Annotated in this window: 657 protein-coding genes and 4 tRNA genes (2 of these 661 cut by a window edge); 380 read left to right on the forward strand and 281 right to left on the reverse strand. The window is 46.6% G+C overall.

From position 1 onward, the window contains the following. Window positions 1-215, reverse strand: partial view of an RNA polymerase sigma factor gene (locus tag BUR42_RS01225; protein WP_074237355.1) — the 5' end (the start) only. Its footprint begins 322 nt before the window's first position; only the first 215 of its 537 coding nucleotides appear in the window; the start codon lies at window positions 213-215; the stop codon falls past the left edge of the window. 190 nt (window positions 216-405) lie between these two features. On the opposite strand from BUR42_RS01225, the gene BUR42_RS01230 reads away from it, so the two are divergent. The 9 genes from BUR42_RS01230 to BUR42_RS01270 all read left to right on the forward strand — a co-directional run bounded on the left by BUR42_RS01230 (window position 406) and on the right by BUR42_RS01270 (window position 14792). Beyond that, a complete protein-coding gene (locus BUR42_RS01230; RefSeq protein ID WP_084185269.1) occupies window positions 406-1584 on the forward strand; it encodes a FecR family protein in 1179 nt (392 codons plus the stop codon). A gap of 70 nt (window positions 1585-1654) precedes the next feature. Beyond that, complete coding sequence (locus BUR42_RS01235; protein WP_074237357.1) at window positions 1655-5239, forward strand: SusC/RagA family TonB-linked outer membrane protein; 3585 nt, start codon at window positions 1655-1657, stop codon at window positions 5237-5239. 18 nt (window positions 5240-5257) lie between these two features. After that, the gene (locus tag BUR42_RS01240; protein ID WP_074237358.1) at window positions 5258-6769 is read left to right on the forward strand and encodes a RagB/SusD family nutrient uptake outer membrane protein; all 1512 of its coding nucleotides are present in this window, start codon (window positions 5258-5260) and stop codon (window positions 6767-6769) included. Window positions 6770-6781: 12 nt separating this feature from the next. After that, a complete protein-coding gene (locus tag BUR42_RS01245) occupies window positions 6782-7693 on the forward strand; it encodes a hypothetical protein (protein WP_143197294.1) in 912 nt (303 codons plus the stop codon). 24 nt (window positions 7694-7717) lie between these two features. Then, window positions 7718-8803 (forward strand): TlpA disulfide reductase family protein, encoded by a 1086-nt coding sequence (locus tag BUR42_RS01250; protein ID WP_074237360.1) that lies wholly within the window; start codon window positions 7718-7720, stop codon window positions 8801-8803. 23 nt (window positions 8804-8826) lie between these two features. Next, window positions 8827-9747, forward strand: coding sequence for an ABC transporter ATP-binding protein (locus tag BUR42_RS01255; protein WP_074237361.1), 921 nt, complete (start codon window positions 8827-8829; stop codon window positions 9745-9747). Window positions 9748-9770: 23 nt separating this feature from the next. Then, a complete protein-coding gene (locus BUR42_RS01260; protein ID WP_074237362.1) occupies window positions 9771-12065 on the forward strand; it encodes a Gldg family protein in 2295 nt (764 codons plus the stop codon). A 22-nt stretch (window positions 12066-12087) separates the two neighbouring features. Beyond that, window positions 12088-13431 carry a MutS-related protein gene (locus BUR42_RS01265; RefSeq protein ID WP_074237363.1) on the forward strand — a complete coding sequence of 448 codons (1344 nt, stop codon included), beginning with the start codon at window positions 12088-12090 and terminating at the stop codon, window positions 13429-13431. After that, complete coding sequence (locus BUR42_RS01270; RefSeq protein ID WP_074237364.1) at window positions 13428-14792, forward strand: MutS-related protein; 1365 nt, start codon at window positions 13428-13430, stop codon at window positions 14790-14792. The genes BUR42_RS01265 and BUR42_RS01270 overlap by 4 nt, the downstream gene beginning before the upstream one ends. 19 nt (window positions 14793-14811) lie before the next feature. Here BUR42_RS01270 and BUR42_RS01275 read toward each other — a convergent pair whose 3' ends face one another. Both BUR42_RS01275 and BUR42_RS01280 read right to left on the reverse strand, forming a co-directional pair. Beyond that, the gene (locus tag BUR42_RS01275; protein ID WP_074237365.1) at window positions 14812-17997 is read right to left on the reverse strand and encodes an ATP-binding protein; all 3186 of its coding nucleotides are present in this window, start codon (window positions 17995-17997) and stop codon (window positions 14812-14814) included. Beyond that, entirely contained in the window at window positions 17997-19844 is a 1848-nt protein-coding gene (locus BUR42_RS01280) for a CHAT domain-containing protein (RefSeq protein ID WP_074237366.1), read from the reverse strand. Before BUR42_RS01280 ends, BUR42_RS01275 begins: the two co-directional genes overlap by 1 nt. Before the next feature lie 230 nt (window positions 19845-20074). Between BUR42_RS01280 and BUR42_RS01285 the strand changes: the two genes are divergently transcribed. The 7 genes from BUR42_RS01285 (at window position 20075) to BUR42_RS01315 (ending at window position 33163) form a co-directional block, all read left to right on the forward strand. Next, a complete protein-coding gene (locus BUR42_RS01285; RefSeq protein ID WP_074237367.1) occupies window positions 20075-23455 on the forward strand; it encodes a caspase family protein in 3381 nt (1126 codons plus the stop codon). Between the two features lie 20 nt (window positions 23456-23475). Then, the gene (locus BUR42_RS01290; protein ID WP_074237368.1) at window positions 23476-26079 is read left to right on the forward strand and encodes a S8 family serine peptidase; all 2604 of its coding nucleotides are present in this window, start codon (window positions 23476-23478) and stop codon (window positions 26077-26079) included. A gap of 31 nt (window positions 26080-26110) precedes the next feature. Continuing rightward, window positions 26111-26566 (forward strand): GyrI-like domain-containing protein, encoded by a 456-nt coding sequence (locus tag BUR42_RS01295; protein WP_074237369.1) that lies wholly within the window; start codon window positions 26111-26113, stop codon window positions 26564-26566. Then, the gene (locus BUR42_RS01300; RefSeq protein ID WP_074237370.1) at window positions 26563-26907 is read left to right on the forward strand and encodes a DUF1801 domain-containing protein; all 345 of its coding nucleotides are present in this window, start codon (window positions 26563-26565) and stop codon (window positions 26905-26907) included. Before BUR42_RS01295 ends, BUR42_RS01300 begins: the two co-directional genes overlap by 4 nt. A 144-nt stretch (window positions 26908-27051) precedes the next feature. Further along, window positions 27052-27549 (forward strand): hypothetical protein, encoded by a 498-nt coding sequence (locus BUR42_RS01305; RefSeq protein ID WP_074237371.1) that lies wholly within the window; start codon window positions 27052-27054, stop codon window positions 27547-27549. Between the two features lie 59 nt (window positions 27550-27608). Beyond that, entirely contained in the window at window positions 27609-31190 is a 3582-nt protein-coding gene (locus tag BUR42_RS01310) for a PAS domain S-box protein (protein WP_074237372.1), read from the forward strand. After that, complete coding sequence (locus BUR42_RS01315; RefSeq protein ID WP_074237373.1) at window positions 31187-33163, forward strand: LTA synthase family protein; 1977 nt, start codon at window positions 31187-31189, stop codon at window positions 33161-33163. The genes BUR42_RS01310 and BUR42_RS01315 overlap by 4 nt, the downstream gene beginning before the upstream one ends. On the opposite strand, the gene BUR42_RS01320 is transcribed toward BUR42_RS01315, so the two are convergent. Further along, window positions 33164-34396 (reverse strand): YaiO family outer membrane beta-barrel protein, encoded by a 1233-nt coding sequence (locus tag BUR42_RS01320; protein WP_074237374.1) that lies wholly within the window; start codon window positions 34394-34396, stop codon window positions 33164-33166. It abuts the gene before it with no gap. Between the two features lie 117 nt (window positions 34397-34513). Between BUR42_RS01320 and BUR42_RS01325 the strand changes: the two genes are divergently transcribed. From BUR42_RS01325 to BUR42_RS01335, 3 genes are read left to right on the forward strand one after another with little or no spacing between them, the layout of a single operon-like run. Next, a complete protein-coding gene (locus tag BUR42_RS01325; protein WP_074237375.1) occupies window positions 34514-34876 on the forward strand; it encodes a response regulator transcription factor in 363 nt (120 codons plus the stop codon). Window positions 34877-34893: 17 nt separating this feature from the next. Beyond that, window positions 34894-35958: a HEAT repeat domain-containing protein gene (locus BUR42_RS01330; protein ID WP_074237376.1), complete on the forward strand. Its 1065-nt coding sequence runs from the start codon at window positions 34894-34896 to the stop codon at window positions 35956-35958. Next, entirely contained in the window at window positions 35955-37379 is a 1425-nt protein-coding gene (locus tag BUR42_RS01335; protein WP_074237377.1) for a glycosyltransferase family 2 protein, read from the forward strand. Before BUR42_RS01330 ends, BUR42_RS01335 begins: the two co-directional genes overlap by 4 nt. A 126-nt stretch (window positions 37380-37505) precedes the next feature. On the opposite strand, the gene BUR42_RS01340 is transcribed toward BUR42_RS01335, so the two are convergent. Beyond that, window positions 37506-37973, reverse strand: a complete 468-nt coding sequence (locus BUR42_RS01340; protein ID WP_074240373.1) for a GNAT family N-acetyltransferase — start codon at window positions 37971-37973, stop codon at window positions 37506-37508. Window positions 37974-38014: 41 nt separating this feature from the next. Between BUR42_RS01340 and BUR42_RS01345 the strand changes: the two genes are divergently transcribed. Both BUR42_RS01345 and BUR42_RS01350 read left to right on the forward strand, forming a co-directional pair. Beyond that, complete coding sequence (locus tag BUR42_RS01345; protein ID WP_074237378.1) at window positions 38015-39190, forward strand: PAS domain-containing sensor histidine kinase; 1176 nt, start codon at window positions 38015-38017, stop codon at window positions 39188-39190. Further along, window positions 39187-40209, forward strand: a complete 1023-nt coding sequence (locus BUR42_RS01350) for a response regulator (protein WP_074237379.1) — start codon at window positions 39187-39189, stop codon at window positions 40207-40209. Before BUR42_RS01345 ends, BUR42_RS01350 begins: the two co-directional genes overlap by 4 nt. A gap of 78 nt (window positions 40210-40287) precedes the next feature. On the opposite strand, the gene BUR42_RS01355 is transcribed toward BUR42_RS01350, so the two are convergent. Continuing rightward, a complete protein-coding gene (locus BUR42_RS01355; protein ID WP_074237380.1) occupies window positions 40288-40659 on the reverse strand; it encodes a hypothetical protein in 372 nt (123 codons plus the stop codon). Then, on the reverse strand, window positions 40656-41489 hold the full coding sequence (locus BUR42_RS01360) for a universal stress protein (protein ID WP_074240374.1): 834 nt from the start codon (window positions 41487-41489) through the stop codon (window positions 40656-40658). Before BUR42_RS01360 ends, BUR42_RS01355 begins: the two co-directional genes overlap by 4 nt. Window positions 41490-42290: 801 nt before the next feature. Here BUR42_RS01360 and BUR42_RS01365 point away from each other — a divergent pair. The 3 genes from BUR42_RS01365 to BUR42_RS01375 all read left to right on the forward strand — a co-directional run bounded on the left by BUR42_RS01365 (window position 42291) and on the right by BUR42_RS01375 (window position 43662). Next, on the forward strand, window positions 42291-42725 hold the full coding sequence (locus tag BUR42_RS01365) for a MauE/DoxX family redox-associated membrane protein (protein ID WP_074237381.1): 435 nt from the start codon (window positions 42291-42293) through the stop codon (window positions 42723-42725). Window positions 42726-43031: 306 nt separating this feature from the next. Continuing rightward, complete coding sequence (locus BUR42_RS01370; protein ID WP_074237382.1) at window positions 43032-43277, forward strand: DUF6520 family protein; 246 nt, start codon at window positions 43032-43034, stop codon at window positions 43275-43277. A 145-nt stretch (window positions 43278-43422) separates the two neighbouring features. Continuing rightward, complete coding sequence (locus tag BUR42_RS01375; protein WP_074237383.1) at window positions 43423-43662, forward strand: DUF6520 family protein; 240 nt, start codon at window positions 43423-43425, stop codon at window positions 43660-43662. A gap of 47 nt (window positions 43663-43709) precedes the next feature. On the opposite strand, the gene BUR42_RS01380 is transcribed toward BUR42_RS01375, so the two are convergent. Beyond that, window positions 43710-44993 (reverse strand): TlpA family protein disulfide reductase, encoded by a 1284-nt coding sequence (locus BUR42_RS01380; RefSeq protein ID WP_074237384.1) that lies wholly within the window; start codon window positions 44991-44993, stop codon window positions 43710-43712. A gap of 32 nt (window positions 44994-45025) precedes the next feature. Between BUR42_RS01380 and BUR42_RS01385 the strand changes: the two genes are divergently transcribed. Further along, on the forward strand, window positions 45026-46060 hold the full coding sequence (locus BUR42_RS01385; RefSeq protein WP_074237385.1) for a hypothetical protein: 1035 nt from the start codon (window positions 45026-45028) through the stop codon (window positions 46058-46060). A 6-nt stretch (window positions 46061-46066) separates the two neighbouring features. On the opposite strand, the gene BUR42_RS01390 is transcribed toward BUR42_RS01385, so the two are convergent. From BUR42_RS01390 to BUR42_RS01405, 3 genes are all read right to left on the reverse strand, one after another. After that, window positions 46067-47434 carry a RagB/SusD family nutrient uptake outer membrane protein gene (locus tag BUR42_RS01390; RefSeq protein ID WP_074237386.1) on the reverse strand — a complete coding sequence of 456 codons (1368 nt, stop codon included), beginning with the start codon at window positions 47432-47434 and terminating at the stop codon, window positions 46067-46069. 20 nt (window positions 47435-47454) lie between these two features. Next, window positions 47455-50889 (reverse strand): SusC/RagA family TonB-linked outer membrane protein, encoded by a 3435-nt coding sequence (locus tag BUR42_RS01395; RefSeq protein ID WP_084185271.1) that lies wholly within the window; start codon window positions 50887-50889, stop codon window positions 47455-47457. Window positions 50890-50977: 88 nt separating this feature from the next. Continuing rightward, a complete protein-coding gene (locus BUR42_RS01405) occupies window positions 50978-51532 on the reverse strand; it encodes an RNA polymerase sigma factor (protein ID WP_074237387.1) in 555 nt (184 codons plus the stop codon). A gap of 467 nt (window positions 51533-51999) precedes the next feature. On the opposite strand from BUR42_RS01405, the gene BUR42_RS01410 reads away from it, so the two are divergent. Beyond that, window positions 52000-53118, forward strand: a complete 1119-nt coding sequence (locus tag BUR42_RS01410) for a FecR family protein (RefSeq protein WP_074237388.1) — start codon at window positions 52000-52002, stop codon at window positions 53116-53118. Window positions 53119-53171: 53 nt separating this feature from the next. Here the strand turns inward: BUR42_RS01410 and BUR42_RS01415 are convergent, their stop codons facing one another. After that, the gene (locus BUR42_RS01415) at window positions 53172-54143 is read right to left on the reverse strand and encodes a glycoside hydrolase family 43 protein (RefSeq protein WP_200798197.1); all 972 of its coding nucleotides are present in this window, start codon (window positions 54141-54143) and stop codon (window positions 53172-53174) included. Window positions 54144-54255: 112 nt separating this feature from the next. Then, a complete protein-coding gene (locus tag BUR42_RS01420; protein WP_074237389.1) occupies window positions 54256-54672 on the reverse strand; it encodes a carbohydrate-binding protein in 417 nt (138 codons plus the stop codon). Window positions 54673-54833: 161 nt separating this feature from the next. Here BUR42_RS01420 and BUR42_RS01425 point away from each other — a divergent pair, with 161 nt between their 5' ends. The 4 genes from BUR42_RS01425 to BUR42_RS01440 all read left to right on the forward strand — a co-directional run bounded on the left by BUR42_RS01425 (window position 54834) and on the right by BUR42_RS01440 (window position 63511). Next, the gene (locus BUR42_RS01425) at window positions 54834-57314 is read left to right on the forward strand and encodes a Kelch repeat-containing protein (protein WP_074237390.1); all 2481 of its coding nucleotides are present in this window, start codon (window positions 54834-54836) and stop codon (window positions 57312-57314) included. A 117-nt stretch (window positions 57315-57431) separates the two neighbouring features. After that, complete coding sequence (locus BUR42_RS01430; protein ID WP_074237391.1) at window positions 57432-60677, forward strand: SusC/RagA family TonB-linked outer membrane protein; 3246 nt, start codon at window positions 57432-57434, stop codon at window positions 60675-60677. A gap of 10 nt (window positions 60678-60687) precedes the next feature. Further along, window positions 60688-62415, forward strand: coding sequence for a SusD/RagB family nutrient-binding outer membrane lipoprotein (locus BUR42_RS01435; RefSeq protein ID WP_074237392.1), 1728 nt, complete (start codon window positions 60688-60690; stop codon window positions 62413-62415). A gap of 7 nt (window positions 62416-62422) precedes the next feature. Further along, a complete protein-coding gene (locus BUR42_RS01440; protein WP_143197296.1) occupies window positions 62423-63511 on the forward strand; it encodes a glycoside hydrolase family 99-like domain-containing protein in 1089 nt (362 codons plus the stop codon). Between the two features lie 203 nt (window positions 63512-63714). On the opposite strand, the gene BUR42_RS01445 is transcribed toward BUR42_RS01440, so the two are convergent. From BUR42_RS01445 to BUR42_RS01455, 3 genes are read right to left on the reverse strand one after another with little or no spacing between them, the layout of a single operon-like run. Then, entirely contained in the window at window positions 63715-64602 is an 888-nt protein-coding gene (locus tag BUR42_RS01445) for a helix-turn-helix domain-containing protein (RefSeq protein ID WP_074237394.1), read from the reverse strand. Between the two features lie 12 nt (window positions 64603-64614). Then, complete coding sequence (locus BUR42_RS01450; protein WP_074237395.1) at window positions 64615-65016, reverse strand: nuclear transport factor 2 family protein; 402 nt, start codon at window positions 65014-65016, stop codon at window positions 64615-64617. 12 nt (window positions 65017-65028) lie between these two features. Next, on the reverse strand, window positions 65029-65562 hold the full coding sequence (locus BUR42_RS01455; RefSeq protein WP_074237396.1) for a carboxymuconolactone decarboxylase family protein: 534 nt from the start codon (window positions 65560-65562) through the stop codon (window positions 65029-65031). 214 nt (window positions 65563-65776) lie between these two features. Here BUR42_RS01455 and BUR42_RS01465 point away from each other — a divergent pair, with 214 nt between their 5' ends. After that, the gene (locus tag BUR42_RS01465; protein ID WP_074237398.1) at window positions 65777-66970 is read left to right on the forward strand and encodes a copper amine oxidase; all 1194 of its coding nucleotides are present in this window, start codon (window positions 65777-65779) and stop codon (window positions 66968-66970) included. 202 nt (window positions 66971-67172) lie between these two features. On the opposite strand, the gene BUR42_RS01470 is transcribed toward BUR42_RS01465, so the two are convergent. The 3 genes from BUR42_RS01470 to BUR42_RS01480 form a co-directional block, all read right to left on the reverse strand. Then, on the reverse strand, window positions 67173-67859 hold the full coding sequence (locus BUR42_RS01470) for a hemerythrin domain-containing protein (RefSeq protein ID WP_074237399.1): 687 nt from the start codon (window positions 67857-67859) through the stop codon (window positions 67173-67175). A gap of 14 nt (window positions 67860-67873) precedes the next feature. Continuing rightward, window positions 67874-68653 carry a DUF5602 domain-containing protein gene (locus tag BUR42_RS01475; protein WP_143197297.1) on the reverse strand — a complete coding sequence of 260 codons (780 nt, stop codon included), beginning with the start codon at window positions 68651-68653 and terminating at the stop codon, window positions 67874-67876. Between the two features lie 116 nt (window positions 68654-68769). Then, window positions 68770-70005 (reverse strand): sensor histidine kinase, encoded by a 1236-nt coding sequence (locus BUR42_RS01480; protein WP_234979586.1) that lies wholly within the window; start codon window positions 70003-70005, stop codon window positions 68770-68772. A gap of 183 nt (window positions 70006-70188) precedes the next feature. On the opposite strand from BUR42_RS01480, the gene BUR42_RS01485 reads away from it, so the two are divergent. The 3 genes from BUR42_RS01485 to BUR42_RS01495 all read left to right on the forward strand — a co-directional run bounded on the left by BUR42_RS01485 (window position 70189) and on the right by BUR42_RS01495 (window position 75778). After that, the gene (locus BUR42_RS01485) at window positions 70189-71730 is read left to right on the forward strand and encodes a tetratricopeptide repeat protein (protein ID WP_074237402.1); all 1542 of its coding nucleotides are present in this window, start codon (window positions 70189-70191) and stop codon (window positions 71728-71730) included. A 185-nt stretch (window positions 71731-71915) separates the two neighbouring features. Beyond that, window positions 71916-74708 (forward strand): TonB-dependent receptor, encoded by a 2793-nt coding sequence (locus BUR42_RS01490; RefSeq protein WP_074237403.1) that lies wholly within the window; start codon window positions 71916-71918, stop codon window positions 74706-74708. An 11-nt stretch (window positions 74709-74719) separates the two neighbouring features. Further along, window positions 74720-75778: a phytase gene (locus BUR42_RS01495; RefSeq protein ID WP_074237404.1), complete on the forward strand. Its 1059-nt coding sequence runs from the start codon at window positions 74720-74722 to the stop codon at window positions 75776-75778. On the opposite strand, the gene BUR42_RS01500 is transcribed toward BUR42_RS01495, so the two are convergent. Both BUR42_RS01500 and BUR42_RS01505 read right to left on the reverse strand, forming a co-directional pair. Further along, the gene (locus BUR42_RS01500; protein WP_074237405.1) at window positions 75734-76369 is read right to left on the reverse strand and encodes a LysE family translocator; all 636 of its coding nucleotides are present in this window, start codon (window positions 76367-76369) and stop codon (window positions 75734-75736) included. The genes BUR42_RS01495 and BUR42_RS01500 overlap by 45 nt on opposite strands. Next, complete coding sequence (locus BUR42_RS01505) at window positions 76356-77240, reverse strand: ATP-grasp domain-containing protein (RefSeq protein ID WP_074237406.1); 885 nt, start codon at window positions 77238-77240, stop codon at window positions 76356-76358. The genes BUR42_RS01500 and BUR42_RS01505 overlap by 14 nt, the downstream gene beginning before the upstream one ends. Before the next feature lie 68 nt (window positions 77241-77308). On the opposite strand from BUR42_RS01505, the gene pdxR reads away from it, so the two are divergent. The 3 genes from pdxR to BUR42_RS01520 all read left to right on the forward strand — a co-directional run bounded on the left by pdxR (window position 77309) and on the right by BUR42_RS01520 (window position 81051). Further along, on the forward strand, window positions 77309-78769 hold the full coding sequence (pdxR, locus tag BUR42_RS01510) for a MocR-like pyridoxine biosynthesis transcription factor PdxR (RefSeq protein ID WP_074237407.1): 1461 nt from the start codon (window positions 77309-77311) through the stop codon (window positions 78767-78769). A 27-nt stretch (window positions 78770-78796) separates the two neighbouring features. Next, the gene (locus BUR42_RS01515; RefSeq protein WP_074237408.1) at window positions 78797-79636 is read left to right on the forward strand and encodes a tetratricopeptide repeat protein; all 840 of its coding nucleotides are present in this window, start codon (window positions 78797-78799) and stop codon (window positions 79634-79636) included. 77 nt (window positions 79637-79713) lie between these two features. After that, window positions 79714-81051, forward strand: a complete 1338-nt coding sequence (locus BUR42_RS01520) for a DEAD/DEAH box helicase (RefSeq protein WP_074237409.1) — start codon at window positions 79714-79716, stop codon at window positions 81049-81051. 19 nt (window positions 81052-81070) lie between these two features. Here the strand turns inward: BUR42_RS01520 and BUR42_RS01525 are convergent, their stop codons facing one another. Further along, window positions 81071-81490, reverse strand: coding sequence for a hypothetical protein (locus BUR42_RS01525; protein ID WP_074237410.1), 420 nt, complete (start codon window positions 81488-81490; stop codon window positions 81071-81073). A gap of 86 nt (window positions 81491-81576) precedes the next feature. Here BUR42_RS01525 and BUR42_RS01530 point away from each other — a divergent pair, with 86 nt between their 5' ends. Both BUR42_RS01530 and BUR42_RS01535 read left to right on the forward strand, forming a co-directional pair. Beyond that, a complete protein-coding gene (locus tag BUR42_RS01530; RefSeq protein WP_074237411.1) occupies window positions 81577-81936 on the forward strand; it encodes a nuclear transport factor 2 family protein in 360 nt (119 codons plus the stop codon). 14 nt (window positions 81937-81950) lie between these two features. Continuing rightward, window positions 81951-82484 (forward strand): DUF1415 domain-containing protein, encoded by a 534-nt coding sequence (locus tag BUR42_RS01535; protein WP_074237412.1) that lies wholly within the window; start codon window positions 81951-81953, stop codon window positions 82482-82484. Window positions 82485-82520: 36 nt separating this feature from the next. Here the strand turns inward: BUR42_RS01535 and BUR42_RS01540 are convergent, their stop codons facing one another. Then, window positions 82521-82745 carry a CDGSH iron-sulfur domain-containing protein gene (locus BUR42_RS01540; RefSeq protein WP_074237413.1) on the reverse strand — a complete coding sequence of 75 codons (225 nt, stop codon included), beginning with the start codon at window positions 82743-82745 and terminating at the stop codon, window positions 82521-82523. Between the two features lie 54 nt (window positions 82746-82799). Between BUR42_RS01540 and BUR42_RS01545 the strand changes: the two genes are divergently transcribed. The 6 genes from BUR42_RS01545 to BUR42_RS01570 are packed head-to-tail and all read left to right on the forward strand — an operon-like array spanning window position 82800 to window position 87321. Beyond that, the gene (locus tag BUR42_RS01545; RefSeq protein WP_074237414.1) at window positions 82800-84593 is read left to right on the forward strand and encodes a serine hydrolase; all 1794 of its coding nucleotides are present in this window, start codon (window positions 82800-82802) and stop codon (window positions 84591-84593) included. Between the two features lie 57 nt (window positions 84594-84650). After that, complete coding sequence (locus BUR42_RS01550; protein ID WP_084185273.1) at window positions 84651-85364, forward strand: glycine-rich domain-containing protein; 714 nt, start codon at window positions 84651-84653, stop codon at window positions 85362-85364. A 15-nt stretch (window positions 85365-85379) separates the two neighbouring features. After that, window positions 85380-85700 (forward strand): hypothetical protein, encoded by a 321-nt coding sequence (locus BUR42_RS01555; protein ID WP_074237415.1) that lies wholly within the window; start codon window positions 85380-85382, stop codon window positions 85698-85700. After that, window positions 85670-86362, forward strand: coding sequence for a molybdopterin-dependent oxidoreductase (locus BUR42_RS01560; RefSeq protein ID WP_074237416.1), 693 nt, complete (start codon window positions 85670-85672; stop codon window positions 86360-86362). The genes BUR42_RS01555 and BUR42_RS01560 overlap by 31 nt, the downstream gene beginning before the upstream one ends. A 2-nt stretch (window positions 86363-86364) precedes the next feature. Further along, entirely contained in the window at window positions 86365-87021 is a 657-nt protein-coding gene (rpiA, locus tag BUR42_RS01565) for a ribose-5-phosphate isomerase RpiA (protein WP_074237417.1), read from the forward strand. 12 nt (window positions 87022-87033) lie between these two features. Continuing rightward, window positions 87034-87321 carry an Rdx family protein gene (locus tag BUR42_RS01570; protein WP_074237418.1) on the forward strand — a complete coding sequence of 96 codons (288 nt, stop codon included), beginning with the start codon at window positions 87034-87036 and terminating at the stop codon, window positions 87319-87321. Window positions 87322-87355: 34 nt separating this feature from the next. On the opposite strand, the gene BUR42_RS01575 is transcribed toward BUR42_RS01570, so the two are convergent. Continuing rightward, on the reverse strand, window positions 87356-88171 hold the full coding sequence (locus BUR42_RS01575) for a ThuA domain-containing protein (protein WP_074237419.1): 816 nt from the start codon (window positions 88169-88171) through the stop codon (window positions 87356-87358). Between the two features lie 55 nt (window positions 88172-88226). Here BUR42_RS01575 and BUR42_RS01580 point away from each other — a divergent pair, with 55 nt between their 5' ends. Both BUR42_RS01580 and BUR42_RS01585 read left to right on the forward strand, forming a co-directional pair. Then, on the forward strand, window positions 88227-88667 hold the full coding sequence (locus BUR42_RS01580; RefSeq protein ID WP_074240378.1) for a DUF2147 domain-containing protein: 441 nt from the start codon (window positions 88227-88229) through the stop codon (window positions 88665-88667). Between the two features lie 183 nt (window positions 88668-88850). Continuing rightward, window positions 88851-89756: a hypothetical protein gene (locus tag BUR42_RS01585; protein ID WP_143197298.1), complete on the forward strand. Its 906-nt coding sequence runs from the start codon at window positions 88851-88853 to the stop codon at window positions 89754-89756. Between the two features lie 40 nt (window positions 89757-89796). Here BUR42_RS01585 and BUR42_RS01590 read toward each other — a convergent pair whose 3' ends face one another. From BUR42_RS01590 to BUR42_RS01615, 6 genes are all read right to left on the reverse strand, one after another. Next, window positions 89797-94242 (reverse strand): MG2 domain-containing protein, encoded by a 4446-nt coding sequence (locus BUR42_RS01590; protein ID WP_159442190.1) that lies wholly within the window; start codon window positions 94240-94242, stop codon window positions 89797-89799. 4 nt (window positions 94243-94246) lie between these two features. Then, window positions 94247-96655 (reverse strand): TonB-dependent receptor, encoded by a 2409-nt coding sequence (locus tag BUR42_RS01595; RefSeq protein ID WP_143197299.1) that lies wholly within the window; start codon window positions 96653-96655, stop codon window positions 94247-94249. A 73-nt stretch (window positions 96656-96728) separates the two neighbouring features. Continuing rightward, window positions 96729-97448 (reverse strand): porin family protein, encoded by a 720-nt coding sequence (locus tag BUR42_RS01600; RefSeq protein ID WP_074237423.1) that lies wholly within the window; start codon window positions 97446-97448, stop codon window positions 96729-96731. A 13-nt stretch (window positions 97449-97461) separates the two neighbouring features. Next, complete coding sequence (locus BUR42_RS01605; protein WP_159442191.1) at window positions 97462-98187, reverse strand: porin family protein; 726 nt, start codon at window positions 98185-98187, stop codon at window positions 97462-97464. A 10-nt stretch (window positions 98188-98197) separates the two neighbouring features. Continuing rightward, on the reverse strand, window positions 98198-98926 hold the full coding sequence (locus tag BUR42_RS01610; protein ID WP_074237425.1) for a porin family protein: 729 nt from the start codon (window positions 98924-98926) through the stop codon (window positions 98198-98200). A gap of 46 nt (window positions 98927-98972) precedes the next feature. Then, window positions 98973-100880: an AAA domain-containing protein gene (locus BUR42_RS01615; RefSeq protein WP_074237426.1), complete on the reverse strand. Its 1908-nt coding sequence runs from the start codon at window positions 100878-100880 to the stop codon at window positions 98973-98975. Between the two features lie 105 nt (window positions 100881-100985). Between BUR42_RS01615 and BUR42_RS01620 the strand changes: the two genes are divergently transcribed. The 4 genes from BUR42_RS01620 (at window position 100986) to BUR42_RS01635 (ending at window position 104208) form a co-directional block, all read left to right on the forward strand. After that, window positions 100986-101804, forward strand: a complete 819-nt coding sequence (locus BUR42_RS01620) for a helix-turn-helix transcriptional regulator (protein ID WP_074240379.1) — start codon at window positions 100986-100988, stop codon at window positions 101802-101804. A 67-nt stretch (window positions 101805-101871) separates the two neighbouring features. Continuing rightward, entirely contained in the window at window positions 101872-102696 is an 825-nt protein-coding gene (locus tag BUR42_RS01625) for an SDR family oxidoreductase (RefSeq protein WP_074237427.1), read from the forward strand. Window positions 102697-102706: 10 nt separating this feature from the next. Beyond that, window positions 102707-103201 carry an anthrone oxygenase family protein gene (locus BUR42_RS01630; protein ID WP_074237428.1) on the forward strand — a complete coding sequence of 165 codons (495 nt, stop codon included), beginning with the start codon at window positions 102707-102709 and terminating at the stop codon, window positions 103199-103201. Between the two features lie 71 nt (window positions 103202-103272). Continuing rightward, window positions 103273-104208, forward strand: coding sequence for a helix-turn-helix transcriptional regulator (locus BUR42_RS01635; protein WP_074240380.1), 936 nt, complete (start codon window positions 103273-103275; stop codon window positions 104206-104208). 63 nt (window positions 104209-104271) lie between these two features. Here the strand turns inward: BUR42_RS01635 and BUR42_RS29715 are convergent, their stop codons facing one another. Continuing rightward, window positions 104272-104436: a hypothetical protein gene (locus tag BUR42_RS29715; protein WP_159442192.1), complete on the reverse strand. Its 165-nt coding sequence runs from the start codon at window positions 104434-104436 to the stop codon at window positions 104272-104274. Between the two features lie 97 nt (window positions 104437-104533). Between BUR42_RS29715 and BUR42_RS01640 the strand changes: the two genes are divergently transcribed. Next, window positions 104534-105538: a winged helix DNA-binding domain-containing protein gene (locus BUR42_RS01640; protein ID WP_074237429.1), complete on the forward strand. Its 1005-nt coding sequence runs from the start codon at window positions 104534-104536 to the stop codon at window positions 105536-105538. Window positions 105539-105727: 189 nt separating this feature from the next. Here the strand turns inward: BUR42_RS01640 and BUR42_RS01645 are convergent, their stop codons facing one another. From BUR42_RS01645 to BUR42_RS01675, 7 genes are all read right to left on the reverse strand, one after another. Continuing rightward, window positions 105728-106225, reverse strand: coding sequence for a hypothetical protein (locus tag BUR42_RS01645; protein WP_074237430.1), 498 nt, complete (start codon window positions 106223-106225; stop codon window positions 105728-105730). 61 nt (window positions 106226-106286) lie between these two features. Beyond that, a complete protein-coding gene (locus BUR42_RS01650; RefSeq protein ID WP_074237431.1) occupies window positions 106287-107900 on the reverse strand; it encodes a Na+/H+ antiporter in 1614 nt (537 codons plus the stop codon). Further along, window positions 107890-108240, reverse strand: a complete 351-nt coding sequence (locus BUR42_RS01655) for a DoxX family protein (RefSeq protein WP_074237432.1) — start codon at window positions 108238-108240, stop codon at window positions 107890-107892. The genes BUR42_RS01650 and BUR42_RS01655 overlap by 11 nt, the downstream gene beginning before the upstream one ends. Window positions 108241-108270: 30 nt before the next feature. Further along, complete coding sequence (locus BUR42_RS01660) at window positions 108271-108912, reverse strand: response regulator transcription factor (protein WP_074237433.1); 642 nt, start codon at window positions 108910-108912, stop codon at window positions 108271-108273. Next, the gene (locus BUR42_RS01665) at window positions 108909-109688 is read right to left on the reverse strand and encodes a sensor histidine kinase (RefSeq protein WP_074237434.1); all 780 of its coding nucleotides are present in this window, start codon (window positions 109686-109688) and stop codon (window positions 108909-108911) included. Before BUR42_RS01665 ends, BUR42_RS01660 begins: the two co-directional genes overlap by 4 nt. Next, on the reverse strand, window positions 109667-110311 hold the full coding sequence (locus BUR42_RS01670) for a hypothetical protein (RefSeq protein ID WP_143197300.1): 645 nt from the start codon (window positions 110309-110311) through the stop codon (window positions 109667-109669). The genes BUR42_RS01665 and BUR42_RS01670 overlap by 22 nt, the downstream gene beginning before the upstream one ends. Before the next feature lie 21 nt (window positions 110312-110332). Beyond that, on the reverse strand, window positions 110333-110725 hold the full coding sequence (locus BUR42_RS01675) for a hypothetical protein (protein ID WP_074237436.1): 393 nt from the start codon (window positions 110723-110725) through the stop codon (window positions 110333-110335). 225 nt (window positions 110726-110950) lie between these two features. Between BUR42_RS01675 and BUR42_RS01680 the strand changes: the two genes are divergently transcribed. The 8 genes from BUR42_RS01680 (at window position 110951) to BUR42_RS01715 (ending at window position 121144) form a co-directional block, all read left to right on the forward strand. After that, window positions 110951-112369, forward strand: coding sequence for a hypothetical protein (locus BUR42_RS01680; protein WP_074237437.1), 1419 nt, complete (start codon window positions 110951-110953; stop codon window positions 112367-112369). Between the two features lie 11 nt (window positions 112370-112380). Then, window positions 112381-113163, forward strand: coding sequence for a caspase family protein (locus tag BUR42_RS01685; RefSeq protein ID WP_074237438.1), 783 nt, complete (start codon window positions 112381-112383; stop codon window positions 113161-113163). A gap of 10 nt (window positions 113164-113173) precedes the next feature. Next, window positions 113174-114667 (forward strand): hypothetical protein, encoded by a 1494-nt coding sequence (locus tag BUR42_RS01690; protein ID WP_234979587.1) that lies wholly within the window; start codon window positions 113174-113176, stop codon window positions 114665-114667. A 92-nt stretch (window positions 114668-114759) separates the two neighbouring features. Continuing rightward, window positions 114760-115326, forward strand: coding sequence for a Crp/Fnr family transcriptional regulator (locus BUR42_RS01695; RefSeq protein ID WP_074237440.1), 567 nt, complete (start codon window positions 114760-114762; stop codon window positions 115324-115326). 188 nt (window positions 115327-115514) lie between these two features. Then, complete coding sequence (locus BUR42_RS01700) at window positions 115515-116669, forward strand: ATP-binding protein (protein WP_074237441.1); 1155 nt, start codon at window positions 115515-115517, stop codon at window positions 116667-116669. 44 nt (window positions 116670-116713) lie between these two features. Further along, window positions 116714-119533, forward strand: coding sequence for an SEL1-like repeat protein (locus BUR42_RS01705; RefSeq protein ID WP_074237442.1), 2820 nt, complete (start codon window positions 116714-116716; stop codon window positions 119531-119533). 71 nt (window positions 119534-119604) lie between these two features. Continuing rightward, window positions 119605-120660 carry an oxidoreductase gene (locus BUR42_RS01710; RefSeq protein ID WP_074237443.1) on the forward strand — a complete coding sequence of 352 codons (1056 nt, stop codon included), beginning with the start codon at window positions 119605-119607 and terminating at the stop codon, window positions 120658-120660. Between the two features lie 100 nt (window positions 120661-120760). Then, window positions 120761-121144 carry a DoxX family protein gene (locus BUR42_RS01715; protein WP_074237444.1) on the forward strand — a complete coding sequence of 128 codons (384 nt, stop codon included), beginning with the start codon at window positions 120761-120763 and terminating at the stop codon, window positions 121142-121144. A 57-nt stretch (window positions 121145-121201) separates the two neighbouring features. On the opposite strand, the gene BUR42_RS01720 is transcribed toward BUR42_RS01715, so the two are convergent. Then, window positions 121202-122524: a DUF3472 domain-containing protein gene (locus BUR42_RS01720; RefSeq protein WP_074237445.1), complete on the reverse strand. Its 1323-nt coding sequence runs from the start codon at window positions 122522-122524 to the stop codon at window positions 121202-121204. Between the two features lie 218 nt (window positions 122525-122742). Between BUR42_RS01720 and BUR42_RS01725 the strand changes: the two genes are divergently transcribed. The 5 genes from BUR42_RS01725 (at window position 122743) to BUR42_RS01750 (ending at window position 130743) form a co-directional block, all read left to right on the forward strand. Next, window positions 122743-123297 carry an RNA polymerase sigma-70 factor gene (locus BUR42_RS01725; protein WP_074237446.1) on the forward strand — a complete coding sequence of 185 codons (555 nt, stop codon included), beginning with the start codon at window positions 122743-122745 and terminating at the stop codon, window positions 123295-123297. 56 nt (window positions 123298-123353) lie between these two features. Further along, window positions 123354-124430 (forward strand): FecR family protein, encoded by a 1077-nt coding sequence (locus BUR42_RS01730; RefSeq protein ID WP_074237447.1) that lies wholly within the window; start codon window positions 123354-123356, stop codon window positions 124428-124430. A 181-nt stretch (window positions 124431-124611) separates the two neighbouring features. Further along, complete coding sequence (locus BUR42_RS01740; RefSeq protein WP_084185285.1) at window positions 124612-128049, forward strand: TonB-dependent receptor; 3438 nt, start codon at window positions 124612-124614, stop codon at window positions 128047-128049. Between the two features lie 25 nt (window positions 128050-128074). Continuing rightward, a complete protein-coding gene (locus tag BUR42_RS01745; RefSeq protein WP_074237448.1) occupies window positions 128075-129754 on the forward strand; it encodes a RagB/SusD family nutrient uptake outer membrane protein in 1680 nt (559 codons plus the stop codon). Window positions 129755-129771: 17 nt separating this feature from the next. Beyond that, window positions 129772-130743 (forward strand): discoidin domain-containing protein, encoded by a 972-nt coding sequence (locus BUR42_RS01750; RefSeq protein WP_159442193.1) that lies wholly within the window; start codon window positions 129772-129774, stop codon window positions 130741-130743. Between the two features lie 46 nt (window positions 130744-130789). Here BUR42_RS01750 and BUR42_RS01755 read toward each other — a convergent pair whose 3' ends face one another. Further along, entirely contained in the window at window positions 130790-132025 is a 1236-nt protein-coding gene (locus BUR42_RS01755) for a sensor histidine kinase (RefSeq protein WP_074237450.1), read from the reverse strand. Further along, on the reverse strand, window positions 132022-132699 hold the full coding sequence (locus tag BUR42_RS01760) for a response regulator transcription factor (protein ID WP_074237451.1): 678 nt from the start codon (window positions 132697-132699) through the stop codon (window positions 132022-132024). Before BUR42_RS01760 ends, BUR42_RS01755 begins: the two co-directional genes overlap by 4 nt. Window positions 132700-133103: 404 nt before the next feature. Between BUR42_RS01760 and BUR42_RS01765 the strand changes: the two genes are divergently transcribed. The 11 genes from BUR42_RS01765 (at window position 133104) to BUR42_RS01815 (ending at window position 148405) form a co-directional block, all read left to right on the forward strand. Beyond that, a complete protein-coding gene (locus BUR42_RS01765) occupies window positions 133104-134186 on the forward strand; it encodes a DUF4856 domain-containing protein (RefSeq protein WP_074237452.1) in 1083 nt (360 codons plus the stop codon). A 96-nt stretch (window positions 134187-134282) separates the two neighbouring features. Next, complete coding sequence (locus tag BUR42_RS01770; protein WP_159442194.1) at window positions 134283-135392, forward strand: imelysin family protein; 1110 nt, start codon at window positions 134283-134285, stop codon at window positions 135390-135392. Next, a complete protein-coding gene (locus BUR42_RS01775; RefSeq protein ID WP_200798199.1) occupies window positions 135379-136737 on the forward strand; it encodes an HTTM domain-containing protein in 1359 nt (452 codons plus the stop codon). The genes BUR42_RS01770 and BUR42_RS01775 overlap by 14 nt, the downstream gene beginning before the upstream one ends. Window positions 136738-136741: 4 nt before the next feature. Continuing rightward, complete coding sequence (locus BUR42_RS01780; protein ID WP_074237454.1) at window positions 136742-139120, forward strand: TonB-dependent receptor domain-containing protein; 2379 nt, start codon at window positions 136742-136744, stop codon at window positions 139118-139120. Window positions 139121-139225: 105 nt separating this feature from the next. After that, a complete protein-coding gene (locus tag BUR42_RS01785) occupies window positions 139226-139810 on the forward strand; it encodes a Crp/Fnr family transcriptional regulator (protein WP_074237455.1) in 585 nt (194 codons plus the stop codon). A gap of 182 nt (window positions 139811-139992) precedes the next feature. Then, window positions 139993-141378, forward strand: a complete 1386-nt coding sequence (locus tag BUR42_RS01790) for an alkaline phosphatase family protein (RefSeq protein ID WP_074237456.1) — start codon at window positions 139993-139995, stop codon at window positions 141376-141378. A 45-nt stretch (window positions 141379-141423) separates the two neighbouring features. Continuing rightward, complete coding sequence (locus BUR42_RS01795; RefSeq protein ID WP_159442195.1) at window positions 141424-144750, forward strand: TonB-dependent receptor; 3327 nt, start codon at window positions 141424-141426, stop codon at window positions 144748-144750. A 19-nt stretch (window positions 144751-144769) separates the two neighbouring features. Further along, the gene (locus BUR42_RS01800; RefSeq protein WP_074237457.1) at window positions 144770-145273 is read left to right on the forward strand and encodes a hypothetical protein; all 504 of its coding nucleotides are present in this window, start codon (window positions 144770-144772) and stop codon (window positions 145271-145273) included. Between the two features lie 63 nt (window positions 145274-145336). Next, window positions 145337-146215: a glycerophosphodiester phosphodiesterase family protein gene (locus BUR42_RS01805; RefSeq protein ID WP_074237458.1), complete on the forward strand. Its 879-nt coding sequence runs from the start codon at window positions 145337-145339 to the stop codon at window positions 146213-146215. 5 nt (window positions 146216-146220) lie between these two features. Then, window positions 146221-147456, forward strand: a complete 1236-nt coding sequence (locus BUR42_RS01810) for an alkaline phosphatase family protein (RefSeq protein WP_200798200.1) — start codon at window positions 146221-146223, stop codon at window positions 147454-147456. A 4-nt stretch (window positions 147457-147460) separates the two neighbouring features. Next, window positions 147461-148405, forward strand: a complete 945-nt coding sequence (locus BUR42_RS01815; RefSeq protein WP_074237460.1) for an endonuclease/exonuclease/phosphatase family protein — start codon at window positions 147461-147463, stop codon at window positions 148403-148405. A 19-nt stretch (window positions 148406-148424) separates the two neighbouring features. On the opposite strand, the gene BUR42_RS01820 is transcribed toward BUR42_RS01815, so the two are convergent. After that, window positions 148425-149792, reverse strand: coding sequence for an ArnT family glycosyltransferase (locus tag BUR42_RS01820; protein ID WP_159442196.1), 1368 nt, complete (start codon window positions 149790-149792; stop codon window positions 148425-148427). Between the two features lie 200 nt (window positions 149793-149992). Here BUR42_RS01820 and ligD point away from each other — a divergent pair, with 200 nt between their 5' ends. The 3 genes from ligD to BUR42_RS01835 are packed head-to-tail and all read left to right on the forward strand — an operon-like array spanning window position 149993 to window position 153115. Then, window positions 149993-151963, forward strand: coding sequence for a DNA ligase D (gene ligD / locus BUR42_RS01825; protein ID WP_074237462.1), 1971 nt, complete (start codon window positions 149993-149995; stop codon window positions 151961-151963). A 4-nt stretch (window positions 151964-151967) separates the two neighbouring features. After that, window positions 151968-152165, forward strand: a complete 198-nt coding sequence (locus BUR42_RS01830) for a hypothetical protein (protein WP_074237463.1) — start codon at window positions 151968-151970, stop codon at window positions 152163-152165. A gap of 41 nt (window positions 152166-152206) precedes the next feature. Further along, complete coding sequence (locus tag BUR42_RS01835) at window positions 152207-153115, forward strand: DUF4886 domain-containing protein (RefSeq protein WP_074237464.1); 909 nt, start codon at window positions 152207-152209, stop codon at window positions 153113-153115. 12 nt (window positions 153116-153127) lie between these two features. Here BUR42_RS01835 and BUR42_RS01840 read toward each other — a convergent pair whose 3' ends face one another. Next, window positions 153128-153853 (reverse strand): DUF4197 domain-containing protein, encoded by a 726-nt coding sequence (locus BUR42_RS01840; RefSeq protein WP_074237465.1) that lies wholly within the window; start codon window positions 153851-153853, stop codon window positions 153128-153130. Window positions 153854-153922: 69 nt separating this feature from the next. On the opposite strand from BUR42_RS01840, the gene BUR42_RS01845 reads away from it, so the two are divergent. Both BUR42_RS01845 and BUR42_RS01850 read left to right on the forward strand, forming a co-directional pair. After that, a complete protein-coding gene (locus BUR42_RS01845) occupies window positions 153923-154336 on the forward strand; it encodes a response regulator (RefSeq protein WP_074237466.1) in 414 nt (137 codons plus the stop codon). A 120-nt stretch (window positions 154337-154456) separates the two neighbouring features. After that, window positions 154457-154795, forward strand: a complete 339-nt coding sequence (locus tag BUR42_RS01850) for a hypothetical protein (protein WP_143197302.1) — start codon at window positions 154457-154459, stop codon at window positions 154793-154795. 2 nt (window positions 154796-154797) lie between these two features. On the opposite strand, the gene BUR42_RS01855 is transcribed toward BUR42_RS01850, so the two are convergent. Next, on the reverse strand, window positions 154798-155088 hold the full coding sequence (locus tag BUR42_RS01855) for a c-type cytochrome (RefSeq protein ID WP_074237468.1): 291 nt from the start codon (window positions 155086-155088) through the stop codon (window positions 154798-154800). Between the two features lie 176 nt (window positions 155089-155264). Between BUR42_RS01855 and BUR42_RS01860 the strand changes: the two genes are divergently transcribed. Beyond that, window positions 155265-156791 carry a hypothetical protein gene (locus tag BUR42_RS01860; protein WP_074237469.1) on the forward strand — a complete coding sequence of 509 codons (1527 nt, stop codon included), beginning with the start codon at window positions 155265-155267 and terminating at the stop codon, window positions 156789-156791. A 53-nt stretch (window positions 156792-156844) separates the two neighbouring features. Here the strand turns inward: BUR42_RS01860 and BUR42_RS01865 are convergent, their stop codons facing one another. Continuing rightward, on the reverse strand, window positions 156845-158188 hold the full coding sequence (locus BUR42_RS01865) for a PQQ-dependent sugar dehydrogenase (RefSeq protein ID WP_084185289.1): 1344 nt from the start codon (window positions 158186-158188) through the stop codon (window positions 156845-156847). Window positions 158189-158366: 178 nt separating this feature from the next. Here BUR42_RS01865 and BUR42_RS01870 point away from each other — a divergent pair, with 178 nt between their 5' ends. The 7 genes from BUR42_RS01870 (at window position 158367) to BUR42_RS01900 (ending at window position 171607) form a co-directional block, all read left to right on the forward strand. Continuing rightward, window positions 158367-160397, forward strand: a complete 2031-nt coding sequence (locus BUR42_RS01870) for a CehA/McbA family metallohydrolase domain-containing protein (protein WP_074237470.1) — start codon at window positions 158367-158369, stop codon at window positions 160395-160397. Between the two features lie 340 nt (window positions 160398-160737). Continuing rightward, on the forward strand, window positions 160738-164094 hold the full coding sequence (locus tag BUR42_RS01875; RefSeq protein ID WP_084185291.1) for a SusC/RagA family TonB-linked outer membrane protein: 3357 nt from the start codon (window positions 160738-160740) through the stop codon (window positions 164092-164094). A gap of 65 nt (window positions 164095-164159) precedes the next feature. Next, the gene (locus BUR42_RS01880; protein ID WP_074237472.1) at window positions 164160-165851 is read left to right on the forward strand and encodes a SusD/RagB family nutrient-binding outer membrane lipoprotein; all 1692 of its coding nucleotides are present in this window, start codon (window positions 164160-164162) and stop codon (window positions 165849-165851) included. Between the two features lie 86 nt (window positions 165852-165937). After that, the gene (locus BUR42_RS01885) at window positions 165938-166495 is read left to right on the forward strand and encodes a thioredoxin domain-containing protein (protein WP_143197303.1); all 558 of its coding nucleotides are present in this window, start codon (window positions 165938-165940) and stop codon (window positions 166493-166495) included. A gap of 4 nt (window positions 166496-166499) precedes the next feature. After that, window positions 166500-167783, forward strand: a complete 1284-nt coding sequence (locus BUR42_RS01890; RefSeq protein WP_074237474.1) for a c-type cytochrome — start codon at window positions 166500-166502, stop codon at window positions 167781-167783. A gap of 205 nt (window positions 167784-167988) precedes the next feature. Then, a complete protein-coding gene (locus BUR42_RS01895) occupies window positions 167989-169122 on the forward strand; it encodes an ROK family protein (protein WP_234979588.1) in 1134 nt (377 codons plus the stop codon). Between the two features lie 31 nt (window positions 169123-169153). Further along, the gene (locus BUR42_RS01900) at window positions 169154-171607 is read left to right on the forward strand and encodes a carboxylesterase family protein (protein ID WP_074237476.1); all 2454 of its coding nucleotides are present in this window, start codon (window positions 169154-169156) and stop codon (window positions 171605-171607) included. A 118-nt stretch (window positions 171608-171725) separates the two neighbouring features. Here the strand turns inward: BUR42_RS01900 and BUR42_RS01905 are convergent, their stop codons facing one another. Beyond that, window positions 171726-172169: a VOC family protein gene (locus BUR42_RS01905; protein ID WP_074240385.1), complete on the reverse strand. Its 444-nt coding sequence runs from the start codon at window positions 172167-172169 to the stop codon at window positions 171726-171728. 63 nt (window positions 172170-172232) lie between these two features. Further along, on the reverse strand, window positions 172233-172655 hold the full coding sequence (locus BUR42_RS01910) for a helix-turn-helix transcriptional regulator (RefSeq protein WP_074237477.1): 423 nt from the start codon (window positions 172653-172655) through the stop codon (window positions 172233-172235). Window positions 172656-172725: 70 nt separating this feature from the next. On the opposite strand from BUR42_RS01910, the gene BUR42_RS01915 reads away from it, so the two are divergent. From BUR42_RS01915 to BUR42_RS01970, 12 genes are all read left to right on the forward strand, one after another. Beyond that, window positions 172726-173328 (forward strand): RNA polymerase sigma factor, encoded by a 603-nt coding sequence (locus BUR42_RS01915; RefSeq protein ID WP_074237478.1) that lies wholly within the window; start codon window positions 172726-172728, stop codon window positions 173326-173328. A gap of 59 nt (window positions 173329-173387) precedes the next feature. Then, complete coding sequence (locus tag BUR42_RS01920) at window positions 173388-174596, forward strand: FecR domain-containing protein (RefSeq protein ID WP_074237479.1); 1209 nt, start codon at window positions 173388-173390, stop codon at window positions 174594-174596. A gap of 250 nt (window positions 174597-174846) precedes the next feature. Beyond that, window positions 174847-178443 carry a SusC/RagA family TonB-linked outer membrane protein gene (locus BUR42_RS01925; protein ID WP_200798201.1) on the forward strand — a complete coding sequence of 1199 codons (3597 nt, stop codon included), beginning with the start codon at window positions 174847-174849 and terminating at the stop codon, window positions 178441-178443. Between the two features lie 11 nt (window positions 178444-178454). Beyond that, entirely contained in the window at window positions 178455-179879 is a 1425-nt protein-coding gene (locus BUR42_RS29850; RefSeq protein WP_200798202.1) for a RagB/SusD family nutrient uptake outer membrane protein, read from the forward strand. Window positions 179880-179904: 25 nt separating this feature from the next. Further along, window positions 179905-180831 carry a hypothetical protein gene (locus tag BUR42_RS01935; protein WP_074237482.1) on the forward strand — a complete coding sequence of 309 codons (927 nt, stop codon included), beginning with the start codon at window positions 179905-179907 and terminating at the stop codon, window positions 180829-180831. Between the two features lie 108 nt (window positions 180832-180939). Continuing rightward, complete coding sequence (locus BUR42_RS01940; protein ID WP_074237483.1) at window positions 180940-181869, forward strand: ABC transporter ATP-binding protein; 930 nt, start codon at window positions 180940-180942, stop codon at window positions 181867-181869. A 21-nt stretch (window positions 181870-181890) separates the two neighbouring features. Continuing rightward, window positions 181891-184194, forward strand: a complete 2304-nt coding sequence (locus BUR42_RS01945) for a Gldg family protein (protein WP_074237484.1) — start codon at window positions 181891-181893, stop codon at window positions 184192-184194. 2 nt (window positions 184195-184196) lie between these two features. Further along, window positions 184197-185516, forward strand: a complete 1320-nt coding sequence (locus BUR42_RS01950; RefSeq protein ID WP_074237485.1) for a MutS-related protein — start codon at window positions 184197-184199, stop codon at window positions 185514-185516. Next, complete coding sequence (locus BUR42_RS01955) at window positions 185513-186826, forward strand: MutS-related protein (protein WP_074237486.1); 1314 nt, start codon at window positions 185513-185515, stop codon at window positions 186824-186826. The genes BUR42_RS01950 and BUR42_RS01955 overlap by 4 nt, the downstream gene beginning before the upstream one ends. A gap of 99 nt (window positions 186827-186925) precedes the next feature. Continuing rightward, on the forward strand, window positions 186926-188467 hold the full coding sequence (locus BUR42_RS01960) for a hypothetical protein (RefSeq protein ID WP_143197304.1): 1542 nt from the start codon (window positions 186926-186928) through the stop codon (window positions 188465-188467). Beyond that, a complete protein-coding gene (locus tag BUR42_RS01965; RefSeq protein ID WP_074237488.1) occupies window positions 188464-189459 on the forward strand; it encodes a glycosyltransferase family 2 protein in 996 nt (331 codons plus the stop codon). The genes BUR42_RS01960 and BUR42_RS01965 overlap by 4 nt, the downstream gene beginning before the upstream one ends. A gap of 60 nt (window positions 189460-189519) precedes the next feature. Beyond that, window positions 189520-192144, forward strand: coding sequence for a glycoside hydrolase family 78 protein (locus BUR42_RS01970; protein WP_074237489.1), 2625 nt, complete (start codon window positions 189520-189522; stop codon window positions 192142-192144). Between the two features lie 51 nt (window positions 192145-192195). Here the strand turns inward: BUR42_RS01970 and BUR42_RS01975 are convergent, their stop codons facing one another. From BUR42_RS01975 to BUR42_RS01990, 4 genes are read right to left on the reverse strand one after another with little or no spacing between them, the layout of a single operon-like run. Next, window positions 192196-193152: a DUF4973 domain-containing protein gene (locus tag BUR42_RS01975; protein WP_074237490.1), complete on the reverse strand. Its 957-nt coding sequence runs from the start codon at window positions 193150-193152 to the stop codon at window positions 192196-192198. Window positions 193153-193165: 13 nt separating this feature from the next. Beyond that, a complete protein-coding gene (locus BUR42_RS01980) occupies window positions 193166-195154 on the reverse strand; it encodes a RagB/SusD family nutrient uptake outer membrane protein (protein WP_234979589.1) in 1989 nt (662 codons plus the stop codon). Between the two features lie 12 nt (window positions 195155-195166). After that, a complete protein-coding gene (locus BUR42_RS01985) occupies window positions 195167-198229 on the reverse strand; it encodes a SusC/RagA family TonB-linked outer membrane protein (protein ID WP_074237491.1) in 3063 nt (1020 codons plus the stop codon). A gap of 15 nt (window positions 198230-198244) precedes the next feature. Continuing rightward, complete coding sequence (locus tag BUR42_RS01990; RefSeq protein ID WP_074237492.1) at window positions 198245-199564, reverse strand: IPT/TIG domain-containing protein; 1320 nt, start codon at window positions 199562-199564, stop codon at window positions 198245-198247. 282 nt (window positions 199565-199846) lie between these two features. Here BUR42_RS01990 and BUR42_RS01995 point away from each other — a divergent pair, with 282 nt between their 5' ends. After that, window positions 199847-202936 (forward strand): ligand-binding sensor domain-containing protein, encoded by a 3090-nt coding sequence (locus BUR42_RS01995; RefSeq protein ID WP_074237493.1) that lies wholly within the window; start codon window positions 199847-199849, stop codon window positions 202934-202936. Here the strand turns inward: BUR42_RS01995 and BUR42_RS02000 are convergent. From BUR42_RS02000 to BUR42_RS02010, 3 genes are read right to left on the reverse strand one after another with little or no spacing between them, the layout of a single operon-like run. Then, window positions 202918-203721: a response regulator gene (locus BUR42_RS02000; RefSeq protein WP_074237494.1), complete on the reverse strand. Its 804-nt coding sequence runs from the start codon at window positions 203719-203721 to the stop codon at window positions 202918-202920. The two genes, BUR42_RS01995 and BUR42_RS02000, sit on opposite strands and share 19 nt — an antisense overlap. A gap of 47 nt (window positions 203722-203768) precedes the next feature. Beyond that, a complete protein-coding gene (locus BUR42_RS02005) occupies window positions 203769-206039 on the reverse strand; it encodes a GH92 family glycosyl hydrolase (RefSeq protein WP_074237495.1) in 2271 nt (756 codons plus the stop codon). 19 nt (window positions 206040-206058) lie between these two features. Then, on the reverse strand, window positions 206059-208530 hold the full coding sequence (locus tag BUR42_RS02010) for a glutaminase family protein (RefSeq protein ID WP_234979590.1): 2472 nt from the start codon (window positions 208528-208530) through the stop codon (window positions 206059-206061). A gap of 302 nt (window positions 208531-208832) precedes the next feature. Between BUR42_RS02010 and BUR42_RS02015 the strand changes: the two genes are divergently transcribed. The 3 genes from BUR42_RS02015 (at window position 208833) to BUR42_RS02020 (ending at window position 212377) form a co-directional block, all read left to right on the forward strand. Continuing rightward, window positions 208833-210425: a vitamin K epoxide reductase family protein gene (locus BUR42_RS02015; RefSeq protein WP_074237497.1), complete on the forward strand. Its 1593-nt coding sequence runs from the start codon at window positions 208833-208835 to the stop codon at window positions 210423-210425. An 86-nt stretch (window positions 210426-210511) separates the two neighbouring features. After that, a complete protein-coding gene (locus BUR42_RS29490; RefSeq protein ID WP_143197305.1) occupies window positions 210512-210694 on the forward strand; it encodes a hypothetical protein in 183 nt (60 codons plus the stop codon). Window positions 210695-210934: 240 nt separating this feature from the next. Further along, window positions 210935-212377: a family 43 glycosylhydrolase gene (locus tag BUR42_RS02020; RefSeq protein WP_074240387.1), complete on the forward strand. Its 1443-nt coding sequence runs from the start codon at window positions 210935-210937 to the stop codon at window positions 212375-212377. Window positions 212378-212427: 50 nt separating this feature from the next. Here the strand turns inward: BUR42_RS02020 and BUR42_RS02025 are convergent, their stop codons facing one another. Beyond that, window positions 212428-213747 carry an amidohydrolase gene (locus tag BUR42_RS02025; RefSeq protein ID WP_074237498.1) on the reverse strand — a complete coding sequence of 440 codons (1320 nt, stop codon included), beginning with the start codon at window positions 213745-213747 and terminating at the stop codon, window positions 212428-212430. A gap of 92 nt (window positions 213748-213839) precedes the next feature. Here BUR42_RS02025 and BUR42_RS02030 point away from each other — a divergent pair, with 92 nt between their 5' ends. After that, complete coding sequence (locus tag BUR42_RS02030) at window positions 213840-214697, forward strand: AraC family transcriptional regulator (RefSeq protein WP_084185293.1); 858 nt, start codon at window positions 213840-213842, stop codon at window positions 214695-214697. Window positions 214698-214845: 148 nt separating this feature from the next. Here the strand turns inward: BUR42_RS02030 and BUR42_RS02035 are convergent, their stop codons facing one another. The 6 genes from BUR42_RS02035 to BUR42_RS02060 all read right to left on the reverse strand — a co-directional run bounded on the left by BUR42_RS02035 (window position 214846) and on the right by BUR42_RS02060 (window position 220746). After that, window positions 214846-217254 carry an ABC transporter permease gene (locus tag BUR42_RS02035; RefSeq protein WP_074237499.1) on the reverse strand — a complete coding sequence of 803 codons (2409 nt, stop codon included), beginning with the start codon at window positions 217252-217254 and terminating at the stop codon, window positions 214846-214848. Between the two features lie 314 nt (window positions 217255-217568). Beyond that, window positions 217569-217652 (reverse strand) — tRNA-Leu (locus tag BUR42_RS02040). Window positions 217653-217721: 69 nt separating this feature from the next. After that, window positions 217722-218534 carry a 2,3,4,5-tetrahydropyridine-2,6-dicarboxylate N-succinyltransferase gene (locus BUR42_RS02045; RefSeq protein WP_074237500.1) on the reverse strand — a complete coding sequence of 271 codons (813 nt, stop codon included), beginning with the start codon at window positions 218532-218534 and terminating at the stop codon, window positions 217722-217724. Between the two features lie 32 nt (window positions 218535-218566). Further along, window positions 218567-219550 (reverse strand): MvdC/MvdD family ATP grasp protein, encoded by a 984-nt coding sequence (locus tag BUR42_RS02050; protein ID WP_074237501.1) that lies wholly within the window; start codon window positions 219548-219550, stop codon window positions 218567-218569. Then, window positions 219543-220505: an MvdC/MvdD family ATP grasp protein gene (locus BUR42_RS02055; protein ID WP_074237502.1), complete on the reverse strand. Its 963-nt coding sequence runs from the start codon at window positions 220503-220505 to the stop codon at window positions 219543-219545. Before BUR42_RS02055 ends, BUR42_RS02050 begins: the two co-directional genes overlap by 8 nt. Before the next feature lie 70 nt (window positions 220506-220575). Further along, on the reverse strand, window positions 220576-220746 hold the full coding sequence (locus BUR42_RS02060; RefSeq protein WP_084185295.1) for a microviridin/marinostatin family tricyclic proteinase inhibitor: 171 nt from the start codon (window positions 220744-220746) through the stop codon (window positions 220576-220578). Window positions 220747-221045: 299 nt separating this feature from the next. Between BUR42_RS02060 and BUR42_RS02065 the strand changes: the two genes are divergently transcribed. The 5 genes from BUR42_RS02065 to miaA all read left to right on the forward strand — a co-directional run bounded on the left by BUR42_RS02065 (window position 221046) and on the right by miaA (window position 225761). Then, window positions 221046-222167, forward strand: coding sequence for a glycosyltransferase family 4 protein (locus BUR42_RS02065; protein ID WP_074237503.1), 1122 nt, complete (start codon window positions 221046-221048; stop codon window positions 222165-222167). A gap of 13 nt (window positions 222168-222180) precedes the next feature. Further along, window positions 222181-222756: an L-threonylcarbamoyladenylate synthase gene (locus BUR42_RS02070; protein WP_074237504.1), complete on the forward strand. Its 576-nt coding sequence runs from the start codon at window positions 222181-222183 to the stop codon at window positions 222754-222756. A 63-nt stretch (window positions 222757-222819) separates the two neighbouring features. Then, window positions 222820-224238 (forward strand): CCA tRNA nucleotidyltransferase, encoded by a 1419-nt coding sequence (locus tag BUR42_RS02075; RefSeq protein ID WP_074237505.1) that lies wholly within the window; start codon window positions 222820-222822, stop codon window positions 224236-224238. A gap of 34 nt (window positions 224239-224272) precedes the next feature. Beyond that, window positions 224273-224851, forward strand: a complete 579-nt coding sequence (locus BUR42_RS02080; RefSeq protein ID WP_074237506.1) for an IS1096 element passenger TnpR family protein — start codon at window positions 224273-224275, stop codon at window positions 224849-224851. A gap of 10 nt (window positions 224852-224861) precedes the next feature. Next, window positions 224862-225761, forward strand: a complete 900-nt coding sequence (gene miaA / locus BUR42_RS02085; RefSeq protein WP_074237507.1) for a tRNA (adenosine(37)-N6)-dimethylallyltransferase MiaA — start codon at window positions 224862-224864, stop codon at window positions 225759-225761. A gap of 88 nt (window positions 225762-225849) precedes the next feature. Here the strand turns inward: miaA and BUR42_RS02090 are convergent, their stop codons facing one another. Both BUR42_RS02090 and BUR42_RS02095 read right to left on the reverse strand, forming a co-directional pair. Beyond that, window positions 225850-227391 (reverse strand): OmpP1/FadL family transporter, encoded by a 1542-nt coding sequence (locus BUR42_RS02090; protein ID WP_074237508.1) that lies wholly within the window; start codon window positions 227389-227391, stop codon window positions 225850-225852. A gap of 118 nt (window positions 227392-227509) precedes the next feature. Beyond that, on the reverse strand, window positions 227510-228556 hold the full coding sequence (locus BUR42_RS02095) for a hypothetical protein (RefSeq protein ID WP_074237509.1): 1047 nt from the start codon (window positions 228554-228556) through the stop codon (window positions 227510-227512). A 319-nt stretch (window positions 228557-228875) separates the two neighbouring features. On the opposite strand from BUR42_RS02095, the gene proS reads away from it, so the two are divergent. Genes proS through BUR42_RS02110 form a run of 3 tightly spaced genes read left to right on the forward strand, consistent with a single transcriptional unit; the run spans window position 228876 to window position 234106 of the window. Next, the gene (gene proS / locus BUR42_RS02100) at window positions 228876-230351 is read left to right on the forward strand and encodes a proline--tRNA ligase (RefSeq protein WP_074237510.1); all 1476 of its coding nucleotides are present in this window, start codon (window positions 228876-228878) and stop codon (window positions 230349-230351) included. Between the two features lie 33 nt (window positions 230352-230384). Next, window positions 230385-233348 carry a sensor histidine kinase gene (locus tag BUR42_RS02105; RefSeq protein ID WP_074237511.1) on the forward strand — a complete coding sequence of 988 codons (2964 nt, stop codon included), beginning with the start codon at window positions 230385-230387 and terminating at the stop codon, window positions 233346-233348. Beyond that, the gene (locus tag BUR42_RS02110; protein ID WP_074237512.1) at window positions 233345-234106 is read left to right on the forward strand and encodes a LytR/AlgR family response regulator transcription factor; all 762 of its coding nucleotides are present in this window, start codon (window positions 233345-233347) and stop codon (window positions 234104-234106) included. The genes BUR42_RS02105 and BUR42_RS02110 overlap by 4 nt, the downstream gene beginning before the upstream one ends. A gap of 293 nt (window positions 234107-234399) precedes the next feature. Here BUR42_RS02110 and BUR42_RS02115 read toward each other — a convergent pair whose 3' ends face one another. Together BUR42_RS02115 and BUR42_RS02120 are read right to left on the reverse strand one after the other, a co-directional pair. Further along, complete coding sequence (locus BUR42_RS02115) at window positions 234400-235935, reverse strand: trypsin-like peptidase domain-containing protein (protein ID WP_074237513.1); 1536 nt, start codon at window positions 235933-235935, stop codon at window positions 234400-234402. 232 nt (window positions 235936-236167) lie between these two features. Continuing rightward, window positions 236168-237184 (reverse strand): acyl-CoA reductase, encoded by a 1017-nt coding sequence (locus BUR42_RS02120; protein ID WP_234979591.1) that lies wholly within the window; start codon window positions 237182-237184, stop codon window positions 236168-236170. A 92-nt stretch (window positions 237185-237276) separates the two neighbouring features. Here BUR42_RS02120 and BUR42_RS02125 point away from each other — a divergent pair, with 92 nt between their 5' ends. From BUR42_RS02125 to BUR42_RS02140, 4 genes are all read left to right on the forward strand, one after another. Then, window positions 237277-237624, forward strand: a complete 348-nt coding sequence (locus tag BUR42_RS02125; protein ID WP_074237514.1) for a 4Fe-4S dicluster domain-containing protein — start codon at window positions 237277-237279, stop codon at window positions 237622-237624. Window positions 237625-237733: 109 nt separating this feature from the next. Beyond that, window positions 237734-238723: a D-alanine--D-alanine ligase gene (locus BUR42_RS02130; RefSeq protein WP_234979592.1), complete on the forward strand. Its 990-nt coding sequence runs from the start codon at window positions 237734-237736 to the stop codon at window positions 238721-238723. A 25-nt stretch (window positions 238724-238748) separates the two neighbouring features. After that, window positions 238749-239576: a PASTA domain-containing protein gene (locus BUR42_RS02135; RefSeq protein WP_074237516.1), complete on the forward strand. Its 828-nt coding sequence runs from the start codon at window positions 238749-238751 to the stop codon at window positions 239574-239576. A gap of 30 nt (window positions 239577-239606) precedes the next feature. Next, entirely contained in the window at window positions 239607-239912 is a 306-nt protein-coding gene (locus BUR42_RS02140; protein WP_074237517.1) for a rhodanese-like domain-containing protein, read from the forward strand. A gap of 32 nt (window positions 239913-239944) precedes the next feature. Here the strand turns inward: BUR42_RS02140 and BUR42_RS02145 are convergent, their stop codons facing one another. From BUR42_RS02145 to BUR42_RS02175, 7 genes are read right to left on the reverse strand one after another with little or no spacing between them, the layout of a single operon-like run. Continuing rightward, window positions 239945-240340, reverse strand: a complete 396-nt coding sequence (locus BUR42_RS02145; protein WP_074237518.1) for a RidA family protein — start codon at window positions 240338-240340, stop codon at window positions 239945-239947. Between the two features lie 19 nt (window positions 240341-240359). Next, the gene (locus BUR42_RS02150; RefSeq protein WP_074237519.1) at window positions 240360-241550 is read right to left on the reverse strand and encodes a hypothetical protein; all 1191 of its coding nucleotides are present in this window, start codon (window positions 241548-241550) and stop codon (window positions 240360-240362) included. Next, window positions 241547-242368: a type 1 glutamine amidotransferase gene (locus tag BUR42_RS02155; RefSeq protein ID WP_074237520.1), complete on the reverse strand. Its 822-nt coding sequence runs from the start codon at window positions 242366-242368 to the stop codon at window positions 241547-241549. Before BUR42_RS02155 ends, BUR42_RS02150 begins: the two co-directional genes overlap by 4 nt. 13 nt (window positions 242369-242381) lie before the next feature. Beyond that, entirely contained in the window at window positions 242382-243482 is a 1101-nt protein-coding gene (locus BUR42_RS02160) for a carboxylate-amine ligase (protein WP_074237521.1), read from the reverse strand. 41 nt (window positions 243483-243523) lie between these two features. Continuing rightward, on the reverse strand, window positions 243524-244465 hold the full coding sequence (locus tag BUR42_RS02165; protein ID WP_074240390.1) for an ATP-grasp domain-containing protein: 942 nt from the start codon (window positions 244463-244465) through the stop codon (window positions 243524-243526). A gap of 6 nt (window positions 244466-244471) precedes the next feature. Beyond that, window positions 244472-245251, reverse strand: coding sequence for an esterase family protein (locus BUR42_RS02170; RefSeq protein ID WP_234979593.1), 780 nt, complete (start codon window positions 245249-245251; stop codon window positions 244472-244474). A gap of 34 nt (window positions 245252-245285) precedes the next feature. Next, the gene (locus tag BUR42_RS02175; RefSeq protein WP_159442197.1) at window positions 245286-246104 is read right to left on the reverse strand and encodes a DUF695 domain-containing protein; all 819 of its coding nucleotides are present in this window, start codon (window positions 246102-246104) and stop codon (window positions 245286-245288) included. Window positions 246105-246190: 86 nt separating this feature from the next. Here BUR42_RS02175 and BUR42_RS02180 point away from each other — a divergent pair, with 86 nt between their 5' ends. Beyond that, complete coding sequence (locus BUR42_RS02180) at window positions 246191-246955, forward strand: alpha/beta hydrolase (protein WP_074237523.1); 765 nt, start codon at window positions 246191-246193, stop codon at window positions 246953-246955. 62 nt (window positions 246956-247017) lie between these two features. On the opposite strand, the gene BUR42_RS02185 is transcribed toward BUR42_RS02180, so the two are convergent. Next, entirely contained in the window at window positions 247018-250269 is a 3252-nt protein-coding gene (locus BUR42_RS02185; protein WP_074237524.1) for a TonB-dependent receptor, read from the reverse strand. A 429-nt stretch (window positions 250270-250698) separates the two neighbouring features. Between BUR42_RS02185 and BUR42_RS02190 the strand changes: the two genes are divergently transcribed. Beyond that, window positions 250699-251901, forward strand: coding sequence for a bifunctional 3,4-dihydroxy-2-butanone-4-phosphate synthase/GTP cyclohydrolase II (locus BUR42_RS02190; protein ID WP_074237525.1), 1203 nt, complete (start codon window positions 250699-250701; stop codon window positions 251899-251901). A 141-nt stretch (window positions 251902-252042) separates the two neighbouring features. Here the strand turns inward: BUR42_RS02190 and BUR42_RS02195 are convergent, their stop codons facing one another. Then, on the reverse strand, window positions 252043-256839 hold the full coding sequence (locus BUR42_RS02195; protein WP_074237526.1) for a translocation/assembly module TamB domain-containing protein: 4797 nt from the start codon (window positions 256837-256839) through the stop codon (window positions 252043-252045). Between the two features lie 534 nt (window positions 256840-257373). On the opposite strand from BUR42_RS02195, the gene BUR42_RS02200 reads away from it, so the two are divergent. The 4 genes from BUR42_RS02200 to BUR42_RS02215 are packed head-to-tail and all read left to right on the forward strand — an operon-like array spanning window position 257374 to window position 263877. Beyond that, the gene (locus tag BUR42_RS02200; protein WP_084185297.1) at window positions 257374-260622 is read left to right on the forward strand and encodes a SusC/RagA family TonB-linked outer membrane protein; all 3249 of its coding nucleotides are present in this window, start codon (window positions 257374-257376) and stop codon (window positions 260620-260622) included. Between the two features lie 19 nt (window positions 260623-260641). Then, window positions 260642-262234 (forward strand): RagB/SusD family nutrient uptake outer membrane protein, encoded by a 1593-nt coding sequence (locus BUR42_RS02205; RefSeq protein WP_074237528.1) that lies wholly within the window; start codon window positions 260642-260644, stop codon window positions 262232-262234. A gap of 18 nt (window positions 262235-262252) precedes the next feature. Further along, window positions 262253-262921: a hypothetical protein gene (locus tag BUR42_RS02210; protein WP_074237529.1), complete on the forward strand. Its 669-nt coding sequence runs from the start codon at window positions 262253-262255 to the stop codon at window positions 262919-262921. 17 nt (window positions 262922-262938) lie between these two features. Further along, window positions 262939-263877 (forward strand): DUF5007 domain-containing protein, encoded by a 939-nt coding sequence (locus tag BUR42_RS02215; RefSeq protein ID WP_074237530.1) that lies wholly within the window; start codon window positions 262939-262941, stop codon window positions 263875-263877. A gap of 114 nt (window positions 263878-263991) precedes the next feature. On the opposite strand, the gene BUR42_RS02220 is transcribed toward BUR42_RS02215, so the two are convergent. The 3 genes from BUR42_RS02220 to BUR42_RS02230 all read right to left on the reverse strand — a co-directional run bounded on the left by BUR42_RS02220 (window position 263992) and on the right by BUR42_RS02230 (window position 268032). Beyond that, window positions 263992-264717: a LytR/AlgR family response regulator transcription factor gene (locus tag BUR42_RS02220; protein WP_074237531.1), complete on the reverse strand. Its 726-nt coding sequence runs from the start codon at window positions 264715-264717 to the stop codon at window positions 263992-263994. Between the two features lie 3 nt (window positions 264718-264720). Next, window positions 264721-265809, reverse strand: a complete 1089-nt coding sequence (locus tag BUR42_RS02225; protein ID WP_074237532.1) for a sensor histidine kinase — start codon at window positions 265807-265809, stop codon at window positions 264721-264723. Between the two features lie 69 nt (window positions 265810-265878). Further along, complete coding sequence (locus tag BUR42_RS02230; RefSeq protein WP_159442198.1) at window positions 265879-268032, reverse strand: outer membrane beta-barrel family protein; 2154 nt, start codon at window positions 268030-268032, stop codon at window positions 265879-265881. A gap of 140 nt (window positions 268033-268172) precedes the next feature. Between BUR42_RS02230 and BUR42_RS02235 the strand changes: the two genes are divergently transcribed. Beyond that, on the forward strand, window positions 268173-268499 hold the full coding sequence (locus tag BUR42_RS02235; RefSeq protein ID WP_074237534.1) for a YegP family protein: 327 nt from the start codon (window positions 268173-268175) through the stop codon (window positions 268497-268499). 206 nt (window positions 268500-268705) lie between these two features. Here BUR42_RS02235 and BUR42_RS02240 read toward each other — a convergent pair whose 3' ends face one another. The 5 genes from BUR42_RS02240 to ggt are packed head-to-tail and all read right to left on the reverse strand — an operon-like array spanning window position 268706 to window position 273305. Continuing rightward, a complete protein-coding gene (locus tag BUR42_RS02240) occupies window positions 268706-269563 on the reverse strand; it encodes a TraB/GumN family protein (RefSeq protein ID WP_074237535.1) in 858 nt (285 codons plus the stop codon). Window positions 269564-269572: 9 nt separating this feature from the next. Next, a complete protein-coding gene (locus tag BUR42_RS02245) occupies window positions 269573-270637 on the reverse strand; it encodes an aminotransferase class I/II-fold pyridoxal phosphate-dependent enzyme (RefSeq protein ID WP_074237536.1) in 1065 nt (354 codons plus the stop codon). A 1-nt stretch (window position 270638) separates the two neighbouring features. Then, a complete protein-coding gene (locus BUR42_RS02250) occupies window positions 270639-271049 on the reverse strand; it encodes a hypothetical protein (RefSeq protein WP_143197306.1) in 411 nt (136 codons plus the stop codon). Beyond that, window positions 271046-271582 (reverse strand): DUF1572 family protein, encoded by a 537-nt coding sequence (locus tag BUR42_RS02255; protein WP_074237538.1) that lies wholly within the window; start codon window positions 271580-271582, stop codon window positions 271046-271048. The genes BUR42_RS02250 and BUR42_RS02255 overlap by 4 nt, the downstream gene beginning before the upstream one ends. A 28-nt stretch (window positions 271583-271610) precedes the next feature. Next, on the reverse strand, window positions 271611-273305 hold the full coding sequence (gene ggt / locus BUR42_RS02260) for a gamma-glutamyltransferase (protein ID WP_074237539.1): 1695 nt from the start codon (window positions 273303-273305) through the stop codon (window positions 271611-271613). An 87-nt stretch (window positions 273306-273392) separates the two neighbouring features. On the opposite strand from ggt, the gene BUR42_RS02265 reads away from it, so the two are divergent. The 5 genes from BUR42_RS02265 to BUR42_RS02285 all read left to right on the forward strand — a co-directional run bounded on the left by BUR42_RS02265 (window position 273393) and on the right by BUR42_RS02285 (window position 281339). Then, a complete protein-coding gene (locus BUR42_RS02265; protein ID WP_074237540.1) occupies window positions 273393-275894 on the forward strand; it encodes a M14 metallopeptidase family protein in 2502 nt (833 codons plus the stop codon). 69 nt (window positions 275895-275963) lie between these two features. Then, on the forward strand, window positions 275964-276662 hold the full coding sequence (locus BUR42_RS02270; RefSeq protein ID WP_074237541.1) for a basic secretory protein-like protein: 699 nt from the start codon (window positions 275964-275966) through the stop codon (window positions 276660-276662). A gap of 128 nt (window positions 276663-276790) precedes the next feature. Then, window positions 276791-277999, forward strand: coding sequence for a sugar MFS transporter (locus tag BUR42_RS02275; protein ID WP_074237542.1), 1209 nt, complete (start codon window positions 276791-276793; stop codon window positions 277997-277999). A 47-nt stretch (window positions 278000-278046) separates the two neighbouring features. Next, window positions 278047-279366, forward strand: a complete 1320-nt coding sequence (locus BUR42_RS02280; RefSeq protein WP_074237543.1) for a PQQ-dependent sugar dehydrogenase — start codon at window positions 278047-278049, stop codon at window positions 279364-279366. An 11-nt stretch (window positions 279367-279377) separates the two neighbouring features. Continuing rightward, window positions 279378-281339, forward strand: a complete 1962-nt coding sequence (locus tag BUR42_RS02285) for a TonB-dependent receptor (protein WP_074237544.1) — start codon at window positions 279378-279380, stop codon at window positions 281337-281339. 66 nt (window positions 281340-281405) lie between these two features. Here BUR42_RS02285 and BUR42_RS02290 read toward each other — a convergent pair whose 3' ends face one another. The 8 genes from BUR42_RS02290 to miaB all read right to left on the reverse strand — a co-directional run bounded on the left by BUR42_RS02290 (window position 281406) and on the right by miaB (window position 289829). Beyond that, the gene (locus BUR42_RS02290; RefSeq protein WP_074237545.1) at window positions 281406-282008 is read right to left on the reverse strand and encodes a thioredoxin family protein; all 603 of its coding nucleotides are present in this window, start codon (window positions 282006-282008) and stop codon (window positions 281406-281408) included. A 101-nt stretch (window positions 282009-282109) separates the two neighbouring features. Beyond that, window positions 282110-283075, reverse strand: coding sequence for a YihY/virulence factor BrkB family protein (locus BUR42_RS02295; protein WP_074237546.1), 966 nt, complete (start codon window positions 283073-283075; stop codon window positions 282110-282112). Window positions 283076-283115: 40 nt separating this feature from the next. Continuing rightward, the gene (gene mltG, locus BUR42_RS02300; RefSeq protein WP_074237547.1) at window positions 283116-284165 is read right to left on the reverse strand and encodes an endolytic transglycosylase MltG; all 1050 of its coding nucleotides are present in this window, start codon (window positions 284163-284165) and stop codon (window positions 283116-283118) included. Window positions 284166-284265: 100 nt separating this feature from the next. Beyond that, window positions 284266-284625, reverse strand: coding sequence for a preprotein translocase subunit SecG (gene secG, locus BUR42_RS02305; RefSeq protein WP_074237548.1), 360 nt, complete (start codon window positions 284623-284625; stop codon window positions 284266-284268). An 8-nt stretch (window positions 284626-284633) separates the two neighbouring features. Continuing rightward, on the reverse strand, window positions 284634-286553 hold the full coding sequence (locus BUR42_RS02310) for a hypothetical protein (protein ID WP_074237549.1): 1920 nt from the start codon (window positions 286551-286553) through the stop codon (window positions 284634-284636). Window positions 286554-286611: 58 nt separating this feature from the next. After that, window positions 286612-287127, reverse strand: a complete 516-nt coding sequence (locus BUR42_RS02315; RefSeq protein WP_074240392.1) for an LptE family protein — start codon at window positions 287125-287127, stop codon at window positions 286612-286614. Between the two features lie 19 nt (window positions 287128-287146). Continuing rightward, a complete protein-coding gene (locus BUR42_RS02320; RefSeq protein ID WP_074237550.1) occupies window positions 287147-288394 on the reverse strand; it encodes a sigma-54 interaction domain-containing protein in 1248 nt (415 codons plus the stop codon). Between the two features lie 19 nt (window positions 288395-288413). Next, entirely contained in the window at window positions 288414-289829 is a 1416-nt protein-coding gene (gene miaB, locus BUR42_RS02325; protein WP_074237552.1) for a tRNA (N6-isopentenyl adenosine(37)-C2)-methylthiotransferase MiaB, read from the reverse strand. Window positions 289830-289911: 82 nt separating this feature from the next. Here miaB and BUR42_RS02330 point away from each other — a divergent pair, with 82 nt between their 5' ends. Further along, window positions 289912-290181: a hypothetical protein gene (locus BUR42_RS02330; protein ID WP_074237554.1), complete on the forward strand. Its 270-nt coding sequence runs from the start codon at window positions 289912-289914 to the stop codon at window positions 290179-290181. Here the strand turns inward: BUR42_RS02330 and BUR42_RS02335 are convergent. The 6 genes from BUR42_RS02335 to BUR42_RS02360 all read right to left on the reverse strand — a co-directional run bounded on the left by BUR42_RS02335 (window position 290170) and on the right by BUR42_RS02360 (window position 294269). Further along, window positions 290170-290868 carry a hypothetical protein gene (locus tag BUR42_RS02335; RefSeq protein WP_074237555.1) on the reverse strand — a complete coding sequence of 233 codons (699 nt, stop codon included), beginning with the start codon at window positions 290866-290868 and terminating at the stop codon, window positions 290170-290172. The genes BUR42_RS02330 and BUR42_RS02335 overlap by 12 nt on opposite strands. A gap of 30 nt (window positions 290869-290898) precedes the next feature. Then, complete coding sequence (locus BUR42_RS02340; protein ID WP_074237556.1) at window positions 290899-291090, reverse strand: hypothetical protein; 192 nt, start codon at window positions 291088-291090, stop codon at window positions 290899-290901. Window positions 291091-291366: 276 nt separating this feature from the next. Continuing rightward, entirely contained in the window at window positions 291367-292353 is a 987-nt protein-coding gene (locus tag BUR42_RS02345; RefSeq protein ID WP_074237557.1) for a bestrophin family protein, read from the reverse strand. Window positions 292354-292762: 409 nt separating this feature from the next. Beyond that, window positions 292763-293575: a hypothetical protein gene (locus BUR42_RS02350; protein ID WP_143197307.1), complete on the reverse strand. Its 813-nt coding sequence runs from the start codon at window positions 293573-293575 to the stop codon at window positions 292763-292765. 181 nt (window positions 293576-293756) lie between these two features. After that, a tRNA-Gly gene (locus tag BUR42_RS02355) sits at window positions 293757-293829 on the reverse strand. Window positions 293830-293864: 35 nt separating this feature from the next. Continuing rightward, window positions 293865-294269, reverse strand: coding sequence for a winged helix-turn-helix transcriptional regulator (locus BUR42_RS02360; protein ID WP_074237560.1), 405 nt, complete (start codon window positions 294267-294269; stop codon window positions 293865-293867). A gap of 103 nt (window positions 294270-294372) precedes the next feature. On the opposite strand from BUR42_RS02360, the gene BUR42_RS02365 reads away from it, so the two are divergent. Further along, complete coding sequence (locus tag BUR42_RS02365; protein ID WP_074237562.1) at window positions 294373-294741, forward strand: nuclear transport factor 2 family protein; 369 nt, start codon at window positions 294373-294375, stop codon at window positions 294739-294741. Further along, window positions 294741-295064, forward strand: coding sequence for a TfoX/Sxy family protein (locus tag BUR42_RS02370; RefSeq protein WP_074237563.1), 324 nt, complete (start codon window positions 294741-294743; stop codon window positions 295062-295064). The genes BUR42_RS02365 and BUR42_RS02370 overlap by 1 nt, the downstream gene beginning before the upstream one ends. Before the next feature lies 1 nt (window position 295065). Here BUR42_RS02370 and BUR42_RS02375 read toward each other — a convergent pair whose 3' ends face one another. The 3 genes from BUR42_RS02375 to BUR42_RS02385 are packed head-to-tail and all read right to left on the reverse strand — an operon-like array spanning window position 295066 to window position 297684. Then, window positions 295066-295575 (reverse strand): hypothetical protein, encoded by a 510-nt coding sequence (locus BUR42_RS02375; protein WP_074237565.1) that lies wholly within the window; start codon window positions 295573-295575, stop codon window positions 295066-295068. Between the two features lie 15 nt (window positions 295576-295590). Then, entirely contained in the window at window positions 295591-296370 is a 780-nt protein-coding gene (locus tag BUR42_RS02380) for a (Fe-S)-binding protein (RefSeq protein WP_074237566.1), read from the reverse strand. A gap of 27 nt (window positions 296371-296397) precedes the next feature. Continuing rightward, window positions 296398-297684 (reverse strand): 4Fe-4S dicluster domain-containing protein, encoded by a 1287-nt coding sequence (locus BUR42_RS02385; protein WP_074237567.1) that lies wholly within the window; start codon window positions 297682-297684, stop codon window positions 296398-296400. 63 nt (window positions 297685-297747) lie between these two features. On the opposite strand from BUR42_RS02385, the gene BUR42_RS02390 reads away from it, so the two are divergent. Further along, window positions 297748-298245: a phosphoribosyltransferase family protein gene (locus tag BUR42_RS02390; protein WP_074237569.1), complete on the forward strand. Its 498-nt coding sequence runs from the start codon at window positions 297748-297750 to the stop codon at window positions 298243-298245. Here the strand turns inward: BUR42_RS02390 and BUR42_RS02395 are convergent. From BUR42_RS02395 to BUR42_RS02405, 3 genes are all read right to left on the reverse strand, one after another. Continuing rightward, on the reverse strand, window positions 298242-299201 hold the full coding sequence (locus tag BUR42_RS02395; RefSeq protein ID WP_074240393.1) for a DUF2279 domain-containing protein: 960 nt from the start codon (window positions 299199-299201) through the stop codon (window positions 298242-298244). The two genes, BUR42_RS02390 and BUR42_RS02395, sit on opposite strands and share 4 nt — an antisense overlap. Before the next feature lie 20 nt (window positions 299202-299221). After that, window positions 299222-300946: a phospho-sugar mutase gene (locus BUR42_RS02400; RefSeq protein ID WP_074237571.1), complete on the reverse strand. Its 1725-nt coding sequence runs from the start codon at window positions 300944-300946 to the stop codon at window positions 299222-299224. Between the two features lie 61 nt (window positions 300947-301007). Continuing rightward, window positions 301008-301763, reverse strand: coding sequence for a HEAT repeat domain-containing protein (locus tag BUR42_RS02405; protein WP_074237573.1), 756 nt, complete (start codon window positions 301761-301763; stop codon window positions 301008-301010). 47 nt (window positions 301764-301810) lie between these two features. Between BUR42_RS02405 and BUR42_RS02410 the strand changes: the two genes are divergently transcribed. Then, window positions 301811-302467, forward strand: coding sequence for a protein-L-isoaspartate(D-aspartate) O-methyltransferase (locus BUR42_RS02410; RefSeq protein WP_074237574.1), 657 nt, complete (start codon window positions 301811-301813; stop codon window positions 302465-302467). Between the two features lie 43 nt (window positions 302468-302510). Here the strand turns inward: BUR42_RS02410 and BUR42_RS02415 are convergent, their stop codons facing one another. The 4 genes from BUR42_RS02415 to BUR42_RS02430 all read right to left on the reverse strand — a co-directional run bounded on the left by BUR42_RS02415 (window position 302511) and on the right by BUR42_RS02430 (window position 310748). Further along, window positions 302511-303896, reverse strand: coding sequence for a right-handed parallel beta-helix repeat-containing protein (locus BUR42_RS02415; protein WP_234979594.1), 1386 nt, complete (start codon window positions 303894-303896; stop codon window positions 302511-302513). A 369-nt stretch (window positions 303897-304265) separates the two neighbouring features. Next, the gene (locus BUR42_RS02420) at window positions 304266-306977 is read right to left on the reverse strand and encodes a family 78 glycoside hydrolase catalytic domain (protein WP_074237576.1); all 2712 of its coding nucleotides are present in this window, start codon (window positions 306975-306977) and stop codon (window positions 304266-304268) included. A gap of 2 nt (window positions 306978-306979) precedes the next feature. Then, on the reverse strand, window positions 306980-310036 hold the full coding sequence (locus BUR42_RS02425) for a glycosyl hydrolase (protein ID WP_074237578.1): 3057 nt from the start codon (window positions 310034-310036) through the stop codon (window positions 306980-306982). 22 nt (window positions 310037-310058) lie between these two features. Next, the gene (locus BUR42_RS02430; RefSeq protein ID WP_074240394.1) at window positions 310059-310748 is read right to left on the reverse strand and encodes an SGNH/GDSL hydrolase family protein; all 690 of its coding nucleotides are present in this window, start codon (window positions 310746-310748) and stop codon (window positions 310059-310061) included. 121 nt (window positions 310749-310869) lie between these two features. Here BUR42_RS02430 and BUR42_RS02435 point away from each other — a divergent pair, with 121 nt between their 5' ends. Further along, window positions 310870-311760, forward strand: coding sequence for an AraC family transcriptional regulator (locus BUR42_RS02435; RefSeq protein WP_074237579.1), 891 nt, complete (start codon window positions 310870-310872; stop codon window positions 311758-311760). 83 nt (window positions 311761-311843) lie between these two features. On the opposite strand, the gene BUR42_RS02440 is transcribed toward BUR42_RS02435, so the two are convergent. The 3 genes from BUR42_RS02440 to BUR42_RS02450 all read right to left on the reverse strand — a co-directional run bounded on the left by BUR42_RS02440 (window position 311844) and on the right by BUR42_RS02450 (window position 316297). Continuing rightward, on the reverse strand, window positions 311844-313256 hold the full coding sequence (locus BUR42_RS02440) for an arabinose isomerase (RefSeq protein ID WP_234979595.1): 1413 nt from the start codon (window positions 313254-313256) through the stop codon (window positions 311844-311846). A gap of 105 nt (window positions 313257-313361) precedes the next feature. Continuing rightward, complete coding sequence (locus tag BUR42_RS02445; protein WP_084185305.1) at window positions 313362-315977, reverse strand: TonB-dependent receptor; 2616 nt, start codon at window positions 315975-315977, stop codon at window positions 313362-313364. Between the two features lie 246 nt (window positions 315978-316223). After that, window positions 316224-316297 (reverse strand) — tRNA-His (locus BUR42_RS02450). Window positions 316298-316612: 315 nt separating this feature from the next. Between BUR42_RS02450 and BUR42_RS02455 the strand changes: the two genes are divergently transcribed. Then, window positions 316613-317818, forward strand: a complete 1206-nt coding sequence (locus BUR42_RS02455; RefSeq protein ID WP_143197308.1) for a hypothetical protein — start codon at window positions 316613-316615, stop codon at window positions 317816-317818. 43 nt (window positions 317819-317861) lie between these two features. On the opposite strand, the gene BUR42_RS02460 is transcribed toward BUR42_RS02455, so the two are convergent. After that, window positions 317862-320291, reverse strand: a complete 2430-nt coding sequence (locus BUR42_RS02460) for an MG2 domain-containing protein (protein WP_074237583.1) — start codon at window positions 320289-320291, stop codon at window positions 317862-317864. Window positions 320292-320449: 158 nt separating this feature from the next. Between BUR42_RS02460 and BUR42_RS02465 the strand changes: the two genes are divergently transcribed. After that, window positions 320450-321676, forward strand: a complete 1227-nt coding sequence (locus tag BUR42_RS02465; RefSeq protein WP_074237584.1) for a BaiN/RdsA family NAD(P)/FAD-dependent oxidoreductase — start codon at window positions 320450-320452, stop codon at window positions 321674-321676. Here the strand turns inward: BUR42_RS02465 and BUR42_RS02470 are convergent. Continuing rightward, window positions 321663-323519: a peptidase associated/transthyretin-like domain-containing protein gene (locus BUR42_RS02470; protein WP_074237586.1), complete on the reverse strand. Its 1857-nt coding sequence runs from the start codon at window positions 323517-323519 to the stop codon at window positions 321663-321665. The two genes, BUR42_RS02465 and BUR42_RS02470, sit on opposite strands and share 14 nt — an antisense overlap. 108 nt (window positions 323520-323627) lie before the next feature. Then, window positions 323628-324236, reverse strand: a complete 609-nt coding sequence (locus BUR42_RS02475; protein WP_074237587.1) for a hypothetical protein — start codon at window positions 324234-324236, stop codon at window positions 323628-323630. A gap of 198 nt (window positions 324237-324434) precedes the next feature. Between BUR42_RS02475 and BUR42_RS02480 the strand changes: the two genes are divergently transcribed. Continuing rightward, a complete protein-coding gene (locus BUR42_RS02480) occupies window positions 324435-324641 on the forward strand; it encodes a hypothetical protein (protein ID WP_143197309.1) in 207 nt (68 codons plus the stop codon). Window positions 324642-324697: 56 nt separating this feature from the next. Here BUR42_RS02480 and BUR42_RS02485 read toward each other — a convergent pair whose 3' ends face one another. Then, a complete protein-coding gene (locus tag BUR42_RS02485) occupies window positions 324698-325321 on the reverse strand; it encodes a deoxynucleoside kinase (RefSeq protein WP_074237590.1) in 624 nt (207 codons plus the stop codon). Window positions 325322-325323: 2 nt separating this feature from the next. Then, entirely contained in the window at window positions 325324-325818 is a 495-nt protein-coding gene (folK, locus tag BUR42_RS02490; protein WP_074237591.1) for a 2-amino-4-hydroxy-6-hydroxymethyldihydropteridine diphosphokinase, read from the reverse strand. A 137-nt stretch (window positions 325819-325955) separates the two neighbouring features. Between folK and sppA the strand changes: the two genes are divergently transcribed. Then, window positions 325956-327698: a signal peptide peptidase SppA gene (gene sppA, locus BUR42_RS02495; RefSeq protein ID WP_074237592.1), complete on the forward strand. Its 1743-nt coding sequence runs from the start codon at window positions 325956-325958 to the stop codon at window positions 327696-327698. Window positions 327699-327781: 83 nt separating this feature from the next. Next, the gene (locus tag BUR42_RS02500) at window positions 327782-328522 is read left to right on the forward strand and encodes a hypothetical protein (protein WP_074237594.1); all 741 of its coding nucleotides are present in this window, start codon (window positions 327782-327784) and stop codon (window positions 328520-328522) included. Between the two features lie 4 nt (window positions 328523-328526). On the opposite strand, the gene BUR42_RS02505 is transcribed toward BUR42_RS02500, so the two are convergent. Beyond that, complete coding sequence (locus BUR42_RS02505; RefSeq protein ID WP_143197310.1) at window positions 328527-328868, reverse strand: hypothetical protein; 342 nt, start codon at window positions 328866-328868, stop codon at window positions 328527-328529. A gap of 197 nt (window positions 328869-329065) precedes the next feature. Here BUR42_RS02505 and BUR42_RS02510 point away from each other — a divergent pair, with 197 nt between their 5' ends. From BUR42_RS02510 to BUR42_RS02525, 4 genes are all read left to right on the forward strand, one after another. Beyond that, window positions 329066-330163 carry an ABC transporter permease gene (locus BUR42_RS02510; protein ID WP_074237596.1) on the forward strand — a complete coding sequence of 366 codons (1098 nt, stop codon included), beginning with the start codon at window positions 329066-329068 and terminating at the stop codon, window positions 330161-330163. Window positions 330164-330225: 62 nt separating this feature from the next. Further along, window positions 330226-330765 carry an SRPBCC family protein gene (locus BUR42_RS02515; RefSeq protein WP_074237598.1) on the forward strand — a complete coding sequence of 180 codons (540 nt, stop codon included), beginning with the start codon at window positions 330226-330228 and terminating at the stop codon, window positions 330763-330765. A gap of 14 nt (window positions 330766-330779) precedes the next feature. After that, entirely contained in the window at window positions 330780-331328 is a 549-nt protein-coding gene (locus tag BUR42_RS02520; RefSeq protein WP_084185307.1) for an SRPBCC family protein, read from the forward strand. A gap of 75 nt (window positions 331329-331403) precedes the next feature. Further along, window positions 331404-331898, forward strand: coding sequence for a DUF2911 domain-containing protein (locus BUR42_RS02525; protein ID WP_074237602.1), 495 nt, complete (start codon window positions 331404-331406; stop codon window positions 331896-331898). Window positions 331899-331956: 58 nt separating this feature from the next. Here the strand turns inward: BUR42_RS02525 and bioA are convergent, their stop codons facing one another. Then, complete coding sequence (gene bioA, locus BUR42_RS02530) at window positions 331957-333243, reverse strand: adenosylmethionine--8-amino-7-oxononanoate transaminase (RefSeq protein WP_074237603.1); 1287 nt, start codon at window positions 333241-333243, stop codon at window positions 331957-331959. A gap of 152 nt (window positions 333244-333395) precedes the next feature. Here bioA and BUR42_RS02535 point away from each other — a divergent pair, with 152 nt between their 5' ends. Genes BUR42_RS02535 through BUR42_RS02555 form a run of 5 tightly spaced genes read left to right on the forward strand, consistent with a single transcriptional unit; the run spans window position 333396 to window position 335913 of the window. Beyond that, the gene (locus BUR42_RS02535; protein ID WP_074240396.1) at window positions 333396-333695 is read left to right on the forward strand and encodes a GNAT family N-acetyltransferase; all 300 of its coding nucleotides are present in this window, start codon (window positions 333396-333398) and stop codon (window positions 333693-333695) included. Between the two features lie 17 nt (window positions 333696-333712). Then, complete coding sequence (locus BUR42_RS02540; RefSeq protein WP_074237605.1) at window positions 333713-334084, forward strand: hypothetical protein; 372 nt, start codon at window positions 333713-333715, stop codon at window positions 334082-334084. A gap of 14 nt (window positions 334085-334098) precedes the next feature. Then, entirely contained in the window at window positions 334099-334338 is a 240-nt protein-coding gene (locus BUR42_RS02545) for a (4Fe-4S)-binding protein (RefSeq protein ID WP_074237606.1), read from the forward strand. Next, the gene (locus BUR42_RS02550) at window positions 334322-335194 is read left to right on the forward strand and encodes a pirin family protein (protein ID WP_074237607.1); all 873 of its coding nucleotides are present in this window, start codon (window positions 334322-334324) and stop codon (window positions 335192-335194) included. Before BUR42_RS02545 ends, BUR42_RS02550 begins: the two co-directional genes overlap by 17 nt. An 11-nt stretch (window positions 335195-335205) precedes the next feature. Then, entirely contained in the window at window positions 335206-335913 is a 708-nt protein-coding gene (locus BUR42_RS02555) for a DNA alkylation repair protein (protein ID WP_074237609.1), read from the forward strand. Between the two features lie 191 nt (window positions 335914-336104). Here BUR42_RS02555 and BUR42_RS02560 read toward each other — a convergent pair whose 3' ends face one another. Genes BUR42_RS02560 through BUR42_RS02575 form a run of 4 tightly spaced genes read right to left on the reverse strand, consistent with a single transcriptional unit; the run spans window position 336105 to window position 341927 of the window. Further along, window positions 336105-336974: an aldose 1-epimerase family protein gene (locus tag BUR42_RS02560; protein ID WP_074237610.1), complete on the reverse strand. Its 870-nt coding sequence runs from the start codon at window positions 336972-336974 to the stop codon at window positions 336105-336107. A gap of 11 nt (window positions 336975-336985) precedes the next feature. Beyond that, on the reverse strand, window positions 336986-338155 hold the full coding sequence (locus BUR42_RS02565; RefSeq protein WP_074237612.1) for a DUF5009 domain-containing protein: 1170 nt from the start codon (window positions 338153-338155) through the stop codon (window positions 336986-336988). Window positions 338156-338205: 50 nt separating this feature from the next. Beyond that, entirely contained in the window at window positions 338206-341064 is a 2859-nt protein-coding gene (locus BUR42_RS02570) for a PVC-type heme-binding CxxCH protein (RefSeq protein WP_084185309.1), read from the reverse strand. 23 nt (window positions 341065-341087) lie between these two features. After that, window positions 341088-341927, reverse strand: coding sequence for a phytanoyl-CoA dioxygenase family protein (locus tag BUR42_RS02575; RefSeq protein WP_074237613.1), 840 nt, complete (start codon window positions 341925-341927; stop codon window positions 341088-341090). A 113-nt stretch (window positions 341928-342040) separates the two neighbouring features. Here BUR42_RS02575 and BUR42_RS02580 point away from each other — a divergent pair, with 113 nt between their 5' ends. Beyond that, a complete protein-coding gene (locus tag BUR42_RS02580; protein ID WP_074237615.1) occupies window positions 342041-342886 on the forward strand; it encodes an AraC family transcriptional regulator in 846 nt (281 codons plus the stop codon). A gap of 71 nt (window positions 342887-342957) precedes the next feature. On the opposite strand, the gene BUR42_RS02585 is transcribed toward BUR42_RS02580, so the two are convergent. Together BUR42_RS02585 and map are read right to left on the reverse strand one after the other, a co-directional pair. Continuing rightward, window positions 342958-346944, reverse strand: a complete 3987-nt coding sequence (locus BUR42_RS02585; protein ID WP_074237616.1) for a CBM96 family carbohydrate-binding protein — start codon at window positions 346942-346944, stop codon at window positions 342958-342960. Between the two features lie 258 nt (window positions 346945-347202). Then, a complete protein-coding gene (map, locus tag BUR42_RS02590; protein WP_074237617.1) occupies window positions 347203-347967 on the reverse strand; it encodes a type I methionyl aminopeptidase in 765 nt (254 codons plus the stop codon). 89 nt (window positions 347968-348056) lie between these two features. Between map and pepE the strand changes: the two genes are divergently transcribed. Continuing rightward, the gene (gene pepE / locus BUR42_RS02595) at window positions 348057-348761 is read left to right on the forward strand and encodes a dipeptidase PepE (protein WP_200798203.1); all 705 of its coding nucleotides are present in this window, start codon (window positions 348057-348059) and stop codon (window positions 348759-348761) included. A 3-nt stretch (window positions 348762-348764) separates the two neighbouring features. On the opposite strand, the gene BUR42_RS02600 is transcribed toward pepE, so the two are convergent. From BUR42_RS02600 to BUR42_RS02610, 3 genes are all read right to left on the reverse strand, one after another. After that, window positions 348765-349244 carry a type II toxin-antitoxin system VapC family toxin gene (locus BUR42_RS02600; protein WP_074237618.1) on the reverse strand — a complete coding sequence of 160 codons (480 nt, stop codon included), beginning with the start codon at window positions 349242-349244 and terminating at the stop codon, window positions 348765-348767. Then, complete coding sequence (locus tag BUR42_RS02605; RefSeq protein ID WP_074237620.1) at window positions 349234-350016, reverse strand: hypothetical protein; 783 nt, start codon at window positions 350014-350016, stop codon at window positions 349234-349236. Before BUR42_RS02605 ends, BUR42_RS02600 begins: the two co-directional genes overlap by 11 nt. 359 nt (window positions 350017-350375) lie before the next feature. Beyond that, window positions 350376-351188, reverse strand: a complete 813-nt coding sequence (locus BUR42_RS02610) for a hypothetical protein (protein ID WP_074237622.1) — start codon at window positions 351186-351188, stop codon at window positions 350376-350378. Between the two features lie 355 nt (window positions 351189-351543). Between BUR42_RS02610 and BUR42_RS02615 the strand changes: the two genes are divergently transcribed. Then, window positions 351544-354492: a two-component regulator propeller domain-containing protein gene (locus BUR42_RS02615; RefSeq protein ID WP_159442199.1), complete on the forward strand. Its 2949-nt coding sequence runs from the start codon at window positions 351544-351546 to the stop codon at window positions 354490-354492. A 16-nt stretch (window positions 354493-354508) separates the two neighbouring features. Here BUR42_RS02615 and BUR42_RS02620 read toward each other — a convergent pair whose 3' ends face one another. Beyond that, window positions 354509-355147, reverse strand: a complete 639-nt coding sequence (locus BUR42_RS02620; RefSeq protein ID WP_074237626.1) for a response regulator — start codon at window positions 355145-355147, stop codon at window positions 354509-354511. Between the two features lie 242 nt (window positions 355148-355389). Here BUR42_RS02620 and BUR42_RS29495 point away from each other — a divergent pair, with 242 nt between their 5' ends. From BUR42_RS29495 to BUR42_RS02650, 6 genes are all read left to right on the forward strand, one after another. Further along, on the forward strand, window positions 355390-381387 hold the full coding sequence (locus BUR42_RS29495) for a DUF8202 domain-containing protein (RefSeq protein WP_143197311.1): 25998 nt from the start codon (window positions 355390-355392) through the stop codon (window positions 381385-381387). A gap of 55 nt (window positions 381388-381442) precedes the next feature. Further along, window positions 381443-382447 (forward strand): PorP/SprF family type IX secretion system membrane protein, encoded by a 1005-nt coding sequence (locus BUR42_RS02630; protein WP_074237629.1) that lies wholly within the window; start codon window positions 381443-381445, stop codon window positions 382445-382447. Window positions 382448-382464: 17 nt separating this feature from the next. After that, complete coding sequence (locus BUR42_RS02635) at window positions 382465-384339, forward strand: OmpA family protein (RefSeq protein ID WP_143197312.1); 1875 nt, start codon at window positions 382465-382467, stop codon at window positions 384337-384339. 110 nt (window positions 384340-384449) lie between these two features. Continuing rightward, a complete protein-coding gene (locus BUR42_RS02640; RefSeq protein ID WP_074237632.1) occupies window positions 384450-385730 on the forward strand; it encodes a sensor histidine kinase in 1281 nt (426 codons plus the stop codon). A gap of 140 nt (window positions 385731-385870) precedes the next feature. Continuing rightward, window positions 385871-388231, forward strand: coding sequence for an ABC transporter permease (locus BUR42_RS02645; RefSeq protein ID WP_074237633.1), 2361 nt, complete (start codon window positions 385871-385873; stop codon window positions 388229-388231). A 110-nt stretch (window positions 388232-388341) separates the two neighbouring features. Further along, the gene (locus BUR42_RS02650; protein WP_074237635.1) at window positions 388342-389805 is read left to right on the forward strand and encodes a Gfo/Idh/MocA family protein; all 1464 of its coding nucleotides are present in this window, start codon (window positions 388342-388344) and stop codon (window positions 389803-389805) included. 46 nt (window positions 389806-389851) lie between these two features. On the opposite strand, the gene BUR42_RS02655 is transcribed toward BUR42_RS02650, so the two are convergent. Further along, window positions 389852-390703 carry an AraC family transcriptional regulator gene (locus tag BUR42_RS02655; RefSeq protein ID WP_074237637.1) on the reverse strand — a complete coding sequence of 284 codons (852 nt, stop codon included), beginning with the start codon at window positions 390701-390703 and terminating at the stop codon, window positions 389852-389854. A gap of 134 nt (window positions 390704-390837) precedes the next feature. Here BUR42_RS02655 and BUR42_RS02660 point away from each other — a divergent pair, with 134 nt between their 5' ends. Genes BUR42_RS02660 through BUR42_RS02680 form a run of 5 tightly spaced genes read left to right on the forward strand, consistent with a single transcriptional unit; the run spans window position 390838 to window position 397165 of the window. Then, window positions 390838-391728 (forward strand): dihydrodipicolinate synthase family protein, encoded by an 891-nt coding sequence (locus BUR42_RS02660; protein ID WP_200798204.1) that lies wholly within the window; start codon window positions 390838-390840, stop codon window positions 391726-391728. After that, window positions 391725-393140 carry an aldehyde dehydrogenase (NADP(+)) gene (locus BUR42_RS02665; protein WP_074237639.1) on the forward strand — a complete coding sequence of 472 codons (1416 nt, stop codon included), beginning with the start codon at window positions 391725-391727 and terminating at the stop codon, window positions 393138-393140. The genes BUR42_RS02660 and BUR42_RS02665 overlap by 4 nt, the downstream gene beginning before the upstream one ends. An 18-nt stretch (window positions 393141-393158) precedes the next feature. After that, window positions 393159-394172 (forward strand): 4-hydroxyproline epimerase, encoded by a 1014-nt coding sequence (locus BUR42_RS02670; RefSeq protein ID WP_074237640.1) that lies wholly within the window; start codon window positions 393159-393161, stop codon window positions 394170-394172. Window positions 394173-394188: 16 nt separating this feature from the next. Further along, window positions 394189-395436 carry an NAD(P)/FAD-dependent oxidoreductase gene (locus BUR42_RS02675; protein WP_074237642.1) on the forward strand — a complete coding sequence of 416 codons (1248 nt, stop codon included), beginning with the start codon at window positions 394189-394191 and terminating at the stop codon, window positions 395434-395436. 10 nt (window positions 395437-395446) lie between these two features. Then, entirely contained in the window at window positions 395447-397165 is a 1719-nt protein-coding gene (locus tag BUR42_RS02680) for a DUF885 family protein (RefSeq protein WP_074237644.1), read from the forward strand. A gap of 61 nt (window positions 397166-397226) precedes the next feature. Here BUR42_RS02680 and BUR42_RS02685 read toward each other — a convergent pair whose 3' ends face one another. The 8 genes from BUR42_RS02685 to BUR42_RS02720 all read right to left on the reverse strand — a co-directional run bounded on the left by BUR42_RS02685 (window position 397227) and on the right by BUR42_RS02720 (window position 407609). Further along, the gene (locus tag BUR42_RS02685; RefSeq protein ID WP_074237646.1) at window positions 397227-398126 is read right to left on the reverse strand and encodes a DUF6528 family protein; all 900 of its coding nucleotides are present in this window, start codon (window positions 398124-398126) and stop codon (window positions 397227-397229) included. A gap of 80 nt (window positions 398127-398206) precedes the next feature. Further along, the gene (locus BUR42_RS02690; protein WP_143197313.1) at window positions 398207-398776 is read right to left on the reverse strand and encodes a hypothetical protein; all 570 of its coding nucleotides are present in this window, start codon (window positions 398774-398776) and stop codon (window positions 398207-398209) included. A gap of 168 nt (window positions 398777-398944) precedes the next feature. Beyond that, the gene (locus BUR42_RS02695) at window positions 398945-400633 is read right to left on the reverse strand and encodes a sodium:solute symporter family transporter (protein ID WP_074237648.1); all 1689 of its coding nucleotides are present in this window, start codon (window positions 400631-400633) and stop codon (window positions 398945-398947) included. 17 nt (window positions 400634-400650) lie between these two features. Then, window positions 400651-402153 (reverse strand): L-arabinose isomerase, encoded by a 1503-nt coding sequence (gene araA, locus BUR42_RS02700; protein ID WP_074237650.1) that lies wholly within the window; start codon window positions 402151-402153, stop codon window positions 400651-400653. 9 nt (window positions 402154-402162) lie between these two features. Further along, window positions 402163-402864: an L-ribulose-5-phosphate 4-epimerase AraD gene (gene araD, locus BUR42_RS02705; RefSeq protein ID WP_074237651.1), complete on the reverse strand. Its 702-nt coding sequence runs from the start codon at window positions 402862-402864 to the stop codon at window positions 402163-402165. Continuing rightward, window positions 402861-404486, reverse strand: coding sequence for a ribulokinase (locus tag BUR42_RS02710; RefSeq protein WP_074237653.1), 1626 nt, complete (start codon window positions 404484-404486; stop codon window positions 402861-402863). Before BUR42_RS02710 ends, araD begins: the two co-directional genes overlap by 4 nt. A 79-nt stretch (window positions 404487-404565) precedes the next feature. Continuing rightward, a complete protein-coding gene (locus BUR42_RS02715; protein ID WP_317044459.1) occupies window positions 404566-405276 on the reverse strand; it encodes an NUDIX hydrolase in 711 nt (236 codons plus the stop codon). Then, a complete protein-coding gene (locus BUR42_RS02720; protein ID WP_074237660.1) occupies window positions 405273-407609 on the reverse strand; it encodes a glycoside hydrolase family 127 protein in 2337 nt (778 codons plus the stop codon). The genes BUR42_RS02715 and BUR42_RS02720 overlap by 4 nt, the downstream gene beginning before the upstream one ends. Window positions 407610-407781: 172 nt before the next feature. Between BUR42_RS02720 and BUR42_RS02725 the strand changes: the two genes are divergently transcribed. After that, window positions 407782-408921 carry an aldose epimerase family protein gene (locus tag BUR42_RS02725; RefSeq protein ID WP_074237662.1) on the forward strand — a complete coding sequence of 380 codons (1140 nt, stop codon included), beginning with the start codon at window positions 407782-407784 and terminating at the stop codon, window positions 408919-408921. Here the strand turns inward: BUR42_RS02725 and BUR42_RS02730 are convergent. Then, window positions 408893-410269, reverse strand: coding sequence for an APC family permease (locus BUR42_RS02730; protein WP_074237663.1), 1377 nt, complete (start codon window positions 410267-410269; stop codon window positions 408893-408895). The genes BUR42_RS02725 and BUR42_RS02730 overlap by 29 nt on opposite strands. 156 nt (window positions 410270-410425) lie before the next feature. Between BUR42_RS02730 and BUR42_RS02735 the strand changes: the two genes are divergently transcribed. The 10 genes from BUR42_RS02735 to BUR42_RS02780 all read left to right on the forward strand — a co-directional run bounded on the left by BUR42_RS02735 (window position 410426) and on the right by BUR42_RS02780 (window position 426548). Further along, window positions 410426-412654, forward strand: coding sequence for a S9 family peptidase (locus BUR42_RS02735; protein ID WP_074237664.1), 2229 nt, complete (start codon window positions 410426-410428; stop codon window positions 412652-412654). 67 nt (window positions 412655-412721) lie between these two features. Continuing rightward, the gene (locus BUR42_RS02740; protein WP_074237665.1) at window positions 412722-414077 is read left to right on the forward strand and encodes a sensor histidine kinase; all 1356 of its coding nucleotides are present in this window, start codon (window positions 412722-412724) and stop codon (window positions 414075-414077) included. Beyond that, a complete protein-coding gene (locus BUR42_RS02745; protein ID WP_074237667.1) occupies window positions 414074-414763 on the forward strand; it encodes a response regulator transcription factor in 690 nt (229 codons plus the stop codon). The genes BUR42_RS02740 and BUR42_RS02745 overlap by 4 nt, the downstream gene beginning before the upstream one ends. 77 nt (window positions 414764-414840) lie before the next feature. Next, window positions 414841-417555 (forward strand): outer membrane beta-barrel protein, encoded by a 2715-nt coding sequence (locus BUR42_RS02750; RefSeq protein WP_074237668.1) that lies wholly within the window; start codon window positions 414841-414843, stop codon window positions 417553-417555. 1 nt (window position 417556) lies between these two features. Next, window positions 417557-418246 carry a GLPGLI family protein gene (locus BUR42_RS02755; RefSeq protein ID WP_074237670.1) on the forward strand — a complete coding sequence of 230 codons (690 nt, stop codon included), beginning with the start codon at window positions 417557-417559 and terminating at the stop codon, window positions 418244-418246. Between the two features lie 109 nt (window positions 418247-418355). Then, the gene (locus BUR42_RS02760) at window positions 418356-418937 is read left to right on the forward strand and encodes an RNA polymerase sigma factor (protein WP_074237671.1); all 582 of its coding nucleotides are present in this window, start codon (window positions 418356-418358) and stop codon (window positions 418935-418937) included. A gap of 61 nt (window positions 418938-418998) precedes the next feature. Beyond that, complete coding sequence (locus BUR42_RS02765; protein WP_074237672.1) at window positions 418999-420027, forward strand: FecR family protein; 1029 nt, start codon at window positions 418999-419001, stop codon at window positions 420025-420027. Window positions 420028-420086: 59 nt separating this feature from the next. Continuing rightward, on the forward strand, window positions 420087-423806 hold the full coding sequence (locus BUR42_RS02770; RefSeq protein ID WP_200798205.1) for a SusC/RagA family TonB-linked outer membrane protein: 3720 nt from the start codon (window positions 420087-420089) through the stop codon (window positions 423804-423806). 23 nt (window positions 423807-423829) lie between these two features. Continuing rightward, window positions 423830-425506 (forward strand): SusD/RagB family nutrient-binding outer membrane lipoprotein, encoded by a 1677-nt coding sequence (locus BUR42_RS02775; RefSeq protein WP_074237673.1) that lies wholly within the window; start codon window positions 423830-423832, stop codon window positions 425504-425506. Between the two features lie 94 nt (window positions 425507-425600). Then, window positions 425601-426548, forward strand: a complete 948-nt coding sequence (locus tag BUR42_RS02780; RefSeq protein WP_074237675.1) for a YihY/virulence factor BrkB family protein — start codon at window positions 425601-425603, stop codon at window positions 426546-426548. Here the strand turns inward: BUR42_RS02780 and BUR42_RS02785 are convergent. Then, the gene (locus BUR42_RS02785; protein ID WP_074237676.1) at window positions 426523-427269 is read right to left on the reverse strand and encodes a DeoR/GlpR family DNA-binding transcription regulator; all 747 of its coding nucleotides are present in this window, start codon (window positions 427267-427269) and stop codon (window positions 426523-426525) included. The two genes, BUR42_RS02780 and BUR42_RS02785, sit on opposite strands and share 26 nt — an antisense overlap. A 93-nt stretch (window positions 427270-427362) precedes the next feature. On the opposite strand from BUR42_RS02785, the gene BUR42_RS02790 reads away from it, so the two are divergent. Together BUR42_RS02790 and BUR42_RS02795 are read left to right on the forward strand one after the other, a co-directional pair. After that, window positions 427363-427911: a 5' nucleotidase, NT5C type gene (locus tag BUR42_RS02790; RefSeq protein WP_074237677.1), complete on the forward strand. Its 549-nt coding sequence runs from the start codon at window positions 427363-427365 to the stop codon at window positions 427909-427911. Between the two features lie 55 nt (window positions 427912-427966). Next, on the forward strand, window positions 427967-429013 hold the full coding sequence (locus BUR42_RS02795) for a TraB/GumN family protein (RefSeq protein ID WP_074237679.1): 1047 nt from the start codon (window positions 427967-427969) through the stop codon (window positions 429011-429013). Here the strand turns inward: BUR42_RS02795 and BUR42_RS02800 are convergent. Together BUR42_RS02800 and BUR42_RS02805 are read right to left on the reverse strand one after the other, a co-directional pair. After that, on the reverse strand, window positions 429004-430353 hold the full coding sequence (locus tag BUR42_RS02800; RefSeq protein WP_074237680.1) for a glycosyltransferase: 1350 nt from the start codon (window positions 430351-430353) through the stop codon (window positions 429004-429006). The two genes, BUR42_RS02795 and BUR42_RS02800, sit on opposite strands and share 10 nt — an antisense overlap. Beyond that, window positions 430350-430709, reverse strand: coding sequence for a hypothetical protein (locus BUR42_RS02805; RefSeq protein WP_074240401.1), 360 nt, complete (start codon window positions 430707-430709; stop codon window positions 430350-430352). The genes BUR42_RS02800 and BUR42_RS02805 overlap by 4 nt, the downstream gene beginning before the upstream one ends. A gap of 123 nt (window positions 430710-430832) precedes the next feature. Between BUR42_RS02805 and BUR42_RS02810 the strand changes: the two genes are divergently transcribed. Next, window positions 430833-431270, forward strand: a complete 438-nt coding sequence (locus tag BUR42_RS02810; protein WP_074237681.1) for a carboxymuconolactone decarboxylase family protein — start codon at window positions 430833-430835, stop codon at window positions 431268-431270. Further along, the gene (locus BUR42_RS02815) at window positions 431270-431701 is read left to right on the forward strand and encodes a GNAT family N-acetyltransferase (protein WP_074237683.1); all 432 of its coding nucleotides are present in this window, start codon (window positions 431270-431272) and stop codon (window positions 431699-431701) included. The genes BUR42_RS02810 and BUR42_RS02815 overlap by 1 nt, the downstream gene beginning before the upstream one ends. Here BUR42_RS02815 and BUR42_RS02820 read toward each other — a convergent pair. From BUR42_RS02820 to BUR42_RS02835, 4 genes are all read right to left on the reverse strand, one after another. After that, complete coding sequence (locus tag BUR42_RS02820) at window positions 431689-432273, reverse strand: Crp/Fnr family transcriptional regulator (protein ID WP_074237685.1); 585 nt, start codon at window positions 432271-432273, stop codon at window positions 431689-431691. The genes BUR42_RS02815 and BUR42_RS02820 overlap by 13 nt on opposite strands. Before the next feature lie 53 nt (window positions 432274-432326). Then, the gene (locus BUR42_RS02825) at window positions 432327-433454 is read right to left on the reverse strand and encodes an epoxide hydrolase family protein (RefSeq protein WP_074240402.1); all 1128 of its coding nucleotides are present in this window, start codon (window positions 433452-433454) and stop codon (window positions 432327-432329) included. Window positions 433455-433762: 308 nt separating this feature from the next. After that, window positions 433763-434551 (reverse strand): 3-keto-disaccharide hydrolase, encoded by a 789-nt coding sequence (locus BUR42_RS02830; protein WP_074237686.1) that lies wholly within the window; start codon window positions 434549-434551, stop codon window positions 433763-433765. A gap of 36 nt (window positions 434552-434587) precedes the next feature. Beyond that, window positions 434588-435829 carry a DEAD/DEAH box helicase gene (locus tag BUR42_RS02835; RefSeq protein ID WP_074237687.1) on the reverse strand — a complete coding sequence of 414 codons (1242 nt, stop codon included), beginning with the start codon at window positions 435827-435829 and terminating at the stop codon, window positions 434588-434590. A gap of 114 nt (window positions 435830-435943) precedes the next feature. Here BUR42_RS02835 and BUR42_RS02840 point away from each other — a divergent pair, with 114 nt between their 5' ends. From BUR42_RS02840 to BUR42_RS02870, 7 genes are all read left to right on the forward strand, one after another. Next, a complete protein-coding gene (locus BUR42_RS02840) occupies window positions 435944-436528 on the forward strand; it encodes an RNA polymerase sigma factor (RefSeq protein ID WP_159442200.1) in 585 nt (194 codons plus the stop codon). A 102-nt stretch (window positions 436529-436630) separates the two neighbouring features. Beyond that, window positions 436631-437596 (forward strand): FecR family protein, encoded by a 966-nt coding sequence (locus BUR42_RS02845; protein WP_159442201.1) that lies wholly within the window; start codon window positions 436631-436633, stop codon window positions 437594-437596. 85 nt (window positions 437597-437681) lie between these two features. Continuing rightward, complete coding sequence (locus tag BUR42_RS02850) at window positions 437682-441143, forward strand: SusC/RagA family TonB-linked outer membrane protein (protein ID WP_074237689.1); 3462 nt, start codon at window positions 437682-437684, stop codon at window positions 441141-441143. A gap of 11 nt (window positions 441144-441154) precedes the next feature. Then, a complete protein-coding gene (locus tag BUR42_RS02855; protein WP_074237690.1) occupies window positions 441155-442615 on the forward strand; it encodes a RagB/SusD family nutrient uptake outer membrane protein in 1461 nt (486 codons plus the stop codon). 10 nt (window positions 442616-442625) lie between these two features. Further along, entirely contained in the window at window positions 442626-443459 is an 834-nt protein-coding gene (locus BUR42_RS02860) for a DUF4843 domain-containing protein (RefSeq protein ID WP_159442202.1), read from the forward strand. Between the two features lie 16 nt (window positions 443460-443475). After that, window positions 443476-444891 (forward strand): PKD-like family lipoprotein, encoded by a 1416-nt coding sequence (locus tag BUR42_RS02865; protein WP_074237693.1) that lies wholly within the window; start codon window positions 443476-443478, stop codon window positions 444889-444891. A 182-nt stretch (window positions 444892-445073) separates the two neighbouring features. Continuing rightward, the gene (locus BUR42_RS02870) at window positions 445074-447452 is read left to right on the forward strand and encodes an ABC transporter permease (RefSeq protein WP_074237694.1); all 2379 of its coding nucleotides are present in this window, start codon (window positions 445074-445076) and stop codon (window positions 447450-447452) included. 61 nt (window positions 447453-447513) lie between these two features. Here BUR42_RS02870 and BUR42_RS02875 read toward each other — a convergent pair whose 3' ends face one another. After that, entirely contained in the window at window positions 447514-448266 is a 753-nt protein-coding gene (locus BUR42_RS02875; protein WP_234979596.1) for a DeoR/GlpR family DNA-binding transcription regulator, read from the reverse strand. A gap of 402 nt (window positions 448267-448668) precedes the next feature. Here BUR42_RS02875 and BUR42_RS02880 point away from each other — a divergent pair, with 402 nt between their 5' ends. The 8 genes from BUR42_RS02880 to BUR42_RS02915 are packed head-to-tail and all read left to right on the forward strand — an operon-like array spanning window position 448669 to window position 461348. After that, on the forward strand, window positions 448669-451893 hold the full coding sequence (locus BUR42_RS02880) for a SusC/RagA family TonB-linked outer membrane protein (RefSeq protein ID WP_234979597.1): 3225 nt from the start codon (window positions 448669-448671) through the stop codon (window positions 451891-451893). Between the two features lie 9 nt (window positions 451894-451902). Continuing rightward, a complete protein-coding gene (locus BUR42_RS02885; RefSeq protein ID WP_074237696.1) occupies window positions 451903-453642 on the forward strand; it encodes a RagB/SusD family nutrient uptake outer membrane protein in 1740 nt (579 codons plus the stop codon). 17 nt (window positions 453643-453659) lie between these two features. Then, the gene (locus tag BUR42_RS02890; RefSeq protein ID WP_074237697.1) at window positions 453660-454838 is read left to right on the forward strand and encodes a YdcF family protein; all 1179 of its coding nucleotides are present in this window, start codon (window positions 453660-453662) and stop codon (window positions 454836-454838) included. Between the two features lie 14 nt (window positions 454839-454852). Beyond that, window positions 454853-456439, forward strand: a complete 1587-nt coding sequence (locus tag BUR42_RS02895; protein ID WP_074237699.1) for an endonuclease/exonuclease/phosphatase family protein — start codon at window positions 454853-454855, stop codon at window positions 456437-456439. A gap of 30 nt (window positions 456440-456469) precedes the next feature. Then, window positions 456470-457285 carry an N-acetylmuramic acid 6-phosphate etherase gene (locus tag BUR42_RS02900; RefSeq protein WP_074240406.1) on the forward strand — a complete coding sequence of 272 codons (816 nt, stop codon included), beginning with the start codon at window positions 456470-456472 and terminating at the stop codon, window positions 457283-457285. Between the two features lie 7 nt (window positions 457286-457292). Beyond that, window positions 457293-459221: a hypothetical protein gene (locus BUR42_RS02905; RefSeq protein WP_074237700.1), complete on the forward strand. Its 1929-nt coding sequence runs from the start codon at window positions 457293-457295 to the stop codon at window positions 459219-459221. A 7-nt stretch (window positions 459222-459228) separates the two neighbouring features. Then, entirely contained in the window at window positions 459229-460497 is a 1269-nt protein-coding gene (locus BUR42_RS02910) for a sugar MFS transporter (RefSeq protein WP_074237702.1), read from the forward strand. A 2-nt stretch (window positions 460498-460499) separates the two neighbouring features. Continuing rightward, complete coding sequence (locus tag BUR42_RS02915) at window positions 460500-461348, forward strand: N-acetylglucosamine kinase (protein ID WP_074237703.1); 849 nt, start codon at window positions 460500-460502, stop codon at window positions 461346-461348. A 41-nt stretch (window positions 461349-461389) separates the two neighbouring features. On the opposite strand, the gene BUR42_RS02920 is transcribed toward BUR42_RS02915, so the two are convergent. The 12 genes from BUR42_RS02920 to BUR42_RS02970 all read right to left on the reverse strand — a co-directional run bounded on the left by BUR42_RS02920 (window position 461390) and on the right by BUR42_RS02970 (window position 479608). After that, complete coding sequence (locus BUR42_RS02920) at window positions 461390-461788, reverse strand: heavy-metal-associated domain-containing protein (protein ID WP_074237705.1); 399 nt, start codon at window positions 461786-461788, stop codon at window positions 461390-461392. A gap of 59 nt (window positions 461789-461847) precedes the next feature. Beyond that, on the reverse strand, window positions 461848-462219 hold the full coding sequence (locus BUR42_RS02925) for an HYC_CC_PP family protein (protein ID WP_074237707.1): 372 nt from the start codon (window positions 462217-462219) through the stop codon (window positions 461848-461850). Window positions 462220-462302: 83 nt separating this feature from the next. Continuing rightward, window positions 462303-463148 (reverse strand): sugar phosphate isomerase/epimerase family protein, encoded by an 846-nt coding sequence (locus BUR42_RS02930; RefSeq protein ID WP_074237709.1) that lies wholly within the window; start codon window positions 463146-463148, stop codon window positions 462303-462305. Window positions 463149-463154: 6 nt separating this feature from the next. Then, on the reverse strand, window positions 463155-464276 hold the full coding sequence (locus BUR42_RS02935; protein WP_143197314.1) for an FG-GAP repeat domain-containing protein: 1122 nt from the start codon (window positions 464274-464276) through the stop codon (window positions 463155-463157). Then, window positions 464273-467764, reverse strand: a complete 3492-nt coding sequence (locus BUR42_RS02940; protein ID WP_084185317.1) for a PVC-type heme-binding CxxCH protein — start codon at window positions 467762-467764, stop codon at window positions 464273-464275. Before BUR42_RS02940 ends, BUR42_RS02935 begins: the two co-directional genes overlap by 4 nt. Window positions 467765-467767: 3 nt before the next feature. Next, window positions 467768-468439 (reverse strand): DUF3823 domain-containing protein, encoded by a 672-nt coding sequence (locus BUR42_RS02945; RefSeq protein ID WP_074240408.1) that lies wholly within the window; start codon window positions 468437-468439, stop codon window positions 467768-467770. 11 nt (window positions 468440-468450) lie between these two features. Then, the gene (locus BUR42_RS02950; RefSeq protein ID WP_074237711.1) at window positions 468451-470355 is read right to left on the reverse strand and encodes a RagB/SusD family nutrient uptake outer membrane protein; all 1905 of its coding nucleotides are present in this window, start codon (window positions 470353-470355) and stop codon (window positions 468451-468453) included. Between the two features lie 11 nt (window positions 470356-470366). Continuing rightward, complete coding sequence (locus BUR42_RS02955; RefSeq protein WP_084185321.1) at window positions 470367-473693, reverse strand: TonB-dependent receptor; 3327 nt, start codon at window positions 473691-473693, stop codon at window positions 470367-470369. Window positions 473694-473786: 93 nt separating this feature from the next. Further along, window positions 473787-474932: a FecR family protein gene (locus BUR42_RS02960; protein WP_074237713.1), complete on the reverse strand. Its 1146-nt coding sequence runs from the start codon at window positions 474930-474932 to the stop codon at window positions 473787-473789. A 73-nt stretch (window positions 474933-475005) separates the two neighbouring features. Further along, window positions 475006-475590 (reverse strand): RNA polymerase sigma factor, encoded by a 585-nt coding sequence (locus tag BUR42_RS02965; protein WP_074237715.1) that lies wholly within the window; start codon window positions 475588-475590, stop codon window positions 475006-475008. A 120-nt stretch (window positions 475591-475710) separates the two neighbouring features. Continuing rightward, entirely contained in the window at window positions 475711-476469 is a 759-nt protein-coding gene (locus BUR42_RS29340) for a response regulator transcription factor (RefSeq protein ID WP_084185323.1), read from the reverse strand. Beyond that, a complete protein-coding gene (locus BUR42_RS02970) occupies window positions 476459-479608 on the reverse strand; it encodes a ligand-binding sensor domain-containing protein (RefSeq protein WP_159442203.1) in 3150 nt (1049 codons plus the stop codon). Before BUR42_RS02970 ends, BUR42_RS29340 begins: the two co-directional genes overlap by 11 nt. A 179-nt stretch (window positions 479609-479787) precedes the next feature. On the opposite strand from BUR42_RS02970, the gene BUR42_RS02975 reads away from it, so the two are divergent. From BUR42_RS02975 to BUR42_RS02990, 4 genes are read left to right on the forward strand one after another with little or no spacing between them, the layout of a single operon-like run. Beyond that, window positions 479788-482832 carry a SusC/RagA family TonB-linked outer membrane protein gene (locus BUR42_RS02975; RefSeq protein ID WP_084185327.1) on the forward strand — a complete coding sequence of 1015 codons (3045 nt, stop codon included), beginning with the start codon at window positions 479788-479790 and terminating at the stop codon, window positions 482830-482832. 13 nt (window positions 482833-482845) lie between these two features. Beyond that, window positions 482846-484384 (forward strand): RagB/SusD family nutrient uptake outer membrane protein, encoded by a 1539-nt coding sequence (locus BUR42_RS02980; protein WP_074237716.1) that lies wholly within the window; start codon window positions 482846-482848, stop codon window positions 484382-484384. An 11-nt stretch (window positions 484385-484395) separates the two neighbouring features. Continuing rightward, window positions 484396-486039 (forward strand): exo-alpha-sialidase, encoded by a 1644-nt coding sequence (locus BUR42_RS02985; protein WP_074237717.1) that lies wholly within the window; start codon window positions 484396-484398, stop codon window positions 486037-486039. Between the two features lie 12 nt (window positions 486040-486051). After that, entirely contained in the window at window positions 486052-487155 is a 1104-nt protein-coding gene (locus BUR42_RS02990; RefSeq protein WP_234979598.1) for a cellulase family glycosylhydrolase, read from the forward strand. Between the two features lie 59 nt (window positions 487156-487214). Here the strand turns inward: BUR42_RS02990 and BUR42_RS02995 are convergent, their stop codons facing one another. Then, on the reverse strand, window positions 487215-488378 hold the full coding sequence (locus BUR42_RS02995; RefSeq protein ID WP_074237719.1) for an alpha-hydroxy acid oxidase: 1164 nt from the start codon (window positions 488376-488378) through the stop codon (window positions 487215-487217). A 115-nt stretch (window positions 488379-488493) separates the two neighbouring features. Here BUR42_RS02995 and BUR42_RS03000 point away from each other — a divergent pair, with 115 nt between their 5' ends. Together BUR42_RS03000 and BUR42_RS03005 are read left to right on the forward strand one after the other, a co-directional pair. Then, entirely contained in the window at window positions 488494-489381 is an 888-nt protein-coding gene (locus BUR42_RS03000) for an AraC family transcriptional regulator (RefSeq protein ID WP_074237720.1), read from the forward strand. 305 nt (window positions 489382-489686) lie between these two features. Continuing rightward, a complete protein-coding gene (locus BUR42_RS03005; RefSeq protein WP_074237722.1) occupies window positions 489687-490892 on the forward strand; it encodes a right-handed parallel beta-helix repeat-containing protein in 1206 nt (401 codons plus the stop codon). A gap of 6 nt (window positions 490893-490898) precedes the next feature. Here BUR42_RS03005 and BUR42_RS03010 read toward each other — a convergent pair whose 3' ends face one another. From BUR42_RS03010 to BUR42_RS03055, 10 genes are all read right to left on the reverse strand, one after another. Beyond that, window positions 490899-492023 (reverse strand): TlpA disulfide reductase family protein, encoded by a 1125-nt coding sequence (locus tag BUR42_RS03010; protein ID WP_074237723.1) that lies wholly within the window; start codon window positions 492021-492023, stop codon window positions 490899-490901. A 67-nt stretch (window positions 492024-492090) separates the two neighbouring features. Continuing rightward, entirely contained in the window at window positions 492091-493527 is a 1437-nt protein-coding gene (locus BUR42_RS03015) for a RagB/SusD family nutrient uptake outer membrane protein (protein WP_074237725.1), read from the reverse strand. A gap of 9 nt (window positions 493528-493536) precedes the next feature. Beyond that, the gene (locus BUR42_RS03020; RefSeq protein WP_159442204.1) at window positions 493537-496878 is read right to left on the reverse strand and encodes a SusC/RagA family TonB-linked outer membrane protein; all 3342 of its coding nucleotides are present in this window, start codon (window positions 496876-496878) and stop codon (window positions 493537-493539) included. A 169-nt stretch (window positions 496879-497047) separates the two neighbouring features. After that, complete coding sequence (locus BUR42_RS03025; RefSeq protein WP_074237727.1) at window positions 497048-498211, reverse strand: FecR family protein; 1164 nt, start codon at window positions 498209-498211, stop codon at window positions 497048-497050. Between the two features lie 46 nt (window positions 498212-498257). Continuing rightward, window positions 498258-498842: an RNA polymerase sigma factor gene (locus BUR42_RS03030; RefSeq protein ID WP_084185331.1), complete on the reverse strand. Its 585-nt coding sequence runs from the start codon at window positions 498840-498842 to the stop codon at window positions 498258-498260. A gap of 116 nt (window positions 498843-498958) precedes the next feature. After that, the gene (locus BUR42_RS03035) at window positions 498959-500020 is read right to left on the reverse strand and encodes a hypothetical protein (protein ID WP_074237730.1); all 1062 of its coding nucleotides are present in this window, start codon (window positions 500018-500020) and stop codon (window positions 498959-498961) included. Between the two features lie 45 nt (window positions 500021-500065). Then, complete coding sequence (locus BUR42_RS03040) at window positions 500066-501019, reverse strand: putative zinc-binding metallopeptidase (RefSeq protein WP_074237732.1); 954 nt, start codon at window positions 501017-501019, stop codon at window positions 500066-500068. Between the two features lie 28 nt (window positions 501020-501047). Continuing rightward, complete coding sequence (locus BUR42_RS03045; protein ID WP_074237733.1) at window positions 501048-502523, reverse strand: RagB/SusD family nutrient uptake outer membrane protein; 1476 nt, start codon at window positions 502521-502523, stop codon at window positions 501048-501050. A 41-nt stretch (window positions 502524-502564) separates the two neighbouring features. After that, the gene (locus BUR42_RS03050; RefSeq protein WP_084185334.1) at window positions 502565-505963 is read right to left on the reverse strand and encodes a SusC/RagA family TonB-linked outer membrane protein; all 3399 of its coding nucleotides are present in this window, start codon (window positions 505961-505963) and stop codon (window positions 502565-502567) included. Window positions 505964-506336: 373 nt separating this feature from the next. Next, window positions 506337-506717 (reverse strand): winged helix-turn-helix transcriptional regulator, encoded by a 381-nt coding sequence (locus BUR42_RS03055; RefSeq protein WP_074237737.1) that lies wholly within the window; start codon window positions 506715-506717, stop codon window positions 506337-506339. Between the two features lie 88 nt (window positions 506718-506805). Between BUR42_RS03055 and BUR42_RS03060 the strand changes: the two genes are divergently transcribed. Further along, on the forward strand, window positions 506806-507558 hold the full coding sequence (locus tag BUR42_RS03060; RefSeq protein WP_074237738.1) for an SDR family NAD(P)-dependent oxidoreductase: 753 nt from the start codon (window positions 506806-506808) through the stop codon (window positions 507556-507558). Here BUR42_RS03060 and BUR42_RS03065 read toward each other — a convergent pair. Then, complete coding sequence (locus BUR42_RS03065; protein ID WP_074237740.1) at window positions 507555-508451, reverse strand: AraC family transcriptional regulator; 897 nt, start codon at window positions 508449-508451, stop codon at window positions 507555-507557. The two genes, BUR42_RS03060 and BUR42_RS03065, sit on opposite strands and share 4 nt — an antisense overlap. Before the next feature lie 161 nt (window positions 508452-508612). On the opposite strand from BUR42_RS03065, the gene BUR42_RS03070 reads away from it, so the two are divergent. The 8 genes from BUR42_RS03070 (at window position 508613) to BUR42_RS03105 (ending at window position 521233) form a co-directional block, all read left to right on the forward strand. Next, window positions 508613-509497, forward strand: coding sequence for a sugar phosphate isomerase/epimerase family protein (locus tag BUR42_RS03070; RefSeq protein ID WP_074237742.1), 885 nt, complete (start codon window positions 508613-508615; stop codon window positions 509495-509497). 19 nt (window positions 509498-509516) lie between these two features. After that, on the forward strand, window positions 509517-510683 hold the full coding sequence (locus BUR42_RS03075) for a mandelate racemase/muconate lactonizing enzyme family protein (protein ID WP_074237743.1): 1167 nt from the start codon (window positions 509517-509519) through the stop codon (window positions 510681-510683). 10 nt (window positions 510684-510693) lie between these two features. After that, on the forward strand, window positions 510694-511185 hold the full coding sequence (locus BUR42_RS03080; RefSeq protein WP_074237745.1) for a VOC family protein: 492 nt from the start codon (window positions 510694-510696) through the stop codon (window positions 511183-511185). Further along, window positions 511182-512132 (forward strand): 2-hydroxyacid dehydrogenase, encoded by a 951-nt coding sequence (locus BUR42_RS03085; protein WP_074237747.1) that lies wholly within the window; start codon window positions 511182-511184, stop codon window positions 512130-512132. Before BUR42_RS03080 ends, BUR42_RS03085 begins: the two co-directional genes overlap by 4 nt. Next, window positions 512129-512986, forward strand: coding sequence for a ThuA domain-containing protein (locus tag BUR42_RS03090; RefSeq protein ID WP_074237749.1), 858 nt, complete (start codon window positions 512129-512131; stop codon window positions 512984-512986). The genes BUR42_RS03085 and BUR42_RS03090 overlap by 4 nt, the downstream gene beginning before the upstream one ends. A 15-nt stretch (window positions 512987-513001) precedes the next feature. Further along, window positions 513002-516214 (forward strand): PVC-type heme-binding CxxCH protein, encoded by a 3213-nt coding sequence (locus BUR42_RS03095; protein WP_074237750.1) that lies wholly within the window; start codon window positions 513002-513004, stop codon window positions 516212-516214. Window positions 516215-516612: 398 nt separating this feature from the next. Beyond that, window positions 516613-519699: a SusC/RagA family TonB-linked outer membrane protein gene (locus tag BUR42_RS03100; RefSeq protein ID WP_074237752.1), complete on the forward strand. Its 3087-nt coding sequence runs from the start codon at window positions 516613-516615 to the stop codon at window positions 519697-519699. A gap of 28 nt (window positions 519700-519727) precedes the next feature. Continuing rightward, window positions 519728-521233: a RagB/SusD family nutrient uptake outer membrane protein gene (locus BUR42_RS03105; RefSeq protein WP_074237753.1), complete on the forward strand. Its 1506-nt coding sequence runs from the start codon at window positions 519728-519730 to the stop codon at window positions 521231-521233. Between the two features lie 96 nt (window positions 521234-521329). Here BUR42_RS03105 and BUR42_RS03110 read toward each other — a convergent pair whose 3' ends face one another. Next, entirely contained in the window at window positions 521330-523042 is a 1713-nt protein-coding gene (locus BUR42_RS03110) for an arylsulfatase (RefSeq protein WP_234979600.1), read from the reverse strand. A gap of 341 nt (window positions 523043-523383) precedes the next feature. Here BUR42_RS03110 and BUR42_RS03115 point away from each other — a divergent pair, with 341 nt between their 5' ends. Next, complete coding sequence (locus BUR42_RS03115) at window positions 523384-523617, forward strand: hypothetical protein (protein ID WP_074237755.1); 234 nt, start codon at window positions 523384-523386, stop codon at window positions 523615-523617. A gap of 327 nt (window positions 523618-523944) precedes the next feature. On the opposite strand, the gene BUR42_RS03120 is transcribed toward BUR42_RS03115, so the two are convergent. Both BUR42_RS03120 and BUR42_RS03125 read right to left on the reverse strand, forming a co-directional pair. Continuing rightward, entirely contained in the window at window positions 523945-524445 is a 501-nt protein-coding gene (locus BUR42_RS03120; protein WP_317044475.1) for a DUF6624 domain-containing protein, read from the reverse strand. Window positions 524446-524460: 15 nt separating this feature from the next. Further along, window positions 524461-524892, reverse strand: a complete 432-nt coding sequence (locus tag BUR42_RS03125) for a hypothetical protein (RefSeq protein WP_143197316.1) — start codon at window positions 524890-524892, stop codon at window positions 524461-524463. Between the two features lie 71 nt (window positions 524893-524963). On the opposite strand from BUR42_RS03125, the gene BUR42_RS03130 reads away from it, so the two are divergent. From BUR42_RS03130 to BUR42_RS03160, 7 genes are all read left to right on the forward strand, one after another. Then, window positions 524964-525812: a hypothetical protein gene (locus BUR42_RS03130; protein ID WP_074237760.1), complete on the forward strand. Its 849-nt coding sequence runs from the start codon at window positions 524964-524966 to the stop codon at window positions 525810-525812. Between the two features lie 478 nt (window positions 525813-526290). Beyond that, window positions 526291-529560 (forward strand): SusC/RagA family TonB-linked outer membrane protein, encoded by a 3270-nt coding sequence (locus BUR42_RS03135; protein WP_143197317.1) that lies wholly within the window; start codon window positions 526291-526293, stop codon window positions 529558-529560. A gap of 10 nt (window positions 529561-529570) precedes the next feature. Further along, window positions 529571-531508: a RagB/SusD family nutrient uptake outer membrane protein gene (locus BUR42_RS03140; protein WP_074237764.1), complete on the forward strand. Its 1938-nt coding sequence runs from the start codon at window positions 529571-529573 to the stop codon at window positions 531506-531508. A 27-nt stretch (window positions 531509-531535) separates the two neighbouring features. Then, entirely contained in the window at window positions 531536-532753 is a 1218-nt protein-coding gene (locus BUR42_RS03145; RefSeq protein ID WP_074240413.1) for a DUF5000 domain-containing lipoprotein, read from the forward strand. A gap of 11 nt (window positions 532754-532764) precedes the next feature. After that, a complete protein-coding gene (locus BUR42_RS03150) occupies window positions 532765-533460 on the forward strand; it encodes a DUF4998 domain-containing protein (RefSeq protein ID WP_074237766.1) in 696 nt (231 codons plus the stop codon). A 180-nt stretch (window positions 533461-533640) separates the two neighbouring features. Beyond that, window positions 533641-534399, forward strand: a complete 759-nt coding sequence (locus BUR42_RS03155) for an SDR family oxidoreductase (protein ID WP_074237768.1) — start codon at window positions 533641-533643, stop codon at window positions 534397-534399. A 1-nt stretch (window position 534400) separates the two neighbouring features. After that, a complete protein-coding gene (locus BUR42_RS03160) occupies window positions 534401-535072 on the forward strand; it encodes a succinate dehydrogenase cytochrome b subunit (protein ID WP_074240414.1) in 672 nt (223 codons plus the stop codon). Here the strand turns inward: BUR42_RS03160 and BUR42_RS29855 are convergent. Next, window positions 535051-535965, reverse strand: a complete 915-nt coding sequence (locus BUR42_RS29855; protein ID WP_200798207.1) for a DUF6130 family protein — start codon at window positions 535963-535965, stop codon at window positions 535051-535053. The two genes, BUR42_RS03160 and BUR42_RS29855, sit on opposite strands and share 22 nt — an antisense overlap. Before the next feature lie 375 nt (window positions 535966-536340). Between BUR42_RS29855 and BUR42_RS03175 the strand changes: the two genes are divergently transcribed. After that, window positions 536341-537903 carry a discoidin domain-containing protein gene (locus BUR42_RS03175; protein WP_084185336.1) on the forward strand — a complete coding sequence of 521 codons (1563 nt, stop codon included), beginning with the start codon at window positions 536341-536343 and terminating at the stop codon, window positions 537901-537903. Window positions 537904-537975: 72 nt separating this feature from the next. Here BUR42_RS03175 and BUR42_RS03180 read toward each other — a convergent pair whose 3' ends face one another. Continuing rightward, window positions 537976-538893, reverse strand: coding sequence for a GlxA family transcriptional regulator (locus tag BUR42_RS03180; RefSeq protein WP_317044460.1), 918 nt, complete (start codon window positions 538891-538893; stop codon window positions 537976-537978). Between the two features lie 146 nt (window positions 538894-539039). Between BUR42_RS03180 and BUR42_RS03185 the strand changes: the two genes are divergently transcribed. Then, window positions 539040-539492: a DUF1569 domain-containing protein gene (locus BUR42_RS03185; protein WP_074237773.1), complete on the forward strand. Its 453-nt coding sequence runs from the start codon at window positions 539040-539042 to the stop codon at window positions 539490-539492. A 3-nt stretch (window positions 539493-539495) separates the two neighbouring features. Then, window positions 539496-539879 (forward strand): VOC family protein, encoded by a 384-nt coding sequence (locus BUR42_RS03190; protein ID WP_074237775.1) that lies wholly within the window; start codon window positions 539496-539498, stop codon window positions 539877-539879. A gap of 195 nt (window positions 539880-540074) precedes the next feature. On the opposite strand, the gene BUR42_RS03195 is transcribed toward BUR42_RS03190, so the two are convergent. From BUR42_RS03195 to BUR42_RS03250, 12 genes are all read right to left on the reverse strand, one after another. Then, a complete protein-coding gene (locus tag BUR42_RS03195; protein ID WP_074237776.1) occupies window positions 540075-543509 on the reverse strand; it encodes a carbohydrate-binding protein in 3435 nt (1144 codons plus the stop codon). A 61-nt stretch (window positions 543510-543570) separates the two neighbouring features. Continuing rightward, window positions 543571-545013 carry a RagB/SusD family nutrient uptake outer membrane protein gene (locus tag BUR42_RS03200; protein ID WP_074237778.1) on the reverse strand — a complete coding sequence of 481 codons (1443 nt, stop codon included), beginning with the start codon at window positions 545011-545013 and terminating at the stop codon, window positions 543571-543573. An 11-nt stretch (window positions 545014-545024) separates the two neighbouring features. Next, window positions 545025-548288 (reverse strand): TonB-dependent receptor, encoded by a 3264-nt coding sequence (locus BUR42_RS03205; RefSeq protein WP_159442205.1) that lies wholly within the window; start codon window positions 548286-548288, stop codon window positions 545025-545027. A 253-nt stretch (window positions 548289-548541) separates the two neighbouring features. Continuing rightward, window positions 548542-549681, reverse strand: a complete 1140-nt coding sequence (locus tag BUR42_RS03210) for a FecR family protein (RefSeq protein WP_074237782.1) — start codon at window positions 549679-549681, stop codon at window positions 548542-548544. 55 nt (window positions 549682-549736) lie between these two features. Then, a complete protein-coding gene (locus BUR42_RS03215; RefSeq protein WP_159442206.1) occupies window positions 549737-550315 on the reverse strand; it encodes an RNA polymerase sigma factor in 579 nt (192 codons plus the stop codon). A gap of 104 nt (window positions 550316-550419) precedes the next feature. Then, a complete protein-coding gene (locus BUR42_RS03220; RefSeq protein WP_074237785.1) occupies window positions 550420-551664 on the reverse strand; it encodes a glycoside hydrolase family 172 protein in 1245 nt (414 codons plus the stop codon). Beyond that, window positions 551661-552428, reverse strand: coding sequence for a PKD domain-containing protein (locus BUR42_RS03225; RefSeq protein ID WP_074237786.1), 768 nt, complete (start codon window positions 552426-552428; stop codon window positions 551661-551663). Before BUR42_RS03225 ends, BUR42_RS03220 begins: the two co-directional genes overlap by 4 nt. A gap of 11 nt (window positions 552429-552439) precedes the next feature. Continuing rightward, the gene (locus tag BUR42_RS03230) at window positions 552440-554137 is read right to left on the reverse strand and encodes a RagB/SusD family nutrient uptake outer membrane protein (protein ID WP_074237787.1); all 1698 of its coding nucleotides are present in this window, start codon (window positions 554135-554137) and stop codon (window positions 552440-552442) included. A 12-nt stretch (window positions 554138-554149) separates the two neighbouring features. Then, window positions 554150-556933: a SusC/RagA family TonB-linked outer membrane protein gene (locus tag BUR42_RS03235; RefSeq protein ID WP_074237789.1), complete on the reverse strand. Its 2784-nt coding sequence runs from the start codon at window positions 556931-556933 to the stop codon at window positions 554150-554152. Window positions 556934-556961: 28 nt separating this feature from the next. Further along, window positions 556962-558668: a RagB/SusD family nutrient uptake outer membrane protein gene (locus tag BUR42_RS03240; protein ID WP_084185624.1), complete on the reverse strand. Its 1707-nt coding sequence runs from the start codon at window positions 558666-558668 to the stop codon at window positions 556962-556964. A gap of 5 nt (window positions 558669-558673) precedes the next feature. Then, a complete protein-coding gene (locus BUR42_RS03245; RefSeq protein ID WP_084185340.1) occupies window positions 558674-561808 on the reverse strand; it encodes a SusC/RagA family TonB-linked outer membrane protein in 3135 nt (1044 codons plus the stop codon). An 18-nt stretch (window positions 561809-561826) separates the two neighbouring features. Continuing rightward, complete coding sequence (locus BUR42_RS03250) at window positions 561827-563239, reverse strand: glycoside hydrolase family 5 protein (protein WP_074237794.1); 1413 nt, start codon at window positions 563237-563239, stop codon at window positions 561827-561829. Between the two features lie 583 nt (window positions 563240-563822). Between BUR42_RS03250 and BUR42_RS03255 the strand changes: the two genes are divergently transcribed. The 17 genes from BUR42_RS03255 to BUR42_RS03340 all read left to right on the forward strand — a co-directional run bounded on the left by BUR42_RS03255 (window position 563823) and on the right by BUR42_RS03340 (window position 591557). Beyond that, window positions 563823-564407, forward strand: coding sequence for an RNA polymerase sigma-70 factor (locus BUR42_RS03255; RefSeq protein ID WP_074237795.1), 585 nt, complete (start codon window positions 563823-563825; stop codon window positions 564405-564407). Window positions 564408-564469: 62 nt separating this feature from the next. Next, entirely contained in the window at window positions 564470-565693 is a 1224-nt protein-coding gene (locus BUR42_RS03260) for a FecR family protein (protein WP_074237797.1), read from the forward strand. 219 nt (window positions 565694-565912) lie between these two features. Further along, window positions 565913-569203, forward strand: coding sequence for a TonB-dependent receptor (locus tag BUR42_RS03270; protein WP_159442207.1), 3291 nt, complete (start codon window positions 565913-565915; stop codon window positions 569201-569203). Between the two features lie 12 nt (window positions 569204-569215). Then, on the forward strand, window positions 569216-570679 hold the full coding sequence (locus BUR42_RS03275) for a RagB/SusD family nutrient uptake outer membrane protein (RefSeq protein ID WP_074237799.1): 1464 nt from the start codon (window positions 569216-569218) through the stop codon (window positions 570677-570679). A gap of 80 nt (window positions 570680-570759) precedes the next feature. Continuing rightward, on the forward strand, window positions 570760-572916 hold the full coding sequence (locus tag BUR42_RS03280; protein WP_143197318.1) for an alpha-amylase family protein: 2157 nt from the start codon (window positions 570760-570762) through the stop codon (window positions 572914-572916). Then, window positions 572913-574697, forward strand: coding sequence for an alpha/beta hydrolase (locus BUR42_RS03285; RefSeq protein WP_074237802.1), 1785 nt, complete (start codon window positions 572913-572915; stop codon window positions 574695-574697). The genes BUR42_RS03280 and BUR42_RS03285 overlap by 4 nt, the downstream gene beginning before the upstream one ends. 6 nt (window positions 574698-574703) lie before the next feature. Further along, window positions 574704-576326: a DUF5597 domain-containing protein gene (locus BUR42_RS03290; RefSeq protein ID WP_074237804.1), complete on the forward strand. Its 1623-nt coding sequence runs from the start codon at window positions 574704-574706 to the stop codon at window positions 576324-576326. Further along, entirely contained in the window at window positions 576323-577426 is a 1104-nt protein-coding gene (locus BUR42_RS03295; RefSeq protein WP_074237805.1) for a polysaccharide deacetylase family protein, read from the forward strand. Before BUR42_RS03290 ends, BUR42_RS03295 begins: the two co-directional genes overlap by 4 nt. Before the next feature lie 13 nt (window positions 577427-577439). Next, entirely contained in the window at window positions 577440-578312 is an 873-nt protein-coding gene (locus BUR42_RS03300) for an alpha/beta hydrolase (protein ID WP_074237807.1), read from the forward strand. An 8-nt stretch (window positions 578313-578320) separates the two neighbouring features. Continuing rightward, window positions 578321-580945, forward strand: coding sequence for a family 78 glycoside hydrolase catalytic domain (locus BUR42_RS03305; protein WP_074237808.1), 2625 nt, complete (start codon window positions 578321-578323; stop codon window positions 580943-580945). 489 nt (window positions 580946-581434) lie between these two features. After that, window positions 581435-582037, forward strand: coding sequence for an RNA polymerase sigma factor (locus tag BUR42_RS03310; protein WP_074237810.1), 603 nt, complete (start codon window positions 581435-581437; stop codon window positions 582035-582037). Window positions 582038-582107: 70 nt separating this feature from the next. Then, the gene (locus BUR42_RS03315) at window positions 582108-583259 is read left to right on the forward strand and encodes a FecR family protein (RefSeq protein ID WP_074237812.1); all 1152 of its coding nucleotides are present in this window, start codon (window positions 582108-582110) and stop codon (window positions 583257-583259) included. 86 nt (window positions 583260-583345) lie between these two features. Beyond that, on the forward strand, window positions 583346-586729 hold the full coding sequence (locus BUR42_RS03320; RefSeq protein WP_074237814.1) for a SusC/RagA family TonB-linked outer membrane protein: 3384 nt from the start codon (window positions 583346-583348) through the stop codon (window positions 586727-586729). 15 nt (window positions 586730-586744) lie between these two features. Further along, window positions 586745-588247, forward strand: coding sequence for a RagB/SusD family nutrient uptake outer membrane protein (locus tag BUR42_RS03325; RefSeq protein ID WP_084185346.1), 1503 nt, complete (start codon window positions 586745-586747; stop codon window positions 588245-588247). 8 nt (window positions 588248-588255) lie between these two features. Next, on the forward strand, window positions 588256-589092 hold the full coding sequence (locus BUR42_RS03330) for an endonuclease/exonuclease/phosphatase family protein (protein ID WP_084185348.1): 837 nt from the start codon (window positions 588256-588258) through the stop codon (window positions 589090-589092). 3 nt (window positions 589093-589095) lie between these two features. Then, window positions 589096-591129 carry a BACON domain-containing protein gene (locus BUR42_RS03335; protein ID WP_074237818.1) on the forward strand — a complete coding sequence of 678 codons (2034 nt, stop codon included), beginning with the start codon at window positions 589096-589098 and terminating at the stop codon, window positions 591127-591129. A 104-nt stretch (window positions 591130-591233) separates the two neighbouring features. After that, window positions 591234-591557: a YciI family protein gene (locus tag BUR42_RS03340; protein WP_074237819.1), complete on the forward strand. Its 324-nt coding sequence runs from the start codon at window positions 591234-591236 to the stop codon at window positions 591555-591557. Between the two features lie 48 nt (window positions 591558-591605). Here BUR42_RS03340 and BUR42_RS03345 read toward each other — a convergent pair whose 3' ends face one another. Further along, entirely contained in the window at window positions 591606-592409 is an 804-nt protein-coding gene (locus tag BUR42_RS03345) for a CHRD domain-containing protein (RefSeq protein ID WP_074237820.1), read from the reverse strand. 406 nt (window positions 592410-592815) lie between these two features. Here BUR42_RS03345 and BUR42_RS03350 point away from each other — a divergent pair, with 406 nt between their 5' ends. The 15 genes from BUR42_RS03350 (at window position 592816) to BUR42_RS03420 (ending at window position 630649) form a co-directional block, all read left to right on the forward strand. Continuing rightward, a complete protein-coding gene (locus tag BUR42_RS03350) occupies window positions 592816-595140 on the forward strand; it encodes a hypothetical protein (RefSeq protein ID WP_234979601.1) in 2325 nt (774 codons plus the stop codon). A 13-nt stretch (window positions 595141-595153) separates the two neighbouring features. Continuing rightward, entirely contained in the window at window positions 595154-596242 is a 1089-nt protein-coding gene (locus BUR42_RS03355; protein ID WP_074237823.1) for a hypothetical protein, read from the forward strand. Between the two features lie 24 nt (window positions 596243-596266). Next, window positions 596267-601909, forward strand: a complete 5643-nt coding sequence (locus BUR42_RS03360; RefSeq protein ID WP_074237824.1) for a PA14 domain-containing protein — start codon at window positions 596267-596269, stop codon at window positions 601907-601909. 21 nt (window positions 601910-601930) lie between these two features. After that, complete coding sequence (locus BUR42_RS03365; RefSeq protein WP_074237826.1) at window positions 601931-602389, forward strand: hypothetical protein; 459 nt, start codon at window positions 601931-601933, stop codon at window positions 602387-602389. After that, window positions 602386-605877, forward strand: coding sequence for a hypothetical protein (locus tag BUR42_RS03370; protein ID WP_074237828.1), 3492 nt, complete (start codon window positions 602386-602388; stop codon window positions 605875-605877). The genes BUR42_RS03365 and BUR42_RS03370 overlap by 4 nt, the downstream gene beginning before the upstream one ends. 3 nt (window positions 605878-605880) lie before the next feature. Then, complete coding sequence (locus BUR42_RS03375; RefSeq protein WP_143197320.1) at window positions 605881-606627, forward strand: LolA3 family protein; 747 nt, start codon at window positions 605881-605883, stop codon at window positions 606625-606627. Between the two features lie 7 nt (window positions 606628-606634). Beyond that, complete coding sequence (locus tag BUR42_RS03380) at window positions 606635-615232, forward strand: RHS repeat domain-containing protein (RefSeq protein ID WP_074237831.1); 8598 nt, start codon at window positions 606635-606637, stop codon at window positions 615230-615232. Window positions 615233-615262: 30 nt separating this feature from the next. Further along, the gene (locus BUR42_RS03385) at window positions 615263-615769 is read left to right on the forward strand and encodes an Imm42 family immunity protein (protein WP_074237833.1); all 507 of its coding nucleotides are present in this window, start codon (window positions 615263-615265) and stop codon (window positions 615767-615769) included. Between the two features lie 107 nt (window positions 615770-615876). Beyond that, the gene (locus BUR42_RS03390) at window positions 615877-618543 is read left to right on the forward strand and encodes a tail fiber domain-containing protein (protein ID WP_074237835.1); all 2667 of its coding nucleotides are present in this window, start codon (window positions 615877-615879) and stop codon (window positions 618541-618543) included. Between the two features lie 19 nt (window positions 618544-618562). Next, complete coding sequence (locus BUR42_RS03395) at window positions 618563-621256, forward strand: tail fiber domain-containing protein (RefSeq protein WP_143197321.1); 2694 nt, start codon at window positions 618563-618565, stop codon at window positions 621254-621256. Next, window positions 621256-622530, forward strand: a complete 1275-nt coding sequence (locus tag BUR42_RS03400) for a PA14 domain-containing protein (protein ID WP_074237838.1) — start codon at window positions 621256-621258, stop codon at window positions 622528-622530. Before BUR42_RS03395 ends, BUR42_RS03400 begins: the two co-directional genes overlap by 1 nt. Window positions 622531-622541: 11 nt before the next feature. Further along, entirely contained in the window at window positions 622542-625136 is a 2595-nt protein-coding gene (pilV, locus tag BUR42_RS03405) for a pyocin knob domain-containing S74 family peptidase (protein WP_074237840.1), read from the forward strand. Between the two features lie 124 nt (window positions 625137-625260). Then, on the forward strand, window positions 625261-629307 hold the full coding sequence (locus tag BUR42_RS03410; protein WP_084185350.1) for a PKD domain-containing protein: 4047 nt from the start codon (window positions 625261-625263) through the stop codon (window positions 629305-629307). Further along, a complete protein-coding gene (locus BUR42_RS03415) occupies window positions 629304-630329 on the forward strand; it encodes a PorP/SprF family type IX secretion system membrane protein (RefSeq protein WP_074237844.1) in 1026 nt (341 codons plus the stop codon). The genes BUR42_RS03410 and BUR42_RS03415 overlap by 4 nt, the downstream gene beginning before the upstream one ends. Before the next feature lie 89 nt (window positions 630330-630418). Then, entirely contained in the window at window positions 630419-630649 is a 231-nt protein-coding gene (locus tag BUR42_RS03420; protein WP_074237846.1) for a hypothetical protein, read from the forward strand. Here the strand turns inward: BUR42_RS03420 and BUR42_RS03425 are convergent. Further along, a complete protein-coding gene (locus BUR42_RS03425; RefSeq protein WP_074237848.1) occupies window positions 630619-630984 on the reverse strand; it encodes a VOC family protein in 366 nt (121 codons plus the stop codon). The two genes, BUR42_RS03420 and BUR42_RS03425, sit on opposite strands and share 31 nt — an antisense overlap. 82 nt (window positions 630985-631066) lie before the next feature. Continuing rightward, on the reverse strand, window positions 631067-634453 hold the full coding sequence (locus BUR42_RS03430) for a DUF7133 domain-containing protein (protein ID WP_074237850.1): 3387 nt from the start codon (window positions 634451-634453) through the stop codon (window positions 631067-631069). Window positions 634454-634914: 461 nt separating this feature from the next. On the opposite strand from BUR42_RS03430, the gene BUR42_RS03435 reads away from it, so the two are divergent. Both BUR42_RS03435 and BUR42_RS03440 read left to right on the forward strand, forming a co-directional pair. Then, window positions 634915-638121, forward strand: a complete 3207-nt coding sequence (locus tag BUR42_RS03435; RefSeq protein ID WP_074237852.1) for a SusC/RagA family TonB-linked outer membrane protein — start codon at window positions 634915-634917, stop codon at window positions 638119-638121. Between the two features lie 11 nt (window positions 638122-638132). Further along, a complete protein-coding gene (locus BUR42_RS03440; RefSeq protein WP_074237853.1) occupies window positions 638133-640121 on the forward strand; it encodes a RagB/SusD family nutrient uptake outer membrane protein in 1989 nt (662 codons plus the stop codon). 156 nt (window positions 640122-640277) lie between these two features. Here BUR42_RS03440 and BUR42_RS03445 read toward each other — a convergent pair whose 3' ends face one another. Then, window positions 640278-640706 carry a glycine zipper domain-containing protein gene (locus BUR42_RS03445; protein WP_074237855.1) on the reverse strand — a complete coding sequence of 143 codons (429 nt, stop codon included), beginning with the start codon at window positions 640704-640706 and terminating at the stop codon, window positions 640278-640280. A gap of 70 nt (window positions 640707-640776) precedes the next feature. Here BUR42_RS03445 and BUR42_RS03450 point away from each other — a divergent pair, with 70 nt between their 5' ends. Next, complete coding sequence (locus BUR42_RS03450; RefSeq protein WP_074237856.1) at window positions 640777-643026, forward strand: ATP-binding cassette domain-containing protein; 2250 nt, start codon at window positions 640777-640779, stop codon at window positions 643024-643026. Here BUR42_RS03450 and BUR42_RS03455 read toward each other — a convergent pair. After that, the gene (locus BUR42_RS03455; RefSeq protein ID WP_074237858.1) at window positions 643012-645372 is read right to left on the reverse strand and encodes an ABC transporter permease; all 2361 of its coding nucleotides are present in this window, start codon (window positions 645370-645372) and stop codon (window positions 643012-643014) included. The genes BUR42_RS03450 and BUR42_RS03455 overlap by 15 nt on opposite strands. Window positions 645373-645374: 2 nt before the next feature. After that, window positions 645375-645878: a hypothetical protein gene (locus BUR42_RS03460; RefSeq protein WP_074237859.1), complete on the reverse strand. Its 504-nt coding sequence runs from the start codon at window positions 645876-645878 to the stop codon at window positions 645375-645377. A gap of 241 nt (window positions 645879-646119) precedes the next feature. Here BUR42_RS03460 and BUR42_RS03465 point away from each other — a divergent pair, with 241 nt between their 5' ends. Beyond that, window positions 646120-646890 (forward strand): hypothetical protein, encoded by a 771-nt coding sequence (locus BUR42_RS03465; protein WP_074237862.1) that lies wholly within the window; start codon window positions 646120-646122, stop codon window positions 646888-646890. Window positions 646891-646894: 4 nt separating this feature from the next. Here the strand turns inward: BUR42_RS03465 and BUR42_RS03470 are convergent, their stop codons facing one another. Beyond that, complete coding sequence (locus tag BUR42_RS03470) at window positions 646895-647770, reverse strand: SIR2 family protein (protein ID WP_074240419.1); 876 nt, start codon at window positions 647768-647770, stop codon at window positions 646895-646897. Window positions 647771-648114: 344 nt separating this feature from the next. On the opposite strand from BUR42_RS03470, the gene BUR42_RS03475 reads away from it, so the two are divergent. Further along, the gene (locus tag BUR42_RS03475; protein WP_074237863.1) at window positions 648115-648945 is read left to right on the forward strand and encodes an AraC family transcriptional regulator; all 831 of its coding nucleotides are present in this window, start codon (window positions 648115-648117) and stop codon (window positions 648943-648945) included. 177 nt (window positions 648946-649122) lie between these two features. Further along, a complete protein-coding gene (locus tag BUR42_RS03480) occupies window positions 649123-650748 on the forward strand; it encodes a FecR family protein (protein WP_074237864.1) in 1626 nt (541 codons plus the stop codon). A 4-nt stretch (window positions 650749-650752) separates the two neighbouring features. Here BUR42_RS03480 and BUR42_RS03485 read toward each other — a convergent pair whose 3' ends face one another. After that, a complete protein-coding gene (locus BUR42_RS03485; protein ID WP_074237866.1) occupies window positions 650753-652369 on the reverse strand; it encodes an OmpA family protein in 1617 nt (538 codons plus the stop codon). A 110-nt stretch (window positions 652370-652479) separates the two neighbouring features. On the opposite strand from BUR42_RS03485, the gene BUR42_RS03490 reads away from it, so the two are divergent. Beyond that, complete coding sequence (locus BUR42_RS03490) at window positions 652480-653133, forward strand: class I SAM-dependent methyltransferase (protein WP_074237868.1); 654 nt, start codon at window positions 652480-652482, stop codon at window positions 653131-653133. Then, window positions 653093-654217 (forward strand): hypothetical protein, encoded by a 1125-nt coding sequence (locus tag BUR42_RS03495; RefSeq protein WP_143197323.1) that lies wholly within the window; start codon window positions 653093-653095, stop codon window positions 654215-654217. Before BUR42_RS03490 ends, BUR42_RS03495 begins: the two co-directional genes overlap by 41 nt. Before the next feature lie 55 nt (window positions 654218-654272). Here the strand turns inward: BUR42_RS03495 and BUR42_RS03500 are convergent, their stop codons facing one another. Next, window positions 654273-655337, reverse strand: coding sequence for a hypothetical protein (locus tag BUR42_RS03500; protein ID WP_074237871.1), 1065 nt, complete (start codon window positions 655335-655337; stop codon window positions 654273-654275). A 191-nt stretch (window positions 655338-655528) separates the two neighbouring features. Between BUR42_RS03500 and BUR42_RS03505 the strand changes: the two genes are divergently transcribed. The 5 genes from BUR42_RS03505 to BUR42_RS03525 are packed head-to-tail and all read left to right on the forward strand — an operon-like array spanning window position 655529 to window position 658970. Next, the gene (locus BUR42_RS03505; RefSeq protein WP_143197324.1) at window positions 655529-656785 is read left to right on the forward strand and encodes a DoxX family protein; all 1257 of its coding nucleotides are present in this window, start codon (window positions 655529-655531) and stop codon (window positions 656783-656785) included. 27 nt (window positions 656786-656812) lie between these two features. Beyond that, the gene (locus tag BUR42_RS03510; protein ID WP_074237874.1) at window positions 656813-657715 is read left to right on the forward strand and encodes a helix-turn-helix domain-containing protein; all 903 of its coding nucleotides are present in this window, start codon (window positions 656813-656815) and stop codon (window positions 657713-657715) included. A gap of 54 nt (window positions 657716-657769) precedes the next feature. Then, the gene (locus BUR42_RS03515; protein WP_074237877.1) at window positions 657770-658228 is read left to right on the forward strand and encodes an SRPBCC domain-containing protein; all 459 of its coding nucleotides are present in this window, start codon (window positions 657770-657772) and stop codon (window positions 658226-658228) included. A 9-nt stretch (window positions 658229-658237) separates the two neighbouring features. Next, window positions 658238-658546 carry a GNAT family N-acetyltransferase gene (locus BUR42_RS03520; protein WP_074237879.1) on the forward strand — a complete coding sequence of 103 codons (309 nt, stop codon included), beginning with the start codon at window positions 658238-658240 and terminating at the stop codon, window positions 658544-658546. Between the two features lie 4 nt (window positions 658547-658550). Then, the gene (locus tag BUR42_RS03525; RefSeq protein ID WP_074237881.1) at window positions 658551-658970 is read left to right on the forward strand and encodes an OsmC family protein; all 420 of its coding nucleotides are present in this window, start codon (window positions 658551-658553) and stop codon (window positions 658968-658970) included. 39 nt (window positions 658971-659009) lie between these two features. Here BUR42_RS03525 and BUR42_RS03530 read toward each other — a convergent pair whose 3' ends face one another. Both BUR42_RS03530 and BUR42_RS03535 read right to left on the reverse strand, forming a co-directional pair. Beyond that, the gene (locus tag BUR42_RS03530; protein WP_074237883.1) at window positions 659010-661784 is read right to left on the reverse strand and encodes an outer membrane beta-barrel protein; all 2775 of its coding nucleotides are present in this window, start codon (window positions 661782-661784) and stop codon (window positions 659010-659012) included. A gap of 136 nt (window positions 661785-661920) precedes the next feature. Beyond that, window positions 661921-662931, reverse strand: a complete 1011-nt coding sequence (locus tag BUR42_RS03535) for a LacI family DNA-binding transcriptional regulator (protein ID WP_074237884.1) — start codon at window positions 662929-662931, stop codon at window positions 661921-661923. 229 nt (window positions 662932-663160) lie between these two features. Here BUR42_RS03535 and BUR42_RS03540 point away from each other — a divergent pair, with 229 nt between their 5' ends. After that, complete coding sequence (locus tag BUR42_RS03540; protein WP_200798208.1) at window positions 663161-666271, forward strand: SusC/RagA family TonB-linked outer membrane protein; 3111 nt, start codon at window positions 663161-663163, stop codon at window positions 666269-666271. Between the two features lie 10 nt (window positions 666272-666281). Continuing rightward, window positions 666282-668078, forward strand: a complete 1797-nt coding sequence (locus tag BUR42_RS03545; RefSeq protein ID WP_074237887.1) for a RagB/SusD family nutrient uptake outer membrane protein — start codon at window positions 666282-666284, stop codon at window positions 668076-668078. Window positions 668079-668109: 31 nt separating this feature from the next. Here BUR42_RS03545 and BUR42_RS03550 read toward each other — a convergent pair whose 3' ends face one another. Together BUR42_RS03550 and BUR42_RS03555 are read right to left on the reverse strand one after the other, a co-directional pair. Then, window positions 668110-669078, reverse strand: coding sequence for a fatty acid desaturase family protein (locus BUR42_RS03550; RefSeq protein WP_074237889.1), 969 nt, complete (start codon window positions 669076-669078; stop codon window positions 668110-668112). Window positions 669079-669104: 26 nt separating this feature from the next. Next, window positions 669105-669977, reverse strand: a complete 873-nt coding sequence (locus BUR42_RS03555) for a lysophospholipid acyltransferase family protein (RefSeq protein WP_074237891.1) — start codon at window positions 669975-669977, stop codon at window positions 669105-669107. 83 nt (window positions 669978-670060) lie between these two features. On the opposite strand from BUR42_RS03555, the gene rluF reads away from it, so the two are divergent. Then, window positions 670061-670807, forward strand: a complete 747-nt coding sequence (gene rluF, locus BUR42_RS03560) for a 23S rRNA pseudouridine(2604) synthase RluF (protein WP_074237893.1) — start codon at window positions 670061-670063, stop codon at window positions 670805-670807. Between the two features lie 6 nt (window positions 670808-670813). Here the strand turns inward: rluF and BUR42_RS03565 are convergent, their stop codons facing one another. Beyond that, entirely contained in the window at window positions 670814-671497 is a 684-nt protein-coding gene (locus tag BUR42_RS03565) for a 3-keto-disaccharide hydrolase (protein WP_074240420.1), read from the reverse strand. Window positions 671498-671574: 77 nt separating this feature from the next. Between BUR42_RS03565 and BUR42_RS03570 the strand changes: the two genes are divergently transcribed. Together BUR42_RS03570 and BUR42_RS03575 are read left to right on the forward strand one after the other, a co-directional pair. Then, the gene (locus tag BUR42_RS03570; RefSeq protein ID WP_143197326.1) at window positions 671575-672627 is read left to right on the forward strand and encodes a sialidase family protein; all 1053 of its coding nucleotides are present in this window, start codon (window positions 671575-671577) and stop codon (window positions 672625-672627) included. Beyond that, the gene (locus BUR42_RS03575) at window positions 672624-674459 is read left to right on the forward strand and encodes a glycoside hydrolase family 2 protein (protein WP_074237898.1); all 1836 of its coding nucleotides are present in this window, start codon (window positions 672624-672626) and stop codon (window positions 674457-674459) included. Before BUR42_RS03570 ends, BUR42_RS03575 begins: the two co-directional genes overlap by 4 nt. Window positions 674460-674476: 17 nt before the next feature. Here the strand turns inward: BUR42_RS03575 and BUR42_RS03580 are convergent, their stop codons facing one another. From BUR42_RS03580 to BUR42_RS03590, 3 genes are read right to left on the reverse strand one after another with little or no spacing between them, the layout of a single operon-like run. Beyond that, complete coding sequence (locus BUR42_RS03580) at window positions 674477-675097, reverse strand: class I SAM-dependent methyltransferase (RefSeq protein WP_074237899.1); 621 nt, start codon at window positions 675095-675097, stop codon at window positions 674477-674479. A gap of 51 nt (window positions 675098-675148) precedes the next feature. Beyond that, window positions 675149-675934, reverse strand: a complete 786-nt coding sequence (locus tag BUR42_RS03585; protein ID WP_074237900.1) for an AraC family transcriptional regulator — start codon at window positions 675932-675934, stop codon at window positions 675149-675151. Between the two features lie 3 nt (window positions 675935-675937). Further along, window positions 675938-676813, reverse strand: coding sequence for an AraC family transcriptional regulator (locus BUR42_RS03590; RefSeq protein WP_074237902.1), 876 nt, complete (start codon window positions 676811-676813; stop codon window positions 675938-675940). Between the two features lie 178 nt (window positions 676814-676991). Here BUR42_RS03590 and BUR42_RS03595 point away from each other — a divergent pair, with 178 nt between their 5' ends. The 4 genes from BUR42_RS03595 (at window position 676992) to BUR42_RS03610 (ending at window position 685869) form a co-directional block, all read left to right on the forward strand. Beyond that, on the forward strand, window positions 676992-680138 hold the full coding sequence (locus BUR42_RS03595; protein WP_074237903.1) for a SusC/RagA family TonB-linked outer membrane protein: 3147 nt from the start codon (window positions 676992-676994) through the stop codon (window positions 680136-680138). Window positions 680139-680148: 10 nt separating this feature from the next. Further along, the gene (locus BUR42_RS03600; RefSeq protein ID WP_159442208.1) at window positions 680149-681729 is read left to right on the forward strand and encodes a RagB/SusD family nutrient uptake outer membrane protein; all 1581 of its coding nucleotides are present in this window, start codon (window positions 680149-680151) and stop codon (window positions 681727-681729) included. Window positions 681730-681749: 20 nt separating this feature from the next. Then, entirely contained in the window at window positions 681750-682946 is a 1197-nt protein-coding gene (locus tag BUR42_RS03605; RefSeq protein WP_074237906.1) for a glycoside hydrolase family 130 protein, read from the forward strand. A 79-nt stretch (window positions 682947-683025) separates the two neighbouring features. Continuing rightward, window positions 683026-685869 (forward strand): M16 family metallopeptidase, encoded by a 2844-nt coding sequence (locus BUR42_RS03610; protein WP_074237908.1) that lies wholly within the window; start codon window positions 683026-683028, stop codon window positions 685867-685869. A gap of 87 nt (window positions 685870-685956) precedes the next feature. Here the strand turns inward: BUR42_RS03610 and BUR42_RS03615 are convergent, their stop codons facing one another. The 5 genes from BUR42_RS03615 to BUR42_RS03635 form a co-directional block, all read right to left on the reverse strand. Continuing rightward, window positions 685957-688281, reverse strand: a complete 2325-nt coding sequence (locus BUR42_RS03615; protein ID WP_074237909.1) for a GAF domain-containing protein — start codon at window positions 688279-688281, stop codon at window positions 685957-685959. Between the two features lie 23 nt (window positions 688282-688304). Next, on the reverse strand, window positions 688305-689312 hold the full coding sequence (locus BUR42_RS03620; protein ID WP_074237911.1) for an SO2930 family diheme c-type cytochrome: 1008 nt from the start codon (window positions 689310-689312) through the stop codon (window positions 688305-688307). Window positions 689313-689321: 9 nt separating this feature from the next. Further along, window positions 689322-690584 (reverse strand): parallel beta-helix domain-containing protein, encoded by a 1263-nt coding sequence (locus BUR42_RS03625; protein WP_159442209.1) that lies wholly within the window; start codon window positions 690582-690584, stop codon window positions 689322-689324. Between the two features lie 13 nt (window positions 690585-690597). Next, window positions 690598-693348: a carboxypeptidase-like regulatory domain-containing protein gene (locus tag BUR42_RS03630; RefSeq protein ID WP_074237913.1), complete on the reverse strand. Its 2751-nt coding sequence runs from the start codon at window positions 693346-693348 to the stop codon at window positions 690598-690600. Between the two features lie 100 nt (window positions 693349-693448). Beyond that, window positions 693449-694321 carry a LytR/AlgR family response regulator transcription factor gene (locus tag BUR42_RS03635; RefSeq protein WP_159442210.1) on the reverse strand — a complete coding sequence of 291 codons (873 nt, stop codon included), beginning with the start codon at window positions 694319-694321 and terminating at the stop codon, window positions 693449-693451. Window positions 694322-694402: 81 nt separating this feature from the next. Here BUR42_RS03635 and BUR42_RS03645 point away from each other — a divergent pair, with 81 nt between their 5' ends. Then, a complete protein-coding gene (locus BUR42_RS03645) occupies window positions 694403-695173 on the forward strand; it encodes a DUF4846 domain-containing protein (RefSeq protein ID WP_074237918.1) in 771 nt (256 codons plus the stop codon). A 51-nt stretch (window positions 695174-695224) separates the two neighbouring features. Here the strand turns inward: BUR42_RS03645 and BUR42_RS03650 are convergent, their stop codons facing one another. Further along, the gene (locus BUR42_RS03650; RefSeq protein WP_074237919.1) at window positions 695225-695428 is read right to left on the reverse strand and encodes a cold-shock protein; all 204 of its coding nucleotides are present in this window, start codon (window positions 695426-695428) and stop codon (window positions 695225-695227) included. Between the two features lie 172 nt (window positions 695429-695600). On the opposite strand from BUR42_RS03650, the gene BUR42_RS03655 reads away from it, so the two are divergent. The 10 genes from BUR42_RS03655 to BUR42_RS03705 all read left to right on the forward strand — a co-directional run bounded on the left by BUR42_RS03655 (window position 695601) and on the right by BUR42_RS03705 (window position 705286). Continuing rightward, on the forward strand, window positions 695601-696440 hold the full coding sequence (locus BUR42_RS03655) for a CvfB family protein (RefSeq protein ID WP_074237921.1): 840 nt from the start codon (window positions 695601-695603) through the stop codon (window positions 696438-696440). Window positions 696441-696463: 23 nt separating this feature from the next. Beyond that, window positions 696464-696844: an SRPBCC domain-containing protein gene (locus BUR42_RS03660; RefSeq protein ID WP_074237923.1), complete on the forward strand. Its 381-nt coding sequence runs from the start codon at window positions 696464-696466 to the stop codon at window positions 696842-696844. After that, window positions 696841-697320: a hypothetical protein gene (locus BUR42_RS03665; protein ID WP_074237925.1), complete on the forward strand. Its 480-nt coding sequence runs from the start codon at window positions 696841-696843 to the stop codon at window positions 697318-697320. Before BUR42_RS03660 ends, BUR42_RS03665 begins: the two co-directional genes overlap by 4 nt. 128 nt (window positions 697321-697448) lie before the next feature. After that, complete coding sequence (locus BUR42_RS03670) at window positions 697449-698360, forward strand: helix-turn-helix transcriptional regulator (RefSeq protein ID WP_159442211.1); 912 nt, start codon at window positions 697449-697451, stop codon at window positions 698358-698360. A gap of 15 nt (window positions 698361-698375) precedes the next feature. After that, on the forward strand, window positions 698376-699206 hold the full coding sequence (locus tag BUR42_RS03675; protein WP_074237928.1) for a metallophosphoesterase family protein: 831 nt from the start codon (window positions 698376-698378) through the stop codon (window positions 699204-699206). After that, window positions 699207-700088 carry a class I SAM-dependent methyltransferase gene (locus tag BUR42_RS03680; protein ID WP_074237930.1) on the forward strand — a complete coding sequence of 294 codons (882 nt, stop codon included), beginning with the start codon at window positions 699207-699209 and terminating at the stop codon, window positions 700086-700088. It abuts the gene before it with no gap. Between the two features lie 73 nt (window positions 700089-700161). Next, complete coding sequence (locus tag BUR42_RS03685; protein ID WP_143197327.1) at window positions 700162-702282, forward strand: TIM-barrel domain-containing protein; 2121 nt, start codon at window positions 700162-700164, stop codon at window positions 702280-702282. An 18-nt stretch (window positions 702283-702300) separates the two neighbouring features. Then, the gene (locus tag BUR42_RS03690; protein ID WP_074237934.1) at window positions 702301-702948 is read left to right on the forward strand and encodes a hypothetical protein; all 648 of its coding nucleotides are present in this window, start codon (window positions 702301-702303) and stop codon (window positions 702946-702948) included. A gap of 59 nt (window positions 702949-703007) precedes the next feature. Further along, window positions 703008-704534 carry a S10 family peptidase gene (locus tag BUR42_RS03695; RefSeq protein WP_074237935.1) on the forward strand — a complete coding sequence of 509 codons (1527 nt, stop codon included), beginning with the start codon at window positions 703008-703010 and terminating at the stop codon, window positions 704532-704534. A gap of 242 nt (window positions 704535-704776) precedes the next feature. After that, the gene (locus tag BUR42_RS03705) at window positions 704777-705286 is read left to right on the forward strand and encodes a hypothetical protein (protein ID WP_074237939.1); all 510 of its coding nucleotides are present in this window, start codon (window positions 704777-704779) and stop codon (window positions 705284-705286) included. A gap of 99 nt (window positions 705287-705385) precedes the next feature. On the opposite strand, the gene dinB is transcribed toward BUR42_RS03705, so the two are convergent. Then, the gene (gene dinB / locus BUR42_RS03710) at window positions 705386-706462 is read right to left on the reverse strand and encodes a DNA polymerase IV (protein WP_200798276.1); all 1077 of its coding nucleotides are present in this window, start codon (window positions 706460-706462) and stop codon (window positions 705386-705388) included. A gap of 41 nt (window positions 706463-706503) precedes the next feature. Here dinB and BUR42_RS03715 point away from each other — a divergent pair, with 41 nt between their 5' ends. After that, window positions 706504-706866, forward strand: coding sequence for a winged helix-turn-helix transcriptional regulator (locus BUR42_RS03715; protein ID WP_074237942.1), 363 nt, complete (start codon window positions 706504-706506; stop codon window positions 706864-706866). Window position 706867: 1 nt separating this feature from the next. Here BUR42_RS03715 and BUR42_RS03720 read toward each other — a convergent pair whose 3' ends face one another. Next, window positions 706868-707182 (reverse strand): hypothetical protein, encoded by a 315-nt coding sequence (locus tag BUR42_RS03720; RefSeq protein ID WP_074237943.1) that lies wholly within the window; start codon window positions 707180-707182, stop codon window positions 706868-706870. 54 nt (window positions 707183-707236) lie between these two features. Further along, window positions 707237-707896: a 3-keto-disaccharide hydrolase gene (locus BUR42_RS03725; protein ID WP_074237945.1), complete on the reverse strand. Its 660-nt coding sequence runs from the start codon at window positions 707894-707896 to the stop codon at window positions 707237-707239. A 100-nt stretch (window positions 707897-707996) separates the two neighbouring features. On the opposite strand from BUR42_RS03725, the gene BUR42_RS03730 reads away from it, so the two are divergent. Beyond that, a complete protein-coding gene (locus BUR42_RS03730) occupies window positions 707997-708509 on the forward strand; it encodes a DUF4251 domain-containing protein (RefSeq protein ID WP_074237946.1) in 513 nt (170 codons plus the stop codon). Window positions 708510-708705: 196 nt separating this feature from the next. Here BUR42_RS03730 and BUR42_RS03735 read toward each other — a convergent pair whose 3' ends face one another. After that, complete coding sequence (locus BUR42_RS03735) at window positions 708706-709857, reverse strand: DUF2341 domain-containing protein (protein ID WP_074237948.1); 1152 nt, start codon at window positions 709855-709857, stop codon at window positions 708706-708708. A 90-nt stretch (window positions 709858-709947) separates the two neighbouring features. On the opposite strand from BUR42_RS03735, the gene BUR42_RS03740 reads away from it, so the two are divergent. Then, window positions 709948-710442, forward strand: a complete 495-nt coding sequence (locus BUR42_RS03740; protein ID WP_074237950.1) for an outer membrane beta-barrel protein — start codon at window positions 709948-709950, stop codon at window positions 710440-710442. A gap of 103 nt (window positions 710443-710545) precedes the next feature. On the opposite strand, the gene BUR42_RS03745 is transcribed toward BUR42_RS03740, so the two are convergent. Together BUR42_RS03745 and BUR42_RS03750 are read right to left on the reverse strand one after the other, a co-directional pair. Continuing rightward, entirely contained in the window at window positions 710546-711241 is a 696-nt protein-coding gene (locus BUR42_RS03745; protein ID WP_074240422.1) for a DsbA family oxidoreductase, read from the reverse strand. Between the two features lie 34 nt (window positions 711242-711275). Further along, window positions 711276-712484 carry an NAD(P)/FAD-dependent oxidoreductase gene (locus BUR42_RS03750; protein ID WP_074240423.1) on the reverse strand — a complete coding sequence of 403 codons (1209 nt, stop codon included), beginning with the start codon at window positions 712482-712484 and terminating at the stop codon, window positions 711276-711278. A gap of 136 nt (window positions 712485-712620) precedes the next feature. Here BUR42_RS03750 and BUR42_RS03755 point away from each other — a divergent pair, with 136 nt between their 5' ends. Both BUR42_RS03755 and BUR42_RS03760 read left to right on the forward strand, forming a co-directional pair. After that, a complete protein-coding gene (locus BUR42_RS03755) occupies window positions 712621-715014 on the forward strand; it encodes an ABC transporter permease (protein ID WP_074237951.1) in 2394 nt (797 codons plus the stop codon). Window positions 715015-715150: 136 nt separating this feature from the next. Next, window positions 715151-717052, forward strand: a complete 1902-nt coding sequence (locus BUR42_RS03760; protein ID WP_084185358.1) for a M1 family metallopeptidase — start codon at window positions 715151-715153, stop codon at window positions 717050-717052. A 36-nt stretch (window positions 717053-717088) separates the two neighbouring features. Here the strand turns inward: BUR42_RS03760 and BUR42_RS03765 are convergent, their stop codons facing one another. The 3 genes from BUR42_RS03765 to BUR42_RS03775 are packed head-to-tail and all read right to left on the reverse strand — an operon-like array spanning window position 717089 to window position 719759. Further along, entirely contained in the window at window positions 717089-717784 is a 696-nt protein-coding gene (locus tag BUR42_RS03765; protein WP_074237954.1) for a LytR/AlgR family response regulator transcription factor, read from the reverse strand. Window positions 717785-717795: 11 nt separating this feature from the next. Further along, window positions 717796-718836 carry a sensor histidine kinase gene (locus BUR42_RS03770; protein WP_074237956.1) on the reverse strand — a complete coding sequence of 347 codons (1041 nt, stop codon included), beginning with the start codon at window positions 718834-718836 and terminating at the stop codon, window positions 717796-717798. Beyond that, a complete protein-coding gene (locus tag BUR42_RS03775) occupies window positions 718836-719759 on the reverse strand; it encodes a histidine kinase (RefSeq protein ID WP_074237958.1) in 924 nt (307 codons plus the stop codon). The genes BUR42_RS03770 and BUR42_RS03775 overlap by 1 nt, the downstream gene beginning before the upstream one ends. A 181-nt stretch (window positions 719760-719940) precedes the next feature. Between BUR42_RS03775 and BUR42_RS03780 the strand changes: the two genes are divergently transcribed. Continuing rightward, window positions 719941-721179 carry a TlpA family protein disulfide reductase gene (locus tag BUR42_RS03780; protein ID WP_074237960.1) on the forward strand — a complete coding sequence of 413 codons (1239 nt, stop codon included), beginning with the start codon at window positions 719941-719943 and terminating at the stop codon, window positions 721177-721179. Window positions 721180-721464: 285 nt separating this feature from the next. Here BUR42_RS03780 and BUR42_RS03785 read toward each other — a convergent pair whose 3' ends face one another. Genes BUR42_RS03785 through sufB form a run of 7 tightly spaced genes read right to left on the reverse strand, consistent with a single transcriptional unit; the run spans window position 721465 to window position 727522 of the window. After that, the gene (locus BUR42_RS03785) at window positions 721465-721935 is read right to left on the reverse strand and encodes a GAF domain-containing protein (protein ID WP_074237961.1); all 471 of its coding nucleotides are present in this window, start codon (window positions 721933-721935) and stop codon (window positions 721465-721467) included. 8 nt (window positions 721936-721943) lie between these two features. Further along, window positions 721944-722252: a DUF59 domain-containing protein gene (locus BUR42_RS03790; protein WP_074237963.1), complete on the reverse strand. Its 309-nt coding sequence runs from the start codon at window positions 722250-722252 to the stop codon at window positions 721944-721946. Window positions 722253-722259: 7 nt separating this feature from the next. Then, complete coding sequence (locus BUR42_RS03795; protein ID WP_074237965.1) at window positions 722260-722688, reverse strand: SufE family protein; 429 nt, start codon at window positions 722686-722688, stop codon at window positions 722260-722262. A gap of 15 nt (window positions 722689-722703) precedes the next feature. After that, window positions 722704-723948 (reverse strand): aminotransferase class V-fold PLP-dependent enzyme, encoded by a 1245-nt coding sequence (locus tag BUR42_RS03800; RefSeq protein WP_074237966.1) that lies wholly within the window; start codon window positions 723946-723948, stop codon window positions 722704-722706. Window positions 723949-723961: 13 nt separating this feature from the next. Continuing rightward, complete coding sequence (gene sufD, locus BUR42_RS03805; RefSeq protein WP_074237968.1) at window positions 723962-725281, reverse strand: Fe-S cluster assembly protein SufD; 1320 nt, start codon at window positions 725279-725281, stop codon at window positions 723962-723964. Window positions 725282-725292: 11 nt separating this feature from the next. Then, a complete protein-coding gene (gene sufC, locus BUR42_RS03810) occupies window positions 725293-726060 on the reverse strand; it encodes a Fe-S cluster assembly ATPase SufC (protein ID WP_074240424.1) in 768 nt (255 codons plus the stop codon). Window positions 726061-726076: 16 nt separating this feature from the next. Beyond that, window positions 726077-727522: a Fe-S cluster assembly protein SufB gene (gene sufB / locus BUR42_RS03815; RefSeq protein WP_074237970.1), complete on the reverse strand. Its 1446-nt coding sequence runs from the start codon at window positions 727520-727522 to the stop codon at window positions 726077-726079. A gap of 194 nt (window positions 727523-727716) precedes the next feature. On the opposite strand from sufB, the gene BUR42_RS03820 reads away from it, so the two are divergent. Continuing rightward, window positions 727717-728358, forward strand: coding sequence for a helix-turn-helix transcriptional regulator (locus tag BUR42_RS03820; protein WP_200798209.1), 642 nt, complete (start codon window positions 727717-727719; stop codon window positions 728356-728358). Window positions 728359-728413: 55 nt separating this feature from the next. Next, window positions 728414-728487 (forward strand) — tRNA-Lys (locus BUR42_RS03825). Between the two features lie 118 nt (window positions 728488-728605). Here the strand turns inward: BUR42_RS03825 and BUR42_RS03830 are convergent. Then, window positions 728606-728806 carry a helix-turn-helix domain-containing protein gene (locus tag BUR42_RS03830; protein WP_159442212.1) on the reverse strand — a complete coding sequence of 67 codons (201 nt, stop codon included), beginning with the start codon at window positions 728804-728806 and terminating at the stop codon, window positions 728606-728608. Between the two features lie 307 nt (window positions 728807-729113). Here BUR42_RS03830 and BUR42_RS03835 point away from each other — a divergent pair, with 307 nt between their 5' ends. Continuing rightward, a complete protein-coding gene (locus BUR42_RS03835) occupies window positions 729114-729413 on the forward strand; it encodes a hypothetical protein (protein ID WP_074237973.1) in 300 nt (99 codons plus the stop codon). 399 nt (window positions 729414-729812) lie between these two features. Beyond that, complete coding sequence (gene rsgA / locus BUR42_RS03840) at window positions 729813-730865, forward strand: ribosome small subunit-dependent GTPase A (RefSeq protein ID WP_074237974.1); 1053 nt, start codon at window positions 729813-729815, stop codon at window positions 730863-730865. 64 nt (window positions 730866-730929) lie between these two features. Here the strand turns inward: rsgA and BUR42_RS03845 are convergent, their stop codons facing one another. Continuing rightward, window positions 730930-731751: a DUF4249 domain-containing protein gene (locus BUR42_RS03845; protein ID WP_074237975.1), complete on the reverse strand. Its 822-nt coding sequence runs from the start codon at window positions 731749-731751 to the stop codon at window positions 730930-730932. Window positions 731752-731762: 11 nt separating this feature from the next. Then, entirely contained in the window at window positions 731763-734135 is a 2373-nt protein-coding gene (locus BUR42_RS03850) for a TonB-dependent receptor (protein WP_074237976.1), read from the reverse strand. A gap of 241 nt (window positions 734136-734376) precedes the next feature. On the opposite strand from BUR42_RS03850, the gene BUR42_RS03855 reads away from it, so the two are divergent. Continuing rightward, window positions 734377-735384, forward strand: a complete 1008-nt coding sequence (locus tag BUR42_RS03855) for a sensor histidine kinase (protein WP_074237977.1) — start codon at window positions 734377-734379, stop codon at window positions 735382-735384. A 64-nt stretch (window positions 735385-735448) separates the two neighbouring features. Then, window positions 735449-736171 carry a LytR/AlgR family response regulator transcription factor gene (locus tag BUR42_RS03860; RefSeq protein WP_074237978.1) on the forward strand — a complete coding sequence of 241 codons (723 nt, stop codon included), beginning with the start codon at window positions 735449-735451 and terminating at the stop codon, window positions 736169-736171. A 52-nt stretch (window positions 736172-736223) separates the two neighbouring features. Here BUR42_RS03860 and BUR42_RS03865 read toward each other — a convergent pair whose 3' ends face one another. Then, entirely contained in the window at window positions 736224-736793 is a 570-nt protein-coding gene (locus BUR42_RS03865; protein WP_074237979.1) for a dihydrofolate reductase family protein, read from the reverse strand. A 145-nt stretch (window positions 736794-736938) separates the two neighbouring features. Between BUR42_RS03865 and BUR42_RS03870 the strand changes: the two genes are divergently transcribed. From BUR42_RS03870 to BUR42_RS03890, 5 genes are all read left to right on the forward strand, one after another. After that, window positions 736939-737400, forward strand: coding sequence for a VOC family protein (locus BUR42_RS03870; protein ID WP_074237980.1), 462 nt, complete (start codon window positions 736939-736941; stop codon window positions 737398-737400). Window positions 737401-737523: 123 nt separating this feature from the next. Continuing rightward, entirely contained in the window at window positions 737524-738099 is a 576-nt protein-coding gene (locus BUR42_RS03875; protein ID WP_074240426.1) for a GNAT family N-acetyltransferase, read from the forward strand. Window positions 738100-738102: 3 nt separating this feature from the next. Next, window positions 738103-738459 carry a nuclear transport factor 2 family protein gene (locus tag BUR42_RS03880; RefSeq protein WP_074237981.1) on the forward strand — a complete coding sequence of 119 codons (357 nt, stop codon included), beginning with the start codon at window positions 738103-738105 and terminating at the stop codon, window positions 738457-738459. Window positions 738460-738521: 62 nt separating this feature from the next. Continuing rightward, window positions 738522-739487: an aldo/keto reductase gene (locus BUR42_RS03885; RefSeq protein WP_074237982.1), complete on the forward strand. Its 966-nt coding sequence runs from the start codon at window positions 738522-738524 to the stop codon at window positions 739485-739487. A 17-nt stretch (window positions 739488-739504) separates the two neighbouring features. After that, the gene (locus BUR42_RS03890) at window positions 739505-740323 is read left to right on the forward strand and encodes a helix-turn-helix domain-containing protein (RefSeq protein WP_074237983.1); all 819 of its coding nucleotides are present in this window, start codon (window positions 739505-739507) and stop codon (window positions 740321-740323) included. Between the two features lie 41 nt (window positions 740324-740364). On the opposite strand, the gene BUR42_RS03895 is transcribed toward BUR42_RS03890, so the two are convergent. The 3 genes from BUR42_RS03895 to BUR42_RS03905 all read right to left on the reverse strand — a co-directional run bounded on the left by BUR42_RS03895 (window position 740365) and on the right by BUR42_RS03905 (window position 745877). Further along, the gene (locus BUR42_RS03895; protein WP_074237984.1) at window positions 740365-741177 is read right to left on the reverse strand and encodes a glycoside hydrolase family 16 protein; all 813 of its coding nucleotides are present in this window, start codon (window positions 741175-741177) and stop codon (window positions 740365-740367) included. A gap of 70 nt (window positions 741178-741247) precedes the next feature. Beyond that, window positions 741248-742792 (reverse strand): RagB/SusD family nutrient uptake outer membrane protein, encoded by a 1545-nt coding sequence (locus BUR42_RS03900; protein ID WP_074237985.1) that lies wholly within the window; start codon window positions 742790-742792, stop codon window positions 741248-741250. Between the two features lie 28 nt (window positions 742793-742820). Next, on the reverse strand, window positions 742821-745877 hold the full coding sequence (locus tag BUR42_RS03905) for a SusC/RagA family TonB-linked outer membrane protein (RefSeq protein WP_074237986.1): 3057 nt from the start codon (window positions 745875-745877) through the stop codon (window positions 742821-742823). 207 nt (window positions 745878-746084) lie between these two features. Here BUR42_RS03905 and BUR42_RS03910 point away from each other — a divergent pair, with 207 nt between their 5' ends. Continuing rightward, window positions 746085-748973, forward strand: coding sequence for a helix-turn-helix and ligand-binding sensor domain-containing protein (locus BUR42_RS03910; RefSeq protein WP_234979604.1), 2889 nt, complete (start codon window positions 746085-746087; stop codon window positions 748971-748973). Here BUR42_RS03910 and BUR42_RS03915 read toward each other — a convergent pair. Then, window positions 748970-749719, reverse strand: coding sequence for a hypothetical protein (locus BUR42_RS03915; protein ID WP_074237988.1), 750 nt, complete (start codon window positions 749717-749719; stop codon window positions 748970-748972). The two genes, BUR42_RS03910 and BUR42_RS03915, sit on opposite strands and share 4 nt — an antisense overlap. Window positions 749720-749798: 79 nt before the next feature. On the opposite strand from BUR42_RS03915, the gene BUR42_RS03920 reads away from it, so the two are divergent. The 12 genes from BUR42_RS03920 to BUR42_RS03970 all read left to right on the forward strand — a co-directional run bounded on the left by BUR42_RS03920 (window position 749799) and on the right by BUR42_RS03970 (window position 769771). Next, window positions 749799-750389, forward strand: a complete 591-nt coding sequence (locus BUR42_RS03920; protein WP_074237989.1) for an RNA polymerase sigma factor — start codon at window positions 749799-749801, stop codon at window positions 750387-750389. Between the two features lie 74 nt (window positions 750390-750463). Next, window positions 750464-751627, forward strand: a complete 1164-nt coding sequence (locus BUR42_RS03925; RefSeq protein ID WP_074237990.1) for a FecR family protein — start codon at window positions 750464-750466, stop codon at window positions 751625-751627. Between the two features lie 243 nt (window positions 751628-751870). Continuing rightward, window positions 751871-755113 (forward strand): SusC/RagA family TonB-linked outer membrane protein, encoded by a 3243-nt coding sequence (locus BUR42_RS03930; protein ID WP_074237991.1) that lies wholly within the window; start codon window positions 751871-751873, stop codon window positions 755111-755113. Window positions 755114-755128: 15 nt separating this feature from the next. Then, on the forward strand, window positions 755129-756592 hold the full coding sequence (locus tag BUR42_RS03935; RefSeq protein ID WP_074237992.1) for a RagB/SusD family nutrient uptake outer membrane protein: 1464 nt from the start codon (window positions 755129-755131) through the stop codon (window positions 756590-756592). Between the two features lie 79 nt (window positions 756593-756671). Then, window positions 756672-758315: an FAD-dependent oxidoreductase gene (locus tag BUR42_RS03940; RefSeq protein WP_143197328.1), complete on the forward strand. Its 1644-nt coding sequence runs from the start codon at window positions 756672-756674 to the stop codon at window positions 758313-758315. Between the two features lie 7 nt (window positions 758316-758322). Next, window positions 758323-759549: an MFS transporter gene (locus BUR42_RS03945; RefSeq protein WP_074237993.1), complete on the forward strand. Its 1227-nt coding sequence runs from the start codon at window positions 758323-758325 to the stop codon at window positions 759547-759549. A 31-nt stretch (window positions 759550-759580) separates the two neighbouring features. Next, a complete protein-coding gene (locus tag BUR42_RS03950; RefSeq protein WP_074237994.1) occupies window positions 759581-762487 on the forward strand; it encodes a T9SS type A sorting domain-containing protein in 2907 nt (968 codons plus the stop codon). A 34-nt stretch (window positions 762488-762521) separates the two neighbouring features. Continuing rightward, a complete protein-coding gene (locus tag BUR42_RS30140; RefSeq protein WP_394333656.1) occupies window positions 762522-762602 on the forward strand; it encodes a helix-turn-helix domain-containing protein in 81 nt (26 codons plus the stop codon). A 306-nt stretch (window positions 762603-762908) separates the two neighbouring features. Further along, complete coding sequence (locus BUR42_RS03955) at window positions 762909-766034, forward strand: SusC/RagA family TonB-linked outer membrane protein (protein WP_074237995.1); 3126 nt, start codon at window positions 762909-762911, stop codon at window positions 766032-766034. Between the two features lie 20 nt (window positions 766035-766054). Beyond that, window positions 766055-767617, forward strand: a complete 1563-nt coding sequence (locus BUR42_RS03960) for a RagB/SusD family nutrient uptake outer membrane protein (protein ID WP_074237996.1) — start codon at window positions 766055-766057, stop codon at window positions 767615-767617. Between the two features lie 3 nt (window positions 767618-767620). Further along, window positions 767621-768637 (forward strand): GntR family transcriptional regulator, encoded by a 1017-nt coding sequence (locus BUR42_RS03965; RefSeq protein ID WP_074237997.1) that lies wholly within the window; start codon window positions 767621-767623, stop codon window positions 768635-768637. Between the two features lie 261 nt (window positions 768638-768898). Beyond that, complete coding sequence (locus tag BUR42_RS03970; protein WP_074237998.1) at window positions 768899-769771, forward strand: OmpA family protein; 873 nt, start codon at window positions 768899-768901, stop codon at window positions 769769-769771. A gap of 50 nt (window positions 769772-769821) precedes the next feature. On the opposite strand, the gene BUR42_RS03975 is transcribed toward BUR42_RS03970, so the two are convergent. The 4 genes from BUR42_RS03975 to BUR42_RS03990 all read right to left on the reverse strand — a co-directional run bounded on the left by BUR42_RS03975 (window position 769822) and on the right by BUR42_RS03990 (window position 773650). Beyond that, a complete protein-coding gene (locus tag BUR42_RS03975) occupies window positions 769822-771276 on the reverse strand; it encodes an alpha/beta hydrolase (RefSeq protein ID WP_074237999.1) in 1455 nt (484 codons plus the stop codon). Between the two features lie 38 nt (window positions 771277-771314). Next, window positions 771315-772367 (reverse strand): M48 family metallopeptidase, encoded by a 1053-nt coding sequence (locus tag BUR42_RS03980; RefSeq protein WP_074238000.1) that lies wholly within the window; start codon window positions 772365-772367, stop codon window positions 771315-771317. A gap of 6 nt (window positions 772368-772373) precedes the next feature. Continuing rightward, a complete protein-coding gene (locus BUR42_RS03985) occupies window positions 772374-773342 on the reverse strand; it encodes a YjgN family protein (RefSeq protein WP_074238001.1) in 969 nt (322 codons plus the stop codon). Window positions 773343-773437: 95 nt separating this feature from the next. After that, window positions 773438-773650 carry a hypothetical protein gene (locus BUR42_RS03990; protein ID WP_074238002.1) on the reverse strand — a complete coding sequence of 71 codons (213 nt, stop codon included), beginning with the start codon at window positions 773648-773650 and terminating at the stop codon, window positions 773438-773440. Between the two features lie 172 nt (window positions 773651-773822). Between BUR42_RS03990 and BUR42_RS03995 the strand changes: the two genes are divergently transcribed. Together BUR42_RS03995 and BUR42_RS04000 are read left to right on the forward strand one after the other, a co-directional pair. Further along, entirely contained in the window at window positions 773823-774353 is a 531-nt protein-coding gene (locus BUR42_RS03995; RefSeq protein ID WP_074238003.1) for a YceI family protein, read from the forward strand. Between the two features lies 1 nt (window position 774354). Beyond that, a complete protein-coding gene (locus tag BUR42_RS04000) occupies window positions 774355-775374 on the forward strand; it encodes an LLM class flavin-dependent oxidoreductase (RefSeq protein WP_074238004.1) in 1020 nt (339 codons plus the stop codon). 40 nt (window positions 775375-775414) lie between these two features. Here BUR42_RS04000 and BUR42_RS04005 read toward each other — a convergent pair whose 3' ends face one another. Continuing rightward, window positions 775415-776284, reverse strand: a complete 870-nt coding sequence (locus BUR42_RS04005) for an AraC family transcriptional regulator (protein WP_074238005.1) — start codon at window positions 776282-776284, stop codon at window positions 775415-775417. Window positions 776285-776419: 135 nt separating this feature from the next. On the opposite strand from BUR42_RS04005, the gene BUR42_RS04010 reads away from it, so the two are divergent. Genes BUR42_RS04010 through BUR42_RS04020 form a run of 3 tightly spaced genes read left to right on the forward strand, consistent with a single transcriptional unit; the run spans window position 776420 to window position 781937 of the window. Further along, window positions 776420-779929: a PVC-type heme-binding CxxCH protein gene (locus BUR42_RS04010; RefSeq protein WP_074238006.1), complete on the forward strand. Its 3510-nt coding sequence runs from the start codon at window positions 776420-776422 to the stop codon at window positions 779927-779929. A gap of 7 nt (window positions 779930-779936) precedes the next feature. Next, entirely contained in the window at window positions 779937-780797 is an 861-nt protein-coding gene (locus tag BUR42_RS04015; protein ID WP_074238007.1) for a sugar phosphate isomerase/epimerase family protein, read from the forward strand. An 18-nt stretch (window positions 780798-780815) separates the two neighbouring features. Continuing rightward, the gene (locus BUR42_RS04020; protein WP_074238008.1) at window positions 780816-781937 is read left to right on the forward strand and encodes a Gfo/Idh/MocA family protein; all 1122 of its coding nucleotides are present in this window, start codon (window positions 780816-780818) and stop codon (window positions 781935-781937) included. 54 nt (window positions 781938-781991) lie between these two features. Here BUR42_RS04020 and BUR42_RS04025 read toward each other — a convergent pair whose 3' ends face one another. Both BUR42_RS04025 and BUR42_RS04030 read right to left on the reverse strand, forming a co-directional pair. Then, window positions 781992-783338 (reverse strand): alkaline phosphatase family protein, encoded by a 1347-nt coding sequence (locus BUR42_RS04025; protein WP_074238009.1) that lies wholly within the window; start codon window positions 783336-783338, stop codon window positions 781992-781994. Between the two features lie 90 nt (window positions 783339-783428). After that, window positions 783429-783923, reverse strand: a complete 495-nt coding sequence (locus BUR42_RS04030) for a hypothetical protein (protein WP_074238010.1) — start codon at window positions 783921-783923, stop codon at window positions 783429-783431. A 631-nt stretch (window positions 783924-784554) separates the two neighbouring features. Between BUR42_RS04030 and BUR42_RS04035 the strand changes: the two genes are divergently transcribed. The 9 genes from BUR42_RS04035 to BUR42_RS04075 all read left to right on the forward strand — a co-directional run bounded on the left by BUR42_RS04035 (window position 784555) and on the right by BUR42_RS04075 (window position 798452). Continuing rightward, window positions 784555-785088 (forward strand): RNA polymerase sigma-70 factor, encoded by a 534-nt coding sequence (locus BUR42_RS04035; protein WP_074238011.1) that lies wholly within the window; start codon window positions 784555-784557, stop codon window positions 785086-785088. Window positions 785089-785126: 38 nt separating this feature from the next. Continuing rightward, the gene (locus BUR42_RS04040) at window positions 785127-786248 is read left to right on the forward strand and encodes a RidA family protein (RefSeq protein WP_084185362.1); all 1122 of its coding nucleotides are present in this window, start codon (window positions 785127-785129) and stop codon (window positions 786246-786248) included. A gap of 26 nt (window positions 786249-786274) precedes the next feature. Then, window positions 786275-787747: a sodium:solute symporter family protein gene (locus tag BUR42_RS04045; protein ID WP_074238013.1), complete on the forward strand. Its 1473-nt coding sequence runs from the start codon at window positions 786275-786277 to the stop codon at window positions 787745-787747. A gap of 105 nt (window positions 787748-787852) precedes the next feature. After that, a complete protein-coding gene (locus BUR42_RS04050) occupies window positions 787853-788851 on the forward strand; it encodes a FecR family protein (RefSeq protein ID WP_074238014.1) in 999 nt (332 codons plus the stop codon). A gap of 113 nt (window positions 788852-788964) precedes the next feature. Continuing rightward, a complete protein-coding gene (locus BUR42_RS04055) occupies window positions 788965-792432 on the forward strand; it encodes a SusC/RagA family TonB-linked outer membrane protein (RefSeq protein ID WP_084185364.1) in 3468 nt (1155 codons plus the stop codon). A gap of 24 nt (window positions 792433-792456) precedes the next feature. Then, window positions 792457-794307 (forward strand): RagB/SusD family nutrient uptake outer membrane protein, encoded by a 1851-nt coding sequence (locus BUR42_RS04060; protein ID WP_074238015.1) that lies wholly within the window; start codon window positions 792457-792459, stop codon window positions 794305-794307. Window positions 794308-794326: 19 nt separating this feature from the next. Next, window positions 794327-795283 (forward strand): DUF5017 domain-containing protein, encoded by a 957-nt coding sequence (locus BUR42_RS04065; protein ID WP_084185366.1) that lies wholly within the window; start codon window positions 794327-794329, stop codon window positions 795281-795283. Further along, on the forward strand, window positions 795283-797361 hold the full coding sequence (locus BUR42_RS04070) for a PVC-type heme-binding CxxCH protein (protein WP_074238017.1): 2079 nt from the start codon (window positions 795283-795285) through the stop codon (window positions 797359-797361). The genes BUR42_RS04065 and BUR42_RS04070 overlap by 1 nt, the downstream gene beginning before the upstream one ends. A gap of 35 nt (window positions 797362-797396) precedes the next feature. Next, a complete protein-coding gene (locus BUR42_RS04075) occupies window positions 797397-798452 on the forward strand; it encodes a Gfo/Idh/MocA family protein (RefSeq protein ID WP_074238018.1) in 1056 nt (351 codons plus the stop codon). A gap of 5 nt (window positions 798453-798457) precedes the next feature. On the opposite strand, the gene BUR42_RS04080 is transcribed toward BUR42_RS04075, so the two are convergent. The 3 genes from BUR42_RS04080 to BUR42_RS04090 all read right to left on the reverse strand — a co-directional run bounded on the left by BUR42_RS04080 (window position 798458) and on the right by BUR42_RS04090 (window position 801179). After that, window positions 798458-799144 carry a response regulator transcription factor gene (locus BUR42_RS04080; RefSeq protein ID WP_074240429.1) on the reverse strand — a complete coding sequence of 229 codons (687 nt, stop codon included), beginning with the start codon at window positions 799142-799144 and terminating at the stop codon, window positions 798458-798460. 75 nt (window positions 799145-799219) lie between these two features. Continuing rightward, a complete protein-coding gene (locus BUR42_RS04085; protein ID WP_074238019.1) occupies window positions 799220-800128 on the reverse strand; it encodes a helix-turn-helix domain-containing protein in 909 nt (302 codons plus the stop codon). A gap of 10 nt (window positions 800129-800138) precedes the next feature. Next, window positions 800139-801179 carry an NAD(P)-dependent alcohol dehydrogenase gene (locus BUR42_RS04090; protein ID WP_074238020.1) on the reverse strand — a complete coding sequence of 347 codons (1041 nt, stop codon included), beginning with the start codon at window positions 801177-801179 and terminating at the stop codon, window positions 800139-800141. 185 nt (window positions 801180-801364) lie between these two features. On the opposite strand from BUR42_RS04090, the gene BUR42_RS04095 reads away from it, so the two are divergent. After that, entirely contained in the window at window positions 801365-803776 is a 2412-nt protein-coding gene (locus BUR42_RS04095; protein ID WP_074238021.1) for a TonB-dependent receptor, read from the forward strand. Between the two features lie 45 nt (window positions 803777-803821). Continuing rightward, on the forward strand, window positions 803822-804916 hold the full coding sequence (locus tag BUR42_RS04100; protein WP_234979605.1) for an epoxide hydrolase family protein: 1095 nt from the start codon (window positions 803822-803824) through the stop codon (window positions 804914-804916). Here the strand turns inward: BUR42_RS04100 and BUR42_RS04105 are convergent. The 9 genes from BUR42_RS04105 to BUR42_RS04145 form a co-directional block, all read right to left on the reverse strand. After that, window positions 804900-805310: a transcriptional regulator gene (locus BUR42_RS04105; RefSeq protein WP_074238022.1), complete on the reverse strand. Its 411-nt coding sequence runs from the start codon at window positions 805308-805310 to the stop codon at window positions 804900-804902. The genes BUR42_RS04100 and BUR42_RS04105 overlap by 17 nt on opposite strands. A gap of 101 nt (window positions 805311-805411) precedes the next feature. After that, on the reverse strand, window positions 805412-806617 hold the full coding sequence (locus BUR42_RS04110) for an RNA polymerase sigma factor (RefSeq protein WP_074238023.1): 1206 nt from the start codon (window positions 806615-806617) through the stop codon (window positions 805412-805414). A 1-nt stretch (window position 806618) separates the two neighbouring features. Continuing rightward, window positions 806619-806972: a YciI family protein gene (locus tag BUR42_RS04115; RefSeq protein WP_074238024.1), complete on the reverse strand. Its 354-nt coding sequence runs from the start codon at window positions 806970-806972 to the stop codon at window positions 806619-806621. Between the two features lie 10 nt (window positions 806973-806982). Further along, window positions 806983-807540 (reverse strand): dihydrofolate reductase family protein, encoded by a 558-nt coding sequence (locus BUR42_RS04120; RefSeq protein ID WP_074238025.1) that lies wholly within the window; start codon window positions 807538-807540, stop codon window positions 806983-806985. Window positions 807541-807645: 105 nt separating this feature from the next. Continuing rightward, window positions 807646-809184, reverse strand: coding sequence for a glycoside hydrolase family 28 protein (locus tag BUR42_RS04125; RefSeq protein WP_084185371.1), 1539 nt, complete (start codon window positions 809182-809184; stop codon window positions 807646-807648). A gap of 87 nt (window positions 809185-809271) precedes the next feature. Continuing rightward, the gene (locus BUR42_RS04130) at window positions 809272-811671 is read right to left on the reverse strand and encodes an ABC transporter permease (RefSeq protein ID WP_074238026.1); all 2400 of its coding nucleotides are present in this window, start codon (window positions 811669-811671) and stop codon (window positions 809272-809274) included. 131 nt (window positions 811672-811802) lie between these two features. Further along, window positions 811803-812621 carry an SDR family oxidoreductase gene (locus BUR42_RS04135; RefSeq protein ID WP_074238027.1) on the reverse strand — a complete coding sequence of 273 codons (819 nt, stop codon included), beginning with the start codon at window positions 812619-812621 and terminating at the stop codon, window positions 811803-811805. Between the two features lie 29 nt (window positions 812622-812650). Next, the gene (locus BUR42_RS04140) at window positions 812651-813691 is read right to left on the reverse strand and encodes a hypothetical protein (RefSeq protein WP_143197329.1); all 1041 of its coding nucleotides are present in this window, start codon (window positions 813689-813691) and stop codon (window positions 812651-812653) included. Then, window positions 813688-814644 carry a c-type cytochrome gene (locus tag BUR42_RS04145; protein ID WP_074238029.1) on the reverse strand — a complete coding sequence of 319 codons (957 nt, stop codon included), beginning with the start codon at window positions 814642-814644 and terminating at the stop codon, window positions 813688-813690. The genes BUR42_RS04140 and BUR42_RS04145 overlap by 4 nt, the downstream gene beginning before the upstream one ends. A gap of 235 nt (window positions 814645-814879) precedes the next feature. Between BUR42_RS04145 and BUR42_RS04150 the strand changes: the two genes are divergently transcribed. Both BUR42_RS04150 and BUR42_RS04155 read left to right on the forward strand, forming a co-directional pair. Further along, a complete protein-coding gene (locus tag BUR42_RS04150) occupies window positions 814880-816427 on the forward strand; it encodes a hypothetical protein (RefSeq protein ID WP_074238030.1) in 1548 nt (515 codons plus the stop codon). Between the two features lie 14 nt (window positions 816428-816441). Further along, on the forward strand, window positions 816442-817983 hold the full coding sequence (locus BUR42_RS04155) for a hypothetical protein (protein WP_074238031.1): 1542 nt from the start codon (window positions 816442-816444) through the stop codon (window positions 817981-817983). A 38-nt stretch (window positions 817984-818021) separates the two neighbouring features. Here the strand turns inward: BUR42_RS04155 and BUR42_RS04160 are convergent, their stop codons facing one another. The 3 genes from BUR42_RS04160 to BUR42_RS04170 form a co-directional block, all read right to left on the reverse strand. Beyond that, the gene (locus BUR42_RS04160; RefSeq protein WP_074238032.1) at window positions 818022-818774 is read right to left on the reverse strand and encodes an SDR family oxidoreductase; all 753 of its coding nucleotides are present in this window, start codon (window positions 818772-818774) and stop codon (window positions 818022-818024) included. A gap of 22 nt (window positions 818775-818796) precedes the next feature. After that, window positions 818797-819537 (reverse strand): SDR family oxidoreductase, encoded by a 741-nt coding sequence (locus BUR42_RS04165; RefSeq protein WP_074238033.1) that lies wholly within the window; start codon window positions 819535-819537, stop codon window positions 818797-818799. A gap of 85 nt (window positions 819538-819622) precedes the next feature. Next, entirely contained in the window at window positions 819623-820552 is a 930-nt protein-coding gene (locus BUR42_RS04170) for a helix-turn-helix domain-containing protein (RefSeq protein WP_074238034.1), read from the reverse strand. Window positions 820553-820676: 124 nt separating this feature from the next. On the opposite strand from BUR42_RS04170, the gene BUR42_RS04175 reads away from it, so the two are divergent. The 13 genes from BUR42_RS04175 (at window position 820677) to BUR42_RS04235 (ending at window position 844001) form a co-directional block, all read left to right on the forward strand. Next, window positions 820677-821258, forward strand: a complete 582-nt coding sequence (locus BUR42_RS04175; protein WP_074238035.1) for an RNA polymerase sigma-70 factor — start codon at window positions 820677-820679, stop codon at window positions 821256-821258. 90 nt (window positions 821259-821348) lie between these two features. Then, entirely contained in the window at window positions 821349-822506 is a 1158-nt protein-coding gene (locus BUR42_RS04180) for a FecR family protein (protein ID WP_074238036.1), read from the forward strand. 263 nt (window positions 822507-822769) lie between these two features. Continuing rightward, window positions 822770-826078: a TonB-dependent receptor gene (locus tag BUR42_RS04185; RefSeq protein ID WP_074240432.1), complete on the forward strand. Its 3309-nt coding sequence runs from the start codon at window positions 822770-822772 to the stop codon at window positions 826076-826078. Window positions 826079-826102: 24 nt separating this feature from the next. Then, window positions 826103-827680, forward strand: coding sequence for a RagB/SusD family nutrient uptake outer membrane protein (locus BUR42_RS04190; protein WP_074238037.1), 1578 nt, complete (start codon window positions 826103-826105; stop codon window positions 827678-827680). Between the two features lie 11 nt (window positions 827681-827691). Then, the gene (locus BUR42_RS04195) at window positions 827692-828513 is read left to right on the forward strand and encodes a phytanoyl-CoA dioxygenase family protein (protein ID WP_074238038.1); all 822 of its coding nucleotides are present in this window, start codon (window positions 827692-827694) and stop codon (window positions 828511-828513) included. Further along, window positions 828510-829334, forward strand: a complete 825-nt coding sequence (locus BUR42_RS04200) for a sugar phosphate isomerase/epimerase family protein (RefSeq protein WP_074238039.1) — start codon at window positions 828510-828512, stop codon at window positions 829332-829334. The genes BUR42_RS04195 and BUR42_RS04200 overlap by 4 nt, the downstream gene beginning before the upstream one ends. Beyond that, window positions 829331-832183, forward strand: a complete 2853-nt coding sequence (locus tag BUR42_RS04205; protein ID WP_074238040.1) for a glycosyl hydrolase — start codon at window positions 829331-829333, stop codon at window positions 832181-832183. Before BUR42_RS04200 ends, BUR42_RS04205 begins: the two co-directional genes overlap by 4 nt. A gap of 5 nt (window positions 832184-832188) precedes the next feature. Continuing rightward, window positions 832189-833658, forward strand: a complete 1470-nt coding sequence (locus BUR42_RS04210; protein WP_074238041.1) for a glycoside hydrolase family 28 protein — start codon at window positions 832189-832191, stop codon at window positions 833656-833658. Window positions 833659-833924: 266 nt separating this feature from the next. Beyond that, entirely contained in the window at window positions 833925-836453 is a 2529-nt protein-coding gene (locus tag BUR42_RS04215) for a GH116 family glycosyl hydrolase (RefSeq protein ID WP_074238042.1), read from the forward strand. Between the two features lie 135 nt (window positions 836454-836588). Further along, window positions 836589-839642, forward strand: a complete 3054-nt coding sequence (locus tag BUR42_RS04220; RefSeq protein WP_084185377.1) for a SusC/RagA family TonB-linked outer membrane protein — start codon at window positions 836589-836591, stop codon at window positions 839640-839642. 20 nt (window positions 839643-839662) lie between these two features. Continuing rightward, on the forward strand, window positions 839663-841438 hold the full coding sequence (locus BUR42_RS04225; protein WP_074238043.1) for a RagB/SusD family nutrient uptake outer membrane protein: 1776 nt from the start codon (window positions 839663-839665) through the stop codon (window positions 841436-841438). After that, window positions 841435-843078, forward strand: a complete 1644-nt coding sequence (locus BUR42_RS04230; protein WP_234979606.1) for a DUF4091 domain-containing protein — start codon at window positions 841435-841437, stop codon at window positions 843076-843078. The genes BUR42_RS04225 and BUR42_RS04230 overlap by 4 nt, the downstream gene beginning before the upstream one ends. Next, window positions 843042-844001 (forward strand): hypothetical protein, encoded by a 960-nt coding sequence (locus BUR42_RS04235; RefSeq protein ID WP_074238045.1) that lies wholly within the window; start codon window positions 843042-843044, stop codon window positions 843999-844001. The genes BUR42_RS04230 and BUR42_RS04235 overlap by 37 nt, the downstream gene beginning before the upstream one ends. Here BUR42_RS04235 and fucP read toward each other — a convergent pair. The 8 genes from fucP to BUR42_RS04275 form a co-directional block, all read right to left on the reverse strand. Beyond that, complete coding sequence (gene fucP, locus BUR42_RS04240) at window positions 843990-845252, reverse strand: L-fucose:H+ symporter permease (RefSeq protein ID WP_074238046.1); 1263 nt, start codon at window positions 845250-845252, stop codon at window positions 843990-843992. The two genes, BUR42_RS04235 and fucP, sit on opposite strands and share 12 nt — an antisense overlap. 151 nt (window positions 845253-845403) lie before the next feature. Further along, entirely contained in the window at window positions 845404-846261 is an 858-nt protein-coding gene (locus BUR42_RS04245) for a fumarylacetoacetate hydrolase family protein (protein WP_234979607.1), read from the reverse strand. 7 nt (window positions 846262-846268) lie between these two features. Next, complete coding sequence (locus BUR42_RS04250; protein ID WP_074238047.1) at window positions 846269-847495, reverse strand: DUF6786 family protein; 1227 nt, start codon at window positions 847493-847495, stop codon at window positions 846269-846271. 17 nt (window positions 847496-847512) lie between these two features. After that, window positions 847513-849120 (reverse strand): UxaA family hydrolase, encoded by a 1608-nt coding sequence (locus tag BUR42_RS04255; RefSeq protein ID WP_074238048.1) that lies wholly within the window; start codon window positions 849118-849120, stop codon window positions 847513-847515. A gap of 8 nt (window positions 849121-849128) precedes the next feature. Next, window positions 849129-849899 carry an L-fucose dehydrogenase gene (locus tag BUR42_RS04260; RefSeq protein WP_074238049.1) on the reverse strand — a complete coding sequence of 257 codons (771 nt, stop codon included), beginning with the start codon at window positions 849897-849899 and terminating at the stop codon, window positions 849129-849131. 7 nt (window positions 849900-849906) lie between these two features. Further along, the gene (locus BUR42_RS04265; RefSeq protein ID WP_074238050.1) at window positions 849907-851436 is read right to left on the reverse strand and encodes an aldehyde dehydrogenase (NADP(+)); all 1530 of its coding nucleotides are present in this window, start codon (window positions 851434-851436) and stop codon (window positions 849907-849909) included. 8 nt (window positions 851437-851444) lie between these two features. Beyond that, complete coding sequence (locus tag BUR42_RS04270; protein ID WP_074238051.1) at window positions 851445-852581, reverse strand: glycoside hydrolase family 172 protein; 1137 nt, start codon at window positions 852579-852581, stop codon at window positions 851445-851447. Between the two features lie 63 nt (window positions 852582-852644). After that, window positions 852645-853652 (reverse strand): LacI family DNA-binding transcriptional regulator, encoded by a 1008-nt coding sequence (locus tag BUR42_RS04275; RefSeq protein WP_074238052.1) that lies wholly within the window; start codon window positions 853650-853652, stop codon window positions 852645-852647. Between the two features lie 120 nt (window positions 853653-853772). Between BUR42_RS04275 and BUR42_RS04280 the strand changes: the two genes are divergently transcribed. Beyond that, on the forward strand, window positions 853773-854855 hold the full coding sequence (locus BUR42_RS04280; protein WP_074240435.1) for a DUF2652 domain-containing protein: 1083 nt from the start codon (window positions 853773-853775) through the stop codon (window positions 854853-854855). A gap of 170 nt (window positions 854856-855025) precedes the next feature. After that, window positions 855026-856156, forward strand: coding sequence for an MBL fold metallo-hydrolase (locus BUR42_RS04285; protein WP_074238053.1), 1131 nt, complete (start codon window positions 855026-855028; stop codon window positions 856154-856156). A gap of 129 nt (window positions 856157-856285) precedes the next feature. Here BUR42_RS04285 and BUR42_RS04290 read toward each other — a convergent pair whose 3' ends face one another. The 5 genes from BUR42_RS04290 to BUR42_RS04310 all read right to left on the reverse strand — a co-directional run bounded on the left by BUR42_RS04290 (window position 856286) and on the right by BUR42_RS04310 (window position 863921). Further along, window positions 856286-857866: a RagB/SusD family nutrient uptake outer membrane protein gene (locus BUR42_RS04290; RefSeq protein ID WP_074238054.1), complete on the reverse strand. Its 1581-nt coding sequence runs from the start codon at window positions 857864-857866 to the stop codon at window positions 856286-856288. A gap of 20 nt (window positions 857867-857886) precedes the next feature. Further along, entirely contained in the window at window positions 857887-860883 is a 2997-nt protein-coding gene (locus BUR42_RS04295) for a SusC/RagA family TonB-linked outer membrane protein (protein WP_074240436.1), read from the reverse strand. A gap of 537 nt (window positions 860884-861420) precedes the next feature. Beyond that, window positions 861421-862254 (reverse strand): hypothetical protein, encoded by an 834-nt coding sequence (locus BUR42_RS04300; protein ID WP_074238055.1) that lies wholly within the window; start codon window positions 862252-862254, stop codon window positions 861421-861423. A 144-nt stretch (window positions 862255-862398) separates the two neighbouring features. Beyond that, on the reverse strand, window positions 862399-862824 hold the full coding sequence (locus BUR42_RS04305) for a VOC family protein (protein ID WP_074238056.1): 426 nt from the start codon (window positions 862822-862824) through the stop codon (window positions 862399-862401). Window positions 862825-862925: 101 nt separating this feature from the next. Then, window positions 862926-863921 (reverse strand): family 43 glycosylhydrolase, encoded by a 996-nt coding sequence (locus BUR42_RS04310; protein ID WP_074238057.1) that lies wholly within the window; start codon window positions 863919-863921, stop codon window positions 862926-862928. 73 nt (window positions 863922-863994) lie between these two features. On the opposite strand from BUR42_RS04310, the gene BUR42_RS04315 reads away from it, so the two are divergent. Then, entirely contained in the window at window positions 863995-865527 is a 1533-nt protein-coding gene (locus BUR42_RS04315; protein ID WP_074238058.1) for an ArnT family glycosyltransferase, read from the forward strand. A gap of 38 nt (window positions 865528-865565) precedes the next feature. Here BUR42_RS04315 and BUR42_RS04320 read toward each other — a convergent pair whose 3' ends face one another. Continuing rightward, window positions 865566-867800 carry a GDSL-type esterase/lipase family protein gene (locus tag BUR42_RS04320; protein ID WP_074238059.1) on the reverse strand — a complete coding sequence of 745 codons (2235 nt, stop codon included), beginning with the start codon at window positions 867798-867800 and terminating at the stop codon, window positions 865566-865568. Window positions 867801-868110: 310 nt separating this feature from the next. On the opposite strand from BUR42_RS04320, the gene BUR42_RS04330 reads away from it, so the two are divergent. Further along, on the forward strand, window positions 868111-868965 hold the full coding sequence (locus BUR42_RS04330; protein WP_074238061.1) for an EamA family transporter: 855 nt from the start codon (window positions 868111-868113) through the stop codon (window positions 868963-868965). An 87-nt stretch (window positions 868966-869052) separates the two neighbouring features. On the opposite strand, the gene BUR42_RS04335 is transcribed toward BUR42_RS04330, so the two are convergent. Genes BUR42_RS04335 through BUR42_RS04345 form a run of 3 tightly spaced genes read right to left on the reverse strand, consistent with a single transcriptional unit; the run spans window position 869053 to window position 871657 of the window. Continuing rightward, window positions 869053-870081 (reverse strand): MlaD family protein, encoded by a 1029-nt coding sequence (locus BUR42_RS04335; RefSeq protein WP_074238062.1) that lies wholly within the window; start codon window positions 870079-870081, stop codon window positions 869053-869055. A 3-nt stretch (window positions 870082-870084) separates the two neighbouring features. Then, on the reverse strand, window positions 870085-870858 hold the full coding sequence (locus tag BUR42_RS04340) for an ABC transporter ATP-binding protein (RefSeq protein ID WP_074238063.1): 774 nt from the start codon (window positions 870856-870858) through the stop codon (window positions 870085-870087). A gap of 7 nt (window positions 870859-870865) precedes the next feature. Then, complete coding sequence (locus BUR42_RS04345) at window positions 870866-871657, reverse strand: MlaE family ABC transporter permease (protein ID WP_074238064.1); 792 nt, start codon at window positions 871655-871657, stop codon at window positions 870866-870868. Window positions 871658-871788: 131 nt separating this feature from the next. Here BUR42_RS04345 and BUR42_RS04350 point away from each other — a divergent pair, with 131 nt between their 5' ends. From BUR42_RS04350 to BUR42_RS04395, 10 genes are all read left to right on the forward strand, one after another. Continuing rightward, window positions 871789-872286: an FEKKY domain-containing protein gene (locus BUR42_RS04350; protein ID WP_143197332.1), complete on the forward strand. Its 498-nt coding sequence runs from the start codon at window positions 871789-871791 to the stop codon at window positions 872284-872286. A 110-nt stretch (window positions 872287-872396) separates the two neighbouring features. After that, window positions 872397-873692, forward strand: a complete 1296-nt coding sequence (locus BUR42_RS04355; protein ID WP_084185381.1) for an OmpA family protein — start codon at window positions 872397-872399, stop codon at window positions 873690-873692. 146 nt (window positions 873693-873838) lie between these two features. After that, window positions 873839-874438, forward strand: a complete 600-nt coding sequence (locus BUR42_RS04360) for an RNA polymerase sigma-70 factor (protein WP_074238067.1) — start codon at window positions 873839-873841, stop codon at window positions 874436-874438. Window positions 874439-874504: 66 nt separating this feature from the next. Then, entirely contained in the window at window positions 874505-875662 is a 1158-nt protein-coding gene (locus BUR42_RS04365; RefSeq protein ID WP_074238068.1) for a FecR family protein, read from the forward strand. Window positions 875663-875745: 83 nt separating this feature from the next. After that, on the forward strand, window positions 875746-879096 hold the full coding sequence (locus BUR42_RS04370; RefSeq protein WP_159442213.1) for a SusC/RagA family TonB-linked outer membrane protein: 3351 nt from the start codon (window positions 875746-875748) through the stop codon (window positions 879094-879096). Between the two features lie 19 nt (window positions 879097-879115). Continuing rightward, window positions 879116-880402, forward strand: a complete 1287-nt coding sequence (locus tag BUR42_RS04375; RefSeq protein ID WP_074240438.1) for a RagB/SusD family nutrient uptake outer membrane protein — start codon at window positions 879116-879118, stop codon at window positions 880400-880402. 19 nt (window positions 880403-880421) lie between these two features. Continuing rightward, entirely contained in the window at window positions 880422-881333 is a 912-nt protein-coding gene (locus BUR42_RS04380) for a phosphodiester glycosidase family protein (protein ID WP_074240439.1), read from the forward strand. Window positions 881334-881336: 3 nt separating this feature from the next. Then, complete coding sequence (locus BUR42_RS04385) at window positions 881337-882650, forward strand: IPT/TIG domain-containing protein (RefSeq protein ID WP_084185387.1); 1314 nt, start codon at window positions 881337-881339, stop codon at window positions 882648-882650. Window positions 882651-882754: 104 nt separating this feature from the next. Further along, window positions 882755-883507 carry a penicillin-binding transpeptidase domain-containing protein gene (locus BUR42_RS04390; protein WP_074238069.1) on the forward strand — a complete coding sequence of 251 codons (753 nt, stop codon included), beginning with the start codon at window positions 882755-882757 and terminating at the stop codon, window positions 883505-883507. A gap of 132 nt (window positions 883508-883639) precedes the next feature. Beyond that, on the forward strand, window positions 883640-886342 hold the full coding sequence (locus BUR42_RS04395; RefSeq protein WP_074238070.1) for a CBM96 family carbohydrate-binding protein: 2703 nt from the start codon (window positions 883640-883642) through the stop codon (window positions 886340-886342). A 122-nt stretch (window positions 886343-886464) separates the two neighbouring features. Here the strand turns inward: BUR42_RS04395 and BUR42_RS04400 are convergent, their stop codons facing one another. The 7 genes from BUR42_RS04400 to BUR42_RS04435 all read right to left on the reverse strand — a co-directional run bounded on the left by BUR42_RS04400 (window position 886465) and on the right by BUR42_RS04435 (window position 893854). Next, window positions 886465-887226: a LytR/AlgR family response regulator transcription factor gene (locus BUR42_RS04400; protein ID WP_074240441.1), complete on the reverse strand. Its 762-nt coding sequence runs from the start codon at window positions 887224-887226 to the stop codon at window positions 886465-886467. Beyond that, complete coding sequence (locus BUR42_RS04405) at window positions 887226-888329, reverse strand: sensor histidine kinase (protein WP_074238071.1); 1104 nt, start codon at window positions 888327-888329, stop codon at window positions 887226-887228. Before BUR42_RS04405 ends, BUR42_RS04400 begins: the two co-directional genes overlap by 1 nt. Beyond that, the gene (locus tag BUR42_RS04410; protein WP_074238072.1) at window positions 888329-889315 is read right to left on the reverse strand and encodes an NAD-dependent epimerase/dehydratase family protein; all 987 of its coding nucleotides are present in this window, start codon (window positions 889313-889315) and stop codon (window positions 888329-888331) included. Before BUR42_RS04410 ends, BUR42_RS04405 begins: the two co-directional genes overlap by 1 nt. Continuing rightward, entirely contained in the window at window positions 889312-890100 is a 789-nt protein-coding gene (locus BUR42_RS04415; protein WP_074238073.1) for an SDR family NAD(P)-dependent oxidoreductase, read from the reverse strand. Before BUR42_RS04415 ends, BUR42_RS04410 begins: the two co-directional genes overlap by 4 nt. Beyond that, window positions 890097-890702, reverse strand: coding sequence for an START domain-containing protein (locus BUR42_RS04420; RefSeq protein ID WP_074238074.1), 606 nt, complete (start codon window positions 890700-890702; stop codon window positions 890097-890099). The genes BUR42_RS04415 and BUR42_RS04420 overlap by 4 nt, the downstream gene beginning before the upstream one ends. 168 nt (window positions 890703-890870) lie before the next feature. Beyond that, entirely contained in the window at window positions 890871-891158 is a 288-nt protein-coding gene (locus BUR42_RS04425) for a hypothetical protein (RefSeq protein WP_074238075.1), read from the reverse strand. A gap of 851 nt (window positions 891159-892009) precedes the next feature. Beyond that, complete coding sequence (locus BUR42_RS04435) at window positions 892010-893854, reverse strand: hypothetical protein (RefSeq protein ID WP_074238077.1); 1845 nt, start codon at window positions 893852-893854, stop codon at window positions 892010-892012. Between the two features lie 77 nt (window positions 893855-893931). Here BUR42_RS04435 and BUR42_RS04440 point away from each other — a divergent pair, with 77 nt between their 5' ends. Next, the gene (locus tag BUR42_RS04440) at window positions 893932-894387 is read left to right on the forward strand and encodes a NanQ anomerase/TabA/YiaL family protein (RefSeq protein ID WP_074238078.1); all 456 of its coding nucleotides are present in this window, start codon (window positions 893932-893934) and stop codon (window positions 894385-894387) included. Here the strand turns inward: BUR42_RS04440 and BUR42_RS04445 are convergent. Beyond that, window positions 894384-895013: a helix-turn-helix transcriptional regulator gene (locus BUR42_RS04445; RefSeq protein ID WP_074238079.1), complete on the reverse strand. Its 630-nt coding sequence runs from the start codon at window positions 895011-895013 to the stop codon at window positions 894384-894386. The two genes, BUR42_RS04440 and BUR42_RS04445, sit on opposite strands and share 4 nt — an antisense overlap. Window positions 895014-895085: 72 nt before the next feature. On the opposite strand from BUR42_RS04445, the gene BUR42_RS04450 reads away from it, so the two are divergent. The 16 genes from BUR42_RS04450 (at window position 895086) to BUR42_RS04525 (ending at window position 917074) form a co-directional block, all read left to right on the forward strand. After that, complete coding sequence (locus BUR42_RS04450) at window positions 895086-895697, forward strand: superoxide dismutase (protein ID WP_074238080.1); 612 nt, start codon at window positions 895086-895088, stop codon at window positions 895695-895697. Window positions 895698-895724: 27 nt separating this feature from the next. Further along, window positions 895725-896372: a hypothetical protein gene (locus BUR42_RS04455; protein WP_074238081.1), complete on the forward strand. Its 648-nt coding sequence runs from the start codon at window positions 895725-895727 to the stop codon at window positions 896370-896372. 50 nt (window positions 896373-896422) lie between these two features. After that, window positions 896423-896992 (forward strand): RNA polymerase sigma-70 factor, encoded by a 570-nt coding sequence (locus BUR42_RS04460; protein ID WP_084185389.1) that lies wholly within the window; start codon window positions 896423-896425, stop codon window positions 896990-896992. Window positions 896993-897057: 65 nt separating this feature from the next. After that, entirely contained in the window at window positions 897058-898209 is a 1152-nt protein-coding gene (locus tag BUR42_RS04465) for a FecR family protein (protein WP_084185390.1), read from the forward strand. Window positions 898210-898431: 222 nt separating this feature from the next. Next, window positions 898432-901632, forward strand: a complete 3201-nt coding sequence (locus BUR42_RS04470; protein WP_074238083.1) for a TonB-dependent receptor — start codon at window positions 898432-898434, stop codon at window positions 901630-901632. Window positions 901633-901643: 11 nt separating this feature from the next. Beyond that, window positions 901644-903032, forward strand: coding sequence for a RagB/SusD family nutrient uptake outer membrane protein (locus BUR42_RS04475; protein WP_074238084.1), 1389 nt, complete (start codon window positions 901644-901646; stop codon window positions 903030-903032). Continuing rightward, entirely contained in the window at window positions 903032-904819 is a 1788-nt protein-coding gene (locus tag BUR42_RS04480) for a TlpA disulfide reductase family protein (protein ID WP_084185392.1), read from the forward strand. Before BUR42_RS04475 ends, BUR42_RS04480 begins: the two co-directional genes overlap by 1 nt. A gap of 157 nt (window positions 904820-904976) precedes the next feature. Further along, window positions 904977-905675: a FadR/GntR family transcriptional regulator gene (locus tag BUR42_RS04485; protein ID WP_200798212.1), complete on the forward strand. Its 699-nt coding sequence runs from the start codon at window positions 904977-904979 to the stop codon at window positions 905673-905675. A gap of 317 nt (window positions 905676-905992) precedes the next feature. After that, entirely contained in the window at window positions 905993-907102 is a 1110-nt protein-coding gene (locus BUR42_RS04490) for a sialidase family protein (protein WP_074238086.1), read from the forward strand. Between the two features lie 28 nt (window positions 907103-907130). Next, window positions 907131-910055 (forward strand): SusC/RagA family TonB-linked outer membrane protein, encoded by a 2925-nt coding sequence (locus BUR42_RS04495; RefSeq protein ID WP_084185394.1) that lies wholly within the window; start codon window positions 907131-907133, stop codon window positions 910053-910055. Between the two features lie 4 nt (window positions 910056-910059). After that, window positions 910060-911577, forward strand: coding sequence for a RagB/SusD family nutrient uptake outer membrane protein (locus BUR42_RS04500; RefSeq protein ID WP_074238088.1), 1518 nt, complete (start codon window positions 910060-910062; stop codon window positions 911575-911577). After that, entirely contained in the window at window positions 911577-912665 is a 1089-nt protein-coding gene (locus BUR42_RS04505) for a sialidase family protein (protein ID WP_074238089.1), read from the forward strand. The genes BUR42_RS04500 and BUR42_RS04505 overlap by 1 nt, the downstream gene beginning before the upstream one ends. Window position 912666: 1 nt before the next feature. Then, a complete protein-coding gene (locus tag BUR42_RS04510; protein WP_074238090.1) occupies window positions 912667-915186 on the forward strand; it encodes a sodium:solute symporter family transporter in 2520 nt (839 codons plus the stop codon). Between the two features lie 2 nt (window positions 915187-915188). Next, window positions 915189-916118 (forward strand): DUF6772 family protein, encoded by a 930-nt coding sequence (locus BUR42_RS04515; protein ID WP_234979608.1) that lies wholly within the window; start codon window positions 915189-915191, stop codon window positions 916116-916118. A gap of 12 nt (window positions 916119-916130) precedes the next feature. After that, the gene (locus BUR42_RS04520; RefSeq protein WP_143197333.1) at window positions 916131-916466 is read left to right on the forward strand and encodes a hypothetical protein; all 336 of its coding nucleotides are present in this window, start codon (window positions 916131-916133) and stop codon (window positions 916464-916466) included. After that, window positions 916463-917074 (forward strand): 3-keto-disaccharide hydrolase, encoded by a 612-nt coding sequence (locus BUR42_RS04525; protein ID WP_074238092.1) that lies wholly within the window; start codon window positions 916463-916465, stop codon window positions 917072-917074. Before BUR42_RS04520 ends, BUR42_RS04525 begins: the two co-directional genes overlap by 4 nt. Window positions 917075-917222: 148 nt before the next feature. Here the strand turns inward: BUR42_RS04525 and BUR42_RS04530 are convergent, their stop codons facing one another. Both BUR42_RS04530 and BUR42_RS04535 read right to left on the reverse strand, forming a co-directional pair. Next, window positions 917223-918098, reverse strand: a complete 876-nt coding sequence (locus tag BUR42_RS04530; RefSeq protein WP_074238093.1) for a retropepsin-like aspartic protease — start codon at window positions 918096-918098, stop codon at window positions 917223-917225. Between the two features lie 76 nt (window positions 918099-918174). After that, a complete protein-coding gene (locus BUR42_RS04535; RefSeq protein ID WP_074238094.1) occupies window positions 918175-919563 on the reverse strand; it encodes an MFS transporter in 1389 nt (462 codons plus the stop codon). 135 nt (window positions 919564-919698) lie between these two features. Between BUR42_RS04535 and BUR42_RS04540 the strand changes: the two genes are divergently transcribed. From BUR42_RS04540 to BUR42_RS04550, 3 genes are all read left to right on the forward strand, one after another. Further along, window positions 919699-920826 (forward strand): fatty acid desaturase family protein, encoded by a 1128-nt coding sequence (locus BUR42_RS04540; RefSeq protein ID WP_074238095.1) that lies wholly within the window; start codon window positions 919699-919701, stop codon window positions 920824-920826. Window positions 920827-921074: 248 nt separating this feature from the next. After that, a complete protein-coding gene (kynU, locus tag BUR42_RS04545; protein WP_074238096.1) occupies window positions 921075-922334 on the forward strand; it encodes a kynureninase in 1260 nt (419 codons plus the stop codon). Between the two features lie 43 nt (window positions 922335-922377). After that, window positions 922378-922746: the 5' portion of an SGNH/GDSL hydrolase family protein gene (locus BUR42_RS04550; protein WP_074238097.1), read on the forward strand. It continues 234 nt past the right edge of the window; only the first 369 of its 603 coding nucleotides appear in the window; the start codon lies at window positions 922378-922380; its stop codon lies off the right edge, out of view.

The following is a 922746-nucleotide window of genomic DNA, read 5'->3' on the forward strand; positions in this document are numbered from 1 at the left end:
ACCATGTATACAAAACTTTTTACCTTATAAATAGAATCGAAATCAGCCCGCTTTTCCCAATACGTTAATAAAGCCTCCTGAGCAATGTCTTTACACTGTTCTTCATCCTTAATGTACTTAAAAGAAAATGCACACAGTATCGGGAAATAGTCTTCAAAAAACTCCTTGAAAGAGTGTTTATCGCCATTTCCAATTGCCAATACAATATTTTGCATAATGCATTTTTGAATTCTCTGTACCCCCAAAACAAACTTATAGAAAAAAAAGTAACATTTTTTTATTTTCTGACTACCCCGGTTTGCAAATGAGATTGTTATAGGAGTATAAAAATAACTAAGGACTCAATACAGTCAGATTTACCAAAAGGTGAATCATAATAAATTGAATACCATCAACTAATAAGTTATGGAAGTTAATAGGGAATATTTTAGGATATCAGAGTTGATGGCTGCTTTTTCTACCGGTTCTCAAACAGAGGAAGATGAAAAAGAGCTGCAGTTATGGCTGCAGGAGGATGAAAGGAACCAACGTTTATGGGAACGGCTGATGAACAGGGAGACTTATGAAGAAAACAACCGTTTAAGTGGGAAGTTCCCGGCAAATGAAGCCTGGGCAAAGATTGAAGCATCTTTGGATAACGATAGCAAGGTGCGGAAAATGAAACCCTGGCGGAACATCATGAAGTATGCAGCAATCCTGTTAGGAGTTCTATCAGTTGGAACGCTTTACTGGTGGAACCAATCAACGGTGAAATCTCCCATTGCAGAACAACAGATACCTGCCGGTTCGGTAGGAGCGAAGCTCACTTTGGGTAACGGGCGCGTAGTGGATATTTCAAAGAACAATTCGCTTGAAATCACAGAGACCGATGGGACCAGGATTGCAACAGATTCAGGGAATATAGATTATTCAATGGCTGATATGGCTACCGGCACCCCTGTGCTAAATGAAATACAAACAATGACCGGTATGGAGTATTCGGTAACCTTATCAGATGGTACCCGGATATTTTTAAATGCGGAAACAAAGCTGAAATTCCCTGTGGCTTTTAAAGGAACGGATCGCACGGTGGAGTTAACAGGAGAGGCTTACTTTGATGTGGCTAAAGATGCGAAACACCCTTTTATTATAAAAAATGGAAATGTAGCAGTAAAGGTGCTTGGTACATCGTTTAATTTCAGGGCCTATGCCGATGAGCAGAATGTGGTAACAACACTTGCAGAGGGAAAAGTGGCCGTTAGTTCAGGTGGGGAATGGCGCCACATTGTTCCTGGTGAGCAGGCTGTTGTAACTGTGGGATCTGGTAAAATGGAGGTGCGAAGGGTAGATGTAATGTTTTACACCGCATGGCGAACAGGTAGGTTTGTATTCAGGAATGAGGAATTGGGAGAGGTGCTAAAGCAATTGTCCAGGTGGTACAGGTTTGAATATCGCTTTGAAGATGAGGGTGCAAGATCAATTGAGATAGGAGCCAGTTTTGACCGCTACAATAGCATGGCCCCTATTATTGATATGCTGGGATCTACCGGGCTGGTTAAGGTAAAGTTTGTTGATAAAGTATTATATATATCGTCTGTAAAATAAAAACGCGCCAGGTGGTCGTAACACCTGACGCTGATAAAACCAATCTCTCACATTTTAAGCAACCAAATCTATGGGAAAAGAACGAGAATATCTTCCCTGTCATCAAAGGAGATGGCCCAGACTCCTGTTTATTGTAAAATTGAAAGCATTGCTCATCCTGGCCCTCTGCTTTCAACTCTCTGCAAAAGTACATTCGCAGGATAAGGTGACGCTGAAGATGGAGCATGCGTCTTTAGAGCAGGTAATTTGGGAAATACAGAAGCACACCAGATTTGTGTTTATGTATGGAACAAAGGAAATTGAAAAGGTCAATGATCTCACTTTGAATGTAACCGGCGAATCTGTTGATCAGATCCTGGAAAAGTGCCTCCGCAATACAGACCTGGTCTATAAAATTTCGGGGAATGCAATTGTGATCAAGCGAAAGGATAGTAAGAAAACTGGCCCCATAAAAGGGATCGTAAAGAACAAAAAAGGGCAGCCTTTGCCGGGAGTGACCATTCTGTTAAAGGGTACCGAAATCAAGGCTTTTACCGATAAGGACGGGATGTTTGGCCTATCTGTACCAGATGGTGTTAAAGCCGAACTTGTTTTTTCTTTTATCGGCATGCAACGGCGCAGTATCACTTATGCAAAGTATGATGAGAATGAACCGGTGGAGATTGTACTTGAAGACGAGATCAAAGTGGTGGATGAAGTGGTTGTAACCGGATTTCAAACCATCCGGAAGATGGAAATGGTGGGTTCCGCCAATACCATTAGGCGGGAGGACTTGTTCTTTAATGGAACGAATACAATAGAACAGATGCTGCAGGGAAAGCTGCCCGGGTTGCTTGTGCTGAACAACAGCGGTTTAGTAGGGCCACGGCAAAAAGTGCGTATACGGGGTACATCCACGCTCCTGGGTAACCAGGAACCGGTATGGGTAGTAGATGGTATTATCCAGGAAGATCCGATTCCATTTAAGGCCCAGGAACTGGATAGTTATGGGGCAATTACCCAGGATAATTTTGATATGATCCGCACTTTTATCGGGAATAGCATTTCCTGGTTAAATCCAAACGATATAGAAGATATTACGATACTAAAAGATGCTTCGGCCACCGTTTTATACGGTGTTAAAGCAGCCAACGGTGTTATCCTGATCACCACTAAAAAGGGTCAAAAGGGCAGGGTTTCTATCAATTACTCCGGCAATACAACGGTTACGAGCAGGCTCACCTACGACAAGATGAATTTAATGAATTCAAAAGAGCGTATTGACGTTTCCAGGGAGATTTACGACAAAAGATTGTATGGTGCCAGGTACACTGAGAAAGTTGGATATGAAAATGCCATCAGGCGTTACCTGAATAAAGAGATCTCTTATGCGGAGTTTGATAGTGAGGTAAAACGTTTGGAAACAGTGAATACAGATTGGTTTGACCTGTTATTTCAACAACCGGTAAGTTACAATCATTCCCTTAATGTTTCAGGGGGATCTGATCTTGTTCGTTATTATGCCTCCCTTTCAACCAACAAAACAAAGGGTGCGGCCAAAGGCAATGAATCAGGATCAAATACAGCTTCCATTAACCTGGATGCACAATTGAACAGGAAGCTCCTGCTGTCTATGAGGTTAAACGGAAACGTTACTAAAACAGAAGGTTTTTACCGGGTAGATCCTTATACATATGCTTCCACCTCCAGTCGCGCCATCCCGGCTTTTGACGATGCCGGAGGCCTGTTCTTTTATGAAAAGGGTTCTTCATCGTACAAGTATAATGTATTGAATGAACTGGCAAATACAGGAAATAAAAACGACACAAGGAATTTTAATGCTTATCTGAACTTAAAATATGATGTATTTAAAGGACTTCGTTTTGAAAGCATAATAGGTTTTGCCTCCAGCAACGCGGTAGGGGAATCTTTTGCTTCAGAAAGAAGCAATTACATTGCTGCAACTTTCCGTGGTTATGATTATGGTAAATATGCCCCGGGTGAAACTGAATACAAAGCTTCCCGCTTACCGCATGGGGGTGAATTGAATACCACGGAGGCCCGTACGTCTACTATTAACTGGAGGAACAGTCTTTCTTATAATCAGGTCCTTGGCAAACACCGGCTAAGTTTTTTACTTGGAGAAGAAAGCCGGAGCACTAAAGTAGACGGAACCTCAGGTACAGTATTTGGTTATTTTCCGGACAGGGGAAAGAATGTAACATTCCCCCCGCCTACAGTTACGCAAGGCGGCACCATTTATCCTAATGGTCTTTATAATGGATACATTACCTCACGTATCACAGACCGGAAATCCAACTTCCTGTCTGTATACGGCAGTGGTACTTATTCCTATCTTGAACGGTATGTGGCTACCGGAAGCATCCGCTGGGACGCTTCCAATCGTTTCGGACAAAATACACAGAACCGGTTTTTGCCAGTATGGTCTGCCGGTGTGCGCTGGAATGTACATAATGAGGACTGGATGAAAAACCAACATCTGATCAGCGAACTGAACTTCCGTGCAACTTATGGCTGGCAGGGAAACGTAGCAGAAAATTTTGGCCCTGAGTTAATAGCGCAGATCCCTTATACACCAATAGAGTACTATTCAGGAGAGTTTGCTTTACAGATCAAATCACTCCCTTATGCGGATCTGCGTTGGGAGAAAACCAAGACCGTTAATATGGGATTAGATCTGGGGATCATTAAGAACCGCTTCATGCTTTCTTTTGAATATTACCGGAAGAAATCTGAAGATGTGATCGTCTATAAAGAAGTGCCTTCAGAGTATGGTGTGAAAACCATGCCGGTGAATGGCGGTAATATGCTCAACCAGGGACTTGAGTTGCAACTCTCAGGTACTGCTTTACGCACCAAAAACTGGCTGTGGACACTGACCTTAAATACTTCCAGGAATATAAACAGGGTGGAAACTCCTTTCCCTACCGCCACCTGGTGGAATGGGGCTGTAAGCGGAACATTGAATAAAATTGGGTATCCCGTGTCTGCATTCTGGGCATTCCAGTACAAAGGGCCCAACCCGCAAACCGGTGTGCCTGAATTTGTAATGCCTACTGCAGCTGAGAATCCGAAAGCTATAACGGACGTAACAGAGTACATGAAGTACATGGGTAAATTTGAGCCTGATTTTTATGGCGGCATTTCTACTTTATTGCGGTATAAAACTTTTTCCCTGTCAACGGCATTTAATGTGAATATTGGTGGAAAGAAATTTCTTTATAATATGTTTCAGAGCAACTTTTTACCGAGTGCCTATGAAAATCTTCCGAAGGAATTTGTTAACCGCTGGAAAAAACCCGGAGATGAGAAATTTACATCTATCCCCACTATGCCTTCCATGAAGGCAGATGGGACGCAGAATGTATTATATTTTCCATCCGGATATGTCGGATATCCCTGGACTATGTATAACAACTCAGATGCCCGCGTAGTAAATGCTTCTTTTCTACGCTGCAACAACATTTCCCTATCCTATAATTTGCAGGAAAAGCTTTTGGCCCATTTATTCATGAAAAATCTGGCGCTGTCTGTATCGGTAAGCAATCCATTTATCATTGTAAGCAAAGAGTTTAAAGGAATGGATCCTGAAGTGGCTACCGGAAATCAGCCAATAACAAAAACGTGGTCGTTGGGATTGAATGCAAGTTTCTAACCGGCAAAAATGTGAATTATGAAGAACAGCATACTCAGAAATATACTGGTTTTTCTCCTGATCCTGTCTGCATCAGGATGTAAAAAATTCCTGGAAGAATACAGCCAGGACGAGGTACGGCCAGGCTCTGCAAATGATTTGCAGCAACTGATGATCGGCGAAGTATATCCGATCAAAACACATTTCATTAAATACATCGATCTGATGACGGATGATGTGACCAGCAATTTTGTAAATGATGAGAATACCTTATACCGCCTGTATAATGGAGAACCTGCCTTTACCTGGCGTGCAGACATGTTTGAGACGATGACAGATAAAGGTTTGGCTGCAGTAGATACCTACGAACATTATTATCGTTGTATAAAAGGCTGCAATGTGGTGCTGGACATGATTGAAAAGGTGAGCGGTTCCGAGGGAGATAAATCGAATGTGAAAGGGCAGGCCCTGGCTATGCGCGCTTATTACTATTTTATGCTGGTGAACCTGTTTTCCCAGCCTTATAATACAATAGGCCTGGACCTGGATAAAGCACCCGGAGTACCATTGATGCTCAGTTCGGTTGTGACGGATGAGCTGCCTTCCAGGGCTTCCATGAGGGAGGTCTACCGGCAGATTGAAGCAGATCTTTTGGCTGCTGCACCATTGCTGGAACAGTATGGCCAGAAAAACTCAAAGTTAAAAGCATCCGATCTGTTTGTTTATACGCTTTTATCAAGGATGTACCTCTACATGGAAAAATGGGATAAGTCAGTTGAGTATGCCGGTAAGGTGATTGAGCGTAAACCGCAGCTGCTTAAATTATCCAATTATACCATCCCGGTAAATACAGCTAACTCAACAGTGAATGTTTTTGATCTGAATAGTCCGGAAGCCATATGGATGTTTTCAAGCCATGAGGAATTTAACCAGTTCTTTGCTTTACCGGCAGCTTATGGTAAAGCACCGTTTTATGCGGTATCCCCTGAGCTGGAGGCGGCGTATGACTACAATTGGACAACCGGCGCGGCAAACAAAAAGGACCTGAGACCTGCTTTCTTTTATGTAAGGTATTACATCTCGGCAACCACCTATGATGTGAAACTATTATACGGCTCAAAAACAGGCAGCAGTTATTATACGAAAGGAATGAGAGTGGCTGAACTGTACCTGAACAGAGCAGAGGGCCTGATACAGCAATACCTGAAAAATGGCGATGAAGCCCTTCGCATGGCAGCACTGGCGGACTTAAATCATTTAAGGGAATACCGGTATGATACGAGAACTGTTAGCTATCAACCGGTAAACATTGCAAACGGCCAGGCCCTTCTTGAATTCTGCAGGGAAGAAAGAAGACGCGAGCTGTGCTTTGAAGAACATCGCTGGTTTGATCTGAGGCGTTATGGTATGCCACAGCTTAAACATACATTCAGGGGTTTTGAGAACCAGTCTCCCAGAGAGTATATATTGGAAAAGGGAGATAAACGTTATGTTTTGCCCTTACCTCAAACCGTACTGCAAAGAAACCCAAATCTAACACCAAACCCATAAACAGAGATCTATATGATAAGATTTAATGTGGGAGCAATCCTGCTCCTGCTGTGTGTGATCACAGCAGGCTGCGATAAAAAAGAAGAGGCTTTGATTGCAACTAAAGAGCCTGAAGCTGTATACGGCGACTTTACATTACCTCAGGGGGAGCATGACTATGACAATAACATTGTAGATTTTTATAAAAAATACAATACGCTTATACTCTATAAGTTTGAGGATAAGGATATTTTCTGGGACGTGCAAAGGTCAATAAATCAGTGTAAGTACAACCCCGTAACTAATAAAACAACCAGCGGGTATCTGTATACCCGGGCAGACGAGACTTACATCTCCCAGCAACTGAGTTTATTGCACGAAAAATTCTTCAGGTACTTTTCAGATGATTTCCTTAAGCAACATCTCCCAAGAAAAATATTCCTGATGGATAAATACCTCCTGGTAAGTGCAGGAACAGGCACACCTGATAAGCAAACAAGTGTAAAATACGCGGCAACTGCAGGAATAGATTACCTGGGTGTAACAGGAGGCGGAAAAGAGATCCTCACCATGACGGCGGCTGAAAAATATACTTATAAAGGAGAAATAGTCAACTTTTTCCTGCAGCGGCTGATCAGCAATGGTACAATTGTTCCTCCGGCTGCTTTTACAGACCTGACCAATTATTCATTGTCTATGCCTACCTGGGAGATCACCTATGGGAATGGGATCATTGATTGGAACCGCAGGCAGCCATTAACAGACTGGGCAGCTTATGTTGAGCTGCTGGTGAAGAATACGGACGCAAAACTAAATGCCACGGGAGGTTTTTTAAACCCGGCCATCGATAATAAAGGCACCATAAGGAAAAAGTGTAACGTAGTGATCAATCACTTTAAAACCCGGTTTAATATCGATCTGCAGGCCATTGGAAATGAACTGTAGGATCACAAGAAATAAATACTGCATATGCACACCTTACTGTTACATCTTTTTTTATTATTAAACCAGGGCTTTTCACCCGCCGATCCATACAAATTCTCTATTGACGGGAGGATAGAAGGAATAACCACCGGGAAATTTGCCGTTTTATCCACGGAGGGGAAGGAGCTGCTTTCCATACCCATCAAAGAAGGGAAGTTTTATTTGAAAGCTGAACTTAAAGAAACAGGGCAATATATTATCCAGGTGAATGAAGCCAAAAGATATTGTTTTCTGGACGGCCGTGAGATGACGCTTTTCTGTTCCTACAAAAATATAGATGCAGCCAGTTTGAAAGGTTCCCCGGCAAATGAACTATACCGGCAGTATTATCAAATGATCGCGGAAAAATTAGATAATAAAATTAACGGTATACTCAGGGAATATAGGGCGGCCTTGCATGATGGAGACACAGTTTTAGCTGATCAGAAGATAGACCTGATCTTACAACTCGAAGAACAGCGGTATCCCATAACTAAAGAATTTGTACAGAACAACCGGAACAATGTTTTTTCTGCATACATATCGGATGTGGTGAAAGATGAAAGCTTTGAAAAAGGAAAGGAGCTCTACGGGATCCTGTCGGAACAAATTCAGCATAACTATTTCGGAAAGCTGTTGAAACAGCATGTGGATGAACTGAAGATTTCAGCTATAGGTGCCGTTTCTCCGGATTTTAAGATCCGGTCAGAAACAGGAGAACTTGTTTCCTTGTCTTCTCTGAAAGGCAGGATCCTGGTATTGGACTTTTGGGCTTCCTGGTGCGGGCCATGCATCCAGGAAATGAAGTACCTCAAAAAGATGTATTCCGGGCTTGAAAAAGGAAAAATAGCGTTTGTCAGCATTTCTCTGGACGACTCACCAGGGAAATGGAAAGAAGCATATGAAAAAGAACAGGTCCCCTGGATAAATCTTCATGAAGAAAAGGGATGGAAGGATTCAGAGATCCGTAAACTGTATGGCATACATACCATTCCCTTTGTGGTGTTGCTGGATGAGCAAGGGAGGATAGTCGCCAAAAACCTGCGCAGAGGAGGTTTGCAGGCTAAGCTGCAAGAGCTGTTGAACAAATAAAATGTAAAAGCTTAAAAAGAAATATGGAAGAACTGATTGTAAAGGTCGAAAAATTATCTCATCGCTATAGTGCCCAGTGGGCTGTACGTGATCTCGATTTTGAGATCTACAGGAACGGCATCTACGGACTTTTAGGCTCTAACGGCGCAGGAAAATCGACCACAATGAATATCATGTGTGGCGTATTAAAGCAGACCGAAGGAAATATTTACATTAAAGGGATCAATATCAGGGAAAACCCGGTTGAGGCCAAACGCCACATCGGCTTTTTGCCACAGAAGCCCCCATTGCATATGGAACTCACTGTCAGGGAGTACCTGAGTTTCTGTGCAAAGTTAAGAGATATCCCTGCAAAAGAGGTAACAAGGTCGGTTAATGAAGTGATGGAGCGCTGTTCCTTGGCACATTTTAGTAACCGGTTGACCCGTAACCTTTCCGGCGGCTACCAGCAGCGTGTAGGAATTGCACAGGCTATTATACACAAGCCGGACCTGGTGGTGCTGGATGAACCTACCAATGGTTTGGATCCGAACCAGATCTTTGAGATCCGTCACCTGATCAAAGAGATTGCGCACGAACGTACTGTTGTATTGTCAACACATATCCTTTCTGAAGTGCAGGCCACCTGTAAATACATCAGAATGATTGAGCAGGGACGGGTTGTTTTCTCCGGAACCATAGATGAATTTGATAATTACATTGTTCCGAACAGCCTGATGGTATCGCTGAGAGGAATGCCGCCTGCAGATGAATTGCTGACGATCCCCGGAGTAATAGAAGTAGAAGAGCTGGGCGGCCCGAAATATCGCCTGCGCTTCAATGATGGGCATGATGTGTCTAAACACGTAGTAGAGATCAGTGTTGCCCGTAACTGGGAACTTACCGAAATATACACGGAGAAAGGCTCTATGGATGCTGTTTTTGCAGAATTGTCGAAAAAATAAATTAAAGCAGAGAATACACATAAATGAAAAAGATACTCAATATAGCGATCACTGAATTACAGACCTTATTTTATTCGCCTGTTGCCTGGTTGATCCTGGTGGTTTTTACATTCCAGATGAGCGTGGGGTTTTCCGGCTTATTGGAAGGCTGGGTAAATTATTTTGCCACAGGCCGTCATGCTACGGAAATAACATTTGATATTTTTACCAGCAGATACGGTATGTTTTCGAGGGTTCAGCAATATTTATACCTGTATATTCCTTTGCTGACCATGAGTTTGATGAGCCGGGAGTTTAGCAGTGGTTCCATCAAACTGCTGTACTCATCGCCGGTTACCAACGTACAGATCATCCTGGGTAAATATCTGTCTATGATCATATATAGCCTGATATTGATCGGCATCATCATGATCTTTGGTTTGTATGGTGTATTTACTATTAAGAACTACGAGCTTGCAACTGTGCTTTCCGGTGTTTTGGGCTTGTTTTTACTGATCAGCGCATATGCTGCTATCGGTTTGTTTATGTCCAGCCTCACTCCCTACCAGGTAATAGCAGCAATAGGTACTTTAGTAATATTAGGCTTGTTAAGTTATGTGAGCAGTATGTGGCAGGATATTGCTTTTGTGCGGGACATCACTTACTGGCTCTCCATTTCCGGTCGCTCATCGTCGTTTATTTACGGGCTGATCGGTAGTGAGGATTGCCTGTACTTTATCATCGTGATCTGCCTGTTCCTGACGCTAACCATTGTACGTTTGCAATCCAACAGGCAAAAAAGCCGCTGGACGGTTTCCCTGGGTAAGTACGCCCTGGTCATCAGTGTAGCCATGCTGCTGGGATATACTACATCCAGGCCGGTATTCAAGGTTTTCTATGATGCTACACATAACAAGGTAAATACATTAACAAAGAATAGCCAGGATGTGATCAGCCGCTTAAAAGGAGGCCTTACCATCACTACCTATGTAAATGCATTAGACGAGTCCAATGCGGGACTTGCACTTCCAAGTGCAGTGAATAATGACATATCCCGCTTCGGACAATATACCCGGTTTAAACCGGAAATAAAGATGAAGTATGTTTATTACTACGATACAATTAATAGCGCCAGCCTGGAAAAAAGATTTCCAAATACGACCCTTAAACAAAAGCTGGACACTTTATCGAAGATCAGGGATATTGATCCCGGAATGTTTATAGCACCGGATGAGATAAAGGAACAAATAGACCTTTCTCAGGAGGGAAATCAGTTCGTACGTTTAATTGAACGGGAGAGTGGCGAGAAGACCTTTCTGAGGATCTATAACGATATGATGAAGCTGCCAACTGAAGCGGAAATAACCGCAGCGTTAAAAAGACTGACCATGAAGCTGCCGAAAGCTGGTTTCCTGGTTGGACATGGCGAGCGTAGCAGCCAGGGCGACGGAGGACGTGACTATAGTAATTTTGCGCAGGTGAAGAACTTCCGTTATGCACTGATCAACCAGGGTTTTGATGTGGTGGATGTTAGCCTGGATAAAGAGATCGCCAGGGACGTCACCATCCTGGTGATTGCAGATATCAGGACCCCTTTAACTGCGGATGAACAACAAAACCTGGATAAATATATTGCATCCGGAGGGAATCTTCTGATTGCAGGAGATGTAAAAAAACAGGACATCATGAACCCCCTGGTAAAGTCTTTTGGTGTACAATTTACTCCCGGAGTGCTGGTTAAACCTTCTAACGATCAGTTAGCCAACCTGGTTGTAGCCAGCGGCACAAAAAGATCTGAAGACCTGTTCTATCAGTTCAAACGCATCTATACAGATGAATATACGGTGACCATGCCGGGTGCAGTGGGGTTGGATTATAGCACAGATAAAGGTTTTGAGGTTACACCCGTTGTTGTTTCAGACTCCGCTACCTGGAATGAGCTGGAAACCACTAATTTCCTGGACGACAGCGTGAAATTTAATCCCGCCGCCGGAGAAGTGCAGAAATCCTATGCCACAGGCTTAGCCCTTTCAAAGAAAACAGGCAATAAGGAGCAGCGGATTATAATTTTAGGTGATGCAGATTGTTTGAGCAACAATGAGCTGGTGGCCAGCAGAAGGAAAATATGGGCTTCCAACTTTACATTGGTTACAGGGTTCTTTTACTGGCTGTCCGACTATGAAATGCCTATCGATATGCGCAGACCCAAAGGTACTGATGATGAACTTTTTGTAGGTAAAAAGGGCGCTTACAGGACCAGGATTGCATTTGTGTGGGTATTGCCTGGCCTGATGCTTTTAAGTGCCCTCGGGATCTGGATCCGCAGAAAGGGAAGATAGTTGTTGCTTAAAATAGAAGAGTATGAGCTTTGCTACAGACAAACAGACCTTGGACGACCTGAACATTTTTAATAAGTACAGCGGGAATGCCATCTATAACCTGTTTAATAAAACGCAGACCAGGGGCGGGGCAGAAGTACTGGAAAATATGTTTTTACATCCTCTTTCTGATAGAGATAAGATCATCAGGAGAAGTGAGGTGATTAAATATTTTCAGGAAAAAAATGTACAGTTCCCTTTTAAGACAGATGCATTTGATGCCATTGAATATTACCTGAACAATACGGACGACCGTACAAAGATAGTTGCAGAAGAGAACACACTGCAGCGAAAGTTCCGTAATTATATGGGAACGGATACCCAGTATGAACTGCTGTACAAGGGTATCATAGCTGTTATCGGATTGTTTAAAAGCATGTTTTCTTTTTTACAGGAAATAGATGCGGACAATGCTTGTGCGGCTTATCGCAAAGAGGTAACGGAAATAAGAGCAGTGTTGCAGAACAAGGAACTGAGCTGGATATACGAAGAAAATGGAACCCGGAAGATTGCTTATGCTAAAACAGCCGAATATGATCAGATCTTAAGGTTCACATCGCGGGACTTAATAACAAAACTGCTCTACCATATCTATAACCTGGATGTATACATCGCTGTGGCAAAGGTAGGTGGCAGTAAGGGTTTTACTTTTGCACAGGCACTGGAAACGGCAGACAATACGCTGTATATAGAAGGAATGTACCATGCACAGTTAACCAATCCGGTGCCTAATACTTTTGAAGTGAACCGGAACAGTAATGTTATCTTTCTTACCGGTGCAAATATGGCTGGCAAGTCTACCTTTATGAAGACCCTGGGTGTTACATTGTTTTTGGCGCATATGGGCTTTCCTGTACCTGCAAAGCATATGGAGTTCTCCGTACAAAAGGGCATGTTTACAACTATAAATCTGGCTGATAACCTGAATATGGGGTACAGCCATTTTTATGCTGAAGTGCTGCGCCTGAAAAAAGTGGCAGAATACGTTTCCCGTAATGAGCAGGTGATCATCATCTTTGATGAGCTGTTCAGAGGAACGAATGTAAAAGATGCTTATGATGCTACAGTAGCTGTTACGGAAGCTTTTGCTGCTAAACGGAACTGCACTTTCATCATTTCCACGCACATTATTGAGGCGGGGGAAGCATTAAAGGAAAATTGTGATAACATCAATTTCGTTTATTTCCCTACTGTTATGAATGGGAATGTTCCATCTTATACATATAAGTTAACCGCAGGTATTACAAACGACCGGCACGGAATGATGATCATCAATAATGAGCGTATCATAGAGCGCATCAGAAGCCGTAAAAATTCAATGAAATGAGCTTTATAGTAGATAAACAAACGCTGAACGACCTTAATATACCGGGTAAATATAAAGGCAACTCTATATTTAATTTGTTCGATCATACGCATACCCGGGGAGGGGTACGGCTGTTGGAAGCGCTGTTTCAGAAACCACTTTCTGATGCTGAAGCTATCAATTCCCGTAGCAGTATATTTCAGTATTTTCAGGCAAACGAAGTGGAATTTCCTGTGGGCAAAGACCTGCTTGACCAGGTTGAACATTATTTAAGTGGCAGTTCCGGCAGCAATATCGCCGGAGCTGCATTCATGATCCTGCAGAAAAAAGTACTGGACCGCATTACAGCAAAAGACGAATACAAAACAATACGGGCAGGGATTGTAGCAATGATCGGATTCATAAATCGTATGAACGACTTCTTTTGCAGGCTGGATACAATAAAGGCAGGAGGGCCATACCAGGAAACCGTACAGGCAATGAAACACCTTTTTAATAGTTCAGCGCTTAAGAACATGTTGTCAGAAAGTGGAGCATCTGTATTATCACTGGCAAAGGTGATCAGGTACGACTATATTTTAAGGCATCTCTGCCAGGAAGAGCTTAAAAAGGTAATGCAGGTTTTGTATGAAACTGATGTTTATATCACCGTTGCAAAAATAGCCAGGGCCCGCAAGTTTGTTTACGCCAGGGCTGTTCCTTTTGCAGAAGGGAAGAACCATATTTACATTAATAACGTTTTTCATCCCCAGGTACCTGGGGCTATTGCCAATAGTGCTCATGTAGATCATGGGCATAACTTAATTTTCCTTACCGGTGCAAATATGGCAGGGAAATCAACCTTCATGAAATCTTTTGGTATTGCCGTGTATCTTGCGCATATGGGATTTCCTGTCGCTGCGGAAGAGATGACCTTTTCAGTACAGGATGGCATGTATACTTCTATTAATGTGCCCGATAACCTGGATATGGGATACAGTCATTTCTATGCAGAAGTACTCCGGGTAAAACATGTTGCCGATGAAGTAAGCGCTGCTAAGAACATGGTGATCATTTTTGATGAATTGTTTAAAGGCACCAATGTAAAGGATGCCTATGATGCTACTGTAGCAGTTACTGAAGCCTTTTCCGAAAACAGGAACTGCAGCTTTATTGTTTCTACACATATTGTAGAAGCCGGAGAAACGCTGCAGCAACATTGTTCAAATATGCAGTTTGTTTACTTCCCGACTGTCATGAATAAAGAAGTGCCGGCTTATACCTATAAACTGGAAAAGGGGATCTCAAATGACCGGCACGGTATGATGATCATTAAAAAGGAACGTATTGTAGAGATTATTAAGGGGGCTGCTTTGCAGGACCTGGATACAGCCTGCCAGTGATCATAACCCTTGCTGATACCTACTTAAACCTTAACCCCAAATCCTTCCGCCGCTGCCTGGATATCTCCATATGAAGCGGAGGTTTCTTCAGCAACAACCACGATTTCCTCGCACTGAACACATTCAGGGAATCCAGGTTGTTTTTAAACACACTCAGGTACTGGTCCCGCACATAGTAAAGCACTGTTCCGTTCTCAGACATACCATAGCGGTCATTTGCAGTTAACATCAGCCCGGTTTTAACACGCAGGTCTTTATTCAATACCAGTAATTTATTCTTTTTGGTGAGGATCAGCAGTTCATCAGCTGCTTTATTGTACTGTATGGTCTCAAACCCATCCTTATGAAAGAACGGCCCTGCAACAAGTTTTCCTTCAAGGTCCCTCCGCCATAAGGTATCCGTATTAGTAGAACTGTAACTGATCCACTCCGGTTGCCACCAGGGAATATTTTCGGCAAAATGATGATGCTCCGCCCAGTTATCCCGCTTGAGCGTGATAAAAGCGTTTTTATCAAAGTTGGTAGCCAGCAGGGTTTCATTAAACATCTGCCGCGCGTTATTTTCCATATTGATCAGTTCTGTTCCCTGGCTCGTTTTAGCAATCAGCCTGTTTTTAGCAGAACTCCCGTAAGCATAGGTGTAGTAGTTATTGCTTTCAAACCTGTGTACCTGCTGCCCTTGCAATAAGGATATAACATTATCCGCTCCCCAGACCATATCCCCGTCTTCCGTGAAATCCGCAAAGGTTACCCCTTCTGTTCTTTTCAGCAATTGCCCTTTTTCATCATAGAGGTCCAGGTAATTGATATAAGCCGGCGAACTATACAGCGTAATGAATTTTTTATGATCGGGGGCAGAAGTGATGGTATATTGAGAAGGCAGTACCGCAATCTCTTCATTCTGCTGGGAGCGTACCTGCACCCTGTCTGTAAAATCGCCATCATCATTCATTTCAATGAAGGGAATAACCAGGTTCCCGCCGGCTGTGAACCTCACCCGGTAAGAATCAAAGGCGGTATAAGCTCCTCCTGCCACTACATCTTCCGCGCCATGCAGGAAACGTTTAGGCCCAAGGTTGATGGTACGTTCGCTTTTCAACTGGCAGTCATACAGGGTGAACTCCTGCGGAAATTGTGCTTCAGCAGAATAACGCTGCGGTTTCTTTCTGCTTCCCTTTTCCGTGGGTGCTGCCGTAGGTACAGTATTACATAATAACAGTATGCCCGGTTTATTGGTAAAATAAGCATAAGAGATATTGAAGAATGTATCTATCCGCGTACCCTTGCCATCCATTACCACATAACGATGCATTTTGTTCCCGCTTTCTTCCCCATCATTCACCATCACCAGGTACTTCCCGTCTACAGACATATCAATATGGTTCAGGTTCAGGATCGGGTTCTGCAATGTATCATTGAACTCGCTGAACAAACTCTGTATGCTCTGCGTCTGCATATATTCCAGCAGTTTGTCATTCACCTTTACCGTATCGGCCCCGAACACCTTTTCCTTGATCGGATCAAAGAGGTTGATGGCTTCCAGGGGCTGCAGGTTTTTCATCTCATAGCCCATGTACACCAGGCTTTCATTCCGGTTAAACTCCTTTTTCAGCGTTTCAGAGTAAAAATAAAGAGCTGTGGAAGAGATCAGCAGGAAACCGCCTGCCACCCAGCCCCATCTCATTTTCTTCTGCCGCTGTTTGAGATCGGAGAGTTTCTTTTCCCGTGCTGCTGTTTCCAATGCTTCCTTTCGTTCTTTATCGATCAGGTCCTGCTCTTCTTTTTCACGGGTGGCAAGGCTTACGTTATAAAAATCCAGGATCTCCTTTGAAAGGTTCAGTTGTTCTATATAAGGCCGGTAAGATTCGAGCTCTTTCCGCGTAAGGTATTCACTGGTTGATTCTTTGAAACCATTGAAACGGCTGCGGATCTGCTGGTCTGTGAAACCTGCTTTCCGCTGATCTTCTGTTCTCCTGTTATCAATAAGCCCTGCGAGTACATCATGGGCCAGCTCATACGTCTGGCCATCTGTACGGAGGATCTTGTTCTTTTCTAATTCCGCCAGGCAGCGGATCATCAGTTGCCCGGAGCGGTTTTGCAGATAGGGTGCCACCTGCCCTGTAAACCAGATGCCGTTATTAATACGGAGGTAAGCTAACGGCCGTTTGGTACCTTCCGGGGTTACAAATCCATCCAGTGCATTACTTACAAAATCCGGCGGAATATCCGGGAACTCACTTTGCAGCACATCCTGTATCACTGTGATCCGTTCTTTAATGAAACGGTTCAGCACATCATTCATCCGCCCGAAGTTCTTAATGATATCGCTATTGATATTGATCTCCGGGTATTCATTTCCTACGGATACCACTTTAAAACCCGTATTCAGGTAAACGGTGCGCCATAGCTGGTCCAGGTAGATCTGCAAATAGGGCAGGGATACCGTGTTCTTTTCCGTCAGTACATTGATGATCTGTTTGGCATTTTCATTGCCCTGTTCCAGTGTGATATTGAATTTTCTGCAGGAGCGCATGATCACATCTTCCACGTTCTTGGGGTTCATGGGTTCTATGCGCAAACGCCGGTCACAGAAGTCGGGGATCTCTTTTTCAAATTCACTGAGCCCTGCAAAGAATTCTTCCCGCATAATGAACAACAGGTTGCAGAATTGCAGGTCGGAAGAGGAGAGTATCCTGTCTACAATACTGATGAAAGTAGCTTTCTCTCTTTCGCTGCCCATGATCAGCAGTTCTTCAAACTGGTCGAAGATGAGGTATACCGGTCTTAAGTACCGGAGATTGATCTCTTTGAGGGTAGCATAGATCTTTTCGCGAAAACCGGAAGTGGCTGCCTGTGGACGGATGGTGTTTACATTTGTTCTGCCTTGCAGGGCATTGGCAACATTTACTTCCGGTTCCTGTACGGTAATGGCCTGTTCAATGGTTTTCCAGAGGGAATCGTTGATGTTTTCCCCGCGGCGTACAAAAAAAGGCGTCCAGTCTGTATCTTCCATCCGGTTCATCAGGCCGCATTGCACAATACTGGTTTTACCCGTGCCGCTGGTGCCATAAACGAGTACTAACCTGTTCTTATGAATGTGTTGATATAACTGTTTGATCTCTTCGTCCCTGCCGAAGAAAATTTCCGCATCGTTCCGGCCATAAGGATCGAGGAATTTAAAGGGGCTGTTGATGAACTTTTCCATTATGGATGCACGATTATTTCATGTAATGCAAATTCTTTGAAGGCATTCAGTTGTTTGCAGACGGCTTCATATCGGCCCTGTTCCTGCTGCTCCGTCCGCCCGAATTTCCGGTTGATATTGATCTCTACGCGGTTCAGTTCATCATCCGGTTTACTCACGTTCCTGAAAACATATACATCCCCGCTGAAGTTGCCATAGAACACAAGGTTAGACCTGTCTGAACGGCTTTCGAAAGAGTTGATGTCTACCACTAATGGAGAGAGATTGAGGAAGGCCAGTTCTTCCCCTTTGTATTGCCTTCTTTCTACATTGAAAACATTCAGGCTTTGCTTCGTGAGGATCACGCCGCTATTGTCCAGGTGTTTAGCCAGCAGGTAGTAGTTCACTTCATGGCTTGCATTGGAGTTCATTAGTTTTACTACCTGGTGATCGAATTCCGTGCTGGTATCGTGCCGGAACTTGTTGATGCGGATGTTCTGAATGCTGGTGAGTGTATAGCGGTGCAGGAAGCCCAGTTTCTCAAAGAAAACGGATAACATCTCTTCTGCGGTAAGGCAAAGCTGTGGTACTTCCGGTTCCTGGATCATGGGCGGATCGTTGGGATTGGAAATAGAAAAATAAGTAGCAGTGCGGATGTAGGAAAGGTATTCGCAGGCATCTCCGAATGGTTTGTTCGCAACATCTTCTTCCCTTAATGTTTCCAGTTCTGTTACAAAGTAATTCACATTTGCCTGCGTATCTATGAATTTACGGATGGCTTTGATCAGGGTGCTGTAATTATATACTGCCCGTTCGTGGATCGTGAGGTTGAAGTACTTTTCCATCAGGTCCGAGATCTCATCCGGGAGGGCTGTTACCTGTTTGGTGATCTTCAGTTCCCAAAGCTGGGAGATCATAATGATACCCATGAATTCCGTGGTGATATGGAATACGCGGGCTATCTGCTCCAGCCTTTTAATACCCGGTTTTTTCAGGGCATCTGCACCATATTCTGCTGCAAACAGGGTTTTCAGTTGTATAGCGATAGGATGGGGGAATACATCCATGATCGTTTTCTGAAAAACATTGTCTTCGATGATCTCCTGTTTCTTCCTTTCGTCTAATTGCTGAGCGGGAACATTGCCATCTAATACCAAAGCCGTAAAAATGGTTTGGGTAAGTTGAAGGTTAGGTTCGTACGCTACCTCTGTTTGTGTAGCTTCCACCGGGATGGGGGAAGAGTCCACAGCCTCAGCCTTTTTATAGAATAAGCCCCAGAAAGGTTCACGGGGTTTTTCGCCCGGGATGTTCAAGGCCCGGTTCATGGGTTCGCCCAGGCCAAGGGAAACATTGGTGGCAGCGGTTTGTGCACTGGCCAATGCAGCCGTAAATGCATAACGCGTGGTCATTCTTTTCTGGCAGAGGTTCCGGAAGAGTTCTATGCCAAATATCTTCGCGGTGATATCATTGATGGAGGCGCTGGTAGCTATTACAGCAGGGACGCCCAGTTCCAGGAGTTGGTTTACCTGCGCGCCGGTAGAACATCCGTTCAATATCACCAGTTTTAAAGCACCGCTGCCGATACTGGGTTGCAACTGGAAGGCAATGCCTTTGCCATTTGCCGCCTGGTCATTAAAGAGAAGGGATTGCTGGTCCGCATGCCCGGCATAATGAAAGATGCCGATGTTACTGCCATGTATACTGAAAGCACTGTTAATATTGTCTATCGTAGCGTAAGATTCCCGGTGAATATTATAGTTCCCGCGGTTGTTTTCATTAAGGATGGTGTGAATCCCTGCATCTTCCTCCGTAATGGATTTCAGTGGCTGCTCCGAACTGTTGGCGAAGGAAATAATAATCGTTTTCATGACAAGAAGCTTGGGGTAATAAAATAATCGTCACTCCACTGGAATAGTGCCTGCCTGCTGCAAAAACATATTGGGGTTCTTTGGAGTAAACAATTAATTGCTATATGTAAGTTACGATTTTTAAAAGAAATTGTAACTTTATTTGTAGAAGCTTCAATAAAGCTGTAAGTTTAAATTGTAGTCCCAAAAACTTCAAACCCCGGAAATTTCGCAATACAAAATATAGTAATATGCAACAGTGCACATTGTATGCCACCTTCGTTGGTATAAATGCTTACCCCGAAGGGCAGCTCAGCGGCTGTATTGCCGACGTGCTGGACCTCGATCTCTTATTGCGGGAACAGATCGCACAGCAGAAAGAGGTGGTGTATAAACCTCAGTATTTCCTTGCACCAAATGAGGCGGACAAAACACGGCTGGCAGAATATCCCACACAATTGGATTATAAATCTCCCACCTTCGCCAACATTACCAAAGAGGCTTTCCGGCATTTCAAAGACGCAAAAAAAGGCGATATCTGCCTCTTCTATTATAGCGGCCATGGCTCACAAATAGATGCGCCTTCCGTGTTCCATTTTTCTAAACCGGATCAGCAGAACGAAACCATCGTATGTGTGGATAGTCGCGATCCCGCAGAGCCAGAGGCCCGCGACATTATAGATAAAGAACTCGCCTACCTCATCTGGCAGGCCTTCGATAAAAAGGAATCGCATAACCTGGTGATCATGGATTGCTGTCATTCCGGGAACAATACCCGCTCCCTGATGAAAACAGCGCCTGAGGTGAAGTTCCGCTTCATCCCTTCCAGCCGGAATAAAATACCTTTTGAATCCTACATCGGTTATGGTGATGGTGCTTTTTATACGGTAGAAGATGGCAACGCGAAGATTAAAACGCCCCGTTACGTACATTTAGCCTCCTGCCGCGACGATGAAAAAGCACAGGAAACAATGGGCGGTGGCCTGTTCACCGTAAAACTCCTGGAAGCATTAAGGGCCGGGGGAACGGCTAAAAGTTACCGCAACCTCATGCAAAGCCTTGCTATTACAGTAGGCAACAGGGCAGATAAACAAACCCCCGTGGCATTTTCGCAGGAAGATAAAGATCTGGACCAGCAATTCCTGTCTTCTTCCATCATTCCTTATAAACCTACTTTTGAAGTAAGGGGAGGAAGGAGCTGGAAGATGTTCGGCGGCGCCATACACAGTTTAACTGCTGGCACAAAAGTACGGGTAACGGATGGAGAACTCACAGCGGACGTGGCTTTGCTGGAAGTATTTCCTACCCATTCCATATTAGATCCCACCGGTATGAGGGCCTTTGATACAGACACAGAAACCGCTAAAGCGATTGTGCTGAAGGTTCCGGAGCCTTTTATGAAAGTTTCAGTAAAAGTGAAAGATCCCAAACCCCTGAAAGATGCTTATCGTCATCCATATTTCACTTTGCTGTTTGAAGAGAATGCCCCAGGTGCGCAATATATTATTCAAACCCTTGAGGATGGCCAGTATGCATTGTTTGCTGTCAATGGCACCACACCTTTGTTTAAAAGAGAGCATGATCCCGCTGAATTCCTGGAGAATGTGAACAAAGTAGGTAACTGGCTGAATGCTGTTGAACTGAAGAACATAGATCCTGCATTTACAAAAGATGATTTCATTTTTGAATGGCAGGTCATTGAAGGAGTAGAAGATGTGGATGCTGTGAAGGAGGAATTGAAACCACAGGCAGAAGGTGTAACACTGCATTACAGGAATGGTTTCTCTCCGGCATTCCGGCTGAAGATCTCGATCAGTCCAAAAGCTGCATTCACTTCCTGCTATATCAAAGCATTATACCTGGATAGCACTTATGGTATTAATGGAGACCTCATCCGTGATGATAACAATCAGCTGGAAGGTGGCAATGGCATCTTTTTATCTTATGCAATAGGAACAGAAACATTTGTTACGCTGCCAGTGATCCTGGAAAAAAAGTACAGCTTATACAATATCAACGAGGCCATTGATCTTTTAAAGATCGTAGTGTCTGATACCAGGATGAACCTGGATCAATACAATCAGGAAACACTTGAGCTGGATGATCCCAACGGAGGCACACGTGCTATTGATGTAACCCGGACAAGAGCCGGTAAAACCGTAGAGCAACCCAGGTGGTCCATTTTCACTTTTGATATCAAATGTGTAGGTGAACAGAAGGAACAAATCCTGAAGCCGGGTGCCAAAGTTGACTTTGCCGGCTTCACCGTGGAAACACCGGATGGCATTTCTGCAAAAGCATTTGCCCTCACCGCAGCAGATCAGCAACAGGCATTTGAAGAAGTGAAAACCCGCAGCGCTGATGTGGCACCGGGTTTTAAGCCATCTGCCAATATCTGGGGAGAAGCTTTAACAGATACTCCCTTTGCACATATCCAGGCATTGGAACTATTCCCGGAAGGAGGTAAGTTGGAAATTCAGGAAGGCAAACCATTGATCATCCGGCCTAATGCTCCCCGCACAGCTACCCGTTCCCTGGGAGATGATAAACTTGAGGAAATAATCATCCCCTACGGTTACGATAGTAACCTGCAAATGTATATCCCCCTGGGGTATGCGGATGACAAAGGGAATATCTTCATAGAACAGCTGCCACCGGAAACGCCGGGCCAGTTAAGACCAGATGCCGTAAACACCCGCAGCCTGGGTTCTTCTGTTAAGTTGTTCTTCAAAAAGATCTTCCGCCCTAAGGAGGTGAACAAGCTTGTATTGTACGCCCTGGAAAACAAAGCGTGGGTGGAACAAAAGAACATGGATAAATTATCCAGCGGTGGCAAAGCCGTATTGCTTATACATGGCATTATCGGCGATACGAAGTATATGGTGGAAGTATTCAAGGAACATGCAGCAGGAATTGATTTCATTCTCACCTATGATTATGAAAATCTTTCCACCGCGGTTTCTCAAACAGCTGAAATTTTACACAACAAACTAAAGGCTGCCGGTTTCGGAGGAGCAGGAAAAATGCCGGAACTCAGTATTGTAGCCCATTCCATGGGAGGCCTTGTTTCCCGCTGGCTGATAGAACAGGTACCCGGTGTAAATTATGTAAAACGATTGATACTCGTTGGCTCTCCCTGTGGAGGATCTGAAATGGCGAAGCTGGGCGTGTCTGCATTCGGGCTGCTTACACAGGCGTTGAATGTTACCGGTCCTGTTAAGTATGCTATTACCGGTTTGTCTTATCTTCTGAAACATTTAAAACTGCATCCCGGAACAACGCTGCAGGAGTTAAGTCCCGGTTCTGATCTGTTGCAGAAATTATCCCTCTCTGGTATGGCAGACAAAGTGCAGTATCATATCATCGGTGGCAATACGGACCTGTTAAAGGATTACAACGGGGATGATTTCTTCCTGAAAAGGATAGCTGCTTCCCTGAAAGATAAAATACTGTACCCCGGTCTCTCTTTCGCCCTGTACGAAAAAGAGCCGAACGATATGGCCGTTACCCTGAAAAGTATGCAGGCCATTCATCAGCTGGATGCAACGGCGCAGGTACAGATCGTAGCCAGCAATCACCTCACCTATTTCCGCGAAGGAGAGAGCCTCACTAAATTATTGAAACTGATCTAACATCTTAAAACCTCAAAAACATGTCAAAAGGTTATTCATTGCACATTGGTTTAAATAATATCGACCCCGCCAATTATCCCGGTGTGCCTGATCTGAACGCCGCAGTGAACGATGCCGTTTTCTGGGAGTCTTACGCAAAGAAACTCGGTTACGAAACCAGATCCCTGCACAACAAATCCGCAACGGATACCGCAGTGCTGGATGCGTTACACGAGTATGCCGAAAAACTCAAACCGGGAGACATCCTGCTGTTAACCTACGCAGGCCACGGCAGCCAGATCCCCAATGAAAAAGGCAATGATTTTGCAGATGAAAAGAATGACCAGACCTGGTGTTTATATAACCGTGAATTACTGGATGATGAATTGTTCGAAGCCTTCAGTCAGTTTAAAGAAGGAACACGGATCCTCATTGTGAGTGATAGCTGCCATTCCGGTACCATGGCCAGAGCTTTGCCGGATGGTTCAAACCTGAGTGACCTGCTCGCAGATGGTTTGGACAGAGCAGTCGCCTCCCGGGGATTACGTTCCCGCAAATTACCTTTGGGCGTGGAACAACAGGTGGCACAACGTTTTGGAAAAACCGTCTATCAACCTTTACAGAAGAAGTATAAAAATAAAGCGCAGGTGGAAGGTGTGAAAGCATCCGTGAAATTGCTCGCTGCCTGCCAGGATGATCAAACCACTTTCGATGGAGAAGCAAACGGCGTATTCACAGAATCCTTTATCGATCTGTTCAGGAATCCCAAATTCAAAAAGGCCACGGCAGAAACACTGATCGATGAGATAAGGGAACGATATTATTTCCCCCGCCCTAACTTCTTCCAATACGGCGGTATTATCCCTTCTTTCGATAGATCTTTTCCCTTCCTCATAGAAATACCAGATGCCGCCGTAGTAAAAGGCACACGGGATCCTGATCTCAGCCCTTCAAAAGTATCCCGCTCTTTAACGGCAGAAGAACAATGGGATGATGTAAAAGTGAAGAGGAATGCACAACTCCTTATTGAAACAACCACACCATTGAATGATAAATTAGTAGGAGGGAAGGACATTGAAATATTGGAAAAGAAAGGCAATTTACTGTCAATAGAATTATTAAATACGCCACACGAACATGCCTGGAGTGCAGCACACGCACTGCAACAGGCATTAAAAGCACAGGGAGTCGATGCCACAGTAGAACCCACGCTCAGTGTAAGCCCTGCACAGGATAAACGTGCCACAAGAGAGGGAGACATCAACAATCCAGACTTCATCAAAGAATGGCCACCCACTCATAATGATGCAACCGGCCGTATCGGCTGGCACCTGGATGATGAACATTCCCAGTTAGGCAAAGCACAGAAAGAAGTGCTCACCAAACCCGGTGCCCATGTACGCATTGCCCATTTTGATACAGGCTACATCGCAGGCCACGTTGCCCTGCCGGAAAAACTGGACCTGGTAAATCAACGCAGCTTTATCAATAAAGAAGATGCCTCCCAGGCTATCGATAAAGCAGACTCCGGCCAGGATGGTCATGGCTTAGGTACCATCACCTTACTGGCAGGCAAACAGGTAAAGAAGAGCGATACCTTCGATGAATACGAAGGATACATAGGCGGTATGCCTTTTGCAGATGTGATCCCCATGCGCATATCCGAGTCCGTAGTGATCCTGAACGACAAGAATTTCAGCGAAGCCATTGACTATGCCATTGAGAAAGGTTGTGAAGTGATCACCATGTCCATGGCCGGCAAACCCAGCAACAGGATGGCCCGCGCGGTGAACAAAGCGTACGAAGCAGGCATTGTACTGGTATCTGCTGCGAGCAACTGCTGGTATAAAGGAACAGGGGCTTTACTTCCCAAATGTGTAATGTATCCGGCTGCATTTGAAAGAGTGATTGCAGCCACCGGAGCCATGTACGATCACCATCCATATGATGTGAAATTCCTGAAAGCAGAGCAACGTGCTATCGGCACGCAATACATGCAAGGCTCCTGGGGCCCTGCTTCCAGGATGACCCGCGCATTGGCAGCATATACACCTAACACCCCATGGGCTTCCACGCATCATGCCTTCCTGCGCAGCGGCGGCGGTACTTCTTCCGCCACACCACAGGTAGCCGCAGCCGCAGCCATATATATTGCTTATCACAGGGAGGAGATGGAACAAAAAGGTTACTACAAAGAAGGCCGCAAATGGATGAAAGTAGAAGCCGTACGCAATGCCCTGTATGCATCCGCTAACAGGGATTTCGCCGAATGGGAGAAATATTATGGTAACGGCATCCTCAGAGCATACGATGCATTACAGGTACCTGTACCGGATGAATCCAAACTGGAGAAAGCCCCTTCTGCAGAAAGCAGCCTGTTTGGCGTAGTAGAAACCATCGGCTCCTTCTTCAAACGGCGTAAACTCTTCAGAAGCGCAGCGCCCAAACCACCGGAGGAAGCAGTAGCCATGGAACTGGTACATTTGTTGCAAACCGATCCGCAGTTCTTTGAACTGTATTCCACTATGGATCTCAGCGATCCCGCCGAAGTGGAGAAAGTGATTGAAACGCAGGCATTCCAGGAGAAGGTATTAAAATCCCCATACGCCTCTAATTATTTAAAGGAGGCAGTACTGCTGACATAGGGTTGTCACAAGTGGCAGATACCTTCACAACATGAAAACAGAATCCATCAACGCATTTAACCTCATCGGCCTCTCCCTTCGTACCACCAACGAAAACGGCCAGGCCTTTCAGGACATCCCTGCCCTCTGGCAGCAGTTCATGTCCCAAAACATAGCCGGAGCGATCCCCAACAAGACCGATCCGGCTATTTATTGCCTTTACACCAACTATGAGCTGGACCACACAAAGCCTTACACGGTGATCATTGGCTGTAAAGTATCCACCCTGGACGAGATCCCTGAAGGCTTGACCGGGGGCAGCTTCCAGTCCGGAAATTACGTTCGCCGCACAGCCAAAGGCGATCTGCAGAAAGGCGCCGTTGTAGAGGAATGGCAAAATATCTGGGCTGCCAACCTGCCCCGGAAATTTACAGCAGACTTCGAAGTATACGGGGAAAAAGCGCAGGACCCCGGAAATGCAGAAGTTGATATCTTTATCGCCGTATGAAACCCATAGACGAATATTATCATTATAAGGAAGAACCCGTAAAAAGCTGCCTGATGGCACTCCGGGAATACATCCTGCAACTGGACCCCCATATAACGGAGGCCTGGAAGTACAAAATGCCTTTCTTCTGCTATAAGGGAAAGATGTTCTGTTACCTTTGGATCCACAAGAAAACCCTCCAGCCCTATATAGGCATCGTGGAAGGCCGCCAGATCGAACATCCCCTCCTGATCCAGGAAGCCCGCGCCAGGATGAAGATCATGTTATTCAATGCGGAGGAGGACATCCCCATAAAAATCGTAGGTAAGATATTGAAGCAGGCTTTGGCCCTGTATAAATAGAACATCATTCTTTTTAACTAAAGAGGGTGCCTCAACAGAGGCACCCTCTTTGCTTTAGGGTAGTACAATCCAAGTACTGAGATTCGCTTGACATAGGCTCAACATTCGCTTTGATATGTGATATCTTATGTTTATCTTTGGGTTATGGCAATAATTGAAAACAATATCATTATGCGTGGTGCCAGCGGCAAACACGCAGACCAGATGGTCCTCCGTCAGCGTGGCGGCAAAACCGTGCTATGCAAGATGCCATGCGCATATCCTCCCAAAACCGCCAAACAGATAGCCAACCAGGAGCGCTTCAAAAGAGCGAACGATTTCGCCAAAGCCGCTGTCAAAGACCCGGAGAAGAAAGCCTATTATAAATCCATCGCCAAACCCCATCAGACGGCCTTTAACGCCGCCTTTCAGGACGCGTACAATAAACCCGAAGTAACCGTCACCCTGAAAGATCAAACCCTTACCATCAAAACAAAAGGCAAACACCGTATAGAAAAAGTAAAGATCATCACCCCTTCAAAAACAGGTCTTGCAGTTCTGAAGAATGACAGTTGGGAATACGAACTAAAAGGAAACGGCCCGGTAACAGTGCAGGTATATGATATTGCAGGTAATATATGTACTAAAGAGTTGCGACTTTAAAAAAAATTAGTACTTTAAGTACAGATAGTTATTTACCGTACCGAACACTACTGTTGTTAATGAACAAGCAGCCAGATCCGCAGCATGAAAAAGAACGCCTGAAAGCGTTACACAAGTACAATATCCTTGATACCAGACAGGAAGAAGAATTTGATAAAATAACCGAACTGGCTTCTGCTATCTGCGGCATGCCTGTTTCCCTGATAACCATTATAGATAAAGATCGTGAATGGGTTAAATCCCGTGTTGGGATTGAGGTGAACGAGATAAAAAGGGAGGAATCCATTTGCATGTACACTATTATGGAGCCACAGCTTTTTGAAGTGCCGGATGCTTCCATCGACCCCCGTTTTGCCAATATCCCACAGGTTAAAGGACCGGAACATATTCGTTTTTATGCAGGTTACCCGCTGATAGATAAAGATAATTTTGCTTTGGGGGTCTTATGTGTGATAGACAGGAAGCCTAACAAGCTCACAGACACACAGCGTCATTCCCTGAAATTACTGGCAGATACTGTTGTTTCTTATATTTCAGACAAAAGGAAGAACCAGGAGCTGTATCAGTTTGAACAGCTGTTCAAACTGTCCAACGATATGATCTGTATTGCCGGCGTAGACGGCTTCTTTAAAAAGATCAATCCTGCTTTCACAAGGGTGCTGGGTTTTGATGAGGCCGATATCCTGGAAACCCCCATCCTGGATTTCGTACACCCGGATGATGTGGAAGATGTGGCTAAAGAAGTAGAGCGCCTGAATGCAGGGGTATCCATGATCAATTTCACCCGCCGTTTTAAAACAAGGTCCGGGGACTATAAATTACTGCAATGGGTGGCTAACCCGGAAGTAACAACCGGGGATATCTTTGCCATCGGACGGGATATTACAGAAGAAAGGAATAAAGAGCATTTGCTTGAGATCAGTGAAAATAAACTGAGCGCCTTTTTTGAACATTCACAGGGATTAATGTGCACGCATGACCTGAACGGAAGATTTATATCCGTGAACACAGCAGGGGCAGAGTTGCTTGGGTTTACATTAGAAGAAATGTCAACGAAAGGATTGACCGATATTATCCCGGAAAGCCATATCCCTGCATTCCATGCTTATCTCCACACAATTGAATCAGTAGGTAAGGCCAGCGGGCAAATGACCACCATACATAAAGATGGCTCTCCCCGCATATGGATGTTTAATAACATCCTGGAGAAAGGGGTGAATGGTGAAGCACCTTATATAATAGCCAATGCTATTGATATCACAGAAAGGTATTTCCTGGAAAAAGACCTTGCCCGTACCAAGGAAATGCTGGAACAAACTAACCAGGTAGCCCGTGTAGGAGGCTGGGTAGCAGAAGTTTCCAAGGAAAAGATCTTCTGGACGGATATGACAAAAGAATTGCATGAGGTGCCGATGGATTTTGAACCTGATATGGAAACCGCCATCCGGTTCTTCAAAAAAGGAGAAAGCCAGAACAGGGTCGTACGTGCACTGAATGAGGCCCTCACACAGGGAAAATCCTGGGACCTCGAAGTGGAGCTTATTACTGCAAAAGGAAACATACGCTGGGTAAGGACCCTGGGAAATGCAGAGTTTGAAGGCGGTTCATGTAAACGGCTGTATGGCGCATTCCAGGATATTAATCAGAAAAAGAGATCAGAACTGGAAGTGACCAACTCCAGGAAATTACTACGGGATGTATTGCAGTCTGCTTCAGAAGTGAGCATTGTGGCAACAGACCGGAACGGCCATATCACTTTATTTAACAGCGGTGCGGAAAGGCTGCTGGGATATAAGGAAGAAGAAGTGATCGGAAAGCTGATGCCGGAACTCCTGCACGATGAAGGAGAAGTAATGAGCAGGGCAAGCGAGCTTTCCCTCGAAAAAGGAGTACGGGTTGAAGGCATGCAGGTATTTGCATATATACCCGAAAAGGAAGGCTCTGAGCAACGGGAATGGATATACGTAAAGAAAGACGGCTCCCGCTGTATCGTATCGCTGGTAATGACAGCTATCCTGGATGCACGCAAGATAACTGTAGGGTACCTGGCAATTGCAACAGATATCACCAAACGGAAAAAAATGGAAGAAGCGCTGATCACTGCCAAATTACAGGCTGAACAGATGAGCAGCGCCAAATCAGAATTCCTGGCCAATATGAGCCACGAGATCCGGACACCACTCAACGGCATTATCGGCTTCACGGGCCTTGTGATGAGGACCCCGCTGGATGAAACCCAGTTGCAGTATCTCACCATCGTGAACCAGTCCGCCGGCATATTGCTCAGTATCATCAATGATATCCTGGACCTTTCCAAGATCGAAGCCGGTAAACTGGAATTGCACATGGAACAGCTGGACCTGTTCAAACTGGGAAGCGAGGCAACTGATATCATCTCCTACCAGGCACAGAACAAAGGGCTGGATGTATTGTTCAATATTTCAGACGACCTGCCCAGGTTTGTCATTGGGGATCCATTACGATTGAAACAGGTACTGATGAACCTGCTGGGCAATGCCGTAAAATTCACGGAAACGGGAGAAATTGAATTACGTATTTCCGCGATCACCGATCCTTATGATGACCGGATCACGTTTAAATTTGAAGTAAGGGATACCGGCATTGGTATCAAAGCGCATAAACAGGAAAAGATCTTTGAAGCTTTTGCGCAGGAAGATGCTTCCACCACAAAGAAGTATGGTGGTACTGGCATAGGGCTGGCTATTTCCAATAAGATCCTTGCGCTGATGGGAAGCAGGTTACAACTCATCAGTTACCCCGGTGGCGGCAGCACTTTCTACTTTTATGTTACCCTGGAAGCCGCCAGAGAAGTGACCTTAGAGCCTGAAACGGCAACAGGCAGCATTGAAAGCCTGCAGTTGGAAGATATAGCAGCAAATGTGCTGGTAGTTGAGGATAACACAGTGAATATGCTGCTTACAAAAGTGAGCATTCTTAAACTCATGCCTAAGGCAAATATCATTGAGGCCGGCAATGGCCTGGACGCAGTGCAGATATGCCGTTTAAAGATGCCGGATATTATCCTGATGGATATTCAGATCCCCGAAATAAACGGGTATGAAGCTACCATGCGCATCCGTTCGCTGGAAAGGGAAGGGGAGCATGTACCGATCATTGCTTTAACTGCCGGAAATATCAGCGGTGAAAAGGAAAAGTCCATTTCCGCAGGAATGGATGATTTCCTTTCCAAACCCATTGTACAGCATTCACTGGCAGCTATCCTCAGCAAATGGTTGGGAAGAAAATCGCCGGTTATGGAAGAGGTGGTGCATACAGGAAAGGAACAACATTTTAATGAAGAAGTGTTGAGGGGGTATCTCGGAGAGGATAATATCAGTAATGATATTCTGCTGCTCACGGCGAGCGAAATACGCAGATCATTTGAAACACTTGCGCAGCACGTACAGGATCAGGACCTGAAAGGCATACATGCTATCGGGCATAAATTATATGGTACTGCCGCAACAGTTGGATTGGAGATCCTGGCTGTTTATGCCAAACAATTTGAATACATTCCTTCATTTGAGGAAGCTGCTGTAAAGGAAATGCTGGCTAAAGCCAGCGCTGAACTTACGCTTGTACTGGATATTATTCATCAGAGAATCGCCGGCGGAAAATGAATATACCTAAACTACACTTCTGGATACCCGCATTTAACAGGTTCCTGTTACTTTCATGCCTCTGGCTGATCATCATCCTGCTGTTACGGGCAACGGACCTGGTGAGCATCGGTAATTTCCCTGTTGCGCCCGCCCCCCTCATTGCCAATGCCCTGTGGGCAGATCTTCTCACATTCCTGAGTTTGGTACGCTGGATAGCAGTTCCTTTTGTACTGCTTTATATGTTTGTGAACAGTAAAGCTGCAAATATCTTTTATCTCCTGCTGATCAGTTTATATGTATTGATCAGTTTTGGATTGAACCTCTATTTTCATCAGGCCAATGTGCCGCTGGGGGCAGATGTTTTTGGCTATTCTGTGAAAGATATCAAACAAACTGTAGGGGCAGCAGCCGGCGGATTACCTGTTTCCACCATCATTGCCCTGGCCGTAGTGATTGTTCTTTCAATCGCTGCCATTTTCCTTTTTACAAGGCTTCAGGTCCGGGGAGACAGGAGAGGGTTCTGGTTTGTGTTAGCATGTATCTTACTTTTCTGGGTGCCGCTCTCCGCATCACTTACCCATAACCGGCTTCGGTCTGAATATGCAGGGAATATTGCCCTTAATAAAACAGGTTTCTTCCTCACCAGGGCACAGCAATATTTTTTATCTCCTGATGATGAAGCCGCTCTGCCGGATCCCGGTTATGTGGCTGCTAATCAATATCCCTTTTTGCATAATGCCGGTACAGATAATGTGCTGGCGCCTTACTTTAAACCAGCCGGGGAGCGCCCGCCCAATATAGTGATTGTATTGGTAGAAGGGCTTGGCAGAGCATTTTCCGGCCAGGATGCTTACCTCGGAAGTTTTACACCTTTCCTGGATTCTTTATCGCAGCACAGTCTTTACTGGGAGAACTTCCTGAGCGGCGGCGGCAGAACATTTGCCGTGTTGCCCTCCCTGCTGGGTTCTCTGCCTTTTGCGAAGAATGGTTTTGCAGAACTGGCACCGCAATTGCCGAACTCCCTTACTTTACTGAACATCGCTAAACACAATGGTTACCGCACCCGTTTCCTCTACGCCGGAGATGCGGGTTTTGATAAAATGGACCTTTTTGCAAAAGACCAGTCCGTAGATACAATTATCGGTAAAGAAAACTTCGGGGAGGGATATGAATTACTTCCCGCAAACAGCGGAGGTTTTACATGGGGGTACTCAGATGCCGCCCTGTTCTCAAAATACCTGGATGTTACCCCGTCGGACAGCTTGCAGCCAAGGCTGGATGTAATGCTCACCGTATCCACCCATTCTCCCTTTATTATCCCGGATCAGGCATATTATAATGCATTGGCAGAAGAACGTATACGGGCCCTTTCTTTAACGAAAGAGCAACAGGCAGAGCACCTGCAATACAAAGCCGTATATGCTTCCATCTTATACATGGATAATGCCCTGCGTAATTTCTTCCGCGCACTGGTTGCAAGGCCGGATCATCAGCACACAATTGTACTGATCACAGGAGATCACCGTTTGCCTGAAATACCCATGCGCTCTAAAATAGACAGGTATCATACCATGCTCATGGTACATTCACCCTTATTGGAACGCGCCGCAAAGTTTTCTTCTGTTTCCTCCCACCTGGATGTTGCACCAGCTCTCATAGCTTACCTTGGCGGATTCCAGGGGTTTAAAACACCCTCCCTTGTTACATGGGTGGGTAATGGACTGGATACGGCGCGGGCATTCAGGAATATACATCATTATCCACTGATGCAAACAAAGAACGACCTGGTGGATTTCATATCCGGTACCTGGATGCTGAATAGTGATAATCTTTTCAGGATACTTCCCGATCTTAACCTGGAGCCGGTAACAGACATTGAAAAGATACAGCAGTTGAGAACAGGCTTTAATAATTTCCGTCAGAAGAATAACCAGTTCCTGCAAACACAACAGCTGATCCCTGATTCTTTGTACAAACAGTTTGTTCCCTGATCAGAACCTGCGCATCAGGCTGATACCTATATTGAGCTGGTTGCCATAAGTGTCCGGCCGGTATTCTTCATAATACCAGGTGCCATTGATGCCTATGATGTTCTGTTTTGCAAAGGTGCGTTGCCAGGCCAGGTTTAGTTTGTAGCTCATCAGGCTGTTATTGATCTTATAGTTGATATTATTGCGCTGATCATCGGGAGAAATACCCGTGCCTATTCCCAGCGTGATAAAATCGTCCGCACCGGCTGTATAATAACGAGTGGTAAAGTTAAAGGATTTGGAAAGGTTGTCTTCCCCCGGTGTAAGATAAGTACGCAGATTGAACCAGAAGTTGCTGAGGTACTTTCCTACAGAAGCTGTATATACCCAGGTGGAACTGGAGAAATAGAGGTACCGGAAACCCAGCTCTGCTTCAAAGCTTCGGGGCAGATTGGCATAAAGTGAGAAGCCTGCGCGGTAGCGTGGAAAAATGTCGTTGCCGGAATAACCCAGGCCAACATAAGAATAGAAGGTATTGGAGATCCTGGGATAAGCTTCCAGTTCACCCTGCACGCCGCCTTCTCCGAATTTCCTGGCATAGTTGATCCGTCCGAGTACAGTTCCTATAGCGGTTTGCCTGGCATAGCTGAAGCTTAACATATGCCAGGGCTGATCAAACCTTTTATCAAAATAGGTATAGTCATAACTGAGATCTATCTTGTTCTTCCGCACCTGGTCACGGATACTGCTTAATACAGCACGTGCTGCAGCATTCCCGGGATTGATATCCAAAAGCATATTGGCGGTTTTGGCTGCTTCCGGAAGTTGTTTCACAGAAGCCAGCACTTTGGCTTTCCGCAGGAGCAGGTCTTCTGAACGGGGATGATTTTCCAGCCCTTTATTCAGCAGTTCAAGCGCTTTTTCCGGCTGATCATTCCAGTATTCCAGATCGGCTGCAGCCACATATACATCTTCATAAGAAGGCTGGTTTTGCAGGATGTACTGAAATTCCCTCCGGGCACTGTCCGTTTTGTCACTCCAGGTATATACGCGCCCAAGGAAAACGCGTATATCCGAATAGTCAGGACTTTTTGACAACGCTATCCTGCATAGCCGTATCGCCTCTGTATAGTCCTTTCTGTCGAAAGCCGCTTTGCGGGCTTCCTGAAAAAGTTCATCAGATGAACGGTTGTCCTGCGCAGTAATATGCAGAGTAATAAAACAGGTGAATACGATCAGGTATAAAGCCCTCATAACAGTAGGATACGGTTTGAAAATAAATCTACTTAAAATATAGTAGATTATATCGTTTTAAACCCTTCTGATTCAACGGAATATTTTCTATATTTAGGAGACTATATCCAAACCACGATGAAAATACTTATTGCAGAAGATGATAACCTCATCCGCAGAACGATCGAGATTAAACTGGCAAAAGATGGTTACGAAGTTATTTCCTGCTCAGAAGGTAATACAGCATTGGACTGTATCCGTGAAGAAATGCCGGATATCGTGCTCACGGATATTATGCTCCCTTCAGTATCCGGGCTGGAAATTGTGAGCGCCGTGAAGGATATTACAGATAAATCGATCAAGGTGATCGTATTATCTGCCATGGGGCAGGAGAATATCGTGGAAGAAGCATTCCGGCTGGGTGCAGATGATTACATGACCAAACCTTTCAGTCTTTCAGAACTTTCCATCAGAGTAAAGAAACTGATTCATTCCAAATAGCCCAATAGTATATATCCTTGAAACAACCGGACACTATTCCCGCAGATACCTTATATGCGTATACGCTCTTTTTTGTGGCGCTGATCATCGTTATACTGATAGCTACGCATCTACGGCTTTCCATTAGGAAAAAACAGTTCCTCCTTGAAAAAAAGCTGCAGGAATTCTTTGATCAATGGTTAAGCAGTATGCTGCTGGATGATTTTTCAGAAGGTGTGAAAGTGGAGGTCCCGGAAGGATTAAAAGATACCAGGAAAAATAAGATCGCCCGGCAATATGCCATTGACCAGCTTATCAGTACCAAAAAGAGCCTCGTTGGCGTTGCCTCCCGCAATGTGGTTTACCTCTATGAGCAGCTGGGATTGAAAACAAGTTCCCTCCGGAAGTTTAATAGCAGGATCTGGTATAAAAAAGCAAAAGGCATCTATGAGCTGTATATGATGGAGCAGAAAGATATGAAGGAACCTGTACTGCGTTATACCAACAGCAGCAACGAGTATATCAGGCAGGAGGCGCAGACAGCCGTGCTGGCTTTCTCGGGTTTTGAAGGCCTTTCTTTCCTCAACAAACTTACCCGGTCAATGAACAGCTGGCAACAGGTAAAGCTGCTGGAACAGCTGGAACCGCTTGATCCGGGATACCTGGAACCATTGAAGAACTGGTTGCGTTCTGAAAATAACAGCGTGGTGATCTTTGCATTAAAACTTGCGGAGATCTATCAGCAATACCACCTCAAAGAAGCTGTAGAGGCATGTTTGCTGCATCCCAAAGAAAAAGTAAGAACGCAGGCCATCAAAACCCTCACACAAACAGGAGATGAGCATACTGCGCAGGTACTGGTGGAGAAATATGCAACGGAAACCATTGTTAACAGAACTGCCATCCTCAAGGCACTGGAAAACATAGCCACCGATCAACAGAAAGCATTCCTTGAAAAGGAACTGCAAAGCGGGGATACCTCCATTCAGCTGCAAACGGCACGGGTAATAGCAAAGTGCTGCACGAACGGAATGGCTGAGCTGCAGCATAAACCCGGGTTTCAACAGATATTCCTTCATATTAAAAACGAAATGGCAAGATGAACTTCGTGGATATACTCATATATATTATCATATCAGCTATATTCCTGTATTCAGTTGCGCTGATCGTTTTTTATGTGTTCATTGGCCTTAACTCCATCGGGGAAACAAGAGAATACCTGAATAAGAATGATTTTACCGATTACCGGCTGCTGGCCTCTTCCCCGCATGCACCAACAGTGAGTATACTCGCGCCTGCCTATAATGAAGGCGCTACCATTGTAGAGAATGTAAGATCACTTCTTTCCCTGTATTATAATAAGCTGGAACTGGTAGTGATCAACGACGGGAGTAAAGACGACAGCCTGCAAAAGCTCATTGATGCCTATAAGCTGGAGAAAGTTGATTTTTTTGTGAATTACAGCATTCCAACGCAGCAGGTAAAAGCAGTGTATAAAACCCGCCACCCTGCTTATAATAAACTCGTGGTGGTGGATAAGGTGAACGGAGGAAAGGCAGATGCGCTGAATGTGGGGATCAATATCGCCAGTAATGATTATATCGTTTGTATAGACGCAGATTGCATACTGGAACATGATGCCATCCTGAAAATGGTCAAACCTTTCCTGGAAGAAGGAGAAGCCAGGGTGATCGCATCTGGCGGAGTGATCCGCATCGCCAATTCCTGCGAGGTGAAGAACGGAAGGCTGACACGTGTTTATTTACCGGAGAATTACTGGGCCAGGATGCAGGCCCTGGAATACATACGTGCCTTCCTGTTAGGCCGCATGGCCTGGACGCGGCTGGATGGATTGCTGCTGATCTCCGGCGCCTTTGGTGCTTTTGATAAGGAAATTGCCATTAAATGCGGTGGTTACAATACAGAAACGGTAGGAGAAGATATGGAACTGGTAGTTAGAATGAGGCGTTATATGCACGAACAGGACCTTCCTTACAAAGTAACATACATTCCTGATCCGCTCTGCTGGACCGAAGCACCCGAAACCACCAATATATTAAGCCGCCAGCGCAACCGCTGGACACGTGGAACCATCGAAACACTTCGTTCTCATAAAAAGATCTTTCTTAATCCCCGTTATGATCTGCTGGGTGTACTGAGCTATCCTTACTGGTTATTATTTGAAATGCTGGCACCTCTGATCGAGTTTGCCGGTTTTATCGTATTCATCGTATTAGCCGCAATGGGATTGATCAACTGGCATACATTCTTTGCTTTTTTATTGTTTATTATTTCATTCGGTTATCTCAATTCCATTTTTGCTATTTATATGGAAGTAGCCACCTATAATCAATACAGGCGGAAAAGGGAAGTGAGGAAGCTGATCTTTGCTGCACTTACAGAACCTTTTGTTTTTCATCCATTTGTAGTATGGGCGGGTATCAGGGGATATTTTGATTTCCTGCGTAAACGCAGGGCCTGGGGCGAAATGACGAGGAAGGGGTTTACAAAAGCTGTATCATAAATATAATTTACAGACTAAGATCATGAAAAAAACTGATCCAGGTCAGTTATCACCGCAGCCAAATCCTGCATCTTTGCCCAACCTTTAGTATATGAAATTTTAGTGTTTTTCATAGGATATGGTAAATTATAGCGCTGCAGATTCCTCTGTGGCGTTCTTTGATTTCATCCATTGCTCATAACTCATCTCAAACCTCACTTCGCTATTCGCCTGTAACCCTGTATTCCTCCAACCGGTAGAAGTATAAAACCGCTCCGCACGCGTACCGGCTGCCGTAGTCAGCCATAAGGCCTCTCTAAAAGAAGCAAAATACCAATCCAGCATCAATGCCTGCAATTGTTTGCCGATGCCTTTCCCCTCCGACAGTGGATGTACAAATAATGCCCAGATATTCCGCTGCTTAATGTCAACAATAGCAAAGCCTGCAATCCCTTGCTCCGTTTCACACAGCCATCCTTTACCATCAGTAGTAAGGAAGGCCCTGTAATCCTCCGTGGTAACAAGAGATGGCGTATTGAGCACATTTTCCTTTACCGCCATGCGAACGTAGTGAAGAGCGGGGATGTCTGCCGGAAGGGCTTCTCTGAAGATCATTGCGTATTTTTTCTTAAATTTACCCACCAATTTAAGCATTTATGAGAAACGATAATATAGGCTTTGATGTACTCTTTCAATATGCCACGCTGGGTATTATCGTTACAGATGCTGAAGGAAAGATCATCCTCGCAAACCCCTTCCTGCTCAGGCAATTCGGTTATATAGAAGATGAATTGACCGGAGAACCAGTTGAAAAACTGATCCCCGGCCGCTTTGGCCATCGTCACAAACATCACAGGGATGGTTTCAATCAACATCCCCACAGCCGCCCTATGGGCATAGGGCTGGACCTGTTTGCCTTAAGGAAAGACGGTTCTGAATTCCCGGTAGAGATCAGCCTCGGTGCCTACAAAACGGAATCAGGGCAATTTGTAGTAGCATTTGTAAGTGACATCTCACTAAGGAAAGCCTCGGAAAATGCATTGAAAGAATTAAATGCCGCATTAGAGAAGAAAGTGGAAGAGCGCACTGCCTCCCTTTCAGAAGCAGTAGCGCAGTTGAATATACAAATGCAGAAGGAGAAAGAGCTGAACGAGCTAAAGTCGCGTTTTGTTTCCATGGCCTCCCATGAGTTCCGAACACCCCTCAGCACAGTACTGTCTTCTGCCTTCCTCATTTCAAAATATGAGCAGTCCACAGAACAACCACAACGCGAGAAACACATCCAACGCATTGTTTCCGCCGTAAACATGATGACGGACATCCTCAATGACTTCCTCTCGGTAGGCAAAATAGAAGAAGGTAAAATACCCGTCAGAATGCTGGTCTTCGATGTGGAAAGCCATATCAGCAGCATAGTACAGGAAATGATCATGCTGCGTAAAAAGCAGCAGCAGATAGATTATAAACATACCGGCGATAAAAACATCCTGCTGGACCCTTCTTTGCTCAAACACATCGTACAGAACCTTTTATCCAACGCCATAAAGTTCTCTCCTGAACATGATACCATTACCATAAGAACAGTAGTAACTGACGGCCAGTTCGTTTGCAGCGTAAAAGATAACGGCATCGGTATTTCCAAAGAAGACCAGCAGCATTTATTTGAAAGGTTCTTCCGCGGCAACAACGTAAGTGATATACAGGGTACAGGGCTTGGCCTGCACATCGTATCCAAATATGCAGAATTAATGAACGGCGGTATCCACTGCCATAGTGAAGAAAACAAAGGCACCGAATTCACCGTGACCTTCAAAACCGAAAGCGCAATATGACAACCATCCTACTTATAGAAGATAACGCAGATATCCGCGATAACACCGCAGAGATCCTGACCATGGCAAACTACAAAGTACTCACTGCAGCAGATGGCATGGAAGGTGTACACAAAGCATTCGAACATAAACCAGACCTGATCATCTGTGATATTACCATGCCTGTACTCGACGGATATGGTGTATTACACATGCTGCACAAACGGAATGCCTTGCAGGGAACGCCCTTTATCTTCCTCACCGCAAGAGCAGAAAGGTCAGATATGCGCAAAGGTATGGAAATGGGGGCCGATGATTTCATCACCAAACCCTTTGATGCCATGGAACTGTTACAAGCCATCGAGATCCGTATCAGTAAAGCCGCACAAATAAAAGCATCCAATGGTTTCGACTCATTATTATCCGTAGCCACCGGCCAGCTGGAAGCATTAAAAAGTGAGCGTAATACCAATACATACAAAAAGAAACAGGTGATCTATACAGCAGGTAACCGTGCGTCTTATCTTTTTTATGTATTAAAGGGAAAAGTAAAAACGAGCATGCTCCATGATAACGGAAAGGAACTGATCACAGGTTTATATAACGAAGGCGATTACCTGGGTTACACCACTTTGTTAGAATCCGGCATATACACCGATCAGGCGGAAGCCATCGAAGATGCAGAACTGGCACTTATCCCTAAGGCCGATTTCGATGAACTGATCAATAGCAATCCTGGTGTGCTGAAAAGATTTATTGAGATGCTGGCGAAGAACATGGTAGAGAAAGAGGAACAGCTATTGGGCATCGCGTACAATTCTTTACGAAAGAAAGTAGCAGATGCCCTGTTATCCATCCATAAGAAGTTCAATACGATGAGTATTGATATCAGCAGGGATAACCTTGCTGCTGTGGCAGGTGTAGCTAAAGAGTCCCTTATCCGAACGCTGGGAGATTTCAGGGATGAAAAGCTGATCAATATTAAGGAAGGGGATATCCTGCTGCTGGACCTGAAGAAGCTGGCGTATATGCTGAATTAAAGGAAATGGAAGAACGCAATATACCGGCCATTGCAGCTTCAATGTAATGGCCGGCATATTACTTCCGGGGAACAAGTTTCATGCATTCAGCAACGGCAACCCAATACATTGTTGCTTCAACAACTCAACTTCATTTTTCATCCTGGCCAGATCCTCATTCAAGCTATCCTGTTGCTCCTGGTGAGGCCTGGCATCCCTGTTCCGTTGCTGAAAATGCATCACAAGATCATGATGTAACAGCGCCAGTGCCTGGTCATTCTGCAGCAGCTGCACCTGCAACAATTCCGCCCATTCCACAAAAGACCGCGTAGTGGCAGTTTTCAATGCATTCGCCAAACGCTGCTTCAGGGCAATATTCTCCAGTTTCAATTGCTCCAGCAGTTTCAGCGACTCCCGGTGCTGCCGCGCATTCTGCAGCAGGATGTCCTCCCAACTCAATGACTGCTTCATTTATTATGCGCTATAAAGAGTGGACATTTCAAGGTACGCAACAGCACATCCGCCATACTATTCTTAAACCAGCGGGATACCGCACTGCGCTGATAAGCCCCCAGTACAATAAGTGTATTTTCCTGTGCTGTTTGCAGATGCCGCAGCACTTCGGTTTCCGGTTCTCCTTTTAATACTGTATAAGTGGCCTGCGGGCAGCGGCGTTTCATGAATTCCTTCATGAGCTTATTCTCCGGAAGATGGAGATCATCCTCTTCTCCCTTTACCGTTACTACTTCTGCTGGCAGCGTGCAGGGAAGGATATGACTGAACATCTTAATGGCAAATACTGCAGTGGGGGCGCCATCATACAACATGACCACCTTTTCAACCGGCATATAATGTTTAGGAACCAGGAACACCGGGCATTGTACCTCGGCCAGCAGGTCTTTAACAAACCGGGTAGGAGGGATTTCCTGGTGACGGGCAAAGGTTTCATTGGCATCCAGGATGAGCAGATCGGCATAGATGCTTTCCCTGAGGAGATCTGGCAGGGAGAATCCTTTATCCCTGTGAACGCTGTAGTTGACCCTGGCTTCCTGGCAGGCCTCTTCAAACTGAATAACCGCCTGGTCTCTGATCCGGGCATCCTTTCCAGCCAGTAGCCGCACTGTTTTTTCGAAATCCTGCCCGCTTTCCAGCACTTCATAGATACTAAAACTGTTACGGGTGAAGTCGTCCAGGAATACCCCAACCAGGTGGGCGTTATGGAATTTGGAGAGCCTGATGGCTGTTTGTATACTGGAATTGGAGAGGTTTAAGCCGTCCAGTGCAACGATGAACTTTTTCATAGGGCTAATATCCAGCAGAAAAAATACCTGGCTGATGACGGTGGTCAATGGGGGCGGTGATCTTGATTTTTGGGGGTAATAAGAGGGTAGCTATTTGAGGGGAGGAGGGGAGTTCAGAGGGTAGCTATTTAGGTGAAAATGCTTGTGGAACGTGAGTATACGTAGTTTGTATTGTTTCATTAACAAGGGTAGTAAAATTACTACATGCTTGTCTTTGCAGTGGCTTCTATTCTGCTGTGGTGGCCTGTTTCAACAGTTAGTTAGGGTGCCTTCTTATTAATTTCTTTGCATTTGAAAATTATTTTCACATTTTTTTCTCTCTTATATTAGAAATAAATTGACTCATAAGTTGCTGTAATGCAGATTGAAAAACAGCAGTAACGAGATGGATTAAACGTGATTACTTCAATGAACATATTTTTATTTCTTAGTTTTTTTTACACTGCAAAACTGTTTCAGTGAGTAAATCTAATTTAGTGAAACGAAAGACAAAATAACCATTTAGACAGAGACAGACATAGATTGTATTACCACAAAAAATGTTACCCAATGGAACGCATTAGCTTAGGACGTTTATAGTAACCTGTATCCATATAGAAACTACAGACCCTAAAATCTCCATATTATTGAATTTATTTTTTATCGCTTGAGAATACAGCCCATTAGCTATTATCCAACCTGGATAGGTAGCATGTGAGAATTGCTTGCAATATTTACTGTTTAATCCTAACGTATGATAAACTGGTAACGGTCTACGGATAATTACAGGCGTTTAAGTTTTAAACTTAATTATCAAAACTCATGAAAAAAAGTACAGTGCTGGAGATAATTGTCTCCCTGCTGGTCATGCTTTTCCTTTATGCCAGCGTAAGTAAATTATTAGATCTGGAGGAGTCGAGAGAGCAGATGTCTAAATCTCCTTTTATAACGGGGTATGCTAACTTTTTGGCATTGATGGTGCCGGTTTCAGAGATTGTAATTTCAGTATTGCTGCTTATTAAGAGAACGAGAATAATAGGGCTGTATGCTTCATTCTGCATTATGCTTGCATTCACGATATATATATACATGATGTTACATTATAGCTCATATCTTCCTTGTTCATGTGGTGGTGTATTGGCTTTGATGAGTTGGGAACAGCATTTTTGGTTTAATGTAGTATTTGTGTTGATTGCGCTGGCTGGCATTTTAATACATTCAAGAGGTGAACGGCATGTGGAAGCAGCTAAAGCATAGCCCGGTTTTATGAAGGTGAGACTTGCTTATTATTAAAGTACATTTTATGAGAAGAGTTATTCTATCCGCCATTGTAGTCTTTTTGTCCATAGGGGCAGCTTTTGCAAATGCAGTGCGGTGGCAGGGATACTATTTGTGGGATGCCAATACTCAGCATTATGTCTGGTATCACTACCCACCTCTTCAGGAAAAAATTGATGTAATGTGTTGGGGGAGTAGTTATGATTGTTATTACATCCTTGATGAAACAGGATCCGTTAAAACGTGTGTTAGATTTAGAGATCTTTAGCTTATTAAAATGGTCATATGAAAAAAATAACATTGTCAGTTCTTGCCGCATTTTTTGCAATATGCTCTGCTTTCGCTGGTTCAGTAGCTCAGGCTGGATACTATATATGGAATCATTCAACCCAGAGTTTTACAAAGTTAAGCCAGCCGCCTAGTCAAGATTGGATAGACCAAAATTGCGTTGCTGATGATCTCGATTGTTATTATGGATTGGACGAAACAGGCACAATAAAGGAAGTCATTCGTTTTAGACCCAACATCTGAGTAAGAAATATTGCAAGCTCTTTGACATAGGGTCTACAAAGCCCCAATTTAATATTAGTCAATTTATTATATGCGCGTATAACAGGGGTAGCTGAAAACCTGTAAAATAGAGTAAGCTCTTTATTTATTTTTATAAAACTATTTTATGAAAAAAGTAACATTGTCTGCCGTTGTAGCCATCTTCGCAATAGGTGCAGCTTTCGCTGGTTCTGCCACTCAAGCTGGTCACTTCCTCTGGAATCCTGCAACTCAATCTTTCGATAAAACTACCCTTCCTCCAAGTCAAGTTTTGATCGACCAAAGATGCGTTGGTTCTGAAACTGATTGCTATTACATTCAGAATGAAACTGGAGACAAAGAAGTTATCGCTCTTAGGGCTCTTTAGTTAACATTGGCAGGAAGACCTTTAATAGGTCTTCCTGCTATTTTTATTTAATCCTGATATATTACCAGTACATCAACTAAAGCTTTCTTTTTAACCAGATCTAAGTCATATTTTTTTAGTTGTGTTTGAATGGTGGAAATGTTCATAGTTGTTTGAGTAACAAGTGGTTCATTTCCCAAGTCAATATCAACATTATCAGAATAGTTAGTTTGGTCAACTAAATAAAGAACGCCACGAGGTGAAAATGAATTAAGTGTACTTATTAAAATACTTATTGGGCTGTTAATTAATTGACGTTTTCCTGATGATACGATATTTACAAGTGGTTCCCCCCCTTTCGATTTTATTTTATCTTTAGACGAAGTTCTGTGCAAAACCCAGCAATCAATATTTCTCTTTTCAACTTTCCCGTAAAAAGGGAACGCTCTGCGAAGGTCCTGCTGCATTATTTGGAAAATGCTATCCCTATTTTGGATAAATGATGGGAGGGTTAGATCATAACAGAATAATTTCTTCTCTTGCATTTGGCCAATATCCAAAAGTGAAGAATCTTTTACATTTAAAAAGATGCGATTGAAAATAGTAGGCTTAAATTCAAGCTTTCCATATGCAACAATTAACATTTTAAGAAGATCTACATTCATAGCGGTAAAACCATTGATAGCCCCAGAATTATCTTTTTTGACTGACATAAAACTGGATAAGGATTCATTTCTGCCAGCAAGAACAGAATTGAAGAATATTTTTTGGTCTCCGCCTCCATTGTTATTGATCAAATAAGGTTTTTTACCGTCGTAATCCAGGTTATCCTTTTTGGTCTTAAAACTGAATTTATCCCCTTTAAGGAATTTTTCAATATTGGCGGTAGTAACTGCTGTATTGTCTGTGATCGCAATGATCGAATCTTTATCATTAATCCATATCTCATGCGGTATCATGGCATGTTTGAACATTTTACTAAGACGGTTGTCTTCAACAATGGATGGGAGAGAGATGTTTTTGGTGGTTTTGTTATTCTTGAAGAAAGTTTCGATCTTTTCTCTGGGCTCATTGGTGACCAGAATTATTTGAAGATCGCCTTCGTATTTCTTTTGCAAACTATCAAGTTTGGGGAATTCAGCTATACAAGGACCGCACCAGGTAGCCCAGAAATCAATTAGCAGCATTTTCCCCTTATGTTCGGAAAAACTTAAACTATCCTTATGGTAATTGACTACAGGACCAATTATTTTTTCATTAAAGATATCGCCAGTTTCATACGTGCCTTGCGCTTTTACTCCACTTGCTGTAAACGCAAGAAAAAGGAGCACTTTCCAGAAGATCTTTACCATGAATTAAGTTTTAACTTTATAATATTTGGATAATGAAAAAAATTATTTTAATACTGTCTTCAATTGTTCTTGTTACTATCCTATGTTTTTTATACTTATATCAAACGGCTGATATAGCGAATAAGGGGAGAAATGGATTTGACAGGGTTTTTTCAGATAGATATGTTAAAAATGATCATGCAATAGCCAATGAATTTAAGGTTCAAAAGGTTATTGGTATCCATGGCGCACGGCTGTATTTTGTATCACCCGGTGCAGGCTACCTTGTTTCAACTGATCTGGACCTGAAAGACCCTAAGAAAGTTATTCTTGAAAAGAACGAAGCCCCGCCAGTCTCTTATGCCCTTGATTCAAATTTTATCTATTCATACGCCATCAACGAAAATGCCGTTTCAGTGTTTGATTATGATGGAAAACTGCTAAAGAGAGTATTAATTAAGCAGCAGTTTTCAAGAATAATAGCATTAACAGAAAGCATTTTTGTTATCAGAGATTTTAAGAAACTAATGGAAGGTGTAACATTTGTAAAGATTAAAGTGGATTCCGCTTTAGATGAACAAATAAAGATGAAAGAACTTGATATCGAATCATATAAGAATAATCCATTTGCAAATGATGGATTATTAGTAATGGACAGAGATTCAGGAACTATTGTATATATGAATTACTATCATAACTCCTTTTTTGTAATGGATACTACCTTTTCTAAAGCAATAAGGTACCGGACAATTGATACTACCAGCTTATCAAAGCTGTATACAAAAAGTGTTAAGTCAGAGAAAAAAGTTGGTATTACCAATTATAGCCCGGCTAACATTATTAACAGGGATGCTGTGATTAATGATGGTAAAATGCACCTTCTTTCTAATCTCGCTGCTGATAATCAGCCGAAAGATCAATTCTCATCTTCTACAACTATTGACGTTTACCAGGTACAGTCTGGTAAATATCTTTACAGCTATATGTTGCCTGATTGCCATAACAATAAAGTAAAGAGCTTGTTGTTGAAAGACGCAGAATTGATCTCCGTATATCCTGATTCAATTATCAAATACAAAATGAACTGAGCGTTATTAATTATATCCCGTGTTTTGCGAAAGATTCGGGTTTTTATTCCTTTCGTTCTGCGGGATGGGATATAATGCATCTGTTGAATTCCAAAGATCTTTTTTTAGTTTGGTCAGGACAGAATCCGCAGCGTTGGTCCTTTTTAGATCAAACCATCGATGGCTCCATTCTGCAAATAGTTCAGAACGCCTTTCTTTCGCTATGCTCTGTAAAAGGAGCGGTTCGGTTAAAGGCCCTGGTATGGGTATTAATCCGGCTCTTTGTCTGATGGTGGAAAGGTCAGTATTAGCGTTATCAAAACTATTTTTGTGTACATAACATTCGGAACGGATGAGGAATAGCTCTGCGCTTCTTAACAATACAGCGTTTTCTGCTGCAGCACCTGTTGTGGTTACTCTTTTTTTATACTTAAAAGGATATAAATAGTTTTTACCGCTATATGTTATAGGATTGGTCCAGTTCGTTTTTCTCAGATCACCTGTTTCAAACGAAGTTGCCATATCATCTATGAGTACATAAGAAGGTGTGGTGGCAGCTGGAACGAAATTAGTTCCCAGTGCAGTAAAACCATTTTGCGTTTGTATCTCAAAAATGGTTTCTTTATTGTTTGCCTGAAATGTTGTAGCAGGAGTGGATAAGGGCGTAAACAGGTTTGAGCTTAATACTTTGTCACATTCAGCAATTGCGAGGTCCCAGTTCTTCTGATAGAGGTAAACTCTTGCCAGTAAGGCTGAAACTGCATACTTGGTTACCCTGTTTTTTGTCGCAGTGGGAGAATTACTGAGTTTGTCTGCCGCATCTTTCAGATCTGCAATGATCTGTTCATATACTTTCCCGGTTTCAGATCTGGATAAAACGGCGTTTTTATATACATCTGTAGATGTAACTAAGGGGATGGCGCCATAATAATTGAGCAGATAAAAGTGGAAAAAAGCCCTGAAGAATTTACTCTGCCCGATGATTTCATTCTTTACACGTACTGGCAGATTATCTGAGTTTGTAGTCCCTTCTATTAACAAATTGGACTGGTAGATAATATTATACGAATATTGCCATAATCCAAGAACGAACCTAAGATCAGTTGCAACGATTGCATTATTATAGTATATAGCATCGCTGCTGTTAAAAGAGGTAAGTTCATCGGCTGTCAGACCTCCTGTTAATGTTGTTTGTATCATAAGTGTACTGGCCAGGGTGCCGGACAGGGAAGTATATATGCCATTAAGTGCAGCATATGCCGTAGTAGAATCCTGGAATACAACCAGTGTAACAATCTCTGTAGAGGGATTATCTACATCTATTAGTTTTGAACAGCCTGAAATGCCTAATGTTATTCCCAGTATTACTATTATGTTGGATAAGATCTTTTGCATAAGTCGAGGTTTAATTAGAGTTATAAAGACAGCTGTATTCCTGCAGTTAACATTTTCAATGGAGGTAAACCCATGGACCCCACTGAGCTGTTTGTTTCCGGGTCAAGCCCTGAAAAATCTGTAATGGTTAATAAATTCTGTCCCTGAACATAGATCCTCGACTTAATTGATTTTATATTGAGATCATATGAGAGAGAAAGGTTTTTTAGCCTGATGTAACTGGCATCTTCGAGGTAATAATTACTATACGGTAAATAAGCATTTGTTAAATTAAATACATCTTTCCCTGCGGTTGCACTTGCAGCTGGTATATTGGTAATGTCTCCTGGTTTTGTCCAACGGTTCATTACTTCTATTCTTTGGTTGGCCAGAGTGCCATGCGAGAATCCGATGGTATAACCGTCTTTCTTTACAAATTGAAAGAGAAAGTCCAGCGTGAAATTAGCATAAGTAAAACTGTTGCTAAAGCCGCCATAATATTTTTGGTCCAGGTTTCCCATGTCTATATAATCCCCGGGAAAGTTACCAATTGTTCCATTTTTATCAATGTCCAGAATAATGGGTGCTCCGGTTTGAGGATCAATGCCTCCGTATGCCATTCCTTTTTGTAGTGTTAAGGATTTACCCAGTGTAAACTGAGAAGCGTAGGAGGAGGATTGTAAAGTTGGAAACTTGGCAAGTTCGTTTTTGGGTATTGTTAAGTTGATAGCACTAGACCAAGTGAAATTTTTGGTCTTTATGTTTGTTGTATTTAGCTCAAACTCAAGCCCTTTATTCACAACAAGAGCAGGGAAGTTAGCATTGTAAAATTGTGCTCCTGTCATAACCGGCAAAGCATAATTTATTAGTTGATTTCCGCTCTCATTTTTATACCAGGTGCTGGATAGGAATATTCTGTCTTTCAAAAGACCTAATTCCAATGAAAATTCCAACTTTTTAGTGACTTCCCAGCTGAAGCTTGAATTCGCTATCCTTGAGGGCGTTAGTCCCGGGTTTCCTGCATAGCTGAAGGAAGAAGATGTATACGTAGAGAGGTATTGGTAGTCAGAAATTCTATCACTGCCAACTGATCCATAACTACCTCTCAGCTTTCCGAAACTGAGGAAGCTAATATTATCACGTATGAAGTTTTCGTTAGAGAATAGCCAAGCCCCGCTTATACCATAGAAATCACCAAATCTTTTGTTAGGTCCAAAACGGGAGGAACCATCACGCCTGAAAGAAGCATTCACTATATATTTGTCAGCATAGATATAATTAAGCCTTCCAAATCCAGATGCATACTTATATTTTCTATCGGTGTAGAATTTGGAACCAATTGTTCCTGCTGCAGCTAGGCTTTCTAAAAGGGATTCATTTGCATAGTTTTGACCTTGTATATCGGAATACTTGCTTCTTTGATATTGCCATGTTCCGCCCAATAATGCAGTGAGCTTTCCATTGAACAATTCCCTAGTGTAGTCAAGAGTGGGTTCTATAATATATGAGTTTAAGCGACTGTTCCCAAACCATGCTGAGCTTAATGAAGTGGTAGTAGGAGGGTTGGCTGATTTAGGGAAAAGCTTATTCTGCTCCATTCTTATATCATTAAATCCGAGGTTGACCTTGAATTTAAGTTGCTTCATGATCTCATATTTAATGGTTGAATTAAATATGAGATTGGAAGTTTGACTTTTTGCTTTCAGCCTTAGCGCAGCAATTGGATTATAACCTAAAGTCCAATCCAGGTTCCCGGCCTTGTCATATACAGGCATATTGGGAGCGAGATTGTATAAATTCGTGAAGTCCTGTGTAGTGGTCTTGTTGTTGTCAGTTGTATAGTTACCGGTGAAAGTGATACCTAGTTTTTTGTCAGTAGATGTATGATCAATATTGAAATGTCCTCCTCCGCGATAATACCCGAAGTCGCCTGGGTATACAGTTGTTTCACGATGAAAATTTCCTCCAAGCAAAAAACGTGTTGTCTCTGATCCGGAAGAAATTGACACTTGTGCGTCTGTCATTTTAGCTGTACCACCGATGTAGAACTTTTGCCAGTCGGTATAAGCATTTTGGTCCCACACCATTAAATCAGGATCCGCAGCTATTGTAGGGCTTACGTTATCATTTTTGAATGCTTCTCTCCGTATTTCGAGGTATTGCTGTGTGTTCAGCATTTTAAGCATATTGGTTACCTTACCGGCTCCACTATATACGTTTACATGAAGTTTTGCCTTACCCTGTTTACCTCTTGTAGTAGTGATCAGGATCACGCCATTGGCAGCTCTTGATCCATAGATGGCGGTAGCATCTGCATCTTTAAGTATCTCAACACTTTCTATATCCGATGAGTTAATGGTATTAAAAGGACTCACAAATCCGTTTGCACCACCAGAGCTATTGTTTTCATTTATTGGCCTTCCGGGAAAAGGTACGCCGTCTATTATGTATAAAGGCTCATTACCTGCTGTAATAGAGTTTCTTCCTCTGATTTGAACCAGAACAGGGCTTCCCGGTAAACCGGTTGTTTGTGTAATAAACAATCCCGGTGCTCTCCCCTGCAAAGCAGTCATTGGGTTTGTCACCGGTTGTTTCCTGATATCCTCTCCGGGAATTTTAGAGATCGAGCCTGTATTATACCTCCTCGTAGTCGTCCCATACCCCATAATAACAGTCTCGTCTAAACGATCCACTGCTCTCTTCAACTGCACAACCAATCTCTCAGATCCCCTGATAACATAATCCTGCGGTTGATACCCGGTATAACGAATCGTTACCGTCTGACGATCGGGAACATTCCCCATGCTGAATCTTCCCTGCCCATCCGTCGTAGTCCCAATCTTCCCCCCATTCACAATCACCGTAGCACCCGGCAAAGGAAACCCCTCATCAGAAGTAACCGTCCCCGAAACCGTCACCCTCGGCAAACTATCTGTAGCGCCTACACGCTCAGCAGCTTGTACAGGAGTGGTACCCGCAGGCACAGCCGCATTCTTCTCCATAATAATGATCCCTTTCCCCTTGATCACCCATTTCAAATTCCTCCCTTTCAAAACCTTATCCATCGCTTCCGTTAATCTCTCACGGGATACATTCACCGAAACTTTCTCTTTCGGATCAATTACTTTGGTGTTGTAGAACACACTGTAATTGGTCTGGGATTCAATACTCCTGAACACCTGTTCAATTGGAATATTGTTTGCATTGATCGTAATAAGAGCGCTATCCTGTAAAACAACAGCTTTCACGCTGATACTAAACGTAAGCAAAACCCCGAGTAGCCATTTGCTGCTAAAGCAAACAAAGCGATTCTTTCTGTTCATTCTGGTTGATTTTGATTTACTAGATTCCCAATAACTGATATTAAATTTGCCAAGCACTTTTAGAGTATTTTGTAGAAGAGGAAGAAAGGGGGGTGTTGGGGTGAACTCCAAACAAACTTTTTTCAAAAATATTTTTCCTTTGAAATAGGCCACTCTAGAGGGTTACATTTAAATATACAACAAACAGGTTATTGCGACGTATATACATCACAGTTAGATGGAAGTCTAAAACGGGCAATTGTTATGCTAGATAAAATAATACTATAAACAAGAACGGCCCAAAGCTTCGCAGTACCCTAAGCCCAAGCTTAATATGCGTCTTTATACTATTCTTGCTGATGCCTAATGAATCTGCCGCAGCCTCATATGATAAACCTTCCTGGTATACAAGGTGAAATGCCCTCAACCTTTGAGGACTCAGATGTGATAATAAATGCTGTAATTTTTTGTCTGCCTGTTTTGCATCATGAAGGTCTGGTGCCTCCCAGGTGTCTGATAACATCACCCGGGAAAAATTCATCATCTTTTCGTGCGCTCTTTTTTCGGCACTCAGTTTACTAAGGCAATAATTATGAAGTATCTTATATAAATAAGAACGAAGGTTTTTTACCTGCCCCCAGTTCTTGAAATCTAATAGTTTGCAGAATACATCCTGTACAGCTTCCTCAGCCTCCACGTCATCCTTTAGCAAATAATCCGCATGCGCCAGCAGTACTTTGTAGTACTTCTCATACATCCAGGTAAATGCTTTGATGTTCTTATTATGTAACTCCTGTACAATTAAGATGTCGTCCATGTGCTAAGTCAAGATCATTTAGTCAGTAGTACTTCGGCAGTAAAATATAGGTGCCGGGATCGAAATTTTAATGGTTTGAGTTAAGCACAGCTGGAGAAATTATGGTTAATGCGAAAGAAAGTAAAAACTAAAATGGTTTCTGTCTACTATAAATTGCATGCCAGGTGTAATGTTACATAAATCATCCTTCAAAAGAAACAGCGTAGCTGTTAAAAGGTCGTTAACATTAGCCTTCAAAAATTAGTTGCTGTTCTCATAGCCTGTACAACATTGAAAATATTCGAAAAGTTCAGCCCTGTAGCGAGAAATCTTGAAGATCATTCACCCTCAGATGGTTATTTTTTGTCGCAGATCCCTGAATGGAACAGCCAAAAAAATGTTAATCAAGCCACCGGCCCCAAAATTTAAATAAAAACTTTCACCCTCCATTTGTTAATATTGATCTTATAACGGAATAACCCGGTCATATGGACAAAAGCGAAATACTTGACCTGCTCATCAGAAAGCACTACGGCTTAATCTCTGAAGAGGAGGATGCACAACTGGAACAGATCCTTGCCACCAATCAGGAGGCAAGAGAAATGCAGCTGGATGTGCAGGCACGTCGCACGAAAGACAAAGCTTTGGATCTGATCAACAGAGTAGACCTCGAAAATGCTGAATTACAGATCAACGAAAAATACCAGGCAATCCGCAGAAGAAGACGCGTTGTTAGAATGCGCTGGATCAGCGCAGCTGCCGTTATTGGTATTATTGCCACCGTTGGCATCCTTGGCTTCCCTGGTAAAGAGCAACCAGTTTCCATAGACCCCAATGCCCTTACTCTGCAACTCGCAAACGGACAGGTGATCCGGCTGAACAACTCCGGCCAGCAAAGTATTACCGCCGGTAATACACAACTCAATAATAATAACAGGGTACTGCGCTTTAATCCTGAAGGAACTGAAGCCAATAGCTGGAATACGCTCCGGGTACCCGCTAAGCTGGATTATAAAGTAGAACTATCAGATGGTACAACCGTGTGGCTGAACAGCACCACCCAAATGCGCTTCCCATTCACTTTCGGGGAATCCAGGGAGGTTTATGTGGACGGTGAAGCTTATTTCAAAGTAGCACCGGACGCCGGTAAACCATTCATTGTACACGTTGGCAATGCCGCCGTGAATGTACTCGGAACTGAATTTAACCTGAATAGCTATACAAAAGGAACCGTGATCACTTCCCTCGTACAAGGTAAAGTAGCTGTAACGGTGGAGAATAAACGCATTGAATTAAAACCAGGTAAAGAAGTAATTGCCACTGATGGTAACATGACGGTGGCTGACTTTGATAATAAGATCACACTCGGATGGCGCCAGGGACTCCATTACTTCCAGGACGCCAACATGTTAGAAATTGCAGACATGATCAAACGTTACTTTGATGTAACAATGGTAATGGATGAACCTGCCGCCGGTCAACAACATTTCCGCGGTAAAATGCTTCGTTACCAACCGCTGCAACTATTCATCGACCAGTTGAATACTTTAGGCGATGTAAAAATATACTGGAAAGATGAAGTATTACACTGTGCTATAGCCAGGTAAAGTTTTTGCTCTTCCCTCCGAAAATGGTGGCTGGCTGTAATTGCCGGTCACTTTTATTTCAAACGGTTCCTATCCACCCCCTCCTTAGTGATCACCACAGGTTTAATAAATCCCCGCTCATCAAAATACATCTGCTCTATACACGTCTCCCTTGAATCCCGTACCCCCTTTTCCGTTAAAGGCCTCCTGTGATACACAATATACCAACTGTTGTTTTTAGCAACATGGATCACGGAATGATGCCCTGCCCCGTTTGCAATGGTTGAATCCTGCTGCAGGATCTTATCAACCCTTTTGAAAGGCCCCAGCGGAGAATCAGCAATGGCATAGGCCACACTGTAATCGGGTCCCGTCCATCCCCCTTCTGACCACATGAAATAATACCTGCCGTCTTTGATGAACATAAATGGCCCTTCCACATATTTATCAGGCGTGATCTCTTTAAATACACTGCCATCCTCAAAAGGAATGAATCCGGTGAAATCCTTGTTCAGCTTAGCAATATTACAATGCCGCCAGCCACCATAGATCAGGTAATACTGCCCGTCTTTATCATGGAATACAAACTGATCAATTGGCTGGGCCTTGTTATGGAATTTATCCACTAACGGTTTGCCCAGGTGGTCTTTATAAGGCCCCTCTGGTTTATCTGCTACGGCAACGCCTATACCCCCCAGCTCAGAATCTTTCTGGATATCGTTCGCCCCAAAGAAGAGGTAGTATTTTTTATCTTTTTCTATGATGGAAGGAGCCCACATAGCCCGTTTTGCCCATTTGATGGCACTGGTGTCCAGGATGCGGCTGTGTTTCGTCCATTTCACCAGGTCCGGAGAGGAGAAAGCGTCAAAAAACACCTGTTTGTTATAGGGAGCAGAGAAAGTAGGGTAGATCCAGTATTGTTTATTGAATATAATTCCCTCAGGATCTGCATACCAGCCCGGAAACACCGGATTGCCTGCTTTTTGTGCATGAGCGGAAAATGTCAGAACAACTAAAATAGCCCACAGGAAAATAAGCTTCATCATGATAAAATTTCCGAAATATAAGGCCAATTCAGTAAATCCCTGATGCTAAAATTCCCGGAAACATTAGCCCCGAAGCTCATAAAACCCTGAAATTCCGGAATACCCGCTAACCTCAGTAATTCCGTATGAATGCAAACCCGAAAATATTGAATTCCCCACTGCCCCTGGCCACCAGGAAGAGATCATGCACCCCCATGGCATTCTTTAACTGGCCGGTTAATTTTATATTAAAAGTGGTATCTGCCGTGTCCGGGATCTTAAGGGAGCCTATCTTTTTCCCCTTCGGTTTATCTATCCTGAATTCCAGGGTAGGGGCTGCCTTCCCTTTGATATTACTGGAGATCGTTATCTCAAAGCCTATTTCCCCCATGCTCAGGTTCACCTGCCGGAATCCCAGGTAGGTCCCCTCTTTCATCAGGTATTTCGTTTCCTGATCCTTGGGTTGAGTTGCAGGAACGAGCTGACCTCTTGCCGGGAAAGCAAATAAAATGGATATAGCTACAATCGCAGCTAACACAAGAGGCTTCATAGAATAAGGTACGATTTCTACTGTTTATTACATAAAGATAATTAATAATGTTTAGTTTCAGATGTATCTATGCCATTATTAAAAAAACATTTATCTTTCTGCCATAAAAATCCATTATCAACCACTGAACAAAGTTCTCCACCGCACTTTGTTCCAACGTCATGAAATCTGTAGTAAAAGGACTTCTTCTAGTTGTTTTCAGCCTGCTTTTCGTCAAAGCTTCTTATGCGCAATCCCATGGGTTGATATTTTCTTCATTTGAAGTAGTGCAGGAAAAAAGGACTTCACTGGACCTTGGCGCTGGAACTCCCCAATGCCTGGGGGAAGATTTTGAACTGGCTTTCGATCTCTCTTTCCTCCCTGAACATCCCGCCTACTTTGGCTATGTTTTCCGGCTGATCAATGCCCGTCACCAGAATATTGACCTCCTTTACAGTCCAAGAGAGGGTGGTTTCAATGTGGTTTTCGGAGAATCCATGACGGGTATCGGTTTTAAAATAGACAGTGCCAGCCTGGCGGACCAGTGGCATAGTTTTAAATTACGGGTGAACAAAGGGGAGATCTCTTTTCAGGTGAACGGCAAACTGGTCAGCAAGGCCAAGGTAGAACTGAAGGACGATTGTTTTCGCATTGTTTTCGGCGCCTGTAATGAACCCGAATTCAAATCTACTGACCTGCCCCCCATGCAGGTCCGGAATATCAGTATCGCTATAGACCAGGAAACGAAGTATTTCTGGCCCCTGCGGGAAACCAAAGGTTACGTTTCCATCGATAGCCTGCGGGACAAAAAAGCCAATGTCACCAATCCCATCTGGATCACTCCCCTCTATCAGCAATGGCAATCTGTATATAACAGGACCGTAAAAGGTAATGCCGCCGTGGCTTTTGATGCTGCCCGGGAAGAAGTAGTGATCACCGCAAAGGATTCTATTTACCGCTTCCCGGTAAAGAACGGCACCATGCAAACAACGGCCATCCTTTCACCGGAGCATTTCCTGCTGAGAGGCAGTTTGTCTTTTGTACAACCTGAAACCCATCAGCTCTATAATTTTTATCTTGATAAACAATGGGCCACCCCATTCCGGGAAGACCAGCAAACCTGGGAACAACCTTTCCCTTCAGCAGATGTAACGGAATACTGGCATGCCAATAAGTTCTATTTCCCTGCACAGGGCAGGTTGTATATCTTAGGCGGATACGGCCAGCTTACTTATAAGAACAAGGTCCACACCTATAACTTCATTTCCCATAAATGGGATAGCGTACAGGTAAAAGGTGATCCCTATACGCCAAGGTACCTGGCTGCATTAGGAACAAAGGGAGACGATGTATATATATTAGGTGGTTACGGAAGCACCACAGGCGAACAGATCCTCAATCCAAAATACCTGTACGACCTGCTGCGCTTTGATCCCAAAGCCAATACCATCAAAAAGATCTTCGCACTGGACCCGCCGAAGGACGCATTCGTGTTTGCGAACTCAATGGTCATTATCGATGAAAACTATTATGCACTCACTTTCCCGAAAGACCGTTTCGATTCAAGACTACAATTGATCAGAGGCTCCCTGAAACATAACCAATACCAGGCACTGGGCGATACCATTCCCTATGCTTTTAAAGACAACCGCTCTTACGCAGATCTCTACTATTGTGCAAACAGTAAGAAACTGGTAGCAGTCACTTTACTCACCGACGATAATAAAACGACTGACGTAAAGATCTACACGATCGCTTTCCCTCCCAATGCATTGACAATACCCGCCCATTCCAATGCAGCTGTGAAAGTGAACTGGTGGTATTACCCGGTGGGTTTATTATTACTGGCATTCGCACTCTGGCTCTCCTTTAGAAAAAGAGAAAGGAAGAGAAGGGTAAAAGCAACACTTCCTGAGCCGGAGAAAGTAGTAAAGCACAAAGAACGTCCTTCTGTTTTCCTCTTCGGCAACTTCAGTGTAACGGATGCGGAAGGAGTGGACATCACCCGCCAGTTCACACCATTATTAAAGGAGCTGTTCTTATTAATAATGATCTATTCCGTTAAATACGGACATGGTATTTCCGTGGAAAACCTTAACGAGATACTATGGAATGATAAATCAGACAAGGATGCAAAGAATAACCGGTCTGTGAATATGCTCAAGCTCAAAACCATTTTAGGGAAGCTGGGCAATTGTTCCTTTAAAAAAGAGTCCGGCAAATGGGTGTTCCAGTATCCACCGGAAGAGATCTATATAGACCTTGCCATCTTTTATGAACTGGTGCGTAACAGGGAAGGGATCAATAAAGACCAGATCCGGCAGCTCCTGCAGATTGTGAGCAGGGGAGCTTTCCTGCACCAAACGGAATATACCTGGCTGGATGATATCAAGTCAGACATCTCCGGTAAAGTACTGGATGTATTAATATATGCCGGTTCCACCTTAACCACCCCCGCCGATGCAGAATTACTGATCGAGATCGCCAATGCCATTTTCAATTTCGACCAGGTGAATGAACAGGCCCTGCAAATGAAATGTAAAACCTTAAATGCCCTTGGCCGCCACTCCATTGCCAGGAATACCTATGAGAAATTTGCTAAAGACTACCGGCATATGTACGATGAAGACTTCCCGCAAAGCTTTTCTGAGATCCTCCATTAATGCATTAATTAGTTAGTATTCAGGAAATTAATTTGGGGTTAATCCTTTATTAAACCCCCTATTAAGCCCGTGCCTGTTACTTTGCAGCATACTATTTTTCCACGAAACGCTTCCACGATGAAAAAGAGATCCTTATCCCGGAATCTTACCATTTATTTGTCGTTCCTCCTATTTCCTGCCTTCGCATTTGCCCAGAAAGCAACCGTGAAAGGAAAAGTATTGGACGAGAACAATCAACCACTCCCGGGTGCGGCTGTGTACATTAAAGGTACCGGCACCGGTGTACTTTCTTCAGACGACGGGTCCTATACGATCCAGGTCCCTGACCTTGCAAAAAGTATCCTCGTGGCCAGCTACACCGGGTACTTCTCCAGAGAATCTATCGCCACCGGCGGTACCCTGAACTTTTCCCTTCTACGGAATGCCGTGAAACTGAAAGATGTGGAAGTGGTTTCTGCATTGGGCTTATCCCGCCAAAGCAAAACCATCGGTTATTCACAGCAATCTATCGATCCGGAACGTTTAACGGAAGCCCGCGATGTGAACATTGCCAGCGCACTCGCCGGAAAAGTAGCCGGTATGCAGGTAACCACCACCGGCCAGCCAACCGGTTCTGTAAGGATCGTGATCCGTGGCGACAACTCCATTACCGGTAACAACCAACCCCTCTGGGTAGTAGATGGTGTGCCCATCGACAACTCCATGGGCGATGGCCGTAACAACCTGGATTATGGGAACGGCGCCGCAGACCTCAACCCGGACGACATTGCCAACATTGAAGTACTGAAAGGTCCGAATGCCGCCGCACTCTATGGTTCCAAAGCTGCGAACGGCGCCATCCTCATTACCACCAAAAAAGGAAAAAGTAAGGAAGATGGGTCCCTGGGCGTAAGCGTAAACCAGAACATGATGTGGTACACCATTTCTGAATATCCTGCATATCAGAATGTGTACGGAGAAGGAAATGCATTCCGCACGGTGCAGAACACCAACAGCATTATCCCGGGAACCAATGCCATCAACATGGGAACAAATACCCGTAGCTGGGGAGCCCCCATGTTAGGCCAGCCTTATAACGGATATGACGGTAAACCACATGGATTCTACCCGCAGCCGAATAATATCAAAGACCTGTATCAAAGCAGCTTTACCAATATCACCAATGTATCCGTGGGTAAATCTGACGAGCGCTCCAACTTCCGCGCTTCTTACACTTATACAGATGGGAATGATGTGCTGGCAAAACAGAACATGCGGAAAAAACACAACTTTAATCTCAACAGCAGCCGCCGGCTCGGTAAAAAAGTAAACCTGGATGCCCGTTTGCTGTACACATTGGATAAAGTAAAGAACCGCACATTCCGTAACATGGACCCCCAAAGTCCCATGAATGCCTACATCTACATGTTGCGCAGCATAGATGAAAAAGCACTGACACCATGGAGAGATGCTTCCGGTAATGCTTTTTCTTACGGTGCCCAGGGAGATGGATATGAAAATCCCTATTGGGCCATCTATGAAAATGAGAATGAAGATATCAAACATCGTGTCATAGGAGGTACTACCCTCACTGTAGATATTCTGGAAGGACTGAAGTTCCGCGGACAGATCTCTACAGACCTCACCTTTGGGAGTGGTTTTGTATACAGAGAACCCGGTTCCCGCCAGAGTAAACTGGGTGCTTATTCCCAGTTCACACAACAGAACCAGAACTGGAACATGGAAGGCATGTTTATGTATACAAAGAAGTTTGGAAAGGAGTTCAGCCTGAATGCCAACCTGGGTACCAACTTCATGCAAGGCAACCAGTTATTCCGCCAGCAGGCCGTTTCTTCTCTCCTCAACCACGACATGCCCAGCATCTCTAACAGTAACGCCTACCCCACAGCCAGCGAAAACCTGGTACGTAATAAAACAAACTCGGTTTACGGTTCTGCCACCCTGGGCTTCCGCGATTTCCTGTTTATGGATGTCACCGGCCGTAACGACTGGTCTTCTACCTTACCGGAAAATAACCGCTCTTTCTTTTATCCTTCTGTAAGTGGTAGTTTCGTATTCACACAATTCCTGCCGGAAGACCAGAACATTATCAATTATGGTAAACTGCGTGCCTCCTGGGCAAAAGTTGGTAATGACGCAGGTGCTTACTCCCTGCAATCCATGTTTGCCTACGGCGGTTTATTCCTCGGCAACCCATGGCTGGATTTTGAAAACCTGCGTAAGAACCCGAACCTGAAACCGGAACAGACCACTTCCCGGGAAATAGGGATGGACCTCTCTTTCTTCAAAGACCGCATCAATATCTCTACCTCTGTTTACAGATCAAATACCGTAGATCAGATCATGCGTGCGCAGGTTGCCCGCGAAACAGGTTTCACGGAAGAGATCGTAAATGCAGGAGAGATCCAGAATACCGGCGTGGAATTATCTATCAAAGGCACACCCATCAAATCAAAAAAGTTTACCTGGGACGTATTGCTGAACTGGTCTAAGAATAAGAACCTGGTAGTATCCCTCACACCGGGCGTGAGCCGTTACACCTTAGGCAGCTGGTATGTGATGACCTCCAACGCTGAGGTAGGTAAACCTTATGGTGTATTGAGAGGAAATTCTGCTTACTATTCCGGTGATACGATGATGATCAATGCTTCAACCGGACGCCCTTACTTTGAACCCAATGGTTATCTCGGCAACTTCCGGCCGGACTGGATAGGATCTATCGGCAATACCTTCAGGTATAAAGGATTTGACCTCAGCTTACTGGTAACAGTGAAATGGGGAGGAGATATCTATTCCGTATCTAATCACAAAGCCAATGTTACCGGTAACACCATTCAAAGTTTACTGGGCAGGGAAGATTTTTACTACAGCAGTCTCATCTTAGGAGAATCAGGAGATGAACAGAATGGTATCGGTTTGTTTGGCAACGCCTACCAGGATAAGAACAGGCCCAAAGGGATCAAATACCCGGGTTATAATCCTGTGCTGAATGCACAAGGTGCTCCCGTGATAGGTAAAGACGGAAGGTATATTGCCCTCAAACCCAATGAATCCTGGCAGTCGCCGCAAGCCTATTGGCAGAATATGGATAACGATATGGGGAATAACCTCTTCGACGCCTCCAATATCCGCCTGAGTGAAGTAGTGATGGGGTATAATTTAAATGCCAACTGGTTCCGTAACAAATTCATCAGAGGGGCAAGAGTAGCAGTGGTGGGAAGGAACCTCTGGACCATCATGAAACATACGCCAAGAGGTATTGATCCTGAAGCTGCCAATACTACCGGCAATGCACAGGGTATTGAGCAGGGAGGATCTTTCCCTTACGCTACTTACGGTGTGGACCTGAAGTTTAATTTCTAAAAATCGGAACATGAAAAATCTGTGTTATCTGCTTGTCATCATGTTAACGGGCTTTTCCTGTACAAAGTCCTTTAACAAAACAAATATTAATCCGAACCAGTTTGAAAATGCTACACCGGAAGCGATCATTGCCGGCTCAATCAAAAGGACCAGCGATCTGCTGGCGAATGCCAACATGGATTATCACTGGACCTCTTCACATCTTTTGTGTATAGGAGGAGGTTCTTCCCGTTATGGTGTAGGCAGCGATGGTTTTTGGGAACAATCCTATGTGGAAATACTGGGTAACCTCAATCAGCTGGATAAAAAATACAGTACTACAGAAGGGTTTAGCAATAAAGTACAGATAGGACGTATCTGGCAGGCTTATGTATATTCTATCCTGGTAGGTACCTATGGGCCTATCCCCATGCAGAACGCATTAAAACCGGAAGCCGGTTCATCTATCCTGTTTGATGATGAAGATGTAGTGTATACCGCCATCCTCACCATGCTGAAGGACGCCGGAGATAAGATAGATGTGACGAAAGATAAGCTCAGCTATGATGTATTATATGCCGGCGACCTGGCTAAATGGAAAAAATTTGCGTTCACACTTCGTTTGAAGATCGCACTGCGCTGCCAGAAGAACCTGGGAGCCGTTGCCCGCACGCACATCACAGAAGTAATGCAGGCGGAAGCCAATACCATCAGCACAGAAACTGAAACGGCAAAGATGGGATATGAGAACATAGACGGTAACCAGAGCCCTTACTACATCCGGTATGTGCGCAATTCATTTACGCAGGATATCGCTCCCAAAATGAGTGACTATATCTTCACCTGGTTCAGATCATACAACGATCCGCGTCTAGTTGCCTACTACGATTCCGTACCCGCCATCAACCGTTACCTGTTGCAGGATACGCTTACCAGTACTTTGGACGATTCCCTCCGCATCGTCACTTACAGGATCCCTTATTTCGGTTATCCCAAAGCTCCCCGGCTATTGCCAGGATGGGGTTTAACCAGTGATCCGGTAGGAGGGCTGAATATCCTTACCTATTCTGATCCTAAAAAAACATTCCTGTTCACTGCAGAAAAACCTTTCATCCATCTTTCATATGCAGAGACTATGTTCATGAAAGCAGAAGCAGCAAAATTGGGGCTGGGTGGAGCGCAAACAGCAGAGCAATATTATAATGCCGGTATAGATGCCAACTTTGCAAACTGGGGCATCACAGGTACAGCGGCCACCAATTATAAAAATCAGAATGGTGTGAAGTTCGGTACATCTGCCACAGGATATTATAACTACCTGGGCCTGGTGAATACCAATGTTCCGCAAGATGATCTGTTTAAGATCTGGCTGCAGCAATGGATCAACTATTACCCGGACGGCGGGTTTGATACCTGGTGCCTGGAAAGAAGAACACGGGTGCTGGAACTTCCTCCGCATACCAATCCTGCTAACCAGTATATCAATGCTACTTTCTCTTTGTTGCCGAACAGGTGGGTATATCCCACTACCGTGCAGAACTATAACACGCCTGGTTATAATGATGCCGTAGCTAAGCTGGGTGGGGATGAAAGAAGTCCTTATGTAAACCTGAGCTTCCTGCAACCATTACCCAATAAAGACTGGAATACCCAAACTGCTGTGTTGAATTTTGGATTCGTACAACATTGGTATGGTACCACTATTCAATCCCTGCAGAACAATGGGATTGCTTATACCCTTATCAGAACTTATAAATAACTGAATGATGAAGAAGCTATTGATATATGCCGCAATGATCTCCCTGGCAGCCTGTAGTAAAGATGATGGCCCTAAAGCTGAAGATCATTTCATGAATTACGAGATCCCGGAAGTGCCGGTTACAGAGAACTACGTGGTAGGCGCTTTCTATTATGAACTGGGTAGTTTCAATGCCAATATTAAAGAAGAGCCGGTGGTGGGGAAGTATACCATGCCCAATGGTGTGGTACAACCCGCTATTATGACCAAACACCTGGAATATGCCACCAAAGCAGGGATCGATTATTTCCTGTTCTCTGCCCGTTCTGCACTCAGGGATAATGGTGCCTTCAAAAGGGATTCCACCATCATTAAGTCTTACCTGGATAATTCAGCTGCCTCCAATGTAAAGTTTGCCGTTACCTATAACCTCAATAACGGAACATATGGTATCAGCGCCACGGCGCCACTGGAAAAGGATGCCCTGAAGCTGGAACAGTTCATGCAGGATTTTGAAAGGTTAACTTACCTCTTCAGTAGTCCGAAATACATGGAAGTAGATGGTAAGAAACTGCTCTACATCACCAACGCCCAGAATTTATTTTCTGATAATAATAAATCCGTTTATGCTGCTCTCCGTGCACGCATTAAAGCCAAAGGTTTTGATGTGTACATTGTAGGCATGCAGGACAGGTGGACGCCTCCGGCCCGTTACTTTTTCCGTTACCAGGAATGTGTGGATGCTATCTACCACCAGAACTTCCGTCCTGATGGATTCGACAGGTTCTACCTGTTGCCGCAGATGATCAATGAGAACTGGAAGTATTCCAAAAAGTATTACAAGGATAACTGGAACGTAGATTATGTGGCGAATGTGTTCCCTGCTTATAACTGGCTGATCACTGCTCCCACCAGTCTCAATCCTAATGTAGAAAGAAAGGATAATGGCGCGATGTTCAAAAAGATGTGTAATGTAGCGAAGATGAATGCCAGTACTACCAATAAACTGATCCTGATAGATTCATTCAATAAATGGGATGAAGATCTGCAGATTGAGCCGGCTAAAAGTTATGGTGAGTTATACCTTGATATTGTGAGAACACAGTTTAAGAAATAGAAAACAAAAGGCTGACCATTTGGTCAGCCTTTTGTTTTTATAAAACAATAAAGAAAAAAAAACTCCGCCCTCTGCTGCGCGGCAGGGTTCCAGTCGGATGCAAAATATAGTATTCCTCTAAACAAGGCTTCCCCGCAACAAGAAGAACAATCAAAGGAAAAAAACTCCGCCCTCTGCTGCGCGGCAAGGTTCCTGCCAAAAAACTAGTTCAATCCTCCCTCAGCCCGCGCAAACCCCACCTGGCTCCTATAGATCTGTGGAGACACATTCACATTGTTCTTAAAAAACCTCGAGAAATAATATTCATCATCAAACCCCAATTCAAACGCAATCGCCTTCACCGGTTTGGATGTGAGATACAGCTCCCGCTTAGCCTCACTGATGATCCGTTCAGAGATCATACTCGTCAATGTTTTATTGAAATGTGTTTTAGTGATCTTGGCCAGCGCCTTGGCAGAGATATTCAATAGATCTGCATAATCACTCGCCGAATGTTTCTCCTTAAAATTCGCTTCGATAGCATCCTTTAACTTCTGCAATACAAATGGCCCTTCCGGAAGTTCCGCCTGCTCCCTTGCATCACCTGTATACTGAAGCCTTGAACGGGAAGCCGTGATCAGGAAGATCTTCAGGTAGGAGGAGAGTAATTCATGCTGCGCCAATGCTTCTTCTTTCAACTCCTCCCGCATCTGCTCAATGATCAGCAGCAGTTTGGCCGTGTCAGCCGGCTCCAGGTGATGAAAAGGTGGCTGGTAGATATTATTGAACAATATGCCATTACAAGCTACTTCATTATGATGTTTGTAGATACAGAAGAAATCCGGGTGAAAATGGATAAGGAATCCTTTACAATCCTTCATTTCCAACTGAAAGGGTTGATAAAGCGCCAGGCAGATCAACGCATTTTCCTTCACATCATAGCTGGACAATTCTGCGTGTAACTTCGCTTCCCCTTCCGTGATCAGGATCATGCTGTAATAGCTCATCCTCTGGAGTTCCTGCAAATGAGGACTGTCTTCCAGCCTGACCACTTTAAAAGCCAGGTGCTTCGATAGCTGATTGATTAGCGTATAAGTATGTGCGGGCATCATGGCAATATTACGTTATTTAAACTTTCGTTCCTCCGCTGAGATCGCAAGATCATTGATACTGGCAAAACGTTTGCGCATTAATCCTTCTTCATCAAATTCCCATAGCTCGTTGCCATAACTGCGGAACCATTGCCCGGCGTTATCGTGCCATTCATATTCAAAACGAACGGCCATCCTGTTTTCCCGGAATCCCCAGAGTTCTTTCTTCAGGCGGTAGTCCAGTTCCTTTTCCCATTTCTTTTGCAGGAAAGCCTTTACCGCTGAGCGTCCGTTGATGAATTCCGTTCTGTTGCGCCATTCCGTATCTAAAGAATAAGCAAGACTTACCTTTTCAGGATCTTTGCTGTTCCAGGCATCTTCTGCCAGTTGTACCTTCTGCAGGGCGGTTTCGTAAGTAAAAGGAGGTTTGATCATATGGTGGTATTTTTAGTTTAATTCAGGAGCAGGAGGGAAGTCGATAGGTACTTCCGTAAGATTATGGAGGTAGTTAAGGGCTGTTTTGTCAGCAATCAAAAGGAGCAGGTCTACCAGGTTTCCTTTGTTGTAACCTGCTTCGAAGAATGCTTCCAGGTTAGCGGGTGCTGCATGGCCTTTATTTTCCGTAAGGTCCTTTGCCAGTTGCACCAGGGCATGCATTTTAGGGATAGTACTTTGGCCTTTGCGAAGCAGGAGTATTTCTTCTTCCGAAAAACCATTCAGCTTACCCAGCATGGTATGGGCGCTCAGGCAATATTGGCAACCGTTCACCTGGCTCACCGCAAGGTTTACGGCTTCTTTTTCTTTATTGGAAAGGGAAGTAGGGGCATTCTGAAAAGCCAGGAACCTGCTTAATCCATTTTCGGAATAGGCGAGGGTGGCATACAGGTTAGGCACCATGCCCAATACTTTTTTGAGGGTATCAAAGCTTTGCTGACTGCTTGCGGATACTTCTTCTCTAACAGGAACTTTAAAAGTTGTCATTGTTTTTTGTTTTTGATAACACAAAGTTGCCCCGAAAACAGCTGCAGGAAAATGGAGAAATGACGCAAGGGGATGGACGATTTTTCCTGGATTACGGTACCCGGGGAATTGTCATGTTTAATATTTATTTTAAAAACATAGTGCAGTTAATAAAAACTTTTATTAAGTTTGGTCATTCTTATAAATATTTGAAATAAGCCAAACTTATAGATATATGAAGCAACCAAACTGGAAGCCGTTATTGTTCACCTGTACAATAGCTGCATTAGGCCTACAGGCACAGGCACAGCAGGAATTGAAGCCCGAATTGCAACAGGCTGTTTTGAAGACCCGCCAGGGCAGTATTGTAGAATTACCGGATTTCCTGACGGAGAAGATCCAGAACATCGGCTACCAGAAAGTGGTGCTGCCTGGCCCTCAACATGTGATCTCCGATGACCCCGAATACATCCGGGTACCGGAAGCCATTGCATTACAGGAGCCTGTACAGCCGGGAGCGGTGAGGTTATACGTATATAATGTGAATGGTGTAAAAGAACCAGCCAAAATAGATCGCAGGATCACGGCTGTTATTAAGAACAATGGGACTGCAGACATGCACATCCGCATGTTAAAATACTCTTCCCAGAAACCCAGTACCAATTATTACCAGATCGGCAAACAGGGGCTGGCAGACTATTTTGCTTCCACTCCCCAAAACCTGATCCGCACGGTAAAGCCCGGCCAGTCTATTGCCATCGACGAAAAACTGGAAAAGTATATAGCGAAGTACGATGAGCTGGTGCATGGTTTCTATGAATTCACCATAGATCAACCCGGAGAGATCAGCATTATTCAGACGGACCTTAATACTTCAGGTCCTAAAGCACTGAGCCGCATTAAAACCATCCTTCCGCCAAAGGGGCATAGTGGTGCAGGCCGTGGGGTATTTGGAGTAAGTAATTACCGGATTATCACAGACAGTGTGTACGATACAAAAGAAGGGGTGAAAGAGATCATCGTAGCGGATGGAGATAATGATCCGTGGGTATTAGGGAAAGAAAAGAACACACCTGGTGTTGCTACATTGGCAGGTAACTATGGTGTGATCTATAATATTGAAATGAAGTGGAAGAGTACAGGTGGTAAAGGCCTTGCCCTGGTAACCTGGAATTCCCGCAGCGGCAATAACCAATGGTGCGGCGGAATGGCCAATACCATGGTAGTGAGTGAAGGTAAATTCAAAGAAGGCATCATCCAGCTCCCCAGCGATCGCCTGGTAACCAAAGCAGCTCCTGAAGCCATTCTTATCCAGGTGTTCAAACCAGCAGCCAATGGTGAAGAACAAACGATCCGTTTAACCTATTCACCCCCCGGAGCCTCCTGTTTGCCAACACCATTGATCTTCATTCCCGTTGATCTGAAATAGGTGTATTATTTGATACACCTCCTGATAAAACCAAAGAACCCGCCCCACAGTAGTGGTGCGGGTTTCTTTTTTTTGAAGGTAAGAGTTCTTCTCCTGCAAAAAAGTACATTATAAAAGAACCCCCCTCGCACAAAAAAAACAACCCATCCCCGCATAAGCAGGAATGGGCCTTTTTCTTTGGGGCTAATTAAAGAACGAAGAACTAAGCAAGTAAAATACCTTCCGTTAACGAAGCCTGCACATCTTTCAATCTCTCCGGAGACAACTCCTCCTCCGCAAGCGTCATAAAAACACCAAACGCTTCAGCAGGTGCATTATTCTTCACACCATTCAACCACCCGATAACCTCTTCATTATTGATCCCGCGCATCATCCAACGGCTCATAGCCATTAAGGTATCTGGCGGTACAGAAGCAACCAGCGCATGATCTATCCGGAAGATCTCTTCATCCGTATAATGTTCCCACAACACCTGGTTGAACAACAACTCCTCCTTGTTCATATGATAGAGATTGAACGCAATGAAAGAATTGAAGTCATACAGCATATGCAATCCCGCTTTTCTTTTCGCGTCTGCATCCTGCGCTATCAGCCAATCCCTGATATGTTTCCCCAGGCTCAGAGAAAGGGAACGATCTGTTGCATGCTCACTTTCCAGCTCCTCCACCAGCAACCGCGCATGTTTACGGATAGCCGGCAGGATATACTCATCCTCGTGATCTGCATGTTTATCGAAAAAGGCCAATACCTTCTCCAGTTGCTGAATAGTAGGAACAACCTGCTCTTCCTGTGAAAAATCTGTCTGCTGGATACGGAGCGCAGTATCATACAGCATTGCCCTGAGGCCCTTGTGGATCTGATTGAAAATGTTAAAACGGGATTGTTGCATGGTACGTTCTTATTTTATGATTTCTGACGGAATACAAATCCTTCCAGGATAATATCAATGGTTTTACCGGTTTTGAAGATCCTGTATTTGGTAGGATAATAACCTTCCTTTTGGAATTTAGCCGGTACCTTGATCGCCTTCTCGAAATTGTTCTGTGCTTCCACGAACGTTTTGGTGATCATCGGCTCATAGAACAATACCTTCCCTTTGAAACTACCCACGATAAAGGTTTCCGTAAACGGCGCCGGGTTTTGAGGATTCAGCTCAGGAGAGGTAACATCCACCCAGTGCCTTCCCATTTTGGGCTCACCACCCGGAGGAGCAAAGTAATCCGGGTGAAAATAATCAGCAGCCGGAGCATTGTCGAAATCCGCAGGGGCCTGCGCATAAGTAGGGATCGCATCTACATAAGCTTCAGGTTCCATGTAATAGTGAAAATCAAAATGCGCCGCTCCATATACATTCAACGGCTCGTGACCATTAGGATTCCAGTTCACAACAACATGATCAAAGGGGGTAAGGCCTTTTTGAGAAGGCAGTTTCAAAGTGAATGCACTTTCATGTGCATGGCCTTCTCCACCCTGGGGAAGATTCACCAATGCAGAAGGAGTGATGGAAATACCAAGCGCTTGTGGTTTCTGCTGTGCATCCAGCTTTATCCAGGCCCAGGCCTTACCGTTTCCCATGTTTACTTCCGGTCCGTTAAAGAGGTCTTTGGATTTTTCGGGGTCCTTTTTACAGGCAACAAACATCAGCATGGCAAGAGAAAGCGTGCTAATTACGATTCTTTTCATAATTGAATTTTGGGGTGAATTGTTTGATTTTTTATTACACCGCAAAGCTTCAAATATTATCGCCGGGAGGAAAGCGATGAATGGATTAACTGTTATTTTTTATGCTTGAAACAACATTATGATAAACTAAAGCCCTTAATTCTTCCTTCGGGTAATTGTACAATAAAAGTGGAGCCACTGCCATTCATGCTCTTCACCTGCAAATGTCCACCATTCTGTATCGCAAATTCATGGCAGAGCATCAACCCAAGCCCGCTGCCTCTTTCCCCGCTGGTTCCGTAACCCGGTTTGGCCTGGAAAGAAAACAACTGGTTCAGTTTTTCAGGAGGGATGCCTATTCCTTCATCCGTTACCTGGATATGTATCATGCCGCTGGCGGAATTAACACTGAAATAGATCTTCCCGCCGGGGTGACTGAACTTAATGGCATTGCTCAGCAGGTTCCGGAGGATCACCGCCACCTGGTCTTTATCTGCATACACAGCAATTGAGTCTGCCAGTTTGATATCGATCGTTAATCTTTTCTCTTCAATACCCGATTCAAAGAATTGCAATACTTCTGCTGTGAGGGGAGCGAGGTTGAAGTTTTCCGGTTGGGCACGGATGCCTTTCATTTGCCCTGCACTCCATCGCAAAAGGTTATCAAGTGTGCCTCCGAGTTGCCCTACTTTTTTATGTAGTTCTATGGCCGCCTCGCGCATATCTGTTTCTCCGTATTCTCCTTTCTGGAACATGTCCAGCAAAAGTTCCAGCGTAGCTAACGGACCCCGTATATCATGTGCGATGATGGAAAACAATTTCTCCTTATCACGGTTCATAGCTGCCAGCGCCTGCCGCTGATTTTCCTTTTCCTGCTGATAATCCGCATGCACCTGTTTATAATAGGTAAGGGCCAGGATAATGAAAGTAAGTGCACAAACCACATTACCCCATAACCGTCTGTCCGGTACAGGCAGCTCCGGTTCCCATTTATAAGGAGGAAACAAAATAATTATCATGCAGGCGATGATCAGCGCGGAAAGGCTGATCACGATCCATTTATTGTCATATACCAGGATCGTAATGATCAGGATGTTCATGAGAAAGAACTCCGTACCATTATGATAGAAAAATCCGGAAAGTGTATAAAGGATAATGCTGTATATAATGAGTAAAAGGCGCGCGCTTAAGTATAATTGCCGCTTGTGAAGGAAGAGTACGGTGAGGCTGCCTGCCGCATTCAGCACATTGATGACACTGAGCGGATACCTGCCCTGGAGTATATTGATCAGGGCAAACATAAGCATCATAGGGATCCAGGGTACCGCCAGGAGATTGAGTAACTTCGTTCGCCTGGCCTCAATAAAAGGCATGCCGGGATGGATACCGATGTTTAGGATTTGTGAAAAATTATTGGTGATAGTCTTCTGGACACGGTTAAAGGGATGTTCAGACATAGGCAGCAAAGATAATGATCAAAATAAATGATTTCCCAACGCCCTCCTTAATAATAACATAACATTAGAACCTTTTCTTTGCTTCTTTATTGTTTAATTATGCTCTTATTACGAATTGTTTTAACGGGTCTGTTACTGTTCCCTGCCGCACTCCGGCTGCCGGCACAGGAAGAGAAGACCTTCATCATCCACCAATCCATTCAGGCCAGGCCATCTGCCGACTCTTCTTTCCTGGCACTGAAAGATGCATATGGCAAAGCAATGGAAAAGGGGGACATGACGGCCGCAGCCCTTCATCTCCGCCAGATGGGACAATTCTGTTACCACCTGGGCCATTACCCACAGGCCCTGGACTATCATTTGCAGGCCGGTAAACTTTTCAAGCAGCAGGGGAAGGAAATGTTGCTCGCAGAAAACCTCAACGATATCGGTACCTTATATTATTATAACCGCCAACCCTCCCTGGCCCGGGAACAATACAACGAAGCATTCAATATATATAATAAAGCACAGCAGAAGAACGGGATCGCTTTTACTTACGGCAAGATAGGCCACCTGTATGAAAAGCAGCAGCTGTACGACAGTGCTTTCTACTATCAGCGGCTGGCCCTGGACCAGTACCACCAGATCGATAATCACACCGGCATGGCCAAGATATACGAGAATTTAGGGAGCATCCACGAGGACCAGGAGCAGTACGATTCTGCCACCCTGTATTTCCGCGAGGCCCTTGCCCTCAACCAGCAGAACGGGGATTCCATTGCCTGCCTGGAGATCTACAATAACCTGGGGGATGTGTTCCGCAAAACCGGTCGCTACCAGGAAGGCTTACAGCAAACCCGGAATGCCCTGGCACTTGCCCTGCGTGTAAATGAGCAATACCAGATCTGCAGCGCCTATCGGGATATAGCTAAATCTTATAATCTGATGGGCAATAACGACAGTGCCTATCATTACCTGGAGCTCAGCCGCTATCACCTCCTGCAGATCTATTCCCAGGAAAACGGCCGCCAGGTGGCCCTGCTGCAAACCATGTACGATATAGAAAAGAAAAATAACGAAATTGCCGGCCTCCGTAATACCCGTAACATTATCGGCGCCATCGTAATTGTAGGGGTCCTGCTGGTGATCATGGCTATGCTCATTATCAGCCGTCAGCGGCTCAAGATCCATAATGCTGCCCTGGCAGAATTTAACCTCAAGCAGGAACTGGAGCTCCGCTCAAAAGAACTCAGTACCCATACCCTCCATATTATACAGAAGAACCAATTGCTGGAAGAGCTTCACCAGAAACTGGATGATATGGTGAAGGAAGACCGCCGCGATCAGAAGAAACAATTGAAACAATTGCAATCGCAGATCAACCAGAACTTTAATCATGATCAGCATTGGGATGAATTCCGGGGAATTTTTGAACAGGTACACCAGTCCTTCTTCGACAAACTCCGGGAATACTGCGAAAACCTCACGGCCAATGATCTCCGCCTGGTGGCATTACTAAAAATGAACCTCGCTTCCGGAGACATTGCCACCCTGCTCGGCATTTCTATGGACAGTTTAAGGGTAGTGCGCTACCGTCTCCGTAAAAAACTGAACCTGCCGCAGGGAGAAAGCCTGTCGGTTTTTATACAGTCGCTCTAGTGGTAACGTTAACTTAACAGGCATTTTGTAACGCCTGTTACCGTTGATAACCAATTCTTTAGTGTCCTGCTGTTACCGCTTTGTTCACGCTCCTGAAATGCCTGTTTCCTTTTTGTTCACGGTGAGGATTTGATTTTAGGCTGCCCCGGCGGGCATATTTGTGGAGTCGAAAAAAGACTTACCGAATGAAAAAACTTTTATCCGCAATTATCTTTTCCTGCTTAAGCATAGCATCCTATGCGCAGGGTACCGGTCTTGTTACCGGGCACGTATTAGATAAGAACCAGCAGCTGAACCTGCCCGGGGCTACCTTGAAATTGAAACCCGGTAATCACTACACCGTATCTAATCAACAGGGACGGTTTGAATTCCTGGGTGTACCTGCCGGTACCTACACCCTGGAGATCACTTACATCGGTTACGAAAAAGCTTCGCAGGAAATAACAGTGGCGGCAGGTAAAAATGTGGAAGTGAACTTTAAACTGGATGCAGGAGGTATTGTAGGGAAAGAAGTGATCATCCTGGGCGACCGCTTAAGAGGTCAGGCTAAAGCCCTGAACCAGCAAAAGAACAATCCCAATGTTACCAACATCGTATCTGCAGATCAGATCGGCCGTTTCCCGGATGCGAACGTGGGAGATGCTATCAAACGTATTCCCGGTATTACCATGCAGAACGACCAGGGAGAAGCCCGCGATATCATCATCCGCGGATTGGCTCCGGAACTGAATTCTGTGACCCTCAACGGAGACCGTATCCCTTCCGCTGAAGGAGATAACCGCCGGGTGCAACTGGACCTGATCCCTTCCGATATGGTGCAGACCATTGAAGTGAATAAAACCCTCACCCCGGATATGGATGCGGACGCTATTGGCGGTTCTGTAAACCTGGTGACCCGTGCCGCACCAAACGGCCCGCGCATTTCAGCTACCCTGTCCGGAGGTTTGAACCCTATTCGTAACAAACCACTGTATACCGGCTCGCTGGTATTGGGCAACCGTTTCTTCCAGAACAAACTGGGTGCCGTACTGAGTGCATCCTACAATAATAATGACTACGGTTCTGATAACGTGGAAGCAGTATGGGCTAAAGACGACATGGATAAGATCTATACAGAAGAGGTCCAGATCCGTCAGTACAACGTACAACGCATTCGCAGAAGCCTTTCCGCTGCGCTGGATTATAAGTTCAATCCCAGGAACACTGTCTATGCCAATGCCATGTACAACTGGCACTACGACCGCGAGAACCGTTACGCGCTGAGCATTGAGGATATTGAACCGGAATATGATGCCAACGACCAGCTCACAGGTTATGTAGGTTCTTTATCCCGCGAAACAAAAGGCGGTATCGGTAGCAACCGTGGCAAAAGCAGAAGGCTGGAAGAACGTAAGGTACAGAACTACTCCCTGAGAGGAGAACATTTACTGGGAAGTAAAGTGGACCTCGACTGGGGGGCCAGTTATTCTTCTGCTGTAGAGAATACACCTGACGAGCGCTACATTTCTTACGAAGCAGAAGATGTACCTGTAACGCTCAACCTCTCTGATTTCCGATTCCCCCTGGCCACCAGCAATGTTGGTAACTCGGATTTTGAGTTTAATTCCGTAACAGAGAATTCTGATTATACCCGTGAAAATGAACTGGGCCTGAAACTGAACATCCGTTTCCCTTTAAGCATCCTGCCGCAGCAAAAAGGACGCATGCGTATTGGTGCCCGCTTACGCCTGAAAGATAAAAAACGTGATAACGTATTCTATGAATACGAACCCACTACTGATCTTGGCGATCTTTCTACTATGCCTACCATCTCCTTTGATGGCAAAGGTTTTGCACCGGGTGCTAAATATCAGCCAGGTTCCTTTATCGTGAATACCTACCTGGGGGGCTTGCAGTTAAACAATTCATCTTTGTTCGATAAAGAAGCAGATCCTTCAGAATATCTCGCAGAGAATTTCAGCGCTAAAGAAACCATCACTGCAGGTTATGTTCGCTGGGACCAGGACCTCACTTCCAAACTTTCCCTCATTGCTGGTGTACGTTTGGAAAATACCAGCATCGATTATAAGGGTAATATCGTAGAGGAAGAAGAAGACCTCGAAGGTGTGCGGAGTGTAAAGAACAGCTACCTGAACGTATTGCCGGGCCTTACTTTCAAATACAACGCTACCAATGAACTGGTGCTGCGCCTCGCTGCCACCACTTCCATTGCCCGTCCCAACTACTACGATATTGCTCCCTACATCAGCAGCATTGTGGAAGATGAAGAGCTGAGCGCAGGTAACCCTAACCTGAAAGCTGCCTATGCCTGGAACTTCGACCTCATGTCCGAATATTATTTCAAATCCGTAGGGATCCTTTCTGCCGGTGTGTTTTACAAGAACATCAGCGACTTCATTTACACCTACAGCGATCAGCAATATTCAACAGAGAAGTTCGCCACCGATTTTCCCGGCCAGAAGAATCCTGTACCAACCGGTGAACGCTGGACTTATAAACAAGCGAGGAATGGTGACAACGTGAAAGTGTATGGTTTTGAAGTAGCATTGCAACGCCAGCTGTACAAAGGGCTGGGTATCTATCTGAACTACACCTTCACTAGATCAAAAGCAGATGGTATGTACAACGGGGATGGCGAAAAGCGCGATGGCGCTACTTTCCCCGGTACAGCACCACATATGTTCAATGCTTCCCTTTCTTATGAAAACAAACGTTTCTCTGCCAGGTTATCCGGCAACTATGCAGCGGCTTACCTAAATGAACTGGGTGGAAATGAATTTGATGATGTGTACTACGATAAACAATTTTTCCTGGATGCCAACGCATCGTATAAAATAACCAAACAATTACGCGTATTTGCAGAAGCGAATAACCTCACCAATCAGCCCCTGCGTTATTACCAGGGCGCATCTGACAGGACGATGCAAATGGAATACTATCGTCCGCGTTACAACTTTGGTTTTAAGTTTGATCTGTAAAATTTTCGTAAATGGTAAGAATCATAATAGCAGCGGCAGTATTACTCTGTGCATGTAAAAGCCGGCATGCGCCTATAAAAGAAAATGCGCTTAAACCTGCAGTGATCACACAGCAGGTGGGCGCAGATACAGATGATCCTGCGATCTGGATCAATCACAGGGATACCCTGAAAAGCCTGGTACTGGGTACTGATAAAGCTACAGACGGTGGTTTGTATGCTTTTGACCTGGAAGGCAGGATCGTGAACAAAGTAACAGGCCTTAAACGCCCCAATAATGTAGATATCGCCTATGGGCTGAAGATCAATGGTGTGCCAACAGATATCGCCGTATTAACGGAAAGGGAAACTAACAGCATCCGCATTTTCAAACTGCCGGAACTGACACCTATCGATAATGGCGGTATCGTTGTATTTGCAGGAGAAACTGAGCAGTCGCCTATGGGGGTGGCATTATATACCCGTCCGAAAGACTCGGCCATCTTTGCTATCGTAGGCCGCAAGAGTGGTCCGGTGGACCAGTACCTCTGGCAATACCGTCTCAGTGATGATGGCAAAGGTGCCGTGCAGGCTACTGTGGTAAGGAAGTTTGGAAAGTACAGTGGTAAAAAGGAAATAGAGGCCATTGCGGTGGACGATCAGCCCGGCTACATTTACTATTCAGATGAAACCGTAGGTATAAGGAAGTATGTTGCGGACCCTGATGCGAAGGCGGATGGGGAGCTGGTATTGTTTGGTACAGAGGGTTTCGTGTCCGATCATGAAGGTATTTCTATTTATCCCGTATCAGATAGCACCGGGTACATCCTGGTATCCAATCAGCAGAACAACACCTTTATGGTGTACAGGAGAGAAGGTGAGGCTGGAAATCCCCATCAGCACAAGCTGTTATCCGAGGTGCCGGTATCCACTATTGAAAGTGACGGTTCTGAGATAACTGCTGTGCCGCTGGGAGATAAATTTCCGAAAGGGTTGTTTGTAGCAATGAGCAATGGTAAAGTATTCCATTATTATTCCTGGGAAGCGTTACTTGCCTTTATCAACAGCCATCCTTACAGCCAGGCCCGTTAGTACACTGGCCATAAACCATTTCTGTACGCGGACCCATTTTGGATTGGATGCAAACCACTGCATAACTTTTGCCGATATCATCACAATAATGAAGTTAACGGTAAAGCTCACGGTGAGCTGGGTGAAACCCAGGATCAGGCTTTGTGAAAGCACATTGCCGTTAGCAGGGTGAATGAATTGAGGGAAGAGGGATAAGTAAAATACCGCTACTTTGGGATTGAGCATACTGGTAAAGATGCCCATCGCAAAAAGTTTCGCAGGTTTATCCGCCTTCATTTCATGCTGTGTTTCAAAAACGCTTTTGCTTCCGGGCTTACAGGCTTCCCATGCCAGGTACAGGAGATAGAGCACGCCGAGTGTCTTGAGTACTGCGTAAGCATAGGGAATGGTCATCAGCACCGCTGTGAGCCCAAAAGACACCAATACGATGTGAAACAATAATCCGCATGCAATGCCGAGCAGGGAGGTCAGACCGGCCTTCCTGCCCTGCGTTACAGAACGCGAGATCAGGTAGATCATATTAGGCCCCGGTGTGATCACCATCACAAGGGCGGCCAGTATGAACAGCAATAGTTGGTCAAATGGTATCATGTTGATATGATTTTAATGCCTTGTAGTAATTCTCATACCCCTCAGGGTGAGAACCCAGGAAAAGAAAAGGTTCTATCAGTTCCAGCTCCATCAGGCTCAGCTCTTCTTTAATGATCACGCCATCCACGCGTGCATACAAACAGTCTTTCGCAAATTGCTGCACATACGCTGTAGCGCTTTCAATATGTTTAGCCGCAGGTGCTTCCACATGTACGGTGCCACCATGATATTGCTGTACCCTGAAATCACCCGCCTTGGGTTTCTTCACCACACTATGACTGAACTTTCCATCCAGGAAAATAAAGGACCATTCTCCTTCTGTTGCAATCTCAGGAATGTAAGGTTGCACCAGGAATGCTTCTTCCTGTACCAATGGGGTCAGGATAGCCGTATAATCAGCCACTTCGGATAAAGGAACAGTGAAAGTATTTTTAGCACCGGCACTGATGCAGGGTTTAACGATCAGCTGCGAAGTGGAAAAATGTTCAAAGTAAGTGTGCAGGTTGAACTGCGCTCCCTTTTTAATGATAGCGGAAGGTATAACCGGTAAACCGGCGGCAGTGATATCCTGCAGGTAATGTTTATCCGTATTCCATTTCACAATGGCATAAGGGTTGATCAGCGGAATGCCTGCGGCTTCAATATTATCCAGCCAGTTATAAAATGCACTGATGTTCTCATGGTAATCCCAGGGCGATTTTAATAATACCCGGTCGTATTCCTGCCAGTTCACGGCAGGATCATTCCAGATCACCTTATGCAGGTTGATCCCCCTTTGTAACAGGAACTGAAGCAGGATGCTTTCTTCATCTTCCAGCCCGGGTGTTACATATTTCTCTTGTGTTGTATAGCAAACGTATGCGATCTTCATGTGAACAAAATTAGCAGTATATTGGCATTGTAAAAAGAGCCATTTTACACAATTTTGATAGTGCCATTATGAGTAAGACCACGCCCAGGATACCCCTGCCTTTTATCAAGGTCCGGAAGGGAAATGCAGCACCCATGTACCTTCAGTTGTACGAACAGATCAAACAGGCCATTTTCAATGCCCGGCTGAAAGAAGGGGAGCGTATGCCATCCACCCGGCACCTGGCTGCAGATCTGGATATCTCCCGTAACAGTGTGTTCCAGGCTTATGAACAACTGATCCTGGAAGGATATTTGGCAGGCAAAAAAGGCGATGGTACCTATGTATGTGCCAAACTGAACCCTATACCGGCTTCCGTACGGAAAACAATGCCTGTGAAATACCAGGACGCCGCCCTGCCCGATGAAGTATTACGAAAAGACAGCACGGTAGAACCGGTCATTCCTTTCCAGAATTCTGTTCCCTCTATCCGGCAATTCCCTTTTAAAATATGGGCTGGCCTTGCTGCAGAAGCATACCGCGATGTACATTCCCTGCACCTGGGGTATGGAGAAACGCTGGGCCATTTACCTTTACGGGAAGCGCTGGTAGATTACCTGCGCATTCACCGTTCCATCATTTGTGAAGCAGATCAGGTACTGATCGTAAATGGTTCCCGCCAAGCCCTGAACCTGGCTGCACAGGCCCTGATAAAGAAAGGGGATCAGTGCTGGATGGAAGATCCGGGATATATGGGAGCCAGGGCTGCTATGGCAAGATGGGGTGGAAAAGTATGCCCCGTACCCATTACAGCAAACGGACTGGATATCGCATACGCCATGAAACATTACCCGGATGGCCGTTTTGCTTATCTCACACCTTCTCACCAATATCCTTTAGGGGCCACCATGCCACTGAGCGAACGCCTGAAACTACTGAAATGGGCAGCACGGAATAAAATGTGGATCGTGGAAGATGACTATGACAGCGAGTTCCGCTATAACGGACGCCCGGTTCCTGCGTTAAAAGGACTGGACGATCACGGGAATGTGATCTATACCGGTACTTTCAGTAAAGTACTCTTTCCCGCATTGAGAATGGGTTACATAGTATTACCCTCTGCCGCTATCGCACAGCAGTTCAAGATCGTAAAATCCACCATAGACCGGCAAAGCCCTGTAATAGATCAGGCCATCGTTACCCAGTTCATGCTGAAAGGGCATTTTGCAAGGCATCTGCGGAAGATGCGGATCCTTTACAAAAAGCAGCAGGAAGAGCTGGTAGTGCTGCTGGAAAAACATCTCAGCAAATACATCCTGGTAGCGCCTGCAGAAACGGGTATGCATTTTATAGGATGGATGAAGCGGCCCTGCAATATGAAAAAGCTGGTGGCAGCTGCTTTGGCAGAAGGTGTTATCCTTATCCCCGTGAATGAATTCGCCTTAAAATTCACCCAGAAAGATGGCTTCATTTTTGGATTTACCGGTTATGAGCTGCCGGAAATGGAAAAGGCAGTACTGCTATTGAAGAAGCTATTGGATAGGAATTAGTAATTTTGCACCTCAAATTCAAAATATATGGAGGGAAGATTTTTTACACAGGAGCAATTCATCAAACAATTCAACGAAGAAGTACTTTGGGCAGCAGCAGTGTATGACCGCCTGATCAAAAGCGGCTTCCAGGAATATGCTTTGGGCGAATTCGACTTCCTCTTTGTATCTGATCAAAGGGAAAAACTGGAGAAATTCAGCGCTTTCCTGACCGCCACCTATGGATCAAAAATAGGAGAGATAGGAGAGAAGGATGGCATGCCGGGCTTTACAGGCATCTCCCCCTTGTTCCCGATAGACCAGGATAACCTGCTGGCCTGGGGCATTGATCTGTACTTCAAAGGTTTTGAATTTGATTGCAGGCTGGATGGCTACGGTACCTTTGCAGGCCCTGACAATAAAGAATTTCCCAACCTGGAACCCAGCCAGCTGGCCTATTATTTCGACCTGGGCATCAGTTCTTACAATAACCGCAATTACGGCGCATCCATTATCAATTTTACTTCCGCCATCAAGATCTTCCCGGAGAATGCTAATACCTGGTATTCCAGGGCTATTGCCAAAGAAGCCATATTCCTGACGGCTAAAGCCCGCGAAGATTATGATAAAGCGATAGAACTCGCTCCCACCTTCAAAGAGGCTTATATCAACAGGGCGGTTAACAAAAGTGAAGCAGAAGATTATACCGGAGCCATCGCAGATTTTAATAAAGCCATAGAGCTGGATGCGAATAATGCAGCCGTATATTTTAACCGTGGTAATACGAAATATACCCTGGGCGACAGGGATGGTGCTATTGAAGACTGGAAGAAAGCACAGGCGCTGGGTGCAGATTATGCAGCAGACAGATTGAAAGAGCTGGAATAGATCAATATTAAAAGGTACCTCCCCTGTAAACGCAGCTGTAATGCTCGCCTGCACATAAAAAACGTTACTTTTGCCGCATGACTTTTGAAGATCTGAACCTTAACAAGCCTTTACTGGCAGCGTTGAAGGACCTTAATTTTACGACACCTACCACCATTCAGAGCAGGGTTTTCTCCGTAACCATGAGCGGCCGCGATGTATGTGGCATAGCTCAGACCGGTACCGGTAAAACATTTGCCTACCTGTTGCCCTGCCTCCGTATGTGGAGTTTCTCCAAAGAAAGGTTCCCCCAGATCCTGATCGTTGTACCTACAAGAGAACTGGTAGTACAGGTAGTGGAATCCGTTAAAAAGCTCAGTACTTATCAAAGTGTGGAAGTGGCTGGTTTCTATGGCGGCGCCAATATGAATCCCCAGATGGCCGTTGCAGAAGGTAAACTGGATGTGGTAGTAGCCACTCCCGGCAGGCTGGTGGACATTGTGATGAGTGGCGCCCTGAAACTAAAGGCTATCAAAAGACTGGTGATAGATGAAATGGACGAAATGCTGAACCTTGGGTTCCGCGCTCAATTGAAAAACATCCTGGACCTGTTGCCTGCCAAACGCCAGAACCTCCTTTTTTCCGCTACCATCACACCGGAAGTAGAATCATTGATAGAAACCTTCTTCAATAACCCTGTTACCATCGAAGCTGCGCCCGTAGGAACTCCCCTGGAGAATATTACGCAGAAGGCTTATATGGTCCCCAACTTTTACACGAAAGTGAACCTGTTGGAATTGCTGTTAAGGGAAGAAAAAGAAATGACCAAAGTGCTGGTCTTTGCTTCTACCAAAAAACTGGCCGATGAGCTCTATGAGCCATTGGCCCTGGAATTTCCGGAGAAAGTAGGCGTGATCCATTCCAATAAAGAACAGAACCATCGTTTTAATACCGTTAAGCAATTCCAGTCCGGGAACTACCGGCTGCTGATCGCTACGGATATCATTGCCCGCGGCCTGGATATTTCAGAAGTAACACATGTGATCAACTTCGATATGCCGGAACAACCGGAAAGTTATATTCACCGCATTGGCAGAACGGGGCGTTTTGATAAGAAGGGGATTGCCCTCAGTTTTATTACAGAAAAGGACAAGGAAGTACAGGACAAGATAGAAGCCCTGATGAACTATCAGATCCCCGTTGTTCCTTTGCCTGAAAACCTGGAGATCTCTACTGAACTGACACCGGAGGAAGAACCTGGTTTCATTGTGCCTAATATCGTCTTAAAACAGCGGAAAAAAGAAGATGTGGGCGCCGCCTTCCACGAGAAAGCTGCCCACAACAAAAAGGTGAATGTAAAGGTCCGCCATTCTGAAAAGATGATGAAGAAATACGGCAAGCCTAAAACCCGCGGAGCTAAACCTAAGCGGAAATAGGAGAGCCGGGAAAGCAATGCTACGAAAGCAAGCCTTTCTCCTTCAATACCTTCATCTCATCCTCATGTGATATGTACATTACGATCTTCGGCGTTCCGTCAACCACCCGCATGATGTACGTGATATCGAAAGTGATCATCTCATCCCCGGTCTTCTGAAAGGTCATGCCGAATTTCACTTTCACGAGATAGTATTGTTCATCCAGCCTGGTGGTATCCACATCTACAACATGGGTGGCTGTACGGCCCACCTTTTTGTAATGTTCTTCAATATCTGCATACTTATCAACCAGTGCCTGGTTGTTTTCTATGGGCATAATACCATTAGGATCTGCAAAGATGAAATGTTCCGCATAAGCACCGGCTACTTTTTGTGCATCATGTTCATCACCCCATTTGATATAGTCGTTAAAGAACTGCTTAAAATCGGTGTTTTTCATAAGACAAGCATTTGTTAAATTCTTACATAAATAGTGCCGGGCTGCTTATGTTTCTTTAAATTGAGGAACATAAAAACCTTACTATTATGACTACCCAGGAATTAGCGGTAAAACTTGCAAACTACTGTCGTGAAGGGCAGTTTGAGACAGTAATGAAAGAAATGTTCGCAGACGATGTGGTGAGCATTGAACCATATCCCACACCGGGCTTTGAGAAGGAAACAAAGGGAAAGGAAGCCTGTTTCGCGAAAGCAGAACTGTTTAATTCAATGGTGCAGGAAGTGCATTCCATTGCTGTTTCAGAACCATTGGTGGCAGAGAATACGATTGCCTTTACACTTGATATGGAACTCACAATGAAGGAAAGAGGCCGTACAAAAATGAATGAACTGTGCGTATACACAGTAAAGGATGGTAAAATTACCGCAGAACAGTTCTTCTATTGAACGCAAAACATCAAATGGTAGAAATAATTGCACAGACAAAGGACTGGATTAAAAAAGTAGTGGTAGGATGCAATTTCTGTCCATTTGCAGCGAAAGAACTTAAACAGGATACCATTCATTACGAAGTAGTAACAACTACCGGGATCAGGGCAGCAAGGCTGGCCTTCCTGGCAGAATGTGTACGGCTGGATAATGATGAAAGCATTGCCACCACAATGGTTATTTTCCCGGAGGCATTCCCTGTTTTCCTGGATTACCTGAACTTAGTGGATGCCGTGGAAAAAATGCTACAGCAGGAAGGATACGAGGGTATTTACCAGGTAGCCAGCTTTCATCCCTTATACCAGTTCGCGGGCACTGAGCCGGAGGATGCTGCTAACTACACCAACAGGTCTGTATATCCCATGCTGCATATCCTCAGGGAAGCGCAGATCGAAATGGCTTTGTTGAATTTCCCGGATCCGGAAAGTATTCCTGAAAGGAATGTGAAATTTGCCCATGAAAAGGGCAGGGTGTATATGAAAATGCTAAGAGATAGTTGCTTATAAACAAAAAGGGCTGACCATCACGGTCAGCCCTTTTTGTTATACTTTCTTTGGTGGCAGAGCGAAGGCAATTGCTTCATGTTCGAAATGACCTTTGTGTGAACCATCACAGAAAGGTTTGTTTTGAGAACGGCCGCACCTGCAGATGGACACCACATCCCTTCCTGCCAGGTCGTACGCATTCCCGTTTTTGTCAACAATCTCAAAATCTCCCTCAACCTTCAGGGAGCCGTTGTTGTTCACAGTGATTTTAGTAGTAGCCATTATAAAATATGATTGTTAGCCGGCAAAAGTAGGCTAATTGCTTATATTTACGGCATGAAAAAAGTACTCCTGTGCCTTTGCTCCCTGGCCCTTTGTAAAGTAACATTAGCCCAGCAGGACCCTCGCCTGAAAAGTCTGGATACCCTCGCAGAAACAGTCCTGAAGAACTGGCATGGAGCCGGGTTTGCAGTAGCAGTGATAGAAAAGGATAAGGTGATCTATGCCAAAGGCTTTGGATACCGGGATGTGGAAAAGAAGTTGCCCGTTACGCCCAATACCCAGTTCGCTATAGGCTCCTGCACAAAATCTTTTACCGCCGCCCTGGTGGGTTTATTAAACCAGGAAGGTAAATTGGATATCGACAAGCCGGTAAGGGATTATCTGCCTTCCTTAAAGTTCTATGACGATAAGATGAACGACCAGATCACCTTGCGGGATATGATGTGCCACCGTACCGGCCTCTCCCGTTATGATCTTTCCTGGTTTATGTTCAATACGGCTTCGAAAGACAGTCTGATCCAGCGTATTCAATACCATGAGCCTTCAGCGCCTATCAGGACCAAATGGCAGTACAATAACTGGATGTTCCTGGCACAGGGAGTGGTGGCAGAAAAGCTCACGGGGAAAAGCTGGGAAGAGAATATTGAAGAAAGGTTCTTCCGGAAACTGGATATGAAGAATTCCAATCTCAATATAGACGGATTAAAGCAGCATGCAGAACCTGCCATAGGATATACCGTGGAAAATGATCGTCCGAAGAAGATGGATTATTATAACATCAATGGCATGGCACCTGCGGGCAGCATCAATAGCAGTGTGATGGATATGAGTAACTGGGTGATCACCTGGATCAATGGCGGTAAGTTCAAAGGAAAAGAGATCATACCTCCGGGTTATGTTACGCAGGCCATAAGTTCCCAAATGTCCATGGGAGGCGGTGCGCCACCCAAATCTGTTCCGGATGTTCATTCCGTTGCTTATGGTTTTGGCTGGATGTTAACTTCCTACCGCGGTCATTACGAAGTAGAGCATGGCGGTAATATCAATGGTTTTTCTGCCAGTACCAGTTTTTATCCTACAGACAGTATCGGCATTGTTATCCTTACTAATCAGAATGGTTCCACAATACCCACCATTATCAGGTATGAGATCGCAGATAAGCTGCTTGGGTTGAAAGATATTGCCTGGAATAAATACTATCTGGACAAAGCAAAGCAACCACCGCAACCAAAAGACACTGCTGCAAAAGAAGTTGTGAAGGGCGCAGACGTATCCCGCCCGGCACAGGATTTTACGGGTTACTATGATAACAGGGGATATGGGAAATTTGAAATAACAGAGAAGAATGATTCCCTGTTTGTACAATTGCCGGATGGCAACAGCTGGTACTTATTGCACTATTGCTACGATATCTACGATCCTGTATTAGTAGATAAGGAAAAGGGCGTTAATAAAGACAATAAATATCCATGGCGCTTTACTTTCCGCACCGATGAGCAGGGGAATATCTCAACAGTAAGTATCCCTGTGGAATCTCCTGTTAAACCTACCATCTTTACCAGAACAGAAAAAGCACTGGCGCTGAATGCCGATTCTTTGAAGAAGTACGAAGGCGAATATACGATGGGGCCCATGACGGCCAAAGTATACCGTAAAGGAGGTGCCGAACTATTCCTGTTCGTGCAGGGGCAACCGGAATATACCTTAATACCAACCGGTAAAGATAAATTCAGCCTGAAAGGGCTAACCGGTTTTAGTGTACGCTTTACCGTGAATGACCAGGGAGAAACCACAGAAGCAGTATTCCTCCAGCCGAACGGGACCTTTAAAGTACCCAGGAAGAAATAATTGTTAAATAGACCTCCGGATATACGGAGGTTTATTTTTTTATATACCTTTGGTGTAATGAAAGGAACTGGAAATTTTGCTATGAAATTTGCCAATGATCCGCTCTGGCAAAAGATTGACACCTTCTCCCTCCATGACCCTGCTTTCACTCAGAAATTAGCTAAGGAAAACAATTGGACCCCCGGTTTTACAGAAAGAGCGATCAGCGAGTACAAACGATTCATTTACCTCTGTTGCATTATGCCAAACGGCGCTTCGCCACCACCGGTTGTAGATGAAGTATGGCACCTGCACATCCTGTACACCGTGAATTACTGGGAGGAATTTTGTGACAGAACATTAGGAAGAAAGTTACATCACCACCCTTCGGGAGGAGGCCTTGGAGAAAAAGAAAGACACGTTAACTGGTTAGAGGATACAATTAAGAACTACCGCTTCATATTTGAAGAAGAACCGCCACCAGATATCTGGGGAACAGCCTCTCCGCCCAACCTCAACATTAACCCGCCCTCCGGAAATAAGCGCCCCGTATTTCCACGATCTATACTGGTACTACTGCTCATCATATTGATCGCTGTTTTCAACAACATGAACTACGCTTTTCTTCCATGGATCACTTTTGGTGCAATCATCATCATAGTATTATCCGCTTCTTCCAATAAAAAAGGAAACGGATCAGGCGGATGCAGCGGCAGTAGTTGCAGCAGTAGTTGTAGCAGTAGTTGCGGAAGCAGTTGTGGAGGAGGTTGCGGCGGATGCGGTGGAGATTAATAAAATGAAGAGCACATGAACAGAACACAACAATACCTTGCAGCAACCCTGGCGCTTACCCTCCCTTTCCTCTATCTGCACACCTGGAACCCCTTCTCCGTCAACGGCCCTCATTTCCTCAGCTTTTACATCCTTTTATCGCTGGTTGTTTACGTATTCCCGGTCACCAGGAAACTTTCCTTTGTATTGCTGATCCTGGGCATAGCCAGGATCATACAGGGTTTGTACAACGGAAAACCTGTTTTATATCTCTTACTTCTCGTTGTGTTGAACATTATCTTAACTTTAAGTATAAATGCAAGCATATGGAAGACTCAGAGAAGCTCAAAAGAATAGTGGATGCCCGCATGAAACTGAAAGCCCGTTTCGAGGATAAGATACGGAACACGCCATCTGTATCAGATAACAGGCCCATGGGCAAAGGAAATCCCAACCGCCATGGCATGCCGGTGATCCCTGTTGGCCAAACCCTTACTGTAAAATGGCCGGTACTGGACTTAGGCATTCAACCGGATGTTCCCCTCAACGAATGGCGCCTGGTCATAGACGGAGATGTGGAAAGCCCCGTAGAACTAACCTGGGAAGATTTTCTTGCCCTTCCACAAACAGAAGATACATCGGACTTTCACTGTGTAACCACCTGGTCTAAACTGAACATGAACTGGAAAGGCGTTCGCCTGCTGGACCTTGCAGCGCTCGTGCAGCCACATGAAACGGCCACGCATATACTTTGTTACGGGTACGATGGATACACCACCAATATTTCCCTGGAAGAAGCATTAAAACCGGATGTATTATTGGTGCATACCATAGAAGGAGTACCCTTACCCAAAGAGCACGGAGGCCCTGTGAGAATGATCACCCCACAGTTATATGCCTGGAAAGGTTCTAAGTGGATCAACAGGATAGAATTCCTGCAAAAGAATAAATTAGGCTTCTGGGAAGAAAGAGGTTATTCCAATACTGCCTATCCCTGGAGGAACGATCGTTACAGCTGAATATGAACAAAGAAAAAGAAAAGGAAAATGCAGCACTGGCTGCGGTGGCCTTTATAGAAGATCATATGGTGGTAGGCCTGGGAACGGGCTCTACGGCATATTATGCCATTACCGCCATTGCCGAAAGAGTGAAAAAAGGTTTGCAGATCAAAGCAGTCCCTACCTCTGAACAAACCGCCACACTGGCCCTCTCACTCGGTATCCCATTAACGGATATCAATGCGGTGGATGTGATAGACATCACCATAGACGGCGCAGATGAATTCACGAAGGAGAAGTACATGATCAAAGGCGGCGGCGGAGCTTTGCTAAGAGAAAAGATCGTAGCGGCTAAAACAAAGAGAGAATTTATCATTGCAGATGCTTCCAAACTGGTAGACCACCTGGGTAAATTCAAATTACCCATTGAAGTGATCCCTTTTGCACGCGGTTATGTAATGGAAGAACTACGCAAGCTACAACTCAAAGCAGCGGTACGCCCTTTTATTACAGACGAAGGCAATAACATCATAGATGTGACTTATGGAAAGATAGAAGATCCCATAGCCCTCTCCGCACAATTGAACGAAATAATAGGCGTGGTTACGCATGGTTTGTTTATTAACCTCGCTTTTAATATCTTGATGGGGGAAGGAGACCAGGTAAAGGTCTTTTCTTAAACGAGTATCATCATGAAACCACATATCACCATCTCATATTGCCCAAAGTGCGGCTGGCTGCTGCGCGCTGCTTATATGGCACAGGAACTCCTCACTACTTTTGAAGAAGAGCTGGGAGGCGTTACACTTAAACCTTCTGAAATAGCTGGCAGCTACCAGGTCCTGCTGGGAGAGGAAGTGATCTTTGACCGCAAGCGGGATGGGCATTTCCCGGAGATCAAGGAATTAAAGCAAACAGTAAGGGATAAGGTGAGTCCCGGTAAGAGCCTGGGGCATTCAGACCGTAAGGCAGAAGCCTGAGGCGTACCTGGCCATAAAGGATAAGGCAAGCTGGTTACTCAGACTGCATGGCCTTACCCTTTCCCAGCCATAATAATCCATCCAGGATCAGTTTATCCTGTACCGGGTTATTGAAGGTGAAGGATAATTCCCTGTTGGTTTTGCCTTCATAATCGATATCATTATGCCCCATGTTCACGTACAGCATTTTGTAATGCCTGTTTGTCCATACCACCGGGTAATATCCGCTATGCCAGATCTCATAGGCCTTAGGGCCTGTTCCCAAAGGGAAGCTCGCAGGGTCTATAGCCAGTAATATTTTAATGGAAGGATTCTTGCGCAGGTCGTTGGACCAGCGGTACCATTCATTGGGAGAGGCTTTAAAGGTGGCAGGTAAGTTTTTGGTGGCAGGATGTTTTGCATCTTCTACCCGCAGGATAGCAGAAGTAGGCCGCCAGGTATTACTGCCATAAGAACCGGAGCCAAGGAACTCATTATGATACCAGTCCCAGTTCTGCGGATAGGCAGAAGGTGTGAGGGCAAAGGCTGCAAAATGAAAACCCATCCATCCGCCACCGTTTTCCATATACGCTTTGAATGCTTCCCGCTGTGCAGGATCATCCGGCCGGGTATCGAGGAAAAGTACTACTTGGTATTGGGAGAGGAAAGCTTTGTTCATATTACTCCAGTTATTGGTTGAATCATAACTGAAGCCATGTTTAACAGCCATGTCCGCAAACCAGCGGTTGGCCTCGTGTACATAACTTACATGCGCAGGGTCATTCTTGCCGGTGTAGAAACCGATCACTTTAAACTGGGCAGAAACATCTGTAATAAAAAAGGAACAGAGCAGATATAGGACAATTTTCATACGGGAATTTTAATGCTTTAAAAATAGTAATTTTAGTGACATTAAAACCATGCGTATGAAAAGTGCAACAATGCTCCTGGCCGTGTTCTTTTGCGCAACAATGGCAACATTTGCGCAGGCCGCGGAAGGGGATAAGATCTTAGGTATCTGGTTAAGTGAAAACAAGAATGGAAAGATCCAGATCTACAAAGCAGGAGATAAGTATTTCGGGAAACTGATCTGGGGTAAAACCATGTACGAAGCAGATGGTGTTACTTCCCGGAAAGATACCAAGAACAGTGATGCATCCCAGCGGAACAGGAACCTGAAAGACCTGGTGATCCTCACCAATATGGAATACGATGACGGGGAATGGACGGATGGTAAAGTGTATGATCCGGAAAAAGGAAAAACATATAGCTGTACCATGAAGCTGAATGGCAACCAGCTCAGCCTGCGGGGGTATGTCGGCGTTTCCTTATTGGGCCGCACTTCTGTATGGACAAGGGTACAATAAAGGATAAAAATGAAGGTGCCTCATCAATAAATGAGGCACCTTGTAAAAAATCTAAGGAAAATAAAGTATTTTGTGCCCCTTAACCTGTGAGCTATACCCCTCCTCTGATATGTAATAGCTTTAACCCATCCTGCGGAACACCATAAAGTTTCACGTAATCCTTTACCTTTTAAATTAATCACCATGCGAACATTGTTTTGTACGGCTATCGCTTTTAGCCTGTTCCTTTTTAGTTGCAAGAAAAATGATCAACCTCCTGCCCCGGAGCCCCCAACGGAAAAGATCCCCGTTAAGTTCACTGTTGCTGACTTTAACCGGCAGGTAACGGACCTGGATGCACGGAAAGCGCCAGGGAAGGACCTTAATAACCTCCGGGATTCTTTGAACCCCGGGATCGAATACCTGTATTATAATGCGTATGGCTCTAACGGCCAGCGTGTGAGTACTAAAGTACAGATATTACAACTGAATAATGTTGATTTTGGGACTATCACAGATTCGTTGCCTGCCGATAGCTATATTGTAGTATTGGTAGGATCATCCACTCCCGTATATTGGGAATATCCGGACCCCAACAGCTTCTACCAGTCAAGGTTGAACTTCAAAACTCCCGGTGGAGAACTAAGAACGATCCCGGACCTTTTCTACAAGCGTTTAACGATCAATGTAGCCCCCAATAGCCCGCTGCCGGATACAAGTATTATACTCAAACGTATGGTCGGCAAATTAGAAGTTGTGGTTACGGATGCACTGCCTAATGACAGTATTGATATTTCTATCAGCTATGAATCCTACAGGTTTAACCTGGAAAGAGGCGTGGCTGCAGATGTGTATATGCCCAAACATATCAGCAAAAAAGATGTAAAAACCTTTTCTGATTATGTGCTTAACCTGGAATTTCCGTTTACTGTGACCATTAATGCATTAGATCGTACCACGGGAGCGCTCCGTACTAAAACTGCTAATATGGTTTACTGTTATAAGAATAAAAAGACCATTTTATCAGGAAATATGTTTACCAGTACCTCTGGCTTTAAAGTAAGTGTTGATGATGCATGGGATGCCGATGCTGAACCAATACATTTCTAGAAAAAGGGTGCCTCATGTAATGATGAGGCACCCTTTTTTATTAAGGAAGGATATTTACATCTAAGCCCTCATTCCAATGTTTGTGTTCCGGCGTATAATAGAGATAGGTATTACTCGCCTTGCCTTTATAAGTACCGGGTACTTCTGCCTTAAGGTCCAGGCTTACCTTTTTAACCTCGTTTGGTGCAAAGCCCATCCAGTATAATACGAGATAGTTATCAAAGATCTCATAATAGGCTGCTTCTTTCTTTTCCATGATCTCTTTCAGCTGCCAGGGCTGTGTGGCCAAACCGGCCGGGATACCGATCTTCACTATGGCCATAGGTTGCAGGATGGATTTATCATTGGTCACCTGTATATCCAGCCTTACCGTTTCTCCCACTTTCGTGCGTGTATCCTTTAACCGGGTATCCAGTTTCAGTTCTGCTTTTTCACTATTCGGCGGGGTGAAGGTAAAGTAAGCTACTTCCATGTTATAGGGTACGGTTTCTTTCTCATTGGCAAAATGTGCATGGAAAGCATTCTTCCCTTCCCTGAAAGCATGTTGTGCACCTGGTTGAACAGTTGCTCCATTCAGGCTAAAATCAAGCCTGAAATCATCCGGCCTTTGCCCGGCCAGTTTGGAATAAGCAACGATCGCTTCCAAAGCTAATACCGTAGCCTGTGTGGAACCATAACCATAGTAGGATTTTTGCCCCAGGACCTTTGATATGATCCCCGCCACTTCCCCGATCCTGGGAGAAGGATCCCGCATCAATGCCAGGGCATAAAGTGAAAGCGTTTCTATTTGCAGCGATTCATCGCGGGAATTCACTACGCTGGTTTCCGCTTTGTCCATATTGATAGTGCGTAATGTGTTCATCAATACCCTGTAGTCATTTTCACTTTTCATATTGCTGGCGGCAATAGCCATCATAGCCAGTTGGTAAGGATCGTTGTTTTGAATGGCGCTGTTCAAAGCTGTTTTATATTCCAGTTCAATCTCTTTACCGATACCCGCCTGTGTTAAAGCATATACCACATAGATGTTGGCAATCCTGGCTGGTACTGATGCAAAGCGGTCGTAACCTCCATCGGACATCCGGAAGGTACCTTTACCGTCTCTGCGTTTCAACAGAAAATCTTTCGTGCGTGCCAGCATTTGTTTATCTACATGCAGGAATTCCTGCATGGCCGTAAATTCCAATAAACCATAAGCAGTGAGCGCTACATGCGGAGGTGTATGACCGAACCATTCAAATCCGTTCTCTGCCGTTTCATATCCCACCAGTCTTTTATAACCGTTTTCAATATACCCCATCGCTTTCTTTTCAATCTTCTCATTCGATCTTCCGGATTCCCGCAAATACTTAAGGATGAAAATATTGGGATAGGTGGAAGAAGAGGTCTGCTCAAAACAACCGGAGGGTTCCCGCAGCATGGATTCAATGCCGTCCAGTAACTGGCCTTCGAGGCTGGTGTAAAGGCGGAGATTTGTTCTCAGGCTGCCCGGGATCATTTTATTAATGTTCACGGTATGTTGTGCAGATACATTTCCGGAGAATGTTTCTATCACCGGGAAACCTTTATCGCTTGCCGTAACTGGCAGGGCGAGAACTTCTTCATTCACGGAGAAACGGATGGTTCCTTCCACTGTCGCTGTAGCTTCTATGGGTATTAATACTTCCCTTGCCTGCCCTGCAGGTAATACAAAGCGGCTGTCAAAACTGCCTGTCTTTATTTTTTCAGGTAAGCTCAGTGCAATATGAATGTCCGTGGCAACATTCCTGTTGTTCTTGATCACAAGAGGGATCAGGGCTTTGTCTCCAACAGTCAGGTAAGGCGGTATCTTGGCATCTGCACTGATAGCATGCTGTGCGGCATAGGTATGTTCCGCTCTGCCCACTTTTCCGTTATACCCGATCCCTTCCGCAATAGCCCTGAAAGTAGTGGTAGCATCTGAGTTATAGAATTCTACTGTAGCTTCTCCCTTTGCGTTTGTTTGTACAACCGGGTTCCAGTAAATGGTTTCCCTGAAATCATTCCTTTCCCTGGTAGTGGTGGTCTGATACAGGGGGGCATAGAACTTCCTGGCCACTGCATAGCTGGGGGTGGCGGATGTTACCTGGGTGGTAGCGTAATAATACTGGGAGGTGAGATCAATGCTGATCTTTTTCTGGTTGAGCTTTTTGGATTCTATGATGATCACGCCATTAGCAGCCATGCAGCCATAGATAGCGGAAGCTGCTGAATTTTTCAGTACGGTAACGGATTCGATGTCATTAGGGTTTAAGGTGCTCAGATCTATCCTGTCCATCACCACACCATTCACTACCCACAATGGCTCATTTGATCCGTTGAGGGAATTGGCGCCCCGTATCATTATCCTGCTGCCAAAACCCGGGTTGGCATTCTGAACAACCTGCACACCTGCTATTTTACCAGCCAGCGCTTCCTGCATATTGGCATTCATGGCCAGGTCCTGTTTGGCTATTGTAATTATTGCGCCTGCCATGGTTTTCTTCTGTTGCACGCCAAAGCCTACCACTACCACTTCTTCCAGCTTCTTTTCTTTTTCATCCTTCGGCCATAATTCAGGCTGCTCTATGGGTTTAGCTGCAACAGGTATCACCGCAGGCGCCATATTGTTGAATTGGGCGCCAAATTGCCGCGCAGCTATTGGATTAGACCCGATGCCGTTCTGATCTACCTTAATGCTCAGCTTTTCATTCCGGTTAAATGATTTCGCGATCAGGGTATAGTTAGTGTTTGGCTGCACATCGGCAAAGAAGAATAACCCGTCTCCGGAGGTGATCATTTCCATTGCTTTTTTGTCCCCATGAGAATGTATAAGGTATACAGTCGCCTTCACCGGTTCTTTCTTATCATTCAATACGAGACCGCTGATGGTATGCTGCTGGTCCGGTGCGTATAATAATTTGCCATCCAGTTCTATAGAGGGGAGATAGTCGAAATAACGGTATCCATGGGTAAGCATCACCAGGTCCAGTGTACCCGCTGCTTTGGGTTCTTCTTTTTTGAAACAGAAGGCAGGCTCTTCTATCTTTCCTTTCAGTTCAGTGCTCATCATCAGCCAGGAAATGATATGATCCTGTTTATCATCTGCAAAGGACCAGAGCTTATCATCTATCACAGACAATGAAAAGTTGGAAGGTACCGGTTTCCCATCCTCATCGAGTGTTTTCAGATGCAGGGTTACTTTTTCCCTGGGCAGGTATTTATCCTTGTCTGTAGTGATCTTAACATCCAGCAGTTTTTGTTTGTTGAGGAAAACGATCCTCTCTGCCAGGGGCTGGTCCTGTTCGGTATAAACAGTGAAACGGGCAATACCGGCGGGGAATAAGCCTGTGTTTACGGGGATCTCCTGTTCTCCTTTTTGAAGAGAGATGGTTTCATTAAAGTAATTCACACCTTTTACCTGTCCAATAAGCCTGACAACGATGGGCTGTGTAGCCAGGAGGCGGACCTTATTATCCGTCATATTGATCACCACGCCCTTTTGTATAGCAGCAGGGACCTTGAAGGATCCCGTAATGTTGGCTGGTGAGCTGATCTTAACAGTATATGTACGGTTGGCTTCAGGTGTAAAGCTGAATTTCCCCATCCCAAAATGATAACTCTCAATGGAAGTAACCTTGCGGCCTTTATCGTCTGTTACATCTCCCTTTACATCCACCGGTTTTCCTTGTTCATTGATGGCCTTAAAGGCAACATTGGTGGTGAGGCCATTTACCAGCCTGCCACCTTCCGGCATAAACTGAAGGTCTATTTTATTCAGTACGATAGGGATGCTCCGGGAAATAGCTTCCACATAACCATCATGCTGAAGGGTGATATTCAGCAGGCCATCGCCGGAAGAAAGGTCTTTTGGTAACCGGAACCGCAGTTGTGCTTTTCCTTCCTGATTGGTAGAAAAATTACTGGTCTGGATCACTACGCCGGAAACAGATACGGTGTACTTTGCCTCTTTGTTTCGCACAGGCTGGTCATCCAGGCTGCGCACTGAAAAATCCGCTATCACTTCATCGCCGCCACCATATCCCTTTTTAGGAAATTCCAGTTTCATCAACAGGCGTGGTGCTATCACTTTTTGTAGTGTGATCTCTTTGGTGAACCAGGTAGTTTCTTTTTCATTCCGCATCCAGGAAGTATAGGCTTTGATCTTGTACACACCGCCTGTGGCCTGTTCCGGAAAATCAAAAGAACCTTCGATGTATCCGTTTTCAACACGGTAGTTGTATTTGGCTAATGGTGTGCCGGAAGGTGTGATCACTTCCACATAAGCAATACTGCTGAAGTTGGAAGGCCGCTGGTCCCGGGCATTCACCAGGTATAATTTGAAATAGACCGTTTCACCCGGCTTATAGAACACATGATCTGTTTGAACATAGATCTTTTCTTTGGCCGTGGCATAACTCAGCTGCTGTGCGAAACAGTTACCCACAAAGGCCATCATGAACAGGAATAGGCAGGAGAGGTATTTCATGTTATTAGAATTGAAGTGAAACATTAAATCCATACGTTTTCGTAGCAGGGAGATTAAAGAAGTCCAGGCCGCCTGCATTTGTCTGATCATACAATACCTGGTTCGGGTCCACGCCTTTATAAGCCGTCCATAATAGCAGGTTACTGATGTAAGTGGACAAAGTTATTTTCTGCGGGGATTTAATATGTTTAAAGTGCAGGTGCCAGGAAAGCTGGAGGTTATTGATGCGCAGGTGATCTCCTTTTTGAATGTAAGCTTCTGCCACACCACTTTCCCCATACCGTACCCAGCGGTTTTGCTCCACCGGCAGGGCCGGATTGTAGAAGTCAACAGGCATTGTGTTCACATGCCCGTCTGTTGTAACACCGGGGAATACATATCCTTTTACATGTCTGTTTGCATCAGATCTTCCATAATAATCCAACGCAGCCTGTGTGCCATTCCATACATCTCCTCCTTTTTTCCATTCCCAGTCTATTCCAAAGGTTAGTTGTTTCCAGTGCAGGTCATGGCTCATTTTGATCACAAGATCAGGAATGGGGTTGCCGATCACGGATAACCGGTCATTCACCAGCGGAAAGCCATCCGGCCCTATGATCAGCTGCTGATTGGCATCCCGCTCATAGGTGTTCCCCACAATGGCACCCAATACTTCTCCTTTTACGAGGGCTTTGCGCACATTGCTGAAACCAGCTATAGGGCTGAAATTGTAACCGTCGGCTACCTGTGTTACCTTGTCGTTGTAAGCATAGAAAGAAAGCCGGTTGGTAGTAGAGAAACGGCGGTTGAATATACCGGTTTCGAAAAGTTGCAGGCTCAGGTCAATGCCTGTTTTGCGATGATCTGCTATGTTCTTTAATACGATGGCGTTATTCTCGTACACGGGGAACATTTCATCCTGTACATCCCGGAGAAAGACCTCACCGCTTATAAACAAGTGTTTAAAGGTGAGGGAGAGAACGCCCGTCCATTCCCTGTTTGTAACAGGGCGCATCTTATCATAGCCATTCACTTCCTTTAGGGGAAAGTATTGCATGGCCTGCGCAGAAGAATACTGGAAGAGGTTAGCATAAGAGAGCGATTGGGAAACAGGCAGCTCGCTGTAGTATTGGTTGTAGGATGCATTGGCCCTGAGTTTTAAGTGGCCTTTCAATTGTGCGTATATGTTCGCAGAAGGGGAAAAGTATTGATGATTGATCAGTGTATTGGAAAGATAGATCCTGTTCCCTGCATCTATCCCGGTTTCGATATCATAGGTGTTATACCTGGTGGCGAAACTAAGTGTGGCCTGTTGTGCCGTTCGCTGATAGTGGTAAGTATTGATGGCAGACCGAAGGTCCCGTAATGTATAGTTCCCCTTGATCTCCGAGTTGAGACGGCTGCTGTGGGATATACGATAGAGGCCATTGGCATGCAGGAAATAGTTCGCATCGTGTTTGTTCCGCTGAAATGTAATGCCGGCGGGGAAGTAAGCGGTGCCGGGTTTATATCCTTCCAGGCTGTTCTCCTGTATATTTTCGTAAGACTGGGTTAATTTGTATTCATATTTCTGGTGCCATTTGCTGATGATCAGACCGGTGTTCTGCTGCGTTTGAAAGTAGTTGTTGCCACTGTTCCGCAGCAGGAAGTTAGGATTATCTGCCAGCGAACTATAGCTTGTATAAGGATCGCCGAAACTAACCGGTGTTAAAAGAGCATTCTGATAAACCCTGTTGAGGAAACCGTTCCTGTTGGAATTGGTAAAGCGGGTGTGCAGGTAATTATAACTGCCGGAGATCTTCATCCCTTTGATCATGGCTCCCAGTGTAAAGGCCATGCTTTTGGAACTGTTCTCGTTCTCCCTGATAAAGGTCTGCTCTTTGGATTGCCCCAGTTTCAGATCAAAGTTCCATGCCAACAGGTTATTCTTTAAAAGATCGGCTTGCAGGTTAAAAGCCTGTGAGAAGAGGCGGGCTGTTCTGAAAACAGGATGATGATATGCGGGCGCGCCGGGTTGAAGGGAAGGGCCGTAACTTAGCAGCTCATTGGTTTCCGGGCCGCGGTATACTAATTCTCCATTTACTGACCGGCCTTGCACATATTGTTCCTGTAAGGCTGGCAGCCGGTTAATGGTTTTGTATTCTAGGGCTGCATTTAAACTACCGCCAAGGGCTAAACGGTAAGCATCATTGCGGGTGATCTTCAGTTTCCCATCCACCACCCTGATCTTTTTAACAGGCATCGAAGGGTAGAAATAACTATCTATCACCAAAGGGCTTTTCCGCATGCTGTAACTGGAATCATGCTGTCTGCCCGGGGAAGCGATCAGTTTAAGATAGTCGTTGGATATTACCGGCTCAACAGGGTGGGTCGATTGGGCATATAATAGAAAAGGTGTAAGGATAAAAAGAAGCGTGATAGAGGTCCTGTTCATATGCTATCATTTGGAGGAAGGATGCATATTTTTCCAGGAATCCATAAAAGGGCGTAAAAAAAGCCGGTCTTTTCTACCTTACCTTTAACAGGTAGCCGGCGCTCAGGCCGAAGTAACGATTTTTCCTGATCTCGGGTTCAGGCGTGAAAGCATCTGTTAAACCCAGGCTGTAACTGGCGTTGAATATTAAGCCGTTCTTAAACTCATAACCTGCCATGAAGTTGAGGCCATGGTCGCTTTTTTTGTAATAATAGGTTGGTTCGTGGGCTGCAGGTATTTTGTCTTCAAAATATATTTTACCACGTATCTCATTTTTGTTAGGGGTGCCGCCTGGAAGCGTGGTCTGAGTAACACGATCATCAAATTTGCCGGATAACCCCCTGGCACAATAGCCACCTGCGCCCGCTACCAGTTTACCTGGCCCTAATGGCATCTTATATACGAGGTTCAGGGGTAATTCCAGGTAGGTAAGCTCAGTCTTTAGATCTCCCCGGTAAATAATAAAGGATGTGTTGGCACGTTGCTCCATTTTAGCGCCTTTTTTGCTGATCAGCACCTGGGGTTGCAGGTAAAGACCCTTTACCAGGTGGATATCTGCTACCAGGCCCGCATGCCATTTCGGGGCATATTTACTTACCGGAGCAGGAGGGGGAAATATATCGGTAGTATATGTCTCCTGCCGGTCAGTAGCTTTTAAGGTGGCATGGCTATATCCACCAATCACTCCGATGGAAACCTGCGCATAAACGGGCAGGGTACAAACAGTAAGAAGAAGAGAGAATATTATTTTCATAAAGCATGGATTTTTATCTGCGTAATAACCGGAACTGATAACCTGCACTAATGCCGAAGTAACGATTTTTCCTGGTCTCGGGTTCATAAGTATAAACGTCTGTCAATCCAAGGCTATAGTTGACATTGAACAACAGGCCATTCTTAAACTCATACCCTGCTATAAAGTTAAGGCCCCGGTCATATTTCTTGTAAACCTGGTATCCTGTGGGCTGAGCAGGGGCTTCCTTTTCAAACCGTATATCCCCTGTCATTGCATGTCCGCTCCTGAAACTGCCATCTGTTGCAACTGTAATGCCGCGCTCATCATACTTACCGGATAATCCCCTGGCGCAATAAACACCTGCTCCCACTGCTAATTTACCTTTACCGGCAGGGACCTTGTAGAGCAGGTTCACCGGTACTTCCAGGTACGTAAGGTCGGCTTTGAAAAAGTTCTCATGATAAAGGATGCCCTGGCTGCGGCTTCCTTCCATCTTTACTCCCTTTTTGCTGATCAATACCTGGGGCTGCAGGTAAAAACGTTTTACCAGGTGAATATCAGCCATGAGGCCTGCATGCCATTTAGGTACATACCGGCTTTCCGGAATAGGTGGAGAAAGAATGTCTGTAGGGGGAGATGGAGTCCTGTTGCTGACATTAATGGTAGCATGGCTGTATCCACCGGTCACACCAATGGAAACCTGGGCACAAACAGGCAGGGTACAAACAATAAGAAGGGAAAGTAGTATTATTCGCATAACATTGGGTTTATCTGCGCCATAACCGGAACTGGTAACCTGCGCTGATGCCGAAGTAGACATTCTTCCTCACTTCCGGATCTTTGGGATATACATCTGTTAACCCCAGGCTATAATTGATATTGAATAACAACCCGTTCTTAAATTCATATCCGGCAATGAAATTCACACCGGCATCCGAATTCTTATAGGCTTTACCCATAAAACCATTCCCCGGATAATCATCAAACTGGATGTTCTGTTCTGTTGTAAATTCGCTCACAACGCGGCCACTGGGATCGATCACCTTTCCATTGTCCTTATAAGTACCGGATAAAGGGAATGCAAAGTAAGGGCCTGCTCCGAAGGCTATTTTACCTGGTCCGAGCCTGATCTTATATACGAGGTTCAATGGTATTTCCAGGTAGATCAGTCTTGTTTTGTAGGTTCCTTCCACCCAATGTTCATCCGTTCTTTTTTCCTCCTCTTTCAGGCCTTTGGAACTGATCAATACCTGCGGTTGTATATGCAGGCCTTTTAACAGGCCAAGATCGGCTATTACACCGCCATGCCATTGCGGGGAGTATTTAGCATCTGCAAAGATGGCCGGATTGGGACTGTCAAATTCCGTATTGGAAAAAGTACGGCCGGAAATACGTTGCGTAGCATGGCTGTAGCCACCAATAACACCTATTGAAAGCTGGGCGCAAACAGGCAGCGTGGCTATTGAGATCAGGGTGGACAGTAATATTACTTTCATGGCTTGCGGGATAGGTACTAAAAATAACGAAAAAACGGCTGATTTATTACATGTCGGCAAATTCCCAGGCACTTTGATAAGCATCCCGCTGCTCCGCATACGTAATAAAATCTGCGTAGAAGGGTAATTGTGAAAGCGTTGCACTATCCCCGATCACCACCAGTTTTTTACGTGCTCTTGTCATGGCCACGTTCATGCGCCGGATATCAGACAGGAACCCGATATTATTCTCAGTATTACTTCTTGTCATACTGATATACACAATATCTCTTTCCTGCCCCTGGAAGCTGTCTATCGTATTTACGGAGATCCTGTTCCCATAGCTTTGCAGTTCGGGAGCATGCAGCAGTTGTTCCTTCAATACCTGGATCTGTTGCTTGTAGGGAGAAATGATCGCAATATCAGGCAACTCATTATCGCCATACCGGCTGCGTAATTCAGCCACCAGTAAAGTGAGGTGTTTATATAAAAATGCGGCTTCATCGGGATTAGTAGTGCTGGTACCTTCGGACTTCTCTTCAAACCCGCAGCCCGCCGTATCTACAAATGCCAGCGGTTTATCTGCCGGGAATAATACATGCTGCGCTACGGAACCATGTGCCTTCAATTTATCCTGGTAAAAGATGGAAGAAGAATAACCCATGATCATTTCGTTCATGCGGTACTGTTCTTCCAGTAATACAACGGCTTCAGGATGTAATGCCACGCATTTTTCCAGCAGGGTAGTGCTTAAGCCGTTCCTGGCTGCTTCGTTGGATTTAACGGTAGGGGATAACTGGCAATGATCACCCGCAAGCACTACTTTCTGTGCTTTAAGTACCGGGATCCAGCAGGCAGGTTCCAATGCCTGGCCGGCTTCGTCTATCACTACCGTATGATAAGTGAGATGTTTAACGGTATAGTGATTGGCACCTACCAATGTAGCAGTGATCACCTGTGCTTTGGTAAGCAGATCGTCAATGATATATTGTTCTGTTTTCTCTACCTGCTTCATGATATTACGCGCTTCATCAAAGAGGGCTTTCCGTTGATCGCGTTCCGCTTTGCCGAAGTTGCGTTTGTACTTATGCGCCATGTTCCTGAACTCGTTTGCCTGCTTCTTCAGTTTCCCGATCTCCTTCATACTGCTGTGTTCCGATACGCGGCTATCCAGCGTGAGGGACATTAATCTTTCAGACACACGCGCGGGATTCCCTACCCGCAATACATTCAATCCTTCATCCGATAATTTTTCACTCAGCAGATCTACCGCAGTATTGCTGGGTGCTACTACCAGTATCTGTTTACGGTCCTGTTTGATCATGGCTTTAATAGCCTGTACCAGTGTAGTGGTTTTGCCTGTACCGGGAGGGCCGTGTACAATGGCCAGGTCGTTGGCAGAAAGGATCTTATCTACTGCGGCCTGTTGAGAGGCATTTAATTTTGCTATGGGGAAAGAAGGGATGCCGGTATGAAAATCCGGTTTCTTCTCTCCGGTGAGGATCTGGATGAGCCTTCCTTCTGTTGGTTTTTCTGCTCTTGCATCAGCCTGTTTGAGAGCATGCTGCATTTCATCATAACTGGTGTCATCAAAAAGCAGGTCGATGCCCAGTTTGCCATTGCGGGACCATTCCGGCAATTCATCTGTGCGTAAAGTGATCTTGAGGCGGTTTCCGCTCTGGAAGGAAATAGTGCCTTCCACAAAATCCTGTTTCCTGTCGTGATTGGAAAATAATACGGCAGATACGCCAAAACGCAGCTGGTGTACCACATCCTGGTGGGTGGTGCGTTCCACTTCCACCGTCAGATAGTCCCCGCGGCTCATTTCGGTATCCCTGATGGCAATTGGATACCAGGTTAACCCGTTAGCCCTTCGTTCAGGAACAGAGAGGGTTTCGCTCAGTTTCTGATAAGATTGCTGATCTTCCTCCCGCTCCGTTTTCAACAGGTTCAGCAGCTTTGAAAAATAATTCATGGCGCAAAGGTACTTAGGGTGGAGGGTATTGCAAAACGTATTGAAAACCAGCTACTTCCCCGTCTCTATTCCGCAAAACAGGAAAATCCCGTAATTTTAAAAAGTATGAAGTTCGAACAAATACAACCACCTGCCTACCTCAGGGAACATGTTCGTTACATCTGGACGCTGCAAAGCACTGCCATGGATGCAACGCCAAGGACCTTTGCTCCCGTAGCAGACGGATGCCCCGGCCTTATCTTCCAGCAATCAGATTTTGTAAGGTTCTATGATCAGGACGAAAAGAAACTGCCGGACCTTTTCCTCTATGGACAATCCACCAAACACACTACCCTGCATGCCCCGGGCAAATTCAATACCATTGGGATCTACTTCTATCCGCAGGCACTGAAGTCTATTTTTGGGATCAATGCGGAAGAACTCACCAATACCTGTGTGGATGTTAACCTCCTGTCCATGAAACAGGGCTTCAGGCTGTCTGAACAATTATTGAACACCCTTGATATCAACGAGCAGATAGATATCCTCAATGCCTATCTTTTTTCGCTGGTGCAGAAGAATAAAGTACCGGTAGACAGTAGTACCCAATTTGCCATCAACAGTATCATTACCTCCAAAGGCAATGTGCCCCTGAAAGAGCTGCTGGATAAACTGAACATGTCTGAAAGGAATTTCGAACGTAAGTTCAAAGAAATAGTGGGTATTTCTCCCAAGATGTTTTCCCGTATCTGCAAGTTCCAGGCTTCGCTGAACCAGCTGCGCAATAATGAGTTCGATAAACTGAGCGATATCGCTTTTGAGAATGAGTATTCAGATCAGTCTCACTTTATCCGCACCTTCAAAGAGTTCACAGGCATCTCACCTTATCAGTTCAGCAAACAATCCCAGGAAGTGATCGAGAACTTCCCTGAATGGAAAATTTAGGGCTGTCGGTTTTGTTCTATTTTCCCGAAACACACCGTCATAGCTTTGTTTAAGAAATAACAATACTATGATAGCCATTACAGGTGCTAACGGGAATTTAGGTAAAGCCACTATCCGGTTCCTGCTGAAGAAAACAAAACCAGGCAACATTATAGCCGTAGTAAGGGACCCGGCCACCATGCATGACCTTAACGTGCAGGTGCGCAAGGCTGATTATGAAAACCTGGATAGCTTAAATGCTGCATTTAAAGGGGTGGATAAACTCCTGCAGATCTCCGCAACCAGCATGGGGGAGGGAGGTATCCGGCAGGAAACAAATGTGGTACGCGCTGCTCTGCAACAGGAGGTAAAACATATTGTATACACCGGTTCCATAAAACCTTCTGCACTGGCCAATTTTTATGCTACCCACCAGGCATTGGCCACAGAAAGGGCTATCCTTTCTTCCGGTATCACTTATACTTTCCTGAGGAACAGTTTATACATGGAAATAATACCGCTGTTCATGGGCAATGCAATTGAAAGAGGACATTGGGAATATCCCGCCGGCAATGGTAAAGTGAGTTTTGTATCCCGCCTGGATATTGCGGAAGCGCTGGCGAACGTACTCACTGAGAAAGGGCATGAAAACAAAATATACGAGATCTCCGGTGGCAAGGCTTATACTTTCGCAGACACTGCCAGGCTGTTAAACATCAGCTACTCAGATGTACCGAATGCTTACCTTGAGAAAGGAATGGCTGCAGCACATTTGCCGGAAGAGCTGATCAGCTGTATGGTGAGCATGGTGGATGGTATCAGGGCCAATGAATTTGCTTATGTGGAAAAGGACCTGGAATACCTGCTGCGCCGCCGCCCTTTATCTTTCGAAAACTATCTTAGCAACCTTTAACCTAAATGATATGTACACACTCGACAGAATTATCTTAGTAGCTGCAACTACCACTACTGCCATGCTGGTTGGCCTTTTTTACGGATGGTCCGTTTCCGTGGTGCCCGGGCTTGCCCGGTTAAACAATACAGAATACCTTTCTGCCTTTCAGGCAATGAACCGGGCTATTCTGAACCCGTTGTTCTTTCTCTCTTTCATGGGCAGCGTGATCTTATTACCGCTTGCTGCTTACCTGAACTATTCGCAGCCCACCTCCCTGTGCTTCTGGCTCATCGTAGCCGGGGCTGTATTATACATCTTCGGTACGTTTGGCATTACCATGGCAAAGAATGTACCGCTGAATGAAATGCTGGACAAATTCAACATCGCCACAGCATCTGAAGAAGCAAAGGCTGCAAAGCGTGCCCTCTTTGAACAACCATGGAATAGTCTGCATCATACACGTACCGTGATCGGCTTTATTGCCACGGTATGTATGATCGTTGCCTGCCTGGTGAAGAAATAATGGAGAGGGGCCGGAACATCACCGGCCCCCTACTCATGCTGTATCAGAAAAATGGGTAAATTGCCGGCATGATGAAACGTTTCGATCGCCTGACGGCCATCCTTATCCATCTTCAGTCTAAGAAACTGGTAGTAGCCCAGGAAATAGCTGATCGTTTTGAGATCAGTTTACGTACCGTATACCGGGATATCCGTTCACTGGAACTGGCCGGAGTGCCTATCCTTGGTGAAAAAGGACTGGGTTATTCCATCATGGAAGGATACCGCCTTCCTCCCGTAATGTTTACGGAAGAAGAAGTGATCGCCTTTTTAATGGCAGAGAAGATCTTGGAGAACCATGCAGACCTGCAGAACAGTGAACGCTTCAAATCAGCCATGTTCAAAGTAAGGGCCATATTACGCAATGCGCAGAAGAAAGTATTGGAGGATATGGAAGAAAGCATTGCCATAAAACATAACAAATCCGAACATAATTTCCTGGTCAACGACACCTTGCCCCTGCTCATAAAAGCCGTTTCAGAAAAAATAACCCTGCGTGCAAATTACGCCACGGAAGAGGGCCCTGTGGAACGGGATATTGAACCGATAGGGATCTTTCACGAGAACGGTACCTGGAATGCTATCGCTTATTGTCATTTATTAAAGGATTACAGGCATTTCCGGGTGGAAAGGATACTTTCCCTCAGCCAAACCAATAAGTCCTTTCACAAGCAGCATAAAACGCTTGCTGCTTATCTGGAAAAGGCCAAAGAGAAAGAACAGGTTTTCCCTGCAGTGATAGACGTGGATAATTTCATGGTGCGTTACCTGCAGGAGCAGAAGTTTGATTATGGCTTTAAAAGTGAAAAGCCCGGCAAAACTCATACACGCATGTTCTTTGATGCGCCCTGTATACAGGCTTTCTCACGCTGGTATGTAACCTTTGCAGACCATGCAAAGATCATAGAGCCAGCCTCATTGAAAGACCTGCTGAAAGAACGTTTAACGAATCTGCTGAAAGTTATCTGAATCCTGAAGATTACCGTTGGGCGTATTGCAGGAACTGTTCCTTTTAATACCCCAATTGTGTCATTATTTCTTCGGTTCTTTCGCTTCTCTTAATACCCGTTCTGCTTCTTCCTCTTCTTCAGCAGTAGGCGTTTCCTTTTTCCCGCCATCCCTGATGTATTTTTCCGCTACATCATCTTCCGGCCAGGGTTCCTGTTTAGGTGTTCCTTTATCGTTTTGCTTTTCCATAGAAGATATACATACAAAACCGTGCCCAAACTCCCCGGGAAAAATTGTTAATCACACCTGACATACCGTTGTCACCATCCCCTTTTAGCTTTGTGGTATGGATATAACACATTACCGGCTCCTGAACCAACAGGTGACCCATTCCGCTTTTTCGGAGCCGGGGAAATTGATCGCATGGATGGGATGTATGCAGGCGGAGGATTACAGCAGCGCCAAATGGGCCATTGGCAACAGGCTCAGGCATCTGACCAGTGCAGATATAGAGAAGGCCTTCCAGGGAGCCGCTTTCTTCCGCAGCCAGGTATTAAGGCCAGCCTGGCATTTTGTGGCTCCCGATGATCTTGGCTGGTTGCTTGAACTTTCTGCGCAGCGCATAAAAGCAGGTTATAAACAATTACATAACAGGCTGGATATCACTAATGCAGACCTTAAGCGGAGTAAAACCATCATGGCCAAAGCCCTGGAAGGTAATAAAAGGAAAACACGTGCAGAGTTGCTGGCCCTCTGCCTGAAAACCAATAAACACCTGGATGAGATACGCATGAATTTCCTGATCCTGGATGCGGAACTGGATGGGCTGATCGTGAATGGCGGAAGGCAGGGGAATGAATTTGTATATGCACTGCTCGGTGAATTAGTGCCTTCCCCGGTCATACTGGAAAAAGAGGCTGCTATCGCGGAGCTGGCAAGGCGTTATTTCAGCAGCAGAGGCCCTGCTACCTTACCTGATTTTGTTTGGTGGAGCGGACTCACACCGGAAGAAGCCAAAGTGGGATTTGAAATGAATAAAGATGCTTTGCAACATGTTGTGATCAACGGGCAGGCTTATTGGTTCGCTGAAACACAACCTGCCTTACCCGCGCCGCATACTGTTTCTCTTTTACCTTCTTTTGATGAATACATGGCAGGATATTTGGACAATGGTAGCTTTAAACCTTCCGTGATCCTAAATGGAAAGGTAGCGGGGACCTGGAAATACCGGGAACTGAAGCGTACCATACAGATTGAAACGCAGCTGTATACACCTTTAGGAAAAGAAGCCGCCCATGCTGTGCTGAGTGCTGAAAAAGCTTATGCACGGTTCCTCGGGAAAGCGATATGATACCCGCATCAAGTCCACAGCAAGTCCACGTCAAGTCCACAGCATCTCCACAGCAAGTCCACGTCAAGTCCGCAGCATCTCCACATCAAGTCCACCTACCATCCCACCACTACCCGGTTGCGATCCTTATCCTACCTATTACCGAAGCAATGAACATATAACCCGTATATAGTACCTCGCCTCTGACGCTCAATAAACACTTTCACACCATTCCATCGCCAAACAGGCCAATGCAGCATCCTGCCTGCGGATGCCGGTTAATATTTTCTTTCCCAACGTACTTTCCCGGAGAACTTTAGGGTATTGTGAAAAAAGGTACTCCATCCGCTCCCTTTGCAGGCCGCCTGAAAGGCTTTGCAGATATTCTATTAATCCAAAGTGTTGCTGATCTTTTTTCTCCTGCAGTAAACTTTTATAAAAGCTGATGGCAAGATCATCATGGTTGAAGAATAACAGGCTATCATACAGTGGCTTCCGGTCTTCAGGGTCCTTTTGCATCCAGCTAAGCATTGCTTTGCCCTCAGCCGAGCTCACACGTATCGCTTCTTTAACGGAAGAAAGTGCCCGTGTAGTATCCCACTTTGTCAAAACAGGAGGAAGACTGTCTGCCTGAGAGCTGCCATGGGAAAGAAAAGGAGCGGCCAGCAAAATAGTGGCCCATACCAACGATTTTGGTTTGATCATCATAGGAAATGTGGATTTAGGGTGTGTCAGATCCCTAAAACGCGGTATGGTCCGTTTTATTTTATCAGTGATGATTAGACCCGCTGATCTTTAGTTCATCCAGGTCCAGCTGTATTTCTATTTTCCTGATCTCTTCATCACTGAAGAATTTTTCTTTCCTCAGTTTAAATAATTCCTTTCGCTGAACGTTATAGAGATCCAGCAGTACTTTATTGTACATTTCTTTTTCTTCATGGCCGGTATCCACACATTCCAGTGATTCCAGCCGTTCTGAAGTGATAGCGATATCACTTTCCAGGTCCCTTTTGAGGAAGCCCACCAGTTCATTTTCCCTGGCCGCTGAACTGTATTGTGTATTTAATCTTTCAAGCGCTGCTTTCTTTAAACGTAATTGAATACCTGCATCCTGTTGATCTTCCGGCAGAATAGGATCGATCTCCGTGATCTTTATCCACTTCACAAGAAAAGGCAAGGTCAATCCCTGGAACACGAGCGTCACAAAAATAACCACGAAGGTGATGAACAGGATGAGGTTCCGCAGCGGGAATGCATGTACTTTATCGTCCATCATAACAGGGATGGATAAAGCAGTGGCCAGGGATACCACGCCCCGCATACCTGCCCAACCTGTAACCAGCGGCCCTTTCCAGCCTGGTGATGGTTCTTTGCGCGCGGCGGGGATCAGCAACCTGGGAAGATGTGCACCCGGGAAAACCCACAGGAGCCTTAATGCGATAATGATACCACTGATATACAAGCCATATTTCAATGCCTCCCATACGGAATAATCACCCAGCCCTGCAATAATAGCCGGCAATTCCAATCCTATCAATATAAATACCAGTGCATTCATTACAAATACCAGGGTAACCCATACGCCCAGCATATTCATGCGTGTGGCTCCCGTATTAAATAGTTCATGAGAACGGTAGGAGATGAACAGGCCGCCGCTCACTACTGCCATCACACCGGAAAAATGGAAAGCTTCCGCGGTGAGGTAAAGCAAATAAGGGGTCATCACCGTTAATGCTGCATCGATAGCAGGTGTGGTAGGAAGGAAGCGATGGATGACGTACATGATATGCGCGATTGCCAGTCCTACTACAATGCCCATCCCTGCCACCAGGAAGAAATTCCCTACTGCCGCATGCATGGAGAACGTACCGGTTAATACAGCCGCGAGGGCAAACCGGAATACAATAAGCGAAGAAGCATCATTCACCAGGCTTTCTCCTTCCAGGATGATCAATGCCCTTTTGGGTACCGGCAACCCTTTTAGTACTGTAGCTGCAGCTACTGCGTCCGGCGGGGAAATAATGCCTCCTAAAAGGAAACCCAGCGCCAGTGTAAAACCGGGAATGATGGCTACGGAAGCGTAAGCTACAATGGTGGAAGTAAAGAACACCAGCCCGAAAGCCAGCATGGCAATAGGCCTTTTCCATTTCCAGAAATCATTCCAGGAAGTATACCAGGCCGCTTCATATAACAGCGGAGGAAGGAAGATGAGGAAGATCAGGTCCGGGTCTATATTCACAAGCGGGAGGCCGGGAATAAAACTGATGCCCAGCCCTGCGATCACCAGGAAAATAGGATAGGCGATCTTTATCCGCCGGGCCACCATCACCAATAGAAAAACAACAAAAAGTAAAGCCAGTACAAGTAAAATGCTATCGTGCATATAGTGGATGCTGTAAGTAAATGATCACCCAGGAAAGCAGGAAGAAAGGCAGCTCTATCGCTACGCCTTTCAGGTCTTTCGTGCTGAGGTGCAGAACAATGATGAACAGGATGGTGGCAGCCATAATGAAGTTGCCCCAAAGGAATGTTTTAGGAAATAATACCAGCACGGAGCCGATCAACGTAATGGCACCCAGTACGGCTACACTGGTCTTGCCCAGTTGCCACTTGCCGAACATTTCCAGCATCGCTGCTTTGCCGGCCAGCATAGCCCAGCCTTGTTTGATCCCCATAAAAACAGCAAAGAGGATCAGCACGGTGTTAATGATCTTTATAGCCATGGTCAGGATTTTTACAAATATCAGGAATTTTTATAAGCTCACGAGTTCCCGTCTTATGGCCTCAAGGCAAAGCCCTACCCGGCTTTGTACATGGAGCTTTTCAAACAGCGCCTCCCGGTAACCGTCTATGGTCCGTTCACTGAGGTTCATCTTTACCGCAATTTCTTTGTAAGTAAGATCGCTGCATGCGTAGGAGAGGAATTGCAACTCCCTGGCGTTGATGGGCAGTTCCGTTTTTTCATCTGCCTTGCGGAGCAGCCTGCGGAAATTGATATTGCCCGTGTCCGCATTATAATATCCTTTGGTACGTACCTCTTTGAGTGCCTTTTCCAGTTCGGTGGGGTGGGTATCTTTCAGCAGGTAGGCAGAACAGCCGGCACGGAACATACGGATAATTGTCTGGTCCTTATCATTCATAGACAGGGCAATGAGCAGCATAGAGGGATAATGTTCACTCAGCCATTGCGTGGTTTCCACGCCATCCATTTGTGGCATATTCACATCTATCAGCATCATTTCAGGTGGCTGGGGCAGGATTTTTAATTTCTCCTGGAGGTCTTTCCCGTTCAGGGCTTCCACCACTACTTCATATTCCTGGAAAGTTTCCAGCATCAGGCTCAGTGATTTCAGGAATAGCTGATGATCGTCTACCAGTCCAATCTTCGTTTTCATGTTACAGCATTTTTAATGGGTAAATGGATGAATACAGCAACACCTGCTCCCGGAGCTGCACGCCAGGTAATATGCCCGCCAAGGATAGCTGTGCGCTGCTTCATGTTATTCATGCCCATGCCTTCTTTATGATGGGGCATAGCAAAACCGGAACCGTTATCTTCCACCATGATGCAGCATCCGTTCTCTTCTTCCTCTACTTTAATGCTGATGATGGTGGGGTTCCCATGCCTGAGCGCATTCTGTATGGCTTCCTGTACTATGCGGAACAGGATGATCTGTTCGCCGGAAGCCAGATTGGGCATACCCTGGAGATGGCAGGAGGCCTGTACTTTGTTGCCCGCATTGATACGGAGTATTTCTGTATGAAGGTTTTCCGAAAAGTTAAATTGTTCCAGCCAGTCCTTATCCATAGAACGGGATAAAGACCGCAGTTCGTTGATAGCCTCTCCCAGTGTGGTGTTGGCAGTGATCAATGTATCCGGGGGATGGGGAAGGCTTCTTTCCGTCAGCCCCAGCAGCATGCGGGAAGTACTGAGCAGTTGCCCCACATTGTCGTGCAGCTCTTTCCCGATCTGCCCGAAAGTTTGCTCCTGCACTTCTATGCGCGACTGCTTCAGCTGCTCGGCAAATTCCTTTTCCATAGAATGTTTCTGCCGGATATCCTGGTTGCGTTTGAAGCGCATGTACACGATAGCGGTAACAAAAGCAACGATGAGGGTAAATGCGATCACCGCTACCTGGAAGAATATACTTATGACTTTCTCCTTTTCCATATGATGACGAAGGCTACAGCCAGTAATAAATATAACGAAACGTTTGTAATATCGCTGGTAGTAGTGAACAGGTTCCTGTAATTGGCATTGGGGATCTTCATATAGGCGAAATACCTGTGCAGTGTATACAGGATGGCAGTGAGGGTGCCATAGATAAAATAGCCTGTTACAATGAAGAAATTAGGTTCTTCCCATATAGGCGTAATGGTTTCCTGCTGGATAAACTCCATGTAATATATAGTGGTGGCGATAGACAGCATGGTGTAGCCGGCAATGAAAGAATAGGAATTGAATTCCTCCAGCTGCTGGATAAAGAACAGGTTAATGGTGTATACGGTGATGAACAGACCCAGTAGTATTGTCACCAGTCTCCTTCGTTGTGTTTCTTTCAAAAAGCTGCGCAACGTCAGGAAATAGAAGCAGGTGAAAGCAAAGCAGGCAAATGTAAAAAGCCGGTGGTTATGTTGGGTGGTTTCCATCAGCCACCGGCCGGCGAACTCTGTAAGGATCACGGTAAGGGCGTAGAAAAAGAATACCCGGTATCCCTTTTCCACTCCCTTCGCAAATAATAGAATACTACAAAGGAATGCTATCCATTCAGCGATTGAGTATAATGAGAACATTTCTTTGATTGTAAGGTTAACTCAAGGATAGAGGCTACCGGCGTCGTAAGCCACGTCTTTAAATTCGTCTGTTTTAGGTTCTTCTTCGTCAAGAAGCAGCGGCCTGGGAGTGAGCACATGATTGTCCAGTGCTGCTGCGTGACCTGGGATGGTAGTGTCGTCTGCCCAGATAGAGGCCACCAGCATAATGGTGACTTTTCCATCCGCGTGGGAAGGAGGATCGTTGGCTTCTTCCTTCAAATGAATACCTAAAGTAAGCGCAGCACCTCTGTTTTTTGCTGCCGGGGGGAATTGCATCCTGTCGAACATATCATTGGCAGTATCAATGAATGTCTGCAATTCTGCCAGGGAGTAACATACTCCCTGCGGATAATTCTTAGTGCCGAAATCGTTCATAAACTGCGTATACTGCATGTGAGCATGACCGCGTTTAAGAAATTTGCCTTTTTGCATGTGAGTAGAGTTAGAGGTTAGGAATATTATTACACATCAAATTTGCCTTAATTATCAGACAGGTGGCCCCGTCCATTCCCCCCGGCCGGTATGGGAAATTTCCCGTATGCTTTGGGCCATTTTCCCATTTCCCCGCAGCCCCGTTCTTTTCAACTTTGCTGTATCAACCAGTAAAATCTTACAAACATGGAAGACAATACTCTCCCCTTCATCCCGGATCATAAAATAGCCTGGCTCTCGGCAGCAGGCGCCCTGGGATTTATTTTCGGCTGTATCATCCTCTTCATCGGACCTTCCCCCGATTTCCACGAGATCGTTTATGCTCCCAAGGCCATTGGCCTGAGGGCAGTTAATACCAGCATTGCAGGATACACGCACCAAATGGACAGCACACAAAAGTTGCTGGACAATTTAGTTATTGATAAAGGAGATACGGTTAAAACCAAACAAGCAGCGCTTTGGAAGAAAAAGAAGGAAAGCGACTCAGGGATCATTACAAAACTTACTCAATATAAGGAGTTATTTGAAGATTCTTCTCATATTGATACCACCACCTTTAATTTGTTGAACAAGGCATTACATTTCCACATCACACTGGAAGACCTGGTGTTATGGGATAAGGATTTTGCCAAACGGGGCTTTAAATGGGAAAGCCCGTACGTGAAAGGTTTCCTGAAAGATGCGGCTATCCCCTTCACCATGGAGGAAGATTCCATTTCATTTAAGGCAGTGCGGGCCTCCTCCAATATCGCTTTCATTACCCGGTATCCCATTACCGGTGTATGGATCATACTGGTACTGATCTTCTGTAGCTTCTGCCCTGTAGCCGCCGTCACCACCTTTTTCCTGAAAAAGAAGGCAGATGATCTGCTGGTTGTACCACCCGGTAAAAAGAACTACTTATACACCAGCATCATCGTGCTGTTGTTCATAGGCCTGTTGTTCTTAATTTGCCGCCTTACCTTTTATGATACCGGCATTGTAAAGGACCTCTATTTTATGCAGGGGCATACTTCATTTACTACATGGTTTGCCATCATAGGGGCTGTTTCCGGCGCCCTTTGCCTGGCTGGGTTTATTTATACTTCTTCCATGCTGGAAACACAGGCAAAACCTGTTATAAAGGCAAGGGAAGAGGCTGCAACGTTTAAGTTCGCAGGCAAAAGCGAAACGGAACTGTTAGCCACACAGCAGAAAGACGCAGTGAAGGAGCTTGACTGGAAAAAACTGTTCGGTATCTTTAATACCTATTTCATCCTTGCATCCATCATCCTTTCTTTAATGGTGTTGAATACAGGCACTTTGTACAGCCTGATCAACTCCCTTGATTTTGTTCGCATGCTCACAAATGATTGGGGGTACAGCCCCGTAAGAACGGATTTCCTGTACCTGTTCGGAGGTTTGTGTACCCTGGTGCTGCTGCTGGTCTATATCCCGGCCAGGATGCGCTTTGCAGAAACAGATATACCGGACCTCAAAACGGATGGGAAATTCTTCGAGTTCCTGAAAACCCCGTTCAAAAATTTCACCGGTATGCTTGCAGCTGCCTCTCCGCTGATCGTAAGTATTGTTCAGTCATTAATTGATCTTTTGTTTAAATCCTAAAAATTATCTCTATGCAAAAAGGAATCTCTTTACACATTGGCCTGAACCGTATTGATCCGGGACATTATTCAGATGTTTTCCCGATACTTAAAGGGCCGGAATTTGATGCCGAAGATATGCGTGCGATTGCTGAGAAGATGGGCTTCGATAATGAAAAAATATTAAACGCCGGGGCAACAAGGGAAGCTGTATTGAACAGGATCAGCCAGGCTGCCAATACCCTTGAAGCGGGTGATATTTTCCTGATCACTTTCTCCGGCCATGGAAGCAACCTGCCCGGGAAAGAAAAGGATGGTAAGGATGAAACATGGTGCCTGTACAACGGGCAGGTCCCGGATAATGAATTGTTCGATCGTTATTGTGAATTCAGGGAAGACGTGCGCATCCTGGTTATATCTGATAGCTGCCATAGCGGCACCGTTATTGAACTGCATGGAAACAGGGTGATCAAAAGTCTGCCGGACGAAACGCAAAAGTATACCTTTTTGTCGAACAAAGCTTTCTATGATAATATCAGGAACGCAGTCCGGGAAAGGAGTGAACAGGACCTGAAAGCCAGTATTAAACTCCTGGCCGCATGCCAGGATAACCAGGTAACAGAAGATGATGATTTTAACAGCGTGTATACCAGGGAACTGAAAAAAGTATGGCAGCAGGGAAGCTTCCAGGGAAATTACCAGCAGTTTCATAACGCATTACTTGCCCGCTTTGATAACACCCCGCAAATCCCCAACTATCTGATGTTAGGAAAATCCAACACTAAGTACGACAATCAAAGACCTTTTACAGTTTAATACCCCTTATATGAAAAAGAGCATTATACTCCTGTTTTGCATAATAATGGCAATAACAACATCTGCCCAAAAGAAACTCCGGATCAAAGGGACCCTGGTTACGAAAAGGAATATCCATTTTGTATTTTCCGGTGGTACGCTGGAATATTTTGTTCCGGAAATGGGAATGGATTCCAGGGGGCCCATTAAGGTGAGCAAACCCTTTGCCCTCAAGGACAATTATGCCAACCTGTACTTCGAATGGAAGAACCCCTTAAGATTTAAATACGCCTGGACGGACTCCGTGTATGATGATCCGGATAATGCCAAAGCCCGCGATTTCCTGACTTCTTTTATCGGATCATTCGGAACAGATATAACCAGTATCAATAAAACCAAGGGCGCCAGCGAAGGGGAGATCGAAAAAGCAGGAAAAGCCCCCAAATGCAAGTCCGGCAAATCAATTGACCTGAGTACTTCATTCTATGACGTAAACCTCACCACGGTATTGCTCATGGCAAGGATGGACCAATGCAACCTGACGGGTGAAGAAATTGATGCGATCAATTACCTGATCAAAGATCTGATCATCCTGGACGCTGAGCATAGTAACAATATTGCAGGTAAAGTAGAAGAGCATTTTAGCACACTCTATGCGATAGAAAAAATGCAGGAAGTGGAAACAAAGACCAACGACATAGAAAGCGAAATAGCCAAATACAATAAATCCCAGGAAAAAGAGAAGTCAGCACAGGAGGCCGTACTGCTTGGCCTCAAAAAATTAAAGATCGAAGATCCGGCCCTGAATACCATCTTAAAGAACGGTATGAGCCAGTTCGTAGAACGAACATCCGCAAAAATGAGGTCGGACAAAGTTTTGATAGCAAAACTGAAACCCCTCATAACAGAACTCAGGAACTCCATAAAGAATGCATCCAAAGACTTTCCCGGTTTTGTGAGGATTAGGAGTGTAGATCTGGAAGATGGAAAAGAAGCCGCTGTAACCTTGCTGCTCACTGAATACAAGTATGATGCAGAAAATAAGGAACTGGTAAAAAGTGCAGATCCCGTAAAAACAACCATGATCTTTACTAATTATGACCGTGTGGCGGTTTCTGTTAGTACAGGTTTGTTTTATGGAAGTACAAAACTTACAGGTTATGGTGTAAAACCTGCGGGCGAGGAGTTTGAAGTAGTAAGGGATGATATTGAGAAAAGCATGCCTGTTACCGCTGCTTTCCTCAACTTCAATGTAAGCCTTGGCTCGCAATGGATCTCCCCCTTAATCCAGATCGGAATGGACCCCACTAAAAAAAGACCCATGATGTTATTAGGAGGAGGGTTTTCCATACCAGCCGGGAGGATAGCATTATCAGCCGGAGGCATCTGGACCTGGGAGCAAAAGCTGAACAAACTGGCTGAAGGGCAAAAAATACCAAAGACCACAGACCTCGAAGCAGATGTTAAATACAGCTTTGATATGCAGCCGAAAGGCTGGTATATCGGTATCCAGTATAATTTCTGACAGAACGTTGTTAAGCCCAAAAAAAGGACTGTCCCTAACAGGGCAGTCCTTTGTGTTTGGAAATAATGTTTCTTTGCTGCAAAATCCGTCAGATGTCCGCTTTGTTGATAGATAGCATTCTGAAGCATGTGCCGCTGAGCGAAAAAGAGCAGCAGCGCATCCCTTCCTTTTTTCAATCCCTCCCTATCCGCAAACATCAGTTCCTGTTGCAGGAAGGCCAGGTCTGCAGGTACGAGTATTTTGTACTGAAAGGTTGCTGCCGCCAGTTTGAAATAGATGAGGAAGGAAGGGAGAATGTGTTGCAGTTCAGCGTGGAAGGATGGTGGATCTCAGACCTGGATAGCATGCTTACGCAACAGCCCTCCCTGTTTAATATTGATGTGCTGGAAAGCGGCGAAGTATTACAGATAGATAAAGCGAAACTGGATGAGCTGTTCAATGAGATCCCTGCTTTTGAACGTTATTACCGGATCATTTCCCAGAAAGCATTCATTGCATTGCAACGCAGGATCCTCTTCTTCCAGAAACCTGCATTGGAAAGATATGAGGAGTTTGTTAGCCGTTATCCTTTCCTTGAACAACGGTTGCCGCAGCATCAGGTAGCGGCTTATTTGGGGATTACAAAGGAGTCTTTGAGCCGGTTGAGGAGGGGTAAATAATAGGAGAACCCCAACTTGTTTTTATTCATTCATGCTGGAATATTTCCCCTGTATTTAATTCAACAATTACTTATTTTATTGATAAACAGTTGTTTAGAGCGGTTTATTCATTTTAGCTATAAATTTATAGTTATTTTATTTGGCTATAAATTTATAGCTATTTACATTTACGCCATAATTGGCTATTTATGAAAATGATAATTGGACCTGCGGCGGAAGGCGAGTTTTATTTCGCAAGACCTTATTTGAATGAGCGGTTTTGGAAGAAACTGAAAGAGTCTCATCATCTTTCGATTGCTGCGCCACGGAGGGTTGGTAAATCGTCTTTTATGATAAGTCTGCTTAAAAACGATAAAGAAGGATATCGTTGCATTTATATTATAACTGAATCAATTAATGAACCAAATGAATTCTTCAAAAAGGTATATAAAACATTGCTTGGGACATTAAATCATGGAGGGAAATTCAAACAGTTTTTTGAAGATGTATTCAAAAGGCTACAGATTACAAAGATTTCAATGACAGAAATTGAATTTGGCAGAAATGAAATTGATTATTATGAAGAGATATTGCTTTTATGCAGAGAGGTGAAAGAAAGTGATGAAAGAATTGTTCTGATGATTGATGAATTCTCCCAGACGCTGGAAAACATTATTATGGATCAGGGTAGGGAGGTTGCGAGGAATTTTTTGCATCAATGCAGAGAACTTCGTCAGGATTTAAATGTGAAATCGAAGATCAGTTTTGTCTATACCGGATCCATTGGGTTGGAGAACCTGGTGTTATCTATTGATGAACCAAGATCAATTACTGATATCGGCCATTTTAGTATCCCTCCATTTTCGAGTAAGGAAGCAAACGATTTGATTACGCAGATAGTTGACGGCGATCCAATTCTCTTTGAGAAAGAGGAACGGATGTATTTTCTGGAAAAAATGAACTGGTTGCTGCCATATTTTATCCAGGTGATGATGGGCGAAATAGAAAGTATTTGTAAAGAGGAGGAGAACCAAAAAATTACCAGGGGGATAATTGATCTGGCATTTGAAAGAGCCTTAGGAAATCGCAGTTATTTTGAACATTGGCTAACAAGGTTAAGGAGCATCTTTAAAGGATTTGATTTTAGTTTTGCAAAAGAAGTGCTGAATAAGGCTGCTGTTAACAAAGGCATTGATTATTTTGAATTGGAAGACACTATAGTAAAGTTCAATATTAATGATGCTGCTCCGCTTGTGAATATTCTGCAACATGATGGTTACTTCGTAAAAGATGAGCCAAACAGGATTTATAGATTTAACTCACCTCTCTTGCAAGCCTGGTGGATTAGGAATGTAGTGATATAATTGATGATCCCGGGATATTTCTTTTTACGCTAAAAAAACAAATAATGGAAGCTCTCAAAGGCCTTTATCATGCAGACAAATTGGATGAGAAATCCTTTATTGAAAATTTTACAATCAGAATAAAAGAGTTTCAATTGATAGCTGACAACCTGTTGCAGCAGAAGAAAAAGCCCTTGCAACATTTTTTAATAACAGGAAAAAGGGGGATGGGAAAATCGACCTTGTTGAGACGGGTCTATATTGAGGCGGCAAAGCCACCAATAAGTGAAAAGTTGTTTGCGGTAAGGCTTGGGGCAGAGCAATACCGGCTGAGCCGCCTTTTCAAATTATGGGAAATGGTCATAGAGCAACTTGGTAATGATGAGCCGGAATTGTTGAAACAGAAAGAGAGTTTAGGGAAGAGCAGACAGTATGAGGATAATCTTGTATTTATTATTAATGACTACCTGACGAAAACCGGTAAAACACTATTATTGCTGATAGATAATTTTGATCAGTTTATCGATAAGATCCCTATGAAAGATCAGCATGTACTGCGGGAGATACTGATTGTCTATCCAATACAGGTTATTGGTAATGCTGTTTTTTATAATGAGCATTTTAAGAGTTATACCCATCCATTCTTTGATTTTTTTAAGCCTGTTCATCTCGATAACCTTAACAAGGAAGAGGCCAGGGAGTTTATTAAAAGCAGGGCCATTGGAGAAGGTATTGAAAACTTCGAAGAAATATATAAATATCAAAAAGGTAAGATCAATGCGCTGAGAATCCTAAGTGGTGGCGTGCCAAGAACACTCCTCATTTTATTAAGTATCGTTTCCAGGAGAAACACCGGGAACGCAGTTGATTACCTTCATGAAATGATAGAATTGGTAACGCCGCTCTATCAGGACCGGATGAAAGCGCTTTCCCCTCAGCAACAGGAAATAATGCACAGCCTGGCCATGCGGTGGGATAAAACGCCCGTGAAAGAACTGGCGACTGAAATGAGGGTGCCCAGTAAAAGCATTTCCGCTCAGTTGGTGCAGTTGGAGAAGAGTGGTTATATTAAGAAGATAGATGTACCAGGCCGTAATCATTACTATGAGATTGATGAACGTTTTTTTAACATATGGTTATTAATGAGTGAGGCTGCTCCATATGACACCAGGAGGGTTATATGGTTAACGAAGTGGCTGGATGCTTATTATACTAATAAGGAACTTAAGGGCTTCGCAAAGTTTTGTCAAACTGGATTGAAGGAAACTAAACCGGGAAACAGATTTTTGATTGCTCAGGCGTTAAGCGAAAGTGTGAAATTAGAATGGGGGCATAAAAAAAAATTGATACATGAAATGTTAGAGGATTTAAAAGATGAGATGTCTGACGTTAGAATTTGGGTTGATAATTATAACAAGAAGTTAACGAAGGAGGAACTCTCATTAAAAAAGGAGATTTTAAACCTTATGAAGATACTGGATTTTGAAGGCGCTCTGAACAAATTGGGTATTTTGGAGAAAATAGATGAGGCTTATGCTATAGATCTAAAGGGTTTTCTGTATGCAAAGAAAGGTGATTGGGTTACTGCGGAGAGATATTTATTAATATCAGCCGATAGAAATAATGTGAATGCTATGGCTATGCTAGGGCTACTATATCAAATCAATGGGAAAGATATGGCAAGCGCCGAAAAATATAGCCTGATGGCAGTGGAGAAGGGCAATATGGGGGCCTTGGATAATCTAGCTCATTTTTATTTAAATGTTAAAAAGGATATTGCAGGTGCGGAGAAGTATTACCAAATGGCCGCAGAAAATGGTAGCGTGAATGCTATGCTTAATCTGGGGTTTTTATATGAGCGGGAGAAAATAGATATTCCAGGTGCTGAAAAGTATTACCTGATGGCGGTGGAAAAAGATAGTACGAAAGCTATGGTTGGTCTTGCAAATTTATATTTGCAGGAAAAAGAAGACATAGCAGGTGCAGAGAAATACTATTCAATGGCAATGGAAAAAGGAGATGTGAGCGCTGTAACTTATCTTGGGTATCTATACGCTCGTAATAAAAAGGATATATCTGGTGCAGAAAAATATTTTCTGATAGCTTCTGAAAAGGGTGATTCGGAAGCCATGGTTGCACTTGGGTACCTTTACGTGCATGATAAGAAAGATATAGAGGAAGCCGAAAGATATCTTCTGATGGCGCTAAAAGCGGATAATGTGAATGCCATGTTTGATCTTGGACTTTTATATGATGAGTATAAAGACGATGTAGCAGGTGCAGAAAAATATTACCTTATGGCAGTAGATGAAGGAGATGCAAAAGCTATGATTAATCTCGGGCTCTTGTATGAAGAAAAAAAGAAAGATGTTGCGAATGCCGAAAAATATTATCAGATGGCGATAGATCACAACATGCCCCATGCCATGAGTAATTTGGCCAATTTATATTTTGAGATGAATAGCGATAGCCGGAAAAGTAGGGCGCTTGAATTATCTGGTAAAGCTGTAGCGTTGACGGATCATTCTGATATTATAGCATTATACATTCACGTAGGAATTCTTTTGTGGAATGAAAAAGCAAGGGAGGCCGGAAAATTGATAACAGATATTTTGCAGGGGCCCTTTCACTCAGATGATAACATGAAATACATTTCGGAATCATTGCAGTACTTCTTAGTGTTCAAACAGAAACAGTTCCTGCATAAACTATTTTCATCTAACGCAGAATGGATTGACCGCTATAAGCCGATATATTATGCGCTGCTATCCGAAATGCAAGATGAATATCTCAAAGATTATCTTAAAATGACGTCAGAATTAGAAGAACCTGTAAAAGCGATTCAGGATTTCATATTTAAGGAACGGAAAAGACTCGGCATCTAACTAACCCACATCACACCAATTTATTACCAAATGATAATGGCAAAAGGTACCGAACGTACCAACTTTGCCATATGATACTCGAAACATTTAACATCAGCAAAACCCACCAGGTAAAGAACAGAACAGTAGTAGCTCCCATGAGCCGTGTAAGCACTGCCCTGGACGGAATACCCACGCCCGCTATGTTTGATTATTATGAAAAGTTCGCCCGTGGCGGCTTTGGCATGATCATCACAGAAGGTTTGTATACAGATACAATAGCCAGCCAGTCATATCCCAATCAGCCGGGCATTGTTACACCGGAACAGGTAGCAGCCTGGGCCGCAATGGTACCTGAAATTAAAGCACATGGTGCTTTATTCATCGGACAGTTTATGCATGGCGGTGGCATATCACAACATCATCAACATACACTGGCACCTTCAGCCATACAACCTTTAGGTAAAAAGATGGGCTCGTACGGTGGGGGAGATGGCCCTTTCCCTTTTCCTGCAGAGATGACCATTGACGATATTAAAAACATCATAGCGGAACATGCCGCCTCAGCCAAACGTGCTGTGCAGGCCGGCTTTGATGGTATAGAGATCCATGCGGCCAATGGTTACCTCCTGGACCAGTTCCTGACTGATTATACGAACATAAGGCAGGATGCATATGGTGGCTCCATCCCAAACAGGTTCCGCATCATTGCAGAGATCATCACAGCAATAAAAACAGCCGTGCCCGAAGGATTTATTATCGGGCTAAGGTTATCAGAAGGCAAAGTGAACAACTTCACTCACCGGTTTCCGGGAGGTGCAGCTACGGCAAAGGCTATACTGGAAGAAGTGAAAAAAGCGGATATCTCTTACGTGCATATTTCCGGTGAAGGCGGATCATGGGAAAGCACCGGCTTTTATGAAACAGGGGAATCCTTTACCGGCCTCGCAAAACAGATCACTGGCAAACCAGTAATAGCTAATGGCGGCCTGCAGGAAGTATCTGTTGCAAAACGTGTATTAACAGAAGGGCATGCAGACCTTATTGCTTTGGCCAAAGGTGCACTTGCCAATCCGGATTGGCCTCAGCGTGTGAGTAAAGGAGAAGTGATAAGGCCTTTTGAACGTTGGATGTATACAAGTTTATAATTGTCGCAGGAAGCCCCTTATAATGTCGGATTCTCCCTGCCTGTATCCCAAACAATGCCTGTAAGTTTGTGTTATCATTTAATCAATAAAACCTCTAACAATGACAACGCAGCAAAAACCTGGAGCAGCTATTTGGACAGGCAGGATCATCAGTATCCTCGTCATACTTTTTAACCTTGTAGATGCAGGAATGAAAGTAGTTAAAGCGGATGTTTCCGTAAAAGGATCTGTAGCACTTCAATGGCCGGAAAATATGGTAATGGGCATCGGTATTGCACTTTTGATCGCTACCATTCTTTATGCCATTCCCCGTACAGCCGTTTTAGGCGCTATCCTTACCACTGCTTACCTCGGAGGTGCAGTAGCCGTGATGGCAAGGCTGGAAGCACCTTATTGGTTCCCTGTGCTCTTTGGTATCCTTACCTGGGCAGGACTGTACTTACGTGATCCACAGGTCCGCGCGCTCATTCCCCTGCATAAATAAAAAGAATGGCCGTAAAAGCGGCCATTCTTTTTATATGTTCTAACCGGCATGGATACCCTAGGGCAATGTAGTGAGGTTAACGGTAGGAGCCGTACCCGTAGCAGTTCTGGTGAACGTGGTACCATAAGCCGTATTGGTGGCAAAGAAACCTCCGTTCTGCAGATAGAAACTACCTGCATCCAGCCCGCCGGCATAATCACGCCGCTGATCGTTTGTTCCGGTTGCATCTGTTGTGAACCGTCCCTGGGTAAGCTCTACCCAACTTCCGCTTGTATTATAGATCCACTGATTATTGTAACGGACCTTTCTGCCCAGGTATCCGCGCGTATCAGCAAAATTTTCAAGGAAGGAATGAGCGCCGGTATAATAGGTAACTAAGTTTGGCCGCTTCCAGGTAGCGATAAACCGCCAGGAGCTGGTTTCGGGTGTATAGATCCAGGAAGAGAACAACGAAGCACCTGTGCCATCAGGCCTGATGCGTGTGAGGAACTTATAAGTTGTTCCCGCCTGCCAGTTGAAGATCAGGTAACTCTGGCCACCCGTACCTTCACCCCCGAATGCATTATCTACCACATTGGGACCTTTTGTTACCAGTGTTGTTTGACCCTGGCCTGCCGGAGGGTCCCATACGGAAAACAATACCCTTCTCTCAGTAGCGCTGTTCACCTGGATGCCAAAGTATCCCTGGGAAAAACCGTTGCTCATAAAATAAGAACCGATCTTGTCTTCTCCCGAAGGTATCGTCATTTCATTATAGAACCATTCTGCGGTATTACCTGCAGGGATCGTGTAGCCCATATGTACAGATGGCCCGCGGCGGCTCCAGTAATAATTGGCGGCATCACTCGCATAGGTAACATTGTTGGCAGTAGCGGCGCCGCTGATTATAATATCGGATACATCGCCGAAGTAACTGCCGGTTTTACTGATGCCCTGCAGATCTACCCGTACATATCCTGCTGCGCCGACAGTTACTGAGCCGATAGAATGAGTGGCATAAGCATTGCCGGTAATGGATTTGGTGAATGGTGTACCGTTTACCGTTACACGAATGCTGCTGGTACCCGATGGCACTTTTGCACGAATGGATATATTCAGGGTGCCGGTCAGCGACAGGCGGAACCAGGCGCTTGTAATACTGGCTGCGTTGGTCCAGTTACCGAGACCATTGCCGGTGATCACTTCCGAGCCGCCGGAAGCCAGTGTGGTCACATAACCATTCCCGGCCAGGGGTACGGAATAACTTGATGCTGGTGGCAGAACGGACAGTCCATTGTCCAAACGTTCAACCGGGATTGTGCTTTCTTTTCCTTTGCTGCAGGAGAAAAATAAGGTACATAGAAGAATAGTGCAGCTGCTTAACAGGGTGCTGATTTTCATGATTTTGGTAATTTTTGGGTTGCGAATAAAGAGTAGCCGGGCTGCCGGTAAAACATACAATACACTTACAGGACAATGCAGCCGGTAAAAAGGGGCTATTGAACACCGAAAAAAAAGGATAAGATTAGCTAGCAAATAGGCAAAAAAAGCTTAGTCCGTTTCCGCCTATCTTAGTAACTATGCATTGAGCTAACGTTAACAGGGCGAGGTCCCCTTACATGGATATTACTTTACTTCAGGAACAAATAGCCATTTTCCGCAATGAAGGGGCTTATAAACAGCTATTCCTCCATTTCTACAAAGGTTTGGTGCGGTTTACGGATACCTATGTCCGGCAGAATGAAGTAGCGGAAGAGATCGTATCCGACGCTATGCTGAAAGTATGGACCATGAAGGAAGGCCTGCTTGGTGTACATAACCTGAAAGTCTATCTCTTTACGGCTGTTAAGAATGCCGCCATCAACTACCTCGTTAAGAACCGCAACTACACCACCTGGGATATTGATAATATTGCCCCTGGAACATTTGTGTCCTATCTCACACCGGAGCAGGTAACCATCAGCAGGGAATTAAAGAACGATTTTGCGAAAGCCATCCGGGCTTTACCCCCCAAATGCCAGATGGTCTACAAGCTGGTAAGAGAAGAAAGCTTTACCTATAAAGAAGTGGCCGCCATTATGGAGATCTCCGAAAATACGGTAGATCGCCACCTTAATATTGCCATGCGCCGCCTGGCGGATGTGTTTAAATCCTACCGCAGCAGTACCCTCTAAAAAAACTTTCGGTTCAATTGGGGAGTTCTTCCCCCGATCTTGTCTTATTAGTGATCATGCAGGAGGAACGCTTTTATTATTTAGTAAGCAGGACCTTGTCCGGAAGTGTTAGCGAACCTGAAAAGGCCGAGCTGCAGCAGCTTATTCTTGAAGATGAAAGGCTGTGGATATTGTATTTACAGATCTTTCCCGAACAGAAGGAAACGGAGGAAGAAGACCAGTCTGAGGCCTTGCAGGCTTATACTGCCCATTTTACAAAAATGCAGATAGCCGGCCATTTCGGGGAAAATACCCTGGAAGAACAGCCGCCCCGCCGCCTTAGAAGAAACCTTTTAATGGCTGCTTCCGTATTAATTACATTGATGCTGGGTGGCTGGTGGTTATGGTCTGCAATTCCCGCAAAGAAAAGCGAGGTAGCCAGCCGGGAAGTGAAAACACCCAAAGGGTCTCAATCCTATCTTACCTTACCTGATGGAACGGAAGTATGGCTGAACGCCAATAGTAAGATCGTTTACGACAATGATTTTAATCAATCTGCACGGAATGTACAATTGATAGGGGAAGCCTATTTTAAAGTAGCTAAGGACCAGGACAAGCCATTTACCATCCAGGCCGGAGGTTTGAAAGTAAAAGTGCTGGGCACTGTTTTCAACCTGCGATCTTACCCGGATGAAGAAAACATAGAAACCACTTTAGTCAGCGGGTCCGTAGCGATCACGCTGGACGATCAGCCCGGTAATACCATTCAACTGAAACCCGGCGAAAAACTGAGCGTACACAACAGGGTCAGTACCAGCCCATTGATCACCCGGCGCATAGTGGACAGCCTGGATACGCCCGAAGCCCCCCTTTTATTACTCAGCAAGATCCGCGTGGACCCATTGGACAGTACACTGCTGGATGCTGCATGGAAAGAAGGCAAACTGGTGTTTGACGGGGAGGAGTTTGGCAAGGTGGCATCCAAACTGGAGAAGTGGTATAATATAACCGTTATAGTAGAGAACGAAAATTTATATAACACCAGCTTTACAGGAGTATTCGGAAAGAAGTCGCTGGTAAAGGTGCTGAACGCGCTACAGGCAACGGGAAAACTAACCTACAGGCAGGAGAACGACACGGTGTATGTGCACTAATGAAATGATCGCTGAACCAATTTCACGTTTATATATGATGAGTAAAACTATCAACTAAGATCAAAAAAGGAAGGAGAATGCTCGGAACATCCTCCCCCTTAGGCAATGCTAACGTTAAAGGCTTATCCCCTGATTTTAAGGGCAGGGAAAGCCATTTTTCACACAACCTAACACCAAAAGTATGAAAAAAATCAGACTAGGACCGGCATCCAGGCCCGGAGTACCTGTCATTCCACTTGTCAAGCTCCTGCTCATGATGAAAATGACTGCCATTATTATCTGTATGTGTTCCATGCAATCTTTTGCCCTTATCGGGCGGGCGCAGGAAAAGGTTTCACTTAACCTGAAACAGAGCTCCCTCAAAAAAGCGCTCAAGGCAATTGAGAAGCAAACATCCATTCACTTTGTGTACAACGATGAAATGCTGCAGGATGCAGCATTGGTAGATGTTGCCGTAAAAGAGAAGGCATGGACGGAAACACTGCACCAGATCCTGAAAAATACCAGCCTCAGTTATAAACTGGTGGACGATAACCTGGTAGTGATCACTTATACTGCCAATAAAGCGCAGACGGTGGCAAGGGGAAAAGTAACAGATGCATCCGGCCAGCCGCTTATTGGCGTGAGCCTCTGGGAAAAAGGTTCCAGCAATGGTACGGTTACCAGGGAGGATGGTTCTTTTTCTCTCTCCGTAAAAAGTGATACCTCTACTATCGTATTTAAATATATCGGCTTCGCCGTGAAAGAAATGCAGGCTTCCACCAATATGACCGTTGTGCTGGAAGCAGATAACACATCTTTAAATGAAGTAGTGGTAGTGGGTTATGGTACACAGAAAGCAGCGAACCTTACAGGGGCTGTGGCAACGGTTTCTGCTAAAACACTGGAGAGCCGGCCGTTGACTAACCTCGCGCAGGGGTTGCAGGGAACGTTGCCGGGATTGAATGTCAATTTGAATAATGGTGCACCGGGTCAGGGGGCGAGTTTTAATTTAAGAGGAGCTATAACAGGTTTTGGGTCAGCTTCACCTTTGGTGTTGGTGGATGGTGTGGTAATGGACCCTAACCTGATCAACCCCGATGATGTGGAAAATGTTACGGTATTGAAAGATGCTGCCTCTGCTGCTATCTATGGTGGCCGGGCTGCTTACGGTGTGATCCTCATCACCACTAAAAGTGGTAAACAAGGCAAACTGAATGTGAGCTATTCCGGTAATTATACCATCAGCAGGCCTACACGTATGCCTGATTATCTCAGTGGTTCCGCATATATCAATATGTTCCGCGATGCCGTGCGCAGAGCTGGCGGCAACAGTTATAATTATACAGATCAGGATTCCATCCTTGCTGCAAAATTCCTGGCAGACCCCGCCAATAATTCAGATGTATATGTTGACCCGGACAGGCCAAACCGATACCGGTATGTAGGTAACACAGACTGGATAGATGTACTGTATCCTGGTTATCAGCCACAACAGCAACATAATATTTCCCTTGCCGGCGGTGAAGGAAAAACTACTTATGCTGCCAGCCTGGGATACTTTAACCAGGAAGGCTTGCTGAGAGAAGCAGATCAGCAATACAAACGTTATAATGCCTCTTTAAGGCTAACGAATAAAACCACCAGCTGGCTGGACCTTAATTTTAAAGCCAGCCTGAACCACTCTACCTTAAATACGCCTAACGGTACCCAGTTCAATGATGCTTCATCACAAAACTGGTCTTTCCTGCCAACGGACCTTACACCATTAATGCCCGTAAGGCATCCGGACGGTAATTTCTCCGGCCAGGGTAACTATACCAATATGGTGGCGCTGATGAAACTGAATGGCCGCCAGAAATACGATATCAACGATGTGTGGTTAACAGGCGGTTTCGTGATCAAACCTATTAAGAATGTGCGCATCGTAACAGATTATACCTGGAACGGATACTTCTATAATAAGACACAACACTATAAAGCATTCAGTGAATACGGTGCAAATGGGGCATTACTGGGAACTTATCCCTGGACAACCCCCAGCCGTCTGTTTCAGACCAATAGCAGCGATAGTTATTATGCCCTCAATTCCTATGCGGAGTATGAGAACACTTTCGGCGGCAAACATTACCTGAAAGCAATGGTGGGGTATAACGAAGAATTGAAACAGAACAGGAGTTTCGGCGTAACGGCAAAGAACCTCGTAGATCCAACCCTGCCCAGCCTCGTTCCCAACAACGATAAGAACCCTGCATTGACGGCCGCGCAATCAGAATGGGCAGTAAGTGGTTCATTCTTTCGGTTAAATTATATCTATGCAGATAAATATCTGCTGGAAGTGAATGGCCGTTACGATGGTACATCCCGTTTCCGCAGAGGTAACAGGTATTTATTCACACCATCTGTATCTGCCGGTTGGCGTGTGTCCCAGGAGAAGTTCTTTGCTCCTGTGAGCAATATCGTGAATGATCTCAAGATCAGGGGATCTTATGGCTCATTAGGAAACCAGTTCACCGAATCTAACTATCCATACATTGCCACGATGCCGATAGGTCAAACGGCTTATGTGTTTAACGATAACCTCACCAGTCCTTATGTTGGAGCACCTGCACTGGTAAATCCCGGATTTACCTGGGAGAAAGTGACCACTGTGAACATAGGTGTGGATGCGTCTTTCCTGAAGAACAGGCTGGGACTGGTATTTGACCGTTATGTGAGAACGGTGAAAGATGTGCTTCGCGCTTCTGCTGCTCAGCCGGGTATCCTGGGAGCTACCCCGCCAACCTCAAACTCTGCGGATGTGCAAACAAAAGGATGGGAACTGAACCTCACCTGGCGCGATAACATTTCGAAGGATTTTAATTATAATATCGCCTTTAATTTATCTGACAATATTTCTAAGGTTACGAAATATGCAACTAATCCAAAAGGCCTAATAACAGATCCTTTCTACGTAGGCCATACACTGGGCGAAGTTTGGGGATACACAACAGCGGGATTTTTCCAGTCTGCAGATGAAGTAAGTAAATCCGCTTCTCAAAAAGAGATCTGGGGCGGAGACTGGCTGCCGGGCGATATCCGTTACGTAGATCTGGACGGGAACGGCGTAATTAACGCAGGCGATAACACCACTACAAATCCCGGAGACAAACGTATCATTGGTAATACCACTCCCCGTTACCAGTTTGGGCTGAACATCGGCGCAGATTACAAAGGCTTTGATGCCACGGTATTCTTCCAGGGAACCATGAAGCGCGACTACTGGTTAGGCGGCGCTTACTTCTGGGGCCTGGTGGATGAATGGTCCGTACCATTAAAACACAACCTGGATACATGGACGCCTGAGAACAGGAATGCTTATTACCCTGTGAACAAAATAGGCGCCTGGTACGATCAGGAAACACAAACAAAATATAAACAGAATGCGGCCTACGCACGCTTAAAACAGGTAACCCTCGGGTATTCCCTGCCACAGTCGCTGTTATCAAGAGCAAAGATTGCCCGTGTAAGAGTGTATGTAACAGGGCAGAACCTGTTTGAGATCACTAAACTGCACAAAGCTTTTGATCCCGAATTACTGGGTGGCCAAACGTATCCTTTAAGCCGTGCCTGGTCTTTTGGCCTTCAGGTAGGCTTATAATTCTGTTACATCAAATTTGTTAATTATGAGGACGATACACGCTTTATATATATTCGCACTGATCCTGCTGCTGGGTGCCTGCAAAAAGGAAGATTTCCTGGACAGGTTTCCGCAGGATGCTATCAGTGATCCCACATATTTCAAAAATGAAAACGACCTGAAATTATACCTCAATCGTTTTTATGATGCGCTGCCCGTTCAACGCGGCAACAACGAAGCCAATTCAGACAACTTTGCACAAGGCAACCGCAATACTTTCCTGGCAGGTGAATATGTGGTACCTGCCACAGACGATAACTGGAGTTATGCCGGCTGGGCCAATATCCGTTATGTGAACTATTTCCTGCAACGTTATAACCGCGCAGAAATGGATGCTGCACTGAAGAACAATTACGCGGCAGAAGGCCGCTTTTTCAGAGCTTTGTTCTACTGGGATAAAGTAAAAAGATATGGTGCAGTGCCCTGGATCAACACAGACCTTACAGATACTTCCACTGCTATATTATTCGGACCACGCCAGCCGCACAAACAGGTAATGGATTCCGTACTGGCTGATCTGAACTTTGCAGTAGCCAATGCAGCGGAAGCCACCAATACGCAATTCGCCGGGAGGATAACCAAAGATGTAGCCTTAGCCCTGAAAGCAAGGATCTGCCTCTGGGAAGGTACTTTCCGCAAATACCAGGCACTCGGGGATGAACAAACTTACCTCCGGGAAGCGGTTACGGCATCAGAAACACTGATCAACAGCGGCCGTTACAGTATCTATAAAACCGGTAATCCGCAAAAGGATTACTACAACCTGTTCATCCAGGAAGAACTGAGAGGCAATAAAGAAACAATCCTGGCCATGCGCTACATCAAAGATGTGAGCATGCATAACCTCACCCGCCAGATCTCAGATGTATGGCCTGCGCTGACCAAAAACTTTGTACGTTCTTTCCTGGATAAAAATGGAGTACCTACTGCACTCAGCCCATTGTACCAGGGAGATGAAACACTGGATAAAGAAATGATAGACCGCGATCCGCGTTTTTCACAGATCGTAGCTACCCGCGGGTTCTCTTTTACCAACAATCCTAACGGCACCCGTGATGAAATGACACTGCCCCGTATCCCGGGAGTGGTTACAGGATATGCTGCAGTGAAGAATTACAGCCCTGATCCTGCGCAATGGAATGCCAACCAATCTACTTTAGACTTGTTCATTTTCAGATATGCTGAAACACTGCTCATCTATGCAGAAGCCAAAGCAGAACTCGGAGAAGCTGACCAGGCTGTGATAGATAAAACCATCAACAAGATCAGGGAACGTGTAGGTATGGCCAATATGGTGATTGCTACGCTGGTAAAAGATCCACAATCTATCTTTCCCACATTGCCGGTATTGCTGGATGAGATCAGGAGAGAAAGAAGGATTGAGTTAGTAGGAGAGGGCTTCCGCTTTGATGACCTGCTGCGCTGGAAAGCCGGTAACCTCATCAATAACGCGGAAACCATCCTGGGCATGAAGCTCACACCTGCACTCAGGGCACAATACCCTACCAACCAGGTAAGCAATGTACAGGTAGATGCGAACTTCTACATCCGGGTATATCCTAATATCGCCGCCAGGACCTGGAACGATAAAATGTACCTGTTCCCGCTCCCTACCAATGAATTAACCTTGAATCCTGCTCTGCTGCCACAGAACCAGGGATGGTAAAGTCTAAAACTGAAACAATGAACAGATTATTCCTATACATACTCCTGGGCGGTATCATTGCCTGTAAAAAGGATACCGCTTTCAGCAAGAAAGATGGCGACGTACGTGTTTACATGTCACAAGCCATCAGTAGTGCTTTTACGGATATCACAGTGAACCGCAGGGCACCATTGCAATCGGATAGTGCCTATGCTTTTGATGTGAATGCTTTTTTTGCCGGTACCGGTTACTTAACCGCACCCCGGGATATCAATGTGCGTTTTGCACTGGATTATACCAAATGGGATTCCATCAATACTGCCCGCGTAAATGCAGGGCAACCCGCATTTGAAAAGATACCGGACAATATCTTCTCATTTGCAAAAGCACAGACCGTTATCAAAAAAGGCACCACCATCAGCGATAACATCAGCTTTACCATCAATGCCAAACTGATCCAGGAAGGACATAATTACATGATCCCTGTTAGGCTGGAGGCTGCAGATGGTTTTGCCCTCAACCAGGCAAAGGCCATTACTTATTTTGTAGTAAAGGTTACACCACCTGTATACCCGGAAATAAACCGCAGTGCCTGGACCATTCTACACGTGGATTCGGAGGAAGCAAACGGAGAAGGCCCCAACAACGGCCGCGCGATCTTTGCACTGGATGGTTTGCTGAATACCTTCTGGCATACCCAATGGGATGGGGGAGAACCACCGTTGCCGCATCATATCGCCATAGATATGAAAGCCACGCAAACGTTGTCCGGCCTTTATCTCACTGCCCGTCAGAATGCCCCCAGCGGTGCGCCTAAAACAGTGGTAGTGGAAGCAAGTACAGATGGTACAACCTGGCAGGCAGCCGGTACCTATCAGCTGCTGGCTATCAATGCCAGGCAGCCTGTATTTTTTACGCAAACATTCAATGTGAGATATTTTAGGGTAACGGTAACTGCAACGCATGGCAATACCAATATTACCTTTTTTGCAGAGGTGAGTGCTTTCTGAGGGTCTGATTGTTATACACCGGCGGCAAAAGGCTGCCGGTGTTCTTTTAAAAAAGAACCGTGAACACATGCTGCTGATCAGCATAATGATACTTAACCTTCCAGCCATTCAACTGGCAGATCTGTTGTACAATGGCCAACCCCAAACCTGTAGATTGTACATGCTTCGTGCTTTTCCTGAACCGGTCAAACAAAAACTCTGCAGGGAAATCCAGTTCCGCACCGGTATTGGAGATCTGGAACTGATCTGTGGAAAGAGAGATATTGATCAACCCGCCTTCTTCTGTATACCGCAATGCATTGGATATAAGATTGGATACAAGGATCTCGCATAAGTAAGGATTCGATAATACCGATGTACGACCGATATGCGTGGATGCCGCTACTTCTTTCACCGTAAACAGTTCTTCCATCGTTTCCAGGTGCTGCCTGATCACTTCATCAAACCATATCATCTGTTTATCCGCAAAAGTATTATTGTCCAGTTTAGCTAATAACAACAGGTTCTTGTTCATCCGCTTCAACCTGTCTACCCCTGATTTTGCCTGCGTAATATGCCGCGACATTTCTTCACTCACATTCAACTGGCTGATCCTGTCCAGCTTGGATTGAATAATGCCAAGTGGTGTTTGTATCTCGTGAGAAGCATTCTCTGTAAACTCCCGCAGTGCATTATACTCCCTGTGACTGCGCTGGGTCATATCAAATAGTGTATGCTGCATTTCTTTGAATTCTTTGATAGGGGAGTCGTATAACTTTAATGCTTCATCATTGGTAACGGAAAAGTTCTTGATGCTTTCCAGGTTCAGGAAAAAAGGTTTCCATATTTTCCTGCTGGAAAAATAGGTGATCAATACACTGGAAATGGCCAGCAGGAGCGTAGTGCCCAGCAGCGCGGTAAAGATCATTTTGAAGTATTCATTCCATCCGATATAGGTGGTCATTACTTTAATGTGATAGTTTTCTCCGCGGATGTTCTTAACAATATCCAGGTAATGATAATCTTCCGTTACTTTCTGGATAGGATCAAACAGCAAGGTATCTCCATATACCGGTTGCAGGCGTACAGGATCTGTTGTTTTGGTGATCTCAGTGAAAAGATAATGGGCATCTTTCCCTTCTTCCAGCTGCCTGCTTATTGTTGCAGCCTGTAAGGCCAGCTGTTCATTCATTTCGGCCGTTACCTCTTCCTGCAGGAAAAGATATAAGCCGGCGCCGGTGATCAGCAGGATAACAATGGTGGCCAGCAGGAAGTCCCGCGTTGTTCTGTGTAGTAATTTCATGGTGCCATGAATTTATACCCCATGCCGTATACTGTTTTGATGTAATCAGTGCCGCTATGTGCGGTGATCTTTCTGCGCAGGTTCATCGTGTGTACATATACAGTGTCGTAATTGTCTGCCATGTCATAATGGTCTCCCCATAAATGTTCTGCAATAGATTGTTTGCTTACCACACGGTTTTTATTCACAATAAAATAGAGCAACAGTTCGTATTCTTTTTTAGTGAGGGAAATGATCTGATCTTTCCAGTGTACTTCCTGGGCGGCAGTGTCGATCATCAGCAGATCTATTTTCATCCGGTTATTGCCACTGAAAGATTTTCTTCTCATCAGGGCATTGATGCGTGCATTGAGTTCTTCCAGGTGGAAGGGTTTGGTGATATAGTCATCTGCCCCCAATCCTAAACCGGCCACTTTATCCGAAAGGGAATCCTTGGCGGAAATGATCAGTACGCCGGCATCTTTAAACTGGTCTTTCAGTAATTTTAGCAAAGCAAGCCCGTTCCCTCCCGGCAGGGTAATATCCAATACCACCACATCATATTCATATAAGGTGATCTTTTCTTCCCCTTCCTTATAATTAATGGCCTTTTCACAACGGTATCCCTGTTCTGTCAGGTAATTGTCCATCTCATCCAGCAATAAAGGCTCATCTTCTATAAGTAATAGCTTCATAATTCTTTAGAATTTCTTTAGAATTCATCTTTTTACGGGCAACCCCATGGTCGTAAAATTACGTATACGATCACGAAATACTGCTGTAAAAAAAGCAGGCTTTAGAATTTCTTTAGAATCACGCTTCATCTTTGTGGTGAATGCCATGTGTACAAAACCAGTTTGTATGCAATGGCGTTCTTTTTTTATTTGTGTAATGTTCAAAGATAGGGTCCTCCAAAACCTTTACTGTAGCTGATTCTGTGTTTTTTCTAAAGTTAGGAATGCATACATTTTATATCATAGGATTGTAAATTCAGCAGGCAGGGCATGTCGAAAACGGAAAATTATCGGTGTTTTCAGAATTTCCCGATTACATAAACATGCCGCGTAGGGTACACGATACCTTTGTGAAAAAATAGGGAATGAGAAACAAACTGTACGCAGTCGTATTACTTTTAGGAGCAGCAGCCACCGTATCTTCCTGTAAGGATGATGATGCAGGAACACCTGTAAGACCATATACGGTTCCAACCACTTATTCATTTGCCAACGCGAATTATACAAAATCCACACAGCGCGTAAAGATGCTGCTGGAACTGGATACTTATCTGAAAACAGCCAATACCGGTCTTACCACTGTGCCTTTGGACCAGGCGAAAGTGAACAACATGTGGGCTAATACCAATAACCCATTCGCAGATGCGAGCCTGAATACATCCGGCGTTAATATTAAAGATTTTACCACAGACGCTACTTTATATAAATTATTTGCAGACAGCGTATTGATCTATAATACTGGTACACCCGCGGTAGCAGGTACAGGCGGTTTTCTTCCCCGCAACACCGGTAAGATCATTGTAGGGCCGAGAGGTATGGAATATGGCCAGACCTTCCTGAAAGGTACTTTCAGTGGTTTCCTCTTCAAAAAAGCAGTAGATGCGCTGACTGCCGCAAAAGCAAAGTCTGCTACAGACACTGCTGCAGCACAACTGTTATGGGACGAAGCATTTGGTTACCTGGCTGTACCGGTTAACTACGATTCTTCTCTGGCTTATGCTAACACGGATCCAAACAGGCCTTTACATTGGGGTGGTTACCTCCGTGAAAGGGGCAGAGGCATCCAGGCTGGTGGCATCATCTTCGGCGCTTTCCTGAAAGGCCGTGCTGCCATCGGCGGATATGATGTGAATGTGCGCAATGCACAGGCTGATATCATCCTGGCTAAATGGGAACAACTCGCCGCCGCCGCCGCTTTGGAATATGTTACAGCTCCTACCGCATCAAGTGCTGTAGGTAATCCCGCTACACAGTTCCATGCGCTGTCTGAAGGTTTCGGATTTATTAAAACGTTTAAATACAGACCATCTAACAGCAAATTGTCTGCTGCGAACTTTGCGATCCTGGAAGGTATCATGAACAAAGACTTTTATGCACTTGTAAACCAGGCCGGTTTTACGGATCTGAAACAAGCGCAGAATATAATTAAAACTACTTACGGCCTCTAGGAGTCCGGGTAGCAAAATATGGCATAATGCCAGGAACTCTCAGCAGCTATGCAGGGAGTTCCTTTTCCTTTTTAATGAATGTTTAAATCAGGCCAAGTGAAAAAAATCGTTTTTGTTTTAGCTGTTACGGTATTCTGCGCCTGCAGCAAGTCCTCAGACAAAGGAGGAGAAACACCCAATGCCTTTGATAAAACGGCCATGCTGACCAATTATGCGGACAATCTCATTATCCCGGGTTACACTGCCCTGCAGCAGAAATTACAGGTATTGCAGGCTGCCTCTGATGCATTTCTTGCTGCACCCACCATTGCAACACAGGCAACGCTGAAAACTGCCTATACAGATGCACAGTTACAGTATGAAAGGATCACATCTTTTCATTTTGGCCCTGCGGAAACCGTACTGCTGGATATCTTCGCGAACTTCTCCGGCAGCCTGGACTATAACTTTAATACGGCAGGCCAGCTCACCGGTTTTTCCATAGATAGTGTGAGCATTGAAAACAATATCAGCACGGGTACCTACAATCTTGCCACCATGAGCAGAGCTTCCTTTTATTCACAAGGATTCCCGGCCCTGAACTATCTCTGTTTCGGCCCGAATGCCATTGCTAAATTTGGCACTAACACCGCAGCTCGAGTAAAGTATGTAAAGGATGTGCTGGCCCGCTTAAAAGGTCTTGTAGACGGTGTGGTTACCAGCTGGGGTACTTACCGTGCGGACTTTATCAGCAATACGAAAACCAATGTAGGCAGCCCTATCGGTAATATGGTGAACCAGATTGCCTACCAGATGGACCTGCTTAAAGGCCCCCGCATTGGCTGGCCCTTTGGCAAACAGTCCAACGGAACCGTGTTTGCCACCAAGGTAGAAGCATATTTTACGAATAATTCAGTAGCACTGGCTGTAGAAAATATCAACGCCCTGAAGAAAACATACAACGGCGGTGGCAACGGAAAAGGTCTTTCCGATTACCTGGTTGCACTTGGTAAAACAACGTTGAACAACGATATCCTCGCACAGTTCGATCTCGTGTCCACAAAGCTGAGTGCGATCCCGGACCCTTTGTCAACATCCCTTACCACACAAACAGCTGTTGTGGAAGCTGCTTATAAAGAAATCCAAAAACTGCTTACCCTGATAAAAACGGACCTGGCTTCCGCCACTGCAGTTCAAATCACTTTTGTAGATAATGATGGGGACTAAAGCAGGGGAGTCATTTTCTTTCAAAGGCATGTTAAGCGGAGCAGCCTTGAGGTTGCCCGTTTCCATTGCTCCATTGATCACGTTTAGGATCGTATTCGGTTTATTAATGTTCTTAAGCCTGGTCCGTTTCTGGTACCGGGGATGGATCACCTCCGTTTATGTTACCCCCGGTTTTCATTTTACCTATATGGGTTTTGAGTGGGTGCGTCCTTTGGGGGACTTAGGCATGCACCTGCTTTTTCTGGCCATCATTATATGCACCCTGCTTATTACGCTGGGGCTTTTCTACAGGGTAGCTGCCATCATCTTCTTTATAGGTTTTACTTATGTGGAACTGCTGGATGTAACCACCTATCTCAACCATTACTATTTTATCAGCCTGGTGGCCTTCCTGATGATCTGGCTTCCTGCAAACAGGGATTATTCCCTGGATGTATTACTAAAGCCTGAAAAAAGAAGGAAACTGGTACCTGCATGGACCATCGGTATCATCCGTTTTCAGATGGCGGTGGTATATATCTTCGCCGGTCTGGCGAAACTAAACCCTGACTGGTTGCTGGATGCCCAGCCTATGCGCACATGGCTGCCGGCCAAAACACATTTGCCCATTGTAGGCGCCTATATGTATGAAACATGGGTGGCCTATCTCTTCTCCTGGTTCGGTGCTGTATATGACCTCTTTATTGTGTTCTTTTTATTAAACAGGAAGGCCCGCCCATACGCTTATGCGGTAGTTGTGATCTTTCACGTTGCCACTGCTATCTTTTTCCCCGGTATTGGCATGTTCCCGTATGTGATGATCTCCTGCAGCCTGGTATTTTTCTCCGGCGCATTCCATGAAAAACTGCAACGGTTCTTTCCGTTCTACGATCATAGCTTTAATGATACGCCATATCATTTTAAATATAATTTATCCATCGCGGCAGGGATCTATATATTCCTGCAACTGGTTATTCCCTTAAGGTTTTTATTATATCCCGGTCACCTTTTCTGGCATGAAGAAGGTTACCGTTTCTCCTGGCGTGTGATGTTGATGGAGAAAGCAGGGTCTGCTTACTTCACCGTTAAGGATAAAGATCATTCCATAGAGGTGAACAACGCAGAATTTTTAACACCCCTGCAGGAGAAGATGATGTGTACACAACCGGACCTGATCCTGAAGTATGCACATCACCTGGCAAAAGTATTCGAAGCACGCGGGCTCGTTAACCCGGGAGTATATGGAGAGGTCTATGTATCCCTCAATGGAGAACGCTCCCGTCTTTTTATAGATTCAACAATTAACCTGGCGGAAACGCCGGTATCATGGAAGCATTACAACTGGGTTTTACCCTATAGAAATTAGCGCAATGAGAAAGTTTCAATTAATGATGATGATGTGCCTGATAAGTGTGGTGTCCTACGCACAATACAACATAAACGGCTCCTTACGCCGTGGCGATGAACCAGTGGCGCATGCAACGGTAATACTATTGCCCGGCTCACAACAGAAACTAAGTGATGAGAATGGTTTTTTCCGGTTCACGAAACTCACACCGGGCACATACACTATCAAAATAGGTGATTATGAAGAAACCATTGTGATCACAGATAAACATGTGGTGGCAGATATTAACCTGTTAAAGAACATTACCCTTTCCGATGTGGTTGTCACCGGTAAAAGGAACGAATCTGTATCCGGTATGCTGAAGGATGTTTCCGGCACAACCATCAACGCGGGAAAGAAAACAGAGGTGATCAATATGCGGCATATCAATGCTAACCTGGCTACTAATAATACCCGCCAGATCTATGCACGCATACCCGGCCTGAACATCTGGGAGTATGACAGGGGGGGGCTGCAGCTTGGTATCGGTGGGCGTGGCCTCAGTCCTAACCGTTCTTCTAATTTTAATATCCGCCAGAATGGATATGATATCAGTGCGGATGCGCTGGGATATCCTGAAAGTTATTATACACCTTCTTCAGAAGCGATAGAAAGGATAGAGATCGTTCGCGGTGCGGCAAGCCTGCAATATGGCCCGCAGTTTGGAGGGCTGATCAATTTCATCATGAAAGAAGGCCCTAAGGCAAAACCTTTCGAACTCACTACCAGGCAAACGCTGGGTTCTTATGGATTCTTCAACTCCTTTAACAGCGTAGGTGGTACTATTGCTAAGAACAAGCTGAACTATTATGCTTTCTACCAGTTCAAAAGAGGAGACGACTGGCGCCCGAACAGCCATTATGATCAGCACAATGCTTATGTACATCTTGCCTATGATGTAACGCCCAAATTCAGGATCACGGGAGAGTATACTTTAATGAAATACCTGGCTCAGCAACCCGGAGGTTTAACAGATGCACAGTTCAAAGAAGATCCCTCCGTATCTGTACGGGCAAGGAACTGGTTTAAAGTTGACTGGAACCTGATCAGCCTGAACCTGGATTATGCGTTTAATGAGCATACGCGCCTGAATTGGCGGAATTATACATTGCAGGGAGGAAGAGATGCCCTGGGGGTCTTATCGTACATTAACCGCCCTGATAATGGGGGGAACAGGGATTTCCTGTCTGACCGTTACAGCAACTTTGGCTCGGAGCTCCGTTTCATTCATCAGTACAAATTTATAAAAGACCTGCGGAGTACAGTATTAGTAGGTACCCGTGTATATAAAGGGCTCACTAAACGCAAACAGGGAAGCGCCAGTGATGGCAGTGGGGATGACTTTGTTTTCAATGGCCTTGAGCCGGACCTTTCCGGGTTTAAATTCCCCGGTACCAATATCGCCGCTTTCGCAGAGAATGTATTCCAGATCAACAAACACTGGAGCATTACCCCCGGCATCCGTTTCGAACATATCAATACAAAGTCGGAAGGGTATTACTATAAACTGAATATTTTCATTCCCAACGAGCGGATCACGGAGAGCAGAAGTAATCCGCGTTCCTTTACTTTACTCGGGGTAGGAACTTCCTGGAAGTTCAACAATGGCACTGAAGTATATGCCAACATTTCCCAGAATTACCGTTCCATCAACTTCAACGATATCCGCGTGGTAAATGCAAACGCAAAAGTGGATCCCGATCTGAAAGATGAAGATGGGTATAATGTAGACCTTGGGTTCAGGGGTACCTACAGGAACTGGTTATACCTCGATGTGAGCCTCTTCTATCTTAAGTACAACGGCAGGATAGGTTCTATCTTTACCCGTGATTCCAGTTTCATGACCTACCGCCTGCGCACGAATGTATCAGACAGCAGGAACTATGGGCTGGAAACTTTACTGGAAGGAGACCTGTTGAAGGCCATCACCCGGGGAAGATCAAAATATAAACTGAACGTATATACAAGTCTTTCCCTGATAGATGCCCGTTATATCAATACAAAGAATACCGCTATTGCAGATAAGCTGGTTGAGAATGTACCCCCTGTTTTAGTACGTACGGGATTGTCTTTCGGCAGCCCGAGGTTTAATATCACCTACCAGTACTCCTACCAGGCCAAACAATATTCTGATGCTACCAATACAGAAGAAACCCCCACGGCAGTTGATGGTGCTGTGCCGGCCTTTAGTGTAATGGACCTGAGCCTCAGTTATAACTGGCGGAAGTTCACCGTTTACACCGGGGTGAATAACCTGGCAGATGAAAAGTATTTTACGCGCCGTGCCGATGGCTATCCCGGGCCTGGTATTTTACCGGCGGACAGAAGGAACCTGTATGTGACGCTGCAGTTTAAGTTATAGCTTCAAGATCCATGGCAAAGCCCCCGCAACACCCTGTTGCGGGGGCTTTGCTATTTTATTTCATGATAATTTAATATTTTGGCTGCTTATTAATGCCGGAAAACTATGTCCAACATCGCGGAAATTGGCCTCTACAACTATTTGGCAGAGAACAAGGTGCCCGGATTGAAAGAGAACGTGAAACTGATCACCCTTAAAAAGGGTGCGCAGTTATATGGCACCTCAGAGCGCTTTACAGATATCTACGAGATCGTAGCCGGTGCTGTAAAACTAGGGGGTATTTCAGGCAAGGGAAAGGATTATATCTATGAACTGGTAACACCCGGCGAATTCTTTGGTAACCTGGCCGTATTAGGTGATACCTTTTGCGAGTTCTGTAAAACCCTCACCGCAACACAGTTCCGTTCCTACAAAGTAGATTTTTTCAAACACCTGATGACGCATGATCCCAAAGTGGCAGAATGGTGTTTTGCCAAGATCGTATACCGCTGGAACAAAACAGAATCCATGCTGGCCAATATCCGTTCTTACGAACCCCGGGAGCGGATACTTTTATTATATGCAGACCTGCATAAGAAGATCGTTACACCCGGCAACCGGGAAGTATTCCTGAATAAACTGATAACGTATAATGATATAGCAGACCTCACTGCAACAACGCGGCAACTGGCTGCAGATACGATCAGATAGCTTTGTGAAACCCCTTGTATTGCCTGTTACCCCCTGTTTTATGTAAGATTCTAACATCGGTAATGATTCCGTAACTATTTGGTGACCTTCCCGAAACTACCCCGCATACTTCTTCTGTTAACTTTGCATTCTCTCCATTTGACCTGGCATTTATTTCGAACGTTCTAATCAAAGACAAAATTATGCGAAGGAACACGTTGTGTTTTGCAATGGCATCCCTATGCCTTTTATTTTCCAGTTCACCTGTATTCGCACAGCAGCCAAAACAGGCAAAGTATGTAGTACTTATCAGTATTGACGGATTAAGACCAGACTTCTATCTTGATCCTTCCTGGCCTGTGCCCAACCTGCATTTCATGAAGGATAACGGTACCTATGCAGAAGGTGTGCGTGGTGTTTTTCCTACCGTCACCTATCCCTCTCATACTACTATTATTACAGGTGCTATGCCTGCACGTCATGGCATCTATTATAATACCATCTTTTCTGATTCCGGTTCTACAGGTACCTGGTATCGTGATGAGAAATTTATTCAGACCGCTACGTTATGGGATGCCGTACACCAGGGGGGGATGACATCTGCCTGCCTGTCCTGGCCCGTATCTGTTGGCGCTCCCATAGATTATAATGTACCAGAGTCATGGGAGAGAGGAGCAAACATTAATCCTAATGTAGCGCCTGCAGGCCTTTGGGAAGAGATACAGCAGAATGCTACCGGTAAGCTCAGCTATAACCAGATGACACTTAATAACCTGGCGATAGATGAGAACCTGAGCCGCATGGCTGCTTACCTGTTGAAAAAGTACAAACCTAATTTCACCACCGTTCACATTGTTTGCGTAGATCATGCACAACACGAAACCGGCCGTAGTGGCGATGAAGTAAAGAAAGCACTGGCTTCTGCAGACCATGCGGTGAGTAATATACTCGAAGCCATACAGGCTGCAGGCATTGCAGACAGCACGGCTATCATCGTTACCGGAGACCATGGTTTTGTGGATATCAATACCAGTTTCAATCCCAATGTATTGCTTGCTAAAAACGGGCTCACTGATAAGAATAACTGGAAAGCCATGTTCCACAGCAGCAGCGGTTCCGCTTTCCTGCACCTGAAAAATAAAGGAGATGTTAAAACACTGGCCAAAGTACGTGCTATCCTGGATAGTGTTCCTGCATCCGTAAAAAAACTTTACCGCATTGTAGAAAAGCCTGAATTGGATAAGATCGGTGCAGATCCCAATGCCGTATTAGCCCTCGCAGCCATTGAAGGCGTATCTATCTCCGGCAGCAGCAGCGGAGGACTGGTAAGGCCGGGCCGTGGCGGAACACACGGTTTCTTCCCTGACTTCGCGCATATAGAAACAGGATTCATTGCATATGGTGCAGGGATCAGCAATGGTGTGGTAGTGCCTAAAATGGGGCTGGAAGATATCGCGCCTGTTATTGCCAACCTGCTGGGATTACAATTCAATGCACCGGATGGTGTGCTGTTACCCGGAATAATAAGATCGCAGGGCCGCAGAGAGAACAGGCCCGTAGTGAATGGAAATATTAATGACACAAAATAGAATATGATCAAACTTCTAAATCACACTTTTCAAACGATTATGGCTATGTTAACGAAGAAAACGTTACGCTACCTGTTATGTATGTTCCTCCTGCCGCTGTCAATGAGCGCACAGGTGACCTCAGGGTTGATCACCGGTACTGTAAAAGGCCCGGACGGAAAAGGCCTGGAAGGCGCTTCCGTTACCGCAATACACCAACCCTCCGGAACACGTTCTGTAAATGTTGCCCGTAAAGGCGGGTCGTTTACACTCACGGGTTTACGCATAGGCGGACCTTATATTTTAAAGGTGGAATTTGTAGGCTACAAACCACAGATCGTGGAAGACTTCCGTATTTTATTAGGTGAACCTTACGACATCACCGTTACCATGACTAACGAAACCGTAAGGGAGTTACAAGGCGTTAGCATCAACTCTGTAAAGCGAAAAGCAGCTACAGAAAAGAGTGGTGCCGCTACAGTGATAGATTCCAGGCAACTGGCCACACTGCCTTCTTTCTCCAGGAGTATCACAGACTTCACCAGGTTAACGCCACAATCCAATGGAGGTAGTTCATTTGCAGGCAGAAGCGGTTACTACAACAACCTGAAAGTAGATGGTGCCAACCTGAACAACAGTTTCGGATTAAGCTCAGACCCATTGCCCGGCGGTGGTGCAGAGCCCATCTCCCTGGATGCGTTTGACGAGATCTCTGTAAATATAGCACCGGTAGATGTACGCCAGTCCGGCTTCACAGGTGCAGGCATCAATGCCGTTACTAAAAGCGGTACCAATGAATACCACGGGTCTATCTTCACTTTCTACCGCGATCCATCTATGAACGGAAGGAAAGTAGCAGATATCGTGTATGACAGGCAAACCGGTTCTTCTAAAAAATCTTTCGGTGCCAACTTCGGTGGCCCGATCATTAAAAATAAACTCTTCTTCTTCATCAATGGAGAATATGAAGTGAACTCCGGTTCCAGGATCACGAACTACATTCCCTCCGGCTTGCCGGAAGGCAGTACCGTAGTAGGTACCGAATCCTTTCCGCATGTGGATTCCCTGGCTAAGCTCTCTAAGTTCCTGAAAGATACCTATGGTTATGAAACAGGTGCTTATATTGATTATCCCTCTGCTAAAAGAGATAACTACAAGTACATTGTTAAGTTAGACTGGAACATCAACAACCGCCATAAGCTCACGGCCAAGTTCCAGGACTATGTAGGTAATGAAGAGCCTTCTTCCATCAATGGTAACTCTATCATCGGCGGCGGTGGATTTTCCCTTCCGGGTTCTACTTCTGTAATATCCACATTACCCAACAGCCGGATGAGCAACAGGTCCCTGGCCTTTGCCAACTCGGTATACGGATTCAAACACACCGTGCGTTCCGGTACACTGGAACTGAACAGTAACTATCGCAATATTTCCAATAACCTGCTTGTAACAATCAGCAGGATCCAGGATACAAGGATCACCAACAGTTCACCATTCCCGCTGGTGGATATCATGGAAGGTACTGCCGTGGCACACAACTATATGACCTTTGGTTATGAGCCTTTCAGCTACAACAACGATGTGATCAATAAGGTATGGAACATTACAGATAACTTTTCTTATTATACCGGTAAACATACTATCACTGCCGGTTTCTCCTATGAACACCAGATGGTAGGTAATATGTTCATGCCGGGTGCACAAAGCTATTATGTGTACAATTCGCTCAACGACTTTATCACACAGGCTGCACCACTTTATTATTCCTATGCTTATTCCATGGTGCCTGGTAAAAAAGCCGTGTATTCAGCTGAACTGAATTACGGCCAGGCTGCCTTATATGTACAGGACGAAATAAAAGTAACGCCTAAATTGAAAGTAACGCTGGGCCTGAGAGCAGAAAGACCGGTGTATACCCAGAAAGCACTGGAGAATCCTGCCATCACTGCACTGACCTTCCCTGACAAGAACGGTACCATGAAGCATTACAACGGTCAATGGCCAGGCCCGCAGATCAACTTCTCACCACGTATCGGTGCAAGATGGGATGCATTTGGCGATAAATCCCTCATCATCAGAGGTAGTATGGGGGTATTCAATGGTCTTAATCCTTTTGTATGGTTAACGAATATGCCTACCAACTCCGGTATGTACCAGAACGCCGTAGCATTACGTAATACCAATGCAGACGAAGCCAAGGTACTGGCAGACATGAAGTTCGATCCTAACGTAGATGGATATGCAGGTCTTTTCCCACCGGTAGCCGGTACTTCTATTCCTACCAACATTGTATTAATAGATCCTAATTTCAAATTCCCGCAGATCTTCAGAACAGACATTGCGGTGGATAAAAACCTGGGCAATGGCTGGAACTTTACAGCAGAAGGTTTGATCACGAAAGATATCAATGCTGTGCGCATGCGCAACGGTAACCTGAAAGAAGCCACCGGTATTGCCAATGGCCCGGATAACAGGCCCCGGTTTATTTCTCCTAATGCTTCAGACCGTTATATTTATCCTTCACTGGGATCGGCTGTTATCGTGGAAAACACCAGCAAAGGGTATTCCTATGCTTTAACTGCACAGTTGTCTAAAGGATTTGCGAAAGGTTTCTATGGTTCAATCGCTTATACTTTCACCGGTGCGAAAGATATTTCCGGTAACTCCGGTTCCCAGGCATATTCTATCTGGAACTCAAATCCAACCGTAGGTACTTCCAACGAAATGGAACTGAACCCGTCTTCTTCCGTAGCCCGCCACAGGGTGATCAGCATGCTGAGCTACAGGATAGAATACCTGAACCATGCTGCTACTACCATATCCCTCATTTACGAAGGATCACCTAATGGTAACCTTACCTACAGGCTCAATGGCGACATGAACGGCGATGGTAATAACCAGGACCTGATGTTTGTTCCTAGCAAAGCCACAGACCTCACTTTTGAAGCATATTCTGCTACTGTGAATGGTGCTACTATCAATTTTACACCAGAGCAACAGGCAGCAGCATTGGATAAGTTCATCAATAACTCTCCTTACCTGAGCAAACGCCGTGGTAAATATGCAGAAAGGAATGGTGGTATCTCCCAGTGGGGTAACGATCTCTCAGCCCGTGTAATGCAGGAGTTCTTTATCAAAGTGGGCGGAAAGAGGCATACCCTCACCTTCAACGCAGATATCAATAATGTGCCCAACCTCCTGAACAAATACTGGAACATCCAAAAAGGAAGCACTACCACGCAGCCATTGGCATTCAGAAGCTACAATGCAAACGGGGTACCTGTTTACCGGATGCAAAGCACCAACGGCCAGTTATATACCAATCCGTTCCAGACCTCTTATAGTTCCGGCAACACATGGTCTATGCAGATCGGCGCACGTTATACTTTCTAAACTATTATTACTTATCAGCATGAAAAAGATAACATACTTACTGCTTTTTATTTTCCTGGCTTCGTCCTGTACAAAGAACAACGACAACATCAAAGAAGAACTGGAAAAAGCATTACCCACTATCCAGGTCACCAGCATGGGATTGATGCTGCAAACAGGCCCTTTTGTTCCTGCGGATGTACTGGGTGTAACATTTGGCGGCGCTATCACCAAAGCTGAACCCGGCTCCCTGGACTTTGCATGGTACGATGCACCCAATTCAGGCCCGGCTACCCGTATAGACAGTGTGCATTTTGATACGTTCACTGAAAAGGCTACCACTGCTAACGGGAACAACAGCGTAACCACTTCTTTCTACCCGGCCACTTACCCGAACACAAATTATTTTTCCGGTAACCTGGTATTGAAGCTAACGAAGCTGGCCACAGGGAATAAAGCTTATACCCTGCGCATTTATGTTCGCACAAAAGAGGGCGATAAGATGTCCTCTTTTGCCGTAACGAAGTTCATTACAATGAAATAATCATTTTTTTAAGCAGGATATGCGTTGTGTAAAAGCAACGCATATCTTTTCCATTTTTGATCTATGAGAAGAATCGGTATAGTTGCTGTACTGTTGCTGATGGTACATATTGCAGGTGCCCAGCAACTTCGTTTTAAGACAACAAAAGAGCTGCAGGAATTCCTCTCTTATTCAAAGGTCCGCTATCCGTTGGTGAGCGCACACCGTGGTGGCCCGGAAAAAGGCTTCCCGGAGAATGCGCTGGAAACGTTCCGGAACAGCAGCCTTTCCCAACCGCTGATCATTGAGTGTGATATCACACTGAGCAAAGATTCTGTATTGGTATTGATGCATGATAACCGATTGGACAGGACCTCCACCGGAAAAGGGCCTGTAGGGGATTATACTTTAAAAGAATTGCAGACCTTTTACCTGAAGGATAATAACGGAGATACTACCAGCTTCCGCATTCCTACCCTGGATGCGGCATTGTTATGGGGAAAAGGTAAAGTGATCTACACACTGGATGTTAAACGTGGTGTGCCTTATGCAAAAGTGATAGAAGCGGTGCGCCGCTGCAAAGCAGAATCCTGTTCCGTGATCATCACCTACAGTGCGGATCAGGCTGCAGAAGTTTCCAAACTGGCACCGGACCTGATGATCTCTGCCTCCATACAAAAGCAGGAAGACCTGCTCCGGCTGAACAGCTATGGCGTTCCCAATAACCGCCTGGTGGCTTTTATTGGCACAAGGGAAGCAGATGCAGCGCTTTATCAATACCTGCATGAGAACAAGGTCCTTTGCATCCTGGGTACCATGGGCAACCTGGATAAACAAGCCATTGCAAAAGGTGATAGAAGCTATTATGAATATGTAGAACGTGGAGCAGACATCCTGTCTACAGACAGGCCGCACGAAGCAGGTGCCATGTTACAGTTGTACATTAAAAGCCAAAAGAAATGAGATATATGATGATACTGTTGCTCCTGTTGAGCAACATGGCCTATAGCCAGGATACGGCACAATACAAAGTACCCGGCCGCCGCAACAGCGCAGCCGCGCAAAAGCAGCCTTATGTGATATTGATCTCTGCAGACGGGTTCCGTTACGACTATGCAGAGAAATACCAGGCGGAACATTTACTGCAATTCGGTAAAGAAGGGGTGAAGGCCGCTTCCATGATCCCTTCTTTTCCCAGCGTTACATTTCCCAATCACTATTCCATTGCAACAGGGCTTTATCCTTCCCATCACGGGATTGTGAACAATAGCTTTTATGATGCGGGCAAAAAGGAAAGTTATTCCATGGGCAATAAACCCAAAGTAAGGGATGGCGCATGGTATGGCGGTACTCCTTTATGGGTACTGGCAGAACAACAGCAAATGGTAAGCGCCAGCATGTTCTGGGTAGGTTCTGAAGCAGATGTGAAAGGAATACGTCCTTCCTATTACTATAATTACAGTGAGCGGATCCCCATGGAAAACAGGATCAAAGCGGTAACAGACTGGCTGAACCTGCCGGAGGACCAACGCCCGCACTTCATTACTTTCTACGTGTCAGAACCAGATCATGCAGGGCACCGCTTTGGACCCGATGCTCCTGAAACAGCAGCTGCGGTGAGAGGAGTGGATTCCATCATTTACCAGTTAACAGAGGCCGTGCGTGCAACCGGACTTCCCGTCAATTATATTTTTTTATCAGATCATGGTATGACGAATGCAGACAGGGAACATCCGCTGCCAACACCTGCAAGCTTTGATAGCACTAAGTTCCTGATCGCCGCTTCCGGTACCATGATGGTGATACATGCAAAGGATAAAGCAGCTATCCAGCCCTTTTACGAAACATTGAAAAAGGAAGAGCTGCATTATAAGGCATACCTGAAAACCAATGTACCTGCTGAACTGCACTATAGTGATACAGATGACAGGATGAACAGGATCGGAGACATCCTGCTGGTTCCGGAATGGCCGTATGTTTTTTCCTCAAGAAAACCCGGCGCAGGGCATCATGGATTTCCGCCTTTACAGGTGAAGGACATGCATGCCACTTTCATGGCGTGGGGCCCTGCGTTTAAACAAAAAATGAGCATCCCTTCTTTCGAGAACGTGAATGTATACCCGCTCATCGCAGAGATCCTGGGATTGAAAGTAACAGAACCAATAGACGGCCGTAAAGAAGTACTGCATAATATTTTAAAATAAGAACATGAAACGAATACTCATATACCTTACCACAGCACTCTTCATTGGCCAGGCATCCGCACAGGAATTCCGTCCCGGTATGTTATATACGCCGGACCATACACCAGGCGATACCCTGAAGATCATGGCCTACAATACAGAAAACCTCACAGACCTGAAGGATAACCTGTATATCAACAACCGCATGGAAGATTCGCAGGATAAAAAGAAAGAAGAAAAAGCCGCCCTGCTGGTAAAAGTGATCAAAGCTGCGAATGCAGATATCGTAATGATCTCTGAATTTGAAACAGTGGCCTACCTGAGAGAGCTGAGCCAGAAGAATGAGCTGGGCTATAAATACTTTGCTTCTTCAGAAAGCCAGACCTGGTATCAGAACACCATGATCATGAGCAAAGTGCCCATTGGTACTTTCAGAACATACGGCTCCGTGTATTCCCCTATCGTAGGAGAGAAGGACGAGCAGGGAAAGCAGGCCATGCAGATCAATATCAATTCCAGGATGTGGATCGCAGAAGTATGGCCTACAGCAGGCCAGCGTTTATACCTTTGCGGCGTACATTTAAAAGCAGGCAGGAATAAAAGCGATACCGCTACCAGGATAGGTCAAACAGCATTATTGAAAGGAGAGTTTGAACGCATTGTTAAAGAGGATAAGAAAGCCTGCATCCTCATGGCCGGAGATTTTAACTCCACGCCGGAAAGTGATGAGTTTAAAATGTTGCAGCAGGGAAGTAAAAGAGCCCGTTTTATTGACCCCCTGGCAGGTACAAGCGTTTATTCGCATCCCGCAGGTAATCCCCGCTGGAGGATCGATCATATGGTGTTCAACAAGAACCTCTCTGCTAAGATAGTACCCGGCAGCACAGGTCCGGCTTATATCCTGAGTAAAGAAGAAATGACGGAGATGAGCGATCATCTGCCGGTTGTAACCAAAATACTGTTACACTGATCAACCATAAGGGCCGGGGTTATCTCCGGCCTTTTTTATACTCCAAACAACGGTATACCTGGAATTCCCTGATCACCTTGCCGTAGCCCCTTACCACAATAGGGGGAAGCGGTTGCACAGTGGTAAAGTATTTTCGAAGGGTATCCGTAAAACGGTTTTCATCCGTAGCATCCCCTATTTCGGAATTAATGAACAGCGCATTCCTGCCTGCAAGATCATTAACATTGGTGCCTATATAATCGAACTGCAAAGCTTTACGCCCAAGGATGTTCTGGCCATACACCATTTCATCCAGGTAGAAGTTGAGTACAGCACTGGTCTTATAATCATCTGCCGAAAAGATAAAATCCTGCGGGTATTGCTTTTTGAGGGATCTAACGGAGTCTGCCATTTCACCCCAGCCCAGCCATACATCGTCTGAATGAACGGGTACAGGGTAGAAGACCAGTTCTATAGCCAGCGCCAGATGTACGATCAGTGCTATGATCTGTTGCCAGCGGATGTATTTTGCGGAAAGGTAAATGTTTGCCCAGATAATGCCACTAATGTAAGCAGGCATCATCCAGTTTATTTTCACCCAGTAAATGGGAGAGATCAGGAAGAAAAGGAGGAACAGGGGAAGAAAGAAACTTAACAGGAATAGCTGTTCCGGGCTAACTTTTTTGAACTTCCGGCGGATGGTCTTGTACAGTAAAACCCATAGAGAAAAAAACAACACCGGCATCAGGATGGCAGCCTGGTGCCCTATCACGCCCAATACATCCAGGGGCCTTACTTCAATGCCTTCCGCTCTTCCGGTGGACTGGAAACGGAAAGAAGCCATATCATGCTGTATATTCCAGATGATCACCGGGCTGCTGGCCGCTATCATAAGTAACAGCGCAGCCCATAACCAGGGGGATAATAACCATTTCCTGTAACGCGCGGATATTACCAAAAACCACAATAACCCTGCCGGCAGAAAAACCGCCGTGTACTTGCTATCGAAAGCGAGGCCCATCATAATACCTGCCAGCAGCCAGTAAACTTTCCTTTCCAGGAAAACAGCCCGGTACAGGAATAAAAGAGAAAGTGTCCAGCAAAGCATTAAAGGGACATCCGGTGTGGATATGAGGGACAGGATGGTGACCATCAGGGTGGAAAACATCACTACAAAAGCATTCGCCGCTTTTTGCCTGCTCAGGAAATGAAGGCACAGATGGTAAAAAGCGATCATGGTGCCCAGGGTGGTTACGGAATCTGCGAGTTTCACAGCGTAGGCCTTATTCCCCAATATGGTGGTGAAGGCCTTCAGTAACCAGGCAATGGCAGGAGGATGATCGTAATAAGAAAGCGCAGGATGTTCTCCGTAAAAATAATAGTAGGCATCCTGCGGCATAAGCCCCATAACGCCGATGAAAATAAGCCGTAGTACTAATATAAACAGTGCCGTAAAGAGTAAAACCTTATTTCTTTTAATGTACCCGATCAGATGCATATGGTTGTTAAGATAAATATTATTCTTCCATTTCTGCCCCCCTAATGCGATGATCCCTTGTTATTTGTAGATAACGCTGAACATTGGCACGAAGTTTAGCCTGTTTTTACATGAAAAAGAGCGCTCCGGGCAGATCGGCTAAGATACCTGCAACTTTCAGTCCAATGCTCGCTACGCTGGTTAATAAACCATTCGATAGCGAAGGCTGGTTGTTTGAGGTTAAATGGGACGGGTACCGGGCGATAGCGGTGAGGGATGGCCGCAAAACGGAACTCATCTCCCGTAATAACAAATCCTTCAACGATAAGTTCTACCCCGTTTACGAGGCTGTAAAAGCATGGAAGATCCGTGGGGTGGTAGATGGAGAGATCGTTGTACTGAATGATGCAGGCCGCTCTGATTTTGCCTCTTTGCAAAACTGGCGGAGTGAAGCAGATGGCACGCTCATCTATTATGTATTTGATCTTCTATGGCTGGATGGGAGAGACCTTACCGGAGAACCCCTGCTTACCCGCAGGGAGTTATTAAAACAGCGTTTACCCCCTGATGGCGTCATCCGCATGAGTGAAAGTTTTGATACCCCGGTAAAAGAATTACTGGAAGCAGGAAGAAAGATCGGGCTGGAAGGGATCATTGCAAAAAAAGCAGATAGTACATACCACCCGGGAGACCGTACAAAAGAATGGCTGAAGATCAAACTGAGCAGGCGGCATGAAGTGGTGATCGGCGGTTTTACAAAGAACGAAGGCTCTGCAAAGGCATTCAGTTCTTTACTGGTAGGCGTTTATGAAGGAGGCCAGTTTGTTTATACAGGAAAGGTGGGTACCGGTTTTCCTGATAAACTGCAAAAGGAACTGATGGCAAAGTTCCGCCCGCTGATAACAAAGAAAATGCCTTTTTCCTTTCTGCCGGATGTGAACAAACCTTCCCGTTTCAGGCCCCATCCTCCCAAAGCGGAAGCCACATGGCTTAAACCTCAGCTGGTCTGCGAAGTGAATTATGCGGAAATAACAGCGGATGGTGTAATGCGGCATCCTTCCTTTGAAGCGATGCGGGAAGATAAAAAAGCAAAAGAGGTGATCAGGGAAAAAGCTGTTCCTGTTGTAAAAAGTAAGATGCTGAAAGCACCGGAGGAGCAGGGGCGTAAAACTTTGCTGAACCCTGCTGAAGTAACACAGGTGAGAAAAGTAAAAGGGCATGAGCTGAAATTCACTAATCTGAACAAGATCTTCTGGCCGAAAGAGAAATATACAAAACGGGATATGCTGAACTACTATTACCAGGTAGCCCCATTCATCCTGCCATATCTGAAAGACCGCCCGCAATCCATGAACCGTTTCCCCAATGGCATTGACGGAAAGAGCTTCTATCAGAAGGATATAACGGGTAAAGCGCCGGAATGGGTGCAGCAATTCCCTTACCATACCAGCGATGGGAAGGACAAGAACTTCCTGGTGGTGGAAGATGAGGCCAGCCTGTTATATATGGCTAACCTGGGAGCCATTGAAATGAATCCCTGGAACAGCCGTATACAAAAACCGGATCATCCGGATTGGTGCCTGATCGATCTTGATCCTACAGAGAAGAACAGCTTTGAGCAGGTGATAGAAACCGCGAGGGTAACTAAACAGGTACTGGATGGGATCGGCGTAACCGGTTATCCTAAAACTTCCGGCTCTACGGGTATCCATATTTATATCCCCCTGCAAGCAAGATACACTTACGATGAATGCCAGCTTTTTGCAAAATGGATTGCCGCACAGGTGCATCATGAATTGCCGCGTTTTACCAGCATTGAACGCATGACCCGTAACAGGAGCGGCAAATTGTATGTGGATTATTTGCAGAACAGGCCTAAGGCCACACTGGCAGCACCTTATTCCTTACGTCCCAAACCCGGCGCCACCGTATCCATGCCTTTGCATTGGGAGGAAGTGAAGAAAGGGTTAAAGATGAAAGATTTTACAATCAACAATGCACTGGAACGTATCAAAAATGAGGGAGATATTTTTAAGCCGGTGCTTGGCCACGGTATTCAATTGAAGAAGATACTGAAGGACTTTGAAAAACTTAAACAGTGACACAATGAAAAAGCAACTGATCCATGTTACACTCATAGCTCGTGCAGACGATGGTATCTGGTACATATGTGCAGAGCTTTTTGCAAAGGAACTGCATCAGATAGACCTGATCTCCAGCACGGTGATGCCATTAATGGAAGTCAGTGACCTGGTGAGGCAATTTTACAGTAGGGAAACGGATCCACAGGTGCATTTAAACTGACAGGATTTTGATTATTAGCGCAGAATCTCTATTTTACCAGCATGCTTTTACGATTCAAGATTTGCCTGCTGGTACTTTGCAGCATATGCTTCACAGCGCAGGCGCAGAAGAAATACCGTCTGTTCATTATTGGTAACAGCTTTTCCCAGAACGCAGCTACATTCCTGCCCCAGCTCACCCGGGAGGGCGGCATAGAACTGGAAACCGGCCGTGCAGAATTGGGTGGTTGCTCCATGGAAAGACACTGGAAGCTGGTAGAAACAGCAGAAAAAGACACTTCAGATCCTGCGGGCAAAGCATATGGTGGCAAATCACTGCGCCAGCTGCTTTCAGATGGTACCTGGGATATAGTGACCATTCAGCAATATTCCCTGCTCTCCGGCGACCCGGAAACATACCGTCCGTATGCCCGTAAACTTTACGATTTTATCAAGTCCATACAACCCAATGCAAAGATCTATATCCATCAGATCTGGGCTTACCGGAGTGATGCAAAATCGTTTGGAAGGATAGCAGGAGAGGAACGTGCCGTTGATGCAGCAGACATGCACCAGCACGTAAGGGCTGCATATCACACCATCGCAGACGAATTGAACCTTGCTGTGATCCCGGTAGGAGATGCGTTCCGTGCAATGGCTACAGATCCATCCTGGGCTTATAAAAAAGATACCACCTTTAATTTCGAAACGGCCGTATCTCCGGCTTTACCGGATCAGACGAACTCCCTGCATATGGGATACCGCTGGGATAATAATAAACTGGACTTTGACGCCAACCATGCTAACCGGGCAGGTTGCTACCTGGGATCACTCGTTTGGTACCAGACCCTGTTTGGAGGAGATGTGAAAAAGGTACAGTTCAAACCGGAGCAGGTATCTGATGAAATGGCAGCACAGTTTAAGAAAGTAGTGCTGGCTTTGCCGGTTCCTGCCGATAGCGTTGCCCGTTAAGGGACTGAAGAATTAATTCCTTTGTGCCAGCGCACTGCCGAAAACTGTTTTTAAGAGTTCGGTTACGCGAGCCGCCGGGTCCCTGCGGATCTTCTGCTCTTCCAGGCCTACTTCATGGAAGATGCCATCTATGGCCCTTTCGGTTACATATGCTGTAAGGTCTGTATTAACCGGGGTTTTGGAGAATTTATTGTACATGGAAAATACATCTGTCCAGTAACGGGTAGCGTTCACTTTGCCCAGTGCATCATTGATCACGGGGCGGAATGCGGTACTTAACGCTGCTGTTGTTTTCTGTTTGAAGTAATTGGTGGCAGCAAAATCACCCCCTCTCAGGATGCCGATGGCATCTGTAATGCTCATCTGGCGGATGGCATTGACGAAAATGGGCGTAGCGGATTTAGCCGCTTCTTCCGCACCACGGTTCATGGCCAGGATAGCCTTATCCACCACACTTCCCAAACCTACATTCCGCAAGGTGGTTTCCACTTTCTGCGCTTCCGGCGGCATCAGTATCTTCAGCAGGGCATTTGCAAAAAAACCATTAGGGGCAGAAAGCCGGTTGGCGCTGTTCTGTGTGCCAATGGTCAGTGCTTCCTTTAAGCCTGCCGCAATTTGCAGGGTGTTTGTTCCGCCGGTGGTAGTGGTTGGCGGAAGGGAATTCAGGATCTGTTGGGTGGTTTCACAACCAGATAAAAGCAAAACAGACAGTGTGCAGGCCAGGTACCAGTTCTTCATAGTGATCACCGATTTATGACTTTAAGGTATGCAAAAATAAAATTAAATTTGTAGACCTATTTGCATTCTATGGCCCAGACTTATACAAGTATACTTATTGTGGATGATGATATCGATGATGCAGAAATGTTCCAGGATGCCCTGCATTTCGTGGATGCATCCGTTCGCTGCATCTTTAGTAAAGATGGGGTGGCCGCACTGAAACTGCTGGAAACCAGCCCCCAGGAAAATCTCCCGGATCTGATCGTTTTGGATATGAATATGCCGCGCATGAACGGGAAACAATGCCTGCAGAAAATAAAGGCCAGCCACAAACTATCAGATATTCCTGTAATTATTTATTCCACTTCCCAACTGGAGGAAGATGTGAAACAAACCCACCAGATGGGAGCGTTGAATTTTATTACCAAGCCCAGTAAGTTCTCAGACCTGGTAACTATTGCTAAAGAAATACTGGAGGGTAGATGTGCTTTCCCTTCATAGGGACCTTTCAGGTGCACTGTCATAAAAACCAGCGAAAATTTTGGGGTCCGTCTCTTTTTTGAGGCGGACCTTTTTATTTCAGGAATTAGATATTAGTTTAGCATGAGAAAATTCATTTATATGAAAAACAGGGTTGTCAGAAAATTCCTGGAATACGTTTACAACAATTATGTCGGTAATTTTTTAGGCTTTGTGATAGGGATGGCATCTACCCGGCTGGTATCTCATTTCTTTACAACCCGCAGCATTAAGAACCTTTGGGGGCTTACCGCCCATAAAACGGTGATCAGCAAACAAACCTATACCAACCTGGAATGGACCATTTCCATTGTGATCGGGTTCATCGTATTTGAGATAGTGTCCAAATGGCTGAAGAAAAAGCTGGCGGAGATGCTGCCAAAATATAAGCTAACCCAATGGATGGTAGAGAAGGAAGAAAAAAGCCCTGTTTCCGGCTGATCTCAGTTTTGTCTTAAACTTTTTACATAATCGGCCAGTACCGCCAGTTCTTCTTCTGAAAACTTCTTTTTGAAGGATGGCATAGGGCTTTTCCCTTCCCGGATCTGTTGTATAATAGCACTGGTTTCCATGTTGCTCAGCTTAAGATTTTTAGCGCCCATAAAACCCCTGGCGCCATCATTCCCATGGCATACTTTACAGTTCTTTTTATAGAGTGTATCTCCTGTGATGGGCGTTTTATTGCTCAGGACCATTACGGCTAAAAGCGGCAGGGCAAGAAGTGTGTAGCGCATTGTGTTAGTTTTTATCTGATATAGCAAAGGAACAACGATCCCGTTTCCGGAAATAGAACAAAACCGACAGGGCTGGGATCGGTAGTAATTTCTCTCTTTATTGGTTAAAATTGCCCGTTCCTTGAAGTGCCGGGAGGAATGGCTTATTTTAATATCCGCTTAATTACATTCCCGTTATGAAAATGCAATCCTTACCATTATTAGCTGTGGTAGCTCTTTTCCCATTCAGTATGGAAGCGCAGGTAAAAAGCGAATGGGTATACCTCAATGCGCAACAAAAGCTCAGTTACAAAACACTGGAGAAAGGCGACCGTATCATGGACTTTTCCTATGCCGGGTACATGGGTGGTGGTGTTCGCATTCCTGCGCCGCCTGTAAAGATCACCTTAAGCGCTGTAGAAGGAGATAACTCCGCAGCCATTCAGCGTGCCGTGAATGAAATTGCTGCCATGGAGCCGGTGAATGGTTTCAGGGGTACCTTGCTGCTGAAGCCCGGTATGTATAATTGTGATAACACCATCGTTATCAATACCAGCGGAATTGTAATACGTGGAAGCGGACCGGGGGAAACCGGTACCGTGCTGAAAATGACGGGCGAGCCACATGTTTGTTTCTCCGTGCAGGGCAGGGTTAACCTGCAAAAAGCAGGAAAGCCTGCGATGATAACAGACAGGTATGTTCCCTCCGGCGCCAATAGCTTTCATCTCTCAGATGTTGCAGGTCTTGCCGCAGGAGACATGATACAGATCAGCCGTCCCGTAACACCTGCATGGGTAAAGTTCATGGGAATGGATGGCCTGGTGCGGGATGGTAAAAAGCAAACCTGGATAACGGGTGAGATCACGGTGGAAAGGGTGATAAAAAAGATAGAAGGCCACAAGGTGATCCTGGAACTGCCGCTTACAGATAATTATGACGCTGCTTACCTGGGAACATCATCAGTCATAAAGGTGATGGTATCCGGGGAAATATCACAGGTGGGCCTTGAACTCATGCGGATCGTTTCTCCTGCACAATCAGGTACCATTAATGAGAAAGCACATAAAGCATTTAACATCCGCGGCGCAGCAGATGCATGGGCCCGTGATATAGATGTATATAACACCGTCAACAGCATCAGTGTATCTGACGCTAAACGTGTTACACTGTCCCGCATTAATATTTATCATGAAACACCTACCAAAGGAGCAGCTAAACCTGCTGATCTGAATGGCAGCGGATCGCAGATCCTTTTCAACCAGTGTAAGGTCCAGGGAGATAATGTGTTCTATTTTGCTACCGGTGCAAAGGTATCCGGCCCTATTGTATTGCTGAACTGTACTTTCCTCGGTAATGGATGGATCCAGCCACATCAGCGCTGGGCAACAGGTGTGCTGGTGGATGAATGCAATGTGCCCGATGGAGGGATTGATTTTATGAACCGGGGAATTATGGGCTCAGGGCACGGATGGTCTATCGGATGGGCAGTAGCCTGGAACTGTAAAGCCAAAACTTATCTGAATCAGCAACCGCCGGGCGCTGCTAACTGGGTGATCGGCAGCCTGGGCGAAAAAACAAAAAGGGCCATTCCCTTTGATACCATCCCTTATCTTCCGGAAGGTTATTACGATGCGCACAATACACCAGTGAGTCCCTCCAGCCTTTACCTGGCACAGCTTTCTGAGCGGCTGGGCGCTGTGGCGCTGGCGAATATAGGGTACTAAAGATAAGAGCTTCATACATTACGGTATGAAGCTCTTATTTTTTAAAGCAGGCTTTATTGCTTACCGCCATGTGTTTTTTCAGCTACCAGTTTAAATACCTTCCCGGTAACATCGGTAGGTCCGGCCACACTGGAAACAGTTAAATATATTTCTCCCTCATTATCCTGCCCGAATCCTTTCAGGTAATAACCAAGATCATTGGGATAGTCTTTCAGCGTAACTTCTGCAAAATCCCACAACCCGCTTCCATTGCGCGGCCTGGCAATGAAAAGTTCACCATTGGGCACATTTCCCGGTTGGGAAAAACTACCGAAAAGGTACATACCTTTAAAGTCAGGAATGTCCCGCCCGCGGTAAACATTTCCTCCAATAACAGTTGTGGCCTTGCCTCCGGTGGGGTTTGCACTGTTCTTCATTTCTATTACCGGGTCAATGAAACTTATACCAAACGCATCAACAGCAGGGCATGCCGGTAATTCTACACTATTGTTGGCTGCATTAAAACAATGCGTACCTTCTTTTACATTCCATCCGTAGTTGCCTCCTTTTTTTACCACATCAATTTCTTCATACAGTACCTGGCCTGCATCACCGGCATACAGCCAATGATCGCCACCCATATCAAAAGAAAAACGATAAGGGTTCCGGAATCCATACGCATAGATCTCATCCTTTCCGGCTTTACCTACAAAGGGATTACTGGCAGGGATGCCATAAGGGCTGCCGCTGTTTACATCAATACGCAGAATGTTGCCGAAGAGGTTGGAGTCCAGGTCCTGGCCATTACCGCCCGCGTTGGGAAGATACCAATCCGTTACATGGCCCGGTGCTACATCATTGGCTCCTCCGCCATCGCCGATGGCGATATAGAGATAACCGTCCGGCCCGAAAGCAAGCGTGCCTCCGTTATGGTTGGATTGCGGATCATCGATGTCCAGCAGTACCTTTTCAGAACTCATATCTGCCAGGTTAGGATTGGAAGAAACCCTGAATTCTGAAATGCGGCTGAGGTTGTTGAAGGAAGTACCTGTGCGGGGAGGCAGTGTGTAATAAACATAGAAACGCCCGTTACTCCTGTAATCAGGGTGGAAGGCAAATCCTAATAATCCACGTTCATCATAACGCGTATTTAATTGCACCATTACACTACTCACATCAATGAACGGAGTAGATAACCTGCTGCCATTATTCTCCACGATCCAGATCTTTCCGATCTGGTCAATGATGAAGAGCCGTTTAGTGTTGTCCGGAACTGCTACTACGCCCAGTGGCGAAACAAGATTGTCTGCAATGAGTTGAAGTGTTACTGCTTTGGGAGGTTTGTCGTCATGTTTTCTGCAGCTTTGAAATAGTAATACACTGATCAGTGCTACTGTGAGGGTGTAACTGGTTTTCATGATAAAGATGTTTTAAATGGTTATAACAACAGTAAAGAGAGTGGCAGGACAATAAATAGTACGAGGGCAATAACCGAAAGGTTGTGCCGGATGAAGAATAAATTAAACAAGCATACAGAAATTAAGGACCTGTTTTATTATATTGGCGTGTTGTCCTTTCACCCTAAAATAGTTCCACATGCACCGTATCGGATTGCTGTTTATTTTAATTGTTAGTCTTCATGTAAAGGCACAACAGGTACCTGTCGATTACACCGGTTTGAAAAAGAACGGCGGTACAAGAGTAATGTTAAGGCATAATGTATTAACTGTTGCCTGGCCCGCAGGAAATGCCGGAGAGGGGCAACTGGTATTTAATCTTAATGAGGAAGGAGCTTTGCTACGGAGCATGCGGCTGGGCAAAAAAGAAGTGGCCCGGCAGCTGGACCCCGTTTTTCTGCTAACCGTGAGCAAGCGGGACCTTGTATCCCAGAATGGCTGGAATATCTTTTTCGATAAAACGCACCTGAAGCCCCGGCAAACTTTTACCGTACAGCAGAACAGGAAAAATGCCAGTGTCAGCAATGAAGGTTCCCGCACCATAGTAAGGATAGGAGAGATAAAGGCAGGGCCTTTCAGCGGGAATATAGAAGTAACCCTCTATCATGGAAGTCCGCTGTTCAATATAGCAGCAGTGATGTCTACAGCTATTGACTCCACGGCTGTTTTATATGATGCGGGGCTGGTGAGTAAAGAAAAGATATGGGACAAGGTGGCCTGGTCAGATACGGAAGGGCGCGTACAATCCGCTGTGGCCTCATTGGATTCCAGCGTGAATATGGCTGTTAAGTACAGGACCATTATCGGTGAGAATGAAAAAGGGAGCCTGGCAGTATTTCCTGCACCACATCAATATTTCTATCCTTTAGATGAAGCCTTTAATTTAAAATTCACCTGGTACGGCAAAGATTACCGGCAGCTGGCTGAAGGATTCGGAATAGGGATCAGGCAGGACCCTATGGGCGATAACCGTTTTGTGCCCTGGTTTAATGCACCGCCCGGTACAAAGCAGCGTCTTAACTTCTTTTGCCTGCTGGATACAAAGAAGGCTTCCGCTGCGCTGGAGGAAGTAAAGAAATTTACGCACGGAGATACCTATCAGCCGCTGCCCGGATATAAAACCATGAGCAGCCATTTTCATAATGAATATGTGATGAAGCATATACTGGCTGGTAAACCCGTGCCGGAAGATCCTGATTTTATGAAGGTGTTCAGGAGTACCGGTATCAACATCATACACCTGGCGGAGTTCCATTACACGGCACATCCGAAAGGGCCGGATGATCAGCGGTTGAAGGAACTGAAAGCACTACACGACATGTGTAAGCAATTTTCAAAAAATGATTTCCTGTTACTGCCGGGAGAAGAACCCAATGAATTCTATGGTGGCCACTGGCTCAGCTTCTTCCCCAAACCGGTGTACTGGATCATGTCCCGCAAGCCGGATGCACCTTTTGTGGAAACAGACCCGCAGTATGGAAAGGTGTACCGGATAGGTAATAAAGAAGAGATGCTGAAGTTGCTGGAGCTGGAAAATGGCCTGGCATGGACGGCGCATCCCAGAACAAAAGGTTCCACCGGTTACCCGGATAAATACAAAAATGAACCCTTTTTTAAGTCCGACCGCTTTTTTGGTGCTGCCTGGAAAGCAATGCCGGCAGACCTTTCCATAGACAGGCTGGGCATCCGTGTGCTCGATCTCCTGGATGATATGGCCAACTGGGGAGGTAAAAAACATGTACTGGCAGAGGCGGACCTCTTTACCATTACACCAGAGAACGAAATGTACGCCCACCTGAATGTGAATTACCTGCAGCTGGATAAGCTACCGGCCTATGAAAATGGCTGGCAGTCCATCCTGGATGCCATACAGCAGGGGAAATTCTTTGTCACAACAGGGGAGGTGCTGATCCCATCGGCTACACTTTCCCCGGTTCGTTCCCGGATCACGATGCGTATTAGCTGGACCTTCCCGCTGAGCCATGCCATCATTATTTCCGGGGACGGGGAGAAAGTTTACCGGGAAAGGGTCAGTTTAGACGATACGAAGGCTTTTGGGGATAAGGAGTTTACCTTTGAAACAAAGCTGCAGGGGAGAAAATGGGTAAGGGTAGAGGTCTGGGATGCTGCTGTGAACGGAGCATTTACCCAGCCGTTCTGGTTGGAATAATAAGGGATTCCCCTATGCTGAGCCTATGTGAAGCCTATGTAAGACATTAACATCCCTTCCAAAGAATACAAAAGAGGCCACCACGGCCTCTTTTTTTATGCCCTAAGTCCCCAAACTTATCCAGCGAGTTTAAAATCTTTATCATGATTATAAAAAACTATGGTTACTTTTTATTTTTTTTCAAAAGTAATTCCTACTTTCGTAATCATAATACCATGAAATAGATCGGGGTTATAAGCTAACGTTAATGATGCCTTACTCAACCAAGGGGCATTAAATATTCCAGGACGAATTTTTCGGAGAAGTTTTTATTTATAGTCAAACCAAAATTCTAATTGCAATGCGAACATCTCATGCATTTCTCATGCTGACGTTGCTACTATTCAGCGGTACGTCATCCCTCCTCGCACAACAAAAACAAACTATTACCGGAACTGTCACGGACAGTAAGGGTGGGATAGTTATTGGGGTTACGGTGCTGGAGAAGGGAACAAAGAACGCCACATTTACAGACGCTAACGGGTTCTACCGTTTGTCTGTGGCGCCTGCAGCTACATTGGTTTTTTCATACATTGGGTTTGCAAAGAAAGAAGTACCTGCCACTGGCGGTACTGTTAATGTAACCATTCAGGAAGATTCCAAGAGCTTAAATGAAGTTGTGGTAACTGGTTTTGGTGAGAGCAGGGCTAAAAGGAACCTGGGATACTCTGTTACCCAGGTTTCAGGAGACGACATCAGGAAAACCGCTGCTGTAAATCCTATCGCTGCGCTGCAGGGTATGGTACCGGGTTTACAGGTTTCTCCGAACGTGGGTGGCCCGCAGGCTTCTGCGAGGTTCCTGATCAGGGGTAGCGCCAACCTGGACCCCTACGGCAACCAGCCACTGGTAGTAGTAGATGATATTGTGATGGACGACCAGGTGATCCTGCCTAACCGTGGTGGTGAACAGGATTTCGGTAACATCCTGAAAGACCTCAACCCGGATGATATTGAGTCTATCTCTGTTCTGAAAGGTGGTGCGGTAACGGCTTTGTATGGTAGCCGCGCATCCAATGGTGTGATCCTGATCAAAACCAAAAAAGGTTTTTCTCAAAGAGGACTGGGTGTTTCTTTCTCTCATACCATGATGTTTGAGCGGGCTTATAAAACAGTTAAACTGCAGGACCGTTTTGGTGCTGGTATCAATGCAGATGATTGGATAGACGGACCTGGCGATACGTTGCTGGTTACTGATAACGACTTCCTGAACTTTGGCCCTGAAATGAAAGGCCAGATGTTCAAAGATATCACTGGTAAATACCGTGCTAATAATCCAGGTTATAACGATGTACTGGATATGTACGGAACCGGTATCAACCGCAATACCAATATTGGTATTTCCGGCGGTAATGATAAAACTACTTTCCGTTTTTCCTTCTCTAATCTCGGTGCCACTTCTGCTACTCCCAACAACAAGCTGGACAGGAACAGTTTTAGCTTCAGGGCTACGCACCGTCCCGGAAAAGGTGTATTGATGGACGTTAATACAGCCTATACACAAAGTAAAACACTCAACCCTGCTTTCCAGGGAGGTAATGCGCTTTTGTATGCAACCACTTACCAGGTGCCCCGGAACTATGATGTGAATTACTGGAAGGAAAACTATATTGATACAGTGCTTGGTGGAAGAACAGGCAGGGGGCTTGAAGCAGTGAACAATGCTTTCTGGCAACTTTATCAGAATAACTATGAGCAAAAGGAAAATAACCTGAGGGCCAGCTTTAACCTGAGAGCAGACCTTACTCCATGGCTGCGTTTTGAAGGAAGTACTTCACTCAATACTTTTGAAACAAACTATACTGCCAAGAAAAGAGGAACAGGTGTAGGATTTACCGGTGGTGAATATTCTTTTAATACTACCAGTGTTAAACAATTCCGCCACAGGGGAAGTTTGAATTATATTAAGAAACTGGGAGTGGTAGACCTTTTGGTACAAGGTGGTGGAGAATTAAATCAATCTAAACAAACAGGTATTAACGCCAGGACCGATGGTTTTATTACACCGGATATCTTCCGTCTTTCCAACTCCAAGAACAGGGCTATTATAGAAGAGAAAGATCCTAATGAGTTACAGACGGCTTCTTTGTTCTTCCAGAGCAGCATTGGATTCAGGGATTACCTGACATTGAACATCTACGGCCGTAATGACTGGAACAGTACGCTCGTGTATAACGACGGGCATGGTAACTACTCCTATTTCTATCCGGGAGCAGACCTTGCTTTTGTATTTACCGATCTTTTCAAACTGCCTAAACAAATTGATTTTGGTAAACTGCGCTTTTCCTATGTGGAAGCAGGTGGCGGAACATCTCCTTATAAAACAAATACCGGGTTATATACTTCTTACGGTGTTTATACAGATAACGCTGGTCAAAGTATCCTCAAGTACGGTTACCAGTCGAGCTCTTTACCAAACCTGAACCTTAAACCTGTACGCAATGCTAAAATTGAAGCTGGTTTAGAATTTAAAGCATTCTCCAACAGGTTCGGTGGTGATATCACCTGGTATCAACAGGATTCCAAGAACCAGATCCAGGACTTTACTGTTCCTCCTGAATCCGGTGTAAGAGCAGCACTGATCAATGGTGGTAAGGTGAGGAATAAAGGGATAGAAATTCAACTGTATGGTACGCCTGTAAAAGTGAAAGATTTCTCCTGGGATGTGGTGTTGAACTACACACGCAACAGGAACACCATCCTTTCTTTGCCATTTAATGCTAAAGTTGCTATGCTTGACGGTGGAGATGGTATCTACTCCGTGGCTATGGTAGGAGGTGACTATGGAACTATTCTGTCCAACTATGGATATGCAACTTATCAGGCAAAGGATGGCAGCGGCAATAATATCAACCATGCTAACAACGGTCTGCCGGTAGTAACCTTTAACCCCAATAACGGCTATCTGGGCGATCCTGTGATCTATTATCAGAGAGCAGGTACATATGCTACATCAGTAGGCGGTAATACAGACCCTGCTGTTGGATCTGCACTGCCTGACTTCCTGGGAAGCATGCGTAATACCTTTAACTACAAAAGATTTTCTTTAAGTGTGTTCCTGGATAGTAAGATCGGTGGTGATGTTTATTCTACCACACTTGCTTTCGGTTCTCAATATGGTATGCTGAACAGAACACTGGGTGGCCGTACAACCGACCTGGGTGGTTTAACATACAATAGCAAATCAACCGCTAACCCTGGTGTACGTAACGACGGTATCCTGCCTAATGGCGTATTCCAGAATGGTACCATCATCCCTAAAGAAAGAAGCGGCGATGGTGTGGAACATAATGTTTCCGGTATGACGGTGGCTGAGGCATACGCTAAAAAATATATCGTTCCAACTTCTGCAGCTGATTATTATGACCGTACATATGGATGGCAATTTGGTATCAGACAAGCCAGTATGTTCGAATCTTCATGGGTTTCCATGCGTGAGTTGTCACTTACTTACGATCTGCCTGCAGGCATTGCCAGCAAGCTGAAGCTGAACAATCTTCGTGCTTCACTGATCGGCCGTAACCTCTTCTTCTTATACAACAACGCTCCTGACGGTGTGAATCCGGATAACCTGAGCTCTACCAGTAGCGGTGCGTTTGTTGAGAATGGTGGTACGCCTTTCTTCAGACAGTTTGGTTTTTCTATCAATGCGAACTTCTAAGAACATAGATGGCGCGGTTGAGAACAATAGCAATTTTAACAATCAGAATTATTTAAAATATTATTATGAGGAAGACATTATTACAAGCCGGTTGCCTGCTGGCACTTTTGGCAACTTCCTGCAGCCGAGATAAATATGCGGACCTGAATACAGATCCGGACCTGGTTGAAGTAGAGCAGATTGACGTTAGAACACTCTTTCCTGTGGCTGCACAGGCACTGCATACAAACGATTTTGAAGCGTTCTATGATTACCATCGTAATATCGAATACTGGATTGGTGCCTGGGTACCACTAGGTGGCAATGGCGGTATTATCACCCGTTTCAGAACCCCCACTTCAGCTTCCAATTATCCTTACAGGTATGAAAACCTGTATACAAGGGAAACAATGGGAGCCGGTGGTGCGATGGTTGATGCAAGGAAGATTATAGACAAAAGGTCGGGCGAAGCCAGGGAAAAGCTTCACCATATCAGGGCTATTACTTATATCCCATTGGCATTTGCCGCATTTAATGTATCCGATATCATGGGAAGTCTTGCCTATTCAGAGGCATTCCAGGCGAGATATACCACTCCTGCGAATTTAACACCGAAGTACGACACACAGGAGGCGCTTTTCGACACCCTGAACAATCAGCTGAAAGCAAGTGTGGCCATATTGAAGCAAACCTTCCCGCTTGAGCAGGATAAACTGGGTACATTTGACCTGTGGTTCCGTGGTACTGGTACTGAATCTACCAACTGGATCATGGCTGCCAACTCCCTGAGGATGCGGATAGCTATGCGCATGTTAAAAAGAAAACCTGCCGCTGCTAAGGCGATCATTGATGAAGTACTGGCAGATAACGTAGGGCCTATCAACAGCAGGGCCGCTAACTGGAATTTCAAAGGAGGTTCCGGCGTGGCTAATGGTGGTAACTATAACCTGGCAACAGGTTTATCCGGCCAAAAAGCTTCAATAGACTTTATGTACAAAACAACAGATCCCCGTATGAGGATACTGTATGAAAAAGTAGCACTTACCAAAGCACAGTTCGATACCTACCAGGCTAACGGTACTATTGCGCCGGGTGAAGTATACCAGGAATATCGTGGGCGGCCTACCAGTCCTGATGCTGTTGGCGAGGCAGCTACAAAATTCTATTTCAACTTTATCACGGGCAGCATAGCCTATGTATCCTATATGCAACAGGCTATGTTCAATTCATCGGTAGGGGCTGGTCAGGTGAATTATCCTGTGATCACCTATGCAGATGTGTGTTTCATGAGAGCTGAACTGGCTGCAAGAGGTGTTACTACAGAGGTAGCAGCTGACTGGTATAACAAGGGTATCGAGGCTTCGCTGGCAGATTATGATCAGTGGGGTAAAGAGGCGAACGTAAAAGGTTACACTGCTTTATTACCTGCAGAAGTGAACGCTTACAAGAATCATCCGGATATCGTTTACAATGCTGCAAAAGGTATCGAACAGATCTGTATTCAGCAATTCTTCAATTTCTGGAGAAATCCTAACGAATGCTGGGCGCTGATGAAAAGAACAGGATTCCCCAGCCAAACTGGTGTAGTGTTCCAGGCTGAAAAGATCAGGTTCAATGGTACAGAAGTTGCGATGCCAAGAAGATGGAGCGTGTTCCTTCCTCCTATCTCTGATTTTAACTACGAAAACAGGAAGGCCTCGGTTGCAGCGATGCAGGCAGATCCTGAATTCGGAGATCTGACAGATATCACCGGAAGAGTTTGGTGGGATAAAAAATAGTTGATTATCTTATACAGTGAATTCAGATCGCATGGTCTGAATTCACTGTATCTTAAAATAAGAAATGCCATAATAAATCGTTTTCCATGAAGCCTCTTTTTGTTATCTGCTGCTGCCTCTCCTTTTTATCGTTGCATGCGCAGCAGGACATTAAAGTAAGCGCAACTGTCGGTAGTAGATCACTTCCTTTATCAGGTGTCAATAAACAATTGACAGCCATTGTATTCCTTTCCCCGGATTGCCCCCTTAGCCAGAACTATACACTGGTTTTGAACGAAATTCAAAAAAGCAGGAAAGAGCTCCTGCAGATTATAGGCGTTCTCCCGAACGCAGTTGATTACAGTGAACATGAAATAGTTTCATTTAAAAACAAGTACGCCATCGGATTCCCGCTTTTGCGCGATAAGAAGGGCGTACTTGTTCATTACACCCATGCCACCATTACACCAGAAGTTTTTTTATATGACAGTAAAGCCGTTCTTTTGTACAAAGGCGCCATCGATGATTGGGCCATCAGCTTAGGCAAAAAGAAACGGCAAACAGATCAGCATTACCTGCGTAATGCGATCGATAACTATTTACAACATAAAGAAGTTAGCCCTTCTGAAACCAAAGCAGTCGGTTGCTTTATCAGTAATAAATGACCCTATGCGGAGAGTTCTAATCACGATATTATTCAGCTGCGCGTTTGTAGGTCTTCGTGGACAAACTTTCCATGATGTAGAACCAATACTACAAAGTAAATGCTCCGGTTGTCACAGACCCGGGGAAGCGGGGCCTTTCCCGCTTTTGAAGTACGAGGACTTTACCAAACGTCTTAATTTTATCAGGGAAGTGGTTTCCACAGGTTATATGCCACCATGGCGGGCGGATACTTCCTATTCCTGTTTTGCCAATCAACGTGGGCTAACAGCAGCCGAGAAAACGAAGATACTTGCCTGGATCGATAATAAAGCACCGAAAGGGAATGCGCCTAAAAAGCAAGTAGTGAATACTGCTGCTAACAAACGCGCTCCGGACATGGTATTGAAATACCCTACACCCTTCCTGGTAAAAGGAGATAACAAGGAGCGGTTCATAGAATTCAAAGTCCCTTTTGATCTGCCGGCTGAAAAAAGCATTGAAGCAGTGGAGTTTGTGACCAACAACAGAAAGATCATACATCATATCAATTATGGATTCTATGATGTGCCTGATAGCGATATTGACCTGAATGCCGGCATCAGCCTGATAAACACAGATGAAGACCGAATGAACAGGGGAGCCTTTGACCACTATAAAAGGAAAATGGTTTATTATACTGGTTGGATCCCCGGATCTTCAGCAGAATACTATCCAAAGGAATTTGGCTGGACGCTTCCCAAAAGGGGCGTAATGATCTTCACTACGCATTATGCAGCAGTGGCAGCCAATGAAGAATCTGTGATTGGGGTGAACCTGTATTTTAAAGATGCACCTGTAAAAAGGCAGGTACGGATCATCAGCCTGGGATCAGGCGGAGTAGGGGAACGGGATATTGATCCCATCTTCATGATCCCGGCAAATGAGGAAAGGACCTTCACCTTGAAAATGAGAACACCCGAGGAGCAATCCCTTTTATATGTCTGGCCACACATGCATTTTCTTGGCAAATCCTTTGAAGCATATGTGGTTACACCGGCAAGTGACACTATCAGGTTAATAAATATACCACAATGGGATTTCCGCTGGCAGGAACTATACCGGTTCAAAAAGCCGGTGAAGATCCCCCGGAACTCCATGATCTTTATGAAAGGAACTTACGACAATACGAAGAACAATCCGCAAAACCCGAGTAACCCGCCTAAGATGGTGTTTTCAGAAGGGAGCATGAATTCAAAAGATGAGATGTTTACACTCCTGTTGATCTACGCACAGTATCAAACAGGCGATGAATCAATAGAACTGGATTAGATTAGTGAAAATTTAATATTGTAATTATTTTGGGCGTGTTTGCATTTGGGAATATTTAATTGTTTTTTTGCCAGAACATAATGTGTTTTTTATAAACAAAGTATAGAGATAGGTGCATATGGTAAATAAAAATTATTATAAGACACTGGCCCTAAGAGAATTTTATTTTTCAGGTAAGCTTTCATCTACTGATCTGAGTGAGCGCATGGGCAAAAGCATCCCGCACGTAATGAAGGTGATCGATGATCTGATAATAGATGGCTCTATTGCGGAGTCCGGGTATGCTCCTTCCAGTGGTGGAAGGCGCCCTGTTATTTATGCCCTGCGGCCCGATGCTATTTATATTTTATCTGTATCCATGGACCAGATGTTTACCCGCATCACCCTGATGGATATTGAAAATAAGGCGGTTACCCCCGTTAAAGAGTTTGAACTGCCCCTTAATAATAATCCGGATGCCATTGTAAGGCTGGCGGAAAAAATGAGCGAAGTGATCCGTGAATCCGGGGTGGACAAGAAAAAGATAGTGGGGGCAGGGATAGGTATGCCGGGTTTTGTGGACTTTAAGAACGGCATCAACTATTCTTTCCTGCACGCCGGGAATAAAACAGTTACAGAATACCTGACGGATGAACTGGGCCTCCCGGTATATATAGATAATGATTCCAGTCTGATCGCATTGGCAGAATTCCATTTCGGAGCTGCCCGTCAGAAGAAGAATGCCGTGGTGGTGAACATTGGATGGGGTATTGGATTGGGAATGATATTGAATGGTGAACTGTTCCGTGGCCACGATGGTTTTGCCGGGGAGTTCAGTCATATTCCCATTTTCGATAACAATAAATTATGCAGTTGTGGTAAAAGCGGATGTCTTGAAACCGAGGCTTCCCTGTTGGTGGTGATAGAAAAGGCGGCGCAGGGCTTAAAGTCCGGTGGTCTTTCTGCGTTAGGGGCTAAATTCCCAAGCGGCCATCCGGAAACGGATTGGGAAGCCATTGTGAGGGCGATCCATAAAGGAGACCGTTATGTAATAGAACTGGTATCGCATACCGGTTATGATATCGGAAAAGCAGTAGCTATCCTTATCCACCTGATGAACCCGGAATGTGTGGTATTGAGCGGGCGTGGCACTTTAGCCGGTAAAGTATGGCAGGCTCCTGTACAGCAGGCATTGAATGAACATACTATTCCCCGGCTTGCGGCCAACACTACGCTCGCCATTTCAACATTAGGTTACCATGCGGAGCTGATAGGGGCCGTTGCTTTGGTGATGGAGAATAAAGTAAAGGAATACAAGGTCAATCGTAAAAAAATAAAGGTGAAGGAGTTTTCCGAATAGCAGTTCTCTTCGCCATTAATCTATCTTTTACATGAATAAGTTACAATACGCGTTGCTGCTTGTTTTAACATGCATGCAAGCTCCTGCTTTTTCCCAGGATACCTATCAGTTTAAGCAGGGGTTGATCGTTACCAGCCCTCAGCGTTACGGGAGAGAGGCCATCTACACAGATCACCTGGCTTACCAGCTCTATACAGATCAATTAAAAGCACCAACAGAAGGCAGTACCTTTGGCAACGGAGATAATGGTCAGCCACTGGTATGGCAGGCTGTTACTGCAGACAGTGCCAACCGCCTGTTCCGCCGTGGCGGAGGAAGAGGGGCTTTTGGAAGAGGGGCTTATATCTATCTTACTTATCAATCAGGGAAAGCAGGCCCTGCACTCCTGAATATTAAAGGGAACAGCGGATTATATTTTAACGGGGAGCCGCATACCGGCGACCCTTATGGTTCCGGTTGGTTATATATCCCTGTACAATTGAAGAAAGGCCTCAATGAGATCTATGTACGCGGTGCTATGATCACGGCCAGCCTCAGCTTCCCGTCCAAACCCCTGCAACTTATTACAGAAGATCCTACCATGCCGGCTATTGTGATCGGGGACAAGAATGATGTGCTGCAGGGAGCAGTGGTAGTGATGAATACTTCTTCCAAAGAATGGAAAGGCCTGCAATACCGTGTTACATTACAGGGCAGGCAGGTTACCACAACTATTCCTGCTATCCCTCCCATGTCGTCGCGGAAAGTGCCGTTCTCTTTTGATGGCAGTGGGGTGAATGCAGCAGGAAAACCGGAATGCAGTATCGCTTTGCTGGATAAGAATGCAGTAGTGGATGAAAAGAAGATAACAGTGGAAGCAGTTACCGCTGCGGATAAATATAGCAGCACCTTTATCAGTGAAATAGATGGAAGCCTGCAATACTTTGCAGTGGCGCCGCAGGTAAATGGTACTAAAAAAGGAGCAGCACTATTCCTTTCCGTACACGGTGCAGGTGTGGAAGCGATCGGGCAGGCCAGGGCTTACCAGTCTAAAGATTGGGGAACACTGGTAGCAGCTACCAACCGCAGGCCCAGGGGATTCAACTGGGAAGACTGGGGTAGACTGGATGCACTGGAAGTATTGAGTATTGCACGCAATAAATTCCAGCCGGACCCTCAACATATCTACCTTACCGGTCACTCTATGGGAGGCCATGGTACCTGGTTCCTTGGCGCCACCTATCCTGATAAATGGGCCGCTATTGCTCCCAGCGCAGGATATCCCACGCTGAAAGGATATGGATCTGCGGACGGGTTGATCCCTGACAGCAGCAATTCTCCGATGGAACAAATGCTGCTGCGTTCCGGTAATCAAAGTGATGTAATTAAACTGGTACAAAACTATAAACCATTGGGTGTGTATGTTTTTCATGGGGATGCAGACCGTACCGTATCTGTTAACTATGCAAGGCAAATGCGCGGCTTGCTGAGTGGATTCCATACAGACCTCAGCTATTATGAATATCCCGGAGGAGAACATTGGTTCGGTGATATCAGCGTAGACTGGAAACCCATCTTCGATTTCTTCAAATGGCATAACCGGCCTGTAGATACAGCGGTGAATGTGATCGATTTTATTACTTCCAATCCTGGCATTTCTTCTTCCTTCCGTTGGGCAGCTATACAACAGCAGGAACATCCTTTACAGTACAGCCGTATAAAACTTAACAGGAACAGGGGTGGCAAAACCATTAATGGTACTACTGAAAACGTGCGCCTGCTGAAACTTGACCTCAATGATTTTACTGCCGGATCAGATGTGAAAGTGAGTATTGATGGAACAGAGCTCACCTGTAAAAACAATGGCCCGGTTTACCTGCTGAATACAAATGGAAAATGGGCTGTGCATCAGCAGGTTTCCCTTGCTGAAAAAGGGCCGCACCGTTATGGTACTTTGAAGGATGCATTCAACAACAGGATGGTTTTTGTATACAGCACAGGCGGATCACGCGAGGAGAATGAATGGAGTTTCAATAAAGCAAGGTACGATGCTGAAACCTGGTATTACCGTGGTAACGGAGCAGTAGATATTATTGCAGATAAAGAATATGCACCGGATAGATACAAAGACAGAGGTGTGATCATTTATGGAAATAAAAGCATCAACAAAGCATGGAACATGCTGTTAGCTAATTGCCCCATACAGGTGGAACGCAATAAAGTAACTGCTGGCAGCAAACAATGGACAGGTGAAGCGATCAGCGCATGCTTTGTTTGGCCGCTCGTGGGTTCTAATACAGCCTCTGTTGCAGTTGTAAGCGGAAGCGGTTTAACCGGCATGAAAGCAGCCTATGCAAACCAGTATTTTGCCGGAGCCAGCGGTTTCCCGGACTTCATGATCTATGATGCCAAAATGCTGATGACGGGCGTGGATGAAGTGAAGATGTCTGGTTTCTATGATAACCAGTGGAAGCTGAGTGAAGCTGAAATGATACAAGTGAATTGATATCAGAAAGGGGGGCAAGGTGCTCCCCTTTTTTATTTAATCTTTGCAATAGTTTGCCCTGCAACTTTGGCTGGCTCGTCCATACCCTTTTATTCCTGTAATCTTTTGACGGCCATCACTACATGGATTTAGGTTGTGTTACACTGAACCAGTTGCCGCATCCATCAAACATCACTGCTTCTATTCCATAGAACTGTTCTTTAGGTTCGCTTTTGAATTGAACGCCTTTTGCTTTTAATTCCTCATAAGTGGCACGGCAATCAGTAGTGGTCATCACACCTGCGCCGAGTATTCCTTTATTCAATAATACCCTGAAGGCTTCCAGACTTTCTTCATCCAATCCTTCGGGGGAAGTGGCGGATTTTTTCATGCTGCTGTGCAGTATTTCCATCAGTACAATTTGCAGATCGGGCTGATCCGGGGGAGAAATAGTGAGCCAGCGATAGCCATTTTCCATAGGAACGTCTGTATTGACCTTAAAGCCCAGCGTGTTCACATAAAAATCATAAGCCTTTGCCTGATCTTTTACAAAAAGGGTGGTGTGTGAGAATTTAGTGATCATATTCATTGATTTAGATACCGAAGGTAAGTACCTGTATAATAAGCGGTTTCTTGAATATTGCTTTTATATGGGACCGTCTACTTTAAATTGCTCAATGAAGCAATGGGGAACAAATTGTTTTGGTTGTTCCTTTGCCAGCTTCTTTTTCAACCAGGCGATGTTCCTGTAGTATTGTGGTGAATATCCGCTTTGTTTGCTAAAGAGGGAGCTAAAGGAGCCATGGCTCTCAAAACCGATACTGTTGCAGACATCGGCGATGCTGATACCCTCTTTCGCCAGTAATACCTTTGCTGCCTCCAGCCGGATCTGCGTTACATACTGATGCGGCGTTTTCTTATAGATACGGGTGAAGAGGCGGTGGAAATGAAACCTGGATAGAAAGGCCTGCCTGGCGATCTGTTCAAGATCAATTGACGTATGATAGTTTTTGTCAATAAAAACCTTGGCTGCGGCAATTCGCCGGTATATATCGGTGGTCAGTTGCATAGCACCTTAATATAATTCATTTTCTTAGATTAGTTTTTATAGTTTAGCAGAATATATCTAAAACAGAGTATTGTCAATCAACCAGGCATATGAGGAAAGGGCGCTGATCTCATCTTTTCAGCAGGGCGAACATAAAGCACTGCACCAGATCTATGAGTTATATATGCGGCCGCTCTGCTTTTTTACAGAACAGCTTATTTCCAATACCATGGCTGCGGAAGATATCGTTTCCGAATGCTTTATTAATGCTTTCCAAAGAAAAGAACACTTCCCCACACTTGGCCAGCTGAAGGCCTTTCTTTTCACAGCAGCAAAGAACGCAGCACTCAATTATCTTAAGGCACAAAAAAGGCACGACGACATCCATCACTCCATAGAAAGAGGGGCAGAACGCTTTACAATAGATGCAGAAAACGCTTATATCAAAACAGAAGTGATGCAGGTTATTTTCGGGGAGATCGAGAAACTGCCTCCGCAATGCCGCCAGGTGGTCCGCCTGTCTGTTGTTGAAGGAAAAAAGGCGCAGGAAATAGCGGAGGAGTTAAATATGGCCTATCAGACGGTTTTGAATCAAAAGGCAAAAGGGATAAGCCTGCTCCGCACCGCCCTCCTGAAAAATGAGCTCCTTTCCCTGCCAGGGCTTGTTTTTGCACTATTCCTGCTCCAGCGGTAAATTTTTTTTTGAAAGGGGGCGGTATAAAAAGAAGAGTTAGTTGTTTTAGTAGTATAAGCATGACTGAAAACATTCATTACATAGCCGGCCTCATCGGCAAACATCTCCGGAATAGCCTGAATGCTGAAGAGAATAGCGCATTGGAAGAGTGGATCAACTCATCCGAACATAACCGCCAACTCTTTGAAGAGATCAACGACCAGCAGCAGCTGCTGGCTAACCTGCATCGTTTCTATGCATATGATTCAGATCGTATCTCTGCTAAGATCCGGGAGCAGGTGCCGGCATTCGGTCCGCCTGTTCATCAACCGGCCAGGATCGTACACAGCAGGTGGAAATGGGCTGCAGCCGCAGCCGTATTGCTCCTTGCAGGAAGCACCTACCTGCTGATGACAGATCAGCTAAAGCAGCCGCCCGTAGTTGCAGTGGCGGATCATGTAACAATCGCTCCAGGTAAAGAAGGTGCCATCCTTACGCTGGCAGATGGCCGGGAGGTAGTGCTGGATAGTCTTGGCAATGGTGTTATTGCTCAACAGAACGGCACTTCAGTTGTACTGTCCAACGGGCAACTGATCTACGATCCCGCCAGGGAAAATGCATCCGGTGTGCAGTACAATCAAATGACCACACCCAAGGGACGGCAGTTCCGGGTCACTTTACCGGATGGCACAAAAGTCTGGCTGAATGCTGCCAGCTCCATTCGTTATCCTACCGTATTTGCCGAAAACGAACGTAAAGTGGAAGTTTTCGGAGAAGCATGTTTTGAAGTAGCAAAAGATGCCGGCAAACCTTTCCTCGTAACCGTCAATAATAAAGCAGAAATAAGCGTACTAGGCACGTTGTTTAACGTAAATGCCTACGAGAATGAAGATGCCATTAATACAACCCTGCTGAATGGAAGCGTGAAAGTAGCGATCCCCTCTTCAGCGCGGGCAGATGGTGTGATCCTGAAACCTGGTCAGCAGGCAAGGATCGGTATGCATAAAACCACAGAGGACATACAGGTGCTCAATAATGAAGACCTGGAAAAAATAATGGCTTGGAAGAACGGGCTGTTCAACTTTGAGGGCGCACATTTAGAAGAAGTCATGAGACAGCTTGAACGCTGGTATAATATAGATGTTGTATACGAGAATGGAATACCGGATATCCGGTTCCTCGGCGAAATGAGCAGGCAAATAGCATTAGCGGACCTGCTGGAGATATTAAGAAGAACAGAAGTGGATTTCAGGGTAGAAGGGCGCAAACTGATCGTGCTGAATAAATAAATACCTAAAAAAATTACAGAAAAGGCTGTATTTGACTATCCCTAACTAGTAGATAGATGGGCCAGCTATTGGATAAAAAAACCGTCACGGATTGCGGCCATGACGGTGTACGACTTAGTTGGTCTCTAAACGGTTTATTGCTATTCACATTTATTAACAACCAAATCTCTTGCAATTTATGCAAAAAAAATGCTATTGCCCACCCGATCGTCCGGGGGAACATGGGCCCCTTACCAAAATCTTGTTGGCTATGCGACTTACTGTCATTTTATTAACAGCCGTTATGTTGCAGGCAAATGCTTCGGGCCTTGCACAAACCGTTACACTATCCGGTAAAGAGATCCCTTTAAAGAAAATATTTACTGCTATCAAGCAGCAAACAGGTTATGTTGTTTTCAGCAATACCAACACTGTCAACGATGCACAGCATGTATCACTTTCCGTGCGTGATATGCCATTGAGAGACTTATTGGATGTGGTGCTGAAAGACTTTCCTGTTACTTACCTGATCAAAGATAAAACGATTGTACTCTCCCGTAAGGTGATGCCACAGGTTAACTTCCTGGAAATTCCGGCTCCGCCAGCCGAAATTTCAGGGGTGGTGCGCTCAGCTGCCGGAGAAGTGCTGCAGGGTGTTTCCGTGCGTATTAAAAATACAAGTAGCGGAACCAGTACAGGCCCCGGTGGGGAATTTTCCTTTCTGCGGGTTCCGGAAAACGCCGTTGTGATCATTTCCATGCTGGGTTACGAAACCATGGAAATAGGGATCCGCAAAACAAATAAAGGGTATACTGCTTATGCCGTTAATAACGCACAATCCGGCGGTGTAAAGGCTTCAGAAGGGAACATTGTGAGCATCAATGTAACGCTGAATAAAAAAGAGCTGGAGATGCAGGATGTGGTGGTAACAGGTTACATGAACGTGAACAAGGGCATGTATGTGGGCGCTGTTTATTCCGTGAAGGCAGACGATATAAAGATAGGTGGTGAAACCAGCATTGATCAGATGTTACAGGGTGTGGTGCCGGGGATGTCTGTAATGGTGCAATCCGGTCAGGTGGGTGCTACTCCCAAGATCCGTATCCGTGGTACTTCCACTATCCTGGGAAACCAGGAACCACTTTGGGTAGTGGATGGTGTGATCCAGCGCGATCCTTTGCCTATTCCCAGTGGTAGCGGAGCATTGGCAGGAGATCCGGGAGAATTACGCCTGATCGCTTCCAATGCTATTTCCTGGCTGAACCCTAACGATATTGATGGTATCACTGTATTGAAAGATGCTTCCGCTACTGCCATCTATGGCTCGCAGGCAGCTAACGGCGTGATTGTACTCACTACTAAAAAAGCAAGGCCGGGTCAGTTATCTGTTTCCTATAGCGGTAACTTTTCCGTTGGCCAAAGGCCCACATATGGTACGTACGACCTGATGAACTCACAGGAGCTGATGCAGTTCTCCAAAGAGGTATACCAGGGCCGCGACAGTTATACCTATGAGGTACTGCCAATAGGTTATGGAGGATTGATCCAGCAGTTACAGGATAAAACGATAGATTTTGCTACATACACGGAAAAGTACAGGAAGATGGAAAACCAGAATACAGACTGGTTCAGTGCATTGTTCCGCAATACTTTTAATCAGAATCACAACGTGAGCATTTCCGGCGGTACGGATAAGATCGTGAACAGAACTTCCTTTAGCATGCAGCAGCAGAAAGGAGAAGCGAAAGGGAATGATCTGAAATCTTTCACCGCATCTTCGAATACAACGCTCCGGTTTGGAAGCCGCCTTACCGTAAACCTGATGCTGAATGGAAGTATCCGGGAAACAGATGGTTTTACTTATGGTGTGAGCCCATTTGATTATGCCTATAGTACTTCCAGGACCATTCCGATGTATAACGATGATGGAACACTTTTCTATCATGAGAAGAGAGGTGAGGCCAGTACAGCAGTTCCTAATAAAAACAGTTACCTGTATAATATTCAGAACGAAATTAGTAACACAGGTACAAAGAATACCACTACCACACTTTCTTCCACTGTTGATGTAAGGTTGCAGGTGCTGAAAGGACTGGAATACCAGGGACTGCTGTCTTATACCACCGCTGCCTCCAATGTAAAATCCTATGCTACTGAATTATCTTATTTCATCACGCAAAAAAGAGGATATGAATTTGGCAGCGTACCATCCAATTCCCCTGAAGAGCTGAGCAGCCGCCTGCCTTTTGGTGGCCTGGCACAGCTGGAAAGCGCCAATAATAAAGGGTATACTTTCAGGAACAGCCTCGTATATAACAAACAGTTTGGCAACCTGCACAACATGATCCTGCAGGGAGGGGTAGAAGCAAGGTCTTCCCTTGCAGAGGGCAACACGGCTACGCGTTACGGTTACCTGCGTTACCGTGGAGAAAGTTATGCACCCGTTCCGCTTGCACCCACTTTTATTGTGAACAGCGGTTTGGAAAACCTGCATGAATCCATGCGTTTGAATTCAAGGATCGTTAACCAGGAAAGTAATTACCTGAGTGAATACTTCTCTGCTGTATATGGTTTTGATCAGCGTTATATCATCAACTTTAACGGAAGGCTGGATGCATCCAACCGTTTTGGCCAGGATAAGAACAAAAGGTTCCAGCCAACCTGGTCTGTGGGTGGAAGATGGCGTGTTGGTAATGAAAAATTCCTGCAAAGGGTGAAATGGCTGAATTCATTTGACCTGTCTGCCACTTATGGTTACCAGGGAAATGCCGTAGAAGCGGTATCGCCTTACCTCATTGCTACAGATGGCGGGCTCAGCCAGATCTTCAGGCAATATACCCTGAGGATCAAATCCCTGCCTTATCCTGATCTGGGTTGGGAAAAAACAAAGACCTGGAACCTGGGGCTTGATTTCTCCCTGTGGAATGGCCGCTTTAATGCAACCGCCAACTGGTATAAAAAGAGCAGTAATATACTCGCATCCCGCCAGGTACCAGTGGAGAATGGGATGAATTCAGCGATCGTATTCGGTTCCCTGATGGAGAATACAGGATATGATCTGATCATCAGCCTGATACCTGTACGTACAAAAGATTTCAGCTGGCAGTTCTCTGTTAATACCGGTCTTGCCAGGAATATACTGAAGCAGAACGAAAGGGTGAATACAAGAGAAGATTATCTGAACGGAACGGCGATTGTGAATGGAGAATCTTATTCCACATTCTACTCCTTTGCATATGCGGGCCTTGACCACACGAACGGACGCCCCACTTTCAGATACATGGATATTAAACCAACACAGAACGATCTGGATTACCTGGTGAAGACCGGTAAGCTGGAACCGGACTTTTCAGGTGGTTTTAATACGATGCTCAGGTATAAGAACATTTCACTGAGTGCGCAGTTTGCTATGGCATTCGGGGCAACCAAACGTCTGCCGCTTTATTACAATAACACTGGTGCGCCTACACCGGAACAGAATGTTCCCAGGGCATTGAAGGACCGCTGGAAACAACCTGGTGATGAACAATACACCAATATCCCTTCTATTCCTCCTGGTAATCCCCGCAGGTTTGAATTCAATCTGCCCCTGCTGAACCCGGTACCGGTTACACCTTATCAATTGTATAATCAATCTGATATCATGACGGCCAGTGCTGATTTTATCCGCTGCCGTTCCATAGGTGTGAATTATGAATTTACACAGAAGATGCTGAAGCCAATGCATATAAAACGTTTGAGCACATCGCTCAGTATGACCAATCCATTCCTGGTGGTGTTTGATGATGCATGGAGAGGGTATGATCCGGAAACAGCCGGATGGCCTGCCCGCAGGATGGCATCATTATCTTTTAATATGACATTTTAATCATGAAGCGCATGAAATATAAAATATGCTATCTCTCCTTCATCACCGGCCTGCTTGCTTTAAGCAGCTGCTCCAAACTCCTGGAAGAAAAATCCCAGAGTGAGGTGATCCCTAAAACTACGGTGGACTTCCGGGAATTGCTGATGGGCTCTGGTTATATGCCAGCTACAGAACCCATCAACTTCCTCTATTACATGGATGATGATGTGGATTTTTTCATTGAATACGGAAATGGTAATGGTTCACCGGTAGGTAGTTCCACTGCTAAGATCAACTTCCTCTTTTATACCTGGCAGCCCAGGCTGGGAGACAGGAATGGACTGGGAGACCTTATCAGTGAAGATCCGGCTTCCACCGCATACTACCGCCACTATGATTGGATAAAGGGATGTAATGCGGTATTGGATAATATCAATAATGCTATCGGCAGCCAGCCGGAAAAAGACAGGGTAAGGGCAGAAGCGCTGGCTATTCGCGCCTTTTATTATTTCCGTTTGGTGAACTTATATGGAGAACCCTATAACAGTAACCCGGCAGGGCTGAGTGTTCCATTAAAATTAACTTCCGGGCTGGTGGCAGAGAATATGCCAAGGGCCACTGTTGCACAGGTATATGAAACCATCGTGAACGATCTGAAGGAAGCATCCCGGTTAATGGACCCGCTGCCTATTGTTCGCAGGGATTTCCATATCAACCAGCCGGCTATTCACATCCTGTTATCGAGGGTATACCTCCATATGGAGAAATGGGCAGAATGTAAAGCAGAGGCGGATAAGGTTTTTGAGCAGGGAGGCATGCTGAACGATCTCACAAAGGCTCCTGCCAGTTCCTGGCTCACTTATGCCAACCCTGAAGTGGAATGGATGTTTGGTGGCAGTCCACAGGCGAATCAAAGTACCTATATTCCTTCAGCAGAGTTCCGTGCGATGTTCGATACAACGGATGTACGCTGGAAATATGGCTTCCTTATTCAGCCGCAGAGCTTTTACCCGCTCCTTTCTAAAATGCTGCTGAGCACCATAGACCCGGTACAATCGGTTCGTACGGGGGAAGCTGTTTTAAACAGGGCTGAAGCCAATGTACAGTTGGAAAAACTGCCTGAAGCCATGAAAGACCTGAACGATCTGCGCCGTACCCGTATTGTTGGTTACAGGGATACCAGCATCATCAATAAAACTGACCTGCTGCAGGCCGTAAGGAATGAACGCCGTAAAGAATTCTGCCACGAAGGTTTCCGCTGGTTCGATCTGCGCCGTTATGGGATGCCTGCCATCACGCACCGTTATCAGAATGAATTGACAGAACCTGTCGTGCATTACACACTTGCCGCAAAAGATCCGATGTATGTATTGCCTTTCCCGAACAGCCTGTTGCTGAGGAACCCCGCTTTAAAGCAGAACCCCTCCGGCAGTATGCCAGACAGGGTAGGACAGTAATGTTTCATAACTAATTTTCAATAACATGAAGAAGATATTTATCGTCGGCTGCCTGTTCCTCTTCTCCTGCAAAAAGGATGCAGAGCCCGGTGCACCTATACCCATAGAAGTGGATTATGTTCTGCCACAAGGGAATGCCTCCACGGAAGCAAATGCTAAAATTCAGCAACTCTATGATAATTACGGATCGTATTTCCTGTATGTATTTACACAGAAGGATTTTGAATGGACGCAGGCTACCAGCACAGGAAATTCAAAGATAGATTCTGTGGTATTGGGCAACCCTGCTTATGTGGGGGATATGCTCAGTTTCCTGGATGATATATGGCTGAAATTCCTGCCGGAATCATTTAAGAAAAGCTCGGGCGTGCCTTACAGGGTGCTGATGGCAGATACGATCAAACAACGCAGAAGTGGCACAGGATGGCCTCCGGGTATGGAGTTCCTGTACTTCGATTATAAAGTAGTAGGTAAGTCCATCACTTTTGCAGGCATGAACAGTTCACTGCGTACGCTCACACCTGCACAGAAACTGGCGAAGAAAAATCTGCTCACAGGTGTGATCTGGAACTATTACATCAACAGTAAAATACTGGATGTACCTGCCTCATTTTATAATGTGAGCAATTACACTGTCGCAGCACCTGCCCTGCCATTGAATGCGGCAAATCCTGCAAATGTGGATGCTTACCGCCAGAAGGGTTTTTTACCCAACGGTTATAATGCAGTGAGTGGCGTACCCACTGAATGGCATAACGGCACCTTTTCATGGACCACTGCCAGAACGAACGATATCAATTCCTTTATATTTAACCTTACGCAAAGAACGGATGCCCAGCTGCAATCTTATCTCACGTATCCGTTGATAAAGCAGAAGTATGATATCCTGGTTAACCATTTCAAAACAAAATACAATATAGACATACGCGCTATAGGCAATGCCACCTATTGATCCCTGCTCTTAACTGCTCCGGGCCTTTTCCGGAGCAGTTATTTCCAACGCATCATATAAGCACACCAGCTTGTACAGATATCTTATTTAATAAACAATCCGTAATGAATGGAAAACGCCATTGTAAAAGTTGAAAACTTATCTCACCGTTACGCTTCGCAGTGGGCGGTAAGGGATATTAATTTTGAGATCCGCAGCCAGGGAGTTGTAGGATTACTGGGTTCCAACGGAGCCGGTAAATCCACTACCATGAATATCATCTGTGGTGTATTAAAGCAAACAAAAGGAGAAGTATTCATCAACGGCATCAGCCTGAAGGATAACCCGGTAGCGGCTAAACGCAATATCGGCTTTATGCCGCAGAAGCTGCCGCTTTACCAGGATTTTACGGTGGAAGAATATATCACCTATTGCGCAGACCTGAGGATGGTGGAGAAAACCCAGGTAAAAAAAGCAACGAAGGATGCGATGGAAAGATGCGGTGTGCTGCATTTCAGAGAACGATTGCTTCGCAACCTCTCCGGTGGTTACCAGCAGCGGGTAGGTATTGCACAGGCCATTGTGCATAATCCAAGGTTTGTAGTGCTGGATGAACCTACCAATGGCCTGGACCCGAACCAGATCGTGGAGGTGCGGAACCTGATCAAAGAAATTGCGCAGGACCGTTCCGTATTGCTCTCAACGCACATTCTTACAGAAGTACAGGCTACCTGCCAGGAGATCAAGATGATCGAAGAAGGGCAGATGGTGTTCTCCGGAACTTTGGAGATGTTCGACAATTACATCGAACCAAATACACTTGTTGTATCGCTGGATACACCCCCTGTTCAGGATGAACTGCTGAAGCTGGAAGGCGTAAGGTCTATTGAGCAGCTGGCGCCTTCCCGCTTCAGGATCGGATATGACGGGGACAAGAAAACAGCGCAGCGTATAGCAGAAACAAGTGTAAACAGCAACTGGGGATTGATGGAGCTGATCATTGAAAAAAGTTCGCTGGATGCTGTATTTGCGAGACTGTCCAGGAAAAACACCAAATAAAAACCTGATAAAAGATATTAAATGAGACGAATTTATAAGATCGCCAAGGCGGAACTGTTCACCTTGTTCTATTCACCCATCGCCTGGATGATCCTTGTTGTATTTGCTTTTCAGACAGGGATGGCTTTTGTTGAACATCTGCAGGAAGCGGTAAGGGCACAGGCTACCGGTTGGGGAAATTCATTTATTACAGCCGGTATTTTTTCAGGACCACGGGGGCTGTTTGCTTCAGTGCAGAACTACCTGTACCTCTATATGCCCTTGCTGACAATGGGCCTGATGAGCCGTGAGTTAAGCAGCGGATCTATTAAGCTGCTGTATTCTTCTCCCGTAACATCTTCCCAGATCATCCGCGGTAAATTCCTGGCCATGATGACTTACAGCTTCATGCTGATAGGTGTGCTGATGGTGTATGTGGTGATCGGCCTGTGTACCGTGGATAATTTTGACCTTCCTTCTGTATGGTCCGGCCTCCTGGCCATCTACCTGCTGATGTGCGGGTATGCGGCCATAGGATTATTTATGTCCAGCCTCACCTCTTACCAGGTGGTAGCGGCTTTGGGAACACTGGTGCTGCTGGCAGCATTGAGCTATATGAACAAGATCTGGCAGGATATCAATTTTGTACGGGATATCACCTACTGGCTCTCTATCTCAGGCCGTTGTAATGAAATGATCAATGGGTTGATCTGCAGCGAGGATGTACTGTATTTTGTGATCGTTGTATGTATGTTCCTTGCACTGAGTATCCTTAAGTTACAGGCCAACCGTACACATGCTTCATTTTCCAGGGTATGGGGCCAGTATGCGCTGGTGGTTGTTTGTGCCATGATGCTGGGATATGCTACTTCCCGGCCAATCCTGATGGCCTATTATGATGCCACTGAAACCAAACGCAATACCCTTACACCTAACAGCCAGGAGATCATGGCTAAACTGGAAGGGGGAATGACCATTACAACTTATGTAAACCTGCTGGACAGGGAATATTATCATGGCATTCCCGCACAGGTAAATGAGGACAAGGAGAGACTGAAACAATACATCCGCTTTAAACCGGAAACCAAACTGAAGTACGTTTATTACTATGATAAGCCAAGTAATAATCCACGGCTGAATTTTGTTTACCCTAAAAAGAGCCTGGCTGAAATGGCCAAAGGTGAAGCAAATATCCGTGACCTTGATATTGACCTTTTCCTCACACCAAAAGAAATAAAGAAGAAGATCGATCTCTCGGGCGAGGGCAACACGTTTGTTCGACTGGTAGAAAGAGAGAACGGGCAGAAAGCCTGGCTGAGGATCTATGATGATATGATGAAATTCCCTTCAGAAGCAGAAGTATCCGCTGTTTTCAAACGAATGGTGATGAAGCTGCCCAGGATTGCTTTCCTGGAAGGGCACGGCGAACGTAAGATCGAAGGAGAAAGGATCAGGGATTACACCATGTTCTCTTCCGTTAAAACATTCCGTTACGCGCTTACCAACCAGGGCTGTGATGTGGAAACACTGGACCTTTCCGGGGATAAACAGATCCCCAAAGAAGTGGACATTATCGTGATCGCGGATATGAAAGAGAAAATGGATTCCCTGCAAAAGAAGAAACTGGACGCCTACATTGCCAACGGTGGCAACCTGGTGATCACACTTAAGCCGGGTTCAGAAATAATGGAATCATTCATCGGGGAATTTGGTGTTAAAACAGTTCCCGGCCAGCTGGTACAACCTAAACAGGATGTAGCGGCCAATGTGGTGATGAATGTTCCTACAGAAGCAGCTAAAGCACTGGCGCCCATTTACGAGAGTATGCTGGATCGCAGGCAATGGGTAGGTACGGTGATCTCTGCCGGCCTTGTAATGGCTGAAAATAAAGGATACAAAGCAATACCTGTTCTGCAGACAGTGGATACCATGAAAACATGGAATGAAGTACAGACCATAGATTTTGTGAATGACTCTGCTACAGTAGATGCAGCAGCCGGAGAAAAGCAGGGTGTGTATACCACCGCTATGGCCTTAACCCGTAAAGTAGGAGCAAAGGAGCAACGCATTATGATCATCGGAGATGCCGATTGTATCAGCAACGGTGGCATGACACCTCCTTACAGACGTTATGGCGCAGCTAACTTCTCCATGATCCCGGGTACCTTCCATTGGCTGTCTTACGGCACTGTACCGGTTGATGTGAGCCGCCCGCGTTCTTCAGATAATGAGATCTCCCTTGCCAAAGACAGTGTGAAAGCAGTGAGATATGGATTGATGGGAGTTATACCCGGCATATTGCTGATAGGAAGTGCCATTTTACTGATCAGGAGAAAAAGAAAGTAGGTATGAGCCTGATGACCGATAAACAAACATTGAATGATCTGAATATTTTCGGAAAAGGAGGAGGAGATACGGTATATACCATCTTTAACCGCACCTTTACCCGTGGCGGATCTGAATTGCTGGAAGAAATGTTCCGTAATCCGCTGTCAGATGAGCATACTATCAATGCACGCAGCACTATCATCCGTTCTTTTTCCGAACAGGAGATCAGCTTTCCGTACGAAAGCGAATGGTTCGATGCAGCAGAGCAATACCTGGAAAATACAGATGAGCGCACCCGGCTGACGGAAACAGATAATACGCTGAGCAGAAAATTCAATCATCTGATCGCTGCCGATACGGAATATAAAGCCATTGAAAAAAGTGTACTGAGCCTGATCCACATCCTGCAATCTACCAGGGCATTTGCCGCTACTATCCGGCAACTGGCAGATGTAGATGAGCTGTTGCGCATAGAGGAACTGCAACCACTGTTGCAGGAGAGCACCAAACAGAAATTTTCCTTTGCCAGGATAGCGGAGTACGATAAAGTACTTCGCTTCCGGCAGCGGGAGAATATCAAAAAACTGCTGGGGCATATTTACCTGGCAGATGTATACCTCTCTGTTGCCCGTACTGCCAGGGAGCGGAAATTTACCTTCCCGGTTGCGTTGCCCCGTGCAGCCCAAACCATGGTGCTGGAAGATTTTTACCATCCGTCTTTAACAAAACCAGTGGTCAATTCTCTGTCTGTTAGCCCCCAAAGCAATATTATTTTTCTGACTGGGGCCAATATGGCAGGTAAATCCACTTTCATGAAAGCGCTGGGCATTACCATGTACCTGGCACAGATGGGATTCCCTGTCCCGGCTTCAAAAATGGAGTTCGCTGTGCGGGATGGTATTTACACCACTATTAACCTGCCGGATAACCTGCATATCGGAGCCAGTCATTTCTATGCAGAAGTGCTGCGCATAAAAACGATCGCAAGGGAACTGAGCCGTGATAAGTACCTGTTTGTGATCTTTGATGAACTGTTCCGCGGTACCAATGTAAAGGATGCATACGAAGCTACCATTGCCATTACTTCTGCCATAGCACGCAGGCAGAATTGTATGTTCATTGTGTCCACACACATTATTGAAGCAGGTGATGTGCTCAAAGAGAAATGCGATAACATCAACTTCGTATACCTGCCTACACTGATGGACGGCAACAAGCCCGTTTATACACATAAGCTGGCCTCCGGTATTACTTCAGACAGGCATGGTATGGTGATTATAAAAAATGAAGGGATCCTGGATATATTAACCAGGAGAAGATCAATAAAGAAAACCACATGAGCTTTATTGCAGACAAACAAACGCTGGATGACCTTTCCCTGTTAGGGAAATACAATGCCGGTTCCATTTTCAGCCTCTTCAACCAGGTACATACCAGGGGAGCGGAAAAGCTACTGGATATCATGTTCCGGCACCCCCTCACAGAGGCGGAAAAGATCAACAGCAGAAGTGAAGCCTTTCGTTATTTCGGAGAGCATGCTGCTATCTTTCCTTTTGATGAGCAGCAGCTGAACAGCATGGAGGCATACCTGGAAGAGGGAGGTAGCGGTAATGCACCATTGGTATACTGGCAGGTAGGCAGGAAAAAACTGATGGAGCTGTTGGTAAAGGAAGATACTTACAGCCTGCTGGTGGAAGGTATGAATACCTGCATCAATGTATTGAAATGTTGTGCCGGGCTTCTTAAGCAGTTAGAAAAAGAAGGCCGGGATACAAACAGTCCCTGGGAAAAATGGGCTGCGGCAGCCAGGAGTATCATAGAAGATAAACGGCTTACAGCATATGATACAGCGGAAAGGTCTGTTTTTCAAACAGCCGGGCTGCATTACCTGCTTACACATGTGTTTCAAAGCAGGTTAAAGCATCTGCTGGAGCTGACCTATGAAATAGATGTCTATATCACAGTATCCGGTATTGCCAGGGAGCGGGACTTTACATATGCCCTTGCTTTGCCAAAAGGAAAGAATATCCTGGTAGCAGAGGGTGTAAGGCATCCCAGGGTAGAAAAAGCGGTTCCCAATTCAATTGCTTTCAATGGAGATAGTAATATCCTGTTCCTTACCGGGGCAAATATGGCCGGTAAATCCACTTTGATGAAAGCTACTGGTATCATGCTGTACCTGGCACATATGGGCTTCCCTGTGGCGGCGGATGATCTGCAGTTCTCCGTGCTGGATGGTATTTATTCTTCCGTGAATGTGCCGGATGATCTGAACAGGGGGTACAGTCATTTTTATGCAGAGGTCTTAAGGGTGAAAAAGGTGGCAGAGGAAGTAGATTCTGAGAAACACCTGTTTGTGATCTTCGATGAGCTTTTTAAAGGCACCAATGTAAAAGATGCTTACGATGCAACGCTTGCCGTAACTGCTGCCTTCACTGCTTTCAGGGAGTGTTTCTTTATAATTTCCACGCATATTTTTGAAGTAGGGGAGGAATTGAAGGCAGAAGGGGATAGTATTCAGTTTGTATTCTTACCTACTGTTATGGAAGGCACTGTGCCCAGGTATACTTATACCCTTCAAAAGGGTATTACGGAGGACCGGCAGGGGATGATCATTATTGAAAATGAAGGGATCCTGGATATGCTTTAAACCGCCATTAGATACATTGTAAAAGGTTGTGATCGTTGGATTGCAACCTTTTTTTATTTCCGCATAAGGGTAAAGTGAGGGGAGTGTGTTATAAGCTTGATGAGATACAGAAATCTTGCCTATGGCCAGCTAACCAATCCCCAACTGCTCGCTTTGACCTTTTTGCTGGCAGCCGTCTCTTATATATGGGCCGGAGTGTCTGATGGATTCTACCAGGGGGAGGAAGGTGCCCAATACATTAATATGCTCGATTTCTGGACAAACTGGGAAGTGATCCTGGGAAATTGGGCCAAAACCGGCTGGAAGCTGGTATATGTAATCCCTGCCTTGCTGGGCCAGCCTGCGGTGCTTGCGCTAAATTGCCTCTTGTCTGCATTCACCGGTTTTTTCGTGTACAAGGTTTGCGTATTGAAGGAAGTAAAGCTGCCACTGGTTGGGATTGTTATGCTTTTCTCCCAGGTACTCTGGTTCCAGTTAAGCCACAGGACCTACTCTGAAATACTCACCGCCTTCCTGTTAATATTGTCTGTCTATTTTTATTACAGGGAGAAATTCATCATCACTGCACTTTTATTCTCTTATATATTGATCATCCGGCAGGAGTTCTATCCGCTGGCCTTCATTTTTGGTTTATTCCTGCTCTGGAAAAGACAATTCCTGCCCGCAGCATTGCTGGCGGTATTTCCGGTATTGTATAACCTGGCCGGTTATTTTGCAACAAACGACATCTTGTTCCTCTGGAACAATTCGAAGAAACTGGCGGATTTTACAAAAGACGCTTATCCGCGCCAGGGGTTTGATCATTATTTTAAAGTTTCCCCTGCTATCTTCGGGATCATTCCGCTGGCCTGTTTCATTGCTTACATTGCGCTGTTCCTTTTTAAGAAGATCAAACCGGATTATCTGCTGCTGGCCTGTGCAGGCATCTATTTTATCACCCATTGTATATTGAACTGGCAATCTGTGGTCATCGGAGCTTCTACAGGTGGCAACTGGCGGTACATGACCATCATATCACCAATTATTGCGGTACTGGCAGCCGTAGCTTTTGATAAGATTGTAACACTTGAGAAAAAATGGTTCCTGCTGGTGCTATTGGTGCCCTGGTTTTTCCTGGTACTAAAATATGCCAGTTTCAACCACAATTGGGTGATGTATGATACCACCTCTCATAACCTGGCAGTGATGATTTACAGTCTGCTGATGATCCTTTTGCTGGTGATACCGGCTCCTGCCAGAACCGCTTTTTATGTACTGTTGATCTTAGCGGGAGGATATATGCTTAAAATGATCAGGCCCATTAAGCTGGTGGGCGAAAATGTGGCTATGAAAGAAGTGTACCAGTGGTCCAAAGAGAATAAGATAGATGAGCATAGACACATCCTTTGCTCATTGCCACTCTATAATTATTTCTATGATAAACGGAACGATCAGTTTGCCAAAGGGAAGGAAGACCTGAATGAAAACACACTTAAAAATGCACCGGTAGGAAGTTATATCATCTGGGATACGCATTATGCCACCAAATATGGAAATGTGCAGAAAGAGGCATTTACAACGGACAGGTATAAACTTATAAAAACATGGACAGATGCAGAACGTTCCATTGCGATTGCATTGGTTGAAAAAATAAACCCATGACGAAACTGGCTATTATTATCCCTTGTTACAACGAAGAGGAAGTACTGCCCGAAACAGCGCTTCGGATATATCAGTTACTGGTTCAACTGATCAACAGGCATATGATATCAGCTGACAGCTATGCTTTGTTTGTTGACGATGGAAGCAAAGACCGTACCTGGAGTATGATTGAAGACCTGCATCATAAAAATGCAGCTTTCAGGGGTTTAAAGTTATCCCGCAATTTCGGACATCAGAATGCATTGCTGGCAGGGTTATCACATGCAGACGATGCGCATGTGATGATATCCATAGATGCAGATCTGCAGGATGATCTTTCTGCCATAGAAAAGATGCTGGCAGCCTATGAGCGGGGATACGAAATAGTATATGGTGTAAGAGAAGACCGTAGTACAGATTCCTGGTTTAAGCGGGCAACGGCATTGGGTTTCTATAAATTGCTCTCCATGATGGGAACGGAATCTGTATATAATCATGCGGATTACCGGTTGCTGAGTCAAAAAGCCTTTGCGGCGTTCCGGGATTTTAAAGAAGTGAACCTGTATCTGCGGGGAATGATCCCTATGCTCGGTTTTAAACAAACCGCGGTTTATTATAAGAGGGATATACGTAAAGCAGGTACCAGCAAATATCCCCTTGCCAAAATGCTCTCTTTCGCCTGGGATGGATTGACCAGTTTAAGCAGCAGGCCATTGCGGTTTGTTACAGTAACCGGAGGGGTTGTGTTCCTGCTGAGCATTGGTATGAGCATCTATGCGCTGATCTCTTATCTCTCTGATGCAACGATCCATGGATGGGCATCCACCGTACTGCCTATGTATTTCCTGGGTGGGATTCAATTGTTTTGTATAGGGCTGATAGGAGAATATGTGGGAAAGATCTACCGCGAGGTGAAACAGCGGCCGCGGTTTATTATCGAGGAACATCTGAAAGGAGATCCGTTTGAGGCAATTGAACACCGGGCATCGAAGGTTTCCACACTAGCAGGATAGTTCATGACACTTATCTGAAAATTACTGCTGATATTAGTATATCATACTAATACAGCTTATATGAACAGGCTTTCCACGAAAATTCTACTTTTAGCATTTCTCCTCGTCCCGGGTCTTTCCGGGCTGGCTCAAAAGGTCAGCGTAAGCGATCTTACTGTTGAACATCTTGAAAACCCCTTATCCGTAGATGCATCTGCACCCAGGTTAAGCTGGAAGATAACATCACAGCTTAAGAACACCCTGCAAACAGCCTATGAGATCAGGGTAGGCACGGATAAAAATGGCCTGGCTGCAGGGAAAGGGATTGTGTGGAAAGGTGCCGGCAAAACAAGCCAATCAGTGCTCATTCCCTATGAAGGCCCTGCATTGCAATCTAAAACACGCTATTTCTGGCAGGTAAGGGTCACTGATAACCAGGGCAATACTTCTCCCTGGAGCAGTGTGCAATTCTGGCAAACCGGCCTGAAGCCGGAAGACTGGACGGCCCAATGGATCGCCGTAAGTGAAAAGGATACCCTGGCAAGGAGCCCTTTGTTCAGAAAAGAATTCCCTGTAGCAAAGAAAATAAGATCCGCCCTTGCCTATATCACGGCCAAAGGTTTGTATGAAGCCAGTATCAATGGCCAGCGCGTTGGGGATAGTTATCTTACGCCTGGCTGGACCAGCTATCGTAATCATCTTCAATACCAGGTGTACGATGTAACGGCATCCCTGAAGAGTGGTACTAACGCCATCGGGGTAACGTTGGGAGACGGATGGTACAAAGGAAGGATCGGTTTTGAAGGGAAGCGCAGATTTTATGGCGATACCCGGGCTTTGCTGTTGCAGCTTGAAATTGAATATACGGATGGAACAAAAGAATCCATCAACACGGACCAAAGCTGGAAAACGGCCTACGGGCCTATCATGGCATCTGATATTTATGATGGGGAAACCTATGATGCCAGAGAAGAAAAGGCCGGCTCATGGGGCAATGTGCGCATTCTTGAAAAAGGCACAGAACAATTAGTTGGCATGAGTGGCCCCACGGTTAAAAAACACGAAACGTTCAAAGCCTTAAAAATATTTAGAACACCCAAAGGTGAAATCGTGGCAGACTTCGGGCAAAACCTGGTAGGCTGGGCTATAATTAAAGCAAAAGGCCCCGCCGGTACGCGTATTTCTCTCAGCCATGCGGAAGTGCTGGATAAAGAAGGTAATTTTTATACCGTAAACCTCAGGTCAGCAAAAGCGCAGGCTAACTATATCCTTAAAGGAAATGAGGAGCAGACATTCGAGCCGCATTTTACATTTTTCGGTTTCAGATATGTGAGAGTAGAAGGGTATCCCGGTGAACTGAAACCGGAAGACCTCACAGCGGTAGCGCTGTATTCAGATATGGCCACTACCGGAAAGTTCACTACATCTAATAACCTGCTGAATCAATTACAGCATAATATACAATGGGGCCAGAAAGGAAACTTTGTAGATGTGCCCACCGACTGCCCGCAACGTGATGAACGCCTTGGCTGGACCGGCGATGCACAGGCTTTTGCAAATACCGCCGCATACAATATGGATGTAGCCGGTTTCTTTACTAAATGGTTGAAGGATGTAAAAGCAGACCAGCAGCCAAATGGCCTGATCCCGCACGTGATCCCCAATGTACTCGGTGCAAAGGATGGCGCTTCTGCAGGATGGGCAGATGTGGCTACCATCATTCCGTGGGACATGTATGTAGCCTATGGCGATAAACGTTTGCTGGAAGTACAATATGAAAGCATGAAAAAATGGGTGGGTTTCATCCGCACCACCGCAAAGAATAATCTCTGGAACACCGGCTTCCATTTTGGCGACTGGCTGTTCTACCGCCCTGATGACGATAATGATGGCAGAGCTGCGGTAACGGACAAGTACCTGATTGCACAGGCCTTTTATGCGCACTCTACGCAATTATTGATCAATGCGGCACAGGTATTAGGAAAACAGGAGGATGTTGAGCAATACACCAACTTACTCAAAGAGATCAAAAAGGCCTTTATTAGGGAATATATGACGGAAACAGGCCGCCTGGTGTCCAGCACGCAAACCGCTTATGTACTGGCCCTGCAGTTTGACATGTTGCCGGAGGAGCTGAGGGCTTCATCAGCAGAGCGGTTGGTAAACAATATCAAAAGCTACGGTAATCACCTGACCACCGGTTTCCTCGGAACACCTTATTTGTGCCATGTGCTTACCCGTTTCGGTTATACGAATGTGGCCTACGATCTGTTGATGCAGGAACGTTATCCTTCCTGGTTGTATCCTGTGAAAATGGGTGCTACCACTATATGGGAACGTTGGGATGGTATTAAACCAGACGGAAGTTTCCAGACACCTGGTATGAACTCCTATAACCACTACGCCTATGGTGCTATCGGAGACTGGATGTACCGGCATATGGCAGGGATCAATTCAGATCCCTCTGCACCGGGATATAAAAAGATCTATATCAGTCCTAAGCCGGGTGGTGGCATCACCAGTGTTTCCGGTGAGCTGCATACACCTTATGGATTAGTAAGCTCTTCCTGGAAGATAGAAGATAAAGTATTTAAGCTGGACGTACAGGTGCCTGCCAATACCAATGCAAAGGTGGTGTTGCCGTTCGGAGGGAAGGAAACGGAAGTGGGTTCGGGAAGTTATCATTTTGAATGTAATGTGCCATAACAACATACATAAAAGAACGCCGGAACCTTGTTTCCGGCGTTCTTATTTGCATTAGTCAGGGATCTGTACCTGCTGCTCCTCTTCAGGGATCTGAATGTTCTTTACTTTTTCCAGTACCATAGATCCTGCAAACCGGTACTTTAAAGGGAATGCCGGATTGGTAATATCATCATAATAATATTCCAGGTATACAGTGGTATATGTTTTCTCAAGATAGGGTTGTACCTCATCCATTCGCTTGCTGATAGTATAGGTGCCTTTTTGCTGAACGAAATTGATAGCCGGATTGCCTGAAGTTAATGTAACGGTGCTATCCTGATTGAACCTTGCACTGATCTTATAGCCAGCCCTGTCTATAGCTTCTTCTTCTGTTACACCTGCATAAAAGAATACCGCATTTTCATTTACAACCCATGTATTCCTGTAGGGAGTGGTCAGGGCCGTCTGGCCGTTCTCGCTTCTTGTTCTGTCCCATACTGCACCGGCAACGGAATATCTTCCGGAGTAGTTATTGAATGGTATGATGCTGATCAGCGCTTTTTTGTAATGCTTCAGTATAGAAGGTGAATATCTGGAAGTGGAAACGATCTCTAATGGCAGAATGTATTTATTCACAAGGTCTATCCCATCCAGTTTCAGATCGATGGTAAGATGCCCGGTGTTTGAACCTTTTGGGATAGTAGCGGTGAGCGTTTTAAAGCTGTAGAACTCAGAGGGGAATTCTTTGAAATACAGGTCCTGCCGCAGGCGGAACCTGTCAAAGTTCAGGTTCTCAAGTGTATCCTTATCAAGGGCAACGGTAACATTTACATCCGTATTATTGTCAGTGGAGCCGCTTAATACGAGTGGGATCTTAAGAGGGATATTACCGCCCTGTTCCTTGTATTTCACATATACCTGCACCACCCCATTTTTACCAAATGCAACATACTTTGTAAAAAGTTCCTCTTCCCATTCTTTGTTGCACGCGCAGAGCGTGATCAACAGGAATAAATATAAATACTTCATGGTACTTTCGTTTTTAATTGAATGTTGTCCATCCTGGATTTTGTGTCAGTTTTCTGTTCGTTCTTAACTCGCTGTGGGAGATAGGCCAGAGGTACATCTTTTTTACAAAGATGGTGGGCATGGAAGGGATGGCAACCGGGATATAGAACAGGTCCCGCTGATCTTCCGTCATGTTCATATTACATCCCATCACCTGTGTAGATTCTTCTACGGGTGCATCTTTCCAGCGTCTCAGATCATAGTAGCGATGGCCTTCGGCAAATAATTCGATCTGCCTTTCTCTTTTCAGGGCTTTCCTGAGGTTTTCTTTTGAAGCATAGATGCCGGCATCAAAATCCGGAACGCCGGCCCTGATGCGTATCTGGCTGAGGTATTTGCTGATCTCCTCTGCATTTCTTGCAACAGTGATATTTCCTGTGCCCTGGTAGTTGGGAATATTGTGTGAGCCGTTCAATTCGTTCAATGCTTCTGCATAGATCAGCAGGATCTCTGCATACCGGATGGCGGGTTCAATTTTAGGTACTACAAATCCACCTTCCATAAATGAGTCGAATGGGTTGTAATATTTTTTGATCCCTAATCCCGTTCTGATGTGGAAGGCAGGAGAGGAGGGTTGCTTACCGTCTGAATAGCCCCTGTAATAGAAAACCTGCTTATACCTGTCTTCCACCTTCCTGGCACTGGTGCCTTCCCACATACTGCCGTTATAAGCTACCGAAGCATAAAAGCGGGGTTCCCTGTTGGCGTACTGTAAGGATACTTTTGCGGGTAAGGGTTTATGGGAAGTATTATTTACGGTAAAACCTGTTACCCTTGGGTTAACCGGTACATTGGCACCATCATTCATGTAATAGATATCTGCCTGTTTCTGTGTGATGCCATGTGTATTCCAGCCTTTCAATGAATAAGGTACCTGGTGCAGCACCATTTGAGCAACCCCTTCTGAGCTTTGTTCCGTAACGCGTGAAAAAATGATCTCAGGATTAGCGGTGTAGGCTAAAGCGCCGTTAAACAGCTGGCTGTAGGATTGAAAAGGGTCAATATCTTTCCATCCCAAAGGGAAGGCCTTTTCTGAATAAAGGGCATTAAAAGGCGGGATAATTGTTCTGGGTTGTGTGGCACTCTGATCCTGGGCATTAAAAGGAGCGGTGAACAGCTTGTAAACATTCATGTCTATCACATCTTTCGCTGCGGCGGCAGCTTTTGCCCATTTTACTTCATCATAAGTTTGAGTGATCAGCTTGCGGCCGGTATTATCAACAAGATCTGCCATTTCCGTATTGCCATTAAAAAGCGGGCTTGCTCCATACAGGTATACCTTTGCACGTGCAGCAAGCGCTGCGCCTCTTGTTGGCCGGGCAGCCTCCCTGTTGGTATGTTGCAGCGGAAGGTCCTTTGCGGCTATGGCCAGTTCCTTTGTAATGAAATCCACGCATTCATCATAGGAATTCCTGGGTTGCGCTAAATTCTGATACTCTGTTGTGTAATCGATCCCTTCATCTGCAACAAGCGGTACCGGACCATATTTCCTTAACAGCAGCCAGTAATAGTAGGCCCTGAGAAAACGGGCCTCTGCTTTCTTTTGCAGGATCTCCTCCGGTGTCATCTCCCGGTTCTTATCGATATTGTGAATGAAGATGGAAGCCTTGCGGATACCCTGGTAGCAGGATGACCAGGACCCCTGGTCCCAGGTTTCATCGTACTCCCCGTTTTTGTACCTCCGGTATTTATCATCCCGGTCTCCAAAGAACATATCATCGGATATGAAATTGAAGGGGGTGAATCCTTTACTGGCAACATCAGCATTTTCATTGCGCAGGTGGGAGTAGGTGCTGGCCAGCCATTGGTCAGAATAATCCTTTTTAGTAAAAAGCGTGTCTGTATTCAACCGGTCTTTAAAAAAGTGGTCCATATTCAGATACTTCTTACAGGAGCTCAGGAACAGGATCCCTGCAAATGCACAGAGGAAGGAGATCCATTTATTCATTATAGTTTTGTTCATAATTTCCATTGTTTAAAAATTGATAGTAAGTCCGCCCGTAACGGTTTTGGCTAATGGATAACTCATACCGTTGCCACTGGCCAGTTCCGGATCCCAGAGCTTCAGGTGGTCCCACACCATGAGGTTTTGCCCCATGAGATAGAACCGGGCACTATTGATATGTGCCCACCTGGTGATCCGCTGGGGCACAGTATAACCCAGTTCAATATTTTTTAAACGCAGATAAGCACCATTGCGTAACCAGTAAGTGGATGGCCGGTAGTTATTGGCATTACCACCATAGCTGAGCCTGGGATATTTTGCATTGGGGTTCTCTGTGGCAGGATCGCCGGAGAGTTCTTTTTCTATCCACCTGTTGCCAGGCACGGCCACATCTGTGAGGATGTTGCCCCAGGCCCCTTCTACAAAGGGATATACGCTGGGGCCGTCAATGAAATAGGATGATTTTCCTGCTCCCTGGAAGTGCACATTGAAATCTATACCTTTCCATCTCAGGGACATGCCTACGCCGTAGATCAGGCTGGGGATCCGGGATGCACCGATCGGAACAATATCGTCATCGTTGATAAGGCCGTCCCCATTTACATCCTTGTACTTTACATCTCCCGGCTGATAGGCGCCATACATCTGTTTGGGGCTGTTCTTAATATCTTCATAATCCCTGAATAAGCCCTGCGCGATCAAACCTCTTGCCTGATTGAGCCTGAACCCCTGCGTCATTCTATAAGGCAGGTTATTCGCTTCTTCATCAAATGCAATCACCTTGTTCTTAAAATAGGTGATATTACCTCTCATGGTGATGTCAATGGCCCTGATCTTTTTGTTCACATTGAACTGCGCATCAAAGCCCTGGTTTTCCATCACGCCCACGTTTGCCCATGGTTGACTTACAATGCCCACCATGGCAGGTAAATGGGACCTTTGTTTATAGATCTTTTCTCTTTTTTCTTTAAACAGGTCGATGGTGACAGAGAATAAGTTCTTATAGAGGTTCATTTCAATACCAAGGTCCTGTTTGCGGGCTACCTCCCAGGTGAGCTGCTCAGAGGCCACCTGCTGGTAATACAAGCCGGGGAAAGCATTGGGACTGATGCTCTCGCCAAAATTATAGCCATCTCCTGCACCTATAGTACTCAGGTAAGAAAAGCGGCCGCCAAAATTGTCGTTTCCTACTTCCCCATAGGAGTAGCGAACCTTGAGGAAGTCCAGCCAGTCGTAATTATCTTTAAAGAATTTCTCTTCGGAGATATTCCAGGCAGCAGAAACGGCGGGGAAGAATCCAAACTGATGACCGGGTTTGAAATTCTCCGAACCGGTATAACCGAAGTTGAATTCAGCGAGGTAGCGGTTATCGTATCCATACATCAAACGGCCTGATACCGACTGGTTCCTGCGGGGAATACCGTTCACGATATCTGTTCCCAGGTTCACTGTCTGCCTTTGTTCGCGCTGGAAGTATTTGGCGAGCCCTTCGATCCTGTGTTTCTGAAATCCACGGCTATATCTCAGTTCCAGCTCATAAACAGAAACCCGTTCGCCGGCTGCGCTGGTTTCCTGGAACATTAATGATTCCGGGGAAATACGATGCATGATGAGGTTCCCATTCCGGTCCCTTCTTTTTTCTACATTATATTGCTCCGGCCATTTTTTTCTGCTGATATTGTTTTCGTTATTGGCGTCAAATGCAAGACGGCCGGTAGCTCTCAATCCTTTGGTGATAAAATCCAGGTTCTGATCTATCACAAAATTTGTTTCTGCTTTGTTCCGCCAGTATTCCCTGTAACCGGTTTGTGTAGCCAGTACCCAGGGATTTGTTTTATTGCCGGTACCATAGGCAGGTACAAGCCCGTTGGAATAAGATTTTGGAATGGATACGGGAGACTGACCTACCAGGGAATACCAGATATCATCTTTTAAACCGGGGTAATTTTTCTTTTCCAGGAAACCCGCAACACCAATCCGGAACAAAGTAGTTTTAGTAACATCCAGGTCCAGGTTGATCCTGTAATTCCAGCGGGAAAGGTTGGCATTGGTTTTATATTCCCTCAGGGAAGCATCTGATTTATACAATCCACCTTCGTCCACATAACTACCGGAAACATAGAACCTGGCAATGGTAGCACCGCCATTGATATTCAATGCGGCCCTGTTGATGTTTGCACCGCTTTTCAGCATTTCATCCTGCCAGTTCACATTGGGATACAGATCGGGGTCAAGCCCAAGACGCAGGATCTCCAGCTCATTGGCGGTATACACCGGTTCCTGGTTCCTTGTTATTTTGGCTTCATTGACTAAAGCGGCGTAAGCATTCCCATCTACAAATTTGGGTGTACGGGTTCGTGTACTATAGGTGTGTTCTACCTTTCCGTCTATATTTATTTTACCCGTTTTTCCTTTTTTAGTGGTGATCAGTATAACGCCGTTTGCGCCTCTTGAACCATATATGGCGGTGGCAGAAGCGTCTTTTAATACAGAGAACGATTCTATATCCTCGATATTTATTTCGTTGAAGGGACGCTCAAAACCATCTACCATTACCATGGCGGCACTGTTAGCTCCGAAGGTGGAAATACCCCTTATCCAGAATTCAGATTGGTTACTGCCCGGCTCGCCGCTACGCTGCATGGCAATTACACCTGCCACGTTACCTGCCAGTGCATTGGTAATATTAGCCCCTGCTGTTCGCAGGTCCTTGGGGTTTACGGTTGTGATGGCCCCGGTTACGGTCACCTTTTTCTGAGGCCCTGCTGCAGTGATCACCACCTGTTCCAGGGCATTGGTGTTGGCGGACTTCATCACTACATTCACCACACGGTTTTCCCGTATGGCTACCTCCGTGGTAACATAGCCTACAAAGGAGAATATCAGCGTGTGAAAAGGTTCTACAGTGATCTTGTATCTTCCTTTCTCGTCCGTCATGGTGCCAAGCCCCACTCTGTCCTTCACCACAACATTGGCGAAGGGTAAGGGAAGGTTATTTGTATCGCTTACGATACCGGTGACTTCTACTGTTTGTTGTGATAATGCCCTGGTTGAAATAGCAATGAAGATCAGGGATAGGTAAAAAATTCTCATTAGAAGACAATTAATTTATTCAACGGAGATTGTTCTGATCCTGCGGTTCTTTTGGTCTGCTACATAAAAAGTAGCGGCAGCCTCATCATAAGCGATACCCTGAGGCCTGTCGAACTGCGCCTTTCGCAAGGGGCCGTCTGCATATCCGTATTCACGGGGTCTGCCGGCAAAAGTGCTTACCACACCTTCCGGTGTTATTTTCCGGATGCAGTGGTTCATTACATCCGCCAGGTAGAAATTATTGTTCTTATCAAAGGTGCCCTGCTGGGGATGATCAAAACGGGCATCCGCTCCAACGCCATCGCGGTGAGCGTGCTGCCCTCTGCCTCCGGCAAAATGCACCGGGGCATCCAGCATGCCGGTTTCCCTGTTGTACTTGGTTCTCAGCACATAGCTTTGGTTCACTACAACGATGTAAGCAAAGTCGCCGCTGGGTGCAAACTGGATATTAAACTCCCAGTTCACATCATCTACCCGGTACATTAACCTGGAAGATTTTGTGGTACGGTCCCATTTAAACATCTCACCTTTTGCATAGGAATTGAAAAAGAAATCTCCTGTTTTAGGATTGGCATCCCCTCCGTTTGTTGTCTGGGAAAAGATGAGCGAGTTCCACCTTGTAAAGCCGGATTCAGGCGTGAGGATGGCTGTGCTCAATCCCCGCTCATCCCATTGGTCGTTGGTGACATAGAGGGTGTCAAAAGTAGGATTAAAGGCCAGTGTTCTGGGCCTGTCCAGCCCGTTCCCGGTCCTGAACAGGGTTTTTACCATGGTGCGTGCGGAATCGATAAATCTTAAGCCCCGGTATTCTTCCAGCAGGTAAAGATTTTTATGCTGATCAAAAACAAGCCAGTAAGGTTCTTCAAACTGTGCTTTCTTAATATCGCCATCCACTATCGCGGTTTTCCCGTCTTTGTCCGTAAAGCCCGCCAGCGTACCTACTACCGGGTTAAAAAGATAATTGAAGTGAGTGGTAGACGTCACTTCTTTCATGGCAGCGTCTGCACCAACTTTTACCTTTACCGGTCCCTCGCCTGCCTGGGAGGGGATCAGCACAAAAATGGTGTTGTTCTTTACCCCCACAACCGGTGCCGGTACATCATTGATAAATACCTTTACGATAGCGGGATCACTGCCAAAGTTCTCACCATAAATGATCATCTGCGTACCTACTCCTCCGCTATCAGGAGTGAACCTTTGCAGTGTCAGTGGTTTAGAGGGATCATACCTGGGAGTGGTATCAGGCTGTTTGCTCTTGGAACAGGCAAATAATAACAGGGCGCCACAGACGGCAATGGGAATGCTTCTCCGAAGCAACTTCAGGATTTTAATCATAACGTATTGTGCTTTTAATTACTCAAAGCATTTTTGATCTTTGAAATGTTACAGCAATTTTTGGACGTGGATAAGGTGGATTTTGGTAGTGATCCGGCATCTTCACAGGTATTCAGCCAATACCGGATCTTTAAAAGTAAATGTACAGGTTGCCGGAATCTGCATGCCGCTATTTCGAATCAAAAAAGATTTATATTGTATCATTCTTTCCCACGGTATGAAAAACGGGCAAAACCTGTCTTAATTTAAATTATTGATAATCAGGAGTTCCCTTTCCACCTTATGCAAAAACGTTTTATTTGCACCCTCATCATATTGTTCCTGCTTGCTGAGAGCAGTGCGCAGCCCATTTATTTCAGGCATTATGAGGTAGAGAACGGACTGTCCAATAATTCTGTGATCACCTCTTTGCAGGACAAGGATGGTTTTATGTGGTTTGGTACAGGGGATGGGTTAAACAGGTTTAATGGTTATAACTTCAAGATCTTCAGGATAGGGGAGGATAAGTCTAACAACCCGATCTTTCATTTGTACCAGGATGCCGTGGGAACATTATGGGTAGCTACACTTAAAGGCCTGTTCTATTTTAATTCGGAAACCGGGGCATTCACAAAACTGGAGCATACGAAAGGGCAGCTCGTAAGGGTCATACATGGGGATGCGCATAACAATATCTGGTTTGTTGAAGGAACTGTACTGTACAGGTATCATATCAAAACAAAACATATTGATGCTTATCAGTCACCGGCACTGCAGAATATAACCACCTTATATAAATCCTCAGATGGTACCCTGTGGCTGGGTTGTGCTAATGGCGTTCTGGCCAGGTATGATGCAGCACATAATGACTTTGTTTATTACACCTCGGATAAAGTAGTGCGCACAGCCAATACTATTGAAACAATATGCGAAGACAAAGAGAATGGATCGCTGCTGATCGGCACCTCGCAAACAGGGTTGCTCAAATTCAGTATGCGCGATCAGCAATGGAAGTCAATAGTACTGTCTCCTGCAAAGAGCGCAAGCCTGTTTGTAAGAAGCCTGCTGAAAGTGAATGATACTGATTACTGGATAGGTACAGAATCAGGACTGTACATTCTGAATAGCCGCAGCAACAGTATACAGCATATTTGCAAAGTTCCGCATGATCAATATTCCCTGACGGACAATGCTATTTATTCTATCTGTAAAGACAAGGAGGGAGGGATCTGGATCGGCACCTTTTTTGGCGGCATCAACTATTATGCACATCATGCCATCGCCTTCGAAAAGTTCTTTCCCACATCTGCTTCAAATTCCATAGAAGGGAATGTAGTACGTGAAATGGTGCAGGATAAATACGGGAAGATCTGGGTGGGTTCTGAAGATAAGGGGATTGCCGCCTTTGATCCTGAAGAAAGGAGCTTTGTTAATTATAGTAGTCCCGGCAATATACACGGGCTTTTAGCCGATAACGATCATCTCTATATCGGCACTTTCAAAGATGGCTTGTATGTTCTTGATCTGAAAACAAACAGGATCGTACGGCATTACGCGGCGTATACTAATAACGGGCTAAACAGTAACTACATCAATATCCTGTATAAAACTGCAGCCGGTGCTATTATTGTATGTACCTCCAATGGCGTGTACAACTTTGATAGAACAAGCGGGCAGTTCTATCATATACAGGGGCTGGTAAGGGAGGAGTTCTATTCAGCGATCACCCAGGACAGTAAAGGACGTATCTGGCTGGGCACACACAGCAATGGCATTTATTATATTGATGCAAGCCAAAAGGCGCGAAAATTATCTGTGCGGGTAAACGGCTATTATCCATTTGATAACAACAAGATCTTAAACTTCCTGGAGGATGGGGATGATCACCTCTGGATCTGCACGGAATCCGGCCTTTTCAGAATGAACCTCAGTAATTATGCCGTTGAAGTTTATAATACACAGTCCGGTATGCCCAGTAATATTGTTTACTGTACTGTGCAGGATGACCGTAGCAATATCTGGGCATCCACATCCATGGGCCTGGCTTATATAGATCTGAAAACCGGGCAGATAAAAACATTTAAACAAAGCGATGGATTGCTCAGTGATCAATTCAATCACCGCTCCTCCTTTAAAGATAAGGAAGGTAATATCTATTTTGGTTGCCTGAAAGGTCTTGTAAGATTTAATCCGCGCGACCTTACTACTGTTGATTATACACCTCCCATCTACCTCACACAGCTGGAGGTGTTCAATAAAGATGCTACTGTTAACTCCCGGCATCTGTTCTATGATTACCCTTTCCTGCATGAGGATAATATCCGGCTGCCCTATAATAATTCAACTTTCAGCCTTGATTTTGTAGCGCTTAGTTTTACGGCACCGGATAACATCAGGTACGCTTATATGTTGGATGGAATTGACGAAAACTGGAACTTTACAGATAAGAATAAGGTCATTCATTTTAATAATCTGTCTCCCGGGAACTACACTATTAAAGTAAGATCAACTAACAGCAGCGGTATATGGGCGTCCAACGAAACCTCTTTTAAGATAAACATCACCCCTCCGTTCTGGAAAACCGGTGTGGCCTATTTTATCTATACACTGGCCATTATTGCCATTGTTTATTTTGCAACGAAATATTATAGTAACCGCTATAAAGAAAAGCAGCTCCGCATGATGGAGATCTTTACTTTGAATAAGGAGAAGGAACTGTACCAGGCGAAAATTGATTTCTTTACCAAAGTAGCGCATGAGATAAAAACACCGCTTACGCTGATAAAAATGCCGATGAGTAAGATCCTTAAAAACGTGGAATCCATTCCCGGTATGAAACATGAGGTAATGGTGATGAATAAGAATACAGACCGGTTGCTGACCTTAACCAATCAGCTGCTGGATTTCAGGATGGTAGAATCGGGGAATTATTTTTTACACCTTAATGCCAGGAATATTGTTCCTGTTATTGAAGAGGTGCATAGCAGTTTTCAGCCAGCCATCAATAAGAAAAAACACGCCTGGGATCTGGTCATCAAAGATCCTGTACTCATTTGTAATATAGATGAGGATGGGGTAATGAAAATTGTGAGTAACCTGATAGATAATGCTATCAAGTATTGTCATTCCCGGATCACATTAACCGTTCAATCATCAGGAGAGCATGCTGTTCTGCGTATAACAAACGATGGGGACATTATTCCGGAAGAGGAAAGAGCGTATATTTTTGAACCTTTTTACAGGTCTGGTAACACCATGACTGCCGGGACCGGTATAGGGCTGTCATTGGCAAAATCCATTGCATTGCTGCATAATAGTAGTTTGGAATATAGCGTGGAAGGAGGATTAAATACTTTTACCCTGGTTATGCCTCTTTACAAAGAAGACTTCTGATAAGCTTTATCAATATACTCAGAAGGAGACATTTTAAAATACTTATAAAAATTCCGCCTGAACTGCCCTGCGGAATTGTAGCCCGCTTCTTCTGCCAGCTCATTAACCCTGTGATTGCCGGAATGGATCAGGTCAGCCGCTTTCTTTAAACGGGTGAGGTTGATGATATCGTGGGGAGACAGGTCGGATATGGATCTTATCTTCCGGTAAAGGGTGGGTTTGCTCATGTTCATGAGTACACTCAGCCGCTCCACATCCAGCTGTGTTTCATCCAGGTGAGTAAGGATGGTGTTTACGAGCCGCTCCAGGAACGCCTCATCCATTTGCGTATGGGCAATGCTGTTGATATGTACATGCGGCAGCTGGGCATAACATTGTTTGAGCTTGAGCCTGCTGGCCAGCAGGTTCTCTATCTGGGCATATAAATGATCTAAGGAAAAAGGTTTTTCTATATAGGCATCAGCTCCTGCTTTCAATCCCTGTATGCGGGCCTGTAAGGTGTTTTTTGCTGTTAGCAGGATAACGGGGATGTGGCTGAGTTCTAAGGTAAGTTTGATCTTCTCACATAATTCAAAACCATCCAGTTTTGGCATCATCACATCACTGACCACTAACTGGATCATTTCATGTTGTAAGATGGAAAAAGCCTTATCACCGTCTTTGGCAGTGAATATCTGGTAACTCTTTTCCATGTCGTGGGACAGGTATTCGAGAATATCATCGTTATCGTCAACGATGAGAATGCCGGGTTTGGTAGTTTTTAGAATTTGGCCGATCCCTTCCATGGATACAATTTAAAGAATAAAATACATCCCGGCAAGTCTGTCGTCTATCACCTTGATACCGAATAGGGAAGGTCTTCGGGTAGCAGCTTTCTTTGCTGGTCAGGGGTACTTTTCATGTCAAAAGAAAGCGTGCCGCCTGCGTTAATATCCTGGTAAGTGATAAACGTTTTGTTGTAAGGCTTGCCATTCAGCAGCGGACTGTGGGTATATACATTTTCAGCGGAATTACCATTAGCGGTAATGATGAATTTCTTTCCATTTTCCAGTTGTATCGTTATTTTGTTAAACAGCGGGCTTCCCAGTACATACTGGTTGGTGCCGGGGCATACGCTATAGAATCCAAGGGCGCTCAGCACATACCAGGAGGAGGTTTGCCCCTGGTCTTCATCGCCGGGATAGCCATCTTCAGATGCATTGTATAACCTTTTCATCACCTCCCGCACATGGAACTGTGTTTTCCAGGGCTGGCCTCCGTAGTTGTAGAGATATACCATATGCTGGATCGGCTGATTGCCATGTGCGTACTGCCCCATATCGGCCATCACCATTTCCGTCATTTCATGTATCATGCCGCCGTAAGTGCCCACTTTTACCTTGTTCGGTTCTGTGAATACAGCATCCAGTTTAGCGCAGAAAGCCTCATCTCCGCCAAGCATTTTTTTCAGGCCGCTGATATCATGGAACACAGACCATAACCAATGCCAGGCGTTACCTTCTGTATAAGGGCCTCCCCATTCCACAGGATCAAAATCCTTTAGCCAGTTTCCATGCTCATCTTTACCCCGCATAAAACCGGTAGTGCTGTCATAAACGTGGCGGTAGTTCAACATCTTTTGTTCAAAGCCCTGTTTGTATTTTTCCTGCCTGGCGGCTGTAGCCAGTGTATAGGCGCAAAAATCGTCGTAGGCATATTCCAGTGTTTTGGCAGTTGCTTCCCTGTATTTAGGGTAAGGCACGTAGCCTGACTGGTTATATTCCTTATAACCATCCCTTCCGTTTGCAGGACCCCAGGGGCCTTTGTTGTTGGCTTCATGATAATAAGCTTCCAGCGCGGCAGATGGATCAAAGGTGCGGATACCTTTAGCCCAGGCATCGGCCAGCAGCGATATGGCATGATTGCCGATCATACTGCCCTGTTCATTAGGAAAGGACCAGGAAGGCAGCCAGCCGCATTGCTCATTAGCTTTCAGCAGTGCCTGCATGTACCGTCCGTGCATTTGCGGATGGAGCAATGCATTCAATGGGAACTGTGCCCTGAATGTATCCCAGAAACCGGTATCCGTGAACATATAACCTTCATGTACGGTACCATCATAGGGACTGAAGTAATAAGGCTTCCCGTTTTTATCCAGCTCATAGAATTTTCTTGAAAATAAGCTGGCCCTGAAAAAGCAGGAGTAGAAAGTTGCTTTATCTTCTTCCGTGCCACCTTCTACCATGATCCGGGATAAATGTTCGTTCCAGATCTTTTTTGCCACTGCCTTTGTTTGTTCCAGCGTTTTGTGGTTGCCTGATTCCCTGGATAAGTTAAGTTTTGCCTGTTCTTCACTGATATAGGAGGAAGCGGTTTTAACCTGTACGGTAGCACCTTCTTTGAACTGGAGGTATACACCTGTTCCTTTCCCTTCAGCCTGCAGGTTGCCCTCCTGAATGGTACCTCTTGTATTTTCCCAGGTACCGTAACCTGTAAAGGGGGTATCAAATACAATGACAAAATAACTTTTCCATCCCCTCTTAAATCCTCTGCCATTGTTTACAAATCCCGTAACCATTTTTTGTGCGGGGTGGACCTTAACGCCACTCAGGCCGGTATAGCCATCGAGGATGATATTTCCTTTATGACCTTTTGGAAAAGAGAACCGGAGATGGGCACCCCGCTCTGTGGGTGCCATTTCCGTAACGATATCGTTGTTTAGTTTTACGCGGTAATAATAAGGCCGTGCTGTTTCGTTTTCATGCTCAAAAGCAGTGGTCCTGTCTTCTTCGGTCACTGAAAGGCCATCCATAACAGGGAAAAGCGAAAAAACAGCATAGTCATTTGACCAGGAGCTGCATTGATGCGCTTGTTGAAAGCCGCGGATGCTCTTCCTGTGATACTGGTATTTCCACCCGTCTCCATTGCTACCCGTCTGTGGTGTCCAGGTGTGCATACCAAAGGGAAGGGCAGTGGTAGGATAGGTATTCCCCCTTGTTAACTCGTGCCTGGAATTGGTGCCCTGAAGCGTATTCACATAATCTGCAAGCGCAGTTGGCTGTTGACATAGGGCGCTTCCGCCGGCTGCAAGCTGGATAGTTAAAGCTAATAGGATCTTTTGCATGGCAAACTAATATAGGCCATTATTTATTTAGTTTATCATTAAATACTTTCATGAAATAACCTCCCACCACACTTCTTGCCTGAAAGCCCACTTGTTTTCCATTGGTTGTTTCATGCCAGTCGCTGATAGGTACCCTGCTTGATGTTTCTTCAGCATATTTCTGCAGGGGGAGGATGAATTTTTCAAATTCGTTTTCTTTAGCCATCACAGCCGTCCATATGATCCAGTCACTTTTGGTATATGTTTTACGGGAATCCAGCGGGAGACCGTAGGTTTGTTGTTTTGTGAGGTAATAGCTGATCTCTTTTTCAAATACACTTTCCGGGAAGAGACGGAAGTCCAGTACTTTATCCCATACCAGGTTGTATTTCTGGCTCCAGGTATCTTTTTTGTCAAAAGTTAAGCTGAAATGATCTCCGTTGCCGGACATCTTTATCCAGTTCTGCATCATTTCTATGCTGCGGCCAAGATAATATTCTGCCGCTGCTTTATGTCCCAGTTTATCAGCGAGGAAGGCATAGCTGCGTAATGCCATGATGGCTTTGGCGGAAAGGTTTACGTTCCTTGCAAGGTGACCTGCAAAATCATCGGTGCAAAGCTGGTTGGCGGGGTCAAAACCTTCCTTATCCAGGTATTTGGCCCAGGTTGTAAGTACAGGCCAGTGTTGCTTTGCATAATCAGCATTACCTTCTGCTTTTGCGATAGCTGCTGTGAGGATCACCATATTACCTGCTTCTTCCACCGGCATATCTTCGCCGTATACCTGTCCGTTTGCCTGTGGGTATGTTCCAATATCATGCGCGGCAAAAGGTTTGGTCCATTTACCACTTTCGCTGTAATAGAAGATGCCGTTCATCATGCCCTTTTCCAGTTCCGGATTGTATGCGAGGTATAAAGGCGCAGAAGGATAGGTGAGGTCAACGGTACCGATGCATCCGTTACTGAAATTCTCTTTGGATAAGAATAGCAGCTCTTTCTGAGGACTTTCTACCAATCCATGCGCGGCGATACTTTGACGGTAAACCAGTTCGCAGAGTTTAGCATAAGCTTCTCCTCCGGCTTTTCTGGCATCTGTATAGATCGTATCCTGGAATGATTTTGTTTTTTTGATGACGGTGTTGTAGTTGGTTGCGGCTGTATTCATTAAAGCGCTGAAATTTCCCTTGCCGTTCTTATTCCACCAGGGGCGCAGGTTTGTACCGAAGTATTGGATAGCATATACTTCGTCATAACCCAGCAGCATAAATTTCTCTACTGGTTGACTGCCCACCTCTCCAAAGGAAACAACAGTGTTGAGGCTTAAACGTTTTCCGGCTTTTTCGGTTGGACCCTGGTATTTGTTATGTAAGAACTGGCTGATACCGGTTTTCTCATCAGCTGAGATGTATTGCCGGGAATAATCTTTTGATGCACCCACATAAAAGTATCCCCAGTCTATGCGCCTGTCGTCTCCCTTTTTCATTAATATGGGTTGCTCAACTGTTCCTGTTTGCAGCAGTTTTACATTACCTGTGGCACTTGATCTTGCAGTTACCTGCTGCGTAGGCTGATCTACTGCGATGTCAGTGCTGGCTGTTAAGAGAACGGACACCTGGTGTTTATTGCCATCGTTGGATTTTACCTGGTAGGTGATATAAGATATGGGAGTGGCTAACAAAGTGAGGTCTTTTATCAGCAGGGGAGAGGTGAAGGTCAACTCCAGATCTACCTTTCCGCAGCTGAAAAGATACTTTGTTGCCATGGCTTTTATATCAACATCCTTTTGATCTGCTGCTTTGATCATTTTGCTCTCTGCACTTTCTATCTTCCTTACAATGCCTGCGTCCAGGAAACGGCCACCGGCAGTATTGCGTACGTGGAATGCGAGTACGTTTTTGCCTGTTTTCAGGTTAGCTTTCAGTTGTTCCTGCAGGTCAAGGTGGGTATAGTTATTTACCCAGCCTTCTTTATGATAGATCGCTTTACCGTTTAGGTAGATATCGATATTATCGTCGTGATTGATCCGGAGGAAGAGGTTGTTGAAGTTGTTATCGTTCAGGACAAAGGTCCTTCTTACCCAGAGATCATTTGTATTCCAGTAGGTCTTTGCCGTTCTTCTGTCATCTGAAAATGGTGCGCCGCCTGTTTTCCATGCTGCATCATTGAATCCGGGTTCCTGCCAGCCTTGTTCCGGTTTGCTGATTGTATAGGCTACCTCGTAAGGTGTTTCATCTGCTGTGGGCAGTACCGTTGCAAATTCATCGGTTTCTTTTCCGAGGAAGCGGTACCAGGTATCATCTACTTTAATAATGCCGAGCAGGGAGTGGTCTGCTCCGGTCCAGTGTTTGGTAACAGATGCATTCAGCTGATCTGTATTGCTCCAGATGCTGAAGTAAGGAGTATGTGTTATAAGCGGATAGCTGGGTGCTTTTTGTTCCTGTGCAAAAGAAAGCACAGATGAAAGGAAACCACACACGAGAATAATAGCCATTCTGAATCGACGAGCCAACATTTTTGTTCAGTTTTTAATGATTACAAGACGAAGGGCGAATTTCTAAAAAAAAGGGCGTAGAGAGGTAGTCAAAACGTTTCAATATCTGGTCAAATTGCGTCATTTTGAGCTTTTTTCGTAATGTATTTGGCATGGAAGGGCAGAGGTGTTAAGAAAAAAATGGCTTTTTTCACTGCAATATTACTGCAGTGGCGTTTCTTAATTTGAACAAACGTAAAAGATACACATATAGGGAACCCGGAGGATGTACGAATATTAATTGTTGCCGCAGATGAGCGCGGTCTTATTGCAAATTCCACTTTATGAATAAACAGCATCAACTTGTCTTTGAAGACATTGTGCGACGCTGGCTGCGAAGCCTTGGCATTAAAACGCACAGGCAGTTCATTGCCAGAGAGTTGCAAACCCATCCTGATTATCCTACACTGGCCTCACTCACGGACCTTTTAGACAGGGGCGGCATGCGATACTGCGCTACGGAAAGCGAAAGAGCCAGTATCATGGATTTCAACTATCCGCTGCTGGCGCATGTGAACCAGGGAGGCAACGATTACCTGGTGCAGGTAGATAAGCCCGCGGCATTCGAATCCGATGAAAAGCTCCGCAATAACTGGAGTGGCATCGTGGTATTTGCAGAAGAAAAGGCGCAGTGGGAAGTACCGGAAAATACGAAACTGCTGCAGCGGCAACATGCTTTTACCGCTATGGGCATCATCGCCGGCTTGCTGGTACTGGCGGCTGTGGGTTCAGCTTTTAACTTCAGCCTGGGGTTGGCATCATTAACATGGGGCATCCTGGCATTGGCCGGCCTTACCTTCGGCATATTTACCATTACAACAGAGCTGGGCATGCAGATAGGTATTGTGAACGAAGTGTGCAACTCCATCGGTGGGCGGGCGGGGTGTAAAGCGGTACTCAGAAGTAAGCTCGCCAAAGTGTATGGTAGCATTACGGTAGCCGATCTCGCACTTTCCTATTTCCTGGCGCAGTTTGTGTTTTTTGTGGCTGCCGCCTGGTATCCTGCTCTCATGGCCATGCTAATGGTGATAGCAATGCCGCTCATACTGGTAGCGGGTGCGAGCCTGATCATACAGAAATTCAGATTGAAGAGATGGTGTGCCCTCTGCCTGGTTATCGTAGGAGTACTCTGCCTGCAAAGCGTTCTGGCCTTTGCTTTTTTCAGCGATGCTTTTTCCCTGCTTCAACCCCTTACCATCGGATATTTCTTCATGGTGCAAGGCCTGTTTTGCCTTGCCCTTCAGCCGGTCAAAGCATACCTGAAAGACAGTACGGAGAAAGATAATCATGCGCAGGACCTGCTCCAATGGAAACGCGATCCCTTGCTTTTCATTGCCCAGTGGGAACGTATGCAACAGGTAAATACTGCCACAATGCCACATGAGCTGCACTTCGGTAATCCTGATGCGGCACTGGAATTAGTGGTAGCCTGCAACCCTTTCTGCGGGCCCTGCCAGTATGCACATGCGGTGCTTGATGAGATCTGTGAAACCTACAAAGATCAGCTATCTGTGAAAGTGCGCTTCCTGAGCATGGAAGACCGCGCAGAGAACATTACCGAAGCCGTTACGGCCATTTTTCAGTGTGCGCGTGGTTTGCAGTCGCAGGAAGAGGTGGCGCATATGCTATCCGATTGGTTCAGATATATGAACCTGGACAAATGGCGGAAGCGCTGGCAATACAATACTTCGCTGGATGTAAAAGACCAGCTGGTGGCACATCGCAGGTGGATGAACGAGGTCGGCCTCAAGGGTACGCCTACTTTCTATATCAACGGCCGCAGAATGCCGAAGCGTTATGTACTGAAAGACCTCATGCACCTGGTGCCCATTCTTGCGGCTTCAGAGATAGCCCTGCAGCCGCAGGACAATTTGTAACCTGTAACTCCGCATTTATTCGCGCATGCAGACCCTGCGCTGTATGCGCTCATGATATTGGTTATTAAACAAGCCAATTTACACGTATGAAAACGCATCTTTTCAGAACACTCAGCAGAAACAGCCTTCGCGCTGTAAATGGTGGCAGGACCCAACTTAGTGCTTCATGTGGCGACTTCCGTTGCATCGCCGACATTGACTTTGTTGAATGCGCATTGTCAGGGCCTGTTTGCAGTTGCATGATGGATACCTGGTGTAACTTTGAATGATTTGAAACAGCCTGCGTCACCTCCCTGGTGGCGCAGGTTTTTTTAAGTGTGATCGTATCATTGTGGTTTGAAACAATAGTTAGCCCTTTTTACCCTGGTAAAGGTGGTTAAAACGTCTCAATATTTTGTCGAGGTGATTCATTTTGGGGTTCTGTCTCCGTGGGGCCGGGAAACTATTTTATATTTAGTTACAACCCTGGCACTTCTGATTCCACGATCATAAACCCAAAAGTAAACCCAATGAAAAAACAACTATCCACACTGATCATCGCATTAGTTTTTGCAGGATGCGCAGAGAAAGAAACCACACCGGCAGCAGTTTTACCTCCTGGTACTTTAAGAGGTAATGTCAGCCTGCTAAGCGCCATCGGCCTGATGAGCGGGAACCCGGTCCTGCCGGTTGCAACGGCCGATCCTGATATTATTTACGCTAATGGCAGGTATTACATTTACCCCACTGCCAGCGGGCCGAACGCCAGCCAGTTCCATGCCTATTCCTCCACAGATCTGCTGAACTGGACGGATGAAGGTATTGTGCTGGACCTCGCAAATGTAAGCTGGGCACATACGGATGGATGGGCGCCTGCCATAGTAGCACGTAACGGAAATTATTACTTTTATTTTACTGCCGCCAAGAAAGTAGGTGTGGCTGTGAGTACCAGCCCTACCGGCCCTTTTGTGGACAAAGGCAGTGCATTGGCAACGGGTGATGGTACGGATCCCATAGACCCGATGGTATTCATAGATGACGATGGGCAGGCTTACATGTATTGGGGCAATACTACCATGAACATCCAGCGGCTGAATAACGATATGATCTCGCTGACAGGTACGCGGGGGCATAATAAGCCATCTAACTATTTTGAAGCGCCCTACGTGATCAAACGGAACAGTATCTATTACCTGATGTACTCTATCAATCATTTCGGCAATGATGATTACCATGTGGAATATGCCACTTCATCGAATCCAATGGGGCCCTGGACTTACAAAGGACGGATCACTTCTCCGCGGGGCGCTATAAAAGGGCCGGGGCATAATGCGGTGATCCGGAAACCTGGTTGCAGTGATGAGTATTTTTTTGTGTATCACCGGCGTACGAGCACCAACATACATGAACGCCAGGTAGCGATCGACAGGATGTTCTTTGATGCGGCGGGCAATATTGTGCCGGTGAGTATCACTAACTCTGGTGTGGTACAATCGGCAGGCGGAACGCCTTGTTATTCGCCTAATCCCATCGCAAACGGTCAGTATGCGATCAGGTCGAAGTTGAATACCACTTCGGGGGCCGGCCTGTACGTTGATATTGCAGGATGTGCTACCGGGAATGCTGATGTAAGGACCTGGACGCGTACTACCTGCAACGGGCAGAAGTGGAACCTTACGTACCAGGGGAATGGTTTTTATAAGATCATATCAGAACTGCCTACTCATAAGGCATTAGATCTTGATGCCTGCGGGATAGACCGTGGCGCCAATATCCAGGTATGGGATGTTTTCGCGAACGATTGTCAGCAATGGCGTATTGAACCTGCGGGAGGTGGCTGGTACCGCATTATGTCCAAATCAAGTAATAATGTGCTGGATATTGCGGACGGAAGTGTAACGCCGGGTGCGGATATCCGGTCCTGGAACTGGAATGGTTCGGATGCGCAGCTGTGGAAATTTGAGGCGCCGTGATAACGTAATAAAGAGTAGCACCCCGCAGCTCAATTGAGCTGCGGGTATTTTTAATATACGATTTGTCCTTTATTGATCAGGGACCTTACAGGTGAAATCCTTGCAACTGCTTCTGCAGAACAGCTGGCCTCTATCAGCACCAGGTCTGCAGCATCGCCTGCTTTAGGCCATAACTGCAGGCCTTTATCATCAAGCGGGAGTACATTTCCGGTAGCCAGCTTCAGGCTTCTGGATAGCAGGAACTCGGTGGAGTAGCCATATAACTGTGCCATTGTATGGGCTTTTTCCAATACGCTTCCTGATCCGAATGTGCTCCAGTGATCGATAATACTGTCGTTTCCGGTCATCACATTTACATTGTGCTTATAGAGTGTGGGGATAGGCATAATAAGCCCCCCGAATGGAATGGTAGAAACAATACCTATACCTGCGGCACCCAATTGTTCCGCTATCTCTTCCTGTTTTATTTTATCGATCTTTCCCAATACAAAACAATGGCTTAAGAATGTTTTGTGCTGAAGCGCGGGGTTTTCATTTACTTTTTTAATCAGGTATTCTACTGTTTTTAATCCGGACTCTCCGGATTCATGCAGGTGGATATCGATCCCTTTATTGTTGTCCAGTGCCAGTTGTACAGTGAAATCTATTGTTTTTTCTATGGCACCGTCGATAGTGTAGGGATCAAGGCCTCCGATGAAATCGATGTTCATCTTTGCTGCTTCCTTTAAATAGGGAACGGAATCGGTATAGAATACGCCATGCTGTGGGAAAGCTACCAGTTCCGCACCAAAGGAGTTCTTCCTGTTTTCCAGTGCTTTGAGAAGGTTGCTGAGCGATTGCAGTTTTGAAGTAGGTTCAATATTAACATGGCTTCTGGCAAAGTTGGTACCTTTGGACTGCAGTAGCTCAATCAGCTTTTCTGCGCGGTCTGTGGAGGTTTTCAGCATCTCCGGAAGGATCTTCTGTTCCAGGGCAATCATACCCTTAACACCTCCCGGACCTCTTCTGGTAGCCTGCCAGGGCCCGCCATAGAATGTTTTATCGAGGTGAATATGCATGTCCTTAAATGCAGGAAGCATTAGCCAGCCTTTCGCATCAATAGCTCCCGGGGCATTGGGTTTATTAGCGGAAATACTTTTAATCTTTCCGTCTTTTATTGCTACGCAGAATAACCCGGTTTTTGTACGGGATACTTCTCCTTCTTCATATTCAAACCCTGTTTCAAGCCGTACGTTCTTTAACAGGTAGCTTTTTCCGTCGTTGGTTTCTGTTTCGGCAGCGGCCATTAAGCCTGAAGCAAGCGTTACTCCTGCCAGCCCCAATCCGGACATTCTTATAAATTCTTTGCGGGATAATTCGGTTTTCTTCATACTCCCATCATTTTTTACAAAAATAACTTTCATGGCTGGTTATCCCGTGAAGGATTTATGCTATGCCTTGAAAGATTTATTAATTTGCCGGTATGAAGCTTTTTGACGAAACAGGCTATATCCCCGTCTTAGGGATCCATGAATTCCGGAAAGGCCAGCTGGCAGGGAGGGAGGAATTCCTCTTCAACGAGCTGCATGGTGAACGGCATATCGACAAGCCGCATAAGCATGATTTTTTTATCATTAACCTGTTTGAATCAGCAAAAGGGGTTCATAATATCGACTTTCACAATTACCCGATCGGGAATAAACAAATTCATGTGCTGTTTCCCGGGCAGGTGCATACCTGGAGCATCCGACCTGGTACAACGGGTTACCAGCTGATGATACAGCAGCATTTTTTCGAACGCTTTGCATCATTTTTCCGTTTCTCGTTTTCGAATTATATCAATCATCCGGTGATTCCGCTGACCAGCGATAATTTCAAATTGCTGAAGTATGAATTTGATGCTATCAGGGATGAGCTGAATTCGCCGGACTCCGTGCAGGAAGTGATCAGCGCAAGGGCTGCTGTAATTGCTGCGATCGTGAGTAAGGAAGCAGAGAAGATCTTTACAGACCTGAAAGTATTCCAGTCGCATCCCCGGCTGGCGGAGTTCAGTTTGTTGATTGATAAATTTTACAAGCAGGAGAAACTGGTTAGTTTCTATGCTTCAAAGCTGCACATCACTGCCAACTATCTGAATATCCTTTGTAAGAAACACCTCTATGTACCGGCCACGAAATTGATCCAGCAACGTGTGCTGTTAGAGGCAAAACGGTTGCTTCAGACAACGGAGCTCTCTGTCAAGGAAATTGCATTTGAGCTGGGCTTTGTTGATCATGCGTATTTTTCGAATTTTTTTAAAGCTCAGGCGGGTATTACGCCAACGCAGTTCAGGGAGGGGTAGGGGGAAATGAAAAAGCCCGCACTAAGTGCAGTCTTTTAATTTTAGTGCTCGTATTTTGTGCCCGGGACGGGGATCGAACCCGCAAGCCTTTCGGCAGCAGTTCGGTAAATAAAAAGCCTGGGATATTTTTTTAAGGATTTAAGTCGTTTCATTCTGTTCGCAAGCCCTTCATCGGATTGGCCTTTGCTGCTTTAATCGCCTGGTAAGATATAGTAAGCATCGCAACCAGTAAAACAATTGTTGCCGCCAGGGCAAACATCCACCAGCTTAAGCTAACACGGTAAGGATAATTTTGCAACCATCCGGACATCATCCACCACCCAAACGGTGATGCAATAACAACGGCTACGGCTATAAGCTTTAGAAAATCACCACAAAAATTTTCTGCGATAGCAGCAACAGAAGCTCCCAATACCTTTTTTATGGCAATGTCTTTGGTGTGATTATGAATAGAAAGCGTTGCCAGCCCGAACAGTCCAATACAAGAAATAATAATGGTGAGGATAGCGCTAAAAGTGACGATGCGTTTCCACCGGGCTTCTTTTTCATATTGTACAGCATTTTGTGCATCCTTAAAACTGTATTCGTAAGGCTGGTATGGGAAAAAGACCTTAAAGGCGCTTTCAATATAATGCAGTGTTTGCGATATATTCCCTTGCTTTATTTTTATGAACATAGTGCCGAATGAATATAAAGTATCCGTGGTAAAGAGCTGGGGGCCTATTTTTTCGGCAAGAGAGGTGTAATGATAATCTTTTATCATGCCAATAACTGTATATTTCCTGCCCATGTAAAAAAAGTCAATCTGCTTACCTACAACATCATCCCAGCCTGCTGCCCTGGTAAACGATTGATTAACAATCACCGATGCAGTCTTATCTGTAGCAAGATTTTTTGAAAAATTCCTGCCTTTTATAATAGGTATTTGGAAAAGTGGGAAATAATTTTCATCGATATAGTTGAAATCAAACGTTATTTTATTACCGCCATTGATATGTGCGGTTGCTTCCCGGCTCCCGCCCTGGTTAGCAGTAACGCTCTCTATGGAGCTGTTCTTAAGCAGTTCATTGGTGAAAGCATCTAATTGTTGCTTGCTGATTTCTCCGCCAGGTTTTAAGATATCGCCATTGCTAACACTCACCGTTACCAGATTTTTATCATTATAACCAAGATCAAAATGCATAAGATGATTAACCTGGGTATAAATAATTGTTGTGGCAACAATGAGAAAAGTGGCGAGCGTAAATTGGAATACTACCAGGCCCTTTGATAAGTAATTTTTCCTTCCCGGCCTGAGCTTTCCATACAACGTTTGTACAGGATTAAAGCCGGATAAAACCAGGGCAGGGTAAAAGCCAGCCAGCAAGCCCGTTAACAGCAGCAATGTAATATATCCTGCAACCAGCTTTATATCGAATAAATGCGAAAAGGACAACGCCTTATTAGCTAATGTATTAAAAAATGGAAGGGTAAACAATACTAAAACGACCGCAACCACAAAAGCTATAGTGCTTAAAATAAACGACTCTCCTAAAAATTGAATGATTAATTGTTTTCTTTGTCCGCCCAGTACTTTACGAACACCTATTTCTTTTGCCCTCCTTAAAGAGTGCCCAATTGTGAGGTTAATAAAATTAACGCAAGCAATAAGCAGTATAAACAATGCAATACCTGTGAGAATATAAGAATACAGGGGATCGCTTGCATCTTCGAGTCCCCTGCCTGGCGGATATTCAGTGCTCAAATGCATTTCGGCCAATGGTTGCAGGCCAAAATTTATAGTCCTTTCAGCATCATACTTTTGGGCCGTTTCTTTTAGCTGGTCACTCGCCTCAGCATTAAATACACTTGCAAATTTGGCCTCTACCGCTTCTATATTTGCAGACGGTTTTAAGACAACAAAAGTTTTAAGGAAGAAATTAGCCCATTGATTATTATTCCATATTGACGAGTCTGATTTTATGGGTACCAGCATTTTGATCTTAAGAGAAGAATTTTGAGGCGATCTTTTTGCTATAGCCGAAACTACAAAAGGTTCGAATTTTTTCCCGGTATTCAGTTCAATCGTTTCGCCAACCACTTCTTTTTTGTGAAAAAACTTTTCGGCAATTTCTTCGGACAGCACAACAGTACGCGTACCGGCAAGCGCTGTTTGTGGATTACCAGCTATAAGCGGAAATGAAAAAACAGAGAAAAAGTTATCATCCACATACAAAGCATCCTGATCAAAAACATCATTTTGATGTTTTATGGTAAAAGAAGTGTTTTTCACCCGTACAAACGCTTCAATCTCCGGGATGGCTTGTTTAAAAACGGGGCCGGGCATCATTGATGTACTACCGGTTTTGTTAACATTGCCTCCTGAATTGGTAATAGTGGCCGTAATACGATAAATATTATTTTTATGAACCCGGTCATAGCTAAGTTCATCTTTCGTATATAAAATGATTAACATGCAGCAAGCAAGCCCAATGCTTAGGCCCACAATATTGATTATAGAAAAAAGAGGCGTGCGTCTTAAATTTCGAACAGCTGCTTTAAAATAGTTTCGAAACATAATTTTACCGGTTAATTAAAAAAACGGTCTTACCTGTGAAATAAAGACGCCGTGTTGGATGAAAGGTTGCACTAATCTGTGGAATTGTATGATAAGATCTTAATTTTTACCTGATGTCTCTCCATTCCGTTCACAGTGATTTGTCGATAGGATTGATTTTTTGTTCCGCGTTTGAAAAATTCTTTTTCAAACGTTATAATATTTCCTTAAAGGACGAAAACAATTGACTAATAGAACTAATAACCAGGACTGGTAAGGGTGGGGAGGACCAAAAAAAGAAAAGGCCGGAGATTTCTCCGACCTTTTCGCTAGTGTGCCCAGAACTGGATTCGAACCAGCACATCCTTGCGGACGCTGCGACCTGAACACAGTGCGTCTACCAATTTCGCCATCTGGGCATCTTCAGGGAGTGCAAAAGTAAGGAGTTTCAGCATATTTCCAAAACTCCTTACAAATAAAATTAAATTCTATACAGCAATATTGAATTCACGCAGCGTGTCGTTCAGGCTGGTCTTCAGGTCTGTACTGGCTTTCCGCTGACCAATGATCAACGCGCAGGACACCTGGTATTCTCCCGCAGGGAATTTCTTGGTGTAAGTACCGGGGATCACTACGCTTCTGGCAGGTACACGGCCTTTGTATTCGATCGGCTCGGGGCCGCTTACATCAATGATCTTGGTGGATTGCGTTAAAACAACGTTAGCTCCCAGTACCGCTTCTTTTTCTACATGTACACCTTCCACAACAATACAACGGGAACCTATGAAAGCACCATCTTCGATAATTACCGGAGAAGCCTGTAATGGTTCCAGTACACCACCGATACCCACACCACCACTCAGGTGAACGTGTTTGCCGATCTGTGCGCAGGAGCCTACTGTAGCCCAGGTATCCACCATGGTACCTTCGTCAACGTATGCGCCGATGTTTACATATGAAGGCATCAGGATAGCGCCTTTGGCAATGAATGCACCATAACGGGCCACTGCATGCGGTACTACGCGAACACCCAGCTCTTTATAATTGGTTTTGAGCTTCATTTTATCATGGAACTCAAAAGGAGGTAAGCTCATGGTTTCCATGGGCTGAATGGAGAAATACATCAGGATAGCCTGTTTCACCCATTCGTTTACTTTCCAGCCATTTTCTACGGGTTCTGCTACGCGTAACTTTCCTTTATCTACTGCTTCAATCACTGCTTTCACGGCATCGGAATATTGTCTTTCTTGTAACAGGCCACGATCGTTCCAGGCAGTCTGTATTAGTTGCTGTGTATCCATTGTCTAAAAAAATATTTCCGCAAAAATAGTAATCATTCTCTTCTTTCCGCCTGGTTTAATAATACGGCGGCCAGATGTTGGGAAATAGCGTTGTCGCATAGCTTGTCCAGCCAGAAGTATTCCCCGGCGGCATTGACTTCCAGGAAATAATACTTCCCTTCCGGTGTAAGGATCAGGTCTATGGCTCCGTAGTTCAGGCCATAGGTGTCCATGAAGGCCAACAGGGCTTTGGATATGTCTACCGGCAGCACATAGGGCTGCCATTCATCTGCCAACGCAGCGCCTTCTTTCCGCCAGTCCACCAGTTGCCGGGAGTCGATAGAAAAAGGGAAGATCCTGCGGCCAACGATGGTTACGCGGAGTTCCAGGGCTTTCTCCAGTTTTTCCTGGAATACCATAGGGCAATACCGTAATTCATTCAGTTGATCCAGGTGAGTGGCAGTGACCTCATTGGTGAATACCACATGTTCCTGGCCATCCCGGTAAATGGCAAAGGCGCTCTGCATTTTGGCGATCACGGGTTTATTGGTGCCGGCCAGGAAAGCTTTTAGCTGTGCGGGGGAATTGGTGATGCAGGTAGCTGGCACTTCCAGCCCGCAATCCCTGGCAATGCGCAGTTGTTCTTCCTTACTGTCCAGGCGGCGGTATACGCTGTATCTTTCAATCTGGAAACACTTTAATCCTTCCAGCATCCCGAATAGCGTACGGCGCAGCTCGCCCAGGGTGGAAGAGAGGTATTCCTTTTCCAGCAGGGTTTCCAGCCCTTTGCCAATATGGTAACTGCGCCGGTACCAGACGGCGGTGATATCATCCAGCGTATAAGTGCCTTCTGTTGTTTCCAGCAGGCCCTGCCATTGCCCGTTGATAATGGAAGAGCTGAGCCTGCTTTCAACCGGGTAGCGGTCTGCATCAAAACGTACACAGCTGCCGCCGAGCCGGCGGATTTGCTGTATAACGGTATCTACTGCGTAATTATCTTCGGAATGGGTGATAATAAGGACTTTACCGTTATTCATTGGTGATCCGGTTAACTAATTTCTCTGCAATGGTTTCGGCGATAGGGAAGCCCAGGTATTTTTCCAGCATGCCCCATTCTCCCTGTGGGTTCACTTCCAGGAAAACGTATTTGCCGTCGGGTTGTACGATCATGTCTATGGCACCAAAGGGGAGGTTCAGCAGGCGCATCATGGCATCTATCTTTTCTGCTGTTTCAGGAGGGAGCTGATAAGGTTCCCATTGAATGATGGTGGTGCTGTTCGTTCGCCAGTCCGTAGATTCGGGGGCTTTCAGGCTGCCGGTAAAGATCTCGCCGTCTATATAGGCAACGCGTAATTCCCTTTCCTTTGGAATGTATTCCTGCAGGATCATCGGGCAGGCGGCCAGGGATTCCAGCATGGGTACATCTTCTTTACGCAGGCGGGTAGTGGGGAAGAAGTCGCCCGCGCCATCCATGGTCTTGGAAAGGGCACCGTGCAGTTTAACCACTACATCTCCGTTGTTGGCATCATAGAATTTGATGGCATCTTCTGCATGATTGCTGATGAGGGTTTGCGGAACATGCAAACCTGCAGCCTGTGCGGCGGATAATTGTATGAGCTTATTATTGCCAATGCCATGGTCTATATGCATGGGATTGATCCATGGCACATCCAGTGCATCGAGGAAAATATGAAGGGAGGTATTGTATTCTTTGATGAATGCAGGAACATAGGCAGGGTCCAGGGAAGGAGGCACCTGCAGTTTCCAGAGTTTTCTGTACCATACGGCACTGACATCGCTGGCATTCAGCGTTTGTTTTCCGTGCTGCAGCTGGTATTGCGGCCCTTCCGGGGTGAGCCGGTACCGGAGCCGGTAACGGGTGCCAAATTCATCAGAGTTGAAGCGGAAGCTGGGATATCCAAGCTGTTGCAGGCGTTGTTGTACTAACTCTATCGTGTAGGTGTCCTGTGAATGAGTGATGCAAAGAATCATGAATGTTCAGATAAAAAAACAAGCAATAGCTACTGCCATTGCTTGCAATGATCGTTGAATGTTAGATGAACTATAACAGCCACCATTCCTCATCCCCATCTGAAGGGTATTTGAGGGTCTGATCGGGAGCATCTGATAATTTGCTCGTCCAGTTACTTTCTTTTTCCTGGCGTTTTTCAGTTTGCTGAGCTTCCAGGAATTGTGCAAAGAATGGTTTCATTACTTGTTCATTGGGTTTCATACTTGATTGTTTTTTGTTGATGTTACAAGATGATACAATAACTAATGGATATGTTGTTTAATGGGAGTAAATGTCTTTATAAGCCTGATTTTCCAACCTGATATGATTCTCGAAAAGCGGACAATTAAATTAATCATTTTTGAGGAATTAAACAAATCTAATTCTCTGATCTGGCGATTAATACAGCAACATTAAATGTGAATTCAACGCTCATGCAGGAACGCTTGTAAAAACTGATAGCTTTTTAACCGATCGCATTTATTTTGTTATTTTACCGCCTGAATTAAATGTAACGCAACTTGAACATTGGTTTCGACGCTAAGCGGGCTTTTCAGAATCGTACGGGTTTGGGCAATTACAGCCGTACCCTCATACGCTCCCTGGGGGAATATTATCCGCAGAACAACTATTTTCTTTTTGCCCCTAAAGAGCAACCGCTGTTCCAGCCATCTTCCGGTATGCAAACCATCGTTCCGCAACGGGCGCATCACAGATGGTTAAAGTCCGTATGGAGAAGCCGCTGGGTGATCCAGGACCTGATCGATAAGGAGATAGACCTTTATCACGGTCTTAGCGCAGAACTGCCCTTTGGCATCAGCAACAGCGGGGTGCAAAGTGTAGTGACCATACACGACCTTATCTTTGAACGCTACCCGGAACAATACAATCCCATTGATGTGTACACCTACCGCAAAAAGGCCCGGTACGCCTGTAAACATGCGGATAAGGTGATTGCCATCAGTGAACAGACCAAACAGGACCTTATACAATACTACCATACGCCGGAGAACAGGATTAAAGTTTGTTATCAAAGCTGCGATCCCTCTTTTGAAGAACAGTGTACAAAAGAGCAGATCAACAGTATGCTGGCGGCTTATCAACTGCCATCTGCTTATTTCCTCTATGTAGGTTCCGTAATAGAACGCAAGAACCTGCTGGGCATCGTAAAAGCCATGCGCCTGCTGAAAGGTAAGATAGACCTGCCTTTGGTGGTTTTGGGCGATGGGGGTAAATATAAAGAGGAGGTGAAGGCATTCCTGCAGAAAGAAGGTATGGAAAAACAGGTGATCTGGCTGAATGAGCGCGTTAAATTCTCTTTTAAAGACCTGCCGGCCCTGTACCAGGGCGCAACGGCACTGATATATCCTTCCATCTTTGAAGGCTTTGGTATCCCCATCCTGGAAGCACTCTGGAGCCGTACACCGGTAGTCACTTCCAATGTTTCCTGCTTCCGGGAAACAGGAGGTGATGCGGCGCTGTACATAGATCCTTTCCTGCCTGCATCTATTGCAGAAGGTATGGAAAGGGTGGCGATTGATCGTACCTTTGCAGCTGGTATGCAGGAAAGAGGTATAGAACATGCGCAGCATTTCACTGTAGATAAATGTGCCGCCGCCGTGATGGAGGTATACCAGTCTTAAACTTACAACGTACATGATAACTGAATTCGAAGAAGATCTCGTGCAAAGTCTCAGTACCCTTCGCTCCGGGGGCATCATCCTTTACCCTACGGATACTATCTGGGGCCTCGGTTGCGATGCAACAGACGAAGCAGCCGTAAAGCGCATTTTTGATCTTAAGCAGCGGAGTGAATCCAAAAGCCTGGTAATACTGGTGGCAGATGTACGGGACCTTGTTAAATACCTGTCACAACCACCACCGGATATTGCAGATACCATTGCGGCCTTCGACCGGCCTACCACAGTGATCTATGAAGGGGCGCTGCACCTGGCGCCCAATGTGATCGCGGAAGATGGTACGGTGGCCATCCGCGTGGTAAAAGAGCCATTTTGCCGCCACCTGATCAAAAGGTTCAGAAAACCGATCGTTTCCACCTCCGCCAATATCAGCGGCGCTCCTTCTCCCGCTACTTTCCTGGATGTAACGGATGAGATCAGGCAAGGGGTAGACTATACCGTAGTTCACCGGCAGCACGAGATAGCCATCCGCCAGCCCTCGCGGATCGTGCGTATTCAGCCTGATGGAAAACTGGAAATACTGAGAAATTGACCTTTGGGCCGGAGGAATAAATCTGAATTGAGTACTTTTGCGCCTTAAACCAGTAGATAGTATATGCAGATTCCCTGTACAACACGGGAAAAGGAGTTATTCGATCGCGTGGCATTAGCGGCACGCCAGCTTGGCGTTCCCTGTTACCTCATTGGCGGCTTTGTGAGAGATAAACTGCTGAACAGGAACACGAAAGATATGGATATCGTTTGTGTGGGAGATGGTATTGCACTCGCACATAAAGTGGCAGCTTTGCTGGACCCTTCACCTAAAGTGAACTTTTTTAAAACATATGGTACGGCCCAGATCCGTCATAAGGACCTGGAGATAGAATTTGTGGGGGCCCGTAAGGAAAGTTACCGCCAGCATTCCCGTAATCCTGAAGTGGAGCCGGGAAGCCTGGAAGATGATCAGCTCCGCCGGGATTTTACTATTAACGCATTGGCTATCAGTTTAAATGAAGCCGATTTCGGGGCCTTGCTGGACCCTTTCAACGGACGGAAGGATATGGCAGATAAACTGATCCGTACGCCGCTGGATCCTGCGCAGACCTTCAGCGACGACCCTTTACGGATGATGCGGGCCATTCGTTTTGCCTCCCAGCTGCATTTCACCATTGTGCCTGAAACATTGCAGGCCATCCGGGAGAATGCGGACAGGATTAAGATCATCACCCAGGAGCGGATCACGGATGAATTGAATAAGATCATGTTATCGTCTAAACCTTCCGTTGGTTTGGACCTTTTATATCAAACCGGCCTGTTAAAGATCATTTTCCCCCAGATGGTAGATCTGGCGGGTGTAGAAATGCAGGAAGGGAAGGGGCACAAGGATAATTTTTATCATACGCTCCAGGTAATAGACAATATTTCCCGGAATACGAAGGACCTCTGGTTACGTTGGGCAGCATTATTGCATGATATTGGTAAACCCGCTACCAAAAGGTTTGAAGAAGGTCATGGCTGGACGTTCCATGGGCACGATGCCGTAGGTGGTAAAATGGTGCCGCGTATCTTTGCCCGGCTCAAATTACCGCAGCACGATAAAATGAAGTTTGTAAGGAAGCTGGTGGAGTTGCATCTGCGCCCGATCAGCCTTACAAAGGAGAATATAACAGATTCGGCTATACGGCGCCTGCTGTTTGATGCGGGAGATGATCTGGAAGCGCTGATGCTCTTGTGCGATGCGGATATCACTTCCAAGAATAAAGCAAAAGTTAAACGCTATCTTGAGAATTTTGAAATGGTACGGCAGCGTTTGAAGGAAGTGGAAGAAAGTGATCGTATCCGCAACTGGCAGCCACCCATCACCGGCGAAATGATCATGGAGATCTTTGATCTCAAACCGGGAAGGATGGTAGGCGATCTGAAAAGCGCGATCCGGGAAGCTATCCTGGATGGTGAGATACCGAACAGCTACGAGGCAGCATATCAGTATATGCTACAGAAGGCCAAAGAACTAGACTTGACCCCTGTTAAATAATTTGGTAATTTTACAGCACGTTTAATTTGATCATATGCCGGTATTGAAGTTCAGAGTTTATTGGGAGGAAGATGAGAGTGTCTATAGGGACATTGTGGTAAAGCCTACCCAGAATTTTTTACAGTTCCATCAGGCCATTTTGTTGGCATATGAGTTTGACTCTAAACATAAAGCCACTTTTTTCCGTAGTAACGATAACTGGCAGCGTGGCCGTGAGATCATCCTGGAGCCAGATGGGCAGCCGCGTAAAGCAGAGCCGTTACTGATGCCGGAAACCGCCATCGGTATAATGGTGCGGGATCCGAACCAGAAATTCATCTACCTCTATGACTATGCCAAGAACTGGACGTTCCTGGTAGAACTTATTGCTGTAGCCAAAGAAGAGAACAGCAAACTCAGTTACCCCGCCTGCGTACGCAAGGAAGGGCTTGCTCCCAGCCAGTACGGTACCAAAGGCCTCATCGGCGATAAGCTGGTGGAAATGGAAGAGAAATATGATCTCAACCGCGAAGGTATGCCGGACGATGGTTTTGGGGAAGAAGGCGAAGAAGGTGGAGAACGTGAAGAAGATGGTGCAGAAGAGAATGGCGCCGAGGAAGAAAACCTGTTCTAAAATCCAGTGATTGAAAAATACGGTTGTTGTATTGGCTGGCCCTACGGCTGTAGGTAAAACTGCGCTGGCTATACGAATAGCACAGCAGCTGGGTACGGAGATCATCTCCGCAGATTCCCGCCAGTGCTACCGGGAACTGAGCATCGGAACCGCCAAACCGGATGCTGCCGAACTATCAGCTGTTCCTCATTACTTTATTAATTCTCATTCCATACGGGAAGAAGTGAATGCAGCCATGTATGAGCAACTTGCTTTGCAATACACGGCTGATATCTTCACAAGGCACCCTGTTGCCATCGTTACCGGTGGTACCGGCCTGTATATCAGGGCCTTCCTGGAAGGTATGGACAACATGCCCGCTGTTCCGCCTGCTATCAGAACTGCCGTGAGGGAAGGTTATGCTGCAAATGGTTTAACCTGGCTGCAGGAAACCCTGCAGCAAAGAGATCCTTCTTTTTATGCAACAGCAGAAACGCAGAACCCTCAACGCCTCATGCGTGCGCTGGAAATACTGGAAGCTACAGGCCAATCCATCAACACATTCAGAACAGCCACACCCCGTAACCGTGATTTCAGGATCATTAAAATAGGGATACAATTACCGAAAGAGTTATTGCACGGGAATATTGTAAAGCGCGTGGATGCTATGATGGCGGCAGGTTTAGTGGACGAGGCTGCATCAGTGAAGGAGTACCGTCATCATAATGCCCTGCAAACAGTCGGGTACACAGAGATCTTCGATTATTTTGACGGGAAACTACGGATAGCAGAAGCAGTGGAAGCGATTAAGGTGCATACACGGCAATATGCGAAACGCCAGCTCACCTGGTTCAGAAGGGATGCAGAAATGCATTGGTTTGATGCGCGGGAAGGAGATGAGGTGCTGAAATGGCTGGAGCAACAGGTATAGAAAAGAACAACGTATTAAAGAACATGCAGTAAATAAAAAAAGGAAGGAACATCAGCTCCTTCCTTTTTTGTATCCTGGAATTTATTGATCAGAATTTGAAACCTACTGTCATCAGAACAGAGCCAACAGTGCCATTCACGGTAGCTGGCGCAATCTTAGAGCCAGCCAGTGTATAAGGCTGATATTGATCTTTGGACATGGTATGTACATAGGTCAGGTCTGCAAAGAAACCTTTGTTACGATATCCCAGGCCGCCGCTGATCTTTTGTGTGTTGGCCTCCACTTCTGAATTCTGATAAGGGCTGCCGTAAAAGGCATATCCTGCACGAACAGCGATCACATTGAATTTCAGTTCACCACCTACTCTTATGTTCACCGCGCCTTTGTAAAGGTTGTCCATAGAATTGTTCAACTGCCTTGCAAAGTCACGGTCTCCTTCAGTGCCTTTATTGAAACGGTATTTGGCCGATGCATAATCCACATATTCAACATCTGCTGTAATGAAGCCGTGTTGCTGCTTTACATCAGGGTCGGTACCAAAGATGTAAGAGAAGCTACCCATAGCGCGCCATGGTGTTTGCAGGCTGTATTCATATTCAACAGGTAAACCATCTGTGAGTTCTTCTGTATCCTGGTAACGTTCGCTTTGGCCATCAGGCTGGTATCCTTCTGTATCCACCTGCACACGGGCGGTGGTGGCATCTCTCATGTTGTACCAGGTAGGTGTATGGAACGATGCACCAATGCGCACATTCGGCACCGGGGCGTAAATAGCACCAATTTTTGCATTGAAGCCCACCCCGTCTGTTTTGAGCCGTTCTGTATGTTCAAAGTAAGCGAAGTCGTTGTTGTTATCCCCGGAAAGATCGTCTTCCGCGAAGGTGCGGGAGCGTTCATAACGGAGCGTGGGGAAGTTCAGGGAAAGCCCTACATACAACTTATCGGAATAATTAGCACCCATGCCAAGGGAAAATTCATTTAGTCCTCCCTCGGTGGAAACCCTGTCCCGCTGACGGATACCGCCGGGAAGCGTGGGGTTTACCCAGGTGGCATAACCGCCATTGATGGTGTCTACCAGGTAGGTATTGAAGGCAAGGCTGGCGCCGAGGGGATCAATACTGGCAGCATCGTTGAATGACAGGGGAGAGCCGTTGTTATTCAGCCTGTCTACCCATCGGTCAACATAACTGGTGGTGGTATTCACCCCATCTATGTAGTATTTGTTGTTGAAGTCTGCGAGGCGGTTGTAATCCAGTGAAAAGGCCACATTACGCCAGCCGGAAGAACTATTGCTGGTGGGCATACCAAATACAATACCCAGGTTACCGAGCGTGAAATTGCTATTGCTGGCATCGGTACGTGTTCCCAGGTAGTCCTGTTTGTTGGAGCGGAAATTAAATCCGGGCGTGATCACTACTTCGCTTGTTCTGAAGAATCCTAGTCCTGCAGGGTTTACGTGGGTTGCTGAAATGTCTCCCCCTAAAGACCCTGCTGCGCCGCCGATGGCCTGTGTCCGGGCTGTACCCCCGGTAGTAAGGCGGCTATAGCGCAAGGCGTCTGCTTCATCCTGTGCCCAGGCCTGGGCAGATACACCAAGGGCTATCAAAAGAAATGCGGTTCTTTTATTCATCTTAAAATCAGTATGGTGATAAATTGAGTGCTTATGCTGAAGATATAGGGCTTAAAAGGGAATGATCAACCGCGGATCACCTGTGTGACCCGCTGATTGATCATTCTTTAGTTATTTATCAACCGCCTCTTCTTGGGCTGGATGTTCTTACCGGTGAAGGTGAGCTGCTGGGACTGCTGCTCGGGCTGCTCGATGGATAACTGCGTGCGGGTGCGCTACGTTCAGGAGCCGGGCTGCTTCTTTCATATGAAGGTTGCGGAGCCTGGCGTACCGGGCGATCGTCGCTACGGTCAAAGGTCCTTACCGGTGCTGACCTTGAAGGTCTCGGGTCGGAACTTGGCTGCGTAGATGGGCGTTCGGAAGGAGCACGGTCGAATGTTCTTCTTGGAACACCGCCGTTGTTCACGCGGCCACCACTGGGGTTGCCCGGGTTCACAACTGTACCGCTGCTGCGGTCAAACACTCTTCTCGGAGCGGAACCGCTGGTGTTAGGCCTTGGTGAAGAAGGGTTGTAACCGTTGCTGTTGAACACGCGGGAAGAGGAAGAACCTCTCGGGCCCCATGAGTTCGCCGGACGGGTGTAGTAGTAACCACCACCGCCACCATGCCAGCCGCCACCGGGGTAACCACCACCGTACCAGCCACTGCCATACCAACCGCTACCGTACCAGTTGTTGTACCAGGGATGACCGAAGCCACCACCATACCAACCGCTGCCGTACCATCCGTTTCCGTACCAGTTATTCCAGCGATAAGGGTTGTAACCCCATCCCAGGCCGATACTGAAAGAATTACCCCAGGAAGGATAACCGTAGAAATTGTTCATGTAAATGCTCGGGCCGCCATAGAACGGATCTGCATAATATCCATCCCAGTAGTAGCCATTATAGCCTCTGCTGAAACGGTCTATGCGCCGCGCGTAATCATAGCGTTCCTCATCCTCATCCTGGTATGTTACATAATTGTCGTCGCCGTTGTCGTTATACGTTTCCTCATCTGCATTACTAGCTTGTTGTTGCGTACTTCTGGCAGTGTTATTGGCGTAGACCTTGGCCCTGCCCGGTGAATAATACACATCATCGGGAGTCTGTGCTGTTTTGTATGCGGTAGAGCAGCTGCTTAACACGAGCAGTGCAGCTATCGCACTATATATCATAGGTTTCATCTGATGATATTTGATTAACAATGTAAATTTACTCAATTTAAACGAATTTTCTCGTTGAAAGATGCCACGCACACGGCGTTTTATTATCTTCGCACACCCGGAGGAGGTTTTAGTTTTTCTAACGTAGGTTTGTGGCGATTTCCGTCTTATCTTAAACAAATATTGCGCCAATAAATTGTGCCGGAAGCCTTATAAATCGTAGCTTTCTGCCGAGTGGCAACAGGGATGGATAAACGGAAAACAGCACCTGCTAACTCCCTGTACAGGAACACGTTGGAAATTCCGGAAACCGGGGAAACGGAAAAAGAAAAAAACTTATATGAGTAAAGAGATCACAGCCAGATCAGAGGATTATTCGCAATGGTATAACGACCTCGTTTTGAAAGGCGGTTTAGCTGACTATTCTGCAGTGCGCGGATGCATGGTTATCAAACCCCACGGATTTGCCCTTTGGGAGAATATGCGCGATGTGCTGGACAAAATGTTCAAAGACACCGGGCATCAGAACGCTTATTTCCCCCTTTTCATCCCTAAAAGCTTCCTGAGCAAAGAAGCCGCCCACGTGGAAGGTTTTGCAAAGGAATGTGCTGTGGTTACCCATTACCGCCTGAAGAACGATCCGAACGGCGGTGGCGTGGTAGTAGATCCCGAAGCAAAGCTGGAAGAAGAACTGATCGTTCGCCCTACATCTGAAACAATTATCTGGAATACATATAAGGACTGGATCCAATCCTACCGCGATCTTCCCCTGCTGATCAACCAGTGGGCCAACGTAGTGCGCTGGGAAATGCGTACCCGTCTTTTCCTGCGTACCGCAGAATTCCTGTGGCAGGAAGGGCATACCGCCCACGCCACGGCGGAAGAAGCGATCGCGGAAACCCGCCAGATGCTGGATATTTATGCAGAATTTGCAGAAAAATACATGGCGCTGCCAGTGATCAAAGGTGTTAAATCTGCTTCTGAAAGGTTTGCCGGTGCAGAAGACACTTATTGCATTGAAGCCCTGATGCAGGATGGAAAAGCCCTGCAGGCAGGTACCTCCCATTTTCTTGGCCAGAATTTTGCGAAGGCTTTTGAGGTGAAGTTCTCCAACAAGGAAAACAAGCAGGAATACGTGTGGGCAACGTCGTGGGGGGTATCCACCCGCCTGGTGGGAGCACTGGTAATGGCGCACAGCGATGACCAGGGACTTATACTACCGCCACGTATTTCTCCGTTACAGGTCGTGATTGTTCCGATCTTTAAAGGAGACGATCAGAAGAAACTGATAGACGACAAGGTGAACGAGATCATAAAAGAGCTGAAAGCAGCAGGTATCCGTGTTAAATATGACGATTCCGATAACGCCCGTCCGGGATGGAAATTTGCGGAATATGAAATGAAAGGGGTACCCGTACGTATTGCATTAGGTGCCAGGGACCTGGAAAACAATGTGGCCGAAGTAGCACGCAGGGACGAGAAAACAAAATCAAGCCTGTCGCTGGACGGCCTTTCCGGCCAGATCGTGCAGCTGCTGGAAGATATCCAGCAGAATATGTACAACAAAGCCCTTGCCTACCGCGAGTCTCATATCACACCGGTAAACACCTGGGAAGAATTTGAAAAAGTGCTGGATGAGAAAGGCGGTTTTGTAGCGGCGCACTGGGATGGCACTCCGGAAACGGAAGCGGCTATAAAAGAACGCACCAAGGCAACCATCCGTTGCATACCTTTAAACAATGTGCAGGAAGCCGGAACCTGTATTCTTTCCGGTAAGCCTTCCAAAGAAAGGGTGTTGTTTGCCAGGGCATATTGATCACCGCTTAAACATTAGACAGATACATCGTTGATGCAAGCCATCCGTTATATAACATTGCTGCTTTTTTTCCTGGCCTTCTCCCGCATCGCCGATGCACAGGGGCTGGTGATCCGCAATTATAATGTAAAGGATGGGCTTGCCAACGCTACCGTATACGGCGCCGTACAGGACGCCGAAGGTTTCATCTGGTTTGCCACACCCACCGGCGTGAGCAAATTTGATGGAAAACGTTTCCGCAATTACACCAAAAAAGATGGCCTCACGGATAATGACGTGATCAAACTGGCCGCCGATTCCAGGGGAAGGGTATGGTTCTTCACCAATAACGGGAAACCCTCTTTTTATAGCAAACCCAGCGTACATAACGAAGAAAACGATTCATCACTCCGTTTCAACAGCCGCAGCCAATATATTCAATATGCCTTTGAGGACAAGGCCAGGGTTACCTGGTTCCTGAACAGCGGGGGCAGCGTTTTTAGTTACAATGGACGCCAAACCTCTCTTGGTAAACTTGGCACCTCAGGCAATAAACTGGCAGCCTCTGAAACATCGCAAACAGATGTGTTTTTCTTCCTCAGAACAGAAACAGTTTACCGCTCCCTGCAACGCAGCCTGAACCTCCCCAGTGTAAAAGACAGTAACAATGCTTACCAGAAGATCTTCCTCACGGCGCTTTCGCCCGTGCAGGCTCCGGTGTTTAAAGAAAGGATCAAAAAACAACCTGTGATCATTACGGATAATGTGCTGTATTCTTATTCTCCGAAAGACATCATTCCTTTCTTCAAAGGGGAGGACTGGGGTATCACGGAGGAGATCAGCAGCATCTGCATAGACCGGGATAACCTCTGGATAGGCAGCCAGCGTGCGTTGTACCTGATACGCGATTATTTCAAAGGGGAAAAGAAGATCAGTAAACTCCTGTATAATCACTACATCACCTCTATCCTCAACGACCGGGATGGCAACATCTGGATCACAACGTATGGGGACGGGGTGTATCATATCCCCTTCAAACATTTCTATTTCGGTTACTTCGATAATACCAATGGTCTTTATTCCCACTCTGTTTACAGCGTGTACAAAGACCGGCGGAACGGACTCCTGTATATCGGTGAGAATGCCGGCATGCTGAACACCATGGACCGGGAAGGCGCTATTCACCGCCTGACGCTGGACTCCACGCTGGGCAGGAATAGTATTTTCGGCATCCTGCCGCTGCCACAGGGGCAGGAAGTAGTGATCGGCACAGATAACGGCATCTATCAATATGCCCCCGGTTATAAAAAGCCAAGGGAGATCCTGAACATGAAGGCGGTGAAGGATATGGAAATGACACCCTCCGGCAAGCTGAGGGTAGTGACCCGCAGCAAGCTGTTAAGTGGTTTGGAGTTCAAACCAACAGACCTTGGTGGATTGGAAACCCTGATCACCTCTATTGCCTGCCTCAGTGATACCTCTTATTACCTGGGTACCGGCAGTGGCCTGTATTTCAGTAATGGCGGCATGCCATATCCTATTCAGCAGGATCCCCGCCTGAGCCAGAGTATCAAGGACCTGCAGTGGATTGACGGGTATCTCTGGATAGGCACCAGCGACCAGGGGATCTTTGTGCTGAAGAATAACCAGATCATCCGGCACTTTAAGGTGAGCGACAAGCTGGTAAGCGATATCTGCCAGCAATTGTATTACGATGGGCAGGGCAGGTTGTATGTGGCCACCAATCGTGGTGTTTCCGTGATCGATACAAAGGAACGCGTGCTGCTGCGCAACATTACCTCCAACGATGGCCTGATGAGTGACGACATCCGGGGGCTTTGCCACTCCGGCGATACCTTATATGTAGCTACTTCAAACGGGCTGTGTTATTTCTCCCGGGACCACATTCCCGTAGATACCATCCCGCCAACCGTATACCTGAATGTGATACGTTACGGAGACAGTAGTTTTCCGGCTTATCCTTATTTCACGCATTTATATGAAAGGGGCAGCACCTTTGAGGTGGAATTTGGTGCCATTGCATACGATCTGCCGGAACTGGTGGAATACCAGTATAATTTCTCCAACGATACTTCCGGTGGCTGGGTAACCACCATGAGTAATATTATACCTTACCCTAAACTGCAGCCGGGAGAGTATAAGCTGCTGATCCGTGCCCGCAAATATAAGAGCAACTGGAGTGAGCCCGTGTCCCTGAACATTTCCATTTTACCGCAATGGTACCAGGAGTGGTGGGCAAGAGGCATCCTGGTGCTGCTGGGTTTACTGGCTATCATATTGATACTCCGTTATATAATAGGAAGGATCAAAGGAGGGGAGAAGCGGAAAACGGAGTATAACCGCCGTATCGCAGAGCTGGAGGCAAAGGCACTTACTAACCAGATGAACCCGCACTTCATCTTTAATTCCCTCAACTCTGTGCAGCACCTGATATTGGAAAAAGAAGAGAAGCAGGCCCTGAACTTCCTGGCAGACTTTGCCACGCTCATGCGCCAGATGCTCAATAATTCCAGGAAATCGTACATTTCCCTGGAAGATGAGATCGCCTTCCTTGCCAGGTACCTGGAGCTGGAAAAGATCCGTTTTGCCAATTCTTTCGTTTATAAGTTCGAAATGAGTGACGAACTCAGGGAATATACTGTATACATTCCGCCTATGCTCATTCAGCCAATTTTAGAAAATGCCATCAAACACGGCCTTGCCCCCAAGAACGGGAGCGGGCACCTGCTGGTGAAGCTTGAGATGCATGGAGACCTGCTCTACTGTGCCGTTGACGACGACGGTATAGGCTGGGAGCATGCCAACAATATCAAGAGCGGAAAGCTGGCAAAACATGAATCCACCGCCCTGAGCGTAATCCGGGAAAGGCTCCAGATTATTAAATCTTTTAATGGAAGCGTTGGAAAGTTAGAAATTATTGATAAATTTAAGTCTGGATTCGGCAACAAGGAAGGTACCTTGGTTGAAATCCTGATTCCCATTGTAAAGATGTTATGAGTATTATTAAAGCTGCCATTGTTGACGACGAGGTCCGCAACATACATATCCTTCGAAACATTTTAGAGAATTACTGCAAGGATGTAAAGGTGATAGGCGAAGCACAAAATATCCATGAGGCCGCGGAAATGATCAAAAATAACCCTATTGATGTATTGTTTCTGGATATTGAAATGCCCCCGCACAACGGGTTTCAGCTACTGGAGATGTTCCCTGTCCTCAACTTTGAAGTAATTTTCATAACAGCGTTTCAGGAATATGCGCTTCAGGCTATTAAGTTTGCGGCACTGGATTATTTGCTCAAGCCTATCAAGGTAAGTGAGGTGGAAGATGCGTTGGAGAAAGTGAAGCGGAGCAAAAAAGGCCGTCTGAACGAACTGGCCTCCATTTTAAAGGACTATGTTAAGAATAACGATAATGCGTTCTCCAAGATCGTTATACCGGTGAATGACGGCTACAACGTGATTGACCTGAAAGATATCATCTACTGCGAAGCTTTTGACAGCTACACCAAAATACAGCTCATCAATAACGTATCCCATCTCATTTCCAAGTCCCTGAAGGAGTATGAGGAGATGTTATCCGATAAGGGTTTTTACCGTGTTCACAAGTCTTTCCTCATCAATATCCATCATATCGTAAAGATCATCAAAGGATTAGGCACCGCCGTGATCATGAGCGATCAAAAGAACATCCCCATATCTTCCCGTAAGAAGGACGAATTCTTTACACAACTGAAAGGGGTGATCAACCTCTAACCCCGCATCTTTTCGGATATTTATACTTGAAGAATTTTTTCACCGCAACTTTGTTGCCGTTAACGAGTTATTTCTTGACGTTTACCAACTCGTAATGTTCCGGTATAACATATAATCCTACATTTAGTATAGGGTTTTCATAGGATATATGGTCATTGTAGTAAGCTCTTTGCGATGATGATCATAATAAAGGCCTCTCGCTTGCGGGAGGCTTTTTATTTACAGGCAAAAAAGAAGGCCTCCCGAGAAGCGGGAAGCCTTAATCCTAACCTATAAAACCTATATGAAAACTTTTAGAATGCTACACTATTACTCAGATCGAGATCGTAGTAATAAATATTCGCCTGGCGGTCCGTCATATAAAATCCTTCCAGCCTCACTGATTTCTTACCCTGTAAAGCATTTTTCAGCGCATCTACTGATTCGATCTTTGCATTGCCTGCTTTCAGGATCACGAAATTGGATTTCATATTCGTCTGTTTCTTAATGATCCCGCTGTTTACATTAGTGACCATCACGCCGCCTTCCATGCCCAGGCGCTGGGCAATTTCTTTGGGTAAAGGCCTCAGTTCAGCCCCCAGGTAATCGAGTACGCCCGGCTTTACAATGCCCGTATTCCCGTCGAGGTTCTTCAGGATTGCGCTGGCCGTGTACTCTTTGTCATTGCGTGTATAATTAATACTCACTTTGTCACCTGGTTTGTATCGGCTGATCTGCTCCATTAATTCAGGAACAGAAGAGGTATTCACCCCGTTTATCTTTGTTATAATATCTCCTTCTTTAATACCGGCCGCCGCGGCAGCGCCTGTGGCCGGAACACCCAGTACCTTGATCCCTGCCAGGTCCCTGCTCATGTTCAATGCACGTAACTGGGATTCAGACATCTGGGAGGGGTCCTGGTATTCAATGCCCAGGTAAGCCCTTTGCACATTTCCGAACTTCATCAGGTCGTTCACCACTTTTCTCACCAGGTTCACCGGGATGGCGTAGGAATAACCTGCGTAAGCCCCTGTTGGAGAAGCAATAGCGGAATTGATCCCTACCAGTTCCCCGGCAGTATTGATCAGTGCCCCGCCGCTGTTGCCCTGGTTCACCGCCGCATCCGTTTGAATAAAGGATTCGATGGCGGACCTGCGCTGACGGGTGTTAATGCCTATCGCGCGGGATTTGGCGCTCACAATACCCGCTGTTACCGTGGTTTCCAGGTTCAGCGGATAACCTACGGCCAATACCCATTGACCTACCTGGATCTCGTCTGAATTACCGTAGAGCAGGTAAGGCAGGTTATGAGCATCTATCCTGATCACGGCCAGGTCTGTATTCGGATCAGTACCGATCACCTTGGCCGTGTACGTTTTATTATTGCTGAGGGTCACGGATATTTCATCCGCATCGTCCACCACGTGATTGTTGGTAACAATGAACCCATCATCCGAGATCAGTACGCCGGAACCGGAAGCCATCTGGCCTGGTATATAATACCGGCGGCCGCCTTCCTCTTCGTCAAACTGCTCTCCAAAGAACTCTTCGATCAAACTCCTTCTTTTCTGCAGGTTATTGTTCACCTGCTTGGGGTTGACCTTTGTTTTGATATGCACCACTCCCGGTGTGCCTATTTTCGCTGCCTGCTGAAAATCCGTAGGCGGCGTCAGGTTATCGTGGGGAATGGTACCGGGCATGTATTTGGCGTAATTCACGGGAATATCGTCTGAACCGTTCTGGAACGAACCTTCCGGTTTTGGCGCAAAATATTTGCTGTAAACAAATATGCTCCCCGCGGCTGTAAGTACGCTGATTAAAAAAGTGGCGGCAACTTGCTGGAATCTCATATGTGCCTTGGTTTTAAAAGGGTCAAATTGATAAGGAAAATCCTCCGCTTAAGTTAATCAATTTACATGCCTGTCACACAAAATTAAGGAGGAACGGAGGATATATGTTGCAACATGGAAGCATTTAACAGATATTTATGGGATTCGTTAAAGGCTCCTTAAATTAAACGCCGCAGGCACTGCCAAAAGTATAGCAATGCCTGTCAGTATAACAATCATTAATGTCATTTTGTTAGAGGGAACGCAGGAAGGCCGCGGTATCCACGCCATCTGCATAATCATTCAGCGAAGGTTTCTGCGCCTGGCCAAATGGAATAGCATCCTTTGCCACCAGGCATTGGAGATCTTCATTTTCCCTGAGTTGTGCTTCCAGTTCCTCCCGGTTGCTGTAATACCCGTAGTGCAGTACGCTGATGGGAGAGAAGATGCTTTCGTTCTCCTGCAGCAGTATGCTGTCGTTCGTAAGGCAGGGTGTTGTATTGAGGAGGAACAGCGCGAGGTTGTAGTCGAAGTTGTTCTTGTACTTATTGTGGTCCGCCATATACGCATACTTTGTGAATGCTTCCAGCAGGGGGCCGAATGTATATCCTTCCGGTACATACACTTTGGTTACGTTCCTGCAGCCTAATCCGAAGTATAACATCACGTCATCTGCCAGGGCTTCCAGTTCTTCCCGGGTTTCATTGCCCTGAAGTATGGCAACGGATGTACGGTTCCGGCGGATGATATGGGGGTATTTGGCGAAATAATAGTTGAAGTAGCGTGCAGAGTTGTTGCTGCCGGTAGCGATGTAGGCATCGCAGTCTTTCAGCATATCCTGTACGGATGTGTATGCTGCGGCCCCGGGATACCATTCCTGCAGCTTGTTCAGGAGGTGGGGAAGCAGCACATTGTCTTTCGAGGAGAGTTTAATACGGACCTCATGCCCGCTGAGGAAACCGGTCAGCCAATCGTGGAACCCTACCAGGGGAATATTCCCTGCGGCTACGATCCCCACTTTTTTTTGCCGGGCGGGTTGCCCGAATCCGGGATATTTATCCAGCCATTGCTCCAATTGGGCCTTATCCAGGTAATATTGGCAGATATTACGGATGGCCAGGTCAATGAATTCCGGGGTAAACCAGCCATTTTGCACATACGCCCGCTGCTTCACTTCCTGCAGCGTTTCCCGCTCTTCTTCCGTACCCTGACCGCTCATATACGCTCCCAGGCGCTGCAGTGCTGTTAATTTTTGCGATAATTCCATCATTTCCCGGAAAATAAATTGAGTATTTTTAATTGAAGATATTCTATTTTTGAAGCAAAATTAATGGCTTACTACCTAAACAAAAAGTTTGAAACATGGCAATTAAGATAACAGACGAATGTATAAACTGCGGCGCATGTGAACCCGAATGCCCAAATAATGCCATTTATGAAGGCGGTGTAGAGTGGGCAATGGCTGATGGTACTACCGTTAAAGGATCCTTTACACTGATGGACGGATCGGTAATAGATGCTGATCAGCGTAATGCGCCTGTAAGTGTGGATACTTATTATATTGTTCCCAATAAATGTACAGAATGCCAGGGTTTCCATGAGGAACCTCAATGTGCGGCCGTTTGCCCGGTAGACTGCTGTGTGCCTGATGAAATGTACCAGGAAACAGTAGACGACCTGATGGAGAAGAAATCCAGGTTGCATCTTTAAGCTGCAAATGACAAGTTGATCATACCCGTCCGGCCAGGTTATTCCAGGCCGGATTTTTTTTACTCATTTACCTTCTTATTTTTGCTGCCTTACTGTTAATGTCTTTATGATGAAAAATATAGCCCTGGTAGCCGGCGGATATTCCGGAGAATATGTAATATCCGTTCAGAGCGCCGCAGTGATCGAAAAGAACATCGATGCTGCTTTGTACACTGTTTACAAGATCATTATCACCAGGGAAGGGTGGAATTACACGGCCCCTGATGGTACTGTATATGCAATAGATAAGAATGATTTCAGCCTCAATATCGCCGGAAAGAAGATTGTGTTCGATGCGGTGTTCATTGGTATTCATGGTACACCGGGAGAAGATGGCCGCCTGCAGGGTTATTTTGAAATGCTGGATATCCCGTACACCAGCTGCGGTATGGTCACTTCCGCACTTACTTTCAACAAAAGCTATTGCAATAAGGTAGTGGCCGCACTGGATGTGGTGAAAGTGAGCCGTTCCGCGCATATCTTCCGGAATAAGCCGTATGATACCACCGCTATCCTGCAGCAATTGCGTTTGCCTGTATTTGTGAAACCCGCAGAAGGTGGCAGCAGCATCGGCATGAGCAAAGTGAATAAAGCGGAGGAGCTGGAACCGGCGATCATCAAAGCGTTTAAAGAAGATAACCAGGTATTGATAGAAGAATTCATCAAAGGCACGGAGGTGACCTGCGGAATGTTCTTTGCCAAAGGCCAGCTGCATGTATTGCCGCTCACGGAGATCCGCAGCACCAAGGAATTCTTTGATTATGAAGCGAAATACACGCCGGGGATCACCAATGAGGTAACCCCCGCTGAAATTCCGGAAGCGGCGGCGGAACATATCCGCACTGCCGGTAAGGAGTTATATCACCGCCTGAATTGCAAAGGCATTGTAAGGGCAGATTTTATACTGGAAGAAGGAACCGGGAATGTGTATTTCCTGGAAATAAACACCATGCCGGGCCAGAGTGAGAACAGCCTGGTGCCTCAGCAGGTACGCGCTGCAGGCATGACTTTACAGGCGTTTTACGGCATGCTTATTGAAGAATGCCTAAGCAATCAATAAAATAAGGCATCTATCCATACAAACTATGAAACTATTCGATAAGATCACTAAACGCTCCTTTGGCTATAACCTGCTGGTCATCATCGGGTTAATTGTGCTGATCGGCATCATCTTCTTTGGTTCGCTCGGTTTCTTCACCCGTCATGGCGAGGTGGTGACCGTACCGGATATAAGGGGTAAAAGTATTAAAGACGCCATGGCAGCCCTGGAAAAGCTGGGGTTCGATGTGGAAGTGCGGGATTCCATTTACATCGATACCATGCCGGCATTGCTGGTATATGAGCAAACACCCGAACGCGGGGATGTGGTAAAGGTGGGCCGTACAGTGTACCTCACTGTCAACAAAGTGGTGCCGCCCATGGTACCGATGCCTGACCTGGAAGGCCTTACCTTCCGCAGTGCGGAGATGACGCTGCGTGCCCGCCGCCTGAATATCGGGGATACGATCTATAAACCTGATTTTGCTACTAATACAGTATTACAGCAATTGCTGAACGGCAAACCTATCAAACCCGGGAAGGAAATTCCCGAGGGGAGTAACATCACCCTTGTGCTGAGCAGCGGTACGGGCAGCATGGAAAACCCGGTACCGGAAATAGTGGGGCTCACTTATATGGAAGCGAAGGAAGTACTGGCCGCCAGCAACCTCAATATCGGCACGGTGCTGATAGACGGTGGTGTAACAGATACCCTGGGTGCTTTTGTGTTCAAACAAAGCCCTGCCCGCAGGAATGAACTGCACGAGCTGAACCTGATCCGCGCCGGTGAAAGTGTAGACCTCTGGCTCTCTGCCACCCGCCCGGTGAAAGACAGTGCCGTGGCCCCGGTGCAGAAACCGGCTGAAGAAAACTAATATATTATCTTTGTAAAAAATAAAAGCATCATGCAAAACATAACAGCAGAAGAACTGAAGCAGCGTATGGATAATGGTGAGGCGCTGAACATCGTGGACGTTCGTGAACCACATGAGCATGCGGAATTCAACATCGGTGGAATTCTGATACCGCTTGGCGACGTGCGTGCGATGCAGATAGATGAAATTGAAGACCTGAAAGATAAAGAAGTGATCGTTTACTGCAAAAGCGGTAACCGCAGTGGTCAGGCAGCCATGCTGCTGGAAACCATGGGGTTCAGTAATGTAGTGAACCTGCAGGGAGGAATGATGAGATGGCGCGAAGTCATTAAATAATTTAAAAGGCCGCTTTAACAGAGCGGCCTTTTTTATGCTTTGGAAGAAGGTACAATGGCAGTGGCCTCAATCTCCACCAGTAGTTCCGGGCTGATAAGCTTACTCACTTCCACCATTGTGGTTGCCGGCCTGATAGCCTGAAAGAATTCCCCATGCGCACGCCCGATCTTTTCCCATTGAGAGATATCGGTTACGTATATACGCGTACGTATCACATCATGCAGCGAAGCGCCTGCTTTCACCAATGCCGCTTCAATTTTGGCAAGGGCATGTTTTGTTTGTTCATAAGGATCGTTGATACCGATCACTTTATCCCCGTCCTGGGAAACCGTGCCGGATACTTCCACCACATTACCGATCCTCACTGCGCGGGAATAACCAACTTTCGCTTCCCAGGGCGCTCCTGAACTGATGTTTAAACGTTGCATATGGAGGGTGTTTTATGACTTATTCAAAGAAGCAGCTGCTTCCACCTACCCAGTCTTTATCCGCATTATAATTCACGCCTATCATTTTCCCTTTGCTGAGCCTGGCCAGGTTATGTGTAAGGATAGGATCCGCTGCATCATCCGGCCAGCAATACATCAGGCGGACCTCACATTTGGCGGGGCCGCTGGGCGTTTTGATCACGGGTGCGTAATTTACCTTCTGCTGTAATATCCAGTTCTCAGGATCTTTTATGGCATCTATATCTGCAGGTGTGGGATCAATGATCACACCCTGCCCTGCAAAAGAGAACAGGGGTTTTAATACATAATTCTCCAGGTCTTTGGGCAACACCGGTATCTCATGAAGGAAACCTGCTTTCGGCGCATGATCTCCCTGGATATATGGCAGCAGGAATTTGCTGATGCGGTAATACCAGTTGGGATGCGTAACCCATTCCACGTCTATTTCATGCTGGAAATTGATCAGGGTACCCAGTTCTTCCCGGTGTTTTTCCAGGTCTTCGGCAATCATGCGGTTATAGATGCGTTTCACCGGTAACTTTTCACCATCCTTTTCATAATAGAGCTTCTTCCCTTCCAGTACCAGGGCCGATACGCAAACTGTGGGTATGCCCAGCAGCTGTTCTGTTCGTACAAAATCGATCAGTGTTTTTTGTTGCTGTGGCAAAACTTCCAGCAGGATCACTTCTTTGGGATCATGCCCATTGAGGATGGTCCTGCGGAGCAGTGCTTCATATTGCGCAGCATCCATGCCACTGAGGAAGTTGTTCAGGGATGAAGGTATATCAAAGTGCTGCCGGTATTGTGCAGCGAGCAGTTCCTGGAATCCAAAGAGGCTGGGGAATCCCTGCAGTTCTATGAGTTGAGGGGATAAGGCGCCTGTTTCATCCTGCGTAACGGCAAAATCCACGATCACAAATTGCGGATGTGCATCCTGTTGCGGTACTACCTGTCCTTTCGGGATAGCCATTTCCGTGAGCGTATTGAAATCTTTCCTGCGTATCACCTCTATCACTGCATCCCCTGCTGCGATCAGCTGCTGCTTAAGGGCAGCAGGCACAAATACGGGTGTTTCTGCTACGCGAAAAGATGGGGTAATGCCGGTGATATCTGTAAGTGACTGCAGCAGCGCGTGGTATGCGCCGGCGCTGAATTGGCTGTTATATTGCTGACGGATAGCAGGGATCATGAGATGATTTTAGTATACAGGTGTTGCAGTGCGTCCTGCAGGAAATCAGGCAGCAGGGTATCGTGGGTGAGCAGGATCTTATCCGGCTCCATGAGTAGTTCCAGCATGTTATGATACTTCTCTGCACCATGTTCTTCTGTTACCCTTTTCTTTTTGGCAGGAGACATGAGGTATTTGCGCATGCCAACGGCATCTGCTTCAGGATGGAATTGCGTACCGGTCATGTATTCATTGAAGCGGATGGCCATGGTAGCCCGTTCAAGCGGTACATGCGGCCTTTCCTTCTCAATAGCCAGCACGGTTGCACCCATGGCCTTTAGTTTTGTTTCATCGGGGCTGATCACCTGCCAGTTACGGCTATCCACAATGTAGAAGGGATCGTTCAGCCCGGAAAAGTAAGGCTCCTCCTGGCCTGCAGCTGTTTTATGTACGGGAAACACACCAAAGGCGGGAGACTTGCGGCGTACCACCTGCCCCAGCTCAAAATACCTGCATACTATCTGGAAGGAGTGGCAGATCAGGAATACATATTTTTTACGGTTACCGGGTACTTTGTTCCATGCCAGCACACTGTTCAGCCAGTTGAAATAAACTTTTTCCCATTCGCTGCCGGCACTGTCTACCGGGCTGCCGGGGCCGCCGCTTGAGATGTATGCATCGTAAGAGAGGTCCGGCACCTGTTTTTGCTGGCGCACTTCAAATTCATTTACCTGCAGGGGGATCTGCTGCTTTTCTGCGAAATCGATCAGCAATTCGCGGATGCAGCGCATACCTTCATTCGGTACGCCCTCGTACAGGTCTAATACGGCTACTTTCATGTATGCTGCAAAATTACGCCAGAAACTGGGATTGTATGAAATCAACTACGGGAACCAGCCCATTTTGTTCTTCGTAGACCTTCAGTTGTTTGTCCGCCCCCGTACCCATGGCCAGGATCCGTTGTGTTCCATCTACCACTTCAGAACGGGAACCCAGGTCGTTCAATACATCGTCCACAAAATCCAGCAGTTCATAGATAAGGGCGCGGGTGTTCACTTCCATTTCTTTCCCGAAATCTATCAGGTTGCCATCTATGCCGTAGCGGGATGCGCGCCATTTGTTCTCATTTACCAGGGCGCGGTTATAGATAATGAAGTTGAGGTTCTGCATGCGCAGTTTGTAGATCTTCACGCATACCGCCTGGAAAAGCGCGGCCAGGGTGATGGTTTCTTCTGTGGTGAGCGGAACGTCGCAGATGCGGAACTCTACGGTATTGAAGAAAGGATGTACCCGGAGGTCCCACCATACCTTTTTGGCGTTATCGATGCAATTGGTCTTTACGAGTAGTTTGATGTAATTATCATATTCCTCTATGCTGGCAAAATAGTCTGGTATGCCTGTGCGGGGGAATTTATCGAACACTTTGGTGCGGAAAGATTTGAAGCCGGTATTACGCCCTTCCCAGAAGGGGGAATTGGTGCTGAGGGCAAAGATATGCGGCAGAAAGTACCGGGCGCTGTTGGCGATGTGGATGGCCAGTTCGCGGCTTTCCATCCCTACGTGCACATGCAAGCCAAAAATGAGATTGGAGCGGGCGGCATCCTGCATTTCATTCACCAGTGCAAAATAGCGGGGATGATCTGTGATCAGTTGTTTTTCCCAAAGGGAGAAAGGGTGGGTACCTGCGGCGCCGATACTGAATCCCAGTTCACCGGCTATCTGGTGGATGGTTTTACGTAAGAGGAGCACATCCTCCCGCGCTTCGTGGATATCCGCACAGATCTGCGTGCCTACTTCCACAACAGCCTGGTGCATTTCGGCTTTCACTTTGTCTTTGATCACCTTTTGTGCCTGTTCTACGATCCGTTGTTCATGGGAGCGGAGTTCACGGGTTTGCGGGTCCAGCACCATGTATTCCTCTTCTATGCCTAATGTAAATGCTGAAAAATTCATGTATAAAATTGCGTTACGGTGTGAATGTCCGAATTATCTGATCAATGTTGAACAGATTTTTTAAGATAAGTTCCCCAGGTGAGGTTGTCTTTCCCGAATTGCTGCACCCTGGCCCTTTCTATGGCATATTGTGCCATGGTGTTCACTACCCATTCAAAATTCTCTTCACCAACGGACACAGCATCTGCATCCGGGGCAGGATTGCAGAAGTCTATGGCATAAGGGATGCCATCCCGTACTGCCAGTTCCACCGTATTGAAATCATAGCCCAATGCGCGGTTCAGTGCCAGCACATAGTGTTCCATGGCCTGGTACAGTTTTTCGGAGGGTTGGAAGCCTGCTTTGTAACGGTCTGCCGGTGGGTTACGGGGCTCATAGGGCATGATCCTTACGTGTTTGCCACCAATGCAGTAACAGCGGTAATATTCTTCAAACAATATTTCTTCCTGTAATAACATCACAGATTGCCCGGTTTGTGCATGGAGTGTGAAGAAGGCTTCTTTATCGGCCACCCGGTATACATCCTTCCAGCCGCCACCGGCAAAAGGTTTCATGTAAGCGGGGAAACCTGTATAGTTAAAGATAGCCTCCCAGTCCATAGGGTAGCGGAGGTTGCGGAAAGAGCGGGCGTTGGTTTCAGGGGGTAATTCAAAAGAGGGCAGCAGTGCGGTTTTCGGAACGGGAATGTCCAGGCTTAATGCCAGTGCATTGTTGAAGAACTTTTCATCTGCGCTCCACCAGAAGGGATTGTTGATAACGGCGGTACCATCCAGTGCGGCATTTTTCAGCCATGCGCGGTAAAAAGGAACGTCGTGGGAGATGCGGTCGATGATCACGGCATATTCTCCTGCCTGGCCCTGCAGGGCTTTATCGATCACCACAAACTCCGCATGCATGCCGGGTTCACAGTGGCGGTTCACGCGGTCCACAAAAGCCTGGGGGAAAGTATTCTCCTGCCCAAACAAGATTCCAATCTTTTTCATCATGGATCATGGCTTTAAGAACGACAAATAATGTGGCAGCATCTCTCTCCATACCGGCCAGTCGTGCAGGGTATTGGGTCTGATGTCCAGCCAGTGCTGTATCTGTTTGTTAGACAGGATGCCGGAGAACTGTTCGTTCTGGGAAAGGGTCACATCCCTTTCTGCAGCGCCCAGAACAATACCCATTCTCCAGAGATCAGGATGTTTATTTTCCGGCATGAAGTCCATGGGGTTGTTGTAATACACATTATCATCGTAATACCCGTCTATCCTGGAACTGATATCGAACAAACCACTCATGGAGAACAGGTAGGACACTAACTCCGGATGCCTGAATGCAAAATTGGCGGCATGATACCCTCCAAAACTGCATCCTGCCATCGCTATGCGCTGGTGGCCGGTTTCTGCTATGGCACGGGGGATCACTTCATTCAGTATAACGGCATCATAACACATATGGTTCAGTGCTCTTTCCGCGGGGCTGATCTGTTTATTGTACCAGCTCTGGGTATCAATGCCATCCGGGCAATAGATCTTCACATGCCCGTTATTGATGTACCAGGCTACGGCGTCTATCAGGCCGCGGTCTTTGCTTTCGTAATAACGGCCCATAGAAGTGGGGAAGAGGATGAGCGGGTAACCGCTATCCCCGAAGACCAGCATTTCGAAATCCCGGCCAATATGTTCAGAGTGCCATTTATAATAGTTTTCAGTCAAGGGATCGGGCTTTATAGTAAGGATATTTCTTGGATGCCCCGGGGGCATTGCAGGTTCTACGAATTTCATGAAAAATAATGGCTTCTCAAAGGTCAGGGAGAATTTAGTTTTTGACGGGAACGGTTTCCCATCCTTTATACTCACCACCCAGGCCGGCGGCCTTTTTACGGAGGTAAATGATCATGCCGCTGATAGTGGAAGCATCGGGCAGGGCCGGTTTAGAGATGGTCACCAGGCCGGGGCGGTCTTTGCTGGCAACTTTTTTAGGCTGGTCTGCCACCCGGAACCCTTCCTGCTTCATCTGCTCAATAAATGTGCTGCGGTTTTTTCCATCAGGGAAAAAGAAGCTATAGTCCACCGGCCTCTCCTTATCCCGTTTGTCCCCTGCTTCTGCGAGCTGAAGCAGTACTTTGGAAACATTGAGCTGTTCCAGGATGATCTCATTTGGGTAAAGGAACTTCAGATAGCCTTCCCATTCAGGATCGTGGCGGATATTGATGTAGTGTTTGAAGGCCGGGTAATTATCCTTGTAAAAGGTCTGCAGCGAAAAGCGTACATCCATGGAGTCCTGGAGATAGAAATAAAGCAGTCTTTCGCAATTGTGCGTCCAGCTGCCGGCAAAGGTGGTCTTTCCGAGGAAGCTTACCTGGCGCGCCAGTGCGTCGTCTATGGATTGCAGGGTTTCCACCATTTCAGGAGTAGGGAGGCCATCTTTGCAGTCAGAGAAAGTAACGCCGGTGATCAGCACAAATCCCTGGTCTTTGACCGGTGCTTTTTCCTTCAGGCTCATATTCAGCAATGTTATGCCCAGCCCTTTTTCGTAGGATGCGATATATGATTCCCAATGATCATCCGCCTGTGCAAAAGTGTTTTCACAGAAGGCCAAAAGTAACAACGCACATATCAGTTTAGCTAAATTCATCATATAGGATTTCTACATGTAAAATATCGATTTCTTCATAATCTCTAGCATTGTTTTTGCTAACTTAGTGTACAACCCTTCTGCTTATGCTTCCCAGGAAAGAATCTTTTGGCCAATACTCACTTTACCTGCAAAGGGAAGTGACCTTCGATTGCTATCTGCCCGCCAATACCCGCGAAACGCCTCACCTGTTATTGCTGAACGACGGGCAGGACCTGGCAGAGATAGGTTTTCCGGCCATGCTGGAACAATTACAGGATACCATTCACCCTTCTCTATGGGTAGTGGCCGTACATGCAGGGCCGCAAAGGCTGCAGGAGTACGGTACGGCAAAACATGTGGATTACCAGGGCCGTGGCTGCAAAGCCGGGCTGTATACCCGTTTTATCCTGAAGGAATTATTGCCTTTCCTGCAGCAGCGTTACCATCAGAGCTTTCCTGATAAAACTTTCGGAGGGTTCTCTATGGGCGGCTTATCCGCACTGGACATTGTGTGGAACAATCCCGCACAGTTCCACAAAGCCGGCGTATTCTCCGGTTCGTTGTGGTGGCGTTCTTCCAATGAGGATACCAATCACCGCATTATGCACCGCCAGGTAAAAGAAGGGCGTTTTCATCCGGACCTGCGTTTCTTTTTTGAGGCTGGAACAGAAGACGAAATGTCTGACAGGAATATTAACGGCAAGATAGATGCGGTGGATGATACGGAGGACCTGGTGGCGATACTGGAAGAGAAAGGGTATGAAAAAGGGAAACACATTCAATATACACTTGTGGAAGGTGGTAAACATGATCTGAATACCTGGGCCGGTGTGATGCCGGGGTTCCTGGAGTGGGTGGTGAATACCTGAGTGTAATACAAGTACATAAAAAAGCCGGGGCGTTATTGCCCCGGCTTTTTTTGTGTATAAAATTAGTTGAAAAGATAACGGAGACCTACCTGCATTTGCCATCTTGAAGCAACGGCAGAGTTTGTTCTGAAAGGCGCATCTACTTTTGCAAAGGAGAAGCGGGGCTGGCCACCCGGACCATTGAAGTCGCGGAACGCCAGCGGGCTGGAGGTATTGGCGGTTTGTGTAACACCCCAGTCACTGTTCAGCAGGTTACCGAAGTTGATGATATCAAGTGTAAGCTGCAGTTTGCTTTTTGATTTGGGCGCCAGCTTTGCAAAATCCAGGTCTTGCGTCAGTTTTACATCAATGCGGTTAGCCCATGGAATGTCTGCACCATTTCTTTCTGCATATTGTCCTCTTCTGCTGTTCAGGTATTTGCTGTTGTTGATGAAAGCATTCAGGTCGTCCCAGATCTGAGCAGGCGTACGGGTATCAGGGGCAGTGTTGGGCCTTGTCTGATTCGGGATAAGGATGATCTCTGATGCATCCCTTGGCACGTATATCAGGTCGTTGGAAGTACTGTTGTCCCTGTTAACAGAACCGCCATAAGTATAACTTACGCGTGAGTTCTGGAAGCCATCATTGTAAGGCGCACCTTCATAGATCAGTGCAAGCGTGGTGCTCAGGAATTTTGCATATTTCACGCTATAGGTTACAGTACCAACAACACGGTGTTTAACGAGGAAGTTGGTGTATGATAATACGGGGATGTTAGGATCACCTACAATCTGGTTCCCGGCATAGGCACTGTTAGCCTGTGATCCGGGGCTGGATGTAACATCCTTTGCATCTGTATAAGCATAAGCTACCATGGCACCTAAACCGAAATCAAATTGTTTTGACAATTGAGCGGATAAGGTGTAAGAATAACCTTTGGATACGTTATCCAGCACAATGGCATTGGTAATAGATGGATTGATCCTGTTGGCATTACCGCCTGGGAATAACGGGCGTTTATCGGGGCCGGGTAATGTACCGGTTGGCGCAACGAGATTCGCATCCCTGTGAAACACTGCATTCAGGTCTTTTGTATAGATACCTTCTACCGTAGCAACGATATCACCTGGTAAACGCACGTCTGCTGCCAGGTTGGAGCGCCAGATCTGCGGATATTTGAAGTCGCCGTCTATCACGTTGATAGCATAGGTAGGTGGCAGGGAAGGATTAGCCGGGATATAAGCATTCGGATTATCAGTAAAAGGTCTGTCTGTTGGATTATTGCGGAATTCATTACCAAACAGCAACCCATTCTGACCTGCCTGGTTCACGGCCCATACAAACGGTATCCGGCCGGTGAAAATACCAGTTCCACCACGGATCTGTAACTTCTGGTTATTCATTACATCCCAGTTGAATCCCAAACGGGGAGACCATAGTAATTGTGCTTTTGGTAATTTACTCACATCCAGTTTCTCACCATCCCGGAATGTCATGGCATTCACGAGCGGATTGCTTTGCAGGGTGGAAGGATAGAAAGGCACATCCAGTCTTACACCATATGTGAGGCGGAAGTTGTCTGCTACCTGGAATTCATCCTGCACATATGCGGAGAACTGGGCAGTATTCAGATCTGCAGTGGGGGTAGGGTTACCTTTCACAGCAGAATAAGTAAGCTGATAGAGTGATGGATTAACACCGGCTACGCCATTGGTTGCATCAACGAAATTTTGAAGGGAAGCGTAACGGTATTGTCCATACAGGAATTGAGCAAACCCATTTGAGAATTTAAAGTATTCACCGCTGACACCAAAAAGAAGGGTGTGTTTGCCGGCATAATAGTTGAAATTATCAGTGATCTGGAACAGGTCCTGGCTAAGTGTGTTTAATCCACTGAAAGGCTCAGAACCAAAAGAGATATAGTTTGAACCGTTCAGTTCAATATCCACAACAGGGAATGGTTTTCCGAATATTTCCCTTTTATCCCTGAAAGCGCTGTAAGTAACAGACAGGTTATTGGAGAATTTATTGGAAAGCGTACTGTTCAATTCCGCCACAAAAGAATTGATCTTATTGTACTGGCGGTATTTCATGTTCTCGAAATAAATGGAAGTAGTACTCTGCCCGCGGCCTGAGTTGGAGTTGGAGGCGCTGGGTGCTTTATCCTGGTATGCATTCAGATAAGAATAACGGAAAGTGAATTTATTCTTTTCGTTAATGTTCCAGTCCAGGCGTACAGTGATCTTGTCGTTGTTCTGCGGATAAGAAAAACCCTGGTAAGCACCCGGATCATAGTTGTATTTGGTCCTCAGGATATTTCCCACGGTTTCAAGGTCTGTTTTATTCACCAGGGAAACGCCGGGAGGTAATGTCCTGGGGTCCGTAGTTGGGGTACCTGTATTGGCTACCAAAGTACTGGCCGGAGCGTCCTGCCTTTCCATTTCACCGTTGATGAAGAAGAACAGTTTGTTTTTGATGATCGGGCCACCTATGCGGAAACCCACCTGCGTTTGGTTAAAGTCATCCTTTGTAACGGTTTGTCCTTTTACTTTTCCTCCTGTTAAGGAATTGCTGCGGATAAAGGTGTATACAGACCCGGATATTTCATTGGTTCCGCCTTTGGTAACGGCATTAATACCGGCACCGGTGAATCCGCTCAGCTTCACATCGTAAGGGGCCAGGTTAACCTGTAACTGGTCAATGGCGTCCAGGCTGATGGGTTGTGCGTTAGCACCGCCGCCGGGGAGATCAGTGATACCAAAAGCATTACTGAAGAGAGAACCATCCACAGTGAAGCTGTTAAATAAACCATTACGGCCGGCGAAGTTGAGGCTCTTTCCGGACTGAGGTGTTAGCCTTGTAAAGTCGGAAATACCGCGGCTCAGCGTAGGGAGCTTATTCAGCTGGTCCCTGTTGATAAAGGTGGCGGCACCTGTTCTGGAAGGGTTGAAGGTATTATCCTGGCGGCCGCTGATCACTACCTCCTGGAGGCCGGTAGCAGCAGCTTGCAGGCTGAAATCCTGCCGGAGGGTCTGACCCAGCGGGAGGTTTATATTTTCAATCTTTTCTTCTTTGTAGCTAACATAGGTTACCGTGATGGTATAGGGGCCACCTACGCGCATATTGGGAATGTTATAACGGCCACTTTCCTGGGTGGTGGTGCCATAAACGGAGCCTGTAGGGGTGTGAACAGCTTTTACTGTTGCCCCGATCAGTATTTCACCGGTAGCAGCGTCTTTGATGGTTCCCGTTATCCCTGAGGTAGTCACCTGGGCAAAGGCGGAGTTAACACATGATAATAGCAAGCATAGATAGAGTAGTTTTCTGATTCCCATAACAAACGATTTGATGATGGTGCAAAGATCAAGAAATCCGGTCTTAAAACTTTAACTTGAAATTAACAAATTGTTACCACTATAGGGTTTTCAAGCCTTCTTCAATACTCTTGGATAATTTATCAGAATAACCATGATTAGCGTGGAAACGTTTAAGAACCGGTGAAGAATTTTCAGATTATCGAATTGGTATTGTTTTAATATGAAGCGTGAAGGGTTTAATCAGGAGGAAATAAGGGTTGCCGGTTTCCGGGGCAGAGGAGCAGCACGGGTACAACAAAACATAACAGGATGGATGAAAGGTTTTTCTGTTAACGAAGGGATTGATAAAAGGGTAAGGGGGCCGCACCGGGGCTAACCTGCATCCCGGGTAAAACCGATTTTAAAGCGTAACTTTGCCCATCTTTTTATTTAACGAGACTATAGATTATGTTGGATACAATTGAATCCGCCATTGAGGATATAAAGAAAGGAAAACTGGTGATTGTGGTGGATGATGAAGACCGCGAGAACGAAGGGGATTTTATCACAGCCGCCAGGAATGTAACACCGGAGATCATCAATTTCATGAGCACTCATGGCCGTGGCCTGATCTGCGCGCCCCTGGTAGAAGAACGCTGCGAGGAGCTGGGGCTGGAACTGATGGTAAGGGACAACACAGCTTTGCACCAAACACCATTCACCGTGTCCGTAGACTTATTAGGGCATGGCTGCACAACCGGTATTTCTGCCTCAGACCGTTCCAAAACGGTGCAGGCACTCATTAACCCGGATACCCGTCCGGAAGAGCTGGGTAAACCCGGTCATATTTTCCCTTTACGGGCCAAACAGGGCGGTGTACTCCGCCGTACCGGCCATACAGAGGCCACCATAGACCTGGCCCGCCTGGCAGGCTTTGAGCCGGCCGGCGTACTGGTAGAGATCATGAATGAAGATGGTTCCATGGCCCGCCTCCCTGAACTCCGGGAAATAGCTACCAGGTTCGACCTGAAGCTGATCTCTATTAAAGACCTCATCGAATACCGCCTCCGCACGGAGACCCTGATCGAAGAAGAAGTAAGGGTACAGATGCCCACCAAATACGGCAACTTTGAGCTGGTAGCATTCAAACAGCTCAATTCCGGGGATATGCACATGGCCCTGAAAAAAGGCGACTGGGAATTGGGCGACCCGGTCCTTACAAGGGTACACTCCAGCTGCTTTACCGGCGATATCCTGCATTCCCTGCGCTGCGACTGTGGGGAACAACTGCAGGCCGCCATGCAAATGGTGGAGAAAGAAGGTAAAGGACTCATTTTATACATGAACCAGGAAGGCCGCGGCATTGGCCTGATGAATAAACTGAAAGCTTATAAGCTGCAGGAAGAAGGCCGGGATACCGTGGAAGCTAACCTGGAACTTGGCTTTGGTATGGATGAAAGGGATTATGGGGTTGGGGCGCAGATCCTGCGTCATATGAAAGTATCCAAGATCAGGCTGATCACCAATAATCCGAAGAAAAGAGCCGGTTTGAGAGGTTACGGATTAGAAATCGTGGAGAATGTAGGCATTGAAGTATCCCCTAACCCGCATAACGAATTGTACCTGAAGACGAAGAGAGATAAAATGGGGCACGAGATATTGAAGGGGTAAATATGGCAGGTGGCTGTTTTTTTGACAGGTACCCCACCTTACTACGGGATGGATACGGGATTGATACGGGATTGATACGGGAATGGTACGGGATTACTACGAGATTATATAATAAAGGAAGTCTTTTAAAAGGGGCTTCCTTTATCTTTTTAGGCTGTCCTTCACCGGGTTACCCAGGCTATCCAGGTCCTCCCGCCTGATAGCCGCTGCTCTCCTTAAGCTATCCCCCAATAACCGCTTGGTCCTGCCCTGGAACAATTCCTTCAGCACATTATATTCCCTTACATAGGAAAGCCCCAAACCACTGCGTGTGCGGTTGTACAGGTAATAGGCGTCATAATCCGTTTTGCTGAACGCATTGATCCGTACCCTGCCATCCGGGGTAAGCAGGTATTCCATCCTGAAGTCTCCCGCAATGTTCTGGGAGGAAGCGGTAGTGGAAACACGGCCCCAGTCATAATCCCCGCCTACATATAATTGAATACGGTTATTGTAGAAGTTTTTGGTGATCCCTGCGCTAACCAGGTTCCTGTCGAAAGTATTGCTCACATTCGTATTGAAATTATAGGCGGTGTAGTTAACGTTAAATCCAATCCCCGCATTCTTCAGGAAGGTGCTGGAGAAGTTATTGAGGATAGCGGTAGCCTGCGCACTCAATGCCTGCCCCACGCTGTTCTTTCCGGTAATGGCAATATTGGCGCCTCCTCCATCCGGTGGCTGGAACTGGCCTGCTGCCAGCAGGAAGTAGATCTGGTATAAAGCCTGGTTCTGGTCCTGGTTGATCTCTTTCAGCCGGGAGGCAATGGCACTTTCATAAGCCAGGGAGCCTACATCCGGTAAGGTGATCTCATAGTTCACATTTGGTTGCAGCAGGGAGCCGCGGAGGAATAACAGGATGTCCACCCGTTCCGGCCTGTTCAGCTTGTCTTTCTCTCCGCTGGTGCTGGTACCGAATTGCGCTTCTGTTGAAAGGTTGTAGAGGCTCACCTTGGGCAATGAATATTTAGCTGTGATATTCAGTTTTGCTTCTGCAGGATCGCCATTCCAGGTGATGGTACTGTTCTTGTCGATATCAAACTTCCAGTTGGCAAATCTTTCAAAAGAGAAATTGTAGATCCCTTTGTTGATGACGTAGTTACCATACATGGTGAAGTCGCCATCCAGGTTCACATTGATGGTGAGGTTACCGGTACCGTTGGCGGAGATCACGTCGTTGGTGGTAGCGTCCAGGATCACATCTATTTCTGCATCCGGGTTCGCCGCTATGTCCATCTTCACATTCAGTTTGATGTCACTTTTCTTTTTTGGTTCTTCCTTAATCGTACCATATTGTTTGAAACGGATGTAATCCCGTTTGCCGATATCCTTACTGTCTGAAATAGGCAGGTAAAAGTGTGTGCCACGCAGCGGGCGGGCCAGCACCCGCAGTTCCAGGTTGTTCAGGGGGCCGGTGAAATATACACGGCCCTGTGCCAGCACATCTCCGTAATACAGGTTGTTATCACCGGAGCCTGTGTTCAGGAACAGGAATTTGTCCGACTGTACATCGAACTCAAAATTCATATCGTAGAAGTTCTGGTGACTGATAAAGCCATTTACTTTCGCGGCGTTGTTGTATTTATCATACATCGTGAAAGGATGCATTTCTATCAGGTTATCGTCCATGTTATGTACATGGAGTAAGGGGATCTTGTAATAAGTGCCCAGGTAGTTCACTTTCATTCCAATATTCTCCACCTTTACAGAACCCCGGAAGGAAGGTTTGTCTGTGGTACCTGTTACCGATACTTTCCCGGTAGCCGTTCCGGAAAGGTTACTCACATAGGCGCCCAGGTATTTTTCCAGCAGGCTGATGGAGGCTTTGTTGAGGTCTGCCGTAGCATCCAGTACCCTGTTGGAGTCTGAAACGCCCACGCTGCCTTTTGCCTGGAAGCTGGCCAGCTCATTATCTGAGCTTACATCAAAGGTGACCAGGCCGGTTGGGTTATCGTAGCTGCCTTTGAGATTTACCAGGCCCAGGGAGTCATTATCTATCCGTAGCTGACTGGCTTTTATATCCCCGTTCACACCGAGCCTGTTGAAAGGATCATCCACATTGATAGTACCGTTGGCCAAACCTTCTATGCGGGTATCTGTAATGCCTGCCGGTATCACATCTGCCAGGTTCAGGTCTTTCAGGCTGATGATAAAGCGGGATTCATCCGGGTTGTGTTCGTTCGTTTGAATGGTGATGCTTTGTGCGTTGCGGGAAATGCGCAGGTTCTGTACGGTAAGGAAATGTGTACTCCAATACACTTCATTACCCGGCGTCATGCTCCATTGTTTACCGTTCACCGTGAAGCTGCTGTTCAGGAAATTCACTTTCACACCGTCGCCTACTGTTACTACCCTGGCATAGAATCCATCCAGGGAAGTAGTGTCTTCTGCTTTCAGGTCTATTTTTACATAAGAAGTATCCCTGCCGGAACTGGCCAGGATCAGGGGATTGGTAAAGATCGTACTGTCTTTATACAAGGCCTGCCCGATGCTGGTGCTTACATTGATCTTATTAAAATCTCCGTTGGCTTTCAGGATCAGGTTGCGTACTCCGATATCCGTATAAGCTGCATAAGGGATGGCGGCATTTAAGGTCACCTGGCCGGAAAGGGTGTTCAGCGCACCGGAAACCTGTGTTCCGTCCAGCCCTTTGATCTCGTTGGTAAATGCCCTCAGCAGTTTATCCACTTCCCCGAATTCGAAGGAGAAGGTGAAATCCTGCCCTGCATTGGCCATAGGAGGGGACTTAAAAAAGCTGGGATAATATTTATTCAGGAATAATTTAAAGGCATTCGGCAACTCCATAAAACTATAGGCTCCCTGCACGTATCCATTGATCTCGTTTCCTTTGATCCGTAAGGTTTTGAGGTTGTTCTCTATATTGGTGATCACAGAGAGGGAGTCAAATTCAACACGACTTTTATTCTTGAAAAGAGATACATCATAGAGCCGTGCAATCCCGTCGAAGTTATCGATATTGCTACCGGCAAAGTTGAGGTCTGCTTTAGCCTGCAGGGTGATGGAGTCTTCCGTGAGATGCAGGGCTTTGAGATCGCTGTTGCGTATTTCGGAATAGAAGTTGAAGATGGGGAGCCGGCTGTTAAAGTCGATGGTACCGGCAAAATCCATATCCAGGTTAGGATCATTTACGGTAAGGGAACCATTGAAGAATTTCCTGTTCATTTCACCGGCTGTTTTCAGGTTCTCATACTCATAGCCCCGGAGCCCTATCTTCTGGATCTCAGCGTCTACAGATGCCTTCAGCGTTTTAAGATTGAAGCCTTCTCCTTTCACCTTGGCTTTCATCGTAACATTGGATACGATATCGTTATCCAGCAGAAGGCCTACATTGAAATTATCTGCGGTAAGGCTTCCCGAATAAATAGGGATATCCTTGCTTGTTTTGAAGTTCAGGTCAGAATTCAGGTTGCCCATATTGGTCTGGAACTTACCATAGGCTACAAAGTCGTTCACCAGTCCCAGGAAGGAACCCTGGAAAGCCAGATGCGTGATCAGGTCTGTGCGGATGGTGTTAACGGTTTTGAGGATGGGGAGGAATTGCCGGAGGTCCTGCCCGCTGGTGGTTAGTTCCTGTGCGGAGAAGTCAATGAACGTTTCATCTATATAAGGCAGCCCCCGCATGTTTACATTCCCTTTGAAACGGGTGTTATTACCTCCTTTCACATCCAGGCTGTCTGCAGAAAGCCTGCTAACGGGTCCGTCTACACGGCCGCTAACGATCAGTTCCGTTTTCCAGGAGGAGAGGGGAGGTGCAAAAAAGGCAATATCGTCTGAAGATATGCGGGTATTGTGAAACCTGGCGCGCATGGTCACCGCATCCACATAATCACTCATGTCACTCAGGTCCTGATACTGCATGGTGTAATAATCCTGCAGGTGGCTGTTATTGGTAACAAGGTCCAGCTTAGTGAATTCCATTTCCACCGGCGACATTTTAAAGCGGCTCTTCAGCTGTTTTACAGTAAACCCGCTGCGTTCTTTCGTGGAGAGCTTCAGGTCTGCATAGATGCTGTCTTTTACCAGCGTGCTGTTGGAAAGGGAGAGGTTTATTTCTCCAAACCGGATATGCGAAGGGTCGAATTCGCCGGGAGTGGAAGGGATGGTGTCCTGAAGGTTGTCTACGCCAAACAGGCCATCATTGATATTTAAAGATTTTACGATCAGTTTCCAGTTATCCGCATTCCAGCGGAGGGGTACGGGTTTGAGGGTATCTGCGGGTACGCGGGGTGTTTGTACCAGGCTGGGTCTTCTCTTCCGGAGCGGAGAGGCCGCATAGCTGCTGACAATGAAAACAGGTTTATCCAGCAGGAGTTGATTGATCATTACATCGTGTGCGCGGAGGTCCAGGCGTTCCGCATCCAGGTAGATCCGGTTAGCGGACACCCGCATGTCTTCTCCTACCCATGCGTCTATAATATTAAAGCTTACCCTGCGGAGGTCTACCTTTTTGAGGTCCAGGGAAATACCGGATTTTTTAGTGGTTTTGGGTTGTGGGGAAGGGCTGCCGCCAAATTCATCTATAATGAACTGGTAGTTCCAGAGGGAGTCGTTCCTGGGGCGGATGAGGTTGATCTTTGCATTTTCCAGGCCCACGAATTTGAGGATGGGTTTTTCCTGGATGAAGAACCAGTCTGTGATCCGCACCTGGAGAGCGCCGGCATACAGCAGGGTGTCTTTGTGGTGATCTTCTATATAAACCCCTTCCAGGCGCATGCTGTTAAACAGGCGGAAGTTCACATGATCTATCTCCACACGGGTCTGTAACTGTTTGGAAATCCGTTGTGTAACCTGCTGCACCAGCACGTTCTGTACCGCAGGAATATTAATGAGGATGCTGACCAATAACAATATACCCAGCAGGGTCAGCAGGGTAACGGTCAATATTTTACGTGCTTTTCTCAGGAAACTCCGATTTATCCGACAAAAGTAGTCATTCGCAAAATGTCTGCCAATTGAATATCGCGCTTGAGAAGCGTTTTGCGTAGATATACGGCTTACAGTGTAGCCAATACCGTGAGTATGGGGCCAGGTGTTACAGATCGCCCTTTTCCTGCTAAAGCCTTCTTATCTACGAAAAAATCGTGTCATTGTTGTGTCAGTTGAGAGCGCTGAATGTGGTGTAATATTAACGTTTGATGATATAATTCTGCCTGTTAATTGGGTTGAGTTAACATTTGATAATGTTAATATTATATAATGAATTGATTGCCAAATTAATGTAGGAGCGTTGTATGTAATTTAGCAGGATGTGTTTCAATTGTAATAGAAGTATCACTATTATCCCTTTCCTTTTTTAACAAAAATTTAAAGATTCTACCTTTCCCTTGAATAGTTTGTAAGAAAGCAGGATAAGCATTAAAAGTACGATAAGCATTTAATACTAGTAACCAACATTCATTCTATCAATTAAAATCTATGACCAAGAAGCTACTCTTTTTGTGGGTCATGCTATGCATTGCTATGTTCAATGCTGCAGCCCAAGGTCGCCAGGTTACCGGAACAGTGAAGGATAAAGACGGGGTGGCACTCCCCGGCGTATCTATTCGTGAGGCGGGAACCAGCAATGGCACCGCCTCCGGTTCGGACGGCAAATTCTCTCTTACCTTGAAAGGAACTAATCCCAGCCTTGAACTGACTTACATGGGTTACACCAAAGCCACGCTGAAAGTGGATTCCCGCAATGACTACACTATTGTTATGCAAACTGATGCGCAGCAGTTAAAGGATGTGGTGATCACGGGGTATGAATCGAAAAAGCGGAAAACGCTGACCACCGCCGTAACAAGGCTGGAGGCAGAGGAGATCCAGAATATCCCGGCGGCCAGTGTGGTGAACCTGTTACAGGGCCGTGTAGCTGGTTTGGCTGTGGTGAACAATTCCGGAGCGCCTGGTATTGGTGCGCCGGTGTTTATCAGGGGAAATGCCAGCGTAGCCAGCAGCTTCTCTGATAACCGTATTTACAGCGATCCGTTATTTGTGGTGGATGGGATCATTATTCCTCCGGACAGGGCTTCTGCCAAAGGGTTCTCTGTAAATGCACTGGGTTCCGGTAACAGCCCTATCTCCTGGTTAAACCCCAGCGACATTGAGTCCATCGACGTATTGAAGGATGCGGCGGCAGCAGCAGTATACGGATCGCGTGGTGCAAACGGCGTTATCATCATCAAAACAAAAACCGCCAAATCCGGTAAGCCAAAGGTAGACCTGAGAGCTTATACGGGTATTACATTTACGCCTTCTCTTTTCCCTATCCTGGGCGGTAAGGCAGAGAGCGATGCAAAAACGGATATATGGAACCGCTTTGCACCCTACGATGCAAGAATGAGTGGCATGCCTATCCAGATGACGGACAGCCTGAATCCGTATTTCAATAATTCTACTGATTGGCAGAGCCTCTATTTCAGGACCGGGCAGATCCAGAACTATGATGCAAGCATCCAGGCCGGTAACGAAATGGGTAACTACCGTATCGGCGCCGGTTATTACAATGAAGACGGGATTGTACTGAACACGGGTTTCAAACGTTATACGGCCAACTTCACAGGCCGTTTGCTGCCGAATAAAAAAACAACCATCCTCATGCAAACTTACCTGGGCCGCACAGACCGTTCCCGTGGTAACAGCAAGAACGGGCAGGGTATCAATGCACAGGGGATCTGGAGTATTCCTTCTTCTGTTTATGCGATACCAGGTAAAAACCCCGCAGGAGGCAGCCTGCTGGATGCATTCTCCAAGAACCGCGATAAGAATTATACCAACAGCATCAATACCAGTCTTCAGCTGATGTATGCCATCACACCGGAACTGATGTTCACTTCTACAGGTTCACTCAGTTATGCAAATGATAAACGTAATTATTTCTATGCTGCGGTAGCAAACAATGGTTCTGCGGATGCAGGTGAATACAATGCTATCAATAACAGTTATACTTTCACTAACCAGTTATCCTATAGCCACACTACGAAAAATAATGACCACAACTTCGGTGCCTTCCTGGTGCAGGAGTTCAATAAGAATACCCTGGAAGTAACGCAGATAGATGCAAAGAAAGGCCCGCTGGACCCTATTCAGATCGTTCAGGGATATAGCCCCAGGAATACGGTCACCAAAACAGGATATGGTGCTAATGCTACATCTTCCGTACTTGGTAAAGTGAACTACGGGTTCCGTGAAAAATACCTGGTGGATGCATCGTTACGTGCGGATGGTTCTTCCAAGCTGGCGAGCAATAACAGGTGGGGATATTTCCCAACTTTATCTGCAGCATGGCGTATTGCAGAAGAGCCGTTTGTGAAGAATAACCTGCCATGGTTGAATGAAGCCAAAGTACGTTTAAGCTGGGGTAAAAATGCCAATCAATATGTAGAGAATTTCGCCAGCGTAAATGCTTTAACTGGCGCTGCCGGTGGTTTTGATGAGCCCTCTGATCTCTATGTAAGTACTTATGGCGGTACGCCTGTTGCGGTGCAGAACTTTGCACAGATGCAGAATAAGGACCTGAGATGGGAGTATTCTGACCAAACGAACCTTGGTATTGAACTCAGCACATTTAAAGGTCGTATAAGCCTGATCGCAGATCTGTACCAACGTTATACGGAAGGGGGTACCTACGATGAGCAGCTGCCTACCAGCGCAGGTTACAGCATTATTAAAAAGAATGGTATTGATGTACTGAACAAGGGTTTTGAAATGACCCTCAGCGTGGACGTACTGGGCAAAAATAAACTGGGCCTTGGCTGGACCACCCGTTTCATGCTGGCTAAGAATGTGAACAAAGTAGCCAAGCTGCCTAACAACAACCGCCCTTTCTTTGTGGATAACGTTACCATGGTGAAAGTGGGCAGCGCTCCATACGGTTATGTGTTTATGGTGAGTGACGGGGTATGGCAGAGCGATGCAGAAGTACCCGTTGATCCTTTCACCGGTAAGAAATTATTCTTCGATTATGGTTACCTGCCATACCGCGCAGGTTCTCCCAGGTTCCTGGACCTGAACGGAGATTACAAGATCAATGACCTGAATGGTGATGGTGCGCGCGAAGTGAACGACCGTTTATGGGTGGGCGATCCAACACCGAAGATCGAAGGTGGATGGGTGAACACGCTTACATGGAAAGGCCTCACGCTGGATATGATGTTCAATTTCAAATTAGGAGTGAAAGTAGTGAACTCTGCTATGCAGCGTTACTGGAATTCTGTGAAAGTAACCGGCAGTGGCGGCCAGTTCCCGAACTATACCAAACAGGAATATTTTAACGGGGATTCCCAGGACTGGGGTGGTATTCCTCCCACCGGATACTATGACATCTATGGTTTTGCTCCCGGAGACCGCGGAGGTGTGGATGCCCGCTTCCCCACACTGGATTACTGGACGGGTTCCATTCAAACATTCTGGAATATCTATGATTACAAAAGCGCATTCGTTGAAGATGCTTCTTTCATGCGTCTGAAAAACCTGATGCTGAGCTATAACCTTCCTATGCCGCTGATCAAACGTTTTGGCCTGGAGCGTATGATGGTGTATGGAAACGTAGAGAACGTATTTATCCTCACCAAATATTCCGGCCGCGATCCGGAAGCGATAGAGTTCCCTTCCGGTTACGACAGGGGAAGGAACTATCCGCTGTCCCGCAAAATGACACTCGGCCTGAATGTTACTTTTTAATCCATTTTAAAGTTATTGTATGAAAAGAGGAATATATTATGTGATGCTTGGTCTGGTGATGTTCACTGCGGTGGCCTGCAACAAGCAACTGGACATTTCCCCGATCGATCAGATCCCCGATCAGAATTTCTGGTCTACAGAAAAGGAGCTGGACGGTGCAGTAGCGGGAGGATATGCCATATTACGCAGAACACTGGCAGAGAGCCCCAAGAATAGTAATGATGCCAACGGTTACCATAACCGCTTTTATATGTACGGAGACCGCAGAGGACTGCTCTTCCGTTCTTATGCAAAAGACCAGATCAGAGACCTTACAGATGGGGCATTAAAAACCAACAAGCTTCGTACAGAATGGGGAACTACCCGGCAATGGGATGATATCCTTTTTAACTGGGCACCCTTTTACCAGGTGATAGAACAATGTAATACTGTTATTGAAAATGCAGGCCGTGTACCGGATAATGAGTTCTTTGGAGATCGCAGCCGGCAGAGTTATGTAGCAGAAGCCCGTTTCCTGCGTGCATTCACTTATTTCTACATGGTAAGGGTATGGGGCAATGTACCGCTGGTTACCAAATCAAAAACCGCGGATAAACTGGGAAGAACAGATTATAATGCCGTGCTGGATTTTGTGGAAACAGAACTCACTGCTGTAGAAAGCATGCTGCCTGCCAACTATAATATCGCCGGCAAAAAATCTATCCGCGCCACACAAGGTACTGTGCAGGCAACGCTGGCGCATGTATATGCATGGCGCCAGAAATACATAGAGGCGATAGCTGCTTCCACCAAAGTGATCAACGGCGGTGTATACAGGTTACTTACAGGTGCACAGCGCGGAGAAGCTGCGGCTTCCAGGTTTATGATGGAATACCAGCAGATCTGGAAAGGAAAAACAGACGAAGGTATTTTTGAAATAGATTTTGATGCAGCAACCGGAGAAATAGGCGTGAATGGTTCATTAGCGAACCTCACCATGTTTGGACCAAAGGCCGCCAACCGCAACGAACCACTGTGGGCACTTAACTTTTTAAAGATCGGCGATTCTACCAATGCAAAAGGCACCCGTACTTCGCAGTTAGCTACACCTAAACAATTCTTTCCTGATACTACATCAGACCTCCGCTATGTTGCGCAGTTTGATACATTGAACAGCCCTACCAACCCGGCTCTCACGATGTTCACCAAATATCAGTGGGTGGTGGACCCCACCAGGAACCTGTATGATGCGAACATTGTGATCTTCCGCATGGCAGATATCATACTGCTGAGAGCAGAAGCGAATGCTGCATTGAAAAATTACCTGCCTGCCCGCCAGGACCTGAACACGATCCGTACACGTGCATGGACCAAACCATTCACTGGGGCCGATGATCAGCTTCCGATGGAAATCTTTAAAGAACGTACGCGTGAATTACTGGGTGAAGGACATTACTTCTACGACCTGGTGAGAACGCGGTTACTGATAGATCCGGATTATGTGAAAGTTCCGCTTCGTCCTGATGTATTGCCGGCAGATTTCAATGATGGCGCCTGGACCTGGCCTGTTTCCAACAAGGCTTTTGTAGATAACCCGAATATGGAGCAAATGCGTTACTGGCAGCGTTATTAATCTTTAAAAAAAATCAAGATGAAACAATTCAGATATATTCTTTCGTTTGCTATCATACTGGCGTTTGCTACAGCCTGTCAGAAAGAGCATTTCACAGATGGGGGCGTTCGCACGGGCAAGCTCAATATGAACGTGTATGATTTCCTGAAATCCAGGCCTTTTGAGTTTGATACCATTGTATGGATATTGGATAAAACGGGCCTTGCTGATGCGGTAAAACAAAATAACGTTACCTTTTTTGCACCTCGTGATCTCAGTGTAGTGAACTATCTCAAAAGGATAGGAGGTGCAAAGCTGGATACGGTGAATGTAGATACGCTGCGTAAAGCCATGAGCAAATACATATTTCCCGGAAGGAAAGTATGGAGAGACAGCATTCCGCTGGAAAAGAGCCCGGAAGGCGGTATGCTGATCACCAGCCTGAATGGTTACCAGATGTACCTGGATACCTGGAGAGATGCCTATAACGGTATTCCCAACGCCGGCCCGATCTTTATCCGCATCTGGGACCCGCATGGTTTTACCGCCAATCCTATCCGCCGGTTTGATCCTATTTCAAAATGGCCGGAGCTGCAGAATAAATATAATCCCTGGGTGAATTCCGGCATCATCACCAGTAACCTGGAAGCTACCAACGGAGTAGTACATGCTGTAGCAGGTACCCATACGTTCAATTTCCCTTATTAAGTTTTAAAACAGAACTCATGACTACATCATATAAGAATATAGCAAAAGCAGTAATGCTGGTGGCACTCACAGGAGGTGTGATCTATAGCTGCCGCAAAGTGGATATGCAGGATGGTTACTTTGGTGAGAATATCCGTTATAAGGATAAGATCATTACCCTGGAAACCGGCCGGGATGCTTATAAAGGAGATCTTATACTGGACCGTTCTACCCTGCCTATTAAGGTGGAACTGGCAGATATCCGCCGCTGGGATGGTAAACCGGCGCCGGAAATGAAACAGGAGGTAGATGCGGTAGAGTGGGTGGAAGAATTCACAGGACAGGAAAAAACACTGGAAGAGCTGGAGAAAAAGAAAAGGATCGTGAAGCGCCCGGTGTTTGAGATCAGCCCTTCCGATGGCCGCCTGAAGTTCCGCAAGGAAAGTTATGAAATGGATTCTGCTACTTATTTCATCGATGTAAAAGTATCCAACGGTGCAGGTTCCCGGATCATTAAAAATGCGCTGGAGGTGAAAGTGGTGAAAGGTGCAGATTACGAATCCCGAGACGATGGTGCATGGATCGTTTGTTCAGACTATGACTGGGATGGTTGCTCTCCTTATTTTGATTCTATCAATATCCGCATAGATAAGTTTGAATACAAGGGGCCCGGTAATAAGATCACGGTTAAGTTTAAGGACCCGAACGGTAATTTAATGGACCCCAGAACTTTTCCGGAAGGCAGTAAACAAAAGGGAAAACGGATGCAGGATTTTGTGTTTGCGCAGCGGTTACTGGCAGACAGGATCGAGTATGATGTAGCGTATCCGTTCAACACCGCAGACCGCCAGTTCGAATGGTGGGTGCCTGGCGCTGCCTTTGGCAAAAATGATCACTATGATCTGTTTGCGTATGTAAACTTTAAAGTATTCAGGCCAGGAAGCTGGGAGATCACCTGGCAGGCCTTTTATCCATGATGAACTAAAGATAAACTAAACTACAAATGAATGATGCCAGCTTCAATACAGGAGCATGTACAATGTCCTGGCAGAGGAATGGTAGCATAAAAAACAGGCCGCGAACTTCGCGGCCTATTTTTTATTTGTCATAATCTTTTCTTTCATCAGGCTCATGAAGGCTTCTTTATAGGAATCTCCCACGGGCACTATCTCCGCGGTATGTTCCAGGTGTACCGTGTTACCTTCGATCATTTTAATATAACCGGTAGCCAGCAGGAACGATTTATGCGTTCTGGCAAAATCCCCTGCCGGTAAACGTTCTTCCAGGTCTTTCATGTTCAGCAGCGCAATGATGCCTTCTCCCTGGCGGGTATGGATCTTTACGTAATTCTTCAATCCTTCGATAAAGAGGATGTCCCTGATATTGATCTTGATCAGCTTTCCTTTCTGTTCTGTTTTAACAAAGATGAAATCGCTGTCTTCCTTAGCGGTGGTGGCTACCGGCTGTATCAGGGCCAGCGCGCGCTGTGCACCCTTAATGAAACGGGCAAAGGAGATGGGTTTTAAAAGATAATCCACTACTTCGTTTTCGAATCCTTCCATGGCATATTCACTGTAAGCGGTAGTGAGGATCACTTTGCTTTTGCCATTGATCGCTTTAATGAAATCGATCCCCGTCATGGTAGGCATCTGCACATCCAGGAAGATGAGGTCTATTTTATGCAGGTGTAATAATTGCAATCCCTCCACCGGGTCTGTAGTAGAATACAGCAGGTTCAGGAAAGGCGTTTGCTGAATGTGGTGGGTCAGCAGGTCTATTGCATGCTGTTCATCGTCTATCACAATACAGTTAATCATGTCTTATAAATTGATCGTTAATGATGCGGTATAGAAATCATCATTTTCCTTTACGGTGAAAGTATGTTTCTCTGCGTACATCAGCTGCAACCTTTGCTTTACGTTGTTGAGGCCAATGCCCGTAGAGAGTTCTTTCGTACCTTTTTTCTTTTTATTGTTGATAAGGAATGTAATGGTCCTTTCATTGGCTTCTGTTCTTACTACCAGCGGATTAGCGGGGTCCAGCAGATCGCCGTGTTTGAAGGCATTTTCCACCAGGGTGATCAGTACCAGTGGTGTGATGCGGGCATTCGGGTTACTGATCTCTTCACTGTATTGGATATTCAGCTTGTTGTTGAACCGCATCTGGTTAATTTCGATCACGTTCTTCAGATGGGTAAGTTCCTGGGATAATGCCACTTTCCCTTCTGCATCTTCCTCTTTTCCCAGGGCATACCGCATAATGTCTGAGAGTAGCAGCACAGCATTTGAAACTTCTTCGCTCAAAGGTACTGTTTTGCTATAGATGAAGCTAAGCGAATTGAACAGGAAGTGCGGGTTGATCTGGTATTTGATGGCAGCCAGTTCGGCATCCATCTTTTGTTTTACGAGTTCTTTCTGCCGGCGGTTCCGGGTGTTGTAGTCGATGATAAAGGCGGCCACGAAAGAAAGCACCAGGGTAACGATGTAAAAGAAAAAACTGCTGAGGGAGAAGAACAGGAATTTATGATTTTTGATGAAGGTCGTAAAAGCGTCTTTACTGGTACCGGATACTTTATAATTAATAGAGTCAAATTCAATAAGAGCCGTGTATCCAAACTTTACCAGGAAAACGCTTAAAACAATCAGCACAAACCTGCTTATTTTCTTTCCCTGCAATAGAGGCAGGCAAGCCTGGAAGATCAGCAGGTAATACGTGATAACGAATTCCAGCACACTCTTTATTGAATACAGCAGAACTCCTCCCAGTTTGCTATAAGTTTCATTTGCCAGGTCCGGATCTGCCGTATACAGAAAAGAGAGACCCAGGAGCAGCTGAATAATAGCTATGATAAATAAGGTCAGTAACTTTTTCCATTCCTGCCTGAAAAACTGAATGATCTTTTGTTTCATAACACTGCCAAAAGTAGTTAAAAAAAGGCTTCCCGGTTCAGCCCGGGAAGCCTGTATAAAAATGCCAGGTTAAAAGGTAGTTGTATTGGTACGTCCTGCTTCGGCTTCAATCGTGTTCTTGCGTGTTTTGGTCTGTTTCACGTTCTTGTTGCCGAATTTATAATTAAAAGTGAGGTTCACTACGCGGGTGTCCATTTCCTGGCGGCTGCTGTTATCGATGGCGGCATACTTCACATCAAAGCGGTATTGTTTTGTATTGAACACATCATTCAGTGCCAGTTTCAAAGAGCCATTGCCTTTCATGATGTTCTTACGCAGGCCCAGGTCCACAAAACCCATGGAGCGGAGAGAAGCGTAACCCATGGCGAAGGGGCTTTGGAAAGATCCGTTCAGTTCTGCCGTAAAACCCGCCGGCAGGGTGAATACGTTCTGCGTATTGAGGATGGTAGTGATGTTCTCTTTCTGATACTGTACACCATCCAGGTTGGTATTGATGTTCAGGTAAAGGCCCATCAGCGTCCAGGTAGTGCGGATCTTTTTAGTAAGTGGTTTGGAGATCACGAGATTAGCATACACTACATTGAAGGCTGCCTGGTTGTCGTAACTCATCACGAGGATCTTCGTCTGAGGATCCTGGCGGAATACCACGCTCAGGTTATCTGTACTACGGGAATAGGCCAGGGTGGTGAAGATAGAGTAGTTATGTGCCCAGGTGGCTTCTATGGATTGATTGATCACCGGTTTGATATCAGGGTTCCCCTTTTGATAAGTATAAGCGTTCTTATAAGTGATGAAGGGGTTCACTATCTCAAAGCCAAAGCGGTTGATGCTTCTGCGGTAAGAAAGACTGAACTGGTTCTTTGCATCTTTCATGTAAGAAATGCTTGCACTGGGGAACAGCTGGAAATAATCGCGGCTGAAATGTTGATCTATGGTAAGGCTGTTGCCGGTTGCATGCGTATGTTCACCACGCAGCACAGCATTGAAAGTATACTTCTTAATGGTTTTGTTCAGGCCGATGTACGCAGCATTGATGTTCTCTTTATAGATGAAGTGATTGGTTTTACCGGCATCATTCTGCCAGTTGTCCCCCAACTTATTCTCCCAGGTCATATCGTTATCTGTTTCCGTGAAAGTGGTTTTGATGCCGGCTTCCAGCCTGGCAAATTTGAGCGGCTGCACATAGTCTGCGCTGGCGGAGTATACATTGATGCGGGAATCTGCGTTGTTGCGGATATTGGTCTGGCCGCCAATGAGCTGCTGGCTTGCATTGTAATACTGGCCGGTGAACAGATCATTCCAGTCTTTATTGTAAGAGAAGTAATCCGCATTGAAGGTAAATTCATTCTTCTTTTTCTCGCTGCCTGTTTTGAAATAAACGTTCACAGATGGGTTTACAATGGATTGATCCCCGCCTGCATACTGCAGGAAAGTGGAATCCGGAAGGCCGGTCTTATTTTCACCATTCCTGCCGCGGTTACTGAAAGCGCCTTTCAGCAGTACACCTGCGGAAGTGCTTTTACTCAGGTCAAAGTCTGCACCTGCTCTGACATTATGGGTGTTACGGTTTTCTTTATTATAATCATTATCCTCCAGCTTGTAGCCATCTTTGAAACGGCGTTCAGACCTTGTTTTGGTGAACTGATCGGTATGAAGGAAATCGTATCCGCCATAAATATTTACTGCTTTACTGCGGCTGTTCAGTGTAAACCCTTCCGTAGTGCGGGCGTAACGGCCAAATCCTCCGCTGATGGTGGCGGTACCATTGGTGCCCAGGTCTTTGCTTTTGATCATTTTGATATTGATAATGGCAGCGCCCTGTGCATCATATTTGGTGGAAGGGTTACTCATGAGTTCCAGTTTATCGATGTTGCCGCCGGGCGTGCTGTTGAGCAGGTTTTTGAGATCTTCCCCGCTCAGACGGCTGGGGCGCCCGTCTATATAAACAGTCACTGATTTGCCGTTCAGCAGCAGGTTATCTGTATTATCCACTACCACACCCGGAGCTTTCTGTAATACTTCCCAGGCAGTGGAGCCGGCTGCGGTAGTGGTTTTGGCAACATTCACCACCATGGTGCCGCCCTGCATGGTAATGGTGGGGGCAGTGGAAGTGATGTTCACCTCTTTGAGTTGTTTAACGGTGTCTTTCTTTTCCTGTGCCTGGGCTAAGCCGGAAAGAGTAAGTATGGTGGCGGAAAGGAGAGTAGTCATGTTCGCTTTCATATAGGTTAAGTTTGATAGTGCAAACATATTACGGGATGGAGGGCAGGTGAAATTCGTTACACCAATCACCCCTTTATCGGGATCAAAAGGGAAATTCTCCTGTAAAAGGGTTATATTCAGAAAAATCTCAAAGCAATTCCATGTGTAAATTCGTTATCAAAACAGGCAAGCATCATCAGCTCTTTTTTGACCTGAAAACAGATGATGGCACAGTGCTCATCACCAGTGATGCCTTTCATACCAAAGCGGCCTGTAATTCGGGCATAGAGGCTTTAAAAGCGGTAGCGCGGGATGATAATAAATTTGAAAGGATGAAAGCCGCTACAGAACATTACTATTTCACTGTTAAGGGCAGCAATGGAAAGCAGATCGCCAAAAGCGTGTTGTTCCCCACGCCGGCGGAGCGGAATGCGGCTATTAAAAGTATAGAGGCGGAAGCGCATGATGCGGCAGTGGTGGAGGAGTAAGCGGCCTTGTGTTTGCGCTATTTGAGTTTATAGTTATACGCCGTTTGGCCGTTTAAATAGTTACACGTTGTATAGCTGTTTAAAAGGTACACGTTGTTTGGCCGTTTAAATAGTTACACATTGTATAGCTGTTTGAAAGGTACACGCCGTATAGCCGTTTAAATAGTTACACGCTGTATAGCTGTTTATGCAGTAATACGATCCTTTTACCTGAGTACCGGTTCCACGGTATAGCCCTGTTTGCGCAGTAATGCCACTACTCCCTGGTCTCCACCCAGGTGCATAGCACCGCAGGCAATGAGTGTGGTTTCTTTTGCGGCGGCTTTCTCTATTACCGGGATCCAGTTGCGGTTACGGTTATATACCATCACATCTTCAAATCCTGCCAGTTCTGGCGAGTCTTTCAGGTAGTCATGGATCTCCGTGATGTTCTGGCGTTTGTAAGCCCCAACAAGGCGTTTGAACAATGCCCGCTGCTTAGGCAGGTTATCGATGTAATCCATGATCATAATGCTTTCCGTACTGTCCGGAATAGCATCGAATATGGCTACCTGGTCTTCAATATTTTCCAGTCCCTCTATGGGTTTCTTCTGCTCCTGGGCCATTTTAATAAAGGTACCTTCATAAGAGGCCGGGTTGGGGCAATCCAGCGACTTCATCATCACGGAGGATAATAATATCATGGGCTTCATGGTCTTGAACATGGATACGTCCATTCCCACGCTGTCTTTAAAGTATCGGCTCAGCTTCTGGTAATCCGCTGGTTTGAACACATCCTGCAGGGAGTAGCCATCTGTTTTATCCTGCATGGATTCCATGAGCCTGGCCATCATGGCAGGGTCATCCATATCCATTTCAAGATAAATGGTCTTGGCCCGGCTGAAAGCTTCTTTTACATGTTCCGGGAGAAAGAAATCATCAGGGCAGATCATATGAATAGTGCCATACAGGTAAGAAGGCTGTTTAAGGCCTTTTCCTGAGATCTTATATAAAAGGGAGTGCTGCGCAAGAGCGGGTAACAGGAACAATGCTAAAACGACTGTGATAATGGTTCTTTTAAACATAATGATAAATTATACAGATGGATAAAACTGCGCCAGCTGGGTGGACAGGATGTTTAAGTCGGTATGGGTGTGCAGGGCAGAAAGGATAACGCGGTGTATCCGCTGCCCCAATGGGTCCGGGTAGGCAAAAGAAGAAATAAAAGTATCCCGGGAAAGCAGATAGGTATAAACGTTTTCTTTTTCTTTTTTGTCTTCCAGCACAAAAACGGGTAATTGGTGCGGGTGATGTATACCGGTGATGCCTGTATTTAATCGCTTGAATTCGATGATCAGGTCTTTTAATCTTTTGCGGGCAGTAGCATAAGCACCTGCAGCATGCAGGAATGTATAGGCGTAAGCAGGGATGATAGGTGTGCTGGCGGTAAAAAGCGGTAACCTGCGAATGGCCGCAATATCTGCCGCATGCCCTGCCACAAAACCGCCTTCGAGACTGAATGCCTTGGCCATAGAGGCTGTGATCATATAATGCAGGGCAGGGTTATCCGGTAGAATGCTGATGCTGCCTTCTCCTTTTTCTCCCAGGATGCCTGCGCCATGAGAATCGTCTATCAGCACCATTACTTTCTTCTCTATTTGCCGCAGGGCTTCAAAATCATTGATGGTAGCAGTTAAAGGGTTCACAGCATCTGAAACGATCACATACTGATCATCTGTTCCTTTGTTCACCATTTCCACCACGGTGGTGATCCAGTCGTTCCACTGGCCTGCAGGTACCAGCGCGCCGGGGTACTGCAAAGCAGGATGTGTGCCCGGGGCAAAGAGCACTTCTCCTTTTGTGGCTGCATAGGTAACTGCAGCCTGTGCTGCCAGGTATCCGGAAGAGAAACAAACGGCAGACTGCTGATGGAGTAAAACAGCCAGGGCATGCTCCACTTCTTCATACAGCTTTAACTGCAGGTTAGAGATGCGGGAAGACGGATATACGCTGCCAAAGCGGCCTATGCCTACTGCTAAAAGATCGCGGAAGGTATGGGAAGAATGCATGCCCAGGTAAGAGAAACCGGAGAAGTAAAGGCAGGTCCTGCCATCTACCAGGGCTGTTCTGCCGGGCGTGTTTTCTGTGATCTTGATCATGCTATTGTTTTCTCGTACGAAGGATGAAATGATAATCGCCGGACGCCACTTTCATGTCAAACAACTCATCGCTTAGCTTCACCACTTCCACCAGGTGTTCAGCATTACGGTCGCCATTGGCTGCCGTGATGGAAATGATGCTGCCATTGCTTAAAAGGTTATACCTGCCGGAATCAGGCTGGCCTGCAATGGTGGCAATGAAAAGCCCGTTGTCCAGGAACTGGTAATAAGCATCGCTGTAATACCCGTTCTTCAGGTCTTTTGCCTGTGTTACCTGTACAGCGTTGTAGCCATCCTTTGCGGGAATGGTTACATCGTATACTTTCCATTTTTTGTTTTTAAGCAGGGTATTGGTTTTGCCCGAACCGCAGGCCATTAAAACAATGGCGATGCCTGATAATAGATATTTCATTTGCCTGCGGCTTTTTCCTGGTTGAATTGCTGAGAGTTTCCTTTGGGAATAGAGAGGCTTTGCCATCCTTCTCCCTTTAATACTTTACCGATATAAACGATCTGGCCCACATGATAGGGATGATGCGCCAACTGGCGGTTGATGGCATCTATCACGGTGTGTGGTTCTGTTCTGATGTAAATGGTTTTTGCAAGGTCCGCTGCAGTCAGGCTGTTAATGGCCTGCATCATACAGTTCCAGCCTTTTTCCCAGGTAAGGAGCATTGCTGCTTTGGTGCCGTTGGGAGCATCGTCTTCAAACTCTGCGTCTCTTTGCCGCCAGGGTTTTTCTCCGTCTGAAGTGAGGAAGTCTGTAAAGCGGCTCAGCATATTGCCGCTCATATGTTTCACGATGATGTAAATATTGTTGGGCTCTCCGGCCGGCTGCCAGTGAATTTGTTCGTCTGTCAGTTGTGCAAAGGTTTTCTCTGCCAGTGCTTTATAGCCGAGTAAACGTTGCTTCACACTCTCCAGGTAAATATTTTCAGTATCCATATATACAATTTACGAATTCGTGGAATAATCAAAAGCCTGCTACACTGTCGTCTCCTCTTTTATCACCTACTGCTTCTATCTTTCCATTGGCATGGACCTTAATCAATTCTGTTCTGCCAATGGAGCCGCCTTTCACGATCTTGTATCCCATTTTCTCCAGCGCCTGTGCGGTACTGTCAGGGAAATCCCTTTCCACGGTTACCTGGTCCGGTAACCACTGGTGATGGAATTTTGGTGCATTTACGGAATGGCTGGCATCCAGTTTAAAAACGAGATCATTTAACAACGTCTGGAATACGGAAGTGATGATCGTGGAGCCACCCGGCGTGCCGGTGATCAGTATGGGTTTATTGTTTTTCAATACAATGGTAGGCGTCATGCAGCTGAGCATTTTTTTGCCCGGCGCAATAGCATTGGCTTCTGCGCCAACCAGTCCGTATAAGTTAGGTGTGCCTGGTTTAACGGAGAAGTCGTCCATTTCATTGTTGAGGATAAAACCGGCAGCCACTACGCGGCAACCGTAGCTGCCATTCAAAGTGGTGGTTACGGAAACGGCATTACCTTCTTTATCGATCACACAGAGGTGTGTGGTTTCTGTACTTTCCGGGGCTATATTGCCTGCGGAGATATTTTTACTCTCAGAAGCAATACCGGGTGTGAAGGATTGCATCCGTTCTTCTATATACTTTTTATCCGTGATCTTTTTTACAGGTACTTTCACAAAATCCTGATCTCCCAGGTATAAGGCCCGGTCTGCGTATGCTCTTCTTTCTGCCTCGATCATCACCTGTACACTCTTTGCGCTGTGAAAGCCCCATTCCTGCAAAGGATATTTTTCCACCATGCCCAGCATCTGCTGTATACCAATGCCGCCACTGCTGGGTAAAGGCATGGTAAGGATGTTGTATCCTGCGAAATCGAACAGGATGGGCTGACGTACTTTTGCGCGGTAGTTCTTCAGGTCGTTTGCGCTGATGATACCTCCTCCGCGTTTCATTTCAGCTACTATTTTTTCGGCGGTGGGTCCTTCATAAAAACCTTTCATGCCTTTGGCGGCGATCAGTTTTAAGGTATTGGCCAGCTCTTTCTGTACAAGGGTATCTCCCTTTTTCCAGGGCTCATTTTTCACGAAGGCAGTGGGCAGGGTATTCAGGCGGAGAAAATCTTCCCTTTTCCTGTTGAGGCCGGCAGCTTCTGCGGCGGTGATCACATAACCTTTCTCTGCCAGCAGGATGGCAGGTGCCAGCAGTTTTGCAAAAGGCAGGCGGGCATGTGCATGTGCGGCAAAGAGCCCTGCTACGGTGCCAGGGACCCCGGCGGCCAGATGCCCATCGAGGCTTTTACGGGTTTGTGCCTCACCGTTAGCATCCAGGTACATATCCCGGTGTGCTTTGCCGGGAGCTGTTTCGCGGTAATCAATGGAAATATTGCTGCCATTCTTCAAACGGGCCACCATAAAGCCGCCTCCGCCAAGGTTCCCTGCTTCGGGAAAAACTACGGCAAGGGCTAATTGTGTAGCGATAGCGGCATCCACGGCATTGCCACCCTGCTGCATGATCAGCACGCCTGCCTTACTTGCCAGCGGATGTGCGGATGCTACGGCCGCGCTGTTTATTTCCAGGTATTTATCGATGGAATAATTATAAGGGTTCAGCGTAACCTGCTGTGCCGCAAGGAGCAGGGGAGCCATAACGAAGGAACATAAGATGAAATACCGCTTCATGAACAGGTTTGTTTACACCGAAATTAGTACATATTGCCAAAAGAAATAGCAGCTAAACCTTATCTTAGCTATATACAACCCAAAGCTATGAGGCGCATTATTACGACTTTCTGCATACTATTTACGACACTATGCCAGGCATCTGCGCAAACCGCGCCTTCTCCCGCCACCTTCCTGCAATACCCCCTGGGCTCACATTTTACGCCCCATTTCAAAGTGGTGGAGTATTTCAAAGAAGTAGCCCGGAATGTGAATACCGTGAAACTGGAAACCTATGGGCAGACCTATGAAGGGCGGCCGCTGATCATGGCCATTGTAGCTTCTCCTGAAAACCTGGCCCGGCTGGAAGAGGTCCGCCAGCAGAACCTGGGACTGGTGGCGGGTGCAAACCCTGCTAACCAGCCTGTGATCGTATGGCTGAGCTATAATGTGCATGGCAACGAAGCCGTGTCTACAGAAGCAGCCATGAAAACATTATATGCGCTGATCAGTGAGCGTACAGACCTTTTAAAGAACACGATCGTTATCATAGATCCCTGCCTCAACCCTGATGGCCGGGAGCGCTATGTGAACTTCTATAATGCCATCCACAGCAAAGTGCCTGATGCCACCCCCTATGCAAGGGAACACTATGAACCCTGGCCCGGCGGACGCAGCAATCACTATTACTTTGACCTGAACCGCGACTGGGCCTGGCAGACACAAACAGAATCCCGTCAGCGGGTGTTGCAGTATAACCGCTGGATGCCGCAGGTACACGTGGATTTTCACGAGCAGGGGGTAGATGCGCCTTACTATTTTGCGCCTGCCGCCGAGCCCTTACACGATGCTGTTACCGCCTGGCAGCGTGAGTTCCAGGTGCAGATCGGGAAACACAACGCTACTTACTTTGATGCCAAAGGCTGGCTCTACTTCACAAAAGAACAATTCGATCTGTTCTATCCCAGTTACGGGGATACCTATCCCACCTACAACGGCTCTATTGGGATGACCTATGAACAAGGGGGCAGCGGAAGGGCAGGACTGGCCATTGCCACGCGCCAGGGAGATACCCTTACACTGCTGGACCGGATAGAACATCATTACACTACCGGTTTGGCCACCGTGGAAGTGTCTGCCGCCAATGCCGCAAAGCTGGTGAATGAATTTGCAGGCTACTTTGCAGCGGCGCGCAGTAAACCCTCCGGGGACTATAAGACCTATGTGATCAAAGCTGCAGGCAACCAGGAAAAATTATTATCCCTGGCAGAAACGCTGCGTAAAAATGAATTAATAGTAGGTTTTGCCACCGGCAATAGCAGTAGCAACGGATTCAACTACTTCACCAGCAAAACAGAGAATTTCAATATAGAAAAGGGCGACCTCGTGATCAGCGCTTTTCAGCCACGCTCCAACATGGTGCGTGTATTGTTTGAGCCGGTATCCCGCTTAACGGATTCTGTTACCTACGATATCACCGCATGGGCACTGCCATATGCATATGGTTTGCCGGCTTATGCACTGAAACAAAGAACAGAGCCTGCCACTTCTCCTGCGCCGGAAAAAGCAGCGGTGGCAGATGCCGGTACTGATAATGCTTATGCTTACCTGGCCCCCTGGAACAGTACGAAAGACCTTAAATTCCTGGTAGCGTTGCTGAACAGGAATATTAAAGTGCGTTATTCAGAAAAGCCTTTCACGATTGCTGATAAAACATATCCCGCCGGTACGCTGGTGATCACAAAAGCAGGTAATGCAGGGCTGGATGTTATTCCTGCACTGGCCGCCAAAATGGAAATATCGCTGATCAAAGTGCCTACAGGTTTTGTGGATAAAGGGGCGGATTTTGGTTCTGACAAGATCCGTTTTATCCGTAAACCCAAAGTGGCAGTAATGGCAGGGGATGGCGTATCCTCACTGGGCATGGGGGAGATCTGGCATTTCTTTGAGCAGCAGATCGGTTACCCTGTTACAGTGCTGAATACCGCCAGTTTGTACGGTGTGAACTGGAAGGAGCTGGATGTACTGATCCTCCCGGATGGGCACTATGCCGCACTCAATGATAAAGTAATGTCGGAGCGGCTGAAAGACTGGGTGTCCGGCGGTGGTAAACTCATTGCAGTGGAAGATGCCGTGTCTCAGTTAGCCCAGGGGGAATGGGGCTTTAAACTGAAAAAGGAAGAAGAAGACAAGGATAAGAAAGACGGCAATAAAAAGGACCCTTATGTTCCTTTAAGATCTTATGGTAACCGCGAGCGGGAAAGTGTTACCCAATTCATTCCCGGCGCTATTTACAAGGTGCATATGGATAATACCCATCCTTTGGCCTTCGGTTACCCGGAGTACTATTATACCCTCAAACAAAGTGATAAACTGGTGGAATTCATTGAGTCAGACGGATGGAATGTGGGCGTATTGAAGAAGGATGATTATATCACCGGCTTTGTTGGCGCACAAACAAAACTGAAACTAAAGGATGGTTTGCTGTTTGGTGTGAAGGAAATGGGTTCCGGAGAACTGGTGCTGCTGACAGATAATCCCCTGTTCAGGAGTTTCTGGGAAAATGGTAAGCTGTTGTTCGGGAATGCAGTGTTTATGGTGGGGCAATAGGGTGCAAAACCGATTTAGTTAAAGGTTTCATTTGTTTTTTTATAGATTTGTATCAAATCCCTTTAAAACATGAAATTCCCTTTAGCTTTAACCGCCGCACTCATACTTGCTGTATCTGCTTCGGCAAAAAGTGATTCAACCATTCTTACAAAAACGGTAACACCTGAAGGTGCTGTCATCTATACTAAAAATGGCCTGACACTTACCCTGAATAATAAGTCCACCACTTTTGATACCGTGGTATTACGCCAGCGGTTAGTGAACACCTTCTTTTCTGTTTACCCGGTATTGCTGAGCACATTTAATCCTGATGCAACCAAACATGTAGTGTTTAATGTGGACTCTGCTTATGACGGGGTTGCCTATGCGTCAAGAGGCCAGATCACTTTCAATCCTGCCTGGTTTGTAAAACATCCGGATGATATTGATGTGGTTACGCATGAAACCATGCACCTGGTACAGGCTTATACCGGCAGGTCGCCGGGATGGCTTACAGAAGGCATCGCAGATTATGTACGTTTTAAGTTTGGTGTGGAGAATATAGGATGGGCATTACCGGCATTTAAAGAAACACATAAGTATACAGATGCTTACCGTGTTACGGCGAGGTTCCTGGCATGGCTGGAAGCACATGTGCGCAATGGTATTGTAGTGGAACTGAATACGGCACTACGTACTAAAACCTATACCGCTGATACCTGGGCGGTACTCACCAAAAAAACTTTAGATGAGCTATGGGCTGATTATGCTAAAAATCCCGCTCTTTAGCATATCATCCAGCAACGTTTTCCGCAGATTGTGCTAAGAAAAGTGCTGTTGCCGCAGGGCAGGCAGCACTTTTTTTTGCTTGCAGCATCTGGAATTATGCTGTATATTCTGGCCCGAAAACCGCTATAATGAATTCACAACCACGTTTCACAGAAAAAAGCTACCTCGTTATCTTTGCATTTGTTACTTCGCTCTTCCTGTTATGGGGGCTTGCCCATTCCATGAGCGATGTATTGAATAAACACTTTCAGACCGTACTAAGCGTTACTAAATCACAATCCGGCCTTATCCAGCTTTCCGTATTCGGAGCATATGCCGTAATGAGCATCCCCGCGGGCATGTTCATGAAAAGGTTTGGTTATAAAGCAGGTGTATTACTGGGCTTGTCTTTATTTGCTACCGGTACTTTCCTCTTTGTGCCGGCAGCTACGGAAAATTCTTTTGGTTACTTCCGCTTTGCATTATTCATCATGGGCTGCGGAATGGCCACACTGGAAACAGTGGCACATCCTTTCATTGCTGCATTAGGTGATCAGCGTACGAGCGACAGGCGGATCAACTTCTCCCAGTCGTTCAATGCACTGGGTACAGTGATAGGGCCTTTGCTGGGCAGTTACTTCCTGCTGCGTGCCACCGGCGAGCAACATGATCTTTCAGCAGTGAGGAGTTTATATGTGGGCATTGGTCTTGTGATTGCCGCGGTGGCCATCTCTTTTTCATTTGTGAAAGTGCCCGCGCTGGCTGATCCCCACGAAGGAGATGTGCTGGAAGGCGGCATCCCGGGTAAACCATTGTTCGGGCATCGCCATTTTGTATGGGCGGTAGTGGCGCAGTTCTTTAATGTAGCTGCACAGGGCGGAACATGGGCTTTCTTTATCAATTATGGTCATGAAGTGATGGGCTTTTCTGATGAAAAGGCAGGTAACTTAATGGCATTGTTCATGGCCATGATGGTATTGGGCCGTTTTGTGGGTACCTACCTGATGAAATTTATTGCACCGAATAAATTACTGGCCACTTTTGCCACAGGCAGCATACTGATGTGCATCATTGTGGCACAGGGATGGGGCTGGACCTCCTACATCGCACTGCTGATGATCAACTTCTTTTTTAGTATCATGTTCCCCACTATCTTCAGTCTTGGATTGAAGAGCCTGGGAGGCCATACGCAACGGGCAGCTTCATTTATCACCATGGGTGTGGTAGGCGGAGCGTTCTTTCCATTGCTGATGGGGATGGTGGCTAACCACAACGTAGCGCAATCTTATTACTTACCGATCATCTGTTACCTGGTTATTTTCCTCTTCGGTTATAAACTGTATAAAGTAAGGGCTTAATGTATTGGCAGAGTAATTGATACCCGGTATCATAAATACCTGTCTTTATGAAGAACACATACCTGATTGCAACTGTCTGCATAGCATTCGCTGCATGCAATGGCGCACAAAGGATGCCTTCCAGTAATGATTCTTTGAATGCGCAAGCCAATACACCACCGGCAGACTCCCTTCCGGCACCGGATACAGCCAGTTCTGTAAGGAACTTCAGTAAAGTAATTGGCTGGAAGAACGGCAAAATGCCGCAGGCGCCTGCGGGGTTTGTGGTCAGCAAATTTGCAGATAGCCTGGAGAATCCCCGCTGGATCTATGTTGCACCCAATGGAGACATCTTTGTGTCTGAAGCCAATGCCAAAAAGAAATTTGTGCAGAAAGTAGGAGAGGCCGTAGTTGGGAAAGCAAAGTCCGGCAATACAGAAAACAGTGCGGACAGGATCACGCTGTTCCGCGACACGGATAAAGACGGGCGTTACGATGCCCGGTATGTTTTCCTGGAGAAGCTGAATCAGCCGTTCGGGATGCTTGTAATGGGTGCTCATTTTTATGTGGGCAACACGGATGGTGTAATGCAGTTCCCTTACGGGGAAGGCCAAACGAAGATCAGCGCTAAAGGCCGGAAAATACTGGACCTTCCCGCAGGCGGCTATAACAATCACTGGACGCGTAATCTCATTGCTTCGCCGGATGGATCAAAGATCTTTGTATCAGTGGGCTCCGGCAGTAATGTGGCTGAACATGGTATGGAAAACGAAACCCGCCGTGCCTGCATATTAGCGATCAGCCCGGACGGCAGCAGCCAGAGCGTATATGCCAGTGGGCTCCGTAATCCTGTTGGAATGGGCTTTCCGCAAGGTTCTTCCACTTTATGGACTGTAGTGAATGAAAGAGATGAACTGGGGGATGAGCTGGTGCCTGATTACCTCACCAGTGTAAAGGAAGGTGCATTTTATGGATGGCCTTATGCTTACATGGGGCAGCATGAGGACCCAAGGCTGAAAGGGCAAAACCCGGAAATGGTGCAGAAGTCTGTAGCACCTGATTATCCGTTAGGGGCGCATACCGCCTCATTAGGGCTCGCTTTTTACAGCGGCGGGTCTTTCCCTTCCAGTTTCAATAAAGGGGCTTTTATAGGGCAGCATGGTTCCTGGAACCGCTCTGTACTATCAGGATATAAAGTGATTTATGTACCTTTCGAAAATGGTAAACCAGCTGGCAGTGCTGTTGATTTCTTAACAGGGTTTATTGCAGACCTTGAGAAGAATGAAGTGTACGGAAGGCCGGTAGGAGTTGCCATTGCAGGAGATGGCGCCGTTCTGGTAGCGGATGATGCATCCAATACTATCTGGCGCGTGGCACCAAATAAATAGCTGTACACATAATGAGGAATAAATTCCATATACCTGTTTGCCTGCTGTTGTTTGTTCCCTTTGCGGTACATGCACAGCAGGATACTTTGCCTGAAGTGGTAGTGCGTTCCTATCTTTCGAAAGAATCCCTCATTAGGATACCTACTGCCACCAGTATTTTAAGCGGTACACAGTTGCAGCAGCAGCAAGGATATTCACTTGTTCCTGCATTTAACACCGTACCGGGTATCCGTATGGAAGAGCGGTCTCCCGGCAGTTACCGCCTTTCTATGCGCGGAAGTTTACTGCGTTCTACCTTCGGTATCCGCAATATTAAAATATACATGGATGAAATACCGCTGACAGATGCCGGCGGTAACGCTTATCTCAACCTGCTGGACCCCGGAGCAATAACAGATGCAGAAGTATTAAAAGGGCCGGATGGCAGCCTTTTTGGCGCTAACTCAGGGGGAGTGATCAGGCTGGGTGTTTTTGATCCACCGGGGGATAGTTCCCTGCGTATCAGGCTGCAGGGAGGCAGTTATGGTTTGTTCCATTCATCTGCCGGTTACAGCAAACAGCTGGATAACTATCGCCTGCAGCTTTTTATGGGATACCAGCGTGCAGATGGATATCGCCAGAACAGTGCGTTGAAAAGGACCTATGCCCAAACTGCACAGCAATGGGAATACAGGCCGGGTTACAATTTAAAGCTCCTGGCTTTTTATACGGATATGGCTTACCGTACACCTGGCGGCCTTACGCTGGACCAAAGCAATGCCAATCCCCGTGCTGCAAGAGCACAGGCCCTCACACAAAAGGCAGCTATTTATAACCGTACATTCCAGGGAGGCCTGGTACATGAAGCACGGTTTTCTGCAAGATGGAAACATACCATTGCCGTATTCGGTGCAAACACCCATTTTGAAAATCCTTTCATCACCAATTATGAAGCGCGGGATGAAAACACCGCAGGCTTCCGCACATTCCTGGAATGGCAGAACGCGGATCGTCCTTTCCGCCTTAAGTTCAATGTGGGGATGGAATGGCAGCAGACCGGCTCAGATATTGCCAACTATGGCAACCGGCAGGGCGTAAGGGATACCTTGCAGGTGAGGGACAATATTCATGCAGGTCAGCATTTTTACTTTGCGCGTTTTTCTGTACAATCCGCCCGCAGCCTGCTGGAAGGTGCAGCCAGCATAAACTATTATCACTTTGTATTTGACCGTAACGGGCGCACAAGCGTGGAGTTTTCTCCTGTACTCATGCCCCGGTTATCTTATTCCTATAAACTGGAAGACGATCTGTCGCTACGTGTAACCCTGAGCCGTGGCTATTCTCCGCCTGCGGTAGCAGAAGTGCGTGCATCGAATAATGTATTCAATACTTCCCTGCGCCCGGAAACAGGATGGAACTATGAAACGGGATTGCGTTTCCTGCCCCGGGCAGGGCGTTACATGCTGGATGTGGCATTATTTCATTACCGCATGCAAAATGCCATTGTGAGAAAACTGGATACCCAGGGAGAGGAGTTTTTCGATAATGCCGGCGGAACAAGGCAAACAGGGCTGGAAGTACAAGGTTCCCTTTGGCTGGGACATAAGGTGGAAGTACGCACCGCTTATACTTTAAGTCTTTTTAAATTTGAAAATTATAAAGACTATTCCGGTAATAAAATGACCGGCGTTCCGCAGCATGTGGTAGTGAGCAGCGTAGTATGGCATTTGCCATATGCTTTCTCCCTCTTTGCACAACACAATTTTACAGGCAGTATTCCTTTGGACGATGCCAACAGCATCTACGCAAGATCCTATCATCTTGTGCAGGGGAAAATAAGCTGGCAGCGCTCCCGCATCACTTTACAGGGAGGCGTGGATAACCTGTTGAATGTACGGTACAGCCTGGGGAATGATCTGAATGCGCTGGGCGGCCGGTATTTTAATCCGGCACCCGGCAGAAATTATTTTGCCACGGCATTGTTCAGGATCTGAGATGCATAAACCGGTGCCCGGCAGGAATTACTTACACCATGTAATTCACCATGGAAGAAGGTAAACCTACATTTTCCTTTTGATCCCGCAGCCAACGGAAGCACTGGAAGTTACTTCCACCGCTTTGCCTGTAAGTATGGCATTCATGGCATTATGAAGGTACTTCTGGGATACATCTGCAGCGCTGCCGGGATTATCATCAATAGCACCTTTATAGACCAATACAGCGTCTTTATTGAATAAATAACATTCAGGCGTACGGTCTGCTGCAAAAGCATCCGCTATTTCGTTGTTCTTATCTACCGTGTAATACCAGGCGTAACTTTGTTTTTTGGCATAGCTCTGCATGGCTGCATAGGAATCCCCGCCATCACGTTCCGCTTCATTGGAATTGATCAGGATCACCCCGATGTTATTCTTCAGCGCGAAGTGGCAGATCTCGCGTGTGCGTTCCTGGTTGCGTGCTACATAAGGGCATGTATTGCAGCTAAACATCACCAGTAATCCATTGCTTTTTTTTGCATCGTTCAGTGAGATCTCTTTACCGGTAACATCTTTCATTTTGATGTCCGGTTTCGGCATTTTGGAGCCGACTTCCAGTGCATCCGGTAAACGGAATGCAGCCAGCCATACAGTAGCAACAAGCAGTAAAACGAATTGCTTTTTCATAGGCTCAATTTTTAGGTCCGTATGTAAATTAAGCTATTTTATACGCATTTAAAAGCCGTTCATCATGAATTAGATATTTTCAAACGGACTTGTTTAAATTGTCATGAAAGGCCTTGTACTTCAGGGTTTTCAGCCGTACGTTCACTGGCTATTTCCCTTAATGTGCTGATGCTTGTATTCAATTCAAAACCAATGAGAAGGATGAATGAATTGAAGTAAACTACTAACATGATCACCAGGATAGTTCCGATGGAACCATAGATCTTATTGTATTGCGCAAAATTGGTGACGTAGAAAGAAAATCCTAATGTTACCACTATCATGGAAATAGTGGCAAAAGTTGAGCCGGCAGAGATGAATTTCCATTTTTTCTTAGTGGCTGGTCCAAAACGATAGATCACGGAAATGATGGAAAAGAACAACAACACGATCAGTGTCCATCTTACCAGACCAATAATGAACTGGGAGAAAGAATCACGGATGTTCAATTCCTGCATGATCAGTTTTAAGATAGCACCCTGTGTGATGATCAGCGCAACAGTGACCAGTAAAAGCAACACCAGGAAGATGGTTAGTTTTAATGCAGTAAGGCGCGTTTGCCACCAGGCACGCTGGTTAAAACCGGGCAGCATTTTATCAAAAGAATTCAGCATCCCCATCACACCGTTGGAAGAATAATAGAAGCTGAGGATGAATGAAAAAGACAATAAAGTATTCCGCTGCGTATAGAGGAAATCATGGATCATATCCCTCACTATAATATAACTGCTATAGTTAGGTGTGAGAGATTCTGCAAGATCATACAACGTTGGTTCTATATTCTGCAAAGGAATATAAGGAACGAGGGTAAGTATAAAAATGAAGAAAGGAGGAATAGCCAGCAGGAAGTTGAAAGACATGGCTGCAGCCCGTTCTGCCAGGCTTTCCCGCGCAGTTTCTTTCAGGAAAAAGACGATGACATCATATAAGGGTATCCTGTCGAATCCGGGCAACACCAGGCTTTTACTTTTCCTGATCACCCAGCTTACAGGTTTCGAATCAAGTATTAATTTTTCAATGTCGATCATCAGGGCATTGTTGAACCGGGGTAAAAGTACTGAAAGTTGCTTACTTTATTCCCCTTGCATTCAATGCTTTCTGATAAGCTCTCGCATTATCCATGTGATCTTTGTAATTGGTAGCAAACGCATGATAGCCGCTGAAATCCCATTTTGCGCAGAAGTAGAGATAATCAGACACTACAGGCGTTAATACGGCGTCTATCGACCTGGCAGAGGGTGTGCAGATAGGGCCGGGAGGCAGGCCGCTATAACGGTATGTGTTATACGGAGAATCAAATTCTGTATGAGCGCCCCAGATCCTTTTTAAAGCAAAGTTCTTTAATGCAAATTTAACGGTGGGGTCGGCTCCCAGTTTCATGCCAGTACGTAAACGGTTCAGATATACGCTGGCAATAACAGGTTTTTCATCGTTCTTATTGGTTTCTTCTTCTACAATGGAAGCGAGTGTAGTAACCTCTGCAGGGCTTAATCCTAAAGCCTGCGCTTTGGCTTTGCGGCTTTCATTCCAGAAAATATTATAAGCGCTTTCCAGTTTGTCAAATACTTTACCGGCACTGGTGTTCCAGTAGAATTCATAAGTATTGGGCATAACGGCACACATCACGGTATTGGTATCCAGGCCAAACTGCCGGAGGTATACCTGGTCTTCTAAGATGGCTTTAAGGCTGGCAGAATCTGCTTCCAGGTTGCCGGCAACAAGCCGGATGAAATCTTCTTTCAGGCGCAGTTTATTGATCACCAGTTTTACAGGAGATTGCCTGCCTGAACGCAGCATGCGGATGATCTCCAGGTTACTCATTCCTTTCTTTATCTCATACCGGCCTGCTTTTACGCGGGCAGGATAATCCAGTCTTTTTGCCACGAGGTTGAAAGTGGCAGGAGAGCTGATAATACCTTGTTCCTGTAACCCTTCCAGTACATTCTGGTAATTGCTGCCGGTGGGGATGTAGAAGTATTTTTTATCGCCAAAGGAGCGGGTATTGGGGCCCATCAGCAGATAGGCGGCAAATACCAAAGCACCGGCCAGCAGACAGCCGATAACTACCGCGGTGCGGCGGATCCAGGGAGAGCGGTTATTCTTTACTTTGTTCTTCATGAATAAGATAGGGTATGGATATGATCATTCACACATGCGCACAAAAAACCCCGCTTTTAACGGCGAGGTTCCTGTAAATATTATGATTTGTATAATATTATTAGTTTGTCTTGGCCGGTGTTGTTGGCTGTGTTGGCTGCGGCAAAGGTGCTGTGTTTGATGGAGCGGGTACAGGAGCCGGAGCGCCTGCAGATTGCTCAATGGTGCTTTTGCCTTTTTGAATGGAACCAGCGCCTTTATTGACAAACATAGCGGAAGTGAGGCAGAGGATAGCGATGGCAGATGCCAGGATCCAGGTACCTTTTTCGAGAACGTCAGTGGTCTGACGCACGCCCATCACCTGGTTACCGAAACCGCCAAAAGAACCGGACAAGCCGCCGCCTTTGGGATTCTGTACCAGCACGAAGAAGCCCAGCAAAACACAGGCTACTACGATCAATATTCCAAAGAAAATCAACATATTCGTTGCTATTTATTGTTGTCTGTTAGTAATTGTAATTCTTTGATCTTTTGCGCAAAATAAGCGTTTTTGTCGGGATTAAGCAAACTTAATTTTTGGTATACCACGATCGCTTTTGCGTGCTGGTGCTGGCGTACCCAGATCTCAGCCAGTGTTTCAGAGACGATATCGTCGTTCAGGGTAATGGACTCCATGGCCATTTTTTCCACTCTTTCAGATACTTCCGGCTCATCGTCTTCATACAAACGGTGCATTTGCTGGTGATACCAGTCTTTTGTAGCTTTTCCTGCTATAAAGTTATCTTTCAGCTCCCGCAGCCAGTCTGTGAAGCTTCTCATTTCAGCCTGTGCTTTGTCGTTCATCATTTCTGCAGTATTCGGATCTTTCAGCTTTTTATAGGCAAAATAGTCTTCTGTATATAGTGGCTGGAAGGTGAGAACGGTCTCTTCTTCCGGTGTGTCTATCGGGTGGATGCGGATGGGGCCTTCTTCTCCGGTGCTTTCTTCAGCTGTATCATCCTCATCATCCGATATAATTGTTTGTTTATCAGTTGTTTCTGCGGCGGCAGGGATGGAGATGCCGGGGGCCGGTTGAGTGGTTTGAGCGGCTACAACGATGTCTTCTTCTTCTATTTCAGGCTCGTATTGAGGTATTTCTTCTTTTAATGCCTCATAATCAATGGCTACTATTTCATCCGGCGCGTCTGAGGTCCTTTCTGCTTCGAAGGCTTTTTCTTCTTTTATAGCTTCGTAATCAATGGCTACAACTTCATCCGGTTCGTTTGAAGTTCTTGCTTCTTCGAAGGCTTTTTCTGCTGTAATGGCTTCGTAATCAATGGCTACGATCTCGTCTGGTTCCTCTGCGGCAGGGGGGAGGGTTTCTTCTTCAGCAGTAAGTTGTTCTGCGGCAGTGATGGCTTCCTCGGTTTCCACTTCCGCAGCGGGGGAAAGTGTTTCCTCTGTTGCGGGGGGGGCTTCAGCAGGGATTACTTCTTCAGTTGCAGGTTCTTCTGCAGTGATGGCTTCTGCGGTCTCCACTTCCGCGGCAGGGGAAAGTGTTTCCTCTGTTGCGGGGGGGGCTTCAGCAGGGATTACTTCTTCAGTTGCAGGTTCTTCTGCAGTGATGGCTTCTGCGGTCTCCACTTCCGCGGCAGGGGAAAGTGTTTCCTCTGTTGCGGGGTGTTCTTCAGCAGGGATTACTTCTTCCGCTACTGGTTCTTCTTCAGTGGCGATTGCTGTTGTGGTTTCCTCTTCTGAGAGTGTTTCTTCAGCTGAAGGGGCTTCTGTAGCGGTAACTGCTGCTTCTGCCAGCGATTCCTCTTCAGTGGCTATTTCTTCTTCTGCTGTAAGTTTTTCTTCTGCAGTTATTTCTTCTTGCTCTATAAGTTCTTCTTCTGCAATTATCGTTTCTTTATTTTCAAGTACCGGTTCTTCTTCGGTAAACTCATCTTCAATAACCAGTTCTTCATCCAGTGTTGACAGATCATCTACTTCATCTTCCGCAATTAATTTCTGTTCAATAACCGGGTTTGCCTGCTGAGCCTGTTGAGCAGCCAATGCAGCATTAGCCCTGTCTTCTGCTTCTATTTCATCCAGTATCTGCTGGTCTTCTGCAGAGATGGCATCTTCGGTTTCTTCTATATCAATAGCCGGAGGAATGGGCATTTCTGCTATTACCGGTGCTTCTTCAAAGAGGGCGATATCTGTGAGTAACTGATGTAAATGTTGCGGATTGCTGCTGTAAAGCTGGGCTTTTTTCAGCGTGGGGGCCGTCAGATCAGGACGTTGAATGTATTGTTTCTGCGCCAGCAACAGGCGTGCAGCCGCAAAATAAGGATATGTTTCTACCAGCCGTTCCAGTTCAGCCTGGTCCACGTGCCGGATATCCGGTTGGTTAAAAATATGGTGAATGATCCTGTTAGCGGTCATGGGTGCTAAAATATGAAAATAAAACTTAAATCAAATAGCAGCGCGGCGATATCCGCTATTACCAGTTTGCAAATGCCCTGTTAAAAACATCATCCACAAGGTTCGGTACAATTTCTTCCAGCAGGCGGGGCTCTACTTCAGTGACAGTTTTACCGGCATCGAAATCCGCAGAGCGGGAGAAGGACTGGCTCGTAAATCCTTTTTTATCTCCGATCCTTTTAATGAAAGTAATATTAATTGTAATGGTCAAACGGGCAGAAGCAGGCTTGTCCACATCCGTTACCGCGGCATTCGAAACAGAATACCCGGTGATAGTGCCTTTGAATTCATAATCCGCATTCTGATCATTTGTTTGCGTCAGGCGGGTTTGTGCCAGGATCTTTGTCCGCAGCTTTTCCGTTACCTTCTGGCTTAATTGCGGGTTATTCTGCGGGGCGCGGTTTTCTATAAAACGTACCAATACCGTTTTCGCCTCGGGATCAATACTGGCACCATTGGCCGAGTATTTTATAGAACATCCCCCCAAAATCAGCCACAGGCTTATGCTTACAAGAAATGAAATCGTTCTGACCATAGGTTGGCGGATAGCGTATTTATTCATTAATATTATATTCCTTCAGTTTTCTGTACAAAGTCCGTTCCGAAATTCCGAGGTCGAGCGCGGCATCTTTACGTTTTCCTTTGTGTTTCTTCAGCGCTTTTTCGATCAGCTCTTTCTCTTTATCTGCTATAGAGAGGGTTTCTTCCACTTCTTCATGATGATCTATTTTGCTGCTGTCCTGGATAATGTAAGGCTGCGGGTTGGAAATGATTCCGGCAGGAGCGGTCTGTGGTTCAGGTTGCTTGAAGTTATGCATTACATTTTCTTCCGGGAACACACCGGCATGCGCCATGGAAGGATTTTGCAGGATATCGAAGAACATTTTCTTCAATTCCGTTACATCCTTTTTCATGTCAAAGAAGAGTTTATAAAGGATGTCCCTTTCACTGTTGAAGTCGCCACCGGTACTGCCGCCGTTGTGATTCGGGGCAAGCATGGGCAGGCGGTTGGTCACCTGCGGCTCTGGCAGGAACCTGCGCAGTTCCGCGGCACTCACGTGTTTATCTGTTGCCAGTACGGAGATCTGTTCCGCGATATTCTTTAATTCCCGTACGTTACCGGGCCAGGGGTAATTGGTGATCATGTCCCGCGCTTCATCGTCCAGCTGGATGGAAGTGGTTTTGTAACGTTCTGCAAAGTCCACGCAGAACTTGCGGAAGAGCATAGCGATATCTTCTTTCCTGTCGCGCAGGGAAGGAACCCGGATGGGTACCGTGTTCAAACGGTAATACAGGTCTTCCCGGAACTTACCCTGCTGGGTGCTTTCCAGGAGATCGCGGTTGGTTGCTGCGATCACGCGAACATCTGTTTTTTGTACTTTGGAAGAACCTACGCGGATGTATTCGCCGGCTTCCAATACTCTTAAGAGACGGGCCTGGGTGCCCAGCGGCATTTCACCTATTTCGTCCAGGAAAATGGTACCGCCGTTTACGGTTTCGAAATATCCTTTACGGTTATCAACGGCCCCGGTGAATGATCCTTTTTCGTGACCAAATAACTCAGAATCTATTGTTCCTTCAGGGATGGCGCCGCAGTTCACGGCAATAAAAGGGTTGTGTTTGCGGGCGCTCAGGGTATGGATGATCTGTGAAAATACTTCCTTTCCCACACCGCTTTCCCCGGAGATCAGCACCGTAAGGTCGGTGTTGGACACCTGGGCGGCTACCTGCAGGGCATAGTTCAATGCCTGCGAATTGCCGATGATGCCGAAGCGGTTCTTTATACTTTGAATGTTGTCCATCTGTTTTGTAATTTTTAGCTTATCCTTCCACAACCTTTCCCAGCAAGGTACCAGCGGTACAGTTCTCTACTTTGACCATCACATATTCACCTTTTTTATGTTCTCCTTTCGGGAATACGATCACTTTGTTCTGATCATTCCTGCCGAAAAGATCGTTTTCTGAACGTTTGGAAGTGCCTTCTATCAATACTTTAAAGGTTTTTCCCACATCCTTCTGCATACTTGCCAGGGTATGTGTGCGATGCAGGGCAACTATTTCTGCAAGACGGCGCTTCTTTACATCAGGTTCCACATCGTCCCTGTACCGTCGGGCGGCCAGTGTGCCGGGGCGTTCAGAGTATGCGTACATATAAGCGAGGTCAAAACGGGCGTAGTTCATGATGTCCATTGTTTCCTGGTGGTCTTCTTCCGTTTCTGTGCAGAAGCCGGTGATCACGTCTGTGGAAAGGCCACAGTCAGGGATCAGTTCCAGGATACGGTCTACCTTTTTCTTATACCATTCCCTGGTATAAGTGCGGTTCATCAATTGTAAGATCCTGTTGCTGCCGCTTTGAACAGGCAGGTGGATATAATTGCAAATATTTTCGTGCCTGGCGATCGTGAGGATCACTTCGTCTGTAATGTCTTTCGGATGGGAGGTGCTGAAGCGGACCCTTAACAGGGGGCTGATCGCGGCCACTTTTTCGAGTAAGAGGGCGAAGGTGACAGTTTCGTCCCTTTGCTCGTCCACGAAATAATAGGAATCCACGTTCTGGCCCAGCAGGGTTACCTCGCGGAAGCCCCTTTGGAAGAGGTCCGTGGCTTCCTCAATAATGGATTGCGGCTCCCGGCTCCTTTCCCGGCCACGGGTAAAGGGCACTACGCAGAAGGAACACATGTTATTGCAGCCCCGCATGATGGACACAAAAGCGTTTACGCCATTGCTGTTGAGGCGTACAGGGCTGATGTCCGCATATGTTTCTTCCCGGCTGAGCAGTACGTTAATGGCTTTCTGGCCGGAGGAGGCTTCTTCTATAAGGTCGGGGAGGGAGCGGTAAGAATCCGGTCCAACCACCATGTCTACCAGCTTCTCTTCTTCGAGGAATTTGGATTTGAGGCGTTCTGCCATACAGCCCAATACCCCTACCAGGAAGCCTGGTTTGGCCTTTTTGATGCTTTTGAACTCCGTGAGGCGTTTCCGGACGGTTTGTTCGGCTTTTTCACGGATGGAGCAGGTGTTAAGGAGTACAAGGTCAGCTTCTTCCACGTCCCTGGTGGCCCCGAAACCCTCTTTATTGAGGATGGAGGCCACAATCTCGCTATCGTTAAAGTTCATGGCACAGCCATAACTTTCTATATAAAACTTTTTGGCGTAGGTACGCGTATCTCCGGCCTGCGGAGCGATTGCTTCGCCCTGGCGGTTCTCATCATGTACTTTAGGTACGGTATCCAACATGCACTGTCTAAATTTAGAAGGGCAAAAATACATAAAAAAATGACAGAATGACAGGTTAAGTTTTGCTTATATTTCGGCTCTTATGAAGGTAGCACCTGACAAATGGAAGCATTTTTACGTGGGCGTTCCGATGGGGATCGTGTTGCAGTTATCGGGGTTTTTCCTGTTCCCGGGGGAGTTGTTGTACGGGGCGGTGTTTGCCCTGGTTGGAAATGTGGGGATCAGTTATGGGTTTGAGTTGTTTTCGCTGGTTACGGGGAAGGGGCATCATGATCTTATGGATGCGGTGGCGGCGGTGATTGGAGGGGTTTTGGGGCAGGGGGCGGTGTTGCTGACGTTATTATTGGGTTAGGTATGCTGAATAGTATGCGGGTGTTTCCTGAACGGTGTTATCGGGGATGAGGAAGTGTAGTTTTTCCGGCTCCGGCCATTGGACTTCTTCCCTTGGGATGAAGAAGCCTTTTATGCAGTTAGGGTTCCTGACGCATATCTGGATATGTGTTTTTTCGTGGAAGCCGGCATTTTCGTAGATGGGGGAGCCTTCGATGAAGACGCCGCGGGTGGAATCGAAGGGAGGGCGGTGTAAAAGCCTCATTGATTCATGCAAGTTTTCAATGACTGAACAATCAAGTTCTCTAAGAACACGATCTTTTGAGTCTTTCGAATTCTTATTGAAGGGTAAATTTTTATTTTCTGAAATAGCAGACTTTTTCAGATTTTCATAGGAAGATTGAATTGACCTAATATGTTTTTTGTCTGTTAAGTCTAAACAACTTCCCAAACTTAACACAGCGCCCAGTATTGCGGGTTTCTCAATCTTTTTTCTGCCAGGAGGATTAGTGGCAAAATCCAAGGCCCGCTCATAATTGTTTTGCCAGAAATAGAAGCCATATCCCAGCCAGTCATGCCTGTTTTCGCTGGCTTTTAACATCATGTTTCCCGAAACAACGGCATCTCGAACTGATTCTTCACAACCGTGAAAGCCTAACACTAATCCAGCGTCGGAAGTATATACATATTTCGCTTCAGAGGTTAACATTTTATCGAAGGCTGGTAAGATTAACAAACTTTATTCAATTCCTTTCTTTGCTGCTTTATCTTCTTCTGCAGCTTTTATCTCTTCTTCAGTCATTGGTACAAGCAGGTGTCTGATACCTAAAAAATCTATTAATGCAGCTGCGTACTCCTTTGATGATTCTATTTTTTTCCTTTGTTCTAATAAGCCGTCTTCAATCTGTTGGTGAAATTCATTTGTAGTCATATAATGAAACATAAACAATGGTTTTTATTGAATGCAAAAATACGGATTCTTGTTTTTCCAATGATGCATCATCAATAAAAATATTATTCTTCATTGCGCAGGATGAAATATGTCTAAGCGAAAAATTCTTCCATTACATTTGTATTCACACCTGTGTTAAGATCAGGTACCTCAAATCTCCTCACAGAACAGAACGCCCCCGTTTCCTGATCACCATTGCACTCATTAAAAATACTGCTGAACAGGTTTTAGTTTTTCTTTCTTTTTTCGCCAGCATTACATTAAGATGTTGTTTTGTGCGGTGGTGGGAGAGGGAAGGTCTGCTTCGTCCAGCATATCCCGCATATCTATTTCTATGGTCCGGGAAATATTGCTGATGGGTACATCGTTAGCGCTGCCTTCAAAAGGGTTGTTGGAACTTTCTCCTACTACGTCCAATGCAACAAATACCCAGGACAGTAATAGTGAGAACGGGATGTTCAGCCAGATGGAATATCCTTCTATCATCGTACCGTTTCCCAGCTTCTGAAATTCATTCAGCAAACCAAAGGGTACAAGTAACACAAAGAAGTATAACAGGTAACTGGCAATAGAAGAAAAGTGACGGGGATAAGGGAAGTTCTTAATTCTTTCCGCTCTTCCCTGGCAGTCATAGAAAGCCGTTACAGAACTTTGTAATTGCATCATCTGTAACTCCGTTAGCCTTAAATTATTGATATGCCTGGATTGCATGGCCATCAGCTGTGTTGCTTTGTTCTTTTTAGCGAGAATGTAGTGAAGTTCTTCATCCGGCAGGTATTTCCTTAACTCTTCTTCCATAGTGGCCTGCTTTTCAGGAACGCTGTAGAGGGTGGCATATTCCACGTTTTCCGGGCTTTCCATATTCTCCCATGCCCTTGGCTCCCTTAATTGATAACGAAGCGCCGTAAGCCAGGCAAAATGCCTGTGAAAAATGGTTTTAATATCTTCTTCATTTTTTACAAAATCCCTGACCATAACGGCGAAGGCCCTGCTGCTGTTAACAATGCTGCCATAAATGATCCTTGCTTCCCATAACCGGGAATAACTGGTGTTATTCTTAAAACCAACAATGAAGGATACCGCTGTACCTAAGAGTGCTACGGGTACCCAGGTAATGGATAAGAAAGTGAGGCCAAGGTGGTAGAGTATGGTTGGGATCAGGGCCAGAAAGAAGAGTTTGTAGATATGTCTCCTTGTCCAGTATACAAACTCTCTGAAAGTGTATCTTCTTCCTATGTTCATTGCCAGGGTTTTAGGTGTTGAGATAAATGTACAATTTTTCCCTACTTATTGTTCTAAGGGTATCTGGTCATATTTAACCAGAAGATGATGACCAGCACTGGACCCTGGGATTAGCCTGAAGCATAAAGACAGGGCAGATAGGGGTTAGCGGGAAGGAAGATACGATATCAGTGGAGATGATGCTGATCGGAGGCTGATGGTATCAGGAGCGGAGGTTGTAACAGGAGTTCAGGGGTGCAAACGGTGCATTTTAGAGACAGCGCCTCAGAAAAGATGCAGAAATGGGCAAAAGCAGGTTGTATTTTCATTGCTATTGTATAAGATCAAGGTAAATTTTCTTTGGTGAATATAGTTCTCCCGGCGGAAGGGATCGCTTCGCGTTATTTCTTTTCACCCGCCTCATTGGATGCTATTCCAGCTGCACGTAATGAACGGCTTCAGGAAGTTGCGTAACGGGCTTTAATTCCGGCTGATCATAATAGATGATATCTGTTGATGTTGCCGGCAGGGAAGGAACGATATCGATGATATCCGCTGCAAAATACTTGCGGTTCCCTAATGCATAAAGCTTTCCACCCTCTTCGCTGAATGCTCTTACCTGCAGTACTACGATGGTTTCTTCATCACCTGCATTAAAGGGCAGTACCAATTCTGCTGCGGCAGCTGGTTTGCTGAAATCGATCAATACTTTGTCTGATGCCGCTTCCTGGCAGGCACCTTCGTTAAAGTTCACGCCAAGGGCGATCACTTTGATCTCTATGTGCGTGGTGTTGCGGGCATGGCGAATGTTGTTCGCGCCAAGAGCAGGAATGGTAATGCGAAGGCTATTACGGTCCTGTACCACTTTGGGGCTGAAGGAAAGGAGGTGGCTCAGTTCTGTTCTTTCGTTGAACCGCATACCCGTTAACATGGATAACTTGTTCCGCTGAAAGCGCCTGCTGCCTCTTTGCTTAGAGCCTGCGTACAGTACGCGGAGCATATCAGCATTCAACCGGTTGATCATGCCATCATCATGACGGATGTTCAGTTCCGCCCGTAATCCCTGCCGGATCAGTTTACCAGCTTTGCTGGCCGTTCCGAAGTCAATAGCAGAGAGCTGGGTAGCTTTACTCCTGCGTACCTGTTTAGGCATTGTCCGGAAATATTGCTTCCCGTTCCGGTAATACCCGACGTACTCGCCGATCTTACCAGTCATTCTTAATAGTCCTGTGTTTTTAGACATAATGTAATAGTGTTTTTAAAGTGAATAAAAATTGTTTCAGCCAAAAACATTAAAACTATGCCAGTTGTGAGCGGGGAATCTTGATATAGATCAAGATTTTGAGAGGTTAACAATTGCAATCAGTTGCAATGTGAGGATTAACAAAAAAGCAGGTAATGTGCCATTACCTGCTTTGCAAAAGAGCGGGAAACCGGGCTCGAACCGGCCACCTACAGCTTGGGAAGCTGCCGCTCTACCAAATGAGCTATTCCCGCTAATGTTGACAAATATACAAATGTATCCCGTATGGTTACACTCCCTTCCTTAACTTCTGATAATATTCCTTAATGGCCCCCGCCTTATCCTTCTTAATTTTCTTCCCCAGCTCTTTCCTCGGACAATTCGCATTATACTTCGCCCCCCAGTCCATGATCTCAATAACGATCGGCAACAGGTCAATGCCTTTCTCCGTAAGGCTGTAAATGAACTTCGACCTATTAGCAGGTGATACGCTTTTAATAAGGATCCCTTCCGCCTCCAGCACACTCAGCCTGTTCACAAGGATGTTGCTCGCTATCTTCTCCTCCGATTGCAGGAATTCGCTGTAGGACAATTTCCCCCTCAGCATAATATCCCTGATGATCAGCAGTGACCATTTATCCCCGAAAACGTCCAGGGAACAACTGATGGGGCAATCCGACCTGGTCTTTTCCATATAAAAAATGTTAAAAGTACTTGCAAATTGAAATAACTTTCTATCTTAGTTCTTGCAAAATGCAACAACTATTGTAAAATTCCTAATCCTTAAAATCAGAAAAATGGAAACCACAAAGCAATTGCTGGAAACCTATTATAAAGGTTTCGCCCAAAAACAAGGCTGGGAATCAGTTATTTCCGATGATTTTAAATACACGGGAGGCGGCATTTCCCAAACGCCCCTCACAGGAAAAGCTGCTTATATAGAGGTGATCAAAAGGTTTTCCCGCGTGTTTCAGTCCATGCGCGTAAAACAAATGATCGTGGAGGGCGAAAAGGCCAGCGTAATAGGGAATTACGATTTTAAATTCCCAAATGGTGAAACCATTAACGGCGATGTATCAGAGATCTGGACAGCAAAGGATGGCAAACTGGATTCACTCACCATTTTCTTTGATACCCTTACTTTTGACAAAAACACACCCAAATAATGGCTTACAGTGAAAAGCTGGCGGACAGGCTCCGGCGGGCATTAGCGGGGATCGGTAAAGTGGAAGAGAAAAAGATGTTTGGTGGCTTAGCCTTTATGGTGAATGGTAAAATGTGCCTGACAGCGGGTAAAGACAGGATCATGTGCAGGATTGATCCTGATCACCGGGAAGAAGGATGCGAAACAGTGATCATGGGAGGGCGGAAGTATAAAGGTTATGTGCATGTAAACGAAAACAACCTGGAAACAAAGGCTGCGCTTGATCACTGGGTGAAACTGGCCCTTGACTTCAATAAAAAAGCGGCTTTTAGCCGCTTTAAATAGTTTACGCTGTTTTGGCCAATTTCGCCATCAGCCAGCTCTCCTTCAACGGCACCAGCCAATGATCTTCCAGCTCCTGCTTCGTTAGCACGGTATTATTGAGATAAAGCGTATCTGTGGTAATAAACCCTTTTTCCAGTGCATAACCCACCTGGTTCATCGGCAGTAACTGCAGCTTATCCTTCACCAGGAAACCCAGCAGCAGGCGGTCAAAAAGGTTCACGGAATACTGTTTTTCTATGCTTTTAATGATCCGTACGGAACTGTCTGTACTGCATCCGCTCACTTCGGAAGTGGTTTCGTCTGCCATCAGCACTATCACCTGGTCAAATAACAGGCGGCCCCAGCCTTTTACGGGTACTCCGTGGGAATTCCATTGCACTGCAAACTGATGCAGCTGTTCTTCTATCTCTTCGGCCTCTCTTTCTGAAAACGGGCGGTTACTTTGGTATATCCAAACCCTGGAAGCAGGGGCGAAGTCGTTTGGTAAAATATGTTTGATATCGGTGTTCATGGTACAAAGTTAAGGTTATTGCATGTTTTGTGCGATCATTTCCGCGATATCCAGCACTTTTACTTCCTCTTCTTTACCTGCTTCTTTGACCCCATCGGTTAACATCGTCATGCAAAAAGGGCAGTTGGAGGCGATCACGGAAGCACCGGTAGATACAGCCTCATGGCCTCTTTCAAAGTTGATCCGGGTACTCCCTTTTTCCTCTTCCTTGAACATCTGGGCACCTCCGGCACCACAGCAAAGCCCCTTGCTTCTGCACCTTTTCATTTCCACCAATTCTGCATCAAGGCTTTCTAAAACTTGTCTTGGTGCCTCGTAGATCCCATTTGCCCTCCCCAAGTAGCAGGAGTCATGATAAGTGATCTTTTTGCCCTTGAAAGTGCCGCCTTCTTTCATTTTGATGCGGCCGCCATCTATCAGCTGCTGTAAATAGGTGGCATGATGGATCACCTCGTAGGTGCCACCCAGCTGGGGGTATTCATTTTTGAAGGTATTGAAGCAGTGGGGGCAGGCGGTAACGATGGTTTTTACGCCATAGTTGTTCAGCACCTGGATATTGTTGTAGGCCATCATCTGGAAGAGGAATTCGTTCCCGGCCCGCCTGGCGGGGTCGCCGGTGCAGGCTTCTTCCTTACCCAGTATGGCAAACTGTATCCCTGTTTTTGTAAGGATCTCTGCAAATGCCCGGGTGATCTTCTGTGCCCGCTGGTCAAAGCTACCGGCGCATCCCACCCAAAAAAGCACTTCAGGCGTTTCACCATTGGCAAAATATTCGGCCATTGTTTTTATCTGCATTTCTTTCTTTTTTGCTTGGGTGTATGATTATTGTATCCAGGCGTCACGGTCATCCGGACTGAATTTCCAGGGCGCCATATTATTCTCGATATTGGAAAACATCATATTCCATTCCTGTGGTGCGCTGGATTCTTCCATCACCAGGTGCCTGCGCATTTGGAGGATGATGTGTAGGGGATTGATGCTCACCGGGCATTCCATTACGCAGGCATTGCAGGTGGTGCAGGCGCGTAATTCTTCTTCGGTGATATAATCCCGGAGCAGGGTTTTGCCTTCAGCGTTACCCCTGCCTACTTCTTCCGCCCTGTCCCGCGTTTTCATCATGATCAGCCGGGGAGAGAGCGCCTTGCCTGTTTGTGTGGCAGGGCAGGCTGCGGAGCAACGGCCGCATTCTGTGCAGGCATATGCGTCCAGCAGGTTCTTCCAGGTAAGGTCCTGTATATCTTTCGCCCCGAATTTGGGCACTGTTTCTGAAGGAGTGGTGGGCGCCAGTTCCGGTTGCATGGCGTAAAGTACTTCCTGCTGGATCTCCGGCATATTTTCCATCTTTCCTTTAGGCCGCAGGTCTGCATAATAAGCATTCGGGAAGGCCAGGATGATATGGAGGTGTTTGGAAAAAGGCAGGTAGTTCAAAAAGGCCAGTACACCCAGGATGTGGAGCCACCAGGCACCTCTTTCTATCGTTATCAGCGCACTGTCTGACAGGCCGGAAAGGAGCGGGGTAAACTGGCTGGTAACCCAGAAAGGCTGTGTTTGTATATAATGTTCCGCGCCCCGGCTTTGCAATACCAGGTCCGCAGTGTTCATCGTGAGGAACAATACCATCAGCACGATCTCTGTAATAAGGATATAGTTGGCATCAGAGCGGGGCCAGCCATTAAGGTCTTTACTGATGAAGCGTTTCAGTTTGATGATATTACGGCGTACCAAAAAGATGGCGCAGGAAACAGCTACCAGTACGGCCAGTATCTCAAAACAGCCGATCAGCACCCCGTACAGTGACCCAAGAACGGGGGCGAATATACGATGTGTGCCTGCCAGCCCGTCTATAATGATCTCCAGGATCTCAATATTAATGATCAGGAAACCTGCATACACAAAAAAGTGCAATACCGCCACGAGGGGGTTGCGGAACATCTTTTTCTGTCCAAAGGCCAGTAAAAAAAGATTTTTCCAGCGGGCTGCAGGCTGGTCGTTAAGTGCTACATCTCTTCCCAGCAGGATGTTACGCCTGATACCCAATGCTCTGCGGGAGAACAAATAGGTGGCTACGCTCAATGCGATGAGAAAGAGGACCTGGTAAACAATTTGCATATCCTTGATTTGACCGGTTGTTATCGCAATTTATGTATTTTTACGGCTGCACAAACCCACTATATGGAAAATAAGAACGTAATCCTGACGCAGGAAGTTATTGAAAAGAAAATAGAACGGATCGCGTATGAAATATATGAGCATAATTATGACGAGCCTTCCATTATACTGGCGGGTATCTGGGACCGTGGAACCATCCTCACCAATAAGATCGCGGCGCATTTAAAAGCGATCGCTCCTTTTAAGATCGAAGTGGTGGAAATAAAGCTGGACAAGCAACATCCGGCAGAAGTGACGCTTTCTCATGAACTGGATTTTACAGATAAAGTGATCGTGCTGATCGATGATGTGGCCAATTCCGGTAAAACCATGTTGTATGCATTGAAACCTTTTCTGCAATTCTTTCCCAAGAAGATACAAACGGCTGTACTGGTAGACCGCCGTCATAAATCTTTTCCTTTGTCTGTGGATTTTGTGGGTTACAGCCTGTCTACTACTTTACAGGATATGGTAATGGTGGATGTGGAAGGAGAAGCGATCCATTCTGCATACCTCGTTTAAAAATACAAAGCATGTACTTTTAACTTCCCTGCGCCATTGATCTCCAATGCAGGTGCGGGTATTTTTATCATATTCAATACCTGGAACAATACTTTCACCCCTTTTCGCCTGGTAGCTATCTTTGTAAGATCAATATCCGGAGAAAGATAGAACTGCCGTGTACGGCGGATATGCGTGTAATCATACATCACTCCCTGTTCATCCGTCCAGTCGTTTGTTTTGGCATCATACAGGCCTTCTGCGCCATAACCTATGGCAATGTTCAGCCATTTCGGGAAATTACTTTCTTTGGCAAAAGACCATGGGTTTACGGATAACCAATAAGTTTGTGCGTTATAATCCTTTAAAGTGCGTTCTGTAAACCGTTCACCGAACTGGTTCACGGCGCGGGCTTTTAATACGGGATCGCGATAGTGAATGGGAAAAGAAGAAAACTTCAATTGAAAGCGGGGTTCATTCCATATCAGCTCCTGGCTGATCATAGCAGCAGAACCTATAGCATTGGCGCCCATATCGCTCCAGGAAAATCCCCAGTGTGTGGAATGCGCATCCAGCAACTCTATTACGGATTGATAGGCAAAGCCACTCAATCCTCCGATCCAGATCTGCTGTTTGCGGGGTAATCCGCTCCATCGCCATAACTCACGGCTGTATTTTGAAAACAGGTAAGTGGTATATACATGTCCGAACTTATCCATCTGCAGCCATTCGCCGGCATCATTGATGGTATGGAAATTACGTTTGGCGTAATCCTTATACCAGTATTGGTTCAATACCAGTAAAGATCCGCCGTATGCTATGGCACTGCCTGCTCCCAGCGCCCAGACCCTGCCTTTAACGACAGTGTCCGGGTTCTGAAAGAATGTATGATGTTGTGAAGAAACTTTAAGAGAAATAAAAAGAAGGATAGCCAACAGGCCAACACAACGGCCAATGTTCTGCAACAGGATATGCATTCTTTTTAAGGCATCACCCCTCATCCAAGTTTCATGTCGTGAATAATGTTGGTTACTTTACTATCCAGGACCTGTTCTACTCTTTCCAGGTCTGCCACGCTTTCCAGGTTTTCATGCACGCTGAAGTAGAATTTGATCTTGGGTTCCGTGCCGGAAGGGCGGGCGGATATACGGCTGCCGTCTGCCAGCAGGAATTGTAATACATTGGATCTGGGCAGATCGAGCGGTGTTTTTTCTCCTGAGCTCAGGTTTGTTACGTGTTGTAACTGGTAGTCGAACAATTTCACTACAGGCTGGCCGTTGATGATAACAGGCGGGTTGTTCCGGTAGGCAGTCATCATCTCTGCTATCTCTTCTGCGCCTTTCATACCTTTCTTTGTGATGGAGATGAGGGACTCTTTGTAGAAGCCGTAGCGTACATAGATATCGATCAGTTGTTCAAAGAGGCTTCTGCCTTCGTTCTTTGCATAGGCTGCCATCTCGCAGATCATGGCAACAGAAGCAATGGCATCTTTATCGCGTACATTATCACCGATCATATAACCATAAGATTCTTCTCCGCCGCAAATGAAGGTTTCTTTTCCTTCTTTCTGATGGATGAGGTCTGCGATCCATTTGAAACCGGTGAGTGTGTTATAACACTTTATCTCGTTGCTGGCAGCAAATACATCTATCAGGTCTGATGTTACGATGGTTTTACAGATATAATCGCTGGGCTGTGTCAAACCTTTACGTTTGCGGCCTTCCACGATGTAGTTGAAGAGCAGTACGGCGGTTTGGTTACCATTCAGTAAGATCCATTTGCCGGTATGGTCTTTAACGGCAATCCCTACACGATCAGAATCAGGGTCCGTTCCCAGGAGGATGTCTGCATTCAGTGCGGCGGCTTTCTTAAGACCGATGCTCATGGCTTCTGATTCCTCGGGGTTAGGGTATACTACGGTAGGGAAGTTGCCATCCGGTTTGGATTGTTCTTCCACCACATGCACATTGGTGAAGCCGAAACGTTGCAGCACTTCCGGCACCAGGGTAATGCCTGTACCATGGATAGGCGTGTACACGATCTTAAGATCGTGTTGTGCTGCGATCACTTCAGGATATACGCTGAGGCCTTTCAGCATTTGCATATAGGCTTCGTCTATTTCTTTTCCGATAGGATGGATGTTCTCAGACCAGCCAGTCCATTTCACATCGCCGATGCTGGCGATCTTATCCACTTCCGCGATCACGTTCTTGTCATGCGGTGGTACAAGTTGCGCGCCATCATCCCAGTAAGCTTTATAACCGTTGTATTCACGGGGGTTGTGGGAAGCGGTGAGCACTACGCCTGCCTGGCATTTGAGATGGCGGATGGCGAAGGACAGCTCCGGTGTGGGGCGGAGGGCTTCAAAGAGATATACTTTGATGCCATTGGCCGCCATTACATTGGCCGTCACTTCAGCAAAGAAGCGGCTGTTATTGCGGCTGTCGTGTGCAATAGCCATCTTAATTTCCCCGGTAAAGGAGTTTTTCAGGTAATTGGCGAAGCCCTGGGTGGCCATGCCCACAGTATATTTATTCATCCGGTTGGTACCTACGCCCATTATGCCGCGGAGGCCGCCAGTGCCGAATTCGAGGTTTCGATAAAATGCATCGGTGAGTTCGTCCGGGTTTTCTTTCTGGAGTTTGAGGATGGTGGCTACTGTTTCTTCATCGAAACCGCCATTGAGCCATTGCTCTACTTTGCTTAAAATGTTTGCGTCCATGATTCAATTTACTGTTTACAAGCCACTAATGATCAATTGCTGGTGTAAAATAATGAGAAATTTAAATATCCCCGAAATGTTTAGCCATATAAGCAATGGCCTCTTCCTGGGTTTTAACGGCAAAATCCTTGTAACGTTCATGTACATCTGCTATTTCATCCAGCGCAGCCCTTACCAGTTCGGTGTTCTCCCAGGTCTTGAGGTCTGCCGTCACCGTTTCAAGACAGCCTTTCTTATAGGCTATCTGCCCCAGCACATGTACCAGGGTATTCCTGACACGGGCCGTTTTGTCGAACTGCAGGGTTTTTAGAAGGGGGAGGATGTCCTGCGGATGTGTACGCCCTCTTAGCTCAATGCCGTGGCATATTTCCCTGCGGATCTCTTTATCCGGATGCTGCAGGTATCCTTTGGCCCATGCTAATACCGGTACCGGGTTCTTTTCTCCCATCTTCTTTACAGAGCCGATCACTGCATTGCGCACACTATGGTGCGCATCTGTGAGGCCCTGGTCCATGTAGGCGCTGACCGCGCCAAAATCATGCCGGCCTATCTCTCCGGCAGCATTAATGGCTGTTTGCCTTACTTTGGCATCCGGATGTTGTGCGAGGGTTGTAATGGCCTGCAATACTGCCGCAGGTTGGGTGTGGTATATTTTGCCCAATGCCTGGTAGGCATTTTTGCGGATATAGGTATCCTCGTCTGCCGCGTATAACAACAGCGATTGTAATTGGCTGGTTTGCACCGCCTTTTCTATTACGGCTTCCATTTGCCGGACCAATGCGGCCCTTTCTTCTTTGGACAGATCGTAAAATGCCATCTATCAAACTGTTTTGCAATGATCGAAAAACTTCTATTTTTGCGCCCATGAGGCGGTACGAAGATAATTATAAGCAAAAAGGATTACGCAAACAATTGGTAGACAACATCAGGCAGAAAGGAATTACGGACGAAAACGTATTGGCGGCCATTAACAACATCCCAAGGCATTACTTCCTGGATACAGCTTTTGAGGGAATTGCCTATGAAGACAGGGCTTTTCCCATCGGAGAAGGGCAAACTATTTCACAGCCCTACACGGTAGCGTATCAAACCCAGTTGTTAGACGTTAAACCATTTGAAAAGGTGCTGGAGATCGGCACGGGCAGCGCTTACCAGGCATGTGTACTGGGAGAGCTGAAAGTGAACCTGTACACTATTGAAAGACAAAAGAAACTTTTTGATCTTGTAAAAACATTCCCTTACAAATCAAAGTATCCTACCATTAAGTTCTTTTATGGGGATGGATATGAAGGATTACCTACCTATGCACCTTTCGATAAGATATTGGTAACAGCGGCGGCGCCGGCTATTCCGGAGAAGTTATTGAAACAGTTAAAAGTGGGAGGGAAGATGGTGATCCCTGTAGGCGCACAGGACATACAAAGGATGCTGCGCATCACCAAAACAGGAGAGGATGAATTCCAGGAAGAAGTATTTGATGATTTTTCTTTTGTTCCCATGCTAACGGGAAAAAAAGGCTAAACATAAAAAAGGGCTGTCTTCATCAAGACAGCCCTTTTTATTTTTAAAAAGCTTTTAACCTGAACCCTGTACTCAATAATGCTGAGCCGGGTAATGGCTGAAAGTAATTATTCACATCCACACCCGCTGCTGCGATAGTGGGGAATTTAGTGTTGATGTTTGTACCTGTTCCTTCCGTTACCTGCCCGCCATTTTCTGTATAGATATAAGCACGGTCATCCACCACACCACCGCCGGTGCGGGGTTGAATGAATGCGTTGGCGCTGATAAGCTGTTTGGCTTTCTGACCCAGGAGGCCGTTGATGCGTAATGCCACACCAAAAGGACGGGCTACGGTATTGTTGGTGAATTTGATCACGGCATCGTCTGTTCCACGGAAGGTTACACCATCGTTTGCAGTGTTATCACGGAAAAGGTTATTGGTGATAGTATGCTGTGCGCCGGTTTCTCCTGATCCAAAGAACTGGCAGAGATCGCCCCAGCCATCGTGTACCACATTGTCGTGCACATTAGAGGCTGTTACCCTTCCGCCGATCAGCAATCCGCCGCTATGGGATGGATTGTGCTGCAGGCCCCAGTTGGTAACATCGTTGTTGGATACTTCCAGCTGATCGATCGCTGCGGTTTGGATACCATCCGCCCCAATGTCTTTCACTTTGTTATTATAGATCTTCACCTTACGCCATTTAATGGGCTGTACCAGGTCTCCGCCTGGTACCTGTCCGGGAGCCAGCTCGTAAACAGACTGATTGGTGCTCAGGTTCCAGTAAGTGGCAGTGTGGCCGATGTACATTGCTTCGTTGTAAGTACCTGTGATAGACACATCATGGATGGCGAGGTTTTCCATATAGCTATTCGGATAATGTGTGCTGGCATCATTTTTTACAGGATCTGTTTTTGCCCAGATACCTGTACCTCCATTGATGATGGTAATGAAGCCAATATCAAAATTATCGGAATGCTCACTTAAGGAAAGATTGAAGTATGCGTTGCGGCTGGCTTTGGTAGAACCGTTGATAACAAATTCATCAGCGGTTGAACCTCCTACTTTTACGTAATGAGAGTTCACAAAGCTCAGGGCCGTGGACCAGGAACCGCCATCCCAGGCGGGGTTTCCTATTTTAACCACGGTGCCGGGTGCATTACGCACTACAATTGGTTTACTTGCACTTCCACTCAGGTTGTAAAATATAACCGCATAGAAAGTTCCTTTCAGGTTAAGGATATCTCCGGGTTGATAAAGGCCATCCTTATTATCTATTACCAGTCTGCCTTCTTTGTCAGGTACAAGGGTGTACTGTTTGGCGTTTGGATCTACCGGTGGTGGTGGTTTTTCCGGGGTACCTGTTTCGTTCCTTACTTCTTCAATAGAACTCGTCTTGCTACAATTGGTAAATGTCAGTGTAAGTGTAATTGCTAAAAGCAACATGCTTGGTAAATTAATTCGGTCTTTTCTCATGGTTTTTCTAAATAGTTATGCGTCAAAAAATAAAGATGCTGGTATAGCACTAATAAAAAACTATCCGGATATGGTATTCAAAAATCTATTCATGCAAATATCAAAAAAAAACGAATAGATAACTGCAACAGAACGGGCGTTAACAGCGAAATATTATGAAGGCCTTCAGGCGGTTTCCAGTTATGCAACTTAGCTGTCAAAAGGATGACATTGTTTGGAAGGAGATTTTATCTAACAGATATCATAGTGAATTGATATACATATATCTAAATCTATATATTTATATTATTAAAATTATTCATCTGCAAATAATTTATATATGTAATTTTTTTTGTTAATCTACTGCACGGAAAGCTGGTGATGACCGGACCCCGCTTCATAGATCAGTACGCCATTTTCCTTCTTTATGAACCGTAATGCATTGTCTCCCACCACCTTTCCTTTCCCGGTAGCAGGTAAATGGATGGTTGCGGTGGTGTTAGGGGGAATTTGCACCTGCAGGTCAAAAGTATGACCATCCTTATGCCATTCGCTTTTTATGAGGCCATAAGGGCAATGATAACTTGCTTTAGCAAATGTGATATCACCAACAGGTTGCGGGCGTATCAATATCTTTTTAAATGCAATGCTGCCGGGTTCCTGGCCTATTCCTGCAAGGCCGCTGTAGAACCACTCCATGAGGTGCCCGAGCATCAGGTGGTTGTTGGAAACAAAACGGTATGCCTGCCAGGATTCAGTAAGCGCAGTAGCCCCATTCGCTAACTGAAATCCATAACCCGGTACATCTTTGCGGTTATTCATGGCATAGATCAGGTCTGAGCGGTTGGCATTGTTCAACAAACGCAGCAGGTAACCAAATCCTATTTCACCGGTGGTTAAACTGTTATCTCTTTTAACGATATCATTGATGATATGCTGCAGTACTTTTTCTTTCTGTGCAGATGGTACAAGGTCCATATACAATGCCATGGTGTTGGACGTTTGGCTGCCGGTGGCATATTGTCCGGTGGTTTTATCCAGCCAGGTATCGTTAAAATACTTTTTAACAACGGCACTGATCTGTTCATACTTCTCTACATCCTGTTGTTTGCCCAATACTTTTGCCGTGGCTATCATCACCTGCAGGTCGTGATAATAGGTAGCGAATGCGGTCAATGCAATAGGGGTATTCTGTGATTCGCCCACGCCTTTGGGCCCAATGTCGAACCAATCGCCGAGGCCGCGTTTCAGGGAATCTTTTGCTGCATTTTTCCCCAGGAATTCCAGGTAGCGCGCCATCATGCTGTAGTTCTCTTCCAGCGCCCGCTTATCTCCGTACCAGCGGTACAGGTCCCATGGCACTAATACGGAAGCGCTGCCCCATTCCGCGGAATTACGGAACCCGCCATGGAATTCTACATATTCCGGAGCAATGTCCGGCACAAGACCATCTGCAGTTTGCGCGCCGCGCATATCATTTGTTATCTTATTCAGCAATGCAGGCACCTGGTAATTATACCGGATAGAATTTCCCATCAGGTGTACTTCTTCCAGCCATCCGAGTTTTTCGCGGTGCGGGCAATCTGTTAATACACTCGCCAGGTTACTGCGGATAGCCCAGTCTATGAGGTGATAGATATTATTGAACAATTCGCTGGAGCAACTGAAATCTCCTGCGGAAGTTGCTGCATGGCGGGTGTGCAAACCATCTACTGCCAGCAGCACCGGTAATTGGGATGGGTTGTTTTCACTGGCAGGAACAGCACCTTCTATCTGCAGGTAACGGTATCCGTAATAAGTGAACTGTGGCTGCCAGGTTTCTGCTTCCGTTCCTTTGAGGGTATAGGTGTAATACATTGGGCCACCGGAAGCCTGCTGGGTAACCTTTCCGCTGTCGTCCAGCAATTCGCCGGGTATGATCTTTACCTGGTCTCCGCTTTTGCCTTTCACTTTAATGCGTGGAATACCGGATGCATTTTGTGCTACGTCGTAGATCCATACATCAGCAGCAGGATGAGTGATCTTTTTAGTTGGCAGGATGTCTGTTACTTTCAGCGGATCCATGATCTGGCTGATCAGCTGCGGAGGTCCATCCACGGCCACTGCTGCCTTCCAGTTGCTGTCATTGAATCCCGGGAGGTCCCATCCTTGTTTTTCAAGGCGTGCATCATAACTTTCCCCTCCATAGATACTGGAATAGGTAACAGGGCCCGGTGTTGCTTTCCAGTCTGTGCCGCTCACTATATTTTCTGTGCTGCCATCTTCATATTGCAACAGCATTCTGCAGATCATTTTTGGATAACCATATGAGCCTGTCAGCTTTCGGTATCTTTCTCTTGGAATATGATAGAAGCCATTGCCCAGCATAACACCTAAAGCATTCTTTCCCTGTTTGAGTTGTGTGGTAAGATCGAAGGTGATGTACAGTGCCTCTTTACTGTATTGCGTCCAACCCGGATCAAGAAAATGATCGCCTATTTTTTCACCGTTCAGGCTCATATCAAAGTGCCCCAGCCCTGAAATGAACATGGTGGCACGTTTGAGCGGTTTTGAAATATTGAATTCTTTGCGAAGGAGTGGCTGGATACTTTTTCCCGGCCCCCATTCCTTTTTACCTGCACCATGCACAGCTGGTATGATCAGGGAGGTATCGGGCATGGCTTCATAGCCTATCCACTTTGCCTGCTGCCAGTCTGCCCCGTTCATGAGGCCCATCTGCCAGGAAGCGGCGTTGCTCCAGCCTGCGTCTTTTCCTTTGGCATCCCATGTTTTTACTTTCCAGTAATATACTTTTGCGGGGTCTAATTTTTTGCCTTTGAATACGATCTGTATAGAAGCATTGCTCTGTACTTTACCGGAATTCCAGATATTTCCTTCCCGTACGGCGGGATCGTCTGAAACAAACACCTGGTATGCCTGCTGTGCAGGGGAAGAAAGCTCCCAGGATAAACGGGGAGCAGGAGAGGTAATGCCTAAGGGTTCCTTACGGTATTCGCATTGCAGGTTTGTAGCCTGACCAAATAAATGGCAGGCCTGGAACATGCCCAGGACTGCCAGAAAATATTTTATCATACTTATTTGTATTGTATGATCCTGAAATCTTCTATCAGGCCATAATCATATAGATCGTAATCCTTACCGGAAGGATATGCTTTGATGTTCCGCCAATGCCAGGGACTTGCTATCCCGGGTTGTGGCTTATTATGATGTGGTCCCAGCAGGTTCTTAAAGCTACCTGTCACAATCACTTCCAACTGGTTTGTTCCTTTCTTCAGATATTTTGTGATGTTCAATGCATTGGGATCCGTAAATATAATACCTGCTTTTATACCATTCACCTTTACTTCAGCCACGGTACCTTTCCATGCTCCCAGCACCACTTCATATTGCTGGCCGGTATTAGCTACTGATAATTCTTTTTTGTAGCTGATGCTTTGCCCGTATAAGGGAAGCCCCTGTTCTTTCCAGCTGCCCAATTGCAATGGCTGCGGCGGTACAATCTTAAAACCTTTCGCTGCTGCGGACAGGTTAAAGTCTCCAAGGATATACACGGGTTCTATCTCCGCATAAATGCTCATGGGGGTAATCGAAAGCGTGAGGGTGTTTTCCCCTGTTTTCAGTAAAGCACCTATCTCCAATACACCGAACGACCTGTCCAGCCACCATTTCCCTTTCACAGGTTGTATGGCTTTGCCGTTCACGAGGATCTTATTCCATAGTTCAGGATGTTCTATTACGGCAGTGAACTTATTAAAAGCTACGTGCTCCTCTATCTCAAAACGATAGGTAGCGGTATACCCGGTATGGGTAGTGAAAGTATCTTTTGCTACCAGCCTGTCTTTAAATTGCACTTCGTGATTCCAGGGATTACCGCTGGTATAATTGTATTTTTTGAAGAGCACATCTGTAGCATTGGTCACATGATTTTCCTTCAGCAGGGTATCGCCAAATGCTACATCTGCGAAATCGATCATGAGCGTATTGGCGGCGGGGCGTACAGCTTCAGCGGTGTTGGTATTCACAGCGGCAGCCGTTCCTTTAACAGGCCATGCAGGGAAGCCTGCCTGCTGTTTATCTGCAACGAACAGCAGCATACTGCCGGCAGCGGGAACATTGAAATCAACCCTGAGGCCGCTGGCGGAACTTTGTGCAGGATAGTCATATATCTTACCTGTGAAGAGGTCCATCAGCAGCACATCTTTTCCTTTCAGCTGCAATTGCCCTGTGGCTGTGCTTTCCATACCGGAATTAGCCAGGAAGATCAGCTGACCGTCTGCAAAGGCCCTGCGGTGATGAAAGAGATTGCCACCGGAAAAGCTGATATTGAAATCTTTTGAGGGGAAGATCTTTGTATCAAGGGAATGATGTACTTCCCCGAAATCCAGTGCATTGCCGGCTGCGCCATCCAGTGTTTGCAGTTTTTCGTACAGCAATATTCTGCCGCCCTGATCTGCATATGCTTTTAATAATTTGTAAGTAGGCCCGTCTATATTTTCCATGCCGGGAGGGATCACTACGGTGCTGTAAGCCCTTTGCCCTACTATAAATTTTCCGTTCTCTGCTTTGCCATGTTCCCTGATAATGTATTCTGATCCCAGGTCGTATTCCACCTGTGCTTTTTCGAGTTTGGTTACAAAGGCCTGGAAAGCATTGCCTATCTCCCCGAGGTGCGGATGGTTTTTGCCATGGATGGCGTAGGACCATGCAGTGGTGGTGGGTTCTATAACGAGTATCTCATTCCGTTGCTGGCCTTGTGATAAGGCAAAAGACAAACGGGTGTAATAATTATTCAGTGTTGCATAGTGTTGCCACCAGGGATTATGATAAGAGAAGGATTGCGGGTAATCTCCTTTCCTTGCGCCGGAGATGGTCATAAAGGAAAGGTGCTGGTTGAGGAAATTCACACCCAGCACATATTCCCAGTCTCCCAGGCGTTTCAGGTCTTTGTAGGTAAGGTCCCAGCCGCCGCCGCCATAGGTTTCACTCAGTGTCCTTTTTTTATTCAGCTGGTTAGCTACGCTGGCTAGTTCCTTTACAGAGCGGATGTTGCCGAACTGAGCGCCGGGGCTTGTTTCATTGAATTGGTTGAACAGCATGTCTATACCCGGTTGCTGATGCCAGGCATACATGGCCATGTTATCGGGGCCGTGTTCAGGATTAGGCCAGCCATGTTCCCAGTAGTGACCTGTCCAGGGCATGTTATGCTTTTCCATGTAATTGTGCATGGGTTTGGACCAGCGGTCAATGAAGAGGTCCAGCAGGGTTTGATAGAAGTTATGTCTTACTTTCTTCCAGTCTCCCACTTCTTCAAATAAAGAGGGGAGATTGGGTTGTAAGGCATATCCCCACTTCTGCTGAAAGGTGCTGAACAGGTCGGGCGTCCAGCGTACGGTGTTGGGGTATTCTGCCTGTATGCCGGGTTCATCGGAGAAAAGTCCTTTTACGGTTTTACCGAATTCGTTGCCGGCTACTTTCTCGTATCCTTTCATGGTTACTTCCAGGAACTTTTCTGTTACGCCTTTCACCATCAGGTCCACATAACTGAAGCCGCCGTACCAGCCGGATTTGCTGTAGTATCTTTTATGGAACAGGTAGAACCTGCCGGTTTTACCTTTGAGTTCCTGCATCTGTGATGTTACATCTTTAAAGCTGCCGTTCACTTCCTGTACGCAAACAAAGAGATATTTTGTATCCTTTGGAAAGGTATCTGTTTTAGTGATCTGCAGCATTTGCCCCTGGTTATAGGATTCCGGCATCTGGTCAGGAACGTGGCCTCCTGCAAAACCAGAGGGGTAGGAGTTTTCGTCATAGATCCATACATCCAGCCCAAGGGCTTTGCCTTTGGCTACAGTGTACCGGAAAAGATCGAACCATTCATTGGAGAGATAAGAAGTGATGAGTCCCGGGCGGGGATGTACCATTACACCGCCGAATGCTTTGTCTTTAAAATCCTGCAGCATCAGGTCTATTTCCTTCTTTGTTATTTTTGTGTTCCATACCCATAAAGGTGCGCTGCCATATTCCCTGCCGGGTGCAGTGAATTGTTTTTGCAGTTGAGTAAATGTTTGTGCTTTCCCCTGCATGATCATCAACATACAGATGCAGTAGAACGTGGTAGCAAGCTTTCGCATAGTCGGGTATGTTTTTTAAACTTTATTTAAACCATCGGACGATCTCTTTTGCGATCAGTTCGTGGCCTTCTTTATTAGGGTGATTCCCCTGGGACATGTAATCTTTAAGTGGCTGCACGGCTTTGAACTGGCTGTAACTGTCAGAGAAACCTACCTTGAATGCATCTGCCATTTCCCTGATCTGTTTTGTATGTTTTGCCAGCGGGGCAGCATCACTTTGAATATCTTCAGAGAGGTCTGCAGAAGGAGAAAGCAGGATCACTTTGATGCCTTTGGCCAATGCCGCGCGGATCATTTTCTCCCAGGCTGCTTTGGCTGCTTCCAGTCCCGGCCCTCTGTCGTTCAGGGCATAGTCAATGAACAATACATCCGGTTGATGGATGAGTACATCTTTCTCAAAACGTTTCTCTCCGTTTACACTGTTTTCGCCGCCGATAGCTGTTACGATCACATTGATCACTGCGTGCGGGTAACTTGCCTTTAATGCTTTCAGCACCAGTTGGGGATATGCATCCAGCGTGTTCACCTGTGGTGTTCTGAAGTAACCGGAAGGAACAGAGTGACCATGGAATACCAGGTTGATGGTCCTGTTCTTCGGCCATTCTTTTACCAGTTCTAATTTGATATCTTTGAGATATTCTTCCCTGTTTACCTGTGCTGAAACCAGGCCTGATAAGAACAGGAGGCAGCAAATGAGTTGTATCTTTTTCATGGTAAACAAGATATTGTTTTTATCGTACAACACCTATAAAGCTAGATGGAACGGATCAATCTCTTTTATATAAACTACCAGATTTTTTGTACTTTTTGACATTAATCATCCACGTGTACACATGAAGAACTTTTCGAAATATTTTACGATCACGTCTGCAGAAGAACGATGGGGATTATATCTCACCACCACAGGTTTTACCCGGATAGAACCTGCTGATGCCAAAACCTATCCGGTTAACAAGGAGCATCCATCCAGTTATTCACTCACCTGGAAGTCCGGCCGCGTGCTGAAGGAATTCCAGCTGGTATACATCACGGCAGGCAACGGCGTATTTGAATCTTCGCAGGTGCCTTTGCGGAATATAGACGGCGGTACCTGCTTTCTGCTGTACCCCGGTACCTGGCACCGTTACAAACCGCTGGAAACTTCCGGGTGGACGGAATACTGGATCGGGTTCAAAGGGTATTACCCGGAGCAATTGATGCGGAAAGGTTTTTTCCAGGAAGATAAACCTGTGATAGACCTGGGCATTGATGAAGAAGTACTGATCCTGTTCCAGAAATTATTCATGGCGGTAGACCAGGCGCAGCCCGGTTATCCGCAGGTAATGTCTGCCATGCTGATGGAGATCTTTGCGCGGATCCATACCCGCACGTACTATGATGTGCAGCATAAGGGGCAGGATGAGAACCTGGTGGTAAGAGCTAAGTTCCTGATGCGGGAAGCCATTGAAGAATCCAACAATATCGAAGATATCATCAAAGACCTGCCGGTGAGTTATTCCAAATTCAGGAAAGTGTTCAAACAGGTAACGGGTGAATCGCCGAACCAGTATTACCTGAACCTGCGCCTGAAAAAAGCAATGACCCTGCTGGATGCCACGCATCTCTCTGTGAATGAAATAGCTTACCAGACGGGTTTTGAATCCGTGTTCTATTTTTCAAAGCTCTTTAAGAAAAAGAACGGGCTTTCTCCTTCTGCCTGGCGGGAGCAGAAGAAAGCGGATTAGCGGCATCCTTCCTCCCCTGCAGAAAATAGCTAGCAGACCTTTACGCGGATTAGCGGCATCCTTCCTTCCCCTGCAAAAAATAACTAGCAGACCTTTACAATGTTCATGTTCAGGAGATGCGCCAGTTTTTCCAGTTTATGATACATATGCCCTGTTCCTATTGCACAGTGATGCGCGGGGCCATGGCTGTTCCAGCGGTTAATGAATTCCTTCGCGCCGCAGGAGAAACGGTAACGGCTATTGGTATTGCCTATTTCCAGGATAGGCCCTGCTACAGATTCCGCTTCTGCCACCAGGAAAAATAATTCATTACGATCGTTTTCCACGATAGAAAGTAAAGTAACAGGGCCGTGTTTAACAGACATCTCAACAGAAAGCCCGTTGCCTACCTTGCCATGATACACGCCTAAAGGTTTCACTTTGATCTTTCCTTCTGCGATCCTGATATGCGCAGGGCCATCATGCCCCAGCAGTACTACATCATCATTATAATCTACGGCATAATATTCAGAGAAGGATCCGCCGCAGCCAAAGCTGTCCATGATCTTCATGGCCTGGGCATTCTTTATCTCATACTCACCTGCAACAGGAATACCTTTGGAAGTTAAGAGGGAATTACCCACAATAATAGTGGCAATGGTCTCTTTGTTTTCAGGGATACCTGTGCCTTTATAGTAGTAGGCCATTGAACCCAGTTTATACCGGGTGGTTAATACATCCAGCGCCACGCTGGTAACGGCTGCTTTCCTGATCTCTTCCGTGTCGCAGTTGGGTTGTATATCAAATTCCCGGTAGAATTCCTTTATCCTTTCTTCTGCCTGTTTATGGGTCACTTCTCTGCGGAGAGCAGAGAGTTCATCTACTTCCAGCAGTTCCATATGCCCGCCGAAATATTTGTACTGGAGGGTGAGATCACTGTAGATATCCATCATGCCGCTGTAATAATGGCCCATGCAGCCAAGGCGGTTGTAGTTCATGGTATGTGCTACTTTTGCGGCTTCCACCCAGTCTCCGATCTCTTCCCAGCACGCATCGTTTTGCAGTACGCCGGTGACCTGGTGAAAACGTACACCTGTTCTTTTGAATACATTGGCGAGTTCCGGAACGGGGCAGGCAGAGCAATAGGCCAGCCATTCACCGGTCATCTGCGTGGTGTCGTTCATTTTATTGAATGCATCATAATTGATGGCATTACCGGGAGAGAGATTTAAAAGTACTACCGGCGCGCGGTGGTTCCTGAGCACCGTCATCACAGTGGAAGAGAGGGCATAGGTGGACACGTAAATGAAGATGAGGTCAACATCTCCCGTGCGTAACCTGGTGCCGGCTTCAAAGGCTTTATCTGTGTTATCTACAAGGCCGAGGTTCAATACACGTGGATGGGTTTTCTCCAGTCTTTGCTGGATATAGAGCAGGTTATTGGTCAGGCGTTCCTGTAATCCGCTGAACTGGTTCCAGTATTCTTCCAGCCCTATGCCAAACAGTCCTATGTTCATACTATACATTTTTTCAAATGTAGCGTGAATTCCATATTCTATTTGGCAGGAAAGATGTGTTTTTTGATAAAAAAAGGCTGGCTAAATTAGCCAGCCCATTTGATCTTAGAAGCCTCCGCCGGTATCCATTTGCATACCATCGGCGCTGGACTTATTATTCTTTCGTTTGAATAAAGTAGCGTCAAACTTCCCGAAGCGGTAACTGAAGTTCAGTTTCAGGATGCGTGATTCCCGTTTACGGATAAAGTTCTGAGAGAAGTAAGGCGATTCCTGGTCCATCTCAAACTGGCGGGTATTGAATACATCGCTCAGGCTGAGGGTAAGGCTTGCTGCTTTGTTCTTCAGGAAGTCTTTCCGTACTGCAAGGTCTACCGCACTTAATCCTTTGATCATACCCTGTGCAGAAGTGGGGATCATCATGAAGCCGCCACCGCCGCCTCCGCCACCACGACCGCCGCCTCCGCCGCCTGAAGGAACAGTAATGGTAGGTGCCTGGTAGTTGGCCGTTACCTGGAAGGTAAAGTTAGCCGGTAACTTGGTTTCAGAGTTGATCTTTGCGAGCCAGCTGAACCCGCGGTTAGTATAATTTTCTTTCGCGTTCTTCACCTGCAGCTCTGTTTGATAGAGGTTCACATTGGTGGTGATGGACCAGCCGGTGATGATCTCATTCTTCATAGTCAGCTCTGCACCGTAAGAGAAGTTCTTGTTCGCATTCACGAAGGTGGTCAGCAAAGTATCATTGCCCGGTGTAATGGGTTCGTTGATGGTGCTGATCAGGTTGTTGGTATTGCGATAGTATAATGAACCCAGGAAGTTGTGCTTCTTCCATGTTTTCATATAAGAGAATTCAAGACTGTTCGTATACTCCGGTTTCAGATCAGGATTACCTTCCCGGTGGTTCAGCGGATCTGTGAAATCGCGGTAAGGTATTAACTGGAAGAAGTTTGGACGGTTCACGCGGCGGGAATAGTTCAGCTGTACTTCCTGTTCCTTTTTCAGTTTGTACGATAAGTATACGCTGGGGAACAGGCCCGGCACTGGTTTGGTAGGTTTATACTTCAGTGATTTACTGGGTATTTCTCCTGCATATACATATTGCTCTGCACGTAAACCTACCTGGTAGCCAAAGTTCTGAATGGTGTTTGAATAGTTCGCATAAGCAGCATAGATCTGCTCATCGTATTTATAATCGTTGGAAATACTGTCTATCCTTACCGGGTTGCCATTGGTGGCATCGAACACATCGTACACGCTGCTGTAGTAACGCATGGTTCCCTTGATACCGGTTTCAAATTTGCCGGTTTTGCCAACAGGGTCTACGTAATCTGCCTGGAAGGAATAGAAATTAGTTTTGCCATCGCTGTTGTTGCTTTGTGCAAAACGATTACCAACGGGGTCGCCACTCAGGTTGAGTGGTTGTGTGATGAATCCGCCGCTGCGGTTATTGTTGCTGAGGTTCAGGGACACATCTGCAGTGAGTTCCCTGTTAGGTTCTGCAAAGAGGTGTTTGAAACCCAGTGTGGTTGTGTAGTTGTTGAAACCGAACTTACTGTCCGTATAACGGTTGTTGCGGTTGGTGATGGCTTTGTTTGCATCACTGTATACACTGGCCAGTGTTTCCCTGTTCTTGAAACTACCACCTACGATGTTTTGGGACAGGGAGAGGGTGTTGCGGTTATCCAGGAAATAATCCAGGCCAAAGCGGCCGAACTGGAATTGCCCGCCCTGGCGGCTGTCGCTGTTCTGGTTAATGTAATTCTGATCCGGGGAACCGGCCACAGCAAAATTGGTACGGTCTGTGGTTCCGTTGCCCCAGTTCCTGTTAGCGTTAAAGTTGTAATTGGCAGACACGTTCCATTTACCCTGGCGCACGTTCACGTTACCACCCAGGTTGTATTTGTCGTTGTTGCCAATTCCGGCCATCACCATACCGTTATAGCCGGCTTTCTTGTTCTTTTTCAGTACAATGTTAATGATGCCGCTCATGCCCTCGGCATCGTATTTGGCGGAAGGATTGGTAATAAGTTCTACGCTTTCGATAGCATCTGCAGGGATCTGGTCAATGGAGAGCGTGCTGGGCTTTCCATCCACAAAGATATTAGGGGAGGAGTTGCGCACTTTCACGTTACCATCAATGTCCACATTCACGGAAGGCACACTTTTCAGCACATCTGCGGCAGTACCGCCTACGCTGGTAAGGTTACGGTCCACATTGAACACCTTTTTATCAATGCTCATCTGGAAAGCGCTGCGCTGGCCGGTAACATTCACTTCCTCCAACGATTTGGCATTGGCTTCCAGTTTGATATTACCCAGGTCCTGGGACATGGTTTGCGGCGTAACGGTTACCCTTTTGAATATGGTTTTATAACCCATAAAGTTGATGCGGACCAGGAAAGCGCCGAAGGGCAGATTTTCCAGGTTAAAATCACCGTTTCCTTTACTGAGCATACCTGTTACCACACTGGAATCTTTTGCACGAAGGAGTGCAACGGATGCGTATTCAACAGCTTGTTTGGTCTGAGCGTCTACAAGTTTGCCATAGATCTGGCCTATCTGCGGCATTGCTCCACCTCCCGGGCCTCCGGGACCACCTGCACCACCCGGGCGTTGGCCCGCTCCTGTACCTGCACCTGGTCTTCCGCTATTTTGTGGGGCCTGGGCAGCCACGTTCAATTGCATTACCATCAATGCAATGAACACTGCGTATAATTTTTTCATCTTGATTTTTTCTTTTGACTCGAGATTTAGACGTTGTTTTTTGATCTGACCTTCACACAGGTATTTGCAGCAACAAAAATAGATGCAAAACGGGTCACCTTACAGACATATTGATAAAGGGAGTTAAATCAACCACGAAATGCAGTTAATCAGGGGTAAAAGGTATTAACAGTAGTTAACACTCAGATCAATCATTTGCTAAATAAAAATGGCCTCTATTTACATAGAGACCATTCTATTAAGATGGGTGATTGAGGGGTCTCGAACCCCCGACCCTCAGAACCACAATCTGATGCTCTAACCAACTGAGCTACAACCACCATGTGTGTTTTGCGGATTGCAAAGGTAAGGGAAATCGGTTTCAAATTCCAAATGTGTAACCAAAAATCTTTTTCATTTATAAATGTTTTTTTTGGCGAGGGTAAGTTGCTGAGGCTAAGATACCTAACATATGATGGTTGGAAATCTGTTAGAGAGGGGTGGTTATGCACATGATTTCCACAAAAAATGAGTTATCTTTGCCTCTCGCAATTCACCCGAAACTTACTAGCCCAGCATGCGAAGTGCTGGGCTATTTTGTGTCTATGAATGAACGAAACATTATATAGTAGATTGATATTCAACTTAATATGCGTATGGATCAGCTGAAATTAAAATTGCAGGAGTATTACCAGCATTATCAGAAGCAAGAGAAAAAGCCCAGAAAAACGGCTAAAGGGGGAGATGTGGACACGGTGCAGGTCCTGGAAACAGATATCCTCACCCAGTTCGGTTTGCCTGTATCAAAACGGTTCGTACAAATACTGCACGATTTCGTAAATCACAGTGTGGTAAATGATCAACTGTTAGATTACGTGAGCAAGAAATTGCGTACCGCAGCCCGTAAGTATTTATTAGCACCCGTTATGACAGATCTCGAACTATTAACACAAGGCCGCGATCAGAAAAGGAGTCCGTTTGACGTACTGCCGGAGCTGGGGTATCCCTCTCACGAGTATGCCGTATTCCTGATAGGGGAGTTGCTGTACCGCAGAAATGTATCCGCACAGGAAGTGATGGACGAACTGAAACGCGTGCAGAAGCATAACAGTTGGGACGATCTGCTGGTGTTAAGCAAGATCAACAACTATTCCACGCACGAGCTGTATACGAAACTAAAGAAGTACCAGCTCAGCTTTGTGGATGATTTTGTAACGCATCTGCGCCGCCAGGAAGTGGCTAAACCACAGAACAGACGCCTGACGCCTGCAGAAGAAGGGTACAAACCCAATTACAAGACCATCTCCAAAGTACAGGTGGAAGACATTGTGTTCGACGATAAAACCATGCCTACCCTGTTTGGTAAGATCAAGAGCGGTACCCGTTATACCCGCATTACTATCGGGCTGGAATTCACTGAACTGAACCAGTTGCTGATGAGCAGCGGAGAGTTAGGTGTAGAGATCAGCAGCGCCATCAAAAAACGCATGGCTAACCCGGCGGCTGAGAAACCAATGGTGATCGATATCAAAGCGGAATTCGGCGAACCCCTGAAACTGGATAACTGCTACCTGGAAGTATACAAACCGCAGCACAAGGAAGATGGTAAGTGGACGGAGGATAAAGATGCTTTCTACTTTGTAGACAGGATCCTGTCCAAAAAGGAATTTGATAAAAAGTCGAAAGAAGCAGAAGTGAAGAACAAGATCGAAGAATGCCTGGAACTGATCGGTGGTTCTTATGTATACTATCAACGTTTACGCCGCTTAGGTATTACAGAAGAAGAGGCGCAGGTGAGAGCGGGGTTGCAGGACGAATTATTGTTTAAGCTGAGTTTCTATCTGAATAAACTGAAAGATTAAAAAAAAAGCCCCGTTGCAAAACGGGGCTTTTTTTATTTAAAACTTAAAAGTCTTTCACTACTCTGCCCACTCTTCCGTACTGGTCCATCGCTTCTACCACCACATGGAAATTCTTGGTGAAATCATTGTTGTAGAAGATGATCCTGGCAGTATGATTAGTTGTATCATATGGCAGGCCGGCATTCCAATACAATGTGAGGCGTTTATCTGCCAGCTGATGTACTGCTTTTTTCACGGAGTAATCAGGGCTATAGAATTCTTTAATGATCTTGTAGCCGCCTTTCTTCACCAGCTCCAGTCCTTTCGCATTAGGGTCCGGTCTGCTGTCTCCTCCTCTGCGCGTCCAGATGGCAATAGCACCATTGCCGCCGCCGAAGCCACCCATGAACGGAGGGCGGAACACTTTAATGAGTGCTACGTCTGACATGGGGATATTGGCTACTGTATTAATGTCTACCGGCATCTGGTCCAGGAACACGCCGGGAGCACCGCCCCGCCAGGAGAGAGAAGGATTATTCATGTCTCCGCCGATCTGTAAGCCCGGTACCCTTGCCTGCAGGTATTGGAATACGTTAAAGGAAGTAGGATTTTCGTTCGTGAGATCGAAGGTATAACCATCGCCGCCGGCGAACATACCGCTGGCATAACGTTTCTCTGTTGTTTCTTCCGGTGTGGGTTTCTTTGCGTTGATGTTCACTTCCTTCAGGAAGATGGTGCGGTTGGTCATGCTCCTGATCACACTATTACCTTCCAGTACGGTAGCCAGGTAGTTCTTCAATACCTTGTTATCCATTGGTGGTGGGGGTAACAAAGGGATTGGTGTTTTTACCGGCGCAAAGTTGTCGAAGAAGTGGCGGTCAAACTGCACATCTACATCCTTCCATTTTTTATTCGTCATATTGCCCTGGAAATAGATCTGGGCAGTATCCCTGTACATTAAATTACTGAGGGCGAACTGGCCTTTGCTGTTCACAGGCGCGGAAGCAAATGCGGAAGAACTGTCCACCGGAATTTTGATAAGGAAGTTCACGCTGCCATCTGTTACAGGCGCTCTGCCGGAGGTGTAAGCAGTACCGGTGATATTGATACCCTGTTCATAAGGATAAGTGATCTTCGGGAACTTGTCCTGCAGGATCTGCTGCCAGTTATAACGTCTCCATCCGTTGGTGAGCATCACAAGGTCCAGTGTTTGCATGGTGCTGTCGTTCTGAAAATACCAGTAGGGATTGTGTACATATCCATGGATATCAGAAGTCAGGAAGGTATGTGTAACGATGTTATTGGCATTTTCATCCCTTGCCACCTGGTCTGCATCCGTAACAGCTACGCTCAGGTGACCACGCATGGAATCAGGGATCTGCAGCACCAGTTCTGTACGCTGGCGGGGACCTTTATTTAATTCCTGCGGATCAAGGAAGAATTCCAGCAGGTCCTGTTTCTGATTTACATACACGAGGCGTTCCGAAAGCGGGCGGCCCTGGTTATCGAATATGGTGAGTTGTAAAATGCCGGGAGGCAGGTTGTTGGTGGGGATAAGCCCGCTCACTTTTCCTTCGTCTATATTCAGCTCTGCTTTATAGATCAGTTGGTTCTGCATGGTAGCTACCAGTAAAAGGTTGTTCGCGGTGCTGTCTATTCCATTGAAACCGGTGAGGTAGAAGATGCGGGAACCACGGTTATATACTTTGAGTGCAATACCGGATGTTTTGGCTACCGGCAGCGGGAATGTTTTCTGTTGCCCGCTGGCAGACTGTACCACGGCTTTATAGGTTTTGCCGGCTTCCGGTTTCAGTTCAAAAGTGCCCATCCCGTCGTGCACGGTAGTGATCACGGCCACCTGTTTATCATTAGCATCCCTTACGGCACCGGCTACTTTAATAGGATAACCGTTCTGATCAATGGCTTTGAATGCCACCACGCTGCTTACCTCATTCACGAGGTCTCCGCCTTCCGGGAAGAATTGTACGGCATAATCTTTACTGGCAGTTTCCTCGCCTGATTTACCCGTTTTAGGATCAAATACCTGGATGTTCTTATAGAAAAGGAAAGTAGAATCAAAGTTCAGCATCCATGCGGTGTAGGCCCTTACCTGGTAGAGGCCTGGTTTCATGTTCTCCGGTAAAGTGAATTCTCCCGAGGCTGCGCCATCATATACAAGCACCAGTTCTTTCTGCACAATAGCGCCTTTCTGGTCACGCAGTTCCGCATAAAGGTTGCGGGCGCCGGTGGCAGGAAGATCGTTAAGGGTAACGAATCCGGAGAACCATACGGTTTCGCCGGAAGCATAGTAGTCTTTATCTAACTGCAGGTAAACTTTCTCTTGCGGATAATTGCCTGTGAAGTTGGCTAAAGCCCTTTGAATCCTTGTGGCCCAGTCGTCTGGTGGTGTAAAGCCGAACGCGCCCCAGATTCCTGTAGCTAATACACAGGACATCAATAGGTAACGAAGTTTGTGCAGGGATTTGCGTTGCATGGATCAGAATGTATTTAAACCAACAAGATAATGAATTACGAATAATTAGTAGATAGTGCCTGTGAGATTTTAACATTTCATATTTGAGCCATAAATCCGAAATTCGCCGCGGAATGCCGGTATGGCACCTTCTGTAACGAATAAAAAATGGTAAAAGTATGAACAGGCTGGTGGTGATAGGCGGTGGAGCTGCCGGCTTTTTTTGCGCGGTAAACGCGGCAAGGCTGCATCCGGGGCTGGAAGTGGTGTTGCTGGAAAAAACGGGCAAACTGCTGTCTAAGGTAAAAGTTTCCGGTGGCGGCCGCTGTAATGTAACCCATGCACTCAGCAGCATTTCCGATATGGTGAAACGTTATCCCCGTGGAACGCAGTTCCTGAAAAAGTCTTTTATGCATTTTTTTGTACCCGATACTATCCGCTGGTTTGAAGAAAGGGGCGTGAGCCTGAAAACAGAAGAAGATGGCAGGATGTTTCCCGTAACAGATAATTCCCAGTCCATTATTGACTGTTTGCTGCGAGAAGCAGACCGTTACCAGGTGCAGGTGAAAATGCATGCGGATGTGGTGCGCATGGCTAAACGCGCAGATGGGTGGACGATACATTTGCAGGACGGGCAGGAGCTAACCGCACAATATGTTTGCATCGCTGCCGGCGGATATGCGCAGGCAGAGAAATTCAGCTGGCTGCAAGCCCTCGGGCATACGATAGAAGCGCCGGCGCCTTCTTTATTCACTTTCAATATGCCGCAAAACCCTGTTACCGCATTGATGGGTGTATCTGTACCGGTGGCGCAGGTGAAGATAGCGGGCACCAAATTGCAGGAGTCCGGGCCATTGCTGATCACACACTGGGGTATGAGCGGACCGGTGATACTGCGGCTTTCCGCATGGGGGGCGCGTTTGCTGCAGGCGCAGGAATATACATTTACTTTACTGGTGAACTGGCTGCCGGACTATCATGAAAGCTCCCTGCGCGATGCCTGGCCGCAATGGCGGCTGGATATGGGCGGGCAGATGATCTATGCAAAAAATCCCTTCGGGTTGCCGCAAAGGTTGTGGCATTTTCTCTTGCAACAGTGTGGCATACACGAAGAAGTCCGCTGGTCTGAATTACCCGGGAAAGAACAGAATAAACTGATCCGTCATTTAACAGGTATGGAATTTCCGGTGAAAGGAAAAACTACTTTCAAAGAGGAGTTTGTGACCTGCGGAGGGATCCGCTTAAGTGAAATAGAGCCTGATACGATGCAGAGCAGGGTGGTACCGGGCCTCTTCTTTGCAGGTGAGGTGATGGATGTGGATGGGATCACCGGTGGGTTTAATTTTCAGCATGCATGGACGAGCGGTTTTGTGGCCGCTAACCTGGGTACCCTTAAAAAAAGCTGATGCCAGCCTGCCAGCCTAACAATTGACTGAGGCGGCGTTCTGAGAACTTGTTAACCCCGCTGGAATATTCTGAAACAGAAAGAGCAGGCCCTGCATGTACAGATAACCACCTTGTAAAGCTGAAATTCAGCAGTGGCTGAAATCTGTATACCTGCCCAAGGCTCTTCCAGTCTTTATCAAAAACATTCAGCTGCAGGAGGTCTGTGGTTATAGCCCATTTCTTTCCGATGCTGAAGGACCTGCCGATACCAAAGCCCACATTGTACAGATCGTTATCCATACCGCCGGTGAACAGGGTATAGAATTGTTTACGCCCGCTTTTGAAAGAGAGGTTCAGCGGCATCAGGTCATTCGCTGAAACAGAGAGTTTATAATATCCGCCTTTACGGATGATGTTCAACAAACCAAAGCTAAGGCCGGAAGAGGTATCGGCTATGTTTACCAGGGCAAACTGAATGCCCTTCAGGCGGTGGCTGTAATTAAAGAGGGAGCTGAATTGCATGCCGGCCATGGTTCCGCCGCTGATATTACCTGCGCCGGATAATTGTATGCCCATCACGTCTTTCGAGGTTGAATTCACGATCCCTGCCAGCTGTAAACCCACCATATTGCCGCCGGTATGGTTCAGCGCACCAGTAATACTGGCGCCTGTTGTATTCCCCTGGTTGAAATTACTGATACCGGCTGCCTGGGCACCGGTTACATTACCGCGTACCTGGTTCAGGCCGCCTGCCGCCTGTACGCCTTCGAGGTTTCCTTTCACCAGGTTGCTAAGGCCGGCCGCCTGTGCTCCTTTGGCACTGTCGCCTACCAGGTTCAGGCCACCCGTGGCCTGTGCGCCTTTCATCTTTCCTTTGGCTACATTGGCAATACCGGCTGCCTGCGCGCCTTCCACGGATTGCATCACATGGTTATAGCCGCCGGTGGCCTGGGCTCCGGTCATTTTACCGCCCACCATATTAAAGATGCCGGCTACCTGTACGTATTGTACATCCTTTTTATCGATATTGAAACCGCCGGCAACTTCCACGCCATTCAGGCCTGCGGAGTAACCACCAACGAAGTTGAGGGAAAACTTATTTACCACCTGCCCGGCCATTTTGCCGTGGGAGCCAATAGCAGGCACCAGGGAGGTCTGCACCGGTTTATCTGCAAAGAACTTAGAGATATTCTGTGTTTGCCTCCTTAAACCTTCAGACAGCAGGCGCCTGCCCAGCCAGGTTTTCTCCACCTGGTCAGAAACAATGAATTCCTTCAGTACAACCGTTCTGGCGGGGGAAATAGCCAGGGATACCTCCCGGTCAAAACCCGGTAGTACATACAGCGCCGTATCCGTATAAAATTCTTTGCTGACGGTAAGCTGCACAGAGGGTTGCCTGCCTTTGTCCTTCAGCCGGAGATGGAAAAAACCTTCATTATTGGTGAAGGTGGAATACAGGTTGGTGTGATCGTAAATACTGGCATTGGGCACTACCTGCCCGTTCTCCTTGTCCCGCACATATCCGCTAATCACATAGTTCCTCTCCCGCACCTGTTCTGCACGCTGAAGGATGATGTTATCCCCGCTTTCCACGTATTGAATGCGGCCGCTGAACAGGAGGTCCAGCACCTGTTTAACGGGTTTGTTGGCAATGTGGAAAGTAACCAGGCTGTCTCCCCGGAAGGGGCTGCCCGCAAAGGAAAAAGAACAGGCGCCCTGCCTGCTGATAATGGCCAGCACGGTATCTACGGGTTTATTTGTTACGCGGAAAGACACTGTTTTGCTGAGCGGTTGCTGGGCATACAAACCGGGGGCATAGAATAAGCTAAAAGTTATAAGGAGTATAAAGCTGGCACGTTTCAAAACAAAGGAGGGTTTATGCATGGCGAATGCCGGGCTGAATTTTTCAGTTCCCGGCCGCCAAAATTAGCTTAAATCGTGCAAAAGGTGCAAATGGTATTGTATAAACGGTTAAAACAAACCGGCTTTAACGCCCAGGTGGAAGCCGGGGGCACTCAATTTTGCATCCGAGATCCCCACATTGGAACCTGTGCCAAATACACCGCGGTAAGTGCCGCCTGCAACAATACGCAGGTAAGAAGTTACATTCATTTCCACATTCACAAAAGGTTCTGCAACAAATACGGCGCTGCGGGCATGTACATCGTCCCTGTGTTCGTTGTGGCCGGTCCTGGTGGAAACACCCCCTCCGCCTACCAGTGCGCCGGCAGACCAATGGAACAGCTTGTCTGAGTTATGTACATATTCAAATACACCACCGGTATACCAGAGATTGTATTTACGGTTGTCAGTATAGTCAGGTACATAGATATTATTTGCCAGTGAATAGGCACCTGCTCCGAGAAGGAATTTTTTGTTCAGCAATACACCACCATAACCACCGGTAAATACGGCCAGTTTACCATCTATATAAGAGAGTTTGCCCAGGGCTGTACCATAAGCGCTTACTTTAGTATTGCCTCCGCCACTTTTGTGTTTGAAAGAGAGTGTTTCGATCTGTTGTGCATTGGCAAACTGTGCTCCCAGCAGTATTACGCAAGCGATAATAAATGTTTTCATGATATTCTGTTTTTGAATTGTTTCTGCTTCTATGACGGAGAAAAAAGCCTTCCCCCTAGAACAGCTGTAAATTTTTTTAGAGAGGCAATTGAACAGAATGAACAGAAGGATTGAAAATGAACAGAATGAATAAGACTGAAGGGGTTACATTTGGTAACATACGATACACCCCATTTACTTCACCAAACAATGAAATCTATGGAAAACAAACAATTTGGCTGCGAGGCCCTGAATCCTGTCGAGCTGCAAGAGATCAACGGCGGCGGTTACATCAGTGACCTGCTGACCCTTGGAAAAGGTATTTATTTCTTATCTAAAGGTTTTGTAGCAACAGTGCCATTAGCGGGCGCACTGGCTAACTCGTTGCTGACTTCTTTTGTAGATCCGGTTATAGTAGCCGCGTAAACACAGAAGGAAACAAAAAAAAGGTGGCAGGAGCGATCCTGTCACCTTTCTTTTTTTTACAGGTAAGTGATCCCCAGGGGGTAATCTGTTTCCAGTGCGGCAAGCAGGGTCTGGAAATCTTCCGGCCTGTGCAGGAAATCCATTTTGGTAGTATCTATCAGCAGGGTGCGTACCGGGTGCTGGCGGATGAACTGGCTGTACATATCCTGTACATTGGCCAGGTAACTATCCGGGATCTGCTGTTCGTAAGAGCGGTTCCGCTTTTTGATGTTCTGCTGTAGTTTGCTGACAGGGGCATGGAGGTAGATCAGGAGGTCCGGCTGCGCCAGCTGTGGATTGATGATGTCGAACAACTTCTGGTAAAGGGAGAATTCATCTTCCTTTAAGTTCATTTTAGCAAACAGCAGGCTTTTGATGAAAAGGTAATCACTCACGGTGTGGGTGGAAAAGAGGTCCCTGGTGCCGAGCATTTCCTTCAGCTGTTTGTACCGTTCTGCCATAAAGAAAAGCTCCAGCGGAAAGGCATATTGCTCCGGTTCCGCGTAGAATTTGGGCAGGAAAGGATTGTCTGCAAACTCTTCCAGGATCAGTTTCGCCTGCAGGTGTTCTGCCAGCTTAAGAGCGAGGGTTGTTTTTCCGGCGCCGATATTACCTTCTATGGTGATGAAGCGGTATTGCATAGTTAATGGGCCGCAGCAATGAACTTATGGGCGGGTAAAGGGTCAGGACAAGCTTCCAGCAACTGGTCCACCGTGAGTTGCAGGATAGGGTGTACCCATTGCGGGACGATCTCCTGCAGGGGAGCCAGTACAAACCGCCGGTTCTGCATCTGCGGATGTGGCACTTTGAGCTGGGGAAGGGTGATCACTTCGTTGTTAAAGAAGATCAGATCAATATCTATCACGCGGGAGCCCCATTTCTGGCGGCGCACCCGGCCAATTTCCTTTTCTATCTCCAGCAGCACTTCCAGGAGAACGGGGGCCTCCATGGTTGTTTCCACTACCAGGGCCTGGTTCAGGTAGTCCGGCTGCTGCACATCGCCCCAGGGAGCAGTTTCATACATGGTGGATTCCCGGAGTACACGCCCCGCCCTTGCTGCGATCAATGATGCTGCCTGCTGAAGGAATTTTGGGCGGTCTCCCATATTGCCACCTATAAGTAATATTGCTGTATTCATGTATTTAGACGGCCCAAAAGTAGCCATATTCCTTATTTTTGGAAAAATTAATGAAGATTTCGCATTTTGGGGAGAAAGGAAAGGGGATTAATTTGAACCTTACACCAACGAACCAGGATCTAAACTAATCAACTAACATGCGCAGTTTCTTAAAGTTTTTCTTTGCTTCCTTCCTGGCCCTCATTTTTTTTAGCGTTATAGCTTTCTTTTTCGTGCTGATGATCGCCGTGAGAATGACTTCCGATAAAAAAGTAGTAGTAGGCTCCAATGCGGTCCTGGTCATTGACCTGAACGATCATTACGCAGAACAACGTATACAAACTCCCTTACGTGCTTTGGCAGGAGAAGGGGCTGGTTCAAATCCCGGCCTGTACGACGCTGTTCGCCTGATCAGGCAGGCTGCCACAGACGATAATGTGAAAGGTATTTACCTGAAGGCGGATGGCAGCGGCAACGGGCATGCTTCCAGCGAAGAGATCCGCCGTGCTATCGTTGATTTCAGCAAGAGTAAGAAATTCGTATATGCTTATGGAGAAATGATCTCCCAGAACGCCTATTTCCTGGCGTCTGCAGCAAATAAAGTATACCTGCACCCAAAAGGCGGGATCGACTTCAGCGGTTATGCCATTACCATGATGTACCTGAAGGGTACGCTGGAGAAGCTGGAGATCCAGCCACAGATCTTCTATAACGGGAAGTTCAAAAGTGCTACGGAACCTTTACGCGAAACTAAAATGACGGAGGCCAACCGCATCCAGACGACCGTTTTCCTCGGTGAGCTGTATGGCGATTTCCTGATGAAAGTAGGCGCTTCCCGCGGGATTGATACTGCTACCTTACATCAATATGCCAATGCCGGTACCATTCAGTACCCGGAGGATGCGTTGAAATATAAACTGGTGGACGGGCTCAAATACGACGACCAGGTGATGGATGAGATCAAACAAAAGCTGAACCTGAAGGGAGATGATAAAGTGAATTTCATTGCACTGAACAGGTACGACGAAGCAAAAGCCGGTTACGAAGGCAATGGGAACATTGCCCTGATCTATGCGGAAGGGGATATTGTGAGCGGTTCTGCAGACAAGGCGATTGCCAGCGAAGATTATATCAAAACTATCCGCGAAGCCCGCCAGGATAATGATGTGAAAGCCATCGTGTTCCGTGTAAACTCTCCCGGTGGCAGCGCACTGGCATCAGAAGGGATCTGGCGGGAACTGACGCTGGCCCGCAAAGCCAAACCGGTGATCGTTTCCATGGGTGATTATGCTGCCTCCGGCGGTTATTATATTTCCTGCATGGCGGATTCTATTTTCGCAGAGCCCACCACGCTTACCGGTTCCATCGGCGTTTTTGCGATATTACCGAATATGCAGGCTTTCTTCAATAACAAGCTCGGGATCACCTTTGACGGAGTGAAAACGGGTGAGTATGCGGACCTTGGTACTACCAGCCGCCCGCTCACAGAAAAAGAGAAGTTTATGGTACAGCGTTCTGTGGATACCATTTACGCTACTTTCAAACACCGGGTAACAGAAGGCCGTAAGCTGGAAGCAACGGTGGTAGACAGTATTGCACAGGGCCGTGTATGGACCGGTATCCAGGCACAGCGGATGGGCCTGGTGGACCGCCTGGGTGGAATTGACGATGCGGTGAACTGTGCTGCGCGTATGGCGAATGTAGCAGATGTGAAGATCGTTTCATTCCCCAAACAGAAAGATCCCTATCAGCAGTTGCTGAAGAGCCTCGGCGGCGTACGTGCCAGCATGGTAAAGGAAGAGCTGGGAGAACATTACCAGTTGTACCAGACCATTAAAGAACTGAAGAAATTAACGGGAGAGATCCAGGCGAAACTGCCTTATAATCTAACGATACAATAATGGAACGCAGCTTATAGATGAAAGGGAAAAGCATGATGCTTTTCCCTTTTGCTTTTTCCTGCGGTTTGTTACCTTGCAGTCTAATGTACATATTACCTATGATGCGAATTGCCATTGCATTTTGTGCGCTTTACCTGGTTTCCTGCCAGCAGTCTTCAAAAACTGAAGAAGGAACAAAAGACAGTACGGTTACTGATACGGATGCTGCTGCCGTTATTATCGATACGGTAACGATCGGGCACCAGTTGTATAATATCACCACATCAACTGCTGCAGAATTCCAGCAGGTCCCTGAGTTCCTGGCCGATACCAGCGAGGCGGTGAACATCCTGCGTGACAGTATGCGTGTACGCCGTGCAGGTGATTCTTTGATCCTTACGCTGGCAAATGGCCTGCAGAAGGTGATGGTCAATAATAACAACCATACCGAAGAATACACACAATATACCTACCAGGCTTACCTTCCTGCTATTGAGCATTGGGTAGTGTTTAACGCAGGTTATGAGTGGCATTCCTATGAACTGGTCAACGCCCGGAACGGGGAGATGACGCGTACTATCGGATTCCCTGAGCTATCGCCGGACAAAAGATTTTTTATCTGCAGTAATACAGACCTGATGGCGGCATTTACACTGAACGGATTCCAGCTCTTTCAGTTGACACCTGATCTGAACCCTGTTTTGTTACAGGAGCGGGAACTGGTGAACTGGGGGCCAGCTACGATCAAGTGGAAAGATGCTACAAACCTGGTGGCCTTACAGCATTACCTGGATGCTCAGTCCAATGAACACGAACGCTTTATCCGTTTAACGCCTGCGCCGTAAAAGATCAGCCTTCCTCTGAATACACCGGGTCTCTTTCTTCGCTGCTGAGGCGGATCACCGTATTATGATTATTGTCTACCACCTGCTGCGCCTGCATCCGGAGCCTGCGCAAACCGTCTGCGAGTGCTTCCATGCTTTTCTCTGCGGATTCTGCGAGATCGTTGTGGTGGCGGATCACCGTTGTTAATCGTTTGATATGCTCGTTGATAACGTTACAGATGATCTGCGATGCGCTGAAGGCATCAAAATCCTGCAGATTGTTCAAAATACCGTCATAACATTTGCACATCCTGGAAATTAATTCCTGTTGCTCAGCCGGGCTAGCCTGAGATTGTTGTGATGCCATAAAAGGTCGGTTTCTGGTTGATAGATACTATGGTTACCTGCACTTCGGCAAGGTGTACACAACTTAATAAAATGTGATTAAGTGACAGGCCGCAACTTTGTTAAACAGGAGTTATTGGGTTTTAACCCATCATCCGGCTGGCGTCATTTGTATTTCTTATCCAAAACATTAGCTTTACAGCCTTTAAAAGAAAACGCATGGCGGTGAAATATAATCAGTGGAAGGCAATGTGGGCTATCACAAAGGCGAGTATCAAAGCAATATTCCGCAGCCCCTCGGCTGTGGTGTTCAGCCTGGCTTTTCCGCTGGTGTTTATATTGGTGTTCGGTTTCATCGGGGGAAGAGGTGTTTCCGTGAAGGTGGGTATCGATCATGCTTCTGATACCGCTAATGGCATCTATGCCCAACTGAAGGAGGATAAGAGTATCCGGCTGGTCACCAGCACACCAAAGGAGCAAATGGAAGATGATCTGCGCAAAGGACGGCTGGCAGCTATCCTTCGTATAGATGCATCAAAACCGGCTGTGCTGCCTGAATATAAAGTGCATGTGAAAACCTCTACTGCCGGCGGTGAAAAAACCGGCCTGTTATTCAATATCTTAACCAACAGCATCCACAACCTGGATGATAAAGCTTATCCCAGGCCCACCGTAGCTGAGATCATACCGGAAGAGGTGCCTGGCCGTGCGTACAAGACCATTGATTTCATCCTTCCAGGGCAATTAGGTTTTTCCCTGCTGAGCGCTGCGGTGTTCGGTACGGCATTCCTCTTCTTTAGTTTACGCCAGACCCTGGTGCTCAAACGTTTTTTTGCTACGCCTATCAACCGTTTATATATCATCCTCGGTGAAGCATTGGCGCGGTTGCTGTTCCAGTCTTTCGGTTCTGTGATCATCATCGGTATTGGTTACTTCTGTTTCGGTTTCACGCTGATCAATGGTTTTGCCACTTTCCTGGAAATGTTACTGCTTTGTTTATTTGGCCTGATCGTATTCATGGGTTTTGGCTTCATTGTAAGCGGTATTGCCAAAACGGAAAGCACCATCCCGCCTTTAGCCAATATTGTTACCTTACCGCAGTTCCTGCTGGCAGGCACTTTCTTTTCTGTGGATGTATTCCCTGCCTGGCTGCAACCTATTTGTAAGATCATGCCGCTCACTTATCTCAACGATGCTTTGCGCAAAATAGCTTTTGAAGGGCTGCATCTCTGGAATGTAGGGCCGCAATTAGGGGTATTGTGCATCTGGGGTGTGGTGGTATATGCGGTGGCCATCAAAGTTTTCAAATGGGAATAATTCCGGGAAATCTGCCGGAATTACTGTAACTTATACGTCCCTCTTCATCAAAAACACACCTTATGCAACAAGCCTTATATATTATTATTGGGGCCTTGATAGTGCTTGTGTTAGGTTTATTCATCTTTTCCTTCTATTTACCTTCTCTTGTAAAGGTGGAACGCTCTCAGTTCATCAAAGCACCGGCAGACAGGATCTTTGATCAGGTGAATGCATTGCGCAACTGGCCTTTATGGTCGCCCTGGCATGGATATGATCCGCAGATGAAACTGGCCTATCATGTAAAAGATACCGGCGCAGGCGCAGGTTATTCCTGGGAAAGCCAGCATCGTAAAGTAGGGAAGGGGAGCCTTATTATCACGGAATCGCGTTTGAATGAGTATATTGCCACCGAAATGAATTTTATGCAGCAGGGAACGGCCAAAGCCATGTTCCGTTTTGATACGGTAGCTGAAGGCACAAGGGTTACCTGGGGCATGGAAGCGGATATGGGACAGAACCCTGTTCGTAAACTGATGGGAAAGATGATGGATAAATGGGTAGGCGGTGATTTTGAAAAAGGACTGCAGAACCTCAAACGATTAACTGAAGCCACGGCTTAATATTTACTCCGGATATGCGATTTGTTAAAATGTTCCTGATTGCAGTGCTCGTTTTTGGTTCACTGATCTTTATCTTATCCTTATTATTTCCCGCTACTGCCAGAATGGAACGTTCCGGTTCCATCAATGCTCCCCTTACCACTGTGTATGAAGAGATCAGCAACCTGCAGACCTGGGCTGCCTGGAATCCCTGGCACCCTGCATACAGAAAAGGGGTGGATGTGCTGCAGCAATATTCAAAACCTCCCGTTGGCCTCGGCGCCTGGTTCACCTGGAGTAATACCGCCGGCAGTACGGCATCCGGCAGGGTTGAGATCATTGCAGCGGATTCACTGAAGGGCATTACCTACAATATGACCCATCCCGCCATGAAGCCGGTGAAAGGGTTCCTGGAACTCAAACCTACGGTAGATGGTAAAGGCACTGCTATCCTGTGGCGCCTGGAAACAAATGTGGGGATCACGCCCTGGTGGAAACTGCGCGGGTTCCTGATGGACCGGATGTTCGGTTCCTCTATGGAAGAAGGGCTGAATAAACTCCGCGATCTTTGCGAAAAGCATTGATTTTGGATGAGTGGTATGGTAATTGTGAGCGCAACGCCGTAATTTACCATCTCAATATTATAAAAATCCTGTTTTATGAAAAGTATGTTATTTGCCCTGGCGTTACTGGTTACCGGCAGCGCCGTAATGGCCCAGAATCCTCCACTAAGTCCACGTGTTACTGCCTCCGGCGAAAACGTTGAGATCGCTTATGGCCAACCTTCAAAAAAGGGCCGCCAGATCTTCCCTGGTCTGGAAGCTTACGGAAAAGTATGGCGCGCGGGTGCTAACAAATCCACGGACATCACCTTCAAAAAAGATGCAACCTTTGGCGGCACTAAAGTGAAAGCTGGTACTTATGCTTTGTTCATCACTCCCGGTGAAAAAGAATTCACTGTGATCCTGAACAGCATCCCCGGCCAATCCGGTGCCTTTGAATATGAAAAGAACAAAGGCAGCAATGTTGCGGAAGTAAAAGTTCCCCGTCAGAAAACTGCGGCCACGGTAGAGAAACTGACCTTCTCTTTCCCTAAAGGCCATCTGCAGATGGAGTGGGACGATACTAAGATCTCCGTTCCCCTGAAGCTTTAAGTTGTAAGATATTAGTAAAAGAAAAAAGCAAGACCGTACTGGTCTTGCTTTTTTTATGTCAGCTCCATTGTTCCTGGTATTTTGCCAGCATTTCATAGATACTGTCGTACACCTCCGTTAACTGTTCATCCGTGATGCAGTAAGGCGGCAGGATATACAGGGTATTACCCAGGGGCCGCAGCATCACCCGTTTTTCCCGGAAGAATTTAAACAGGAAACCCGCAAGGTCGTTGGTATAACTATCTGCTTCTCCCGTAACGATCTCAAAAGCAAGGATGGTTCCCAGCGAACGAACGTTTTTCACATCAGGATGGTAGGCCAGCTCTACGGCAAAGGCGCGGTGGCGGGCATTGATGCGTTCCCGCTCCTGCCGGCATGCCGGCTGCAGGAATAATTCCAGGCTAGCCAGGGCTATTGCGCAGGTTAAGGGATTAGCGGTGTAAGAATGGCCGTGGAAGAGGGTTTTTAGCTTGTCCGTGGACAAAAATGCATGATAGATCTCATTGGTGCAGGTGGTTACACCCATGGCAATGGTGCCACCTGTAAGCCCTTTGGAAAGGGTGATCATATCCGGCGGGGTTTGTACCTGTTCCATGGCAAAGTTGGTGCCTGTGCGCCCGAAACCGGTCATTACCTCATCCGCGATCAGCAGGATGCCGTGTGCACGGCAATGTTGCAGCAGGGCATCGAAACACGCCGTATCGTACATCACCATCCCCCCCGATCCCTGTACCAGCGGTTCAAAAATGAAAGCAGCAGTATCCGAAGCATGGGTATCGATAGCTGCTTTGAGCGCTTCTAAATTATCCGGTGCGGGTACATCCAGGAAGGTGACATCAAACAGGTACTCATCAAAGGCCCGTGTGAACACGCTGCGGGCACTCACGCTCATGGCGCCGAAGGTATCGCCATGGTAAGCATTTCTGAAAGCCAGGATCCTGGTCTTTACCTGGCCTTTGTTCTGCCAGTACTGGATGGTCATTTTCAGGGCTACTTCCACCGCGGTGGAGCCATTATCCGAATAAAAGAGTTTCTGCTGGGAGCCGGGCAGTACAGGCAGCAGCTTTTCTGCCAGTTCTACCGCCGGTTCATGGGTATAACCGGCAAAGATGACATGATGCAGCTTTGCGGCCTGCTCGGCTATCTTTTCCGTGATATAGGGATGTGCATGACCATGAATGTTCACCCACCAGCTGGAGGTGGCATCCAGGTAACTGTTCCCGTTTTCGTCAAAAAGGAGCGCCCCTTCGCCCCGTACTATGCCGATAGGGGCCGGCGCTGTTTGCATTTGTGTATATGGATGCCAGATCACGGCTTTATCACGTTCACTCAGACTTTTTTGCATGGGGCAAATTTAGGCAAGCCAACCATAACATGCGTTATTTTGTTAATAATTATGGGTTGGCTGCAAATCCGTAACTTTGCAGTAATCAATACCCGGCAAGATATTTGAACTATCGGGCGCGTGTATTCTTTAAGTTAAAACCCAAATATAACATGGATACGAAGCTGTTGGAAGTAAAAGATAATGTGAATGCCAGGCAATTTGAAGTGAAAATTGACGGGTTGCTGGCAAAAGTAGAGTATATGATGGGTGGAAATAAGATCTTCCTCACACATACGGAAGTTCCCCCAGCCCTGGAAGGCAAGGGTATTGCCTCAGCACTTGTAGAGCGGGTGCTGGAAATTATCGAAGAGCGGAAATTAAAGATGGTGCCCCTTTGCCCCTATGTGGCCACTTACCTGCGTAAACACCCGGAATGGAAGCGGTTGCTGGCACACGGTATTAATGTATAGACACAATCCTCTAAAATATGGCCATAGAAAATTTTGATGCGCTGCATCAATTACACCAGGAATGGAAGAAAGACCTTTTGCTGAGCGAAAAGGAGATCAAATCATTAACAGCTGAACTCACGGAGCTCAGTAATCAATCACTGGACCAGGACCAACAGGTAAAGATCGAGCATTTTCAAAATGCATTGATCCGCCAGAAAGAAGTAGTGAACGATGAGTTACAGCTGATCATCAAGGCAGACAAAATGATGTCTGAAAGTAATGGCGAAGCAGCACAATTGCAAATGCTGCACAACAAATTGCAGGACGATATGGATACCTTCGACCGGCTGTTCACCGATCTGCGTGAAGAGTTCAAGGCCTTCAAGCGCAGCCTGCTTAAATCCTGAAAAAAATTACTGATATGGAAGCAAAACTGGAATACACGAACGGGGAGGTCACCATCGTGTGGCAGCCCAGGCTCTGCCAGCATACCGGCATCTGCGCACGTGGCCTGCCGGCAGTATTTCAGCCGAAGGACAGGCCATGGATCAAGATGTTTGCCGCGGATACCGCTGCATTGATCGCCCAGGTAGATAAGTGTCCCTCCGGCGCTTTGAGTTATTATATGAATGCAGATAAACCAGATGACAAAACTCCGTAGTGTAAAAACGGTGCTGTACGCCGATCTGAAAGAAGCCGGCGATATACCTGTGCGTCAACCTTTTCCTTCTGTACATGCAGACAGGATAGATCCTTTCCTGTTATTACATCACATCAATATTGAAGTGCCCGCCTACATGCCGCCAAGGCATGCAGGCGTAGCGCCGCATCCGCACCGGGGATTCTCCCCCGTTACCTTTATTTTTAAGGGCGGTGTGCATCACCGGGACAGCCGCGGTAATAACAGCGTGGTGCGCGAAGGTGGCACACAGTGGATGCATGCAGGTATGGGTGTGATCCATAGTGAAAGGCCGCCGGACGATATTCATGAAACCGGCGGCGTACAGGAATTACTGCAGCTTTGGGTGAACTCGCCAGCCAGCCGTAAAAGGGACCAGCCTGCTTATTACCCGCTGCATGCGGCAGATACGCCGCAATTGAAAAGTGAGGACGGGCTGGCTGTTGTGCACGTGGTAACAGGAGAATTGCTGGGCACTAAAGGCCCTATCCCCACTGTAACGCCGGTGAACACTTTTACCGCAAACATAAAAAAAGGCGGCGCATTTTATTTCCCCATCCCGGCTACCCATCATGCATTCATCTACCTGCTGGACGGGGAGTTGAAAGTAGAAGGCGCCAGTGTATACACTGCCTTTCATGCCGTGGTGTTCAATGAGGATGGAGAAGGTTTTAAACTGATCGCAGAAGAAGATACACGGGTGTTCATTGCCAGCGGGGAACCGCTGAACGAAAAAGTAGTGGCGCACGGCCCTTATGTGATGAATACGGAAACCGAGGTTTTGGAAGCGATGCGTGATTTTCAGATGGGAAAAATGGGTATCTTGATAGAGGAATAAATCTATACCAAATGACATTGCAGGAAGTTTTGGATGCTATCAAAGCTTACGGTAGTGCTTCCACTAAGAACACCATGATGAAACATGGTTGCCGGGAGCCTATTTACGGTGCTAAAGTGGCAGACCTGAAGGTGATACAGAAGAAGATCAAAAAAGATCAGGCGCTGGCCCTTGCATTGTACGAAAGTGGGGTGTATGAAGCCATGTACCTGGCCGGCCTGGTGGCAGACGGCAGTGCCATGACGGAGAAACAGTTACAGCATTGGGTAGAGCATGCAAAATCCCCGGCTATCAGCGAATACACCGTTCCCTGGGTAACAGCAGAACATCCGCAGGCCTGGAAGCTGGGATTGAAGTGGATAGATTCAAAAGATGAACAAATTGCCTGCAGCGGCTGGAATACGCTGAGCGGCATTGCATCCATGAAACCGGATGAGGAGCTGGATATTCCTAAGCTGAAAGAATTACTGAAACGCGTAGAAACAGGGATCCATACAGCCCCTAACAGGGTACGTTATGCGATGAACGGCTTTGTGATCGGCGTGGGCACCTATGTGGATGTTTTGAATAAAGAGGCCATTGCTGTGGCAAGGAAAGTAGGTGTTGTAAGCGTTAATATGGGCGATACAGCCTGTAAAGTGCCTGCGGCGGAAGATTATATCAATGCTTCCCGAAACCGGCCAGGCGGGGCTAAAAAGAAGAGGACCCTCAAGTGTTAAAATAGTAAGCGCTCATCCCTGAAGATGAGCGCTTTTTTTAATCAACCAGAAATCCAAAATCATACTACAACTTTTATGGGTTGGCAGATTATACATCTAACGGCTGATGCAAATGTAAGATTCCTGTCATCCAACGGTGTTAATGGATGGTGTAACGCATAGGCGCAAACGAGTTTGATAATGTTAATTTCCTAAAAGAACACGGCAGACCACTGTGAAGAAAAGATCTGCTCCGGCGAAAGGGCCATGATCCCTTCTTTCTCCTCCAGTTTGCCCGTTGCATTTTCGTGATCAGCAATGCCATACCAGGGTTCAATGCAAACAAAGTCTGCATCCCTTGCATTCCAGATACCCATATAAGGGAAACCGGGGAAATGCACGGTTAAACCATGCGGTGTTTTATCACTCCTGATGGAGATAGCAGTGGAAGCCAGGTGTTTGAACACCAGCGCATCATTATAGAACAGGGATTTACGCAGCGGCAGTTCTGTTGTATTATCGAGGTAAGGGCTGGGCTGATCGCTGACAATGCCGGCGGAGGACAACAGCCATAGCGGCGCTGTTTCCGGATCGCTGAAATGCAGGCTGTAATCTTCGAAAGCAGTACCGTTCACCAGGGGCACTTTAAATGCAGGATGCGCGCCAATGGAAAAATACATGGTTTCTTCTCCCATATTCTGTACTTCATATCCAACCATGAGGGTAGCATCCTTTATGCTGTAACGGATGTTGAGGCTGAAAGGAAAAGGATATTTCAGCAGGGTGAGATCATTATCCTGTATATTGAAGGTGATGCTTGTTGCAGTATGTTCTGTAACGTTGAATGCCATGTCCCGTGCAAAACCATGCCTTCCCAGCTGGTAATGCTGTTCTTTATACTGATAAGTATTTTCTTTTAATCCACCGACGATAGGGAAGAGCACAGGGCTCTTCTTTCCCCAGAATGCGGGATCACCGCTCCAGAGATACTCCAGCTGATTGTCTTTCCGGATAATGCTTTGCAGTTCTGCGCCCGCCGGGCTGATCTTTACCTGCAGGTATTCATTTGCTATTTCCAACATAGAACACAAAGTTACAGTTTCAACCGGATTCCACCTTTACTGATCCATCCGGCTATCTGGATCATCAGGAAAGAGAATACCAGCGATCTTACGATGCCGATGGCACCGCCGGAGACCATATCCGGGAAGCTGAAATGTGCAAGGGAAAAGAGGGCATATACGAAATAAGGAATGAGATAACAGAGTAAGGTATCGGTACCGGCTGCTTTGATGCCTTTGAACCAGGATGCTTTCTGCTGCAGGTCTGCCAGCCAGTAGGTGAAGATGAACACACCAATGGTGATAGCGCTGCAGATCAATACCCAGCTGGGCGTTGCCATGATCTTGGAGATACCCCATACAGGGCGTGTTAAAAATCCTGCGGTGAGTAATACAACAGCTAATGCACTGAGTACACCTATCACGGATTGCCATTTGCCGGCAGTGCTGTAATGGCGGAAGATCTGGGAAACCAGTACGCCGCCCAGTACCAGTGCCGGCATAGCCCCGTCTGCAATATATCCGAAGATCCCCGGTGCCACATTTCCGTGTACGGCCATGCTATATCCTAAACACAGCAACCAGGCCACTGCGTTCACAACAAAACTGCCTTTCCCCAACACGTAGATCATGGCACTTACCAGGTAGGCCCAGCCGATCAATCCCAGGATACCCCACCAGTAGGTGGCGAAACGTTGTACCTCATCTCCTTCGCCGCCTCTGCAGATCCAGGCCATCATGAGCAGGGTAACAATACCCACGCCTTTGATCACGTTCTGCGCGGTTTTAGGAAACTTTGCGGGGTATTGGTTCCAGATGAAAATGAAACAGATGCAGCAGATGATGTTCCATACGCCGCGTGGCATACCGGTAGCTTCCGCATGCAGGTTTTCTCCGTTCACAAAGAAAAGGCCCATTACCAGCAGCGCTACGGAGCGCTCTATCACGTGGCGGATCAATTGCCATAAAGTATCGCCTTTTTTGATGCGGTTGCTGATAGCGTAAGGGATGCTCATGCCCACAATAAAAAGGAATGCAGGGAACACAGTGTCCGCAAGGCCCATCCCATCTTCCTTTGCAGCAGTATGTTCCAGCCATTTGGGGATATCATGCAGGGACCAGAGGTCATTCACGAATATCATCAGGAACATAGTAAGTGCGCGGGTTATGTCGATAGCAGCAATGCGTTGTGTTGCGGTCATGTAGTTAGGGATTTACCGGTCAAGATAGCTAAAATATTATAATATTTTAGCTATATGCTCTTTAAAAATCCCACTACATCGCTGATATCCTTTTCAGTAAGATTGTTACTGAAGGGATCGGGCATCAGGCTTTTTTCCTGCTTTTTCTGTGCGCTTATCTTCTTTTTGTCTACTACATGTTTTTGACCGCTAACGTCTTTGATAACGATCGACCGTTTGTTTTCGGAGAGCAGGAAGCCGAAAAGCGTTTCGCCATCGCTGGTATTTACCAGCCAGGATTCGTAGCCGAATACAATACCGGCGCTTGGGTTCACGATAGCATCCAGGAGTTCGGTCTTGTCGAACTTCTTCCCGATGCCGGTAAGATCAGGCCCGATGCTATTGCCCTTATCTCCCAGTTTATGGCAACTGCCGCAGCGGGTTGTAAATACGGTTTTGCCGTTGGCCGCGTCCGGCTTCAGCTGCAGCATATCCGGTATGGAGTAAGATCTGTCAGAGCCGGGCTGTTTAAAGTATTTACCCGCCTGCATCCGGATGGTGGGGTCAGTATTGAGGAATATTTTTTCTTCTATAACAGGCAACAGGTCTTCAGGAATGGTCTTTGCTTCCGCCATCCCTATCAGCAACTGGCCTCCCACTGTATCCATGGCCATTTGCTGTGCGCGGAACTTTCTTTCGTCGAAGGGCTGGCGTTTATCCATGATCGTTTGTTTTTTCAATTTCATCTTTGCCAGCTTACGTTCATAGTAAGGGTTCAGATCAAGCTCCTTCCAATCAAGCAGGTCTACCCAATCGTTGCTTTGCCGGAAAGCGAGCCAGTAAGTTGCGGTCTCTGCGATCTCCTGCATACTTCCTTTTGACAGTGCCAGCATGGCTTCCGCCGCAGGTTTCGTATTCATAAAACCCAGCGCGGTCATGGCTGCCTGCCTTTCCTTTATGGACAAGAGGGTGTCACCTGCCCGCTGTGCCAAAGCAGGAATAGCTTCCGGAGGATGTAAGCGCCAGGCAAGCGAAACCATTTTGCGATTCCATGCAGAAGGTGTTTTTCCTTCTCCGTATATTTTTACGATCTCCGGGTAGATATCTGATTCATGGCCTTTCAAACTGGCGCCCAGGGCTTCCAGGTACCAGCGGTCTTCACCATCGTAGTGTTTGATCAGTTCAAGCAATAGCGGTTTCGTTTTTTCGTAGGAGGAATCACGCAGGGAAATGATCACTTCTCTTCTGATGAATGCGGAGGTATCGTTGGCCATTGCTTTTGCATAGGGCAACAGGTCTGTGCCGCTCTGGCGAAGCGCACGGTAAGCGGTAGCGCTCAGTTGAACATCAGGGTCTTTCAGCAAGCCCTCCACTAATTTTATGTTCAGCTGCGCCAGCAGCCAAACCGCTCTTGCCCTGATATAGGGATTTTTGTCCTTCAGCAATGCCTGTACATGCGGAACAGCTGCTGCGCCCTGTGCTTTCAGTTTTTCAAAGCCCTGGTTGCGGACATTGATGGCAGGACTTTTCAAAGCGGCTATCTGGCCTTCGGTGGTATTGATATCAATGGCAGGTGCGGAGAGTTTTTTATTTTTGGGTGTTATCCGGTAGATCCTGCCATATCCCACACTGTCGTTCATAAGATGAGCGCCTACTACGGGATCGAACCAATCCGCAATATAGATCGCACCATCTGTACCAATGGTCACGTCACTCGGCCGGAACCAGCTTTCTCTTTTGTTGTTGTGTGCAGAGTCATGCCAAACGTAATTGCTGTCTGCATTCAACACAGAGCTGATAAGGTCTTGTCTCTTTCCCAGGTTGTAACCGGATTGTTGCAGCGAAGGATGATAACCGAAGATCACATTCCTTCCGGCATCGGCGCTCAGCAGCATGCCTAAGTAATCTTTGCCCAGCGCCTCACTTTCATTCACAACAATACCTGTTGGTGCACCGGAACCGGAGCGGTCACCTGCCGGCATCACACCCGGATCGTCCTGGTGCCAGTGTGCTGTAAAGGCTTCCTGCCCGAGGCGGTGATCTCCCTGCCAGGTGCGGGTTCCGTCTGAACTGAAATAACCGGCGTTACCACCTTCCATCAGCCAGGTGGTCCTGCAGGCTATCACCTCGTCGTCGTTATCGTTCTGCCAGAGGTTGCCGTAGGAATCAGGGATCACTTCGTAAGAATTCCGGAAGTTATGCCCCAATACTTTTAAACCTTTTCCATCCGGCTGTATGCGCAAAGCGAGCCCGCCCACGTAAACGCAGCTGTCGTCGCTTTTCATATTGCCGTTGTTCTTGGTGTTATAAGGTGAGCCGCCGGTATAGATGCTGCCGGACCGCAAGGTCCATCCGCTTTTATCCGTTACCACATGCGGGCCTGCATTACCTGTGTTGAAATACCAGTTGCCATCCGGGCCTGCAAAGAGCGCGTGCAGCGCATGGTCATGGTCCAGGCCGCCGAAACCTTTCAGAAAGATCTCTTTTTTATCCGCCCGGTCGTCTCCGTTTTCATCAGTGTATACAATGAGATTAGGGGAGCAGGACACTACTACTTTATTTCCGATCACAGCAATACCTACCGGCGCGATCAGGTCCCTGTCCTGCACAAAAACTTTAGAGGTATCCGCACGGCCATCTCCATCCCTGTCTTCCAGGATCATCACACGGTCTCCCTGTGCATGATGCAGATGTCTTGTAGAATCATTCCTGAAGTTGCGATAGTCTACTGCTTCCGTGATCCAGATCCTGCCTTTAATATCCACGTCCATATTGGTAGGATTATAGAACAGGGGGGATTCCGCCCATAAGGTTACTTCCAGGTCTTCGGGAAGGTATAGATCGAGGCTTTTTACAATTTCTTTTGTAGGTTGCCTGCAGGCATAGGTACTGAGTAAAATTGCAGGCAGTATGCAATACATGATCTTCATAGCGTGGTTTGATCTTTTTAGAATTATTGCTCCCACCCGGTGTCTTTTAACGCCGGATCGTTCTCTTTTTTCAGGAAGTCAGCCTCAGACAAAGAAGCGGCTTTCCATTGCAGGATAGCGTCGTCCGGCACTATTTGCACAGCTTCTTTCCACGATGTGGATGTTTCATTATAGGCGAGGTTGGATTGTGAGCAGTAGCAGGAAATTACAGACCAGCGCGGATGATCGGAAAGGTTGGCTTCGGAGCGGTGCAGGATATTGCTGTGAAAGAAAAGCGCATCACCTGGTTCCAGTTCCACATACACCAGTTCCATTGTTTTCAGGGCGTTGTTCACCATCACCATATCCGCGCCCACCTGTTCGCCGGCAAAGCCATGATTCACGCGGCCGAGCTTATGTGATCCTTTGATCACCTGCAGGCAGCCATTTTCTTTATTGGCTGCCGTTAGCGCCACCATAATAGATAGCAGCTGATCCGGGAACATAAACTGGTTTTTGTACCAATAGCCATAATCCTGGTGCCATTCCCAGGCGCCGCCTACCCTGGGTTCCTTTTGCATGAGCTTGGAATGGAAATGGCAAACGGGGGCATCGCTGTCCATCAGCTGTGCTGCCCTGCCCACCAGTTTTTCACTGCGGGTCAAATACCCGAACACATCATTGCCGGGTGTGAACCAAAGGGAAAGTTTTGTTTTCTTGCCGGACTGGTCGTTGAGGTCCAGCGCGTTCTTACGCATGGCATCATCTTCCAGGGCTGTTTTATACAGCAGGGCTGTTTCGGGTTGGGAAACAAGGTTTTTAACGATGATATACCCATCCCGGTGGTATTGTGCTATCTGTTCAGGAGTGAATAATGTGTCCATATCCAAATTTGGGGATTTAAGCAGGGCAGGTTTACAACTATTCGACCTAAAAAAACAACTATTTTGACATTTTTAACCGCCTGTTCCATGAATTTAAGTATTTTAACTTTATCATGAAGTCCCACATCCAAAAACTGCCACTTCCTGAACAATCGTCTTTTGTAGCGGACCGTTACATCACGCCTTACTTTGAAACCCCATGGCATTATCACCCGGAATATGAACTGGTACTGATCATTCATGGAAAAGGCCGGCGTTTTGTGGGCGATCATGTGTCCGACTACTGTGAAGGTGAGCTGGACCTTCTGGGACCGAGCCTGCCGCACTGGTACCGGAAAGATGAGGGAGAAAAGCAGGGCGGCTCATTGGTGATCCACTTCAGGGAAGAGTTTTTGGGAAAAGACTTTTTGCAGATCCCCGAGATGCAAAAGATCCTGTTACTGTTTGAGAAGTCGAAGATGGGTTTACATTTCGGTGCGAAAACGGCAGCCAATGTTGCAGCGAAGATGGAGACCTTACTTTCCTGTACGGGTATCGACCGGCTGATGTGCCTGCTGGCTATTTTGAAAGAACTCTCTGAATCCACGGAATATTCCATGCTTTCAAGTCCTGAAGTGATCGGGAGGAGCAACAGGGAAAACGACCGGTTGCAAAAGATCTTCGACTATGTACTGGCCAATTTCAAACAGGAGATCCAGTTGCAGGAAATAGCGCGTATTGCCATGATGAGCCCTTCCAGTTTCAGCAGGTACTTTAAAAACCGCACGAAGAAGAACTTCTCGCATTTTGTGAATCAGATAAGAGTAAGCCATGCCTGCAGGCAGCTGATAAAAGGGAATTTCAGCATCAGTTATGTTTGCCAGGAAAGCGGCTTTAATAACATGACTAATTTCAATAAGCAATTCAGGAAAGTGGTAAAACTTTCACCTTCTCAATTCAGGCAAAAGCACAGGGTGTGAAATAAAAGGTTAGCTCATGCATCTTATTATGTAAAAAAAAGCAGGGCCTTTACGCCCTGCTTTTTAATTGACTACTCCTTCACGAGTTTTGTTGTGATCACTTTGCCGTGATGGCTCAGTTTCAGAATATACATGCCGGATGGGAGATGTCCTGTTCTATGATTCACGCGGTGTATACCGGCAGCCTGTACGGCATCGGTTAACAAAGCAGCCTGCCTGCCGTTGAGATCAATTAAGGACAACTGCACGCGGCCTGCTGTTTTTAGTGTGTAGGTCACCGTTAGGTTATCACTAAAAGGATTTGGTAAACCCTGCAAGCCGGTTTCTAACACTACATTGCTTTTTGCCGGGGCTGCAACCGCCTGTTTCGCCAGGCTGGTGTTATGTGTTACCACCAGTTGCGGTGCATTGCTGCCTGCTTCTTTTGAATTAAAGGAGAGGATAGGTGTAGTGGCTGTGGCAGCTGCAATCGCAAAAGATACCGTATGCCTGCCTGCTGCTTTTTCTGCAAGCACATAACTGGTTACATCCCAGGTATAATATCTCGGGATAGAATCGGGGATGGTGGTTGTAGCCAGCGTTGAACCAATGGCAGGTTTGTTGTTCCAGGTGAGTGCGGACTCCGTCCAGCTGGTAACAGCTACTGCACTGGCAGTCAGCGGTGTATTGGTACTCCTGTTATCAGAGAGCCCGCCATACAATCTGATCTTCACATTTGTAACTGTGCTGGTGATGCTGCTGGTGTTGAAGGTCAGGAAGGTCTGACGGTCGTTGCCGGCAGCAGGATTGGAGTTGAGTTTTACTACGAGAGCATTAGGATCTGTAGTGCCATGTGTGATAGTGGCAGATGTACCATTCCTTGCGTAAGCGTCATGTACAGGTGCAAGGGTGGTTTCGGCAGAACCGGTGCTGGTGTTGATCTTCACTTCTGTATAACTGTTCCAGAGGTTCACGGAGTTGCCATGCCCCAGGATCCGCACATACTGTGTGGATTGGGAAGGAATATTGAATGTTTCCAGGTTCAGCGAAGTGCCGCTACTGGAAAGCCCTGCTGCCACGGTGTTCCAGCTGGTGCCATTACTACTCACCTGGATGTCGAAGTTGGATGAACGCACATTGCCGTTATAGAATGCTATCTGAACGCCGGTAACCGTTTGTACACTGCCAAGGCAGAAGGCAATCCATTGCCCGTCCCCGCTGGCGGACCAGCGTGTGGCAAGGTTGTTATCCAGTACATTGGCCGCTACGTTACCATCGTCTCCGCTGGATGTAACAGGGTCGCAGGAAGGCGCTCCTGTTACTGTGATATTAACAGCAGGAGAGGAAGTTCCGGTGCCGCCTGCATTATCTGTTGCTTTTGCAGTAAGGCTGTAAGTGCCTGCGGGCACATTGTTCCATGTAAAAGAATATGGTGCATCCAGGTCTTCTCCTAATTTGCCTGCGCCATTGAAGAATTCCACTTTGGCAACGGTGCCGTCGCTGTCTGCGGCAGTAGCGGTGAGGGTGATATTAGCTGGTGCTGCAAAGGATGCGCCGTTGGTTGGAGTTGTTAGAGAAACAGTAGGGTTGATATTGCCACCGGCATCCGTGATCACGGAAAGCAAAGGCGGATTGGAACCAAATTCGCCTGAGTTCCAGAAGATGCGCGGATCATGCGCTACCTGGCTCTTCAAGGCAAAGGATACTTTGTTCCTGCCTGCTGCTTTTTCCGCCTGCACATATGCAGTAACATCAAAATTATAATATGCATAAGCTGTATTGGTGACGGTTACAGTAGCCAGGGGGCTGGCACTGGTGGCAGGTTTGTTGTTCCAGGTCAGGGCGTTCTCCGTCCAGGTGGTATTGGCAACAGCATAAGCACCTACTCCTACGGATGGAACAGTAGTAAGGTCTACCTTACCATATACTTTCAATACTACAGAAGCAAGCGGACTGCTAATGGAAGCCAGGTCAAACTGCAGGTAAGCCTCTCTTGCATTATTGAGCTGGCCGGCTGGAGATAATTTGGTGATCAGTAAAGTAGAATCCGTAGTGCCATGTGTAATGGCGGCATTGCTGCCATCGCGTACATAAGCATCATGTAATGGTGTAAGGTTCACTGGTGCAGGTGCTGTTTTGAAATGTGCTGTATACGTAACATCCGCATCTGTTACCGTAATATTCTGCTGACGGGCACCGCCATGTTCCCAATAATCAAAGAGGTAAGTAGTGCCGTTCAGAGTTTGCGGACTGGGTGCTGCCAGTGGCCGTATCATGCCTGATAAGGAATTCTGCGTGGCAGGGGTGGTGAACGGAATTTCATTCAGCGTGAGTTGTAACCCGGCCGGTACCGTTTGTAAAGTAACATCAGAAGTAACAGGGAAGATCTCGATGTAGGAGGTATCCTTTTCTCCCTGTGAATCGGTCACTTCTAAATAAAGGCGATACCATATATCCGTTTCTGTATGACCTTCTGCAGAAATAGGGAAGCTGCCGCTGGTTGCGCCATCTGCTATTTCAGGGCCGGGATGGGTATGATTGGCGTGATGGAAATCTACCCACCAGGTATAAGCACTGGCTGGTAAGCTGCCATCTTCCGCATCAGTACCGGTGCCGGTAAAGTTGATCTGATCTCCGGCGCGGAAAACAGAACCATTAGCAGGGCTGGTGATGGTAGCTACCGGGAAGGCATTTGGCGCGGTTACGGTTAAGGTAGCGTTGCTGCTTGTTACACTTCCCGCACTGTTGGTTACTACTACATTGTAAGTACCGGCATGTGTAGCCTGCACATTGCTGATGGAATAATTTGCAGCTGTTGCGCCTGGGATATTGGTAGTGCCTTTGCGCCATTGATAGGCAGGCGCAGGGTTACCGGTAGCGGTAACAGAGAAGGTAGCCGTTTGACCCTGCGGTACAGAGATGTTTTGCGGTTGTGTAGTGATCACCGGTGCTGCATTGCCGCTGTAAATAATTTTGTACAGGGAATTGTTGCCTCTTCTGATGAAGTAAAGATTACCGTCTATACCTTGTTTCAAAGTGGTGAGCCCATCGCTCAGGCCTGTACCGAAACCATTGCGGGTAGCAGGAGAGGAGGGATTTATATAGTCGATCCATTCGCCGCAGTAATCCAGGAAGAAATATTTTCCATGGTAGGTGGCCGGCCAGTTACTGATAGCGCCGTTTAAGAAAGTGCCGCCATTAATAGCGCATCCCTGGCCGGTGGCTGGCGGGTCGTTACGGTTGGTGGCGTAGTAATAGACCGGATTGGTGAGCCCTGTACAACTGCCGGAGCATATGCCTTCCTGGGAGGGCCAGCCAAAATTACGGCCGCCTGCAGAAGCATCATTGATCTCTTCCCAGGTAGCTTCACCTACATCGTTCACATAGATCCTGCCACTTACAGGATCTACATTCAGTGTGAAGGGGTTCCGCAGGCCATAAGCCCATACACGGCTGCGTTGTGCGCCGCCGCTGAAAGGGTTGCCGCTGGGTACAGTACCGTCTGTATTGATACGCAGTACTTTACCCAGGTAGCTGTCCAGGTTGGAGGAATTGCCTCCAACTTTGTTATCGCCAACTGATACCAGCAGTTTGCCGGTATTATCAAATGCGAGGCCGCCACCGTTGTGATAGATAGCACTGAGGGTAGGCATGTCCAGGATGGCGTTTTCTGCCGTGGCCAGATCGCCGGACATGGTGAAGCGGCTTACGCGGTTGTGCGGGCCGGAGGACGAAGTGTAATACAGGTAAATGTAATTGTTGGTGCTGAAGGCAGGATCAACAGCAATACCTATCAAGCCACGTTCTCCGCTGGTGTTTACAGAAAGGCTTACTGCCGGGGTAGAAAGGAGGGCATTGTTCTTGAATACCCTTAACTGCCCGTTCTGCTGGCCAATAAGGATTCTGCCATCCGGCAGCTGGGCAAAAGTAGTGGGCCCGGTAAGGCCGCCTGTTACCAATACCCGCTGAAAATTAGCCGGTAAGGTCTGTGCATACGATTGCATTGCTGTGAATAAAAGTAGCAGCAGCAGGGGAATTACCACATGCCTGCATTTGTTGTGTACATCAGTTTTGATCATAAGGGATCGGGTTTTATAGTGTTAACAAAAATCCTTGGATAGTCTGCGATATGGGGTATGGCGTTAAGTACCGTGCATAGCGGGTCTGCACCGGATTATCGGCATACAGTCAGGTTCCTTATGTAGTAGATGCCAGGTAGAATGTACTGTGGGTTCTCTCTATAACGGGTTCTATGTGAAACAGTATCTTACTAAGTTATGCAAACGGTTGCATAAACAAGCATAGTATTTTGCCCTTTCCAGATAGGATTTTGCAGGTTAATTCCAGATGTCGTTATCTTTTGTAAAGATGAGGGGTTCTCCGTCTGTTACCATAATGGTATGTTCATGCTGGGCAACAAAACTGCCATCTTTCGCAGTGAGCGTCCAGCCGTCTCCGTTTTCGTATGCCCAGGTGGCTTTGGTGGAGATGAAGGTTTCTATGGCTACAACGCTGTTCTTTTTAAAACGGGTCTTATTGTATTTATCGTAGTAGTTGGCAATGGAATGCGGCTCTTCATGCAGGTTCCTGCCGATGCCGTGCCCGGTGAGGTTTTTGATCACCCGGTATCCGCGGCGTTTTGCTTCTGCTTCTATCAGTCCGCCGATGTCTGCGATCTTTACGCCGCCGTGTATATTAGCAATAGCGATCTTTAAAATGTCTTTGGAGGCATCTACCAGCACCTGGTGCTGATGAATGTCCTGCCCTAATACAAATGATCCGCCATTGTCTGCCCAGAAACCATCCAGCTCTGCGGATACATCCACATTCACCAGGTCTCCCTCCTGCAGTACCCTTCTTTTTGTGGGAATACCATGTGCAATTTCGTTGTTCACACTAATGCAGGTCCAGCCGGGGAAGCCGTACGTGAGTTTAGGTGCGGATTTAGCGCCGAAACTTTCCAGTGCTGCTCTGCCGAATTCATCCAGTTCTGCGGTGCTCATGCCGGGTTGTGCATAATTCCGCATGCTCTTTAAAGTGAGGGCTACTGCTTCACTTGCTTTCTGCATACCTGCCAGTTCTGCCTGTGTTGTAATTGACATGTTATCCGTTTATAAACTGCAAGATACGAAAATGGGATGTTTTTGGCGGCATGATCAAAGCATTGAGAGTTTTTTTACATTTGAGTATTATGATGAAGATCGTTTTAGCCAGTACCTCCACTTTACCCGGCCAGGATTACCTGGCTTACCTGCAGCCGGTGATGCAGCGCCTGTTCTCCGGAATTTCCGAGATCATCTTTGTGCCCTATGCCCGGCCCGGCGGTATCTCTCACGACGATTATACTGCACGCGCGGCAGCAGCGTTTGCTGCTATAGGTATCCGTGTAAAAGGGCTGCATACTTTCGAAGATCCGGCAACGGCTTTAAAACATGCGGAAGGGTTTTTCACAGGCGGTGGCAACACTTTCTTATTAGTGAAACAATTACATGAGCTTGAACTGATGGATGTATTGCGGCAGGAAACGGAGAAAGGAAAACCTTATCTCGGCACAAGTGCAGGCAGTAATATCGGCGGAGTGAATATGCAAACCACCAATGATATGCCGATCGTATATCCGCCTTCTTTTGAAACCATGGGCCTGGTGCCTTTTAATCTCAACCCGCATTACCTGGATCCTATGCCGGAGATAAAACACATGGGTGAAACCAGGGAAACGAGGATCAGGGAGTTCCATACACAGCAGGATGTACCGGTGATAGGGTTACGGGAAGGGAGCTGGATTGAAGTTTCAGGAACAGAGATCCGCTTACGCGGAGCGTTAAGTGCGAGGATCTTTAAGGCGGGGAGGGAAGCGTATGAGTTGGGGGCGGGGGGAGATCTGGCGATATTGTGAGTGCTAAAAATCCAGCAGGCCATATCTTTCTGAATGCTTCTGATGAAGATCGAGAAACTCAAACTTTGGAGCATTCTCCTGTTTTAACAGGTTATAGATCTTTATGCTATCTGTATCAGAGGAAAGATAAGCGCCAATAGTATCTTCTACATCCGCCTGGGAAAACAGCTTGGCATCGTTGGGGATGATATTTCTTTCCCTCAGTTTAAGCTTATCTCTATTCTTAAAAGCGATTTTTGCAAATTCACCTGTTCTTTTGGCATGAGACAGGTTGAAGGGAACGATCTGAAGGTTTCTTAAAGGAAGTTCATTTATATCACCTATAACGCAATATTCGGCGATGGAAATGGTAGAGATCATCAAAGGTGTCCGCTCCTCCAAAAAGTACCTGAAGTAGCCATTGGCGTGTTGAAAAAGTGGGTCTTCCTCATTAAGAAGGCGCACAAAAAAACTTGTATCAAGCAGAACAGATTTATGCGTCATAACCTCCTCTTATTTCTCTAAGCCATTTATCAGGATCGATGGAACCGGACCAGTTATTTTTTGCTTTAGACCTGAGTTCCTTTAAATAATCTTCATCATATGCAGGCTGATAGTTGATGAGTTCAAGGAAACGAAGGGTTGTTTTGTCAATTTCTCCCGTTTCGGCATGCTGCTTCCCTACTGCTCTGACACCATAATTTTTGTAAAGGAGATTGTTTTCCAGCTTTGCAAGATATTCCTTCTCCGTTTGAATGATCAATATGCCCATATCTTCTGTAGCAAGATGGATATTTGACCTTTCTTTTCCTCCCATACTGGTTATTTTGCCATAAAAGTAAAATTCAGCATCCACCCAAATAGCCTCAGTTCTGCAAAAGCGGGTTGTTTTGTCGATTTTAACTATGTTGGTATTGTCAAGGGAAGTTTTTACTTCAAAAACATAGTTCTTTTTAAATGCTATATCCTGGAATGTCTCAAAGGCTTTTGCTGTTGGCAGATCAAGGAAATCAACTGACTGATATTTGCTAACCTGGCCTACGACTGCATTAAAGCCAATAATATATTGCAGCGAAGTTTTAAAAACATGCCTTACTGAGCCTGCTTCAAGCTGGTAACTGATAGGAAAACGGTCTTTTTTATCACCAGGAACAATGAGCCCTTCAACCTGCTCTAATACTTCTATGACTTCACGAATATCATAGTTGCCTGGAGAAAGGTCTAGATTCCCTTTGCTACCGGTTATTCTTATCTCTATGTAACCTGTTTTTTCCACTATACAAATTTAACGAAATAAAGCCGGGATTCCGGGGCAGGTGGTCTGTAACTGATATATTGCCGCAGAATCGGAGAATATATCACTTTGAGACGGGTAAATACAGGGTGAATACTTAGTAAGCTCAGGGGCATCTACGGCTAAAAGGTGGACTTGATCTGAAAATGAGGTAAAGTAGCGGTAAAGCAGGGGAGGAACTACACCGGGGTATCATAAAATAAGATATAAAGGAAGTTCAAACGAATATGCAGGCTTCAAAAACAAAATCCTATCCCCCAAAAGCAGCATTTTTACGTGCAGGCACATAGGTTGCCCAAAGGAAGCGGACCTCCTTCAATTTTTTACCATAAAAATGAGCTTTACTCTAAAGGCGGAGGTTTCTTTTTGGAAGAACGGGGTTGTTTACGAAGCGGAGAGGCGGAACGTGTGGCAGGCTTGTAATGTACTTCTACGGATAATGTTTTATCCGGCAGTAATACGCCGATAATATCTGCAGCTAAATGTTTAACATCTTCCAACAGGGCCAGTTCACCATTCACCATTTGAAAAGGTATCACCTGCAATACAACAAAGGCCGTTTCCTTCTCCGCGTAAGGCAATACGAATGCTACTTTTTCAGGCAGCGCCCGTACATCTATTAATTTACTCTCTGATACAGCAGCTGTATATTTCGCTTTTGCAAAATCAATACCGGTTACAATTGCTTTTATTTCCAGGTGCGTAGTACCCTTTGTTTTTTTGAAAGCAGGATTAACGGATACGCATATATTACCATCTTTATCTTTTGTAAGAACAGGCTGGAAAGTTAACAGCTGGTCCAGCTTAGTGGTACTATTCAGGTTGAAACCGGTTAAAGCAGGAAGATGACGCGTAAGGATCCTCCGCTGCCCGGGAAAATGATGGGCATCTGCTTTCACGATGGCCTGCAATACTTTATTGATCCGGTTCACTAACTTCCCGTCATCCGGTATTTCCAGCTCTCCCGATAATGCATTACGCAGCAAACGGCCACCTTTACTTGCTGTGCCGAAGTCCAGCGCCGAACGTTTCGTTGCATAACTGCGCTCAACATGAGCAGGCATGCTGCGTAAAAGGTGAACGCCATCGACCTCGTAGCCGATCAGGTTACCCAGTTTACCCGTAAACGTTACAGGCCCTGTTTGCCTCGCCATAGTACTTGTTTTTCATACTTTCAATTTACGAAAAACACCGCACATTGCATATCTTTATTTTATAATGATTAAATAGTTTTCATATATTAAAACTATTTTGTTAATGGTAAGGAATCCAAATAAGGTTTATATCTTTGCTGGCATAGATGAGTCATGATAGTCAATTGACTATCTCTATATATTTATGTATTATGGAATATGTCCTGCGGAAACCCTTTGCTCCACCTGCATACCTATAATGCCATCTATATAGAACACCCCTGTAACCTTGGTTCTATTTAGAAGAATGAGACGTTTTGTTCACTTGCTGATGATTCCGCTTTTGACGGGAATGCCTGCGTTTGCTTTATCCGGAATGGATACTTTACCGTATACCATTACTCATTACACAGATGAGAATGGTTTACCACAGAATAGCGTAAAGTTCATTGCTCCGGATGATGAAGGATTTTTATGGCTGGCTACAGAAAATGGCCTGGTACGTTTTGAAGGCGACCGCTTCCGCAATTTCAACAGCAGCAGCCGGATCTCTTATATTTATTCCAATGCGGGACGGAATAAACTGTTTGCCAGAACAGACAAAAGGGAAGCGATCCGGGTGGAGAATGGCCGCACGGTGAAGTTTACACGTAATCCCAATACAGAGGATGATTATGAATTCCTCATCTATAATGATACCGCTTTCGTTTACCCGGTTAACAGCCTCCCCAACGTTTTTACCGATGTGATCCACCCGGACCATTTCCTGATCCCTGTAGATGCATACGATTATTACATGATCGGTATGGACAGCATCAGGTTCATCAGAAAAAAGCAGGAACAATACCGGTTTAAATATCCCATCGCCAGTCCCTGGAAATTTTTCACGCTGGGAGATAGTCTTTATCAGCTGACTGAAAACGGGGATGTTACCTTTTTTGATAAAGACAAACCTGTTAATGTGATCGTCAGGGGGGATATCCTTCATTATCCCGCTTACAGGAGCAGGAAAAAACACATTCAGTTATACTGGAATTTTGTAGCGGAACAGCTTTTCTTTTACCTGGATGAACGATGTTATTTCGTAGAGGCACTACCGGATGGCAGCTTAGGCACTACCCTGGTGGTGGAAGATTTTGATTTTACACAGCAATCTATCCTTTCTATTTATTATACCTCCTTTAATAAACGGGTTTATCTCGGCAGCCGTTCAAAAGGGTTGTTTGTTTTTACCTGGAAGCAATTCCATCCTTTTCGCACAGGTGAGGGGAAAACGGATGTGTATTATGCACAGGCGCCGTTTGGGGATGATAGCATTGTAACGCCGCAGGGAATTGTATTTGATGCGCATGGAAAATATTCCTCTTTACCCCTGTTCAACGGTGTAAAAGGGAAATATGATAATTACAGCATGCAGGTGGATAAGGAAGGCAACATCTGGGGTAAAGCCGACAGCAACATCTATAAAATGAATGCAGACTGTTCTGAAATACTGTGGTCAAGGGAATTACATGATGTTGTGAAACAGCTTTATGCAGATAATGCAGGCCGTTTATGGATCGGCACACATCGGTCAGGGCTCTATTATCTTTCCACGAAAGATGAAAATCCTGTACCACTCTTATATAGTGCTGCTATAAAAGATGCATCTTATATGCAGCTGGAGAATGCTGATACTATGTGGGCAGGGACCGAGAAAGGACTGTTCCGTATACAGATCAGTAAAAACCGGATAGACACAATTGCCGGCCTGGAGGAAGCTTATGTAAGAAGCGTATATATCCCCCGCAAAGACGAAGTTTGGATCACTACATATGGGAATGGCTTTTACCTTCACCACCAAAAAAGGTTGACCCCACTGCCCCTGGATAAGCTTAAATACCTGGCTTTTGCGCATTGCATTATCGGCGATGCTTACGGCTACCTGTGGATCACTACCAATAAAGGATTGTTCAAAGCTTCCCGTAAGGACCTGCTGGCCTATGCGGACTGGAAACAAACCCTTGTCTATTATTTCTATTACGGAAAGAGCCAGGGTTTTTTTACGAATGAATTTAACGGCGGATGCCAGCCCTGTGCTTTAACACTCAGGAACGGGGACATCTCCCTGCCTTCACTGGACGGTATTGTACGATTCTCTCCCGGTACTTTAAACCATGAGCTGCCGGTAAGAAAGTTGTTCCTGGATGAAGTGGAGCTGGATGGCTATTCTTTACCGGCCGGTGATACTATCAGCCTGCCTAACAATTTCCTGCAGTTCAAGCTGCACATTAGTACCCCATTTTTTGGTGACAACTACAATACACAGATCTTTTATTCTTTGGATGGTGAAGGAAAGGATGTATGGCTACCGGTGGAGAGCAACCGGACGATTTCGTTCTCCTCCATGCCTTCCGGCACATATCGTCTGCGGATCCGCAAGATCAATGGTTTTGGCGCTAATAATTTCATAGAAAAAACGATTGTTTTTAAGGTAGCCCTGGCCTGGTTTGAAACAGCATGGTTCCGGATACTGGTGCTCGGTTTGCTGGCCTTATCAATTGTAGCCTATCTCCGCTGGCGCATCACAAGCATTCAGTACAAAACACATTTACTGGAAACCCGTGTGTCTGACAGAACCAGGGAACTCAAGCAGGCACTAGAATACCTGCAGGCCTCGGAGAATAAACTGCGTAAGCAAACGCTGATGCAGCAGCGGCTGATAGCAGCTATCACGCATGATATCAAAACGCCGATGAAGTTCCTCATGCTCTTATCCAATAACCGGAATACAGGAGATAAGAGTGCTAAAGCAGTATATGATGCGCTCTACAAAATGTACCACCTGGTAGAGAACCTTATTCAGTATATGAAAACGCATATTAAGGGCGAAAGGGTTGTACTGGAAGCGGTAGACCTGCACGACCTGCTGGAAGAGAAGGCCGGGATCTTCAGGCCCATTGCAGCCGCAAGGGAAGTGGAGATCTTCAACAATACGGAACCAGGCAGTAAAGTAATGGTGAATCGCCAGTTGCTGGCCGTGGTAATGCACAACCTGCTGGATAATGCCGTGAAGTATACCACGCAGGGTTCTATCCGTATGGAAGCTGTTCACCAGGGAAATGAAGTCTGTATCAAATTTATAGATACAGGCATCGGTATGCAGCCGGTGCTGGCAGACTGGGTGAATCAGTATAATGCTACGGACACACAGGTGCATAATGGCATCGGCCTCCTGATCGTGATAGAGTTGCTCCTGTTGATCAACGGAAGGTTGAACGTAACGGCCAATAAGGATACAGGAACAACGGTATCGGTGATCCTGGATATCAATAATAGTAATTAGCGGGAATGAACGGTATCTAAAGTGTGGTACTGTACATCTTTACTTTTTCCAGTAGTTCTACAATATTGGAAATGCCCAGTTTTTCAAACACCCTTGTTTTATAGGTGCTCACGGTTGTCACCTGTAAATGCAGCATCTCTGCTATTTTCGCAACAGGTATTCCTTTAGTGAGCAGGTTCATCACTTCTATCTCACGGCCTGATAATGTGGCCAGCGGGTTCTGTGCCGGTTCCTTTTGGGTGTTAAGCATGTTCAGCATCTGCTCCCGTGTAACAGCACTCATGTATTTCTGCTGGTTCAGTACAGTCTGTATAGCCGTTCTGATCTCATCTTCCGGCGAATATTTTACAAGATATCCATCAGCGCCGGCCTGCATATAATTAATCGCAAACAGTTGTTCATCATAACCGGAAAAGATAAGGATCTTGATCTTTGGCTGCCGGAGCTTTACGGCATCGATCATCTGAAGACTGTTGCCGCCGGGAATATTAATGTCGAGTATCAGAAGGTCAAAAGGCTGCTGGTCCAGCAAAGTGATGACCTGGTCGAAAGTCTCAGCTTCTTTGATGGAAACAGGAATGGAAAGAGTAGATACAATATGCGTAACACCCAACCTTACAATGGTATGGTCATCCGCAATCAGGATAGTTTTCATTTTTACATAGGTTATGTTAGCTGCCTCCGGCTATACGAAGGGTTGCCGGACAAAAGTAGAATATAATTCTTCTTTTTGTTCCTTTCTTTCAGGCAAGTAGAACTATTACTACAAGTAAAGAGTTGATCTCTCTATACGCAACCAGTTGACATACATATATTTTTGCGTTAATAAATCATGTGGACAGTTTAACCCTACATGAAACCCAGACAGACCATATTCCAATAACCATAGTTCAGCCTATGAAGAATTTTACATTGTTGGCGAAGCTGCGCTTTGTGCTGCAGTTCCGATGCCTATTGATGATTATTGTGTGTTTGCTCGTCATTCCCTATGCCAGGGCTTCCGTATTTCCTGTAACCAATACCAACGATGCGGGGCCAGGTTCATTAAGGCAGGCTATCCTGGATGCAAACACTGCAGGGGCAGGGCCACATGCTGTGGTATTCAATGTACACGGGCAGATCACCATCCTGACTTCATTGCCCACTATTACGGCAAAAAAACTGACCATCGACGGGCTGAACAGGATCACCATCAATTCTGCCGGTACAAATACCATCTGCAATCCTTTTGTTATTAATGCAGATAGTGTAACCATCCGCAATTTCACCCTAACCAATAACGGTGACATCGATTTTAACCTACTCGCTAACACAACGGGTGTTACAATAGAAAATATAGTTGCGTACAGTACTACGGGTAATTTTCTAAACAACTTTTTGCTTGTAACGGGAGCATCCACTAACCTGACCATCAGGAATATTACCACTTCTGATATAGAGCCCTGCGGAAGAACTGCTGACGGAAGGGCATTCAACTTTACCGGGGGAATACAAACAAACCTGGTAATGGATAATATAAACATCCGTTCATTAAACAACACAAGAGGTTGCGAAGGTATTGTTTTCCGCGATGCATCCATAAATGGATGGGCTTTAACCAACAGCAACATCAGCGGCGTGCTGAACAGTATTGTGCTGGATAATACCGGCGGGGCAGTAGAGTCTGCCAATAATATTTTGCTGAGGAAAGTAACGATAGATTCCACATACAGTGGTACGGGCCTCGGTTTTTATTCTGATTATGTAAATACCAATATCCAGATCAAAAGCACAGCAATTGATATGGATGTTGTAGGTACTGATGATGATGGAGATTATGCCATACGATTTGATAACACCACAGATAATATTACGCTGGATACTGTAAATATAAATGAGGATGATGCCTTTTTTATCTGGTTCAATGGTGCGGCTAGTAATATTACGATCAATCATACAACGCTGGAGAACAGGGTGCCCGGTATCTATGCGGGCTCAATGATCCGGTTCGAGGGTACTGTTAATACTGTTAATATCAGCAATACCGTGCTGAATGGCGATAAGCTGGGTACCACGGATGATTCCGACAATGGGATCATGTTTGCAGGGGCAGCCACAAATGTAGTACTGGACCATCTTACTTTTAACGAAATAGATGTGGATGCTGTTTATGTAAACGCGCCGGTCACCAACTTCCTCCTGCAAAATTCTACCTTTACGAATAACTACGACGGCATTGAGTTTTATGGCAACTTTGCGCGGAACAATGTAGATGTTGTTAATTCTTCTTTCCGGAACAGCACACGGAGCGCTATTATAGTGAATGCTGCCAATGCGGTATCTGATATAGACCTGACAGGGGATACCGTACTTACCTCCGGAAGCCACGGCATCTGGTATTACGGCGCTGTAACTACCAATTCCAATGCCACCGTGAGTGGCTGCGTGGTTTATAACAATACCGGGTCGGGAGTGTTTTCCGATGGGCCAGGTAACCTCATTATTTCACCCAATTCAATATATAATAACACCGCTGCCGGCATCAGTTTTACTGCCGGCAATTGTGGTTATACGGCAGCAGCAGGAAAAGTACCTGTGCTGGTATCGTCTACGAGCCTGGGAGCCGGGCAGTACCAGTTGCAGCTCACCATTCCCAATATAACGGCGGGCGCCACCTATTCGGTGGATATCTATGCGAATGATCCGGCTACTTCCAAAACAAGCGGCCAGTATTATGTTACTACCTTAACCGGCCTGTCTGCCGGTTCCTCTACGCAAACCATTACCTATAATGCAGGGCCGGGCCTTACCGGATTTGGTTCCTGGACGGCTACCCTGCGCATACCTGCAAATACCTGCGGTACATCTGAATTCAGTAACGCCATTCCTATGACCATGGTAGGCCCTGCCTGCGTGAATAATGGCGTAGTGGCATGGTATCGGGCGGATCAGGCTGTTAATGGCGTCAACTGGGGGGATATCAGTGGCAATGCCAATCATATGACGGTTATTGGTGACCCTGATAATACTACCGGGCTGGTGAACTTCAACCCGGCTATTTATTACGATGGCAACGATGCACACCGCGTACCTGCTACAGCAGGTGTTACCGGTGCTTATTCCCTTATGGGCATAGCGCAGCTGGAAGGCACGCTGACCGGTCGTGTGTTCACTTCTTCCACAGGTAATAAATTATTGGGCTGGCATAATTTCTTAGAGAACAACTTATTTGTGGAAGCCTGGCTGAATAACGGTAATGCCATCACTGCCAAAGCGAAACTGTATTCGTTTGAACGCGCTGCTACCGGATCTTATGAGTTTAATGGCAACGGCGTAATGCTGAAGTCGGGTGCAGCTTCTGATGCTACAGCCTGGACACTGGATGTAGGAGGCGCGTTCAACGGTGAATACTCTAAAGTATTTGTGCCGGAAACCTTTATCTATAACCGGGACCTTACGTCCCTTGAAATGCAGCGCATATCTTCTTACATGGCGCTGAAATATGGCATTACACTTAATAACGGCGCTACGAATTATGTAGCCAGCGATGGTACCACCATCATGTGGACAGCGGCGTCTAATACCGGTTATGGCAAACGCATTACAGGTATCGGGCGGGATGACTGCTCACAGGTGAACCAGAAACAATCACTGAGCCAGGATACCGGTATTGTGACGATAGCATTGGGAAATGCAGTAGCTGTTTCCAATGCGGCGAATGGTAACAATTTCACACAGGATAAAACCTTCCTGTTCTTCAGCGACAACAACGGCACGGTGAATTATTTCACACCGGTAACGGGTACGGATGTAACAAAACGCATGGGCCGCGTTTGGCGTGTGCAGAAAAGTGCAGGCTGGGATAATGCTCAGCAGGTAACACTGCAGCTGCAAGGCGGAACAGAGAATAACTACCTCCTGATCAGCACGGATGGTGCTTTTGGCACACTTACGCATGAACTGCGCTTAACAGGTGCAGGTACCGTAACACTTTCCGGCGCAGACCTGGCAGACGGTGTGTATTTCACTTTTGGCCAGGAGCAAAAAGCACCCGGTGGTGTGGCCGCTAATCTTTTGTCGTGGGTGAAGGCAGACGCAGGTGTAAATGTTGCCAGTGGTAATGCTACCAGATGGACGGACCAGGCAGCCCTGCAAAGAGAATGGCCTGTAGCCAATACCAGCGCACTCCCCTGGGAGAAGGCTGCCATTAACTTCAACCCTGGCATTAATTTCAATAACAATAACTACTTTACCGTACCCCTGTTTACGAACGGGATCACACAAGGGGAAGTGTTTTCTGTGCAATACTCCAACCTGCCGCCTACTTCAACAACGGCCAGTTATCCCTTTGAATTTGGCGGTGATCCTGCCACGCTTACGCCAACACCTTATCATTACAATAACGGACAGCACTATACGCACTTTGGAACGAACATACGGCGTAACTTTCCGTTGGGCACGCTCAATATGCAACTCCCCCACCTGTTGAATAACTGGAGCGCTCCCGGGAACTGGGCAGTGAACTTTGACGGGAAAACCATAGGCAGCAGTGCTGCATTTGTGGTGGATTTCGGCAGGGGAGCCGGTTCTAATACAGCCATTGGTGCAGGGCATAGCAGTGTTTTCGCCGGGCGTCTTTCAGAAGTGATCTTTTATAACAGGCGATTGAATGATAACGAGCGCTTGCAGGTGAACAGTTACCTTGCGCTGAAATATGGACTGACCCTGAAAACTGCCGCCGGCGCCCTGAGCGACTACCTGGCCAGCAATGGCAGCACCACCATGTGGACTGCTTCCAAAAATGCAGGTTATGGTGAACGCATCACCGGTATCGGAAGGGACGACAATGGCTCATTGTTCCAGAAGCAAAGCCGCTCACAACTGGACGGTGCAAATGTAAGCCTTGCTTTAGGAAATGTGCTGGCTGCTTCCAATGGAGAGAACAGTAACACGGTAGCTAACGATCTTTCTTTCTTCACCTTCAGTGATAACGGGCAACCGGCCACCTATTCCACAGTGATTACAGGTATGGGAAATATTTCTCTGCGTATGCCACGTATCTATAAAATTGATAGAACGAATTGGGCAAAGAGTAATATGACCCTGAAACTGGAGGGAGGAAACAACACGAACTACCTGCTTGTGAGTAATGATGCCTCCTTTGGAACAGGAGATGTGATTTACGCACTGGACCAAACAGGGCAGGTAACACTTGATAGTGACCTGCTGCCGGACGGTGTTTACTTTACTTTTGCGAGTACGCAACGTGGCCCGGCAGGCGTAGCCGCCGGCCTTGAATTATGGGCCCGTGCGGATTCCGGCCTGACACTGACAGCCGGAAACAACCCTACGCAATGGAAAGACCAGGCCTCTTCAGGACGCATATGGTCGGCCACCAGCACTACGCTTTTACTGAAGCCGGCTGCTTTTAACTTTAACCCGGGTATTGGTTTTAATGGCAATTATTTTACTGTACCGCAGTTCCTGCAAACGCTTACGGCAGGTGAAGTGTTTTCTGTTCAGAAGCAAACGCTGGACAATAATGCCACCGGTCAGGGTTTCACCTGGGAATTTGGCGGCAGCTATAGTGCTGCGGCCCAATATGCATGGGGTAACAATCATTATACTTATTTCGGCTCCTCCGATGCAAGAAGGAATTTTGTTTTCCCTGCAGCCGTGCAGGTGCAAAATGCACACCTGCTCAATTCCTGGAGTGCAGCAAACGATTGGGCTACGGGTTTCGACGGCAGCGTGTTGTTAACATCCAATGTTAACACCGTCAGCTTTAACTCTGTACCACTCAAAAATTATATAGGCGCAGGCCACAATACCGTTTTTTACGGCGATATCCCGGAAGTGGTATTGTATTCCCGCAAACTGAGCAATCTTGAACGTCAGCAGGTAAACTCCTACATGGCGCTTAAATATGGCCTTACCCTCGGCATTGGTACACCTGTTGATTACCTGGCCAGCAATGGCAGCACTAAAATGTGGGATGCTGCAGCTAATAGCGGTTATGCAAAACATATCACAGGCATTGGCCGTGACGACTGGGGAATGCTCTACCAGAAACAATCGCTGAGCGCAGATACCGGTATTGTTACCATAGCTGTGGGCACAGCTGTTGCAGCCACCAACAAGGCCAATACAACCGTTATCAACAATGATCTTTCCTTTATCACCTTTGGCGATAATGGCGGAGCTACCACTTACTTTACGCCGGTTACAGGCATTGCCGGCATCAATGGCCGCATGGCCCGCGTATTTAAAGCACAGAAAACAAACTGGGCCGATCAGGATATCACATTCAAACTCTCCGGCGGCAACGCACAAACCCGCCTGCTGGTGAGCACTGATGCTACCTTTGGCGCAGGGGATGCTTCTTATGCATTGAATGCAGACGGCAATGTTACGGTGAATAGCAGCGTACTGCCCGATGGTTCCTACTTTACATTCGCCCGGATGATAAAAGGGCCGAATAATGTAAATGACGGTATTACATTCTGGTTACGTGCGGATGACGGCACTTCCAATGGCAGTCAATGGAATGACTTTAGTAACTATGACAATAATGCGTTACAGGCTGTGGTGAGCAGCCAGCCTGTTACAGATGCTAAGGGACTGAACTTCAACTATAGCTTTGTATTAGATGGTACGGACGACTTTTTGGATATTACTACTGCCCGCATAGATCCTGCTACTTCTACTATTTTTGCCGTTGCCAGTGGTTCCGGATATGCCGGAACTACGAGAGAGCTGATCGGCAGCGGCGTGGTAGGTGGTGCTCATGGAACGGAATTCCGGGTGGACGCAGGCAGGCTTACTTACCTGGAAAATGCAGCAGCAGTAGCCGCTTTCACTGGCCTTAAAACTTACCTGCCAGGTAAGACATACGTGTTCAGTGCTACTCAAACCAATGCTACCAATGGTATCCGCCTGTTTCAAAGTAATACTTTTGATAACCAGGGTACTATCAATTTAACGCCTGCTACTACCAACTTTACTTCCATTGGCTCCCGCACTACTGCTGGCAGGGGGCTTTACTGGATGGGCAATATAGGAGAAGCGATTGTTTACAACCGCGTATTGTCTGATGCAGAACGCCAGTCAGTAGAATCTTACCTGTCCCTCAAGTATGGCATTACAATGAACAACGGCGCCAGCAATTACCTGGCCACAGATGGCACAACTTACTGGACGGCAGACGCTACTTATAAGAACCGCATTACAGGCATTGGCCGTGATGACGTGACCAGCCTGAACACCAAACAATCCCTGAGTGTTGATACGGGCTTTGTTACCCTGGCTCTTGGCAGCAGCATAGCGCTTACCAACGAACAGAATACAAACACCATCACCAACGATAAATCATTCTTTGTATTCGGGGATAACGGGTTGTCCGGCACCTCTTATGCAAACATAGTAAATGGTACAAATGCTACCCGCCGCCTGCCGCGCGTTTGGAAAGTGGATAAAACCAACTGGACAGACCAGTCCATCACACTGAAAGCAGACGCAACCGGCACAAAAGTATACCTGCTGATCAGCACCGATCCCACTTTCGCTACGATAAACCAGGAGCTGCCGCTGAATACGGACAAGACCATTACGCTCAACTCCGGCCTGATGCCTGACGGTGTATATTTCACCTTCGGCGCCCCGGTTAAATATCCCGGTGGCGTTAGCAGCGGCTCACTGGTGTGGCTGCGTGCGGATATAGCAACATCCGCCACCACAGACAATACACCAATAAGCAGCTGGAACGATTATAGCCCCAACATGAATAATGTGGTGCAGGCAGCACCTGCCAGCCAGCCATTGTATCTCAACAACGCCACCAGCAACATGAACTTTAACCCGGTGGTGAGGTTTAATGGCGCTCCTCATTCGATGACAGGTAACTCATTCCTGAAGGCAGGCAGTTATACTGCTGCCAACGCCTTCTTTGCAGCCAGTCAGGCAACGCCTAATAACACCGTTATCTTTACGGAACAAGCAGGCACAGGCACCCAGTTTACGCTGCATGCCACCTGGGGCGATAATATTGTTTACTGGGATCCTCCATATATCAGCAACCGCCTAACCTACAGCGCAGGAGATATCAGTAACCAGGTTATTCTCTGGACTGCTACCAGCGATATCAGTCTTCCTGCCGGCAAGCAGGCCATTTACAGGAATGGCTTAAGTGTGGCCACCGGTAATAACACCAGTACATTCAGCGGCAACAACAGCATTTTCCAGCTGGGCTCTAACGCCAGCTCTTACAATGGCCGCATGGGCGACCTGATCGTTTATACCAATGCGCTCACGTTAAATGAGCAGCAGCGCGTGAATACCTACATGGCCATTAAGTATGGCATTACACTGAACAACGGGGCTACAGATTACCTGGCTACCGATGGCAGCACGGTATGGAGCGCTGCGGCAAACAGTGCTTATAAAAACTATATTACCGGCATTGGCCGTGACGATGCAGAAGATCTTAACCAGAAACAATCCCGTAATACAGCAGACGGTGTACAGGTAGCGATCGGTTTGGGCAGCTTGTCTGAAACGAATACGGCAAATACCAATGCATTCGTGGCTGATAAATCTTATATGGTTTGGGGAGATAATGCCGGCAGCAGCCTCTTTAAAACCCCGCTCACCGGTCATGCTGTGGCCAACTACCGTATGGCAAGGGTATGGAAGGTTCAGGAAACAGGTACTATCGGTAATGTACAACTGGTAGTGCCATACAGCGCACTGCCCAATGCTGCGCAGACTTATCTCATCATCAGCAATGATGCTACCTTTGATGGAACGGACCAGTTCATTCCTGTAACGGAAATGATCCTCAACAGCGTGAAGCAATACGGGGCCACCCTGGATCTCACCAACGGCCAATACTTCACCTTCGGCGCGTCAATCAAAGCTCCTGGCGGCGTAGTAGGAACGTCACTATGGCTGCGTGCGGATGCGGGTACTTCCGGCACTACAGATAACACGGCTATCAATGGCTGGACAGATTATGCCTCAGACCTCAATAATGCAACACAGGTTACACCAGTTAACCAGCCTTTATATGCTCAGAACGCAACTGATAATGTCAACTTTAACCCGGTAATAAAATTCAACGGCACCAGTCATCGTATGATCCTGGATGGCATCAAACTGCCTGCAGGCATTAATGCGAGAACGGTGATCACAGTCACAGCCAACGCTGCCATTGCCAATCGCAGTGTTATCAGCTGGGGCAACAACCTTGCAACGTCCGTCGGTAATCGCTACGCAATGGAGCTAGGCGGCGGCCGGCGTTCTATAGAAGTATCCAATGGCCGTTACGGTAATTCAGGAGGCAATACTACGCTGCCCGGCATTACGATGTTCACTAATGCAGCCAATACCACGCCGTCTGCTACACAGATAAGGATCAGCGGTACAGTGGCTGCGAATGCTTTTATAGATGTTGGCAATCCCCTCATTAACACAACGTCGGCAGCAACAGCTTATTTAGGCGATAATGTTCTTGGTGGCGGTGGTTTATATTACAGCGGTTCATTAGGCGAAACTATTGTGTATGCCAATGCGCTTACTGCCATTGAGCAGCAACAAGTTGAAAGCTACCTGGCTATTAAATACGGTCTTACACTGAATAACGGCGCTACCAGCTATCTGGCGACCGGTGGTACACCTACCATCTGGGATGCTGCTGCAAACGCCACCTATAAAAATAACATCACCGGCATAGGCCGCGATGACGCAGAAGGGCTTGCCCAGAAACAAAGCCGAAGCATCAATGCAGGCTTCCAGCCCATAGTGGGCCTGGGCGGTATTGCTGCAAGCAACCTCGCCAACACCAATACATTCTCAGCAGACAAATCATATATGGTTTGGGGCGATGACGGCGCCAGCACGCTGTTCACCACCGCCATCACCGGCAACCCCGCCGTAACCACCCGCATGGCAAGGGTATGGAAAGTGCAGGAAACCGGCACCGTTGGTACGGTAACTATTTCGATCCCGAAAGATCAGCTGTCTTTAAGCGCTACCACGCCTTACATTATAGTGAGTGGCGATGCCACGTTCGACGGTGCGGACCAATTCATTCAACTCTCCCAGGCGGATGTGAATGGCGTTCCAAGTTATTCAACCACGGTAGACCTCAGCAACAATCAATATTTCACTTTTGCCAGCTTTGTGGCCTCACCGGGCGGCGTGCCGGGTGAAATGCTGTGGGTGAAAGCAGATGCAGGCCTGCAGGTGAACGGAAGCGACCAGGTGGAGCAATGGCTGAATCAAAGCGGCTCCATGGTTACCGAACTGCGCGCCGCAGATCCCTCCCATACAGATGCGATCGTTGCTTCCGCCGATATCATTCGTATTCCTGATGGTATCAACTTCAACCCAACGCTTGACTTCAGCGGCGCGGCTGGTAAATCCCTGAAGGGAAATGCCGCCACCAGCTGGAACACATCGGCAGACCTGTTCATATTCTCTGTAAACAAACCTGAAGGTGTTCCGCCGAGTACTTTAACAAGCATTTTCAGCAGCAGCGGCAACTATTCTGCAGGTGGATTTTCCGGCAGAGGATTGGCATACACATCCACCAATAATTTCGGTCTTGACGGGAACGGATGTATTGTGGGATTGTCTACGCCTTCTTATGCAGGGCCAATTATAGCCAGGGGCGTTTATGTAAACGCTGCTAATTCGCAAAACGGAAGTACCTGGCTGAACGGCAAACAGGGTGTACTTGGAACAAGCTGTACACCCCAGGCCGACGGTTCTTTCTTTGAAATAGGCGGGCGTACTACCGGCGGCAGTACATTCCGCCCCCGGATCTTCAACGGTAAGATCCCCGAAGTGATCGTATATAAATCTGCCCTCACGCCCACTCAGGCGCAGCAGGTAGAATCTTACCTCGGTGTCAAATACGGCATTACGCTTGACCAGACTGCACCACAGGACTACCTGGCCACAGACGGTTCTGTGATCTGGAATGCTACCGCCAACAACACTTATAAGAACAATATCTTCGGTATAGGACGTGATGATAGGGAAGGGCTTGTGCAGAAACAATCCCGCAGTATACACACCGGCTCCATACTTACTGCCGGCCTTCGGTCCATTGCTGCTACCAATGCAGAAAACACCAATACTTTCGGTGCGGATAAAAGTTATATCCTGCTTGGCAGCAACAGCGCGGCGCTCACGGTGAGCAGTACAGACCTGCCGGTTGGCAGCTGTATCGCCGAACGTCTTACACAGGAATGGAAAACGCAGATCACCAATTACGATATCGCCAGCCAGCCCCTCCGCCTGCAGTTTGATCTGAACGGCATCACTGTAGCCGGCACAGCCGCTGAAGATTTCACGATCATGATCGACCAGGATGGTGATGGAAACTTTGCCACTGGTACGGTTACCGAAATACCGGCCACCAGTTTCAACGGAGGCATTGTGAGCTTCGATAATGTAAGCGCACTGACTAACGGCGTGGTATTCACCCTGATCACCAGCCATCCTGAACGTACTGCCAACCTGGTGCCGGATGCAACAGTGAGAACGGTGGCGGCTACCTGTATCGATAACGGTACACTTTATTTCATTGATCCTTCCGATCCAAACAAATACATTGCCTCCATTGCCCTGAACGGCAACACAATGGATGTGACCAAACTTTCCGCGGTAGTGGATGTGAACAGGAACATGACTACAGCACTGGGCAGGAACAGTGGTACCGATTATGGTACACAACTGATGCGCAGGCTGGTGCAGATCACATACACCGGCGCGGACCTTACCGTAAATGCAGGTGTAACCCTGCGCATTTTCTGGAATCCGGCAGAGCGGACGAATGCTGAAACAGCATTGTCTGCCACCCGCGGTGTAGCCGGCGCGCAAAGATGGAGCTGGTTTAAACATGCCGGCGATATCACTGCAACACTGGCCGACCTGGCGCCTGAAGGGCTGAGCAATATCACAGCGCTTACACCCTCAGCTACAGGCCAGGCAGATGGTGTGGATTATGTGGAATTCAGCGGCATACAAAACTTCTCCACCTTTGGTGGTGTAACCACTGCCAACCAGGTACTAAGTATTCAGAAAACACAGGACGGTACAGAAGGAGCTGCAAACGGTTCGTTCAACATTACACTGCCTGCCGGAGTTGTTGCTACGGAAGATGTTACCGTGAATTATACGGTGACCGGTACTTCAACGAATGGTACAGATTATACTACTTTAACCGGCACTATTGTATTACCTGCCGGCAGCAACAGCATATCATTACCGGTAACGATCACAGATGATAATGTTATAGAATCTACAGAAACAGTTGTGGTTACATTAACCGGCGGTGTTGGCAATACCAGCGCAACCGCTTACACGGCGAATAGCGCACAGGGGAATGCCAGCCTGAATATTACAGATAATGACAGTAATGATCCGCTGAAGACCGTATTGAACATCAGCAGCACAGGCGACGCCGCGGAACCTGCTACGAATGGCGGTTTCAGGGTAAGCCTTCCTGCAGGTGTAACGGCGGCGGAAGATATTACCGCTACTTATACGATCGGAGGAACTGCCGCATCCGGCACAGATTATGTGGCGCTTTCCGGTACGGTTATTATACCAGCCGGGCAAACCGGTATCGATGTACCGGTACTGGTATCTGACGATCAGGTGATAGAGAACACCGAAACAGTGATCCTGACAGCCACAGGTGGCACTTCTGCAAGTTTTGCCTACACAGCGGGTACCGCTGCCACGGTGAATATTACCGATGAAGATAATACCGCTGCAAACCGTGTAGTGAGCATTACTAAAACGGTGGATGCGGCAGAGCCGGCTACAAATGGTGAATTCCGTGTAAGCCTGCCCATAGGTGTGACTGCCTCACAGGATATCACGGTGAATTATACGATCAGCGGTGGAACTGCGGTTGCTGCTGATTATTCCGGCCTCACCGGTTCGGTGATCATTTTGGCAGGCCAGAACAGTGCGCTTGTGCCGGTAACTGTAACCAACGATCAGCTCATTGAGAATACAGAAACAGTTATCGTAACTGTTTCTGGTGGTACCAGCACCAGCTTTAACTTTACAGCATCTCCAACAGCTGCCACCGCTACCATGAACATTGCGGATGACGATAATACGCCGGCCAACCGCACAGTGAAGGTGCAATTATTCCGCGATGGGGCGGAAGGTGGTGCAAGCATAAGGTTCAATTTTGTATTACCTCCCGGAATCCTCTCTTCAGAAGCTGTGACCATCAATTATACCATAGGTGGTACCGCAATAAAAGGCACAGACTATACTCCACTCCCCGGTCATTTCAGCGGCGTAGCTGTCATTAGTGCGGCATCGTCGGGTGGCACCGCTTCAACAGCCAGTATAGTAGATGATCAGATCATAGAAGGTACAGAAACAGTGGTACTCACTATCACGAGTGCTTCTTCCGGCAGCTTCTCCTTTACCGCTGATCCTGTTGAAGGCAGCGCTACGGGTAACATCATTGATAATGATAATACCCCTGCTAACCGTGAGCTTTCTGTTACCAAAACAGCGGATGCAGCAGAGCCTGGTACCAATGGCGGCTTTAATATCAGCCTGCCTGCAGGTGTAACTGCTACTGAGCCCATTACCGTAAATTATTCGATCACCGGCACTGCCATCAGTGGTACGGACTATATCGCTATCCCCGCAAGCGTGGTGATCCCTGCCGGTCAAACCAGTGTATCTGTACCGGTAGATGTGATAGACGATAACATCATGGAGTTGCCGGAAACGGTGACACTGACCATCACCGGTGGTACATCCAGCAGTTTTGCCTTCACGCCCAGCGCAACTAATGGCAACGCTACTGTGAATATTGCAGATGATGAAAATACGCCGGCCAACCGTGTTATAAAGGTCCAGGCGGTCCGCAATGGAACAGAAGGTATTACCCAGGGTGTTAGGTTCGATTTCGTACTGCCCGCAGGTATCAGACCTTCAGAGCCTATAACCATCAATTATACCGTAAGTGGTACAGCCATAAAAGGTACAGACTATACTCCCAGCCCCAGTCCATCACATTTCAGCGGAATAGCAGTTATTTCAGCAGGGGCCACCGGTACAGCTTCAACAGCCACTACAGTAGATGACCAGATCGTGGAGGGCACAGAAACGGTGGTGATCACACTTACAAGTGCTTCATCTCCTAACTTCAGCTATACTATTGATCCTGTGGAAAGCAGTGCAACCGCTACCATTGCTGATAATGATAATGTGCCGGCTAATCTTGAGCTTTCTGTTACCAAAACAGCAGATGCCGCAGAGCCCGGTACCAACGGGGCCTTCAGCATCAGCCTGCCAACCGGTGTAACAGTAACAGAAGATATCACCGTGAATTATACAACAGGTGGTACAGCCACAGGTGGTGCTGATTACACGGCATTGCCTGTTACCGTAACCATCCCTGCTGGCCAGAACAGTGTACCGTTACCGGTGACCCTGCTGCCTGACCAGATCATAGAAAATACAGAAACAGTAATAGTGACCTTAACAGGTGGTACATCTGCCAGTTACGTGTTCACACCAAATGCTACCAATGGTACCGCTACGGTCAATATCGCAGATGATGATAATATTCCGGCTAACCGTGAACTGAGCATCAGCAACACGGGTAACGGAGCAGAGCCATCCACAAACGGATCGTTCAGCATCAGCCTGCCAGCTGGCGTTACTTCATCAGAACCTGTAACAGTTACTTATACCATCGGTGGTTCTGCGATCAATGGTACAGACTATACTACAATAACAGGTACGGCAGTGATCCCAGCCGGTCAACCTTCCGTTCCTGTAAACATAACAGTAACGGATGACCCGATCATAGAGCCGCTGGAAACAGTGTTCCTCACTTCCACAGGTGGTACTTCCACCAGCTTCACTTTCACTGCCAGCACAACAACAGGCAGTGCTACTGTAGATATTGCGGATGATGATAACACACCAGCCAACCGTACACTGAGCATTACAAAAACAACAGATGCCGCAGAACCAGGTACCAATGGTGCATTCCGCGTTAGCCTGCCGCTTAACGTATTAGCTGCAGAAGATATCACGGTGAACTATACAATAGGAGGAACGGCTGCAGGTGGAACGGATTATGCAGCTTTAGGCGGAATACTCACCATTCCCGCAGGTCAGAACAGTGCATCTATACCTGTAGTGAGCGTGATAGATGACCAGCTGATAGAAGTAACAGAAACAGTATTGGTAACGCTCACCGGCGGTACCTCCACTAACTTCAGCTATGTTGTCAGCACCACGGATGGTAATGCTACCGTGAATATTGCAGACAATGATAATGCTCCTGCCAACAACGTACTCAGCATTGAGAAACTGACGGATGCGGCAGAGCCTGGTACCAATGGTACATTCCGGATCAGTCTCCCTCCGAATATCAGGGCAACTGAAGATATCACGGTGAACTATACTGTAGGCGGCAGCGGTACTAATGGTACTGATTACGCCATGCTGAGCGGTGCTGTGATATTAACCGCAGGTGACAACTCGGTATTGCTGCCTGTAAATGTGACGAATGATCAGATCATTGAAAACACTGAAACAGTTGCCATCACTATCACCAATGGTACTTCTGCGAGCTTTGCATTTACAGCAAGCACTACCAGTGGCAATGCTTCCGCAGACATCCTGGACGATGATAATACAACGGCGAACCGTGTATTAAGTGTCAGCAAAGGAAGTGATGCGGCAGAGCCGGCTACCAATGGCGCATTCAATATTGCGTTGCCAACGGGCATTACCGTATCAGAACCGGTTACGATCAATTATACCATCAGTGGTACCGCCACAGCAGGAGGGGACTATACCGCCCTTTCAGGATCCGTTACATTGACCCCGGGCCAGAACAGCGTATCTGTTCCGGTAGATGTGATCAATGATGCTTTCGTAGAAAATACAGAAACGGTGATCCTTTCCCTCACGGATGGCAACTCTGCCAGTTTCACATTTACAGCCAGCAGCACAAATGGGGTAGCTACTGTGAATATTAATGATGAAGATAACACAGCTGCCAGCCGTGTACTGAGTGTAACCAATGATGGCAATGCTGCAGAACCCGGCACCAGCGGCGCATTTAAGATCAGCCTGCCTGCCGGTATCTTCCCGTCGGAAGATATAACCGTAAACTACATCATCAGCGGTACAGCATCAGGTGGCGCGGACTATACAGCCCTGACGGGTACAGTTACCCTGACCGCAGGACAGAACAGTGTGCCGGTACCGGTAACTATCAGCAATGATGATATCATAGAGGGCTTGGAAACAGTGATCCTTACTATCACAAATGGTACCTCTGCTAATTTTGCCTTCACCGCCAGCACTACCAATGGTAATGCTACCGTGAACATCGCGGATGATGATAACACGCCGGCTAACAGGACGCTGACCATTACCAAAGGTGCAGATGCAGCAGAACCGGGTACTAACGGAAGCTTTACGATCAGCCTGCCGGCTGGTGTAACTGCCGCTACGGATATTGATGTCACTTATGCTTTAGGTGCCGGAACAGCTTCACCCACTACAGATTACCAGCCGATCAGCGGAGCCATTATTATCCCTGCCGGGCAAACCAGTGTTTCAGTACCTGTGAACGTAGTGGATAACCTGGTGATTGAGCCTGTAGAAAATGTGATACTGAATATTGTATCCGGAGTAGATGTGGCCGGAAACTCATATACTTTTGCGGGAGCTGGAACGGCTACCGTAGATATTGCAGATAATGACTTTGCCACAAATAACAGGGTGGTACTGATCACCAAGGTATCTGATGCCATTGAAGGTGTAACGCATGGTCAGTATAAAATATCCCTGCAACCTGGTGTGACCAGTTCAGAAGATGTTGTGGCAACATTTAACCTTACAGGCAGCACAGCAATACCTGTTGATTATAACCTGTTAGGGTTAAGTGGTGGTAATATTGTGATACCTGCAGGCCAGAATGCCGTATTGATAGATGTGGATGCGATTAACGATGGTATTGTAGAAGGCCCGGAAAACGTAGTGCTGAACCTCATTGGTGCTACATCCACCAGCTTTACATTTACGATCGACCCAACCAGCAGCGGCGCTACTGTAAATATCGTGGATGCGAATGCTGCTGACGATGCGCCGTTGCATGTGATCAAAGGAGATGATGCAGGGGAACCCGCGGACAATGCAACGTTTACTATCAAGCTGGATGGTGCAACAACTTCCGCATATCCGATAACAGTTGGGTATACCGTGTCTGGTACCGCATCATCAGGCCTGGATTACAAATCATTCGGAACCATTACCATCCCGCCAAATACGAATAGTATTCCCGTAACGCTGGAGGTCCTGGATGATAAGGTGATCGAGCCCACGGAAACAATGATCTTCACTATCCTGGCGGGTAGTGCTACAGATGGTGGTGGAAATGCCTTCATCTTCCAGCCGGATCCTGCCGAGCATGCTATAACGATCAATATAACAGATAATGATGCATCAGTTGCTAACCAGGTACTGAAAGCTGAGAAGACCACCGATGCATCAGAACCTTCTGCTAACGGTGCCTTTAAGATCAGCCTGCCGGATGATTATGTATCTGCCAGCGATATCACGCTGACCTATACACTTACCGGAACAGCTACCGGTTCCGGCACTGATTATACAGTGAATACGGTTACGCTGCCGGCATACGCCAATAGTGTATCCATACCGGTGAATGTAGTGGACGACCAGGTGATAGAAATGCCTGAAACGGTGATCCTCACACTGGGAACCAGCGCAGATGCCAACGGCTTCAATTATGCCGCAAGCACAACAGAAGGTGCTGCCACAGTAACGATTGCTGATGATGATAATACCACAGATAATAAAGTATTAAGTGTTGTAAGAACAGGCGACGCTACAGAAGGTGGTGCAGATGGGGCGTTCAGTATCAAACTCCCCGATGGTATCACTTCATCTGAAGCGATTACGGTGACTTATACCCTGGGTGGTTCAGCTTCCAACGCTGACTATACTCCTTTAACCGGTACGGTAATAATACCCGCGAACTCGAACAGTGCAGATGTGAATATAACGGCGATCGACGACGCGGTGATTGAAGGAGATGAAAGTGTGATACTGACTATTGCAAATGGTACTTCTACCAACTTTACCTATACCGTCGCCAGCGGGAACGGTTCCGCTACTGTGATGATCGTTGATAACGATGTATCGCCCGCCAACCAGGTGCTGACCGTAACCAAAACGGCAGATGGTGTGGAAGGTGGCGCTAATGGTGCATTCAGCATCAGCCTGCCTGGAACAACAACCTCTGCTGAACCGATCACGGTGAATTACACGATCACGGGAACGGCTACACCGGGAGCTGACTATACAACACTCGGCGGTACGGTGGTATTACCTGCCGGACAGAACAGCGTTCCTTTGCCGGTAACGGTGGCAAACGACCTGTTGATAGAAAATACAGAAACAGTAATCCTCACATTGACAGGTGGTACATCTGCCAGCCTTACCTACACAGGCAGCAACAGTGCTACAGTGAACATCACTGATAACGATAATACCACAGCTAACAATACGCTGAGGGTGGTATCAACAGCTGATGCTGCGGAACCAGGTACCAATGGCGTATTCACCATCAATCTGCAGGGTGCTGGTGTTAGTTCGTCGGAAGATGTTACTATTAATTATACCATTACGGGTACAGCTGCATCCGGAATTGATTATACAATACCAGGCAGTATTGTGTTGCCTGCGGGACAGAACAGCGTGCCTGTAAACGTAGTGGTAAAAGACGATCAGCTGATAGAATTATCAGAAACCGTGATTCTGACGCTGACGGGTGGTACTTCAGCCAGCTTCACTTTCCCTGCCACGCTCAGTGCTATTTTCCGCACAGCTACCGTGAATATCACAGATAATGATAATACCCCTGCGAACAATGTAGTGAGTGTGATCAGGACCGCCGATGCCGCAGAGCCGTCAACAAATGGCGCATTCCTTGTGAGCCTTCCGAATGGTATAACAGCATCTGCTGATGTTACAGTGAATTATAATCTCACTGGTACCGCGGGTAATGGTGGGGATTATGCGGCGCTCAGCGGCCAGGTGATCATTCCTGCGGGCCAGAACAGCGTGCCTGTAGTTGTGGTTCCAAACGATGACCGGATCATTGAACCAGTAGAAACAGTTATATTAACTATCGCCGGCGTAACCAGCCCTGGCTTTAGTTTTGCACCTTCTCCAACAGCAGCTTCTGCTACTGTGAACATCACCAGTGACGACAATTCACCGGCTGACCGCAGAATAAGAGTGGTGTTTATCCAGGATGGGCAGGAAGGTGGTAATCCTGTAAGGTTCAATTTCTATTTACCTCCGGGAGTTACTACAGAAGAAACGATCACTGTAAATTATACAGTAACCGGTACCGCAAAATTAGGTACAGATTACAATGGTCTGCTTCCGGCACATTTCTCTGGAACAGCCACTATTTCATTGTCCAGCACAGGTGTATCCGGTCCGGTGGTAGACGACCAGATCATAGAAGGCCTGGAAACGGTGATAGTGACTATTACCGGCGGTACTTCCGCCAGTTACACCTTTACCGCAGATCCGGTGGAAGGCATCGCTACAGCCAATATCATTGATAATGATAACGTACCGGCCAATCTTGAGCTTTCTGTCACTAAAACGGCAGACGCATCAGAGCCGGGTAATAATGGTGCATTCAGCGTGAGCCTGCCAACAGGTGTAACAGTTACAGAAGATGTTACCGTAAACTATACTATAACCGGTACGGCCACTAATGGTACAGACTATGTTATGCTGGGTGGAACAGTGGTGATCCCTGCCGGCCAGACGGACATACCGGTACCTGTAAACGTACTGCCTGACCAGATCATAGAGAACACAGAAACTGTGATCCTGACAATAACAGGTGGTACATCTGCCAGCTTTGCCTTCACGCCCGGCGCTGCCAATAGTGCTACCGTGAATATCGGCGACGATGATAATACCCTGGCCAATACCACGCTGAGCATCACTAAAACAGCAGATGGCGCAGAGCCGGGCACGGATGGCGCCTTCAGCATCAGCCTGCCTGCAGGTGTGACTGCAACAGAAGATATCACCGTGAACTATACCATCAATGGTACAGCTACAAATGGTACAGACTACACCACGCTGACCACATCGGCGATCATCCCTGCCGGTCGGAACAGCGTACTGGTGCCTGTGGAAGTAACAGAGGACCTGGCCATTGAAGGCACTGAAACTGTGATCCTGACATTAACAGGCGGAACATCTGCCAGCTTTACCTTCACCGGCAGCACCAGCGCTACCGTGAATATCGCCGATGATGATAATATACCGGCCAACCTCATCCTGAGCGTAACTAAAACAACAGACGCAGCAGAGCCTGGAACCAATGGTGCATTTAGTATAAGCCTGCCTGCAGGAGTAAGCGTAACGGAAGATGTTACGGTGAATTATACCATCACAGGTACAGCCACCAATGGTACAGACTATACTACACTGGGTGGCACAGTGATCATTCCTGCTGGTCAAACCAGTATACCGGTAGATGTAACCCTGTTGCCTGACCAGATCATAGAAGGCATAGAAACCGTGATACTGACCATTACAAATGGCACCACATCCGGTTTAACATTCACGGCGAGCACTACTAATGGTAATGCCACCGTGAACATAACAGACGATGATAATACAATGGCTAACCGTGTGATCAGTGTTACCAAAACAGCTGATGCATCTGAGCCGGCTAACAACGGCGCGTTTAGTGTAAGCCTGCCCGCAGGTGTTACCGCATCGGAAGATATCACCGTGAATTACACCATAGGCGGTACAGCTATCAACGGTACAGATTATGCTAACCTGAGCGGTACCGTGATCATCCCTGCCGGTCAAACCAGCATACCGGTGGATGTAACCCTGCTGCCAGACCAGATCATAGAGAGTACAGAAACCGTGATCCTGACAGTAACAGATGGTACATCAGCCAGCTTCACCTTCACACCAGGCACTACCAATAGCGCCACTGTGAATATCAGCGATGATGATAATACCCTGGCTAATACCACGCTGAGTATCACTAAAACAGCAGATGGCGCAGAGCCGGGTACGGATGGTGCATTCAGTGTAAGCCTGCCCGCAGGCGTTACCGCATCGGAAGATATCACCGTGAATTACACCATAGGCGGTACAGCTACTAACGGTACGGATTACACCGCACTCACCACATCGGTGATCATACCTGCCGGTCGGAACAGTATACCGGTACCTGTAACAGTAGCTGCTGACAATGTTGTGGAAGGTACTGAAACCGTGATCCTGACATTAACCGGTGGATCATCTGCGAGCTTTACCTTCACCGGCAGCACCAGCGCTACGGTGAATATCAGCGATGATGATAATATACCGGCTAACCTTGTATTGAACGTAACTAAAACAGCAGATGCCTCGGAGCCCGGAACCAATGGTGCATTCAGTATAAGCCTGCCATCCGGTATAAGCGTATCGGAAGCTATCACGGTGAATTATACCATCTCCGGCACAGCCGCTAACGGTACAGACTATATTAATTTAGGCGGAACAGTAACCATCCCTGCCGGGCAGAACAGTGTGCCTGTAGATGTAACCCTGTTGCCTGATCAGATCATAGAAGGCACCGAAACGGTGATCCTTACATTGAACGGTGGTACATCTGCCAGCTTTACTTTCACCGGTAATACCAGTGCAACCGTAAACATCGGGGACGATGATAATACAGCAGCCAACCGTGTAATAAGCATCTCTAAAACAGCTGATGCCACAGAACCCGGTACCAACGGCGAGTTCAGCGTAAACCTGCCGGCAGGTGTAACGGCATCAGAGGATATTACCGTGAATTATACCATAGGCGGTACTGCCATCAATGGTACAGATTATACAATGCTGACCACAACGGTGATCATCCCTGCCGGTCAGAACGGTATACCGGTGCCTGTAACCGTAACGAACGATCAAATAATAGAGAATACGGAAACCGTGATATTAACCTTAACAGGAGGTACATCTGCGAGCTTTACATTCACAGGCAGCACTGCCAATGGTAATGCTACTGTGAATATCGCAGATGACGATAACACGGCGGGCAACCGGGTACTGAGCATCAGCAACGATGGTGATGCATCTGAACCAAATACAAACGGCGCCTTCAGCATCAGTCTGCCTGCAGGTATATCTGCATCAGAAGCTATTACGGTGAGCTACACGGTTACCGGTACTGCGATCAATGGTACGGATTATACCGCACTGGGTGGTACAGTTACCATCCCTGCAGGTGATAACGGCGTGCCCTTACCTGTAATGGTTAAGAATGATCTGCTGATAGAAAATACAGAAACCGTGACTGTGACGCTCAACGGAGGAATTTCTGCCAGCTTTGCCTTCACTGGTAACACAGCTGCTACAGTGAACATTACAGACGATGATAATCTGCCCGCTAACCTTGTGCTGAGCGTATCTAAAACAACAGATGCCGCAGAGCCTGGCACAAACGGCGTGTTCAGCATCGCATTGCCAAATGGCATAATATGCCCGGAACCTATCACGGTAACCTTTAGCATTGGCGGTACGGCGGTGAGCGGTACGGACTTCGTATCACCAGGTACTACGGTTGTGATACCAGCCGGTCAGAACAGTGTACCGGTGAACATCGCAGTAACGGATGATAAGATCATAGAAAATGCAGAAACAGTAGAGCTGACGCTTAACGGCGGAACCTCTGCCAGCTTTACCTTCACCGGCAGTAACAGTGCAACGGTGAATATCAGTGACGATGATAATACGCCGGCCAACTTTATATTGAGTGCTGTAAATGTTGCTGATGCGGCAGAGCCAGGTACAAACGGGGCCTTCAGTATCCGCCTGCCTGCAGGTATCACCGCAGCGACTGATATCACTGTGAATTATACCGTCGCCGGTACTGCAATTAACGGAACGGACTACACAACCGTGAATGGTACTGCCACGATCACCGCAGGGCAGAACGGCGTACCGGTAGATGTGCTGGTAACAAACGATCAGATCATCGAAGGAGATGAAACAGTGGTGATGAATGTTGCCGGCGGTACTTCCAGCCTTGGCAGCTTCACAGGTGGCAGCAATGCTACCGTAACGATCGCAGATGATGATAACACTGCGGCGAATATGTTACTCACGATCACGAATGCAAATGACGGTGCAGAACCGGGTACGAATGGGGCATTTAGTGTAAGCCTGCCGGCAGGGTACTCGGCATCAGAAGATATCACGGTGAGCTACACCATAGCTGGCACTGCAGTGAACGGTTCGGATTATGCAATGCTGACAGGCTCAGTAGTGCTCCCTGCCGGTCAGACCAGCGTACCGGTAGCTGTTACCGTATCAGATGATCTGCTGATCGAGCCTGTAGAAACAGTGATCCTCACATTAACCGGCGGAACATCTGCCAGCTTCAGCTTCACTGGCAGCAACAGCGCAACCGTGAATATCGCCGACGATGATGATACACCGGCTAATAAAGTGTTAAGCGTTACCAACACCGGCGATGCTGCAGAACCAGGTACAAACGGTTCCTTCAGTATCAGCCTCCCCGCAGGTGTATTGTTATCAGAAGATATCACGGTGAACTATACCATCACGGGTACAGCTGCCAATGGTACGGACTACGTCAACCTTAGCGGAACAGCAACGATCCCTGCCGGCCAGAACAGCATACCGGTAGATGTAACCCTGTTGCCTGACCAGGTTATAGAAGGCACAGAAACCGTGATCCTGACCATCCTCAATGGCACATCTGCCAACTTCACCTTCACAGCCAGCACTACCAATGGTAATGCTACCGTAAACATTGCAGATGATGATAATACGCCGGCGAATACAGTGCTCACGATCGCAAATGCAAATGATGGCGCAGAACCCGGTACCAATGGTGCATTCACTGTAAGCCTGCCGGCAGGTTATACTGCATCAGAAGATATCACGGTGAACTATACAATAGGTGGCACGGCTGCCAATGGTACCGATTACGCCACACTGACCACAACGGTAACCATCCCAGCCGGTCAGAACAGTGTGCCGGTAACTGTAACAGTATTACCTGACCAGATCATTGAGAATACTGAAACGGTGATCCTGACGCTTAACGGCGGAACCTCTGCCAGCTTTACCTTCACCGGTAACAACAGCGCAACGGTGAATATTAGTGACGATGATAATATACCTGCTAACAAAGTACTGACGGTAACGAATGCAGGTGATGCGGCAGAATCCGGGACCAATGGTGTTTTCAGCATTAGCCTGCCTAACAATATTAAGGCAGCAGAAGACATCACTGTTACTTATACGATCAGCGGCACTGCTACAAGCGGCAATGACTATACCACACTAACAGGTACGGTGGTCATTCCTGCCGGTAGTACCAGCATAAATGTGGATGTGATCCCGCAACAGGACCAGATCATAGAGAATACCGAAACGGTGGTACTGACGATCACGGGTGCTGCTGCACCTTCACTGGGCAGCTTTACACACAGCGCTCCAACTAATAATGCAACTGTAAACATTACAGATGATGATAATACCGCTGCGACACGGGTATTAAATGTTGTCAAAACAACGGACGCTTCTGAAGCTGGTAACACCGGGGTGTTTAAGATCGGTTTACCCTTAGGTGTTACCGCGGCAGGAGAGGACATTACTGTTACCTACACGATCACAGGTACTGCTGCTGCCGGTACAGATTATACCATACTGAGCGGCACAGCAATTATTCCTGCCGGTCGTGATGGGGTAGAGGTGAATGTATCAGCATTGGCTGATCAGATCATTGAAGGAGATGAAACGGTGATCCTCACTATCGCAGGCGGCACTACGCCTTCGCTGGGTAACTTTACAGCCAGCACCACAGAAGGTACCGCTACTGTGCTCATCACGGATGATGCGGCAAGCCGTACATTGAGTATCGTGAAAATAACAGATGCTGCGGAACCAGCTACCAATGGTGAGTTTATGGTAAGCCTGCCGCAGAATGTTTCGGCAACGGAAGATATCACGGTCACTTACACGATCAGTGGTACAGCTGTGGGTAATACGGACTATGTAACCCTGAGTGGTACGATGATCATCCCTGCCGGTAAAAATGGGGAACGTATTCCTGTAACAGTAACAGATAACAACATCATTGATGGCAGCAGAACAGTGATCGTAACCATCACCGCAGGTACCACTGCAACCCTGGGTAACTTTATACCCGGCGCAGCTAACAGCGCAACAGTAACGATCACAGACAATGATTTCAAAGCATCTGCCAAATGGAAGAAAGCCACCTTCACCGGCACCGGTGCAAATGGTGCAGCAAAAGCAGGAGATGTTATCACTTACATGATCTCCGTCCGCAACACAGGCAATGTGAAGCTGACCAATGTGATCATAAAAGATGATGTGCCTGTCTTTACAGACTTCACAAGCGCAGAAGAGAATATCACACCGGTAGGGCGAACCCTTACCTGGACCATACCTGAAATAGCCGTTGGCGCTACCATCACACGTAGCTTCACTGTTAAAGTGGCCAATGATCTGTCTGGTGCATCCACCATCACCAATACCGCCCAGGTTGACGATGGTAAGGGAACCGGGATGGAAAACACTGTTCCGGAAGATCCAAACAATCCCGGCAACCCATATCCTAATCCTCAACCGAATACACCAGCTACCAGTATACCGGTAGACAACGGCGGGGACGGTTCAGTAAGCTGGAAGAGTGTTAGCTATTCAGGTACTGGATCAAACGGCGCTGTACGCCCAGGTGATAATATTACCTACACCATCTTTGTACGCAACAACGGTAACACAAAACTCACCAATGTTAAAGTAGCGGATATCGTTCCTGCAGGTACCAACTTTGTGAGCATCGCTAACGGTGGTGTACAAACGAACCGCAACCTGGGCTGGACGATCGCAGAGATCCAGATAGGCGCTACGCAAAGTGTAAGCTTTGTAGCAGTAGTAGCCAATGATCTCACGGGTATTACCAGTATCACCAACACGGCACAAACAGATGGCGGCGGCGGCATGAAACCTACCGTTCCGGAAGATCCGAACAACCCGGGTAATCCAATGACGAACCCGCCAACGGGTACGCCTTCTACCAGCATACCGGTAGATATTTCAACGCCATCCACCATTAACTGGAAGAGCGCAGCCTACACCGGTAATGCCGTACGCTTCGGCAGCCGCATCACCTATACTATGCACGTTCGCAATACAGGTTATATGCCGGTAACGAATGTGCGTGTGAAAGATGTGATCCCTGCCGGCACTGAGTTTGAATCCATCCTGGATGGTGGCGTAAGGACCGGTAACGACCTGAACTGGACTATTGCAAACATTCCGGTGGGCGCTACCAGCACGGTGAGCTTTACAGTATTGGTGGTGAGAGACCTCACAGGTATCCTGCAGATCACCAATACGGCACAGGTAGATAACGGTACCGGCCCGCAGCCAACAATCCCGGCTGATCCTACTGATCCAAACAAACCACATCCTTCGCCGCAGGCAGGCGTACCGTCTACCAGTGTACCGGTGGAAGTGAAAGACCTCATCTTCACCAACGTGTTCACACCGAACGGCGATGGTAAGAACGAAAGGTTTGTGATCGGTGGCCTGGAGAAATACCCCGGCTCTGCTATCTACATCTACAACCGTTGGGGTGGTATGGTGTATCAAAGCAAAGATTACCGCAACGACTGGAATGGCTCCAACCTCAACGAAGGAACCTATTTCTATATCCTGGAAGTAAGAAGACCGGAAGGAATTGCCGTACAAAAAGGATGGGTTGAAATCCTGAGATAACACACTGATGCGGATCACAGCACAGCCGCTGTGATCCGCATATAAAATGCAACTTATGCAGCGCACAATTAAGATCTACATGCTGGTACTGCTGCTCGCCACGGCAGCAATGCCTTCCCTGGCTCAGCAGAATGTTCAGTTCAGCCAGTACATATTTAATGGCCTTAGCGTAAACCCTGCTTATGCGGGATATAAACAGGACTGGTACGTGAATTCCGTCTACCGTCATCAATGGGCGGGTTTTCCCGGTGCTCCGCGAACAGGTGGTGTTTCCGTAGATGGGTTAACAAATGCCAATGATGGTAAAGTGGGCGTAGGAGTGCAGGCCATGTTCGATAAGCTCGGCCCGCAGGAATCACTCAGCCTGTATGCAAATTACGCTTACCGTATTCCGTTGGATGATGAAGATACCCGCAGGCTTTGCTTCGGTATTGGTGCCGGGGTTACGCAGTATGCAATTGACGGCGCTGCCCTGATGTATATGGATAATGATGACCAGGCCATTCCGACAGGCAAGACCAGTACCTGGGTACCGGATGCGCGCTTCGGTGTTTACTATTATACTTCAAAGTTCTATGCGGGCATTTCTGTAATGGACCTGTTTTCACTCTATACAGATGCTACCCGTTTTTCCTGGAAAGGCAATAACTATGCAGCCATCCGCAAAACGCAGCACATTTATTTTACAGCAGGTACCATTGTGCCTTTATCTCCCGAACTGCAACTGAAACCTTCCGTTATGGTGAAAGAAGATTTTAAAGGCCCCACGAGTGTAGACCTCAATGCCTTTCTGCTGATCAATGAACGTTTATGGATAGGTGGTTCCTACCGTACGGATATGAACCTCTGGAATAAAAAGAACCTGGGCAGGGACCTCAGCCCTGTGAACGCCGCAAGTGCCATGATAGAGTTTTATGTGAATGAACAGTTACGGCTTGGATATGCTTACGATATGAACGTGAATAAAATGGCCGGTTACTCCGGCGGATCACATGAGATCTCCATTGGTTTCCTTTTCCCTTCTAAAAAATTCACGCTTACGAACCCTCGTTACTTTTAATCTTAAACCATCCGATCTTGAAGCGATATTACTTACTCATTTTAGTGTCTGCAAGCCTGCGGCTTTCCGCACAGGAACAGAAAAGCGAAGTACGGCTGGCGGATGAAGCATACGCCCGGCAGGAATATGCGGTGGCCGGCAGTCTCTATCAACGTACGATCGAGCATAAAGGCAAACGTGCACCACTGGAATATTTTCTGAAGCTGGCGCACAGCTTTTCGGAAACCGGCAATTACCGCCAGGCGGCGGGGTGGTATGAGCAGATCGTGTTAAGGGCCGATTGCCCTGCAGGCACCTATTTCGATTATGGAGAAGTATTGCGGAACATGGAAGCATATGATTCCGCAAAGGTGCAATATGAGCGCTTCCAGACTTCCAACCCGGATAGTCTTGCGCTGAAAGCGGCTGCACTGAAAGGTTGTGAACTGGCGGTGCAATGGATGGCTCAAACACCTCAGCTCAGCAAACTGGAAGGCATGAAAGAACTGAACACCCCTTATTCAGAGTGGATCAGCGGCGTAGTGAACCAGGGTTTGCTGATCGTAGGGAATGGTTACCGGGGTATGAACCTCAACGATGGATTTGAATCCAAACCAGAAACAGATAAAAGAACTTACCAGCCTTATTATAAAACATACATCTACCAGCAGTATTCACAAGGTAATGCTACCATGTACCTGGAGTCCATGCTGCCGAAAGTATTAAAGAAATACGATTACCACATTGGTCCTGCCTGTTTCAATAGCACAGAGGATACGCTTTATGTAACGGTGAATGAACAATTGCGGCCGGCCGTTACGCAAAAGAAAGGTACCATGAACGGCACGAGGCGCCTGGCCTTGTACCGTGCCGTGAAACAGGATGGCAACTGGTCTTCCCTGGAATTATTGCCTGCTCTGAATATAGAGGGGTACTCATCGAGCCATCCGGTATTGAACCATGATGGTGATCTGCTCTATTTTGTATCTGACCGGCCGGGAGGTTACGGGAAAACAGATATCTGGTATAGCGAAAAACAGCCGGATGGTAGCTGGGGCAAGCCAGTGAACTGCGGCAACCGGTTGAATACAGTAGCTGCCGAAACTTTTCCCACCTTTAATGAAGATGGTGTTATGTACTTCTCCAGCAAAGGGCATCCCGGCATGGGCGGTTATGATATTTACCGGGTAAAAGGAAGCAAAGGAACATGGGAAACCCCGCTTAACCTGCGGAGCCCTTTTAATTCCGGCGCAGATGATATGGGCCTGGTGTTGAAAAGGAATGGGTATGAAGGGTTTTTCTCTTCCAACCGTGCAGGTGGGATGGGGTCTGATGATGTGTATCATTTCCTGGACCCGGCTTATTTCAGCCGGTTGGATGGAAGTAATACCGGCACCACAGGAAGCAATACCACCGCCGGGAACACGAACGGAGGCAATGCCATTACCGGTACTACGAACGGGGGGAATACCACTGCAGGCAACACGAACGGCGGCAATACCACCGCCGGCAATACCCCTGTCAAAAAGCCCCTCAGCCCCGAAGCACTGGAACAGAAAAACGCTATTGAAAAACTCCACTTCCTGTATGACTTTAATAGCGTAGTGCTCTTACCGGAATCCCGCAAAACGCTGGATTATGTATTGGGCATCCTGAAACAACACCCGGACTGGAAACTGATGGTGCTTTCTTTCGCAGACAATCGCGGTACGGAAGACTATAACCTGGACCTTTCCGCCCTGCGCTGTTATGCGGTAATAGATTACCTGGTAGAAAAAGGTATTCCTGCCAAACACTTATATTATAAGAACATGGGAGAGGGCTACCCCGTAAATCCCTGCAAGGACGGCGTTCCCTGCACGGAAGCACAACAAAGAGAAAACAGGAGGTCCGAGCTGAGGATCATTTACTAATAACCTGCAGGATCGCCGCCGGGCAGGCGGCGATCCTGCATAAAACCTTCATTAACAATTCAAAGGAGCCCTGCAATACCAGAATAAACTACATTTGGTGTGCAGGTTCTATGAAAAGATTCATCAAGGCAGCATTAAACGCAGGGCGGCGGCCATCGCAGCCCATTGTGGAGCAAAAGCTGATAAGGTCCCTCAACCTGGGTTGCCTGGTGGCGGTCTTACTGGCTTTTTTGCTCATTATCCTCAACGGCCTCACGGGATATTACATCCTGGCGGTCACTTATTTTGTGTCCATTATTTTCTCCTCCGCCGTTATCGTATTACAGGGCTATGGTCATTACAGAACTGCCCGCTACCTGGCTGTATTTGAAAGTATGGCAGTCTTTTCCTTTGTAGCGCTTGCCTATCATAACAGCGTGGAACTGCTGCTGCTTTTTAATATCCTCACTATTGTATTACTCTTTGATAACCCATGGGAACGTTATTCGCTGGGCATTTTGAACGTGGCATTATTCACCTGTACCCGGTTGTATGTGGATACACATCCTCCGCTGATCAGCGCGCTGCCTTTCCTCCGGGAGATCATGAGCTATGTGGTGGCCTGTACTTTCCTGGGCCTGATCATCGCCAATTATAAAAAGGACCAGCGGCATAACCGGCAATTGCTGGAAAACATGAACAGGCGGCTGAAAGAAAAAGCAGAGACCCTGAAGAACCTCAATGAAACAAAGGAAAAAGTACTGTCCATCCTCTCCCGAGACCTGCGTCAGCCCCTGGCCAGTATGAAATCGCTGGTGGCGCTTTCAGATGATGTAACACCTGCTGAATTTACTTCGTTCACCAAAAAGGTAGAAAACCACCTGGATAACGGACTGCTTAGCCTGGAAAACACCATGCATTGGGCACACTCCCAGATGAAAGGCCAGGAGGCAATACCGGAAGCCTGCAAAGTGAACAGTACCCTGCTGCCATTGAAGGTACGGTTTGAAGAAACCCTGAAAGCAAAGGCCATTACCCTTTTAATGGCGGTGCCGGAAAATGCCAGGGTACATGTAGATCCGGAACATTTCTCCATAATGCTGCGCAACCTGTTATCCAATGCCATTAAATACACACCCCGGGGAGGTATTGTAAGCATCGCCGCAAGGCAAAAGCTCGATCATATGGAGCTGGCCATTACAGATACTGGTATAGGGATAGATCCTGCGCTGATGGAAAGGCTCTTTGACCTGGAATTACATTTCACCTGCTTTGGAACGGAAAATGAACATGGGGTAGGGCTGGGCCTGCTGGTGGTAAAAGAGCTGGCGGAATTAAATAACGGAGCGGTGAAACTTTCCAGCGAACCCGGGAAAGGTACTGTAGTACAGCTAAGCCTTCCCCTCTGTTAAAAGTTGAAACCGGACAGCCCCTGTATCAAAACCGGACACTTTCAGCTGCTTTGCTCCTGTAATCAACTCATAATCAATAGCCACCATAATTGGTATGCTTTTGTGGGAAGAAGGTGATCCATCCCAATAATTTTATTCTTATGCTGAAAAATTACATCAAGGTTGCTTTCAGATATCTCCTGCGCAATAAAGCATTCTCATTTATTAATATCAGCGGCCTGGTATTGGGCATGTCCAGTGCCATGCTGATCCTGTTATGGATACAGTTTGAAGTAAGTTATGATCGCTTTCACCATCACCCGGAACGTTTATATGAAGTCTGGACAAATAATGTTGTAGGAGGAAAAGTAGAGTCAAATATTAATACCCCTGAACTAATGGGGCCTGCTATAGTGTCGGATGTTCCGGAGGCGGAGGCCGTAGCCCGCTTTGGCGGCGGCGGGGTGTTGTTGTTTACATACGGAGAGAAACAGATCAGCGGAAAGGGGAATTGGGTAGATCCCGCTTTCCTGAAGATGTTCAATTTCCCGTTGTTGGAAGGAGATATTAATACCCTTCTGAACGATCCTTTCAGTATAGTGCTTACACAGGCACTGGCGCACAAGTTATTCGGAAACATTTCAGCCCTGGGTAAGTCATTGCGGGTAGGGGCGGAAGAGAATTTTACGGTAACAGGCGTGCTAAAAGACCTTCCCGGCAACTCCATGTTTGATTTTGATTACCTGAACTCTTCCTTGTTGCGCCAGTCCAGGGGATTTACAGATAAAGACTGGACGAATATAAGCCCACGGACCTTTGTACTGCTCAAAGCAAATACTTCTGCTGCTCTTGTGAATGATAAACTGAAAGGCATGATCAGTGCCTATAGTAACAAACGTTCCAGTACGGAAGCATTTTTATACCCTGTAAGCCAGGAATACCTGTACGGGAAATTTGAGAACGGAGTGCCGGTGGGAGGAAGGATCACCAAAGTGCGGACCTTTACCCTGATCGCCCTACTTATTTTGCTGATAGCCTGCATCAATTTCATGAACCTCTCTACTGCACGCAGTGAAAAGCGGGCTAAAGAAGTGGGTGTACGCAAGGTGGCAGGCGCCAATAAAGAAGCCCTGATAGGGCAGTTCCTGGGAGAATCATTACTGATTGCTTTTATCGCAGGTGTACTGGCTATTGTGACTGTGATATTCGTACTGCCTTCATTTAATGCATTGATCAATAAAACGCTGATATTTCACTTTGACCGGCCGGAATGGTGGCTGGCCATCACGGGGTTTATCCTGCTTACAGGTTTCCTGGCAGGTAGTTACCCTGCTTTATTCCTTTCCCGTTTCAGGCCTGCGCAGGTACTGAAGGGCAGTTTTAAGAACGTACACGCCCTGGTTACTCCCAGGAAAGTATTAGTGGTGCTGCAATTTTCTTTTGCCATTGGTTTGATCATCTGTACGATCATTATCCGGCAACAGTTAAAATATGGGCAGAACAGGGAAGTGGGATATGAACGAAGGGACCTGGTATATACATTTATGAAAGGAGAGGTCAATAAAAATTACCAGCTGATAAAGGATGAATTGCTGGATAATGGTTTTGCTTCGGCAGTAACTAAAACCCAGAATCCTATTACACAGATCTGGAGCACAGGGCTTAGCATGCAATGGAAAGGAAAGCCGGAAAACGAAAAGGTGATGGTAAAGCGATATGTTGCTGATGGTGATATGGTAAAAACCTTTGGCATGCAGTTAGTGCAAGGCAGGGACCTGGATGTAAAAACTTATCCGACAGATTCAACGGCCTGCTTAATCAATGAAGCGGCTGTTAAAGCGATGGGCTTTGCCAATCCTCTAGGTGAAATGATCTTTGACGATCCGGTTAAATGGCATGTGGTGGGTGTGGTGAAAGATTTTATCTCCGAATCTCCCTATGAGGCAATTAAGCCATTTATGGTAAAAGGGCCAAAGGAGGGCATGGGTGTTTTGCATATTAAGTTAAGCAACAAATACACAACAGCCGAAGCTTTAGCAGGCGTGGAAGCCGTCTTTAGAAAATATAATCCCCAATATCCGTTCGAATCTTTTTTTGTTGATGAGCAATATGCCAGGAAGTTCGGAGAGCAACAATTCATGACCCGGTTAATAGGATTGTTTTCGGGCCTGGCTATCCTGATCGCCTGCCTTGGTTTACTGGGCCTCACTATATATATGGCAGAGAACAGAACAAAGGAAATTGGCATCCGGAAGGTGATGGGCGCTTCTGTATTCAATATTACATGCCTGTTAACGACGGATTTCATGAAGCTGGTAGTGGTAGCGCTTTTCATCGCTTCTCCGGTGGCCTGGTATTTTATGGACCAGTGGCTGGATAATTATAACTACAGGATCCATATCAGCTGGTGGGTCTTTCTGCTGGCAGGAACGGGCGCCCTCACCGTTGCATTCTTTACTATCAGTGTTCAGACCATCCGTGCTGCCAGTATAAATCCTGTAAGGAGTTTGCGGATAGAATAGGGGCTAAAACGTAATTTCTTTGAACGTCTATCAAATAAACCCCTGAGAAGTTTAAAAAATTACTATTTTAACCTCCTTAAAGTCTACTCTACAGCTCTAAAGCAACTATGATGAGTTCAAATCGCAGAAACTTCCTCCGTCAACTGGCGGTAGGTACAGGAGCCCTCGCAGCAGGGATCCCCACATTCGCTTCTTCCCCCACTGCACCAAGTGACCGGGAATTGAGGCAGGCACTGGACCAGTCCAACAAACAGCAACGTTTTAACATGAGCGGCTACGCGGCGCCGAAGATCGACAAAGTACGTATTGGCTTTATTGGCCAGGGTATGCGCGGTCCGGGTGCTGTACAACGCATGTCTTTCATAGACGGTGTTGAAATTGTAGCCCTGTGTGACCTGTTGCCGGAACGCGCCACTAAATCCAACAAGATAGTGACGAAGTCCGGAAGGCCAGCCGCCAAAGAATATTCCGGTCAGAACGGCTGGAAAGACATGATCAACAACGAAAAGCTGGACCTGGTGTACATCACCACTCCATGGGAACTGCATACGCCTATGGCATTGTATGCAATGGAACATGGCGCCCATGCCGCTTCCGAAGTACCTATCGCTTTAACGCTGGAAGATTGCTGGAAGCTCGTGGAAACATCAGAGCGCACTAAAAAGCATTGTATGATGCTGGAAAACTGCTGCTATGATTTCTTTGAGCTGCTGACCCTCAACATGGCCCGCCAGGGTATGTTTGGTGAGCTGGTACATGCTGAAGGTGCGTACATCCATGATCTGCGCGACCTCAACTTCTCCAAAACCGGTTATCAGAACATGTGGAGGCTCCGCATGAACGGCAAACACAAGGCCAACCTGTATCCCACGCACGGCCTGGGCCCTGTTGCACAATGCCTCAACATCAACCGCGGTGATAAAATGGATTACCTGGTGTCTGTAGCTACGAACGACTTCATGATGAATGAGATCGCGAAGGAAAGAGCAGCGAAGGACGACTTCTATAAAGAGTTCGTGAACCTGCCTTACCGTGGTAACATGAGCACTACCACTATCAAAACCAATAAAGGTAAAACCATCATGATCCAGCATGATGTTACTTCCCCTCGTCCGTATTCCCGCATCCACCTGATCAGTGGTACCAAAGGAGTGGCTTCCAAATGGCCTGATCCTGAGCGTATCGCATTCGGTCACGAATGGATCAAGGAAGAAGAACTGAAAAAGCTCTATGACCAATATACACCTGAGATCATCCGTAAGATAGGTGACCTGGCTAAACAGGTAGGTGGCCATGGTGGCATGGACTTTATGATGGACTGGCGTTTGATCGACTGTTTGCGTAACGGCCTGCCGCTGGACCAGGATGTATATGACGCGGCTGCATGGAGCTGTATTGTTCCATTAACAGAGAAGTCTATCGCCAACCGTGGTAACAGTGTGGATATTCCTGACTTCACCAGAGGTTCCTGGAAAACCAATGCGCCGGTTGAACTGACGCTGAAAGGTGGTGGTACTACAGGTGTGATAGGTGTTGAAAAGAAAGGAGAGTCCAAACAACTGAACGTACATTAATCTTGATACGAACGCGCTGTTTGAGATAAGCAGGCAGCGCGTTCTTTTATTTCTCCAGTTCCCTGATATACTCCCTCGGCGCTCTGCCTGTAATGGTCTTGAATACCCTATTGAAAGTAGCTATACTGTTAAACCCGCTCTGATAAGCAATGGTGGATATATTATCATTGATACTGCCGGATAGTTTCTTGCAGGCTTCGTGGATCCTCACTTCGTTGAGGAAAGTGATGAAGGTAAGGCGGGTATGTTTTTTGAAATACCGGCAGAATGCCTGTGGCGTCATGTTCGCATGTTTGGCGATATCCTCCAGCATAATATCCGTATCGTAATGTTTCATGATGTAATCATAAATGGCGCCGATGCGGATACCTTCCTGGTCGTTCACACTGGAAAGGCGGGAGCCGGAAACCAGTGGTATCAGGTCTTGCAGCGGTTGCAGGAAGCTCAGCAGGTGGATGAAGCTCATGAATTGCTTTGCGCCCTGCGCCTGGTCTAAACGTAACATCATTTCTGACAACTCTGCAACATATTCTTCCGGTACCTTGAACCCGTTCGGGTATTTATGAATGAAGGTGCTGATCTTCTTTAATTCCGTTAATTCAAATACCGTAGCCAGCTTACCATTTGGGTTGAAGAAGAGTGTCAGGGATTCAACGGTATCCTCACTGGCATCACTTTTAAATACATGTGGCTGATTACCGGCGATCCAGAATATTTCGTTGGCCCTGAAGGTTTGCATACTGTTTTCTGCAATGAGCGTACCCCTCCCTTTCAGCACCCAGGTGAGTTGAATTTCATCGTGCCGGTGCAGGTGAGGGTAAAAGAAAGGCAATTGCTCTTTTTGTACGATAATGTTCTTATCGTGGGATACAGGTATTGTGAACTGCAATACTTTCATGAAGCACAATTTAAGCAAATTTTACCCTTATTCAGAAAAACATCCTTTAGATTGATCAAAATATGAGCATAAATGATTAAAAACCGCAGGCAACGCAAAGGGTGATCGCGGTACTTTTGGAAAAAAAGAAATAGATGGCAATTACATGGAAGGGAGTATTTCCCGCACTCACTACTAAGTTCACAGCAGCGGATGAACTGGATCTTACATTATTCAGCAGGAACCTTGATGCGCAGCTGGAAGCTGGTGTGGAGGGAATTATCCTTGGAGGCTCATTAGGAGAGGCCAGCGTGATCACTACGGAAGAAAAGGCCACATTGGTAAAACATGCAGTTAAACAGATAGCCGGCAGGGTACCGGTAGTGATCAATATTGCAGAAGGCGCTACCCGTGAAGCCCTCCGGCAGGCAACCCTGGCAGAAGAATGGGGCGCTTCCGGCCTGATGCTCTTACCCCCGATGCGGTATAAGTCTGATGCACGCGAAACGGTAGAATATTTCCGTACAATTGCCCGCTCCACCAGTTTACCTATCATGTTGTACAATAACCCGGTGGATTATAAAACGGAGATCACGCTGGATATGTTTGAAGAACTGTCTGCCGAAAAGAACATTGAAGCAGTAAAAGAATCCACCCGGGATGTAACGAATGTGATCCGCATGCAGAACCGGTTTGGAGACCGCTTTAAGATCCTTTGCGGTGTAGATACCTTAACGCTGGAAGAATTGGTAACAGGAGCAGACGGGCTCGTTGCGGGGCTTGTATGTGCTTTCCCTGTTGAAACCGTAAAATTATATAAACTGATCAAGGCCGGAAAGATCCAGGAGGCGCTGCCCCTGTACAGATGGTTCATGCCTTTGCTGGAACTGGATATTCATCCCAAGCTGGTACAATATATCAAGCTGGCGGAAACACGTGCGGGCATAGGCAGTGAATATGTAAGAGCACCACGCCTTACGCTGGTAGGAGAAGAAAGGGAACGGATCCTGAAGGTAATTGATCACGCCATTGCAACAAGACCATGAGTGAGATAAATGAGATCATGCAGCAGGCGAAAGCTGCATTTGAAGTGTATAGCAAAACAACACCTGCACAACGTGCGGCTTTCCTGGAGAATATCGCGGAGCAGATAGAAGCTAAACGGGAACAACTCACAACCAAGGCACATGTAGAAACTCATTTGCCTTTACCCCGGCTGAACAATGAAATCACGCGTACTACAAGTCAGTTGAAAATGTTTGCTGCCTATATCACAGAAGGCAGCTGGGTGGCGGCGGCTATTGATAACCAGCCATCCAAACCGGATACCCGTAAGATGCTGATCCCTGTTGGCCCTGTGGTAGTGTTCGGTGCCAGTAATTTTCCCTTTGCTTTTTCAACGGCAGGAGGGGATACGGCGAGTGCTTTAGCTTCCGGTTCCACAGTTGTGGTGAAAGGGCACTCTGCACATGCCGGTACTTCTTTACTGGTATACGCTGCCATACAGGAAGCGATCCGTTTATCCGGCATGCCGGAACATACTTTGCAACATGTGCTGGGCCCGGGTAATACAGCCGGCAAAGAACTGGTGATGCATCCGTTCACTACGGGTGTTGGCTTTACCGGTTCTTATAAGGGAGGTACTGCTTTGATGCAGTATGCAGCAGCAAGAGAAAAACCCATTCCTGTTTTTGCAGAAATGAGCAGTATTAACCCTGTGGTATTATTACCGGATACCTTAACACAAAACGCAGCAGCGCTGGCTAAAAAGCTGGCAGGTTCTGTTACTTTGGGAATGGGGCAGTTCTGTACCAACCCGGGATTGCTGCTGGGTATTAAAAGCCCTGCGCTGGAAACATTCCTGTCTGAATTAGGAGAAGAAGTAAGCCAGGTAACACCACTGCCTATGCTGCATGAAGGAATTCATACCAATTATCAGCAGGGACTAACGGAGATGTTGCCATATGTTGTCTATAAAGGAGAGGGAGAGCCGGCAAGGGCAATTGCTATGGTGAGTGCTAAAGATTTTTTAAACATCCCGCATCTCAGGGAAGAGGTCTTTGGCCCTTTCTCCCTGTTGGTGACCTGCGAAAATAAAGCAGAGCTGAAGAAAGCACTGCAAAGTATTTCAGGCCAGCTGACAGCTACCATCATGGGCACAGATAAAGACCTTGCTGAACACCGGGATATTATTTCCCTGCAAACTTCCCTGGCCGGAAGGGTGATCATCAATGAAGTACCTACCGGTGTGGAAGTGAACAGCAGCATGGTACATGGCGGACCTTTCCCTGCCACTTCCGATGCGCGTTTCACTTCTGTAGGCGCCACTGCCATACAGCGATGGGTGCGGCCGGTTTGCTTCCAGGGTTTCCCGGATGCCCTGCTGCCGGAAGAATTGCAGAACGCCAACCCCCGCGGGATCTGGCGCACGGTGAACAATGAGTGGAAGAATGTATAATTTTATTACTTTAGAAAAATGAAGCCTGCGCGTAAAAAGACCTTTTTCTGTATTGATGCTCATACCTGTGGTAACCCCGTCCGCGTAGTGGCAGGAGGAGGGCCCACCCTCACCGGTAATAACATGAGCGAAAAGCGTCAGCACTTCCTGGAAGAATTTGACTGGATCCGAAAAGGACTGATGTTTGAACCCCGCGGCCATGATATGATGAGCGGCAGTATCCTGTATGCACCACACGATCCGCAGAACGATGTGGCGGTGTTGTTCATTGAAACCAGCGGCTGCCTGCCCATGTGTGGCCATGGCACTATCGGTACCATCACCATCGCTATCGAAGAAGGATTACTGTTACCGAAAACACATGGCACTGTTCGCATGGAAGCCCCGGCAGGACTGGTGAACATTTCTTATACCACCATCGGCAATAAAGTGAAAACGGTGAAGCTCACCAATGTGCCTTCTTTCCTGGAAGCCACAGAACTCACCGTAGATTGCCCGGAGCTGGGTGAGCTGGTGTTTGACGTATCCTATGGCGGTAATTTCTACGCCATCGTAGATGTGCAAAAGAACTTTGCAGGGCTGGAACATTACAGCGCAGATAAATTGATCGCATGGGCAAGAGAGGTCCGTAAAAGGATCAATGAGCAATATACTTTCGTTCATCCTGATGATCCGACTATCAATGGCTGTTCACATGTGTTATGGACAGGTGCTGTATTGGATCCCGCATCCACAGCACGTAATGCCGTGTTCTACGGAGATAAGGCCATAGACCGTTCTCCCTGCGGTACCGGTACTTCTGCCCGCATGGCACAATGGTACGCAAAAGGGAAACTGAAGAAAGGAGATGAATTCATTCATGAAAGCATTATCGGTTCCCGCTTCACCGGCCGCATTGAAGAAGAAACATCTGTAGCCGGGAAACCCGCTATCAGGCCAAGTATTGAAGGATGGGCCAGGGTATATGGATACAATACCATTAGTATTGATCCGGATGATGATCCTTATGCATATGGTTTCCAGGTTTTGTAAGTAATAAACATAAAGCATGAAATGTACTGTTATCGGCGGTGGGATCATTGGCTTAAGCTCCGCTTATTTTCTGCAGGAAAGCGGTTGGGATGTAACGATCATTGATAAAGGCGATCTTTCTGATAATTGCTCCTATGGCAACGCAGGTTATGTATGTCCCAGCCACTTTGTGCCCATGGCTACGCCCGGTATTGTAAAGCAGGGCCTGAAATGGATGCTGAATGCGCAAAGTCCCTTTTATGTAAAGCCAAGGTTGAGCATGGACCTGATAGACTGGGGATTGAAGTTCATCCGCAGCGCCAATGCAGCACATGTGGAAAGAAGCGCCGTGCCTTTGCGCGACATTGCCGTACTCAGTAAAGGATGGTATGAAACATGGCTGCGTCAGCCGGAGTTTGATTTTGCTTATGAACAAAAGGGATTGTTAGATCTCTTCCAGTCGGAAGCCAACGCATTGCATGCACATCATACCGTAGAGAAAGCACTGGAGCTTGGTTTGGATGCGGAGTATCTGAATGCAGAACAGGTGCAGGCTATGGAGCCGCAAACAAAACTGAATATCAGGGGAGCCGTGTATTTCAAATGTGATGCACATCTCTATCCCAATAAACTCATGCATAACCTGCTGGCATATCTAAGGTCAAAAAGCAATGTCACCTTTGTGCCGGGGCAGGAAGTGGAAGGTATTGAAAAGGAACAGGGAAAGATCAAACGGGTGAAAACACGGCAAGGCGTATACGAAACAGATATGCTCGTGATCGCTACCGGTTCCTGGAGCCGCGAAATGGCAGCGCTGGTAGATGTGAAATTACCCATGGCCGCAGGCAGGGGATATTCCATCACTTATGAAGATGCGCCTTATAAACTGAATCATCCTGCCATCCTTATGGAAGGCAGGGTAGCTATCACGCCGATGGACGGGAACAAGATCCGTTTTGGCGGCACCATGGAAATAACCTCCCTGAACGCACCGCCGGATATGAATAGGGTAAAAGGCATCCTGCGCTCTGTGAAGAACTTTTTGCCAGAGTACGATATTCCGCTGCCCCCGAAAGAACAGGTATGGTTCGGGTACCGCCCCTGTTCAGCAGACGGGCTGCCTTACATCGGAAGATTAAAACGCATTGATAATTGCATATTAGCTACCGGGCATTCCATGCTTGGGCTGAGCCTGGGTGCAGGTACGGGAAAGCTCGTCAGCGAGCTGGTGAATGGGCAGGCACTGAGTATGGATATAACCCCTTTTGCACCTGAACGTTTTTAAACCTTTGATCATGAGAAAATCCTTATGCTGTATCTGTTTGTTACTGCTACAGTTTACCACCTATGCACAATCGCAGGATACTGACCTGTACAATCAATCCAGTGAAGTGAACAATATCATGGTGCAGTATTATGCAGACAGAGGTGCCCTGAACCGTTTTTATTTTGTGCGTAACTCACCTGAACGCAGAGAACGGATGACGGTATTACAGGAAGAATATGTAAAACGTTTATCGAAACTGGATTTCTCCAAACTGCCAAACGGCTCTGCCGTAGATTACATATTGTTCCGGCGTGATCTGAAGGACGAACTGTTCCAGCTGGAGCAGGAGCGGAAAGAGTATAAGGATGTACAGCAATGGTTCCCGTTCGCAGACAGATTGTATGCGGTAGAGCGAATGCGCCGCAGGGGAACTGCGCCCGATGCGGAAAAACTCGCAGGCGAATTGAACACCCTGGCGAAAGATGTAATAGCTGCCAAAGCATTGTTGCGGAAAGACAGTGCCATGCCTTTAGCCCTCAGCCGCAGGGCTTCCGGTGTGGCCAGGGGAATGCAGCAGGCCATCAAGAGCACTTTTGATTTTTACAATGGTTACGATCCATTGTTCACCTGGTGGATCCCGGCCCCTTATAAACGATTAGACAGCTTATTGAATGATTATGCCAATGCGCTCAGCAGTAAAGGCAAAAGCGCTGTATCCCAGAAAGATGATGGCAGTGGCATCATCGGTAATCCCATCGGCAGAGAAGAACTGATCCGGCAGTTGCAGGAGGAAATGATCCCCTATACACCGGAAGACCTCATCACCATTGCCAATAAAGAGTTTGCCTGGTGTGATGCGGAAATGCTGAAAGCCTCCCGCGAAATGGGCTTTGGCGATAACTGGAAAGCTGCGATGGAAAAGGTGAAGAACGCTTATGTGCCGCCTTCCAAACAGCCGGAGGCTATGATGAAGTTATATGAGGAATCTGTTGCCTTTATCAAAAAGAACAACCTGATCACCATACCCCCACTGGCAGAAGAAACCTGGCGTATGAGTATGATGGCGCCGGAACGCCAGCTGGTGAGCCCCTTCTTTTTAGGTGGAGAGGAGTTCATTATTTCCTATCCTACCAACACCATGCAGCATGATGATAAAATGATGAGCATGCGGGGCAATAATCCTCATTTCTCCAGGGCTACAGTGCATCATGAATTACTCGCAGGCCATGCCATGCAGCAATTCATGAGTGATCGTTACAGATCTTACCGCCACTTTGATACGCCATTCTGGACGGAAGGCTGGGCATTGTACTGGGAGCGTTTACTTTGGGACCTTAAATTCCCCGTTACCCCGGAAGACCGTATGGGTATGTTGTTCTGGCGCATGCACCGTTGCGCGCGGATCATCTTTTCCCTCAGTTATCATACTAATAAATGGACGCCGCAACAGTGCATAGATTTCCTGGTGGACCGTGTGAATCATGAAAGGGCAAATGCAGAAGGAGAGGTGCGCCGTTCTTTTACAGGTGGTTATGGCCCCTTGTACCAGATCGCTTATATGATCGGTGGTTTGCAGTTTGAAGCGCTGAAGAAGGAATTAGTGGATAGTGGTAAGATGACGTACCAGCAGTTCCATGATGCCATTATCCGGGAGAATTCCATGCCGGTGGAAATGGTAAGGGCTATATTGCTGAAGCAAACTTTGAAGAAGGATTTTACAACGAACTGGAAGTTCTACAAACTATAAGATCAATAACCTGCAAAAGAAAGGGCCGTATCATTCCTGGTACAGCCCTTTTCTATCTAATTTATTTACAAACTTTAACCGCATCATTCGCCGGATAACTAAATGTATTCACCAGGTTCCAGCGTGCCTTATAGATCTTTAATCCCTTTTGGCTGAATACCGGTTTACCTTTTGCATCCAGCACCTCATTGGACCACCAGGATTCATTGGGTTGCAGTACAATAACCGGGTAACCTGCCGGGCCGGATGATACACTCTTTATTTTACTTTGGGGTACATCCGCTCTTGTGATCTTCTTCGTGGCGATATCAAACTGGTACACGCCTTCATTATTCGTCAGCCATAAAGCGTCTTTTCCATAAACAGGGAAAAGATCATGTGCTTCTGTGCCTTCAAGACGAATGGAATCTTTCAGTACCAGATCTGGTTGTGAACAATTGAAATTATAGGTGAAAGATTTCAACTGGCTCAGCCCCGCAGACCATAACAGCTGGCGTTTGTTGTCCCATACCGCATTGTGCCCGAATTCAATGAATACCTTTTTGGTATATACATTCTCCGGGAAATGGAGGGTATCCACTTTAAATAACATCAGGAAATTTCCGTGGCTGGAAGCTGCAACAATATTTCCATCCGGTAACAGCTCCGCGGAGTGAGTATTGCCACCTGCATAGGCGTAGAACACGGTTTTCTTATCTGCGATACGGATCAATGCCACACCGCCGCCGGAAGCTACCGTGAGGATGTATTTCCCGTTGTACACCAGTTTAGCATCGCTGATACTGGAAAACCATTTGGCATGCTCCGGCTTTACGTTGGAAGATGCGGGTTTCCATTCCCAGGTGATTTTCTTCGTATGGATATCAGCAATGGCTACACGGTGTTCTGATTGTTCAGAAAGTATAATGCTGGTATCCGGTTGGGCAATTATGCTGCCGATGATCATCAATGCACTTATCATGGCAGCATAGTTACAAATTTTTCTTTTGAAATAAAAGAAGGGGAAACGTTTGGGAACGCTTCCCCTGTATTAAATCTAAGTTAACTCGACTTTTTAGCCTTCTTCAATTCCTCTTCCAGTTTGGCCCGTTCGCTTTCCAGTTTCTTCTGTTTCTTTGCATGTTCCTCAGCAGCCTTATGTGCCTTCTCCAGTTTAGCTTCTTTTTCTGCGATCTCCAGCTGCTGTTCATTATATGTGGCAACTTCTGCAGCAAAATCATTGAGGAATTGTTTCATCTTTTCCATGGTAGCGGCATCAGAGCTGCTGCTTACAAAATTGTCGTACCCCTTTGCAGTGACCAGGGATACGATCGTGCTTTTCTTTTTGCTCTCTACCTTTACATACACATCCAGTTTTTCCGATGAAACTTCCGGCCAGCTTGCTCCTTTGTAAGTAAAGAAACCCTGCTGCTTTCGTTGTTTCCCTAATCCTGCTTTTTCTAATTTAATGGTTAATGCCTGCGCTACGATCTCCTCCGGGTAATCATACGTGGCAATTGCTGCGCTGCTTTCAGCTTTCATGATCTTTACAGTTCCCTCCGATGCATTTTGTGCTTTCAAGAGCATGGGGATGATGGCCATAGCAGCCATTGCAATTAGTGCTTTTTTCATGGGTTAAATGCTTTTATCGGAACAGTATATTCCAAATCTATACCAACATTATAAAAACCATTAACATATATAGTTTTGGTATAGTGCATTAAATAATATTATGTGTGGAAACAACAGTAATGATGCGGCACACAGGCTATTACCCATGAAAAAAGCACTCAAAAAAATCTACCAGAATTTTGCATACAAGGCCGTCAGGATCATTAATGTTAATACAATCAGAACGATGGTGGAGGGCTTGAGTTTAAACATCTCCTTATCCAGCTCAAAGGCTTTTGGATTTACCTTCGGCCCTGCGAGACTGAGCAACACCATCACGATCATAGTGAAGAGGAAAGATAAACCCATACAGATGAGAAAAGGGATCACAAAGCCACCCTTGCCATCAGGATACGCCGTATAGAAGAAGGTGTTGGTGCCAAACATAGGTACCGCGAAACTGTTGAAGAAAACAGAGAGCAGGAATCCCGTAAGTACACCCGCAATGGCGGCTACCCCGGTAGTTCTTTTCCAGAACATACCCAGTATGAACATGGCAAATACACCCGGACTGATAAACCCGGTATATTTCTGGATAAAGGTAAATCCTCCTTCACCCCCTATGCCCAGCAGGTCCTCCCAGGTGAAGATCACGGCAATGAGCATCGCCAGCCAGATAGTAGCCCTGCCAACCCATACCAGCTTCTTCTCATTCGCGTCTTTATCAAAGTATTTCTTATAGATGTCCAGTGTGAAAATAGTAGAGATGCTATTTGCTTTGCCAGCCAGCGAAGCCACAATGGCAGCTGTTAATGCGGCGATAGATAAACCTTTCAGCCCGTTGGGAAGAAAGCCCAGGATGGCGGAATACGCCCCATCTTTGCTGCCGCCTTCCAGTTGCGGAAGATGGCCGTTCTTATATAACACATACGCGGCAACACCCGGCAGCCAAACGATCAGGGGCATCATCAGTTTCAGGAAACCTGCAAAGAGGATACCTGTGCGGGCTGTTTCCAGGTCAGCGCCCAGCGCGCGTTGTGTGATGTATTGATTGCAACCCCAGTAATTGAGGTTCACGATCCACTGGCCCGCAAAATACATGGCGATGCCGGGAAGGATCACATACCGGTCTATTTCCAGCTGGGAGGAAGCGGCAGTTGGTTTAGGCAGGATCATTTTAAAATGTTCCGGCGCATCTTTCATCATCACTTTAAAACCCGCAAGGGCATCACTGCCCAGGCCGAACTTTTCAGATACCATCGTGAGGGCAAGATAGGTAGTGGCCAGCCCGCCGATGATCAGTACCGCCACCTGTATCACATCCGTATACCCGATCACTTTCATCCCACCGAGTGTGATGATCAGTGCAAAGATGGCCAGTCCTAACATAATGGCGTGCAGGTATTCCCCGCCTGCCAGTCCATTGATGGCCACGGCGCCGAGGTAGAGGATAGAAGTAAGGTTTACGAACACATAGAGGAACAACCAGAACACCGCCATGATCAGCGCTACCGTTTCATTATACCGCATTTTCAGGAATTGCGGCATAGTGTAGATCTTGTTCTTCAGGTAAATGGGAATGAACCATATTGCAATAATGATCAGTGCAACGGCAGCGATCCATTCATAAGCGGCTACGGCTATACCTACAAAAAATCCTTCTCCGCTCATGCCAATGAATTGCTCCGCCGAAATATTGGAGGCGATCAGGGAGGCGCCGATGGCCCACCAGGTTAGGGAACCTTCTGCGAGGAAGAAGTCTTTTGTGTTCAGGGAAGCCTTTTGCTTTCTGCGGTATATCCAATATCCAAAGGAAGCAATAAGTATGAAATAGGTGATAAACACAAGATAGTCTGATAATGCGAGGTGATTGTTCATAACGTGTTGGCTGATTATTATTTTGGATTGATCATGTAAGCCGCTTCATTCCATCGTAATTCATTTTTCAGTTGCCGGAGTTGTGTATGTTTATCGATCAGCACACATTCAATGTTCGCGATCTCCGCAAAATCTTCCAGCTGTGCGGAAGTTAAATTCTGGCTGTAACAGGTATGATGCGCACCGCCTGCAAGGATCCATGCGGTACAACCTGTTTTCATGTCCGGATAAGGTTTCCAGAGCACGCGTGCCACTGGTAGTTTGGGTAGATTATGCATGGGTTTAACCGCCATCACTTCATTGACAATCAGGCGGAAGCGGTTGCCCATATCTACGATAGAAGCATTCAGGGCAGGGCCTGCTGCTGCATTGAACACCAGGCGTACAGGATCTGATTTGCCGCCGATGCCGAGAGGATGTATTTCACAGGAAGGCTGCCCGTCTGCAATGGATTCGCAGATCTCCAGCATGTGTGAGCCCAGTACCATGGAATTATCCGGGTTGAAATGATAGGTGTAATCTTCCATGAAGGAATTACCACCCGGCAGGCCGCTGCCCATTACTTTCATGGCGCGTACCAATGCTGCCGTTTTCCAGTCTCCTTCTCCTGCAAAGCCATAACCCTTTGCCATGAGGCGTTGTGCGGCAATACCCGGTAATTGCTGCATGCCATGAAGGTCTTCAAATGTGTCTGTAAAACCTTTGAAATTCCCGTCTTCCAGGAATGCCTGCAAACCTATTTCGATGCGTGCAGCTTCGCGTAGTGCAGCATGCTGTTCATTGCCTTTACGTAAGGCGCCTGCCAATGCATAACGGTCTTCGTATTCTTTTACGAGTACATCAATGGCATGCGTACTCACAGCATCTATCACTTTGGTGAGATCGCCAATGCCATGTGTATTTACAGAATAACCGAATTTGTATTCTGCTTCTACTTTATCGCCGTCTGTTACCGCAACAAAACGCATGTTATCGCCGAAACGTACAAAACGGGCGCCCTGCCAGTCGTGCCAGCCTGCCGCAGTACGTGTCCATTGATTGATCTCTTTGATCACTTCAGGGTCCTGCCAGTGACCTGCCACTACTTTCCTGTTCATGCGCAGGCGGCTTACCATAAAACCAAATTCCCTGTCGCCATGCGCACTCTGGTTGAGGTTCATAAAATCCATGTCTATGGTACTCCATGGAATATCGCGGTTGAATTGCGTGTGCAGGTGCAATAAAGGTTTTTGCAATGCCTTCAGTCCGCCTATCCACATTTTAGCAGGGGAGAAGGTATGCATCCATGCTATGAGCCCTATCACCTTTTTGGTGCTATTGGCTTCCACGATGAGGTGGCTGATCTCCTCCGTTGATTTCAGTGTAGGTTTCCAAACGATGGATACCGGTATTTCCGGTGAATCGTTCAGCGCCGCCGCGATGATCTTAGCGTGTTCCGCTACCTGCAATAATGTTTCTTCTCCATATAGATGCTGACTTCCGGTCACAAACCATACTTCCAGTTGCTTAAGTTCACTCATGTTTAAAGTTTATTGGCCGTAATAGGAATCCGGACCATGTTTTCGTTCATAATGTTTTTTGATCAGTGCTTCCTTTAAGCGCGGAGCATCCAGGCGGATCTGTTGCGTAAGGAATGCCATGTGCGCAATGTTTTCCAGTACTGCGCTGTTGTATACGGCTTTCTCCGCTGTTTTGCCCCAGGTAAAGGGAGCGTGATTGCCCACCAGGATCATTTCCACTTCTTCATAGTTCATACCTCTTTCTTCCAGTGCCTGCATGATCTGGAAACCGGTCTGGTATTCATAATTTCCGGCTATCATTTCATCAGACATAGGCGCTGCGCAGGGAATGTCTGCCGTAGTATGATCTGCATGTGTAGTGCCGTAGATGGGAATATCTTGTAAGGTTTGTGCCCATGCTGTGGCATAGAGGGAATGTGTATGCACAATGCCTTCAATGTTCTTCCAGTGTTTATATAATACAGCGTGTGTGCGGGTATCAGAAGAAGGCCGGAGGTCACCTTCAATGGTATTGCCTTCAAAATCCACGATCACCATGTTCTCTGCTGTGAGTTCCGCATACGGCACACCGCTGGGTTTAATGGCAAATACGCCAAGTGCCTGGTCTGCAGCGCTCACATTGCCGAAAGTAAAAAGCACGAGGTCCAGTGCCGGTAATTGCATATTGGCGGCATAGGCGGTTTCTTTCAGTTGCTGGTATTTACTTTTCATACGGTTTGTTGTTCGATGAAATTTCCCAATGCCTGGTATTGCTGATAACGTTTTGCATAGATGGCAGCATGTGCGGGATTGGGTTGGTAAGTAATGTCGAAGCCCTGCCCCATGGCCTGCATGGCATCTTCTACTTTATTGTAGATCCCTGCTACGGTAGCGGCAAACATGGCTGCACCGGCTGCGCAGGTTTGATCTGAACGGTGAATGCGTAATGGCATATTCATCACGTCTGCCATGATCTGCATGATCTGCGGCGATTTTCTTGCTACGCCTCCCATGCCTATCAGGCCCTTTACAGGAATACCCTCCTGGCTGAACCTGTCTGCGATGGCTTTCGCGCCAAAGCAGGTGGATTCAATAATGGAACGAAAGATCTGCGGGGCGCTGCTGGCAAGGTCTACGCCTGTAATGGCACCTTTGAGCAATTGATTCGCATCCGGTGTGCGTCTGCCATTCAGCCAATCCAGTGCTATACCTGTATGTTCTTCAGGAGGTATTAGTGCTGCCTGTTTAGTAAGTTCCGGTATGAGTTGATCAATGAGGGACTGTTTGAAGTGTATGAGTGGCCAGCTGAGCAGGTCCCTGAACCATGCATAGGCATCCCCGAAAGAACTCTGGCCTGCTTCCATACCCATCATGCCGGGGATCACGGAACCGGGTACCTGTCCGCAGATCCCTTTCACGAGTTTGCCTGCTACCTCTTCCATCGGTGCTACCAGCATATCGCAGGTGGATGTACCCATTACTTTACTGAGATGATAAGGTTCTATCTGGCCGCCTACTGCTCCCATGTGTGCATCAAATGCTCCGGTGCCTACCAGTACTTCCGTAGAAAGGCCAAGGCGTTCTGCCCATGCGGGAGAAAGATGCCCTGCGGCTTTATCCGCCGTATAGGTCTGCGAAAACAGGCGGGAGGTATAACAGTTCAGCAGAGGGTCCAGCGAAGAAAAGAATTCATTCGGGGGCAGGCCGTTAAACTCCGCAGCCCACAATGCTTTGTGTCCTGCGCTGCAGGTACCGCGTTTCATTTGAGAGATATGTGTACCGCCTGTAAGGAGGAAAGGTATCCAGTCGCAATGTTCCACCCAGGAATGGCAGGCGCTGCGTACCTGTTCATCTGCTCTTAGAACATGCAGGAGTTTGGCCCAGAACCATTCGGAGGAATAAATACCGCCTACAAACTGCAGGTAGTTTACAGGGAAGGTAGCAGCATGCGCATTGATCTGTGCGGCCTCTTTGGTAGCCGTATGATCTTTCCACAATACAAACATGGCATTGGGGTTCTGCTCAAACCCCGGCGTTAAAGCCAGGGGGGTACCACTTTCATCCACTGCTACCGGTGTAGAGCCGGTTGTATCTACAGAAATGGCGCGTACGGCCCGGGCAGCTGCCGGCCCGGCCAGTTTTAAACAGGTACGGATGGTATGTTCCAGGCCTTCCTGGTAGTCCAGCGGATGCTGCCGGAAACGGTTCCTGGCGGCATCACAATACAAACCATCCTTCCAGCGCGGATAATAGAATACTGCGGCGGAGATCTCCTCCCCGGTATGGGCATTTACAAGAATGGAGCGGACGGAATCTGTGCCATAATCTACCCCTATTACATAAGAATCTTTCATGTGGAATTATTATTGTCAATGCGACACTTAAGTAAAGTAGCAAAAAAATTCCCATCTTTTCCATTATCTGGAAAAAAAATTAATTGAGATTGTTGGGATTTGGAATAAAATTCAGGAAGGCATTGAATTTCGTCTGATATTTGCGCTTATCCAGTTTGTAGTAAAAAGCGCCTCTTTTTGAACTTAAACGTTCCTTGTCCTTCTGTTTTATTAATAGTCCGGTTGACAATACTTTCCGGGAGAAGTTCCTTTTGTCCATCAGGGAGCCATAGATCCCTTCATACAGGCTTTGGAGTTGGGGGAGGGTAAATTTCTCCGGCAGCATCTCAAATACAATGGGGTGGAAGGCTGCTTTGTAGCGCAGTTTTTCCTTGGCCATTTCCACCATATCCCGGTGGTCGAAGATCAGGGATGGCAGCTTTTTCAGCGGGAACCATTCAGAATGGAAGTCGTTATTGATCTGTTTTTTATACTCATTGATATCTATCAGGCTGGTGTAAACTACGGATACTGTTCTTTCAATGGGATCGCGTTCTACTTCCCCGAAGGCATGCAGTTGTTCCATGTATACATCCTTCAACCCTGTCAGTTCGTGCAGGATGCGGGCAGCGGCATTATCCAACGTTTCCTTTGGCTGTACGAATCCGCCCATGAGGCTCCAGCGGCCCTGCTCAGGTTCAAATCCTCTTTTTATCAGTAATAGTTTTAATTCTGTTCCATCGAATCCGAAAATGATGCAATCAACCGCTAACAGCATTTTGTTCTTTCCTGAATAATGAGATATTTTCACTGGTGCTCTTTTAATCCTGTGGTTAATATTGTTTTGTTTTTGATCATCCGTACTCCGTATAAAGGTCCCGCGCTGTTTTGCGGCTTAGGGAGGAATTTAAGGGTTACGGTGGTTTTTCCTTTGGTCAGTTCCTCGGGAATTTTGTAGCTAATATCGTAAAACTTGCTGGCTTTATACTTATTTAGGTCTTCTGTGGCAATGGTTACCCCGTTTACCTGTATGTCGAATATCCGGCCCCGGTTATCCATACCCCAGTAACTGCATATAATAGTATTACCTCCCTCAGGCTGTACTTTCATGTTAAAAGAGAAGAAACCTCCCGGCGCAGCCATCCGCCATTTCTTTCCATGCTCCTCTTCTGTATGCAGTTTTTCCCCTGTAAGATCATGGTCGCGCTCCGGCTGCATTTCCCCGGGCCGCAGGATATCCAGCGTGAGGTCTTCCAGTTCCCTTGCCTCTTTTTTGTGTGCCTCATACACTTTTTGCTGTTCCGCCCAGGCAGCAGGACTGAACACATCCCAGTACACACTATAGTATTGATCTTTAGTATCGTGGAAAGGCACCATCCGGATCCCTGTTCCTTTTGTTACGAAAGAGGCATCCATCCAGCTGGCCGGGTTGGCCTGGTCTGTTACAAAAACAGGCACACCTTTTACGGGGTCCGGTTCTTTTTCTCCCAGCAGGCCGGCCAGTAAAGTTGGGCCATAAAAGATAGCCCTGCGGTCAGGATTGTCCGGCATGGATTCCGTATAAAGGGTTTGCGGGTAATTGAGTTTGATCACATCCCCGTTCTGCCATTTTTGTTGCAGTACGAGGTAGCCATTGGCATCAGGGCTGAGGGTTTGTTCTTTGTTGTTGATTAAAACTTTCACAGATTGCCCGGTCCAATGCGGTTTGCGAATGCGGATAGGGAAGGAACCGGATCCTTTAATAGTAAGCCTTACATCCGGCAGGGTAGTTTCCTGCCTGATCTTTACTCCCCGTTCTTTCCAATCCAGGGTGGAGGGTATAAAGAGGTTTACATATAAACTTCCGTCTTCGCCGCGGGCATAGATACTTTCTCCATACTTCACATGATTTTCCATCCCTGAACCTACACAGCAGGTGAAAGAATGCCAGGGGTTACTGTATTCTTTGGTACCTCCCATACGCAGGGACACGAAATAACATACCATCCCGGATTCATGTTGCTGGGAGGCGAGTATATGATTGTACAGTGCCTTTTCGTAATAATCCATATAGGCAGCATCCGGCTTCAGCGCAAATAAATGGCGCGTGAGCTTCAGCATATTATAAGTATTGCAGGTTTCTGTGGTATTGTCTGTAAGTGTTTCACTCAGCTTATCTGCCGGGCCGAAGTATTCATAATTACTGTTGCCGCCTGTGGCATAGGAATGATGTTTGGTAACGGTGTTCCAGAAAAAGTGCGCAATGTCCGCATCTTTTTTGTCGAGGTTCAGCTCATGCCGGCGAATGCCCCCGATCACTTTAGGGATCTGGGTATTGGAGTGTTTGCCGGGGAGGATGTCTATCCCTGCCGCCAGGGAATCCAGTATGCGGGTATCGTAGAATTTGTAACTGAGGTCCAGGTATTTTTTATTGCCGGTTAAAGCCCAGGTGTTCACCAGGGTTTCGCTCATGCCGCCATATTCGCAGAACAGCATCTTTTGCAATTGCTCATGGTTGAGGTTTTGGATGATGGTGCCTGCCCAGTTAGCAATGCCTTCATTGATCTGCAGGGCTTTTTTGTTGCTGCAATACAAATTGGCATCCAGCAAACCGGCCATGATCTTATGCACCGTATACCAGGGTGCCCATGCGCCATTCAGGTCAAATCCCCGGGTACGGATATTCCCGGCTGCCACTTCTGCCCACATACTGTCTTCATTGGGGATGGCACCAACATATCCCCCGCGCCTGCAAAGTTCCAGTTCATCCACGATATAATTGACACGATGCAGGAAGGCAGTATCGCCGGAAGCGGCATACTGCATGGCGCAGGCAGAAAGATAGTGCCCCAGTGAATGACCTGCGAGCCCTGATGACTCCCAGCCCCCGTATTTCTCTCCTTTGGGAGTAAGGCCTGCATGTGCACGGAAATCAGACAGGAGCCTGTCCGGTTCTATCTGTAAAAGGTATTTGGCTTCCGCCTGCATGGCCGTATAAAAAGGGCCTTCCAGTAAACGAACATCCGCCAGGTTAAATGCATAGGCCCGGATGTTTGCCTGCAAAGGCATTTTGATGCGGGCATCTTTCCATTCCGGTACCAGGGATTGCGCAAATGCTGTTATACTGCTCAACAACAATAGTACGGCGATCAACAGTTTATTCATATGAATAAAGCTAGCATGCAATTCAAAGATCCACTTTTCAATATTTCGCAAATAGTAAACAGATATTGATAATTAAATGTGCTACTGACAATTTAAATAATTGTCTGGATTTTTTAGAATTTAATCCGGATATTTAAGGATTAACCACGCAAACACTTAAACAAGGATCATCATGTTTAAAAAACTCACTACAATTATGACTATCATTACCGGCAGTCTGATTGTTACCTCAGCCTGTAACAACCAGTCCTCAGAGCAAAAGACCAGTGCAGATTCCACCGTTGTGCCCGCACCCGTACATTATGGCGACCTGGACGGCCAGGAAGTTTTGCAATATACCCTCACAAACGACAGTGGCATGGTGGTAAAAGTGCTGAATTACGGGGGTGTTATCACAGATATCCTTGTAAAAGATAAAAATGGGGAACTGGGTAATGTGGTACTTTCTTACGATTCCCTTGCAGGGTACGTGCAAAAAGGCAACCCTTATTTCGGTACCCTGGTGGGCCGTTATGCCAACCGCATCGCCAAAGCCACCTTTAAGATAGATAGTAATGAATATAAGCTGGCTGCCAATAATAACGGCAACAGCCTGCACGGTGGCCTGAAAGGTTTTGATAAAGTTATCTGGAAAGTAACGCCTTTACCCGGAGATAGCAGCCTCCTGCTGGAATATACCAGCGCAGACGGGGAAGAAGGTTACCCCGGTGCCCTGGATGCTAAAGTGATCTACACCCTCACGGCAGACAATGCCCTGAAACTGGAATACGTGGCCACCACCAGCAAACCAACACCAGTGAACCTCACACAGCATACTTACTTTAACTTATCTGCCGGCAAGGATTCCACTATCCTTGATCATGTGCTGCAACTCAATGCGCCCAGCTATACCCCTGTAAATGATGTGCTGATCCCAACAGGTAAAATAGAACCGGTAAAAGGCACGCCTATGGACTTCACCACCGCTACCCGTATTGGCGAGCATATTGCAGAAGTGAAAGGCGGATATGATCATAACTGGGTGTTTGATAAATCAGGTTTTGCCGTGGTCGGTACCCTGTATCATCCGGCCAGCGGAAGGCTGATGACCATCTCTACTTCAGAGCCGGGCATCCAGTTCTATACCGGTAACTTCCTGGATGGTACCCTGCAGCACACACGCAATGGTGCAAAATTCGGCAAGAACGCAGGGCTTTGCCTGGAAGCACAGCACTATCCTGATTCTCCGAACCAGCCGGCTTTCCCTAACGTGATCCTGAAACCAGGTGAGCGTTATACGCAAACTACGGTTTACCAGTTCGGGACGAAGTAACTATATAATAAACAGGGATCCCTGCTAATGCAATGATCAGGCCCGGCCAGGTAAAACCGGGTTTGTAAATGATCAGCAGGATACAGAAACTTAAGCCCATCACAATATAAATGATGGGTAGTACCGGGTAGCCGAATGCTTTATACGGGCGTTCGGCATCCGGTCTTTTTTTGCGCAGGATAAAGATGCCTGCAATAGTGAGCATATAGAACCCCACTACTACAAAAGAGATCATATCCAAAAGCTGGCCGTATTTGCCGCTGATGCTCCAGGCACAGGCAACAATACACTGGATCCACAAAGCAAACTCAGGAACAGCCGCCTGGTTAAGTTTCCCCGCCCTGCGGAAGAATAAACCATCATTGGCCATGGTGTAATATACCCTGGCGCCTGCCAGGATCAAACCATTGTTACAGCCAAAAGTAGAGATCATGATCATGGCTGCGATCAATACCGTACCCGCTTTTCCGAACATCACATGCGAAGCCGCCACAGCTACCCTGTCCTTCTCCGCAAAAGCAATCTCCTGTAAAGGCAGTACCGCGAGGTAAGTGATATTAGCCAGGATATACAGAAAGGTAACGATCAGTGTGCCCAGGAATAAGCTGAGGCCAATATTGCGCTGAGGGTTCTTTACTTCTCCTGCTATGAATGCGATGTTGTTCCAGGAATCGCTGCTGAAAATGGAACCTACCATAGCGGCAGCAATAGCACCCAATGCTGCGATGATGGTGTAAGGACCGGTAGTGGTGATGGAATGCAGGTGCCAGGGATCTTCCCAGTTGGCAGTCCATACCGCGGGTTTTAATAACACCAGGCCGCAAATGATCAGGGCGGCCAGGCTCAGTAATTTGATCAGGGTTAAAGAGGTTTGTACAAGTTTGCCGCTTTTGATCCCCCTGGTATTAATAAAGGTCAGCACAAAGATCACGGCGATGGATAATAACTGTGCCCTTGAAATGTTCTTCCACACAAGGATATCTTCGCTGAAATAGGGTATAATATAAGCCGTGAATTTAGCAAAGGCAACGCCTACTGCCGCAATGGTAGCGGTTTGCACCACCGTGAAGAAACTCCATCCATATACAAAACCCGTTAGCGGATTATAGGCTTCTTTCAGATATACATACTGGCCGCCCGCTTTGGGGAACATGGCACTCAATTCTCCATAGCTCAATGCCGCAGTGAGGGTCATAAATCCGGTGATAAGCCATACCAGTAAAAGCCAGCCGGAGCTTCCGGTGAGCCGGGTAATGTCTGCACTTACAATAAAGATACCGGAGCCGATCATGCTGCCTGCTACTACCATGGTAGCGTCTAAGAGGCTGAGGGAGGGTTTGAAGTTCATATGCAGTAAAGCTAACCAGTCAAAAGCGGGAAGACTTTGTAATTATTAACCGGTTATGCTCAGAATTGAAAGGCTAAAATCAGTACAGTTATGGTTAAAATGCGTAAATCAATTCCTGTAAAATGTGCCCACTTTACAGGAGATTAAAACAGTTATATGCTGAAGCGTATTATACTGCTGCTGATCTGGACCAATTCCCTCAGCGCACAACAGCTCCCTTACCACCCGGATGAGGAGGAAATGACAGGCCGGTATAAACATGCCCGCTTATTGGATAGCATCAGCCGGAACACTGTATTTAAAAGTACAGTGAGAGCAAACTGGTCTGTAGATGGCCGGAGTTTCTGGTATGCGAACACCTTAAAGGATTCTGTTAAGGAATATATTTTAGTAGATGCTGCCAGCGGGAAAAAACGCCCCGCATTTGATCATGCAAAACTGGCTGCAGCTTTGGAGCAGGACCCGCTGCGTTTGAATATCACGCGCATGGATATCGGTACTAAAACCGCCATGCTGGAAGCAAAGGGAAAATACTGGGAAGTTGATTTGAAAACCTACCAACTCATAAAGAAAGATAGCTTCCCTCAACGTGTGTATCCGGACAGGGTATTCCGCCGCAGCCGTTGGCAAAGTTTTTCCACGAGGGGGGAATCGCCGGATAAGAAATGGCATGCTTTCGTCAAAGAAGGGAATGTATTCATACGTAATAACGAAACAAAAGACACAATACAATACACTACCAATGGCACCAAAGAAAAACCATACGCAGAACTGGCCTGGTCCCCGGATAGTAAATATGTAGTAGGATATCTCACTAACCCTGCACTGGATACCCTGGTATATTATGTACTTACCAGCGTATCAGGTACTAAACGCGGGCAGCTACGTTCACAGAATTACAAACAACCCGGTGACCCTTTCACTACTTATGAGATGCATCTTTTCCCTGTAGATCAGTTAAAAAGCATCAGGGTCAATACCGAAATATTAGACTTTTTTGAAGCCCCCGTATTGCACTGGCGCAAGGATGATCCGCGGTATTTCAGCTACGAGAAAGTAGACCGTGGGCACCAACGTTTCAGGATCATTGAAGTGGATGCACAATCTGGTACCACACGCACATTGCTGGATGAAAAAGCCAAAACCTTTATCTACGAATCGCGCATCTTCACAGAATATATACCAGCTACTAGTGAAATTATATGGTCTTCTGAAAAGGATGGCTGGCGCCATTTGTATCTGGTAGATGGCCTTACCGGCAATATTAAGAATGCGATCACACAGGGCGAATGGGTGGTGCGTAACATTGATAGCGTGGATGAAAAGAAGAGAGAGATATGGTTCCGTGCCAGTGGTATGCACGCAGGTGAAGACCCTTATTTCATCCATTACTACCGCATTGGTTTTGATGGCAAAAACCTGGTGCAGATGACGCCGGAGAAAGGACAGCACCTGATCACACTTTCCAATGATAAGAAATATTATCTCGATACTTACTCACAGGTGAACATCCCGCCTGTTACGGAACTACGCCTTACCAGCAATGGCAAGAAAATAGCAGAGATAGAACGCGCAGATGCCACGGAGTTCTTCAAAACAGGCATACCACCGGTAGAGAGTTTTGTAGCGAAAGGAAGGGATGGCGTTACAGATATCTGGGGGATCATTTGCAGGCCTTCTACATTTGACCCCACTAAAAAATATCCCATCATTGAAAATATCTACGCCGGCCCGCATGATGCTTTTGTGCCCAAAACTTTCATGGGAACTTTCGGGGAAATGCAAAGCATGGCAGAGCTGGGTTTCATAGTGGTGCAGATAGATGGTATGGGCACAGCCAACCGTTCAAAAGCCTTTCATGATGTTTGCTGGAAGAACATTGCAGACGCCGGTTTCCCTGACAGGATCCTATGGATGAAAGCCCTGGGCACAAAATACCCTTATGCAGACACCAGCCGCGTAGGTCTCTATGGAACTTCCGCAGGTGGCCAGAACGCTTTGGCAGCTTTGCTGTTCCATCCTGAATTTTACAAAGCTGCCGTTTCTTCCTGCGGTTGCCACGACAACCGGGTGGATAAGCAATGGTGGAATGAGCAGTGGATGGGCTACCCTGTTGGTAAACATTACGATGAGCAGAGTAATATCACCAACGTGGATAAATTACAGGGTAAATTACTGCTGATCGTAGGAGAAGCAGATACCAATGTACCCCCGGAGTCTACCTACCGTGTAGCGGATGCACTGATCAAATGTAACAAGGGGTTTGAGTTCTTACCGATCCCGGGAATGGGCCATAGTGACGGAGGGCCGTATGGCAGGTTGCGTAAGCGTAATTTCTTTGTGCGGCACCTGTTGGGAGTGGAAACGCCCCTGGTAATAAAGTAAAGGGAGATTTGTTAATGAGTGTTAAAACATTGATGCATGAATCGGGATCTGCACGTACATTTACGGCATGTATAAACGTACCTGGTGGATCATATTGCCTACTGTGCTTACTGTGCTGGCATTCCAGACGTACTGGCTGGTGGCTACGTACAGGGATCAGCGCAGGACTTTCTATAACCAGGCGAAGGATGCATTGCAGTATACATATGACCAGGCTTTTATGGAAAGCCTGGTAACTGTGCAGATGAAACAGTTGCATTCCTCCCCCAAAGCTATAGACAGTGCCATCAGAGATATAATGGAGGAAAACGAGATCTCCTTCAGCAGCACTATCATAGCCTCTGATACAATGCGTGGGTCCACTTTGAAGAATGCCCGTACGACTACAATGTCCCGCGAGGATCTGCAGCCATTTCTTTCCAGCATATTGTCCAACATGCCGGGGTTGCGCCCGGATAGTCAGAAAGTATTAAAGACCTACATAAAAGAATTAGCTGCACGGGGTATTGGAGTAGGCGTTGAGTTGTCCTATGCAAAAAACACGGATACTACCGGTAATCACATTAGCATACCCTTGTCTATATCGGAGCCGGATAATAAGCTCCATGCCCGTTTCTCAGGTGTGGGAAACTACCTGATGAAGAAGATGAGCGGGCCGGTGATCATCTCCCTTATCTTATTGCTGATCGTTGCAGGCTGTATATGGGTATTGTGGCGTATCATTATGCGGCAAAAAGCACTGGAAGCCATGCGCAGCGATTTCATCAGTAATATTACACATGAACTGAAAACACCGGTGGCTATCCTGAGTACCATCAATGAATCGCTGCTTACCTATAACGGGATGGATGATAAGAACAAAACGGAAAGATACCTGCGCCTGTCTAAAGACGAACTGAATAAATTACAGGGGCATATAGAAGAGATCCTAACCCTGTCTAAAATGGAGAACGGCATCGCGCTGGCTGAAAGTAATGAAGTGTTGTTGCCGGAGGTGCTCAATATGGTGCAGCAGCGTTATATTCACCTGCCCGGCGTTTATATCACTACCGTGATGGAAGTAACGGAAACGATAGTGCAAACGCACCGGGAATCATTGTTTACCATCCTCAACAACCTGGTGGATAATTCCATTAAATATGCAGACAAGCCGGAAAAACGGATAGAACTGCGCGTAAAGCAACAGGATACCAGTTATCTTTTCAGCGTAACAGATAATGGCATTGGCATCAGTAAAGAACACCTTCCTTTTATCTTCGATAAATTTTACCGTGTGCCGCAAGGCGACCTGCACAACGTTAAGGGTTATGGCCTTGGGCTTAGTTATGTGAAGGAATTGGTGAGCAGGCTGGGTGGCAGTATCAAAGTATCCAGCACTCCCGGCAGCGGTAGTTTGTTCACCTTTAAAATACCCGGAGCATGAGTAAGGTGAAGTTGTTATTAGTAGAAGATGAGCAGGTACTGGCCAGCGTGATCAAAGAAACGCTGGAATTAAACGGGTTTGAAGTATGCTGCGCCGCCAATGGCAAAGAGGGCTGGGAAATGTTCCGTTCCTTTTCCCCGGAGGTTTGCGTAGTAGATGTGATGATGCCCAAAAAGGATGGCATCACCCTGGTGGAAGAGATCAGGATGACAGATGACGAAATTCCCATTGTATTCCTCACCGCGAAAACAACTACTGCTGACGTAATCCGCGGGCTTAGCGTAGGTGCGGATGATTATATTAAAAAGCCCTTTAGCATTGAAGAATTACTGCTTCGTGTACAGGGGCTCCTGCGGCGTTCAAAAGTAAATGCAAAGAAAGCTGCCGGTAATGGTGTTTACCAGATAGGTGCTTATGTATTCGACAGCCATCGCCAGGAGTTAAATTTCAAAGGAGAAGTGCGGCGCCTCTCTCAACGGGAAACGGATATCTTAAAGATCCTGGCAGATCACCTGAATGAAATAACTCCCCGGAAGGCCATGTTGCTCAATGTATGGGGCGATGATGGTTTCTTTAATGCCCGCAACATGGACGTTTACATCACCCGCATCCGCAAATACCTGCAGCAGGATGCTTCCATACAGATCATCAATGTTCGCAGCGTAGGTTTTAAACTTATCGCGTAGCAAAGTTTTAACATTCATTAACACTACATACATACCCGTTAACCCATTCCGCAGGTCCGCTGAAATAGCTTTGCGGTATGAAACAGTTATACTTTTCTTCTTTATTGTTGCTGCTTTCAATATCGCTGCAGGCACAGGTGGTGGCAGACAGTACTTCCCGTAAACCATTAGCCGGGGCTTCCGTTCTGGTCACCGGTGCAAAGGATACCTCCATCATTACAGGTAACGATGGCCGTTTTAGCATAACAGGTTTTCCCCGGGGAGATTATGGCATTACACTTTCCTACCTGGGTTACCCCACCCATCGCACCCGTTTTAATATACCGGGAGCATTACCGGATACATTGTTCCTTTCCGCAAGAGGAAGAGATCTGAAAGAAGTGGTGGTGATCAATGATGCCCCCGCTATCAGCATGAAAGGAGATACTATTGAATACAATGCAGATAAGTTCAAAACAAAGGACAATGCGGTAGTAGAAGACCTGCTGCAAAAACTCCCGGGTATCCGGGTAGATCGTGATGGCAGCATCAGGGCACAGGGCCAGGCGGTACAGCAGGTATTGGTGGATGGCAAGGAGTTCTTTGGCAATGATCCCACAGTGGCCACTAAGAACCTCCCTGCAGACCTGATCTCAAAAGTACAGGTGCTGGATAAGCAAAGCGAAATGGCTGAATTTACCGGCATCGCAGATGGGAACAAAAAGAAAGTGATCAACCTTGTTACAAAGAAAGACCGTAAAAGAGGCTTGTTCGGAAATGTAAGCGGAAGCCTGGGTGATCACGATCGTTATGAAGCAGGCGCCAATGTCAACAGCTTCAGCGGCGAACGCCAGCTTTCCCTGCTGGCTAAGACAAACAATGTGAACCGGTCTGGCTTTACCGGGGGAGAATTGTTACAGATGATGATGAAAGACCCCGGAATGGCAGATAACCTGCCTCCCTTCGTATATGCAGAACTGATGAAAATGAAAGGTGTTAAGATAGATGTAAGCGGAGGAGACATATCCAGCCTTTTAAGACCTGTCGGTTATACGGATGTCCGCTACGGAGGGATCAATTTCAATAACGACTGGGATAAGCTGAAATGGCGGAGCAGTTATTTTCACAACGGCTCAGATAGCAGGAACACCTTTGCCCGCGACCGCCAGAACTTCCTGGCAGATACTTCTTATGTATACCAGCAGGAGGGTACAACCCGCAACAGGAACGATGAACACCGGCTGGAGATGTCTGCGGAGTATAAGCTGAACGATAGGAATACCATCAAGGTAAGCCCGAAACTAAACAGGGGCACTTATGCAAACAATCAGCAGGAGCAATACCGTTCCTTCTCAACAGACAGGAAAACGCTGCTAAATGAAGGCACACAAGCCACCAGTTCCGCAAGTACCAATGATCATGCAGGTGTAAATATCCTTTTGATGCACAGGTTTGCCAGGAAAGGGCGCACCATGGCAGTATCCTTTTCACCTGGCTATTACAGGAACAGGTTTTCATCGCTGAACCATACCCGTAGCCGTTATTACAATGTGCCAGGCACAGAAGGACTGGACCAGGAAACAAACAGTACATCCACCAGCGGTACCTTTTCAGGAAGTATCAATTACACAGAACCACTTAGTAAAACACTCAGCCTGCAACTTACGGAAGAGGCCTATTACAACGGATCTGCTACAGACAAGATCGTAAAAGACATCAATACAAAAGCAATAGACGAGCGGTTCAGTGATAATTACAGCACAGCATCATTCAGGAACAGGGCAGATGTTCTTTTATCTGCCCGGTATAAAAAACTGGAATTCTCGGCAGGTACTGCATTTGAACAGCATAAACTGGATGGGCTTTCCAGCAGAAAAGGATATGAAGTGGAAAAGGATTTTACTGCCTTACTGCCGCATCTCTATTTGCAATACCGCTTTTCAAACCTCCGCAAACTGGAACTGAACTACAACACCTCTGCCAGTATGCCGGGCATGGAGCAATTGCAGCCGCTGGAAGATAATTCCGTAGCCATGGTTACCCGCAAAGGAAACCCTGATCTGCAACAATCATCAGATCACCGTATATCTCTTTCTTTCACCAATAACAGCAAAGACCAGCAACGTTCCCAATACCTCCGTATGCAGTATAACCTCGGAAGGCAGAAGATTGTAGACCAGGTGATGCTGGATGCCAGTACCGGAAGACAATTGATTGCTCCCATCAATGTAAACGGAAATTATGATGCCGGTATGGATGCTGGTTTTTCTTTCCCGGCGGGGCAAAGCGGTTCTTATATCAATTTCGGGGCAGGTGTTTTTTATACAAAAAATACAGGGTATACCAATGGACTGCCTAATTACGCTACCAGCTGGGTATTCAGGCCGGAAGCCGGTTACTCCGCTTACTTCGGCAAAAATATCAGCCTGCAGGTGAAAGGGAATGCCAGTTATAACAACCGCCGTTTTGATCAGCGCAAAGAACAATCCTGGTCCTTCAATTATAATATCAGCCCCATGTTTACCCTGCCTGCCCGCATGGTGCTGGAACTGGAATGGGATGGTTATGCCAATACCGGCCTGGCTGCAGGTTACAATATCAGCGTGTACCTGTTGCATATATCCTTAACAAAGCAATTGGGAAAGAACTTCTCCCTGAGGCTGGATGGCCGCGATCTCCTGAACCAGAATAAGAGCATTCAGCGTACTTCCGGTAATGGCTACCTGGAAGATGTACGTAACAATATGCTGGGCCGTTATGGCATGCTCGGCATCATTTATAAACTGAAATTTTTTCCAAAACCAAAAGCATAACATGAAACATTTATCAGCAACCGTAATTTTTATTATGTTCTGTTTGCCGTTGATGGCACAGGATAACACACAGGGTAAGATCAATTATAAGATCCGTGTAAACGTGCATGCCAGTCTCAAGCCGGATCAGCTGCAGTACAAAGATGTTATCCCTGAATTTATAGACCAGGAAGCTGTTTTCCTTTTCAAAGGCCGGCACGGGCTGGTAAAAAGCAGTGAAGGAGGAATGGAAGAGAAAGAAGGAGATGTAAGTGTTCAGGTAAAGATGGGCAACGAGAACGGCGTCACTTATGTAGATATGGATACAAAACAAAACCTTCAACTGGTGAAAGTAGGGGATAAGGAATACCTGTTTTCCGGGAAAGGTGATAATGGTGGTGAAAATAATGTGAAGCTTGATATTAAAGGAAAGGAAATAGAAACAGGAGAAACCCGGAAGATCCTGGGCTACGATTGTAAAAAGGTGATCGCCGGATCGGGTAAGGATAAGGTTGTTTACTGGTACACCACCACACTTCCCATCCTGGGAGGAGCATTGGGCTTCATGAGTGGAAAAGGCCTGGTACTGGAAATGGAGAGCCCGGTCTTTTCATTCAAAGCAACATCCGTACAATTTCAGCAGGTGGCTGATGCAGATGTACTGCCACCCAAAGGTTTGAAAACAATAAGCGACATGAAAGATGCAAAATAAACAACCAGGGTGGTCTTTAAAAGAGATCGCCCTTTTTATTACAACAGCAACGGCTACATATTACCAAAAATAATCCCTACCTTACTTTTCAGAAAGCTGCCATTCAGGAATGCCGCATAACGTTATACCAAGCCCGGCTGACCACACAGTATGGGAAAAGTTCAAACATGGAGATCGGGAGGCTTTTGCACTATTGTACCGCACGCATATTCATATGCTTATTGCCTATGGGATGCGGATTGCCAGTGAACAAAATGTGGTGAAGGATGCTATCCAGGATCTGTTCATGGAATTATGGCGCTCGAAAGAGCAGCTCCAACCCCCGCGTTCTATAGAAGCATACCTGCTCAAAGCGCTCCGTTATAAGCTCATGCGTAACGCTAAAGTACAACAACGTTACCAGGCAGAGGTCCCTGATGAGGCGGACCCCCTTAATATAGAATCCAGCATTTTACTCCGGGAAACAGAAAACCTGCAGAAAGAGCAGATCCAAAGGGCTATTGCCCAATTACCCCAGCGCCAGCAGGAAGTGATCAACCTCCGTTTTTTCCAGGGATGCAGTACGGAAGATGTGGCCGGCATCATGGGGCTTAATTACCAATCCGCCACCAACCTGCTTCACAGGGCTGTTTTACACCTCCGGAAATTCCTGGGCTCAGGGCTTCTCCTTTTTTTCTTAAAAATAATCTGATCCCACTGAGTATCCGGGACAGGTATCGTACACTACTTATTAAAGCGCTTAATCTCTTTGTATGTCGTATTCACAACAGGAACTGGAAGCATTGCTGCAGAACGATGAATTTATCAGCTGGGTGTTAAGCACCCGGCCGGAGGAAAATGTTCAATGGCAGAACTGGGTGCAGCAGCATCCGGACAGGGAAGCGATGGTGAAAATGATCCGAAGTATACGGGAAGCAGAAAAAGAAGCTGCAAACAGCCATGATCTGGCAGACCAGATCTGGCACGATCTGCAAAGCCAGCTGGAAACACCGGTGCGCCAAATGAACTGGCGCCGGTATATTGCTGTGGCTGCTGTGATAACACTGTTAGCTGCAGGAGCCTGGTGGTTTACAGGAATGGAAAAAACAGAAAAGAAGGGACTGCTGCTGCAGAAGGCGAGCAAACATGAGCTGATAGCTAAAAACACTGGCTCCAGCCTGCAGACACTCTACCTGCTGGATGGTACACGCATTACCTTAAGCCCTAAAAGCACTTTACACTATTCCCGCCTCATGTCTGGCAATAAAAGAGAAGTATCCCTGGAAGGAGAAGCCTTTTTTGAAGTGGCCCGCGATGCTAACCGCCCCTTTTACGTATATAGTGGTAACATCATTACCAAAGTACTCGGCACCAGCTTCCGCGTGAAAGGAGATGAACAGATAGTAGTAGCCGTAAGATCAGGAAAAGTAGCCGTTTCCCGCAAAGAAAGTACAACAGAGCAGTTTATCCTGTTGCCCAATGAGCAGGTTATTTTTAATACCAGGCAGAACACTTTGCAGAAACTGAATGTTACTGATGTAGCCATATTGGCCAACCCCGTACCGGCACCTGCCGTATTAAACTATGATGAAGCACCTGTGGGAGATGTACTGGATAGTTTAGCAAAGATGTATGCGGTAGATATACAATACAATCATTCCCTGTTTGCGAAATGCAGGGTAACAGTAGCGCTGGACCAGGAATCTTTATATGAGAAACTGACAGTATTGTGTAAAGTAGTGGGCGCTAATTATGAAATAATAGATGAAGCTATAAATATAACAGGACAGGGATGTAACTAATACTATTCCGTTCTGCGAAGAACAGTGAACAATTTAATGTCAACCAAAATAATATGCGTATGAATACCTTCCCATTCACTATGCGGGTAGCGCTATTGAAGTTATTTTTATTCGTAACCCTTGCCGGCCCTCTCTTTGCTGCACCAGGGATACTGGATAAAAAGATCACGCTCAATATCTCCAACAAAGGCCTCAAAAATGTGTTGGCTAAAATTGAGGAAGCTGCTGCCGTTAAATTCGCTTATACTTCCCAGACCATTCCGCTGAACACTATTGTGAGTGTAGACGCACAGAACGAACGGCTTGGCGATGTGCTTACAGAATTATTATCTCCCTACAAAGTAACGTATGAGGTGGTAGGCAACCAGATCATCATTTCAAAGAATGGTGTAAAGATGGTATTGGCCGGAGATGCTTTTGCCCCCGCAGCCTTTAAAAAGGTAACGGGTGTAGTGAAAACGGCAGACGGATCTACGGTACCTGGAGTTAGCGTAGCTGTAAAGGGTTTGGCAAGAGGGGCCATCACGGATGCCAACGGTGCTTTTTCCATTGAAGCCAATGAAGGAGCTGTGCTGGTGTTCACCGCTATTGGTTTTGAAACCCAGGAGCAGGTAGTAGGTACTGCCGCTTCTTATGATATTGTATTGCTGGAATCTAAAAAAGAACTGGCAGAAGTAGTAGTAACAGCATTGGGTGTGAAGAAGGAAAAGCGGGCGCTGGGTTTTTCCGTAACGGAGGTAAAGGGTACAGAACTTGCTGCCACCAATGAAGTGAACCCCATCAACGCATTACAGGGTAAAGTAGCCGGGATCAATATCGATCAGGGTTCCGGCGGTTTGTTCGGTAACTCGCGGATCCTGATCCGTGGTAACTCTACACTGAGCACCAATAACCAACCCATCTTTGTGATCGATGGCGTGTTCATGGATAACGATGCATTTAACGGGCAGGGCAGGGACTTTGGGAACGACCTGAAGAACCTCAACATGGAAGACTTTGAAAGTGTATCTATCCTGAAGGGTTCTGCGGCTGCTGCCTTGTATGGCTCCCGGGCTATCAACGGAGTAGTGCTGATCACCACTAAAAAAGGAAGGGTAAAGAAAGGCTGGGGAGTATCTGTATCCCAATCCATCAATGTACAGGACCCCTACCGTGGCCCGGATTTTCAAAATGAATTCGGCGGCGGTTCCGTAGGTAACTTCTTTACGGATACCCGCGATCCCGGTTATAAAGCCAACGAAGCATGGCAAACCAAAGTATTTCCCACCAACTCCGCAGGTCAGCCTTATCTCGATCCGCAAAAGAACAGGGAATTGGAAAACTGGGGGCCGCGTTTTGCTGGCCAGCAGGTATTGAACTACGATGGTACTATGACGGAGTATAAAGCAGCCCCCAATAATTACCTGGATGCTTTTCAGACCGGTCTTGGATTCCTCACCAGCGTATCAGTGGACGGTGCTACAGATAAATCGTCTTTCCGTTTATCATATTCCCGTAACCAGGCAGAAGGCATCAACTTTCGTAATAAACTGAATAAAAACGCCTTCTCACTGAGAGCCACACATAACCTTACCAGCTTCCTTACTTTTGATGCAGGCGCAGATTATACCAGCATCAAAGGAGAGAATCCCCCGCAGCTGGGCCTGAATAATTTTATCTGGATCTTCCCGCGCAACTATGATACAAAGTATTGGAAGCAACGCAGTAAATATACCAGCTCATTAGGTGGTGTGCCTAAAGTAACAGACCCCGCAGAAACCAATGTAGTGCCCGGTGCCGATTACTGGTTCAGGATCTTCGAAAACAGCTATATACAGGAAGAGCAAATGTTCCGCGGCCGCCTCACGATCACCGCTACACTTACAGACTGGCTGAAACTGCAATTGGAAGGTAACCTGAGCACCCTGTCCATACGGAACGAAGCAAAAGAGCTTGGGCAGGGATATAATTTTACCGGCTCCGATAATACCTCCGGCGGATTCTATAGCCTGGAGCATTCCAACAAACGGAGCTATTTCCTGAAATGGATGGCGCTGGTAAGTAAACAGCTTACCAAAGACCTTTCCCTGAATGGGTACGTAGGTGGTGAACAACAACGTTATACACCAACTTATAGTAAGTCGCAAACAGATGGCGGACTGCTGTTCCCCAATAATTACTTTGTAGAGAACTCCCAGAAAGCGCCCATTGCTACAGGTGGTTACAGGCCAAGAAAAACCCTGAATTCCCTTTATGCAAGTGCTGACCTCGCATATAAAGATCAGTTGTTCATGCAGGCTACATGGCGTGGAGACTGGTCTTCCGCACTGACTTATACCAATAGCCAGGGTAATAACTTCTTTAATTATCCCGCAGTAAGTTTGTCGTGGATCTTTACAGAAACATTCAAGTTACCTAAGTTTATTTCTTTTGGTAAGCTGAGAACAAATCTTGCTTCACTGGGTGGAGACCTGGATGCCTTTATTATCAATCCTGGCTTCAGGTTGAGAGGTACCACCACAGCGGGTGGAGGTAGTCTCCCTTTGCTCACTTACCTGATGGATGAAAATGGCCAGTCCTTTGTGGTAGACAAAGACATCAAACCGCTTCGCAAGATCGCAAAGGAAGTAGGGCTTGATCTGCGTTTCCTGAACGACCGTATCGGCATTGACGCAACTATATACAGGGATAATACTTATAACCAGCCTATCAGGATCGCTGCCGCACCGGAAACAGGTGTAAATAACCTGCTCATCAACGCTGGCAATATCCAGAACTCAGGTATAGAAATTGCGCTGAATGGTACACCTGTAAAATCAAAGAACTTTGAATGGAACACTACACTCACTTACTCCCGCAACCGCAATAAAATAATCGAACTCTACGGAGATCGTGAATATTTTCCTTTAGATGGTGAAGGTTTAAGTTCCAATGACCAGATACCTTATGCCAAAGTAGGGGGTGCATATGGTGTGATCAGAACACGCATCCATTCCAAAGCTTTCCAGGCGGTGGATGGAAGCGGCAAACCCATTGATCACCCCAATAATGGAAAAGTAGTGCTGGACTGGCGTTCTGATGCAAGGGCAGCCTTCCCGAAAAGAAGTAATGTGCTGATGGATGTGGGGGATATCAATCCTGATTTCCGTGGCAGCCTGGATAATACTTTCCGCTTTAAGAGCTTCTCCGTGAATGTATTGCTGGATGCAAAGATAGGGGGAGACATGGTGATGCATTCTATGCGTTACGGTACACATACAGGGATCTTCAAAAGCTCTCTTTTCGGAAGGGATAAAGATCATGGTGGTATTTCCTGGTCCAGCAAATATGCGGATGATCTGAACATTTCTTATGATGATGGTATCATTCCCGATGGTGTATTTGATAACGGGCAAACCATCACTCAACCGGATGGTTCTTCCGTAAACGTAGGTGGTATGACCTTCAGGGAAGCATACGAAAAAGGATTTGTGCCACCTACCCACCTGCCGCAGTTTGCCTATCGTTACGGCTCTTTCTCTACGGCCGTAGGAGATTACTGGGTAGTGGAAAATTCCTGGATCTCTGTACGCCAGATTGCCCTGAACTATTCCCTGCCTCAGAATATTGCAGCAAAGCTGCATCTGAACAACCTGGGTATAAGCATCATCGGCCGTGATCTGTTCTACCTCTACAATACCCTGCCGAATAATTTCAACCCGGCTTCCAATAATTCTAACAGAACGAGTGTGAATAAAGAAGAAGGCTTTGTGCCACCCATGACACGTTCATTCGCATTTACGATACGTGCAGGATTCTAAATTCATCATGAAAAAGAAGCAACATGAAAAAATTACGTATATACATTCTCATAGGTGCAACGGTACTGTTGGCAAATTCCTGTAAAAAGGATTTTGGTACCATCAATACGGATCCCAGCGTAGTAACATTGCCGGACCTCAATGCACTATTTGCTTATTCCCTTGATAATGTGGAAACCTATCAGGGCACGGAATGGATCTGGGAGAACCTGGAACAGCTGCTGCGCTTTTCCCAGCATATGACCACTGATCCTTATGAGCTGTCTACAAATGTTAACAGCCGGTATGGTGTATACTACAATAACATCCTGCCCAATCTCTTTGAGATCAGAACGCAAATAGGATTAAGGGCAGATAAAGCCCGCTACCGTAACATGCGTGCCGCTACAATTATTGTACAGGTGCTGCATGGCCTGAAGGTAACGGACATGAACGGCTCTATGCCATATACGGAAGCAATCAGGGGCAGGGCAGAACAATTGTATACACCGGTATATGATGATCAGAAAAAACTCTATGATACCTGGCTGAAGGAATTAACAGATGCGGTGGATTCTTTATCCGGCTCTCCTGCAGGGCAGGTGAATTTCGGTAGCGCTGATTTCATTTACAAGAATGAATGGAACAGCTGGGCTAAACTGGCTAATACGCTCAAGCTGCGAATTGCTGTACGGTATGAAAGGCAGGATGCGGCTGCAGCCACCAGGGTGTTCAAAGAAGTGATGCAAAGCACCATCGGGCCTATTGATGATGCTTCTCAGTTTGTGTACGACAGGCCGGAATATAATCCTATTGGTAACGATATTGATTACCGCAGCCCGCGTTTTGCCACTTCTTCTATTATGACCTTCCTGAAACTGACCAATGATCCGCGTTTGCCCATTTATTTTCAACCCAATGACCTTACCGGTTCATTCAGGGACTCTCTAACGAAGTACGCTAAAACATTGCCAGCCTTCATCAATATCAATGATCCTCTTGTGATGTTCCAGGGTGGCCCGGCAGACTGGACTACGGACCCTGTAAATGCAGCTTTTTATAAAACAGCATTCGAAGTAAGCCAGTTTACCAAATACCGTTTGTACAGCCCTATCAACAAAAAGTTCTTTGCCCCCCGTTACGGGAATTTCAGATCGGGCAAAATGCTGGACTACATGGTGACCCGTGCAGAAACCTGTTTCTATATAGCAGAGTTCATTCAAAAAGGATATGGTGCCGGTTTTGATACAAAAGGTACAGCCGAAGAATGGTATAACAGGGGCATTGAATCTTCTATCAGAACAATGAACACTATTGCCGTTGCCGCGGAATCTACTCCCGGCCTGACCGGTAATGGTAATGCAGAAATACTGGCTTATCAGAACAACGTGAATGTGAAGTTCAATGGTGTAAATAACCTCGAGCGCATTTACATTCAGCAATACCTCAACTTCTACAGATTGGGTAATGAAGCCTTTACGTTCTGCAGAAGAACAGGTTATCCAAAGAATACTTCCACTTATTACAAACGTAATACCTGGAACGAACCTATCCCGCGCAGGTACGCTATCAACGAACCGCCAATAGGCACCAATACTAATAACTGGACGAAGAGCCAGCAGGACCAGGGCTTTACACCCGGCGACAGAAGTATTCCTTCCTTAAGCACACAACGTTTATGGTTTGATAAAACAAGTCCGAATTTCGGAGAGGGCAATTAATCCCCGTCTCAGATTGAGAAACAGAGAACTAGCTGAAGTTCCCCGTCGTCTGGCGGGGAATTTTTTTTAGCAGGGTTTTTGTATCTACTGCTGTATGAACGCTATTAAACATTGGTGGGAAATGTTCAAATGCGCAGGCATCGATTTCATTGATGATAAGATCCTGAAATTAAGTGCCTCCCTTGCTTATTCCACGGTATTCTCCATTGCGCCCATGATCATTGTAGCGCTGTATTGCGGTGATATCTTCCTGGGCAGGGAAGCGATAGAAGGTAAATTGTATGGAGAACTGGAAGGCCTTTTAGGCTCATCTGCCGCCGGTCAGATCCAGGAGATCATCCGGAATACAGCCTTGTCGTCAGATCTTGGATGGTCTGCCATTATAGGACTTATTACGCTGATCATTGGTGCCACAGGGGTGTTTACGGAGATCCAGGATTCCATCAATTTTATCTGGCGGTTGAAAACAAAACCCAAAAAAGGAAAAGGATTGTTGAAAATTGTCCTCACCCGTTTATTGTCTTTCTCCCTTGTGATCAGTCTTGGTTTTGTGATGGTGGTATCGCTGGTGATCCATGGTATCATAGAAGTACTGATGAGCAGGCTGAACGAATTGCTGCCCACCGCTATTGTTGTTTATATCGTTAACCTGGTGGTTACCTTTATTACCATTACCGCTTTATTTGCCGTGATCTTTAAAGTACTGCCGGACGCAAAGGTAAAATGGCGGCATGTATGGGTGGGGGCTATGACTACAGCTGTTTTGTTTATGCTGGGTAAATTCGCAATAGGGCTTTATCTCGGTAACAGCAGTATTGGTAGTACATATGGGGCAGCAGGTTCATTGGTGATCTTGCTGGTATGGGTCTATTACTCCGCAGCTATCCTGTACTTTGGCGCAGCTTTTACCCGCGAGTACGTACAGCATAAAGGAGAAAGGATCTATCCGAATAATTATGCGGTATGGGTGGAACAGGTGGAAGTGGAATCAAAAGGTGTTATCCCCGAAAAAACAACTACAACACCTGCAAACCCAGCTTAATATAAGGGTCAAAAAGTTCCAGTGAAGGATTATCCGTAATAATGGTATCAATATCTGTGATCTCGCATACCTTAAAGGTTTCTCCCGTACCCATCTTGTCGCTGGTAGCCAATGCTACTACTTTGTTTGCCGCCTTCACCATCGCTGATTTTACTTCTGCTTCTTCAAGATCAAGCCCTGTTACCCCGGCATCCGGGTGCAAACTGCAAACACCCAGGAAACAAAGGTCTGCCCGCAGGTTTTGAATAGTACGGATAGTATTCAATCCGCCGGAGGTTTGGGAATCCTTGTTCACCCTTCCTCCCGTAAAGATCACCTGCACGCCGGGATGTTCTATCAGCTGTGCTACAATGGGCACGCTGTTGGTAACAACGGTGAGCTGAAGATTAGGCGGAAATAATTTCACCAGGGTAAGGGTAGAAGTACCCCCGTCGAGGATCACCGTCTGTCCATTATGTAATAAAGCCAATGCTTTGCGGGCAATGTTCTTTTTATCATCTTCATGATACTGCAACCTTTCCTTAAAAGGATAAGGATTGGGAGAGTGGGGAATAGCGCCACCCCTTACTTTGATCAGCAGGCCATTTTGCGCCAGGGAATCCAGGTCCCGGCGTACCGTATCTTCAGAAACCTGCAGATCGTTACTTAATTCCGTTTGCAGTACTTTCTGGTCTGTCTGTAACTTCCTGAGAATGAATTCCAGGCGCTCTTCTCTTAACATCTTTGCTGTTTTATGCAATATTATGTAAAATATTGCAGTTTTCCTATTGGTTGATAATGGAATATTGCATAACTTTGCAATAAATAGCAGAATATGGCAAGAAAAAGAATAGCAATAGATATGGACGGTGTAATGGCGGATATTGTTTCCCATTACATAGACTGGTACGCGAAACGCACAGGGGAGCTGGTTCCGGTAGAGCGGCTGAATGGTATGCCTGAGCCAACAGGTTTTCCGAACGGGGAATTGATCCGGGAATTCCTGCACACACCCGGTTTCTTCAGAACAGCCCCGGTAATGCCCGGCAGCCAGGAAGCAGTTAAAGCCCTGATGGAAGAATATGAGGTGTTCATTGTTTCCGCTGCGGTAGAATTTCCACAGTCCCTTTCAGAAAAAGTAGAATGGCTGAATGAGCACTTTCCCTTCATCAGCTGGAAGAATATGGTGTTCTGTGGCCTCAAGACCATTGTGCAGGCAGATTATATGATCGACGATTACGACAAGAACCTCCGGTATTTCAATGGTGAAAGGTTACTCTTCTCTCAACCACACAATGCCAATTACACAGAATATAACCGGTTTGATAACTGGGAGCAGATCGCAGCATTCTTTGCAAAACAAGCGGTGCCTTTAGCTTCATAAGTAAAAAAGCTTTATGTTTGGATGGGTGTGAAGTACCCATCCTATTTGAACCAGCATGAAGCCCTGTATTAGCCTGATCATTTGCCTGTTACTCTCCGGCAAACTTTCTGCACAATGTGCAGCCACATATATTGGCAGCTCCAACCGGATGGTGTATAACACATCCCTGATGGACAGCCTGATGACCCCGCAACGTTACAAAGCCATCTTTTACGGGGAAACACATAACGTACATTTTGAACCCGAGTGGAAGCTCCACCTGATCAAACACCTGCATGCCGGATATGGCATAAAGGATGTGTTCATGGAAGTGGGCATTGCAGCCGCTTATCTCTTTAATCAATATTTAGTAACGGGAGACAGTGCGTTGATCCATGGCCTGGTTTATACGGATCATCATTACCGGGATTTCTGGCAGGGCCTGTATGAATATAATATTACGCTGCCCGCAGCGCAACGCCTGGTGATCCATGGCGTTGATTTTGAAAGAACAGAAGTATTAAGGGTACTGGCAGTTACCACAGCCATCCCCGCCAGTTTGCAGGAAGTATTTAACCGCATGGCAGCATCGGATACACTCAATGCATTTGACCCGAAGTTCGAAGAACTGCTGTGTTATATTCAATCTGAATTCCGTGCAAAAGATAAGGAGGTGAAAGAATTATATGGAGAAAGGTATCCGCTGGTCAGCCGTATTGTTCGTAATGATTGCCCTATTACACAAAGGGCTATTCCCCGGAACAAAGTAATGTACCGCCATTTGGCTGAAGCATTGAGAGATAGCAGCATACAGGCTTTTGTAGGTTTCTTCGGCCAGGCGCACACTACTTATAATACTGCTTCTTCCTTACCTAATAGTTTGAAGAAAGAACAGCGTTTTGCAGGAAAAGTACTCACCTTTATGTCTGTTTACAAAGATGCTTACAGTCCCAAAGGCATCATTCCCTACACTGGTTTGTTCCGCATGGAAACAATGGCTTCCTTGTATAACAAATACATGAACCCTTCCTGCCGTGCCACTGTTATTCCCGCACAACAGGCAGATAACAGGAAGCTGAGCAATAGTGCAGACCTTATCTTGTTTGCAAAAGACTATCTGTAGAAGAACTCCGGCCACCCTTCACAGTCACTTGCCGGAGTAAATTGTTCTATCAGCTCAACAGCTTTTGTAATGCCCCCGTAGCTTTTCAGGTGATTGCCATGTGCTTTTGCGGCAGTACTATATGCGGGGGAATGAATGAGCTGTCTGACCTTGCTTTTAATTGTTTCTGCTGCATACTCATGCGGTAATATAAATTCTGCCGCACCCAATGCCTGCATTCTTCTTGCATTGCTTTCCCGTTCTGAAAAAGTAGGGAAGATGAGAGAAGGTGTTCCGCAATAAAGCCCCGTCTGGCAGGAACCATAGCCTCCATGATGGATCAGCAGATCACTTCTTTCAGCCATAAATAAACCCGGCACATAAGGCAGCTGCATAAAATTAGCAGGTACCTTAATGGATTTCGGTAAAGGATGATGCCCTGTTGTGACCACTACATAATAATCTTCATCTGCCAGCGCATCAAAACAAGGCTGCAGCATTTTATCTGAATCAAAGATCCTGCTTCTGCCATTGTACGAAGGATTGCTGGTGTACAGCCATACAAGCGGTTTATCATCCGGCATGTTTTGCAGCCAGGCTGGCTGGGGAACCCGTGAGTCCTGCCACAGCAAAGGACCGATATAACGATGATCATTTCCCTGTAAAGGATCTGTTTCAGGCATACCTGTAACAAGGGACAGGTCGCCCCGGGTAATCTCTTCCACCTGTTCTATTTCCTTTAATCCATAAGAGCGTAATACTTTATTGATAGCAGGTACAACGGAAGGAGTACCCTCCGGTCTTTCCTTCCACCAGATAAAACCTTTTGTTCCCGGCAATGCATCTCCCTGGTTGATGGTGATCAGCGGAACACCCAGTTTTTTTGCTGCAATACAGGCAAAGGGATTCCAGAAATCCACCACCACATCTGCTGCCGATGCACGGATCACCTGCATGTACACTTCACATTGTGCTTTGATGAAATTGGCATTCAGTAAACCCGTAATGGCAAAAGCATGGTCCATATCCCATATTTCCTGGCTGGCCGGCGCTGCGCGGTAGGGAATGGACTTCACTAATTCTTTTATAAAATTAAATGCGCCACCATGATGTTCTCTCACCGCGGAAGAAGTGAAGATATCTTTCCAATGTAATCCATTAAAGCTGATCTCATACAAAGGATGTGTGGGCAGCAGGTTCTCAAAACCTGCGTCTGCAATAAGTTTGCGGGGTGCCCTGGCAGGATGGGAGAACATAACGGTCTGCCCTTTTTTCTGTAACGCTTTTGCTACCGGCAGTGAGCGTGTCAGTAATCCCAGGTCATTGGTGGGCAGTACCGTGAAGAGGTAACGTTTTTTCATAAGAACAGTGGTATGGAAAAAAGCATGGTCCCTAATAAGAAGATCAGGTTGAAAAGATAACCTTTAAAGAAAATGAACTGCTCTGCCGTTCTGCCAGCCCAGAATAAGGCAAGACCTGCCAGGACCACGTGCCCCAGGCGGGTATGCAATAGTTCATCCGTAAAGAAGAAACATAAACAGGCACAACATAACAGGAAGTAAGTGAGCCTTGTATTGAGGATTTGCATTATAGCCCTGTTCACGTACCTCAGCTTCGGTAACTCATCTTTCCATCCAAATATTTTCCAGAACCCCAGGTGAAAGATGGCGAAGCCAAGGGAGTAAATACCTGCTATGTAAACAATGATTGTTGCCATGCCACAAAGTTGCTGCAGCCGGATGATCTTTCCTTTGATCCAGATCAAAAAATGATCACTGGACTATCCGCTAATTAAAATGTGGACTATAACGATGGTCCAATGCCCCTTTAAATTTGTAGCATGAAAGAAAGATTCCTCCTGAAAGACATACTGCCCGCTGCCTACAATGCGATGCTGGGTCTGTATAAATTTGAAACTACCACTGGTATTGCTCCCCTTCACCGGGAACTTATTAAGATCAGGGCTTCCCAGATCAACGGCTGTGCTTATTGCCTCAATAAACACATTATAGAAGCAAGGGAACTGGGTGAAACGGAACAACGCATCTATCTCATCAGCGTCTGGCGCGATGCTCCACAGTTCTCTGAACAGGAGAGGACCATCCTGGCCATGACGGAAGAGATCACGTTTATCCATCAAAAGGGCTTAACAGAAGGAACCTATCAAAAGGCGCTGGAGCATTTTGGTGAAACCGGAACTGCAGAGCTGCTCATGCACATTATTACCATCAATGCCTGGAACCGCATTGGAATTTCCTCACACAGAATCCCTGAATAATGAAAACGATCCATACCGCATCAGATGATGCAGCTATATTAGCCTGCAGGGAAGTGATCCTTTCCCTTCGCCCGCATCTTTTGCATACAGACATTGTAGCGCAGGTAAAAGAAATGCAGCGCGAAAACTATCACATCATTTACCTCAAAGCAGATGATCATCCCTCAAAAGTAGTGGCCTTTGCAGGTTTCCGCTACATGCAGAAATTACATTCCGGCAAACATATCTATATTGACGACCTGGCCACACTGCCGGAATACCAGGGGAGAGGTTACGCCTCCCTGTTGCTGCGTTACATAAGGTCATTGGCCCAAACAGCCGGTTTCCATTCCGTACAGCTGGATTCAGGACATCTGTTACATCCCGCGCATAAAGTATATCACAAAGAAGGTTATTTCATTTCTGCGCATCATTTCAGTCAGCCCCTGTGAGCAGAGCGGATGCGGCTTAATGTTTCCTGCGTAATGCCCAGGAAAGAAGCAATGTGCCCGAGCGATGCCCGTTGTGTAATATCCGGCAATACTTTTAAGAGATTGGCATACCGCTGTGCAGCCGTTTCAAACTGAATGCTCACGATCCTGCGTTGCAGATGTAACATAATGCGGGTAACAGCCATGCGGCTGAGGGTTTCAAACTCGTGGAACTGTTCGCAGAGCTGTATCAGTGCATGTCTTTTCATTACCACCATTTCACAGGCTTGCAGGGTTTCTATATAATGCTCACTGGGAACATTGCGAAAATAACTATTGATGGCGCAGGTGAACTCATGCCCACGGGCAAACCAGTCTGTAATATCTTTTCCATCTTTGAGATAGTATTCACGCACGGTGCCGGAAAGCAGGAAGAACATACTGTCCGAATACTGGCCTGCCGTAACAAGGATGGTGTTTTTGGGAACAGAAAGCGGTTCGGCAATTTCGCGGAAAGCATCGGCACAGGCAGGGGAGAGGCCTACATAGTGATCAGAAAAAGATTGGAGGGCTTGATCTATAAGTGAGTCCATACACTAAATTACAAAAGGGCCCTCTCTTTTCATGAGATGGCCCTTTTGTTTTTTTATTTCACTTCGATATCCGAAAAGAAAGTGATCAGCTCCTTCGTCCAGAGGTCCGGTTTTTCCAATGCTGCAAAGTGGCCGCCATCAGGGAATACCGTATAACGTTTCACATTCACCATCCGTTCTGCCCACTCTTTCGGCAAAGGACCATCTCCCGGGAAATGTGCCACACCGGTTGGTGTTTTCACGTATTTGGCGGATTCCAGCCCCCCGGTATAAGTGGCCCTGGCAGTTTCCAGGTAAGTACGCATAGTGGAGTTAATGGTTTGTGTTACCCAATAGATGGTAATATTGGTGAGCAGTTCATCTTTGGTGAAGCTCTTTTCAATATCATGTTTGGCAGGGTCAAACCTCCAGCTGTAGAATTTCTCCAGGATCCAGGAAGCCAGCCCTACAGGAGAATCATTCAATCCAAAAGCTACCGTTTGTGGTTTGGTGGAATGCATCATATTGTATGCACCTTCCGTATACCACCATTGCTGAATGAATTGCCCGAATTGCTGTAAGGCCGGAGACATTTTGGACCAATCTTCCGTTCCATCCGGATAACCTACATCCGTCAGGAAAATAGCCTTCACTGCATCCGGATACTTATTTGCCAGGCCTTTAGTGATACCGGTACCCATATCCCCTCCCGCTGCCAGGAATGTTTTATACCCCAGCACATCCGTCATCAGCTTATAAAAGATCTCAGCAGAGCCATCAACACTTTTTGCTACATGGTCTGAGAATCCAAAACCAGGAATGGAAGGGATGATCACATCAAAACCCTGTTCTGCCAGCAATGGGATCACTTTGTAATAACGGTAAAAGCAATCAGGCCAGCCATGGCTTAAGATCAAAGGTTTCGGATTGTTACCTTTGCCCTTAATGTGCAGGAAGTGGATCTTGATCCCGTCAATTTCTGTTATGAACTGGGGGAACTGGTTTAAGGCAGCTTCATGTTTACGCCAATCGTACTGGTTAACCCAGTAGTCTGTCAGTTCCTTCAGGTAGTCCGGGTTAGTACCGTAGTTCCAACCGGCATTTTCTGGTGCATCCGCCCATCTTGTTTGTTTGAGACGGTTTTTCAGGTCGTCGAGTACGCTTTGTGGTACCTCAATCTTAAAGGGTTTTACTGTTTGCATGTTAGGTTTGTTTTGTGCAAATGAAAGGAGCAATGAAATACTTAAAAACAAGGTGCTGAATAACTTTTTCATATGGTTTCAATGATTATACCACAAATCTAAAATGGGTACATGACAGCAGTGTGTCAGTAGGGTTTAGGAAAAATAAAAAAAGCCTCCCGCAATATAATGCGGGAGGCTTTTAAAAGATTTAAAATGCCGGAATAGGTTATATATAAGCTCAAGATAGGGTAATCGAATGCTTTACATAGGCTTCACATAGGCTCAACATAGGGTAATCCTATACTTATCCTATACGCATCCTATACCTAAGGTTTAGGCAACACCATGATCTCTATATTCCGGAAATCAATCGGCTGCCCTTCACTCTGAAGGGCAATAAACCCTGATTTGAGGGCTTTCCCGTCCTGTTTTTGCTTAGGGTCATAGTTGTTTACCACAGGCCCGCCTATCTGGGGTTTGGAGTACTGCATCACCGTATCCCCGTTAATGATATGCGTGATCAGCGAATCCCCCAGCACAATGATCTCCGCTTTCACCCATTGCTCTCCCTCATAGGTTTTGGAGGAAGAATTGATACAATGCCGGGTATCCAGCTTACCATTATAGAAGATATGCGTTCCGGGGGAGCACATATTGCCGGTAGGGCGGGGTTTTCCGTCCCCAAGGCCGGCCAGGAACTGCATTTCAATGGAAATAGGCCAGTCCTGCTCCTTAGGCATGGTACGCGGGTCCTGGGAGTGATACATCAGCCCGCTGTTCAGGATAGTATACTCAGGGGCGGTTTTGCACCATTCCCCTACAAACCGGTATTCCAGCTTTAGGTGGTAGTAGGAAAAAGGCGTTTTGTAATAAAGGTGGCCGTACTGGTTGTTGTAGTCCCCATACTGGTCATAGCGCACCTTGATGATATTATCCTCCACCCGGAAGGTATTACCAAAGTTCTCGCCAACCTCGTGGTGGTGGATCTTTACAAACCAGTCTTTAATGTCTTTACCATTGAAGAGGGGCACCCATTTACCGGGCTTTTGTGCAAACGCGGAATGGCTTAAGCCGGATAGGAGGAAGAGCCCTATCAGGATAGTGGATCTTATCATATTTTTAAGTGTAGAGTTGACCTTAAAAATAGCAGATTATTTCTTTTTCTTCTTCCGTTTTAGATCTTTTGTGGCTTTTTCGTGGTCCTCGATTAGTTTCTTCCAGTTATCGTTAGGGGTTTCCTCGGAAAAACTGATGGTTTCCCGGTAATCGTCCTTATTAATGGTCATGGTGGTGATGGGTTTGCCCAGGTAAGCCTGGATGGCTTCCAGCACTGGTTTTTCTTCCTCGCTGCAAAAGGAAACTGCCTGCCCTTTTTTTACCCCACGGCCTGTACGGCCCACGCGGTGTACATAGTTTTCCGGCTCGTCCGGCAGATCGTAGTTCACCACGTATTCCACATCGGGGATATCAATGCCCCGGGCATTTACATCTGTTGTGATCAGTACTTTTACTTCCCCCTTTTTGAATTCATCCATCACGGTAAGGCGGTCTCCCTGCTCTTTACCGCCATGCATGGTGAGGCTTTTGATATTCACCCGTTCCATGGCTGCGGCTACCCTTTCTGCCCGTACTTTGGTCCTTACGAACACCAGGATCTTATTCTCCGGGAACTCTCTTACCAGCCTTTCCAGGAAAAACCGCTTATCGTCCATAGACACATAGGCTACGGAATGGCTGACGTTTTTGGAAACGGGGTCTTCCGGGGAGATCTGGATCCGGATGGGGTTGCGTACCACGGAATAGGCAATATCTTTAATCTCTTCGTCGATGGTGGCGGAAAAGAAGAGGGTCTGGTGAATACGGGGAAGGTGTTTGAGCACATCCCGGATATCCCGGATAAAACCGAGGTCCAGCATATGGTCTGCTTCGTCCAGCACCAGGATCTGCACATGGCTGAGGTCCAGGTGCCCCTGGCTCACCAGGTCAAACATCCGGCCGGGTGTGGCGATCAGGATGTCTACTCCTTTATCCAGCTTAGCGATCTGGGCTTCCTGTTCTACACCGCCGAAAAGGCCCATAATATCCACACGGGTATATTTGGCGAGTTTTTTAAATACTTCGCCTATTTGTACGGCCAGTTCCCGGGTAGGCACCATAATGAGGCATTTCACTTCTCCCTTGGTGCGGGAACGGCTTTGTTGCTGTAATAACTGGATGATGGGAATGGCAAAAGCAGCGGTTTTACCGGTGCCGGTTTGAGCAATCGCTAACACATCGTCCCCTTTCAGGATGGAGGGGATGGCCTTATATTGAATATCAGTAGGGCGTTTGAATCCCAGTTCTTCTAAACTTCTCTTTAACTCCTCTGATATGCGGTATTGTTCAAATTTCATGGGCACAAAGGTAAGCTTTAATGCCGGATGGGGAAATGGGCTTGCATCCTAACAAAGCGGGTCATATCTTTAGCAGCGTTTACACAAAGTAACAAAATCAAAATCCGGGACGAATTGTACGGCCACCTGCACGATAAAGCGCTATGGAGTAAGGTAATTGAAGGTGATAAGGATGCTTTGGCGTTCATTTATAAAACTTATTTCAATTCCCTCTATCAGTACGGCATGAAATTACAACCAGACGAGGGGCTGGTAAAGGATTGTATACACGATCTTTTCGTCACTATCTGGTTAAGCAGGGAGCGCCTCTCCGTAACGGATTCTATCAGGTATTACCTCCTGGCCAGCCTGAAAAGGAAGATCGCCAGCCAGCAGCAGAAAAAACTCCCCGGCCATTTTGGCGAAAATACCAACTCCTTCACCAGCTCCCCGGAAGAAGTACTGATCGGGGAACAATCCAACCTGGAACTGCGCGCCAAACTGGGTAAGATCATGGACCAGCTCCCCCGCCGCCAGAAAGAAATACTCTACCTGCGCTATTATGAAGGGCTGGACACCAAACAAACAGCTGCCATCATGGAACTTAGTGTGAATTCCACCTATGTGCTCCTGTCCAAAGCTATCAACTACCTGAAAAAACACAGCGATAAACTAATAATTACCTCATTTCTAATCTTTTCAGAATTTTTTTTAAAATAAGTGAAAATTAACGCTAAGATTTTGTTCACTTCCTGCTTTATCTGTTAAGTAACTATAATGACATTCAGAAATTTCACGACGCAAGAGTATTTAGAGCATCCCATGTTTCGCAAGTGGGTGCTGGAACAGGACGAAACAGCCGCTGCTTTCTGGAACGAATGGCTGCTGAATAATCCTGACAGGAAGGATGATGTGGTGAAAGCAAAGGAGATATTACTGCTGATCTGTACGCCCACACATACAGCCACAGCAAAGGACGAAGAAGAAACATGGGCGAAAGTATTGCAGAGCATGGACCGCCCTGCAACCAGGATAGTGGAGATGCCGAAAAGCCGTCGCCGCTGGATGCCTTATGCAGCAGTGTTTATAGGATTGATCATAGCGGTGTTCGCCGCCTATATATTTTATCCGAAGGCTGACGTGCATCACCAGACTGCCATGGGTGAACTCAGAACAGTGGAATTGCCGGATCATTCCGTAGTGAAACTGAATGTGAATTCAAAGATCCATTATAAAGATAACTGGGACCAGGCGAATCCCCGCGAGGTATGGATAGAAGGGGAAGCCTTCTTCTCCGTTACACATAAAAGCAATAACCAAACCTTTGTAGTTCATACAAAAGATGTGGATATCCAGGTGGTAGGTACGGAGTTCAACGTAAACACCCGCCGCATCAAAACACAGGTAGTGCTGGCAAACGGGGTGGTAAGGCTCACATTGAATAAGAAAAGTAACCAGCCGGCCATTACCATGAAAGCAGGGGACATGGTGGTATATTCTGCCGCCACCACCGAGCTGGTGAATAAAAAAGTAGACCCGGAAGTCTATTCTACCTGGCAGCAAAAAGTATTAAGCTTTAATGAAACGCCTATCGCCGAAGTGATCAGGTCACTGCAGGATAACATGGGCATCACGATACAACTGGAGGATTCCAGCTTTAGCGGACAAACGTTTACAGGGAGTATACCAATGGACAATATCGATGTGTTCTTTAAAACACTATCGAGATCATTTGAGGTGCATATAGATAAGACAGGAACGAACACATATAAGATCAGTAATAATTAACTAAGCCAACGTCATGTCACTTTAGATGGTTCCCGAATAACGGGAGGTGGCATCGCTATGTCTTAACCAACCAAAATCAATAGCTATGGGAGAATTTTACGCCGGAACCCGAAGGGTATTGGGAAGCCTGGCACTGGCATTGCTGATACAAGGAGGTACAGCTTCAGGAGCCGTTTACAATGTGCAGGGCACAGAAGTGCAGGATGGCAGGCAGCTGCCATTAAAAAATATACTGGCAGAATTGGAACAGCTTTACAAAGTGCGTATCAATTACACCGGCAACACTATCAACGGTATCACCACGCAAAAACCTGCCGGAAAACCCACCGCTGAGAAACTGATAGATTATCTCAGCAACTTCCTCAGACCCTTGGGGCTGGAAGTGGAGCAGGCCGCGCAGGACCACTTCATCATTTACAAAAAAGAGAAGCGCGCCGAAAAAAAAATCGCAGATCAGGTATCCGCGGCAGAACCAGCGCAACCGCTTCAACTTGAAAGTGTCACACAACAGCAACAACCTGCAGTAACCGGACAGGTAACGGAAGAATCCGGTGTACCCTTACCAGGCGTAACAGTAGTAGTGAAAGGTACTTTTAATGGTGCTAAAACCAATGAGAATGGCAGGTACACCTTGCCGAATGTTCCGCCCAATGGCACGCTGGTGTTTAGTTACATCGGTTACAAGGCGCAGGAGGTAAAAGTAAATAACCGTACCGACATCGATATAAAGCTGTTAACCGATGTGCAGTCTATGAAAGACTTTGTAGTGAACGGTTATCAGAAATTAAAGAAAGAAAGTTATACAGGATCTGCGATCGTTATTACGGGAGAAGAGATCAAACGTTTCAACCCGCAAAATATCCTGGCCAGCATACAGGCTTATGATCCGTCTTTCAGGATCGTGGAGAACAACCTCGCAGGTTCCAACCCCAATGCATTGCCTAACATCAATGTAAGAGGTGCCACCGCCATGCCCACCACCGCTACTACAGATCCGCAACTCCTTTCCCGCAACCAGCTGGCTACCATCACCAACCTGCCCATGTTCATGATGGACGGTTACCAGGTGGGGATCCAGACTATCTATGACCTGGATGTGAACAGGATAGAAATGATTACCCTGCTGAAAGATGCGGCAGCTACTGCAATCTACGGTTCCCGTGCTTCAAACGGTGTAGTGGTGATCAATACAAAAACACCGAAAGAAGGTGCGCTGGAAGTGTATTACAATTATGAGCTGAATGTAACCACACCAGACCTCACCGCTTATAACGTATTGAATGCTTCCGAGAAACTGGAATACGAAAGATTGGCGGGCTTATACACCAGCAATGCTGTGGAGAATCCTGACGACCTGGAAAGGAAGTACTACCAGAAAAGAAGGAATGTGCTCAGCGGTGTGAATACCTATTGGTTATCCCAGCCGCTGGCCACTGATTTCGGTCATAAACATTCTATTTCCTTACAAGGCGGTTCACCTACTTTAAGATATGGTGTGGATGCCCGTTATCAAACCAATAACGGTGTGATGAAAGGTTCGGGCCGTGACCGTTACAGCCTGGCCACCAGCCTGGCATACAACCTGAAGGATAATAAGCTCATGTTCCGTAACAACTTCACCATTTCCCAGGTGAAGGGGAACGAATCTCCCTACGGGCAGTTCTCCAAATATGTACGCATGAACCCTTATTATCCTAAAACAGATTCACTGGGCAGGATCCTGAGGGAAGTAGATTCCTGGCGGTATTTGTCCAATGAAGACCGTGTCAGTGGAGATCAGATAACATCACCTGTGATGAACCCGCTGTACGAAGCCACCACCGGTAGTTTCGACAAGCAGGAATACCTCGAGTTCATAGATGCCTTCTCTGCGGAATACAATCCCAGCCCTTCCTGGAGGATCAATGGTACTATCAGTTTAACAAAACGAAAAACTTCACTGGATAATTTTGTTTCTCCTTACAGCAATGAGTTCTACTGGTATTCCGGAGATGATCTGAAAGACCGTGGCAAGTATTTTTTTAGCAGCATCGATGAATCACAGGTAGATGGGAACTTTACCGTGAACTATAATAAAGTATTGCAGGGATCTCACTTCCTCAATTTCTCCCTGGGTACCAATATACAGGCACAGCAATACAACGCCAAGAACGTTGTGGCACAGGGCTTCACTAACGACCGCTTTACCGATATCAGTTTTGCCCGCCGTTATGACAAAGACGGGCCACCCAGTGGCGCGGTTACAGAACAAAGGCTTATCGGTGCCTTTCTTTCCTTTAACTATTCTTACCAAAACCGTTTCCTGATGGATGGAACAGTAAGAACAGATGGTTCTTCCAAGTTCGGAAAAGATTCCAGGATGGCTACTTTTTGGTCTTATGGCCTGGGCTGGAACCTGCACAATGAGAAATTCATGCAGCATTCCATCTTCAACCAGTTCAGGATCAAAGCCACTACCGGTTTAACGGGGGATGTGAACTTCCCGGCATATCTCTCCAATACCACTTATTCTTACTACAATGGTGATTGGTATTCTACAGGCGTAGGTGCTGTATTTAGCTCGTACGGTAATCCCGGCCTGAAATGGCAGCGTACGCAGAATTATGACCTGAGCCTGGAAGTTTCCTTGTTCAAGGACAGGTTGTATATGTCTCCCCGCTATTATCATAAACTCACAAAAGACCTGCTTACAGATGTAAATGTGCCCACCTCCACTGGTTTTGCAAAGTATAAAGAGAACCTCGGTGAAATGGTGAACAAAGGTTTTGAGCTTTATTTCCGTGCAAACGTGCTCCGTGGGAAGAACTGGTCCTTTAACCTGAACGGTAACCTTGGCCATAATACAAACGTGATCACCAAGATCTCTGACGCATTGAAACGTTATAATGAAGAAGTAGATAACAAGCAACAGTCAGATTCTGCTTCCAAAACAAGGCCGTTACTGCGTTACAGGGAAGGCCAGTCGCTCAACACCATTTATGCTGTGAGGTCTTTAGGTATCGATCCTGAGAATGGTAAAGAGATCTTTGTTCGTCCTGATGGCACCACCACTTACGAATACGATGTACGCAATACTGTAGCTGTAGGAGATCAGACACCTGATCTGGACGGTTACTTCGGCGGCAGTTTTGTTTATAAGAACTTTATGATAGAATTCAGTTTTTACACCCGTTTAGGTGGCGATATTTACAACCAGACGCTGATAGACCGGGTAGAGAATGCTGACCCCAAATACAATGTGGACAGCAGGGTACTGGCACTGCGTTGGAAGAAACCGGGTGATCATACCTTTTATAAAGACATTAAAGACCTCAGTGTAACACGTACCACTTCCCGCTTTGTGCAGAAAGAGAACAGGCTGGAATTTAAATCCGTATATGTATCGTACGACGCACCGGCACAATGGTATAGACGCCTGAAGATGAAAAGCCTCCGCTTTGCGCTCAACCTGAACGACCTGGCATATTGGTCCAGCATACAGGTGGAAAGAGGGATCGATTATCCCTTTGCCAGGAGTTTCACTTTCTCATTATCCACCCGGTTTTAAACTTAATCACGATGAAGAAATATATAATATCCATCATCATCATAGGCGCTTTCGCATCCTGCAGCAAATGGCTGGATGTGCAGCCAAAGTCTGAAGTATCGCAGGACGCATTGTTCAGTACGGAAGATGGTTTTAAAGAAGCTGTCAATGGTTTATACAGCAAAAGCGTGAAAGAGCAGTTGTACGGCCGTGAGCTTACCTACGGTTTCCTGGATGCATTTGCACAGAATTATAGTGTAGATATTACAGATACCTGGCGTTATGGTGTGGTGATGAAGTTCAACCGTAAAGAGCTCGGTTTCGTACAAAGAAATAACCAGATATGGGAAGGCTTGTACTCGGTAGCTGCCAATGCCAACCTTATCCTGGAGCATATCGAAGATAAGAAAGGCATACTCACCAACGCCAATTATAATATTATCAAGGGCGAAGCGCTGGCTATGCGCGCCTATACCCACTTCGATATACTGCGCCTGTATGCTGAATCCTATTTGACAGGCGCGAACAGTACCGGCATTCCTTATGTTACAAAATTCAGTAAGGACATACCACCCATGTTCAAGGTAGGAGAGGCCATAGATCTCATGCTGAAGGACCTGCTGGCAGCAAAGGAATTATTGAGAGCAAGCGATCCTATCCTTTCTCCCGGTTATAAAGTAGGTTATCCAAGAACGGATACCGCCACAGAAACAAAAGGAGAAATATTCCTGCAGGTACGCCGCCACCGTATGAATTATTATGCAGTCTGCGGAGAGCTGGCAAGGGTTTATCTCTATAAAGGAGACAAAGTGAATGCTTTGAGCAACGCGCTGGAGGTGATCAACTCCAACAAATTTCCTTTTACCAAACAAGCTGATTTTCTGAACCCGGATGAAGAGAAAAAGGACCGGATACTGTATAAAGAATTGATCTTCGGACTCTATGCACCGAACATGAACGACCGGATGAAAGAAGTGTTGACCAATGGCCAGACCGGTTTGTATGTAACACTTTCAGAAGGGCGGAATATTTATGAAACCGGCGGCGTAGGAGGAGATGATTTCAGATATAAGCAATGGTTACAGGAACAATCCGGCTCTTCCGGCACCTACCTGCGCGTAGTAAAATACAACAGGGACAATGATGCCAACCTGCATGATCTGATGATGCCCTGCATACGTTTGAGCGAGATGTATTACATCGCAGCAGAATGTACGTTTGATACAGATGCAGCAAAAGGATGGGATTACTTTAACACCGTTCGTTTGAACAGGGGGATCGGTACCAAACTCAGTGATCCTTCCAAAATAGTTTTCATGAACGAACTGCTGAAGGAAGTACGTAAAGAGTTCTTCTCCGAAGGCCAGATGTTCTATATGTACAAACGCCTCAACATGGCTATAGCCGGACAATCCGGTGTAACCATCCCGGCCAGTAAAGCAGTATTTGTACTGCCATTCCCTGACGATGAGATTGCATACGGTAACAGATAAAAAAGCAGCGATGAAAAAATTATTCCTGATCGGTTTATTCGGCGCAGTTTGTTTGAGTGCTTGTAAAAAAGCAGTTGAATTAACGTATCAGTCGCCAGACAATATATACTTCGATTTTACAGATCCAAAGGATGAAGAAAAACGGGTGGACAGCTTTTTCTATTCATTCGCCCTCTTTCCTGAAAAGTCCTTTGATACCATCTTATTACCCGTACGCATTTCCGGAATGCGGAAGCCTGTGGACAGGAAGTTCAAACTCACGGTAATAGATTCTGCCACTACAGCAGTGGCCGGCACACACTATAAGGCCCTGGAACCGGAATATATCATTCCTGCTGATTCCGGCACGGCCAAAGTGCCCATCATTATCTACAGCAAAGATCCTGCTCTGCTGGCAGGTGCTGTTAAGATCAAGCTCCGCCTGGCGGCCACCAAAGATTTTGCTGTTTCTACCGTTGAGTTCGATACGGCAAAGGTGATCTTCTCCAACCGCCTGGAGCAACCCGTATGGTGGAATACCTGGGCCAGCGAACTGGGAGCCTATTCCCGTGTGAAGCATGAACTGTTCATCAGAACATCCGGTACTATAGAGTTGCCGGCAGCTTTTAATGCAGAAGTATTACCTAAAACCCTGTACCATACCCGCCGCTTCAGAAGTTTCCTGAACGACCCTATCTCATGGGTGGCCGCTAATCCCTCAGAAGGATATACCGTGGAGGATATAGGAGGAGGGAAGTATAATTTCTTCAGCATCACCAATCCTGAAAAGAAGTATGTGCTGGAACTCAACCCGGCGGATAACAAATACTATTTCAGGGATGAGAATGGTAACCGCATTGTATAATTATTAACGATCGTACATGAAAAAATATTCCTTATATATCCTGTTGTTCATCCTTGGCGCCTGTGCCAAAGATAAAGGCAACTATGATTACATCAATATCCCTGATCCTACCGTAAAAGGACTGGATACTGCTTATGCAGCCATCGTGGGAGACAGTCTGATCATTACTCCTGAAGTACTGTTGAAATCAGGCAAGAACGATTATTCCTGCTTCTGGAAGATAGATGTGCCGGAAAAGGCTATGTCTGTGGACTACGAAGGCCAGTCTTTAAGGATCATATTCGGCCTGGGAGCTAACCGCTACAATGCTTTACTGAAAGTAAAGGACAACAACACCGGCCAGATGTACTTCTTTAAGTTCATCATCAAAGGGCAGACGCAGTTTACAAGAGGTGTGCTGGTACTCAGTAATGAGAACAACAGGACTGTGCTCACCTTCATCAAACCGGATGGAACAGTGCAGCCTGATATCTATGATGCCATCAACAAAGAAGTATTACCAGGCGGTGCTATGCAACTGGTGCCTATCAGGAATCAATTCTACATGAATCAACTGAGCTATTTCTGGATCACTTATACCGGCGGGACCACTGGTGCCGTGCAGATTGATGCCAATACTTTACAACGCAGCAAATACCTGGCGGACAACTTTTACACCGCTCCCTCCGTATTAAAAGTGAACAGCTTCCTTAACATGATCAATGGAGTAACCACGGCTATCCTCAATGGAAAGATGTACATAGGCGCAACGGAAACCGCACCATTCTGGCCTTACTATGGCTATTGGGGAGTACCGGTGGATGGTAATTACCAGCTGCATCCTAACGTGCTGCATAACCTTTATGAGCGCCCTAACGATGGCTATTTCTTTGGCTTTGAAGCTACGAAGAAGCAATTCCTGCGTTTCAGCACCAACACATTCTTCGATACCAGCTATAATGTGTTAGGTAATACATCTTTCGATCCCAAGAACCTGAAGATGGACCTCATTTACATGACCCGTTTTACGGATAATGAGTTCTATGCCATGATGGACAGCGTGGGTAAGAAAATAGAACTGAAGTTTGGCCTTGATTTCAATGCAGATAAAAGAACGTTCACACCATCTTATAAAAGAGAATTTCCCGCAGCTAATCTGCTGATGCCGGATACCAAATGGCAGAGTTCCCCGATCGGTGTGATCTTCTTCTCTTCCAACGATAAGATCTATCGCTATAATCCTATAAACAGCGAAGTGAAAGCGCTGGATGCTGCTTTCGGCGGAAAGAAAGTGACCATGCTGAAAGTATTGAATGGTGGTAACCTGCTGGTGGCAGGTGTGGAAGGAAGTATCTATTACCTGGATACCAGTGTAGGGCACAATGGAGAAAACCCGCAGCAGGTGAATAATATCCCGGGCCAGCCTGTGGATGTATATATCAGGGAGAATTAATTTTAGAATCCACGTATCGCAATAGCGGCTGTTTCAGTGTAATGCTGAGGCAGCCGCTTTGTTGTAGGGTTGTACTAAAACCGGACAGTTTTTGTGCCAAAACCGAACAAAGCAAAATAACAATCCTATTGTAAATCAATCATTTGCCTATCCGGCATTCTCTTTGCGCCCCACGGAATGCCATGATTAAAAACTTCTTCAAAGTCGCCTACCGGAGCCTTTTGCGCAACAAAGGATTTTCCGTGATCAATATTACAGGACTGGCCATTGGCATGTCCGCAGCCATCCTTATCCTCCTCTGGATCCAGGATGAATTGAGCTTCGATGGGTTTCATGAGAATAAAGACAGGATCTACCAGGTGTGGAACCGCGTTCCTTTTGATGGAAAGATCTCCTGTGGGGAATCCGTGCCAGCACCGCTGGGGCCTGCACTGGAAAAGGACCTGCCCGAGGTAGAGCGTGTAGTAAGAGTGGTAGATCATTACAGCAGGCTGCTTTCCGTGGGAGATAAAAAAATGCTGAAGTCAGGGCGGATGGTGGATACTGGTTTTCTGCAAATGTTCACCTTTCCGATGTTGGAAGGCAATCCTGCTACGGCACTCAATGATGTGAATTCGATGGTGCTAACGGAAAGTACAGCAAAGGCGTTATTCGGAGGGGATGGGGCCCTGGGAAAGATAGTAAAGCTGGAGAATAAAGATAATTTTACCGTTACCGGTATTGTAAAAGATCCGCCTCCCAATACCCGCTTCGATTTTGACTACTTATTACCGAGGTCGTATTTTAAGCTCGGCGAAGGGCAGGATTTCGGCTGGCATGATAACAGTACACCTACTTATGTAATGCTCAAACCCAATGCGAGCTTTGCCACAGTGTCCGCCAAAATAAAAGATCTGAAGCAACGGTACGATGAAGAAGCAAAGACCATGAAATGGGAGTTGTTTATTTATCCGCTGAAGCGCTGGCATTTGTATGCAAGTTTCAACAACGGGATAGAAGATGGTGGTGGCCGTATCGCATTCGTAAAATTATTTGGCATCATTGCAGGATTTATATTACTGATCGCATGCATCAATTTTATGAACCTGAGCACCGCAAGAAGTGAGAAACGGGCAAAAGAAGTAGGGATCCGTAAATCAGTAGGGGCACAGAAAGGTTCCCTTATCGGTCAGTTTATCGGGGAGTCTGTTTTTCTTGCTTTCCTGGCTGGTTTGATCGCGGTTATTGTTGTACAGTTATGCCTGCCTGCTTATAATCAGCTCACATTTAAAAAATTATTCGTCAACTATAGCAGTGTATATACCTGGGTAGTGTTTATTGGCTTTATCCTGTTCACCGGATTGTTAGCAGGCAGTTACCCCGCCTTCTTCCTTTCCTCTTTCCAGCCTGTTAAAGTATTAAAGGGTACGTTTAAAAGGGCCAATGCATTGGTTACACCCAGGAAAGTATTGGTTGTGCTGCAGTTCACATTTGCCATTATGCTGATCATCTGCACAATCATCGTAAAACAGCAGATAGATTATGCCCGCGACAGGAAAACGGGCTATGATAAAAGCAATCTCGTATATCACTTCATGACGGGGGATATACCTAAGAACTATGAGTTGATCAAAAATGATCTGCTTGCATCAGGCATTGCAAGGTCAATTACTAAAACCAATTCTCCGATCACTGAAAGGTGGAGTGATGGATGGGGGCAGAGCTGGGAAGGTAAGGATCCGAATGATAAAACATCTTTCGCCCGGTTTTTATCAGATGAAGGTTTGGGTGCTACTGTTGGATTACAGTTTATACAAGGCCGTGATTTTGATCTGAAAAGATTTCCGACTGATTCAACAGGGCTTATTATCAATGAGTCTGCCCTGAAAATAATGAAGTTCAAGGACCCTATCGGAAAAGTAGTGGGGGACCTTGGTATCGATTGGCACATTGTAGGGGTAGTTAAAGATTTTATATTGACCAATCCTTATGAGCCGATAGAACCCTTGCTGATATGCGGAGCGAAGAGTCGTTTCATGACCTTCCAGGCCATGCAGATAAAACTGAACGGAGATAATGATATCGCTAAAAATCTGGGCAGGGCAGAAGCTATTTTCAGAAAGTACAATCCTGAATATCCTTTTGAGATGAAGTTTGTGGATGAAGATTATGCCAGGAACTTTGAACGTGAAAAACTGCAGGGTACACTTGCTGCTTTGTTTGCAGGCCTCACGATATTTATTTCATGCCTGGGTTTATTTGGCCTGGCTACCTATATGGCAGAGAACAGGATCAAAGAGATAGGTATCAGAAAGATCCTGGGGGCATCCGTAACCGGCATCACCACCTTATTATCAAAAGATTTTGTAAAACTGGTGCTCATTGCATTTTTAATAGCTACACCGCTGGCATGGTGGGGAATGGATAAGTGGCTGCAGAATTATACATACCGGGTGGGTATTGAATGGTGGGTATTTGCATTGGCTGGCGCTTTATCTGTAATGATAGCATTGCTCACAGTAAGCTACCAATCCATAAGGGCTGCATTGGGGAACCCGGTAAAAAGCCTGAGGGCAGAATAAATAGTCCTTTCCTTTTAGATATATCAATAAAAGCTCCCCGTTCGCGTGGGGCTTTTTGTATTTATAGAACAGTTAAACCTTCCTTATTATAAATCTCCATCATCGGGTGCTCAGGCCCCAACTCCGTTACCAGGTAATCCACCTGGTTGAGGTCACAGATCTTCAACCTGCGGCTGCTGTTCAGTTTCTCACTGATGCAGAGCACCGCTGTTTTCCGTGCAGAACGGATGATAGCTTTTTTTACCTGTACAATTTCCCAGTCCACATCCGTTAGCCCCTCTTCAGAAGAAAAACCATTGGCCCCCAGCAGGCAAAGGTCTGCTTTGATCTCCGCCAGTTGATTGATCACGCTGGAGCCGGTATGAAGGTTCGCATTCTTGCACAGTTTACCGCCGATAGTAATTACCTCCAGGTTGCTCTTTTCAGATAAGGTAATAGCTACCTGCGGGCTGATGGTGAAGAAAGTTACAGTCAGGTGATCAGGAATGATCCTGGCGAACTCAAGCATGGTAGTGCCGCCTTCGGTCAGTATCACCATGTCTTTTTTGATCAGGGATAATGTTTTCTCTGCGATCACCTGCTTTGAGTCCTTTGCATACACCGTGCTATCCTTCATAAATGGTGTAGCCAGGGATTTGCTGATAGCTCCGCCATGCACTTTAATAATATACCCTTCCTCAACAAGTTCCTTCAAATCGCGGCGTACCGTATCCTCTGAAACATCCAGCAGCATACTGAGGTCGTTGGATAACACCTTGTTATGCAGGTTCACTTCCCGCATGATCAGCTTGTGTCGTTCTTCTTTGAGCATCATATCGGCCCTGAAATTAACTAAAAAAGAATATCCTGTATGCGTTTATTTGCGTTTTTAACCTTAAAGCTGAATAAAACCGCAAATAGCACACGCTTCTAAGAGGGCGTATTTGCAATATTAGCTGTATTAGAAGGTATTTAGGTTATTTTAAGGTTAAAATACTGTCATTTTTGATTGAATGAGGATTAACAATGATGTGTTTATAACAAAAATATTTTGCAAAAAACCGCATCTGAAATTATGATTTGCGTTTTTGTGCAGCTATATTTGTTCCAATAAACGATCAAATACGCAATTTTCTACTTTAGGGGGCTTTCAAAAATTATACGCTATATGAAGCTATTCTCTATCAACCATGTACGCTATTATATTCTTTCAGGAAAATTTAAACTTATCCGGAGTATGCAAAAGAGATTTCTCGTACCTATGACAACAGTCACAGCTACCCTGTGTTTGCTGTTATGTTATTCACTGCACACGGTAGCCGGCAGCCCGACACACCGGGCTGCCTTTATGCAAACGCCCGCGGATATTACCATCCGGGGCCAGGTAACAGATAGTGAAACCGGAACTCCCCTGCCGGGCGCACAGGTCCGTTTAAAAGGTTCCGGCAAAGGTGCTGCCTCCGATGCTGATGGCCGCTACACGCTCAATATCCCCGATGCTGCAGGCACGCTCATCATCAGCTTTATGGGATACACCACCCGGGAGATCCCCATCTCCGGGCAGAAAGAGATCAACATACAACTGAAGCCGGATGCCCAAACACTGCAGGATGTAGTGGTAGTGGGCTATGGTACCCAATCAAAAACAAAGGTCACCGGCTCTGTAGCCCAGGTAGGAGAAGAGGTATTTAAGAACCGGCCCATTGTTAATATTGCGCAGGGCCTGCAAGGCGCCATCCCTAACCTGAACATCTCTTTTGGAGACGGACAGTTAAACAGGGGCGGCACATTTAATATCCGGGGTTTTAACTCTATTAATGGCGGCGCTCCGCTGATCCTCATTGATGGTACCCCCGGAGAGATCAATCTCATTAACCCGGAAGATGTGGAAAGTGTAACCGTACTGAAAGATGCGGCATCTGCTGCTATCTACGGTGCGCGTGCCGCCTTCGGGGTAATATTGGTAACAACTAAAAAAGGGAAGGAAGGTAAACCACTGGTGCGTTATACCAATAACTTCGGCTTCGGCAAACCTATTGGTATTCCATCTACAGTCAAAGATCCACTGGAAGCTGCTACCATCCAAAACGAAGCATACCGCGGTTATGCCAATACAGATGCACCCGGCATGCCCGCCATCATCGATTATCTCAAACAACGGAAAGCGGATCCCTCTTTGCCGGAGTTAGGTGTGGATGCCAGCGGAAATTTTATCCGCGGCTCCAACACAGATTGGTATGATGAGTTTTATAAAGACAAAGCGCCCTTCTCCAAAAACTATATCAGCATTTCCAATTCAAAGAATAATACTTCCTATTATCTCTCCCTCGGTTACGAAAAACAGGAGGGGATCTTTGAACATGCTACAGATACCTACGAACGCATCAGCTCCCGCCTCAAGGTGGAAACCCGCGTCTGGGACTGGCTGCAGGTGTTTGATAATATTGAATTTAACCAGGGTGTGTACGATGCCCCCAACAAATTCGTAACCGATGGCGGCTACAATGTATACCGTTATCTTTCGCTCTATGCTAATCCCTATGAAGCCATCAGAACGGCTAACGGTAACTATACACTTGCCGGTATGTCTGTATTCGGGCAGCTGAACGATGCGGGGCGTACTAAGAACAAAGACCAGGTGTTTAAGAATACAGTGGGCTTCCGCACAAACTTCTTTTCTAACCGCCTGCGCCTGAACGGAGATTACACTTACTTCCTTACGCAAACCCGTGATGATATACAGAACTTCAGGATGAAGTATGAAAACAGGCCGAACCAGGTACTGAACTTCACGAATCCTGACTACTATTCTTCCGGCGCTGCGGACAGGGCGCATCATATCATAAACCTCTATGCGGAATATGAAGAGCGCTTAGGGAAACATCATGTAAAAGGCCTGGTAGGATTTAACCGTGAGCTGAATCAGTTGAGTTCATTTATAGCACGCCGTGATGAAAATATTACCTCCAGCCTGGGTTCTATTAATCTCACCAATGGCCTTACCACACTTTCTGCAAATAAATCGGAATGGGCGCTGCAGGGGATCTTCGGCCGCCTGAACTATGATTTTGATAATAAGTACCTGCTGGAATTCAACGGCCGTTACGATGGTACTTCGCGTTTCGCGAAAGAGGATCGCTTTGGTTTTTTTCCTTCTGTTTCCGCAGGATGGGTACTGTCTAATGAATCATTCTTTCGCCCATTGCAACGGAGCATCAACAGCTTCAAGCTGAGGGCTTCTTACGGTTCGCTGGGTAATCAGCTGGTCAGCAATTATGCATATATCAGCACCATGTCTCCTTACACCATTTCTGATCTCCTGGACCTGAACGGAGCTTTGCCATTAGGAGTGCGCGCTCCCAACCTGGTGCCATTCAATCTCACCTGGGAAACAGCTAGCACATTGAACATGGGTTTTGATATGAGCTTACTGAAGAACAGGCTCAATGTAGGGTTCGACTGGTATAACAGGCAAACTAAGAACATGCTCACCAAAGGCAGAACATTACCTGCCGTATTAGGGACCGGTGAGCCTAAGGAAAACGCCGCAGACCTTTCCACCAAAGGCTGGGAAGTATCACTGAAGTGGAACGATGAGCTGAAGCTGGCCGGTAAACCATTTGCATATCATGTTTCCGTAGTGTTGTCGGACAGCCGGTCTTTCATTACCCGCTTCAACAATCCCAGCAAACTGCTGACAGATTTTTATGAGGGAATGGAAGTAGGAGAGATCTGGGGATATACCACGCTGGGTTTCTTTAAAACAGATGATGAATCTGCTACGCATGCAGACCAGTCCAGGTTGCACCTTTTCCCGGGTTTGCCCAAAGCTGGGGACATCAAATTTGAAGATACGAATGGAGACAAGGTGATCAACTTCGGTAAAAATACTGTAGATGATCCGGGGGACCTCCGTAAGATCGGCAATACCACACCCCGTTATGCATACGGCGTGAATATGGGCTTTAACTGGTACAACTTCTCACTGGACGTATTCCTGCAAGGCATTGGCAAGCGCGATTTCTGGCCGGGCATAGAATCCGCCGTATTCTGGGGATTTTACAACCGCTGGAACCAACCCGTGTATGAGCATATCCAGAACAATTACTGGACGCCTGAAAATCCCGACGCTTATTTCCCACGCCTGCGTGCATATGAAGCACTCACAACAGACAGATCATTGGGTGCCGTGCAAACCCGTTACCTGCAGAATGCAGCTTACCTGCGCCTCAAAAACCTGGCGGTAGGTTACACCATTCCGCAGGCTGTTTCCTCAAAAGCAAAGATCGCACTCGCAAGGGTTTTCTTTTCCGGTCAGAACCTGTTTGAATGGACGCGTCTTTCCAAAGCATTCGATCCGGAAGGCTTGAATGACGAAATAGATAACGCGCGTACAAACGGCGCCGGTTTTGTTTATCCGCTGCAACGTACGTTCACATTTGGTGTTGAGCTTAACTTTTAAAATTGTTTTATGCATATAAGATCATTTTTATTGCTGCTGTTAACAGGCTGTTGCTTTATGGCCTGTAAAAACGACTTCCTCGAACGTTATCCGCAAAGCGAAATTAGTCCGCAGCTGTTCTTTAACACGGAGAAAGACCTGGAACTATATACGAACAGCTTTTATGCAAACCTGCCGGGAGAGGGCATCTTCACCGCGGACTTTTCAAGTGATAACGTAGATGTTTCAGCCCTGGATGAAATGGTGACAGGAAGGAGAAGGGTGTTCACAGATGCAGCATCCGCCGGTTGGACCTGGACGGCCTTGTATAATGTCAATTATTTCCTGGAGAACTACGATAAACCTGCTATCCCTGCCGAAGCAAGGAATCATTATGCAGGCGTGGCCAGGTTCTTCCGCGCCTGGTTCTACTTCGATAAGTTGAAACGGTTCGGTGATGTACCCTGGTACAGCAAGTCATTGACTGCAGGCAGCCCTGAACTTTACAAAGCGCGCGATCCCCGCAGCCTCATTGTAGACTCCATAATGGTAGATCTCAATTTTGCCGCAACCAACCTGCGCACAACCAAAGCACCTGCGCGCATCAGTAAATGGACGGCCCTTTCTTTCAAATCCACCGTAGCGCTTTTTGAAGGAACTTTCCGCAAATATCATCCGGAGTTTGGTTTGCAGGCATCGGCTGACGCCCTGTTGCAGGAAGCTGCCAACGCTGCGGATGAGGTGATCAAAAGTAACCAGTATAAACTGGCCACCGGTGATGCAGCCACGGTATACCTGAACCTTTTCTCAGCACAAACACCCAATGCCAACGAATTTATATTAAGTCGCCTTTACGGGCTGGCAGTGAATAAATCACATCCACTCAACCAGATCTTCACTTCTCCTACACGCGGTAATCCTGGTATCACAAAATCACTGATAGAGAGTTACCTGATGAGGGATGGCTCACGCTTCTCTGCTGTACCCGGTGCTGCTACCATGCCATTTTGGACAGAAGTAGCCAACAGGGACCCGCGCCTGGCGCAGACCATTCGTACACCCGGCTATCGCCGTATAGGCGCTACGGTTAACCTGGTACCGGACTATGCCAATGCCTTTACGGGTTACCAGAATATAAAATTTGTGTCCACGCCCGATCAGGATGCAGCCGCTTACACACCGCTTCCCATTATACGTTATGCAGAAGTTTTGCTAAATTATGCAGAAGCAATGGCTGAACTGAAAAAGCTTACCCAGGCAGAAGCAGATCGCTCTATTAACCTGCTGCGCGATCGCGTGAGCATGCCCAGGCTTACCATCAGCGGTCTCATGGCAGATCCTTTCCTGCTGGCACAGTACCAGCATACAACAGATCCGGTGGTGCTGGAAGTACGTCGTGAACGTCGCGTAGAGCTGGCCATGGAAGGTTTCAGGTTAAATGACCTGATGCGCTGGAAAGAAGGGCGCCTGCTGAAAGAAGTTTTTTACGGTGCTTATTTCCCCGCAAAAGGCACCTACGACCTTGATAGTGATGGTAAGAACGATGTAGCCGTTGTAGATGTAAAACCTAATCCTGCCGTGCCCGGCCTGCAATACTTTGTGCTGCAGCCCGATAAAGCTTTGAGTGAAGGTGATAAAGGAAAGATCATCATTCACAGTAAAGTGGTGAAAACATTTGATGAGGATAAGGATTACCTGTACCCGCTTCCGCTCAGTGAGTTGCTGTTGAACCCGCAACTGGAGCAGAACAATAAGTGGCCCGAACAATAGAAGAAAGAAATATGACAATGCAAACAAACCTCCGGTTGTTGTTATGCGTAATAACATGCAGCCTTACATTACTCTCTGCGAAAGCACAGCAAACAACACTACGCAGTAAATTATTCTATCTGCCGGTACAGCTGGAAGCGCAAGCCGCGCTGAAAAAAGATACAGTATTGCAGCGATTAGGTCGCTCTTACCAGGAACGTGTAAAACAAGCCCGCAAAGATTGTAAGAATGCAGCCTGTTATGCAGCCGCGTTACGCCTGCGGCCGGAGGAAGTATTGCAGGCAGGTAACCGCCTGGTAGCGCATGATATGAAAAAAGTAGCACAGGCAATAAGAACTACCGGGTATTACAACAAGGATACCACGCTGAATGATACTGCTCTGCTGCGCTTTGCCTGGCAGCAAACGGCAGCAGAGATGAACAACATCTTCGATATTTACCTTGCCGGCAAACGCCCCAGGTATGCTGCTATCGACTCTGTTTCCTTTAATGTGAATACACCTGCTTTTATTGCACAGGCGGGAAAACTGCTGGACAGGAAGCTGGCCGGAGCATACTATACACTGCCAATGAGCCTGGCAATGGATGTATTGATGCTCAACGGCCGTGATGAAGCAGCCCGCTATGAACCGCTCACGGCAGGGCAGAACGCAAAGGCTTATGCCCGTATTGCCGGTACAGCATGGGAGAAATATCCCTATTCTGCATTGCTGGTGCCAGGCTTCGGGCCAGATAAACCCGGTGTGCGTATCGACTATCGTGCAGTGGAAAGGTGTAAGATGGCAGCGGAAAGGTTCAATCGAAAAATGGCACCTTTTATTATTGTATCCGGTGGACATGTGTATCCGCATCGCACGCCATACAGCGAAGCCGTGGAAATGAAAAGATACCTGATGCAGGAATTTAAGATACCGGAAGCCGCCATCATCATCGAACCTCACGCCCGACATACTACCACTAATATGCGCAATGCAGGAAGATTGATGTACCGCTTTCATATGCCACTGAACAAACCTGCCCTCGTTGTCACAGATACTGCACAGATGCTCATGATCGCCAATCTCGATGAACGCTGTATGCGGGAATTGGGAATAGTGCCTTACCGGGATGTAAAAGTGCTGAATAAAAATGAAGCATCTTTTTACCCTGTCGCACACAGTTTCTATATGAATGTATTTGATGTTTTAGATCCCTGATTAAAACCTTTACAATGAAACAAACACTTTTGCAGTTTTTTATTCTGTTAACATTCGTTTCCTGCAGCAAGCGGAAACTCCCGGAAGAAACGGCCCCGCGGCCTGATCTGCGGAGCAATGTACAAACCGCTTCCCTGGCAGATGTGAAAGTGATGAGTTTTAATATTCACGGAGGTATAGGAACAGATGGCGTATATAACCTGCAGCGCATTGCAGATACGATCAGGAATTCAGGTGCCGATGTAATAGGATTGAATGAAGTGCATAAGAATTTCAGGCCCACTACAAATTATGATGATCAGATTGCCTGGCTGGCTAATGAACTCAATATGTATTCCGTATTCCAGGAAACCACGGTGAACGCTGCCATTCCTGAGTCCGGCAACAAGCTCCGGAGGTTCGGGCATGCTATCCTGAGCAAATACCCGATACAGATCATCAACGCCAGGCTCTATGATGAGCACGACGATCACAATTTTGGTCTGCTGGAAACACGTATTGTGATCAATGGCTTTCCGATACTGTTCTATGTTACCCATCTCATAACAGATTCTATCCAGCAGATCCCCCAGCGGCAGCAGCTGAGGCAATGGATGAATGAGAACTACGGCACCAAGATATTACTGGGAGATATGAATGCTTATCCTCCCGGCAGTACCATACAATATCTTAAAGAAACCATGGTGGATGCCTTTGATGGCCATCCCACTGCCTATACATTTAAAAGCAGCGATCCTAAATCCCGCATCGATTACATCCTGGGTACTTCCAATATCACATTCAGCAACAGCCGGGTATTAGCTGACACTGTGAAAACCAATCCCCATCCTTCCGATCATTTCCCCATTGTAACCAATGCATCGGTAGGCGCATCAAAGCTGAGGCTAATGCAATACAATATCAGGCATGGCGTAGGAATAGATGGAGTATTGAACCTGCAAAGGATAGCGGACACCATACGGAATTCGGGGGCGCATGTGGTAATACTGAATGAAGTAGACCGAAATTATTCCCCGCGTAGTAATTATGTAGATCAGTTAGCATGGCTGGCTAACGAACTGGGGATGTTCTATGAGTTCCAGAAAACCAGCTGGAGCGCAGCCATTCCTGCATCGGGCAATAAACCACGGGAATTCGGCCATGCCATCCTGAGCAAATACCCTATCGGCAATGCCTCTACGCAGGAGAGACTGATCTATACCGCTTTCACAAATCATTATAACGGATTGCTGAAAGTACGCGTTAGTGTTAATGCAGACCCGCTGTATGTGTACATCACCAACCTGGGTATTACAGACGCCGATCGCTTATCGCAGGTACAGGAAGCTATGGCGGTTATAGATCCCCGTAACTATACCTGGAAAGTATTTGCAGGCACATTCAATGCCACACCGGGCAGTGCAACCATTAACACCGTACTCAGCAGCTTTACGGATGTGTTTTCCGGGCTGCCCGCCTATACGCATCCTGCTGATACACCCACCAGCCGGGTAGATTATATTTTTCTGAAAAACACGATAGCATTTAGCAACAGGAGAGTAATAGACTCACGGGGTTCCACGCACCGGCCCATTGTTTGCGACATTGAAATGACACAGTAAAATTGATACATAATAAACAAAACCATGAACATGTTAAAAGTAACGGAAGAGCCATCCAGGTACAGGCATCTTGAGAAAATGACCATTGAAGAGATCACTGCGAATATTAACCGGGAGGATCAACTGGTGGCACTGGCGGTAGAAAAGGCCCTGCCACATCTGAATGCATTGATCAATGCAGTAGTCGGAAAATTGCAGCGCGGAGGAAGGATGTTTTACCTGGGTGCCGGCAGTGGCGGCCGTTTATCAGTGTTGGACGTAATTGAAATGCCTACCACTTACGGTGTGCCAAAGGGCCTTTTGAATGCAGTGCTGGCAGGTGGTACAGATCACCTCATTGAAGCGCTGGAAGAAATGGAAGATGATACAGAAGAAGGATGGAAGCAATTGCAGCAGCAGCAGATCAGTAAGAATGATATCGTGATCGGTATTTCTGCAAGCGGCACCACACCATTTGTGCTGGAAGGTTTGAAACAATGCCGCCAGCATGGCATCGCTACTGGTTGCATTGTGAGTAATCCGGGTTCTCCCATTGCGGGGCAGGCAGACTTCCCCGTAGAGGTGATCACAGGGCCTGAGTTTGTTACAGGCAGTACCCGTATGAAATGCGGTACGGCACAGAAGATGATCTTCGATATCATCAGTACCACTACCATGATCCAGCTTGGAAGAGTAGAAGATAACCGCATGGTGAATGTTGCGCTGATCAATAATAAGATCATTGACAGAGCGGTAAAGATGCTGATGATAAAAGCAGACATCCAGGATTACGAGGCCGCAAAGGAAATACTGATCGCTCACGGAAGCGTAAGGAAAGCATTAGACCATCTCTCAGCAAGAATTTAAAGGATATATGAAAATGCGCTTTGTTACCGGGCTGGTACTGCTCTTTAGTGCCCCCGTTTGTTTTGCACAGGATGGGTTCATGACAGGAACAGCCACCGTACATATTGATCCGGACACCAGCGCCGTATATTCTGCTGCACTGGCCGGTTATGGTGTGCCGCGGGAAGGACGTTTCAGTCTTACCTGGCAGCCTGTTCAATCCACCTCAAATATTACCGCCCTCACCGCATTAAATGGCAAATTGTATGCAGGTACTTCAAACGGCCAATGGCTAACAGGTATCCCCGTGGCAGATACCTTTCAGTGGAAAGTTACCGGCAAGGCAGCGGGCCTTAAAACACTCACGGCTTTGAACGGAAAATTCTACGCGGCGGATGCAGCCAATGAAATATTGGAAGGCACTTTGCATAAAGGTGGTATTACCTGGAAAAAACGCGGCAGCCCCGGCCTGGTAACTGCGCTTACACAATTGCAGGGAAAATTGTATGCCGCTGCAGGCGGGATGCTGCAGGAAGGAACAATTACCGGAGGAAAGATCAGCTGGCGTTCATCGGGTACTGCACCTCGTTTTATCAGCATGGCCAGTAACGGACGTGAGATCTATGGCGTGAACAGCGGAGATAGTTTGTGGACCGGCATACCGGGTGGCAAAGCCTGGAGGCAGATCGGAAGGAGGAATGATGTAACCTGCACTATTGCAGTAAAACAGATAGTTGTACTGGATCATACCCTATATGCAACAGATAATACACAGCTTTTACATAAAGGCAGTCACAAAACAATGAATGACCTTACTGCCCGCGCATTGGCTATTCGAAAGAATAACAAAACAGCCGTGATCGTAGGCATAGACGTATGTGGTTTTAATGCGTCACTCGGTGCAGCAGTAAAGGATGCGATCTTCCAAAGCAGGGGCGTACCGCCATCCGCTATCCTGCTGAATGCATCGCATACCCATTTTGCACCGGTTACACAAACATGGATCACATGGGGCGATTTCTATCATTTCCCCGATAGCAATTATCTGAACAATGTTGTTAAAAGAGGAATTGTACGCGCTATTGAAAGGGCGCTTGATTCCCTGTCGCCTTCCCGCCTCTACTTTACAAGAGGCAGCACACAGATCGGGCATAACCGGAGGCCGGGCGCTAACTCTGCCAAACCATATGACAACGTGCTGGATGTATTGAAGATCACGGATACGGAAAACAAACTGAAGAGCGTGTTGTTCCTTACCGGCTGTCATCCCGTATTCAAAAATGAAGGGGAGGAGTCATTCACGCTCAGCGCCAATTATCCCTCTGTTGCACGGAAGCTGGTGGAGCAAAGTACAGGAACAAACAATGCCGTATTTATACAGGGCTGCGGCGGAGATATCAACCCTGTTAGCAGCGATCATCGCCAAACAGGAAGTGAACTTGCAGCAGACGTAATGAAAGTATTGGACACCGGTTTGCAGCCAGTAAATGGAGAGCTCAGCTTTTTTATGGATACAGTGAACATCCCGGTAAATCCGTGGAGTGCAGACAGTGTGTTGCAATTCAAAAAAGCGAACGAAGGAAAGACAGGAGATATTGAAGCAGAAAGGAATGTACGCTGGGCTAACCTTATGTTGGAACGATACAGGACCAATACTGTAGAAAATATCCTGCCTGAGTATGTGCAAACCATCAATATCGGTAACTGGAAGTTCATAGGCATTTCACGTGAGGCGGTTACGGAATATGGCAAAGGCATCCGCAGCATCTGGCCTGATCAGAAAGTATCCGTAGCAGGGTATTGCAACGATGTGGCCAGCTACCTTCCGGTGGCCTGGCACATTCGCGCAGGTGTATATGAAGGTTTTGGCTCTTTTCTCTGGTATGGTCAATCGGGCTTTCCACCACTGGATATTTATGAAAGGATCATTGAAGCGGTAAGAAAGAAAAACAGGTAGTAAAAATATGGAACGGAACCATTCGAAAGCAGCTGGCTCAGGTAAAGCCATTGTTATTATCGGCGTATTGTTTTTTGTATTTGGTTTTGTGACCTGGCTGGGCTCTGTATTGATCCCTTATCTGCGGATTGCCTGCCAGCTGAGCAATTTTGAATCTTACCTCGTTACATTTGCCTTTTACATTTCTTACCTGGTAATGGCTTTACCCGCTGCTGGTATACTGAAATATACAGGCTTTAAAAGAGGTATGGCAGCTGGTTTACTCCTCATGGCGATAGGAACGCTTGTGTTTATACCCGCAGCGCTAAGCAGAACTTACGGACTTTTTCTGACGGGCCTGTTTATTCAGGGGGCAGGGCTTTCCATCCTGCAAACGGCTTCCAATCCCTACATCACCATCCTCGGGCCAAGTGAAAGTGCGGCGAAACGTATCAGCATTATGGGGATCTGTAATGGTGTGGCGGGTATTATTGCTCCTATTGTATTAGGTATGGTAGTGCTGCAGGATGCTGATGTATTACAGCGTACTGTGGCAGCTATGGACCCGGCAGCCCGGGAAACAGCACTTGCTGCGCTGGCTTATAAAGTAATAACGCCTTACAGCCTGATGGCTGTAGTATTGGTACTGCTGGCTGTTGCTATTTATTTTTCGTCTCTCCCGGAAGTGAATGAAGAAGAGGAAGACGGCACCCGCGGAGAAAAAACAACAGAGCGGAACAGTATCTTTCAGTTTCCTCATTTGCTGCTCGGCGTAGTGACATTATTTCTGTATGTGGGTGTAGAAGTAATTGCTGCTGATACCATTATCAGTTACGGTGCATCGCAGGGCATTGCATTATCTACAGCAAAGTTCTTTACCAGTTTTACATTGGGCGGCATGCTGCTGGGATACATAATAGGGATCATCTGCATTCCCCGGTATATCAGCCAGCGGCAGGCATTGATCATTTCTTCTTTTTTAGGAATTGCTTTCGCGCTTGCGGCGTTGTTCCTGAAAAGTGTGGTATCCGTGTTTTTCATTGCCATGCTGGGTATTGCCAATTCCCTGATGTGGCCTTCTATCTGGCCGCTGGCCATTCATGGATTAGGGAAGTTTACAAGGATAGGGTCTTCCATGCTGGTGATGGCTATTGGCGGGGGAGCCGTAATACCCTTGTTATATGGCCACCTGGCCGATATATGGAGCCCCGGTCAGGCTTACTGGATCTTAATTCCCTGCTATTTATTTATTACCTTTTACGCATTAAGAGGCTACAGGGCCCGAATTAAAACATAAACATGATATTGATCGCAGATGGAGGATCTACCAAAGCTAACTGGTGCCTGATCCACCCGGAGAACGAAGTGTTGTATTTCAGTACAGAAGGATATAACCCGTATTACGTAAACAGTCATTACATCCATCAATCGCTGCACAAAGCTTTACCTGCGGAAGTGCAACGTGCGGAGGTAACAGAAGTGCATTTTTATGGCGCAGGATGTGAGCCTTCCACGGAGGCGGTTATTGCTGATGCCATGCATATTTTGTTTGAAAATGCGCAGGTGACGGTAGGCAGTGATCTGCTGGCGGCTGCCCAGGCATTATTAGGAGATCAGCCGGGTTTTGCTGCTATTCTCGGAACAGGTACCAATACCTGCCTGTACGACGGGAAACAGGTTACCCACTCTATTGATCCTTTGGGATATATGTTGGGAGATGAAGGCAGTGGCAGTTACATCGGAAAGAAATTGCTCATAGCCTATTGCCGTGAATATCTTCCGCTACCACTAAGACAGGAGTTCTTGGCCGTTTACGGGTTAACAAAGGAAAGTATCATGGAACGTGTGTACAAAGATCCTATGGCCAATCGTTTTTGTGCAGGGTTCACAAAATTTGTGAAACAACATCTCCATGATCCGTTCATACATCAACTGGCAACAGATGCCTTTCACGATTTCTTCCGTTCCCTGGTTTGCCATTACCCCGGTTATGCCACTTATACACTTAATTGTGTAGGTTCCATCGCTTTCCATTTTGAAGAGATACTGAAAGAAACCGCCATGCATTATGGTATGACCACCGGCAGGATCATCCAGGACCCCATACAAGGGCTGGCACTGTATTACCGGCAGCAGAAGGTATTATGATATAGAAGCACAGCCAACGTTTGCTGGCTGTGCTTATTGATTTATTTTGTGACCTCTGATGGGCTATTGTCAGGTGCCCTTTCATATTGGCAACAATCCGGAAATGCATTGTAGACCTCATCTTTTGCCTTTACTTTATCGGTATCATGCCCGGCGGCAGCTACCAAAGAAGAGATCTTACCGATGTCTATTTTCTTTTTGTGGTAAAGTACCGTCAGTATTTTGGTATCCACATCCCAATAGGAGGATTTGATCCCTTCTATTTTCAGGGCTTTTTCAATGCGTCTTTTACACATATCGCACTCGCCATATACCTTAATGGTGGCTTTTTGTGCTTTGGGCTCGAAGTTGAAAAGGTTGAGCTTATGATCTTGTGCTTTGAGTCCCTGGGTAGATAATACAGCAATGGCTATAGCGATGAATATTCTAATCGTTTTCATGATTGAAGTAGTTTTTTAAATGAAGTAAATGTTGGCTAAAAAAGCAGGGGAGCAGGGAATCAGATCCTGAAAACGCAGTGGCGGGTGTAAATGGGCGCTTTAAATGGAACAGGATAAGCGCGTGTAGTATTTGTATAGCTGGAAAGCCTGGGAATAGTGAATGTGATCCCGGATGGATAGAGGGAAAATGTTTGGTCTGTAACTGGCTTCACCGGCTTTTTAACATGTTTTGCAGCCAGGTGGGAAGTTGTTATTTTATAGAAATGATGGGTTGTTTCGCAGCAATCACTGTTCGCGTTGTTATGAAGAACAGTGATATAGCTGATGCCTACAGACTTTAACTGACCACAACAATGGAACTCCTTAATGCTTACTCCAAATGTGGAGATAGCATAAACACAAATGAGCAGTATGAGCAATACTTTTTTCACCTATTGAGATGCAGTTACTTTGGGCAAAGATAATCTACAACTCCACTTTGATTTTTACATAATTCTGGAAATGGTGTTAAAATTCAGTTAATCTTCCCCCGTAAAAAGGCCAATCCCTCTACGGCAATGGCTTCCTGCGAACTTTCTATCTGCCGCCAGATAGAAGCTGCCTTGGCAATAACTTTTACATCCGGAGTAAAGGACTCTATCACCACATCGCCGGTATAGCCGGTTACTTTCAACGCAGCATTGATCAGGCGCCAGTCTATCTGATCTTTACCTGGCGTTCCACGGTCACTGCCGCACGCATGAAAATGCCCAAGGCGATGCCCCGCCTGCAGGATAACCTGCACCGGATCTTTCTCTTCAATGTTCATGTGATAGGTATCCAGGTGTAATAGCAGCGCCTCGTTGCCAACCGCATCTATCATATGCAATGCCTGGTCTGCTGTATTGATGAAATCCGTTTCATAACGGTTCAATGGTTCAATGGCGAGTTGCAGCCCCATTTCAGCTGCATACATAGAGAGGTTGCTCAAATGTTTTACAACCAGTTCCCATTGCTGCTGATAATCGCCCGGTGTTTCTACACCAGCCCTTCCTACAGAAGAATAGAGTGGCCCTGCAAGCATACGGCATCCCAGCACAGGCATTACATCCATAACACTCCTGAGATAAGAGAGGGCAGTTTCCTGTTCCTGGATACTCCCCCGCAGATCGCGCCCCGGCCCCATGGCTGCGCATATGGAACCACATACCAGTTCATTATCATCAAGCGCCCGCCGCACCAGCGAGGGGTTAATATGTGCAGGGTCTTCCAGTGCAATTTCAACGGAATCAAAACCCCATGCTTTAAAACGGGGGAACAGCCTGATACTGTCGTTCGTAAATGGCGAAGTAAAAAGAAAAGTATTGATGCCAAAACGCATAAGATCTTATTTTTTCTGAAGGAACAGGTGTACCCCTTTTTTATTACCCACCACAATATCCGGTTTGCCATCCCCGTTCATGTCTTCCACCACTACATGCAGGCCTACGCCGGAATCATTATCCACCTGATGCGGTATCCAGGCTGGAGTGCTACCCGGCCTGAATTCAAACCAGTACAGGACTGCGGGTTCATATGCACCCGGGTCACCGCCATTGTGCGCAAAGTACCGTTTGCCGGTTACCAGGTCCGGATAGCCGTCTCCGTTAATGTCTGCCAGTGCTATACCATGCGTCTGTGAAAAGGACCTATGTATTTCATGATGTTTCCAGGAGCCATCACTCATCTGCTCATGCCACCAGATGCCATAGTTATGGGCGGAAGCACTGATCACATCCGGCAAACCATCTTTGTTCACATCCAGCACATACATCTGGGAGCAATCAGCACCCAGATCTGCAGCATGGAAGGTCCAGTTGTTTTGCCTGGGATTACCGGGGTTTTCCCACCAGCCTTCCCTGATCAGCACATCCTTGTGGCCATCTCCATTAATATCCCCAAAGCCCAGCCCATGGGTGAACATCTCCGCCCCGCGCACATTCCCTTCAGCGATCACGAAGCGTTGCCAGGCTGTATCACCTTTGTCCGGAGAACGCAGCCATATCACCTTCTTTTCCTGTGGATCATTGCATAACAGATCAAGACGGCCATCTCCATCCACATCCGTCATAAGGGGAGATTCATTGCCTACGGATTTATATACAGGATGTGTTTTCCAATGGCCAGGCTTATTACGCGGGTTCTCATGCCATACTGCCGCCTTGCCGGGGAAATCGATGCGTACAAGGTCCGTCCATCCATCCTGGTTTACATCCATGCCAAAGTTGAGAAAAGAATTACTGTACCCGTTGCTGACAGAAAAGGTATCTGCCTTAGCCAGTGCATGGCGCTTCCAGTCAGGCGCAGCAAACCAGTAAGCTCCGGCGATGATATCTTTGCGGCCATCCTTGTTGATGTCTCCAACGGCCACACCTTCCGAAATAAATTCGCGGGTGATCACCTGTTTATTGAATTGGGCTGTGGCTATATTGCTCACCAGGAGTAATGGTAGTACGTATTGCTTCATCATTTTGTGCTGAGTAAAAATTTTAATAACGCATAAAAATCCTGCTCCGGTATGTTTTTACCAAACTGGTCCGGCATCAATGTATAAACGGATGCTTTCTTCTCTTTGATATCACTGCTGGCAACGGTAAATTCCTGGCCTGCCGGGTTGGTGAACACCTGCACGGCGCCTTCCGTACGGCGGTATAAGCCACTGAGTATTTTTCCGTTCTTTAAGGTGATATTATAATTGCGGAAAGCTTCCGAAATATTCCGGTTAGGGTCCAGGATCTTTTCTGTAAGGGCCCTGGCTCCCCAGTTACCGATCCCATCCAGCTGCGGGCCTACCATACCTCCGTTGCCTTTGATCTGGTGGCACATGCTACAGTTCTGTATAAACACATTCCGTCCGTCTTCTGCTTTAACGGTAACATGCGTAAAACCCTCCAGCCTGTCAGCGATCAGTTTCTCCCGTTCTTCCCGTGCATTGGCACTGCCGGCTGTAAGTTTGTTTAACTCCTGCTGCTGTGCAGGTGTTACGTGGGCAAGCAGGCGTTCCTTTACAGTTAGCTCGGAAAGTATATCCGGGTGAATATTACCGGCCTTCAGCGCTGCCAGTAAATGATCTGTTCCTGCTGATGTATTGGCCAGCAGAGCGGCAATGCTTACCTGGCCATTGCGGGGGATGCCACTTAAACCTTTGGCCAGCATGGCATACACAGCAGGTGAGGAGCTTTGGGCCAATGCCTGCGCTGCTTTTTCGCGTAATGATGCCGGTTGGGCAGGATCGTTGAATATAGCCCCAAGATAACTGATATTTCCTTGCGGAGAAAGGTTCATCAGCGAAGCGGCAGCAGCAATCCGTACATTGATATCTGCCCAGGGTGCTGATAATAGTTTGCGCAGCACAGGCTCCAGTGAACTCACTTTAAGATCTCCTGCCATCTCTACTGCATGCGCCCTGCGTTCTGCTATTTCACCGGGGCTTACAGCTGGCAGAGGCAGCACGGCAGGCTCCAGCTTGCCGATACCGATGGCGCCTGTAACAGAACTGTCTGTTACTTCTATATAGCCCTGCTGCCCCTGCCAGTTATGCAGGTCAAAAGTTGTTTTTTTGATAAGGTCTTTCCATACAACCTTACGGTCCATACGCAGCCGGTATTCTGCTACTACCTGATCACTACCGCTCAGGCGTATACGAACGGTATTGCGGGAGGTGCCTTTTTTCTCTGTACTGTTATCAATATCATTGTCAAATACATTCATTTGCAGCGTAACGGGTAGTTTGAACGGAGCGGAATGTAATACTGCCATAGGATGATAACCTTTCCATTCACTGAATATGATCCGGAAAGCCGGCATCACATCCGTCAGAAAATCGTCCTGTACTTTCCAGGGATTAAGCGGATCATTGAGGGTCCTGCTTTTCCATGTATCTGTAGCCGTGGAGATATTTGTGAGCAGATGTTCTGCCATTTGTACACCCCATTGCCGCATGCGTGGTGGAACGTTAACACCGCTCTGTACCATGCCCTGGCGGATGGTATTGTAAATAGTGAACTGCACATCCGGCTCCTTTGCAAATTTCTGCCTGATAAGCGTAATGGCTGCATCCAGGCTTGCGGGGGGTACATAACGGCCAATATATTCCAGGCTTTTTATCAGTTGTTCCTGTGGCACAGTATGTTTTTGCAGATAGTTCAGTACAAAATTGGCGGCCAATGGAGAGGGGGCATCCAGCATGGTTAATGTTAATACGGCCAGTTGTGCATCCGTCCATTTTGCATGAGCGGTCTGCTGCATCACTTTATCATTTTGTAAGTTATCGCGGATGCTTGCCAGCAAGGTATAACGGAGGTGTGAGTCAGCTTCGCCGGTTCCTTCATAGAGTGCAAGCAATGGCGCAACATTGCCAGCATCGGCAAAACGCCCCAGTGTTTCCGCTGCCACCCTGCGTACATGTGGGTTCTCATCTTTCAATGCGGTTACGGCTATACTGCGGTGTTGTGTACTGAGTGTATCCATTTCCCGCAGCACACGAAGCGCATGTACACGTATCATGGCATCTTCGTGATGCAGAGCGTTGCTAAGCAGATCATCAGGCAATGCATGTAAACGGAAAAGGACCCATAACCCCTGGATATAAGCGTAACCGTTTGCAGATCTCATCATCTCTTTCACCGGTACAATAGCTTTATCTTTCCATACGTCCACCAGCCGGTCTGCAATTTTCATGCGGATGTTCAGTTGAGGATGCCGTAAGCCAGCCAGCAGTTCGGGCATGGAAGCTTTTGTCCAGTCAGTTACTTTTGCAGGTTTGTTCCCTGTATAAGTGATCTTCCAGATCCGTCCGCTTACCCTGTCTCTGCCGGGATGTGTGAGGGGTACTTCATAATGCCCGATAATGCGGTTATAAAAATCAGCCACATACATGGCTCCATCCGGTCCTGTTTTAATATCCACCGGGCGGAACCAGGGATCATCGCTTAACAGGAAGTCTGCCTCCCGTTTAGTAGTGGGCGTGGTACCCTGCAATGTCATACTGTTGCGGTTGATCTGGCAGGTCACCACATCCCCTGAATAAAAACTATGACGATATTCCTCAGGGAACTGTTCGCCTATATAATAATCCAGTCCTGCGATGGCCGTAGAGCCCAGTTCATAATGCATCATTTCCGGCGCAAAGCCAATACCGGGGGATCTTTTACCAAAGTGTGGATATTCACCTCCTTTGATCAGCTGATAAATAGGTTTGGAATGGCAATCTGCAGAATACAGGTATCCCCATTCATCCCAGGCATTACCGAAAGGGTTCACCCTGCCGTTGGAAGTACGTTCTACCCGGCTGCCATCTGCACGGAAACGGAAGGTATTGCCGGATACCATCGTAATAGAATCACCGTCTGTACCGGCAATGGTAGAAGTGTTGGTGAAACCATGGCAGGCATAGATCCAGCCATCAAAACCGCGGGTGAGATTGTTCACCATGCCATGTGTGTCGCGGAAACCAAAGGGTCCGTATAATACCTGTTGCTGATCGGCCTTACCATCATCATTGCTATCTGTATAGTGATATACATCCGGGATGCTGTAAGCAATAGCCCCGTCTGCCACCGGCATAATGCCTATGGGAATATTCAGGCTATCCTCAAAATGTATAAAGCTGTCCGCTCTGCCATCTCCGTCTTTATCTTCCAGGATGCTGATACGGTCTTTTCCCTTGCCGGGATTAGCCGCCATTGGGTATTCGGAAGATTGTGTTACCCAAAGGCGGCCCCGGTCGTCAAACTCCATATTGATGGGTTTGCTGATATCCGGCTCTGAAGCAAATAAGGTGATCTCAAAACCTGGCGGCAGCTTGAAACCGGCCCGTTCTTCTTCCGGTGTGCGAAATTCGGTGGATCGAACATGTTCTGAAAATTTTTCTTTCGGTGTTTTTGCCTGATCTGTTTTTCCCTGCCGGATGCATGCAGTAGCACACAGCATGGATAAGAGTAAATACCTGTATTGCATACTTTAGATACTGATCGTTACGGAAGGAGCATAGTTGTATTTTGCATTTGCAACATCTATCAATGCACCTACCCTGAAATAATATGTTTTGCCTGCTGTAAATCCATTCGTGCTGAACTTCAATGTGTAAGTTTTAGGCGTATCCTTCGATGCGGCATCGATATTTTGCGTAGCACGCTGTTGTGCAAACTGGTTGCCTGCTATTCGGTCTATGTGCCCGAAGAGGCCGATCTGTTTCACATTATTGGCTACAGTAGGCGTGATGGTGAAAGTGGCTACAATTTCATTCCCTGTTTTTACAATGGAAACATTGCTTACCCTGATGTAAGGCTGCACGGTAAAATCAAGCTGGTTGTCGCCACTCTTAACAGCATAGGATTTAAGTGTATCCGGTTTTACGAAATTGCTTTCGTTGAAATAAATATCATAAAGGCCGGGGAACATCAGGTTGTTACGGTATTCCCCTGTTTCTTTAAAGATCATCTGCTGCTCTTCCGGGTTCTGATAACCATATTCCTTGTAGATGATCTTGGAGCCGGCTTCCACGTCCTGCTGAATAAGTGCTCCGCCGTTAACATCCTTTAAGGAGCCGTGAATGGTGGCACTGGGCGCGTCATACTGGTCTAATTTGCAGGATGCAAGCAGAACAGCCGATACTATGATCCATGTTTTCATATAGCGAAACATTAATAGTTAGGATTTTGAATCAATGAGTTGTTTTCAATACCGGGGATAGGGCGGTAGTAAGCTTTAGGCTCAAAGCTCTTGGCGCTGTTCCCCGGTTCCACATTCGCCCGCACAAAAATGTATTTCAAAGATCCTGTTGTAAGGTCGGCCATGGCTATAAGGCCTCTGCGGTGATAGGTGTTATTGAAGAAGGTGTGGTATTCCCTGCGCCTGTAATATTCCCAGGTAGCATTGTATTCCAGGGCAAATTCTGCTTTGCGCTCATAACGTACGTTCTGTGCTGTGAGATCAACATTGTCCAGGAACCCGGCACGTTTACGCACTTTATTTAATGCTTCCCTTGCAGTGATAACACCTCCTGCATCAGGCAGGCTGCTTTCAGCAACAGCTTCTGCATAGTTCAATAATACTTCTGCATACCGAAGTTCTGAGAAAGGCGTTACCACCTGGTCCCATACCTGGTCATTGGTGCCGGTAAGGTATTTCTTCAGCAGAAAGCCAGAGCGGGTACCATTGGCGCGGTTGCTCACCCATCCTGAAACATTTCCTTCACTGGCATCTCCTTTACCATAGTAATCAACGCCATTGAAAGTGTATTTATCGTTGGCCTGCCAGATGGCATCTCCGTTATTCTTTACAAGGCCGCCCTGCATAATGATCGTTTTTCCGCCCCATTGGGTGCCGGGCAGTATAACAGATGCATATAAACGGGGATCCCTGTTAGCAAAGATCTCCGTCAGGTTATCATACCTTTTGTAATTGATGTTTTTAGAAAATGCGTACCCTACGGTATAGTTCTCGTTACCATCGGTGGTAGTTTCGAATTTTACATTATAGGTACCTGCGCGTGTAACGGGGTCGATCTTCGCGTAGGATTCAACCAGGTCTAATGTAGGGCCTACACGGCCACCAAATTCAACGGACAATTGATTCGGCTCATGCCATTTACCCATATTATGTGCAACGCCGGGATAGATGAAGTTCCTGAGGAGGATCACTTCTGATATTCCTTTTCCTGCTGTGAACACCTTGCCATAATTAGCAATAGCTTCATTCAATGTTGCAGGCGATTCTCCATTTAATACAAACTTGCCGCTTTTGATCACTTCAGCGGATGCATTAATACACTCCTGGTAAAAGAACCGGATATCTTCAGCGGTGAAGCCACCTACCAGGCCTTCTGTAACAGCCTGGCCAGACAGTGCAGCGCCGTTGGTACTCCAGAATTTACCAACAGAAGCAGCGTGCAGCGCTACCCTTGATTTCAAAGCAAAGGCCGTCCATTTATTTGCACGTTCCTGGATGGTTGTATTAGGCAGCAGTTTGGCAGCACTGTCGCATTCCGCGAGGATGAACTTCCAGGTGGCTACTTCTTTGCTCCGGGGAGTTTTGATGGTTTTGTAATCCCCGTTGAACTGCTGCACTTCTGTAATAATAGGTACGCCGCCATATCTTTTAGCCAGTGCAAAATATGTATAGGCTAAAAAGAAGTGGTACTCTCCCCGCAGCATCTCTATTGTAGCAGGGTTGGATGGCCGCATTAGCGGAAGATTATCTTTTAGTTCGTTGTACTTCCGTACATATACATAAAGATCTCCCCAGTTCCCAAAGCGTCCTGTTTCACCGGCATGATCGCCCCATTCACTGTGTACTGCTTCAGGTGTGGCCATCATATTGGTTTTACCGCCATCACAACGGGTGATATTAAACCTGTTGGTGAAATCGTAACGGTAGTCTTCTATAGGCAGATCAAAATAGAGCCCCGCCATATAGGCATTAATGCCGCCATCGCTGGCAAACAGGGCGTTTCCCGTCATCCTGTCCTTTGGCTCTACTTCCAGGAAGTTGGAGCAGGAACTCAGGCAGAACAGGGATATTATTAAAAGAGTTGTATAACGCTTCATATCATGGAGAATTAAAAGGTTAGGTTTACGCCAAAGTTGTAACCCTTTGAAAGAGGGTACTGGAATCCGTTTCCATCCGTGATCTCAGGATCAAAACTTTTAAGATAACTGTTGCAGATCACCAGCGGATTGAAAAGGTTCACATAACACCTGAACCTTGAAACGCCCAGGAACCTCAAAACGCTGTTTGGTAATCTGTATCCTATTTCCATATTCTTTAAACGGGCATAGGTGGCATCCACCCGCTGGATATCACTCTCCAGGCGATTGGCGCCATTGTCAGAATCCAGCCTGCGTGTAGAAGGAAATCTTCCTGGTATCCATGCACTGTTAGGATCGTAGATATCCGCCTGGTGCCAGCGGTCGTAATAGATAGCGGGAGAGTTGGCGGCATCCAGTGCAAGCACCTGGCCTAAAACTTCGCTATAGCGTAATGAATACATACCGGCACCCTGCCAGAGCATGTTGAAATCCAGGCCTCTCCAGCTGGCGTTGATATTAAGCCCGAAGCCAAGTTTCGGCTGGCCGTTCCAGAAGATGGGCATCATATCTTTTCCATTGATCACACCATCGCCGTTTACGTCTTCGTGTATATAGTCGCCGGGTAATGTTCTCGAATTGCCGTAAGAAGTTGTTTCGATCACACCATTGCGTATGGCATCATAGTTCTGGTATTGCCCGGTAACCTGGTAGCCCCAGCCAATGTCCTGCCAGCGGTCTGCGGCTCCGTTCCTCCAACGATCGTAGCTGCTGCGGAATGGGGCTCTTTCCAGGTACAGCATTTGTGTACGGCCAACATACATGTTACCGGATACGCCGTATTCAAACTCGCCTATCTTGTTCTTATGCCCGATGCTCATTTCAAAACCATCTGTGCGGTCGCTGTTCAGGTTTTCCTGTGGTAGGGCTGCACCGAAGGTATTGGGTAAGGCTTGTGCCCGGGTGGCCAGCAGGCCGGTCCTGTTCCTGCGGAAGAGGTCGAATGTAAAGTCTAGTTTACCATTCCATAAACTAACGTCAATACCTATATCTGCTGTTTTGGAAGTGGTCCATGTAAGGTTGGCGTTCAACAGTCCTGCGTTGGTATATCCACTGATAAATTTATCGCCGAGCACATAACCATTATAACTCGTATAACCCGGAACAAACTGGAAGGGATTACCTGCATCCTGTGCGGTAGTACCATAGGAGCCTCTCAGTTTCAGATCTGTAATAACCCGGGTATTGTTTTTCAGGAAAGGTTCTTCAGATATCCGCCAACCTCCTGATATCACAGGGAAAAAGCCCCATCGTTTATCCGGTGCATACCGGTATGATCCATCTTCCCTGAAGGCGAACTCAAGCAGGTACTTGCTCCTGTAATCATAATTGAACCTCCCGATGAATGATGCATATTTGAACACCCCGGTATTACCGCCTGCCTGCTGATTGGTCACCGGGGCCCGGTCTATATTATCGATGGTGAACAGATCGCCTTCATAAAAACGTTTACCGCTCAGGTAACGCGTGTTATCCTGGCGTGCCTCAGCAACCAGTACTACACCAACATTATGATGCTGTGCAATTTGTTTGTTATAGAGGATATGGCCCTGGAAGTTCAGGCGTGTTGTAGTTCCCGCTTCTTCCTGGATACTGGGATCGTAGTTGTTGTAAGGGGTATAGCTATCTGTGGTAGCAGAGTAGATGTAGTTAATAGCCCTTTTCTGCACACGTGTTCTGATCGTGGTCTTCCCATCGTATGCTCCCTGGAACCTCAGTTGCAGGCCCTCTACATTAGGAACATTAATGGTCATGGCAAGAAAGGATTGAAAGAATTTATCCCTCCATTCCCCATAACCAAAAATATCGCGCTGAGAGAACTGCAGCGGGTTATCACTGAATGTACGCGGGCGATTATAATACAGCGGGTTATTATTTGCATATACGCCCTCTGAAGGTATCAGTCCGTGTGCTGCTTTATTCAGATAGAAGAACGCATCATCCCATGTACCCGGTTGTTTGCGGTAATCTGTAAATCCGTAAAGGTTCAGTTCCACCTTTACATATTTATTAGGCTGGAAGGTAGTACCGTTCCTGAACGAGTATTTATTGTAACCGATATCTCCGCTTCTGAGCAAGCCATTATCAGTCATATAGCCAATGTTGGTATAGGTAGAGATCTTATCTGTGCCGCCTTCTATGGTGATATTATGCTGATGCTGGAAGGCTACCTGTTGAAAAACTTCTTTGTACCAGTTGGTATAGGGGAGCGCCTGTGCTTCTGCCAATGCCTGCTTTGAAGAAAAGTAAGGTGTTCCTGTAGAGTTAAAGGCATCTTCATTCCTGATCTCCCAGTACTGACTTACATCCATCATCTTTGTATGCTGTGTAGGTCTTGTAACGCCTGCCAGCCCGCTGTAAGAAACACGCAGCGGACCTTTGGTGCCTGACTTTGTTTTTACGAGGATAACGCCATTGCTGGAGTTGATCCCGTATATCGCAGCAGATGCGTCTTTCAGTACCGTGATACTTTCAATATCCTCCGGGTTGAGCTTCTGGAACTCTGTAGGTTCGTTGCGCACCACCCCATCAATTACAAACATAGGTGTACCCATGCCGCGTATATTGATATTGGTGCTAAATCCTCCCGGTGTACCATTGTTCTGGCGGATCTGCAATCCCGGTACTTTACCTGCCAGCGCAACGGCAAGGGAAGGAGCACGGGTGGTAATGATATCTTTGTTGGAGATGCTGCTGATAGATCCGGTGAGGCTGAGTTTCCGCAATCTTCCGTATCCTACTACCACCACTTCATTGAGGGCTTCGTCCGTAGCTTCCAGCATAACACGAAGGCCTTGCCCGGTACTCACCTCTACTGTTTTCATCCCTACATAGGTTACCACAATAACGGCGATGTTATCCGGTACGCTGAAAGAGAATTTTCCCTGCAGATCTGTAGTGGTACCAAGTTTGGTGCCTTTGGCCGTGACGGTGGCACCTGGTATGGGTTCACCTTTCTGATCCACTACAACACCCTCTACTTTTTTGTCTTGCGGAGGTGGTTCTGCTTTCTGTTTGATCAGCACTGTTGTATTGTGGATCTCAAATGTTAGCGGCTGATCTGTTAAACAGAGCCTGAGAGCTTCCGCCAATGGTTTGCGGGTTACCTGCAAGGTTACAGGAGTCGCCTTTTTTAGTTCTTCGGATACATAGAGAAAGTCGTAGCCGGTTTGTTTTTTGAGCATGTTAAATACTTTGGCGAGGGGAGCATTCCTGATGTTCAGGCTTACTTCCTGGGCCTCTGCCTCCGCCCTTGGCTGAAAGAAACCGATCAGCAACATGAGTGTAGAAAGTTTCATGGCAAGCTAGGTTTTATATAATAGAAATCCGGTCCGGCGGTGAAGCCGGTTAGTTAATTGTAAATACAGTAAGTATGCTGAGAGAAGAGTATGTTACATTAAAACAGTCACCTTGTTATTATTTATACTGAAGCGCATGCCGCTCAGTGATTCAAGATGTTTCAATAATTCTTCCAATCCTTTGGAGCGGGAGTAGGTGCCTCCGAACTTCATAGGATTAGGCTTTCCTTCATAACTTATTTCAAGATTGTACCACCGTGCCAGGTTTCTCATAATAGACCGTATATCCTGGTCTTCAAAAAGGAAGTTCCCCTGCAGCCAGGCAAGCGCCTGGTCTGTATCAACGTCCTTTTTCTGCATTTGGTTGTTGCCCGAAAAGATGGTGGCTTGCTGGCCGGGCCTGAGACTTACCATGCCGTTCGGGCCTGTTACATTTACACCTCCTTCCACCAGTGTAGTGGATACCTGGTCTTCATCCTCATAGGCGGAAATATTAAAGCTGGTGCCGGTAGCAAGGACCTCTGCTTCGCCGGCCCTGACCCTGAAAGGCTGTTCACTGTTTTTAGCCACATCAAAATAAGCTTCCCCCGAGAGTGTTACCACGCGTTCCTTACCTGTAAATGCAGTGGGCCAGGTAAGGCTTGTGGCGGAATTAAGCCACACTACGGTGCCATCCGGTAACGTGATCCGGTATTGACCTCCGCGTGGAATGCTAAGCGTATTATTGCGATTTTGGAAGGGCGGATCTGCTGCTTCATATAATAATTGTCCGTTGGCAAGCTTGGATACTTTAATACCTCCTTTATTGAACAACATGCCGGTATCCGCATCGTCAAGTGTGATCTCAGAGCCATCAGATAACGTTAGCCGTGCAGCTTTACTGCCCGGTTTAACTGCTTTCTCTGTATAGTATCGTTTTACCTCTTTATCAGCACCGTTCATGCGGAAGATCCAGACCGCGGCCATGCAGCACAGCAGGAGAGAGGCTGCTACTGCCATCTTTCTTAACGTGAATATCCCGGTGTTCCTTTTCTCCGGCTTCTTTTTAAAGATCTGATCTTCAATATGAGTACGCATCAGCCGCTGCACCAGCAAACGCTCTTCCTCACTGCTCCATCGCCAGCCGGAAGAGGCCTGTCTTTCTGCAAACCATTTTTCAAGCAATGCTTTTTGCTCCGGGCTGCAGGCACCGGCTTCGTATTGCTTTAAAAGGGCTGTTATTTCTTCTTTACCGATCATCAGATCAACGTGGTTCAGTAGTAAGTGTCAGAATAAGGAAGTTGGTAGTAGATGGAATGAAAAATAATTTTTCTCAGAGGCTTTTCAGCAATATTAACAGCAGTAGGGCAGAGGGAAGATCTCCTTCCATTTTAAGACGGATGAGTTTCAATGAGTTACTGATCTGTTTTTTTACCGTTTTATCGGAGATATTCAGCCTGGCAGCTATCTCCCGGTAGGAAAGCCGCTGTTCACGGCTTAACAGGAAAACCTCCCTCATTTTAGGAGGAAGGTTTGCCACTTCGGTATTAATAATAGATTGCAATTCACCATGGATCATTAGTTCCTCCGGACTTTCATCATGCGCCTGTAAAAAATTCAGGAGAGAGGACAGGTAGTCCCTTTTCCGGATATTCATCCGGATATACCGCAGCGCTTTATACCGGGCAATAGAAAAAATATACGCTTTGAAAGACTGCACATTACCCAGGGAGGTGCGTTGCTGCCATACGGTAATAAAAGTATCCTGCACAATATCCATACTGTCTTCCTTATCCTGCAGTACATGCATTACATAGCCGAAAAGCGGCTCCCAGTAACGGTCGTACAGCTCAGAAAAAGCCTTTTCATCTCCTGAGGACAGGAATTGAATGAACCCAGTTTCTTCAACCGAACACATGAAATTGATATGTTTTTTTTAAACGTGGATGATGGAGGTCAAAGTAAATTAGGACAATTTTTTGATAGATGCAAGAAGAGGGCATTAAAGCCGGTGTTGTAACACGCTATTCAGGTATAATTATTTATTCCTTTTAGCATAATCTGTTGGCGTCATGCCGAATTGTTTAAGGAAAAGTTTGGCAAAATTGGCCTGTGATTGAAATCCTACTTCATCGGCTATTTCAAAGATCTTATAATTGCCCGAAATCAGTAATTCTGCCGCCTTTTTAAGCCGGGTGGTATTGATCAGTTCATGCGGCGTCATGTTGGAAATACCGCTGATCTTCCGGTAGAGCGTAGCCCGGCTCATGTTCATATATTTGGCCAGTTTCTCAACATCCAGGTCAATGTCCTGTATCTGGCTCCTGATAGCCTGGTTTAATTGCTCAAGGAAGGTTTGGTCAGATTTCGAGTGCGCAATGCTGGTGATATCAGCGGATGGGGATTGGAAAAAATGCTGCGTTATCCTGGCTCGGTTGTTAAACAGGTTGGTGATCTGCACCCGCAGATGTTCCGGAGAAAAAGGTTTGTCTATATAGGCATCTGCACCCATATCCAGCCCTTCTATCCTGGATTGCAGCATGTTTTTAGCCGTAAGGAGTATAACCGGGATATGGCTGTAAGAAACTGTATTCTTAATATTGCGGCAAAGTTCAAACCCGTCCATTTCCGGCATCATCACGTCACTTATAACCAGGTCTATTGATTCGGTTAATAATGTTGTTAGTGCTGATTTTCCATTGGATGCGGTGTAGATAGTGTAATTTTCTTCCAGTTCTTCCGTCAGGAATTCAAGAACATCCGCATCATCATCTACCAGCAAAATCTTATATTTCATGGGACGAGATTAAGTTATCTGTAGATATTATCAAAGGTATTTTTAGAATAAATACATTTTTACTGGTAACATCTTCTGAAATATAAAGTGTGCCTCCATGTAATTCTGCCAGGGACCGGGATAATGGCAGTCCGATACCTGTTCCTTCCTGGTGCTGGTTTTCACTCAGCCGGAAAAAGGGTTCAAAGATCTTCTCCTTTTTGCTGGCAGGGATAATATAACCATCATTCGAAAATTCGATAATAAAGTATTCAGTGGTTGGCTGCTGCAACCTGATCTTAACGGAGTGCTGTGAATATTTGATGGCATTGCTGAACAGGTTGCTCAGGATCTTATGGAGGGCTTCTTCATCTACATAAGCATGTAAAGCGGGAAGCGGCTGCAGTGAAAATGAAATATGTTTTTGTTCTGCAAGTGGTTTAAAGCTGAAAAATATATCCTCCAGTAATTTACTGACATCTATTTTCCGGAAGGTGAGGCTAAATCCTTTTGCTTCTGTTTTCCGGAAATCAAGCAGCTGATTGGTGAGATTGACTAACCTGTTGGTGCTTTTCTCCATTCTTGCCAGGTTCTTGGCGATAGCGGGAATATGGATGGCCTGTTTGATCACTTTTTCCAACGGGCCCTTAATAAGCGTGAGAGGAGATCTTATCTCGTGTGCAATATTGGTAAGGAAATTCATTTTTGCCTGGTAGATCTCTATATTTCGTTCATGTTCTATTTGCAGCAACCTTATCCGTTTCTTTTCCTGGATACGCTTATAATAGAAGCGGGCTATGTAATACACGATAGCTGCAATGGTGAGTGTGTAGAAAAGATAAGCCCATATACTGGCCCAAAAGGGAGGAGATATTTTAATGGTAACGGCTACCGGTTCCCCCCATTTCCCATTATTACCGGCAGCTTTTACGGCAAAGGTGTAAGTACCGGGGGAAAGATCCGTAAAATAGGCCTTGTTACTTTTGGTATTTATCCAGTTGTTATCCAGCCCTTCCATGGTGTAAGCATATTGCGTCATGGTAGGAGCTGTATAGCTCAGCGCAGCAAAATCAATACTGAAAGAAGCCTCATTGTAGGCAAGTTCTATTTCAGGAGTGATCATCACGAACCTCGTTTGCCCTGGTTTACTGGGTGTTTCCTTACTGCTGATCCGGAAATCGGTAATGTACAGCGGAGGAGTAAATGTATCTCGGATAAAAGACCTGGGATTAAAGCTGATCATTCCCCTCACACTGCCAAAGTACATATTCCCCTCCTTGTCTTTATAACCCGAGTTGTAATTGAACTGGTCATTTAACAGGCCATGGGCCTGCGTAAACAATTGAAGGGTTTCTTTTTCCGGATCAAAACAAACCAGCCCCCGGCTGGTACTTACCCATAGTTTATATTGTTCATCCTCCAGGATTTTAAAGATATAATCACTTGGCCAGCCTGTTTTTGTGGTGTAACGGGTGAACTTGTTCTGTTTCCGGTCGAGCCTGCATATACCACCTCCTTCGGTGGCAACCCATAGAACACCTTTGCTGTCTTCAAAAGTACTATTCACCATATTACTGCCAATGCTTGATCTGTTGAGCGGATCATACCTGTATTGCCCCCTTGATGCGGATGCGCTGTTGTAATGTAATAACCCCTGGCCATGAGTGGCTATCCAAACTGTACCATCGCTGCTTTGCATCACATTATGAATGTTGTAGTTTTCCAACACCTCTTTCACATTGGTGAAATTTTCAGTAGCAGTATCATATTGCATCAGATCAGCCTGGCTGCCTATGAGGATCTCCCCGGATTGTGCCCGGATGATGGAAAGGATGAAATTATAGTTCAGGTTGCAGTTTGCTTTTGTATACTTTTTAATGACCTTTCCGGTATTGATATTCATTATATCTATTCCGTGATGGAACAAGCCTATCCATAGCTCGTTACCTTTAGCCAGCAGGCCATGAACATTAGAATGTGAAATATCCCCCGGTTTTCCGCCGGGCAGGTAATGAGTTATATTCCCGGTTTTGGGATTAAGCTTATTTAATCCATTGTCCTCCGTACCTATCCAGAGGTTGCCGTATTTATCCTGCGTTATTTCACGCACGGCATTGCCACTCAGCGTACGGGGATTATTATTGGGAAAGTATTTATGGAATGGGGCATATTGTTTGGGGAAGTAATTGATACCACCAAAGAAAGTTCCCGCCCATAAACCACCTTCCTTATCCTTACAAACTGTGTATATAGAATTATCAGATAGTGAATAAGGGTCGTTATAGTCTTTTTTAAGATTTGTATAGGTGTTTTTATCCAGGTCATATACATAAATACCTGATTCTGCCGCTACCCAGTATTCATTGTCATTTATCTGCACAAAGTCCCTTACATAAACGGGTGTTTTATCTGAATTACTAAGTAATGCATCTTTATAGGTACCTGTTGTTATGTCAAATATTTTTATTCCCTGTGTTGTTGTGCCCAGTAATAACTTTCCATTCCTGCAATCGAGGATAGTATTGATGATCTTTATCTCTGTAGGATGGGAATGGGAGAAAATATCAAAGGAGGTCAGCGTGCCTTTACCAGGGTCATAACATTTCAGTAGCTCGTTTGCCGTATACCAAAGCTGGTCTCCGGAATCAATACAAAGAGATGTAATGGTCTCCTGGCTGCCGCTGAAGACCGGGATTGCGCGGTTAAGCTGTTCATTATATTGGTATATCCTTTCACCTATCAGGAACCAGATATTGCCCTTGCTGTCTGATTTTATGGACCATATAACAGCTGCAATGTTGGAGGCTGGCAGTAAACGAAATTTTTCAGTTTCGGGTTGATAAAGGTATATACCGTTATCCGTTCCTATCCACAACCGCTTTTTATTGTCTTCGAATAAGCAGCGTATAAAGTTGTTTCCTATGGAGGTGGAGTCTTCAGCGTTGTTCCTGAAAATTTTAAAGGAGGTGCCATCAAACCTGTTTAGCCCGTCCTTTGTACCAAACCACATGAATCCCTTGCTATCCTGGTAGGCACACCATACTGTATTGTGCGAGAGCCCGTCTTCAACCTGGTAGTGGCGGAAAGTATATTGTTGAGAAGATGCTTTAAAGATACCACAGAGCATCATCCCCAGTAGAAAAAGCAGACGCATTCTCATGAAGGCATATTTCATGCGTAAGTTAAAGGTTTAAGCCGATTAAGTAAAATGAGACAAATAAACAAAGTATTGAGACATATTGTTTTCTGTAAGAGGTATTTTATAGGTTCCTTTAGGTAGGAATTTGTATGTAGAAGTTTTAATAGTTGTCATTATCTAAAATAACAATCCACGCTGTTATGAAAAAACTTTACTTGTCTGCTATCCCACATAGCAGATGTAAACAATTGTTTCCACTAATTTCCTTTGCCACTTTTAAACGGATCACGGTACTGCTGATCTTCCTGCTTTCTTCATTTGTTGCTTTTTCACAGGTGACTATCTCAGGTAAGGTAACGGATAGCACCGGTACTGCATTGCCTGGCGCTACTGTTTTAGAGAAAGGCACCACAAAAATGGCACTCACCAATGGAGAAGGGAATTTTACAATTAACGTTAGTAGTGACAAGGCTATCCTGGTAATTAGCTTTGTTGGTTTTCAGACGATTGAAAAGCCAGCTGCTAACGGCGTAATTACCCTGAAGCAGCTTGAAAGCAAACTGGAGGACTTTGTAGTTGTAGGTTATGGCGCGCAGCGGAAAAAAGACCTTACCGGCGCTGTATCTGTTGTTAAAGCGGAGGATATTCAAAAGCGGCAGGTTACAACGGTTGCTGAAGCATTACAGGGGCAGGCCTCTGGTATAAAGGTGCGTGCGGCAGGTCAGCCGGGTTCTGAGGCACAGATCCAGATCCGGGGTTTGAAAAACCTCTCAGATGCCAATCCCTTATATGTAATTGATGGGTTGATCACTAACGCCAACCGGGACTTTAACCCGGACGACATCGAATCCCTTCAGATCCTGAAAGATGCGTCTGCGGCTGCCATCTATGGATCGAGGGCAGCAAACGGAGTGATCATCATCACCACAAAAAAGGGTAAGAATGGACCTATGAAAGTGGAAGTTTCCGCAAAGGCCGCTACCCAAACAATACCCCGTTATAAGCTGGCCGATACAAACGAGTTTACCAAACTAAACTACATGGCATATGATAATGCCGGTGTGCCCAGGCAGAACCTCCAGGTGCAGAACAATACAGACTGGCAGGATGTGGCTTTCCGCACCGGTAATATGCAGGATTATAACGCCAGTTTTTCCGGTGGCAGCAACAATGGGAGTTACCTGGTATCAGCCGGGTATTTTGACAATAAAGGCACCGTGATCGGTACTAACTTTAACCGGCTTAGCCTCAGGGTAAATACGCAGGGAAAGAAAGGGATCTTTACAATAGGGGAAAACCTGGCCATCAGTTATGGTAAAGCAAAGGAAATGCAGGGGAATCCCATCGTGGATGTGGTACGTTTACTGCCCACCATACCTGTGTACGATCCTGCAAATCCGGGAGGTTACGGATATGGAAACGAATCCAGTGCCCGTACATTTGGAACAAATCCCCTGGCGATCGCCAATCTCCAGAATACTACAAATGCCAACCTGCGCATAAGGGGGAACCTGTTCTCTGAATTGCAGATACTGCCCTCCCTGAAGTATCGCCTGAACCTGGGGCTTGAAACCAGTAACGATCACTACAAATTTATCAGGAAGGTGGGTAACTGGACGCTTAATCAACCTATTGATCCCTCCAGGCTGATCGAGAACCGGGCGCAGTATTTTTCAGGCCTGATAGAGAACACCCTGAACTTCAATAAAACATTTGACAAACACACCATAAATATAATAGCAGGCCAGTCGTACCAGCGCACGAACTATGAACTGATCGGCGGAAGCAAACTTAACATGTTGTACAATCCAAGTACAGGGCAGTATTACGACATCCTGGACCAGGGTAACTCTGCTTTAGCCAATGGTTACAGATTGCGCACAGACCTGATATCCTATTTTGGGAGGCTGGAATATAGTTATGCGGACAAATACCTGTTAAATGCCGTTGTTCGTAATGACGCCTCTTCAAAATTTGGCCCTTCTTATAACACCAAAACCTTCCCCTCCGTTTCAGGAGCATGGAGGATCAGCAAAGAAGACTTCTTTTCTTCTTCCTTCATAAACGACCTTAAGGTGAGGGCCAGTTATGGTACCCTGGGTAGCAATAACATTAATGAGTATGAATACCAGGCCATCATCAATACATTTTCTACGGTTGTTTTTGGCCCCGGTCAGGCACAACAGCCTGGTGCTACACAGGTACAGCTGGCTAACTCAGATCTGCGCTGGGAAGTCTTAACACAACAGAACTATGGTGTGGATGCAGGTTTCCTGGATAACAGGTTAACAGTAACGGCGGAATACTTTATCACCAATACCAAAGATGTACTGTTAAACTATCCCATATTGCTCACTACCGGAAATGATGGCGGCAATCCCCGGGTGAATGGCGTTACCCTTGCTAACCGCGGCTTTGAGTTAAGCGCGAATTACCGGGAAGACCGTACGGCTTTTAAGTATGGCATCGGTTTAAATGTTACCAGGTTGAAAAATGAAGTAGTGGACCTGGGCTATGGGAAAAATAAAACTTTTGTAGGTAATACCGTTACACAACAAGGGCAGCCCATTGGTATGTGGTATGTATTGGAAACAGACGGTTTGTTTCAAACCCAGGCTGAGGTAGATAATTACAAGAATAAAAATGGCGTGGTGATCCAGCCTTCTGCCAAACCTGGTGATATACGCTTTAAAGACAATAATGGAGACGGGCAGATCACCAATGATGATAAAGCCATTGTAGGCAGCCCATGGCCTAAACTTGAAATGGGGCTTAATTTCAATGCCGCTTACAAAGGATTTGAGTTCACCATGGACTGGTTCGCTTCATTTGGTGCCAAAGTATTTAACGGCCCCCGTAGCGTAACAGACCGGTTTGACGATAACTCCAATTACAGGAAAGGCATTCAGCCATGGACACCTGAAAATCCCAATACAAGCACCCCCAGGGCTTATTATGGGACCACGCTGAATTCAAGAGGAGATATAGACAGATGGCTGGAGAATGGAAGTTTTGCCCGTATGAAGTACATCGGCCTGTCATACAGACTTCCATCAACAGTTGTTAAAAGGATCGGTTTTGCCGATGCGCAGGTTTCCGTATCAGGACAAAATTTAATCACCATTACCAAATACACAGGTCTTGATCCCGAGTTTAGCAATACCAGCATTTTCGAAAAGGGATTTGATTATGGAGCTTTCCCTAATCTCAGAACATTTACCGTTGGTATCAATTTTGGATTTTAAAATAATATAGACAATGAAAAATATTATCATAAGATCAATGGTTGTACTTGCTTTGTGTATGGTTGCAACATCATGCGGAAAGGATCTGCTGGACCAGAAAAATCCCAACTCCCTGGGCGCCGGAGAATTCTGGAAAACGGAGAGTGATGCACAGAAGGGTGTAAATGCTATTTACCATATGTTTTACCAGAACGGGGGATTTAACCGCTGGATCTATTTCCGGCTGGACCTTACCTCGGATGAAGGTTTTAGTAACAGCCCATGGATAGAACTGGCAGACTGGACCCGTTTTAACTATATTAACTATAACTTCTGGGAAGGCAGCGTAAATACTTTCCGTGATATTTACAAGGCAATTTTCCGTTGTAACCAGGTGCTTGCGAATGTTCCGAACATTGAGTTCACGGATGCAAAGAAAAAGGATGCATTATTGGCAGAGGCCAAATTCCTCCGTGCTTTCTATTATTACTATGTAGCCATCTTATATGAAAATGTACCGGTGGTAACCACCCCGCAATCACCCGCAGATGCGCCTAAAGCCGGAACACTGGCTGATGTTTGGGCACAGGTGGAGAAAGACCTTACAGAGGCTGGTGCAGCATTACCTGAACAATATACAGGCGACAATATCGGAAGGGCTACAAAAGGGGCTGCAATGGCGCTTTTGGGCAAAACATACATGCAGCAGAAAAAATGGCCGGAGGCTAAAACAGCCCTTGACTACCTGGTGACCGGGGCAGGTAAGAACTATTATGACCTGGTTGCTTTTGTTGATAATTTCCGCGCTAATAATGAAAATAACAAAGAGTCTGTATTTGAAATACAGTTCTCAGATGCCAACAAAACCGGTGAAGGGGACGGGCCTTCTTCCAATATGGGATGTAACAGGGCACAGTTCTTTGCACCGCGCAGCATAGGCTGGTCCGATGGCCAGGCCCGTTATTGGATGGTGGATGAATTCAAGAAAGAAAGGACCATCGATAACAAGCTTGACCCACGTTTACAGTACACATTATTCTATCCTGCGCTTGAAGCTGATTTTGGTAATAAAACGTATGGCCGTAGCTGGGAGTGGGGTGCTAATGAGGCCTGGTTCAAAAAATATTCCCGTGATTACTACCGTAATAACGAGGATTATTTCAGCGAGGTCAATGTTCGCAATATCAGGTTTGCCGATGTGTTACTGATGTATGCAGAAGTGTTAAACGAATTAGGGCAAACGGCAGATGCTTATCAGTATGTGAACAGGGTAAGGACCCGCTCCAATATGGCGAACCTCGCCGTTGCCTATCCGGCTATTGGTATTGATAAAACGCTTTTCAGGGAACGTTTAAAAGTTGAGCGGGCACTGGAACTTTGCGGAGAAAGTGTACGTTGGGCCGATCTGAAACGTTGGGGAGATCTTGATACGCAGGCAGCCGTTGATAAAGTAGCTGCACGCGATCCTGACTTTAAGAATTTTAAAGTGGGTAAAAATATCAGGCTGCCTATACCACTGTCAGAAATTCAGAACAATCCAAATCTTACAGGTCATCAAAATGCAGGTTATTGATGTGCGGCTTAATGAACCTTATTTTAACAGGTGTATTACTGGCTGCCTGCGGCAACAGTGAAGTGAATGGTCCTGCGGATAGTGTAAGGTCCCTGCCTTTCATTCCAGGGGCCAGGATAGCCTGGGACCATTCCACTTTGCAACAGGTGTCTGACCCTGCCAGTCCCAACAATTACAACGGGTATGCACGGATCAAACAGTTACAGGATAATTCGCTGATCGTCATCTATGAATCGGGTGGCAGTATCATGAGCCGGAAAAGTACGGATGAAGGGAAAACATGGGGTAATACTGTAATTGTAGCGGAAAAACCACCCGGCATCAATATGGCAGTGCCAGATCTGCTTGAATTGAAGGACGGGAGTTTGCTGGCGATGTATAATCCAAGGCCTCATGCCATTGATCCCTCCAGGAAATTTGGCATCCGCATTAAGAAAAGCTATGATAAAGGAAACACCTGGAAAGATGAGCAGCTGTTGTACGAAGCCGGGTACCAGTTTGAAAACGGATGTTGGGAACCTGCAGCAGTGCAATTGCCCAATGGGGAAATTCAATTGTTCTTTGCGAACGAAGGGATCTATACCAGTTCATCAGAGCAGAACATATCCATGCTGCGTTCCACAGATAATGGCGCCACATGGAGCAGCGATCCGCAGATCGTAAGTTTCAGGCCCGGTTCCCGCGATGGGATGCCGGTACCTTTGCTGCTAAAAGGCAAGTCAACCGTTGTTTTTGCCATAGAGGATAATGGATTTACTACATTCAAACCTTATACGATCCGAAATACTTTTTCGGAGAACTGGGCTTCCACTGTGGGAGCTTCCGGCAGCAACCGTTCATATGCATTGAAAGATAAGCTGAATGATCATATCTATGCCGGCGCACCATACATCGCACAGTTGAATACGGGCGAAACCATCCTTTCCTACCAGGCCCATGCAACCGATGGGCGTACAGAACCTAATGCCGTTATGATGGTGGCAGTAGGTGATGAAAATGCCACAGGATTTAACAGGGTAACAGAACCATTTGTAATTCCGGTGAACAGATCAGGTCAATGGAACAGTGTATGTGTTTTAAAGGACAATTCTGTAATTGCGGTTACCAGTACCAGGGCATTTTCCACATCCGGCAGAACAGAGGTCTGGATGATCAGGGGCCACATCATAAATGGGAATACCATTTTTGTTGGCCGGCAAACCAACAGCCAGGTCAATGCCGGCATCACGCATGATAATGAGCGTCTGCGTTTCCTGGCTAAAGTAAAAGACCAGCATGTAATTGATAATGAAGATGGGGTTACTTTTTTTATAGACGCACAGAATAAAAGCTATGAAAAACCACATACAGGCATATTTTCAGTGTCAGTATCGGCATCAGGCAATGTGGTTGTAAAAGAAGGGAAAAATGGTAGTTGGATTGCATTGCCGGATACTAAAGGCGTACAGGCGGTTTCCAGGAAAGGACCGGATGGTTATACCCTGGAAGTATCTGTACCATGGTTGATGTTAGGCGGGAAGCCGGGGGCTGGTGCCAGGATGGGTATAAACATTCAACTGAATGAAACGGAAACCGCAGGGCAGGCACCCATAAAAGAAGACGCAACAGGCTGTAATGCCAACGAGCCATTTAGCTGGCTATCCGAAAAATTATAATAAATGATCAGTATGAAAAAAAATGACAACAGGTTTTTATTAGCAGCAATGATGGTGCTGGTATCATTCGGTTTCTATCAATGTGCGAACCAGAACCAGAAAGCTGAAGAAAAACAAACAACAAACGGCATATGGCCAGTTGAAAAAGCAAATGAATGGTATAAGAAATGGGGCTGGCTTCGTGGATGCGATTTTATACCAAGCACCGCTATCAATCAGCTGGAAATGTGGCAGGCAGAAACATTTGATACCGCCACCATTAGCAGGGAGCTGGGGTATGCAGAAAGCATTGGCATGAATATCATGAGGGTTTACCTGCACCATGCAGCCTGGGAAATAGACAAGGATGGCTTCAAAAAGAGGGTTGCCACCTATCTTGATATTGCAGAACGCCATGGGATAAACACCTTGTTTGTTTTCTTCGATGATTGCTGGAACCCCACCTATCAAACGGGTACGCAGCCAGCACCCAAACCTGGCGTGCATAATTCAGGATGGGTACAGGATCCCGGAAATCTCTATAACGAGGATACTACCCTTGTAAAAGTACTGGAGGAATACGTGACGGATGTGCTAACCACTTTTAAAGACGATAAACGTATTGTGCTATGGGACCTGTACAATGAACCCGGGAACTCAAACAGAGGTGATAGCAGCATAGTACTACTGCAAAAGGTGTTTACCTGGGGCCGCGCGGTTAATCCAAGCCAGCCGCTTTCTGTAGGCGTATGGCGGAAAGACCTGAAAGCATTGAATGAGTTTCAGCTGAATAATTCAGACATCACCACCTATCACAACTATAACGGGCCTGAGGAGCACCGGGAGGTGATCGATACCTTAAGGAAGAGAACGGGAAGGCCTTTGATCTGTACAGAATATATGGCCAGGAGGAACAACAGCCTGTTCAGTAACATTATGCCGATCCTGAAAGCAGAAAATGTTGGGGCTATCAATTGGGGGCTTGTTGAAGGCAAGACCAATACCATCTATGCCTGGGATACCCCAATACCGGATGGCAGCCAGCCTAAACTGTGGTTCCATGATATATTCAGAAAAGACGGAAGCCCTTATAAGCAATCAGAGGTTGATTCTATAAAGATGTTAACAGGGAAGTAATACAAAAAAGCCGTATAGATCATGTGATCTATACGGCTTAAATATTATACACCTCTTTTCTATTTTGCTTCTCTTTGCACCAGGTATCTCTCCAGTTCCGCAGGAGTGTTACATCCTACCTGTGCCATCACTTGCGTCAATTGCTTTTTCAGGATAGCGATGGTATGGTCTCCGCCATTTTTTCCCATAGCAGCAACGCCGTACATAAATGTTCTTCCCATAAAAGTGAACTGTGCCCCGGAAGCAATGGTACGGGCAATATCCGGCCCGGTCCTGATCCCGCTGTCCATCATGATAGTGATCTTGTCCTTATACTTCGGTACAATCCTTTGCAGGGAGTGGATCGCTGATTCTCCGGCATCCAGCTGCCTGCCACCATGGTTGGAAACAATAATACCATCCAGGCCCAGGCGGATGGCCGCTTCCGTATCCTGCTCTCCGGCAATGCCTTTGATCACCAGTTTACCCTTCCACATATCCCTGATGGGTTTTATTTTTTCTTCATCCAGCTTGCCATTGAAAGTTGCGTCCATAAATGCACCCAGCTTCTGCATGTTAAGACCTTTAGGCATATAGGGCTTCAGGATCTGGAAAGAAGGTTGCCCCTGTATCAGTGTATTGATAGCCCAATGCGGCCTGCCCATAATTTGCAGGATATTCCGAAGCGTCATGCGCGGAGGCATGGCCAGTCCATTCCTGATATCCCGGGGGCGGTAGCCAAAAGTAGGCACATCGCTGAGTATCACCAGTACAGGGCAATGTGCTGCTTCAGCCCGCTGAATGATCTTGTCCCGCAGGGAGTTCTCGGCAGGGTGGTAGAGCTGGTACCAGGCACGGCCTTCGGTAATTTCACTGATCCGCTCAATGGTACTGGTACTTACTGTACTTAAGATGAACGGAATATTATTTTCAAATGCAGATTTAGCAAGGATTTCCGGGGAGCCTGGCCATATCAGCCCCTGTAACCCAACGGGAGAGATGCCGAAAGGTGCATCGTATACATGGCCGAAAAGTTCCGTTTTCATATTAACGGGTTGTTGTTTCGCCAGGTAGTTAGGGATCAGTTCCACTTCGCGGATCTCCGAAGTGTTTTTATAAAGATTAACATCTTCATTACAGCCGCCATCGAGGTATTCAAAGGCGAACTTCGGGATACGGCTTTTGGCTTTTTTGATCAGGTCGTCCATGCCGGGATAACGTGGATCGTATGATTGTGTTTTCATGCGATAAAGATAACCTCTCGGGGGAATGAGGAATGTAAGTGTATTCGCCTTAATTTGCACTATCTTCACATATATTGTCGCTTTTTAGGATTTTTTAATATCATTATAGTATCAATTGAATATTCATCTTTTAAAGATCCCTTTAACACAGGAGCATTCTTTCAGCGTCCGGTACGATGTGGTGCCGCATTTTTATGATAAGTGGCATTATCACCCGGAGATAGAATTGGTGTACATCATAAAAGGATCAGGGCAGTTATTCATTGGCGATAACGTAGGTCATTTTGAAAGTGGCGATATGTTGTTGTTAGGCAGCGGCCTGCCACATTTATGGCGCAGCGATGAAAAGTTCCTGAAGAAAGGCTCTTCCTTAAAAGTGGAGGCGATCGTTATCCATTTTTTACCCGGTTGTTTTGGCGAACACTTCTTTGCATTACCGGAAAACCAGTCCATTGCCAGGTTGCTGGAAAAGGCAGGGCAGGGGATCAGGATCAAAGCAACTGCAAAGGCTCGCGTAAGTGATATGATGAAGAAATTGCTGCCCGCCAAACGTGCGGAACGTATCATCGGGTTGATGCAGATCCTGCATACGATCGCTTTCTCTAAAGATACCAAACCGGTATGCAGCAAGGGGTTGTTGTTTGAATATAGCCCTATGGAAACAGAAAGGCTGAATAATATCTACCAGTACATCCTCAATAATTTTTCCAGGCAGATCAGCCTGCAGGAGATCGCGGAAGTGGCACACCTGAGTGAGCAATCGTTCTGCCGGTATTTTAAATCAAGGGTCAGGAAAACGTTTTCTGAGTTCCTGATAGAGATCAGGATAGGGAAGGCCTGTAAACTGCTGGCAGAAACCAATAAAAGCGTGGCAGAGATCTGTTACGATTGCGGGTATAACAGTTTCTCCAATTTCAACAGGCATTTTAAATCCATTACGGGCAAAACGCCATTGGCGCACAGGAAGTATTATATGGACAGGCAGGAGCCGGTTTTAGGGTAAAATCTTGCCAGGGATATGAATCCTATTCAACCGATTCGTTTTGAATTCAAAACGAATCGGTTTTTTTTTGATTATTAGCGTCCACCTGGCTCAATGGTTATATTGTCCTATATCACTCCTATATCGCTGTTCCAGCATTCCTATATCCCTCCTATGGCATTCCTATATCCAAACGATATAGGAATGCTGGTAGAATGATATAGGAATGAGCTTTCAGCGATATAGGGATATAGGAATCAGGGGATAGGATAGCGGTTTCCCGGAAAAGGGGGAAAAGGAGGGGAATTATCCTATTTTTAGGTTCTATGCGTTCCTTATCCCTCCTCCTGCTACTTTCCTGCTTAAACGGCCTCTTATCAGCCAAAGTGCTCCATACAGGTCAGGGGCAGCCTTATACAGATCTTACCGCTGCTGCAAAAGCCGCCGCTCCCGGCGATACCATCCTCGTACATACCGGTACCTACCGGGGTGATCAGTCTCTCGGCAGTCTGCAGGGGACAGCTAAAAAATGGATCTGCATCATTGCAGAGAAGAACGTATTATTTGAAGGAGGTACTGCTGCCTGGAGAGGCAGCGATCTGGCCTACCTGCACATAGAAGGATTTGTATTTGCCGGACAGACAGGCAACGGACTCAACATAGATGATGGTGCTACATACGAAACACCCACACATCATATCAGATTCCGCCAGTGTATTTTCCGCGATATGGCCGCTACAGGTAACAACGATCTGCTGAAACTTTCAGGGGCAGATGATCTTATCATTGAGCAATGTACCTTCCTCAACGGTTCTAAAGGAGGAAGCGGCATTGATATGGTCGGTTGCCATAACAGTGTTATTAGGCAATGCCGCTTTGAGAACATGGGGTCTAATGCCGTGCAAATGAAGGGAGGCAGCAGCAACATACGCGTGGAGGGCTGTGTATTTAAGCATGCAGGCAGCAGGGCTATCAATCTCGGCGGTAGCACAGGGCAGGCTTTTTTCAGGCCAGCTGACGCTACCTGGGAGGCAGCTGACCTGAAAGTTCATAGCAATGTATTTATCGGCGCAGAAGTGCCTATAGCCTTTGTTGGGTGTATCCGGTCAGAGGTAATGAACAATACGCTCTATAAACCAGGCAGATGGGCGATCCGTATTTTGCAGGAGAACAGGGATACGGCGCGTTTTGTGAAATGTAGCGATAATGTTTTCAGGAACAATATAATTTGCCTGGATGACAGAGTGAGTGTGGCTTGCAGTATTGGCCCCGGCACCGAACCGGAAAGTTTTACTTTCTCTAATAACCTCTGGTTTCATAAGGGTAACATTTCTCCACAATTACCATCTATAGAAAGCAATAGTATAACTGGCAAAGATCCGTTGTTCAGGAATGCGGATAAAGAAGATTTTGCTATAACCGGCAAAAGTCCTGCTGCAGGTACCGGGTACAGATCACAATACCCGCAGAAGGACCATGCCGGAAAAAAATTCTTATCTGCCCGGGCAATAGGGGCCTATGAAATAAAATAGTCACACTTATTTCAGCAAGGCCTTCAGTTTCTCTTCCAGCTCTTCTCCCCGGAGATTTTTAGCAACAATCTTTCCGTTAGGGTCGATCAGGAAATTCTGCGGAATGGCACGCACCTGGTAGAGTTTGGCAGCTGCATTATTCCAAAACTGCAGGTCTGATACCTGCACCCAGGGTAAACCATCTTTCTCAATAGCAGCAAGCCATGCCGCCTTTTTGCCCGGCTGGTCCAGCGAAACGCCCAGTACTGTAAAGTTCTTATCTGCATACGCATGAAAAGCTTTCACCACGTTAGGATTTTCAGCCCGGCAGGGTCCGCACCAGGAAGCCCAGAAATCCAGCAGTACATACTTGCCCCTGAAATCGGAAAGTTTAACCGGCTTATCGTTCACATCCTGCTGCGAAAAATCAGGAGCAATTGCCCCGATCGAAAGTGGTCCCAGATCATAGAGTGTTTTCGCAAATTCCCTGGCAGTTCTGGTACTGCGTACGGAAGGGGAGAGTGTTTTGAAAACTGGCTCAATGTGTGGCACATCTACATCTTTACCAGCCACTTCTATCAAAGCCTCCAGGCTGATGTAGGAATCCGGATGCTGACGGATAAAAACATATTTAAGTGAATCTGTTTCTTTTGCTGCCGCACGATATCCTTTCATCAGTGAATCCATAAATTTCGGGTCCTTTTTTTGCTGATCTGAAGCAGCGAGGTAGCTGGAATTGATACTTTGAGTTATCCGTTCCAGGGGAGGTAATACAACCTGTTTATAAAAGTGGTGATCACGGTTCACAGGCCCTCCTTTGATCTTGGCATTTTTAATCAAGTCATTGCCGGCAATTTCAGTAGAACCTTTTTCCAGGTAGAGGTCCAGAACATCTGCAGTTTTCTCCCATTTAGTGATGCCCTGCCCGCTATGATCAATGAGCACATGTACTTTCGAGGGTTCATCCAACTGACCGCTGAACCGGAAAGTATTTTTTTGTATTTCGGCAGAATCCAGTACCTGTTGATTAGTCCAGCCATAGTCTTTGATCAGATATGCCTTCGCCGGTTTTTTGAGTTTATTAAGTTTAATGGTCAGTGTGTATTCGTTGGATTGTGCAAACAGTGCTGCGAATAGAAGTAATACTTTCATGAAAATTCAGCTAATAGTTATAGAAAACAAACAGGACGGCGCGCGGCCATCCTGTTTGATGGATATGTTATTGTAAATATCCCGGGTTAGGGCTTAGGTTTGGATTTTGCAGAAGATCACCTGGCGGAATGGGCCAGTATGCCATGTAAGGCTGCCAGGTAGTAGGTTTGGTGGGAGCCACTGTAGCCATCACGGCATCAATGGTCCCCGTCCGCTTCAGGTCAAAGAACCGGTGGCCGCATTCTGTAAATAGTTCGGTTTGTCTTTCCTTATTAATGGCGGTAAGGAGAGTGGCTTGCGTACCTGCTGGCAAACCCTGCAGGCCTGCGCGCAGCCGCACAACATTCAGATCGTCTACTGCATTATCTTTATTTTGCATGGCCCTTGCTTCTGCCCGGATCAGGTATTGCTCTGAAAGCCTTAACATGATCTGGTATTCTGCGTTGGTGGCGGAAGACTTGTATTTACCAGGGAAATAATAGACTGTTGCAGGGGTTGTGCCAGATGCTGCTACTGTAGATGTACGCACCCAGTTGTTGAAACGCGCATCGCCAGGCTCAAAAGTATTGATCAGAAAGCTGCTTAACGATGCGTACACAAATGAAGACCCGGGAGTTTGCGGTGGTGTGATAATGGCAGGCATGCCGCCGTTGTAAAAAGCGTATTCATTAGTCACTTTCGGACTGTTGGTGGCCAGTGCCCAGATGGTTTCCTTACTGTTGGCGAGGAACACCTGGTTCAGTGGTAAGATACTGTAATCCGTGTTGCTGATAGTTGCCGTTGCCTGGGCTTCAGCGTTCACCCAGTCTTTTGCATACAGATATGCCCTTGCCAGCATGGCTGTGGCCACAGCCTTATTAGGCCGGAACCGGTTAGAGGTGGTAAGACCATAACCATTTTTGTATTCGTTGCTTAAAAGCGATTGTGCCATTTTAAGATCAGCGATGATCTGTTTGTATACATCTGTTTCCGGAGAGCGGGATAATCTATTGTTGATGGCATAATCGTTAGTAAGCGCCAGCGGCACCGGACCATAGATATTCACCAGGTAATAGTAAAAATAGGCACGCAGGAAATAGCACTCACCCAGCCATTGGTCCTGGTAAACCAGGTTACCCTTACTGGTGTTAATGCCGTCAATGGCTGTGTTCACCGTAAAGAGTTTTTTGTACAGGTCTGACCAGTTGCCGCTTTGCCCGCTTTGGATGGCGTTCTTGTAGAATACATCTGCAAAATTACCGGAAAGCAAACTGCGAAGTTCATCGGTGTATAAGCCAAGCGTATAACCGATGTTACCACTTGCAGAACCCTGAAAGGGTCCTGAATTATTCATTGTCAAATAAACTCCTGTGACAACCGTTGATGTGGTATTGTCACTGGAATATACATCTACAGCTGCGATGGTATTGGCTGGCAGCTGAGTGCCATCGAGATAGGATTCACAACTGCTTAATGCGATGCTGAGTGTAAGCAGGTATTTTGAAAAACTGAATATCTTCTTCATGTGAGTGCATTAAAGTGTTACATTGATTCCGCCGGTAAATACACGCAATGGGGGGATCACACCCGCGTTTAAGTTTTCAGGGTCCAGGCCCTCAAACTCAGATATGGTGAGCAGGTTTTGCCCCTGCACGTAAACAGACAGGTTTTTGAGATGCATTTTTTTACTGATCTCTGCAGGGAGATTGTAACGGATGCTCACATTCTGCAATCGTGCATAAGTTGCCCTGCTGTAGGCGCCGGTGCTATTCGTCAGCAGGTCCTGCCGGAAATAGCTGGTGAATTGTGTGGTCAGCTTAGGAATGTCTGTTACGTCCCCTGGCTTTTGCCAGCGGCGCAACCACATGGTAGAACCATTCAGGCCATATATTCCAAAAGGGAAAACGGTTTGGCCAAGGAAATTCTTGCCCATGCGGTTGGTGAAATTAAAAGAGAAATCCAGCGTCAGTTGTTTATAAGTAAAGCTATTTTGCAGCCCGCCAAAGTACTTCGGCGCCAGATCTATGAATTCGGTTTTATCTGCCTGCGTTAATCCGCCCGTAAAATCAGAAACATTGCCTTTAGCATCAGTGAAACTATAGTTCCCCGTTTGTGGGTTCACTCCGTTATATTTATAGAGTAGTATGCCGGTAACAGGTTTATTCAGTACATAGTTCGAATTCTGGTTGCTTTGGGTAGGTACCCTGAGCAGCTTGCTTTCAGGTAATGAAATATTGAACCTGGTAGACCAGGTGAAATCCTTTGTTTTGAAGTTAGTGGTGTTCAGGCTGATCTCCATACCGCTGGTGCGGATCAATGCATCTGAATTCAATGCATACCTGGTATAGCCGGTAACACTGGATAAGGGCTGCTCCAACAGTTGATTGCCTGCCCTGTTCTGGTAATAGCTAAGGTCCAATATGATCCGGTCTTTTAAAAAGCCCAGTTCAAGACCTGCTTCAGAATTAAAGTTACGTTCCCAGTTCAGCACCGGGTTGGGAAGTGAGTTAGGACCTAATCCCACCTTTCCATCATAGGTTCCGCCTATCACGCTATATGTTCCCAGGTACCGGAAATCGCCGATCGCATCACCACCCACAATGCCGCTGCTCACTCTTAACTTACCAAAGCTAAGCCATGGCAGATGATCGCTGATCAGCTTTTCCCCGCTGAAGATCCAGGCCAGTGCCGCAGAACCAAAATTTCCAATACGGCGGCCAGGACCGAATTTGGTGGAACCATCCCGCCGGGTATTGATGTCGATAATATATTTATTGTCCCACACGAATTTTATAATACCGTACATACCAATCGAGCGGTATTCAGTTAGATTATAATTGGTGGTTACACTGGAACCGACAGAAGGATTGTTCAGCAAGGCATCCGTTGGGAATCCTGTACCGGTGATGTCGTCAAAATAGGTGATCCGGTTGTTGATCTCTCCACCCAGTTTAACGCTGAAATCGCCTTTCTTACCAATAAAAGTACTAAACTCACCATACGGTGAAATAGTGAAAGAGCGGGTGTTATACTGATGTAAGATGCCCACGGTTTGTGTAGCAGCCTGTGTATTGCTGGGGTTGAATACAGAAGTGGGATAACCGATCAGTTCCTTTCCGCTGATGGTATTGTATCCGAAAATACTGCGCAGCGTAATCTTTTTAATCGGCCGGTAGGTGAGGGTTGCATTAGCGAGGAGATTACTTGTGCGGTTCTCATACAGCCTGTTGGCGTTACTTGCCGTTCCGCTGCTGTTGAGGTCGCTTCCAATGGCTGCCCAGTTAATGCTCCCGTCTTTATTATAGGGTGGTGGTGCATTGGGTGGTGTAAGCGCGCTAACGGAGAAGTCATAGGGCACCATATCATTTTTGGAGGAGAGATAAGTGCCGGTTAAGGCCATGTTGAATTTGTTGTTAGCCGTGGACGTATTTAAAGCAAACCGAAGTGAGCCATCCCTGTTTGTTCCCCGGTGCCGTTGTATGTTACCCATATCCCGGATGCTTCCGCTGATCAGGTAAGTTACGTTCTGAGCACCTCCACTGTAAGAAAGATTGGCATTAGTGGTCACTGCAGCCTTACCCATAAATTCCTTTTGCCAATCGGTATAACGGTCAGCAGGCCATGTGCCGTTCAGATCATTATCAGTCGGAGGTCCGGTAATATTATCATTCTTCAGCGCTTCCCGGCGAAGCATCAGGTACTGATCGGTATTGAGTAAAGAGGGAGTACGGCCATTGACAGATACGCCGGTGTAAATATTTGCGTTAAAAGATTGCTGGGCTGCCTTTGATCTTTTGGTGGTGATGAGGATCACGCCATAAGCTCCGGAGGAGCCATAGATGGCTGTTGCATCCACATCTTTGAGCACATCAATGCTTTCAATATCATTTGGATTGATGTAATTCAGGCCGCTGCCACCCTGCAGGAAATTTTGCGTACCATATGAAGTATTGGTGGAAAGTGGCAAAGTACTGCCGGGATAACGTACGCCATCCACAATGATCATGGGTTGTGTAGCCCCGGTGAACAGGTTGGCGGAGCCACGCATTCTCACAGTAAAAGCTCCCCCGGGCTGGCCGGTAACCTGCTGGATGAACAAACCAGGCACCTTGCCTTGCAATGCTTCCAGTACATTATTTACAGGATTCTTTTCAATGTCTTTAGAGGTAATAGTAGTAATGTTGCCGGCATTGAACCGTTTTGTGGTTGTGCCATAGGCTGTCACCTGCACTTCGTCCAATGGGGAAGTGCTTGCCGCCAGGTGGATACTGAGAGAAGAAGGATTGCCGGAGACCAGTTTGGAGGGACTGTCTTCTTTGGCAAGCTGGAAATTTCCGTTCACAAACCGGAGACTAAGCGGGGCAAACCCAACAGCGGAAATCTTAAGAACATCTCCCTCATTAGCATTAATAGAAAATGAACCGTTAGCGGCAGAAGTAGTTCCTTTATTTGTTCCCTGTATTATGATATTTACACCCGGCAAAGGCTGACCGGTGACAGAACGAATAATGCCATGCACAGGGATGAATGCAGGGATGGAACTTTCAGCGGCCGGAGTAGGTTGTTTAACCGGCATCGCAGAGCGTTTCCGGGAAACAAGGATAGTTTTGCCTTCAATTACAAATTCCACAGGCTGATCTTTAAAGACCGTTTCTAACAGGTCCCGCAAGGGCAGATCACGGACAGAGAGAGACACCGGCCTGGTATCAGCAAGCACTCCTTTCTGATTAAACAGCACATAGCCGGTTTGTTTTTTAATGGCAGTAAAAACTTGTTTTAAACTTAAGTCCCTGCCGGAAATAGTAACATTCTGCGCCCTGACGGCAGCATGAGCATGAATAAAAGCAATGGTTAATAAAAAGACAGTTAATCGCATAACCCTCATGATTTTGGTAAGCGTACGCCATTCCCCCGGGCGCATAGGTGCCCAATAGCATTTTTTTTGCATAAATTGCAGCAGATTTGGTTGTTAATAAATTGGTTGTAAGACCGTTTTTGATCAATTGGATCTATGTACCGTTGCAGCTAGTCCCTGTAACGGTTTTTTATTCATATACTATTAATTTTCTACCCTCTATACGAAAATGCAGTTCTGTTTTTCCGAGCATTACCAATAAACCATTTAACGAAACGTCCTTAGTCATTTCCCCTTCAAATTCAATATCAGGAATGCCTTTTTCATACACTACTTCAATATCATACCAACGTTCCAACTGGCGCATGATCTCAGCGAGAGAAGTTCCTTCGAAGTGGAACAAGCCATTCTTCCAGGCGATGACTTTATCTATATTGGCATTTTCAATGACTTTTATACCGGATGCACCTGTTATTTGTGCCTGCTGGCCGGGTTGAAGGATCACATTCCCTGATGTTGTTCCATATTGTGCAACACGCACAGATCCTTCCAGCAATGTGGTAGCAATGGCATTCTCATTTTTATAGGCATTCACGTTAAAATGTGTGCCCAGTACCTGGATCCCGGCTTTATTGTTTACGCTCACCATAAATGGCATTTGCGCGTTCTTCGCTACTTCAAAATAAGCTTCGCCGGTAATTTCCACTTCCCTTTCCTTACCGGCAAATGCCGTAGGGTACCGGAGCGAACTGGCTGCATTTAACCATACCCGTGTTCCATCCGGAAGGGTCACCTGGAATTGCCTGCCTTTAGGAGTCGATATCGTATTAAATACAATCTCTCCCGATGCGTTTTCAGCAGGATCATAGGCAAGTTGGCCATTCATTAATACGATACTGGCACCGTTCTGTTTAGCAACCACCCCATTGCCCAGGCTGTCCAGCACTACCTGGGAGCCATCAGCCAGTGTGAGAATGGCGCCTTGTTTGCCAGGTGATATCACCGTGGCTATAGCAGGCTGGGGCATATTTTTCTTTTGGGTAGTCCGGAAGTAAGCACCTGCAGCAAGCAGCAGGATGATGGAAGCTGCAGCCCAGCTCAGTCTTCTGCGGGGCAGGAAGCGAATGCGGTGTTGCACCCTGTCGCTGTTGAGGGATCGCTCCAGCAACGGCAACAGATCTTTATCCTGGGCGATATTCATGTCCAGTTCGCCTGCCATTTCTTCAAAAGCAGTCTGGAACGCCTCCTGGTGTTCCGGATCATGTAACAGATGCTGAAATTCTGCCTGCTCTGTTTCAGTAAGGCTTTTTTTCAGATATTGCCCGGCCAGGTAGTATATACGTGTATTATCCATGCTCTGTTAATAAGATGCGGGAGAAAATGAGTTGTCACTATCGTTTCTAAAAAAACAATAAAAATATAATTGCCGGTAACTGCAGGGAGTCCGGCAGAAAGCTGCGGATGGTGGAAAGGGCGGCGCTGATGGCATTGCGTACATATCCGTCTGAAAGACCAAGTTGAGCGGCTATTTCTTTCGTGGCCATGCCTTTTCCCCTGCTTAATTCATAAATGGCCCTGCGCTGGGAGGGCATAACCTCCAGGGCCTGCTTCACTGCAAGTTGTATTTCTTTGACTGAAATGGCGTGCAGGGCATGGTTAAAACTTGTGCCCTCCGGTTCAAGACTTTCCAGTTTACTATTGTATAGCGAAGTTTTACGGAGATATTGTAAGCACTCATGAATGGTGATCTTCCTCAGCCAGGCGCCGGGATGCTGTACCTCTTTTAACCGGTCCCTGTTCAACCATAGTTTTATGAAAACTTCCTGCATCACCTCCTGTTTTGCCGGTCCGCTATGAAGCATCCGCAAAGCAATTGTAGCTAAAGGCGTGGAGTATAGATTAAATAAGGTGGCAAAAGCTGTTTCGTTTCCCTCAGCAATACGCAAAAACAAATCCTTTTCACTATATGGTTGGTTAGATGACAATTATCTATAATTAGAAGATTATTCTGCGCAAACTATGGCAAAATTCCATAAGTAGGTAATTAAAAAAGGGTTTAGCAGCATTCCGCCACTAAACCCTTCTTATTAGAAAAAGATCTTTAGTCCTTCACAAAGGTTATATCCTTCACTGATCCGTCATTATTATTAACCGTCATGGTTACCAAAACAGTTCCGGATGGAGCGGTAAGCGGGTTGCCATTGAAAAAGCTTTTCACTGTTACGATCTTAGCAGATTTTAATACATCCGGCATCACTGCAGTACCAACTCCGTTTGCGGCAAAACCATAACCTTTTTTAGCATTAAAAGACTGGTTGAACGCCCTGTAGAAGAAATCGAGCCCGGACCTGAATCCAGCAGGAGTTGGAATGGCCGTTCCGTCTACTCTCAGGGAAACCAGTGCTTTTGACGGGTTCACTCTCATGAGGATGTTAGAGCCGTCCCTAAAGTTAACCGGTGTTTCGAGCGTTTTGTACAAGGTGGATTTTTTATTCGCATTGTTGGCATAATATCCATCTAATATTACAGTATCCGGTACAGCCCTCATTACCCTGAAATCAAAATCCAGCGCGCCGTTCTCCTTTAAAAGGGACAGCAGGAAACTGTTATGAAAAGTAAGGCTCAGTTGCACGGGACCATTCATATCAAATGCACCATCTGTTTCTTCTACATATATGCCCTGAGAATTAAAGCCCGGATAATTGGGTAATAAAGCCAGGGTCCTGTTTTTGAAAGTGATGTTGGCCGGGTTTTCCAGTATATCTCTCAGCTGATTATCAGGGTAAGGGGCAAAAGTATTGATCAGAGACAGTGCCTGGGAAGATTCTGCAGGTGTTAAGGTTCCGGAAGCCCGTAACTTTTGCAGATCTGCTACAATTCCGTCCGCGAATATAGAATAGATATTGGCGGTAGAATCTTTAAAGAACTGGAGCAATATGCTTGGAAATGTATTGCCCGTGAGGCTGCTGGGCATTTCCCAGGCCCAAAGCGCATCCTCATTATCCGTCAGTACCTTGAACGCGGCCACTTTATCTTTTTCGAAAGTATTGCCATCCGCCGGTTTGGTGTAGTCCAGCTTTTTCTGGCAGGAGAAGGAGACCGTGGCCATTACAGCCAGGGCTATCACTGCCGGTTTATGTAGTATTTTGATAAGTCTGTTCATAAAGAATAAATGATAGATTTTGAAATAGTTGAACAATAGTCTCTACTATTCATATTTTCTTTTCAATGCAATCAAACGGTCCCTTACGGATTGTTTGGTAAGATAATTCCTCAGTGACGTGATAGGAATGCCAAGGTCAGTAAAGTACTTTGTTACCAGCTGGTGTTTAGCCCTGGTGGTATCGTTCCTCATGTAAGTTGTTTGCATTTCCGCGTCCGATTTCCAGATGATGGTCTGTACGTACGTGGCAAAATCTTCATGTTCATTCTGCATGCCATAAGGGATATAGAATCCTTTGGAAATAGCGGTGGCCAATGAAACCCTGAGGTATTGGTTAGAACCCCGCAGGTATTCTACCTTAGATGGTTTTTCAAACCCTACAGGGATCTGGTGTTTGCTGTCCAGGTAATGGGTGTACTCATGGTAAATGAACCCGATCAGGCCTGCATCGTTCGGAAAGCTGGATGGCGCGGCATCATAGATAGCTTTCATATAATCCGCATCCGCAGTAGGTCCTGTAGCCCGGATCACTTCTCCAAAAGGAGTAAGCCCTCCCAGGGTGAGCCTGTTGGGTTGGATATTACCAGCCTGGCCGGCGGTAGATTCTCCGAAGTCTTCAGACCCTCCATAGTTGAGGCCGTTTCCTATCAGCAGGATCCTTACCGGTGTTTCCGTTTTGGATGTGAGGCGTGGGCCTGATACAGAGTCCATGGCTTTAAAGAAAAGCTCCTCCAGCAACTCAAGATAGGGGAGTACATCTTCTGCATTGGCAGGGTTGGCCACAACATCCGGCGCGTAGGCAAAGCGGTTCCATTTGTATTCAATGATCACACCATATTTATCGAAGATCTCTTTCTGTTTTGCTCCCAGTGGGGTCCGCGTATCAAATACAGGTGGCGGGTCCACTTCTGCGGTAAGCGCGGCTTCCTTTTTCCTACAGGCTATCAGCCCTATAACCAGGCAGATCAGGATCAGAGCAGGAATTTTATAGTTATTCATCGTAAAGCAATTTAAGTTCATTGAATGATTAGTTAAGGCCCGGGTTACGTGTTATTTCTTCTGTTGGCAGTTGAATAACATAATCTTCGGGTTTGGTGCCATCGATCTTGTAGGTGCCGGAGCGGCCTACGTGTTCAACAGGCAATGAATGTCTTCTCATATCGAACCACCGCATTCCTTCACTGGAAAACCTGATCCTCTTTAATAATAGCAGATTGGCTATAGCCGTTGCCCTGGTAGTAAGTCCATTCAATTGGGTTACTTTGGTATTGGCGGTATTGGTAGAGAAGTTCTGATTCCTGATCAATACGGTCAGATCAGCTTTAGCGTTGTCGTTGATGCCATTATTTTTCTCGATCTCTGCTTCTGCTCTGTTAAATAACACTTCATCAACAGTGAGTAAGGGCATGTTCCCGTTCCGGGTGTCAGTAGGCTGGAAGACCATTAATTTCTGCGGTACAAAATCACTGAACAATGCACTGGTTTGGATGATGTAATCATTGGCATCGTCCGCTCCGTTCTGCTGCATTACCTGCCTGGCAGGGTAAGGGTACAGACCATGCCAGAAATAAGCCATCAGTTGATAGGTGTTATTACCCATCATAATGTAGGCCGCATTGGCAGGGTTGAAATAAGCGTTGGAGTACTGCGCATAGTCCCTGATGGTTTTTCTCAGCTGGCCTACATTCAGTGGTACATTACGTCTTAGCAGCAACTGTGTGGAGTATTGAATGCATTTATCCCAATCCTTTTTGTTCAGGTACACGCGGGACAATAAAGCCAGGATGGCTTCCTTGCTGAATGTAAACTGCGGATTGCTGGATTCTGATTCATTTACGAGGTTAAGGGCAGCCAACAGGTCTGTTTCCACTGATGCATAGATAGTCTGTACACTTGCTTGTTTATAAGGCACTACAGGTGCGCCATCATAACTTTCCACGAATGGTATGCCTACATCATTTGCAGCAGTGGCCGGATTATATTGTTTGGCAAACAGGTTCACCAGCATATAATTGCAGTATGCCCTGATGGCCATTGCTTTCCCTGTGATCGCCGCTATGCTCCTGGCTTCGGCATCATTTGAGGGCCTGTATTCTTTCGCCTTTTTGATAATAAGCAGGGAGTTGATGATACAATTGTAATACCTCCTGAAAGCGGTAACGGGGTTAAACCCGCTGCTTAAAAAGCGGTTCGCGGAGAGGGATTGCCGGGTAATTGCCAGTTCAAATATGGGCAGCAGTTGTTCTACCGCCTGTTCCACATTATGCCCTGCCAGGTCCCTGAAGATATAATCGTCGGACATGATATCCGTAAAATGATGATCAGAAAATGGCTGTAATTGATTCAGCGTTTTTTCCATATCCGGGATGGTGGTGATCAACGTTCTGTTGTCCACGGGTTCTTCCAGGAATTTGGAACAGGAGCTGATGGCCAGTACTGCTGCGAACACGCCCGCCAGTATAAACCGGGAAGATCGGACGCGATATATGTTTTTGTTTTTCATGCTGTTCTTTTTAAAGGATGACCTTAAACTTTCATACCCTCTTAGAAGGTGGCGGAAAGGTTAAATGTGAACGATTTTACCGGCGGCATATTCAACCCTGTGAGCAGTGTTTCCGGGTCCATACCATTAAACCTTTTGGAAGCGAATACGGCGAGGTTAGAAGCTTCAAATCCCAGGGTGAAGTTCTGCATCCTCCACTGCCTGGCCAGCTGGCCAAAGTTATATTGCAGGGTGATATTACGGAGACGCAGGTAAGAAGCATCAACGGTGCGGATGTCTGACCTGTTGTATACGCCAAATACCGATGCATCAAAGAAACCGGAATTGATGTAGTCGTTGATATCGTCCCTCAGCAGCAGCCGTGGAATGGCTGTATACTGTTCATCACCTTTCGCGCGCCATCTGTAGGCGAAATCACCCGGAGCATTCAGATCATCCCGGTAGAGACTGGATAAGGAGCCTCCCCTGTAATAATCAGCTTTACGTACCACATGCCCTGCATTGAATACAAAGGACACGCCGAGCATAAAGTCTTTATAGATAAAATTAGAAGTAAAACCACCGGAATAAATGGGGTCCCTGCTGCCCTGGTAACTTACATCCACCAGGTTGCGGTTGCTTTCTGCAAAGCCCAGCACAGTTTTACCTGTACCATCTTTATAGGTGGCAAGGCCATTCTCATTCAATCCGGCAAAGCGGAAGGAGTAAAGGCCCGTTAAAGGCTTGCCCTGCAAGGGGAAACCCTCCGATCCCGTGGCATCGAATACAGAAGGGTTATTACCCTGGTAGTCGGACACTACCTCGTTCCTGTTATATCCCAGGTTCACCATACCAGACCACCTGAAGTCGCCCACAATTGTAATGGGTCTTATATTAACGGAGGCCTCAATCCCTTCATTCTTCATATCGGCCCAGTTAAACAGTTTAGTGACGTAACCGGAAGAAGATTGTACGGGTTTATTACCTACCAGGTCAAAATTCTTCCTGGAGTAGTAGTTAAAGGTAATGTCCACTGCATTGGCGAGTGTGAAATCGATACCGGTACTGAACATATATTCCTTCTCAAATTCCAGGTCTGAGTTCTCTGCTTCAACAATGTTCACCCCGGTGGTATTATAGTCCGGGTAAGGTCTTACAATATTGAGATAATAAGCTACGAGGTCGGGGCCGCGGTAACCGGCATTTCCTCTAAGCCCATAGGAGACCCTTAACTTTCCGTTAGTGATCACTTTATCCAGGCTCTCCATAAATCCTTCTTCCGTAAAGTTCCATGCACCGCCTAAAGCCCAGGTAGGTAAGAACCTGTTACGGGTGGCCCTGCCTGATACGTTTGTTGCGTCGTTCCTTAAAGAGGCATCTAATATATATCTGCCTTTGTAATTATAGGAGAGGCTGGAATAGTAGGATACCGCATTCCGGGTGGCGTCGTTCACATACGAAGCAGTCCCCTGCAGCAGGTTCCTGCCATTGTAATTCCTTCTTTCATCGTCCGGCAGGTTAGTGCTCAGGAGCAATCTTTCATAGGCTAAGGGAGAAGAAGCAAACGTTTTGCTGTCGCCCCGGTAACCATAATTCCTTGAGAAATTGGCGCTTTGTTTATTTTGCGTTACTTCCATACCTGCCATCAAAGACAGTTTGTGATCGTTCTTTTCAAGAGCGATCCATTCCAGTTGTCCACGCAGCGTATAGTATTTGGCGCTGATGGTTTCCTTGTCCAGGATACCTCCCTCTGGCAGAACTGTCTGTGGCAGTTCATAAGAAGGGGCGCCTGGTCTTCTATACAGGCGGGGGTTATTTTCCAGGATCCTGAAATCGTCTGCCCTGAATTGATTGGCAAAATTGGAATGTTCGGTCTGGATCTCGTCTATGGTGGAGTTCGAGAACCGGGTATTGAAGAGGGTGGTAACTTTCAGCCGGTCTGAAAACTTGTAGTCCAGGTTCAGTTGTGCAGAGAAATCGGTACTGCCCAGTGAAACGTAGTTGTTATCTATCTCTTGCAGGATATTAAAATCCGCATATCCTTTTTTGTAATATTCATATTTGCCATCTGGCGCATAAGGTTTGGAAGCACGGCTGGCATCCCTCGCATAGGCGAATGGATTTACCTGAACGCCAGGTTGCCTTTGTTCCCTTCTTGCATATTTCAGCATGATCTCTGCTCCAAATTTGTTCGTTATCTGGAAGTTGTTCACCAGGTTGGCGGTATATCTCTTGGCATTTTCACCCCTTGTTTTACCGGGATCGTCATAATAGCTGAAAGACAGGCGGGTGGCACTTTTTTCTCCTCCCTGGCTAAGACTGATGGAGTGCTGCTGCATAACAGAATTCTTATACAGTTCATCAAACCAGTCCGTATTCTGTGTTTTCAGATCACGTATCATTTCCCGGTATTCCTGTTCTGTGATAAGCCGCCTGTTGTACAGGTCTGTTGCTTTGGAAAGCGGTCCTGAGGTGGCAGCAGAGAAATTCTGCAGGATGCTTTCATAGATGGTAGCCAGTTCCTGGTTAAGCTCTATCTGGTCCTTTGAGTTCAGTACGTCAAAATCACGGATGGAAGGTTTGAGGCTTAAGGTGGAATTGAAAGAATAGTTCACCCTTAATGCAGAGTTCTTCCTGGCACGTTTGGTACTGATCACGATCACACCATTTACGGCGCGGGTACCATACATCGCCGTGGCGGTAGCATCTTTTAATACGGTGATCTCCTCAATATCTTCCGGGTTTACGTTGGAGAGGGCGCTGGCCAGCAGGTTCCGGGCATTACCGGCATACAGTTCAGAAGGAACAATGTTAAGTGGTGCTTCCAGGGGAACTCCATCCAGTACCCACAGTGGCTCATTGATACCACTGATGGAGGCGCTACCCCGTACCCTTATTTTAGGAGCGGTGCCAAATACGGAAGAGGTAGTTTGAATAGCAACACCAGCCACCTGGCCCTGCAGCATTTTATCCAGCGTTCCCAGGCTGGGTACTTTAACGTCAGCAGCTTTTACAGTAGTGGCGGCACCCGCATAGTCAATCTTTCTCAGGGTCTGATACCCGGTGATCACTACTTCTTCCATGTTCCTTTGTGGCGCCAGCGTGATCCGGATATTGGTATCACCGGCGCCCACTTTATATTCCCGGGTTTCATATCCGATCATGGATATCACCAGTATAGCATCAGGAGGGAGGTTGGTTATCACGAACACGCCATTCGCATCTGTAACGGCACCCTGCTGGGTGCCTTTTATCTTAATACTGGCACCGATCAGGATTTCTCCTTTCTGATCCCTGACCGTGCCCCGCAGATCAATTACAGCCTTGGCAGTCTTCGTATAACCACTATTGCCATGCTCAGGCGTAACAGCAGTTACACGCGCTAAAACGCTTCCGCTAAATAATAGTTGTACAACCACTATGCAGCAGAGGCAGGAAAATTGAGAGTAAGATTTTCTCATGTTACAGATTTATTTTTTTCTTGATAGGATGATACTTCAGTTCTTACAGAACCGTTCTGGACAATTTATGCTGCGGACTGAATTTGGTTGACACATTGCAGTGCAGAGCAGGATTCCGGGATAATACAATCATAATATTGAATATACTTTGGTCTAACAATCATACTAATGAGCAGCTATCGACTTCACAATGTAGGGACCGCCTCTCATGGTTTATTATCTGTAAACAACACCGCGGGGTGATTTTGGTTTATTCTTTTACTGTCCATTTCCCCGGGTTAAAGAGGAAAAAGCTATCGGTAAACAAATTAATAAAAATTTGTTAAATAAGGATGTATAATTATAACAATCTTCAAGTCTGTCAGGGGTTTTGCTAAAGTTTTCTTGTAGGAGTGGAGTGCCTGGTTTTCTCCCGGTGTTTGCTCCCCCACATACTTAATTGTTTAAAGATAGGCCCGATCTCTGTAGCCATCTCCGTGAGTTCGTATTCTACTCTTGGAGGAACTTCTGCATACACCGTCCGCTTCACCATGCCGTCTTCTTCCAGCGCCCGAAGCTGTAAAGTGAGCATGCGTTCTGTAATCAGCGGGAACTCTTTCTTCAATTCACTGAACCGTAATTTCCTGCCTGCCAGTTTATCCAGTATCAATATTTTCCATCTGCCTCCAATCTTATTCACAGCATAGGTCAGATCACATTCAATGATCCATCTTTCGTTATTGCTATACGTTGAATCTTTCTTCCTGGTTGCCATTACTTACAAGTTTGTATGTACCATACAATTGATGGTATAGGCCATAAAATTAGCAGCTACCCGCTACTTTTACAAAGAAATTATATGTATGGATCTGTATCTGAAAGGTAAAACAGCAGTAGTAACAGGCGCCAGCCAGGGAATTGGCCGGGCTATCACAAAAGAGCTGGCGCTGGAAGGCGTGAAAGTATTTGCCACTGCAAGGAACGAAGAACTGCTGAGCAGTCTCAAAGAAGAAGTAACAGCTGCGGGTGGCGTAACGCCCCTTACATTCGCCCAGGACTTCACAGCGGCGGATGGACCGCAAAAGATCGCAGCAGCTGCGCTCGCCAGTCTTGGGCAGGTGGATATCCTCATTAACAACGCCGGCCGCAGTGCTCCTATGGATGTTACTGGTTCCGAAGAAATATGGGAGGGAGCCATGACGCTTGATTTTGACCGGCCCCGGCAGTTGACGCAACAACTGCTGCCTCATTTCATAACCCGTAAGCAGGGAGTTATCCTCAACCTTGCCAGTACTTATGAACTACGTACGGTCAACGGTTCATCTGTTGCCAAAGCAGCCGTGGTAATGTGGTCAAAGCAACTCGCGGCTCAACTTGGTCAATATGGTATCAGGGTCAATTGCCTGCAACCGGGCCTGATAGATACCAACAACATCCGCCGTTTCTTCCCGGGTGAGGAGCGGAAGAATTTTGCAACACAGGAGATCCCGCTGGGTGATTTTGGAGAACCGCAGGACATGGCTAACATGGCCACTTTCCTGGTTTCACCCCGTGCACGGTATATCACAGGCACAGTGGCTGTTGTGGATGGTGGTATGCGGCATTATGCATTTTAATCGGCAGTCCGTAAAAAAGGCTTGCCCGCATTACTTTCAATAAACACCTTACGATATTCCCTGGGCGTTAATCCCTGGTGAACTTTGAATTGCCTGTTGAAATAGGAAACATTGTCGAACCCGCAGGCATAACAGATGTCTGTAATATTGTTCTCTTTCCCCATTAACAACCGCGTTGCGTGGCTGATCCTGATCTCATTTACAAACTGTGAGAATGTTTTATGCGTGTTCCTTTTGAAATAACGGCAGAACGCGGCTTCGCTCATACAGGCCAGCGAGGCCGCCGTTTTTATATCCACTTCGTGATGATAATTCTCAAATACGTAGTTAAAAATAGATGCCAGTTTTTTAGAGTCGCTCTCCTTGTAATGGATCTTTCTCACATCATCCGTTATTAATAAAGCGCCGTCCTTCCTTCGCTGACACAGCTCTTCCAGGATCTGCAGCAACAGGATCAGGTTCTTCATCTGCTGGTTGGGCTGGAACTGGAAGAACAATGGGCTGAGGGAAGGGGAGGTGTTCCTGAATTTCAGGCCGTATACGGATTCCTGCAACAACTCCTTCACCTTTCTCAATTCCAGGGTCTCAAAAAAATCCTTTCCCATAAAATCTGCTGTGAATTGCACTACTGTAGCCTGGGCTACGTCATCGGCGCTGGTGGACATATCGCTGGACCAGCAATGCACCAGCCCAGGGCCGAACATAAAGATCTCCCCTTCATGATAATTCATCACCTTGTTGCCTACATAAACCTGGCCGGCGCTTTTTACGATCAGGATCACCTCATACCCATGATGAAAATGGAAAGTATTGGTAAAACGGGGCTGACAGTATTCTTTGATGGTAAAACTGGCATCTTCAGGTGTGGATATATGTCTGTAAGAAACCTTCATTACATATTATTTTTGGTACAATACTTGTTGCCGGGGGGCTAAAAAGCTAATTACGGTAAATATAGTATCGAAAATTGGCAAATGAAGTACTTTTATTTGAAAGGAAGTCTGAATAAGTTTGTTATATAATTTTCACGTTTACAAAACCTGCCATCACCGTTATGGAACTTGCAATACACAATTGGATGCGCGCCGAAACAATAGAAACAACAATACGAAGAGTTTCCTCGCTTGGCTACACTAAACTTGAAATTGCCGGAAGTCCCGAACATTACGATACCAAAGAAGTAAGAAAACTACTGAAAGATCATGGCCTGACCTGTTGGGGTTCTGTGACCCTGATGCTGGGAGAGCGTAATCTGCTTGCCAGGAACGAGGCACAGCGTGCCAGCTCCGTGCAGTATGTAAAGGATGTGGTGAAAATGGTCAAAGAGCTGGATGGTCATATGGTTTCTGTGGTGCCGGGTACGGTAGGAAAGATGGTGCCGGATGGAAGACCGGAAGAGGAGTGGAAATGGGCAGTTGAATCCATGAAAGAAATATATGCATATAGTGAAGCGGCAGGTATATTGTTGGGTATAGAACCCATTAACAGGTTCGAAACCTATTTCATCAACCGGGCGGAGCAGGCATTGGCACTTGCCGCTGAGGTTGGCCCGAACTGTGGCGTATGCCTGGATACCTTTCATATGAATATGGAAGAAACAGATATGTTTGAAGCTATCAGGAAAGCGAAAGGGAAACTGGCCGGCTTTCACGTAGCGGATAACAACAGGATGGCGCCGGGAATGGGGCATCTCAACTGGAAGAAGATCATAGATACGCTGGGAGAAGTAAATTATAACAGTGTGCTTTCTGTAGAATTCTGTTCCCCTCTGGATCGTACACCCGCCAATCCCTATCCGGGTTCCATTGATGAAGCACCGGAAAATCTCACGCCCGAACAGGAGAAGTTCCTGATAGACCATGGCAGTTCTTCTGTTACGGAAGAGTTTTATACCATGCTCACCCGGAAATCATATGATACCTTAATAAAGCTTATATAAAGAGGTCAACCGATAATAAATGAAAATAACTAACGTAGAGGCGTTCTGGTTACGCTGCCCCATTCCTAAGGAGAAACAACATACTTCGGATTATGGATTGCTGACTGATTTTGATATGACGCTGGTAGTGATAACAACAGATGAAGGGCTTCAGGGATTTGGAGAGGCGAAAGCTGCAGTGGGGTCATCGGGGGGATGCGCTTCCATTGTTCATTGTATAGAAGCTGATCTGAAACCAATACTGCTGGGCAAATCTGTAAAGAACATCACCAGGCTTTGGGAGGAAATGTACAACGGCACGCGTGACCACTACGCACTCGCAAGAGGGAGGAAGTTCCCCATCCTTGGCAGGCGCGGTCTTACAATGTCTGCCATGAGTGGTATTGATACCGCTTTATGGGACCTGAAAGGAAAAATGCTGAACATTCCTGTAGTTGATCTGCTGGGAGGCGCGTGCAGGGAGAAAATGCCGGCGTATGCAAGTGGTGGCTGGGCTGATGTGAACAACATCGGTACACAATTGAAAAGTTATGTAGATAAAGGATTTCAGGGTGTGAAAATGCGCGTTGGGGTAATGGATGATACCGTTCAGAAAAGTATAGACAGGGTAAAAGCGGCAAGAGCAGCGCTGGGACCGGATATTAAATTGATGACAGATGCGCATGGAACTTTCAGTGTTCCCGAGGCAAAGCAATTTTGCAGAGGGGTGGCAGACTGTGATGTCTACTGGTTTGAAGAGCCAATCAGTCCGGACAACAAAAAAGGAACCGCAGAAGTAAGGGCTTCCACCCACATCCCCATTGCCGCAGGTGAAAGTGAATATACCAGTTTTGACATTCAGGAACTTTTGCAACTAAGGGCAATAGATGTTATACAGCCGGATACGGCTATCATTGGCGGTATTTCAGAAGCCATGCGCGTAGGGCATCTGGCCAGTGTGTACCAGGCGGAGCTGGCACCTCATTGCTGGGGATCTGCTTTTTCTTTCATGGCAGGGCTAACGGTAGCGTTTGCCTCCCCTTCAGCCACGATCATTGAGTTTTCTCTCGGAGGAAACCCCATGATGTACGACCTGGTGAAAGAAAAGATCACGGTTGTAAATGGAGAGATCGCTGTACCTTCTGCCCCCGGATTAGGCGTAACACCAGATTGGGATTTTGTGAAACAGTTTAAGCAGCCTGTTTAAATAATTACTTATGGCAAAAGCACTTAGAATTAACCACGTCACACTCATTGTTGACAACCTGGAAAAAGCAGGTGAATTTTATCAGCAGGAACTGGGCCTGGAACCACTGCCTGCTTTCCGGTTCGATTATCCGGTGATGTTTTTCAAGTTTAACGACCAGGAGCAATTACATATTTCGGAATGGGAAGACCGTACTTCATTCCGTGGACATATCTGTGTACAGGTAGACGATTTCAATAGCATCTTTTTCCGCATGAAAGCACTGAATGTTATTGATGTAAGTCCCTGGGGAAAGGTGAGGAAATTACCTGATGGCGCCATGCAGATGTTTGTACGTGATCCTGCCGGTAACCTGGTTGAAATATCTTCTATACCGGGCGCAGAAGTGGATCCGCGGATCTTCGAAGATGAACTGTATGAAGAAGGCTTGTATATTTCAAACAGGAACGATTTCAGAGGATATAAGTCTGATGATGCTACTTTATACCATAACAAGCCATGAGGAAAAATGTATTGTTACTTGAATCTGTTGCAGACGAAGCATTCGCTGTACTTCAGGAAAATGTGAACGTATTCACAGGATATGATGAAGGCAGTTTAAAGGATGTTTTGAGCAAAGTAGAAGTACATGGTATCATTACAAGAGGGAAAAAAAGGATCGATAAAGCCCTGATGGAAGCATGCCCGCATTTGCAGGTGGCGGCCCGGTGCGGTGTAGGATTGGATAATGTAGATATAGCTGAAGCAACAGCAAGAAAGGTACGGGTGATCAATGCCCCGGGCAGCAATGCCGGCACCATTGCAGAGCATGTTCTCGCCCTGATGTTAATATTAATGCGCGACCTGTATACATCGGTGGAGCACGTTAAACAAAACAACTGGGATTGGCGCAATCAATATGCAGGAGATGAATTGAATGGTAAAACCCTGGGCATCCTGGGAATGGGAAATATAGGAAAGCGGGTGGCCAGGCTTGCTGAGGCATTCGGGATGAATGTAATATACTGGAGCCGGTCGGAGCAGGACCTGCCTTATAAATACCTGCCCATGGATGAGGTATTAAAACAGGCAGATATAATAAGCCTGCATCTCCCTTTGGATAAAGGAACGGATCAGATAATAGGAAAAAAGGAACTGGCTTTGATGAAGCCGCATGCATTTCTGATCAATACGGCAAGAGGCGCATTGATTGACCATGCAGCACTATTGAACGCATTGGATGCACAGGCTCTTGCAGGTTTTGCTGCAGATGTGCTACCCGAAGAACCACCAGTTCAAAACCTTCCGCTTGTGCAGCATGCACGTGCGATCGTTACACCACATTCTGCCAGCCTTACGGCATCCACATACCGGCGGATGTGCCTGCTTACTGTAAATAACGTAGTGGCAGTACTTACTGGCGGAGAGCCGGACCTAAACAGCATATATAATCGAAACTCGTTTGTATGAATACTTTTTGCATCAGTTTATTATTAACACTCAGTACCGGTTTGTTCTGTGCGCAATCTCCGCAAAAAGCAAAAAAGCCCCTGGTTGTTTTTGTTTGTGGAGACCATGAATACAGTGGTGAAGAAACGCTGCCTATTATTGCGGCGGAACTGGAAAAGAATTATGGCATGAGGACAATTGTTCTCAAAGCCTCTCCCGATCATAACAGCGAAGAGAATATCCCGGGCTTGGAAGCATTGAAGGATGCAGACCTTGCCGTGTTCTTCCTGCGCTGGCGAAGACTTCCTCCTGAACAGCTTGCTCATATTGAAGCCTACCTGAAAACCGGGAAACCTGTTATGGGATTCCGTACCACTACGCATGCCTTCAATTTTCCCAAAGGGCATGCCAGCGAAAAATGGAATGCCTTTGGAGAGTTTGCATTAAATGCTCCTCCGGGTTGGGGAGGAAAAGCCAAACATACACACTATGGGCACAATAGCAGCACAGATGTAAGTATTGTTCCCAAAGAAGCAAACAACCCTATTTTAACCGGTGTAGCAAAAGATTTCCACGTTCGCTCCTGGTTGTATCACGTTGTACCGGATTATCCCGTTAAAGGTTCCACCTGGCTGCTTACCGGCAAAGCGGTGAACCCTGAAAGGCCCGCAGTTGAAAACCCTGTGGCCTGGACAGGCACCAATTCTTTCGGCGGAAAAGTTTTTATGACCACACTGGGCCATCCGGAAGATTTCAGAATAGAAGCTTTTCAGCGGCTCGTGATCAATGCCATTCACTATGAGCTGGGCCTGAAAATACCCACGAAATGGAAAGGTAAAATGGACATCCAGGTACCTTACCGCGTTGCTAAATAAACATCCATTGAGATCATGAGACTAATAAAGATCAGCGTTCTATCGCTTATCGCGGTTATCCCTGCGATGATGATACTAAACGCCTTTAAAATTAAAGGGTCTGCTCCTCTCACTATTGCCAAAGGATCGCGCATTGCGCTGATCGGTAATAACCTGGGATCGAGGATGGTCCATTATGATAATTTTGAAACAGAGCTCTATCTCCGTTTTCCAACGTATGATCTGTTTATCCGTAATATGTGCCGTCCGGGAGAAACACCCGGTTTCCGGCCACATGCCAGCAGGAATTCTGCATGGGCTTTTCCCGGCGCGGAAAAATTCCAGGTGGAGCGGGCTAACATGGTGAAAAGAAAAGATGCTGCGGGCTGGGCAGAAATGGAAGATGCCGGGGAAGGTTTTTTTGAAACACCTGACCAATGGCTCACGAGGCTTAAAACAGATGTGATCATTTCCTTTTTCGGCTATAATGAATCCTTTGAAGGAAAAGCCGGGATTGCCAACTATAAAGCAGAACTGGATGCCTTTATTAAATGGACGTTGAAGCAAAAATACAATGGTACCTCCGCACCAAAGCTGGTGATTGTTTCTCCCATTGCTTTTGAAGACCTCTCTGATAAGTATGATCTGCCGAATGGCCGTAAAGAAAACGAAAACCTGGAATTGTACACCAAAGCAATGAAAGAAGTTGCTGCATTGAATAAAGTACTTTTTGTAGATGCATTTACACCATCTCTGCAATGGTATAAAGAAACAGCCACACCATTGACCATCGATGGCTCCCAGCTGAATGAAGAAGGGTATAAAAAATTTGGCTTATTACTGGCAGATCAGATCTTTGGAGAAGGTACAGCTCATACAGAGCAGAACAAAAAACTGGTGCATGATGCAGTGATGGAAAAGAACTGGATGTGGCTGAACGATTATAAAATTCCTAACGGCGTGCATGTATATGGCCGCAGGTACAAACCTTATGGCCCTGATAATTTTCCCGCGGAAATAAAGAAGATCCGTGAAATGACGGTGATCAGGGATACTGCCATCTGGCTCGCCGCTTCAAAAGGTGAAAAGATGGACCTGGTAGCTGCCGATCAGCATACGAGCGTATTGCCGGAGGTTAAAACCAATTATACACCCAGCGGTAAAAATGGCAACCTGGAATATCTGAGTGGGCAGGAAGCGGTGAATAAGCTGAGAGTTCCGCCGGGTTATAAAGTAGAACTATTTGCTTCAGAAACGGAATTCAGTGCCCTCGCCAAACCAGTGCAATTATCTTTCGATAACAAAGGACGGTTATGGGTGGCAACAATGCCCAGCTATCCGCAGTATAGAGTAGGAGACCCAAAACCAAACGATAAGATCATTATCCTGGAAGATACCGATAATGATGGCAAGGCCGATAAACAAACTGTGTTTGCAGACAGCCTGCATTTACCACTTGGCTTTGAGATGGCGGCGGAAGGAGTATATGTATCGCAGGGAACTAACCTGGTACTGTTAAAGGATACGGATGGCGATGGCAAGGCTGATAAAAAGGAGATCCTGCTCAGTGGTTTTGATGATCATGATTCACACCACAGCAATCACGCCTTCACAACAGATGGCTCCGGCGCTATTTACTCAGGAGAAGGCGTATTCCTTCGTACCAATGTAGAAACTTCCTATGGTCCTGTTTATTCTACCAACGGCGGCTTCTACAGGTTTGATCCCATCCGCAGAAAACTGGAACGCACTGCACAACTGGCTATTCCAAATCCCTGGGGCATTACGTTCGACGGTTGGGGGCAGCCTTTCTTTGCAGAAACATCCAGCCCGGATGTACGCTGGATGCTTCCCGGCACCGTATTGCCAAGGTATGGGCAGGCTACACACAAATCCAAACAACTGGTAGAAGAGAAACATTTAGTGCGGCCAACATCTGGCATTGAAATAGTATCCAGCCGGCATTTCCCCGATGATGTGCAGGGAGACCTGCTGATCAATAATACCATTGGTTTCCTCGGAACAAAAGAACATACCATGGAAGATGACGGAACAGGTTATAAAAGCCGTTTTCGCCAGGACCTGCTGGTGAGTGAAGATCCTAACTTCCGCCCGGTAGACCTGGAGTTTGCACCTGATGGTTCTTTATACGTGGTGGATTGGCATAATATCCTTATCGGGCATATGCAGCATAATGCACGGGACCCTTTGCGTGATCACTCGCATGGAAGGATCTACCGTATCACCTATCCTTCCAGGCCATTGGTAAAACCGGCAAAGATAGCAGATGCCAGTATCGAAGAGCTCCTGGATAATCTGAAACTGCCGGAATACAGAACACGTTACAGGACCCGCCGGGAACTGAGAGGCCGGGATGTTTCAGAAGTACTGTCCAAATTAACAACCTGGGTGGCTAAGCTGGATGCCAGTGATCCGCGATATGAACATCATCTGCTCGAAGGACTTTGGGTGAGCTGGGGAATGGATAAAGTAGATCAGAAACTTTTAAAGCAACTGTTGAAAGCAAAGGATTACCATGTAAGGGCAGCCGCAGTAATGGTAGTTCGTTATACAGGGCACCAGGTGCCAGACCAGGCAAATTTACTGATGGAAGCAGCCAGGGATCAAAACAGCCGCGTAAGGCTCATGGCTATTGTAGCGGCTTCCTGGATCGGTAAAGAAAAAGGGCTTCCCATTTTAGCCGAGGCTAATAAATTACCAATGGACGATTGGATGCTGCCTGCATACAAGACCGCCGTAGCACATTTAAATGGGATGAACGTAAGGGAAGCAAGAGAGAAAGAAGAAAAAACAGTGCTGAAAGGTGCAGAACTGGCATTGTTTAACCAGGGAAAAATTATTTACAATAAAGAAGGATACTGTAAAACCTGCCATCAGGCTGATGGAAAAGGACTCACCGCTTCTGGTTTTCCACCCCTTGCCTCCACTAACTGGGTAAAGGGTAGTGATGAAAGACTGATCAAACTGGTGCTGAAAGGACTGATGGGACCTATCACCGTAAATGGTAAAAAGTATCCCGGCCAGGTGCCAATGACACCTTTTGGCGGATTACTGAAGGACAATGAGATAGCAGCAGTATTGACCTATGTCCGTAACTCATTTGGAAATAACGGCCCTGCTGTTTCTCCGGAGAAAGTGAAAAAGGTGAGAAAGGCAATAGAAAGTAAAAAGGATTTCTATTCCGCAGAACAATTACTGAAAGAACATCCCCTGGAAAGGGTACAATGATATTGGAAGGGGGCTAAATGCCCGTGTTCATGATTTCTTCCAATAGTTTGATTGATAAGTAAGAGCTGGCCGTTTTCAGCCGGCTCTCCTTCTTCTTTCATTTCTATTGGACGATGCCATATTTTTAGAATATTAGCATGAGTGTATGTACAACAGCCAAGTAGTTATATGAAAACCATTTGATCACATTCTAGTTAAATCCATGTTATGAAGAAAACCCGGCAATCAGTGAACCAGATCTAATTGAGATCCACCTTAACGTTAATCTATTCGCAGGTACGGGCCCGTACCAATCAGTTTCCTAATCTCTTTTTTTGAAGGCACACATCAGGTGTTTAGCCTCCTGGAATACTCATTTTCTAACCCCGGCGGCGCTTGCTGCTGACAAACCCAGTTATATGCGATCAGAAAAACTACGCAGGATATTGTGTTGCATCATGTGCATCGTCCTGCTTGCACTTCCCGGTTACGTCCGGGCACAATCAAAAACAATTAAAGGTATTGTTACCGATGAAACGGGTGCTCCTGCTATTGGTGTATCCGTGGCTGTTAAACAGGGCAAAACAGGCACTGCAACAGATGCTGAAGGAAAGTTTACATTAAGTGTGCAGCAGGGAACGGTGCTCGTACTTTCCGGCCTGAACTATGAGTCAACAGAAATAACGGTGGATGCCCGTACAGAATATAAGATCACCGTTAAAACCAAATCGTCCAACCTCAGCGATGTAGTGATTGTTGGATATGGTACACGGAAAAAATCAGACCTCACCGGAGCGGTGGGAACTGTAAGGAGTGAAGCACTGATGGAGCGGCCCAGTTCTTCATTAAACCAGGAATTGTCCGGCCGTGTAACGGGAGTAAATGTCTCTTCCAACTCAGGCCGCCCCGGTGGCCGTGCCAACATCCGCATCCGCGGTTACAGTTCCATCAACATCCAGAACGACCCTCTTTATGTAATTGACGGTGTGATCCTCAATGTGGCCGGTTTGCAGAACGGTAGTACGCCAATAGATTATTTGAACCCTAATGATATTGCGTCTATTGAGGTGTTGAAAGATGCTTCGTCTACTGCCATATACGGAGCGCGCGGTGCAAACGGCGTGATATTGGTAACCACCAAACGAGGTTCATCAGGAGGCGGCAAAGTAACCTATGATGCAGACTTTAGCCTGGGAACACTACCCCGCAAGCTGGAGGTGCTGAATGCAAAAGAGTTCCTGCAGGTAGAAGATCTCGCTTATAAAAACGCGCAAAAGTATGATTCCGTAGGATGGACAAACGGGAAGTATACCGATCCCAGAACGAAACGGAACAATCCGCTACTCTTCGACAGCCAGGGCAATCCGCTATATGATACAGATTGGCAGGACGAAGCTATACAGAAAGCTTTTACACAGAATCACCAGATATCATTCACCAATGGTAATGAGAAGGGTAGTTATGGAGCATTCCTCAACTACAGGAATGAAAACGGGCTTATTAAAGGATCATGGCAGAAAAGATATGCTGCCCGCTTTGTGTTTGATACGCAGATCAAAGACTGGCTGAAAGTGGGAGGTACATTGGGATATACAGATCAGAACGAAAAGCAGGTGGACCAGCTGGGAGGCGGAGGTATTGTAACCATGCGCCAGGTACTGGAAGCATTACCTATCATCCCCGTAAAATTCCCTGACGGGTCCTGGGGCGGAAATGATGATTACCCGGGTATGGAAGGTGGCGGTAACCCGGTACAGGTACTGGAAGAGCGGCTTTATTATCTCCGCACGCAAACACTGCTGGGGAATATTTATGCGAACATTCAACTCGCGAATGGCCTGGAATTCAGGACCACGGTAGGCGCCAATGTGATCAACCAGCGGCTTGATTATTACGGAGGCCGTGACCTGAACTATATTTCCCGCGGCCAGAGAGGTGTGGCACAGATCACTAACAACCGCTATAACTCCTGGCAGTTTGAAAATTACCTCACCTATAACAAACAGTTCAACCGTATCCATTCACTGAATGCTTTATTAGGGCTTTCCTGGCAGCATGTGGACCAGTTCAGCAACTTTGCCGTCAGCCAGGGTTTTACGGACGATTATTTTAAGTTCTATAATCTCGGTGCCGGTGCTAATCCACAGGCGCCTAGTTCATCAGGTACTGCTTACGGCCTTAACTCTTATTTCTCGCGGCTTAACTATGGGTTGAAGGATAAATACCTGCTTACGTTCACCGGGCGTATGGATGGTTCTTCTAAGTTCGGTAGCAGCAACCGCTTTGCTTTTTTCCCCTCCGCAGCAATTGCCTGGCGGGTTTCGCAGGAAAACTTCATGAAAGCAGTGCCCGCTATTTCCAACCTGAAGCTGAGGGCCAGCTATGGTGCAACAGGTAACTCTGAAATATCTGCCTACCAGGCGCTGGCAGGCCTGGGCAACTATGATGTGGTGTTCGATGGTGTAAGAAGCCCGGGTATAGGTATCAGCCGCATGTCCAACGATGAATTGAGGTGGGAGAAAACCCTTCAGCTGGATGCCGGTATGGAACTGGGACTTTTCAATAACCGTGTTTCACTGGAATTTGATGTATACAGGAAGAAAACGGTTGACATGCTGCTGGCGGCACCCTTACCTACCACCAGCGGTTATACGAGCATTACCCGCAACATCGGCAGTATGGAGAATAAAGGTGTTGAACTGGCTATCAATACCACTAACATAGAGCGGGAACATTTTTCCTGGAACACGCAGTTTAATATTTCTATCAATAAAAACCGGGTGCTGGCCCTTACCGGCGGCAGCGACATTTACTCAGGTGCAACCGTTATCCGTGTAGGAGAACCGCTTGGTGCTTTCTTTGGCCGTGTAAATCTTGGCACCTGGAGTACACAGGAAAAAGGCCAGGCCGCTGTATATAACGCCCTTCCGGGAGATGTAAAGTACCTTGATCTGAATAATGATAAACAGATCAATGATAACGACCGGGCGATCATCGGAAAAGGTATTCCGGATGGCTTCGGTACTTTTATGAACACCTTCCGGTACAGGAACTGGTCACTTACGCTGGACCTCCAGTATATGTATGGAAACGATGTATTGGACAGGAGCATCCATTCCCTGGAAGACCGGCAGGGTATTGCTAATAGCTACAAAACGGTGTTGAATGCCTGGACGGAAACAAACCAGCATACACCCATTGCACAGGTACGTCCTGTACCGGCCGGTTATGATACTAATAACGACAGCCATAAGGTGACTGATGCCTCCTTTATCCGCGGCCGCAATTTCCTGCTTGCCTATACATTCCCTGCAGCCACCGTTACCAGGATGAAGATGGACCGGCTGAGGGTATATGCATCTGTGCAAAACGTATTTGTGGCCACTAAATACAAAGGATACGATCCGGAGGTATCTAATTCCGGCTCTCCTTTTGACCAGGGATTTGGTTTGTACGATTACCCGAAGCCAAGGGTATTTATGTTGGGCCTGAACGTAACCCTGTAAACCATTTTGTAACCTTAAAGGAAATAACATGAAATCATACATATCAAGATATTACCTGCTGATCTGTGCCGCAGGAACAGTGTTGTTGAGCGGTTGCAGCAAATTCCTGGACGAAAGTGATCCGAGTAACTTCACAATAGACCAGTATTACCGTACGGCTGAACATGCCGCGAGTGGCGTGAACAGTATTTATGCATCCATGCGTGAGCCAACTGGTAGCGGCTTTGGTGGTGGTGCCTGGATGATGACGGAATTTGCTACCGGCCTGGCGGATACAGATCTGGGGCAGGCCGTGAACAGTTACTTTGTGAAAGACCTGATCAATACACCGGATAACGCCTACGGCCGTACGTATTGGGTCAGCTACTACAGGGGCATTGCCAATGCAAACCTCGCTATCGAAAAGATACCTGCCATCAATATGAACGAAGCGGAGAAGAAAAAACTACTGGGGCAGGCCCGGTTCCTTCGTGCCTGGTACTACTTCGGATTGGTTCGTATGTTCGGGCATATCCCGCTTATCCTGAAACCGGTTAGCCTGAATTCTCCGGAACTGAAACCTAACCAGGCACCGGTAGAAGAGGTGTATGCTGCTATTGATGCAGACCTGAAAGAAGCGGAGGCTGCGGGTTTACCATGGAGGGATGCATCCGGCAGAGTAAGCCTCGGTGCCGTGAAATCATTGATGGCACAGGTATATCTCACCATGGCCGGTTATCCCTTGCAGAAAGGCGCAGCGTATTATGACCTGGCTGCAAAAAAAGCAGAGGAAGTAATAGATTCCAAACAGTTCTCGCTATTTCCGGTATATGCTGATCTGCACAATCCTTCGAAGAAGAACATAGGAGAGAACATCTTTATGATGCAGTTCCGTACACAGATCATTCCTTCGTCCTGGCAGGTGGCTATTATTCCCTATAACAAAAATATCTCTGCCTACTCTGATGAAACCGGCGGCATTTATGCCAATATCAATTTTATCAGATCATTTGAGCCGGGAGACCTGCGTGTGAAAGAAAAACAATTCTTCTACACTAACTACACTTCAGAATCCGATCGCACTAAAACAGTGGAGCTGGGAGGTTATTACATCTACAAACATTTTGATGAGGCAGCCCAACTGACCACTGCTAACAGTGATCTCAACTGGCCCGTTATCCGGTATGCGGATGTACTGCTCACTTATGCAGAAGCAGCCAATGAAACTGCCGGCCCGGGAACAAAAGCCTATAGCGCCGTGAAAGAGATCAGGGACCGTGCGCAACTGCCGGAGTTATCAGGCCTCAGTAAAGAACAGTTCCGCGAAGCTGTATGGCGTGAGCGCTGGTTTGAACTGTGTTATGAAAATACCACCTGGTTTGATATGGTGCGGCTCCGTAAGGCATTTAACGTAGGTACCAGGCAGTTTGATGAATACGTAGGGCATAAGTTCTCTTATGGGCCGGTAGTATCTGCCAGAGAACTGCTCTTTCCAATCCCCACACAGGAGATCCTGGATAATTCCAATCTGAAGCAGAATGATGGGTATAAGTGATCTGTTTGTTAATGGCCGGCTTTCTTCCGTAAAGAATGCCGGCCATTTGTATTGGTGGTGGGCGGGCTGGCTTACCAGGAGGGGCGTCATGTTGTCCTATCTTGACCTTACCACCTGGCTTGCCGTTGCCCAATGCCACCACAAACTATCCAGCTCTTTCACCTTTTCAGGATACTTGCCGGAAAGATCATTCATCTCTGTTCTGTCCTCCGCGAGGTTATAGAGATGTGGAAGGCTGTCCCTGCGGGTAGCCACCAGTTTCCAGTTATTTAAGCGTGCATACTTTGCACCAAAATGTTCATTGAAAAGTACCGTATGCCCAACAGATCGTTTATCATTGAATGAAGTGACGAGGCTGATACCTGTTGATGGGGGAACAGGCAGATCATTCCTGGTTGCAGGATAGGTAGCCCCGCTCAGTTCAATGAAAGTGTTCATGAAATCCATCACATGCCCTACATGCGAACTGAATCCCCCTTTGTTAGCAGTGATCCCCTTAGGCCAAAATGCGATCATAGGTGTATGAACACCTCCTTCATATGATTCTTCTTTCCAGTACTGATATGGCGTATTAGCCACCTGTGCCCATCGCGGGCCAATAGATGCAAAGGAGGTTTGTGGGCCCGGCATTACCCGTTTTTGCGTAGGGTACGCAATAGTGCGGCCATCCCTTGTTTTACCGGGGCGGTCAAAGCCCGGCCCGTAAGCAGCACAATTCTCTGCACTGGCACCATTATCAGATAAGAACAGGATCAATGTATTTTCCAGTTGCCCGGTTTGCCTCAACGTACTAATGATGCGGCCGATACCCTGGTCCATTCTATCGATCATAGCGGCATGCACAGCCATGGCTTTGGCATCCCATTCTTTGGTAGGGTTCTCCTGCCAGGAGGGCCCATTTCCGGCCGGAGGTAATTTCGTTTTCGAAGGATCTATCAGCCCCAGTTTGATCATGCGTTGATACCGCGCAGTACGGATCGCATCCCAGCCTGCTTTGTAAGTGTCCTCATATTTGGCAATATCTTCTGGTAATGCCTGCAATGGCCAGTGTGGCGCATTCTCAGCTACATACAGGAAGAAGGGTTGTGAAGAACGGGCATACTCTTTAATGTAAGCTACCGCGGTATCATTGATGGCATCTGTATGATAGTAATTCTCCGGTACGTTTTTGATCGGCTCTGTACCACTTACAAGACTGAATGGATCAAAGAAATCCACAACACCCCAAATGGTGCCGAAGAACTTCTCGAAGCCCCGGTTGGTGGGATATTGCTCAATAGGGGAGAACGGCCCGAAATCGCGCTGATGGTTCAGCCAGTCCATTTGTTCCTGTGGTGTTTTTTGCCGGATGGTATTGGACACATGCCATTTACCGGACATCGCCGTATGGTATCCGCCAGCCTTCAATACCTCTGCAAGCGTAACAGTGTTATCTCCCAGGCGGCCCAGGTAGCCAGGTTCGTTTTCAGCATCCGTCATTCTGCCTATACCAGCCTGGTGGTTATATAAACCGGTAAGGAGGGATGCCCGGGTAGGGCAGCAACGGGAAGTATTGTAAAACTGAGTGTAGCGGAGACCGTTATTGGCCAGGTAATCCAGGTTGGGCGTCTGTATTTCCCCGCCATAACAGGCAAGGTCTGAAAAACCAAGATCGTCTGCCATGATAACAATGATATTAGGGCGCCTGGCAGGAGCAGAATCCCTTAAGGCCAGCAGGAACAGGCCGCAGGAAAGCAGAAGCGCAATAAGTATCAGTTTTTTCTTCATGGTGGACAACATGGAATCACGAAAGAACAAAATCCAACGCAATGGACTTCGTCATTTTGTATCAGATTCTAGCATAATCGTCTCAATTTGGCAAAGATGCCCCCTATGACGCTGCAATCGATAGTGTATCAATGCAATAGTAGTATTTTATCATACACTGATTAATTGTTCCTAACACTGTTTTTTTATTTGATCATTGTTTCTGAAACACTTAATTTCAGAAACAATGAGAACATGAAGAGAGATAACCAACAGACACGCATTTATTAACTATTGAACCGGCCGCGTTAACCTATTATTGTAACACAACGTATGATGAGCATTACCCGTCTATAGCATGCCATGCTACCATGGAAGTATGCTGCGTTATCTTAACCTAATGTATGTCACTGCAGCATTTTGAGCGGATCAGGAGTATTGATCATTTGATCCGCATCAGGGGAACAGGTTCCCCCCGGCAATTCGCACGTAGATTGAAGATCTCAGAAGCATCACTGTACCGCATACTCGCTTTTATGAAAGAAGCCGGTGCGCCCATCCGGTACAGCAAGGAACGGCAATCTTACTATTACAGCGAAGAAGGATCTTTTTTAATCAGTTTTATTCCATCACAATAGTTGCCTCTCAGCACATGAGAGTGTAGTTGATTAATATGCAGCTATAATTCAAATGCGCAATTATTGGATAGGGAATCTAAAGGAGCTGGGCCGTTACCATTCCTGGTAAAGGAAATAATATCCTGGAACTTTAGCACTAGGCGGATCCCCAATAAATAAAAGCGGAGGGAACATTTCTATTTATTGGGACAATTCACTATTAATATATACATGGTTTTAGAGCCTCCCCTCATTCCTGGGTGGGAGGGGTTTTTATAATGACATCATCTATAATAGAAACAGTTAATGGAGCATAAGCCGCTGGATTCTTCCCGGGGCAATCTTCCTCTACTTCGGAGGCGTATAGATAATGTTGAACAGTTTCAGGTATTCTTCCAATGGCATCAATCCAACCGCCGCACGTCTTTTATTTACATTCGCCTCATCTTTGATAGGGCTTACGCTTCTTACTCCTTTCTCATTTGTCATTAGCTGGGAGCCATAGATCTGGTAACCATGCAGTGCCACAGAAACCCTGTCTTCCAGCATGGCCAGTTCATCCGGCCGCGCCTTTTTTTCGCGGACCGCTTTTTGCATGGCAGGCAGGTATTTTTCCTGCACCGCTAAAGGGGAATGTTGTATAACAAGAAAAAGTACGCTGTTTCCTTGTTGGCCTACTTCATCAGCGCCTCTCCAGCCAAATTGGTCGATGAAGCGGGAAACGAAGGCTAAATTACAGGAGTCTACATACTCCATGCGGGCATGGAAATTTGTCATGGTAGCAGCATCTGCTTTTTGTTCCAGCAAAGCAGCGAATTCATGCCTGATGGCCTGGTCCGAATCATGGATGGAATCAAGGGCTTTCTACCATTCATAATTAAAGTTGGGCGCATACTTTTCCTTATTGGCTTTCATGCAATCTATCACAGCAGCAAATGCAGGAGAAGTTCTGATAAAAGAGAATGCTGTGTCAGTATTAAGCTTTCTGGGATCCCATGCACGAGCCTTTATGCAGAAGGTTTGCAAAGTAGCGATCGTTGAGTCCCTATTGCCGGCCAGGGCAAATGCCCTCGCTGAATTGTACCGGTCATCAGGTGTGCCGCTCCAGCCAAACGATAAAAATGCTTTTCGATAGTGTTCGGAGGCCTGGGTATATGCTCCTTTATTAAGGAGGGAATCAGCTGATCTTATATGGCTGTAATATTCCGAAGGTAAGGAACGGCCCTGGCTATACGTGTTAACAGAACCAAGGGATAGGGTGATCAATAACAGGCAGAAGCGGTATAGCGTTTTCATACAGGTAAAATAGATAATAATTCCATAAGGAAAAGACTGCATATAAGGGATTTGCTTATTTTTAACAGTATATGGCAACACCCGATGGAAATAAGTGGCATCTGCAAATGGTACAGTCGAGATACCATGCTTATAACCTCTCTTTTGAGCAGGCAGAAGCGGTTTACCGGTTTGAGCAGGAGAGGGATGCCCATGCGCTCTCATGGAAACACTTCTTTTCCCAATGGGAAGAATGGGATTTTGAAATGGCCACTTTCAGGGAGATCCTGAAAGAAGAACAACTGGCACTTTACCTGAGCAACCATGAAGTGGAAGTGAAGGCCTATGAAAAGGAGCTTATAGAACAGGATAACAGTGAGATGCAGGTAAAGCAACTGACCTATACAGCCAGGATGCTTGCTTATTACAAGGATGAATTAATTCCCGGATTGCAGAAGAAGGAAGAAGTTAGAAGATATGTATCCATCGCTTGCATGGGAGAAAAAAACAAGCTTAACTACCTCCAAGAAGAACTCAAAAAATACCTTCCCGGCGTAAGGAAGGAGATCCTGATCAATCATTTCCGCCAGTATAAAACTTTCAGGCCCAATGAATTAAAGCATGCGCTTTTAAGGCATAGCATCAACGACGTATGGCCGGATTACGAAAAGTTTTATCAAAGCATGGATGCTCCCACCAGGGCCATAGCAGATTTTTTAGAGAGTAAAGTGACCGGGTATTTCAGAGACATCAAAAAACTACTGGAACAAAGCATAAAGGACAGGCAACATTTTGCTGACAGTCTTTATAAAGAGTTTTACAGCAATGAAGGTGGCTGGCATGTGTATAGAGAAACAACCCCGGAAAAGGAACTGAAAACATTCTGCATGAGCATACTCCTGATAAGTACAAGCGTCTTATATACACATCTGAATCTATAACTCCTGTTTTTGTAGAATAGTAGCCATTGCTAATATTTTTTTATCCAAATCGAAAGGTTTCTTTTTTCTTTTTAATAATTGAGTTAGTTTAGTTAAGATTATTATCTTGTGTGTATTGATTTACAGAATTCCAAAGTCCTACAGCTAAATTAAAGTTAAACAGACCTAACATTCATTCACGTTTTCAATGTTTTTGAAAGACCGGTTGTGACAGTTACGAAAAATTCCACGTGTACAAGCATGAACAGATGCATGTAGAAGGAACTGCACAACGAGGCAAATCACTTATCAAGCTACTTATCAATCAAACTACTAAGGCTGGTATTCATTTTTAACCATTATTAACCAATAATCTGTTTTCTCAACTGAGGCACGAAACGGAGCGGGGAAGGTATGCCCGGATCCAAGTATGCTGTAGCCGATCCACGTAGTCTGCCCTTTAAATTATCAACCTTTTCTTAATCCTAACATGATGTGTATGAGTAAAAAGCTACGCTTCGGCATGGTATGCCTTTGTATGCTCCTATCTTGCTGTTTACGCTATTCAGATGTCTATTCCCAGAACAGGTCTTCCGTTATCGGAACTGTGAAAGACAGTGCCGGTACACCACTTCCAGGCGTAAGTGTGATTGTATCCAGCGCAAAATCCCAGGGAACTGTAACAGACATGAATGGTAAATTTGTACTGGAAGTAAGTCCTGGTGCAATATTGCTTTTCAAGTTCATTGGTTACAAAGAGCAATCAGTAACAGTAGCAGATCCAAAGAAGGAACTAACGGTAGTACTTCAATCGTTAGAAACGGTTCTCAGTGATGTTGTTATTACAGCATTTGGTAAGAAACAGATCAAAGAATCTGTGGTAGGTTCTGTATCCACTATCAAACCGGATGCCTTGCGAACAGGAGGTAGCAACCTCACCAATGCCCTTGCAGGGCAGGTAGCAGGTGTGATCGGCTTTCAGTCCAGCGGTCAGCCGGGTTTGGATAATTCCAACTTCTTCATCAGGGGTGTTACTACATTTGGTTACCGCCAGAATCCGCTGATCCTGATCGATAACGTAGAGCTTACCACTAACGACCTGGCGCGCCTGCAGGTACAGGACATTGCCAGTTTCTCTATCCTGAAAGATGCGAGCGCTACGGCATTATATGGTGCAAGGGGAGCAAATGGTGTTATCCTGGTTACTACAAAGGAAGGTAAAGCTGGTAAAACAACGCTGAATGTAACACTGGAAAATGCGATCTCACAGCCAACCAAAACCATTAAGCTGGCAGACCCCATTACTTACATGAAAATGTATAACGAAGCCAGTACTACACGGGACCCGCTTCAGCCCATCGTATTTGATGCGGATAAAATATACAATACAGAGCAAACCTTGAAAAATGCACCGGGTAGTAACGGTTATGTATACCCGGCGGTGGATTGGCTGGATATGCTGTTCAAGAAATCTACCACAACCCAGCGGGCAAATGTGAATATCAGCGGGGGAGGAGACCTTGCACGTTACCTGGTATCTGCCTCTGCGAGTAACGATAACGGGATGTTAAAGCGAAATGTCGCCAACAATTTTAATAACAATATCAAGTACAAGAACTACCAGCTACGCTCCAATGTAAATATAAAGCTGACTAAAACAACGGAGCTGGTATTGAGGCTGTGGGGAAATTTCAATGACTACAGCGGCCCCATGACCAACGATGCTTCGTTCTCTTCCGATCTGTACAGTGCGGCTATGCATACCAGCCCGGTACTCTTCCCGGCATATTATCAGCCGGATTCTGCCAACCGCCTGGTGCAGCATATCCTGTTCGGTAATGCCAGCGGTGGTGCAGACCAGGCAAATGGCGTGGGATATGCCAATCCTTATGCACAAATGCTGAGAGGATATAAAAGATTTTCCGAGTCCCGTATGTCTGCTACATTGGAACTGCACCAGGACCTTGATTTCATAGTACCCGGATTAAAGGCACATGGTTTCTTCAATACCAACCGGTATTCTTACTTCGATAACAGTATGGCCTATAACCCATTCTATTATAGCATTTTGCCAGGAGGTTATAACAGGGCAAGTAATACCTATAGGCTAACCTGGCTGAATTCACTGCCGAACGGCTCCTTCCTGGGGGGGCCTGGTTCCGGTAATAGCGGGCCGGCCACAGAATACCTGGTATACACGCCGGGAAGAAAGGACGCGAATACCTTCCTGCAATTCCAGGCGCAACTTGAATACGCTAAACAATTGGGGGATCATAACGTTTCCGGTTCGCTGATCGGGGTAAGGCAGCAAAGGCTGGTGGCCAATGGTATAAATCCTAATACTCAGCAGGAAGACCTGCAATACTCACTGCCTTACAGGAACATGAACCTTGCAGGCAGGGCAACTTACAACTACCTTTCCCGGTATTTCCTGGAGTTTAACTTTGGCTACAATGGTTCTGAACGTTTCTCTGAAAATCACCGCTATGGATTCTTTCCTACCATCGGCGCTTCCTGGATCGTTTCCCGGGAGAAGTTCTGGGGCGATGGTTTAACAGATATTGTAAGCTCACTTAAATTAAGGGCCAGCTATGGTTTGAGTGGCAACGACGATATTGGTAATCAGCGTTTCTTTTATTTATCTAATGTAAACCTCACGGCAGGCAATGGCAGCACTTTTGGTTTGAACAATATATATAACCGGCCTGGTGTAAGGATCAATAATTATGAGAACAGGAATGTGACATGGGAAACCGCGAAGATCCTGAACACCGGTATGGAACTCACGCTGTTTAAGAATTTTGACTTTATTGCGGAGTATTGGAAGCAGGACCGCAGCAACATCCTGATGGGCCGGAACATCCCTTCCAGCATGGGCCTGGAAGCAGCCATCCTCACGAATGTGGGTACAGTGAAAGTGAATGGCCTGGACCTTACTGCTAATTATAGCAAAGATTTTTCCAGGAACCTCCGTGTGATGTTTATGTCCAACTTTACGTATTCAAAAGGTGAGTACGGCGTATATGAAGAACCAAAGTATGAAGAACCATGGCGATATAGATCCGGCACTATGCTGGGCCAGCAGTTCGGCTATGTTGCAGAGCGTCTTTTTGTGGATGATAAGGAAGCATCAGCCTCTCCCGTTCAGCAGTTTGGAGGCAGTGGCAACCCGGTAAGAGGTGGGGACATTAAGTACCGTGATCTGAATGGAGATGGCCGTATTACAGTAGCTGATCAGGCCCCGATAGGTTTGCCCACAACGCCCCAGGTAATGTATGGTTTCGGGTTTTCCGTAATTTATAAAGGCTTTGAAATAGCTGCACGTTTCCAGGGCCAGTCAAGAGTTTCTTTCTTCATAGACCCTCGTTCCGTAAGTCCTTTCGTTATACCGCCATCGCCCCAGATCCAATTCCAGAGCCAGCCGTTGCAGGCCTTTGCGGATGATCACTGGTCTGAAGAAAATCAAAACCTCTATGCGCTATACCCCCGTATGGGTGTTAGCGCACAGGCTATCGAGAACAATCTCCAGAGAAGTACCTGGTGGATGCGTGATGGCAGTTTCCTGAGATTGAAAACTGCTGAAATTGGATATGTTATACCCAATCAATTATTAAAAAGACTGGGTGTGAGATATTGCCGCGTATATGTGAATGGCCTTAACCTTTTCAACATTACCAAATTTGACCTGTGGGATCCGGAACTGGGCGGCAATGGGTTCAGTTATCCTATTCAGAAGGCTTATAATTTAGGTATCAACATCAATTTATAAACAAAGCATTATGAAGCGCTATCAAATAAATACAACAGCCCGTGCGTGGTGCATGTTTATACTGTGTTTGCTGGGGATCACAAATGAAGGCTGCAATAAATACCTGGACGTTACCCCGGAGAATGTAGGCACTATAGATTATGCTTTCCGGAACAGGAATGAAGCGGAGAACTACCTGTTCACCTGCTACAATAACCTGCAGCAAATGAGCAATGTGCTGGGTGATCCTGGTTTTACCACATCGGCTGAGATCGTTTATCCCAATGATCTGTCTGAAAGACCTATTTCTGATGAAGGCTTCCAGCTGATCCGTGGAACAACACAGAATATTTCCAATCCTATCCTCAATTACTGGGATGGTAGCAATATGGCTCCCAATATCTTCCAGGCTATCCGCCGTTGCAACATCATGCTGGAGAACATTGATAAACCTATTGATCTCTCTGAGGAAGAAAAAGCAAGATGGATTGCGGAAACAAAATTCCTGAAAGGATATTACCATTATTTCCTCGCCAGGATGTATGGCCCCGTTCCCATCTATAAAGTGAATCAGAACGTTACAGCCCCGATAGAGGAGATCAGGGTGAAAAGGGCGCCGGTGGATTCCGTATTCAATTACGCTGTTCAACTGATGGATGAAGCTATTCCTGATCTGCCAGTGCAGATAGCAAACATGCAACAGGAACTGGGACGGATCACAAAGGTGATCGCTTTATCTGTAAAAGCTGAAATACTGGCTACGCAGGCAAGCCCCTTATACAATGGTAATCCTGACTATGCAAGGTTTAAGAATAAAGACGGGGAGGTGTTATTCTCTGCAACGGCAGACCCAGCCAAATGGCAACGCGCCGCTGCTGCTGCTAAGGCTGCTATTGATGAAGCGGCCAGCCTCAACATGAAATTATACACCTTCATTCAACCCGCCAACCTGCCGGTGCTGACGGATTCCCTCCGCAAAGTGCTTACCATTCAGAATGCGGTGACAGAGAAGTGGGATTTCAATGCAGAGCTGATCTGGGCACTCAATGGCACCTTCGGTTACCAGAACTTCTGTATTCCCCGCCTCACCACCAAAGCAGTGGAAAACTCAACTTCGGCGGCAGGCAGCTTTACTGTTCCCTTATCGACAACAGATCTTTTCTATACGGACAATGGTGTACCCATCAATGAAGATAAGACCTGGGATTATGGCCGCCGTTTTGAGTTGCAGACAGGTGATAACGCTAACAAGTACTTTATCAAGAGTGGCTACACCACTATCAGGAATAATTTCAAACGTGAAGTACGGTATTATGCCAACATCGGTTTCGATGGCGGTGTATGGTTTGGGAATGGCGTAACAGATCAGAATAACCCGTTGTACATTGAAGCAAAAGGCCCTGATTCAAAGGCGGGGCCTAAAGACCGTGTGCGGATCAATATGCTGGCTATGTGGCCTAAAAAGCTGGTGAATTACCTCACAGTTTTCAATGAAGGTGTGCAGCAATCAGCTTACCGTTTGCCACGCACCCGCCTGGCAGATCTGTACCTGTTATATGCAGAATGCCTGAACGAGGCCAGCGGACCTTCTCCGGAAGTATATAACTATATAGACCTCGTACGCCAACGGGCAGGCCTCAAAGGTGTGGTGGAATCCTGGGCGCAGTTCAGCTCAGCTCCTAATAAGCCAACCACCAAAGATGGCCTGCGTGAGATCATTCACCGGGAACGCCGGGTGGAATTATGCTTTGAAGGAAAAGCAGGATGGGACCTCAGGAGATGGAAGGAAATGCTTACCGTACTTGCGCCACCTATACAGGGATGGAGCATCTTCCAGAAAACAAACAGCAATTTTTACACCCTGCAAACTTTGTTCATACCCGGAATGACTGTAAGGGACTACTTCTGGCCATTGTCAGACGCTGCATTGTCCAATAACCCTAATCTGGTACAAACACTGTATTGGTAATCGTTTCACTGTATCAAAATGATTGTTATGAATAATAAATATATCTTTTTAACATTCACTCTGCTGCTGGCGGTTATAGCCTGTACCAAAGTAAAGGATTACAATGACCCTATTTCAGGAGATAAAACAAAGCCGGGAGTGATCAGCAATATAAAAGTGGCCAACTTCAACGGTGGCTCTCATATCACTTACAGCCTGCCTTCTTCGGGAAACGTGCTGTATGTGAAAGCGGAATATGTGATCGATGAGAAGACAGGAAAGAAGCGGCAGACAAAATCCAGTTACTACAGTGATAGTATCATGGTACAGGGCTTTGCAGAAAAAAAGGAGTACTCGGTTACGCTCACCACTGTCACCCGTTCCAATGTAGAATCTGATCCGGTAACGGTAAAGGTTTTCCCGGATACGCCGGTTTACAAACAGGTGGCTAAAACTATCAGGATGCAACCCGATTTTGGAGGGCTCAACGTTCAGACGGAAAACGTCAATAAAAAACCGGTGGGTGTGATCGTGTTGTATAAACCAGCTGGTTCAGACAGGTATTCCATCTATGAGCAAAAGTTCAGTGATTTTGCGGCGCTCAGTTTTTCTTCACGTGGATTTGACACACTGCCCAAACAATTTGCCGTATACATCACGGACCAATGGGGCAACAATTCCGATACACTTTTTCAAACCATCAAACCCTTATTTGAAAAGGAGTTGGATAAAAGTAAATTCTTCGCAAATGCCTTACCCAGCGATGGGAGGATAGGTTTCGGATGGGCCTTGTCCAATCTATGGAACGGCAATACTGGTGGTACCGGCTGGCATACGGTACAGGAGAATGTGCCCTTACCCATCGTATGTACGTTTGGGTTGGGCGTTTCGGCCAAAATAAGCCGCTTTGTATTATATGGGAGGTCTGGTTATGAATATGGCCATGGAAATCCCAAGGTATTCTCCATATGGGGTTCAGATAAACCTGCTCCGGCAGATCAGGTGTTGCCTGTATTTGCAGAAGAAGGTACCATTTTGGGAGATTGGGTGAACATGGGTAATTACGTATGGCCAGGGCCGCCATCAGGAGCACCCCCAGCTTCACCTACGGCAACAGACAGGGCTGTGTTTAACCGTGGTATGGAATTCAATGTTCTCTTCACGGCGCCTAAAACAAGGTTTATCAGAATGGCCGTTACCGAATCATGGTCTGGCGCCACTTTTGCGCATGCCATGGAAATCACCTTGTTTGGAAATACTAATTAAAAAGAACGTTTATGAAAAAAAGTATCATCCTGCTGCTTTTTACTTCCTGCCTGTATTTCAGCTGTAATAAAGGCGAAGTGGAATATAAGGACCTGTTAGGTGGCAGCGAAGTAATTTATCCGGGCCTCACCGGCAATTTCAAAGCATTCCAGGGAAACCTGCGGGTAAAACTGCAATGGAACCCAAGCCCGGACCCAAGCATAACTAAATATCTTATTTACTGGAATAATAACACGGATTCGATGACGCTGACTGCTTCCAGCAATAATACGCAGGACACGATCAGTACTATGATCACCGGCATCGGAGAGTATGTGCAGAACTTTGTATTGTATACTTTCGATGCTAAAGGGAACAGATCAATAGGGCAATCGCTTTCCGGAGTAAGGATCTTTGGACCCTTATATGTTTCCTCTCTTATCAACCGGCCGGTGGATGCCAGCAAGCCAATCGTGGCCTTGGACCCTAATACGTACAAGGTGTTCTTTTCGAAACCTGATACCATACTGAATACAGGTACTTCCATATCCTACCTGGATAACCTGCAGAACCCTGTTACGCTTAACCTGGATGCAAAAACAGATTCTGTTGTGCTGAACCTGGTAAAGGCAGGTACCAAAGTTGCCATACGTTCCGCATATGTGCCGGTACGTAATGCCGTGGATACATTTCGTGTGACGTATAGTGACACCTTACTGCTCAAATAAAGGATATTGTATCGAAATAAAGAGGGGCTGTATCATTTTTTGTAACAGCCCCTCTTGCTTTATTTAGTTAATTAACGAAATATGGTGCGCGTATTACTTCCTCTGAAAGCTTAAGTAATTAAAAATGAATTGGTTGTTCCATTGGCCCGGTGGTTGCAATGTACTGGCAAAATACGATTCATGAAAATTGTAGTCATCGGAGGTACCGGGTTAATAGGAACAAAGCTCGTATCGAACCTCCTCCAGTTGGATAACCAGGTAGTGGCTGCATCCCCGGCCATGGGAGTTAATACCATCACAGGAGAGGGCTTGTCCAGGGCAATGGAGGGCGCTGAAATAGTAGTAGACGTATCCAATTCCCCTTCTTACGAAGAGAAGTTTGTGATGCGTTTTTTTGAAACTTCCGGCAGGAACCTGATGGCTGCCGGAAAAGCGGCAGGTGTTACGCATCACATCGCGCTTTCTATCGTGGGTACAGAAGAGCTCGCAGCGCAAAGCCCCTATCTCAGGGCAAAGCTGGCCCAGGAAACAATCATCAGGGAGTCAGGCTTACCTTTTACCATTGTTCATTCCACCCAATTCTTCGAATTCCTTAGCGGCATTGCACAATCCAATACACAGGGGCAAACCGTGCATCTTTCTCCCGCATATGTTCAACCCATCACGGCAGATGATGTGGCCGCTGCACTAACAGAAACCACCATGGCCGTACCTCATAATGATATGGTGGAAATTGGGGGCCCGGAGCGTGTAAGGCTCTCCGATATCGTTGAGCGATACCTTGCTGAGATCAATGATCCACGCACTGTTGTGGCTGATCCCCAGGCACGTTACTTCGGTGCATTGCTCACTGACAAGGTACTGGTTCCCGGAGAAAGTGCGTACCTTGGTACTACTAATTATGATGCCTGGATGGCTGCTCAACGTAAACCTGTATAATATGAACTGGTTTGTAAAATTCATTTCAAGCTCTATTGGTAAAAAAATGATGATGGCATTGACAGGGCTCTTCCTGATCAGTTTCCTGGTAGTACATTGCGCCATTAATGCTTTGATCTTTTATAACGATGGAGGAAAAACCTTCAACATCGGGGCGCATTTCATGGGCACTAATCCTATTATCCGCACCATTGAAATTGTATTGATAGCCGGATTACTCTGGCATATTGGTCAAGGCCTGTATTTGTGGAAGAAGAACCGGGATGCACGGCCCGTGAAATACCTGGTGAATAAAGGAAATGCCAACAGTACATGGTATAGCCGGAGTATGGCCCTGATGGGTACAATTATCCTCTTATTCCTGGTAGTGCATACCTCTAATTTCTGGATACCTAACCGTACGCATCAGTTCTTTCATGGAGAGGAATTGCCTTTGTATGATATGATGCAGGAAAAATTTCAGCAACCTATAGAGGTGATCATTTACCTGATAGGTTGCTTTGCACTTTACTGGCACCTGCTACATGGGTTTAAAAGTGCATTTCAATCCCTGGGATTGAACCATGTAAAGTATAACGGGCTCATCACTTTTTCCGGAGTAGCTTTTTCTATTGTTGTTCCGTTCGTACTGGCTATGATGCCGGTAGCTATTTACTTCCGCTGGATAACATGATCTGTAGCACCGTGATAAAGACTTGCTTCCGGAACGGTGAAAGAAATAGTTTGCTGTGTGATGGTTTTGTGCGTTGGGTCTACCAGCTCCACAAGGATCTTATGCGGTCCGGGTTTCATGCCAACTATAATAATAGGTTCATTACTGCTATCTGCCCAACGCCATGGGCCACCATCAACGGTTACATGAATATGACCGATACGGGGTGAAACACTTAATGCTGCAGTCCCGAAAGCAGGCAGGATGCGGAGGTGCTGCGTGCGGTATTGCACTATCACACGGCCCGTTGCCAGCGGTTCCGCCAGGGGCTGATCCACTACCAGAACAGGCGCAGGTTCACTGTCTAATGGTACCACAGGAGCGGGGCCGTTAAATTCACGTGCAGTTAAAGGAGTTGCTGCTGGTATTATAGTTGAAGTTGCCACAGTGCCATGGATCTCCGATCCTGCATGATGCGCATGAATACCACCGGTTACCTCAGGTATTACAAAAGATACCGCTTTACTGTCTATCACCTTATGGGTAGGATCAGCGAGTTCCAGCAGAATGTGATGTGGCCCTGGGGCTAATCCATTTACTATCAGTGGCTCATTGCTGCCGTCTGCCCAATGCCAGGGTGCATCATCAACAGTCACATGCAAATGGCCAATGCGGGGAGAAACATCCAATGCCCCACTACCATATACCGGCAGTATGCGGAGGTTTTGAGCATAGTACTGGATCACTACCCGGCCCTGTGCCAGTGATGCGGGCAGGGGAGCATCTGCTACCAGTTTTGCAGCCGGTTCATTTGCCAGGGCTATAACAGGTGCCGCCGTGCGGAGATGGAGTGATTGTGCCATCCCGGCTAAAACGGAAGAAAACGTGAGCAAATACATAATGATACGTTTCATGATTGAATTGTTTTGATAAGTTGTTTACTTTGATAGTAGCCACTAACGTAATGATCTAAATGCAGAACGAACTTCCTCCGTAAAAGGTTGTGGTTTTTCCCATGCGGCAAGTACGCTTAAGCCTGAAGTTGCTATGAATGATCCGGGGCTGGAATTTTACCTGATCAGCAGCAACGCACTTTATTTCATCCCCACCTTCATAATATCTATAGCTATTGTCAGCTGTCCGTCAAAATGGCTGTTGCATATTTTGATACATGAAAAGAATAACGTTGATTTAATTATGAAAAACCGAAACGGTGAGCACAGTTTGTATGATATAAAGTAGCCCGGCTACGCTCGTTTTGTTAATCAATTCATCATTAAAACCCAAGTATGAAAAAGCACAACCAGCATCTAATGCTCTCAGGAATGTTATGTCTATCCGGCATTTTTGGAGCTTGCAGGCGGGAGATCACGCCTGCAGACACAGCGCCCCGCACAGACACGTTTATGACCGCGCCCAGCAGCAACGCTTACAATGTAAATGTGATCTATTTCGTTCCCTCAGACGGGGATACCATTGTTAACTACCGTGCAAGGCTGAACGGTGTGCTACGGCACGGACAGGCCTTCTATAACAAATGGATGAGTTACCATGGATTTGGCGACCGCACCTTTGGCCTTACGAGTGATAGTACCGGCCGTGTAAAAGTGATCGTGGTAAGAGGTAACCTTACCAAAGATCAATATCCTTACGAAGGTGGTGGCAACAAAGTGATCACGGAAATGAATACCTGGTTTGCGGCACATCCTGCCGAGAAAAGCAGTGAACACACATTGGTAATTATGCCGGCCAGTACTTATGGGCCGGATGGAGACCCGGGTGGTGTACCTTTTTATGGTCTTGGCCGCTGGTGTTTTGCATTGGATTATGCAGAGATGGATACCAGTTACCTGGGGCAGAACAATACACTCGGCAACAGGGCTACAAAATGGATCGGTGGCCTGATGCATGAGCTGGGCCATGGTATTAACCTGCCACACAACAAAGAAAAAGTATCTGAAGGTGCTAACCCTGCTATGGGTACGGCACTTATGGGAAGTGGCAACTATACCTATGGTAAAACAGCCACCTTCCTCACTAAAGCCAGTGCAGCCATCCTTAATAACTGCCAGGTATTCCGCGCTACAACAGCAACAGATATCTACGGCGGCGGCAGCGCTACCATCAATACGCTCAAGGCCAGTTACAGCAGCGGTAACATCAACCTGAAAGTAAAATATACGGCCACAAAAACAGTGAACAATGTTATTATCTACCACGACAGAGAAGATGGCGCAGATTATGATGCCGTTGCCTGGACGGCAGTACCGGCGGGAGACAGTATACAGATCAGTATGCCTATCAGTGAGATCCAGAATAAAACAAATAACTACAAACTGCGTATCCGCTTCCTGTTCACCAATGGTTCCAGCGCAGAAAAATCATATTCTTATTCTTACAGTGGGGGATTACCCGTATTAGATATAGACACAAAAGATGAGCTTAGCAAAACCGGCTGGACGATCAATTATGTGAACAGCCAGGAGAATGACGGTGCTGCTGCAAACCTGCTCGATAATAACCCTTCCACTATATGGCATACGCAATGGAAGAGTACGCAGCCTGCACATCCGCATACGGTGATCGTGGATATGCAGTCTTCCAAAAACATAACGGGCCTTTCATTCCTGCAGAGGGAAAACCTGAATGGCTCTTTGAAGGATATCACCATACATACAAGTGCTGATAATATCACTTACACTTCACAGGGTGCACATACCCTGCAGAACGTTAATACCATACAGTATAAAACATTTGCATCGGTGGTTAACTGCCGGTATATTAAGATTGTAACTGCTTCAAATTACTCCGGCTCTCACTATGCAGTGCTGGCGGAATTGGGGGCTTTTTAGTCTCTGACTGGAATGCTTTCATAAGGCTGCCTCTTGTAAAGGAGAGGCGGCCTTACTTTTGTTTGGCCCTTTTTAACTTAATTCTGCATCCTTATTGTACCTGTTCCTGTAATCCAGCGGAGATAGGCCGGTTATCTTTTTAAACAACAATCTGAATGCTTTCACATCGTTATACCCGATATCGTACATCACTTCGTTGATATTCTTCCTTGTAGTTTCCAGGCTCTTTTTAGCTGCTTCTATTTTTATGCGCTGTAAATATTCGGCAGGTGTATTCATCGTGGCTTTCTTGAACCGCCTGTCGAAGTTCCGCCGGTCGATATTAAAAGCAGCTGCCAGCTCTTTCATACTGATCTTTTCACTGAGATTATTTTCCATATACTCCTGCACTGCTTTGATGGCGGCATCTTCATGATTCTTTTGCCCGGTGAAGATGGTAAAAGGAGACTGGCTGCTTCTGCTCAGGTCTATTTCAAAGAACTTGGCACAGAAGATGGCCGTTTGCCGGTTGTAATATTTCTCCACGAGATATAATATCAGGTTCATGGAAGAAAGCGCACCACCGGTGGTATAAACACCCTGTTCATCTGTAATGATCTTTTCTGTTTTCAGCTCCAGTTCAGGGAACATTGCTCTAAACACTTCAGCAGCCTGCCAGTGTGTAGAACATTGTTTGCCGTTCAGGATCCCTGCTGCTGCCAGGAGGAAGGCGCCGGTACAAAGGCTGGCTACTTCAGCACCCTGTTTATATTTTGCAGTCACCCACTCAATCAGCGGATTGTTATGTTTCAGCGTTTTATTCACATGTTCATCCAAAGCAGGTATTAAGATCAGGTCTGCTTTTGGTTTATCAGTTAAAAGCACATCCGGGTGTATGGTGAACAACCCTTTATGCAGTACTGTTTTGCGGGAGTTGCTCACCAGCTTTATTGAAAATACTTCTCCATGATATTCATTCGCCTTCGTGAATACTTCATAAGCAAGTATCACACTGCTGAGGTTGGAATGATTTTCTGGGATTAGGATGGCCAGATTTTTCATACTGTAAAGCTAAGCATGTGCATTGTCTAAAACAACCCCTCATTATGTCAATAATACACCCCGCCAGGCTGCGAAATAGACAATATCTTTGGTATATGAAAACAATATTCGATAAAGCAACAAGAGATGATCTGATCAACAGGATCATTGCTCTCGATGAAAACAGTACCGCGCAATGGGGTAAAATGAACCTTCATCAAATGTTGAGGCATTGTACATTGTGGGAAGATCTGCCACAGGGCAGGTTACATTTAAAACAGGAATTCCTGGGCAAGATCTTCGGTAAATTTGCCTGGTGGGCTACCATGCGTAATGACCGGCCCTTTGATAAAAATGTTCCTGCCAGTCCTGAAGTGCAGGTGAAAGAACCGGTTACTGTTAATGTAGCCGAAGAAAAAAAGAAATGGATCAGCCTGATAGAAGCATATCCACATTTAAGCGCTGCTCACAGTATTATGCATCCTTTCTTTGGTAAACTGAACAGAGACCAGGTAGGGCGGTTAGCGTATAAACATACAGATCATCATCTTCGTCAATTCAATGCTTAAAACATGAAACTCTTCAAAGATTCCATATTCTGGGTAGAAATCGCCGTGTCTGATTTTGACAGGGCAAAGAAATTCTACAGCACTATTTATGATTATGATATGCCTGATATTGATACGGGCGATGGACGGATGGGTTTCCTGCCACATGACAGGGATGCGGGAGGTATTGGTGCAGCTATTGTATCAGGGCCGGATTATACACCGGCGAATATTGGTATAAAGATCGTGCTGAATGGCGGTAAAGATCTGGGTGAAGTATTGAAACGTGTGGAGAAGGCAGGGGGCAAGGTGATCAGCCCTAAAAAACAGGTGTCTCCTTCATTTGGTTGTTTGGGTACTTTTGAAGATACGGAAGGAAATGTTGTTTCCCTGCATTCTATGCAGTAATACTATATTACCCATATACCCCGACCGAAGGTGAACCGAACCTGAACCGAAGGAGAACCGAACAAGAACCCTATGTGAAGAGCGTTAATATAATATCAGAACGCGGGTGTAAAGAGAAGATTGATCCAATATACGAACTTTTCCAATAGGGATATAAAAGAAAGGGCCCGTATGAAACGGACCCTTTTTAATGTGTTACAGTTTGATGAACTGTACGGATTTAGATCCTGCTTTTCCTTCCAATCTCAAAATATAAGTACCGCTTCCGAGGAAGTCCACCGCTTTGGTGAACCTTGTATCCCCTTTGCTGATATTCCATCTGCGTACCATTCTTCCATTCATATCCAGCAGCTCCACTAACTGGTAATCATGTTCACCCAGTTCCATGGTAATGGTACCGGTGGCCGGGTTAGGATATACCTTTAGTGTATTGCTGAGATTTTCAAATTTAAAATGCTGGTTGCCGGTGGCTGCCATAAAGCCGGCACCGGGATCTGCCGCACAGTTATCAATACTGAACCAGTTAAACTTAAAGCTGCCCTGGTACACCCTTACGTTCGCATAACTAAAGCCGGGTAAAGTAATGGTATCCGAAATGGTTGCCCACTGGCCATTGGTATTGGGCAGGGCAATAAAACCATAATTAATGCCACTTTCCTCTATCCTGATCTTCGCCGCCGCAGTGGTAGATACCCTGAAACGGATGTTGTACTTGCCGCGCACAGGTATATTCAGTTTGTTATAGGCGAACCAATGGTTCACCAGTAAACCGGTAAAGTTCTGCACGCCGCTGGTATCTGTGGTTGCTTCCAGTGTGGGTGCAGTATGGCGGGAGGAAGCGCTTTCTGCTTCGTAGCGTTTGTTAAAAGTGCAAATGTAGTCCAACGTAAATACGCCTGATCCGCTGATGGAATCTTTAGTGGCAGTAACAATGCCGGGATTTGTACCAGCCGTTAAAGCACCGGCCTGTGTGATACTGTTGCCTGCGCCTGTAACGCTCCAGGTGGCACCGGTAACGGCAAATGCGCTGTCATACTGATCGTAACCTTTAGTAGTGAACAGTTGCGATGCACCGTAAGGGATCACAATGGTATCAGGCACTATTTCAATACGTGCCAGCCTTGGCAATGGCAATATATTGATCTTCGCCGAATTACTGAAGCTGTCTACCGATGCATATACATGGTAGATGCCTGCTGTAGAATCTGCTGTGAACACCCCTTTATAATTAAAGCTGCCTGCTCCGCTTTGTGCGCTCCACAGGGGTGTAACATCCAGGCGGCTGTTGTCTGAGGCATAGGCCACCGCCGTGAATTGTTTTTTACCACCCACAAACACGCTGGTGCTGTCCGGCGTAATATCAATGTTAGCCACATTCAGATCAGCCGCATTCACAATCTTCAGCCAGTTGAAATTCCAGCCGGATGTCAGTGCATTGATCCTGATGGTCTGATTGCCTGCGGGGAGATTAATGGGAACAGTGGTAAAGGTCCTCCAGTTCTGCCATCCACCGGTAGGCGCAAATTTAACAGTAGAAAGTACGTTGTTATCCCGCAGGAGTTGAATGGTGCTTGCAGTACTTACTGCTACCCTGAACTGGAAACGGTAAGCACCTGCAACAGGCACATGAATATCATATTCCAGGAAAGAAGAAGAGCCAATATAACTCACATTCAGTACACCGCTGGTATCTGCAGCAGTTTCTGTACAGCAGATGTTTGTATAATCATTGTTCTCTGCTTCTATCCTTGCAGGAATGAGCTTGTAATTCGGGGTCCTTATAGTAACACCGGTGGAAGCGGACAAGGTGTCTCCGCCATAGATGGCCGTTGCTTTTACAGTACCCGCTGTGTTAATGGTTGCTACACCATTTGTGTCAATGGTATTGCCAGCGCCGGTAATGCTCCAGGTGGGCGTAATGCTCATTGGCCGTTGATTCTGGTCAAATATTCTTACACTGTATGGCAACTGTTTACCTGCTACAACAGAACGGCTCAGCGGGCTGATCACCATACTGTCCAATACAGGTGTACCAAGGCCTTTTTGATATACATGTACGTAGTCTATCAGCAGACTGTCCGGCCAATCCGCGTGTGTAATGGCACCACCCATGCCACCACCGATGGCCAGGTTAAGGATGATATGGAACTTCTGATCAAAGGGCCAGTCTTTATAATCCGTATGTGGGTTTTGATAAGTATAACAATGTACAGTATCGTCGTACGTGAACCGGATGGAATCTTCACTCCACTCTATCGCGTATTTATGAAATGCTGTATGCGCGGTTGGGATGGTGATGGTGTTGGACAAATGGCCGCCGTTCTGCCAGTTACTATTTTTGGTATGTACGGTGGAGAGTACTTTTCCCAGGTTATTACCTACATGTTCCATAATATCCAGTTCTCCGCTGGCAGGCCAGGCACCATATGCGCTGGTGGTAGGCATGAGCCAGATGGCAGGCCAGGAGCCGCGTGCCTTAGGCAGCTTTGCCCTTACTTCCACCTTACCGTATTTAAAATCAAATTTGTTCTGGGTAATGATGCGGCCGGATGACCAGGGTTCTGTGGTTACGATATTCGGATAATCTTTTTTACCGGTGATCACCAGGTTGCCATTCCGCAGCCGGGTATTATCATAACTGGTATCTGTATACACCTGCTGTTCTCCGTTGATCCAGCCTTTAGGGCGTGGGTCTACCGTCCATTTGCTGAAATCAGGCTGGCCGGTGGTATTGAATTCATCGCTGAAAACAAGCGTCCAGTTGGGGTTCCCTTCCAGTACCACATTGCCGGTAAGCTGATAGGTGCTCATGTTGGGGCTGGCCAGTTCAGTGCCGGAAACAGTAAGTTTTAAATTAGTACGGGAATAGATAACAGGTGAATTGCCACTCAGTATAATATGGGCTGTGGTATCGTTCACACGTACCACGTTACTGATGTTTACACCAGAAGGCAGGTTCAGTGCCTGCCAGCTGGCAGCGTGTAATACGGAATCGAAAGTATTGCCATGCAGGTTGGCTACCAGTACTGTACTGTCTTCCTGCCCCATGGCAATGGAGGCATTGTTCAGTGCAATGGTAACGGGGTTGGGGCCTTGTACATAATCGAAATACAGGGTGCCGTTCGCTTTTTTGCCATCCATCCAATGCACTTCAATGCGGTTGAAATCTTTACGGTTCTTTACGCTGGAAAAGTTATAGGAGGCTTCTTCCCAGGTGTTCGCATTTTTGATCCTGTACGTGAAATAAACGGCTTTGGTGTGATCTGAACCGGGTTGTAATTTGAAGAGCACATCTTCTTTCAGGCTGCTGTAAACAAGTAGTTTAAATGTGCTATTGATGCTGATGTCCAGTGAATCTGTGAGGGTGCAGCCTGTTGACATCCATTCGGAACAGGTAGTGTCTTTTGTAAATTTCGCTACATGTGAACTAAGATTTAATCCTGAAATACTTGGGTTTACTGCGTTAAACAGTATGCTTCCTGTAGCGGTGGGCGGGCCGATCCAGGAGGTCCATCGACCGGAGCATGGACCATTGCCTTCCATGTCGTCGAAAAGCAGGAACTGGGCCTGGAGTTTGCCGCATAACAGCAAACAGAGCCCCATCAAAAGTGTGGTGATCTTTTTTTTCATAACGATGGGATTGTGGGTTTTTTAAAAGGAAACACTGCCTTACGGGGCAGTAAAAAGGGTATTACAAATTAGGGTTCACCTGTGCATCTGCTCCGGGTATGGGCAGCAGGTAATCTTCTTTGGTAATGGTGCCGGTGAACTTCAGATCTCCGGGATCTTTTACTGCATTGGCAGCTTCCACCTGTTCCAGGCGCACGAGATCGAACCAGCGGTTCCATTCTCCGGCAAATTCCCATTTGCGTTCATCCATTACTGCGTTCAGGAAATCCGCGGAAGACAGGCCTGAAAGCGGAAGCAAACCTGCACGTACACGTACATCGTTCAACGCAGTATAAGCTGCAGCATCAGGTGTTGCACCGGAACGGGCCAATGCTTCTGCATAGATGAGCAATACATGCGCATACCGGATCATGATCACAGGATTGTTAGACATGTAAGTGGCCTTGGTGCCGGACTGGATAGTGAACTTTTTGTAGTAAGGGTGTTTGGTGGTAGTGTTCTGCCAGGGAATGGTATTACCACCTACTACAAAGGAAGTAGAGAAGGTAGCATCCTTGCGGGTACCTGCAGGGAAGTCATTAAAGAATTTGATCTCAGGGAAGAAGTCGCTCCAACCCGTTTCATCTTCGGGCATGGTGGAAAGGCCGTAGAAGGAATTATAAGTGATCCACTGTCCACGGGTGAAGAGAGTGAACACATCTTCAGAGGTGTTGCCTGCAAAGATCTTCAGAAAACCACCCTGGTAAAGATCAAAGGCATATGCTGCTTTATTGTCTATTACTTCTTTTGCCTTTGCAGCAGCTAATGCATATTTGGAGGCGTCTTTAATGGGCCAGCCCCCTTGTGTGAGATATACATCTGCCAGCAGGGCTTTTACAGATCCTTTATTGGGCCTGCCTGCCGCGCGTTTGGTGTTGGGTACCCATTCTTCTGCTTTGGCAAGGTCTGCTTCAATGAGCTTATACACTTCCGCAGGTGTGCTCTTTTTGAGGGTCAGGTATTCCGGGCTGTATTTTTCGGATGGAATAATGGGCACTGCTCCCCAGAAGCGGGTGAGCCAGTAGTAACACAATCCACGGAGGAAATATGCTTCTCCTACGATCACTTTAATGGTGTTTTCATTACCATCTTTTACGGAAGCATAGTTGTTGATGATATTGGTGGTGGATTGAATGGTTTTGTAACAACCCCGCCAGATAGGTATCATGCGGCTGTTGAGGGAGGATACGGTGAAGAGATCAAACTCCCTGAACTCTTCTTTATTAGAGCCGGGATGCGTGGTAAGATCATCTGCGCCCATGCTCATGGCAATCTGGCTCACGGTAGTGAATCCGCTTTCCCAGGGAACCATCAGGCTGCCGTATGCTCCGGTAAGGGCCGCTTCAAGGCCGCCTTCGCTGCTTAATCCTTCAGAACCTATCACAAGACCCTGCGGTTCTTCTATCAATTGTTTGCTGCAACCGGTAGCGAGGAATAATAGTGTGATGATAAATATCTTCTTCATGGAATATCTTTTTAGAAACTGAGTGTTACACCCGTTGTAAATGTTTTGGAATTAGGATATGCGCCGTAATCAATGCCCTGGCGGATATCGCCTGCACTGGAATTGGCTTCCGGGTCTATACCACTGTAATTGGTGATCGTGAACAGGTTAGTGGCGCTGGCAAATACCCTTACCGCTACTTTATTGGCGAGTTTAGCTTTTGGTATGGTATAGCTCAGGCTGATGTTCTTTAAACGGAGGAAGTCTGCTTTTTCCAGGAAGCGGGTGCTTTGTGTATAGTTGCGGTTCGTGGAACTGAATGCAGGGATATCGGATGTTTCGTTCACACCAGGTATATACCTGTTCTTAATAGCTACATTCGTGGCTTCTCTTGCATCACCACCCAGGTACATGGTAGCTGCATTGTTGTAGTTCAGTTTATCAAAACCGGTTAACGCATGCAGCAGGAAGTTAAAAGAGAAGTTCTTATAGCTGAAGGTATTGTTAAAACCAAAAGAGAAGGTAGGTACACCATGCCCAATTACATCATAATCATCTGCATCAATATCGCCGTCATTATCCTTATCGAAGTAACGTGCATCACCCGGTTTGGCACCAAAAGTGGCTGCTTTGGCTGCATCTGCAGGTTTCCAGGTACCCAGGTAAGTGAGGCCCCATATAGCCCCCAGTGGTTCACCCGGCCTTACAATGAATTCTGATTGCGGGCTCATACCACCACCGATCTTGCGGTTGTTGGGATCAAAAATGATCTTACTGCTACCGATGGATTGCACATCGTTCTTAATAAATGAGAAGTTCAGCCAGCTGTTCCAGGTAAAAGACCCTTTATCAATTACAGCGCCTTCCAGCGAGAATTCGAAACCTTTATTCTGTACGGATCCCACGTTACGGGTAATAGGGTTGCCACCCAGGTAATAGGGAAGTGTTTCTGTGAGCAGAAGGTCGCGCGTATCTTTCACAAACAGGTCCGCCGTAACCATAAAGCGGTTATTCAAAAAACCTGCTTCCAAACCAATGTTCTTTTGCTCTGTAGTTTCCCATCTCAGATCGGGATTGCCGATATTGTTGAGGATGATACCGGTAACATTGCTGTTGTTGGTGAATGAGCCGGTACGGTTGGAATAGGCAGAAAAAGTATTGTAGGAGCCTACGCCTTCGCTACCTGTAAGCCCCCAGCTGCCGCGGAGTTTCAGGAGGCTGAGTTTGTTCTGCCCTTTGAGGAAATCTTCTTCGGAGATCACCCAGCCCGCAGAAACAGAGGGGAAGTAACTGTATTTATTATCGTCGAAGAATTTAGAGGACGCATCGCGGCGGAGAGCGGCAGATACGAGGTACTTGTCTTTATAGCCATACATGGCACGGCCTACCAGTGAAAAGATGCTCCATTTGGAGTAACCGGAAGATGGTGTACCGGGTGTGCCCTGTGCAAGATTGTTCCACATAAAGCTTTCGTACACAAGATTGCTGCTGCCTGCTGATACATAGTTGTAGGTGGACTGCTGGTATTCCATTACACCGGTGAGGTCCAGCGTATGTTTACCGTTAAATACCTTATGATAGTTCAGCGTATTGGTGTTCTGCAGTTTGATCTCTTTGTTGGAACGCCAGCTGGTAGTGGAAGAACCGGAGTTCACTACTTTACCTGCAAATGATTTGTTGTCGTACCCCAGGTAGTTCACACCATACTGGAGATTGAAGGAAAGGCCGGGAACGATATCCTCATATTTGAATCCGCCGATCAGGTTGGCCAGCAGTCTTTCTGTAATAGCCAGCTGATCTGTGGTTAATGCTACCGGGTTAAAGAATACGGAACTGATGGGATCGCTGGGTGTATAAGCACCATTTGCATTGCGTACCGGCAGGGTGGGAGACCAGGTGATAGCCTGTGCCAGCGGGCTATGGGGCCCATCCGGCAGGATGTCAATATTCTTTGCGTTGGAATAGTTTCCGATAATGTTGAGGAAGGTACTCAGTTTATTGGTCATCCGCGCGTTGATGTTGGAGCGGATAATATATCTTTTGAAAGAAGAGTTTTCGATCACGCCATCCTGATCAAGGTAGTTGCCGGAAATGAAATAACCGCCTTTATCCGTACCGCCGCTTACATTCAGCAGGTATTCCTGGCCGATGGCATTGCGGAAGATCTCATCCTGCCAGTTGGTGCCGCCCTTTGCTTTGAATTCATTTACCTGTGCTTCAGAAAAAGGAGGTGTGGTGCCTAATGTGGTAGCGCGGGCATTCGCTGTTTCCGCAAAGTCTCCGGCATTCAGCAGGTCCATTTTTTTGATCACGGAGGAAGAAGAGAACCTGGAAGTGAAGTTCACTTTCAAACCACCTTTAGACCCTTTCCGGGTAGTAACAATGATCACCCCGTTAGAACCGCGGCTACCGTAAATGGCGGTGGCGGAAGCGTCTTTCAGGATCTGGATGCTTTCAATATCATCCGGGTTAATGGAAGAGAATTCTGCACCGAGGAAACCGTCTACCACATATAAAGGTCCATTATCCCCATTGATGGAATTGGAACCCCTGATGCGGATGCGTACGCTGCCGCCCGGGGCACCTGTAGCATTGGTCACCTGCACACCGGGTGAACGGCCCTGCAATACCTGGTCAAAACGATTCACCGGCTGCTCCTCGAATTCTTTGGAAGAAATGGAGGTGATGGCATTGGTGAGTGTTCCTTTTTTCTGTTCGCCATAACCGATCACTACCAGTTCATTGATCTTCGCAGCAGAAGTTGTGAGTGTAACAGGGATCTCAGTTTTGCCATTCACGGCTATTTCCTGCCGGTTGAAGCCGAGGGAGGAAATAATAAGCACCGCTTCTCCTTCCGGCACATCAATGCTGTATTCGCCGTTCCCATTTGTTACCACTCCTTTGGAAGTGCCTTTTAACTGGATGGTAGCGCCGGGAATAGGATTGCCCTTTTCATCCAGCACTTTCCCTTTAACAGGGATATCTGCAGGTGTGGCTTCCTTTTCCTTACGTTTGATGATGATGGTGTTGCCATTGATGCTGTAGGAAAGTTGCTGATTGCGGAAACAGAGGTCCAGCGCATCTTTCAGGGGGAGGTCCTTTACCTGTACTGAAATTTCTTTCGCATGGGATAATTGCTCATCTGTATAGAGGAAGGTGTAGCCGGTTTGCTTTCGTATATCGTTAAAAACCTTCTCCAGCCGGGCATTTCGGTGAGCAAGGGTTACTGTTTGCGCAAAGCTGGCTGCATGGGACTGCAGCATAGCTATGGTGATCAAAAACAGCGTTAATTTCATGATCAGGAACGTTTTTACGAATAATCGTGGAAAATGTTTTTTACCACTGGCAGCGCACAGGGGCCTGCTTTGGGAAAAAAGCGTCAATTGCATACTTTTGTATGGTTAGGGTAAATAATTAATGATTGCCGAAATCGATTGTGAAATTATAGGCCCGAAACCGGCCGGGGGTGGTGAGAACACTTCCGGCTTTTTCAGGCCCATAGCGGTGCGTTTTTCGCCTAAGGACTCATATTACGTGGATTTAATTATTTTATTTACCAGGAGATACTATGATCGTTCTCCCGCTGATCTCAAATGTTACTTCTCCCGTCATCTCCATCATTTTCAATACTTCAGATACGGGTACGTCACTGGGAATAATACCCCTGAAGTGGGAAGGCACTTCTCCCCTGTATGTTACTTCCACATCATACCAGCGGCTGATCTGGCGCATGGCGGAACGGATGTTGTTCCCTTCAAACTGTATATACCCATTCTTCCAGGCCACAGCTGCTTCTGTGTTCACCTCTTCTTCAATGCTTAACTTACCGTTGGAGATGCTGGCACACTGGCCAGGCTTCAGTTTTTGCCCGTTCACTTTTACTGCGCCGCTGAGCAGGGTAGTCCTGATGTTGGCTTCATCTGTATACGCCATCATGTTAAAAGTGGTACCTAATACTTCTACAACTGTTTTACCAGAACTAACAATGAAAGGATGGGATGCATCCGGCGCTATATCAAAGTAGGCTTCCCCATTCAGCTCTACGCTGCGGGTATCTGTAAAGGCGGTGGGATAACGAAGGCTGCTCGCAGCATTGAGCCATACTTTACTGCCATCCGGCAGGGTAACCTTGTACTTGCCACCCCGGGGCGTAAAGATGGTGTTGTAAAAAATGGTCTGGATGGATGATTGGCCGGCTGTTTGGTAGGCCAGCTGGCCATTGGCCAGTTTAACCACCTGTGTGTTCCCCTGCTGGCTGAGTGTACCGTTGGCTGCGCTATCCAGCGTAAGTTGTGAACCATCGCCGAGTACCAGGGTAGCCCTGTTACCGCCAGGCGCGATATCCTGTGGAGGAGATGGTTTAACAGCTATAACCGGTTGCCGGATAGTTGTTGGCTGGAAGAGGAAGTAACCGGCGGCGGTAACAAGCAGGGCCACGCCAGCGGCCGCCCATAACCAGCGGCGTTTGGCGCGTATAGGAATAATGTTTTGTTTATCTGCCGCCAGGATACCGGAGGCAATATTATCCCAATGCGCGGCATCGTATGATACGGGCGGCATATCGGGCAGTAGCTCAGGAGAGATCTCTTCCCTTTTCAGCAGTTCACATAGTTCTTCCAGCTCAGCAGCGGTGGCGGAGTGTTGCGCAGCCTGTTTCAACAGGTAAGCAAAGCGTTCGTGGAATATCAATTTTGCATCGGTTTATTATACAGACGCGCAAGTGAAAGATTAGGACCTATCAACCCTAAAAAAAATACCAGAGGATAAATAACGGGAGGAAATGCCCTGCCCGCTCAATGTACTGGCGTATGCTCTGGAGGGAACGAACAAGGGAATTTTTAACGGTATTGGGCGAAATATGCAGTTCCTGGGCGATCTCAGGAATTTTTAAGCCGTTTTCCCGGCTGAGCTGATAGATCCGTTTGGCCTGCGGGGGTAATTGTTGCACTGCTTCTCCAACGGTACGCATAAGCATATTAAAAGCCATATCGTCTTCCATGATGTTCTCAGAGCGCCTTTCTGCAATGATGCCCATCGCTTTATGATGCACCGCCTGGTGGCGCAGGTAGGAGAAACACTGGTAGTAAACGATCTTTAACAGCCATGAGTAAGGGTGCTCTATTCCAGGGAGTTTATCACGGCTCAGCCATAATTTCAGAAAAGCTTCCTGCAGAATATCTTCTGTAACAGAGGCATTTTTGGTAAGATGTTGTACGGTGGGCAGTAGTTTAGGTACATGCAAATGGAACAGGCGGCGGAAAGCTGCTTCGTCACCTGCTGCGATGAGGTGGAATAGTTCTTTATCTTGGTTGAATTCCTGCATACCAGCCATTTACCCTTCAGGCCGGTTCCAAAGATAGCGGCTAAAACCAATTATCCAAATAAAAGGCCGCCTCTTAAAAAGGGCGGCCTCGTCTGGCGGTGCTGTCACTTTTGCGGTGACGGCGTTTTACTTCTTAATTGTGTTGTTCGGATACCTACGCTTTGCAGGGCCGGTAAATTATTCGAGGGCGTACCCAAATAAAAATAAGCTGTTGCGGATACATCGTCTGAGCGGTAATAATTCGTCCAGCCCTCCGGTAAAGACGGATCGGCTAATGACCGTACACTATCCTTACTGAACAGGTGATTGGTTTTTGCATATGCTCCGCCGATGGTAACAGGTATCACTTTCGCTTTTCCTTCCTGCTGAATGGGCAGCATATTCTTTTTGAAATCTCCCCCGATCTGCTGTATGGTTACACGGCAATCGCCGGAAAAGAAGATAGGATCAGGAATATGAAAACGGTAAAAGGACCATTGCTTGTTCGGCCAGTCATCTACCAGGCAACCGGAATACTGGTTGCAGAACCAGCCCTGCGACCATGCAGTACCGATATAATCTTCTGTGCCAGTGCCTACGAGGGTAGGCAGGTCCTTATCGCCATCAATGAACATTTTCACTTCTCCTTCGCCCCACCAGGAATTGTTATAGGCAGGGTTGGCATTTACGCCCACATTCACACCCAGGAAACGGCCTTTCCCTTCTACGTGTGGCAGCAGTTCAAAATCCTTACCCGGTGTAGTAGCCGTATCACGATGCCAGTAAGCATGGAAATACAGGTATTGATCATCCCAATTTTTCAGGTACTGGAAATTGACATCGAAGAAGATGTGATTCAGCTTTTTACCAGATTCATTTGTTACCACGATCTTTGCGCCTTTGCGGAAAGGCATGGGAATGTGGCAGAGGAAGGAACGGCCTTCGGGGCTGGCAAACATAGCATTTTCAAACTTGGCCATGCGTCCAAGCCCTACACCAAAGAAATCTCCCAGCGGTGCTGAAACGGCTGGTTGTTTTTCATTATCCCAGAACATTTCCAGTTTCAGGGAGCGGAGCATTTCAGGAGACCGGTCATTAATGGTGATCCAGATGCGGTTCACGATGCCCTGCCCCTGAACATCCAGCAATGCCAGTGATGCGCCGTTGTCGATACTGTCATATGGGTGACCTTTTGCACCATCATTGGCGGAGGCTCCTTTCCCTTTTTCTGCATGGATATTTTCCGGGCTGCTCCAGCGGGTTTCAGCACCTTCCACATAAGTGAAGAGGTTGTTCTGTGGTTGCTGCGGAGCCGGGGTGCACGCTGCCATACCAAACAGCAGCGTGCATAAACCTATGACCACTCTCATAATACTGTAATAGTTGTTTTGTAAGTATGTTTTTTTGGTGCGCCTGCAATCCCTTCAGCCGTTAACGTTACTTCATATGTGCCGGCAGCTGTGTACTTATGTTCAGGTGACTTCAGTTCAGAAGCACCATTGTCCCCAAAGTTCCAGCTGTACTTTAATGCATATTTAGATTGATTGGAAAAACGGATGGTTTTAGGATCACCTGTTTTGGGCGCTGCCTGAAAAGCTGCCACCGGAGTGAACATGATAGGATCGATGAGTAATACCAGTTTGTCCAGTGCAGGGTTTGTACTTACTCCGCTGCCGGATAGTTTCAGGCACAGGGCTTTTTGTTTGCCGGCATTCGCTACCAGGTAAGCCATGTTAATACTTACGGCCATTTGCGCACTTTCCTGGCCGTTATCTATCTGCACTGTGGTGGGGATAGTGTATTGGTCAGCCGGCAGCAGTTCCGTATTCAGCAGCGTGCCATCTGTGATCAGCCTATTGATGGTATCGTTATTTACCTGGATGTTGACGGCAATACCACCGGACCTGCTCACGGCGCCACGGAATACACTGAGCGGGATATTGAACTTTTCCTGGTTTACTTCGTAACGAAAAGGCTGACCCGGCTCAGCGACATTGTTGATCGTGAACCTGCCTTCGCGTGCTGCAGGAAAATATATTTTTTGGTCAGGATAGCTGGCTTCCACCACCTCATTGTATTTGCAGGATACGGCGAAGCAGCTTAACAGCGCGAGTATGTTGATACTTTTTCTCATGAATGATAGTTTTACCATAAAGGATTTTGCACCAGTTTTGGAGAGATGAATAATTCTCCTTTGGGAATAGGATACAGGTACATCTTCGGTTCAAACACCCTTTGCTCCACAACGGCGGGCGTGTAAGTGAATGTTCCGTTAGCATTGCGTGTGATGTTCACACCCCTGAGCGGTGTACCGAAGTATTGTGGTCCCTGCATCCACCTGCGTACATCCCAGGCGCGGTGATCTTCAAATGCAAATTCCACCCTGCGTTCATTCCGTATCCTTTCCCGCATCTGTGCTTGGGAAAGACCGGCAGGCAGGGGAGGCATACCGATAGTGCTACGCCCGCGCACATAATTGACATACTGTGCGATATCCGGATTGCCCGGTTCGCATTCATTCAGCGCTTCTGCATAGTTCAGGAATATTTCAGCGGTGCGGATGAGGATCCAGCTGTGTACACTCGTTCTGTTCTGCAACAGGTCTGTGTATTCGCTGAGATATTTTTTCATGTAGTAGCCTGTTTTGCTGGCTAATGGAATCCCTTGTCCATCACGCCCGCCTGCCCACAATTCCACATTGCGGCTGTTGAACCAGGTGTTATTAGTGATGATGCTTAAGCGCAGACGTGGATCACGGTTGGCATAAGGATCTGCTGCATGTGCCGGATTGTTCCAGTTGAAAGCTGTGCCGTCTGTCATTTCATATGCATCTACAAGGTTTTGAGAAGGTGTGTTACCGCTTTCTCCCAGGTTGTAACCTATAGGGAAGTTGGCTTTCTCAAATTCATTGCTGGGCCCGTTCCTGCGTGTTAAGATGATCTCCGGTGAGTTAAATGTATTGAAGAGCGGACCGTATTCCCAGTGGATCCAGTAACCGGTACCTGCAAGGTCCAGTACTGCTTTGGCAGCATTGGCGGCATCCTTCCAGCGTTGTGTACGGTTGCCGGCAGGCATGGATATCAGTTCCGGTTTACTGTAACCGCCGGACCAGGTGGGGGTATTGAAGAGGTCGCTTGCAGCATAGAGCAGTGCGCGGCTTTTCAATGCAAGTGCAGCACCTTTTGTAGCCCTGCCAAGATCCGCGTCTGCAGACTTGGGTGGTAATCCTGCCCCGCTTTCATCACATTCTTTCACAATGAACTGGATGCAGGCTTCAAGCGAATTCCTTTCCACTTTGGAAAAATCTGCTGTTACACTTAGTTCTTCGGTGAGAATTGGAACGCCTCCGTAACGTTTCACCAGTTCAAAATAAAAGAACGCTCTCAGGAAACGCGCTTCCAGTTTCCAGCGTGTGATCTCTGCTGTTCTTTGCTGATAGATCAGCTGATCGGAAGGGTTAGTGCTCAGGCGGTAAGTTTCCAGGTTAATGCTGTCTGAAGAAGCGAGGAACTGGTTCACGCGCCGGATAGCCTTATAGTATTTCGCCCATGCATTATCCGGATTATCGTAGGCATTCCAGGAGCCGTTATTGAATTTCTGTATGTTGGCGTTTTCCTGCGTGTATTCCGCTTCATCGCTGGCAGAAGCCATCATAGCCCTGTCCACCTGCAGGAAACCTTCCGGCAGTTCCGTATAGAGTATGGCCTGCCGGTAGCTGGAGTACTGATAGGATTGTGTTACTTGTTTTTCGGTGATGTTCGTGATCACTTCACGGTCCAGTTTCTCACAGGCACCCAGGAGGATGAGTGCCGCCACACCGTATATTAGCGTAATGTGTTTCATAGATCGTTGCTTTTAAAGTTCAATTCTAAAGCCGGCAGAGAACGTGCGCAGGGCCGGATAGCCGATACCCAGTGTTTCCGGATCAAGATCGCCTGCTATATCATCCACGGAAAACAGGTTATTACCATTAATGAAGATCCTGGCGCTGGTTAGCTTTATCCTGGAAAGCGTTTGTTTCGGCAGGGAATAACCCAGCTCCAGGCTGCGTAGCTTGAGATAGCTGCCATCACGCTGCCAGAAAGAAGAAAAACGGTAATTGTTCAGGTTATTTGCGGAGGACAAACGCGGGTAAGTGGCAGATGCCGCCGTGGCAGGCGTCCACCGGTCCTTTGCCATTTCCGGCGCAGACCTGTTGTTCTGGAAAGCATAGAACTGGTTACCCAGTGTAACGGTACTGCCGCTCACCCCCTGGAAGAAAACATCCAGGTCAAACCCTCTGAACTTTACACCTGCATGCAGGCCATAAGTAAGGGTAGGGAGGTAGGAGTTACCGATGGCATTGACGTCGTTCTGGTCTATGATGTTATCACCATTCTGATCTTTGTATTTAATATCACCGGGTTGCACACTAGTGAAAGTTTGCCGCGGGCTGGCATTGATATCTGCGGCATCTTTGAAAAAGCCGATGGCTTGCAGGCCAAAAGGCTGGCCCGCCGGATGCCCTGTACGATAGAGATAAGTATCCTCCTGCACGGCTTCTGCGTTGTACACGATCTTATTCTTCGCATAAGCAGCATTTCCTTCTACAAACCACTGCACTTTCGCGTCTGCTGCATTGTGATAAGCAATCACCGCTTCAAGGCCCTTATTATCTACTTTGCCCACATTCAGGAAAGGGAGGTCTACTCCCACATATTGCGGAACCGTGAAAAAGGGCTGTGCTAAAATGTGACGGCGTCTATTACTGAATACATCCAGGTTGAAGCTGATGCGCTCTATAAATGTTGCTTCCAGGCCAAGGTTGGTTTTTGTTTCTTTCTCCCAGGTTACATCGGGATTGGCTGGTGTGCCTTCATAGATGCCGGCAGTACCGTTATTGCCTGTTCCAAAGTAAGGCGATGCGCCGAAGGGGAATAACTGATCGAACATAAAGCGGGGCCCGCCGATAAGATCATTTCCTGTGAGACCATAAGATGCGCGCAGTTTCAGGAAGCTGATCACTTTATTCTCTTTCAGGAAATTTTCATTGGAGGCTATCCATCCTGCAGAGAACGCGGGGAAGTAACCGAACCTTTTCCCCTTAGGGAAATTTTCAGAACCCATATAGGACATATTCACTTCCGCTATATACCGTTCATCGTAAGCATACGTAATGCGTGCGCCTCCGTTGATATGTTTGTAAGGCAGATTATTGCCGCTGATGGAATAACTATCCTGGTTATACATCAGCATCGCGGAAATATTGTGAATGCCAAAGCTGCGGTCGTAGTTGAGGAATCCCTGTAAAGCATAGTTCCGCCATTGGTCTGAACGGCTTTCATCTCCGGCCAGCGATGTTTTTTGCCCGAAGCGGGTGATCACGGTATCGCCGTTGCTGTTCCGTGAAATAGAAAAACGTTCGTATTGTTTGCTCTTGTTGGAGTAGCTGTTAAAGTAAGTGTTCAATGCCAGCGCACCTGAAACACTCAGCCCGGGAGTAATAAAGTCCAGCTGTTGTGTTAACCGCAGCGATCCCTGCAGCGTTCTGCCATTGGAGGTATAGGAACCTGTCTGCAATACATTGCCGAGCGGGTTCGCATACAGGGCATTGCCGCCAAAGCTGCCGTCCGGCAAATAAACCGGGAAGGCATTGGAAGGAATAGATGCTGCGAGCCCAAAGAGGTTAGCGGTGGTATTGCCGGCGGGGTTCGCCTTGTCTTCCACTGTACCGCCCAATCTGATAGCAGCTGTGAGCTTTTGGGTGATATTGATATCTACATTCGTGCGGAAGTTGTAACGCTGGAATTTGGAATTACTGCTTTCCTCTTCTTTATCTCCTGCTTTGATCAGCAGGCCCTGGCTGGTGAGTGCGTTCAGTGCTACAAAGTAACGTACGGTTTCATTACCACCATTGAAGGTAAGATTGTAATTACTCATGGGTGCAGCTTTGCGCAGTATCTGATCGTACCAGTTCACATCAGGATGAAAGTAAGGATCGTTGCCGCTCCTGTATGCTTCCAGGTCACTGTTGGTATACATCGGTGCTTTGCCATCGTTCTGCAAAGCTTCGTTGTATAGGGTGGCATAATCATAAGAGCGCAGGTTCTTAGGAAGTGCAATTGGTTTATTGAAGCCGTATTGTACACCAAAGCCTACTTTTAATGCTCCTTTTACTCCCTTTTTAGTAGTGACCAGCATCACGCCATTAGCGCCTCTGCTACCATACAACGCAACTGCGGCCGCATCTTTGAGGATAGTGATGGATTCCACTTCGTCCGGCACCAGTTGTGCAAAGGTGCTTTCAAAACCATCTACTAATACGAGTACCTTGGTATCGGCAGCGCCAAAAGTGCCAACACCCCTGATCACCATACCGGGTGTATTTACCCCATTTTCACTGCTGCCAGCCTGTACTGTAAGCCCGGGGAGGCGTCCGTAAAGCGTATTGCCCAGGTTGGTGTTAAAGGTTTTCTTTAGTTCATTGCCCTGTACGGAAGAAACAGCTCCCGTAACCATCCAGGCTGCCTGCCGGCCATAAGGTACCTCAACGGAATCAGGCCGCACCGTTTGGGCAGAAGCATGCCAGCCTGCAGAACAGGCGAATGCCAGTGCTACAAACCGCTGCCGGGTAAAGAGAGGATATATACTTGATTTCATGTAATGCTTTTTACGATTGAAGGATCAGTTACCAACCAGGATTTTGAATGATATGCCCTTTGTTCACTTCAGAAAGGATGAAGGGATGCAGGTACATCTTTCTCGGGAAAGAACGCTGCTCAAAAATGAACGGCGTAAAATTGATCTCCGTACTGCCTGTTATAGCAGCCAGTTTCAGCCCCCAGAAATCTCCCTTCATCACACCGTTGTCTTCTGCTATCATCCAGCGGCGTATATCCCAGAAGCGGTGATCTTCAAAGGCCAGTTCAATATCCCGTTCGTTATGTACACGCTGCCTGAAGTCTGCCTGGGAAAGATTGGCCGGAAGATCAGGCATGCCGGAGCGCCTGCGGATTTCATTCACTGCTGTATAGGCATCTGTATTAGGCCCATCGTTAAATTCGTTGAGCGCTTCTGCATAATTGAGGTAGGCTTCTGCCAGCCGGAAGATCTGCCAGTTAGGTATCTGCGCGGCGCCGTTATGCAAAGCCTCGGGGATCAGTTTATGCATCCAATGGCCAAGCTGGCTGTTGAGACAGTTGAATTTTGGATCTTCCCTGTTCCAGTAGGAATTATGATAAGCAACTGTTTGTTTAAAACGGGGGTCCAGTTCATCATATTTCTGAAACAGGTTGTTACCGCCTGCGAGTGGCCATGTTTGCGGCGTACCATCGGTCTTTTCATATTTCCTGATAAAGTTGAAGGTAACCATTACACCTGCCCATCCTGAATTAGAAAGGGTATTCGGCTTCATGGTTGCCCAGGGGATCTCCCATGCGTTGCGCGGACCGTAGTTTTTGCTGGCAAGGATGATCTCTGCATTATCGTTGGTAGACCATTGGTATTTATAGTTCGCCGTTACTCCTTTGTCTGTGATCAGGTGAATACCGCCGGTAGGCGCCCAGTCCAGAACTGCTTTGGCTGCATCTGCGGCCAGCTTCCAGCGGTTCTTATCGTAGTTGCCGTAACAGATGAGTTTATCTTTATCGCCACCCAGGCTCAGGTAAGGTTGTGCTGCATTGAACAGCGGGCTGGCAGCATACAGCAATGCTCTTGATTTGAGCATGAGTGCTGCACCCTTCGTAGCACGCCCGCGCATGGTACTGGGATAAACAGGCGGTAATTTGGCAGCTGCATCCGTAGCATCGTTCACAATAAAATTGATACATTCTTCAATGGTGTTCCTGCCCAGGTTCAGATCATCTGTGAGCTGAAATCTTTTATCTACGATGGGAACGCCACCATAACGTTTGATCATCTCAAGGTAATTCAGCGCCCGTATAAATCTTGCTTCCCCGTAAACCTGGTCGCGGTAAGCAGGCGTAATGTTGGGCACTTCATCTACTCTTTCCATGATAATGTTGCACATGCGAATAGCTGTCCAGCGGAGGAAGAAACGATAATCCTCCAGGTTTACGATATCGCTGGCGGTAATGTTGGCGGAGTTCCAGCGCTGACCTGTCAGCCAGCCTACAGCGTATTCTGCTTCATCGGTTGCGCCGGCGGAAATATCGTAGGTGGCGGCATTGGTAAGACTTCTGTCTTCCGTAGGAAGGCCATGATGGATCCCGTGACGGTAAAGACTGGCCACATACATTTCCAGTTCTGTCTGTGAAGAGAACATGGTGTTTTCTGTAACGTCCACGCCGGGTGCTTTGTCCAGGAACTTCTTCTCACAGGAGATAGAAAGCACACTGCACAGGCCCAGTATATAGAGTGCATGTAATTTTTTCATGCTCATCAGAATTTAAGATTAAGACCGAAGTTGATGGTTTTCACAATAGGGTAGGGTTCTGCACCATTGCTGTTCCCATCGTACATGTTAACAGGTTGTTCCGGATCAATACCGGGGGGCAGCTTATGCCAGGTGAGCAGGTTATTGCCGTTCACATAGAAACGGGCAGCACTGATGCCGATCCTTCTCAGCGTATTGGCAGAAAGGGTATAACCAATCTCCATATTCTTCAACCGCACATAACTGGCATCCCTGATCCAGAAGTTGGATTCTTTATAGTTATGCTGCTGCGCATCCGTACCAATAGCCAGGTGAGGGTAATTGATAGGGAGGCCCCGCTCATATCTTTCCTGCGACCAGCTTTCCAGCAGGCCTTTGTAAGCGCCTATGTCCAGCGGGAACGCAATCTTAGCACGTGAAGGAAGGTCAGTACTTACTTTCGTTGCACCCTGGAAGAGTACGGAAATATCAAATCCTTTATAGCTCGCGCCGAAGGACATGCCGTATAATTGTTCCGGGAAATTGGAGTAACCGATGGGCACGTAATCGCTCTCTGAAATAATGCCATCCCCATTTACATCCCTGTAACGGATATCACCAGGTTGTATCTTATTATTGTTCCATTGCGAGGCAGGTCTTTTTGCATCATTCACCTCAGCCCAAGTATTATATAGTCCTTCCGAGATAAGGCCGAAGTATTGCCCCACACGATGCCCGGTACGTTGCTGGTACGGCATGGGTTGCGGGATCTCGTCCATTTCCAGGATCTTGTTGCGGGCAAAGGTGAAAGTACCTCTTACCCAGTATTGCACATTGCCGGCATGATCATTAAAGGAGATGTCGCCATCTATACCTTTGTTCTGCATCTTACCAAAGTTGTAAGGAGGGAAGGTGGCGCCGGTGATCACCGGGATGGTCTGCCGGGAAGCTAGGATATTGCTCCGCATTTCAGAGAAATAATCTGCAGTGATAGCAAACTTATTCTTCCAGAATTTCACTTCCAGGCCAATGTTCTTCTTGGCCGCTCTTTCCCAGGTAAGCAGTTCATTGCCCAGTGCGCCTTCCACAGGAGTAGTGTATTGCGAAAAGTTCACACCTGCCTCTCCGAAATAATAACCATTGGAGTAGGTATAGGAAGTAGGACGATAAAGGAAACGCGCATTATTCAGTTTGTCGTTCCCCACTTCTCCGTAAGAACCCCTGATCTTCAGGAAAGTAACAATGTCATTCTGCGGGAAGAAGGATTCCATAGAAGGTATCCAGCCTGCGGAATAAGCAGGGAAGAAACCAAAGCGGCGGCCTTCGGCAAAATTTTCTGTTCCGTTATATCCCGCGTTATACTCCAGCAGGTAACGGTCTTTATAAGAGTAAGTGATACGCCCCACCAGCCCCTGGTAACCATTGGGCACCAGGAAGGCCAGGTTGGGGTCAAATAATTTTGTCTGGTTGTAGAGCAGGAGGCCGGTTACCGTATGATGTCCGAAAACCCGGTTGTAATTCAGGCCTGCTTCTGCATAACTGCGCCTGTTCTTGCCGATAGCTTCCGAGTAACCAAAGGGCTCTTCCAGGCTTTGTGGCCTGAACAGCAGTTTGCCATCTGCTTCTCTTCTTACAGAATAGGTTACTACGTTTTTGCTGTAGGTATCCCGTTTACTGTTAAAGTTCTGGTAAGATATTTTACCATGAATGGAAAGCCCTTTTATGATCACATCCAGGTCATAATCCACTCTTACCGTACCGTTGAGATAGCTGATGTATTCTTTTGAATAACCTGATCCGAGCAGGTTCACAACAGGGCTGACAGGCTGGCTGTAACCCTGTGTAATGATCTTGTTATCCAGGATGCCGGGTGATTGCCAGGGTGGTGCATCCCCGATAGCCTGTATGATACGGTTCGTATTCCAGTTGGAGCCTCTGCGATGTTCATTCTGCAGGGAAAGGTCCAGTGCTATCTTCAGTTTTTTGGTAACATCAAAGTTGAAGTTGGAGCGGAAGTTATAGCGCTTGAATTTGATCTGCGCATCCCATCCCGGGTCCAGTTTCGTTTGTTTGAAAAGCGCTTCCTGGTTGAAGAGACCGCCTGAAATAAAATACCTTGTTTTCTCTGTTCCGCCGCTGATGGTGAGGTTCTGCTGTGTTTGCAGCGATGTTTTTTTCAGCAGCATATCATAGTAGTTGGTACTGGGGTACATGATGGGATCTTCCCCTGATTCATATTTTGCAATATCTGCATCACTGAAACGTGGTGTATAAACAGCGCTGGTGATATAGCTGTCGTATTTCCTGGCGGCATTATAAGAGCGGGTATATTCCCCGCTGTTCATCGGTTCGCGCAAGTCCACAAAGCTATTAAGCGCGGCATTGGTGGTGAGGTTCAATTGTGGTTTACCTTCCTTACCACGGCGGGTAGTGATCAGCAGCACACCGTTTGCACCGCGCACACCGTAGATGGCGGTAGACGATGCATCTTTCAGGATGCTGACACTCTCAATTTCATTCGGATCAATATTGTTGTAGTTGGATACTTCAATACCATCTACCATGATCAACGGTTCCTGCGATCCGGTGAAAGTGCCCACGCCCCGTATCCGCAGTGTAGAGCCATCCTTACCCGGTTCTCCGCTGGATTGCCTGGCCAGCAGGCCGGACATGCGGCCGGCAAGAGAGTTACTGATGTTGGCAACAGGTGATTGTAAAAGGTCTTTGGTAGTAACAGAAGAGATCGCACCTGTTACAGATACTTTCTTTTGTGTACCGTAACCCACCACAATCACTTCGCCAAGATTTTCAGAAGATTCCGGCATGGTAACATCCAGGATGTTGCCACTGCCTACACTTCTTTCCTGGGCTACATACCCCATAAAGGTGAACACCAGTATTACATTGCGGTCCGGTACTTTCAGGCTGTACCTGCCTGATTCATTGGTGATAGCGGCAATAGACTGGTTTTTAACACGTACCGTAACACCCGGGAGCAATTCCCCCTTTTGGTCCTTGATGGTGCCGGTGATGGTGACTTCCTGCTGAAAAGCGATGCCCGGAAGCAGGCGCGCGCTGTGTCCGCTAACCCCTCCGCGGGCATTCAGGTAGCCGGCGGAAAGGCATGGGATCATGCATAGGAGTGATAGAAATTTTTTCATAACAGAGGATTTGGAGATCTATTTCTTCATGAGAATGTAAGTGGGGCTTTCCCCGATAGTAATGCTGATGCTATTGTTATCCACCTGTTCCCAGGTTGCGTTGGGAGCGTCTCCTGCTGCGGTGGCCATGGTCTTTGCACTGATGGGTTTGCCAGGCATGCCTGTGAGCGTTACCCGTGCTTCTCTTGGTTGGTATCCTTCTTTTTCGTGTGACTTTACGCCGGTAGGGGACCAGGCTACCCAGATCCTGTTAGTGGCATTGCTGAATTCATATACATAGAGCTGACCATAATCCTGTTTAACGATGCGGGAAAAGCGGAAGTTGCCCAGTGTTTCGTACAACTGCTTTACTGCATGGAAAGACATCTTGGGCTCAAACTTGCGGGTAAGGCCTGATGCCGCATGAAAAGATGGTTCATTATCATCGTTGTAGTAATAGAGATATGCGCGGTTTACATCCATCGTGGCAAATGCAAGGAAAGAACGAACGAGGTATTGTGCCTGCTGCAGATCAGTATGGCCCTGCCAGTCCAGTTTCTCCCACCAGTCTTTCCTGTCCTTCATTACATCAGGCGTGCAGGCATCATAACCAAATTCCGTTACCCATATCTCTTTTCCCTTCGCGCTGCTGTTACGCCAGTCAATAGTTTCCTGCACTACTTTCAGGTATACGGCGGAAGTATCTTCCGGCCAGGTACGGTTCCAGTTATTAGGATTGTTGCCCGATTTTGGAATAGTGGAATAAGTGTGCACATTCAATACATCATACAGGGGCAGCACATCTGCATCCCCGTAAAAGGAATGCACATCCTGTGAGTAATCATCTGCAGGGCGCGCATGGATGGTGGGTGTCACCACTTTGGCTTTGGGATCGCCATCCCGTATTCCTTTTGCCATCTGAACAAAGAGGTTGCGGAACATGGGCAGATCTACCCTGCGCCCCGGTTCATTATCTATCTCAAAAGAAGTGGCCAGCTTTTCTGCGCCGGATGGGCCGTAAAATGAAGCCATGGCTTTTGTATAGTTATAACTCCATTGTTCCTGCCCTTTCCACTTATCCGTAAAGTGATCATGCCCTCCGCCGAAGCTGGCGAACTGTACGCAAATATCTGTTTCAAAACCGCCCTCTTTCCATGGGCCGTATACATCCCTTTTCCAGTTGATGTTATTGATCGTATTGGGAATAGTGATAGGATCTCCCGGTTTCTTTACATCCCAGTCTATATTATGATAGTTGCGCACAAGCCGGCATACCTGCCCGTAGAGTGCCGGTTTAAAGTGAAAGTGACCGTTAATGCCCATGAAGTCCTTCATCAGTGGTTTGTTGCTGACAGTATCTTCCATTCCGCCGTTGTTCCCGTCTTTCGGGGTTTTACAGGAAAAGAAAGAAACTGTAGCTACGGAGAAAAGCCCGAGTACAATTTGTTTCATGTTGATCTTTTTGAAATTTAATGTATAGCGCCTTCAGGCCTGCTGTTAACAGCCTGAGCTTTTGTAAATCTAATAAGGTGCATGCCATACGTACAAGCGATTATCCGTTATTGGCTTTCATGCTCTTCCCGTTGAATAAATTCTGATTGATGTAACGTGAAATTTTATGCAGTTCTCATCCTGGTCACTTTGCAATAAATGGAGGAGCACTCACTAGCTGTTCTGGTAACTTCGTGAACAAGGTAGAAATTAATTTTTATAATTGTTCATTTAACAATTAAAAAAAATCCAAGCTTGATAATCTTATCTACCTTCTTGTTTTTTAATGGCTGTTTGACGAAAAACCTTTAACCGTGGCTCTTTAAGCAGGTGTTTCACTGTATCTTGATAATTAAGTGTATGCAAATAATAATGTCTCTCACTATTGTATGTTGTTAAATTGTTTTGTAAATTAATTGGCGAAACCGGCAGAAAATAATTTTAGCAGGCATTTAAATTGAATTAATTATTTTTAATTAATAAATGTCCATTTAACAATTAACACTAGTTTTTCACTTATACCACGGCCTCAATCAACCATCTTGTGCAAGAAAGCTTTTACATAAGGGAATTCCAGGCAGGCAACCACGGAGCTTTTGCTCTTTGCTTCGACCGGTATTATGCCCGTTTGTGTTATTTCGCCAGGGGCTTCCTGCCGGATTCGCCGATGATAGCGGCAGACCTGGTGCAGGATGCATTTGAACGGCTGTGGGAGCGGCGTGCGGATTTTTCCCATGAAGCGGCCATCCGGTCTTTCCTGTATGTAACCGTAAAGAATGCTTTCCTGGACCTGCGGCGGCATGAGCGTGTAGTACGTAAATATGCAGCCACATGCAATGAGGAAGAAGCGATTGCAGAAAATATGCTGGAACGGATGATGACAGCTGAAGTGCTGGCTGATGTTCACCAGGCCCTGCAGAAATTACCGCAAGGCTGCCGCAGCGTGCTGAACCTGGGGTATTTTCAGGGGCTGAGGAATGAAGAGATTGCAAGGGAACTACATGTGTCTGTGAACACTGTTAAGTCCCAGAAGATGCGGGCAATCAAACTGTTGAAAGCTTTTTTCGCAAGGCCCGCCAATACAACATTGCCGCTGATATTGTGGCAATTGGCATGTTTGTTCCGCTGATCCCCAAATTTTTTTAACACCATTCCATCCTTTTTTCCTGGTTGATCGTTTTACCGGATACTATGCAGCAAGATGATCCGCATTTTGAAATTTCCCGCCTGCTTGCAAGGCTGATAAATGGTACGCTTACGGCCGAAGAAACCGCGCGGCTGGAAGCCTGGCGGCAGGAAAGCCCGGCTAACAAAGCGTTGTACGATCGTATGACGGATCCTGCATTCCTTTCAGCACAGTTGGAGAGCTGGGAGGCAGAAGGGCAGGAGCTGGCAAAGGAACAGTTCCTCAAAAAAAAGTATGGCTCCGGCGAACATGACCGGGTGAAGATCAGGCATTTCTTTCGCTATGCTGCAGCGATCCTGCTGTTACTGGGGCTTGCGGGGGGAGGTGTTTACCTGTTAAGGCAGGAACAAAAACCTTTACCCCTTTTGCAAGTGGAAGATATGCGTGTGGACAGTAGTTTTTTGCCGAAGGGGAATGTGGCAAAACTGGTGATGAAGAACGGGCATGAAGTACAACTGAAGGGTGAGGCGGAACAGGAATTTGAAGAAGAAGACGGCACGCGTGTAAAGAACGGGTATAGCGCATTGCGTTACCAGGGCCATAAACAAAAGGCAGATGCAGAAACGGTGTATCATACACTGGTAACACCTAAGGGCGGAGAATACACAGTAATGCTGGCGGATGGTACTACAGCCCGGCTGAATGCCGCATCTTCCCTGCGTTTTCCAACCAGGTTTGAAGGAAAGGAAAGGGTGGTGGAGCTTTCCGGTGAGGCCTATTTTGAAGTGGCAAAGGATGTGCAGCATCCTTTCATCGTAAAAACAGCACGTTCTCTTGTACGGGTGTTAGGAACGGATTTTAACGTATATGCATATACGGACATGCCGGAGGAGCGCACAACACTGGCCAGCGGGGCTGTAAAGGTAAGCCATCCGGAACAGGAGCGGGGAATGATACTGCAGCCTGGTTTTCAGGCACAGGTCCAGGCTGCCGTGAATGATATTAAGGTGGTACGCGCAGATATGGAAGAAGCATTAGCCTGGAAGAATGGCCTGTTTGTTTTTAATGCCGCGTCGCTGGGTGATATACTGCGCCAGATAGGACGCTGGTACGATGTGGATATAAATTGCGAAAGCAGTATGGAGCGAAAATTTCATTTCTCAGGGCGCATCCATCGTTACGAAAATATAGCCGGGGTACTTGAACTACTCGAAATGACAGGCAAGGTCAGATTCCAGCTGCAGGGCCGGACACTGATCGTAAGACCGGCTGCCTTAAAAACAACCTAACCAAAAGTAATCGTTATGTAGAAAATCGGTGCATTCCAAAAAATGAAAACCGGGAAGGCGGCCACCTCCCCGGCGTTGAAAGCAACCGGCATTTACTCCATCGTTTAAGCAAATGGGAAATGCCTATTAATCACTATCTCCACGTAAGTTATGAAAAAAATCCTTTTCGGCAGGAGGGCGTTCTTTGAACAGCCTTCCTCCCGGCTAATGCTTCATGTTATGCGAAACATTACTTTTCTGATGCTGGTTTGTATCATGCAGGTATCAGCCACCAGCTATTCGCAAGATGTACGCCTCACCCTGAACCTGAAAGATGCCAGCCTGACCCGCTTGTTCGGGATCATTCAGCAGCAGAGCGATTACAAGTTCCTGTACAACCTGGAGGATGTAAACAATTCACCCCGCCTGAATATCCGGGTAAAAGATGCTACTATACCTGAGATCCTGGCCGTCTGTTTCAAAGACTATCCACTGGGATACCGTATCTCCAACAAAACGGTGGTGGTGGTACCCCGCACGGAATTGCCAGCACCCATGCCCATTGTGGAAAAAAAGGAAATGGTGGTAAAAGGAACAGTCACGGACGATAAAGGGCAGGCACTACCGGGCGTGAGTGTAGCCCTGAAACAAAGCTCCCTGGGCACAGCCACAGATACGGAAGGGAACTATTCCATTACCCTGCCCGATGGCGATGGTACACTGATCTTTTCCTATATCGGTTTTGTGAAGCAGGAAGTGCCTGTGAACAAACGTACCAGTATCCTTGTCCGGCTGGTACGTGATGTAACAGGCCTGCAGGAAACAGTAGTGGTTGGATACGGCACTACAAAGAGAGGAGACCTCACAGGTGCCATTAACACGGTGTCTGCCGCTTCATTTGAGAAGCAACCCATCATCCGTGTAGAGGATGCATTGAAAGGACGTGCTCCCGGTGTACAGGTGCAGAAGCCGAACGGTACACCCGGCGCAGGCATGAAGATCCGTATTCGCGGAGGTAATTCCATTACCGGCAACAGCGATCCCCTATATGTTATTGATGGGATCATCGGCGGAGATATCAGAACACTGAACCCTAATGACATTGCATCTATGGACATTCTAAAAGATGCTTCCTCCACAGCCATTTATGGTTCCCGCGGTGCCAATGGCGTAGTGATCATCACTACTAAAAGCGGCAGACCAGGCAAGGCGAACGTTAGCTTCGATGCTTTTTACAGCATGGATAAAGTAAGTAAGAAATACGATCTGCTCAATGCTGTAGAGTATATGCAGGTGGCCAATGAAAAGCAAAGTGTGGATGGCCTCAATCCCTTGTTCACTGCAGCGCAGATCGATGAGGCACGCAGGACGGGAGGTACGGACTGGCAGGATGAAATACTCCGCACAGGCAGTACACAGAACTACCAGTTATCTTTCAGTGGAGGAACGGAAAATACACGATACTATGTATCCGGAAGCCTGGCCGATCAGAAAGGGATCATTGAAAATTCTGCTTACAAACGTTACGGCCTTCGCGCAAATGTGAAGTCCAAAATGAGCAAACGGCTGGACTTTTCCCTGAACCTCTATGGCACTTTTGAAAAGTCCAGGAATATTTATGGATACGATGGCCGTAATACGGCATTGGGTAGTGCGCTCATCTTCTCTCCCAATGTTTCCGTATGGGACACTGCTACAAAGGACTACCGGAGGTCTCCTTCCTATGGCCCCATCACCTCCAATCCCGTATTTACTACCAATGAACAGATCTTTGATGGCAACATACTGAACGTACTGGCAAGTTCGCAACTGCAATACATGATCACAGATGAACTGTCTGTTACCATCAGCGGCGGCGTGAACGGCAACAATTATAATAACCCTTACCTGAAAAGATATCAGCCTGGCAACAACCTGTCCAGCACAGAAGCGGGGTACGACAATGGTTTCACCTGGACCCTGCAGAACACCAATATGATCAACTATGCAAAAGTGTTTAACAGCATCCATTCGCTGAAGATCACCGCCGGTTATGAGCAGCAGCTGAGTACTACCAAGTTCAGCACAGCCTGGGCTACCGGTTTTCCTACCATAGCATTAGGATATAATGATATTTCCCTGGGTGCCACCCGCAGAGTTGGTTCAGGGTTTTCACAATGGTCCCTGCAATCCTACCTGGGCCGTGTGAACTATACGCTGAAAGACAGGTACCTGTTTACCGTTACTTTTCGTGCAGATGGTTCTTCCAAATTCAAAGGCGACAACAAATATGGTTACTTCCCTTCCGGTGCCTTTGCATGGAGGATCTCCGAAGAGCCGTTTATTCATAACCTGAATATATTCAGTGATCTGAAACTGAGAACGAGTTACGGGCTCACCGGTAACCAGGCCATAGGGCCTTATAAAACGCTCAACCTGCTGCAAACATTTGAGAGAGGTTATCCTTTCAACGGAAGCAGCCTGGGTGTTGGTATCGGGCCGGGTACACCTGCTAATCCTGATCTGAAATGGGAAACCACCGCGCAGCTGGACCTTGGTATCGACTTTGGTTTCTTTGGTGGCAGACTGAACGGTGCTTTGGACTATTACCACAAAAAAACTACAGACCTGTTGCTGGATGTGAACATCCCTGACTACAACGGTGGCGGTACCCGCACGAGTAATGTTGGCTCTTTGCAGAACCAGGGTATTGAGCTTATGCTGAACGGCGTTGTGATAGACAAACCTGCATTACGGCTTGAAACCGGTTTTAACATCAGTGCCAACCGCAGCAAGGTACTGGACCTGGGCGGTGCCACAGAGATCTATACCAATGGCGGATATAACGTTGGGCTCAATCCATTCATTGTAAAAGTAGGGGAGCCGCTGGGGCAGTTCAGAGGGTATGTGTACAAGGGGGTATGGAAAACGGCAGAAGCAGCAGAAGCTGCAAAGGTACAGCGGAAACCGGGAGATGCGCATTACCTGAACGTGAATGGAGATGGTGAGATCAGCGGGCCGGACATGATGAAGATCGGTAAAGCAGCACCTGATTTTACCTGGGGCTGGAATACTACACTGGAGTGGCGCAACTTTGATCTGAACCTTCTCTTCAGCGGTATGCAGGGGAACGATGTATGGAACTATACACGTTGGTTGCCCATGAGCTTTAGTACAGACGCCAGGTATGCCACGGCCAAAGAAGTGTTGAACAGGTGGACGCCGAAGAACGAGAACTCAGATATTCCAGGTATCACCACTTCTACCAATACCCTGCAGCAATCCAGCCAGTTTGTGGAAGATGGTAGTTTCATCCGCCTGTCCAACCTTTCCCTTGGTTACAATCTGCCGCTTTCCATGATGAAAAGTATGAAGATCAGCCAGGCCAGGTTTTATGTAAGCGGGCAGAATCTTTTTGTGATTACAAAATACAAAGGATTTGACCCGGAGTTATCTACTACGCCTACTACTTCAGATGTGGCGATGGGGATCGATAATAGTACCTATCCTGCGTTCCGGACCATTACAGTAGGTATAAGGCTTGTACTTTAAAACTTTAAGATCATGAAAAAGATCCTCAATATAACGATACTGATACTGTTATTAAGTTCCTGCCAGAAGCTGGAAGAAAACCTGCAGGGTTCCCTGGTGAACGATGTGTTCTTTCGCACGGAATCAGACCTGGATGCTGCGGTAACGGCTATCTACAGCCGCCTTGTAAGCGATCCCTGGAACGGTTTCGGTTCTACAAGGGTGTGGGTGCCATTAATGGGAGCAGATGATCTTACCACGCTCTCAGGTGGTAATAAACAGGATTTCAAAGAGTTTGATCTCTTCGCGGGTACTTCACAGAACGGGGCCATGCGCAACTCCGGATGGCGCATACCTTATTCGGTGATCTATGCTGCCAATAACGTTATCGGAAATTACCAGAAGGTAAGTGCATCAGATCCGGAGAACATCAATAAACTGGTGGCACAGGCGCGTTTCCTCCGTGCATTTTCCTATTTCTGGATCGTGCGCATCTTTGGAGAGATACCCCTGATCACAACAGTTGAAATGGATTACAATGTTGATAAATCTCCTGTGAAAGATGTGTACGATCTCATTATTGCAGACCTTACCTATGCAAAGCAACATCTGCCGCCTTCCTGGCAGGGTGCTCCGGGGCGGCCTACTGTATGGTCTGCAAAGTCATTGCTGGCACAGGTATACCTGACCATGGGCGGCTGGCCGCTGAAAGATGAAGCAAAGTATGCGCTGGCAGCATCTGAAGCAAAGGATGTGATTGATCATTCACCACATGATATCCTTCCTAATTTTGCAGATATATGGCCGCTTAGCAATGAGAATAATAAAGAGATCGTATGGGCTATCCAGTTTTGTTCCGTAGAAAAATGCAACAGTCCGTATTACATGACCCATGGTGGATACACCACCATGCCTTCCGAAGAATCCGGCTGGGACGATGTGTTTTTTGAACTGGGTTTCTATAAAAGATTTCCGGAAGGTATCCGTAAAAATGGTACTTTTCATACACAATTCACCAACGGCGTCAGCTTTGAACAGGGGAGTACCAAACATCCCTATATTGCCAAATACAGGGACGGTACAGAGAAAGGAAAGCCTTCCTATGAAAATGATTTTATGACTTCCCGGAATATGAACTATCTGCGCTTTGCAGAAGTTCTGCTGATCTATGCGGAAGCACAGGCCATGGCAGATGGAGCGCCCAACGCAGAGGCCTATAAGGCTATCAACCGTGTACGCTTCCGTGCTGGTTTGAACGACCTCGTGCCCGGATTAGGTAAAATGCCTTTCAGGGATTCCGTGGTAGCAGAACGTGGATGGGAACTGGCCGCTGAATTTTCCCGCTGGTTCGACCTTGTGCGGACGGAAAAAGTGGAAACGGTGAAGACATTAAAAGACCCATTGGATATGAAAATTGATGTGGATATCACCAAAAAGCAATACCAGTCCCCCATACCGGATTATGATGTATTGCTGAACCCTAAACTGGCAAAATAGGATCATATAAGTAACATGTGGCTTCATTTTGATGCAGGTAAAAGCTTTGCATCAAAATGAAGCTGATTATTTTAAATAAGATGAAAGTAATTACCTGGATCTGTTTTTTAAGCTGCTGGCATTTTTTTCCTGCACAGGCACAATGGAGCTACGAGGAAGGAAACCTGCGCTTCGAATGGAATTTAACGAACGATCGTGCAACACTTACTGAAGTACCAGGCGGTGCTGTCACCTGGCAGGGTGGCCTGTTACCTTCCTTCTGGATAAAGGATGAAAGAGGGCAGTTCCGCTACCTGAAAGCCCGTGCCCTGGGCAAACCTAACGATAAAGGAGAAATATCCCTGGTATTGGAAAAGTACGGCACCGGCACACTGGTGCTGGAACGCAAGGCTTGGGGTATCCGCATAAGCCGGCTCAGTATCCAATGGCAGGGCAAGGCGCCTGCGATTGCAGAAATGTACATAGGTGCATCGCCGATCGCAGCTACCGCAGTGAATGTAAAACCTGTATGGGACAGACCTTTTTTGCCTGACTGGCAAACAATAGGTTATTGTGTGCCGGGCGCTAAAGGAGGAACCGTGCAAAGTTATTTCCGCATGTGGGATTTCGGGCAACCGGATATTGCACTGGGTAATTTCGGCCCTTCCATGAGCACGCCCTATGGTGCTGCTTTTCCACGCCCTGTATTATTTACGGCAATGGGTAATGGCAGGGGATGGATCTGTATTGGTGCAGGCAGTGTGCCAGATGGTGCCATGACGCTTAAGATACGTGGTACCCGTGGCTGCTATCAGTATCTTTTCCGCGAAGACCTCTGGGGCGCTTTACCACAACGTACGCGCACCTGGGAAGACCTCCTGCGTATTACAATAGATACCTCCGCTATTGCATCCTTCGAAAAATATTACACATCATTTCCTGTTGATGCGAATAAAAAAGTAGCACCCGTTTCTTCTGTATGGAATACCTGGGGCATGTGGCGGTTAAAGAAATATCCCATCCAGCCAATTGCAGATTTCATGGAAAAAATGAGCAATGAAATGATGGTGCTGGATGATCCATGGGAAGTTTCACAAGGGGCGGGAAAACCCAACCTCGAAAAGTTTCCGCACTTTTTTGAAGAGGTGGAGCAAGTGCGCCGTAAAGGAACTGATATTGGCATATGGGAAACGGTAGGCTGGATCAAAGACACGCTGGCCGCCGGCCTTGGAACTAATGATCTCATCAGGGATGCCGCCGGTAAACCCTGCCTGGCAAACTGGAACTTTGATCCCGCAGGAGATGCATATTATTGTCTGGATGTAAGTTCTCCCCGCACCCGTTCTTTCCTGGAAGAACGAACACGCAGTGTAATGCGCCGGTTGAAACCGCGGCTGATAAAACTGGATTTTGGATATGGTATGCCTAATCCGGATATGGGTGTACCAAAAGACCCGCGTTTCCGCGGAGAACGCTCTTCTTACGAAATGGTACGGCTCATATCTGCTGCCGCTAAAAGTATAGATCCGAATGTGATCATCCTGTATTATGGTATCAGTCCCTTATGGGCCCCGCTGGTGGATATGGTATCGCTGGACGACCAGGGGGATCTCTGGTATGATACCCGGCAGGGGCATGCGGAATGGAGCATATGGGCTTCCCTGTTGTCTCAGCAGCGCGTAGCCATCAGCGGCTCTTCTTCTTATGAATGGAGAACGGATGATGAAGTACTGATGAATACAATTATCCTTGGTTCCCCCGGTGCTGTATTACCTACTGAACTGGAGGATGGTACAGCCATCCCGGAACGTTTCCTGAACAGGCGCCTCGCAGTGAATAAATGGTACCGCCGTTCCATACTCTGGAAACCGGTATGGTTCAACAGTTCTGCCGGAAATATGGAAGCGCCGCCTAAGCTGCGCAACTGGGGAAGGTCCGAGAACGGCATACTCACAGCACTTACCTTAAGAACAGAGAACGTACCGGTAGAAAATATTACCTGCTCCGGGAACTGGGGCCTCATTTCACAGGATGAACATTCCATTACCACCACTACACGCCTTGCAGTGATCCCTTTCAGCGAAGGGAAAATAGAACTGCCCTGTGCTAATAAACCAATGAAAGTAACAAAGCTCAGCATGCAGGGCACTATGCCCGCAGATAACTGGTCATGGGCCGCAGGCCGCCTTACCATCACCGTAACATCCACACAACTGGACCATACAGCGGGATTCCTGGTTGAAACTGCAGCATTATGAAGTACCTGATACTCTTTGCCTGGACCTGTTTTTACAGCATGCATGCACAGGCACAAAAAGACCTGAGGCATAACAGCCACGTTTTCGGTCACGATAAATTGTACCGCTTATACCTGCCTGATGATTATGCAAAAAATGATCAACGTTATCCCGTTGTATATTTCTTTCATGGATGGGGAGGCCGCCATTTCAAAGATGATAATGCGAAACTGGATTATACCGCATTGCAGCAGGTGGTAAACAAATACCGTGTGATCATGGTGATGTGGGATGGGAATATAGACGAAAGTGAACCACGGCCTTACAACATAGGCAATCATGAAGATGTAAAGTTCCAGGTACAGATGAAAGATTATTTCCCTGAACTCGTATCACACATTGATTCCACTTACAGGACCTTGACTGGCAGAGAAAACCGTGGGATCATAGGTTTCAGCATGGGAGGCATCATGGCCTATTACCTGGGTGGCCGGTATCCTGATAAGGTAAGCAGTATTGTAAGTATGACCGGCAGCCCTGAATTCTTCTTCGGCTATCCGGACAATCACACTTTATACCCGGTACGTTATACTTTTGGTAATCTTCAGAGCGTGCGTGTAAGAATGCACACCAGCCCAACAGATATTTTGTATGGATTGAATGAAGAAGTACGTGCCGGTGCCGCATGGGAGGGCCTGCCGCTGGATTATCAATCGCTGGATGGCGGGCATATGGTAGATCGGCCAGGTGAAACGCGTGTTTTTGAAAGCGCGCTCCGTTTTGTAACAGAAGGATTTAAAAATACTTTACCTGCACCTTTAAGATGGTCGCATTACGACCTGTACCCTGAATTTGATGTTTGGGGTTATAAAGTGGAAAGTAACCTGCATGAACCAGGTTACCTGTATTTCAAACATATTGATAAAAGCGGCTGGGGGTTTCATACCCGCCGTTGGCTGCCTTTAGGCGCACCGATACCAGGTGTGGAGGCGAAAATGATCACTGCCCCGGTGTATCAGCCCGGGCAGCAGTACCAGGTAGTGCAGTTTGATCTGCGAACGTATAAACTGCATCAGCAACAACTCCTGGCAGACAGCGGCGGCCGCCTGGCAATCATGCAGAAGAGCGGCACGGAAACCGGTATCTACCGGGAAGGTGATCCCTCCGCATGGATAGGGCTGAACCATAATTTACAGTTCTTAAAGAACGGACAGAACGAATTATTGCTGCAGTTATTTAACCGCGGTGGAGAGAATGACCGGATAGAGGAACTGGATATCCGTATCCGTACTAAGGATGAGGCTGTGGTAGTATCAGACTCAGTTGTAAAGATAAAGGCACAACCACACGAACGTTTATTGCAAGTGCCACCTGTACGTATTATCAGCCGCAAACAACCAACGTTGAACGGTAAGCCGTTTGAAGTGAAACTAATATTACAGATCACGGCAGGCAACCAGGTATCTGAAGATGAAATGATCATACCCGCATGGTTTGATGTGCCGGAGTGGACAGATATACGCATAGATGGCGATGCAGAAAAAGGCATGCAGCTGTACAAAGATTCTTCCCGGCTGCGGCTCCATACGGAAGATCTCTGGGTAGCATCTGAAGAAGAAAGACTGGTGGATGAGGTACTGCCTGCCCGCTGGCCTGACGGATTTACACTGAGCTCTGTGATCAAAATAAAACCAGGCTGCCCGAAGGGTCATGTGATCACCTTTTTGGCCAGCTACGAAACAAAAACATTTAATCCCATCGAAAGAAAAGTACGTTGGGGTTTAGTCCGAATTAAAATATAGTATAACATGCGCATCATTGGTCTTATTACAACATTCTTATACTGCAGCTTTGTATGCCTGGCACAAAAACCGCTGCCATCTGTAGTAAAGAAGCAACAGGGAAAAGGATACAATTTAATGGTAGATGGTAAACCTTTCCTGGTGTTAGGTGCCCAGCTATGGAATAGCAGCAGCTGGCCCTATATTATGGAAAAAACATGGCCGCAGTTGCGTGAGCTGCAATGTAACACATTGGAAGCGCCGGTATACTGGCAGAATGTGGAGCCTGAATCCGGCAAGTATAATTTTAAAGAGCTGGACTCGCTGCTGGCAGGTGCGCGTAGGGAAAAGATCCGGCTGATTTTACTGTGGTTCGGTTCTTATAAGAACGGTAGTTCACAGTATGCGCCGGAATGGGTACTGAGCCGTCCTGATCTTTATCCGCGGATGAAAGATGCCGGAGGAGGCGAGTTACAGCTGCTGTCTCCGGTAGCGCAGGCTAACCTGGATGCAGATAAGAAAGCGTTTTCCGCCCTGATGCGTTACCTGAAAAAAGCAGATGCAAAGGAGCAGACCGTGATCATGGTACAGGTAGAGAATGAAGCCGGGTCGCTGGGTACAGACAGGGATTATTCAGAAGGTGCCAATGCCGTGTTTAAGAGTGCCGTACCGCCTAAGCTGTTACAGCAACTGGGTAAACAGAGCGGCACCTGGCAGGAGGTTTTTGGTGTGGATGCGCCGGAATCTTTCAGTGCTTATCACATTGCCCGTTACATTAATGAAGTAGCGGAAGGAGGAAAGCAGGAGTACGCATTACCCATGTATACGAATGCCTGGCTGCGGGAACACCGCTTCCAGCGCCCCGGTGATTATCCCAGTGGCGGGCCTACTTCCAATATGCTGCATATCTGGAAAGCCACTGCACCTAACATGGTATTGCTGGCCCCGGATATCTACCAGAATAACCTGGCAGCTATTGATGACCTCTGCACCAAATACAGCGGGCCGGACAATCCGCTCTTTATACCCGAAACAGGTAAAGGCCCTGATTTTGCCCGGTATCATTTTCACATGCTGGGTAATTACGATGCCATGGGGGTAGCCGTATACGGAATAGACCCTTTCAGCGCAGACCCGCATGACGAACGCCGGAAGGAAAAGCTCGACGATAAGTTTGCCGGCATCGCCGCCAATTACCGTTTGTTACGGGGCGCACTGAACGAAGTGATAGCCTTGCAGGGTACGGGCCGCCTGAAAGCAGTGATAGAGGAACACAACCGCCCGGATCAATTGGTGAACTTTAAAGGATATGATATCCTCTTCAGTTATGGCTTCCCCACCTGGAAAAAGGACCGTTCCCCGTCTGGCCGCGCACTCGTAGCACAACTGGCAGATAATGAATTCCTGCTGATAGGTTTTGATGCAAAGTTCCAGTTCAGGCCCACTTATGGCTCCGGTGCGCAAAGCGCTGAGATCGTTGCTGTAGAGGAAGGTTATTATGATGAAGGGAAATGGGTGCGCAAAAGGTTCTGGAACGGAGATGAAGTATATCATTCCACTTTGTTGCAGGAAGGTGTGATCCTGAAAATAAAACTACGTCCGGCAGGCAAAACATTTTCTGGCCAGATGAAAGCAAATTTTGAACAATGAGATCCGGCATCGTTTTTTTATTATTAGTATCACAGCTGGCATTTTCGCAACAACGTAAGGTTATAATTACGTTAGAGGCTAAAGATGCAGTGATCAGTATAGCCCCTCTGCGTTATAATAAAAGTTTCGCCTGCAGCTTTACGCTGGATGATGGTTATATATCCGCAGCGCGTGTAGCGCTTCCATACTTTAATGGCGGACAGGTAGCCGCTCCATTCAAAGATCAGTGGGGCTTTGATGAAGGCGGAGATGGTGCAATCTATCCCGGCCTTTATTATACGGATGGTTGCGGTAATGCAATATCCTTTAAAGCCGCAGTAGCTGTCAACGCAAGGTCTATCCATTTTTCCTGGGATGATCTGGCACAGATGAAACAAGCCGGCTGGGACATCCTTAATCATAGCTATACGCATGCTACAGGAAAAGAGGTCAAAGCTGAATGGGAAGTAGAAGAGAACACCCGCACTGTGCAGCAACGTCTGCAGTATAACATGCAGCAATTTGTGATACCAGGCGGAAAAGATGATCATCTGAGCGCTCCGCATTACACCAATGCCGCTTTTGCACAAGGTCTGAAAGTAGTACACAGCGGGCAGTACCCTGACTACTGGATAGAGCCTTCCACACGCGAAGACTGGAACAGGCTCTGTGCAGGCAGGTTATTCCTGAACAGTAAAAAACCAATGACGGACTCGGTGTTCAATGGCATAAAACAGCATCTCGCAACCGGGAAATATTTTTGGTTCAATACATTTACACATAGCGTAGGTAACGATGATCTCTGGAATATCAGTTACCGCTTTACTGACTTTAAGGAACTGTTCAACCGCCTGGCTAAAGAGTATGGAAAGGAGGGGCTGGATAATATATGGTTCGCACCACCGGAAGCAGTACATGCCTATGAAAATATACGGCGTACAGTGAAACCAGTGATCACCCGTTCCGGAAGCAAACTAACCATTAGCTTTGATGTAAACATCCTGGAGAAATATAATGCATTAACATTCCTGGTGCAGAGTAATACCGCCATCAAAAAAGTAAAGGGTGTTAATTGCAGGATCGAAAGTTATAATGGAAAACTGATCAATATAACCTGGTAAATAGAACCACATCATGAAGAAACAAATAATGTTACTGCTATTGGCATGTATAATGCTTCCCCCGGCAATACTTGCACAAACGGGGAAAGTGTTTGATAACCTCAGCCTGCCCAGTAAAATATTAAAGGGAGAGAGGAAATTTGCTATATACCTCCCTCCTGATTATGAAACATCCCAACGCAGTTATCCGGTGATGTACCTGCTGCATGGTGCAGGAGACGATCAAACCGGCTGGATCCAGTTCGGGGAAGTGTTGAGCATTACAGATAAAGCTATCCGCGAAGGCAAAGCCACCCCAATGATCATTGTAATGCCTGATGCAAATACCGGCCGCCGTGGTTATGCGAACGATATCAAAGGAGAATGGCGCTATGAAGATTTCTTCTTCCAGGAGCTGATCCCTTTCATAGAGAAAACCTACCGTGCCAGATCAGAGAAACGCTACCGTGCAGTAGCGGGCCTTTCCATGGGAGGAGAAGGCACATTCACCTATGCCCTGCATCACCCCGAACTGTTTGCTGCAGCCTGCCCCTTAAGTGCCGCAACCGGCCCGCTGGTACTGGAAGATGTTACCCGGTGGATGCAGCGCCGCGGCCAGGATTCTATTGCTACAGATGCGCAGATCAAAGCATATTATGAAAGGCAGAGTGTATTGTACCTCGTGAACAATATGCCGGATGATAAAAAGAAAGCAGTGCGCTGGTATATTGATTGTGGCGATGATGATTTCCTGTTTGAAGGAAACTCCCTGGTACATATCGCTATGCGCAAAAAAGAGATTCCTCATGAGTTCCGGATCCGGGATGGAGGCCATAGCTGGGGTTACTGGCGTACGGCATTACCGGAAGTGCTGGATTTTGTTTCTGCTTCCTTCCACCAATTCTAAATAACATCATGCGTTCTATAAAATTAGTCATCTGCCTGTTGTTTTCTATACATGTATCCGCACAAAGCACCATGCAGGTAACAGCACTGCGTTGTGAATATATGCGGGAACCATTAGGGATTGATACAGAAGTACCACGTTTCACATGGAGGTTAACGGATACAAAAGACACAAAAGGCCAGAAACAAACTGCTTACCGGGTATTGGTGGCCAGCAGTAAAACCCTGTTAGATCAAAACAAGGGAGATATCTGGGATAGCGGGGAAACCACATCCGGTCAATCGGCCCTTGTAACATTTAAAGGCAGGAAATTACGCTCCAACGAAGATTGTTACTGGAAAGTAAAAGCAGCAGATAAAGATGGGCGCAATACTGCCTGGAGCGCCGTTGCACGTTTTTCCATGGGGCTGCTGCAAACTACAGACTGGAAAGGGCCATGGATAAAACATCCGGATGCAGCTAAGGAAGCCCATATCTGGTATCGAAAGAACTTCACACTGGATAAAGTGACTACGGCCTTTGTGCATGTGGCATCCATGGGGTATCATGAACTGTACATCAATGGCCGCAAAGCAGACGAACGAGTACTGGCTCCCGCCTTAACACGTATCGACAGAAGAGTGATGTACGTAACGTATGATGTTACGGCACTGTTGAAAGAAGGAAAGAACACGATCGCCGTTTGGTATGGACCGGGATGGTCCCGCAATGAGTTCTTTGGCAGAACCATCTTTCCTTCCCTGAGGGTACAGATGAATGCCGGAACTTTCTCCCTTGCCACAGATGCCAGCTGGAAGTGCCAGGTAAGTTCCAGTAAGAATACAGGAGGAAATCAATATGAAGACCATGGCGCTGAATACATAGACGCACGGCAATTCATACCGGACTGGCATTCAACAGCCTTTGACGACAGCCAATGGCGTAACGCTGTGGAAACAAATCATCAGGTGATTTTATCCGCCCACAATATGGAACCCGCACGGATCATTGAAACAATACCAGCTATCGGGGTTACGGATACCATAAAAGGCATTTATAAAGCAGATCTGGGCAAAAACTATACAGGCTGGCTGGAAGTAAAACTGCATGGGATGTCCGCCGGAGACACGGTGAAGATCATGGTGGCAGACGATCCTGTAACCATCCAGGACTGGACGCAGGGGAACATCTACATTTGTAAAGGAGAAGAAGGGGAAACATTCCGCAACCGCTTCAACTATACCGCTGGTCGTTATGTGAATATCAGCGGGCTGAAACGTAAACCTTCGCCGGCTGATGTAAAGGGCTATGTTGTTGCTACAGACATAGAACGTACCGGCCACTTTTCTTCTTCCAGCAACCTGTTCAATAAGATCTACGAAACCGATCTCTGGACGTACCGGATGTGTACTACAGAAGGTTTTACGGCTGATTGTCCGCACAGGGAACGCCTGGGTTATGGAGAAGAAGTTTTTGCCACCGCCTGGGGCATTGGCCTGCCTAATTACCAGGTAGGCGCATTTTATACCAAACATGTAAGGGACTGGTCTGATGTACAGGAACACGACGGATGGATCCACCACACCGCTCCGCAATGGAATGAACATTATGGCGGGCCCATGTGGAGCAGTGCAGGGCTGAATGTGGCCTGGGAGTTTTACCGTACATACGGTGATAAGAAGATCCTGGAAGCCAATTACAATACCAGTAAAAGATGGCTGGAATTCCTGCATACCAAAAGCCAGTTTGGCCTGCTGGAAGCTTTCTTTGGTGGTGGCAAGTTCCTGGGAGACTGGGCGGCACCCGGCGGAAGGAAAGAGTTTGGCGGTACCCCGGAAGCTACTTTCTTCAATAATTGTGTGTACGCCATGAACCTCAGTACCATGATTGAAATAGCCGGTATCTTAGGGCATCCGGAAGATGCTGTATTGTACAGCAAAAGATTAAGGTTCCTGAAAACCCGCATCAATGCACAGTTCTTTGACCCTGCGTTGAATATCTATATGAACGGGGACCAGGTGCAAACCGCATTCCCTTTAATGACGGGTATTGTTCCTGAAAAGTTATATGCTACTGTACTCGCTAACTTTAGAGAAAAGATCTCTGCACCGGGTGCTTATTTTGATATGGGTAGTTCCGGCCTGCCGGTACTCCTGAAATTCCTGATTGAATATGAGGAATACCATGAAGCATTCGCCAGCATCCTCTCTAAAACCAATGAACCCAGCTATGGATATTTCCTGGAAATGGGAGAAACCACCTGGCCCGAATACTGGAGCGTGGATGTGACCAGTAAGATCCATACCTGCTTCACAGGCATTTCCTCCTGGTTTATCAAAAGCCTGGCCGGTATCCGTGCAGACCCTGCTCACCCCGGCTTCCAGTCCTTCCTGGTAAAACCATCCCCGGTAAAAGGAATAACTTTTGCCGAAGCAGAAACCACTTCATTGTATGGTGTGATCAAAAGCAGTTGGAAAAAGGAGGCTGGCAGGTTTACGCTGGATGTTACAGTACCCGTAAACGCCCAGGCTACTGTTTACATGCCGGGGGAAACGGTGAACAGCTTTAAAGAAGTAAAAGTGATAGGGAAGGAGAACGGGCGTACATTATTACAGGTGCCGTCCGGCAGGTATACCTTTGTTTCAGAGAACTGAGCTAATGAATGGAAGCTGGGTAGCAACCGCATAGCAATAGGGAAGTTCCTTGGCATAGTGTGGACTTGACGTGGATTTAACGTGGACCCGACGTGGACTTGATGTGGGCTTACTGTAGGCTTAATGAGGGTTTAATGTGGGTTTAATGTGTGGGACTGACTCAACGTGGACTTGCTGCAGGCTTAATGTGGGTTTAATACGGGTTTACTATAGGCTCAACGTGGACTTACTGCGGGCTTAATATAGACTTGACCTTACTGCGGGTTTAATGTGAAACATAATCTTTATACCTTTTCGCTTTTCCCGCAAACATATTAACTTAGTCAAAACCCGCGCCAAAAGCGCGGGTTTTTTATTTAAATATTTGTATTTTACCCGCCGGGTGAACCAACAGACTACGTTATATTATCATTAATTCACGTTATACTTAAAACAGTACCATAGCTGTTTCTTACTGTCAATATTATATTTGCTACCAAAATCAATGTGATGCCTGTTCAGAAAGTTAGTCATGAGATGGATCTGCTTGATAAAGTGTCGCGGGGAGATGAAAAGGCTTTTGGTGAGATCTTTCACCTATACCGTAATAAAGTATACACCATCGCCTACAGGCTCACAGTGGCTGCACCTGTGGCTGAAGAGATCCTGCTGGACGTGTTCCTGCAGGTATGGCTGAAAAGGGAAGAGTTAAAGGAAGTGAAGCATTTCAAAGCCTGGCTGTTCACCATCACCCGCAACAGGACCTTCAGCATGCTCAAACAAATGGCTGCACAAAAAATGGCCATCCCCATACCGGAAGACGGAGACGACCTCCTGTTGCATGCCACAGAACACCCGGGCGAACATTTGCAGGAAAAGGAATACCGGCAGATCCTCCGCCAGGCCGTCACTAAATTATCCCCGCAGCAGAAAAAAGTATATACACTCATTAAAGAACAGGGCCTGAAAAGGGAAGAAGCCGCCAATGCATTGAATATTGCCCCTGAAACAGTTAAACGGCATCTCTCTGAAGCCATGCACTTCATCCGCGTCTACTGCCTTGCCAGGCTTGGTATGTTAGCTGCGCTTTTCCTCCTGAAAGAGCTGCTGTAAAAAATATTTTTCCTTTCACTGCCCCATTTCATTTTTTTTAACGTCTCTATTAGTAAACCGGCTGATCACCATGAATGAGTTCGAATCACTATTCCGGGCATATATGAACCAATCCTGTTCCGAACAGGATAAAGAAAAGCTGTTTACCCTGATGGCGGACAAGGAAAACGATGCCCGGTTGTATGAGGTGATAGATAAGGTAATGAATGAAGCCGGTGAGGAGATAGAAATAGAAGGGGAACGGGCAGACGAGATCCTGTCTGTATTACAGCAGGCCATTCCTCAAAAGCATAAACGCGGAAGGATAGCAGCTATTACCCGCTGGGCAGCCGCTGCGGCAGTTGTAACAGGCCTTGGTACGCTGTATTGGATCTACCCCTCTTCCAAACCATCTGAAAGCAAACAACAGGTATTTACGGCCCGGGATATACAACCCGCCAGCCAGGGTGCCATCCTCACGCTGGGCGATGGAAAACAGGTAACGCTGGACAGCCTGCAGAAAGGAGTGATCGCCAACCAGGGTGGTACTCATGTATCATTAACACAGGGCACCATTGCTTACGACGATCATCGTGCGGAGGAGATCAGTTATAATACACTGAGTACACCCAAGGGCAGATTATTTCATCTCGTATTGCCGGATGGCAGTGATGTATGGCTGAATGCTGCGAGTGCAGTGACCTATCCCACCAGCTTCTCAGGAAAGGATCGGGTAGTTACACTAAGGGGAGAAGCTTATTTCGATATTAAACCAGACGCAAAAAGGCCTTTTTCAGTAAAACTTGCGGACAATATGGAAGTGAAGGTACTGGGCACTGCCTTCAACATTAACGCATATGAAAATGAACGGGTAATTGCCACTACCCTTATCAACGGGAGTGTACGGGTGAATGCCGGAAATAACAGTTCTATATTGAAACCGGGTTACCAGGCCAACATTGCACATACTGCCCCTGGCATCCAGGTGAATCGCGCAGATACCAGCCAGGTACTGGCCTGGAAGAATGGCATCTTCAATTTTGAAGGAGCGGATATTCAGGCGGTGATGAAACAACTGGAACGCTGGTACGATATAGATGTACAATATGAAAACGGAATACCGGCTATCGTTTTCGGAGGAAAAATGGACAGAAACCTAAGCCTGTCTAATATCATGAGGATGCTGGAGATCTCTGATGTGCATTGCAGGCTGGAAGGAAAAAAACTTATCATCAGACAATAACAGATTTATCGCTCATCCAACCAGTACCTGTTGACTGATCAACAGCGGGCACTGCTATGCGTTCAACTTTATAATTCAAATCAATCATGTTCACATCTACTCTCAAAACGGGGAAACCCCGGCTACTGTTGATACTGCTGGTGTTTGTTTGTATGCAGGCCAGTGCCTTTGCTCAAACAGTGACCATTAGCGGCAGGCAGCTTCCACTGAAAGAGGTCTTTGGCCAGCTGGAAAAACAGACCGGTTATGTAGTGTTCTATAACGCGGCATTACTGGGTAAAACCAAACCCGTTTCTGTGACTGCCAAAGATATGCCTATTGAACCTTTCCTGAAAACGATCATGGCGGATCAGCCTATCGATTACGAGATCAATAGTAAGACCATTACCATCAAAGCAAAAGCAACTACAACCACTGCCACTCAAAACACAACACCTGGATCAAAAGAACCTCCGCTGAAGGGAAAGATAACGGATGAAGAAGGGAATCCACTGCCGGGCGCTTCAGTATCCGTTGCAGGTACTTCACGCGGCGTACAGACGAATGAAAAAGGGGAGTTCACCATAGAAGCGGGCAGTAAGGATGTGCTGTTTGTAACATATATCGGTTACGACCGCCAGGTGATCAGGGTAGATGCGGTTAAGTTCCCGCTGACAGTAAAGCTGGCAGTATCTAAAAAAAGCATGAATGAAGTGGTGGTGATCGGTTATGGCAGTGTGAAGAAAAGCGATCTCACCGGAGCTGTATCCTCCGTGAAGATGTCCGATATCGACAATGTACCGGTAACCCGGGTAGACCAGATGTTGCAGGGCCGGATAGCAGGAGCGGAGTTTGTATCCACGGATGGAGAGCCTGGCGCTGCTACTACGGTACGTATCCGCGGAACGCGTTCCATCTCCGCCAGCAATGAACCTTTATATATCGTAGATGGTTTGATGGATGCCATCAAAAGCCTGAATGAGATCAACCCTTCAGATATAGCTGCCATCAACGTATTGAAAGACGCTTCTTCAACGGCTATCTATGGTTCCCGTGGTAGTAATGGCGTTATTATCATTACCACCAAATCAGGTGCAGATAAACAGGGCAAAACAGCCTTCACTTTCCGTAGCGATGTGGGGATCTCTGAATTACCCCGCGAGCTGGATATTATGAATGCCACGGAGTTTGCCCAGATGCAGAACGACCGTTATTACTTCAGCGCTGCAGCCAACCAAACAAAACCGCTGGAGGAATACCCCTATCCCAATCCTTTAGCCCTGGGAGAAGGTACTGACTGGACGAGGGAGATCTCCCGCAGTGCGCCTTATCAGAACTATACCCTGTCTGCCACAGGAGGTGATAAAACCACTCAATACTATTTTTCTGCCAACTATAACGATAACCAGGGGATCATCAAACGCAGCGGCCTGCAACGTTACCAGGTACGCCTCAACCTGGACAGAACTATCAGCAAATTTGTAAAAGCAGGTGTGCGCTTCAACTTCTCTAATGTAAAACGCGCGCTGAATAACGCAGATATCGGCACCAACACTTTATGGTACCGCTCCACGCTTTTCCTGGCACCCACTATTGCCGCCTATAAACCGGATGGGTCCTTCAACGACTGGAACTCTCAATGGTACAGCGGTACCTTATTTGATTCCCCGCTGGCAAACGTATTGCTGAAAACGAACGACCGGGTAGAAAAGAGCCTTAGCTCTATGTTATACCTGGAAGTAAAACCGGTAAAGAATGTAACACTGCGTTCCACGATCTCTTATTCTGATTACAACCTGAACGACGATCAGTTCACACCATCTACCATGCCTACGCGCGTGAAAGCAAACACCGGTGCTTACGCATACAAACGCAGTTATACAGATAACAATATCCTGAACGAGAACACCATCACGTACCGGAATACCTGGCGCAAACGCCACAATTTCGATGCGATGTACGGCTTCACCATCCAGAAAAAGAATTTTGTGAACCTCACTGCCAGTGGCAGCGGTTACTTTGTGGATGATGTAGGGCCAAACGACCTGTCTGCCCTGCCTTCCAAGGAAACCGTTAACCTGGGTTCTTCGCTTGAGAACCTGGCGCGTGTATCACACCTCGGCCGCCTGAACTATAATTATGACAACAGGTACTATCTGACTGTTACTATGCGGGCAGATGGTGCCTCCAACTTTTCGGCAGATAATAAATGGGCTTATTTCCCTTCTGCTGCATTCCGCTGGAATGTAATGAACGAACCCTTCATGAAGCAGTTCAGCAAACTGGATGAATTTGCTATCCGCCTCAGCGGTGGTACCTCCGGTAATGATGCTATCTCCCGTTATCAGTCGCTGGCCCGCCTGGCCTCCACAACAGGCGGCGCCATTTTCAACGGCACGCAGCCGGTAGCTTATTATCCTTCCCGTATTTCCAATGAAGGCCTTACCTGGGAAAAAACAACTACCTATAATGCCGGTATAGACCTTTCCCTTTTCAATAAACGCCTCGGCATAGTACTGGAAGCTTACCAGAGCAATACCTCAGACCTCCTGCTCACGGTGCAGTTGCCCACACATGTAGGATATGGCTCCCGCCTGGCGAACATCGGTAAAACATCCAATAAAGGAATTGAACTCACTATCGACCATGAGAACATCCGCCGCCGCAATTTTTCCTGGTCCACTACCTTCACCATTGCACATAACAAACAGATGGTGGAAGATATTGGAGGGCTTGACAGGGTGGCTACCTACAATAATGCCCATGGCGCACAGTATATGATGTACGGATATGAGAAAGGCCGTCCGCTGAATGCCCTGTGGGGGATGCAGTACGCCGGTGTGTGGAAAAGCAATGAAGAGATTGCGAAGGATAAAACAGAAAAGAAATGGGCTTCCTCCGCCGTAAGTTATTATTCCCCCGGCCGCCAGCGTTACATTGACCAGAACCATGATGGCCTCCTTGATAATAACGACCTGGTATATCTCGGCAACGCTGATCCCAAAGTATACGGCGGTTTGCAGAATTCCTTCCGTTATAAGCGGTTGTATGCATCTTTCTACTTCAACTATTCCGTTGGAGGAGATATCTATAACCCGGTTGAATTATTCATGGGTACCGGTACTTACCTCAGTAACCAGTTCCGTTATATGGTGAATGCATGGCATCCGGTACGGAACCCCAACTCTGATTATCCAAGGGCAGATTCAAAAGATGATATTCCCAACGACCGTTTTGTACATGACGCTACTTTCCTGCGGCTGAAGAACATATCACTGGGTTACTCTTTTGATCTTTCCCGCCTTACCGGTAAAAAACTACAGTCCCTGGCCTTTACACTCAGCGGTAATAACCTGTACCTCTGGAAGTACTATAATGGGTACGATCCGGAAGTATCCACGCAGAGCGAAGGATCTACCATCCGCCGCATGGATAATGGTGCTTACCCGGCCGGCAGAACGTTCACTTTTGGTGCTGAATTAAAATTCTAAGAAAAAATATTTTGTATGAAAGGAATGATCCACAAAATCATGCTTGTTGCGCTGATAGCTTTATCGATGAGCAGTTGCAGCAAATTCCTGGAAGAAAACCCTGCCGGCTTTGTAAGCCCGGAAGGGTTCTATAAATCAGAGAATCAGTGTATCGCCGCCCTGAACGGATGTTACATTAACCTCACGGATGTGTTCAATTCTGATCTGATCATTGCACTGGAGGCAACAACAGACCTGGCCTTCCTGAACTCTTCCCAGCTGGATGCAAAGTTTGAGATCTCACCGGCTAACCCTGGTATGGGGGATAATGTATGGACAGCCTGTTACTCTGGTATCATGTATTGTAATGCCGCTATCAATGGCATTCAGCATGCCACGATCGCGGAAGAAAAGAAACCGGCCTTCATTGCGGAAGCTGTTACATTGCGTGCCCTGTATTATTACGTGCTCACCAGCACCTTTAAAGATGTACCTTTTTACAGGGACGATATCAATAGCCTTAACGTACTGGAGAAAATTGCAAAAACAGGCAGGATGAATGCGGATGATACCCGTGATTCCCTGATTAAGGAACTGCAGGAATATGTACCGCACATGCCGCAGATGCGTACCTCCGCAGTACCGCAGAACAGGGTCTCTGCACCGATGGCTTACATGCTGATAGGCAAGCTGGCGCTGTGGAATAAGGAATACGCTGTCTGCGCCGCTGCTATGCAGGAGATAAGGAAGATCTATGGCCAACTTACACAGTACCCGCTTACTGATACTTATTTCAGGAATAAGAACACGCCGGAATCCATCTTTGAAGTACAATACATCTGGTCTGCTGCCGGTATAAAGAAAACCTCCCAGGTAGCCTGTTTCTTTACACCTGCCAAAACTGCCGGTACCAATGTATACGATGGCGTAACGATCCCTGAACTGGGCGCAGAAGGCAATCCTTACAACTCCGTTACACCTACTGAATATTTCATGGACCTGTATGACCTCACCGATCCCCGCCGCGAAATCGTCCTGGCTTATACTTATAACGGTGCTTATTTCAAAAGGCCGATGCTGAACAATGGTACCGGTAAAGCCTGGATGGGGCCCAAGTTCTGGTGCCCGGGCATGAATAATGTTGCAGACGGGAATAACCAGAAGGTATTCCGTTATGCGGATGCACTGCTGATGCTGGCAGAAGCCGCTAATGAAACAGATGATCCTGCACTGGCGCTGCAATGCATCAACGAAGTGAAAGCAAGGGCAAATGCCGCTTTTGCACTGCCCGCTTACCCCGGTAAGAGTGAATTTATGATGGAACTGAAAAAGGAACGCGGGCGTGAATTAATGGGAGAATACGGCAGGAAATGGGACCTCGTACGCTGGGGCGAATTCTTCCAGCGGGTAAGTGAAACTTCAGCACTGGAATATGATATTATCAAAAATAACCTGCGCCCTTACCATGAGTATTATCCTATACCGGATAAGGAAGTGGTGCGTTCAGGCGGTATCTTAACTAATCCTGCGTATAAATAGTACACACTATGAAATATATTCTTTGTATTGCGATGGCCATCACATCCATCTCAAACCTTAAAGCACAAACACTAAAGGTGCTGAGCTATAACATCCTGGAGGGAATGAAAACGGATACCTCCAAAGGAAAACAACTCTTTGTGGAATGGGTGAAAGATAAGGCCCCGGACGTGCTGGCCTTACAGGAATGCAACGGATTCACACAACAAACGCTGGAGGCGCTGGCTGCATCTTATGGCCATAACTATGCCGTGATCGTTAAAGAAAACGGATACCCTACAGGTGTAACCTCCCGTTTCCCGATAGTGGATATCCGGAAAGTGAATGAAAACATGACCCATGGTTTTATTACAGCCAGCATCAATGGTTATAACTTTTGTATCCTGCACCTGAACCCGCATAAACACCTGAAAAGAAGAAGTGAAATAGCACAGGTGCTGGAAACACTGCGGTTACAGCATGGAGATAAGAACTGGCTGATGATGGGCGATTTTAATTCTTTATCTCCTTTAGATAGTCATCGTGTGGCACAAACCAATTTTGTACAGCGTCAGCTGGAGGCATCCCTGAAGAACCCCAATATCAGCAATCTCGCAAACGGAGCGGTGGATTACCAGGTGCAGCAAAGCATCCTGCAGGCCGGTTATGTGGATGCGGGTTTAACATATGACAGAACAGTACAGAAAGAGACCGGCAAAAGCGGGATCCTTTCCAATACCCGCATAGACTATATCTACCTGAGTAAAGACCTCGCAAAGAAGCTGCAATATTGCAAATTCATTTACGACGACTTTACGGCAAAGTATTCCGATCACAAGCCCATCACCATGGAGCTCAAAAAATAAAGTATGCAACGCTATATATTATTCCTGCTTATACTTATTACGGCCTGCAGAAAAGAAGAAGAGCGCAGGTTCTCCACCGAACTGGCTGTTGATTCAAGGATAGTAAGGTTAAACGCTGCGCCTGATACCACACGTATTATTGTATACGCTGATGGTGACTGGAAAATGGAAACCGCAGAAGAAGCAGACTGGATCAAGGTGCAAACTGCTTCCGGCAGCGGTAAAGGAGATGCGCTGGTAGCCGTAACAGATAACGCAGATAAACTGCCGCGTATGATGAAACTGATCGTACGGAGCAAAAGCAAAACAGATACCATCCAGTTACAGCAAAGAGGCTTAGTGCCGGCTATTGTGATCAACGATACCACTGCACAAAGCATAGCCAATGGCGGTATCCTGAAAACACCCATTACCACCAATGTTCCGCTGGATAAAATGGAAGTGAGTTATCAATACGATGCAACCGGCCAGGTGAACTGGATCTCCCGGCTGCAGATCACGGATGGATATTTATACTTTACGGTAGATACGAACAAAACAACAGCAGAGCGTACCGCTTTTATCAGGCTTAGTTACCTAGATGCGCTCGGTACTACCGTAAAAGATTCCATTCGGGTAAAACAATACCTGGGCATGAGCTATAAAGATGCAGTGGCCAAAGACTTCGCTTATGTGAAACAAACACTGGCTGCAGGCCTGATAGAGGAGAATATATATGTGGAAGGGGTAGTGGTTAGTGATAAAGGGCATCCTAATATCGCTAAGAACCAGAACAGCGCTGCCAATAAACATAACCTGGATAAAACAGACAATGCTATTTCTGTATACGTGCAAAGCCCGGATGGCAAAAGCGGCTTGTATTTTAAAACAAAAACACCCGGAGAGAACATCTTTAATTTTAATGACCGCGTAAAGATCTGGCTAAAAGGCACCACGCTTGCTAAGCTCACTAATCCCGGCAGAGCAGTGATCTCCGGTGTAACGGTAACCAATATCATGCAGAAAGATGGTCAGTCGGTTCCCTTATTGCCCCGCGAAAAATACATGAATGAACTGACGGACGAAGACCTCTACACCTACGTTAAACTTAAGGATGTAGAGCTCTCTATCCCTTTCGGTGCATTTACCAACATCAACGAAGGTTACACGGCCAGGATGGATTGTTATCCTGCCAGCATCCGGGATATCCGCGGTAACAGCATGTATATGCTCACCAACCTGGATGTACCTTACCGCAGGGATGGCAATGCCGTACCACAGGGGAGTGGCAGTATCACCGGTATTATTGTATCTGAAACTTACGAGCGTTATGGCGGCAATATAGGAAAGTATGCTATCCGCCACCTGAAACGCAGCGATATTGACCTGAAGGCAGACAGGAATAATGGGTTCTCCAAAGTACTGGTAGAATGGAGCCGTTTCAAAAATGAATATGCTGCTACACCTACCCTTGCGGCAAATCCCTTAACGCCGGATATCGGCGAAGGAAAGATCACACAAAGCGCAAAAACCGCTATGGACTTTACAGCCAATGGCCTCTATACTACCACCGACTATAATGGCCTCCTGCAGGAAAGCGCCACCGTGAAAGGAGCAGTTACCAATGGTGGCTGGGGCAGCAAGAGCTGGTGGAATACCACCACTAACAAAGGTGAGTATTGGGAGATAGCTGTGTCTACCGCAGGCGTTAGTCAGCCGATCTCTTTGCAGATAGATGGTAATGTGGACATTGGCGGGCCAAGGAACTTTGTGGTGGAATGGTCAGATAAGAATGACGGAAGCGCAGTATGGAACCAGGTGAGCACCTTCACATTTGAGGATGTAGCGAACTTTTCCAATACGCTCTTAACACAGGTAGCCGGTTACAAAGCCCTCAACTTCCAGTTCCCGCAGGCTGCGAGTGGGCTGGCTAATCTGTACATCCGTTTAAGGGTAGCGGATAAAACGGCGGGCACCGCTACCAGCCCAACCGGTGGAACATTAACTGCAGCAACGGCCTGCAGGTTGGTGCATGTTTCTATTAAGTATAATAAATAACCGGCCTTTTTCCATAACCTAAAGCAGCTGCACATAGTGCGGCTGCTTTTTTATTGAGTACCTGTCCCCGTTTGGCAGGTCCGGTCGTTATTAGTAAAAAAACCATGAAAGAGTTCGTATTCATCTTCAGGAACACCGTTGATCCTGATCAGAAACCATCACCTGAACAGTTGCAGGCAAAGATGAACTGGCTGGGAAGTATTGCCGCTCAGAATAAACTGGCAGATAAGGGGAACACCTTATCCCTTTCCCTTGCAAAAACAGTGCAGTCTGATATTGTAAGTGATGGCCCTTACACGGAGATCAAGGAATTCATCCTGGGGTACATGATCGTAAAAACTGCTACTATGGAGGATGCTGTGGAATTAGCCAAAACTAATCCCATCATTAAGGCAGGAGGTGTTGTGGAAATAAGAGCAGTATTATAGGAGATGATAAAAACCCTTTAACTATACCGTTAAAGGGTTTTTTATTTATTACCTGATCTGGCCTCGTATAATACCATCAGGATGGATGTTCGTATGTACATTGGTGTATAACGCCTCTGTTTTTACCGCGTTGGCGGCCGCTTCATCCAGCTGCGTCATTTTTGAGATGCCGAAATCTGCGGCGGTAGCACACAATCCTACAAGCACGGCGCCATTTACGCCAGCTGCACCCCTGTGTATATGCGCCATCGTTAATGTTTCTCCGCCCGGGAGATTGGTAACGGTCACCTTTGAATAAAGTTTGCGGTCTACGGTAAGGCGTATCAAAGCAGTACCGGTAGCCGTGGTTACAACAGGCGGTACTTCATTCAGCCCGGTCATGGCCACATCTGCCGCTGCTATGATATCACTGTTCACGGTTCCTCTTACCAGGCCGCCTGGAACCTGGGTAGAATGTACATTGAAGTAAATATCATTTTTGCTGTTCTTCAAACTATCAGCCAGCGACTGGCGCAGGGTGATCTCTCCTGTGGCTGTGGTGCCGCTGAAAGCAGGGAAGTCCTGGATAATAGGGCCATTAGTAACCGGGTCGCCTACATGAAAGTGTGCCATGGTGAGCTGATCGCCTGAAGCGAGGTTTTCCACCCGGAAGGAGTACCTGAGCACATTGTTGCCATATAACTGCATGGTTAATAGCCCTGTTTCGGTCCGTCCGGCGGGCATGGGGTTCTCCAGCCTGGTGTTGAGGGGGATGGTGAATATAATGTCCGGATTGCTGCCATTGTCCTTATTGCAGGATATAGAAGTTAACAGGCTCACTGCTGTTATAGTGAGGATATGGTTGTTTCTCATAACAAGTGGTTTAATTCGTGTAGATATTACAAAAATGGCTCCAAAAAGGTTGTGTGGATTTAGCTGATTGCATTACCCCTATCAGATATAATGCATGTGGAAGGTTTGGAACGGAACCAGGTAAAAACCGGCCTTACCTTAACAAAACAATAAAATAATATGCTCCTGTGTGCTTGAAAATGAATGTATAAGTTAGGAATGCATACAACAAAAAAAATAAATAGAACATTGTGATTAATTGAAAAACCCGCTTATATTTGTCCCAGTCAACGGATAGTAACCTATACCTTAGGATAGAAACCTATGACCCGGTAATTGCAGGAAACCTAATACCTATACAGAAAGAGTTGTGTTTGCCCATTTGGACCTGCCTTTTTTTATTAACACATTTTCATAGCTTAAACATTTGAAGGTCCGTATTACCTTAATACTGTTCCTTAATTTGTTGGCCTGTGCCGGATTTTCTCAATCCATCCTGAAAACAGGTCTGCATAATTATGTCGGAACATGGGGTGAGCCGGATTCGCTGGATGCGTATCAATTCCCTTCAGATACTCTTTATTTCAGTTGGAGAACGGGTAACTGTAAAGGTTTGCGGATGATCCCGCTTTATTTGTACGCAGAGAGAGAAGATACGGTCACCGGAGTGCGCATTCGTTCGAGGAATGACGGATATTTCATGCCTGCAAAAAAACGCACACCATTGATAACGGTACACGGTAACATTATGTATGACCTGTATTATCAGTCCCATGCAGATACACCTTATCTGGAACGGGAGATCTATCAGCATACATTACAGACCACACTGGATATTACCTTGCGTAACCAATATCCATTACGTGTAGCCTTTAGCACTACTAAAAGTAATGCAAGCCTGTTGCGCAGTATTACAGGTCTGAACCTTCAATATACCAATCGTGATTTTAAGAACGCACTGTTGGCTAAAGCACAGGCATGGGATGCGGGTAAGATAAAACAGTGGCAGGAGATACAGGATATGAAACTGCAGCTGAATAAAAGCTGGGATTCACTATACCGTATGAAAAGCTGGTTCAATACACCGGAACAGATACAAAGAATGGTAGAAGCGCGTGAGCGGGAACTATACGGAAAGGCAGGAGGAAAGCTGCCGGAACTCCCCAATAAACCTCATCTTCCTTTAAAAGACCTGCGTAATAAATTGCCCAAACTGCCCTTGGTGAAAGATAGCACGCTGCAAACATTGCAACGGGAATATGAGCTGAAGGCAGCTAAAATTGATTCCCTGCAGAAAAGCATAGCCAAAGCAGAGGCATTATATGAAAAGAAACTGGGCGCATATGGATTGAAGAAAGAAACACTGGTGGGCCTCCTTACCAGGAGGGCCAGCCCTAAAGAGCTCATCAGTCACCTGGAAGGAATGAACCTTCCGGATTCCATATTACCTAAAGGATATAAGACCTTATTGTCGTTACGTACCATAGGCATTGGCAGAACGATGGTGGATTATTCTGAACTCACAGCCCGTAATATCAGTATCATAGGGGTACAGGCAGAGTTGAATCCTTCCTGGTATTTTGCAGTAGCGTCCGGAGCAGTGGATTACCGTTTCAGGGATTTTGTGGTAAACACTAACCGCCAGCGCCAGTATCTCAACGTGGTGAGGGTAGGTAAAGGTATGAAGGACGGGAACAATGTGATCCTGAGCTATTATACCGGAAAGAAGCAGGCTTATAACTTTGGTAACAGCCAGCAGGTAACAGTGCCGGATAACAGGATCATGGGCTTTTCCCTGGAAGGAAGATGGCAATTGGATAAAAATACTTATTTCATTGGCGAAGCTGCGAAATCATCTATGCCATCACATGTGCGCGTGGCCCCGAAAGATGGCCTGGGAGGAAGTATGCTGCGCTTCGCAGACCGTTCCAATGAAGCCTATGCCATATCCTCTTATACATTCATACCCGCTACGGGCACACGCCTGAGCGGTATGTACAAAATGATGGGTGCTAATTTTCAGTCATTTAGTTTGTATGCCTCCGGATCCAAACAGAGTGGCTGGATGCTCAAAGCAGATCAACCCTTCTTTAAACAACAACTCACTATTTCTGCTTCATTGCGGAAGAATACATACACCAGCATTTTTGAAACGTCCAGCTATATGAGCAATACCGTCTTCAAAAGCATTCAGGCTACATTCAGAAGAAGGAACTGGCCGGTGATATCCCTTGGGTATTTCCCCAGCTCACAGCTCATGAAACTGGGAGAAGACAGGTTCATGGAGAACATGTTCTATACGATGACGGGTACTGTAAGTCACTATTATAAATACCGTAATACAGGTATGAACACCATGTTTTCCGGAACAAGGTTTTATAATCGCCAGGCAGACAGCAATTTTGTATACTTCAATAGCACCAACCTGCTGCTGAACCAGGCAATCTTCCTCGGAAAACTTACATTGAACGGCACCGTTTCTTCCGCTACCAATCAGGACTATGCCCTGTTTGGTGCAGATGGAAATGCACAATACAAGATCAGGAGCTGGCTGGATGCAGGTGGCGGATTGAAATACAATTATCAGACAGTTTACCGGTTACGGCAGGTAGGTTATACAGCAAATGTGCGGGTGGATATTCCGAAGATAGGGGAGATTATGCTGATGGCAGACCAGGGGTTTGTACCGGGTGCAGATAAAAAGCTCGTTCCCAATAAAACGGGGAGGCTTACCTATACCAGAATTTTTTAAAAGTGTTCGTAATATGAAGAGATCCCTATGCCTTGCACTGCTCTTGCTGGCCCTGCGTGCCGGGGCGCAGGTGAGTATGACACCGCAGGTTCCTCCTGCCGGCGTGATCCTGAAGGCGCAGTTATGGAATATTATGCTGGTGTCTGCTAACGACCGCCCACTGAACGTACGCATCAGTTTACGTCTGCTGGATGCACAGACCAGCCAGCCCATGCTTACCGGAATAACCCGTAACCTCATCGTCTCAAAAGGCGCGAAACAGTTGCAGGTAAATGATGTGATGCCTGTGCAGTATGAATACCTGAGCGCTGTGATAGATCGCAGTGTAAATGGGTTACTGCCGGCTGGTAATTACCTCGCCTGTTATACCCTGATGGTGGAAGGAGATAAAGGAAACACCTACCGGGAAGATTGCATCCCTGTTACCATAGAACCTGTAAGCCCTCCACTGCTCAATATGCCCGCCAATCAGAGTGAGCTGGAAACAAAACAACCACAGTTCACCTGGATACCACCTGCCCCCGCCGGGATGTTCAATAACCTGAATTATGAAATGCGTGTAGCGGAAATACGGGAAGGGCAATCGGCAGCAGAGGCAGTACAACAGAATATTCCTGTGTTCCGTGTGAACAGGCAGCGGGAAATGTATCTGAACTATCCTGCCGGCGCTGCAAAACTTGATACCGGTAAGAATTATGCCTGGACGGTGATTGCAAAGAACGGAGAGCTGTTTGCTGCGCAGGCGGAGGTATGGACCTTCAGGATTAAAGCGCTTCAACATGTAGTTAGCCGTAATAATGATGTGTATACCCAACTGCGTAAGTCCCTTGACGGACGGGTTGTTTATGCTTCCGGACCTCTGCAGCTGGCATATGTGAACGAAACAGCGGATAGCACTGTGCAGTATGAACTCATAGCGTTGGAAGACCAGAATAAAGTATTGCACAACGGGGACCTGCGCGTGAAGAGAGGCAATAACTTCCTGGATGTGCCGCTGGGGAAACGCAACAAGTTTACAGAAGGCAAAAGCTACCTGTTCAGGTTGCGTAACGGCCGGCAGGAATACTGGCAATTGAAATTCATTTATACCCGCGGAAAATAACCTTATACCTAAAATAATTGAGTAATGATATTGGCTTTTGCTGAAAAGTGGAAAAAGACATTTGCATGCCTGATGCTGGGGCTTATCTACTTTGAGATAGTAGTACCTCCGCAGGTTTTTGCCCATGGGCGTGGCGGTGGAAGGTATGCCATACGCAATAGGGTGCCTGTGTTTGTGGCGCCGGTGTATACCCCGGCGCCTGTTGCGGCAAAAAAAGTGGTGGTTGCTCCTAAAGTAACAATGCCAGCCAAAGCAGCCAGGGCTCCTTTCAATGGAGGACCTACGCAGCCAGAGTCACAGGATTTTCACTCCATAAACGGAGATGATATGGTGAACCTTTTCACAGGAGACTTTACTTATAAAGTTCCTTTGCTGGACGTAGGTGGCTATCCTCTGGCCATCGGTTATAACGGTGGTCCTGATATGGCCCAGGAGGCCAGCTGGGTGGGACTTGGATGGAATATCAATCCCGGTAGTATTACACGAAACATGCGTGGTTTACCAGATGATTTTAACGGAAGAGATTCTGTGACAAAAACAACTTCTGTTAAAGAGAATAAAACGATCGGCGCTTCCGGTGGTGTGGATGTGGAATTGATAGGTTTACCTATTACGATTGGTGCCAGTGCCGGATTATTTCATAATACCTATCGTGGATGGGGAATTGAGAGCGGGGTGAATGCAAGCCTGAATGTCGGAGAGAAAGCTTCCGGGCCTCTGAGCGGCGGACTTTCTCTTAATAACAACTCCCAGGAAGGATTTACTGTTTCTCCTAATCTCTCGTTGAAATTATTCAGTGCATCTTCTAAGGACAAAGGTTCTGTAGACGGGAGTGTTTCCATGGGGCTATCCTATAACTCACGTTCCGGCTTGAAAGCGCTGCAGTTCTCCAGTGGCGTGAAAATGTACCGCTCCACAAAAAACCGGCAGATAAAGGAAAGTATTGATGCATCCCAGGAACAACGGGAAATGAGGGCGCTTCCCGGACAAATAGGCTCTTCTGCCTACCGGACAAGTAATATTTCTTTCAATACGCCGGCCTTCACGCCGTCTATGGACCTGCCATATACTTCCCGGAATTTTACCGCTACAGTGAAACTGGGGCTGGAGTATATGACAGTACACCCTAGTATCTCTATCACCGGCTATGTATCCAAACAATATATTGCCAAAGAGGACCAGGTAAGGCATTTCCCTGCCTATGGTTACCTGAACTTTGGCAGCGGAAAAGCCAACCCTGCAGGCCTGCTGGACTATAACAGGGAAAAAGAGATCCCTTACAGGGAAAAGCCGGATTTCCCCAATATTGCCATTCCTTCTTATACTTATGATGTATTCTCCATTTCAGGAGAAGGAACGGGAGGAATGTTCCGTGCATACCGCAGCGACATTGGCTACGTGCATGATCACAGCATGCGGACCAAGGATCAGAGCCAGAGTGCAAGTCTGGACTTGGGTTTCGGTAACCTGTTCCACGTTGGCGCCAACTTCGCGGAAACAAGAGCGTTTACGCAAACTGGCCCCTGGCAGCAAAACAATTCACTCAGCAATACAGTTGCATTTACAGAATCAGACAAGGATTATGAAGCGGTTTATTTCCGCAATCCCGGAGAGATGGCCATCAATTCAGGCGCCTATTATAAAACCATTGGTGGTGCAGATCTTGTAGTGCCCAAAATCGTGCAATCAGGGAGGAACTCCCCGAATATGCAGGCCACCAACTTTCTGAGCAGGTATAAAGGAGAAGTAAAACAGGATGAGATCCAACTCACCGCAGCCAATGCTGTAAAAAAAGAACGTGACAAAAGGTCCCAGGTGATCACACACCTTACGGCGGAAGAAGCAGACATTACCGGGTTCCCCAGGTTCATTGAGAACTATAGCATGAATAAATTTTCGGCGCAGCAATGCGAAGAGGAGATACCGGATGATATAGACCAGGACACTACAGGGTTCAGAGCGGAATATTTTTTCAGAAATAAAGATCTGAAGGGGCAGGTTTACCATGCTATTGATACCGCCGTGAATTACCCTAACCTGGCAACATATAATTATGCCACCCAGGCAAGGTGGAATTTCATGACCAACGGAAGCACTAACTTCTCTATCCGCTGGAGAGGACGGATCAAGGCGCCGGTAACGGGCGTTTATACCATTACTCTTAACTCCGACGATGGTGTGCGGTTGTTTGTAAATGATAGTGCCATTGTGGATGACTGGACCGTTCATGCCCTGAGAACAACAACCCGCACGCTCAACCTGGAGGAAGGTAAGATCTACAACGTGCGGCTGGAATATTTTCAGAACACAGGCGATGTAGTGATAACTATGAAGTGGCAATGTGGTAATGTGATAGTACAGGCAAAAGATATGTTCATACCCAGCGCTAAGGATGAGTTTGTTGCTATAGAGGACCAATTGGTGAAGGAAAAAAGAGTGAACACTTTCCGGAAATCCAACCATATTTCACAATTGGATGTACTCAACAGCGATGGCCGCCGGTATATTTACGGCCTCCCTGTTTATAACTTGAAACAGAAGGAAGTCACCTTTGCCATACCAAAGGAAAAAGGTAACGCATTGGAAGGCCTTACCTCCTATAATCACGGCAGTGATAACACCACAGATAATATGAACGGGCAAGACCGTTATTTCAGCAGCGAAGAGATACCTGCCTATGCCCATACCTTCCTGCTAACCGGCGTAGTAACGCCTGATTATGTGGATATTACCGGAAATGGTATATCTGATGATGACCCGGGTGATGCCATCAAGTTTAATTATACAAAAATAGCAGGAGCCAAAAATCCTTATACCTGGCGTACGCCGTTTTCAAACAAAGCTAATTACAGTGAAGGTATGAAATCGGATAACCGGGATGATAAAGGCAGCTACATCTATGGGGAAAAAGAATTGTGGTACCTGAATACGATAGAATCAAAGAATATGATCGCCACCTTTACGCTGGAGGACCGTATGGACCTTGCGCCTATATCGGAAAGTGGTGTGATAGATACTTCCAAACACATTGCCAAAAGGTTGAAGGAGATCAACCTGTATACCAAGGCAGATTTTCTGAAGTACAATACAAAAGCAAGGCCGGTAAAAACGGTGCATTTTGAATACTCTTATGAACTCTGCCCGGGCGCAGCATTGCCTGGAAGTAACATTGGCAAACTAACACTAAAGAAGATCTGGTTTTCGTACAACGGCAATAAGAAAGGCATTAAGAATGCATACCAGTTTAATTATAACGCGAAAAACCCCGGATATGACCAGAAATCATTCGACCGCTGGGGTACATATAAGGACCCGGCGCAGAACCCCGGATCAAATGGGCAGAACCTGGTAACAAATGCAGAATTTCCATATGCTATACAGGACAGTGCGGTAGCAGCGTCTAATGCAGCAGCGTGGACGCTGGATTCTATTCAGTTGCCTTCCGGAGGCCGGATGAAGATCACTTATGAAAGCGATGATTATGCATTTGTGCAGAACAGGCGCGCTGCACAGATGAGCCAGGTAGCAGGTTTTTCTTTTGCTGAACCTGCACAGCTGAACCAGCTGAGCAATCAACTGACAGGCAGTAACGGAGATAACCTGTATGTAGCCATTCACGTCAGCGAAAAAGTAAATTCAAAAAGCGAAGTCTATTACAAGTACCTGGAAGGTATTAATAAGCTATACTTCCGCCTGAACGTAAAAATGCCGGACGACAAATGGGGGAACGGACACGAATTTGTATCCGGGTATGCCAACCTGGATAAATCGCAGTTCGGATATTTCAACAATGGTAATACAATATGGGTAAAACTGGTCCCTATGAATAAAGCAGCAGAGGATTGGCAAGGCAATTATAGCCCCATGGCTAAAACAGCTATTTCCTTCCTCAGGCTCAATTTGCCTTCCAAAGCTTTTCCGGGTTCAGACATAGGAGATAACCTGGACTTCCAGGACGGTATTCAGCTCTTGTTTTCCATGGGTGATAATATTGTAAATGCTTTCCGTTCTTTTGATGAAACTGCCCGGAGCAATAAATGGGCGAGAGAAGTAGATCTGTCCCGTTCTTCTGTGCGATTACATAGTCCTGGGCTGAAAAAATACGGCGGCGGGCTGCGGGTGAAGCGGATCACCATTTATGATCATTGGAATGCAATGACGAAGCAGAAAGAATCAATATATGGAACTGAATATAGCTATACGACTACCCGGATGATCAATGGGAAGCCGAAAGTGATCAGCAGTGGAGTGGCAGAATATGAACCGATGTTAGGTGGTGAGGAGAATTCAATGAAAGAACCGCTGGAATATGTGCAGCAAATGGGCCCCCTCGCGCCGGTAAGCCTTGGTTATGTGGAAGTGCCGCTGGGTGAAACTTTCTTCCCAGGTGCTTCCGTAGGATACAGCAAAGTGCGTAAACGTTCTATTAATACCACTAAAACGAGATCTGCCACAGGTTATGATGAAACTGCCTTCTATACGGCATATGATTTCCCGATCATTACCGAATATTCCAAGTTTAGCCCCGAAACCAAACTCAGGCATAAACCTAACCTGTTGATGAAGTTGCTGGCCGTTGATGCAAAACATCACCTTGTGCTGAGCCAGGGATTTAAAATAGAGCTAAATGATATGCATGGCAAGCTACGTTATACCGCCAGTTATGCAGAAACAGATAAAGAAAAACCAATCTCCTACTCGGAACACTTTTATCATGTAGATAATCCTAATGCGGTACATAAACACCTGAAGAATAATGTGCTGTCTATGAATGCAAAGGGCGAAATTGATACCACAGCCCTCATAGGCATGGATATAGAGTTGATGATGGATATGCGTGAGCAGATAACAATCAGTAATGGCGTGGATATTAACGTGAATGTTGATGCATTTACAACAGTGCTTCCGCCAATCATTTCCATTCCTTCGTTTGCGGTATTCCCGCAGCGGCAGGAGAACAAGTTCCGTTCTATAGCAGCAGTGAAAGTTGTGAACAGGCATGGTATAGTGGATAGTATTGTAACAGTGGAAAAAGGCAGCAAGGTGCTGATGAGGAATATGCTATATGATGGTGAAACAGGCGATGTGCTGCTTACCGCCACCCAGAATGAATTCAACGATACTATCTATCAGTTTAACTATCCATCCGGCTGGATGTACGATGGTATGAGCGGTGCTTATAAGAACATTAATACACTCCTGAAGGGTGTAAATATCAGGGAAGGAAGGATCATTACAAGCCTTGGAACGGCTACGCCCGCTACTTATTTTTCGTCGGGGGATGAGATCCTTATCTATTCAAGAAATAAAGTCAGCGGTGTCAATTGCACACCGGCACTGGCCACCTGGCGCAGTTCAAAAAAGATATGGGCAGTTGATGCAAATGCCCTGAGTGGTGCAGCACCGGAGATCTTCTTTATGGACCAGGATGGGGCACCTTTTACGGGAGATGATGTGATCATGAAGGTGGTCCGTTCCGGAAGAAAGAACATATCCGCCAGTGTAGGGAGTGTTACAATGATGGGGAACCCGCTGGTAATGAATGCAGGTAAACTGGAACTGAAAATAGATCAGACTTCCCGGATCATTAATGCATCCGTGATAGAATACAAACAGAACTGGCAGGTAGAAGACAGGCGAAAAGAGAAGATCACCTGCGATTTTTAATCACGCATTTAATCAAGGAATATGCACATAAAGGTATGGATCATAAGTTTTCTGTTGCTGGCAACCCCTTGCGCGGTGTTTGCGCAATTGCAACCGGAAGGAGAGTGGGAATTGGATAAAGTGAATGTAAAGTTGTTCTCAGACCCGGGGAATAATTTGCTGGAGGAAAGAACGCAGGATTCTCTCCCGCTACAGGCAATCCTGACAGGTAAAAGAATAACATTCTATGGGCAGAACTATATCATGCAAGGGGCACAGGGTACTTATTTATTATTAAGTGATGGAAGTCTTGCTTTCAGGAATGCCGGTAAACCTGTGACCCTAATCAATGGTCAGCCACAGCCAGATGTCTTCTGCAAAGTAAAGATGCCGGATGCAGACAGATTGATCATCGAATTACCTGTGGAAGTCTATAAAGATCATTCACGAAATCTTATTATAAAGCAATTTTTTATTTGTCAGTATAACAGGAAGAAATGACCAGTAAATTAAAATCATTATTCAGGGGAGTTACCTGCTTGCTGTTCCTGTTATTACCATCTTTGGTAAAGGCACAGAATAACTGGAATATTTCGGTTGTTACAGACTCTTCCAGGTGTGCGGCAAGTGGAAAGGTAACCGTTACGCTTACCGGTTCAAATGCCGGCAATTTATCTGACGTGCGTTACACACTAACTTCTACCGGCGGAGGGTATAATCTTCCTCCCAGTGAATCAAATATACTGGAGAATATTCCTGCAGGTGATTATGTCATCAGGGCGGTAGGTATTCTCAATAGCATGCCGGATACGGCCATTAAGACCGTAAATGTACCAGGCAACTATGCGCAATTTCTGCCTAACGCTGCAGAGCTAAGGTCATCATTCAGCAGTTGCGGTTCAGGCAGGATCAAGGTTGACTTCCAGGGAGGAAGAAAGCCATATAAAGTACAGCTCACCGCTTACCCGGCTGGTTATACCGGCAGTATTGTATTCATGAGCTACAGTAATACACTCACTTTGGATAATCTGAATGCAGGTGATTATAAGTTGAGGATATCTGATACCTGTGAAACAACGGCCCCCATCTTTGATGTAAAGGTGAACACAATGCCGGTTTTAACCACTTCACTTGTTACCCTGAGTTACAGGGAATCTGCCGGCCCAAACTGTAATTCATTGATCATACCTGTGCCTGCATTTGCTGGTAGCTCTCCTTATTTCAAATACATTGAACCCGGCACATCCCTGATGTGGTGCACATCTTATAATGGAGGTCCTAAATCTGCTTACAGGAGCATGTATAACACTCCTGATACCATTGTGCTGCCTGCCGGTCAAACATTAAAGGACTCTTATAATAAAACCATCACCTATTATGTTAAAGATGCCTGCGGAGTAGAGATGTCTTTGAACCAGGTTAATTACCCACCAATTGTCAGTAATACGCATGGGGTGAACTGTAATGTGGATTTTACACTTTCCTTATACCATCTTTACCTGAACAAAACTTGTTTCCCGCTCTATACGCAGATCAGGAACACAACTACACAAGCCATAACATATGATACCATATATGGCGGGATGCACGTAACCAGGTTTTTCACACTTCCTTTTGGATCATACGTTATCAATTCAGTTACAGCAGATGGTTACAAGCTCCAGGACAACGTTGCATACACGGTGGCCTCGCCTGGCAATGAAGATCCTTATGAAGTAACGCCTACGAACTATAATGGAGCTTATGGCCAGGATGGTGCAGGCGCTTTCCAGATCCGCAAGAAAACAGGTAATCTTTCAGTTGGTACTAATTTCCAGATACTCAGTCCTGGCAACTATTTATACAATTATACCTATACCACGGATTTCAGCACTGCATATCAAAATATCCTTGTAGACCAAAGTGTTCCTTATAAGATGTTTTATCCGGGTGAATATATATTGCGGATAACAGATCCCTGTGGTACTTATGATAAATTCGTGACCATAGAAGAAAAACACGTTTACCGCTATGATCCGGTTTTTACAACAGACACTACCTGTGCCGGTTTAAAAGTGACCCCATCTGGTACCGTCACTTTCAATAACTCAACAAATTATCCTTCTTACTTCAGTATAGTAGCAGGCCCTGCCGGGTTTAGTACGCAAATTGTTCCGGCAGGTACGCCTATTAACCTGTCTGTTCCCGGTACCTATACAATCGGTATGGGCACAAATCCAACTTTGATTATATGGAATGGCCCGGGAATAGGCAATGGTGGAAATCTTTTTACGGTTGATTATAATTATAGTCCTTTGACGGTGGATGTTAACCGTACACTGGGATGGATCTGCCCCGGCGGAGCCGCTAATTCCGGTAGCATTTCAGCTTATGTACGGAACGGCCGCAAAGGTGCAGCCGGTGTTTATACTTACCGTTTGGCAGCCGCGGGGCAAGGCGCTACCGGACCCTACCTGGCAACAAATAATACCGGGAAATTTGGCCCGGCTACTTCAGGAGGCGCTTACCATCTGATGGTGAATCAGAATTATGATGTGCAGGTTACAGATGATTGTGGCGCTTCGGCCGTACAGACCGTGAAGATACTGGACCTGGCCAATGCGCAACTGGCCTCTGCCAGCCAGCCGCAATATTGTATCGGGGAAACTGTGCGCTTGTCAGTGATCAACCTTCCTGCTACGGCTGTGAACTATCTATGGGAGGGACCAAATAATTTCAAAAGTACGTCTCCAAACCCGTTAATACGGAATTTTCGTCCGCAAAACGCAGGAGAGTATAGGGTAGCCATCAATGCCGATATCTGCCAGAATACGATCAGGGATACGGTAATAGTGACCGCCGCTACCTATAGCAGCATTTGCTATAGTGCGGTTACAGATACAAGTGTGAATCCTTATGCTTACGGTCTGTTGGGCAACTGGCGCCCTGCACGTGCCTACGTCTATTACGGGGCAAGGAAAGAATCGGACCCTTCGCAGGGTACCAATATCCGGAAGGACGGGGAATATGCAGACTTTATGGCGTTCTGGAAAAAACAGACAGAGGGCTGGAAACCACAGTATGATACCACCCGCTGGGTTTGGAATGCTACTTCTACCTTATTTAATAAGAAAGGATACGAACTGGAAAATAAAGATCCGCTAAACCGGTACAATGCCGCGATCTACGGTTATGATAATACGGTACCTGTGGCCATGGTACAAAATAGCCGGTATCGTGAAGCTGCATTCGAAGGATTTGAAGATTACGATTTTAAAGCCGCCAGCTGCGAAGAGAATTGCTCACCGGACCGCCGTTTCGATTTTTCCAGCTATCTCGGCCGCATTGACAGTACAGAAAAGCATTCCGGCCGTTATAGCATTCGTATTCCTGCAGGAGATACCATTCACCTGAAGGTGGGGGTAACAGCAACTGATACAGACCCCGGTAACCCGCTGTTCAATAAAGGGAGCAATGCATGTGCGCCAGGTGTTGAAGTGTTGAAAAGTGTAAAAGCTACGCCAGCCATGTTGCTACCTTCCTTTACACCCCTTGCCGGAAAGAAAGTGCTCATCAGTGCATGGGTAAAAGAAACACAGGATTGCAACTGTGCATCTTATGAAAGTAACAAGATGCTCATTATAGCAAACAATGCCGGTGTTGGAACACCTACCCATGCAAAACCCGCAGGCGCCATTATTGAAGGATGGCAGCGATATGAACAAGTAGTGGATCTGCCGCTTAATACAACAGAACTGGCCATCAAGCTGATCTCCACCGGTACTTCTACCGTGTATTTTGATGATATACGCGTACATCCCTATAATGCCAATATGAAGAGTTTTGTATTCGATGCGGTGACATTACGGATGATGGCAGAGCTGGATGAGAATAACTACGCCACTTTCTTTGAATACGATGATGATGGTACCCTCACCCGGGTGAAGAAGGAGACTGAAAGAGGAATTAAAACGATTAAAGAAACCAGGAGTGCCCTGATAAAGGAATAAGATATGTACAGAACAATTGTATTGTTAATTGCATCATTAATATGGCTACCTGCTGCAAATGCACAGGAGAAGCTGGATACAGGCCGGCTGGAGACCTTGTTGGCAAAGGTCCGGGATGTATACAGGAACGGACCGATGTCCTTCAATGTACGCTATACAGCAGCCGCTGAATCGCAGCCTGCTTTACCGCTGGACTCTATACAGGGAGAAGTGGCTGTGAATGGCGTGTATTGCTACTACCGGTTACCTGGTATGGAAACTATCACCAATCCCCGGTATAACATCATTCTATTTAAGGAAGATAAGCTTATGTATCTGACCAAACCTTCCGTACAAGCTGTTCAGGACCCGATGTTGCCGGTACGTACTTTATTGAAGGCCGGTAAACTGCAGGAGATCGCCGTACGGGAGGAAGGAAAGCACCAGTTGCTAAGCATGACATTTGATGCACAATCCGCCTGCAGGAATATGTTACTCGAGATAGAAAAATCCACCGGGTATGTGCAGCATATACGGTATGAGCTGAAAACAGAACTACTCCCCGGCTTATTTAACGGAGAAGCAGATGAGGATAGGACAACCTATGGAAAATTTGTGATCGTACGGATGGTGTTTTATAATTACAAAAAACTGGATGGAGACCTGGGCCGCTTTGATGAAAAGAATTTCTTTTACCTGGACGGCACCGAATTTAAAACTGCATCCGCTTATAATGATTACACGATTTTTAAAGGAACGCCCAACCTATAGAAATATTATGAAGCCTTATTCTCTGAAAATTACAGGCAGGTGGTTGCTGTTAGTATTGTTACTCGCAACTGTTCAGCATATACAAGCCCAGTCCCGCTCCGGTATTGTTCTGCGAAAAGTATTGGACGGTGCGGAAAACCGCCTGGCGGTGGATTCTTCCATTATGGTGCAGGATAGCATTTATTTTAATCCCCTGCTCATCAGCAAGCTGGATACGCCATATGCAGTACGGAATATCATCACCTTCAAGATCAATGAATATTCCAACCTGTACCTGCCTGCCAGTTTCAATGCTACAGTAAATGTAAGGATCTACTATACTAAGGCAAACAGCACGGTAGATTCTATAGACAGGGAGTTGACGATCAATTATGATACGGCCAATACTTATTCTGTAAGGAACTATTTTGTTTTTAATAATTCCCACCGGGTAAATGTGAAGGTGCTTTCCTTTACAACTAACGCAGGTACTAATGTGCTGCCTGCGCTGATGCTGGAGAATGAAATGGAGTTGCACCCTGTGTATAAGCTCAATTGTACGGCGGATGCTGTTAAGTCCATTGCATCTAATAATCCGCCGGTTACTGATTCAACAGATGAGATTACGGTTAACTGGCCGGTGACGCTGGGGGCGGATGTATACGACCTGGAATGGGCATACATAGATTCCAGTGCGCTGGAATCAGGCAGATATGGCTCACCACTTAACGCTGCACTCATTTTCGCTAACAATACCACACGTGTAACAATATCAGCAAACAGCTATGCAATTCCTCTGTTGTACGACAATGGAGGTGTGCTTTTTTATAGGGTAAGGGCAGTGCAGGAGAAGAAAGAATACAGGCGGATGGAGACAGACTGGAGTACTGATTTTCCGGGTGGGCTGGGGAGTTATGCGTTTTGCGGGCATCAGCGTAATCTGAACTGGCAGTCTTCTGTTACTTTTGCAGAGGAAGGGAAACGTAAGATTGAAATACAATATTTCGATGGTAGCCTGCGTGGACGTCAAGCGATTACAAAAGATAATACCACTAATACAATTATTGTAGCAGAATCTTTCTATGATTATCATGGGCGTCCTGCCATAGAGGTAATGCCTGCACCTACAATTAATACTGTTTTAAAGTATACGGCCAACCTTAATAATGCGGTAAACGGTGCGGAGTACGATAAAGACCAGTACGACAGGCTGGAAACACCGGCAGATTTTCTGCTGGCCAGCGCTAAACAAATGAGCACGTCATCTGGATCTAATCAGTACTACTCGCCAAACAACCCCGATAAGTTGGTGGGGATCAGCCAGTATATTCCTGATGCCGAAGGGTATGCTTTTGTTGAAACAGAGTATGTACAGGACAATACGGGGAGAATTTCCCGCGTTAGCAGTGCTGGACGAACTTTTAAGTTAGGCGGTGGTCATGAATCAAAATATACATATGGCACAGCACCGCAGGAAGATCTGGATGCTTTGTTTGGAACAGAAGTAGGTTACAATACACACTATTTTAAAAATACAGCTAGAGATGCAAATGGACAATATTCAGTAACCTATCTGGATATGCATGGCCGTACTATTGCAACCGCACTTGCAGGTTCTCCGCTTTCTGCCAGTCTGGATGATCTTCCCACTAAGGATGTTACCGTAAAAACAGATTCCCTTTCAGGCGTGGGTAAGAACATTGTGCAGGATTTACGGCTTGAAAGCCGCAGTTCTCAAACAGTTGCGGAAGCTGGAACATATACTTTCAAATATGAGTTAACCTCACCGGTATTAAGAAAGAAGGACTGCAACGGGGTAGAGGTCTGCTACAATGCTTTATATGATCTCAATATCCGTATCACCGATGACGCCTACAACCAACGTTTGGGTGGTAAACCCTTTGATACGGTTATTCATAGTGTTCAGGGAGTAGAAGATATCAATAACAGTTGTACCCCTAAACAGCTGAATTTCGAGTTCAGCATCTTTCTGCGGGAAGGAAGTTATGAGATCACCAAGTCCCTGGCCATTAACAAGGAAGCAATGGACTATTACCGGGATAGCATTTTCCTGAAATCAAGTCTTTGTACATCCGTTGAGCAGATCATAGCGGCAAAAAAAGAAGAACAGCGCTCGCTGGATTGCTTTCCTACCTGCGAAAGCTGCCTGGACAGTATTGGTAATTGGGATAATTTCCGGGTAAAGTACGTATTGGATGCAGGCCATGCTATTCAGGATACAGCCTTGTATCGGGATGAAGCCCTGCACGCGTATCAGGCAGCTATTGTTGCCTGTGACGAGCTTTGCGGCACCACAACTGATAATGATGATATCAGGAAAGTGATGTTAATGGATATGACACCGCCTTTTGGCCAGTATGCCAACCTGGTGGATACGCTGAGCAAACATTCCGTATTCTATCTTCTTAATGATAATTCCGTGATGCCGTATGCAAGGGACACTACCCGCTTTACGGACGATTCAGGTAAGCCGGATTTGGTTTATGACGAAGAAACGGGTGGTTACATTACGCCTAATAAGCTCTCCAAACAACGATTCGTGGAAAAGTTCAGGGCTTCCTGGGCTGAAGCATTGCTTAAATTTCACCCTGAATACTGCAAGTTCCTGCAACGGGAGAAGTTCAAAACTGCTATGCAATGGGATAAGACTTTCCGTGAAACAGATTCCTACCAGGAGGCCAAGACCAAAGGATATCTGAATCCTTTGGGCATGCCGGAAGTATCTTTTGCTTCCCCCGGCACGCTTGATCCGGTTAAACTGCAGGATGTAACCAATAAGCTTGCAAACAGACTAAAGAGCTACAGCGTAACAACCTACAACGGGAAAACATATACTTATTCTGCCTGGAGCATGGCCACCATTGGCGTAAAGTGTCAGCAAAAGGATCAGGCCTGCACGCAACAGTTCGCTACGATAGCTGCCTCCTTTGACGAAACTAAGTTGTGTACAGGCGATCTGGACATGGCCTGGCGGAATTTCAGGGAGATATACCTGATGGCTAAGAACGAAGTGATTATGGAGATTGTGGCGGATAAGAGCAAAACTTCCTGCCCTGTAGGTAAATTGCAGCCCACTGCGGCTGAGTTGGTAGCAGAAACAATTAGTAAAACTCCGCGGTTTGGTAATACAGCCAGCTCCATGCAAATGGCCGGACTGGATAAATACAACAAACCTGGCCAGACGGAGCAGGCAGTGAAGGATACTGCAAGAGCGCAGCAAATGAGGATGTATGATGCCAATTGCCGTGCATATGTAGCCCTCTGGAAGGAACAATTGTCTGCATGTGGTTATTATACACCACTTGCGTTGCAAGAGATCACAAACAAACTTATTATCGTCTGCAAGGAAGGTTCTGATATGGAACATCCCCGTGGTGCCAGTTCAGTAAGGCCAGCCAGCACTTATCAGTACAAGAGTTTTGAACAGGTGATCAATGAATACAACCAGGCGCATGGTATTACAGATGCTTTAAACTGTACGGCTCTCAGGATCACCACACCTAAGCCTTACGGTCGTCAGCCAATTTATACTAATAATGTCAGCTATACGAAACCGCAGGATTGTGAATGTAATAAACTGAAGGACCTGCAGGTGGAGTATACCGCACTCAGGAAAATAGAGGATACAAGTTTGTCCGTTTATATTAAACGTACACGCGGCGTACTTATTACAACATCCACTATCAATGCCCTGTTGGATGCCTGTATGCCGGCAGTAACAGGAGGTTGTACCTTCCTGCCAAGGCCTGTGACCATTCCGGCACTTCTACAATGCCGTCCTGCTCCTGCCTGTGTATCTTGTGATAACGTAAGGCTGGCACATAACGATTTTCTCAGTGCTTATCCAAGCATCCTTCCATCCCTTGAAAATGTGGATAGCCTGCAGCAGGAGATGAATGAACGCTATGCGGTATATATGAATAACCGCTTTGGTTTTGGTTTGCAGGCATGGCAATATCTCAGCTATATTGACAGTTGCGATATTGGCATCGGAGGTTCCTCTTACCAGGTGTGCAGACCGGGTAATCCCCGTTACAGGGAAATGGTGAGCACATATGCGAAGAGTGGTACGGATGTGATGATGGATGTACAGCATGCTGCAGATTCCGGGTATATTATGGCCGGCTCCACTACTAATACCGGTTATGGTGGACGGGACGCCTACATTATTAAAACCGGCAGAAATGGAGATGTGAAATGGGCCAAATCATTTGGAGGAGAAGCCCATGATGAATTTGTACGGATCAGAGCTACGGCAGACAGCGGTTACATTGCCATTGGTTCCACTTACTCCTATTGTTTTGACCTCGGTGCTATGTTTATTGTGCGGCTGGATGCAGTAGGGAATGTGTTATGGAATAAGGTAGTGGATTTCGGCTTTGACCATGGGGCAAAAGGCACAGATATCATTCAGACCAGCGAAGGAAAGTTTGCATTTGCAGGTCTCCGCAGTAATGCAACTACCCATACTAATTGGGTAATGGGCCTTCTTGATGAGGATGGAGAGATGAGCTGGTTAAAACAGATCGGTGATGCCACGGGGCTGCAGGATATCAGTCTTGTTGAACACAATGATACGCTGGTAGCCGGTACAGGCTTATTAGCTACAGATGCTGATGCAGCCATAATAAAACTGAAGAAACAAAACGGCGCGTTGCTGAAATATGATCAGTATGATCTGGAAAGTAAAGGAAACGTAGTGAGCGGTATCCTGAAAACACCGGAAGGGGGGTATAAGCTTTCATTAGTAAATCTAAGCACACCCGGAGGTACTACAGGTGAGGGTGTTCTAATGGATGTGAACGGAGCGGGTAATATTTTCATTGCGCAGAAAGTACCTGCACCGGCGGGTGGTATAAGTCCAGCCTCCTGGAATGTTGCAATGGCGACAGATGGAGGGTACTTTGCTACCCAGTCAGCCAGCGACGTCTACTGGCACAAGATCAGAACAGATAACTCCGTGCAGTGGAGCCGCCAGGTGAGAACACTGGAGACAGACCGCCTTTTCCGTTTTATGCAGGATGAAACCGCCGGAGACCTGATAGGCGCCGGGGTATACGATGGCCAGCGTGCCATGCTGATGTTTGGTGATGTGAATGGGCGTACAGGCTGTAATGATACTTTGCTGAATATGAATGCTACAGATATCACGCTGAGCAGCGTTCGTAAAACCGTAACGCTGCCTGCAGTCGTGAACCTGAAAAGTACAGCTATCAGCACTGTGCATATTGGAGAAAGCTTTATTACCCTGGGGCGTGGTACTGTAAATTGTCCGGGTACGGATACCTGCTTCATGGTATCAACTGCTGTTATGCTATGCGGAAGTGCAGCGCCGGTGTATGAGGACCTGGTACTGGAAGAAATCAGTAGTTGTTCAGACAGTACTTTCTTTGCAGTGAGCGCTGGTACGGACAGGTTTAATTATTATCAGGATTCTGTGAAGAATGATTTTGATCAAAGTTATGTGCTGGCTGCATTAGATGCTGCAGCTAAGGAGAAATTTGCCGTTACATATTCCAGTAGTGAATACCACTATACTTTATACTATTATGATCAGGCAGGAAATCTTGTGAAAACAGTGCCACCAGCAGGTGTAGTAAAGGATAGGAGTCATGCCTGGTTGGATCAGGTAAAATCTGCCAGGAATGCTGGACAACGCTTAGTGCCTGCACATACAATGGAAACTAGTTACAGGTATAATACGTTAAACCAGGTAATTGCCCAAAAGACACCCGATGCTGGCATCTCTAATTTCTGGTATGACAAGTTGGGACGATTAATAGCTTCCCAAGACGCACAACAATCAACTCACAATCACTATAGTTATACACAGTTTGATTGGTTAGGAAGAGTTACTGAAGTTGGGGAGATAACTAGTATGACCGCTATGACAGACGGTATAAGTCGTAAAGAACATGACTTTGCCAGTTGGATGAATGCGGCTGCAAATTCAAAAACACAGATTGTTGAGACATTTTATGATGTTTACACCCCCTTAGAAGGGTTGGTTTGGAATGCCTCTAATTTGAGGAACAGAGTAGCCTGGTCTGCATCATTTAATACAGCTGCTGATTTGGCTAATGGTGATAGGACGACAGCAACCTTTTATGATTATGATATTCATGGGAATGTAAAAGTGCTTTTGCAAGACTTTAATTCCCAACACCCCAACAATGCTGCGAACCGTTTTAAGAAGATCATGTATGATTATGATCTGATAAGCGGAAAAACGCATATTATTAGCTATCAGCCAGGTCAGATTGATGCATTTTATCATAGGTATAACTATGATGCAGAGAATAGGCTCGTAAATGTAGAAACCAGTACAGATAGTGTGTATTGGGAGAATGATGCTTACTATCAGTTCTATAAACATGGTAGTCCTGCTCGCATGGTATTAGGACAGCAGCAGGTACAGGGGCTGGATCTGGCGTATACGCTTAATGGATGGTTAAAGGGAATGAATAGTACAACCCTTACATCTGTTTATGATATAGGGAGAGATGGTGAAACTGGTGGTATAACGGCAAAGGATGCATTCGGATTTTCACTACACTATTTTGGAGAGAATGAGTATAAGCCTATTAATCAGAATGTAAAACCTTTCGCTGCTGCTATTGTTTCCCTGAAACCCCTTTATAATGGGAATATCACAGGCGCAAGCATCAATGTTACAAAACTTGATGAACCGCTTTTCTACAAATATTCTTATGATGTACTTAACAGGTTGGCGGGCATGGATGTTTCAAAGAACATCAATGTATCGGATAATGTCTGGAATCCCATTGCTGTGGATGATTTTAGAGAGAGGATTACCTACGACCCAAATGGTAACATACTTTCATACTTGCGAAATGGTAATGCAACATGGGCAGGGCTTCCTCTGCAGATGGACAGGATGGCATATCATTATGAGCCAGGGAAAAACAGGCTTTCATATATCATAGATACTGTACCTAGCGGCAACTATGATATGGATATAGACAGCATGGATGTGAATAACTATGTCTATGATGCTATTGGTAACCTGTTGCAGGATAAAAAGGACAGCTTATCTTTTGAATGGACATTATACGGAAAAATAAGAAAGATTACTAAGGACAACGGAATGGTAATCAGCTATACGTATGATGCCTTAGGAAACAGGGTTAGTAAAAACGTGAATGGTGTAGAGACTAGGTATGTGAGAGATGCTGCCGGACAGATTTTTGCTATTTATGAAAGTGGGAATCCTGCAATCAATAATGGGAAACTGAGTCTGACAGAATCTCATATGTATGGTGGCGAAAGATTGGGATTGCTTACACGGCATATGAACGTACAAACGCCGGATGCATTGCCGATTGTTGGATTAGGAGATCACGGAATTGCCATAAATAGTGAGTTTGTAAGAGGTGAAAAACTTTTTGAAATTGTTAACCATGTTGGTAGCGTTATGGCCATGGTTAGTGATGTTAAATTAGCGAAATCCAATGGAAATGCTACTGTAGACCATTACGAAGCTAATATTGTGTCCGCATTAGATTATTATCCGGCAGGTATGTTAATGCCAGGGCGGAAATATACACCTAATGGACGTTATAGGCATGAGTACCAAGGGCAGGAAACTGATAAGGAGTTTTATGACGGAGCAATAGCTTTTGCTTATAGAATAGAAGATCCCAGGATCGCAAGATTTTTGAGTGTTGATCCTTTGGATCAGGAGTTTCCCTGGAATAGCCCTTACGCAGTACAGGAGAATAAATTTGGTTGGGGAAAGGAATTGGAAGGGCTTGAAATTGGGCTTGGAGGAGGTCTGTTCTTCTCAAATACTCCTTTATTGGGCACAACTGATGCAGTCTGGATGATGGGAGAAACAGGATCCTCAATAACAGGAGCCTCAACATCCACTTGGTTAGGAACAGCAAGTTCGGCAGCACAAGGTGGGGGGTTAAGCAATTTAGCAGTAACTGGTAATAGAATTACACCAATTCCACGTGTAATTCCTTGGGGTTCTGTTCCTTTAATTCCATGGTATAATGATCTTGGTCCGTACTTAACAAAGCCTTCACCAAATGTCAGCCCGGCACCAACGCAGAGCTCACAGAAACAGCCGGAAACAGCACCTAATCCGCAAAGAGCTTTTGATCCAAAACAAAGCCCAACCAAGGAGGATAATGGAGATGATGGGTATTACATCTATGAAACAGGAAGTAAGGGCAAAGTGGATTTGGGAATAGTTGATAAATCTGTAGGAAACTTACCCTATTTTGGCATCACGAAGGACGCTGTCATTGGTGGCAGATACCAGAACAGCAATCCAAGAGCTAAAAATATAAGCAATTATAGAGGTATACTTGGTAAAACCAATAAATTCCTGGCGGAAGGTGTCGAGTCAGCCCTTATCGCTTTGAATACTTATGGCAAAAATTTTGAGCGGGTTGTGTTAAAGCAGCAACACAGTTCAACAGATGTTATTAAATCAACACGTATTGATAATAAAAAATTCTCTCATAAGGATAGGTTAAAGATTATGGCTGGGGTTGCCTGGTTGAGGTTAAATTATGGTGCAAACTGGAAGACTAATTTTTTGCATAAGGAGAATAAGAAAAAGAAAAGCAAATAAGGATTAAAATAACCTGTAAAAAAATGCAGAATGAATGATATAATGTTGTTTGGTAATAAGGGTGAATTTGCTATTCAGTTAGGCCTTCATCCTAACAAGAAAAAATGTAAGCTCTGTTTCTGGGCCAAAGGGAAAAAGATAGGAACATTTACGAGGGGAGCAGAGTTAGACGATTCAATAAAAGTTTATTATCAATTCTCAGGTAATAGAGAGGATTATTATTTACCCATTTTAGATGGTATGAATCCATCTCAAATCATTGAATATTTAGTATTAGAAGCATTAGTGTTAGTCTCATCTTCTAAGGATGAAGATTTTGAGGAGTACCAAAGAAGAGCAAAACTGCATTTGAATTTTGGCTCACAATTTACAAACGATAGTTCTGATCTGATTTTGCTTAACAAGGATGATAATGTTATCATAATCTACAATCCCGAGAAGGAAGAACATATATATGAATTCGTAATCAGCTTTAACACTTTCAGCCAGGTTTACGAAGAGTATATAACATATTGTCTTACGAATGGGTTGGTGTGATTAGATATATTGAATAATCTACCTGAATTAGCTTTACTGTTGATCTGAATAATTACATGCAAATGCCTGCAATGCGCTTTCAGTGTTAAAAAAATGTCCCTGTATCCATGAAACATTTCGTTTTATCTGTCTTAATTGTATTTGTAACCCAGCTCGCCAAATCCCAGCACGTCTACCAGATCCGTGCAGACAGCGTGCGCATCTATAACGTCTGCGACACCGCAGAACTCATCATAGAAAACCGTACCCGTGGTGTAGCAGGCTTCCTGTACAACAAAGGCAACGGCCGCACAGAGTTCCGCCGCCTGCAACTGGAGTCTATCGGGGGCAACCAGATAGCCATCTCCGGCCAGGATACGCTGGACATCAGCACCCTACCCGGAATAGGAGGCGTAGACACTATTTACCGTGACGGCAACTATATAAAATACAACAAACGCGGCACCACCTATTCCCTGCTTGCACCCGTTTCAGAAGATAACCTGCAAACTGTCACCTCTCGCGGAAGTATAACAAACCAGCGCATGCAGATCCACGATCCGGTAGTAGGACCAGATACCTATACATACGCACCATTCGGCATTACCAGGGCCGCTGTTGCAGGGAATCTATCCTATTGGGCAATGACCAAATCAGGCACGATAGTATATGGCGCCGGAATTAACACTGCCAATGAAATGATCATGGGCCAGGTGTTTCCTGACCTTACTGTGGCACCTAGTCTATATGTAAGGGCAGGAGGTATGATAGGGGTGAACAAATCTCCTTCCCATGCACTGGATGTGAATGGCAATATCCGCTGGAATGGATATAACATAGGCAATCCGAGGGCGGCAAAAATAGGTTTCAGCGGGGGAGATTACGGTGGGATTGGTTATGGGCTCGATTTTACAAGCAGTACTAACGAATACAAATATGATGCGGAGTTCAATGGAGATAATCCAACGCTGTTAAGGTTTAACCAGGGCTTTGATTTCCTGACTGCTCCAACCGGAACCCCCGGAAATCTTATTTCCTTTACCACATTGGCCAGATTTGCAACAAGCGCCGCATCATTTAATGTACAACTGGATGTAAACGAAAAGATCACTTCTGTTAAATCGAATACATTAACGAATGGCCTGATGGCTTACGGCAACTTTGAAGCAAGGAGCGCCGCCGTACCCTCCTATGGATTCCATATACCCGGAATAGATGGTGTTGCATTGTATTATCCCGGCCCTGGTACAAACCTCCGTGTGCGTAGCAATGGCGGAAGGGACGGATTGATATGGACTTCAGATAACCATGGCACCGGCTCTGGTATGGATGCAGACCTGCTGGATGGTTTCCATGCGTCTGTAGCTAACGCCGGATCCACAGTAGCCGTAAGGAATGCGGACGGATACTTGTTTTCCAATTATTTCAATACATCAGCAACAACAGAAGGAACTATACCTACCCGCATCTTTGGAGGTACAGAGGATGGATATATCCGTCCACTGGCCGCTGGTGCTATACGATCTTTCCTCGGAATGCCTGCCTCCGGTGAAACCTTGCAAAGTGTAACAGACAGGAGCAATTATACTACAAACAATATTCAGTTTGTTGGTGGCAGTGGTAACCCCTCCACAGGTCTCTTATGGGGATATAATACAGATTACTGGAAGATTTTTGTGGAATCCCCACAGGATACCCCTTCCGGGAATATGATCTTCGAATCCGGCGATAATGATAATGAGGGCTGGATCTTCCGCAGTGCAGCCACCAGTGGTGGTGCGGGTGTTACTGACATCCTTTCTGTGGGCAGGGACAGGCTGAACTACCAGGGATTTAATGTTTGGCATGCGGGAAGCCTTTCGCGACCAATTGGTCAGTCATTATTCAGGCTCATGTCTTCTGACGGTACCTCTGCCAATGATTTTCAGCAAGGCTCTACCTTCTCATATGCCTCAGGGTCTCCCTACAGTGGCCCCTTGCTATCTTTCGGGGGATTAAATGGCAATTATGATTGCCAGATAAATGCAGATTACGGCACTGGTAACAACATCGCTTTCCGTGTGAGGAATGGTGATGGACACGTTTGGAATGCCTGGCAATCCCTTTGGCATAGCGGCAATGTTACCTTTAATACAAGCGGTTACAACGTAGCCCTTAAAACAGAATACAGTGGTACACTTGGACTGGATAACTGGGTGCGTGTAGCCAATGCGACCGGTATGTATACTACCAATGGCAAAAATTATTTGTATAACAATACTTATCGCAGTTGGGCTATTCGTGGAGAAAGCGACTCTCAGATATGGTTCGAGTTGCAGACGCAATCGCCAACAGGAGGAGGCGTCAACAGAGGCGGAATCTACGCCAATAGCTCTGACGAGCTCGGCTTTGTGAACGCAGATGCCAACGGCTGGCGCCTGAGAACGGACGCCTCTGGCAACGCCTATGTTACCGGTATGGTGCAAGCCACTTCTTTCTACCAAACTTCTTTGAGAAGCCTTAAAAAAGATATACAGCCATTTGACAGGTCGGCCCTTGCTATCATGGATAAAGTTCAGGTGCGTTCCTTCATTTTCAAGGCAGACAAAGAAGGTAAAACCAATATCGGCTTCATTGCTGATGAAGTACCCGATGAAATTTCCACTCCCGGCAGAAAAGGAGTAGATCAGGCCAGTACAGTAGCATTGTTGGTAAAATCTGTACAGGAGCTGAATGCAGAGAACAAAGAACTCGCCGGCAGAGTAAAAGAACTGGAATCGCTTGTACATAGATTATTGAATGAAAAGAAGAATTAAATAAGTATCCCTGTTTCCAATGAAAAGAGTCTTTTGGTTTTTCCTTTTGCTATTGTTCACCCAATTTGCCCAAGCGCAGCATATTTACCAGATCCGTGCGGACAGTGTGCGTATCTATAATGTTTGTGATACAGCAGAACTGATCATTGAAAACCGTACCCGCGGCGTGGCAGGGTTCCTGTATAATAAAGGTAACGGTCGTACCGAATTCAAACGCCTCCGCCTGGAAACGATCGGTGGTAACCGTATCGCTATTACAGGTCAGGATACGCTGGATATCAGTACACTTCCCGGCATCAGTGGAGTAGATACTATTTACAGGGATGGCGACTATGTAAAGTATGTTAAACGGGGAAGTACTTATACCTTTTATGCACCTGCAAATGAAACATTGCAAAGTGTAACCAACCGGGGAAGCACCACCACCAATCCCTTATCTGTCAGGAATATTACTTCCGTTACAAACAATACCCTTAACAATGGCTTATTCGCAAATGGGAACTATGAAGCGCAGAGCGCTGCAGTACCTTCATATGGATTTCATATACCGGGTACGGATGGGGTTGCATTATATTATCCTGGGCCAGGTACCAACCTCCGTGTAAGGAGTAATGGTGGGCGGGACGGACTGTTATGGTCCTCTGATAATCATGGCGCCGGTTCAGGGCTGGATGCAGATCTGCTGGATGGTTTTAATGCTTCTGTAGGAGCTACTGCTGCTTCAATACCGGTAAGAGACCCTAACGGATATCTGTTTGCCAATTATTTTAATACAGCAGCAGGAACTGAATCAGCAACGCCCACCCGTATATTTGGAGGTAACGAAGACGGGTATATACGCCCTCTGAGTGCTGCTGCTATTCTAGCTTTCCTGGGCATGCCCGGATCCGGGGAAACTTTACAAAGTGTAACCAACCGTGGAAATCTTTCTGTGAGGGATAATACAAACATGGTATTTCAGAAAGCTTCCGGCACACCTGGAGGTTTGTATCTCCAATTCCGGAACAGCGATGGATCAGCCCGGGGGCATATCGGTTATGGTTCTTCCACGAATAATACTTTTATCATTCATAATAATGATAATTCACCAACCAGCATTTACCAGCGCCTGTTAGTAAACGGCGCAGATGGTTATGATGATGGTCAGAATGCCTTGCTGGTGAACGGTAGTACTGCCACCAGGGGAGTGTTCAGACAGAATCTATCTCACCCCAGCACTGAAAGTAATGGTGCAAATCAGCTTTGGAATTCCTACGGCGGTGCACAGATCTATGCTGATCCGGAATTCAGATCGGGAATGAATAACCTGATGGTGTATAATAACTATGGAGGTGATGCAGTGAAACTCTTCCGGGAGAACGGTACGCTCAGTGCTGCTGTTCCTAATAACTCCGGCTGGTATTTGCGTGTGCAATCTCAACCAGGTACTTCAAGCGGCACCCAGCCCGGGTTGGGAGGCGTTTATTCTAACCTGTTTACTGCTGAAAACCAGGTATACGTAACCCGTATCCGCGCTTTTATTCCTGCAGGTTATACGCTCAATGCAGCAGCCAACCAACACGGAGATAATCCTAAAAACTATTGGACCACTTCACAGGACGGTGTGGGTAAGTGGCAGGACTATATCCACGTTTGGTGTGCCGGTCAGTCAGGTATTTTTTCGTCAGTTAACTACTATTACCTGGAGGGTCCCCGCACAGATGTAACCTGGTATATTGCCTATTTCGATACCAAGCAGGTCACCAGTTCTGCCTGGCAGGATAATGTGAGCCAGAACCCTGTCACTGCCCGTCCTGTTGCTTTATACCTGAATGATGATAATACCAAATTGGAGCAGGGGGGCGGTAGTTCGCTAAAAGTGCAAACACCTCATGGTAATATGGAAATCGGTGCACAAAACACCGGGCATGCACATTTTCTTACAGACAGGGAAAATTTCTATTTCAATAAGCCACTGCTTGTAGTAGATAGGCTGGGGGTCTACAACGGTACCTTTTCTCCCGGCATGACCACCTATCTCTCGCAAACAGAAGGCAGGATCAATAACAACCTTATCTATCACGCCGGGAACCTTTCATTTTATACAAGCGGAGAAGATAAACCCCTGAAAACTGAACCCAACGGGTACTTTGGGATTGAAAACTGGATACGTACCGGAGCAGAAACTGGTCTTTTCAATAACAATGGGTTTCATTTTTTCCCTTATGGCACGAAGAGTTGGGCTTTTAGGGGAGGCACAGGCAGCACGCAAACATTCCTGTTATTGCAAACCGCCAACGGTCAATTTCATGGTGGCTTGCTGGCCAATGCTTCCGGAGATATTGGCATTGCAAGCAGCAATGATGCCTGGCGCTTAAGAACAGATGTAAACGGCAACGCCTTTGTAACCGGGCAGGTGCAAGCCACTTCCTTCTATCAATCATCATTACGCAGCCTGAAAAAAGATATTAAGCCTTTTACCGCCTCTGCCCTGGATGTTTTCCGGAAAGCACAGGTGCGCAGTTTCGTTTTCAGGGCGGACAGCAGTGGTAAAACAAACATAGGTTTTATCGCGGATGAAGTACCTGATGAAATGTCCACACCCGGAAGAAAAGGAGTGGACCAGGCCAGTACCGTGGCTTTGTTAGTGAAATCAGTGCAAGAACTGGAAGAAAAAATAAAGAAGCTGGAAATGCTTATAACAGAATTGTCCAAGGAGAAAAACAATAAATAATGAGAATCCGTCTGATCTTTTTCCTGCTGTTGTTTCTATCAACTGTCACGGATGCACTGGCGCAGAACCACCTGGTGACGCACCGGTTCATCCATCAGAAAGTGAGCGAGGGATACTTTCAACAACGCCCGTCAACCACCATTCCACAGGATGATTATTGCATCAGTAAAGCAGAAGCGATGGCCTGGCTTTACCTGGATGAATCTCGTCTTCCAACGGACAGCCGGATGCCCTGGTGGAGTGAGATCATCCCTGCTACTGTTTATACTCCCTGTATAGGTACCAACTTCGACGTTTGCCGGGTATCAAATCCTGCATATAATTCTTGTGGCAGCTGGATCTATTCAACATTCAGCACCTATATGACATCTTTCACCAGGTCAAGATTTGCGGCTACCAACCCTTTGATGAATGCCTCTTCCTCTGATCAGACTACTTATTGCGCGTTCACACCAATAGGTTCTAAAACATCGCTGATGGGCTTTGGCGCTATGTCCGCACCGGCAGGTAATCCGGGAGATTCAACAGTGCAGCAGAAAGGTATGATGAGCCCCATGCTGCTGGCTGATCAGGGGCCGTTAAACCGTTCTGGCATATGGGGATGTTCTGCAGTAGGAACTGAATGGCTTTTTGTGAATGCTACATTCGCCTGCGCCGAAACAAAACAATATTTAATAGGCGTTGGAGCAGACAATCATTTCAGGGTATATATAGATGGTAGCCTTATTGTAGCGAATGAAATAACAGACTCCGAGAACTTCAAGCTCTGGCATGTTTTCCCGGTAAACCTTACTGCCGGCCTGCATACGATCAGGCTTGAAGGCAGGGATGATGGTACGCCGGGAGCCATCGGTTGTGAGATCTATGATAATAATGTTACAGGGCTGGCTAATGCTGTTACCTATAATGACCTGAAAGTATTATTCTCCACCAAAGATGTACCCAATGGTAACATTTGCATTGAAGCAAACACGATCTATGTTCAGAATACTACCTATAACTCCTATATCTGGGATGTCTCCGGCCTTAATGGCTGGAGCCCGGCTGGTACAATAGGCCCCGGAACATCTGATAATGGCACATTTACCAGCCATGTTGGTATGCTTACAGTAGAAGTAAACACTTCTTTTTCTGAACCCGTAGATCTTGTATTATACATTGATGGTTGGGAAGTCAGCCGGCAGGAAGTACCATACGGCCACGGATACATGTATATAGATGTAACCTCCTATGTCAACCAGGATTTTGGGCTTGAATTGCAAATAAGACCTTGATACAATACCCTATGAAGCAGATTTTAGGCGTCCTTTTTATCCTGTTAGTGAGTCAGCAGGCATATACGCAACATGTTTACCAGATCCGTGCAGATAGTGTACGTATCTATAATGTATGTGATACAGCAGAACTTATTATTGAAAACAGAACACGTGGTGTAGCAGGTTTTCTCTTCAACAAAGGAAACGGTCGCACGGAGTTCAGGCGTTTACAGCTGGAATCGATCGGAGGCAACCAGATCGCTATTTCCGGGCAGGACACATTGGATATCAGCACCCTGCCGGGTATTGGTGGTGTAGATACCATCTACAGGGATGGAGACAACATTAAATACAGCAAGCGGGGGATACTTTATTCACTCTATGCTCCCCTTCCGCAGTTTTATGAGATCCCGGCAGGCACTGCTTACAGCTTTTCCCAATACCAGCCAAACAGGCTCACTGCATTTAATGCGTATATATCTCCGGATATGCCAATGTTCTCAGATCAGGCATTGACAAATACCAGTACCGAGAAAACATATTACTACGCGGGCCATACAGTCTCAAACGGCAGCGCAGGATACCAGATGGCCGTGAACTGGGATGGAGAACAAACAGGGCCTAAAGGTGCCTTTCTGCGTAATAAAGATGATACACAGGGAGCATGGGGGCAATGGCGTGAATTACTATTTAAAGATTATGCAGAAAATGCTTTTGCTACAAAGCTGAACCTCCAAACCAGTGGTCAGGCTACAGTACATTGGGGTAACATTGTGGGAGCACCTTCATTTTCCCTGAATGAAAATTTGCAAAGTGTAACGGATAGAGGAAGTACAACCTCTAATAATATCCAGGCGAATGGCCTTTACTTACAGGGGACTGGTACATTGCTGAGCAAAGGAAATTATGGTTCCCTCAGGATCACAACACCTTCCGGGTATACAGAAGTTGGTTCACAGAACGGAGGATGGAGCCATTTTGAAACAGACCGGCCTGCGTTTTATTTCGGTAAAGATATACATGTTTTGGGTGCTGTACGCGGGTACAATAACACAGGATATTTTGATGGGCTTAGTGTAGGGCTACAATCCGGTAATGGAAACGGCATTCGTTTCTGGGATGGTAATTCAGATTATTCCATTTGGATGTCTGATGCCGTTCATGGTACTTTCGGAGGGCGGGTTTACAATGCGGGTGTGAATGATTTTAATATGTATTTCAGGATTACGGGATACAACCGTGGATTCGTTTTTATACCGGGTAATAATGTTCCCGTTGTACAGATCGATACCGACGGTATGTACAATGGCAAGTGGTACAGATCAGTAGGAGATGGGGGCTGGGTTAGTGAAACATATGGAGGAGGCTGGCATATGCAGGATGCCACCTGGATCCGGTCTGTAGGCGCGAAATCAATCTATCACGATGCGGGCATCCTTCGTACAGATGGCACCTTGCAGGTAGGAGGCGCAGGAAGCACCTTTAACGCGCCCAATGGCGGCGTGCCGACTATTAATGGCAATACCATCTGGCATGCAGGAAATGATGGTGCCGGGAGTGGTCTCGATGCTGATATGGTGGATGGCATGCACGCTGCAGACTTAGTAGGTAACTGGGGACAGGTAACTAATCATGCAGGTACCAGCGATTTTAATGGAATAAACAGGTTTGGTAGCACATTTATCAATGGGGGCGGAGCTGCTCCTGCAAACGGGCCAGGTAATGGCAGTCTCAACCAGTATTACTCCTGGGCATTTGGCCTGGGTGCTGAATACGGAGTTGGGAATTATAACCTGCAAATGGCCATGGGACGCCCGGGTGGTGGAGGTACAGAAACGGCTCCCTACTTATACAGAAGGTTCCTGGAAAACGGTACTTATACACCCTGGACAAAAATAGCAGCAGGATATGCTGATAATGCCGGGGCATTGAACAATATTGACGCATCAAGATTTGTATATGGGATGAATGCAAGCGCTACAAATGATATCAGCGTTACTAATCTGAATAGCGTAAATAAGTCAGGTTTCTATAACGGCTATAACATGCAAAACGCTCCTTCGTCAGACTGGTACAACGTTATTCATTCGGAATACACCGGCGCCACTTATGGTAACCAGATAGCGCAGAAATTCACCGGTAACACAAATGAAGTGAATGTATTCTTGCGTACTCAATACAATGGTAGCTGGGGCTCCTGGAGAGAGATCTGGCATACCGGCAACCTTACATTCAGCGTTACTGCCGATGCATACAAACTCGCCCAACGGGATGGATCAGGGCAGCTGATCGCTACCGGCTTTTATCAATCTTCCCTTTCATCCCTGAAAGAAAATATCGAAACATTCAATGAACCGGCTTTGCCACTGATCAACAGCCTTGTTATTAAAGCATTCAACTATAAGGATGACCAGGAAAAGAATCAGCACTTCGGGATCATTGCAGATAATTCAGACTGGCATTTTTCTACCAGGAAGCAGGATCGCTTTGATACCAATAGCTCGCTGGCAATAGCCATCAAAGCTATCCAGGAATTGAGCAAAGAGAAAGAACAATTGCAGAAACAAGTGAATGATATGGAAGAAAGGCTGAAAAGACTGGAAAAATTACTGCTGGTAAAATAGTTACATGGTTTAACGGGAATGGATATATGTATTTTGATATCAATGTGTTAGCGCACGTCATCAAAATGCTATAAAAAATAAATGATCTTCCTTATCTTGGAAGCTTTTAGCAGACCATGTATCTATGACCCTACTATCTAAGTGGCAGAGAACCATTCTTATTACCTGTGCTTTCTTTATCCAACAATTGGCTTTTGCGCAGGAACTATCCAACGCAGGAAAAGAATTCTGGGTGGCATACGGCCATCACCAGTTTATGGAACCAGGGCAATCCAATTCGCAGGAAATGGTATTGCGTCTGACTGCCAGGCAGCCAGCCACGGTGACCGTTTCTATTTACGGTACCGCCTGGACGAGAACGTATAATATCCCGGCTAACACTACCATCACAACAGAAAATATCCCCAAGTCGGGTCTCTATGACGCACGTTTGTATTCTGTGCCTCCATCGTTTGGCGGTACAGGAAGTGAGGGCATATTCACCAATAAAGCTATCTACATCTCCAGTAATGTACCCATTGTAGCCAATGCGCATATCTATGGCAGTGCTTCGTCAGGGTCCACCATGCTGATGCCGGTGGAGTCCTGGGGTTATACCTATACTTCCCTGAACAGCCAGCAGAAGTATGCAGATAACTGTTTCTCGTGGATGTACATCATAGCAAAAGAACCTTCCACAGTAGAGATCACACCTTCTGTGCCTACCCGTAACGGAAGGGCAGCAGGGGTGCCTTATACGGTTGTTTTATCGAAAGGGCATGTTTACCAGGTGTTAGGTGCCGGTATGGGCAGTGGTGAGGGGCGTGATCTCACGGGTACTACGGTGAAGTCTATAGGAGGCGCCAGTTGCCCCACCGTTGCAGTATTTTCCGGTAGCAGCCGCACTTACATCAACTGTCCGGCGGGCTCACCTGCTTCCGGTGATAATATCATACAGCAGGTATTACCACGGCAGGCATGGGGAATGCGGTACCTTACCGCTCCTTTTTCGAATTCTAATCTTGCGGCCAGCCCGCAGACCAATATTTACAGGGTGCTTGTAACGGATCCCGCTACAGTGGTAACATGGAACGGCACCCCCCTTACAGGACTGCAGCAGAATACTTTTTATGAGTTCAATAGCGGCACGGCAGACCTGATAGAAGCTGATAAACCTGTAATGGTAGCGCAGTATATGCCTTCCCAGGGAGGATGCATTAATATCAGTGGTGATGGAGATGTTGAGATGACCTATGTAAGTCCAATAGATCAGGGCATAAACAGAACATTCTTTTCACGTACAACCAGTGAAAATATTAACGTTCAATATCTCACGCTGATCATTCCCGCAGCGGGATTGTCCTCTTTAGTGATAGATGGCAGCAATACATTCGATCATGTATATGACCATCCGCAGGATGCCGGTTATAAAGTAGTGGTGAAAAGATGGACAGGTGCGAATGCTTATGCGGAGGTATCCTCAGATCTTCCGTTTGTGGGTACCACCTACGGCCTGGGTTCTGTGGAGAGCTATGGTTATAACATCGGACTCCATCTGAATAACCTGAAAGGTAAAGGCCTGATAAAAAATGAGTTGAATACCGCTGCCACGTCCAATGAATTTACCTGCAGGAATACACCATTCAATATGTCTGTTCTATTACCCTATCAGCCGACCAGGCTGGTGTGGAAGATCAGCGATCTTGCGGCAAATATCACACCGAACACGGATATAACAGATAATGCCCCGGTAGCTGCAGGAACAGTAACCCGGAATGGAGTTACTTACTATCAATACACGCTGGCACAGGTTTACCGGATCAATATTGCGCCTGGCACTTATACAATTCATGTACTTGCCACACACCCAGATAACGATCCCTGTGATAAAACAGAACAGTACATCATTCCTGTAGAAGTGAAGGATGGGCCGGCGGCAGGCATGACCGTTACCCGCTCCTCTAATTGCATGATGGACACCGTTTATCTTTCAGGTAAAACAACAAACAACGGCTTCACTATAGACAGGTGGCAATGGACCTTCCCGGATGGCAGCGTTGCAACAGACAGGGAAACAAAAAAAGTGTTCATGCCCGGTAGTCAGCAGGTAAAATTACAGGAGATCTCTACAGAGGGTTGCATCGTGGAAACCATCGCGCCTGTAGCTATTGTAGACCGCCCTACGGCAGGTTTTACATCTTCCGCCACTGCATTATGCCCCAATGCTCCCATTACGTTAACGGACAACTTATCTACTTACACAGGCAATACGCCCATCATTACACGCTATTGGGATTTTGGCAACGGAACGGCGCATACGGTGAATGTGAATGATCCACAGCAACCTGTTTACACGGCTGCAGGAAGTTATGAAGTGAAGATGGTAACAAAAGTAACGGCATTGTGCATCAGTGATACGGCACGTGCCACCATCACGGTGCATCCAAAACCCGTGGTGAACATCGCCAGCAACCAGCTCACCACCTGTACCATGGATACTGTGTATCTCTCCGGCACAGCAAACGGTGGCACGCCTGATCAGTGGACCTGGACCTTCGCGGACGGTAGCACTGCTACAGAGCAGGAAACAAAGAAAATACTCCTTCCCGGCAACCAGCAGGTTAAACTGGAGGTGAGTACTACCGATGGATGTTCAGGCGATATCACTGTACCCATTACAATAACAGACCGCCCGGTAGCCAGCATTAATGCCTCAACCCCTGCAGTATGCGAAGGAGGCTCCGTTACCTTTACAGACAATGTAGCTGCCGCTTCCCCTGCGCAGCGGTATTGGAGCTTCGGGAACGGAACAGGTGTAACGATCGGCAACAACGATCCCCAGTCTGCTGCATACCCGGCCTATGGCAGCTATGAAGTAAAACTTGTTACAAAGCTAAGCACATTATGTATCAGTGATACGGCACGTACCACCATGACTGTATATGCAAAACCAAAGATCAATCTCACTTTACCCGCTGATTGCCTTCCGCTGAATGGTACCACTGCTTTCCAAAGTAATCCTGTCGTTCCTGACGGGCAGGCATTCAACCTGTATGAATGGGATTTCGGAGATGGAAGTAGTATGGCAACAGGTAAAGATCCTGTTCACCAGTATGCTCAGGGTGGTACCTATCCCGTACAGTATAAAGTATACACCAGCGGTGGCTGCTCAGAGGATACTACAGTGAATGTGGCAATCAGGTTCAAACCACAACTTACATACGGCACTATTCCTCCTGTATGTATATCTGCACCCGGACCGGTTTCAGTGGCTACGGCCTTGCATACCCAGCCTGGCACAGGTATTTACAGCGGAGTGGGTGTAAATGCGCTCGGAAGTTTTGATGCAGCAACGGCAGGAGAGGGCACACACCCGGTAAAATATGTATTCACCACAACTGCCGGATGTATAGATTCCGTTGAAAGCAGCATTACCGTATGGCCTTTACCGATAGCGGATTTTATGACATCGGCAGATACCGTTTGCCAGCAACAGACCTTAACATTAACGGATAGAAGTATAGCCGCCGTTCGCTGGAGCTGGGATTTTGGAGATGGTACCACATCTGCTGTTGCCAGCCCGGGAAAACAATATACAAATACCGGGCTGCATGATATCAGCCTCCGCACTACCGATGCTCAGGGCTGTATCTCTGCACCATCTTTTCATACGGTGTTCGTGGAAACACAACTGGTGATAGATGCAGGGCCTTCTATTGTTGTGCCGGAAGGAACGGTAGTGCCCTTACAGCAGGCACAGGCGAATGGTACAGCGGGTGTAACCTTCCGCTGGTCGCCTGCGGAAGATTTTGTTGATCCGGGAATGCTCAATGCATCTTTAATAGCCCGCAGGGATGGTGTGTACACTTTAACAGCCAACAGCGCTTATTGTACCGCAACGGATCAGATGAGTGTAAGGGTTATCAAGGTCATCAATCCACCGAATGCCTTTTCTCCCAATGGGGACAATATTAACGATACCTGGGTGATTGCAGACCTTGCGCTTTACCCGGATGCCGTTGTGGAAGTGTTCAATCGCTACGGCCAGCCGGTGTACCGTGCTGCCGGATACGGCACACCCTGGAACGGTACATTCAACGGAGCGCCATTGCCAATAGGTACTTACTATTACGTGATCCGCCTGCAGCCTGGTACCAAACCTATTTCCGGTTCTGTAACTATTCTGAAATGACCAAGAGAAGCTTATACATCCTGCTGATAACAATAGTGTTTGCAGCGACAGCAAAAGCGCAGCAGTTGCCGCATTACACCCAATATCTCATGAATCCCTTTGTGATCAATCCGGCTGTGGCAGGTATTGAAAACTACTGGGATATCAAGGCCAGTCACCGGCATCAATGGGCCGGCCTGCAGGACGCGCCGGTAACCAGTTATCTGACTGCTCATGGCCCCCTGGGCAATAGCAACAACCTGGTGACCCCTACCGGCAGCGATGTAGGGTACAATCCAAGAGGCAGGGCATACTGGACGGATTATGAAAGGCCATCTTCCCATCCCGGCATGGGCCTGATGGTAATGAATGATGTAACAGGCCCTATAAGGCGTTTTGCTTTTAGTGCGGCATATGCCCACCATATTGGCCTGGCGCCTAAAACCAGCATTAGTGTGGGCATTGGCGCAGGTGTACAGAATTACAGCCTTGATGCGGATAAGCTGAACTTCGCTAGTGCTTCCGATCCTGCGGTAGGGGGCATTGGTTTAATGGAAAGATGGAAGCCGGATGTATCCGCCGGTATCTGGTTATACTCCGCCGATTTCTTTGCAGGTGTTTCCGCCAATAATATCATTCCGCAGGAACTCACTTTTGACAAAGGTGGTGTAGCTACCGCAACAGAACGTGGCCGCCTTGCACCACATATTTTCATAACGGCAGGTTATCGTTTATGGATCAATGATGATATCAGTGTGCTGCCATCCCTGATGCTCAAATACATTTCGCCGGTGCCGCTGGGAATAGATCTGAATGCCCGGCTGCAATACCGGGACCGCTTATGGATCGGCGCCAATTACAGGAACGGAGATGGGTTTGCCGGTATGCTGGGGATATACATCACACCGATGCTCAATGTGGGGTATGCATATGACTACACCACCTCATCGCTGAATTTTGTCAGCAAAGGCTCGCATGAGATCACCCTGGGATTGTTATTGAGGAACCGGAATGGAGATTATGCGCCACGGAATAGCTGGTAACAGTAGATAAGCTTCCACAAATACCTCCTGCCTGGCTACTATTTATTCTGGCACAGTTTTACATCTGTCTAAGATGTAAATCAGTGGTTATGTCGAAGATCAATTTAACAACAGTAAAGATATTCGGAGAGAAATACGCATTAGATACTTTCCTGATCATCTTCTTTGGCCCCTTAATGGCCAGCGGGATCATTGATGCATGGCGTTTCTGCAGAACCATCGTAGTATCCATCCCGGTGATAGTTGCCATTTTGCAGGAGGCCACTTTGTTTAGAGAGCAGCCGGATAATTATTTGGAAATGCACAGTATCTCCCACTGATACCCGTCGAAGTCAGCAAAATTAGCGGTATAACCCCAGGCCTCATTTCTCCTTTCACCTATCTGGGTGGCACCTGCCTCAATAACGGCATCCAGGATGTGATCCACATCGCTCTTGTTTTCTGTAACGTGGCTAATGATCAGGCCTGCCGGCATTACAGCTTTATCAGATGCCAGCAATACGAGACTGAAATCGTTTTCCAACTCAAATAACACATGATCTTCATACCCCGGTTGTATGCCCTGTGTGGGTAAACCCAATACGTGCCGGTAAAACGCAGTGGACCTTTTAAGGTCCTTAACGCTGAGTGTGATGAAATTGATCTTTGGTTTCATTATACGAAATTAAATAAAACCATTCGGTTACACAATTATTTATAAAAAAGCCGCATATTGTTATGCGGCTTTTTTAAATTATTTATTCTCCTTTCTCCTCCGCCAGGAAACTCACTACATCCCTGATCTCTTTTTTGGACAGTACCGTTTTCATATCCGGCATACTGGATGGGGAATACGTTTTTTTGCTGATCTGATCATTGTTGATCGTCCTGTCTGGTTCCAGCCCTACTTTTACTTTCAAGCCGGTTTTACTTTCACCCTGTAATACGCCGGTGAGCTTTTGCCCGTCTTTCAACTCCAGCGTTACCATGCCAAAACCAGGGGAAAGCCGTGCGCTGGGGGAGATCAATGCTTCCAGGATCTGTTCACGGGAAATGCGTTTACCTACACCATTCAGGCGTGGTCCGGCATTGCCGCCCCTGTCATCGTAGGAATGGCATTTCATACACTGTGCGTTCTGATTGCGGAAGAAGATCTGTTTACCCCTGTTGGGATCGCCGCCCAGTAAACTGCTGGCATAAGAAGCCATCAGATCATCCGGGGATAATTTACTGCTGATCTCTTTATACCGTGCGCTGAGTTGTGCATTGCGTGTGCTGTCAATCGCCTCACCCAGTTCCAGGTAAATATCCGGGCTCAGTTTGCCGGCAGCCATTTTATTGAGCATATCATCAAACACCCCGGAGGAATTCTCCAGTGGCAGTTTGCCGAGCGTTAATACTGCGGCCTGCTGTTCTTCCATGGTTTTGGTAGCGATCACATCGGTCAGCAATGTTACCATCACCGTTTTAGGGATATTCATCTTCTCCAGCAGATCAAGCCCTGCCACGCGCACTTTTTTCTCTTTATCGGAAAGTGCCTGCCTGATGCCCTGCTCTCCCAATGGGTCTTGTAAGGCAACCAGTGCTTTGAGTGCTTCAACGCGCATTTCTGCTTCTTTGTCTGCTTTTAATACAGCCAGCAATTGCGGAGCGGCCTGTTTGATATTGAGTTTGTGAATAGCTTTCGCTGCGCTGATCCTTACCGGTAATTCTTTATTTTTCAACAGGCCGATAAAAGCATCGGTGGATTTGAGCAGGAGCGGGGCAGCATCCCTTTCAACAGGGCCTCTCAGGCGCCCGTCTACCCTGTCCAGCACGGAAGGTTTAGGCCATACACTTAATGCATCGATGGCTTCTGCTCTCATGTTGGCTGGTGCGCCTCCTTCCTGGGAATAGGTGATCAGGTTCTGCATGGTTACATCAGTACCCACCCGCAGGTTAGCACTGATGATACGTCTTACCAGCGCTTCGTTGCTGAAGCGGGTGGTGTTCAGAAGGTTGGCCAGGGCAGGTAATGCATCCTTAATGGAAAGATCATCATTGATGCCGCGTGCCGCTTCTGTTACTACAAATTCATCCGTATCGTTCAGGAAATTCGCAATGCCGGGATGGCTCATTCTCCTGAGCGTTACCACTGCTGCGATCCTTAACGCGCGGGAGGAGTGCGTGGATAATGCGATCACCGGTTCTGCTTTTCCTATGCGTGCCAGTGCAAGGCTTCCTGCATGCCGCAGGTAAGCGTCTGCATCATTATTATCTTCCAGGAAGGAAATGATCGGTTGAATGGCCGCTTCATATTTTATCCTTCCCAATGCTTCTGCTGCAAAGAAACGAACACGGCTGCTGGTGTCTTTTAATAAAGGTACCAGGGCGGCGCCTGCTTCATTGTACCGGATATCTCCCAGCCATTTGGCAGCCTGTGCCTTAATTTCCGGATCGCTATCTTTCAATACCGGTACTAATACAGCCGCGTATTTTTTATCCTGCCGCCCAAGCTGGCTAATACCCCAGATAGCATGCACGCGGGCAAGCTGGTCAGCTGTTTGCTGCAATGCCTGTTTGAATACTTCGGCCCCTTTGTCCTTACGTTTTACCAGTTCAAACTGTGCTTTCATCCGAACCCGCATATCAGGGTTTTTTAGCAAGGCTCCCAATTCTGCTTCTTTACGGGAAGAGAAGTCTGCTGCCAGTAATGCCTGCACTTCTTTGCGGATGGCAGAGGCCGCGGCATCTTTATGGTCCAGCTTCCAGATCCTGCCGTAATTATGGGTATCCCATCCATCTATCCAGTCTGCCACATACAGGGCACCATCAGGGCCAAAGTCAAGGCCGGTTGCCAATACGCCACCTAAGATCTTCTTATGTTCACCCAGTTCAAATGTGGCGCCTTTAGGCGTTAATTTGAAACCATGTATGCCGGAGTTGGTAGGACTGCCTACGAATTCAGCAATGAAGAAAGTGTTCTTATATTCAGGGCCTAATGCGGTACCCGGGTTGTACACCATCCCGGCAGGGCCGCTCACAAAATTGGCGATGCAGGGAGTGATATAAGCTGCCTGACCTTCAAAACGGGGCAGGTACATTTTTTCTTCCATCCATACCTTATAGTTGTTGTTATCCTTATCCCTGTATTTACCATACTGCCAGTTACTGCGCCAGCCGGCATCAGAGCCGTTCACGATATACACCAGGCGTTCCTTTTCACCGGGATGGTCGCCATCATTGTCTTCACTGATCAGGTTGCCGTATTCATCAAATACAAATTCATGCGTATTGCGGATGCCATAGGCAAATATTTCAAAGTCACTGCCATCAGGGTTGGAGCGGGCAATAACACCGCTGTTGGGATGTTCCCATTTCTGCCCGTCAGGCCCTTTGCCATTAAAACCAATATCACCTATCTGCCAGTAGATCCTTCCGTCCGGCCCCATTTCCACGCCGGACATGCCATGGCCGCTGAACCCAACGTGGATACCATAACCGTGGGAGATAGATGTTTTTTCATCTGCAATACCGTCTTTATTCTTATCCTTCATTCTCCACAGATCAGGTGCTACCGCCACGTACAGGTCATCTCCGTCGCTCAGTACACCACCGGCCACATCTGTTACTTCATCGTGGAAATCGTCCACTACCAGTTGAGACTTATCCGCTACACCGTCCCCATTCACATCTTCCAGCCGGTATACCTGTTCTGTTTCCAGGGTAAGGTCTCTCCAGTCGTGAGAGCTGTCGCCGTTAAGGTCTTTCAGCCAGAGGTTCTTTTTACTGTTTTCGGGAGAGAGTTCCTTGCGCAGGAATGCCCGCCTGTCTTCCACGGTCTGGAGACTGATAGAAGGGATCTCCCAGTCCCTGTGCCCACGGATATCGAATTCAGAATTCTTTTGCCGCAGGGTAGTGGTATAGTATATACGGCCATGATCATCAATATCAATGGCTATGGGAGAGATCACAAGGGAATCTATGCCCCATAACTTCAGCGTGAGGCCTTCTGCCAGCTCCGGTTTCACGATAGAGTCGATGGAGGCTGCTATCTGTGCGGTTTGGGTGGAGTCCATCAGTTTGATGCGCTTATCTGTAGCGCCTTCCTGCCGGCAACTTTGTAGCAGGGCTACTACAAGGAGGAGAGATATCAGTTTGTTCATTCTAGAAAAATAGAATAAAAAAAACCGAAATACAAAGAAATGTGTGTTAATGGTACACTTATTTTCTGTGAAAAAAGAAAACCCGCGCGAATGCGCAGGTTTCTTTAATGCTCCGTCAAGGATTATTCGTAGACACTATTCTTAAAAGGATAGTGTAAATGTAACTATACTCCCACAGCTAAATAATACCGGGAAACCATTATTTATGCCTGGCTGTTTTCCGGTAGACATTAAAAGAAAGACACTTTACAAAGACTTAACACACGCCAGCTGAAATCATAAGATTCTCCATCCTAATCCAGTTTTTATCCATCATCCCCGGCAATAATTGATATTACATTTATGGTGTTGAGGGGAACCACGTTACAAAGATGCATATATCAACCAAAACCACCTTCTTAAAGATTTTCCACTGAATACAGAATAGATCCACACATTACTTAATGCTAAAATCATGAAAAATGATGTTCTCTACGCATGTTAATGCCGCAGGGCGTATTGCAAAACTGACATTCATACTATTAATGAGCGTTGTTGTAAACGCATTTGCTTTTGATATCAATATCAGGGGAAAAGTAACCGATGGCAGCGGGCAGTCTTTACCGGGTGTTACCGTACTTGTAAAAGGCACTGCTGTTGGTGTTGTTACGGGAGCAGATGGTACTTATCAATTGAAGGCCCCAGAAGGAGCAAAAGTGCTGGTGTTTAAATTCATCGGCATGCAGGAACAGGAAGTGGAGATCAATAACCGCACGGTGATCGATATCATCATGTCCTCCTCCGTTAAAAGCCTGGACGAAGCAGTGGTAGTTGGATATGGCACACAAAAGAAAGCCAACCTTACCGGAGCTGTTTCTACGGTTACTTCCAAAGCTCTGGAATCAAGGCCCGTATCCAACACCGCGCAGGCCCTGCAGGGAATTGCACCGGGGTTGAACATTACCCAGAGCGGTGCTTTGGGAGGAAGTATGGAAAACAGGCCCAGTATCAATATCCGTGGCGTAGGTACTATCGGGCAGGGGTCCAGTGGCGCACCACTCATTTTGATCGATGGAATGGAAGGAGATCTTAATGGCATCAGCCCACAGGATATTGATAATATCTCCGTGCTGAAGGATGCGGCCGCTTCTTCTATCTATGGTACCAGGGCGCCTTTTGGTGTGATCCTGATCACTACAAAACAGGGAAAGGCAGGAAAGTCCACCGTGAACATCAGTTCCAACTTCCGCACCAGCAGCCCCGTGTTAATTCCACATACCATGGACTCCTATACCTTTGCCACTTACTTTAATGATGCCAGCGTTAACTCAGGCAATGGTGTTTACTTTACACCGGCAAGGATCCAGCGTATCAGGGATTTCATAGATGGAAAGATCAAGACCACCATCATTCCAAGGCCCGGCCAGCCTAATTTATGGGCAGACGGGTATTATGAAGGAAATGATAATGTGGATTGGTATAAAGCTATTTATAAAGAGCAATCTCCTGCACAGGAATATTCCTTAAGTGCAAGCGGAGGAAAGGAAAACCTCACCTATTTCCTATCCGGTAACTTCCTGGACCAAACCGGGTTTATGAGATTCGGTAAAGATAAGTTCAAGCGTTACAATATAATGGGGAAGGTGAATGCCCAGTTGTCTGAATGGGCATCGGTTACTTATATAGCACGTTTCAGCCGCGAAGAATTTACAAGGCCCAGCCGCATGACCAATTCGCTTAACCAGCAGATTGCCCCGCAGGGATGGCCTATGCTGCCGCTCTATGATAATAACGGTTTTCTCTACGATTCCCCCTCTCCGGCGCTGGCGCTCAGGGATGGTGGAATAGGTGCAAAACAATACGATGTGATTGCCCAGCAGGTAAAACTTACCATCGAACCGTTAAAAGGATGGAAGGTTTTTGCAGACCTTAATTACAGTGTTTCAGATCAGTTCTACCATTGGGATATTCAGCAAACATTCAATCATGATGTAGCCGGTAATCCTTACGTATACCAGTCCGGTACATCCGTGCATGAAGAAGCCGGCCGTTCCAATTACCTGAATGCAAATATTTATACTGAATATGCAAAGAACCTGGGGGAACATCATCTGAAAATACTGGCCGGTACACAATCGGAAGTAACCAAAACCCGGTTCATCATGGCCGAACGGAATGGCCTGATAGTACCCTCTATACCGGTATTGGATGCCACTTCCGGCAACGACTTCAATGGCAAACCGGTTCCGCCTTCCGTGGCAGGTAATAACCAGAAATGGGCTACCAGCGGTTTCTTCGGGCGTATCAACTACGATTACAAAGGCCGCTACTTACTGGAAGCAAATCTCCGTTACGACGGTTCCTCCCGCTTCAGGGAAGATATGAGATGGATGTATTCTCCCTCCGTATCTGCAGGATGGAACCTGGATAAAGAAACATTCTGGAAACCGGTGGAAAAGTATGTGAATGCTTTTAAGCTGAGAGGTTCATTTGGAGAGCTGGGTAACCAGAATACCACCAACTGGTATCCTACTTATGTTACGATGCCTATAGGCAGCTCCAACGGTGTTTGGCTGGTGAACGGCGCAAAACCAAATACAGCATCTGCACCACCCATTATCACCTCTAACCTGTCTTGGGAAAAAGTAAGGACCTGGAATATCGGCGTGGATGCAGGTTTCTTCAGGAACAGGCTCACGGCCACGTTTGAATATTATACCCGTTATACCAATAACATGATAGGCCCTGCACCGGAATTACCCGTTATCCTGGGCACAGGTGTACCATCGGCTAATAATACCAACCTGGAAACTACAGGATGGGAATTGGACCTGGGCTGGAGAGATCAGTTGAAGAATGGTTTAGGATATAGCGTTCGCTTCCTTTTATCAGATGCCAGAACAAAGATCACAAAGTATCCTAATCCCACTGGCAGCCTCAGTACTTATATAGCCGGCCATGAAACCGGGGAGATCTGGGGATACAACACCATTGGTATTGCCAGAACACAGGCAGATATGGATAAACACCTGGCTTCTTTACCCAATGGCGGGCAAACCGCATTGGGCAGTAACTGGAAAGCAGGCGACCTGATGTTCAGCGACCTCAACGGCGATGGCAAGATCACAAGTGGCGCCAATACGGAGGCTAATATGGGCGACCTGATGCTGATAGGTAATAACACACCGCGTTACATGTTTGGAGCAGATTTCGGGGCAGACTGGAAAGGTTTTGATTTCAGGGCATTCTTCCAGGGTGTATTGAAAAGGGATTATTTCCAGAACAGTTATTACTTCTGGGGTACCTCTGCCAGTATTTATGGCTCCGCCGGTTTAAGGCAGCATGCAGATTATTTCCGGGACGATCCAAACCACGTACTGGGTCTGAACCTGGATTCCTACTATCCGCGCCCATTGATCAGCACCAAGAACCAGGTAGCACAAACAAAGTACCTGCAGGATGCATCATATGTAAGATTAAAGAACCTTCAGTTAGGCTACACACTGCCAAGGTCCCTCAGCAGGAGAGCGGGTATCCAGAAACTCCGCGTATTTGTATCCGGCGAAAACATGTTTACCATCACAAAGATGTCTACCCTGTTTGATCCTGAAACAGTAGACGGAGGATATGGAGGAAATTCTTATCCCTTGTTTAAGGTCTATGCTGTTGGTATAAATGTAACCTTGTAAATTCTAAACAGATGAAAGCAAAATATATAGCATTAATAGCAGGCGTGGGAATGTTGATGAGTGCCTGTAATAAAAACCTGGAAGTACCGCCTTTATCAAACGTTACGCCGGAAAATTACCTGGTGGAAGAATCTCAGTTAGCTGCTTATGCCATCAAACAATATGAGGGATTTCCCATCTTCGGTGTTTTTGATGGAGATGCACATACAGATGTTACAGCGAGAAGGGCATATGATATTAAGTATACACCCGGTCAATGGAAAGTGGCACAGTCCGGCGGAGCCTGGTCTTTCACCAGCATCTACCAGTGTAATTATTTCCTCGAAACAGTGAACCCGCGTTTGGCGGCAGGGAAGATCGCCGGTAATACGGTTAATATCAAACACTACATCGGAGAAATGTATTTCCTCAGAGCCTGGGCCTACTTTGATAAAATGCAGGGATTGGGAGATTTTCCCATTATTAAGAATACACTGCCCGACGACAAGAAGATCTTAACAGAGGCCAGCAAACGCATGCCGCATACAGAAGTGGCGCGGTTCATCCTTTCCGATCTTGATTCGGCCATTTTACTGATGGGCAATACAGCACCTTCCGGTGGTAAGAACCGCTTGTCAAAGAACTGTGCATTGTTGCTGAAATCAAGGGTAGCCCTGTATGAAGGCACCTACCTTAAATACTTCAAAGGCACAGCGTTTGTACCTAACGGTCCGGAATGGCCCGGTAAAACAAAGGACTATAACGCCAATTATAATTTCCAGTCCGGTAGCATAGATGGAGAGATCAACTTCTTCTTAACACAAGCTATGGAAGCTGCTAAATTAGTAGCAGATGCGGTGACGCTGGTGAATAATACCATGACGGCCCAAACACAAAGCTCCAACCAGGATTTTGCAGTGGCCAGCGATGCGAACCCTTATTGCAAAATGTTCGGTTCCAAGGACCTGTCCGTATACAGCGAAGTGCTTTTATGGAGAGATTATGACCTTGGCCTTGGCCTCACCAATGGGATCTCTAACACTATACAGGCGGCGCATGGTTATGGATTCACGAGAGGGTATGTAGATCGTTTCCTGATGGCGAACGGTTTGCCCATCTATGCCCCGGGCTCCGGTTATGCAGGAGACGATTCCATACAAACGATCAGGGAGAAAAGGGATGGACGTTTGTGGCTGTTCCTGGCACAACCCGGCCAGGTAAATATCCTGCAACCTTCTCCTTTAGGTACACATGCTACACCGGTTGTACCTTACCCGGATATCCTGAACCTGATCGGGAACCATGATCATGCTACAGGGTATATGAGCCGCAAAGGCAATGTGTACGATGGGGCACAACTGGGCAATGGAACAGGAGATGTAGGAAGTATTGTATTCCTCGGAACAGAAGCCTACTTCAATTATATGGAAGCCTGTTACGAAAAAACAGGTGCAATAGATGGTGTGGCAAAAGCATACTGGGAGGCGATCCGGAAAAGGGCAGGCGTAGATATCGATATGCAGAAAACGATCGCAGCAACAGATCTGACCCAGGAAGCGAAGAACGACTGGGCTGTTTATTCTGCCGGTGTAATGGTAGATAAAACGTTGTATAACATCCGCAGGGAACGTAGCTGTGAGTTAATGGGAGAAGGTTTCAGGAATATGGACCTCCGCAGATGGCGGGCGATGGACCAGATGCTTAACACAGCTTACCATATAGAAGGGTTCAAATTATGGGGCCCTATGAAGAACTGGTATAAGGCATCTGCGCTCACTTATAACATCGGTGATAAGAGCACGGTATCTGATCCTGCTTTAAGCCCTTATCTGCGGATCTATCAGAAAACACCAACAGTATTAGCTTACCCTGGTTATAAGTGGGCAATGGCGCATTATCATAGCTCCATTGCCATGCAGCACTTCCTGATCACCTCGGACAACAACGATGTAAACACTTCCCCGATCTATCAGAATCCGGGTTGGCCGATTGAAGCGAATAAAGGAGCTATTGGTTATTAAGCGCAACAATAAAAAGGCGTCCCGCATAACGGGACGCCTTTTGAAAAAATAACAGTATGTATGCTATTTCCCGTTCCTTTATAATGTCAGCAGCATGCTGCTGAGGTTGCGTATTACTTTCTTTTGCTCTGAGCCTTTATGGTTTACACCAGCATCCTATTGCGCTGTTTTCTTTTTCTTCTTTTCGTTATGGTCCACAATAGCCCCTGTAGCAGCACCTGCACCAGCCCCGATCAAAGTACCGATCACCGCACCCTTTGCACGGTCCTTATTTACAATAGCGCCCGTAATTGCACCGCCTGCTGCTCCTACTACAGCACCTTTTGCAGTATGGCTCCACTTTTTCTTCTTTTTGGCCACAGGTTCATTAGCAACCGGTGCATTATTATCCGCAGCAGCGGTTTCTTCTTTCACACGCTGAACATGTTTCATTGAATCAACTGCCTTTTGCTTAGCGGTATTGATCGCATGAATAGAATCGAGCGTTGCCTTTTTGGCTGCCTCAACAGCCCTTGCTGTTTCTGCCTTATTGTTACAGGCAGCCAGCGTCATTGTTGTTACGAATATAATAATCAGGTTTTTCATACCCTGTTCTATGCAGAAACTATGCCATATATGCTATACATTGGCATGCAGGTTGTTATCTATTGTAACTATGGACCACATCATCATAAAAGGCGCAAGGGAAAACAACCTGAAGAACGTTTCACTCAAAATTCCCAAAAAGAAGATCACGGTCTTTACCGGTGTTTCAGGCTCCGGTAAATCATCGCTGGTATTTGATACCATTGCGGCAGAATCCCAACGCCAGCTGAATGAAACCTTTTCCGCCTTTGTGCGCCACCGCCTGCCGCATTATGGCCAGCCGGAGGCAGATTCCCTGGAAAACCTCTCTGCAGCTATTATCATTGATCAGAAACGCATAGGTGGCAATGCCCGTTCTACAGTAGGCACGGTAACGGATATTTTTACGGTGATCAGGCTCCTGTTCTCCCGTGTTGGTAAACCCTTTGTAGGCTATTCAAATGTTTTTTCCTTCAATCATCCGCAGGGCATGTGCCCGGAGTGCGAAGGTTTAGGCACAGTAGCCACCCTGGACCTCGAACACTTCTTTGATAAGTCCAAATCGCTCAACAGCGGTGCCATCCTCTTCCCCGGTTTTTCCAAAGAAAGCTGGCGCTGGGCACGTTATGCCTATTCCGGTTTGTTTGATAACGATAAAAAGCTGAAGGATTACACAAAGGAAGAATGGTATAACCTGTTATATGCAGATGACCTCACATTAAAGAATCCGGACCCTCGTTTTCCACCTACTTCAAAATACGAAGGTATTGTACCCCGGTTTCACAGGAGCTATCTTAACAAAGAGAGCAAAGAAGCGAAAGGAGAGGCATTTGAAAAGATCGTTACACGTGGCGTCTGCCCTTCCTGCAAAGGCACGCGCTTTAACCCGGAGATCCTCAGCTGTAAAATAGGTAAATACAACATTGCAGATTTTGCCGCCATGCAGGTTTCAGATCTGCGTAATGTAATTGCCACCATCAAAGAACCGCTGGCTGCCACGATGATACTGGCCATCAACGAACGCCTGAAGCACATGATTGATATCGGGCTGGGATACCTGTTCCTGAACCGGGAAACCGCCAGCCTTTCCGGTGGAGAATCGCAACGGATCAAAATGATCAAACACCTGGGCAGCAGCCTCACGGATATGACCTATATCTTTGATGAACCCAGCATTGGCCTGCATCCCAAAGATGTACACCAGTTGAACGAACTGCTGCAATTGCTCAGGGATAAAGGTAATACCGTACTGGTGGTAGAGCATGATCCCGATGTGATAGTGGTTGCAGATCATATCGTGGATATGGGCCCTAAGGCCGGCAGTAACGGTGGAACGGTAGTGTTTGAAGGAACGCTCAAAGGCCTGGCGAAAAGCAACACCTTAACCGGTAAGTTCCTTTCCCGCCGCAACCCGCTTAAAGAAATTCCCAGGACCCCTGATGGTTACCTGCAGATAAAGAACGCTACGCTGCATAACCTTCAGCAGGTGAACGTGAAAATACCCAAGGGGGTAATGACGGTGGTAACAGGTGTGGCAGGGTCAGGTAAAAGCAGCCTGATTAATGGCGTTTTGCCGAAAATATACCCGGAGACCCTTTGTATCGATCAATCGGCCATATCAGGCTCTAAACGCTCTAACCCGGCTACTTATACCGGTATCTTTGATACCATCCGAAACCTCTTTGCAAAAAAGAATAAGGTGAGTAATTCCTTATTCAGTTACAACGGAGGCGGTGCCTGCCCGGAATGCAGGGGGATCGGTTCGGTAACGATAGACCTTGCCTTTATGGACCCCATCACCAGCATCTGCGAATCCTGTAACGGCAAACGATACAAAGAAGAAGTGCTGAAGTATCAGCTGAGAGGGAAGAATATCTGGGAAGTATTAAAGCTCACAGTAGCAGATGCGAAGGACTTTTTCCATGAGCAGGACATTCAGCCCGTTTTGCAGAAGCTGTACGAGGTAGGCCTGGATTATATCACGCTGGGCCAGCCGCTCAGCTCTTTATCCGGCGGGGAAAGGCAGCGCATCAAGCTCGCTGCGGAACTGGAAAACACGGGCCAGCTCTATGTGCTGGATGAACCCACCACGGGCCTGCACATGAGTGATGTGGACAGACTGATGGGGATCCTCAACAAACTGGTGGATAATGGCAGCACCTTGATCGTCATTGAACACAACCTGGATGTGGTGAGCCAGGCAGATTGGGTAATTGATATGGGACCGGGTGCAGGAAAGGAGGGAGGCAGGGTGATATTTGAAGGCACGCCTGCGCAGCTTGTTCAAAATAAAACCTCCGCCACCGGGATATTCCTCGGGAAATATTTAATCCACCCTTAAACTCTTTAACGGATTGGCAAACGCCGCTTTCAAAGACTGATGCGCAATCGTTACCGCAGCAATGATGAAAGAAACCGCAATCGCCACTATAAAGATGCCTCCGCCTATGCTCACCTGGTAAGCATAATTTTCCAGCCAGCTGCGCATAATGAAGTAGGCCACCGGTGCAGCTACAACAAAAGCGATGACGATCAGTACAAAGAATTCTTTTGCGAACAGCGCAAGGATGTTGGCCAGTGAAGCCCCCATCACTTTGCGGATACCCACTTCCTTCCTCCGCTGAAGAGCTGCGAAGGCTACCAGTCCGTATAAGCCCAGGCAGCCGATAAGGATTGCCAGCGAAGAGAATAAACGGAAAGCTGTATATACCTTTTGTTCCTGTTTGTACAGGGAGGCAATATGATCATCCAGGAATTCATATCGGAAAACACTTTCCGGGAAAAGAGAAGACCATTCACTTTCTATATGGCTGATAGTGCTGTGCATATCTGAAGGCTGCAGTTTTACACTGGCTGTAAAAAAGCCCTGGGGTGTATAACGGAGGATGCAGGGCCTTCTGTCCTTATGTTTGGATTCACTCTGGAAATCCTGCACAACACCCTGTATCATACACTGGCGCCCTGCGGCCCTGATATACATACCAACAGCTTCTTCCGGACGATGTATGCCCAGCTTATGGATCAGCGTTTCATTCACTACTATATAACGGGTTGTATCTTCCGGATTATTTTTACGGATCTTTTCTCCTGCAAGTAACCTGATGGCGAACATATCCATGAAATGTTCATCCACACTCTTGATCTCTGTTACATCGTCTTTTGTAATGCCTCTTTCCGGGCAGGTGAAGGACGCATAGTTACTGTTATAAGAAGGCGCGCCGGAAGATAAACTGATCTCCTTTACACCGGGATTGCCACGCAGCTGGTCCCGCAATACATCCTTTTTAGCATTCTCCGGAATGCCAAAAGAGATCACTGCTTCTTTATTAAAACCCAGATCGCGGTTCTTGAAATAATCCATTTGTGCGGCTACAACCAAGGTGCCTACTATCAGGACCTGCGAAATAGTGAATTGCACGAACACCAGTCCTTTGCGAAGTGTAAGCCCTCTTCCGGAAATGGCTGCAACACCGCTTTTCAGCGAATCAACAGGCCGGAAAGAAGATTGTACAAAAGCAGGATACAAACCTGCTGACAGGATGATCAGCGCTGTTATGGCCAGTAATAATCCAATTACACCCGGTTGGAATAACTGGGCCGCACTGATCTTTACATCCAGCCATTGTGCCGCATTGGGCAATACCAGGTAAGCAGCAAGGCAGCCGATGATCACAGCGAGCAATACGAGGAAACTTGTTTCTCCCAGGAATTGGCGGATCAGTTGAGAACGGTTGGCGCCGAGCGCTTTGCGTACACCTACTTCTTTTGCGCGCTTGATAGCCTGCGCGGTAGCCAGGTTCACGAAATTGATACAGGCAGTAATGATGATCAGTAAAGCCACCACTGCCAAGGCGCGGTAAGTATTGCGGGAAGTGGTAGGTGTAATGCTGATGAGATAACGCTGATCAAAATGGATCTCCTTCAGCGGCTGCATCACCAGCTTTGCTTCTTTGGCAATATCATTTCCCCAGTTCTTGGCAATAAAGGCAGGAAGCCGGCTGTTGAGCTTTGCAATGTCGTAATGCTCGGGCAGTACGATATAAGTATTGGCGTTCATGATCTGGTAGAAGTGTTTCACTCCTGCCAGATCTTTCGCGATCGTTTCACATGAAATGAGGAATGTAAAAGGGAAGTGGGTATTACCCGGGAGGTCTTTGATCAATCCTGTTACCCTAAGGCCTTTTTCACCATCCACCTCCATCACCTGGCCCATAGGATCTTCTTTGCCGAAGTATTTCCGGGCAATACTTTCAGTAAGCACAATGCTGCCCGGCGCGCTTAGTGCGGTCTTCGGATCGCCGGCTAACCATTGATGATCGAAGGTCCGGAGGAAGGCCTGATCGGCAAAGGAGTATCCTTTTTCCACATAACGGGTATCGCCGATCTTCACAATGCCTTCAGGCTGGTACCATACCTGGCTCACCTCTTCCAGTTCCGGAAAATCAGTACGCAGGGCAGTAGTAACGGCCATGGATACACTGGGGTTGAAATCAAGTGCGTTCATGGTTACCCTGTAAGTACGGTCTGCCTTCCGGTGATAGCTGTCATAACTTAATTCGTTCTTTGTAATTAGGAAGATGACCAGGCAGGAGGCTATACTAAGCGTTAATCCCATTACATTAAGGGATACATACCCTAAGTTGCGCCAGATATTCCTGCATGCGATGATAAGGTAGTTTTTCAGCATGGCTAATCCGGCACAAAGGGGATGCCAGTGGTAACTGCGTTGATTATCAATGGGTATTGGTGGCTGGATTGTCCGGTTTTAAGCCGGACGGTGTCCGTTTTTGAACAGGATAAACAGAAGATCAATGTTCCGTTTGGGTCTACATACATCCGGGGCCTGGCAACTGCGATCTTTTCTTCTTCTTTATACACACCCCGAAGATGGATCGCTATATCTTCCGCTTCCATTCCCATTTTCAACATCTGCATAGCCATACCGGTCATCTTACGGTACACCGCATGCACCCTTTCTTCTTCCGGCAGGCTGCCATAGCAGCGGGAAGCCAGCCTGGATGCCGCTACCAGCATACCGGCATACTCCATCGTTCTTTTGAACCGGGGATCTTTCTTCACCCGCTTGCCGGTTAAGGAACTTTTCAGACGGGCATAGTAACCATCCTTTGTTTTATAAAAACAAATGTTACCAACGGTACCGCTGATCTTTATCGGGCCGGTTTGCTTTGCCATATTGCAAAGGTAAGGGAGAGCGTACACCCGGTTTATTGGGATTTCCCAAGAAAGCGTAGCAATCCCGTAGTAATCCCGTATCAAACCCCTGTCAATCCCGTATCAAAAGCATAGTAAAAGCGTACTTTCCTGTTAAACCCCCTAAATCATCATTTCAACCATCAGAATGAACATTTGATGATGTTGTAACATCACAGATCCTTTCAGCCCATATAGCTTTGCGGAAAACATTCAAAGTAAAATGAAAAAATCAGTATTTCTTTTTGTTACCCTCATTACATTTCTGTCCGCCTGCAAGGATAAGGACAACCCAGCCCCGGATAACAGTAAAAAGTTCCTCAAAAAAGTAGTGTCCGTAGAAGCGGGCGTTACCACCGTTTACAACGTAACCTACGATGCGCAGAACCGCATCCTGTCATCTAACAGGGAAGATGGTGTGGAAACAAGGGAATTCACGTACAACAACAAAGGTCTTCTTTCTAAGGTCACCCTGAAGCAGGACAAGGACCAGGATGTATATGAATTCACCTACAATGCCGCCGGCGAACCCCAGGCCGGTACGCATAAGATCTATATGGAAGGCGCGCTGAACGCAACGGAAAATTACCAGTATACCCTCGCTAACGGAAAGGTTATCCAGATCAATGCCATTACCAATACACCGGAGGGAGATATGGAAACCACTTACAAACTGTTCTACACCGGCGCGAATTTCACCAGGTTAACGGCAGAAGGAGATGCGGGAGAAGTGAACGTTACGCTCACGTATGGCAATAAGAAATCGCCTTACAGCGGTTTCCTCCTGAAATACGCGCTGGTTCCGAGCCTTGCATTTGAATTATTTTCTCCCAATGAAATGCTCACTATGGACTATAAGTATGTAGGAGGCGGGCCAGACTTTTCCAGTACGGTTACTTACACTTATGGTGCAGACGGATTTCCCACAAGATCAGTAACGAAATTCTCTGACGATACGGATAACGATGTAACGTCAACGTTTGAATACAGGTAATACCTTAACCCCAGGTATCCCTGTAGATCTCATCGTAACTGTTAACCTCAATTACTTTTAATCCTACACTTTTAAGGAACAACGCCTTGCCCGCACTGCGGGCATTGGGCGTTTCTGTACGGGGCATCACATACCATCCTTCCTTTTTCCTGTCAGGGAACTTTTTGAAATACTTGGCCCTTTCTATCAGCAGCCAGCGGATAAATACTTCATTCTCTTCCATGGAAAGGCCAAAGATGCAAAGGGACCTGTTTAACAGGACCTCCAGCCAGGTTTGCTTTCCTTTCCAGGATGTATGTGCATACAGGCCGTGGCTCATGAGGCTGCGGGCACGCTCCACGCAACCCATATAATGGGAGAGACCCAGCCGGATGCTGCGGGGATAACGTACAAAACCATTGATGTACCAGATACCAAAACCGGCCGTAGGGCTTTTCAGTTGCTGATCGCCATAATAAGTGCTCCAGGGGTAAAAATCGGAGAAGCCCTTTTTATCCGTAAAATACTGCTGCAGGTCCAGCGAGTTGGGTAATACCAGGTCGAAATTAGTGGTCAGTACCGGGCTGCCCAGTTCCCGGGCTTTGGCTACGAAGCTTTTATGGTGTGGTTGGAAAGACCAGTCGTCCAGCAGCCTGGCCGCCTCTTTCTGAATAGCATAATTGGCGGTAGACCCTTGTATGTCAAGCAGATCGTAAAACTCCGTCATGCTAAGCCCCTGGGGTATCTGCTCAAAGTTTTCCGGGGAGAACTTTTTCCATAACTGTAATAACAGGTGGTCCCAGGAAATAGCCTTTGGATTACCGGGGTAACGGTTAATACCATTGCCCACAATAAAGGCAATGTTTTCGCGGTTTGCTGATATGATCTCCCTGAGCGGCATATAAATGCTAATATAATGGAACAGATTGCCAATATCAGCATTCTCCGGCACCCGGAATAGTTTTTTATTGCAGGTGTAATTGAATGTTCTTCACAGAGGCAACTTTATACATCACAAAGCGTCCTTATATCAAGATAGTTTCAGTCTGACAGCTAAGGCCGGGATCCGGCATTCAACATACTATATACAAGTATTTTTCTTTGTAAACAATGTACCCCCGCAGGTAGTCTTGCCTGCGGGTTTTTCTTTCCTGCATTTGTAATTCTAAATGTTTTCCCTACTTTTATGATCTCCCCCCCTTTTAAGTATTCAACATATTCATTTATTAGTTCCAACCTGTATTTATGAAAGGAATGTCGTTGGGAGAGATGCACTCTTTTAGCATCCGGCAGGATGTAATACCTTACTACTACACACAGTTCCACGCGCATGCGGAGGTGGAGATCGTTCATATTGAAGAAGGAAAAGGTTTGCAGTTCATTGGCAAACATGTATCCGGTTTCCAGCCGGGTGATGTGCTGATGATCGGCGCAGAAGTACCCCATTACTGGAAACGTAGTGAGGAAGAAGTAACCAGGGCTACGCTGCTGCATTTCAGGGAAGATTTCTGGGGAGAAACTTTTTTACGCCTCCATGAGAATACGCATATCCGCTCCCTGCTCCAAAAAGCCAAAAAGGGGATCGTGATAAAGGGTGATACGGGTAAACAGGTCGCAGATATGCTCACCCGTATGCTCAGTGCCGGTTCCACGGAAAAACTCATATTGCTGCTCAACCTTTTACATGTGATCTCCCGCTCTGCGGACCTGGAATTCCTGTCAGACAGCATGATCTCCCCCGACAGGGATGAAATGGACCGGATCAATAACGTGTACCGCTATTCCCAGATGCATTTCACCAGGAGGATAGACCTGGAGGAGATAGCGGCGGTAGCCTGCATCAGTCCCAACTCTTTTTGCCGCTTTTTTAAATCGAAGACAAAAAAAACCTTCTCCCGCTTCCTGATGGAGTTGAGGGTAGGGCATGCCTGCAAGCTATTAATGGAAAGTCGCCTGAATAACAAGCGGATATGTTTTGAAAGTGGATTTAATAATTTCTCCAATTTCCACAAGTGTTTTAAACAGGTAACGGGAAAAAGCCCGCTGGAATATCAGAAGTCGTTCCAATTGGATTAAACTCACATATAAATTATTATTTTGTCTGACAATAATATTAGATTTAGGATCAGAATCTATACCGGGGGATTTTAAATATAACCTAACCCGTAAGCATCAACTAGACCGTGAAAGTATTGCAAAGAAATTTGAGTCTGACTAGGGGATTGAAACAATCTTTAAGAGGTCAACTTTCCAATGGAACAGCATTATAGCAATCTGGTTCAAAAATATCTGGCTAACAACCTTACAGCTTCCGAGCAAATGGAGCTGGCGGTGCTGAGTCGGTTGTCTGAGCCACACCAGGTCCAGGGAGAGATGATCGTCATTAAAGGGGTGGCTGAACAGGAAGAGGTGGAAGAGGTACCTGTGCAGGCAGATGGAGAAAACGATCCCGGAGAAGATCATGTTCCTGAAGTACAGGGGCAGCAACAGGGGGAAACCATACTTATACATCAGCAGCAGATAGAGAAAGATAATTTTTACAACAACGAAGAGGAGGAAGATGAAGACGATGATTTTGACGATGATGAAGAAGAAAATTCTTCCTTACAGAGAAGCCGGCCGGACCACGAATTTTCCTACCTGTCTCTCGCATACGGAGCCCCTCCGGCCCGCAATCAGAAGGTGTTCGAAGAACTGGATAGCTATATCTCCAACTGGAGCAGTAAACGAACCCCGCTACCACTGTCTTCCGGCAATGGCCAGGTATTCGAGCAGTTAGAAAGCCACATTTCCACCAGGAACGACAGATCAGTTGAGCCGTCCCCCCGCAGCCGCCAGCAGCTGGAAAGCCGCATCGCCGGATGGAATGATAAGTCCGCCCCCGGCTGGAAGGATAGGTCCCTCCATAGCTGGAAGGATAGGTTGATCTCCGGCAAACTGCTTTCGCGGCGCAAAGTACTATTCATTGCCGCCGGAGCTGCCCTGCTTATTTTATGTATCTCCTACCTCTGGCATTCACGTTACAAAGCGCAGCAAAGAGCGGAGGAACTGCATAACCGGCAGCTGATACCCCCCGGCAGCAACAAAGCCACGTTGATCCTTTCGGATGGTTCTGCTATTGAGCTGACCAATCGCAGGGATGGCCTGCTTACTATCCAGGGCGGAATAGAGGTATTCAAATCCGGCGATTTTATGCTGGAATATAAGGTGCCGGCAACCGGGGTACAGGAAGTTGTTTCCAACACCATTGCCACCCCCCGCGGAGGCATTTACCAGCTCAGCCTGCCGGATGGTTCACACATTACCCTGAATGCCGGATCTTCCCTCACATTCCCCACTGTATTCAGTGGCCCGGCCCGGGAAGTAGTACTTACCGGCGAAGCCTTTTTTGAAGTGGCGGAAGATACCCTGAGGCCCTTCCGGGTAAAAGCAGGTGAAACAGTGGCAGAGGCAATAGGTACCAGTTTTAATATCCTGTCTTATGCAGACGAGCCGCAGCAAACCACCACCATGGTGTCCGGCTCGGTGAAGCTCAATGCCCTGGGATTAGCATATATCATCCGGCCCGGAGAACAGGCAATAGTGCATTACAGCCCCCGCAGGGTACAGGTAAGGAATGCTAAGGTAGAAGAGGAAGTTGCCTGGAAGAACGGGAAGTTCCGGTTCTTCAACCGCAGCGCCGGCAGCGTAGTAAACCAGGCAGCCCGCTGGTATAATATGGATGTGGAATGGAAAGGCGATTTCTCCGGCGTGTTATTATCGGCAGACACCTTACGGGATGTCCCCCTTTCCGGGTTACTTGAAATGCTGGAAGCCTCCGGCCAGGTACATTTTAAAACAAAGGAGAAACGCCTCATCGTTTTCCCTGGCAGATGGTAAAGCCCTATAATACCTTTATCTCTGTTCTCCTGTTCTGCTGATGCGCTGCCTCAGTACAATCCGTACAGGCATTCACCGGTTTCATTTCTCCATATCCTTTTGCTACCATTCTGTCTTTGCTGATGCCATTCCTTACCAGGTAATCCACCACACTTTGTGCCCGGGCCTGCGAAAGCCTGAGGTTATGTGCATCACTGCCCCTTGCATCTGTATGTGCAGATAGTTCAATGCGTAGCGTAGGATTGTCCCGCAGGAAGAGGATCAGCTTTTTAAGATCGGAACTTGCATCAGGGCGAAGGTCTGACCTGTCCAGGTCATAATAGATCTTTTCCAGCCTGATCTCTTTGCCTTCTACCGCTTCTTCCACACCTAATTCCAGCTGTACATACAATGCCTGGCTTCTGTTCAGACCTTTGGTGCTGATCTTCTCAATATTGGAGAGGTAGTTTTTCTTTTTACCCGCAACGTTGAACTCAGAGCCCCCTTCCAGCTGAAAACGGAATTCCCCTGAACCCGCTTTGGAAGAAGCCTGGCGAACACTGCTTTTGGTTTCGTTGGTGAGCGTAACGTTCACATCTCCTTCTGCTTCTCCGGAAGTTTTGTTCACCGCTTTACCTACCAGGGTAAAACGGGGATCATTATGCGTTAAGGTGACCACGATATCACCGGCGGTATATTGTTCTTTATCTACCGTGCCGTAGGTGGCAGCAATGTCATTCAGACTGGCTTTAACGGTATAATCCAGTTGTGTTGTTTGAGGAAATACCACCTTACCATTTTTATCCGTAGCAGCTTCTGCTATTTTGCCTGCTGCATTGAACAGTGCCACGGTGACATCAGGCAGCGGCTGCCCGGTTAGTTCGTCTTTTACATATACCTGTATGTCTTTCAAAAGAACAGCCGCAGGCGGGAGCGTTTGCGTTTGCTTTTTCTTTTTAACGGGGAAGATGCGGTAGCTCACACCTGCAAAAACGCCATAGGAAGACACAGAGGTGATGTCTTTCACATAGTTCACATTGTTAGGCAGCGCAATGATCTCCGAATAAGAATAGGGCGCTTCGCTATTGATATGATAGAGGTAGTAAGCCCCGGCCTGCACTGCCCATTTTGGTGTGAAATAATAGTTAACGCTCGCCTTTGCTTTCGCCGCACCATAGTGCTTTTTATTATACCCTGCATGGTTGAACATGGACATATTCAGCGGCCCCGCAAAAACTGCATCTGCTTTGATCGCAGACCCATCCGCATAAGAAATGCCGCCCCTCAGGTTGAGTTCTGCCACCAGCTTTCCGGCCTGGAGTTTAAATGAAGGTCCTATGCCCGCAAAGTACCGTTGCATTTTTGTAGCGGAAAAGGTATAACTGTTGGCATTTAAACCGCTGGAATCATAACGGGCAGCCTTATTGGTATAAACGTCAACGTCTATACCAATGCCCCAGAAACTCCAGTACTTATCTGCGCTGAAGCCTGCATTAAAGCCTGCCAGCGGCATTTTAACGGTAGGGGGCATATTATATTTATGGCCAAGATCAAGGCCGCCCCTCAGGGAGAATTGCGTGAATTTATGTTGCGCAGAAGCCGTGGTGGCAATAAAGAACAGTAGAATCAATAAACGTTTCATCTTTCAGGATTTTGATCACATATAGAGATCAACAGGGGCCCTGGTTTGTTACCTCTGCCTAAAATGGCTATGTTTGCATAAATTAAAATCAATATGTAATTTGCCGCCCCATGCAAAATCAAATATCCAACAGGGATCTGTTACAATACCTTAAATCACTCGACTTTACTGCAGGCTTCGTGGACAAGCTGAAAGTGTACTACCGGCCCCTCGTATGCCCCTTTGTAGATCTGATCGGCTTACTAAAACCGGGAGAGAAGATCGGGGACGTTGGCTGTGGCTCCGGCCAGTTTTGCCTTTTGCTGGCTGAATTTGCCAAACCTTCCTATATCTTCGGCATAGAGATCAACGACCGCCTTGTAGAGAACGCACGCCAGTTATTTGATCGGTATGCGCATGTTCCCTATCATTTCGAGAAGTTCGACGGGGTACATTTCCCCGATGCCATAGGTGACCTGGATGTGGTGTTCCTGAATGATGTATTACATCATGTACCTAAGGATAGCCAGCACCAGTTCATGAAGGGTTTACTGGCAAAAATGAAACCGGGTGCCCGGCTGATCATCAAAGATATCAACGGAGCCAGCCCGCTCGTGTATTTCAACAAAATGCACGACCTCGTGTTTGCAGGTGAAATAGGAAATGAATTGCCACCCGCCACGGTAGATAAATGGCTCGGAGAAGAAGGCGCCAAAGTTTTAGCATTTAAAAAACAAAGATTATATGTTTACCCCCATTACACAATTGTTGCAGAGAAACACTAAGAGGAAGGGGCTGTTTCTCATCATCTGCTTCTCTTTATTATCCCTGTATCCCATCTATAAAAACTTTTATAATGGAAGGGCTGTTACTACTTACGAACGTCACATCGCACTCATAGAAGGAAGGTCTGAATACTACAATCCCTGGCAGTACCGCATGTTAAGCCCTATGATCATCGAGGGTTTAATGTGGACGTACAACCATACCGTTGATAAGATCTATCCCATAGAGGAAAAGCTGCATATACAGATCAACGAAACATCTGAACCAACACCTGAAACAAAGGAGTTCATACAATTGCTGAATACCAAAGGCGCGTTGAAGTACATGATCGTTTTTATCTTCTTCCGTTTTGTATTGAACCTGCTGGTGTTCGCATTAGCCTATTGTGTATGGAAGTATTTTGTGCAAAGCAACTGGCTGGCATTCTTCGGGCTGTTGTTTGTAACACTTGCCATGGGGAATGCAGTGGCTGCAAGTGATCTTACTTTTAATACCTACCTGGATAATGTATTCTACCTGCTTACAGCCTACCTGATCGTCTATAAAAAGAACCCTTACTGGTTATTTGTGATCGTTCCGCTGGCGGCATTTAACAGGGAAACATCGCTGCTGATACCTTTCCTTTTCTTTGTCTCACAAATGGATTTTTCTGACTTCCAGCTGAAGAAGATGTTTCCTCCGCTTAAGATATGGATGATCACAGGTGCATTGTATATCATCTTCTTTTCCATATTTATTGCGGTACGTGTGCATTATGGTTACCGTCCGCCGCAGATCTGGAAAGTACCTGCAGGTATACAAATGATCAAGCTGAACCTCTTCAGTGCCGTAGCCATGAAATCTTACTTTGAAATGCTGGGCGTGTTCACTGTTATTCCGTTGATCATCCTGTACAAGTTCCGTTCTTTCCCTACTTTACTGAAAGTATGGTTCCTGGCAATTGTACCTGCCTGGTTTGCCGTGCATCTCTATTCTGTGGTAACTTACCAGACACGTTTGTTCCTGGTACCCGTTATCATGATCATGATGCCGATGCTGCTATGGCTTATTGAAAATGAAATAAAGAAATTAAGAACTGCATAATAAAAGAAGCCGTCCCAATACATCGGGACGGCTTTTCCAATTTAAAGGGGCTATACTATTTGCTATTCATTTGATTGATCAGGCCTATTAACGCTGCCTCAGATACTTCCTGTGGTATAAAATCGATCCCTACATAATTATCTGTACCGTTAGGAGCGGGGATGGTCACATCCTTCATATGTGCGTAGAACTTTCCGTTCTTTGAAGAGATGGCCAGGAAGGTACCTTCCATACCCACGGTGAATGATTGCTGATAGCTCAGTAATCCCTCTTTACCAGCCGGTGCATTCACAATTACATTATAGAGTTTAATGAGCGTATTCTGGTTCTTTTGTTTGAAGAAGAGCATCGTAGGTTCTTTACCAGTGTAGTTGGAATTGGTTTGCTCGTTATAGTTAACGGTAAAGTATCCCAGTACGGTTACTCTTGTGCCGCCATTATTGAGGAGCGCATCACAGTTCCGCCATTGACCCAGGGCATCCAGCATAAAGGTGGATTCGGTACCTGCAGGATTGGAAGTAGCAGTAGTACCCATATCTATCCAGTTAACACCTTTAGGTACTTTGATGCTGGAAGTTACACTGCTCGGAGCATTCACATGGTTGTAACCGGTAGAAGTGGTAGAAATGGTAGTGTCTCCATCCCAGATCGGAATTTTATTGCCCTGCCCCTGTGCTTCTCTTATACCCAGTGGTACCACCACCTGTGCTGAGTCTTTTTTAATACCCAGTTCAGCGCCGTTCTTATCAGCTTTCACGATCAATTCTCCGAAAGAGCGGAGGAAACCACCTTTGGCATCCATGGTAGGTTTATCTCCGAGGATCATGTCGCTGGGTTTCAGAATGTCTTTAACATGCACTTTAATGTTCCCGCTCACTACATTGTTGTTGGCATCCAGGAATACATTAGCCGGGAACTTGATCTTAGTGCCTTTGCTGGTGGTAATGGTTCCGCCGACACTGGCATCGAGGGTGAAGGATTCTGCTTTAGGAGCGTAAGCTTCAAAGAAAGCAGTCATAGTGCCCAGGTCGGAAAAATCATTCGTTACCTGTTTGTCCTTCCGGCAGGAGGTTATACCTACAGCGGAAATAACGGCGATGGAAAGGATCAGCTTTTTCATATAGTGTGTTTTTGTTTTCAGGAGTAGATAACCGACCTGGGAGAATTGTTACCTCCATCCTGAAAAAAAACACTAGATCATTGATATTCATGCTTATCATGCTCCCGGGAAATAAAAGGGGAATTTTTTCATGGATTATTTTTTTAAAGTATATTCATGAGCAGAACTACCTATTCACTAAATTTAATCAAATGCCTGTATACCCAACGCATCCCTGGAGCCCGACACAGAAAATTTCTTTCCGGTTTTTCTTCGCTTTTTTCATTTTATACACTTTCCCTTTTCCGCTGACCATAGTGCCTTACCTGTCTTACTGGTATTCGCTGTTATGGCAGCAGATTGTGCCATGGGTGGGCGCACATTTCCTGCATCTTCCACCCATCACCATTTTTACGAATGGCAGTGGAGATACTACCTATGACTATCTGCTACTGCTCAGTTATATAACACTGGCCCTGCTGATCGCCATTATATGGTCCCTGCTGGACAGGCGGCGGAAAAGTTATCATATCGCCTATCACTGGTTAAGGGTGCTGGTCCGTTATTACGTGGCAGGTATGATGTTCCTTTATGGCATTATCAAGATCTTCCATCTGCAGATGCCTGCTCCATATCTCTCCCAGCTGGTGCAGCCTTTCGGGGATAAATCTCCTATGGGCCTGGCATGGTCCTATGTAGGGTACTCCACTACATTCAGTGCATTCACCGGCTGGTCTGAAGTGATTGCAGGCGCATTCCTCCTGTTCCGCAGAACAACGCTGCTGGGGGCTGTATTATGTTCTTTTGTTGCCGTGAATATTGTTGCGATCAATTTCTGCTTTGATGTACCGGTGAAACTGTTCTCCTCTATGTTGCTGCTGATGTCCATCTTCCTGATGGCGCCGGATGTGCAGCGTTTACTGAACGTTTTCCTCCTGAATAAACCTGCGGAACCGCGTGCATATTATTCTTACCTGCCTAAGCGCTGGATGCGCATTACCGCCATTGTGATAAAGGTCCTTTATATTGCGTACATCATTATCCCCCAGGTTGAAAACGGCATAAATGGCCAAAAGCGTTACGGCGATAAGCGGCCGCTACCGCCTTTATACGGTATTTACAATACAGAACTGCTGGTGCGTAATAATGATACCATTCCGCCACTCACAACAGATACCACCCGCTGGCGGCAGCTGATCATCCAGTTTGAAAAAAGGGCTACGGTAAAGCTGATGAATGATACTATCAAGCCGTATAACCTTGTGGTGGATACCACGTTGAAAACGGCCACTGTTTTTAGTAACACAGATACCTTACACAAGGTAGTTTTGAATTATAAAGCGGATTCCGTTTATCTCACTTTATCCAATGATTCCCTCTATTACCGCTTTAAAAAATATGATCACCGGAATTTCCGCCTTATAAGCCGGGGTTTCAGGTGGGTGAATGAATATCCATATAACCGCTAAAAGAAAAAGGCCGATCTTTGCAGCATTATGGAACAACCGGAAATCACCACCACCGAATATGGCACAATGACCCGCATGATCTGGCATTGTGATGAGATCCTTGTAGGGCATTCCATTACCCGGTATAACAGGCTCACCTCTCATAAGGGTAGCAGTGAAACGGATGTGGTACGCTTCCATTTTGGCATGAAGGGAAATTACAGTTTCAGCTACAAACAGCTGGACCAAACCTACGACCTGATCGGCGGGCATCACAATATCATGTACTCCAAAGGATTTGATATTGAGATATGGAACAGGACGCTGGAAGTGGAGGTATTTGGCATCCAGTTCCCGCGGGAACTCTTCGTGAAATTCACCCAGAATGCCAACGACCGCCTGAAACGTTTTGCAGAAGATATCCTGGCAGAAAAGAGTGTGATGCTTTCAGAACACTGGGGGGCTATTGATGCACCTATCCAGCAGGTGCTCCAGCAGATCATTCATTGCAAATACGGGGGAGACCTTAAAAAGCTCTTCCTCCTTTCCAAAAGCATAGAATTGCTGGTGTTATGCGCGGAAGCGTATAACGTGGCCATGGAAAAAAGGGAGCTTTTTGTAAAGAGTAAAACGGATAAGGAAAAGATCATAGCCGTGAGGGACCTGATCAATGAACGGGTGGCAGACCCGCCCAATCTTTCTGAAATTGCCCGTACCGTTGGCCTGAATGAATACAAGCTGAAGCGGGGTTTTAAGGAAACCTTTTCCAATACCGTATTTGGTTACCTCACGGAGCAAAGGCTTCACCTGGCGCATCAATACCTGCGGGATACTTCCAAAACAGCTGCGGAGATCTCCTATGAGCTGGGCTATGCTACCCCGCAGCACTTTAATAATGCCTTTAAGACCAAATTCGGTATTACACCCAATTCCGTTAGAAATAATCCGTAATATGCAATCCCTCTTTTTCCCGGCAGGTTATTTTTGTGTCAAAATAAAAACATTATGCATACTTCATTAGTTGTAACTAACAACATCATTATTGATGCACCTGCCGCCAAAGTATGGGATGCCCTTGTGAACCCTGCTAAAACCAAACAGTACATGTTCGGTTGCGAAACGGTATCAGACTGGAAAAAGGGCAGTACCCTGGAATGGAAGGGTAATTTTGATGGGATAGACCTGGTAGCCGTGACCGGGGTGATCGTGGATATTCAACCGGGTAAATACCTGGCCTATACTGCCATCGACCCCAATAACCCTGCTATCAAAGACACGCCGGAGCGTTGTATCACCGTTACCTACAGCCTGGAAGAAAAGAACGGGCAAACCACTTTCACCGTAACCCAGGGAGATTACGCTAAGGTGGAAGACGGGGAACGCAGGTACAAAGAAGCATATAACGACGGAGTAGGTTGGGACCCTATCCTGGTGGAGATCAGGAAACTCGTGGAAAGTAACTAAATTGTTGATATGAAAGATGAATACATTGCCCTGCCGCTGGTAAATAATACGGAAGCGCACCGCTTTGAAATGGAAGTGGACGGTTATAAGGCGATCATTGTTTACCGCCAGACGCCTGAGCGCATTACCCTGCTCCATACAGAAGTACCTCCGGAACTGGAAGGGAAAGGAGTTGCTACTGCTATTATTGAAAAAACACTGGCCTATATAGAAACCAATCATCTTTCCCTGGTACCGCTATGCCCCTTGGTAGTGGCCTATATAAAAAGGCATCCGGAATGGAAACGTATTGTGGACCCTTCCGTAACCAACCTTTGAGCCTATGCAGTACAAACTAGCGTTGCCTGTTCGCGGAACGATCGGAACAGCTAAATACCAGTGTACCATCAAATGGCGCAATGGAAGATTCATTGCAGATGAACCACCCTCCTCAGGCGGAGAAGATCAGGGCCCTGATCCTTACACCCTGCTATTGTCATCCCTGGTCACCTGCACCCTGGTGACCCTGCGGATGTACATAGAGCGGAAAGGCTGGGAGATCCCGGAAATTAAAGTGAATGCCAATATGTTCCAGGAGAAAAAAGAGGATGGAACGCACACCATCATAGACAGGGATATCTCTTTCCCGGGTAACACAGCAGATGCGGAGCAAAAGAAAAAACTCCTGTCGATCGCCAAGAACTGCCCCATTTCCCGGATACTGGAAGGGGAGGTGAAGATCAGGTCTTTTATGATGAAGTAATGCTTTAGAAAGCCCTCTGCCGCGCGGCAGGGTCATTGCCTAATCCGGATCCACCCGGAACCCCTTACCACCAAAATTCGAAATATTATAGCTCAACCTGGCAGTAAACACCCTGGTTGCCTGATTTGTCCGCGTGTCTACAATTGAACTGCCTGAAATAAACCGCTCCAGGTTATTCCCCTGGTTTAAGAGGTCATTGGCAGATATAGAAAAGCTTAATGACTGATCTTTCAGGAATCTTTTGCTCAAACTGGCATGAACGATAAAAGGATTGGTATTGGTTAATGCATAACCTGTATTGATGGTCTTTGAGGTCTTTATATCTATATAATAGGTCTTTTTTATCCGCCCCATAGCTGAAAGTGAGAGGGCAAGCCTTTGAACGTTTTTAAAGTTATCACTCACCCTGTCACCCCTGTTCGTACTGAAGCTATAGTTCATTCTCGTATTGAATGTAAGATATTTGAATCTTAAGGAACCGTTCAGGTCTGCCAGGTAATTATGCGTATGATAAAAAACAGCCCCATTAACCTGCCCCAGCACATTAACGATCGGGTTCTCGTTTAATACATTATTATTGGAGCTGAACCGATAGGATACTCTCGCACCCGCAGATACCTTTTTTGAAGTAAACATTGTATTCAACTGCTGGGATATATTGATGCCCTTGCTAAACCGCTTGTTGTTATTAATAAAAACAGCCCTGTTGGACGTTTCGACGCCACCGGACCAGGAAATGGAATATTTATTCTTTTTGAACGGTATACTTAAAGCATAGTTACTGCCCAGCCTGTAATTTCCATTGGTATTTTCGAAGCGGGTTTCCTGCTTTAAACTGTTTAAAGTATCAGGTATCAGCACCACATTGGTAACAATTTCGTGCTGCGTAAGATTAAAGTTTAGCCCTGTTTGTAACGAGATACCCGTTTTGGCAGCTACGTAATTATAGGTGGCGTTAACATTGTGGCTAAAAGAAGGCCGCAGGTTAGGATTACCGATCACAATATTCTGCAGATTTTCAGTGTTTCGAACTGGTTGAAGCTGGTTGATATTTGGATTCCTGTTACTGCCATTGTAATTAAGTGTGATGGTTTTACTTTTGGAAATAGTTTTGCTCAGGTTAATACGGGGAGAATAATTCAGGGTGTTACTCCTGATCTTTTGCCCCAGGTGAAGGTCGTCGCTGCTCAGCATAGTGGGACTGGCACTAACCCCAAAATTGTAGCGCATCTTATTACTGGAATATCCATACCCTAAGCTGATGGTTTGGTTAACAGATACCGAAGTATAATCTGTACTTAGCGAATCTACAAATGCAGGCAATTTGCTCAGCTGGTCTATCACATACGTTTGCACAGTACTGGTGTTCCTGCCAACCGACAGGTTATAGCTTAAGTTTAAACTTTGCCTGGCCAATGTATCTTTTGGCTTTTTTAAACCAAGACTATAATTGAACCCGAAATTGAAACTTTGGTTATTATTATCTGTAAAGAGGTTCCTGTTCAGCAAAGAATCTTTCACTAAAAGCTCCGTCACTTTATCATAATACCGCGTATTGGTGCTGATGTACTGATCTGAATGATTGGATGAACTGGAAATGCCGAAGTTGCCGGACAGGCTGCTCTTTTTATTTTTTAAGATCCTGGAGAAGTTTATGCCGGCATTGATGGAAGGTGAGGTATTGGTAGACCGGTTCACATTCTCAAGGTCTTGCTTGATCACCCCCCATTGGTTGTTCACCGAAGAACTCATGTTCTCGCTATTATTATAAGATACCATTACATTACCATCGAAAAAGGTCTTTTTACTCTTATAGCTAAAATTAGTATTGAAGTGATGGTTGTTGTTCCAGGTTTCCCCGGTGCTAAGGTTTTTCTGGTAGAAAGTTCCCAGGGGATTTAAGGTTTCAATGGCCTGTTCGTTGGCAAAGGCATTCCTGTTGCGCCCCAGGTTATAGTTAATACCATAGCGCATATTTTTGTTTATCTCGTCCGCATGCGATATCCCGCCTGCCATGGCCTGTGCTGTTCCGGCCCCGTTATTTGAAGTATTGTAGCTTAGCTCGCCGCTGCTTTGCCTGGTATCTTTCCATAAGTTAAGGTTCCCGCCAATTCCAAACTGGTTATTGGTTCCCCCGTTTACACCTCCGTTACCAAAGCGGCCCTTGTTCATGCCCGGCTTAGTTACGATGTTCAGCAATTTAATTGGTTCGGCTATCTTAATGCCGGTAAAGTTGGCCTGATCGCCATAATCATCAATCACCTGGATCTTTGCTACAATTTCGGCCGGCAGCCTGGCGATAAAATCTTTTACATTACTGGTAAAGAAATCTTTGCCGTTTACCCGCAGTTTGTACATCCTTTTACCCATAGTTGTAACGTTGTATTCATCGTCCACCTCAAGGCCCGGGAGCTGTTTCAGCAGGTCAGCCATGTTATCGCCCTCCAGCACCTGGAATGCAGCAGCATTATACTCTATGGTATCCTGCATAATTCTCATGGGGTTTGGTTTGCCCTTTATCACAACCTCTTTAAGCATGCGGGCATCCCGTTTCAGCTGGATATGCTTTATTTCCTGGTTAAGGGAATAATTGCCTGTAAAGTCGTGGTACCCGATGGAGCTAACCTTTAAGGAAAATGATCCGCCTTTCACTTTTTTGAAACTGAAATACCCATCCTGGTCGGTAGTGGTATGCAGGGTGTCTTTATCGCTGATCAGTATTACATTGGCATCTTTAACAGCGATTTTGGCAGAGTCCGCTACATAGCCCTTAATGCGGTGATTGTTTTGTGCGTATCCGCTGGGGTTGCACAAAAACGCCAATATAGAGAGAAGGAGGGATAAGCATTTTTTCATCAAAAGAACAGCTTCTTTAAACTACCTCTTTTATGATGAAAGAAATAAGCCCATTCCATAAAATGGCTGATTTTATATTAATATTAACAAACATTCAATAGATCACCAGCTTACAGGGAAACTGCTTTTTAATGTAAGCCACCGGCTCCCCGGTATCCTCTTCCTCCATCCGTTCAAAGAGGATGCGTGCCGCCTCGCTGCCCATTTCAAAAGAACTCTCTTCAATGGCAGCCAGCGGCCGGTGATCAAGGTGCTGGAGCAAAGGCAGGTTACCGAAGCCCGTAAACTCTATGATATCTACTTTATCCGGGTAATGGCCCTTTAAAAAGTCGATAGCCTGGATGGTGATGTAATTCTTAAAAGTAAAAATAGCAGTGGGTGGGTCTGCCTGTTCCATGAGTTGCTGCATGGCCTGGAAAGTAGAGGCGGGGGTAAGGTCCACCTCCTGCACTAAAGCGGTATCGAATGGGAGCAGGTTCTTCAGCAATGCCTGTTTATAACCCGCAAAACGTGCCTGGCTGGTACGCATGGATTCAGGCCCCATAATATGCGCAATACGGGTATGCCCCCTGTCTATCAGGAACTGGGTAGCTTCCAGGGCGCCTTCCTCGTTGTTGGACGATACATAATCGAACACCACACCCTTGGGCTCGCGGCCAATGCATACTACGGGAATACCCATGGACAGAAACTTCTGAAATGGCTGCATGTCCACCGTATTCTTGGTAACAGATACAATCACCCCGTCCACCCGGTTACGGATCATCACGTCTACTATCTTCTCCTCCTTCTGCGCATCTTCATGGGACTGAGAAAGGATCACATTGTAATCCTTTTTCTCCGCTTCTTCCTCTACGCCATTTATGGCCAGTACATAATATTGGTCCAGCAGATCAGGTATGATCAGCCCTATTGTAAATGTTTTACTCAGCTTAAAGTGCCTCGCTGCTTCATTGGGAATATAATTAAGTTCCTTTGCCAGTTTCTTTACCCGTTCACTGGTATAAATACTGATAGTAGCATCATTATTCAAGGCCTTTGAAACCGTGGATACAGACATGTTTAATTTTTTGGCTATATCCTTAATGGTTACCCCTCTTTTCATGTAAAAAGCGTTATTCAGTCCATAATACTAAAATAATCCGGAAATAAAGAAAACGTTGTAATAAACCATTTCAATCGTTGTAATAGGTTTTGCGTATACCGGCCAGGGAATAGAATCGATTGCAAATGGTAAATTGGTTGTAGAATTTCGCGTTAAAGAAGGACCTAACAGCAGTTCATTCCACCGTACAGAAAATACCAATTTCTAAATCAAACTAAACTGATCCAACATGACGATTAGCATCAGGAACAGGCTGATAATAGCCTGTTGCGCACTCGCAATGATGTTCATGCTCTTCTGCGTTACCACCTTTGCCCAAACAAAACCCCTGAACGGCATTATCAGAGATAAAACCGGCAGACCCGTTCCCGGCGTTACAGTTGTTGTACAGGGAACTTCCACAGGCACCACTTCAGATGCCGAAGGACGTTTTAAATTGAATGCCCCTGCAAATGCGGTGCTTGTTTTCTCCTTTATCGGCTACCAGACGCAGAAATTAACCGTAGGTGATGCTGCTTCCTATAATGTTATACTACAGGATAATACTACTGAATTGGATCAGCTGGTAGTAGTAGGGTATGGCACCAGGAAGAAAAGTGATGTTACCGGCGCTGTGTCCCAGGTAAAGGCCACCCAACTGGAAAATGAAAACCCGGCCAGCGTGCAGGACCTGCTCCGGGCCAATGTACCCGGCCTGAACGTTACCTCTTCCAATTCCGCCAAAGGTGGGGGAGACCTTACCATCCGCGGCAAGTCCTCCATTAATGCAGGCACTACGCCATTGATCGTACTGGATGGTGTGATCTATCCCGGCCAGTTAAGTGATATCAATCCAAACGATATCCAAACCATCGATGTGTTAAAGGATGCAAGTGCCGCAGCGGTATACGGTGCTAAATCTGCCAAGGGTGTTATCCTCATCAATACCAAAAGAGGTACCCGTTCAAAACCTACCATCACTTTCAATACCAATGTGGGCGTATCTACCCTGTCCATGGATGAACCGCTGTACGATGGCCCCGGTTTCGTGAAATGGAGAACAGATGTGATGTACAGCGTGAACGCAAATGCCAAACCTTATCAGTTTGACGATCCCCGCGCACTACCTTCCAATATCACGGTGGATCAATGGAAGGCCTATGATAACTCCCAGGGCGATCCTGTTGATATATGGCTGAACCGCCTGAAAATATTACCGGTGGAAGTAAAGAACTACAAAGCCGGCAAAACCACCAACTGGTACAACCAGATGTTCCATCATGCTTTCCGGCAGGATCATACCGTGAGCATTGCCGGTAAAAAAGAAGATATCTCTTATTATATCTCCGCCGGTTATGTGAACAACGAAGGCATCATTGTAGGCGATAAGTTCAAAACCTTCCGTACACGCATCAACGTAGAAGCAAAAGCAGCGAAGTTTATGACGGTGGGCATCAATATGCAGTTTGCTGACCGGGATGAAAGCCAGGTACCTGTTACCTGGGGGCAGATGGTGAATGCTTCTCCCTACGGTGAAAAATACAAGGATGATGGTAAAACACTGCGGGACAGTCCGAATGACGATGTGGGAAATAACCTCAATCCTTTCCTCGATAATACTTACACCAACCGGATGGACAAAACGAATACGCTCTTCGGTTCCTTATACCTGAAAGGCGATCTGCCTTTTGGATTTTCTTACCAGAGTAACTTTTCACCCAACTTTGATTTCAACCGGTACTTCAATTCCATCTCCGCAAAAGATTTCCGTTATGCGGCCCGCAAAGGTGTAGCTACCAGGCGGCAGATGACGATCTACAACTGGCAGATCGATAACCTGTTGAGATGGAATAAAACATTCGGCGACCATGAGTTTGATGCTACTTTTCTTTTTAACGCAGAAAAGTTCCAATCCTGGCGCAACCAGATGGATAATGAAGGATTTGATCCCAATGATAACTTAGGCTGGCACAATATCGGCTCCGGTATTAAACCGGTGATCTCCAGTTCGGATTCCGTAAGTACAGGTGATGCGCTCATGGCACGGCTGAACTATGGCTTCCGCGGTAAATACCTGTTAACCGCTTCTATCCGCCGGGATGGTTACTCTGCTTTCGGGCAGCGTAATCCAAGGGCTAACTTCCCTGCACTTGCATTGAGCTGGGTATTCACCAAGGAAAAGTTTGTGCACCTGGACTGGCTGGATTATGGTAAGCTCCGCCTCTCCTGGGGTGTGAACGGTAACAGGGATATCGGCCGTTACCTCGCCTTGTCCGACCTCACTTCCGGCAAGTACCAGTATGTGCAGCAGAACGGCCAGGTGCAGCTGGTTTCCCAATTATATGTGGGCCGTTTGCAAAACCCTAACCTCAAATGGGAGAAGAGTACTTCCTATAACGTAGGGCTGGACTTCAGCATTTTCAGGGACAGGCTTTCCGGTTCTTTTGATGTGTATAAGAAAAATACCACAGACCTGCTGATCCTTCGCGGGCTGCCCATTCACAGTGGTTTCCTTACGGTAATGGATAACCTGGGTGAAGTGGAGAATAAAGGATTTGAGATCAGCCTCAACAGTGCAAACATCCGCAGCCATGGTTTCAAATGGAACACCAACCTGAACTTCACGCTGAACAGGAATAAGATCAAACACCTCTATGGTGAAGTGGATATCAAAGATGCAACAGGTAAAGTGATAGGCCGGGAAGAAAGGGATGATCCCGCTAACAGATGGTTCATAGGGCATGATCTGGATGCGATATGGGACCTGAAAGTACTGGGTGTATGGCAGGTGGCGGAAGCGGCAGAAGCAGCGAAATTCGGCGTTAAACCAGGTGATTTTAAATTAGAAGATGTGAACAAGGATGGCAAGTTCTCTGATGCGGACCGCCAGTTCCTGGGTTACAGATCACCCCGTTTTCAATGGACCCTGCGGAATGATTTCTCTTACAGGAACTTCGACTTCTCCTTCATGTTCTACTCCAACTGGGGTTCCATGGGCCCTTATAACCTTGCCAAGAACAACTCCGGTTTTATAGATCGTCAGAACTCCTACCGTTTACCTTACTGGACGCCGCAGAACCCTACCAATGATTATGCGCGTTTATTCTCCAGCAATGGCAGTGCGGTGTTTGATGTATATCGTAAAACCTCTTTTATCCGCCTGAGCACCATGTCCCTGGGATATACCCTGCCTGTTAAAACGGCCAACAGGATTGGCCTGGATGGTGTGAAGATCTATGGCAATGTGAACAACCTCGGTGTATATCAACCGGACTGGACTTTCTGGGATGCCGAATACATTTATGGGGATAACAATCCCCCGGCACGTAATTATACTTTGGGCATCAATATCACTCTTTAAAAATTCCGTTATGCGTTCTGCAATATTACTGGTATTACTAGCCACACTCAGCATTAGTTGTGGTAAAGACTGGCTGAAACCGAAACAACTTTCTACATACGACCCTGATGCTACGTATGTGGATGCTGCTGCCATGCGTGCGGCGCTGGTATCCTGCGCCCGCAATGCCCGGATCGAATATTATGGGGATAATCCTCCCATTCTCACCGAGATGTTGTTTTCTGAAGTAACAGTGGAAGGCGTAACAGATAAATCCGGCCCGCCGCAGGACCTCAACCTGCTCATCACACCGGATGGCGCTAATCTGAACAATGCAGACCGTGCCCGGATCTATTACTATTACAGCGAAGGTTACCTGGGCATCAAATATGCCAACACGGTGATCGGGCGGATAGACAATGCTACCTATGCAAGCCGTGCAGAAAGGAATGCAATCCTGGGTGCCGCTTATTTCCACCGTGCCATGCGCTATTACCGCCTCACGCAACAGTTTGGAGATGTACCTGCTATTATGAAGGAAACAACAGGACCCAAGCTGGACTATACCTCCACCAAACGGGAAGTGATACTGGAATATATCAAGAAGGACCTGGATTCTGCCAAAGGATGGCTCACCGATAACGTAGCAAGGGGAGAAGTAACAAAAGGAGCCGTGTTACACCTGCTCACAAAAGTGAACCTGGCCCTGGGTAAATTTGATGAAGCGATTGAATCTGCCAATGCGGTGATCAATGGCGGTGCTTACAGTCTTATGAAAGTTCCTTTCGGTGCTACGAAAAAGAATGTGATCTGGGACCTGCACCGCCCGGAGAATAAATCACTGGGTGAAAATAAAGAAGGCATCTTTATGGTGATAGACCGTTTCGGCGATGGCGGCTACGATGGTGGCATGCGTATCATGCGGCAGGCGGTGCCTTTATGGGGATCAAATATTAACACACCTTCCGGCAAAAAAGGTACGAACGATAACACCAATCCGCCGGTGGTACTCAGCAACCTCTACGGCAGGGGGATCGGCAGATGCAGGCCTACGCCCTACAGCAATTATGAGATCTGGACGGACCCTAAAGACCTGCGCCATGCACCCGGTAACTGGATGAACATGGAAGACCTGGTGTACAACGACCCGGGATTGCAGTCTTCCAATGATCCTTATTATTTAAAACCATTACAGTTAAGGAATGCCAGCGGCGGCCTCCTGTGTACAGATACCATCCGCTGCTGGTTCGGATGGCCGCACTATAAGATCTTTATTCCTGATACAGAAAATTCTCCCATGCAGGGCGGGCATACGGACTGGTATATTTTCCGCCTGGCAGAAACTTATCTGTTGAGAGCAGAAGCTTATTACTGGAAAGATAACCTGGGCCTGGCAGCGGCTGATATCAATGCCGTGAGAACACGTGCCGGCTGCGACCCGATTGCTGCAGCATCCGTGAACATTGGCACCATCCTCGATGAAAGGGCCAGGGAATTGTATTTTGAAGAACCACGTAAAACAGAGCTGACACGCATCGCCTTCCTGTTCGCGAAAACCGGCAAAGCAGCTTACAATGGTAAAACCTATAGCCTGGATAATTTTTCAGACAACAATTTCTTTTATGACCGTGTGATGGAAAAGAATGTTTTCTACAGAACAGGTATTGTTACCAATCACGGCGATAAATACACCATGAGCGCCTTTCATGTATTGTGGCCCATTCCATCCAATCCTATTGCTGCGAACACCTATGGGGTGATCAACCAGAACAAAGGATATGTGGGGTATGAAAAAAATGTACCTCCGTTGGATAAGATCCCGGAATAAAGAAAAAGGCTCCCGTTGCAGGGAGCCTTTTTTATAAAGGGATCATTTCATTCTTTTCAGGATGCCATACTTTCAGGCGCAGGCAGGCCCATATTTCCCTTGGATGCAGCGTAGTGGTCTTAGCCTGCTGCAGTTCAGGAATATTGGCCATCGCCTCCGGTAAACGGTAGAAAGGCACACGCGCATTCAGGTGATGGATATGATGATAGCCAATATTGCCGGTCACCCATTTCCAGAAAGGGCTCATCAGCATATAACTGGAAGAAGCCATAGCTGCATTATCATGGCACCAGCCTTCTTTATCGCTGAAAGTAACGCCGGGGAAGTTATGCTGTGCATAAAAAAGATAGGCACCAATAGCACAGGCAATAAAGAAAGGGAGGAACTGCAATAATAACCAGCCCGCCCAGCCCAGCTTCAGGAAGATGAATATGCCGGCGCCAATGTGTAGAACAAGGGCCAGGATAGAATCCCAATGTTTCAACGGGCTGCAAAGGAAAGAACGCACGCACATACCGTACACGAACATGCTCAGGTAACCAAACAGGATGGTGAGCGGATGCCGCACGGCGAGGTAAGCACGTTGCTCTGCAGCAGTGGACCCCTCAAATTTCTCCTTCGTCATAATAGGATAGGAGCCTATGCTGGCACTGAATAGTTTGGAATTATGATTGTGATGATGATCGTGCGAACGCTTCCAGATACTGGTAGGGGCCAGCACAAAGATCCCGAAGAGGGTAAAAATGATGTCTGCCGGCAGGGACCTGTGCAGGATGGCATGATGCTGATGATCGTGATAGATCACAAACATCCTTACTATAACAAGCCCGCATAAAATGCTGCAGGCAATGCGTAGAACAGGCAGCGTTTCATTGATATAAACAGCGGTAAGCAAACCCGCCAGGATGATTGCTGTTGTAAGTGTGTAATACCAGCTTTTCCATGTCACGTCCCGGGCAAACGGCTTCGTTGCCAGGATCAGTTGTTTTCCAGTTCGCATTATTCAGGCAGTTGTAGGCTATATAATTATTTAGTGATCTCAGGTCGTTTGTGTTTCCACCTTCTGTGGCTCCACAGCCAGCTTTCCGGCTGGCGTTGAATGTCTTTTTCCAATGCGCGTGTATGCGCTGCTGTTATTTCCCCATCTGTTGTTCTTCCCGGTTCATCGAACAACGTTTCTGCAGAGATCTCGTAATATCCCCGTTTTACACGTTCCACCCTGGCATATACTACCGGGTAATTCATCTTCCTCGCTATCTTTTCCGTTCCCTGGAACACCGGCGTGTCCTGGTTCAGGAAAGTGAGCCAGAAAGCGCTGTCCGGCGCAGGCGTCTGATCAGCAATAAAAGCAGTGGCATCTAATTCTGCTTTGTGCTGCACCATTTCCCGGAAGGTGTCTTTCATGGCAATCAGCCCGGTGCCAAAACGGGTGCGCATCCGGTAAATAAGGCCGTTGAAATGTTTGTTGGACAGTGGATGATAGACTACGTAAAGATGGTGGCGGCATTGCAGGCTGAAGGTGTTGCCTGCCCATTCCCAGTTGCCAAAATGCCCCATCACAATAATGATGCTCTTGTTTTCATCCGCATAGCGGTTAAACAACAGCAAGGCCTCTGGCGTAAGTTTGCATCGCTTAATGGCGGACCGCTCCGAAATAGTTAGTGTTTTGAATGTTTCCAGGAGCACGTCGCAGAAAGAACGGTAAAACCGCCGCATTATTGCCCTGATCTCCTTTTCAGACCTTTCAGGAAAAGCATTACGCAGGTTTTGCCCTACCACCTTTTTCCGGTAGCCGAAAACATAATAGATCATCACGAACATCAGGTCAGAAACCCCGTAAAACAAGGGAAACGGTATCCAGGATAATAAATAAATGAACGGTAAAAGAATATAATACATTGGCACTCTGGCAAAGTACGCAATTTGTATTAGAATTTAATAGTATTTAAATGTTATGAAGGTTTAAGTAATTTTGCAGCGAAATGGATATAAGCGTAAACAAATACATCAGCGATACCGGCTTTTGCAGCAGGAGGGAAGCAGATAAATACATTGAGCAGGGCCGTGTAACCATTAATGATAACATTGCTTCCAAAGGAAACCGTGTTAAGACCGGCGATGTGGTGGAAGTGGATGGCGAGCCGCTGAAGAAAAAGAAAGCCACCATTTACATGGCGCTGAACAAACCCAAAGGCATTACCTGCACCACAGATACGAAGGATAAATCCAATATCATCGATTACCTGAATTATTCTTCCCGGATCTTCCCGATCGGGCGGCTGGATAAATTATCCGAAGGGCTTATATTCCTCACCAACGATGGAGATATTGTCAATAAGATCCTGAGGGCCGGGAATCAACACGAGAAAGAATACATTGTTACCGTAGATAAACCTGTAAACCTGGAGTTTATCAAAGCCATGCGTAATGGCGTGAAGATTATGGGCGTAGTTACACAAAAGTGTTTTGTGCAGCAGGAAGGTACCAATCGTTTCCGTATTATCCTCACCCAGGGCCTCAACCGCCAGATCAGGCGGATGTGCGAAGCGCTTGGTTATAATGTGGAAGCGCTTCGCCGCACCCGTATCATGAATATTACTTTAAAAGACCTGCCACCCGGCAAGTGGCGCTATTTTACAAAAGAAGAGATCAATACCATCTCTGCCATGGTAGCCAACAGCAGTAAAACAGGCAACAATGCCGGTAATACTGAAGGAATGGACGAATAAGCGGTGTTATTTCGTGATCTTTTTGATAGGCGTTAAAGCCACCTTGCGGAACTCTACTTCTGAACCCTCTGCCTGTAAAGCTATCTGGCCTTTAGAGGCGGTACAGTTGGAACCTTCGTTCACCATATCCCCGTTTACCCATACTTTTACCACATTTCCCACACATTCCACCGTCATCTTATTCCATTCACCCAGTGGTTTTTCTGAATCGTCTGTCAGGTTTTTGATCCTCCTCTCTTTACCATCCACAGCACCCCATTTTTCTTTAGGCCCGCGGCGTGTTTCCATATCCGGTACGGCAATATCTTCCCCGATACACCAGAAATCTCCCGCGTTCTGATGCATCAGCTGGCATTCAATGGATTTAGGGAACATGGCATACAGCACACGGGGAGTAGATGCATGTACCAGTACGCCACAGTTGCCCGGTTTGGCCGGGAAACGGTATTCCACTTCCAGCCGGTAGTTCTGGTAAACAGCATCTGTAATGATATGGCCCTGTGGTTTGGCAAGACTAACAAGATTGCCATCCCGCACAATAAAGGGCGTTTTTACACTGGAGTCCTTATCCATGGCAGGCACATCTATATGCCAGCCACTGAGGTCTTTACCATTGAAAAGGTTTTTGGTTTGCGCAAAAATGTTTGCGGTGCAGAGGGTGAATACAACGGCAGCAAAGATTGTTTTCATATTGAATAACGCGGTTTTTAATACCATTAAAGATATAAAGATGAAAATTGTTTTATAAATTATTATTTTCCCGGCAGATGAATCCTCCGGGTGTAATAATATTCCATAGTCCGCCATCCACAGGCCGTTATATTGGTTCTCCTTCGATCTGTATATTACCTGGTGGAGAGTATGTGGCGTCCCACGACCTTTTTGGACCTGCTTCCGCGGAATACGAAACGCCGGTGGTAAAGGTTTACCGCTCTGCAGATAAGGGAGTTAGCTGGGTGCAAACGGCAGAACTGAAAGGCCAGTTCTGGTCTAATCTTTTTGTACACCACGGCGCCCTGTATATGATGGGAACGGATAAACACTACGGCAACCTGGTGATCCGCCGTTCTGCGGACCATGGCAGTAACTGGACGGACAGGTATCTTATCAGGGAAGGCCGTTTTCATACAGCACCTGTGCCGGTCACTGTACATAAAGGGCGATTGTGGCGCGGTGTGGAAGTGGCTACCGGGCCTGCTGAGGAATGGGCTGCCATGTTGGGCGCCAGTATGTTCAGCGCAGATGAAAATGCAGACCTGCTGAAGGCTTCCAGCTGGAAACACTCCAATCACCTCCTGGATAGTACCGGCTGGCTGGAAGGAAATGCAGTGGCCACCAGGGATGGAGAAATGTGGAACATGCTAAGGGTACACCGGCCGGACAATAAAGAGCAGGAACATGCGGCCATCATAAAGGTCAGTGAAGATGGCAGTACAGTAGCTTTCGACAGGTTTATCCCTTTTCCGGGAGGCAGCAAAAAGTTCAGCATCCGTTACGATGCTGTTTCCCAATTGTACTGGACCATTGCCAACTACGTACCACCCGCATACCGGCATATCATTCAATTGGATAAAGTGCGCAATACACAGGCTTTATGCAGTTCACCTGACCTGCTGCAATGGGAACTGAGAGAGATTGTATTACAGCACACAGATCATGAAAAGCATGGTTTTGGTTATGTGGACTGGCAGTTTGAGGGAGAGGATATCATCTTCCTGTCCCGTACGACCTTTGACGCAAATAGTTTCCATGAGGCCAATTACCTTACATTTCACCGTATACCGCGATTCAGAACTATAGATAAATTAAACGCCAAATGAAAAAATTATTCACGCTCTTATTATTGACCTCTTCCTTCGCGCAGGCGCAGGATTGGAAAGTAGTACCAGGAAAGATCACTACTCCCTGGAGTGAAAAGGTTACTCCTGATTCTGTGTTGCCGGAATATCCGCGCCCGCAATTTGTTCGCGAAAGCTGGAAGAGCATGAACGGCCTGTGGGATTATGTGATCACACCCAGGAGTGCATCGCTGCCGGCAGCTTACCAGGGAAAGATCCTGGTGCCCTTTGCAATTGAATCTGCTATGTCCGGCGTTGGCAAAACAGTTGGGAAAGATAGCCTGCTCTGGTATCATACTTCTTTTACCATGCCTGCTTTCAAAAAAGGGAACAGAACGCTCCTGCATTTTGGTGCCGTAGACTGGCAGATGACCTTATACATCAACGGGCAGGAAGTGGGCAGCCACCGCGGTGGTTTTGACCCCTTCTCTTTTGATATCACCGGTTTCCTGAAAAAGACCAAAACACAGGAGATGGTGGTGCGTGTATGGGACCCTACAGACCAGGGCACACAACCCAGGGGTAAACAGGTGCGTAAACCGGAAGGGATCTGGTATACCCCTGTAACCGGTATCTGGCAAACGGTATGGCTGGAATCAGTACCTGTTACTTATATCGCTTCCACAAAACAAACGCCGGACATTGATCAGCAAACGCTGACAGTAAGCACTACGATAGTGAACCCTGTACCCGGCGATAAAGTAAGGGTTTCCGTATGGAACGGAACGGACATGATCTCCGAAGAGTCCGTGGAACCCGGTGCCACTGCGGTATTGAAGATCCCCAATATGAAGTTATGGTCTCCGGAAGATCCTTTCCTTTATGATCTGCGTTATGCGATCGTGCGGAAAGAAAAACCGGTAGATGAAGCGCAAAGTTATTTCGCGATGCGTAAAACTTCCATCGGCAAAGATAACAACGGCGTTCTGCGTATGCTGCTCAACAATAAGTTTGTGTTCCAGTACGGCCCGCTGGACCAGGGTTGGTGGCCTGATGGTTTATATACTGCACCAACAGACGAAGCCCTGAAGTTTGATGTGGAGAAAACGAAGGAGATGGGCTTCAATATGATCCGTAAACACATTAAAGTAGAACCTGCCCGCTGGTATTATCATTGCGATAAACTGGGTATGCTGGTATGGCAGGATATGCCCAGCGGCGATCTTGGCAACCGCTGGGAGCCAAGGCCCGGCATTGTTGGCCGTGGTACTGAACAGAAACGCAGCAATGAATCTGAAAGAGCTTACCGCGAAGAATGGAATGCTATCATGGAGGCTTTGCATAATGTTCCTTCTATCGTAGTATGGGTTCCCTTCAATGAAGCCTGGGGCCAGTTCAAAACAACGGAGATCACAGAGTGGACGATGCAGAAAGATCCTTCCCGCCTCGTGAACAGTGCGAGCGGTGGTAACTTCTTCCTCACCGGTCATATCATCGACCTTCACAACTACCCGGACCCCGCGATGCCCCAACCTGATATCTACGGCGCTAAACAAGCAATCGTGCTTGGTGAGTTCGGTGGGCTGGGCCTTCCGGTAGACGGTCACGTATGGCAGCAGAAAGATAACTGGGGTTATCAGAGCTTTAAAACACCGGAAGAGTTGTTTAAAAGGTACAGCACCTTTACAGATCGCCTGGAAGATCTGATCCGCCAGGGACTTTCAGCAGCTGTATATACGCAAACCACAGATGTGGAAGTAGAGATCAACGGATTGATGACCTACGACAGGAAGGTGATCAAAAATCCCCTTGCTTCTTTCTATGAGGTAAATAAGAAATTATATAATCCTGCACTGGTGGTGATCAAACCATAACAGCGAGCCCCGATGGATCACATCGGGGCTTTTTTCTTTCCTATGAACCTGATCACGGAACCCTTGCCGATATGGAACTTCCCTTCATTCAAAAGTATTTCCTCTTCCGCTAACAGCACGGTTTCATAGTTCTTAAAATCAGCCGTTATTTCTTCTTTTGAATACAGTTGATGAATGTCTTTCGGGCCGCCCACCTTTGGATCTGACTTTACATAGTGTAAATGCCGCTTGCTGAACGCCTCGAAAATAATAATACCACCAGGTTTGAGATAGGTATCCAGCTTGACATGCAAGGCGGATTTTTGATCCGCTGGAAAATGTGCATAGATCAACCCGATGGCATCGAATGTTGCCGCTTTGAATTCCAGTTGTTCCAGGTCGCCAACAATATACTCCAGCGAAACCTGCTGCTCCCTCGCTAATTGCAGCGCCTTGTATTGCCCTTCCTCACTCAGGTCAAATGAAGTTACCTTCCAGCCCAGTTGTGCTGCAAATACCCCGTTACGCCCTTCCCCGTCTGCCGGCATTAGTATAGCGCCCGCTTCAAACTTTGGCAGCCATTCTTTAAAGAATAAATTGGGTGTTTTGCCATAGGCAAATTCCTGCTCCCTGTATCTTTCATTCCATATCTGTTTCATGGATCAAAGGTAGATACAGCGCTAATCTGAGGGATAGGATAATTATGCAGTTTAACGGTACTTCTGCCTAAATGCCTCCGGGGAATATCCTGTATGTTTTTTGAAGAACCTGATAAAGTAGGAAACGTCTTCATAACCCAGGTACCAGGCTACCTGGTTCACCTGTTCCGTGGTGGCCAGCAAATATCTTTTGGATTCCAGGATGATACGTTCATTAATGAGCCCGGAAGATGTTTTACCCAGCGTTGCTTTGGTAATGGCATTCAGCTGATAAGGGGAGAGGTGTAACATCGCTGCATATTGAGATGCCTGTTTGTGCTCAGTAATATGTGTTTCCAGTAATGATAAGAATTCCTCCAGGCGTTCCTGTTCATAAGTGGCGGCATTGCTTTTGCCATGCAGGCGGAGTAGTTCTATAAAAAAAATATCAAGGTTCGCTTTGATCACCTTTTGATAACCTTCCTGCTGATCGGTGTATTCCCGGAAGATATAGGTTAATATGGAATGCAGTTTTGAAAAACTTTCAGCATTTGGCTGATAATAATTTGTACTGCTTTTTGTAGTATGAAAACCGGCTTTAAATGCCAGCAGGTAACCTTTACTTCCTGCTTTGAGCGTGAGTTCATGTACCTGCCCCGGACGCATGAAGAACACGGTGTTATCGCTCACTTCGTATGGGATAAAGTCTATGGCATGCGTACCTTTCCCTTTCTTTAAAACCAGCAGGTAAAAGAAATCATGCCTGTGCAGCTCCTGCACCATATCACCAACCTCTCTTATGCTAAAACTTTCTGTGGAGCCTGCTTCTTTAATATGCCTGATCGGGATCTGCTTCATTATCTATATAAATGTGCGGGTGCCGGAAAGGCTTTCTCTAAAACCCTTCGGTGTACAGCCTTTTTTCTTTTTAAAGATACGGTTGAAATTAGAGATATTATGAAAGCCGCATTTGTAAGAGATCTCTGCAATGGAATAACGCGTATTCACCAGCATCCGGCAGGCATGGCCTAATCTTATTTCGTTCAGGCTGTCTATAAAGCTTACACCCGTACATTTCTTAATGAAGCGGCTGAAAGATACTTCCGTCATGTTAGTGAGCCTGGCGATATCTCCCAGGTTCACTTCCTTGTCGTAATTATTGTTCATGTATTCAAAAGCCTTTTCAATCCGCCGGCTGTTATGGTTGACCAGTCCTTTCTGAAAAGAGCTGTCTGATAAAGTACGCATGTTCCGGGAGATAGACAGGTCGTGCAGGATGGACATTAATTCCAGTACGGAGTCAAAGCCATTCTTCTGGTTGAGCGTAAGTAAACGGGGGCTTAATTGTTTAATGGTTTCAGGAGAAAAGAGGATGCCGTTGGCAGCGCTTTCAAACATGCTCCGCATAAAACGCAGCTGGTTCTTACGCAGCAGCTTTTCATCTATCAGGTCCTTATGAAACTGAATGGTCACTTCTGTGATCGCCTTGCTTTTACATTCATGGGTGAACCAGCCATGGTTTAGATTGGGCCCTACCAATACCAGTTCAAGATCCGTAATAGCGTCTATATGATCTCCCACAATGCGTTGTGCGCCGGGAGCATTCAGGATCAGGTTCAGTTCCAGTTCCTCATGGTAATGCAGCGGGAAGTCGAACTTGTCCTTTGTACGGGAAAAGATCATGAAGCAGTCGTGCTGTGTTAACGGGGTGATCTCCCGGAAGATATCATTTTTCATAACACCGATTCAATTATCCGAATTTACTAGATAAAAAAGTATTAAGTACAATTTTTATCAAAAAAAGGTGATAGTAGGGCTTTTATGATGGTTAAGTCTGAAATTATCAAATAAGAGATAAGAAAGTACTATAAGTGCATCTGTTTTAAATTTAGTTTTGGTTCAAATAATTCTCGTTATGAAATTTCTTTTACTCCACGGTGCTATTTTCAGCATTTTCCTATTATTGCCGGGAACCTCCCTATTCGCCCAGCAGAGAGTTGTTTCAGGTACAGTGAAGGATGAAACGAGCGGAGGGCTCCCTGGTGCAACCATTCGTGTTAAGAATTCTGCTATTGCTACCGTAACCGATGCAAAGGGGAATTACTCCCTGTCTGTACCGGATGCGGCCATCCTGCAGGTTAGCTTTACCGGTTATGAAACACAGGAGATAGCCGTACAGCAACGTAGTTCCATCAACATCGTTTTAAAGGCTACTGCTACCAATCTTACGGATGTGGTGGTGATCGGTTATGGTATAGTGAGGAAGCGTGACCTCACGGGAACAGTTGCTTCCATTAAAGGGGACCAGCTGAGCAAATCTGCTGTTAACTCATTGGAGCAGGGCCTGCAGGGCCGCCTGGCCGGAGTAGCTGTTACACAGAACGATGCAGCGCCCGGCGGTGGCATCAGTATACAGATCCGCGGTGCCAGTTCTTTATTGGGCAGTACGGAGCCCCTGTACGTAATAGACGGCGTGCCTGTTGCCAATGCCAGGGCATCTTTGAAAGAATCAGGTCCCAGGGAAGAGAATCATATTATGCGCACCAATACCAATGCATTGTCTACCATTTCTCCCGGCGACATTGAATCCATTGAAGTATTGAAAGATGCTTCTGCCACTGCTATCTACGGTTCACGTGGTGCCAACGGGGTAGTATTGATCACTACTAAAAAAGGAAAGGCAGGAAGAGGTAAGATCACCTTCAATACTTCCCAGGGCATTTCTACAGTTACCAAAAAGCTGGACATGCTCAATGCATACGAATATGCACAGTATCTCAATGAAGCATATACGAATGCGGGATTTGCCCCTGCAGACCTGCCTTATAGCGGTATGAACGGAAAGCTTTCGCCAGACCAGATCAGGGATAATTTCGGAGAAGGAGTGAACTGGCAGGATGCTATTTACCGCAAAGCCTATCTACAGGATTATGAACTGGGTGTTTCCGGTGGTACGGACAAGAATACCTATGCGGTGATGGGCAATTACCTGGCCCAGGAAGGAGCTATCAAAGGCTCACAGTTCAAACGTGGTGGTCTGCGGCTGAACCTGGATAACCAGGTGAATGAAAGGGTGAAAACATCTACCAATCTTTCCATATCCCGTTCTACCAACGCACTCGTACGCACGGCTGCCACTACCGGCGGAAGGGAAGGTGGCATTGTAAGGTCTGCCCTGAACTATTCTCCTATCCCGTATTACAGAACAGATGCCAACGGGAATATTATAAAAATAGACTACCTCAATGACCGGGAAGTATCGCAGGATATGTTTGACCGTTTCGGCGCCAGCCCGCTGCGTTATACGGATGAAGTGAAAGGTTTGCAGACCATCACTTCCGGTTTCGGCGGCTTTAATGCCTATGTGGATATTGTGAAAGGCCTGATGTTCCAGACCCGCCTTGGTGCTAATTATTTTGAACAGCTGAACGAAACTTATTTCCCGCGTACCGTGAGTGAAGGCCGTGCTACCAATGGTAAAGCCATTGTAAGCAATAGCAGCTATTACAGTTTACTTACAGAAAACCTGCTCACATACCGGCAGGAGATCGGTAAACACCGTTTCGACTTTCTCGGCGGTTTCTCTTATGAAAAAAGCACGAGCCGTTTCCGTACTTCAGAAACCCGCGATTTTGCAGATGATAAACTTGGTTATAACGATCTGTTCTCCGGCCTTTCCACAGCGCCTACTTTAACAGGCCGCTCACAATGGCAACTGGCATCCTTTATTGCCCGCGCCAATTACAGTTATGCAGATAAATACCTCTTCACCTATACTTACCGCGCAGATGGTTCGTCCCGCCTGGCAAAGAAGTGGCAGGGTTTCTCTTCTGTAGCACTGGCATGGCGTTTAAGTGAAGAACCTTTTATCAAAGAAGCAAACATATTCTCTGATCTGAAACTCCGCGCCAGTTATGGTGAATCAGGTAACCAGGCCGTATCTCCCTATAGCGTGCGGGCAAAATTATCCGGTGTTATCGCCAACATGAACAATGCCCTGGTTGCTGCGGTGGATGAAACCACCCTGCCCAACAAAGACCTGAAATGGGAAACCACTTCGCAATACAACATTGGCCTGGATGCTGCTTTTCACGACAGGTTCAATTTCTCTGTGAACATCTATCAACGTAAAACCAGGGACCTGCTGCAACAGATCACGCAACCACCCAGCACCGGGTATAATACCGTCACCGTGAATTCCGGTAATGTAATGAATAAAGGGTTGGAACTGGAATTGGGTAGCAGCATCTTCACGGGCGACTTCAAATGGAATGTGGCAGGTAATATCTCTTTCAACCGGAATGAGATAACAGACCTGGGTGAATTACAGGAACAGTTTGCAGACAGGTTGGGAGCAGGTTACGGGCTGGATGCACGGCCTTTCATTCAAAAAGTAGGTTTACCTATCGGCGCGGTCTGGGGATTTGTGGAAGATGGTATTTTCCAGGACCAGGCAGAAGTAGATGCTTTCAAAGCAGTACAACTGGATGCAAAGATCGGGCAGACCAGGTATAAGGATCTCAATAACGATAAACAGCTGAACGACCTGGACCGGCAGCAGATAGGGGATGTGAACCCTGATTTCAACTGGGGCTTCACCACTAATTTCAGCTATAAGAATTTTGACCTGAGTGTATTGATCTCCGGCGTGCAGGGTAACGATGTGCTTAATACCAATCTCATGAACTTCCATACACTCAGCGGTAGTTCCAACATTCCGCAGGAAGTATATGACAGAAGATGGAAAGGAGCGGGTACCGGTAACAGCATCATACAGGCTAACCAGGCAAATACAACGGCCAGCCGCTTTTCCGGTCAGTTCCTGGAAGACGGTTCCTATGTGCGGGTGAAGAACATTCAGCTGGGATATACCTTCCCAAAGATCAAAGGTGTTTCTAACCTGCGGCTTTACCTGAATGCCATCAACCTGTTCACGTTCACCAATTATTCCGGATACGATCCGGAAGTAAGTGCCTTTGAGAATGCAAACATGCGTGGTGTGGACCTGGGTAGCTACCCGCAATCCCGCACTTTAACCGTAGGCCTTAATGTTACTTTCTAAAACTGCCAACATGAAAAAGTTAATCACCACCATTTTATTAATATGCTTAATTGCTACTTCCTGTAAGAAAGCGTTAGAAATAGAAGTATTCGATTTTAAAGACCCTGAGAATTTCTATAAAACAGATAAAGACCTGTTGCAGGGTATCAATGGCGTATACAAAAATCTCATGACCTGGGATATGTGGATCTCCCCGGCCTGGTGTTCTGTACTGGGTGAAGATGATGACCTGCTGCTGGAAAACTGGCTGGCTGGCGGTTATACCGGAAACCAGCGTGGAGAGTGGTATATACAACGGCCCTGGAAAGGTTACTATTATGCCGTACAGCGTGCTAACCTGGTATTGAAATATGCAGCGCAGGTTACGGGGGATGCTGCCATGATAGACAGGATAAAAGCGGAGGCTTTATTCATCCGCGGCTTCTGTTACTTTGAGATAGTAAGAAGGTATGGTGCCGCACCGATCCGCACGGAAGCTTACACGCCGGAACAATCCAAGAACATTGCACGCAGCCCTGTAGCAGATGTATATAAACAGGCAGAAGCAGATCTGAAAGCAGCAGCTGCTGTATTGCCTGAAAATTACACCGGCGGAAAGTATGCCGCCGCAGATCGTGGCCGCCCTACCAAAGCAGCCGCACTGGGTTTGCTGGCAAAAGTTTATATGCATATGGCAGGTGATGAACTGAAACAAACGAATTATTATACAGAAGCTATTACTGCTGCCAAAGCAGTGAGGGATATGGCAAAGGCTTCCGGTTATCCGAAACTGGAAATGAACTATATGAAGAATTTCATTGAGTCCGAACAGGATAACAGTGATGAGATCCTCTTTGCTATTCCCGCCACACATTCTCCCAACCAGGGCTCTGAACTGCCCGGTTACTTTTCACCACAAGGCAGGTACAGTGGTGGCGGCAGTGGTGGTTTTGTAAGTATACGGATAGACCTTTACAATAAGTTTGAAGCGAACGATGCCCGCGTGGCATTTGGTACAGCTATCTGGGATAGCTGGAAAAATAATGCCAACGAAGATTATTATTATGTAAGCCGCCTGCCGGCTGGTGCTGTGTTTAAAGCAGGAGGCACCTGGGGCAGTGAATATGGTGGTGGCGCCGGTTATGGACAGGATACCTATACTTTTGGCGGGAAAGATATCTTTGCTTCGCCACGTTTGTATTCCAAAAAATATACGGACCCCAATGCGCAGGCAAAAGATGAAAACGGCAACAACCCCATCATCATCCGTTATGCAGATGTACTGTTATTGTTAGCTGAAGCAGAGAACGAAGTGAACGGCCCCACCGGCCTGGCTTATGATGCGGCGGACGAAGTGCGGGTGCGTGCCAACCTCCTTCCCTGGACGCGTAATCTCTCAAAAGAAGAGTTTCGTCAACGGATCAGGGATGAAAGAAGGAAAGAGCTCTATGGTGAATTCCAGCGCCGCTGGGACCTGATCCGCTGGGGCATCTGGATCCAAACCATGAAAGCTGCCGGCCGCGACAGGCTGGAGTTTCAGAAGTTATACCCTATTGCACAGGAAGAGATTGCAGGTAATAAAGAGATCACCGTTAATAATCCGGGGTACTAAGGAAATAACCAGTATTAGATATGAAAGAATTTACGGAGCGTTTAAACCGCCTGGAGAGAGCCTATGAAGCATTAGTTAGTCGTAAGAATGAACCCATGCCTGATGGGAATGGGGTCTTTGTACGGTATAAACACCCGGTGTTAACTGCGGCGCATACAAGACTAACATGGCGTTATGATCTGAATCCCGATAACAACCCTTACCTGATGGAAAGGTTTGGTATCAATGGCGTATTCAATTCCGGCGCTATCAAATGGAAAGGTAAATACCTGCTGATGGCAAGGGTGGAAGGGGTGGACCGCAAATCCTTCTTTGCCATCGCGGAGAGTGACAATGGCATTGATAACTTCAGGTTCCGGGAATATCCCTGCATCATTCCTGAAACGGATGATCCGGATGGGAACATTTACGATATCCGCCTGACGGCTCATGAGGATGGTTACATTTACGGGCTGTTCTGCACGGAAAGGAAAGACCCTGCCGCAGCCCCCTTTGACCAAAGCGCTGCCATTGCCGCCTGTGGCATTGTACGCACAAAGGATATGCAACACTGGGAGCGGCTGCCCGATCTGAAAACACCTTCTCCCCAGCAAAGGAATGTGGTATTACACCAGGAATTTGTGGATGGGAAATATGCTTTCTATACCCGCCCCCAGGATGGTTTCATTGAGGCCGGTACCGGCGGGGGCATTGGCTTTGGGGTTTGTGAGGATATTACCCGCCCTGTGATCGGTGAAGAAAAGATCCTGGACCCCAAAGTATATCATACCGTTTACGAAATGAAGAACGGCCTGGGCCCTGCACCTATTAAAACAGCACATGGCTGGCTGCACCTGGCACATGGTGTGCGGAACACCGCTGCAGGGCTGCGTTATGTGCTGTACCTTTTTATGACGGACCTGCAGGACCTGGCCAGGGTAACACATAAGCCCGCCGGTTATTTCCTGGCCCCGGAAGGTGAGGAGCGCACAGGAGATGTATCCAATGTGGTATTTTCTAATGGCTGGATTGCAGACGAGGATGGGCAGGTGTTCATCTATTACGCCTCTTCCGATACAAGGATGCATGTGGCCACCTCCACACTGGATCAGTTGATAGATTATGTTTTAAAAACGCCGGCAGACGGATTGCGGTCTGCCGCCACCGTCAATACCATCTGCAGGATCATTGACGGTAATAAAGCTTTCGCCCTGGTAAAGGGTAATGGTGTAAAATGATCCCCCCTTCCTGCCGTACCAGTTTTGTGCTGGTACGGCATTTTACCTTATATTTACTCCCAAACCACCATTTCAGTATATGAAAAGAAGAGTTCTATTGCTTGCGCTTGCTACCACAAGCGTTTTTTCTTTATGGGAGCAACCCGCCCTGGCGCAGAAAAAGGCCGCGCCGGTAGTAAAGAAAACAGGAGATGTTATCCCTGACGACCCCGATGTAAAGATCGGCAAGCTGGCCAACGGCCTCACCTACTATATCCGTAAGAATACAGAGCCTAAGAACAGGGCTGTGCTCTATATGGCCTTAAAAGCAGGTTCCCTGATGGAAACCGACGCTCAGCAAGGGCTGGCTCACTTCACGGAGCACATGGCCTTTAACGGTACTAAAGACTTTCCCAAAAATGAACTGATCAACTACCTGCAGAAGGCCGGTGTGAAGTTTGGGGCAGACCTGAATGCCTTTACTGCTTTTGATCAAACGGTATACCAGCTGCCTATTCCTACAGATAGCGCCGCACTGTTCAAGAACGGCTTTAAGATCCTGGCCAACTGGGCTGGATACGTAACCATGGAGGATAGTGAAATTGACAATGAAAGAGGGGTGATCGTGGAAGAAGACCGCCAGCGGGGCAAGAATGCGCAATCCCGTATTCAGAAAGAACTGTTGCCGGTACTCCTGAAAGGTTCCCGTTATGCAGAACGCATCCCTATCGGTAAACTGGATATTATCCAGAACTTTAAACATAACGAGATCAAACAGTTCTATAAAGACTGGTACCGTCCTAACCTGCAAGGGGTTATTGCGGTAGGTGATTTTGATGTTGCACAGGTGGAAGCGATGATCAAAGAAAACTTCAGCCCGCTGAAGAACCCTGCCAACCCTAAACCAGTTGTTAAATATAATATGCCGGATAACAAGGAGCCGCTGGTAAAGATCGTAACGGATAAAGAATTCCCTTACAACGTAGCTGTTGTAATGATCCGTCACCACGGTTCTGTTGGCAAAACAACTGCGGAGGTGAAAGCCGGTATCATTAATGGTATGATCAATAACATGATGGGCAACCGCATTAATGAACTGAAACAAAAAGGCACCGCGCCTTTCGTGGAAGGCCAGTTTTCCTATGGCGCCTACCAGGGAGGCCTGATCCCTGGCCTGGAAGCAACCAGCGTTGTAGCGGTTGCCAAATCCGGGGATGAGCTTACCAAAGCATTAGGTGGTGTAATGACGGAGGCAGAACGCATGAGCCAGTTCGGCTTTACCGCTTCTGAGCTGGACATTGTAAAGAAGAACCTGGAAGCAGGGAATGAAAAGTCTTTCAGAGAGAAGGACAAAACACCTTCTAACTCCTACGTACAGGCTTACCTCAGCAACTTCCTGCAAGGCAGCCCCATCCCGGCCGCTACCTACCGTTATGAAATGGTGAAACGCCTCCTGGGTGAGATCACACTGGAAGATGTGAACAAAAAAGCGAAGGAGATGATCAAGCCTGAGAATATGATGATCGTTATACAGGCGCCTGAGAAAGAAAAAGAAAAATTACCTACGGAAGCACAATTGCTGGCCACTGTTCAGGGCGCCGGCAAAGGTGTTACTGCATACGTAGAGAATAAAGTGGATAAACCGCTGCTGGAGAAAAAACCGGTGGCTGGTAAAGTAGTGAGCGAAGAAAAGATCGAAGGTATCGATGTAACCAAACTCACTTTATCCAATGGTGTAAAAGTATACCTGAAACCCACCACTTTCAAGAACGACCAGATCCTGTTCTCTTCTTTTGGAGAAGGCGGCACTTCCCTGGCGGACGATAAGGAATACCTGGCCATGAACTACGCCAGCAATATTGCCGGCGATGGTATCGGCGAATTTGATAACACACAGTTAAGGAAGTTATTGGCCGGTTCCACTGCCAGTGCCGGCGCTTACATTGGCGATCTGCACCAGGGCTTTAGCGGCAGCGCTTCTCCCAAAGACCTGGAAACAGCCTTGCAGCTGGTATATGCCCGTGCTACCAATCCCCGTAAAGATCCTGTAGTGTTCAAAAAGAACCTGGACGATTACAAGGTGATGCTGCAGAATGCAGACGATAACCCGGAAAGTGTGTATGGCGATACCATCACTGCCGTACTCTCTTCCAACAGCATCCGTGAAAGAAAACCAACTCCTGCAGAACTCGATGCCATTTCCCTGGATAAGTCCTTTGACTTCTACAAGGCCCGCTTCGCTGATGCCAGCGGACAAACCTTTGTATTTGTAGGGAACTTTGAAGTGGACAAGATCAAGCCATTACTGGAAACCTACCTGGGTGGATTACCTGCGGCTAACCATACAGAAAAATACATCGACCGTGGTATCAAACCATTAAGCGGTAAAGTAGAAAGAACTGTGAAAAAAGGTATTGAAGATAAAGCACAGGTGAAACTGTACTTCCACAACGATTACCAGTATTCACCGGAGAACAATCTGCAGCTGAGTGCATTGAGCGATATCCTGGAGTTTAAAGTACTGGAGCGTTTACGTGAGAAGGAGAGTGGTGTGTACAGCCCGAATGTGGGTGTTTCCTATGAGAAACTGCCCAGCCCGTACTACAACCTGCAGATCTCTTTCAGCTGCGCTACTGCAAATGTGGATAAGCTGATCGCTGCGGCGCTGGATGAAATTGAGAAGATCAAGAAAGAAGGCGCTACCGCGGTAGATGTGGAGAAGTTCAAAGCAGAAAGCAGAAGGGCTATGGAAGTTAGCCTGAGGGAGAACAATTTCTGGCTGTCCTACCTCACCAGCAAATTCCGCAACAACGAAGATCCTTTAAGCGTGCTGAAACAAAACGAACGGCTTGAGCAGGTAACCCCTGAGAGCGTTAAAGCTGCAGCACAGAAATACCTGGGCGGCGCTGACTATTTCAGGGCCGTACTGGTGCCTGAAAAATAGTTGATACCATAAGCCTGCGGGTTTACTGAATATAAACGGGGCTGCCTCAGCAAGAGGCAGCCCCGTTTGTTTATGGTGGTTATTCTTTTACTCCGGCAATACCGTTACCCTCAGGGCCTTCAACCCCGTTAACCCCTGCAGGTCTTCCAGCTTCAGCTCTTCGATCTCCGTATCCAGTACCTTTTCTTCCTGCAGGTAATGAATATAAGGCAGGTAATCTTCCACATCCTTATCATTAAAATAGATCAGCGCTATTGTATCCGGTTGTGTTAATCTTTCCTCCGTATCCCTGATATGCACTTTGTCGATCCGCTTTTTGATCATCTCATAACGGATGTTATAAGCTCCTTCCACATCAAACTTCCTTTCATCTGTTCTGAAACTGATATCAATGGTGTTGTTATGCAGGAAGATCAGTTGTGTAGTACGCAGGGCCTTGGGCATAGAAGGCAGCAGGGACCTGGTGATGCGTGCAATAGCTGCCATGGAGGTAAGTTGCCATAACCGGATGCTCTTCAGATGAAAATGAGAGAATGGCTGTTCCGGTGCAATGGATTGACCAATGTAAATATCATATTCTATCCCGTCCGTTCTGAACTTCTCAAAATAACAGGGGTAACCTTTTTGCAATTGCTCCTGTTCTGATTCCAGGTAATTATTAATGGTATTATTTAACAGGGTCATAGACTGGTCCAGCGCATGTTTGTTGGAATCTGTTACCTCAGCGATGTTCTTTACATAACTTTCAATACGTTCCTTCAGCTTCGGTTCCTGGCGGGAAAGGTGCTGCAGGTATTCTACAGATTCCGCCTGCAGGAAATAAGTGATATCACCTTCTTCTGTAGTGGTGAGCTGTTCTCCTGCTACTTTCTGCAGCCATGTTTTACAGGTGAAGACCATCCCGTCCAACAGGGAAGAGCGCTGAACAGCCTGGGCTTCCGTGAAGAGGCCGAGGAGCTGCATGAGCTGGTGCTCCAGGTCTGCCTGGATGGCCAGGTTCCTTTCTACAGTAGAATTGCGGATGTCTATAGCGCCATAGAGCGGATATACATCGGTAAAGCGGATAGGCGCCGTTTCTGTAATGGAAGCATCTTTCTTTCTGCGATACAGGTATTCCCAGGCTATCTCATTGAACTTCCACTGCACAGCAGGCTGAATGGAAGTGAACTTTTCCTTGATGATGTTCTCAATTTCCAGGTTGAATTCATCGATGTAGATCTGCATCAGTTGAGCAATGGCAGGGATAGCCGGTTCCAGTTTCGCGAATGTTTTTTCATCAAAGGAATCCGGTGCCCAGGTATGCATGGCCAATACACCTACCAGTACGCCATTGTGAAATACAGGGATCAACGCGAGAGAGCGTACGCCGTCATTGACAAAGGTTTGCAGAAAGCTGAATTCCCGGATACTTTCCTTTGCCACATCCGGCGAAAAAAAAGAGTTGGGATTCGCTGCATAGTGAGATGCCTGGCGCTGGAAGTGTTCAGGCGTAAGTGTTTGGTCTCCCCAGGTTTTATACAGTATGCCCGTACCACCACGTCCGAAGCCATACACCATTTTGCCGTTCACCCGCACAAAAGGGAACAGGTCGAACTCTATCTTGCTGCTGCACACCAGGGTTTTGAGGGACTGGATCACGTTCTTATACACCACATCATCTGTTTCCGCCGTACGGTTCAGCCTGATCTTGGTGATATTGTCGATCGCTTTTTCGGCTGTTACGTCTTGGATCGTAGAAACAGAGATACCCCTGAACTGAAAGAGTTCCAGGGGTAAGATGTCTTCCAGGTATTGGGAGCTGGTGTTCTGTGCTATGTGTGCATGCAGTTTGCCAAAATTAAGTTCCGGCAAAGGGCCTTTGGCAGTAGCTTCAATAAAATCCGTGTTGATATGAACGGTGTAGTATTGGAACAGCCCTGTTTCTTCGTTCTGGTATGCGTTGTATTGTTCGTGTTTTAATGGTGAGTGGTAATTATAGAATTTTTTCAGGATGTAGGAGTAGACCATGTCTATCCTTTCTTTCTTATAATCCTCTAAGGTTTTATTATTCAGGGATGTTTTACGGCTTTGCAGCACCGTATAGAAAGCCTCCGTACCATAGATGATGATAGGTTGCACCGGCACCCAGAGTGCCCACAGGGTTTCTTCTTCCGAAGAGGACATGGGAGATACCGTAGCATAGAAGTATTCCAGCAGGTCCGCATGGGCATAGAATTGTTCTATGCTCAGTTCATCCGGGAGCCTGGCGGCTTCAAACTTTTCCAATACATTTTTGAAGAAGTCTGCCTTTACCGTTTTTTCTTCTTTGATCCTTTTGTGCAGGAAAGTTATGAACGGCTTAAACGACAAAGCCGAATCGATTTGTAGTCCATCAGGCATATTGCCTGAAAAATCAATGAGTAGTTGCTGCATGTCAGGAAAGAAATTACCCGAAATTACTGATTTCGTGGCAATTGATCTATCCATGTTCTGATCAGCGCAACCCCTTCCTTATGGACCAATGTTCTGGCCAGCTCAGGCATAGCCGTGCCCGGTTCTGTACTGTTCATCCGGTAAGCGAGGATAGACTGGTCAGCATTCCCGGGAAGGATGTCGTAATCGAGTCCGCCTGCCCCGCCACCCGCAGATACAGGGCCTTTCAGGAAACCAAGATGTGCAGGGTCTTTTTGTTCGTATTCAAGAAATAAGCCGGTATTATAGGCATCCCCGCCTTTAGTATGGCAATGCGCACAATTTACATCCAGGTAGGCACGTGCCCGTTGGGCTACGGTATAGTGTACACTGTCTTTCCAGTCCGGCAGTACCGGTACCCGGGCAAGAGCGGGCATACCTTTCAGGGAGCCATTGCTTGCCCACTGTTGTAAATGCGCATGGAGATTGCGGGCTTTAGGCCCGATAGGCAGCAGTTCCCCGTTGTTGGAATGGCATCTTTTACAATCATTGGTATTCGGCACCTGGTAAACCGTAGTAACCCTTTGCTGCCGATCGTCCAACAGGGTGATGGGTACTTTCTTCCCGGTGATCCATTTAACGGCTTCCGTTTGTTCCGCATTCCAGAGATAGTTCATCACCTTCCAGCGTTGATCAAAGGGATCTTTGAATAACAAACGGGTTTCGATCAGTGTTTTAACATGAGCCGTATCGTTATACGCGAAGTTCTTAATGATGAAGGTAGAGTCAGGAAAATCCAGTGTGCCGGAATCCCTGTACTGCATGCTCTTTCCTGCGGGCAGTACAATAAAGCGGTCCTTCAGCGCATAGTCCGTGAACAGCGGTGTGCTGAGTTCGTAATGCTGCACACCGCCTGCTGCGGTCAGTGTTTTCAGTTCTCCTGTAAAGAAACCGTAATCGGATAATTTCTCTTTAAATTCGAAAGCCTGTTTAGGCTGCTGAGGTTGACCGCAACCCCATAATACAATACTGATAAGGATCAATCGCTTCATTCCGCTTTTCTATTTACAACTAAATGCCGTCATGTCCGTACCCGGACGCCAGTTTTTTGTGCCGATGTTCAATGCGTCCGCATTCACAAAAAGATTGTTGCCTGTTTGTTTGATGCAGATGGAATCCGGGTTTATTTTTTGTTCCTTCGTGATCACGTTCGTAGAAATGCCATCATACAGGATCAAAGGGATGCGTGCTCCTTTACGTGAAGCATCCTGCTGATTCAATTGCTGTTCGATGGCTACGAGGATCTTGCCGGTATGGTGTGCAAATACGGGTTCAGGGAAACCGGGTCCCATTTCCAATGTGTTATCATGTATGTAGATGTTCTTTGAAACAGGGAAGTAGCTGGCTTTGATCTTTTCACCTGCTTTACTGTCCACAAAGAAGCCCGATACTATAATGATAGCACTGGAATTGTTATTAACGATGCGGTTATTATACAGCTCAATATCAGAAGTGGCCTGGATGATCACACCACTGCCGGGTGCTGCATTACCCACACCCCAGGTAGTACCAAAGCTGCCGGATTTGGCGAAGTTCCTTTCATTATTATCGTGTATGTAATTGTTGTAAGCTTTTACATGCCCGCCCCGCTGGGAAAGGTCCGGCAGGTCAAAGATCAGGAAGCCGGAAGTGTTGCCATAGAATTCATTGTCGAATACTTCCGCATGGGTAGTGTTCTCTATTTCACAGCCCGCCACATTTTTATAAGCCTTACAATTCTTAACTACGGCTTTATTGGTTTGCCCTACATAGATGCCCGCATCAGATGCGCCTTCAGCATAACAGTTTTCGATCAATACGTCGTTACATAACACGGGATAGATGCCGTAACCGCCATTGCTGGAATCCATGGCTTTCCATACGGTATGCAGGTCTGTAATGCGTACGTTTTCGCTTTTATTTATTTTCAGCAGGTCTCCTTTGGATTCCCTTAAGGTGATGCCGGAAATGGAGAAGTCCTTTACCTCTGATACCCTGATACCTTCGCCGCCCTGGGTTTGGCCGGAGAAGTCAAGGATGGTTTTGTCCGGCCCTGCACCTTTGATGCTGATATGTTTCAATTGCACCAGGCTGAGGTTATCGAATTTGTACAGCCCTTCTTTCAATTCAATACTGCTGCTGTCTGTCAGCGACAGGAAGGCTTCCAGGATCTTGGCTTCTTCCCCGGGGCCAAAGCTGAGCATGGTTTTATAGTCTCCCGGAGGTTTAGGTGCTGAACAGGCGGCGGCCAGGATAACAATCAGCATGGATAGATACCTTTTCATAAGACGTGTGTTTTTAGAATACATTATAAGCAAAAGTGACATAATAGACTCCTCCGATAGCGGGACTGCCGAAACCTGTATAATAATACCTGTTGGTGAGGTTCGTAGCCCCTATTTTGATCTTTGAATGTGCTTTGATCAGTTTGTAACTGAACTGTGCGTCCAGCACCACATTGGCAGGGATAGTGCCGCTGCCGAACCCGATCGAATAAAAGTAAGCCGGCTTATACCGCAGGCTGGTATTGAAAGAGAGCTTCTGTTGTTTGCCGAATCCGCTGTTACCGAATTCTACGTTGAATTTCCAGTTCGGGGTATTGAAATTATTGATCTGGCTATTATTCCTGTTCTTTAAGAAGTCTGAAGAGAAGTTCGCCTTTGCACCAAAGTTACGGGAAAGATCAACGCTTACACTCGCAGCGTAACCATAAGTGTTCACCGTTTCTGCGCCATTGTAAGCAATATTATAGGCAATATATTTACTCCTGTCCTTAAAAGCCGTCACATCCTCCGTTCCGGGCGTATTGGCCACATTCACATACCCGATGAAATTCTTCCAGGTGGAATAATAACCCAGTACGTCTATCAATACCACATTTGAGATCAGGGCAGAATAGCCCAGCTCAAATGCGTCTACGGACTGCGGTTTTATATCACTCAACCGGAACTTTTCCAGTTTGGAAGGATCATTGCTTTGCTGGTATTCCTGCACACTGGTTAAAGTGTAGGCCGGGTATTTATCAAACCCGTATTCTCCATACAGTAACCTGGCAGAGCCGCCGGAGGCAAAGCTGTTATAATCCACCAGCGTGCTTTGCAGGGACTGGATATTGGAGGGGAAGCTGTATGCATTTTGATAAGAGAAACGCAGGAAGTTCTCTTTTGCCACTTCCACCACGCCAGACAGGCGGGAGGTGATCCGGGGTTTGCTGAACAGGGTATTTTTATCATAACGGAAGGCCGCACCTAATCTCAGTTTATTATCGATCAGTTTTTTGGCAAGGTGTGCATAAGCACTATACTCTGCTACATCTATCGGCCCATCTGTATCGGGGAACAGCGTACCTTTTGAATCCAGCCGGAACAGGCGGTAGTTCAATCCTGCGATCACATCTATTACCTTAATAAAATGGGAAAGATTGTACTGGAATTCTGCGTTGTACAATTTGCTCCTGTCCTGGAAGAGTGTGCCGCCCCGGGAAGTAGGGATGCCTGCAATACTGTCTTTTAAGTGGTTAAACCGGGCGCTGCCGGCAGCCGGCCTGCCCTGGTCAGCAAAACTCCTGGCGGCCAGGTGCGCATCGTTCAGCGAACTGCCTGTGGCGAGGGCTTGCAATAAAGCGCCGGTATACTGGGGATACCAGCCATCCATGGTGGAGGGATCAAAGCTGGGCTTCCAGGCTTCGTTCAGCAGCTGCGCCGTGGGGCTGGCGATGATGGTGTTACCGGAGTTTTCGCGGGAGGTATATCCCCTGAGGAACCAGTGTTCTGCTTTCAGTTCCACCCGGTACTGCCCCAGCCGGAAATTGGTCAGGGCATAGCGGGTATCGTTACTGTATACGGAATTGCCCTGCCCGTATGTGCCGGAAATGATGGCTTCCAGTTTGGGCTTTATTTTATAACGTACTTCTGCATTCAGCTTCAGCAGTTTGGCCTCATCGCTCAGGTAACCATATTCTGCATAACCCGTGCGGGAAACGTAATTGGAAGGTTTCTCCAGCAGCGGATCTATAATAGGGGCCAGGGAAGGATCGCCGGCCAGGGCTGCCTGCAGGAAGGGATTGATATCTACCGAGGTTTTGCTGCCATAGGAGTTCACCCCGTTGTAATTAGGATCTGTATATCGTGAGCCGGGGCCATTGGTGTTAGAGGTATCATTGGCCATCCATTCTTTGGCCATGGTGTATTGCAGGTTGAATTTGAAGGCCAGTTTCTCATTTACCTTTTTTGCCCAGCGGAGGGTCCAGTCGTAATAGGGCTGCGGCCCCATAGGGTCGTTGCCTTTGCCTTTTTTAACATGGTTCACGCCCTGGGTGATCTGTACGCTGAGCCCCTGGTATTTGAAGGGATCTTTACCCGTCATCACAAGGGTACCGTTCAATCCGCGGGAACCATATAATGCGGAAGAGGCGCCGGATAATACTTCCAGGTTGTCCACATCCAGTTCCGTTAAACCAATGGCGGCACCCAGGGGAAAGTTAAGGCCGGGAGCAGAATTGTCCATTCCATCCACGATCTGTGTGAAATTGGTGTTGCCGCTGGTATTGAAACCACGGGTGGTGATGGTGGTGAAGGTGAGGCTGGAGGTAGTGATATCAACACCTTTCAGCCCCTGGAGCATGTTGTAATAATTGGTCTGGGGAGAATTGATGATGTCTTTATTATCGATCCTTTCAATCGTTACCGGCGATTCTATTTTGCGCTGCACATTCCTGCTGGCGGATACCACCACCTCCGTCCCCAGGATGGTGGTGGGCGTTAATTCAACCTGCAAGGGTTTGGCAGAGGATATTTCAATTTCTTTTGTTTTAAATCCCAGGGAGGAAAAAACGAGGGTTACAGGAAACTTCGATTTGGTGGTGAAACGGAAGTGCCCCTGGTCACTCGAATAATCTCCGTTGGGGGTGTTCTTTGCCACTACGGAAACCGCAGGTATTACTTCTTTGGTAACACTGTTCCGGACCGTTCCGGAGATCACCTCCTGCGCTTGCAGTGAGGTGAGGGCAGTGAGCATAGCGCAGATAGAGAGTAGCATCAGTTTATGCATGGGCAGGGAAATTGTGGTAAGGCGATATTAGGCAAATAGGGGATATTGCCCTACGTTCAGCGGGGCTTTGGGGTGAAGGAAGGAGCCTGCGGGGTGAAAATCAGCAGGCAGGGGTGAACCGCTGCAGGAAATCGGAGAGATAAGAAGTGGATACCGGAATGGTCACATCCTCTAATCCATCTATCAGCAGGTAATGCCCTTTTGCATTTTTCTTAAAAAGGATCACCCGGGATAAGTTGACCATATAAGAACGGTGCGATCGGGAAAAGCCGAGACCGGAAAGCTGGGGTTCCAGTTTTTTGAGAGAGCTCCTGATGAGTTCTTTTTTAACTACCGTTCCGTTGAGGTAGAAAATATGTACATAGTTATCTTCTGCTTTCAGTAATAATAGATTGGAAGGAGCGAGGGTAAGGGTGAGCTTATCATATTCGTCCCGGATGTGCAGGGCTGAATCTTTTTCTTTTTCTGTGGTCTGGTTCTTCAGCTGACCTACATAAAACCATCCCATTGCCATGGAATAGGGAAGGACCATTACGCCGAAAGCATATTTCAATGTATCTGTGTATTCCGACCAGGAATATTGGAGATAGTCGTGCATGGAAACATTCACAATGTTTACGATGATGGCGATCAGCATGGCTTCTCCGAGGAACCAGGCGATGAATTGTAAATGGCTGAGGGGTTTATTGCCTTTGAAGCGGATCAGTCCGAATTGGGAGAGGGTTAACCCTGTTACGCCGCATAGGGAGAAGATGCCGAAAACGCCTGTTACAGTTTGCGGGCCGCCTTCGTACCATTGGTTCATGTTAAAGGGGGAAAAGATGTACATGAAAAGGAAACTGAATCCTCCGCAGAACAGGATTAAAGAGATGCGGTTCTTAACGGGTGCAAGTAAGTTGCAGGGTGCCTTAAGCCAGGTCAATAACAATGAGCCCGCTAATTCTTTTGCGGATAGTGTTAGCGTATGTTTCATAACTGAATTGGTTGACAGGATTAAGTTAGCGTTTTTTATGGAAAAAAGAAGGCATCGCATCTGGATGTAAAACTGCTTCCTTTGAAAAAGTACATCCTCATCGCAGCCCTTTTTTGCGCCCACCCGCTCTCTGCACAAACAGTCCGGGACCTCCCGTTACCGGCCGGTTACGCCCGCGTTCCGCAACAGGAAGGTTCTTTCGGTGCCTGGCTCCGGAAAGTTCCCCTTAAAAAGAACAATACCGTTTACCTCTATAACGGCAATAAAAAAGCCAACCAGTCCGCCCAATTTGCCGTGCTGGACATCTCCGTAGGAAAGAAAGACCTCCAGCAATGCGCCGATGCCGTTATGCGGCTCTACGCAGAATACCTGTATGCTAATAAGGAACTTGGTAAGATAAAGTTCAAAGCAACCGACGGCACGGAAATGGACTATGCCGGCTGGGCAAAAGGAGACCGTTTTGTACTCCGCAACGGAAAATTGAAACGCAGCCGCATAGCAACAGCAGCAGAGAACAGGACCATCTTTGGCCAGTACCTGGAGTTTGTATTCTCCTATGCGGGCACACTGTCCCTCAGCAGAGAATTACAGTCGGTAAATAATATATTGCCGGGAGATGTATTCATCCAGGGAGGTTCCCCGGGCCATGCCGTGATCGTAATGGACGTAGCCGTCAATAAAACAGGGCAGAAGATCTTCCTGCTGGCACAAAGTTATATGCCCGCGCAGGATATCCATATCCTCAGGAATCCCGCTTCCGGGCAAAGCCCCTGGTATGAAGCAGCAGGTGAGGGAGAGCTTCTTACGCCGGAATGGACCTTCAACAGGGCAGACCTGAAGCGGTTTATGTAATAAAAAAGGGCTGGTCTTGAGACCAGCCCTGTAAAACGATATTAAGCAAGCTTAATCTATACGTCTAACATTTACAGCGTTCATGCCTTTTCTTCCTTCCTGCAATTCGAACTCTACGCGGTCATCTTGCTGGATCTCGTGAACGAGACCATTTACGTGTACAAAAGTTTCTTTAGAAGATTCATCATGCTTGATGAAGCCAAAACCTTTTGTCTCATTGAAGAACTTTACAGTTCCGGTGAATTTTTGTTCCATTTGTGTATTGTATTATAAAAATATGGTTGCGAAGATATAACTAAATATCTATTACACCTAATTAACCACTCGTTAATATAATTTAAATTGACGGTTACCAATTTACGAATGTGTAAATCCGGTATATGTGCTGTTTTGCCCTGTTTTTTTATTGTACCTTCGCAAAAAAAGCATGATCAGCATAGGCGCATACAATCATTTGAAAGTAAAGAAGGAAACAGATTTCGGGGTGTTCCTGGACGGAGGAGATAACCTGGAAATACTGCTTCCTAAAAGATATGTGCCCAAAGGAACCCGTGTAGACGATGAAATAGAAGTTTTCCTGTACCACGACTCTGAAAACCGCCTGATCGCTACAACAGACAGGCCCTACGGCGTGGCGGGAGATATTGTGCTCCTCAAAGCAGTAGACATCACCCCACAGGGTGCTTTCCTGGACTGGGGCCTGGTAAAAGACCTTTTCGTGCCGCTTTCCCAGCAGCTGAGCAAAATGCTCAAAGGGCAGGAATACCTCGTAAAGATCTACATCGATGAAATGACGGGCCGCGTTGCCGCAACAGAAAAAATAGATCAGTACCTCAGCAACGAAACCCTTACCGTAAAGGAAAAGGACGTGGTAGACCTGATCATTTACCGCCGCAGCGATATCGGTTTTGTGACCATCATCAACAAGCTGCACACCGGCGTACTGCATTTTGCAGACCAGTTTAAACCATACGATATCGGCGATAAGCTGAAAGGATTTGTAAAAGCTATTAAATCCGAAAACAGGATAGATGTAGTGCCGGGCCAGGCCGGATTTAAGAAGGTGGAAGATGAATCCTCCAGGATCCTCCGCCTGCTGCATGAAAACAACGGTTACCTCCCTTACCATGATAAATCAGACCCCGAAGAGATCGTTGCCTTCTTTGGTATGAGTAAGAAAACCTTCAAAATGACCACCGGCAATTTATATAAACAGCAAAAGATCACTTTTACCAAAACAGGTATTCAGCTGATAGCAGAAGCATGATTTTTTAGGTAGATTTGCGCCTTATGAAGGATTATAAAAAGCATTTTATTATTACAGCGCCTCCCGAAGAGGTATACCTGGCATTAACGCTGCCCGCCACTATTCAGCTATGGACCGGCGAAGTAGCAGAAATGAGCACAGAACCCGGCTCTGAGTTCTCTTTATGGGAAGGCAGTATCTCCGGTAAGAACCTGGAATTCGAAAAGGGCAGGAAGATTGTGCAGCAATGGTATTTCGACCAGGAAGAACCTTCTATCGTTACCATCATTTTACATCCTCATAAAAAAGGTACCTCCGCAGAACTAAAACATTCCAACATTCCCGATGAAGATTACGACAACATCGTGGAAGGTTGGAATGAAGCGTATTTTGGCAGCCTGATAGACTTTTACGAGGGAGAATGAAAACAGCCACCATCACGGAACTGAAAAAGGAATTAGGCAGCCTGCCACCGGCAGAGCTGGTGGAACTATGCCTGCGCCTTGCTAAATTCAAAAAGGACAGTAAAGAACTGTTAACCTACCTGCTGTTTGAAGCACACAGCCTGGATGGCTATATTACCTCCGTTAAGGAACACATCAGTGTTGAATTTGATGGCCTGGCCACTACCCACTTATACCACGCCAAAAAAACACTGCGGAAGATCCTGCGTTTCACCACCAAACATATCCGGTTCACCGGGTCAAAACAGGCAGAGATAGAACTGTTGCTTTTCTTCTGTGAAAAGATGCGCCGCTCCGGCCTCCAGATCGATTACAGCGTACAACTGAACAACATTTACCTCCAGCAGCTCCGCAAAATAGAAAAGGCCATTGAGGCCCAGCACGAAGACCTCCAGTTCGACTACCGCAAACAGCTGGACGCTTTATCTTTTATATAAGGAATTACTGCTGACATAAGGTTGTCATCCACCCCTTGTTCCTTTGCTTAAACGCATTTGAAAAATGATGACCGGCATTGGTCAACTGGTGCTTTGCGGTGCTAAAGCCAATGCATAAATTTGAACTTATGAGTAATACAATGCTGCCTGAAGTTTTATATGTGGATGACAGAGGCGCAGAAGCGCATATCAGTATGTTAGAACTCCGATTGAAGAACGCTCATGTATTCACTGCTAAAAGCCGCCAGCAAAAACCTGTCCGCTATGTGGAACAGGATAAGCGCCCCAGCGTAGGCATGTATTTTTCCATAGAAGGCGTCAGCGGCGCTTATCCTACAGAAGGAGAAGCGTTACGGCTCAGCTCCAACCAGCATGTAATGGGCTATAAACCTCATTTCGATGGTTATTACCTGGTAGAATCTTCCTTCAACCATAACCTGGGCATTGAGCTGGAACTGCCCTTCTTTGAACGGCTGCTGTCCAATGAGCTGGATTGCCTCCAGCGCTTAGCTGATAAGATGCAAAAAGGCTTGCCGGCTGCTCTTTCTCCTTATCCACTCCCCATTTCCTCCCGTCAGAAAGCAGTGTTGTTAGACCTGTTTAACTGTAATTATACCGGTCACCTGCGGGAACTCTATTTTGAGGCCCGGATCATGGAGCTTTTTATGCTGCAGGCAGAGCAGGCGGAAAGTTATATGGGCCGCAAGCCCCTCATGATCAAACCCGCAGATATCGATAAACTGCATAATGCCCGGCAGTTCGTTAAGCTGAATATGTTTGAGGCCATTAGCCTGCAACAGGTAGCCAGGGCCGCCGGTTTGAATGATTTTAAGCTGAAAAAGGGCTTCAAGGAACTATTTGGTACAACCGTGTTCGGGTACCTGAATGAACTGAAAATGAACCATGCCAAACGCCTCCTGCTGGATGGCGGCATTACCATCGGAGACCTGGCCTTCGACCTCGGTTACAGCGAAGCACATAATTTTACCAAAGCCTTTAAAAGACATTTCGGATATCCTCCCGGGGAATTAAAAAGTTAATTAACTTTAAACCCTATGCTTACCCGGAGAACCTTCCTCAAGAACACATTGAAAGGCATCGTATTGATCGGTGCCGGCAATACACTGCAATCTTTTGCTGCAGACAGTTTTATCCTGCCCGATAAACGAAAGGTGAAACTTCGTTTTGCCCTGGCCTCAGATGGCCACTACGGCCAGGAGAAAACCACCTACTTTGATAACCATAAAAAGATGGTGCAGCACCTGAATAAAGAACGAAGCCGCCGCGGCCTGGACTTCTCCGTGATCAATGGAGACGTGTTCCACAACGATCCTAAATTCCTGCCGGAAGCTAAAACCACCTGGGACGGCTTATCCATGCCTTATTACGTTTCGCATGGTAATCACGATATGGTGGAAGAGGAGATCTGGCAACAGACCTGGGGCATTGCCTGGCACCATGCATTTGAAGTGGATGATACCGCCTTCCTGATCCTCAACACAGCAGACATCAAAGGAAAATATATCTGCCCGGACCTGAACTGGACGAAAGAACAACTCGAAAGATACAAGCATAAAAAGCAGCTTTTCGTATTCATGCACATCACCCCTGTAAAGTGGACGGAGCATGGCATCGACTGCCCTGAGCTGATAGAGATGTTTTCCGCACAGCAGAACTTAAAGGGTGTATTCCATGGGCATGATCATATAGAGGATAGTGTGAAAGAGAAAAATGGCAAACACTATTTCTGGGATTCGCATATCTGTGGTAACTGGGGAACGCCTTATACCGGCTACCGCGTGGTGGAATTACTGGAGAATGGGGAAGTGCTGAGTTACCAGGTGAACCCTGATGTAAAACAACCCGTCAACAGCACCAAAATATAAATGAAAGCAACCGCAGCCAGTAAAACGGCGCAATACATGGCCTTATTCCGTGCATTGGAATATGGCCGTCCTGCTTATCAACGTTTGTTCACAGACCCTTATGCATTTTCCTTCCTGAGCGGCGGCCTTAAAATGGCCACCCGTTTATCAGGTATTCCTTTTGTACGAAATATCATCCGGGGTATCATTCAGCGTAAAATACCAGGCGCTTATTCCTCAGGCCTTGCCCGTACCCGCTATATAGACGATCTGCTGGAAAGCACCGTCAGCCAGGGTGTGCAGCAGGTGATCATCCTGGGGGCAGGATTCGATACACGGGGCATCCGCTTACCTTTTTTAAAGCCACTGAAAGTGATAGAAGTAGACCATCCCAATACCGCTAAGGAAAAGATGGCCATCGTTGCACAACAATTGGGAAAACTGCCGGAACATATCACCTATTACCAGCTGGATTTCAACCAGCAAACCTTAGACGCTTTCTCTTTCGATTTCAGCCTGCCCACCACCATTATATGGGAAGGCGTGACCAATTACCTCGATGCTGCAGCCATCGATGCCACCTTTGCTTTCGCATCCCGCTTTGCCCCGGGATCTTTTGTGATCTTCACCTATGTACACCAGGGCGTTTTAAACACCCCGGAACAGTTCTTCGGCGCAGAGAAATTGCTGAAAGACCTGGAGCAGATAGAAGAACGCTGGACCTTTGGTTTTGCGCCGGAACAGTTACCTGCCTACCTCGCCAAATATCACCTGGAACTGAAAGAAGACCTTGGCGCGGAAGATTACCGCAAGCGCTACATACCGGAAAGGGCGGAAAAAGGATATGAGTTTTACCGGGTAGCCATGGCTGCCAGCAACAGTATTTTATCGTTTCATACCTGAATATTGCCAAAACATAGGTTTCGTGGAAATTCTTGCTAACTTTTGCCCCATTGTATCCACGAATATGAAAATTATGTTAAGATCATTCGTTATCCTGGTATGCCTGAGTTTTTTCACCGCCAACGCAAATGCGCAATTACAATGGAAAGAAGTAGAGCCGGGGATCTGGAAAGCTACTGCCGGTGTGCCGGAGAAGATCACCTTGCTGAGTGTGGCCAATGTCACCCCTGCTAAAAATGCATTGCAGCAATTACCTGCTGCACAGTTCCCCCTGGCAAAAGATGAGATCACCAGCCGGGTGGTGGATGGTAAGGTTTACCTGAAGTTTCCGCTGGTAAAAGAAGAAGAATTGTTCGGCCTGGGCCTGAACTTTAAAACGGTTGCACAGCGTGGCCGTGTGAGCCAGTTGCACATGGACCATTATGGTGGAAAAGACGATGGCCGCACACATGCGCCGGTACCCTTTTATGTGTCTTCCCGTGGTTATGGCGTATTGATCGATGCAGCGCGGTATATTACCGTATATGCAGGTTCCGCAGTAAGGGTGGATAGCAAAAATCCTCCTGAACTAATGGACCGCAATACCAATAAGAACTGGGATTCCTCTCCATACTCAGATGCCGTGGAGATCCTGGTACCGGCTTCCGGTGTGGACATCTATATCTTCGGCGGCCCCACAGCCATGAATGCCGTACAACGATACAACCTCTTTAACGGGGGTGGATACCTGCCTCCCAAATGGGGGCTGGGCTTTACACAACGGGTACCTACCTTATATTCTCAAAGCGATATCCTCCGGGAGGCCAACGAATTCGAAGCGCATAATTTCCCCCTGGATTTTATAGGCGTGGAGCCGGGATGGCATTCCATGGCTTACCCCTGCACTTTTGAATGGGATGCTACCCGTTTCCCTGATCCAAAAGGTTTTATCAACAGCCTGCTGCAGAAAGGTATCAGGGCTAATCTCTGGCTCAATCCTTATGTATCCCCCAAGAGCTCGCTGTATCCAAAAGTGAAACCTTTCTCCGGTTCTCATACAGTGTGGAACGGGATCGTAACAGACTTTACCATTCCTGAAGCACGTAATATCTTCAAAGAGCATTTTATCAAAAACCATATATCCCTTGGCGTTAGCGGATATAAAATGGATGAGAACGATGGTTATGATAAATGGTTATGGCCGGATGTAGCTACTTTTCCTTCCGGTACTTCCGCTGAGCAGATGCGCCAGATCTATGGCCTGCAAATGCAGAAGATGACGGATGAGTGGTACCGTGAACAGAATCAGCGTACATACGGATTGGTACGTGCTTCCAATGCAGGCGCCAGTAACCTGCCTTATGTGATCTACAACGATTACTATTCCCATCCTGATTTCATCACGGCTTTAGTGAACAGCAGCTTCATCGGTGTGTTATGGACACCGGAAGTACGTGCTTCCAAATCTGCTGAAGAATGGGTGAGGAGGATGCAGTCCGTTTGCTTTTCCCCCATGGCTATGCTGAATGCATGGGCAGATGGTACTAAACCATGGTCTTTCCCTGAAGTGGAAAAAGCCGTGCAGGAAGTAGCCACTTTGCGGATGCGCCTGTTGCCTTACCTCTATTCTACTTTCGCACAATACCACTTTGAAGGCAAACCACCTTTCCGTTCTATGAACCTGGTAGACGGTTTTGCTTATGCGCCACAGGTCACTGCCGGCAAACTGGATGCCACACTAAACCCCTATGAAGCAAAAACAAAGTCTGATCTCAAGGATCAGTATATGATGGGGGATAACATATTAGTAGCGCCTGTATTTGCAGGAGAAAAAAGCCGCAAAGTATATCTGCCGGCGGGTAAATGGTATGATTTCTATACCGGTAAACTTGCAGGGGAGAACCAGGTGATCACCGTACAGGCAGAGCTGGAGAAAATCCCTTTATTTGTTCGCGATGGAGGGCTGGTCCCTATGGTCCCTGCCCGCAGGCAGGCTCCGAAAGCAGGAGAGGTATTGCCACTGGAAGTAAGGGTATATGGCACCGCGCCCGGCACATTTACGTTGTATGACGATGATGGTACTACATTCAACTTTGAGAAAGGAGCATATAACAAAGTGGAATTAAAAAGTGCTAACAGATCCATGAGCGCTCCGGCAAACGGTAAACCTTTTGGCTATGATAAAAAGGTGACCTGGACGTTTATGACGAAGTAGTAGTATCTTGGGAGGGCTATGAAATTAATGATATCCCTGCTGGTTATCCTGTTATTGGCAGGATGCCAGCCCAAAAGGCTGGACAATGATTTTGAAGGAAAGATCGTGTATAAGATGTTCGATTGGGAAACGCACGATGTAGATAGTATTAAAAAAGCGGATCTCGAGTTTGGTTTCCTGAAGGATTCTATGATCTCTTATTTTGATGAAGGTAGTTTTTTATCTATCGCCGTAGGATCTCCTTATGAATATCAGTATCTAAATCCTCATACGAACGAATTCTGGTTAAAATTAAAAAATAATGATTCCGTACGGGTACTAAACAGTGGTAAACCGTTTCCCGGGCAGACCCCATTGCTGGATGTATGGCAGGAATTGAATACAGATACTATCCTGGGGCATGTATGTCATAAGCTGACCTTGAAGTTTAAGGAAGAAACAAGGATATATCTTTATTCACCTGATCTAGTCACTAATCCTGAGTGGTATCAGCAAACCAAGGCATTTAACTATGATGTTATTTACAAACGGATGAAGGCCTATTATTTATCCATGCGGTGCATATACCCCAACAATTCTTTTACACTGCGCGCAACGGGCATATACCCGGGAAAGGTCCCTGCAAACATATTTCCCAAGGTGGATAAATCATTACAGGTACGTTAACCCGCATCCAGCTATCACAAAAAATCGGATATTTTCATAGAAATACCTATGTTTAAAATATGAAAAGTATCCTAACGGCAGCCTTATTGATCGGCTGCACCAGCCTATATGCTCAGAAAGCCCCGGCTACAGACTCGGCCGATGGCAAATTCTATTCAAAAGGAGGCACTAACCGCGCCCTGAATATCGATGCGGGCGTTACCACCTCTCATACCGTTACCATCAAGGGGCAGACAGTACCCTACAAAGTTACCGCCGGCAGCCTCCCTGTTTGGGACGATGATGGAAAAGTAATTGCAGGCGTTTTCTATACGTATTTTGAAAGATCAAACGTAGCAGACCGTAATGCCCGCCCATTGGTATTTTCCTTCAATGGTGGGCCCGGCACCGCTTCCGTATGGATGCAGATCGGTTATACCGGCCCACGCATCCTCAAAATAGACGATGAAGGATATCCTGTACAGCCTTACGGCCTGAAGGATAATCCAAATTCTATCCTGGACGTGGCAGATATTGTATACGTAGACCCCGTGAACACGGGCTTTTCAAGAATGGCCAATAAAGATGTGCAGGGCAGTAAGTTCTTTGGTGTAAACCAGGATGTACGTTACCTCGCAGAATGGATCAATACATTCATCACACGTTATAAACGCTGGGCTTCTCCCAAATACCTCGTGGGCGAAAGTTATGGCACCACCCGTGTATCCGGCCTGGCACTGGAATTACAGAACTCCCAGTGGATCTATGTGAACGGCGTGGTACTGGTATCGCCTACCGAATTAGGCATAGAAAGAGATGGCCCTATGGCCGCAGCGCTCCGTTTGCCTTATTATGCCGCTACCGCATGGTACCATAAAGCCTTACCGGCAGACCTTCAGCAGAAAGACCTGCCTGTGATGTTACAGGAAGTAGAAGCATTTACCATCAAAGACTATATCCCTGCACTGGCAGAAGGTGGTTTTATCAGCGATGCCCGCAGGAAAGAGATAGCAGCTAAAGTAGCCCGTTATGCCGGTATTTCCGAGAAGGCGGTACTGCAGAATAACCTGGATATCCCCACTGGTTTCTTCTGGAAGGAATTACTCCGTGAGCGTGGTTATACGGTGGGGCGGCTGGATTCCCGCTACCTGGGTCTTGATCGTAAAGATGCAGGGCAGAATGTGGATTTCAACGCGGAATTAACCTCCTGGCTGCATTCCTTCACACCGGCGATCAATATGTACCTGAGAGAAGAACTGAACTATAAAACGGACCTGAAGTATTACATGTTCGGCCCCGTATTTCCATGGGATAATACCGGCAACAGAACAGGAGAGAACTTAAGACAAGCCATGGCGCAGAACCCATACCTGCACGTACTGATCCAGAGTGGTTATTACGATGGCGCCTGCGATTATTTCAATGCGAAATACAGCATGTGGCAAATGGACCCAAGCGGCAAACTGAAAGACCGCCTCTCCTGGGAAGGCTATCGCAGCGGGCATATGATGTACCTGCGTAAAGATGACCTCGCCACCAGTAACGAACATCTAAGGGAATTTATTCAGAAGTCTATTCCCAAACAGGGGCAGGCTGCAAAATATTAATAGAAGAACGGCGCTTACACCAGGCGCCGTTCTTTTTATGTAGCCGCCGTTTGATCATTGATCAGTCTGCTATTGATGCCTACAATACCCCCATTGGACGGCAGGCACAAATTCACAGGGTTACTCCAAATGGAACACAAACAAATAAAGTTGGCCAAATGAAAGGCGCAACTGGAGCGGGTAACTTTAACATCGGATTGGATGCGCTTCGCAGATGGAGCGGATTCTAAAAAACATTACTTATGTGGAAAATTTTCGGAATTGGATTTATGCTATTATTAGCTGGTTGCTCAACGATGAAAAGGAGCAATGTTATTCCTTATGTAGTGGATCTGAATACGGAGAAATCTATTTATAATGAGATATTGAGAACAAAGGAAGATATAGCTTTCTTTGTTGAACACCTTTCAGACGAAACATTAAAATTTCATCTCGCCACATTATATCAAAAAGAATTTATTCAATCAAATAGGAAACTATTTATCAATGATAAATTTTATCCCATTGTTTTTGATAGTGATTATTGGTTTTATTCAAAAATAAAAGCAAATAAACCTGTCGTTACTATTGAAGAACGGAAGTATGTTTATAAAGAAATACCTATGCCGAGTATCCAGGAAAGGGAAAAGAGCCCTCATTCATATGGTTATCCAAAAAAGATATCGGTCATCGATCATAGTATTTACTGGATAGTTGATAAAAAAGGGAAGCTCATAAAAACGAATTCCATTCCCGAGTCCGGAGGGCATTGAATATATCCTTAACGGGTGAATTTACAGGATGAAACTCATTATTATCCCTTTGGGTTGACCATGAGTGGGATCAGTTCGAAAGCTGCGGGGTCGTTGGGATCAGAACAAACTCAACTGCGCCGTTTCAGGAGGTTGCTCTTCTCCAAAATTGGATAAGGTGATCCCCAGCAGCCTGATCTTTTTGTCCTCCGGCTCTGTTTTAAGCAGTAATTGTTTTGCAACAGCTGCAATAGTGGGCAGATCATTGATGCCCTGGGCTAAGGACTGATTCCGGGTGATCTGTTTAAAATCGCTGTATTTGATCTTCAGGGTAACTGTTCTGCCTTTCAGCTGATACCGCTCCAGCCTGTTGGCCACCGTTACGGCTATCTTATCCAATTCCGCATTCATTTCTTCTATGAGGGTAAGGTCATAGGCAAACGTATCTTCTGCCCCCACGGATTTAGTTTCCCGGTGTGGCTCCACCGCCCTGTCGTCTATCCCTCTTACGATCTTGTAATAAAAGCGGCCGGATTTGCCGAAGTATTGCACCAGTTCATTCTCTGAAAGTTTCTTCAGGTCTTTGCCCGTATGCAGGTTCATACTCTTCATTTTATCTGCCGTTACTTTTCCCACACCAAAGAATTTCTCCACCGGCAAATTCTCCATAAAAGATTCCACCTGCGAAGGCGCAATGAAAGTAAGGCCATCCGGTTTCTGCATATCCGAAGCAATCTTAGCTACGAATTTATTGATGGATACACCGGCAGAAGCAGTCAGCTGCAGCTCTTCCCTGATAGCCTGTTTGATCTGTTGCGCAATGGCAATGGCGGAACCGATCTGCTGTTTGTCTTCCGTAACATCCAGGTAGGCTTCATCGAGAGAGAGGGGTTCAATGAGGTCTGTATACCTGCTGAAGATCTCCCGTACGCTTTGGGATACTTCTTTGTAAGCGGCAAAACGTGGCCGTACAAAAATGAGATGGGGGCATAATTGAAGGGCTCTTTTGGAAGGCATGGCAGAACGCACACCAAATTTCCGGGCTTCATAACTGCAGGTGGCCACCACGCCACCTCTTCCTTCCGGAGAACCTCCCACTGCAATGGCTTTCCCCCGGTATTCCGGATTGTCGCGCTGCTCTACAGATGCATAGAATGCATCCATGTCGATATGAATGATCTTACGTTGCACGGACATAGGTGCAATATACATATCGTATCTTTGATAAAACGGGAACAATGATAAATGAAGGAATCTGTTCGGTAGATTATGCTTTCCAGCGCATTGGCGGAAAATACAAAGGGCGCATTATCTGGGCATTGAAAGATAAGGTGATGCGGTATGGTGAACTGAAGAGATATGTGCAGGGAATAACCCCTAAAATGCTCACGCAGGCATTGCGGGAATTGGAGGAAGATGGGCTGGTACAAAGAACGGTTTACCCGGAAGTACTTCCCCGGGTTGAATACCTTCTCACCGGGGAAGCGAAAGAATTGATCCCTTTCATTGAACTGCTGAGCTGCTGGGCAGAAAAACAAATGCAAAAACGAGGCATTCCTTCTATGGTACAGCATGCAAGGCCCATGAAAAAGGCGATGTAAATTACCTTGACTGGTAACGTGGCATTACCAGTAGTTTCACTACCGTGTGGGCTACTGCGGATAATACCAGTACCACCACAATAATGAGCCAGCGTTTTACCGGTGTGTCAAATACATCAATAATGTCTGATTCTCCTTTTCCTGCAAAAAGCAATGCCATAGCAAAGGCCAGCGCTCCGCAGATCCAGAGGGTGAGGTGCGACCAGAAATATTTGGTCTTGTTGTAGCCACTTTTTCCAAATGAGGTGAATAGCAATAAAACGTGTGCAACAAAGAATGCAGCTGCTGCAATAGCTAACAATGTGAATGGAGTCATAGTGTACAGTGTTTTTTGGATATGATATATATAAATATAATTAAATTCCTGTCACTACAAAACCTTCAGTGCTATCTTACGGTAATAAATATCGGCCCCCTCACTTTGAATAGCGATCTTTCCTGAGCGTACACTGGCATCTTCCGCCTCATTTACGATCACGCCATTTACGATATGTGTGCATTTTCCTTTCAGGGAGATCACTTCTATGCGGTTCCATTCCCCGGTGGGTTTTTCTGCATCCTTTTTCTTTACAATGTGGGTGTTTTTTGTAGCCGGGGAACGTACACCATCTATGATGGCCGTAACACTGTCTATCAGCCAGAAATCGCCGCAATCCTTTTCCTGGATCTGGCATTCCACTGCGCGGGGCCATACTTTGTCGTTACCCACGGTATGGTATAAGATACCGTTATCGCGTACTACCTTTTCCCTGGGGGGCCATTTGTTATTCCCCCATTTGAATTCCACCACCAGGTGAAAGTCGCTATAGGTTTTTTCGGTAGCGATATAACCGAACTCTTTGCCGGTGATATACAACATGCCATCCTGTACGGAGAAGACCTTATCCACATCATTATCCTTTCCTTTCGACTTAATAAAGGAATACCATCCGCTGAGGTCTTTTCCGTTGAATAAGGGTGAAAAATCCTGGGCATTAGCTCCCATGAAAGAGAGGAGCAGGAAAGACAATAAAATGCTTTTGCTGTTCATAACTGGAATTTTAACAAAATAATTATTATTTAGGAATTGTATGGAACATTTGTGGCCTGCGTTTTGTTTTATAAGGCAAAAAAGGAATAAATCCAATCATATGAAGTACATCAAAACTATACCGGTCCTGTTGTTACTTTTAGTGCTGGGAGTTGGATCATTTGCCCAGACCAGCGTAAAGCCCAAAGAATCCGAAAAAGCAAAGAAGATAAAAGAACTCATCAGCAACCGGAACTATCAGTTCCAGGCACAGACCGTTTTTCCCATGTCAGGCCGTACGCGGCAGATAGCGGGAGAGGGGTATGATGTAACTGTTTCCAGGGATACGGTGAACTCCTATCTGCCTTATTTCGGCCGTGCTTATGCTGCGCCGATAGATCCTTCGAAAGGTGGTATACAGTTCATTTCCAAAGATTTCGAATACACAGAATCACCGGGTAAGAAAGGTGGATGGGATATCACCATCAAACCAAAGGATGTTCGGGATGTGCAGCAATTCTTCCTTTCTGTTTCTGAAGATGGTTATGCCTCTTTGCAGGTGACCAGCACTAACCGGCAGGCGATCTCTTTTAATGGGATCATTGCAGAAAAGCGTTCCAGGAAAAAGAAATAAACAGGATGGTCAACGAATAAGAAAGCCGGGTTTCGATCCGGCTTTTTTTATGGGCGGAGCCGGTGTTTTTCTGTTTTCAGCTAAACCAGACTGCCAGCCTTATCAGTGGGCTGGCAGCATGTATACATGGATTTAGATTTTGGTGTTGCCCTCAGGGGGCAATCGTTTCCATAAATTACATAAAATTTTCCATATGTTAATGCCTTTTCTGTGTTTTTCCGAACCGGAGTAATACAGATCCTTCCCGCTGACTTTCGTAATCCAGTTTTATCCAGTTTTCATCCTTCGCTACTTTTAAAACCCTGGCTTCGTCCAGTAATCCATCCCAAAAACGCCCTTTATCCGGGAACTGACTTTGGTTACCGATGCCAACAGGATGATCGTCCGACTTCCATTCCACATCAAATTTCTCCACCTTGTCCAACACCCCGTTCACATAGAGCTTTACATAAGGGTAATCGTGTACGCCGGTAAGGTGGAACCATTTGCCGGTGACCATATCCGTTTTACCTACTACGCAGAGGTCTCCTTTGGGTTGTTGCTCCACGCAGATCTCTATCAGTTCTGCTGCCGGTTTATGCCAGTACCTTGGCCCAAACTTCTGCAAACGCCATGAATTATCGCCTTTCGCAAACATGGTTTCATAACCGGGGCCTATCCGTTTAGCTTCATCACCTTTATTGGCATAACTGCGGGCTTTTGCCCAGATGGAAAAGGTGAGCTTTCTTGTAAGGTCAAAGAGTTTGCGTTTATCGGAGTCTATTTTGATCCATTGCTGATCTTCATAGTTGAATTGTTGTGCTTTACCAATAATGCCATCTGTAGCGGTCCAGGGCTTCATATTTACACCGGTGGCATCTGCTGCGTTATCCGTAGCATCTTTATAACCTTCCGGCAAAGTATTACCGGGTTCATTCAAATGCCATACCCCCACAAAGCCATCTTTACCGGCGAAGATCTCTTTGCTGTGATCTTCATCAGGGGCCTGTTCATTTCCCCAATGCATATAGATGACCTGTGTGGCATTATTGCCTTTTACGACGGGTACCTTTACCCATACGAGGGCCTTTTTGTTCACAGGGTCCCACCATTCAATGCTGTGAGGGAGAAAGGTAGTACCATCCGAAAAACGGATGTCTGCCCCATTGGCTTTTGCCTGCGGGAAATCGAAATTCTGCATAGTGAGCGTAACGGCAAGGGGGAAGTCCTTTACGTCGCCGCTTACATTGGCGCCGTTGGGAGAGGTGTTTAGCTTGATCTCTTTATAGTATTGCCAGGCGGAGGTTTCCTGAGATAATGCAGGATAACAGATACAATAGGATAATAAGAATAAGACAAGATGTTTCATTAATTGGAAGATACTAACTAATTTCTTTAGGGGGAATTGCAAATAAGTAATACATTCGTAATCAGTAACATAACCTCATAATATCCTGAAATGAAAAACAAATTCTCCGCGCTCATCGCGCTACTGTTGATCTGCAGTTTGGCAAGCCATGCACAATTAAAACGTTTCAGTCTCGGCCCATATGTTGAAGCAGGTTTCCCGGTGGGTGATCTCAGTAAAACGCATAACACGGGTTACGGTGTGGGCCTCGGGGCAGACATTAAACTGATCAAAGGGTTTGGTGTAACAGGCTCCGTTGGGTACATGCGGTTTGGTGGACAAAAAGATGCACAGAACAATAAATATCCCGCTGTTTCTGCGGTACCTGTAAGGTTGGGTATCAAATACCAGCTGGTATCTATCCTTTATGTGAAACTGGAAAGCGGTGCTTCTACGTATACCGGCGATGATTCAGGCGCAGCTTTTATTCTTGCGCCGGGTATTGGTATCCGTGTGTTGGGGCTGGATGTTGCTGCCAAGTACGAAACCTGGATCAAAAGCGGGAACATCGGTTTCTTCGGTTTGAAAGCCGGATTTAACTTCTAACCTGTTTGCTGTAAATAAGAAAAGCCTTTTAAAAGAGCATTGTATCTCTTTTAAAAGGCTTTTTGGCTTGGATATAGCGAAGGTGTTTATTTATCACCATTCATTACACAGTGCAGGAACCATCTTCGCAGGTCTCACCCTTATCGCCGGTCCGGATCAGTTCCACCGGAGGGTGGGTTTCTTCCCATACCTTTTGCAGGGTTTGTGTAAAGGCATCTACGGGCTGTGCGCCTGATACGGCATACTTCATGTCAAACACAAAGAACGGCACACCACGAATGCCCAGTGATTGTGCGTCCGCTTCATCTTTCCTTACTTCCTTTGTGTAGGCATCGCTGTTCAGCACTTCTGTTGCATCCAGCCCAAGGTCTTTCGCGATAGCCAGGAGTGTTTCCTTGTTGCTGATATGTTTTCCTTCCATGAAATAGGCTGAGAACAAACGTTCTTCCATTTCATCCTGTTTACCATGCTGTGCCGCAAACTGGATCAGGCGGTGTGCATCAAATGTATTGGTAGGAATTACTTTGTCGAACTCAAAAGCAAGGCCGGCCTTTTCGCCGGATGCTGCTACCCTGTCTGTATTCTCAATAGCCTGCTCGCGGGACATACCATATTTGCGGGCCAGTAAAGTGTATTGGTCTTCTTTATTATCCCTGGACGCATTCGGGTCCAGTTCAAAATTATGCCAGGTCACTTCTACCTCATTCTTATGAGGGAATTGCTCCAATGCCGCCTCCAGGTGTCTTTTTCCAATATAGCAGAACGGGCATGCCACATCAGACCAGATATCGATCTTCATACGCATCAATTTTAAGGGTACAAATTTACGCATTTTATCCCTTATAGCGGGCAAAGGAGAAAACCTCCGCATCCGGGTGCTGTTTCCCCCTGATCTGATCACAAACGATCTCTGCGGCTATCTGGCTGAAGGTGATGCCGTTACCGCCAAAACCCAGTGCAAAGAAGGTATGGGGCATTTTAGCGTAGGTGCCTATATAGGGCAGTCCATCCTGCGTGCTGCCAAAGGTGCCCGTCCAGCTGAATTCAGGCTTGAAAGGAATATGCGGGAAATGTTTACTGAAATCCTGCTGTAACTGCCTGGCCTTGGAGGGTAAGAGCTTATCCCTTTTAGTGGGATTGTAGAACTTTTCGTCCCGGCCACCCACAATGATGCGATGTTCCGGTGTGCTGCGCATATAGAGGTAGGGATCTTTTGTTTCCCAGATCAGGCAGTCTTCGTACCACAAAGGTCCTTTTTCATGATGTTCGCTGGCTACAGCATAAGTGGCATGCAGGTCCACAATGCCGGCCGGGAGATATTGAAGGGTTTCGTACCCGGTGGCTATTACAAGATGACCGGCCAGTACCGTATAACCTTCTGCGGTAGTGAGCCGGACGCCGTTCTTAGGAAAACTGATATCCTGCACAAATGTTCTGTCGTACACTTCAGCACCCTTTTTCAGGTTATACTGATGGAGGGCATGTGTTAAACTATAGGCATCTGTTTGTGCAGCCGTGCGGGAGTAGATGGCACCGGGAGCATCCAGTCCCAATAAGTCTTTCAGCATGCCGGGGTCCCAGAACATTACATCCAGGCCCATGGCTTTGCGGGCTTTGTATTCTGCTTCCAGTTTGGGAAGGTCTTTCTTAAAGGAGGCGAGATATAAACTGTGTTTCCTTTCAAAATAAGGCGCATCCACTCTTTTGGCGATCTTCTCCAGTTTGTTGATAGACGCGGCACATAAGGCATATGCTTTTTCTGCATGTGCAATACCTGCTTTCTCTTTTAATTCCGTAAGGGGCACATCAATTTCATATTGTAACAGAGAGGTGCTGGCGCTGGTGCTTCCAAGGCCCACAGTTCGGGCATCCAATACTACACAGGTTATTCCCTCCCGCACCAATGCATGGGCCATTAACGCCCCTGAAATACCTCCTCCTATCACCACCACGGACGTACGAAGATCGTTCTCCAGTTTGGGGTAATTGAAAGGCAGGCCATGCCGGATCAGTGAATATGGATATCCTGAGTGTAAGTCCAAAATGTTTATTTTGTGCCTGTTCAATAACGGACAGCCATTGTGCTGTAATGAACAGTGCCTTTTATGTAATATACTGATTATCAACCAAAGTTAGCCTTGGTATGATAATGGCCTTTAAGCAACCAAATCTGTTCCCATGTTCCGCAATCACCTGAAAATAGCACTCCGCCATCTATGGAAACATCGTACCTATACCGGTATTAACCTGGCAGGGCTGGTCATTGGCCTTGCTGCCTGCTGGGTCATCCTGCTGCATGTGGGGGACGAACTGAGTTACGACCGCTTCCATGAAAAGGGTGAAAATATCTACAGGGTGGTGAATGCGGCCAGCTGGGAAGGAGGGCAGCTCAACCTGGCTACTTCCTCTGCGCCACAAGGGCCGGCCTTGCAAAATAACTTCCCTGAAGTATTAGCGCAGACAAGGATCGTGCCGGAGGGTGGAGGTAGTTTGCTGAGCGCAGGAGATAAAAGTGTTCAACCGGGGGAAGCCCTTTTAGCGGATAGCAATGTTTTCCAGGTTTTCACTTTCCCTTTCATTGCAGGTGATCCCACTACGGCATTGAAAGCTCCGAATGCTATCGTATTAACAAAAAGCCTTGCCGCAAAGTTATTTACAGATCCCGCCGCCGCATTGGGTAAAAGTGTTGTATGGAACGGTGATAAAGATGTAGACCTGGTAACAGGTGTAATGGAAGATGTTCCGCATAACGCACATTTTCATTTTACGGCATTGCGTACGCTGCCGAAGGGCTTTACTTCCAGGTGGGATAATTTCAGCATCTATACCTATCTCTTATTACAGCCCGGCGCAGATGCGGAAAAGATCAGCAGCAAAAGCCAGGCTTTCTATGAGCAATACATGAAAGGGGATATGGGAGATGGTGTGAAATTCAGGATGAGCCTGCAACCACTGCGCGATATACATCTGAACTCCCATCTTGGTTATGAATTGGGTGTGAACGGCAGCAAACGGAGCGTGTATATCTTTGCCACTGTAGCCATACTGATATTATTGATCGCCTGCATCAACTACATGAATATTTCCACAGCCCGTTCTTCTGTAAGAGTAAAGGAAGTGGGCGTGCGTAAAACATTAGGGTCTGTACAGGGGCAGGTAGCAGGCATGTTCCTGGTAGAATCCATTATCCTCACTTTACTGGCAGCGCTGCTGGCTGCTATAGTTACCAGTGTGGCATTGCCTGTATTCAACAGGATAGCCGGCAAATCCTTATCGCTCTGGCAATACGGTGTGGGTTACACGTTGTTATTGCTCCTGGTGTTTTCTATAGGGGCAGGTTTCCTGGCGGGTTCTTACCCGGCCATCTTTATGTCCCGCTTCAAAACCATTAATGCGCTGAAAGGAAAACAGGGAAGTCAAACAGGGAATGCAGCTTTCAGGAAGGTATTGGTTTCTTTCCAATTCGTAGTGGCCATCATTTTAATTGCAGTGTCTATCATTACATGGCTGCAGATGGAATATGTGAATAAAAAGGACCTTGGTTTTGCGAAGGACCAGATCCTGAGCTTTCACCTGAACGATATGCGGCTGCGAGAAAGTGTGTCTGCTATCAAGGCTGAATTGAAGAAGAGCCCTTATATAGAAAGCGTGTCCGCCGCCAGCAATCCTCTTGGCAATAACAATATCGGGGCAAATGGTTTTAAAGCAGAGAAAGACGGGAAGTTTGAACACGGATCACTGATCACACAGAACTATTATGCAGATGCGGATTTTGTGCCGGTTATGGGGCTTAAACTGGTAGAGGGAAGGAACTTTGACCCTGCCAGGCCGGGAGAAAGATACACTACCCTGCTGGTGAATGAAACAATGGTAAAGGAAATGGGGTTGAAAGATCCTATCGGCAAACGGGTGCAATATGAAGCAGATACTATCCGGGAACGCCGGATCATAGGTGTGGTGAAAGACTTTCACATTTATTCCCTTCAACATAAAATAGCTCCCATGGCTATTATGCAGCCCGTGTTTACGGCCATGGAAGATAACCTGTTTGTACGTTTGAATAAAGCGCATATCCCGGAAGGACTGCAGTACCTTGAAGAAGTGTATGCCCGGTTCGAAAAAACATATCCATTGGAAGCGCATTTCCTGGATGAGAACTTCTCCCGTCAATATTTCGCGGAGCGGGCCCAGAGCAAAGTATTCCTGCTGTTCACCCTCCTGGCTATTTTCATTGCCTGCCTGGGACTGTTTGGCCTGGCTGCTTTTACGGCAGAGCAAAGGACCAAAGAGATCGGTATCCGCAAAGTACTGGGTGCCTCCGTGGCGAGTATCACCGGTATGTTGAGCAAAGATTTCTTAAAACTGGTACTGATCGCCGCGGTGATGGCCATACCCATTGCCTGGTGGAGTATGCAGGTATGGCTGAAGGATTTTGCCTACCGTATCTCATTGAGCTGGTGGATGTTTGCTGCGGCAGGATTGCTGGCAATAGTGATCGCATTGGCCACAGTAGGCTATCATGCCATGCGGGCAGCCCTCGCTAACCCGGCAAGGAGCCTGCGGGCGGATTGATCCGTTCATCCAATGTGGCTTTAAAAAGCGGAATATTATTGCTAGATTACCCCGGTTTTAATCAAACAATTCTATGCCTGCATTTCAGCGACAATACCCAGTGTTAGCTGTCCTCCTTGGATGGCTATGCCTGCCAATGGCAGTATCAGCGCAGCAAAGCGCTTCTAAATTCAATGCTTACAAAGCTTTTGAACCCGTATTTTACGAAGCCAACGGAGATGAGGTCCGCACGGCAAGTGGCAGACCCGGCAGTAAATACTGGCAGAACTCGGCAGATTACAAGATCGATGTGACCTTTGACGATGTGAAGGACAATATCGCCGGTACCGTGGTGATCACGTACAAGAACAATAGCCCGGAGAACCTGCCTTTCCTCTGGCTGCAGCTGGACCAGAACATTTACAACGAAGCATCCCGTGGTGTAGCTGTTACGCCGGTTGCCGGAGGCCGCTGGGCAAACCGTAATTTCAATGGCGGTTATACGATCAGCGATGTGTCTATCGTGGCTTTAGGCAAAGAGCAGAAAGCCACTCATGAAATAGTGGATACCCGCATGCGGGTAGAACTGCCACAGGCTTTAAAAGCCAATGGCGGCGTGATCCAGCTGAAAGTGAAGTTCTCCTTTAATATTCCCGAATACGGTACAGACCGGATGGGCATCCTCAAAACCAAGAACGGTAAAGTATACGAGATAGCACAGTGGTATCCCCGCATGTGTGTATTTGATAACGTGATAGGATGGAATACCCTGCCATACCTTGGCCAGGGAGAGTTCTACCTGGAATACGGGAATATTGAATATACCATCAATGCGCCTGCAAATCATATTGTGGTAGGTTCCGGCGCTTTGCTGAATCCCGCAGAAGTATTAACGCCTGTACAACTGCAACGCTGGAAGAAAGCAGAGCAAAGTGATAGAACGGTGATGCTGCGCGATGTGAATGAGATCACGGATGCCTCTACCCGCCCGGCCAAAGAACGCCTTACCTGGAAGTTTAAATGTACCAATACGCGCGATGTAGCCTGGGCTTCCTCCCCTGCATTTATCTGGGATGCTGCCCGTATCAATCTGCCCGGCGGTAAAAGATCGCTGGCTATGAGCGTATATCCTGTAGAGAGTGCCGGCGATTCTGCATGGCGCCGTTCTACAGAATTTGTGAAAGGTTGTATAGAACACTATTCTGAAAAATGGTATCCCTATACTTATCCCGTGGCGGTGAACGTAGCGGGTATTGTAGGTGGAATGGAATATCCCGGTATCGTTTTCTGTTCCGCACGTTCTCAGAAAGGAGGTTTGTGGGGCGTAACAAGTCATGAATTCGGCCATAACTGGTTCCCCATGATCGTGGGCAGCAACGAAAGACGTTTTGCCTGGATGGATGAAGGTTTTAATACCTTCATTAATGGCCTTGCAGAAAAAGAATTCAACGGTGGCGAATTTGCAGATAAAGGTAAACCGAACCGCCACGCTGCCAGCCGCATGATGTACTACGATTCTGCCAGCAGCATCTATCACCGCGCCGATGTGATAAGAGGCGGCAGCCTGGGCATCCTCGCTTATTACAAACCTGCCATGGGATTGGACCTGCTGCGGGAAGTAGTATTGGGAGAAGAACGTTTCGACAAAGCATTCCGCTATTATATCGACAACTGGGCTTTCAAACATCCTACCCAATGGGATTTCTTCCGTGCTATTGAAAACAGCAGCGGAGAGAGCCTTGACTGGTTCTGGCGCGGTTGGATCATCAACAACTGGAAAGTGGACCTGGCTGCAAAAGAGGTAACTTATCAGAATGATACCACTGCTATCATTACCATTGAGTGCCTGGAACAATTGCCCATGCCAGCCACTGTAGAGATCAAAGAAGAGAATGGTACCAGCAAACGCGTGAACCTGCCTGTAGAGATCTGGCAGACCGGTCCTGTATGGCGTTTCCGTTATACAACTGCAGCCGGTAGTAAGGTGGTAAGTGTGAATGTGGACCCGGATAAGGCTTTGCCGGATGCCAATACCCTGAATAATGTCTGGAACAAATAAATTTTATAGGCTGGCCGGGTAACCGGCCAGCTTTTTTTATCCCAGTTTGATAGCTTCAAAGAATTGCTTCACATAAGTATCCCCGATAGGTATTGTATGCGCCCCGATAAAAATACGCTGTCTTTCCACACTATCTATTTTGTCAATAGCCGTGATAAATGATTTATGCACCCGGATGAACTTCTGCGGCGGGAGTATTTCCTCGATCCCACGGAGGTTCTGCAGGGTAAGGATCTTCTGATTTGCAGTTTGTATAGCTACGTAGTTGCGCAATGCCTCAATGAATAATATTTCGCTGAGGTTCACCCGTACAATGCGTTTATCTGTACGGATGAAGATGAATTCATTCTGCACAAGGGAGATATTATCTTTCTGCTGTTTATTCACCACCTTTTGCACTGCCTTCACAAAACGTTCAAAGGATACGGGTTTCAGAAGATAGTCCGTGGCTTCGTACTGGAAACCATCCAGTGCATATTCATCGTAGGCGGAGATGATCACAACATCCACCTGGTTCTGTAATAACTGCATGAATTCAACGCCGGTGAGTTCCGGCATCTGGATGTCCAGGAACACCAGCTTTACAGATGGTTCCTGTTTCAGGTAGGCCAATGCTTCCAGCGGATTGGAGAAGCTGCGTTGCAGTTGTAGTTCCGGCATTTTAGAAATGAATGCTTCGATCACCTGTACGGCGAGCGGTTCGTCATCTACCACAATACATTGTATAGCCATATTCACGTTGTTTACCAGCGTATACTCAATTTACAATAATAATCCGCATCGTTATCCTGTACTTCTAACTGATACTGCCCGGGATATACAAGGTCCAGGCGTTTGCGCACATTGTGCAGGCCAATGCCGCCCGTTTTGTCTTTCCGGGCACCCGATTTGAAATTGAATACAGTAAACTGTAATTCCTCTTCAGTACAGGTGATATGAATGGTAACAGGTTTTGCTGCCTGGTTTGCAATACCATGTTTGAATGCATTCTCCACGAAAGGTACCAGCAACAGCGGCGCTATTTCATAAACATGCGGATCTCCGGCTACGGTGAGCTGAATGCATTCCTCACAGCCGGTACGCAAACGTTGCAGCGCAATATAATCTTCCAGGTAACGGATCTCGTCCACCAGTTTGCTGCGATAGCTGGTAATGGGCGGTTGCGCTACCATGTATTCCAGTATATCTGAAAGCGTGTGTGTAGCATCTACTACCTGCGGGGAACGGACCAGTGCCAGCGAATAAATGCTGTTCAGGCTGTTCATCAGGAAGTGGGTGTTGAGCTGCATTTTCAGGAAAGCAAATTCAGCCTGTTGTTTTTGCTGGTCTAGGTTCTTCCTGCGTTTATCTTCTTCCAGCCAGGAAAAGAAGAGCACATAAGCAACGGCGGCGAGCACTACCAGGGTATTGCTCCATAACCCGTTGAAAAAGAACTGGCCGAAAGTTCTGTACACTTTGGCATTACCTCTTGTACCCATCAGTAATACTTCCTCCCGGAAAAAGGTATGCGCTATGAAGTATTTGAACAGGATAAAGAACAGGATCAGCGGGATCAGTTTAGACAGTAAGGCCCACCAGTTCCTGTTTCGGAGGAAAACCGGAAGCGGCCATGAGATGGTGATATAGAAGAGAAAGAAGCTGATGAAACCAAACAGGCCATTGTTAATATGAATGTAATACAGCGCTTTAAGCGGACTGGGATGCCCTAAGAGGGTCATGCCATACATCAGCATCATCCAGATCACCAGGAGCACAAAGGGCCGATATGTAAAGCGTACAGGCATCAGGCTAATTCAGGATATAAAGGTGTTTTAAAGGCTTTTTGTGTTGCCTTCAGGGATAAGGAATCCGGTTGAATATGCAGTTCCACCGTGAAAGGGGCGGGGGAGGATTGTTGCTGTAAGAGTTGCTCTGTGGCAGATTGCAGCAGCAAAGGTTCTATACTGAAACCTGCTGTGCTGCCATTGATCTGCAAGCTGATCATTTGCTGCGGGAAGAGGCGGTTATGCAGCTTTAAGTAGATATTATAAAAATGCAGCTCCTTTTGCAGGCTGGCCTTTTCGCGTTGAACAGATTTATCGTACAACATATACCGCAGCAGTTCTGATAATTGCAGGATGCATTCCACTCCTTCCTGGTCCCTTTTCTCTTCTACCTTCAGTACATCTTCCAATGCTTTTAATTTGCGCAACAATAACTGTGAGGATAAATGCATGCGCTCATACTGCCGGGAAACGTCTGCCAGGGACCTTTCCAGCTCACGGCTGCCTTTGTCGCTGGAGCGCCAGTGAATGAAGATGTAATAGGCATATGCCGCGAAAGCAACGAGCAGGCTGGTTTGCAGGGCTATACGTGAATAGGCGGAGAAGGAGAGGTAAGTTTTTTTTACCCCTATCAGGGCTATGGCTTTCTGCAATACCAGGTCAGGGAAAATAAGTCCTGCGCCATATTTGATCAGGCAGAAAGCAAGTAATGTGAGGATCACTGCAACAACCGGCTTTTTGCCCTTTAAAGGGAACACTACAAAAACGAGCAGGTAGAACAGCTGGAAGTTTATAAAGCCATAAACGATATATCTTACCAATACCCATTGCATACCAAAGGAGGAGCTGAAATTTGCCAGGATTTGCGGTGAAATATAGAGCATTACCAGCGCCATCCAGATGGCCAGGTGTACGAGATAACGGTATGGTTTGCTGCTGAGCATTAGCCCCGTAAGTTACAGTATCCACGCGGAGTTTGGGCGATTACAGGAGTGTTTTTTTTCATACTTGCAGGATGCCGGAACGTACATTCAGAACGCCTGTACGTACTATTTTGATCGCCGGAAAGCAGATGCTGCTTATTTTGGAGCATTCGTTTCATTTAATCAATAACCAACCTAAACAATGAAGAAATTAGTAGTTGTGGCAGCCCTGATGAGCCCTATGGCCCTGATGGCACAAACACAGAAAACAGCCCTTCCTAAACAGATCACCGTAAAAGGGAGTGTAAAGTTTGCCACGCCGGAAGAGCGTTTCAGAAAGATCTGGCTCTCCCGCGATAATGGTACCGGCAAAGCTGTGGTAGTGGATTCTGCTGTTCTCGGGGCAGACCTTACCTATTCTTTCAGGATCAAACAGGACCATCCCGGTGTCTATAAACTGAATATCATGCAATGGGACCATATCAGCTTCTGGAGCGATGCTGATGTAACCGTTGATTCCCGTGGTTATGATACCGCTAAGATGAAAATGAAGATCCCGCACTTCTATCTTGTAAAAGGCTCTTCAGACAACAATTTCATCAACCAGGTAGAATTAAATAATACCAATGGTTACCTCCGGATGGTAGACGAATTGAATGAAGAATACTACGCTAAAAAATACAAGGATGAGAAAGGAGATTCTGCCTGGATCAGTTACCTTAAAACCCGCAAGCGTTATAATCCTATGAGAGAAGACGCAAAAATGCGTGAAGAGCTGCTCATGGAGATCTATAAGGACCGCCCGGTGCTGATCTATGCTCTGCGTGGTATGGCAGGTACGGAAGACGGAGAAAAGTATGCCGCGGTATTAACCAAACTGGATAACCTGATCGCGAAATACCCCTGGTTAACGGAAGCGAAGGAAATGAAGACCACCATCCTCAGGAACAAGGCGCAAGCCATGAAGCTCAAAGCAGGACAGCCGGTTCCAGCTATCTCTTATCCTGATGACCTGGGTAAATTACAAGGCCTGGAGCAATACAAAGGCAAATATGTATTGGTTGATTTCTGGGCCAGCTGGTGTGGTCCCTGCCGCCAGGCGATCCCAAGGGTAAAAGAATTATACACGCAATACAAAGAGAAGGGATTGGAAGTAGTGAGCATCTCTATCGATACAGATAAAAAAGCCTGGAGGAAAGCAATGGAAGAAGAAAAGATGAGCTGGATGCAGCTATTAAGTGATGATAAGGATAAAACGATGGAAGTATTCCAGTTTTCAGGTATTCCTACCATGTATATGATCGACCCGCAGGGTAATATCATTACAAAGTTTACGGGCTTTAGTCCTGAGGCGCAAAAGGAGGCAGAGGGGATCCTGGCGAAGGGTACTTCAGCAAAGCCTGCAGCAGAGAGGAAAGCGATCCCTATGACTTCGATGTAGTTCCTTATCATGCAAAAATACGCAGATCATTTACCCGGTACAAACAAAGCCGCCGCTTTTGCCGCATTTTGCCATGGAAAAGTTTTCATAGTGTATTGGTAGTGCGTTGGTAGTGCGTTGAAAGAGCGTTGTAAGTGTATTGGTAGTGTATTGTAATAGCGTTAGTAGTGCGTTGATAGTACGGTGGATATACGGGTGCTAAGTACCGGAGAAGCCATTGAGAAGCATAAGAGAAGTAGTATAACATATTATGAAAAAGCCTTCAGGTTATAACCTGGGGCTTTTTTATTTTATCCAGGAAACAATCTCTTCAAGATATTGCCTGTCTGTTTCGTCAAACTCATTCAACTCAACACTGTCTACATCCAATACGCCCATAACTACATCATCCTGCAACATCGGTACCACTATCTCAGACCGCGATAAACTACTACACGCAATATGTCCCGGAAATGCTTCCACATCCGGTACGATCAGGGTTTGCGCCGTTGCCCAGCTGGTACCGCAAACACCTTTTCCTTTACGGATACGGGTACACGCTACCGGTCCCTGGAAAGGCCCTAACACCAGTTCATCCTGTTTTACGAGATAAAATCCTACCCATAACCAGCCGAACTGTTCTTTCAGTGCGCCGGCAATATTGGCGAGGTTGGCAATGAGGTCCGGTTCGCCGGTGATCAGTGCTTTGATCTGTGGGAGAAGGGATTGGTATTGGCTTTCCTTTGTGCCTTTGATAATGCTGAGGTCTTCTGCCATACAGGGGGTTAGAGGAATCCTAATTCAAGTTTTGCTTCTTCGCTCATCATATCTTTTGTCCAGGGCGGATCAAAAGTAAGGCGAACATCTGCATTGGTAACGCCGGGGATAGCCATGATCTTATCATTCACTTCCTGCATGATACTTCCGGCCACAGGGCATCCGGGTGCTGTAAGGGTCATGATCACCACTACATTTCCGTCAGCCACATCTATTGAGTACACAAGGCCCAGGTCGTAGATATTCACGGGGATCTCCGGATCGTACACTGTGTGTAACGCTTCTTCCACCTGGTCTCTGAGTGTTATTGTTTCCATGATAACGTCAGTTTTGAATTGATTTAGCCTGGTATCCTATGGCGTACATTTTGATCTGTTTCAGCATGGACAGCAAGCCGTTTGAACGGGTAGGGGAGAGATGGCTGGTAAGGCCGATGGCATCTATGAAATAGATCTCTGCTTCTGCGATGTCTTTCGGCGTTTGATTGCTGAGTACCTGTATCACCAGTCCTACAAGGCCTTTGGTGATCACGGCATCACTGTCTGCAGAGAATACCAGTTTGCCATCCTGTAGTTCCGCATGCAGCCATACTTTACTCTGGCAGCCACGGATCAGGTTATCGTCTGTTTTATACTTCGGGTCAATGAGCGGCAGGTCTTTTCCCAGCTGGATGATGTATTCATATTTCTCCATCCAGTCTCCAAACACTTCGAAGTCTTCTATGATCCTGTCCTGTTGCTCTTTGATAGTCATATTCCGGGTTTTAAATTATCCCAGCAAAGTTACGGCTTTACGCACACCTTGCACAAGGCGGTCTATTTCTTCCGTTGTGTTGTATACAGCGAGAGAAGCTCTTACGGTGCCGGGAATATTGAATCTTTCCATCAGGGGCTGCGTGCAGTGGTGGCCTGTGCGTACGGCAATTCCCTGCTGGTCCAGCAATACTCCCACATCGGAAGGATGATGGTCGCCGATCAGGAAGGAAATAGCGGCTGCACGGTGTTTGGCTTCACCAATAAAACGCAGTTGCGGAATGGTACTGAGTTGTTCAATGGCATATTTGGTAAGCTGGTGCTCATATGCCTGGACCTTATGGATGCCAAGCTGTGTTACATATGCCATGGCGGCCCCTAAACCAATTGCTTCGCAGATGGCAGGTGTACCGGCTTCAAACTTCAGCGGAACGTCAGCATAAGTGGTTTTGGCGAAAGTAACATGTTTGATCATGTCTCCGCCGCCCTGGTAAGGAGGCAGTTTATGCAACCAGCTTTCTTTGCCGTAAAGGATACCGATGCCGGTAGGGCCGTATATTTTATGGCCGGATAAAGCAAGGAAATCAACATCCAGGTCGCGCACCCTGATCTGGATATGTGGTGCAGCCTGGGCAGCATCCAGCAATACCGGGATGCCCTGTGCATGTGCCAGCCTGATGATATCTTTTACCGGGTTGATGGTACCGAGGGAATTGGAGATCCAGGTAACGGCAACGATCTTAACACGGGGATTGAGCATAGACTCAAACACATCCATTTCCAGCTCACCTTTATCAGTGATAGGGATCACTTTAAGGTGTGCTTTCTTTTCTTCACAGGCCAGTTGCCAGGGAACGATATTGGAGTGGTGCTCCATGGTGGAAATGATCACTTCATCCCCTTCGTTCAGGAATTCTTTGCGGAAACCTGCTGCCACCAGGTTGATGGCATCTGTGGTACCTTTTGTGAAGATAACTTCTGTATGATCAGCGCCGATGAAGCTGGCCACCTGGTGGCGGGCAGCTTCATAAGCGGAAGTAGCTTTCTGGCTGAGGGTATGTACACCACGGTGTACATTACTGTTGTAGCCGGTATAATATTCCTGCATGGAACGGATCACCTGCACGGGCTTTTGGGTAGTGGCCCCATTATCCAGGTACACAAGCGGGTTGCCATTCACAGTTTGCTGAAGGATCGGAAATTCGTTCCTGATCAACTCCACATCCGGCCAGATAATATTTTGCGTTGCGGTGGTTTCCATTTGATCGCGGTTTTTAGTTGTTCACCGCAGCAGCGAGGTATCTCGAAGCCAAAAGCTCCACCTGTTTGCGTACGGCAGGTATTTTAACCTGGGCCGTGATATCAAAGGCGAAGGCTTTCACCAGCATAATGCGGGCAGTTTCATCACCAATACCGCGTGCCTTCAGGTAGAAAAGCGCTTCGTCGCTCACCTGGCCGATGGTAGTACCGTGGCTGCATTTTACATCGTCCGCAAATATTTCCAGTTGCGGTTTGGTGTAAATGTTGGCAGTAGGACTGATCACCAGGTTATTGTTCTGCTGAAAAGCGTTTGTTTTCTGTGCGTCTTCGTGTACATAGATCTTGCCGTTGAACACGCCGGTTGCTTTGTCCATCATCACACCACGGTACAGTTCATTGCTTTCGCAATGCGGCATGCGGTGATCAACAGAGGTATGGTTATCTACCAGCTGATTACCGGTGGCGATATAGAACCCGTAGAGGTGCGTTTCTGTACGTTCAGCGTCCAGGGAGATGTTCAGGTTATTACGAACAAGGTCTGCTTCACACAAAGTGAAAGTGTAATTGTTGTAAAGGCTTTTGCCATGTTGCTGCACCAGTGTTTGATTAATGGCGCGGGTTTGCTGGCAGCCTGTTTGCAGCTGGTAGTGGTCCAGCTGTGCGCGTTCGGATGTTACGGCTTCTATCACACTGTTCACGAATACACTGCCTGCGAGATTTAAACCTGCGGCGGATTCTATGACCTGTAAATGAGCGCCCGGCTGCACTACCCACAGATGGCGGGGTTGTACGAACAGGTTGCCTGTATTGTGATAGAGGTGGATAACATGAATAGGCTGTTCTACCAGCACTTTGGCTTTGGCTTCAATAAAAAGGCCATCATTGAACAACGCCGTATTGAGTTGTGCAAAGTGATGCTCTTCCAGTTTCTTGCTTTTATTGAAGTATTGTATGAAGGCTGGTTCGTTGGCCGCTTCGCTCATTTTGCAAACCGTTACCTGTGCAGCGGGAGGCAGTTGAGAGAATTGCGGTTGCAGTACGCCGTTCAGCAATACTACCCGGTAGGTGTCCGGCAGCAGGAGGCCGGTGGCTTCCAGCTGTTCTGCAGAAAGGGGAGGAGCGGCCGGTAACTGAAGGCTGATGCCGTTTTTCAGGTAAGGCGTTACATTGGTATATTTCCAATCCTCCGTTTTAACGGTGGGGAATCCGCCCAGGGCCTGGAAGCGTGCAAAGGCAGCTTTCCTGGCATCCAGCCATTGTGCGTTGCTGCTCAGTTCAGAGAACTGTTCCGGCAGCTGGTCAATTAATGTTATGTTAGATGCGATGGTCGTCATGTTGTTTTTACCTATTGTACCGGTTCTTCTAAACGGATGTCTTCTTTCAGCCAGTCGTAGCCTTTTTCTTCGAGTTCCAGGGCCAGTTCTTTGGTGCCTGATTTCACGATACGACCGTTGTACAGCACGTGTACAAAATCCGGAACAATGTACTCCAGCAAACGCTGATAGTGGGTGATGATGATGAATGCAGTGTCTTTATTGCGGAGTTTGTTCACTCCTGCAGATACGATGCGGAGGGCATCGATATCAAGACCTGAATCTGTTTCATCCATGATAGCCAGCTTAGGTTCCAGCATAGCCATTTGAAAGATATCGTTACGTTTCTTTTCACCACCGGAGAAACCTTCGTTGAGGGAGCGGTTCATCAGGTTGGCGTCAAATTCCATCAGCTTTTGTTTGGACTTCAGCATGTCCAGGAACGCTTTGGCTTGCATAGGCGGTTGGCCATGGTAAGCGCGGATCTCGTTCACCGCTGTTTTCAGGAAGTTGATGTTGGAAACACCGGGTATTTCTACCGGGTACTGGAAGGCAAGGAAGAGACCTTCACGTGCGCGTACCTCAGGACTCATGTCCAGCAGGTCTTTACCGTCGAAATCCACAGAACCTTCTGTTACTTCATAAGCTTCGCGACCAGCGAGTACAGATGCGAGAGAGCTTTTACCGGAACCGTTAGGCCCCATGATAGCGTGTACTTCGCCCGCTTTCACATTCAGATTAATGCCTTTCAGTATAGCATTTCCTTCTACTGCCGCATGCAGATTGTTAATATTAAGCATTTCTTTGTCTTTTATGTTATCCAACACTACCTTCCAGGGTAATGGATAATAATTTTTGCGCTTCCACGGCAAATTCCATGGGGAGCTGGTTAAGAACTTCTTTTGCGTATCCGTTAACGATCATATTCACTGCCTGTTCGCTGTCAATTCCACGTTGGTTCAGGTAAAACACCTGGTCTTCCCCGATCTTGGAGGTAGTGGCTTCGTGTTCCACCATCGCCGTGTTGTTCTTTGACTCGATGTAGGGGAAAGTATGTGCCCCGCAACGATCACCGATCAGCAGGGAGTCACATTGTGTGAAGTTACGGGCGCTGGCTGCGTTAGGGCCTACTTTTACGAGACCGCGGTAAGTATTATGACCGTGGCCTGCGGAGATACCTTTGGAAATGATACGGCTTTTGGTATTCTTACCAATGTGTACCATTTTGGTGCCTGTATCTGCCACCTGCTTGTTAGCGGTTACGGCAACAGAATAGAATTCACCAATGGAGTGATCTCCCTGTAAAATTACACCCGGATACTTCCATGTGATCGCAGAACCGGTTTCCACCTGGGTCCAGGAGATCTTGGAATGATGACCTTTACAGATACCGCGTTTGGTAACGAAGTTGTAGATCCCGCCTTTACCGTCTTTATCACCGGGATACCAGTTCTGAACGGTAGAGTATTTGATCTCTGCGTTATCCAAAGCAATGAGTTCTACCACCGCTGCATGGAGTTGATTCTCGTCACGCATGGGTGCTGTACAACCTTCCAGGTAACTTACATAACTGCCTTCATCTGCCACAATGAGCGTACGCTCAAACTGGCCGGTGTTTTTGGCATTGATGCGGAAGTAGGTGGAAAGTTCCATCGGGCAGCGCACGCCTTTTGGAATATATACAAAGGAGCCGTCTGAAAAGACTGCGCAGTTCAGGGCGGCGTAAATATTGTCTGATTGGGGAACCACTGTACCGAGGTATTTCTTCACCAGTTCAGGGTGCTCTTTAACAGCTTCGCTGAAGGAGCAGAAGATAATGCCCAGTTCGTTCAGTTGTTTCTTGAAGGTGGTGGCCACGGATACGCTGTCAAATACAGCATCCACGGCAACACCGGAGAGGAGTTTTTGTTCTTCCAGTGGAATACCCAGCTTTTCAAAAGTACGGAGGAGTTCAGGGTCTACTTGATCCAGACTTTCATATTTCACCTGCTTCTTAGGTGCGGCATAGTAGGAAACACTCTGAAAATCAATTTCAGGGAGTTCAAAGTTCTGCCAGGTGGGCATAGACAGTTTCTGGTACAGCTGATAACCTTTTAACCGCCATTCCAGCAGCCACTCGGGCTCCTGTTTTTTGGCAGAAATGAAGCGTACGATCTCTTCGCTCAGGCCCGGAGGTGCAATATCCATTTCGATCTGCGTCTCAAACCCGAACTCGTAATCGCGGCCTGCCAGTTCCTGCAATATGTCTTGTTCTGCGTTCATATATTTTGCTTCTCTATCAATTTATTCTTCAAAATCGTTCAGAATTCCCCCTTTTATGTGAGATGGTACTGCAAAGATAGGTCGTCCGAAGCGGTATATTATCATATAAGAAGGGAATTTCAGCTATGCTAACCAAATACATGCATTGAAATCTCCGCAAAGTTACGATATTTGCTAATAAAGCAAGTAAAAACTTGGAAAACTACAAGGCATATCATACCTCTTCAACGGACCGTATGTTGTTGCTGCTCAAGACCAAAGGGCCGCTTTCAACAAATGGCATCGCCCGGGAGCTGGGAATTACCGGCGAGGGAGCCCGTCAGCAGCTACAGCGGCTGGCGGAAGAGGGTTGGGTAGCTTTTGAATCCAGTTCCAAAGGGGTAGGCCGCCCATCTTTAATATGGAGCCTGTCCGACCGGGGGAACCGCCGTTTTCCGGATACCCATGCAGAGCTGACGGTGCAGCTGATCAATACCATCCGGGATGTGCTGGGAGATGAGGCCCTGGGAAATGTGATCTCCGCCCGGGAGCATAAAGCGCTTTTACGTTACTATGACATTATCAGGCTGGAAGAGGGGCTGGAGGACAAGGTCCGGAAATTTGCGGCTTTGCGGTCTTCCGATGGGTACCTGGCGGAATACCGGGCTGAGGGGAATGGATTCCTTTTGATCGAGAATCATTGTCCGATCTGTGCAGCAGCGAATGCCTGCCACGATATTTGTAAAGTGGAATTGCAGACCTTTCAGCAGATATTTAAAGAATGGGCAACAGTGGAAAGGTTGGATCATGCGATAGAAGGAGCGAGGCATTGTGCGTATAGAATATTGCCTGTTTGATTTTATTTTTTTATTACATTTGCACACCCGTAGCAGAAATGTTGTGGGTTTTTTTGACTCCCTAGCTCAGTTGGTTAGAGCTACTGACTCTTAATCAGTAGGTCCTGGGTTCGAGCCCCAGGGGGGTCACTGGCCTGAAAGCTTTTTCAATAAGGCTTTCAGGCTTTTTTTCTCTTCTCAGTTTTTGTAGCAATTTGTTCAGCGTTAACACTTATGGCTGTATATGATGTGAAAGCAAAAAGAAAATTTAAGGGACAGGATGAACTCCTTTAAGTAATTCAGAAACGGATATTCCATAAGCATCGGCTATCCTGCATAACACAAAAAAGCCGGGTATATTTTCGCCCTTCTCATAACCTTCATATTGTTTGTGTTCAATGTCTGCCTCAAGCCCAACCTGGCGGAATGACCAACCTTTGGCTTCCCGGAGCTCATGTAGCCTGGTCATCAGATTGGTCCTTATTTTATCCTTTTTGTCATTCATTCATCCTAAATCTGATAATTCCGATCTTAATAACTGTGGTGATATTTACCCACAGTCCAAAAAAAGCCTTATATTCATATATCTTTACTGCCTTAAATAATTTGAAGGCATCGCTTTATATCCTGTCCGACCGACCAAGTTTGAGGACACGGGATCAGAAGTGAGGCCTGCGTACGTATGTGCGCGGGCTCTTCTTGTCTGGTCCTCCTTGGTCGGTCGGCTGGCGAGTTGAGTACCGCGCCTTTTTTTGTGGCGCACAAAATCTGTGGCCATGGAGAAAAGCAATACGATCCATACCATTCATTTAGAACTGGGAATGCCGCTGTGGGCCATTATATTTTTTGTCTTAGCGATTGGTGGCTTTTGCTTTTTGATTCAATACGCCACATACCTGCATTTAACCCGTAAAGAAACTACTGAGACATGTACAAAGGCAGATACCTTGACCAACCAGTCGACGACGAAATATAATCACTTACCTAACCTACCGGGGATTCCTCTCTGGTATTGTCCTTTACAAGGTGTTGACAGCCTGTTCCTCACCTGGCAGGGTCTTCAATTAGTGCCTTAATGATCTGAATGTCGTTGAAAGTAAGGTTTGTTTTCTCCGGTAAATGCATCACTGTAGTATCAGGAATAAATTTTTCTTGAAAATAAAACAAGATTCTAAATTACCATAACCCCCTAAAATTTCACGATAGCTAATTCATCTACCTGCAAATTCCGTTTTAGTATAATGGGTACATTGCCCTATGACATTGAATTATTTTTTACCTTTGTACCTCATGCAAAAACAGCTATTCACATATTATAATGTAGCGATTGGAATGATTGCCTGATTCCGGGTGTCTTGTTTCTGAAATTGCCAGCTTGGTAGTTCCCATACTATCAAAGGCGATCTTGTATGCAGCAAACCATTCGGATGAAAGAAGATGAGGCAATTTTATTTCATCATTCTAAATTATAAGTAGTGAATAACTTATCATTATATGGTTGGAACGACGCCCTGTTCCAACTCAAACAAACCTCACAATACAATCATCTTTCCCACGGTCGTGTTTCCGCGGTAAACAAAACCAATTATGAAGTTATCGCTGAGAGCGGTTTGCTGTTGTGCGAACTAACCGGTAACCTGCTTTATGGAAGGTCATTATTTGAACTTCCGTGTACAGGCGATTGGGTTATTTTTCAACCGCTTGACGATAGCAAAGGAATAATCGTTGATATCTTACCCCGTAAACATACGCTGTACCGGAGAAAGAGCGGTACAATTTCCGAACGGCAGGCTATTGCATCCTATGTTGATAAGGCATTTATTGTACAAAGCCTTGATGCTAATTTCAATGTTCGCCGAACGGAGCGTTTTATGGCACAAGTATTAGAAGAAGATATTCAGCCGGTATTGATACTCACTAAATCTGATCTGGAATTTAACCGCCACCAGGTAGATGGATCGCTGAAACATATTAGCCGCCAAATGCCGGTATTTTTCACCAGCATTCTTTCTCCTGGAACAATACTTCCTGTGCGGAAATTTATCAAACCGGGAGAATCGATCGTATTAGTGGGATCTTCAGGGGTTGGGAAAAGTTCTTTGATCAATGCATTGTGTGAACGGGCTGTACTTCCCACATCTGAAATAAGCCAGTCATCAGGTAAAGGACGGCATACTTCAACCCGGAGAGAAATGGTGCTGATGGATGATAGCGGTGTTTTAATAGATACGCCGGGCGTAAGGGAATTTGGATTGGCCCTGGACAACCCGGAGGCATTAGCAGATATGTTTGATGTCGCCGATTTTGCAGCATCCTGTCGTTTTAAGGATTGTACGCATGTGAATGAACCAGGCTGTGCAGTTATTGAAGCTGTAAACAACGGTGTTTTAGAAGAGGAGGTGTACAGTAGTTACCTCAAATTGCGAAAAGAATCCTGGTACTTTTCTACTTCTGAACATGAAAAACGAAAAAGAGATAAGTCTTTTGCCAGAATTTCAGAGGAGGCTAAGAAGATAAAGAAACGTTGATCTTAGTACAGGGGACAAGTCTGAAATGATGAACTTGTCCCCTTTTTGCATTACCCCCAATTTACTATTGTATCGTATAATCCTTTACGGCCACTTCCGATAACCTGAAATATCCATAAGCAAAGTTGGCTACATGGGTCTCATTGATGATATTCCCTCTCACCGAACCTGGTGTTGTTTGAAACGGGCCGTTACCAGCCCCGGATGCCGCCAGCAGTTTTCTGAAATAATCATAATACCTCCTGGAGATTCCATATAGCCTGATGTTTATCAGGTCTCCCGTCTTCAGATCTTCGTCGGAGAAATATTCCTGCATCAGGTTGCCCTGGGTGTTTTTGTCATCTTTGGCTTTATAATCCGGAAATTTTGATACAGGAGACAGGATGCGGTGCAGATAATGATTTTCTTCATTACCATTATCCTGGTAGTAGTAGGTGATTTCCACTTCATCACCTCCAAATCCGCCGTTATTATTCTGTGTAATATTCTTTTCAATATCCGGCACACCTATGCAAGTTTCGGTTGCAGTATATGTTTCCCCATTTAAAACCACTTTTAATGTATATGTTTCCCCGATAACCGGATGGAAATTGGAGCAGATATATTCTCCCGTACCGGGGTTTTCTGTAAAGCTAAAAACAGTATTTGCTGAATTTGTTATAACTATATCCGCGCCTGAAACTGTTGGGAATTCCGTACTGTAATATCCGGTTGTGGTGGAGAGTTTGATCTTCTGCTCATTGCCGGTAGTGCCCTTAACCCAGTCAATCGATGCGTCAATCACCAATTTGGGTGCTGCTGTTTCCAAATCCACTTCCACTACTTTTGTGCAGGACAGCAGGAAAAAAAAGGAGGGGACCACCATGTATCTGAATATATTTTTCATTTTTATTAGCATTAAAATCTGAAATTGTAAGTCACGCCCGGAATGATGCTGAAGATCGATATCTTCTTTGCTTCGCTCAGCCCTGTTTCCCTGTTTTGCTCAAACATAAGAGATGCGGCGTTGCTTCTATTGTAAACATTGTAAATACTGAACACCCATTCTCCCTTCCACCTTTTTTTGCTGTCTGGCTTTGGTATGTATGTTGCCGATAGGTCCAAATGATGGTAAGCCGGAAGTGAATTAATATTTCGTTCTCCGTAATTCCCGATCGTAATTCCCTGGTACTGGTATTTACCGATGGGATAGGTTGCAGCTTTCCCTGTCTGGTAGGTGAAAATGCCGCCAAAGCTCCATTTTTTGGTCAGTTGATAAGCGGCAGTAAGTGAAAGGTTATGCGTTTTATCGTAATTGGCACGATACCATTCGCCGTTGTTAATGCCAGGTTCTTCTGCCGTTCTTCCCGGCGTGCGCTGCTCTGCTTTGGAAAGTGTGTAAGAAAGCCAGCCTGTGAGCTTCCCGGTATTTTTCTTCAGCATCACCTCCAGTCCATAAGCCCTGGCCTCTCCGTTTAGCAGTACCTGTTCTATGGCTTTGTGGGCAATCAATTCGGCGCCGTCGATGTAATCTGCTTTGTTCTTAATTTTCTTGTAAAAAGCTTCTGTTTCCAGGGAATACTTTTCATTGCTGAAATTCCTGAAATAGCCCAATGCAACCTGGTCAAGGATCTCAGGTTGCAAATATTGGTCGCTCGGCGCCCAGATATCGAGTGGGGAAACGGAGGCTGTGTTGGAAATTAAATGGATATACTGGCTCATCCGGTTATAACTCGCCTTAATGGACTGGTCGTCATTAATGGCATAAGAAACGGCCAAACGGGGTTCTACATTTCCAAAGCCAATGATCTTTTTGTTCTTATCGTAATGTGTTATGCCTGTGGGCGTTCCTTCTTCATAAAGTTGTAACGCCGGATTGAAAGACACAGCCTGGTTATTTGCATAATTATTTACATTTTGTTCCCCCAACCGCATGAAATTGCTATATCGCAGTCCATAGGTCAATGATATTTTATCCGAGAGTTTTTGCTCGGCGCTGATATACAAGGCGTTTTCCCAGGCATATTTTTTTTCAATCTGGTCAGCATTGATAGGTGATGAAGTGTCCATAGGCTTTATAGTGCCGGGATTGAACTGGTAGTAGATGGAATTGATGCCGTAATTCAACACCAGCTTATCGGACAGGTAATGGTTAAAATTGTACTTAAAATTATAATTACGGATGTCCGATGCCCAATCAATGCCAACATATTTTATCTTCAGGCCATAATCGTACTTGCTGTAAATGACGGATGCATTGGAAAAGAACTTATCAGAAAAGATATGGTTCCAGCGGAGATTAAAGAATGAGTTCCCATAATTGTTGCTGAAAAAATTACTGAAATCCATTTTGTCCTTGCCGAAATATCCTGAAAGGAAAAGCCGGTTATTGTCATTGATCTTATAATTCAGTTTGGCGTTCAAATCATAAAAAGACACCGCATTGTCGTTGCCAGCCAGTTTCAGGAACAAATTCGCATAAGAAGTACGGCCGGCAACTACGAACGAACCTTTATCTTTTACAATCGGGCCTTCTGCCAATAACCTGCTCGAAATCGCTCCGATCCCACCCGTTAGGTGATATTCCTTGTTGTTCCCTTCCTTCTGGTAAATATCCAAAACAGAGGAAGTTCGCCCGCCGAAATTAGCCGGTATTCCACCTTTATACAATTTCAGATCTTTGATCACATCAGCATTAAAAACGGAGAAAAAACCGAACAGGTGAGAAGTATTGTACACAACGGCTTCATCTAACAATATCAGGTTGCCGTCAACCGAACCGCCCCTGACGTTAAAGCCCGTTGCTCCTTCCTGGGCATTGGAAACTCCGGGAAGCTGCAGGATGGCTTTCAAAATATCAACCTCGCCCATCACTGCCGGCATCTTTTTGATGGTGGCAATGCTGAGCTTATTCACACTCATTTCCGGTTTCCGGATGTTGCTTGCTGAACGCCTGTCTTTTATCACTACTTCATCCAGCGTTTTGCTTTTTTCAAGCATGGAAAAATCTTTCCTGATGTTTTCTGTCAGGGAGATATGTTCCTCAATATTCTCAAATCCCATACAACTGATAACGATCGTATATTCTCCTTTGGGCAGGGTGATGGAATAAAAACCATATGTATTGGTAATTGTTGAAACTTTCGCTTCCGGGACGAAGATGCTTGCGCCGGCTATTGTTTCGGTGTTTGTTTTTATGGTAATTGTTCCACTCAAGGTGACCTTCCCCTGCGAATAGGCCCCCAATGAAATGGCTATAAACAGTAGTGTGTAAATGAACTTGTATCTCATCTTTTAAAGATCGATTTAACTTACAATTGGATACAAAGCTATTCTCCTGGAGAACCACCATTTTCTAATTATACCAAACGCAGTATCTTTTATAGCAAAGTACGCCGGGGCACTACAAAATATCTTTTCCGTTCATGCGTTTCATATTGCTCCTGCTTTCGTATAAAAAGCAGGAACTTTCGTATAAAAACAGATCAGAGCATAGCTTTAAATGTTAAATTTGTGCTACACAATTTTCTAGATGAATGATCTTACCCATCAGCAGCTTATTAAAGAAAATATACTTTTTCGTTTCCTGATCTCACCTGATCGCAGGATCTTCCGGCATCTGCTGTTCATTGTTTTTATAGGCACCGTATTGTATAACAGCACTTCCATCATTGCCAACCCTATAGCGGTATTTGCCTATTTTATCATATTATTCTACGTGAATATGTATGTGCTGGTGCCGAAGCTTTTGTTCAGGAATAGAAATATTGAATATGGCTTGTCTGTGCTCGGCATCCTTGTTGTAGTGGCTATTTGTGGTTCCTTTTTCAATCCTTTTAATAAAGGAAATGCGCTGAACATCCCGCTTTTTTCCTTTCTTACCGTGCTGCTGTTAGCGGCCTCATCTTCCATAAAACTGTTTCAGAAGGGAATGAGGGACAAGCAAATGATCTACGAGCTGGAACGGTCGAAAACGTATGCAGAATTGGAACAATTGAAGAACCAGATCAACCCGCATTTTTTGTTTAATATGCTGAACAACGCCAATGTTCTAACGAAGAAAGACCCCGATAAAGCCTCAGAGGTTTTAATGAAGCTGAGCGATCTACTTCGCTACCAGCTTTATGACAGTGCAAGAGATAAGGTGTTATTGACTTCGGACATTCATTTCCTGGAGGATTTTTTAAATTTGGAAAAAATAAGGCGGGATAGTTTTGATTTCCTGATCTCCAAAGATGGGGATTTGAGCGGCGTGCAGATTCCGCCTTTGCTGTTCATTTCGTTTGTGGAAAATGCAGTGAAGCACAACAATGATGCAACAAGATCGTCTTATGTAAACCTGTATTTCGATGTCAGGAATGATGAACTTTTCTTTAAATGCATCAATTCCAAACCGATGCTCAGGTCCGTTAATAATACAGGCGGATTGGGGTTGGCAAATGTCAAGCGAAGGCTGCAACTTTTGTTCCCGGAAACACATAGTTTACATATCGAAGATGGTTCAGAAAGCTACTGCGTAACCTTAACCATAAAGCTATGAGGGTGATAAGAAAATTCGAATATCGCAGGCGATCATTTCGTTTTATAGTAAAGCGTATAAAATTATGAACTGTATTATTATAGATGATGAACCATTGGCAAGAGAAGCCATAGAAATGTTGATTAACCAAACTGGCGATTTGGATCTGATCGGTTCATTCAACAGCCCTGAAACGGTCACAAATTTTATGGAGGGCAATACCGTTGATTTAATCTTCCTTGACATACAAATGCCGGGAATTAATGGAATTGAATTTGCCCGCTCCATTCCCAAAGATACATTTGTGATCTTTACAACCGCCTATTCTGAATTTGCTACCGACAGCTACGAAGTAGATGCGATCGACTACCTGATAAAACCTGTAAAATTAGCCCGTTTTCAAAAGGCTGTTGAAAAAGCCCATACCTACGCCAAATTATTCAAGGCGGATTACGCTAATAACAATATTGAACAGGTAGCTGACGACTTTTTCTTTGTGAAAGCAGACCGCAGGATCTTTAAAGTATATTTCAATAACATACTTTTTATCCAGGGTTTGAAAGATTATGTTATAATGCACAGCGAAAATCAGAAGGTAATTACGGCGATGAATATCAAAACTATCTACGACCAGTTACCGAAAGATATGTTTGTGAGAGTAAGTAAATCCTATGTCATCAATGTTAAACATATCGGTTCAGTGGATAATAACACGGTGTACATCGGTACAAACGAAATCCCTATCGGAAGTATTTATAGGGATTTCTTTTTCAGCGAATTTGTGACAAAAAGGATAGTGGGCAGGTAGTATTGTCTGAAAGGCATTCCTTCCTTCAATAGTTTTTCTGATCTAAGCCTCATCAGCTTTTCAGCGATCCCAGGTGCCGGTAAGTATTAAGTAACACACCGGTAGGCGTGGTGGCGGTACTCACAAATTCAAGTTTGCGGGCATCAAAGCTGTCTGAAAAAATGCGCTTGCCTTTGCCCAGCAATACCGGGTATACGATCAGGATAACTTCATCTATCAATCCAGCATCCAGCAGTACAGACGTTAATGATATACTTCCGGAAAGAACAAAGTCAGGCCCTTCGGTGGACTTAAGTTTGCGAAGCGCTTCAACGAGATCTCCGCCCAGATCCTTAACGGGTCCCCAAGTCAGGCTCTCCGGTCTGTGGGTAACAACGTATTTGGTAGCGCTGTTGATGGCATTTGCCATAGGAAAGTCGCCGGCAGTTGGCCAGAATCCCAGCCAGGAATCATAGGTCCGGCGGCCAATCAGCAGATCAAAGCCGGGACCATATGCCTCCAGGAGGCTTGCCTGCCCGGCCGGTGTGCGGTAGGGGGCTGTCCATCCTCCGTACTCATAATCTTCGCCGTGCTCAATCACGCCGTCAAGGGAGATATGTTCGAAAATCCTGATCTTTCTCATTTTGTTGTTGTTTAATGATGATCCAAATTTAGGACAGACCAGAAACAAGCGTAGGGTGCAATTCCGACAATATGCGGGTGTTAATGACCATTTTTTGCAAAATGTACTTTACGTATCTTTAGAGATAAACTTTAAATAGAAAACCATGGCAACGAATAAAGTACTGCGAATGGACAATGTAGGGATTGTTGTAGAATCCCTTGATGAGGCTGTTTCCTTTTTTACAGAAATAGGCCTGAAGCTCGAAGGACGGGCCACGATCGAAGGAGAATGGGCTGGACGCGTTACTGGACTGGGTACGCAGAACGTAGAGGTAGCCATGATGATTACCCCTGATGGCCACAGCCGGCTGGAGCTTTCTCAGTTTATAACCCCGCCTGTTATAGAAGATCATAGAACTGCTCCTGTGAATGCGCTCGGTTATCTGCGCGTTATGTTCACTGTTGAAAATGTAGACGAGTTGGTATCCCGGCTCATCAGGCATGGCGCTCAGCTTGTGGGCGAAGTGGTCAACTACGAAAACATATACAAACTCTGCTACATTCGTGCAAAAGATGGTCTGCTAATTGGTTTGGCAGAACAGCTCAATGCGGGCAGCGCCAAATAAATATTGCACTTAAAGATCTTAAATCGTTCAGTAATGGGATGTGACACAATTGCGTGTCACATTTTTTTTGCAGTTTTAATTGGCCCAAAGCTTGTACTGAATGAACCGTTCAAATGAATGGATATGAAAATAAAAACAGCTTTGGAAACAGACCAGGCCGGTGCCATTAGTGTATTAACATTGGCATTCACTGTTGATCCAATGGCCAGATGGTCCCTATCAGACCCGGCAACGTATCTGGCCACTTTCTCTTCTATAACAAAGGCTTTCGGAGGCAGTGCGTTCGAGCAGGGAACGGCCTACGTAGCCAATGGTTTCACCGGTGCTGCCTTATGGTTGCCGCCCGGCGCCAAATCCGATGAGAAATCCTTAAAGAGGCTGTTCGACGAGAACACGAACGACGATATAAAAGAAGACATGCAGGTGATTTTTGAGCAAATGGAAAAATTCCACCCGGCAGAACCGCACTGGTATTTACCCATGATAGGCGTTGACCCGGCTCATCAGGGTGCCGGGATAGGATCTGCACTGATGGCGGAAGCACTCAAGGCAGTGGACCGTGATAGGTCAATCGCATATCTCGAATCTTCAAATCCCAGGAATATTTCGCTATACGAGCGTCACGGTTTCGAGGTGATCGGCGAAATTCAATCCGGCAGTTCGCCTGTTTTACGCCCCATGTTAAGAAAAGCACGATAGATCATGAATAATAAAGCAATACTCGAAAAGGCAAATGCTGCCATCATGGAAGGCGACCATGAAGGATTTCTGATTCTCTGCACCGAGGATACAGAATGGACATTTATAGGGGACAGGACCTTACGGGGGAAGGAAGCCGTTAGACAATATATGGCATCAACGTACGTAGAGCCACCAGAATTCATGGTCGAAAATTTAATTGCGGAAGGTGACTTTGTAACGGCAATTGGTAAGATCAGTTTGAAGAACGAAGATGGAAAAACAATTAATTACGCTTACTGCGATGTTTGGCGATTCCGCGATGGTAAGATGGCCGGGTTGAAGGCTTTCGTTATTGAGCTACCCAGGCAAGTAAATTGAGCTATGGGAGAAAGCAGCCAGCGCCCGTAATACTGACCTTTGTGTCATTAAATCAAAGATCAATGACAACAAAGATAACTTTGGGAAAAAATGGGCCACTCGTGTCCAAGCTCGGATTAGGCTGTATGCGCATGTCTCCTGTTTGGGGAAGCGGGATGAATGATGAAAGCGAAAGTATCGCCACCATTCAGACGGCATTGGACAGCGGAATTAATTTTTTGAATACAGGAGATTTTTACGGCAGCGGGCACAATGAGCTGTTGGTAGGTAAGGCCATCAAAGGTAGGAGGGACGACGCTTTTATAAGTGTTAAATTTGGCGGCATCGTTTATGGTGGTCAGTTCCTTGGGTTGGACCTTCGCCCTATGGCTATCAAAAACTTTATCGAATATTCCCTGGTACGTTTAGGCATAGATACCATTGATCTTTATCAACCCTGCAGGCTCGATAACAGTGTTCCGATGGAAGACGTGATCGGAACGGTGGCCGATCTGATCAAAGAAGGAAAGGTGCGTTATCTCGGCGTTTCTGAAATTACCGCCGCCCAATTGCGCAAAGCAAATAGTATTTACCCGGTAACTGCATTGGAAATAGGCTATTCACTGGCAGACCGCCAGATAGAAAGCGACCTGCTTCCTACGGCTAAAGAACTGGGTATCGGTGTTGTGGCATTTGCCAATACGGCCGAAGGATTGCTCACCGGGGAAATGAAAGCTCCGCTTCCTGCCAATGCCTACCATCGTCACTTCTCCCGTTTCCAGGGACAGAACCTGGTAAAGAACCTGGAAAAAGTGGAAGTATTAAAGCAAATGGCAAAAGAGAAGGGATACACACCTGCACAGCTGGCAATTGCCTGGGTGAATACACAGGGCGATCATATTATGCCACTGGTAAGCATGAGCCGCAGATCACGGTTGCCGGAAAACCTGCAGGCTATGGAAATTACCTTCTCACCTGACGAGTTAAAAACGCTTCATACTCATTTTTCACCAGGTGCGATATTAGGAGGTACTTACCTGCAGCGCTAAAGCTGTAACTTTACAGTATGACCAATCCAACAGAAATACTTCCGGGGATCATCTTTTTCTCCTATTACTCCAACATGAGAAAGGAGAAGGTGGCATTCATGGAGGACAATACCCTCATATTGCAGGTTTTGGGCCAGTTTATCCTGGAAACTGCCAACCATAAGATCTCCATGGAAGGCGGCCAAATGTTGCTGGTAAGAAAGAATCAACTGGGAGAAATTACCAAGATCCCTTTGAACGGTGAGGGATATCAAACAATTGTCATTCGCCTCAAGGAAGATTTACTCAGGAAGATTGCCCTTGAAGAGCAAATAGCTGTAGAACAAAAATATGCAGGGCCTGCCAATGTGCTAATTCCCGGAAACGATTTTTTACATGCTTTTTTTCAATCCCTGTTGCCATATGTCCGTCATCCGGAAAAAAAGATCACCACAGAGGTAGGTATGCTCAAAGTAAAAGAAGCGGTATATCTCCTCCTGGATATCATGCCGGGACTCAGGGAATTCCTCTTCGATTTTTCTGATCCTTATAAGATGGACCTGGAGAAATTCATGGTCAGCAATTTTCATTACAATATTCCTGTTGATCAATTTGCACGCCTCACGGGAAGAAGCCTTGCCGGTTTCAAGCGTGATTTCCAGAAAATATTCGGACTGGCTCCACGGCAGTGGTTGCTGGAAAGGCGATTAGCGGAAGCCCGCCATCTTATAGAAACAAAGAACAAAAAGCCATCGGCGATCTATCTTGACCTGGGTTTTGAAAGCCTTTCTCATTTCTCCCATTCTTTTAAGAAGAAATTCGGTAAGGCACCCACTGAATGGGTAGCACAGGAATAATAAAAAAAGGCTTCAGGTCAACAACCTGAAGCCTTTTTATTCTACTTCTTATCCTGATAAACCCTCACGTAATCTATCAGCATCGTTGCCGGGAAAATAGTGGGATCAATCCCTTTGGCACCTTCCCATCTACCACCCACAGAGATATTCATGATGATATGAAAAGGGGCGTCGAACGGCCATTCCGCCGGTGTTTTGTGTTCATTGGGGAAATGATACCGGTGTATGCCGTCAATAAAATAATCGATCCCTTCCGGCGTCCATTCCATAGCATAAACATGAAAAGCGTCCCATGGCCTTGGCAGGTAAGTTCTAACCCCTCTTTGGGTTCCTTTGATATGATTATAGGCACCTGTATGAACAGTCTGATAGATGCTGTCAGTATGCCATTCTATATGCTCCACGATATCAATTTCGCCACAATTAGGCCAACCGCCATATTTCTTTGTGGAAGCCAGCATCCATACGGCAGGAAGTACGCCAAGCCCTTTGGCAATTTTTGCACGGACCTCTATTCTTCCGTATGTCCATTCATACTTGCCTTTGGTAAGCAGCCTGGCTGAGGTATAGGAGGTATCGGTACCTTGAATATGCCTGTTGGCTTTTATCTGTAACATGCCATTGGCCACTTTTGCAGTAGCGGTATCGTTGGCTGTATAATTCTGTAGTTCATTATTCCCCCAGCCACTTTTGCCAACATCGTACCCCCATTTTTTAGCATCCGGAAGCCCTTTATAATTGAATTCATCGCTCCAGGCAAGTTTCCAGGAGGTGTTGACGGTTTTTTTCTGCGCATAGGAGCAATGAGAGGCGCATATGATCAGTGTGATCAAACAGTTACGGGTAAATATCATGTCTATGGGTTTTGAAAGAAAGAAGGCATGATCAATATTGCATCATGCCTTCTTTGAGAAAGATAAGTGATTATTTAAGATTTGAATTTACGTCTTCCTGTGCCTGTGGGATAGGCAGAAATTCACTTTTACCTTTTATGAATCCGGGAAGCACGGTAGCTGCCTGATCTGTTCTCAGCAGGTCGTTAAACCTTTCTCCCCACCATTCGCAGATAAGTTCAGCGCGGCGTTCATCCAAAACCTGTTGCAAAGTAGCGTTTGTAAGAGGGCCGAGGTTTACCCGCAAACGAACTTCATTCAACGGGCCGTCTCCATTCTGGCCTTTACGGACCTTTGCTTCTGCATTCATCAGCAATGCTTCTGCATATCTGAATATCCGTACGTTATTATTGGAGCCATAATCCTGCCTGCCTGCCGTCATCTGGGATTTAGGGAAATAAGACTTCCCGTTAAAGTATTTTTTCCTTGCGCCATTTCCGGAAACGGGATCGCCATCCGGCGTAACAGTAACTGTACCGGGTTCTCCATTTACGCCGCAATATTGTATAGCTGTTTTTAACCGGAGTGCATCATTACGGGCAGTCAGGAAATCTACTGCTTTTTGAGTGGGTACCATCCAGCCCGGGCCAGTGATGGGTGTTCCAAAAGTATTTTCAGGTCCCTGGAAGAGGTAAAAATTACCCCAGGATTCATTGGAACCTCCGGAGGTAACCACATCACCTGTTTCTGTTCCAAAATCCGAATACTGAAATTCTAATATAGCTTCATCACAAAGTTTGCCGGGTTTTTTGAATAACTGGTAGTAGTCGCCGAACAATGTAAACTTATGGCTATTGACGATCTGGTTTGTAGTTTCCAGCACAACATCCCAATAAGGACTTGCATTGGTATTACCTGCAAGGTCCATAGCAACCTTGGCTTTCAGCATTAAGGCGGTATATTTGGTTACTGCTCCCTGCCTGGGCGCCGCTACCTGGTTAGGTCTTGCATCCTCCAGGTTGGCAATACAGAAGTCCATTTCCTCGATAATATTTTTCCTGATATCCTCCAGTTTACTTTTAGTGGCATTGCCCAGTTTGGCCGGATCTGTACTTTCCTGTCCAAGCATGGGAATGTCTCCAAAATACCGGCTGATCCAGTAATGCCCCAACGCTCTGAAAAACCTGACTTCTGCCCGGTATTGTGCAAGGAGCTTAGTGTTAGCTGCATCACTGGGAGGTATGTTCTTAGCAAATTCATCTAACTCAACCAGTGCGGAGTTAGCGCCTAATACTACACCATAAAGACTGATCCACATATCATTGATACCCCAGTAACTCTTTACGGTTACATTGTTCTGGAAATTGTGGATGGCAATCTGGCCGGCATCATCATTACCCGGTTCTATTTCATCGCCGCGTACAGACCTGATGGCTACGCTGATCCATTTGGCAAAAGTGCCGCTGCTGGCGGTCCGGTAAACACCTGCTACCGGCCTGTACATCAGGGTAAGGTCTGCATAATTGATCTTAGCGGCCTGCACGTCATTTTCCAACGGACGATCTAAAAACTTGGAACAACCTGCTGAGAGGATGATCATTATCACCAGGCTTACGGCTAATTTATAAAGTTTCATAATGTGCTGTTTTAATTGGATGATACAATTAGAAAGTAGCTCTTACACCAAAGCTGTATGTTGCTGAAACAGGATATACATTCACGTCATATCCCACACCGGTTACTTCAGGAGTGAACCCGTTGTACCTGGTGAAAATGAACGGCCTGTCTGCTGTTGCAAACACGCGCATGTTGATCGGCGCTTTGTTTTGATTTAGTTTGAAATTGTATCCCAGTTGTATGTTTTGTATGCGCAGGTAAGCACCACTTTCCGTGAAGAATGAATTGCTCACTTTGAACCATGAATCACGCAGCGCATTTGCTGATGGATAGGCATTGGTAGAACCAGGGCCGGTCCAGAGGTTGCTGGCAAATTCTTCATCTATGTTCAATGATGTGGATGCTTTGTAGAGCTTTCCACGGTTCAGGTTAAGGATTTTGTTTCCTGAAACGCCCTGGAAAAATATACTGAAGTCAACATTAGCATATTGAAGCCCCAGGTTGAAACCATAGCTGAGCGTTGGTATATAGTTACCAATATTTACACGGTCAGCATTGGTGAGTTCACCATCTCCATCCTGGTCTTTATATTTAGGGAAACCGGGTTGTATCTTAGATGTGGCGGTACTGTTATATTTTGAAGCGATAGGGTCTTTGTTTATTTCATCCTGGGTTTGATATACACCTATAAATTCATAACCATAGAAATAATTGATAGGCTGGCCTACAACAATGCGGTTGGGGAATTCAGCTGTCCATTCCGGGAATCCGCTTGTTGAGCTGGGAAGGCTTCCCAGGTTGGTCACCCTGTTTTTCAGGGTGGAAAAATTTCCACCGATCTGGTAGTTCAGTTTTCCAATGTTATCCTTCCAGTTCAGTGAAACATCAAAACCGCTGTTTACCATATCTGCCCAGTTACCATACACGGAGCCGTAGGTGTATGCAAGGGGTTTTTGAAATGCTGCCCCGGTTGTTGTACGGTGGTAATAATCCGCGGAACCTTGTAATCTCCTGTTCAATAATTCAAAATCAATACCTCCGTCCCATTCTGTTACTACTTCCCAGGTAATACTCGTGAAATTTCTGTCAACAGTATACCCTTGCAGGTATTGCCCGTCTGAAGTGCCTGTGCTTCCAAAGATGGCTGAATTAGAATTCCCGCCGAGCGCTTTAGCATATGCGCCATTGGCATTTACCCCGTCGTTCCCCAGTTTTCCCCAGCTACCACGCAGTTTAACAAAATCAAAGATCCGCTGACCTTTCATGAAATTTTCATTGGTAAGTACCCATCCAAGGCCAACTGAGGGGAAATAGCCCCATTTGGTTTGATATTTGGAGCTGCCATCTGCCCTGAACGTTGCAGTCAGCAGGTATTTATTATCAAAATCATAAGTAGCCCGCGTAAAGTAGGAGATACCGGCATTACGAGATCCATTTTCACTGTATCCGTTGGCGGTTTGGGTTCCCCGTCCTACATACCACGATTCTTCTACATTAGGAACATCATCGGCAGAAACCCATGTTTGCCGCCATCTTTCCTCCCTGGTAGACTGACCCAGTAAGATGGACCAGTGGTGAGCGCCGATACCGTCTTTATAGGTAAGCAGATTATCTAAGATATAATTGGTGACGCGCTCCTGGGTAGACCTCAAATTGGACTTGGTCACCTGTGTACCTGGCCCTAAATTACGTTCCGGGCTATAATTAACCCTGTGGCCGGAGGAGTATAACTGACTGAACTGTGAGCGGAAGGTGATCTTATTATTCCAGAAACCTGCTTCCGCATAAACGGCGGGCAATACCTGGAAGTTTTTAAGCCGGTCGTAATTATAATAGGCTGTTGCAACAGGGTTGGCATCTTCTCTGCCAATGAATGATGCGTTGGCGAACTTCACCGGAGATGCATTCACGTTTTGCTCATCATATACAGGGAATAAGGGAGAAGATGAATAGGCCTGGGAGAAAGCCACGTTAGGCGCATAAAATGTAGTAGCGTTGGTAAGCGTAGAAGTGAAACCAACCTTCAGCCATGAAAAGGCATTTGCCTCTACCTGTAACCTGATATTATATCTTTTGAAATCATTCTTCGTTTCCATGATACCGTTCTGATAGGTATAATTGAATCCGAAAGAATAGGTTACTTTATCACTACCGCCCTGCAGATCTATGCCGTGGTTAGTGATCAATGCCTGGCTGCGGAGCAATTCCCCGTACCAGTCCGTACTGGTAGTAGGGGCAATACCGCTGCCGCCAAATCTTTGGGAAGAGAGCGTAGCGGTGGCACTATCCTGGGCCGTTTTCCTTTGTAAAGAGAAAGACGTGTATTGTGCCCCGTTAGCCATTTTAAGTACATTGGTGGGCACCTGCATCCCTGCATATCCGTTGTAGGTTACCCTGGTTTTCATATTGAGCTTCCCTTTTTTAGTGGTGATCAATACTACGCCGTTAGCTGCCCTCACCCCATAAATGGCTGCTCCGGAAGCATCTTTCAGTACAGATATTTCTGCGATGTCATTGGGGTTCAGGAAGTTAATGTCGCCAACAAACATCCCGTCCACCACATATAATGGGTCTGTATTATTAAAGGAGCCAATCCCCCGTATGCGCACAAGCGGGTTGCTGCCGGGAGCTCCGCTGCTTACTATCTGAACACCTGGCACACTCCCCTGGATGGCATCCATTGTACCGGCAGTGGTGCGTTTTAACATGTCTTCTGTATTAACAGTGCTGATAGGAGCGGTCAGGTCTCCCTTCCTTTGGGTACCATAACCAACGATCACTACCTCGTCAATCTGTCTTTCTGAAGGGAGCAGCCTCACCTCCACATCATCCGAAATAGCGATAATTTGTTCTTTAAAGCTCAGGAAAGTTACCCGTAAAGAATCTGCAGACGATGGCACGGAAAGGCTGAATGTGCCTTCTCCGGAGGTAACGGTACCAATTGTAGGATTATTCTTTACCCTGATGGCTACCCCGGGTAAAGGGTTGCCTGTATCATCCAAAACCCTGCCTTTAAGGGTCCTGTTTTGGGCTTGTGTGGTGGAGTGAATGACGAGTAAAAGCAACATGGTTACCAAAGTAGAGAGGTACAGTTTTCTCTTCATAACGTAATTTTTAGGTGGAAAATGTTATTAAACAGGGCTGGATAAAAATAAGATTGTCTTGTTAGATTGTAAGGCAATTTACCACATCACAACCTCACCCGTTATTTTATAATTCATTAATTATCACTAAATTCATACCTTATCAAAACCTCATCAAAACCTCTCATCACCTCATCAAGGAAAGCTGGTCATATGAAAAAGGCTTTTGTGTATATAACTATCTTGTTAGCATTTGGTTCAGTGCATGTTTCCGCGCAAAACACGCTGGGGATACCCCTGATCATAAATTATAATAAGTCGTTGTACAAGGGAGGGTTACGGACCTGGGATATTAAGCAGGATAGCAGGGGGATCATGTATTTTGCCAATGATGAAGGACTTGTAACCTATAATGGCGGTTTCTGGAAGTTGTACCCCTTGCCCAATAAAACCATTTTACGCTCCATATATATAGATAAGAACGACCGGGTGTACGTGGGAGGGCAGGATGAGATCGGTTATTTTGAGCCGGGAGCCAATAACGTTTTGCGCTACACCTCCGTAAAAAGCATGATCCCGCAGCAATACCGGAACTTTTCGGATATCTGGAATACGGTTGCGCTCGGGGAATCGATCTTTTTCCGGGCTTCTGACCGCATCTTTATGCTGGTTAACAACCGTATAGAGGTCTTTCTGCCAACTAAGGGAGAATGGTTGTTTATGGGAGAGGCCGGGGGAAGGCTTTTAGCCATGGACCAGCATGCTGGTTTGCTGGAATATAAACGGAACAAGTGGCTGCCTTTGGTAAACGGCAGTTCGCTAAAAGGCAGGGTACCGGCAGACTTCTTTGAAAGCGGAGAGGATAAATTCATTATCGCAACAATTGATAACAACTTATTCTCTTTACAAAACGATTCTATAAGCCATATTGATAATATACCCCGGGGAGACCTGTATACCCCTTCTTTTGCCAGGATCAGTGATTCCGAATATGTTAAGTCCACTTCTACGCAAGGATGTATCATACAGGATTTTCAACATCATTTTATACAGCGCATCTCTGTAAAGGAAGGATTGAAGAATAATAACGTCACATCCGTTTTTGTTGACAGGGAAAAAAACATCTGGGTGGGGGTGGACAATTCCATCAGCCTGGTCAACTATAATTCACCTATAAAGTTCCTGAGCCCTGATACCGTTAATAATGTAATTGGCTATTCCTCCCTTATTTTTAAGGATAACCTGTACATATCTTCCTCCAATGGGGCTTTTGTGGCTCCCTTATCCAGTCTTAAAGGCGACCTCAGCCTGGTAAAAAGCAGGTTCTCACTGGTAAAGAACAGTGATGACGGTGAGGGCTGGCAATTGGAAGAAATGAACCAGGAGATTTTCCTGGCGCATAACAAGGGGGTTTTTGTTATCAGGAATAACCAGGCTGTTCCGGTTGCAGCCGGAGCCGGATGCTGGACCTTTTTGCCCACTTCATCAGTATACCCGGTAACGGATATTGTGGTAGGTACCTATTGGGGGCTTGATCTGCTGCAATATGCCGGCAACGGATTTCATAGCAGGGGGGCTTTAAAAGGAAGATCAGACTCATACCGGTTTTTGGTACAGGACGAAACCGGGGGGATCTGGGCATCGCATCCTTACAGGGGTATCTATCAGCTCCAGGTATCTACGGACAGTATGAAATTTAATACCCGCCTTTTTACAAATGCGGATGGATTACCTTCTACTTTTAACAACTACGTATTTAAGATCAGGAACCGGATCGTATTTCCAACAGAATCCGGGGTGTATGAGTTTGACCCGGCTACTGCTAAATTTATTCCATCAAAGTTCTTATCAGTTTTTGATGGCCTGCCGGTGCGATATATGAAAGAGGATGATAAAGGCAATATATGGTTCTGCAGCGGTAAGAAACTGGGTATTGCACGTTTCTCAGCAAATGACCGGCAGGTGACCTATACTATTTCTTATTTCCCGGAATTGGAAGGGTATACCTTGTCTAACTTTGATAATGTTTATCCCTACAACCAGCAGAACATTTTTATAGGCTCAGAAAACGGCTCCATACATATTAACTATGAAAAGTATGCTGAGCAAAAGCTCCAGCCCACTGTTCTTCTGAATGAAATTAAAGCCATCGGAAAAGAAGACAGCCTGGTATTCGGAGGGTTCTTTCTCAGGGATAAAAAAGATGCTTTTTCCCAACAGCCGCAAGAGGTCGTTTCTCTTTCTTCCGTATTCAGTTCTTTCCACTTTGAATTCAGCTCCCCGATATATGGACGCCCTAATAATATCGAATATAGCTACCGGCTGGAAGGGTATGAGAGGGAATGGTCTGCCTGGACCTCAAAAAAGGAGAAGGATTATACGAACCTGCCGGCTGGTAAATATACTTTTAACCTGAAAGCGCGGGATAATTTAAACCACGAATCAGCTACAGTTCAATACACTTTTACTATCATGCCGCCATGGTATATGTCAGTCTGGGCAAAGGCTGTTTATTTCCTTGTACTGTGCCTGCTGTTCTACCTGCTCAATGAATGGCATCGCAGGAAGTTATTGCAGCAACAAAAGAAATTTGACGAAAAGCAAAAGCAATTAGAATACATCCATCAGCTGGAGTTAGAGAAAAATGAAAAGGAGATCATCAAGTTACAGAACGAAAAGCTGGCCAGTGAGGTAGCGTTGAAGAACAAAGAACTGGCAAGTACCAGCATGCAGCTGGAAGGAAATGCGAATACATTTCATAAGCTTCGGGAAGAAGTGATCAAGCTGGATAATAACCCCAATAATAAAAGTGATATAAAGAGCATCATTTCTTTATTAAAAGAGGTGGAAGATAATAATGCCAACTGGGATAAGTTTGCCGTGCATTTCGACGAAGCCAACGATAACCTGCTGAAGAAATTAAAGAAAGATTACCCTAAGTTATCTCAAAGTGAATTGAAGATCTGTGCTTACCTATACCTTAACTTCTCCTCCAAACAAATTTCCCAGCTCAGTAATATCACGGTGCGGGGGGTAGAGATCCACCGCTACCGGATCAGGAAAAAGCTGGGACTGCAAACGGGCGAATCCCTCAATAGCTTCCTGGGAAATCTTTAAAATTTAATCAACAGTTTTTCAGCTATCAGCTTATCGTCTTTATAGTATTCGAAATACCATTCCCCGTTTTTCTTCAGGACTATTCCATGGGAAGTTCCGTTATCCGCAATAAAATAATCAGCTACAGAAGTTTTAAACAGGGTCAGCACTTTCCTGGGAGTGGTATCTATTAACTGGTACCCGGTAGGCGTTTGCTGGGCATATAATGTTCCTGCTGCGTCCTTTGTTTCTGCCGGAGCCGGAGCAGGAGCAGGTGTTGTAGCCGGAGCAACTGCCGGAGCAGGAGTTACCTGCTGGGGTGCTGCATTGGTTGTTCCATTATAAGCATACGGTACATCGTTCAGGGATGTAAAGGCGTCCCTTAAAGCCAGTGTATAGGAAACGTCAAATTCTTTTTCCCTGCTTTTCCCTTCTTTGCTTTTAAAAACAATATTACCCTGGCAATCTTTTAACAGCAGCGTAAGGTTCGTAACAAACAGTCCTTTTTTCTGCACTACTTCAGCATTTAATGCATTACACCTGTTGCCGGCGAGTTCTTTCGGTATATCTGAATTATCAAAATACGCAGCAAACCCTTTTTCTTCCAGCAGTGATTTGGTAAGTGTGTTTAATTCATATTGATTGGATTCCCTGAGAAAGCTGAACTTTTCAGGTATCAGTACGTATTTGTAGTTATTGATCGTTTGCTGCTGGGCATACCCTGAAAAAGGAACGAGTAAAAAAAGTAACAACATGTACCTTTTCATATAACATTTTGTTTGGGAACGAATATAGGCAAAATGAGATTACCTTCCGAATTCCCAATTTCATTACATTTATAGCCAAATGGGGGATTCCACGATCACTGAAGCCGAATACCTGGAGCGGCTCCGCAAGGGAGATGTAGATGCATACATGCAGCTGTACGATAAATACAGTGCGCACGTTTATGGATGGGTATTGCGTTTTGTGAAAGTGCCCGCCTATGCGGAAGACATTGCGCAGGATGTATTCCTGAAAATATGGGAGGTCCGCGAACGGCTTGATCCCACCCAGTCTTTTCCCGCTTATCTCTATAAGATCAGCCGCAACAAAACCTTCACTTTCCTCCGGAAGAATGCTGCTGACGAAGCTACGCGCCTTCAGATCATGCAGCGTATTGGCGAAATAACAACATCGCCCTACCACCAGGCGTTATGGGCGCAGTACCAGCAAATGCTCAACAACGCCATCACACAACTGCCTTACCAACGGCAAAGGGTATTTACATTATGCCGGCAGGAAGGCAAAAGTTATGATGAAGCTGCAAAAGAACTGGGCATCTCCCGTAATACCGTAAAAGAGCACATGGTAATGGCCCTTAAGGATATCAAAGCCTATTTCTACCGGCATGGAGATCTCTCCCTTGCTTTACTGCTGCTCATGCACAAATTCTAAGTGGTACATATAATAATGAAATTTATTTGTGGAGGGACCCACCCTGTTTTTCCCGGCAGTGGTATATATTAAGTATGCCACAGGAAAAAGAACATTACCAGCAGCTGCTGCAACGTTTTCTTGATAACAACTGTACTCCCGGAGAGGCCGAGGAGTTATTGAACTTTCTGCAACAGAACGCTTCCAACCGCCTGCTGCTGGAAGAAATGAATGCTTCCTTTGGCTCACCTGTACAGGAAGACCAGGGCCCCTGGCGCGACCGGGTGAGGCAACAACTCCTCCTTGCCGCACAGCCGGTAAAAGTGGTCCCTCTCTATAAAAAATGGTGGCCGAAAGTGGCAGCAGCAGTACTGCTGCTGGCAGTCGCCACTTTTGGATGGCAGCACTACCGTTCCGCCGAAAATATAGCTGTTGATAAGCTGGCAGATAATAAGCGGGACCCGCTGCCGGGAGGCAACAAAGCAATGCTCACTTTGGCAAATGGTACCACTGTGGTGCTGGACAGTGCTACTAATGATGCTATCCCCAGCCAGGGTGCCACAAAAGTGATCAGGATAAACGGGCAATTAAAATATGAAGCAGGCCAGGTGCCGGATGATGCGGTGGTATATAATACCCTTAGCACGCCAAGGGGTGGGCAATATAAGATAGAGCTGCCGGATGGTACGCTCGTATGGCTCAATGCAGCTTCCTCCCTTCGTTTTCCAACCACATTCAATAACGGAGAACGTACCGTGGAACTTAATGGGGAAGGGTACTTTGAAGTGGCGCACCGGAACAATATGCCGTTTAAAGTACAGCTGGGCAGTGGTACGGTGGAAGTACTGGGCACACGTTTTAACGTGATGGCTTACCAGAATGAAACAACGGTTAGAACAACCCTGTTGCAGGGCGCGGTGAAAGTGACGCATAGTGCTCATTCCGCCAGGCTCATTCCCGGGCAGCAGGCCAGTTGGGCTGCTGATGGCAGTAACATCACCGTCAGCCAAACAGATGCTGATGAAGCGGTTTCCTGGAAAGAAGGTTACTTCCATTTCAACAAAGCGCCGCTGGCTGATGTAATGCAGCAGCTGCAAAGATGGTATAACGTGGAAGTTCGCTATGAAGGCAATACCGGTAAAAGGGAATTCTGGGGTAAGATACCCAGGAATGTGCGGTTGAGTGAGGCGCTCAAAATACTGGAACTCAGTAATATTCCATATTCCATGAAAGGCGATACAATTATTATTCACCAGTAAAAACAACCAACATCGTTCCGTTATGAAATGACAGTAAAGTAATATAACTAAAAACGGAAGTGTCGTTACCACCTCCGTTATGCCAGGTTATCATTACAAAATTCCGTGTATGAAAGATTGATTGACTCACCTAAACAACTCGAATTTATGCAATTATCAGGTCTCTTCAAAAACCTGAGCGAGAAACGTTTGCCTGCTACGAGGCGTTTCTGCCTCTTACCGTGCAGAAAAATCAGGCTCATTATGAAACTGACATACTTTCTTTTGCTGGCATGTTTTTGCCAGGTCCATGCAAGTAGTTATGCGCAAAAGGTTACGCTTCATGAAAAGAACGCGTCCCTGGAAAAGCTGATCAGGAATATCGAAAAGCAATCCGGTTATGTATTCTTCCTGGATTACTCCCTGATGGAACAGTCCAAAAAGATCAGCGTGGATATCACAGAAGGTACCCTGCAGGAAGCAGTGGACCTCTGCGTCCGGCCATTTGCGCTGACCTACACAATTGTTGGTAAAACCATCGTTGTAAAGCAAAAAGCCCCGGAACCAGCGGATTCTATTATCGAGGTGCATGGTAAAGTAACTGATGTGGAAGGCAGGCCACTTCCCGGAGTGTCTGTTTCGGTACCGGGTACCAGGCAGGGCACTGTTACGAGTGACCATGGCGACTTTGTAATATCGGTATCACCTGCCACCAAACTGCATTTCAGCATGCTTGGTTACAAGGCCTCCGATATAGCGGTGAATGGTCAAAAGACGCTTACCGTAGTGCTCACATTGCAAAATACATCTGTGAATGAACTGGTGGTTGTAGGATATGGTACACAACGCCGGGGTGATGTAACCGGAGCCATTGCTTCCGTAAATACCAAAACATTGGAAGGAACACCTATCCGCTCTGTGGACCAGGCATTGCAGGGGAGGGTAGCGGGTGTTACTTTTGTACAGAACTCAGGTATGCCGGGTGCAGGTTCTTCTATCCGCGTGCGTGGTGGTAACTCTATCAACGGCAGCAATGAGCCCTTGTATGTGATAGATGGTGTGCCGGTATTCGCAGACCAGGGAAGTGATGGTACTTCCCTTAATCCACTGAACAGTATTAGTCCCACGGATATAGCCTCCATTGAAATACTGAAAGATGCATCTGCAACCGCGATCTATGGCTCGCGTGGCGGCAATGGCGTAGTGTTGATCACTACTAATCGCGGGAAGAGGGGCGATTCCCGGATCACTTTTGATTCCTATTATGGTTCGCAGCAGATCCTCAAAAAATATTCGCTGCTGAATGCTGCACAGTTTGAGCAACTGGCAAATGAAGCCAGCGTTGCCGAAAATGGCCCTGTGCTGTATGATCTCAGCAAAACGCCTGCTACCACAAACTGGCAGGATGCCATCTTTAGAACCGCTCCCATCCAGAGTTATTCCCTGTCTTTCTCCGGTGCTGATCCAAAGACCCGTTTCCTTGTTACCGCTAATTATTTTGACCAGCAGGGCATTGCACGGGGATCTGATCTGAAACGATATTCCTTACGCGCTAATCTCGATAAGGACATCAGGGATAATATCAAGATCGGTAGCAGTCTTACTGTTAGTAATGTACGTACCAACAGGGTGAACAGCGGATCGCTGTTTACAATGGCCACTACAGCGCCCAATCTGCCCATCTATCAACCAGATGGGAGTTTTACCGAACTCAACAACCAGGGCGCACCTTTTGATAACCCGATTGCACTGATCGACCACTACAAAAATTATAACAACGTTTATCGTACGCTTGGAAACGTATATGCCAGTGTTAATATCACCAAAGGCCTTACTTTCAAAACACTCTGGGGGGCCGATGTTAATTTCGGACGGAACGATATCTATCTTCCACAGGCGGTGTATTCCGGATCTCAGTTAGGCGGAAACGCAGCGGTATCTACCAACCAGACCTTTACCTGGCTGAATGAAAATACCCTCAACTATACCATGGACCGGGGTGGGCATCAGCTCAATCTGCTTGGCGGGTTTACCCAGCAAAGTTCTTCCTATCAATCACTCGGCGCAGAAGCACAGGGTTTCCTGAACGATAATCTCGGTACGAATGCGCTGGGCAATGCTGCCGCGGTACAGCCTTCTTCTTCAGGCATTGCCAGATGGGCACTGCTTAGTTTCCTGGGCAGGGCCAACTATAGCTACAAGAACAAATACCTGCTCACACTCACAGGCCGGTACGATGGATCTTCGCGTTTCGGGAAAAATAACCGTTTCGGTTTTTTCCCTTCCGTAGCAGTTGGATGGAAGCTTGATCAGGAAGCGTTCATACGTGACCTGCATGTTTTCAGTAACCTGAAATTAAGGGTGAGCCATGGCCTTACCGGCAACCAGGATGGGATCGGGAATTATCCATCTCTCGATCTGATGGGTAAGGCCAACTATTCGATCGGCAATGTGAATGTGATAGGCTTGATGCCTTCGCAGGTCGGCAATCCTGATCTGCGCTGGGAATCCACTGCACAATCGGATATTGGTCTGGAACTGGGATTTTTTGATAACAGGCTGACCTTTATCACAGATGTGTACTACAAAAAAACAAGCGACCTGTTGCTGTATGTGAAAATTCCCACCACATCAGGTTTTTCCACCTCACTGCAAAACAGGGGACAGGTAGAGAATAAAGGGATAGAACTTACCATTAATGCTACGCCGCTGGATAAGGGCGTACAGTGGGAGACCGGTTTTAATATTTCTTTCAACAGGAACAAAGTGCTGGACCTCGCAGGTGTAGACCGCCTCTTTGCCGGCCAGGGACCTAATCAATCTACCATTGTACAGGTAGGCCAGCCATTGGGTACCTTCTTCGGTTTTGCAACGGAAGGTATTTTCAGGTCGAAGGAAGAAGTGGATGCTTCTGCTCAAAAAACCGCTAAACCCGGCGATATCAGGTTCAGGGATATTAACAACGACAAAAAGATCAATGATGATGACCGTGTGCTGCTGGGCAATGCACAGCCTAAATTCTCTTTCGGTTTCAGCAATACGTTCTCATTTAAAGGATTCGATCTGATGGTGCTGCTCCAGGGCGTTTATGGTAACAAACTGTATAACGTTAATACCAATACCCTGGAAAATCTCACCGGCCTGCAAAATCAGAGCACTACCACACTTAACCGATGGACGCCGGATAACACCAATACAAACATTCCACGAGCAACCACCGTAAAACCCACAGCCCGCTCCTGGGACCGGCTGGTGGAAGATGGTTCTTACCTGAGAGGAAAAACAGTGCAGCTGGGATACAACTTATCATCTGCAACCCTGCAACGGATTAAACTCTCTACGCTGAAAGTATATGTGAATGTACAGAACCTGTTCACCATCACAAACTATTCAGGGCTTGATCCGGAAGTAAGCCGTTATGGATCAGATAATGTAAGCCCGGGTTTTGATTCCGGCGCTTACCCGAACGCACGCACGATTTCTTTTGGTATCAATGCCAGCTTCTAATCAAAATCATTCGTTATGAGATCTGCATTTTATTTCATCATCATATTTTTTACACTGGCAGTTACAGGCTGCGCCAAACTGGATGGTGTGCCGGAAGGTACCTACACCACAGGTAATTTTTATAAAACGGAAGCAGACGCTGTTTCTGCTGTTAATGCCGTGTATTCCGGCATGACCAGTTCCTATCTCTACAACCAGTTCATGGAAGTGATACAGTCGCAGGGCACAGATGACTGTGAATGGGGATTTGGCCGCAACACCAGCAATACGGATAAAACGGCGCTGGATAAATTCACTTTCGATGCCGGCACCAATTTGTTCTACCAGTTCTGGAGCACTTCTTACCAGGTGATCAACCGGGCGAATGCAGCTGCGGAAAGCATTGGTGGCATGACGGCAGTTGGCAAGGAAAAAAAGGAACGGTTGCAGGCAGAAGCCCGCTTCGTACGGGGGCTGATGTATTTTAACCTCGTGCGCCTTTTCGGTGGAGTGCCGCTGCAACTTATACCTACCACTTCACTCAACAACCTGGCGGTTAAAAGAGCAACGGAAGAAGAAGTGTATGCGCAGATCATCGCAGACTTTCAGTTTGGTGCAGATCATCTGCCACCGGCTTACGATGCGGTGAATGCAGGACGCGCTACAAGCGGGGCTGCCCTGGCCATGCTCGTTAAAACATACCTGACACGGAAGGAATATACAAAAGCAGTAGAAGAAGCAAGGAAAGTGATGGCGACCGGCCGCTATTCGCTCTGGCCTTCCTACCAGGATGTATTCCTGATCGCCAATGAAAATAAAACTGAATCGATCTTTGAAGTACAGTTCCTGAGCGGGTCCGGCAATATTCCCAGCAGCTATGCAGGTTTTTATCGTCCTTCCTTCGATAAACGGCCGGGATTCGGAGGCAACGGAGATAACCCTGTTACCAAAAATCACTACGATGCCTATGCTGACGGAGATCTGAGAAGAGACGTTAATGTGATAAAGTATTCCTATACCGCCGATCCAAAAGCGCCCACCACCATCAAGAACCCTTATTATGTTGCCAAGTTTAAAGATCCCGCAGCACTGAATGTGAACGACGGTGGCAATAACTATTACATCGTTCGGTATGCGGATGTGTTGCTGATGTTTGCAGAAGCACTGTATTTGTCCAGCCCCGGCAGTACTGAAGCGCTGGAGGCATTTAACCAGGTAAGGAGGCGTGGATACGGGCTGCCTGTTAATACACCCTCTGTGAGAGATCTTGCAGGAGGACTAAGTGTTACAGCCTTTCAGGATGCAGTGCTGAAAGAAAGAAGGCTGGAATTCGCATTTGAAGGGCAGCGGCGCTTTGATCTCTTGCGAACAGGTAAGCTGAAACAGGCAGTGAACGCACAGGATCCCACCATCATCGTGAGAGATTCAGATACGCTTTTCCCCATTCCATCACAAGAGCGGGATACCAATCCCCTGTTGGAACAGAACCCGGGATTCTGATCATATAATTTTTTACAGCTGGCACGAACAAGGTTTTACCTGTTCGTGCAGCTATACTCATGCTTAAATATTGACGAAAATGAAGACTTCAATTATCCGTGGCCTGATAGTAATCGTGGTTTTATTAACCGGCAACCGGCTGTTAGCCCAAAAACGCTGGGATGTATGTGTGTATGGAGAAACACCTGCGGGTATTACGGCAGCGATACAGGCAGCGAAAATGAATAAACAGGTATTGCTGATCAGTAATACCGCACATTTGGGTGGCGTGGCCACTTCAGGGCTCACAGCTACAGACCTCAATAATTTCCGGAGCGCGGGTGGGCTTACGCGTGATTTTTACCAACGTTTATATACCTACTACAGCGATAGCAGTGCATGGCGGAATGAGTCGAGGGACGTATATTTTGAACGCTCTAAAAAGCGCACTTTTTCCGGTAAGAACGATTCTCTGAAAATGCAATGGGTATATGAATCCCATGTAGGGGAAAACATCCTGAAAAAAATGTTACAGGAAGCCGGTGTTTCCGTGGTGTACAAAGAAAGACTACAGTTGAAAAACGGCGTGGAAAAAAAGGACGCCAACATTGTTGCCATACGCATGGAAAACGGCCATCGTTATCAGGCTAAAATATTTATAGACGCTACCTATGAAGGAGACCTGATGGCAAAGGCGGGCGTTTCTTACAGTGTAGGCAGGGAAGCGAACAGTGTTTATAACGAAACCCTGAATGGCATCAAGCTTAACGAAATTATCGGTAAAGACCATGTTTCTATAGATCCCTATGTAAAAAAAGGGATGCCTTCTTCCGGTGTGTTGCCTTACCTGGAGCCCCGGATCCCGGGAGCAGATGGGGAAGGCGATCACCGCACACAATCCTATTGTTACCGGATGACGCTGACAGACGATCCGGCGAACCGCATCAACATTGTAAAACCCGCGGGCTACCAGCCGCTCTGGTACGAGTTCCTGGCACGCATGCTGGAAATGAATCCCGGCCACATGCTGAAGAACATCATTTCCTTCACGCCTATGCCCAATAAAAAAACAGATACCAACCAGGCTGATTTTGTAGGGGCCAATTACGGATGGCCGGAAGGTAATTATGCAGACCGGGATAAGATCGCGCAGATGCATAAAACCTATGTATTAGGCCTGCTTTGGTTCCTGGGTAACGATCCCCGGGTACCTGATTCGCTGCGGACAGAAATGAAACGCTGGGGTTTGCCGAAAGATGAGTTTAAGGACAATGGCAACTTCCCTCATCAACTGTATGTGAGAGAGGCCCGGAGGATGGTGAGCGATTATGTGATGACAGAAAAGAACTGTAACGGGGAGGAGCCGGTACAGGATGCAGTTGCCGTAGCCACCTATCCGCTGGATTGCCATTATGTTTCCCGTGTGGTGGATGAGCAGGGAAGAGTGCATGCAGAGGGCAGTTACGGAAAACAAAAGAACACCTATTATACGATCAGTTACCGTTCATTAAGACCGCGTTCGTCAGAAGCCCGCAACCTATTGGTGCCTGTATGTTTGTCGGCCTCGCACGTAGCTTATAGTTCTATTCGTATGGAGCCGGTATTCATGGTACTCGGCCAATCTGCAGGCACGGCTGCTGCATTGGCATTGGACCGTAATATCACCTTACAGGAATTACCGTATGATGTTTTGAAACCGGTATTGCTGAAAGATGGGCAGGTACTTTCACTCGACAGGAAATAACTAAAATATGAAAGGGTCAAACAAAGGTGCTGTTATTGCTGCGGTGATAGTAGCTTCTCTCGGATATTTTGTGGACATCTACGACCTGCTGCTCTTCAGCATCGTTCGGGTGCCCAGCCTGGAATCAATCGGGTTGCGTGGGCAGGATGTAACAGACAAAGGCATTTTATTACTCAATGTACAGATGACCGGGATGCTGTTAGGCGGCATTCTCTGGGGAGTGCTGGGAGACAGGAAAGGAAGGCTCTCCGTGCTCTTCGGGTCTATCTTCCTTTATTCTGCTGCTAACATTGCCAATGGTTTTGTGGACAGTGTATGGTCTTATGCACTCTGGCGTTTTATTGCCGGCCTTGGGCTGGCGGGTGAACTGGGAGCGGGCATCACACTCGTGGCTGAATTGATGCCAAAGGAAAAAAGAGGTTACGCCACCACAATTGTTGCTGCTGTAGGTATCAGTGGTGCTGTGGCAGCTTATTTTGTTGCACAGCATTTCAGCTGGAGGACCAGCTTTTTCATCGGCGGCGGCCTGGGGCTTTTACTCCTGCTGCTGCGCATAGGTGTGGCAGAATCCGGTATGTTCGGTTCAGCAAAGCAGGCAGACAGCAGGGGGAACTTCCTTGCACTTTTCGCGAATGGAAAAAGGTTCCTCAAATACCTGCGCTGCATCCTGATAGGTGTACCGCTTTGGTTTGTTGTAGGTGTGCTGATCACCCTCTCCCCGGAATTTGGAAAGGTACTGGGGATCAGGGGAGATGTGAATGCTGGCGCTGCCGTAGCCTGGTGTTATGGAGGCCTTGTTGTAGGGGATATTTTCAGCGGCGCACTCAGCCAGTTGCTGAAAAGCAGGATCAGGGTGGTGTATGTCTACCTGTTCTGTTGCATGGCCGCAGTAAGTATTTATTTCCTGGCTTCGGGTATCAGCCTGCAGCTCTTTTACTGGGTTTGCGGACTGCTTGGTTTCTCCGTTGGTTATTGGGTAGTGTTCATGACCATTGCCACGGAACAGTTCGGTACTAATATCCGTGCAACGGTTACTACCACTGTTCCCAACTTTGTGCGTGGCGCAGTTGTGCCACTCACTTTTCTTTTTCAATCTATGCAACTGCTTTTTAACGGCTCCCTTGTATATGCCGGTATCAGCGTTGGTATAATTTGCCTGGCATTGGCCTTCTGGTCACTTGCCGGCATGCAGGAAACATTTCATAAAGACCTGGATTATTTGGAGGAATGGTAGATAAATAAACAATTTAAAATCAATTCCACTTATGAAAAAACTGATACTTATGATGGCAATGCTGGTGGTTGCGGGCAACGCAATTGCACAGGCTGTTAAAACCACACTCACAGATTCTGCGGGTGTTTATACCCTGCGCCGCAATGGTGTGCCTTATCACATCAGGGGCGCAGCCGCCAATAATTTTCCTGTACAGGTAGCCGCTTTCGGAGGTAATACCATCCGCACGTACAGCATCAACGATTCCACCGGCAGGTGGCTGGACAGTGCGGATGCTCATGGGATCACTGTTTGCCTCGGGTTGGGCGTCAAAAAGCAGCAGGAAATGAATTATGCGGATACTACTGCCGTGCGCCTGCAATATGAGAACATGCGGAACCAGGTGCTGGCATTTAAAGATCATCCGGCAGTATTGATGTGGGCAATAGGTAATGAAACAGATGCAAATTATAATAGCCTGGATACCGCTGCCAATATCCTTTTCTGGGATGCACTCAACAGCATCGCTGAGATGGTCCATGAAACAGATACCAACCACCTTACCACCTGCGTATTGGTTAACTCTGACCTGAAGAAAATTAAACTACTGAAAGAACGCTTCACTGCATTGGATATACTTTCTATCAATAGTTACGCGCCTAACATTCCCGGTGTTTTGGGAAACCTGCAAACCGCCGGCTGGACAAAGCCTTATATGATCACAGAATTTGGGCCAAGAGGTACCTGGCAGATGAATCCGGAACCCCTGAGGAAAATGCCATGGGGCGCATTTGTGGAGCAAACCAGTACAGAAAAAGCGGTGGTGTACCGCCAGGTTTACCTGGACCATATTGCTGCGAATGCATCCAACAACTGTCTCGGTGGTTTTGTGTTCGTATGGGGTTACCAGTCTTCCGGTGATGTAGTTACCTGGTTTGGACTGTATAGCAGGAAGGGAGAGGCTTTTGGCGCTACTGATGAAATGCAGTATGCATGGACGGGAGGGTATCCTTCTAACCGTGCTCCGGTGATCCGCAACAGGGATTCGCTGCTTTTCAATGGCAAACGCGCAGAAGATACAGTGATCGTAGAAGCCAATTCAATCAATACCGGATGGGTCCGTGCCAGTGACCCTGATAATGATTCATTGCGTTACGAATGGCTGATCATTCCAGAAAACAGTATCATGGCAGGTGGAGATGCGAATGCCAGTTTGCCTGCGCTTCCGGGCCTGATCGTTTCGCAGGCAGCAGACAGTGCCCGTTTCCTGGCACCAGCTGCTGCCGGTAACTACCGGCTGTATGTATATGTGCACGATCAGCGTGGCAAGATTGCCAATGCAGCTATTCCGTTTAAAGTAACACCATCCACAACCGGACGACTGATAAGATCAACTTCATCCGGAGGAAGCTGGTCGTTGCCCGGAAGCTGGCAGGGTGGCGTGGTGCCTGCAGATGCAGATACAGCAGTGATCATTACCGGAAGTACCATTACCATTAATTCGCCGGTGAAAGTAACACGTACAGAAATAGCTGGTACCCTTGGCTTCAATACTACCACAACGCATACCTTCAGTACGGGAGACCTGGTAGTGGAAACCACCGGCACATTCTATGCCCGCAATGGTACCGTTGGCAGAACGATTACCGTTAACGGTAACCTGCTGAACAATGGTAATGCTGATTTTTCAAAAGCCAGTACCACACTGATCATGGGGCCCGCAGCAGATAGTACGCTGATTGGCGGAACAGGAACTTATACAAATGGCATCATCCGCAGCCTTACTATCAATAACCCCGCAGGTGTTGTGTTGCAAATACCTGTAAGCATTCCTTCCATATTAACACTTACTGCGGGCGTGTTTCATAACGGCGCAAATCTCACAATGGACAATACAAATGTAGGTGGCAGCGCCAGTTCTGTTAACTGCCAGATCAGGCGTTCACAGCATGCATCACTTGCCAATGCCTATACATTGGGAAGCACTGCTGCATTGTACGTTGTTTACAATCACGATGTGAATGCACCCGCACAGCTCATGACGGAAGGTTTTGAGGTACCTCTTTCCCGGTCATTGCATAACATTACCATCAATAACCCGGATGGTGTGATGATCAGCGATAGCCTCACACTTAAATCGAGCAATGCAGCTATTACGCTCACAGATGGGATCATTTACCTGCCTCCGGGGAAAGCACTGATCTGCACCAATACTTCATACAATGGTATAGCCGGTAGCAGCAACAGTTTTGTAAATGGTGCAGTGGCGTTGACTGCTGGTGCAACAGCTGTTACCAAAACATTTCCAACCGGATCTGTGGAGCAATACAGGAAGGTGGTGTTAACAGGCCTGGCATCTGTTAGTGGTGCGGTAACGGTACAGGTATCTATTGATACTGCGGCCGGTACAACGGGTACAGGTATCAGCACTTTGTCTGCTGCAAGGCGCTGGCATTGCGGAGTGCGCAGTGGCAATCTTGCCGGGTTTACCAGTATTAGTATTGGCTATGGAGCAGACGATGGGGCAACGCAGGACAGGCTTGCATTCTCTTCTGCTTATACCGGTGCCTACAATGTAATACCATCTGATGCCAGCGCCGGAGATATGGTTACAAGCTCCACTGGTACTTATGGTGCGGGATGGTATACAACAGGGTTGAGCGGGAGCAGTATGCGACTGGCATATAAGCAGGCTATGTTCCCCGGAACAACGGTTGCTTTCATCTATCCTAATCCGGCATCTGATGCTATCTATATGGAGTTCCCGCAGGCATTGGAACAAAAGGTACGTGCAAGCCTGGTTGATCTGCGGGGAAGGGTTGTGCATTACTGGTTATTGGCCCAGGGACAGTTGCGGCAACGGCTCCCGCTTCCCCCGGAAACAGGCAGCGGAATTTACCTGCTGGTATTGGAGAGCAGCGGATTGCGGCAAACGTATAAAGTAGTGATACAGAAATAATAAAATAACCAGAACAGCGCTTGCCAATCTTTCCATCCGTTTCAGTACACGGGAAGCTATTGGTGAAGCATTGGAATGTCAGCCGGGAGATATTTTAGAATATGCAAAAGAATAAAAATGGGGCAGGAAATTGCCCCATTTTTGTTTTTAAATACCAGCAGTTTTTAACCCCGTTCCCACACATGAAGCCCACTTGAAAACTTTTCTCAAAGGAAATTTGAAAAAGTAAGAAAAGACACTATATTTGCTTGGTAGAACAGAATAGAATAACACAGTAGTACACCACGCTACGGTTAATAATCAACCACGGATATATATGTATTTATCACGTACGCTCTATAGGCTACACAGCCAATAGAGTGCTTAGCTATGCTATTGTTCACTGAAAACAACCTTTATTCACCACCTTATGAATTGCGTTATGAATGCAAAAAAAGCTCCCATAATTCTATTATTGCTGCTGTTATGCCAGGCAATGTTATTTTCTGCTTTCGCTCAGAGTGATGGCAGGCTCTCCGGAAAAGTTACGGATATGAACGGTGAACCGCTTCCAGGGGTATCAGTAAAATTAACAGGTACAAAAACAGGTACTGTTACTGATGCGCTCGGAACGTTCTCATTAAGTATTTCACAGAAGACAGGTACACTGGAGTTGAGTTATATAGGTTTCGAGATCCAGATGGTGCCCTTCAATGCACAGACACTGTCAAATCTGAACATTCAGATGAAACAGGCCTCGTCTGTTGTTGATGAAGTGGTAGTGGTAGGAGCGAGGATGCGGAAAAGCGACCTCACAGGTGCAGTGGCAAATGTGGATTCCAAAACCTTACTGGAACGCCCCGCAACCAATGTGAACCAGGCTTTGCAGGGACGCGTAGCGGGGGTGTTTATCAATAATGCCACCAAACCCGGCGATGATGCAACGATCAAGATCCGCGGGATCAATACCATCAATGCAGGTTCTTCTCCTATCTACGTGGTAGACGGGTTGGTAATGGAAAATAACCAGGGCGGATTCAATGCCATCAACCTGAATGACGTAGCCTCTGTACAGGTACTGAAAGATGCGTCTGCTACTGCACTCTATGGTTCCAGGGGAGCAAACGGCGTTGTGGTGATCACTACCAAAAAGGGACAGCGAAGAGGAGGGGACGGACTGGTTACCTATGATGGCTGGGTTGGCGTATCTAAGTTCTCTCAAATGCCGGAGACGCTGAATGCCACGCAGCTCTTTCAACTGAGAACGGATGCTTATGCCAACGGTTATATGAAAGATAACCCATCCGCTAACCGCCAGGATTATATCGATAACACCCTGATGAAAACCAATATCGCTTTCTCCCAGCAGGAGTTTGATACCTACAACAGCGGCAGGAGCTTTAACTGGCTGGACCAGGTGACCCGTACCGGCCTTCAGCAGAATCATTCTTTAGGATTTTCCGGAGGCTCTGATCGTGGTGTATTCTATCTCAGCTTTGGATATGCAGGAACAAAAGGCCTCATTGAAAAAACAACCCAGGATAAATATACCGGCCGTTTTAACGCGGAATATGATGTGAAGAAGTGGTTGAAAGTAGGAACCAATACAGGTTTTACACGTACTAACGACGGCATCCCTTCTGATGATGTATATAATAAGTCCCTCGGCGCTAACCCGCTGTTAAACTATGATCCCTACAGGGACCCGGCTACAAGGTATACTTACGATTATCTTACTTTGTATTACCGTTCTCATGGCGATCAGAATAATAACGACTTCAATCCGTTTAACTCGCTGAATATTGATCGGAAACGCAGCCGTAACAGGATTGCATCTACCAATTATATCAATATCAATCCAATTAAAGGATTGGACATACGTTCCACTTATTCCATGGACTATGCTGCGCAAACATGGTTTGAGTTCACACCTAAGAATATCCAGGAAGCTATCCGCCATTACAATGGGGATGCACGTGCCAAACATGAAAGATGGAACGACCTTTACTGGCAATGGGATAACACCATCACCTATAATACTACCATCGCCAATGATCACAGGATCACTGCCCTGGCAGGTACCAGCTCCAGTAAACGCAGTTCTGATTATACCAAAGCGCAGGGAGACCGGTTTGCAAGTGACGACCTGTCTTACTACGACCTCGGTGGTGCTGCAGCAGTAGAAAAATCCGTACTGGGTTCTGACTTTTATAACTATTCGCTGTTATCCTTCTTTGCCCGGGTGAACTACAGCTATAAGGACAAATACTTCTTTACAGCCACCACGCGGTACGATGGTTCATCGAGGTTCGCCGAAGGAAACCGCTGGGGTGTATTCCCTTCCTTCTCAGCCGGCTGGAATATCACGAACGAAGATTTTATGAAGAACAATGGTTTGCTTAGCCTGCTGAAACTCCGTGCCGGATATGGTGTGGTAGGTAACCAGGATATTTCAAACTATGCTTTCCAGACATTGTATGGCTCCCGGATAGATAATGGTAACGCGCTGATCGTAAATGATGGCAGAAGAGGTAATCCCGCTATCTCCTGGGAAAAGCAGAAGCAAAGCAATGTTGGTATTGACCTCGGTTTTTGGGATTCCAGGCTGACGGTAACGGCAGACGCGTTCTATATCAATAATGATAATATCCTGCTGGACCGTTCCCTGGCCACTACTACAGGTTATACCAAAGAATGGCAGAACATTGGAATGGTGAACAACAAGGGGATCGAGGTTTCCGTGAATGCAGAAATAATCAGGAAAAAAGATTTCCAATGGTCTGTTGCAGGAAACATTTCATTCGACAAGAACACGGTGAAGAAGTTATATGGTGATGTGGATGTGATCTACAATACCAATGAAAATGTGATCCAGCGGGAAGGGAATATCTTCCTTGGCAAATCCCTGAACACAATTTACACTTACCGTTCCGGTGGTGTAGCACAGGAATGGAACCGCTCTGAATGGGAAGGCAAGAATTACAATGGTAAAACTGTTGCGCTTGGCGATCTGTTCGCAAGAGATATTTCAGGCCCTAAAGGTGTGCCGGATGGCGTGGTGAATCAAATGGATATGGAAGTGGTAGCGAAGAAAGACCCTAAATTCTATGGTGGTTTTGCTACTGACCTCTCTTACAAAGGGTTTGCTTTAAACACGGTATTTACCTACTCTTACGGCGCTAAGAAGATAAGCGGATATTATGAAGGGCTGATCAACAGCATTGGTGAAAGCATGGCCTCTAAAGACCTGCTGAACAGGTGGACACCTCAGAACACCAATACCAATGTACCGCGCGTAATAGCGAATACCAGCTATAACAGGTATAATCCTTCTGACCTGGATTATGCTATCCAGGATGCATCTTACCTGCGCTTATCTGCCTTAACACTGTCCTACAACCTTCCGGAAAAGGTCCTTAGCAACTGGCATGTTGATAAACTGCGCTTTTATTTCACGGGTTCCAACCTGTTCTGTATCACCAAATACAAAGGGTTTGATCCGGAAACGGGCGACTTCGGGTATCCGCCTTCCAGGATGTTTGTCTTTGGGCTAAATTTCGGTTTTTAAACTTCAAAACGGTAAAATCTATGAAACGCAATATAAAATGGAGCCTGATGGCAGCATCTGTGATGTTCCTGGCCTCCTGCAAAAATTTCCTCAATGAAGAAAGTATCACTAAATTAGGTGAGGACAAGGTGTATTCTGATATCGGCCTCGTAGAAACAAGCCTGAAAGGGATCTACGCCAACTGGAAGAATGTGAGAACGGATGAGCAGGGCCTGATCATGATGATGGGTACGGATGAAACACAGCAGGGCGCTTTCCAGATGAAAAGCGATGCGATCAAAGGAGGACTGGACCGTTATGACGCTAACCTGAACTCCACGGTGAACCACATTGCCAATCAATGGAACATACGCTGGCCGCTGGTAAATGAATCAGCCAAGATCATCAGGGGACTGGAAAGCGGAAATCCTGCCGCAGGTACCAAAGAAGGCGGGTTATATGGGGAAGCCTGTTTTGTACGTGGTTTTGTTGATCTTCAGCTGGCTATGTACTGGGGCGAAATACCTATCAGGGACATGAAGCGTGAAACAGAACTCGGTTTCCGCCGCCAGCCCCTGAAGGATGTATGGGCCTTTATTATTGATGATCTCACCAAGGCCGCTACCTTCTGCCCTAAGACCAATCAACCCGGGCGTGCTACCTCCGGTGCAGGTTGGGCAATGCTGGGCAAGGCTTATATGTCTGCTCCCGAATCTACCGGCCTGCGTGATTTCGCTAAAGCGCAGGAGTGTTTTGAGAAAATGATGGCTGATTACTCCCTGGTACCTTATAAAGACCTCTGGGATTTCAACAAACCCAATACGGCTGAAGCCATTTTAGAATTCCAGTTTAGTCCCGTATATCCGAATAATAATAAGATACAATTCCAGATCGGTTCCAGGGCGGTGCAGTCATATTTTGGAGATGGATGTTATTATTCTGGTTATGATAAGCTGGTACCCACCCAATATGCATATGAAACAGTGGCCAATGGCGGTATTTGGGAAGACGGTGACCTGAGAAAGGAAGAGAGCATCCGGTATGATTTTACTTATTATGGGGAAACACCCACACTGGACAGGATCTCCTGGGAAGACCTGGGCCCGAACCATGATGAGCTGAAGCCGCATGTTAAAAAGTATGAGGACTTCCGGGTGGACAAACACCACGAAATGAGGATCAGTAATATGTGGAACTCCGGTAAGAACATCCCGGTACTGCGGCTGGCCGACATCAAACTTTGCTATGCTGAATGCCTGAATGAAGCGGGGAAAACCAATGATGCGATCCTTGTTGTGAACGAGGTGAGGAAACGTGCCTGGGGAGGTACCCTGCCTGATGATAAAAGCTGGAAGGCTATGTCCAAAGAAGAATTCAGGACAAAGATCATGGACGAGCGGATGCGCGAGCTTTTCGCGGAAGACTGGAGGCGTATTGACCTGATCAGGACCGGGAAATTCATTGAATTGGTAAAGGCCCGCAATAAATGGGCAAAAGAATCCGGGAAAATTCAGCCATTCAATACTATCTTTCCAATTCCGGATACGGAGTTGAAATTAAATGGGGATATTGGGCCAGAAGACCAGAACCCTGGTTATAATTAATTGATGAAGAAAATATTTGAAAAAATACAGGCGCTGGATGAAGTACCATCCTATTCCAAACACGAAAGGTTTGTTGAAGGCATCATTAACGCCATCGATGATAAAGTAATATCGGTAGGAGACCCGCTGCCTTCTGTGAACGTAATGATCTCCAGCCTGGGATATGCACGGGAAACGATCATGAAGGGGTACCGGGAGTTGCAGCGCAGAGGTATCATTGAATCCAAGAACAGGCTGGGTTATTTTGTATCGAACGGGAACACCCGGCATGCCTTAAAAGTAGCCGTGCTGATGTATACGATCGATACCTTCCAGGACCAGTTCTATCACAGCTTCAGAAAAGGGCTGGATGAGAACGTTCATGCAGATGTATTTTTTCACCACGGTAATATAGAAGTGTTTGAGGCCATCTTTTCATTGGTGAAAGCGAGATATGGCATGTATGTAATATCACCCATCCATCACCCGCGTACAAAGGAATTGCTGAATACAGTCCCCCGTAACAAGCTGGTGATGTTTGACCGGTATGAGCCATTGGACGGAGAGTTCAATTATGTAGTACAGGAGTTCGAAAAATCCTCCTACGCTATATTTGAAGAGCTGGCAGATGAAATTAAGAAGTATGATGAAATGATCTTCTTTCATGATCCTGCATCTTTGTTCCCGCCGGAGATCGTACGTTCCTTCAAGAAATTCATCAGGAACTATGGTATCAAAGGGAGAGTGCTCAGGGAGTATGTGCCGGGTTCCGTAAAAAAAGGTGTGGTGTATTACGTGAATGAGAATGCGGAGTTGTGGAACTTATTAAAGGATTGTGATAGTAAAAAGATAAAACCCGGCAAAGATATCGGCATTCTTTCCCATAACGATGAGCCGGTAAAAGAGATTGTAGGGAACGGGATCACCACTTATTCCGTGAGCTTTGCAGAGATGGGAAAACGGGTAGCGCGGGCAGTGATGCAACATGAACAGATAAATGAAGTGATCCCAACAAAACTGATCAGAAGAAATTCCCTTTAAAAGTAATGGGGGCCAAACGGCCCCCATTTTTTATTTATTCAGCCGATCTGAATTTTCCCCGCTTCTTCCCTCAATGCTTCCCGGTATTTAATATAAGGAACGTCGTGTAAACCTTAGTGTATTTTTGTTCCATATGTAATGCATATAGGAGCCGGTACTTATATAGTTGAAAGCTTCATCGTTCTTTGATGGCACAACCTTTGCGTGGAGAGGGTTGTTAAGGATATGTAGATGAAGATTTGATTATTTAAAAATTGATATATGAGTATACGACTTATATCATCAGCGTTGCTGGTGGTGAGCATTTTAGGAACGGGCTGTGTGAGTAATAAGAAATTTGCCCAGCTACAGTCCAGCTACAACGATCTGCAGAACCAGAACAAGGAACTGGATGGCAGATATCAGACAGCCCAGCGTGATCTTACCGGGGCTAATACAAGGGTTAAAAGCCTGGAAGAGCAAATTGCCTCCCAGCGTACCGGTTTAGCGGCTTTACAGGCTGCATTGGATAAATGCCTTAACTCTACCAGCCAGGGGAATGTAAACATCTCTAAACTGGTAGATGAGATCAACGCTTCCAACAAATACATCCAGCACCTGGTGAACACCAAGAACAAAAGCGACTCGCTTAACATGGTGCTGACCAATAACCTTACCCGTTCTTTGAGCAGGGAAGAATTAAGGGATGTGGATGTACAGGTATTGAAAGGCGTGGTGTATATCTCTTTATCTGATAACATGCTGTACAAATCCGGTAGCTATGAGATCTCTCCTAAAGCAGGTGAAACACTTAGCAAAATTGCGAAGATCATTATGGACTACAAGGACTATGAAGTGCTGATCGAAGGTAATACGGATAATGTGCCTATTTCACAGACCAATATCCGGAATAACTGGGACCTGAGTGCCCTCAGGGCTTCTTCTGTAGTGCAGGCTTTGCAAACCACTTATAATGTAGATCCGAAACGTTTAACAGCAGGCGGTAGAGGAGAATACAACCCGATTGCCGATAATAATACGGTAGAGGGAAAAGCGAAGAACAGGCGTACACAGATCATCATTACACCTAAGCTGGACCAGTTTATGGAATTGATAGAGAAAGCGCCGGAAGGTGGTACTACTGAAACAAAATAAAATAACTAATATTAAAAGAAGCTGTCTCACAATGAGGCAGCTTCTTTTTTTTAAAGTTTAAAGATCACATTGTTCCACCATTCATCCTGGCCATCTGTACTTTTAAAAACAAAGAAGCGGGGGAGTGGCTGAGATGCAGCTTGTATCAGTTTTATTTTCAGCGCATATACTCCTTTATCCAACGGGAGTATAATAGATTGTCTTTTTACGCCAACAGGTTGTTTTACCCGTAAAGTATCATTTATATATACCTCAGAACCTTCTCCATCATCCAGTTGCAGCACATAATAACTTTTATCAGGGATAGTGAGCGCGCCTTCCACCAGGCATTCAAAGGAAGGTAAACCTGCTTCCTTTAATTGGAAGGTAGCATCTACATGGCCTGTTTTGACTGGTTTTCGGTTCTTTGCTGTAAGGTCAAAATAAGCAAAATGCAGGGGAGCGGGTTTCTTTTTAGCGGGAGCAAGTGTAGTACCTGATCTGAGATGCAATGGAATGTTTGCAGTATATCTTCCGCTTGGAGAAAAAGATCTTACGGTCATATGATCAGGGTTTGTTACCACCAGCCGCGTGTCTACAGGTATCCATTCCTTTGCGGGTAATGTGCTGTCGTTTGTATAACGTATATCCAGGTTTTCTGCATACAAGCTGATCGTAATGGGCTTTTCAGGTAATACTATTCCTCCGTGAATACCGAAAAGCTGCATATTCTTTGTATAGCCTCCATACGTGAATTTAAGTGCATCGTAATTTGTTTTAAAGGTAACCGAGTTATGGGTTTCACCCTCATAGCCGCTTACTTTCCAGGCAAGCCCTGCCGGCTTGGTTGCCCGTAAAACGCTATCCATTGCAGCAATGCCCATGCTTTCCGCCGCTTTCCCGGCCCTTCCGCCGATAAAGAGCATTCTGGCATTCAGTTTTGCCTGCGGCAGTTTCTCACCGGCCAGCTTCACAAGGTACCGGTTATCCCACCAAAAGGCAGGATCTGAGCAGAGATAAGCTTTAAATACATCGGGATCGGTCAGTAAAGCGTACATCACAAATGTTCCTCCGAAGGAAGCGCCGAAGAGAATAGACTCCCCGCCGGGATGGTAAGTTTTATTGATGTAAGGAATTAGTTCTGTTTTGAAGAAGGAGAGGAAATTGGCTGCACCACCTGAGAAAGGAGTATTTTTTACCTGGGTGGGCAGAAAGTCCCTGTCCCGCATATTGATATCATCTTTATAGGTATTCGGTACACCTACAATGATAGCTGGCGGAGCAAACCCTACCGCCTGCAGGTAACGCCTGATATTGTAGAAGGTTAAGGTGTTCCATTCGCCATCTATTACATACAGTACATCATAAACCTGTGAAGGGTTGTAATTGGAAGGGAGGATCACCTGGAGTGAACGTTGCTCCTGCAGGATAGCGGAGTAGATACTATCCTTTTTTTGAGGGAGGTCCTGCGCGGAGGAGGCCTGTATGAGCAGGGTGGCTATCAGCAATAATAGGTATGCTTTCATTATTACATAATACTGAATTTATAGCATACGGGGAAGCCTTATTTGCTGTAACGCTGGCGTAACTGCCGGAAGAGTTCTTCCATCTGCGCATTCTTTTTGAAAGCAGCGGGGTGTTCTGCTATACCCTTACGAACGTAATTCACCCTGTTATCGGTGAGTGGGTGGGTTCTGACGAATTCGGGGATGTTCGTTTGCTGGTCCAGCTGCTGCAAAACCTGCATCAATTGCAGCATACCCAGCTGATTGATATGGTTGCGGCGTAAAGTTTCCATGCCCATGAGATCCGCCTCCTGTTCATATTGACGGGAGTAGGTGAGGCTATAGAGCGAACTGGCATTGGCATAAAGTGTATTGGTAGCGCCGCCGGCACTGCCCAATGCGATACTTACCAGCATGGTGGTACTCATGTCCCTGCATAATTTCTTAACGGAATGCCGGTGGGTGACGTGTGCTACTTCATGAGATAAGAGGGCTGCCAGTTGATCCGAAGTGTGTAATTTTTCCAACAAACCGGTATAGACCACTATACGGCCTCCGGGTAGTGCGTACGCATTTTCAATATCACTTTTTACAATACTGAAGCTGAGTGTATCCTGCGTATCCCATTGTATCTGGTGGGCAAAATTGCGGAGGATTTGACTGCCTGCGGGGTCGCTTGTTTCATGAATGCTTTGTGCTGCGAGGTCTCCAAGCTCTTTGTCAAAGGAGAGCGGCAATCTGTCTACCACCCGGTTGACACACCAGGGCAGAACATAAAAATGGCCGGACAGTAATATGCCGGCTATTACCAATAATACGATCAGCGTGGCTTTCAAGCCACCACGAAGCGCCAGCTGATGTAAGCCGGCGCTTCGTGTGTACTTGTATTTTTGCAGGAATGTTTTTACAAAAACGGGATCGTTCACTTCCAGTGTACCTTCTGCTGTAATGCGGATGAAGTTACGGTCCACCACTTCTACAGTGATCTCCGTAAACAGCCAATGCAGCTTTTTTCCTCCGGGAAGCTCCAGTTGTAAGCTTTCCACGAATAGCTGGATATTGGCCGGGATGGCTTGTGCTGTCTGGTGATCGTAATACTTTCCTGGGAACATATTTGTTTAGATCACACCAAGGTCTAATATATCTGCCAGGTCTTCGCCCATAGCGTTCCTGTATTCTTCTTCTGTTTGCTGAAGATCAGCCAGGCTGATATCTCCATCGATCTCTACATTGGCCAGCAGGAATTTAATGGTACGCACCTGGATCCATGCAAAACCAAAGCCGAGGGTAAAGATGAAGATCAGCATATTAACGATCAGCAATCCCGCGAAACCACCACCTGTAGCTTTCGACTGGAAGTTATAGGACTTGTTGCCATGCAGCAGGCGCATGTGATCAATGCTGTAACGGAATATATCAGCCTGCCACCAGAAGATATAAATACCCAGTGTGAAAAGGGTGAGGAAATAGCCTTTGATGTTCATTTTAAAATATTCCCAGCCATCTCCTTCATAATAGAATTCGCCACTGCCGAAACGGAGATGGCTCATCACGTAGTTACGAATGTTCATAGCCGCCCATGATCCATAAATACCCAATGTTACAAGGGTAAGCAGCATTTCTTTGATGAATAGCTTAATGAATTCATTCCTGTCGCCACGATATCCAAAACGGATACTTCTCCAGGCAGTCCTTGACCAATGGTAACGGGTAGAACCATGAATGGCATAAGGAACAAGGAGTAACAGGGAAACCAGGTAAACGAGGACGGAAAGGAAAGGTAATCCCATAGCATTGAAAATATATACTATGGTAATTAATGCGGCAAAGATGCCCACCGCTTTAATGAATCCCTTAAAGATCTCAGCACCTGTTCCATTCCAGGAAAACCGGGAGCCTTCCATTTCAGTAGAGGAATACAGGAATTGCAGTTCCTTTGCCTTTGCCCAGGGATAATAAAATCCAAGGGTCACGACCATAAGGAGCATATTAACGATCAGAATGCCGAAATAAGTTTCACCGCTTCCATGAAATGATAGGGAAGGAGTGTTTAAAACATCGCCCTGACGGCTGTTCGGTTGTTGCATAGGTAGAGGGTTTTTGTAGGTAATCGGTTATTAAATAGGGTCAAATATATTACAAATTTTACATCTAAAAGCAGCCTTTTATAAGTGGCTAACTATCAACGTTTCCTGTTGCTGCTCACAAGCAATACTACCCCTACAATGGCTACAAGGCCTCCTGCATAGGTGGGCCAGCCTATCCATTTGTTCTCTGTTTTATTTACTTCCAGGGGGCCTACGTCCAATACCTTCTTTTCTGTCTGAACAGAAAAACCGCGGATGATGACCATGGCAATACCGGCAATGATGAGTATAATGGCAAATGCTTTCATATGAGTTGAGTTTGAACAAATAGCAGCAAGCCTCATGCCATCACAGTTTGGGGAAAAGGTGCTTTTAACATTTCTTTAAGCCCAAAAGAAAAATCGTCCATCATTTCCAGCTTTCTATCCAACTACTGTAAGAATAACCTACCTTACTTTTATGTCATAAAAAAAACAAGTTATGACACACTGGAAGATCGATGAATCACACAGCGAAATAGGATTCAAAGTAAAACACCTGATGATCACTAACGTGAGCGGCTATTTTACCCAATTCTCCGGGAGCATTCAAACAGCCAGCGATGATTTTCACGACGCCACCATTACTTTTGAAGCCGCAACAGACAGTATTAATACCCAGAACAAACAAAGGGACGAACACCTCAGGAATGGCGATTTCTTTGATACGGAAAAATTCCCCAAGATCAATTTTGTATCCACGAAGGTGAAGAAGATAACAGACGAACAGTATAAACTCTTAGGTGAACTGACCATTAAAGGGCAAACACATCCCATTGAACTGGAGGTAACGCGTAACGGTTATACGGTAGACCCATGGGGACAGGAAAAGGCAGGATTTGCATTAAAAGGAAGGCTGCACCGCACAGATTACGGTTTACGCTGGAATGCTACCACAGAAGCTGGTGGTATTGTGTTGAGTGATGAAGTGAAACTGAATATGGAAATACAATTAGTGAAGTCTAATAATTAATATGGAAATAGGAATAGATAGTTTCGCCGCCAGGTTCAGTGAAAAGGCAGGCAATGCCCTGAACGATCAGGATGCCATGAACCAATTGCTGGAAAGGATTGAATTTGCAGACCGTTCCAACCTGGACATCTTTGGGATCGGGGAACACCACCGAAAGGGTTTCCTTGATTCTGCACCTTCCATGATCCTTGCAGCAGCAGCTGCCCGCACCAAACGTATCCGGTTAACGAGTGCAGTAACCGTACTCAGTGCCATAGATCCCGTAAGGGCCTTTCAGAACTATGCCACTTTGGACCTTATTTCCAATGGCCGTGCTGAAATGGTAGTAGGCAGAGGCTCTTTCACGGATGCATTCCCTTTGTTCGGTTACAGTTTGCAGGATTATGATGCGCTGTTTACGGAAAAGCTGGACCTCCTGCTGAAGATCCGGGATAATGAATTCGTGACCTGGTCCGGTAAATTCAGACCTGCTTTACGGAACCAGCCTGTTTACCCAAGACCGGCGCAGGAAAAATTGCCTGTCTGGCTGGGAGTAGGTGGTACGCCTCAGTCGTTTGTACGTGCAGGTACTTTGGGTTTGCCATTGATGGTAGCCATCATTGGAGGAGAAACACATCGTTTCCGCCCATTGATAGACCTTTACAGGGAGGCTGGGAAAAAAGCAGGGCATTCGCCGGAGGACTTGAAAGTAGGTTTGCATTCCCTGGGCTATGTGGCCAATACAACGGAAGAAGCATTTGAGGATTTCTACCCGGGCTATGCAGCCAGCATGACGGAGGTTGGAAAGGAGAGAGGCTGGCCGCCTATGACAAGGGAGCGCTTTTACAGCCAGGCAGGCCCAACGGGTGCATTGCTGGTAGGTAGTGTGGAAGAGGTAGCGGAAAAGGTGCTAAGGCATGCGGAAGCGTTAGGCGGTATATCCAGGCTTACTTTCCAGATGGATAGTGCGGAATTGTCTCATGAGAAATTGATGGAGTCCATTGGGTTGATTGGAACGAAATTGAAACCATTGGTTGTATAAACTAAAAAAGCGCCACTCTTTACAGTGGCGCTTTTTTTATTCAGATACTCAAAAACGCCTTCTTATACTCTGCGGGTTTCCGGAGCATGAATTCCTTAAACTGCTTATTGAAGTTGGAAAGGGTGTTAAAACCACATTCATAACAGATATGCGCTATGGGGGCATCTGTTTCTGTTAATAGTTTGCAGGCATGTTTGATGCGTATTTCGGAAACAAAGCGGGAGAAAGGTTTATTGTTCTTGGTGGTGAAATACCGGCTGAAGGAAGTAGGCGTCATGTGCAGGAGTTCTGATAATTCTTCCAGCAATATCTTACGGCGGAAATTCTTCAATACATAGTCATATACAATGTTCATCCGGTCTGCTTCCCCGGGGTTGTTCTCTAATTCATAGGCCCTGGACGAGATATAGTCGTATTCTTTTGTGCCAGCCATGATGGCGAGGATCTGAAGGAGCTGTATCACACTCTGCAGGCCCTTCATGCCGGTGAGTTCCTGCATCATAGAGATGATCTGTTCCCTTGGGCCACCAAAGAATTCCAGTCCACGCCCGGCACGGTCAAACAATTTTTTGAGGGCTATCATTTCTTCTTTGTCCATCATATGATCGCCCAGGAAATGTTCATTGAAGTAGATCACAATACCGTCTGTTTTCAGGGAGGCATTTTTTCCGAAATAGGCTTCATCGCTGCGCCATAAATGAGGAAGGTGGGGGCCGGTGAAAATGAGTTCCCCCGGTTTGAATGCTTTGATACTGTCTCCGATAAAACGGGTGCCGGTGCCTTCCAGCACTACAAAAAGCTGGTATTCGGAATGAGCATGCCAGATAGGATCGAAGTGGTTTTCCTGGAGGCGGCGAACCACAAAGATCTGGGAGAGTGGTATCTCTGATTTATGAAAAACATGCTTCAAAATAGTGTGGATTGTCTGGTTTTTATGTAAAATACCTAAAAACGGTGATATAATACAGTCATTTTTGGATATAATCTAAGAAGGAAATGGGTGAATTCCTGTCTACCTTGGTGGTAACAAATTCAACTTACTGCCATGTTATGGAAGGTTAACTTCACCGCAAGCGTGTGCCTCATCATTGCACCATTATTATTTATCAGCGCCGGAAAGCAACATTCTTCGGATGTGCCCCGCCGCCTGGAGATATTATTCCTGGGTCATAAGAGCAAACATCACGACAGTGAAAAACTGGCGGAGATCTTTACGAAGGAATATTTTAAGGATGGTATTAATATATCCTATACCACCGATCCCAACGATCTCAATGAGGCCAACCTGAAATGGTACGATGGGCTGATCGTATATGCCAATCACGATTCCATTACCAAACCGCAGGAAACCGCGCTGCTGAACTTTGTGCGTAGCGGCAAGGGCTTTATTCCTTTGCACAGCGCATCCTATTGCTTCCGCAACTCTCCGGAGGTAGTGGAAATGATAGGCGGGCAGTTCAAAAGTCATCAGTACGATTCCTTTCCTGCAGTGATCCTGAAGCCGGAACACCCGGTGATGAAGGGCATCACAGCTTTTGTAACGAAAGATGAAACGTATGTGCACGACAAGATCAGTAAAAACATAGAAGTACTTACTGAACGGGTGGAAGGAACACACCATGAACCGTATACCTGGGTAAGGCCATATGGTAAAGGCCGTGTATTTTATACTGCTTACGGGCATGATGATAATACCTTTAATAACCCCGGTTTCCTGGCATTGGTGAAGAATGGTATCCTCTGGGCAGTGGGAGATGAAGCGAGGGCTAACTTATCATCCTATAAAATAGCACAACCTGTTTATGTGGATGGCCCTGTACCTAATTATGAAAAGCGGGACCCTGCGCCCAAAGTGCAATTGCCACTGACGCCGGAAGAATCCATGTCGCTCATACAGGTGCCCGTTGGTTTTGGATTACAGTTGTTTGCGGCAGAGCCGGATATTGTAAATCCTATTTACATGAACTGGGATGAAAAGGGGCGTTTATGGGTGATCGAAACCGTGGATTATCCCAATGAAATAAAAAATGATGATGAAGGAGATGACCGCATTAAGATCTGTGAGGATACAGACGGAGATGGTAAAGCAGATAAGTTCACCATCTTTGCTGATAAGCTGAACATTCCTACCAGCTTCACTTTTGTGAATGGCGGTATTATTGTGAGCCAGGCGCCTTCCTTCCTCTTTTTAAAAGATACGAACGGCGATGATAAAGCAGATATCAGGCAGCCGATGGTGCATGGATGGGGTAAGAGCGATACCCATGCGCAAGCCTCTAACCTTCGTTATGGTGTTGATAATAAGATCTGGGGTGTTGTAGGATACTCAGGTTTCAAAGGAAAAAGTGGCAAGGACTCTTTGCGTTTCAGCCAGGGTGTATATCGTTTTGACCCGGATGGGAAAGGGCTGGAATACATTTCTTCTACCAGCAACAATACCTGGGGGCTGGGTTTCTCAGAAGAGTTCGATGTGTTCATTTCCACTGCGAATAATACCCACAGCGGTTTCATGGGCATCCCCAACCGGTATTTTGAAAAAGCGAAGCTACGGTCCGGCGGTGTGGAAAAGATCGATGCACACTATGCCATGCACGTTGCCACAAAAAATCTGCGGCAGGTGGATGTGTTTGGAGGTTTCACAGCAGCTGCGGGGCATAGCTTATATACAGCCAGAACTTTCCCGCAGGAATACTGGAACAGGATCGCTTTTGTAACAGAGCCTACAGGCCGTTTGATCCACAAACATGTTTTAAAACAAGTGGGGGCAGGTTTTAAAGAAGATGGAGATGATTGGAATATGCTGGTGAGCGCAGATGAATGGGCCGGGCCTATACAGGCTGAAGTTGGCCCGGATGGCGCTTTATGGGTAACGGACTGGTATGATTTTATTATCCAGCATAACCCAACACCTGCTCCTGACTGGGGAGGTTATAAGGCGGAGAACGGAAAAGGAAATGCCTACATCAATCCCCTGCGGGACCATGAGCGTGGACGTATCTATCGCATTTATAACAAGAACAATGATCAGAAGAATACTACCCAACTCAGCAAGAGCGATACAGAAGGATTGATCAAAGCGCTTTCCAGCGATAACATGTTCTGGCGCCTTACCGCACAGCGTTTACTAATTGAGGATAAAAACAAAACTGTATTGCCTGCTTTGTATAAGATTATACAGGATAAGGAACTGGATGGTGCAGGGATCAATGCACCGGCCATACATGCACTCTGGACATTGAAAGGTTTGCAGGCATTGGATGGAACAAATCCCCAGGCCTTAGCCGTTGCAGCAGGAGCATTAAATCATCCTTCCGCCGGTGTACGCAGAGCGGCTATCCAGGTATTGCCTGCCAGCCCTGCCACTTTCCTTGCCATTCAGAAAGCTAAACTGTTTGAGGATAAAGACCTGAGGGTACGCCTCGCAGCAGTACTGGCTACTACAGAAATGAAACCTTCCGCGGCGATCGGAAATGTGCTGGTGAATATGGCAGAGCAGGAAGAGAATACAGATGATACCTGGTTAAAACAGGCACTCACTATTTCCGGTAAACTCAACCAGGAAACATTCAGGGCCGCATTCCGCAAAAGAGGATTGAATGAAAACCCTGCATTGATACAGGCATCTGTAGCACAGCGGCTTGCTTTTGGTGAGCGGTTAAGCAGTTTGTCTTTGAGAAGGGCCAGGCCGGGCAATGATGCACCAGCTCCTGAAGTAGCGGACAAAGAACTCCTGCTTTCAGGCAATATAGAAACAAGGCAGGGTGCTGCACTGAATGGCGTGGTAGCGGCTCAGGGTAACAAGGCAAATGGTTATGGCCTGTATGTGCTGAATAACAAAATGCATTTTGTAGTGAACCAGGATGGTAAAGCATTCGAAGCCGTAAGTACCGGAGATCTGCCTTCCAACCTTTCCTTTAAAGCCGGTCTGCAAAAGAACGGCACCATGCAGCTGATCATTAATGATAAAGAAGCAGCAACTGCTAAGGCTACAGGTTTGTTTAAAAAAGAACTGAGCCTGCCATTGCGAGTAGGGTATGATAATAGCAAGGGAGATGACAGGGTAGCAGGTTATCCGGATAGCCTTTTCTTCCTCAATGCGAACTTAGTGAACGCAAGGCTGGAAACACTGGCTGGCCTAACGTCTGCAACTGCCACAACAGATAAGGATGTTAAAATAGACCGTACCATTGTGGTGAAGGTGATCAAGGATGTGATGAAATATGATCAGCAACTGATCACCGTGAAAGCGGGCATCACCATTCAGTTCGTATTCCAGAACACAGACTTTATGCAGCACAACTTCCTGCTGGTGAAACCCAATACCAAAGAGAAAGTAGGCGCGGCAGCAGATAAACTGGCACAGGACCCTAATGGTGTGAAAATGCAGTATGTGCCTAAAATACCTGAGGTTTTACTGTCTACACCACTCGTGAACCCAGGCGGTAAGTTCACCGCTACATTTAAAATACCAGCTACTCCCGGGGATTATCCTTACATCTGTACCTTCCCGGGCCACTGGCGTATTATGAATGGAATCTTAAGAGTTACAAAGTAAAAATTATATGGCCTTACCCGTTAGATTTGGTGTGAGTACCTGGCTGTGGACGTCTCCCTTTTCCACAGCCAGCATCCACGAATTGTTCCCGAAGATCGCCAGCATGGGATTTGATGTAGTGGAGATAGCAGTGGAAGACCCTGCACTGATTGATGTAAAAGCAGTACAGGAAGCACTCGTGAAATACAACCTGAAAGCAAATATCTGCGGCGCTTTCGGGCCTTCACGCGATCTTACACATGAAGATCCCGCAGTGCATCAGAACTGTTTTACCTATATCGCCGCCTGCCTGGATATTTGTGTTGCCTTAGGTACTGATTTCTTTGGCGGCCCTATGTATTCAGCTGTAGGGAAAGCAAGGATGATACCTCCTGAACAACGTAAAAAGGAATGGGACCTTGCGGTGCAAAATCTGCGCATTGTTTGCGATATGGCCGCAGCCCGGGGGCTCAGCATTGCTTTAGAACCACTCAACCGCTTTGAATCAGACCTGGTAAATACTACGGAAGATGTATTACGCCTGGTGAAAGACATCCAACATCCTGCCGCAGGTATTATGCTGGATGGCTTTCATATGAGCATTGAAGAAAGGGATGTGGAACAGGCGATCCTTGCAGCAGGAGATAAGCTCATCCACCTGCAGGTATCGGAGAACTACAGGGGAACGCCGGGAACAGGGCAAACCCCCTGGTTGGCTTATCGCAAAGGCCTGGAAGCAATTAATTATACAGGCACGGTAACCATAGAAAGTTTCACCCCAGCCAACCAGGAACTGGCAGGTGCAGTGTGTTTCTGGCATCCCATGGCAGAAAGCCAGGACGGCTTTGCTACAGAAGGCCTTCGTTTTTTGAAAGACTGGGCTAAATAAACTTAAAAACTAATTCTTATGATCAATATTGCTATTGTAGGTTTGGGTTTCGGCGCGGAGTTCATTCCGATCTATCAACGTCATCCTGATGTGCATATGTACGCTATCTGCCAGCGTAATGAAGAAAAGTTAAATGAGACAGGAGATGCCTGGGGCGTGGAAAAAAGATATACTGATTATGATAAACTGCTGAAAGATCCTGCTGTTCATGCTGTACATATCAATACCCCTATCCCGGACCATGCCATACAATCCATTAAAGCCTTAAAGGCCGGAAAACATGTGGCTTGTACAGTACCCATGGCCACTACGGTAGATGAATGCCGCCAGATAGTGGAATTGGTGAAGGAAACGGGCCTTACCTATATGATGATGGAAACAGTGGTGTATGCGCGTGAATTCCTTTTTATGAAGGAGTTGTATGATAAAGGCGAGCTGGGCAGGGTCCAGTTCCTGAAAGCCAGTCACCAGCAGGATATGAATGGATGGCCTAACTATTGGCCGGGGCTTCCCCCAATGTATTATGCCACGCATTGCGTTGGGCCTGTATTGGCTTTAACAAGGGCTGAAGCAGAATATGTTTCCTGTTTCGGATCCGGTGAGATCAATAAAGAACTGCATCAATATTATAATTCTCCTTTTGCAATAGAAAGCACACATATTAAGTTCAGGAATTCGGATATCAGTGCACACATCTACCGTTCTCTTTTTGATACAGCAAGGCAGTACAGGGAAAGCTTTGAAGTATATGGCTCACTTAAATCCGTAGAGTGGCCATTGATAGAAGGAAACCCGCTGGTCGTACACACAGGTGGAAAGCCGGAACCGGAAATCCCGGAAGAAGTACATTCTCCTGATTATGCCCGCCTGCTGCCGGAAGCAATACAACGCTTCACTACAAAAGGGGTATATGATACAGATGACCATCAGCATCTTTCGTTCACGCAGGGGGCAGGGCATGGAGGATCGCATCCCCACCTGGTGCATGAGTTTGTGAGTGCATTGGTGCAGAAACGTTCACCATATCCTAATGCGGTGCAGTCTGCTAATATTACCTGTGTGGGGATATTGGCGCATGAATCTGCAATGCAGGGAGGGCTGAGGATTGATCTGCCGGCATTTACTTTTGAGAAGAAATGATCCAGGTATGATTTTGAAGCCGTATAGATCGAAAGGTCTATACGGCTTCTTTAATTATTTAGTGAGTAACCCATCATACAGCAATCCATCTCCTGCGGGGAGGTCCAGCTGAAGGACCTTGCTGATCAGTGGTGCAATATCCACGAGGCCCATCTGCGGGATCACGGTACCTTTTTTGATGCCTTTGCCAAAGGCTACAAAACCTGTCTGGATCTCTTTAAAGTCAGGGAAGAAACCATGGGTGCCTCCTTTGGTGGCGCGCATGAACGCTCCTGTGGCAGTAGTGCTGAAGGTGAAGCCCTGTTGTGCGGCAATGCCAAATGCAGCAGTGGCATCTGCACCGATGGCATCCAGCTCTTCGCGGGTTTTGATGATAAAGGTTTTTTTCTGTTGCGGTGGGAGTGCGTTGAGGAGCTGCAATACTTTCTCTTTCGTCTGTTTATCGTTCTTGTCTTTCAGTTGCAGGAATGCGCCACCACCTGCTGCATGGAAATAGGCTTTCCAGTTTTCCGGTTGCTTTGGATCATATAATCCTGCTTTAGCCAGCAATACATTTGGTGCAATGGCGGTGTGGATATCTACAAAGCCATGATCGCCGGTAACAATGAAGGTGGTTTTTTCCAGCAAACCTGCTTTTTCCACGGCTTCGCGAATAGTTTTTACAGCCCTGTCTACTCCGGCGATGGCTGCTCTTACTTTAGGGCCATCGCGGCCTTCTTCATGTTCAAAGTGATCTACGGTTACGAGGTGTACGGCCAGGAAAGAGGGTTTGTATTTGCGGATCAGGTAACTGCTCATGCGGGCGAGGTTATCGTCTATGCCCAGGTAGTCGCCATTAAAATCAAGCTCTTCCAGTTTACCTGTTGCGTTTTGTTCCAGTTCTTCAAAGAGCCCCGGAGGATTGGCATTTTCCTTTAATGCCTGTGCCATAATGCGTTCTCCGCCTTTTTCTTTTGGCAGGTACCAGAATTCAGGAATGTTGTAAGTAGCAGGAGAGCCAACGGAAACTGGCCAGAAAACGGAAGCTGTTTTTAATCCTTTATCTTTTGCGAGGCTGAAGAGTGTTGGTACTTTGATGTTGCTGTATTGCCAGGTCCAGTTGCCGGTTACACCCTGTGGCTCTGAGGGGGTGTTGTAGAATATACCATGCTTTAATGGTTTTACGCCGGTGATCATGGTGGTGTGGGAAGGGTAGGTAACAGTAGGGAACACACCATCCACACCATCAGCATAGGCGCCTTCTTCCATGGCCTGGCGGAGGTTCACCATGTTCCATGAAGGGTCTTTATAAAATTCAGGTCTTAAGCCGTCGATACTGATAAGGACCACATGAGCGTCCTGGGCTTTGGCTGCGGTTATACACAGTGTGAAAGCGCAGATCGCAATGAGCGTTTTTTTCATATTGAAGGTATATTTTTACAGGCAGAAATACCCGGGCGCGAATTTCCGGATTTTATAGGGAGCAGCGGATGAAGTTTGGGTTAAGTTTTGCTATGTCTGCCATTGTTTTGTGCAGATATTTCCTGCTATATCATGTACTTCTACCGTGAAGCGTTTTTCCTTCAGCGGATATTCCCAGCGTTTGTTTTTGAAAACGGCAAACCCTGTTGCGGAGGGGGTAATGATCTTTATTTCTTTTATGCGGTGTTTCCCTTTTGTTTTGATGACCACTGTTCCTTTATTGATGGCAACAGTTACTTCCGGTTTATTGTAGGCATCCTGGAAAGCGGCGTTGAAGGCAGTCTGGTGGGGTTTGGCAATAGATTTGTAATAAGCTTTCCGCTCAGGGTCTTTGACGGCGGCTTTCGCAAAGTTATTGGCCCTTTTGAAACGTTCCTGGTTCGCTACCTGGGTAGCGGTTTTAGGAGGGTACTTGCAGGGAGGTTTGCACATCACGGTTTTGCCATTCCGCTGGCGGAAGACGATCTGTTTACCGAAGGTGCCGGTGGCCCCGCGGGTGATGACGTTATGTTCAGATACTGCCATAACCCTAAGATAAGACAAAGATCGCATATTGCCATACCTATCTTAAGCCTATGTCAAGCGAATAACAGGTATGAGATGGTATGGGGAAAACACTTCCATGGACCGGAGTTGCCTCTTATGCCCGGTAATGGTATGATGAGGTGCATCTTTTTCACAATAACAAAGCGATTGCGGTATTATTTCAGTGAGCCGCATTAATTTCGTTGCAGATGAGCAGGCATGAGTGCCAGATGGAAACCTATTGTAACCCACTGCAGTTCTAGCGCTTACACTTTTGAAATATGGCAGAACCCACTTTTCTTTCACGCCTGTATAAGGCGGCGATAGCTATTATTGTTATTATCCTGTTGCTTGTTTGGTTATATACAGGCATCTTCTTCCATATGCAGTCTCCTTGATATTTTAACTGATTATGTTTGGAAACCCGGTTTGTCAGAGACCTGCGTTATGCGTGGGTCTCTTTTTTTGAACTTGTTACCTCCTGATTAATTTCCTTAAAAAGTCTTTTATTTTATTAAAAAAAGGCTATCTTTCGGGTACGTGCCCGTAAAATGGTGTTCCTGCAACCGGTTAAGTACGCGTGTGTGTTTAGTACTTAGGAAACAGATATGATTAACATTATTGACCGGTTATGAATACGAAGTATACGCCTGACAGAAAACATGAACCATATGTGAGTGATCTGTTCAGAACATACGAGTACCCCTTATATATACTGGCCTTCCGCATGTCCAAAGACGCCGCCGTTGCTAAGGATATTATCCAGGAGGTGTTCCTGGCGTTGTGGAATATGAGGGACAGGATTCCGGAGATAGATAACATGGAAGCGTATCTTTTCCGGATGACGCGTTTCAAAGTGATCAAACATCTGCGGAAAGCGGCTACAGACAATAACCTGAAGGAAAAGATCCGGGGCGCCATGGGGCAGATGGATGAAGATGGTGTTTCCAGGATCGAAGCCAGGGAGTTCCAGTCTGTGCTGGCTACGGTGGTAGCTAAGCTACCAGCCAAAAGAAGACGCGTATACCTCATGCGGAATATGGAAGGTAAAACCTACAAAGACATCGCCGAACAAATGAACATATCGCAGCATACGGTGAAGAACCACCTGTCTGCCGCTCTCCTGGAAATCCGCAGTTTCCTCGCTGCCAGGTTCTTCTGGTAATATTATAGTACTCCTGTTATTATCAACACAAATCAACGATGAAAAAAAGGATTTTGTTCTTATCGGGCCTTCTATTGGCTACTGTATGTTCTGCCCAAACATTGAGGTACGTTCCCGGTGCTGTGATAGTGGATGCTGCGCCCTTAGCACATACTGCGCTTATCCTGCCACTAAACGATGCAGGAAAATTAATAGGGAAAGATGATCCCCTGCAGCAGATCAACCAGGTGTTCAGCAATCTTTCGCGGGCACTGGCAGGTGCACGCTCGGCAAGTAAAGATATTATCAAACTGCATGTGAGCGTTACTTCAGCAAACCTGGTGCCATTGGTGAAGGAACAGATCGCGAAGCGGTTTGCGAAAGGGAAGGAGCCTGCGGTAAGTTTTATTGTTGGCAGGTTGTTACATCCCGGTGTGCTGCTGGCAATGGATGCGGTGGCTGTTTCTGCTTTACCGGGTGCCGGGGTGGTCCGTTCCCCCCAGGTAGGAGTATTGCCCAAAGGCGGTATGGTATTCATTTCAGGGATGGCTGCAGATGGCCGCCTGCCGGAAGCTACCGCCAATACCATGCAGCAATTGCTCAGTACGCTGCAATTCCTCGGATTGAATAAGGAACATATTGTTCAGGTAAGGGCTTTTGTGCATCCGGTGGACAGCACGGGTTTGGTGGAACAGGAAGTGAAAGCATTTTTTTCCGGAAGCCCTATGCCGCCTGTGGTATATACCGGGTGGAACAGTAAAAACCCGCTGGTGGAAATTGAACTGATTGCTGCATCCCCTTCAGGTAATACTGCTTTAATAGAATACCTCACACCCCCCGGCGTAACACCTTCTCCTGTATATTCCAAAGTATGCCGGATCAATCACGGCAAAAAGATCTATCTCTCCGGAATATACGGGCAGGGCAATGATATACAAACACAATTGCAGACAGCTTTTGATACACTGAAAGACAGGATGAAGCAATGCGATAGTGATCTGGAACATCTTGCCAAAGCGCTTTATTATGTATCCAGTAATGAGATCAGTACTTCTTTAACAGATATACGGAAGAAGTACTACAACCCGCAACGTCCGCCTGCGGCTACTAAGGGATTACTGAGCCAAACTGGTCCGGATGGCAGCCAGATCCTGATAGATATGATAGGTGTTCAACCCTGACAGTTAAATAACAACCAAGAACGTACATGGAAAAAGTCGATTATTTCGTACTGGCAGGATATTTTTTGCTCCTCATTATGATGGGGATCTGGGGATATACAAAGATCAAATCTTCCGCCGATTTTTATACTGCCGGAGGCAAGCTGCCCTGGTGGCTTTCAGGTATTTCGCATCATGTGTCCGGCTACAGCGGGGCCGTGTTTGTGGCTTATGCGGCTATTGCCTATAATTATGGTTTTACACTGTATATCTGGTGGGCGCTGAGCATTGCCATCGCCATGGTGGGAACTACTTTTCTGATTGCTCCGCGCTGGGCAAGGCTGAGAACTAAAACTAACATTCAATCCCCTACGGAATACCTGGCAGCACGTTATAACTTACCTACACAGCAGGTGATGGCCTGGAGCGGAGTGATCATTAAACTATTTGATGTGGGTGCCAAATGGGCATCTATAGGGATCCTGCTGAATGCTTTTACAGGGCTTCCCATTAGCACAGGTATTGCGGTAACAGGGATGATCAGCATCTTCTATATTACATTAGGTGGTTTGTGGGCCGATGTGGTGAACGATCTGGCATCTTTTATCATACAGTTTGTTGCCGGGATCTTTATGCTGGTGATGGTGCTGACACAGCTTGGGGATGGTTTTTCGGGGATCTTCACTATGTGGGACCGCTTGCCTCCTTCACACAGCACCATGTTTAACGGGCCTTACTCTCCCTTGTTTTCTATCTCGTTTATGGTGATCTGCTTTTTCAGTTTCAGTGGTGGTACCTGGCATTTTGCTACACGGTTCATTTCATCACCCTCAGGTTCTGATGCAAGGAAAGCCGCCGGCCTTTCTACTTTATTATTTCTCATATGGCCGCTGGTGCTGTTCTTTCCGATGTTCGCGGCGCCTGTTTTCCTGAAAGACCTTCCCGATCCAACCCAGTCTTATGCTTTGATGGCCTTGAAATTCCTGCCACACGGACTTCTTGGCCTGCTGCTGGCTTCCATGTTCGGGAACACGCTGGCTATGACGGCAGCGGATGCGAATACTATTTCCGCGGTGATCACAAGAGATATCTTACCGGTGTTCTATAAAAAGGCACGGAACTTTCAGCCGAAGAAAATGCTGGTGATGGCCAGGCTTACTACTTTCCTGTTCGTATTGTGTACCCTGATCATTGCTTTTGAATCCGGTTCTTTTGGCGGTGTGCTGGGATTGATCATCAGCTGGTTCTCTTCATTGATCGGGCCTACTGCGGTGCCAATGATCCTGGGGCTATTGCCGGCTTTCAGACGTAGCGGGAGTGCGGCAGCTTTATTGTCTATCAGTGGAGGACTGCTTACGTTTGCTGCCACCAAACTCCTGTTGCCGGATAATATGGCAGTGGGGCTGGCTGCACCTATTTCTGTATCACTGGTCATTTATATCACGGCAGGGTTCTTTGCAGCCGGGAAAGTTAAGCCAGCCGCGGAAGTATTGCTTGATTCCATTAAAGAAGACACCTGATGATTAAAAATATCTAAAAACCGGATAGGAAATACATACCGCCTCAAGCTACTTAATAATACACACGTACTTAATCATTCATTGCATCAACAGACCCGGGGTACCATGAGAGAACGTATCATTTACCTTATTGAACAGTATTATCACAACAGGTCTACCAGGGAGGAACTGGATGAACTGATGAACATTATCCAGGCAGGAGAGCATGACGGGGAGATCGATGAACTCATGCGGAATTTTTATGAAGAGATAAAAGAGGGGCTGAGTTCGGGAGAAAGAAACCTGCAACAGGGAGTTTCAGAAGAAATGAAGAGCACTCAGGGCTCCTACACGGAAATGGATGAATATCGTAAACCTTCCGTGATGGTCCTTCGCTTATGGCCGGTAGCAGCATGTTTATGCCTTGCAATTGCCAGTGCCACATTTTTCCTGCTCTCCCGGTCTGAACAACAGGCAGGTGAAATGGCTGTGGTGAAGAAATTTACGGATAAGGCAGAACACAAATACTTATTGCTGAGCGACAGTACCCAGGTATGGCTGAACGCATCCAGCACGATCGACTATCCTGAAGAATTCGGGAAAGATAAAAGAGAGGTATATCTCAAAGGGGAAGCCTTCTTTGAAGTAAAGCATGCAGCGGAAACTCCTTTCATCATTCACACCGGCACTGTTACAACGGTAGTGCTGGGTACTTCCTTCAATGTAAAAGCATATGAAGGGCAGGAGCATGTAACGGTATCCGTAAAAAGCGGGAAGGTACAGGTGTTGAAACAAAACAAACTGATCTCCACTTTAATAAAAGGGCAGGAAACAAAGGTGAGCAAAATAAACGGCCGGGATGAGAACGACGAGGTTAATAATGACCTGGTAGGCGCCTGGCAGCAAGGCCACCTGGCGTATGAGGAAGTCCGTTTTGCAGACATCATCAGCGATATGGAAAGGGTCTATAATGTAGACATTACTATCAGGAATGAACAACTGAAGCAGGTACTGGTGATCACATCTTTCAGCAGGGACATTGGTGTGAAGAGGGCGCTGGAAATACTGTGTAAGCTCACGGCTGCAAAACTGGAAGAAAAAGGTGGGCAATACTTCATCGACTAAGCGCTAAGCTACTCATTTTATATAAACACATTCAATCATCCGGCAAAGCCCCTGGGCAACCGGAATGGAATTTCATTGCCTGTCATTTCGCGATCAACAAAAAACATTCAACTATGCCTTGGATCTTACAAAAGCGGCGTATTACGTCTTACGCCAAACACCGGCTCACCTATCTGAAAATATGTTGTATTGTATGTATCCTGGGATTCAGCAACATTTTTCATGCCTATGGGCAGGACCTGCATAAGATCGTTGTATCGCTGGACCTGGAGAATGCCGGCCTGAAAGAAACGCTGAAGCAGATCGAAAGCCGCACCAGCATCCGCTTCACTTACAAAAGCGAAGATGTACCTGCTTTCAAACCGGTAACGATGCATCGTACTGCGCAAAAGCTGGACGATGTGCTCAATGAACTGTTTTCAAACAGCAGCCTCAGTTATGAATCCGCAGGCAGCAATGTAGTGATCATCTTTAAAAAAAACGCCGCAGAAAATAAGGCAGCTACTGCAGTACCGGCTTTATTGAAAGGACGCATTACGGATGAAAAGGGAGTACCTGTGCCGGGTGTGAGTGTATCTGTGAAGGGGAGTAAAACAGGAACGGTGACCAATGGAGATGGTTATTATTCGCTCACTTCACCTGAAAGCGAAGGCATACTGGTAGCTTCATTTATGGGGTTTGAAAAGAAGGAGACCAGTTTTTCGGGAGCAGGTACCTACAACATTATCCTGCTATCCGAAGCCCGCGGACTAAATGAAGTGATGGTGATCGGTTATGGTTCCACCACCAAAAAAGACCTTACAGGATCAGTAGGCCGCGTGGAAATGGAAGATCTTCGTAAGGCGCCGGTATTTACATTCACGGAAGCATTGGCAGGCCGTGTTGCGGGTGTGCAGGTTTCATCCAACGATGGCCAGCCAGGGCAGGGGCAAAACATCATCATCAGGGGCTCCGGCTCACTTACGCAAAGTACCGCGCCGCTCTATGTAGTAGATGGTTTTACAATGGAAGATTTCCAGAGTAATTCCCTCAACCCGGAAGACATTGCGTCTATCACTGTGCTCAAAGATGCATCGGGTACCGCTATTTATGGTGCCAGAGGTTCTAACGGCGTAGTGGTGATACAAACCAAAAAAGGGCAGGCTGGTAAACCGGTGATCACTTTCAATACCACGCTCGGGATCCAGGAATTGCGGAGAGAGATACCGATGATGAGCCCTTATGAATTTGTGAAAACGCAAACGGAAATGACGAATACCAGCCTGGCAGATGCGGCTTATTTCACAAATGGCAAAACCCTGGAATCCTATCGCAATGTAGAAGGGATCAACTGGCAGGATAAGATCTTCCGGCAGGGTAAAATGCAGAGCTACAGTTTGTCTATGAGAGGGGGGAACGAGCAGACGAAGTATTCCATCTCCGGGGTGATCAACAACCAGGATGCGCTGATCATCAATTCAGGTTACAAACGTTACCTGGGCCGCGTGTCGCTGGACCAGCAGGTCAGTAAAAAGATCAAAGCCGGTATCAATATCAATTACAGCAATGCTAATTCCCATGGTCTTGTTGCGGCCAATAATACCGGTACTTCCACCGTATCGAACTACATCTTTGCCAACGTATTCGGTTACCGCCCTGTGGGAGCTAATATGAGCTCACTGGAAGAAGACCTCTTTGATGAGGATATGCCGGTTGGTACCGGCACCGTGCGGATCAATCCCGTCATTACTGCACAGAATACACACCGCGTGGCCAACATCGGGGAACTGATCTCCAATGCTTACATCACTTATAATATCCTGGATCACCTCACCTTAAATATAAGGGGAGGGCACAGGAAACGGCAGACGCGTGGCGAAGCCTTCTATAACTCGCTCACGCCGCAGGGTGCTGAAAGCCCTGTGAACACAAAGGGGGTGAACGGTAACTTCAGCTTTGCAGAGAACAATACCTGGAATAACGAAAACACCCTCACCTTTGAGAAAACTTTCAACAAAGTACATAAGCTTACTGCGCTGGGAGGTTTTTCACTGGAAGGCGCAAAGACCACTACTTACGGCGCCAGCGCACAGTTCATTCCTAACGAACAACTGGGGATGTTTGGACTGGATGAAGGTACAGCACTGGCGCTTACTGCAAATGGAGGTAATTATACTTTGCAGTCTTTTTTCGGCCGGCTGGACTATAATTACAGATCGAAATATTTGTTCACGGTTACTATGCGTGCGGACGGATCATCCAAATTCAGCAAAGGTAACCGCTGGGGATATTTCCCCTCCGCTGCACTGGGCTGGAACATGGCAGAGGAAAACTTCCTGAAACGATCGCGTATCATTTCCAATTCCAAACTGCGCCTTAGTTATGGTATTTCGGGGAACAACAGGATCGGTTATTTCGATACTTACAACCGCATCAGTTTTGATAACCGCCTCAATGGTGTGTCTTTCAACAACCAGGTACCGGGTACAGCCGCATGGCTTTCTGATCTGGGTAATGGTGGCCTGAAATGGGAAACTACGGAGCTGGCTAACATCGGTTACGACCTGGGCCTGTTCCAGAACAGGATAGAAATTACTGCTGAAGTATACCGCAAAACTACGCGGGACCTGCTACTGGATGCACAGATCCCTTTCACTACCGGTTATGCCAACACTACCAGGAACATTGGCAGCATCCGCAACGAAGGGTTGGAAATATCGCTGAATACTGTGAACGTGCGTACCGGTTCATTCAGATGGGAGAGCAATTTCAATATCAGTTTCAACCGCAGCAGGGTATTGGAACTCACGGAATCGAGTACTTTATTTTCCAATGTGTCCGGCGGGTTTTCTCCTGCGCCGAACCTCTGGATGGCTAAAGTGGGTGGCCCCATCTCTGCTTTTAATGGATTTGTTTTTGATGGTGTGTACCAGTATGCTGACTTTGATAATCCGTCTCCCGGCGTATACGTACTTAAACCTGGTGTGCCCGCCAATGGTAATACCCGTGCATCTATCAGGCCGGGAGATATCAAATACCGTGATCTGAATGGCGATGGCACCGTGAATGATTTTGATCAGACGGTGATAGGCAGGCCGGAACCCATCCATATAGGCGGTTTCTCCAATAACTTTTTCTATAAAGGGCTTAGCCTCAACGTGTTTTTCCAGTGGTCTGCAGGCAATGATATTTTTAACGGTAACCGTCTTGTATTCGAAGGTAATTCCCAGTACAGTTATCATACCAACCAGTTCGCATCATGGGTAGACCGCTGGTCGCCGGAAAATCCTACGAACAAGAACTTCAGGGTAGGTGGGCAGGGCCCTACCGCCAGGGGTTCTTCGAGAGTAGTGGAGGATGGATCCTACCTGCGTTTGAAAACACTTTCGCTCGCTTACCAGATCCCTGCAAAATACCTGGGCAGGCTGCATATCAGGAATCTCTCCATCAGCGCATCTGCGCAAAACCTGATTACCTGGACGAACTATTCAGGCCTGGACCCGGAGGTGTCCGTAAAAAATTCAGCCCTCACACGGGGATTCGATTATTCCGCCTATCCACAGGCACAAACAATGGTATTAGGCATCAACGCAACATTCTAAGCTACTCTTAAAAATATATTCATAATGAAAAAGAAGATCTGTTTTCTCATCATTATCGCCTGCTCGGCCTTTAGTGCCTGTAAGGATTTTCTTGATCAGACGCCGTCGGACTTTATTTCTCCCGTCAATTATTATCAAACTGCGGAACACCTGGAACTTGCACTCAACGGAGTATACAGCCCCTTGTATTCAAGACCTGTATATGGCAGTGTATACCCTGCGAGGATGAACCTGGTGGCAGATGAAGCCTTCTATGCACGCCAGGAAATAGGACTTCGTACCTACACCAACGGTACGAACGATGCAGAGCTGGATGGCTTCTGGAAAGCCATATACACAGGTATAGATCGTGCTAATACACTTATTGCAAACATCAGTAAACCACAGATGGATGAAACCAGGAGAAAGCAAATACTCGGCGAAACGCTTTTCCTGCGTGGGTATTATTACTTCCTGCTGGTGCAACATTTTGGTGGTGTGCCGTTGTTGCTGGAACCTACACTTTCACCTTCCCAAAGCCAGGTGGCAAAAGCTACCCCGGCTGATGTTTATGCACAGGTACTGAAAGATATGGAACAGGCAGAACCATTGGTGATCCCGATCAGAACACTTGGTTTCGGGGGCAAGGTAAGCCAGTCTGCCGTGCGGGGTATTCTTGCCCGTGTGAACCTCTATATGGCAGGCGCACCATTAAACCAGGTGACCCGTTACGCAGAAGCCGCTAAATGGGCAGAAAAAGTGATGACAGATGCGGCATCCGGGCATCGCCTGAATCCGGATTATAAGAACATTTTTATCCGTTATGCAAATGATACCTATGATGTAGGTGAAAGCATCTGGGAGGCAGAGTTCTACGGCAGTTCCGCAAATAACAACAATGCATTCGGTAATATCGGCAGCCTCATTGGTATGGCTTCTTCCAATGCTTCTGTGATAGGCGTGGCATATGGCATGCACCAGACAACGGCTAAACTTTTCCGTACTTACGAAGCCGGTGATGTGCGCCGCGAATGGAATGTATCCAACTTTGCCTATAATGCAACCACAGGAGCAAAAGTGTTCGTAGCTACTGCCGCATTGATGAATCCTACCAATACTCAGCTTTATGCCCGTTATGCTGCTAAATACAGAAGGGAATATGAAGTAGTAACACCAAGGGTTAATTACGTAACACCACAGAACTTTCCCATCCTGCGATTTGCAGATGTATTGCTGATGTATGCAGAAGCAGAAACACAATCCAAAGGATCAGCTACTCCCGCAGCTATTGAAGCGGTGAACCAGGTGAGAAGAAGAGCATGGTCTTCCGGTATAAATACCATTACTATTACCAACGGCGGCAGTGGTTACACCAGTGCCCCTGCGGTAACATTTTCAGGCGGGGGAGGCAGTGGTGCAGTAGCAACAGCTACTATCAGCGGTGGCCGTGTAACGGCTATTACGCTTAGCCCGGATGCTTCTACCGGTGCAGCCTTTACAAGAGGCAGTTATACTTCTGCGCCGGCTGTAACGATTAGTGGAGGTGCCGGAGCAGGTGCAACGGCAACGGCTACTGTATTCAATATTTCAGAAGCGGAGCTTACCGCACAGCAAACATCTTCCAAAGAAACCTTCCTCAGGTTCATCCAGGATGAAAGGATGCGGGAGTTGTGTTTTGAATCGCTGCGCAAGCCAGACCTGGTGCGCTGGGGTATTTTCCTTACGGAAATGAAACAAACCCTGAACATGATGTTGTCTGATAACGCGGCATCCCCCCTCACGCAACCCTGGTACACGATGACCTATGAAAATGTGGCGGAAAGGAATGTGCTATTCCCTATCCCTTCTCACGAGATCACATTGAATCAGTCGCTGGTGCAGAATCCAGGTTGGTAATCACTCAAATACTACGATCATGAAACGCATCTATTATACACTTTGCCTGGGTTTGCTTTTTGCCTGTAATAAAGACAATGAATTGTCTACTCCTGATTTTGAGGTAAGTACCGCTGCTCCTACCTTTAAAAAAGACGAAGCTGTGCTATTCAGCTTCAAAGGCAATCCGCAACTGATCTCCGTATACACGGGAGAGTTCGGCAAAGATTACAATTTCCGTGAAGGAAGAACACTGGATGTAACAGGGCTTAACCTGGTGTTTAACAGTGCAGTGGCCAATGAGGGTGCCGGTACGCCACAGACAGGAATGTTTTCTTTACTGGTGTCCAGCAATTTCAATGGGGATTATTCTTCTTTTGCAACTGTACAGGCTGCTACCTGGACGGATGTAACAAGCCGCCTTACTAAACAGGAAGCTGCCACAACTGCCACCAGCAGCCTGGCTACACCGGCAGAGGGGATTGATCTCAGTGATCTCAGGGTAGCCGGAAAACCCCTGTACATTGCTTTCCGGTATAACATCCGCCCGCAAAGTACAAACGGTATCTGGCGTATGTGGACCTTCCAGGGTTTTAGTCTTACCGGCAATACTTCCAATGGAAAACAGACATTGGGTAATATGACGACCACCGCATTCAGGGTTATACAAAAGAACCCGGAGATCACTTCACGTACAGCCACCAGTGCTACTGCACTTACATTACGGCATGCGGACCTTTCGCTGAACCCGGATGCAGCAGAGGTTGCAACGGAGAACTGGATCGTCAGTCAAGCTTTCAGCAATGTGAACAGGATCGATTTTGGGCCAGACCTTTCTACACCTATCCAGGGTGGGACCAGTGCTGTGGAGAAAAAGGACTTCTCGTATAAGTTCGCAAAAGCCGGACAGTACAGCGTATACTTCGTAGCGGCAAACGTAAGCCTCAACGGAAAGAAGGAAACAGTAAGAAAAGTAGACCTTACAATTACCGAATAATGAAAAGATACAAGAAACTGCTGCCCGCCATCTTCGCTATCATGCTGTGTGCATGCTCGCAACAGAAATATGAAAGTTCCCGTACACCGGAAGCATCCATAGGTACATTTGATATGCTGAATGGGTTCAAAGCAGAAGTGTTTGCTGCAGAGCCCCAGGTGATGGACCCTGTAGAGCTGACCTTTGATGAAGAAGGTAATGCATATGTTATTGAAATGGGGGACTATCCCTACAAAGCCGTCCGCGGCGATGGGAAAGGACGTATACGCAAACTGACAGACAGGGATGGTGATGGAAGGATAGACACCGCCGTAGTATTTGCAGAAAAGTTGGAAAGTGGTACCAGCATACTTCCCTGGGAAGGGGGCTTGCTGGTAACTGCCGCGCCGGAAATACTTTTCCTGAAAGATACTACCGGAGACGACAGAGCCGATATCCGCGAAGTACTGTTCACCGGCTTTTTTGAAGATAATTCAGAAGCGCAGATCACCAGCCTGCGGTATGGTATCGACAACTGGATCTATGCCAACAACGGAGGGCAGGCAGGCCTGGTCACTTTTGCCCGTCATCCTGCAGCTCCTGCCTTGCAGATCAAAGGGGGTGATTTCAGGTTCAGGCTGGACAGGGGACTGTTTGAAGCAGAATCCGGGGCAGGGCAGTATGGCATGGAAATGGACGATCTCGGCCATCGTTTTTATACCAACAATTCAAGACATATTTCCACCTCACCGATAGCTGCCAGGTATCTTAAAAGGCAGCAACACATGAACTTCAGATCTGTGATGAACATCTATGCAGCGGAGCCGGTCATGTACCAGGCAACACCTGCCCCATGGTGGCGCGCAGAAAGGACCAAGGCCCGTCAGCAGCAATACGATGAGAAGAAACTGAACAGGAAGGAATATGCAGAAGGACGATTCACCGGAGCTTCAGGAGGAACGATCTATGCGGGAGATGCTTATCCTGCTTCGTTCTATGGTTCCTACTTTGTAGGTGATGTAGCAGGTAATCTCGTGCATAGGGATGTGATCACCAGGGGCAACGAAGGCCCGTTCTTTAGCGCTGCCCGTAGTGTGGAAGAAGAAAAGAGAGAATTTATTGCATCTGCGGACAGTTGGTTCAGGCCTTGCAACTTTACACTGGGGTACGATGGAAATCTATATTTGATAGACATGTACCGGCAGCATATAGAAACACCTGTGTCCATTCCGGATTCGCTTAAGGAAGACATGGATTTTATGCGTGGTAACCAGATGGGCAGGATCTACCGCATTGTTTCCACCGAAGCACGGAAACTTCCGAAAGCAGTGCCCGCCATGCGTCAGCAGCCAACGAGCCAGCTGATCACTTACCTGTCACATCGCAACCGTTGGTGGCGGCTGAATGCACAACGAATGATCCTGGAACGTAAAGACCGTTCTGCAATACCGGCACTACGAGCGTTGTTCACGGATAATAAAAACCCAATTACACGGCTGCATGCGCTGTACACACTTGAAGGACTTGATGCACTGGATGCCGGTCTCGTACAAAGTGCCATGAAAGATGTTGATGCAGGGCTGAGGGAACACGGGGCTATCCTCTCTGAACGTTTCCCGCAACTGGCCGCACAATTGATCCATATGATGAATGATACCTCAGGCCTTGTATCCTTACAGGCAACATTAAGTGCCGGTCAGTTATCCGGCAGGCAGGTGGTGCCGGCCTTCGCAATGCTGCTGGAGAAAAAATACAAGGACCCCTGGTTCATGAATGCCATACTGAGTGCAGGAACAGGTTCCTCTTTTGAATTGGTGGATGAATTGGCGAAACACACCGGCTTCTTTAATACACCTGATTCTGCTAAACTTGTATTCGTGAAAAACATATCACAGATCATCGGCTCAAGGAAGTTGGATAAGGAAGTGGCTGCGCAGTTACAGTTCCTGTCTTCGGGGGATGAGCAATTCCGCCAGGCAGGACTTACAGGATTATTCAACGGATTGAAGAAAGAGGCTGATAAAAATGTGCTTCCTGAAACACAGCGGGTACTATCTGCTATTAACGACGATAAGCATATTAAGCAGCTGTTAAAATAACTATATGTAAGTAAACTTAATTTTTAATTTTGCATATGCATAAAACAGAACTTGGTTTTGGTATCGTTGGTGCCGGCGCTATTTCCGGCATACATGCCAAAGCAATTGCCGCGACCGGCGGAGCGAAGCTGGCCGGGATCTACAGTATCAACAGGAACAGATCCGTTGTATTTGCTGAAGAACATCCCTGCAAAGTATTTGATACGCTGGAAGAGATGGTGAGCGATCCGGAGATCGACATTGTTTGTATCTGCACACCATCCGGCGTGCATATGGAGCCTGCGTTGAAGGCCATAGAAGCCGGCAAACACTGCCTTATTGAAAAGCCGCTGGAAGTTACACCAGAGCGGTGTGACAGGATCATCGAAGCTGCGGAAAAAGCAGGTGTGGTAGTGGCTGTTGTGTTCCCTTCGCGGTTTCACGAAGCGAGCAGGCACATCAGGAAAGCCATGGATGCCGGCAGATGCGGGCCGGTGGTGTTTGGGGATGTAGATGTAAAATGGAGCAGAAGTGAAGCATATTATCAAAGTGCGCAATGGCGTGGTACCTGGCAGTTTGATGGTGGCGGGGCATTGATGAACCAGGGGATCCATTCGGTAGACCTGTTGCAATGGTACATGGGCCCTGTGGAAGCAGTACAGGCCATGACGGCCAACAGGCGGCACAAGGAGATTGAAGTGGAAGATACGGTTACCGCAATTGTCCGTTTTTCCAGTGGGGCGCTGGGTACCATAGAATGTTCTACGGCTGCCTATCCCGGAGCGTTAAAACGTTTGGAGATCACAGGCACAGCGGGTACTATCATCATGGAAGAAAGCAGTTTACTGAAGTGGGAGCTGGCAGATGAAACACCGGAAGATCTGCGGATTAAAAATGCCATCAATGGTGAACATAGCTCTACAGGTGGTGCGGCAGATCCAATGGCGATCAGTTATGCGGGGCATCAGTACCAGATGGAGGACCTGGTCCATGCTATCAGAACGGGTGGGCAGCCACTGGTAGATGGGAGGGAAGGACGTAAGTCGGTAGAGATCGTAACGGCGATATACGAAAGTGCAAGAACGGGGCAGCTGGTGAGGTTGCCTTTGTAAAGGCTTCAATTGATACCATCGAATACCTGTAACCTGTATCCTACATTCCGGATAGTTTCAATTTCTACACGTGGGTCTGCTCTCAGGTGTTTGCGGATCCTGTGGATGAAAATATGCAGCGGGCGTTCTATTTTTCCTTCTGATTTGTTCCATACTTCCTGTATGATATTTTCCCTGCTTACCGTAGTTCTTATGTTCTTTGCCAGCACCGATAATATTTTCACTTCTTTCATAGGTAGCCCTACTCTCAGATCTCCTGTGGTTAACAGATATTTTTCCGTATCCAATACATACTTTCCGAAGGTATAGATCTTTCCGCTGGTCCTTGCTGCACGTTTCAGGAAAACCTCCATTCTCAGCACCAGTTCTGCATAATTATACGGTTTTGTCATATAGTCATCAGCTCCCGTTTCCAACCCCTTTATTATGTCGTCTGTAGCAATCATACCGCTCAGGTAGATAATGGGTAATTGCTTATTGATCGCTCTTATTTTTGTGGCGAGCGCATAGCCATCTAAGATGGGCATCATAATATCCAACAGGCAAATGTCAAACTTTATCTTGTTGAACAGTTTCCATGCGGCCTCGCCGTTATAGGCGATATAGACTTCGTATCCATGCCCGCTCAGATAGTTTTTTAGTACCAGGGTTAATAATTCATCATTCTCTGCAACAAGTACCTTGATGGCCATAGTTTTTTTGGTTTTCCAAATAAACAACCTTCCTGCCATCTAAGCCCATTTGTTACAAGTTTTTAACAATTGAGTTTAGTTAAATGAGTTCCTGAAGGCCAGCGGAGATACATTCGTTTTATTCTTAAACAGCTTATTGAATGATTGTGGATGCTCAAAGCCCAGGCTATAGGCTATTTCGCTCACAGATAAAGAAGTGGTGGAAAGTATTTCCTTTGCCTTTTCAATCAATTGATGGTGGATATGCTGCTGGGTATTCATACCGGTAACAGAACGTAACATATCACTCAGGTAATTCGGGGAAACGTGCAATTGTTCTGAAATGTATTGCACCGTAGGAAGGCCATGTTCCTTTACTTGCTCACCATTAAAATAATCAGCCAGCAATCCTTCCAGCTGAGCTAACAGGTCGTTGTTGGCATTCTTGCGGGTAATAAACTGCCTGTTGTAGAACCTGTCGCAGTAATTGAGTAATACGGCTATCTGTGAAATGATCACGTTCTGGCTGTAGTTATCGATGGGGGAGTTGTATTCCTGAAGTATATTCTTAATAATACCGTTCATGGTCTCTTCTTCCTTTTCCGAAAGGTGCAGCGCCTCGCTCGTAGCATATGAGAAGAAGCCGTATTCACGGATGGTTTTAGCTAAGGGATAACCTTTGAGGAAGCTGGGGTGTACGAACAGCCACCAGCCTTCCATTCTATATGGTTCATCTATTTCAGTGGAGATCACCTGCCCGGGAGAAAAGAAGGTCATCACCCCATTATCGAAATCGTAATAGCGCTGGCCGTATTTCATTTTGCCTGAAAAGTTCTTCTTCACGGAGATGCAGTAGAAATCATAAGCTGCAGCCTTGAGCCTTACATCTGTATAACAGGTAACCTCGCCAAAATCCACCACGCTCATCAGCGGATGCGCAGGGCCGGGCAGGTTCAGGATACGGTGTACTTCCGTAATAGATACTTTATGTGGCGCTGTTTTCATGTTTTCAAATTTAACCAATTGTAGCCATATCTATCACGAAGCGGTAACGTACATCTCCTTTCAACATGCGTTCAAAGGCTGTATGGATGTTTTTGATATCAATGATCTCCACATCGGAAACAATATTGTTTTCCGCACAATAGTCCAGCATTTCCTGGACCTGGGCTAATCCGCCAACCCCCGAACCTGCTACTACTTTATTCCCGGCTATGATACCAAATGGCGGGATCACATAGGGTTCTGCCGGTGCGCCAACGCAAATGTACACGCCATTTGTTTTTAACAGGGAAAGGTAAAGGTTGATATCGTGCGGAGCGGAAACCGTATCAAGGATGAAGTCAAAGGACGACTTTACGGCATCCAGCTGTGCAGGCTCTTTTGTTACCACAAAGTGATGGGCACCGAGTGACCTTGCATCTTCTCTTTTGGATTCGGAGGTACTGAGAATGGTAACTTCTGCACCAAAGGCTACACCGAATTTCACCGCCATGTGGCCTAAGCCGCCAAGACCTACCACTGCCAGCTTATGACCTTTGCCTACCTTCCAGTTGCGCAGCGGAGAATAAGTAGTGATGCCTGCACAAAGCAAAGGGGCAACACCTGCAAGGGGGAGCTTTTCAGAAACATTCAGCACAAATTCTTCCCGTACCACAATATTGTTTGAATAACCGCCATAGGTGGGCAGGCCGTCCTTACCAAGGGAATTGTACGTTTGCACCCCTGTTGGGCAGAATTGTTCCTGGTTATTACGGCAGTTCTCACATTCCAGGCAGGCATCCACCATAACGCTAACGCCTACCAGCTCTCCGGCTTTGAACTTTTTTACGTGTGCCCCCACCTCTCGGACCCTGCCAACTATCTCATGACCTGGTACCATAGGGAAGATCCCGGGGAACCAGTCGTTTTTGATGGCATGGAGATCAGAATGGCATACGCCACAATACAGGATGTCTATCAGTACATCGTGTGTGCCTGCCTCCCGGCGTTCAAAATCCCAGGGGGCTAAGTCTGTTTCAGCCGACTGCGCGGCATATCCTTTTGATTGTATCATAGGGCAAAGGTGCTGCAACGCAGGAAGATAAAAGTAGCCAGATCCCTTATACCTGTATCCAAAATGAAGCATGCCGGCTCCGTCACGTTAACGTCATTTTCCCCATTCGATCATATTATTTCCGGATTGCGAAAACGGTTCCCTTTTCGTCAGCCCAATTTTGCAGTCTTAAATAGTTCAATCTGATGATCAAAAGGTTACTTTTTCTTATCTCTTTCCTGTTCTCTGTCACAGCACTTTTTGCGCAAACCACCGGTTCCATTAAAGGTAAACTCACTACCGGAGATGGCCAGCCGGGCGCTTATGTAACTGTGAGGATAGACCGCAGCAATAAGGGTGCTATCAGTAATGAGAAAGGCGAATACATTATTAAGAACGTAAAGCCGGGTAACTGGACGTTGAAGATATCTGCCGTGGATGCTGTTGCGCAGGACCAGGCAGTAACGGTTGCAGCAGGCCAGACCGCAACGGTTGATTTTGTACTGAATTCGAACGCTGCGCAATTGCATGAAGTAACGATATCTGATAAGGCTTCCAGGAGAGAAACCAGGACTGTGGCAAAATTGCCACTGAAGAACCTGGAGAACCCGCAGGTATATACTTCTGTTTCTGCCGAGCTGATGAAGCAGCAGGGGGTAACCAATTTTGATGATGCGATGCGGAATGTTCCCGGTCTTTCCAGGACCTGGGAATCCACAGGCCGCGGAGGGGATGGAGGAACTTATTTTTCACTAAGAGGGTTTGAGGCGCAACCTAACCTGATCAATGGTTTACCCGGCTTAACCAGCGGTAACCTGGACCCTGCAGGTATTGAAGAGATCCAGGTGATGAAAGGCCCTTCCGGCACATTGTTCGGAGGCAGTTTCTATGGCTATGGCGGTATCATCAATACCATCACCAAAAAACCGTACTACAAATTTGGTGGTGAAGTGGCTTATAATATCGGCAGCTTTGACCTGCACAGGTTAACAGTAGATGTGAACACACCATTGAGTAAAACAAAGAAGATCGCGATGCGTGTGAATGCTGCACTGCATACAGAAGGAAGTTTCCAGGATGCTGGTAATAAGAAGTCTTTTTACATAGCACCTTCCTTTGTTTATGAAGTGAACAACAGGCTGAAGTTTGACCTGATGGTGGAAGTGCTGGAAGAGAAGAGAGCTGCCCCGCCGGTCTTTTTCCATTCAAACAGGTTTGACCCGCTTCATGCTAAAACAATAGAAGCGTTTAATCTCAATAATAAATTGTCTTTTACCAGCAACGATCTCACGATCAGGAATCCCCGTACAAATGTGCAGGGGCAAATGCAATATAAGTTATCCCAGCAGTGGAATTCCCAAACGGTGGTTTCCTATGGAACAGTAAAGTCAGACGGGATCTATACTTATATATGGGATGATAGTGTGCCGGACGACAATTGGTACGGCCAGGACTTCCACAATGAAAACCAACACACAAAGACCCTGGATATCCAGCAGAACTTCAATGGTGATTTCAAGATCGGTAACATGCGGAACCGCTTACTGGTAGGCCTGGATTATTTTAACCGCAGCGTTAGAGACAATGGTTCAGGATGGGCAACGGGAAGGCTTGTTACACCGCAGGGTGATGTGGCCGCCTCTGCGCCTTATCCGGCACCTGTACCTTTAAACAGGTATTCAATTGATACATTGCTGGCTTCTTCAGGATCAAGCCTCAGTAAGAGAGTTAACAGTTCATATAGTGCTTATGCCTCCAATGTGCTGAACCTTACGCCTGGTTTGATGGTGATGGTGAGCTTAAGAGCAGATTATTTTGATACTAAAGATGATAAGAATACGCCGGATGATGATGAAGGTTACTCGCAATTCGCCGTGTCTCCTAAGTTTGGTGTGGTGTATCAGCCTGTGCTTGATAAAGTGTCCATCTTCGCGAACTATATGAATGCGTTCATCAATGTAGCACCGGCAGATGTTTTTGATGCGGATGGTAATAAGATAGGGATAAAGTCATTTAAGCCTGAACATGCCAATCAATGGGAAGGTGGTGTGAAGGCTAATTTGCTGGACGATAAATTACAGGCCACTGTTTCCGTGTACAATACTAAAGTGAGCAACAGGGTTATTCCGGATGGCGCATATAATAGCCGCCAGGGTGGTGCTGTACGCAGTAAAGGGATTGAGTTTGATATCAATGCTAATCCGGCTCCCGGGTTAAACCTGGTTGCCGGCTATAGCCATATCGATATCAAAGTAGTTGAAGGAGATCCGGATGATTTCTATTCTGAACCTGGCAGGGCTCCCGGTGGCCAGGGGCCTCAGAACCTCGCTAATTTATGGGCAACGTATAAATTCACGCATGGCGCACTGAAGGATTTTGGGCTTGGCCTCGGTGGAAATTACGGCAGTAAATACCGCGTGATCGACAATAGTAAGACGGGTGTATTTGATCTGCCATCTTATGCATTGCTGAATGGTTCCGTGTTCTATAACTCAAAAAAGATCAGGGTTGCTGTGAATGTGAATAATATTACCGGGGAAACCTGGTATATAGGATACTGGTCTGTTAACCCGCAGAAACCAAGGAATTTTGTAGCGAGCCTGGCTTACAAGTTCTAAGTTAAAAACGGCAGTATATGCTCCTGGCAGCAATTTTGCGGTGGCATGTATATGAAAACAAGTTCATTTCGCGTAGATATTGACCAGTCTGTTCTGGATGATCTTAAAAGCAGGATATTGGCTACACGATGGCTGCATGAAGATCTAAAAGAGCTGGCAGATCACTGGGCTGGTGATTTTGACTGGAGGAAAACAGAAGCTGCAATCAATGCTTATCCACAGTTCATCACTGAAATAGATGGATACAAGATACATTACCTGCATATTAAAAGTGGATCAGCTGCTGCTTTGCCGGTTATTATCAGCCATGGATGGCCGGGTTCCTTCCTGGAAATGCTGCGGGTGATCCCGCTGTTAACAACGGATTTCAACCTCGTGATACCATCTTTATTAGGATTCGGATTTTCAGATAAACCAAAAGGGCCGGGTGTTAATGCTACATTGATGGCCGGGCTTTGGGTAAAGTTAATGCGGGAGCTGGGATATGAGGAATTTATTGCGCAGGGTGGTGACTTCGGGGCCATGATCTCAACGCGTATGGCCATGAATTACCCGGAGCACCTGCTAGGCTTACATCTGAACTACATTCCTTTTAGCTATCAGCCGTATCTGCCACCGGGAGAAGAATTAACTGCAGCGGAAAAAGAAGCGCAGCAGCAGATTACTGAGTTTTTCAAAGCAGAAGGTGCTTATGCGCAGGTACATACCACCAAGCCAAAGGTACTTTCTTACGGCCTGAACGATTCACCGGCAGGCTTATGTGCCTGGTTGCTGGAAATCTTCCGCAGCTTTTCAGATCCCTCCCGGCCACTTGAGGAACTATTTAACCGTGATGAGCTGCTGGCGAATGTTACATTATACTGGGTAACGCAAACCATATACTCTTCCATACACCTGTATGGCGAAATAGCAAAAGAACCGTTTCGGTTCGGAAAGGATGATTTTATTCATGTGCCGGTAGGGATAGCACATTATAAATACCCTGTGGGTTTCCCTGCAAGAACTTATGTGGAAAGAGGATATAATGTGCGTTACTGGCATGATATGCCCAAAGGAGGGCACTTTGCTGCGATGGAACAGCCGGAATTATTTGCGGCGGACCTTAAGGCGTTTGTTAAACTGCTTACTTCTCCAGCCTGATCATACATTTAACGTCTTTATCGTTCAAATACCACTCCACACAATATCCCTGGGGATCTAAGCCCGGTTGTTCCCGCAGTTTGTCGAATGCCTTTCCTATTGAAGCGATATCTTTCACATAGTTTTTAACGATGATCTGCACGTACTTTCCTTTTTTGAGGATGAGGGTGTCACATTTATATTGCTCCGCCTCCCCATGGAAGGTTTCTTCTGTAGCAGCTTTGTAAACAATGCCTTCGCCGTTTTCAGGGCGGGATATACCAAAGTAGCCCCTTTTTGTGGAGAAGGGCACCATGTTATGCAGTTGCTCGTGCGCTGTGAGCACGCCTTCCGGGAAAGAAGTTGCGGTTACATAAAAGACTTTAATGTCTTTCTCTAAGAATGAGGTTTCCATGTTATGCCTTATTTTAATTGCCTTGTAAATGTAGGGCAGGGAAAAAAAACGGCTGATGGTGAGAAGCGACATTTTTGGGGGGAATTGCGACAGGTTGTTTTTTAGATAAGCGCCATTTTTCGCTGAAGGGCTTCCTTTTCCGCCTTGTTCTTAGCCATGGAAATGGCCTTGGCAAAATGGGCTTTTGCAGTTGTGTTGTTGATCTCCGTGTATAGTTCACCCAATAGCGCATAATAGAGATGATGATCGGTCAGCTCCAGTTTCTCTGCGGCTTGAATGGCTTCCGGTTTACCATTTGCTTTTGAAAGCGCATAAGTTCTGTTGAGTGCGGCAATAGGGGAGTAGGCAATTTGCAATAAGCGGTTATAGTTTTGCAGGATGCTTTCCCACTTTTCCTTCGTATCCTCTTTTTGGGTATGCCAGTAAGCAATGCCGGCTTCCAGGTGGTATTTTGTAACCTTTCCGCTGGCGGAGTTACGGAGAAAGTAAGCGCCTTTACTGATCAGGTCTGTATTCCAGAGACCGGTATCCTGTTCTTCATACAAGATCAGTTCTCCATTTGTGCCGGAACGGGCTTCAAACCTGGAGACATGAAAGCACATGAGCGCCAGTAGTGCATTCACGGGAGGAGTATTGGTACTGTTGTTCTCCACCAGCATAATGCAAAGCCGCATGGCTTCCAGGCAGATCTCTTTACGGAGGTTGGTGTATCCCTCATTGAACAGCAGGTAGATGGTGGTGAGCACAGCTTCCAGCCGTTGCTCTATTTCAGCAGGGCCGGGGAACGCCATCTTTATACCTTCTTCCCGTAGTTTTTCTTTCGCACGGAAGAGCCGTTTATTGATGGTTTCCTTACTCGTCAGGAAAGCATCTGCTATTTCTTCAATCCCAAAACCGCAAAGGATACGAAGTGACAGGCCGATCTGCGATTCGCCGGAAATAGCCGGATGGCAGATGGTGAACATCATCTGTAACTGGCTGTCGTTGATATTTTGCGGGGAAAGGTCCAGGTCTGTTTCCGTTATTTCAGCGGAGCTGTTCTTTAGCTCCGCTGAAATTTTATCTTCAAAGAATGTGCTGCGCTGCAGGTAGTTCTTTGCTTTGTTCTTTGCTACATTATACAGCCATGCGGTGGGGTTTTCGGGCAGGCCTTTTAATCCCCAGGCCTGTGTGGCGGTGAGGAAGGTATCGCTGGCGATATCTTCAGCGATCTCTATCTGTTCAAATCCAAAACGTTTGCAGAGTACGGATACTATCTTCCGGTATTCCGTTCTGAACAGGTGTGGTAAGAGGCTGCCGTTTTCCATCTCACTGCTGATTGTGCACGGAAACGATCTTCCTTACTTCCACACTGTTGTTTGCTCCTGCAAGGATAGGGCATTCTCCTGCTATCCTTACCGCTTCATCGAAATCCTTTGCTGTGATGGTAATGAACCCGGCAATAGATTCCTTAATATCTACATAAGGCCCGTCCGTGATCATATCATTCTTTAATACTTTGCCTTCCGTTGAGAGGCCTGTACCTCCTTTGAACTTGTTCTGCGCAGCGATGCCGCCTACCCAATCCTGGTACTGTTTCATATATACCTGCATCTGTTCGGGAGAAGGCTGTGCTTCTTTGGTAAGCAGGTCGAGGCGCATGAGGATGATGTATTCTTCCATTGTGTATAATTTAAGATATCCGTTGATAGCTCAGCAGTATTACACCGCTCTTAAAGGTACGGGTATTCACTAATTCCAGTTGCAGCGGTTTTGTGATGCCTTTGAACATGGATGTGCCATCGCCAAGTGCAATGGGGTCGACCATGATCTGGTAGGAGTCTATCAGGCCCGCTTCCGCAAACTGGCTGATGATACTGCCGCTGCCCAGGATGGTCATGTCCGGACCTGTTCCCTGCTTCATCCTGGTCATTTCTTCTATGATATTGCCTTTTATGATTGTTGTATTGTTCCAGTCTGCTTTTTTGAGGGTACCTGAAAAAACGATCTTTTTTGCGGCATTCATGCCCCTGGCCATGTCCGGCATATTCCTGAGGGCTTCCGGGCCGGGCCAGTAGCCAGACATCATATCATACGTGGTACGCCCAAAAACAAGCGTATTGCCGGACTTTAAGGCATCTACACCATATTCACTTTCAGGGCCACCGTGGACGTGCCAGCTGATATCGTCCTGGGGGCCTTTGAAGTAACCGTTCAGGGTAATGAAATTAAATGCATTCAACGTTCTCATGATAATAAGTTTTGGTTATATACCTATATCAAATGAGATTCCGGAAATAGGACATGGGGAGGAAAATAAAAAAAAAGCCGTACAACTGTACGGCTTCTCCCTTCATTATTTAGCAGTGCCTGGCGGTTCGTTCTTTGTTAGCTTTACATCCTTACTTTCTGCTCCTTCTATTTTTACAAAATGCTGTGCGGTTCCTTTTGCTTTTACACCACTGATATTGGCCTTGTTTACATTCTCCAGTCTGATGATGGCTTCTGCGCCTTCCGTTGCAGGGATGTTCCAGTCATTGAGCGTTACGTCCTTTCCATCTTCACAAACAAAAGCAGGGCGGAGATCGTTACTGTTCAGGTTGAATTGAATGTTCTTCAGCTTTAAACCTTTCACATGCCTTGCCCAGATGCCGTATGCAGGTACTAAGGGGCCGAAGGTCTTCACTTCGGGATATTTATCGATGGCTTCCGGTACTACCTGGCGGGCGTTTTCTGCGGTGCCGCCACCAGCGAGGTCTATCTTGATATTTTCCAGTGTGAGGCCGGTAATATAATGACCGGGCACACCGGTTATGAGGATGCCGGATGGTGGCATTAGCTGAGCATTCGCTGCTGCCTGGGCGATCACATTCCTTACTGTCACATTTTCCATGGTGCCGGTTTGCTGCTGTGTGTCTTTACCTTTACGGAACACGCTGAGCCTTGAGCCGAGGCGGAAGAGCATGGGTGTTTTCACATTTACCATCTTAATGTCCGAAATGTCTACGTTCCGGAGATGTGCGCCATCAACTGTCAGCAGTTTAATGCCGCCGTTATTGGTATCGTAGATGTAGCAATCTGATATTTTGATGTTCTCGAAAGGGGCCATGGATTCAGTGCCCATTTTAATAGCACCGTGACCACTTTTCAAACGCATGCGGGTAACAACAATGTTATTGCAGCCCATTTTACTGGAAGTAGTTTTAAAACAAAGGGCATCGTCTCCGCTTTGGATATCGCAATCGCTGATGCGTACATCCTGGCAGCCGTCTATATCTATGCCGTCGTTGTGTGGTACGCCGTGGCTAACGATCTTCACTTTCTCTATATTTACCTTTTTGCACTGGAAGTAATGAGAGGTCCAGGCGGCGGAGAATTTGAGGGTGATGTTCTTTACGTTCACGCCTTCGCATCTTACAATACGTACCAGGAATGGACGGCGGCCCCAGCGGAGAGATTCTGAACGGGTATCTGTACGGATCTGTTGCTCTTTTAGTTTTACTCCCTGCCCGTCTATGGTACCATTTCCTTCAATGCCAATGTTCTTTGCATCTACAGCTACTAACAAAGCCCATCCTACATCGATGCCGAGGCCATCTGTGAAGGGATCCATGTTCTTATAATCGTTAACGTCCGTGCTGCCCAGCAGAACGGCATCCTGTTCAAAATGCAGGGTGACCTTATCTTTCAATACAATAGTGCCGGAAAGGAAGGTGCCTTTAGGGAAGATCACTTTGCCACCGCCGCTGTTATGGCATTCGTCAATAGCTTTCTGAATGGCTTCGGTATTCAGTTTCTGGCCGTTGCCTACGGCGCCGTGGGAAATAATGTTTACATCTTTGGCATTCATGCGCAGGCATGCCAATAGCAATAGACAAAGCGTTATAGCTCTCATAATGTGGAAATTCGTGTGAGCCGAAATTAACAGTTGCGGGGAATAAATCAAAGGGTTGTGAAAATAGTATCGCCCCTGGTAAATATACTACTCAGATCGTAAACTGTTAACCGGATTGGCGGATGCGGCTTTTACGGTTTGGAGAACAATCAGTACTGTGGTGATCACTAATAGAACGAATAGCGTAATAATGAACGGCAGCACCGTAATATCTATCCGGTATACATAATCATTCAACCAGCGCTGCATAATAATATAAGCTACGGGACAGGCTACCAACCCTGCCACCAGGATCACCACCACGAACTCTTTCACAAACAGGGTTACAATGCCATTGATGGAGGAGCCCAGTACTTTGCGGATACCAATTTCTTTCCTGCGCTTCTGAATGCTTAAGGAGATCATCCCTGTTACACCTAACAACACAATAATGAAAGAAAGGATGGTAGCGGTATAAGCGGCCTGTTTCAGCTGCACTTCTGTTTGATACATGTTCGCCAGGATGTCGTCTGTGAATTTGTATTCAAAAGGGGCACCCGGGATCAATGCTGCCCATTTACGCTGAAGGGCAGGAATAGCATCGCTTCCTTTAAGTTTGAAGGAAAAGTAACGGAAGATATTGGCGCTTCTTACATTGATGAAGATGATAGGCTGTACAGCCTGCTGCATAGAGGAAAAATGGAAATCCTTTGTAACACCGGCTATGGTGAACAGGCCATTGTTCCCTACCAGTTTTACCTTTTGACCGATAGCATCTGCAGGAAGTTTCCAACCCAGTGAGGTGGCCATCTTTTCATTGATCACTACTTTGCTGCTATCTGTATACAGATCCGGCTCATTGAAATATTTCCCTGCTGCCATAGGAATACCATAAGTATCCGCATAATATTCATCTGTGCTGAGCATATAGGAGGCTACTGCTGTAGTGGAATCTGCGGTACCGCGATACACGTTCAGGTTACCTGAATTGCCGCCATCCGGTATTTCAAAAGAAAGTGTTACTCCTTTTACTTCGGGCATGGCTGCAAACTGTGTACGCAGGCTCTGCATCTGGTTTACGCCTTTAGGTGTCCAATCCCTTGGTACCTGTGCGGATACTACATACTCCTTGTCGTAACCAATATTCCTGCTAAAGAAAAGTTGTATCTGCTTTGTGATAATGAAAGCTCCTATGAGTACAATGGCAGCGGTAAAGAATTGAAATGCCACCAATGATTTACGCAGGACCACATTTTCTTTCACAGATTTCAGGGTGCCTTTCAGAGAGTCCACTGATTTCAGGGAGGATAACACAAAGGCCGGGTATAAACCTGCTGCCAGCCCCGTGAGGCAGATCAGCAATAGCGGAAAAGCGATGAAGTATAAAGGGAACTCATCCAGGGAAGGGAGGGTTCTGTTGAGGATCTGACCGAAAGTGTTCTTCAATGCGAGATAGAGCACAAATGCCAGTATAGCAGAAATGAAAACGAGGATAGTGGATTCTATCAGGAACTGCCAGATGAGTTGTTTCCTTAAACTGCCTAATACTTTGCGTACGCCTATTTCTTTCATACGGGAAGAAGAGCGGCTCACGGAAATATTGATGAAGTTGATAACGGCCATCAGCAGGATAAACAGGGCAACACCGGAAAGGGTATACAACATGCGGCTCACCAGCCGGTTATCTTTTTGAAGGTAATAATCTTTCAGGGCTACCACATATGGCTGTACATTATCTGATACCTGTGCCGGGGTATTTTGTTTGATCAGCACGGCCATGGGCTGTGCCAGCTGAGCAGCGGTTACACCGTCCTGCAATTCCAGCATGCCTACTATATATGGATTGTTCCAGCTTTCCATGTCACGGCCGAAGAAAGGAAATGCCTTGGGCGAAAGATAGATGCCGTTTTCATTCTGATCAGTAAGGCTGGTCACAGAATTTTTGCCATTGATCCTTATCACGGCAGTGACCTGGAAATCATGTTTATCGCCGGAGAAATTTTCGAGGCTCATGGTTTTTCCCAGTGCGTCTGCAGAACCAAAATACTTTTTAGCCATGGTTTCTGTGACTACCATGGAGTAAGGTGCATTGAGCGCAGTGGCGGCATCTCCCTGTAATACTTTGAAGCCATACATGGTAAGGAAGGTGCTGTCTCCGATCTGAACACCCTGGCGGAATTTCTTTTCTCCAACGGCGGCATTGGTGGTAACACCATCCCAGCGGTAGTAGTTCTTTACGAGGGTGGGGTATTGCTCTTTCAGGGCTTTAGCCAATGGGCCAATAGTAGCGAGTTCAAAACCCATATTGGCGTCTTTCCATTTGCTCTGGATGATGTATTGATTGGGGGCGTTCTTCAGGGTAGTATTCACCTGTAATTCGCTCCAAACGTACGCCATGATCAGCATGGCAAAGGTAATGCCTGTTGCCAGCCCGGTAATATTCAACAGGGAATAGAAACGATTTTTGAGGATATTCCGTTGCGCGATCTTAACGTAGTTTAGTAGCATAAGGTATAATTGAACTTCAGGGAACGCTCAAACGAAATGCCATGAATGGAGTTGATTGATAATGAAGTGTTTATAGCTCTATGGATTCTTAAACTGTCCGCTTTTAATACATCCGGTGTTCAGTTTTATATTTACAGGAACAGGTCAGGATGTAATGGCCCGCCGGGTGTAACGGCGTATTTTTCCAGGTCGGTGATCCCTTCGTCCTTTAATACATCTTCATCAATGAAGTTATTACCTGTACAAACGGCAGAAGACCTGCTCAGGATGTAGTATACCGCATCTGCGATAATACCCGGTTTGCGGCTTCTGCTGATAAGTGCTTCTCCTCCCAGGAGATTCCTTACAGCGGCGGTGGCAATGGTGGTAGCAGGCCAGAGGGAATTGGCGGCAATGCCGTAAGTTTTTAATTCTTCCGCCCAGCCTAATACGAGCATACTCATATTGTATTTGCTGATGGTATAAGCCACATGCGGGCCCAGCCATTGTGGTGCTAAATTGACGGGAGGGGATAAGGTGAGGATATGCGGATTGCTTCCTTTTTTCAGCCAGGGGATGCAATGTTGTGTAACAAGAAAAGTGCCCCGCACATTAATATCATACATCAGGTCGAAGCGTTTGGCGGGTGTTTGTTCTGTATTCGTTAATTGTATGGCAGATGCATTATTGATAAGGATATCTATCCCGCCGAACTTATCTGCGGCTTGCTGAACGGCCTGCTGAATATTGGCTTCATCGCGGATGTCTACCTGCACGGGTAGTGCTTTGCCACCTGCTTTTTCCACTGCTTCCGCTACAGAAAAAATAGTGCCGCCAAGGCGCGGGTCTTCTTCCACACTCTTTGCGGCAATAACAATATTAGCACCTTCGGCAGCAAGTTTGAGGGCTATTGCTTCTCCGATGCCTCTGCTGGCGCCGGTAATGAAAACAGTACGGTCCCTGAAAGTCATATTGCGATCATTTTGCTAAAGGTATGTTATTATCCTTTATACATGACCTGCTTTATGATGTCGTAATCAAGGGTTTCCATGGCTTTTTGGATGCGGTCGTTCCAATCCAGGAAAGTGCCTGCAGACCAGATGGTGATCAACCGGATCTTATCGCTCCGGAGGTATTCTTTTTTGAGCTTTACCAGGGAGGCTTTGGAGTTGGGGTATTCTCCCGTGAACAGCCAGAATTTACTGTGGCCGCGTACGGCCTGTTTTTTCAGATCCTCTGGGGTATAAGTGGCGCGCAGTGCCCTGAATTCGTCGAGGTCCTTTTGAAGATCAGCAGCACCTTTCGCTATCAGCTCATTTGCTTTTTGGATCCCCGCTATCATTTCTTTGTTCGTCTTTTCTGCCAGTTCAAGGAATTCTGCGGCCTCTTTGGGTTTCGTTTTTTTAAGTTCCAGGTAATAGCCGTCTTTTGAGGGATCGCGGGGCGTGAAGGTTTGTGGTTTATTTTGCTCTTTATGGTCTTGTATCAGCCTTTGTAACCTGCGTTCAATGAAGTCCAGGTACTCAGCTGTGCTGACGGGTTCCCAGGGAACCTGGCCGTTATAGGTAAGCAGCAGGAAATGATTGCCCAGGCTTTCGTAATATAAGGGTTGCCCGCCTACTGTTTTACTGATCACTGGTTCTTTGAAAGCATGCAGCTTTTCATCTTTCACCGGGCTGTCTTCCAGTGAAGTGTAATGGGGGCCTGTTTTGTTGATGTTGATGCAAATGCCGGCATGGTCTGCCGCTATCCTGTCTGCCTGCGGAATGATGCCGCATTTATTATCCCATCCTCTCTGGCTATAGGCTTTAACATTGATCTGCGCATATCCTCCGCCCATTGTCATAGATGTACGGAACCTGGCAGGAGATATGCTGTTGAAGTGTGCATTGCTGCTCACTACTTTTTCAATCGTAAGAACCGCATTCCGGAATGCAGGGGTACTATTGGAATTTGTTTCCAGCGTGGCAACCCAGGGAGGGCAGTTACCCTGGGCAAAAGCAGTGTTAACAAACAACAGACAAAGGATTAGTGCTCTCATTTTGCTTCTTTGGGGGTAAAGGTGCTGGCAATTACATTGCGCACCGGTTTAAGTGTTTGCAGATAATTATAAATAGCTTTCAGTTCAGTGTCAGACATTCCCTTGTAAGCACTCCAGGGCATAGGGGAGCCATCTACGATCCTGCCTAAACGAAACCGGGCGATAAAGTTCTCCTCGCTCCAGTTGAAGATGCGGCTGCTGGAATCCGGGGTGATGTTTGGCGGGGTATAAGTTCCCAGGCGTTCTTCCATGGGGCCGCCGCCGGCGAAAGGTTCTCCGGTAAAGTTGCCTGCAAGGTCCCTTACAGTATGGCAACCGTTACAGTTGGCGATGTTGTGGGCAAGGTATCTCCCATATTCAGCCGAACTGTCCCGCACAACGGATTTGGGAACTTCTCCGTGTGGCCCGTTCGGTTTGATCATATAGGCCTGGATGAGGTTACCCATGAAATTCAGGTTGTGTTTTGGTACCTCATTTTTAACAGGAGGGCGGGAACGGAGATAAGAGATGATGGCGGTGAGGTCTTCATCGCTGGCATCGTGGAAGGACATGAACTCATATACCGCACGCCCGTCTGCGTGTACGCCGTACCGTAGGATACGTGCAATAGCTTCATCAGAATATTTACCGATCCCGGTTTCCTGATCCGGGGTGATGTTCTTGGAATAAATATCCCCTACAGGCAGTTTAAATACTACGCCGCCGGATAAAGGGATGTCCTGGCCAAGGTTCAGCAGGGAATCGTTGTTGGCGGTGCTGTGGCAGTCCATACAGTGAGCAGGGCCGAATACCAGGTGTTTCCCCTGAGCGATCACAGCGCTGTCTTTCGAGGCTTTGATATCCGGATAGGGAGCATCGTATTTGAGTTTTTGCCGGAAAGGGGTCAGCAGCAGGATAATTGCGATAGGCGTTAATACTATTATCGCCGTCCATTTGAGGATTTTTTTGATCATGAGCCTTGGGGTGTTTTTGTTTTCTGGCGCTAAGGTATTGCGGGGTTGGCTGAGCTGAAATGAGGAAGTGGGTGAGTTGGGGGAATTGGAGGATGAATTGGGAAATTATTAATAGTTTGAAATAAACGCTATATTGAGTCCCGAAATATAAAAGATTTGTTTGCCTTTGCAGGGAGTGTTCCGGAAATCCTATTATATTAGTTTGTTTCACCTGTACCTTACTTTTTCCTGTGCCATGAAGAATTTAACCTGGGTTTTTCTTTTAATCCTATTGCCGGGGCTGGCCTATGCTCAGCACGTGTTTCCCATTAAAGCAGACAGTGTGCGGATCTACAACGTTTGCGATACAGCAGAGCTTATTATTGAGAACAGAACACAGGATACGTTAGGATTCCTTTATAATAAAGGGAACGGGCGTACGGAGTTCCGTAAGTTGAAGCTGCAAGATGTGGGTGGTGGTAAACTGGCCATTGTGGGGCAGGATACCGTCAATATTGCCGGCATTGTAACAAGATCAGTTGATACGTTGTGGCGGAATGGGGATAGTATTGTTTACCGGATAAATAATGTGAATTATGGGGTATTTGCGCCGGCTTCCCTGGGCAAATTGAGCGATGTATTGCTGGCAAGTCCGGCGAACGGGCAGTTGTTGCGGTATAATCTGCCTTTGAATAAATGGGAGAACTGGACGTTTGCGGATACGATGCTGGGGAGGGGGGCTAATTATAGATTCCAGATTTCTCCTTATAAACAGGCTGTAGTAGGCGGGGCTCACTATGATAGTGTAGGGCAGAATAGTATAAGTATTGGAGGAGCTATGGCAAGATCGGATCGTAGCATTGCTATTGGTTCAACTGCCAAGGTCAGCCAAAATAGCCGGGATGCGATTGCGTTGGGCTCAACGGTCAATGCGTTGGCAGATTCAACTATTGTAATTGGTGGTGTTGCAATTGCTGATGCCAGCAATGCTATTGCAATTGGAACAAGTGCGGTAGCTTATTCTATTCAAGCTGTGGTACTGGGATATGCCAACAGAGTAGAAAAGAACAGTAATGGTGCTATTGCTATAGGTGGTTCGTCTATTGCAAGCCGGGATCATTCAATGGCAATAGGGCGGGAGGTAAACGTTGAAGGCGAAAATGCAATAGGTATCGGGGCTTTTGCAAGAGCACAAAACTCAAATGCGATTGCAATTGGCCATCGGGCACGTGCCAGTGGTCAAAATTCTACAGCAATAGGTATAGGTGCCATTGCTGCAGCACCTGGAAGTATGGCATTATATAATAATGATGGGACAATCAATACTACCGACTCTGCTAATGTGCCAAATGGTTTTTATGCGGCTTTTAACGGGTATGAATTATATACAAATAATGCTTTTTCCCTGAAGCAATATAGCATTGATAAAGGAAAAATATTCTTTAATGCGGATAAAAATGCCGTCTCAATAGGGGCGCCTGCTACTTCGCAAAACAGCAGGTTGAATGTTAATGGTAGTTTGGCACTTCCGTTAACGAAAGTGTCCACTGATTATACAATTGCTATTAGTGATCATAGCGTGATAGCATTGAGCAATGTTGTATTAACACTGCCAAATGGTTCAGGGATAGATAGGAGGATCTATATACTGAAGAATGCGGCTGATGTAAGTATAACTATCAATGCGGTTTCACCGCAAAAGATAAAAAGACTTAATTCGGATGTGGCCACGAGTTATTCATTGGCTAGTGGCGGCAGTATTACTGTTCAGTTTGATGGAACAGACTGGTGGATCATTAAATAACCCCCCTTTCGCTCATGAAAAAGATCTTTTTAATCCTAATTTTTTTTCTTGCTGCCGGGCAGATGCATGCTCAACAGATCTATCAGATACGGGCTGATAGTGTTCGGATATATAATGATGTTGGAACCGCTGAACTTATTGTTGAAAACCGGACCAGGGATACACTTGGTTTCCTCTTCAATAAGGGCCATGGCAGAACGGAGTTTCATAAATTGAACCTGCAAAGTTTAAGCGGAGGAAGGATTGCCCTGATTGGGCATGATACGGTAGCTATTAATGTTACGCCGGTAAAGAATGTAGATTCTCTCTGGCAAAAAGGAGATAGTGTAGCCTACCGAATAGATAGCAGGAATTATGCAGTTTTTGCACCTTTGACATTTAGTAAGCTCAATGATGTGAGGTATTTTGCCATTAAAAATGAAGATCTGTTGCGTTATAACCTTTCTCTGAATAAATGGGAAAATTGGGCTTTTGCAGATACACTATTAGGAAGAGATCTTCCTTTTAACCTAGGTATTTCACGCATAAAAACTGCTTATTTTAGCAATGTACCTTACGATAGTATTGGGCAGAACAGTGTTGCTTTAGGTTTTTCTGCGATGGCTAAATCAAGTTCGGCAATTGCTATCGGTTATTTGGCAAGGAGTGCAATCGGTAATAGTATTGCCATAGGCAGCATGTCTAATAATGCCCTTAACGGTTATTCCGTAGCAATAGGGCCATCGGTTTATCTAACCGCAAATAATTCAATTGCCATAGGCGCGCTCGCAAAAGTTACTGTTAGTAACTCAATTGCATTGGGTTACAGTTCAAACGCTATCGTGCCATCATCCATGCAGATTGCAATAGGTGCTTTTTCAGCGGCAAAAGGAGTTTATTCAACGGCGTTAGGTTTTCAGGCAGTAACGGCAGGCGGAACTTCTATTGGGTACAGAGCAGATGCATATGGCACCTCTGTTGCTATTGGTGCAGATTCTCGTACGGCTAATCTGAATGCAATCGCTATAGGCCCTCCCGGAGCTTATGCAAAGACTGTCCAAAGTATGGGTTTATTCGATGCTGAGGATGGCCAGGGTCGTGATTCTGCTAATGTTGTACGTGGCTTTTTTGCCCGCTTTAAAGGAGGGTATGAGTTATACACCGATAGCTCATTTACAATGAAACAGGTTACTGGGGATAAGGGTGCAGTATTTTTTAGTTCTAATCCCCACTCCACTTTTTTAGGACTTCCGGTTTCTTCACAAGCCAGTACTTTAAACGTGAACGGTAGCCTGTCCCTCCCGCTAACCAAAGTATCCTCTAATTACGCCATCACTTCAAATGACTATACCGTAATCGCCTTAAACAGCGTAACGCTCACTTTGCCCGGAGATGTAGGTGCAAACCCGAGATTGTACGAGTTGCAGAACGCCTCCGCCAGCAGCTTAACAGTTGCCACATCATTATCACAAAAGATCAAAAACCTCGATACAGATACCACCACCAGTTATGCATTGGCCAGTGGTGCCAGGATAACTGTACAGTTTGATGGAACAGACTGGTGGATCATTCAATAGAAAAAAGGCATAGCAATAAGCGCTATGCCTTTTTTTATTTAGTTAGTTGCGCCGCCATTGACCAACAAGTGCTGCCCCGAAACAAAGGAGGACAGGTCACTCGCAAAGAACTCCGCCAGGTTTGCCACATCTTCTACCTCTGCCAGTCTTCCCATGGGGCAGCTGTCCAGCAATTGTTTCCTTAATTCAGGATATGCTTTAGGATCTGCAAAGATGCCGGAGTGGTCCACGGCAAAAGGAATGATGGAATTCACCGTTACGCCTCTGTGCCCGATCTCTTTAGAAAGGATGTCCACTAAATATCTCGGCGTGGTTTTGCTACCGCCATATACTGCCATGCCGGGAACCGGAAAGGAGGTAGTGCTGGATGCGATGTAAATGATCCTTCCGTTATCAGATACATGTTTTGCAGCCTGCTGCATGGTGAAGTAAGAACCTTTGGTATTGATAGAAAACACTTTATCGAATTGTTCCTCTGTAAAATCTGTTACGGGTACTTCCACCATTTCAATCCCTGCATTGGCCACTACGATGTCTATCTTTCCGTAAGCGGCGATGGCTTCTGCAAATAACCTTTGCAGGTCTGCTACTTTACTAACATCTGCCTGCACAGCTATCACGCTTGCACCCATGGCTTTGATATTGCTGACCACTTCATCCGCAGAAGATTTGTCTTTGGAATAATTGATCACGATATCTGCGCCGAGAGCTGCGTAACGTTCGGCAATAGCTTTCCCTAAGCCCCTTGCTGATCCTGTGATCAGGGCTACTTTATTGTTTAACCTGTTCATGTCTTTAGTTTTTTAAAATGAATTATGCCATACCGCCATTTACGCCAATGTTCTGTGCGCTGATCCATTTGGCGTCGTCGCCGGCGAGGAAGAGAACGAGGCCGGCAATATCATCCGGTTCGCCGATGCGGTTGAAAGCGGAGAGCGCGGCGAGGCGGTCTATCACTTCCTGCGATTTGCCGTTAGTGAAAAGTTCCGTGTTGGTAGGGCCGGGAGAGATGGAGTTTACATTGATGCCCCTGCTGCCTGCTTCTTTCGCAAATACCCTGGTGAGTTGTTCTACCGCTGCTTTAGTGGCTACATAAGTACCATAGGTGGGCAGCATAATGCGGAGAACAGAAGTGGAGAAATTGATAATGCTTCCCTTGTCTGCCAGGCGGGTAGCGGCTTCACGCATGGTATTGAAGGTACCTCTTACATTGATGTCGAACTGGCGTGTGAAGTCTTCGTCTGTTGTATCTTTTATCAGTTTGGTGAGCATGATGCCAGCGTTGTTCACCAGCACATCTACTTTGCCATATTGTGCAATGGCGGCATCAAAGAGTGCTTTCACCTGCTCTGATCTACTTACGTCTGCCTGCACGGCGATAGCGTTTCCGCCTTGTTGCCTGATTTCGTTCACTACCTGTTCCGCAGCATCTTTGCCACCTGCGTAGTTGACTACTACACTGGCACCGGCGGTAGCCAGTTTATGTGCGATGGTAGCACCGATCCCTCTTGAAGAACCTGTTACGATAGCTACTTTTCCTGTTAGCGTGCTCATAATCTTTTGTTTTAGTTTGATAGAACAAAGATCACCTGTTTTGAACCCCTAAGAAGACGAGTATTTAACAAAAAGATACAAATTCCTAAGAAAGGTGCTGTTTCCGGAAAAGAACCGGGGAGAGGTCTGTATGCTTTTTGAAGTAATTGGAGAAATGGGTGGATTCCGTAAAGCCCAGCTGCCAGGCGATCTCTTTGATGGAAATGGAGGAATTCTGCAGCAGGGACTTTGCTTCGGCAATGGTTTTCTCAGCGATCCAGGTACCGATGGCTTTACCGGTTTTACTTTTGATCACATTGCTGAGGTAATTGGGGTGGAGGTTCAGCTCGTCTGCATAGTCCTGAATACGGTAAGGCTTGTCTGCCTTGCCGCTCATAAGGTCCCGGTAATGTTTTTCCAGCAACCGTTTGAAGGTCTTTACGATCTGGGAGCTTCTGTTCCCTTCATATATAGGATTATAATCTTCCCAGAAGTATTCCTTGATCTTCAGGAGCAGTACCACAAAGAGGTTGCCGATGAGGCGGTTCCTGTAGAGGGAGTCTGAAAAGTATTCTTTCTCTATCTGCTGGTACAGTTGTTCAAACTGGCCAAAGATCTCTGGTTTTAATACCCTGGGTGGTACCGTTTCCGCGAGCAGGAAGGGAAATTCCTCAAAGATCTTTGGATGTACATTCTCTTTCAGGAAGGATTCGCTGAGGGTGATGAGGCATACTTCCCGCATCTCCTGCCAGTGAAAGGATTTAAAATGACCAGGGTTAGTGAAGTAAATGGTACCGGGTGCGGTGCTGAACACCTGGTCGTCTGTAGTATATTGTCCGGATCCGTCTTTTACAAAAACAAAGGAGAAGAAATTGGTCCTGTACACCGGCGATCTGTAGGGCAGGGTATCGTGTATGTCTTTCAGGTTATGAATGGTGAAATCAGACTGTGCATCGATCTTATCGAGCGGCAGGCCCAGGTAAACGTACTGATCATACAACTTGTTAAAAACCAGTTTTTGAGTTGTTTTCTTCATGGGATACAAATATACACATGATGGGGCAGGATGCTAAATAGTGGGCTTAAACTTATATTAGCCATTATCTTGACATTAGCAATTACTTTCCTTAAATTTATTGTTAAATCCTAAGCAGGTTATTTTGTCAATAAGGTCCGTTCATAACGAATCAGCACTGCTGGAGCAGGTAGCGCAGGGAGAACCGGAAGCGTTTGCAGCACTTTTTTATGCCTACCACCATCAACTGGCAGAATATATCTACCTGCTTACGGATTCTATGGAAATGACAGAGGACATTGTGCAGGATGTGTTCATTAAGATCTGGACGAAAAGAGAAACCCTTCCTTCCCTGAACAGTTTTACGCACTACTTATTTATACTTAGCAGGAACCATGCTTTCAATTGCCTGCGCCAGCGGGTGAATGAGCAGGCCCGTCAGCAACAATGGGCAAGGCAGGTGGAGCAGGAAGCTATCCCTTCCGGTTATCAGGAAGACGATTACCGGGCTATCCTGGATGCTGCGGTGGCCAAATTACCTCCCCAGCAGCAGAAGGTATACTTCCTTAGCCGGCATAAGCGGCTGAAACATGAAGAAATAGCCATACAACTGGGCATCTCTACGGAAACGGCCAAAAAACACATGAAACTGGCCCTGCGTTCCATTACACAATACGTTCGTAATCATCCTGATGCGGCCTTGCTGCTGGTTTTATTACTCAGCTGAAACACCGCCATTACTTAGCTGAAAAAATCTTTCCTTCCAACTACCCCTTTTTTTAAACCGCTGTGTCTTTAGTCTATAGAATCTTATCATATGGCTAATGAAAGGCTCACCTATTTATTCTACCGTTATTTCCAGAAAACGGCCAGCAGGGAGGAACTGGATGAGCTAAGCCAGCTTATCAACGAGCCTGGAAACGAAGCAGCTGTAAAGTTGCTGATGGAAGAAGCCTACCTGTTATTTGAACCCCAGGGGAACGTGCTCAGCGAAACCCAAAGCGGGCAGATCCTCACGAATGTACAGTCCCGTACCCGTAAACATATTAACTGGTGGCGCAGGATAGCTGCCGCAGCTGCTGTGCTGGTATTTATCTCCGCCGGTCTTTATGGCTGGCTGCAAATGAGAGATTGGAAACCGGCACCTGTAATAGCCCGGCAGAACGATGTGCCTCCCGGTACCAATAAAGCGGTGTTACACCTGGCAGATGGAACGGTGGTTACTTTGGACAGTGCAGGTAACCAGGTGATCCGGCAGGGAGGTACCATTATCAACCAGCAAAACGGCCAGCTGCATTATAAAGCAAATGACCCGAATGCCACCACCGTTAGTTTTAATACACTGGCCACACCACGTGGCGGTCAGTATTCCGTTACCTTGCCGGATGGCAGTAAGGTTTGGCTGAATTCCGCTTCTTCCCTCAGGTTCCCCACTGCTTTTACCGGTCTGGAAAGGAAAGTGGAATTAACAGGGGAGGCTTATTTCGAAGTGGCTAAAAATGCAAAGCAACCTTTTAAAGTAGCACTGGAAGATAAAACGACGATTGAAGTACTGGGCACTCATTTTAATGTGAATGCCTATAAGGATGAACCCGCGATAAGCACCACCTTGCTGGAAGGCGCCGTGCGGTTAACGAAGGGGAAAGAACGGGTTACCATCAAACCCGGAGAGCGCGCGCAGCTACAGGAAGGGGGCACAAAGTTTGTGATAGACCGGCCTGATGTAGAGAGGGTGGTAGCCTGGAAGAACGGATTCTTCCAGTTCGATGGGGACAATATCACCATGATCATGAAACAACTGTCCCGCTGGTATGATATAGAACCCGTATATGCCGGCAGTATGAGCATGAAAGACTATTCCGGATATATTTCCCGCAACTCCAATATTTCTGAGGTATTGAAGATGCTGGAGCTGACCAACGAAATCAAATGTAAGGTAGAAGGAAGGAAAGTGACGGTAAGTGCTATTAAGTAATGCAATTGATGATACCAGATTATTAACCAAAAAACTGATCCACAGTATGAAAGGACTATTCCACTAACAAAAAACAACCAGCATTTCTGCAAAAAGAAAACAGGAGCGGTTGCGACGCTCCTGCGGATTCTTTGGGCAGCCTAAAAAACGTCTAGAACAACGATTTCTTAATTCACCCAAAACATTGCAAAGGTATGGATTCCTATACAAAAAGTACAAGGAGGGCCACTTCTATACGGCATCTCCTCAAAATATTCCTTGTCATGAAGTTGCTTATAGTACTGATTACAGCAACCTGTTTACAAGTCAGTGCAAAGGTTTCTGCGCAGACGGTAACGCTATCGGGGAAGAACATCTCCCTGCAGCGGGTATTTGAAGAAATAAGGAAACAATGTGATTACCAGTTCCTCTATAATACGCACCTGTTGAAGGAAACGCGTAAAGTGGACCTGAATGTAAAAGAAATGCCTTTCCAGCAGGTACTGAATATCTGCCTGAAGGACCAGCCGGTAACCTATGTGATCTCCGGTAAAACCATCATTATCAGGCAGGTACAGGCCGAGGAAGTACCCGCGCCTGTGGTTGAGGAAATAAAAGTACAAGGTAAGGTCACCGAAAAAGGCGTAGCCCTGGTAGGTGTTACCGTAAAAGCAAAAGGCACCAATACAGGTACTGTTACAGATGTTAACGGGGCTTATACCATCAGCGTCCAAAAGGATGCCGTGCTGGTGTTTAGCTATATTGGGCACACCACACTGGAAGAGCCGGTGAATGGCCGCACAAACATTTCTGTGGAGCTGGAAGCTTCCCGCAGTAATATTGAAGAAGTGGTGGTAGTGAGCTATGGTACTCAGCGCCAGCGCAGTATTACAGGTGCTATTTCAAAAGTATCTTCCAAAGAAGTACAGGATATCCCTGCTGCGGAATTTGGTCAGAAGCTGCAAGGGCGTGTAGCCGGTGTGCAGATCAGCCAGGTATCCGGCCGTCCGGGACAGGGCATGACCTTTAAGATCAGGGGCGCTGCTTCCCTTGGTTCGGGTAACCAGCCTTTGATTGTGGTAGATGGCCAGCCCATCACCAATGAAAATATCAACCTCCTTAACCCGGATGAAATAGAAAGTTTTTCTGTACTGAAAGATGCATCCACTACGGCATTATATGGTTCAAGAGCTGCGAACGGCGTAGTGATCATTACTACCAAACAGGCTAAAGCAGGGCGTACCACCATGTCGCTCAACAGTTATTACGGCTGGCAGTCTGTTCCCAAAAGAGGTAAACCGGATATGATGAATGCCCGTGAGTTTGCCACTTTTATGAATGGGTTCTATGAAGACAAGATCAAGTATGAAAACTGGAAGAACCCGGCTACCGGCCTGGCTGAAATTCCGGATGATTATAAAGACCCTTCGAAATATGGAGAAGGAACTGACTGGTATGATGCTGTGCTGAGAACAGCGCCTATGACCAATCACTCCCTGAATATTTCAACTGGTACGGATAAAGTATTGTCCAGCACCACACTCACCTATTTCAACCAGGATGGGGTGATGTATAATACCGGTATGGAACGTTTCTCCTTGCGTTCTAATAACGAATACCGCCCTAATGAGAAACTGAAACTGGGTTTAAACCTGAACCCCGTTTATCAGAACGATAAGAATACCCGCAGCGGTGCGATTGATAATAACCGTAACGTGGTTTCAGGCGGGCTGATCAGTTCTCCCCTGATCCCCAAGATCAATCCGGATGGTACTTATCCTACTAAAACAAGTTCTTACGGCATGTATGCGCTGCCTAACTTTTACCAGCAGCTCATGATCATGAATATTAATCAGAAGTCACTGCGTTTACTGACGAATGTATATGCGGACCTGGAACTGTTACCTAACCTGCATTTCAAAACCACGTTCAATACGGACCTGGGTAACTACGATTACAATGCCTTCTTTCCTTCCGCCACAGGATCATTTGGTAGCCCTCCGCCGCGTATACCTTCTGCTGTAGCAAATTCTGCCAATATCGTTTCCTGGCTGAATGAGAACATGCTCACCTACAATTTCAAAATTAAAGAGCATAACATTGACCTGCTGGCAGGATACAGCGCGCAGAAATATGATCAGAACTACCGGACCATCAATGGTTCCAATTTCCCCAGCGATAAAATTCCCTGGATCATTGGTGCTACCACCACTACAGGAAATACCAACAATACTGCCTGGACGATGGCTTCCTGGTATGGCCGTGCGAACTACAGCTTCAGGGATAAATATTACCTGACAGCTACTATTCGCCAGGATGGATCTTCCCGTTTTGGTGAGAACAAGAAGTGGGGTTATTTCCCTTCTGCTTCCGTGGGCTGGATCGTGAGTGAAGAACCTTTCTTCCCTAAATCAGATGCCTTATCCCTCCTGAAAATAAGAGGTAGTTACGGGCTTACCGGCAACAATAACATTGGTGACTATACGCAGATCTCCCTGCTTAGTGCTGCCAACTATGTATTTGATGGGGCATTGGCTCCGGGTCAGGCTATCAGCCAGCTGGGTAACAAAGACCTTACCTGGGAAACTTCCAAACAACTGGACCTTGGTCTTGAACTGTCTTTGCTGAAAGACCGTATTTCCTTCACCTATGATTATTACAGGAAGGAAACAGATAAGATGCTCTACCAGATGAATATTCCCTGGGCTTCCGGTTACGGGTCTATTAAATACAATGTGGGAACTATCAGGATGTGGGGGCATGAATTCCAGCTGAATACACGTAACCTTACGGGAGTGCTGGAATGGAATACGAATCTGAACATCTCTTTTAATGATAACAAGGTGATCAGCCTGCAGAACGGTACCCCAATCGGTGGTATCAATACTTACAGCGATTACAACCGTACGGCAGTGGGCAGAAGGATCGGCGAGTTCTGGGGATATGTGTTTGATGGTATCTACATGACGCAGGATGAATTCAACAGGCAGCCGAAACATGCTACCTCTGCCGTTGGTTCAACCAGGATGAAAGATATCAGCGGCGATGGTATCATCAATGCCAGTGATAAGGACTATCTCGGTAATCCTAACCCTACCCTGATCTTTGGCATGGCAAATGACTTCCGTTATAAGAAGTTTGATTTTTCTATTGTAGTATCAGGGCAGGCAGGGAATGAGATCATGAACACCAATATGCAAAACCTGGTGAACATAGACGGGATCTTCAACGTAACGAAAGACATGGCTAACCGCTGGCGCTCAGAGCAGAACCCGGGCAACGGCAAGGTGCCAAGAACACTGGCCAATACCACGGAACTATATCGCCTCGCTAACTCCAACTGGGTGTTCTCCGGCGACTATCTCACCATCAAGAACATTTCACTGGGGTATACGGCAGATATGAGCAGACTGAAATACCTCAGGTCCATACGTTTTTACGCAAGTCTGCAACAGGCATTTGTGTTCACCAGTTATCCCGGTCAGAACCCTGAGGTGAATGATACGAGAGATAACCAGACTACGGCGGGGCAGGACAATGGTTCCTTCCCGATCCCGAGAACACTTATGTTCGGTGCAAACATCAATTTCTGAGGCATTCACAATTAATTTAAAAGTATGAGACCGGTTATATATATAATACTCACCTTTTTGTTATTCTCTTCCTGCAAGAATAACTTCCTCAACGAATTCCCGGAAGGGCAGCTGAATGAGAAGAACTTTTTCAAAAGCACTGCAGATTTTCAGCAGGCAGTAACAGGCGCTTATGCGCCATTGAGAGGAGCGATCGATCCCACCAGGGGTACTTACGTTGCTGGTTCCGGCATCAATAACATTGCCTTTTTTATGGACGAGATGCGTTCTGATAACACCCACTATGATTACAATGCCAAAGACCGCGGCGGGTTAGGTTACGAGCAGATAGCAGACTTCCTGGACGATGCTCCCAATGGCGTGGTATTAAGCAGGTACAGGGCAGCCTATACCGGTATTTCCCGTACAAACGTGATCCTGGACAGGATAGAGAAGATCGATTTTACGATGACGGAGGCAGATAAAAATGTGATCGTAGGAGAAGCAAAAGCTTTACGTGCACATTATTACTTTGACCTGGTACGCCACTATGGAGCAGTGCCTTTACACCTGCATGAAGTAAAAACAGCGGGGGATGCTTTCCTGGCCCGTACCGGCGTGGATTCTGTTTATCAGCAGATCATCAGCGACTTTACAGATGCGTTAGGTTTGCTGGCCGCCCCGGCTAAATTCCCGCAATCCGGCCATATCACCAAAGGCATGGTAGCAACGGAACTGGCGCTGGTGTATATGACGCAGCAGAAGTTTGATCTTGCAGTTCCTTTGCTGCAAAGTGTTACCACAATGGGTTATGATCTGCTGCCTACTTATGCGGAAGTATTTGATCCCAATAAGAAGAACAGTATTGAATCCATTTTTGAGATCCAGTATAAAGACGGTACGGACGGGCAGCAGGGTAATCTCATCTATCGTTTCATTCCTGTAACGCCTAATACGCTTAACATTCTGGGTATTACCTATAACAATACAGATGGTGGCTGGAACGTACCTACGGATGATATGATCGCCGCTTACGAGGCAGGAGATAAAAGGCTGGATGAGAGTATTGCCGTGGTAGAGGGCACTCTCAACTCCAATACTGATTTTATACCGGAAAGAATCGTTAGTATTGTAGGGTATGCAGGCCCTCCGGCAGGAAAGATCGCTAAAAGGTTCATTAAAAAATACCTGCACCCGCCTTACACGCTTGTTAATAACACCAAAGACAACTGGCCGGTGTTCAGGTATGCAGATGTGCTGCTGATGCTGGCGGAAAGCCTGAACGAAACGAATAAGTCAGGTGAAGCATTACCGCACCTGAACAGGGTACGCAGAAGGGCAGGGTTACTCAACGATATCACTACTACAGACCAGGCCCAGCTGCGCGACATCATTGCGAAGGAGAGAAGAGTAGAGCTGGCTTTTGAAAATCACCGCTGGTTAGACCTGGTACGTACCAAAAAAGCAGTGGCTGTGATGAACGCACATGGTATTGTAATGAAAGCCACTTATGGTTATCTCTTACCCGGTTCCTACCAGGTGAACGATAACAAACTCATATTTGCCATTCCTTTCTCAGAAAGGCAGATCAACACAAAACTGACACAGAATACCGGGTATTAAAATTTCCATTTATGAAATACAAATTGGATAAAGCGCAAATTGAAAGCTATCAGAAAAACGGGTTTATAGTGATAGAAGACTTCCTCTCGCAGGAAGAGCTGGCACACTGGCGCAAAGTGGTGATGGAAGCCGTAGAACAAAGAGGCGGCAGAAAAATGCCGGGTAAGGATACTAAAGTGGGAGAGGACGATGGTATTAATGAAGATGCAGATTACTTCGGTAAAGTGTTTGACCAGTTGCTGAACCTCTGGCAAACACATGATGGTGTGAAAGAGATCATGCTGGATGAACGCATCGGCCAGATGGCCGCGCAATTATCCGGTGCCGAAGGTATCAGGATCTGGCATGACCAGGCCTTGTTTAAACGGCCCTGGGCAAATGCCACCGCCTGGCATCTGGATACACCATTCTGGTCTTTCTCCGATCGTAAAGCACTATCCATCTGGGTAGCGCTGGACGATGCCACTTACGAGAATGGCTGCCTGTATTTCATTCCCGGATCATATCAGCAAACGAGTTTTGAGAATAGCGGTATCGGAAAAAACATGGATGGCATCTTTACCGTATATCCTCAATTAGCCAAGATTGCATCAGTTGCCGCGCCTATGAAGGCCGGCAGCTGTTCTTTCCATAACGGGTTAACGATCCATGGCGCGGGCGCCAATATGACCAATGGTTTCCGCCGTGCCATGACCTGTGCTTATATGCCGGAAGGTAATACTTTCAACGGGCAGCAAAACATTCTCCCGGATGATTACCTGCAAACTTTGAAGATAGGAGATGCACTGAATAATAATGAACAAAATCCGCTGATCTACCCTAAAGCCCTATGAGAGTTAAATTCTTTTGTCCAAGATGGGGGAGTGAGCATATACCATGGAGCGTTTTCCTGGAAAATGTAAAAGCTGCAGGTTATGCAGGTGTGGAATGGTTTCCCTATGGAGAAGCCACTAACCCTGTTACGGTACTCAACCTTTTGAAGCAATACGATCTTGAATTTTCCATAGTAACCGCAGTGCTGCAAATGCCGGAAACCTTTAAGGAATACCTGCATGTTCTAAAAGAGCAGCTCACTGCACTCAGCCGTTTGCAGCCACTGTTCATCAGTACACAAACAGGCAGGGAGTATTATTCGGAAGAACAGGTCATTCAATGCCTGGAAGTTTGCGAAGAAGTGAGCGACCAGCTGGGCGTACCCATATATCAGGAAACCCACCGCAACAAATGGTCCTTTGCCGCGCATGCGACAGGACCCTTGTTGCGGAAATTCCCGGCGCTTCCTTTAACGCTGGATGTTTCACACTGGTTCTGCGTATCTGAAAGTTACCTGGAAGATCAGCAGGGCATAGTGGCAGAAGCCATCAAACATGCCCGCCATATCCATGCGCGGGTAGGCCATACAGAAGGGCCGCAGGTATGGGACCCTGCATTACCGGAGTATGCAGCAGCTTTGGCTGCACACCTGGCCATCTGGGATGAATGGATCTCACAAAGGAAAAAGAACGGGGACAGCTATTGTACTATTACGCCTGAGTTCGGGCCTCCGCCTTATATGGTGATGGGCAACAGAACAGTTCCTGCACAACAGGAGCAATGGCGCATCAATTTATGGATGAAAACGTTCCTGGATAAAAGATACAACCCGCAAACATGAAAAGAAGAGAGTTCCTGTTAAATAGTACATTCCTTACTGCCGGATATTCCATTGTGGGCGCATTGCCGGGCATTGCCCGTACAGCGCTGGCTCCCGTGGATACGGACCTGTATAAGTTGTTTAAGGATCCATTGCCTGTATACCGCCCTTTTGTACGCTGGTGGTGGAATGGCGATAAAGTAGAAAAAGATGAACTGATCAGGGAATTGCGGCTGATGCATGCTGCCGGTATCGGCGGTGTGGAGATCAATCCCATCAAATTCCCTGCACGTACAGATGATATGGGTAAACCTTCTTTGCAATGGCTCAGCAATGAATGGAACGATCTGTTGCTGGCCACATTCAAAGAAGCGGAATCCCTGGGCATGACCTGCGACCTGATCGTTGGCTCCGGCTGGCCCTTTGGAGCAGAATACCTGCAAGGGGAAGAACGTTCTGATGTGGTAGTAATAGCTGTGAAGAAACTGGAAGGCCCCCTGTATTATGAAACGTCTATGTTCGATCTGTTCAGGGAAGCAGATCCTGCCATCTCTTCTCCCTTCCCGGGCAGAACGCTGGAAATGATGGAACTCAAGCTGGTGCCGGAACCGCTGGGTGATCTGAGCGAGGTGAAGGACCTGAAAGCAGAAGTGAAAGATGACATCCTTAAACTGGATATACCCAAAGGGAAATATGCTTTATACGGGCTTGTTAAAGTAAAAGGTTTTATGGAAGTGATCAACGGTGCTCCGGGGGCCAATGGCCCTGTGTTGAATCACTACAATAAAACAGCCGTGAACAAGTACCTCAATCATATGACGGACACCATACAGAATAGGATAGGTCCTCTGTCGCGCCACGTACGTGCATTGTTCACAGACAGTATGGAGCTGGAAGGTGCCAACTGGAGCAGTGACATGATGGATGAGTTTAAGAAGCGGCGCGGGTATGACCTTTATCCTTATCTGCCTTTCGTATTACTGAAGATCGCTTCTATGGGCAACACCTACAATTTTACGTACGGTGCCACTCTGACGCCGGAATTTTCTGATATGATACAAAGGATGCGGTATGATTTTGAGCTGACCAAAGCAGAGATCCTGGAGGACAGCTTTATCAAAACCTATGTGGCCTGGTGTAAGAAGAACAATGTAAAATCGCGTGCGCAGGCCTACGGCAGAGGATACTTCCTGCTGGAAGGCAGTTTTGAATTCGATCTGCCGGAATGTGAAACCTGGCTGAAATATGGCATCGGTTATAAGATGCCGGAAGACACGCCACTGCTGGGCAGGGCATATACCATGATCAACAAGTATGTATCTTCCGCAGCGCACCTGAAAGGGAAACGGTACATCAGCGCAGAGGAACTAACGAATACGGATATGGTATTCAACGATTCCCTGGAAATGCTGAAAGTAGCGGGAGATCAGAGTACGATATCAGGTGTTACGCATCCCATCTTCCATGGCTTCAATTACACGCCGCCGGATGCACCTTTCCCGGGCTGGATCAGGTATGGCGGGTTTTATAATGAAAAGAACACCTGGTGGCCTTATTTCCGGCACTTTACGGATTATAAAGCGCGTATCTCTGCTTTACTGCAACAGGGAGATATGTTTGCTGATATCGCAGTATTGCCACCCACCGCAGATATGTGGGGTACCTACAGCGCACAGAATGAACCATTCCCTTTCATCATTCACCCGCCTTACCAGCCCCTGATCTGGGAAGCTATCCACAAGAACGGGAATGGCTGTGATCATGTATCAGAATCCGTGATCCGTGACGCCACGTTTAAAAATGGCTTCATGCATTACGGCCCGCGGAAGTATCACACCCTCTTCCTGATAGAAGTGCTGAGCATGGAACCTGCTACATTGCAGAAGTTGCTGGAATTTGTATCGGCAGGAGGAAGGATCTTCTGTATAGAAAAATACCCGGAGAAGTCTACCGGCTGGAAAGATGCAACGCAGCGGGATCAGCAGGTGAAGGCCCTCGTAGCTAAACTGCAAACCTATCCTGATAAATTCATTCTGCTGAAGAAACCGGAGAAGGATTTCATCGGATGGTATAAAGAAGTACAGGAAAAGTACCAGATCAAACCTTATGTGAAGATCGCCAACCCGGAACCATTTGTAACGCAGGTGCGTTACCAGGCCGGGGATACAGAGATCCTGCTGTTCACGAACGCTCATATGGATGAGGGGTATGTTATGGACATCACTGTTTCCAAAGAACTGATCGGTAAAAGGGAAGGCTGGATCTGGAACCCTGATAACGGAGAACGGTATTATCTGGATGGTGTGAGTGCCCGGTATCAGTTAAACCTCGGACCTTCGGATGCCAGATTGCTGGTGTTTGACAAAACCAAAAAAGGAAAACCTGAAGCACCATTGCCATCCGGAGAAGGTGTGAAAGTAGGCGGTGCGTGGAAAGCTACTTTTAAACACATCGATGGTTCTGAGAAAGAAGTAGTGTTGGATGAACTGAAGGACCTGGCAACAGTAGAAACACTGCAGCATTTTGCGGGAACCATCACTTATCGGAATAACCTGCCGGTAACGGATAAAACAGATGCGGCCTGGCTGAACCTGGGCAAGGTGCATGGTGTTTCAGAAGTAACAATTAATGGAAAATCCCTGGGTGTGCAATGGTATGGCAGGCGGATCTACAATATTGCATCCGATGTGAAAACCGGGGATAATGCAATTGAAGTAAAGATCACCACCAATATGGGGAACTATATGAAAACGCTGTCTGATAATAAAGTAGCACAATACTGGACGAATGAGCTCCGGAAGAACCAGCCTATTCAGCCCCTGGGTATGATAGGTCCCGTGAGTGTATTGCCTGCTAAAATTAAACAATAACAAAGATGAGATCATTTATAGTACTATTACTGACCCTCACCTGCATGCAGGTATCGGCCAAAGATTACAATGCTTCTTTATTCGGTATCTATTCCGATGGCGTAACGCTGAACACCCGTGCTATTCAATATGGCATCGACTATATCAATAAAAATGGTGGTGGCAGGCTGGTGTTCCATGTAGGCAGGTACCTGACCGGCTCTATTTATCTTAAATCCAATGTAACCATACAACTGCAGGAAGGTGCGGTATTGCTGGGCTCACTTAATCCCTGGGATTACGACCGGAAGTCGTTCACCGCACTGGTTTTTGCGTATGATCAGGAGAATGTGGGTATCACCGGTAAAGGTATTATTGACGGGCAGGGGCGACAGGTGGCGCGTAATGTAGTAGACAATATCCATAAAGGTATTCTGAAGGACGGGTTCCGTTATGATCGTCCGGAAGCGGAAAGCCGGCCCATGATCATCAACTTCCATAAAACCAATAATATCCTTATTAAAGGTATAACGATCAAAAATTCTTCCAGCTGGGTGCAAACATACGAGCAATGTAAGAACCTGCACCTGGATAGCATTTTCGTAGACAGTAAGGCATACTGGAACAACGATGGCATCGATATTGTGGACTGTGAAGATGTAAAGATCACCAATTCCTATATTGACTCTGATGATGATGGCGTGTGTTTAAAATCACATGACGGCACAAAGGCCTGTAAAAATGTACTGATACAGAATTGCGTGATCCGTTCCAGTGCAAACGGGATCAAATTCGGTACTGCATCTCATGGCGGCTTTAGTCATATCCGTATAAAGAATATCAAGGTGTTTGATACTTACCGTTCTGCCGTGGCTTTACAGGCCGTAGACGGTGGTTTCCTGGAAGATGTGGAAGTAGATAGCCTGGAAGCATTTAATACCGGCAATGCCATCTTTCTGCGGATAGGGGAGCGGGTAGCAGGGAGGAAAGGAAGACTGGAGAATATCAGGATCAGTAATCTGTATGCAGAGATCCCTGCTACAAAACCGGATGTTGGTTATGAGTATGAAGGGCCAACAGAAGACATGCCGCGTAACATTTCACCTTCCTCTATTGTAGGTATGCCGGATGCATTGATCAATAATGTTAGTTTTAAGAACGTGACCATCAGTTATCCCGGCGGTGCCAATCCTTTCTTTGCAAAGGTGGCGCTGGATACGCTGGACAGGATCAATAACAAAGCCACGGCCTATCCTGAATTTTCGATGTTCGGGGAGTTGCCGGCCTGGGGACTGTTTATAAGGCATGCGAAGAACATAGATATCTCCGGCCTCACCCTCACCGTAGCAAAGAAAGATTTCAGAACGGCAGTAGTATTTGACAATGTGCAGAACGCAAAGTTCACGAACCTTACCGTGAAAGAGCCGGAGAAGAAAGCCATCAGTTATGCAAAACGCTCAACAGGCATAACGATCAACAACCAGCCTGTTAAATGATCAACAGATCAGCGCGGGGCTGACTGGTAAGTGGGATGAAGGCACTGTCTTCATCTCCCGGGGGGGAACACTTATCAGGCAGCTCCGCTTTTTTTGTTCGTGCAAAAAAATATTTGGTAACTATTCCTAAAATTTATACTTTCATCCCCGAAGCGAAAGCTCCTTTTTTTATCTCTTTTTGCTTAATCGTTTAAGCGTTATGAAAACTGAGGAAAGATATTTCCTGCAGCAGTAGATCTATTTGCCAATTCGAACCAGGTACCATCATGAAATCACGTAACAACCGGCGTAACTTTTTAAAGAATTTTACATTAGGCGCTATTGGCGCAAGTGCTTTACCAGCAGTGGTTTTAGCTAAGGACACACCTGAAAGGAATGCGCCCGGAGCGCGTGGTTTTAATGAAGTATACAAAGGAAAGAACAATAACCGCATTGCATTTCCCATTGGAGGTATCGGCGCAGGTATGTTCTGCATAGAAGGTACAGGCGCTATTTCTCATATGAGCATCCGTCATAACCCTGAGATGTTCTTTGAACCTGCCATGTTTGCTGCGATCAGTATCAAAGGTGTGGGTGCAAAAGTGCTGGAACAGCTGGTGCCGGACTGGAAGAAGTTCGGGATGCGGGATGCGGGCCTTGGTGGAACAGGCGGCGCTACCTGGGGCCTTCCGCGTTTTGCGGCGGCTGAGTTTAAAGCACGTTTTCCGTTTGCGGAGATTGCTTTGAAAGATGCTACGATGCCTGTGGCGGTAAGCATCAAAGGATGGAGCCCTTTTGTGCCTACAGATGAAGATAACTCCAGCCTTCCCCTGGGCGCACTGGAATACCATTTTACAAATACAGGTACTAAAACAGCAGAGTTCGTATTCTCTTATAATGCCCGCAACTTTATGCGGCAGGGAGATGTACAGAACAATATTAAATCTATAAAGAACGGATTCATCTTATCACAGGAAGCCATCACCAATGCCCCGGAAAAGCAAGGTCACTTCGCGATCTATACAACAGATGATAATACCGTAGTGGATCATTGCTGGTTCCGGGGTGGTTGGTTCGACCCACTGAGCATGGTATGGAATACGGTAAAAGATGGTAAGCCAAAGAACAACGCACCTGTAGAAAAAGATGCCCCGGGCGGATCTTTGTTTGTGCCTTTTACCTTAAAACCCGGAGAGAAGAAAACGGTGCGGCTGATGATGGCCTGGTATGTACCGGATTCCAAATTAAGGATAGGGGAGGATACCACCGGCGCTCCGCCCACTTTCCACAAACCATGGTACAGCAGTAAGTTTAAAAATATAAACGAAGTAGCAGATTACTGGAAGGATAATTACGAAACACTGTATAAAAAAACATCCTTATTCACAGACGCCTTCTATAAAAGTTCTTTACCGCCGGAGGTAGTAGAGGCCGTAGCTGCCAACCTCACCATCCTCAAGTCAGCTACCGTGATGCGGCAATATGATGGCCGTTTCTGGTGCTGGGAAGGTTCCGGCGATAACTGGGGCAGTTGCCATGGCTCCTGCACACACGTATGGAATTATGCACAGGCGGTTCCTCACTTATTTCCTGCGCTGGAAAGAAGCCTGCGTAACACAGAGTTTAAAGAGAACCAGAATGCAGACGGGCACCAGGGATTCCGCGCAAATATTCCTATCTCTCCGTTGGTACATAATTTCCATGCGGCGGCAGACGGGCAGTTGGGCGGCATTATGAAAGTGTACAGGGAATGGCGTATCAGCGGCGATAATGAATGGCTGCAACAGATCTATCCCGCGGTGAAAACCAGCATGGATTATTGCATCCGCACCTGGGACCCTCATCAGAAAGGGGTGGTGGAAGAACCACATCATAATACTTACGATATTGAATTCTGGGGCCCTACGGGTATGTGTACCAGTTTCTATCTTGGCGCATTACAGGCTATTTCGCTGATGGGGAAATCGCTGGGTAAAGATGTAACAGCATATACTACGCTGTACACAAAAGGTAAACAGTTCCTGGAAACGGAACTTTACAATGGCGAATACTTTATACAAAAGATCCAGTGGACGGGATTGAATGCACCGGACCCTGTGAAAGCACAATCTTTTCATACACAATATTCTGAAGAGGCAAGGCAGCTGCTGCAAAAGGAAGGCCCCAAATACCAATATGGGACCGGCTGCCTTTCTGATGGTATCCTGGGTTCCTGGATTGCCCGTGTATGCGGTATGGAAGAACCCGTGGATGTAGCAAAAACTAAAAGCCATCTGCTGGCGGTACATAAATACAATTTAAAGAAAGACCTCAGCGCACATGTGAATCCCCAGCGGCCTACGTTTGCTTTAGGTAATGAAGGAGGACTGTTATTATGCTCCTGGCCAAAGGGTGGCATGCTGTCCTTACCATTCGTATACAGCAATGAAGTCTGGACAGGTATCGAATACCAGGTGGCATCTCACCTGATGTTCATGGGCGAGGTGGAAAAAGGGCTGGACATTGTAAAGGCCTGCCGCAACCGTTACGATGGTTCTGTACGTAACCCCTTCAACGAATATGAATGCGGCCACTGGTATGCCCGGGCCATGAGCAGTTACGGTATGTTGCAGGGCCTTACCGGTGTTCGTTTTGATGCGGTAGATGGCACACTCTTTATTGATTCCAGGGTAGGGGATTTCACCAGTTTCATTTCAACAGATAAAGGATTCGGCACTGTTAGTCTGCATAAAGGAAAGCCATCATTAACAGTAGCATATGGCAATATACCGGTGAAAGAAGTGATTGTTTCCGGTAAAAAAGTTCAATTGGGATAAAGATATAGATCAACCTAAAGGCCAATGATGTAACAGCACGTTCATCCCCCATTTTCAGAGGCATACTATGTGATATTTGCTTAAACGTTTAAGTAAGTACCTAATCCTCCTATAACCAAAACTAATAACACGTTTATGAAAGGCTCCTCCCATCAAAGAGCATTAAGGAAAAAGGCATGCAGCCTCTTTCTTTTCTTCTTCACTATCACAGCCGTCAGTTATGCGCAGAAGGTGATCACCGGTAAGGTGACTTCTGCCGCTGATGGTAAACCATTATCTGAAGTAACGATTGTGGTGCAGGGAACGCCGGTTGGCACCACAACTTACCCTGATGGTACTTATGCCATTAAAGTTTCAGGGAACGATGCCATGCTGGTATATACTTATGTAGGGTATGAACCGCAGGCTATCACGGTGGGCAATAACAGCATCCTCAACATACAGCTGAAGCAACAGTCCAGCACACTGGGCGATGTGGTGGTGGTAGGTTTCGGAAAGCAAAAGAAAATGACGGTAACCGGTGCCATCTCCAGCGTACCGGTGAACAACATCCAGCGCATCGCCACACCTTCTTTATCAAATGCGCTGGCTGGCAGCATGCCGGGTATTATTACACGCCAGAGTTCCGGTGAGCCGGGGTATGACGGGGCAGCTGTGTTCATCCGCGGTTTCGGTACCTGGGCCAACAGGGCGCCGTTGATATTGGTAGATGGGGTGGAACGCGATATCAACCAGATCAACACGCAGGAAATTGAAAGTTTCTCTATCCTGAAAGATGCGTCTGCTACCGCGGTGTATGGTGTCAGAGGAGCTAACGGCGTAATCCTTATCGTTACAAAAAGGGGAAGTACGGGTAAACCGAAAGTGATCTTCCGTACGGAGAATGCCAGCTTACAGGCTTTGCGCTTACCTGATTACATCAACGGCCCGGAGTACGCAGGCCTGATCAATGAAGCGCTGGCGAACAATAACCAGCCGGCACGGTACACAGCAGCTGAGCTGCAGAAGTTCAGAGATGGTTCTGATCCTTATCTCTATCCGAATGTGGATTGGACGGATGCGGTATTGAAGAGGAACACTTTCCAAAGCATCAATAACCTGAGTGTTTCCGGTGGCAATGAAATTATTAAATACTATACGAATGTTGGGTACACGGTGCTGAATGGTATTTACAAACAGGATCCTAAGAACGCCTATAAAACAAATGCACAGATGAAACGGTATAATTTCCGTTCCAATGTGGATATCAATGTTTCCAAAACTATCAGTATTGAATTGGGCATCGGCGGTGTGATCCAGAAAGGCAATTACCCGGGCACGGGAGCCCCTGCTATCTTTGACGCGCTGAAGATCACCTCTCCGATCAACTATCCTAAACTGAACCCTGATGGCTCTGTTGCAGGCGCTTCCACTTCTTACCTGCAGAACAATCCCTGGGGGCTGGTTACACAATCAGGATATACGCGGCAGGACAGGAATACGCTGCAGGGAACTTTCGGCGGCAAATGGGACCTTTCCAAACTGGTAACACCCGGCCTTTCTGTACGCGGATTATTTGCTTACGATCATTATTACTCTGCTTCTACGGACCGTATCAAGCCATATGCCATCAAACAATACCTGGGTAAGGATGCGAACGGGAACGACCGGTATTCTTCACCCCCCATCCGTGAGGAACAACCCATGACCTATGTATTGCACAATGGCGCTAACCGGGCCTATTATACGGAAGTGGGTATCAACTATAACCGCACTTTCGGAGATCATACGCTCACAGGTATGGTGTTAGGCAACCGCAGGGAATACATTGACCTCACGGCAGGATCCACGTTGAACAACCTGCCATACAGGCGGCAGGGGCTGGCAGGGCGGATCACTTATAACTATAAGAACCGTTACCTCGCGGAAGTAAATGCGGGATATAACGGATCAGAGAATTTCCCGGAAGGCAAACAATATGGTTTCTTCCCTTCTGCTTCAGCGGGCTGGATCATCAGCAATGAAAAGTTCTGGCACATAGACGCTGTTTCTAACCTCAAAATAAGAGGATCTTATGGCCAGGTAGGTAATGACCAGATAGGGGCAAGGCGCTTCTTATTCCTCACTACCATTAACCGCCAGGGGCAATCTTATTTCTTTGGAGATAACCAGCGGTTCTACCAGGGTTTTGAAGAAGCACAGATCGGGAACGACGATGTGACCTGGGAGGTGGCCACCAAATCGAACATCGGTATGGACCTGGAATTATTCAAAGGTATCATCAATTTGCAGGTAGATGCGTTTAAAGAAAACAGGGAAGGCATCCTCATTCAGCGGGGCGTTATACCACGCGTAACAGGTTATTATCCATGGACACTGCCTTATGCCAACCTGGGTAAAGCAAAGAACTCCGGCATCGATGCATTGCTGGAAGTACGGCATACTACCCGCAAAGGCTTCTATTATAACTTCAGGGGTACTTTCACCTATGCTAAAAGTATCTGCACACAAAACGATGATCCTATTCCGAAGTATGATTACCAGTCGTTCGTAGGGCAGCCTATTGATCAGCCGATGGGATTGATTGCGCTGGGTTTCTTTAAAGACCAGGCCGATATAGAGAAAAGTCCTAAGCAGAATTTCATGGACCAGGTAAGGCCCGGGGATATCAAGTACCAGGATTATAACAATGATGGCGTAGTAGATGATTACGATCGCGTGCCCATAGGTTATCCCAGGACGCCGCAGATGGTGTACGGCGCAGGCGCGAGTTTTGGCTACAAGGGTTTTGAGCTGAGCTTTTTCTTTACAGGCGTGGCCCGCACCAGCCTGTTTGTGGATGGCCCTTCCATGTATGCTTTCCAGATGGGTTTAGGTACTTACAATATCCTGCGTGAGTATTATGATAACCGCTGGACGCCGCAAAATCCCAATGCCAAATATCCGCGTGCATCCCCTTTGCAGAATCCCAATAATAACAGAACGTCTACCTTATTCCTGCAGGATGCATCGTACATCCGGCTGAAGAGTGCAGAGATTGCTTACAATTTTGCCATCAAACGCGGGCTGGAAGGTATCCGCCTGTTCATCAACGGATACAACCTGGCTACCTGGGATAAGATAAAAGTGATAGATCCGGAATCCAATTACGGTACGGGGGGATATCCTTTGCAGCGCAGCATCAATTTCGGGGCACAGCTTTCGTTTTAATCAACCTTCAAACTTAACAGATGAACAAGTTCCTTGTTTTAGTCACCATATTGCTCTTAACAGCATCATGCACCAAAGACTATCTTAAAAAAGCGCCGGACGAAGACCTGGACATTAAAAAGGTATTTTCCGAAAGAAAGTACGCAGAGTCTTTCCTCTCTTCGGCATACAACAATGTTCCCGTTATGCTGGGCGCGGCAGACTGGGACCAGCGTAATCCTTTTACGGGCGCCAGTGATGAAATGGAGATCACTTTCCTGGGGGCTTACTCCCACCTGCTGAACTCCGGTGCCTGGAGTGCGAATGACTACTACCCGGATGTATGGGGTTTTATGTATGAAGGCATCCGTAAAACAAACCTTTTCCTGGATAATGTGGCACAGGTGCCGATGGATGAAACGGAGCGGAACAGGTGGATAGGAGAAGCTACTTTCCTGCGGGCTTTCTTCCATTTTATGCTGGCACGTATTTATGGCGCAATCCCGATCGGTGATCATGCCTATACACTCAGCGAGGATTATTCGAAGATCCGCCGGCAGCCCATTGACAAAGTAGTTGAATTCATCACGAAGGAATGTGATAAAGCAGTGCCTTTGCTGGAATGGAAAGTAGCCCCGGATAAACTGGGCCGTGTTACCAAAGCAGCTGCGCTGGCATTGAAGTCGCAGGCATTATTGTACATGGCCAGCCCGCTTTGGAATGGTAACCCTGATTACACCGGCATAAAAGATAAAGAAGGTGTGCAGCTCTTTCCTGCTTTCGATAAAGAGCGCTGGAGAAGAGCGGCTGTTGCTGCGAAAGAATGCATCGACGGGGTGGAGGCGAATGGATACAGGTTATACCGCGCCGCAAATAATGATCCTGTGCGGAATTACCAGGAAGTATTCATTGAACGGAACAACGCGGAAGTATTGTTTGCTCGTAATGCAGGAGAACATTCGCATTTTGAGCGTTGCAGCAATCCCATCAGTTATGGCGGCTTCTCTATTTTCTGCCCTACGCAGGAATTAGTGGACGATTATGAAATGGCGAACGGCCAGCGGCCTATTACAGGGTACAATGCAGATGGCTCGCCGGTGATCAATGCCGGTTCCGGTTATGTGGAAGGAGGGTATGTGGCAGCTAAACACCCGCTGGATTATTATCCTGCCGGTGTAAGCAATATGTATGTGGGCCGGGAGCCCCGCTTTTATGCCAGCATCAATTTCAACGGCGCTATCTGGAAAGGCCGGGGCATACAGTTCTGGTTTGAGGGGCTGGATGGCAGGAAGCGGGCAGGCTCCGATTACTGCATTTCCGGTTACCTGATGAAGAAAATGGTGAACCCCACTTCGGATATCTTCCAGAACAGGTTTTCTTTGAATACCTTCATCTATTACCGGCTGGGGGCAGAATACCTGAACTATGCGGAAGCACTAAACGAAATGGATGGCGCCGTGCCGGATGTATATAAGTATGTGAACCTGATCAGGGACCGTTCCGGTTTGCCTCCTTTACCTGCCGGTTTAAGCCAGGATGAAATGAGGGCCCGCATATGGCATGAACGGAGGATAGAGCTGGCATTTGAAACACATCGCTACTTTGATACACGGCGCTGGAAGATTGCAGCAGGTATTGACAGTAAAGAAATTCACGGGATGAACATTGGTGCAGGCACCAGCCTGTCCGACAATAATTTTTATAAACGCACCGTGATAGAGAAACGGGTGTTCATTGCACCGAAACATTATTTATGGCCGTTACAGCAGGAGGAGATCAATAAGAATCGTAACCTGGTACAAAATCCCGGATGGTGAAAAAAGTAATTATTTTATTGTTGTGCCTGGCTGCCGAGACTGCGCAGGCGCAAAGCATGAGCGTATGGCTGGAAACTTCATTGAAAAGGATCTTCCCGCAGTCCCCTGCGGGCACTGATTCCATCCTGGAGCTATCTGCGGCCAGGGGCAGCCGCATTTCCTTTCAGGCAGCTTTTCACAGCGATCTGAAAGACCAGGTGCATATGGAATGCAGTATGGAAAATGCGGCTGAATTAAAGCCCCGGATACGTTATGTGGGGCTGGTGCCCATGCATCATTTTACAACGGACGTAAGGAAAGAAGAAATGGACGGCATCGGCTTCCTGCCGGGGCTGGTGCCGGAACCATTATATCCGCTTACAAAGGTAGAAGCAAATCCTTATGCAAGCCGGTCTTTCTGGATAACACTGAACATCCCGGCCAACATTACACCCGGCATGCATACCTATGATGTGAAACTGAAGTGGAATAAAGGGGAGCGGGTGTTAAAGCTGAAAGTGAATGCGAGCAAACTGGTGTTGCAGCCCCGGCGTAATTTCCCGGTCACGCATTGGTGGCGGGGAGAGGCTACCAGCATTTATTACAAGACTAAAATGTTCGATGAACAATGGTGGAAACACACGGAAGCACAGATGCGGAACCTGATAGAGCATGGAACGGATGTGGCTTTTGTACAGAATTTCTTCGAGTTTAAGACCTTGTTTAAACAACCCTGCCAGATGCTGCTCGTAGACGAGCCGAGCCCGGGGAAGTATACATTCAACTGGTCTGTGATCAAACGGTTCACGGATATGTGTAAGCAAATGGGCTACCGGAAATTTGAATGGGCGCATCTTTGGATGTACTGGGGTGTAACAACGGCCATGCGGGTGTATACCGTAAAAGAGGGCAAATATGTATTACTGTGGGATGCTGATCTGCCCGCTTTTTCAGACAAGTACATCAACTTCTTAAAACAATTCCTGCCCGCCTTCCACGACTTCCTGCAAAAGGAAAATATACTGGAAGGTTCTTATTTTCATTTGTCGGATGAACCCTGGTCTGAGCATGTACCTAATTACAAACGGGCACGGCAGGTGCTGAAGGACCTGGCGCCCTGGATGAAGGTAATGGACGCTTTAAGCGATATCCGGTATGGAAAGGAACATTTAACAGACATACCGGTGCCTATCATCAGTTCCGCCGCGGCCTACCTGAAAGAAAAAATACCGCACTGGGTGTATTTCTGTACAGGCCCAAGGGATAAATGGCTGAACCGTTTCTTTGATACACCACTGCCTAAGATCCGCATGAGCGGCTGGTTGTTTTACCATCTGAAGGCAGAAGGCTTTTTGCATTGGGGGTATAATTACTGGCATAAACTGGATTCGGAAGAAGCATCCGATCCTTATTCAAATGGTTCTGCACATGCTTATCCCGGCATTCCGGATGGCGATCCGTTTGTAGTGTATCCCGGTCCGGACGGGCCTTATGATTCTATCCGCTGGGAAGTGTTTGCAGAGTCCCTGCAGGATTATGCGATCCTGCAATCTGCGGGTATTGACCCGGATGATAAATTATTAGCACCTTTGGTTTCTTACGAAGATTTTCCTAAAACATCAGCATGGATAACAGCCGCATTAAAACAGGTTTTATTTTAGTATTGGTATTTGCTTTTACAACAGGCAGGGCACAATGGATCAGGCGGGACAGTACCGTATGGGGTGTGCGCAATGGTATAGTGGTGGGTTTGTGGCCGGGCGCTATTGAAAGTTTAAAGGAAGGTGCTAACGGAGGACCGCGGGGATTGCTGCGCATCGGTTATAACTATGGCGGCGTAACGTATCATATCAATTATATCGCCGTAGAACCGGTGGTGAACGGAAAGATAGAATTCAGCGAAATCTCTCCTTCAGCCTCAGATGGCAAATGGGGGAAACAAATGTGGATAGGGGATACGGTGATAACAGAAAATACACTGAGCCTGTATGTTCACATGGAGAAATTCGCCAATGGCGCGCATCCTTACCTCAGGTTAAGCATACATAAAGACAGGCCGGAGGAATTATGCATAGAGGTATTCCATCACCCCGGCAGTGCTCCCATGGAGCGCTGCGGGGTTACGGCTACGATGGGGAATTATTCCCGCCTGCGTAAATTGTATATCAATGATTTGGTGATCAACTCCCGCGAGCTATATGCGGGTTATGACGGAATTGATTTCATTGAAAAAGAAACTTATCCCTTAAAAGGAAAAATAGTATTGGCTACGCCGGATGAAACCTTTGCACAACTGGCAGCATGGCCACAGGACCCCGCTTATTTAACCCGCTGGAACTGGCGGTACCGACCTTTTTATATGCTTGCACAGTATTGGCGGAAGGATGTTGCTACACCTTCCTTACAGGTGCGCGTAAATGGCAGGGCAAAATATTGGAGCGGGGGAAACAGAGACCCGCGGCAGTATATTGCTATACCGGGCGGGCCTTCTTTTGAGAATTTTGAGTTAAGAGAAAAGTATGTTGCAGGGCAGAAAGCTTATTTTGGTTTAAGCATGAAACCGGTATCCGAATTACTTCGGTAAGGCATGCCGCCATGCATAATACAGCACCACGGCAAAACATATCATGGGCACAACATAAGCCAGCTGCACATTATAATAGTAAGCGATAGCTCCCAGCCCCAGGGGGATCAAAGCGCCACCTACAATAGACATCACGAGGAAAGCAGAAGCGGACTTGGTTTCATTGCCAAGGTCCCTGATAGCAAGTGAGAAAATAGTTGGGAACATGATGGACATAAAGAATTCTACCATCAGTAAAAAGTACACGCCGATCCTTCCTCCCTGTAATACACAATACGCCAGTAATAACACACATGCTGCACTGTAGATGATCAGCAATATGCGGGGTGCTATCTTTTGCATCAGGAAAGTACCCACATACCGTCCGATCATAAAGCAGAGCAACAGCATACCCAGGAAAGTAGTGGCTTCCAGTTCCGGCATGCCTGCACTGAAACCGGCGTAACGGATAAAGAAACTGGAGATGCATACCTGTGCACCCACATAAGCAAACTGTGCTATCACGCCCCAGCGGAAATGTACATGCCGGAATACGCGGAGGTTAATGCTGAGCTTACCGCCATGTTCTTCCTGTACCGGCGGAAAATGCACCAGCCGGAAAATAAGTGCTACCAGCAGGAGCACGCCTGCAATGGCGAGATAGGGCACCTGTACGGACCGTGCTTCTGAAAGCAGGTAACTGTTCAATGCTTCAGGATTCATGGCATTGAGCTGTTCTGTAGAGAACTCTTTACCGGAAAGGATCACTTTGCTCAGGAAGAAGGCGGCTACGAAGGCGCCCAGCCCGTTGAAGGCTTGTGCAAAATTGAGGCGCTGCACGGCGGTTTCCTTTGACCCCATGATGGTGATGTAAGGGTTGGCAGCCGTTTCAAGGAAGGTCATGCCTGCTGCTACTAAGAATAACGCAAACAGGAAGAGCCCGAAGGAACGTAATTCTGCTGCCGGGAAGAACAGGATGGCACCGGTTGCTGCAATCAGCAGGCCGGTGATGATGCCTGTTTTATAGCTCCATTTACGCATCACCCATGCGGCGGGTAATGCAAAAAAGAAATAGCTCACCCAATAGGCGGAGTCGATGAAGGCGGACTGAAAATCGTTCAGCTGGCAGGCTTTCCGCAGATGCGGGATCAGCACGGGTATCAGGTTGCCGGTGAGTGCCCATAAAAAGAACAGGCTGATCACGAGTATGAACGTCAGTTTAACAGGGTTGCTGCGCGTGGAAGGCTGCAACGTTTCAACGGTGGAATTCATATAGGGTGGATTTTAACGCGGTGTTGGAACATCATTGACCGGCATGATCAATGCGGTGTTGGAACATCATTGACCGGCGTGATCAATGCGGTGTTGAAACATCATTGACCGGCAGATTAATGCAGTGTTGGAACATCATTGACCGGCATGATCAATGTAATGTCTGAACCTCATTGATCAGCGTACCGATGTGGTCTATGCTGATCTCTACACGGTCATCGTCCTGCAGCGTGAAATTGTTATCAGGTACCAGGCAGGTGCCGGTCATGAGATAACAGCCATCCGGGAATGCACATCCTTTGAAGAGGAAATCCACCAATTCCTGGTGCCCGCGTTTCATCTGGCTGATGGGAACGCTATCTGTGTACTTCAGGTCTTCTTTGCGGAAGATGGACATTTTTATGAGTGTATCCGGAGGGATAGGCGTATCCGTTACAACCAGGCAGGGACCAAGACCGGCGCATTTCTCATAGACCTTTGCCTGCGGGAGGTACAGCGGGTTTTCTCCTTCAATGCTGCGGGAACTCATGTCGTTGCCAACGGTATATCCTTCAATAGTACCGTGGCTGCTTACGAAGAGTGTAAGTTCCGGTTCCGGCACATCCCAGGATGAATCTTCCCGGATGAACACTACCTCTTTGTGGCCGGATACCCTGTGTGGAGTAGCTTTGAAAAAGAGTTCAGGTCTTTCTGCCACGTATACTTTATCATAAAAGGTAGCACCGCCGGAGACCTCTGATTCTTCCATACGTGCGGTGCGGCTGCGGAAATAAGTAACACCGGCAGCCCATACTTCCTGTGTGGCAATGGGAGCCTGCAGTTCATTTGCAATGATGGTTTCTGCGGTAGCTTTATCTATGCGTGTTTGCGAAGGAAGTTCTGACAGGATGTTTTTAAACAGCTCTTTCCTGTTTACGAAACTATTCCAGTCGGCCTTGATGGAATAATACTGTTCATCGTGGAAGGCCAGTAATGTGGCTGCGGTTTTATAGAGCCGGATGATCTGCATGGTGTAATTATTTTTTGCTGAGGAATTGTTGTACATCTTCCAGCGGCAGGCTCCACAAGCGGGCTGCGAGGGCTTTCAGGGCTGTGCGGTCTGCAGCTTCGAAGTGCATGGTTACCTGTTTGTAGCTGAGTGTTTCGCCGGGTTTCAGGGCACGTGCATCAGAAGAAGATTCTACTTCATAGAAAGGGCCCATCTGAGAACCATCTGCCAGCGGGCCATCGTTATAGCAATTCACGGCATCTCCTTTGAAGGGTTCTTTTTGCAGTTCCCATTTGGAATTCACATAACGGCCCTGCGGCGCTACTTCATAGAAGAGTACAGTGAGCGTATTGTTCTCCAGGTCTATACTGCCTGCACCCGATTTGGCAACGAGCGGAGAGAGCCCCAGTTTGCCACGGGCTTTGCCATCTGCACGGAAGAGCAGCAGGCTGTCTTTCACCTGCAGGTTCTGCGGAGGTATTTTGCCAAAGTAATCATCTGTGATATGTGCATGGGCATCTGCTACTCCTTTGAAAGGTGCTACCACCACCGTCTGATCAGAAGGGATGAACATACCCAGCAGCCAGATGCTGAGCAGTCCGTTCTTTTCCTGCCATGCACTGTCCCCCGTATTAGTGAGTACATTCTCTGTTTCGTAGGCTACGCTTTTTACACCTTCAGGCAATGCATATTGCAGTTGTGCGGCAATGGCGTTGTTGTCCAGCAGGCGGATAGTTCTGCTGATATCCAGTTTAAAGGTAGTGCCGGAATAGTTTTGAATGCTCCCGGCATATTGATAGGTAATAGCATTGGCGGACTGAGATTTCACGTTGTAATGCGCGGTATCTATCAGGCCGGGTGTTTGCCAGTTATCGAATTCAAAGGATTTGCCGCCGGGGAAGAAGAGGGAATACTGCCCGCCCTCGGGGCCTAACCAGAAACGTTCTTCACCACCAAATGCATTGATGTGCGGGGAAAGTTTGCCGGAGGATACCAGGTTGTAATTGATCCAGCCAAAGCTTTTGCCTGCGCTGCCGCTGGCAGTGCTGGTCATTACGCGGGCCTGGTAATCGCCTGTTACCACCACACGGCTGCTGTCGCTGCTGCTTTGGAGTACTACTACATTTTGCAGGTGTTTTTGCAGAAAGGCTACATCCTCCCCGAAAGTGCCGGGTTTCTTTTCTTCCTTTGTTTCAGCCTGGTTGCAGCTGATCATGCCCGTGAGCAGTGCAGCTGCCATAATGTTTAATTTCATAACAGTGTTTTGAAAACTTATAAAGAAACCCCTCTTTTCCAGGGAATGAAATCATCCTGTTCCAGCACCTGTGCCCTTGCGGTGTATAAACCGCTGGCGGTATCGATCACTAAATTTAAGATCCTGTCTGCTGCTTCGTTGATAGATTCTTCTCCATTAATAATAGTTCCTGTATCTATATCAATGATGTCCTCCATTTTGTTGGCGAGCTTGCTGTTGGTGGAAAGCTTAAGCACCGGCGTAACAGGGTTGCCGGTAGGTGTACCGAGCCCTGTGGTAAAGAGTACGATGTTAGCGCCTGCCCCTACTTCTGCCGTAGTGGATTCCACATCGCTGCCGGGCGTGCAGAGCAATGCAAGGCCCGGGCGTTGTACGCTGCCGGGATAGTCTATGACATCTGTTACGGGAGAGGAGCCCCCTTTTTTTGCAGCACCGGCAGATTTGATGGCATCTGTAATGAGTCCGTCGCGGATGTTGCCGGCAGAAGGGTTGGAGTCGAAGCCGGAACCCACTGCTTCCGCTCTGCTGGCATATTCCCGCATCAGCTGTGTGTAACGTGTAGCGAGTTCTGTGTTGATGCAGCGGTCGCTTAGCTCCTGTTCCACACCGCAGAGTTCAGGGAACTCAGATAAGATCACGGAGCCTCCTAATGCTACCAGTATATCTGAAACCCTTCCTACGGCCGGGTTGGCAGAGATACCGGAAAAGCCGTCTGAACCGCCGCATTCCATACCGATGATCAGTTTACTCAGCGGGGCTGGCTGGCGTTGTTGTTTGTTGGCTTTGGCAAGTCCTTCAAAAGTGAGTTGCAGCGCCTGTTCCATCAATACTTTTTCAGAGCCTATCTTTTGCTGTTCCAGGCAGATCACTGTTCTGTCGAACCCCGGTACTCTTTTTTCTATCTCTTCCTTCAGCATATCTATCTGCGCATTCTGGCAGCCAAGGCTCAGCACGGTAGCACCTGCCACATTAGGATGCGTGATGTATCCGGCTAACAGGCCGCAAAGCGTGCGGGCATCGTCTTTGGTGCCGCCGCAGCCTAAAGTATGTGAGAGTAGTTTAATACCGTCGATGTTTTCAAAAGCTCTGCGTTTGGGTGGTTTTATAATGATCTCAGGATCTTCTTTACCCTGCAGCAGTTGCTGCAGCATTTCTTCATAAGGATTGTGTTTGCGGTAACCCAGTTCTTTCACCAGCACTTTGTGCAGCATCTGAACATTGCGGTTTTCGCAGAACACCAGCGGAATGATCACCCAGTAATTACCTGTGCCCACACGTCCGTCGGTTCGGTGGTAACCCATGAAATGGCGGTCTTTCCATTGGGTAACATCTGGTACGTCCCAATCGGTCTTACGTTCTTCTTTTACCGCAAAATTGCCGGAAGCATGGCGGATGTTCTTTGTGGTGATCAGCTCACCTTCAGGGAGGTCTTCATTGGCTAAACCTACCAGTACGCCGTACATGATAATGGGACTGTCTTTCGCAATGAATGTTCCCGTGAGTTTATGTTTGGCAGCTACATCACGGATAGCGGTGATGCCTTCCACCGTTGTACCGGCAGGAATATCCTGCAGGGCTACCCACACATTGTCGTCCCGATGGATCTTTAATATTTGTAAACGCATGTTGTGATCTATTTTAAAGCCCTGTCCAGGTGCACATATCCGCCATCTACATGGATGAGCTGGCCGGTGGTGTGGCTGGACTTTTCAGACAGCAGGAAGGTGACCATTTGTGCGATCTCTTCCGGTGTGGTCATTCTTTTTTCCAGTGGTATACCTTCCACGATGTTGGCGAGTTTGTTTTCTTTATCGGCAAAAGTATTGATCCAGCTTTCGTACAAAGGCGTCCATGATTCCGATACCACTACGGCATTTACGCGGATGCTGTAGGGGAGGAGCTCTACAGCCCATTCCCGGGTGAGCGCATTTCTGCCGCCGTTGGCAGCGGCATAACCGGAGGTATTACCCTGGCCTGTTTCGGCGGTTTTGGAAGTGATGTTCACAATGGGGCCTTTACTCTTTTTCAGGTAAGGTAAGGCATGATGTGCGATGAGGTAGTAATGCACCACGTTGCGGTGAAGGGATTGCATAAAACCTTCGTAGGAGCCGGATTCCAGCCCAACGCCATCATTGATGCCGGCATTGTTCACCAGTCCATCAATCCTTCCGTATTGATTAACGATGGTTGCTACTGCAGCTTGGCATGCTTCAGGGCCGGTGAGCTCAGCGGTTACCTGACCGCCTTTTCCGATATGGGCCAGGTGCTGCAGGTTATCTGCTTCATTCCTTCCGATGATCACAGGAAAGGCACCTTCTTCGGCGAGTACGGCTGAAATAGCTGCACCGATCCCTTTGGCGCCACCTGTTACTATGATGATCTTATCTTTTAATCCCAGGTCCATAGATAAATTATGTTTTAGAAAAGTTTCCGTTTAATAAGCGCCATATGCCGAGTGGATTTTCGTCCTGCAGCTCAGGCGGTAACAGGTAAGCGGGGAAGTCCTGGTAACAGACAGGCCTGCAGAAACGATAGATGGCGGCGCTGCCAACAGAGGTGCCTGCTGCGGGTGTGGTAGCCGGCCAGGGGCCGCCATGCACCATGGCATGGTTAACGGCTACGCCTGTAGGAAAACCGTTGATCACTATCCTGCCTGCTTTTTCCCGGAGGATATTCACCAGTTCCGCGTATTCGCGGAGGTCTTCTTCCGTACCATGAATAGTGGCGGTGAGCTGCCCTTCCAATGCATCGGCGAGCCGGAACAGTTCTTCTTTGCTGCTGGTGCTGATATGTAAAGAAGAGGGGCCGAACACTTCATGGCAGAGGGACGGGTTATCCAGCACCTGTGTGGCATTTACCTGTAAAAGGGCGGGAGATGCCTGGTGTGCGGTGGCAGACGCTGCTCCAAGTAACCGGGCGCCTGCCTGCCGCAGGCTGTTGATGCCGCTGTTGTAAGCCTCCAGGATTCCGGGAGTTAACATGCATCCGGTGGGCATTGCTGCAATTCCTTTTTGCAGGGTGTTGAGGAATGGTCCTTCTTCTGCGGGTGTAATGAATACGCCCGGGTTGGTACAGAACTGCCCCACACCCATGGTAAGGGATTGTAAAAACTGTGCAGCTAATGTTTCTCCTTTTTCTTTCAGTGCGCGGGGCAGAAAGAAAACCGGGTTTACGCTGCCCATTTCTGCATAAACAGGGATGGGCACTGCTCTGCGGGTGGCTGTATCATAAAGGGCCTTGCCGCCCCTGAATGAACCTGTAAAAGCGATGGCAGACAATTGTGGGTGAACCGCCAGCTGCTGACCGGTATCAATAGCGGCACCATGTAATAAAGAGAATACACCTTCCGGCATACCGGTATCGTTGGCGGCGGTGCGGATCACATTGGCAACGAGATAAGAAGTGTGCGGGTGTGCAGGATGTGCTTTGAATACTACCGTACATCCTGCAGCCAGCGCGGCAGCCGTATCGCCACCTGCAACAGAGAATGCCAGGGGAAAATTGCTGGCACCAAAAATGCCGGTAACACCAAGCGGGATCTGCATCTGCCGTACATCCGGCGTAGCTTTATCAATACGTGCATTCACCCAGGAACCTTCCGATATCATGGTGGCGAATAACCGCAACTGCCCGGTGGTACGGTCTCTTTCTCCCTGTAAGCGCGCCAGCGGCAGGCCGCTTTCAGCGGAGGCGGTGGTGATCAATTCATCACCTAAAGCTGTGATACCTGTTGCAATGGCTTCTAAGAAAGCAGCGCGTTGTTGCGCGGGTACTTTTTTGTATACGGTAAAAGCCTGCGCGGCAAGTTTTACGGCATCATCAATTTCCCCGGGCGTTGCTTCCTTGAATTCCAGTGGCAGCCATTGCTGCTTTTGCGGATCAAATGCGCGAAAAGTACGATTGCCTTCTCCACTCAAACGATTACCAATGATCTGATTCATCTGTATTATTAGTTTACTTCGAGTTCGTCTTTTGCCTGTAATTTGGGGAAAGGAGCATGTGGTTCACGCTGGTACCAGAACACTACGCTGCTGATATCCGATTGCTGCGGCAGGTAACGTCCGCCGCTGCGCCAGCCGAGGTCCTGGATGGTGATCTTCAGTTCTTTTTCAAAACGCACAGGGTCCATGATATGCCAGCGGTACAGGCCAAAACGTTGCTGGGACTTATACAATCCATCCGGCCGGATCACCTGGTGCAGGCCGGCGTAGGGAGTGGAGAATTCCTGGTACCTGCCTTTGTTGTCAAAGTTGTAGGAACCGCAGAAATAATCTTCTGTTCCGGTGCCACAGATAGTAGGGAACTTGTTATCGCCATCCATGAAGAATTTAATTTCACCTTCACCCCACCAGCCGTTATTGTTCACACCCCAGGCCACATAAGTTCCCACGTACTGCCCTTTTCCTTTAATACCATCTATCATGGTGAACTCAGCTCCTTTTACGGGATTGTTGCGGCGGAACTGTGCATGGAAATATGCAGCATCTTCCGGCACCTGTGTGAGGGTGTAATCTACCTGGTAGTACAGGGTCATGCGTTCTGTGTTAATATTTTCCATGGTGATCTTACACTTTTTGCGGAAGGGCATAGACCAGTAACAGTTAAATGCGCTGCCGGGGTTTACGGTAACAGCGAGGGAGTTCATCTGTGCATATTCACCCCAGCCCATACCGAAGAAATCACCTACAGGTACTTCCACGGAAGGCGTGGTTTCATCGTCCCAGTAAAAGCGGAGGATGGAGTAACGCCAGTTGCCGGTGGGCGTCATCCAGATGTGCTGGATAGCGCCGGAGCCGTTGATCTCTGCGAGGGTAACTGTTTTACCCGGTTCAATATGAATGTATGGATTCACTTTCCAACCCTGCCCCAGGTCTCTTGCGGCATTCTTTGCATTGCCTTGTTCCAGTGTGGCCATACCACCTTTGCCGGGTTCGCCGGTGATATTCTCCGGACTGATAGAACGCGTTTTTGCGTCTGAAAGACGGGAGAGATTACCCAGGTTCATGTCCAGCCCGTTAAAGGTTTGCTGGGAGAAGGCCGTCCAGCTGAGGCAGACTGCCATGGAGAGAAGGAACAGTTTTTTCATACAGTGTTTTAATTTACGTGTTGTGCTTTAACGATTAAGCAATAATAGTTTATTTAGTGGTGCTTACTTTTTCCCGGAGGATCTCCTGATCACGAGTTCTGTATCAATGCAGATCAGTTCTGCGGGTTTATCTGCGTCTTTTATCTGATCGAGCAATACGCGTACGGCTGCTTTGCCCATTTCCAGGATGGGCTGCCTTACGTAAGTAACGGGGGAGTAGAAGAGGTCGAATGCCTCACTTTCGTCGAAGCTTACTACGGCCAGTTCTTCCGGTACACGGATGCCCAGTTCGTTAATATATTTCAGTCCTTCAATGGCCAGGCTGTTGGTGGCAAAAAAGATGGCATCTGCGGGTTTGCGGGCTTTGAGCAGTTGATCGATAGCCAGTTGGATATCTTCTTTCAGGTGGGAATACCGGGCCAGTTTCATCTGGCTCTTTTTCTCACCCAGCGCTTCCGTATATCCGCGTTTGCGTTCGCTGATATGATGAAGGGCTGTTTTGTAGGCGATCATGCCTATTTGCCGGCGGCCCATTTTAATGAGATGGGTAACGGCATTATAGGCAGATTCGTAGTTATTGATACTGATGTGGCTGGCAGGGATGTCCGGGAAATACCGGTCTATCAGCACAAAAGGTACGTTCTGGTTCTGCAGGTTCCTGATCTGCTGTTCGGAGCCCTCCGTGGGGATAAGGATCAGCCCGTCCACCTGCCGGTTCAGGAGTACATTGATCAGGTCCCTCGATTTGTCCACATTCTCATCAGAGCTGCCGAAGATCACGGTATAGTTATTCCTTTTGGCTTCGTCTTCGATCGTGCGGGCAATATTGGCGAAGAAGGGGTTGGAGATATCCGCCACGATCAGGCCAATGGTGTCCGACCGGCCGCTTTTAAGGCTGCGGGCAATGTGATTGGGCTGATAGTTGAGCTTGCGGGCTATTTTGCGGATCTTTTTGGCCATTTCCTGGCCTACTCTTGCTTTCTCCTCTTTATTGGTAAGCACATAAGATACCAGCGCGGTGGATACACCGGCTTCCTGGGCAATATCTTTTAAGGAGACCTTCTTCTTCATGCACTAAAAATATGCTTAAACGTTTAAGTAAACAAATTTCGGGCGAAAAAATAATTAATTATATTGCAGGGTGACCTGATTATTGCTCTCCGGATTTTTAATAACTTAAAAAGAAAAGCGATGGAAAACAGGGGCCTGCTTTTTATTCCCGATATCAGTGGCTTTTCCAAATTTGTTAACGAAGCTGAGATTGAACATAGCAGGTATATTATTAAAGACCTGCTGGAAATACTCATCAATGCCAACGAAATTGGCCTGGAGATCTCCGAGATAGAAGGTGATGCCATCCTCTTTTATAAGTTCGGGAAACCGGCTGAATTAAGGGAGCTGTACAAACAGGTGGAAAAGATGTTCTGTGCATTCCACCGTTACCTTATTAATTACGACCACCGCAAGATCTGCCAGTGCCATGCCTGCATATCCGCCGTTGACCTTTCATTGAAAGTGATCACCCATTATGGCGAATTCACGGAGTACAATGTAAAGAACTTCTCCAAACTGATCGGGAAGGACGTGATCGTAGCGCATCAGTTACTGAAGAATGATATCGAACAGCATGAATACTGGCTGGTGACTTCCAATATCCTGCAGGACCAGGAGCCGGCAGATTTCAGGGAGTGGATGGAGTGGAATACGAGCGTGCGGCAAACAGAAACAGGAGAGATCGCTTTCCATTATACACAACTGGGCCAGCTTAAAAAGGAGATACTGGCAGACCCTTTGCCGAAGCTGGAAGTAAAGGATAAAGTGAAACTGGTTTCCATCACCAAAGAATTTAACGAAGAGATCAAGAAGGTGTTTTTCACCATTGTGCATTATGAGTTCCGGGAGCATTGGATGGAAGGTGTGCTGAATGTAAAGGAGGTGAGCCACCTGATCCCGGGGGTAGGAAGCCTGCTGCGCGGGGAGCTGGCAAACGGGCAGCAAACAATGTATTATTCGAGCGGTTTTTCCTATCATCCGGAATCAAGGATACTATTTAGTGAAACAGAACAGAACAACCAGCAGGCTACCAATTATATCATGGAAAAGAAAGGGCCGGAGACGACGGTGTTAACGCTGGAATATTATGAAAAGATGAATGTTTTTAAGGAGTTCCTCTTCCGCTTTGGGAAAAAGAAGGAGCTGGAACAAAAATATAAACGGTCTTTGGATAACCTCGAAGCATTTATGAAAGAGATCACTATGCCGGGAGACTTTTAACCCTCTCAACAAAGTAATTATACCTTTTTAACAAAGCAGGTTGTACTTCTTCTACGGAATTTTGCGGTATAAAATTTCATAACCATGAAATACGTACCCGTAACAGCTATTATGGCTATGGCGGAAAGCCCGGTAGCAGGTTTCCGGATTTGTAATTAGATTGCAGTGCCATGAAAAGAACTTTCAGAATAATTAAATGGATAACAGGAGTACTGTTCCTGCTGATCCTTTTGCTGGTAGTAGCTACTTATTTCTATATGCGTCAGCCACAGTTCGGTAAAGCGCCTTCAGGCGAAAGACTGGCAAGGATAGAAAGATCGCCGCATTATAAGGACGGGCGGTTTCACAACCGGGTGGAAAAACCTACGATAACAGAAGGTTATAGCATCATTGGAGAGGTTTATAAAACTGTTTTTACTTCTTATCCGAGACGTGAACCAGGCAGTACGCTTCCTTCTGTAAAAACTGACCTGTTTAAGCTGCCTGCAGACAGTAACGTAGCTGTCTGGTTCGGCCATTCATCCGTATTCCTGCAGGTAGATGGGAAAAAGATACTTATAGACCCAACCTTCAGTGGTAAAGCATCCCCGCTGCCGGGTTCCGTGAGAGCTTACAAGGGCAGCAATATTTATACAGCGGCGGATATACCACCCATAGATTACATCCTCATTTCTCACGACCATTACGATCACCTGGATTATGAAACAATAGTGGCGTTAAAAGATAAAGTAAAACAGGTGGTTTGCGGTTTAGGTGTGGGCGCACATTTTGAATACTGGGGTTATGCGCCTGAACAGATCATAGAAAAAGACTGGTATGAAACGGTTGTTGTAGACAGCGGGTTCACTATACATACAGGTTCTTCTCATCATGAATCCGGCAGAGGTTTTATCCGCGGTAAATCCTTATGGATGTCTTATCTCATACAGTCACCTGACCTGAAAATATATATCAGCGGCGATGGTGGTTACGATAGCAGGTTTACCGAGATGGGAGAAAAATTCGGGCCGGTGGATTGGGCGATCATGGAAGACGGGCAGTATGATAAAGCCTGGCAGTCCGTTCACCTTTTACCGGAAGAAGTAGTACAGGCTACTTTAGGATTGAAAGCAAGGAACATGCTGCCTGTACATCATTCTAAATTCACTTTAGGCAAACATGCCTGGGATGAACCGTTGATAAAGGTCTCCGAACTTTCGGCAGGGCAGCCCTACCGCCTGGCCACACCCATGATCGGAGAAGTGGTTTACCTCAGCAATCCTTTACAAACCTTTAAGGCCTGGTGGAAAGATGTTAAATAGCAGGAATTGCTGCCGGAAAAGAAATTACTTACCTGCGATCCGGGATGTTTTCAAACCTGTAAAAAATAGCATTAAAAGCCCGGCGTGAACACCGGGCTTTTTTGTTTGCTGCTTTCCCTGACTCATTTATCATCTATAATCGGGATTTTGTATGAGGTTGGGATTCTTATCCATTTCATCCTGTGGAATGGGGAATAATGTCCTGGTTTTACCATCATTCTTAGGGCGGTGATTAAACCATGTTTTCCGGGCGAACACGCCGAAACGGATCATATCCATTCTCCGATGCCCTTCCGCGGCAAATTCCCATCCCAGCTCATCATAGAACCGCCCATATTGGATATCTGCACCACCTTCCAGGCCTGATATGGTTCCATTCAGCTCCTGGTACCCATACCGGTATACACTTCCCTGTAATAACTGCGCACCGGTTACAGTAGCCTTTGCAGGATTGGTAGAGGCAAATGCTCTCTGGCGTATTTCGGTAACGAGTGTGGCGGCATCGCCGGATAACCCTTTTCTCAGGAGGCATTCTGCCTTCATCATTTTGATATCTGCATAGCGGAAGATCACATAATCGGTACTGAGCCCGCCGCGTGCACCAGGTTTAATCTCGTATTTGCCAATGCGGAACCCATCAAAATAATCAGTTCCGTTAAGGCTGGGTACTTCTTTCCTGTAAGTGAGGATCAGCGCACCGGAAGAAACATTGTACTGCGGCCCCATGATCCAGGTATCTTTCAAACGCGTATCGTCTGCATCATATGTGTCAATGAACTGCGGCACGGCACAGTTGCCTCCCCAGGGCTGGGCTGCCATGTTCAGCACATTCCGGTGGGCAGTGGCCAGCGTTTTCATATGGATCGTATTCTGCGCGGCAAAGATCTCATCATAAGGCACGGCGAAAATGGTTTCTTTGGAGTTTTGGTTCTCTGTAATGAAATTGGTTTTGTAAGCGGCCTCCAGGGTATATTTGGTACTGTTAATGATATCATCGCAGGCCGCGATACATTCATCCCATTTGGTAACGCCGGTATAAACCTGTGCGTTCAGGTACAACCTTGCCAGGATAGCTTTTGCCACCCACCTGTTCACACGGCCGTAGGTTAGTTTGGACACCTCGGTGCTTAACAGCGGCATGGTTTCGTTCAGCTCTTTAATAATAAAATCAAATACCTGCTGCCTGGTACTTTGCGTAGGAGCGGAGCCATCGCGGAAATCTGTAACAATGGGCACATTGCCATGTGTGTCTACCAGTACGGAATAATAGAAGGCCCTGGCGGCACGAAGCTCAGCGATCAGGCTTTCTTTACCGGCGGTAACGGGGATCTTTCCTTCCTCGATCTGGAAAATGATCCGGTTCACATTGTTGATGCCGGAATAAGCATGCTGCCATACATTTTCCGGTTGCCATTGGTTGGCGGGCCAGTCGTGTTTATGCATGATCTGGTAAGTACCGGCATCGTACCATCCGTTAGGGCGGTTAGGGGTAACGATCATATCGGCAGGTTCCTCCTGCAGGTCAAAGTTTCCCTGCCAGCCTGCATACATGCCGCGCAATACGGTATAAGCGGGGCCCATGATGGAAGGAATATCTCCTGCGCCGGGCTGATAGTCTGATTCCTGTACGATATCAAATACTTCTTCTTCCAGTTTGGTGCAACCTGCCGGAACGATCAGGAACAGCAGGATCAATATTTTCTTGTACATATTCTTTTTCGTTTAGAAGGTTAAAAAGTGATGTTCGTACCAAAGGTGAAGGTGCGGGTGGTTGGATATTTATCCCGTGAGTCGTTCCCCGCATCCAGGCCAAGGCGGCTGATCTCCGGATCTATTCCTTTGTAGCCGGTGAGCACCACCAGGTTGAGGCCGGATACATAGATCCTGGCCGACCTGAAGTATTTGCTGCGCGAAACATTGATGTCGTATCCCAGTGTTACGTTATCTATCTTCCAGTGATCGCCGTTTTCTATGTAATGAGAAACATAAGCGAGCGGATTATTGAGCTGCTCCTTACCGTATATTTTATCGAATGCCGTTTTGAGCATATTGTATTGTTTGATGGTAGGGTTTTCATAGTACATCCGCTGGAAGTTCAGGATCTGATAACCGAATGCGCCGCGCATGTTCACACCAAGGCTGAATTGTTTGTAGCGGAAACCAAGGTTCCAGCCGGCGGTATGGCGGGCAATACCATTGCCCAGCACTTTACGATCGTCCGGCACGGCATCGTCTATAGGTTTGGGTTTACCATCCTGCCCTTCAATGATCCATTGGCCGTTTTCATCTATGTCTATGGACTTGTAACCGTAGAAGTTTCCGATGGGCTCGCCTACTTTCACGCGGTGTGTAGTGAGCTGAATGGGCTCTCCGGTATGGCCTGCAAAGAAGAAATCATTGGAGGTCTTATACAGGTCGTTAGAGATGCTCATGAGCGTGTTCTTGTTGTTCATATACGTGATATTGCTGCTCAGGCTGAAATCCTTTGAACGGATGATCTCATAGTTCAGCAATACTTCCACACCCCGGTTACGCATGCGTCCTGCATTGGCGAGCGTGGAGCCAAAGAGGTTCGGAGGTACGGGTACGGGGAAGTCGTATAACATATCTTTCGTGTCCCGCTGGTAAACATCCAGGGAGCCGGATATGCGGCTGTTCCATAAGGAGAAGTCCAAACCTATATTGATCTCTTCTTTCTTTTCCCAGCGGAGATCCGGATTGGGGTTCCTGTTGGGTTCCAGTGGCTGGATCCAGGTGCCGTTGTAGAGAAAGCGGCTGTCGCTGTTGTAGTTTAATACAATGAGCGACATATAGGGATCATTTGGCACAGTACCTGTAATACCATATCCTGCACGGACCTTGAGGTCGTTCACTACATCGCTGCCGGCGAGGAATCCTTCCTGGCTGATACGCCATCCGGCAGAAAATGCAGAGAAGGTTCCCCATTTATAGTTCACCCCGAACTTGGAAGAACCTTCGTGGCGCAAGGTGGCCATCAGCAGGTATTTATCTTCCCATGCATAATTCAACCTGCCGAAGAAACCGATCAGCTTGTAATTGTTCTTATAGCTGGATACGCCGCGCATGCCGGTGGTGGCAAAAGGATTGGACACGGCATCGCCGGATTGCAGGCGGTTGTAAGTATATAATTCAGAAGGGAAGTCTGAATTCCATGCGCTGAATCCTTCCCGTGTAACATTCTGATAGCTGTAACCACCCAATAACGTGAATTTATGACCGCTGAATGTTTTGGAATAATCCGCGGTGAGTTCAAGGAGATTATCCTGGAAATAACCCGAACCGCGGGAACCATAACCTTTGCGGTTGTTGATCACAGAGGCGCGGTGATCGTATGTTTCAAAATAGCCGGTCAGCTCGCTGGTTTTAGCGCCGGAGAGCAGCAGTTTGATATTGAGATCTTTTAAAGGAGAATAGATCACATTACCATTGAAACGTAATTCGGTGGCCCTGCTTTCTCCATCCACCTCTTCAATGGGGCGAACGGGGTTATCGTAGTTATAGCCGTTGGGGTCTTCCCGCCATTTGCCATCATAGGTATATACACTGTCTGTAGGATTCCTGATAATAGCCTGGCGATAGATGTATGCATAGTTGGGGGCAGCAAAGAATTTGCGGTTACGGCCGATCACGTTCACATTGAACTTTAGTTTATTGTCCAGCATGGAATGATTGATATCTGCGCGGCCGATGAGTTGCTGGTTTTCAGAACGGTTGAAGAGCCCCTGCCATTGGCGAACGTTCACAGAAGCCACGTAATTGGTTTGTGCATTACCGCCCTGCAGGGTGATATTATGCGTATGGCTGAGCGGTGTGCGGGTGATCTCATCCAGCCAGTCTGTAGTAGTGCCGTAATTCCATTTTTCATTTGCTGTTGGTACAAAGAAACCTTCTGCCAGGAGGCGGCGGTAATCATCCGCATTCAGGAATTCCATTTTCCTGGCGATGGTTTGTACGCTGGCATACCCTTCGTAAGATAAAGTTGCCGGCCTGCTGCCTTTTTTGCGGGTGGTGATCAATACCACACCATTAGTACCACGTGTGCCGTAGATGGCGGCTGCAGAGCCATCTTTCAATACATCTATGGACTCAATGTCTTCCGGTGATACCGTATTCAATGAACCGGGAATACCATCTATCAATACCAGCGGAGAGGTGGAGGACATCAATGTGCTGTTACCACGCAGGGAGATCTGTGTATTGGCATTGGGGTCGCCACTGGGTGTGGTAACAGCCAGTCCTGCTACTTTACCTTGTATCAGCTGCCCTGCATCCTTAGCAAAGCCTTTCACAAAATTTTCCGACTTCACGCTGGCCACGGCGCTGGTTACATCGCCTTTCCGTTGCGTACCATATCCGATCACCACTACTTCATCCAGGTCCGATGCTTTGGTGCTGAGTGAGATATTAATAGTGGATTGCGTACCCACTGCTACTTCCTGCGTAGCGTAACCGGTGATGGAAATAACGAGGATGCTTTCAGTGCCGGGGGCTTCTATTTTATAATACCCGCTTTCGTTAGTGGTAACACCGGTGCCGGTGCCTTTTATGCGAACAGTAACGCCGGGTACAGGATCGCCGGTGGCTTTATCTGTAATAATACCTGATACGGTGACGGGGGCAGGATGCACCGCTGCCTGCAAGCCCTGGCAGGTCAGGCATAGCAGGAGTATGCATATTGCTTTTACAACAGTAGTTGTGTTTATCATAAGCTGCTTTTTAGTTTTGGTTTTAAAATGGTTTAATTGATCATTGAGTTGCTGACGGTCATAACGTTTATCTATGGAAATATTAATTGTCTGTTTGACATGTATCATATTTGGCAAAGGCATCCGCATGTTGATGTTTTTCATCAACAGCATTTCAGGGAAAGCTGATCGCTACTATTTAGAATAAAATTAGGTTACGGAGGAAGCCGTATAGTTGCCGTTTTTGATGAATATTCATTGGATTTTAGCAGCTTCTGCTATGGGTGAGTAATGCATGATCCAAGGGAGATAGCAGGGAGGTGGCAGGGGAGTCCGTGGAGATGAGGTGGACTTGCTCCGGAGATGACGTGTAGATGAGTTGGAGATGGATTGGAGTTGATATCTGAATAATAAATGGCTAATGCGTGGAACGTTTTTAGGTATCGGGGCTGTTTTATGATAGGGCTGCATTCATTTTATGCAAAAAATAAGCCTGTTTTTCAGGTACGGGCATAGTATTCCCGGGGAAGGAAGATATTAATCAGCGTTGTTTACCTTTTAACGGCCCGGGGGAGCATTTTTTGATCCAGGTTTTGTGGTACGTTTATTTTTTACAGTACGTTTGGCGGAGGATGTTTTGGTTTTGTTAGTCTCCGGAGTCTCCGGCAGTAATTTCTTCAGGTTCTTCACCTTGTTTTTACCAACAGGTTTAAGGATACGTTCCGGTACTACGGCAATGATCTCAGCTGCGTAGTATTTACGGTTCTGAACATCATAATATTTCCTGTTCACAAGTTCTAATGAACGCACTTGCAGTATATACAGTGTTGTATCATTCTCAGGTGCAGGAAGATTCAATGCAGCACCTGTAAATGGTGTTTGCAGATCTATCAGTAATGTTTCCCCCTTCAGCCTGGAATATTTGTTTTTGGAAAAGTTAATGGAAACGGCAATGGCTTTGATCTCTATATGTGTAGTGTTCCGGGATTGGGGAATATCCTGCGGAGGTACCTGCAGCAGGAATGTACCATTTGCGTTCTTGCGGAGCTTTGGCGGCTTTTTCAGTAGTTTATCCAGGGGAGTATGTGTGTTAAAGCTGAATCCTTCCAGCCGGGTGCTGAAGTGATCTAATTTAATAACAGGAGCAAGTGTTTTATTGAGCCGGTTAGTGACGGTACCATCGGGTGGAATATCCAGTTCATCCAGTATCGCATGGCGTACCAGCCTGCCGGTCTTACTGGCAATGCCAAAGTCCAGCGCTGCCTGTTTGGTGGCCTTGCTGCGATTTACTTTTTCAGGCATGGAGCGGACGAAGTATTGATCGCCCACTTTATACCCTATCTGGTTGCCCAGTTTTCCAATGAAATAATTAGGTCCTTGTTGTAACGCCATATTTGTTTCCCGATTTTAGCCCTGTAATTTACGAAAAGGCTCCGGGAGCAGCATGAATATTGATATTCGCTATATGGAAGAAAAAAACTATTTGAGGAAAGGAAATGGGCTGTGCATTATATTTTGCACAGCCCATTCATTCGATTATTTGCCTGCGTTTGCATCGTAATTCACCATCCATTTAAAACCGAACTTATCGGTGAGCATTCCAAAGAGTGCTCCCCATGGTGCATGGTCCAGCGGCATGATCACTGTTCCGCCTGCGGCCAGCCCGTTAAAGATGTGCTTTGCATTTTCTTCACTGTCCGGTGAAACGGCAATGGACACATTCGCATCTTTCCCTGCAGCTTCGGGGCCGGGTGTATCGCTGCCCATCAGGGATGTGCCGTTACCCAGTGGTAACATCACATGCATTACCTGGTTTTCCTGTCCGGGAGAATAATGTTCTGACGGCATGTCGGAGAACCTGGAGATACCTCCTAAGAATTCACCGCCGAAAACAGACTTGTAAAAGTTGAAGGCTTCTTCGCAGTTGCCATCAAATGCCAGATAAGGATTAACTAGTGCCATGGTAATTAGTTTTAGATGATTGATTGGTCCTCAAAGCTAAAGTAATTCCCGGTAGCAAAAGGAGGCTGAATCGGACAACTTTTAAGGGGAAATGCGACAAGCTACAATACAGGTGCCTTTTGCATATCTACACCCGGCATTGCTGATTGTATCACCGGCCAGTCTTTTTCCCATGTTATCTTATCCAGCAGCATGACCCTGCCTTTTTTATCATTCTCTTTTCTGAATGCGTGGTATAAGATCCAGGTATCTCCGGCTTTATCTGTAATGATATCGCCATTGTGCCCCGGCCCTGCAAATCCTGCTTCTCCTTTATTGGCTTCCAGCAGCAGGGTGCCACCGTTGTTCAGCAGTGGTTTGCCGGATTGATCGAGGTAAGGGCCTTTGAGGGAAGTGGCTCTGCCTACTTTCAGATGATAACGGCTTTTCACACCTTCGCAGCAGGAACCTACGGAACCGATGAAATAGTAGTAACCATTACGTTTGTAGATATAGGTGGCTTCATAGGCATTACCGGCAATGCGGAAGGTATCTCCTTTCACCGCGGTGCCATCGTCTGATAATTGTACGCCATAGATGCCATGGAAGCTTCCCCAGAAGAGATAAGGTTTGCCTTTGTCCTCTATGAAAAATGCATCGATGGAATTAGCCACACCTATTTCTTTGCTCAGGAATACTTTGCCTTTGTCTGTAAAAGGCCCTTCGGGTTTATCGCTGACGGCCAGGCCAATGCCGGGATCAGGATCGCCCCAGGTGGAAAAGGAATAATAGAGATGATATTTCCCTTTATATTCCACGGCATCCGGTGCCCATATACCGCCGGCTGTTTTCCAGGAGGGTTTTTCGCTGAGCGCAGGTGCCACGAACTGCCAGTTCACCAGGTCTTTTGAACGAAGGATGGGAATGATGTAAGGCCCGCCTAAGCTATCCCGCTTCCAGTTGGTTTGGGTGGAATAAGCATAGTAATAACCGTCTTTTGCTTTGATCAGGTTCGGGTCCGGGAAATCGTGATCGAATACCGGGTTCTTGAATTGCGCAGTGGCAAAAAGACTGCAGCATGCTAAAAGGAAAAGTAAGATGGAGCGTTTTTTCATCATGTAGCGTGGTTCGTTAAGGCAGCCAAAATAATCCAAAAAATGGAGGGATGGAAATTCTGCCGTATATTAAAGTATGTATAAGCCCAAAAATGAACGTTACATCCTTTTAGGTTTTATCCTCCTGAAACTGATCCTTGTTTTCTTTTTGGTAAATCCTGTCTATGAACTGCACCGGGATGAATTCCTGCACCTGGACCAGGGTGCCCACCTGGCACCGGGTTATTTATCCGTACCTCCTGTTACTTCGCTCTTTGCCTGGCTGATCAGGCTGCTGGGTAACGGCGAAATATGGGTAAGGCTGATCCCTGCTTTCATAGGCTGCGGTACATTGATCTTCTCCTGGCTGATCGTGGAAGAACTGAAGGGAAACCTCTATGCAAAATTCCTGGTATGTGTGGCTATCCTTTGCTCTGCTATTCAGCGGCTGGACCTGTTATTCCAGCCTAATACCTTTGACATCCTTTCATGGACAGCAGTGTTTTATTTTTTCATCTGTTATTTTAATCATGAAAAACCGAAATACCTCTATGCAGCAGCCATCTGCCTTGCTTTAGGTTTCCTGAATAAATACAGCATCCTCTTCCTTGTAATGGGTTTGGTGCCTGCATTGATCTTAACACCGCAAAGGAGGATATTTGCCAATAAACATCTGTACTTCGCTGTATTGCTGGCGCTGGTGATCATTTCGCCGAATATCATCTGGCAGGTCCAAAACCAGTTCCCGGTGATACATCACATGAAAGAACTGGCAGAAAGGCAACTGGTGAATGTTAGCCGGATAAACTTCCTGAAGAGCCAGTGGTTGTTCTTTGTTTGTGATACCCTGATCCTGGTGGCTATTATTGCCGGGTATATTTTTTACAAACCTTTCCGCAAATATGCCTGGATAGGATTAGCCTTTGTTTTTACCTTATTGCTTTTCCTTTACTTTAAGGCAAAGAGCTATTATTCCATCGGGTTATACCCTGTGCAGCTGGCATTGGGTTGTGTATACCTTGGTGTGATCCTTACCAAAAGATGGATGAGGATTGCGCTGCCGGTACTTATCGTATTGCTTTATCTGCCCTCTATCCCTTTAATGTTCCCGGTGTATTCCCCGCAGAAAATGGTAATGAAAAAAGAACGTTTTGCACCGTTTGGGATCTTAAGGTGGGAAGATGGAAAGAACCACGATCTGCCGCAGGATTTTGCGGATATGCAGGGCTGGAAAGAACTGGCCGGTATTGTGGACGCTGTGTATTCCTCCATTCCTGATAAAGCGAACGTGTGTATCATTACAGATAACTATGGTCAGGCAGGTGCTATCAATTATTACACAAAGCTAAAAGGCTTGCAGGCAGTTTCCTTTAATGCGGATTATATGAACTGGTTCAAACTGGATGAACCGATCCGGTATGTGATACTGGTAAAAGATACCTGGGACAGGGACCCGGAAAGAAGGCGTGAAAAGGTGTTCTTCAAAACAGTAAAAGAGGCAGGAATGATCCGGAATAACCTGGCCCGTGAGTACAGCACAAAAGTATTTTTACTGGAAGAACCTTACATAGATGTGAACAGGTTATTGCGGGAGGAAGTGATAAGCCGCAAACAAAGCATGGCAGAATAAAATAAAGGCTGAACAAAACGTTCAGCCTTTATTGTTCATTAGATCTTCACCAGTTTATACCGGTGTTTATTATCGATGATGATAAAATAGATGCCTGTTTTCCATTCGCTTACATCCAACCTGTTGGTAGAGGCCCTTTGCACAGAAAGCACCCTTACGCCCTGCGAATTGAATACATCCAGCACATATTCCCTGCCGGCTACACCAGGTATGGTTACAATCCTGCTGGCCGGGTTAGGAAAGATGGATAAAGCGGGTCCTTCCACTGCATCCTCACCATACACGATGGTACGCGCTAAACCCTGCGGAGCGCCGCCACCTGCACACAAAGTATCGGGGATACCTTCTGCCACCACTCTTTCAAAGAGGATCTTATGACCAGCGGAATTGAAGTGTACATCGTCTCCGCTGTTATAGATGGCTTTGATATTATTGTTGCTGCTGTCCAGCCCCGTGAAGAAGTCGATGGCCTTGCTGCCGAAATACTTGATGGTAGTATCTCTGAACTGGCGCAATCTTACGCCGGCAGCTACGCCCAGGTTACCTCTCGGCTGTGTGGTAGTTACCCACAGCGGGATATTATGTTGTTCGGCAAATGCTTTCAGTGCCAGGTAATTGTCCCTCGATTTGGTCATGGGGAAATTACGTGCTTCATCATTGGTAGGCATATTGATAATGATCACATCTGCGTTCAGCGCAACGGCCCTGCTGATATTACTGTTTGGATCTACAGAGAAGGTGAGGCCGCTGACAGTATAAGAAGGGGTACCATCCGGCTGAATGGTTTGCGTGTTCGTGCTGCCGTTAGCCAGGTTGATCACTGTATCAGCAGGATTGTGATTGGCTTTGAGCCAACGCTGGTACCTGAAAGCCCATGCACTGTCCCTGCTGGCAAGGCCATTACCCCATGCGGTAGAAGATCCCAGCAGTACTACCCGTATGGGAGCCGTGCAGTTCTGCGGAACACCGGGTGAGGTTCCGGATACATTGCTGCTGAAGAAATGCCTGTTGGCGCTGGCTAACATGTTCAAACGATAATAGTACAACTGGTTGGCTGCAGGGTTATTATCCGTAAAGGAATAACTCAGTGGACTGGCGGAACTTCCTGATGCATTCACATTGCCGATATTTATCCAGTTCTGGGCATCTGTACTGCGCTCTATACCAAAACTAACGGTATTGCTTTCGCGCAGTGTACCCCAATCCAGCTTCAGTTTACCAGCCACAAGGCTGATCGTGAAGGAGGATAACCTGAACGGTGTATGATAGATGGTATCCGGTATGCCTTTTACGCCGGGGGTATAATAATGCACATTAGCCGCATCTTCCATATTCAGGCGGTAATAACGGGCAGATGTGTGTACGGTATTATCCGTGAACTCGTAATCCCTGGGAACTGCAGAAGTACCTGCTGCATTCTGGTTACCGATATTGCTCCAGTTGAGAGAGTCTGTACTTCTTTCAATGATGAAACGCAGCGTATTGGTTTCTGTATTGGTGCGCCAGTTAAGTCTGAGTTTATCTTCAAACCGGCTGACCGTAAAGCTGGCTAATTGGAACGGCGTAACCGGCGCAGGTGTGCACAAGGCCTGGGGAATGTTCTTATCGGCCACACGTGTGAAAAGGATCCGCTGCCCTGCGGAGTTCAGGTGCAACCCGTCCCCATTGGCGTAGGCAGGTTCTATTTGTCCTGTTGACTGAGCTACGGTGGTCCAGAAGTCGATCGCCTTATCTCCGAAGTACAGATTGATGCTGTCTTTCATCTGCTTCAGCCGCAATGCTGCGGCATTGCCGAGGTTGCTGCGTGGCTGTGTGGTGCTTACCCATAAAGGGATATTGTTCTGTGCAGCCAGCTGTTTCAGTTTGAGCAGGTTGGCAACCTGAACTGTTAAGGGGAAATTACGGGCTTCATCCTCTGAAGGTATGTTCACGATAATAGCATGCGGGGCCAGTGAAATGGCTTTGGTGATATTATTGTTAGGGTCTACCGCAAAGGTAATGCCGCCCACGGTGTAATCCGGTGTACCTGTTGCCTGTATATTATGCGTGGTATGCCCGCCGATGGCCAAGATGTACACCGTGTCTGCCGTGTTGTGTGTGGCTTTCAGGTGTTTCCGGTAATGGAAGGTCCATGCGCTGTCCCGCACAGGCACGCCGTTTCCCCAGGCGGTAGAGGATCCGAGTACAACGATGCGGAGTGGTGTGTTGCAATTCTGCGCGAAACTGGTTGCTCCTGTACAGCACAGGAATAGGAAAAGTAAAAGTCTTTTCATTTCAATTGGGATTAATTGATCAGTTGATTGACTATTCCAGGAGGTGCGGTACGGTAGTAGGATACGTGGAAAACGTGTATAAAGCTATGGATTTTAGGTGAATTTTACTAATTTGCAGTTCATACATCAGAAAACTATATGCATCTCCTGTATTCCAGCACACCTCCTCCAGTGGTTGTTTTGCAAGCAAAATAACCAGCGGTCCCATCTTCATTAACGGATCATTCACCAACTCAAAAGAGCCTGGTTGTTTTCGCCTGCACCAATTTGTCTGAAAAATTGATGTATCACTTATTTATTAGCGAAAATAATGACCAGGTATATATTCATGGTTTTTGCCGGAGCCTGCAGCTTTGGCATCCTTTCTACATTTGTAAAATTAGCGTACCGGGAAGGCTATTCTGCCGCCGGTATTTCCTTTTCCCAGGCCTTTACAGGCTTTCTCGTGCTCTTTGTGCTGCAACTCCTTTTTAGCCGGGAAAAGGGCTTTAAAGGGGCATTGCCGGTGTTGTTAACAGGCGCAGCCATCGGGCTCACTACTTTCTTCTACTATGTTTCCGTGGTATACATACCAGCTTCCCTGGCTATTGTGCTGTTAATGCAATGTACCTGGATGGGGATATTGCTGGACTGGGCACTCTTTAAAAAGCGGCCTGGCGGGGTGCAGGCCTTTGTGACCCTGCTGATCCTGGCCGGGACGGTTTTGGCCAGCGGCGGTATTACACTGGATGTTTCACTGAAAGGTGTGCTGTTTGCGCTATTGTCCGCTTGCTGTTATGCCGGCTTCATTGTGGCCAACAGCAGAACAGGGCAGCAGATGGAAACACTGAAGAAAAGCACTGTTATCATGATGGGATCTGCTTTAAGTATTTTCATTGTGAATGCGCATCAACTGACGGTGGCAGCGCATTTCGACTGGGGCATCCTGAAATGGGCTTTGTTCCTTTCTTTATTTGGCACCATCATTCCGCCCGTTCTCTTTGCAAAAGGGATCCCTAAGATAGGAGCGGGGATCAGCGCTATTGTGATGACGGCAGAATTACCTGTGGCCGTGATCTGTTCCCATATTGTGTTGCAGGAGCCGGTGGGCTGGGTGCAATGGATAGGGGTGATGATCATGCTGCTGGCGATTGTGTTGTTGCATGTGTGGAAAGAAAAGGGATAACAGCAGGGCCTGCTGAAAATTATTCAGCCGCTGAAGTGAGTGACACAACGGCGGCTGAATGATTATAAAAAGCTGGCTAAATGATCTTTATTTCTGTCCTGTTGTGTCTGCTGCTTTTGCTGCCTGCTGTGCTTCCTTTTTCTCACGTTTTGCTTTCCTGCGGAAGAAACCTCTTAACAGGAAGTTGCTTTGCAGCGCCTCCATGTTTTCATCCAGTTTCTCTGTGCTGCTTTGCAGGTTGGAGATGGTTTGTTTTAATGCCTTTGCGGTTTTTTCGTCATTCAGCAGCACGCCAGCGGGGCTGTTTGAACTGCTGAGGTTTTCTTTTACGCCACTGCTGGCATCACGGAGGTTTAACACTACGCTGTCCACACCCTGCGCGATGGTTTCCATTTGAGAAATGGTAGAACGCAGTTTGGTGAATACAACCGTGTCAGAAACCAGGTCGCTGGCCAATGTGCCTTTTGTATGCAGTTTAGCGCTATATTCTGCCAGGCCTTCCGTAAGCATCTGTGTATTAGCCGCAGTTTTACGAAGAGTGGCCATGGTGCCCTGCAGATCGTTATAGATGGTTTCGTCGCTGATCAATTTACCAATGGAACCTTCTCCTTTCATGATCTTACCAGTGATCACTTTCAGGTTGCCGGTGATCTCTACGAGGCTTTTGTTGTTCACCTGCAGGGTGTTCATGATCTCATCGGTGCTGATGGCTACTTCCACGGTAATGATATCTCCGTCTTCAATAGCAGGCACAGAAAGGGTGCCGCCTGTGAGAGCAATGATCTTATTACCCACCAGTCCGTCTGAACTGATCTTGGCTTTTACATCCTTATGAATGAACTCGCGGGATGCCTTTTCTATGTTCATCAATACTTCTATCTGGCTGTGGTTGACGAAGGTGATGCTTTTGATGGTACCCACCTTTACGCCGGAATACCATACGTTGTCGCCTTTTGCCAGGCCGCCGATATCATGAAAGATCGCTTTCACTTTTACGGATTGAACGAAGGATTTACGCTGTCCACCCAGGGTGAGTATGCCCACAGCAAAGATGATCACTCCCAGGAGGATAAATATGCCTACGATCACCGTTCTTTTAGTAGTCTTATCTTTCATAGTTTACTGAATAAAATTATAGTCATAGAATTCCTTGATCAGGTCGTCGCCGGTGGCAAAGACGGTGTCAAAACTTCCCTGCCGGATGAATTGTCCTTCTTTCATCACGGCGATATTATCGCCGGTCACTTTGGCGCAGGTAAGATCGTGTGTAATGATAATTGAGCTGGTTTTGAAGCGGCGCTGTACTTCGTTGATCAGGTTATTGATCTCTGTACAGGTAATGGGGTCCAGGCCTGCGGTGGGTTCATCGTACAACATGATATCCGGGCGCAGGATGAGCGTACGGGCAATACCGATCCGTTTCCTTTGCCCGCCGGAGAGTTCAGATGGCATCTGGTCTATGGTCTGGGAAAGCCCTACGGCATCGAGTACCGTATCCACCAGTTTGGCCCGCTGTGCTGCCTTCAGGCGGGGCTGATTGCGTACGAGGGGAAAGTTAAGGTTTTCCCCTACCGTCATGCTATCATACAACGCGCCGTTCTGGAAACAGAACCCAACTTTCATGCGCAGTTCCCGCAGGGACTGGGTATCCAGGTGTTCTACTTCCAGCCCCAGTACATTTACAGAGCCGGCATCAGGTTTCAGCAGGCCGGCAATGATCTTGATCAGTACAGATTTACCGGTACCGGAGCGGCCGAGTACCACTACGTTCTCGCCTTTGTGCACATCCAGGTCAACGCCCCGCAATACGTGATTATCGCCAAAGGATTTAAAGAGACCTCTGATGGAGATCACGGTGTTATCAAAATCTATTTCAGGCGTGAATGGTTTCATAATTTATTTAACGGATCGAATTAACAACTTGAACAATAACGATCTCTTCAATAAAGATCAGGAACATGGATATTACCACTGAAACATTGGCAGCTTTACCTACGCCCTGTGTTCCCTGTGAGGCATTATATCCCTGATAAGCACTAACAATGCCAATAGTGAACCCAAATACAATAGATTTAAAAAGAGAGGCCCCCAGGTCAAGGAAGGATATATTTACAAATGCTTTCTGTATGAATGCGATAAGGCTGGTCTGCTCATTCAGGTGTACATCCAGGTAAGAACCTGCAAGGCCTACCACAGCGGTGTAACACATGAGCAGCGGGATGCAGGCGGTAGTAGCCAGTACCCGGGTGACTACAAGGTATTTAAAAGGGTTGATGGCGGATACCTCCATGGCATCTACCTGTTCCGTTACCTTCATGGAAGCCAGTTCCGCACCAATACTGGAACCTACCTTGCCGGCACAGATCAGGGCGGTAACAAGCGGTGCCAGCGCCCGTATCACGGCAATGGAGATAAGGGAGGGCAGCCAGGAAGTAGCGCCGAACTCTGCCAGGGAGGGGCGGGACTGCTTGGTGAATACAAGACCTGTGATAAAGCCGGTGAGGCTGATCAGCGCCAGGGACTTGTAGCCTATCATATAACACTGATGCATAAACTCTTTTACTTCCCAGGGGCGGCGAAAAGCCTCCCGAAAGAACCGGGCAATGAACCGGAAGATGTCGTATACACTGATGAAAAAGGCATCTGCACTTTTTGTGATAAAGGGTTTATCCGGTTGTTCCTTAGGTTCCATTAGCTGCATTTAGTCAATTAAAGGTAGCAGCAAATGGTGTACCGGTATTAAAAAAGGTGGATAATTGGGGATGTTTTCCCCAATTTGGGTGTAATTTTTGTATATATGTCATGAAATATTATGGATTGCCTATGAAACGATTATTCTTCCTTTTGCTCGTTTTTCTTCCGTTTTATGCTCAGGCACAGCAGGACGCGCTGTTGAAAGTACTGGTCTGGGGGCTTCCGGGCTCATCCGAGAATATGATGAGAGGTGTTGCAAAAAAATACGGGTTTGAATATTATAGCGTGGGTGGATGTGTGATCAACCCGGAACTGCAGGACAGCGTGAAAAAGCATAATGACAGCGTTTATGCCATTTTAGCTCAAAGGCATGGCAAGGATTGGGAGGAACATTTTCGGGAAGATCTGGATAATATGCGGCAGTATAAAGATGAAGTCACAGCCCTGGTACTCAAAGAGCCACTGGTGGCAGCAAAAAGTGCGCGCGCGGTGTTATATATAGAAATAACGCCTGCAGCTGATAAGGATACTTATAAAGTGATGGTTTTTTCAGAGGATATATATGAATTCAAGCTATCCTATACTTACCTGGTTAACCATAAAAAGAAGAAAGTGGTGCTGCTCTAGCCTCACTTCAATCCCCGGTCCCTGCATTTCACACACCAATATGAACATTCCATGTGCATGTGGATTGTTTCAGGGCTTGCTGCCGGGTACCTTTGCGGAAATATTAATACATGAAGTTGTTACTCCCCATGATCGTATACACGGTCACAATTGCAGTGAATGCCCATGCACAGGGCGGTTTCCTTAAAAAAATGGCGAACAGGGCTGAGCAGGCCGCTACCAATAAAGCCGGTAATGCGGTGGAAAAAGGGGTGAATGATGCCTCTGATAAAGTACTGAATGCTGGTAAGCCCGCCGCGGGCGCCGCTTCTGCGCCAACTGCTTCAACACCCGCTGCTGCTCCGGCCCCCGCTCCGGCCTCAAGGGTGGAAGCCTATTCCAAATTCGATTTTGTAGCAGGTGATCAGTTGCTGCTGTCTGACGATTTTTCACAGGATGTGGTGGGTGAATTTGCCATGCACTGGAATACAAATAATAAAGGGGAAGTGGTATCCATGAAAGATGGTACTAAATGGCTGAAGCTTTTCCAGCAGGGCGTTTATCTTACACCCAATAAGCAGGTACTGCCTGCAGATCATACCATTGAATTTGACATGATCCTGGATATGCACAACACAGGGTACATGTATCCCGAGGTCTTCTTTACGCTTTTTAACAGTGGGGAAGATGCTCCCCAGAGCAACAGCGTGTTTAAAAATATGCATGGCTATAATGATATAGGCATTCAACTCGCACTGGGTGAGAGTAACAATACCCGAACCGTGCTGAGAACACATGCAAAAGGAGCGGAGACCTTCAGAACAAATGTACAGCAGCTCAAATTACTGGAAGAGAATTATGGCAAACCATTCCATGTGGCCATCAGTGTGCAGAAAACACGCTTCCGCATGTGGATCAACGAACAGAAGGTGTACGACATGCCGCGTATTGTGGAAAGTACTTTCAACCAGCTGGCCGTTTCGGTGAGTGGTTCCAATTATAAAGAAGATCAGTTAGGCTTTTATCTTTCTAACCTGAAAATAGCGGGTGGCAGCCCGGATGTGCGATCCAAACTGCTGACGGAAGGGAAGTTCAGCACCACGGGCATTACATTCGATGTGAACTCCGATGTGATCCGCCCATCTTCCTTTGGCGTGATCAAAGAGATCGGTACAGCGCTGCAGTCGGATGTTTCTTTTAAAGTAAAGATCACAGGGCATACAGACAGTGATGGTTCAAAAGCAGTGAACGATGCTTTGTCGCTGAAACGCGCTACGGCAGTGAAGGCTATGCTCACGGATACCTATAAGATCGCTGCAGAACGTATCAGCGTAGACGGCAAAGGCGCAGCTGTACCGGTGGCAGAGAATACAACGCCGGAAGGCAAGGCAAAGAACAGGCGGGTGGAGTTTGAGAAGGAGAAATAATATACCGGTTATATTATATATTATAAAGGAAACGCTTTTTCGGCGTTTCCTTTTTTGATTAATTTTATATTAACTTGCCGTTATCCGCTTTTCATTCAACCAAAAAATTAAATATTTGCCGACCGGATTAAACTAAGCACTCAGGCATGTCTTCCAACGCATCAGAAGAAATAGCATTAGTAGCAGCATTGCAGGGGGATAGCGTCGCTGCATTTGATGCCCTTTACCGCATGTATTTTCCCGCCGTGTATGCCAACATCCTTCACCTGGTGAAGGATAGCGCTGCTGCGCAGGATATTGTGCAGGAGGTATTCATCCGCCTTTGGGAAAAAAGGAAATTACTGCAAACCGGTCAGCCTGCCGGCAACTGGCTGTTTGTGGTAAGTTATAACCGTTCCCTGAACCACCTTCGTTCCACCCTGCGTCAGCGCCTGAAATTAGCGTCGTTGGTGCCGGATACTATGGAATCGGAAGAAGGGGAGTGGGAGGTCACTTCCATTCAGCTGGACATGCTGGAAAGAGCGATAGACAAATTACCGCCTCAACGTAAAAAGGTTTTCCTGCTGTGTAAGATGCAGGGCAAAACATATGCAGAAGCCGCTACGGAACTGCAGATCTCCCATTATACCGTAAAAGAACATATTACAAAGGCCAGCCGCTTTATCCGTGATTATGTACGCGTGCAGCCTGAGTGGCAAACTTTACTTGTTGCATTCCCGCTTTTAGCAAGCCTGTTCCACCGCTAAAAAAAATCTTTCTCACACAGCCCCCCTTTTTTTCGCTTCCGGTGTATTTACTGAAACGCGACCTTATTGAATCATTCTGAAACATATTTAAACGAGCTGCTGGCCAAAGAACATTGGACGGAGGAGGAATGCCGCTGGCTGCTGCATTACCTGGAAGAAACTCCCGGCACCGAACTGAAAAGCCTCATGCTGGAGCGTTTCAGGGCACATGGCCTGGAAGTGCAGGACCCTGCACTGGCAGAAAACCTGTTAGGCCGTATTCATGCGCGTATGCAGCCATTACCTTTACCTGAAACGAAGATAGTACCCCTTTACCGCCGTTGGTGGAAAGGTGCCGCGGCTGCCGTTATTGGTGTAGCGGCAGTAGCTGGTGCCATGTACCTCATGCAACAGCCCTCTAAGCCACTGACCGCAGGGCTTACACCCGCTGCAGCGGAAGATGTGGCACCGGGTGGTAATAAAGCCCGTTTATTGCTGGGTAACGGAAAATCACTTGTACTTGATCAGATGGCAGATGGCCCTATCAGCGGAGATGCGCAATTGCATAAAGAAGATGCGGCGCTGGTGTACGGCCCTTCCGGTGGAAATAGTTCCAACACATTAATCACTCCAAAAGGAGGGCAATACCGTGTACAGCTGGAAGACGGAACCAAAGTATGGCTCAATGCAGCCAGTTCCCTGGAATACCCCGTTGCCTTTAACGGTGTTGACCGTACCGTACGGCTGACAGGCGAAGCTTATTTTGAAGTGGCGAAGAATGCTACCAAACCTTTCTTTGTACAGGTGAATGGCATGACGGTGCAGGTACTGGGCACCAACTTTAACATCAATGCATATGCAGAAGAAAAGCGCTTTACCACCACTTTGCTGGAAGGTGCTGTGAGGGTGGTGGCAGGTAACCAGCGATTCACGCTGGCACCGGGTGAACAAACCAGCCTGGAGCAAGGTGTGCTGCAACGTACTTCCGGAGATGCGGAAGACGCCATTGCCTGGAAGAACGGCATCTTTACTTTTAAGAATCATGAACTCGCGGCTGTGATGAGAGATATCAGCCGCTGGTACGATGTAAATATCATATACGATAAAGGAATTGATGAAAAGATCCATGTTACGGGAGCAATGCGCAGGCAGGATAATTTAACACAGGCTTTAAAAATACTGGAGCTCACAGCAGATCTGCATTTCGCGGTGCAGGGCAAAACCATTACTGTCAGCAAAAAATAGATCATAACACTATCACGCAATTGAACCGGCAGGCGCCTGCCGGTACTGTATGCCGTATGCAGAAAAGTTAAACAATGAAATTCATGAAACGATCATTACACAGTACGCAGCTTTCCGCATGGCGGTGGTTTAAACCGCTGTTCCTGTTCCTGCTCATAACGGGCCTGCAGCTGAACGCAGCAGCCAAAGGACAGGATAAACTTTTAAATGTAAATGTGAATGATGCCAGCCTGGAAACGGTATTTAAGATCGTACGCCAGCAGAGCAGTTACCTTTTTATATTCAGGGATGAAAACCTGGCAGGCACCAATATGAAAATAACTTTCCGCCTGAAAGATGCTACTATACAACAGGTGATGGACCGCTGCCTGGAAGGTTCTCCGCTTACTTACAGGATAGTTGATAATACGGTGATACTGGTAAAACGCGATGAAAAACCTGCAGCGCAGCAGGAGCTGGTGAAACTGAGCGGCGTGGTAAGGGATGCAGAGAACGGAGACCCCTTACCGGGTGTAACCGTGAGTGTGAAAGGTACTGGTAATGGTACCACCACGGATGCGAACGGCCGCTTTCTGCTGAACAATGTTACACCTCCTGCAACGCTGGTGTTCTCTTATATCGGCTTTTCCTCACAATCTGTAGAAGCAGGCGCACGCAGGGAATTTGCCATACAGCTGCAGAGAGAAAGCCGTTCCATGCAGCAGGTGGTAGTGATCGGATATGGTACGCAGAAGAAAACAGAACTCACCGGTTCCATCAGTACTTTCCGCCCGAACGATCTCAATGCCCGCCCTGTTCTGGGGCCGGACCAATTATTACAGGGCCGCATGGCAGGTGTGAATGTATCTTCCGCCAATGGTATGCCGGGTGCACCGATGCGTGTAAGCGTACGTGGTATCGGTTCGCTGAGCGCGAGTAATGAACCCCTTTATGTAATAGATGGTGTGCCCATTATTCCGCACGATGCGGCAGTTACAAACTTCGGTGCTAAAATGAATCCGCTGGCACAACTGAATCCCAGCGACATTGCTTCCGTGGATGTACTGAAAGATGCTGCTTCTGCTGCCATCTATGGATCACGCGCCACTAACGGAGTAATACTCATCACTACCAAGAGTGGCCGCAAAGGCAGCGGGCAACTGGCCATTAATGCTTATGCCGGCATGCAGGATGTGCCCTACCTTGATAAAGTAGAAATGGCAGATTCCAAATTATACCTGGAAGTAGTGAATGAAGGGATCGATAACTACAACAAACAATTCGGCTACCTGCCCGGTAACAGCAAATTTATTCCCGGCATAGATCATCCTTATCCCGGTTTACCGGATACAGACTGGATGCAGGAAGTTTTACGCAAAGCCTATACAAAGAACATCGACCTTTCTGTTTCCGGCGGTACAGATAAAACAACGTATTATATTTCCGGTGGTTTCCTCAATCAGCAGGGCGTTGTTATTTATAACGATCTGAAAAAATACACCGGCAGGATCAATCTTACCACAGAACCCCTATCCTGGTTGCGTACCGGTGTGAACATCAGTTTCGGTTATTCTGATAACAACCGCGTACCGGGTTCTAACCTGGGTTCTACGGTGATGGGCAGAAGCCTCCCGCAACGTCCGTTCGACAGGCCTTATAAACCTAATGGTGAATATTATGTAGGTGGTACGGCAGACCTGGTGTATCACAACCCAATACAGATCCTGAAAGAAGAAGTGGCGAACCTGAAGAACTATCGTTTATTAGGAAACGCATTTGCAGAACTGAAATTCACCAAAGACCTTACCTATAAAACATCTTTTGGTTCAGACATTGGTTATACGCATGATTATATCTACTACAACCAAAAACATCCATATGGTACCGGTAATGGCCGTATCATAGATGAACGCAGGCTGCTTACTAACCTGCTGCTGGAAAATACGCTGAACTATTCCCATGCTTTCGGGGCACTGAAGCTGGATGTATTGGCTGGTCACTCTTTCCAGCGTATGATGGTATCTACCAATGGTATAGATGGTAACGGGTTCCCTGCTCCGTCTTTTGATGTGCTGGGGGCTGCTGCTGTGATAAATAGTGCTGGTACCAACCTGTATGGTAATGCCATGGAATCTTATTTCGGAAGGGCTAACCTTGCCTGGAAAGAAAAATACATGCTGGGCATGTCTGTCCGTACGGATGGTTCTTCCCGTTTCTCACCCGATAACCGTTATGGTTACTTCCCTTCTGTATCTGCAGGCTGGCAGGTTTCCAAAGAACCTTTCTGGACCATGCCTGAAACAGATCTTAAGGTGCGCGTGAGCTATGGCTCTACCGGTAACCAGGAAGGCGTGAGTAACTATGCTTACCAATCCCTCACCGGTGGTGGTTACAACTACGATGGCAAGAGCGGTATTGCGATCACTGGTTTTGGAAACAATATCCTCACCTGGGAAAAAGCCAATCAATTGGATGCCGGTCTTGAGTTAGGACTGCTGGGCGGCGCCGTGAACCTTACGGTGGATTATTTCCGTAAGAATACTACCAACCTGTTGTACAATATGCCTATCCAGGGAACATCCGGTTTTACCAGCATCACCAGCAATATTGGTTCCATGTTGAACCATGGCCTGGAAGCTGCGGTGAACACCAACTTTAACTTTGGTGCATTGAACTGGAGTTCCGACTTTAATATCTCTTTCATCAAGAACCGCATCACTTCCCTGATCGGTAATACCGATGCGCTGTCTGTTGGTGCTAACCGTGCATTGCAGGTAGGCCATGACATCGGCAGTATCTGGGTGTATAAGATGTTAGGCATTTTCCAGGATGATAAAGAAGTACCCGAGCCCTTGCAGAAGATAGGTGTACGCGCAGGAGATGTGAAGTATGAAGACCTGAACGGAGATGGTAATATCGATATTAACGACCGCCAGATCGTAGGCAGTTCCAATCCCGATTTTTATGGTGGCTGGAACAATACTTTCCGGTACAAAAACTTTGATCTCTCTGTTTTCCTGAGCTACACCTACGGACAGGATGTATATGCTACTTCCCGTATTACCATTGAAAGGCTGGGACAGAATGCCGTGAATATCACTAAAAAGTCTGCCGAGAACAGATGGACCGGTCCCGGTACCAGCAACACCACTCCCCGTGCTATCTACAGCCAGGCCTACAACCTGTACAATTCCAGCCGCTGGATGGAAGATGGTTCTTTCATCCGGGTACGTACCGTATCCCTGGGATATGAATTACCCGGGTCTATCCTGTCAAGAGCAAAGATCAAACGGGTGCGCGTGTACCTGCAGGCAGATAACTTATGGTTGTTCACCAAATACTCCGGTATGGACCCTGAAGTGAGTTCAGATATGGACCCGCGCTTTTTGGGAGAAGATAACCTGGTATTACCACAGCCCCGTTCATTTAATGCAGGCATTAATCTGAATTTCTAAACCGATGAATAATATTCTCATGAAAAGAAAAGTATTTCCAGTATTGCTTTCCGGCCTGTGCCTGTTTGCTTCGTGCAGTAAGATGCTGGATGTGAAATCGCATTCTGCCGTAGCTACCAATACTTTATCTGCAGCAGATGTGGAGGCCTTCCTGACAGGTATTTACAGCCGCATGCAAAATGCCCCCGGTGCAGAATCCACTATTTCCTTCGATATCACCGGTGGCAACCTGATCAACTCTGCGGCTACTACAGACGGTGGACTGAATACCTTTATCACCAATATACTGCGCCCGGAAAACGGCCTGATGTCCGCCGCATGGAATGGTTATTATGCTGCCTTGTTCCAGGTGAACAACCTGCTGGATGTTTCAGCCAATCTGCCTGCCACACAGCGCAATAAAGAGATTTCCGGTATCGCGCACTTCTTCCGTGCTTACCTGTATTATAACCTGGTGACCCGCTGGGGCGGCGTGCCGGTGTTGGAGCAGAATACATCAGCCAAAGTAAAACGCAATACAGAAGCAGAAACATGGGCTTTCATTGAAAAGGAATTAACACATGCCATGGCAGATGCGCCGGCCTATGCTGCAGGGCAATATTACCAGGTGTCTTCCATCGCGGCTAAAGCGCTGATGGCACGTGTAAAACTTGCACAGGGCAAAAAAACAGAAGCCGCCACACTGGCTGAAGAAGTGATCACTTCCGGCCTTTTTAAACTGGATGCTTTTGAAAAGATCTTCCGCGCACAATCGAACCAGGAAGAGATCTTTTCTTTTAAAAACCTGACCATTGAATCTTCCCTGCGTGTAAGCACGCTGTTCTATACCTATGCACACACGGTAAAAGGCAGTTACGTATATCGCCCTGTACAGGAGGTGATGGATATGTTCACTGCCGGTGATAAACGTACTGCTATGTCCGTGGATACCTACCAGGGCCTGCGGGTGATCAACAAATATCCCAGCGGCCAGTCAGGCAGCGATCCCATTATTGTGGTGCGCCTTGCAGAAATGTACCTCATCAGTGCAGAGGCACAGGGGCTTGCGGGCCTGGGCAGATTGAATGAGCTGCGTGCTGAACGCGGGCTTACAGCCATCCAGCCAGCCGGTGAAACTGCTTATATGGATGCTGTTATGCTGGAAAGAAGAAAGGAATTGCTGGGTGAAGGGTTCCGCTGGTTCGATCTCGTACGCACCGGCCGTGCGCAAACTGAACTGGGGCTGGCAGACAGGGAGTTGAAATATCCGCTTCCCATGAATGAACTGGCTATTAACAAATTACTGGTACAGAACGATGATTATTAATCTATTTAAAAGCAAAGATATGCACAGGATCAAACTGTTTTCTCTACTCAGCCTGCTTTATTTCACCATCGCCAGTTGTAAAAAAGATTCACAGGCGCAGGTGCCGCATGTAACCATCAAAAGTCCGCTTACCCAAAGGATGATGGATAGTACCAATATTATCGCAAAGGTATTTTCAGATACTATATTTCAGATCAGTGAAGGGGTGCAGGAAACGGATGTGCATTACCTCAGCAGGGAAGGTTATTCCATGCATATGTTCATTATTGAAGCGGATATGAACAACCCGAAGCTGAAACTGGAAGCCGCTACGCCGTATGATGCCACACCATATGCCATGCAAACAGTGCCGGACATGGTGAAGTACATCAACGGACCCAATAGTAAAGTGGTAGCAGGTGTGAATGCAGACTTCTTCAACACTACTACCGGTGAGCCACGTGGCATCCTCGTCAAGAACAACAAGGTGCTCAAAACTACCTGGTTCAACGACCGCAGCAGCACTTTCCTGGGTGTGAAAAAAGATGGAAAACTCTTTATTGGCGACCGCGCAGAATTTGCGGCCATGCAGAATGATCTTGAAGATGCATTAGGCGGCGGACCAATGCTGGTGAAGAACAATGCGATGCTGACACAAACAGACCTTACTATTGAACCCCGCACCGGCATTGGCCTGAACGAGCAGGGTAAAATGTACTGGATGGTAATAGACGGCCGCAGCTTCTATTATTCCAATGGTATTACCATCACACAGCTGGGCCAATTGCTTAAAGCATGTGGTGCTACCAAAGCTATTAATGTAGATGGCGGCGGATCTTCCACCTTTATGATCAAACATCCGCTGGCGGAAGTATGGCAGGTACGCAACCGGCCTTCTGACGGAACCAACAGGGCAGTGGGTAATGCATGGATGATCATTTCCAAACCTTAATATATGAAGAGAATAATTACCTGCTGCATGGCGTTTGTGCTGATAGCCATAACCGCCTGCGACAAAGATAAAACAGTTACTTCCTCTGCACCTGTGATCAATACCGTATGGCCGCTGGATGGAACCCCTTCCACTATTGTGACCATCAGGGGAAAGAATTTCAGTACAGTACGTACAGAGAATATTGTTCAGTTCAATGGTGTGAATGCCATTGTAATTGAAGCCAGCCAGGGAGCGTTGCTGGCAGTAGCTCCTGCCACTGGTGCTACCGGCGCTATTACAGTAGCCGTCCGCAATACTACGGTAACCGGGCCTGTTTTTACCTACAAAGCTCCCCAGCAGGAGTATAATGTGAAGTTGTTTGCCGGTGACCTGACGGCGGGTTCAGTAGATGGTGCTTTATCCATCAGCCGGCTAAGAAGTCCGGAAGGCGTAGAGATGGACGCTGCGGGGAACCTCATCATTACAGACAGAGGGAATAACCGCATCCGCAAAGTTTCACTGGCGGGTATTATGAGCCCTGTAGCCGGAGCAGACGTTGTTGGTTTTGTGAATGGCCCTGCTGCCGATGCAAGGTTCAGGTTACCCTGGAAGTCAACAGTAGACGCCGCAGGAAATATCATCGTGGCAGACCGTGATAATAACTGCATCCGTAAGATCACACCTGCTGGCGTAGTAAGTACCATCGCAGGCTCCGGTACAGCCGGATTTGCAGATGGCTCCGCAGCAACCGCCATGTTCAATCAGCCATTGGATGTAGCAGCTGATGCCGCAGGGAATATCTATGTAGCGGATAACCTGAACCACCGCATCCGCAAGATCGCACCCTCAGGAGAAGTAAGCACCCTGGCAGGAGACGGCACCGCTGCATTTGCCAATGGTACCGGTACTGCTGCAAAGCTGAAGAATCCCAGCGGGCTGGCCATTGATAAAGATGGTAACCTGATCATAGCAGACAGGCTGAATCACCGTATCCGTATGATCACACCGGCTGGTGTAGTTACTTCTATCGCGGGCGACGGGGTGAGCGGGTATAAGGATGGTGAGGCCGGTGCAGCCAGGTTTGCGGATCCTTATGGCGTTGCGGTAGATGGCAACGGGCATATTATCATTGCAGACCTCAACAATAATAAGGTACGCAAGCTGGCCGGTATTACGGTAACTACCCTGGCTGGCTCCAGCAAGGGTTTCCTGGATGGGCCCGGTGCCAATGCGCAACTGAACCAGCCAACAGATGTATGTGTGGACGCTGACGGGAATGTGTATGTGGCGGACCTGGGGAATAATTGTATCAGGAAGATAACGCTGATCAAATAAGTTATGAAGGAGGTTGTTCGTTTTGATCCGGAAGATAACATTGATTAATGATTTTCAAAAGAGGCTGTTCATTGCGAACAGCCTCTTTTGTTATAAATTGGGGGATGATCGGTTTCCTCCTTTCCCTCTTCTTTTTCCAGGATTGCCAGTTTAATGGCAGTGTAACTATTTATGATCACAGCCGCGGAAAGTGGCATTATACTGACTCCGCAGATGCCTTCAGGGAAGCTCAGCCAGCCTCCACCTTTAAGATCATCAACCTGCTGATAGCACTGGAAACCGGCGTTATCAAAGATGAAATGACTATTGTGAAATGGCCGGGCAAAACAGATACCACCCTTTACGGATACAGGCCGGAAATTTATAAAGACATGACGGTAAAGGAAGCTTTTGAAGTTTCTGCCGGCTGGGTATTTATCGAATTGGCTAAAAAGATTGACAGGAAGCAATATGCCCGGTACCTGAAAGCCAGCGATTATGGTAACCAGGACCTGAGTGAAAGGGGAGATGACTTCTGGAACTTCGGTGCTATGAAAATATCCCCGGCAGGCCAGGTGAAATTCCTGGTGAAGGTCTATGAAGGTAAAACACCCTTTTCTAAACGCAACATAGCGATCTTGAAACGGGTGATGATAACGGAAAAGACAGCTTCGTATACTATCCGCTCAAAGACCGGCTGGACGCGCATTGATGGAAAAGATATTGGCTGGTGGACAGGCTACGTGGAGCGAAAGGAAGGAGCGTATTTTTTTGCTACAAGGATAACTAAGGACCGTGCCGTATATAATCCCCGTTTCGGTCAGTGCAGGAAAGACCTTACAATAAAAGTATTAAGAGAATTAAAGATCATTGATTGATAAATAAGCATCATTATTTAATGCAACCGTTTGCTTAACTTAGGAATGAGAACCAAGATCTAAGACCCTGAACTATGTGCTGATAAACCCTGACCCTGTTTGTTCATTACTCATTATAAACCAATTCCCGTTATGAAAAGTATGTTACGCAACATCCTGATCCTTTTTTCATTTCTCCCCTCCATTTGTTTAGCGCAGACCGGTATATCCACCTGGGCGAGCATTGGCAGCAACGGTAAGTTACAATACACCGCAGATTCAAGGGGGAACCGTATTCCCGATTTCAGCATGGTAGGCTACCATCACGGCGAAGCCGCCTTGCCTGTTGTGCCCGTGGTAAAAACGATCTCTCCTGTAAGCGGAGATAACCTGGCCCATATTCAGGCAGCCATCAATGAAGTTTCTGCCCGTACACCGGATGCCAATGGATACCGCGGCACTTTGTTACTGGAAAGCGGCACCTACAATGTTAGCAACACGCTGAACATTACTGCCAGCGGAGTAGTATTGCGTGGCACGGGTACCGGCAGTACGCAAACAAAACTGGTGGCCACCCGCACCGCCCAGCACACACTCATTAATGTGAAGGGAAGCGGCGGACCTTCTGAAGTGAGCGGCACCCGCGTAAGTATTACCAATACTTATGTTCCGGCCGGTGCTACTTCATTTACAGTATCTTCTGCTGCAGGTTATGCTGTGGGAGACAGGATCCGCGTTTTAAAAATGCCTAACCAGGCATGGATAGATCTGCTGGGCATGGCGCCTTTCGGGTGGACGCCCTCTGGTTATAACATGACCTATCTCCGTGTGATCAAAGCCATTGCCGGCAATACGGTAACCATAGACGCACCCATTGTTGACCCCATCGATCAGCAATATGGCAGCGGATACATTTACAAATACAACTGGACGGGTAAGATACAGGAATCCGGTGTGGAAGATATGCGTATAGAATCCACTTACGCGGCGGAAGATGATGAGAACCATGGCTGGACTGCCATTAATCTCGGCAATATCGAGAATGGATGGGTGAAGAATGTGGACGCTTATTATTTCGGGTATAGTTGTGTAAGTGTAACCGGCGGAGGTTATAAAGTAACCGTGCTGGATTGTAAGATGTATGATCCCAAATCACAGACCACCGGTGGAAGAAAGTATTCTTTTATGATAGATGGATCGGAGCTGGTATTGTTCAAAGATTGTTTCTCCCGTGCAGGGCGCCACGATTATGTAAGCGGCAGCACGGTTTCCGGCCCGAATGTTTTTTACAACTGTGTTTCCGAACAACAGAAAGCAGATAACGGTCCGCATCACCGCTGGTCCACCGGTATCCTGTTCGATAATATCACCGGCAACGGGGAGTTGAACATACAGAACCGTGAAGCATCCGGTTCCGGCCATGGCTGGGCAGGAGCACAATGTGTGTTCTGGAATTGCGTGGGCAGTAAGTTTGTGCATCAGCAACCTCCGCAACATCTGAACTGGGCCATTGGCTGTAAAGGAACTGTAACAGACAATGGTACCTGGCATGATGGTGATCCGGGCATATGGGAATCTACCGGTAATCATGTGATCCCGCAGAGTTTGTATGCGCAGCAGCTGGCTGACAGGCTTGGCGCTCCATCCTGCGTGCCGGCTACAGCCAGTGCTGATGATGGCAATGTGGCAGCGAATGTATTGGACAATAATCTCAACACCCGCTGGTCCGCCAGTGGCGACGGCCAATGGATACAATTCTGTTTAGCTAACGCCGCATCTGTAACAGGCGTAGATATTGCCTTCTATAGCGGCAATACCCGTACTTCCACCTTTGATGTGCTGGTAGGGGCAGATGGCAACAACTGGACTACAGCAGCCACCGGTCTTGTGAGCAGCGGTACCTCCCTGAACCTGGAAACATTCAGTTTCTCAGCAGTTACAGGAAAGTATGTGCGTATTGTTGGACATGGCAATTCCGCAAACCTCTGGAACAGTTATACGGAAGTGAAGATCAGGATAGCCACAGGTTCCACGCAGGTAACACTTTCTCCCGTGCATGATGCGTATGTGCGCAATGGTACAAGTGCCACTGTTACACATGGCATCACGGATTCTACCACACTGCTTACAAAACTCAATTCCAATCCTGCCACTGGTAACGACAGGCAGGCGTACCTGAAATTTGATCTGAGCGGGGTAAGCGGCACCGTTACCGCCGCTAAGCTGAGAGTATATGGCGGACTGTCTGATAACCGCTCTGCTAATATACCTGTTGGCCTGTATAAGGTTGCCAATCTTACCTGGCTGGAATCTACCCTCACCTGGAACAATAAACCCGCTACGGGTTCCCCATTGCTGGATTCTGCGATTGTAACAGATTCTATACCGCGTTATTACGACTGGGACTTTGGCGCCTATGTACAGGCTGAACTGGCTGCAGGCAGAACGAGTATTTCACTGGCTATGCTGGCGCACATCGCTACTGCGCCTCTTATTGTCTGGAATTCCAGCGAAGCGGTCACCAATAAACCGCAACTGGTGCTCACCGTGCAAACAACGGGTACTGCGAGGAAGGCTTTTGTAGCAGAGGTTGAAAAACCTGTGGCGGAGATCCTCACATTCCCCAACCCGTTCTATGAAGAATTACAGGTGAAATTCCATTTGAAAGAGGAAGGAAGGACAGTGCTGCGTGTATATGATCTTTCCGGTAAAGTAATGGCAACACTGATCGATGCAAGGTTAGCTGCAGGTAATCACTCCATGCGGTTTAACGGAAAGGCCTGGCCGAAGGGATTGTATATGCTGCATCTGCAGCATAATGGAAAGAAGATAACGGCGAAGGTGGCTAAGCTGTAAAAACAAATACATTAACCTGAAGTATTATAAAAAAAGCCCTGCGCAGCAATTGGAGAGCCTAATTTTTCGGGGCACTCCAATTGGCGGGGCTTTCCTTTTTATATAATCTTTTGGCCGGCTTTTTACTTCCCTGCGTCTTTTCCTTCCAGCCAGCTCTTGAAATCAACTACCCGTTCCCTGCTGATCACCACATCTGCATCTACCTGTGGTTGTAATTGCAGGATCAGCCTGCTGTTGTAATAGGTCATGATCTTTTTAATGGCATCTATATGGATAATGAATTGCCGGTTGATGCGGAAGAAGGTATTCCTGTCCAGCATTTTCTCGATCTGGTCCAGAGAGTAATCCAGGGGCATCTTTTCCCCGGTAAAGGTGGTGGCATAAGTAACACCTTTTACAAATTGCAGGTAGGCAATATCTTTTGCTTTCACATAGATCAGCTGGTTGTTGAGCCGGCCAATGAACCTGGCGCTATCCCGCTTCAGGAACTCATCCGCGATCCGGGCAATATCGATATTGTGCTGTGCGGGTTTCAGCTGTTCGTATTTATTGAGTGCGTTTTTAAGTTCCTGCAGTTCTATGGGTTTCATCAGGTAGTCTATACTGTTCACTTTAAACGCCTGCAGGGCAAAGTTGTCGTAAGCAGTTGTAAAGATAATAGGTGTTTTTACATTGGCCTGCTTGAATAGCTCAAAGCAATTACCGTCTGATAACTGGATGTCCATCAGCATGAGGTCTACTTTGTTATGCTGGTCCATCCATTTGAGCCCTTCAGACAGGGAAGGGATCACAGCCACCACTTCTATCGGCTGATCGCATTTCTGCAACAGGCGGATCAGCCTTTCCGAATTATGGACCTCATCTTCAAATATAACAACTTTCATCATGGTGTTATTATGGGGATCTTTACAATGAACACTTCATCTGATCTGTGAATTTCTATCACTCTGCCGCTGGCCAGCTCATAGCGTTTCCGGATATTGTCCAGCCCGATGCCGGATGATATGGCCGGCACATTTTTCTTTCTTACCTGGTTGGAAACCAGCAGGTAGCCAGCTTCGCTTTTTACATGGATCAGCAAAGGATCATTTGCGGAAAAGCGGTTATGTTTTATAGCATTCTCAATCAGCATTTGTAAAGTAGCAGGAGGGATGGTGCCCTGTGCTTTGATCTGTTCATCTATCTCTGCAGTAAAACGGATACTGTTCTGGTGCCGGATGCTGATCAGGAAGAGGTAAGAATCCAGGAAATCCAGTTCCGTTTGAATAGATACCAGGTTCTCGAACTTCTTATCCAGGATATAGCGGTAGATCTTAGCCAGTTGGGTAATGTAATCGGCAGACAGATCGGCGCTTTTATACACCAGGTTAGTTAATACGCTGAGGGAATTAAAGAAGAAGTGCGGGTCTATCTGGTTCCTCAACGCATCGTATTGCGCCTGGATGTTCTCGCGCTTTAATCTTTCCGTTTGCACCTGGTATTCTTTAAGCCCCTTGTAGTAGTAAATAATACCATTGACGGTGAGGATGAGCACATAGAAAATATACAGGCCAAAGATCATGTTGTAGCTCACGGCGCTGAAACTTTCCCAGGCTTCGTAACGGTTGAACACCATGATGTCCATCATGGCATAGAGGAATGCGAAGAGGAAAGCAGGGATCAGGCCATACAACAGCATAGCGGTGCAAAGTACCAGCAGGCGGTTGGAGATATAACCTTTCAGCACCCCCTTTTCCACATACCGGCTCAGCCAGATGGCGCCTTCCCAGCATATGAGCCCCAGGCCTACGTACAGCAGGCTGAAGAGCTGTGACCTGAAGATGCTGGTATGAACATCCTCAATAAAGGAAAGATCGAAAGACTTGAAGATAATACTGAACAGGTAAAGGATGACGATCCTTGCAAGATATTTGAAGGTTTTGCTGGAAAAGATCCTTTCATTCTTTTTAAACAGGTCCTGCTCAATTGATTTATCGGATGTGGTCATCAATAGTAATTGTTTTCTTTAAACCAGGTTAATGCATTCCTCAGGGCATCTTTTACAGGTGTGTACCGCACCATTAATTCATTTTCTGATTTTTTACCGGTATAATAATTATTCAGGCATAACAGGTAAGCGGAGGTATAATTCAGTTTGCTGCTCCTGCCGGTCAATCTTTCTTTGATGGTACCCAGAATGCCGCCCAGTTTTAATATGAATGCAGGGATCCTGATCATGATCTTTGTTTCCCTTGATATACTGTTGAGGGAGGAGAAAAATTCCCGGTAGCTGAGATTATGACCAGCCAGCAGATAACAATTCCCCATTTTCCCGTTATCGATCGCATTCACAATGCCCTGGCAAACATCGTGAATATAAACAAAATTCTTGCCTCCCGGCGGATAAAACAGGATCTTTTTACCCAGGCCATAAAGTACCAGCTTGCCGGAGCTGGGTTTAATATCATTAGGGCCGATCATGAAAGTAGGGTTCACGATCACCGCCGGCAGCTGATTGGATTCCACCTGTTCCAGTACATATTGCTGCGCAAGGTATTTGGTGTTGATGTAGGCGGAGTTGGCATGGAAAAGTGTAAAGCCGCTCAGTTCATTACCGGGTTTATCTTTGCTGCCGGGCCCCATTGTATTGGCAGTACTCACGTAAATGAATTTATCCACCTTTTGGGAAAGGCTGGCCTCCACTATGTTTTTAGTGCCCGTGAAATTCACTTTCTCATATTCTTCAAAAGTAATACCCCACTGATCTGTAATGGAAGCGGCATGAATGACAATATTGCAGCCTGCTACAGCTTGTTCCACATCATGTTTATTGGAAATATCCCCGAAGAAAACCTCGCAGGGGATATCTGAAATACCTTTGATATCTGCATTGTAACGGATCATGATCCTGACTTCATATCCCAGCCGGAATAATTCTCTTGTAAGATTAGACCCGAGGAAACCATTTGCTCCCGTAACGAGTACTTTATTCATATCAGTTCTTTTTTTACAGCCCTTGAGATCATTTTCAGCTTTAGTTCCATGGGCAGTATGCTCATCAGGAAGTGGTTGAGCTTATTTATAAATCCGGGAATGATGGTTGGATATTTTGTGATCGTACCGATGATGGCAGTACTGGCTATTTCAGCGGTGGACAGCAGTCCCATTTTTCCTTTGATCCCCTGTGAGATGATCCGCTGTGCTGTATTGGAATTGGTCATAATAGGCCCGGGATACACTACGCTAACGGAAACACCTGTGCCGGAAAGTTCTTCCCGGAGGCCTAGAGAAAAGGAGGATATAAAGGCTTTGGAAGCGGGGTACACTGTTTTGTAGGCAATGGGTGAGAAGGCCGCCATGCTGGAGATGTTCATGATATAACTCCGTTCATGCTGCAGCAGGTGAGGGATCAGCATATGCGTGATCAATACCGTGCTGCGTACATTGAGCTGCATGATCTGATCTATCTTTTCCATGGAAGTTTCTGTGATCAGGGAAGTACCGCCTACGCCGGCATTATTGATCAGGAAGTCTATTTCAAAACGTTCCAGGATGAGCGTGATCTGTTTTTTCAGTTCTTGGGAATCTGTAAGATCAAATTCAAAGATGCGTACATCCACATTGTAAGTATTGGCCAGGTTTTCTGCGAGAGAAGGAGTACAACCGCCGGGCAGGGCAATCAGGATGATATTTCTGCCCATTTTGGCGCATTGTACGGCAAACTCTTTTCCAAGGCCGGAGCTGGCTCCTGTGATCAGGGTGTATTTTTCGTTGTTCATTTGTTTTTCTCTGCGAGCGTTTTAAATCTTGTCATGGTTTCTATGAGGTTGCCCTGTACAATAGGATCAGAGATCCAGCGGGGCACCTTTTTACTGCGGTTGGTAGAGATGAGGTAGGTGACGCGCATGTTGCCATTTCCCATGTCCTGCAGCATCCATTTGCCTTTGGCGCCTGAAATGCGGGTGATGTTCTTGTAAACAGGGAACCTGCTGTGAGCGGTACTTTCGAAAGTGATCTCTGCATATTGTTCTTCTTTTCGCAAATGATATAACAGGCAGCAATCCTGGTCTTCAAAAGGCCATGGGATACTGTATTTGATATAAGTGATCCAGGTGTTCTCTGTAGTGGTGGGTATTACATTATATTCTTTGGCATTCACATTCCAGTCGGTACCCATGGCAGGGCTGGTCATTAACCTGGAGATGCCGGCCAGATCTGCCCGCACAACGAAAGTGGCTTTTATTTCGCGCACCTTTTCATCTTCTGCATTGGGTATCCAGCGTTCATACAGAGAGATCCCTTTATCTGTTCTTACGAGTTTGAATTCCTCTTCGCTTGTTGTATGAGCAAAAAGCATCCGGGAGAAAACTAAACTCAGCATACATAATAACTTTAAACCTTTCACGTAATAAGTATTTATGTAAAATTGCCGGTAAGCGGACTAATGGCAGCAGATTTTCCCTTGAGTTGTAGGATAAGGTTATTGAACCGTGAAAAAGGAGGGGTATAAAAAAGAAAAGCCCCCTTTTCAGGAGGCTTTTCTAAGGAGCTAAGCAGTGGCGTTCCATAAGAACTTCCGGCTGTCCTTGCTGACGAAGGTAATAGGTACAAATTCATCAGTAGGAGAGCCAATATAGTATACCATCCATTCCGGATCATGGCGGGACAACATTTCGCTGATACAATCCGCCCGATGGGCCTGTGGATTCAGGCAATCTCTCCAGTAAAACAGTTCAACGCGGTAACGCAACTGCTGGTGCTGGTTATTGATAACTACCTGCACTTCAATCTCCTGCCTTCCCGGCAAAGGAGGGATGGGGATCATTATGTAACTCATGGTCTTGAGAGTTTAAAATTCCTGATATGCCTCCACAAGAAGGTTGCCATATCTTAAAGTATAGCCGGGGTGGGCATTTGCAGGATGAACAGGAGGGAGGAGTGTTCATTTTCGGACACTGGCTGTGCTGAAATGGACGGTTTGCTGTTATATGGATTTTCCTTATTTTTAATTTACCCGCATTGGTTATGTTTTCAGGTGCAAATAAAATGTTTGGATACCCGCACCTGGTTCCTCAAAGCAAATACCTCGCTTAGGAATGCTATCTCCTGGGAAAAAGTTTGGGAATAATTTCACTTATAAGTGAAAAATTTGCAACTTTGAAAATGGAATAGCCTGAAGAACAAATTAGTACGTTTGAGTAACTTCTCCGGAGATGCAGCCTCTATTTACAGTATCTATTATATTACAGCGATAAGGAGGAAGTGCTTTTTTTTAAAGATTTATCTGGAAAATTTAACCACAGCCCTGAAGAAACCATGGATATTGTTAGAAGGCTCCGGCGTATCGGAAGGCATAGAGGATCACTATTCCTGATAAAAACCTACACTTATATTGTATCCGGATCAGTGAAAAGATACTGATTGTTGGAAATGGTGGTTGCAAATCAAAGGATATCAAAAAATGGCAGGAAGATCAGCGGCTCAGTGCGGCAGTGCATGAAATGATGCATTTCTCTGGTATTGTGCATGTAAAGCTGGAGCATGGATCTTTATATATCTCAGACGATGGATTGAACCCACAATTTTACCATAGATACCCTTACAGATATCGAAGGCGTCCTCAAGATCCGTTTACTGGATCTTGAAGGCCCTGCTAAAAAGGGTAAAATAAAAAAATCGGATTGATCCCTATCTGCAATATTCACAATAAAGTCCCCACAACGCTTCCGCATCCAGTAATTGAAAACTGGCCCCTCCGTTACCGGTGGAATTGAAGAACTTACAGAAACGCGGACGGTTGATACTGATGGCGTTCAATACCACCGTTCTTAATTCCGGCACTTTAAATATTTCAGGGGTGAACAGGTGGAGGTTGATATAATAGAAAAGCACATCCTCATTCACATCGATCCTTTTCACGCGATCCTGCAACAGGTCTATGGCATCATTCCTCCTGGAATACCAGGCCAGGTATTTGGCCAGTGCCATGGTTTCTTCATCTGTTAGTTGCAGGTCCTCATAGTTGTCCAGGATATAACCGATAGATTCATCCTTCGCTGCATAATTAAACCTGCGGTAAGTTTGCTCGCTGTAAACAATGTGATAATTGATCAGCATCCTTTTTACGAGGGAAGATGGGATACCCAGCTTTGCAAGTGTGTTAATCTCTTTGAGAAAGTCTGCAGAAGCGATATAACCGGAATCGCTCTTCCATACATTGAAGGTGAGGGAGCAGATGTTATAGAGCACCTTTTTATCTGTGGGATCGAGTTTTAAAAGACCTTCCAGTTTTTCTATGATAGCATCTTCATTTGTAGGGTTTAACTGGTAACGATAGGTTTCCTGGTTGTTGAGCAGGAAGAGATTTTCTTTTGTATGGGGGATCTCCAGTTTATCCAGGTAATTGCCTGCCAGGCGGTTATCAGCTATACGGTCAAACACTTCCCGTTGAACAGCGGAAGCTGTTTTTTTATCTTTCTCTTCCAGTGCTTTTTTGAACTTACTGATCAATACTTCACTGGTAACGTTTTCCAGATCGTTGTTCCTGTTGATGTAAATGGTGATCACTGCTTTTCTGTGCTCCTTTAATACCGGCTCCAGTTGCGCCTGCAAACCTTTATCCTGCAGGCGTTTTTTGATCTCGGGCTGGGGGAGTGGTGTGAGGTTTTCAAAAGCAGTGCCTTTGATATCATCAAAGAATTCTACCCAGTTCTCCGCAGTGGTGATATTGCCGGGGATCTTTGATACCTGGTATTGCTGCAATGCTTTTACAATGGAAGCTGCGCGTTGTTCCTGTAGCTGGAAGTTAAGCTCTGTGCTACCCTCTACGGAAGCATAAGCCCTGATATCCATTTGGGTGATATGGTTACCTGCGAGTTGCAGAGAATCGTATAAAGGTTTTATGTCTGCCGCGTTGTAAACACTTTTACTCTTGGGGAAAGGAATGGTGAACTGCAGCTTGCGCGCATAAAATGAACCGGATGTTTTCCTGTTCATCAAAGTATCTGCAAACAAACCCATGGGCAGGAGTTCCCATAAGCTGCGTTCAATATTCACAAAGTTCATATAATGACAGATCACCCCGTTCTTTATCACCACCAGGTTGCCTTCCAGTTCTTCCTTTTGCAGATGTGCAGGCACTTTTCCCAGCTCAATGGCAATACGCCCATCGTTCTCTTTTTTCATCTTATTCCTTAACTGGGAAAGATAAACTGGTGTGAGGAATTCCCCTTTGGGTATGGTGCGTGCGGGCAGGGGTTTATCACAGTTATACTGACTTTTACGCACAAGGTCCACCGTGATAGCATCTCCCGGTGCGGTGAACAGTTTATTGAAAAAATCGGTATTGTTGGTGAGGAAAACGATGGCTCCATCAGGATTTATCCGGATACCAAACTGCACTTCTTTGGGTTTGCTTTTGAATAATTGTTCGCATGCAGTGCAGGCCGGAGTATTACGGCCATCTTTAAAGCTCTGAGCAATGCTGTGAATAGAACAGGTCAAAACAAACAGCAGGAATAACATGCGCTTCATCGGGCAGGGATTTATAAAACAAAAGAACGAAAAAAATTACATTTTCTGCCTATCTTTCTGCCTCGAATTGATACATCATGATACTAGATACGTTAGAGAATGCTCACCGCTATTATGGGTTGGGCGAGAAGTTCATCAAAGCCTTTGAATACCTGGCCCAGACAGATTTTACCACGTTAGCAAAAGGGAAATACGAAATTGACGGGAAGAACATCTTTGCTATTGTCAATGAATATGAAACCATAGACCCATCCGGGGAGAAAATGGAATCCCACAGGAAATATATTGATGTGCAGTACATTGTAAGCGGGGCTGAACTGATAGGGCACGACTTTATGCAGGAGAAACAGCCTTCCAAAGCTTACAGCGAAGAAGACGACTATATGTTGTTTGCAGAAAAACCTTCTTTCTTTTCCCTGCTGGCACAGGATCACTTTGCTATCTTTTTCCCTACAGACCTGCATATGCCTAACCTGCGTGTAGACGTTCCCGGGCCTGTGAAGAAAGTAGTGATCAAGATCAGCGTGAACTAAGACCCTGTGATCCTGTAGGCACATCTGCGGGCACCGGCCAGGATATGGTCTACCCTTTTAATGTGTGCATTTTTGCCCAATACTGTTTTGAAGGTATTCAATTCAGACTGGCAGAATCCCTGACATACGGTAGCAGCTGCGCAAATAGGGCAATGGTTTTCTATCAGCAGATAACCATCGTCTTCCTTTTTATATTCGGCCATATAACCTTCCCGGTTACGGACCTCTGCAAGCTGCCGCACCTTGCTTTCCAGGTCCGTTAATCCTTTCAGGTCTGCTTTGTATTTAAGGATGCCGATCTTCTCATTGGCATCGATCACGGTTTGAATAGCTGCCTGGCCCAATGTATCCCGCATGGTGTTCAGGATCTTCACCGTCAGTTCCGCATGCGTATCAGGGAACCTGGCATGCCCTGCACTGGTCAAACCCCAGATCTGCTGCGGGCGCCCCCTTCCTTTCGATTCCGTGGTAGCCTGCACCAGCCCTTCGTTGGCGAGCTTCAATAACTGGAAACGCGCCCCCTCCACCGTGATGCCTAGCTCTATAGCAATAGCGGTCAGCGGTTGTGGTCCCCTCGTTTTCAACAGCCATATGGCCTTTTCATTTTCTGCCGGATTATTATTCATAATAAACAAAGCAATTATTTGGTTTATTACTCAAAGGTACTACCTTTGTCAGAGAATTTAAAACATATAGATATGACACATCAATTACCGGTGTTGCCCTACGCATACAATGCCCTGGAGCCATACATCGATGCAAAAACAATGGAGGTCCACCACTCCAAACATCACCAGGCATATGTAGATAATCTCAATAAAGCGCTGGCGGGCACAGCATTTGAAAACACTCCCCTGAAGGAGGTTCTGTCTTCCATTTCCACGCAGCACCTGGCAGTGCGCAACAATGGCGGCGGGCATTATAACCACAGCTTTTTCTGGAACTTACTGCAACCGGGCGGTGCAAAAGAGCCGGGCGCGGCACTGGCCAAAGCCATCGATGATTCATTTGGTTCCCTGGAAACATTTAAGAAGCAATTTGCGGATGCTGCTACTGGCAGGTTTGGCTCCGGCTGGGCATGGCTGGTATTGACAGATAATAAGAAACTGGAGATCACCTCTACGGCTAACCAGGATAATCCCCTCATGGATATCGCAGCACTAAAAGGCACGCCGATACTGGCACTGGATGTATGGGAACATGCTTATTACCTGCACTATCAGAACAGGCGCGCTGATTATATAACCGCTTTCTGGAACGTGGTGAATTGGGATGTTGCAGATAAAAACTTTCAGCAAAAGGGCTTTTAATAAGCCCTTTTTTTATATGTTTAACCCATGAAATTCCCTTGGTTATTTTTAGTTGTACTTTTTGCCTGTAATACACCTGCACCACCACTTAAAACGGTTGAAACACCCAAACCAACTGACAGTATTAAATTAGGCAACTTCACCTTCCTTGATTTTGACCAGAATGGAGATGAGTATCTGTTTGTGGTTTGTAAGGCCGGGGATACCCTGGGGATGATCTATAATACGGATGAGGCTATCACCTACCAGATGGGAGACAGGATAGGGTTGGTATGGAAGGATTCTACCTATACTCCGGCGGGCGATCCGTCTGCTTCCGTTAAAGCGCAGTATGTACAGCAGCATACGCTGGTAAAGGAAGGAGCCCTGAGCGGTTTCCTGAAAAGCCATCCCATCACTTTCAGCTTTGTTTTTCCGGACGCACTAACGGAGTATGCGCACGATATCATTTTCAAAAGAGCCTGTTACTACATGGCCAATACTACCAGCCAGCCACTCAGGAGTATCGTGGATACGCATACGGACAGTGTTACTATACAGGTGGAGGAAATGAATAAGGGTTACCTGCTAAAGTTTAAGCATCTCAGGGATTCCCTGCCGCAGTTGTATATCAATTTTGAGCAACCCTACCAGTTGTATGAGTATGACGGGGTTTCTATCAAGCCTGCCAGCTGATTTTTTTGTAAATTTACCCCTTGGGATCAATAAATAATGAACGAGAATTGATGCAAGGCGTAGCAAGAGGTGATCAGGAGTCCTTCCGGCTGATCTTTCAGCAGCACTATAAGGCATTGTGTTATTTTGCCAGTTCCATTATACAGGATGGGCAGGAGGCAGAAGACCTTGTGCAGGAAACATTTTCCAGGCTTTGGAACAAACGGGCCGATTTCTCTTCTGCTACAAGCATTAAAGCTTTTCTTTATATCGCCACCAAAAACGCCTGTCTCAACTTCCTCAAACAAAAGGAACGGCAATCTTCCCGGGAAAAGGAATTTATTTACCTGCTCCGGGAGCCACTGTCAGACGATTTTGATCCCATCCTCGCTGAAACGGAGATCATCCGGGAATTATATTCTGAGATCGAGAACCTGCCCAAACAATGTCAGCGTGTGTTTAAAATGAGTTACCTGCAGGGCATGAAAAATGAGGAGATTGCCAGTACCCTGGGCATTTCCTATAATACCGTACGCACCCAGAAATTACGTGCCCTGAAACTGATCCGTGCCTCCCTGCTTAAAAAGAACCTGCTGGCGGCATTCTACGCTTATATCGCCTTCATGAAGCTGCACGCTTAAAAAAAACTTTCCCATTCCTTTCATCGAAAATCATATCCCGTTGTTTCTATAGTAAAATAATCAACTTGGAAACAGACGAAAAAGGGGTTTTGCTGCAAAGGGCCAGTTATCTGATACTTCGGCACCTGCGGGATGAAATAACCGCACCCGAGCAGGAAGAACTGCAGGCCTGGATAGCTGCGTCTGCAGAAAACCAACGTTTCTTCGACCAGTTTAAGGATGAGCAGCAGTTGCTGCAAAAACTGCAGCAATTAGGCAGTTTTGATACAGATGCTGCCTGGGAGGCTTTTACTTCCCGCCATTTACCCCCTGCCAAGGTAAGGACCATGCCCTGGAAATGGGTTGCTGCGGCTGCAGTGGTACTGATAGCAGGTGTATACTTCTGGAACCAGCAAAAGCCGGCTATAGAGCAAACGGTTGTATCCGAACTCGTGAATGATGTAAAGCCCGGCACCAGTAAAGCCATCCTCACCCTTGGAGATGGATCTGTTGTAACGCTGGACAGTGCGGGGAATAAAGTGATCGGGCAGGGGATCAGGCAAGCTGGTGGTCAGTTGGAATATGGGGAACAGGCGGCTGTTAGTTTCAATACACTTACCACACCTAAAGGCGGGCAATTCCAGATCACCCTGGCAGACGGAACTAAAATATGGCTGAACGCGGCTTCTTCTTTACGTTATCCCACAGCATTTGCAGGGGGGACACGTAAAGTGGAGGTAACCGGTGAGGCTTATTTTGAAGTAGCAAAGAATGCAGCAATGCCCTTTATTGTGCAGATCAATGCACAAACAGCCGTAGAAGTACTGGGTACCAGCTTTAACATCAATGCCTATACCAATGAGGCCAGTATCAAAACCACTTTAATTGAGGGAGCTGTAAGATTAACGGTGAATGAACAGTCCCGCACACTTTCTCCCGGCCAGCAGGCACAGGTGAACAGCCAGGGAGAGATTCGCCTGGTAGAGAAAGCAGACCTGGATGAGGCCCTGGCATGGAAGCATGAGATCTTCTATTTCAGGAATGCAGACCTCCAGGCAGTGATGCGGCAGCTGGAAAGATGGTACGATGTGGAAATAAGCTATAGCGGAAAGATCCCTCCGCGCAGGTTCCAGGGAGAGATCCAGCGGAACTTAAATTTATCAGATGTACTGGAAGGCCTGAAGAATACAGAAATCAACTTCAGTATCGAAGGCCGGAAGATCATAGTAAAACCATAAACATTAAAAAAAAGGAAACCGGAGGCGCTTGGACCCGCCCCCGGCTATGCCTGGATGAGGAGTATACCAACCTTTCTTGACAAAATATTGATCACACCTTCCAAACAATGCAAATCTATGCAATTGAATCATCATGTTAAAGCCCGATCTATACCGGGGCTTTCATCAACCAAATGGCCGTTCAGGAGGTTATTTACTGAACGAAGTAAAACTGTTCTAATCATGCGATTGACCTTACTGCTCATAACAGTCGCCTGCCTTAAAGTTACCGCGGGAACTTACGCACAGTCGGTTTCCGTATCCCTTAAAAAGGCACCACTGGAAGAAGTTTTCTCTACTGTAAAGCAGCAGACAGGTTTCCTGTTCTTTTACGACAGGGATATGCTGCACGGTACCAAACCGGTGACCATACAGGCGAATAATCTTGCCCTGCAGGAATTCCTGGCGGCGGTGTTTAAAGACCAGCCACTGGATTACGCCATCAAGAACAAAACGATCTTCATCAAAAGAAAGCCAACTCCTTCCGCCAATACTGTAGTTGTTGCTCCCGTGCCCGTGAATGGTATCGTGAAAGATGCCAATGGGGAAGCCCTCATTGGTGTAAGTATCAGGGTGAAAGGAACTTCCACCGGTACTGTGACCAATGCAGAAGGTAAGTTCTCGTTAAATGCTGAAGCCGGGCAGATACTGGTGATCTCCTATGTAGGATTTGAAGCACAGGAAGTAACAGCTACCAGTGCGCAATTCCTGAATATCCTCCTGAAGCCTTCTTCCAGCTCTTTGGATGAAACAGTGGTAATAGGCTATGGAACTGCGATCCGCCGTACCAATACAGGTAGTGTATCCAGTGTGAAAGCGAAAGACCTGGCTAATCAGCCTGTTATGGATCCGCTGGGGGCGTTACAGGGAAGGATACCCGGCTTGTCCGTGATGTCTTCCAACGGGTTACCCGGTTCCAGTTTTAAGGTAATGTTGCGTGGACAGAATTCCATCTCCGGTGGCAATGAACCTTTGTATATCATCGACGGGGTGCCTTTCTATTCCGAACCCCTGAACCAGTCCACTTTCAAATCTGCCAATGGTGAACAAAGTCCGCTGGCCGCATTGAACATTGCAGATATTGAACGGATAGATGTATTGAAAGATGCGGATGCTACCGCTATTTATGGTTCCCGTGGTGCAAACGGCGTGATCCTGATCACTACTAAAAAAGGCAAAGCCGGTAAAACACAGTTTAACTTCAATGCGTTCACCGGCGGAAGTAAGGTGACGAACAGGATAGATATGCTGAATACAGAGCAGTTCGTTCAAATGCGTAAAGAAGCATTTGCGAATGATGGTAAAGTACCGGATGAAACTACGGCGCCTGACCTCACACTTTGGAGCCAAACACAAACTACGGATTGGCAAAAGCGCCTGGCCGGAAATACTGCAGAGCAATTACAGGTACAGGGATCTGTTTCCGGAGGTAATGAAAATACGCGTTACCTGCTGAGCGGTACTTATCGTAAGGACGGAACTGTGCTGCCGAATGATAATGCGTTCAAACGAGGTTCCGTACACTTGAATATTGATCACAGCAGTGATGATAAAAAGTTCAATATCTCTGCTTCTGTGAATTACGCAGGCATAAAAGATAATTCCCTGGCCAGCGATCTTACTACTTTCTTTGACATGGCACCTAATTACCCCGGATTCAACCCGGATGGCAGTTATTACTGGTTTAAGGATGAACAGAATCCGGAGGCGTACCTGCTGAGAAGGTCTGATTCACGCACTACTAACCTTATCGCCAATAGTGTGATCAGGTACAATATCATCAAAGGTTTGGATATAAGCGTTAACCTGGGATATAATAAATCGGACATGGATCAGAAGCAGATCTACCCGACCAAAGTATTCAATCCCACTACGTCAACCGGTAGCTTTTCCTACTTCGGGAACAGTAGCATTGAAGGTTATATCGTAGAACCACAGATCAATTACACTACACAGATAGATAAAGGCAAATTGCAATTACTTGCAGGTGGTACATTCCAGGAGAAACTTTCTCAGGGCCAAAGTTTCCTGGCGGAGAATTATTCCAGCGATGCTTTGCTGGAAGATATTAAATCTGCCGGAAAGCTAACCGCCAGGCCTTCTCTTTACCAGTACTACCGTTATAATTCCGTATTCGGAAGAGCTACCTATAACTGGGATGAACGTTATGTATTGAATGCTACCTTCCGTCGTGATGGCTCTACGCGTTTCGGACCCGGCAAGCGCTTTGGTAACTTTGGTTCCGTAGGTGCCGCATGGATCTTCAGCAACGAATCCTTTATTCCTGAAGGTTCTGTGCTCAGCTATGGTAAACTGCGGGCCAGTTATGGCACCACCGGTAATGACCTGATAGGAGAATACAGATACCTGGATAGCTGGCTCTCCACTGCTTATCCCTACGATAATGTAGCCGGCCTTAGCCCGTCAAGACTGGCTAATCCAGACTATCGCTGGGAAGAGAACAGGAAAATGGAAGCAGGTCTGGAACTGGGTTTCATCAAAGACCGCATCCTGTTAACTACCAACTACTACCGTAATATTTCCACCAATCAGCTAGTGGACTTTCAGCTGTCTCCACAGGTTGGGTTTTCATCTCTCACAGCTAACTTCCCGGCTAAAGTATTGAATGCAGGCTGGGAGTTTGAGTTGAGTACAGTGAACGTAGATAAAAGATCTTTCTCCTGGAAATCTTCTTTTAACCTCACGTTTAATAAGAATGAGCTGATGGCTTATCCTGATTTTGAATCTTCCGCCTATACATATGATTACGCGATCGGTAAATCACTCACTATTGTAAAAGGCTACCAGTTTACAGGAGTAGATCCGCAAACCGGGAAAGCTACTTTCCTGGATATAGATAAGAACGGAACTATTGCAGAGAATGATGATGAAGTAATAATGGGTAAAACCATGCCTGATTTTTATGGCGGTTTGCAAAACACTTTTGTATTTAAAGGGTTTGAGCTGGATTTTCTCTTCCAGTTTGTGAAACAGGAAGGGCGCCTGCTGAACTATGGCAGATTGTCTGGTTTATACGGTGGCTTAAGGAATAAAGACATCAGTGCTTTGAACCGCTGGCAAAAAGCAGGAGATATAAAGAGCATTCCCAAAGCAGTACTTATCTCAGGAAATTCAACCTTTGATCTTTATCGCGAATCAACCGCCGTATGGGGAGATGCTTCATTCATCCGCCTGAAGAACATATCATTGCGTTATGATCTGTCCCGGTTCACAAAAGGCTGGAAGCTGGATAAAGTAAGTGTATTTGCCATGGCACAAAACCTGTTCACCATCACCAGCTATGATGGCTTTGATCCTGAAACACAAGGTTATGTAATGCCGCCGATGAAAACAATCACGGCTGGTTTGAATGTTGCATTCTAAAAATTATAACAATGAAAAAACTTCATATACTGCTCATTGGTCTTTCACTCACTTTGTTCTCCTGTTCAAAGTATGTAGAAACACCAACACCGAAGAATGAACTCGCTTCGAGCCTTGTTTTTACAGACGACAAAACAGCTACGGCTTCTGTTACCGGCTTATACAGCGACATGAACCAATTGAACTATTATTTTGCAAATGTGTTGATGAGTTATCTCTCTGCTATGCAGGCAGATGACCTGTATTATTATACAAACTTTGCCAACTATGATGTGTTCCAGCAGAATATGCTGCTGCCCAGCAGCCAGTATGTACAAAGCATGTGGAGGGATCAGTACAGTTATATCTATCAAACGAATGCCTGTATAGAAGGCCTTTCTGCAGCACAGGGATTAACACCTGCCGTGAAAGACCAGTTATTGGGAGAGTCTTATTTCATGCGCGCTTTCTTTCACTTCTACCTGGTGAATATGTATGGGGATGTTCCATTGATCACCAGCACAGATTGGAGAGTGAACAACGTGAAACCGAGAGAGAAAACCGCTGTGGTATATGCACAGATCATCAGCGATCTTACAGAAGCTAAAAAGCTGATGGGAGCTAATTACCCCACAGGTCAGCGTATCCGTCCGAATAAGGCTGCCGCCACTGCTTTGCTGGCCAGAACATACCTGTATAACAAACAATGGGCACTGGCAGAAGCAGAAGCAAACGAAGTGATCACAAACGGTCAGTATTCTTTGCTGAAGGATCTGAACGCAGTATTCCTGGCCAACAGCCGGGAAGCTATCTGGCAATTACAACCGGTAAACGTAGCTGGTGGCCGTAATACCTGGGAAGGTTTTACATCAACACCGCCAACGTCCACGGCTACTGCATTATTCAGACTGGATACCTTAAACCTGATCCGCAAATTTGAAACAGGCGATCAGCGCCTGGCTAAATGGACGGACTTCCGTAAAACAACTGCGGGCGCTACTTATTATCTGCCACTTAAATATAAAGTACGTACCAACCCCAGCGGTGCAGTAACGGAATTTTCCATGGTGATGCGTGTGGCAGAACAGTTCCTGATCCGTGCAGAAGCACGCGTACAGCAGGATAAACTGGAAACCGGCCGTGCAGATCTGGATTCCATCCGTATGCGCGCAGGTTTGCTGGCATTGCCCACCAACCTGGATAAAGCAGCGCTGATCAGTGCCGTAGAGAAAGAACGTAAGATGGAACTCTTTGTAGAGTGGGGGCACCGCTGGTTTGACCTGAAACGTACTAACAGATCAACTGTTGTACTAGGTCCCATCAAAGGAGCTAACTGGCAGGCCACAGATACGATCTATCCGATTCCCAGCGATGCTGTAAGAACGAATGTATTTCTCACGCAGAATGAAGGGTACAAATAATGAAACGATTAATAGCGATACTGTTCATCTTAATAGGAAAGATCACACTGGCACAACAGCCAGTGACGATCTCTCCGCAATACCCGCAACGGGGGCAAACTGTGACGGTTACATATGACCCTGCTGCGGCAGGCGCACAGATCCCCGCCAGCGCTACAACTGTTACACTTGTTTTCTCTTATTCCACTTTTTATGATCTGCCCTGGCGGATAGATATGGAAAAGAAAGGAGAAGTATGGACGGCTTCTTTTGCACTGGCAAAGTTTGCCGCCTTTGCTACTTTCTACCTGCAAAGCGGTGAAGCTATTCAGAAACCGGGGCCAGACAGTCATTATGAAGTAATGGTGTATGAACATAAAACCCCGGTGCAGAATAGTAATCTGTACAGGGGATACAGCCTGAGCGCACAAATGAGGAAATCCCCCGAGGTGGCAGTAAAGCAGGCAGAGCAATATGAAAAAGAATTGACGCTGTATCCCACCAACTATGAAGCAAAACTGCGTTTACTCGTCTACAAAATGAGCAAAGCAGATGATAAGGATAAAAAGTGGCTCAGGGAACAGGCGCACAAAGTGATCGCAGATAAGTTCTATGAAGCGCCCACCGTTATGGGAAATATCAACAAAGTAACAATGGGTTACCTGATCATAGGAGAGAACAGCCGCCTCGATTCCATTCGCAAAGTGATCAGGGAGAAATACCCTGATTCAGAAGTGGGTCGCGACCTGGTGACAGACATGATCTCCAAAGAAAAGGACACCACTAAACAGATTGCTTTGTTTGAAAAGGAGTTGAAGAAGGAAACAAAACAGAATGCTGCATCTTTTTCAGCAATGCACCGCCAGTTGTTTGAATTATACGCTGCAAAAAAGAACGGCAGCAAAGCTTTACTGCATGCATCTAAGTTTTCCAGTAACGATGATAGCCCGTATAAACCGGAAACGTTGAAGATGGTTGCGCAAACGTTGATGGAGAACAATATTGCGTTAGACTCTGCGCGTGCTTATGCACAACGCTCATTGGCCATGGCAGATAAATTCCCTACTGGTATCATCCGTCATTTCCCGGAAACAGGGTACATCCTTCCTTATGCGAATGATAGCACCCGGAAAGCCGTGTTTGACAGATCTTCCGCCAATCTGTTGTCCATCCTGGCACTGATAGATATGAAGGCAGGCCGTTTACCGGAAGCCTCCGGGAATATGGATAAAGCGCTGCAATTATCATCAGATAAGGAAACACTGGATAACGCAGGCGTGTTCTTTCAGCAGACCGGTAATACAGCCAGGTTAGCGGAATTACAGGTGCTTCGGGAAAAACTGATGCAGGAGAAAATAGCAAAGCTCCGTACCAACAGACCGGTTCCTGCACTGAACACTTTTGTTGATATGAAAGGAGACCCGGTTCCTCCGGAAACCTGGAAGAACAAGATCCTGGTCATTGACTTCTGGGCTACCTGGTGTATTCCCTGCATGGAGGAAATGCCTTACCTCCAGAAGATCTACGACAAGTATAAGAACAACCCAAACATTGCTTTCCTCGTAGTGAACAGCGGTGCACGCAATACGTTAAAAGATGCGCAGGGCTGGAGCGGGCATAAGAAGTATTCCTTCCCGGTGTACTATAATACGGATCCTGCTATCGGAGATAAGTTCAAATTCAATATCATTCCTGCTACTTATATTATCGATAAGGAAGGAAATATACAGTTTGCCAATGTAGGATTCGAAGGGGCAGAAGTGGAAACAAAACTGAAGCTCCAGATTGAGATGCTGTTGAAGAACTAGCTTATTACAATGCTGCCCAAAATAGCTGCTGATCAATAAAGTATTTCCATTAAAACAAAAGTTTTACCTGGCGCCCCACAGCGCCAGGTAATCTTTTTTAGGGGGAATCGATACACTTTGTATATTTGTAGTACATAATGGACAAAGCTATCAGCGCATGATGAAAGAAGATGATAAAAACGATCTGAGCAAAAACCTCGGTCGCGTAAGGGCCAATACAATGGCTGATTCGGTAGAAGTCAAACTCCGCCAGTATCTCAAGAAGATGTCCTTTAAACCGGGGGATGCCCTCCCCAAGGAAACAGACCTTGCCGAAGCGCTGGGTGTAAGCCGGAACGTGGTAAGAGAGGCCCTGAGCCGTTTACGTATGTTAGGTATGATCGAAACCCGTAAACGCAAAGGCATGGTACTGGCCAGCCCGGATATCCTGCAAGCCTTTGAACGGGTACTCGATCCCCTTATTATAGACGATACCACCTTAAGAGATGTATTTGAACTGCGGTTGGTCCTGGAAATGGGACTGGCAGACCTATTATATGCCCGCATGACAGATGATGATATTGATGAACTGGAAGAAATAGCCAACAGCGAGATCAACAAAGACAAGTCCTTCCTCGTAAAGAATGAGATCGCTTTCCATGGCAAGCTCTATGAAATGACGGGGAATAGTACTCTTAAACGTTTCCAGATCATGCTGCTCCCTGTTTTTGCTTATGTGATCACCCTCGTTGATAAACCCACCAGTGGCAAGATTGACCACAGGGGATTGGTAAGTATCTTAAAGAACGGAACTAAGGAAGATTTTAAGAAAGCGATGTACGAACATCTGAAGCCCCACTTTGATCGTATAAAGTGATTAGCACCCGTGACCGTTAAAATAACCTAAGTACATTGCGGCGCTGTAAAATGACCCAAGCTCTCCCGCATGCCTTCGCATAAAATGATCTAAGCACTCTCGTACACCTTCATATACAATAATCTAACCCCGCATACCTTCACATTAAATAACCCAAGCACTCCCAGTTACCTCCCCAACCCACACAATCCCCTCCCAACAAGCATTCCCAAGTTTTAAGCAAAAAAATTAGGAAAGCTTAGGAATTATTTTTTAGATTTGTCAATATGTAGTACATATAGAACATATCACCTTCACATAATCAAATCTCCACAGTTATGACTTTAAGCAAGATACTTTTGCTTACAGGCCTCTTTATGCCTTTTATTTCCGGAAGCCGGTCGGTTTTGCCTGTTGTAGATCTATCAGCAGACTCTACCCGGCAGGTAGTGGTAGCACAGGGTACACCAGATATTTACAATGGCCAGCCCACCACCGTACTCATGCCGGACGGAAAAACCATCCACTGCGTATGGACCTATGGCCATGGTGGAAAATGCGGCCCGGCCAAAAGAAGTGACGACGGCGGACGTACCTGGGTACATCAACCTGTACCTGAAAACTGGAGTACCGCAATGAATTGCCCTGCCGTTTATCTCTTACCCCGCCCGGATGGAGGACAAAATGTAATCGCATTTGCAGGAAGCGGACCAGATCACCAGATGCAGCAGGCCCTGTTAAAGGATAATACCTGGGGCCCGATGAAAAGCAACGGCCTGGACCTCACCGGTATGCCATTCTGCACCATCATACCCATAGACGGTGGAAAAAGATTACTGGGCATGACCAACCAAAGAAGACCCGGAGAAAAGGTCGAAAAGAAATCATGCATCCTCGTACAAAGCATCTCTGAAGATGGCGGACTCACCTGGTCGCCACTACAAACAACTTTAGATACCATGGGTTTGAAACCCTGCGAACCGGAGATCATACGGTCACCTTCCGGAAAACAACTGCTTTGCCTGATCCGGGAAAACGATTATCATATTTCGCTGTACATGCTCAGTAATGATGAAGGCAGAACATGGTCTACTATCAAACCACTCCCCGAAGGATTGTGGGGAGACAGGCACAAAGCAAGATACAGTCCGGATGGAAGACTTGTAGTAGTTTTCAGGGATACCGGAAAGAAAAGTGCCACCAAAGACCACTACATGGCATGGGTAGGGACCTATGAAGATATCATCCAGGGCAAACCCGGACAATACCGGATAAAGTTACTCCACAGTTATAAAACATGGGATTGCGGGTACAGCGGGCTGGAATTACTGCCGGACCAGACGTTCGTGGCTACTACTTATATCAAATACAGGCCCGGAGAGAACAAAAATTCAATAGTGAGCACCCGCTTTACATTGTCTGAAACAGACAGGCTCGCACGCCAATAGCTTTCACCGTTATGAAAAAACTAATACCATGAAGAAATTAATTACTACGTTATGTATGCTCTGTGGCCTGCTGTTTACTGCAGGCGCACAGGTCATAACAGGCACCGTCAATCTTCCCGGAGCAAACATCCTCGAAAAAGGAAAAACGAATGCAACCAAATCAGATGCTGTGGGTAATTATAAGATCCGCGTTTCGGATCCCAACGCTACATTGATCTTTTCCTATGTTGGGTATAAAACAAAGGAAGTAAAGATCAGCGGCCAATCTACCATTCATGTAGAACTGGAACTCTCTGCTTCTTCCGTACAGGAAGTAGTAGTGGTGGGTTATGGTACACAACAACGGAAGGATATCACAGGATCTATCTCCACTATTTCAGCCAGTAAGATCAAAAATCAACCAGCGGTAAGCGTGGATCAGTTATTACAGGGAAGAGCTGCTGGTGTGGATGTTTCACAGGCTTCCGGAGCTCCCGGCGGACGATTGAATATCCGCATCAGGGGAGCCAGTTCTCTGAATGCAGGTAACGAACCCCTTTTTGTAATTGATGATGTGCCGGTTTATAATAGCAGCAAAGACCCTTCCGGTACTTCTTATGGAACATTCACTGCCACCAATGCATTGGCTTCACTGAACCCGAATGATATTGAATCCATCCAGGTATTGAAAGATGCTTCTGCTACCGCTATTTACGGCTCCAGGGGATCTAACGGGGTAATTATCATTACCACCAAACGCGGATCAGGTAACGGGATAGCTGTGGACTACAATGGCTACTACGGTGTGCAAACGGTAGCGAATAAACTGAAACTGATGAATGGAGCGCAGCATGCTGCATTCCTGAACGACTGGGCACAAACCCGCAACCTGCCCATCCCTTTTGCCAGGCCGGATTCCATCGGAAAAGGAACAGACTGGCAGGATGAACTGTTCCGGCCTGCGATGATCCAGAACCACCAGGTGTCTTTATCCAGCGGAAAAGGAAACCTTAAATACTTTGTTTCCGGTAACTATTATAACCAGGATGGGATTGTGATCAATTCCAACATGAAACGATATTCCTTCCGCGTAAATGCAGATGCAAAGATCAATGAGAAAGTAAAAGTTTCACAGTCTTTGTCTTACAGCAGAACCATCAACCGCTCTGTACCCACTACAGGAGCAGGCAGCGGTAACGTGAGGTCTGTAGGAGAGAAGATCTACGATACTTCTCCCACCATTCCTGTATTTGATGAAAATGGAGATTACGTGGATTACTGGTACAATGCAGGAAAAGCAGAAAGCCCTGTAGCTTCTTTGCTCAGCGTAAAGAACAAACTGGAAGGAGATAATTTCTTAGGGAATGTTGCCCTTGAATACAAACCGATAGAAAACCTCACCTTCAGATCGCTGCTCGGCATTAACCTTACCAACAGGAGCAACCAGGAATATTATCCCAGGGCAACCACCTATATAGGAGGGCTTTTGGGAGGCCTGGGCATGATCGGGGAAAGGAAGATCACCAATATCCTCAATGAGAATACAGTACGGTATACAAAGATCTTTAAACAGAAACACAACCTGGAATTACTGGGTGGTTTTACCTGGCAGAAGGAACAGGACTTCAGCGCTACCACGGAACCTTCCGGTTTTGCAGACGACAGGTTAGGGCTCAATTCCATAGGAAGCGCTACCGGCGCTACGATCATTGGTTCTTCTTTAACAGAATGGAGCATGGCTTCTTTCATTGGAAGGGTTAATTATCAGTATGATAATAAATATTTGTTGACAGCATCTTTCAGGGCAGACGGTTCTTCTAAATTCGGCGCAGATAACAAATGGGGCTATTTCCCTTCCGTAGCGCTGGGATACCGTTTATCTGAAGAGCCTTTTATGAAAGGCCTGAAATTCATTTCCGATCTGAAATTAAGAGGCAGTTACGGGCTTACCGGTAACCAGGAGATCGGAAGTTATCAGTCCCTCGCTACTTTAACCACTTCCAACGCCTATATCTTTGATAACAAACTGGTACCTGCTGCCAGGCATACAAGATTAGAAAACGGGGAATTGAAATGGGAGAAAACAGGGCAGTGGGATGTTGGATTGGATGCAGCTTTCTTTAATAACCGCCTGAGATTAACAGCAGATTATTATAAGAAAGATACACGGAACCTCTTATTCACCATCGATCTGCAGGCGTATTCCGGCTACAGCAGTGCGCTCTATAATACAGGCGGATTACAGAATAAAGGATTTGAAATAAGCCTGGGTGGAGACATCTTCACCGGTAACTTTACCTGGACGGCGGACATGAACCTCGGGCATAATAAATCAAAGATCACCTCCTTAGGCCGCGCCACCTCTACCACCTTATTTGTTGGTTATCCTCCCGGCAACTTCTTAGGATATGTGTATGAAGGAGTATTTCATACACAGGCCGAAATTGATGCACAAACCGTGCAAACCAATGTTAAACCCGGAGACGCAAGATACAAAGACGTTACCGGTGATGGATTCCTGAATGCGGACGACAGGATAGTAATGGGGAATTCCCTGCCTGAATTCACCTATGGCATCAGTAATGTATTCGGATACAGGAATTTCAGCTTAACGGTATTCCTCCAGGGATCTGCAAAAGCGGATAGAACGGAAGGTACTGGTTTGAATGATCCTTCCGGAACAGGCAATAAATCCCTGAACCTTTTAAACAGGTGGACGCCTTCGAATCCTGACAGCAATATCCCAAGAGCAGGTTACAGCAATGTATTGACTTCCACGTATCAGCTAATGGATGCTTCCTATCTGAAGATAAGGAACGTGCAGCTGAGTTATACTTTCCGCTCAGGCTCCAGTGTTTACCTGTCCGGCCAGAACCTGTTAACGAAAACAGATTACATCGGCTATGACCCAGATGGCGGTGGAGGATATCCCACTGCAACCACACTCATGTTTGGCGTAAACCTTAAACTCTAGAACCATGCAAACAACCACTAAAAATATAGCTACTGCTTTACTTGTACTCGCAGGTGTTTCATTTACTTCCTGCGCAAAGTTCCTGGAAGAAGAACCTAAGAGTTTCCTGGCACCGGAGAACTATTATAAAACAGCAGAAGATGCATTTATAGCACTTACAGGAGCTTATGATGCATTGGGGAGCGGTGGTGAAACATATATAGCCAGAAGGCTGCAATACCTTACCTGGTTCACATCTGATGAGGCATTGCCACCAACGCTTACCGCAGAAAAACCTTTGGATGAATTCAGTTATGTGTCTGATAACGATGATGTATCCCGGGTATGGAATTCCATGTATGCCGCCATCAATCAAGCCAATATCGTACTCAACAGGGTAGCGAAGATAAATATGGATGAAAACCTGAAAACGCAGTATCTCGCAGAAGCGCACTTCCTCAGGGCACTAAGTTACTTTTATGGTGTAAGGTTATGGGGCGACCTTCCGCTGGTGGCAAAAGAAGTAACAGCTATCAGTGAAGTGGATATTGCCAGATCACCGATCAGTGATGTGTATGCCCTGATCATCTCAGACCTGGAATTTGCAGGTTTGCACCTGGCACCTTCCAATCAAAATGGACGGGCAAGGAAGGGAGCTGCAAAAGCTTTGCTGGCAAAGGTCTATCTGACCAGGGCTTCCTCAGCAGCCAAACAAGCGGACGATTATCAGAAATGTGCAGACCTCTGTAATGAAGTATTGACAATGCCTGAGCATGTACTGTTACCTGATTATGAAAAAGCGGTAGGAGGAGAGGATGAGTTTAATAAAGAATCACTGTTTGAGTGGCAGGGAGACCGTGTTTTAACTACTTCAAGCGAATTGTCTATCTTAGGTTCTTTCTCTTTACCAAGAGGAATGTATGTAATACCAGGGCAGGCTGCTTCTGACGGAGGATCTATTGTAAGTGAAGTAGCCTATTTCAACCGTTATCCTGATAATGATTACCGTAAAGAATGTACCTTCTATATTTCGGGGCCTGATAAGAATGGGAATACTATCACCTGGCAGCAATTAGCAGTGCCTTATCCAAGCCCGGCAAAAAAGTACATCAATAAAACCAGCACCACAAGGGATGCTGCTGCCTTTTCCGGAAACTTTGTAGTGCTCAGGCTTTCTGATGTTTACCTGATGAGGGCAGAAGCGTTGAATGAGATATCAGGGCCTACCGCGGATGCATATACCATGATCAATGCCATCAGGGGAAGAGCAAGAAAGAGGAACGGCACCAATCCCTCTGCCACACCGGCTGACCTGTCTGGCTTAACAAAAGATTCCTTCCGGGATGCAGTGCTGAATGAACGTGTGCTGGAACTGGGATTTGAAGGCCATCGCTGGTTCGACCTGGTAAGGACAAAAAGGCTGGTAGAAACTATCAGGGCTATTCATCCTACCTATCCTGTTACGGATAAAAACCTGCTGTTCCCCATCCCCGCCAATGAAATAAAACTGAATCCTAAGATCATACAGAATCCGGAATGGTAATGAAAGTGATAAAGATCATACTGCTGCTGATCTGTCCCTTCCTGGCGAAAGGGCAGAAAACAACCCTGTGGACAGCAAACGAAAACGGCATATTCGCACACTTTGTGTATGGACTTACGGTAACGGATAAAGGGACCATCCTGGCCTTTGCCGAAGCCCGGATAACAGAAAGTGCAGACGATGGTGCGCACCACATCGTTTTGAAACGAAGCACAGATAAAGGCAATAATTTTTCGCCTTCCGTTATTCTCGTGAAAAGTGTGGATGGCCAATCCTGGACGAACCCTACAATTGTGCAGGACAGTAAAACAAGCGAGCTGTTCCTTTTCTATGCCCTTAACCATCACAATACCAGTACACAGGTGTTTTACATCAGCAGTAAAGATGATGGGCTTTCATGGTCTGCTGCTACAGAGATCACTGCCATCTTTGAGCATAATAAACAAGCCTGGACCTTTCATCTGCCCGGTCCCGGGCATGGTATTCAATGGAAGAACAAACGCCTGATCGTTCCGGTATGGCATAGGAGATCTATTTCCTTCGCCGCTGCGGAAAGAGCATACGGTGTTAATTGTATCTACAGTGATGATCATGGTAAAACATGGAAGGTAGGTGAAGATGCCCCGGTAGGGCAGTTTAACGAATCACAGATCGTAACAAAAGCAAACGGGGATATCCTGCTGATAGGCCGTACGCATGCAGGAAAAGATGGTTCCTTCCAGGCGAAGGTGATCAGTAAAGACAAAGGTATCACCTGGTCTTCTCCCCTGGAATATGATAAAGGCCTCACTGGCAGTGTATGTGATATAGGATTGGTACGGTATGCCACAAAGCCCAATATCATCCTCGTATCGCAGCCGGCAGACCTTAAAAAAAGAAGGGACCTCACCATCAGGTTAAGCAGAGATGATGGTAACACATGGGCAGTGAATAAACTCCTGCAGGAAGGCAGCGCTACGTATTCAGACCTGGCGGTGCTGCCCGATAAAAGTATCCTTTGCATGTACGGGCATGGAGGAAACAAACATATGCCGGATACGGTATCACTGGCTCGTTTTAGTTTAGCGTGGCTATCAGATAAGAAATAATATGAAGAAATATATCTACCTGCTTTGTGCAGTGCTGTTCTTTTCAAAGGTGCAGGCGCAACAATGGTTCTCCTGGAATAAAACGCTGGAGCTGCCGGTGAAGGAAGGCTTAAGTAATACCATCACCGGTGTCAGCAACGGCGCTTTAATTGTAGCAGGCGGCAGTAATTTTAATCAACCCATACAGCAGGGAGGGCAGAAGATCATTTACGATAAGATCTATGTAGCTACTGATGATAATACCATGAACTGGAGGGAAGCAGGCAGGCTGCCTTTCCCTTTAGCCAATGCAGCAGTGGTAAATACAAACAATGGTTTGCTGGTGATGGGTGGTACCAATGGTAAAAGCAATTCAGATAAAGTATTCTTACTTCGCTGGGATCCGGTATCAAACAAAGTTGAAACAGATACAGCTTTCCCACGCCTTCCTGTTCCGCTCTCTTCTTTATCAGCAGCCAGGGCAGGTAACAATATTTATATTGCCGCCGGGCAGGATGATGCAGGTCTGCCATCTCAGGGTTTCTGGAAACTGGACCTTACAAAACCTGAATGGCAGCCCCTGCCATCCTGGCCGGGAGCAGCAAGAACAGGCGCAGCAATGCTTACGCAGAGTAATGGGGAGTATGAATGCCTTTACCTGTTTGGCGGTAAAGGAACAGCAGGATATTTAAAAGATGCATTTGCTTACAATACCCACAAACAAACATGGAAAACACTGACGCCATTACCAAGGCCGGCATGGTTTAGCCCTGCTATAGGTTTAGGCCCAACGCATGTGATCTTATTCAGCGGATCTGATGGCCATGATGCAGATAAAGCAATTGAACTGAAAGATGATTATCACATGGTGAAAGAAGTGCTGGCCTATCATACCATTACAGACACCTGGATAAAACTGAACGATGTACCTGCCGGTGTAGCAGGAGCCACAGCCGTACGCTGGAAAGATCAGCTCATGCTGGTAGGAGGAGAATTGCGCCCCGGAGTTCGTACCAGCCAGATACAGGTGGCGGCATTACAAACCGCCAGGCAGAAAAGTAAGTTCGGCTGGATCGATTACAGCACACTGGTAATTTACCTGCTGGTACTGGCACTGATGAGCTATTATTTCTCCCGGAAAAAAACAGATGATTACCTGCTGGGCAGCAAAAATATCCCTTATTGGGTGGCAGGGATCAGTATCATGGCCACACAGGTGAGTGCCATTGGATTTATGAGTATACCGGCAAAGGCTTATGCTATTAACTGGGCCTATTTTGCAGGAGTATTTACCTGGTTCATTGCAGTGCCCATTGTTACCAAAGCTTACATTCCCTTCATCAGAAAGCTGAATGTAGCAAGTGCCTATCACTACCTGGAAGAACGGTTCAATTCAGGTGCAAGGCTTTTCGCCGCTTCTGTGTTTGTGTTCTACCAACTGGCACGCATGGGCCTGGTACTCTATCTTCCTTCACTGGCATTGTCCGCTGTTACGCCATTGGATATTATCACCTGTATCCTGATCATGGGGGTACTGAGTACAGTATATACCGTGGTAGGAGGTATTGAAGCCGTGATATGGATAGAAGTGGTACAGGCGGTATTATTATTCGGAGGTGCCCTGGTTTGTGCAATATTAGCCATTGTGGGGTTAAAGGGAGGCCTGTCTGATTTTTTTACACAAGGCATAGCAGATCAGAAATTCAGTCTTGGACAGGCGGAGTGGAATTTTACTTCTTCCTCGTTGATAGTGATCCTGATCGGGAATATATTCATCCGTTTAGGAAACCTCACCAGCGATCAGGCAGTAGTACAACGTTATATGACCACCCCCGATCTTAAACAGGCAAAAAGAAGTGTATGGGCAGACGTGGCAGTATCCATACCATGGGCTATTGTGATCTATGGTTTGGGAACGGCGTTGTACATCTTCTACAAACAACATCCTGAACAACTCAATCCTTCTGTTACCACAGATGGCATCCTTCCGATGTTCATTGCACAGCATGCACCTGTAGGCCTTAGCGGGCTGATCATTGCAGCCATCTTTGCTGCATCCATGGCTACGCTCGAAAGTCACATACATAGCGTGGCCACTATTTTTACCACAGATTTCTATGGCAGGTATAAAAAGGACCTTACCCAAAAGCAAACGGCAAAAGTAGCAAAGACCGCCACGGTGATCCTCGGTGTATTTGCAACGGCCCTTTCCGTGGTCCTGGTATTTATGGATGTGAATTCCATCCTCGATGTATTCCAGGAGATCACAGGTTTATTCATTGGTGCCTCCACCGGACTTTTTATGCTGGGCATCTTCACTAAAAGGGCTAATGCCACCGGTGCATTGATAGGAGCGATCAGCAGTGGTTTGATCCTGTATTGTGTTAAAACATTTACCCCGCTTAGTTTCTGGCTGTACAGCGCTATCGGTTTCCTGAGCTGCTACATCATCGGTTACCTGGCCAGTTGCGTTCTGCCGGGTAGAAGAGGTTTGCAGGGACTTACTTATTATACCATCAAAGATCATTTAAAAGAGAAATAAATATGGAACATGTTATTGCGCTGGATGCAGGGATGAACAAATACCAGCCGCTGAAAAAGATCATTTGTTACGACGACTTTGACAAAGGCCTGAACGGATGGATGGACTTGCATCCCAATTATGTCGGCAAAGATTTCAATACGCTGCGGTACAGCCATGTGGATAAAACACAATGGGGGCCGCTGATGTTGAGCAGTGCCAGTTTCAGGCTGGCAGGCACGCATGGTTCCATGGATGGTACGTACTCTTTGAAATTATCCACCCGCCAGGCTGCTAATCCTTATACAGAAGCCCCTGCGCCGGGTAGTTTATCACACGGCATAAAACGTTTGACCACACATCTTCCCAAAGGCTTGCGTCAATTTGAAATGTGGTATGCCTACACTCCTGAACAGGACCGGCAGGGACTCAGCGAACAGGCTATGCGCGCATTCGGAATATTCTTCGATATCCAGGATGATGAATACCGCTATTTCATAGGGGCCCGTTACCTCAATGCCGTGAATGGAGAAATGGTACGCCGCTGGCAGATCTTTAAAGCAAAAGAAGTAACAGATGTGGAATGGGCCTATGGCGTGGAAAACGACTGGTGTAAAATGGGTATCGATGCCATGTGGTACGGCAAACGTTATGCAGATGGTTCCACGGATGGCTTTGAATTTATCCCAGGTGGTTACCAGGACCTCTGTTACAATGAAAGTGACGACAAGATCAACTGGAGTTACCTGCGTTTGCTGATAGACACAGAAAAGAGAGAATATGTGGAATTGCAATCCGGCAGCAGGGTCTTTGATCTCAGGGGTATGAAACCTACACTTACGGCTCCTTACGCGAGAATAAAAGGTTTGTTCAATCCCAGTATGTGGGTGGAAAACGATACAGACAGGCGGGTATTCTTTTATGCAGACTCCGTTGTTATTTCAGGCGAATAATTATTAATTGATATGAGACATTTTCATGCATCTGCCGTAGAGCGCAGGAAGTATTTTAAAGGCGCAATGAGCTCTCACCCTATGGAAGCCGGATGGGCAGGAGAAGCGATCTTTTTTTTGATCATAGAAGAATTAAAGGGCAATGATACCCGTTTAAACGCATGTGTAGAAATTTCAGCGGATGGCATCAACTGGATCAAAGAAGGCGCTGTATTTCCATCCATTGATCAACCTGGTCATTACTTCTGTAAAGTATCCCATTTTGGTAACTGGTTAAGGGTGAACGGAGAAATAACCGGCCAGGACGCTGAAATAAAAGCATCTGTTCACCTACATCTGAAAGCATGATCAAAGTTCTTTTATTTGCATGGGTATCCTTAACAGCTGAACACTGGCGTGGATACCAGAAAGACTATCTGCCGGCAGAATGGCAGGTAGAAGATGGGGCACTAACATTGACAAAAAAAGGTGGTGGCTATATCGTCACCAAAGAGAAGTTCGGGGATTTTGAATTGAAACTGGAATGGAAAATATCCGAAGCCGGCAATAGCGGTGTACTCTTTCATGTATCGGAAGACTACAAAAACGTTTATGAAACCGGCCCTGAAGTACAGGTGCTGGACGATGAACGGCACCCGGATGCAAAGAAAGGAGCGGAGGGCACACATAAAGCCGGGGCTAATTATGACCTGATGCCTCCCTTAACGAATGCGGTAAAACCCGCCGGTGAATGGAACCGTTTCCGCCTGAAAGTAAAAGGCGGCCATGTACAGCATTGGCTGAATGGAAAAAAACTGCAGGATTATCAGTTGGGCAGCCCGGAATGGCAACGCCTGGTTGAGAAAAGTAAGTTTGCCGTGATGCCACAATACGGGAAATTCAAATCTGGTCATATTGCCCTGCAGGATCATGGGAACAGGGTATGGTTCAGAAATATCCGCATCCGCAGATTGTAAGGAGAAAATCGTATCTTAGATGAAAGGTCTTTCTGTCTAAACGCAGAAAGACCTTCTGTTTTAATACTATTTTATCATTCCTTCACATAGGGTATTCCTTCGTCGTTCGTTCTACCATCCTATACCCATCCAAGGCACCGCGTAATCGTTAATATACTATCAGCATCTCACTTTTAGCCAGGTCAATGGTCAGTAGTTTTCCTAACCAGTTAATGGAAACAATGCCATCATAGATCAAACCTTCTACAAAAGAAGCATTGATCCCCTCTGCTTTTACCATAGGAGCGGCTTTAGCAGCAAGGCTGCCTACTTTTGTATGGTAAATGGAACTTTTGAAGCTGGTATCTATCTCACTTTTATGCGCGATCCTTTTCACCTTAGTGGTATCGTTCACATCAATGCCCAGGGCAGGGATGTTCTTTGCATTAAAGCGGAATACATTGTTGCCCGCACCACTATCCAGCAGGAATTGAAGGGTAAGTTTATTTTCCAGCGTGAAATAAGCGAAGATGTCCAGCGATTTATCCCGGTTCCTTTCCAGTTGCAGGGGAATAATAGCTTTCGCGGCTTTTTTCCTGGCCGCAAGGCTTTTATCTGTTTCGATGATGAGCCGCTTCTGTTCGTAATCTATGGTGAAGGGCGTTTGCTGAAAGCTCATGAGGGAGATCAACCCGTCTATAGGTCCGAAATTGGCGTCGATCACAGCAACAGTAGGAGATTTAACTGTAAAGCCATCTAAAGTTAGCAGATCGGCGGTGTAAAGATCGGCATCTATTCTTTCCCCTGTAGCGCGGAAACCGGTGAAACCGCCATCCTGTTTAGGGAAATTGCGGAGTTTGTCTGCAAATTTCTTCGTTACTACATGCAGCCCGCCACCGGTATCAAACACAAAATTACCTTCCACTCCATTGATGGAAGCTTTAACAAGGATGTGGCCCCCGGGAATGATCTGTATTGGGATCACTGTCTGGGCATAAAGGGAATGGCATACTATCGTCAGCAGCAGGAGCAAGGAACGTTTCATATAGCACGGTTTAAATGATGCCGCAAAAATACAGAAGGTTGTTGGCAATATCATTCCTTATTCCGGAAGATCAGCACTATTGGCGCTCCCTGTTCCTGAGCAGTAATACAAATGCCAGCATGGGAGCAATTGCAAATGTTCCCATTAACCAGCCTGCCGCTTGCTGTGCACCAACGATCCCGCCGGGATTCAATATTCCTGTGGAATTCGCTACCAAACCAGCCAGTGCGGTACCACAGGAAGTGGCCAGCAATTGCACAATGGAAATAGAAGCAGAAGCTTTTGCTTCTTCTCCCGGCATTGCTGCTTTGAGTACCCTGGTAAGTAAATGAGACCAGCCCATTCCCACTCCTGCACCAATAGATACCAGTAACAGGCACATGCCTATGATATTAAACCCTCCGGGTAATACCACGCTCAAACCGGTTAACCCGATAAAAATGAACACTGGTCCCATCAGGATCATTTTATTGGCCTGTTTATCCATTCCTGCAAAGGCAATGGAAGCGGCAGACCAGCCCAATGCAATGAGTACGGTAAGATAACCTGCTTTGAGCGGGGAGAAATGATGGATCTCCTGCATGAAATACGGTACATAGATCTCCACTGTAGCAGCGATCGCTAAAAAAGAGATCACGAGGTAAGTGGTGCCCAGTTTCGAAGAGATCTTATAAGCCCCATGTGGTAATAAACGGTTGGAAGAATTTTTCTCACTGAACACCAATGCACCCAGCAGTATCACAGCACCTGCAACCCCCGCGATATTGGCAGCCATATGTGCTGTGATGCTTCCCACAGAAATAGAAAGTGCAGCCAAAGTGATCAGCAAAAGTTTAAATAAAGGGATCTTGTCGGGTGCTGCACCACCCGCTTCTTTCTTTGGCAGTACTTTTTCCGTTAACAGTACAATGATGAATGCAATGCCCAATAAAGTAAAGAAAGCAGAACGCCAATGCCCGAACTGTGCAAACACACCTCCGATAAACGGACCGGAAAATGCACTGACGCCCCACATGGCAGAGATGAGCGCCATGGCCCTGGGCCAGAGCTTCTCTTCAAATACAATGCTCACCATTGCATAAGAAAGCGCGAATAATAAACCACCCCCGATGCCCTGGACAAAACGGCCGATCAGTAAAATATAAATGGATGGTGCCAGCGCACAGATCAAGGCACCAACAGAAAAGGAAAAGATCGCTGTTCTGTATGCCACACGGGGCCCTTGTTTAATAAGTGTGCGGGAAGAGATCACAGAACCGATCATGGCTGCTACAATATACACCGTAGTAGCCCAGGAGTAGAAATTCAAACCACCAATGTCGCTGGTGATGGAAGGCATAATGGTGGTGGCTAAATAAACGTCTGTAGCATGCAGCATTACGCCTCCTGCCAGTGCTATTGATTTGATACCGTTGTTTCCTGTAAGTAATGCCGCCCAGCCGGTCTTTTCCTTTGTAATAAGCATGATGGGGGCAAAGGTAATAATAAACCAAATAATTTCTTGGTTTATTATTTAACGTTTTGAACACATACATTACTGTAAATAAAACGTAGCTTACAGATATACAATTTTGTGAATTTCGTATAACATATTAACAACATGAATGACAACAATAAAAAACATGCCATCGTCCGCTTTGCACCAAAGGGGAATGACAGTTTTTTCGAAATGGTGAAAGCGAAAGTGGATGATTATTTCACTGCCAATAAATTATCGCGTTATGCCACTAAAGGCATGTGGGTGAAAACAGTGGTGATGATACTGATCTATGTGGCACCTTATGTGCTGATGGTTACCGGTGTTGGTGCATCCAGTAACTGGCTTTATCTTGGCTTCTGGGCACTGATGGGCCTGGGGGTTGTAGGTATTGGTACCTCTGTAATGCACGATGCCAATCACGGTACCTATTCTGCTAAAAAGAATGTAAACTCCACAATGGCTTATATATTGGAAATGATCGGCGGGTATAGTGTTACCTGGAAGATCCAGCACAATATATTACACCATACTTACACCAATGTATCGGGCCTGGACGAAGATATTGATACCACCGCGCTGCTGCGTTTCTCTCCGAATCATAAGCTGCGCTGGTTCCATCGTTTTCAGTTCCTCTATGCCTGGTGCCTCTATGCAGTAATGACCTTGTTCTGGATGACGGTGAAGGAATACCGTCAGCTGGTACGTTACAACCAGTTCTCCCTGCTCAAGAAAGCCAAGACCACGCTGCCAAAGGCCATCACCCATCTTACTTTGTATAAACTGTTCTATTACGGTTATATCATTGCATTACCCTTATTGTTCTCCGGAGTTTCCTGGTGGATGGTATTGGTAGGTTTTGCCGTAATGCATGTGATAGCAGGTGTTGCGCTGGCCTGTATATTCCAGCTGGCCCACGTGATGGAAACATCTTCTTATGCTGAGCCGGTAATGGATGAAGGTGGTGAACAAAGGATGGAAGAGAACTGGGCTGTGCATCAGTTACTCAACACATCTAACTATGCACCCCGTAATAAATGGCTTTCCTGGTTTATAGGTGGATTGAACTATCAGATAGAACACCATCTGTTCCCGGGCATCTGCCATGTGCATTACCCTAAATTGTCCCCGATCATTCATAGTTCTGCGCAGGCCTTTGGTTTGCCTTATAATGTACAACCTACTTTCCTGCATGCCCTTTGGGACCATGCCCGGATGTTACATATTTTGGGACGAAAACCCAGGACATAAAAAAAGGGCGGTAAGAATACCGCCCTCATAAATTTTTAACCATATCCTATGAAAAACCTTAACAAAGATAGGCAGAGAACTTTCCCTCCAATACTTCATTTTGCCAACGCACAGTTTTATCTGGTGAACGTAGCGTTTTTACTGTTGTTAACCTGAACTTAACAGTTATTAAAATCTTCCGTTTTGCGGAAGTGGTTGATTACTAATCTTTTTGGCCTGAATTGTCATAAAATGCTAACTTGCCATTTATGACAACAAAATTTGAAGCCTCCGCATCTTTTGCACAAAGCATGGATGTGCTTGATCCTCTGCATGTTCTAAAGTCCCGTTTCCACTTCCCGCAACACCAGGGAAAGAACAGCATCTACTTCTGCGGCAATTCCCTCGGCTTACAACCAAAGAGCGTTACTGCGGCTATACAACAGGAGTTATCTGACTGGCAGGAAATGGCGGTAGAAGGTTATTTCCGTGCAAAGAATCCCTGGTTATACTACCAGTACAATTTTGGGAAAGGATTATCCGCTATGATGGGTTGCAGTGAAGAAGAAGTAACGGTGATGAATACGCTTACCGTCAACCTTCACCTCATCCTGCAAAGCTTTTACCGCCCCGCGAAGGAGCGTTTTAAGATCATCATGGAAGCAGGTGCTTTCCCCTCTGATCAATATGCCATAGAAACCGCCGTAAAGCTTCATGGCTTTGATCCGGAAACCGCTATTGTGGAAGTACATCCCTTGGCCGGTGAAAAGTTATTACGCACGGAAGTGATCCTGCAAACCATACAGGACCATAAGGATACACTGGCCCTGGTACTCATGGGGGGTATCAATTACTACACAGGGCAATTCTATGATATACCCGCTATTACCGCAGCAGCGCATAAAGCAGGTGCTTATGCAGGTTGGGACCTTGCACATGTGGCGGGCAATATTCCTTTGCAGTTGCATAACTGGGCTGTGGATTTTGCCGTTTGGTGTTCCTATAAATACCTGAACGGAGGCCCCGGTGCAGCAGGTGGCCTGTATGTACACGAACGTTTTGGGAATGATCCTGCTTTTCCGCGTTTAGGGGGCTGGTGGGGAAACGATGAGAAAACAAGGTTCAAAATGGAAAAGGGTTTTGTTCCCCGGAAAGGAGCCGCAGGGTGGCAGATCAGTACAGCACAGGTGTTTAACATGGTAGCCCTTAAAGCATCTATGGAAATATTTGAGGAAGCAGGCATACATGCATTACGTGAAAAGAGCCTGCAACTCACGGCTTACCTGGAACACCTGATCCGCCGGTCACCATTACCATGTGAGATCATCACGCCGGAAGATCCAACGCAGAGAGGCGCACAGCTTTCTTTATTCTTCCCCGAAAATGGAAAAGCCATTCACGCGCAAATGATGGAAACAGGTATTATCTGTGATTATCGCGAGCCAGGTGTGATCAGGCTGGCACCTGCACCTTTGTATTGTTCTTATACTGATGTGTTCAGGTTCTACGAAGTACTTACTTCCCGGTAGTGTACCCCACTTTGTAATTTGCCTTTTTTGTTTAAATTGAAAGATGAAAATAAATACCTGGCTGGCCCTGGGCGATTCTTATACCATTGGCGAAGGCGTTCCTTTACACGAAAATTTTCCTTACCAGGCACTGCAATTACTGCGCAATCGTGGCTTATTATTCCATGCACCGGAGATCATTGCCAAAACCGGCTGGACGAGCGATGAACTCATCGCACATATGCAGCAGGTACGCCTGCAGCAGGAGTATGACAGGGTAAGCATCCTGATCGGTGTAAATAATCAATACCGCGGCATGGATGTAAAGGATTTTGAAACTACGCTGGAATGGCTGGCCGCAAAAGCATTGCAGTTCACAAATGGTCATGCGGAAAGGGTAGTAGTGATCAGTATTCCGGACTGGGGTGTTACA

The organism is Chitinophaga niabensis, from assembly GCF_900129465.1.
GTDB classification, from domain to species: Bacteria; Bacteroidota; Bacteroidia; order Chitinophagales; family Chitinophagaceae; genus Chitinophaga; species Chitinophaga niabensis.

What these genes read in the sequence shown, in the direction of transcription:
- BUR42_RS01640 (WP_074237429.1), top strand. Translation starts at nt 104,534, where the DNA reads ATGGATATAACACATTACCGGCTCCTGAACCAACAGGTGACCCATTCC.
- BUR42_RS03185 (WP_074237773.1), top strand. Translation starts at nt 539,040, where the DNA reads ATGAAAACAATATTCGATAAAGCAACAAGAGATGATCTGATCAACAGG.
- BUR42_RS02770 (WP_200798205.1), top strand. Translation starts at nt 420,087, where the DNA reads ATGAATACCTTCCCATTCACTATGCGGGTAGCGCTATTGAAGTTATTT.
- BUR42_RS01485 (WP_074237402.1), top strand. Translation starts at nt 70,189, where the DNA reads ATGCTCTTATTACGAATTGTTTTAACGGGTCTGTTACTGTTCCCTGCC.
- BUR42_RS02020 (WP_074240387.1), top strand. Translation starts at nt 210,935, where the DNA reads ATGAAAAAACAACTATCCACACTGATCATCGCATTAGTTTTTGCAGGA.
- BUR42_RS01730 (WP_074237447.1), top strand. Translation starts at nt 123,354, where the DNA reads ATGCAGGAGGAACGCTTTTATTATTTAGTAAGCAGGACCTTGTCCGGA.
- BUR42_RS01740 (WP_084185285.1), top strand. Translation starts at nt 124,612, where the DNA reads ATGAAAAAAATCAGACTAGGACCGGCATCCAGGCCCGGAGTACCTGTC.
- BUR42_RS01690 (WP_234979587.1), top strand. Translation starts at nt 113,174, where the DNA reads ATGAAAAAGAGCATTATACTCCTGTTTTGCATAATAATGGCAATAACA.
- BUR42_RS02270 (WP_074237541.1), top strand. Translation starts at nt 275,964, where the DNA reads ATGAAATTCCCTTTAGCTTTAACCGCCGCACTCATACTTGCTGTATCT.
- BUR42_RS04330 (WP_074238061.1), top strand. Translation starts at nt 868,111, where the DNA reads ATGACCAGGTATATATTCATGGTTTTTGCCGGAGCCTGCAGCTTTGGC.
- BUR42_RS03905 (WP_074237986.1), bottom strand. Translation starts at nt 745,877, where the DNA reads ATGAAGAGAAAACTGTACCTCTCTACTTTGGTAACCATGTTGCTTTTA.
- BUR42_RS03365 (WP_074237826.1), top strand. Translation starts at nt 601,931, where the DNA reads ATGCACATAAAGGTATGGATCATAAGTTTTCTGTTGCTGGCAACCCCT.
- BUR42_RS02875 (WP_234979596.1), bottom strand. Translation starts at nt 448,266, where the DNA reads ATGATGCTCAAAGAAGAACGACACAAGCTGATCATGCGGGAAGTGAAC.
- BUR42_RS01570 (WP_074237418.1), top strand. Translation starts at nt 87,034, where the DNA reads ATGAAACCACATATCACCATCTCATATTGCCCAAAGTGCGGCTGGCTG.
- BUR42_RS02405 (WP_074237573.1), bottom strand. Translation starts at nt 301,763, where the DNA reads ATGGCATTTTACGATCTGTCCAAAGAAGAAAGGGCCGCATTGGTCCGG.
- BUR42_RS03900 (WP_074237985.1), bottom strand. Translation starts at nt 742,792, where the DNA reads ATGAAACTTTATAAATTAGCCGTAAGCCTGGTGATAATGATCATCCTC.
- BUR42_RS01430 (WP_074237391.1), top strand. Translation starts at nt 57,432, where the DNA reads ATGAAAAAGAGATCCTTATCCCGGAATCTTACCATTTATTTGTCGTTC.
- BUR42_RS03780 (WP_074237960.1), top strand. Translation starts at nt 719,941, where the DNA reads ATGAAGAAATTAGTAGTTGTGGCAGCCCTGATGAGCCCTATGGCCCTG.
- BUR42_RS02710 (WP_074237653.1), bottom strand. Translation starts at nt 404,486, where the DNA reads ATGAAAGATTCTTATGTAATAGGGGTAGATTATGGCACAGATTCCGTC.
- BUR42_RS01450 (WP_074237395.1), bottom strand. Translation starts at nt 65,016, where the DNA reads ATGATCAAACCTCCTTTTACTTACGAAACCGCCCTGCAGAAGGTACAA.
- BUR42_RS02905 (WP_074237700.1), top strand. Translation starts at nt 457,293, where the DNA reads ATGAAAATGCGCTTTGTTACCGGGCTGGTACTGCTCTTTAGTGCCCCC.
- BUR42_RS04525 (WP_074238092.1), top strand. Translation starts at nt 916,463, where the DNA reads ATGATCAAAGTTCTTTTATTTGCATGGGTATCCTTAACAGCTGAACAC.
- BUR42_RS01755 (WP_074237450.1), bottom strand. Translation starts at nt 132,025, where the DNA reads ATGAAATTACTACACAGAACAACGCGGGACTTCCTGCTGGCCACCATT.
- BUR42_RS03870 (WP_074237980.1), top strand. Translation starts at nt 736,939, where the DNA reads ATGGCAACGAATAAAGTACTGCGAATGGACAATGTAGGGATTGTTGTA.
- BUR42_RS02865 (WP_074237693.1), top strand. Translation starts at nt 443,476, where the DNA reads ATGAAAAAATATTCCTTATATATCCTGTTGTTCATCCTTGGCGCCTGT.
- BUR42_RS04350 (WP_143197332.1), top strand. Translation starts at nt 871,789, where the DNA reads ATGAAACGATTATTCTTCCTTTTGCTCGTTTTTCTTCCGTTTTATGCT.
- BUR42_RS02285 (WP_074237544.1), top strand. Translation starts at nt 279,378, where the DNA reads ATGAGGAATAAATTCCATATACCTGTTTGCCTGCTGTTGTTTGTTCCC.
- BUR42_RS03525 (WP_074237881.1), top strand. Translation starts at nt 658,551, where the DNA reads ATGCAGTACAAACTAGCGTTGCCTGTTCGCGGAACGATCGGAACAGCT.
- BUR42_RS03755 (WP_074237951.1), top strand. Translation starts at nt 712,621, where the DNA reads ATGTTCCGCAATCACCTGAAAATAGCACTCCGCCATCTATGGAAACAT.
- BUR42_RS02980 (WP_074237716.1), top strand. Translation starts at nt 482,846, where the DNA reads ATGAAAAATATTATCATAAGATCAATGGTTGTACTTGCTTTGTGTATG.
- BUR42_RS02565 (WP_074237612.1), bottom strand. Translation starts at nt 338,155, where the DNA reads ATGACCGCAACACAACGCATTGCTGCTATCGACATAACCCGCGCACTT.
- BUR42_RS02550 (WP_074237607.1), top strand. Translation starts at nt 334,322, where the DNA reads ATGACAAAACTCCGTAGTGTAAAAACGGTGCTGTACGCCGATCTGAAA.
- BUR42_RS04080 (WP_074240429.1), bottom strand. Translation starts at nt 799,144, where the DNA reads ATGGCCATCAAGGTACTTGTTGCAGAGAATGATGAATTATTAACCCTG.
- BUR42_RS02885 (WP_074237696.1), top strand. Translation starts at nt 451,903, where the DNA reads ATGCATATAAGATCATTTTTATTGCTGCTGTTAACAGGCTGTTGCTTT.
- BUR42_RS04135 (WP_074238027.1), bottom strand. Translation starts at nt 812,621, where the DNA reads ATGACTTTCAGGGACCGTACTGTTTTCATTACCGGCGCCAGCAGAGGC.
- BUR42_RS04290 (WP_074238054.1), bottom strand. Translation starts at nt 857,866, where the DNA reads ATGTACAAGAAAATATTGATCCTGCTGTTCCTGATCGTTCCGGCAGGT.
- BUR42_RS01645 (WP_074237430.1), bottom strand. Translation starts at nt 106,225, where the DNA reads ATGATGATCAAACCAAAATCGTTGGTATGGGCCACTATTTTGCTGGCC.
- BUR42_RS03245 (WP_084185340.1), bottom strand. Translation starts at nt 561,808, where the DNA reads ATGAAAAAATTTCTATCACTCCTATGCATGATCCCATGCCTTTCCGCC.
- BUR42_RS02075 (WP_074237505.1), top strand. Translation starts at nt 222,820, where the DNA reads ATGCAGATTCCCTGTACAACACGGGAAAAGGAGTTATTCGATCGCGTG.
- BUR42_RS03455 (WP_074237858.1), bottom strand. Translation starts at nt 645,372, where the DNA reads ATGCTGAAAAACTACCTTATCATCGCATGCAGGAATATCTGGCGCAAC.
- BUR42_RS03880 (WP_074237981.1), top strand. Translation starts at nt 738,103, where the DNA reads ATGAATAATAAAGCAATACTCGAAAAGGCAAATGCTGCCATCATGGAA.
- araA (WP_074237650.1), bottom strand. Translation starts at nt 402,153, where the DNA reads ATGAGTGAACTTAAGCAACTGGAAGTATGGTTTGTGACCGGAAGTCAG.
- BUR42_RS02170 (WP_234979593.1), bottom strand. Translation starts at nt 245,251, where the DNA reads ATGAAATTCGTAGAACCTGCAATGCCCCCGGGGCATCCAAGAAATATC.
- BUR42_RS01900 (WP_074237476.1), top strand. Translation starts at nt 169,154, where the DNA reads ATGAATAAGTTACAATACGCGTTGCTGCTTGTTTTAACATGCATGCAA.
- BUR42_RS03150 (WP_074237766.1), top strand. Translation starts at nt 532,765, where the DNA reads ATGAAAAAAAGTATCATCCTGCTGCTTTTTACTTCCTGCCTGTATTTC.
- BUR42_RS02660 (WP_200798204.1), top strand. Translation starts at nt 390,838, where the DNA reads ATGGCAATTACATGGAAGGGAGTATTTCCCGCACTCACTACTAAGTTC.
- BUR42_RS01875 (WP_084185291.1), top strand. Translation starts at nt 160,738, where the DNA reads ATGCGAACATCTCATGCATTTCTCATGCTGACGTTGCTACTATTCAGC.
- BUR42_RS04090 (WP_074238020.1), bottom strand. Translation starts at nt 801,179, where the DNA reads ATGATACAATCAAAAGGATATGCCGCGCAGTCGGCTGAAACAGACTTA.
- BUR42_RS02225 (WP_074237532.1), bottom strand. Translation starts at nt 265,809, where the DNA reads ATGAAACAAAAGATCATTCAGTTTTTCAGGCAGGAATGGAAAAAGTTA.
- BUR42_RS01265 (WP_074237363.1), top strand. Translation starts at nt 12,088, where the DNA reads ATGAGCTTTGCTACAGACAAACAGACCTTGGACGACCTGAACATTTTT.
- BUR42_RS01880 (WP_074237472.1), top strand. Translation starts at nt 164,160, where the DNA reads ATGAGGAAGACATTATTACAAGCCGGTTGCCTGCTGGCACTTTTGGCA.
- BUR42_RS02290 (WP_074237545.1), bottom strand. Translation starts at nt 282,008, where the DNA reads ATGAAAAAGCAATTCGTTTTACTGCTTGTTGCTACTGTATGGCTGGCT.
- BUR42_RS04110 (WP_074238023.1), bottom strand. Translation starts at nt 806,617, where the DNA reads ATGGAAAACGGCAGCCTCTTACCACACCTGTTCAGAACGGAATACCGG.
- BUR42_RS03190 (WP_074237775.1), top strand. Translation starts at nt 539,496, where the DNA reads ATGAAACTCTTCAAAGATTCCATATTCTGGGTAGAAATCGCCGTGTCT.
- BUR42_RS01385 (WP_074237385.1), top strand. Translation starts at nt 45,026, where the DNA reads ATGAAAAAAATTATTTTAATACTGTCTTCAATTGTTCTTGTTACTATC.
- BUR42_RS02365 (WP_074237562.1), top strand. Translation starts at nt 294,373, where the DNA reads ATGGAAACCACAAAGCAATTGCTGGAAACCTATTATAAAGGTTTCGCC.
- BUR42_RS01630 (WP_074237428.1), top strand. Translation starts at nt 102,707, where the DNA reads ATGTACACACTCGACAGAATTATCTTAGTAGCTGCAACTACCACTACT.
- BUR42_RS03540 (WP_200798208.1), top strand. Translation starts at nt 663,161, where the DNA reads ATGACGATTAGCATCAGGAACAGGCTGATAATAGCCTGTTGCGCACTC.
- BUR42_RS02125 (WP_074237514.1), top strand. Translation starts at nt 237,277, where the DNA reads ATGGCAATTAAGATAACAGACGAATGTATAAACTGCGGCGCATGTGAA.
- BUR42_RS02935 (WP_143197314.1), bottom strand. Translation starts at nt 464,276, where the DNA reads ATGATGAAGCAATACGTACTACCATTACTCCTGGTGAGCAATATAGCC.
- BUR42_RS01895 (WP_234979588.1), top strand. Translation starts at nt 167,989, where the DNA reads ATGGGCAAAAGCATCCCGCACGTAATGAAGGTGATCGATGATCTGATA.
- BUR42_RS01655 (WP_074237432.1), bottom strand. Translation starts at nt 108,240, where the DNA reads ATGGCTATAAAGATCATTAACACCGTGCTGATCCTCTTTGCTGTTTTT.
- BUR42_RS02440 (WP_234979595.1), bottom strand. Translation starts at nt 313,256, where the DNA reads ATGAACATAGGACTGTTTGGCATAGGGCTGGAAGAATACTGGAACCAG.
- BUR42_RS01310 (WP_074237372.1), top strand. Translation starts at nt 27,609, where the DNA reads ATGAACAAGCAGCCAGATCCGCAGCATGAAAAAGAACGCCTGAAAGCG.
- BUR42_RS03020 (WP_159442204.1), bottom strand. Translation starts at nt 496,878, where the DNA reads ATGCGATTAACTGTCTTTTTATTAACCATTGCTTTTATTCATGCTCAT.
- BUR42_RS01830 (WP_074237463.1), top strand. Translation starts at nt 151,968, where the DNA reads ATGAAAAAGCAACTGATCCATGTTACACTCATAGCTCGTGCAGACGAT.
- BUR42_RS02375 (WP_074237565.1), bottom strand. Translation starts at nt 295,575, where the DNA reads ATGAACACCGATATCAAACATATTTTACCAAACGACTTCGCCCCTGCT.
- BUR42_RS01455 (WP_074237396.1), bottom strand. Translation starts at nt 65,562, where the DNA reads ATGACAACTTTTAAAGTTCCTGTTAGAGAAGAAGTATCCGCAAGCAGT.
- BUR42_RS03100 (WP_074237752.1), top strand. Translation starts at nt 516,613, where the DNA reads ATGCGATCAGAAAAACTACGCAGGATATTGTGTTGCATCATGTGCATC.
- BUR42_RS01985 (WP_074237491.1), bottom strand. Translation starts at nt 198,229, where the DNA reads ATGAGAATTTTTTACCTATCCCTGATCTTCATTGCTATTTCAACCAGG.
- BUR42_RS02735 (WP_074237664.1), top strand. Translation starts at nt 410,426, where the DNA reads ATGCTGAAGCGTATTATACTGCTGCTGATCTGGACCAATTCCCTCAGC.
- BUR42_RS02570 (WP_084185309.1), bottom strand. Translation starts at nt 341,064, where the DNA reads ATGAAGATCATGTATTGCATACTGCCTGCAATTTTACTCAGTACCTAT.
- BUR42_RS01600 (WP_074237423.1), bottom strand. Translation starts at nt 97,448, where the DNA reads ATGAAAATAATATTCTCTCTTCTTCTTACTGTTTGTACCCTGCCCGTT.
- BUR42_RS01285 (WP_074237367.1), top strand. Translation starts at nt 20,075, where the DNA reads ATGCAACAGTGCACATTGTATGCCACCTTCGTTGGTATAAATGCTTAC.
- BUR42_RS04305 (WP_074238056.1), bottom strand. Translation starts at nt 862,824, where the DNA reads ATGGCACTAGTTAATCCTTATCTGGCATTTGATGGCAACTGCGAAGAA.
- BUR42_RS04505 (WP_074238089.1), top strand. Translation starts at nt 911,577, where the DNA reads ATGAAAGTGATAAAGATCATACTGCTGCTGATCTGTCCCTTCCTGGCG.
- BUR42_RS03510 (WP_074237874.1), top strand. Translation starts at nt 656,813, where the DNA reads ATGGAACAACCGGAAATCACCACCACCGAATATGGCACAATGACCCGC.
- BUR42_RS03735 (WP_074237948.1), bottom strand. Translation starts at nt 709,857, where the DNA reads ATGAAACATCTTGTCTTATTCTTATTATCCTATTGTATCTGTTATCCT.
- BUR42_RS02155 (WP_074237520.1), bottom strand. Translation starts at nt 242,368, where the DNA reads ATGAAAGTAGCCGTATTAGACCTGTACGAGGGCGTACCGAATGAAGGT.
- BUR42_RS01775 (WP_200798199.1), top strand. Translation starts at nt 135,379, where the DNA reads ATGATGGGGACTAAAGCAGGGGAGTCATTTTCTTTCAAAGGCATGTTA.
- BUR42_RS02545 (WP_074237606.1), top strand. Translation starts at nt 334,099, where the DNA reads ATGGAAGCAAAACTGGAATACACGAACGGGGAGGTCACCATCGTGTGG.
- BUR42_RS04205 (WP_074238040.1), top strand. Translation starts at nt 829,331, where the DNA reads ATGAAAAGAAGAGAGTTCCTGTTAAATAGTACATTCCTTACTGCCGGA.
- BUR42_RS04450 (WP_074238080.1), top strand. Translation starts at nt 895,086, where the DNA reads ATGACACATCAATTACCGGTGTTGCCCTACGCATACAATGCCCTGGAG.
- BUR42_RS03490 (WP_074237868.1), top strand. Translation starts at nt 652,480, where the DNA reads ATGCAAAATCAAATATCCAACAGGGATCTGTTACAATACCTTAAATCA.
- BUR42_RS02500 (WP_074237594.1), top strand. Translation starts at nt 327,782, where the DNA reads ATGTACATATTACCTATGATGCGAATTGCCATTGCATTTTGTGCGCTT.
- BUR42_RS02655 (WP_074237637.1), bottom strand. Translation starts at nt 390,703, where the DNA reads ATGAAAGTATTGCAGTTCACAATACCTGTATCCCACGATAAGAACATT.
- BUR42_RS04380 (WP_074240439.1), top strand. Translation starts at nt 880,422, where the DNA reads ATGCACAGGATCAAACTGTTTTCTCTACTCAGCCTGCTTTATTTCACC.
- BUR42_RS03040 (WP_074237732.1), bottom strand. Translation starts at nt 501,019, where the DNA reads ATGAATAACTATAAAATTCCTGCTCTGATCCTGATCTGCCTGGTTATA.
- BUR42_RS02995 (WP_074237719.1), bottom strand. Translation starts at nt 488,378, where the DNA reads ATGAAAACACAATCATACGATCCACGTTATCCCGGCATGGACGACCTG.
- BUR42_RS01520 (WP_074237409.1), top strand. Translation starts at nt 79,714, where the DNA reads ATGACTTTTGAAGATCTGAACCTTAACAAGCCTTTACTGGCAGCGTTG.
- BUR42_RS02030 (WP_084185293.1), top strand. Translation starts at nt 213,840, where the DNA reads ATGAAGCTTTTTGACGAAACAGGCTATATCCCCGTCTTAGGGATCCAT.
- BUR42_RS01350 (WP_074237379.1), top strand. Translation starts at nt 39,187, where the DNA reads ATGACAACCATCCTACTTATAGAAGATAACGCAGATATCCGCGATAAC.
- BUR42_RS03470 (WP_074240419.1), bottom strand. Translation starts at nt 647,770, where the DNA reads ATGCCGCTCAGGGAGATCATATCAGCAAACCGCGAAAACATTGCCTTT.
- pilV (WP_074237840.1), top strand. Translation starts at nt 622,542, where the DNA reads ATGAAGCAGATTTTAGGCGTCCTTTTTATCCTGTTAGTGAGTCAGCAG.
- ggt (WP_074237539.1), bottom strand. Translation starts at nt 273,305, where the DNA reads ATGAAGCGGTATTTCATCTTATGTTCCTTCGTTATGGCTCCCCTGCTC.
- BUR42_RS04140 (WP_143197329.1), bottom strand. Translation starts at nt 813,691, where the DNA reads ATGAGAGCACTAATCCTTTGTCTGTTGTTTGTTAACACTGCTTTTGCC.
- BUR42_RS01865 (WP_084185289.1), bottom strand. Translation starts at nt 158,188, where the DNA reads ATGAAAACCAGTTACACCCTCACAGTAGCACTGATCAGTGTATTACTA.
- BUR42_RS02045 (WP_074237500.1), bottom strand. Translation starts at nt 218,534, where the DNA reads ATGGATACACAGCAACTAATACAGACTGCCTGGAACGATCGTGGCCTG.
- BUR42_RS02475 (WP_074237587.1), bottom strand. Translation starts at nt 324,236, where the DNA reads ATGAAAACATTTATTATCGCTTGCGTAATACTGCTGGGAGCACAGTTT.
- BUR42_RS03740 (WP_074237950.1), top strand. Translation starts at nt 709,948, where the DNA reads ATGAAAAACAAATTCTCCGCGCTCATCGCGCTACTGTTGATCTGCAGT.
- BUR42_RS03335 (WP_074237818.1), top strand. Translation starts at nt 589,096, where the DNA reads ATGCAACGCTATATATTATTCCTGCTTATACTTATTACGGCCTGCAGA.
- BUR42_RS01670 (WP_143197300.1), bottom strand. Translation starts at nt 110,311, where the DNA reads ATGTTCTCATTATACTCAATCGCTGAATGGATAGCATTCCTTTGTAGT.
- BUR42_RS02675 (WP_074237642.1), top strand. Translation starts at nt 394,189, where the DNA reads ATGAAATGTACTGTTATCGGCGGTGGGATCATTGGCTTAAGCTCCGCT.
- BUR42_RS01595 (WP_143197299.1), bottom strand. Translation starts at nt 96,655, where the DNA reads ATGAACAGGACCTCTATCACGCTTCTTTTTATCCTTACACCTTTTCTA.
- BUR42_RS02140 (WP_074237517.1), top strand. Translation starts at nt 239,607, where the DNA reads ATGCAAAACATAACAGCAGAAGAACTGAAGCAGCGTATGGATAATGGT.
- BUR42_RS02525 (WP_074237602.1), top strand. Translation starts at nt 331,404, where the DNA reads ATGAAAAGTATGTTATTTGCCCTGGCGTTACTGGTTACCGGCAGCGCC.
- BUR42_RS01950 (WP_074237485.1), top strand. Translation starts at nt 184,197, where the DNA reads ATGAGCCTGATGACCGATAAACAAACATTGAATGATCTGAATATTTTC.
- BUR42_RS02970 (WP_159442203.1), bottom strand. Translation starts at nt 479,608, where the DNA reads ATGAGAATGCGTCTGCTTTTTCTACTGGGGATGATGCTCTGTGGTATC.
- BUR42_RS01780 (WP_074237454.1), top strand. Translation starts at nt 136,742, where the DNA reads ATGAGAAAGTTTCAATTAATGATGATGATGTGCCTGATAAGTGTGGTG.
- BUR42_RS03770 (WP_074237956.1), bottom strand. Translation starts at nt 718,836, where the DNA reads ATGCCTGTACGCTTTACATATCGGCCCTTTGTGCTCCTGGTGATCTGG.
- BUR42_RS03570 (WP_143197326.1), top strand. Translation starts at nt 671,575, where the DNA reads ATGAATCCTCCGGGTGTAATAATATTCCATAGTCCGCCATCCACAGGC.
- BUR42_RS03300 (WP_074237807.1), top strand. Translation starts at nt 577,440, where the DNA reads ATGAAGAAACAAATAATGTTACTGCTATTGGCATGTATAATGCTTCCC.
- BUR42_RS03340 (WP_074237819.1), top strand. Translation starts at nt 591,234, where the DNA reads ATGAAAGAGTTCGTATTCATCTTCAGGAACACCGTTGATCCTGATCAG.
- BUR42_RS02055 (WP_074237502.1), bottom strand. Translation starts at nt 220,505, where the DNA reads ATGATTCTTTGCATCACTCATTCACAGGACACCTACACGATAGAGTTA.
- BUR42_RS04105 (WP_074238022.1), bottom strand. Translation starts at nt 805,310, where the DNA reads ATGGAAACCTCATTCTTAGAGAAAGACATTAAAGTCTTTTATGTAACC.
- BUR42_RS04515 (WP_234979608.1), top strand. Translation starts at nt 915,189, where the DNA reads ATGGAACATGTTATTGCGCTGGATGCAGGGATGAACAAATACCAGCCG.
- BUR42_RS02380 (WP_074237566.1), bottom strand. Translation starts at nt 296,370, where the DNA reads ATGCAGATAAAAACAATGGCCGAATATTTTGCCAATGGTGAAACGCCT.
- BUR42_RS02610 (WP_074237622.1), bottom strand. Translation starts at nt 351,188, where the DNA reads ATGGCGAGGCAAACAGGGCCTGTAACGTTTACGGGTAAACTGGGTAAC.
- BUR42_RS01945 (WP_074237484.1), top strand. Translation starts at nt 181,891, where the DNA reads ATGAGACGAATTTATAAGATCGCCAAGGCGGAACTGTTCACCTTGTTC.
- BUR42_RS02250 (WP_143197306.1), bottom strand. Translation starts at nt 271,049, where the DNA reads ATGAAATATCTATTATCAGGCATCGCCATTGTTTTAATGGCCTGCGGT.
- BUR42_RS01720 (WP_074237445.1), bottom strand. Translation starts at nt 122,524, where the DNA reads ATGAAAATCAGCACCCTGTTAAGCAGCTGCACTATTCTTCTATGTACC.
- BUR42_RS03250 (WP_074237794.1), bottom strand. Translation starts at nt 563,239, where the DNA reads ATGAAACAAATTGTACTCGGGCTTTTCTCCGTAGCTACAGTTTCTTTC.
- BUR42_RS03385 (WP_074237833.1), top strand. Translation starts at nt 615,263, where the DNA reads ATGAATGATATAATGTTGTTTGGTAATAAGGGTGAATTTGCTATTCAG.
- BUR42_RS03135 (WP_143197317.1), top strand. Translation starts at nt 526,291, where the DNA reads ATGAGTAAAAAGCTACGCTTCGGCATGGTATGCCTTTGTATGCTCCTA.
- BUR42_RS04180 (WP_074238036.1), top strand. Translation starts at nt 821,349, where the DNA reads ATGGCTAATGAAAGGCTCACCTATTTATTCTACCGTTATTTCCAGAAA.
- BUR42_RS02630 (WP_074237629.1), top strand. Translation starts at nt 381,443, where the DNA reads ATGCAGCGCACAATTAAGATCTACATGCTGGTACTGCTGCTCGCCACG.
- BUR42_RS02835 (WP_074237687.1), bottom strand. Translation starts at nt 435,829, where the DNA reads ATGAAATTTGAACAATACCGCATATCAGAGGAGTTAAAGAGAAGTTTA.
- BUR42_RS04125 (WP_084185371.1), bottom strand. Translation starts at nt 809,184, where the DNA reads ATGAGAGCTATAACGCTTTGTCTATTGCTATTGGCATGCCTGCGCATG.
- BUR42_RS04340 (WP_074238063.1), bottom strand. Translation starts at nt 870,858, where the DNA reads ATGAAACCATTCACGCCTGAAATAGATTTTGATAACACCGTGATCTCC.
- BUR42_RS03655 (WP_074237921.1), top strand. Translation starts at nt 695,601, where the DNA reads ATGATCAGCATAGGCGCATACAATCATTTGAAAGTAAAGAAGGAAACA.
- BUR42_RS03845 (WP_074237975.1), bottom strand. Translation starts at nt 731,751, where the DNA reads ATGAAAAATATATTCAGATACATGGTGGTCCCCTCCTTTTTTTTCCTG.
- BUR42_RS29490 (WP_143197305.1), top strand. Translation starts at nt 210,512, where the DNA reads ATGAAAACGCATCTTTTCAGAACACTCAGCAGAAACAGCCTTCGCGCT.
- BUR42_RS02275 (WP_074237542.1), top strand. Translation starts at nt 276,791, where the DNA reads ATGAATTCACAACCACGTTTCACAGAAAAAAGCTACCTCGTTATCTTT.
- BUR42_RS01530 (WP_074237411.1), top strand. Translation starts at nt 81,577, where the DNA reads ATGACTACCCAGGAATTAGCGGTAAAACTTGCAAACTACTGTCGTGAA.
- BUR42_RS02685 (WP_074237646.1), bottom strand. Translation starts at nt 398,126, where the DNA reads ATGATAAGTGCATTGATGATCATCGGCAGCATAATTGCCCAACCGGAT.
- BUR42_RS04405 (WP_074238071.1), bottom strand. Translation starts at nt 888,329, where the DNA reads ATGACCACATCCGATAAATCAATTGAGCAGGACCTGTTTAAAAAGAAT.
- BUR42_RS01700 (WP_074237441.1), top strand. Translation starts at nt 115,515, where the DNA reads ATGAAAATGATAATTGGACCTGCGGCGGAAGGCGAGTTTTATTTCGCA.
- BUR42_RS02775 (WP_074237673.1), top strand. Translation starts at nt 423,830, where the DNA reads ATGAAAAAATTACGTATATACATTCTCATAGGTGCAACGGTACTGTTG.
- BUR42_RS02010 (WP_234979590.1), bottom strand. Translation starts at nt 208,530, where the DNA reads ATGTTGGCTCGTCGATTCAGAATGGCTATTATTCTCGTGTGTGGTTTC.
- BUR42_RS02870 (WP_074237694.1), top strand. Translation starts at nt 445,074, where the DNA reads ATGATTAAAAACTTCTTCAAAGTCGCCTACCGGAGCCTTTTGCGCAAC.
- BUR42_RS02855 (WP_074237690.1), top strand. Translation starts at nt 441,155, where the DNA reads ATGAAGAAATATATAATATCCATCATCATCATAGGCGCTTTCGCATCC.
- BUR42_RS02555 (WP_074237609.1), top strand. Translation starts at nt 335,206, where the DNA reads ATGACATTGCAGGAAGTTTTGGATGCTATCAAAGCTTACGGTAGTGCT.
- araD (WP_074237651.1), bottom strand. Translation starts at nt 402,864, where the DNA reads ATGAAAAGTAAATACCAGCAACTGAAAGAAACCGCCTATGCCGCCAAT.
- BUR42_RS02240 (WP_074237535.1), bottom strand. Translation starts at nt 269,563, where the DNA reads ATGTTTAAAAGAACCATTATCACAGTCGTTTTAGCATTGTTCCTGTTA.
- BUR42_RS04415 (WP_074238073.1), bottom strand. Translation starts at nt 890,100, where the DNA reads ATGAACAACGAAAAATACACCCTGATCACAGGAGCCAGCTCCGGCCTT.
- BUR42_RS01320 (WP_074237374.1), bottom strand. Translation starts at nt 34,396, where the DNA reads ATGAGGGCTTTATACCTGATCGTATTCACCTGTTTTATTACTCTGCAT.
- BUR42_RS04160 (WP_074238032.1), bottom strand. Translation starts at nt 818,774, where the DNA reads ATGAACAGGTTAAACAATAAAGTAGCCCTGATCACAGGATCAGCAAGG.
- BUR42_RS02895 (WP_074237699.1), top strand. Translation starts at nt 454,853, where the DNA reads ATGAAACAAACACTTTTGCAGTTTTTTATTCTGTTAACATTCGTTTCC.
- BUR42_RS01695 (WP_074237440.1), top strand. Translation starts at nt 114,760, where the DNA reads ATGTCCGCTTTGTTGATAGATAGCATTCTGAAGCATGTGCCGCTGAGC.
- BUR42_RS04320 (WP_074238059.1), bottom strand. Translation starts at nt 867,800, where the DNA reads ATGAAAAGACTTTTACTTTTCCTATTCCTGTGCTGTACAGGAGCAACC.
- BUR42_RS01275 (WP_074237365.1), bottom strand. Translation starts at nt 17,997, where the DNA reads ATGGAAAAGTTCATCAACAGCCCCTTTAAATTCCTCGATCCTTATGGC.
- BUR42_RS02310 (WP_074237549.1), bottom strand. Translation starts at nt 286,553, where the DNA reads ATGACCGCTAACAGGATCATTCACCATATTTTTAACCAACCGGATATC.
- BUR42_RS03520 (WP_074237879.1), top strand. Translation starts at nt 658,238, where the DNA reads ATGAAAGATGAATACATTGCCCTGCCGCTGGTAAATAATACGGAAGCG.
- BUR42_RS03125 (WP_143197316.1), bottom strand. Translation starts at nt 524,892, where the DNA reads ATGAAAACGCTATACCGCTTCTGCCTGTTATTGATCACCCTATCCCTT.
- BUR42_RS02220 (WP_074237531.1), bottom strand. Translation starts at nt 264,717, where the DNA reads ATGATTAACTGTATTGTGATAGACGATGAACAGCATGCAATAGACCTG.
- BUR42_RS01845 (WP_074237466.1), top strand. Translation starts at nt 153,923, where the DNA reads ATGGCCCAGACTTATACAAGTATACTTATTGTGGATGATGATATCGAT.
- BUR42_RS03215 (WP_159442206.1), bottom strand. Translation starts at nt 550,315, where the DNA reads ATGCAGGAATTCAACCAAGATAAAGAACTATTCCACCTCATCGCAGCA.
- BUR42_RS04530 (WP_074238093.1), bottom strand. Translation starts at nt 918,098, where the DNA reads ATGAAACGTTCCTTGCTCCTGCTGCTGACGATAGTATGCCATTCCCTT.
- BUR42_RS01840 (WP_074237465.1), bottom strand. Translation starts at nt 153,853, where the DNA reads ATGAAGAACTGGTACCTGGCCTGCACACTGTCTGTTTTGCTTTTATCT.
- BUR42_RS02320 (WP_074237550.1), bottom strand. Translation starts at nt 288,394, where the DNA reads ATGGACAACATTCAAAGTATAAAGAACCGCTTCGGCATCATCGGCAAT.
- BUR42_RS01800 (WP_074237457.1), top strand. Translation starts at nt 144,770, where the DNA reads ATGAAAAAGATAACATACTTACTGCTTTTTATTTTCCTGGCTTCGTCC.
- BUR42_RS01480 (WP_234979586.1), bottom strand. Translation starts at nt 70,005, where the DNA reads ATGCCTTTTATTGAGGCCAGGCGAACGAAGTTACTCAATCTCCTGGCG.
- BUR42_RS02915 (WP_074237703.1), top strand. Translation starts at nt 460,500, where the DNA reads ATGATATTGATCGCAGATGGAGGATCTACCAAAGCTAACTGGTGCCTG.
- BUR42_RS04130 (WP_074238026.1), bottom strand. Translation starts at nt 811,671, where the DNA reads ATGCTACTAAACTACGTTAAGATCGCGCAACGGAATATCCTCAAAAAT.
- BUR42_RS03790 (WP_074237963.1), bottom strand. Translation starts at nt 722,252, where the DNA reads ATGGAAACAATAACACTCAGAGACCAGGTGGAAGAAGCGTTACACACA.
- BUR42_RS04000 (WP_074238004.1), top strand. Translation starts at nt 774,355, where the DNA reads ATGGAAATAGGAATAGATAGTTTCGCCGCCAGGTTCAGTGAAAAGGCA.
- BUR42_RS02505 (WP_143197310.1), bottom strand. Translation starts at nt 328,868, where the DNA reads ATGGCATCACAACAATCTCAGGCTAGCCCGGCTGAGCAACAGGAATTA.
- proS (WP_074237510.1), top strand. Translation starts at nt 228,876, where the DNA reads ATGAGTAAAGAGATCACAGCCAGATCAGAGGATTATTCGCAATGGTAT.
- BUR42_RS02460 (WP_074237583.1), bottom strand. Translation starts at nt 320,291, where the DNA reads ATGCAACGCAAATCCCTGCACAAACTTCGTTACCTATTGATGTCCTGT.
- BUR42_RS03670 (WP_159442211.1), top strand. Translation starts at nt 697,449, where the DNA reads ATGAGTAATACAATGCTGCCTGAAGTTTTATATGTGGATGACAGAGGC.
- ligD (WP_074237462.1), top strand. Translation starts at nt 149,993, where the DNA reads ATGAAAAAGAGCGCTCCGGGCAGATCGGCTAAGATACCTGCAACTTTC.
- BUR42_RS02585 (WP_074237616.1), bottom strand. Translation starts at nt 346,944, where the DNA reads ATGATCAAAACTGATGTACACAACAAATGCAGGCATGTGGTAATTCCC.
- BUR42_RS01260 (WP_074237362.1), top strand. Translation starts at nt 9,771, where the DNA reads ATGAAAAAGATACTCAATATAGCGATCACTGAATTACAGACCTTATTT.
- BUR42_RS01405 (WP_074237387.1), bottom strand. Translation starts at nt 51,532, where the DNA reads ATGGACGACATCTTAATTGTACAGGAGTTACATAATAAGAACATCAAA.
- BUR42_RS02160 (WP_074237521.1), bottom strand. Translation starts at nt 243,482, where the DNA reads ATGAATTTTTCAGCATTTACATTAGGCATAGAAGAGGAATACATGGTG.
- BUR42_RS02670 (WP_074237640.1), top strand. Translation starts at nt 393,159, where the DNA reads ATGAAGCCTGCGCGTAAAAAGACCTTTTTCTGTATTGATGCTCATACC.
- BUR42_RS03285 (WP_074237802.1), top strand. Translation starts at nt 572,913, where the DNA reads ATGAAGTACCTGATACTCTTTGCCTGGACCTGTTTTTACAGCATGCAT.
- BUR42_RS04375 (WP_074240438.1), top strand. Translation starts at nt 879,116, where the DNA reads ATGAAAAGAAAAGTATTTCCAGTATTGCTTTCCGGCCTGTGCCTGTTT.
- BUR42_RS02760 (WP_074237671.1), top strand. Translation starts at nt 418,356, where the DNA reads ATGCCGCATAACGTTATACCAAGCCCGGCTGACCACACAGTATGGGAA.
- BUR42_RS03295 (WP_074237805.1), top strand. Translation starts at nt 576,323, where the DNA reads ATGAGATCCGGCATCGTTTTTTTATTATTAGTATCACAGCTGGCATTT.
- BUR42_RS04540 (WP_074238095.1), top strand. Translation starts at nt 919,699, where the DNA reads ATGAATGACAACAATAAAAAACATGCCATCGTCCGCTTTGCACCAAAG.
- BUR42_RS01625 (WP_074237427.1), top strand. Translation starts at nt 101,872, where the DNA reads ATGATAGCCATTACAGGTGCTAACGGGAATTTAGGTAAAGCCACTATC.
- BUR42_RS03485 (WP_074237866.1), bottom strand. Translation starts at nt 652,369, where the DNA reads ATGAAACGTTTATTGATTCTACTGTTCTTTATTGCCACCACGGCTTCT.
- BUR42_RS03795 (WP_074237965.1), bottom strand. Translation starts at nt 722,688, where the DNA reads ATGACTATCAAAGAGCAACAGGACAGGATCATAGAAGACTTCGAAGTG.
- BUR42_RS01505 (WP_074237406.1), bottom strand. Translation starts at nt 77,240, where the DNA reads ATGAAGATCGCATACGTTTGCTATACAACACAAGAGAAATATGTAACA.
- BUR42_RS02455 (WP_143197308.1), top strand. Translation starts at nt 316,613, where the DNA reads ATGGATCAGCTGAAATTAAAATTGCAGGAGTATTACCAGCATTATCAG.
- BUR42_RS03775 (WP_074237958.1), bottom strand. Translation starts at nt 719,759, where the DNA reads ATGCTCAGCAGCAAACCATACCGTTATCTCGTACACCTGGCCATCTGG.
- BUR42_RS03875 (WP_074240426.1), top strand. Translation starts at nt 737,524, where the DNA reads ATGAAAATAAAAACAGCTTTGGAAACAGACCAGGCCGGTGCCATTAGT.
- BUR42_RS03720 (WP_074237943.1), bottom strand. Translation starts at nt 707,182, where the DNA reads ATGACTCCATTCACATTGTTAGCTATTGCAGCAGCTGCATTCTTTGTT.
- BUR42_RS04255 (WP_074238048.1), bottom strand. Translation starts at nt 849,120, where the DNA reads ATGCGTTTACAAATATTAAAGATCCATCGGGACGACAATGTGTGGGTA.
- BUR42_RS02860 (WP_159442202.1), top strand. Translation starts at nt 442,626, where the DNA reads ATGAAAAAATTATTCCTGATCGGTTTATTCGGCGCAGTTTGTTTGAGT.
- BUR42_RS01765 (WP_074237452.1), top strand. Translation starts at nt 133,104, where the DNA reads ATGAGAAACAAACTGTACGCAGTCGTATTACTTTTAGGAGCAGCAGCC.
- BUR42_RS01440 (WP_143197296.1), top strand. Translation starts at nt 62,423, where the DNA reads ATGAAGAAGCTATTGATATATGCCGCAATGATCTCCCTGGCAGCCTGT.
- BUR42_RS03550 (WP_074237889.1), bottom strand. Translation starts at nt 669,078, where the DNA reads ATGCGAACTGGAAAACAACTGATCCTGGCAACGAAGCCGTTTGCCCGG.
- BUR42_RS04480 (WP_084185392.1), top strand. Translation starts at nt 903,032, where the DNA reads ATGAAACGATTAATAGCGATACTGTTCATCTTAATAGGAAAGATCACA.
- BUR42_RS03725 (WP_074237945.1), bottom strand. Translation starts at nt 707,896, where the DNA reads ATGAACAGCAAAAGCATTTTATTGTCTTTCCTGCTCCTCTCTTTCATG.
- BUR42_RS01675 (WP_074237436.1), bottom strand. Translation starts at nt 110,725, where the DNA reads ATGCAGTATACGCAGTTTATGAACGATTTCGGCACTAAGAATTATCCG.
- BUR42_RS02015 (WP_074237497.1), top strand. Translation starts at nt 208,833, where the DNA reads ATGAATAAACAGCATCAACTTGTCTTTGAAGACATTGTGCGACGCTGG.
- BUR42_RS02255 (WP_074237538.1), bottom strand. Translation starts at nt 271,582, where the DNA reads ATGGATACTGAAAATATTTACCTGGAGAGTGTGAAGCAACGTTTACTC.
- BUR42_RS04315 (WP_074238058.1), top strand. Translation starts at nt 863,995, where the DNA reads ATGTATAAGCCCAAAAATGAACGTTACATCCTTTTAGGTTTTATCCTC.
- BUR42_RS01375 (WP_074237383.1), top strand. Translation starts at nt 43,423, where the DNA reads ATGAAAAAAGTAACATTGTCTGCCGTTGTAGCCATCTTCGCAATAGGT.
- BUR42_RS04460 (WP_084185389.1), top strand. Translation starts at nt 896,423, where the DNA reads ATGCAAGGCGTAGCAAGAGGTGATCAGGAGTCCTTCCGGCTGATCTTT.
- BUR42_RS03555 (WP_074237891.1), bottom strand. Translation starts at nt 669,977, where the DNA reads ATGTATTATATTCTTTTACCGTTCATTTATTTATTATCCTGGATACCG.
- BUR42_RS02725 (WP_074237662.1), top strand. Translation starts at nt 407,782, where the DNA reads ATGTTTAAAAAACTCACTACAATTATGACTATCATTACCGGCAGTCTG.
- BUR42_RS04055 (WP_084185364.1), top strand. Translation starts at nt 788,965, where the DNA reads ATGCCTTGGATCTTACAAAAGCGGCGTATTACGTCTTACGCCAAACAC.
- BUR42_RS02390 (WP_074237569.1), top strand. Translation starts at nt 297,748, where the DNA reads ATGGAAAATAAGAACGTAATCCTGACGCAGGAAGTTATTGAAAAGAAA.
- BUR42_RS01665 (WP_074237434.1), bottom strand. Translation starts at nt 109,688, where the DNA reads ATGGAAAAGGAGAAAGTCATAAGTATATTCTTCCAGGTAGCGGTGATC.
- BUR42_RS01240 (WP_074237358.1), top strand. Translation starts at nt 5,258, where the DNA reads ATGAAGAACAGCATACTCAGAAATATACTGGTTTTTCTCCTGATCCTG.
- BUR42_RS29715 (WP_159442192.1), bottom strand. Translation starts at nt 104,436, where the DNA reads ATGGAAAAGCAAAACGATAAAGGAACACCTAAACAGGAACCCTGGCCG.
- BUR42_RS03945 (WP_074237993.1), top strand. Translation starts at nt 758,323, where the DNA reads ATGAAAGGGTCAAACAAAGGTGCTGTTATTGCTGCGGTGATAGTAGCT.
- BUR42_RS02175 (WP_159442197.1), bottom strand. Translation starts at nt 246,104, where the DNA reads ATGAATTTAGCTAAACTGATATGTGCGTTGTTACTTTTGGCCTTCTGT.
- BUR42_RS03515 (WP_074237877.1), top strand. Translation starts at nt 657,770, where the DNA reads ATGCATACTTCATTAGTTGTAACTAACAACATCATTATTGATGCACCT.
- BUR42_RS01650 (WP_074237431.1), bottom strand. Translation starts at nt 107,900, where the DNA reads ATGCACGATAGCATTTTACTTGTACTGGCTTTACTTTTTGTTGTTTTT.
- BUR42_RS03010 (WP_074237723.1), bottom strand. Translation starts at nt 492,023, where the DNA reads ATGAAAGTATTACTTCTATTCGCAGCACTGTTTGCACAATCCAACGAA.
- BUR42_RS04040 (WP_084185362.1), top strand. Translation starts at nt 785,127, where the DNA reads ATGAAAAAAAGGATTTTGTTCTTATCGGGCCTTCTATTGGCTACTGTA.
- BUR42_RS03270 (WP_159442207.1), top strand. Translation starts at nt 565,913, where the DNA reads ATGCGAAACATTACTTTTCTGATGCTGGTTTGTATCATGCAGGTATCA.
- BUR42_RS03855 (WP_074237977.1), top strand. Translation starts at nt 734,377, where the DNA reads ATGAATGATCTTACCCATCAGCAGCTTATTAAAGAAAATATACTTTTT.
- BUR42_RS03035 (WP_074237730.1), bottom strand. Translation starts at nt 500,020, where the DNA reads ATGAACAGACTTATCAAAATACTACATAAACCGGCAGTGATAGCCCTG.
- BUR42_RS02665 (WP_074237639.1), top strand. Translation starts at nt 391,725, where the DNA reads ATGAGTGAGATAAATGAGATCATGCAGCAGGCGAAAGCTGCATTTGAA.
- BUR42_RS02135 (WP_074237516.1), top strand. Translation starts at nt 238,749, where the DNA reads ATGAAACTATTCGATAAGATCACTAAACGCTCCTTTGGCTATAACCTG.
- BUR42_RS02050 (WP_074237501.1), bottom strand. Translation starts at nt 219,550, where the DNA reads ATGAATAACGGTAAAGTCCTTATTATCACCCATTCCGAAGATAATTAC.
- BUR42_RS02560 (WP_074237610.1), bottom strand. Translation starts at nt 336,974, where the DNA reads ATGTTGGAAATAGCAAATGAATACCTGCAGGTAAAGATCAGCCCGGCG.
- BUR42_RS03975 (WP_074237999.1), bottom strand. Translation starts at nt 771,276, where the DNA reads ATGAAAGCATACCTATTATTGCTGATAGCCACCCTGCTCATACAGGCC.
- BUR42_RS02845 (WP_159442201.1), top strand. Translation starts at nt 436,631, where the DNA reads ATGTTTCGCAAGTGGGTGCTGGAACAGGACGAAACAGCCGCTGCTTTC.
- BUR42_RS02005 (WP_074237495.1), bottom strand. Translation starts at nt 206,039, where the DNA reads ATGCAAAAGATCCTATTAGCTTTAACTATCCAGCTTGCAGCCGGCGGA.
- BUR42_RS01355 (WP_074237380.1), bottom strand. Translation starts at nt 40,659, where the DNA reads ATGAAGCAGTCATTGAGTTGGGAGGACATCCTGCTGCAGAATGCGCGG.
- BUR42_RS02730 (WP_074237663.1), bottom strand. Translation starts at nt 410,269, where the DNA reads ATGAACTTCAAACCCTCCCTCAGCCTCTTAGACGCTACCATGGTAGTA.
- BUR42_RS03345 (WP_074237820.1), bottom strand. Translation starts at nt 592,409, where the DNA reads ATGAGAAACAACCATATCCTCACTATAACAGCAGTGAGCCTGTTAACT.
- BUR42_RS02185 (WP_074237524.1), bottom strand. Translation starts at nt 250,269, where the DNA reads ATGGGAATCAGAAAACTACTCTATCTATGCTTGCTATTATCATGTGTT.
- BUR42_RS02820 (WP_074237685.1), bottom strand. Translation starts at nt 432,273, where the DNA reads ATGGACTCACTTATAGATCAAGCCCTCCAATCTTTTTCTGATCACTAT.
- BUR42_RS29340 (WP_084185323.1), bottom strand. Translation starts at nt 476,469, where the DNA reads ATGAAATATAAGATTTTGCTGGTAGATGATGATGCGGATGTTCTTGAA.
- BUR42_RS02850 (WP_074237689.1), top strand. Translation starts at nt 437,682, where the DNA reads ATGGGAGAATTTTACGCCGGAACCCGAAGGGTATTGGGAAGCCTGGCA.
- BUR42_RS03465 (WP_074237862.1), top strand. Translation starts at nt 646,120, where the DNA reads ATGAAAAAATCAGTATTTCTTTTTGTTACCCTCATTACATTTCTGTCC.
- BUR42_RS03065 (WP_074237740.1), bottom strand. Translation starts at nt 508,451, where the DNA reads ATGAAGGTTTCTTACAGACATATATCCACACCTGAAGATGCCAGTTTT.
- BUR42_RS01300 (WP_074237370.1), top strand. Translation starts at nt 26,563, where the DNA reads ATGAAACCCATAGACGAATATTATCATTATAAGGAAGAACCCGTAAAA.
- BUR42_RS03915 (WP_074237988.1), bottom strand. Translation starts at nt 749,719, where the DNA reads ATGAAAAGGTACATGTTGTTACTTTTTTTACTCGTTCCTTTTTCAGGG.
- BUR42_RS01235 (WP_074237357.1), top strand. Translation starts at nt 1,655, where the DNA reads ATGGGAAAAGAACGAGAATATCTTCCCTGTCATCAAAGGAGATGGCCC.
- BUR42_RS01540 (WP_074237413.1), bottom strand. Translation starts at nt 82,745, where the DNA reads ATGGCTACTACTAAAATCACTGTGAACAACAACGGCTCCCTGAAGGTT.
- BUR42_RS03860 (WP_074237978.1), top strand. Translation starts at nt 735,449, where the DNA reads ATGAACTGTATTATTATAGATGATGAACCATTGGCAAGAGAAGCCATA.
- BUR42_RS03305 (WP_074237808.1), top strand. Translation starts at nt 578,321, where the DNA reads ATGCGTTCTATAAAATTAGTCATCTGCCTGTTGTTTTCTATACATGTA.
- BUR42_RS01535 (WP_074237412.1), top strand. Translation starts at nt 81,951, where the DNA reads ATGGTAGAAATAATTGCACAGACAAAGGACTGGATTAAAAAAGTAGTG.
- BUR42_RS29495 (WP_143197311.1), top strand. Translation starts at nt 355,390, where the DNA reads ATGAAGAATTTTACATTGTTGGCGAAGCTGCGCTTTGTGCTGCAGTTC.
- BUR42_RS04510 (WP_074238090.1), top strand. Translation starts at nt 912,667, where the DNA reads ATGAAGAAATATATCTACCTGCTTTGTGCAGTGCTGTTCTTTTCAAAG.
- BUR42_RS03140 (WP_074237764.1), top strand. Translation starts at nt 529,571, where the DNA reads ATGAAGCGCTATCAAATAAATACAACAGCCCGTGCGTGGTGCATGTTT.
- BUR42_RS03290 (WP_074237804.1), top strand. Translation starts at nt 574,704, where the DNA reads ATGCGCATCATTGGTCTTATTACAACATTCTTATACTGCAGCTTTGTA.
- dinB (WP_200798276.1), bottom strand. Translation starts at nt 706,462, where the DNA reads ATGTCCGTGCAACGTAAGATCATTCATATCGACATGGATGCATTCTAT.
- BUR42_RS04485 (WP_200798212.1), top strand. Translation starts at nt 904,977, where the DNA reads ATGATGAAAGAAGATGATAAAAACGATCTGAGCAAAAACCTCGGTCGC.
- BUR42_RS03580 (WP_074237899.1), bottom strand. Translation starts at nt 675,097, where the DNA reads ATGAAACAGATATGGAATGAAAGATACAGGGAGCAGGAATTTGCCTAT.
- BUR42_RS04070 (WP_074238017.1), top strand. Translation starts at nt 795,283, where the DNA reads ATGAAAAGATACAAGAAACTGCTGCCCGCCATCTTCGCTATCATGCTG.
- BUR42_RS02465 (WP_074237584.1), top strand. Translation starts at nt 320,450, where the DNA reads ATGAACAGGCTGGTGGTGATAGGCGGTGGAGCTGCCGGCTTTTTTTGC.
- BUR42_RS03615 (WP_074237909.1), bottom strand. Translation starts at nt 688,281, where the DNA reads ATGCAGCAACTACTCATTGATTTTTCAGGCAATATGCCTGATGGACTA.
- BUR42_RS03590 (WP_074237902.1), bottom strand. Translation starts at nt 676,813, where the DNA reads ATGAAAAATGATATCTTCCGGGAGATCACCCCGTTAACACAGCACGAC.
- BUR42_RS01550 (WP_084185273.1), top strand. Translation starts at nt 84,651, where the DNA reads ATGAAAGGAACTGGAAATTTTGCTATGAAATTTGCCAATGATCCGCTC.
- kynU (WP_074238096.1), top strand. Translation starts at nt 921,075, where the DNA reads ATGACAACAAAATTTGAAGCCTCCGCATCTTTTGCACAAAGCATGGAT.
- BUR42_RS01910 (WP_074237477.1), bottom strand. Translation starts at nt 172,655, where the DNA reads ATGCAACTGACCACCGATATATACCGGCGAATTGCCGCAGCCAAGGTT.
- BUR42_RS02695 (WP_074237648.1), bottom strand. Translation starts at nt 400,633, where the DNA reads ATGAACAATCACCTCGCATTATCAGACTATCTTGTGTTTATCACCTAT.
- BUR42_RS01360 (WP_074240374.1), bottom strand. Translation starts at nt 41,489, where the DNA reads ATGAAAAAGTTCATCGTTGCACTGGACGGCTTAAACCTCTCCAATTCC.
- BUR42_RS02115 (WP_074237513.1), bottom strand. Translation starts at nt 235,935, where the DNA reads ATGAGATTCCAGCAAGTTGCCGCCACTTTTTTAATCAGCGTACTTACA.
- BUR42_RS03390 (WP_074237835.1), top strand. Translation starts at nt 615,877, where the DNA reads ATGAAACATTTCGTTTTATCTGTCTTAATTGTATTTGTAACCCAGCTC.
- BUR42_RS03895 (WP_074237984.1), bottom strand. Translation starts at nt 741,177, where the DNA reads ATGATATTTACCCGTAACTGTTTGATCACACTGATCATATGCGCCTCT.
- BUR42_RS01850 (WP_143197302.1), top strand. Translation starts at nt 154,457, where the DNA reads ATGAAAAACAGGGTTGTCAGAAAATTCCTGGAATACGTTTACAACAAT.
- BUR42_RS01410 (WP_074237388.1), top strand. Translation starts at nt 52,000, where the DNA reads ATGGACAAAAGCGAAATACTTGACCTGCTCATCAGAAAGCACTACGGC.
- BUR42_RS02615 (WP_159442199.1), top strand. Translation starts at nt 351,544, where the DNA reads ATGGATACTTTACCGTATACCATTACTCATTACACAGATGAGAATGGT.
- BUR42_RS01305 (WP_074237371.1), top strand. Translation starts at nt 27,052, where the DNA reads ATGGCAATAATTGAAAACAATATCATTATGCGTGGTGCCAGCGGCAAA.
- BUR42_RS04165 (WP_074238033.1), bottom strand. Translation starts at nt 819,537, where the DNA reads ATGAGCACGCTAACAGGAAAAGTAGCTATCGTAACAGGTTCTTCAAGA.
- BUR42_RS02485 (WP_074237590.1), bottom strand. Translation starts at nt 325,321, where the DNA reads ATGCAATACCGCTTCATCACCATAGAAGGTAATATCGGCGCCGGAAAA.
- BUR42_RS01270 (WP_074237364.1), top strand. Translation starts at nt 13,428, where the DNA reads ATGAGCTTTATAGTAGATAAACAAACGCTGAACGACCTTAATATACCG.
- BUR42_RS02000 (WP_074237494.1), bottom strand. Translation starts at nt 203,721, where the DNA reads ATGGAAGGGATCGGCCAAATTCTAAAAACTACCAAACCCGGCATTCTC.
- BUR42_RS03980 (WP_074238000.1), bottom strand. Translation starts at nt 772,367, where the DNA reads ATGTTCCCAGGAAAGTATTACGATCACCAGACAGCACAAGCCATCCCG.
- BUR42_RS02955 (WP_084185321.1), bottom strand. Translation starts at nt 473,693, where the DNA reads ATGAAACTTTCTACACTCATGTTGCTGATCGGTTTCTTTCAGCCAAGG.
- BUR42_RS03055 (WP_074237737.1), bottom strand. Translation starts at nt 506,717, where the DNA reads ATGGCAACCAGGAAGAAAGATTCAACGTATAGCAATAACGAAAGATGG.
- BUR42_RS01515 (WP_074237408.1), top strand. Translation starts at nt 78,797, where the DNA reads ATGGAGGGAAGATTTTTTACACAGGAGCAATTCATCAAACAATTCAAC.
- BUR42_RS01970 (WP_074237489.1), top strand. Translation starts at nt 189,520, where the DNA reads ATGAACAGGCTTTCCACGAAAATTCTACTTTTAGCATTTCTCCTCGTC.
- BUR42_RS03275 (WP_074237799.1), top strand. Translation starts at nt 569,216, where the DNA reads ATGAAAAAGATCCTCAATATAACGATACTGATACTGTTATTAAGTTCC.
- BUR42_RS03680 (WP_074237930.1), top strand. Translation starts at nt 699,207, where the DNA reads ATGAAAGCAACCGCAGCCAGTAAAACGGCGCAATACATGGCCTTATTC.
- BUR42_RS01715 (WP_074237444.1), top strand. Translation starts at nt 120,761, where the DNA reads ATGACAACGCAGCAAAAACCTGGAGCAGCTATTTGGACAGGCAGGATC.
- BUR42_RS01590 (WP_159442190.1), bottom strand. Translation starts at nt 94,242, where the DNA reads ATGAAATACCTCTCCTGCCTATTCCTGTTCATGATGGCCTTTGTGGGT.
- sufB (WP_074237970.1), bottom strand. Translation starts at nt 727,522, where the DNA reads ATGAACGCAGAACAAGACATATTGCAGGAACTGGCAGGCCGCGATTAC.
- BUR42_RS02785 (WP_074237676.1), bottom strand. Translation starts at nt 427,269, where the DNA reads ATGTTAAGAGAAGAGCGCCTGGAATTCATTCTCAGGAAGTTACAGACA.
- BUR42_RS03045 (WP_074237733.1), bottom strand. Translation starts at nt 502,523, where the DNA reads ATGAAAAACAAAAACATATATCGCGTCCGATCTTCCCGGTTTATACTG.
- BUR42_RS03195 (WP_074237776.1), bottom strand. Translation starts at nt 543,509, where the DNA reads ATGAAAAAAAAGATCACCACACTTTTGATGGGGCTCTGTTTGCTGTTA.
- BUR42_RS02975 (WP_084185327.1), top strand. Translation starts at nt 479,788, where the DNA reads ATGAAAAAACTTTACTTGTCTGCTATCCCACATAGCAGATGTAAACAA.
- BUR42_RS03990 (WP_074238002.1), bottom strand. Translation starts at nt 773,650, where the DNA reads ATGAAAGCATTTGCCATTATACTCATCATTGCCGGTATTGCCATGGTC.
- BUR42_RS04100 (WP_234979605.1), top strand. Translation starts at nt 803,822, where the DNA reads ATGTATATGAAAACAAGTTCATTTCGCGTAGATATTGACCAGTCTGTT.
- BUR42_RS02395 (WP_074240393.1), bottom strand. Translation starts at nt 299,201, where the DNA reads ATGCATATCCTGTTGCAGAACATTGGCCGTTGTGTTGGCCTGTTGGCT.
- BUR42_RS04075 (WP_074238018.1), top strand. Translation starts at nt 797,397, where the DNA reads ATGCATAAAACAGAACTTGGTTTTGGTATCGTTGGTGCCGGCGCTATT.
- BUR42_RS01795 (WP_159442195.1), top strand. Translation starts at nt 141,424, where the DNA reads ATGTTAACGAAGAAAACGTTACGCTACCTGTTATGTATGTTCCTCCTG.
- BUR42_RS04095 (WP_074238021.1), top strand. Translation starts at nt 801,365, where the DNA reads ATGATCAAAAGGTTACTTTTTCTTATCTCTTTCCTGTTCTCTGTCACA.
- BUR42_RS01750 (WP_159442193.1), top strand. Translation starts at nt 129,772, where the DNA reads ATGAACAGATTATTCCTATACATACTCCTGGGCGGTATCATTGCCTGT.
- BUR42_RS02435 (WP_074237579.1), top strand. Translation starts at nt 310,870, where the DNA reads ATGAAGAACTTTTCGAAATATTTTACGATCACGTCTGCAGAAGAACGA.
- BUR42_RS03070 (WP_074237742.1), top strand. Translation starts at nt 508,613, where the DNA reads ATGGAACTTGCAATACACAATTGGATGCGCGCCGAAACAATAGAAACA.
- BUR42_RS01335 (WP_074237377.1), top strand. Translation starts at nt 35,955, where the DNA reads ATGAACTTCGTGGATATACTCATATATATTATCATATCAGCTATATTC.
- mltG (WP_074237547.1), bottom strand. Translation starts at nt 284,165, where the DNA reads ATGAAGAACAAAGTAAAGAATAACCGCTCTCCCTGGATCCGCCGCACC.
- BUR42_RS02410 (WP_074237574.1), top strand. Translation starts at nt 301,811, where the DNA reads ATGAGGCGGTACGAAGATAATTATAAGCAAAAAGGATTACGCAAACAA.
- BUR42_RS03090 (WP_074237749.1), top strand. Translation starts at nt 512,129, where the DNA reads ATGAATACTTTTTGCATCAGTTTATTATTAACACTCAGTACCGGTTTG.
- BUR42_RS02540 (WP_074237605.1), top strand. Translation starts at nt 333,713, where the DNA reads ATGGCCATAGAAAATTTTGATGCGCTGCATCAATTACACCAGGAATGG.
- BUR42_RS02265 (WP_074237540.1), top strand. Translation starts at nt 273,393, where the DNA reads ATGAGGCGCATTATTACGACTTTCTGCATACTATTTACGACACTATGC.
- BUR42_RS04015 (WP_074238007.1), top strand. Translation starts at nt 779,937, where the DNA reads ATGGCCTTACCCGTTAGATTTGGTGTGAGTACCTGGCTGTGGACGTCT.
- BUR42_RS02690 (WP_143197313.1), bottom strand. Translation starts at nt 398,776, where the DNA reads ATGAAAAAAGCACTAATTGCAATGGCTGCTATGGCCATCATCCCCATG.
- BUR42_RS03940 (WP_143197328.1), top strand. Translation starts at nt 756,672, where the DNA reads ATGAAGACTTCAATTATCCGTGGCCTGATAGTAATCGTGGTTTTATTA.
- BUR42_RS01685 (WP_074237438.1), top strand. Translation starts at nt 112,381, where the DNA reads ATGCAAAAAGGAATCTCTTTACACATTGGCCTGAACCGTATTGATCCG.
- BUR42_RS03565 (WP_074240420.1), bottom strand. Translation starts at nt 671,497, where the DNA reads ATGAAAACAATCTTTGCTGCCGTTGTATTCACCCTCTGCACCGCAAAC.
- BUR42_RS02650 (WP_074237635.1), top strand. Translation starts at nt 388,342, where the DNA reads ATGAGTTCAAATCGCAGAAACTTCCTCCGTCAACTGGCGGTAGGTACA.
- BUR42_RS01280 (WP_074237366.1), bottom strand. Translation starts at nt 19,844, where the DNA reads ATGAAAACGATTATTATTTCCTTCGCCAACAGTTCGGAGCAGCCACTG.
- BUR42_RS03420 (WP_074237846.1), top strand. Translation starts at nt 630,419, where the DNA reads ATGTCGAAGATCAATTTAACAACAGTAAAGATATTCGGAGAGAAATAC.
- BUR42_RS01705 (WP_074237442.1), top strand. Translation starts at nt 116,714, where the DNA reads ATGGAAGCTCTCAAAGGCCTTTATCATGCAGACAAATTGGATGAGAAA.
- BUR42_RS01325 (WP_074237375.1), top strand. Translation starts at nt 34,514, where the DNA reads ATGAAAATACTTATTGCAGAAGATGATAACCTCATCCGCAGAACGATC.
- BUR42_RS03205 (WP_159442205.1), bottom strand. Translation starts at nt 548,288, where the DNA reads ATGAAATTAACGCTGTTTTTGATCACCATAGCTATGCTGCAGTCCCAT.
- BUR42_RS01290 (WP_074237368.1), top strand. Translation starts at nt 23,476, where the DNA reads ATGTCAAAAGGTTATTCATTGCACATTGGTTTAAATAATATCGACCCC.
- BUR42_RS01255 (WP_074237361.1), top strand. Translation starts at nt 8,827, where the DNA reads ATGGAAGAACTGATTGTAAAGGTCGAAAAATTATCTCATCGCTATAGT.
- BUR42_RS03225 (WP_074237786.1), bottom strand. Translation starts at nt 552,428, where the DNA reads ATGAGAAAAAGTATCAACATACTCGCGCTGTTAAGCTGCTTCGCCGTA.
- BUR42_RS01435 (WP_074237392.1), top strand. Translation starts at nt 60,688, where the DNA reads ATGAAAAATCTGTGTTATCTGCTTGTCATCATGTTAACGGGCTTTTCC.
- BUR42_RS01760 (WP_074237451.1), bottom strand. Translation starts at nt 132,699, where the DNA reads ATGAAGCTATTACTTATAGAAGATGAGCCTTTATTGCTGGATGAGATG.
- BUR42_RS03600 (WP_159442208.1), top strand. Translation starts at nt 680,149, where the DNA reads ATGAAAAAGTTAATCACCACCATTTTATTAATATGCTTAATTGCTACT.
- BUR42_RS01380 (WP_074237384.1), bottom strand. Translation starts at nt 44,993, where the DNA reads ATGGTAAAGATCTTCTGGAAAGTGCTCCTTTTTCTTGCGTTTACAGCA.
- BUR42_RS01500 (WP_074237405.1), bottom strand. Translation starts at nt 76,369, where the DNA reads ATGATACCATTTGACCAACTATTGCTGTTCATACTGGCCGCCCTTGTG.
- BUR42_RS02315 (WP_074240392.1), bottom strand. Translation starts at nt 287,127, where the DNA reads ATGGTCAGAACGATTTCATTTCTTGTAAGCATAAGCCTGTGGCTGATT.
- BUR42_RS04155 (WP_074238031.1), top strand. Translation starts at nt 816,442, where the DNA reads ATGAAAAAGATCTTTTTAATCCTAATTTTTTTTCTTGCTGCCGGGCAG.
- BUR42_RS02640 (WP_074237632.1), top strand. Translation starts at nt 384,450, where the DNA reads ATGAAAAGATTCATCAAGGCAGCATTAAACGCAGGGCGGCGGCCATCG.
- BUR42_RS03460 (WP_074237859.1), bottom strand. Translation starts at nt 645,878, where the DNA reads ATGGCAAAGCAAACCGGCCCGATAAAGATCAGCGGTACCGTTGGTAAC.
- BUR42_RS03440 (WP_074237853.1), top strand. Translation starts at nt 638,133, where the DNA reads ATGAAAGCAAAATATATAGCATTAATAGCAGGCGTGGGAATGTTGATG.
- BUR42_RS01245 (WP_143197294.1), top strand. Translation starts at nt 6,782, where the DNA reads ATGATAAGATTTAATGTGGGAGCAATCCTGCTCCTGCTGTGTGTGATC.
- BUR42_RS01815 (WP_074237460.1), top strand. Translation starts at nt 147,461, where the DNA reads ATGAAACGAATACTCATATACCTTACCACAGCACTCTTCATTGGCCAG.
- BUR42_RS04045 (WP_074238013.1), top strand. Translation starts at nt 786,275, where the DNA reads ATGGAAAAAGTCGATTATTTCGTACTGGCAGGATATTTTTTGCTCCTC.
- BUR42_RS03620 (WP_074237911.1), bottom strand. Translation starts at nt 689,312, where the DNA reads ATGAAGCGATTGATCCTTATCAGTATTGTATTATGGGGTTGCGGTCAA.
- BUR42_RS02830 (WP_074237686.1), bottom strand. Translation starts at nt 434,551, where the DNA reads ATGATAAGATCCACTATCCTGATAGGGCTCTTCCTCCTATCCGGCTTA.
- BUR42_RS04300 (WP_074238055.1), bottom strand. Translation starts at nt 862,254, where the DNA reads ATGGCGTTACAACAAGGACCTAATTATTTCATTGGAAAACTGGGCAAC.
- BUR42_RS01420 (WP_074237389.1), bottom strand. Translation starts at nt 54,672, where the DNA reads ATGAAGCCTCTTGTGTTAGCTGCGATTGTAGCTATATCCATTTTATTT.
- BUR42_RS03925 (WP_074237990.1), top strand. Translation starts at nt 750,464, where the DNA reads ATGCCACAGGAAAAAGAACATTACCAGCAGCTGCTGCAACGTTTTCTT.
- BUR42_RS04420 (WP_074238074.1), bottom strand. Translation starts at nt 890,702, where the DNA reads ATGCTGAGTTTAGTTTTCTCCCGGATGCTTTTTGCTCATACAACAAGC.
- BUR42_RS03200 (WP_074237778.1), bottom strand. Translation starts at nt 545,013, where the DNA reads ATGAAGAAGATATTTATCATCACACTATTATTCCTCGCTACCGGTTGC.
- BUR42_RS03920 (WP_074237989.1), top strand. Translation starts at nt 749,799, where the DNA reads ATGGGGGATTCCACGATCACTGAAGCCGAATACCTGGAGCGGCTCCGC.
- BUR42_RS02090 (WP_074237508.1), bottom strand. Translation starts at nt 227,391, where the DNA reads ATGAATAAAAGAACCGCATTTCTTTTGATAGCCCTTGGTGTATCTGCC.
- BUR42_RS02765 (WP_074237672.1), top strand. Translation starts at nt 418,999, where the DNA reads ATGTCGTATTCACAACAGGAACTGGAAGCATTGCTGCAGAACGATGAA.
- BUR42_RS03105 (WP_074237753.1), top strand. Translation starts at nt 519,728, where the DNA reads ATGAAATCATACATATCAAGATATTACCTGCTGATCTGTGCCGCAGGA.
- BUR42_RS01610 (WP_074237425.1), bottom strand. Translation starts at nt 98,926, where the DNA reads ATGAAAGTAATATTACTGTCCACCCTGATCTCAATAGCCACGCTGCCT.
- BUR42_RS02415 (WP_234979594.1), bottom strand. Translation starts at nt 303,896, where the DNA reads ATGTTGCTTTTAGCAATTACACTTACACTGACATTTACCAATTGTAGC.
- BUR42_RS04425 (WP_074238075.1), bottom strand. Translation starts at nt 891,158, where the DNA reads ATGAGTTACATAATGATCCCCATCCCTCCTTTGCCGGGAAGGCAGGAG.
- BUR42_RS02510 (WP_074237596.1), top strand. Translation starts at nt 329,066, where the DNA reads ATGGCGGTGAAATATAATCAGTGGAAGGCAATGTGGGCTATCACAAAG.
- BUR42_RS04445 (WP_074238079.1), bottom strand. Translation starts at nt 895,013, where the DNA reads ATGAATAATAATCCGGCAGAAAATGAAAAGGCCATATGGCTGTTGAAA.
- BUR42_RS03765 (WP_074237954.1), bottom strand. Translation starts at nt 717,784, where the DNA reads ATGGCTATACAATGTATTGTGGTAGATGACGAACCGCTCGCCGTACAG.
- BUR42_RS04220 (WP_084185377.1), top strand. Translation starts at nt 836,589, where the DNA reads ATGAAAGGCTCCTCCCATCAAAGAGCATTAAGGAAAAAGGCATGCAGC.
- BUR42_RS02425 (WP_074237578.1), bottom strand. Translation starts at nt 310,036, where the DNA reads ATGCGAAAGCTTGCTACCACGTTCTACTGCATCTGTATGTTGATGATC.
- sufD (WP_074237968.1), bottom strand. Translation starts at nt 725,281, where the DNA reads ATGACGACCATCGCATCTAACATAACATTAATTGACCAGCTGCCGGAA.
- BUR42_RS01860 (WP_074237469.1), top strand. Translation starts at nt 155,265, where the DNA reads ATGAAAATGCAATCCTTACCATTATTAGCTGTGGTAGCTCTTTTCCCA.
- BUR42_RS03745 (WP_074240422.1), bottom strand. Translation starts at nt 711,241, where the DNA reads ATGAAGATCGATATCTGGTCTGATGTGGCATGCCCGTTCTGCTATATT.
- BUR42_RS03935 (WP_074237992.1), top strand. Translation starts at nt 755,129, where the DNA reads ATGAGATCTGCATTTTATTTCATCATCATATTTTTTACACTGGCAGTT.
- BUR42_RS02035 (WP_074237499.1), bottom strand. Translation starts at nt 217,254, where the DNA reads ATGTTTCGAAACTATTTTAAAGCAGCTGTTCGAAATTTAAGACGCACG.
- BUR42_RS03380 (WP_074237831.1), top strand. Translation starts at nt 606,635, where the DNA reads ATGAAGCCTTATTCTCTGAAAATTACAGGCAGGTGGTTGCTGTTAGTA.
- BUR42_RS01725 (WP_074237446.1), top strand. Translation starts at nt 122,743, where the DNA reads ATGGATATTACTTTACTTCAGGAACAAATAGCCATTTTCCGCAATGAA.
- BUR42_RS03145 (WP_074240413.1), top strand. Translation starts at nt 531,536, where the DNA reads ATGAATAATAAATATATCTTTTTAACATTCACTCTGCTGCTGGCGGTT.
- BUR42_RS02815 (WP_074237683.1), top strand. Translation starts at nt 431,270, where the DNA reads ATGAAAACGATCCATACCGCATCAGATGATGCAGCTATATTAGCCTGC.
- BUR42_RS01345 (WP_074237378.1), top strand. Translation starts at nt 38,015, where the DNA reads ATGAGAAACGATAATATAGGCTTTGATGTACTCTTTCAATATGCCACG.
- BUR42_RS02910 (WP_074237702.1), top strand. Translation starts at nt 459,229, where the DNA reads ATGGAACGGAACCATTCGAAAGCAGCTGGCTCAGGTAAAGCCATTGTT.
- BUR42_RS03330 (WP_084185348.1), top strand. Translation starts at nt 588,256, where the DNA reads ATGAAATATATTCTTTGTATTGCGATGGCCATCACATCCATCTCAAAC.
- BUR42_RS02280 (WP_074237543.1), top strand. Translation starts at nt 278,047, where the DNA reads ATGAAGAACACATACCTGATTGCAACTGTCTGCATAGCATTCGCTGCA.
- BUR42_RS02235 (WP_074237534.1), top strand. Translation starts at nt 268,173, where the DNA reads ATGTGTAAATTCGTTATCAAAACAGGCAAGCATCATCAGCTCTTTTTT.
- BUR42_RS01885 (WP_143197303.1), top strand. Translation starts at nt 165,938, where the DNA reads ATGAAGCCTCTTTTTGTTATCTGCTGCTGCCTCTCCTTTTTATCGTTG.
- BUR42_RS03475 (WP_074237863.1), top strand. Translation starts at nt 648,115, where the DNA reads ATGAAAGGAATGTCGTTGGGAGAGATGCACTCTTTTAGCATCCGGCAG.
- BUR42_RS04285 (WP_074238053.1), top strand. Translation starts at nt 855,026, where the DNA reads ATGAAAAGAACTTTCAGAATAATTAAATGGATAACAGGAGTACTGTTC.
- BUR42_RS02095 (WP_074237509.1), bottom strand. Translation starts at nt 228,556, where the DNA reads ATGAAACCTATGATATATAGTGCGATAGCTGCACTGCTCGTGTTAAGC.
- BUR42_RS03280 (WP_143197318.1), top strand. Translation starts at nt 570,760, where the DNA reads ATGAAAGTAATTACCTGGATCTGTTTTTTAAGCTGCTGGCATTTTTTT.
- BUR42_RS03830 (WP_159442212.1), bottom strand. Translation starts at nt 728,806, where the DNA reads ATGACCAGGCTACATGAGCTCCGGGAAGCCAAAGGTTGGTCATTCCGC.
- BUR42_RS02105 (WP_074237511.1), top strand. Translation starts at nt 230,385, where the DNA reads ATGCAAGCCATCCGTTATATAACATTGCTGCTTTTTTTCCTGGCCTTC.
- BUR42_RS04185 (WP_074240432.1), top strand. Translation starts at nt 822,770, where the DNA reads ATGAAGTTGCTTATAGTACTGATTACAGCAACCTGTTTACAAGTCAGT.
- BUR42_RS04370 (WP_159442213.1), top strand. Translation starts at nt 875,746, where the DNA reads ATGAAACGATCATTACACAGTACGCAGCTTTCCGCATGGCGGTGGTTT.
- BUR42_RS04295 (WP_074240436.1), bottom strand. Translation starts at nt 860,883, where the DNA reads ATGATAAACACAACTACTGTTGTAAAAGCAATATGCATACTCCTGCTA.
- BUR42_RS03985 (WP_074238001.1), bottom strand. Translation starts at nt 773,342, where the DNA reads ATGCAACAACCGAACAGCCGTCAGGGCGATGTTTTAAACACTCCTTCC.
- BUR42_RS01710 (WP_074237443.1), top strand. Translation starts at nt 119,605, where the DNA reads ATGATACTCGAAACATTTAACATCAGCAAAACCCACCAGGTAAAGAAC.
- BUR42_RS01835 (WP_074237464.1), top strand. Translation starts at nt 152,207, where the DNA reads ATGCTTTTACGATTCAAGATTTGCCTGCTGGTACTTTGCAGCATATGC.
- BUR42_RS01855 (WP_074237468.1), bottom strand. Translation starts at nt 155,088, where the DNA reads ATGCGCTACACACTTCTTGCCCTGCCGCTTTTAGCCGTAATGGTCCTG.
- BUR42_RS03445 (WP_074237855.1), bottom strand. Translation starts at nt 640,706, where the DNA reads ATGAAAAACCTGATTATTATATTCGTAACAACAATGACGCTGGCTGCC.
- sufC (WP_074240424.1), bottom strand. Translation starts at nt 726,060, where the DNA reads ATGCTTAATATTAACAATCTGCATGCGGCAGTAGAAGGAAATGCTATA.
- BUR42_RS02295 (WP_074237546.1), bottom strand. Translation starts at nt 283,075, where the DNA reads ATGATCGACATTGAAAAATTAATACTTGATTCGAAACCTGTAAGCTGG.
- BUR42_RS01810 (WP_200798200.1), top strand. Translation starts at nt 146,221, where the DNA reads ATGATGATACTGTTGCTCCTGTTGAGCAACATGGCCTATAGCCAGGAT.
- BUR42_RS04195 (WP_074238038.1), top strand. Translation starts at nt 827,692, where the DNA reads ATGAAATACAAATTGGATAAAGCGCAAATTGAAAGCTATCAGAAAAAC.
- BUR42_RS03585 (WP_074237900.1), bottom strand. Translation starts at nt 675,934, where the DNA reads ATGAAGCAGATCCCGATCAGGCATATTAAAGAAGCAGGCTCCACAGAA.
- BUR42_RS03930 (WP_074237991.1), top strand. Translation starts at nt 751,871, where the DNA reads ATGAAACTGACATACTTTCTTTTGCTGGCATGTTTTTGCCAGGTCCAT.
- map (WP_074237617.1), bottom strand. Translation starts at nt 347,967, where the DNA reads ATGTCAATTACAACACAGGCAGAACTGGCAGGTATGCAGAAAGCAAGT.
- BUR42_RS01745 (WP_074237448.1), top strand. Translation starts at nt 128,075, where the DNA reads ATGAGGACGATACACGCTTTATATATATTCGCACTGATCCTGCTGCTG.
- BUR42_RS03060 (WP_074237738.1), top strand. Translation starts at nt 506,806, where the DNA reads ATGGATCTGTATCTGAAAGGTAAAACAGCAGTAGTAACAGGCGCCAGC.
- BUR42_RS03015 (WP_074237725.1), bottom strand. Translation starts at nt 493,527, where the DNA reads ATGAAGAAGATATTCAGTTTTTCAAAATACCTGCTTACACTCAGCATC.
- BUR42_RS04235 (WP_074238045.1), top strand. Translation starts at nt 843,042, where the DNA reads ATGGATAACAGCCGCATTAAAACAGGTTTTATTTTAGTATTGGTATTT.
- BUR42_RS04310 (WP_074238057.1), bottom strand. Translation starts at nt 863,921, where the DNA reads ATGATGAAAAAACGCTCCATCTTACTTTTCCTTTTAGCATGCTGCAGT.
- BUR42_RS01230 (WP_084185269.1), top strand. Translation starts at nt 406, where the DNA reads ATGGAAGTTAATAGGGAATATTTTAGGATATCAGAGTTGATGGCTGCT.
- BUR42_RS03325 (WP_084185346.1), top strand. Translation starts at nt 586,745, where the DNA reads ATGAAAGGAATGATCCACAAAATCATGCTTGTTGCGCTGATAGCTTTA.
- BUR42_RS01370 (WP_074237382.1), top strand. Translation starts at nt 43,032, where the DNA reads ATGAAAAAAATAACATTGTCAGTTCTTGCCGCATTTTTTGCAATATGC.
- BUR42_RS01635 (WP_074240380.1), top strand. Translation starts at nt 103,273, where the DNA reads ATGAAACGTTTCGATCGCCTGACGGCCATCCTTATCCATCTTCAGTCT.
- BUR42_RS03425 (WP_074237848.1), bottom strand. Translation starts at nt 630,984, where the DNA reads ATGAAACCAAAGATCAATTTCATCACACTCAGCGTTAAGGACCTTAAA.
- BUR42_RS03535 (WP_074237884.1), bottom strand. Translation starts at nt 662,931, where the DNA reads ATGAAAAGAGGGGTAACCATTAAGGATATAGCCAAAAAATTAAACATG.
- BUR42_RS04120 (WP_074238025.1), bottom strand. Translation starts at nt 807,540, where the DNA reads ATGAGAACGTTGAATGCATTTAATTTCATTACCCTGAACGGTTACTTC.
- BUR42_RS01960 (WP_143197304.1), top strand. Translation starts at nt 186,926, where the DNA reads ATGAGATACAGAAATCTTGCCTATGGCCAGCTAACCAATCCCCAACTG.
- BUR42_RS02940 (WP_084185317.1), bottom strand. Translation starts at nt 467,764, where the DNA reads ATGCAATACAGGTATTTACTCTTATCCATGCTGTGTGCTACTGCATGC.
- BUR42_RS01605 (WP_159442191.1), bottom strand. Translation starts at nt 98,187, where the DNA reads ATGCGAATAATACTACTTTCCCTTCTTATTGTTTGTACCCTGCCTGTT.
- BUR42_RS02990 (WP_234979598.1), top strand. Translation starts at nt 486,052, where the DNA reads ATGAAAAAAAATGACAACAGGTTTTTATTAGCAGCAATGATGGTGCTG.
- BUR42_RS04060 (WP_074238015.1), top strand. Translation starts at nt 792,457, where the DNA reads ATGAAAAAGAAGATCTGTTTTCTCATCATTATCGCCTGCTCGGCCTTT.
- BUR42_RS02080 (WP_074237506.1), top strand. Translation starts at nt 224,273, where the DNA reads ATGCCGGTATTGAAGTTCAGAGTTTATTGGGAGGAAGATGAGAGTGTC.
- BUR42_RS02755 (WP_074237670.1), top strand. Translation starts at nt 417,557, where the DNA reads ATGAAACATTTATCAGCAACCGTAATTTTTATTATGTTCTGTTTGCCG.
- BUR42_RS03360 (WP_074237824.1), top strand. Translation starts at nt 596,267, where the DNA reads ATGATATTGGCTTTTGCTGAAAAGTGGAAAAAGACATTTGCATGCCTG.
- BUR42_RS02800 (WP_074237680.1), bottom strand. Translation starts at nt 430,353, where the DNA reads ATGAAAAAACGTTACCTCTTCACGGTACTGCCCACCAATGACCTGGGA.
- BUR42_RS04385 (WP_084185387.1), top strand. Translation starts at nt 881,337, where the DNA reads ATGAAGAGAATAATTACCTGCTGCATGGCGTTTGTGCTGATAGCCATA.
- BUR42_RS03005 (WP_074237722.1), top strand. Translation starts at nt 489,687, where the DNA reads ATGCGTTCCTTATCCCTCCTCCTGCTACTTTCCTGCTTAAACGGCCTC.
- BUR42_RS02825 (WP_074240402.1), bottom strand. Translation starts at nt 433,454, where the DNA reads ATGCAAACAGTAAAACCCTTTAAGATTGAGGTACCACAAAGCGTACTC.
- BUR42_RS01955 (WP_074237486.1), top strand. Translation starts at nt 185,513, where the DNA reads ATGAGCTTTATTGCAGACAAACAAACGCTGGATGACCTTTCCCTGTTA.
- BUR42_RS02230 (WP_159442198.1), bottom strand. Translation starts at nt 268,032, where the DNA reads ATGAAAGCGAACATGACTACTCTCCTTTCCGCCACCATACTTACTCTT.
- BUR42_RS02480 (WP_143197309.1), top strand. Translation starts at nt 324,435, where the DNA reads ATGGAAAACAAACAATTTGGCTGCGAGGCCCTGAATCCTGTCGAGCTG.
- BUR42_RS01560 (WP_074237416.1), top strand. Translation starts at nt 85,670, where the DNA reads ATGGAAGACTCAGAGAAGCTCAAAAGAATAGTGGATGCCCGCATGAAA.
- BUR42_RS03155 (WP_074237768.1), top strand. Translation starts at nt 533,641, where the DNA reads ATGAAAATTGTAGTCATCGGAGGTACCGGGTTAATAGGAACAAAGCTC.
- BUR42_RS04455 (WP_074238081.1), top strand. Translation starts at nt 895,725, where the DNA reads ATGAAATTCCCTTGGTTATTTTTAGTTGTACTTTTTGCCTGTAATACA.
- BUR42_RS03955 (WP_074237995.1), top strand. Translation starts at nt 762,909, where the DNA reads ATGAATGCAAAAAAAGCTCCCATAATTCTATTATTGCTGCTGTTATGC.
- BUR42_RS03175 (WP_084185336.1), top strand. Translation starts at nt 536,341, where the DNA reads ATGAAAAAGCACAACCAGCATCTAATGCTCTCAGGAATGTTATGTCTA.
- BUR42_RS03625 (WP_159442209.1), bottom strand. Translation starts at nt 690,584, where the DNA reads ATGAAAAGGTATCTATCCATGCTGATTGTTATCCTGGCCGCCGCCTGT.
- BUR42_RS29850 (WP_200798202.1), top strand. Translation starts at nt 178,455, where the DNA reads ATGAAATATAAAATATGCTATCTCTCCTTCATCACCGGCCTGCTTGCT.
- BUR42_RS03595 (WP_074237903.1), top strand. Translation starts at nt 676,992, where the DNA reads ATGAAATTTCTTTTACTCCACGGTGCTATTTTCAGCATTTTCCTATTA.
- BUR42_RS04270 (WP_074238051.1), bottom strand. Translation starts at nt 852,581, where the DNA reads ATGAAAAAACTGTTCCTTCTCTCCATGGCAGTCTGCCTCAGCTGGACG.
- BUR42_RS02385 (WP_074237567.1), bottom strand. Translation starts at nt 297,684, where the DNA reads ATGCAAATTGTTTACCAGGTCCTCTTTCTCATCGCATTGAGCGTAGCC.
- BUR42_RS03500 (WP_074237871.1), bottom strand. Translation starts at nt 655,337, where the DNA reads ATGAAAAAGCTGATCCTTTCCATCGCCGTTATTTCCGCTGTAGGTATA.
- BUR42_RS04400 (WP_074240441.1), bottom strand. Translation starts at nt 887,226, where the DNA reads ATGAAAGTTGTTATATTTGAAGATGAGGTCCATAATTCGGAAAGGCTG.
- BUR42_RS01495 (WP_074237404.1), top strand. Translation starts at nt 74,720, where the DNA reads ATGGTAAGAATCATAATAGCAGCGGCAGTATTACTCTGTGCATGTAAA.
- BUR42_RS03970 (WP_074237998.1), top strand. Translation starts at nt 768,899, where the DNA reads ATGAGTATACGACTTATATCATCAGCGTTGCTGGTGGTGAGCATTTTA.
- BUR42_RS02420 (WP_074237576.1), bottom strand. Translation starts at nt 306,977, where the DNA reads ATGATAAAATATTTTCTGGCAGTCCTGGGCATGTTCCAGGCCTGCCAT.
- BUR42_RS04440 (WP_074238078.1), top strand. Translation starts at nt 893,932, where the DNA reads ATGATACTAGATACGTTAGAGAATGCTCACCGCTATTATGGGTTGGGC.
- BUR42_RS02445 (WP_084185305.1), bottom strand. Translation starts at nt 315,977, where the DNA reads ATGAAAAAATTATACGCAGTGTTCATTGCATTGATGGTAATGCAATTG.
- BUR42_RS03665 (WP_074237925.1), top strand. Translation starts at nt 696,841, where the DNA reads ATGAAAACAGCCACCATCACGGAACTGAAAAAGGAATTAGGCAGCCTG.
- BUR42_RS02620 (WP_074237626.1), bottom strand. Translation starts at nt 355,147, where the DNA reads ATGAAAACTATCCTGATTGCGGATGACCATACCATTGTAAGGTTGGGT.
- BUR42_RS03095 (WP_074237750.1), top strand. Translation starts at nt 513,002, where the DNA reads ATGAGACTAATAAAGATCAGCGTTCTATCGCTTATCGCGGTTATCCCT.
- BUR42_RS01580 (WP_074240378.1), top strand. Translation starts at nt 88,227, where the DNA reads ATGAAAAGTGCAACAATGCTCCTGGCCGTGTTCTTTTGCGCAACAATG.
- BUR42_RS03785 (WP_074237961.1), bottom strand. Translation starts at nt 721,935, where the DNA reads ATGGCAGAAGACCTCAGCATTATCAAAGGCACAAAGGAAAGCCAATAC.
- BUR42_RS03025 (WP_074237727.1), bottom strand. Translation starts at nt 498,211, where the DNA reads ATGGATAATACACGTATATACTACCTGGCCGGGCAATATCTGAAAAAA.
- BUR42_RS02805 (WP_074240401.1), bottom strand. Translation starts at nt 430,709, where the DNA reads ATGGCAACAATCATTGTTTACATAGCAGGTATTTACTCCCTTGGCTTC.
- BUR42_RS03675 (WP_074237928.1), top strand. Translation starts at nt 698,376, where the DNA reads ATGCTTACCCGGAGAACCTTCCTCAAGAACACATTGAAAGGCATCGTA.
- BUR42_RS04010 (WP_074238006.1), top strand. Translation starts at nt 776,420, where the DNA reads ATGTTATGGAAGGTTAACTTCACCGCAAGCGTGTGCCTCATCATTGCA.
- BUR42_RS03995 (WP_074238003.1), top strand. Translation starts at nt 773,823, where the DNA reads ATGACACACTGGAAGATCGATGAATCACACAGCGAAATAGGATTCAAA.
- BUR42_RS01555 (WP_074237415.1), top strand. Translation starts at nt 85,380, where the DNA reads ATGAACAGAACACAACAATACCTTGCAGCAACCCTGGCGCTTACCCTC.
- BUR42_RS02150 (WP_074237519.1), bottom strand. Translation starts at nt 241,550, where the DNA reads ATGATCCCTGCTATCCGTCAGCAATATAACAGCCAATTCAGCGCCGGC.
- BUR42_RS01995 (WP_074237493.1), top strand. Translation starts at nt 199,847, where the DNA reads ATGCAAAAACGTTTTATTTGCACCCTCATCATATTGTTCCTGCTTGCT.
- BUR42_RS01980 (WP_234979589.1), bottom strand. Translation starts at nt 195,154, where the DNA reads ATGAACAAAACTATAATGAATAAATGGATCTCCTTCCTCTGTGCATTT.
- BUR42_RS01975 (WP_074237490.1), bottom strand. Translation starts at nt 193,152, where the DNA reads ATGAAGTATTTATATTTATTCCTGTTGATCACGCTCTGCGCGTGCAAC.
- BUR42_RS03730 (WP_074237946.1), top strand. Translation starts at nt 707,997, where the DNA reads ATGAAGTACATCAAAACTATACCGGTCCTGTTGTTACTTTTAGTGCTG.
- BUR42_RS03115 (WP_074237755.1), top strand. Translation starts at nt 523,384, where the DNA reads ATGTCACTGCAGCATTTTGAGCGGATCAGGAGTATTGATCATTTGATC.
- BUR42_RS04345 (WP_074238064.1), bottom strand. Translation starts at nt 871,657, where the DNA reads ATGGAACCTAAGGAACAACCGGATAAACCCTTTATCACAAAAAGTGCA.
- BUR42_RS01820 (WP_159442196.1), bottom strand. Translation starts at nt 149,792, where the DNA reads ATGGGGCTTATGCCGCAGGATGCCTACTATTATTTTTACGGAGAACAT.
- BUR42_RS02370 (WP_074237563.1), top strand. Translation starts at nt 294,741, where the DNA reads ATGGCTTACAGTGAAAAGCTGGCGGACAGGCTCCGGCGGGCATTAGCG.
- BUR42_RS02600 (WP_074237618.1), bottom strand. Translation starts at nt 349,244, where the DNA reads ATGACGCATAAATCTGTTCTGCTTGATACAAGTTTTTTTGTGCGCCTT.
- BUR42_RS03890 (WP_074237983.1), top strand. Translation starts at nt 739,505, where the DNA reads ATGACCAATCCAACAGAAATACTTCCGGGGATCATCTTTTTCTCCTAT.
- BUR42_RS01575 (WP_074237419.1), bottom strand. Translation starts at nt 88,171, where the DNA reads ATGAAAATTGTCCTATATCTGCTCTGTTCCTTTTTTATTACAGATGTT.
- BUR42_RS02950 (WP_074237711.1), bottom strand. Translation starts at nt 470,355, where the DNA reads ATGAAGCGTTATACAACTCTTTTAATAATATCCCTGTTCTGCCTGAGT.
- BUR42_RS01490 (WP_074237403.1), top strand. Translation starts at nt 71,916, where the DNA reads ATGAAAAAACTTTTATCCGCAATTATCTTTTCCTGCTTAAGCATAGCA.
- BUR42_RS03160 (WP_074240414.1), top strand. Translation starts at nt 534,401, where the DNA reads ATGAACTGGTTTGTAAAATTCATTTCAAGCTCTATTGGTAAAAAAATG.
- BUR42_RS03435 (WP_074237852.1), top strand. Translation starts at nt 634,915, where the DNA reads ATGATGTTCTCTACGCATGTTAATGCCGCAGGGCGTATTGCAAAACTG.
- BUR42_RS02790 (WP_074237677.1), top strand. Translation starts at nt 427,363, where the DNA reads ATGGCAAGAAAAAGAATAGCAATAGATATGGACGGTGTAATGGCGGAT.
- BUR42_RS04170 (WP_074238034.1), bottom strand. Translation starts at nt 820,552, where the DNA reads ATGAAGAAAACAACTCAAAAACTGGTTTTTAACAAGTTGTATGATCAG.
- BUR42_RS02060 (WP_084185295.1), bottom strand. Translation starts at nt 220,746, where the DNA reads ATGAAACCCAATGAACAAGTAATGAAACCATTCTTTGCACAATTCCTG.
- BUR42_RS01680 (WP_074237437.1), top strand. Translation starts at nt 110,951, where the DNA reads ATGGAAGACAATACTCTCCCCTTCATCCCGGATCATAAAATAGCCTGG.
- BUR42_RS01365 (WP_074237381.1), top strand. Translation starts at nt 42,291, where the DNA reads ATGAAAAAAAGTACAGTGCTGGAGATAATTGTCTCCCTGCTGGTCATG.
- BUR42_RS03375 (WP_143197320.1), top strand. Translation starts at nt 605,881, where the DNA reads ATGTACAGAACAATTGTATTGTTAATTGCATCATTAATATGGCTACCT.
- BUR42_RS01250 (WP_074237360.1), top strand. Translation starts at nt 7,718, where the DNA reads ATGCACACCTTACTGTTACATCTTTTTTTATTATTAAACCAGGGCTTT.
- BUR42_RS03965 (WP_074237997.1), top strand. Translation starts at nt 767,621, where the DNA reads ATGAAGAAAATATTTGAAAAAATACAGGCGCTGGATGAAGTACCATCC.
- BUR42_RS02430 (WP_074240394.1), bottom strand. Translation starts at nt 310,748, where the DNA reads ATGAAAAAGATACAACTCATTTGCTGCCTCCTGTTCTTATCAGGCCTG.
- BUR42_RS01545 (WP_074237414.1), top strand. Translation starts at nt 82,800, where the DNA reads ATGAAAAAAGTACTCCTGTGCCTTTGCTCCCTGGCCCTTTGTAAAGTA.
- BUR42_RS01615 (WP_074237426.1), bottom strand. Translation starts at nt 100,880, where the DNA reads ATGAATTATTTTTCAAAGCTGCTGAACCTGTTGAAAACGGAGCGGGAG.
- BUR42_RS03610 (WP_074237908.1), top strand. Translation starts at nt 683,026, where the DNA reads ATGAAAAGAAGAGTTCTATTGCTTGCGCTTGCTACCACAAGCGTTTTT.
- BUR42_RS04475 (WP_074238084.1), top strand. Translation starts at nt 901,644, where the DNA reads ATGAAAAAACTTCATATACTGCTCATTGGTCTTTCACTCACTTTGTTC.
- BUR42_RS01475 (WP_143197297.1), bottom strand. Translation starts at nt 68,653, where the DNA reads ATGAAAAGAATCGTAATTAGCACGCTTTCTCTTGCCATGCTGATGTTT.
- BUR42_RS03690 (WP_074237934.1), top strand. Translation starts at nt 702,301, where the DNA reads ATGAAATTAATGATATCCCTGCTGGTTATCCTGTTATTGGCAGGATGC.
- BUR42_RS01295 (WP_074237369.1), top strand. Translation starts at nt 26,111, where the DNA reads ATGAAAACAGAATCCATCAACGCATTTAACCTCATCGGCCTCTCCCTT.
- bioA (WP_074237603.1), bottom strand. Translation starts at nt 333,243, where the DNA reads ATGCAAAAAAGTCTGAGTGAACGTGATAAAGCCGTGATCTGGCATCCA.
- BUR42_RS04275 (WP_074238052.1), bottom strand. Translation starts at nt 853,652, where the DNA reads ATGAAGAAGAAGGTCTCCTTAAAAGATATTGCCCAGGAAGCCGGTGTA.
- BUR42_RS01935 (WP_074237482.1), top strand. Translation starts at nt 179,905, where the DNA reads ATGAAGAAGATATTTATCGTCGGCTGCCTGTTCCTCTTCTCCTGCAAA.
- BUR42_RS03130 (WP_074237760.1), top strand. Translation starts at nt 524,964, where the DNA reads ATGGCAACACCCGATGGAAATAAGTGGCATCTGCAAATGGTACAGTCG.
- secG (WP_074237548.1), bottom strand. Translation starts at nt 284,625, where the DNA reads ATGTTGATTTTCTTTGGAATATTGATCGTAGTAGCCTGTGTTTTGCTG.
- BUR42_RS02145 (WP_074237518.1), bottom strand. Translation starts at nt 240,340, where the DNA reads ATGCAACGTTTAAACATCAGTTCAGGAGCGCCCTGGGAAGCGAAAGTT.
- BUR42_RS04245 (WP_234979607.1), bottom strand. Translation starts at nt 846,261, where the DNA reads ATGCAGATCATCCGGCTCTATAAAACCGCAGCCACATTACTGGCCTTC.
- BUR42_RS04025 (WP_074238009.1), bottom strand. Translation starts at nt 783,338, where the DNA reads ATGAAAAAAACGCTCATTGCGATCTGCGCTTTCACACTGTGTATAACC.
- BUR42_RS03075 (WP_074237743.1), top strand. Translation starts at nt 509,517, where the DNA reads ATGAAAATAACTAACGTAGAGGCGTTCTGGTTACGCTGCCCCATTCCT.
- BUR42_RS02795 (WP_074237679.1), top strand. Translation starts at nt 427,967, where the DNA reads ATGAAGCCCTGTATTAGCCTGATCATTTGCCTGTTACTCTCCGGCAAA.
- BUR42_RS02645 (WP_074237633.1), top strand. Translation starts at nt 385,871, where the DNA reads ATGCTGAAAAATTACATCAAGGTTGCTTTCAGATATCTCCTGCGCAAT.
- BUR42_RS04390 (WP_074238069.1), top strand. Translation starts at nt 882,755, where the DNA reads ATGATCGGTTTCCTCCTTTCCCTCTTCTTTTTCCAGGATTGCCAGTTT.
- BUR42_RS04050 (WP_074238014.1), top strand. Translation starts at nt 787,853, where the DNA reads ATGAGAGAACGTATCATTTACCTTATTGAACAGTATTATCACAACAGG.
- BUR42_RS02580 (WP_074237615.1), top strand. Translation starts at nt 342,041, where the DNA reads ATGAAGTCCCACATCCAAAAACTGCCACTTCCTGAACAATCGTCTTTT.
- BUR42_RS03865 (WP_074237979.1), bottom strand. Translation starts at nt 736,793, where the DNA reads ATGAGAAAGATCAGGATTTTCGAACATATCTCCCTTGACGGCGTGATT.
- BUR42_RS02520 (WP_084185307.1), top strand. Translation starts at nt 330,780, where the DNA reads ATGCGATTTGTTAAAATGTTCCTGATTGCAGTGCTCGTTTTTGGTTCA.
- rluF (WP_074237893.1), top strand. Translation starts at nt 670,061, where the DNA reads ATGGATATAAGCGTAAACAAATACATCAGCGATACCGGCTTTTGCAGC.
- BUR42_RS04085 (WP_074238019.1), bottom strand. Translation starts at nt 800,128, where the DNA reads ATGAAAACAGCGCCACATAAAGTATCTATTACGGAAGTACACCGTATC.
- folK (WP_074237591.1), bottom strand. Translation starts at nt 325,818, where the DNA reads ATGAATACAGCAATATTACTTATAGGTGGCAATATGGGAGACCGCCCA.
- BUR42_RS03415 (WP_074237844.1), top strand. Translation starts at nt 629,304, where the DNA reads ATGACCAAGAGAAGCTTATACATCCTGCTGATAACAATAGTGTTTGCA.
- BUR42_RS03650 (WP_074237919.1), bottom strand. Translation starts at nt 695,428, where the DNA reads ATGGAACAAAAATTCACCGGAACTGTAAAGTTCTTCAATGAGACAAAA.
- BUR42_RS03320 (WP_074237814.1), top strand. Translation starts at nt 583,346, where the DNA reads ATGTTCACATCTACTCTCAAAACGGGGAAACCCCGGCTACTGTTGATA.
- BUR42_RS02680 (WP_074237644.1), top strand. Translation starts at nt 395,447, where the DNA reads ATGAGAAAATCCTTATGCTGTATCTGTTTGTTACTGCTACAGTTTACC.
- BUR42_RS04250 (WP_074238047.1), bottom strand. Translation starts at nt 847,495, where the DNA reads ATGAAATTAAACATTATGGCAGCTGCACTGCTCACGGGCATGATCAGC.
- BUR42_RS01470 (WP_074237399.1), bottom strand. Translation starts at nt 67,859, where the DNA reads ATGCAACAATCCCGTTTTAACATTTTCAATCAGATCCACAAGGGCCTC.
- BUR42_RS03310 (WP_074237810.1), top strand. Translation starts at nt 581,435, where the DNA reads ATGCCTGTTCAGAAAGTTAGTCATGAGATGGATCTGCTTGATAAAGTG.
- BUR42_RS04150 (WP_074238030.1), top strand. Translation starts at nt 814,880, where the DNA reads ATGAAGAATTTAACCTGGGTTTTTCTTTTAATCCTATTGCCGGGGCTG.
- BUR42_RS02920 (WP_074237705.1), bottom strand. Translation starts at nt 461,788, where the DNA reads ATGAAAACGATTAGAATATTCATCGCTATAGCCATTGCTGTATTATCT.
- BUR42_RS02720 (WP_074237660.1), bottom strand. Translation starts at nt 407,609, where the DNA reads ATGAATAAACTGTTGATCGCCGTACTATTGTTGTTGAGCAGTATAACA.
- BUR42_RS03630 (WP_074237913.1), bottom strand. Translation starts at nt 693,348, where the DNA reads ATGCATAAACTGATGCTACTCTCTATCTGCGCTATGCTCACTGCCCTC.
- BUR42_RS02965 (WP_074237715.1), bottom strand. Translation starts at nt 475,590, where the DNA reads ATGTGTTCGGTTGAAGAAACTGGGTTCATTCAATTCCTGTCCTCAGGA.
- BUR42_RS03635 (WP_159442210.1), bottom strand. Translation starts at nt 694,321, where the DNA reads ATGAAACATACGCTAACACTATCCGCAAAAGAATTAGCGGGCTCATTG.
- BUR42_RS02360 (WP_074237560.1), bottom strand. Translation starts at nt 294,269, where the DNA reads ATGGAAAAGACCAGGTCGGATTGCCCCATCAGTTGTTCCCTGGACGTT.
- BUR42_RS01925 (WP_200798201.1), top strand. Translation starts at nt 174,847, where the DNA reads ATGCGACTTACTGTCATTTTATTAACAGCCGTTATGTTGCAGGCAAAT.
- BUR42_RS01585 (WP_143197298.1), top strand. Translation starts at nt 88,851, where the DNA reads ATGCGAACATTGTTTTGTACGGCTATCGCTTTTAGCCTGTTCCTTTTT.
- BUR42_RS04470 (WP_074238083.1), top strand. Translation starts at nt 898,432, where the DNA reads ATGCGATTGACCTTACTGCTCATAACAGTCGCCTGCCTTAAAGTTACC.
- BUR42_RS03885 (WP_074237982.1), top strand. Translation starts at nt 738,522, where the DNA reads ATGACAACAAAGATAACTTTGGGAAAAAATGGGCCACTCGTGTCCAAG.
- BUR42_RS03495 (WP_143197323.1), top strand. Translation starts at nt 653,093, where the DNA reads ATGTTTACCCCCATTACACAATTGTTGCAGAGAAACACTAAGAGGAAG.
- BUR42_RS03545 (WP_074237887.1), top strand. Translation starts at nt 666,282, where the DNA reads ATGCGTTCTGCAATATTACTGGTATTACTAGCCACACTCAGCATTAGT.
- BUR42_RS04360 (WP_074238067.1), top strand. Translation starts at nt 873,839, where the DNA reads ATGTCTTCCAACGCATCAGAAGAAATAGCATTAGTAGCAGCATTGCAG.
- BUR42_RS03315 (WP_074237812.1), top strand. Translation starts at nt 582,108, where the DNA reads ATGAATGAGTTCGAATCACTATTCCGGGCATATATGAACCAATCCTGT.
- BUR42_RS03395 (WP_143197321.1), top strand. Translation starts at nt 618,563, where the DNA reads ATGAAAAGAGTCTTTTGGTTTTTCCTTTTGCTATTGTTCACCCAATTT.
- BUR42_RS02165 (WP_074240390.1), bottom strand. Translation starts at nt 244,465, where the DNA reads ATGAAAAAGATTGGAATCTTGTTTGGGCAGGAGAATACTTTCCCCCAG.
- BUR42_RS02350 (WP_143197307.1), bottom strand. Translation starts at nt 293,575, where the DNA reads ATGTCTAAAAACACAGGACTATTAAGAATGACTGGTAAGATCGGCGAG.
- BUR42_RS02400 (WP_074237571.1), bottom strand. Translation starts at nt 300,946, where the DNA reads ATGGACGCAAACATTTTAAGCAAAGTAGAGCAATGGCTCAATGGCGGT.
- BUR42_RS01920 (WP_074237479.1), top strand. Translation starts at nt 173,388, where the DNA reads ATGACTGAAAACATTCATTACATAGCCGGCCTCATCGGCAAACATCTC.
- BUR42_RS01805 (WP_074237458.1), top strand. Translation starts at nt 145,337, where the DNA reads ATGAGAAGAATCGGTATAGTTGCTGTACTGTTGCTGATGGTACATATT.
- BUR42_RS04495 (WP_084185394.1), top strand. Translation starts at nt 907,131, where the DNA reads ATGAAGAAATTAATTACTACGTTATGTATGCTCTGTGGCCTGCTGTTT.
- pdxR (WP_074237407.1), top strand. Translation starts at nt 77,309, where the DNA reads ATGAGTAAGACCACGCCCAGGATACCCCTGCCTTTTATCAAGGTCCGG.
- BUR42_RS01905 (WP_074240385.1), bottom strand. Translation starts at nt 172,169, where the DNA reads ATGATCACTAAATTCTCACACACCACCCTTTTTGTAAAAGATCAGGCA.
- BUR42_RS01445 (WP_074237394.1), bottom strand. Translation starts at nt 64,602, where the DNA reads ATGATGCCCGCACATACTTATACGCTAATCAATCAGCTATCGAAGCAC.
- rpiA (WP_074237417.1), top strand. Translation starts at nt 86,365, where the DNA reads ATGAACAAAGAAAAAGAAAAGGAAAATGCAGCACTGGCTGCGGTGGCC.
- BUR42_RS03760 (WP_084185358.1), top strand. Translation starts at nt 715,151, where the DNA reads ATGGCAGTATCAGCGCAGCAAAGCGCTTCTAAATTCAATGCTTACAAA.
- BUR42_RS04260 (WP_074238049.1), bottom strand. Translation starts at nt 849,899, where the DNA reads ATGGACCTGGGATTAAAAGATAAGATCATCATAGTAACAGGTGGCGCC.
- BUR42_RS02330 (WP_074237554.1), top strand. Translation starts at nt 289,912, where the DNA reads ATGAAGGTAGCACCTGACAAATGGAAGCATTTTTACGTGGGCGTTCCG.
- BUR42_RS03800 (WP_074237966.1), bottom strand. Translation starts at nt 723,948, where the DNA reads ATGGAAACCACCGCAACGCAAAATATTATCTGGCCGGATGTGGAGTTG.
- BUR42_RS03850 (WP_074237976.1), bottom strand. Translation starts at nt 734,135, where the DNA reads ATGAGATACAAGTTCATTTACACACTACTGTTTATAGCCATTTCATTG.
- BUR42_RS03605 (WP_074237906.1), top strand. Translation starts at nt 681,750, where the DNA reads ATGAAAGAATTTACGGAGCGTTTAAACCGCCTGGAGAGAGCCTATGAA.
- BUR42_RS01390 (WP_074237386.1), bottom strand. Translation starts at nt 47,434, where the DNA reads ATGCAAAAGATCTTATCCAACATAATAGTAATACTGGGAATAACATTA.
- BUR42_RS01340 (WP_074240373.1), bottom strand. Translation starts at nt 37,973, where the DNA reads ATGATCTTCAGAGAAGCCCTTCCGGCAGACATCCCCGCTCTTCACTAC.
- BUR42_RS02985 (WP_074237717.1), top strand. Translation starts at nt 484,396, where the DNA reads ATGAACCTTATTTTAACAGGTGTATTACTGGCTGCCTGCGGCAACAGT.
- BUR42_RS04065 (WP_084185366.1), top strand. Translation starts at nt 794,327, where the DNA reads ATGAAACGCATCTATTATACACTTTGCCTGGGTTTGCTTTTTGCCTGT.
- BUR42_RS04145 (WP_074238029.1), bottom strand. Translation starts at nt 814,644, where the DNA reads ATGATCAAAAAAATCCTCAAATGGACGGCGATAATAGTATTAACGCCT.
- BUR42_RS01660 (WP_074237433.1), bottom strand. Translation starts at nt 108,912, where the DNA reads ATGAAAACGAAGATTGGACTGGTAGACGATCATCAGCTATTCCTGAAA.
- BUR42_RS03235 (WP_074237789.1), bottom strand. Translation starts at nt 556,933, where the DNA reads ATGAAATCAAGTATATATCCTCTCTTTACCCGGCAGCGGTTTGTAGCA.
- BUR42_RS02210 (WP_074237529.1), top strand. Translation starts at nt 262,253, where the DNA reads ATGAAACAATTCAGATATATTCTTTCGTTTGCTATCATACTGGCGTTT.
- BUR42_RS03370 (WP_074237828.1), top strand. Translation starts at nt 602,386, where the DNA reads ATGACCAGTAAATTAAAATCATTATTCAGGGGAGTTACCTGCTTGCTG.
- BUR42_RS04490 (WP_074238086.1), top strand. Translation starts at nt 905,993, where the DNA reads ATGACTTTAAGCAAGATACTTTTGCTTACAGGCCTCTTTATGCCTTTT.
- BUR42_RS04395 (WP_074238070.1), top strand. Translation starts at nt 883,640, where the DNA reads ATGAAAAGTATGTTACGCAACATCCTGATCCTTTTTTCATTTCTCCCC.
- BUR42_RS02890 (WP_074237697.1), top strand. Translation starts at nt 453,660, where the DNA reads ATGCAAACAAACCTCCGGTTGTTGTTATGCGTAATAACATGCAGCCTT.
- BUR42_RS04335 (WP_074238062.1), bottom strand. Translation starts at nt 870,081, where the DNA reads ATGAAAGATAAGACTACTAAAAGAACGGTGATCGTAGGCATATTTATC.
- pepE (WP_200798203.1), top strand. Translation starts at nt 348,057, where the DNA reads ATGATGAAGATCGTTTTAGCCAGTACCTCCACTTTACCCGGCCAGGAT.
- BUR42_RS01890 (WP_074237474.1), top strand. Translation starts at nt 166,500, where the DNA reads ATGCGGAGAGTTCTAATCACGATATTATTCAGCTGCGCGTTTGTAGGT.
- BUR42_RS01990 (WP_074237492.1), bottom strand. Translation starts at nt 199,564, where the DNA reads ATGATTAAAATCCTGAAGTTGCTTCGGAGAAGCATTCCCATTGCCGTC.
- BUR42_RS02200 (WP_084185297.1), top strand. Translation starts at nt 257,374, where the DNA reads ATGACCAAGAAGCTACTCTTTTTGTGGGTCATGCTATGCATTGCTATG.
- BUR42_RS02900 (WP_074240406.1), top strand. Translation starts at nt 456,470, where the DNA reads ATGTTAAAAGTAACGGAAGAGCCATCCAGGTACAGGCATCTTGAGAAA.
- BUR42_RS03080 (WP_074237745.1), top strand. Translation starts at nt 510,694, where the DNA reads ATGGCAAAAGCACTTAGAATTAACCACGTCACACTCATTGTTGACAAC.
- BUR42_RS04520 (WP_143197333.1), top strand. Translation starts at nt 916,131, where the DNA reads ATGAGACATTTTCATGCATCTGCCGTAGAGCGCAGGAAGTATTTTAAA.
- BUR42_RS02070 (WP_074237504.1), top strand. Translation starts at nt 222,181, where the DNA reads ATGATAACTGAATTCGAAGAAGATCTCGTGCAAAGTCTCAGTACCCTT.
- BUR42_RS03660 (WP_074237923.1), top strand. Translation starts at nt 696,464, where the DNA reads ATGAAGGATTATAAAAAGCATTTTATTATTACAGCGCCTCCCGAAGAG.
- BUR42_RS04500 (WP_074238088.1), top strand. Translation starts at nt 910,060, where the DNA reads ATGCAAACAACCACTAAAAATATAGCTACTGCTTTACTTGTACTCGCA.
- BUR42_RS03960 (WP_074237996.1), top strand. Translation starts at nt 766,055, where the DNA reads ATGAAACGCAATATAAAATGGAGCCTGATGGCAGCATCTGTGATGTTC.
- BUR42_RS04190 (WP_074238037.1), top strand. Translation starts at nt 826,103, where the DNA reads ATGAGACCGGTTATATATATAATACTCACCTTTTTGTTATTCTCTTCC.
- BUR42_RS02025 (WP_074237498.1), bottom strand. Translation starts at nt 213,747, where the DNA reads ATGAAGAAAACCGAATTATCCCGCAAAGAATTTATAAGAATGTCCGGA.
- BUR42_RS02575 (WP_074237613.1), bottom strand. Translation starts at nt 341,927, where the DNA reads ATGGACACATTATTCACTCCTGAACAGATAGCACAATACCACCGGGAT.
- BUR42_RS03480 (WP_074237864.1), top strand. Translation starts at nt 649,123, where the DNA reads ATGGAACAGCATTATAGCAATCTGGTTCAAAAATATCTGGCTAACAAC.
- BUR42_RS04225 (WP_074238043.1), top strand. Translation starts at nt 839,663, where the DNA reads ATGAACAAGTTCCTTGTTTTAGTCACCATATTGCTCTTAACAGCATCA.
- BUR42_RS03050 (WP_084185334.1), bottom strand. Translation starts at nt 505,963, where the DNA reads ATGAGAAAATCTTACTCTCAATTTTCCTGCCTCTGCTGCATAGTGGTT.
- BUR42_RS02780 (WP_074237675.1), top strand. Translation starts at nt 425,601, where the DNA reads ATGAACGCTATTAAACATTGGTGGGAAATGTTCAAATGCGCAGGCATC.
- BUR42_RS02110 (WP_074237512.1), top strand. Translation starts at nt 233,345, where the DNA reads ATGAGTATTATTAAAGCTGCCATTGTTGACGACGAGGTCCGCAACATA.
- BUR42_RS01525 (WP_074237410.1), bottom strand. Translation starts at nt 81,490, where the DNA reads ATGAAAAACACCGATTTTAAGCAGTTCTTTAACGACTATATCAAATGG.
- BUR42_RS03240 (WP_084185624.1), bottom strand. Translation starts at nt 558,668, where the DNA reads ATGAAAAAATTACATGCACTCTATATACTGGGCCTGTGCAGTGTGCTT.
- BUR42_RS01415 (WP_200798197.1), bottom strand. Translation starts at nt 54,143, where the DNA reads ATGATGAAGCTTATTTTCCTGTGGGCTATTTTAGTTGTTCTGACATTT.
- sppA (WP_074237592.1), top strand. Translation starts at nt 325,956, where the DNA reads ATGCGCAGTTTCTTAAAGTTTTTCTTTGCTTCCTTCCTGGCCCTCATT.
- BUR42_RS04435 (WP_074238077.1), bottom strand. Translation starts at nt 893,854, where the DNA reads ATGAAGCGCATGTTATTCCTGCTGTTTGTTTTGACCTGTTCTATTCAC.
- BUR42_RS02740 (WP_074237665.1), top strand. Translation starts at nt 412,722, where the DNA reads ATGTATAAACGTACCTGGTGGATCATATTGCCTACTGTGCTTACTGTG.
- BUR42_RS02340 (WP_074237556.1), bottom strand. Translation starts at nt 291,090, where the DNA reads ATGACTACAAATGAATTTCACCAACAGATTGAAGACGGCTTATTAGAA.
- BUR42_RS03950 (WP_074237994.1), top strand. Translation starts at nt 759,581, where the DNA reads ATGAAAAAACTGATACTTATGATGGCAATGCTGGTGGTTGCGGGCAAC.
- BUR42_RS02205 (WP_074237528.1), top strand. Translation starts at nt 260,642, where the DNA reads ATGAAAAGAGGAATATATTATGTGATGCTTGGTCTGGTGATGTTCACT.
- BUR42_RS03355 (WP_074237823.1), top strand. Translation starts at nt 595,154, where the DNA reads ATGAAGAGATCCCTATGCCTTGCACTGCTCTTGCTGGCCCTGCGTGCC.
- BUR42_RS02335 (WP_074237555.1), bottom strand. Translation starts at nt 290,868, where the DNA reads ATGTTAACCTCTGAAGCGAAATATGTATATACTTCCGACGCTGGATTA.
- BUR42_RS01940 (WP_074237483.1), top strand. Translation starts at nt 180,940, where the DNA reads ATGGAAAACGCCATTGTAAAAGTTGAAAACTTATCTCACCGTTACGCT.
- BUR42_RS04410 (WP_074238072.1), bottom strand. Translation starts at nt 889,315, where the DNA reads ATGAATAAAGTACTCGTTACGGGAGCAAATGGTTTCCTCGGGTCTAAT.
- BUR42_RS01465 (WP_074237398.1), top strand. Translation starts at nt 65,777, where the DNA reads ATGAAGCAACCAAACTGGAAGCCGTTATTGTTCACCTGTACAATAGCT.
- BUR42_RS04265 (WP_074238050.1), bottom strand. Translation starts at nt 851,436, where the DNA reads ATGAATCAGATCATTGGTAATCGTTTGAGTGGAGAAGGCAATCGTACT.
- BUR42_RS04210 (WP_074238041.1), top strand. Translation starts at nt 832,189, where the DNA reads ATGAGATCATTTATAGTACTATTACTGACCCTCACCTGCATGCAGGTA.
- BUR42_RS01785 (WP_074237455.1), top strand. Translation starts at nt 139,226, where the DNA reads ATGTCCAACATCGCGGAAATTGGCCTCTACAACTATTTGGCAGAGAAC.
- BUR42_RS02120 (WP_234979591.1), bottom strand. Translation starts at nt 237,184, where the DNA reads ATGATGGAATTATCGCAAAAATTAACAGCACTGCAGCGCCTGGGAGCG.
- BUR42_RS02190 (WP_074237525.1), top strand. Translation starts at nt 250,699, where the DNA reads ATGTTGGATACAATTGAATCCGCCATTGAGGATATAAAGAAAGGAAAA.
- BUR42_RS01870 (WP_074237470.1), top strand. Translation starts at nt 158,367, where the DNA reads ATGCACCGTATCGGATTGCTGTTTATTTTAATTGTTAGTCTTCATGTA.
- BUR42_RS02945 (WP_074240408.1), bottom strand. Translation starts at nt 468,439, where the DNA reads ATGAAAACATGGATCATAGTATCGGCTGTTCTGCTTGCATCCTGCAAA.
- BUR42_RS03430 (WP_074237850.1), bottom strand. Translation starts at nt 634,453, where the DNA reads ATGAACAAACTGATATCTCTCCTCCTTGTAGTAGCCCTGCTACAAAGT.
- BUR42_RS02515 (WP_074237598.1), top strand. Translation starts at nt 330,226, where the DNA reads ATGCAACAAGCCTTATATATTATTATTGGGGCCTTGATAGTGCTTGTG.
- BUR42_RS03260 (WP_074237797.1), top strand. Translation starts at nt 564,470, where the DNA reads ATGCAGCAAGATGATCCGCATTTTGAAATTTCCCGCCTGCTTGCAAGG.
- BUR42_RS04535 (WP_074238094.1), bottom strand. Translation starts at nt 919,563, where the DNA reads ATGCTTATTACAAAGGAAAAGACCGGCTGGGCGGCATTACTTACAGGA.
- BUR42_RS03505 (WP_143197324.1), top strand. Translation starts at nt 655,529, where the DNA reads ATGCCTGTATACCCAACGCATCCCTGGAGCCCGACACAGAAAATTTCT.
- BUR42_RS03575 (WP_074237898.1), top strand. Translation starts at nt 672,624, where the DNA reads ATGAAAAAATTATTCACGCTCTTATTATTGACCTCTTCCTTCGCGCAG.
- BUR42_RS02750 (WP_074237668.1), top strand. Translation starts at nt 414,841, where the DNA reads ATGAAACAGTTATACTTTTCTTCTTTATTGTTGCTGCTTTCAATATCG.
- BUR42_RS03410 (WP_084185350.1), top strand. Translation starts at nt 625,261, where the DNA reads ATGACCCTACTATCTAAGTGGCAGAGAACCATTCTTATTACCTGTGCT.
- BUR42_RS03230 (WP_074237787.1), bottom strand. Translation starts at nt 554,137, where the DNA reads ATGAAACACATTACGCTAATATACGGTGTGGCGGCACTCATCCTCCTG.
- miaB (WP_074237552.1), bottom strand. Translation starts at nt 289,829, where the DNA reads ATGTTGGATACCGTACCTAAAGTACATGATGAGAACCGCCAGGGCGAA.
- fucP (WP_074238046.1), bottom strand. Translation starts at nt 845,252, where the DNA reads ATGAATTCCACCGTTGAAACGTTGCAGCCTTCCACGCGCAGCAACCCT.
- BUR42_RS02345 (WP_074237557.1), bottom strand. Translation starts at nt 292,353, where the DNA reads ATGAACATAGGAAGAAGATACACTTTCAGAGAGTTTGTATACTGGACA.
- BUR42_RS02745 (WP_074237667.1), top strand. Translation starts at nt 414,074, where the DNA reads ATGAGTAAGGTGAAGTTGTTATTAGTAGAAGATGAGCAGGTACTGGCC.
- BUR42_RS04280 (WP_074240435.1), top strand. Translation starts at nt 853,773, where the DNA reads ATGGAAAACAGGGGCCTGCTTTTTATTCCCGATATCAGTGGCTTTTCC.
- BUR42_RS03835 (WP_074237973.1), top strand. Translation starts at nt 729,114, where the DNA reads ATGGAGAAAAGCAATACGATCCATACCATTCATTTAGAACTGGGAATG.
- BUR42_RS04200 (WP_074238039.1), top strand. Translation starts at nt 828,510, where the DNA reads ATGAGAGTTAAATTCTTTTGTCCAAGATGGGGGAGTGAGCATATACCA.
- BUR42_RS02880 (WP_234979597.1), top strand. Translation starts at nt 448,669, where the DNA reads ATGCAAAAGAGATTTCTCGTACCTATGACAACAGTCACAGCTACCCTG.
- BUR42_RS03715 (WP_074237942.1), top strand. Translation starts at nt 706,504, where the DNA reads ATGATAAATGAAGGAATCTGTTCGGTAGATTATGCTTTCCAGCGCATT.
- BUR42_RS03400 (WP_074237838.1), top strand. Translation starts at nt 621,256, where the DNA reads ATGAGAATCCGTCTGATCTTTTTCCTGCTGTTGTTTCTATCAACTGTC.
- BUR42_RS04115 (WP_074238024.1), bottom strand. Translation starts at nt 806,972, where the DNA reads ATGGAAGAATACATCATCCTCATGCGCCTCGACCTGCTTACCAAAGAA.
- BUR42_RS01790 (WP_074237456.1), top strand. Translation starts at nt 139,993, where the DNA reads ATGCGAAGGAACACGTTGTGTTTTGCAATGGCATCCCTATGCCTTTTA.
- BUR42_RS03685 (WP_143197327.1), top strand. Translation starts at nt 700,162, where the DNA reads ATGTTAAGATCATTCGTTATCCTGGTATGCCTGAGTTTTTTCACCGCC.
- BUR42_RS01315 (WP_074237373.1), top strand. Translation starts at nt 31,187, where the DNA reads ATGAATATACCTAAACTACACTTCTGGATACCCGCATTTAACAGGTTC.
- BUR42_RS04020 (WP_074238008.1), top strand. Translation starts at nt 780,816, where the DNA reads ATGATCAATATTGCTATTGTAGGTTTGGGTTTCGGCGCGGAGTTCATT.
- BUR42_RS02180 (WP_074237523.1), top strand. Translation starts at nt 246,191, where the DNA reads ATGCTTCCCAGGAAAGAATCTTTTGGCCAATACTCACTTTACCTGCAA.
- BUR42_RS01620 (WP_074240379.1), top strand. Translation starts at nt 100,986, where the DNA reads ATGAAGTTCGAACAAATACAACCACCTGCCTACCTCAGGGAACATGTT.
- BUR42_RS02960 (WP_074237713.1), bottom strand. Translation starts at nt 474,932, where the DNA reads ATGATCGGTAAAGAAGAAATAACAGCCCTTTTAAAGCAATACGAAGCC.
- BUR42_RS04355 (WP_084185381.1), top strand. Translation starts at nt 872,397, where the DNA reads ATGAAGTTGTTACTCCCCATGATCGTATACACGGTCACAATTGCAGTG.
- BUR42_RS03085 (WP_074237747.1), top strand. Translation starts at nt 511,182, where the DNA reads ATGAGGAAAAATGTATTGTTACTTGAATCTGTTGCAGACGAAGCATTC.
- BUR42_RS03220 (WP_074237785.1), bottom strand. Translation starts at nt 551,664, where the DNA reads ATGAGAGTGGTCATAGGTTTATGCACGCTGCTGTTTGGTATGGCAGCG.
- BUR42_RS02535 (WP_074240396.1), top strand. Translation starts at nt 333,396, where the DNA reads ATGGATACGAAGCTGTTGGAAGTAAAAGATAATGTGAATGCCAGGCAA.
- BUR42_RS01425 (WP_074237390.1), top strand. Translation starts at nt 54,834, where the DNA reads ATGAAATCTGTAGTAAAAGGACTTCTTCTAGTTGTTTTCAGCCTGCTT.
- BUR42_RS04215 (WP_074238042.1), top strand. Translation starts at nt 833,925, where the DNA reads ATGAAATCACGTAACAACCGGCGTAACTTTTTAAAGAATTTTACATTA.
- BUR42_RS03695 (WP_074237935.1), top strand. Translation starts at nt 703,008, where the DNA reads ATGAAAAGTATCCTAACGGCAGCCTTATTGATCGGCTGCACCAGCCTA.
- BUR42_RS04035 (WP_074238011.1), top strand. Translation starts at nt 784,555, where the DNA reads ATGAATACGAAGTATACGCCTGACAGAAAACATGAACCATATGTGAGT.
- BUR42_RS29855 (WP_200798207.1), bottom strand. Translation starts at nt 535,965, where the DNA reads ATGAAACGTATCATTATGTATTTGCTCACGTTTTCTTCCGTTTTAGCC.
- BUR42_RS02245 (WP_074237536.1), bottom strand. Translation starts at nt 270,637, where the DNA reads ATGATCAAGATCACAGAAAACACGCCCGGCAGAACAGCCCTGGTAGAT.
- BUR42_RS02130 (WP_234979592.1), top strand. Translation starts at nt 237,734, where the DNA reads ATGAAAAATATAGCCCTGGTAGCCGGCGGATATTCCGGAGAATATGTA.
- BUR42_RS04030 (WP_074238010.1), bottom strand. Translation starts at nt 783,923, where the DNA reads ATGGCAGTATCTGAACATAACGTCATCACCCGCGGGGCCACCGGCACC.
- BUR42_RS01965 (WP_074237488.1), top strand. Translation starts at nt 188,464, where the DNA reads ATGACGAAACTGGCTATTATTATCCCTTGTTACAACGAAGAGGAAGTA.
- BUR42_RS03705 (WP_074237939.1), top strand. Translation starts at nt 704,777, where the DNA reads ATGTGGAAAATTTTCGGAATTGGATTTATGCTATTATTAGCTGGTTGC.
- BUR42_RS03450 (WP_074237856.1), top strand. Translation starts at nt 640,777, where the DNA reads ATGGACCACATCATCATAAAAGGCGCAAGGGAAAACAACCTGAAGAAC.
- BUR42_RS02215 (WP_074237530.1), top strand. Translation starts at nt 262,939, where the DNA reads ATGACTACATCATATAAGAATATAGCAAAAGCAGTAATGCTGGTGGCA.
- BUR42_RS02930 (WP_074237709.1), bottom strand. Translation starts at nt 463,148, where the DNA reads ATGCGTTTTGGCATCAATACTTTTCTTTTTACTTCGCCATTTACGAAC.
- BUR42_RS02810 (WP_074237681.1), top strand. Translation starts at nt 430,833, where the DNA reads ATGAAAGAAAGATTCCTCCTGAAAGACATACTGCCCGCTGCCTACAAT.